Raw genomic sequence first — 899,540 nt, forward strand, 5'->3', positions numbered from 1 at the left:
ATGTCGCGCCGCCGCAGGACGGTGCTGAGCGTCTGCTCGATATATTCGGGCTGACCCTCCTCCACCATGATGACGGCCGTCTTGCCGATGCAGAACTCGGCGATCTCGTCGTCGATGAGCGGATACGTGACGTTGAGCACGTAGAGCGGGATGGCGGATTCGCCGTAGACATCCGCGAGGCCAAGGAACTGAAGCGCCCGCATGACGCTGTTGTACATGCCGCCCTGCAGGATGATGCCGACATCGCCCTCGGCCGGCCCGAAATGCTCGTTCAGCTTGCGCGACTTGATGAATTCGACCGCCGCCGGCCAGCGCTTCTCGAGCTTTTCCTTCTCGTGCATGTAGGCTGCCGGCGGCAACACGATGCGGCTGAGATCGCGGCGCGGATTCTCGAGCGCCTGGCGCAGGGTATAGGGCGGCTTCTTGTTGTCCTTGGCGACGAACTGCCCGTGGACGTGACAAGTGCGGATGCGGACCTCGAGCATGACGGGGGTGTTCGAGGCTTCCGACAGCTCGAAACCATTCTCCACGGCCTGGACGATCGAGGGCAGATGCGGGCGCGGATCGAGCAGCCACATCTGCGATTTCATGGCGAAGGCGTGGCTGCGCTCCTGCATGATCGACGAGCCCTCGCCGTAATCCTCGCCGATGATGATGAGCGCCCCGCCCGTCACGCCGCCGGAGGCGAGGTTGGAGAGCGCGTCACTTGCCACATTGGTGCCGGCGGTCGATTTCCAGGTGACGGCGCCGCGCACCGGATAGAGCACGGAGGCCGACAGCATGGCGGCCGCCGCCGCTTCCGATGCGGAGGATTCGAAATGGACGCCGAGTTCGTTGAGCACGTCCTTGGAATCGGCCAGCACATCCATCAGATGCGAGATGGGCGAACCCTGATAGCCGCCCACATAGGAGACGCCGGATTGCAGGAGGGCCTTGGTGATGGCGAGGATACCCTCGCCCCGGAAGATCTCGCCGTCGCCGAGCTTCAGGTCTTCCACTTCCCGTGCGAATGAACGTTCAGCCATCGTGAGATCTCCTGCGGGGTCGTCGGTCGTCAGAGGGCGCGATAATTGTATGCATTTGCATATATATACTTGCGCGAATGTCTCGACCGAGTGCGATCTTCCCTGAAGTTACGCGCGATCCGAAAGTGCATCAAGTAGAGAGATTCTAATCGGGGCCGTAATAATATGCATTTGCATTGTTTTCGGTGCCGCTTTTCGCGCCGGAGCGGGCAGCCAGTTCGGCCATTTGGGGGCGGCGCGCTCGCGCGGCAATTCGGCCGTTGCGAACAAAACGGGAAACATGGCTTGATGGCGACAGCCAGGACAATGATTCGACCGTGACCGCCGCCCTCGCCTATCTCGACACCCTCAATCCGGAGCAGCGCCGCGCCGTCGAGCACGGCGTGGGTGATGCGCGCGGCGGGCCGCTCCTCGTCATCGCCGGCGCGGGGTCGGGCAAGACCAACACGCTCGCCCACCGGGTCGCGCATCTGATCCTGCACGGAGCCGATCCTCGCCGCATCCTGCTGCTGACATTCTCGCGACGGGCTGCCGGAGAGATGATGCGCCGGGTCGAGAAGATTTCCGGCCGCATCATGGGGCGTGAGAGCAGCGCGCTTTCCGGCGCGCTGACCTGGGCCGGCACGTTTCACGGCATTGGGGCGCGGCTGCTGCGCGACCACGCCATCGAAATCGGCCTCGATCCCGCCTTTTCCATCCACGACCGCGAGGATTCCGCCGACCTGATGAATCTCTGCCGGCACGAGCTCGGCTATTCGAAGACCGAGAGCCGGTTTCCCGCCAAGGGAACGTGCCTGTCGATCTACTCGCGCTGCGTGAATGCCGAGATGGCCCTGGAGGACGTCCTGCGCGTCGCCTTCCCGTGGTGTGCCGGCTGGGCCGCGGAACTGCGTACTCTCTTTGCGGCCTATGTGGAGGCCAAGCAGCGCCAGAACGTTCTCGATTACGACGACCTGCTGCTCTATTGGGCGCAGACCGTCAGCGAGCCTGCTTTCGCAGAGGAGATGGGCGGGCGGTTCGACCATGTGCTGGTGGACGAGTATCAGGATACCAACCGGCTGCAATCCTCGATCCTGCTGGCGCTCAAGCCGAACGGCGCCGGCGTGACGGTGGTGGGCGACGATGCCCAGTCGATCTATGCGTTTCGGGCCGCGACCGTGCGCAACATCCTGGATTTCCCGAAGCACTTTTCGCCGGCCGCCGACATCATCACGCTCGAGCGCAATTACCGCTCGAGCCAGCCGATCCTCGCCGCCGCCAACGCCGTGATCGATCTGGCCTCGGAGCGCTTCACCAAAAACCTCTGGACCGACCGCGAGTCGCATGACCGGCCGCAGGTCGTGGCCGTGCGGGACGAGACCGATCAGGCGCGCTACGTGGTCGAGCGGGTGCTGGAGAACCGCGAGGTCGGCATCGCGCTGAAGCAGCAGGCGGTGCTGTTCCGAACCTCCCATCACAGCGGCCCGCTCGAGGTCGAGCTCACACGCCGGAACATTCCCTTCGTGAAATTCGGCGGCCTGAAATTTCTCGATGCGGCGCACATCAAGGACGTTCTGGCCCTGTTGCGGTTCGTGCAGAACCCGCGCGACCGGGTTGCGGGCTTCCGGCTCATGCAACTGATGCCGGGGGTGGGCCCCGCCTCGGCCCAGCGGATTCTCGACCACATGGCAGGCTCGGTCGATCCCTTCACGGCGCTGGCGGAAGCGGCAGCCCCACCACGCGCAGGCGATGACTGGCACCTTTTCGTCGACACCCTCGCGGCGCTTCGCACGCAGGCTGCGGGGTGGCCGTCGGAACTCGAACAGGCGCGCGCGTGGTACGAGCCCCATCTTCAGCGCATCCACGAGGATTCCGCGCCGCGGCTCGCCGATCTCGTCCAGCTCGAGCAGATCGCCGCCGGCTACCCGTCGCGCGAGCGCTTCCTCACCGAACTCACCCTCGACCCGCCCGATGCGACGAGCGACCAGGCGGGTGTACCGCTGCTCGACGAGGATTATCTGATCCTCTCCACCGTCCATTCCGCCAAGGGGCAGGAATGGAAATCGGTGTTCGTCCTGAACGTGGTGGATGGCTGCATCCCGTCCGATCTGGGCACCGGCACCACGGCAGAGATCGAGGAGGAGCGTCGTCTTCTCTATGTGGCCATGACGCGGGCGAAGGATCACCTCCACCTCGTCGTGCCGCAGCGTTTCTACACCCACCAGCAATCCGCAACCGGCGACCGGCATATCTATGCAGCGCGCACCCGCTTCATTCCCAGCGAATTGCTGAAGCATTTCGAGCGCATGCCCTGGCCGGCCCCCGTGCCCGGCGAGGCAGCGCGGTCCTCAGCATCGCCCGTTCTGCGGGTGGATATCGGCGCCCGCATGCGCGGCATGTGGCGCTAGGCGCGCTCGCTGGCTTACTGGTCGCAGATCTTCGGCGGGCCGTCGTCGCCCTGCCAATCGACGAGGCGGGTCGCTTTCGGCGGGATCGTGATCGCTTTGCCGTTGCGCTTCCCCTGACCGGTCAGGAGGTTCAGGTCGCAGGTGCCGCCGGCGTTCGGATCGAGCGTGTCGCGGCTGGTGAAGGTCAGGCCGGCGACGATGAATTCGCTGTTGCGATAGACGACCGTGGCAACCTGGCTCCAGCGCGACCGGCCGACAGAGTCGTTGCCGGATTTCAAAAGCAGCGCGCCCTTGTCCGTGACCGCAAGGCTCGGCTGCGTGCCCCACAGAATGCCTCGCCAGAGGGCGTCCGGTTTCTGGACCACGAGATCGCGACGCCGCGTGCCATCCGCATTCATGGCCGAGAGATAGATGTAGAGATTGGCCTCCGCGTCCTCGCCCTCGACGAGAACTGCGCGGTCGAACCAGCCATCGTTGTTCCAGTCCGCCGTCACGACACTCAGCACGGCGGCCGGCGAGACGGTGGCCGGAAGCGGGTCTGGCTTCGTCCCCGTCTGGGCCTGCGCGCTCATTGCCAGCGTCAGCCCGATCAGCACGCTTAAGGCTCTCATTGGGTCAGATCCCCTGTTGGCTTTCCGAACCGGACAGCGCGTCCAGATCCTGCCGCAACTGCTCCGGCGCGATCCGGATCTTCATGACGGTGCCGCCGAAATCCAGCAGCAGCAGCGGGACGCCGTCCTGGCGTTCGACGCGCGTCGCGATCGGGTCCAACGGGACGCTCTTGGGATGGTTCGCGCCTGACCCCGGGCCGAAGCTTCGGGGCGGCAGGGCGCGGTGCACCCGCGCCACCTCGGACAGCAGGTCGGCCAGGATCGCCGATCAATCGACCGTTCCGAGCAGGACCTCATATTCAAGCCCGGCCTCGCTGCGGACTCCGAGCGCGAAGACGTTCCCGTCCTCGGCGACTTCGACCCGCCACCCTGTTGATCCAATCCGCTTGACCACTGCCGATGCTCCCGTTCGATCCCTCCCTTAGCATCACGTCCGAAGGCCGCGAGCAAGAGAATGGCGACGACGGCCTGCGAACTGTGGCAAGAAGAATCGCCTGATTCGCCGCATTGAGCAGAATCGACCCTCATCCCTGTGCAGGCCGTCCTACACGCCTCGCGCAATCTCGTTTCAGAGGCCCGTCAGCGATGCGGGGCCGCCCCAGATGGAGACTTGCCCATGCGCCGTGCCGTTCTGTTCGGAGTGCTCACCCTCACCCTCGCCGCCCCGGCCCTCGCGCAGACGAGCCCGGCGCCGGCCGTGTCCATGTCCAGCACCGAAATTCGCGAACTGCTCGACGCCGCGAAAGCAACCGCGAAGGCAACGCGCGAGAACGTCGATTACAACCGGGTCGTGCCGGATGTGCTGTTTCAGATTCTGGCCAAGCTCGACAAGGTGGAAGACAAACTCGACAAGATCGAGAACGAGCTGAAATCCGCCAAGGCGACGCTCACGAAGAAGCGCTAGCGGGTCCCTCACCAGACTCATTGGGAGGTGCGTGAAAGCGCCTCACTAATTCTTAACGTGTTTCTCGCACTCTGGGCCCATCGCAACGTCAGTTTTCGAGGGTCCCGATGTCTCAGGAGCGCAACGTTCAGCAGGCTGGAATCATCACCGAAGAGCGGCTCGAGAGAGCCCTCGAGGTCCTGTCGGCACTGGTGTCCGAACACGGCGAGAAGCACGTTCCCCTTCGCGCCATGATCGAAGGGCAGCTCTCCGACATGCGTGCGCGCATGACATTGCGCGACACGATGCCCGCCTACGCGGAAGCCGGGTAAATGCAGTGAAACTGGCAGAAACCATGATGTCGCATTTCCGGTCGCTCGGCGGCGCGGTCCCACGGGCCGCATCTCCGGCCGACCGCGATCTTGTCGAGCGGATCGACGCCGCGCGTGAGGCCCAGATGCCGCCCGTCATGCAGCATGCCATCCAGCCCGGTGCAGGAATGCCGAATGCGTCGGCGCACCGGCCTGTGTCGCAGGCGAGGCCAGTGATGATGCCATCCACGGTTCAGGAGACCCCGAGCCCCGCGGGCGCCATGGCGACCGAGCACCTCGCTCAGCAGATGATCACCCTGGTGGAGATCGCCGCGACCCAGGATCGCCAGTTGCAGGCCCTCAAGGCGCGCTGCGAACGGCTGGAGCGGCGCGAGCAAGCCGGCATGGTGGCCTTCACGGCCTTCTTCCACATTCTCAACGCCAACAACGTCTCGGGCCTCGACGCGATGGCGGGCGTCTTCGGCAGCCTGATCGAGCAGGCCCGCCACCTGGAACTCCCCGACGATTCGATTGCCTATCTCAGGCAGATCGAGACGATGCTGCGGGACCAGCATTCGGACGACAAGGATCACACCCGGTCGGGGTCCTCCGAAAGAACATTCGACGCGACTTGAAAATCTGACCAGCCGCGCACACATTTGATGACAGGCGCCAGTTAGCGCTTGAGACGAGCGACGGTCAGGCGCGGATGTACCGCCTTTCCGTCACGCTCGTCTTTCGTTTCTCGGGCCCGCGCAGGCTGCCCGCTACCGCTCAGCGGTTTTTCATATCAGCCGGAAGATGGAACGTGTAGTTCCGCTCGCGCTCGTCGCGGGCTTTGGCGAGCTCCTCGTAGGCCTTGCGATCCTCGGCGGAGAGAATGACCCGCTTTGCCGGTGCGGTTCGCTGACGGGGCTTTGCCCGTTTGAAGGTATCGGTCGGTTGGCTCATGGCGCATATCCTTGTGATCTGGCGCCACTATAGAAGGTAAACACCGGGGCGCGACAGGGGTGAGGCGACCTGCGACAAATCTTTCGCCGCAAACCGAACCGATTCCTTTGGAGGGGTGTTGCCCCTTTTGAGCCTGACGCCCGCATGACAGGCTTCACATATGCAGCGGGGTGGCGTCCATGCCTGACCGTATTCCCCATTTGTTCGACCCCGAACACCGCGAGGCCGTCCGGCTTTCCTGGAAGAGCCGCCATATCCCCTGGGGGACGATCCTTCTTGGCTCGTTGATTGTTTCCGGGGTGCTCTCGGCCATTCTCACTGTCGTGGCGGAAGGACCCGCCAATCCGCAGCCTTAGGGTGGCGAATGGCGCAGCCTACTTCGCTCGGCGCCGGATTCAGGCCTATGGTGACATGCAGTGACGGAGGATCGCCATGGATGATGCAGGCAGGCATATCGTGTGTCCCCATTGCGATGCGGTAAACCGCATTCCGCCCGAGCGGGAGGCCGGAAAAGCAAAGTGCGGGCGTTGCCACAAGCGTTTGTTCGAAGGTCGCGCATTACCCGTCGATACCCCGCGCTTCGACACGCATATCTCCCGTAACGATATCCCCGTCGTGGTGGATTTCTGGGCCGCGTGGTGCGGACCCTGCAAGGCCATGGCGCCAGTCTACGAGCGGGTTGCCTCCGAGCTCGAGCCGAACCTGCGCTTCCTGAAGGTCGACAGCGATGCCGAGCAGGCGCTCGCGGCGCGCTACAACATCCGCAGCATCCCGACCCTGATGCTCTTTCGGCAGGGGCGGATGGTGGCGCAGAGGGCCGGCGCCAGCGATGCTGCGAGCCTGCGCGCGTGGCTGCAGCAGCACAGGAACTGATTCCTGCCTTCCATCACGACTTTGCGATTTGTCAATCTTGCCGTAAGTCTTGGGCCACGATCCCGGCGTTCCGCTCCCCGATTTTCCGTGAGCCCGCACCATGAATCGACGCAAGTCAGATCTTTCGATCGTCGCTAACGGTTGGTTAAAAGGCCGCGTGCACACTCTCCCGCATGACCGGCACGCTCCTCATGACATCCGCTAATCGGCCGCGCGCCGCGTTGCCGCTCGGATTGCGGCTGTCGCTTGCGGCACTGGCACTCGTCACCGCCAGCACCGGCACGCAGGACGCGACCGCCAATGGCGATACGCGGAGCCTGACGATCCTTCACACCCACACCCGCGAGAGCCTCACGGTGACGTACCGTCGGGATGGACGCTATGACGAGCAGGCCCTGACCCAGCTCAACTGGCTTCTGCGCGACTGGCGCACGGACGAACCGGTGAAGATGGACCCGCGGCTGTTCGACGTGGTGTGGGAGGTCTACAGGGACGTCGGCTCCAGCGAGCCGGTCAACATCGTCTCGGCCTATCGTTCACCCGCCACCAACGGCATGCTGCGGCGGCGGTCGAGCGGCGTGTCCGAGCACAGCCAGCATATGCTCGGCAAGGCCATGGACATCCGGCTGACGGATGTGGATACCGGCCGTCTGAGGGCCGCGGCCATGCGCCTGCAATATGGCGGGGTCGGCTATTACGGCTCAAGCGCCTTTGTCCATCTCGATACCGGCTCTGTCCGGGCCTGGCCGCGCATGTCGCAGGACCAGCTCGCGCGCCTGTTCCCGGACGGCAAGACGGTCCACCTCCCCGCCAACGGCAAACCGCTTTCCGGCTATGAGCTGGCGAAGGCCGAGATCGTGCCCCGCAACGCGGCCCTGGCCCAGCAGGCGTCCGCTGGCGGCGGATCCCTCGGAGGCCTGTTTGCCGGTCTCTTCGGAAAATCAAAACCCGCGCCCGCTCCGGTCGAGCCCGCCCCTGTGCAGGTGGCCAGTGCGACGCCTGAGCCGGTGGCCATCGCGGTCGCCTCGACCCCATTGCCGCCGTTGCCGCCGCGCCGCCCGGCCTCGCAGCCGATCGTCATGGCGAGCGCAGACGGGACGATGCTGCCCATTTCGGCTGCACAGCCCTCCGTTCAGCCTTCGGGGCCGCCCCGGCCCACCACAAACTGGTCGGAGCCCAAGACCGCCGTCCAGGCCCTGTTCGATTCGCGCACCGCATCCCTCAACCTGACGTTCTCGGCAGAATCGCATAGCGATCTGACGATCACCCGGTTCAGCGGCCCGGCCGTCAAGCCGCTGCCGGTTCTGCGCCAGGCGAGCCTGTAAGGGCGACCGAGACCGGCACGACCCTCACTCAGCGTCGCGCCTGAGCAGATAGGTATCCATGATCCAGCCCTTCCGGCGTCGCAGGTCTTCGCGAAGGCGCAGGATCTCGTCCGCCACATCCTTGAGCCTTCCATGGATGAGCACCTCGTCCGGTGTGCCGAGATAGGCGCCCCAGAAGATGTGGCCTTCCTCCTGGCGCAACGCGCGAAGGCCCGCGCCCGAATCCAGCAGCACGACGCTGTCCTCCTCGAACCCGGACGCCACCCGCCGGCCCGTCGTCACCATGACCGGTTCCCCGATCCGGTTGAGGGGAATCCGGTGGCCGGCCGCCAGAGCCTGCATCGCGCTGATGCCGGGAATGACCTGATAGGCAAAGGCGGGTACGCCCCGGGCCAGGATCTGCTGCAGGATGCGGATGGTGCTGTCGTAAAAGGCAGGGTCGCCCCAGACCAGAAACGCGCCGCACTGACCATCGGCCAGTTCGTCCCGGATCAACGTTTCGAAGACCTGCGCCTTGTCGGCGTGCCAGGCGTCGACGCCGGCCTTGTAGTCGCTGCTGGCGCGGTCGCGCTCCGGTTGGGGCACCCTCACCGTGCGGTAATTTTCATGGGTGATGAACCGACGGCAGATCTCATCGCGCAGGTCGACCAGCTCCCCCGCCGCCTCGCCCTTGTCGAGGACGAAGAAGACGTCAACGGTATTGAGGGCGTTGATGGCCTGAACCGTCATGTAATCGGGATTGCCGGCCCCGATTCCGATCACCAGAATCTGTTTCATGAGAAGCTAGAACTCGATTCCCTGCTGGGATTTCACGCCGGCGGCGAAATGGTGCTTGATCAGGGTCATCTCGGTCACGAGATCGGCGGCCGCGATCAGCTCGGGTTTCGCGTTGCGGCCGGTGATGACCACATGGAGGTCGGACCGGCGCGCCTGCAAGGCTGCGACGACCGATTCGAGATCAAGGTAATCGTAGCGCAGGGCGATGTTGAGCTCGTCCAGGACGATGAGCCGGATGTCGTCGCGGGCCATCAGGTCCCTGGCCTTGTCCCAGGCGCGGGTCGCTGCGGCGATATCCCGTTCGCGATCCTGGGTTTCCCAGGTGAAACCCTCGCCCATCGTGTGCCACTCCACAAGGTCGCTGAACCGGTCGAGCGCGGCTTTCTCGCCGGTGCTCCAGGCCCCCTTGATGAACTGCACCACGCCGACCTTCCAGCCATGACCGAGCGCGCGCAGCATGAGCCCGAAGGCTGCGGTGGATTTTCCCTTGCCGGAGCCCGTATGGACGACGAGCAGACCCTTCTCGATGGTTTTCGAGGCCACCTCGCGATCCTGAACGTCCTTGCGCTTGGCCATCTTCGCCTTGTGGCGCGCCGCCATCTCGTCGTCCGAAGGCATCATCGGTTGGTCTCCTGCAAGGCCGCCGTTGGAACCCGGCCGCGCCCGCCAGTCAAGCCGCAGGGCGTGGTTCGGCGTTGCCCGCAAGAGCCGGACAGGATATGCATCGAAGCGACGGTGCCTCGCTCGCGAGGTGAAAAGGGAACGCGGTTCAAGCCGCGGCTGCCCCCGCAACTGTAAGCAGCGATGCCTGCTCCAAGAGCCACTGAACACCTGTTCGGGAAGGCGGAGCCGGTGCTGCGAGCCAGGAGACCTGCCGTCGCATCGCTTCCTTCGGGCCAATCGGGCGGGGTGTCCTGTTGGCTGTATCGGGCCGTTTTACGGCCCGACCTCGTCCGTGGAAGCTCAGGGTTCTCGCGTCGGCCGTTTTCGAACGGCGGTTCGAGGGCCGACCGGAGCGGTCGCGCATGATGGACGATGGACGAACAAAACTCGACGACACGGTGATGCTTTACGTATGCGTCACCTGCCGCAAGGCGGGCGAGCCAGAGACGGAAACGCGCCCGGGGGCGCGCCTGCACGCTGCCCTCGCCGATGCCCTCAATTCCCCCTCGCCGATCCGCATCGAGCCGGTGGAGTGCCTCAGCGGCTGCAAGCGCGGCTGCACCATCGCCGTCGCCGGCCCGGGCCGCTGGACCTATGTCTACGGCGATCTCGATCCCGAAACCTCGGTCGCGGCGATCCTCGAGGGCGTTCGGCTCTATGGCGAGACCACCGACGGTCTCGTGCCCTGGCGCAGCCGGCCCGACATCTTCCGCAAGGGCGTCCTCGCCCGCATTCCTTCTGCCCCGCTTTCCCCCAAGAACCCGCTCCCGGACAGGACCTCATGACCGACCTCACCAAGATCCCCTGCACCATCGTGACCGGCTTCCTCGGCGCCGGCAAAACCACCCTGGTGCGCAATCTCCTGCAGAATGCCGGCGGACGCCGCCTTGCGGTGCTGGTCAACGAATTCGGCGATATCGGTTTTGACGGCTCCTTCATCGAAGGCTGCGGCATCGAGGGCTGCAGCGAGGATGACATCGTCGAACTCGCCAATGGCTGCATCTGCTGCACGGTCGCTGACGATTTCGTCCCCGCACTGAACAAGCTGCTCGACCGGCCGAACCCGCCGGAACACATCATCATCGAAACGTCCGGGCTCGCGCTGCCGAAACCGCTGGTGACGGCCTTCAACTGGCCGTCGATCCGCTCACGCGTGACGGTGGACGGGGTGATCGCGGTGGTGGACGGCCCGGCGGTCGCCGCAGGCTTCTTCGCCGACGATCCGGAGGCGCTCGCAGCCCAGCGCGCGGCCGATTCCTCGGTTGAACACGACAATCCGCTCGAGGAGGTCTTCGAGGACCAGATCCTCTGCGCGGATCTGATCCTGCTCAACAAGGCGGATCTCATGAGCGCCGACGACAAGGCGCGGGTGAGGCAGGACATCGCGGCCCACCTTCCGCGCTCAGTCAAGATCGTCGAGACCGATCACAGCGGCGTCGAGCCGGCCCTGATCCTCGGCCTGAAGGCTGCCGTCGAGGGGGACCTGTCCGCCCGTCCCTCGCATCACGACGGCGAGGAGGGGCACGATCACGACGATTTCGACAGCATCGCCATCCCGGTCGGCACCGTGGCATCGGCCGAGGCGCTGGCCCTGCGGGTCGGCAAGGCCGCCGAGGCGGATGGCGTCTTGCGGATCAAGGGATTCGTGCCGGTCGAAGGCCGGCCCATGCGCTTGGTCGTCCAGGGCGTCGGCCGCCGCATCGCGCATCATTACGACCGCCCCTGGACACCAGGCGAGGACCGGCAGGGACGTCTGGTGGTGATCGGCCTCAAGGGCTTCGACAGGGCTTCCGTCGAGCAGGCGCTCGCAGGCTAGGATGCACCTTCTCCCGGTCACATCCGTCTCGCTCGATGAGAGCGACAGGGCCATCGACCTGGATCAGGCGCCGGGCGACGTTCTCGCCTTGTCGTTCACCGACAGCGATCTCAGCGCGCTGGCGGCAGCCCATACGGCCGGTGGGGCGGACCTCCCTTCCCTCCGGCTTGCCAGCCTGCGGCAGCTGAAACATCCGCTCTCGGTGGATCTCTACGCCGACAAAACCGCGATCCATGCCCGGTTCATTCTGGTGCGCTGCCTCGGCGGCCTCGATTACTGGCGCTATGGGCTGGAGCGCCTCCGCGATCTGTGTCGCGAAGGCGGAATTCCCCTTGCCATCCTGCCCGGCGACGACCGGCCGGATGAGCGCCTGTCGGCCTTCTCCACCGTGGCGCCCGATCTGGTGGATGACCTCGACTCCTATTTTCGCGCCGGCGGTGTCGAGAACATGCAGGCCCTGCTGCGTCGGATCGGGCAGGTGATCGGCTCGCCCGGGCCCGCCGAGGTGCCCCGAACGATCCCGAGAGCCTTCGCGTGGTCGGCGGAGGACGGGGTTCATGACGTGGGCAGCGCCTGCCGGGCGCTTCCCGCCAATCGACCGGTGGCCTATCTCATCGTCTACCGATCCGCGATCCTGTCCGCCGACACTCTGGCGATCGCTGCCCTCAGCGAGGCGCTTGCGGCACGGGGGCTTGCCCCTCTGGTTCTCGCGGTTGCCAGCCTGAAGGACGACGACGCGGTCGACCTCCTGCGATCCGCCTTGGCGTTGCGCGCGCCCGACATCATCCTCACCGGCACGGTCTTCTCGGCCCGCGAGGGCGAAACCTTCGTGCTCGACGCCGCCGATTGTCCGATCCTGCAGGTGCTGTCGGCCAGTTCCACCCGGGCCGCATGGCTGGCCTCGGAACGGGGCCTGTCGGGCTCCGACATGACGATGCAGGTCGTGCTGCCGGAGTTCGACGGGCGGATCGCCATCGGGCCCATCGCCTTCAAGGAAGAGACCCCGCCCCATCCGCAACTCGGCTTCACGGGCAAGCGCCAGGTGCCGGACCCGGACGGCATCGCGCTGGCGGCCGATCAGGTCCTCGGCTGGGTCCGGCTCCGGCGCACGCGTCCCGCTGACCGGCATCTTGCCCTCATCCTGTCCGATTACCCGGCGCGCGGCGGACGGGCAGGCTTTGCGGTGGGCCTCGACACGCCCGCGAGCGTCTGCCGGATCTTCGATTGCCTCGCGCAGGAGGGCTACGCCGTCGCCCGCGATTTCGACGGCGAAGGCCTGATGCATGCGCTCACGCAAGGCCCGCCGTCCTTCGCCGTGTATCTGGAAGACTACCAGGTCTGGCTGGCGGCTCTGCCGGGTTCCGAGCGCGAGGCGATCGACGCCGCCTGGGGTGCGGCGGAGTCCGATCCGAGCGTCGTCGACCGCGCATTCCGGTTCCGCGCCCATCGCGCCGGGAATTGTCTCGTCGCGCTGCAACCCGACCGTGGACGGGGTGCGGACCGGAAGGCCGTTTATCACGACCCCGGTTCGCCCCCTTCCCACGCCTATCTGGCGTTCTATCTCGGCTTGCGGCAGGACGAGCGGATCGACGCCCTCATTCATCTGGGCACCCACGGCACCACCGAGTGGCTGCCCGGGAAGGCCGTGGCCCTGTCGGGCGCCTGCGCGCCACGGCTCGCGATCGGCTCCTTGCCGGTCATCTACCCGTTCATCGTCGACGATCCAGGCGAGGCGGCGCCTGCCAAAAGGCGGCTTGCCGGAATCACCGTCGGACACATGACGCCTGCCGTTGCAGGAGCCGACCTCTCGGACGACATGGCCGTGATCCGCGAGCTGGTGGAGGAATATGCCTCTGCGCAGAGCCTCGATCCGCGCCGGGCGTCCCTGATTTCCCGCGAGATCATGGAACGGGCCGAGAGCGCGGGATTGTTCGCGAATTGTGCGGTGGAAGCCGACACGCCGCTTGACGAGGCGCTGACGGCGCTCGACGCGCATCTGTGCGATTTAGCCGAAGTGGTGAGCCGCGACGGACTGCATATCTTCGGCGAGGGCGCTGGCGAGTGGGCCGCCTGTGGGCATGGCGAGCGCGACGGCCTCCTGCGGGCGCTTGACGGCCGCTTCGTGATTCCCGGCCCCGCCGGCTCGCCCTCTCGGGGGCGGCGGGATGTGATGCCGACCGGGCGCAATCTCGCAACCCTCGATCCGCGCGCCATCCCGACCCGCTCCGCTGCGGCCCTCGGCGCACGCGCCGCCGCTGAGATCATCCGACGTCACCTTCAGGACGAAGGCGACTATCCCCGCCGGGTCGTCATGGACCTGTGGGCCTCCCCGACCCTGCGCTCTGGCGGCGAGGACATGGCCCACGCCATGGCACTGATGGGCGTCCGCCCGCGCTGGGACACCGCTTCCACCCGCGTGACCGGCTTCGAGATCGTGCCCGCCCCCCTGCTCGATCACCCGCGCATCGACGTGACGCTGCGAATTTCCGGCGTCTTTCGCGACACCTTCCCCGACCAGATCGTGCTGCTCGATCGCGCCGCCCGCGCGGTGGCGGCCCTCGAGGAGGAGGATGAGTGGAATGCGCTCGCCGCCGCCCGCCGCCGGGGCGAACCCCTGAGCCGGATCTTCGGCGCGGCGCCCGGCCGCTTCGGAGCCGGTGTTGCCGGCACGGCTTTGGACGAGGATTGGCAGACGAGAGACGATCTCGGGCGCGCCTATCTGGCCCAGACCTCGCATGCCTTCGGACAGACCGACGACGGACAGGCGGACCCGTCCTTTGCCGAGCGGGTCGCGGCGGCCGAGGCCTTTGTCCATGTCACCGACGTTGCCGAGCGCGATCTTCTCGATGGCGATTCGACCGGCGATGCGGTGGGCGGGTTTGCGGCGGCGTCCCGGTTGCTGGGCGCCAACCCGCAGCTCTACAGCCTCGACACCAGCCGCACGGAAACGCCGAAGGCCCGCACCCTGCGCGAGGACATCGCCCGTCTCGTCCATGGCCGCCTCGTCAATCCACGCTGGATCGAAGCCAACATGCGCCATGGCTGGCGCGGAGCCGCCGAACTCGCCCAAGGGGTGGATGCCCTCTATGTTTTTGCTGCCACCACGGACGCGGTCACGAACGCCGCCCTCGATGCGGTCTACAACGCCTATGTGGGGGACGAAGCCCTCAATGGCCGCATCCAGGCGGCGAATCCCGCCGCCGCCGACGCCATCGTGGCCAGGCTCGCCGATGCGCGGCAGCGCGGATTATGGGTGAGCCGGCGCAATTCGGTCGATGCGCGGCTCGACGCCCTGCTGGGCGCAACGCCATGACGAAAGCCGCAACGCTTCGACGGGGCTGGTGCCCTGACATGCTGCGACCGATGGCGACCGGCGACGGGCTGCTGGTGAGGGTGCACCCGCAAGTCGCCCGCCTGACCGCTCGTCAGGCCGACGCAATCGCCGACGCAGCCGCCCGCTGGGGCAACGGGCTTCTTGACCTCTCCTCGCGGGGCAATATCCAGATTCGCGGCGTGAGCGAGGCCACGCATCGCCCCCTGGTCGAGCACCTGATCGGCGTCGGGTTGATGGATGGCGTTCGCGGGGAAAGTCCGTATCGGCTCACCACGCTGTCCCCGCTGGCGGGATGCGATCCGACCGACCGCGTCGATGCCCTTGCTCTGGCGCAGTCTCTCGAGACCCTGGGTCAGGCCCTCACCGGGCTGCACCCGAAATTCTCCATCGTCGTGGATGGCGGCGGCGCGGTCAGCCTCGCTGACCGGGAGGCTGATCTCAGATTTGTCGGGCTGACGGAAACCCTCCTTTGCGTCGGTGTCGATCATGGACATGACGTGCGATGGATCGGAACATTGGCTGCGCAATCCGTCGCGCCCACGGCGGGAAAAATCCTCGCGGCTTTCTCGGATGGCGGGCCCTGGGCCGGTCTTCGCCTGCGCGACCTCACCGCGCAGGATGTGGACGGTCTCATCGCCGCCCTGCCGCGTCAAACCATCGCCCGCCCCCCCGCGCGCGCGCCCTGTCGCCGTGCCGGCCGGATCGCACTGGGGGCACTGTCGGCGTTTTTCCTCGCGCCTCCTTATGGCCGCTGCAATGCTAGCATGCTTGTCGCAGCAGCAGAGTGGAGTCGTGTTTTCGGACACGGCGACATCCGCCTCTCTCCCTTCAAGGGATTGGTCATTCGCCTTGCCTCTGGACATTCAGCCGACACGCTCGCAGCGCTCGCCCGCGAGGCGGGATTCATCGCGGACCCGGACGATTCTCGCCTTCGCATCGAGACCTGCCCGGGCATCAAAGGCTGCACTCGCGGCACGACGCCGACACACGAGGATGCAGACCTTCTCGCGGCCGCTCTCCCGAAAGACCTGTCGCTTCACGTCTCGGGCTGCCTCAAGGGCTGCGCCCGTCCGGCCCCGGCCGACGTGACGCTGGTGGGGTCCGAGGGCGTTTACGCGGTTGTGCTTGGCGGGACCGCACGCGATAAGCCCATCATCCGCGCCGGCCTGCCGAGCATCGCGCGACGGCTCGCCGCCACGGCGGACGGGACCCCCATCCTGCGCGCTTTCGAAGAGACGTCATCATGACCGCGACATTCGCCTATATCCGCGACGGCGCCGAGATTTATCGGCAGTCCTTCGCCACGATCCGTGCCGAGGCCGATCTCAGCGGCTTCAGCGGGGCGAACGAGCGCGTGGTCGTGCGCATGATCCATGCCTGCGGCATGACGGATCTTCCGCGGGATGTCGCGATCTCGCCGGGCTTCGCTGACGCTGCCATCGCGGCGCTTCGCGACGGCGCGCCCATTCTGTGCGATTCCAAGATGGTGGCAAACGGCATCACCCGCGCACGCCTTCCCGCCCGCAACGCGGTGATCTGCACCCTCGACGATCCGCGCGTCGCCGGTCTCGCGGCGGAGATGGGCACAACCCGCAGCGCTGCGGCGCTCGAACTGTGGCGCGAGCATCTGTCCGGCTCGATCGCCGTCTTCGGAAACGCCCCCACAGCCTTGTTCCGATTGCTGGAAATGATCGCGGGCGGAGCAGCAAAACCCGCTGCCGTCATCGGCATCCCGGTCGGCTTCATTGGCGCCGCCGAGTCGAAGGACGCGCTGGCGGCGCAGGCGCAGATCCCCTTCGTCGTCGTCCGTGGCAGGCGTGGCGGTTCGGCCATGGCGGCTGCCGCCGTCAACGCGCTGGCAAGCGAGCAGGAATGACCATGACGTCTCTGTCCAGCGGGCATCTCTACGGCGTCGGCCTCGGTCCCGGCAATCCGGATTACATGACGGTCCGCGCCCTCAAGATCCTGCAGAGCGCCGACCGGCTCGTCCATTTCTGCAAGGCCGGCAGACGCGGAAACGGCCGCACCATCGCGGATGCCGTGGTGCCAGCCGATCCCGCCCGCGAAATCGCGCTGGTCTATCCCGTGACCACCGAAATCGACGCCCGCGATCCGGCCTATGGATCGGCCATCACGCCGTTCTACGAGGAAGCGGCCGAACGCCTCGCCGTGGAACTCGCGGCGGGACACTCGCTTGCGGTCCTGTGCGAAGGCGACCCATTCTTCTACGGCTCGTTCATGCATCTCTGGCGACGTCTGGCGCCGCGCTTCCCGACCGAAGTCGTGCCCGGCGTGACCGGCATGTCCGGCAGCTGGACCCGCGCCGGCGTTCCCATCACCTGGGGCGACGACGTGCTGACGGTGTGCCCCGGGACGCTCGATCACGACACGCTCGTCGCGCGCTTCCGGACAACCGACGCCGCCGTCATCATGAAGCTCGGGCGTCACCTGCCGAAAGTGCGTAATGCCCTGCGCGAGGCGGGGCTCCACGACCGCGCGGTCTATGTGGAGCGGGGCACCATGGCGGACGAAGTCATCTGCCCGCTCTCCGAGAAGACCGACGATGCCGCGCCGTATTTCGCGCTGATCCTCGTCCCCGGTCAGGGACGCCGGCTGTGAGCGCAGGATCGCTCGTCGTCGTGGGCCTCGGGCCCGGACAGGCCGGATGGCTGACGCCTGCGGCCTCAGACGCGCTGTCCCGCGCGACGGATCTCGTCGGCTACGGTCCCTATCTCGACCGCGCACCGGATCAGCCCGGCCAGCGCCGCCACCCGTCCGACAATCGCGTCGAGGTCGAACGCGCCGCGATGGCGCTCGATCTGGCAGCGAAAGGCCGGCAGGTCGCCGTGGTCTCGGGGGGCGATCCGGGGGTCTTCGCCATGGCGGCGGCGATCTTCGAGGCGCTGGACGAGGGTGACCCGGCGTGGCGCGCCATCCCGATCATTGTGGAGCCCGGCATCACCGCGATGCTGGCTGCCGCCGCGCGGCTCGGCGCGCCGCTCGGGGGCGACTTCTGTGCGCTATCCCTGTCGGACAACCTCAAACCCTGGGACGTCATCGTGGCGCGCCTGACGGCCGTCCTCATGGCGGATTTCGTCATCTCGCTCTACAACCCGATCTCGAAGGCGCGGCCCTGGCAGCTGCGTGAGGCGCTGCTGCTGGCGGCCACCATCCGCGCGCCGGAAACTCCCATCATCTTCGCGCGCAATGTCGGGCGGCCCTCGGAAGACATCACCGTGGTGCCCCTTGCGGCCGCGCCCGACGCGCCCGCCGACATGTCGACCCTCGTGATGATCGGCGCCAGCACGACAAGGCTAATCCCCCGGGAGACCGGGCGGCCCTACGTCTACACCCCCCGGTTCTATGGAGCCGGCCGATGAGCCTCGACCCAGGCCAGCGCGTCGTCCAGACTTTCGGTGAAGGGGCCATCAGGCTTGTCCGGACGCGATACCATGACGACGGGCAGAGACAGCGCGCGCGCCGCCGCGATCTTGCCATAGGTGGCGATGCCGCCGGAATTCTTGCTGACCAGCATGTCGATCCCGTGATCGCGCAGCAGCGCGGAATCGGCCGCCTCGTCGAAGGGCCCCCTCGCCTGCAATGCGGTCACTTGAGGGACCGGGAGCGCATCGCCGATGGGCTCGATTGTTCGCACCAGATAGACATGCTGCGGAGCTGTGGCGAAGGCCGCAAGCTCCTGTCGTCCGATGGTGAGAAACACCCGGCGCGGCTGGGATCCGAGAGCAGCGGCCGCCTCCACCATGCTGGCGACGTCGATCCAGCGATCGCCCGCAACGCGTGTCCACGGGGCACGGCGAAAGGCCAGCAACGGAAGGTCACAAGCTGCGCAAGCCATCGCCGCATTCTGCGAGATCATGGCCGCGAACGGATGCGTGGCGTCGATCACCGCGTCGATCCGGGTGTGCAGCAGCCAGTCCCGCAACCCCTCGGCCCCGCCAAATCCGCCGCTGCGGGTGGGAACCGGGACAGGGGACGGTGCACGCGTCCGACCGGCGAGCGACAGGATCACGCCGGTCGCAGGTCGTTCGGCCAGGGATTGCGACAGGCTGGCGGCATCCGCCGTCCCGCCCAGAATGAGAATGCGCATGTGTGCCTTGTCGACGAATAGCGCGCCGCTGTCGAGAAGCGGCACTCCACCCTGGCTGTGGATCGTCGGCATCGGCGAGGACGGCCGCGCCGGCCTGTCGGCGGACGCCCTGGCGGCCATCGCAGGCGCGAGCCTCATCGTCGGCGGCGAACGCCACCTGTCGCTGGCAGCGCCCCTGTCGGTCGAGACCATGACGTGGTCCAACCCGATTTCGGACACCTATGCGCAAATTCTCGCCCGGCGGGGCGATCGGGTCTGCGTACTGGCGACCGGCGACCCGTTCCATTTCGGCGTCGGCGCGGAACTGGCAAAACTCATCCCCGCGAACGAACTCATTTGCTTTCCGCAACCCTCGGCCTTCAGCCTCGCGGCCGCGCGGCTCGGGTGGTCCCTGCCCGATTGCGCCTGCATCAGCCTGCATGGACGGGCGCTCGAGCGCCTGATCCCGGTGCTGCAGCCGGGCGTGCGGGTGCTTGCCCTGTCCTGGGACGGCACGACGCCCGAACAGGCGGCGGCCCTCTTGTGCGCTCGCGGCTTTGGCTCCTCCCGCCTCACCGTCCTGGAGGCTATGGGCGGGCCCCGCGAGCGCCGACTCGAGATGCTGGCGAACAGGATCGTCCCGGGACCGATCGACCCGCTCAATGTCCTGGCCATCGAGGTGGTGGCCGACCCCGGGGCGCGGATCGTGACGCTTTCTCCCGGCCTGCGCGATGACTGGTTCGAGAATGACGGTCAATTGACCAAGGCCGACATGCGGGCGATCACGCTCGCGGCCCTTGCCCCGCAGGCAGGCTCGCTGCTCTGGGATGTGGGCGCGGGCGCAGGCTCGGTCGCCATCGAATGGATGCTGCTTCATCCGCAGAACCGCGCCATCGCCGTCGAGTCCCGTGCGGACCGGGTGGAGCGGATCGGACGCAATGCCCGCCATCTCGGGGTCCCCGATCTGACCATCGTCACAGGCAAGGCCCCGCTGGCTTTGTCCGGCCTGCCCCAGCCGGACGCGATTTTCATTGGCGGCGGCGCGTCGGGCGACGGCGTTCTCGACGCGTGCTGGTCCGCGCTGAAAAGCGGCGGCACGCTTGTCGTCAATGCGGTGACGTTCGATACCGAGCGGATGATTCTCGATCGCTACCAGCGGGACGGCGGCACCCTCAAGCGCATTGCGCTCTCGCGCCTCGAACCGGTGGGTTCCGTTCAGGGCTGGCGTCCGGCGATGCCGGTCACCCAATGGGTGGTGGTCAAGCCATGATCGTCGCCGGGTTAGGGTGTCGCAGCCTTGTGTCGCCGCAGGAGGTCATGGACCTTGTGGCGGCAGCAGCCCATGCGGCATGCGTGGAGCTTTCCGAGATCGCGTCGCTCGCTACCATAGACACCCGCAGCCGGGAGCCCGGACTCGTCGACGCGGCGACCCGTCTCGGCCTCCCGATCCTGGCCGTTTCGGGTGACGCCATGCGCAGCTCTGCGTCTCGGGTGGCCACCCATTCCCCGCGCGCGATAGCCCTGTTCGGGGTCGGCTCGGTGGCCGAAGCGGCCGCGCTCGCCGCCATCGGCCCTGCCGCAACATTGCTGCTGCCGCGCATCGCATCCGACCGCGTGACCTGCGCGCTGGCCATGGAGACGCCCTCATGACAATCCATTTCATCGGTGCCGGCCCCGGCGCGGCGGATCTCGTCACCGTGCGCGGGCAGCGTCTCATCGCCCAATGCCCGGTCTGCCTCTATGCGGGGTCCATCATCCCGCCCGAGATGCTGTCCTGGTGTCCGCCCGACGCGCGGCTCGTCGACACCGCCCCCCTCGACCTCGACGGCATCATGGCCGAGATCGTTGCAGCCCATCAGGCGGGACGTGACGTGGCCCGCCTCCAATCCGGCGACCTCTCGATCTGGAGCGCGGTGGGCGAGCAATTGCGGCGGCTCGAGGCGCTGAGCATCCCCTACACGCTCACCCCGGGCGTACCCGCCTTCGCGGCCGCCGCCGCAGCTTTGGGCCGGGAACTCACGCTCCCCGAAGTGGCGCAATCCGTCGTCCTCACCCGGACGTCCGGTCGAGCCTCCGCCATGCCGGCGAGCGAGAACCTCGCGGCGTTCGCGGCCACCCGGGCGACACTGGCGATCCATCTCTCGATCCATGTCATCGATCAGGTGGTCTCGGATCTCGTGCCCGCCTACGGGGCGGATTGCCCGGCAGCCGTGGTGTGGCGGGCCTCCTGGCCGGACGAGAAGATCATCCGCGCACCGCTGGGCGCGATTGCTGCACGGGTGAAGGAAGCGGGCCTCGAGCGCACCGCGCTCATTCTTGTGGGCGCTGCCCTCGGGTCCGATTCTTTCACGGATAGCGCTCTCTATTCAAAAGGTTACGACCGGCGCTTCCGATCGCGCGCGAACCTCACAGCCAGCACGGGCACCAAGCGATGAGCGCGCCGTTCGACGGCACCACCCCGTGCGAAAGGTTTGCACCTGACACCGATTCGTCCATACCGTTTCAGACCATCCGCATTGCCGCCGCCCTTGCCGAGGACCTGTTCACGTGACCCTGACGCATCTCTCGCCCCCGTTCGATCCGGGCACCGTCTGGCTTGTGGGTGCCGGGCCCGGCGATCCGGGGCTGTTGACCCTGCATGCGTTGAACGCACTCGCCATGGCGGACGTGGTGGTGCACGACGCGCTGGTCGACCCGCGCATTCTCGCGATGGTGCGGCCTGGCGCGATTGTCGAACATGCCGGCAAGCGCGGCGGGAGGGCGTCCGTTGCCCAGACGACCATCACGGATCGGCTGATTGTCCTGGCCCAGGCGGGCCAGCGGGTCCTGCGGCTCAAGGGCGGCGACCCCTTCATCTTCGGACGCGGCGGTGAGGAAGCTCTTGGCCTTGCGCAGGCCGGCGTGTTCTTCCGCATCGTCCCCGGCGTCTCGAGCGGGCTCGCATCGCTTGCCATGCACGGCATTCCGGCAACGACCCGCGACACGAACCATGCGGTCATCCTCGCGACCGGCCATTGTGCCGAGGGCCACGAGACCGATTGGGCAGCCCTGGCGCGGGCCGGCATTCCGATCGTGCTCTACATGGCGGTGACCCACGTCGCGTCGATCGTATCATCGCTCACCGAGGGCGGACTGGACGCCGGCACGCCGGTGCTCGTGGTCTGTTCGGCCACGACGGCGGACGAGACCGTGGTGGAGGCGCGTCTTGACGAGCTGCCCCGGCTGGCCGCCGAAGGCATCGTCCATTCGCCGGCGATCCTGGTCATCGGCGCCATCGCGGGCTTCCGCGCGGAGATCCTCAGCCACCTTCTCGCGCTGCGCTCGGACGCCGCATGAGCGGGCTCTACGCTCCCGGCCTGCTCGTCGCCGCGCCGCGATCCGGCTCAGGCAAGACCACCATCACGCTCGGGCTCCAGCGCGCCCTGCGCCGACGGGGCCTGCGCGTGCGCGGGGCGAAAAGCGGGCCGGATTATATCGACCCGGCTTTCCACGCGGCGGCGACCGGCGAGGCCAGTCTCAATCTCGACAGCTTCGCCATGGATGACGCTCTCCTCGACGGCCTTGCCGCGCGATCTGCGGCCGACGTGGATCTGATCCTCGCAGAAGGATCGATGGGCCTGTTCGACGGCATCGCCGGCGCGACAGGAAGGACGGGTGCCAGCGCGGATCTCGCGGCGCGGTTCGGCTGGCCGGTGCTGCTCGTCCTCGACGTCTCCGGACAAGCCCAATCGGCCGCCGCTATTGCGCTCGGCTGCATGTCCTTCGATCCCCGAATTACCATCGCGGGGGTCGTCCTCAATCAGGTCGCAAGCGACCGCCATCGCCGCCTCGTCGCCGACGGCATGGAGCGGATCGGCCTCGAGGTCCTCGGGGCCTTGCCGCGGGATCCCTCGCTCGCCTTGCCCGAGCGCCATCTCGGTCTGGTGCAAGCGGGCGAGACACACGACCTCGAGGCACGGCTGAACGATCTGGCGGACAGGATCGAGAAGGCCGTCGACCTCGATCGGGTATTGGCGCTCGCCGCCACAACCATGACGGCACCGAGCTCCCCCTGCCCGACCCTGCCGCCGCCCGGCCAGCGCATCGCGCTTGCCCAGGACGCCGCGTTCTCGTTCGTTTACCCCCACATCCTGCAGGGGTGGCGCGCCGCAGGTGCCGAGATCATGACCTTCTCGCCACTGGCAGACGAGCCTCCGCCGGCGGATTGCGATGCGTGCTGGCTGCCGGGCGGATATCCGGAACTTCATGCGGGGCGGATCGCCTCAGCCCACCGTTTCCTGGGCGGCCTTCAGGCCTTCGCCCAGAGCCGTCCGGTGCATGGGGAATGCGGCGGCTACATGGTGCTGGGCCGCAGCATCGAGGACGCCGCGGGCCAGACCCACCCCATGGCGGGGCTGCTTCCCGTCGCGACGAGTTTCGCGCGGCGCAAGCTTCATCTCGGCTATCGGATCGCGACACCGATGGAGACCGGGCCCTTCGGAAAGCGCGCCGGACCCATGGTCGGGCATGAATTCCACTACGCGTCCATCGTTGATCAGGGACCGGCGAACTTCGCTGAGGTGAGTGACGCCAACGGCGTATCGCTGGGAGCAGCCGGACACCGCCACGGTCACGTCACCGGGACGTTCTTCCACGTCCTTGCCGGGTAGAAAGACCAGGCAAAAAAATGGCCGGAGCCCGCGGGAGGCTCCGGCCTTGATCACGCAGAGGGAATCGTCAGGCGGCCCGCATGAACCGCGACCGGGCGTAGCCGGCCAGGCCCCCGAGCAGGACCCAGAACACCAGGCTGACGATCGACACCATGACCACGAAGTCATGGGCCAGGGTTTCGGGAACCGCCGTCTCGAAACTCGGCGGCTTGGGCGCGCCGACAAGGTGCGGCACAACCATGATCCCGACAGCCAGCACCGCCAAGGGAAGCGCCCGCTTGAAGGTCAGCAGCGCGAGGCCCGCGGCGGTCGCGACGGCGGTTGCCACCCACCAGACCTGTCGATGATCGAGATCGGCGACAGGCATGCCGGGCAGCTCAGGCGGCAGGCCGAGGCCGGGCGCCAGGGTGAAGACGGCAAAGCCGGCCAGACCCCAGAAGATGCCCTGCCGCCAGCCGGACAATCCGCCCGCCAGTTCCGACGCGGTCACGAGCAGGATCGCAAAACCGATCGCCGTGGCAATGTTGGCAAGCGCCGTGAAGGCGGAGCGCTGGAAGCCGTCCGCCGGCGTCCAGGCTTGCGCATCATGCTCATGGGCGGAGGCGACAACCCCTTCCCCGTGATGGCCCGCATCGACAGTCGCCCCATGATCGTGGGCGACCGGCTGGGCGGTCTCATAGGTCTCGGCCTGCAGGATCAGCGGGACCGTGCCGGCATATTGCATCAGGGTCATGGCAAAGCCCGCCACGAGACCGGCGAGCGCCGACACGAAGACGATATTCCGAAAAAGTGTCATGGGTGCCGCCTCAATGGCACGGGAAGGCGAGCGAATGCCGCACGTCATGTGCCGCATTGTGGACGGCGCTGATATGCGAGAATCCCGCAAAGCCCACGACGAAGAGGCCGAGGAATGCGGCAAGGCCGAGTTGCAGGATGCGTGAGGCGGGTGTTGCCGCTGCTGCGAGCGGCAGTGACGTCTGGTTGGTCGACATGATGATCCTTTCACCCTCCACCCGAGGGCTCATGATGGTTGCGCGATGTCGGCAGGTTTCCTGGCTCACGGATCAACGCGTCTCCTCTGCCTTCCCAGGACGAATCCCAGTGGCAGTCACGAGGAGCGCTCTCCGCCTACAGTTGCGGGGGCAGCCATGGCTTTGGGCACGAGGCCCGTACCGTGTTCCCTTTTCATCCTTGTGGGATCCGACGTCACAGGTATAGAGGGCCCCCGTCGGGCCGCCAACCGAAAGATTACCCGAGCCACCCACCTTTGCCCTCAGGCCAGGATCATTCCGGCCCGGCGGATATCCCGGCTGGTGAGATGGAAGTTTGCGCCGGGCGCAAGGATTTTTCGCTCGGCCTTGAGAGACGCAGCCCGTTCGAAGGCGTCGCGATGGAGCACGAAATAGCCGAGACAGGCGGAGGGATCTGCGTCTCCGGCAAGGAGGGCGCGGAAGGCCAGCCGGTGGATCACGCAGAGGCCCAGATGGCCACGCGGCCGAAAGGCGAGCGAATCGATATCCGCCCGCCAGGCCGCATCATCTGCCAGCACAATCGCCCTCGCCATGGATCCGACTCTTGACTCTCCTTGGCAAGCTACCCCTGATCGATAAAAATCCCGAGGCCCGATGGGCCACGTCCCGCTTTAACGACGACCTGCCAGCGATCTCACGGAAAGGAAATCCTGTGTTCACTCTCACCATCAGCGACAAGGCTGTGGCCGTCACCAACGCCGCCGAGGATGAAGCCCGTGAGCTTTTCATGAGCGAGGACTTCAAGGAAGACCTCAAGACCCTCGAAACGGACGGCGCCCCGCTCTGGGACGGCTTCGCCACGCTCGGATTGCGCCCGGCAACGGACCTTGAGGTCACGGAGTTCGAGGAGGCGGACGTCGACGAGGAGGGTGAAGAGGAGGCCGAGGACGATGACGGCCCCCTGATCATGTTTCTTGTGGACGTGACCGACCCGGACGATTTCAACGACGATTGATCGAGGCGCTCGCGGGGCCCGGACACCCGGGCCCCCTGCACGGCAGCAGCGCGGAGGCTGATTTCCGTCGGTCAGATCACGCGGATCGCGTCCCGAATTCCAGCGCGAGCAGCTCGTAGGAGCGGATCTTCGCGTCTGCATCGAAGATCGCCGCCGTGACCATCAGTTCATCGGGTTGGGTTGCGGCGATCAAGGGCTGGAGCGCGGCCCGCAGCGTCTGCGGCGAGCCGACGAACAGCCGCTGACGGTTGCGGCGGATCGCGTCACGCTCGGCGGTCGAATAGTCGTAAGCCAGCGCCTCTTCGGGAGTGGGCAAGGGACCGTATTCGCCCCGTGCGCGGCGCAGCACGTTGAGATCCGCGCTTGACGCCAGCCGTTCGGCCGCCTCGTCCGTCTCGGCGCAGATGATGGCGACCGTGAGGATCGCGTGGGGAGTCTGACGCCACTGCGACGGCGTGAATTCGCGCCGATAGCTGAGCATGGCATCGACCGGATCGTAGCTTGCGAAATGGTGAGCAAAGCCAAAGCCGAGACCCAGCTGCGCCGACAGATGGGCGCTGTAATCGCTTGAGCCGAGAAGCCAGATCGGCGGAAGCGGGACGCCCGAGGGCATGATATCGATCTTGCGAAACGGGTGGCCATCCGGGAAGCGACCGGTTTCCAGCAGCAGCAGTTCCTGCAGCCGCTCGAAAAAATCATCTCCACCCCGCTCCTGCTGGTGACGGCGCAGGGCATAGGACGTGACCGGATCGGTTCCGGGCGCGCGCCCGAGACCGAGGTCGATGCGACCGGGGAACAAGGCCGCAAGCAGCTTGAACCGCTCGGCCACCATCAGAGGCGCGTGGTTCGGCAGCATCACGCCGCCGGACCCCACATGAATCCGTTCGGTGACGGCAGCGATCTGCCCGATCATGATTTCCGGCGCGCCGCTCGCCACCGATGGCAGATTGTGGTGTTCGGCGACCCAGAAGCGCGTGAATCCGAGTCGATCCGCGTGGCGGGCGAGATCGATCGTGCGGCGCAGCGCGTCCGCAGGTGTTGCACCCGCGGTGACGAAGGAAAGGTCGAGAACGGAAAGCGGCAGCATGAGGTTTCCAGCGGTTGGTCGTTTCGTCTATGAACACGTTGACCGCATATAGGTTTGCGGCACGACAAAACACATGCCCTGCCGGGCATAAACCCGTGACGGCCGATTGCGGGCCGGGCACGGTTCGACCCAGATCAGCGGTTCACAAGGAATGCCAGCATGAACAAACGACGGCTCGGACAATCGGACTTGATGGTGTCGCCCCTGTGCCTGGGCGGGAACGTGTTCGGATGGACCGCAGACGAGGCGACCTCGTTTAGCATCCTCGACGCCTTCGTCGAAGGCGGGCTGGACTTCATCGATACCGCCGACGCCTATTCGAGCTGGGCCCCCGGGAACACGGGCGGCGAATCCGAGACCATTATCGGCAAGTGGATGAAAGCGCGGGGCAACCGCAGCAAGCTCATCATCGCCACCAAGGTTGGCTCGGAGATGGGCCCGGGCAAGAAGGGCCTGTCGAAAGCCTACATCCATGAGGCCGTGGATGCGTCCCTGTTGCGCCTGCAAACCGATTACATCGATCTCTACCAGTCCCACTGGGACGACGAAGACACGCCACAGGCCGAGACCCTGGGGGCCTATCAGGAGCTCATCCGCGCGGGCAAGATCCGGGCCATCGGCGCTTCCAACCTCAAGCCCGAGCGCCTGCTCTCCGCCCTCGATGTGAGCGCCAAGCATGGGCTGCCGCGTTATGAGAGCCTGCAGCCGAAATACAATCTCTACGACCGCGAGGAATTCGAGGGCGGGCTCGAAGCTGTCTGCGTGGAGAACGGCCTTGGCGTCATCTCCTATCACAGCCTCGGAAGCGGCTTTCTGACGGGCAAGTATCGGGCAGAGAGCGATTTCGGCAAAAGCGTGCGCGGCACCCGGATGGTCAATTATCTCAATGAACGCGGCCGGCGGATCCTCGCGGCGCTTGACGAGGTCGCGGCGGCCAAGAGCGCAACCCCGACCCAGATCGCGCTGGCCTGGCTGATGGCGCGCAAGAGCGTCACCGCGCCGATCGCCAGCGCGACGAACGTGGAACAGCTTGGAGATCTCGTCGCTGCAACGAGGCTTTCGCTTGCGAAGGAGAGCATCGAGACCCTCGACCACGCGGCCGCCTACTAGGCGAGCGCGTCATGCGTGCCCGGCATCGCCATAGGCGAAATCCGCGGCACGCATGGCAGACATGCCATTGCGTCGGCCGCGGCGCCGCTTATCTCCGGGTGCGGATGTTCAATTCCAGTTTCCACAAACGAGATCGGTCAATTTCATGAGCGCTGAGGACAATCCTCTCTTTCAACCCTTCCAGCTTGGCGATCTCTCGCTTCCCAACCGCATCGTGATGGCGCCGCTCACGCGCAACCGCGCGACCGCGACCGGCGATGTCCCGGGCGACCTCGCTGCCACCTACTATGCGCAGCGGGCGAGCGCCGGATTCATCATTTCCGAGGCGTCTCAGATTTCGCAGCAGGGCCAGGGCTATCTGCGCACGCCGGGCATCTACACGGCCGATCAGGTTGCCGGCTGGCGGCGCGTCACCGACGCGGTGCACAAGGCAGGCGGCCGTATCTTCATCCAGCTCTGGCACGTGGGCCGCGTCTCCCACGTCTCGCTCCAGAAGGACGGCGGAAAGCCCGTGGCGCCCTCTGCAATCCGCGCCGTGACCAAGACTTTCATCGAATCGGGATTTGCCGATACCTCCGAGCCGCGCGCCCTCGAACTGTCGGAGATCGCCCAGGTGGTGGCGGATTACGAGCTGGCCGGGAGAAACGCCAAGGCAGCAGGGTTCGACGGCGTCGAAACCACGCGGCCAACGGCTATCTCATCGACCAGTTCATGAAGGATGGCTCCAACAAGCGCACGGACGCCTATGGCGGCTCCATCGAGAACCGGACCCGCCTTGCTCTCGAGGCCACGCGCGCGGTGCTGAAATCCTGGGACAAGAGCCGCGTCGGCATCCGCCTGTCGCCTGCCAAGGTCAACGATGCAGGCGATTCCGATCCGGGTGCGGTCTTCTCCTATGTGGTCGACAAACTCAACGACCTGGGGTTGGCCTATCTCCACATGATCGAGGGCGCAACCGGCGGCGATCGCGGCGCGGTGGACATCGATTACCTGGCTTTGCGGAAAGCCTTCAAGGGCGCCTATATCGCCAATAACGGCTACGACGCCGCCATGGCGCGCGAGGCGATCGAGAGCGGTCGCGCCGATCTGGTCGCCTTTGGCCGGTTGTACATCTCCAATCCCGACCTCGTGGAGCGCCTGCGCCAGGGTGCGCCCCTTGCGCAGCCGGTCCGCGAAACACTCTACGGCGGCGGGGCCGAAGGCTATACGGACTATCCGAGCCTGTCCGCCGCCTGATCGCGAGCCTGAAGAGCCCGGCTCGCGCCGGGCTCTAGCAGCCGACGCAGATGCCGCGGCGCACCTTCTTGTCGATGACGTCGCTCTTCCGGCGCAGTTCGAGCTCGCGGGCAGTGGGCCGGATGCCCGAGACGTCGCCCGGCCGGCCCATCGTTGCGGGCGAGCGCGATCCGGAACTTCCCTCGGTGCCGGGCGCAGCGCGCGGAGCCGTGACCGTGCTGGGCGGGGAGCCTGGCGAAGGTGTGGCGCTGCCCGGGCTCATGGTTGAGGTCTGGGCCATGGACTGGGAGGCGAGCGGGCCTCCGGCGACTAAGCTGGCGATCATGAAGGCTCGCGCCAAATTCAGGGTTCGCAATGACTCCTCCTTAAGCTTGCCGTGAGGCAACGTGGAAGTCGGACAGCGGTTTCCCTCACCGCCGCCACAGGGTGAGGCTGACAGGGCCATCCGGATCGAGCATCCTCCGCGGGCCGGCCTCAAGGCCTCGCTCGTACAAGGCGGCGCCGGCGCCTGTGCGATGATCGCAACACGAGAACACGCTCGTGCCATTGCCCAGTGTAACGGCTTCCGCTCGGGTCAGGTGGAAGGTGTCGTAGCCGATGCCAAGAAACAGGTCGAAGACACGTCGGCCACCGGGGACTGCCACCCTGCCGCCGTTCGGCAGCAAGGTCGCGGCCACCACCTCCCACGCGCAACGATCGGGATTCCACCACCAGCCGTCGGGTCTCTCGTCAAGGCCCGACGACGACGACGACACGATCAGGCGCGAGCGCCCCTTGCTGTTGGGGTTGGCCTCGTGCCCCAGACGGCCCAGAACCACGAGGTCGGCCTTGTCGAGCTCGTCCTGGAAATACGCCCAGTCGGCATCGTTGCGCAGGAGAGCGGGCGTGGCGCCGGTTTCATCGGCGATACGGTCATCGGCAGACACGATCGCATAGCCATGAATGTGGACACCCGCCACGACAGCACTCACCCGGTCAGGCCCGGTCGGCAGCGCGATTGACGAGTCCAGCCAGGACGCCGCCGATCGCAGGCGCGAGGATGAACAGCCACATCTGCCCCAGCGCCTTGCCGCCAACGACCAGCGCCGGCCCGAGCGACCGCGCGGGATTTACCGAGACGCCGGTCACATTGATGAAGACGATGTGGATAAGAACGAGGGTCAAGCCCACCACAAGCCCCGCGATGGCGCCGAAATGGTCCCCGCTCGTCACCCGGAGAATGGCAAAGACAAAAATGAAGGTCGCGATGACCTCGACGAGGAAGGCCGCCGCGGTGCCGTATCCGCCGAGATAGTCAGCGCCCCAGCCATTCTGGCCCAGGCCGCTGGTCGCAAGGTCGTAGCCCGCAAGCTTGCCCGACACGATGGCGTAGAGGATGAAGGCGCCGATCGCGCCGCCGATGAACTGGGCGACGATGTAGCCGATGGCCTGACTCACGGGGAGCCGACCGGCCGCAAGCAGGCCAAGGGTAACCGCCGGATTGATGTGACAGCCCGAGATCGGGCCGATGGTATAGATCATGGCCATGACGGACAGGCCGAACGCCAACGCGACCGGCAGCATGCCGATTGGAAAACCGGCGCCATAGCCGGCAATGGCGACCGAGCCGCAACCCAGCAGCACCAACATCGCCGTTCCAAAGGCCTCTGCAAACAACTTGGACATGACCGTCTCCCCCCATTCCCTAAAGGGAGATTAACACGAAGCTTAGCCTTGGACCACAGGTTGCAACGCCTTTGCTTGTGAGGGACCCCCGGATCATATCCCTTGCCAGCCCCCGGCGAAAATCCGATGAAACCTTCTGGACCATCGACGAAAGAGCGAGTTGAGCGGATGCGGATTGCCACCTGGAACGTCAACTCGATCAAGCAGCGGCTGGAGCACCTCGGCGAGTTTCTCAAGACGAGCGAACCGGATGTGGTCTGCCTGCAGGAGCTGAAATGCACGGACGACACGTTTCCGCGCAGCGAGGTCGAGGGATTCGGCTACCACGTGGAGACCCACGGGCAGAAGGCATATAATGGCGTGGCGATCCTCTCGAAGCGCAAGCTCGAGGATGTGCGTGTGGGACTTCCGGGCGACGACGGCGACGACCACGCACGCTATATCGAGGGCGTGATCGCCACCGAGAAGACCGCCTTGCGCGTCGCGTCAATTTACCTGCCGAACGGCAACCCGATCACCACCCCGAAATTCGCCTACAAGCTGGCTTGGATGGAGCGGCTGTCCGCGCATGCGCGGGCGCTTCTCAAGCACGAGGAAAATCTCGTCCTGTGTGGGGATTTCAACGTCATCCCCGATCCGAAGGACGCGGCCGACCCCGCTTTGTGGGTCAATGACGCGCTGTTCCAGCCGGAAACCCGCGCGAGCTTTCGGGCCCTCCTCGATCTCGGCTTTGCCGACGCTCTGCGCGCCTGCAGCGACGAGGGTGGCCTCTACACATTCTGGGATTATCAGGCGGGTGCGTACCAGCGGAACAACGGCATCCGGATCGACCATTTCCTGCTCTCGCCCCAGGCCCAGGACAAACTGCGCTCGGTCGCCATCCGCAAGGATGTGCGCGGCTGGGAGAAGCCGTCGGACCACGTCCCCGTCATGATCGATCTCGATATCGAGCCATGACGACAGCGGGGGCGGCCGACGTCTAGCGCCGGGCCTGGATATACTGCTCCAGAAGGTCGAGGGCGAGCTTGCGGTCGCTTTCGCCGGAGGCCGCGAAGGCCTCGTCGTAGAGATTGATGATCCACTGATCCTTGCCGGGCTCGATCGATTCCCGCGCCAGCGTCAGCCACATGAGACCCCGCGCCCGCTGACGGGGAACGCCCTTGCCGTTGATCAGCAGATGGCCGAGCACGGCCTGGGACGAGTGATGGCCCTTCTCGGCCGCGAGGTTCAGCCAGCGCGCGGCAAGGCGCAGATCCTTGTCGACGCCGGTGCCCTCGATATAGAGCCGCGCGAGATTGTACTGCGCGTTGGAATCACTGAAATAGCTCGCCGCATAGTTGAACATCTCCACCGCGCGAACCGGGTTGGCCGCAACGTAGGTGCCCTTGATGCCATCGAGGAAATAGGTGCCCAAGGCCACGAAGGCGCTCGACACCACCGGCGCATTGGGCGAGTCCGGGCTCTCGTCGGCATTCTGGTCGGCCAGTTTCGAGAAATACTCGAAGGCTTTCAGGTCGTCGTGCTGAACGCCGTCGCCGTCGGCATACATGCGCCCGAGTTTCCACAGGGCGAGCGTGTGCCCCTGCCCTGCCGCATATTCGAGCGCCAGCGCGGCGCCGCGCTTGTCGCCGGCATTGTAGTCCCGCATCCCGTTGCGCAAAGCCTCCTTCACCGACCCGTACTTGATGGTCGGCGTGAGGGGCTGCGGGCGCGGAGCGGCATCGAGCGCGTAGGCCGCATGCGACCCCATCAGCACCACGCCGCAAACGGCAAAAAGACTAGACGTCCGCATAGCATTCCGTCTCGGCTGATCCGCCCGGATGAGTCACCGCACCGTCCCGGGCCGGACCGACGGTCTGGATGTATTTCCACAGATAGCCCGACGTGGCCGCCGTCCCACGGGGTTTCCACTCCGTATGGCGGCGGGCCAGTTCCTCGTCCGACAGCTCGACGTCGATGGTGCCCTTGATGGCGTCGAGCGCGATGATATCGCCGTCGCGCACGAGCGCGATGGGGCCCCCGACCGCTGCCTCCGGCCCCGCATGGCCGATGCAGAAGCCGCGCGTCGCACCGGAAAACCGGCCATCGGTGATCAGCGCGACCTTGTCGCCCATGCCCTGGCCATAGAGGGCAGCCGTCGTCGACAGCATCTCGCGCATGCCGGGTCCACCGCGCGGCCCCTCGTAGCGGATGACGAGAACCTCGCCCTCCTTGTACTGCTTCTTGCTGACGGCCTCGAAACAAGCCTCCTCGCCATCGAAGCAGCGTGCGGGCCCGCGAAAGACCTGCTTGTCGATGGGCATCCCCGCGACCTTCACGATCGCGCCTTCGGGCGCAAGATTGCCCCGCAGGCCGACGACGCCGCCGGTCTTGGTGATCGGCCGGTTGGCCGGACGCACCACGTCCTGATCGTCGTTCCAGCGGACATTGGCGAGGTTCTCGGCCATGGTCCTTCCGGTCACCGTCATGACATCGCCATGCATGAAGCCATGGTCGAGCAGCGTCTTCATGAGCAGCGGAATGCCCCCGACCTCGAACATGTCCTTGGCCACGTAGCGGCCGCCGGGCTTGAGGTCGGCGATATAGGGCGTGCGCTTGAAGATCTCGGCCACGTCGAAGAGATCGAACTTGATGCCGATCTCATGGGCGATCGCCGGTAGGTGGAGCGCGGCGTTGGTGGAGCCGCCGGAGGCCGCGACCACGGTCGCGGCATTTTCCAGCGCCTTGAGGGTCACGATATCGCGCGGGCGGATATTCTGCGCCAGGAGTTCCATGACCATCTCGCCGGCCGTGAAACAGAACCGGTCGCGGATCTCGTAGGGCGCCGGCGCACCAGCCGAATAAGGCAGTGCGAGGCCGATGGCCTCGGACACTGTCGCCATCGTGTTGGCGGTGAACTGGGCGCCGCAGGCGCCGGCCGACGGACACGCGACCTGCTCGAGTTCGGTCAGGTCCGCGTCGGACATCTCGCCGACCGAATGCTTGCCGACCGCCTCGAAAAGATCCTGGACGGTGACCGGCTTGCCGCGGAACGATCCGGGCAGGATCGAGCCGCCATAGATGAAGATGGACGGCACGTTGAGGCGAACCATCGCCATCATCATGCCGGGCAACGACTTGTCGCAACCGGCCATGCCGACAAGCGCGTCATAGGAATGGCCGCGCATGGTCAGCTCGACCGAATCGGCAATCACTTCCCGGGACGGCAACGACGATTTCATGCCCTGGTGACCCATGGCGATGCCGTCCGTCACGGTGATGGTGCAGAATTCGCGGGGCGTGCCACGGGCGGCCGAGACACCCTTCTTGACGGCCTGGGCCTGGCGCATCAGCGAGATGTTGCAGGGCGCCGCCTCGTTCCAGCAGGTCGCGACGCCGACGAATGGCTGATGGATCTGCTCTTCGGTCAGACCCATCGCATAGAGATACGACCGATGCGGCGCACGGGTTGGCCCTTCCGTAACGTGACGGGAAGGAAGCTTTGATTTGTCAAAGCGGCGCGCATCCATGAACTTCACTCTTCCCCGTTTGGCGTCTCACATGTGGATCCGAAAGGTTACGGAACCGTCGTGATTTGCCACGTGCCGCGCCGGTGACGCAACGCTCCTTAAGAGCAGGACAAATGCTGTTCCCGCCCCTTCGTTTCTTGGACTGCCTTGCTTCAAAGCGTTGCTGTGAAAGCCGTTTAGCCGAGCCTCTGAGTTGAACGCCGTTTATGGCGGGATCGCGGCGGAGCGCGGGCCAAGCGCGGCGGGATCAGGAAGGTTTCAGGGTGTTGCGTGGCGGCAACGCTCAGAACACGGATCCTGACCTCGCGCCGTTCTGATGGCGCGGGAGAATGTCCGCGCGCCGTGGAGGTCGAGAATCGCCCCGAGGCCACCCCGCCCAAGCGTAGCCTTTAGAATAGATGGCGCTCTTTGAAGAATAAGACTGCAAACCAAAGCGCTTCGAAGACATTCTGTCGCACGATATAGCATTGTGGAACCAGCTGCCAAACAGTACGTTGTTACGTTGCCTCTGACTATGAGAGGCTCCCGTATTTTTCTGGAGATGATCATGAAGTCCGCAGCTTCCATTATGGCAAATTCTAGTGCCGACGAACAAACCGGCATTCGCGTGAAAGCCCTTGCTAACGGCGATTTTGTCGCTGTCTGGCAGTCGCTCACCGATATCGGGATCCATGCCCAGATCTTTGACGCCGACGGCGCCAAGAAGGGCTCAGAGGTCAAGATCGGCGATACCGATCACGGCTTCGGCGTGACGCCTGTCGTTGCGGTGCTTGACGACGGCAAAATCGCCGTCGCGTGGACGACTCGCCTGAAAGGCGACAACGTCTCCAGCGACGTGAAGGCCCAGATTTTCGACACCGATTTTCATCCCGATGGCCCGGAAATCACTGTGCTGTCGAACAAGGAATTGAATACCGAGCCGTCCATCGCCGCAGCGCGCGGCGGCGGCTTTGCCGTCTCGTTCACGTCGTTCAAGAACAACGATGCCAGCGTCAAAGCCGCGACCTACGATTCCGAGGGCCATCGCGTCGGCGACGTGACGTCCGTGTCCACCGAGCGTGATGGCTGGCAGTCGCATTCGCAGATCGTCTCGGTCGACGATGGCTTTGCCGTGACCTTTACGAGCGGAAGCCCGGGCAACATCGACGGGTCCAACTTGAGCAGAGCCCTGACCCATGAGGGCAAGGCTGCATCGGATGAGGTCCTGCTTCCGGATGCGCTGGCGTCGAACGATGCCGCGAGCGCCCCCCTTTCGGGTGGGCGATACGTGGTCGTGTGGCAGAGCCTCGACCCTTCGCCAACGATCAAAGCCCAGATCTTCAACAAGGATGGAACCGCCAACGCGGCTGCGGTGACGGTCGCGAAACTGGATGTGGGGCTGGCGCATGCGGAGCCAACCGTCGTCGCGCGACCGGATGGCGGCTTTGCCATTGCCTATGTGGAGCGTCTCAACTCCGGCTCGGCCAATCTTCATCTCGCGACGGCGAGCAGCGACGGCACCATTCTCAAGGACGCCGTGGTGGATTCGGGCCTGTCGAGCGCGGTGACATCCCCTGACCTGTCGCTGCTGGCGAACGGAAAGATCGTGATGTCGTGGACGGACAGTGCAGCGACGCCGGGCGGTCCACAGTTCACCTCTTCCGGCGTCTTCGTGAAGGTCGTCGACCCCGACACGGCCGGCGAAACGGTCGACTTGCGCGGCGCAACGGCAGCAACGAGCGACAGCTTTGACAACACGTTGCATGGCAATGCCGCCAGCAACACCCTGCATGGCATGAACGGCAACGACGTCCTCTTCGGGGGCGCTGGAAGCGACAAGCTCTATGGCGGCGCCGGCAAGGATGCGTTCGTGTTCGACACCGCGCCGGTCAAGGGCTCGGCCGACAAGATCTATGACTTCAACTGGCGTGCGGACAAGATCGAGCTCGACAACGCGGTGTTTACGGCCCTCGGCAAGGGAACCGGCCACTTGAACAAGGATGCGTTCTTCGCAGGCACAAAGGCGCATGATGCGAATGATCGCATCATCTACGACAAGACCAAGGGCGACGTCTGGTATGACGCAGACGGGTCTGGCGACGGGGCGGCCGTAAAGATCGCCACCCTGGCGAAGTTCTCCCACCTGGAAAAATCGTTCTTCGTAATCTGATGCGCGGATAGGCTGAGCCATGGGCGGGCCCTCAATCGACGGGCCCGCTCACTCTACATTCGGAACACGCCGAAACGCGTCTCCGGCACCGGGGCGTTGAGGGTTGCCGCGAAGGCGAGCGCGAGGACGCGGCGGGTTTCCGATGGCAGGATGATGCCGTCGTCCCACAGGCGGGCGGTCGCGTAATAGGGGCTGCCCTCGGCCTCGTAATTGTCGCGGATGGGGGCCTTGAAGGCTTCCTCGTCGTCCGCGCTCCAGGTCTTTCCATCGACCTCGAGATTGTCCCGTCGCACGGTTGCCAGCACGCTTGCGGCCTGCTCGCCACCCATCACCGAGATGCGCGAATTCGGCCAGCTGAACAGGAAGCGCGGCGAATAGGCCCGCCCGCACATGCCGTAATTGCCGGCCCCGAAGGAACCGCCGAGCAGGAGTGTGATCTTGGGCACCTGCGCACAGGCCACCGCCGTCACCAGCTTCGCGCCGTCCTTGGCGATCCCGCCGGCCTCGTACTGGCGGCCGACCATGAAACCGGAGATGTTCTGCAGGAACAGTAGCGGAATGCGGCGCTGGCAGCACAACTCGATGAAATGCGCGCCTTTCAGTGCGCTCTCGGAAAACAGGATGCCGTTATTGCCGATGATCCCGACGGGCATCCCGTGAATGCGCGCGAAGCCCGTCACCAGGGTCGTCCCGTAGAGCCGCTTGAACTCGTCGAACTCCGAGCCATCAACGAGGCGAGCGATCACCTCGCGGACGTCATATTGCTTTCTCAGGTCCGTCGGCACGATCGCCTCGAGATCGTCCGGCGCATATCGGGGCGCGACAGGCTCCGCGAGGGCAAGATCGACGACTTTGCGGGTGTTCAGCGTGCCGACGATGCGGCGTACGATGGCAAGCGCATGCCCGTCGTCGGTCGCATAATGATCGGCGACGCCGGATTGGCGCGCATGGACCTCGGCCCCGCCGAGATCTTCCGCCGACACCACCTCGCCGGTGGCGGCCTTCACCAGCGGCGGCCCGCCGAGAAAGATCGTGCCCTGGTGGCGCACGATCACGGTCTCGTCCGACATCGCCGGCACATAGGCCCCGCCCGCGGTGCACGAGCCCATGACGCAGGCGATCTGCGGAATGCCCAGGGATGACAGGGTCGCCTGGTTGTAGAAGATGCGGCCGAAATGCTCCCGGTCCGGGAAAACCTCCGTCTGGTGCGGCAGGTTCGCGCCGCCCGAATCGACCAGGTAGATGCAGGGCAGCCGGTTCTCGCGGGCAATCTCCTGGGCGCGGAGATGCTTCTTCACGGTCATCGGATAATAGGTGCCGCCCTTGATGGTGGAATCGTTGCACACGATCATCACTTCGCGCCCCGCGACGCGACCGATGCCGGTGATGATGCCGGCGCCGTGGATCGCCCCATCGTACATCTCGTGGGCCGCAAGGGCGCCGAGCTCGAGAAAAGGCGAGCCGAGATCGAGCAGGCGGGTGACGCGATCGCGCGGCAGCAGCTTGCCGCGCGCCAGATGACGCTCGCGCGCCTTGTCGGACCCGCCTTCTGCCGCGACAGCCCGCTTGGCCCGCAAAACCTGCGCGAGGCTGGACCAGGCCGCGCGGTTCTCCTGCGCAGCGTCGGAGGCGAGATCCACGGAGGTGGCGATGACAGGCACGCGTCGGCTCCTCAACGGCTGTCCGGCGGCGATCAGCCCTTGGCGCGGATGACGACCTGCTCCGGCGCGGCGCCCGGGCCGCAGCGATAGGCGATGCCGCGCACGACCAGCCAGTCAGGCGACATCTTCTGCAGGTAGAGATGGGTGCCGCCAAGCGCCACGGTGGTCTCCAGCATGGTCTGGGTGGCAGGCCCGAAGCCCGGCGTGGTGGTGATGGGGGGGCTCACCTCGGCAAGGCGGGTGCAGACCCGGATATCGGCCGGCGAATCGACGATCTGCACGAGATCGGTCGGTTTGGGCGTGTAGGCACAGGCCGAGACGCCCAAGGCGATGAGAGAGGCGATGAGAACGCGAGTCATGTCGATATCCGCCGATCAGCTAATCCTGCCTCAAGCTTAGAGCATGAAGCGCCCCTTGGGAGAAGCCAAGAGGCGCCATCGGCCGAAACAGCGGTGAAAATCCCACGCTTGTGACTTCTCGGTGACGCGCGAACCCGAACCTGCCCGTCACGGTCGAAGGGTGGGGCCGAAAATCGTCTCGAAGCGTTCCCGCAGCACGCGATCGACCTCCCCCATCGTCACCTGCTTTCCGAGATCGGCAAGGCTCGTGACCCCATGCAGGCGCACGCCGCAGGGAACGATGCCGGTGAAATGGGACAGGTCGGGATTCACGTTGAGGCTGATGCCGTGAAAGCTGACCCAACGGCGCACGCGAATGCCGAGCGCCGCGATCTTGTCCTCGACCCCCTCACCCCTGTCGGGTCGCCTGACCCAGACGCCGACGCGGTCGTCGCGTCGTTCGCCGCTGATTCCGAACGCGTCCAGCGCGCCGATCAGCCATGATTCCAGGGCCGCCACATAGCGCCGCAAGTCCTGCTGGCGACGGCTGAGATCGAGCATCACATAGGCCACCCGCTGGCCGGGGCCGTGATAGGTGTATTGGCCCCCTCGCCCGCTTTTGAACACGGGAAAGCGGTCGGGCTCCACGAGGTCGGCGTCGTTGGCGGAGGTGCCGGCGGTGTAGAGCGGGGGATGCTCGACGAGCCAGACCAGCTCGGGCGCCCTGCCCTGTGCAATCGCTTCGGCCCGCGCCTCCATGAAGGCGACAGCCTCCTCGTAGCCGGTGAGCCCATCCGCCACGATCCATTCGACCGGCGCGGAGCCGGCCGCGGCGGGGAAACGATCGGCGAGGTGATCGCGAAGGCTTGTCACAACAATCCATCCGGACGCGCTGAGGGCGGGAACGCGGATTGATCCCGGATTTTCAGTCACGTCAACTGGGCCTGACATATGGGAGCGCGACGTCAAAACAAGCCGCCGCGGAAGGCAGCGGAGCGATTGGATTTCATCCGGGCCGCAACGCTGCGGAAAGTCTTCGATCCGTGGGCTTGCGGTCCTGCAATCCATCTTGTATAGCCACCGCCTCGCCAGGGATCACGGTCCCCGGTTCAAGTTCTGCGGCCATGGCGGAATTGGTAGACGCACTACCTTGAGGTGGTAGCGGGGAGACCCGTGGAGGTTCGAGTCCTCTTGGCCGCACCAAACTTGACGAACGCCTCCGGGTGTTCACAAAAAGGTCCCTCGCAGGGGCCTTTTTTGTTGCCTGCGCGGCCTTGTCATCTTGGCACGGCTCCGCTTCGCCATCACACCCGTGGTGCTCGCCCTTCCCGATGATTGGCCGCCGCCGCTGGCCGTCTGGAATCTGAAGGCATCCGCCCCCACCCCGTCCTGCGTCAAAGCCTGTGCGATGCATTGTGCTGGACGCGCCGCCCGCCTAAAAGGCCGTCGGATTTGCCGTCGAGGAGCAGCCCATGCAGGACGTCGACCACCTGACGCCGCCGCGCTCGTCCGATGGCGAGATGGCTCCGATGACCTTCCGCGACGACGAAGGCGAGCTGAATTCTCAATTCCTTCAGGCCGTCGGGGCCGCCATCGATGCATCCGACACCGACCGGCTTCATCATCTTGTGGAGGATTTCCACGAATCGGAAATGGGCGACCTGCTGGAAGCCCTCGACACCGACCACCGGCCGCGCCTGATCGAGTTGCTGGGCTCGGATTTCGACTTCACCGCGCTGACCGAGGTGGACGATTCGGTCCGTGAGGAGATCCTCGAGGAGCTCGAGACCTCCACGGTCGCCGAGGGCGTACGCGACCTCGAAGCGGACGACGCCGTCACCATCCTCGAGAGCCTCGACGACGAGGACAAGGCGGACGTTCTCGACCGCCTGCCGGCCATCGAGCGGGTCGCCCTGCAGCGGTCGCTGGATTATCCGGAAGACAGCGCCGGACGGCGCATGCAGACGGAGTTCATCGCCGTGCCGCCGTTTTGGACGACGGGGCAGACGATCGACTTCATGCGCGAGACCCCCGATCTGCCGGAGACCTTCTACGAGATCTTCGTCATCGATCCGGCCGGGGATCTTCTGGGCGCCGTTGCCCTTGACCGCCTTCTGCGGTCGAAGCGCCCCGTCTCGATCGGGGAGATCATGGACGACCAGCCCGACCGGGTGAAGGCGACCGACGAGCAGGAGGAGGTCGCGCGCATGTTCGAGCGCTACAACCTCGTCTCCGCGGCTGTCGTCGACGACGCCAACCGGCTCGTCGGCGTGATGATGGTCGACGACATCGTCGACGTGCTCGAGGAGGAAGCGGATGCCGACATCAAGCAGCTCGGCGGCGTGCATTCCGACGAAGAGCTGTCAGACACGGTCATGACCACCCAGCGGAGCCGCTTCCCGTGGCTCTTCGCCAACATGTGCACGGCGATTGTGGCCGCCAATGTCATCGACGTGTTCGCCGCCTCCCTCCAGCATATGGTGGCGCTCGCCGTCCTGATGCCCATCGTCGCCTCGATGGGCGGCAATGCGGGCACGCAGACCATGACGGTCGCGGTCCGGGCACTGGCCACCCGCGAACTCGGCCGCTCGAACGCCTGGCGCATCATCCGCCGCGAGGCGCTGGTGGGCCTTCTCAACGGCGTCGTCTTCGCCGTCATCATGGGGTCCATCGCCGGTCTGTGGTTCCGGGATTTCGATCTCGGCGTGGTCATGGGCCTCGCCCTGATGACGGTGCTGCTGTTTGCGGCATTGGGCGGAATCTTCGTTCCGCTCACCCTCAACCGGTTTAACGTCGACCCAGCCGTCTCCTCCGGACCGTTCGTGACAAGCATCACGGACATCGTCGGATTCTTCGCTTTTCTGGGGATCGCGACCGCGTGGTTCGGGCTCTGAGCCCCCGTTAACGGTGTTTCGTAAGCCGCTGTTAACGCGCCTGCGGCATGGCTGGTCAGATTATTTCAGCCTGAATATAGTGGGTCCGATGAAGCCTCGACGTCCCTCCCGCCGGTCGAAAGCCCCGACGCTGCTGCGCAAGCTCCTTGTCGCCGCCCGCTTCGGTGCGGTCGCGGCGCTTGCCGTTGGCCTCGCCTCCTGCGCCATCGCGCCGTCGAGCCGCTACCCGGCCAAGGGCGATGTGCGACCCCATGCGGGCGTTGCCTCCGCGCATGTCCTCCCGATCCACGGGGTCGACATCTCCAAATGGCAGGGCAAGGTCGACTGGGCGGCGCTCCAGCAGGCCGGAACCAAATTCGCCTTCATCAAGGCGACCGAAGGCGGCGACCACGTGGACAACCGGTTCATGGAGAACTGGTACGGGGCCAAGCGCGCCGGCGTGCCCCGCGGCGCGTACCATTTCGTCTATTGGTGCCGCCCGGCCCATGAACAGGCCATGTGGTTCAAGAAGAACGTGCCCCAGGACCCCGAGGCCCTTCCCCCCGTCCTCGACGTGGAATGGAACGGCGAATCGGTGAACTGCCCCCGCAAGGTTCCCAGGGCCCAGGCGCTCGCCATGATCGACCTGATGCTGAAGGAAATGGAAGCCCATACGGGCAAGCGGCCGATCATCTACACCGACATCACCTTCCACCAGGAAATCCTCGAGGGCGAGTTCAACGACTATCCGTACTGGATCCGCAGCACCGCCGCGGAACCGCAGCACCGCTACAACGAGCGCCGCTGGACCTTCTGGCAGTTCACCACCACCGGCCGCGTCCCCGGCGTCTCGGGCGATATCGACCGCAACACCTTCTACGGCACCGACAACCAGTGGCGGATGTTCCTCGCCAGCAACTGCGACCCGCGTGATCACGCCCGCCTGAGGAATGCGGGTGTGTGCAACCTGGGCGGCAACGAGGCTTACGCCAGCGCTGAGGAATAGGCCGCAGGCCCGGGCATTCTGGGCCGCACTCGCTCCAGCTTGTCTCTTCGTCAGCCTTGCCAAATCCGGGCGCGTGCCCGAACCTCCCGCGAAAGCCGAGTTCATCTCGCGACGCTGGAGGACATGCCATGATCCCGAACACCCGCGCGTTCAATTTCGATCTCGGCGAGACCGCCGACGCCATCCGCGAGACCGTACGGGGCTTCGCGCAGGACAAGATCGCGCCGCGCGCCGAGGAGATTGACCGGACGAACGCGTTCCCGCGCGATCTCTGGCCGCAGATGGGAGCGCTGGGCCTCCACGGCATCACGGTCGCGGATGAATATGGGGGCGCGGGGCTCGGCTATCTCGAGCACGTGGTCGCCATGGAGGAAATCTCCCGCGCCTCGGCCTCGGTCGGGTTGTCCTACGGGGCGCATTCCAATCTCTGCATCAACCAGATCAGCCGCAACGGCAGCGACGAGCAGAAACGGCGCTACCTGCCGGGGCTGATCAGCGGCGAGCACCTGGGAGCGCTCGCCATGTCCGAGCCGGGCGCTGGCTCCGACGTGGTGTCCATGCGCACCCGCGCCGAGAAGCGCGGGGACCGCTACGTGATCAACGGCAACAAGATGTGGATCACCAACGGCCCGACCGCCAACACCCTCGTGGTCTATGCCAAGACCGACCCGGAGGCAGGCTCCCGCGGCATCACGGCGTTCCTGATCGAGAAGGGTTTCAAGGGTTTCTCGACCCACCAGAAGCTCGACAAGCTCGGCATGCGCGGCTCGGATACCTGCGAATTGCTGTTCGAGGATTGCGAGGTGCCCGAGGAGAACGTCCTCGGGCGGGTCGGTAAGGGCGTCAACGTGCTGATGTCCGGCCTCGATTACGAGCGCGCCGTGCTGGCGGCCGGTCCGCTGGGCCTCATGCAGGCCTGCATGGATGTGGTCATGCCCTATCTCCACGAGCGCAAGCAGTTCGGCCAGCCCATCGGCGAGTTCCAGCTCGTGCAGGGCAAGGTTGCGGACATGTACGTCACCATGAACGCCGCCAAGGCCTATGTGTACGCCGTGGCGAAAGCCTGCGACCGCAACGAGACCACCCGCGAGGATGCGGCAGGCGCGATCCTCTACGCGGCCGAGAAGGCGACCCAATGCGCGCTCGACGCAATCCAGTTGCTGGGCGGCAACGGCTACATCAACGACTATCCCACCGGCCGCCTGCTGCGCGACGCCAAGCTCTACGAGATCGGCGCGGGCACCAGCGAGATCCGACGCATGCTGATCGGCCGGGAGTTGTTCCAGAAGACGGCCTGATCGAACATCTCCCATCATCGGCGATCCTCCTGACCATGGCGCCTGTGGGTGCGGCGGGCTTTCAGGTGACAGGCGCCGGAAGCGGCGCTAAGCACGGCGGACCTTTTGGAAAGCAAGCGCCATGACCCAGAGCCCCGCCACGCCGAGCCCCGCCCATCTGGACAAGGCCATCGCCGACGCTCTGCGGGCCACGTCCACCGCCACGATCACCACCGTGCTGCTCAAGATGGGCATCCGTCGGTGCTGGATGCGCGGCCCGGTGCCGATGTTCAATGCCTCTGACCGGCTCGTGGGACGGGCTTTCACCATGCGGTTCGTGCCGGCGCGCGAGGATCTCGCGACGCCCGAATCATGGTCCTCGCCCCGCTCGACCCGTGCCGCCATCGAGGCGATGCCGGAGGATTGCATCGTCGTCGTCGACGCCATGGGCATCACCGATGCGGGCATCTTCGGCGATATCCTGACCGCCCGGATGAAGAAGCGCGGGGTCACGGCGCTGGTCACCGATGGTGCCGTGCGAGACGCGCTGGGTGTCGAGGGAACCGACCTCCCGGTCTGGTGTGCCGGTGCGGCAGCGCCCCCCTCGGTGGCGGGCCTGACCTTCGTCGGCTGGCAGGAGCCCGTCGGCTGCGGCGGCGTTGCGGTCTATCCGGACGACGTGATCGTGGCCGATGGGGACGGCGCAGTCGTCATCCCGGCAGCCCTCGTCGAGGCCGTCGCCAACGAGGCGGTGGCGCAGGAGAGCCTGGAGCTCTGGATCATGCGCGAGATCGAGAAGGGCGTGCCCCTCCCCGGCCTTTATCCGCCCAACGCCGAGACGAAGGCGCGCTACGAGGCTGAAACCACGCGGTCGTAAGCCTGCCGGCTTCAGGTCAGGCGCGGAGAGCCCATGTTCTATTACGCCTCGAAGGTCCTCTGGTTCTTCGCCACCCCATCCAACCTGCTCGTCATGCTGATCCTGCTCGGGGTCCTGCTCGCCTCGACCCGGCGGTTCCGTCGCGTCGGCATCGCCTGCGCACTCGTCTTCACGCTCGCCACCCTGGCGCTCGGGCTGCTGCCGATGTCGAGCTATCTGCTGCTGCCGCTCGAGAACCGGTTCCCGGCCTTTCAGGATGACGGTCGGCCTGTGGACGGCATCGTTCTGCTCGGCGGATCGGTGGAGGCGATGGAATCCGCCTCACGGGGGACCCTGGTGTCCAATGACTCGGCCGAGCGGCTGTTCGACACCATCCTGCTCGCCCATCGCTATCCGAAAGCCCGCATCCTGATCTCGGGCGGCGGCGGCACCGTGTTTGGCGACGGAACCGCCGAAGCGCCGATCATCGCAGGCTATTTCAAGGCGATCGGCATCGACCCGGCGCGCATCACAATCGAGGATCGATCGCGCACGACCTACGAGAATGCTGTGGAGTCACGAAAGCTCGTCGCGCCAGCCCCCGGCGAGCGCTGGCTGCTCGTCACCTCCGCCTGGCACATGCCGCGCGCCGTCGGCGTCTTCCGCAAGGCGGGCTTTCCGGTGACGGCAAACCCGGTCGATTTTCGCACCAGCGGGACTTTTGGCGAACAGCACATCTTTGCCTTCGTCTCGGACGGCCTGCGACGGCTCGACGTCGCCAGCAAGGAATGGGCCGGCTTGGTGGCCTACCGGCTTGCCGGACACACCGACGCGCTCCTGCCGGGACCTCAGGACCCTCCGTCCATGGGCACCGTCAGCCGATAGACGCCCTTGAAATCGTCCGGATCGACCGGACGGCCTTTGCGCAGGATGGTGAGGCGGCCCTCCTTCATCAGTCGCACCGCAACGGCCCGGACCGGCTGCATCAGCGGACCCCACCCGTCCGGCTTGTCGCCCCCGATGGCGCGCGCGACGTCGGTCGGGCCGACCGTCCTGCCCGGGCCTTTGGCAGCCACCATAGCCAGCATCGCGGTCTCGATCGGATCAGTCTCTGGATGGTCTGTCATCATTCCTCATCACGGCCGCCCGCGCCCCTGAGACGAACTGGCGACGCCACATCACATACAACACGCCCGCCGTCGAAAGAATGAACAGATACGGGCTCAGGAACCATCCGAGATAGGCGAGCGAGAAGAAGAAGGCGCGCTGGCCGCGATTGAAATGCTTGCCGGCCACCACGTTCATCTCGGCCGCCTGACGGGCGATCCGCAACGCTTCCTCCCGGTTGTCGTGGCGCAGAACCGGAACCGCTCCCACGACAATCGCCATGTAGTTGAACAGCCGGTAGGACCAGGCGAACTTGAAGAAGGCGTAGACGAAGATCACCGCCAGCCCGATCACCTTGATCTCCCACATGAGCGCGGTGGTCTCGCGACCGAACGGAAAGTCGGCGAAGACCGGCAACAGCGCATCCGAGGATCGCAGCAGCGCGAGCACGCCGCCGATGGCGATGAGCGAGGTCGAGGCGAAGAAAGCGGTCCCGTTCATGAGGGCAGACATGATCGTGGTGTCGACAATCCGGTTTTCCCGGTCGACCAGCTGCTCCATCCACCGGAAGCGATAGTCGTTCATCAGCGTGTTGAGGCTGGTCTCGCCCGCATGCGTCAGCTCGACGGCAGCATAATAACCGAGCCAGGCGACGAGGAAGAAGAGGACGGCCGCCAGATCGACGTAGTTGAAGCCGAGCATTCCAGCCTCCGGTTGACTTGGCGGCCATCATGACCAGTTTTGAGGGGGCCTCAAAGCGGAGAACACCGGATGCCACAGACGATCACCCGCGGCTACAAGGCGATGCTCGACGAGGCCCTGGCAAAGGTCGAGTCGCTGCCGGCCTCCGCCGCCATCACCATGCTGGAACGGGACGACGTGCAACTCGTCGACCTGCGCGATCCGCGGGAACTCGAGCGAGAGGGACGCGTGCCCGGAGCCTTTCATTGCCCCAGGGGGATGCTGGAATTCTGGATCGATCCGGACAGCCCCTACCACAAGCAGGCTTTCGCGGCCGACAAGACCTTCGTGTTCTTCTGCGCGGCGGGCTGGCGCTCGGCGCTCTCGGCCGCGACCGCACAGGAGATGGGCCTTCGCCCCGTGGCCCATATCGACGGCGGCTTTGCGGCCTGGAAGGCCGCAGGCGGGGCGATCGAGGGCAGCGGAACCTAGATCGTCGGCAGCACCTCGAACCGGTCGGAGACCATCACCCGGCCCTCATCCGCCAGATGCTCGATATGCGCGACACTAGCCCCGCGCGGCCCCGATTCGCAGGCCTTCAGCATGGCCGCGACCTGTTCGACCGGGCCGGAGAGAACCGTCTCGACCGTGCCGTCCCGGCGGTTGCGCACCCATCCCGAAAGGCCGTGCAACTCGGCCTGATGATGGGTCCATGCGCGGAACCCGACGCCCTGGACGCGGCCGTGGACGATGACGTGGGCGGTCCGGTTCATCGGCCGGCCAGGCGTCTTGCAATCAGCGATCGCGTCATTCTCGTCCTTTCCCGATGCGTGGGTTCAACGTGTGCCACCCGCGAAGGTTCGCCGGCGGAACCGGTTACGACCGCCGAAGCGTGCTCGTTGGCGCGCCAAAGAGCGGCCGGACAGCAGGCCGCGGCAGGGCGCGCGCAGCCGCGTCGGCGCTCGGATTCCAGGAATTGAGCTCGGCCATGTAGAGCGCGGGGAAGTCGAGCCCGGCAGCAGCCGCGACGATCGCCTCCATATAGCCCGGCCTCGGGGTGCCTGGCCTGGCGTCGCGGCCGATATACACCAGGGCGCGGCGGGGTCCCCGGTCGGTTACGATCGGCTGCACCACCTTGGTGTAGAGACCGGTCGACAGGCTTTCATAGCGGTCAAGGGCGGGCAGGTCGGAAAAGGCCAGATCCCAGACCAGGCCCCAGGTGGTGCTGCTGGGCTCGCGCATGACGGACGCATAGCCTTCGGAGAAGATCAGGAAGCGGTGGCGCATCAGCCGTGCCGGTCCCACCACTTTGGAGCGCGGACAGCGGACCGCCATGGCCGCCTCATCCATGTTCGACCCATAGGCGAAGTACAGCGGCATGCTCAGGAAAATTCCATGATCACCGCGTCGACCGCGAGGCTGTCGCCCTCCTTGGCGTTGATCTTGGCGATGGTGCCGTCGCGTTCGGCGCGCAGCACGTTTTCCATCTTCATGGCCTCGACCATGCAAAGCGGCTCGCCGACTTTGACCTCCTGCCCGACCTTCACGAGAATGGCCTTCACGAGCCCCGGCATCGGACAGAGCAGGACCTTGCCGGTATCGGCCACCTGCTTTTCGGGCATCAGGCTCGCCAGTTCGGCCTCGCGACGGGTATAGACCCGCGCCTCGCTGACGGCGCCCGCATGGGAGAGCAGGAAGCCGTTCGGCAATGGACGCACCTGGACGGCGATGGAGTGGTCTCCGACGCGGCCGGTCCAGACCGGTTGTCCGGGGACCCAGCGGGAGACGACCGGCAAAATGGTGTCGTCGATCACCACGGCGATGCCCTCGTCGGCGTCATCGACGCGAACCGGGTGCGGCTCGCGCGCCAGCATGACGACCCGGTCGCGCTCGAAGGCGAGAGCGGCGGGCGTGCGCATCTGGCCCGAAATCGCGCGCTTGCGTTCGTTCTGCAGGTGATCGATGGCGGCCGCGACCGCGATCATCCGGATTGCCACGTCGCCCTCGGGCTGGATGGTCTTGAAACCGTCGGCAAATTCCTCGGCGATGAAGCCGGTCGACAAGGCGCCTTCCCGCCAACGGGAATTCTGCATGATCGCCGACAGGAAGGGGATGTTGTGGCGAATGCCCTCGATGGCGAAGGCGTCGAGCGCCTCGGCCTGCGCGGCGATGGCCTCAGACCGGGTCGGCGCGTGGGTCACGAGCTTGGCGATCATCGGATCGTAATAGATCGAGATTTCGCCGCCCTCGAACACGCCGGTATCGTTGCGCACGCTCACACCGCCCGTCTCGCCTTCCTGGGGCGGCCGGTAGGTCACGAGCCTTCCGGTCGACGGCAGGAACCCGCGCACCGGGTCTTCGGCATAGATGCGGCTCTCCACCGCCCAGCCATTCAGTTTGACATCGGCCTGGGTCAGCCGCAGCTTTTCGCCGGCAGCGACCCGGATCATCTCTTCCACGAGGTCGATGCCGGTGATCATCTCCGTCACCGGGTGCTCGACCTGCAGACGGGTGTTCATTTCGAGAAAGAAGAACGAACGGTCCTGCCCTGCCACGAACTCCACCGTGCCGGCGGAATCGTAGCCGACGGCCTTGGCCAGCGCCACGGCCTGCTCGCCCATGATCCGGCGGGTGGCCTCATCGAGAAGCGGGCTCGGGGCCTCCTCGATGACCTTCTGGTTCCGGCGCTGGATCGAGCATTCACGCTCGCCCAGATAAATGACGTTGCCGTGCTTGTCGCCCAGCACCTGAATTTCGATGTGACGCGGATCGGTGATGAACTTTTCAACGAAGACCCGGTCGTCGCCGAACGAATTGGCAGCCTCCGAGGTGGCGCGGGCAAAGCCCTCCGCAACCTCATCGGACGAATAGGCGATCCGCATGCCCTTGCCGCCGCCGCCGGCCGAGGCCTTGATCATCACCGGGTAGCCGATGTCGTCCGCGATCTTGACCGCGTGGGCGGGCGTCTCGATCACGCCGAGATAGCCCGGCACTGTGGAGACGCCGGCAGCAGACGCCGCCTTCTTGGATTCGATCTTGTCGCCCATGGCGGCGATCGCATGCGGATTGGGACCGATGAAGACGATTCCGGCCGCGGCCAGAGCCTTGGCGAAGGCCTCGCGCTCGGACAGGAAGCCGTAGCCGGGATGGACCGCCTGGGCGCCGGTCTTCAGGCAGGCGTCGATGATCTTATCGATGACGAGGTAGGATTCGGCTGCGGGCGCCGGACCGATCGGGACGGCCTCATCGGCCATCTCCACATGAAGCGCGTCCCGGTCAGCCTCGGAATAAACCGCGACCGTCTTGATCCCCATGCGGCGCGCCGTCTTGATGATCCGGCACGCGATCTCGCCACGGTTGGCAATCAGAATCTTGTCGAACATAGGCCCTCGGACGCGACTAGCCGGACAATGAATGTCCCCTCCGTTACTAGAGATCCGCGCATTCGCAAAGGGGAACCGGGGAGCGTGACCTCAGGCGGCGAGTTTTTGGCGGGCATGGCGCCGCGCCCGCATGATGAAATCGAGAATCGCGATATCCACCTGCTCGGCCTTGTCGAGAATGGCGTAGGCAATGGCGGAGGCTGTTTCCGTGGGGCCGCCGAGATCGAGCGCCGATGTGAGCCAGAGGGCATCGTCGGCGGTGACGATGCCGGAGGGCTGGGCCCGTCGCAGGACGAATCCGACGATCAGGTTGGTGTAGAGCCGCGCCCATCCCTCATCGGCGGTCGCCGCGCGGTCCATGGCCATCAGGGCTTCGGCTTCGTGACGGTTGAGCAGCCCGCCCTCGAGCACATGGCACTCCAGGAGTCTGACATCCGCGGCGGAGATCACCTTCCGCTCGGTGATGCGTCCCACGAAGTACTGAAGTTTCTGCCGTACCATCTCTCGTCGCCCTCGATCTCGGGTTCAGGTCATCGCCTGCTTGATGAGACTGTCGCACGGCCGGGCGCGGAACCGGTTAACGCCGGATCCTGAATCGTCGTTGAGGTTAAGCGAACCTGAGTCTCTTTGGTTTCGGCTTCCTTTCCGTTTCGGAAAGCGTCGTGGAGTTGCTTGCATTTCTGCCAGCAAGGCCTTGCCGGTCTTACTGTTTCGCCGGGCGGGGCCATCTGCCAAGAACGAGCTCGACAGACCTGCTCCGGTCCTTCGGCGCCTCCAATGGCCGGACCGAAGAACGACCACCGCACCATTTTGAAGGGTTGACCCGCCATGACGTCCCTGTCCTTCACCCACCGCTACGAGGCCGCGTTAACCGAAGGCCTTCCGCCGCTTCTGCTGCTCCACGGGACGGGCGGCAACGAGGACGACCTGTTGCCGCTCGGCCGCGCCATCTCGCCCGGTTCGGCGCTGCTGTCGCCGCGCGGAAAGGTGCTCGAGAACGGCATGCCGCGCTTCTTCCGCCGTCTGGCCGAAGGCGTCTTCGACGAAGACGAGGTGAGGATGCGGGCGCTGGAGCTCGCCGATTTCGTCGTCGAGGCACGTGAGGCTTATGGCTTGGGCGAACTCACCGCTGTGGGATTTTCGAACGGGGCGAATATCGCCGCCGCGATGCTGCTGCTGCGCCCGGAATCCCTCGCCGGCGGCGCCCTGCTGCGGGCGATGGTGACGCTGAAGAACGCGCCGATTCCGGACCTCACCGGCAAGCGCATCCTTCTCCTGTCAGGGGCATCGGATCCCATCATCACGCCGGACAACGCGGCTCAATTGGCCGCCTCCTTGCGCGACGCGAAGGCCGATGTGGTGGCCCATACCCTGCCCACGGGACACGGGCTGACACAGCAGGACGTCACGCTCACCCATCAGTGGATGTTGAACAAGCGGACGTAACCGATGCTCCCTAAAGGGGAATGTTGTCGTGCTTCTTCCACGGCCGCTCGACCTCCTTGGTCCGCAGCATGGCGAGCGCCCGGGCGATCCGGCGGCGGGTAGAATGGGGCATGATCACCTCGTCGATGTAGCCCCGCTCGGCCGCCACGAACGGGGACATGAAACGGTCCTCGTATTCCTTGGTGCGGGCCGCGATCTTGTCCGCATCGCCGATATCGGCGCGGAAGATGATCTCGACCGCGCCCTTTGCGCCCATCACGGCGATCTGGGCCGTGGGCCAGGCGTAATTGACGTCACCGCCCACATGCTTGGACGCCATCACGTCATAGGCGCCGCCGAAGGCCTTGCGGGTGATGATCGTCACGAGCGGAACGGTGGCCTCCGCATAGGCGAAGAGCAGCTTGGCCCCGTGCTTGATCAGGCCACCGTATTCCTGCGCTGTTCCGGGCAGAAAGCCCGGCACGTCCTCGAAGGTGACAATCGGGATGTTGAAGGCGTCGCAGAAGCGGATGAAGCGCGCGGCCTTGCGGGAGGCATCGGAGTCGAGCACACCCGCCAGCACCATGGGCTGGTTGGCGACGATGCCGACCGTGCGCCCTTCGACCCGGCAAAAACCGGTGATGATGTTGCGGGCAAAAGCTTCCTGGATCTCGAAGAAGTCGCCCTCGTCGACGATCTTGAGGATGAGCTCCTTCATGTCGTAGGGCTTGTTGGGATTGTCAGGCACGAGCGTATCGAGGCTCGCGTCGACGCGGCCGGGATCGTCGAAGCTCGGGAGCTCCGGCACGCCCTCGAGGTTGTTCGCCGGCAGGAAATCGATCAGCCGCCGGACCTGGAGCAGCGCCTCCACGTCATTGTCAAAGGCGCCGTCGGCGACCGATGATTTCGTGGTATGCACCCGCGCGCCGCCAAGTTCCTCCGACGTCACCGTCTCGTTGGTGACGGTGCGCACGACCTCCGGACCGGTCACGAACATGTAGGACCGGTCACGCACCATGAAGATGAAATCGGTCATGGCGGGCGAGTACACGTCGCCGCCGGCGCAGGGTCCCATGATCACCGAAATCTGCGGAATGACGCCTGAGGCGATCACGTTGCGCTTGAACACTTCGCCGTAACCGCCGAGCGCCGCAACACCTTCCTGGATCCGCGCTCCGCCGGCATCGAACAGGCCGACGATCGGCGCACGCATCCGCAGGGCCATGTCCTGGATCTTCATGATCTTGTTGGCATGGGCTTCGGAGAGCGAGCCGCCGAACACGGTGAAGTCCTTGGCGAAAACGAAGACCGTGCGGCCGTTGACCGTGCCCCAGCCGGTGACCACGCCGTCGCCGGGGATCTTCGACTTCTCCATGCCGAAATCGGTCGAGCGGTGCTCGACGAACATGTCGAACTCCTCGAACGACCCATGGTCGAGCAGCAATTCGATGCGTTCGCGGGCCGTCAGCTTCCCACGCCCGTGCTGGGCCGCGATGCGCGCCTCACCGCCGCCGAGGCGTGCCTCTGCGCGCCTGTCTTCGAGCCGTTCGAGCATGTCTTTCATGGGATGAACTCTTGAACACCGGATAAGCCTCGCTCCGCCTTACCACAGCCCTGCTCATTCAAACATCCCGGCGTGATGTGTCGCATCGCACTTCCCACACCGAGCGACTCCCGATAAGAAAGCTTCGCTATAACACTTCACAAGAGACAAACATGCAATTTTATCAGGGGGCGGCACTGGCTGCCGCAATGTTCTCGCTTGCTCTCGCAAGCTGCGCCAGCCGCTCGGACGAGGTCGCGGCCACCTACGTGCCATCGGGCGCCTATCAGGGCTATAGTTGCCGCGAACTCGGCCAGGAGGCTGAGCGCGTCAGTTCGGCCGCGGCCGCGGCTTCCGGTGCGCAGGATTCGCAGCGGACCAAGGACACCGTCGCCACCACGGCGGCCGTCGTCATCTTCTGGCCGGCGGCCTTTTTCGTCGGCGGCAACAACGCCCAGACGGCCGAACTCGCCCGGCTGAAGGGCACCATGCAGGCCATCGAGGAAGCCTCGGTGCGCAAGAAATGCGGCATCAGCTTCCGGCACGCCTGAGCCGGGAGCGCAGCTTAGCGCGAGGCGAGCCGGAAGACTTCTGACGCCGCCTCAAAATCGGCCTTGCGACGGCGACGACGCTCCAGCGCGTCTTCGTCTTCGCCCCAGAGCGCTTCCTGGAAGAGCTCGTCCACATGGGCGGCATTCCACGCCTCATCGACGTCCAATCGCCCTGCCGCATGCGCCAGGGCGATGAGAACCGATCCGGACAGGGTCGTCATCACGTGGAGCGCGGCGAGCGCATAGGGCGATCCGATCTCCTCGACGGCCCGTCGGATCGCTTCGCTCGTCTCGGCCGGCTGCGCCACATGGATAACGCCCTCGGGGAGGTTGAAGCGCGCCCCGTGGCTTTCTCTCGCCCAATCGAGCACCGGCCGCCACGCGGCCTCCTGGGCTTCCGCCAGACGCTGGGGATCACCCGCGCGATAGCAGACGAGATCAGATCCCGCATACCGCACGAGGTCGTCGATGACCTCTCCCTGACGATGCGCGACGCCATCGATGGTGGAGTTGACGATCCGGGTGATCGGCATGGTGGACGGATCGATGTGGTCGCCCTGGGCGGCCCACTCGCCGGCAACGGCCTCGGCCAACGGGCGTGACGGCACCGCGAGAGGTTTTTTCGTGGGCGTGCGCGCCTGCCGTCCGTCGAGGGTCAGGGCATAAAGCGCGTCCTGCGCCGCGACGCCGGCCTCCTTGTAGAACCGCTTCGGCAAAGTCGGCTTCATTCCGGTCTGCGCGGAGCGCATCGGCGTGGGCTCATCGGGCGGCGGGAACCAGTCTGTCGTGTCCTTCATGGGCACACAGATAGGCGATTGGGGCGCAAAGGCGAGATCGATTTTTCGGTCATTGCGCTGCCTGCCTGTCACCGGCCAGAAACGCGTCGAGGACCGGCGCGAGCCCGTCATAGCTGTGCACGATGTGATGGGCTCCCGCCTCGGTCAGGGCGGTCACCGGCTGGAAGCCCCAGGAGACCCCGATGGGCAGCACCCCCGCCGCCCGCGCCATGGCCATGTCGTAGCTCGAATCCCCGATCATGACGGTCTGGTGAGGCGCCGCGCCGACGTCTTCCATCGCCTGGAGGATCATGGCCGGATGCGGTTTTGACGGCGCGCCGTCGGCGGTCTGGATCGTGGCGAACTTGTCATGCCAGCCGTGGCGGTCGAGCAGATGAGCGACACCGCGCATGGTCTTGCCGGTTGCGATGCCGAGAATGACGCCCGGCCGTTCGCCCAGCCCGTCGAGACATTCCTCTGCTCCCGGAAACAGCGGCTCGGCAAGCGCGGGATCCATCCGCAGGACACCGAAGGCCTCCTTGTAGGCGCTGACGAGGCCCTCGATGGGGGCGTGGGGGCCGGCCAGAATGATGAAGGCCTCAGCCAGCGACAATCCGACGATCGACAGGGACGCCTCACGGGTCGGGGGCTCCAGATCAAAGGCCGCAAAGGCCGCCTGTTGCGAGGCGACGATGATGTTCTGGCTATCGACCAGCGTGCCGTCGACGTCAAAAATCACGAGTTTCACGAGCGCGTCTCCGGGGTTGCAAGGCGGGTTTCCAGGCGCTCACGGATGGCCGGCCATTCCTCGCGCAGGATGCTGTAGACGGCCGTGTCGCGCACATGGCCGTCCGGCATGATCATATGCCGGCGCAGGACACCGTCGAGGCTCGCGCCGAGGCGTTCGATGGCGGCACGCGACTGGTCGTTCAGGCGGTGGGTGCGCAATTCGACGGCATTGCATTCCAATGTCTCGAAGGCGTGCCGAAGCATCAGGAATTTCGCGTGGCTGTTCACGAAGGAACGCTGCCACGAGCGGGCGATCCAGGTCGTGCCGATCTCGACCCGGTGGTTGAGCGCATCGATGTTCATGTAGCGCGTGCAGCCCACCACCTGGTCCCCGTCGCGCACCACCGTCGTGAAAGGCAGAGCTAGGCCCTGATCCTGGAGGGACAGGGCGGTCTCCACATAGGCCGCGAAGCCCTCCGGTCGGGGAATGGTCGTCGTGGGTTTCTCCCAGAGTGCGCCGTCGCTGGCAGCGGCGGCAAGGGCCGGGATATCCTCCCGTGCGAGCGGGCGCAGCAAAAGCCTGTCGGTCGACAATGTGACCGGTTTGATTGTCAGCATCGAGAGCCCTTCCGGTTGGAACGCTCTCCTCTAGCGAAAGTGCGGCACGACTTCAAACGGCGCCGGCGCGGAACAGCATGAGGCCTCCGCGAGAGATCGTGCCGCCGGGTTCCTAGCCGAGCAGGTAGAGGATGGCCGGGACGGCCAGAGCCGCCGCCGCCAGCGCCCACATCCCGACGGCCGCATGCACATCGCTGTTCGACACGGCGTTGCGAAGACGCTGGGCAAAGGCGCTCGCATCCATGGAACGCCCGCTCATGCAGGAACAGAATGCGTAATGGACCTGCCCTTCAGTCAGGCCGAAGAACGACATGGCATCACCCACTCGGTCGCTCGCCAGGCCGTCGGCCCGCAGGATCGGATCGTCGAAGGCGACCGACAGAGGCGAATTGTCCTCGCGCACCCGTGCGCGCTCCGCGGGCGGCCTGTATTCGATTTCCTCAAGGGAAGTGAGTCGCCTTGTCGGATCTTGCTCCAGGAGCGTGATCCAGCGATCAAGACGCTCCTGTCGGGTCATCACCTGCGGCGGCTGCACATCGGCTACGCTACGGAGTTGATCGAGAAGCTTGTGTTCCATAGACCTCTCCTTGCCATCGCCCGGCCCGGGACGGCCGGGATGCGAAATTCTCCCGCCTTTGCGGGGCGAAAGTGCGACGGAGCAAGAGGGGGCCTTGAGGCCGGGATCAGTCCTCCGGAGCCTCCACGATCGGGTCGTACCGGCTGGTGTCGAAGCCCAACAGATTGAAGGTCTGCTGCATGTGCGGCGGCAGCGGAGCGGTGATGTCGAGGGGCTTGCCAGTGCGCGGATGCGCGATGACGATCCGGCGGGCGAGCAGGTGCAGCTTGTTCTGGATGCCGCCCGGCAATTCCCAGTTCTCGATGTCGAAATATTTCGGATCGCCGACGATCGGGTGGCCGATATGGGCCGCATGGGCGCGCAGCTGGTGGGTGCGGCCCGTCACCGGTTTCAAGGACACCCAGGCGAGCTTGGTCGCCGCGGTCTCGACGGTGGCGTAATAGGTCAGGGCGTGGCTCGCGCCCTCGTCCCCGTGCTTGGCGACCTTCATGCGCGACTCGCCCTCATCGCCTTCCTTGGCGAGGTAGGTCGAGATCCGGCCCTGCCGGACCCGCGGAACGCCGGCGACCAGCGCCCAGTAGATCTTGCGGGTCGAGCGGGAGCGGAACGACTTGGCCATGGTGGAGGCGGCAAAGCGAGTCTTGGCGATGACGAGGCACCCGGCCGTGTCCTTGTCGAGCCGGTGCACGAGGCGGGGCTTCTGCCCTTCCGCGTCGCGCATGGACTCGAGGATGCCGTCCACGTGGCGCGTGGTGCCGGAACCGCCCTGCACCGCAAGCCCCATGGGCTTGTTGATGACGAGCACGTCCTTGTCCTCGTAGAGGGTGATGGACTTCAGGAAGTCGCGCTCGTCCTGATCCTTGCCCGGCAGCTTGGAGAGCGGGCGCGGCTGGTCGAGCTTGAGCGGCGGAATGCGGATCTTCTGGCCCGGCACGAGCCGCTCGTTGGGCTTGGCGCGGCGGCTGTCGATGCGCAGCTCGCCCTTACGGACGATGCGCTGGATATGCGTGAAGGCGAGTTGCGGAAACCGCGCCACCAGGAAGCGGTCGACGCGCATATCGGCCTCGTCATCCGTGACCTGCAGGGTCTGGACGCCGGTGGCCAGCGTCTCGGTCGCGGCGGCTCTCGCCTCGGCCCGGGTCGGGCGCGGCGCCGCATCCGCCGGCAGGGGCTTCACCGCAGGTTTTACGATCGCGGTGGCGGCCCGCTCCGGTCGCGGCTTGCGCGCGGGCTTGGCTGCCACCTTCGGGGTGCGTTTTTGCGGATTGGTGGGACGGGTCGGCTTCTCGTCGCGGGAGCGAAAGCCCTGCCGCGAGCCCGACCGTCCCCCGCCTTTTCCTGAACTCTGTGTCATGGGACAGTCGGTAACAGAGCGCCGCGCGGGCGGCAATCAAGCTTGCATGTCCGATGGCGTCAAACCGCCGGCATCTGAGGCCTGTCTATCCGCCGATCCAGCGCATGGCCGCCAGACCGGCAATGACGGCACCGATCGACACAAGGACCGACAGCGCCACATAGGCGAGCGCGAGACCGGCATCGCCGCGCTCCCAAAGAGCCACCGCGTCAAGCGAGAAGGCCGAGAAGGTCGTGAAGCCGCCCAGAATGCCGGTCGCCAGAAACAGGCGGGCATGCTCGCTCAGCGCGTGGCCGTCGCGATAGGCGAGCCAGGCGGTGAGCGCGCCCATCAAAAAGGAGCCAACGACGTTGACCGTGACAGTCCCCCACGGAAACGACAGGCCCCAGAGGCGCGCCGTCCCGATATTGACGGCATAGCGCAGACAGCCGCCGAGGCCCGCCCCGACGAAGACCAGAGCAAGCTTCAACATCGGCTCAACATTGCGCCCGGGCTTTCAGGGTTTTCATGTCCTGCACCATCAGTTCAATCTCGTGCCCATGGACTTCCTCGGCAAGGCGGCAGGCTTCCTTCGCGTCTCCGGATAGATAAACGGCCGTGGCCAGATTTGCACGCGGAACGGCCCATTCGGGAGCGTCCCTCACGGCCTTTTCGAGATACGGCCGCGCATCCTTGGGACGACCGGCGAGGATCAGGATCCGACCGTGATCCGCATTGAGCGTCGGCTCAGGACGTTTCAGGCCGGCAGCCAGGGTCATCAATTCGTCCGCATATCGGAAATCCTGGAAGCGGAACGTCACCAGAATGGCATAGCCTTGATAGACCGCGCTGAGACTTGGGTCGATGAGGAACGCCTGGTTGAGCCGCCGGCCGGCCGCCGCGAGCTGCACGCCATTCCGCAGGGTCACATTCAGGCCCTTGATGACGATCGCGGCCGCTTCCGCCCGGTCCGGCACCTGCTGCAGCACGGTGGTGACGAAATCCTCATCCTCTGCCGGCAGGCGGCGGTTCTTGGTGAAGTTGAAGAACGGCGCCTCATTGTCGGCGACCGAATAGGTTCGCTTCGTGACCGACACCCCTTTGGTGACCTCGGCTTTGGGCGGGGTGACATATTCGGGCGCAATGATGGGTTTCGGACCATGCGGCACTTGCGCATGAACCGGCTGGCCAAGCAGCATGGCGGCAACAACCGCCGCTGTGGTGGACGTGGCAACGCGCATGATCGATCTTCCTGTTCACCCGACATGCGTCGGCGAAGATCAATACATTATAACGTTATTTGTTCCGATCGCCACGCAGCTTCTGCCACCAATCCAGCCGCTTGCGGATGTCCCGCTCGAAGCCGCGATCAACGGGCTGGTAGAAGGTCTGTGCGGGCAGCTTGTCCGGCCAGTAATCCTGCCCCGAAAAGGCGTCCGGCTCGTCGTGATCGTAGCGGTAGCTGTCGCCATAGCCGATCTGCTTCATCAGCTTGGTGGGCGCGTTCAGGATCGTCTTGGGCGGCATCAGCGAGCCATGCTCCTTGGCCACCCGGGTCGCTGCCTTGTAGGCATTGTAGACCGCGTTCGACTTGGGCGCGGTCGCCAGATAGACCGCCGCCTGCGCGAGCGCCAGTTCGCCCTCGGGCGACCCGAGGAAATCGAACGCGTCCTTGGCCGCATTGGCGACGACCAGCGCCTGCGGGTCGGCCAATCCGATATCCTCGATGGCGGCTCGCACCAGGCGGCGGGCGATGAACAACCGGTCCTCGCCGGCATCGAGCATGCGCGCGAGATAATAGAGCGCCGCGTTGGGGTCCGACCCGCGGATCGTCTTATGGAGCGCCGAGATGAGGTTGTAGTGCCCCTCCTGGCCCTTGTCGTAGATCGGCGCGCGGCGCTGGATGATCTCCTGCAGCTGCTCGGCATCGAAGATCTCGCCGGGCTTGGCGGACCGCCAGACCTCTTCGGCCAGCGTCAGTACGGCACGCCCGTCGCCATCCGCCATGCGCACGAGCGAGGCCCGGGCCGTCTCGTCGAGGGGGAGAGCCCGGCCGGTAACCGCCTCGGCCCGCAGCAGGATGTCGAGGATCGCGGCCTCGTCGAGGGAGCGGAAGACCAGCACCCGCGCCCGCGACAGCAACGCCGCGTTCAACTCGAATGAGGGGTTCTCGGTCGTCGCCCCCACCAGCGTGATCGTGCCGTCTTCCATCACCGGCAGGAAGGCGTCGAGCTGGGCCCGGTTAAAGCGATGGATCTCGTCGACGAAGAGCAGCGTGCCCTGCCCGGTCGAGCGCAATCCGCGCGCGGCCTCGAACACCTTCTTGAGATCGGCCACACCGGAGAAAATGGCCGAGATCTGGACGAAATGCAGGTCCGTCTCATTCGCCATGAGCCGGGCGACCGTGGTCTTGCCGGTGCCGGGAGGCCCCCAGAAAATCAGCGAGCCGAGGGATTTCGAGCCGATTAAACGGGTCAGGATGCCGTCGGGGCCGACGAGATGCTCCTGGCCCACCACCTCCGGCAGGGTGGTCGGACGCAGGCGGTCGGCCAGCGGCCGCGGCGCGCTCTGGTCCATCCCGGCCGAGGCGAACAGGTCACTCACGGGCGGCCGGGCGGCTGTAGATATCGGGATCGTCGCGCGTCATGAAGCGCTCGGGAAATGGCAGCGGCGTGAAGCCATATTGCGCATAGAGCGAATGGGCGTCGCGGGTCGCCAGCATCCAACGGCGCAGGCCCTGCACGTCCGGATGGGCCATCACGAACGCAATCAGGTGCTTGCCCGCCCCCCTGCCCCGCACCGAGGGGCTCACGAAGACATCGGCCAGATAGGCAAAGGTCGCCCGGTCGGTGACGACCCGGGCGAAGCCTGCCATGACACCCTCCCCGTCCCGGAGGGCGAAGCACAGGGAATGGGCGAGCGAGCGATCGAACGTCGCCCGCGGAATGCCCTTGGCCCAGTAACTGTCCTGCGCGATCCAACCGTAGACCATGTCGATCTCGGCAGGATCGAGCGTTGTGGAAACGCTCCATTCGGTCATCGGCCGAGCACGGTCGAAAACACGCGACCGCCCCTGTTGATGGTCATTTCCCAATAGGTGCCTCCCCGCGCCACGAGCCGTTCGGCGTCCTTCGTGGAGGTGAGCCGGTCGCCGTTGATGGCCACGATCTGATCGCCCTTCTGGAAGCCGACGCTGGCCGCAACGCCGCGCTCGTCCACATCCGACACGATCACGCCATCCTCCGCAACATCGACCTGGAACTCTTCCGCCACTGCCGGCGACAGGTTGACGAGGGTCGCGCCGGCAAGCGGCGAGCGGGCGCGGATGACGACCGGATCGCGTGCCGGCCGCTCCGGCGGCGGCAACAGGCTCACGCGCAATTCCAGCCGCTTGCCGTCCCGCAGCAGGGTGAGCGGGGTCTGCCCCTGGGTGCCCTTGAGGGTGAAGCGATAGCCGAACGCATCCGGATTATCGACCGCCTGCCCGTCCACGGCGAGAATCGCGTCACCGCGTTTAAGTCCCGCCTCGGCCGCCGGCCCCTTGTCGTAGACCGACGTCACCATGACGCCTGTCGGACGTGACAGGCCGAGGCTCGTGGCGATCTCGCCGTCGACCGATTGCAGGCGCGCCCCGAGCCATGGCCGCACGACCTTGGGCGAGCCGCCCTTGGCCGAATTCAGCACCACGCGGGCCATGCTGGACGGGATGGCGAAGCCCAGCCCCACATTGCCGCCCGACTTCGAAAAGATCGCCGTGTTGATGCCGACAAGCCTGCCATTCATGTCGATGAGGCCGCCGCCGGAATTGCCCGGATTGATCGCCGCATCGGTCTGGATGAAAAACTGGTAATCCGACACGCCGACCTGCGTGCGCGCCAGCGCGGACACGATCCCCTGCGTCACCGTCTGACCCACCCCGAATGGGTTGCCGACCGCCAGCACCAGATCGCCCACCTGCAGGGCCTCGGAATCGCCGAGCTGCAGCACCTGGAGGTCGCTCGCATTCTTCATCCGCAGCACGGCGAGATCGGTGCGCGGATCGCGCAGGACGATCTCGGCCTCGAATTCCCGGCGATCCGCCAGCGCCACCTTCACCTCGGTCATGTTCTCGATGACGTGGTTGTTGGTGATGACGAGACCGGACGCATCGACGATGACGCCCGACCCCAGCGAACTCTGCGAGCGCCCGGGCGGGACGCTTGGCCCACCCTCCCCGAAGAACCGCCTGAAGAAATCTTCCATGCCGGCATTCTGCCGCCGCTCCGAGCGGGTCGCATACACGTTCACAACCGCGCCCGCCGTCTCGCGGACGATCGGCGCGAAGGATAATTGCACCTGCGCCTTGCTCTCCGGCACCGCACGGCTCTGATCCTGCGCGTGGGACGCCAGCGGACCGAACCCGACGAGACATGCGCCCACGAGGGCGAAGCGGCGAAAAGCGTTGCGCATGAGATGCGAATCCAATCGGAAGGTCATGAGAATGGCATAAGAGGTGGGGGGGCAAACGGCAAATTCCAGCCCGGTGGCGAGGGGTGAGGCAAAGATGCCTTATACCTTCAGGAGTTCTTGTTATGTTCCGGAAGCATGACCTTTTGTGGGACCAGGGATCGGTCTGTGGTCACACATGCCGTCCCCACTCGGCACGGATGAACGGCACCCGCTGCGACATCAGACCGGCGATGGAAGCCACGTCATTGGACACGATCGCGCTTCGCAACCAGGCTTCCGCCCTCCGGGCCTACCCTTGGATATTCTCAGATGCAACGCGCTTCCTCGCCTGACAGATACGAGCCACGATGTCCGCACGGTCGCAGCGAGCCACAGGCGCTCTCTCTGCAGTTTCAGCGAGCTTGTCGAGTTGGACCACAACAGCGTGCTGCGCGGCTTCTGTTCGGAGGATAGGAGAGAGATCGCCCAAGACGTCGGCTATCCGGATCAGCACAGCTGGGGTGGAGCTCCCCGCTTGCCGGATGGCGTCGAAGGCGGCATCGACCAGTCCAGCAAAGTCAGAGAGCTTTGCGATCACACGAACCTCGCCCGCCGCGTCTCGGAGGCGGGTGCGCGGCAGCGGACGTCCGAGAATATCCTCGAGCGCGGCTCCGAGCTGGTTGACGACGGCGATCGCGGTGTAGGGGTCATTGATCCCTGGGGACAAGGCACGCAGGGCGATCTCGACAAGTTGTCGCAATCCATATTCCAGGTCCTGGGCGGGACTACGCTCAGGACCGATGACAAAAGCCCGACGGACTTCGTCGATTTCATCATCGTTTAGTGTGTTGTTTCCAAAGACGAGAACATGCTCGCCATTGTGCAAAAGGAAATGTCCCGCTCTGACGTTCACTTGCAGGGCCGTTTTTGCTGTTTTTGCCACGGCGACAAGCCGATCATAGTCGACCACCTGTATGTAGCCGACATGATTCAGCGCTATGGTCGCGACGCAGGCGCCCTCTGGCCCGCCTTCTGAAGCGTCGCCATCATTCTCCTCCAAGTCGCCATCGCTCTCCTTCAACATGCTGCCCAAGTTGCGCCGCAGATCGCCAGCGATCCGTTCGACGACGTTGTCGGCGATGATTGAACGGGCAATCTTGTGGACGTAGAACAGCAGCGCAAAGAGACAAACGATCGTGAGTGCACTGCCAATTGTCACTGCGATGTGCGGGACACCCTCCGCCCCGAGGGTCTCGTCCAGACTGCGCAAGATGACGAGGACATAAAGGATGGTCCCGAGGAACAAACCCAGGACCGTCTGAATCTGCCGGTCGGCCATGAACGTCGTGATGAGGCGCGGCCCGAGCTGATTTGCCGATAGGGTGAGGATGACGAACGTCATCGAGACGATGAGCGATGTCATCGTCATCAAGCCGGATAGCAGGCTGGAGAGCAACCCACGAGCGGACTGGGCATCGCCACCGTAGAGCCACCACAGGCCACTGCCCGTTGTCCCTCTTTCAAAGAGAAACGCACCCGAGGTAAGGATCCAATAGGCGAGGACGAGGGAGAAGCCGCTGATGGCCAGTGGAATGATCCAAAGCTGTCCACGAAGGCGGGCAAGGATATTGCGAAATCGGCCCATTAATGATCGACCCGATGGAGACTTGGAAGAACCCCGGCCACCCTCTCCATCATGCCGGCAGACCCGTGCGTGGTGCCTTTTGCGGTGCCTGAGTACGGATCAATCCAGAATTCTCTTCTCTTGCAAGGCTGACCACAGACTGCGCGGCGGCGTCGACACGCCCTGGACATAAGATCTGCTGCGATCGTGCGAGGAGTTGAGGCCGCCGTCGTTTGGATGTCAACTCGCCCCCCTCTACATGACGTTCGACTTGATCGAAAGCGATCACCCCGACATCCCCAATGGATTTAAGCTTCATCGGCAATGACCAGCGAGCCCAGACACAAGAGACAAGGCACCTCTATCCGTGGATCGATGTCCAACCCGCCTTTGAGGAGAGAGCAGCCGCGATGACACAGGTGAACCGACCCTCCTGTATTGCCCACTGGTCCGCCATCGAGCGCCCGGACGACGCGCGCTATGAGGGGGACGACGAATTGCTGAGTATTCGCGCGCCGTTTGCGCGGCATTTCGGCCTGACGGCGCTGGGGATCAACCACGAACGGCTGCCTCCCGGCCGGCGCACCTCCTTTCCGCACGCGGAGAGCGCCGAGGAAGAGTTCGTCTACGTGATCGCGGGCACCCCGGACGTCTGGCTCGACGGCGAATTGCATCGCCTTCAACCCGGAGACGGGATCGGCTTTCCGGCCGGGACCGGTCTCTCGCACAGCTTTCTCAACAACACCGAGACGGAGGTGCAGTTGCTTGTGGTGGGCGAGCCCGCCAAACCCGAGAACCGGGTGGTCTATCCGCGCAATCCCGATCGACAGGCGCTGCGCACGGACTGGTGGGACGATGCCCCTGTCCGGCGATTGGGCGACCACGATGGTCTGACCGATCAGGTCCGCGCCAGGAAGGCGACAAAGGGCAAACCTTGAGCGCATGGCGACCAAGAAAGGCCGCCGCCCGTTCGCTCCACCCCGTCGAGCGGCACATCGTTCGCCTGTTCCGTAGCGAGACTGGATCGAAACGCCGACGGCCATCGGGGAAGCGTGACCGTCGCGCCTGATCGCCGTCCCGATGCGGTTCGAGCAAGACGGTTGTCGGGTTCTCGGCAGGCGCCGCCCTTGACCTGCACCAACGGTGCGGGGCCGGCGATCTGACGCCAATCAAACGTCCGCTCCCGAAACGTCAGCGGATTGCGAAGCCTGCACAAGGCGGATGTTTCGTTCCCCAGAGGAAACGCCGTCGAACAGCAACACCGGACGGATCCGTCGCTTGACGGCTATCAGACGCCTACTCTTGACCTGTCGGCGGTTCCCGAAGACTGCGAGACCATCCTGCTCTCATCTCTGGGGACGCCGTCGGGCCAGGCCAATAAAAAGGGCGACCCGAAGGCCGCCCTTGAAATCACGCGATTGCGAAGGATTACTCCGCAGCGTCAGCAACCTCGTCGCGCTGGCTCGGGCCGGAATCGAGGCCGCGGGCATTGACGTCCCGGTCGACGAATTCGATGACGGCCATCGGCGCGTTGTCGCCGTAGCGGAAGCCTGCCTTCAGAACGCGGCAATAGCCGCCCTGGCGCGACTGGTAGCGGGGGCCGATGACGGCGAACAGCTTGCGGACCATGTCCTCGTCACGCAGCTGCGCCATCGCCTGGCGGCGGGCATGCAGGTCGCCGCGCTTGCCGAGGGTGATGAGCTTCTCCACGACCGGACGCAGGTCCTTGGCCTTGGGCAGGGTGGTGATGATCTGCTCGTGCTTGATCAAAGCTGCCGCCATGTTGGCGAACATTGCAAGACGGTGTTCGGACGTGCGGTTGAACCGACGACCACGAAATCCATGACGCATGGCTATCTCCTGATTTTACGGTCGCCGGGCCAAGGTACGACCGTTCGTTTCCTGATGGATAAAGTCCGTGCCGAAAGGCGGCGGAGGGCTTGGAACCCTTCGCCGCCACGCGGCCTAGTAGTGTTCTTCGAAGCGCTTGGCGAGATCTTCGATGTTCTCGGGCGGCCAGCCCGGCACATCCATGCCGAGGTGGAGACCCATGGAGGCGAGAACTTCCTTGATCTCGTTGAGCGACTTGCGGCCGAAATTCGGAGTCCGCAGCATCTCGGCTTCCGACTTCTGGATGAGGTCGCCGATATAGACGATGTTGTCGTTCTTCAGGCAGTTTGCCGAACGGACCGACAGCTCGAGCTCGTCGACCTTCTTGAGAAGCGCAGGGTTGAACGGCAGCTGCGGCGCAGCGGTCGCGGTCTCTTCCTTGCGGGGCTCTTCGAAGTTGACGAAAACCTGGAGCTGATCCTGGAGGATACGGGCCGCATAGGCGACCGCGTCTTCCGGGGTGATCGAGCCGTTGGTCTCGACCGTCATGATGAGCTTGTCGTAATCGAGAATCTGGCCCTCGCGGGTGTTCTCGATCCGGTACGAGACCTTCTTGACGGGGCTGTAGAGCGAATCGACCGGGATGAGGCCGATCGGCGCGTCTTCCGAGCGGTTGCGCTCGGCCGGCACGTAGCCCTTGCCCATGTCGACAGTGAATTCCATGCGGATTTCAGCGCCCTCGTCCAGCGTGCAGAGCACGAGTTCGGGGTTCAGGATCTGCACGTCGCCGACGGTGTTGATGTCGCCCGCCGTGACGAGGCCGGGGCCCGTCTTGCGAAGGGTCATGCGCTTGGCGCCCTCGCCCTGCATGCGGATCGCAACCGTCTTTACGTTGAGCACGATGTCCGTCACGTCCTCGCGGACGCCCGGGATCGACGAGAACTCATGCAGCACGCCGTCGATGTGGATCGACGTAACCGCCGCGCCCTGGAGGGACGACAGCAGCACGCGGCGCAGGGAGTTACCGAGCGTCGTGCCGAAACCACGCTCGAGGGGCTCGGCCACGACCGTCGCAACGCGCTTCGGATCGTCGCCAGGCGCGACCTCAAGTTTGTTCGGCTTAATCAGTTCTTGCCAGTTCTTCTGGATCACAACCACACCTCTTCAAGGTACGGCTTGCGGGGCGACCCGGGGGCCGCCCGTTAAACCGGAAAGCGCGCGGGCAATCCCACGCGCCGGATGATCTTAGACGCGGCGACGCTTGCGCGGGCGGCAGCCATTATGCGGGATCGGCGTCACGTCACGGATCGACGTGACGGTGAAGCCCGCCGACTGAAGCGCGCGCAAAGCGGATTCACGACCCGAACCGGGGCCAGAGACCTCGACTTCCAGGGTGCGCATGCCATGCTCGGATGCCTTACGGGCAGCGTCTTCGGCGGCAACCTGTGCGGCATAAGGGGTCGACTTGCGCGAACCCTTGAAGCCCATGGCGCCGGCGGACGACCACGAGATCGTGTTGCCCTGCGCGTCCGTGATGGTGATCATCGTATTGTTGAACGAGGCGTTCACGTGAGCGACGCCCGACACGATGTTCTTGCGTTCGCGGCGGCGAACGCGGGTAGCTTCTTTGGCCATTCTTCCTGTCCTTCAAACGCGCCCGTCATGCCAGGCGCTCGGGATTGATGTTTCGTCAGGCACGGCCGGCGGAGGCTCATGGCCCCTGCCGGGCAATTCGGAAATCGGCGGCGCAAATGCGACCGCCCGGGATCGCCGGCAAGAACCGGCGACGCCCGTGCAAGCGGGAAAACCCGCCCGGTCTTACTTCTTCTTGCCGGCGATCGGCTTGGACTTGCCCTTGCGGGTGCGCGCATTGGTGTGCGTGCGCTGTCCGCGAACCGGCAGGCTGCGCCGATGGCGCAGGCCACGATAGGCACCCAGATCCATCAGACGCTTGATGTTCATGGAGACGTCGCGACGCAGGTCGCCTTCCACCATGTAATCGCGGTCGATGGTCTCGCGGATCGCCAGGATCTCGGCGTCGGTCAGCTGGTTCACGCGACGCTCGGCCGGAATGTTGACCTTCGTCACGATCTCCTGCGCCTTCTTCGCGCCGATGCCGTGAATGTACTGGAGCGCGATGACAACGCGCTTGTTGGTCGGAATGTTGACGCCTGCAATACGGGCCATCGTGATCTCCATGTGGTCGGGGCAAAAGCCCCGGAGGAAGTGAAATCGCGCGTCCGGTGGAGGCCGGCCCCTGCGCGGGCTTTACGAACACAACAATCCGGAGCGGCCCCTCACGAGGCACTCCGGTTCGCGTCTTTCGATACGAGAACGGGTTCCATAGTGCAGCAAAGGCGGCGCGTCAAGGGATTTTGGACGTCCACGGCCGGAGGGTAGAAGGGGCCGAACCGCTGAGGCGCCGTCCATCGTCGGAGGGAAGCATAGGGGCTGAAAAGGTCGGCTTCAACAGCGCGGCCTTTCCGCGTGATCCGATCGTAACTCTCACACCCTCGAAACGCACGTTCCGTTTTCGTTCTTGACAATATGCCTATTGTGGATGATGTTGCATTTCTTGGTTCGAGAGGAGCTTGGCATGCCTAATGTTCAAATCGCCACCACCAGACGCTTGCCCTTCCAGGACCTTCCCGTCCTCCGTCATAGGCCCTCCCGTCCTCTATCAAACACCTTCCCGTGCTCAGTCAAACGTCTGTGGGCAGGCCATCGGTCACGGAACCTCAGGTCCTCCACGCACGCCGATGAGCCCAAGCTCACCTTCGCCTCACCGCAAAGCGTCGGGCGTATTGATGCGGGTCCACTTTGGCGCGCCACGGAGGCTGATGGTGGTGGCCGCGAGCCAAAAGGGCCTGACATCACCAAGCTCAGTGACGCGCGTAAGAGACGGGCAATGCACCTTCAATGAGACTTTGAGGGGGCCCGTACTGTCATCCAGGGGTGGTTTCACGCGTGACGGCGAAGCGGCCCGATGCGGTCAGCGAAGGGCAACCGAAGTGACCGTCGACCACCCCCCGGCACCGAACGATTGAGCGTCAGAATGCTGATCGCCACAAGGGAGCTCGAATTCGTCACGGACACGGGAGCCGTCGTCGCCGTCCCTGTGTGTGTCTTCGCCCCGGTGAAGACGGATCAGGACTGGGGCTGCCGTTACACGATCGGTTGGCCCAACGGCATCGACGCGCGAACCATCTACGGCATTGATTCCGCTCAGGCCCTTGTGCTCGCGACCCAGGGCATCGGCAGCAGCCTGTACGCCAGCGACTACCATAAGACCGGGAGGCTCAGATGGGTCGACCCCCATCAGGGATACGGCTTTCCGGTGACCAAAATCATTCGCGACATGCTCATCGGGTATGACAAGGAATCTGACGGATAGCTGAGTTTGTCGATACCGGACCGGGAGAAGGCGCGGCTGCTTTTCCAGTGAGAGGTGAGCGCGCTTTTAATGGCTCGCCTGCCTTCTGCAGCTTTGCCTGCCCTCTCGTCTTAGAATGTCCCGGACGGCCGCCGTCCTGGTCAATCGGCGACAAGCTGTCGGCGGCCTGCAACGAACCCTGCCGCCGAAGGGGGAATGCGACGGAGAGGTCGTTCTGCTGACAGAGATCAACACGGCCTGCACCCGCGCGAGGAAGCGCCTGCGTTGCACACCTCCCCCGCGGAAAAGCCCCTGCCCTAGCGTCCCAGGATGTCCTTGATGGCCGCCGTCACCTCATCGATCGGGCGCATGCCGTCGACAGTCTTGAGCGAGCCCTTGCTGGCGTAATAGGCCGAGAGCGGCGCGGTCTGCGTGCGGAAGGCCTCGAGGCGGGCCTTGAAGACGTCCGGGTTATCGTCCTTGCGGACGGGCTCGCCCCGGGCCTCGGTCGGCGACAATCCGTCGGCGGCCTGCAACGAACGCCTGCCGCCGAATAAGGAATGCGACGGAGAGGTCGTTCTGCTGACAGAGATCAACACACCTTGCGTCCGCGCGAGGAAGCACGCCTGCGTTGCGCACCTCCCCCGCGGAAAAGACCCTGCCCTATCGCCCCAGAATATCCTTGATGGCTGCCGTCACCTCGTCGATCGGGCGCATGCCGTCGACGGTCTTGAGTGAGCCCTTGCTGGCGTAATAGGCCGAGAGCGGCGCGGTCTGCGTGCGGAAGGCCTCGAGGCGGGTCTTGAAGACGTCCGGGTTATCGTCCTTGCGGACGGGCTCGCCCCGGGCCTCGGTCTCGGCGGCGCGCCGGACGATGCGGTCGACCAGTTCCTGCTCGTTCACCTTGAATTCGATGACCGCATCGAGCTTCAGGCCCTTGGACGCCAGCGTCTTGTCGAAGGCGTCGGCTTGGGCAACCGTGCGGGGAAAGCCGTCGAGGATGAATCCGTTGCGGGCATCCGGCTCGCCAATCCGCTCCGCGATGATGCCGATGACCACGTCGTCGGAGACGAGATCGCCCCGATCCATGATCTCCTTCGCCTTGACGCCGACCGGCGTCCCGGCTGCAACCGCTGCGCGGAGCATATCGCCGGTCGAGAGCTGGGGGATCCCCAGTCGCTCGACAAGGCGTACAGCCTGGGTGCCTTTACCGGCCCCCGGCGGCCCGAGCAGAATCATTCTCATCGACGTCCCCCTGACTTCGTCGAGCCTGCGGCCCAGCGGCCGCAGGTCGTCTCGTGGAGCCCGGGCTCAGCGCTCAATCAGCTGCCCCCGGCCCCAAATTGTTGTGCCGCCCGTCATGGCGCAGACCGGATCCCGGACCTGCCGCCTCATGGTCAGCGGCGCCGCGCGCCCTTGAGCTTGGCCTTCTTGACGAGGCCCTCGTACTGATGCGCCATGAGATGCCCGTGCACCTGGGCCACCGTGTCCATGGTCACGGACACGACGATCAGGAGCGACGTGCCGCCGAAGTAGAAGGGCAGCGCCGCGTAGGACACCAGGATCTCTGGAATCAGACAGATGATCACCAAGTATGCTGCACCGATCACGGTAATGCGAGTCAACACCTGATCGATATAGTCCGCCGTCCGCTCACCGGGCCGAATGCCCGGGATGAAGCCGCCCTGCTTCTTGAGGTTATCGGCGGTCTCGGTCGGGTTGAACACGATGGCCGTGTAGAAGAACGCAAAAAACACGATCAGCGCTGCGTAAAGCAGCATGTAGAGCGGCCGCCCGTGACCCAGATAGGTCGTCATCATGGCAATCCAGCCCGTCCCGTCGGACGAGGCCTGGAAGCTGGCGATGGTGGCCGGCAGCAACAGGAGCGAGGACGCGAAGATCGGCGGGATGACGCCTGCGGTGTTCAGCTTGAGCGGCAGGAACGAGGTCTGCCCCTCATAGAGCTTGTTGCCGACCTGGCGCTTCGGATAATTGATCAGCAGCCGGCGCTGGGCCCGCTCCATGAACACCACGAAGTAGATGATCGCCGCGATCATCACGATCACGCCGATGATCAGACCGGTCGAGATCGCGCCCTGGCGGCCGAGTTCGAGCGTGCCGGCGATGGCGGTCGGCAGGTTCGCCACGATGCCCGCGAAGATGATGAGCGAGGTGCCGTTGCCGATGCCCCGCGACGTGATCTGCTCGCCCAGCCACATCAGGAACAGGGTGCCGCCGGTCAGCGTGATCACCGAGGAAATCAGGAAGAAAGGCCCGGGCGACAGGACGATGGTGCCCGAACTCTGGAGGCCGACCGCAATGCCCCAGGACTGGAAGACGGCCAGCACAACGGTAAGGTAGCGGGTGTATTGGTTGAGGATCTTGCGGCCGGATTCACCCTCCTTCTTGAGGGCCTCCAGCGACGGCAGGACGGAGGTCAGCAGCTGGACGATGATCGAGGCCGAGATATACGGCATGATGTTGAGGGCGAAAATCGCCATGCGCTCGACCGCGCCGCCGGAAAACATGTTGAAGAGGCCGAGCACGCCGCCGCTTGCGCCCTGAAAGCTCTGGCGAAGGGCCTCGGGATCGATGCCGGGAAGCGGGATATAAGTGCCGAGACGGTAGACGATGAGCGCACCGAGGGTGAACCAGATCCGCTTCTTCAGCTCCTCCGCTTTGGCGATCGAACCGAAGTTGATGTTGGCGGCAAGTTGTTCGGCTGCTGAAGCCATGGTGTCGTCCCCGAAGTTCTGGATACGTGATGACCATCACGAAAACGGCGGCCGCGCAATCAGACGCGGGCCGCCGCTTGGATCTTGATCAATGTGGGAGCAGGCTCACGCCTCTGCAACGGTGCCCAAAAGGGAAACCGAGCCACCCGCCTTCTCGATCGCTTCGACGGCCGATTTGGACGCTCCGAAGACCTCGAACGCGAGCTTGGTCGTCAAAGCACCGACACCGAGGATCTTCACGCCGTCGCGCGGCTTGGACACCACGCCGGCCGCCACCAGGGTCTCGACGGTGACGGTTGCGCCCTTGTCGAGCTTACCGGCTTCGATCGCCTGCTGGATGCGCCCGACATTGACCTCGTTGAGATCACGGGTGTTGATGTTGTTGAAGCCGCGCTTGGGCAGGCGACGATGCAACGGCATCTGGCCGCCCTCGAAGCCCTTGATGGCGACGCCGGAGCGCGAGGTCTGACCCTTGACGCCGCGGCCGCCGGTCTTGCCCTTGCCCGAACCGATGCCACGTCCGACCCGCATGCGGTTCTTGGTGGCGCCTTCGTTGTCACGAATTTCATTGAGTTTCATGACAATCTCCTCACTGCGCCGCGTTCTTGTCGTCGGAGACGACACGAACGAGATGCTTGACCTTGGCGATCATGCCACGCACCGAAGGGGTGTCGGCAAGCGTCGAGGTCCGGTGGAGCTTGTTGAGCTTGAGGCCGACCAGCGTCTCGCGCTGGGAACCCTCGCGGCGGATCGGAGACCCGATCTGCTCAACGGTGAGTGTGGTTGCTGCTGCTGTGGCAGGCTTCTTCGCCATGATGAGCCTCCCTTACGCTTCTGAGCCGACGACGTCGGAATCGGATGCATCGCGGCGGCGACCCTGGAGCGTCGAGACCTTGAGGCCACGGCGCGCCGCGACCGAACGCGGGCTGTCCTCGTTCTTGAGCGCGTCGAAGGTGGCGCGAACCAGGTTGTAGGGGTTCGACGAGCCGAGCGACTTGGCGACGACGTCCTGCATGCCGAGCGTCTCGAAGACGGCGCGCATCGGGCCGCCGGCGATGATGCCGGTACCCTGAGGAGCCGACCGCAGGATGACCTTGCCGGCGCCGTGGCGGCCTTGCACGTCATGATGCAGGGTGCGGCCCTCACGGAGCGCAACGCGGATCAGGCCGCGCTTTGCGGCTTCCGTTGCCTTGCGGATCGCTTCAGGCACTTCGCGGGCCTTGCCGTGGCCGAAGCCGACGCGGCCCTTCTGGTCGCCGACGACGACCAATGCGGCGAAGCCGAAGCGGCGTCCGCCCTTCACGACCTTCGCCACGCGGTTGATGTGCACCAACCGGTCGACGAATTCGCTGTCGCGATCGTCGCGATCGCGTTCTCTTGGTTCTCTAGCCATAAGACCTCTCACTTGCGCAGGCGGCGGGCCTGCTCGCTAAGGGTGATTGTAAAAATCGATCCGCCGTGTCGTGCGCGTCCGGATTGCTCACAACCCGTCCAATGCAAACGCCTCAACCCCGATGCAACGCCCCACGAATGGAACGCCGCGCCCGGGATCGAACGCTTTAGAAATCCAGACCGCCTTCGCGGGCTGCGTCGGCCAGCGCCTTGACGCGACCGTGGAAGAGGTAGCCCGACCGGTCGAAGATGACCTTGGTCACGCCAGCCTTCGTCGCGCGCTCGGCCACCAGCTTGCCGATTTCCTTGGCCGCCTCGACGGTGGCGCCGGTCTTCAGCGAGCTGCGCAAGTCCTTCTCGACGCTCGAAGCGGACGCCAGGGTCACGCCGCGAACGTCGTCAATGATCTGCGCATAGATCTGCTTGGAAGAACGGAAGACCGACAGGCGCGGGCGACCGTTAGCAGCTTTCTTGATCGCCCGGCGCACACGAGCCTTGCGGCGATCTTCAGCGCCTTGTTTCTCAGCCATGATGCGTCGTCCTTACTTCTTCTTGCCTTCCTTGCGGAAGATGAATTCGCCAGCATACTTGACGCCCTTGCCCTTATAGGGTTCGGGGCCGCGATAATCGCGGATCTCAGCAGCTGCCTGACCCACTTTCTGCTTGTCGGTGCCCGTCACGATCACTTCGGTTGGCTTGGGCGTGACGATAGTCACACCAGCCGGGATCTCGTAATCGATATCGTGGCTGTAGCCGAGCGACAGCTTGAGAATCTTGCCGGCAACGGCGGCCTTGTAGCCGACGCCGTTGATCTCCAGGCGCTTCTCGAAGCCCTTGGAGACGCCTTCCGCAAGGTTGGCAAGCTGCGCGCGGGACATGCCCCACTTGGCGCGCGCGGTCTTGGAATCGTCGCGCGGGTTGACCGCGACGGCGCCATTCTCAAGCGCGACCGTAACTTCATCCGGCACCAGGAACGACAGCTCGCCCTTTGTGCCCTTCATCTTGACGTTCTGACCCTCGACGGTCGCCGTCACACCTGACGGAACCGGGACGGGCTTTTTGCCTACTCGAGACATTTTCGAATCTCCGTGGTTCTGTGCCGATGCTTCAATCGTCCAAAAACGTGCCTGCTGGAAAACCAGACGGGCGTCTTAGAAGACCTGGCAGAGCACTTCGCCGCCCACGTTCTTCTCGCGAGCCTCATGATCGGCCATGACACCCTGCGGCGTCGACAGGATGGTAATGCCCAGACCGTCAGCCACGCGGGGCATGGCGTCGACGGAGGCGTAAACACGCCGGCCGGGCTTGGACACGCGCTGGATCGAACGGATCACAGGCTGGCCGTCGTAGTACTTCAGCTCGATCGAAAACTCGGTGCGGCCATTGCCGAACTCGGTCTGCGAGTAATCGCGGATATATCCCTCGGTCTTGAGAACCTCGAGGACACGGGCGCGAAGCTTCGAGCCGGGGGTGGAAACAGTCCCGCGACGACGCATCTGCGCGTTACGGATACGGGTGAGCATATCGCCCAACGGATCGTTGATCATTGGTGCTCTCCCTTACCAGCTTGACTTCACAAGACCTGGAATCAGGCCCTTGGAACCGAGCTCGCGAAGAGCGATGCGGGACATGCCGAGCTTGCGGTAGAACGCGCGCGGCCGGCCGGTCACTTCGCAACGGTTGCGAATGCGGCTCGGGCTGGAATTGCGCGGCAATTCCGCTAGCTTGAGGCGCGCGTCGAAGCGCTCCTCCATGGAGCTCGCCTCGTCGTTCGCGATCGCCAGAAGGCGCTCGCGGCGACCTGCGAATTTCTTCACGAGCACGCGACGGTGCTTGTTCTTCTCGATAGCGCTTTTTTTAGCCATTTGTATTTCTCCAGTGTCCGCGTCTGAGAACGGATGTTCTCACTGCCGGAACGGGAAGTTGAAGTGGCGCAGGAGTGCGCGGGCCTCGTCGTCGGTCTTGGCCGAGGTCGCGATGACCACGTCCATACCCCAGACTTGCTCAGCCTTGTCGTAATTGATCTCAGGGAACACCAGGTGCTCCTTGATGCCGAGCGCGTAGTTGCCGCGGCCGTCGAACGACTTCGGGTTCAGGCCCCTGAAATCGCGGACGCGGGGAAGCGCGATCGTCACGAGACGATCCATGAACTCGAACATGCGAGTCTTGCGGAGCGTCACCTTGGCGCCGATCGGCATGTTCTCGCGGACCTTGAACTGCGAGATCGCCTTACGGGCCTTAGTGATCACCGGCTTCTGGCCGGCGATCAGCGCGAGATCCGCAGCGGCCACGGTGGCCTTCTTCGAATCCGCGGTCGACTCGCCCACGCCCATGTTGAGAACGATCTTGGTGATCGTCGGCACTTCCATGGGGTTCTTGTAGCCGAATTCTTCGATCAGCGCCGGGCGCACTACATCTTCGTAGTGCTGCTTCATGCGCGGTGTGTAACCGTCCACCTGGGCCTTAGCCATCGATCAGGTCTCCCGAACGCTTGGCGAAACGAACCTTGCGGCCGTCCTCCAGAACTTTGAAACCAACCCGGGTCGGCTTGCCGTCCTTCGGGTCCGCACATGCCAGGTTCGACAGGTGCAGGGGCGCCTCTTTCGAGATGATGCCGCTCTCCTGCGCGCCCGTCTGGCGCTGGTGGCGCTTGACGAGGTTGATGCCGCGGACGAGCGCACGCTCTTCCTTGGGCATCACCTGGACGACTTCACCGGTCTTACCCTTGTCGCGACCAGCGAGAATGACGACCTTATCGCCCTTCTTGATCTTCGCGGCCATTAGAGCACCTCCGGCGCAAGCGAGATGATTTTCATGTGGTTCTTGGCGCGCAGTTCACGGGGAACGGGGCCGAAGATACGCGTGCCGACCGGCTCCTTCTGATTGTTGATCAGAACGGCGGCGTTCCGGTCGAACCGAATCACCGAACCGTCGGCGCGACGGATATCCTTGGCGGTGCGAACGACGACCGCCTTCATGACGTCGCCCTTCTTCACGCGACCGCGCGGGATGGCTTCTTTAACGGAGACGACGATAATATCGCCGACAGAAGCGTATTTACGCTTCGAACCGCCGAGAACCTTGATGCACATCACGCGACGCGCGCCGGAATTGTCGGCGACGTCCAGATTCGTCTGCATCTGGATCATGGCTTTGATCCTTTCCTTTGTTTCAGACAGGTTTCCGGGCCAAGGCACGATTGCCTTCCCGGACTACGCCTGATGGGGATCTGCAGTCCCCTGCCCTTCTTGTCGAGAAAGGCGGCCGTATACACGAGCCGCCCCCGTTAGACAAGTCCCAGCCCAAAAGCCTTACGCTTTGGCCTGTTCCAAGAGCACCCAGGTCTTGAGCTTGGAGAGCGGCTTCGATTCCTCGATGGAAACCTGGTCGCCCACCTTCGCAACGTTATTCTCATCGTGAGCGTGGTAGTTCTTCGTCCGACGCACGGTCTTCTTCATGACCGGATGCGTGAAACGACGTTCCACCTTCACGACGACCGTCTTGTCCTGCTTGTCGCTGACAACGACGCCCTGCAAAACGCGCTTTGGCATCTTGTTCCCCTTTAAGCCTTCGCCGCAGCGGTTTTTTGGCGCTGCTGCGTCTTGACGCGTGCGATGTCCCTGCGGACTTCGGTGACTCGCCCGGTGTTTTCGAGCTGGCCGGTCGCGCGCTGGAAGCGGAGGTTGAACTGCTCCTTCTTCAGGTTCAGCAGCTCGTCACTCAGCTGGTCCGTCGACATCGCCTTGATGTCGGAGGTTCTCTGTTTTGTCTTCATGATTCCCTCCTCACTCTGCAATGCGTTGGATGAAGCGCACCTTGATCGGGAGCTTGGCCGCACCCAGACGCAGCGCCTCACGGGCAACGTCCTCAGGCACGCCGTCGATCTCGAACATGATACGGCCGGGCTTGACGCGAGCGGCCCAGAATTCGGGAGCGCCCTTGCCTTTACCCATTCGGACTTCAGTCGGCTTCGACGAAACCGGCACGTCCGGGAAGATGCGGATCCACACGCGGCCCGCGCGCTTCATGGCGCGGGTGATCGCGCGGCGAGCCGCTTCGATCTGACGAGCGTTGACACGCTCGGGTTCCATCGCTTTCAGCCCGAACTGGCCAAAATTGAGGTCCGTCCCACCTTTCGCGGTACCGGAAATCCGGCCCTTGAACTGCTTACGGAACTTGGTTTTCTTCGGTTGCAGCATGGCAAACCTCTCCTGACCCCTCTAGGGCTTACGCCGCCTGCTCGCGGCGACCACCCGAGCGGCCTCCCTCTTCATTCATGCGCCTGTCCTGCGCCATCGGGTCGTGCTCAAGGATTTCGCCCTTGAAGATCCAAACCTTGATGCCGCAGGTGCCATAGGTCGTGAAAGCCGTCGCCGTGCCGTAATCGACATCCGCCCGCAGGGTATGCAGCGGAACGCGACCTTCGCGATACCATTCCTGACGGGCGATTTCGGCACCGCCGAGACGACCCGCGCAATTGATCCGGATGCCCTCTGCTCCAAGACGCATCGCCGACTGAACGGCGCGCTTCATGGCGCGGCGGAACGCAACGCGGCGCTCGAGCTGCTGGGCAATCGAATCGGCCACCAGGGTTGCATCGACTTCCGGCTTGCGGACTTCGACGATGTTGATGGCCACATCGGCATTCGTCATTTTGTTGACGAGCTTGCGCAGCTTCTCGATGTCGGCGCCCTTCTTGCCGATCACCACGCCCGGACGACCCGAGTGAATGGTGACGCGGCACTTCCGGTGCGGACGCTCGATGACAATCTTCGAAACGGCGGCCTGCTTCAGCTGCTTCATCAGCGCTTCGCGGATCGCCATGTCCTCATGCAGCAACTTGGCATATTCGCCCTTGCCGGCGAACCAGCGCGAGTCCCAGGTCCGGTTGATGCCGAGCCGAAGACCGATCGGGTTAACTTTCTGACCCATCTGGTTCTCCTTTACGCCTGCTGTTGCGCGGCGACTTCACGAACCACGATCGTCAGGTTCGCGAATGGCTTCAAGATACGGGCGCCCCGGCCGCGGGCCCGAGCATGAAAGCGCTTCATGACGAGCGCCTTGCCGACGAAAGCCTGGCTGACGACGAGATCGTCCACATCGAGGTTGTGGTTGTTCTCGGCATTGGCGATGGCGCTCTCGAGGCACTTCTTGACTTCACGCGCGATACGCTTGCGCGAAAACTCGAGATCGGCCAGCGCCGTGCCAACCTTCTTGCCGCGGATGAGCTGGGCAACGAGGTTGAGCTTCTGCGGGCTGACACGCAGCATGCGAGCGACGGCTTTCGCCTCCGAGTCGCTGAGCGCGCGGGGAGTAGAGGTCTTACCCATTACTTCCTCCTCGCCTTCTTGTCCGCGGCATGGCCATGGAAGGTCCGGGTCGGCGAGAATTCGCCGAACTTGTGACCGACCATTTCCTCGCTCACGTAAACGGGAATGTGCTTCTGACCGTTGTAGACCCCAAAGGTGAGGCCCACAAACTGCGGAAGGATCGTGGAGCGACGGCTCCAGATCTTGATGACCTCGCTGCGGCCCGCACCACGGGCAGCCTCGGCCTTCTTGAGGAGGTAGCCGTCAACAAACGGGCCCTTCCAAAGCGAACGTGCCATGACGTGCCTCTGTCCTTATTTCTTCCGCGCGTGGCGGCTCGACACGATGAAACGGTCGGTCCGCTTGTTCGAACGGGTTTTCTTGCCCTTGGTCGGAATGCCCCACGGCGTCACCGGATGGCGACCGCCCGAAGTGCGACCCTCACCACCACCGTGCGGGTGATCGATCGGGTTCATGGTCACGCCGCGGTTATGCGGACGCCTGCCGAGCCAACGATTGCGGCCGGCCTTGCCCAACGACGTATTCATGTGGTCGGGGTTGGACACTGCGCCGACGGTGGCGAAGCAGTTTCCGTGCACAAGACGCTGCTCGCCGGAATTCAGGCGAACCGTGACATAGCCCTGGTCGCGACCGACGATCTGAGCGTAGGTGCCGGCCGAACGGGCAATGGCGCCGCCGCGGCCGATCTTCAGCTCGACGTTGTGGATGATCGTGCCCACCGGCATGTTGCCGATCGGCATCGCGTTGCCCGGCTTGATGTCGACCTGCTCGCCTGCCGACACCTGATCGCCGACAGCAAGACGCTGCGGGGCCAGGATGTAGGCGAGCTCGCCATCGGCGTAGCGGATCAGCGCGATGAACGCGGTGCGGTTGGGATCGTACTCGATCCGGTCCACGACCGCCGCATCGCCCATGCGTCCGCGACGCTTGAAGTCGACATTGCGCAGGGTCCGCTTGTGACCGCCGCCGCGAAAGCGGACGGTGACACGACCCAGATTGTTACGGCCGCCGGAGGAGCTCTTGCCCTCCGTCAGCGATTTGACCGGCTTGCCCTTGTAGAGCTCGCTGCGATCGACAATCACCAGCTGGCGCAGGCCGGGGGTGATTGGTTTGAAAGTCTTCAAAGCCATGGGATCACTCTCTCAACCGCTCAGAGGCCCGTCGTGACGTCGATGGTTTGGCCCTCTTCGAGGGTCACAACCGCCTTCTTCACATCCGACCGCCGACCGCGCATCCCGCGGAACATCTTCACTTTGCCCTTGGTGACGAGCGTATTGACGCTCTTCACCTTGACGTCGAACAATTTCTCGACCGCTTCTTTAATCTGCGGCTTCGTGGCCGTCGGGCTCACCTTGAACACAACCTTGTTCTGATCGGACAAGGTCGTGGCCTTCTCGGTGATGACCGGGCTCACGATCACATCGTAGTGGCGCGGGTCCAGGCTCATTTGAAGCGCGCCTCCAGCGCATCGACAGCCGCCTTCGTGAGAACGAGTTTCTCGCGGCGGAGGATGTCATAGACGTTGATGCCCTGCACCGGCAGGACGTCGATGTTCGGGATGTTGCGAGCAGCCCGCTGGAAGTTCGCCTCGATCTCGACACCGCCGATGATCAATGCACTTCCCAATCCCATCTTGCCGAAGCGCTCGATGAGCCCCTTGGTCTTCGGGTCCTTCAGCTGCACATCATCGACGATGATGAGCGACGCATCCTTGACCTTGGACGATAGCGCATGGCGCAACGCCAGAGCGCGGACCTTCTTGGGCAGATCATGCGCATGGGAGCGAACGACCGGACCGAAGGCGCGACCGCCACCCCGGAACTGGGGAGCGCTTGCGGCGCCGTGGCGGGCGTTGCCGGTGCCCTTCTGCTTGTAGAGCTTCTTGGTCGTGCGGTTGATGTCCGAACGGCCCTTGGTGGCATGCGTGCCGGCCTGGCGCTTGGCGAGCTGCCAGCGAACGCAGCGGGCCAGCAGGTCCGAGCGCGGATCGAGACCGAAAATGGCCTCGTTCAGGTCAACCGAACCGGCGCTGCCGCCTTCGAGCGTGGTGATATCAAGCTTCATCACGCGTTCTCCTCTTGAGCCTGCGGGGCCGTCTCGGCCGGCGCAGCGCCGTTCGCACCCGTCCGGAACGAACCGGGCATCGGCACGTCGGTCGGAAGCTTCCGCTTCACCGCGTCACGGATGTAGATCCATCCGCCGGCGACGCCGGGAACGGCGCCCTCGACCAGGATCAGACCGCGCTCGACGTCGGTCGACACCACGCGCAGGTTCTGCGTCGTGACGCGCTCGGCACCGAGGTGACCAGGCATCTTCTTGTTCTTGAAGGTCTTGCCGGGATCCTGACGACCACCGGTCGAACCGATCGAACGGTGCGACACGGACACGCCGTGGGTAGCCCGAAGACCGCCGAAGTTCCAGCGCTTCATACCGCCGGCGAAGCCCTTACCCGTCGTGGTGCCCGTGACGTCCACGAACTGCCCGGCGACGAAGTGATCGGCGGTGATTTCGGCGCCCACCGGGATGACTGCATCCTCGGAGACGCGGAATTCCGCGATCTTGCGCTTCGGCTCGACGTTGGCGACGGCGAACCGTCCACGCTCTGCCTTCGAAACGTTCTTGACCTTGGCCTTGCCGACGCCGACCTGCAGCGCCGTGTAGCCATTCTTGTCCATCGTCCGATGGGCAACCACCTGACAGTGATCGACCTTCAGAACCGTAACCGGGACGTGCTCACCCGCATCCGTAAAGATACGAGTCATCCCCAACTTCTGTGCAATGACGCCTGAGCGCATGTGCGTATCCTCTCGGCGTGTCCTACCGAAAGCTCCAAGCCAAAGGCTTAGAGCTTGATCTCCACGTCCACGCCCGCGGCGAGGTCGAGCTTCATCAGCGCGTCCACCGTCTGGGGTGTGGGGTCCACGATATCGAGAACACGCTTGTGAGTGCGCATCTCGAACTGCTCACGCGACTTCTTGTCGATGTGCGGCGAGCGAAGAACCGTAAAGCGTTCGATACGCGTCGGCAGCGGAATAGGCCCGCGCACCTGAGCGCCGGTCCGCTTGGCAGTCGACACGATTTCGCGTGTCGATGCGTCGAGGATCCGGTGGTCGAACGCCTTAAGGCGAATGCGAATATTCTGGTTCATGGCTTGACCTATTCAAAAAGGAGTCGACCGACCGAAACCGGCCGACTTCTTCGATCCACTAACTTAATCCATGACCTGCGCGACGACGCCTGCACCGACGGTGCGGCCGCCTTCGCGGATGGCGAAGCGCAGCTTCTCTTCCATCGCGATCGGAACGATCAGCTGAACGTCCATCGAGATGTTGTCGCCCGGCATCACCATCTCGGTGCCTTCAGGCAACGTCACCACGCCCGTCACGTCCGTCGTGCGGAAGTAGAACTGAGGACGGTAGTTCGTGAAGAACGGCGTATGACGGCCGCCTTCTTCCTTCGTCAGGATGTAGGCCTCGGCCTTGAACTTCGTGTGCGGCTTGATCGAACCCGGCTTGCACAGGACCTGACCGCGCTCCACGTCCTCGCGCTTCGTGCCGCGCAGAAGAACGCCCACGTTGTCGCCGGCCTGCCCCTGGTCCAGAAGCTTGCGGAACATCTCGACGCCGGTCACCGTCGTCTTGACCGTGTCCTTCAGGCCAACGATCTCGACTTCCTCGCCGACCTTCACGATGCCGCGCTCCACGCGACCCGTCACCACCGTGCCGCGACCCGAAATCGAGAACACGTCCTCGATCGGCATCAGGAACGGAAGGTCGATCGGACGCTCCGGCTGCGGGATATACGCATCCACCTCAGCCATCAGCTTCAGGATCGCTTCGCGGCCCAGCTCCGGCGAACGGTCTTCCAGCGCGCAAAGAGCAGAGCCCTTCACGATCGGGATGTCGTCCCCGGGGAAATCGTACTTCGACAGAAGCTCGCGAACCTCAAGCTCCACAAGCTCGAGAAGCTCGGCGTCGTCGACCATGTCGACCTTGTTCATGAACACCACAAGCGCCGGAACGCCGACCTGGCGCGCCAGAAGGATGTGCTCGCGCGTCTGCGGCATCGGGCCGTCAGCCGACGACACCACCAGAATCGCGCCGTCCATCTGCGCCGCACCCGTGATCATGTTCTTCACGTAGTCCGCGTGACCGGGGCAATCCACGTGCGCGTAGTGACGGTTGGCCGTCTCATACTCGACGTGAGCCGTCGAGATCGTGATCCCGCGTGCCTTCTCTTCCGGTGCCTTGTCGATCTGGTCGTACGCCGTAAACGTCGCCCCGCCCGACTCCGCCAGAATCTTCGTGATCGCTGCCGTCAAAGACGTCTTGCCATGGTCAACGTGGCCAATCGTCCCGATATTGCAGTGCGGCTTGTTCCGCTGAAACTTTTCCTTGCCCATCGTGGCACCCGTTCCTTATTCCAAAAATATTAGCTTGAGTGGGCTCAGGCGTATTTCGCCTGAACCTCGGCAGCCACGTTCGACGGCACCTGTTCGTAGTGGTCGAACTGCATCGTGTAGTTTGCCCGGCCCTGGCTCATGCCACGCAGGGTGTTCACGTAACCGAACATGTTGGCCAGCGGCACCATCGCGTTGATGACGACCGCGTTGCCGCGCATGTCCTGGCCCTGAATCTGGCCACGCCGTGAATTCAAGTCACCGATCACAGAGCCGGTGTAATCTTCCGGCGTCACGACCTCGACCTTCATGATCGGCTCGAGTAGGACGGAACCGCCCTTCTGCAGACCTTCACGAAGCGCCGCACGGGACGCGATTTCGAACGCGAGCGCCGACGAGTCGACCTCGTGGAACGCGCCGTCGATCAGCTCAACCTTCACGTCGACCACCGGGAAGCCGGCGATCACGCCGGAACCGATGACCGAGTTGAGACCCTTTTCGACGCCGGGGATGTATTCCCGCGGGACCGAACCACCGACGACCTTCGAGTCGAAGGCAAAGCCCGCACCCTGCTCGTTCGGCTGGATGACCAGCTTGACGCGAGCGAACTGACCGGTACCGCCGGTCTGCTTCTTGTGGGTGTAGTCGATCTCGACTTTCTTCGTGATCGTCTCGCGATAGGCAACCTGCGGCGCGCCGATATTCGCGTCGACCTTGTAGGTGCGGCGCAGAATGTCGACCTTGATGTCGAGGTGGAGTTCGCCCATGCCCTTGAGAATGGTCTGGCCGGATTCCTGGTCGGTCGACACGCGGAAGGACGGATCCTCCGCCGCGAGCTTGGCGAGAGCCAGACCCAGCTTTTCCTGGTCGGCCTTCGACTTCGGCTCGATCGCGATCTCGATGACGGGTTCAGGGAACTCCATCTTCTCGAGGATCACGGCCTTCAGCGGATCGCACAGCGTGTCGCCGGTGCGGACTTCCTTGAGGCCTGCGAGGGCGACGATGTCGCCGGCGAAAGCCTCCTTGATGTCCTCACGGTTGTTCGCATGCATGAGCAGCATGCGGCCGACGCGCTCTTTCTTGTCCCGGGTGGAGTTGAGGAGCGAAGCGCCCGTCTCGACCTTGCCCGAATAAACGCGGCAGAACGTGATCGTGCCGACGAAGGGATCGTCCATGATCTTGAAGGCGAGCATGGAGAAGGGGTCCTCGTCGGTCGGACGACGCAGGATCGGCTCTTCGGTCTTGAAGTCGAGACCTTCAATGCCTTCGCGGTCTGCCGGGGACGGCAGGAAATCCACGACTGCGTCGAGCAGGGGCTGGACGCCCTTGTTCTTGAAGGCCGAACCACACAGCACAGGATGGAAAGCGCGGCGCTGCACGGCGGTGCGGACGAGGCGACGCAGGGTCACATCGTCAGGCTCCTGGCCGTCCAGATAAGCCACCATCGCCTCGTCGTCCATTTCGACGGCGGCTTCGATGAGCTTGCTGCGGTATTCCAGCGCCTGCTCTTTCAACTCGGCGGGAACCTCGATTTCTTCGTAGTTCGCGCCCAGCGACTCGCCGTTCCAGACGATCCCCTTCATCTTGATGAGGTCGATGACGCCGCGGAAATCGCTCTCCGAGCCGATCGGCAGCTGCAGGCAGACGGGCTTGCCGGCAACGCGGTCGATGATGTCGGCAACGCACTTGAAGAAGTCTGCGCCGGTCTTGTCCATCTTGTTGACGAACACGATGCGCGGAACATCGTACTTGTCGGCCTGGCGCCAGACGGTCTCGGTCTGCGGCTCGACGCCCTGGTTGCCATCGAGAACGCACACTGCGCCGTCGAGGACGCGCAGCGAACGCTCGACTTCAATCGTGAAGTCCACGTGGCCGGGGGTGTCAATGATGTTCAGACGATGATCGCGCCAGATGCAGGTGGTGGCAGCGGACGTGATCGTGATCCCACGCTCCTGCTCCTGCTCCATCCAGTCCATGGTGGCAGCGCCTTCATGGACTTCGCCGATCTTGTGCGACTTGCCGGTGTAATAAAGAATACGCTCGGTCGTCGTCGTCTTGCCAGCATCAATGTGGGCCATGATGCCGAAGTTACGGTAGTCCTGAATCGCATGCGTGCGGGGCATCGCTTAGTTCCTCAAGGTCCAGCCGTTACCAGCGATAATGCGAGAACGCGCGGTTGGCTTCCGCCATCCGGTGAGTGTCTTCGCGCTTCTTGACCGCGTTGCCGCGGTTGTTGGATGCATCGAGCAGTTCGGCCGACAGACGATCGACCATCGTCTTGTCATTACGGCCGCGGGCTGCCTGGATGATCCAGCGAATGGCAAGCGCCTGGCGGCGCTCCATGCGAACTTCGACCGGGACCTGATAGGTCGCGCCGCCGACACGGCGGGAGCGAACCTCGATCGCCGGAGCGACGTTGTCGAGCGCCTGCTTGAACACTTCGAGCGGGTTGGCCTTGGCGCGCCCCTCGATAATGTCGAACGCACCGTAAACGATGCCTTCCGCAGCAGACTTCTTGCCGTCGTACATGATCGAATTCATGAACTTGGTGACGACGATATCGCCGAACTTTGCGTCCGGAATAATCTCGCGCTTTTCAGCGCTATGGCGGCGGGACATGAGCTGGCTCCGACCTCAATAATAAGTTTTGCGGCTTACTTCGGCCGCTTCGCGCCGTACTTCGAACGACGCTGCTTACGGTTTTTCACACCCTGCGTGTCGAGGACGCCGCGAATGATGTGATAACGGACACCCGGAAGGTCCTTCACGCGGCCGCCGCGGATCATCACCACGGAGTGCTCTTGAAGGTTGTGGCCCTCGCCCGGGATATAACCGATGACTTCGAAGCCATTGGTCAAACGAACCTTGGCGACCTTACGAAGCGCCGAGTTCGGCTTCTTCGGGGTCGTGGTGTAAACGCGCGTGCACACGCCCCGCTTCTGCGGGCAGGCCTCAAGCGCGGGAACCTTATTCCGGCTCTTTTGCGCCGTCCGCGGCTTGCGGATCAGCTGACTGATCGTTGGCATCCTCTGCCCTCTTTCACCGGCCACCCCATGGTGGCTTTGCGTGTCTTCAACGTGGAACGCCGCAAGGGCGTCCCGGCAAGCGGAAACGCTTGCACAAAACGAAGCCGCGCCATTGGCGAGAATGCCCTTAGCGCGGTGCCTGCAGAGGATTACGGCGAACCGCAATCGTGCCCTATATCTGACGTCTGTCAGTCAAGGTTTGAGTTCGACAGCGTTTAGGTCGCCTCCGTCGAAACTAGTCGTTTCGACTCGCTTGATACCTACGGCCCGTCGGAAAGTCTGGTTTCTCTAGCCCCCGAGTCGGTAAAAGTCAACTCGATTCCGCCAAGAAGCGCGGCTCGCCGCTGTTCCTGCGCCCTGGCAGAGGCGACGGGTGGTTTCGGAGCGCTCTCGCGGTCCATTCCCGACGTTCTAAGGGCCTCTTGAGGCCGATTTCACCGGCCTTGCTCCGGCTTTGCCGCCGTGCACTTGCCGATGCGGCAGGAGCATATGCCAGAGGAGACGACGGCGCATCGTGCCGTCCCGTTCATGGAAAAGGCCGCCCTGAGGCGGCCCTTTCGGTGTTGATGCGGCTGAAGCTTATTCGGCTGCCGGGGGCAGCTCGCTCAGCTGGACCTTCGATTCGGCGCGCTTCTGCTGCAGGATCAGCTTGTCGCGGTGTGCCGCCACAGCCTTGATCTGAGCATTCATGGCGCCGGTGCCGGCCGGGATGAGGCTGCCGACGATCACGTTCTCCTTGAGCCCCTCCAGCGTATCGACCTTGCCGTTGACTGCCGCCTCGGTGAGGACGCGGGTGGTCTCCTGGAAGGACGCCGCCGAGATGAAGGAGCGGGTCTGGAGAGACGCCTTGGTGATGCCCAGAAGAACCGGCGCGCCGACGGCGGGCTTCTTCTTCTCGGCGACCATGCGCTCGTTGATCTCTTCCATTTCGAGCCGGTCGACCTGCTCGCCGGTCATCAGCTCGGTGTCGCCGCCATCGGTGATTTCCACCTTCTGGAGCATCTGCCGAACGATGACTTCGATGTGCTTGTCGTTGATCAGCACGCCCTGGAGTCGATAGACCTCCTGGATCTCATTCACGAGGTAGGCAGCCAATTCCTCGACGCCCTTGATGGCAAGGATGTCGTGCGGGGCCGGGTTGCCGTCCACGATGAAGTCGCCCAGTTCCACCACGTCGCCGTCCTGCAAGTGGATGTGCTTGCCCTTCGGGATCAGGTACTCGACAGGCTCCGAACCATCGTGCGGGGTCAGCGTCAGGCGACGCTTGTTCTTGTAGTCACGGCCGAACAGGATCGTGCCGGACTTCTCCGCAATGATGGCCGCATCCTTCGGACGCCGCGCCTCGAACAGCTCAGCCACGCGCGGCAGGCCGCCCGTGATGTCGCGGGTCTTGGCGCTCTCGGTCGAGACACGGGCGATCACGTCGCCGGCCTTGACCTTGGAGCCAGGATCGGCCGCCAGAATGGCATCCACCGCCAGCAGGTAGCGGGCATCGCTGCCGCGCGGAAGCTTGGCGATCTTGCCACCCTTGCCTTCGATGGTCACCGCGGGACGAAGGTCCGCCGTACGGGCGGAGCTGCGCCAATCGATGACCACGCGCTTGGCGATGCCGGTCGATTCGTCTGTCGTCTCGATCATCGACGCGCCGTCGTTGAGATCCTCGTAGCCCACCACACCGTCGATTTCGGTGAGGATCGGGCGGGTATAGGGGTCCCATTCGGCGATGCGCTGGCCGCGCTTGATGGTGTCGCCCTCGTCGACCTTCAGGCGCGAGCCGTATTGCAGACGGTGGACGGAGCGCTCGGCGCCGTCCGGACCGGTGATGACGACCGCGACGTTGCGGCCCATCACGATCAGGTCGCCATCCGAGTTGCGGGCGATGTTCTTGTTGCGGAAGCTGATCGTACCTTCGAAGTTCGACTCGAAGAACGACGAATCCGCGATCTGCGCCGCACCACCGATGTGGAAGGTGCGCATCGTGAGCTGGGTGCCCGGCTCGCCGATGGACTGAGCGGCGATGACGCCGACAGCCTCGCCGTGGTTGACCGGCGTGCCGCGGGCCAGATCGCGACCGTAGCAGGTGGCGCAGACGCCGTTCTTGGACTCGCAGACGAGAACCGAACGGATCTTCACTTCCTGGATACCGGCAGCAGTAATCGCCTCGAGGTCTTTCTCCTCGATCATCGTGCCCTTCGCGACGATGACCTCACCGTCGATATTGACGAGGTCTTCGGCCGTGGAACGACCAAGGATGCGCGAGCCGAGCGATGCGACCACCTGGCCGGCATCGACGATGGCGCGCATGCGGATGCCGCGCTCAGTACCGCAATCGTCCTCACGGATGACCGCATCCTGCGCAACGTCCACGAGACGACGGGTGAGATAACCCGAGTTCGCGGTCTTGAGCGCAGTATCGGCCAGACCCTTGCGGGCGCCGTGGGTCGAGTTGAAGTACTCGAGCACGTCGAGGCCTTCCTTGAAGTTCGAGATGATCGGCGTCTCGATGATCTCGCCCGACGGCTTGGCCATCAGGCCACGCATGGCTGCGAGCTGCTTCATCTGGGCCGGCGAACCACGCGCCCCGGAATGGGACATCATGTAGATCGAGTTGACCGGCTTATCGCGGCCGTTCTCGTCCTTATGGACCGCGGAGATGCGGTTCATCATTTCGCCCGCCAGACGGTCCGAGCACTTGGCCCAGGCGTCCACGACCTTGTTGTACTTTTCGCCCTGCGTGATCAGGCCGTCCTGGTACTGCTGCTCGTAATCCTTGGCGAGCGCGCGCGTCTCGTCGACGATCTCCCACTTGTTCTCGGGGATCACCATGTCGTCCTTGCCGAACGAAATGCCGGCCTTGAACGCGTTGTAGAACCCGAGCTTCATGATGCGATCGCAGAAGATGACCGACTCCTTCTGACCGCAATGCCGATAGACGGCATCGATCATGTTGGAGATCTCCTTCTTGGTCATGAGCTTGTTCACGACGTCGAAGGGCAGCGCCGGATGCGACGGCACGAGCTTCGAGAGCATCACGCGACCGGCGGTCGTCTCGATGATCTTCGAGACGTGCTGTCCATCCTCGCCAAGACCTTCCCAGCGATAGCGGATCTTGGTGTGGAGCGTGATGACCTTCTCGTGCAGCGCGTGTTCGATTTCGCCCATATCGGCGAACGCCTTGCCCTGGCCAGGCTCCCCATCGGACACGATGGAGAGATAGTACAGGCCGAGGACGATGTCCTGCGACGGAACGATGATCGGCTGGCCGTTCGCCGGGTGCAGGATGTTGTTGGTCGACATCATCAGCACGCGGGCTTCGAGCTGCGCCTCAAGGGAGAGCGGCACGTGGACGGCCATCTGATCGCCGTCGAAATCCGCATTGAAGGCGGCGCAGACGAGCGGATGCAGCTGGATCGCCTTGCCCTCGATGAGGGTGGGCTCGAACGCCTGGATGCCCAGACGGTGAAGCGTCGGCGCGCGGTTGAGCAAAACCGGATGCTCGCGGATGACCTCGTCGAGGATATCCCAGACTTCCGGCTTCTCCTTCTCGACGAGCTTCTTGGCCTGCTTGACGGTGGCCGACAGGCCGCGTGCGTCGAGCTTGGCATAGATGAACGGCTTGAAGAGCTCGAGCGCCATCTTCTTGGGCAGACCGCACTGGTGCAGCTTCAGCTCAGGACCGACGACGATGACCGAGCGGCCGGAATAGTCGACGCGCTTGCCGAGCAGGTTCTGGCGGAACCGGCCCTGCTTGCCCTTGAGCATATCGGCGAGCGACTTCAGCGGACGCTTGTTGGCGCCGGTGATGACGCGGCCGCGGCGGCCGTTGTCGAACAGGGCGTCGACCGCTTCCTGCAGCATCCGCTTCTCGTTGCGGATGATGATGTCGGGCGCGCGCAATTCGATCAGCCGCTTGAGGCGGTTGTTGCGGTTGATGACGCGACGGTAGAGATCGTTCAGGTCGGACGTGGCGAAGCGGCCGCCATCCAGGGGAACGAGCGGGCGCAGATCCGGCGGGATCACCGGAACGACCGTCAGGATCATCCATTCCGGCTTGTTGCCGGACATCAGGAAGGCCTCGATGATCTTGAGACGCTTGAGCAGCTTCTTGGGCTTCAGCTCGGAGGTCGTGGTGGCGATCTCTTCGCGCGTGTCGGCCGCGACCTTCTCGAGGTCGAGCTCCTGCAGGATGCGACGGATCGCTTCCGCGCCGATCATGGCCGTGAAGGAATCCTCACCGAACTCGTCCTGAGCGCGGATATATTCCTCTTCGGACAGCAGCTGACGGTCCTTGAGCGGAGACAGGCCGGCATCCACGACGATGTAGGATTCGAAATAGAGAATGCGCTCGAGATCCTTGAGCGTCATGTCGAGCAGAAGGCCGATGCGGCTCGGCAGGGACTTGAGGAACCAGATATGCGCGACGGGCGCGGCCAGTTCGATATGGCCCATGCGGTCGCGACGAACGCGCGCAAGGGTCACTTCGACGCCGCACTTCTCGCAGATCACGCCCTTGTATTTCATCCGCTTGTACTTGCCGCACAAGCATTCGTAGTCCTTGATGGGTCCAAAAATACGCGCACAGAACAAGCCGTCGCGCTCGGGCTTGAAAGTACGGTAGTTGATGGTCTCCGGCTTTTTGATTTCGCCGTAAGACCAGGACAGAATCTTCTCAGGGCTCGCGATCGAGATTTTGATCTGATCGAAGCTCTGCGGCTGCGCCGTTTGGTTGAAAAGATTCATGACCTCTTGATTCATCGCCAGCTCCTAAAACCTCGAAGGTGTCATGGCCGGACGACAGTCCGACCATCTCTTGGTCTGAGAGGGTGCTCCCCTCCCGGGTCGAGATCCCCAGGCCAGGCCTGGGGATGACGATGTTAAATCACTCGGCCGCTTCGGACGGGGGCAGTTGCTCCGTCTCGTTGGCGGCTTTCTTGGAATTGGTCAGCTCGACATTGAGGCCGAGCGAACGCATTTCCTTCACGAGAACGTTGAAGCTCTCCGGAATGCCCGATTCGAACGTGTCGTCGCCACGAACGATGGCCTCGTAGACCTTCGTGCGGCCGGCAACGTCGTCCGACTTGACCGTGAGCATTTCCTGCAGGGTGTAGGCCGCGCCGTAGGCTTCGAGCGCCCACACTTCCATTTCGCCGAAACGCTGTCCGCCGAACTGGGCCTTTCCGCCCAGCGGCTGCTGGGTGACGAGGCTGTAGGGCCCGATGGAACGCGCGTGGATCTTGTCGTCCACCAAGTGGTGGAGCTTCAGCATGTAGATGTAGCCGACAGTCACCTTGCGGTCGAAAGGCTCACCGGTGCGTCCGTCATAGAGCGTGACCTGACCCGACGGGTCGAGCCCAGCCTTCTGCAACATGAACTCGATGTCCGATTCCTTCGCGCCGTCGAAGACGGGTGTTGCGAAGGGAACGCCGCGGCGCAGGTTATGTCCCAGTTCCGCGAGTTCGTTGTCAGACGCCTGATCGATTTCCGGCATGTTGCCGTAGATCGACACGAGCTGATCGCGAAGGCCCTGCGACTGACCGGTCTTGAGGTAGGCATCGACCGCAATCGACACCTGCTTGCCGAGGCCGGCGGCAGCCCAACCCAGATGGGTCTCCAGAATCTGACCGACGTTCATGCGGCTCGGCACGCCGAGCGGGTTGAGAACGATGTCCGCATGCGTCCCGTCGTCGAGGAACGGCATGTCTTCAATCGCCACGATCCGCGACACCACACCCTTGTTGCCGTGACGGCCGGCCATCTTGTCGCCCGGCTGGATCTTGCGCTTCACCGCGACGAAGACCTTGACCATCTTCATCACGCCGGGCGGAAGTTCGTCGCCGCGCTGCAGCTTCTCGACCTTGTCGAGGAACCGCTGCTCGAGACGCTTCTTCGACTCGTCGTAATGCTTCTGGATGGCCTCGATCTCGGTCATCATCGCGTCGTTGTCGACGGCGAACTGCCACCATTGCGAACGCGGGTACTCTGCCAGCAACTCGCGGGAGACCTGGCTGTCCTTCTTGAAGCCCTTGGGGCCGGCAACCGCCACCTGGCCGTTCAGGATCTCGGCCAGACGCGCATAAGTGTTGCGATCGAGGATCGCCTGCTCGTCGTCGCGGTCCTTGGCCAGACGCTCGATCTCTTCACGCTCGATCGCCTGAGCGCGCTCGTCCTTGTCGACGCCGTGACGGTTGAACACGCGCACTTCCACGATCGTCCCGGTAACGCCCGGGGGAACGCGCAAGCTGGTGTCGCGAACGTCGGAGGCCTTCTCGCCGAAGATGGCGCGCAGAAGCTTCTCTTCCGGCGTCATCGGGCTTTCACCCTTCGGGGTGATCTTGCCGACGAGAATGTCGCCCGCATGGACCTCGGCGCCGATATAGACGATGCCCGCTTCGTCGAGGTTCTTCAGCGCTTCTTCCGAAACGTTCGGAATGTCGCGGGTGATTTCCTCAGGACCGAGCTTCGTGTCGCGCGCCATCACCTCGAACTCTTCGATATGGATCGATGTGAAGACGTCGTCCTTCACGATCCGCTCGGAGAGCAGGATGGAATCCTCGAAGTTGTAGCCGTTCCACGGCATGAACGCGACGAGCACGTTGCGGCCAAGCGCCAGCTCTCCCAGCTCCGTCGACGGGCCGTCCGCGATGATGTCGCCCTTGCGGACCACATCGCCGGCGCGGATCAGCGGCTTCTGCGTGATGCAGGTCGACTGGTTGGAACGCTGGAACTTCTGCAGGCGATAGATATCGACACCGGCCCTCGTCGGGTCGGTTTCCTCGGTGGCGCGGATGACGATACGGGTCGCATCGACCTGGTCGACGACGCCGGCCCGGCGGGCCGCAATCGCGGCGCCGGAATCACGCGCGACGACGGCTTCCATGCCGGTTCCCACGAACGGGGCATCGGCCTGTACCAGCGGCACAGCCTGGCGCTGCATGTTGGAGCCCATCAGCGCGCGGTTCGCATCGTCGTTCTCGAGGAACGGGATGAGGGCCGCGGCCACGGAGACCAGCTGCTTGGGCGAGACGTCCATGAGGTCGACGCGGTCCGGCGGCACCACGATGTTGTCGCCGGCGCGGCGGCAGACCACGAGGTCGTCGGTCAGGATGCTGTTCTCGTCCATGACGGAGTTGGCCTGGGCGACGTTGTACTTCGCCTCTTCCATCGCCGACAGGTAGATGACATCCCGCGTGACCATCGAGTCCTTCACGCGACGGAACGGCGTCTCGATGAAGCCGTACTTGTTCACGCGCGCGAAGGTCGCCAGCGAGTTGATCAGTCCGATATTCGGGCCTTCAGGCGTCTCAATCGGGCAGATGCGGCCGTAATGGGTCGGATGCACGTCGCGCACTTCGAAGCCGGCGCGTTCGCGGGTCAGACCACCGGGTCCAAGCGCAGAGAGGCGACGCTTGTGGGTGACTTCCGACAGCGGATTGGTCTGGTCCATGAACTGCGACAGCTGCGAGGAGCCGAAGAACTCGCGCACGGCTGCGGCAGCAGGCTTTGCGTTGATCAGGTCCTGCGGCATCACCGTGTCGATATCGACCGAGGACATCCGCTCCTTGATGGCGCGTTCCATCCGCAGCAGGCCGAGGCGATACTGATTTTCCATCAATTCGCCGACGGACCGCACGCGGCGGTTGCCGAGATGGTCGATGTCGTCGATTTCACCCTTGCCGTCGCGCAGATCGACAAGCGCCTTCGCCACCGCGAGGATGTCCTCGCGACGAAGCGTGCGCACGGTGTCTTCCGCATCGAGATCGAGGCGCATGTTCATCTTCACGCGGCCGACGGCCGAGAGATCGTAGCGCTCGGAATCGAAGAACAGCGAGTTGAACATGTTCTCGGCGGTTTCGAGAATCGGCGGCTCGCCCGGGCGCATGACGCGATAGATGTCGAACAAGGCGGCCTCGCGGCCGGTTGCCTTGTCGATCGCCAGCGTGTTGCGAATGTAGGGGCCGATCGTGACGTGGTCGATGTCGAGAACCGGGATCTCGCTCAGCCCTGCCTCTTCGAGGCCAGCCAGCAGCTTCTCGTTAATCTCTTCGCCGGCTTCAGCGTAGATCTCGCCCGTATTCGCGTTGACGAGGTCCTCGCCGATATACTGGCCGTAGAGATCCTCGTCCGTTGCGCGCAGGTCCGTCAGGCCCTTCTCGGCAAGCTGACGCGACGTGCGCACGGTGAGCTTCTTGCCCGCCTCGAGCACGACTTCGCCGGTCTTGGCGTCGATCAGGTCGACAGTCGCCTTGAAGCCCTTCATGCGCTCGGCATCGAACGGGACCGTCCAGCCGGTCTTGACGCGCTTGTAGATCACCTTGTCGTAGAAGGTGTTGAGGATTTCCTCGCCATCGAGGCCGAGCGCGTAAAGCAGCGTTGTCACCGGAAGCTTCCGCTTACGGTCGATACGCGCGTACACGATGTCCTTGGCGTCGAATTCGATGTCGAGCCATGAGCCACGATACGGAATGATGCGCGCGGCAAACAGCAGCTTGCCCGACGAATGGGTCTTGCCCTTGTCGTGATCGAAGAACACGCCCGGCGACCGGTGCATCTGGGAGACGATGACGCGTTCGGTGCCGTTGACGATGAAGGTGCCGTTATCCGTCATGAGCGGCATGTCGCCCATGTAGACGTCCTGCTCCTTGATGTCCTTCACGGAGCGCGCGCCGGTATCCGGATCGACATCGAACACGATCAGGCGCAGCGTCACCTTGAGGGGCGCGGAGAACGTCATGCCGCGCTGGCGGCACTCGTCGACGTCGTATTTCGGCGGCTCGAACGTGTATTTCACGAACTCGAGCAGGGCGGTGTTGGAAAAGTCCGAGATCGGAAACACCGACTTGAAGACAGCTTGCAATCCCTCTTCCGGCCGGCCACCCTTTGCCTCTTCGACCATCAGGAACTGGTCGTAGGATGCCTTCTGAACCTCAATGAGGTTCGGCATCTCGGCCACTTCCTTGATTTTTCCGAAGAACTTCCGAATGCGCTTCCGGCCGATCAGTGTGTTGGCCATCTGGACCTCGTTCCTCATCTACGGCTGATCGCGCAGCCCCTAGATAAGGATGCTCGATCAGCCGCCCAGCGACCTGCGGCCGCCAGCTACCAAAAAACCTCTGGACCTTTGCGGCCCGGAGAGACTTCGCGTCGTCACAAGGGGCCCTGCCCTCATCGACGACACAACGGCCCCAGGCAAAACTGCCTGGGACCGTGTGCTGTTAGAGCCCCCGCCTGCGCAGGGGTGACATCGCGGCCGAAGCCGCGAAAATCACTTAAGCTCGACCTTGGCGCCGACCTTCTCGAGGGTCGCCTTGATCTTCTCGGCTTCGTCCTTGGTGACGCCTTCCTTGACGGCCTTGGGCGCACCTTCGACGAGGTCCTTAGCTTCCTTGAGGCCGAGGCCCGTGATCGCACGGACTTCCTTGATGACCTCAATTTTCTTGTCGCCAGTGGCAGCCAGCATGACCGTGAACTCGGTCTGCTCTTCAACAGCTGCAGCAGCAGCGCCGGGAGCCGCAGCAACGGCCACAGCGGCCGCAGCAGAAACGCCCCACTTCTCTTCGAGGAGCTTCGACAGCTCGGCAGCCTCGAGAACGGTCAGCGACGACAGATCGTCAACAAGCTTGGCAAGATCAGCCATAGTTTTCAGTCCTTAAGTTCGGTTCGAACGGTTGATGATTGAGGTTACGGCCTCACGCCGCTTCGCCTGTCTTGGCATAGGCCCCGAACACCCGGGCGAGCTTCGCCGCCGGTGCATTGACGACCGTTGCGATCTTGGTGGCGGGAGCCTGGATCAGGCCCACCAGCTTGGCGCGCAGTTCGTCAAGGGACGGAAGAACGGCAAGCGCCTTCACTCCGTCCACGTTCAGGGAAGTCGCACCCATTGCTCCGCCGAGGATCACGAGCTTGTCGTTGGCCTTGGCGAAATTGACGGCGACTTTGGGCGCCGCGACCGGATCGCTTGAATAAGCGAGCAGGGTCGGACCTTTGAGAAGGTCCGCGATGGACGCGACGTCCGTGCCTTCGAGAGCGATTCTGGCGAGGCGGTTCTTCGCGACCTTAACGGTGGCGCCAGCCTGCTTCATCTGCGCGCGCAGCTTCTGCATGTCGGCGACCGTCAGGCCAGCATAGTGGGCAACGACGACCACGTTCGTGTTCACAAACACGTCGTTGAGCGTCGAGACGAGCTCGCTTTTTGCTGCTCTTTCCACTGGGCTCTCTCCGGTTGGCGGATAAATCCGCCGGTTGCACCTGTCGCCTGAAGCGCCCCGAACCTGCGTCCGAAGCGTCTACAGACGACGCTCTCGCAAGCCCTGTCCCCCAGTGCGCATCTTTTCAGACACAATAGGGATGAGATGGTTCGAACCGATCTTCTGTGCCCGCGTTAAGCAGGCGGAATAGCGGCTTCCCCGTCTATGCTGGCCCTCTCGGATTAAGCCGGTCTCCCGGCACCTGCAGTCTCGGACAGGACATAGCCGGAACATGCCAAAGGTTTCCCTTTAGCCTTTCCGGCTTGTCACCGCTCCGTCTCCGGAGCGGATTGGCAGCCCGAAGCGCGTCGATGACGCATTCCGAGCCTATGTTGGAATCTCAACGCGAGTTATTAAGCCCTTACGTCCGAAAAGCCAAGGGGCAATTCCGCGGCATTTTTGAGGCATCTCGCATGGGAATGGTGGCGAGGACCTGAAGTGGGAACGCTCCCGACGGGTTTCAAGATGCCGGTCTGGCGGTCCGGGAGTAGCAGACCTCCGGCCCATCCAACCCGGCCGGCCCGACCGCCACCCGCCGTATCGCTCTGCCAAAAAAGAAGGCCCGGCGCGTTGGCGCCGGACCCCCTTCGATCGTTACATTCAGGCTCAGCTGGCCAAAACGCTCGACGGCTCGACCTTCACGCCCGGGCCCATGGTGGAGGAAACCGCCACGCGCTGGATGTAGGTGCCCTTGGCGCCCGCAGGCTTGGCCTTCGAGACAGCGTCGGCAAACGCCTTGATGTTCTCGACCAGCTTGGTGTCGTCGAAGGACGCCTTGCCGATGCCCGCATGCACGATGCCGGCCTTCTCGACGCGGAACTCCACGGCGCCGCCCTTGGCAGCCTCGACGGCTCCCTTGACGTCCATGGTCACCGTGCCGACCTTCGGGTTGGGCATCATGCCGCGCGGGCCGAGCACCTTACCGAGGCGACCGACCAGAGGCATCATGTCCGGGGTGGCGATGCAGCGATCGAAATCGATCTTGCCGCCGTTCACCGCCTCGAACAGGTCCTCGGCGCCGACCACGTCGGCACCGGCGGCCTTGGCCTCGTCGGCCTTCGCGCCACGAGCAAAGACTGCAACCCGAACCGTCCGGCCGGAGCCGTTGGGAAGGTTGCAGACGCCGCGGACCATCTGGTCGGCGTGGCGGGGATCGACGCCAAGATTCATCGAGACTTCAATGGTCTCGTCGAACTTCGACTTGGCGCGTTCCTTGATCATCTTCACCGCATCTTCGATGCCGTAAAGCTTGGTGGGCTCGATGCCCTCGCGGGCTGCGCGGATGCGCTTGCCTTCGTTGGATGCCATCATGCCCTCCTTATGCTGCCACTTCCAGGCCCATGGACCGGGCGGAACCCTCGATCATGGACATGGCGGATTCGACGCTGTCGCAGTTGAGATCGGCCATCTTCTTCTCGGCGATCTCGCGGATCTGGTCGCGGGTCACGCTGCCAGCCTTGTTGCCCTTGCCGGGGGTCTGAGAACCCTTGTCCAGCTTGGCTGCCTTCTTGAGGAAGAACGACACCGGGGGCTGCTTCAGCTCGAAGGTGAAGGAGCGATCCTGATACGCGGTGATGATCACCGGGATCGGGGTTCCCTTTTCGATCTGTGCGGTCTTCGCGTTGAAGGCCTTGCAGAATTCCATGATGTTCAGGCCGCGCTGACCGAGCGCGGGACCGATCGGCGGGGACGGATTGGCCGCGCCAGCCGGGACTTGGAGCTTTACGTAGCCCGAGATTTTCTTTGCCATGGGAGTCTCTCCAATGGACCAGCCGCCCGGCGCCAACCGGTCGACATGGTGATTGCAGGTCGCGGTACAGCCTGGTTCCCCCGGATGGCGTCCGGGCAGGCCTCCCGCGGATGAAGGCCCCCGTCAGGGAGCCTGTCCTGGCCGAACGCGGGTTCGGTCGGGATGGATACCCGTCCGTCCGGCCCTGAGAAGGACCCGGACCCCGCGGCCGTCAGAGCGGCCAGCAGGTCGGAAGGGGCTGATGCAGCTCTCGCCGCATCGGGAAAAAGCAACCGGGTGGCCCGCGGGCAATCCGGAAACAGAAATGTCAGAGCTTCTCGACCTGACTGTATTCGAGCTCGACCGGTGTGGCGCGACCGAAGATGGACACCGCCACCTTGAGGCGGGCGCGACCCTCGTCGACTTCCTCGACGACACCGTTGAACGAAGCGAACGGCCCGTCGGAGACGCGAACCTGCTCGCCGATCTCGAAGCTGACCGACGGCTTGGGATGATCGACACCCTCGGCCACCTGCCCCTTGATCCGCTCGGCCTCGCGGTCCGGAATCGGAACCGGCTTGGCCTTGTCGGCGCCCAGGAAGCCCGTGACCTTCGGGGTATTCTTGATGAGGTGGTAGACCTCGTCGGTGAGGTCGCATTTCACCAGCACGTAGCCGGGGAAGAACTTGCGCTCGGCATCGACCTTGCGGCCGCGGCGGACCTCGACGACCTTCTCGGTCGGAACCAGAACCTCTTCGAACATCTCCTCGAGACCGCGCTGGGCGGCCTGATCGCGAATCGACTGGGCGACCTTGTTCTCGAAGTTCGAATAGGCGTGGACGATGTACCAGCGCTTCGTCATCACATCCACCTCTTAACCGCGAAAACCGAGGAGGATCGAACGGACCCCCCAGCCGACCGCCTGGTCGACCACGAGGAAGAAGATGCTCGCAAGCACGACCATCACGAACACCATGGCGGTCGTGATCATCGTTTCCTTGCGGGTCGGCCATGTGACCTTCGCCGCTTCGGAGCGCACCTGCGTCAAGAAATCGAACGGATTCGTCTTCGCCATCGCACTGCGTTCACATCGCCACGGAGCGGCTGCAAACGTCCTCTCATGGGACCATTCGGCCCAAATTGAAGGGGCGCGAAGCCGTGTTACGAGCCTCGCGCCGCCTGGAAACCATTCTTCGGGGCGCTCTACTAACGCAAAACGCCCGCTTTGTCGATCCGCTGGCAGGAGTGGAGGGACTCGAACCCGCAACCCCCGGTTTTGGAGACCGGTGCTCTAGCCAGTTGAGCTACACTCCTCCGGCGGATCACAGGTGACGTAAGGCCATCACCTGCAACTGTAAAGGCCTGAATGCCTAACTTAATCCATGACCTGCGCGACGACGCCTGCACCGACGGTGCGGCCGCCTTCGCGGATGGCGAAGCGCAGCTTCTCTTCCATCGCGATCGGAACGATCAGCTGAACGTCCATCGAGATGTTGTCGCCCGGCATCACCATCTCGGTGCCTTCAGGCAACGTCACCACGCCCGTCACGTCCGTCGTGCGGAAGTAGAACTGAGGACGGTAGTTCGTGAAGAACGGCGTATGACGGCCGCCTTCTTCCTTCGTCAGGATGTAGGCCTCGGCCTTGAACTTCGTGTGCGGCTTGATCGAACCCGGCTTGCACAGGACCTGACCGCGCTCCACGTCCTCGCGCTTCGTGCCGCGCAGAAGAACGCCCACGTTGTCGCCGGCCTGCCCCTGGTCCAGAAGCTTGCGGAACATCTCGACGCCGGTCACCGTCGTCTTGACCGTGTCCTTCAGGCCAACGATCTCGACTTCCTCGCCGACCTTCACGATGCCGCGCTCCACGCGACCCGTCACCACCGTGCCGCGACCCGAAATCGAGAACACGTCCTCGATCGGCATCAGGAACGGAAGGTCGATCGGACGCTCCGGCTGCGGGATATACGCATCCACCTCAGCCATCAGCTTCAGGATCGCTTCGCGGCCCAGCTCCGGCGAACGGTCTTCCAGCGCGCAAAGAGCAGAGCCCTTCACGATCGGGATGTCGTCCCCGGGGAAATCGTACTTCGACAGAAGCTCGCGAACCTCAAGCTCCACAAGCTCGAGAAGCTCGGCGTCGTCGACCATGTCGACCTTGTTCATGAACACCACAAGCGCCGGAACGCCGACCTGGCGCGCCAGAAGGATGTGCTCGCGCGTCTGCGGCATCGGGCCGTCAGCCGACGACACCACCAGAATCGCGCCGTCCATCTGCGCCGCACCCGTGATCATGTTCTTCACGTAGTCCGCGTGACCGGGGCAATCCACGTGCGCGTAGTGACGGTTGGCCGTCTCATACTCGACGTGAGCCGTCGAGATCGTGATCCCGCGTGCCTTCTCTTCCGGTGCCTTGTCGATCTGGTCGTACGCCGTAAACGTCGCCCCGCCCGACTCCGCCAGAATCTTCGTGATCGCTGCCGTCAAAGACGTCTTGCCATGGTCAACGTGGCCAATCGTCCCGATATTGCAGTGCGGCTTGTTCCGCTGAAACTTTTCCTTGCCCATCAATCTCTACCTTATCGAGTGGGATTTCATCAAAGCTGGTGCGTCCGATATTGCGGTTGCGCTCATTCCGCAAGAGCCAATTTCGATATTGAGGAACGTATCCGCGCGCAACCGAGCGACGGGAGCGATTTTTAGTCGAGGGGCCGTGCGTGGGTGCCGTTTGGGTATGGCGAGTCGTTAGCTGGAGAACTTTGACCTAGCCCCCCCCTTAAGGGCCGTAGCCCATTGTAGAATTTTCGAAAGCGATTTCCTGGCCGTAAGTCCGGACTTGTCGGGTGTTTCCGTTGTCTCCTGCCGGTCAATCCCTTGTTTCTTCCTCTCGATAGCCCGTCCCGCCGGGGAGCCAGGGCAGGTCGAAATCGCCGAAGCGCCGGCCTTTAGCGTGCCTTCCGATCTCGTAGTGAACAGCGAACTTGAACAGCCAATACAGGCCGACTGTGATCAGGAGCCACGCGGCCAAGAACGCGGCTCCCACCACCCATCCTCCGCTGCCCGATAGCCAGGCGAGGTAAGAGATCGGGGCAAGGATCACCAAGGCGGCTAGGTTGCCGGTGACGATCATCGCTCCCCGGATCGCCTCCCAAAGGGTGAACTCAAGACTGACAAGCTGGCCGAGGGCGTCGTCTCGATCGAGCAACCTGCCGGTCAGATCGGTGAGCGCGTCCTCGAAGGACTGCTGATAGTCACGTCCGTCGACCATTATTTCCCGCTCCCATCTCCGACGCGAGGATGTCGCATATGAAAACCGGGGACACCAGGCGGATGGGAGCAACGTCCGAGCGAAGAATCCGATGCCAGCCTAGGATAGCGGCTCCGCAACACAGGAGGCGCGAGTGACGGAGTCAGATACTCCAACGATCATTGTTGAAGCGATTCCGAGTGTCCAAGGTGAGGTTTCGGCGGTCGCAAGCGCGACTGCTCCATTCATCTACTTCGACAATGCCTCCACGTTTGGCATCAACGAGGGCGTGGCAAACATCACGCTGGAAGCAAACAGAGTGATGGTGGTCGGCGGGGAGGTTAGGGGCGACCGTGTGATTGTCGCGCACGTCCGCATGAGTGTTGGGGCAATCGCTAGATTAAAGTCCGCTATCGAGGGCATCGACTTGCAGGAGCAGAAAGGCGAGAGCGGCGAACGCACAGTAAACTAAGCCGTCGCTGGGCCGGCTACTCGAATAGGTTAGCTTTGATGACATGAGGCCCGGCACGCTTCTTCAGTCCAGCAGTGAGCCCGCAAAACTGCCGGGTATGTATGCACTATAAATGACTTAAAAAGTGGGCCTTAACCCATAGCCGACAAAATATGTAATCTGTGCAAATCTCATTACGGCTACGTGATGATCTGATTTGTTGATTTTATCAATGAAAATGGAGCGGGTGAAGGGAATCGAACCCTCGTATTCAGCTTGGAAGGCTGCTGCTCTACCATTGAGCTACACCCGCGTCACTGGAGGTGAGGTGGTGGGGGAAGTAGGACTCGAACCTACGAAGGCGTAGCCAGCGGATTTACAGTCCGCCCCCTTTGCCGCTCGGGACATTCCCCCATGAACCCAACCGCAACGCAACGCGCTTCAGGCCGTTTCAGTGGGCGTTCTTATCGTTGGCGGGATTGCCGGTGTCAACACCAAACCGTGACGAAAAGACAGCCGGTCGTGAACGCGCAAGAGCTGTGCTATGGCGTCCCCACAGCCACACGAGAACAAGCATCATGAGCGACCGTCCCTTCTCTCCGCGCAAGCCGAAATTCCAGCGTTCCTCGGGACGGCCCGGTCGCCGCGAGGGGCAGCCGCGGCGGGTGTTCGGCGATCCGGATGTCATCGTGCTCTACGGCTGGCATCCGGTGGTCGAGGCGCTGCGGAACGGCAAGCGCGCCTTTCGCCGCCTGCTGGCGACCGAGAATTCGGCCCGCCGGCTCGAAGAGGAGCTGGGAAGCCCCCTGCCGCTCGAGCCGGAAATCGTAAGGCCGGACGAGATCAACCGGCTGGTCGAGCCCGACGCCGTCCATCAGGGGCTCTATCTGGAAGCCGACCCCCTGCCCTCGCCCACGCCGGCGACGCTGAGCGGCGAGCGCGTGGTGCTGGCGCTCGACCAGATCACCGACCCGCACAATGTGGGGGCCATCGTGCGGACGGCGGCGGCCTTCGGCGTGGAGGCCATCATCACCACGGCCCGCCATTCGCCTGCAGCCACCGGCGTTCTGGCGAAATCCGCCTCCGGCGGGCTCGAACACGTGCCGTTCATGATCGTCGGCAACCTCGCCGACACCCTCATCGCCCTCGGCAAGGAGGGGTTTCAGCGAATCGGCCTCGATTCGTCGGGAGACGTCGCGCTCGACGAAATCCCCCTCCAGCAGCCCGTCGTGCTGGTACTGGGCTCGGAAGGAAAGGGACTGCGCCAGCGGACACGCGATTGCTGCGACGCGATCGGCCGCCTCGATATGCCCGGTGCCATCAAGAGCCTGAACGTCTCGAATGCGGCAGCGATTTCGCTGTTTGCTGTGACCAAGGCTCTGGCGGCCAAGTAGCCGGCGCGGAGCAATATGCCACAACTCATTGAATTGACTGTGTAATATCGACTTTTCGAGCGCGTGTTAGACGGAAGTCGAAACTACCAATTGAGAATTGAAGAAAGGCCAGTCCTCGATAGCGTTTCCAACAAGGGATTCCCGTCTGTCCGGCGACAGCGGGGAGACTTCGGCCAAGGCGATCAAAGCGCCTGACGCAAGAACCCGACACACGGGCATCACCGAATTCTTGGAAGGAAACGCAATGGCAACAGCTACCGCCTCACGCCGGCCGGACGAAAAGGCCCGTCCGATGACGAAGGAAGAGAGGAAGGTGATTATCGCCTCCTCGGCCGGTACCGTCTTCGAATGGTACGATTTCTATCTGGCCGGCTCGCTGGCCGTGAACATCAGCCAGAACTTCGTCCCTGGCACGAACGACACGGCGAAATTTATCTTCGTGCTGTTCGGCTTCGCGGCGGGCTTCGCGGTCCGGCCCTTCGGCGCCTTGTTCTTCGGGCGTCTGGGCGACCTGATCGGCCGCAAATACACCTTCCTTGTCACCATGACGCTCATGGGCCTTGCGACCTTCGTGGTTGGCCTCCTGCCCGGCTACCAGACGATCGGGTACGCGGCGCCGACCATCTTCATCATCTGTCGATTGCTGCAAGGCCTGGCCCTCGGCGGCGAATATGGCGGGGCTGCCACCTATGTGGCCGAGCATTCGCCACAGGGCCGGCGCGGGTTTTACACCTCGTGGATCCAGACCACGGCAACCGTGGGCCTGTTCCTCTCGCTGATCGTCATTCTCGGTCTGCGTCTGAGCATGTCGGCTGAGGATTTCGCCGCCTGGGGCTGGCGCGTTCCGTTCCTGCTCTCGATCATTCTCCTCGGCTTCTCCATCTGGATCCGCCTACAGCTCAGCGAGTCGCCGGCCTTCGTGAAGATGAAGGAAGAGGGAACCCGCTCGAAGGCGCCGCTCACCGAGGCTTTCGGCCGCTGGGACAACGCCAAGATCGCCCTAATCGCCCTGTTCGGCGGCACCGCCGGCCAAGCCGTGGTCTGGTATACGGGGCAATTCTACGCCCTGTTCTTCCTGACCCAAACCCTGAAAGTGGACGGGACGACCGCCAACCTGCTGATCGCCTTCGGGCTTCTGCTCGGGACACCGTTCTTCATCCTCTTCGGCTGGATGTCGGACAAGATCGGCCGCAAGAAGATCCTTCTCGCCGGCTGCCTGATCGCCGCCGTCACCTACTTCCCGCTGTTCAAGATGATCGCCCAGGAGGCTAATCCGAAGCTCATCGCGGCAACCGAGCAGGTGAAGGTCGACCTCATCGCCGACCCTGCCACCTGTGGGGCCCTGTTCGACCCCGTCGGCGTGCGCACCTTCACGCGGCCCTGCGACGTGGCGCGCCGCAGCCTCGCCAACAGCTCGATCCACTACAACCTGACGTCAGGACCGGTGGGCTCGCCGCTGGTGGCCAAGGTCAACGGCACGGATGTGTCCACGACCGACGGCACCGGCGCTGCCATCGTGGCGGCGGCACAAGCGGCCGGCTACCCGAAGGCGGGCGATCCGACGATCGTCAACAAGCCCTCGGTCGGCGGTGTCCTGACGGACGGACGCTCGCTGAAACTGATCGGCCTCCTCTTCGTCCTCGTTCTCTTCGTGACGATGGTGTACGGGCCGATCGCGGCACTGCTGGTGGAGATGTTCCCGACCCGCATCCGCTACACGGGCATGTCGCTGCCCTACCACATCGGCAACGGCTGGTTCGGCGGCTTCCTGCCCCCGACGGCCTTCGCCATCGTGGCCGCGAGCGGCAACATCTTCGCCGGACTCTGGTACCCGATCATCGTCGCGCTGATGACCTTCGTGATCGGCCTCCTGTTCCTGCCGGAGACCAAGGATCGGGATATCTTCACCTACAAGGAGTAGCCTTATCGGCACCTCCAAGGGCAGAACCGATAGCCCTCACACTGAAAAGCCCCGCTTCGGCGGGGCTTTTTTTCGTATGGCGCGCCTGACCCGGCGGCCAAGTCGCGGGAGGCAGCCTCATCCTAGTAGCAGGTGGTGACCCGTCGAACGATCCAGCCCTCGCCCTCGACGAACAGGCGCTTGCGGGATTGGCCGCAACTCTTCCCGTCATCGACCGCTGCGGGAACGGACGCAGGGGTCTCCTGCACGGCCATCTGAGTCGACGGAACGGGCCGGCCGGGCTCGGCACGGCCACTTCCCCCATGAGCTGCCTGTGCGGCGACCGACCCAAGGATCAGGACGGCGGTCGCGGCAAGGGTCGAGGACAGCGCCCAGAGGTGCAATCGGGCACGGACGGCTCGTGGCGGGAAGGCAAGGCGCGGCATGGGGATCAGGCTCCGGGAATTCGGTCCCGGGACAATGTCATTGCGGCGGGATGGTTGCAGTGCCTCACCGCACATTTCCCCTCGGCTCCGACCTTGCATCGCTCACCGCCCGCTGCTACCTCAGCAGCCGATGGCGAGATGCCGGTTTAGCTCAGTTGGTAGAGCAACCGCCTTGTAAGCGGTAGGTCGCGAGTTCGAGTCCCGCAACCGGCACCATCCTGTTCACCCTTCGATGCGGCCCCTGCGCGTGCATGGAGACCCGGGCCGCATGGGCATCGGGCTCGCCGCACTTCGTGGGCCGCTCATCCTCTTTCTCCCAGTTTGGCCAGTGCCGTCCTGCTCCTTTCTCGGCGCTTCCCCAGGCAGTCGACGCTCGACCCGCTCTTGCGACCCGGTGAGACAGCTCCCGAAGGGGAATAGCGCGGGAGGCCGAGGACAGCATAGGATGCGGCGGGGCGCCGTGCCTGGTCGCAATGCGGAAGAGCGGAACGGCGAGCCTGCTGGCCGGACTCAGGGGCATGTGCGATGGAAGGCCGGCATCTGCCAACTCACAGCCTCTTCCAGAAGTATTTCCTGGTGCTGTTCCTGGCCGTGGTCGTGCCTCTGGCGGTCAACGGCGTCAGCGAAGCGTGGCTCGGTTATCGCGACCAGCGAGCAAGGCTTGGCGAGTTGCTGGGCGTCGAGGCGGAATCGGCGGCCGGACGGATTGAGAGCTTCACCGCGGAGATCGCCAACCAGCTCGGCTGGTTGGCGCAACTCCCATGGACAGAGGAACCCGATGAGCGGCGACGGGTCGATGCGCTGCGCCTCTTGCGGCAATCCCCGGCGATCGTCAGCCTGACCCTGGTGGATGGATCCGGGAGAGAGCGCATTTACGTCTCGCGAATCGGGCTCAACCGCACCGAGAGCGGCATCGACCGCTCTGCCGATCCCGCGGTGGCCGGGGCGCGCTCTGCCCGGATCTGGTACGGCGAGGTCAGCTATTTTCGCGGCTCGGAGCCTTATGTCACCGTGGCCATCTCGGGAAATCGCCCGTCCATCGGTGTGATGGTGGCCGAGGTCAACCTCAAGCTGATCTGGGACGTGATCTCCGCCATCAAGGTCGGGGAGACAGGCCACGCCTTTGTGGTCGACGACGCGGACCGGCTTGTCGCCCATCCCGACATCAGCCTCGTCCTGCGCGGCGCCGATGAGACCACGCTTGCGCCCTTTCGGGCGATCCGGGACGATGTTCGCCGGGCAGGAAAGGGGCTCGCCACGACGCATGACGCAAAGGGCACTGCGATCGCCGCCGCCGCCGCCGCGGTCGCCAGTCCGGAATGGACGGTCATCGTCACGCAGCCGCTCTCGGAAGCTTTCGCACCGATCTATCAGGCCCTTTGGCGGACGGGCGCGCTGCTTCTCGCCAGCGGCGCCTTTGCAGGGGTGCTGGCCTATGCGCTCGCGCGCCGCATGACCGAACCGATCCGCCGCCTTGAGGAAGGGACCGAGCGCATCGGCGCCGGCCAGTTCGATTACCGCATCGATATCAAGACGGGCGACGAGCTCCAGCGTCTGGCGGACAGTTTCAACGCGATGGCTGCCGAACTGGCGGTGTCGCAGGAACGGCAGGAACGTATCGCCAAACTCAAGAGGTTCCTCGCTCCGCAGGTGGCCGAACTCGTGGACCGCAAGGGCGATGACGGGGTGCTCGAAGGCCGGCGCAGCGAGGTCGTGGCCGTATTCTCCGACCTGCGCGGCTTTACGGCGTTCTCGGTCCGAGCGACGCCCGAGGAAGTGATGAACGTTCTCTCGGCGTATTACGAAGCCCTCGGTCAGATCATCACCGCCTATGCGGCGACCCTCACGAGCTTCTCCGGCGACGGTCTGATGGTTCTCGTCAATGCTCCTGTTCCCGTCGAGGACCCTGCTCGGGTGGCGGTGGATATGGCGGTGGAGATGCAGCAGAGCGTCCAGTCTCTGATCCTCGGCTGGAGAGACCAAGGGCACCGCATCGGATTCGGGGTCGGGCTCGCCCTTGGACCCGCCACCGTCGGGCGCATCGGATACGAGGATCGGTTCGACTATACGGCCATCGGCAGCGTGGTGAACCTCGCGGCCCGGCTGTGCGCCTCGGCGGCGGACCGGGAGATCCTGATGGATGCAGAAGTCGCCAAGGCGGTCGGCGAGACGCGCGCCATCACGCCTCTCGGGTCACTCGCCATCAAGGGCTACGACGAGGAATTGCCGGTGTTCGGCATTCGGGTCGACGCTCAAAGCGGCTCTGCTGGATGGCCCGAGCAACCTGGCTGAGAGAGCATGCCGCGGCTCGCGCCTGTGTGCTCCGAATGTGTGTGACAATGCCGTGTGAAACAACTCCGGCCCATCGATCTCGCAAGCGCGCAGCGGCAAACCGGTTTCGCGCTGCGACCGTTCCGGTTATGATGCGACCACATCGTCGGTAGAGCACAAGAATGCCCAGGTGACGCAGCGATGGCAGCCGACCCGAGCCCATCTCGCGATACCACGCCTCTCGCCTCAAACCTGCGGCGACGGGAGGTCTTGGCGCTGGTCGGATATGCTCTGGCCGCGCCGCAGGCATCCCTGGCCCAGACGCGAGCGAGACCGGTCATCGGCTATCTCGGACCGGAGTCGCCGCTGCCCTTTGCGAGCCGGCTGAAGGCCTTTCGCGAAGGGCTTGCCGAGAGCGGTTACGTTGAGGGTCGCAACGTCGAGATCGCGTATCGCTGGGCGGAGGGACGGTACAATCGGCTCCCCACCCTTGCGGCCGAGCTGGCCAGCCAGAATGTCGACGTCATCGCGGCTCCTGGCGGCGCCCCCGTCGCGCTGGCCGCAAAGTCAGCCACCGTGACAATCCCGATCGTGTTCGAGATGGGAGGAGATCCAGTCGCCCTTGGAGTCGTCGACAGCCTCTCGCACTCGCGAAGCAATCTGACAGGGATATCGAGTCTGAGCGTCGAGGTTTCGGGCAAGAGACTGGAGTTCGTGCACGAATTGCTGCCGAACGCCGCTGCTTTCGCGGTGATCGTCAATCCCACCAGCCCTACGGTGTCATCGCAGTTGCGGGACCTCAGCACCGCCGCGAACGCCCTCGGAGTCCGGCTGCACGTCTTGAACGCCAGCACGGAGGCTGACTTCGACACTGCGTTCGCAGCGCTGCCGCATTTGGAGGCAGGAGGCATCGTGTTCACCTCGGATCCCTACTTCGCCAATCGGAGTCAGCAGTTGGCCGCACTGACAGAGCGCCACTCCGTCCCGGCGATCACACAATCGCGCGATTTTCCCATGGCCGGCGGATTGATGAGCTACGGAGGCGATTTTACGCAATCGCACCGCCGCGCGGGCCTTTATGTCGGCCGTATCCTCAACGGCGAGAAGGCATCCGATCTGCCGGTCCAGCTTGTGACGAAAGTGGAACTGTTCATCAACCTGAAAACGGCCGGATCGCTTGGCGTCACCGTCCCGCCCGCACTGATGAGCAGTGCCGACATGGTGATTGAGTAGCCTTCTCCCACGCTCTTGCCGATGCGGTTAGGCGACCGACGCAGACGCAGGCGACGGACCTGCACGGACAAGACCCTGGCGACACTCAGCGCTGTGCCCCGGACGGCTTCAGACCGAGTTCGGCAAGAACGCCGTCCGTCGACTCCACCCGACCGAAGAGACGCGCGAAGTTCCTCATGGCAAAGCTATGGAGGTCCGCATGGGTGCTCCCGCACGCATCTTCGACCAGCGTTACGGCATATCCCCGGTCTGCTGCTTCGCGCCCGGTCGTGTCGACACACATGTTGCTCGAAACGCCTGTCAGATACAGTTGATCCGCGCCAATCGCCCGCAGGACGCTGTCGATGCTGCTCGATGCGAAGGCGCCGTTTGACGTCTTCGTGACAATGCTTTCGCCAGGCAGAGGCTGCACGGCGGGCAGGATCTCATGTTCAGGGCTGCCCCAGAAATTCTCCATCTCACGGAACAGACCCCGCATGTGGGGTGGTGCGTCCGAGGCATCACGGTGCTGCGCGCCGATCTTCACGAAAACAATGCGACCCTGGGCCGCGCGAAATGCCTGAAGCAGACGCTGCGTATTCGGCACGACCGACGTCTCGATCCGCTCAAATCGATAGCTATAGGCCTCAGCGCCCTGGGCCGTGCCCAAGACGCGACGACCAAGCGCACCGGTTCGCGACGCGCTTGCGCTTTGAAGATCGATAATCACAAGCGCAGCGCGTTCGAAGACCGGCGTCGGCGTATTCATGAATGCCCGAATATAATCGGCGGGTTCTGCTGTCATGGCGCGTTCCTTGATGAGATTGTTTCGACTGTGACCGGGACGCCCCGTTAGGAAGGATTCCCGGTCTTGACGCGTGAAGGCTTGCACGAGCGGCTCACAGCTCGACGCCCAGAAGAGGCCGGTGCTGCTGGGCGCCATAAACGTCCGAGTCACCGGGAGAGCCCGCAACGAGTGGTCTATCGATCACCACCTTGACGGCGAAGGCTGCAGGGAACGGGATGATTGTCACGGCCGCCGAAGACACACGGTAAAGGGCCGCCACCGACTCGACGGTCAGTGCTGACGAACGGCTTGCCATCACAAACGAGTCCTCATCAGCGAACATGATGTCAATTGTCACGCAGAGGGGGCCTGCATTCTTGCTGCGCACGACTTTTGCAAGGTCGATGAGCTTCATTGGATTCCCGCAGAGCGATCTAACTTCAGGCGTTCTTCCCGGTCGATACGCGCCCGCGATGGCCGGCGAATCCGACCAGCCTTACCCATGACAGGAACTACGGACATTGGTGTTCATAGTGGCTCACCAGGTCGCCCGCTGTCATCACGCAGACCGATTGGCGATTCGTCAGATCTTCGAGAATGTTCCGCAGATAGCGGCTTCGATGCGGTGCTCCGAACATCCACGGATGCACACCGATGGCCATCGCGCGCATCGTTGACTCCGCGGACCTTTCAAGTTCGTCGAGCGCGTCCGAGACCATTTGCGGGAAGCGGTCGACCGGAACTTTCCGGTGCGCCAGAACTTCGACGTCATCCCACTCGCTGGGCCCGGGCAAGCTGATGAGCCCGGACGCGCCGTCCTGACGGTAGGGCTGTTCGTCGTTCGCCCAGTCGAGCGTGTAACGGAACCCGGCATCGTTCAGCAGGCGTGAGGTGAGCGGCGTCGTTCCGAAATCCTGCCCGAGCCATCCCCGCGGCGTCTTCCCAAACGCTGCCGCGACAGCGTCCCTCGAGGCCTCGATGTGCAGCCTCTCATCGCTTTCGCTCATCCGGCTGGTGATCATCCGATTTGCCGTCAGGCCATGAGCGATGATTTCAAACGGGCGTCGGGACAGTTCCTCGACGACGTCCGGACATTCCGCGATCACCCCTGCACCAACCGCCGCTGTCACCGGGATGGCAAAGCGGTCGAGGATGTCGAGGATGCGATAGAGCCCGACACGATTGCCGTAGGCGCGATAGGACCACATGCGGTAATCGGGATCGAAGGAGCCGAAATTCCCCTTGTGACGGGGATCCCGATATTGGTCGGACGGTTGCTGCAATTCCCAGTGATCAAGCTGCAGCACCACATAAACCGCGACTTTTCGGCCGGCCGGAAGCTCAAAGGAAGCACGGTCGGGAAGGGCCGAGAATGGGAACAGCCCGTGATCGCCATAGTGTCGTGGCAAATCGGACATCACGTTCCCCGTTCTGCGACGGCTTCATCGTGCGCATTCGCCAGATACCAATCCGCAATTTCCTCACCGGTCGCCATCCAGACGCCGGCATGGGAACAGATGTAAGTGAGCGCGCGCTCGAGATATTTGTGCCGGTGTGGCCGCCCGATGATGAAGGGATGAAGAGCGACGTTCATGACCCGGGGAATCTCGGCACTCTCTTCATAGAGCGTATCGAACATATCGCGCGCCAGACGCTCGAACTCGGGTCCCTCCCCTGCTCCAGTGAACAGCACGGAATCGTTGAGATCCATCTGGTAGGGAACCGAGAGAAGTTGTCCCGACCGTACGGCGATGGGTTGCGGTTGATCGTCATGGTAGAAGTCGCAGGTGTACTTGATGCCTGCCTCGGCGACGAGATCCGGCGTGTTCAACGTGTAGGACGCCGCAGGCGCGAACCAGCCAGCGAGCTGTCGGCCGGTGAGTCTGCGATAGGTCTCGACGCAATCCGCGATCATCGCGCGTTCTTCGTCCTCGCCGTAGCCCCATAGATAATGCGTGTTGTGAAGACCGTGGCACATGTAGTCCCAGCCGCGACGCTCACAGGCCTCCAAAATACTCGGATAGAGCTCGAAACTGGCAAGGTTCGCCGAGACGGTGCAGCGTATGGCGAGAGCGTCCATGATCTCGAACATGCGCCACAGGCCGACGCGATTGCCGTAATCGCGCGTCGCATAGCCGAGGACGTCGGGATGGGGCATGCGCGGCCAGGGATCCCGGACCCTGACAGCTCCTGGCAGGTACTGATAATGCTCGATGTTCGGGCAAACCCACACCGCGAGTCGCGCTCCATTCGGCCAGCGGAATAGCGGCCGCTTGGTGATCGGCAGACCCAACAGGCGGCGCGGATCAGTGATGATCGACATGGCGCTGCGACTTTTGACAATGGGCGCGTGAGACATCGTGCGTGTTCATTTGATCACCCTGAACCCTCATCATCCAGAAAGCCCCCTGCCCGCCAGCCCCGCCGGCGGCGAGATAGGAGCGGCGCCGCGCGCCAGAATCTTTCCGGCGCGCTCATCCCCGATCCATCAGGCGAGCGCCGCAGCACTTACGGGCCGCTTCAGGTTCAGCGTGCTCTTGTCGAGCGTGGCCACGATATCGCCGTTCTGGTTCTTGATGGAGTCGCGGCGCGTGACCACGCCGCCCTTCTCGCCCTTGTCGAGAAGGACGATGATTTCGCCTTCTACATGCAACGTGTCGCCGATCCGGACAGGCTTGAGAAATCGGACCTTGTCCATGCCGTAGAATGCCACGACCTTGTCCATCGTCTGCCCCATGGAGGAAATCAGACCGGTGGAGATCGACAGCGTCAAGCACCCGTGCGCGATCCTTCCGCCGAAGCCGCGTGCAATGGCGAATGGCTCATTGGTGTGGTGGAGTGAGTAATCGCCGGACAGGCCCGAAAAATTCACGATGTCCGTCTCCGTGACGGTCCGCCCCGCGGTTTCGAAGCGATCACCAATCTCCAGATCGTCGAAATAATTATTGAGCGTTACGAGCACTCTAGCCATCTTTGCCTCCGACTTTCACTGTCACGTTCTGAAATTGTAGATTTTTGTACCGTCTTCGCGTTCTTCGAAAACGACATGAAGCTCCTGCCCGTCGACGAGGGTCTCGCCATCCCAGTTGACGAGGTTGCCGAGAATTCTGACCTTGTCGTCGAATTCCACCAAGACGACCACGTAGGGGACTTGAGAGGTCAGGGCCGGATGAGTCGCGTGCGTGGTGACCACCCAGCTATACAATCGGCCGGGGCCGACGGTATTTTTCCACTCCGTCTCCGTTGACCAGCACTTGTCGCAGACAGGCCCCGGCGGCCACCGCCCGGTGCCGCACGCCTTGCAATGGGGAACAAGCAGTTTTTCACTGGCGACTCCATCCCAGAAGGGTTGGGTATCGAAGTCGACGACGGGAGCAGGCATTCCGCGAAGCATCGTTTGAGTCCTTTCGCCTCGAGGGCGTTTTCGGTTCAGCCCTTTGTCAGAAGGACAGCCGCCGAGAGCTGGGCAACAGAACTGCAAGACAGCACAACTTCAGCGTTGTTAACCTGCGATGTGGATGTGCCTCGCAACTGTCGGGTGGCCTCGACCACATGCGGAAGGCCGTGGATGTAGGCCTCGGAGTGATTGCCCCCATGGGTATTGACCGGCAACTCTCCATCGAAATGGATGCGACCACCTTCGACGAACCGACCGCCCTCCCCGACGGGGCAGAACCCATAGGCCTCCAGGGACATGATGACGAAGGGCGTGAAATGGTCGTAAATCATGACCGCGTCGACGTCCTGCGGACCGAGACCAGCCATGCGGTACACGTCCGCCGCGGTGTGTGTGGATTCGGGCCGTGCAAGATCGTCGCGAAAGACGATCCCCTGTGCGCGGCTGCCGCTTCCCTGGGCCGCTCCGGCAATCAGCACGCGCGGCTGTTTGAGATCCTTGGCGTGCTCCGCACTGGTGACGACAATGGCGCAGGCGCCATCGGATTCGATGCAGCAATCGAAGAGACGCAAGGGGTCCGCGATCATGCGGGAGGCCTGGTGGTCTTCGAGCGAAATCGGCTTCTGCATCATCGCCAGCGGATTGCGCGATGCATGACGGCGCAGCGCCACCGCGACCTCGCCGAACTGGCGGCTCGTCGTTCCAAATTCGACCATGTGACGGCGCGCAAAATGGGCAAATTTGTGCGCCGGCGTGAGCATGCCCCAGGGATTCTGAAAGGCGAGAACACCGCCGGCGGATGTTGCCTGCTTGGCTTGCCCGTAGCGAACGCCCGACCGCTCGTTGAGGGCGCGGAAGCAGACCACGACCTTGGCAAGCCCGCCTGCGATAGCAGCCGCCGCATGGGCGATGACCGCGTTACCACCGGTCCCACCATATCCCGTCTGGCTCATCCAACCCAGGTTGCGAAAACCCAGATGGGAGGTGAGCGCCGTGTCGTCGATATTGTCCATATCGAAGCGGACGAGGCCATCGACATCGTCCGGCGTCAGGCCTGCGTCAGACAGCGCTGCCAGGATGGCTTCGCACGCGAGCCGCAGCTCGGTCTTGCCCGAGTTCTTCGAATAGAGTGTCTGGCCAACGCCAGCAATGGCAGCCCTGTTCCTCAAAGTCATACGCGCTGCTTTCCTGTCTTGGAATGACTGTCGAGAAGCCCGCGAAGCTGCCCGATATGCGATTGAAACTCGCTGCTTCGTTCCGTTTCCGGTGTCCGCGGCCGCGGGAAATGAATGTCTTTGATATCGACGATGCGGCCGGGCCGAGGGGCCAGCGAGATGACCCGATCAGCGAGGAACACGCTTTCCGGGATCGAATGCGTGACAAGCACGATCGTCGGCCGCAGATCGAGCCAGATCTGCTGGAGCTCCTGGTTCATCGCATCGCGCGTCATTACATCCAAGGCGCCGAAAGGCTCGTCCATCAGCAGGATACTCGGTTGATTGGACAGGGCGCGCGCGATGGCGGCGCGCTGGGCCATGCCGCCGGACAGCTCGTGAGGAGAGGCGTTCTCAAAGCCTTTCAGGCCGACCAGTTCCGCAAGCTCCTCGGCGCGCTTTCCGCGCTCGCGACGGCCGACGCCTCTCAGCTCAAGCGGCAGGGCGATATTGCCCGCCACACTGCGCCACGGCAGCAGATTTGCCTGCTGGAAGACGAAGCCGAGCTCGCCGACAGCCTCGGTGCTCTTTGCGTTCTTCACCCATAGCGGCTTGTTTCTGATTTTGATCTCGCCGCTCGTCGGTTTGATGAGTCCGGCGATCATGCGCAGCAATGTCGTTTTTCCACAGCCGGAAGGGCCCACGATCACGACGAACTCGCCCTTTGCGATCGACAGCGACGTCTCCGTCAGGGCAGTGACGGACGTTGCCCCACCGGAATAGGTCTTGGTGACGTTCTCGAGCTGAATTTCGATATCTGTCATGGGAAGAACGACTTCCTTTCGGCGAGTTGTGCAGAGAGTGTCCGCCGGTCGATTTTCCCTGCCGCGGTCAGCGGGAAACGCGTCATGAAACAGTAGCGTTTCGGCCGGGAGAACCGCGACAATTCGCGCGCCGCAAAGGCGCGCAGGTCACCCTCCCCGGGAAATTGTTCACTCGGTCCTTCAATCGCGAGGACGAGCTCTTCGCCCCATTGCGCGCTTGGCACTCCGAGGGCCACGACCCGCGGAAGACCGTCCATGCGCTGGAATGCTTCTTCGACAAGGGATGGATAGATATTGACGCCGCCGGAGATCACCACGTCATCGGCGCGCCCGCCAAAACGCAGTTCCTCTTCGGACGAAAGACTGAGCAGATCGCCAGGGTTGATCGAGCTCAGTTCCTCGAATCCCGACAGCTCTGTCTCGAGCCCCAAGGCCACGGCCGGGCCGCGTATCGCCCCTTCCGACCAGGTCGTTCCATCTGGCAAAAGCCTGGCGGAATGCAGCTCGAGCTGCACGCCGAAGGCTGGCATGCCGAGGCTGTTTTTCACCCCGGACTCGACCATGTCTGAAAGACGCGACACAGCAATCGCGCCGGCTTCCACCGACCCGTAATAGTTGTAGGCCATTCCGCCCACTGTCGCTTGCCAGCGCGCGGCGACATCCACGTCCAGTCGTGCGCCACTGATGATCACGCGGATATCGCTCGCAATCGGCTGCTTCGCGATCTCGACGATCCGGAGGGCCATGGTCGGGACAAGGAAGGCGGCGGAGCAGCCATTCACATCCGTCAACCATTGGTGGCTATCAAAGTGCTGCCGAAGAAGGACGCTGCCGCCGAGATAAAGGTGGCAGAGCGAGAACGACCTGCCGCCGCCGTGAAAGAGCGGAGTGGCGCAAAGAAAGCGGCCGCGGCGGACGAGGTTGAACTCGATGATCTGGGTGACGAAGCGCGCCACCGTGTTGGCATGGGACAGGTAGGCGAATTTGAGCCGGCCGCTGGTGCCACCCGTCGGTGCGATCAGGTGGATGTCGTCGAAACTGCCACCGGGCAGAAGCTTGAGACCCTGCGGATCGCCTGCTGCGAGCGCCGTCTCGCGGGCCGAGGGCAGGAGCGCAACCGTCAGGTTCTGCTCAAGCCTCGCCATGTCTTCGGCCGAGCAAACCGCGAGATCGACCTCTGCAAGCGCGAACCGTTTTGCGATCTCGTCAACGGTCCAATCGATTGCCACGGGGACCGCCGGAATGCGGGCCGCCGCGGCGGCGATCACGGCAACGAGATGGCCGATCTCATTCCCGGTGGCGATTCCAAGACGCTTGATGCTGCGCTTCTGCAGAAGCGCCACCATGTCGCAGCATTCTTGCAGGAGTTCCGCCCATGTGACGGATCTGAAATCGTCGACCAGGGCAATCCGGTTCGGATGTGCACACGCCGCGTTGTTGATCGCCTGTGGCAGCGTTGGAACCGGAAGCCCGGCACTCGAAGCGTGAGGGTCGCTTATCATATCAGCCACCCGTCCGCCGCGAGCAAACCGATTCATGCCACGGGATCGCGAACGTTTTGGCGAGCACGACCACCGAGTAGAGGACAAATCCCAGCATCGTGAGAATGATGATCGAGGAGAACAGACCTTCGATCTGGAACGAGTTGAGCCGGGAGATCGTCAAATAGCCGAGCCCGCGATTGCCGCCGAGAAATTCACCCACCACGGCGCCGATTGTGGCGAACACAATCCCCATCTCCATGCCCGCGAGCGTGTACGGCAAGGCGCTGGGCATTTCGAGCTTGAGGAATGTCTGGAGGCGCGACGCGTTGTTGGTCTCCATGACCTCCCGGTGCCCGAAGTGAATCGATTTCAGTCCCAATAGCGTGTTCATGAAGATGGGAAAGAAGGCGAGCACGGCGGCAACGATGACCTTCGACGTCATGCCAAACCCGAACCAGACGACGAAGAGCGGAATCAGGGCGACTTTCGGAACAACCTGCATCGCGACGATGAACGGGTTGAGCACGCGCTCCATCACCGCGACCTTGTAGAGCAACAGCGCGAGGAGAATCCCCGTGACGATGGCGAGGGCGAAGCCTTGGAAAATTTCCAGCAGCGTCGTCAACAAGTGATCATAGGTGACGGGATCTGTCAGATCGGCCACGATTGCGAGGAGCACTTTTTCGGGAGCAGGCAAGACAAAGGCCGAGACCCCCGAGATGGTCACATACGCCTTCCAGACGAGCAGAAACAGGATGATGATCAGCGGCGTCGTAAACCACGTGAGGTAGGCATTGAAGATCTGTGCTGCCGTGAGCGGTGACCGCGCCACGTGACGGCTCGCGGCGTCCGGGCTGTCCTGAGCCGACGGTTGCTGTCTCATGTCCATATCGAAAATCGAGCCTCGGTTGTCGCAACAAAATGCGGGTCAGGTTGCCGTCAGGCGGACATGAGCGCCGGATCGATGGAGCCTGCGAGGGATTGCCCAATATCGGCGACAGTGGTGAGATGAGCAAAGCCGAACCGGATGGCATTGAGCGACGCATCGTGCCGGTCGGCTGCCCAATCGGCGCAGGCATCTGTGACGAGGAACGTGCGGTAATCCCGTTGCGAGGCGTCCCGGACGGTGCTTTCGACGCACATGGACGTGGTGACCCCGCCCACGAACACGGTATCGATGCCTTCCCCCCGCAGGATCGCCTCCAACGAAGTCGCGTAGAAGCTGGACATGCGCGGCTTGTCGACAATGAAGTCGTCCGGCAGCACGTCGGCCTGATCCCACAGAGCGCTGTCGGTTTTGTCGGATCGCAGCGATTCCGCCACCCGAATGTTCGGGCGGAGCTCGCGCGTGTACCAGCCTCCGTCGCGATAATCAGGGCGGAGGGAGTAGCGTGTCCAGATGACGGGCAGCCCGGCACCGCGCGCCACAGCCGCCAGCCGGTTACATTGATGCGCCGCGGCCACGCAGGTGCCGATGTCCCGCCCCTGGCGGGCCATGCTCCCGCTTGGCGAGCAGAAGGCCTGCTGGATATCGACGAGAATGACCGCGGCGTTGCCCAAGACAATGCTCACTTCACGAATGCCTTGTTCCAGATTTCATTCGTATAGAACTTCGTCGCGTCCGTCGGCTTGAGCATCTTTGCCTCGACCGCTGCAGCGGTCGCGCTCTGCCAGGCCTCAGGGTTATTCTGAAGCAGTTTGTCGCGTCCGTTCGCCATCCATGACGCACTCTCGATGCGGATGCCTTGCAAGGCCGAGCTTGGATTGGACGCCTCCGGAACACTGTATTTCTTGACCGCCGCGAGCAGCTTCGTGATGTCCCCGCTCGCGATCTGGCGCTCGGCGTCCTCGAAGGCGGCGCGGGCACCGATCAGGAACCGCTTCAGCTCTTCGCTCTTCTTGGACACGTTCTCGACCGTCGTGATGTAGACCTGGCCGGGAACGGGGACGACATCGTTGGTCGCGAAATGCACGAACGGCACGTTGCGCGCGGTAAGTTCCGCGACGGCCGCGTTGGTTCCGACGAAGGCGTCGATCTTCTTCTCCTGGACAAGTCCGAACGACCCGGCCGAGGGGCCCACGACCTGGCGCTTCACCGATTTGGCATCGATGTTGTCATGGGCGAGGATGAGTTGCAGGGTCTGGTCGCTCGCCCCGCCGAAGGAGGCAACCCCAATGGTCTTGCCAACCATGTCCTTGGGGCCTCGAATGGGATTGTCAGCTGCGCTGATGATCTGCAGGGGAGCGATATGGGCCACCGTCGCAATGGCCACGACCGGCACGTTGCTGTTTGCCACCGCGTTCATCACGTCGATACCGGCGCCACGGGCCACCAGCGCCTGTCCGCTGAGAAGAAGCTGGATGGCTTGGGACGAACCTTGCGCGGCCTCCACTTTCAGATCGAGCCCAGCGTCTTTCATGAACCCGCCGCCTTCGCCATAGACCATGCCCGTGTAGGCGAGCAGATAGCCCAGAGGCGTGAGAGCGGTGGCCTGAAGGGGCGTGTCGGCGGGCGCCTGAGCGAGGCTGGGCCCGGCCATCGACCCAGTCAAAACGGCGAGAGATAGACTCGTGGTCAGTACGAACTTTACAAAGGAGTGCTTCATCATCGTTCCTCTCTCGCCAGCACCTTGGTTCAGGCACCGGATTTCTCTGATTTTTCAGGTATAGGACGCTGGCTTTACGCTGTTTCTTCGATGCGATGCTCCGAGATCGATTTACACGCCGCGGCGGATCGTTTCTCTAAACGGAAATATTGGCTGACGTTACGAAGGTAAGTCGGACACAGATTGCGATCCATTAGAAAGCCGGTATACACGTTATGCCGGTTCGGCATTGGATGGAGCGTATCGAGCATGGATCTGCGCGAGCTGCAGTACTTCTGTGCCGTCGTGGAGCTCCAGAGCTTCTCCAAGGCGAGCCAGTCATTGCGCATTGCACAATCCGCGATCAGCCGGCAGGTGCAGAAGCTGGAGGCGCGGCTCGGCGTGGAGCTTCTGGTGAGATCCGCTTCCGGCATCGAAATGACAGATGCGGGCCGCTTGCTGTTCGAACGCGCAACCACGATCCTCAGACAGGTCGAAGAGACGCGAAACGATATTCTGGCGCGTTCGCTCAGTCCGGTCGGTGAATTGTCGATTGGCGTGCCTCCGGGCGCCGGCGCGCTCATCGTGCCGCCGCTGCTGCGGCAGTCGAAACACATGTTTCCCAATGTCCGTCTGAAAATCATCGAGGGGATGGGCGAGGCGCTCACCGACAGGCTGAAGCAGAGCTCGGTCTCCATCGGTCTTATCTACGATCCGAAACCCAGTCGCGAGCTTCTCGCCGAGCCTCTGCTCGTGGAGAGGGTTCACGTCTTCGGCCTGCCGGGATCGCGATGCTCGCAGCCCGGGCCCATGGGGATCGAGGACGTGGTGGAGCTGCCGCTGATCATCCATTCCCGGCCACATTACATCAGGACTCTTCTCGACGACGCAACCGCAGAAGCCGGCCTTCGCCTGTCGGTTGCCTACGAGGTGGACAGCCTTTCGGTCATCCGCTCGCTCGTGCAGCAGAAGGAAGGTTACGGCGTGTTGACGCCGGCCGCTGCGCAAGGGCTCCCCGGCGATACAAAGTTTGTCAGCAAGCGCATCATGACATCTGGCATGTCGCTTACGCTCTGCGTCGTTCGGCGCGTCGAGCAGAAGCGCTCATTGATCTCGCAGGAAATCACAAAGTTGATCAAGGACGAGACAAGACGGTTGATCGAGACGGAAGTCTGGCCGGCATCACCGGCCTATGTCGGGGGATAGAACCCGCTGACATTGGCCGTGGCGGGGAACGCCCGCTCGCCCCTCACGAGCCCGAAATCACTTACCTGCGGGGTGCGCGCCCGATTTCCTGCCGGTTTCGTCGCCGTCATATCGGATGACGCTGATCTGGCCGTCGCCTTCGATGAAGGCCTTCTTCACCTGTCCGACATCGTCGATGCCCTGTTGCCTCAGCTGGCTCAGGAGCTCTTCCTTGGTGATCATTTCCTCCCGCATGTTCCGCGCAAGAAGCCGTCCCTCCTTGATCAGCTGCAAAGGAGCCGGACGGGTGAACCTCGCGAATGCCGGAAAGGTGTAGCCGAGCCAGTCGATGGCGTAGTTCCAGAAGACGATCGTCAGGACCAGAAGCGTCCCCTCGGTCACCGACTTGTACTCGGCCGCGATGGCGTTCTGCGCCGCATCGGCGATCAGGACGATCACGAGAAGATCCGCGATCCCGATAACGCCGGATTGCCGCTTCATGAAGAAGCGCAGGATCAGAAACAGCACGATGTACATGATCGTTCCGCGGAGAAAAATCTCCACCAGGGACAGCTCCGGAACAAACACCGATTGCCAGTCGATCATCGCGGACTTCTCCCTTAACCGCCCATCACGGTTCCGCACTCTTCCGAGTTCGGCGGCTGAAGACAAGCCGATCATGGCAGACGGATGGGGGTAACAAACGGTTCGACAGGCTCCACGAGCCATTGAGACCCGCTTCCCGGTGCCGTGACTGCGCGCAGGGGCGCAGCGCGCCTCCATCCGCCAGCATCTCACCCACCGTCATATCCCTGCAATCAAACCGACCTAACAGCAGACCGAAAGGCGCTGTCGCAAGGATGGAACTTTGACTGAGATCGCAATCGACTCCCTCTGCAAGTCCTACGGCAAGACGCCTGCGGTGTGCGGGATCGACCTGGTCATCCCGTCCGGTGAGTTCGTCGTCATTCTCGGACCGTCGGGATGTGGAAAATCGACGCTGCTGCGGATGATCGCCGGTCTCGAGGACATCACCTCCGGATCCGTGGCCATCGGCGGAACAGTCGTCAACGATGTCGAGCCTGGCGCGCGGGGATGCGCGATGGTCTTTCAGAACTATGCGCTCTATCCCCACATGAGCGTCGCCCAAAACATCGGATACGCGCAGAAGATCGCGGGCGTGGGAAAGCGTGAGCGCGAAGCCGCCGTTCTGAGGGTCGCCACCGTCCTCGGGCTGGAAACCCTGCTCGATCGCAAGCCCGGCCAGTTGTCAGGGGGACAGCGCCAGCGCGTCGCCATGGGCCGCGCCATGATCCGCTCGCCGAAAATCTTTCTGTTCGACGAGCCATTGTCCAACCTCGACGCCAAACTGCGGTTGCAGATGCGCCTGGAGATCAAACGGCTGCATCGGGAATTGCGCACCACCAGCGTCTTCGTCACCCACGATCAGATCGAAGCGATGACGTTGGCCGACCGGCTGGTGATCATGAACAAGGGCGTGATCGAACAGGTCGGAACGCCGGATGAGATCTTTCGCCGGCCGGCAAGCCTGTTCGTCGCCGACTTCCTCGGTACGCCGCCGATGAACTTCCTGCCGGCAACCATCGACACCGCGGGAAGGCCGGTTGTGTCAACGAACACGGTCCTGGGCGCCGCGCGCCGCTGGAACCTGCCTGCCGGGACCGACGTCAGGGTCGGCGTCCGCCCCGGTGACATCGGTCTCGCCGAGCTGCCGTCGGCCCACGCCCTGCCGTTCGAGCTGGACATGATCGACGACCTCGGAACGGAGACTCACTGGCACGGCCACGCCGCAGGCTCGCGCCTGTCGATCACTGTGACGCCGGGCGCGCGGCCAGCCCGATCGCCGCTGGCGGTCAGTATCCCCGAGGGGGCGATCCACCTCTTTCGAAACACAGACGGGCGCAGGGTCGACCCCATCAAGTCCACCGAATTTCTACAAGCCACAGGATAGAACACACATGGCCAACGACATCACCTTCGTGCACCTGACAGACCTGCATGTGGGAACGCCGGGCGTCGACGATCCGCACCTTTTCAGCGACACGGGCGCAACGTTGTCGACAATCCTCGACCTCGTTGAATCGGTGACGCCCCGGCCCCGTTTCCTGGTCGCGAGCGGCGATCTCACCAACAGGGGCGACGCTGAGAGTTTTCGCGAATTGAAGCGGATCATGGCGCGGATCGATATTCCGGTGATTTATGCCCTCGGCAATCATGATACCCGGTCGGGCTTTTATGACGGGATGGCCGAGCAACCACATCTGCTCGAGACCCCGTATTTCCACGACCGCGTGATCGACGGCATTCACATCGTCACCCTCGATTCAAGCACCCCCGGCCAGATCGGCGGAACGATCGAGCCGGAGCAATTCATGTGGCTTGAATCCGTTCTCGACACCCATCCTGATCTGCCGAAACTCATCGTGTCCCATCACCCGCCCGCCCTTGGGGATGAGCCCGATCTGGCCCATTGGCGCACCCTGGAATTCGCGGATTCGAAACGCCTCGCGGGCCTGCTCACTGGAAAGCGCGTGATCGGAATCCTGAGCGGGCACATTCACCATGATCGCGTCTCCGTGTGGCATGGCATCCCAGTCGTCGTCGGCATGGGCCAGCACGCCGCGACCGATATCCTGCACACGGAGGTGCTGCGGATGGTCAGCGGCTCGTCGTTCGCCATCGGCACCATTCGCAGCTCCGGCCTGACGGTGGCGTTCGTCCCGCTTCCGTCCGATCGCGCCGAACTCAATCGCTATCCGCTCGACCTTCTCCGCCAGCGAAATGCGATTGCGTCCCTCCCAGCGGCTCATTGACGTGCTTGCGACCACAACTGGAACGAGAATGACCATGCTCAAGAATTTTGCCGGATCGATCGCGCTGGCAGGCGCCATCGCGACACTGTCGGCCACCGCGCTCCACGCGCAGATGGCCGCCAAGGTCGACAAGCCCGTCACCATCACCTTCTACAATTACAATCTCGCCTCGGCGAGCGCGGGCGCCGATGCGACCCGCGATCTCATCCGCGAATTCATGGCCCTCAACCCCAACATCACGGTCAAGGGCGTACCGGTTCCGTCGAACGAGATCCTCAGCCGCGTCCAGGCCGACATGGCCGCCGGACAGCAGCCGGACGTGGCCCAGCTGGTGTTTCGCGACCTGATCTACATTGCCAATGATCTGGGAGCGAATGCGCTCGAGGACATGGTGCCGAAGCAGGAGCTGGCAGCTCACTTCACCGGCATGATCCCGCAGGGCCTCGAACTCGGCAAGGTCGATGGCAAGACCTACGGACTCGCCTATACGTTCTCGACGCCCATCCTCTATTACAACGCCGATCTCTTCCGGCAGGCGGGGCTCGATCCCGACAAGCCGCCGCGGACTTGGGCCGAGGTCAAATCCGCCGGCGAAGCGATCCGCCAGAAGACCGGCAAGCACGGCTTCTTTCCGGGCGCATACGGTCCGGTCGACGGGACGTTCGTCTATCAGGCGATCGCCATGTCGAATGGCGGCCAGGTGCGAAACGGCAACAAGCTCACATTCGCCGATGGCGAGGGCATGGAAGCCGTCAGCATGCTGCGCGAGATGGTCGATAGCGGCGCCCATGCGCGCATCGACGTGGCAAGCCCCGGCGACACGATGGCGAGCGGCAACCTCGGCATGTTCCTCTACACGAGCGCGCTGCAATCCTCGCTGCTGAAATCCGCCGAGGGGAAGTTCGAGCTTCGGGTCGCGGCCATGCCGGCTTTCGGCGAGAAGGCCACGCGTCCCACCAATTCCGGCAGCGCGCTCTTCGTTCTCAGCCAGGATCCGCAGAAGCAGCGGGCATCTTACGAACTGCTGAAGTTTCTCACCGACCGACATGCCTACACGATCATCACCACGAAGATCGGCTACCTGCCGCTTCGGCTCGATATCGTGGACGACCCGAACTATCTCGCCGGCTGGGTCGCCGAGCACCCCATGATCCGGCCCAATCTCGAACAGCTCAATCGCCTGACAGCCAACGTGGCGTTTCCCGGTCCCAATTACCGGCAGGTCGAAAAGATGATGATGGACGGTGTTCGCGAGGCCATTTTCGGCAAGGGCGATGCTGTCAAGACGTTGCAGACCGCGCAGACCGACGCCCAACGCCTCATGCCGCGCTGACGGCGACGCGGGGAGCGGGTGCCCATCCTGCTCCCCACTTTGACAAGGCAACCTCATGACCGATACGACAGCTGGGACGCTCGCCTTTCCGCGTGACAGGGCCCGCCCCCGCTCCACCTCGGGCCGCTGGCACAAACTCAGCACACCGTGGATCTACCTCGCGCCTGCGCTGCTCACGCTCATCGTCTGGGTCTATGCGCCGCTTCTCGAGGCGTTCCAGCTGTCGTTCTACCGCTGGAACATGCTGCCTTCCTCGCCGAAGCGCTTCGTAGGGCTCGACAACTACATCGACCTTTTGACATTGCCCGAGATGCACATCGCCCTCGGCAACACCGCCATCTACATCCTCGGCCTCTTTCCGATGTCCGTGCTCCTGCCGCTGGCAATCGCGATTTTCACGCAGAATCTCGCGGGCCGGGCGCGGACCGTGTATCGCACGCTGATCTTCGTGCCCATGATCATCGCTCCGGTTGTCGCCGCGATCATCTGGCGCTGGGTGCTCAACGAGGATCACGGGCTTCTCAATGAGGCCCTGTCGGGCCTGGGTTTGACCCGGATCGGCTTCCTGATCGACCCGGACTACGCTCTCGGCACCTTGATCTGGATCACCGGCTGGAAGCTCATCGGGTTTTCGACGCTGCTCTTCTCAGCTGCCAATGGCAGCATCAATCCGAGCTATGTCGAGGCCGCGCGCATGGATGGGGCCACCCCGTGGCAGATCACCCGCGATATTCGCATTCCCCTGCTATCCCCGACGATTCTCCTCCTGAGCATGATGACGATCCTGTTCGGCGCCCAATGGAGCTTCACGTACATCAATGTGCTGACCGGCGGCGGGCCGCTGAAGTCGACGACGAATATCTTCTACCTGTTGTGGGATTACGGCTTCGGCAGCCACTCGGTCGGCTGGAGCTCGGCTGCGGGCATGATCGCCTTTGCGGGCTTCACCATCATCGCGCTGGCGTGTCTCCGGCTGATGAAAAGGCACACCGTCTATGACAACTAGTCTCGAGATGACGCTGGCGGCGCCAGCCTCTTCGACCCGCCACGCCAATCCAGCTTCCGTGAAGTGGGGCCGCCTTCTTGTCCACGCGACAATGGTGCTGCTCTGCGTCATTGCGGTGTTTCCGATTTACTGGATGGTCGCATCCTCGTTCAAGGCCGAGAACGAGATCTTCTCGCTCGACCTGTGGCCGCAATCGCCGTCCCTCGACAATTATCGCTTCGTGCTGAACCAGATCCCGATGCTGCGCATGCTCGCAAATACGACCATCGTCGCCGGTGTGACCGCAGCTCTCCACGTGGTCACCGGGCTTTTCGCGGCCTACGCGCTCGTGCGCTGGCGCTTTCCCTTCGCCCGTGTCGTGTACGGTCTGATCGCCCTGTCGTGGCTGGTGCCGTTTCAGGTGACGATGATCCCGAACTACGTGCTCGCATCGAAACTCGGATTGCTCGACACCCTCGCGGGCCTCATCATCCCGCATGCGGCCGCTGCCTTTGCCGTGTTGATGCTCTTCCAGGCGATGAAATCCTTTCCCACCGAGATCATCGAAGCGGCCCGCATGGACGGTGCGGGCCATTGGCGGATCCTGTGGGATATCATCACGCCCAATCTGCGCGCCTCGCTGGCTTCGCTCGCGATCCTGGCGTTCATCTCGGCCTGGAACGAATACTTCTGGCCGCTGCTGCTGTCGCGCAGCATCGAGAACTCGGTCGTTCAGATTGGCCTGCAAATGTTCATGACGCAGGAGGGCAATCTCTGGGGTCCGCTGATGGCCGCCTCGACATTGGCTAGCCTTCCCATTCTCCTCGTCTATGGTGTCCTGCAGCGGCAGGTCATTGAATCGTTCATGAAATCCGGATTGAGATAATGGTCGACGAACAGCCTTCGCGGGTTCTCGCACTTGATGGGACACACAACGTCCGGGACATCGGCGGCTATCCCATCCAAGGCGGCGGCCAGACGCAGTGGCGGAAAATTCTGCGGGGTGATGGCCTGCACCTGATGAGCGGGCCGGCCCAGGATGACCTGCTGGCCATGGGCGTTCGCACGATCGTCGATCTTCGTAACGCCGCTGAGCTCGAGGCCGAGCCGAACCCCTTCGCGACGCGGCAGGATGTAACCTATCACAATATCCCGCTGTTCAGCGCGCTCGCGCCGATCCACCTTGCACAGGAGGCAGCAAGCGGCCCGGCCTTCAGCATGGGCGTGCGCTACCGCCAGGCGCTCGACCAGTGCCAGGAGCGCATCCTTCTCGTCATGCAGGCAATCGCCAGAAGCCGCGATGGCGCGGTCCTGTTCCATTGCAGCGCAGGGAAGGATCGCACGGGCGTGATCGCCGGACTTCTCCTGTCAGCGGCCGGCGTCGACGATGAGATGATCGTCAGCGACTACGCGCTCACGCAGGAGGTTGCGGGCACGCTTCTTTTGCGGTTGCGGAGCAACGCGGTCGCGCGCGGCATCGCGGAGGCTCATGCCGATCGGTTCCTCGCCTGCGATCCATCGTTCATGAGAACGACGATCTCCCATCTCACGCAGACCTATGGCGGAAGTCGGCCCTACCTGACAACCATCGGATTGAGTAACAGCGACCTCGGCGCAGTGGTCCAGAAACTCACGCACGCCTGAGGCCCAGATTCCCGCCGACAAGCGGGAGGGTTGCCGACGGCCGGCACTACGCCAAGCAATCGCATGACGCAGGAAGCCGTCTGCAGAATTGCCAAGCATGATCCGGCGACTTACAGTCGCAGGGCCAAGCTTCCGATTTCGGCGCGTGCTGTTATCCCATGACAAGCTGTCGCGTTCGGTTGTCCTTCTCGCACCATCCATCAGCGCCCCCAATCTCACGGAGATCCACGTGTTCAAGAAACTGACGACGACGCGGCTTTACGGACTCTCCGTGACGGCGGCGCGAGCGCCCGCTTTGGCTGCGGCCGTGGCACTGTCCGTCGCTGGCTGCGCATCTTTCGCCGAGAAGAGTCCTGTTCCGATCGTGGCGCCGACGCAGCTGGATATCGCGAACCTCAAGCCGTCGGGCAAAGTTTCTCTCACCGAGGTGTTTATCGGCGGCGCAGGCGTTGGCCGCGGTGTCCTCACGTTTGGTGGAAAGCCATATCCCTTCCGATTGGTCGGCACCGTCATCGGTCCTGGCAGCGTCTCGAAGCGACAGGTCACAGGCGAGGTCTACAAGCTGAACGCCCTTTCGGATTTCTCCGGCATCTGGGTCGAGGGCACGGGACCGATCGGCCTCGAGACTGCTGGGCGGAGCGAGCTCTGGCTTGAGAACAAGGCAGGCGTGATCATGCATCTGGTTGGCCAGAGCGAAGGCATGACCCTGAGCCTCGGCAAGGACGAGGTCCTGATCGAACTCAACAAATAGGCGCGGCGCCAGACACCCTGACTGCCGGCTGATGCGCCGGCAGTTTGTCGACGGTCGGTCCTATGCCAGATAGTCGTGCATCACCCGGCCGTAGGGGAGCGTGAAATCCACCACCTGATGCCGCCCGCCGACGATGCGGCGGACCGGCAGGTCGGCGACCCGGCAATTGACGTGGGGGATGAGATGCAGGCGCGCCGCGCCGTCCCAGGCCCCGCGCACATGGATGTCCTCCAGCCTGTAGCCGACCAGCTGGGCGATCTTCGGCGTGCCGTCCACATCCGGGATGAGTTTCAGATTCACGTTGAGCTTGCCCAGACCCTTGGCAACCTCGTCCGGGTTCAGGGTGATGTGCTTGTAGGCCATGGTCCCCATGGCGACGCGTTCGTCGTCATAGTGAAGTGTGCCCGTGAGGGTATCCTTGATGACCTTCAGGCGGGGGACGCCGTATTTCTTCGGGAAACCCCAGATCTCGCGACCGGCGGTGATGGGCGGTTCATCGTCGAGATACATCTGCACCGAGAAATTGCACGGCTCGCCGTTATAAGTCGCGAGGATGCCGCTTCCACTTTCCTCGTAATCGCCGAAGCCGGTGCTGTCCGGCATCTTCATCCATTCGTAGAAGGCGAGATTGCCCGGTGCGGGCTCCAACGGCTCCGGCAAGGCGGCGCGGAGGGCCTCGGGATCGGTCTCATAGGTGACGATGAGATATTCCCGCTGGGCGAAACGATAAGGTCCGCGCGGATAGCTGGGGCTGAAGACCGGCATCGACGTCGCATTGAGAATTTCGTCGCGGTTCACACTCGTACTCCCCAGGGACCGACTCCGCGTCGATCTAGGCAGTGACGTTGAGGCAAGTCAAATCCTGAGCGCGATTGCACTGTCCTGCGCGAACGGTCGCATCCGTGCACAATCCGTGTCTCTCGTCCCTGCGGCTGCGCAGAGTTGGAGGCGCGACAGTCCCGGCTACTTCATCTTCACCGCGATGATCTCCACGGGTGCGATCAGCCCGCGCTGGAGGGCATCCATGACGTTGGCGAGCCGCTCCTTGGTAGCCGGACCCATGAGGGTGTGAAGACCGAGCGGCGGAACACCGTTGCGCTCCGCGTTCTCCCGCATCTCGCGCCCGAGCTGAAGCGCGAAGGCACTGCGGTCGCGCTCCTTGGCGATCTCGAATCCTGCTGCGGTCAGAAGCTGCCTGTAGGTCTCGGGCGTCTCGACAAAGCTTGTCTCGGCCGTGTGGGCCCAGGGCATCGGATAAGGCAGCGGGTCGGGACTTGCGCGCATGATGTCGTAGACACCGAACCGCCCACCCCATTTGAGCACTCGTCGCGCTTCGCCAAAGAGCGTCGCCTTGTCGGCAATGTTCATGCCCACATGAATCAGCGTTGCCACATCGAAGGTCTCGCTGTCGTAAGGCAGCGCCAACCCGCTGCCGGTCTGGAAGTTGACCTGATCGGCCAGGCCGCAGCGCCGTGTCAGGCTCTCGGCGACCTGGACGAACTCGTCCGTGAGGTCGATGCCGGTCACGCGGCAACCATGTGCCTTCGCGAAATAGCGCGCCGGCCCGCCGATCCCGGCGCCGATGTCGAGAACCGTCATGCCTGGCGACAGGTCGAGTTGCTTTGCCAACTCCACCGTCTGCGCGAGCCAGCCGAGGTGGAATTCGTCTGCTGCCGACAAATCGGCGGTGTCGAGGTGGTCGACATCCTTGCCGGTGGACGCCAGCGCGCCGAGAATGGCGCCCTCGAGCGACCCATGGGTGTAGTGTCGTGCCACGTCCCGTTCGATATCCATGACGCGTCCCTCGGTGCATCGGGGCGCGATGAGCACGCCTCGGCCGGCTGCCATGATCAGGCGAGCGGGATGATACGCCATCTGACCGGTCCGCGCGGCTGCAATTGCGGCTTAGCGGCGATGCCCAACGCGTGGATCGCACCTTACCGTAAAGTCACCACACTCGGTGGATAGCCCATTGCCGTACAGGAGATGTCCATGACGGAACTGATGTCCGATCTTGCCCCGGTGGCCGCGATGATGTTCGTGGCGGCCTGCGTGCTGTGGCTGGCCTGGCGCGCGATCCGGGGGCTCTTCCGCTCGGGGGATGGGCCATCGCACCAGCGGGCGGACCCGGACTTGTCCCGGCAGGAACCCGTCCTCGGAGCAGCTTCCTCGGTCACGACGACCACGTCCACGATTCCGGACGCTGCCGATGTCCTCGCACTGAAAGCCAGCATCGACGCCCTGACCCGCCAGATCGGTGCCCTCGAGAAGCGGTTGTCGCCTGCCAACACCAACGTGCCAACCACCCTCTCCCCGCCTTCATCGCCCGACGCCGGGACCAGTCCGGTGCGCGCCGACGCGCCAAAACCGGCCATTCCTCTCGTGGTGGCGGACCGCCGGATCTAGGAATGTCAGTCAGTCGTCGATGGAGATGGAAAAAAGCTCATAGCCGGCGCCGTTGCTCACCCGCACCATGGCGACGGTCGGACCTGCCGCATGGGGCCTGCGCGCGAGCGTGAAGATGCGCTGCGCAACCGCCTTGGCCGCGTCAAAGGACTCGGCTCGCACCATCCTGCGCCGGATGATGCCGCCCCCGTCGGCCTCGGGCGCAACTGTTTCAATTCGGTAGATTTCCTGCGACACGCGATTTGCTCCGGGGAGCCGGTTCTAGGCGATCAAACCCTGAACGCCAACCAGGTTTCGCGAGCCGATGTCGTGGCTGAACACGAAAACGCCGCGCTCTGGCGAAGAGCGCGGCGTCGGATCAGAGGCGTTTAGCGATAATAGACGCGGCGGGGATAGACTGGCCGGGCGTAGGCAGGACGGCCCGGATAGTACCGGCGCGGTGCAGCATAGCGGCCGCGATAATGGCCCCGGCCGTAATAGCGCTGCGGCCCATAATGGCGAGGCGCTGCGTAGCGGCGGCGCGGGCCATGATAATATTGCGCGTATTGGACGGACGATTTGACCCCTTCGGCGAGCTCGACCGCTGAACGAGCAGGTGCCGCTGACGCCGCAGAGGCCTGAAGACCAAGGCCGCCCACAACAAGTGCTGCAGCCAATATCAAACGTTTAAACATGTTAACTCCTCTAGGTCGGCTTCGATACTGCCTTCCACGGAGTGAACCAAGCCTGAATACTGCGCTTGGTTCCAATTTTCCTTTCTAATTATTTTTGATGACCGGTTACGCCTGATGTCATGCCCACGGACGTCCCCGGGGATTCTGCCACCCCTGCCAGCAGAATCATCGCCATTCACCTCGTTTGAAGGGCAAACTTGACCTTGAGGAAACAGCGCGCGAATGTCCCTCAAGATCCATGGGAGGGCTATGAATATGACGAAATTCCTGTCGACCGCCGTCGTCGTGACGGTGGCGTTGCTGGCTTCGGCCTGCGTGAGCACGGTCGAGCAAAAAGAGAACATGCTGATTGCCGCAGGCTTTCAGGTGAAGGTCGCCGACACGCCGGACAAGATCGCAGCCTTGACGGCCTTGCCGCCGCACAAGTTCCAGATGAAGAACCAGGGTGGACAGGTCGTCTATCTGTATGCGGACCCGACCATCTGCAAATGCCTCTATTTCGGCACCGCCTCGGCCTTCCAGGCCTATCAGCAGATGGCCTTCGACCAGCGCCTCGCCGACCAGAAGCTGATGACAGCCACGATGATGCAGGATACCCAATGGAACTATTGGGGCGCCTGGGGTCCCTGGTACTAGGATCACGGGTCACCCGATAACCAACCTCCCCCGCCGTGGTCAGCCCGGCGGGTTTTTTTTGACCGCGACCCGGCCTATTGTGCGCGCGCTTCCCCGTCGTCATAGGTTTCGCATCCCGACCGGGCGGAGCGATCCATGTCCTTCCTCATTACCGATCCCGACGATCCGCGGATCGAAGCCTACCGGGCGATCCGCGAGAGAGACCTCGTGGGACGCCATCAGCGCTTCGTCATCGAGGGCGAGGTGGTGCTGCGCGTGGCGGCACGCCAACCTACCCTTTCGATCGAATCCGTTCTCCTCTCGGAAAACCGCATCGACGCGCTCCGCGATGTCGTCGACACGCTGCCGGTCGAGTGCGCCGTCTATATCGCGGGCCGCGCCGTCATGGACGCCATCGTGGGATTCCCGATGCATCGGGGAATCCTGGCGGTCGCTGCGCGCCCTGTCCTGCCCTCGCCAGCCGCCCTTCTCGCGACACTTCCGGCGCAGGCGCTGGTCGTCGGCCTGATCGGCATCGCCAACCATGACAATGTGGGCGGCATCTTCCGCAATGCTGCGGCCTTCGGCGCGGACGCGGTGCTGCTCGACCCGACCTCCTGCGACCCGCTCTATCGCAAGGCGATCCGGGTATCGGTGGGCGGCGTGCTCGTCGTGCCCTTCGCGCGCAGCCCTTCGGCAACGCAGATGGCGGACCATTTGACGTCCGCAGGCTTCGAGATCCTGTCCTTGTCGCCTTCAGGCCGGGAGCCGTTATCGTCCCTGCGTCGGGGCGAAAAAACGGCCCTTCTGCTGGGAGCCGAGGGGCCGGGATTGCCGGACGCGATCCTGTCCCGCAGCCGCACGATTTCCATCCCCATGCGCGGCGGATTCGACTCCCTCAACGTGGCGACGACGAGCGGCATCGCGCTCCATCACCTGGCCGGCGCGGCCGGCAACGGGGATCCGCTCGCCGTTTCGTGAAAGGCCACGCTCTTGTTTCAAGCGCATCCCCCACTAGCGTTCACTCCGTCATTGACGGGAGATAACCATATGACCTTGACCCGCCGCGCCATCATGGCCAGCTCTGCGCTGGCAGCGACCCATTTTGCCAGCGCCGCGCACGCGCAAACTCCGGCAGCTCCTGCTGCATCCGCCGGAAATCCGTCGGTTGCGCAGGCTCCGGGCTTCTACCGCTACAAGGTCGGCGACATCGAGGTCACGGCGATCAATGACGGGTTCGCCAAGCGGCCCCTCGAGGGATTCATCAAGAACGCGGAACTGCCGCAGGTTCAGCAGGCGATGAAAGAGGCGTTCCTGCCTGCGGATGCGCTGTCGATCACCTTTACGACCCTGGTGCTGCGCCAGAACGGCCGCGTGACCGTGATCGATACGGGGAACGGTGATTCAGGCGCGCCTACCTCCGGCACCTGGATGGCGAATTTCAAGGCCGCCGGGTTCGATCCGGCCCAGGTCGACACCGTGGTCTTCAGCCATTTTCACGGCGACCACATCAACGGCTTTCGGCTGAAAGACGGAACGGCCGTGTTCCCCAAGGCGGAAGTGATGGTGCCGGCGACCGAATGGGATTTCTGGATGGACGACGCCAAGATGGCGCAGGCACCGGACGGCATGAAAGGCGCCTTCCAGGGCGTGCGCCGGGTTTTCGCGCCCATCGCCAAGGACGTGAAGCGCTATGAGGCCGGCAAGGAGATCGTGCCCGGACTGACGACCGTGGCGGCCCCGGGACACACGCCCGGACACACCGCTTTCGTCCTGGCGTCCGGCAACGGCAAGCTGATGGTCATGTCCGACCTCACCAACCATCCGGCCCTGTTCGTGCGCAACCCGGATTGGTCCGCCATCTTCGACATGGATGCCGACCAGGCCCGCGCGACGCGTCGCCGGATGCTGGACATGGCGGCCACCGAGCGGGCCCAGGTGGCCTTCTACCATGCGCCCTTCCCCGCGACTGGCTTCATCGCCAAGGATGGCAACGGGTATGCGTTCGTGCCGGTGCAGTGGAGCTCTGCCCTCTAAGGACAGCCCCAAGACGGGCGAACCGCACGGTTCGCCCGCAACGGCCGTATAGACGCACCCGGTCCACTTCATGCTATGCCACTTGGACATCGTGCCGGTTCGCACGATCCGCGAGTGAGGAATTCTCGGCATGGCGCGTCGATTCAAACACGTAGCGTTCGTGGCCAGCCCTGCGCAGGAAGCGCAGGCGGCCCTGCGAAGCCTGGAAGCGCTCTACCCCAACGTTCCGCCCGATGATGCCGACGTGGTGGTGGCGCTCGGCGGCGACGGATTGATGCTGCGCACGTTGCATCGGTTCATGGGCAGCGGCACACCGATCTACGGCATGAACAAGGGCACGGTCGGCTTCCTCATGAACGAGTTTCGCGAGGATGCCCTGTTCGAACGGCTCGAGGCCTCGCTGCGCAGCATTGTCCATCCACTGTTGATGGTCGCCCAGGACGTTGCAGGGCAATCCCACACCGCCCGGGCCATCAACGAAGTGTCGATGCTGCGCCAGACCTATCAGGCCGCCAAGCTGCGCATCAGCGTCGATTCCCAGGTCCGCCTGACAGAGCTCAGCGCCGACGGGATTCTCGTGGCGACGCCCGCCGGCTCGACCGCCTACAATCTCTCCGTCAACGGCCCGATCCTTCCCCTGAACGCGCCGCTTCTGGCGCTGACGCCAATCTCGGCGTTCCGCCCGCGGCACTGGCGCGGCGCATTGCTGCCCGATTACGCCCGCATCCAGATCGACGTGCTTGAGCCCGAGGAGCGGCCGGTCAGCGCGGTGGCGGATCACACGGAATTTCGCGACGTGGCCAGCGTCCATGTCTCCATGGACCGCAGCATCGATCTGGTACTGCTGCACGACCCTGGGCACGGGCTGGACGAACGCATCCTGCGCGAACAGTTCGGACACTGAGACGGCAAGGAAACGACAATGGACGATGCGCAACGCCACCCCCGCGGGGGCTTGTATTTCGAGGATTTCGTGATCGGCTCGACCATCTCGCACCGGCTGACGCGCACGGTGACGCAGATGGACAACATGCTGTTCTCCAACATGACGCTGAACCCGCAACCGCTCCACATTGACGCGCATTTCTGCGCCACGGAGACGGAGTGGGGACGGCCGCTGATGAACTCGCTCTTCACCCTCGGGTTGATGATCGGAATCTCCGTCAACGACACGACGGTGGGAACGACCATCGCCAATCTCGGCATGACCGACGTGACGTTCCCCAATCCCTTGTTTGAAGGCGACACGATCAACGCCACGACGGACGTCGCGGCCAAGCGCGAGTCGAAATCGCGGCCGGATGCCGGGATCGTCGATTTCATCCATCGCGCCTACAAGCAGGACGGAACATTGGTCGCCCAGTGCCGCCGGCAGGCTTTCATGCGCAAGCGGCCAGCGCCTGATGCGGGGAGAGCCTGATGCGCTCTCTTCTGTTCGTCCCGGGCGACAGCCGGACAAAACTCGACAAGGCCCTGAACGCGGGCGCTGATGCGCTGATCATCGACCTTGAGGATTCCGTCGCGCTCGACTCCAAGGAGACAGCCCGCGACGTCGCCGCGTCCTTCCTCGACGAAATGGCGGGCGTTGCCGACCGGCCGCGCCTCTATGTCCGCGTGAACGGTCTCACCACGGGATTGATCGAGGCAGACCTCGATGCGGTGATGAAAGCCGGTCCCGACGGCATTGTGCTGCCCAAAGCGGTGGGCGGGGCCGATGCCGCGCATCTGGGGGCAAAGCTCGCCGTGCGCGAGGCGGAGTTCGGCCTGCCCGATGGCGCCACGCGGATCCTTGCCATCGCGACCGAGAACGCGGCCGGTGTCTTCGCGCTCGGCACCTTTGCGGGTGCCAGCCATCGCCTGGCGGGTCTGACATGGGGCGGGGAGGATCTGTCCGCCGATCTCGGCGCGGAAACGAACCGACATGCGGACGGGTCCTACACGGATCCCTATCGCCTCGCGCGCGCATTCGCGCTGATGGGGGCGGCTGCGGCGGCGGTCGATGCGATCGATGCGGTCTATACGCGCTTTCGCGACCTCGAGGGCCTCAGCGCCGAATGCCGCGATGCCCGCCGCGATGGGTTCGTGGCGAAGATGGCCATCCATCCGGCGCAGATTCCGATCATCAACGAGGCGTTCGCCCCGACCGAGGAAGCGCTGGCCCATGCCCAATCCGTCATCGACGCGTTCAACGCGCAGCCTGGCGCGGGCGTCGTCGGCGTCGGAGGCGAGATGCTCGACAGGCCGCACCTGCTGCGGGCCGAGCGGCTGCTGCGGCGGGTGGCGCGATAAGCGCGCCTCCTGCCCTCACCCTCCCGGCCGGGTGATCGAAAACTTGGTCGCTTCCGTCGCGACGAAGTAATCCCGGTAGCCCGACCGGGCGATCGGCTGCATGGCCGCAGTGTCCACGAGACCATCGACGATGAAGCGATCATCGATGAAGATGCCCACCACCTGGCCGATCACCAGATAATTGCTCGGTTCACCCCCATCGAGGGGAACCAGCGGGATCGTCCGGAGCCATTTGCATTCGAGCGCCGCCAGCGCATCGGCCACACGCGGAGGTTTGACCATGCGCGAGGGCGTGGATGCCAGACCGGCGTGGATCATCTCGCTCTCACCACGCGGCAGGGTGGCGGAGGTGAGGTTCATGGCGTCGCGCAGATCGTAGGTGGCAAGATTGCAGACGAATTCGCCCGTTTCCTCGATGAACGTCACCGCATCCTTGCGACCGTTGGACGAGAACGCCACCATCGGGGGCCTTTCCGATACGGCATTGAAGAACGAATAGGGCGAGAGATTGATCGCGCCCTCGGCGCTCATGGCCGTGATCCAGCCGATCGGTCGCGGCGTCACGATGGCCTTGAAGGGATCGTGCGGCAGGCCGTGGGCATTGGTGGCGGTCTCGTAGAACATGGGCGCGCCTAGAGGTAAGTGACGATTTCGGCGAGATCCGGCCGGGGACGGTCCGTCGGCGTCTCGAGCGGGGTGCCGATATGGATGTAGCCAGCGATGCGTTCCTGCGGCTGAAGGCCGAGGCCGTCGAGGACGCGCCGGTCGAAGGCTGCCCATCCGCTGAGCCAGATCGCGCCAAAACCCATGGCGGTGGCGGCGTTGAGCAGGTTCATGCAGACCGCGCCCGCCGACAGGATCTGCTCCCATTCGGGTATCTTGGGGCTGTTCTTGGGGCTCGATACCACCGCGATCACCAGCGGAGCCTGCGCGAACCGCTTCCGCTCGGTTTCCACCTTGTCGGGCTCGGCCTGCGGGTTGTCGGCCAGGAAGGCTGCGGCGAGTTGATCGCCGACCCGATGGCGCGCCTCGCCGGCGATCACGATGAACCGCCAGGGCACCAGACGACCGTGGTCCGGAACGCGTGCGGCCACCGTCAGCAGCGATTCGACGGCGTCCTTGTCAGGACCCGGCTCGCCGAGCCAGCGGGCCGCCACCGAACGGCGCTTCCGAAGGGTTGCCATACTATCATTCATGGTAGCTTCATCCGTCGGCGATAATGTGAAACAATGATCTCGGGTACCCAAAAACGCCAAGAGATCAGGGCAGTGCCAGCCTGCCTTTGTCTCGCCGTTAATCCGGTTCAGGAGCGTTGGGATCCCGTTGGGGGAGCCGTTGCCGCGTCTCGACGGCAAGGGATGTATAGGGGGAGTGTAGCAACACGCCAAGCAGGTTTCGGCCTGGGCAAGCAGCACCTGCCACGACGGCAGCGCCGCGCGGCCCGGGAACTTTCTCGCCTGCTCCGATGACAATTTTTGGCGACATGCTGCTTCTGGACAGTCAATGCGTATGGTTTCACAGGCATCCGACGGGATTTCGCAATCCCGCATCTGGTCGACACGTCACACCCTGATCGCGCTTTCGGCCATTCTCGCCGTCTGGGCCGTCGCAGCCCTGGTCTGGCCGCTCACCGGCACCGTCGTCCCGTGGGATTCCAAGAACCAGTTCTATCCGACCCTGCGTTATCTCGGCGCCGCGTTGGCCCATGGCGAACTTCCCCTCTGGAATCCCTACCATTTCGGCGGCCACCCCTCGGCGGCCGATCCGCAATCGCTGCTCTTCACCCCCACCATGCTGTTGTTCGGCTGGCTCATCCCTGAGCCCTCGATGCAATTGTTCGATGCGGTGGTGTTCGCCCATTTCCTGCCCGGCGCCCTGGCCTTCGTGCCATTGTTCAAGCGGCGCGGCTGGCATCCGGCCGGAGCCGTGTTGGCGGCGATCGTCTTCATCCTCGGCGGCTCGGCCACGGCGCGCCTGCAGCATACGGGCATCATCCTCAGCTACGGCTATTTTCCCCTCGCGCTGCTGCTGCTCGAGGAGGCGCTCGACCGCCGCTCGTTCCGCATCGGCGCTCTGTTTGCGCTCATCGCGGCCGTGATGGTGATCGGGCGGGATCAGGTGGCATTCCTGTGCGCCTTGACCCTGATCGCGGTGGCCGGCCACCGCATCTGGACCGCCCCCAGGCCGCTCGCCTACCTGCGCTCCCGCGGTCCGCTTCTGGTCATGATGGCCTTCATCGGCGGCGCACTGCTGGCGGTGCCCGTGGTCCTCACCATGCAGTTCCTCGCCACCTCGACCCGTCCGTCCTTCGGCTACGGCGTCGCCGCGATGGGGTCCCTGCCGCCGGAGAGCCTTGCCACCATCCTGTTCGGCAATGTGTTCGGCTCCCTGCGCTGGACCTATGATTACTGGGGACCGGACTGGCATTCCCTGGCCGAGGGGACCTGGACCGACCGCGCCACCAACTATCTCTTCATCGGGACGATCCCGGCCCTGCTGCTGCTCTGGCACGGGGTGGCCGGCGGACGCCTCTTCGCGCGGGAGTTCCGGTTCTTCCTGGTGGTCGGGATCATCGCCATTCTCTACGCGCTGGGCCGCTACACGCCCGGATTCGAACTGGTGTTCGATCACCTCCCAGGCGTCGATCTCTATCGCCGTCCGGCCGACGCGACCTTCCTCATCAACATCATTCTGGCCTTCGCGGTCGGCTATCTGGTGCACCGCTACGTCACCGACGGCCTGCCACGCTGGAATGCGGCCGCTCTCGGCAAATTCCGGGTCGCCCTACCCATGCTCTCCATCGGGCTTGTGATCGCGGCCATTGCCAGCGCCATGGTCTTTGCCCTGAGAGCCGGCCAAGGCGCCGCATCGATGCGCGAAATCGGCTTCGGCCTGCTGGCCGCAACTTTCGCGATGCTGGCGCTCAGCCGGTTCAGCAACACCCCGCGCCTGCGCCTGGCCGCTGCCGCGATGGTGATTGCCCTGACCGGCGGCGAGCTGATCGGACGGCACGCGGCCTCCGCCCTCAATGCGGAACCGGCCGAGCGCTATGCGGTGTTCCAACAGCTCCCACCCGAACAATTGCAGGGCCTGCAGATCCTCAAACGGGAACTCGCGGAGCGGAACGCGGAAGGCGACCATCCGCGGGTCGAGATCCTCGGCCTCGGCGGCCCCTGGCAGAACGCCTCGATGGTGCTGCAGCTGGAGGACATCATCGGCTACAACCCTTTGCGGCTGGCGGATTACGAGCGCGCGATCGGCCCAGGCGAGAATGCCGAGGATCCTAACCTGCGCACCTTCCCGGCGACCTTTCGCGGCTACAAATGCCGGCTGGCGGGGCTTCTCGGCCTCGAATACCTCGTTCTGGACCGCCCCATCGAGCGGATGCCCCGTCACTTTCCCCGGCTGACGGGGGCCGAGGTCGTCTATGGCACCGGCAAGATGTGGGTCTATCGCCTCAACACCTCGAGCCCGCGCACCTATCTCGCCCACCATGTGACGCCGGTGGATTCCGAAGCCGTGCTCGATCAGGAGGAGTTGCCCGAATTCAATCGGGAAACCGAGGCGCTGATCGACGATCGCAGCGTCAAGCTCCTCAAGGCGCAATATTCCGCCGCTCCCACAACGCCATCAGCGGTGCCCTCGGGTCTTGCCGGTGAAGCGCGCATCACCAGCTATCAACGCAACGCCGTCGCGATCGAGGTGAACAGCGAGACGGCCGGCGTTCTGGTCCTGCACGACATCTATTATCCAGGCTGGGAAGTGACCGTGGACGGAGTGCGTCAGCCGCTGCTGAAGGCCAACCTGCTGTTCCGGGGCGTCGAAGTGCCCGCCGGCAAACATCGGGTCGCATTCGAATTCCGCCCCATTTCTTTTGATAATCTGATGGCTGCGGCCTCCGAACTGGTGGCCAGCGAGCTCCCGCCCATCAAGACCGCCGAAATCCCGCGGGTCCGTTGACGGCCCCAAACCTGAAGTCCGATTTGTGAAAACCCGCTCTGCCGCCCTGATTGTCGCCTGCCTGCTCGGATCCGGAAGCGCCTTTGCCCAACAGGCGCCCGCTGTGCCGTCGCTGATGCAGAACTCGCCGCCCATTCCGGTCGGTCAGGTGCAGGTCAACGCCAATGCGGCTTTCGCCGAAAGCGGACAGCCGATCAAGTCGGGCCTCGTCTGGCGGGTCTATGAGGATCGCGGGGACACGATCCAGCCGACCATCGTCACGCGCTCGTCCAGCCCAACGCCCAGCTTCACCCTCGCACCCGGCAATTACATCATCCACGTCGGCTACGGCTTTGCGGGGGCGTCGAAACGGATCAGCGTCCAATCCGGCAGCCTGTCCGAGCGCCTGACCATCAGCGCCGGGGCCCTCCGGCTGAAAGGGGCGGTCGGCGACACCCCGATCCCGGGACAGCGCCTGTCCTTCTCGGTCTATGTGCCGCTCGCCCAGAATTCAGAAGGCAGGCTCGTGCTTGCCAACGGCAAGGCCAACGATCTCATCCGCCTGCCCGAGGGCACCTACCACGTGGTGTCGACCTATGGAGATGCCAACGCCATCATGCGCTCCGACCTCAAGGTCGAGTCCGGCAAGGTGACCGAGGCGACCCTCAACCATCGGGCCGCGACCGTGACGCTGAAGCTCGTGGGTGCTGCGGGCGGCGAGGCCTTCGCGGGCACCGCCTTCAGTGTGCTGACCCCCGGCGGCGACGTGATCCGCGAGGCGATTGGCGCCTTCCCTTCGGTCACATTGGCCGAAGGCGACTACGTGCTGATTGCCCGGCACGAGGGCAAGGTCCGCACCCGCGAATTCAAGGTCGAGAGCGGGCTGGACCGCGACATCGAGATCATCGCGACGCCTTGAAGACTGACTGGCAGTCCCGACGACGCGGGGCGTCCCCACCGGTGAAGCCACCGGCAGGGATTTGGTGTGGCCTCAGACGAGCGTTCCGGCCACCACGTGGTGGCCGTCGAGGGTGAGATCCTGCTCGGGCTCGGCGACCTCCGCGGCCATCCGTTTGAGATCCGGCGTCACCGCCTCGTCGACCAGCGTCCTGATGGCCTCGTCGAGGGTCATCGTGGTCTGGTTCGGGCTGCCGAGGCGGCGGATCGAGACGGTCCTCTCGGCCGCTTCCTTCTTGCCCACCACGAGAAGCACCGGCACCTTGGCGAGCGAATGTTCGCGCACCTTGTAGGTGATCTTCTCGTTGCGCAGATCCGCGTTGACCCGCAGGCCGGCCTTGTCGAGGGCCTTCACGACCTCGTTCGCATAAGAATCGCCTTCCGCCGTGATCGTGGCCACCACCGCCTGGACGGGCGCCAGCCAGAGCGGGAAATGCCCGGCGAAATGCTCGATCAGGATGCCGGCGAAGCGCTCCATCGAGCCACAGATCGCCCGGTGGACCATGACGGGGGTTTTCTTCTGGCCGTCATTGTCGACGAAGAACGCGCCAAAGCGCTCCGGCAGGTTGAAATCGACCTGGGTCGTTCCGCATTGCCAGTCGCGCCCGATGGCGTCGCGCAGGACGTATTCGAATTTCGGGCCGTAGAAGGCGCCCTCGCCGGGATTGATCGCCGTCTTGATCCGTCCGCCGGACTGATCCTCGATCTGCTGCAACACACGGGTCATCACCGCCTCGGCGTGATCCCACAGATCGTCGCTGCCGACGCGCTTGTCGGGGCGTGTGGAGAGTTTCACCACGATATTGTCGAAGCCGAAATCCGCATAGGTCGACAGGATCAGATCGTTGATCTTGAGGCATTCCTCGGCCAGTTGATCCTCGGTGCAGAACACATGCGCATCGTCCTGCGTAAAGGCGCGCACGCGCATCAGGCCGTGCAGCGCGCCTGAGGGCTCGTAGCGGGAGACGGCGCCGAATTCGGCCATGCGCAGCGGCAAATCGCGGTAGGATTTCAGCCCGTGCTTGAAGATCTGCACGTGCCCCGGGCAGTTCATTGGCTTGATGGCGAAGACGCGGTCATCCTCCGTCTTCGTGACGAACATGTTCTCCCGGTACCAGCCCCAATGGCCCGAGGTCTCCCACAGGGCCTTGTCGAGGATCTGGGGAGCGTTGACCTCCTGGTAATCGCCCTTGAGACGGCGGCGCATGTAGGAGATCAGCGCCTGGAACAGGGTCCAGCCCTTGGGGTGCCAGAACACGACGCCCGGCCCTTCCTCCTGGAAATGGAACAGGTCCATCTCACGGCCGAGGCGACGATGGTCGCGCTTTTCGGCTTCCTCCAGCTGCAGCAGATAGGCGTCGAGATCCTCCTGCGAGGCGAAGGCCGTGCCGTAGATGCGGGTCAGCATCGGGTTGTTGGAATCCCCGCGCCAATAGGCGCCGGCGACCTTCAACAGCTTGAAGGCGCTGCCGATCTTGCCGGTCGAGGTCATGTGGGGGCCGCGACAGAGATCGAACCACTCGCCCTGCGCGTAGATGTTGAGGTTCTGGCCCTCGGGGATCGCGTCGATCAGTTCCAGCTTGTAGGCCTCGCCCTTGTCGGCAAACACCTGCTTGGCCTTCTCGCGGGTCCACACGTCCTTGGTGAAGGGGCGATCCTTGGCGATGACCTCGCGCATCTTGGCTTCGATGGCGACGAAATCCTCGGGACTGAACGGCTCGGGCCGGGCGAAATCGTAGTAGAACCCGTTCTCGATCACGGGGCCGATAGTGACCTGCGTTCCCGGGAACAGCGCCTGGACCGCCTCGGCCAGCACGTGAGCGGCGTCGTGGCGGATGAGTTCGAGCGCGCGCGGATCGTCCCGGGTCAGGAACTCGATTTTCGCGTCCCGATGGATCGGATCGGCGAGGTCGACGACGGTGCCGTCGAGCGCCATCGCCACCGTGCGCTTGGCCAGCGACTTGGCGATGCCTTCGGCGATGGCGCGGCCGGTAATGCCGGGAGCAAATTCGCGGGCGGCGCCGTCGGGGAATGTGAGGGTAATCATGGCAACGGGTCTCCTTGCTCACTCCTGCCAACAAAGCAGGTAAGCGGGCCGACGGATCGATGATGAGAAAGCGAAATCAGCCGCCGTCAGGTTCGACTGCTTCGCAGATGATCGCGGGGGCATTGACGCCACGCCAGCGACCATAGGCCCACGGCTTATACCAGGCTGCCGTTTCGGGCAATGTTTCACTCACCAGATCGAGGCCTGACGTCCCGAACGGCCCGCACCGGCAGATCCGGGCCGCCCCCATCCAGCCGCCGGCCCAGAAGCCGTGCCGCTGGATCGCTTCGTCCGTGTAGTCCGAGCAGGTCGGAAGGTGCCGGCACTGGCGGCCGATGAGCCCCGACAAGGTCAGCTGGTAGCCGCGGATGGCGAGGTGCGCGATGCTCTGGCCAGGATGTGGCATCAGTTGCCCGCGCGATCCCGCCGGGCGATCTGATCGAGGCAATCGACCACCGCGTCGAAGGTGAGGAGAATGGAGGCATGGCGGGCCTTGTAGTCCCGCAGGGGCTCCAGCGCCGCGAGATCGGCCCACCTCCCCTCCGGCGCCTGTCCGTCCTCCTTGAGGATCCGCCGAGCCGTTTCCCGAATGGCGCGCAACTCGTCGGCGGTCGAGTCGAGGACGTGCCGCCCCATAATGGCCGACGAGGCCTGGCCGAGGGCGCAGGCCTTCACCTCATGGGCAAAGCCGGTCACCCGGTCTCCCTCGAGGCGCAGATCCACCGTCACCACCGAGCCGCAGAGGCGGGAGCGTGCGGTGGCGCTGGCATCGGCATCCGGGAGCCGGCCGATATGCGGGATGGCGGCGGCAAGTTCCAGAATTCGGCGGTTATAGATGTCGTTCAGCATGACAGACTCTGGCAGGCATGCGCCTGGGGATCGATCCGCCCCATATAAGCATGAGGGGCGGCCGACGCGAGCCGCCTTGACGCCATGGTCGGGGCGGGTGTTCAAGATCCCGTCGCCGCGCCCGGCGTCATCCAAGAGGTGCCCCATGCCTGAGTCCCGGCTTTTCCCGAATCCTGGCAGCAAGACGGATCTGGAAGAAGGCGAGGCGCTGACGCCCCGCTTCGGCGCCGATGGATTGGTGACCTGCGTCACCACCGATGCCGAGACCGGCGACGTGCTGATGGTCGCCCACATGAACGCCGAGGCCCTGGGCCGGACCATCGCAACCGGCGAGGGCTGGTATTGGTCCCGCTCGCGGGCGGAGCTCTGGCACAAGGGCGCGACGAGCGGGCAGATCCAGACGGTGGTCGAGATGCGTGTCGATTGCGATCAGGACGCGGTCTGGCTCAAGGTCCGGGTCGCAGGCGACGGCGGCTGCTGCCATACCGGCCGGCACTCCTGTTTTTATCGCCGGATCGAAACGATTGGCGGCGAGCCCCGTCTGTCTCACCGGTAGAAACAAAGTTGCGTTACCCCGTGTTTTCCCGCACCCCTATTCATGCGATTTTCATCGATCTTTGCGATGCTGGTCGCAGTGATGGAGGCCGGTCATGTTCTGGGACGGCGTCGCCCGGCGAAATGCCGGGTCCGGAGAGGGCGGAGAGCCGATGATCGTGAATGCAGTCCCTGAACGTGAGCAGCGCTCCAGGCTCAAGATTGGCCTTGCCCTCGGCGGCGGTGCAGCCCGCGGCTGGTCGCATATCGGCGTCATCCGGGCGCTTCATGAGGCGGGAATCGTCCCCGACGTGATCGCCGGCTGCTCCATCGGGGCCGTTGTGGGCGGCTGCTATGCTGCCGGAAAGCTCGACGAACTCGAAACCTTCGCCCGCTCGCTCACCAAGCGCCGGGTCATGGGTCTGCTCGATTTTCACATCGGCGCTGGCCTGATCTCCGGCGGGCGTCTGCAACGCCTTCTCGAACACGATCTCGAGGATCGGATGATCGAGTCGCTGCCAATGAAATTCTGCACGATCTCGACGGAGCTGATGTCCGGCCACGAAATCTGGCTGACCCGGGGACCGCTTGTTCGGGCAATCCGGGCCTCCTACGCCCTCCCCGGCGTGTTCGATCCGGTGATGGTCGACGGGCGGTGGCTGATGGACGGAGCGCTCGTCAACCCGATTCCCATCACGGCAGCCCGGGCGCTCGAGGCCGACCTCGTGATCTGCGTCAATCTCAACGGGGAAATCCGCATCCGCGGCACCGTCATCCAGAATTTCGAGGCGAAGGCGACCGACGAAATCGACATCGAGGACGCCCTGTCCGAGCCGCGCCGCTGGGGGATCTTCTCGCCCGGCCGCCCGGCACGGCGCCCGCAGGCGGATGCACCCGGTCTCGCCACGGTGATGGTCGATGCCTTCAACATCATGCAGGACCGGATTGCCCGCTCACGGCTGGCCGGCGACCCGCCGGACATCATGATCTCGCCCAAGCTCGCCAAGATGGGATTGTTCGAGTTCCACCGCGCCGAGGAATCGATCGCGCTCGGTCGCTTCGCCGCAGAACGCGCGGTCCCGGAAATCCTCGACCTGATCCGCGACTCGCAACTGGTCTGATCAGGCCGTGGCGATGTAGTCGCGGATAGACTGCGCCTCCGCTTCGATCTCGGCGAGGCGGTGTTTGACCACGTCGCCAATCGAGATGATGCCGATCAGCCTGCCCTCTTCCACCACCGGGACGTGACGGAAGCGGCCGTTCGTCATGGCTTCCATGACGTCATTGACGGAGCTTGCGCTGGTGCAGGTGACGACCTTGGCGGTCATGAAGCTCGACAGCGGCATATGGAGCGCGTCGGCTCCGTGGGTGGAGACGGCCCGGACGATATCGCGCTCGGAAATGATTCCGGAGACAGGGTGTTCCCCGTCGCGGACGAGCACGGCGCCGATCCGGCGCTCGGCGAGCATCCTGACCGCCTCGTCCAGCAACCGATCCGGAGCGATGGTCACGACCTCATGGCCCTTCGATGACAGAATGCGATTGACGGACATGCGCGCCTCCCTGTTGGCCGACGCCGTCACCAGCGCGGAAAACGCTTGTGGCGTCGGCTCGGGATGATCGAGCCAATTGGCCGCATTTTCAAGCCGACATGCGATCCCGGCGGGTGGGAAGAGGATCCAGGATGGGAAAAAGCACCAATCCGACCAGAAACCCGCCGATATGGGCTTCCCATGCGATGCTGGCATCGGTCGCCCCGAAGGGCTGGACAAAGGCGAACACCGCATTGGCCGCAAACCACACGCCGAGGAACATGAGGACCTGGCGGTTGCGGACGATGCCCGCAAGGCTTTCCCGGTGGCGCTCATGGACCTCGCTGACGCGGCCTTCCGGCAGCCAGTGCCGCGGCGCGAACATGAACCAGGACGCCGCCGCCATCATGCCCGACACCGCCGCCGACGCCCCGATCATCGGCAGCACCTGCAGGGAATTCACGGACGCGTAGAGCAACGCGCCCCCGATCGCCGACGCTCCGGCAAGGACCAGGAGGCGGGCACCGCCGCAGCGGCGAGCAATCGGCGTGCCGAAGGCTGCCAGCCACACCGAGTTGATGAGGACGTGGGCCCACGAGCCATGCAGCAGCGCATAGGTCAGCGCCGTCCACGGTCGGCCCTCCCCGTCCGCGAGAACATACTGGGCCAGCACCGCGAGCGATTCGAACGATTGGGCTGGCGCCACCTCTTTCAGGGCGGCTAGAACCTCGTCCAGCGACCCTCCGCCGTAGGTGACGGTCCAGCGGGCGGGGATGACCGCCCAGTCGATGATGAGCTTGAAATCGGTCTCATCGGACAGCAGCATCCGGACCGCATGAATGCCCACCAGCACCGCCACGGAGAGCGCGATGACGGTCGGCAGGTTGAAGATCGGTTCGGGACGGCGAGGAGAATCAGGGGGCATGGTACTGCTTCTTGAGACAATGCCCGCGGCGTCGCAAGACCGGAGACACGGGTGGCGAAAAGAGATCCGCGCGATGACCCAGCGTCCCGCCATCGCCGCGCGAATCGAACGGAGTGATTGTCATGCTTGCCCCCGCATGTCAGGCTCGCATGGTTCGCCGGCAAAGCCGAGTGGCCCGCGGGAAAGCTGGAAATATTTCGTTAACCTTAATGGAACCGTTCCCGGCCGCGACGCGTTAACCCACCCTTTACTTTCTCCTTGAGCCGTTAAAACAGCCGTGTCAGTTTGGTTAAAAGAAGATTAACCAGACGGTGGGGCATGCGGCAGCAAAATCTCAGAAGCGTCACAACCCGGGGCGAACGCGCCAGGATCGGCCTGAAGGCCGCCTTCCTTGCCGTTTCCCTGTTTGGCCTTGGTCTTGCCGCCCAATCGCAGAGCGCCTCGGCCCAGGTGGTTGCTTCCCTGCCGTCTGCGACGCAGCCCATCGGCGATATCGGCGCCGCCAAGCCGATTCAGGGCTGGGTCAAGTTCTGCGAAACCTTCCCGGGCGAATGTGCGGTCAATCTGGCCGAACCCACGGTCATCGAGCTCACCCCTGCGGTCTGGAAGACGCTGACCACCGTCAACATGCGCGTGAACACCAACATCAAGCCGGTGACCGATCTCGAGCATTGGGGCGTCGTCGACCATTGGGGCTTCCCCAATGACGGCGAGGGCGATTGCGAGGATTACCAGTTGCTGAAGCGCCGCATGCTCGCCGATGCGGGATTGCCCCGCCGGGCGATGCGGATGACCGTCGTCATCGACGAATTGGGCGAGGGTCACGCGGTGCTGATGATCCGCACCAGTCAGGGCGACTACGTCCTCGACAACAAGACCTCGTCGATCCTGCCGTGGGAGAAGACCGGCTACGTCTTCGTCAAGCGCGAGAGCCAGATGGCCGAAGCCTGGGTGTCGCTCGGAGGCATCACCTCGCCCACAATCAGCACACCGACCACGACGGCCAATCGCTAAGCGGCGGGGATCACCCCGCAGCCGGACGTCTTTCCCGGGCTCAGTCGATGCGTTTCATGCCTTGGGCGAAGCGCTTCCAGTTGGCGACATAGCGCCGCGCGGAGGTCCGCAATCCCTCGATCGCGTCCGCGTCGAGAACCCGGATCGCCTTGGCCGGCACGCCGACGATCAGCGAATTGTCGGGAAATTCCTTCCCGTCCGTCACCAGCGCGCCCGCCCCGACAAGGCAGTTCGCGCCGATTCTCGCCCGGTTGAGGATGGTCGCGCCCATGCCCACCAGGGAATTGTCGCCGATCGTGCAGCCGTGCAAAATGGCGCTGTGGCCGATTGTGCAGCCCTCGCCGACGGTGAGCGGCGCGCCGGGATCGGTGTGGAGGACGCAGCCCTCCTGGATGTTGGAGCCGGCCCCGATGGCGATCAACTCATTGTCGCCCCGCAAAGCCGCGCCGAACCAGATTCCCACATCCTCGCCGAGCCGGATCTTGCCCACCACATGCGCGTCCGGCGCAATCCAGAAACGGCCCTCGGGCGGGAGCTCAGGAATGCTGTCGTCGAGCGAATAGACCGGCATCTGGACCTCTCAGCTGGCACGCAAAGGACGCACGATCAGGCATCGTCCTCGAGGTCGGTGTCGAGAATGGCCATCGTGAAGTTGAACGAGCGATCACCGTCCTCGTCATCGACGAACAGGACGCCCAGAAATTCCTCGCCCACATAGACCTCGGCCGAGTCGGTTTTCTTCGGACGGCCGACAACGCGGATCGAGCCGTTTGCGAAAGTCTGGCGCAGGTAGCGCTCAACCTTGGCCATCTCCGTTTTTTCCACGATGAATCCTTTCAGTGAATGTCTGGAGGGCTGCACTTGCCACGCCGTGCCCGAGCGGGCAACCCGCCAGCAAACCTTTCGACGCGCTGCCGGGTCAGATCCCTTCCATCAGGAAGTGGTTCATCGACCGCGCAGGTTCGGGACAGCCCGCGCTGCCGATCACCTTGGCGGGAACGCCCGCGACCGTCGCGTTGGCCGGGACCGGATGCAGCACGACCGATCCGGCGGCAACCCGCGCGCAATGGCCGACCTCGATATTGCCGAGAATCTTCGCCCCCGCGCCGATCAGCACGCCGTGGCGGATTTTCGGGTGCCTGTCGCCACGTTCCTTGCCGGTGCCGCCGAGCGTCACGTTCTGCAGCATCGACACGTTGTCCTCGACCACGGCGGTGGAGCCCACAACCAGGCCGGTGGCGTGATCGAGGAAAATGCCGCGGCCGACGCGGGCCGCCGGATGAATGTCGGTCTGGAAAACTTCCGACGAGCGGCTCTGCAGATAAAGCGCAAAATCCTGCCGCTTTCGGTTCCACAGCCAATGCGCGAGGCGGTGGGTCTGGATCGCGTGGAAGCCCTTGAAGTAGAGAAGCGGCTCGAGAAGCCGCGTGGTGGCTGGATCGCGATCGATCACCGCCCCGATATCGGCGCGAAACGATTCGCCGATGCTCGCATCGTCCGCGAACGCCTCATGAAAGGTCTGTTCGATGATGTCGGCGCCGAGTGCCGGGTGCGCCAGGCGCGAGGCCACCCGATGGGCGACAGCATTCTCCAGGCTCGTCTGGTGGAGGATGGCGCCAAGCACCAAGGGGGCCAGGGCGGGCTCCTGCACGACCACGATCTCGGCTTCCTGGCGCAAGCGATTCCAGACCGGATCGAGGCTGTGAACGGTGGGGTCCGGGGTGACCGGCTTGAGGCGCGTCTGCGTCATGGATCAGATCTCCCTGTCACGCCAGGAACGGACGAATGAGGATAGATAGGGTCTGATGAGCCTCTACCCTAGATCAGATTTCTTCACGAGCCCGGTTTTTTCGCAACGTCATCCTGACGGAGTGACGTGAACTTCGGCGAGGCGAGCGGCGGAGCCGCTGGTGATGTCATCATTGCGCCGGTAGACGAAATACCGCCCCTTGGCCACGCCGGTCTGAGCCCCGATATCGGTTGACCCGTTCATGGCGAAGGCGCGATCGCCCAGCAGCAGCCCGCCGGGCTGCAGAAGCGCTTCCAGCAACGGCGAGAGTTCGAGGGCCAGAGCGCGGTTGCGATCCTCGTCGCCGGTGCCGATATCCACGTGAATCAGGGCGGCGGACCCGCGCCCGAATCGCTCGGTAAAGCGCGGCACGGTATCGAACACATCGCCGACCAGAAGAAAATCGTCCGGCGGCGTACTCGCCGGATGGGCCGCAGGGGAGCGCTCGAAGACGTAGATCTCGCGACCGGGAAGACGGTCGCGGAGATGGTCATAGGTTCGGCCGTTGCCGAGCCCGACTTCGAGCACCAGACCCTCCGGCGCGAGCTGAGCTGTCGCCCAGTCCAGCAAGTCCCGCTGGGCGGTGAGACGGCGGATAACACTGTCGAGACGCGTCATGCGATTCTCCTGCCGATACGTAAATGGCAGGTTTCCGCGTCAGATCAACAGGCTAGACGACGACTCCAACACATCCCCGGCTGGCCTTCATCCTGATTCTCAACATGAACGCGCCGGCGTAGAGGCCGGAAAACGATGACGATCGCGTGATCCCGCTTCGTTACCGCGAGGCTTCCTCAGGGACGCGCGGCGAGAAAGGCCAGCACGCCCTGCTTGTGAACCCGATCGCCCACGGCGAGATTATGATCCCGCCCCGGGATGTCGAGCGCCTGCGCGTTCGGCATCAAGCGAGCGAGATCGTGGGCGGAGCCTGCAATGGCATCTGTCGTGCCCACGGAAACCAGGGTGGGCAGCTTGATGGATGCCACATCCTCGCGGGTCAGGGTCTGCCGCGTGCCGCGGATGCAGGCCGCCAGGGCCTTGAGATCACTCCTGGTCTGTTCGGCGAAAGCCCGGAACATGCGCTGCATCGGGTCAGTGAGATCGTCGAGGGAGCGCGCCTCCATGGCGTCCGCGATTCCTGGTGGCAGGCCGACGCCTTCGACCAGGTGCACGCCAAGGCCGCCGAGCAGCAGGGAGCGCATCCGCTCCGGCGCGGCCAATGCCATGTGGGCGCTGATCCGTGCGCCCATGGAATACCCCATGACGTCGGCGCGGGGGATGTCGAGATGGTCGAGCAGGCGCTGCGCGTCACCGGCCATGAGGAACGAGTCGTAATCCTCTGGCCGATAAAGCTTTTCGCTCTGCCCGTGGCCGCGGTTGTCGAGTGCGATGACCCGATACCCGGCCTTGGTGAGGGTCTTCACCCATTGCGTGTTGACCCAGTTGACCGCGTGATTGGAGGCAAACCCGTGAATGAGAAGGATGGGGTCGGCATGACCCTCGTCGGGCATGACGTCGATGAAGGCGATGTTGACGCCGGCAGAATTGAAGAACCGCATGGAGGACCGATCGATCGGGAAGGAGGCGTAAGGCCAGAAAGGCTGGCATGGGGTAGCGACGATGCGGCATCCGGCGGAGGCTCGCAATCCCCGCGGTGCCGGTTTGCGCAACGGGCTCTCATCCTGTCTGCTTTGCCCCCTGTGCAATCCCTCCAACGGCCAGTATGGTGCGGCCAAATTCCGTGACCACGCGAGCAGAATCCATGGCTGACAAAGGCACTCCGTATTTCCACAACGAGCCCGGCGTGACGACCATCCACGTCGGCTCGAAGGAATTCATGTGCATCGGCGCGAAGCCGCCCTTCGATCATCCGCATATCTTCATCGATATGGGCGCGGCCGACGAGGTCATCTGTCCCTATTGCTCGACGCTGTACGCCTTTGACCCGGCGCTGAAATCGGGCCACGCCCGGCCGGAAGAATGCGTCTGGGACGTCGTGCCAGACGCGGAACCTGTTCCCTGACGTGAGCACCCTTTCGGTCGCCGTCGTCGGGGCCGGAATCGGCGGCCTGACCGCGGCTCTTGCCCTCGCGCGCCGGGGCCTGTCGGTGACCTTGATCGAGCGGCGCACCGGCTTTGCCGAAGTGGGGGCGGGCCTTCAGCTGTCCCCCAATGCCAGCCGCATCCTGATCGATCTCGGCCTCGGCAACGCCCTTCGGCGCGTGGTGAGCGCGCCCGACGGCGTAACCATAAGGGCCCTCGCCTCTGGCCGCACCATCGGCGCGGTCGCGCTCGGCGCCCATATGCGGCAGCGCTACGAGGCCCCCTATTGGGTCGTCCACCGGGCTGATCTCCAGCGTGTCCTGCTCGATGCCGTCCGCTCCCAACCGAGCGTCAGACTGGTCATGGGGCGCAGCGTCGAGGATGTGACGGACGGAGCCGACGGGGTGTTGCTGACGATGGTCACCGAAGGCGGCGCCCGCGAAACCCTGTCCGCCGACATGCTCATCGGCGCCGATGGGGTGTGGTCGAAGCTGCGCGCCCATTTGGGCGATTCCGCGCCGCCGACCTATCGGGGGGTGATCGCCTGGCGGGCAACCCTGCCGCGCAGCAGCGCGCCTGCTGAACTCGCCGGCAATCGCACGGGCCTCTGGCTGGGCGCGGGCGGGCATGTGGTGCATTACCCGATTGCCGGCGGGACCCTGGTCAATGTGGTGGCCATCGAAGCCAATCCCACCCCGGTGGAGGGCTGGGCCGCGCCCGGCGATCCAGCAGCATTGCTCCATCACTACCGGACTGGCGCCCCGCTCCTGCGCGCCCTGCTCCGACAGCCGTCCGAATGGCTCCGATGGTCGCTCTTCGACAAGCCGGTGGGCCGCATGGCGAGCGGGCGCGTGGCGCTCCTGGGCGACGCCGCCCATCCGGTGCTGCCCTTTCTCGCACAAGGGGCAGCGCTAGCAATCGAGGACGCGGATGCCCTTGCGCGCCTTCTGCCCACCGAAAGCAAAGCCGTCGGCGGAGCGCTACAGGCCTATGAGAGCACCCGGACAGGCCGGGTCCGCCGCGTCCAGGACGAGGCCCGGCGCAACGGCAAGATCTACCACGCCTCCACCCTCGTGGCCTTCGCCCGCAACCAGGTCATGCGCAGCCTCGGTCCCGAGCGCATGACGAACCGGTACGATTGGCTTTACGGGTTCAAGGGCGACGGGTCGGCCTGAGGAGGCCACGCCCGCACCGTTGTCGGGCGCAGGCTGCTCTAGAAAGGTCGAGCTCTGGTGCCTCCGTCCAGCCTCCGCGCCATTGGACGGTCAGGAGCGCCCATTCCCCGGGGCGGCAATCCGCACCCGCACCGGGTCTGACACGGTCCAGCCAAGATCCCCCCTGCCCTCCATGGGACCGAGGGTGGTCTAAGTGGGTCCGAGGGGTGGTCTAGAAATCCAGGGGTGCCTTCCGTGCGGTGCCCCGACGCGTCTATGCCAGGCGGGCCAACTCCCCACCACGGCAGACGGCCTTCACCACAGCCATGCCAATCCCGACAAGCAGGTTTTCGCCGCCCTCGCCCGCCCCCGACTTGCGCTCCACCCGCGCGACCGATAACCGTCATGCAGCGCTCGCGGACGTGGCGAAACTGGTAGACGCAAGGGACTTAAAATCCCTCGGGCATGCCCGTGCGGGTTCGACCCCCGCCGTCCGCACCACTGGCCCGGCTCTGATCGTGCCTGGCGCAAGGCCGTCCATCGTCGCAGACGCTGCACGGAAAGCTCACGTAACTCCCCTTCGCAAAACAAAAAAAGCCCCGGTGTTTCCACCGGGGCCGTTGTCGGGGCGAAGCTCTGATTTAGAAGTCGCGCTGCAGGCGCAGGCGGCCTTCCCAGGAATTGTCGGAGCCGAGCGACTGGCCGGTCGGGACGGTGACGCGGCCTTTCGGGTCGAGGCGGGCGTAGATGACTTCCGCGCCGATATCGAGGCCGGTGACCGGCGTCCAGATCAGGTTGGTGCCGACCCGCAGCTCGTTGAAGTCGAGAACGCCGAACTGCGAGGCGTTGGCCGCGTAGTCGAAGCGCGCATAGGAGCCGAACACCGACTGGCGAACGGTGGGCATCCAGTAGTGGCGAAGACCGCCGGCCACCGACCAGCCCTTGCCGGTCGAGATATTGCCGGTCGTCGGGTTGATGTAGCCGTCGACCAGGAGGCCTGCCAGCACGCCCGCGCTGAGCGAGTCGGTGGAGCCGCCGGTGATGTAGCTGAGCGCGCCGTCCGCATAGGCGACGTTGATCCAGGCGGCATCGCCCTCACCCAGCATGGGCAGGTTCACGCCGACGTTGCCCTGGATCGCAAAGCCGTAATCCGTATCCGGGATGTTGGCGAAGCCGAGGCCGTTGACGAACACATTGGCGGCGCGGACCTGATGCAGAGCGCCCGAAAGCTGCGCCGTGCCCCAGGTGCCGGTGTATTTCAGCGCGCCGACGACGTCGGGCATGCGCTGGCCGGCATAGACGAGGGTCTGCGGACCGGGAGTGTCGAGGAAGCCGTTCGAGCGACGCTCAAGGCCGTCTTCGATCGACACGGTGGCCTGGAAGCCATTCCCGAACGTGAAGGTGTAGGCCAGCACGTCCACGTCAGGCGCATCGGAGAAGCGCAGGGTGCCGAAATGCTCGGTGGGCAGATCGCCGTTGTCGAAGAACGTCGTCACGCGACCGGCGGTGAGGCCGCCGAACTGGATGAACGCCTGAGCGATATCCGGGCTCGTGCCCACGGTTCCGTTCGAACCGTTGAACGGGGTGCCCGAGCTGCGGGTGATCTCCATGCGGACCACGGCACGCAGGAGGCCGTAGGCGGTCGCAGTGCGGGCATCGAGCTGGATGCGGCCGCGGGCGCGGAAGCCGATGGAGTCGTTGGCGCGGTCGAGCGGCTCGCCATACAGGTAGTCGGCGCGGACGCGACCGCCGATTTTCAGGCAGGTCTCGGTGCCCGGGAGGTAGAAGAAGCCCTCGCCATAGGTCGAGCAGACGCGAACGTATTCGACGGCAGCGGCCTTCTTCGAGGGAAGGTCTGCGGCCTGGGCACCAGCTGCGGCCACGAGGCCTGCGGCGGTTCCAAGAAGGAGGCTCTTGACGAGCTTCATGTGGTCTCTCCGAATTCTCAGGAGCTAATGTCCCAATGTGCGATTGTTACATTATGGATATGGAGAGACGGAGCAATCCGCCCGGCCCGTGAATTTTGGGCAGAGGGCGCCGAATGTGCCTAGAAACCGGGCACGCAATCGCACTGCACGAGGTTTCTCGTCCAGTGTGTCAAATTTTCAACAGCAACTGCCGCTGCGGCATGTGGAGCCGGGGCGCGGTGCACACGCCGAACCGATTCGATCGGGGAGGATCAGTCGCCGAAGAAGTCCAGTTGTCCGCTGCGACAGCGATAGCCGACCGGGCATTGGGGCGTATCGCGGGTAGGCACCCAGACGGGCTCGAGGCTTTCGTCGCGCTGGCAGAAACTCTGGTCGCGCACATAGCGATCGTAGGTATAGGTCCCCGTCCCCAGGACGATGGCGCCGTTGCGGGCGACCAGTTGCTGGGCCTGGGCACAGGGCATGCCGGGCGTCATCGGCCGCTGCTGGGCCAGCACCGGCGTGGCGCAGGCGGCAAGCGTGAGGGCGAAGACGATGATTTTCATGATCCGTTTTCCCAAGTGGGCTCTCACACCGAGCCGCTCCCTGCCACATGAGGCAAAGGGCTGATCCGACAAGGTCCCACACGCGGTTTTGACCGGCTACGGGGCTGTGCGGTCTCAGAGCATGGTCTGCAACCGGCGCGCCATCTCGACTGCGGCGGCGTAATCGGTCTTGCCCGACCCGAGGACGGGAATGCTGGAAATGAGGATCGCCCGCGGCACCCACAGCTCCGGAAAGCCCTGCTCGCGCGCATGGGCCATGAGGCTGTCGCGGTCGGCATGGGGCATGTCGGTGATCAGCACCACCTGCTCCCCTTTGCGGGGATCCGGCAGGGCCACCACCACGTGGTTGAATTCCGGCCACAGGCTCTGGGCCACCGTCTCGATGGCGGCCAGCGAGATCATCTCGCCGCCGACTTTCGCGAACCGCTTGGCGCGCCCGAGGATTCGCACCATGCCGTCCTCGACGGACACGATGTCGCCCATGTCGTGCCAGCCCTCCTCGGGCGGCGCGATGCCACCGGGCGCCTCCGGGTCGAGATAGCCCTGCATCACATTCGGGCCGCGCACGCTCAGCCGTCCGCCCTCGTTCAGGCCCTCGACCGGCGACAGCCGCCATTCGATGCCGGGCAGGAACGGGCCGACCGAGCCCGGCTGATTGCGTTCCGGGAGGCTGCAGGCCACCACGGGAGCGCATTCGGTCGCGCCGTAGCCTTCGAGAATGATGGTGCCGTGCCGCAGCCAGAGCTTTCGCGTATCCTCCTTGACCCGCTCGGCGCCGGCAATCACGAAGCGGACCGTGGCGAGATCCTCGGCGTCGGCCGCCCGGGCATAGCCCTGGAGAAAAGTGTCGGTGGCAAGCAGCACGGTGGATTTGGTGCCGGCGATGAGTTTCGGAATCTGCCGGTAATGGAGCGGGCTGGGGTAGAGCACGACCTTGATGCCGTTCAGCATCGAGGTCAGCAGGCCGGCCGTCAGGCCGAAGGAATGGAAGATCGGCAGGGGATTGAAGAAGACGTCGCCGGGGCTCAGGACGTCCCCCGCATGGGCTTTGACCTGATAGGCATTGGCCACGAGATTCGCGTTGGAAAGCACCACGCCCTTGGGCTTGCCCTCCGAGCCGGAGGTGAAGAGCACGACGGCGGGATCATCGGGCTCGGTCCGGGCGCGCTTGTGGACCGCGCGAGCCATCCAGCTTTCGACCAGCCCGCGGACCTTGTCGAGGCTCGTGATCTCCTTGCGGATATCTTCGAGCCAGACGACACGGCGCCCGTCGGCGATGGCGGCCAGCACGTCATCGAGCTTGCCCTGTTCGACGAATCGCCGCGAGGTCACGATGGTCTCGATGCGGGCGACCTCGCAGGCGGCTTTCAGGTTGCGTGTTCCGGCCGTGAAGTTCAGGAGCGCCGGCACGCGACCGAAGGCATTGAGGCCAAACAGGACGATGGGCAGCGTCTGCACATTGGGAAGCAGCACGCCGACATTCTCGCGGGGTTTGGTCACGCCGGCGAGTTTCCGGCCCAGCACCAGCGCGCCCAGGATCAGGCGGCCATAGGTGATCGGCTGACGTTCGGGGTCCTCGAGCGCCTCCTTGTTGCGGCCGAAGGTGTCGCGGGCGTCGATCAGCGCGCCAAACAGGCTCTTGCGCGTTCGCGCCAGGTCGAATTCGGCCAAGGCTCTCTCCCCCGATGATGAGCGCCGGCTTTTTGCCCGACAGGAGTGTCGGGTCGCCGGTCGTCTCGTGTCAGCCTGCCGAGTTCTCGTTGATCGGGGCCTGATAGGCGAGGCCCATATCCCACGGGAAATAGATCCAGGTGTCCTGACTGACCTCGGTGACGAATGTGTCGATCACGGGGCGGCCGGCCGGTTTGGCGTAGACGGTGGCGAAATGCGCGTTGGGCAGCATGTCGCGCACCATCCGGGCCGTCTTGCCGGTATCGGTGAGGTCGTCGACGACCAGCACACCCTTGCCCGTGCCGTCGCCCAGCGCCTTGATGGAGGGCGCGATGTCCTTGAGCACGCGCAGCTCCCCCTGGCTCTTGTAGTCGTGATAGCTGGCGATGCAGACGCTCTCGATCAGACGGATGTCGAGCTCCCGGGACACAATGGCGGCGGGCACGAGGCCGCCCCGGGTGATGCAGACGATCGCCTCGAAGGGACCGGCGGCAGCCAGCCGCCAGGCAAGTGCGCGGGCGTCCCGGTGAAACTGGTCCCAGGAAACGGGGAAGGCTTTGGGTGAGGAAGGCGACATCAGCGGACTCATTGGCGTGGTGCGATGAAGGAAACAGTCTAGAGAGGCGCTCCATCGCTCTTCAAGCGACGGAGAAGATCGTGGACGGCCGCGACCGCGTCGGCAACAGCGCCCGGATCCTTGCCGCGCACGACGATCTGGTTGCGGAAGCCGGTCGCCGAAAAGGACGGGTAGGAGCCGATCGAGACGGTCGGGCGGGCCGCGGCGATCTCGCCGAGCCCTTGGGCATAGATCCCCTCGGGAATGCCCTCGGCCTCGATCGCCTCGGCGATCACCGGCGTGCCGGTGGATAGGCTCGGCGCGATGCTGTCGAGCATGGATTGCATGATGGCTGGCACGCCCGCCATCACAAACACATTGCCGATCCGGAAGCCGGGCGCCTTCGAGATGATGTTCTCGATCAGGTCGGCACCGGCCGGAATGCGGGCCATCCGAAGCCGCGCCTCGTTCAGGTCTTCCGGCTGATAGCGTTGCCGCATCATGGCGACCGCGCGCGGATCGACATCGATGGAGACGCCAAACGCTTTGGCGACGCAATCGGCCGTGATGTCGTCGTGGGTGGGCCCGATGCCGCCGGTCGTGAACAGGTAGGTGTAGCGTGCCCGAAGGGCATTGAGGGCCGCGACGATCTCGGCCTCGTCATCCGGAACGACCCGCACCTCGCGCAGCTCCACCCCCATGCCGGTCAGATACTCGGCGATGTAGCCGATATTCTTGTCCTTCGTCCGGCCCGAGAGAATCTCGTCGCCGATGATCAAGAGCGCAGCAGTTACGGAGGCGGCCATGCAAAGAGGCTCCTTTTGAGGGCGTTTAGCCTCATTATGGCGTCAATGCCAGCCTCATCGACAGGAAACGGAGGTCCGCGCCGTTCAGGGAGGGTAGCGTGGCTGACCGCTTGAAGGCCCTGCGCCCGGGCTGATACGAGACAGGCCGTGAGCGAAAGTCCCCGATGCGGTTTCCCCATCCTCTGATCGAAGGCCGGCTGATCCTGCGCTACAAGCGCTTCCTGGCCGACATCCTGCTGCCGGACGGATCGGTGGTGACGGCCCATTGTGCCAATCCCGGCGCGATGCTCGGGCTGAAGGAGCCGGGAAGCCGGGTTCTCCTGTCGCGCGCCGACAATCCCAAGCGCAAGCTCGCGTATAACTGGGAATTGGTGGAGGTCGCGGCCGGCGGTGGCTCGCTGCAATGGGTGGGCATCAACACCTCGAGCCCCAATCGCCTGGTGGCCGAAGCCCTGCGGGATGGCAAACTCGCGCCTTTCGTCGGCTACGACCGCATCCGGCCGGAGGTGAAATACGGCCGCAACAGCCGCATCGATTTCCTGCTGGAAAGAGACGGCGCCGCGCCTTGTTATCTCGAGGTCAAGAACTGCCACCTGATGCGCGAGCCGGGCTTCGCGGAATTTCCAGACTGCATCGCCGCGCGCAGCGCCAAGCATCTCTACGAACTGGTCGACATGGTCGAATCCGGCGCCCGAGCGGCGCTGGTTTATGTGATCCAGATGGAGGCCGATCGCTTCGACGTCGCCCGGGACATCGACCCCGCCTACGATCGAGCCTTTCGCCACGCGCTGGCAAAGGGCGTGGAATCCTACGCGTATGTGTGCCGGATGAGCCCGGAGGGGGTCGTGATCGAGCGCCCGGTGGAGATCCTCACGCCGCCTTCGTGCCATGCAGCCGAGGCATGAGACGGCGGGATCTTGCGTTACGGCTGGTCCTCAGGTTATGGAACTGTCACTCGACTGGACCCGGTGAAAATCCGGGTGGCTCTTCCGGCCGCCAATCCGCCGGACCACGCACACTGACTCGATGAAGCGTCCCCGCCACGGCCGAGGGCGCGCGTCTGTTGCGGAAATTTTCACTCATGAACCACCACTCCAAAGCTTATCGCGAATGGTTTTCGAACATTCGCGGCGATCTCCTGTCCGGCATCGTTGTCGCCCTGGCCCTGATCCCGGAAGCCATCGGGTTCTCGGTCATTGCCGGGGTCGACCCGAAAGTCGGCCTCTTTGCCTCCTTCGCCATCGCCTGCGTGTCCGCTTTCGCGGGCGGCCGGCCCGGCATGATCTCGGCCGCCACGGCAGCGACCGCGATCCTCATGGTCAGCCTCGTGCGCGATCACGGCCTGCCCTACCTGTTCGCCGCGACCATCCTCATGGGCATCCTTCAGATCGGGGCGGGCTTCCTCAGGCTCGGCCGGCTGATGCGGTTCGTCTCCCGTTCGGTCATCACCGGCTTCGTCAACGCGCTCGCCGTCCTGATCTTCATGGCGCAATTGCCCGAGTTGATCGGGGTTCCGATGGCGACCTATGCCATGATCGCGGGCGGGCTTGCCATCATCTACCTGTTTCCACTGGTGACGAAGGCAATCCCCTCGCCGCTCGTCGCCATCGCGGCTCTAACCGCCCTTGCGTGGTGGACGGGGATGGACCTGCGAACGGTCGGCGACCTCGGCGAGTTGCCGTCCAGCCTGCCCATGGTCGCCCTGCCGCAGGTGCCGTTCACCCTCGAGACGCTGCGGATCATCTTTCCCTATGCGGTCACGCTCGCGGCGGTCGGCCTGCTGGAATCGCTCCTGACGGCACAGATCGTCGACGATATGACGGACACCCCGAGCAACAAGAGCCGGGAATGCGTGGGACAGGGCGCCTCCAACATCGCCTCGGCCTTGATCGGCGGCATGGGCGGATGCGCCATGATCGGCCAGTCCGTCATCAACGTGACGTCGGGTGGACGCGGCCGCCTGTCCACCTTCGTGGCGGGGGCCTTCCTGCTGTTCCTGATCCTCGTCCTCGATGATCTCGTGCGGATCATCCCGATGGCGGCGCTTGTGGCCGTGATGATCATGGTGTCGATCGGGACGTTTTCCTGGCGGTCCGTTCTCGACCTGCGGCGCAATCCCGCAAGCTCGTCGGTCGTCATGCTGGCAACCGTGGTGACGGTCGTGGCGACCCACGATCTCGCCAAAGGCGTCCTTGTCGGGGTGTTGCTGTCCGGGGTGTTCTTCGCCGGCAAGGTTGCCCGCCTCGTCTCGGTCGGGAAGCGGCTTTCACCGGACGGGCGGGAACTGGTCTGCGAGGTTCGCGGCCAGATCTTCTTCGCCTCCGCCGAGGCCTTTCTCGCCGGGTTCGATTTCGAGATCCGGCCCGACCGGGTGGTCATCGATCTCACCCACGCGCATTTCTGGGATATTTCGGCGGTGGGCGCGCTCGACAAGGCTGTGTTGAAGTTCCGCCGCAACGGAGCCGTCGTTACCGTCATCGGGCTGAACGACGCCACCGCCACGATCATCGACCGGTTCGGCCGTCACGATAAGCCGGGCGCCGATGCATCCGCGCCCCTCCACTAAAGGCGGGGGTGTTCAGCCTCGTTCGTAGACGATGTTGAGCCGGGTGTGCAGGATCAGCCGGTAGCTCTTGCTTTCCAGAAGCTTGGGCAGGTCGATCTGCCACTGGTCGCGGCCGTTCTCGATGAAGAACAGCCGTGGATAGAGCGATTCCGGAGCATCGCGAAAAAACGGGTCGAGGATGAGGTCTTCGGCGCCCTCCACGTCGAGCTTGATGGCATCGACGCGGCTGAAATGCTCGCCGGTCAGCAGATCGAGCAGGGTGACGGCGGGGACGCGGATCGCGTCCGCCTCGCTCGGCCCCACGATCTTCACGCTCGACTCGCCCTTGTTGCGCGGGTCGAGAAACAGGGTGAGGTCGCCGGTCTTGTCAGCGACCGCGCAGGCGATGGCCTTGATGGTCCCGAACGGGTTCTGGCGGATGTTGTAGGTCAGGCGGTCGAAAATCTCGGGCTGCGGCTCCAGCGCCAGAATGCGCGCCGAAGGTCCGGCCTTGCCGGCGACGAAGAGGGCGTAACCGCCCACATTCGCGCCCACATCCACGAAGGTGAAATTCGGCGTGATCCGCGATTCGAGGAGGGCCAGTTCCTGCGGATCGAAGAATTGCGGCGTGAAGAGAATCCGCTTTTCACAGACATTGTTATAGGGATAAAGCCGCATTCGCGCGCCCAGGCTCTCGACATCGAGGGGCTTTCCCCGGAGAGACCACACGGCCAGTCGCCGCAGCATGAAGGCGATCCGGCGGGCGAACCAGCGATGTGAGAACCCCCGGGTGCGCTCAAGGGACCACTTGGCAAAGCCGGACGGCGTATAGGCCCCAAAGGGGCGTGGATCGTTCATGTTAGTAACCTGGAGCCGTTGAGGCTTGAAATGTGGGACGGTCATGACACTCCAGGGTCCCATTCGCAAGGTCGCGCGGCGGGGGGGTAACGGTGGGGCGGGCTGTCTCGCCGCTTGCGCGGCGCGCGCCAATCCCTACATTCGGGCATGACTTCAAGGGCTTCCGATGACTGAAACCGACACCGTGGGGCGCAAGCGCAGCTCCCAGATCCCCCTGCACGGACCCGAGGCCTTTGCGGCGATGCGGCGCGCCGGCCAGCTGACGGCCGAAGCCCTCGACATGCTCGTCGGCGAGGTCGCGCCCGGCGTCACCACGGACCATCTCGACAAGCTCGTCTTCGATTTCGCGCGCGATCACGGCGCCTACCCGGCGACGCTCCATTATCGCGGCTACACCAAATCCACCTGCACCTCGATCAACCACGTGGTCTGCCACGGCATCCCCAACGACAAGCCGCTGCGCGACGGCGACATCATGAATATCGACGTCACCCTGATCCTCGACGGGTGGTACGGGGATTCGAGCCGCATGTATTATGTGGGCGAGGTGCCCCGGCGCGCCCAGCGCCTGTGCGAGATCACGTACGAGTGCCTCATGCGCGGGATCGCGGCGATCAAGCCCGGCGCCTGGACGAACGATATCGGAGCCGCCATCCAGACCTTCGCGGAGGCGGAGCGGTGCTCGGTGGTGCGCGATTTCTGCGGCCACGGTCTCGGCCGCGTGTTCCACGATTCGCCGACGATCCTCCATTACGTCGAGCCGTCCTATAATATCGAGCTGAAGGCCGGCATGCTGTTTACTGTCGAGCCGATGATCAATCTCGGCCGGCCGCAGGTGAAGGTGCTGTCCGACGGGTGGACCGCCGTCACCCGGGACCGGTCCCTGTCGGCCCAGTTCGAACACACGGTCGGCGTCACCGAAACCGGCGTCGAGATTTTCACCCTGTCGCCGAAGGGGCTCGATCAGCCGCCTTATTCCGCCCCATGAGCGCGTCGGACGACACGCCGCATTACCACGGCCATCGCGACCGCCTGCGCGCGCGGTTCACCGAGGTCGGGGGCGATGGCCTGCCCGATTACGAGCTGCTCGAGCTGGTCCTGTTCCGGTCGATCCCGCGCCGGGACGTCAAGCCTTTGGCCAAGGAGCTGTTGAAGCGCTTCGGGACCTTCGCGGAGGTTCTGGCCGCACCGCCCAACCGGCTGGCCGAGATCGACGGACTCGGCGACAGCGCGATCGTCGACCTCAAGATCGTCGAGGCCTCGGCCCGCAGGCTCGCCAAGGGCGCGGTGGCCAAACGCACCGTCCTGTCATCCTGGGCCTCGGTCATCGATTACTGTCGCACCGCCATGGCGTTCATGGACAAGGAGCAGTTTCGCCTGCTCTTCCTCGACAAGCGCAATGCGCTCATCGCCGACGAGGTGCAGCAATCGGGCACGGTCGATCACACGCCGGTCTATCCGCGGGAAGTGGTCAAGCGGGCGCTCGAGCTTTCGGCCACGGCGTTGATTCTCGTCCATAACCATCCGAGCGGGGACCCGACCCCCTCGTCGGCGGATGTGAAGATGACCCGCGACATCATCGAGATCGCGGGTCCATTGGGCATTGCGGTTCACGACCACATCATCGTCGGCCGGGACGGCCATGCGAGCCTCAAAGGGCTGAAGCTCATTTGACGCCGGCGGCGCTGCCGGCCGTCAGCTCGCTTTCGCGACGGCCTCGGCGAGACGGCGCTGGAGGCCAGCCGCCACATCCGGGTCGTTGTTGAAATCCATCACCTCCTGGGTCGGCCCGCCCCGGTTGGTCACCAGCGAGGCATTGGCCGTCACCACGGTGCGGCCGTCCTTCTGGCTGAACAGATAGGTGACCCGGGCCCGTGCTGCCGGGTCCCAGCTCTTTCGCGTCATGATGTAGAGAAAATCGTTCGGCCGAGCATCGATCACCAGCATGGTGGGGGTCTGCGACAGAACCTGACCGCGATTGTTGATGGCCTGATAGACCAGGACTTCCTGGATGGTCGACACGGGGGCCGCCGTCACGACCGTCGCCTGATGGCCGGTCGTATCCACGGGCCCGACATCGGCCGTCTGGCAGCCTGCCAGCATGGCCACGACGGCGAGCGCAGCGCCGATCTTGACGGGGGAGCGTCGCAAACCGACGCGAGACAGGATCCTGGCAACCGGGTTCATAAAGTCCACGTCCTTCTGATGCTTCCGCTTCGTTAGGACTAGTCAGAGCCGGTCGGGTGCGTCAATGGCGAAGCTGTGGCTTTCGTGAGCGATTGACGGCGATGCAAGGCTCGTCGACCGGCTGTTGCGCCGGCGGGCGGACCAGCGGCGAAGTCCTGGCCCTGCGCATTTTGCTCACACCACGCGAAAATCGGACGCGGCCAGCTTCAGGTTCTTGGACAGGTTCGCCACTGCCACTTCAGCGTGTTTGCCCGTGCCGTCGTCGTCATAATACAGCACGCCATGAAATTTGTCGTAGATGATGTGGTCGTCCTTGTCCTTGGCTTTCAGCCCGACACAGAACATCTTCGGATTGACCTTGGCGGGGACATCGACCGAGCCCTTCCGGCCCAGTGTCTTGAACGCGATGTTGTCGAGCCAGATCACGTCGGCCTTGGGCTTCATATCGGTGATGCGGTCCGTGCCCGCCTTCGTGGCGCGAAGATTGAAGATGAAGGTGTCGTTGCCGGCGCCGCCTGTCAGGGTATCCCTGCCGTCTCCGGCGACCATCATATCGGCGCCACCGCCGCCACTGAGGTTGTTCGATGCCAGATTTCCGCCGAGTACATCGTTGCCCGCGCCCCCGATGGCGTTCTCGATCACGGCCCCGTTCGCAATCGTAAAGCCACCCGCGACACCGAACGGAGCCGACACGAAGCCGGCCGCATTAGGATCGGCGGGATCAAGGGTTGCCTCTCTGAGGTCGATGACGACCGCGCCCGTCTCGCCAGCGCCGTTGATCGTGTCGATCCCGCCCGCATCCCAGATGCAGGACCATCCAGTCCCCGCCGCATTCGTGGTCGGCAGGGTGTAGACGTCGTCGCCCAGCGCGTTGCCATAATTGGCCCCATAGAGAACCTGCAACGCCTTGATATCCAGCGCGCCGAGGGCACTCTGGGCTCCAAATTCCTTATCGTGGGGCGCGGAGTCTAAACCGGCATTGTAGGACATGACGGTCCAGATTCCCTGGTTCAGCCCCAGAATACCCCGGTCGTCCGATTGAGCCACACCCGGGAACGTCGTCGCGTCGGCCTGGCTGCCGCCGTCATGCGGATGCGCCAGGCCGAGGGAATGACCGATCTCGTGCACCACGGTGTTGCGGCCATCGCCGCCAGGCGAAAGCGACTGCCAGCCATCGGCCGCACCATTGAAATAGCCCCAGAGCTGATTTGGCAGCACGGACTTTCCGTCCGAACCGACGATCATGGCGCCGACCGGTTCGTGGACGCCGAGGACGACGGAATCCTCGCTGCCGAGAAAACCAAGATCGGCCTTCCACAAGGCAATGTCCGCGTGGGCCAGGTCACTGAAGTCGAACTTCAGACCGCAGACCGACGCATACTTGCTGTAGGTATCGACGAAGGCCCCGACTTCCCTGGCGTTCCAGGACATGAGCTGATCCCCGGACTGATCCTCGAGCCGTCCGTGCGTGCCATTGTGGAAGTCGCTGGCGTTGATGGCCTCATCGGAGAGGTCGCCGTTCTTGTCGAAAGGAGCGACGAAATGGACCTTGATGGGCCCGGCCGTCTCGTCCCAGACGCGACCGCCCCAGATCAGGGAATCGATATACGGGTTGCCGTAGCCGGAGCCCGCAACCGTCTTGAACCGCGCCATTGTTGCCCCCGGAAGTTGTCGATTGCCTGGACCGTAGGGGACTGACGAACAGCAAGGAGGTGTGATAGCGCACACGGTATCGCAATGTTATCCTAAAACGATCAATCCGCTCTCGGGGGCCGTGAAATGCGTGAATTGGGCGGGATCGCGCTAGAACAGCGTCTCGAGGCCCGAAAAGACCGCGTAGACGAACCCTAAGCTAAGCGTCAGCCCGACGGAGCCGACGATCAATCCCCCGGCCACCACCAGCCCGTCGCGCTCCACCAGCCCCAGGCCGACGAGACAAACCGCGATGCCGAGCGGGATCTGGCCGACGAAGGGCGGCGCGAAGAGCAGCCCGAGGGCCAGGATGAGGATGACGACTCCCATCAGGCGCGAGGCGATGGGATTGTCGAGGAAGGTCATGCGCGGCCGGGAAAACCGCTCCAGGCGGCGGAAGGCCGGCATCGCGCGGGCGACGGCGCGTTCCACGTCGACACTGGCAATCGACCGACGCAGCAGCACGTCCGGCAGCCACGGGGTCGCGCGCCCGACGATGATCTGCACGGCGACGAGCGCCAGGAGCAACCCGCAGATCAGCGGGATCGGCGGGGGCATCGGCAGGCAATTGGGCAGGCCCAGCAGAACGATGAGAACCGCAAAGGCACGGTCCTGCAGAACGGCCATGATGTCACGGACGGTCAGGCGCTCGCCCGGCTGCGATGCGAGAGCAGTCAGGATTTGAGAAGTGCGTGCTGCAGATAACAAGGAGGCCCGGCAAGTTCGAGGACGCTCAACGAGACGGTTCTCTACCCGAGTTGAGGCGGCGGGCCAAGTGCGCGTTTCCGGCCGGAGCGCGATCGTCGATCGACGTCCGAGGCGATCGGCGATCGCGCTCCCGCCGATCAGTGCAAGGTGATCTCGCCGTTGACCGTGCGGATCTCCGCCGGCCGGATCAGATGCCCGTGGCAGACCTGAACGGAATGGAGCGGGCCAGCCAGTTCCCGCTGCCAGAAATCCAGGAAGTCTCGCAAGACCGGGAAGCGCGGCGCAACGTCGTAGTCCTGCCAGATATAGGTCTGCAGGATCGCCTGATGGTCGGGCAGGCGATAAAGAATGTTCGCCGTCGTCAGGCCATAGCCCTCAAGCTGGCGGATGAAGTCACGGGATACCATGGGGACCTCCTTCACGCGGCGATGGAGCCCATCGCCAGGACACCGCATCGACAAAAAGAGCGTCTTCACCACGTTCAACGCTTTCGCTGTCGGAACGGAACTTCGTGGTCCAGTGTCGCCCCGCTGCACTTGAGACTTCGTAAACGTCAGCGTATTCCACTACGGCAACGGCGGACGGGGTGGCAGAATGGGCGTTTTTCGACAGCGGTCGATCCTGCGGTTCTTGGCCGCCGCGGCTGCCCTTGCTGTGTCCGCTTGCGGCAGCTCCGTCCTCAATGGACCGATCAACGAACCCATCCTCAGTGTCGCAGACCAGGGTGGCTGGCCGTTGGGACCCGACCAGTTCGGATCGACGGTGATCGGCGTCTCCCTGTCGGGCGGAGGCATGCGCGCCTCGGCGTTCTCCTACGGGGTGCTGGCCGAGCTCGACCGCTACGAACTCCAGACCGACAAAGGCCCACGACGGCTGACCGAGATGGTCGACCTGATCTCGGGCGTCTCCGGCGGCTCGGTCACGGCCGCCTATTTCGGCCTGAAGGGCCGCGAGGGCCTGCCGGAGTTCCGATCCCGCTTCCTCGATCGTGACGCCGAGCAAGGGTTCGACACCAATATCGGCATTGCCAGCATGGTGCGCATCCTCAAGGACGGCGGCGCCAACGACCGCTCGAAATTCCCGCGCTGGCTCGACGAGAATGTGTTCGACGGCGCCACCTACGCCAACCTGTTCGCGCGCAAGCGGCCGCTGGTCTGGATTTCGGCATCGGACATCTATTCCCGCGTGCCCTTCGTCTTCGAGCCGATCACCTTCAATATCCTGTGCAGCGACCTCAGCAAGGTGAGGCTGTCCGAGGCGGTCGCGGCCTCCGCTGCTGTCCCGGGGGTCTTCATCCCGATGAACGTCGAGAATTTCGGTGCCACCTGCGGCGGCCATGTCCCGCAATTCATGCAGCGCGGCGCGGTCTCGGAGACTGCCCCCGCAACCCTGCAGGCCAGCGGCGCTGCCATGATGCGCTACCGGGCCAACCCCGCCCAGTACCGGTACGTGAAGCTCCTCGATGGCGGCCTGACCGACAATTTCGGCGTCACCTCGCTGGCGCTCCAGCGCGGCAGCCGCGATCGGCCCTACATGCCGATGACCGCCGAACAGGCGGTGCGGGTCACCCGGTTCCTCTACATGGTGGTGGACGCCGGCCGCGGCCCTGCCGGCGATTGGCAGCGCAGCCTCGAGTCGCCCGGCGGAATCGACATCGCCAGCATCGTCACCGACGTCGCCATCGATTCCGGCGTCTACCGCGGCTACGACTACTTCTCGGCCATCATGAAGGAATGGCAGGCCGACATGCGGCGCTGGCGCTGCTCGCTCTCCAGCGACGAAGTGCTGAAGCTGCGCGGCACGTTGAGCGGCTGGCGGTGCGCCGACGTGACATTCACGGTCGGACGGGTGACCTTCGCGGATGCCGGGCCGGAATGGAAGGCCCGGCTCGATGCGGTCCCGACCCGCTTCACCCTCGATCCTGCGACCATCGACCTTCTCGTGGCCGGCGGCGGGGAAGCGTTGCGCAACAACACCGTGTTCCGCAGCTTCATGGGGCGCACGCCCCGAAAGAACCTCACCGCGTCGATCGAGACCGCGCCCGTCTCGCGACAGTGACGGGGCGGACCGGATGCGGTTTGCCTTCGCGGGGATCGACTTTCTCGGAGACGTCTTCGAGACGTTGATCGAGTCCGGCTGGACGCCCGTGAAGCTTTTCAGCCGGCCCTGCGATCGCGTCTACGATTTCAACGACACCACCGTGGCCCGCGCCCGGGCCCTGAGAATTCCGGTTCAGACCGTGCGCATCCAGCCGGCTGATCTGGCCGGACTGAGCGCGTTGCGGTGCGAGGCCCTGATCGTCGCCGGCTATCCCTGGCTGATCAAGGGGTGGGAGACGCACCTCCCCTACGCGGTGAATTTCCACCCCTCTCCCTTGCCTGAAGCCCGGGGGCCGTATCCGCTGTTCCAGGCGGTTCTCGATCAGGTGCCCGAATGGGGCATGACGGCCCATGTCATGGAGCCCGCCTTCGACACCGGCGCGATCATCGCCCAGCGCCTGTTTCCAACCGGGTCAGACGAAACCCACGATCAGCTACTCGCCAAATGCCAGCTCGCCGCAAAGGACATCGCACGCGCGCTGGCAACCGACCTGCCCGCCCTTTGGAAGGCGGCGTCTCCGCAAGGAGCGGGAAGCTACTGGCCCCGGATGAGCGCCGCCCAGCGCACCATCGACTGGACCGGCAGCGTCGACGAGATCCTGCGCACGGTACGCGCCTTCGGCACCATCGAGAGTTTCGCCACCGTCAATTCCCGGCTCCTGCATGTCTGGGCCGCCTCCGGCTGGACCCAGCCTCATAGCGAGAAGCCCGGCCAACTCGTGCACCGGCACCGTCGCCATCTGGTGGTCGCGGCTCGGGACGGGTTCGTCCAGCTGACCGGCTGGAGCCCCTATCCGCCGGGCGCGGGACGCGAGGCCGCCCGATAGGCGGCCTCCGGCCAGGATCGCTGGATCGCTGTCCACAGCAACTGTGCTACATCCGAAATCTGCGCGATCAACCCGAAGAGCGACGCCAAAGGAAGGCGAGGACACGGGATGGCGCATCCGCGTGCGGTTTGGCGCGCCGGCGGCTTCCATAACGTCAATGAATAGGCTTCCTAACAGAATGTTGTAGAATGAAATTCGGTTTGATACAGACCCCCCGCCTTAGGTCCGGCTTGGCCTTCCCGAGGCGTCGTGCTTTGCTGTGACGTTCCCAACAACGACCCCATCCAGAGGGGCAAGGGCAGGATATGGAAATTTTCGTCCAGCAGCTCATCAATGGGCTGACCCTGGGGTCGATCTACGGCCTCATCGCAATCGGTTACACGATGGTGTTCGGGATCATCGGCATGGTCAACTTCGCCCATGGCGACGTGTTCATGCTCTCGGCCTTCATCGCGCTGATCTTCTTCCTCATTCTCACCACCTGGCTCGGCATGTCGTCGATCGTGCTGGCCCTGGTCATCGTGATGGTCATCGCCATGGTGCTGACCTCGCTTTGGGGCTGGGCGATCGAGCGGGTCGCCTACCGCCCCTTGCGCGGATCGTTCCGCCTCGCGCCTTTGATCTCGGCGATCGGCGTGTCGATCTTCCTGTCGAACTTCGTGCAGGTCGCGCAGGGCGCCCGTAACAAGCCCACCCCCCCGATGATGCGGGATGTGATCGTGCTGTTCCAGGGCGAGAGCGGCTACAACGTCGTGCTCTCCTACAAGCAGATCGTCATCATGGCGACGACCGCGGTGCTGCTCGCGATCTTCTGGTACCTCGTCCAGAAGACCTCGCTGGGACGCGCACAGCGCGCCTGCGAGCAGGATCGCAAGATGGCGGCCCTCCTGGGCATCGACGTCGACCGCACCATCTCGCTGACCTTCGTCATCGGCGCGGCCTTGGCCGCCGTCGCCGGCACCATGTACCTGCTCTATTACGGCGTCGTGAGCTTCAATGACGGCTTCGTTCCGGGCGTGAAGGCCTTCACGGCCGCGGTCCTCGGCGGGATCGGCTCGCTGCCCGGCGCCGTGTTGGGCGGGCTGATCATCGGCCTGATCGAGACCTTCTGGTCGGCCTATTTCTCCATCGAGTACAAGGACGTGGCCGCGTTCTCGATCCTTGCCATCGTGCTGATCTTCATGCCGTCGGGAATTCTCGGCCGGCCCGAAGTCGAAAAAGTTTAGGGGCCGCGCCATGACAGCTCCCTCCACGATTGCGGCGGACGATGGGTCGGCCCCCGTCCGTTTCGACCTCGTCGCCGCCCTCAAGGATTCCCTGAAGGCCGGTGCCATCGCGTTCGGGCTCTCCATCCCGATCCTCGCCTTCAAGACCGAGCAGAGCGGCGGCGACATTTTCCTGCGCCCGCGCTGGGGCCTGGTGGCGGTGTTTGTCGCCATCATCTTCGGCGTCCGCCTGCTGCAGCACGCCTTCCACGCCACGAAGGCCTACCGGCTGGCAACGCCGGATGCGCATCAGGCGACCGAGTTCGTGCACGCCGAACCGAGCGCCTTCCAGAAGGTGTCCCGCTTCGGCATCCCGTTCTTCCTGGGCATCGCCATCAGCTTTCCGTTCCTGATCTATCTGATCCAGGGTGGCCTCGACCAATCGCGCTACTGGGTCGATCTCGGCATCCTGATCCTGACCTATGTCATGCTCGGCTGGGGGCTGAACATCGTGGTCGGCCTCGCGGGCCTGCTCGATCTCGGTTACGTCGCGTTCTACGCGGTGGGCGCCTATTCGTACGCGCTGCTGTCGACGACCTTCGGCCTGTCCTTCTGGGTCTGCCTGCCGCTCGCCGGCATTCTCGCGGCGTTCTGGGGCATCATCCTCGGCTTCCCGGTGCTGCGCCTGCGCGGCGATTATCTCGCCATCGTGACGCTGGCCTTCGGTGAGATCGTCCGCCTCGTGCTGATCAACTGGACCGACCTGACCAATGGCGGCGCGGGCATCTCGTCGATCCCGCGCGCGACCTTCTTCGGCCTGCCCTTTTCGTCCGGCGAAGACGGCTTCGCGGCGTTCTTCGGCATCGAGTATCACGGCATGCAGAGGATGATCTTCCTCTACTATCTCATCCTCGCCCTCGCTCTGCTCACCAACTTCGTCACCATGCGCCTGCGCAAGCTGCCGGTCGGGCGAGCCTGGGAGGCCTTGCGGGAGGACGAGATCGCCTGCCGGTCGCTGGGCATCAACACCACCAACACCAAGCTGACGGCCTTTGCCATCGGGGCAATGTTCGGCGGCTTTGCCGGCTCGTTCTTCGCGGTGCGGCAGGGTTTCGTATCGCCGGAAAGCTTCAACTTCCTCGAATCCGCGATCATCCTCGCCATCGTCGTGCTCGGCGGCATGGGCTCGCAGATCGGTGTCGCCATCGGTGCCGTGGTGCTGGTGGGCGGCCCTGAAATCCTGCGCAATCTCGGCTTCCTGTCGGCGGTGTTCGGCGAGAGCTTCGATCCCAACGAATATCGCCTGCTGCTCTTCGGCATGGGCATGGTGGCCATGATGGTGTGGCGTCCGCGCGGGCTGATCTCGGAGCGGCAGCCCTCGGTCTTTCTCAAGGAGAGCAAGGCGATTTCCAGCTCCCACGTCAAAGAAGGTCACGGCTGATGCGCTGGCTCAAGGATCCCATTCTCGACGTGCAGCACCTGACCATGCGCTTCGGCGGTCTGGTGGCCATCAACGACCTCAGCTTCATGGCGGGGCGCGGCGACATCACCGCCCTCATCGGCCCCAACGGGGCCGGCAAGACGACGGTGTTCAACTGCATCACCGGTTTCTACAAGCCGACCGAAGGCATGATCGCCCTGCGCAAGCCGGACGGCTCCCACATGCTGCTCGAACGCCTGCCCGGCTTCAGCATCAACTGGAAGGCAAAGGTCGCGCGGACCTTCCAGAATATCCGCCTGTTTTCGGGCATGACGGTTCTCGAAAACCTGCTGGTGGCGCAGCACAATTCGCTGATGATCGCCTCAGGTTTCACGTTCCTCGGCGTGCTCGGCATCGGCGGCTATCGCAAGGCCGAGAGGGAGGCGATCGAGCGGGCCACCTACTGGCTCGAGAAGATCGACCTGATCGACCGCGCCGACGACCCGGCGGGCGACCTGCCCTATGGGGCGCAGCGGCGGCTCGAGATCGCCCGCGCCATGTGCACCGACCCGCTGCTGCTGTGTCTCGACGAGCCGGCGGCCGGCCTCAACCCACGTGAATCGCTGCTGCTGAACGAGTTGCTTCTGTCGATCCGCAAGGACCACGGCACATCGATCCTGCTCATCGAGCACGACATGTCCGTGGTGATGGAAATCTCGGACCACGTGGTGGTGCTGGATTACGGCACCAAGATTTCGGACGGCACCCCGTCCGAAATCAGAAACGATCCCCGCGTCATCGCCGCCTATCTGGGCGTGGCCGACGAAGAGATCGAACAGGTCGAAGCGGAGATCGGCGCATGAGCATGGCTGGACCAACACCCGCCGGGACGACACTGTCGGATCCGGCCCGCAAGCCGCTTCTCAGCGTGCGCGGGGTCAAGACCTATTACGGCAACATCATCGCGCTGAAGGGCGTGGACATGGATGTCCACGAGGGCGAGATCGTCACTCTCATCGGCGCCAACGGGGCGGGGAAATCCACCCTGATGATGACCATCTTCGGCAACCCGCGGGCGCGCGAGGGCACGATCACCTATGCGGGCCGGGACATCACCCAGCTGCCGACCCACCAGATCGCCCAGCTCTCCATCGCGCAATCGCCGGAGGGGCGGCGCATCTTCGGCCGCATGTCGGTGTTCGAGAACCTGCAGATGGGCGCCTCCATCAACAAGATGGCGCATTTCGACCAGGACCTCGAACGGGTCTGCACCCTGTTCCCGCGCCTGAAGGAGCGGCTGCAGCAGCGCGGCGGCACCCTGTCGGGCGGCGAGCAGCAGATGCTCGCCATCGCCCGCGCCCTCATGAGCCGGCCGAAATTGCTGCTGCTCGATGAGCCATCGCTCGGCCTCGCGCCGCTGATCGTCAAGCAGATCTTCGCGATCATCAAGGAGCTCAACGAGCAGGACGGCATGACCATCTTCCTCGTCGAGCAGAACGCCTATCACGCCCTGCGTCTGGCCCATCGCGGCTACGTCATGGTGACCGGCAACATCACCATGAGCGGCACCGGCCGGGAATTGCTGGAGAACCCGCAGGTCCGCGCCGCCTATCTCGAAGGAGGGCATCACTGATGCAAGGGATCCTTTATGAGGAGCCGTCGATCTGGCTCTTCCTGCTCGTGACCGTCATCATGGGCGGGTGGGCTGCCTGGATGACGGGCCGCGCGATCGCCATCACCTGGCGACCGTTCTGGAACCTGCTGTTGTACCTGCTGATCCTCGCGGCCTTCGTGCGGTTCATCCATTTCGCGCTGTTCCGCGGAACGCTGATCTCGGTGCATTTCTACGCCATCGACGCCATCGTGCTGCTGATCATCGGAAGCCTCGGCTACCAGTATTACCGCGCCCGGCTGATGACGTCGCAATATCGCTGGCTGTACGAGCGCACGGGTCCGTTCAGCTGGCGCGAGAGGACGCCTCATCCAAACGGCTAAGGTGCCCAAACGGCAGCGTTCGGCACCGCATTGGCCCTTGGAATTTTAAATATCCTTTTCAATGACTTGAAGGGCTTTCGACACCCTTGGAAATGGCCCCGACAGGACCCCGAGACACCCTAAATTCCGGCGTGACTTCCGCTCAAAAAGAGTCATGATGTCACCCGGACGGCAGGCCCTGCGGCCTGCCGCACCTTTCCCCCTGGAGGGGGCTTACAAGAACACCCAGAGGAGTACCTCATGAAAAAAATGCTGTTGACCGGCGTTGCGCTCGGTCTTGGTCTCGCCTTTTCGGGCGCGGCCAACGCGCAGATCAAGATCGGCGTCGCCGGCCCCATCACGGGCCCCAACGCCGCGTTCGGCGCGCAGCTGAAGAACGGCGTGGAACAGGCTGTCGAGGACATCAATGCCGCAGGCGGCGTCAATGGCCAGAAGCTTGTGGTGGTCGTCGGCGACGACGTGTCCGATCCCAAGCAGGGTGTGTCGGTGGCCAACAAGTTTGCGGCCGAAGGCGTGAAGATGGTCGTTGGCCACTTCAACTCCGGCGTCTCGATCCCGGCCTCGCAGGTCTACGAAGAGGCCGGCATCGTTCAGGTGACGCCCGCATCGACAAACCCGCAATTCACCGAGCGCAAGATGTGGAACACCTTCCGCACCTGCGGCCGCGACGATCAGCAGGGCCTCGTGGCCGGCAGCTACCTCGCCGACAAGTTCAAGGGCAAGAAGGTCGCGGTCGTTCACGACAAGACCCCCTACGGCAAGGGCCTCGCCGACGAGACCATGAAGGCCATGACGGCCAAGGGCCTCAAGGAAGTCGTCTACGAGGGTGTGAACCCGGGCGAGAAGGATTATTCGGCGCTCGTGTCCAAGCTGAAGCAGGCTGGCGTCGACGTCGTCTATTTCGGCGGCCTTCACACGGAAGCCGGCCTCATCATCCGCCAGATGCGCGATCAGGGCCTCAATGCCCCGCTCATGTCGGGTGACGGCATCGTGTCGGCCGAGTTCGTCTCGATTGCCGGCCCCGGCGCCGATGGCACCCTGATGACCTTCGCGCCCGATCCGCGCAAGAACCCGAACGCCAAGGACGCGGTCGCCAAGTTCAAGGCCAAGAACTACGATCCCGAGGCCTACACCCTCTACAGCTATGCGGCGACGCAGATCCTGGCCGAAGCCGCCAAGCAGGCAGGCGGTCCGGACGGCAAGAAGATGGCGGCGATCATGAGCGCCGGCAAGCCGTTCAAGACCGTCATCGGCGACATCTCCTACGACAAGAAGGGCGATATCACCCGTCCGGACTACATCATGTATGTCTGGAAGAAGGGCGCCGACGGCAAGATCGATTACTCGGGCAACGAAATCGGCATGTAATCGCCGACATTCTGAGCTTCTCTCGATCGAAGGCCCGTCCTGGAAACAGGGCGGGCCTTTTTTCGTGTCGGCGACAGTCGGCGTGAAGGCCCGAACTCGGCTGGAACAGAGCGCAGCCTGCAGCATTGAGCACTCGGCCAGACTGTCTGGTTTTCGACATCGTCAGTTCACGGTCGGTCTTCCAGCTTATAATCCTAGAATTGCCACTTTTGTCCGCTTATCGCGGGCGTGCGGTCTTCCTTGCAAATGGTTCCCACGATGAATGGTCAGTCGACCCAGAGCGAGCAGCCTCACATGGGCATCTACAGCGCCCTGAACCGGCTGCCCTGGCCGCGAAGCTATATCGGCCGCATCCTTCTCGTCTGTTTCGTCGGAACGCACATTCCCCTTCTGGCCCTCAGCGTTTTCATGATTGCGCGGAGCGCCGCAACCGGTGCGGTGTTCTGGGGGGAGTTTGTCGTCCTGCTCGCCGCGACTTTCGTTGCGGCAGGCGCCACGCTCGTGACCGTTTGGGGCATGATGGCGCCGATCCTGGCTGCCTCGCGTGCACTTGAAGCCTACCGTGACAACCGCACCCTGCCGTCTCTTCCGCGCCATTACACCGACGAGGCGGGAAAGATGCTGATCGAGGTTCAGGAGACCTTGGAGGAGCTCAATACGGCCATCCACAATCTCGCGCGGGCAGCCGACACCGATGCGCTGACATCGATCGGCAATCGCCGCTGGCTCGTCACCCGCGCGGCCGAGCAGGTGGCGCGATCGCGCAAGGGCAAAGCGCCGTTCTCCCTGATCCTCTTCGACCTCGATCGTTTCAAGGCGATCAACGATCGCCATGGGCATGCGACCGGCGATTCGGTGCTGATCGGCGTATCCCGATACATCAAGGCGAGCATCGCCCCGACAGCGCTTTTTGCGCGGACCGGCGGCGAGGAATTCTGCATCATCCTGCCGGCCACGTCTCTCGCACACGCCACACAGGTCGCGCAGGAGCTGCAGGCCGGCGTCGAGGCCAAGGCTTTCGCATCGCTTCCCGTCGGTCGCGTGACGGCGAGCTTCGGCGTTGCATCGCACGAACCGGTGGATACGGATTTTGCCGCCACCATGGCGCGCGCCGACGAGATGCTCTATCGCGCCAAGGGCGCTGGCCGAAACCGGGTCGTCTCCACGGAAGAAGCGGAAATCGCGTAAGACCGCTAACCCAGGCGACCGAGCACCGGAAAGGTCTCGAGGAGCCAGAACGACGCCGTGGTGATCCACCCGGTGAGGAACGCGATGCCGGTGAGAATGAGCAGCACGCCCATGACCTTCTCGACCGCGTCAAACCGCGACCGCATCCGCTTCAGCAGAGCCAGCACCGGCTTCATGGTGAATGCGGCCAGCAGGAACGGGATGCCCAGGCCAACGGAATAGGCAGCCAAAAGCAGCGCGCCTCGCGCGACGCTCGTTTCTGAACCCGCAACGGCAAGAATGGCGGCGAGAACCGGTCCGATGCACGGGGTCCAGCCGAACGCGAAGGCCAGCCCCATCACGTAGGCGCCCCAGATCCCGACCGGACGGTCGACCTGAAGGCGCGCCTCCCGATAGAGAAAGCCGATCCGGAACACGCCCAGAAAGTGCAGGCCCATAACGATGATGGCAAGCCCCGCGAGGGTGCTCAGCACGTCCAGATACTGCCGCACCACCTGCCCCAGCGCCGACGCGGTGGCGCCGAGCAGGATGAAGACGGTCGAGAACCCCGCCACGAACAGCAGGGCTGCCATCACAGCACGGCGGCGCACCTGCGCCTCGCCCGCATGAAGCTGGTCGAAGGTTGTGCCGGCGAGAAACGACAGATAGGGCGGCACCAGCGGCAGCACGCAGGGGCTGAGGAAACTGATCAATCCGCCCAGAAGGGCTGCCGGGAGCGATACACTGAGCATGGGGCCTTCTATCTGGATACCCCCCGACAAGAAAGGTGCAGTTCGCGCCGTCGCCAGCTTGTGAACGACAGCGTTTTCGGCATGCTTGGCCGATGAACACCATGCGCAATCTCATCACCGACGTTCCTGGCCTGCGGATCGGCAACGCTCAGGATGAGGCCCTCGGCTCCGGCGTAACGGTGGCCGTATTCGACAAGGCTGCCGTGGCCTCGTGCGCGGTCATGGGCGGAGCGCCGGGCACCCGGGAGACCGACCTGCTCGAACCCGACAAGGTCGCGCCCGGCATTCATGCCATCGTGCTGTCCGGCGGCTCCGCCTACGGGTTGGATGCCGCAGGCGGGGTGCAGGCTTATCTGCGCGAGAAGGGAGTAGGCTTTCCGGTCGGCCCGGCCCTCGTGCCGCTGGTGCCCCAGGCCGTCGTGTTCGACCTGCTCAATGGCGGAGACAAGGATTGGGGGCGCTATTCGCCCTATCGCGAACTGGGTTATGCCGCCGCCGCAGATGCCGGGGAAACCTTTGCGCTCGGCACGGCCGGCGGGGGATTTGGGGCTACCACGGTCAACCTCAAGGGCGGGCTTGGCTCCGCCAGCGTCAGAACCTCAGCGGGCCATACCGTCGGGGCGGTTGCCGTGGTCAACAGCATTTCGTCCGCCGTGATCGGGGACGGGCCGCATTTCTGGGCGGCCGATTTCGAGGAGAGTGCCGAGTTCGGCGGCCTCGGCCATCCCGCAAACCTCACTCCTGAGATGCGCGAGTTGTTCTGGAAAGGCGGCCGTCAGCCCTCCACCACCATTGCGTTGGTGGCCACCGACGCGATCCTCACCAAGGCCCAGGCCAAGCGCCTGGCGATTGCGTCCCATGCGGGATTTTCCCACGCGCTGCGCTTTGCCCACGCGCTGTATGACGGCGACACGATCTTTGCGGCCTCGACCGGCCGCCGGCCTTTCGGCGACGAAGCGATGGAGTTCACGGAACTCACGGCGCTCGCGGCCGATTGCGTGGCGCGAGCCATCGCCCGCGGCGTCTACGAGGCGACGGCCCTGCCCTATGCGGGGGCGCAGGCCGCATGGCGCGACCGGTTCGGGCCGTCGGCGCGTTAAAACCGATCCGGACGGTACGGGGTCGGATCGATGACCGGCTTCTCGCCGGTGATCATCTCGGCCACCAGACGACCGGTGATCGGACCGAGCGTCATCCCGTGATGGGCATGGCCGAAGCTGAACCAGAGGTTCTTGTGGCGGTGGGCCTTGCCGATGATCGGCATCATGTCGGGCGTGCAGGGCCGCATGCCCATCCAGGGCTCCGCATCGACCCGCTCGCCCAGCGGAAAGAACGCTTTGGCAATCGGCTCGGCGCGCTGGAGCTGCACGGGCGTCTTGGGCGCATCGCGATCGGCGAATTCGGCCCCTGTCGTGAGACGCACGCCCTTGGACATGGGCGCCAGGAAATAGCCGCGCTCGAAATCCAGCGTCGGCCGGTTCAGGACCGCATTGCCGAGCGGCTTGTAGTGCATGTGGTAGCCGCGCTTGACCGCGAGCGGCAAACGGTAGCCGAGCCCCTTGGTGACGAGGTCTGCCCAAGGCCCCAGCGCGACGACGACCTCGCGCGCCTCGACCGGGCCGCTCTTGGTGGTGACGCGCCAGCCGTCCGATGTTTCCGCAAGGCTGCGCGCATCGCCTTCCGCAACCGTGCCGCCAAGACTTTCGAACAGGCGCAGATACGCCATGGTGAGCTGATACGGATCATAGATCGCGCCCGGATCGGTCCAGTGAATGCCGCCCTTGAGATCGCCGCTGAGGTGCGGCTCCTTCTCGCTGACGCCGCGGCTGCTCAGGGCGTCGAAATTGACGCCGAAATCGCGCTTCGTGCTCTCCGCGTCCCGCAATTGCGAGTCCAGCGCTTTCTGGCTGCGGAAAACCTTCATCCAGCCGGTCGGACGGATCAACTGGGTCGCGCCGGCGGCCTCCGCCAGCGCTGCATGCTCGACCACGCTGTGCTCGATCAGCGGCGCGTAGAGGCGCGCAATGGCGCGGTGTTCTTCCGGGCGCGAATGCATCCAGTAGCGGAAGAGAAACGGCGCGAGCTTCGGCAGCGCGCTCATGTGATAATGCGCGTCGATGGTGCTGTTGGTGGCGTAGCGCAGCAACGCGCCGAAATCGTGCGGGAACCCGTAAGGATAGACGCCCTCGCGCTGGATCAGGCCGGCATTGCCGAACGACGTTTCCTCGCCGGGTCCGCGACGGTCCACCAGCAGCACCGACCGTCCGCGCTGCTGCAAATGCACGGCAACCGAGACGCCGACGATCCCGGCGCCCAACACGACCACATCTTTACGCATGAATTCTGCCCCGATTAGCTTCGTCTCTCATACGAGAGCCGGGAGAGGATCGAGCCGCTCCCGCGCGGTTTGTTTAGCCCTGATCCGGCGACGGCGTCCACGCCTTTCCTGTGACATAAGGCCCTGCCGGATTGGCATCGGCGCGCAGCGCATACCAGAGGACATTGCAGCTTTCCGGCCTCCGTGCTACCGGCCCGCCATGACCCGTCCCCTGTTGATCGCCCCCTCCATCCTGTCCGCCGATTTCGCCCGCCTGGGCGAAGAGGTTCGCGCCATCGACGCTGCCGGCGGCGACTGGATCCATATCGACGTCATGGACGGGCATTTCGTGCCCAACATCACCATGGGACCCGACATCGTGAAGGCGATCCGGCCGCATTCGGCCAAACCCTTCGACGTCCATCTCATGATTGCGCCGGTGGACCCCTATCTCGAAGCCTTCGCGAAGGCGGGCGCCGACATCATCAGCATTCATGCGGAGGCAGGTCCCCACCTCCACCGGTCGCTGCAGACCATCCGCAAACTGGGCAAGAAGGCCGGCATCGTGCTCAATCCCGGCACCCACGAGGCCCATATCGAGCCGGTCCTCGACGACGTCGACCTGATCCTGCTGATGACGGTCAATCCCGGCTTCGGCGGCCAGGCCTTCATCCCCTCCGTCTGCGAGAAGTTGCGGCGCATCAAGGCGATGGTGGGCGACCGGGACATCGACATCGAGATCGACGGCGGGGTCACCCCCGAGACGGCCCCTCTGGTGGCAGCGGCTGGCGCCAATGTGCTGGTGGCAGGCTCGGCGGTGTTCAAGAACGGCCCCGCCGCTTATGCGGCCTCGATCGCGGCGATCCGCGAGGCCACCGCCCGCGCCCGCTAAGGGGTGCCGCTGAGGCCCGAGGCCAGCAGCCGGCTGAGACGGTCGATCAGGCGTTCGACGAACGCCTCGTCGAGAGCGATGTTGTGGGGCGGCAGGGTCAGGTAGGCTGAGTCGCGCACGAAGATCAGGCCCTGATGCAGGAGCCAAAGCGTCGTGACGGCGATGTCCTCGGCCGTGGCATCCGCCGGCAGGAACTTGCGCACCAACCGCTCGACGACCGTCACCAGCGACATGTTCTCGCTCATCGCAAGCTCCTGAAACACGTCGGTGCGTTGCAGGATTTCCCAGTTGAGAATGCGGATGTAGCGCGCGAGTTGATTGCGCTTGAGCAACGGCAGGAGCTGCTGTTTCACGAAGAGCCTGAGCGCCGCGTCCCGATCCAGACTGTCGAGCAGGTCCTCGTCGAGGAGCGCTGCCTTCTTGAACGCCACGAAGGTGGCTTTCAGAACCTCGCGATAAAGGCCTTCCTTGCCGCCGAAATGATAGGTGATGGCGCCCTGATTGGCGTGGGCCTTCACGGTGATGTCGCGCACGGAACCGGCGCCGTAGCCCTTGTCGGCGAAAACCACCAGGGCCGCATCGATAAGGCTCTGGCGGGTCCGGTCGGCAGCCCGCGTCATCGCAGGACGAGATCCGTCAGGGACGCACCCAATGCTGTGACGGAAGAGACGATCTTTTCACCGGTGGGCACAAATCTCGGCATGGCAATTCCCAGAATAGCCAGACGCCGCTCGGGTTCGGCCTCCGGCGCGAAGACGGTCGCCTGCGCCGTCATCGGGTCCGGACGCTCAAACGCCGGGCGCGCCGGCGGCAATACGGTGGCGGCAATCGTCGTCCGGGCCTTCTGGAGGGCCGGCCGTTCGGCGGCCTGCTCCGGCGGGTGGGACGCTACCGACCACGGCTCGCCCACGATCGGCAGGGCGGCGCGCTCGATCGAGGGACCGAAGAGAGCGCCGAACTCGATGGGGCTCGCCACCGGAACCCGGAAGGTGTCGGACTGGAAATGCGCATCGAACAGGCCTGCGGCCGATCGCGCATCGAGCGCAAAGGCCGCGGTCTCCGAAACCTGCACAGGCGGCGCATCGCTTTTGAGATAGGCGTTGCTGATCATCGCGACGCACACCGTGGCGGCAACCGAAACGACGATCTGCAAGAGGATCTTCTCGCTGATTTCGGCGACCTTGCGGGTAACCCGGACCGTGACGACGCGCATGGCGTTCTCCCAAAGGAAATTCAAACTGACGTATGAATTTCAAACGCCTGTTTGAGGCGGAACTGAGGCGTCGTCAAGGCCCGCGCCCACGATTTGCACCGTCGAGACACCGCCCTTCCCGGGCGTCCGACTGAGTCGCGGCTTGCGCAGGGCGCTTGTCATCCGGCGCGCCATCCAATAGCCATCTGCGATCATCTGCGGGACCTTATCATCGGTCCCTTCCCGCGCGTGGCGACCCGCCTGACAAGCTCTCTTGCAGGTTACACGCCGCGCCCCGCTGCCAGGAGACGTGACGTGATCCCCCGCTACAGCCGCCCCGAAATGGTCGCCATCTGGTCGCCCGAGACCAAGTTTCGCATCTGGTTCGAGATCGAGGCGCATGCCACGACGGCGCTGGCGGATCTCGGCGTCGTGCCGAAGGAGGCAGCCGAACTCGTCTGGGAGAAAGGCAGCAAAGCGACCTTTGACGTCGAGCGCATTGACGATATCGAGCGCGAGGTGAAACACGACGTCATCGCGTTCCTGACCCATCTGTCCGAGATCGTCGGCCCCGAGGCCCGCTTCGTCCACCAGGGCATGACCTCGTCCGACGTGCTCGACACCTGCTTCAACGTCCAGCTCAAGCGCGCCACCGACCTGCTCTTGGATGATGTCGACAAGTTGCTGGCGGCCCTGAAGCGTCGCGCCTTCGAGCACAAGATGACGCCGACCATCGGCCGCTCGCACGGCATCCACGCGGAGCCCACCACCTTCGGCATCAAGCTGGCGCTGGCCTATGCGGAGTTCGAGCGCTGCAAGATCCGCCTGATCGAGGCGCAGCGCGAGATCGCCACCTGCGCGATCTCCGGTGCGGTCGGCACCTTCGCCAACATCGATCCGCGCGTCGAGGAATATGTGGCCGAGAAGATGGGCCTGTCCGTGGAGCCGGTCTCGACGCAGGTCATCCCGCGCGACCGGCATGCCATGTATTTTGCCACGCTCGGGGTTGTGGCCTCCTCCATCGAGCGTCTGGCGACGGAGATTCGCCACCTCCAGCGGAGCGAGGTTCTGGAAGCCGAGGAGTTCTTCTCGGCTGGTCAGAAGGGCTCCTCGGCCATGCCCCACAAGAGAAACCCTGTCCTCACGGAAAACCTGACCGGACTTGCGCGCATGGTTCGGGCCTACGCCATGCCCGCCATGGAAAACGTGGCCCTGTGGCACGAGCGGGATATTTCCCACTCCTCTGTCGAGCGCATGATCGGCCCCGACGCCACCGTGACGCTCGATTTCGCGTTGGCGCGCCTCACGGGCGTGATCGACAAACTGCTGGTCTATCCGGAGAACATGCAGAAAAATCTCGATCGGCTGGGCGGCTTGGTCCATTCCCAGCGGGTTCTGCTGGCCCTGACCCAGAAGGGCGCCTCACGCGAGGACGCCTATCGCCTCGTGCAGCGCAATGCCATGCCGGTCTGGCGCGGCGAGGGCGACTTCCTCACGTTGCTCAAGGCGGATGCGGACGTGACCGCCTACCTGCCCCCGGCCGAGATCGAGGATTGTTTCGACCTCGGCTACCATTTCAAGCATGTGGACACGATTTTCCGCCGCGTCTTCGGCGCAAGCTGAGCCGTAAGGGGGTAGCAATGTTCGCCAAATGGGTGACAATCATCTGAGCGGGATGTCAGCGGGTCAGGAATTGTCATGCTGTCCGAGAAATTGCTCACAACGGCCTTTACCCGGGCGGTTCGCAAAGGAACGCTCATAATGACAACCGCCGGAGGTGAGACATTCACCTTCGGCGACGGCGGAGAGCCTCGGGTCTCCTTCCGATTTACCGATGCGGCGGCCCAGCTCGCCCTCTGTCTCCACCCGGAACTGAAACTCGGCGAATTGTTCGTCGACGGGCGTCTGGTGATCGATGAAGGCTCCATCTTCGAACTTCTGGAGCTGGTCCTCCAGAAGACGCACGGGGATCTGGGCGAACTCCCGCTCCGGCGGCTGCGCAAGATGCGCACCATGCTCCAGCGCCGCAGCGCCAACGACGCCGCCAAGGCCAAGCGCAATGTCGCCCACCACTACGATCTCGACGGCAGGCTCTACGCCCTGTTTCTCGACAGCGACCGGCAATATTCCTGCGCCTATTTCGACCACCCCGACGCGACGCTCGAAGACGCGCAGCTTGCCAAGAAACGGCACATCGCCGCCAAGCTCATGGTCGATCCCGGCCAGAGGGTGCTGGATATCGGATCCGGCTGGGGAGGCCTTGGGCTCTATCTCGGCGAGGTCGCACAGGCGGGCTATGTGCGGGGTGTGACCCTGTCGGAAGAACAGCTCGACGTGTCGCGCAAGCGCGCCGCGACCTCCGGCATGCCCGAACGGGTGCGGTTCGAGCTGGAGGACTATCGCGCGACCACCGGCACGTTCGACCGGATCGTGTCGGTGGGCATGTTCGAGCATGTGGGCCCGTCGTCTTACGACACCTATTTCTCGGCCTGCCACAAGCTGCTGGAGGATGACGGCGTGATGCTTCTGCACACCATCGGCCGCAGCGGCACGCCCTATCCCACCAATGCGTGGATCGAAAAATACATCTTCCCCGGCGGCCACCTGCCGATCCTGTCCGAGATGATGCCGGCCATCGAGCGGTCGGGCCTCGTCGTGACGGACATCGAGATCCTGCGGCTGCATTACGCCATCACCCTCGAGAAATGGCGCGAGCGCTTCATGGAGCATCGCGACGAGATCCGCCGCCTCTACGACGAGCGCTTCTGTCGGCTGTGGGAATGCTACCTCGCCATGTCGGAATCAGCCTTCCGCTTTCAGGACGCGGTGGTGTTCCAGGTGCAACTGGCCAAGCGCAACGACACGGTGCCGCTGACCCGCGATTACATCGCCGAGCGCGAGGCGGTGCTGCGATCTGCCGAAATCGCGGGCGTGAGGCGCAGCGCGTGAGAGTTGCGCGTTGGTGCGCCGCTGAGGCCTTGAAGAGCGGCCCCGCGACGGTTACCTCCGCGTCATGAAAACTTCCGATTGCGACATCCTCATCGTTCCCGGCCACCTCAATGCGAGCGACGATCACTGGCAGAGCCGGTGGGAGCGCCAGCTCTCGACCGCGCGCCGCATCGAGCAGGAAGACTGGGAATCCCCGCGGAAGGACGATTGGGTCGCGCGCATTGTCGAGGAGGTCGCGCGGGCCGAGAAGCCAGTCGTTCTGGTCGGCCATAGCCTCGGCGTGATCGCCATCGCGTTCGCCGCGCCCCTGCTGCCGAAGGACAAGGTCAAGGGCGCGTTCCTGGTTGGAATGCCCGATGTGGATCGGCCCGATTTCGAGCCGGTGGTCGATCGCGCCTTTGCGCCGATCCCGCAGGATCCGCTGCCCTTCCCGTCCGTCCTCGTGGCCAGCCGCACGGACCCCCATTGCGAGTTCGACAAGGCCGAGGACGTCTCCTACGCCTGGGGCTCGGCCCTCGTGGATGCGGGCGATGCCGGCCACCTGAACACCGATAGCGGCCACGGCCCCTGGCCGGAGGGTCTCATGCGGTTTGCGGGTTTCCTGAAACAGCTCACCTGAATGCCAACATGACGAAAAGTTCATGCTGCGGTCACCCGCGAGAGAGCAGGCTGGCCTCACCCTGACGCTGACATCGCCACTGTTCTGGTGATCTTCAGGAGGAGTATCGCATGAAAACCTTTTCGCTCATCTCGGCCGCCTCGGCTCTCGTCGTTGCCGGGACCGCAGCCATTGCGCAGCCCGCTCCTCCCCCACCCGGCGGTCCTGGGGGACCTGCCCCGCGCCCGCCCATGACTCGGGCTGATTTCGATTCGCTGACGGACGCACGCGTCGCGGCCATCCAGGCCGGCCTCAAGCTCACGCCGGACCAGCAGAAGCTGTGGAGCCCGGTCGAGCAGGCGCTCCGCGCCAACGCCGGCGATCGCGCCCAGCGCATGGAGCAGCGCCGCGAGCGCGGCGCGCCTCCCGCCCCGCGTCCCGATTTCATGCAGCAGATCGAGCAGCGCGCCGACTGGACCACGAAGGCGGCAGCCAGCGCCACGGCCCTGTCGACGGCGATGAAGCCCTTCTGGGCCTCCCTCGATGACCGTCAGAAGCGTCTGCTGCCGATTCTCATGCGTCCGGAAGCGGCCATGCGCGGCCGCGGCGGCCATCGCGGGCACGGTCCCGAGCATGGCGGCCCGCGTGGACACGGCATGCAGCGGTAGTCACGCCCCAGACGGACAGACAAGGCCGCCCCTCCGGGCGGCCTTTTTTCATGAGCCAAGCGCATCCGAGAGCGACGGCGAAACGAAAAAGGCCGCCCGAAGGCGGCCTGGATCGACAATCGATGGTCGTCGCTGATTAGCGCGAATAGAACTCGATCACGAGGTTCGGTTCCATCTGGACCGGGTAAGGCACTTCCGACAGGGTCGGGATGCGCGTCACGCGGGCCGTCATCTTGGAATGATCGACCTCGATGTAATCGGGGATGTCGCGCTCGGCGAGCTGGCTCGCCACAATGACGACCTCCAGCTGCTTCGACTTGTCCTTGACCTCGATCACGTCGCCGGGCTTCACGAGGTAGCTCGGGATGTTGACCCGGCGCCCGTTGACCTTGATGTGGCCGTGGTTGACGAACTGGCGCGCCGCAAACGGGGTTGCCACGAACTTCGACCGGTAGACCACCGCGTCGAGACGACGCTCCAGGAGACCGACGAGGTTCTCGCTCGAGTCGCCCTTGAGACGGATCGCTTCCGCGTAGTAGCGGCGGAACTGCTTCTCGGTGATGTTGGCGTAGTAGCCCTTGAGCTTCTGCTTGGCGCGCAGCTGCGTGCCGAAGTCGGACATCTTGCCTTTGCGGCGCTGGCCATGCTGGCCGGGACCGTATTCACGACGATTCACGGGGCTCTTCGGGCGACCCCAGATATTTTGACCCATGCGGCGGTCAAGCTTATGCTTGGCCTGAATGCGCTTCGACATCGCTGTTCCTCTTTGTTGTCGAACGGTTTTTGAGGAACGCGCCCTCCTCTTCCCTTTTCAGGGACGACAGGCCGGAATGAACCGAAACCACGGGTGCGTAAAACACTCACGCGGCCCGAGATGGACCGCGCGAACCGGCTGGCTCTAGGCGAAAGCCGGCCCTGAGTCAAGAATGCCGGCAGGTCCGCGGCGCATTCCGGTCCCGATGGGTGGCCATCCGTCCCCCGCCGGGAGATGCCCTCCCGCCGGTCGAACTGCGCGTCGACGAGGACGAGGCTGACGGTAGCGGCAGCCGGACCCTGCGGGTTCGGACGGTGCCTCGGGAGACGGACCTTCTCCCGCTGTCCGTGCCACCGCCATGGACCCCCGCCCCGGGGCGGGGGCCGGTCCCGGAGCGGCCCATCCCGAAGCTGTCGCCGCTCGAACGCGTTTCGACCGTGATGAGGCAGGGGCTACGGGAAGCCGCCCGGGCTCGTGCCCGCCGGCGATCATCAGGCGCCCCACCTCCGCGGGCCGACCGCCCACGGGGTTTGCGGCTTGAACGCCCCTCAGATCACCAGGAAATCGCCTGCGGCCATCTTCAGGCCCTTCGACAGGGTGGCGATCTGCACCGCCGCGTCGTGGCCCTTGCCGTCATGGTCGTAGAACAGGGCGCCGGTCTTCTTGTTGTAGATGATGCGGTCGCTGTCGTCATGCGCCGCAGGCCCCGACCAGAACGCCGCCTTCGACAGCCCGCCTTTCTTGGCGAGACCCTTGAAGACCGATTTCGCCAGCGCGATGGTGTCGTCCGGCACGGAGAAATCGACGACGCGGTCGAGGTTGGTCCTGGCGTTCGGCTTGGTGTCGAACACGAACATATCCCGCCCCGCGCCACCCGACAGCACATCCCGGCCGAGCCCGCCCGACAGTTTGTCGTTGCCGGCAAGCCCCGACAGCACGTCGTTGCCCGCAAGCCCCGTGAGGCTGTCGTCCAGGCTATCGCCGGTCAGGCGGTCCACGGCCGATGTGCCCACCAGCACCAAAGCTCTCGGGGTCGGGGTCGTGCCAGTCCCGCCTGTCCCCTCGGCCACATCCGTCACCGCAACCGTGAACGTGCGTTCGATGCTGTGGCCGGCGCTGTCGGTCACCCGCACCTTGACGTCGTGCGCGCGCGCCGTCTCGTAATCGAGCTTCGTGCCATCGGCCACAACGAGCTTCGTGCCGGAGGAATCGCTCGCCAGGGCGAACCGTCCGCCGGCATCATCGAGAAGCGCGTAGGTGAAGGTCTCGTTGACATCCACATCCTGCGTCGACAACCGGCCAATGAGGCTGTCCTTGACGGCGTTCTCGGCAGTGGTTTCGGCGCTGAGGGTGATGGCGGTCGGCGCATGGTTGGTTTCTGCGACGTCCGACACCGCGATGGTCAGAACCTGATCGAGAGAGAGGCCGCCGCCGTCGGTGACCCGCACGGTAACGTGGTGGGATGTTGCCTGCTCATAGTCGATCTTCGTTCCGTCAGCGACGACCAGTTGCGTTCCCTTCAACATGAACCGGCCGCCGGCATCGTCCACAAGCGTGTAGGTAAAGGTGTCGTTGGCATCCACATCCTGGGCCAGCAACGTCCCGACCGGCGTCTCGGACGCTGCGCCTTCCGCAACGATCGCGGCCGTCAGCCCGACAGCCACAGGCTTATGGTTGTTGTCGGCAAGATCCGTCACCGCGATGGTGAAGGTCTGATCGAAGGTGTGGCCACCCTTGTCCGTGACCCGCACCTTGATCTGGTGCGACGCGGCCGTCTCGTAATCGAGCTTCGTGCCATCGGCCACGACGAGCTTCGTGCCGGTGGCATCGCTCGACAGGGCAAAGCGCCCGCCCGCATTGTCCAACAGCGTGTAGGTGAACGTCTCGCCCGCATCCGCATCCTGCGCCGACAGCAGGCCGATGGGCGTGTTGATCGCCGCCGACTCGGCGACGACCGCGCCGCTGAGGCCGATGGCATTCGGCGCGACACCCCCCTCAGCCACATCCGTCACCGCGATGGTCAACGTCTGTTGGAAGGACGCACCAGCATGGTCGGTGACCTGCACCTTGATCTGGTGCGCGGTTGCTGTCTCGTAATCAAGCTTCGTGCCATCCGCCACGACCAGTTGCGCGCCGTTCAGCGCGAACCGCCCTCCTGCGCTGTCGACCAGCGCATAGGTGAAGGTCTCGCCCTGATCGACATCAAGCGCGAGCAATTGCCCCACCGGCACCGCATTCGCCGACCCCTCGGCGATGCTGGCTGCCGTCAACCCGATGGCCACCGGCGCATGATTGTTGTCGGCAAGATCCGTCACCGCGATGGTGAAGGTTTGATCGAAGGTGTTGCCGCCGCTGTCCGTGACCCGCACCTTGACCTGGTGCGACGCGGCCGTCTCGTAATCGAGCTTCGTGCCGTCCGCCACGACGAGCTTCGTGCCGGAGGCAGTCGTCAGAAGTGAAAAGCGCCCGCCCGCATTGTCCAGGAGCGCGTAGGTAAAGGTCTCGTCGGCATCGGCATCCTGCGCCGACAGCAGACCGATAGGCGTGTTGATCCCGGCATTCTCCGCGACGATCGCGCCGCTGAGACCGATGGCACTCGGCGCGTGGCCGGTCGCAGCACCGGACGTGACATCGATGGTGAAGCTCTTCAGGGTCTCGCCGCCATAAGCGTCCTTGGCCTTGACGGTGATCGTGTATTGCGGCGTCGTGGCGGCGTTCAACGCCTTGGCGAGGCGGATCGCGCCATCGAAGATATCGAATGTCCCGTTGCCGTTGTCCGACAGCGTGTAGGTGACGGCGTCGCCATCGGCGTCGTGGCTCGAGAGCAGCGCCACGCTCTGGCCGACCTGCTTGCTCTCCGACACGCTGGTCGTCGACAGCGCAACGCTGTCGGGGGCGGCGTTGTAGAGCGTCACGGTCTTGTCGGTAAATTGCGCGAAGCGGATATCTGTCAGGTCGTCGGCGCCAACTTCAGCGCTCTCTGGGGCACTATAGGTGACGGTGAAATGATGATCGGCAAGCTTTTGGATGGTGTAAGCTGCGCTGTTGGACGTGTAGGCTGCGGTATCGTTGCCACCGCCGCCGATGAGCACATCGGAGCCGTCTTTTCCCGTCAGAAGATCGTCGCCGCCGCCGCCGTCCAGCGTGTCATTCTCGCTGTCACCGGTGAGGATGTTGCGGAGATCGTTGCCGTGTAACGCCGCCCTCGCGTGGCCGGTCACCGTGAGATTTTCGATGTTCAGGAGTGTCTTCGTACCCCAGCTGGCGAAATTCTGGGCAGCATTCGACGCGAGGTCGATCGCAATGGATGGGCTCCCCGACGACACAAGCAGCGTGTCGCTCCCGTCGCCCCCATCGATGAGGTCATTGCCAGCGCCGGGATCAATCGTTTCGGATCCCGCGCCCCCGACAAACGTGTCAGCGAAATCCGACAACGTCGCCTTCCCGGTGAGAATCCCGTGCTCGCCATTGTAGACGACGGCAGAGTCAATGCTAGAAAGCATCCCATCGATTGTCCCGAAATTCGAAATGACGGAACGCCCTTGGAGGACCACATTTCCCGTCATCGTACCCTGATTGATCAGCGACAAAGACTGCGTTGCCTCGTCGGTGCGATAGGCAAGTGCGGTCAATCCAGAAATATGACCTGAATTGTAAACAGTCGCAGAGCCATAAATTTCCAGGCCACCTCGCTCGCCGGACACACTGCCGGTCTCGCCGATGGAAACCATCATTGACCCATTGAGCGCCAGAGCCCGTCCAAAAGCCGGCGCACTGATAATGCCGTCGATGGAGACGATGTGCCTGCCGGTGGAACTGTCCACGCCAAACCCCAAGGTCCCGCTGGACGTTATACTGCCGCCCTGTTGTACGGTGAGGCTATCGCCCGCCGCCAAGTTCAGCCCCACCGCGTTGTTCGCGGTGACGACAATCGAATTCGTGCTGCCGATCACATAATCGGTGGTCATGACGGTGTTCCAGAGATTCATACACAATAACGTTGCAATAACGATATCCTCTACTGAATGTTCCCTGGACGGACAATCCCTTTTGGCGCAGCGCTTTCGGCGCATCTTGTCACAAGGCAGACCATTGCCTGTCTGGTCGGCGCGCTTGAGACAAGCAGAGGTTCGCGGCCCTAACCCACCACCAACGGCATTGCCTCGACGGTCACGGCCGAAAGCCCCCGCGCGTCCAGCGCCGCGCGTAACGGAGCGCCAATCGCCGCCCCGCTCGTGAAGACCGCCAGCGTCTCATCCTCGTCGGCCTCGTGGCCTGAAAGCGGCGGACCGATGAGCTGGACGACCCGCCGTGCGATGGCCGGGGCGGGGTCGATCCAGGTGACGGGCCAGGGGGCCAAAGCCGTCAGGCGGGGCAGCAGCAGGGGGTAATGGGTGCAGGCGAGCGCCACCACGTCCGTGCGGCAGCCCTCCGCATCGACGAAACACGGGGCGAGTTCGGCCAACAGCGCCGCGTCGGGAACCGGGTGGCCGGCGAGTTGCGCCTCGGCATATTCGGCAAGACGCTGCGAGCCGACGAGGTCGACCCGGCAGGCCCCCGCATAGGTGCCGATGAGATCGCGCGTGTAGTCCCGGCGCACCGTGCCCGGGGTCGCCAGAACCGTGATGCGCCCCGTGCGGCTGGCAAGAGCCGCCGGCTTGATGGCCGGCACCGTGCCGACGAACGGGATGGCAAAGCGTTCCCGCAGCCGCGGCAGCACCAGGGTCGAGGCGGTGTTGCAGGCGATCACCACGAGATCGGGGGTGTGGAGGGCGATGAGCCGGTCCATGACGGCGATCACCCGGGCCACCAGCCCGTCCTCGGTCAGGCGACCATAAGGAAAGCCGGCATCGTCCGCCGCATAGATGAACCGCGCGTCGGGGCGGGCCTTCAGCACTTCGGCGAACACCGTCAGGCCGCCGAGGCCTGAATCGAACACGAGGATGGTGGGAACAGCGGACGGCATGATGGCAGGCTTATAGATCGTTCCAGCCAGAAGATCGACGAGCATCCGGTTCCCCCACCCTCAGGCGCGCTCTCACGAGCGCGGCGTCACGTTCTGCGAGAACGTCTCTTTCGTATCCGTCGGTGCGATGTTGAGCCGGCGGCGCGGACCGCGCTCCGGCTTGTCGTCCTCGCCCTGCGGCGCCTGGGCCGTGAGGCGACGCACCGGCCAGCCGTCGCTCCATGAGCCCATGTCGATGAATTTCGGGTCGCGGCGCAAAAACGCCCCGTCCTTGCCGGAGAAAGCGGCGTCGGCCGCCATGTCGAAGGTCTTCCAGAAGGCGAGGAAATCGAGTGTGTCGATGCCGTTGGTGCCGAGCTGCTGGGTGAGAACCGTCTGCTGGCCCGACAGCGCCATGTCGGCGCTCCACCGCCAGGTGTTGCGCTGCTTGGGATCGCGCGGCGGATCGGGCGGCATCTTGATGGCGAGCGCGTCGAAATCGGGCTTGGGCGACCCGGGCGCCGTCAGGGTCGCGGTGAGCGCCGGATAGCCGTGATCGTCCGAGCCCGCCCGCATGAAGATCTTGCGGCTCGCCGGAACGGCGCTCGCCTCTTTCATGATCATCCGCGCCGCCTTGTCGCCGGGCAGATGATCGCGGTCGCCGCTCATGGTGATGAGCAGGGTGTCGGGCGCGATGGTGGCGAGATCCTGCAGCAGGATGCCGCGTTCCTTCTCGCTGGTGGTGATGCCGCCTGGCATCAGGCCGAAGATCAGCTTCGGCGCGGGGATCTCATAGGTCGCAGCCCCGGCCGCGAGGTTGAGGGCGATCGGCACCCCGGCGAGATGGCCGATATAGGCCACGCGGGTGAGGTCCGGCTTCGCATTGGGATCGTTCGCCAGCGCGGCGAGCGTTGCCTTGATGAGGGCTGCTGCCTGTGCCGAGGCATCGGCCGGCCGCGAGCGGTTGACGTCCTGAAAACGCGGGTAGAGGACGAGGTTGCCCTTGCGCGCCAGGTGCTCGATCCAGCCGCCGTACAGCGCCGGGTTCACGGCGCCCCAGGAATGCAGGAACACCACCACCGGACGGGGCGCATCGGCCACGGCCGCCTGATGGAACACGAAGGTGCCGGCACTCGCTGTTCCGATTCCGCGCTTGGTGAGATCGGAAACCTTGTAGTCGGACCCGCCTGGGCCGCTCTCCGGCTGCTTCGGAGGCGAGGCCGCCTGCGCCAGGGGAGCCGCAAGGCAGGAGCCGAGACAGAGAGCGAAAAGCGGGCCGCGCATGGGTGATCTCAAGTCGAATGCAGAGAGCGCAGGGGCGCGCTCTTTTCTATAAGCTGTATTTCTTTAAGGCTTTCTCAATCGGCGGCCCTCCGCAAGAGCACGAATCGCCCCACGCAGGGTGCGCACATCCTGCTCGGTCATTTCCAGCCGGTGGAAAACGTCGCGCATGTTGCGCGCCATGATGGGCTGCTTGTCGGGCGGATAGAAGTTGACCGCCTCCAGTTCGCTCTCGAGATAGTCGAAAAACGACGTCACCATGTGGCGCGGCGCGGGCTGCGAGCGCATCTCGCCCGCGAATGGCAGCGCGCCGCCGGCCTGTTTCTGCCATTCATAGGACACGAGGAGCACCGCCTGGGCGAGGTTGACGGACGAGAAGCGCCCGTCGACCGGGAAGGTCACGATGGCGTCGGCGAGCGAAATCTCGTCGTTCTCGAGGCCCGTCCGTTCGCGGCCGAACAGGATGCCGACGCCCTGCCCTTCGCCGAGCCGGACGCGGGCTTCCGCCATCGCCACATCAGGACCGACGACGCGCTTCATCTGGCCCCGCTCCCGCGCGGTGGTGGCGAACACGTAGTTGAGATCGGCGATGGCTTCGGCCGCGCTGTCGAACAGGACCGCCTGCTCCAGCACATGGGTCGCTCCCGAAGCGGCCGATTGGGCGCCCTTCTTGGGCCAGCCATTGCGCGGTGAGACGAGGCGCAGGGTGTCGAGCCCGAAATTGGCCATGGCGCGTGCGACCATCCCGATGTTTTCGGCCAGTTGCGGTTCGACGAGAATGATGACGGGTTTCATCGCCGGCATCCGGCGGGTTCTGCGGTGAGCATCGTACTTGATGATCCGTTGAGCTTATCCAGCTTGCTCCTATCGGTCTTTTTTGTTCGGGAGTCTCCTGTGTCCTGGTTGCGCATCTGTGCGGCGATCCTCTGCGATGGCGTCGTGCCCGCCGCGATGGCGTCCCCGCAGCCGGTCCAGGCGCCGCAATCGCCGCCCCTTTTTTATGCCATTGGTGCGGCACTGGGGATTTTCACCGGGCCGGGGCCGTCGACGCCTTCGACGAGGCCTGCCACCTCTGCGACGAGAAATCCGGGCGGGGAGCCTGCGCCTGTGACAGGGCTTTCCTCAGGACCACGGCGCGTCTGATCGCAGACCCGCGCACGGACGAGCACCTGCGCGCGATGGTCGCTACGACCCTGTTCAGCGCAGTCCCCTGCATCGAGAAAACGGCTTCGCATCGGCAAAAGAAGGACCGTTGATCGCCTGATGCCGGGACAGTCGGCAGCCGGAAAACTTCGTCACCCCCCATTGTTTTGTTATGAAATTACGATAGACATCGCGGCGATTCTGGAATCGGATGTGATGTCGTATCGCTGGCGGGAGCGCATATTGCCGAGCCGGTCCCACGGGGACCGGCTTCCCTGGCTGCTGTGCGCGCTGCTCCTCGTCCTCCTCGTGGCCATGATCGTGTGGCTTGCGGCCGACGAGCATTGGCAGTTGAGCGGACGGGTCTCCTCGCCCTGGGGCGCGATCCTGCCCAACCCGGCCTGGTCCACCACCTCGGCCGAATAGGCCTCCGAACGGCTCATAATCCAGTCGCCGTCGGATGGAACGGGCGGCACTTCTTCGCGTCACGGCGCTTCCCCCCGGCCCTGAGCCGCGCTATAGCCCGCCTCACGCAGCCCGCCGTCCGGCGGGTTCCATCCGTTCAAACGCAAGGTGAGATCATGGCGAAGATCAAGGTTGCCAATCCGGTCGTCGAACTCGACGGCGACGAGATGACCCGTATCATTTGGCACTTCATCAAGGACAAGTTGATCCACCCCTACCTCGACATCGATCTGAAGTACTACGATCTCAGCGTCGAAAACCGCGATGCGACGGCCGATCAGGTGACCGTCGATGCCGCCGAGGCGATCAAGAAATACGGCGTCGGCGTCAAATGCGCCACGATCACCCCGGACGAAGACCGGGTGAAGGAATTCAACCTCAAGCAGATGTGGAAGTCTCCCAACGGGACGATCCGCAACATCCTCGGCGGCGTGATCTTCCGCGAGCCGATCATCTGCAAGAACGTGCCCCGGCTCGTGCCCGGCTGGACGCAGCCCATCATCGTCGGCCGCCATGCCTTCGGCGACCAGTACAAGGCAACCGACTTCAAGGTCCCCGGCAAGGGCCGCCTGACCATGACCTTCACGGGCGATGACGGCACCGTCATCGAGAAGGAAGTGTTCCAGTTCCCCGAGGCCGGCGTGGCGATGGGCATGTACAACCTCGATGAGTCGATCCGCGACTTCGCCCGGGCGTCCCTGAACTACGGCCTGAACCGCAAGTATCCGGTGTACCTGTCGACCAAGAACACCATCCTCAAGGTCTATGACGGACGGTTCAAGGACATCTTCCAGGAGATCTACGACGCCGAGTTCAAGGACAAGTTCAAGGCCGCCGGAATCACCTACGAGCACCGTCTCATCGACGACATGGTGGCGTCCGCGCTGAAATGGTCCGGCGGCTATGTCTGGGCCTGCAAGAACTACGATGGCGACGTGCAATCCGACACCGTCGCCCAGGGCTTCGGCTCGCTTGGCCTGATGACATCGGTTCTGATGACGCCGGATGGCAAGACGGTGGAAGCGGAAGCAGCCCACGGCACCGTCACCCGTCACTATCGGGAGCACCAGAAGGGCAAGGAAACCTCCACCAACTCCATCGCGTCGATCTACGCGTGGACCCGTGGCCTCGCCCATCGCGCCAAGCTCGACAACAACCCGGATCTCGCCCGGTTCGCCACGACCCTGGAAAAGGTCTGCGTCGACACGGTCGAGGCCGGCTACATGACCAAGGACCTCGCCCTTCTCGTCGGCGCCGAGCAGAAGTGGCTCTCCACCACCGGCTTCCTCGACAAGATCGACGAAAACCTCAAGAAGGCGATGGCGGCCTGACGAGCGTCACGCCAGTCGGCCTCCGCATGCTGACTTGCCAATTGAAAGCATGCGATGATGATAAACACCCCGGCCCTCGTGCCGGGGTTATTTATGGCATCGCCGACGTGTCGCTCATTCCGCGACGGCTCGGGGCATGGAGCTGTCGCAATGGAGCCGATCCTGATCGAAACCGATTCCCCACCTGCGGGGGCGTATCAGGCGCTTCTTTCTGCCTTGAGAAGCTATACGGCTGGTCGGGTTGGGCCACCCGACAACCATGACTTCGCGATTCTGATCGGAGACCCGGATTGCGGCGACCCCGTTGGCGGATTATGGGCACAGTCCCGGTGGGGCGGCTTTCACATCGACATGCTTGTGGTGCCGGAGTCCATGCGCCGCCAGGGCATAGGATCGGGTCTGCTGCAGCGCGCCGAAGCGGAAGCGAGGCGGCGTTCATGCCTCCACCTCTGGCTGGAGACCTATGCCTTTCAGGCGCGTCCATTCTATGAGCGGCACGGCTTTTCGGTCTTCGGGCAGATCGACGGTCCCGCGCCAATCTATCCGAGATACTTCATGACCAAGCCGTTGGACTGACGCTACCAGCAAATGCGCTGCCGATAGGGGCCACGCGGTCCTGTGCGCCAGCGGTAATCGCAATGCTGCCAGTTGCGCGGCCCGTAATAGAGCGAGCGGCGGGAGGGGCCGGTCCAGTGGCAGTTCTGGCGCCGGTCGCAAACCCAGCGGGTCGGCTGGACCAGACCCTGATCGATGAGCCCGGCGACGGGCCCAATGGGCAGCGCAGCAGTGGGTGTCGCACCTGCGCCCGCAAGCACCAGAGTCCCGGCGAATGCAGCAAAGGCGAGCAAGGGTTTCATGGCGCGTCTCCTGTCCGCAGCAAATCGCCCCCGCTGTCACAAGGCGCATTTGGCCATGCCGGTTCCGCAGCGGCAGGTGGCGATTCGGAGCAATCGCGCTGTGGAGCGCGCTCCAGATCGGGGGTTCCCCGCCCGGGCGATTGTCTTATGCTCGCACCGCGCGGCCGCCTCCCCTGCCCACGGGCACGAGGGCACGGCCGACACGACCGCGGGAGACGAGCATGGCAGACCGGAGCGTCGAGGAAACGATCAAGGGCGGCTGCCAGTGCGGCGCCGTTCGCTACGCGTTGATATCCGAGCCGACGGATGCCAGCATCTGCCATTGCCGCATGTGCCAGAAGGCGTTCGGCAATTACTTCGCGCCGCTGACGGGCGTGCCCAGGGCGGACCTGGTCTGGACGCGCGGCACGCCGGGGACATTCCGAAGTTCCGAGGCGGTCGAACGCGGGTTCTGCAAGGATTGCGGGACGCCGCTGACCTTTCGGTACGTCTCGCGGGACCGCATCTGCGTGTCCATCGGAAGCCCCGACGAGCCTGCGCGGGTGACGCCCGAAATTCGCTGGGGCGTGGAGGGCGAATTGCCGGCCTTTGCCATTCTCCACACCCTGCCGGGCGTCCGAACCGAGGACGATGCAACGCCGGAACAGCTTGTCACGATGGCGTCCCGCCAGCATCCGGATCACGACTGATCGAGCGGGTTATCGTCCGGTCAGACAGCGCGCTCCTCGCCCCGTTTGCGCATGACATCGTGGATGTGGGCGGACATGGCCGGGTTCGCCTCCATCAACTGGTGGAGGTCATCCGCATCGAGGACCAGCAGCCGGCAGGCGGTGGCGGCCTTGACCGTGACGCTTCGCCGGCGGCGATGCAGAATCGACGCTTCGCCGAAAAAGTCGCCGGTTCCCAGTCGCAGCGGTTCGTGGGGAAGCATGACGTCCACGTCGCCCGACGCAATCAGGTACATGGAGTGAGCCTCGTCACCCTTGCGGACGATAAGTTCGCCCGGTGAGCAGCTTTGCGATCGCAGGCGCTGCATGACCGAGGCGACCTCCGTCGCGTCGAGATCGGAAAACAGCGGCACGCGGGCCACCATGCTCCAGGTGACGACGAAATCGCGGCGGTGAATCTCGCGCGCGAAGGCGCTGGCGATGATGCCGACCGGCAGGGCGAGCATCACGAGACCCATGACGGCGGTAATGCCCGCGATCGCACGGCCCAGCCCGGTGATCGGCACGACGTCGCCGTATCCCACCGTCGTCAGCGTGACGATGGCCCAGTACATCGCTTCGGGAATCGTGCCGAACTTGTCCGGCTGCGCGTCGCGCTCCACGAGATTCATGGCCGAGGCGGCAATGAGAACGGCGCCGAGCAGGATGACCCCGCAGGCAATCAGCGCCCGCCGTTCTGCGTGGATGGCGTCCATCAGGCTCGTGAGGCCCGGCGAATAGCGGGCGAGCTTGAAGAACCGGAACAGGCGCAGCAGCAGAAAAGCCCGCAGGCCGCCGGCGTCCCAATAGGCCGCATAGAACGGCACGATGGCGAGAAAATCGATCAGCGATTGCGGGCTGATAAGCCACCGCAGACGCGCCCTCAACGGCGACATCGCATGCCAGGGCGGGTATTCGGGCGCACACCAGAGCCGCAGCGCGTATTCAACGGTGAAGACGACGCCGCTGACGGTCTCAATCGCGATGAAAAGGGTTCGATAATCGTGACGGATCGCCGGCACGCTTTCGAGGACGACCGCCGTCACATTGATGACGATGAGCAGGATCAGCCCGATATGCACCGCGTGGACGAGCGGCTCGTCCACGGCGCTGCGCTCGAGAATGCCATAGAGCCGACGTCGCACCAGGCTCGGTTTGGCCCGGTGCAAAACCGCCGGTCCTAGAGAGCTGCCAGGGCGGCTTCGACGGCGTCAAGGGCTGCCTCTGCGGCAGCTCCGTCGGGCCCGCCGGCCTGCGCCATGTCGCGCCGTCCGCCGCCGCCCTTGCCGCCCATGACGGCCGAACCGGCCCGCACGAGGGCCACAGCGTCGACCTTGTCGGTGAGATCGTCGGTGACGCCGACGACGATGCCGGCCTTGCCATCCTCCGCCACGCCGATGATGGCGACGACCCCGGAGCCGAGGCGCTTCTTGCCCTCGTCCGCCAACGCCTTGAGATCCTTCATCTCGACGCCGGTGACGGCGCGCGCCATCAGCTTGATGCCGCCGACCTCCCGCACCGGATCGCTCTCGCTCGAGCCGCCGCCCATGGCGAGCTTGCGGCGCGCCTCCTGGAGGTCCCGTTCAAGCTTGCGGCGATCTTCGAGCAGGCTCGCGAGACGCTCGGTCGCCTCGTCGGCGGGGATCTTCAACAACCCGGCAATCTCGCGCAGCTTGCGGCTTTCCGCCTGCAGGTGACGCCGCGCTCCGTCACCGGTCATCGCCTCGAGACGGCGAACGCCCGCCGCCACCGCGGCCTCGCCGACAATCGTCACGACGCCGATATCGCCGGTGCGGCTCACATGTGTACCGCCGCAGAGCTCGATGGAGAACGGCGTGTTGCGGCCCTCCACGGTTCCCATGGAAACGACGCGAACTTCCTCGCCGTATTTCTCGCCGAACAGGGCGCGCGCACCGGATTCGATGGCCTCGTCGACACCCATGAGCTTGGTCACCACGGGCTCGTTGCGCAACGCCACACGGTTGGCGATGTCCTCGACGCGGGCCAGCTCCTCGTCCGAAATCGGCTTGGGATGGCTGAAATCGAACCGCAGACGGTCGGCCGACACCAGCGAGCCCTTCTGGGCCACATGATCGCCCAGGACCTGCCGCAGCGCCTCATGGAGGAGATGGGTTGCCGAATGGTTGGCGCGCACTGCGGAGCGCCGGCCGTGATCGACGAGCAATTCGAGGGTCTGGCCTGCCTTGAGCGTACCCTCTTCCACCCTCACGTGGTGGACGAACAGATCGCCCAGCTTCTTCTCGGTGGCGGTGACGCGCACGCGCAGATCGTCGAACTGCATGACGCCCGAATCACCCACCTGCCCGCCCGATTCCGCGTAGAACGGCGTCTGGTTCAAGACGACGAGACCCGTCTCGCCGGCCTTCAGCTCGGCGACCTCCTGGCCGTCCCTGAGCAAAGCCGTGACAAAGCCCTCCGCCGCCTCGGTGTCGTAGCCCAGGAACTCGGTCGCGCCGACGCGGTCCTTGATGCCGAACCACACGGTCTCGGTGGCGGCCTCGCCCGATCCCGACCAGGCGGCGCGGGCCTTCTCGCGCTGGCGCTCCATGGCGGCCTTGAAGGTGTCCGTATCGACCCCGATGCCGCGCGCCTTCAAGGCGTCCTGCGTCAGGTCGAGGGGGAATCCGAACGTGTCGTAAAGGGTGAAGGCCGTGTCGCCCGACAGGTTCTGCCCTTGGGTGAGATGGCGGGTTTCCTCGTCGAGGATCAGCAGCCCGCGCTCCAGCGTCTTGCGGAAGCGGGTTTCCTCGAGCTTCAGGGTCTCGGTGATCAGCGGTTCGGCCCGCACGAGTTCGGGATAGGCCTGACCCATCTCGCGCACCAGCGCCGGCACGAGGCGGTACATCAGCGGGTCTTTGGCCCCCAGAAGCTGCGCATGGCGCATGGCCCGGCGCATGATGCGCCGAAGCACGTAGCCGCGCCCCTCGTTCGACGGCAGCACGCCATCGGCGACGAGGAACGAGGAGGCCCGCAGATGGTCGGCGATCACCCGGTGCGAGGCCTTGTGCGCACCCTCCGGCGCAACGCCGGTCGCATGCGCCACCGCTTCGATCAGCGTGCGGAACAGATCGGTGTCGTAATTGGAATGGACCCCCTGCAGGATCGCGGCCATGCGCTCGAGGCCCATGCCGGTATCGATCGACGGCCGGGGCAGATTGACCCGGTTGCCGGGCTCGATCTGCTCGTATTGCATGAACACGAGGTTCCAGAATTCCAGGAACCGGTCGCCATCCTCATCGGGACTCCCGGGAGGCCCGCCCTGGAGCGCATCGCCCTGATCGATGAAGATTTCCGAACAGGGACCGCAGGGGCCGGTATCGCCCATCTGCCAGAAATTGTCGGAGGTCGGGATGCGGATGATCTTGGAATCAGAGAAGCCGGCGATCCGCTTCCAGAGGGACACAGCCTCTTCGTCGTCGTGGTAGACCGTGACGAGGAGGCGGTCCTTCGTGACGCCGAACTCCTTGGTGATCAGCGTCCAGGCAAGCTCGATCGCCCGTTCCTTGAAGTAATCGCCGAACGAGAAATTCCCCATCATCTCGAAGAAGGTGTGATGCCGCGCCGTGTAGCCGACATTGTCGAGATCGTTGTGCTTGCCGCCGGCGCGCACGCATTTCTGCGCCGTCGTGGCCTTGTCGTAGGGGCGCTTCTCGGCGCCGGTGAACACGTTCTTGAACTGCACCATGCCCGCATTGGTGAACATCAGCGTCGGGTCATTGCGCGGCACAAGGGGGCTCGACGGCACCATTTCGTGGCCGTTCTTGGCAAAGTAATCGAGGAAGGCCGACCGGATTTCGTTGACGCCGCTCATGACAGTAAACTCGAGACTGGGACCCGAAGCGCGAGTCCGTTCACGCAGATTGCAGGATGGTGCAGGAGGGCCGGTTTTAGACGGCGGCGCAAGCCGTGTCGAGGCGGCCTGTCAGGCTTTCGTGCGCGCCTCGCGGACGCGCGCTCTGTCCTCAGGGACGTGCGAACCGGCTTTCCGGTTCAGGTCCGGCCGGGAACGGTGTAAAGCGAGCTTTGATCAGGATCGGACCGGGAGCCGCACCATGAGAGCCGTCGTCTTCGAGCATTTCCAGCAGCCCCCTGCTGTCCGGATCGTGCCCGATCCCGCCCCCGCCCCGGACGGGGTGGTGATCAAGGTCGAGGCGACCGGCCTGTGCCGCAGCGACTGGCATGGCTGGATGGGCCATGACGCCGACATCGTGCTGCCGCACGTGCCCGGTCACGAACTGGCCGGCACCGTTGCGGCCCTGGGGTCGCGGGTCTCGCGCTGGCGCCTCGGCGACCGGGTGACGGTGCCCTTCGTCGGCGGCTGCGGCCATTGCGGCGAGTGCCATTCGGGCAACCATCAGGTCTGCGAAAACCAGTTTCAGCCGGGCTTCACCGCCTGGGGCTCATTTGCCGACTATGTGGCGGTCGACTTTGCCGACACCAATCTCGTGGCCCTGCCAGAGGACCTGGATTTCGCCACCGCGGCGAGCCTCGGCTGCCGCTTCGTCACGTCGTTTCGCGCCGTGGTCGATCAGGGCCGGGTGACGCCGGGCGAATGGGTGGCGGTCCACGGCTGCGGCGGCGTCGGCCTCTCGGCCGTGATGATCGCCAGCGCCATGGGCGCCAACGTGATCGCCATCGACCTCACCGAAGAAAAACTCGCCTTCGCGCGCGATCTCGGCGCGGTGGCGACCGTCAACGCGTCCGCGGCGGCCGATGTGGTGGGCGCCGTGCGGGAGATCACCAAAGGCGGCGCGCATATGTCGATGGACGCTCTCGGACACCCGACCACCTGCTTCAATTCGATCGCCAATCTGCGCCGCCGGGGGCGGCATGTGCAGGTCGGCCTGATGGTGGGCGGCCACAACCGCCCGCAGGTCCCCATGGACCAGATCATCGCCCACGAGCTCGAGATCCGCGGCAGCCACGGCATGCAGGCTTTCCGCTACAGCGCCATGATGGACATGATCGAGACCGGAAAATTGAAGCCACAGCGCCTGGTGGGAAGCCGCCTCACCCTCGACGAGGCCCCGGCCGCGCTGATGGCCATGGATACCTTCGACAAGCATGGGATCAGCGTCATCACGCAATTCTAAGGGCGCGACGAGGGGAGCGGTGCGGAAGCCGTTCGCGAGTCGGCTGGTTCGGGGGCCGGATTGCCCCCGCTTTTACGCGCGACAGCGGCCAAACGCATGCTCTGGCTGTCGCCGCCCTGCCCTGCTGCTGCGGCAGCGGCGCGATGGGGAGACCGGCCCGGCTATTCCCCCGCAAAGGCACGCTACGTCATTCAGACCTCGCCCACCTCCAACAGACCTCGCCCACCTCCAACCTCGGATGCGGACAACTGGGCTTCGTCGCGTGGGCTAGCGCGAAGAGTCCCGCCCTTGCCCGCTCGTTCAAACCGCCGCCGTGTTTGTCGTTGCCGAAGAAGCCGTGCGGCGGGTCATCTGCATTTTACTGGAGCCGCATCCCCGGCGCTTTCCCCGGACCGGAGGACCCATGCAGCCCGTGCGCCAAACTGCAAAAAAGCCGCCGCGATTGCTCGCGACGGCCTCTGGTTTGCCCTTGAAGGAGAGCAAAATTCTTATGCGGCGCCCTCGTCGAGATCCTCCTCGGTGGGGGTGGCCTGATCAAGGATGCGGTCGGCGAGCAGCCCGGCATTCTGCCGGATGAGGCCCTCGATCTTGTCGGCGACCTCCGGGTTGTCGCGCAGGAACTGCTTAGAGTTCTCGCGGCCCTGGCCGAGACGCTGGCTGTCATACGAGAACCAGGCGCCGGATTTCTCGACGATGCCGGCCTTGACGCCAAGATCGATCAGCTCGCCCACCTTGGACACGCCCTCGCCGAACATGATGTCGAACTCGACCTGCTTGAAGGGCGGCGCCACCTTGTTCTTGACCACCTTCACGCGCACCGAGTTGCCGATCGGATCGTCGCGATCCTTCAGGGTCGAGACGCGCCGGATGTCGAGACGCACGGAGGCATAGAATTTCAGCGCATTGCCGCCGGTCGTCGTCTCGGGCGAGCCGTACATCACGCCGATCTTCATGCGGATCTGGTTGATGAAGATCACCATGGTGTTCGACCGCGAGATCGAGCCGGTGAGCTTGCGCAGGGCCTGGCTCATGAGGCGGGCCTGAAGGCCGGGCTGGACATCGCCCATCTCGCCGTCGAGTTCCGCCTTCGGGGTCAGGGCCGCCACCGAATCGATCACCAGCACGTCGATGGCGCCGGAGCGCACCAGCGTGTCGCAGATCTCAAGTGCCTGCTCGCCGGTATCGGGCTGCGAGATCAGGAGATCGTCGAGCGCGACGCCGAGCTTGCGGGCATAAGCGGTGTCGAGCGCATGTTCCGCATCGACGAAGGCGCAGACGCCGCCCTTCTTCTGCGCTTCGGCCACCGTGTGCAGGGCCAGCGTCGTCTTGCCAGAGGATTCCGGACCGTAAATCTCGATCACCCGGCCACGGGGCAGCCCGCCGACGCCCAGCGCGATGTCGAGACCGAGCGACCCGGTGGAGACGACCTCGATGTCGTCGATCTTCTGATTCTTGCCCAACCGCATGATCGAGCCCTTGCCGAAGGACCGCTCGATCTGAGAAAGCGCCGCATCCAGAGCTTTCGACTTGTCTTTATCCATTGATGAGTTTTCCACCAGTCTCAGAGATGACTGCGACATGACCTGAGCATCCTTATGGCACGGAGGGCTGTTGAGTCTCAACGCGGGTTTGTGAGATAAATGTACCTGCTTTGTTCTCAAGAGCAAGTTCTTTTTTTGTTCTCGTTGGGATATAGCGATCGTTCGGCTGAGCCGCATTTTAGGCACCAGCTGAGCCGGAACTATCCTCCGCGCCAAGGTCTCGACTGCGGACCTGACCTTTTTCGGCGAGTGCCGTCGTCATCGGCTTCTCTCCGCGGAGAACCCTCCCAAGGGAGGGACTCGGAGCTGCTTCGCCAAGGGCGTTCCGGCTAACGAAGAGTGTGCGGAGCTGCGTGACCGCCAGCGCTTTAGTATGAACGTCGGTCGTCAGACGCCGATCGTCGCCTACGACCGCGCATTCCAGGTGCGACTCGCCGACACAATCCAGCGCCTGCGCCTGGAGCGGCACTGGAACGGGCGATGCTGCATTGCGCCCGCCTACGCGATTAGGCTGGGGGGGGCATGCGGCAACCGTCTAAAACCGTCTTGAGAAACGGGCCAAAATGGCCATAAGTAGGCTTTGATTTGAACGGGGGCCAAGCCATGCAAAGCATGTCGGCGAAGGAGGCCAAGTACGGCTTCGGACGTTTGATCGACCTGGCTCGCGTCGAACCGGTGTTGGTCGCGAAGCATGGTCGTCCAGTCGTCGTGGTGATGTCAGTTGAGGAATACGAGAGATTGAAAACAGCGAAGTTGGCGGCGAAGCCAGGAAATTGATGAAGAGCAAGACGACCCAGCCCGCTGGCGATAAAGAAAACTGAGCTGCATAAATGGCAATGATCACACCCGAACGCGATCTTGAGGAGGCCTTGGTCTCAAAGCTGAAGGACCTCAAGTACGAATACCGCCCCGATATCCGAGATCGCGCCACACTGGAGCGAAACTTCCGTGAGAAGTTTGAAAGCCTGAATCGGGTTACTCTCACCGAAGGCGAATTTCAGAGGCTACTCGACGAGATCGTCACTCCAGACGTTTTCACTGCTGCCCGAACACTTCGCGAGCGCAATAGCTTCACCCGTGATGACGGCACGCCGCTCAACTACACACTCGTCAACATCAAGGACTGGTGCAAGAATTCCTTCGAGGTGGTCAACCAGCTTCGTATCAACACGGACAACAGCCATCATCGGTACGATGTCATTCTGCTGATCAACGGCGTACCGGTCGTTCAGATCGAACTAAAAACCCTCGGCATCAGCCCGCGTCGTGCCATGGAGCAGATCGTCGAATACAAAAACGACCTTGGAAACGGCTACACAAAGACGATCTTGTGCTTTCTGCAGCTCTTTATCGTCAGCAACCGCGATCGAACATTCTATTTCGCGAACAACAATGCACGCCAATTCACCTTCAATGCCGAAGAGCGCTTTTTGCCGGTCTACGAGTTTGCCGATGTAGACAACAAGAAGATCGTCCACCTCGATAGCTTTGCCGAGACTTTCCTCGTCAAGTGCACTCTCGGCCAGACGATCAGCCGTTATATGGTTCTGGTCGCAAGCGAGCAGAAGCTCCTGATGATGCGGCCGTATCAGATCTACGCGGTGAAGGCGATTGTCGACTCCATCGCGCAAGACTGCGGCAATGGCTACATCTGGCACACCACCGGCAGCGGCAAGACGCTGACTTCCTTCAAGGCGTCAACGCTGCTGAAGGACAATCCGGACATCGAGAAGTGCCTCTTCGTCGTGGACCGAAAGGACCTCGATCGGCAGACGCGCGAGGAGTTCAACAAGTTCCAGGAAGGTTGCGTTGAGGAAAACACCAACACCGCATCCCTCGTGCGCCGTCTTGTTTCAGATGACTACGCCGACAAGGTCATCGTCTGCACGATTCAGAAGCTCGGCCTCGCGCTTGACGAGAACAGCAAGCGCAACAAGCAGCAGAAGAAGGACGGCAAGAAGTCATTCAAGGAACAGCTTGAGCCCCTTCGCGACAAACGAATCGCTTTGATCTTCGACGAATGCCATCGGTCACAGTTCGGCGAAAACCATAAGGCCATCAAGGAGTTCTTCCCGCGGGCGCAGCTCTTCGGCTTCACCGGAACGCCCATCTTCGATCAGAACGCCGCGCAGCAGAAAATCGAGGACACCCAGGCCAGTATGAAGACGACGGAAGACCTCTTCCAGAAGCGGCTTCATACCTACACGATCACGCATGCCATCGAGGACGGAAACGTCCTTCGGTTCCATGTCGACTACTTCAAGCCGCAGGGCAAGACCCTGCCCAAGCCGGGCGAACCGCTGGCCAAGCGGGCGGTCATCGAGGCGATCCTATCCAAGCACGATGCGGCCACCGGTCAGCGCCGGTTCAACGCTTTGCTCGCCACATCGTCGATCAATGACGCCATCGAATACCACCGCCTGTTCGCCGAGATGCATGCGGAGAAGCAAGTCGCTGACCCGGATTTCAAGCCTCTGAACATCGCCTGCGTCTTCTCGCCGCCCGCCGAGGGCGATCCTGATGTGAGGCAGATCCAGGAAGACCTGCCGCAGGAGAAGGAGGACAACGCTGTCGAGCCGGAGAAGAAGAAGGAGGCCCTAAAGGCCATCCTCGCCGACTACAACGCCCACTACGGCACCAACCACAAGATCGGAGAGTTCGACCTGTATTATCAGGACGTGCAGAAGCGCATCAAAGACCAGCAATGGCCGGATGCCGACTTGCGCAAGGCTTACCCCAACCAGCCAAACCACAAGATCGACATCACGATCGTGGTGGACATGCTGCTCACCGGCTTTGACTCGAAGTTCCTGAACACCCTCTACGTCGACAAGAACCTGAAGCATCACGGCCTGATCCAGGCCTTCTCGCGCACGAACCGGGTGCTGAACGCCACCAAGCCCTATGGCAATATCCTCGACTTTCGCCAACAGCAGGCGGCCGTCGATACCGCCATCGCCCTATTCTCGGGCGAGGCTGCTGCCGAAAAGGCCCGCGAAATCTGGCTGGTGGATAAGGCCCCTGTGGTCATCCAGAAACTGGAAACTGCGGTGCAGAAGCTAGACGCTTTCATGAAGTCGCAAGGCCTCGATTGCGCCCCGGAAGGGGTGCCCAACCTCAAGGGCGACGCGGCGCGCGCGGCCTTCATCGAGCACTTCAAGGAGGTCCAACGCCTCAAGACCCAGCTTGACCAGTACACAGATTTGACCCCGGAAAACGCCGCAGTGATCGAACGGGTTCTGCCGCGCGACAATCTGCTTGGGTTCCGCGGTGCCTATCTGGAAACGGCCCAGCGCCTTCGTGCCCAGCAGAGCAAGGGCCAGGATCAGGGCGACGGAAAGCCCAGCCAGGATGCCGACCAGCTTGATTTCGAGTTCGTCCTCTTCGCCTCGGCCGTCATTGACTATGACTACATCATGGGCCTGATCGCCCGCTTTTCCGAGGCGACGCCCGGCAAACAGAAGATGAGCCGCGAGGAGCTAATCGGCCTGATCCAGTCCGACGCCAAGTTCATGGACGAGCGTGAGGACATCGCCGCCTACATCGCCACGCTGAAGGCGGGCGAGGGTCTGAGCGAGAAGGCCATCCGCGAGGGCTATAGCCGCTTCAAGGCCGAGAAGAACGCGGCTGAGCTGGCGGGCATTGCGGGCAAGCACGGCCTTGCCGCCGAGACGCTTCATGGGTTCGTCGATGGCATCCTGCAACGGATGATCTTTGATGGCGAGGCGCTGACCGATCTGATGGAGCCCCTCGGCCTGAATTGGAAGGCGCGCCGGGTGAAGGAATTGGACCTGATGGCCGACCTAATGCCGCTTCTGTTGAAGCGCGCCGGTGGCCGCGAGATTTCGGGGCTCAGCGCTTATGAACAGTAAGACGACGTCCACTGCCACCAAGCTTGGCGGAAGCTCCACATTCACGCCCAAGAGGCGCTTCCCGGAGTTTCAACACGCGCCGGCATGGGAGCCAGTGAGCCTTCGAAAGGCGTCTGTTCCGGTTGACCAGCGCGTGGGCGAGCGGAAGTTGACCCCAGTCAGCATTTCCGCAGGAATAGGATTCGTCCCACAAGCCGAGAAGTTCGGCAGGGATATCTCGGGAAACCAGTATCAGCTTTACACGCTGGTTCGGGATGGCGACTTTGTTTTCAACAAGGGGAACTCGCTCAAATTCCCTCAGGGCTGCATATACCTGCTAGAGGGATGGGGGCGGGTCGCTGCCCCAAATGTCTTCATCGCCTTCCGCCTGAAGGAAGGCTATTCGAACGGGTTCTTTCAGAACTGCTTTGAACAGAATCAGCACGGAAAGCAACTCAAGAGGCATATCACCAGCGGCGCACGTAGCAACGGTTTGCTGAACATCAGCAAAGACACGTTCTTTGGCGTCGAAATTCCCACGCCAAGCCTGTTCGAGCAGGAAAAAATCGCCGACTGCCTGGCCTCTGCGGACGCGCTGATTGAGGCGCAGGCGCGGAAGGTGGAGGCGCTGAGGGCCCACAAGAGGGGCCTGATGCAGCAGCTATTCCCCCAGGAAGGCGAAACCCAACCCCGCCTCCGCTTCCCGCAGTTCGAGACTGCGGGGGATTGGGAGGAGATCCCGCTTTCTGCACTGGTGAGCGCGCTGAATGCTGGTGTAAGCGTCGATTCGGGTGACCGACCCGCGATGAGTCATGAAATTGGTGTGTTAAAGACGAGTGCCGTTAAGAATGGAATTTTCAAACCGCTTGAGAACAAGGTTGTATTTGATGATGAAGAAGTCAACCGCGTAAGAGAGCCAGTGCGCGCAGATACAATCATCATTAGTCGCATGAATACACCTGCTCTCGTTGGGGCTAACGCATACGTAAAGGACGACTGTCCGAATATCTTTCTTCCTGATCGCCTCTGGGCTGCTAAGCCAAGATCCGGGACGTATATGCGGTTTGTTGCGCTAATGCTGGGCTCAGATATGGGACGAGCATCCCTATCGAATCTGGCAGGAGGTAGTTCTGGCTCCATGAAGAACATCTCCAAACCAAGGGTCCTCGAACTCTTGGTCATGGCTCCTTCACTTCCCGAACAGCAACGCATTGCCGACTGCCTCACCTCCCTCGACGACCTCATCGCCGCCGAGACCCAAAAGCTCAACACACTGCGAACCCATAAGAAGGGGCTGATGCAGCAGCTTTTCCCAACGGTGGAGGGGGATGACGTATGAGCGCCATCCGTACCTATCAGAGCTTGGGCAAGCTTGTGACACGGCTACGGGACGATCTGAACGACGCTGATCTCGTGCTGCTTTACGCCTACAACCGCACCGGCAAGACGCGTCTGTCGATGGAGTTCAAAGACGCAGGCAAGCGCAAGACGAGGAAGAACCCGACCGGGACGCCTGACACCCTTTATTTCAACGCCTTCACAGAAGATCTTTTTGTCTGGGAAAACGACCTTGAAGGTGACAGCGTCCGCCGTCTACAGCTGAACGAGAAGTCCTCCTTCTTCAACGCTATGACCGAACTCGCGTTGGACGAAACGATTGCCCAATATCTTTCCAGATACGCCGATTTCGATTTCGACTTCACCTACAAAGAGGTTCCGCAGGGCAAAGAGACCGTCTCCAAACCAGATTTCGTGAGCTTCGAAAAAGACGGTGTGCCCAACATCAAGGTGTCGCGCGGCGAGCAGAACATATTTATCTGGTGCGTGTTCATGGCGATCTGCGAGCGGATGCTCGATGGTCATGACTCTTATCAGGGAAAGAAGTACCTCTACATCGACGACCCCATCTCATCGCTGGATGACAACAACGCGATCTCCGTCGCCTGCGATTTGGTCAAGCTCCTCCGTCGGGCGGCCACGCGGAATGACGGGACCGGAGCGCCCGCCCCGATCAAGGTGATCTTCTCTTCCCATCACGCTTTGTTCTTCAACGTGATGTGCAACGAAGTCGGCAGGCGGATCGAGGGCGAGGGGAAAGTCACCCACAAGCGCTATTTCCTGCACCGCCCCAATGGAGAGGGTGCCTACACGCTACAGGCGACCGAGGATACGCCGTTCTTTCACCACGTCGCCACCTTAGCCGAATTGCAGCGTGCCGCCGATCCCATCAAGGGAAAGCTCTACACATTCCACTTCAATGCCCTGCGCAGCGTCATGGAGAAGACGGCCTCTTTCTTCGGGCATCCAAGCATGGCCTTCTGCCTCAAGGCGCTCGACAACGAGGAAGACCGGGCGCTGTTCAACCGTGCCCTGAACCTGCTGAGCCACGGTGCCTATGCCATCAATGAACCCACTGAAATGGGCGAGGACAACAAGGCACTTTTCCGCCGCATCCTGAGCGAGTTCATCAAACGGTTTGAGTTTGCCCTACCGGGAATTATTCCTGCCCACGCCAAAGCCCTGGCGCCTGCGCCCGCCCCTTAGGAAGCACCTGCACAATGAACGACCAAAACAAAAAGCAACTGGGCAAAACGCTCTGGAACATCGCCGATACACTTCGCGGCGCCATGAACGCGGACGATTTCCGCGACTACATGCTGTCTTTCCTGTTCCTGCGCTACCTCTCCGACAATTATGAGATGGCCGCGAAGAAGGAGCTCGGGCGCGACTACCCAGATCCCAACGCAATCGGCAACGGTGGGCGCTCGCCCCTCTCTGTTTGGTACGCGCAGAACCCCGATGACGTGGTGGCTTTTGAAAAGCAGATGCGCCTCAAGGCGCACTACGTCATCAAGCCGGAACACCTGTGGACCAGTATCGCCCATATGGCGCGCACCCAGAACGACGAACTATTGAACACCCTGCAGGCGGGCTTCAAATACATCGAGAACGAGTCGTTCCAGAGCACGTTCGGTGGCCTGTTCTCGGAAATCAATCTCGGCTCTGAAAAGCTCGGCCGGACATACGCTGATCGCAACGCCAAACTCTGCGCCATCATCACCGAGATTGCCAAAGGGCTCGCCGACTTCTCCGCGGATGTGGATGCGCTTGGCGACGCCTACGAATATCTGATCGGCCAATTCGCCGCCGGTTCGGGCAAGAAGGCGGGCGAGTTCTATACCCCGCAGCAGGTGTCAGACATCCTTTCCGCTATCGTGACGCTCGACAGCCAGGAGCCCGCAACCGGTAAGAAAGAACGGCTCGCCAGCGTGCTCGATTTCGCGTGCGGCTCTGGCTCGCTACTGCTGAATGTGCGCAAGCGTATGGGGCCGCACGGCATCGGCAGAATCTACGGGCAAGAAAAGAACATTACCACCTACAACCTCGCGCGCATGAACATGCTGCTGCACGGCGTAAAAGACACGGAGTTCGAAATCTACCACGGCGACACGCTGACCAACGACTGGGACATCCTGCGCGAGTTGAATCCCGCCAAGAAGCCCTCCTTCGATGCCGTCGTGGCCAACCCGCCCTTCAGCTTGCGCTGGGAACCGACTGAGGCGATGGGCGATGATGTTCGGTTCAAGAACTATGGCCTGGCACCCAAGTCGGCTGCGGACTTTGCCTTCCTGCTGCACGGTTTGCACTATCTAAAGGATGAGGGCGTGATGGCCATCATCCTCCCCCACGGGGTGCTGTTCAGAGGCGGGGCGGAAGAGCGCATCCGCACTAAGCTGCTGAAGGATGGCCACATCGACACGGTCATCGGCCTGCCTGCGAACCTCTTCTATTCGACGGGCATCCCGGTCTGCATCCTTGTTCTGAAGAAGTGCAAGAAGCCCGACGATGTGCTCTTCATCAACGCGGCGGAGCACTTTGCGAAGGGCAAGCGCCAGAACCAGCTGACCGATGATCACATCGCCAAAATCATCGAAACCTACCAATTCCGAAAGGAAGAGGAGCGCTACTCCAAGCGCGTGAGCATGGAGCGAATTGCTGAGGAGGGCTTCAACCTCAACATCTCTCGATACATCAGCACCGCCGTCGGCGAGGAAGAGATTGATCTGTCGGCCACCCAGGGCGAACTGGTTGAGCTTCAAAAGCAGATCCAGGAGGCAACTTCGAAGCACAACGCCTTCTTGGAGGAACTCGGGCTTTCTCTGTTGCCGGGGGCCGAATGAGCTCCGCCATACCCACGATTGTGCCACCCCGAGAGCTAGGGAAGCCAGAATGTTGCGCTTTGCTGACAATGCCGCCTGCGGTTCGCGTGCATTACTTCGCCTGATTTGAACCATCGTGGTTATGATCGGCCTGAAAAACGGACACGGCGGACACAAGCAAAAGCCTCGCTGGCGAGAGCCAAGCGGGGCTCTACACAAACTCTCGAATTAGCTTGTGCATTTTGGTTGCTGGAACAGGATTTGAACCTGCGGCCTTCAGGTTATGAGCCTGGGTTGCGGAGCGACGCGAAGTATGAATGTTCAACGCTGGCTGACGACCGTGCTGACAAGTGCTCTGGCCAGTTGCGGCGTAAGCCGCACTACGCCGTCCGCGCGGAGCACAAAATCAGCCGGGCTAAAAACATGCGATTTCACGAAATCAAGCACCTTCCGATCAACCTTCGGCCGCTCCGGCTCCATCAGATCGAAAATGAATTTCGACGAGCCATCGGTGCCTTCATGCATAATTCCGATCGTCGGATCATAGCCCTCAGTAATTGCCTTGAGCCGCACCTCTGTTTCGAGAACCGAATAGGCGTAATTCAACATCGCGTTGACGGGGTGGCCCGCATTTCGATTTCCAGCGAGGTGATAGGGCGATGAACGTTGGCCCAAGACGGCCCAATTGTCGGGAATTGGCCTGCGACTAGTGCCACGCCATTTTATTGGAATTCCTTGCCAGCTCCGGAAATAGGATGCGGCGCAGTTTGCCTCCAGCACACGCAAGTCAGTGATTGATTGCGGTGGATTTTCCTCCAGCCGCGTCAGGGCTGCATAGGCGGATTTCATTGCAAGTTCCCATTTATCCGATTTTCGCACCACCTTTTCGAGGGTGATGATGCTCGCCTCGATTTTCCCGGTAATGATCCCACACGAAAACTGCATCCGGCGTTCGAAAATTTCACGGGTTTCGAGTTGCCAGCGAACACGGTGCGAATTGGCGGAATAACCGGATGCTCCGGAAATGCAGACGACCTCGCCCTTCCAATTAATTTGAGCGAATGCGACTTTTTGTTCGGACAGCCAAGCCAGAACATCAAAAGAAATGCTTCCGTTCCCGTCCAATACGATAATTTGCTCCGGGAGCGATAAATCGCCCTTAAAATAGCGATACGTCTGGCGGGTCTGGGGATAATGCGTAAAACCATTTCGGATTGTCAGGGCTCCACCTTCAATCCGGAGCGAGATACCATGTCCGGCGAGTGTGAGCGCCCGGGGCGCTTTTGCCCGCTTCGTTCGTCGTAAGGACGTTTTTTCCAACCGGTCTTGCCACATGCCCGAGCGAAGCGCCCAAACCTCGTCGTCCGGTTCGATTTCTTCGATGCTTGAATTCGCTATTTCCGCAAACCGTAGATAGGTGGATTTGGCAGGAGCATCTTGCCGAGACCGAGCCGTCATATTCAGCCCTTTGCAGTGAATTTTCTAAAGTCCATTTCTAGCTTTTTCTACGGCTGATATCCATCGTTTCACGCTGATGGGGTCGCGCAATGCCGCGCGAATTTCCTTTTTGCTGAATACAATTTTGAAGCGGTGGTCATCCCGTCCCAGCCGTTGAATTTCGCGAACATCGCAAAGCATTTTGCGACTTTCCATCGCCATTGCCGCAATTTCTTCTGATGACAATATTGCGCCGGGGACGATGCGAAGACGGAGCATGACAAGTACGATCCCATCACCAAACCCATCTGGGGCCTTTCTCGCGATCCATGCGGACAATCGGATCCCACCAGCTTTATCCCCAAATACCCATTGAAACACCTCAAAGAGTGCCAAGACGAGCTCGAGTACATTTGCCGCGTCACTGCGGGCTTGAGCTATTTCTGTGGCCGGGGCGTCCGCGGCCGAGGCCAATGTCCCCAATGCAAGCGCACTTGATAAATTTTGTAGAACGGACGGGAGCTCCTCAAGCCATTGGGGGCTATTCCCCATGATATTCAGTCGTTCAGACTCTCCAAGGTCGAATGCCTTGATTATAGCTGTTTCGTCACCCGACCGCGTATCGCCTGTAACTGGAGTTTCAAAGCTTTCGAACGTTCTAGTTGCCGTTTCGATTAGAACACGGAAAAGCATCGGCAATTCGGAGCTGTCCAGTCGCCGCACAATTCGTGAAAATACAAAGTTGTCTAATGGAAAATGCGCGGCCTTGTCTGCCAGGGTTTCCGCGTCCTCATCGCGGTCCGACCTCGCGACCATCCATGGTAAAATTTTGAGGGTACGGTCCGCCCATTCCCCAAGTCGCTTGAGCCGGGGACGCCAATGCCGCTCCGCGACCGCAAATCCCTGTCGCCATAAATGTAATCCGACATAGTCGACCCGGTTCTTTCTGAGGAACAGGGACTGCGCCGCCTTAATCTGCGCGCAAGTGCCAGATGGGTAAAGGACCACGCTTCCCCGGTAGGCTTCTGCCACCTGCTTGACGGGTGGCAGCAATCCCTCTCTTCGCCATCGATTAACCTGATCTGGGGTGACACCCGTCTCTTGGAGACAGGCGTCAACCTGATCCTGCGTCTCCCATTGCCTGCTCTCCGCCTCCAAGTCCGCCATCAAGAGCCCTACGCCAAACGCCGATTTCCAGGATTCGCGCGCCCGATTGTCCAGCTCCTTCGAATCGGGAGCCGGACAATGGCAAGCAAGAGAATACGCGACTTCAAGAAAGAGTATCAGGCCCGCATCGCCCGTGGCCTGGCAAAAGGGAAAAGTCGGGCGCAGTCCCGCGGACACGCTAGGGCGAATGATCTGCCTTCAGGTACGGCCGGGACGATCGACGCCGAGAGCCCGCTGGAAAAGGCCCTAAAACTGATGAAGCAGGGCATGTCGCAAAAGCAAGCGGCGAAGGCTGTAGGCGTTTCGGCTGAAAAGCTCCGAAGGTATCAAAAGCAGAATACGACCTCCGTTCGCCAGGGACGGCGATGGGTGATCTCCGATAGCCGTCCGGTCTCCATGGTCATGGCGACGCGCGGGAAACTGAAAACAGTCACTCTTCCCCGTGACGCTGGCGGCGACATCGGTCGGCACTGGGTGGCCATTAACAAGTTCTTGGAAACTAATGATCCGTCCCACCTCAAGCCTTTCGTTGGCCGAGGCCTGCGCGATAATCAGAGTCTGCTCCATCCATTCGAGACCCGCCCAAACATCTTGCGGAAGCTCGATAGTGTGGGTGAGCTTTCGTTTGTCGATATCTACCGCCAGACGGTGCAGTGAGAGCACCGTCATGGATAAGTTTGAACGATACATGAGCCGTGCGAGAGCATGCCGCCGGGCCGGAAGGGCTCAGCCCAGCGCGCTTTGGGGGTTCGAGAGTTGGGCAAGTGACCGGCGAGAATCCCATCACGTTGCCCGAAAGAAATATGGCGACGCCACGTTGGACATCCCAGTCAGCATGCACCGCGAGTTGACGCGCCGCCAAATGGAAGAACATCCTGAAGAGGGGCCTGATTCTTCAAATCCAACGGAAAGACTGGGCCGTCACCTTCTGGGCTTGTCGGATATTTTCGAGTGTTTTGCTGACTTCTTTCGCTATCTCGGCGAAACGCTAATCACCGCTGCCAAAAATGGGGCGGCATCAAGTGGGAGATAAAATATGTCAAGCGATCGTGTCTTTGCAAATGACATGGTCGAGCCGATCGATCGACAAATCATTTCCCTCCGGGCCTACGTGACGCGGCCTCCGAAAGAGGCCAAGCGGAGCCGCCAAAGTACCGATCGGCTCCCCCGGACCCCAGCGAGCGAATGGGTCCTCGTCTTCGACTGCGAAACCCGGACCACGCCCGATCAGCGATTGCGATTCGGTGCGTACCAGCTTCGATATCGAGGCCAGATCTGGGAACGAGGGGTGTTTTACGAACCAGCCGTGCTCTCCCTGGATGAAGAAACCCTGCTTCGGAACTTTATTGGAAACGACCCACCGGGTCCTGACGGCGAACGCGTCTGCTTCAGAACGCGGTCTGAATTTGTCGAGGAAGTATTTTATCAGTCCGCCTTCGACGTCGGCGCGCAGATTGTCGGATTCAATTTGCCCTTTGATCTCTCACGCCTAGCCATTCGCCATAGCAGCGCACGCGGGTCGATGCGCGGCGGCTTCAGCCTCGAATTGGCCGGATCGCGCGAGCACATCGTCGTCAAACACCTTTCACAACGGGCTGCGTTGATCAGGTTCGCTGGCAAACGCCTTACAAGGGGCGGGAAAGGGGACTTCAACCCGGACGAAAACCATGAGGTCGATAGAGAGGCGGGGCCGGATCGCGGCTATTTCGTCGACGTAAAGACCCTGGCAGCAGCATTAACAAGCGGGTCGCATTCGCTGGACTCGCTTTGCAGACTTCTTGAAGTACCAACCGCAAAGGAGGCGTCAGACGACCACGGTGGGCCATTGACGGACGAATATGTACGCTATGCGTTGCGCGACGTGCAAACGACCTGGGAGTGCTTTGCCAAACTGGCCAAACGGTTTTCGACCTTCGGTCTGGTTGGGACCGGTCTCTACGACCTCTACAGCGAGGCCAGTCTCGGCAAGGCCTATCTCAAAACAATGGGCATCAAGCCGTGGCGGGACGTTCAGCCCGACTTTCCACCGCATCTCATCGGCCATATTCTGAGCGCCTATTACGGCGGCCGATCAGAGGTCCACATTCGCCGGGAAATTGTACCGGTGATCCACTGCGACTTCCTGTCGATGTATCCCACTGTCTGCACTCTCATGTCTTTATGGACATTCGTCAGGGCGGATGGGATCAAATCCGCGGACAGGACCAAGGAAATCCGGCAATTGGTGGCTACGCCACGCGCTCAGTTAGTCGAACGACTTCGCCACAAGGAGGGATGGCAGGGGCTCACGGCGCTCGTCCAGGTTCGACCCAAGCGAAATCTGTCCCCCGTCCGGGCTGAATATGCGGACGCCGAGACCGCAACCATCGGATTGAATTTCCTCACATCGGACGAACCAATGTGGTTCACCCTCGCCGATGTCTTGGCCTCACGGATTCTGACCGGCGAAACACCGGAAATCGTTTCGGCGATTCAGTTTGAGCCCTCTCAACAGCAAACTGATCTCATGACGATCAAGGTTGCGGGGCGGGAAATTGACCCCGCATCCGATGATTTTTACCAGCGCCTCATCATCCACCGGAATGCGCTGAAGGCGCAATTGAAATCGGCCTCGGACACCGAAAGGCCTGCGCTCAAAGCTGATGAACAGGCGATCAAGGTTCTCGCCAATGCGACGAGTTACGGCATATTCGTTGAGCTGAACGGGGAGGAATATAACGCGGCGAAGCCCATGTTGGCTTATGGCGCTGGCCCAAAACCGCTGAAATTCAGTTCAAAGAAGTTTGAAAAGCCCGGTCGATATTTTCATCCCTTGCTCGGCACGCTGATTACAGGCGCGGCGCGTTTGATGCTCGCGCTGGCCGAACATCAGGTCGCCGAACAGAAGCTCGATTGGGCCTTTTGCGATACCGACAGTATCGCCATCGCCAATCGATGTGGATTGCCGCCAGACGAGTTTAAATCAAGAGCGCTCCTGGTTCGCGATTGGTTCAAGGATCTCAATCCCTACGATGAAGACCGCTCCATTCTGCAACTGGAAGATGTGAACTTCCCGGTTGGAAAAGCCGGGGATTTGGCATCCCTTGAACCGCCGCTTTGTCTCGCTGTCTCTGCAAAGCGCTACGTTCTTTTCAACCGGAACGGAACCGCCAACATCATTCGCAAGGCGTCCGGCCACGGCCTCGGCCATTTGTTGGCCCCATACGACGAGCTCGCAGTCCAGCGCCGGGCTCGCATCGAGCGGATTGGTGTTCCCCTTTGGCAAGAGGACCTTTGGCAGGAGATCATCCGCGCAGCGCAGTCGGATACACCCGATCAGACCCGATTCATGGAAATGACCGGGTTCGATGCCCCTGCTGGCAGCCAGTACGCAGCGACTACGCCGGAACTGCTGTCTTGGTTTAAGGGATACAATGAGCGCCAGCCCGAGGGGCATCGCGTCTTTCCATTCGGCTTTCTGCTTTCCCTGCAAGCGAAGTCCCGGCTTGAAATGGCCAAGGACCAACCCGAAGGTTTATCCGATCAACTTTGGCGCATGCGCGAGCCACGTCCTGCCGCACCATTTTTCAAACGGTCAACTGATGCGAAGGACCACGCCTTTGATCGTGATCTGGATATCCCCATTCCCGCGTCCTGGCTCAAATCCCACGGGCGCAGCCTGATCCGATATCATATGCATCCTGAGACGAAATTCCGGGGTGGTGAAGCTGATCAGCGGGGACCGCTCACCCGCCGTCATGTGTTCGCTCTGAGCCATCGATCGATTGGCAAAGAAAGCGATAGCATCGAAGAGAATGAGTTTATCGGAGAAGATCTAGCCCAGCTCAAGCAGCCCCTGCTTTCAACAGATCGCCAAAAGCTGTTGGAATTCATTTCCAGCACGCAGGAAAAGCGCCGGATCAGCGATCGTGCTTTGATCGATAAAGCTAACGTTTCTCATCACACGTTGCGAAAGCTCCGCCAAGGGGAGAGCATTGATAATCGGTCGCTGGAGGGTCTGATTCGGGCTGCAAATTATTTCGCGAGCGAGGCCGATTTCAGCAAGGCGGCCAACGAGATAGCCCTCGAAGGCCTCAGGCGCCTCCACACCCGCTTTGGCGGTCGGAACGCCTTGGCGAAGCATCTCCGCGTTTCAGGTCCCTACCTTGGGCGGGTTCTCAGCGGAGAAAAGCCGATGACCAAGGCACTAGCCGAAAAGGTCAAATCCGCAGTTCGGGACATTTGAGCAGAGGTTTTTCCGGCTCAGGTGGTGCCCAGACCGCGGCTCACGCGAACTATCGCTATATCCCTTTTTGTTCTCGTTAAAACACGTGGAGACGGCGCCTGTTCGAGCCACTCTCGATCAATCCCGAGCCCAAGCTCGACTCCGTCCCGTCCAGGTGCTCCAATGCTTTCGATAGCGTGGAACCATAGATGAACATTCAAACCGCTGTAGACGCGATCAACTCGAAGCGGTGTCTAGAAGTCCAATATGACGGCTATCGTCGCATCGTCGAAGTCCACCAATGCGGATACACAGCCGACGAGCACGCCATCATGCTGGTTTGGCAAGTGAGCGGCGGAAGCAAGAGCGGAGAACCTGCCGGCTGGAAGCTCTTACGCCTTGATGAGACGCGAAGTCTTCACATGACTGAGGAAGCGTTGAGAGGGCCACGAGAAGGCTATCAGAGAAGCAATAAGGCCATATTTCGGATTGTTGCCAGGCTATGAATAAATATTCGGCTGGCTCTTACATATCAGAGTCTGGTCTGATTTCTGGTCTAGACGTGGTTGTCTTCCTCTATAATGCGTACGACCCCCTTGTCGACCTGGGTTCAACGGGTTCTCAATTGCCCTGACGGACATCCCCACATCACGTCCCCCCAATCACCTGCTTCACCGTTTCCACCAGTTGCCGCAAACTGAAGGGCTTGGGCAGGAAGTTGAATTCCTCGCCTTCGGGCAGGTTGCGGCGGAAGGCGTCTTCGGCGTAGCCGGAGACGAAGATGACCTTGAGGTCGGGATAGAGCTTGCGCAGCTCGCCCAGCAGCGTCGGGCCGTCCATTTCGGGCATGACCACGTCCGACACCACGAGGTCGACCGGGGCGCCGCGGTCCAGGATGATCTGCATCGCCTCGACGCCCGAGGCTGCCTCCAGCACCGTGTAGCCGCGCGCCGACAGGGCGCGGGAATTGACGGCGCGCACGGGGTCCTCGTCCTCGACGAGCAGGATCGTGCCCTGCCCGGTCATGTCGGCTGCCGGACGCTTGACCGTCTCGGGCTTGATATCCTCGGGGAGTTCGTGCGCCTCGGGGATGTGGCGTGGCATGTAGATGCGGAAGACCGTGCCCTGGCCGAGTGTCGAATCGACGTCGATGAAGCCGCCCGATTGCTTGACGATGCCGAACACCGTCGACAGGCCGAGGCCGGTGCCCTTGCCCATTTCTTTGGTGGTGAAGAACGGCTCGAAGATCTTCTCGATCACGTCGGGCGTCATGCCGGTGCCGCTGTCTGAGACCTCGACCACCACGTAATCGGCCGGCGGCATGCCGCTCACATGGAGGCGCGCGGCCTCGCTTGCCGACACGTTGGTGGTGCGGATCACGAGCTTGCCGCCATCCGGCATCGCATCGCGGGCATTGACCGCGAGATTGACCACCACCTGTTCGAACTGGTTGACGTCGGCCTTCACGAACCACAGGTCGCGGCCGTGGCTGAGATCGAGTTCGACGCGCTCGCCGAGCAGGCGCTTCAGCAGCATCGACAGCTCATAGAGCCGGTCGTTGAGATTGAGCACTTCGGGACGCAGGGTCTGGCGGCGCGAGAAGGCCAGCAATTGCCGCACGAGGCTAGCGGCCCGGTTGGCGTTCTGCTTGATTTGCATAATGTCCTGGAAGGACGGATCTGTCGGCCGGTGGTTGGCGAGCAGCAGGTCGCTGTAGCCGATGATGGCCTGCAGCACGTTGTTGAAATCGTGCGCCACGCCGCCGGCCAGCTGGCCGACCGCGTTCATCTTCTGCGATTGCGCGAGCTGCTCCTCGACCTTGCGGAAATCCGTGGTGTCGAAGGCGTAGAGGATCGCGGCCTCGCCATCGGCCGCATTGTCGCTCACCGGCGTCACCCAGACGCGCACGGACCCGCCCTTTTCGCCGGCGGTGTGCAGCTCCAGCGGCGGCACCTCGCTGCGGCTGTCGCCGGCAGCCTTGAGGGCTGCTGCCACCTGCGCGCCCTCGCCATCCCGGAAGGCATGCGCGATGAGCGGCCCCTCGCCGCCCTCACCCGTGCGCGGCAGGGTGCCGAAAAGGCGCGTGAACGGCGCATTGGCCTGCAGGATCCGGCCATGCCGGTTGACCGTCGCGATAGCGATCGGGGTGTTGTTGAAGAACCGGGCGAAGCGCACCTCGGCGGCGCGCTGGCCTTCGTCCACATCGAGACCGGGCGAGCGGTTGAGAACCAGCGTGCGCGACGCGCCCATGGCGCCGTCCTGCCCGAAGGCGATGCGGTGATACAGCCGGACCGGCAGGAACTGGCCGTTGCGACGGCGCAGGTCGAGATCGAAGGTTTCCGTGCGCACGCTGCCGGGCTCGCCCGAAAACGACGTCATCATCGCCACCACGTTGCGGGGCACGATGTCAGCGAGCCCAAGACCGCCGGATCCGACCTGCGCCAGATCGTAATCGAGCCAGGAGGCCAGCGTCGCGTTGAGATAGACGATGTTGCCGACCGGATCGATCGATAGGAAGCCTGCCGGCGCATGATCGAGATAGTCGATGGCGTGCTGCAGTTCCTGGAAGACGTTCTCCTGCCGCTCGCGCTCGTGGGTGACGTCGGAAATGATCCAGAGAGCCGCCTGGGTGCCGTTTCGCGGCAGGGCGCGGACGCGGACGCGATACCAGCCGAATTCCTGTGTCCCGCCGAGGGAGGGAGAGAGTCGGATTTCTTCCGAGCCAGTGCGGTGCTCCCGGGCCGCCTGCGCCAGGCGATAGATCGCCTCCGAGACCTCCGGCGCCCCCGTGAACAGATGCTCGACGGCCCGTACGTCGCCGCCCGCGGCTCCCGCGAGGTCGAGATAAGCCTTGTTGGCATAGACGACCCGTCCGTCATCCTCGACGATGACGAGCCCATCGCCGGAGGTGTCGGCCATCACCTTCGTGATATCGTTGCGCGCTGATTTGCTGCCGAACTGCATCACACCGATGGCAATGGCGAACAGGAAGAACACGCCTGCCATGGCGAAGAACGCCAACAAGGCGAGGATCAGCGGTTGGGCCTGATCGCTGCCGAGATAACGCAGGCTGAGGATCGCCCCGACGAGGATCGTCGCCAGCAGAAGTACGAGCCCGATATGGCCCGGGCGGTCGGAGCGATCGATTGGTTCGCCCTGTGGCGGTTCGCCCTCATGAGCCATGGAGTGTCGATATCCCTAAGGAATGGAGGCGCGGTTCAAACGCGCCGAGATCTGCACGATCGGACGAAGACTCATAGTACACAGATTTATTGCTCGACCGCTAAGCCTGCCGCAAGAGGGCGCGTTGCGCCGCAAATGCCTGTGCGTGACGCTCCGGCGGAGGGTAAGCGGCAGATTTCCCTACCGAAATGCAGGCGGATGGTGCCTGCGTGTGCCGAGCGACGAACCGAAGTTGGAAACGCGCGTTAGCATTCCTCGCGGATTGCATCGTTAACCATCCATTAACCTTGCGGCTCCCTTTGCCGATCGATGTGTTACAACGCCATTCAGGAAAGTGGCCTCTAATGGCCCATACAACGCTTGAGAGTTCATCGTGCTGTCTCAATTTGGTATCGAAGCGTCACGGGCGGCCCAATATGCCATCGCTTTCGCGATCATTCTCGTTCTGGTCGCCTTGTTCGGTCTCGTTCTCCGAAAGTTGACCGGCGGGCGCCTGATGATGAGCGGGCAGGATCGCTCGCGGGCCCGTCAACCGCGCCTGGGCGTGGTCGATATCTACGACCTCGACCGGCAGCGCCAGCTCGTGCTGCTGCGCCGCGACAATGTCGAACATCTCCTGCTGGTCGGTGGCCTCAACGACGTGGTCATCGAGACGAATATCGTGCGTGTCGCGGGCGCGCGGGTCCCGGCCGCCGCCGCCGAGCAGGGTCCAGAGCGCTTCGAGCCTGCTTTCGAGCAGCCGCGGCCCCAGGTCGAGACACCGGGTCGCCCCTCCATCGAGACGCAACTCGCGGCACAATTGGGCTCCTTCATGAAGCGGCCGCAGGATGAGCCCGAGGACGCGGCCGAACCGCCGGCCCCGGCGAGCGCCTATCCCGCACCCAAGCCCGCGCCCGCGCCCGCGTTCAAGGCTGAGGAACCGGTGCAGCCGGCGCCAAGCGAAACGCGCCGTCCGGATTCCGCTTTTGCGGATCTCTCGGCAGTGCCGCGCACCATGCCCGAGCCGCCCGCCATCCGGGTCGAACCGCGCTACACCCCACCCCTGTTCCAGTCGCGCCCGACGCCGCAGCCTCCGGCTCCTCCGCTCCCCCCTTCGCCCCCGCCAGCCGCGATCTTCACGCCGGAGCCTTTCCATGCGCCTGAGCCGCCGGTCGTCGAGCGTGCCGGGCCGGATGCGGCCGTCCTCTCCGACATGGCAAAGCAGCTCGAGGAAGCGCTGAAGCGACCGGCTGCAGCGCCCGAGCAGGACGAGCGCGTACCGCCGGCGATCGAAGATAACCCTGCTTTTGAAGACGAGTTGCTGGAGCCTGTGGCGCCCCCGGCCTTCGGACCAGGCTCTTCCGCGACTTTTCGCGAGGTCGACGTGACCAGCGAGGATATCGTGATCGAGAGCGAGATCGTGGAGGTGTCGCATCGCGACGCCATCCCCAGCGAGCCTGACGCGACGGAGCCCGTCATCACGCCAGCGCCTCCTCCGCCTGCTCCGGCTGCGAGCGCGCCTCCGAAGGCCGAGGCCGACAAGGTGGCCGACCCCTTCTCGGTCGAGGAGATCGAGGCGGAATTCGCCCGCCTGCTCGGCCGTCCGCTCGATCCGGGGAAGAAGGGCTGACGCTGTTACCGGAATGGAAAAAGGGCTCCGCTTGCGGGGCCCTTTTTTTGTCTGGCGCGATCCGGTTCAGGCAGGCCCGAGGCGCGTCAGGCCGCGATGTCTAGCGGACAGAAGCGCACCCACCCGGCAGTGTCAGCAGGGACATGCTTGACCTTGCGGGAGGAGCACAAGCCCGGAGGGTCGCGTTCTTCAGACACCGATTCCTCATCGGGACAGGGAGAAGCACCCTCCCCGCTCAGCGTTGTGCAGTTCCGCCTGTTCAGAAGTTCCAGGTGAGCCCGCCCTTGACGGCGTTCTGCTGGGCGCCGTCCGCAAGCTGTCCGATATAGGACAGGTTCAGCTTCACCGCGTCGGTGACCTGCAGCGTCGCCCCCACATCGAGAAGGGCCGAATTGGTGGCGAGCGGAACGCCCGTGACGGAGAGGGGTGATCCGGCAATGCCGGCAAAGCCCATCCGTGCTGCCGGGGTGACGTCCCCGAACGCGTGCTGCCAGCCGATCGAGGCATGCGGCACGAGCACCATGCCGTTGCCCAGCACCATTTCAGTCGCAAGCCGCAGGCCGAGGGTGGTGTAGCCCACATCGGGGGACGCACCGCCGCCGGTGAGGCCGATCGAGGCGGCGCTCTCGGTAAAGCTGCGGCTGTCGAGATGCGCCCAGGCAAGTCCCGCGAACGGCTCGAGGGCGACCTTGCCGAGGGCGATCCCGTAGCCCACTTCGCCGAACATCTGGAACAGGCCGGCATTGTACTGCGCGTGCGCGCTGTCGCTCACGCCGGGGAACACCACGACGCGCGAGGTATCCACCTGCGAGAGGGTGTAGCTCATGCCGCCGCGCACCTTGAAGGCGCCGAAGCTGCTGCCCGCATAGGCGGCCACGAGGCCGCTATCGGCCTGTGCCGAACTGGCGAGGGCGCCGATGGACGTGGTCGACTGGGAGTAGCCCAGCGCTCCACCCAGATAGGTGTCGGCACCAATGCGCTTGTCGAAACCGCCCACGACGCCGCCAAGTGTCGTCGAGACGCTGGACGCGTTGCCGTTGCGATCGAGATTGCCCCAACTGCCATAGCCCTGGGCCCAGACGGCCAGACCTGCCGTTCGGTCATAGGCCAGGGGTGCCTTTGAGGCACTGGCGAAGGTGCCGCCGGCGCTCTTCGGCGCAGCCCTCGGATCAGCACGGTAGGACAGCATGTCGCCGCTGTAGCCCAAAGCCGATTCGGCCCCTTGCGTGCCGTCATAGGAGAGCTGGCGCAGGCGGCTGAGCAGGAGCTCCCGGGTGAACACGCCGTCATTGACCAGCACGGATTGTTCGCTGGCATGGATCTCGCCGGAAAGAGAGCCCAGCGCAGCCGGGAGTTGCGACGCGCTCAGGCCATAGAGGCGGCCCAGCGCCGAGGCGGTGGCATTGCCGGTATCCGCGAGGGTGCCGGCGTTGAAGGCGCGGTCGACCGCGCCGCCCGTCGACGCCTGGTTGAAGGTCAGGCCGCTTTGCTGGGCCATCTGCGAGGTCAGGTTCAGCGCCACGCGGGTGTCCGAATAGGCCAACGACGCGCTGACGAAGCTGGGCAGGCCTGACGTGATGAGCGTGGTGAAGGTGCCGGTCATCCCGCCGGTGGCGAGCAGCAACGGATAGGTGTTCGACAGGGTCGAGGTCTGGAACGGAACGGAGAGCGTGCCGGCAAGCCGCGCAATACCCGTCACGCCGAGCGCATCGTTGCCGTCATCGCCTACCCTCAGGGAGAGCGTGCCGGCCGAGGTCTGGGCGTAGATGCCGCTGAGGAGATGCGTGATGGGGATGCCGGTGCCGGTGACCCCGATCCAACCGCTGTTCTCGAACCGCTTCTCAGGGCCGGCGGTCGCGGCGATCCGGCCGTCGATGATGCCGGTATTGACGATCACGCTGCCGAAGCTGTCCGGCCCGGTGCGCAACGCATCGGCGACGGCGGGAGCCTGCAGGGTGCCGGAGTTCAGCAAGGTGCCATAGAGGCCGTGCATCTCGACCGCGGCGCCGACGCCGCCCGTGGCGACGACCGTGCCGGAATTGGTCAAGACCCCATAGGTTTCGCCCCGAATGCCGATGCCGCCCCTGCCGCTGACCCGGACAGTGCCGCTATTGACGATGTCGTCGCCCTTGCGGCCGGAGAGAGCGGCCGCATTGGAGGCCGATGACGTCAGGGCGCCAGTGTTGCTGATCGGGTTGTAGATGCCCGGGATGGTCGCGACGTAGCCGTTGGGCGTCGTGGAGCCGGGCAGCAGATAGATGCCCACCACCTTGTCGCCATAGGCGGAGTTGGACGATACCAGCGTGGCGCCGGGAATGTTGATTTCGTACCAGGTCGGGATGCCCAGCGCATTCACGTGCAGGACGCCCGCATGCACCACGCCGTCGGCCGTCACCCAATCGGCCACCATGTTGTATTCGCCGGAACGGCCGGCCCCGGTGATGCCTTCCAGATGGGTGATGATCGCGGCGGGATGGTCGTAGGTGGACCATTGCTTGGTAATCTTGTTGTAGAGGTAACCATGCTCGAAGCCGATGCCGCCACCGGGCCCCACATTGGCATAACCGCCCGCGATCATGTCGCCATACACGCCATAAGCCGTCGTGCTGACGGCGCCGGGCTTGTTGTTGGTCACATAGGTGCCGGTGGAGATGGTGTAGATCGCCGCATTGCCGGTCGCGAGACGGGTATCGTAATTGCCCACCACCGTATCGCCGAACGTGCTGTGGGCGATGGTGAAAAGGGTCGGGTTGCCGGGCGCGCTCGGATAGGCCAGCGGAGTGATCTGCCGGCCAGGCGCCGCGGCCCCGTCATAGAGATAGCTGAGATCGTAGGGTGACGACGCCGTGGTCAGGTAACTGCCCACAGTCCGCAGGACGCCATTCGGGTTGCCGAAGCTCGGTCCGTAGGGCGATGAACCGATCGCGTCGGGGAAGTTCACCCCGTTGGCCGTGGCAACCGGCATGGCCGACCACTGGCCGGAAGTCATGTTGTAGAGCAGCCCGCCCGTCGCCGTGGTCCCCGGCACCACATAATTGCCGACGATGTTAGTGCCGCGGATGCCGGTCAGGAATGTCCCGGTCGTGCCGAAGTTCAGCGTTGTATAGGGCGTTGGGGCCTGCGCCTGCGCGGCGGAGCCGAGGGCGCAGAATGCAGAGCCGACGATGGCAAAACGGGCACAAGACGACAGCAGGCGTCTACGAATTATAGCGTTGTTCTTCAACAGACCAGCCCCACCCTGAAATGCAATGCCGAAATGACTAGCAGAGCCAGAGTTGGAAGCTAGTCGGATCGCGACAATTTGCGCCAGGTGACGCTGAGGAACCAAAAACGAATGGCCGCGTGATCTTTTGAACACAGTGGCACCGTCGCACAGCGCCGGCCGTCCGTTACGTCATTTACGCCGAGGTCTTCCGGCCGCCGTGCAGTCATCATCGGCAACCGTCTTGCGCAGCAACACTTTCCACATGGTCAGCCGCGTGAACCCACCCGTGAGCGAGTCACTTCCGTCTTTCGAGACGGTTGCTCACAGCCGGTGAGGCCTGGGCCGGAGCCATTCCCGCTCCCGCCGTCTCACTGCCGTTGCGAGGCGCTAATCGTCCCGGTGGACTCGCTCGTTGCGCTCGTGCCGTTCCTGGGCTTCCAGCGACAGGGTGGCGATCGGGCGGGCTTCGAGGCGCTTGAGGGAGATCGGCTCGCCGGTCTCCTCACAATAACCGTAGCTGCCGTCGTTGATCCGGGAGATGGCCGAATCGATCTTGGAGATCAGTTTGCGCTGGCGATCCCGGGCGCGTAATTCGATGGCGCGGTCGGTTTCGGAGGAGGCGCGGTCGGCGATATCGGGGTGATTCTCATTCTCGCTCTGGAGGGTCGCCAGGGTATCCTGCGCCTCCTTCAGGATGTCGCTCTTCCATCGGAGGAGCTTGCGCCTGAAATATTCTCGCTGCCGCTCGTTCATGAACGGCTCGTCTTCGGTCGGTCGATAACCCTCGGCGATTACAATATTGGTCATGTGTGGCCGCTGAATCCCGATGAACTGTGGGGCCCCTATATACATTCGCAGGTTCCCCTACAACGGACTTGAACGTCACCGATTTGTCTAATGGCGGACGCTTGTTCCCTTGAGGGGGCCGCCGAAATCCCGCAATTCCTGACGGCAGAACTATTTGACGCACCCGCAGGTGGCTCACGGCAGCGACTTGAGGGCCCGCGCGACGTCATCCTCGATCGCCCTGGCGATGGGCTGGCGATAATGGCTCATGTCGAAAAACAGGCTGGCGTCGCGATTCTCGGGACGATCGACCCGCCAATCCACGATGGCGGACCGCCCATGACGTTGCGCCGCAGCGGTGATCGCCGCCTTGCAGGCCTTTTCACGGAAGAAGGGCTCGGTCCCTTCAGGCGGCTGCAGATTGGTGTAGGCGGCCGGGAACACGATTACGAGAGCAAGCTCCGCAGGAAGCGTCTCGGCGAGCTGCCGCAGCCGGTCGGCGGCGGGAAAAGACCGCTGCCCTGCCCTTGGGTCGGTCGCAAAGCGCTTCTCGCCGGCATGGGGCATCTGCGTGAGGCGCTGGCGCAGGACGGGGTCACGGTCGTAGCCAAGGCCGATATAGTTCGGCTCGTAATCCCAGTAGCCGTCCGGGCGGGCGCGCTCGGGATCGCGGCCGGCCACGTAGGCCAAACGGCGCGGGGCCTCCTCCAGGATGTCGTAGCGCAGGAGTCCACGGGCATAGGTGAGCGGGTTCTGGGCGAACAGCCAGAACGGGAACGGCTTTTCATTGGTGAGCGCTGAATCCGCATTGCACCAGGTGTCGTCGACGCTGATCACCAGGGCTTTTGCCGGACGCTCCCGGTGGCGCAAGAACCAGTCGATCAGGGTCAGGTGCTCCTTCGGTCCGGAAGCCGGCACCGCAAGCTGCACGAAATCGAGGCCGGTCGTCGCCTTCAGCCGGTCCGGGGACAACAGCTGGATATGGGAGTTTCCGACAATCGCCGCGTCGAAGGCCTGGTCCCTGCCCCGGCTCGCCGCGGCCGTGCGCGGCCCCTGCGGGCGCACGCCGGCCTTCTGCAGCAAGACCGATCGGCCCGTGTCGTAGGGGTCGATCATGTAAGCGGCTGACACGATGAGGCCCAGAACCATCGCGGCCACGATCAGCAGCGTGCCGGTGAAGGCCCGCCAGGATCTCGCCTCAGAACTGGAAATAGATGAATTCATAGTTCGCATCATCGCCGATTTTAAACAGCACGATCACGAAGAGCACCGCGAAGGCGATCGCGATCCAGCGCCGTGGCGGGAGCTTGTGCACGAAGGTCCAGGCGGTCGGCCCGATGACCGCAATCGCCATGGCGAGCGCGATCGCCCGCCACTTGAAGGCGACGCCCTGGGGGCCGAGACCCACAAGGCCTTCATAGACGCGCAGGGCCGCCTCGAAGCTCGTCGCCCGGAACAGCACCCAGGTCAGCATCACGAAGATGAAAGTCAGTGCCCAGCCGAGCGCGTTTGGCATCGTTCGGCCGGATTTGCGCCAGAGCAGGCCCGCTCCCAGGGCAGCCCCATGGGCCGCACCCCACGCCACGAATGTCAGGCCCGCCCCGTGCCACAATCCGCCCAAAGTCATGGTGGCGAACAGGGCGCCGATCTGGAGAGCCAGCCCTTTCCGGTTTCCGCCCATGGCGATGTAGAGATAATCCCGCAGGAACCGCGACAGGGTCATGTGCCAGCGCCGCCAGAAATCCTGCAGGGAGACGGAGCGGTACGGCGTGTCGAAATTCTGCGGCAGCACGATGCCGAACAGCAGGGCAAGGCCCAGCGCCATGTCGGTATAGCCGGAGAAGTCGAAATACATCTGAAATGTGAAGCCCAGCGTCGCTTGCCAGGCCTCGCCCATGGCAATGGCCTTGCCGGCCTCGGCCGCCTGGAAGACCGGATTGACGTATTCCGCGAGTTGGTCGCCCAGGAACACCTTCTTGGCGAGGCCGCAGACCAGAAGCATGATCCCGCGGGCGACGCGCTCGGCCGCGTCCGGACGCAGGTAGGGCCGCTCCTCGAACTGGTGCATGATCTCGCTCCAGCGCACCAAGGGGCCGGCGAGAACCTGCGGAAAGAACGCGATGTAGAGCGAGTAGCGCACGAGGTCGTAGCGCGGCGCCTTCCCGGCCTTCAGGTCGGTCAGGTACATGATGTGGTGAAACGTGAAGAACGAGATCCCCAGCGGCAGCGCGATATCCAGGTGGGGGGCATGGAGGCCGGGAACGAGGCTCGCCAGATCGGCGAAGAAGTTGAAATACTTGAAGACCGCAAGAACCAGAAGGTTGGCGGCGATCGCCAGCGGGATGAGCATCCTGCGGCCGGAGCGTATGAAGCTCTGGGCGACGATCCAGTTGACCAGGATGGACAGGGCCAACAGCGGAATGAACCGCCAATCCCAATAACCGTAGAACGCGAATGACAGCACCACCAGCAGGGGCAGCCGCCAGGACGGCCGGAACCGCTCGACCAGCCAATGAGCGATCAGGGCGATCGGCAGAAATCCGAAGAGGAAAATGAACGAGTTGAAGAGCATTGCCGCGCGGACTTGGTCAGACGGCGCGCGAGGATTCCTTCCGCGCCAGAAGGCGCGTTCTTGTGCGGGAATGCGCCGCTGGCGTCAACTTTCGCCAAGGTCAGCCCTGCCCTCTCAGAAAAAAGCGCCCCCGTCGCCGGGGACGCTCATGATGCTGCAAGAACGCCTCAGTTGCCGGCGCGAGACTGAATCGCCTTTTCGATCTGTTGCTTGACGGCCTCGAGGTTGAAGCTCGCGCCGCGCTGCATCGGCGGGAACTCGATCACGCTCTGGGCTGCCTTCGCCACCTCCTGCTGGACGAAGACGAAGCGCCAGAACTCGTAGACGAACCAGTTATAGTAGTTGAGCGATCCGGACTTGCCGTCCGAGATCCCGGTCCGCTCAAAGGGGTCGAGGCGCAGGTTGACCAGGATCGGCCAATCCACCTTCTCGGTTGCGCCGAGCCAGCCGTTCGGCTGGTCGGTGAAGCGGTACTTGTAGTCGTTGATCCGCATGGCGCTGAGCGTCGACTCGGTGAAGTAGAAAATCTCGCTGCGCTTGGACGGTCCCTTGCCGGTGATCAGGTTGGTTTGGTCGTAGCCGTCGAGATAGACCTTGAAGGTCTGATCGCCGAGCTGCTTTCCGGCCTTGAGTTCACTGGCGATGGAAGGATTGCCTGCCGCCGCGACGAAGGTGGGAAACCAGTCGAGTCCGGAGAAGATGGAATTCTCCACCTTTCCGGCCGGCACCTTGCCGGGCCAGCGCAGGATCGCCGGAACCCGGAAACCGCCCTCGAGCGCCGTGCCCTTGGCGCCTGCAAACGGCGTCTGGCCGCCATCCGGCCAGGTGAAATTCTCGGCGCCATTATCGGTGGTGAACACGACGATGGTGTTCTCCTCGAGGCCATTGTCCTTGAGGTACTTCATCACCGACCCGACGATGTCGTCGAGCTGCGCCATGCCGGCTTCCTGGACACTCCAGCCGTTCTCGGAATTCCGCATGCTGTCGTACTTCTCCGACAGGTGGGTGACGATGTGCATGCGGGTCGGGTTGAGCCAGACGAAGAACGGCTTGTTGTCGGCGCGCGACTTGTCCATGAACTTGACGGTATTGCCCAGGATCTCGTCGTCGACGGTTTCCATGCGCTTCGGGTCGAGCGCACCCGCATCTTCGATCCGCTGCTTGCCGACCTTGCCCCAGCGCGGCTGCTCGGTGGCGTCATCGGTCGTCGTCGCGAAACTGTGGACCATATTGCGCGGCCCGACGACGTCCTTCAATGCCTGCGGATAGTTGCGGTGGAAAGGGTCTTCCATGGCGTCGAGATGGTAGAGATAACCGAAGAACTCATCGAAGCCGTGGACGGTGGGCAGGAAGCGGTTGAGGTCGCCCAGATGGTTCTTGCCGAACTGACCCGTCGCGTAGCCCATCGATTTCAGGGCCGTCGCGATGGTCGGCGCCTCGGCCGGGATGCCGATCGGGGAACCCGCCTGCCCCACGGTCGTGAGGCCGGTGCGGATGGGCAATTCGCCGGTGATGAAGTTGGCGCGGCCAGCGGTGCAACTCGCCTCCGCGTAGTAATCGGTGAAGCGCATGCCTTCGGCGGCGAGCCGGTCGAGGTTGGGAGTCCGCCCGGCCATGATGCCCTGGTTGTAGACCCCGATATTGCTCCACCCGATGTCGTCGCCCATGATGACGAGAATGTTCGGTTTCGTCGGGGCCGGCGTTTGGGCCATGGCGGGCGCCGCGAAGGCGCCGCATAGCATCACCGCTCCATAGAGCAGCTTGTCCCAGCATGATCGTTTCATATTCGACTCCCTTGACGCCGCTTTCTTTTCGCAACGGCGCCCAGCCATTGATCACAAGGCGTTCGGTCTTTCCGTAGAGATACGCACGGCGACTAAGGACAGCGCTCCTCCCGGTGCGGTGACACAGGACGACGCCTCCCGGAAAAAGGGCGGCGCGAGGCGGCTCCGGAGCCTATCATCATGCGCCAGCTTATGGCCAAGCTAAAACGAGTTACTTTACGGAAATCTTGGAGATCTTCGCGCGATGACGCTGATGTCTGATCTGTTCAGCAAGGCGCAAGTCAACCACGCGCGTTCAGTCGGCGGCAGCCTCTGCGCGGCTGAGAAGCTCGCCCGCCACGTCGCCGATCTTGGGAGTCTCCTCGCGGATGAAGGGCAGCGGCCGGCAGACGGCCAGCGCCGCAAGGCCGAAGCGGGCAGTCATCAGGCCGTTCAGCACCCCCTCGCCCAGTTTGGCGGAAATCCGGGCCGCAAGACCCAGCCCCAGGACCTGCTGCATCAGGCTGTCGCCGACGGCGACCCCGCCCGTGACGGCGAGATGATTGAAGGCGGCTTTCGCCAGCCTGAGGAAGCCGAACAGGCCGGGCCGGCCGCCGTAGATGCGCGCCAGGGTCCGCAGCAGGCGAACGGCTGCGAAGACCACGAAGGCCACGTCGACGATGGCCCGGGGGCTAACGGCGGTGACGAGGGAGACCTGCTTGGCTGCGGCCGCGATGGCGCGCTTGGCCTGCGCATCGAGGGGTGCCAGCAACTCCCGCTCAGCAATCGCGAGACGATCGTCAGCGTCGATAATCTCGTCCATCAGGCCCATCAGGCGGGCGCTGCCGGGCACGGCGCTGGCGCGGGAGCCGTAGAGGCTCAGAAGATCGGACACGATCCCCTTGGCGCCCTTGTGGTCCTTGACGGCCAGGACATCGATGGCCGCATCACGCAGTTTCTCGATTTTCTGTTCCCGCCAGATTCCAGCGAATTCCCGGCCGACGACCGCGACGAATGCCAGGGCGGCAACGACCGCCAGCACGAGCGCCACCCAGCCCAACCAGGGCGCGACGGCATACAGGTCCACGACGAGGGACTGGATCCCCAGCCCCATGGCGAGCACGAGAAGGCCCGAGAGCGCCGAGAGAAAAATGCTCACGAGGGGCGCGCGGCGTTTGCGCCCCATGGGCACGACCACGCCGTCGGCGGCCTCGATGGCCTCGAGCGGTTCGTCGGTCATAACGATGGCGCCGCTCTCCACTTCCGGAGCGTCGAGACGAAAGGCGCGTGGCTGGCGTGTCATGTGAAGCGGTCCCCGAGCAGGAATTCAAGCGCGCGGTCGAGGCGGATATGGGGCATCCTGGCCATGCGCCCGGCGGCATCGACCGGGAGCCGCGGCGGCCTGAAACGCGGGAAGCGAAGCGAACCGGGCGGCACGGCGCCCTCGAACACCGCTGCCGCGGCCTCGGGCAGTTCGCCGGGGAAGATCGCGGCCTCGGTTTCGCCATCGAAGCGTTCGCCACCGATCCGCTCGCCGGCCTCGGGGATTCCGGCCACTGCCCGCAGGGTCTCGCGTCCTTCCCGGATCGTCGTCTCGCGGGTCGCCCGCACGGAGGCAAGCGCAACCGTGCCGACCCGGGCGCCCGCGGCCTCCGTCCGCCGTGCGGCCCGGTTCACGAGGAGGCGCAGGATCGCGTCGAGCCTGTCGTGATCGGTGTGATGGATATGGTCGGCCTTGGTGGCGGCGAACAGCACCTTGTCGGCGCGGGGGGAGAACAGGCGCGACAGGAGGGTGTTTCGGCCGGTCCGGAACGCCATCAGCACCTGATCGAGCGCCTCCTCCAGTTCGGCCAAAGCCGCCGGCCCCGCATCGATGGCCGCCAGCACGTCGACCAGCACGATCTGCCGGTCGATGCGCTGGAAATGATCGCGGAAGAACGGCCGCACCACGTGGGTCTTGTAGGCCTCGAACCGGCGCTGCATGAGGGCCGCGAAGCTCCCCGCCGCAATCGGTGCGTCAAGGGGCAGATCGAGGGGCGCGAAGGTCAAGGCCGGGGATCCGGCGAGATCGCCCGGCATCAGGAAGCGTCCTGGTGGCGTGGTGGCCACAGCCTCCGCGTCGGCACGCAGGGCCACGAGATAGCTTTTGAAGGCCTCGCTCGCCTTGCTGGCCAGAACCTCGTCGGCGGGGCCCGCCGGATCGAACCCGGCGAGCGCCGCATGCCATTCCCGAGCGGCATCAAGGCGGTCGGGACGGCGGCTCTGGAGCACGGTCTGACGGGACCACTCAGCGTAACCGACTTCGAGAAGAGCGAGATCGAGAAGCCATTCACCCGGATAATCGACGATATCGAGGGCCAGCGACCCGGGACCGGTCCGCCAACCGCCCTTGCGCTCATACGCGATATCGACCCGCAACTCGCTGATGCGGTTGGTGGATTGCGGCCAGCGCCGGTCCGCTGTCAGCGTCTCCATATGCTCCTCATAGGGGAAGCGCGGGATCGCGTCGTCGGGCTGCGGCACGAGATAGGCCCGCCGGATACGACCCTCGGCGGAGGCCCGGAAGGCCGGCAGATTGGTTCCGCGCGTCAGATGGTGGACGAGTGCCGTGGTGAACACGGTCTTGCCGGAGCGGGCAAGGCCCGTAACCCCAAGCCGGAGGGAGGGCTGAACCAGCTGGCCCGAAGCCTCCCAGAGCGAATGCGCAGCCGATCCGGCGCGGGAGGCGAAATTGGTAAGCACTGACACGCGGGCCCCGACCTTTGCTGTAACGCCTATGGAGATGGGCGCTCGGTCGCCATTTGCAAAGCGCCCGGACGTTTTTTGGCCCGTCCGGAAGACGGACCCTCGATCCGACAGACCCTAAGGCGAAGCCTGCGTCCCCGTGGCCTGGGCCAGTTTTTCAGACATGCGCCTGATCGCCGAATCCACGAGTTCGGGGCTGGCGCGCAGGATGCCCAGCTCGACGCTCGACATGGCGCGCATCACCGCCGCGAGATTGGCCTGCGGGCTGCCGTCGGGTGAGAAGAGCTTCAGGTCGTCTGTTGGTCCGAGCCCGAGTTCCTCCACCATGCGAGCCGCATAATTGCGCAGGCGCTGTTCATCGGGGGCGCAGGCGGTCGACGCACTCACCGCGGCGGGAACCGCTGCCTTTTTGGTGGGGGCGGACGAAGGTTTGCCGGGTGCGGAGGCGGATGTCGCGGTCCTGGCGGCTGTGCGAGGCGGGCGGACGGGTTTCGGCTTCTCGCCCATCCCTTCGGCAATGTCCGGCACCCGGTATTGCGGTGTCTTCACGTCGATCACCATCGACACCCGTCCGGCCTTGCCGCCCCGGGCCGTCGCGGTGAAGCGGGTCACGCCCTTGCCTTTGCGGGATGCGAGGTAGCGCGCCCGCACGGTCCCGCCGATGCCTTTGACCGCTAAGACCGCGAGGCCGCCGATCCCGGTTGCCAGATTGCACTCGGCCGGCGCCCAGCGCCGCACGATGTCGAGGGCCGACTTGCGGCCGAATTCCAGATAGTAGCGCCGCAAGAGCGTGGCGGCGGCATCTGCTCCACGCTCGGCACTGGCAAAGGCGGTGTGGCCCTCTCCGTCCTTGCCGATCTCTCCATCCCAGCGTGCGCTCTTGATACACCAGTAATTGTTGAGTTTGACGCAGCGGGTGATGACCGGCCGGTCGGCGCCCAGCAGCGCTGCCGCCACCGCCACAGGGCGGGGCTCCAGAGTCGCGGCGGACTGAGAGCGCCAGTTGGAGATCTGCCGCGCGTCCGCGTCAAAACGAGCGGCTGCGACTGAGGGTGCGTCGGGGGAAGGCCCACCGCCCAAGCCCCAATGGTCCGTCGACAGGGCGCTGCCGGCAAGAAGGAAAGCCACCAGAAGGGATGACAGCATCGGACGCGACAGGCCTCTCACAAAGCAGGGATCGTGGAACCCCTTTCAGGCACAACGATGGTCAGACGGCCCGGTTCAGTCGTCCTCGCCCGCTCCCAGCGTCTTCGGGGTAACAAACCGGTCGAGCTTGCCGCCGCGCGCCTTTACATCCGCCCAGCTCTCGCAATCGCAATCGATTACCGCCAAGCCTGCGGTTGGATATTTCTGCCGCATTCGCGACATCGCTTCCCCGCTGCCGTGACTGGCCAGCAAACGGGCCAGATCCTCGAAGCCGGGATTGTGGCCGATCACCAGAACGGTCTGGCTCAGGGGTTCGATCTCCTGGAGCATCGACAGCAATCGTGACGCCGGGGCGTCATAGATCCGCGGCTCGGTCCGGACCGCCACAGGACCCAGGGCGGGTTGTACGAGAGACCACGTCTCCTGCGTCCGCCGCGCCGGCGAGACGAGAACGAGATCGGGGCTCAGTTCCTCGTCGTCGAGATAATCGCCCATGAGGACCGCTGCCTTCCGGCCGCGCGCGGAAAGCGGCCGGTCGACATCCGGAATGCCCGACGGCCAGGAGGACTTTGCGTGGCGCATGAGCAGCAGTCGGACCATTCACTTACCGCCCTTCGCGCCGCGACAGGAAAGCAAGTTTTTCAAACAAAGCGACATCCTGCTCGTTCTTCAGCAACGCCCCGTGAAGCGGCGGAATGAGTTTGCGCGGATCGCGCTCGCGCAGCTGATCGGCGCCAATATCCTCGGCCAGCAACAGCTTGAGCCAATCGAGCAGCTCGGAGGTCGACGGCTTCTTCTTCAGCCCGGGCGCCTCGCGGATCGCGAAAAAAATCTTGAGTGCTTCCTCGACCAGCCGCTTCTTGATGTCCGGATAATGGACATCGACGATGCGCCCCATCGTCTCCTCGTCGGGAAACTTGATGTAGTGGAAGAAGCATCGCCGCAGAAAGGCGTCCGGCAATTCCTTCTCGTTATTCGACGTGATGATGACGATCGGACGCTTTTCGGCGCGCACGGTCTCGCCGGTCTCGTAAACATGGAATTCCATACGGTCGAGCTCGAGCAGCAGGTCGTTTGGAAACTCGATGTCGGCTTTGTCGATCTCGTCGATCAGCAGCACCGGCCGCGCATCGGCCGCAAAGGCCTCCCACAGCTTGCCCCGGCGGATGTAATGGCGGATGTCGGAAACGCGCGGATCGCCGAGCTGGCTGTCGCGCAGACGTGACACCGCATCGTATTCGTAGAGGCCCTGCTGCGCCTTGGTGGTGGACTTGATGTGCCAGGTCAGGAGCGGCGCTCCGACCGCCCGGGCGATTTCCTCGGCCAGAACCGATTTGCCGGTCCCGGGTTCGCCCTTCACCAGAAGCGGGCGCTCCAGAACGATTGCGGCATTGACGGCGACCGTGAGGTCCTCAGTCGCCACATACGATTGCGTGCCTTCGAAACGCACCATTCTACCTTCCTTTGCTATCATGCCCGACCCTATGCCGTCAGGTCATCTTCCGGCAACAGGCCTGTTAGGGTAAGGCTGACGAAAGGGAGAACGATATCATGGCCTATAATCGCTATCACAAGGACAGGATCGGCAATCACAAGCTGAAACCCGAAACCCTGATGCTCGGCTACGGCTATGATCCGACCCTCTCGGAAGGGGCCGTCAAGCCCCCGGTCTTTCTCACCTCCACCTTTGTGTTCAACAGCGCGGAGCACGGCAAGGAATTCTTCGATTACGTCGCCGGACGCCGGGAGCCGCCGCAAGGGGAGACGGCAGGTCTCGTCTATTCCCGCTTCAATCATCCGAATGCCGAGATCGTTGAGGATCGCTTGGCGATCTTCGAGGAAACCGAAGCGGGGCTGTTGTTCTCGTCGGGCATGTCGGCCATCGCGACATCGATTCTCGCCTATGCCAAGCCCGGCGACGTGATTCTCCACTCGCAACCGCTCTATGGCGGCACCGAGACCTTGATCTCCAAGACTCTCGCCAACCTGAACATCCATTCGGCGGGCTTTGGCGACGGTGTCGACGAGACGAGCGTGCGTGCCGCGGCGACCGAGGCGCAGGGTAAAGGGCGGGTGTCGGTGATTCTCATCGAATCCCCTTCCAATCCGGTCAACACCATCGTTGATTTCGCACTCATCCGCCGCGTCGCTGACGAGATCCAAGCCGCGCAGGGGCACCAGCCGATCATCATGTGCGACAATACCCTCCTGGGCCCGGTGTTTCAGAAGCCGATCCAGCATGGGGTCGACATCTCGCTCTATTCGCTGACGAAATATGTGGGCGGCCATTCGGACCTGATTGCCGGTGCGGCGCTCGGATCGAAAGAGTTGCTGAAACCCATCCGGCTGCTGCGCTCGGCGATCGGGACGCAACTCGACCCGCATTCCTGCTGGATGCTCGGCCGCTCGCTCGAGACTCTGTCGCTCCGCATGAACGCTTCCAACCGCAATGGCGAGATCGTGGCGAAGTTCCTCAGCGATCACCCCATGGTGACCAAGCTTCACCATCTCGATTATCTGCCTGAGGGCTCGCCCGCCAAGCGCGTCTACGCGCTCCAGAGCACCGCGCCCGGCTCGACCTTCTCGTTCGACGTGAAGGGCGGCGAGCCCGAAGCCTTTCGCGTGCTGAACGCCTTGCAGGTCTTCAAGCTTGCGGTCAGTCTCGGCGGCACCGAATCGCTGATTTCGCATCCGGCCTCGACCACCCATTCGGGCGTGCCGAAGGCCACTCGGGACCGGCTTGGGGTCAGCGACGCCACGATTCGCGTGTCGATCGGCATCGAGCATCCGGACGATCTGGTGGCCGATCTGGCCCAGGCCCTCGCAACGCTCGCGTGACGTCGAAGCAACTTCGCCGCGTTCGGGCCCCATCCCGGCCTCGGCGAAGTTGACGCTTGCGCTCGGCGAGCGCTTAAAACCATGATGGACGGAACCGGACGGAGCATATGGCAGCGGCGATCGACCTGTACGCCTATCAGGAACCCATTTTGTTCCTCGCGACGGCAGGCATCGTCGTTCCACTCTTCCACCGCCTGAAGATCAGTCCGGTTCTCGGCTTCCTTGGCGCCGGCGCATTGCTCGGACCCTATGGACTTGGGCGGCTCACCGCCGAGCATCCGTGGATCAACTGGCTCACGCTGACCAATCAGGAAGAAACCTCGCATCTGGCCGAGTTCGGCGTGGTGTTCCTGCTCTTTACCATCGGCATCGAATTGTCGTGGCAGCGGCTTCGCACGCTGCGCCGGCTCGTTTTCGGCTTCGGGTCGCTGCAGGTGCTGGTCTGCAGCCTGGCGCTGGGCGCCCTCGCCTTCCCGCTTGTCGGCACCATCACGGGGTCGGCCATTGTCGGCCTTGCTTTCGCATTGTCCTCGACGGCCATCGTGATTCCGGTGATGGCCGAACAGAAACGGCTCAACACGCCGGCGGGCCGGGCGACGTTCTCGGCGCTGATTTTCCAGGACCTCGCCGTCGCGCCCATCCTCTTCACCCTCGCGGTGCTGGATACGGGCCAGCCAGAGGTGACGACCGCGTCATTCCTCTGGGCGCTCTCGCAAGCCGCCGTGGCGCTGGCCGTTCTCGTCGGCCTCGGGCGCATCATCCTGCGTCCATTCTTTCAGCTGGCATCCGCGGCCAAGAGCCCGGAGGTCTTCATGGCCGCCTGCCTGCTGGTGGTCATCGTCACCAGCCTGATCGCGGCCGTGAGCGGCCTCTCCATGGCGCTGGGCGCGTTCATCGCCGGCATTCTGCTGTCGGAAACCGAGTATCGCCGCGCCGTTGACGTGACCATCCAGCCGTTCAAAGGGCTGCTGCTGGGCGTGTTCTTCGCGTCGGTCGGCATGAAGCTCGACCTGTTTCACCTGTTCGACGCGCCCCTGCTGGTCCTGTCGGCCGCAACCGCCGTGATCGCCGTCAAGGCCGTCATCGTCGTTGGGCTCGGACGCCCGTTCGGCCTGACGCTTGCGGAATCGGCGGAGAGTGGGCTGCTGCTCGGGCCCGCGGGGGAATTTGCGCTCGTCATCCTGGGTGGGGCGATTGCCGGTGGCCTGGTCCCGTCCGGGATCGGCCAGAACTTACTCATTGTCACCACGCTCACCATGATCACGATCCCGCTGCTCGCGCGCCTTGCCCGCAAGCTCAGCCGGCGGCTCGCCAAACGCCAGGTCCCCGACCCGCTTCTCGCGATCGCGCCCCCGCCGGACGAGGCGGGCCGTGTCGTCATCGCAGGTTACGGGCGTGTCGGGCGGCTGGTCGCTGAAATGCTCGCCCGTCACAAGGTGCCGTATCTCGCCGTCGACATGAATCCCGCTGTGGTTGCCAATCAGCGCCGCGCCGGCGACCCGGTCTATTTCGGCAATGCTGCGCATCCCGAATTCCTGCGCGCCTGCGGCATCGACCGGGCGCTGGCCCTCGTCGTCACCCTCGACACGCGCGGTTCCATCGAGGCGGTGGTGACGGCCGCCCGGCAGGAGCGCGCCGACATTACCATCGTGGCAAGAGCGCGCGACGCCAAGCACGCGGGTGAGCTCTACAAGCTCGGCGTCGACGATGCCGTGCCGGAGACCATCGAAGCCTCGCTCCAGCTGAGCGAAGCGGTGCTGGCCGATATCGGCATCCCGATGGGTCTGGTGATTGCCTCGATCCACGAGCGGCGCGATGAATTCAGGGCGATCCTCAAGAGCAGCAACACAAAACGCGACCCGGCCCGCACGGAGTTTCGCGCGCGCCGAACGGTGGGGAAAAATGCGCTCGGCAAAAGTGCTGAGCCCTCCGCGCCGTCGAACGATCTGTCGACCGGCGAAACGAAGTCACAGGTCGATTCCTAAAGCGCGCAAGACGCGTCCCGAGACACTGGACCCGGCTACAGCAAGCACGACCTTGACGCGGCACCGCAACCGGGGACACTGATCGGCATGTTTCTCACCTTTTTCACCTCGCTTCGCGCCGCCAAGGTTCCCGTGTCCCTGCGCGAGTACCTGATGCTTATGGAGGCGCTCGATCGCGACCTCGCCGACAAGAAGGTCGAGGATTTCTACTACCTCGCCCGCGCCTGCCTGGTGAAGGACGAGCGGCATTTCGACCGGTTCGACCAGGTTTTCGGCAAGACCTTTCAGGGGATCGAAAGCCTCGGGCAAGGTCTCTCCGAGGCCGAGATCCCCGAGGAATGGTTGAGAAGCATGGCAGAGCGCTACCTGTCGGAGGAGGAAAAGCGCGAGATCGAAGCGCTGGGGTGGGACAAGCTGCTCGAGACGCTCAAGCAGCGGTTGGCGGAGCAGAAGGAACGGCATCAAGGCGGCAACAAGTGGATCGGCACCGGCGGCACGTCGCCGTTCGGGGCGGACGGCTATCATCCGGAAGGCCTCCGGATCGGCCAGGAGAAAAACCGCAACTTCCGAGCGGTGAAGGTATGGGACAAGCGCGAGTTCCGGGACTACGACGACACCGTCGAGCTGGGCGTGCGCAACATGCGCGTCGCATTGCGGCGCCTTCGCAAGTTTGCCCGCTCCGGGGCGGTCGAGGAACTTGACCTGGAGGGCACCATTCACGAGACCGCCCAGAAGGGTTATCTCGACGTGAAACTTCGCCCCGAACGCCGAAACGCCGTGAAGGTGCTGCTGTTTCTCGACGTAGGCGGGTCGATGGACTGGCACATTCAGGTCGCCGAGGAGCTGTTCTCCGCTGCCCGCCTGGAGTTCAAGCATTTCGAGCACTTCTACTTCCACAACTGCATCTATGAGGGCGTGTGGAAGGAGAACCGCCGCCGCTTTGACCAGATATTTCCGACCGTCGATCTGATCAGAACCTACCCGGCCGATTACCGCGTCGTGATCGTCAGTGACGCATCGATGAGCCCGTATGAAATCACCATGCCGGGGGGATCCGTGGAGCATTGGAACGAGGAGCCCGGCCAGGTCTGGATCGAGCGGGTGCTGGGGCATTTCCAGAAGGTGGTCATGCTCAACCCGGTGCCCAGAACGCAGTGGGGCCACACGCAATCGATCGCGCTCCTGCGTCAGCTCCTGTCGGACCGGATGTATCCGCTCACCCTCGAGGGGATCGATCAGGCGATGCGCGAACTCGTCCGGTAGGCAATCGTCCAACCCGGGTTATCCGCACACGAAACGATGTTATGGGAGGGCTCGCGACGCCCGCACCCCACCGCCGGATCGAAACGCCCATGAGCAACACGTACGAACACAGCCCGCGACCGGTCGGCGGCCCGATTGCCTTCGTGATCGACGGCGACAAACTGATCGTGGATTCGGGCCGCAAGGTCAGCGAGGTCCGTCTCGGTGCGGTCGACCAGGTGCGCATCACCTTCGATCCCGGGCGCTTTGCCCAGAAGGCCTTCCGCACGAAGGTCCTGATGAAGGACGGCAAGACCTTCACCCTGTCGTCGCTGAACTGGCGCGGCCTTGTGGAGGCGCGGGAGCAGGGTCCGGAATATCGCGCCTTCACCCGCACGCTGTTCGCGGCCGTGGCGCGCGCAAATCCCGATGCACGCTTCCTCGCCGGAAAGCCCTGGCCTGTGTGGCTGATGACGTCGGCGCTCGGGATTGCGTCGCTTCTCGCGATGGCGATCCTGATCTGGCGCGCGTTTCAGACCGGCGCCACCAACATTGCGCTGGTTGGCGCATTGTTCGCCGTCGTGGGAATCTGGCAGATCGAGCCTATGGTGCGCCTCAACAAGCCGCGGACCTTCGATCCCGCAGATCCGCCGAAGGAATTGATGCCGCGTGCAAACTGATCAAATGCGGACGACGAGGACCGAGCACTTCGCGTGACGCACGATGGTCGAGGCATTCGAACCCAGCAGAAAGGTCGCCATGCTGGGCCGGTGGGAGCCGATGACCACAAGGTCGGCGCCGGTCTTTTCGGCCTCGTCAAGAACCTCGTTATAGATCGACCCGAAGCGGACGACGGCTGACACGCGTTCCGGAGGAAGCTTCACGGTGGCGGCAATGTCAGCGAGCTTCTTCTCCGCATCGGCGTTCTGCTCTTCGTCGAAAGCCGGCGGCATGAATTCCATGTAGGTCACGGGCACGATGAAACGGACATACACCAGCCGCAGAGTTCCCTCGGACGCGACAGCAAGCTCTGCAGCTTTCTCGAGGGCGGGCCGAGCGGCCTCCAGTTCGCTGAGGTCGACGGGGACCAGGATCGTCTTGAACATCGTGATTGTCTCCGAATAGCGCCGGCTTTCGGCACGGCGCGTGGGTTCAACCTTGCCGCGACGGCGTCTGAACCACAAGCCCGTCAAGCTCGGGGCGGATGCGGATCTGGCAGGAGAGGCGCGAATTGGGCCTGACGTCGTAGGCAAAATCGAGCATGTCTTCTTCCATCGCCTGGGGCTGGCCGACGATCTCGCACCATTGCTCGTCCACATAGACGTGACAGGTTGCGCAGGAGCAGGCACCCCCGCATTCCGCATCAATGCCCGGAACGCCGTTGCGAATGGCCGCTTCCATGACGGTCGAGCCCTCTTCGGCCTCGACGTCACGGGAGGTGCCGGACGAATCGATATAGGTAATCTTGATCATCGCCTGCCTCGTGGTGTCGCCTCGTATTTAAGCGATCCCTGGACGGAAGACGATAGAGCGCGGCCCTCCGGCGCCAAGTTTGCAGCGCTTTTCCATGACCGAGGCAGACGCGCCCGTAACAGGCGTCACCGATGGGCAGCAAGACGCTCCGCCACGGACACTGCAGCGCGTTCACCATCGAGGGTTGCCCCGCCCACGGTCATGGCACCCCCGCCTGCACTCGCCTCGCCGGCAAACCAAATCAGGTCGCCCACCGACGCCCGCAGGGCTTGCCGAGCCGAAGCGTGGCCTGGCCTGGCCACCGAATAAGACCCTTGCGCGTGGGGATCGGTGACCCAGTCGGCGAGACGTCCCGCCAGCACACCCTTGCGAATGGTTTCGCCCAGCATGCGCGCCAGGGTGTCAGTGGCATAGGCGATGGCTTCCCGCTCTCCCGACCTGCAAAGCGCCCGCGCCTGGTCGCCCCCCAGCATGGCCAGCACCAGATCCTGGCCATTGGGCAGCAATTCGAAACTCATGGCCGCCCCGCCGGCCTCCGCGTCAAACAGATCGGTGGCGTTGACGGTCTGAAACCGGACCGGATCGACCCGCAACGCCACTTTGGTCAGCGCTCCCATGCCGAGGCCATCGAGGGCTTGTAAAATCTCATCAGGCAAGCCCGGCGTGAAGGCGAGCGAGCCGGATTTCAGCACGCCGACCGGAACTGTCACGATGGCGGCCTTTGCCCGCAACGTTCCTCGACCGGTCTCGGCCGCCACGACCCCATCGCGCCAGGTCAGCCGCGTGACGGGGGTGTTCAGGCTCACGGGGACATCAGCTCCGTAACGGGCGACGAGCGCGCCGTAGCCTCCCGCCGGGATATCGTCGTCGCCGCTCCAGAGCTGACGGTAATCCTCCAGCGACACCCGCTGGGGGTCTTCGCCAAGCGAAAACAACGTGATTCCGCTGGCAGCGTCCGCCCATTCGAGTGGCTTGCCGTTCACCGCCTCCGCGAAGGAGCGATCCTCGCCGCCCAATTCGACCAGCCGCTCGATATCCCGGCTTGCGTCGCGGCGGCGACGGCGCTCCGCGTCCGAGAGTTGGACGGCGCCCCGATAGATGCGGAATCCACCGCCGAACTGTTCCTGCTCGAGGGGGACCCGAAGGCTGGTGGCGATGCCCCGCCAGGGATTCCGCTCCGCCCAGTGAACATAATGGGCCCCGGCGTCGAAAGGCGTCCCGAGCGATGTATCCGTGTGGGCACGTCCCCCCACACGATCGCGGGACTCGATGACCATGAACGAGAAACCGCTGGCGCGAAGGCGTTTGGCAGCCGCAAGACCAGCGGCACCGGCGCCGACGATGAGGACATCGACATCACTGGCGCGCGACGGCCTGATCGTCGCCAGCGAGGCCATGGCAGCCAATGCCGTGCGGCGCGTCATCGGCATTATCTCAGTCTCCCGAAATCAGTTGGCGCACATATCTCGCCGCCCAGGCCCCCCGGCAAGGGAGGAAGCACGTCACAAGGGCAAATTGAAGGCCTGCCTGCCGAGCCTCCTGGTCACGAAGCCTTGCTCACACCGACCGTGTCGGCCATCTGGGCGCCGCGCGACCCCATCGGCATCGTGGGACCGCGCGTGGTGTCCTCAAGAGTCTGATGTTCGGTTTCGGCATTGATCTCGGCACCCAGCAGAATGACGATGGCCGAGGCCCAGATCCAGGTCATGAAGCCGATGACCGCACCCAGCGAGCCGTAGGTTTCGTTATAACTGCCGAAACTCGCGACATACCAGGAGAACAGCACGGAAACCAGAAGCCACAGGAACGCCGCTCCGAGGCCGCCCGGAGTCACCCATCGCCACTTTGCAGAATCCCGGCTCGGACCGTATCGGTAGAGCACGGCAAGCCCGATCACCACACAGATCAGCAGGATCGGCCAGCGCGCGAGGGACAAGAGCCATTCGAGACCGCTGCCGAGACCGATATAGCCGAGGATGATCGGCAGCACGACGATTGCGCCGACTGCCACTGCGAGAAAGGCGATCGCGCCGGCGGTGAAACTCAACGACAGTGCGTTGAGCTTGATGAAACTTCGCTTCTCCTCTTCGTCATAGACGATGTTGAGGGCATCGAAAATGGCCTTCATTCCGGCATTGGCGCTCCACAGGGCGATCGCGAGGCTGATCACGAAGCTCACGCCGAGCGTTCCGCTGCCCTTGGATGAAATGCGCTTGACCTGTTCGCCGATGATCTCGAGAGCGCCGCCTGGCAGAACGCCCGCCAGAACGTTGAGATGTTCGTGGATTGTCGTGGTGTCGGCGAACAAGCCGTAAAGCGACACAAAGGCCGCCACTGCGGGAAAGATGGCGAGAAGCGCGTAGTAAGTCACGCCTGCCGCGACGGACATTACCCGGTCCTGCCCGAACTCCTCATAGGTCCGCAGAAGAATGTCCTTCCAACCCTTGAGGGGAATGTGCTGCGGACTGCGTGCACGCCGCCCCCGGCCATGCTCTTTCTCGGCGACATCAACGGGTGCGTGCTCCTTTTCGGAGAAGCCGCGATCGACCGGGTCATTCCCCGGATGCTCATCCCCGTGAGGGGGCATGCGGGGAACTGCCGCCGGGCTTGCTCTGCCCACCAGTTTGAGGATGGCAAGTCCCACGAGGGCGGACCCGACGGTTCCAATCAACGAGCGGGATCCGGGATCGCCCTCTCCCCGCTCAGTGGCGTCTATGGTCATCGCATTCCCCCATCGGCACTCACCAACCGTCCAGAAGGGTCCAGGTTCCGACGCGGGCGCCCCTGCGATGTCCCAGAGATAGACCACCGTCGACCGTCCCGGTCGGTCGGCTACGGCGAGGCAGATAGCTGAATCGCCTGCGACGTCCGCCTGCAGATCACGATGGGCCATTCCCTTGGGGAACCATCGACGTCAGCTTCAGTTGAACAGCGACACCTGAAAACTGATATCCGGAGGACGCGGCCTTGCCGACAGTCATTGCCATTGAATCGAAACCCGTCGTGCTGTTCGGAGTGACCACTCCGTTCGACCACCTCTACCTCGTCAAGACGACCACAGACGCATCCGGCGACGTGATCGAGGAGAAGCTGATCCGGGGTGGACTAGGGTCCAGCGATAGGCTCGTCACGCTCGCGGACGTCGATCTTGAGGGTTCACCGGACGATCGCGGATCGGCGACGCCGGCACAACGGCATCGGACCGTCCTCGACCTTGATGGACGCGACGCCGATCAGGTCTGGGACGTCATGGTCCAGCACACCCTGAACATCGGAAGTGCGCGGTTGCTCTACGGAGTGGAGGCGCTCGATGTGGATGCGGGTGGCGATGTGAACAGCAACACCACGGTGGCGTCCGCGCTTCACACGGTGGGTATTGATCTTGCGTCCCACCTTCCCAGGGGCGTGGGTCCCGAGGATGTCCCGCTCTATAATCGTGTCGATGCGGTCTTCGTCAACGATCGGTTGGTGGGCGGGGCTTTCGACGACGTTATCTATGGCGGCGTCGGCAATGATCGTCTCGACGGCAACGCCGGCAACGACAAGCTGTTTGGCGAATGGGGCAACGACAAGCTGATCGGCGGAGCAGGCAACGACCTTCTCGATGGCGGCATTGGCGCCGACTTGATGCATGGCGGCCTGGGCGACGACACCTATCGGGTCGACAATGCGGGCGACCGCGTGTTCGAGGAGAGCACCAACGTTTCCGGCGGGATCGACATGATCCAGAGCACCATCAGCTTCAACCTCGCCGGTCGCGCTGAGCTGGCCGGGGTCGAGAGGCTTCTCCTCAAAGGCGACCTCGATCTGACAGGCAGAGGAAATGGACTGGCAAACCAGCTCTATGGCAATGCGGGCGACAACGTCCTCACGAGTGCCGCTGGAGACGACGCTATCCGTGGCGGCGCAGGAGATGACAACCTCGTCGGCGCCGGCGGGAACGACACCCTGCGAGGCGATGCGGGGAACGATATCCTGCGAGGCAGCACCGGGTCCGATGTGCTTCTCGGTGGGGCCGGGAGCGACGTTTTCGAATTCCGCAAAACATACGAGAGCGGACCAACCGCCCCCGATCGAATCCTCGATTTCGACACACGCGATGTGATCGATCTCGCCGCAATCGACGCCAATACCGGTCGCGCGGGCAACCAGCATTTCACGTTCATCGGGACGGCTGATTTCACGGGTGCAGGCCAGGTCCGGTTCGAACTCGACGGCCATGGCAACACGATCGTGGAGGCCAACGCGAATTCGGATCTGTCAGCAGATTTCACGCTCGTGCTCTCCGGCTATGTGAGAGCCATGACGGCTGGCGACTTCGTCCTTTAATTCTGGTCCTCCCGCGTGCGCAGCACGCGCGCACGCGGGATGCTTCTCTAGAACGACGCGATCTGGCGCGCGAGCGCCGGATCGCGCTTGCGTTCAGACAGATCGTCACTCTCTCGCGAGAGTTTGTTAGACCAGAAGTTCCGTTCGGAGAATCCCGGCGTCCAGAGCCGCTGCGAGAAAAGCGATCCGTGCCACGTCGGAAGAAATCTCCCCCGTCGAAGGATCCCTGCACGCGCGTACGGCGAACTGATAGACGGCGGTGTGTTTATGGGCCTGAGGCCATTCACGGAGCAGGATATCGGCGGCACATGCGATGCACCGCACTTCTCTCGCCACACCGCGGCTTGTAACAAGCGTGATGGCATTCTCGAACGTCAAACGACTGTCAGGCAAAGGATGGCACAACCAATCTTGCGAGCAGGAAAAAGTGCAATGGAGAGGGGGGCCACATGACCTGTCAACGACGAGAGAGGACGACCGTTCCCGTTTGCGCGACAAATCTCACAGCTCCGAACCAAAGCATTCGGCATTATACGCTATATTATAATGTGCAAGACACCTAATTGCCGCTTCGAGCATGCGCGGAGGCATGCGGCGTCGCCTCGAAGCCGCCTTGATTTCTTCGTTCTCGGCACATAGCTAAAAGGCCGCAAGCCGCGTTGTGCGCTGTATCAATGTTGGTCGATTTTTTAGTCTTGGAGACCCAATGGTCGATATCCTTGGCGCTGCAGCGGCAGACGGGATGAATACAGAACTGTCGTCGGCAGACCCGAATTTGGTCAACAACAGCGCCCTGCTCGCCACCATCCTTTCGGCAAGCAACGACTGCATCAAAATTCTCGATCTGGACGGAAACCTCCTCTTCATGAGCGAGGGCGGCAAACGTGTGATGGAAGTCGACGATTTTGATCGTCTCAAGAACTGTCCCTGGCCGGACTTCTGGCAAGACGAGGGGCACGCGGTGGCCAAGGACGCCGTTCTGAAGGCCAGAGATGGGCAGCGAGCGCGATTTCTCGGCAAAGCGGCAACCGCGAGGGGAGACCAGAAATTCTGGGACGTTCAGGTCCTTCCGATCATGGGCGAGGACGGACGTCCGGGACACCTGCTGTCGATCTCGCGCGATATTTCTGACGTCAAGCTTGCTGATGCGACAGTCGAGCGACTGGTTCGCGAAGCGCAGACAGCGTCTGCTGTGGAAGTCGAGAATCTGCGGCAGCTGTTCAAGAACGCTCCGAGCTTCATGTGTGTGTTGCGCGGCCCTGACCATACATTCGAGATGACGAATGAGGCGTATCTGGAAGTCGTCGGCCGACGTGACATTATCGGCAAAAGCGCCCGCAGCGCGTTCCCCGAATGGAGTCACCAGGGCTTCCATGACCTGCTCGACGACGTCTTTGCGTCGGGCCGCCCTTACACTGGACGCAATGTGCCGTTCCTGTTCCAGCCGGAGGACGGTGGCGATCCACAGACGTCCTATCTCAATTTTGTCTATCAGCCAATCTTGGGAGCCAGCGGCGAGGTCAGCGGGATCTTCATCGAGGGCAGCGACGTCACGGAGCAAATCAGAGCGGAGACTGCGCGCGTCGAGCGCGAGTTGGAACTGCGGGAAAGCGAAGCCAAATTCCGGGCAATCGCCGACACCATGCCGCAGATGGTGTGGTCAACGCGCCCTGACGGCCACCATGATTACTACAACGCACGCTGGTACGCGTTCACGGGCGTCCCGGCGGGGACCACAGACGGGGAAGGCTGGAACGGGCTCTTTCATCCTGACGATCAGGAGGCGGCCTGGGAACGCTGGCGGCACTCACTTGCAACCGGCGACACTTACGAAATCGAATACCGTCTCCGTCATCATACCGGCCTCTATCGCTGGACGCTCGGTCGCGCCCTTCCCATCAGGGACGACGCCGGACAGATTACCCGCTGGTTCGGCACCTGCACGGATATCCACGATTCGAAAGAACAGGCCGAATACACCACTCTGCTGAGCCACGAACTCAGTCACCGGATCAAGAATATCTTCGCGATCATCCATAGCCTGATCGGATTGTCGGCACGACGCGCGCCTGAGTCGAAGAAATTCGCAATGGATCTGCAGGAGCGGCTATCCGCGTTGGGGCGTGCCCACGATTTCGCTCGTCCGCACAGCGAAATTTCTATGCCGGTGGCAGGCGAAACAACGCTGCATGCGATCCTGCGCGAGATCCTGAGGCCCTATCCGGCGATGGACGAGGGGCGTCTTGTTGTGACCGGTGACGACATCGCGATCGATGACCGATCGGCCACGCCATTGGCCCTGATCTTCCATGAACTCGCTACCAATGCTTCAAAATACGGCGCGCTGTCGTCAGCGGACGGTCTGGTGACAATTTCGAGTCAGAGCGACGCTGGGCGTCTGAGCATCACATGGGTGGAAACGGGTGGCCCCCCTGTGGAGGGAATACCGGAGAGAACCGGTTTCGGAACGCGTCTCTCGGGTGTCAGTGTCGAAAATCATCTGGCGGGCAAGATCACGCGCCATTGGCTTGCGACCGGGCTGGTGGTGGAGATGACCTGTCCGGAGACAAGCCTGCGCCGCGCTTGACTAACCGAACCGTCGATCGTTGCGGAACACCCGAAGACATGAGGGCGGCGACGGCGTACGTCTGAGGGCGTAGTTTACCGCGGCTTCGACGGCTTTTGGGTCACAAGGCTTGGTGAGAACGCCCACTGTTCCAGCGATGCCGTCTCCCAGCATGCGCGGATTGGCCGTCATGAACAGCACCGTCATCCCATAGTCGCGCGCCAGTCGCTCCCCCACTTCAGGCCCAGTCGGCCCATCCCGCAGATTGAGGTCCACCAGAGCGATATCAGGACGGTTTTCGAGAAGGGCGAATGCGCCGGCAGAATCAGCGGCGATACCCACAGGGCTGTGGCCCAGATCTTCGAGCAATGCCTCAAGCTCGAGCGCGACCAGCATCTCGTCTTCGACAATCATAATCCGTGCTGACACTGACCTCACCTGGCAGATTGGGGTTCGGGCTAGGGCCGTTCAACGGACAACCGTCCGATCGGTTCCCACCCCAATCCTTTCACAACAGGTGCCTTGTGTCCCGCATCAAGCGCACGCTTCTCGGTTTTTCCAACGCAAACAGGTCGCGGATCTCGGCGGCAGGTGGTGCGCAGGAGAGCGGCGCCGGTTGATTATCCCAAATTTAACCAAGCCAGCGCTACATGGAGCCGAGTGCATGTGTTTTGTTTGTGCGGCGGCCTCGATCACTCCGGGGCTTGCATCCGACGCCGATGGGTCGGGTCGCGCCGTACGCGGTTGATGTTGCGTAGAGTTCACCGTGGTGCAGTATCGCTTTCCGTTAGGCCGCCGCGCAAAGCGCACACAGCGGCGCAGACTTTGTCTCACCGCCACGCTTGTGGCGTTGTCGCTGAGCCCTGCCGTCTTCTTTGTCGAGCTTGCAGGTCGAGGCGAGGCGCCGCACACCGTCTTGCGGCACACGTCCGTCCCAGCGGCGAGAGAGCCTGTCAAGGTCGCGTCTCAGAAGACGTACGACTGGACGCTCGTCGATCCCAGGCCGACACTGGGACCCGACGCGAACCGCTTCGCGCAGAATGCGCCGCTCGACGCGATTTTCAGGCCTCTATCGCTCCCGCAGGAAGCGCATGTCGAGCAGCCTGTGGCGCCAGAGCAGCTGGCTGTTGCAGAGCCCATGCCGATCAACACGGCTGAGGTTGCGCCCGTTATGCCGGTGGTTCGAGGTGTCCCTCTGCCTGTTCCGCGCCCGGCCGAGTTCCGCTCCACGAAACCTGCAGAGCCATCGCAGATGGTTAGCGCGCCCGTCGTCCGGCCCATCAAAAGCGCTGCGATCGCCAGTGCGCCTGTCGACAACCGGACCTTCATCGAGAAGCTGTTCCGCCTTAATCCGGCCTCCCCACCGCCGTCTGCGCTGGGCTACGCGGCGCTGGAAACGCCTGCCGGGTCATCGCCCACCTCACGTCTGGTCCCTGGACCGAGTCCGTCGGTGGGGGTCGCGACGGCCGTCTACGACATCAGCGCGCAGGTGGTGCATATGCCGAATGGCGAGAAGCTGGAGGCCCATTCCGGCCTTGGCGACAAGCTTGACGATCCACGCTTCGTGCATGTGCGCATGCGAGGGGCGACGCCGCCGGGCACCTACAACATCACCGAGCGCGAACAGCTTTTTCATGGGGTGCGGGCCCTTCGGTTGAACCCGGTAGGCGGCAGCGGTGCCATCTATGGCCGCGATGGCCTGTTGGCGCATACCTATATGCTCGGCCCGAACGGGGACTCGAACGGCTGCGTGTCGTTCAAGAGCTACGACCGATTCCTGCAGGCCTATTTGCGCGGCGAGGTGAAGCGTCTGGTGGTCGTAACCGGCCGCGGGCAGGACGTTCTCCCACGCATCGTCAACAGCGGCTCTGGCCGCAACATCTGATCCCGGCGATCGGGGCAACCTTGGCCCGTCAGCGCGTCGCCTGAAGCAAGGCGCCATCGGGAAAGCAGGTTTCATCGCGGCCGCCTTTGGCCTGCCACTGCCCGATCGCGGTGCGGGTGGCAAAGCCAATGAGCCCATCGACCTTTCCGACGTCGTAACCTTGCGCCCGCAGGCGCTCCTGCATCGTCTGGATCGCGCCGCGCCGCATGGCATCCACGGCCTTCCAGCCTCCCGCGAAGGAGCTGCCGCCGCGCATGCGATCGGCGAGATGGCCGATGAAGAGCGCATAGAGGTCGGATTCGTTGTAGCGTTTGAGAACGTAGAAGTTCTCCGAGACAAGGAAGGCCGGCCCAAGGCGGCCTGCGGGCATGAGCAGGAAGACGGTGGCATTCGCAGTCTCATCAGGCAGCGCGCGGCCGCTGACCGGCGAGACGCCAAGGCGCGCCCATTCCCGTCCCGCCCTGCCCTGCTGCGGCCCTTCGAGCGCGCACGAGACAGTCGCGGGCACGCGCACCTCGACGCCCCAACGCTCGTCCGGATCCCAGCCGTGTTCGCGCAGATAGTTCGCAATGGACGCAAGGCTGTCAGGAGCGGAGCGCCAGATATCACGGCGCCCGTCGCCATCCCCATCGACCGCATAACGCAGGAATTTCGAGGGAAGCATCTGCGGCTGCCCCATGGCACCCGCCCACGAGGACAGCAAGGTTTCGCCAGGCAGATGATCCTGCTCAAGGATCACGAGAGCGGCCAGAAATTCCGGATAGTAGAGGGTGCGCCGGCGTCCCAGATAGGCCTGCGTGGCGAGGACCCGCAGCGCCGGTCGGCCGGGCGCCACACGACCGAAATGCGATTCCCGTCCCCAGATGGCCACGACGATCTCGCGCGGCACGCCGTAGCGTCGCTCGATTCCGTCGAGGCTTGCCGCCCATTGCGTCAGGAGGCCCCTGCCCTGCGTGGCGAGTGAGGCGACCTGGCCCTCCGGAAAATAGCGCCCCGGGCTTTGAAATTCTGCCTGGTGCTGATTGGCTGGCGGAGCAGATCCGGACGGCTGCAGCTCCGGCAGGGTCCAATCGAGTGTGACCGCAGCGAGACTGCGATCGAACGTGTCGCGGGTCACGCCCTGCTTCTGCGCATCCGGCCATGCCGTCTGGGTCAGCCAGACCCGGAACTGCGCCTCGATGGCCTGCCTCTTGTCCGGGCTCTGCGCTTGTACGGAGGATGGCCCGCCCGCGAGAGTGACGCAGGCGATGAGGGCTGTGAGCGCCACGGCGACAGAGCGGGAAAAACGGGTGAGGATCAACATGCTCCGGAGATTAGTTGAGGATCGCTCGCGATGAAACGGGTGCTGTCGTCATGGTGTTGCAATCGGGGCCAGCATATGGCGAATGCGGTTGATGTCACCGGACGGTTGTCGGATCCTGTCAGAGCTGATCGGTCTCGATCATGCTTCATCGGATGGAGCATTGGCGGCGGCCGCAGTCCGAAATATCATCGACCCTGCGAATTCTGCACCAGCTTGAGGAGCGCGCGAAATGCCAATGGTCACCACCAAGGACGGCGTCGAGATTTTCTGCAAGGATTGGGGCTCGGGACAGCCCATCGTCTTCAGCCACGGCTGGCCCCTGTCGGCGGATGACTGGGACGCCCAGATGCTGTTCTTCCTCGGCCAGGGTTTCCGGGTCATCGCGCATGACCGGCGCGGCCACGGGCGGTCCAGCCAGGTCAGCGATGGCCACGACATGGATCATTATGCGGATGACCTCGCGGCGGTCACCGCAGCGCTTGATCTGAAGAATGCCGTGCATGTGGGCCATTCGACGGGCGGCGGAGAGGTCATCCGCTATATTGCCCGCCATGGCGACGAACGCGTTTCAAAGGCTGCCATCATCAGCGCTGTTCCGCCACTGATGCTGAAGACCGAGTCCAACCCCGGCGGCCTGCCGAAGGAGGTCTTCGACGGCCTGCGCAAACAGCTCGCAGCCAGCCGAAGCCAGTTCTACCACGATCTCCCTGCTGGGCCGTTCTACGGTTTCAATCGCGCTGCCGCCAAGCCATCAGAGGCGGTGATCTTGAACTGGTGGCGGCAGGGCATGATGGGAGGCGCGAAGGCTCACTATGACGGGATCACCGCCTTTTCCGAGACAGACTTCACGGAGGACCTGAAGACGATCAACGTGCCGGTACTCGTGATGCACGGCGACGACGACCAGATCGTGCCTTACGCCGATTCCGGCCCTCTCTCCGCGAAGCTGCTCAAGAACGGAACGCTCAAAACTTACAAGGGTTTTCCGCACGGCATGCCCACGACAGAGGCCGACACGATCAATGCGGACCTGCTTTCATTCATCAGGTCCTAGTTCAACGCATGCGGGGTGGTCCAGCCTCGCCCCGCATGCGCCTGCTCATTCTGGCGGGGCGACTTCAGCCGCCCCTCAATAGGTTGCTCGCCCCCCTGAGACGTCGAAGACCGCGCCGGTCGAGAACGAACATTCCTCGCTGGCGAGCCAAGTGATCAGCGCCACGATTTCCTCGATCGCGCCGAAACGACCCATCGGGATCTTGGACAGCATGAAATCGATATGGCTCTGGCTCATCTGGTCGAAGATTGCTGTCTTGACGGCTGCCGGCGTCACGCAGTTGACCGTGATGTTGCTCGTCGCAAGTTCCTTCCCGAGAGATTTCGTCAGGCCGATGACGCCGGCCTTCGAGGCGCTGTAGGCCGACGCGTTGGGGTTTCCCTCCTTGCCGGCGATGGACGCCACATTCACGATCCGCCCATATCCGCCATCGCGCATGACCGGAACAATCTCGCGGTTGCAGTAGAAGAGGCCATTGAGATTGATATCGATGACCTGCCGCCATGCATCCACTGGATACTCCCACACCTTGGTGTTCGGGCCGGTGATTCCGGCGCTCGCAACCAGGATATCGATGCCGCCATGGCGCGCGACCGTTTCCGCACGCGCAGCCGCGACAACCGCCGGATCGGTGATATCGACCTGGATGCCCGTGACATCGGAACCCATCCCCTCGCAGGCTGCGTCAATGGCAGTCTGGTTCACATCCCAGATGACGACCTGCGCCCCCTCCTGGGCGAGCCGCATCGCAACGCCCCTGCCGATTCCTGAAGCGCCGCCAGTCACGACGGCGCGTTTTCCGTCAAAGCGTTTGCTGAACATCACTGAATTCTTTCGATACGATTATTGAACGGGCGGCGTCGCGTAGAGCACACGACCGGAAACCTTGATCTCCACATCGACGAGGTAGGTTTGCAGCGCCTTCATGTCGATGGTGATGCCGAGCCCCGGCGCATCGGGGGCCGCGATCTCGCCGTTCTCGTCTCGCATGAGGCGGTTGGCCGTGATGTCCCGCGCGAGCGCCTTCGGCGCAAACGGGAATTCGCAGATCGTGTGATCGGCCAGGCCCGCGAATGGCTGCAGCGACGCACTGAGGGCAAGGTGCGACGTGAAAGTGTGATTGACATAAGTCACGCCGCGCTCGACGGCATAATCGGCGACTTCTTTGGCGGGCCCGATTCCGCCGATGCGACCGCAATCGATCTGCACGAATCCAATGCCCCCGTAATTGATGAGATGACGCGCCATGGAGACGTTATGAGCGCCCTCGCCACCGGCGATCCTCACCTTCGGGCTCAGCTTGGCCAATCGTCCGTAGGCGTCGAGAGCACTTGCATGGAAGGGTTCCTCGAGCCAGACCGCGCCTGCGGCCTCAAGGGCGGGAAGGCGCGCCTCGGCAGCCGACACGTCCTCGCCCCAGATCTGACCCACATCGACGAGCAGGATGCCGTCGGGTCCAAGTCCCTCGCGCGCAGCTTGGAAGTGATCACGATCGGCCTCGACGCTCCCGCGTCCGATCGGTCCCCAGCCGAACTTCACCGCCTTGAAGTTATCGCTACGGGCCTTTTGCGCGCCCCTCAGGGTCTCATCCGGCGAGTCGCCAAAGAGTTGGGACGCATACGGCGTCTTTTTGTAGGATGCGCGGTAACCCAGGAGCGTCCAGACAGGCGCATCCATTGCTTTTCCCAGGACATCCCACAAGGCCATCTCGACACCCGAGAAGGTGTGAGCCGCCTGCAGGAGATCCATGCTGTTATAGGCAACCTCGGCGGCGATCCGCGCGATATCGGCCGGGCTGTCCAGCGTCTGCCCCAACACCGAGTCGGCAACGGGGCGGCACACGCCATGCGACATCGGGCAGTAGAAACCCGCAATGGACGTGAGGGGCGACGCTTCGCACTCGCCCCAGCCCACGAATCCGCCGGCCGACACTCGCACCAGCAGGGCATCCTGGCTGCCGTCAGCCTCTGTGGTGACTTCCGGCATGGACAGATAAAAAAAGTCGACGGACTCGATCTTCATAGCGGTCACCGTGCAGCGTGATGGGTTGGAGAGCGGTGGTAGATGACCGGCTGTGGCGCGAACATTACGTCGTCGTCGAGGGGATAGATCGGCCGTGCGCAGATGGTATGTCCCAGGCTTTTGAGATTGGCAGAGGTCGCGCCGGGCGCGTCCACGTTGAAGTTCTTGGCCACCCAGCCATCGTACATGTGATGTTCCGTGTGCGGGGACTTGACCACGATGACATCGAAATCCACCGGGTCGAGGCCGTTTGCATAATACATCGCGCGGTCGAACAGGCTGATCGACCGGCTGAACACGACAACCGTGAATGTGCCGAATGTCAGCACGGCCGTGGGCCCCGCATGGAGCGGGGTCTGCATCGTCTCCAACCGTGATGTTCCGTCCGACAGAAGGCGCACGGTCGCTTTCACGCGCAGAGGCCTGAAGCGATGCTTGTCGAAATGTCCGCCAAGATCGACGTCAATGGTCGCCCCAACGCCGGCTTCATGAGCCGCCGCTGCGGCCGGCGGATCGACGATCTGCGCCAGGACGCGCTTGTCAGAAGCTGCTTCCTGCAAGGCCCGCAGAATGACGTTTGAATCGCCGGTCGCACCGGACGAGGTCGCGTCCGCGGCGTCCGTAAAGACGACGGGTCCGGCGATGCTGCTCGCCTGCGCAATCGCACGGTCCAGACTCATGAGTTTTCCCTGCATCCTGAAGCGCTGCGGCCAGAACTCCTCCGCAAGCCGCATCGCCTCGCGGCTGGCGGTTGCCTCGTCGCCATCGGTCATGACCAGCACCTGCGAGCAAAGTTCCGGCACATCGGTGAAGGGGTTGCCGATCATGATACCGGCCGCCAGCGCAGTGCCGTCCCTCTCGATGCGACGGCACTCGCCAATCAGGTCGCCGTAACAACCGGTCTGCGTGATCAGCTCATCGCCGCGGACAAGCGCCGGGATGACGACGCGGGCGATGACCGGCTTCAGACCGCCGCGCAGCAGACGAAGGAGGAGATGCGCTGCGCGTTCGCCGGTGTCCGCAAAGTCTACATGCGGGTAGGTATGATAGATCGCGAGCCCGTCGATCTGCCGGAGCATCCGGTCGGTGAGGATGCCGTGCAGGTCGAGCGTGATGACAATGGGAACCGCGTCTCCGGCCATGCGGCGGAGCTCTGTCAGGAGATGCCCCTCGGGATCGAGTTCACCCTCCGCACCCATGGCGCCGTGAAGTGACAGATAAATGCCGTCAACGCCATCGAGGTTGGCGCGGCAGGCCTCCAGGATCTCGTGCGAAAGCCTTTGCCAGCCATCCGCCGCAAGAAGACCTCCGCTCCCCGCATGCGCGCTGATGACGGGAACGATCGTGACATCGGGTTGCGCCTCGAAGACGCCAAGCGCGCCGCCGATCGACGTGTTCAGACCGCGTTTCGCATAGAGCTCCTCTCCCCGCTCGATGTGAAAATTCTCGAACCGGGACGGCAGGGGGTTGAAGGATGAAATCTCCTGCATGCACTCGGCGATCAAGATCTTTGGCATGGCGTTCTCTTGTCCTCACGCGCTCAAACGATAGGTCGGAAGTGAACCGTCCTCGACACGGTGGCAGGCCACACGCCGTCCATCGGGGAGCGGGCTCAAGGCTGGGTCGATGGAGCGGCAACGGTCCTGCACAAACGGACAACGGGCCGCAAAGCGGCAACCCAGCGGAATGTCGTGCGCACTGGGCAGATCGCCGGTCAGCGCGTGGCGGTGACGGGGTTCATCGGGATGCGACGGCGGGATCGCCGACAGCAGCGCCTGCGTGTAGGGGTGAGCCGGCGTTGCGAACAGGCTGTCGGCATCCGCGATCTCAACGATGCGACCGAGATACATGACAGCGACCCTGTCCGAGATATGGCGGACCACTGACAGGTTATGCGAGATGAACAGATAGGTGAGCTGCAGCTCACGCTGCAGGTCCTGCAGCAGGTTGATGATCTGCGCCTGCACCGACACGTCGAGCGCCGACACGGCTTCATCGCAGACGATGAAACTGGGCCGCAAGGCGAGCGCCCGCGCAATGCCCACACGCTGCCGCTGCCCTCCGGAGAATTCGTGCGGATAGCGTTCTGCGGCCGAGCGCGGAAGGCCAACGAGGTCCAGCATCTCCAGCACCGATTGTGCGCGCGACGCGCGATTGCCGATGGCGTGGATCACGTAGGCCTCGGAGATCGCCTCGCCGACCGTCATGCGCGGGTTGAGCGAGCCGTAAGGATCCTGGAAGATGATCTGCATCTCCTTGCGGCTGCGCTGCAATTCGCCCTTGGACAGTTCCGTCAGGTCGCGGCCGTTGAACGCCACGGATCCGGCGGTTGGCTCGATCAGGCGGAGCAAGAGCCGACCCGTGGTCGACTTGCCACAGCCGGACTCGCCCACGAGACCAAGCGTCTCTCCCGACCGAACCGTCAGATCAACGCCGTCAACGGCCCGTGCACCGCCGGTTTTGCGGCCGAAGAAGCTGCTGCCACCAAAGACCTTCGTCAGCCCCCGCGCTTCGATGACGATGTCACTGCTCATGAGACAGCCTCGATCGGTCGTTCATAGCCAAAGGGACGGAAACATGCTGCCGCCTGATCGCCCGAGACCAGACCCAAGGGCGGTCTCTCGCGCTCGCAGATCTCGTGCCGATACGGGCACCGCGGCGAGAACCGGCAGGCCTCCAGCATGCTGCCGATGGCCGGCACCGCGCCGTCGATCGTCACCAGCCGCCCGCGTGGCCCCTTCATGTCGGGGATCGATGCGAGGAGCGCCTGGGTATAAGGATGCTGGGGCGTGTCGAAGATCCGGCGAACTGGCGCGATTTCGGCCATGCGTCCGGCGTAGAGAACCATCACGCGGTCGGCAATTTCCGCGATAACGCCGAGATCGTGGGTAATGAAGAGAAGCGAAAGGCCTCTCTCGCGACGCAGCTTGCGCAAAAGATCGAGGATCTGGGCCTGCACCGTGACATCAAGCGCAGTTGTTGGCTCGTCGGCGATCAGAACCTTTGGGTCTGCCGCAAGCGCGATCGCGATCATGACCCGTTGGCGCATGCCGCCCGAAAGCTCGTAGGGATAGGCGGAAATGCGCTTCTCGGGCGACGGGATCTCGACGAGGCGCAGCAGATTGAGCGCCTCCTTGCGAGCCTCATAGCCCGAGAAGCCCCGGCGGCGACGCAAAACTTCCACCACCTGATGGCCGACACGCATGACCGGATTGAGCGCGGTCATGGGCTCCTGAAAGATCATGGCAAGGTCACGCCCGCGCGTCTCGCGCCAATGGTCGGCCGAGCCGCTCGTCAACTCATCCCCGTCCAGCACGATCCGCCCGGCGGTCCGTCGAACGGCGCTCGGCAGAAGACCCATGAGCGACAAGGCCAGCATGCTCTTGCCGCTCCCCGATTCACCGACAACGCCGACGACTTCGCCCGGCGCGATGGTGAACGAGATATCCTCCAGAACGGTCGCGTGCGAGCGCGCAAGCGCCGTCGTCAGTCCCTGCACCGACAGGATCGGCTGGTCCAACCTTGCGCTCATCATGTCCTCATCCGCGGATCGAGGACGTCGCGCAGGCCATCGCCCAGCAGGTTGAGGCCAAGCACGGACACGATGATGGCAAGACCCGGGAAAATCGTGATCCACGGAGCCTCGGTGATAAAGTCGCGCCCCTGGGCGATAATGCTGCCGAAGGACGGCGCGGGCGGAGGTGGACCGACACCGATGAACGACAACGCGGCCTCGGCGAGAATGGCTGTTGCGAACACGTAGGTCAGACGAACGATCAATGGCCCAAAGGCATTGGGCAGCACATGGCGGCACAACACTCTCAATTCGGAGGCGCCGAGCGCGCGGGCAGCCTCGATGAATTCCCGTTCGCGGACAACGAGCACGGAGGCGCGCACGATCCGCGCCGTGTGGGGCATCGTGGCGATGGAAAGGGCGATGATGACGTTGACCACCGAGGCTCCGAGAACCGAGGCAACCGCGATGGCAAGAACGATCGCCGGGAAAGCCATCAGGGCATCCATGAGCCGCATGATCGGATTGTCGAAGACGGGAAAGAACCCCGCCGTCGCGCCGATGATCGTCCCAGCGATGCCGGTCAGGAGCGCCGTCATGAGGCCGATGATGAGCGAGATCCGCGCGCCATGGATCACCCGTGACAGGATATCGCGACCGAAGTGATCGGTGCCGAACCAGAACATTGCATCCGGCGGTCTGAGACGGGTGCGAAAGCTGTTGCGAAGCGGATCATAGGGGGAGATGACATCCGCGAGCAAAGCCACCAACGCAATCGCCAGAACAAGCGCTGCGCCGATCAGGAAGGAGCGGCTTTGCAGCAGTCGCGTCAGTGCGATGATCGTCGGGCTGCGCGTCGCCTGCTCGGTTTTCAGGACCGCGACACTCATTCGAGGCGGACCCGTGGGTCTGCGACCGCGTAGAGAATGTCAACCACGAGATTGACGGAGAGATAGATGACGGCCAAGAACAGCAAACCTCCCTGGATGACTGGATAATCCCGCGACAGGATCCCGCCGATGATCAGGCGTCCGACACCGGGAATGGAAAAGACCTGTTCGATGATGACGGCGCCGCCGAGCAATGCGCCGGCCACGATCCCGCCCACCGTCAGGATGGGAATGAGAGCGTTGGGCAATCCGTGACGCAGCATGATCTCAGCGCGCTTCAAGCCCTTGGCGTCGGCCGTCCGGATAAAGTCCTGATTGAGGATCTCAAGCATCGACGCGCGTGTCATGCGCGCGACGAAGCCGACCTGGATCACCGCAAGGGTCATGGCTGGCATGATGATGGCACGGGCCCAACCGACGATGTCTTCGCTGAACGGGACGTAACCACCCGTGGGGAAAAATCCGAGTTTCACGGCAAACAGCAGGATCAGCATGATGCCGAGCCAGAAGTCGGGAACCGACAAGCCGAATAGCGCCAAGGTCATCACCACCTGGTCGGGCCATTTGTTGTGATGAACGGCAGCCACGATGCCCGCAAGGACGCCGAGAACGACCGCGAACACCAGTGCAAGTCCAGCGAGCGAGAGAGTGACCGGAAGGCGCTCGATGATCGCTGCGGTCACGCTGCGGTTCAACAGGATGGAATGACCGAGATCGCCTTGCACGATGCGTCCGTACCATTCGAGCATCTGGACCGCCATCGGCCGGTCGAGCCCGAGTTGCTGACGCAGGCTCGCGATCTGATCGGGGGTCGCACCCGTATCGAGGAACGCGGAAGTCGGATCCCCCGGCACCAGCCAGATGATGGCAAAGGCCATGAGGGACACCAGGACAAGGACGACGAACGAGCCGACAAGCCGTTTTACGAGGAATTGCGCCATGAGGGCTCCGTTGATTCAAGACCGGCGGGAGGATATCCCGCCGGCCGTGCGGCCTTACGGCTCGAGCCAGACGCCCCACATGCGCGGAATGCGATAGGGCTTGAAGTTCTTCAGTTTGGCCGACCCAACCTGGAACAGCCCATAATTCCCCGCCTTCATGGCGACGGCGTTGTCGTACATGTGCTTCTGGAATTCGACGAAGATCTCCTTGCGCTTGCCTTCATCCATGGTGGTGTTCAGCGTCGCATAGAGATTGTCGATCGTATCGTCCTTCTTGAGCTGCGACATGCCGTTGACCCAGGGCGCCATCACGGATGCCGGACCCTCATAGGGCTCGATGCCGTAGCCATGGGCCCAGAACTGCCAGCCGTTCGGCGTGAAGCCGATCTTCGACACGGTCGGCCAATCGGCAACCGACAGTTCGACATTGATGCCGATCTCCTTGAGGCGCTGCTGAAGCACAGTCGCCGTGTCGGTGTTGGCGCGCAGATTGTCGACGATGAAGGTGAGCTTTTCACCCTTGTAGCCGGACTTTGCCAGAAGCGCCTTGGCGGCATTGAGATCGGCCTGGTTGTATTTTTCCGTGCCGGTCTTGGTATAGAACGGCGCGCCGGGATAGAGCCAGGCTCCGTCCATCTGGTTGATGTCCGGATACGAGATCTCCATGATCTCTTCCATGTCGAGGGCAGCCTGCACGGCCAGCCGGAAGTTCACGTCGTTGGTCGGCGGCTGGGCGTGGTTGAACTTGATCACCTGGAAGGCGAACGGCAGAACCTTGTAAACCTCATAGCGCTTGTCGGCGCCGAGCCTCTTTGCCGTGGCACCTTCAACGGTTTCAAGCAGCTGCACCTCGCCCGCTTCGAGGGCGGCGTTGCGGGCGCCGGCCTCCGGCATGAAACGGAAGGTGACGGTATCGAGGAAGACCTCCTTCTTGCCGGCCAGACCATCGCGGCCTGTCGCCTTGGGATTGGGCGAGTAGCCGTCATAGCGGGCGATCTTGACGTGGCTGTCGGGCTTGTACTCCACGAACCGGAAAGGCCCCGTGCCGATGATGTTGATCTGGTTGGCGGGCTTTGCCGCCTCTTCGGCCGGATAGATCGCAATCGGCGCACGCGGCGACGACAGATTGTCGAGAAACGTCGATTGAACCGTCTTGAGCGTGACGGTCACTTCGTGCGGACCCGTCTCGGTCACCGTGTCGACGGCGCTGAGCAGCGGAGCGGATGCGCCCAGCTTCCGGTAGCGCTCCAGGGATGCGACAACGTCCTTCGCATCGAGCTCCTTGCCATTGTGGAACTTGACCCCCTTGCGGATGGGGAACACGTAAGTCTTTCCGTCCGCTGAAATCTTCACGTCCTCGGACAGCTCGGGGACCGGCTTGGCATTTTCGTCGCGTGCGTAGAGCGTCTCGAAAATCTGCAGGGTGATGTTGCGTGCTGCCTGCGCCGAGGTCACCTGCGCATCGAGCGAGGGTGGCGCCTGCGTGATGGCGACAACCACGTCGCCCCCCTTCTTCTGCGCGATTGCAGCGCTCGAGGCAGTGAGCAGGACAGCTGCACCCAGGGCAACGGTTCTGAAGTCAAACCATCGTGTCATATGATCCTCCATCCTAATGGCACAAGGCCGGGTTCTCTCTGAAGTGAAGGCCTACACCTTGTCGTGATCGGCGTGCCGATCTTCGATGCTTGACCTGGTCGCGCGTGTGCCCGTTCCCTATTCGGGGACGGACGCTTCATCGTAATCGTTCATGACAACCGCAACGACATCGCCGCGCTGAACGCGCCCGGGTCCCGATGCCATCCACAGCACGCCTGCCCGCCGATAGCGCATCTCGATGGGATCGCGATCGACATCTTCGACGAAATGCAGGTAGCCCGCCACCTCGCCCTCCTCCACCGCGTCCCCGGCGAGATGACGTGGCTCGAACACGCCGACCGCCGGTGCAAACAGGTAGCAGGCGGGATCGCGCACCATCATGTGTCGGGTCACAGGCGAGCCATCGCGCTGTGCCGTATCCGGCTGCCCGTTGAGCACGCCGAGATGCTTGAGCACATTGTTGAGCCCACGCTTGCCGATGCGGACGCCTTCCACATGGACGCGGCCCCATCCGCCGAGTTCGGTTCCGACCGACAGAATTCCTCGGCGCTCGACTGACGAGGTCAGCGTGGCGCCTTCATCCACGCCCCAGAACACCACGTTGTAGGGCGCGCCGAAGGCGGATGCCGCCTTCATTGCGCGCGCGCGCAGGTCGGAATCCGCCACGTAATGCATGTTGGTGGACAGCGCCGATTCCATCGAGTGGCCGGCCGTGTGAAGATCGACCGACACATCGACGAGCGGCAGCAGAACCGTATCGATGAAATGTGCGAGCATCTCCGTGAAGGTTCCGCGCGGGTTGCCCGGAAAGCACCGGTTCATGTCGCGATGATCGATTGGCGACAGACGCGTATCGTTCAACACCGCCGGAACGTTGACGGCGGGCAACATGATGACGCGGCCCTGGATGTCCGAGGCCCGCAGGGTTTGTGCCAGACGCGAGACAGCGATCTGGCCCTCATACTCGTCGCCATGCACCCCGCCGGTGAACAGCACGGTCGGCCCAGAGCCGTTCTTCACGCACACGATGGGGATTTCGATTGTGCCCCACCCGGAGGTGTTGCGCGACAGGGGCGCCCGCAGGTAGCCGGCCTGCCGGCCTTCTCTGTCGAAATCGATTTCACACCGAATCCGGCTCTTCATCTCACTGCCAGCCATCAGACCCCGCCCGAAGAAATCTTGTCTTGATGGTCGTATGATGGTATACGATCTTACGATAAGTCAATGGCTGTTGTGTCGGCACGCTCTCTCGGGCAAATCGGTGACAAGGGCTCGTTGCGCCGAGACGGTGTCGATCTGCTCGGTCAAACCGGACACTATTGAGCGGCTGATGAGCGTCACCAAATCGCGACTGATGAAAGCACCGGCTGCGTCGGCCACGGAATCGCCCGGCGACAACGGCTGGCAACCGCTGCGTCCGCGCACACTCGTCGATGCCGTCATCGACGAGGTTGTGGCCGCAGCAGCCTCAAGCCGCATCCTCCCCGGCGACCGGATCGTGGAATCAGACCTCGCACTGGGTCTCGGCATCAGCCGCGTGCCGGTGCGCGAGGCGCTTCGCATTCTCGAAAGCCAGGGACTGGTCGTCAACGAGCCCTACAAGGGCATCCGCCTTCGGACGGTGACGCAGGAACGGATCGATCATCTCATCGAGGCGCGCGTCGCCCTCGAAACCTCCGCGGCCGTTCGCGCCATCGTTGCCGGTCACAATGACAGCAGGGCGGTCCAGATCCTTGACCGGCATGTGGACGAGCTCGAGCTGATGGGCACGCGCCAGGATGCCTACGGTTTCGCCAGCGCCGACACGGCATTTCACCGCGCCCTGTGTCAATTCAGCGGCAACGAGGTCGTCTGCGATCTGTGGGAAATGCTGTCGCGGCAACTCACCATCATCGTCGGCCTGTCCACGCTCGGAAAAGCGATGGCCGATATCGTGGATGAGCACCGCAAGCTGGTGAGCGTCTTCGCCTCCGGCGACGTCGAGGGCATGACGACGGCGCTCGACGATCACATCAACGTCCAGACGCACGCGCTCGACTTCCTCGCCATCATCGAGCGGCGCAGGGCCGAGCGGGATTCGGCAGACAAGGCCTGACGGCCATCTCAACACCTCTGAAGCGAACCAGACAGGGACCAATATGCCGGCTGTTCAACTTCCCCAGGCTGCTCTTCCGCCGATCCGGATCCGGTCGATCGAGGCAGCGCCTCTTCTTGGCGAGAGCCCAAAGGGAGGATGGTCGCACGAAATTCGACCGGACGATTCCATCCACGCGATCATCGCCGTCCACACGGATGCGGGCATCACGGGTTACGGAAGCTCCTTCACAGACGGCCGCCTGGTGCAGGCAGGCCTGAAGGTTCTCGAGCCTCTCTATGCGGGCGAGAATGCCCTCGAGCCCGAACGGCTGACCGAAAAGCTCCATCAGAACACCTTCTGGATGGGCCGCGGCGGCACGCTCACGCACACCATCAGCGGGATCGATATCGCCCTGTGGGACATTCTCGGCAAGGCCACCGGCATGCCGGTCGGCCGCCTGCTCGGCGGCAGCTATCGCAGCCGCGTGCAGCCCTATTGCTCGCTTCTCATGGAAGAGCCGGGCCTGATGCACCGGGTGGTCGAGGAGTACCGGGAGAAGGGATTCCGCGCCTTCAAGATTGGCTGGGGACCTTTTGGGCGTGCGCTTGATACCAAGCTCGATGAGGCGATCGTCCGGGCGGCGCGCGAAGCCGCGGGCCCGGACAATAAGCTCTTCGTCGATGCGGGGGCCAGCGACGCCAACTGGCCGCACGGGTTGAAATGGGCCATGCGGACAGCCGAAATGCTCAATGACTACGATGTCGGGTGGTTTGAAGAGGCGGTCAAACCGGACGCCATCAATGATTTCTGCCACTTGAGACGGGTCAGCCCCGTGCCGATCGCCGGCGGCGAGGTGTTGACCCGCCGCCAGTCATTCCTTCCCTGGCTGAGCCGCGGCGCTTTTGACATCGTGCAGCCGGATGTCACGAAGGTCGGCGGTATCAGCGAACAGCGCCGCATTGCCTGGATGGCGGCCGATTTTGGCGTCAAGTACATTGGCCACGGCTGGAACACAGCGCTCGGGCTGGCGGCCGATCTCCAGATGGCCGCAGCGTTCGCGGATGCGGATCTCGTCGAATATATCGGGGGAAGTCCATATGTGGACGGCATCCTGGCCGAGCCGTTTGCGCTGGATTCTGAAGGCTATCTCGCGATTCCGGACAAGCCCGGCCTCGGTGTAGCGATCGACCGCGAGAAGCTGGCCCGGTTCGTTGCCAATCCTGACGCGATGTTTGCCTGAGCTTCCGATCAATTGCCAAAAGCCGTGGGAGAACGCCATGTCGAGCCGCCTCAAGGGAAAAATCTGCGTTGTGACGGCCGCAGGCCAGGGGATCGGCCGCGCCATCGCCGAAGCCTTCGTGGCAGAGGGCGGCACAGTCTGGGCAAGCGACCTTGCGCTGGACAAGCTTGCCGGATTGGATAACGCAACGATCCGCGCCCTCGACGTGCGGTCCACCCAAGCGGTCAATGCCCTGGCTGAGGAGATCGGCGGCATCGACGTGCTGGTCAATGCGGCAGGCTATGTCCACCACGGCTCCGTTCTCGATTGCACGGAAGAGGATTGGGATTTCACGTTCGATCTGAACGTGAAATCGATGCACCGCATGGTGCGCGCCTTTCTGCCCGCGATGCTGGCCCGAGGCGGCGGATCGATCGTCAACATCTCGTCGGGTGCGTCGTCCGTGCGGGGGGTTCCCAACCGCTACGCCTATGGAGCGAGCAAGGCCGCGGTGATCGGCCTGACGAAGGCCGTTGCGGCTGACTTCATCCGGCAGGGGATTCGCGCCAACGCCGTCTGTCCCGGCACGATCGAGTCGCCCTCGCTCGAGGCACGGATCGAGGCCCAAGCCACGGCCCTCGGAAAATCGGCGACCGAGATCCGCCAGGGTTTCATCGACCGCCAACCGATCGGTCGCCTGGGGACGGCGCACGAAATCGCCCAGTTGGCCGTCTACCTCGCATCCGATGAGTCATCCTATACGACAGGGGCGGTCCACATGATCGACGGCGGCTTCTCTCTCTGAATGTCGGCGACTGTCGACGTCGAGGAAGCGTGAGCCGTCCCCCCGGTGGCGCCCTCCCGTCCGTGTGTCGGCGCGGGCTCCCTGCAGACCCGTTGTGTCGAATCCGACGCCCCATCCTCAGATTGACGATTCCTGAAGGAACCCGGGGCTCTGACCTAACGAAACCAAGCTTAAGGATGTTTACCGTTTGTTATTGAGAAGCCGGGGCCGGCAAACTAGACAGTAGAATGTGACTTTTCCGGAGAAGAGGAAGCCCCATGATCCGCTCTGTCCTTGCCGTCATTTCCGTCATCGCGACCATCAATGCGGGCTTTGCCTGTACGGCCGTCGACATCGTGGCTACCGACAAGTCGGTGGTTGCCGGGAGGACGATGGAATGGGCCTTCGACATGAAGTGGACCCTGGTCAGCCAACCCAAGGGGAGCCAAGTTACCCTTTCTGCGCCTCCCGATCTCAACCTGCCCGCCGTCACCACTGCGACGAAATACGCGGTGGTTGGGGTGAGCCCAGGCATTCTTCCCGGCTTGGCGCTTCTCGAGGGGCAGAATTCCGCAGGTCTCGGCATGAGCGGAAACTTCCTGCCGGGGTTCACCGAATACCAGACAGTCACCAAGGACGATAAGTCCTATGCGTCCATCTTGTCTCTCGGTTCGTGGGCTCTGGGAAATCATGCAACCGTCGCCGAGGTGCGAAAAGCTCTTCCGTCGATCAAGGTCTGGTCGGATTCCTCTCTCCCGAGCGGTCCCACGCCCGCCACCCTCCACTTTGTCTTCACGGATCGGAGCGGTGACGGCATGATCGTCGAATATGTGGGCGGCCAGTTGCAGATCCATGACAACGTCGCGCATGTGCTTACGAACGCGCCGACCTACGACTGGCACCTGCTGAATGCCCGCAACTTCCTGAACCTTTCCACCGTCGGAGTGGCGAGCCGCACCATCGGATCCGTGAATGTGACCGCCCTGGGACAGGGAGGCGGCATGATGGGTCTGCCGGGCGACTTCACGCCGCCCGCGCGCTTTATCCGCGCCGCGTTCATGCGGTTTAATATCACGCAGCCCGCCAATGCGAGCGAAGCCATTCAGTCGATCGGCCATATCCTGAACACGGTCGACATCCCGCTCGGCATCGCGCAGAGCAAGGAAGGCAACGAGATCGTCTCCGACTATACCCAGTTCGTGTCGATCAAGGACCTGACCAACAACCGGCTGCTGATCACCGATTACGCGCACCGCACCACCTTTCTGACCATCGACCTGAACACGATCTTCGCTCAGGACAAGCCGAGCTCCGTCGTGATCTCGGACCTTCCCTACCCGAACGCCATCGATGGCACGGCTGCCCTGAAGAACTGAATGCGACGGTCCAGGTCCGCCGTGTTCGTGCCCTGCGGCCTGCGAAACCGACAGCGCGGCCACTCTCGGGGAAGCGCGCCGAGGCACGTCGGCGTGGGCAGACTCGCATCCAAAACCATGAAATAGGCCCGGAAAGAGTAGCTTTGTAACGCTCGACATGCTTAACGTTTGTCCATTCACGCAGTTACCAAGCCGTTAACGACGTTCTGAAGTGACAGGCGCCGTCGGGTTCCCATCGCGGGTCGCGGCCGTTAGACTTTGCTTGGTAAATGGTAGGTTTCCGACCGCTTCGCCGCCTTGCGCGACGGACCGGGGAAGCAGGCGGTCGATGGCGCAAGCCAGAGCGCCCCGGCTTCGACCACCATTCAGTTGCGTCACGAGGGCTGATCATGGCGACCGAGAACAAAAAGATGAAAGACCCGGCCGAGGCGGCATTGACCGCTGTCGAGCAGGCGCTGAACCTTGATGAGGTTCTCAACCTGCAGCCGAGTGACCGCCCGGAGACCGGCCCGATCGTTGATCCCAAACTGCCCGATATCGACGATCACGACTTCACCAAAGGGGCCTTCGTCGAGGTCGACGCCAAGGCCCCGCGAGACCGTTTCGCCACACGCGAAACCGACGCATCCCAGCGCTCGGGTTTCATTGCACCCGATCGGGATGCGGTGGCCAATGACGACCGGCAGAATGTCGGCACGATGCTGCAGGCTCTCCAGGTCCGCCCCTCGGGCCGCGCCTATAACGTGGCGACGTTCCTCTCCCTGTTGTGGATCGCTGGCGGAGCTTTCTCCCTCTATTCACAGGGGATCACCACCCCTGAGCAGCTTTTGTCGGCCTACACGCCGGCTCAGCTTTCCGTTGCGGCCCTCGTGCTGGTCGCACCGCTGATCCTGTTCTTTATCGCCGCCATGCTCACGGTTCGCTCGCAGGAGATGAAGCAGGTTGCGCGCGCTGTCGGCGAAGTCGCCGTCCGGCTGGCCCAGCCGGAGAATTTTTCCACCGACGCAGTCCTGTCGGTCTCCCAGGCGGTCCGCCGGGAAATCGCCGCCGTCGGTGACGGCGTCGAGCGGGCGCTTGCCCGTGCCGGCGAGCTCGAAACACTGGTTCGAAGCGAAATCTCGACCCTCGAGCGTGCCTATTCGGACAACGAAATTCGCATTCGGTCCCTCATCGACGAATTGATCACCCAGCGCGAATCCATCGTCAGCAACGCCGAGCGGGTCCGCACGGCGATCACCGGTTCTCACCAGCACCTGACGCAGGATCTCGACGAGGCGGCCGAGCGCGTCGTCAGCGCCATCAGCGGCGCGGGCGAGCGGGTGACCGGCTCCTTCGAGCAGCGCGGCGAGCAGATCACCCAGGCTCTCGGCCGGGCCGGCGAGCGTGTCGTCGAGGAAATGGCAAGCCGTGGCGTCGAACTCGTCGACCGGCTCTCGGGCGCGAGCGACGAGATCAAGGTTGGCATCTCCGACGTCGGCACCACCATCACGGCCGCCCTCGAGAACAAGGCGCAGGACATCACCGGCGCGTTCGAGCGGACCGGCGACCTGTTGACGCGCCATCTGCAGGATGGGGCCGGACAGGTCACCCGCACGCTTGCCGAAACCGGCCGGGGCGTCATCGACGCCCTCGCCCAGCAGGGCACCGATGTGCGCGAAGCCTTCGAGCAGACCGCCAAGACCCTGGAAGACAGCTTCGCAGCGCGCGGGACTGAGATCACCGAGAAACTCTCTGCCACGAGCCACCTCATCACCGACGACATCGCCGCCCGTGCCACCGAGATGCGCGAGCAGATCGTCACGGCCGGCGCAGGCGTGGCAAGCGAGATGACCACGAGCGGCGACGCCCTGCGTGAGCAGCTTGCCGCTACCGGCACGGCCATTGTTCAGGACATCTCCTCCAACGGCACCCACTTGCGCGAGGCCTTTGCCACCACCGCGACCTCGCTCATCGAAGAGCTGGCAAACCGTGGCGGCGCGCTGCGCGACCAGCTGGCAACGACCGGCGTGGAAGTGGTCGACGAGATCGTCGTGCGCTCCGGTGAATTCCGCGAGAAGCTCGCTACCACCGCAGGCGAGGTCACCCGCGAGATCGTGGCGCGTGGCTCCGAGGTGCGCGAGCATCTCGAAGGGGCTGTCCGGATGGCCGACGAGGCGATCGGCACGCGGGTCGAGGACCTTGCGGTGCGGCTGGAATCGGCGAGCCTGCGGGTCAGCGAAACCGTCGGCGTGCAGGGCCAGGCGCTCGAGGGCAGCCTCACAGCCATGGGCGAGCGCATCGCTTCCCTCATGGGCGAGAAGGTCGATAGCTTCCAGACCGCCTATGAAACCCGCGGTCAGCAATTCTCGGACGCCCTGTCCCGCCAGGCCGACGACGCGCAGACGCGTCTTGCCGGCACCGGCAAGGATATCGTGATGGCCATTGCCAGCCAGAGCGCCCGCGTCAACGAGGCGCTGAACCGAACCGCCGAGACCTTGTCCTCGACGGTGGATACCCGCACCCGCGAAATGGAAGAGACCCTCGGGTCCCGCCTTGCAGCCTTCGAGGACGTGATGGGTCGCGGCGGCGACGTTGCCGAGCGGATTTCCCGCGATGTGGGCAGCCTGACCGACACCATCAGCGGACGCTTCGAGGAAATGGATCGTCTCATCACCGTTCAGGGCAAGACCGTGGCGGATTCCTTCACCGAGCGCGCCCGTGAGGCCACCGGCGCCATCGAGGCGCAGCTCTCCGCCCTGGAAGAGCTCGCCACCCGTCGCACCTCGGAAATCAGCGGCAATTTCGATACGATCGTCGGCCGCGTCGACCAGGCGCTGACCACCCGTGCGACCGCTCTCAACGAGGCCCTTGTCGTACGGACAGGCGAATTGGCCCGTGTGATGGCCGAAGGCGGGCGCGACATGGCGAGCGCCCTGTCGAGCCGCGTCGACGAAATCGGCGAGACGATGACCGCCAAGAGCACGGCAATCGCCGACACTCTGGCGTCCCGCGCCGACCAGATCAGCGCGACGCTGGGGTCAAGGGCATCGGAGATCAACCAGACGCTCGGAGCCCGGGCGGAGGAAATCGCCAACACTCTGGACACCCGCGTCGGCCTCTTCGAGGACCGCGTGGTCAACCGGCTCGATGGGGTTGTCGAGGCCATCGACGAGAAGGGCCAGGCCGTTCTGGTGTCGCTGGGCGGCCGCATCGGCGAGATCCGCAGCATTTTCGACACGCAGGGCCTGTCCCTGGTATCGAGCCTCGGCGAGCGGAGCGAAGCGCTCGGCCGGGACGTGGCCGCGATCACGGACGTTACGCTCAAAACACTGGAAGAGCGCAGCGGCGCGATCGGCCGGGACGTGGCGACCATCACGGATGAGACGCTCCGGACGCTCGAGGAGCGCAGTGCTGCGGTCATCGCCGGCCTTCAGGCGCGCAGCGATGCGCTGCTTTCCGCCCTGCAGAACCGGACGTCGGAGCTCACGTCGTCCTACACCCATTCGGCCGAAGCCTTGCGGACATCGATCGACGAAGGTTCGGCGCGGGCTGTCGAAAGCCTTATCGGCACCAACGCCCAGCTCCGCAACGAGCTGTCCGAGGTCCTTGGGCGGCTCGACCAGGCCAACAGCCTGCTGCAGCAGGTTTCGGCCAGCGCCAGCGGTAATCTCGGTGCCATCGAGGACGGGCTCGCAAGCCGCGTCCACCAGATCGAGGGGCTGCTGTCCGATGTGGCAAGCCAGACCGGCCGGGCGTCCGATCAGGTCGCCGAGCAGGTCGAAGCCCTGCGCTCCGTCTCCACCGGCGCCATACAGCAGGCCACCGATCTCGCACGGGCTCTGGAAGAGCGCGGGCGCTCGCTGACCGAAGGCGTGGGCACGCAGCTCCAGACCCTGACCACGGCCGCGACCTCGCTCGAAGAGGCCGAGGCGCGCATGAGCGCGGCGCTGGCCGGTCGCGAGCAATCCCTGAACGAGCTTCTCGGCCGCATCAGCAGTCGGTCGGACAATCTGGCGGCTGTCACCCAATCCTTCACCACCCTGGTGGAGGGATCCCTGCAGGCAGCCGAGACAAAAGCCCGTCAGATCGGCACGGTGCTGGCGGATTCCGCCGAGGCAACCAGCAGTGCGATCGGCGAGCAGTTCGAGCGAATCCGCACATCGACCGGCGCCGAGGGCGAGCGCACCGCGGCTTCGCTCCGCAGCGCCTACGAGCAGGCCGCAGCCGAAATGGCCGAAGCGCTCAACGGCGCGACCGCGAAATTCCGCGAGACCATGAACGAGATGCGCGGCATGACCGGGCAGATCCAGCGGGAACTCGAAAGCACCCGGGCGGAATTGCGCCGCGGGGTTGTCGACCTGCCGCAGGAAACCCAGGAGACCACGGCCAATATGCGCCGGGTCGTCGCAGACCAGATCAAGGCCCTGAACGAATTGTCGGCTCTCGTGTCCCGGTCAAACCGGGTGGTCGACGCCGCGCCGGCCGTGCAGCCGCGCCGGGTCAACGAGGCCTCCATCGCGGCCGTCGCGGCCGTGGTCGATCCACGTCCAGCCCAATCCCTGGCGCCATCGTCGGTGCCTGCCCCCGCCCCCGCCACGGCTTTCGCACGGCCGATGGAGCAGCGCCCCGCGGCGCCTCCCGCGTCCGCTCCCGCCATGGCGCCCGCCACGCCTGTTCGCCAGCCGGCTCCGGCAGCTGAACGTCCTGCCCCGCGTCGGGAAGAACCAGCGCCGCGCAGTGGATGGCTGTCCGGGCTCCTCGACCGCGCCTCCCGCGACGACGAGGGAGAACAGGCCCGCGGCGCGGGACGGCCTGACCGCTCCCGGGTCAACAGCCTCGAATCCCTGGATTCGATTTCGGTCGACATCGCCCGCATGATCGATCACGACGCCGCGGTGGAGTTGTGGGACCGCTACAAGCGCGGTGAAAGCAAGGTCTTCACCCGCCGGCTTTACACCCTGCAGGGCCAGCAGACCTTTGACGAGATCCGTCGCAAATACGCAGGCGATGCGGAATTCAAGCAGACCATCGACCGGTATGTGGAGGAGTTCGAGCGGCTTCTGGCCGAGGTCTCACGGGACGACCGGGACTCGATGCTCACCAAGACCTACCTGACGTCCGAAACCGGCAAGGTCTACACGATGCTCGCCCATGCCAGCGGCCGTCTCGACTGAAGCCTGAGCAAAGTCACAATCTGAAAAGCGCGGCTCAGGTCGCGTTTTTTTATGCGCCGGTGCCTGATCGAAGGAAGGTTTGTACCGGGCCTGTAGGATGTGCCGACCGCGCATGCCGTGGTCGGGGCGCACGCCCCTTGAGCTTTGTCTTCGCGGGCCAGCCCCGCCTGACTTGGGAGCGCGGTCGACCAGGCGGCCCTTGCAGGCGGGAAATCAGCCCGACGGCTCAGCTCGGCGTCGGAACCGGCCTGTCGCTGACGATCTCGCGGCGCGGGAGACGGTTTCCGCTCACCCAGCGAACGATATCGAGCATCACGGTGGACAGGGCCTGGTCGAGAGCGCGGGCCGCATTCGGCGCATCGACGGAGCCAGCCGGCACGCGGGCGCGGAAGATCCGCGCGTTGACGATGCGTCCCGATGAATCGTTGATGATCTTGACGGCGATTTCCACGAAGGCCTCGTTGCCCGGGGTCGAAATCTCGAAATTGCGCAACTCGGAAATCAGCTGCACGTCGGCAACCGCGCCGCTGCTCGGGCGCGACACGGCCCGCAGCTGCGAGGCGTTTTCGAAGGTGTTGATAAGGCGCGTCTGGATCAGCCGCGGGAGGTTGTCCGACCATTGGCCACCGCCCAGGAAGGTGATGGCGCCGCTCTGGTCCTTGACGATGATCTGCTGACCCGACAGCGATTGGAGCGCTGCCGGCTCGTTGACTGAAATCTGAAGCCCCGACGCGCCGCCGATCCGCGAACTGGGCGCCGACAGGTCAAACGTGGTGGGGACCGATCCCGACGAGCATGCGGCCGAAAGACCTGCCACGGCCAGAACGCAGCCCGCGCGCCCGAGCAAGACCAATCTGTCGAATGTTGAGGAAAGCACTGAGGACCTACACACTGTTCGAGGTGTCGAGCGCTCCCATCGTCGGATCGAAACCCGGCCGCCAAGAATCCACTCCCACGCATTAACTTGAGCATACCCCGGAAAGTTCAGTCAACATCCGGGACGGCTTGCTTAAACTGTGATCTTCGCTTCGCCCAGCGATACCCGCTGCCCTAGCGTCGTCCATTGTATTCGGGAATGCCCGGCTTCCCGCCAAAAATAAACTGCTGTGGATTGCGCTCGATGCTGCGGACCGCACGGCTGATGTCGTTCAGCGTCCGCCGCCCTTCGACCGCCAGCGCTTCGTATTCGCGCAGCCCCGAATCCGTGAACTTGCCCACGCCCGAGAGGATGCCCTGGGTCCGCTGGTTCAGGTTGTCGGCCAGAACACGCACGGATTCCGCCGCCGCCTTGATCTGCTCGAAAGCGCCCTGCCCTTCCTCACCGGAGGCCGAGCCGAGGAATTTCTCGGCGCCGGCGAGCACGGAATCGATCTTGTCGGCTGACTTGTTAAGTTTCTCGGTGATCGAGCGCGCCTCACTGATCGCCTTGTCCACGTCAGGACTGCGCTCCCGCAGCGTCTGGCTGAACACATCGACGTTGTCGACGGTGCGCCCGACCTTGGCCGGATCGATCGCTTTGGTGAGGGAATTCAGATCGGTCAGCGCAGTATCGAGCTTCGGCGCGGAATCGTTGAGACGGCCGATCAGAGTGGCGGCGTCGGCCAGCGCACGACTGATGTCCTGACGGCTGTCGCTCAGGCTGGTGGTGAAATTGTCCACATTCTGGACGATGCGGGCGACGCGCTCGCGATCGACCGAGCGGACCACTTCATCCACATTCGTCGCCAGAGTTTCCAGCTTTTCGGCCAAGGGGCCGACTTTCTCGGCAGCCTGCCCGATCTGGGCCAGGAAGCGGTCGATGCCATCGGCATTCTCACCGAGCGCCTGCGAGAATTTCTCAATGTTCTGAACGGTGCGGTTGATCGATGTTTCGTTATCCGAAATCACCCGGCTGACGCGCTCCATCACATCGTCGGCGCGCCGGGCGATATTGCGTGCGGACTCGATCAGATCCTGGAAATCGGAGCGGTCGGCGAAGATGGTCGGAAGCGGTTGACCAGGACCCGCCACCAGCGGCGGCGCATTGGGTTCACCGCCCGTGAGTGCAATTGCCGCAACGCCCGTCAGGCCCTGATACTCGAGCCTCGCGCGGGTATCCGAGCGGATCGGGGTCGTGCCTTCGACCTGGATGATTGCGACGACCCGTCGCGGGTCATCCGGGAAGAGGCTGATCTCGGTGACCTCGCCCACGCGCAGGCCGTTGAAGGATGCAATCGACCCCTTCGAGAGACCGGAGACCGAGCCGGAGAAGACCACGCGGATGGATTGCCGGGTCTGCCCTCTGTCGCCGCCGGAAAACCAGTAGACGAACCCGAACGCCGCGGCGATCACCGCGAGGGTGAACAGACCGATCAGGGCGTAATTCGCACGCGTTTCCATCGTTGACCCTAAGCCCCGGGTGCCATGACGGCGCGGGCTCTTTTTCCATGAAAATAAGCACGAAGCCACGGATGATCCGATGCGAGCATCGTTTCGATCGTGCCTTCGGCGAGAATTTTGCCGTCACCCAGGGCCGCGATCCTGTCGCAGACCGTGTGGAGACTGTCGAGGTCATGCGTTACCATGAATACCGTCAGGCCTAAAGTCCGCTGTAGCGTCGCAATCAGCTCGTCGAACTCGCCCGCACCGATGGGATCGAGCCCGGATGTCGGCTCGTCGAGAAACAGAATATCGGGGTCGAGAGACAGCGCCCGGGCGAGCGCGGCACGCTTGATCATGCCGCCCGACAGCTCGGAGGGAAGCTTGTCCGCTGCGTCCGGGGCGAGACCCACCATCTCGATCTTGAGCATCGCGAGTTCGTCCAGCAGACGTTCCGAGAGATCGAGGAACTCCCGCATGGGCACCTGCACGTTCTGCTTGACGGTCAGCGCCGAGAACAGGGCGCCCTGCTGGAACAGCACGCCCCAGCGGCGCTCGAGAAGGCGGCGCTCCGACGGCGAGAGTTCATCCAGGTTCTGGCCCAGCACTTCGATGGTGCCGGCCCGCTTGGGCACGAGACCGAGAATCGCCCGTGTGAGGACCGACTTGCCTTGTCCTGACGCGCCCACGAAACCGAGGATCTCGCCGCGATACACATCCAGGTCGAGACCCTTGAGGATCGTCTTTTCGCCGAACCCGACCTCGATGTCGCGGACACGGATGACGACCTCGCGATCGTGCTCGTCGTCTTTGGCCGCCGCGTGCGTTTCGGGCATGGATCAGAACCTGATGGCTGCGAAGAACATGGCAAAGAGGCCATCGAGGACGATCACCATGAAGATGGCTTTCACCACGGACGAGGTGACATGCCGGCCAAGCGACTCGGCTGAACCTTCCACCGCGATCCCCTCCAGGGTTGCAATGATGCCGATGACCAGCGCCATGAACGGCGCCTTGATGAGCCCGACGAGGAAGGTGTTGACGTCGACAGCCGCCTTCAGGCGGGAGAGGAAGACGTCCGGGCTCACATCGCCGTAGAACCAGGCGGTCAGCCCGCCCCCCAGAAGGGCCGCGATGGAGGAGATGAAGGTCAGGAGCGGCAGGCCGATCAGCAGGGCCAGGATCCGCGGGACGATCAGGACCTCGATCGGGTCGAGGCCCATGACCCTGAGCGCATCGATCTCCTCGCGCATCTTCATGGAGCCGATCTCGGCCGTGAAGGCGGAGCCGGACCGGCCCGCCACCATGATCGAGGTGAGGAGAACGGCCAGTTCGCGCAGCACCAGAATGCCGATGAGGTCGACCACGAAGGGCGTCGCGCCGAACCGGATGAGCTGGAAGATGCCTTGCTGGGCGATGATGCAGCCCACCAGGAAGGAGATCAGGACGATGATGGGAACGCCCCGATAGGCGATCTGCTCGAGTTGGTTGACCACCGCAGTGCCCCGGAACCGCCTGGGGTTCAAGGCGATTCGAATCAGCCCCGAAATCAGCTCGCCGAGAAACGCGACGCCACCCACGAAATCCTTGCCGGCCCCGTGAACGCTGCGGCCCATATCGACGAGGAAATCGACAAACCCGGAATGCTTGACCTTCTTGGTTTCCTGGAAGCCCCGGTAGGCAACCTCGTCGAGAAGAATCTGCTGGTCGGGCCCGGCATTGGCGAAATCCGCCGACATGTCCTTCTGGCCCAGCTCGTGACGCGTGCGATCGAGAACCCACGCGCCAAGCGTGTCCAGGCGCTGGACGCCGGAGAGGTCGAGCAGCACATGGTGCATGTCGGTTTCGGCGGCGAGTTCATCCGCAAGCTTTTCGATGATCGCGGCATATTCGGATGTCCAATGCCCGGCGAGCTTGGCCGTGACCTTGTCGCCTGCGCGTTCGATCTCCACTTGCGGCTCTTGAGCCACGGTGCTCTGCGCCACGGTCGTCCTTCCGCGATTGATTCCGCTTGGTGATAGCGTGTTGCTACGCCACAAGTCGAGCCGAAGTTCAGCAACAGGGACGAGAGAATGCGTCAACTGATCGTCAGCATCGAGCGGTTTCCCATCGCCGGGACCTTTACCATCGCGCGCGGATCGCGCACCGAGGCCGTCGTTGTAACGGCGACTGTCACGGACGGGGATACGCTTGGCCGGGGCGAATGCGTGCCCTACGCGCGCTATGGCGAGACGGTCGAGGGCGTGGCGGCTGCCATCGAGGCGCTTGCTCCGAGGATCGCGGCCGGGCTGACCCGCGAAGGCCTGCAGACCGCCATGCCGGCCGGCGCCGCCCGCAACGCCCTCGATTGCGCCCTGTGGGATCTCGACGCCAAGCGATCGGGCATCCGGGCTCACGTAACGGCCGGGATCGACCGCTGGCCGCCTGCCACCACCGCCTACACCATCAGCCTTGCGGCACCCGACATCATGGCGGACGCAGCCGCCATGGCGGCGGACCGGCCGATCCTGAAGGTGAAGTTCGGCGGCGAGGGCGGCGATCTCGAACGGATCGCCGCGGTCAGGCGGGCAGCGCCCGAGGCGACCCTTATCGCCGACGCCAATGAAGGCTGGACGGCCGACAACCTGGCGGCCCATTTTGCCGCCTGTGCGCAGGCAGGCTACGCCCTCGTCGAGCAGCCGCTTCCGGCCAAGGAAGACGGACTTCTGGCGACGGTTCCGCGACAGGTCTCGATCTGCGCCGACGAGAGCGTCCATGATCGGGCGTCCCTCAAGCGACTGGTGGGATTGTACGACGCCGTCAACATCAAGCTCGACAAGACCGGCGGGCTGACCGAAGCGCTCGAACTTGCGGATTCGGCGCAGGAGCTGGGCTTTTCGATCATGGTCGGGTGCATGGTGGGCACCTCGCTCGCGATGGCGCCTGCGATGGTGCTGGCCCCGCGTGCGCGGTTCGTGGATCTCGACGGCCCTCTGCTGCTGGCGAAGGACCGGGACCCGGCCCTCACCTATGACGGCAGCATCGTCTACCCGCCTCAGCCGGCGCTCTGGGGCTGACCTTTGCGCAGGCGGGCGGCCACCAGGGTCAGAGCAAAACCTGCAAGCCCCAGCGGCGCCATGGCGGCAAAAACCGCGGGTCCCGATTCCCGATAGATCACGCCGCTGGCGATGGTCGCGCCGGCGGTCACGAAGGCCGCCGCCGACGCATAGATCCCCTGCGCCCGGCCGCGCGCGCGCAACGGGGCCAGCGCCGTCAGCGCCGCCATGGCGCCCAGATGCGACGCGCCGAAAGACAGGCTGTGCATGGCCTGGAGGACGAAGGTGGTCGCCATGTCGGGCTGAAACGCCATAATGGTGAACCGGATTGCCGAGGCCGACGATCCCATCAGCAGGAGGCCGATCCCAGCACCCCGGCCGACCGCATTGCCGAGACACAGGAACACCAGAAACTCGGCCATGACGCCCCCCGCCCAGAAATAGCCGATGGTGGAATCGGCAAAACCGAGGGACTGCCAGTAGATCGTCCCGAAGGCGTTGAGCGCGCCATGGCTCCCTTGCGTGAGCGCCGCCCCGGCGATCAGCACCCACAGGACTGCCGGCAGGGCCTTTGGGAGCGGAAGCTCGCTTGCCGCCACGGCGGGGATGTCGGTCAGGGAGGGCGGGATTGCCGTTAGGGTCGCGGTGATACCGAGGATCGGAATGAGGGTGAGCGCGATCGGCACAACCCCCGCCCCGAAGGCTACGACGAGATAACCGCCCGCGATGTTGGCGAGGAAGAACGAGATCGACCCGGCACTGCGAAGGCGCCCGTAATTGAGCCCCGGATAGCGCTGGACGGCGACCGTGGTCACGAGATCGTTGGTCGGAATCACCGCGGCCTGGGCAAAGGACACCAAGGCGACGAGCACGATAATCACGACCGTGTCCTGAGCGAGCAGAAGCAGAGGGAACATCACCACCTGGCCCAGATGACTGACCAGAAGCAGCCGCCGCGCCCCGAACGACCGGTCAGCCAGGCTCAAGAGCGGCGCAGTCGCGAGAATGCGCACGATGATGGGAATGGCCACGACGATGCCGATGATGGCCGGGTTGAGCCCCTTGCTCAGCAGCCAGAGGGGAAAGAACGGGAGATAAATGCCGTGGCTGAAGAAACTCGCCGCGTGAAGGGCGGACAAGCGGGCTGCGAGGGCTTTGGGAGGCGACATCGGCAAAAAGGGCCTGCTGGAGACAGTCTGGCGGCCGAAATCGCGGCCAAGTCCGCGAAAGGGCGTTGATAACGCAACGGAAGGTGTTGAGCTGTTGCGGGCTTTCGACACACTGGCAGCCGAGTGCCGGGACGCGTCCCGGCTGAAACCAGTCGACGTCTCGGACCATGCTCCGGGAATCGGGAGCCCGCGTAGCGATGACGCCTACCATGACCGAAGAGGCGATGTTCGTCACCGCAGAGGATGGTGATTTCCCCGACAGTGATTTCGGCGCCATCGAGGCGGCCGTGATGGAGACCGCACGGGGCCGCTGGTTCCTGCGGGAATATGCGCGCCGCAACCGCAATGCCGATACCGACACCGTTCTCGACGCCGTCAATCGTCTCCAGATCGATACCCTGCCCGGCCGCGCCGTCATGGTGATGGACCACCTCCACGGTGCTCTCACGGCCGTGGCTTCCACTTTCGAGGAGACCCGTCGCGAGGTCGCCCTGCTTCCACCCGCCGATCGGGTCGGGCTGCAGCCCATGCATCCAGATCTGCCGTTGAACGCTGCCGATGCCGAAGGGGTGGCGCGGATCGCCAGCATCCTCAAGCGCCTGCGCTATCTGGAGGCACGCCTCCACGCCATGATCGCGATCTGCGATCCGGACGCGGTCGCCGCAGACACGGCTCCCCTGCCGGAGAGGACTGCCCCTCGGGAAGGGGCTGCGGTCCATCCAACCTTCCTCATGTAGGCACGACACCCGCGGCAGCCGCGATATTGTCGAAGAACTGCCGCGCGCTCTCTTCCCAGGTGAAGGTTTCGCCATAAGCCCGGCAACGCGCCCTTGGGATCGCGAGGGCGCCGAGGGCTGCGGCGCGAAGGTCCGTGTCCAGCACGCCGCATCCGGACGCGCCCACCACGTCGGCCGGACCGGTGACGGGAAACGCCGCGATCGGCAATCCTGACGCGAGTGCTTCCAGCAGGACGATTCCAAACGTGTCGGTCAGGCTGGGGAAGACGAAGACGTCGGCGCTCGCATAGACCCGGGCGAGCGCCTCGCCCGACTGGACACCGAGGAAGCGGACCTGCGGATAGGCCCGGGCGAGGTCCTGGCGGGACGGCCCGTCCCCCACCACGATCTTGGTCCCCGGCAGGTCGAGTCGCAGGAACGCCTCGATGTTCTTTTCCACCGCGACCCGACCGACGAACAGGAAGAGCGGTCCCGGGGCATCGATGATCCGCTCCGACCGGGGACGGAAGAGCGTTGTATCGACGCCCCGCGTCCACCGCACGATGTTGCGAAAGCCTCTGGTTGCCAGCTCGGCTTCCAGGGAGGCCGTGCTGACCATGACCGCCCGGCCGGCACCGTGAAACCGCCGCAGGCACCCATAGGTGAGATGTTCGGGGATCGGGACACGAGCAGACAGGTATTCCGGAAACCGCGTGTGATAACTGGTGGTGAAAGGCCGCTGCTGCCGACCACAGACATGCCGGGTCGCCAATCCGATCGGCCCTTCTGTGGCGATATGGACGTGTGTCGGCGCGGCGGCTTCGATGAAGCGGCGAACCTGGCCCGGCAGGGTCAGCGACAGGCGGATCTCGGGATAGGTCGGCATGGGAAACGAGCGGAACCGTTCAGGGGTCAGGAAGGTGATCTGCGCTCCGAAACGGGGGGCCATCTCCGCCATGTATTCAAGCGATCGGACGACCCCGTTGACCTGAGGTCGCCACGCGTCGGTCGCGACCAGAAGGCGCATCACGCGGCCTTCTGGGCGAGCAGATCACCGTCGCGCACGGGTCCGACAGCAACCTGGCGGGGCGCTGTCATTTCGGTCCATCGGATCAGTTCGAACGCCCCATCGTAATGCTCGACGATGGCGGTGCAGGATTCGACCCAGTCGCCGGTGTTTACGTAGCGGATGCCGTCGAGGTCGCGCATCACCGCGTGATGGATATGGCCGCATATGACGCCGTCGGCCTGGTGGCGGCGGGCCTCGGCGGCGAGCAGTTCCTCGAACCGGCCGATATAATTGACGGCGTTTTTGACCTTGAGCTTGGCCCAGGACGACAGCGACCAATAGGTGAGCCCGAGCTTGCGACGGGCCATGTTGAGATAGGTGTTGACGAACAACGCGGCCGTGTAGGCGCCGTCGCCCAGCAGGGCCAGCCAGCGTGCGTGTCGCACGACGAGATCGAATTGATCGCCGTGGATGACCAGATAGCGCTTGCCGTCGGCCGCCTCGTGGATGGCGTGATCCGCAAGCTCCACGCCACCGAGATTGACCCCGAGATAGTCGCGCAGGAATTCGTCGTGGTTGCCGGGAATGTAGACGAGTCGCGTGCCCTTGCGGACCTTGCGCAGCAGCTTCTGCACCACATCATTGTGCGCCTGCGGCCAGTACCACCCCGATTTCAGACGCCACCCGTCGACGATATCGCCCACCAGATAAAGCGTGTCGGCGTCGTATCGTTTGAGGAACTCCAGAACCTGTTCGGCCTGACAGCCCTTGGTCCCGAGGTGAAGGTCGGACAGAAAAAGCGTGCGGACGCGGATGGCGTCGTCCTCCTGGCCCATGAGATATCCTCCCGCTGGAACAGGATGACAAAAGCGCGATTCGCGTCTCAGGCGCATGACGGGTTTTTTGCAGTTCCGTGACATACCAGCCCGCATAGACCGCCAAAACCGCACGATTCTGCCGAAACAGGCTTCACGCGGCAGCTAGGCTGTGTTTGTTTGCGGCTCCATCTCCTCCCTGCGACTCAGAGTCCGTTGAACCCTCTTCTCGGGATTTCCCTCAAGCTTGTGTCCGCTCTCGTCTTCACGGGCATGTCGGCGATCCTGAAGACATTGACCGCGCGCTACCCTGTCGGTGAGGTCGTGTTTTTCCGGTCGACCTTCGCGCTCATTCCGCTCTTGATCTGGTTGGCCTGGCAGCGGGATCTGATCAACTCGGTGCGGACCAACAATGTCCGTGGCCATTTCAAGCGCGGCCTCATCGGCACCATGGGGATGTATCTCTCCTTCGCGGCCCTCAGCTTCCTGCCGCTCCCGGATTCCATCGCCATCGGCTACGCGTCGCCACTGATCGTGGTGGTGCTGGCAGCTCTCGTGCTGAAGGAAAAAGTCAGAATCTACCGCTGGACGGCGGTCGCGATCGGGTTCGTCGGGGTGCTGATCATGCTGTCGCCTTACCTGTCGCCGGCCATGTTCGTGGGGGGCCTGACATCCGGGCCGACCATCGGGGCAGCGGCCGCCCTCGCGGGAGCCTTTTGCTCCGCCGGCGCGATGATACAGGTGCGGCGGCTGACGGCGACCGAGCGGACGGGCGCGATCGTCTTCTATTTCTTCATCCTCGCCTCGTTCCTCTCGCTTCTCACCCTGCCGTTCGGTTGGCAAATGCCCGACAGAACCGATCTCCTCCTGTTCGTCGTCGGCGGGACCCTTGGGGGGATCGGCCAGATCCTTGTGACCGAAAGCTACCGGCACGCCGACACGTCGATCATCGCGCCGTTCGAATACACCAGCATGATCTGGGCGCTCCTGATCGGTTGGATCGCCTTCGGCGACCTTCCAGCCCTGACCGTCATCGTCGGCGGCTTGATCGTGGCCGCGACAGGCCTGTTCATCATCTGGCGGGAACACCGTCTCGGCCTGCAGCGCGCCAAGGAACTCGCGACCACCTCTCACCGGCCGGGAAGCTGACGGCCAGCGCTTGACCCTTGGGCTTCCATCCCGCAAAACCTTTTTGTGGAACGATCGTTCGTTCTTTCAGGACAGAAGGCGGGATCGAGATGGGCGTTGAGGGCAAAGAGCGGCACCGGGAACTGGATGCCGGAGCGCAGGTCCTGTCGGGCCATATGGGCAAGACGATCCAACGGCTCCGCAAGGCCTACAATCTCTCGCTTTCCGAACTCGCCGAGCAGTCAGGCGTGGCAAAATCCATCATCAGCCAGATCGAACGCAACGAGACCAACCCGACGCTGGCGACCATCTGGCGCCTGAGCCAAGCCTTGGATGTCTCGATCGAGCGGGTCCTCGCGTCCAGCGACGAGGAGCCGTTTATCGAGAAGTCGTCCCGGGCCGATACGCCCAACCTCCTGTCCGAGGATGGCAAGGTTCGCCTGGCAATCGTCGGCTGGATCAAGACCATCGAGTGGCTGCAATGGTACGACGTGCAGGCCGAGCCCGGCGGCGTCCTCGATTCCGATCCCCATCAGCGCGGGTCGGTGGAATGTCTGTCGGTCCTGGACGGCGAATTCGAGGTCGAGGTTGGTGAAGTCGTGCAGCGGGCGAAGGCCGGTGAAACGCTGCGCTATCGCTGCGACCGCCGCCACACGGTGCGATGCGTCAGCAAGGCGCCAGGCCGGGCCACCATGGTGTGCATCCTCAAAGCGGCCGTGATGGACTGACTGGGCGCCGTCCTGCGCCTTGGTGAAGGTGGATTTCTGTCACCGCAAGCGGAAAGCCGCCGCGTTCGAAAACCCTCTAACCAGCGTTCGATTCACTCTGTGACGGGACGTCGGATTGTCGTGACAGCATTTTCCTGCGGCCCTGGATGAGCAGGAAGTCTGCCTCGTTCGACTCGATCACATCGAGCATGCGCTCCGGGTCGTCGAGAGGGAGATCGGGCCGCTTGATCATGGCCTGGGGCAGATCGAACCGCCACCATTGCACCCGCAGGAGGCGCTCGATCAGCGCCTCGCCAAAGCGATATTTGGCGACCCGGCCGGGATTGCCCACAAGGACCGCGTAGTCCGGCACATCCCGCACCACCACGCATCCCGCCCCGATGACAGCCCCGTTCCCGATCCGCACCCCCGGCAGGATCGTCACCCGCGAACCGATCCACACGTCGTTGCCGATGGTCGATTGCTTAGGTTCGTCGTCGAACGTTAAGCGCGGCGCATAGTCCATCTGCTCGGTAAAGATGTTGCGATGGGCAAAAGGATGCGACGACAGCCAAGTGCGAGGATGATCGCTGCCGAACAGTTGAAGGCCGTTGCCGAGCGAACAGTAGCGACCGATCGTGGTGCGGCAAATTTCGGATTCTGGGCCCACATACGAATAGGCGCCGATCTCCACATCCGTCACATAAACGGCATGGAAGATCCTGACCGGGCTTTCCCAGATCAGCCGGCCGCTCGATTGCCCGGCGAGATAAAGGCCATGGGCCGCAAGGTTTTCTCGCATCGAAGGTCGGGTGTCGTTCATCGTCTTGATATGACATATCGTAACGATAACGCAAGCGTCTGAGGAACGACAGCCCTCGGCGCGAAGGCTGCTACTTGGATGCCTTGTAGGCGGGCAGCGGTGCCAGCGAGAGGATGTACTCGGCCATGGCCGCGCGGTCGGCATCGGGCAGTTGCGACGTGTTGTGAATTACGGCCGCCATCGAACCGCCGACGGTATCGAAATTGGGAGTTTCGCCGGTCTTCAGCAGCGTGAGGAGTTCTGCCTGTGTCCACCCGCCGATCCCGGTCGGATCGGGCGTGATGTTGGGAACCGTCCCCTTGCCTTCAGGATCGGGGCCGCCGGCGAAACGGCGGGACCCGATCACCGCACCAGCAAGATTCCGCTCGCTGTGGCACTCTGCGCAATGACCGGGGCCGTTTACCAGATAGGCGCCGCGGTTCCATGTCGCCGACTTCGATGGATCGGGTGAAAACACGCGCCCGTCGAGAAATGCGAGATCCCACAGCCCCATGCCTCGCCGAATGTTGAAGGGGAAGCGCAGGTCATGATCCGGGACCTGCCCGGCCACGGGCGGCAAGGTCAGGATGAACGCGAACATGTCGGCGAGGTCTCCGGGCGACATGCGTTGGTAGGACGGATACGGAAAAGCCGGGTAAAGGTGCGTCTCGCCCGGCGCAATGCCCTCGCGCATGGCGCGCACGAAGTCGAGCCTGCGCCACGCGCCGATGCCATCCTGCTTATGAGGAGAGATATTGGGCACGCGGAAGGTGCCAAACGGCGTCTCCAGCGCAAGGCCTCCGCCGAGTTTCAGCTTGTCGTCCTGGTTGGGCACCGCGTGGCAGGAGGTGCACCCGCCCGCATAAAAGAGTGTCCGGCCATTCTCGAGGTTGGGCGCGCCCGCGTCGACCGGGGTCGCGGAGGCTGCGGCCAATGGCTGACCCCGCACCAGCCGGTACGTCGTGGGCGATGTCAGCACGTAGAAACCCACAATGCCGAGCAGAAGCACTCCCAGCAGGCCGAGCCACGTCTTGCGCATACAACACCTCGAGAAACCGGGCGGCAGGTCGCCGCCCGCTCATGGACGGAAAGCCCGTCAGCCCTTCCGGAAGGCGGTATGGCAGGTTCCGCAATTCTGCAGCACCTTCGGAACGTCTGCCTTGAAAGAGGCCTCGTCGGTGATTTTTGCGGCGGCGGTGGAAGCTGCCGTATCGAGATTGACAAAGATCTGCTCGAACTCAGCCTTCTTTTCCCAAATGCTCGGAAGAGCATCGGATTTCGGTACACCCTTCGTGCTGTCCGGGAACATGGCCGGCAACTTCTTGGCATCCGCCGAGATCGTCTTCAGGGCAGCCTGGGCTTCGGCAAGGTTGAACGGGGTCTGGCCGCGCAGCATTCCCGACAGGGTTTTTGTCTGGGCTCCGAACTCCTTCATCAGGCTCTGCCGCTCCGCCACGATGTTACTCTGGGCCAAAGCTGCCGTCAGGCCGAGCGTCAGGATTCCGGCCACGATCAACGCACGTTTCATTCAATGTCCCTCTTGTGTCCTGCGACGATGGCTGATTCTGCCTTGCAGACGGGTAACTTAGCCACAAACCGCGACAGTTTCGCAGCGTTGGTCAGAACAATTCTCCGTGAAGTCAGGCGACCGGTTCGCCCGCCTCGGACCAATCCTTGAAACCGCCCTTGTAATGCTCGCGGAAATCAATGCCGGCAGCCTGCGCGATTTCTGCCGCGCGCGCCGAGCGGACGCCCGACCGACACGACAGGATGACCCTCTTGGTCGTGGGGATCGCAGTCGGATCAAAGGTCGAGAGCGGGTGAGAGACCGATCCCGGAATATGGCCCTCAGTGAATTCATGCGGCTCGCGAACATCGACGAGCAGGATGGAGCCGTCGGCCAAACCAGACTTGATGGCGGCGCGGTCCAGATCAACAATATTGGGCATGCTGGCGGTCATGATGGTTCCTCCGTGCGGGTGCCCGATGTAGGCCGCCGCACGGAAGAGGGCAATGGAGCGGCAATCACGCCAGTGGAGGAATGCGCAGAACCCAGCCCGGCTGGATCATGTCGGGGTTTTTCACCGGGGGCGAATTGGCCTTGACGATCTGCGTGTGCTTGGCGCCATTGCCCTTGCCATAATGCTTCTCGGCGATCGCCCAAAGCGTGTCGCCCTTGACCACGGTGTACATGACGGACTCGGCAGCCGGCTTCTCGATCTTCAGGCCGCTGGTATCGACCTCTGCGACTCCGTAGGTATTGCCTAGCGCCAGAATGATCTTCTCGGCCTCTTCCTGGCTGACAGCGTCACCCGAGAGCTTGACCTTCCCGTCTGTCACTTCGATGCCGAGCTTGTCGGAGTTGAAGCCGTGGCCCTTGACCTCTTCCTTGAGCTTATCTGACGTTGCGGCCTCGGCGCTTCCACCGAAAATCTTGGCGCCCGCCTCTTTGATGAACTTGAATAGTCCCATCGCGATTCTCCCCTGTCGCCGGCCGATGCGGCCAAGCTGTGGACAAGACGCCTAGAGGCCGCGTCCGGTTCCGCTCACGCACGTGAAGAGAAGGGGTCCGCCTGCGATGGCAGCCGATCTTTCAGGCGCAGGAGGGCGATACGGCTGATTTCGGCCAGCGCCGTGTCGAACTCCCGGTCCGGATCATGGGCAAGCCTGTCATTGAACGCCGCAAGAATATCCGCTGGGGATCGTCCTTTCACGGCCATGATGAACGGGAACCCAAACCGCTCGCGGTAAGACCGATTGCGCGCGAGGAACGTCTCCCGCTCATCCTCGGTCAGCCTGTCGAGCCCGGCGGACGATTGCTCGGACCGGGAATCCTGCGTGAGGTCTGTCAGCTTGAGGCGACCGGCCAGATCTGGATGGGCATCGATCAAGGCCAGTTTCTGTTCGCGGCTGGCATCTGACAGAACTGCCATCATGGCCGCATGCAGCCCCTCGGCTGTGTCCTCCGCCGGCGTGAGGCCGGCCGCATGGGCCTGCCCGGCGATCCATGACGAATGCTCAAAAACGTCGCCGTACACAGCCGTGAAAACAGCGGCCGTCATGTGGCTCGGAAGGAGGGAGGCAGGACGATGATGGGCGAGCCAGTGCCGGGCGACATCGATCCTGCGGGCGACCCAGACGTTGTCATGAGCCGCCACATAATCGAGAAATCGCGCCAACGCCGCGGCGCGCCCCGGCCGTCCGACGAGCCGGCAATGGAGGCCGACGGACATCATCCTGGGCGACGTGTCCCCCTCGGCATAGAGCGTATCGAACGTGTCCTTGAGATACGCGTAGAACTGGTCGCCGGAATTGAACCCCTGCGGCGTGGCAAACCGCATGTCGTTGGCATCGAGTGTATAGGGCACCACGATCTGGGTGCCGTTCTCCCAATAGGGCAAATCGTCGGCATAGGAATCGGCCGTGTAGAGGAAGCCGCCCTCTTCGGACACGAGGGCGTTGGTGTGGGCTGATGTTCGGCCGGTGTACCAGCCCTCCGGACGCTTTCCCGTCACCTCCGTATGGATGCGGATCGCCTGCTGCAGATGCGCCCTCTCCTCCTCCCGGGAGAAATCCTTGTAGTCGATCCATTTCAGCCCGTGGCTGGCGATTTCCCAACCGGCCTCCTGCATGGCCGCGACCGCCTCCGGATTGCGCTGGAGCGCGGTGGCGACGCCAAAGACCGTCACGGGGATCGCCCGCGACGTGAACAGACGCCACAGGCGCCAGAACCCGGCCCGCGAGCCGTATTCGTAGATCGATTCCATGCTCATGTGGCGCTGACCGGGCCAGGGCGCGGCGCCGATCAATTCGGACAGGAAAGCCTCCGAGGCGCGGTCCCCGTGCAGGATGTTGTTCTCACCCCCCTCTTCGTAATTCACCACGAACTGCACGCAGATGCGGGCCTCGTTCGGCCAACGCGGATGGGGCGGCGTGCGGCCGTAACCGACGAGGTCCCGGGGATAGGCGGTGTCACTCATGGTCAACTGCCCCGATAGGTCGAATAGCTCCAGGGGGAGACCAGCAGCGGCACATGGTAATGCCCGTTTGGCTCGGCAATCGCGAACCGGACCGGGACGGCGTCGAGAAACGGCGGTTCACCGGCCGATTCCGTGCTTTTGAAATAAGCGCCGACATGGAACACGATCTCGTAGGTTCCGGTGTGGAAGTCGTCGCCGGCCAGAAGCGGCTGATCGGTTCGACCGTCGGTATTGGTCACCGTGCTGGACACCAGACGCCGCTGCCCCCCATCGATGGCGAACAGATCGATGGCAACCCCCGCGGCCGGGCGCCCATGGGTGGTGTCGAGGACGTGGGTGGATAATCGGCCCATGGAAGCTCCTGGCGGGGCCCGAAGAAAGACCGCTCGCACCCCACCATAGTGCAACGCGACGCCGTTGAAAAAGCCCGACCCTCCACCTATCGCAAAGCTGAAGGCCACTCTAGGCTGACGTCTCCCGAGATTGTTGCGTGATGGCATGATCGACCCACAAATTTCCGAATGGATCGGCCAGCTTCTGCGCTGGGTGCATGTGATTACCGCCATCGCGTGGATCGGCTCGTCTTTCTACTTCATTCATTTGGATCTGAGCCTGCGCAAGCGCGACGGCCTGCCCCCAGGGGTGAGCGGCGAAGCCTGGCAGGTGCATGGCGGCGGCTTCTACAACATGCGCCAGTTTTTTATCGCGCCAGCCGAGATGCCCGCCGATCTCACCTGGTTCAAGTGGGAGAGCTACGCCACCTGGATCACCGGCTTCTTTCTTCTGGTCTGGGTCTATTATCTCCACGCCGATCTTTATGCGATCGACCCGGCAGTGCGTGAGCTCGCGCCCTGGCAGGCGGGCGCAATCGGCGTCTCTGCGCTTGCCGCCAGCTGGCTTGCCTATGAAGGATTGTGCCGGTCTCCCATCGGCCGCAGCACCGCATGGCTCGGGGCTGCTCTGTTCGTCTACATCTTGGCCGCCGCGACAATCTTCACGCATCTCTTCAACGGTCGCGCGGCCTTTTTGCACACGGGCGCAATGATCGCCACGTGGATGTCGGCAAGCGTGTTCTTCGTCATCATCCCCAACCAGAAGAAGGTCGTGGCGGACCTGCTGGCCGGACGCGTGCCTGATCCTGCTTTGGGGCTGCAGGCCAAGCAGCGCTCGACGCACAACAATTACCTGACCCTGCCGGTCATCTTCCTGATGCTCTCGAACCATTACCCGCTGGCATGGTCGTCGCGCTTTTCGGTCGGCATCATTGCGATGATCCTGATTGCAGGCGCGCTCATCCGTCATTTCTTCAACGCCCGCCATGCCGGCCGCAAGCCGCCCTATTGGACATGGCTGGTGGCGGGCTATTGCATCGCGGTCGCCATTTGGCTGTCGATCATCGGCAAGCCCGGTTACGTCAACCAGGCTGAGATCCCTGCCGTTGTCACGACCGCCACGGTGGCGGCCTCATTCAATGCGGCCACATCGGCCATCCAGACCCGCTGCGCCATGTGCCATGCGGGTGATCCCTCCTGGGAGGGGATCGCCATCGCGCCGAAGGGCATCGTGCTTGATACGCCGGAGGCGATCAGGCGGCATGCCGATATCATTCGCGTGCAAAGCGTGCTCACTCATGCGATGCCACCCAACAACATCACCGGTATGACGTTGGAGGAGCGCAAGTCCGTGGCCAGCTGGCTTGCTCAAAACGACGCGCTTCTGCGCTAGACTGCTCAACGTCGAAACGCCAATTCTGTAACACCAACCATATAAGGGGACGGGAGTGTCTGAACTCACCTTGGAAACCGCCCAGATCATCGCCAACGCCACGCTGAAGACAGCCCGTGAGAAGGGCTTCAAACCGCTCTCCGTGGTGGTCTACGACCAGCGCGGCGCCATCAAGGCAATCCTGTCGGAGGACGGCACGAGCCTGAAGCGCGCCGAGATCGCCATGGGCAAGGCCTATGGGGCGCTCGCCATGGGCGTCGGCTCCCGGGCGCTGCACAAGATGGCGACCGATCGGCCGTATTTCGTCGCCGCGGCCGCCCATGCGGTCGGTGGTCAGCTAATCCCGGTTCCGGGCGGCGTCCTCATCAAGGATGGCCAGGGCCGTATCCTTGGGGCAGTTGGCGTTTCTGGCGACACCTCGGACAACGATGAGATCGCCGCAGCCGGCGGAATTGGGACAGCAGGGCTGACCTTTGACAGCGGCGCGTAACGCTGCTATCGCGTTCAAACCCTTGCGCAACAAGGGTTTTTAATCCCCACTGGACAGACCTCCTCGTTTGCTCAACAAATGAGACAAGGTCACTCCCGTGGGGTTCGATCGACATATCGAGAACGCCAATAAGACTGAAAGAAAAGGGAACGCGTCACATGTCATGGCTTAAACGCATGGCTTTCGCGACCGTCGCCACCGCCGCCCTCATGGGCTCGGCATCGGCCGACGTCGTTTACAACCGGGCCAATTCCGGCGAACCGGAGACCCTCGACACACACAAGACCTCGACCGTGCAGGAAGCGCACATCCTGCGCGACCTCCTTGAGGGCCTCGTCACCTATAATGCCAAAGGCGAAGCGGTGCCGGGCCAGGCCGAGAAGTGGGAAATCAGCGACGACGGCAAGACCTACCGCTTCACCCTGCGCGACGGCATCAAGTGGTCGAACGGCGACCCGGTGAAGGCCTCCGACTTCGTCTATTCCTATCGCCGCATCATGAACCCGGAAACGGGGGCGAAATACGCCAACATCCTGTATCCGATCCTGGGATCGGAAAAAGCCAACAAGGGCCAGGGCAAAGTCGAGGATATCGGCGTCAAGGCGATCGACGACAAGACCCTCGAGATCCGCCTCGAGCAGGCCACCCCCTACTTCCTCGAGTTGCTGACCCACCAGACGAGCCTGCCGGTACATCAGGCTTCGGTCGAGAAGTTCGGCAAGGATTTCGTCAAGCCGGGCAACCTGGTGTCGAACGGCGCCTACAAGCTTGCCGAGTTCGTGCCGAACTCGCACATCAAGCTCGTCAAGAACGACACTTATTACGGTGCGAAGGACGTCAAGATCGACACCGTCAACTACTATCCGACGTCGGATTTCGCCGCGATGGTGCGGCGCTACGAGGCCGGTGAACTCGACACCACGGACGATCTGCCGGCCGATCAGATGAAGTCGCTCAAGCAGCGCTTCGGAAACCAGGTCAAGCTCGGCCCGTGGCTCGGCACCTGGTTCCTGGTGGTGAACTCGTCCAAGCCTCCGTTCAACGACGTGCGCGTGCGACAGGCCCTTGCAACCGGCCTCGACCGCGAGTTCATCGCCGAGCAGATCTGGGGCCAGACCATGCAGCCCGGTTACTCGTTCATGCCGCCCGGTGTCGGCAATGCCGGCGCGCCAGCCTATATGGACAGCAAGGACGCCTCGCCGATCGATCGCGAGGACAAGGCCAAGGCGATGCTCAAAGAGGCTGGCTTCGGCCCCGGCAAGCCGCTGAAGGTCGAGATCCGCTACAACACCACCGACAACAACCGCAACACGGTGATCGCGGTGGCGGAACAGTGGAAGCAGCTCGGCGTGGAGACGTCGTTCGTCAACACCGACGGCAAGACCCACTTCGCGCATCTGCGTGACGGCGGCGATTTCGACGTCGCCCGCTACGGCTGGATCGCCGATTATTCCGATCCGGAGGACTTCCTGTTCCTCCTCAAGAGCGACAACAAGGGCTTCAACTACGGCAAGTACAACAACCCTGAATTCGACGGGTTGCTGAAGCAGGCCTCGACGGAGTTGGACCTCAAGAAGCGCGCGGACATCATGCACAAGGCCGAGGCAATCCTGATGAAGGACATGCCGTGGATCCCGGTGATGTATTACGGCAAGAGCCAGCTGATCTCGCCGAAGATCCAGGGCTTTTCCCAGAACACCCGCGGCGTTTACCCGACGCGGTTCCTGTCGAAGACCCAGTAACGGCCGGCATCCCGAGGGGCGGCCGGCCTGTCCGCGCCGCCCCTTATTTTATTTTTTCTTGATTGTCGCATTTCAGGAGGAGCCGCGTGCTTTCCTTCATCCTCCGGCGGTTCATGTCGGCGATCCCGACATTGCTGGTCATCGTCACGATCTCGTTCTTCCTGATCCGGCTCGCGCCCGGCGGACCGTTCGATCTCGAGCGGCCCCTCGAGGCCAAGGTGATGGAGAACCTCAATCGAATCTATCAGCTCGATAAACCGCTCATCCAGCAATACTGGCTCTATCTGACGGCGGTCGCCCGCGGCGATTTCGGCCCGTCATTCTTCCTGCGCGACTTCACGGTGGCCGAGTTGTTCGCCCGCGGCCTGCCGGTTTCCATGACGTTGGGCGGTCTGGCGATGATCTTCGCCATCCTGATCGGCGGTACGCTGGGCTCGATTGCCGCGCTCCGGCAGAACAGCGGCGTCGACTATCTTGTCACCGGTCTTGGCGCGCTCGGTCTCACCATCCCGAATTTCGTCGTGGCGCCGATCTTCCAGATCGTCTTCGGCCTGACGCTCGCCTGGCTGCCGGTGGCCGGCTGGGGCGCCGGCACATGGCGCGGGCTTGTCATGCCGGTCACCGTTCTGGCTCTGCCCCAGATCGCCGTGATTTCGCGCATGACGCGGGCTGCGATGATCGAGAACCTGCGCTCCAACCATATCCGTACCCTGCGGTCCCTCGGCTTGCCGCTGCGCGTCATCGTCAGTCACGCGCTGCGGGGAGCAGCGTTGCCAGTGGTGTCGTATCTCGGCCCTGCGGCAGCGGCCCTTCTCACCGGATCCGTCGTGGTCGAGACGATCTTCGGCCTTCCCGGCATCGGCCGCTATTTCGTCGAGGGCGCGCTCAACCGCGACTACACGCTCGTCATGGGCACGGTCGTGGTCATCGCCGTCTTCGTCCTCCTGTTCAACCTCGTGGTCGATATCCTCTACGCGATCATCGATCCGCGCATTCGCTACGATTGAGATCGGCCATGGCTGAAGGCGCTGTCGTTCCCACAGAATTCACGACCGGTCCCATCGTCGGGCGCTCCCTCTGGGGCGAGGCGCGCGTGCGGCTGGTCCGCAACAAGGCAGCCCTCACCAGCATCATCGTGCTGGGACTGGTGGCGATTGTCTGCATCATCGGGCCGTTCTTCACGGGCCATCCGTTCGACCGCGTCTATCCGGATTATGTGCGCGCGCCTGCGAGCCTTGCGGCCTATCCGACGCCGGATCAGGTCGCGCCGGCGATCGAGCGGATCGGCGCGCGTATCAGAGCCACGCCCGAGGACGTGACGATCGGCTACGACAGCATCCGGCTCAACCTCGTCAGCCCACGCCCGATCGACGAGCGGCTTCTCGCCTATTTCGAACGCTCCGACCTGTTCGGTCCGGCCAAGGTGGTGGAAAAGCTCGACGACGGCAAAAAGCTCGCCGTGGAGGTGCCGGTCAAACGCATCCGGTTCCTGTTCGGCACCGACGCCAACGGGCGCGACCTGCTGACGCGCACCATGAAAGCCGGCCAGATCTCGCTGGCGATCGGGCTTCTGGCGACCTTCGTGTCGATCGTCATCGGCGTGATCTACGGCGCCACGTCCGGCTATCTCGGAGGGCGCGTCGATCTCGTGATGATGCGCATCGTCGACGTGCTCTACTCGCTGCCGTTCATCTTCTTCGTCATCATGCTGGTGGTGTTCTTCGGCCGCAACTTCATCCTGATGTTCATCGCGGTGGGCGCGGTGGAATGGCTCGACATGGCGCGCATCGTGCGCGGCCAGACTTTGTCGATCAAGCGGCAGGAATACGTGCAGGCGGCCGAAGCGCTCGGCGTTGAGACGCGCGGGATCATCCGCCGTCATGTCATCCCCAACACGCTGGGTCCGGTGGTCGTCTACATGACCCTGCTGGTCCCCAAGGTGATCCTTTTGGAGAGCTTCCTGTCGTTCCTCGGCCTTGGCGTGCAGGAACCGGCCACAAGTCTCGGCGTGCTGATTTCGGAGGGCGCCAAGAACATCCAGGGGGCAACCTGGATGCTGCTCTATCCATCGCTGACCCTCGTGACGATCCTGTTCTGCCTCAACTTCATCGGCGACGGCTTGCGCGACGCCCTCGACCCGAAGGACCGCTGACATGGCCGAACCCGTCCTCACGGTCCGCAACCTGAATGTCCGCTTCCGCACGGGCGACGGAATCCTTCATGCGGTGAAGGGCATCGATCTCGACGTCGAGGCGGGCGAAACCGTCGCCATCGTTGGCGAATCCGGCTCCGGCAAGAGCCAGACCATGATGTCGGTGATGGGCCTGCTCGCCTCCAATGGCTGGGCCGAAGGCTCGGTGAAGTATCGCGGCGAGGAGCTCGTCGGCCTTTCTCCCGACAAGCTCAACCGCTATCGCGGCTCGAAGCTGACGATGATTTTCCAGGAGCCGATGACCTCGCTCGATCCGCTCTACCGGATCGGCGACCAGATCGCCCTGCCGCTCACCACCCATGGCCGCATGAGCAAGGCCAAGGCGCGCGAACGCGCCATCGAACTGCTTGAGCTGGTGCGCATTCCGGAGCCGGCGCGGCGGATCGATTCCTACCCGCATGAAATGTCGGGCGGCCAGCGCCAGCGCGTGATGATCGCCATGGCGCTTGCCAACAATCCCGATGTGCTGATCGCGGACGAACCGACAACCGCGCTCGACGTGACTGTCCAGGCGCAGATTCTGGAATTGCTGGCTGACCTGCAGAAGCGTCTCGGCATGTCGATCGTGTTCATCACCCACGATCTCGGCATCGTCCGCCGCTTCGCCGACCGCACCTATGTGATGAAGCGCGGCGAGGTCGTGGAAAGCGGCCAGACGGCGGATATCTTTGCCGAACCCAAGCACGCCTATACGCGCATGCTCATCGATGCCGAACCCACCGGCCGCAAGGATCCCGTCTCGCAAGGCGCACCGATGGTGATCGAGGCCAAGGACATGACAGTCACGTTCGGCCTGAAGAAAACGCTGTTCAGCAAGGCGGGCCACATGGTGCGCGCGGTCGATGGGGTGAGCCTGTCGGTGCGCGCCGGCGAGACCGTCGGCGTCGTGGGCGAATCCGGCTCTGGCAAATCCACTCTGGGCCGGGCGATCCTGCGCCTGCTGCCGGCCGGCGGCATCGTGCGTTTCGAGGACCGGGACCTGATGCCGCTTGATCGCGCCGGCATGCGCCCGCTGCGGCGGCATCTGCAACTGGTGTTCCAGGATCCCTTCGGTTCGCTCTCGCCGCGCATGACGGCGGGCGAGATCGTCACGGAGGGTCTTCTCGTCCACGAGCCGCGCATCACCCGCAAGGAGCGTGACCGTCGCGCCGCGCAAGCCTTCGACGAGGTGAGGCTCGACCCCGCCTGGCGCAACCGTTTTCCGCACGAATTCTCGGGTGGCCAGCGCCAGCGGATCGCCATCGCGCGGGCGATGATCCTGCATCCCAAGCTCGTGGTGCTGGATGAGCCTACATCGGCCCTCGACCGGTCGGTGCAGAAGGAAATCGTCGATCTGCTGCGCGATCTACAGACCGCCCACGGCCTCGCCTACGTGTTCATCAGCCACGACCTCGCGGTCGTCCGCGCGCTCTCGGACGAGATCATGGTGATGAAGAATGGCAAGGTGGTCGAGCGCGGCAACGCGGAGGCGATCTTCGAAAAGCCCAAGCAGACCTACACACAGGACCTGATCGCCGCCGCTTTCCTGCGCGGGCTGGAAGAAACCAAGCCCGGCGCGATGGGGACCCCACTTTCGAACTGACCGGACCGCCGGCGTTTCAGACGAACGGCGCTTCGATCCCCTCGACGCGCAGGGTCTCCTGAACGGCGGGTCGCGCGGCAACGCGTGCGGCCAGGGCTGCCAGATTGGGGAGCGTGCGCGGCGGCCGTGGCATCCCCCGTCCCCAGCGCATCAGCGTGAAGAGCAGCAGATCGGCAGCCGAGAACCGCTCGCCCAGCAACCACGGCTTGTCACCCAGTTCGCGGGAGATCACGTCGAACATGCGATTGAGCCGTTGGCCGGCTGCCGTCTTCACGCTCTCTGTGGCGGCCTCGTCGGCCACATGCTGATGGGGATAGAACCAGGCCCTGAACTCCGCCTGCGGCGTGTTGCTGAGATGGATCATCCACTTGTAGAATTCGCTGCGCTCCGGCGTGCCGATGGCCGGTGCCAGTTCGGCTTGCGGAAAGCGGTCGGCGAGATGCATGGCGATGGCCGCTGTCTCATACAGCACCTGACCGTCATCGACCAGGACAGGAATGCGGCCGCTGGGATTGAGCTTGAGATAGTCCGGGCTACTCTGAGCATTCTGCGCCCGGTCCACGAGGCGCAACTCGAAGGGCGTGCCGATCTCGCGCAACATCATGTGCGGCACGAGGCTGGCATTGCCGGGATAGTAGTAGAGCGCGATCATCGGAGTGCCTTTTCACGACGTGATTGACACGTCTTGCTAGGATGACCCGAGAGAACCGTAAAGCTGCAATTTCGGAGGGGTCTTCCTTTTGACGCGGCAGGCCCTATCGTCCTGTCGATCATCCAGGCCGCAGCGCACCTGCAATTGCGACGGCCTTCAAGCGAAAAGAAAGGGCCGCTATGGCCAATCAGGTTCGGGAACTCATCGAGAAGCTTCGCGTCAAGCCAGGCGACAAGGTCAAGCTGAAGGCCAGCGACGCCGATGGCGATGGATTGTTCAAGGATGAGGCCGACACCAAGGCCGAAACCTTGAAGATCGCCGCTCAGGTGAACGAGTTGCAGGATCGTCTCTATGCGGAGCGTCAGCGGTCGCTGCTGGTGGTTTTGCAGGGAATGGACACGTCCGGCAAGGACGGGACCATCCGCAGCGTTTTCAACACCACAGGGCCGATCGGAATTGCAGTCACGGCCTTCGGCCGCCCATCCGAGCGGGAACTGGCGCACGACTATCTCTGGCGCGTTCATGCGGCCTGCCCGCGACGCGGCACGATCGGCATCTTCAACAGGTCGCATTACGAGGACGTGCTGGTTCCGCGCGCCCACAAGCTGTTGCCGAAGTCGACGATCGACGAGCGCTACGGACAGATCAACGCCTTCGAGAAGATGCTGACGGAGAACGGCACGGTCGTGCTGAAATTCATGCTGCACATCTCCGCCGACAAGCAGGCCGAACGGCTCCAGGAACGCCTCGACGAACGCGAGAAGAACTGGAAGTTCAACCCGGCCGATCTGGAGGACCGCGCCCTGTGGGAGGATTTCGAGGAGGCGTACGAGACGCTTCTTGAGAAGTGCTCGACAGAGGAAGCCCCATGGTACGTTATCCCGGCGGATCACAAATGGGTGCGCAACGCCGCCGTCGGGCACATCGTCAAGGCGACCCTCGAGGACATGGATCCGAAGTATCCCAAGCCTGACTGGAAACCCTCCGACTTCAAGGTCGTTTGACGCATCAACCCTATTGCAGTGCAACAGAACCGGGGCTGGGGACTTGCGAACGCTCCTCATGAGCGCGACAATACGGCTATGAAAAGCATCCTCGTCCCGATTGAAGATCACGGCGTCATCGAGTCCGTCCTCGACACCGCCCTCCTCCTTGGCCAGACCTTCGATAGCTACATCGAAGGGCTTGCCATCACGCCCGATTACCCGGTCGTTCTGCCGGTTGACATCGCCATCGGCGTCCCCTCGCCGATCACCCCCGAGAACCGCCAGGAAATGGCCACTGCCTGCCGGGAGCGCTTCGAAGGCTTCATGCTGAAGAACAGCGTCCCTCGCTCGACCGCCGGCGTGCCCGGCCTGAGTTTCGGCTGGCGGCAGGACGGCCTCAACGAGGACGCTTTCATGGGCGCCTACGGCCGCGTTTTTGACGTTACGGTCCTGGGGCGTCCCGATGGAACCAACGGCCACACCCGGCTGTCGACGGTCGAATCCGCGCTCTTCGAGACCGGCCGGCCCGTCATGATCGCGCCTCCGATCGCCCCCAAGACCATCGGCCGGACCATCGTCATCGCCTGGAACCGCAGCACGGAGACGGCGCGTGCCGTGCTCGGATCGCTGCCCTTCCTCGTCAACGCCGGGCGCGTCGTCGTCCTTGAACTCGATGGCTGGGGCGTGCCAGGCCCATCGGCGTCCGAGCTGGTTCGCTCGCTCTCCATGCACGGCGTGCGCGCCGAGGCCATCACCGGCGCCGATCCCTCCAACAAGGCAGGAGATGCGATCCTCAAGGAGAGCGCGGCGCTTGGCTGCGATCTGCTGGTCAAGGGCGCCTATACCCAGAGCCGGTTGCGCCAGATGTTCTTTGGAGGAGCGACCAGCCACATCCTTGGCAACACCACGATTCCCGTACTGATGGCCCACTGATCCATTCTTGCGGCTTGGCGGTCTCGGGGGACAACCTGCGGCCGGCCATGGACCTTTTCCCGAGGGGGCGATAGGCGCAGGGCACCCGTTGGCCTAAGAGTCCTGTCCATGTCGTCTGCCGCGCGCGCCACCGTTCGTCGCCCCAGCCGCGCCGCCCTTGCGCCGCGCCGGCAGGGCCGCGCGCGATGAATCGCCCGCGGATCGTCCGGTCCGGCGCGATGTTCGGCATCGGGCTGATGCTGCTTGGCATCTTCCTGTTTGCCGTCAACGACGTGATGGGAAAGTGGCTCGTCGCCACCTATTCGGTCGGTCAGGTCCTGCTCCTGCGCAGCGCGGCGGCCCTCGTCGTTCTGCTGCCCATCATCAGACGCCAGAACGTGCCTCTGGCCGTACCGCCGAGGCCGGGTCTGCACTGTGTGCGCATCTGCCTGTCCACGCTGGAGGTCGCCTCGTTCTATGCGGCCGTGACCTACCTGCCGCTTGCGGACGTGATGACCTATTATCTTGCTGGCCCGATCTATGTGGCGGCCTTCGCGTATGTCCTGCTGGGCGAGAAACTCGATGCACCGCGGATCGTCGCCATCGCCGTCGGATTTGTCGGAGTGGTGGTGGCACTTCGTCCGTCGGTCGCCACCATCACTTTGCCGGCGCTCATCGCGCTGGGCGGCAGCGTGTTCTACGCGTTGCTGATGATCACCACGCGCCAGTTGCGCGACACGCCCGATGCGACGCTCGTGCTGGGACAGATCATCGGCGCATTGCTGTTCGGTGCGGTTGCGGCGCCATTTGCCTGGGTGTGGCCGTCCGCGCTCGATCTGTCCGCGCTGTTCCTGTTGGGGGTCGTGTCGATGGCAGGCCACATGTGCGTCAACCGATCGCTTAAACTCGCTCCGGCATCGGTGGTCGCGCCCTATCAATACACGCTGATCGTCTGGGCCATCGTGCTGGGGTATCTGGCATTCGGCGATATCGTCGAGATGGGGACCCTTGTGGGCGCGGGGATCATCTGCGGCGCCGGTCTCGTTCTGCTGGTGCTGGAACGCAGCGCCGCCAATCGCGGCCGGGTCCGACGGGATATCGAGCCCCCCATCCTGCCCGAACTGTAGGTCCCCTTTGGTCATCGCCCGGGCCGCCGCATCATCACAGAGTCGTGCTTGACAGCGGCCGGACCGGTGGCCCCAATAACGTCACAAAAACGCGAGGAAACCCATGCGCCGCATTCTTACAGCAGCCGCCGCAACGGCAGGCATTCTTCTGGCATCGGGGGCCGTGGCCCAGGACATCAAGATCGCGTTGATCGCCGGCAAGACCGGCGCACTCGAGGCCTATGCCAAGCAGACCGAAGCGGGCTTCATGATGGGGCTCGAATACCTCACCAAAGGCACCATGAGCTGGAAGGGCCGCAAGATCAGCGTGATCGTGAAGGACGATCAGCTCAAGGCCGATCTGGCCAAGACCCTGCTGGAGCAAGCTTATAACGACGACAAGGTCGATCTCGCTATCGGCACGACCTCGTCGGCCGCAGCCCTCGCGATGCTGCCGGTCGCGGAAGAGAACGGCAAGGTGCTGATCGTGGAACCGGCGGTGGCCGACGCCATCACGGGCGAGAAGTGGAATCGCTTCATTTTCCGCACCGCCCGCAACTCGACGCAGGACGCCTACGGCGCCGCCGCCGCGATCCCGTCGAGCGGCGAGGTCAGCGTCGCGACGCTTGCGCAGGATTACGCCTTCGGCCGCGATGGTGTTGCGGCGGTCAAGAACGCCCTGAAGGAGATTCGCCCCAACGCGAAGGTGGTCTTCGAGGAGTACACCCCGCAGAACGCCACCGATTTCACCGCGTCCGCACAACGTCTCTTCGATGCCCTGAAAGACAAGCCCGGCAAAAAAATCATCACCATCATCTGGGCGGGGCAGCACCCGCTGCCGAAGATCGCCGACCTCAAGCCCGAGCGCTACGGCATCGAGATCGCCCCCGGCGGCAACATTCTGCCGGCGATGCAGATCTACAAGAACTATCCCGGCATGGAAGGCGCGATTTACTATTACCATGCCTTCCCCAAGAACCCGATGAACGATTGGCTTGTGAGCGAGCATCAGAAGCGCTTCAACACGCCGCCGGATTTCTTCACTGCGGGTGGTTTTGCGGCAGCCTCCGCAGCGCTGACCGCCATCGACAAGGCAGGCGGCACGGACACCGAGAAACTCATCGCCGCCATGGAAGGCATGAGCTTCGACACGCCCAAGGGGCCAATGACCTTCCGCAAGGAAGACCATCAGGCGCTGCAGGTCATGTACCATTTCAAGGTCAAGGCCGACGGCAAGGATTCCAACGACCTGCTGGATCTCGTGGACATTATCCCGGCCGACAAGTTGCCGATTCCGGTGCGCAACAAGCGCTGACCGGAACGTGGCCGATCCGATCATCGTGAAGCCCGCGCTGGAGACGCGCGGGCTGACCATCCGCTTCGGCGGCCACGTCGCCGTCAACGACGTGTCGTGCGGATTCGCGCCCGGAACCCTCACGGCGATTGTCGGGCCCAACGGCGCGGGAAAGACCACCTACTTCAACCTGATTTCGGGACAATTGCGCGCGAGCGCCGGGCAGGTGCTGGTCGATGGGCAGGACGTAACGAACCTGCCGGCCTCCGCGCGCACCCGCCGCGGTCTCGGCCGTGCGTTTCAGTTGACCAATCTCTTCCCGCAACTGTCAGCGCTTGAGAATGTCCGTCTGGCCGTGCAGAGCAGCGCCGCTGCGGGCTGGTCGATGCTGACGGTGTGGAACAGCCGTCGCGATCTCATTGAGAAGGCGGAGGCCGTGCTCGAACGCGTAAGGCTTTCCGATAAGCGCCACGTGACGCCGGCGGCGCTGTCCCACGGGGACCAGCGCAAGCTTGAAGTGGCGCTTCTGATCGCGATGGAACCGACAGTCTTCATGTTCGACGAGCCGACTGCCGGCATGAGCGTCGACGAGGTGCCGACGATCCTCGATCTCATCCAGGATATCAAACGGCAGGGCCATGCCACGGTGCTGCTGGTCGAGCACAAGATGGACGTCGTGCGCTCGCTCGCCGACCGCATCGTCGTGCTGCACAATGGCGCGCTGGTGGCGGATGGCGAGCCCGCCAGCGTGATCGCCTCACCGATTGTGCAGGAGGCCTATCTCGGCGTGGAGGTCTCCCATGCCTGAGCCGCTGCTGCAGCTGGAAGGCGTCCACACCCATATCGGTCCCTATCACATACTCCACGGGGTCGATTGCGCCGTGCCGCAGGGCGGTTTGACGGTTCTGCTCGGCCGCAATGGCGCGGGCAAGACCACGACGCTTCGCACGATCATGGGCCTGTGGCAGGCCTCGTCCGGCCGCATCCGCTTCGGCGGCGCCGATATCGCCCGCATGGCGACACCCGACATTGCCCGCACGGGCATCGCCTATGTGCCGGAATCCATGGCCATCTTCACCGATCTCACCGTGCGCGAGAACATCGTGCTGGCGGCCCGCAGCGGTCCGGTGGATTCAGCGCGCCTCGACTGGATGCTCGGCCTGTTTCCGGCGCTGAAGAAATTCTGGAACCTGCCGGCCGGCTATCTGTCCGGTGGACAGAAGCAGATGCTGGCGATCACCCGCGCCATCGCCGAGCCGCGCCGTCTCCTGCTCGTCGACGAACCGACCAAGGGTCTTGCGCCGGTGATGATCCGCAGCATGATCGAGGCTTTCCGGGCGTTGAAGCAGTCCGGCGAGACGATCCTGCTGGTCGAGCAGAATTTTCACGCGGCGTCAGCCTTGGGCGACCACGTGCTTGTCATGGATGACGGGAAGATCGTCCATGCGGGCGCCATGGGCGCGCTCGTCGCTGATCGCTCGCTGCAACAGCGCCTGCTCGGACTCAGCCTGGACGCCCATCAATGAGCGAATTCCCCTCGATCACGACCGAACAGGCACAGACGCCCTTGCCCCGCAGCAAGACTGACTGGCTGCCGCTCCTGCTCGTCCCGGCCCTCGCGCTCCTCGCCCTGCCCTTCGTCGGCAATCCCTCGTCATGGGTGACGTTGACCGTGGCGGGGCTCGCGATGGGCATGATGATTTTTCTCATGGCGTCCGGCCTCACGCTGGTGTTCGGCCTGATGGACATCATCAATTTCGGTCACGGCGTCTTTATTTCACTCGGCGCCTACGCCACGCTGATCGTGCTCGGTCCGCTCGCCGCATGGGGAAAGGCGGATTCGCTCGCCCTCAATCTCGGATTGATGGGTCTGTGCATTCTCGTCGCCATGGCGCTCACGGCCATCGTCGGAGCGCTGTTCGAGCGCATCATCGTGCGCCCGGTCTACGGCAACCACTTGAAGCAGATCCTCGTCACCATGGGCGGCCTTATCGTTACCGAGCAACTGATCCACGCGATCTGGGGCGCGTCGCCGATCCCCATCGCATTGCCCGAAACCCTGCGCGGAGCCTATGTGGTCGGCGATATCGTCATGGAGCGCTACCGGGTCTTCGCGGTCGTCATCGGGCTTGCGGTCTTCGGCGGCATGCAGCTCCTCCTCAACCGGACGCGGATCGGCCTGCTGATCAGGGCCGGAGTCGAGAACCCCGAGATGGTCGAAGCGCTCGGCTACCGAATTCGTCGTCTGTTCGTCAGCGTCTTCGTCGCCGGCTCGGCGCTTGCCGGACTGGGCGGGGTGATGTGGGCCTTCTACCGGCAGACTCTCACGGCCGGCATGGGCATGGAGGTGATGGTGCTGGTCTTCATCGTCATCATCATCGGCGGACTCGGCTCGGTCGGTGGGTGCTTCGTCGGCTCGGTGCTTGTGGCGCTCGTGGCCAATTACGTCGGCTTCCTCGCGCCCAAACTGGCGCTCGTGTCCAACATCCTCGTGATGGCCCTGGTGCTGGTCTGGCGCCCCGAGGGCCTGTTTCCCGTGGCGCGCCGATGAAACCCGCTTTCCTTGCGTCCGCGCAGCCAGAGGACACTGGTCCGTCGAACGGCCTTCTGCTGCGCCTGCTGTCGTCCGATGGTCCCCGCTCGCGGGCGCTCGCGGCCCTGTTGGTGGTGATCGTCCTTGGCCTTGCAGCAACGCCATTCCTGTTTGGCGGCAGCCAGCCGCTCGGGACCGCCGCCAAGATCTGCGTGTTTATCGCGCTCGCCGCCAGCTACGACGTTCTCCTCGGCTATACGGGGATCGTCTCCTTCGCCCACACGATGTTCTTTGGCATCGGGGGCTATGGGGTGGCCATCGCACTCGACCGCCTCGGTCCCACCTGGACCTCGGTGGGCTTAGGTCTGTTGGGAGCGCTCGCCCTCTCGGCAGCGCTCGCCGCAGCCATCGGACTGCTCTCGTTGCGGGTGCGGGCGATCTTCTTTTCCATGATCACGCTGGCAGTGGCATCGGCGGCCGCCGTGCTGGCCTCGCAGATGTCGACGATCACCGGCGGCGAGGACGGCCTGTCGTTTCAATTGCCGCACCAGCTCCGTCCGGCCTTCCGGCTTTTCGCCGAGCCCGTGCTGGGCCTGTCGATCAACGGCCGCGTGCTTGCCTATTTTCTCGTCTTCTTCGCGGCACTTGCGGTCTTTCTTGTCCTGCTGCGCATCGTGAATTCGCCGTTTGGACGGGTTCTTCAGGCGATCCGGGAAAACGAATTCCGGGCGGAGGCTCTGGGTTATCGGGTGGTCGCCTACAGGACTGCCGCGTCGGTCATAGCGGCGCTGGCAGCCACCATCGCCGGCGGCCTCCTTGCCCTGTGGCTGCGCTATAACGGCCCCGACACCACTCTGTCCTTCTCAATCATGATCGACATTCTGCTGATGGTGGTCATCGGCGGCATGGGAACGCTCTATGGCGCCGTCATCGGCGCGACCCTGTTCGTGCTTGCGCAGAGCTACCTGCAGGTGCTCATGGGTTGGGCCAACACCGCGCTGACCGGCGTTCCGGTCCTGCCCGATCTGGTTCACCCTGATCGCTGGCTGCTGTGGCTCGGCGCCCTTTTCATCATCAGCGTTTACGCGTTTCCGGGCGGCATTGTCGGACATCTGCGTCGGCGCCACTGAGCCAACCGGCCGCGAACAAACTGCGACCTCATTCGTTCTTGTGTCACAGCAACGAGGGAATGCACGCCATGAGCAGGGCTTTCGTGCGTGAGGTTGAGGGTGGCGAGGCCTTCGAAGAGCTTCCAGACCGCCCCATCAGCGCCCATTCGAACCTCGTGACGCAGGCGGGTCTCACGCGCATCGATGCTGAGATTGTTGCCATCGCGGCCCGCCTCTCGCAGGCTCAGGCGCAGCAGGACCGGGCCGAGATCGCCAGATCCTCGCGCGACCTTCGTTACTGGTCGCATCGCCGCGCGACCGCAGAGGTCGTCCCCGACCCCCTCGATCACACCCAGGTGCGCTTCGGAGCAACTGTCTCGTTCGTGCGAGAGGATGGCCGACGCCAGACCTATCGGATCGTGGGCGAGGATGAGGCCGATCCCGCTGCCGGGACGATTTCGTATGTGTCGCCGCTGGCTCAGGCATTGATGGGGAAAGGCGTCGACGATACGGCGATGCTGGGCCACGGGGAAGCTGTGATCACCGCGATCCAATGACAGCCGCGCTGGGGCGCTCTCAGGCGCTCGCCTTCTGGCCGGCCTCGTCGTCCTTGAGCGGAAAGACCCTGGTCCGGCTCTCGTCCGGTGGTGAGGATGTGTCCGGCACGAACAGTGCATCGCGCAGCATCAGGTCGATGTCCTTCTGCACTTGCAGGAAGATCTCCCAGCTCGAGGTTGCGATCAGCGCGCGGATTTCGGCCTTCGGTTTCTCTTCCTGGCCCTCGCGCAGGCGCACTTCCAGCGTGCCGGGCAGGATCATCGTATGCGGGCCGACGAGCGCCTCGAGCCCCTCCACTTCGCGGCGGATGCTGAGGCTGTCCGTCGACCGCAGGGCGACGGTGCGGTTGTAGGGCATGCTGTCGCGGTTCGTCAGGTTGATGATGTTCAGATTGACGAAGGTGGCATTGGGAATGGTGATCAGCGAACGGTCGAGGCCCCGGATGCGGGTCGACCGGATTCCGATCTCCTGCACGCGACCCTCTAGATTTCCAACGCGGCACAGGTCCCCGACACGGACGGGTCTGTCAGCATAGAGAATCAGGCCACCGATGAAATTCTCAAGCGTCGGCTTGGCTGCGAGCGCCACCGCCAGGCCGCCGACACCGAGACCGGCCAATAGGCCTGCCAGCGGAAGACCAAGATAGGATGCGCCGTAGATCAGCAGGGCGATCGCGCAGCCGATGCCGCCGATGCGGACAGCGGCACGCGCCAGATGTGCATCGATGCTCTCGGACTTGCGAAACGTCAGTTTGTTGGCCAGCGCTCCCGAGAATTTCAGGATGCCCCATACCGCCGCCAGATAGGCGATCGCCTCGGCAATGGCTTCGACCACGTCGTTGACCATTCCCGTCAGATTGATCTGAAAGTCGGTGACGTAGGTGATCATCATGGCCGCCACCATGACGGAACCGGGAACGAGGATGCTCGCTGTCAGCGAGGACGGCCAATCAGGGGAGAGCGACCGCGCGCGCGACAGACGCCACACGCCGGTGACGAGCCCGACGGCGATCGCGATCGTCAGGAAAAGGCCAATCCACTGCCAGACCGCCTGGCCCTGCACTTCGCTGCGAAAGGGGGCGGGAAGCATCTCGATCAGGGCGAACCATTTCGGCGGCAACAGATAGCCGGGCGACTGGCTGAAGAAGCCATAGAAATCCCCCGTCGAGCCGTCCGTGTTCGGCTCATCGCGGATCAACTGATAGTACTGGGGAAGCTGGGCGACGGTATGGCTCGAGAACAGGTACTCGCCCGCCCTTGGGCCGTCGAGGATCCGCGCGATGCGGATTTCGGTTCCGGGCACTGTCCAGCTCGGCAGGGCGTGTCCATCCCCGTCGAGGGCAGGAATGGAATCCGGTGCCGGGAGCGGCAAGCGATCGAGAATTTCCTTCAGCAGCAACGTTGCCTCAAGCCGGCGATGCTCGAGCTCGACCGGCGGAACGTTGCTCAGATCGAGCGTGCGCGCGGCGCGCGCCAACAGGGTCTCGGCTTCCTTGACCTTGTCCTTCACCTCCTTGCTCCACGTCAGGCCCGGCTCCGATGTGTTTTGTCGATAGGCCTCCATCAGCAAAGCGGCCGCCTGGGCCGTATGGGCGCGGAAGCCCTCGATCGTCGCCCGGGGCGTGGAGGTCTCGGCCGGTGCGAGATACCGGAGGTTTCCGAGTGCCGGGGGCGTGGCAAGGAATTGCAGGGCGACGAACAGCCCCATGAGGACCACGCAGATAATCGGCATGCCTGCGTCCATGATCAGCTTGCGGCGGGACAATCTCATAGGGGCTTCCTCAGACGCGGAGGCGATGGTGAACGCCGCGTGCACGAGCACAGACCCTGTCCATGGCGCAAAGACATGGCGCGGCCTGCCGTACCGGCGATCAGAAGGACCAAAGACTTACAAGACCGCACAGACTGTGTCACCGCCTCTCTCATAGGAAAAGGTTCTGATGCCTAAAAAGAAGGACTATTTGACCCCGATCACATTTTGTTTCCCGGACCTTAAACATCTGTTCAGGCTCGCCGCGGCGCAGTATTTTGAAAAGCTGTTGCTGTTTTCAGTCAGCTTCAGACCGCCCGCCTCGCGCCGTTCTTCCCTGTGGATTTTTCAGGAGTGATCCATGACTGAAAAGGAAGTCGATGTCGTTGCGGAAGAATTGGCGCGCCTTGGGGGCATCTCCTGGTATCCCGGCGCCAACACAGACCCGGTTCTGCGTGTCGTCACCGAGCGATACCGGGATCGCGCACGGGCGGCGATCATGGCGCTGGATCGGTATCGTGCCGCCTCGCAGGGCGAGGCCGTCAGTCCTGCCGGCTCGACACCGCAAGCTGCGGGAACGGCCGAGAGGCTGCGGCTCGGCGCCACCGTCATTTACCGCCCCTATGGCGATCGGCGGGCCTATGCGTGCATTGTCGATCAGGTCAGCGACGGGCAGATCCATCTTGTGCCGCAACTCCCCGGCGAAGACGGGTGGGTGCGCTTGCCCGATATGATGACAGACGCAGTTTGCCGTGATCTGCAGGAGCAACGCTTGACCGGCTGTGCGGCTCTTGGGTTCTTTTCTGCCACGTCCGAGACCCAGCACCAGGACGGAACGCCGCGCTGACCGTTTGCGCACCGCATGATCGACGGAACGATCCTGGCTAAATCATGAGGTGCGACCCGCGCTCTTCACACTATGCCGACGCGGAGAGCCGGAGGTTCCCATGATCTGGACTATCGACCCCCTGATCGCCCTCGGCGTCGTAGCAGCCACAGCGGCGACAGATGCCGCCTATGTGTTCTTCAACGCAGCGGTCGTGTCGCGGCAGCGCTGGCGCGCCGCCAACTGGAGTTCGATCTGGTACCTGCTGTCGGCTTTCGCGGTCATCAGCTACACGGAGCACGCCATCTACGTGCTGTTCGCAGCCCTGGGATCTTGGCTCGGAGCGTTCGCGTCAGTAACCTGGCTGATCCGGCCCGTTCGTCCTGGCGGCGTCACGTAAACCGTCTAGACCTTCTTCAGGAAACAGGTCTTGAGCACCAGGTTTTTCACCTTCTCGACGCGGCCTTCGATCTCCTCGGGGTTGGACGTCAGGTGGATGTTCTTGACGAGCGTTCCGCGCTTGAGCGTCACAGACGTTCCCTTGACCTTCAGATCCTTGATGATCTGGACGGAATCACCATCCAGCAGGATCGCCCCGTTGCTGTCCTTGACGTCCATGTGGTCCCCCCCTGATATACGGTGTCATCGCATGCGCGATATTCCCCGCGGTGGCAAGCATGGCGCCCTCGTCTCAGCGGGCGTTTGCCGCAGTGAAAAGCAGGAACCACGGGCCTAGACTGGCGTTCTCGTCCGCACGTTGCCCTTGGGTAATGACGCGACTGTCTTTTTAGTCTGTGCTGGCCTGGCGGCGATGAGCGCCGGGTCGTCTCACTGTCCTGTCATTGACGTATCGCACGGCTCCTGCCGCTGGCGCACCCGAGGAGCCGATGCCGCGAGCCCCCCTTCCAGTCCACAGCCGCTACCGGGATTTCGATGCCGCGGAGCTTCGCATGGATGCCATCGTCCATGTGGCAGGCGTCGGCTTTGCCGTGGCGGGCGCCGTGACCCTTCTCGTATCCGCCCTGCACCTTTCCTGGGGAGAATATGCTGCGACCTGGATCTACGCCACGGGTCTGGTTGCCGTGCTGGCGGTCTCTGCGACCTACAACATGTGGCCGGTCTCACGGGTCAAATGGATTTTGCGACGGTTCGACCACTCGGCGATCTACCTTCTCATCGCTGGAACCTACACGCCGTTCCTGATGAGGATAAATGGCGGGGTCGTATCGCCAGGGCTGCTGGCTGGCATCTGGACGACCGCGGCCATCGGCATTGCCCTCAAACTGGCGTTGCCGGGGCGCTTCGACCGTCTGGCCATTCTTCTGTATCTCGCTCTCGGCTGGAGCGGCGTGATGTTTTACGATGTCGTCTTTGCTATTCTTCCCGCCTCGACCATGTGGTGGTTGGCGGCTGGCGGGCTTCTCTACACGGTGGGTGTGATCTTCCACGTCTGGGAACGCCTGCGCTTCCAGAACGCGATCTGGCATGCTTTCGTTCTCACGGCGGCGGCCTGCCACTACGGCGCCGTCATGGACTACATGGTCCTGGCGCGCGCATGAGCACGGAATGCTGAAAAGCCTGCCTTGAACGAGGCCAAGCTTCCTATATAGGATGCGATGCAAACCGTGTTTTTCTAGGGTTTCGAGCACTCTCCGCGGATGCTTGCGGCGATTGCGAGCGGATTTCGGCCCAGCAGCTAGGTAGCCGTGCAAGTGTTGCAGTTCCTCGCTACACGTCAGATCTTTGCCCTCATTGGGCCGGCGGTGCTGCTTGTCTTTGCCGTCACGCTGCTCCTGACGTGGAACGTTGACCGGACCAGACGTCACATCCTGTATTTCTCATCGGCGTTTTTTGCTTACTGCCTTGCCGCAACTGTTCAGATCATCTTCGTGCCCCAGGACGTTGGGCTGAACACGCTTCTATCGGCGCTCCTGTATCTGGCGAGCGCTCTTCTGCTGATCGAGGGACTGGCAATTCGGGCCGGAAGCCGAATTCAACGCGCCTGTTACATCGCGGTTGTGCTGATCGTCATGTCGGCGATCTATTATTACTATTATCTGGACAACGATCTCGTCGCTCGGATTTATGTGATGAACGTCGGTGCAGGGATCATTTTCCTTGCGGCCCTCGCCTGGCTGGACGGACTACGCAAGGGCGCCTTGGCCGATCAGGTCCTCTATTGGGTTTTCGTGCTCTTTGCGCTGCACTTCTTTCCCCGCACGCTGCTCACGATCAACTCGATTACGCCATCACTCGATAATTTTGCGAGATCCTCTTTCTGGCTCGCCCTGCAGATCGTCATGTCCATGTTCGGGGTCATCTTCGGCATCACCCTCCTGGCGACGAGCGCTGCGGACACCATTGCGGACCTTCGCCATGAGAAGGACACCGACTCGCTGACGAGCCTCTTCAACCGGCGCGGCTTCGAGGAACGGGCTAGCCGCCTGATCGCTGAAGGCGAAGGGCAGCGGACATTCATCAGTCTCATCGCCTGCGACATCGATAATTTCAAATCAATCAACGACGGCTACGGGCACCAGGGCGGCGACATGGTGCTGCGATCCTTCGCGCGGATCCTGCGCGAGACCGTGCGCGATTCGGATCTGGTAGCCCGGATCGGCGGGGAGGAATTCGTCGTCATGCTCCCGGAGACCGATGTCGCGGGCGCGCGCGAATGCGCAGAACGCCTGCGCATGAACCTGGAGAAGGCGCGCTTCTCCGCTCTGCCGGCGGCCCGCCTTGTCACTGCGAGCTTCGGGATTGCGGAACAGCATGAAGGCGAGACCATCTGGGAGCTGGTCGCTCGGGCCGACCGGGCGCTTTACGCGGCCAAACGCGGCGGTCGGAACCGGTGTGTCGTCGATGAGGCCCCGGAGACAGATCAGTTTCCCGGCACCTCCTCGTCAGGCCCGCGTACTCTGAGGCTCTAGTCAGCCGACGCTCTCACCAGAAATAGGTAACGCTGTAGGCAAGGATGGCGATCACGACCACGACGGCGACCGTACGTCCGTGCTTTTCGAAATGTTCGTGCAGCGTCATGGCAATCGACTTTCTTGCGGCGGCAGGAGGTTCACGTCTCAGGCTGTCAGCCGTCGTTTTCGGAATTCAGTTGGTCGGGGCGCAAACCCTCGTCAACGTGCATGGTCTGAGTGCGAACACCGGGACCGCCGCCATCGCTGGGCTCGTTTTCGGACAGGAAGACGATCCCGGCATGTTCGAATGCGGCCTGGATTTTGTCAGCTGTCCCGCTGCGCCCCCCAAGGATCCCCTCGGCCGCCTCGATTCGCTTGATGGTCGGTTCCGAAATACCGGAGGCCTCGGCAAGATCGGCCTGGGACCAGCCGAGCAAGGCACGGGCCGCTTTCACCTGTCTGACAGAAACGCTCTTCGTCGGCACGCCGCATCCTTCGCTTGAGACTTTTGGTATCAAGAAAAACAACAGCTGCCAACGGCGCGCCGCCGTGAACTTGACATCCTCGCCTCAGCGGATCGGCGGCGCATACTGGATGCCGCCCATATGCCAGAGCTGGTTCACGCCGCGCGGAATGTCGAGCGCGGATGTGGCGCCGATATTGCGGTCATAGACCTCGCCGTAATTCCCGACACCCCGGATGATCCGCGTCGCCCAGTCAGCCGTCAACCCGAGCTTCGGACCGAAATCACCGTCGCGACCGACGAGGCGTTTCACATCGGGTTTGTCGGATTTGAGCGCCTCGTCGAGGGTCTTCGCGCTCACGCCCAGTTCCTCGGCGTTCAACATGGCGAAATTGACCCATTTGACGAGACCGAACCACTGCATGTCGTCCTGGCGGACGGCCGGGCCGAGGGGTTCCTTGGAGATGATGTCTGGAAGGACCAGGCTGTCGCCAGGCTTGGCAAGCTTGCGACGTTCCGCGTGAAGTTGCGAGGCGTCGCTCGAAATCGCAGTGCAGCGTCCATCCTGATAGGCGGCCGCCGCCTCGGCCGGCGACGACACGACGATGGTCTCGAGCTTCATGCCATTGGCGCTGAAGAAATCTGCGACATTCGCCTGGCTCGTCGTGCCAGCCTGAACACAAACCTTTGCTCCGTCGAGTTCCACCGCAGACGAGATGCCGGCCGATTTCGGGACCAGAAAACCTTGGCCGTCGTAATAAGTGACGCCCGTGAAGACGATACCGAATTCCAGCTCGCGGCCCATGGTCCAGGTCGAGTTGCGCGCCAGGATGTCGATCTTGCCTGATGCGAGGGCCGGAAACCGATCCGCCGCCGACAATTCGACAAACTGCACCTTGGTGGGGTCGTTGAAGATCGCGGCCGCGATAGCCCGGCAAAAATCGACGTCGAAGCCGGTCCATGCTCCCTTGGGATCGGCCACCGAAAATCCGCCAAGGCCCTGGCTGACGCCGCAGATCAAGCTGCCACGATCCTTCACAGCCTTAAGGGTTTGCGCCTCCGCCGCGCTGGCGGAAGCGGCCCATACGGCAAACACGCCGAACAGCGTGCTGCACAGGCTCAGGACGGGTCTGGCTCGAACGGACATGGCTTCCTCGGCAATGGAGATCAGGGGATTTCAGAGTTTGGCGGTGTGTTTAACGATCACTTTGGTACCGACCGGCACGCGCTCGTAGAGATCGGCCACATCGTCGTTGACGAGCCGGAAGCAGCCGGACGAGATCGCATAACCGATGGTCTGGGGCTGATTCGTGCCGTGGATCCGGTAGACCGTCTCGCCGAGGTAAAGCGCCCGCGCGCCCATGGGATTGCCCGGTCCGCCGGCCATGAAGCGGGGAAGATAGGGTTGGCGCTTGATCATCTCCGGCGGCGGGCGCCAATCCGGCCACTCCTGCTTGCGGGTGACCTTCACCAGTCCCGACCACTGAAAACCGTCACGCCCGACCCCGATGCCGTAGCGAAGCGCGCGGTTGTTTCCCTGCACCAGATAAAGGAAGCGCTCTCCCGTATGAACGATGATGGAGCCCGGCGGCTCGGTCGTGCGGAAATAGACGTATTGCCGCTCGAACCCGTCCGGCAACTGCTCGGCCTCCGTCGACGGGACGAAGCCGGGTTGCTCGTCGATATCCAATTCCGGTGCCGACGGCTGAAACGGCCGCGGTGCTTGAGCCTGGACCGGCAAGGCCCAGACAGCCAGCCCCGCCATAATCGCGACAGAGCCAAGAACTTTGCTGATGCGACTAAAGCTGATCATGTCATCCTCGCTGCCATCGTGGTTCGCGCCCGCAGGAAGCCGGGTCGTCAGGTTGCTGGGCGTTGTTTGGGTTTTGCAGGCGCGGCCTTGCCGGCGGCGGCATCGCACCGAACATAAACCATCGTTCCGTAGCGGGCGGTGACATCCGGATCGAGATACTCGATTGTCAGAACCGTCCCGTCGAACGAAGCGACCTCCATGTCCGAGATCTCGCCGGCCACGCCCGGCCGACCGATGAACGTGCGGCCATCGGCGCTCACCTTGACCTGGACTTCGGTGGGCTCGGTCTCATCCGCCATCGTCATGATGACGCCGCCCTGAGACCCTTCCTTGATCACGTAGGCATTGCTGCACTGCGCGCGCGCTTCCTTCAATGTCCGTTCGCGGTCGGTGTCGCGATGATAGGAGGCAAGGCCCCATCGTCCGACCAGCGCCTCGGCCCTGACTTTGGGGGCTGCGCTCGGGGCGGCACCTAACGGCATCAAGGTCTCGGTCGTCGAGCACGCGCTGAGGAGTGCCAGGGACAAGATGATTGTCGCCCCAACCCACCGGCCTGGGCCTTGCTTTGCAACGAAATCTACGCCGTCAGAATGGAGCGCCATGCATCTCTGCTTTCCCTAACGGAAGACAGAATGACCGAAAAGCTTGGCCGAAAGCAATTGATTTGATTTCGGCTCGCACGCCCTGGCGACCTCTGGCACGGACTCGCAGCGTCACTTCCGGCATGGCCTGCAAACCCGATCCTCTTGGCCGAGACGCTGCCGCTGCCCTCACACTGGTGGGATTGGATTATTGCGGATTGAGTCCTGAGCCGATCCGCAGGCAGACGAGGACTTCAACGTAGCTGGGACTTCCGCCGACTTGCGTCTCTGCCGCGCAGCGCGCCCGCAGCGGCGCCGCGAAGCTGCTCCACTGCGCCTCGACCTTCGCGCGGGCATCGTCTTCATCCGCAAGGCATTGCTTCACAGTCTGCTGGGCAACGCCATCCTGAGCCGTCGCATCGGCTTTACAGGTCAACCGGGGGTTGAAGTTGGGCATACCGTCCGCGACCGGCGCGATCAGCGAAGCTGCCAGCGCAAGCGTCGATACCATGGCGAACATTGTATGCTCCTTCAGAAGACGTAGCGTCCGACAAATCAGAATCGCGATCTGCGCAGAATAAAAGCTTGGCTGCTCGGTCGCAATCTTTTCATTCCCTCATCGCTCGGACGCAAGTGGTGACACTGGGATCTAAACGACGCCCGGCACGCTCGCTGATCCCAACACCTTTCGTTTGATAAACGCGGAAAGCCCACGCCTCGGCCGTCGAGGCCCTCAAGGCCGTGCGGTCCCGCGACACGCGGCCCACGAGCATTCTCTCCGGTTGTGAGCCGCCCCTTTTTGCAGATCGGCTCTGCCGCCGAGAACCCTTGACGACAAATGGGCGCCCCTTGCACGTTTATTCAGGACACTGACAGCTGACGGGCTATATCCAACTGTGCTCATGGTGCTCCCCGCAGGCGGGCGCGACCCTCTGTCGGAGACCCGCAGATGACCCTTCGGACGCGATTGTCGTCCCTGCCGCGCCTGCGCAAGCCCACCGGGTCCTTCCGCCTGGTCGGCCTATCCATCGTCGTTGGTGTGGCCACGGGTGTCATGGTGGCCGCGGTCCAGCAGTTCGTCGTCTTCGCGCAGCGGGCTACCCTCGGGTTCGCCGCGGAACGGCGGATCGCCCTGCCGGATCACGCCTCCTTCGTCAGGATCGCGTTAGCGCTTGCTTGCGGCGCGCTGCTGGTCACCGTCGTCTCGCGCTTGCTCTCACGCTGGAAAACGAAGGACCCCATCGACGCGGTCGAAGCCAATGCCCTGAGCGGGGGCAGCATGAGCTGGTACGACGCAACGGGCGTCGTCATTCCCATCCTGGCATCCGTGAGCTTTGGCGCCTCCGTCGGGATCGAGGCCGCGGTGACCCAGCTTGGCGCTGTCCTTGCAAGTCTTCTAGGGCGCCGGTTGAAAAAGCCGCGTTCGGACCTGCGTCTGCTCGTGGGCGTCGGCGCGGCGGCTGCCATCTCGGCTGCCTACCGGGCGCCGATCGCCGGCATGCTCTATGCATACGAAGTGGTGCTCGGGAGCTATTCCAAACGCACACTGGCACCGGTGGGCGTCGGTGCGATCGCGGCTGTTCTGACCGTCTGGCTCCTGCTCGGACAGGACAAGCCCTTCAGCCTGGACACCGGAACCCGCACGCTCTGGTCGGACTACCCGCTCGCCGTGGCGGTGGGCGTCGTCTCGGCTTTCGTGGGCATCCTCGTCATGCTGCTCGTTTCGGGGACGGAACGGCTGATGAAGCATTTCGTACGCGACGAGACCCTGCGCCGGCTTCTGGCTGCGGGCCTGCTCACCGTCCTGTCGATGCGTTTTCCGGCCGTTCTCGGGAGTGGCCACGCGGCGATCGAACACGCCGTGAACGGCGACATTGCGGGGCGGCACGCGCTCGGCCTTCTCGGCGCCAAGGGTCTGGCATCGGCAGCGAGCCTTGGGGCCGGATTCCGAGGCGGACTCTTTGGTGCCTCGTTGATGATTGGTGCATTGCTCGGACAGGTCATCGCGTGGGTGAGCGCGTTCATCCCAGGCGCGCCGGTCTGGAGTCCTGCCCTCTGTGCCGTCATCGGCATGGCGTCGGTCGGCGCAAGCATCATCGGCAGCCCGCTGGCGATGATCTTTCTCGTTCTTGAAACGACCGGCGATTTCGACGCCACCATCGTCGTGGCCATCGGGGCCGTCACCGCGTCGTTCCTCACGGACCGGCTGTTCGGCTATTCGTTCGCCACCTGGCGCTTCCAGCAGCGCGGGCTTGCCATTGAGGGCGGGCACGACGTGACCCGCCTGGAGGCCGCCGGCATCGGCGAGATCGTGCGCCCGCCCAAGCGAACCGTCGCGGCCAATGCGAGCCTGGAAGACGTGCGGCGCGCCGTCTCGACGGCCGGCGCTCGAGGGACGGCGGTCTACGGGCTCGATGGATTGTTCGTCGGACTCATCGACCCACGCCTGGTGGAGGCGGTTGAAGAGGAATTCGACGGCCTGCCAATTGTCGCGGCCGAACTCGTCTATGAATCGACCCCAATCGTTACGACCCGCACCACGCTGGCTGAAGTGGTCGATGTGTTTCGGCTGGATGACCGGGCGACGCTTGCGGTCGTCAGTCCGGACGACCGCAACAGCCTCGCAGGCTGCGTGCGTGCGCGGGACGCCTTCGCGCTTGCCTCCTCGCTCCTCGACGCGCAGCGGCGGGACGATCTGGGCGTCGGTGGATTGCGGTGATCGCAGGGATCGCGAGGCCGCTCAAAACCTGTGCAGATAACCCATGATGCTTTCGCGCACATTGTCGATATGACGGCGCATGGCTGCCTCGGCGGCGGGAGCGTCGGCGGCCAGAACCGCGTCGATGATGGCGATATGCTCCTGGCATCCCGGAACGAATCGCCCGGGAAGCCGCCCCTTGTCGAACACCTTCGTGCGCAGCCGAAGATCCTGCACAAACTGAGTGAGCAACTTAGATCCTGACAGCTCGGCGATGGTGGTATGGAGGCGGTCGTCAATGGCGATGTGATCTTCAGTGGTCGGCTGTTCACCGGCAAGAAACGACACCAGCCGCTCCCTGATCGCCCGCAGATCGCCGGACTGCCCGGAGCCGGCGGCGCGGCCGGCTGCCTCAACCTCGAGAAGCCGTCGCAGATGAAGAATCTCGACGAAATCCTCGACCGAGAGCCGCCGCACGACGGGCGTTAACCCTGAGACGCGCGAGACCAGCCCCTCGCTGATGAGTTGCGCCAGCGCCTCGCGGATCGGCGTCCGCGAAACCCCGATCCTGGCCGCCAGCATGGTTTCCTGCAACGGCGTCCCGGCTGGGAAACTGCCATCGAGGATCAACTCGCGCAGACGCTGGTAGGCCACCTGCCCCCGTGTCGACGTGACCGCATGCGCGTCCATAGCTGTCTCCATTCGAATCCTTCTATCCCATGCATGGCATTGATGGGAAACCGCACAGGATTGCATACGAAGTGCGGCTTGCGCGGCCATATACTATCTGTATACAGTGGCCAATGCATCATCATTCTTATAGGCGTGGAGATCGTCGATGAGTGTATACGATCTCGTCGTTCGGGGCGGCTCTGTCGCGTCTACCGAGGGGGTTTTCCCCATGGATGTCGCTATCCGGGGCGAACACATCGTCGCCCTCGGACAGGACCTGCCGCAGGGAACTCGGGAAATCGACGCTAAAGGCCGCCTGGTGATGCCGGGCGGCGTCGACGCCCATTGCCATATTGAGCAACTGTCGGGCGGCGGCATCATGAATGCCGATACGTTCGAGAGCGCTACGCGCGCTGCTGCTTTCGGCGGCACGACGACGACGATCTCATTTGCCGCCCAGCATCGCGGCGACCGACTGCGCCGTGTCGTAGAGCGCTACACGGCTCTGGCCGAGCGCGGTGCGTTGACGGATTTCGCCTTTCACCTCTGGATCTCCGATCCGACCCCAGAAACGCTGGTCGAAGACCTACCGGCACTGATCGACGCCGGACACCGCTCCATCAAGATCTTCATGACCTACGAAAACGTCCGTCTGCTCGACGAGCAGGTGCTGGACGTCATGGCGGTTGCACGCCAGCACGGCGCCCTGGTCTGCGCCCATGCCGAGAACCACGGAATGATCAAGTGGATGGCCGACCGGCTGGTGTCTCGCGGCTATGTTGCGCCGAAGTTTCATCCCGTCAGCCATCCGCGCGGGAGCGAGGCGGAAGCCTTCGAGCGGCTGATCCGCTTCTCGGAACTGCTCGACCAGCCCATCGTGCTGTTTCATGTCTCGACGGCCGAGGGCGCGGCTATCGTTCGCCGCGCGCGCGGCGAAGGCATCAAGGTGTTCGCCGAGACATGTCCGCAATATCTCTTCATGACGGCCGATGACACCGACCGCCCCGGCCTCGAGGGCGCCAAGTGGATGTGCAGCCCGCCTCCGCGCACGGTGCGCGACCAGAACGCGCTTTGGCGGGCGCTCGACTTGGGCGACCTGCAAATCCTCTCGTCGGATCATGCGCCCTATCGCTACGACGAGACCGGAAAGCTCTCGGCCGGGCCGGGTTCCACCTTCAAGCAGATTGCCAACGGCCTGCCGGGCCTCGAGACCCGCCTTCCGCTGATGTTCGACGCGATGGTGAGCCGGGGAATGTCGACCATCGAGAAATTCGTCGAGATCACCGCGACTGCGCCCGCGAAGATCTACGGGCTGCATCCGCGCAAGGGGGCCATCGTCGTCGGGGGCGATGCGGACATCGCCATCTGGGATCCGAACCGGGAGGTGACGCTGACCGACGAGGCGATGCACGACAATTCCGGTTATACGCCTTTTGCCGGGCGCACGATCCGCGGCTGGCCTGAAATCGTACTGCGCCGTGGCAGCGTCATCGTGTCGGATGGCGCAATTCATGCGAAGCCGGGTTCGGGAAAGATTCAGCTGCGCGACTGCGCGGACTCGATGAAACCATCCGGGACGCCAAGCCCGGAATTCGACCCGCAGACCAATTTCGGCGCGCACCTCGCTTGAGGGCTGCGCTCAACACAGATCGCTCACAAGAAGCGATAAGTCAGGAGGACCACCCATGAAGCGCACCACCATGAAAGTGCTATTGGCAGGCATCGCCGCTGCCTGTCTCACGACGTTCTCGGCACCGGCATCGGCCCAGGCGACGCTGGATGCCGTGAAGAAGCGCGGCAAGCTGATCTGCGGCGTGTCGCAGGTCTCCGCAGGCTTCGCGTTCCCGGATTCGAAAGGGGTGATGCAGGGCTTCGACGTCGATATCTGCCGCGCGATGGCAGCCGCGATTTTTGGCAGCGGCGACAAGGTCGAATTCCTCGCCACCAATATCAATACCCGCTTCCAGGTGCTGCAGTCGGGCGAGATCGACGTGCTGTCGCGCCAGACCACGCAGACCTTCTCCCGCGACAACTCCCTTGGCCTCGATTTCGGCCCCACCGTGTTCTACGACGGCCAGGGCATGATGGTGCCCAAGAAGCTGAACATCGCAAGCGCCAAGGATCTCGACGGCGCGGCCATCTGCGTGCTTCCCGGCACCACGACGTTGCAAAATCTCTCGGACTTTTTCCGCACCAACAACAAGAAGTTCGAATCCGTCGTGTTCGAGAACACCGACGAGAACCGCAACGCCTTCTTCACCGGCCGCTGCGATGCGACGAGTACCGACCGGTCCGATCTCGCGTCGATCCGCGCGGTCGCCAACAACCCGGCCGATTACGTTGTTCTGCCGGAGACGATCTCGAAAGAGCCGCTCGCTCCCGTGGTCCGCCAAGGTGATTCCAACTGGCGCGATATCCTGAACTGGACCGTCTACACGCTCATCGCGGCGGAAGAAAAAGGGATCACCAAGGAGAATGTCGACCAGCAGCTGAAGAGCGAGGACCCCGAGGTGCAGCGCATGCTCGGCGTCAGCGGCGACTTCGGCAAGATGATCGGGCTCGACAACAAGTGGAGCTATAACATCATCAAGAGCGTGGGCAACTACAGCGAGGTGTTCGAGCGCAGCCTGGGCGAGAAGACCCCGCTCGGCCTGACGCGCGGCCCCAACCAGCTCTGGACCAAGGGCGGCCTGCTCTACTCGCCCCCGTTCCGGTAATCTGACCCTCTCAGGCGGCGCGCCCGACGCGCGCCGTCTCTGACGTCCGACGATGTCCTGACCCTGGGGAGCAACGATGCAAGCCGCCTCGGATAGCCCGTGGCGTATCGTCTACGATGTGCGCGCGCGTGCGATTTTCTACCAAGTCGCCTGCGGCCTCGCCGTCGTGACGATCGCCGTCTTTCTGTTCCACAACGCGTCGGAGAACCTGGCCCGGCAGAACATCGCGACTGGCTTCTCCTACCTGTGGCGCGAGGCCGGCTTCGTCATCAGCCAATCCCCCATCGCCTACCAGCCGGCCGACACCTATGCGCGCGCCTTGCTGGTCGGCATCCTCAACACCATCCGGGTCTCGGCCCTTGCCGTGGTACTCGCCACTGTGATCGGGACGCTCGTCGCCATCGGACGGCTGTCGTCCAACCCGCTGCTCTCGCGGATCATGATGATCTATGTGGAGATCCTGCGGAACGTCCCGCTGCTGCTGCTGCTGTTCCTGTGCTACGCGGTGATCGTCACGTCGCTGCCGCCGGTGCGCGACGCCCTGCGCATTCTCCCGTCTGTCTATCTGAGCAATGGCGGCCTCGTGGTGCCATCGGTGCGATGGTCCGATGAGCTGAGCTGGATCGCCCTTGCGCTAGTCGTCGGAATTGCCGCATCGGTGGTCGTCTCGCGTGCGCTGCGCCTACGCCGCGTCGCAACGGGCATGGAACGCCGCACGTGGCCGTTGATCGCCGGCGCGCTGTTGCTGCCGCCCATCCTCGCCATTCTCATCCTGCGGCCGTCCCTCGCGGTCGATTTTCCCGAACTCGGACGGTTCCGCCTCAGCGGCGGCGCGCAGTTGATGCCGGAATTCGTGGCGCTGCTCGTGGGCCTGACGCTTGGCGCGTCGGCCAATGTCGCCGAGATCGTGCGCAGCGGCATCACCGCCATCAAGAAGGGCCAGTGGGAGGCCGCATCCTCGCTCGGGCTACGTCGCTCCATGTCGCTGCGGCTGGTGATCCTGCCGCAATCCCTGCGGGTCATCATTCCGCCCATGACCAGCACCTATCTCAACGTGTTCAAGAACAGTTCGCTCGCCATCGCCATCGGCTACCCCGATCTCGTGATGGTCTCCAACACCACCATGAACCAGACCGGACAGGCGATCGAGCCGATCGCATTGTTCATGATGGTGTATCTGTCGCTCTCGCTTTCCATCTCGGCTTTCATGAACTGGTATAATGCCCGCGTGGCCCTGCGAGGATGACGAACATGCAGCTCGTCAAAGCCGAACTGGCACCCCGCATGGAACGGCCGCGCGAAAATCTCGGCCCGCGCGCGGCGCTGGCCCCGTATTTCGGCACGATACCGAACGCCATCGTCACCATCGCGTGCGTAGCCCTGATCGCCCTGCTGGTTCATCGCTCGATCCAGTGGCTGTTTGTCGACGCGGTATTTTCCGGCGGGCCTGCCGCGTGCAAGACAGGGCGCGGCGCGTGCTGGCCGTTCTTTTCCGACAAGCTGCGCTTCATGGTGTTCGGCTTTTACCCTTACGACGAGCAATGGCGGCCGATCACGGCCTTGATGTTGTTCTTCGGAGCCTGCGGCATTTCCATGAGCCCGGCCCTGTGGGGCCGGCGGCTCCTCGCCGGCTGGGGCGTGATGCTGGTAGCGGCCTTCGTGCTGATGCGCGGTGGCGTGTTCGGGCTGGTCTCGGTACCCACCTCCCAATGGGGCGGTCTGCCGCTCTCGTTCATGCTGTCCTTCATCGGCCTTGCCGGTGCATTTCCCCTCGGGATCATGCTGGCGCTCGCACGTGCCTCGAAGCTGCCGGTGATCCGGGTCATCGCCATTGCGTTCATCGAACTCGTGCGCGGCGTCCCGCTGATCAGCATCCTGTTCATGGCATCGGTCATGCTGCCTCTGTTCATGCCGAGCGGCGTCACCATCGACAAATTGCTGCGCGCGCAGATCGCCATCATCCTGTTTGCCGCAGCCTATGTGGCCGAGATCGTGCGCGGCGGCCTTCAGGCGATCCCCAAAGGCCAATACGAGGCCTCGGCCGCAATGGGCCTGCACTATTGGCAGATGATGCGTCTCATCGTGCTGCCGCAGGCGATCAAGATCATGATCCCGCCGCTTGTGACGCTCTTCATCGGGTTCTTCCAGGACACCACGCTGGTCGTGATTGTCGGCCTTCTCGATTTCCTCGATACGGTGAGAAGCTCCATGCGCGATCCGCAATGGCAGGGCATCGTGGTTCTCGAAGGCTACGTGTTCGCCGCCTCCGTGTATCTCTTCTTCAGCACCATCATGGGTGCCTATAGCCGATTTCTCGAACGTCATTTTCGGATGGGTCATGACTGAGCAGACAACTGTTATCCGCAACGCCGCCTGGGCCGTGACATGGGACGAAACCGCGGGCCGGCACGCCTACGCGCAGGATGTGGACATCGCCTTCTCGAAAGCCGGGATCCTGCATGTAGGCGCGTCCTATGCGGGCCATGCGGACGTGGAGATCGCAGGCCAGGCGTTGATGGTCATGCCGGGCCTCGTCGACGTCCACTGCCATTCCGGCGACGAGCCGATCGCCAAGGGCCTGTTCGAGGATGCCGGCACGGCCGCGTTGTGGGGCAACGCTCTCTACGAATATTCGGCGCTGGTCGATTCAGATTCGGACGCGAAGGCCGCCTGCCAAACCGTGATGTTGGGCGATCTCATGCGCAGCGGCGTCACCACCTTGCTGGACATCGCCTCGCCGCATCCGAGATGGCTGTCTCTGGCAGCCGAAAGCGGCGTGCGCGCCTATCTGGCGCCGGGATTCCGGGAGGCCGCGTGGCGTGTGGTCGACAGCCATCGCCTCGATTTCGACTGGAACGAGGCGAGCGGACGCGAGCGCTATGCGCAGGCGCTGGCATTTGTCGACGAAGCCCGCGCTCATCCGTCGGGCAGGATCGACGGCATCATCGCTCCCTCGCAGATCGAGACCTGCAGCGAAAGCCTTCTGCAGGAGGCCGCCGCCGAAGCCCGTCGGCGCGGCATGCGCATGACCATTCACGCGGCTCAGACCATGGCCGAACATGAGGAGTTGCTGCGCCGCACCGGCGAGACGGCGCCCGCGTTCCTCGAGCGCCTCGGCGTGCTCGGGCCCGATCTCATTCTCGGCCATTGCATCTTCCTCGATCATCATACCTGGACCCGACAGCGCACGCGCGACGATCTCGAGCGTCTCGCGGCAAGCGGCACCTCCGTCGCCCATTGCCCGGTCACGTTCGCCCGCTCGGGCATGACGCTCGAAAGCCTCGGCGGCTACCGTCGCGCCGGCGTCAATGTCGGTATTGGGACCGATAGCTACCCGTTCAACATGCTGGAGGAGATGCGCGAGGCGATGATCTGCTCGCGGGTGTCCGGCAAGAGCGTGTTCGATATCGACACGGCGGGCATCTTCGAGGCCGCAACGACCGGCGGCGCGAAGGCGCTTGGTCGCGATGACATCGGCGCCGTGAAGCCCGGCGCAAAGGCCGATCTTGTGCTGGTCGACCTCTCCCAGTCCGGCATGCAACCCGTCTACGATCCTCTGCGCAACCTGCTGCATTGTGCCGCCGAACGCGCCGTTTGCGATGTCTTCGTCGACGGGCGCGCGGTGGTGCGAGACCGGCGCGTCGTCAATCTCGACTACGACGGAGCCGTTCTAGAGCTTCAGGACGCGCAGAAGAGAGCCTGTCGCGCGGCCGAGAAAGCCGATCCGCGTGGACGCACCATCTCGACCCTTGCTCGCCTCTCGCTCCCACTCGCCAACCGTCTTTGAGGCTCCGCATGTCCGGCACCGTCTACGTCATCAACCCCAATTCGTCCGCTGCGGTCACAGAAGGTATCGACACGGCCGTGGCTCCGCTGCGCAGCGCGGACGGTCCGGCCATCACCTGCCTGTCGCTGGCAGAAGGTCCTCCGGGGATCCAGACCCAGCGCCATGTGGACGGGGTCATCCAGCCGCTCTTGAGGACATGCGAAGACCTCGAGGCGACAGCCGGCGCCTTCGTCATCGCGTGTTTTTCCGACCCGGGGCTCTTTGCCTTGCGCGAGCAGAGCGCGCGGCCGGTCCTCGGCATCGCCGAATGCGGGGTGTTGACGGCTCTCACGCTCGGGCAGCGTTTCGGCGTCATCGCAATCCTGCCCACTTCGATCCCGCGCCATCTGCGTTATTTCGGCGCGATGGGCGTGACGGAACGTCTGGCAGGCGATCTCTCGATCGGCCTTGGCGTCGCCGAGCTTGCGGACGAGACCCGCACATTGAGCCGCATGATCGAGGTCGGCCGCAACCTCAAGGACCAGCACGGGGCCGACGTGCTGGTGATGGGCTGCGCCGGCATGGCGCGCTTTCGCCGTCCGCTGGAAGAGGCCGTCGGCGTCCCCGTCGTCGAGCCGACGCAGGCCGCGGTCGTGATGGCCGTGGGGCGCGTGCGCCTCGCCGATCACTAACATCATTTCCAGCCACGCCGGTGTCACGATGATCGATCACAACAGCAAGACAACCCTCTTTCGCAATTGCGACTGGCTTGTCGCCTGGGACGAGAACGCAGCCTCGCACGTCTATCTCCGCGGCGCTGACCTCGCGATCCGCGGCGACACCATCGTGCATGTGGGGCCGGATTTCCCGGGCGTCGCCGATGAGGAAATCGACGCCTCGCGCATGATGTTGATGCCAGGCTTCGTCGACGTGCACAGCCACCCGGGACACGAGCCCGGTTGGAAGGGCATGCTCGAGGAACTGGGGAGCCCCCGACTCGGACAGAGCTCGCTCTACGAGTTCATGCCGGTCTTCAACATCGGTCCGCAATACAGCCGTCCGTCGCTTCGCGTCGCCGTCTCCGAACTGCTCAAGAGCGGCGTGACGACCATCTGCGATCTCGGCACGCCGCGCGAATCGTGGGCGGGCGACTACGCCGAGACCGGCATCCGCGCGGTGCTCTGGGGCATGTTCCGCTCCGGTCCGTGGAAGACCACCGACGGACACTCGGTCCAGTACGATCTCGACGAAGCGCGCGGCGACCGCCTCTTGCGGGAAGCCATCACCATCGCCGATGCTGCATCGAAGCACCCGAGCGGACGCATCACGGGATATTTCGGACCGTCCCAGATCGACACCTGCACGGAAGGCCAGATCCGCGATGCGCTCGATGCCGCCCGCGAGCGCAACCAGCCGATCCAGATCCACGCCGCCCAGAGCATCGTGGAGTTTCAGGAAATCATCCGCCGCACGGGTTGCACGCCGATCGAATGGCTCGAGAAAATCGGCGCTCTGGGGCCCGACACGATCATCGGACATTGCATCTTTCTCAACGACCATCCGTGGATCCACCTGCCGCAGGCCAGCGACTTCGAGCGCCTGCGCGACAGCGGAGCCATGGTGGCCCATTGTCCGGTCGTGTTTGCCCGAAGGGGGATCGCGCTCAACACCCTGAGCCGCTACATGAAGGCTGGCATCCGCTGCGGCATCGGTACGGATTCGTTTCCGCACAATATGCTCGATGAGTTGCGCATGGCCTGTTATGCGGGCCGGATCGTTGCCGGCAGCTTCACGGCATCGTCCACCACAGACGCCTTCATGGCCGCGACCGCGATCGGCGCCGACATGATCCGTCGTCCCGATCTCGGACGGCTGGCGCCCGGCTGCCAGGCCGATTTCTCGGTCGTCGACATGACCAACCCCTACATGCAGCCGGATTACGAACCGATCCGCAGCCTTGTCTATTCGGCCAACGACCGCGCCATCAAGGATGTCTACGTGGCAGGCCAGCAGGTCGTGCGTGACGGGGTGGTAACCACCTTCGAGATCGGCGAGGATATCGAGATGCTCCGGAAGGGCCAGGCCGAGGCGATCGCGGCCGCGCCGGAGCGTGACTGGGCCGGCCGCCGGCTCGACCAACTGAGCCCACGCGTTTTCCCCATGCGTGAACGGTGAGTGCGACGCGTAGGGCAGGCGCAGGGCGTCGCGGCGGCGGAAAAATCCTACCAGCGCCGATGCACTTCCTCTGCCCAGCCAAACAAGCGCTCGACGACGAGGCGGCGACCCGCCTCGTCGATGACATGGCCATTGAAGTACCCGAAGCATTGATGCTCCTTGCTGATGACGACGAGCCTGTCGAATGACGATTGTCGGTCGTAGACCGGCGTAAAAACCAGGTCGATCCGCTCGCCCCGGATGGTCCATGGGCGCAGCCAATCGGTCCTGTCATAAGTCCATTTGAGCTCCTGGCTGATCTTCTCGATGCGCCCGTCAATCCTGAGCGCGTTCTCCGTCGAGGGAGTGCCGTCTGTCCACTTGGCCCCCAATTGCAGGCCGATCTCGTGTCCATGACTGCGACCGCTCGCCGATCCCCAGTTCCAGACGATTGAATAAGGCCAGCGGCCTCGGCCGTGATCGAGTGTCGCGTAGGAGACCGCTTCGTCCACGATGTGGTCGACACCGTCGGCGGTCACCGTGCCACGGACGGGCAGGCAATTGTCCTTGCAGGTATATTGAAACCGGGTGGTGTCCCACGGGACCACGACACTCATGGATTCATGCTGCGCACCGCGGATGACGTCGAGATCGACATGCAGCCTGCTGGTGCGCGCCACAAGCCGCACGCCGCTTTTCGTGGGCAGCATCTCGATTGCCATCCGGTTTCCGCGACCGATGACAGGACCGCCGCCTGATCGGTCAGGCATCTTGTCGACCTTGCTGCGCGGCAGCCAATGAATCTCGGCCTCAGAGAAGGCCTCGAGTGTTCTCAGGTCGAGAAAGAACGTCGCCAAAGTGACGCGATAATCCGAATGCGAGACGTTCACCGCCACAACCAGATCGGGAGTCGCGATGCACCAATATTCGAAGCGCTTGTTGCGCCCCCAACCGCGCAGATTGGCCCGGTGCAGGGGAGACCGCGTCCAGCCGACCGCCTCTGGATTGAGCGTGCCATCCGGCAGACACAGATCGACCTGTGAGGTCAGTTCGCGCTCGACCTTGATGACGCCGCCTACCATTTCCGCCGAACCTCTTCCGCGAGTCCGAGGACCCGGGCCACATGAAAGGGCTGCCCATCGTCCGCAACGATGGTGCCGTCGAAATGTCCAAAGCACTGATCCAGCCGCGCACTGATGACGACACGATCAAACAAGTGGTGGTGGTGAATGACCGGCGTGAACGTCAGATCGACCCGATCACCCTTGATCGTCCAGGGCTTCATCCAGTCGGCGGTATCGTAGGTCCAGTCGAGCTCGTCGCTGATCTTGTGCAGGCGACCATCGATGCGCAGGACATTCTCGGTGGAGGGCGTGCCCGCCGTCCATTTTGCACCAAACTGCAACCCGATCTGGTGACCATCCGTGTCGCCGCTCGCGGCAGCCCAGTTCCAGAGGGTGTCATAGGGCCAGCGTCCGCGCCCATGATCGTGAATCGCGTACGCGTCTCCACGCGTAATCGCGCGTTCAATCCCATCGACGACCACGCGGCCCTCGACCAGAAGACAGTTATTCTTTCGTGTGTACTGAAACAGCCTGTCGCTCCACGGGACCAGCACGCCCATGGACTCCCGTCCCGGTTCTTCGAACACCTGCGCCTCAAGCAGAACCCGTGCGCTCTTTGCATAAAGCGCCGTCCCCATCGCATTGGGTGTCATCCGCACCTCGATGGTTCGCCCTGCCGCAGAGAGCGGCGCGGTTCCGTCCATATGCGAGAGCCCGCCCACTGGCGGCAGCCAGCGATTCTCGCGCGCGCCGCAGGTCTGCCTGGTCTTCAGGTCCACAAAGGTTGACGCGATATTGGCGCGGTAATCATGATGAGAAATATTGGCCGTCACCACGAAATCCTCGGTCATGATTCCCCACCATTCAAACCGCTTGTTGCGGCCCCAGCCTTTCAAGTTGGCACGGTGAAGGGGGGTTCTGCTCCAGCCCACTGCATCGGGATTGAGCCTTCCGTTCGCAAGGCACATATCGACGGGCCGGTCGATCTCGCGCTCGGTGCGGGTGCCGACCGAGAACGCTCCTGGGATACGATCGGGCATGGCGACGCGGCGGGTCACGCGGATTTTTTCATCGTCAGTTCGGCCACAAGAGCGGACCCGGCAGTGCGCTCGTGCTCCACGATAATGGCCGCGGCCCGATCGAAGTCGCCTTCGCCGAGGGCTTTTCGGATAGCGTGATGCTCGTCGAGAGATCCACGCAGGCGATCGGGAACCGCATTGAAGCCACGATGGAACGCTGACGTCTGCGCCGTGAGGTTACTCAAGAGTTTCAGGATCCACTGCGTGTACGGCGTGTCGGTCAGGAACGTATGAAATGCGCGATTGAGTCTGGCGTAGGCAGAAAAATCCAAGGCGCTGACAGCTTCCTCCGAGTCGGCGAGATTGCGATCGATCTCAGCCAGACGTTGCTCTGTGAAGCTGAGGCCGCCGAGTCTGACGGCCAAGGCGCCCAGCGCCCCTCGTATGGCATAGACCTCCTCCACCTGCTCGCTCTTGATCGACGCGACGACGACCCCAAGATGCGCGTGCGAGTCAAGCCAGCCCTCTGCCGAGAGGCTCCGCATGGCCTCGCGGATGGGTGTCTCGCTGATCCCGATTTCCTCAGAGACCTGCCGGGTCGTGATCCGATCTCCGGCACGGACGGCGCCCGATATGACCATCTCCTGGATATGCTGTCGCGCGAGATCGGACTTCGTCAGGAAGACGGGCGCGGGGGGCATCGATCCTGCGCCGCGATACGATGGTTTCTTCATGCGGTCATCCCTTCGTGGCGCCGTCGGCGAGGCCTTTGATCAGCCACTTCTGTACAAGCAGCGCAAACACCACCACTGGCAGTACGGTGAGCGTTCCGACTGCCGTCAGAGCGCCCCAATTCGCACCGTTGACCGAGTCGCCCGCGATCCCTGCGATGGCAACCGGAATGGTGCTGGCATAGCGGTTCGTGAGAACCAGCGCGAAGAGCAGTTCTTCCCAGGCGAGAATCACGCTGAAGATCAGCGTCGACAGCAGCCCCGGCAGGGAGATCGGAACGATAATTCTGAAGAAGGCACCGAACCGCGAGCACCCGTCGAGCATCGCCGATTCCTCGAGCTCTTCGGGAAGCGCCTTGAAGAAACCGCGCATCAGCCACATCACGTAAGGAATGAGGAACGTGCAATAGGCCAGGATCAGTGTGATGTGCTTGTCAGTGAGTCCGAGATTGCGTGCGACCAGGAACATCGGCACGGCGAGGGCGATCGGCGGAACACCGCGCGACAGCAGGATCAATGCTCCCATCGTTGCCAGCCCCTTCACCTTGATCCGCGCGAGGGCGTAGCCCGCCATCGATCCCGCGGCAATCGAGATCAGCCCAGCACCACATGCAACGATAACCGTATTGAGCATGCGGTTGGGGATGTCGGCATGCTGCAGGTAGCTGGTGTAGGTCTCGATCGTCGGAGTGAAGAAGAAGGTCGGAGGCGTCGTAAAGATGTCCCGCGGCATCTTGAAGGATGTCAGCACCATCCAGAAAATGGGGAATAGGAACATGATGCAAGCGGTGATGCCGCCGGCGATGCGCACATAGCGCCCGATCGGACGTTTGCGCCGTCTGCCAGCAAGGGTGAGGGTCGCGCTCAATACATGCCCTCCAGCTTCCGGGTGCCGCGGAGAAACACCGCGGTCAACACCATCGTGATGACCAGAACAATCACCGCCATGGCGGCTGATTCCGCGAATTTCAGCGAGCGGAAGGCCTCCTCGTAGATGAACAGATTGATCACACTCGTGGCTCTACCGGGTCCTCCATTCGTCGCCGCCAGAGCGATATCGAACATCTTGACGGCGCCCAGCCACCGCACGACGAAAGTCGCGGCAATGATCGGCACTAGGAGCGGGAGAGTGATCGACCAGAACGTGGTCCACCAATTGGCGCCGTCGATTTCTGCTGCCTCAAACACATCACGCGGAAGCGATAACAGGGCGGCGGTTGCAATCAGCGTGACGAACGGCGTCCAGCGCCACGTATCGATAATGACGATGGTGATCATCGCGAGCTTCGGATCGCCCAGCCAGTCGAAGGGGCCGAGACCGACGAGCCCCATCCAGTAATTGACGAGCCCCCAGAGCGGGTCGAGCATCATGCGCCAGACGCCGCCGGCGACAACGGGTGCCACCACCATGGGAATGATGAAGAGCGCACGGATAAGCCCGCGACCTTTCCATTCCGCATTGATCAGGAACGCGATGCCGAAGCCCAGTACCATCTGCAACGGCAGCGCCAGGACAAGATAGATGCCCGTCACCTCGAGCGAATTCCAGAATCGCTCATCCTCGATCACGGTCAGGTAATTGTCCCACCCAACCCACTCGGTAGCGGTGAATGTCCCCAGGTCGAGTTCGGCGAAGCTGATCTGAATCGTGTAGAAGATTGGATAGGCGAGAACAGCCAGTAGCAGGAGGGCTGCGGGCGCCATAAAGGCCCAGCGGCTGACGACGTCGGCCGCTCTCCCCCTGCCCCGGATGCGCCTGGCACCCGGAGCCATCTGGTCAACAACGGTCATGGTCACTTCAGAAGTCGCTCGATCTTCTTCGCGGCGCTTTTGAGCGCATCGTCAGCACTGATCTGCCCGGCCACGGCACGACTGGTCTCATCGGCCAGAATCTGCTGGACTGCATCGGACTTCGCCAGACGCGGCCGCCACATCTGACCGGACGCTGAGGTATCGTAGGCCTGCTGCAATGCGGCATAGACGGGGACGAGCCATGCCTGCTCGGGTGCCGTGGCGAGGGTCGATTTGCGCGCCGGGAAGACGCCCAGTGCGTTGGCGTGCCAGACCTCTCCTTCCTTGGAACTCAGCCACTGAAGGAGGGCCCAGGCGGCCTGCGGGTGCTCGCTCTTGTTGGTGATCGCACCACTCCAGATACCCCTATGGGCGCCGGGTCCACGGCTTCCCGCCGGCATGACCTGGATGCCCACCTGATCAGGCGTCAGGGTAGTGGTCGCCGGATCAACCGCCGTGCCCTTGAAGACGCTGCCCCACATGAACAGGGTCGCGACCTGGCCCTGGCGGAAGGCCTGCAGGGATTCATTGAAGCCGTGGCTCGAGGCACCGGGAGGTGCGAACTTGAGCAGATCGATATGAGCCTGGAGAGCCTTGACGCCCTCCGCGTTGTCGAAGGCCGGCTTGTTATCCTTGTCGAGAAGCGCGCCGCCGTTCGAATTCAGGATCGTCTGCCAGATTGTGGGCGTGAGCGAGTCGCGTGTGAAATAGGTATCGACGGCCCATGAATCGATCTTGCCGTCGCCGTTGGTATCCTGCACGAGCTTTGGCGCCTGTGCGACATACTCAGCCCATGTCAGGCTCGGCGTCGGCGCGGGCAGACCGGCTTTCGCGTAGAGTGCCTTGTTGACGAACATGAGGAGCATGTTGGAGCGCAGCGGCACGCCATATTGCACACCCTCCCACTCGCCTGCCGCCAGTGGCGATGCGTTGAAGTCAGCCCAATCGTAGTCCGGCTTCGTCCACTGCCCCGCACCCTTCTTCAGATCGAGCAGCGCGCCGGTCCTGGCCAGTTGTGGAATCCAGGGGTCGTCCGCAATGATGATATCGTAGGTGGGCTTTGCGCCCGTGACGTCGAGCAGGCTCTTGGCGAGAAGCTCGGCGTAGGGCACGCCGTCGATTTTCACCCTGATGTTCGGATAGACCTTGTTGAACTCCGGCACCATGCTGGTCTGCCACTGTTTGGCAAACGCCTCGTTGGCGATCATCCGGATTTCCACAGGCGCCTCCGGCGTTCCCAAGCCGCCACCATCCTTCGCGGCCGTCTGCGCGAAACCGTGCGATGTGAGCGCCAGCGTGGCGATGGCGGACAACCCCGCCGTCAAAGCCCGGCGCGAGAGGCACCCGGTGCGCTTCTGTTCCTGTCCCATGTGAACCCCCCTATATGCGCCGCTGCGAAGGCGGCTTGAGCGGATGCGCAACGGAGCGCTGCGCATCGAATGGACGTGTCCCGTTTGGCGTGACGCGGGATGTAGGCGAGTGCCGATCAGCGGCGGTCGATTCGAAGTCCTGTCTGCGTGTCGAAGACGTGAATGTTGTCCGGTTCGGCCGTAATGTGAATGGTCTCACCCGGCTCCACCGCCGTCCGCCCGCGGATCAGAACGCGAAGCGTGCGACCCGCCAACCGCGTGCTGATCTGGGTTTCTGAACCGGTTGGCTCGATGACCGACACCGCAACGGGCCAACCGGCCGACGCGATGGTGAAATGTTCGGGACGAATGCCGATGGTGACGGGCGTTCCAGCGGATGCATAAACGCCGCCCGGAACAGCCAGCACGAGGCCGTCCGGAAGCGTCAGGCCGCTGCGATCTTCCGTGACGGCTCCTTGCAGGAAGTTCATCGGCGGCGATCCGATGAAGGCCGCGACGAAGAGGTTGTCTGGCCGATCGTAGAGCTCCAGCGGAGCACCCACCTGCTCGACGCGGCCTGCATTCATCACGACGACACGGTTGGCAAGCGTCATGGCCTCGATCTGATCGTGCGTGACGTAGACCGTCGTCGTGCCCAGGCGCTGATGGAGTTCCTTAAGCTCGGAACGCATCTGAACGCGCAGTTTGGCGTCAAGGTTGGACAGCGGCTCGTCAAAGAGGAAGACCTGCGGGTCGCGCACGATGGCGCGTCCCATTGCGACCCGCTGGCGCTGACCGCCTGACAGGGCCCGCGGCTTGCGATCGAGAAGTGGCTCAAGGCTCAGAATCTCCGCAACCGATCGAACGCGCTTCTCGATCTCGGCAGGGGGAAGGCGCCGCAGCTTGAGCGCGAACGCCATGTTCTTTCGCACGCTCATATGCGGGTAGAGCGCGTAGTTTTGAAACACCATGGCAATGTCACGGTCTTTCGGGGCGACGTCGTTGATGACCCGATCACCGATCAGGATGTCGCCTTCGGTGATCTCCTCCAGCCCCGCGATCATCCGCAGGAGCGTGGACTTGCCGCATCCCGAAGGGCCAACAAGCGCGACGAACTCCCCATCGGGAATCGCGATCGACACCCCGTGCATGACCTTGTGGTCGCCGTACGATTTGCGCACGCCTCGAATGTCGACAGCACCCACTTGGCCTCCCGTTTGACCTGCGCCAAATCTCAGTTTCTATATTCAATATTCTATAGAATGTCGGCAAAGGGCCGTCAATCCGCGAGTTGGGACTGCAATTCTGCCGCACCCCCCTGGCGGGGCCTTCGCATCCGCAGCATGACCACACGGCTATCATAGCGGCGCGATTACGCTTTCGGGGAACACCGGTTCGGGCAAGCCCGCTTGGATTGGTCCCGCCGCGGGCGGCCTCTTTTTGCGCTCGGTGTCCGGTCAGGACAGCTGGTCTCGGGGACGTCGGAGGCTCGCCCTGGGCCCTCGCCCGACCGCAGGGCGGCGGATACCCGCCATGAACCGTCCACGAACGAATACCTACTTGCGACAGGCAAAGGGCGGAAACGTGCTCGCTGTGCCTGCATTCATGGCGAGGATCACCATCACGTTCGCCATCTCGAGCTCTTCGGATGATCGCGGGCACACATCTGCTCGTGACGTGCAACCCGATGCGAGAAAGGCTTCATGGCGATCCAGGAAATCCTGCCCCAGCCCTCGCGACCCTCGTCTGGTGATGGCCTCCGCCCACGCCTGTTTGTAGCGGGCGCACTTCACCTCTGGCCAGGTCGGCGACCGCGCATCTTGCGCCACAACGCCGGACGCAGTGCCGATAGCGAGGCACGTCAGCAGTACGGCGGATAATGTCGTCGGACGGGTCACGTCGACCTCGCATGAGGGAGTTGGGCAGGTCAGCCCGCCCGACGGTTAGCCGATTCCGGCAGAATTTTGAAGCGCGCTCGTCTTCGGCCTCCAATCAAGCGAGGAAGATTGTTTCACCGGTGCGCGTGTGCTTGCGCACCGACTCTTGAAAGGAAACTGCGCATAAGTGCGGTGCTGCAAGCGCGGGATCGTCAAGCACATGAGTGAACGACGACATATCCCTGGTCAACTCTCTGATGTCGGCCCACCGGAGGACGTGCCTCCGCCGTGCGAACACGATCTCAGGATTAAAGCCCATGTCCGAGCGATGATCGCTCGCATTCCACTGCGCCCCCAGGCGGCCGATGTGAAGGACTGCGCGGCCGGGCCCTCCGGTTAGGTCTCTGTTCTGGCCGCGTTCGTGCGAACAGAGGAACGTCTCCCGAGTCTTCGCGTTGCCGTGCGACAGAGGAGACTTCGATGCAGAAACCGATTGAGACCCCAAACTCCCATGCCGGCCCTCACTCGAAAGCGGAACACGAGTCGGCCGCGCACCACGATCTCGACGCACGGCTCGACCATGGGATCAAGGAGTCATTTCCAGGAAGTGACCCGGTTTCTGTCAAGGTGAGCAAGTATGCTCCCGGTGATCCTCGCGGCGTCGATGAAACGTCCCACGGTGACGACGACCGGGTTTCCGGAGCTCTTCGGAGTGCCCGGCATGCAGCCGAGGCAACCGCCGAGAGGATTGCGGACTCGGTGGACTACCTGAGCGCACGCGGGCGGAAGGTTGCTCCGCGCGCCCAGAGAGCGGTCGCAGACGCGGTGACCGAGCATCCCGTAGCAGCCATGTTCCTGGCAGGTCTGGTGGGCTGCGGCGTGGCACTCCTCGCCTACGAGGTTGCAACAGCACCCCGTGCCCCCCGCAAGACGAGACGCCGCGCTTATGGGGCTGACGAAATTTCATAGCTGGATCTGTCCTTCGGCCGCCGGGGTGGCTTGGCGGCCGATGGGGTGGACGCGGCAGACGTCACTGTCGACGCTCTCGCTGCCGGGGATCGAGCGTATCGCGAAGCCAGTCGCCCAGGAGGTTGACGCTGAGCACCACGAGCATGATGGCCAATCCCGGGAAGGTGGCGAGCCACCAGGCCGACGAAATGTATGATCGACCTTCGGCGAGCATTCGACCCCAGCTCGGATACGGCGGTTGGACTCCGATACCGAGGAAGCTCAACGACGATTCCAGAACGATCACGCGCGCGAGTTCGAGAGTTGCCACGACGATCACCGGCATCAGTACGTTGGGCAGGATGTGCTGGAACGCGATGCGCCACGGATTGGCACCGATGGTGTGCGCCGAGAGGATGAATTCACGATGCTTGAGAGCGAGGACTTCTCCCCGGACGATGCGGGCGTATCGCGTCCAGCTGGTGAGCGCCAGCACCGCGATAAGGTTGCCGATACTCGGGCCCACCGCCGCGACGACGACAAGCGCAAGAAGCATCAGTGGGAACGCGAGCTGGACATCCACCACCCGCATGATGATCTGGTCCGGCAACCCTCCTCGGTATCCCGAGTAGAGACCAACCCCGACACCGACGATCCCACCGACAACGACAGACGCTAACGCGACCGCAAGCGTGATGCGGCTGCCGTAGAGGATTCGGCTGAAGACGTCGCGCCCGAGCTGGTCGCGCCCCAGCGGTGCCTTCCCGATTTCCGTCAGAGACAGGCTCGGGGGCGAAAGCCGTCCGCGCAAGTCGGTCTGGGTGGGAGCCATGGGGGCGACGACCGGGGCCAGAACCGCACCTGCTACAAAGACCGACAGAATGAATGCGCCAAGAACGGCGTTGCGCGAGCGAAGGAGAGCTGAGAAAAATTTCATCGATGAGGTCCTATGCCCTCAACCGTGGATCAAGCGTGACATAGAGGAGATCGACGATGAGGTTGACCGCGATGAAGATCGCGGCAAGCACGACAGCGCCGGCCTGAACCACGGAGAAATCCTTGGTCTCGATGGCCTGCACGATGACGCGCCCGACACCGGGCCATGAGAAGATCGTTTCGGTGATCACCGCGCCTCCAAGAAGTTCGCCTGCGAGTATGCCCACCATTGTCAGCACTGGCATAGCAGCGTTGGGTGTGGCGTGCTTGAGGAACAGCCGTAGAGTCGATACGCCTTTGGCGCGGGCGGTTCGGATATAATCCTGGCTCAACACTTCGATCAGGCTGGAGCGGAAAAGCCGCGCGACGCTTGCGGAGGTGAAGGTCGCCAAAGTCAGAGCCGGCAGGATGATATGCTCCACCCCCCCGGTTCCACCAGTCGGCAACCAGCGCAGCTGGACGGCGAAGATCAGAATGAAGACGAGACCTAACCAAAAGACAGGGGTCGCCTGACCGATCAGAGCGACCAGCATGGTTACGAACTCGATCAGCGTGCCGCGAAACCGCGCGGCGAGGAACCCGCCCACGAGCCCGAAGGCAACGGCAAGAACCAGCGCGACCATCGCCAGCATCATCGTGTCGGGCAAACGCTCGAGCACGACCGTCATCGCGGGTCGTTGAAACTGGAACGAGGTCCCGAAATCGCCCACGGCCACACGTCTGAGGAAGTCGACGTATTGCGCCCCGAGCGATTGATCCAACCCAAGAGACGCGCGCAGCGTCGCCACGTCCGCATCGCTCGCCCCGATGGGGAGCATCAACAGCACGGGATCCCCCAACAGGCGTGCCGCGACGAAGACAATCGTCACGACACCCCATATGGCAAGGACTGCATTGAGGAGACGGGTGAGGATCACACGAGCCATGAGCGGATCTTACCGGGCACTATTTGGCCAGCTGGACATCCACCGCCCTGAACCAGTCGTCGGACCGGACGGTCCATTTGACACGGTCTGCAAACGCATAGGTGGTTGGTTGATTGAACAGAACGATGTGAGCCGGATCGGCGCAGAAGCTCTCCGTCGCCTTCTTGTAGATTTCAACACGCTTCTTCTCGTCGGTGGTCGAGCGAGCCTCTCGGATCAGTCGCGTGAAATCCGCGTTCTCGTAATACGAGTAGCGGTTGCCCGTTTCAAACAGCGACAACATGCCATCCGCATTCAAGGTCGGCCACGACTGACCGAGATAGGACAGCGAGCCGACATTTCCGGCATTCTGGAACTTGTCGATCCAGCGGCCGTATTCCATCTCGACGAGGTTGGTCTTCACGCCGACTTCCTCGAGCTGCGCTGCAATTGCCTGGGAGACCTCCGCGCCCAGTAGATAGCGCCCGAGCGGCACTTCGAACTCGATCGTAAGGCCATTCGGATATCCTGCCTTTGCGAGCAGCTCCTTGGCCTTGGCCGGATCATAGGGAAACGGTTTGAGATCCGGATTGAAACCGAAATACGACTCGTTCAGCGGCTGACACGCATTCAGTGAGCCGTATCCTTCGAAGAGGGTGTCAAGGATTGCCTGTTTGTCGACCGCATAGTTGAGCGCAAGCCGCAAGGCCGGATTGTCCTTGAACGGCGCCTTGAGATTGTTGAACTTGACGAATTGCATGCGCGTGCTGGGGACCGCGCCGACAACGAATTTTCCCGAATTCTTGATGCGCGCAAGCTCGGACGGGGCAACACCTGAAATCAGGTCCACTTCGCCCACGAGAAGAGCCGAGATCCGCGAAGCGTCCTCGGGGATGACACGAAATACCACATCGTCGAAGGCTGGCTTCGGCCCGGCTGTGTAATTGGGCTTGGCTTTCAGGACGACGCGGTCCCCTGGCTTGAATTCGACAAGGTCGTAAGGGCCAGACCCCAGGGCCTCGATCGCCGGATTATGCGACTTCGACCAGACTGGCGGAAGGAAGAAGATCATCGACATCTGATCGGGAAGCGACGGGTAAGGCGAGCTCGTGACAAGATCGACTGTCGTCGGATCGACAACGCGAACGTCCTTGATGGCCGACAACCACGCCCGCACCGGCGCTTTCTGATTGGGATCGAGGATCCGGTCGATGTTCCACTTCACTGCCGCCGCATCCAGGGGCTCGCCATTGGCGAATTTGACATCCGGTCGGAGCTTGAACCGCCACGTGTTATCGTCGACCGCTTCCCATGAGGATGCAAGCGCGGGCTGCAGCTTCAGGTCAGGACCCCGGATGACCAGCGGTGTGTAAAGGTGGCTGATCACCGACAGATCGGTTCCGACGGTCGTGGTCATGGCCGGATCGAGAAGCGTGACATTGGCAGAAAGAGCAACCGTCAGGCGCTCCGCAAGGCTCGGCGTGGCCAGGCAGGCAAGGGCTGCTGTTGCAACAGCGCCGTTGAAGAAGGATCGTAAACGCATTCGTCTAATCTCCGGTGGCATTTTGAGAACAGAGGCTTTGTTCGACATCGATCCAAGAGGAACCGACGCCGCATTGGTTAGGACTAGGCAGCGGATGCGGTGAGGAGCGCTGGTTTGACGACGCGCGCCTCGAGCAACGCCAGTTCTCGCTCGACCGCGACCCTGGCATGCGCCAACGCGTCCGGCGCGAATGGTACGTTGCGTTCGATGACCGCGAGCAGAGCGGCCCAGAGAACACGGCGCGCAACGGTGCGGGCGCCGAGCGGCAAGGTCAGCAGGGCAGCCGAGATGCGCGACAGCAGTGTGTCGTCGAACACCGCGTCCCACACATCGCGTTCGCGCCCAAATGCAAAGAACGGACGCTCAGGATCTCTCGCGCGCGCCGCGACCATCTCAGAACGTCGCAACGTCGTTGCGGATTTGTCGACGCGGTCATCGGCAATATGAACGCCGTAGTCCCGCAACGCTGATTCCGCGCTCACGAACCCGCCACGAACGTCCTTCAGCACCCGCTGGGGATCGCGTTTCAGCGGATCGCCGTAACCGCCACCGCCCGGGGTCAGGATGGTAATCGTATCGCCGGCCTGGAGCTCGACCATGTCGAGTTTTCCGACCTCGTGCTCGTCCGGTCGGCCTCGGTTGACGATCGTGCGCGCCGCCAGACCGGGCAGACCGCCGGCAAGACCCCAAGGAACGAAGCGGAAGCGGTCCATTCCACGACCAAGCACCTGAGAGCCGCTCTGGTGAGGCGAGAACGTCAACTCCGCGCCGGACCCGCCGCGCCATTCACCAGCACCCCCGGAATCGATCCGCATGGCATAGGACAGGATGGTCACGTCAGCGTTCGCTTCTGTCGTCTCCAGCGGGTTGTTGCCGATATTCACAGGCCCGCTATGGCGGCCATCCGCACCATCTCCGCCATTGTGAGCGCCGCCTCCACCGACCATCGGCTGAACCACGGATACATTGCGACGGCCGTTCGAATCTTCCGGCTCGGCCAGCACCACAGGAATGATAATTCCGGCGCAGCCAGCAGGCATGAAGTCGGGAAGTGCCTGTGCAAGCGCGCCGTTCGTCGCATCCATCACGCGATGCACAATCGCATGACGCACCCCGACCGCTGCGGGGAATTCCGGGTTGAGGAGTGAGCCGCGCTCCGTGTAGATCGTGACCGGCTCCAGCATGCCGGAATTCAGCGGAAGGGTCGGATCGCGCGTGAGCGCGTAGCTGGTGAGCCACGCGGTCATCTGAGAATGCCGCTTTCCGGCAGTGGGCAGGTTGTAGGCGGCCTGAACCTGCGGATCCGACCCGGTGAAGTCGAGATGAAGCAGGCCGTCATCGATCGTCAGCTTCAATCGAATCCGAAGCGGGAGCGCCGACACCAGGTCATCGTCAATATAGTCCCAGAACTCGAAGGTCCCATCCGGAATGCTGCGGAATGCCTCGCGGGCCTTGACGGCGGTGTAGGAGAGAACGCCAGGAATCGCGGCCTCGAATGTGTCGATCCCATGCTGGGCAATGATCCGCGCGACGCGGCGCTCGCCGAGGTGGAGAGCGGCCAGCATGGCGCGGATGTCGCCCATATTGGCATCCGGAGTCCGGCAATTGGCGCGCAGGAATCCTTCCGCATCCTTATTCATCTCGCCGCGTTTGACGAGCTTCATGGGAGGGATCAGCATCCCTTCCTGAAACAGCTCGAAATTGCTCGGAGATATGCTTGAGGGAACGCGCCCACCGACATCGGCCGAGTGGACGAACGACCATCCATATGAAACGATCCGGCCGTCATGAAAGTACGGCTGCACGAGATTGAAATCGGGCAAGTGCGTTGCAAGGCCCGACGACATGTAGGGGTGATTGGTGATGATCACATCGCCCGGCTCAAGATGCCCGACGGCAGCGATAGTCGGGCCGCAATCGAGATCGAAAAAGCCTGAGACACCGATATTGCGGGGGTAGGCGTAGAATTTCCCCCGCGTATCAACCAACGCGGTGGAGAAATCGGCCGCTTCCTTCACGTATTGGGAGCGACCTGTGCGCTTGAGAAAATAGGACATCTCCTCCGCGGCCGCGGCAAATTTCGTGGCCAGGATTTCCAGGGTGACCGGGTCAAGCTTCATCGGCATTGCTCCTGCTGGCAATCAGCGCGCCGTTTCTGTGAACTTTGAGCGTCCAGGGCGAGGGAAGCCACGTTGTCGTATCCGGCTGAACGATGACCGCAGGACCGGCAACGACGTCGTCCGCCAGCAGGTCCGAGCGGTGAAAGACCTGTGCGTCGACCCACCTGTCGCGCTGGAAGACCGCCCTCGTGCCTTTCGGCACGGGAGCCGCCTGCGACACGGCGAGATCCGGCAGCGTGATCGCCGGAACGCGACCCGTGATGCTGAGGCGGACGGACACCACCTCGACCGCGTCGTCGGTTTCGCGAAAGCCGTACAACGCTTCATGCGCAGCGTGCAGCGCTTCGGCAACGCCTTGCAGATCGTGCGCTTGGCGGATCGGCTCGGCCACCGTGACAAGCATGTTATGGGATTGCCCGGCGTAACGCATGTCGAGCGAATATTCCATGGAGACATCGAGAACCGGCACATTCTCAACGCGAAGCCAGTTCTGCGCCTCCGCTTCCAATTCGCTCCAGACGGGCCACAGGCGTCGGTCGAGCGTCTCGAACCGCGCCTCGCCGATGCTGCGCAGCAGATCGCGCCTCACATCCGCAAGCGCAGCGCCCAACGCGCAGAACGTCGCCGCCGCCGGAGGCACCACGATCCCCGCAAGGCCGGCCTCTTCCGCCAACATGATGGCGTGGGTGGGCCCTGCACCGCCGAAGGGAATCAACATCTGCTTCGACGGATCATGACCCCCGAGGGCCAATAGCTTGAAGAGCTCGGTGGCCATCCTGGTCGTGGCGATGTCGAGAGCTGCCTGCCCCGCCTCAGCGGCGTCGGTGCGACCAATCTTGCCGGCAACGACAGCCAGCGCCGCTTCGGCCGCCGCGCGATCGATCTTCAGGCGTCCTCCAAGGAAGTCAGCAGGGTCGATGATCCCCAGAGCGATATAGCAATCAGTGAGCGTCGGCTTGTTGCCGCCCCGGCCGTAGGCCACCGGGCCCGGATCGGAGCCAGCACTTTCGGGACCGACCTTGAGGGCGCCGGCGGAATCGACTGTCAGAATGGAGCCGCCACCGGCACCGATGCTTGACACGCCGACGACCGGCATGATCAGCGGCAACCCGCCGATATGCGAGTTCGTGGTAAATTCGAACCGTCCGTCCGACAGAATGGCGATGTCGGCACTTGTGCCACCCATGTCGAAGGTGATGGCCTCGCTCACGCCGACCTCCGCCGCCAGCCTTGCGGCCGCGATCGTCCCCGATGCAGGGCCCGACAGCATCGTCTCGACGGGCCGCTCGCGGGCGGATTCCAGGCTCAGCATGCCGCCGGCCGATGTCGTGAGCTGAAGTGCTACAGGCCTGCCGGTTGATGCAACGCGCGTCGACAGGGTGTTCAGATAGTCATTCAGAAGCGGATGAATTCCCGCATTGAGGCATGCGACAACCGAACGTTCGTACTCGCGAATTTCCGGCCATACACGTGAGGATTCCGTCACCAGAATGTTCGGGAAACGCTTTCTGATCGCAGCACCGATCTCTTCCTCCAGAAAAGAATTGCGGTAGGAGTTGATCAGCGAAACCGCGACGGCATCCGGATCGATACGCGCGATCGAATCGCAGAGCTCGTCCATCTCCTCGCGAGAGGGTGACCGCACAGTCTCTCCCTGCGCGTCAAGTCGCGCATCGATTTCGATGACGCGCTCGCGAGGCACCAGCGGTTCGGGCTTCCGGGCCAGGAGATTCAGGTAGTCCGGCAATCGCCCGCGCTCGAATTCGAGAATGTCGCGCGTCCCGCGCGAAACGACGACAGCAACCTTTGCGCCCTTGCGCTGCAAGACGGCGTTGAGGCCGATTGTCGTCCCGTGAACGATCAGAACCGGGTGATCTGGAGAGAGCTCAGCCTGATCAAGCAGAAGCCGGATTCCCCGGTCAACGGGTTCAGACGGATCGATCGAGCTGCTCGGCTCCTTATGGTAGAGTACACGGCCGTCAGGAAACGCCGCAACGAAGTCCGTGAACGTGCCACCGGCATCGATCCCAATTCGAACGGCCTGAGAGGAACCCTCGCCCGCATCGTTCATGAAACACTACTCCACTCAAATCAAGACGATCCGCCACTCACTAGACCGTGAGTTCTGACGGAAGACGGAGCCTCAAGAACTTTCCCTACACTGGCGCGCTTGACGCTGTCGTCAGCGCATTTCTTAAGCGTTGCTGGAGCGCCCTTCGGCATCACTGTCACCTGTCTCGGTGAGACTTCGGCAACAGCGTCTCCAACACTTCATTTCTTCTAATCTAACCAATATTCGAAACAATGTCTTTCCAAGTTTCGCTACGAGAGGAGATGATTGCACTATGAAATGGCTCTCTTGGAGATAATTGTTCTTCACATGGAATCTTGGCGGCCAGTGGATGCGCCTTCGAAACGCCGCATCAGGGCTGAGAGGATGTTTCATCGCTGTTGACGAGCGCTAGCCGGGCTACGTTTGCGGGAACTTGTGATGAAATCCGCTCGCCGTTGTCGAGGATGGATAGCGTGCAATGTGCAGAGAGAGAGGCGCGCTGGAAATGGGACCGCGTCACGATCACTGCCGCCAATGAATCTCATGCTGCTCGCGGGGACGCGAGGCACAATGCGCAGCCCTGATGTGATCGGGCGATGCGCGCGCCGTGATGGACGCCAACACCTTGGATCGCCACGCCTGGTGTCCGAGCGCTGCCGGATGACCAGGTGCTAGTAGTGGCGGCCACTCGGCACCTGCCACAAATAGTGCCGAAGATGCAATTCACACTGGGGAAATCACCATGATTCTCTCGGCTGTCGAGAAAATTTGGTGGGCGCACAAGGGCTCGAACCTTGGACCCGCTGATTAAGAGTCAGCTGCTCTACCAACTGAGCTATGCGCCCTCGCCGAAGCGAAGTTCAGACGGGCAGGACCCGCTGAAGAGGCCGATCGAGTAACAAACCGGACCGGCCCTGTCTACCCCATTTCATAAGGTATTGTGATTTTCACCGGCCGCTCGACTGCCGCGTCGCACGGACGCGGCAGCTTCTCCCTCCGGGTGGGCGCTGACGCCGCCAGGCTATTCGGCCGCATGCTGGGCGTGCAGGCGCGCGCCACGGCTCATCAGCTTGTTGAGGGCGCCAAGATAGGCCTGCGCCGAGGCAACTAGCGTGTCCGGATCGGCGGCGCGGGAGGTCACACTGTGATCATTGGCCGACAGGCGGACCGAGACCTCCGCCTGGGCGTCCGTGCCGGTGGTGACCGCATGCACCTGATAGAGCTCCAACACGGCCTCATGGGGCACCAGCGCCTTGATGGCGTTGAAGGTGGCGTCGACCGGCCCGTTGCCCTCCTGCTCCTCGGTGACCACAGTGCCGTCGATCTGGAGCTTCATCGTGGCCCGCTGGGGACCGCGCGTGCCGGCGACGATCGAGAGAGACACCAGCTTGATGCGATCATGCGCCATGGCGATGTTCTGATCGACCAGGGCCTCGATATCCTCGTCATAGACGTGCTTCTTGCGGTCGGCCAGCTCCTTGAAGCGCACGAACGCGTCTTCGAGCTGGTTGTCGGACAGGCTGTAGCCCATCTCGGTCAACCGGGTCCGGAAGGCGTTGCGTCCGGAATGCTTGCCCATCACCAGCGAGGTCTTGGACACGCCGACGCTCTCGGGAGTCATGATCTCGTAGGTTTCGGCATTCTTGATCATCCCGTCCTGGTGAATGCCGCTCTCGTGCGCGAAGGCGTTCCGGCCGACGATGGCCTTGTTGTACTGCACGGGAAATGAGGTCGCGGCAGCCGCCAGCTTCGAGGCGCGGGTCAACATCGAGGCGTCGATGCCCGTCTCGTAGGGCAGAACGTCGCCGCGGGTGCGGATCGCCATGACGATCTCCTCGAGCGCGGCATTGCCGGCCCGCTCGCCGATGCCGTTGATCGTGCACTCCACCTGCCGGGCGCCGCCGTCGAGGGCCGCCAGCGAATTGGCAACGGCAAGGCCGAGATCGTTATGGGTGTGGGCGGAAAAGATTGCCTTGTCGGCGCTTGGCACCCGTTCGCGGATGGTGCGGAACATGTGGCGATACTCGTCGGGCGTCGCGTAGCCAACCGTATCGGGCAGGTTGATGGTGGTGGCGCCGCTGCGGATGGCCGCCTCGACGCACCGGCAGAGGAACTCGATGGATGTACGGGTGGCGTCCATGGCCGACCACTCCACGTCCTCGACGAGGTTGCGCGCCTGGCCGACCGTGGCGATGATGATTTCCACCACCTCGTCCTGCGTCTTGCGCATCTGGTGGGCGAGATGGATCGGCGACGTCGACACGAAGGTGTGGATGCGCGGCCGCACGGCGTGGCGAACCGCCTCGCCGGCGCGGGCGATGTCGATGGACACTGCGCGAGCGAGCCCGGCGACGGTCGCGTTCTTGACCTTGCTCGCGATGAGGCTCACCGCCTCGAAATCGCCATTCGACGCAATGGGGAAGCCGGCCTCGATGATGTCGACGCCCATGGTGTCGAGCAGATTGGCGATTTCGAGCTTTTCTTCCAGCGTCATGGTCGCGCCGGGGCATTGCTCGCCGTCGCGCAAGGTGGTGTCGAAGATCAGAACGCGGTCACGAGGGGTGCCGGCGGCGGAGGAAACGGTCATCAATCTGGTCCTTCTGGGGCGAGCGATCAAAAGCGCTCAGGGTTGGTTCCTTCTTTCGAACCCCTGAGTGCCCAGGCGCCAGCGCCCAGTCGACCCTCAGGGGCGACTAAGGAGAAGGAGGCCGAGGAGGCGTGCATCGGCTGCCGCGGAAGCGGGGCAGGTCCTCAATGCGCTGTGGGAGACGATGAACATCGTGACCCAATCCTCCAAAAAATCGCGGGACCACCGCGACCGATGTGAGGGTTCTAACCACGGTTCGGCGCGAAGGCAAGCGCAACAGGGAACAATCTTGCGCAATGACGCGCTTGCCCGCAACAAGCATGGCCTTTATCGCAGAGGCAGCGCACCAAAACGCATGGAGGCTTCTCATGAGGCTCGTGGTTCAGACCGTCATCGCCGCAGCCCTCGCCCTCTCGGCTGCCGCTTGCACCCAGACGGGTGGCTCCCCTGCCCCGGGAACCCCAGTCGGGACCGGGGCGGCGTTTCGCATGCCGGAGGGTCCAGGCTGCCAGGGCGAGGTCGCCCGCTACCGCGCCATCATGGCGAACGATCTGGCGATGGGACATGTCAACCAGTCTGTCTACAGCCGGGTCGACAAGGAAATCGACCGGGCGGATGCCGCCTGTTCAGCCGGCCGGGACGCCGAGGCAATCCGCATGATCGAGGCCACGAAAGGCCGCTACGGCTACCGCTGAGCAAACGACCAGCGGAAGAAGGATTGCAGGTAAAGCGGCATCGTGCCGGGGTTGATGTCGTCTGGACCGCGCACCACGACGACATCCGACAGTTCCTGATCGTCCTGCTGCTTGATCAGGCCGCGGATGCGTTCGGCGCCCACCTCTGCCGTAACGGCAAGAGTCACGTGGCGCATCAGGGCCACGGTCGGCCAGTGCTGCACCACGATCCAGTCATCCGCCACCTCGAAATCCGCCGCGACAAGACCGGTCTCCTCGGTCAGTTCCCGGGTCAGGCTGGTGGCCAGATCGACCCGTCCGCCTTGCCGGATATCGGATTGGTCGGGCGTGCCGGCGGCAAAGTAGACCCGGCCGGCATTGACCGTGTGGTCGCCCATCACGCCGCAGATATAGGCCCCGTCGGAGCCCCGAAGCGCGCCCATGGCAAAGCCGTTGGCAACGCCAGGGTCCGGATATCCGGCATCGATCCAGCCGATGAAATCGGCGTAGTCAGTCTCGAAATACCGGGAGCGACACACGTCTTCATCCACTGACAAGTCGCAGAGCAGGAGCACACGCCCGTTGAACATCCGGGGCTTGTCGGCGATCCGGCGCTGCCAGTTCGTCGCGATGGCGGCCCGGTTCGCCTCGGCCCATGGCCAGACGCGGCTGTCATGATGCGCCTCCACAGCCGCCACGCGCGTGATGCTGACGGCGCGATCGATCACAACAGCTCTCCCCGGCTCATCAGCACCGCGTCGCCTGCAATCTCCGCCGAGGCCAAGGCCCCGTCCTTGATCACCATCTGCAGCCTGATCACGCTGGGCCGCCCCATCTCGACGCCCTGCTCGATGACGATGTCATGCTCGCCGTCGCCGAGCGGCTCGCATTGCATCAAGGCGCCTGCAAAGGCCGCGGCCGCGGACCCCGTGGCGGGATCTTCGGCCACCCCCATGCCCAGCCCGAACATGCGCGCGCGGAACCGCACGCCGTCGCCCTCGGGGAGCCGTGTATAGACGTAGGCCGCGGGATGATCGCTGTCGCCAAAAGCCTGCAGGAACGCATCGGTCTTGGGCGTGGCGCGGGCAAGGGCATCCAGCGAGGCGACCGGCACGAGGTCAAAGGCGACGCCAGCGGAATGGCGGCTCGGCACATGGCGATCGAACCCGATCTCGGTGGGGTCGAGACCGAGCGCCCAGGCGCATTCCGTGCTCTCCTTGCCGGGTCCGCCGGCGACGGGAAGCTTCGGCAAGCGAAACCGCGCGCGGCCGCCGCGGTTGGTCGTGATCTCGACCGCACAGGACACAATGCCGACCTTCTCCTTAAGCCCGAACGCCGCAGCGCCCGGCGCATAATCGGTGTCGAGCAGGGCCAGCAGAACTGCGGTCCCGACAGTCGGATGGCCCGCGAACGGCAGCTCGGTTGTGCGGGTGAAAATGCGGATATCGGCGCGCTGGCGGGGATCCTCTGGGGGAAGGACGAACACAGTCTCGGACAGGTTGAACTCGGCTGCGATCGCCTGCATGGCCGCGCTATCGAGTCCTTCGGAATCCAGGACGACAGCAAGCGGATTGCCGCTCAGGGGATCGGCGGTAAAGACATCGAGCGTCACGAAGCGGCGGGACATGGGATCAGATCTCCTCGGCGGGAAAGCGGCGGGTCGGCGACACGAACTCGTCCTGCGCCGCAACTGTCAGAATTTCGCGTGACCCAGCCTCCTCGGTCCGCTGCAACAAGCCGTAAACGGAGGCGGCCGCCTCGATCAGGGCGATCTCGGCAGAACGAGAGCGCGCAAAATGGACAAAGAAGAGCGCCGCGATGGCATCGCCTGCCCCGTTGACGTTGAGGGAGAGCTTGGGGGTGCGCACGCGCCAGAAACGACCCCCCTCGCCCGCAATCAGATCGACCGCGTCGGACGGGGTCTCGGCGGATTCAATGGACGTGACGAGCACGACTTTCGGGCCAAGGCGGTGGGCCGTTGCGATGGCTTCCTTGACGCCCGCCAGAGTTTGCGTTGCGATCCCGGACAGATATTCGAGTTCGAACTGGTTCGGCGTGATGATATCGGCTGCCGGCACCGCGTAATCGCGCATGAATTCAGGCACCCCGGGGCGCACGAAGACGCCGCGCCCGACATCGCCGATCACCGGGTCGCAGCCGTACAGCATCGCCGGGTTGAGAGCCCGGACCCGCGCCACCGTGGACAGGATGGCGTTGCCGATATCGGCCGACCCCATATAGCCCGACAGCACGCCATCGCAGGAATCAAGGACGCCACGCTCGGCAATGCCGTCGACCAGCTCCTCGATGGCCGGCCCGTCAACGACGCGGCCTGTCCAGGACCCGTATCCGGTATGATTCGAAAACTGAACCGTGTGAATGGGCCAGACCTCGACGCCCAGCCGCTGCATGGGAAAAACGGCGGACGAGTTTCCCACATGTCCGTAGGCCACATGGGATTGGATCGAGAGGACGTTCATCGCGTTGTGCCCCAGCATTTTCTCTCGGTTAGCGCATCGGCGGCTCCGCATCAAATTGCGCCCTTGGACCGAGCGGGCCTGACGGGCATAAGAGCCAGGATCTACCCCGTTTCAAAGCCGTTTCACGCGCCCCTTCCGCGCCCCGGAGTTCCCGCCATGACTCTTGCAGACGTCACCGACTCCGTCGTTGGATTCGTGCGGGCCAACCACGAGTTTGCACCTCTGATCCTGGCCCTTTTGACCTTCGGCGAGTCGTTGGCATTCGTGTCTCTCATCATTCCCGCGGCCACGATCCTGGTCGGCGTCGGGTTTGTCGTGGCCGCCGCCGATATCCCTTTCTGGCAGTGCTGGCTCGGGGCGATGCTGGGCGGGGTGGTCGGGGGCTGGATCTCATTCGCCATCGGGCGACGCTACAAGACTGCCGCTTACCGAGTCTGGCCGCTGTCGCGCCACGAGCGCCTGATTGAGCGAGGGGAACGGTTTTTTCAACGATACGGACCCTGGGCCGTCTTCTTCGGGCGCTTCTTCGGCCCGACCCGCGCTGTTCTGCCGCTGATCGCCGGCATTTTCCTCATGCCGGGGTTTCTGTTTCAATCGGCCAACATGGCGTCTGCGTTTGTCTGGGCTTTTATCGTGCTAGCGCCCGGCGCCGGCCTCGCCCGTTATATTTTCTAGACAGCGTTAAGGCCACGCTTCAGCTGATTTACCTCTCCGTCCCCCTTCGTTCCGAGAGCTATCGAAGGGGCATTGCGGTGGTAGCGTCCTCGATCCGGAATCGGGAGACCGCGCCATGACTCACCACCGTCGGGAATCCTATGATTGGTACGACGACGCCGAAACTCTCGAAGGCGCCCTCGCGCCTTCTGCGGCGTATCCTGGCTTGCCGCCAGCCTGGCAGTTCTTCGGATGGTGGGTGGCCGGAGTAGCGTTCTCGCTGGTGTGGCTGCTGGAAAGCTGGACCGTTTCGTCGCCGGGCAGGAATGCCGTGGGCGAGCTTGCGGAAGGCGTGTGGACGCTCCTTCTCTCGCTCGCCATTTGCTACGGCACCTACAGGTTCGCCACCGCGCAGTCGCGCAATCTTGCCCGGGTCCTCTGCATCAGCAGCGCGGTCGTGCTGCTGCTTCACCACGGCAGCGCGACACTCCGTTGAACGGCCATATCCCGCCGTCTCAAGCTTCCGCGGCAAGGATCTCGCGGATACGGGTGGCCAGCGCGTCCACCGCGAACGGCTTGGTGATCATCGCCATTCCCGGATCCAGAAAGCCGCTGGCAGTTGCGGCGTTCTCGGCGTAGCCGGTCATGAACAGGACTTTCAGATCGGGCCGATGGGTCCGGGCCGCATCCGCCAGCTGACGCCCGTTGAGGCCGGGGAGACCCACATCCGTGACCAGAAGATCGATCTCGACGCTCGACTCGAACAGACGGAGTCCGGACGGCCCATCATTGGCCTGCAGCACCAGATAGCCCAGATCCCGCAGGATCTCGCAGACGAGTTCCCGCACGGTGGGTTCGTCCTCGACCACGAGGACGGTTTCGCCGGCGCCCCGCTGGACATCGTCGGCGCTGAGGCCGACTGGCTCCGTGACAGCCTCGCCAAGATGACGAGGCAGAAACAGCTTAACCGTCGTGCCGTGGCCGACCTGACTGTAGATGCGGACAAATCCTTCCGACTGCCGGGCAAACCCGTACACCATCGACAGCCCGAGCCCGGTGCCCTCCCCAAGCGGTTTCGTCGTAAAGAACGGGTCGAAGGCCTTCGCGATGACCTCCTTTGCCATGCCCGTTCCGGAATCCGAGATACTGACGCAGACATAGGCCCCCGGCTCGGCTTCGGTGATGCGGGCTGCATGAGCAGACCTGATGTCCACGTTGGCGGTCTCGAGCGTGAGGACGCCGCCGTCGGGCATGGCGTCGCGCGCATTGATGGCCAGGTTCAGAATCGCATTCTCGAGCTGGTGCGGATCGCACAGGGTGGGCCAGAGGTTGGGGGCTGGCACGACTCTGATATCGATGGCCTCACCGGACGTTCGGCGCAGGAGGTCCTCCATGGAATCGATCAGCGCGTTGGCGTCGACGGCCTTCGGATCCAGGGGCTGGCGTCGCGAGAAAGCTAGGAGCCGGTGGGTCAGTGCGGCCGCCCGGTTGGCAGCCCCCGAGGCTGCTGTCGCGTAGCGTTCCAGTTCGCCCGTACGACCCTGGCGGATCCGGTTCTGCATCATCTCGATGGAGCCCAGGATCCCGGTCAGCAGGTTGTTGAAGTCGTGGGCAATTCCGCCTGTGAGTTGACCCACGGCTTCCATCTTCTGGGATTGCCGCAGGGCCTCCTCGGTCTCGGAGAGAATTCTGGCCTGCTCTTTCTCCGCCGTCACATCGCGGCCAACCGCATAGATCAGTTGCTCGTCCGGCACGGCCGTCCATTGCAGCCACCGGTAGCTCCCGTCGCGATGTCTGAACCGGCATTCGAAATGGCTGGTTTCGCGGCCTTGGTTCAGCCGTTCAAATTCCGCGAGCGTGGCGGCGACATCGTCGTCGTGGACAAGACTGATAAACGGGCGTGACGTCGCCTCTTCAGAGGTCCAACCTAACGTCCGTTCGAAAGCCGGGTTGACGCTCTGATAGACCCCCTCTCGATTACTGACGACGATCACCTCGCGGCTCACGCGCCAGACCCGGTCGCGCTCCTGCGTCCGCTGCGCGATCTGCTCCTCCAGCGTGGCGTTGAGCCTCGCCAGGTCCTCGACGGCCGCCTTCTGAACCTCGATGTCGGTATTCGTCCCGATCCAGCGCAGAGCATTTCCGGCCGTGTCCATGATCGGAAGCGCGCGAGAGAGGTGCCAACGATAGGTCCCGTCGGCCCCACGGATGCGGAATTCTGTCTGATAGAAACGTCCCGTCGCCACCGAGACCTGCCAAAGGGCTGCGGCGGCCGCCACATCGGCCGGATGAAGGAGCGCTGCCCATTTGTCGCCATCGAGTTCACCCGGAGCCCGACCCGAATAGGCGTAGACCTGCTCGTTGAACCAGTCGAGGCTGCCGTCGCTGTCGGCGGCCCAGACATGGTTCGGCATCACCTGGGAAAAGGTTCTGAACTTGGCCTCGCTCTCGCGCAGCGCATCTTCGATGAGCTTTCGCTGGGTGATGTCGTAGACGACCCCGAAGCCCCTCGTCAGATTGCCGTCGGCGTCCCGCATCACCTCGCCCCGACGGGCGATCCAACGGATCTCGCCGTTATCCGGCCGCGTAATGCGATATTCCGTGTAGGCAAGTGAGTCGGCGTTCACGGCTCCGCGCAGCGAACCCACATTGTCGCGATCCGCCGCATCCACCATCTGGCCCAGCACCTCGAGGGGAATGACGTCGGCAGTCAGTCCCCAAAGACGACGGAACTCCTCCGACATGGTCACCAGTCCCGTGGCCGGGTCCCATTCGAAAGTGCCGACCCCGCCCGCCTGTTGGGCGATCCGCAAGCGTTCCTCGCTCGCGGCAAGCGCCGCCTCGCTCAAGCGCTGAGCCGTGCGGTCCCGCAGCACCTTCACGTAGCCCATGAGGGCTCCGCTGGCACTGCGCAGGGGCGTCATTTGCCCGCTGGCCCAAAACCGGCTGCCATCCTTGCGAACCCGCCAGCCCTCGTCGCCGTCGCTTCCCTCTTCGCTGGCGCGCTTCATCTCGGTTTCGACGCGCCCGGCCGCCACATCGTCCGGCGTGAAGCATCGGTGGATCGTCTGTCCGAGCATCTCTTCCTCGGACCAGCCAAGGACCCGTTGCGCGCCAGCGTTCCAGTGGCTCACCCGACCGTCTCGATCCAGCGCGATGATCGCGTATTCGGTCGCGCTGTCGAGGATCTGCCGGTACTCGGTTTCCTTATCGCGAATGAGCTTTTCCGCCAGAAACTTTTCGGTGGTCTCCGTGCAGGCGCAGAACATGCCCAGAATGGTACCGTCATCGTCCCGCACCGGCGTGTACGAAAACGCAAAATGCGCCTCTTCCGCATAGCCATTGCGATGCGTCATGAGCATCAGGTCGTCCATATGGGTGCTGATGCCCGCATAGGCCCGATCCATGATCGGCTCGACATCGGTCAGAATATCAAACCAGACATCGGCAAACCGGCGTCCCAGCGCAGAGGGGTGACGCTGGCCCAGCATCGGCGCATAGCCGTCATTGTAGATCATGACCCGCTCCGGTCCCCAGGCCAGGAACATTGGCTGTCGCGAGCCGAGCATCACGCCGACGAGGGTGCGCAGGGATTGGGGCCATCGGGAGCGCGGGCCTAAGGGGGTCGATTCCCAGTCATGGGCCTCCACGCGCGCACGCATGTCAGACGTCACGGGCAGGCTTTCGCTCAAATCCGCCATAAGGCCCTGCTTTGTGAGCACGATCATCGGATACCTGCAAGCCCACCTGAAAATCTATAGTTCACCGGCAATCCCTGACAATGCTCGCCGAACCTTACGGAAGCGGCCAGAACGGCTCTGTGTCGCAAAAGCAACGCTTCGCCTTCGCACCAACGCCCAAACAGCGAAAAAGGGCAGCTCTCGCCGCCCTTTTCTTTCATCGTCGTAAGGACCCGTGGTCGATGGGTGGAAACCTAGTTCCGGCTCTTGTCGACCAGCGCCTTTTCCTTGATCCAGGGCATCATCTCGCGCAGACGGCCGCCGACCTCTTCGATCGGGTGAGCGGCGTTGCGGGCGCGAGTGGCCTTGAAGGAAGTCTGCCGGACCTTGTTTTCCAGCATCCAGTCGCGGGTGAACTTGCCCGACTGGATGTCGGTCAGCACCCGCTTCATCTCGGCCTTGGTGTCCGAGGTGATGATCCGGGGCCCGGTCACGTACTCGCCATACTCGGCGGTGTTGGAAATCGAGTAGTTCATGTTGGCGATGCCGCCCTCATAGATCAGGTCGACGATCAGCTTTACTTCGTGCAGGCACTCGAAATAGGCCATTTCGGGCGCGTAGCCGGCTTCCACGAGGGTTTCGAACCCGGCGCGGATGAGCTCGACGAGGCCGCCGCAGAGCACCACCTGCTCGCCGAAGAGGTCGGTTTCGCATTCTTCCTTGAAGGTCGTCTCGATGATGCCGGCCCGGCCGCCGCCATTGGCGGACGCATAGGAGAGGCCGAGATCATGGGCATTGCCGGTCGCATCCTGGTGGATCGCGATGAGGGTCGGCACGCCGCCGCCCCGCTGGTATTCCGACCGCACGGTATGGCCGGGGCCCTTCGGCGCGACCATCAGCACGTCGAGATCCTTGCGGGGATCGATGAGGTTGAAATGCACGTTGAGGCCGTGCGCGAACAGGAGGGCCGCGCCCTGCTTCATGTTCGGGGCGAGGTCGGCCTCGTAGATGTCGGCCTGCAGCTCGTCGGGAGTCAGCATCATGACGACATCGGCCCATTTGGCGGCTTCCGCCACTTCCAAGACCTTGATGCCGGCCGACTCTGCTTTGGCGGCGGAAGGTGACCCCTTGCGAAGGGCGACGACGATGTCCTTGACGCCGGAATCGCGCAGGTTCAGCGCATGAGCGTGGCCCTGGCTGCCGTAGCCGACGATAGCGACCTTCTTGCCCTTGATCAGATTGATGTCGGCATCCCGATCGTAATAGACGCGCATTTCGTAAGTCCTCTCCCGGGGATCCGCCCCATATGATATCCGTCCCGTTCTCGTTGGCCGAGATCCGCAACATTCGAGTTTTCCAGCGCCGTTTTAGCGAACAAAGCTGCGCTGGCAAGCCTTCCCTTGTTCGAATATGGCCGATGTCCCGCCTTGTGCCGGAGCATCGTCGCACCCGTTGTCAGGCGGGTGTTGGAATTTCTTGGGCCCCGCGCCACATGACCTGAAACTGTTCCCATCTCGCCGATAAGGACCTGAAATGCAGCATCTCGCGACTGTCGAAGACATCCTCGCATTCTGGCGAGAGGCCGGACCGTCCCGCTGGTTTTCCAAGGACGACGCCTTCGACCAGCTGTGCCGCGACCGCTTCCTTGCCACCTATGAGGCGGCCGCCAGAGGCGATCTCAACGAGTGGGAACTGTCGCCGTCCGGTGCGCTCGCCGTCATCCTGCTTCTGGACCAGTTCCCCCGCAACATGTTCAGGGGCAGCCGCGCCGTCTACAAGACCGATCCGGTGGCGCTTCTCACCGCCGACCGCGCCATCGAACGCGGGTTCGACAAGTCGTTCGACGACCAGTTTCGGGCCTTCTTCTACCTTCCCTTCATGCATTCCGAGGATGTCCGGGATCAGGAGCGCTCGGTGACCCTCAACGAGACGCTCGACAATCCCGATTCCGTCAAATTCGCCCACCATCACCACGATATCGTCGCCCGCTTCGGACGCTTCCCCCATCGCAACGCCCTTCTTGGCCGGGATTCGACGCCCGAGGAGATCGTCTTCCTAGCGGAAACCGACTTCCACGGCTGATGTCACATGCCCTCGGGACCTCGCGCCATGGCGGCAACGCCGGTGCGCGAGACCTCTGCCAGACCGACGACGGTCATGAGTTTGATGAAGCGCTCGATCTCCTCCGTCGTGCCGGTGAGTTCGTAGACGAAGGACGTCAGCGACGCATCCATGGTGCGCGCGCCGAAAGCCGCCGCCAGCCGCATCGCTTCCACGCGCTGCTCGCCCTTGCCCACCACCTTGACGAGGCACAGTTCGCGCTCGACCGCATCGCCCGTGAGCGTGAGATCCACCACCCGGTGGACCGGCACCAGCTTTTCCAGATGCGCCTTGATCTGCTCGATGATGCTGTCGGTGCCAGTGGTCACGATGGTGACCCGGGAGATGTGGGATTCATGCTCCGTTTCCGTGACCGTCAGGCTCTCGATATTGTAGCCACGGCCCGAGAACAGGCCCGCGATCCTGGCAAGCACACCGGGCTCGTTGTCGACGACGACCGCCAGGGTGTGGCGGGAGATCGGTTCGACCCGCGTGGCGGGCGGATAAATGGTGCTCATCTGCGTCATGACTCTGCTGTTCCTGAAGCCTGTTGTCAGGCGACGTGTCGAAAGTTGGTGGTCGCGTCCTCGTCCACCTCGTCGTGGGCGACGATCCAGGTCTCGCGCAAGGCGGCCTTGCGCCATTCGCGGAAGGAAGGCAGCGCAAGGATCGCATCGACGTAGGCCCGGATATCGGCATCGAGGGGAATCGCGTAGGTGTCGAGACGGGTGACAAGTGGTGCAAACATCGCATCGGCCGCCGAAAAGCCGCCGAACAGAAACGCGCCGCCTGCCCCGAAACGCTCACGCGCCTGACGGACGATCTGGGTGAAGCGCGCGACGTCGGCGACGACTCCGGCGCCGCGATCGCGCGGGCCATAGGCCTTGCCGAGATTCATCGGGCAGGCCGAGCGCAGATGCTGGAAGCCCGCATGCATTTCGGCCGCCACGGAGCGCGCCATGGCGCGGGCCTTGCGATCCTCGGGCCAGACTGTCACGCCAAAGGTCTCGCCGACATAGTCCATGATCGCCAGCGTTTCCCAGATGGTGACGTCGCCATCGATCAGCACCGGCACCTTGCCGGCAGGCGAGTAGGCCAGCACCTGCTTTTTCGTCTCGGGCAGATCCAGTGGAATCAGCACCTCGTCGAAGGCCACTCCCAGATGCCGCATCAGCAGCCACGGCCGCAGAGACCAGGACGAATAGATCTTGTTGGCAATGACCAATGTCGGCATGTGCGTGTCCCCATTCCCAGCCGCTTTCGCGGGCACTTTGACGCCGGCGTTTGCTACACCAGCATCTTGCCCTTCTCGTCGATCACCGAACCGAGATCGACGGGGCCTGTCTCGTTCAGGTAATCGTTGAGCAGCATCTCGTTATGCCCCTTGCCGGAGGGGATCATCGGGAAGCAGTTCTCCGTCTTGTCGACCACGCAGTCGAAGATGACCGGACGGTCGACATTGATCATTTCGAGAATGGCCGCATCGAGGTCACCGGGCTTGTCGCAGCGAATGCCCACGCCCCCATAGGCCTCGGCCAGCTTGACGAAATCAGGCAACGACTGCGAGTAGCTCTCGGAATAGCGGCCGCCATGCAGCAATTCCTGCCACTGGCGCACCATGCCCATATACTCGTTGTTCAGGATGAAGATTTTCACCGGCAACCGGTACTGAACCGCGGTCGACATCTCCTGCATGTTCATCAGGATCGACGCTTCGCCGGCGATGTCGACGACGAGCGCCTTGGGGTGGGCGAGCTGCGTGCCGATAGCCGCCGGCAGGCCGTAGCCCATCGTGCCGAGACCGCCCGATGTCATCCAGTGGTTGGGCTCTTCGAACTTGAAGTATTGCGCCGCCCACATCTGGTGCTGTCCGACCTCCGTGGTGATGAAGGTCTCGCGGTCCTTGGTCAGTTCATACAGGCGCTGAACCGCATATTGCGGCTTGATGATCTCGTCGGACGGACGATAGGCGAGGCAATCGCGCCCACGCCATCCGTCGATCTTGGTCCACCACTCTTTCAGCGCCACCTTGTCGACCTGCGGTGCCGTCTGTCGCCACAGGCGGACCATGTCTTCCAGCACGTGCGCGCAGTCGCCGATGATCGGGATCTCGACCTTGACGTTCTTGTTGATCGAGGACGGATCGATGTCCACGTGGATGCGCTTGGAGTAAGGCGAGAACGCATCGAGCCTGCCCGTGATGCGGTCATCGAACCGCGCCCCGATATTGATCATCACGTCGCATTCGTGCATCGCGAGATTCGACTCGTAGGTGCCGTGCATGCCGAGCATGCCGAGGAACTGACGGTCGGCGGCCGGATACGCTCCGAGGCCCATCAGGGTCGAGGTCACCGGGAAACCCGTCAGCCGCGCGAGTTCGCGCAGCAAGGCCGAGGCATGCGGGCCGGAATTGATGACGCCGCCGCCCGTGTAGAAGACCGGGCGCTTGGCGCTCGCCATCAGTTCGATGGCGGCGCGGATCTTGTCGATGTCGCCCTTGACTGTCGGCCGGTAGGTCTTGTGCTGGTTGCTCGTGGGCCGCGTATAGGAGCCCATCTTGAACTGGATGTCCTTCGGCAGATCGACGACGACCGGTCCGGGCCGGCCTGTGGACGCCACGTAGAAGGCCTCATGCAGGATGCGCGGCAGATCCTCGATCGATTGGACGAGGTAATTGTGCTTGGTGCAGTGGCGGGTGATGCCCACCGTGTCGCATTCCTGGAAGGCGTCCGAGCCGATGAGGTGGGTGGCGACCTGCCCGGTGATGCAGACGATCGGGATCGAATCCATCATCGCGTCAGTCAGGCCGGTCACCGCGTTGGTGGCGCCCGGTCCCGATGTGACCAGGACAACCCCGACCTTGCCCGAAGACCGGGCATAGCCCTCGGCCGCGTGGACTGCGCCCTGCTCGTGCCGGACAAGGATGTGCTTGACCTGGTCCTGGTGGAAAATGGCGTCATAGATCGGCAGCACCGCGCCGCCCGGATATCCGAAGATGTGCTCCACACCCTGATCCTGCAGGGTGCGGATCACCATTTCGGCTCCCGTCATCATCTCGCTCATGTCACTGGCTCCCGTCGGTCTTCGCTTTGTCGTGGTTTTTCAGGACTTTAGGCAATAAAAAAGGCCCCACTTGGGGGGCCTGTACGCCATCGCCGGAACTGCAGGATCAATCCTGCTCCGTCGATGGCGTTCGTACTACGAGAATAAGCTTGCGCACGTGGGCTGCTCTCTGTTCAAAAGTTGCGCAGACGCTAGCCGAAGCTTTTCTTCCGGTCAAGCGGTCTTGATGTTGGCGACGAATCGCTGCGCTTCTATGGTGCGGCCAGCAGTCGCGGAAAGTAAACGATGCCTGAGACGAGTTCAGCCAACGGGGCTTCGGCCCGAGGCCCACGGGTGACCGCGCGGGCCCTGCTTCTGGGCGACCGGCTCGACCTGTCGGGGCTCGAGCGCAGCGATCTGCTGTCGACAATCCCCCTTGCGTTCAAGGCCGGGCAGGACGGCTTTGTGGCCCTGTTCCGCTTCGGTGTCGCGGTTCTGGTCGGGCTGACGCCTCTGGAGGAAGACGAGGTCATCCGCGGCCTGCGACAGCGGGTGACGGGGGAATTCGCCCGCCACGAGGAAGAGACCGCCATCATCGAGATCGTGCCGGAAAAGGACGACCAGATTCCGCCCGGCGGCCCGATTTTCGTCAAGGACCTGGCCCCTGCCAGGCTGGTGGTCATCGCCGATGCCCTGTCGAAAAGCGTCGTGCTGGCGCAGGACGAAAAGGCCGCGGCCGCGGTGTTCGACGTGGTCGAGCCGTTCGCCCGCTACCTCGCCGAAAAGGGCCGCAGGCCGGCCGGACGCCGCGAAATCCTGAAGCATATCGGCACGGCCCTTCTGGTCCGCCAGCGGGTGTCAGGCCGCGTCGCAGTCGAAGAGAAGCCCGACGTCCTTTGGGATCGTCCCGACCTTGAGCGGCTTTATGCCCGCCTGGAGGACGAATACGAGTTGCGCGAGCGCGCCACCTCGCTGCACCGCAAGCTCGACGTGATCGGCGACACCGCCCAGGCCTTGACCGATCTTATCGACACGGAGCGGTCGCTGCGGCTCGAGCTGATCATCGTGCTGCTCATCGTGTTCGAGATCTTCATCACGTTTTATCAAATGTGGTCGGGATCGGGCGGCCACTGACGGCCGCCATCGCAACGTCGAAAGCATCCTCGGGCGCCTCCCACGTCCAATCCGCCAGTTGATGCCGGAACCAGGTGAACTGCCGCTTGGAATAGCGGCGCGTGTCGCCCTGCCCGCGAACGATCGCCTCCGGGAGGCCGATCTCGCCGTTGAGATAAGCGAGCAATCCCGGCACCCCATGGGCCCGCATGGCCGGCAGCATGGGGTCGAGGTGGCGCGCCGCGAGCGCCCGCACCTCGTCGAGCGCGCCCGTCTCCACCATCGTCACGAACCGGGATTCGATGCGCTGCCGCAGGGTGTCCCGGTCGGGGGCGAGAAACAGCTTGAGCAACGGCTTTCCGGCGAGCGGGCCGGGCTGGCGCGCACCGTGAAACGAGGCCAGCGACCGGCCGGTGGCGGCATGGATCTCAAGCGCGCGCTGGATCCGCAGCCGGTCCGACGGCCGCAATCGTTCGGCCATGGCGGGATCCCGATCCGCGAGAACCCGATGGAGGTCGGCCGTCTCGCGACCGAGGCTCTCCTGACGGACCTGCTCGCGCACAGCCTCGGGCACCTCCGGCATGTCGGACAGCCCTTCCGTCAGCGCCTTGAAATAGAGACCGGTGCCGCCCACGAAAATCGGCACCTTCCCGGGGCCGATCGACGCCAGCACCGCAACGGCATCCGCCACATAGCGTCCAACAGAGAAGTTGATGCCCGCGTCCACATGTCCGAACAGAAGATGGGGGGCGGACGCCTCCTCGGTGGGATCCGGACGGGCCGTGAGGATGCGCAGATCCCCGTAGACCTGCATGGAATCGGCGTTGATCACCACCCCGTCAAGGGCGTTCGCAAGCCGGATGGCCAATGCGGACTTGCCTGAAGCGGTCGGCCCTGCAATGAGAATCGCACCGATCCGAACGTCACTCACAGATGGTCTCCCTGATGGCATCTCCGCAGCCCGCGCTGGTCGCGACGCTTGTCGCCAACCCGGCCCACCCCGCCGTCACGGACGCCCTGGTGGCCCGGGCCGCAAAGGCGCTCGGACAGGACACGCAACACGCGATCCTGGCAAGAGGCATCGCGGCCGACCTGTTCGCCCCCGTTGGGCTCACCGCTGCCGCCATCGAGGCGCGCCTGCGCCGTGAGATCGGCGACGAGCCGGTCGATGTGGTGGTGCAGCCCGTGGCTCACCGGCTGAAGCGGCTGTTTCTCGCCGACATGGATTCCACCATGATCGGGCAGGAATGCATCGACGAACTGGCCGATTTCGTCGGCCTCAAGGCCGAGGTCTCGGCCATCACCGAGCGGGCGATGAACGGCGAGATCGCCTTCGAGCCGGCGCTCCGCGAACGGGTGGCCCTCCTGAAGGACCTGCCCGTCGGCGTCGTCGACGAGATCATGGAGAGCCGGATCACCCTGACGCCCGGCGGCCGGGCGCTCGTGCGCACCATGCGGGCCAGGGGTTTTTATACCTGCCTCGTGTCCGGCGGCTTCACGCTCTTCACAGGCTCGGTCGCGGCCCTGATCGGCTTTCACGAACACCGCTCGAATCGCCTCCTCGTCAGCGCCGACAAACTTGTCGGACTGGTGGAGGAGCCCATTCTCGGACGCGAGGCCAAACTCGCCACCCTCGTGGAATTGCGCCAGCATCTCCGGCTCGCCCCCGAGGACACCCTCGCGGTGGGGGACGGCGCCAACGATCTGGCGATGCTGGGCGAAGCCGGCCTCGGTGTCGCCTTTCGGGCCAAGCCGGCAGTGGCTGCCGCGGCCGACGCCCGCATCGATCATGCGGATTTGACGGCTTTGCTGTACGCGCAGGGCTATCGGGAAGACGATATTCTCACCAACTAGGCAGCGAGATAGCCACGCCAGCTTGACTAGATGTTATTATATTCTATCATCGGAAACCTTCTTTCCCATCCTAGGGGTTTTCCGATGGCGTCGTTCCTATCCGCCCCTAAAGCCGTGCACGAGGCGCCCTGGATCGAACTCTTCGGCACGCAGGTGCTCGAAGACGCGGCCGTCGGCACGGTCGTCGGCGACCTCTTCGCCCGCTCCGACGACGGCTCGCCGGCCAAATTCCAGCTGCTGGACGATGCGGACGGCCGGTTTCGCCTCGAGGGCACCAAGCTCGTTGTCGCCGAGTCCGGCCGGATCGACTACGAGACCCTGCCCTGGCTGCCGGTCACCATCCGCTGCACTGACGCGTTCGGGGCTTTCCGGGACAGGACGTTCAACCTGCAAGTCAGGGATGTGTGGGAGCAGGGCCAGCCGGATTCGACGACCCCGCCCCCGCCGGAGCCCGTTCCACCCCAGGAGCACCGCGCGCCCGACCTCGTCCGGCTGACCGGCGACTGGGTCGGCGAGATCACCAATACGGGCTTTATCGTCGGCACCATCAAAGCCTATGACGCCGATGGGGACGCTCTCACCTACACACTGGCCGACGATGCTGACGGACGCTTTACGATCATCAACAATGCGCTCGTCGTTGCGGACGGAAGCCGGTTTGATTTCGAGACGGCACCGACGGTCGATGTCCGGGTTCGCGTGACCGACGCCACTGGTCTTTCGGCGGAAAAGACCTTCACCATCCAGGTCATGGACCGGGACGAACCGACGCCTCCTCCGCCGGTCAATCACGCCCCGCAGGACGTGGAGCTGACAGGCCGGGCGGTGATCGAAAACGCCAGCACCGGCACGATGGTCGGGGCTCTCTAGGCACTCGATGCCGATGGGGATGTTCTCACCTACAGCCTCGTCGACAATGCCGCCGATCGGTTCGCCATCAAGGGCGACAAGCTCGTGGTTCTCGACGGCGCAAAAATCGATTTCGAGACCCAGTCGAGCCATACCGTCGCCGTTCGGGCAACCGATTCGCATGGCGCCTCCGTCATCAAGACGTTTGAGATCGCCGTCCTCGACGCACCGGAGAGCGGCAGCCCGCCGCCCACCGATCCGCCGGAGAATTCAGCTCCCGACAAGCTGATGCTCGACGGGGTGGCGGTTGTCGAGAACGCCGCAACAGGCGACAAGGTCGGGCGCTTGATCGGGCATGATCCGAACGGCGACGAGCTGACCTTCACACTGACGGACAATGCAGGCGGGCGCTTCGCGATCGTCAACGGTTTCGTCGTCGTCGCGGATGGCACGAAGCTGGATTACGAGACGGCCACCACGCACCAGATCACCGTTCGGGTCGCCGATCCGTTTGGCGCATCTCGCACCGCGACATTCACCATTCACGTCCAGGACGTGCTCGACGAGACGCCTCAGCCGCCTCCTGTGAATCGCGCGCCGAGCGACATTGTGCTGCACATTCAGCAGCCGGTGCCGGAGAACGCTCCGAATGGCCTGGAAGTGGGACTCCTGACCGCGATCGATCCGGACGGCGACGCGGTGACATTCACCCTCAAGGACAATGCCGACGGCCGCTTCGCGCTGGTCGGCAACCGAATCGTGGTGGCGGACGGCAGCAAGCTCGACTACGAGACCGCGACCTCCCACGCGATCATCGTGATTGCGACGGATGCGCACGGCTTGTCCGTCGCGAGGACCTTCGACATCAAGCTCCTCGATCTCGACGAGAGCGGTCACCCACCAACCGACCCGCGCGCGCCGAGCGACATTCTCTTCATTGGAAGCCACTCTCTCCCGGAAAACGCACCCAATGGCGCGCCGGTTGCGATACTCAAGGCCGTCGATCCGGACGGCGACGCCGTGACGTTGACGCTGGTCGACGATGCGGGCGGCCGCTTTGCGCTCGTGGGCGAAAAGATCGTGGTGGCGGATGGCAGCAAGCTCGACTACGAGACCGCCAGCACGCACACGATCGCCGTCGAAGCGACCGATTCCAGCGGCCTGTCCTTCGTCAAGACATTCACCATCGATCTGCAGGACATGCCCGAAACGGGCGATCCTGTGCCTCAGAACCACGCACCGTCGAACATTCTGCTGTCGGATGACGGTGTGCTCGAGAACAGCGCGAACGGGACCGTGGTCAGCCTCATCCTCGGCAAGGATGAGGATGCGGGGGATGCGCTGACCTTCACGCTTCTCGACGATGCGGGCGGACGGTTTGCCATCATGGGCGACGAGTTGCAGGTCGCCAATGGCGCTCTTCTCGACCATGAGGGCGCGGCCTCCCACGCCATCCGGATTCGGGTCACCGACTCGCACGGAGCAAGCCTGGACAAGGCTTTTGTCGTCCAGGTCGACGACGACGATCAGGAAACCGTCCCGGGCAGCGACGCCAACGACACCATCATCGGCGGTGGCGGCAACGACGCTCTGTCAGGCCATAACGGCAACGACGTGATCACCGGCGGCTCGGGGAACGACTCGCTTGCCGGCGGCGCGGGCAACGACAGGCTTTTCGGCGGACGCGGCAACGATACGCTGGAAGGCGGCACCGGGAAGGATGTGCTGACCGGCGGCGCCGGAAAGGACACGTTCGTCTTCGCGTCCAGGCTTATAAAAGCCAACGTCGACCGCATTACGGACTTCTCGGCGAAGGACGACACCATCCAACTGGCGAAGTCCTTCTTTGGTGCGATCAGCAAGGGTACCTTGGCGGAGAAGGCCTTCGTTGTCGGCACGAAGGCTGAGGATGCCGACGACCGCGTTATTTACAGCGCAAAATCCGGGGCTCTGCTTTACGATGCGGATGGGAGCGGCACCGCATACAAGCCCGTACTGGTCGCGGCGATCGGAAGCGGACTGAAGCTGCTGTCCCACACCGATTTCTTCGTGATCTGACAGGACATAAGCGTCGCCCGCGAAGCGCGGGGTGGGCGGCTGCCTTCTCCGCGCTCGCAATCTTACTATGCGTCACTATGTCGCAATCGTCTCGCTGCCGTTGCGGACCTTGGGAGTCCCGCAACCGGTCGGCGGGCTTGGATTTCACGTCCGCCTGAGTTCAACGGCTGACATACGCTCGAAATCAGCATTGCCTCCTGTCTCAAACTCGCACAACAGCCGACGTCGCCGGGCCTTCAATGGTCAAGCTTGCGCGACCAATGGCGCATCTGACAGCTCCCATAATTGTTATAAAGTAACGTATAGGCAATTACGCCTATAGGGAGGCTCTTATGACGAAGAACAACCATCCGTTCTCGCTGACGCCCCAGATCGTTTCAAACACGCCCTCTGATGCCGTCGGCCGGGTGATCCTCGGCGACGACAGCGACAACTTTCTGCTCGGAGGAGACGGCGACGATACGCTTGACGGCGGCATCGGACCCGATGTTCTCGCGGGTGGACGGGGCAACGACACCTACCTCTGGCGGCCTTCAAGCTTCTACCAGTACGTCTCCGACGAGGGCGGCGATAACGACACTGTGCGGATTGACGCGCTTGTGTCCGACATGAGCTTTCTCAGAGGCGGGGACGGCTCGAATTTGCACATCTACTATCACGGTGGCCCGGGCATCGACATCTGCAACTACTTCAGCGTCTCACCGACCGGTGGCCACATTGAGAACCTGGTTTTCGCGGATGGCACGGTCTGGCATCGGGCGGACGTGCTGGCGGCCCTTGGGGAAAACGGCGACCCGACTCCTCCACCAACGCCGACACCGCCGCCGACCGAGAACCACGCTCCAACCGGACTCTGGCTGGACATGTTCGGTGCGCCGCTGCTGATCAACCCGCACGACGACAGCCCGGTCGGTATGCTGCGTGCGACCGATCCTGACGGCGATGCGCTCACCTACGCGCTGCTGCCCGACTCCGATAACCGGTTCGTCATGGAGGACGGCAAGGTTCGCGTGGCGCACGGAGCCGTGTTCGAAGAAGGCGAGTCGGTCGTCCTGCTTCACGCCAGAGTCAGCGACGGCCATGGCGGCAGCGAGGAGAAAACGTTCCACATCACGGTTCACAACGACCTGCCTGATCCGATCCCTCAGCCCCCGCCGCACCCCGAAAACCATGCACCGACGGATCTCGTCCTGAAGGATCTGGGTCAGCCGGTGCTGCAAAATCCACATGACGGCAGCCTCGTCGGATTTCTCACTGCGTATGATCCGGACGGCGATGCACTCACCTACGCGCTTCTGGACGATGCGCAGGGCCGCTTCGTCGTCAGGGGAAATCAGGTGGTCGTCGCAGACGGCGCCACCTTCGCGCAGGGCGAGTCCTCCTACGCGATCAAGGCGACCGTCAGCGACGGCCATGGCGGACATGAGGACAAGACGTTCGACATCGTCGTTCACAACGACCTCCCGTCGCCGATCCCGCCGACGCCGGTCCCGCCAACCGGAAACCACGCCCCGATCGATCTCATGCTGGACATGCTCGGCGCCCCGCAGGTGATCAACCCGCATGACGGCAGCCTCGTCGGTTTGCTTCATGCTGCCGATCAGGACGGCGATGCGCTCGCCTACGCGCTTCTGCCCGACTCGGACAACCGGTTCGTCATCGAGAATGGTGAGGTGCGGGTCGCCCAGGGGGCAGTGTTCGCGGCCGGACAATCGGTCATCACCCTCCATGCCGGCGTCAGTGACGGTCATGGCGGCAGCCAGGAGAACACGTTCCACATCGTCGTTCGCAACGACCAGCCTGACCCGATCCCGCAGCCGCCGCCGGTCCCGCCGACCGGAAACCACGCGCCCACGGACCTGATCCTCGACACCCTCGGCATGCCCGTGGTCGATCATCCGCACGAGGGAAGCGTCGTCGGCGTGCTTCGCGCGAGCGATCCCGACGGCGATGCTCTCACCTACGAACTCCTGGACAATGCGGATGGTCACTTCGTCCTCGAGGGGAATGAGGTGCGGGCAACAGGAATGGCCTTCTCGCCTGGCGTGAACTCCTTCTCGATCAAAGCCGCTGTCAGAGATGTGCATGACGGGCATGTCGAAAAGGATTTCACGGTCGTCGTGAACGGCGGTGACGCGCCTCCGCCCAATCTCCCCCCGACGGAGATCGTGCTTCACGGAAACGAGGTGACGGAGAACGCCAGTGACGAAAGCGTTGTGGGCTTCTTCACCGGTACTGACCCCGACGACAGCCTGGTGGCCTACAACCTCATCGACGATGCGGGCGGGCGATTTCGCATGCATAACAACGAGCTGATCGTCAACGACGGCGCGCTGCTCGACTATGAGAAGGCGACATCCCACACCATCACGGTGCGCATGAATGACATGCGTGGCGGGCACCTCGACAAGTCCTTCCTCATCTCGGTGAAGGACATACCAAATGACGAGTCGGCGCCACAACCGGGCGGCAACCACGTGCCGTATCATCTCAGGTTCGACGGTCAGCCGATGATCGTCGGGGCCAAGACCGGCATGGTGCTGGGCACCTTGCAGGCCATGGACGAGGACAATGACGCTCTGACCTACACCCTCGTCGACGACTCGGACGGCCGGTTTGAAATCAAGGGCGACAAGCTGATCGTCGCCAATGGTGATGCCTTCGGAGGCAACGTGCCGCCCGACGTGCATGTCAAAGTGAACGTTTCGGACGGGCACGGTGGGCACTTCCAGCAGGTGCTCTACTTCATGGTCGTGCCAAACGGGCCGGACGATTCGTCGTCTGTTGCGGCGACTTCCGCCACCGACCACACGCAGGTCGGTGGCGCCACCAACGACAGGCTTCTCGGCAGCGCCGGCAACGACCGGCTGGCGGGGGGATTGGGACGCGACGTGCTGACCGGGAGTTCCGGACAGGACACCTTCGTGTTCGACACCAAGCTCGGCAAAGACAATGTCGATGTCATCACCGACTTTGTCGTTTCCGACGACACGATTGGTCTGTCGAAGTCGATCTTTTCGACACTGAAGCTGGGAGTGCTCGGCAAGGATGCGTTCCATATCGGGGCAAAGGCGCATGATGCCTCCGATCGGGTCATCTACAACGAGAAGAACGGCAAGCTTCTCTTTGACATCGACGGAACCGGCGGGAAGGCCGCGGTGCAGATCGCGCAACTGAGCAAAGGTCTCGACAAGCTCAGCTATCACGACTTCCTGATCTTCTGATCGGGGCTGGCCACGGCCCGACACCTGAGAGCCTTCGGGCTCTCTTTTTTTAGGCGGAGCCGCGGCCGACCCGCGGTTCCGAGGTGGCGACAGCCCAATCAGCGCAGCAAAAAGGCGGCCCCGGGGCCGCCTTTTTCGTGGTGGCGTGAACCGTCGGGCTACTCGATGGGCAAAGCCACGAAGCGCACCTCGCCCTGGGGATTGGCCACCAGCAGCAAGGCTGACTTGCGGCCCTGGCTCTTCAGACTGTCAAGGCGCTTGGTCACGTCGGCCGGGGATGTCACCGCCTCCTGGCTGATTTCGACAATGACTTCGCCGGCCTGTATCCGTTTGTCGGCAGCCGGTGAATTGGGATCAACGCGGGTCACAACTACGCCCTTGAGGTCGTCCTTGAGGCTGAAACGACGGCGAAGCTCCTCATTGATCCCGGAGAGGTTGAGGCCCAGGGCCTGCTTCGTCACGCTGGGCGGCTCGGTGGCAGGCGGCGTCAGGGATGCCTGCTTCTCGCCGTCCTCCAGCCGTCCGAGCGTGACCTGCTTGGTCGATTCCTGGCCCTTGCGCACGATGCGCACATCGACCGCCTTGCCGACCGGGCTCGATGCGACGATGCGCGGAAGATCGCGCGATTCCTTGACCGCCTTACCGTCGAAGCTGACGATGACGTCACCGACCTCAAGGCCTGCGGGCTTTGCCGGGCCCTTGTCGTCAATGCCGGCGATCAGCGCGCCGCGGGCCGAACCCAGCGCCAGCGCCTCGGCCGTTGCGTCATCTACGTTCTGGATGCGCACGCCGAGCCAACCCCGGCGGGTTTCACCGAATTCGCGCAGCTGGTCGATGATCGGCAACGCAGTCGAGGCCGGAACCGCAAAACCGATGCCGACGGAGCCGCCGGTGGGCGACAGGATGGCGGTGTTGATGCCGATGACTTCGCCATTCATGTTGAACAGCGGACCGCCGGAATTGCCCTTGTTGATGGCAGCGTCCGTCTGGATGTAGTTGTCGTAAGGGCCGGATTCGATGTTGCGGCCGCGGGCCGACACGATGCCGGCCGTGACAGAGCCGCCGAGCCCGAACGGGTTGCCGATGGCCATCACCCAATCGCCCGGCCGCATCACGTCGGAATTGCCGAACTTGACGGCCTTGAGCGGCTTGTCGCTCTTCACCTTCAGGACCGCGAGGTCGACCTTGGAATCCTTGCCGATGATCTCGGCCTTCAGGCGTGTGCCATCGGGGAAAATAACGCTGATGTCGTTGGCGTCGCCAATCACGTGATTGTTGGTGACGACAATGCCGGAGGCGTCGATGACGAAACCGGAACCGAGGGAATTCGACCGGCGCTGGCGCTGTGGTGCCGTCTCACCGCTCCCGCCGCCATTGCCGTTGCCTTGGCCGCGACGGTTGAAGAATTCCTCGAACAGATCCTCGAAGGGCGTGCCGGGGGGCAGCTGGGGCAGCGTGCGCCCTCGCGCCTCAACGGTGGTCGATGCCGAAATATTGACCACGGCGCCGGTCACCTCGTCGGCGAGATCGGCGAAGGATTCCGGCGCCGAGCGGGCCTGCGCCGCCATCGGCACAGAGGTGGAAAGGAGAGTCACGACCGCCAGGCAGGAGGCGGCCAGCCGCAGGGGCGAGCGGCGCGATGCCGATCGGGAGAGCCTTGGCGCAGTCACGGTGTGGTTCATCGACGATCCTCTCTTGGGAGAACGGTTCTTGGGAGAACGGTAAAACGCGGTTGCTCGATCTGTCTCGTCATTCAAGCGCCGATTGCGGCGGAAGCGGGGCTAAACCCTAGCCGAAGTGTCGGATCGCCCACACGATTGCGACACCCACCAGGGCCGAGACGATTCCCACGATCCGCATGCGATCGCTCGGGCTGTGCGCAGCCTCATACATCGCGCGCCGCATTCCGTCCGGAAACGCGGCAAACAAGATGCCCTCGACCGCGAGAGCGAGGCCGAGGGCTGAGATCAGGTCCAGCATGGACGCTTATTGAGCCGGCGCAGACTGAGCCGGAGGCGTCGGAGTGGACGCTCCGTTCCTGCCGCCCAAGGGATCATTGAAGTACCGGAAGAACTCCGAATTCGGGCTCATCACCAACCGCGTATCCCCGGATTTCAGGCCGGTCTCGTAGGCCTGCATGGATCGGAAGAAGGAGAAGAAGTCCGGATCCGCCCCGAACGCCTCGGCCAGAATGCGGTTCTTGTCCGCATCGCCCTGGCCGCGAAGTTCTTCGGCCTGCCGGTTGGCTTCAGCACGGATGACAACCGACTCGCGCTCGGCGCGAGCGCGGATCGTCTGCGCACGTTGAGAACCGTTCGCCCGCAGATCCGCGGCCTCCCGCTCACGCTCGGTGCGCATGCGCTGATACACGGCCTGGCTGTTGGCGGCCGGGAGATCGACGCGGGTGAGCCTCACATCGACCATCTCGATGCCCAGGCTTGCCGCCTGCGTGTTCACGTCCCACTGGATCCTGTTCATCAGGGCAGCGCGATCGGTGCGCACGATGGCGTCGCGCGAGGCGCTCGCGAGCACGTTACGCATGGCGGAGTTCGTGAAGCTCGTCAGACGCTGGTTGGCCAGCGCGATGCTGCCGACAGCCTGGTAGAACCGCAGCGGATCGACGATCCGATAGCGGGTGAACGCATCGACTTCCAGGTTCTGCCGGTCGGCGGAAAGGAGAGTCTGAACGGGCAGATCCAAGTCGAGAACGCGCCTGTCGAAATACGTCACGTTGTCGATCAGGGGCAGCTTGAAATGCAGCCCCGGATCGCGGATTTCGGCCTGGACGGCGCCAAAGCGCAGCACAAGCGCGTATTGCGTCTGCTGCACGAAGAAGATCGCGCTGTAGAGCACGATGACGGCGACCCCGAGGAAGACGAGGAGGCCAGTGCGGAGAGCGGAGTTGTTCATCGCGCGGCTCCCGGCTGCGTTGCCGTCGTCCCGATCTGCGGACGGCGCGGCATCTCATTCAAGGGAAGATACGGGACCACATTCTGTGTGTTCTGGTCGATGATGATCTTGTCCACCCCGCCATAGACCCGCTCCATCGTCTCAAGGAACATCCGCTCGCGGCTGATTGCCGGAGCCTTGCGATATTCCTCGTAGACCGTGCGGAAACGGCCAGCTTGACCGGAGGCATCGGCGACCGACTGCTCGCGATAGCCTTCAGCCTGCTGCACAGTCCGCGCAGCCTCGCCCCGGGCTTCCGGGACGATGCGGCTGGCGAAGGTTTCAGCCTCGTTCTGCACGCGCACCGCATCCTGCTGCGCCGCATTGACGTCGAAGAACGCCTGGCGAACATCAGCCGGCGGCGCAACCGCCTGCAACTGCACGACGTTGATCAGCACGCCCGCACCGTAAGTATCGAGCGTCTCCTGCATGATCTGGCGGACTTCCTGCGCGACGCTTGCCTGCTCGGTCGTCAGCACCGCCTGAATGTTGCGTCGTCCAATCACTTCACGCATGGCGCTTTCAGCCACCGCCTTGATGGTGCCCTCGGGGTTCTGCAGGTTGAAGACGAAATCCTGGGCGCGGGCGGCGTTGACCTGCCAGACCGCATCAAAATCGATGTCGACGATATTCTCGTCGGCCGTGAGCATGAGGCTCTCTTCGATGACGTCGCGGGACCGCTGCTGGGCATTGGCCGACGAACGGTAGCCAACCTCGATGCGCTGCTGCTCGGTGACGTTCGGCTTGATCACGCGGCCGATCGGGTAAGGCAGGTTGTAGCGCAGGCCCTCCCCGGTCGTGCCCGTGTATTTGCCGAAGATCATGTTGATGCCGACCTCGTTCGGACGGACGGTATAGAACCCGGTCAGAAGCCAGATGACGATGGCGCCGAGGAAGAGCGCGATCAGACCCTTGCCGCCCATGGAGCCGCCCGGAATGATATTTTTCAGACGGTCCTGGCTGCGGCGCAGGATATCTTCGAGATCCGGGGGGGCTCCGTTGCCCGGGTTGCCGCCAGAACCCCAAGGGCTCTTGCCGCCTCCGCCTGATCCGCCGCGTTGCCCCCACGGGCCGCCGCCGCCGCTTTGGTTACTCCAAGGCATAGGTCGCTTTTCCTCACTCTGAAAAGACCGGCCATCGTCAAGCCGATAGGATAGAGGCGGTTGTCGGGGTTCTTTCTCCCGCCTGTCAAGGCTGCGAGTTGGGGATTGCGGCGGCTTTCGTCAACCGTGGCCGGGGTCAGGACCGTCTTTCGAGGTCAATAAAGCTGAACGAATGTTCGTCATCGGGCCCTTTCGGGTGATCCTTTCGCGCAACTTCCCGGAAAACGGAGCGATCGAAAGCGGGAAAAACCGCATCGCCTTCCGGCTCCGCATCGACCCGTGTGAGGAATATTTTCTGGGACTGATCAAGCGCCAGCGCGTAAATCTCAGCGCCGCCGACAACTGCAATGTCGGTAGCGGCCATTGATTCGGCCAGCGCCCCTGCTTTTTCCACCGCCTGCTCCCAGCTATGGGCCACATGAATGCCCGGCGCCGAAAACCCCGGATCGCGGGTGAGCACCACCGTCTCGCGACCCGGGAGCGGCTTGCCGATTGACTGAAAAGTCTTGCGCCCCATGATCATCGGCTTGCCCCAGGTGAGGTCGCGAAACCGCCGCAGATCGGTCTTGAGCCGCCACAGCAGGCGGTTGTCGTCACCGATGACAGCGTTCTGGGCGGCCGCGACGACAATGATGAGAGGATGGGTCATGAAAGTGGACGGGCCTTTTCGAACAGGCGGGGACGAGGTTTGGGTCGCGCGCGATCACTCGGCCGCCAGCCGCGCGAGTGCGTCCCCCGTTACCCGCTGAACCGTCCATTCGTCCATCGGCAAAGCGCCGATCGACCGATAGAACCGCAAGGCTGGCTCATTCCAGTCGAGCACCCACCATTCGAGCCGCGCGAGCCCTTCGGCGACGCAGCGCCGGGCGAGATGCTGCAACAGGGACTTGCCGATCCCCTTGGAGCGAAATTCCGGCCGCACGAACAGGTCCTCGAGATAAAGCCCATGGCGACCGCGAAACGTCGAGAAATTGTAGAACCAGAGGGCAAATCCGGCCGGTTCGCCGTCCCATTCGGCCATATCGGCAAAGACGCGGGGATGCGGGCCAAACAAAGCAGCCGCCAAATCCTCTTCGGTCGCACGCACCTCGTGGGCAAGCTTCTCATAGGCCGCCAGCGCCTGGATAAACGCCAGGATGGTCGGCGCATCGGAGAGTTGGGCTGGACGCAGAATCAGGCTCATCGGCGGGCGCCGCAGCCATGGTGACGGACAATCAGCATCAGGGCTCGTTTTCCTCGTTGTCGACGCGCCGTCTGCAGCCCCAGGCAGCCAAAACGGCATTGAGGTCATCGAGCACGAAAAATCTCGCGCTGTCGACGTCATAGCCTTCGTCCAGAAGGCTCTCGTAGTCGGTCAGCCGATGGCGGATGAACGCCACCAGCGACAACCAAGCCGCTGCCTCGACAGATGCTGTCCGAAGACCCCGGCTCAGAAGCGCGTGGTCGGTCACTGCTTCGAATTCGTGACGGGTAATCCGGGGTGCGAGAATGCGCACCGCGCTCTCGACGGCTTCCCGTCGATTCATGGTTCGCGCCTTCAACCCGAGACTGGCCATGCCCCACCCGCGATGCCTGACCGCAGCAGGGTGGAACAATCCAGACCCGGTGCCAAGGCTTGCTCGAAACCGTCCACCCCAATTTACCAATGAGCGCCGCGCTGCTCGTCAACGCAACGATATCCTGATGCGTTCGATCGCGCTATGGTCTTTTGAAACGCTATTTCAGGACCGCCGATGTCTCTCACCCGCCGCCGCGTTCTCACGTCCCTTGCCACCTCCGCTTGTGCGGCGGCGTGCCTCAGCGGCTGGCGAAAAGCCAGCCTCAGAATGGGCGATCTCGACGAAACGCGCTCAGCCTATCGACGCTATGTGAGCGCGTGGGGGCGCATGAGCATAGGGGAATCCGTCGATCACCGCGAGGTCCGCGCGCTTCTCGAGCATCCCTCCACCTTTGACGAACGGCTCGCCCGCTTCCCGGAAAGCCCGTTCGGGGTCTTCACCAGTTGCACGCCGCATCGCGATGTCTTTCACGATTTCCTCGATTGGGGTTTGCGGTGGCTCACCGCCCCTGACAGCGCAGACCCGGCCCTCCCGCCGATGGCGCAGCGGGGACAGGCCTTCGCGTGGCAATGGTCCTTCTGGGGACGAGCCGCGATCGAGCTCTATGAGGGCACTCAGGACCGACGCTTTCTCGATCTTCTGGTAGGAGCGGCGCAAAACGTCATGGATGCGCGCGCCGACCGCCACGGCATCGTGGATGGAAACCAAAAGCGGATCGTCAAATCCTGGGATTCCGTCATCACGTTCGGCGGCCCCTCCATGAGCGGCTCGGACATCACCGTGACCGGGCTGATCGCCCTGCCGATTCTCTGTCTGGCGAACCGGCTCGCGGCCGAGGGAGAGGAGCACGACGACATCATCCGCATGGCACAGGATCTCGCGCCGTCATTCGACGAATTCGAGGGTTATTATGTCGACCTCCCCGAGCACGATGCCGGCTATTACCGCTACGCTTTCCTCCCGCAGATCGTCGAGCCGATCAATCACATGACCGCGTTCGCGGCAGGTCTCGTGGAATTGTACCAGTTTGGCGGCGATTCCCGGCATCTTGAGCGCGCCCGCAAGCTGCTCAACTTCTACCGGAAAGCGACGGTGGTTGATCGCAACGGAGCGATCTCATCCCCCTATGAGCAGGATCCGGCCTTCCGGAAGACGCCGAAATCCGAGTATTTCTGGAAGATGACGGTGACGGCGGAACTGCCGCTGGCGCTCGCCCGGTACGGCCTTCTGATCACCGAGGCCGAAATGATCGGGATCGCCCGGACCTATGCGGACGTGGTGATGAACGATCCCGCGGGTCTCAACGCCCTGACGCGAAGCACCGAGACGCCGCGCCTCATCGATTTCCGCGCGCCGCTTTCGCAGGAGAGCCCGGAATGGAAAAGCTACGTGCCCATGGTCGCGGCCGGCCTGTTCTTCGTGGACCGGGACCGCCGCATCGGCGACAAGCTGCTGGCCGCGATGGTGCATTTTCCGCACTGGTTTCCCAATGGGTTCTTCAGCGGCGGCGGCGTGGGGTTGCTGGCCCGCGCAGTCTCCTTGCGCCGGGGCATGCACCTTTGACGATGCAGCAGAAGGCTCAATCCGCGTAGCGGATCGTCACGCAATCGGCCGCGCGGCGCGCGGTGTCGCGGGCCGCATCCGTGTTCTGGGACAGGGCGAGCGCAACGCCCATCCGGCGGTAGGGACGCGTCGTCGGCTTTCCGAAGATGCGCAGGTCCACCTCTTCGTCGCCGTTCCCCTGATTCAACGCCTCGCCGAGACCCGCAAAGGTGAACGCACGCGAGTCGCGGTCGGCCAGGATGACGGCAGACGCCGACGGCCCATGCAGGCGAATGGCGGGGATCGGCAGGCCCAGAATGGCCCGCGCGTGAAGGTCGAACTCGGACAGGTTCTGCGAGATCAGGGTGACCATTCCGGTATCGTGGGGACGGGGCGAGAGTTCGGAGAAGATCACCGCGTCGTTTGCAACGAAAAACTCCACACCGAACAGGCCGAAGCCACCGAGGTTATCGACGACTTTTTCGGCCATGCGCTGGGCTTCGGCCAGGGCTGCGGCCGACATGGCGACGGGCTGCCACGATTCCTGATAATCGCCCCGATCCTGGCGGTGACCGATCGGTTCGCAGAATTTCACCCCCTCGCGTGTGCGAACGGTCAGCAGCGTGATCTCGTAATCGAAGGGGATGAACTCCTCGACGATCACCTTGCGACGGTCGCCGCGCATATTGGCCACCGCGTAATTCCACGCCTCCTCGAGATCGCTCTCCACGCGCACCGTGCTCTGGCCCTTGCCCGAGGACGACATCACTGGCTTGATTACACAAGGGAGGCCCGTGTGACGCGCGGCTGCGGCGACCTCTGCGAAGCTTTCGGCATAGCGGTATTTCGACGTGCGCAGGCCCAGATCGCTCGCCGCCACCTCGCGGATGCGATCACGGTTCATGGTCATGAAGGTTGCGCGCGCCGACGGCACGACGGCAAACCCGCGCTCCTCGCATTCCTGCAGCACCTCCGTGCGGATCGCCTCGACCTCCGGGACGATGTAATCCGGCCGATGCTTCTCGACGACGGCGCGCATCGCATCGGGATCGAGCATGGAAAACACTTCCGCTTCGTCTGAGACCTGCATCGCCGGCGCTCCGGCATAGCTGTCGCAGGCGACCACATAGCAGCCATAGCGCTTGGCCGAAATGGCCAATTCCTTGCCAAGTTCGCCTGATCCGAGAAGGAGAATTTTCGCGGTGAAGACCATGGTATTGCCTCTCGGGGTGCCGATGGAACGCGCGTTCGCAGACGCAACCGCCAGCATGCGCCCCGCCTGCTGTCGCGTCAGCCCCGATCAGACGGCGACCTTGCCTTTGATGAACTGGTGAGACTGATAGTTCTGAATCTCGAAATCCTCAAACCGGTAGTCGTCGATCGACGGCGGCCGGCGATTGAGATGCAGGCGCGGGAGGGGAAACGGCTCGCGCGTCAACTGGAGCTGCACCTGCTCGAGATGATTGGCGTAGATGTGCGTGTCTCCGCCCGTCCAGATGAAATCCCCCACCTCCAGCCCGCATTGATCCGCTACCATGTGCACGAGAAGGGCATAGCTTGCGATGTTGAACGGGACGCCGAGAAACACATCGGCGGAACGCTGATAGAGCTGGCAGGAGAGCTTGCCATCGGCAACGTAGAACTGGAACAGGCAGTGACAGGGCGCGAGCGCCATCGTGTCCATCTCACCGGGGTTCCAGGCCGAGACAACCAGCCGGCGCGAATCGGGATTGCGTTTGATCTCTTCGATCACCCACCGGATCTGGTCGACCGTTCCACCATCGGCCTTCGGCCACGAGCGCCATTGCCGCCCGTAGATGGGGCCGAGATCGCCGTTCGCATCCGCCCATTCGTCCCAGATCGTCACGCCGTGATCCTGCAGGTAACGGACGTTGGTGTCCCCTTTCAGAAACCACAGCAGTTCGTAGATGATGGAGCGCAGGTGCAGCTTCTTGGTGGTGACGAGCGGAAAGCCGCGACCCAGGTCGAACCGCATCTGATGGCCGAAAATGGACAGGGTGCCGGTCCCGGTTCGGTCGTCCTTGTGGACGCCCTGATCGAGAATACGGCGCAACAGATCGTGATAGGCTTTCATGAACGGCTCCTCGGCGGATTATAGGCCGGGTTCCGGGGCGGTTCCGAGGCATCAATTGGCTCGCCGGCGCTTTTTCCCCCGCTCTTTCAAAGTGGCGCGTCGGTTCCTATAATGATACTTCCGAACGTGATCCCTGTCAGACCGGCATGCGGTCGGACACTTCCATCGGAACCGGGGGAACCTGGAACTGTTTTGTCAATCTTTGCCAAGGGCTGCTGCATGGCCAATAAAGACCTCATCCGGTACGATCTCCTGGTGCAGGACGCCCTTCGGGGGGTGGTGCGCCGCGTGCTGATCGATGCCGGCAAGGATGGCCTTCCCGGCGAGCACCATTTCTACATTTCCTTCAAGACAGATTTCCCAGGCGTCCGGATCTCGAACCGACTGCGCGAGAAATATCCTCAGGAAATGACGATCGTGATGCAGCACCAGTTCTGGGACCTGATCATCACCGACCATACCTTCGAAGTGGGCTTGTCGTTCTCGGGCGTTCCCGAGCGACTTCTCATCCCCTTCGAGGCCCTCACTGGATTTTTCGATCCCTCCGTTCAATTCGGACTGAAATTCGATTCGCAGGAAGGCGACGAGGATGCCGAGACGGCGCCTGTCGCGCCCGTCTCAGGTTCGGACCCCGTCGCCCTCAAGCCTGCGGCGAAATCGTCCCCCGAAGACAAACCTGTTTCTCACCAAAAGCCGGCAAAGGACGACGCCGAGCCCGCTGCCGCCGCGACCACAGGCGACGAGCCCGATGGCACGCCAGGAGCGCAGGTCGTCAGCCTCGACGCATTCCGCAAAAAGAACTGAGGCGAGTCCGACCACGATGCGCCTTCCTCCGACCCTGGTTCGTCAGTGCCGGCCGCTCTCCTTGGCTGCGGCTGGGAGATCCGGCGACCGGAGGCACCATTGACGCGTTTGCGCCCAGACGTTGTCGTGGATTTCGGCACGCTCTTCGATGTGAGCCCGAACCCCTACATCCTGCTGTCGCCCGAGATGGCGATTCTCGGGATGAACGCCGCCTATCTTCAGGTCACGATGCGTCTGCGCGAGGAGATCCTCGGCCGCAATATCTTCGAGGCGTTTCCCGGCACCCCGGACGAGCTTGGCCGCGCGAACGTGGCGCAGTTGCGGGACTCGCTGCAGCGCGTTGTCCGGGAGCGGACGACGGATCATATCCCCCTCATCCACTACGATATCCCGCGTCCGGACGGCACATTCGATGAGCGGTATTGGAGCGCCACCCACACCCCCATCTTGGCTGGGGACGGATCTGTCGCCTACATTCTCCAGCACACGGTGGACGTCACCGAACTGCACCACCTCCGTCAGGCATCGCGGCTCTCCGAGGGCGCGACCGGCCCGTCGGCTGTCATCGAGGGCGGGATCCTCAATCGGGCGCGCGCGGTTCAGCAACAGAACGAGGTTCTCAACGAAGAGCGGCAGCACTTGCGCCGGCTCTTCGAGCAGGCCCCCGGCTTCACCGCCGTGCTGCGCGGTCCGAGCCACATCTTCGAAATGGCGAACGCTGCTTATATCCAGGTGATCGGGCAGCGCGACATCATCGGCAAGACGGTGGCGGAGGCGCTCCCGGAGGTCTCGTCGCAGGGGTTCATCGAACTGCTCGATCAGGTTTATGCGAGCGGGCAGCCGTTCGTGGGCCGCGGCCTCAGCATCCGGTTACGGCAAAATCCCTCCGAGGCGCCCTCTGAGCGCTTTCTCGATTTCGTCTATCAGCCGATCCATGACGCTGCGGGAAAGACGGTCGGCATCTTCGTTCTCGGCAACGACATCACCGAACAGAAACGCGCCGAAGACGAGTTGCGGGATTATCGCGAACACCTGGAAAGGCTGGTTCATGAGCGGACGCAGGCCCTGGAGGAGAGCGAAACCCATCGGCGACAGGCGCAGAAGATGGAGGCGATCGGGCAGTTGACCGGAGGCGTTGCGCACGATTTCAACAACCTCCTGGCGATCGTCATCGGCAATGTGGAACTCGCCAAGAAGCGGGTTGTGGATCCGCGTGTCGACCGCCTCCTCGAGAATGCCATGCTGGCCGGTGAGCGCGGCGCGAAGCTGACCCGACAGCTCCTGGCTTTTGCGCGGCAGCAGGCGCTGTCGCTCGAGCCGACCGACATCGTCCAGTCGGTTCACGGCATGCAGGACCTGCTGCTGCGGACCATCGGACCAAGCATTGAGATTTCCACCGAGCTGGCGCCTGATCTCTGGCCGGTGATCACCGACCGCAATCAGCTCGAGGTTGCCCTCCTCAACCTTGCGATCAACGCGCGGGACGCCATGCCGTCCGGCGGCAAGCTGGTGATCGCTGCCGAGAACGCGCAACCGGCCGATCTGCCGGGCGATCTTGCGGCGGGCGACTACGTCCGAATTTCGGTGCGCGACGACGGAACGGGCATCCCTGAAGAGCTCCGCACGAAAGTCTTCGAGCCGTTCTTCACCACGAAAGATCTCGGCAAGGGAACGGGCCTCGGCCTCAGCCAGATCTACGGCTTCGTCAAACAGCAGGGCGGCTCGCTTCGGCTGAAAAGCGCCATGGGCCTGGGAACCGAAGTCGCGCTGTATCTCCCGCGCACGGGTCTTGAGCCGCTCAGCGAGTCCGCAAAGCTTTCCGTCGAACGCGTCGATGGACAGGGCGCGCATGTGCTGGTCATCGACGACGATACCGGCGTGCGCAGCTTTATCACCGAAAGCCTACGCGAATGCGGTTACCAGGTGAGCGAGGCAAAGCACGGTGTCGATGGACTGAATATGCTGGCGCAAGACCCGGATATCGAGCTTGTTGTGGTGGATTTCGCCATGCCGTCCCTCGACGGTCTCGGTTTCATCGACGCCGCACGGGAGGCCTATCCCGACCTCCCCATCGTCCTGATGACCGGCTATGCGGAAGCGGAGCGCCTGAACGAGACCCGGCTGAAGGTCGTTCCCACGATCCTCAAGCCGTTCAGCATTGACACGCTTCTGACCGCCATGTCGAACGCGGTCGCGGCTCAGGAAAGCTGACGCGCAGCTGCGCACGATCCCTCTGTCACACGCCTTTTCCTCTCGCCTTCAGCATCATCGGCATGCCATGGCGGGGCCGGAGTGTGATCCGGTGCAAAGGATCGACGTCATGGCCGGGGGCGAGGTCCAGCCGCACGGAGCGAACAATGCTGGCAAGCACGATGATCGCCTCCTGCAACGCAAAGGTCGCGCCGATACAAACGCGCGGGCCGGCTCCAAACGGCAGATAGGCGAACCGGTCGATCTCCTCGCGTTGAGGGGACAGAAAACGCTCCGGACGAAACGCGGACGGATCGCGCCACAGGGTTTCGTGGCGATGCAACACATAAGGGGCGATAGTCACCACCGTTCCGGCCGGAATGGCAAAGCCGCCAGCGTCGTCATCGGCGATCGCGGCGCGGCTCAGAAACGGCGCGGGCGGATAGAGCCGCATGGCCTCCTCGATGACCGCGCGGGTATAAACCAGGCGTTCGATCTGGTCGGCCACGATCGGCCCCGGGGACAGAACGCGGTCGATCTCAGCCTCGATGAGAGTGCGGACGCGCTCATCCTGTGAAATCAAGTAGAGCGACCATGACAGCGCGTTGGCGGTGGTTTCGTGCCCTGCACCGATGAAGGTGACGATATTGGCGTTCACGTCGAGGTCGCTCAGCCCCTTGCCGGTCTCGGGATCGGCCGCTTCCAGCAGAAGCGTGAGAAGATCGCGGGGGGCGGGCTGTCCCTGTGCCAGCAGCGTCTTTCGGGCGGCAATGAGATCCCGCACCATCTCCTCGAAAAACCGGATGGCCGGACGCGCGCGAAGCCGTCCGATCCGGGGGATCCACGCGGGCAGGCCGAAGATGTCGACAGGGTCGATGCGCCCGAGACCTTCGAAATAGCGGGTGATCGCGCGACCGAGCGCATCCGGATTGCGCGAAATTCCACTCGTGAAAATCGTCCGTTCGAGAACATCCAGCGTGACCCTCGTCATGTCCAGGGAGACATCGACGATCCGGCCGTCCGGGCGGCGGCGCCAGCGTCTGACGAGACGATCGGCGGCCTCGTTCATGGCGGGGTGGAACCCGGCCACGTTGCGCGGGGTGAAAAGCGGCGCCATGGTCCTGCGCTGGAGCCGCCATTCCTCGCCGTCGGCTGTCAGCAGCCCGCGCCCCAAACCGGGAGCGAGCACCCGCATCTGGAGGTCGTCCTTCCGATAGTTGCCCGCATTGTCGACCAAAACATGGCGGATGATCGCGGGATCGTTGGCCACCATGATGCGGCCCAGCACCCCGTCGCCTACGATGACCTTCTCGCGAAAATGGCGCTCGGTCCAGGTGGTGAGCGGATTGCGCCGAAGCGCCAGCAGGAGGCCGATGAGGCCGGGAGAGTCCTGGCGCGGCGTCGGCACAGGCGGGTGGAAGGCCGGCAGATCCGTTAAGGTGTCCATCAGATTTTGCGGGCCCCGTCTGTGTGTTCAGCCTTGCGAGCGGTCAAACTTGAGATAAGAACACCCAACGTTATCGAAAGAGGTCACGATGTCGCCGTCCACCCGCACTGAAACCGATACCTTTGGCCCGATCGAAGTCCCCGCCGATCGGCTCTGGGGCGCGCAGACGCAGCGCTCCATTCAGAATTTCCGCATCGGCGGCGATCGGATGCCGACGGCCTTGGTCCATGCCCTGGCCATCGTCAAACAGGCGGCGGCCCTCGTGAACAAGGATCTGGGCAAGCTCGAGCCCCGGCTGGCCGACGCGATCGTTACCGCCGCAGCAGATGTGGTGCAGGGCAAGTTCGACGATGAATTCCCTCTCGTCGTCTGGCAGACCGGTTCCGGCACACAGTCGAACATGAACATGAACGAGGTCCTGTCCAATCTCGCCAATGAACGCCTTGGCGACAAGCGCGGCAGCAAGAAGCCCGTCCATCCCAACGACCACGTTAATCAGGGCCAGTCCTCGAACGACGTGTTCCCCTCGGCGATGCATATCGCGGCTGCCCGGGAGATCGAGAACCGTCTGCTGCCGGCGCTCCGGCATCTCCACCGGGCGCTCGACGAGAAGGCCAGGGCCTTCAAGGACGTGGTCAAGATCGGCCGCACCCATCTGCAGGACGCCACCCCGGTGACCCTGGGTCAGGAATTTTCCGGTTACGCGATGCAGATCGAACTGGCGATCGGCCGCCTTCAGCTGACCCTGCCTGGGCTTTATGCCTTGGCCCAAGGCGGGACGGCCGTCGGCACGGGTCTGAACGCGCATCCGGAATTCGCCGCACGTTTCGCCCAGAAGGTCACCGAGCTGACCGGGCTTCCCTTCACGTCCGCCCCGAACAAGTTCGAAGCGCTGGCGTCCAACGACGCGCTCGTGTTCACCCATGGGGCGCTGTCGAGCCTCGCCACAGGCATGTTCAAGATTGCCAACGATATCCGCCTCATGGGCTCCGGCCCGCGCTCCGGCATCGGCGAAATCTCCCTGCCGGAGAACGAGCCCGGCTCGTCGATCATGCCCGGCAAGGTCAACCCGACGCAGGCGGAGGCCATCACCATGCTGTGCGCCCAGGTGGCGGGCAACCAGACGACCGTGACCTTCGCGGGCAGTCAGGGGCATTTTGAATTGAACGTGTTCAAGCCGGTGATTATCACGGCCGCGCTGCAATCCATCCGCCTGCTGGCCGATGGCGCGGTGAGCTTCACCGATCATTGCGTGGTCGGCATCAAGCCCAATCTTGATCGGATCGCCGACCTCATGCAGCGCTCGCTGATGCTGGTCACCGCGCTTGCCCCGAAGATCGGCTACGACCAGGCGGCCGCCATCGCCAAATCGGCCCACAAGAACGGCACGACCCTGAAGGAAGAGGCGCTGAAATCCGGCAGCGTGACGGCGGAGGAGTTCGACGCCATCGTTCGGCCGGAAGATATGCTGGCACCGCAATGAAGGCCCATGGCTGACATCGTCAACCTGCGCACGGTGCGCAAACGGAAGGCGCGGGCCGAGAAAGAGGACCGCGCCGCCCAAAACCGCGTGGCCTTCGGTTTGTCGAAAGCCGAACGCGCCCTCGCCAGCACCGAGCGGTCCCTCGCCGAAAGGCGCCTCGACACCCACAAGCGTGACGGCGACAGCGATTGAGATGGCGGGCGGCATCATCAAGCGGTCCGTCGCCATCGCCGGCCATCGCACCAGCATCACCCTGGAAGAACCGTTCTGGGACGTCCTGCGCAGCCTCGCCACGCGCGACGGCGTCTCCGTTCAGAGCCTGATCGGACGGATCGACGCCGAGCGCGGTGACCAGAACCTGTCTTCGGCTATCCGCGTCTTCGTCCTGAACAGCCTCCGGTCGGATCTCAACCGCCTGGACGCACCTGGATTGCCGGCGGAGGAGTGAGTTCGATCGGCGGCGTCATGGGCGGCATCACGAAGGGGCTGATCGCCTGCGGCTCGGCCGTGAGTGGAGGCGATGAGACCGGCGGAGCGTTCTTCTGCTCGGCCTGGATCCGCTCCGCCTCCCGGCGCGCCTGCTCGGCCTCTTCCCTGATCCGCGCCTGGCGGGCGAGTTCGTCGGCTGCGGCCTTTGCCTTCTGCCGCTCGGCCTCCTGCCGCGCCTCCATCTGACGCTGACGCTCCGCGGCCTGCCGCTCGAAGGCTTCGATCTTTTCCAGCTCGCGTTTCAGAACGATGGCCGCAAGCCCATTGCGAAACGGACCCACGTCGATATCCCTGAATGGAATGCCGTCCACGCTCCGCCAGCCAAGCCCGATGGATGGCGCAGCGCCGGTCCATTCCGGCGGCGAGGTCACGGCCGTCAAAGCGCCTCTTGCGTCCAGCATCAGGGATCGCAGGTCGAAGGTCACCGTGCCGCGCCAGGTGGCAGGCCCGCCTTCGACCACAAAGGGCGACAACCTGATGCCGCCGCCGATCAGGGCCGCCGACGTCGTGACCGCGGAGGCCGCAAGCGGCGCGCGGTTCAACTCGGCCCCGATGACCGCCTCGGCGCGCCCCGCAACCAGAGGCTCAGCCTCAGAGAGCAGAAGCTTGGCCGCCCTGTCGAGAGCGGCCGGATCCGTCTGCGGCACGCGAAGGCCCGCAACGGTCCAGTCGCCCGAACCGCCCAGGTTGGACACGAGGCCCGACAGGGTCTCACCGGAACTGCCGAATTTCAGCCCGCCGGAAAGCCGCGCCTCGAACGGCGCCGATGTCAGGGCCGAGAGGGGTACATCGCGCAGGGCGCCCTCGCCCACGATCGAGGCGAGCGACCCTTGCCGGGTGATGGAGGCGGAGCCGGTCAGCTTGCCGGTTCCGAGAACCGTATCGAGTTCGCGAATGCCGATCCCGTCAGGCGTCGCCTCAAGGATGAAGCTGGCGCGGGTCCCGCGCAGATTCCGACCGAGATCGAGAGCGGCCGTTCGGATGGTGACCCGCCCGCCGCGAAGAAGAAGTGGATTCTGGCCGAACCGGGCGCTCGACCACACCGCCGTCGCATCGGGGACGCCCGGGGCATTCAGCGCCAGCGCCGTCACGAGCCATGGCAGGGACAGCCGGTCGAGGGAGATCTCGCCGCCGATTTCCGACCGCGAGCGGACCGCCAGCCTTGCCTGAACCTTGCTGTCTGCCACCTGTCCGCGGATTTCCAGGAGGCTCGCATCCCGTTCGCGACCCAGGCTGACCTGCGCATTGACGGGCACCGGCGGCGTCACCCCGGCCGCTCCGTCGCCCAGCAGAAGCAGGAACGGCGTGATGTCGGGGGTCGCGATCTCGGCGGCCCCGCTATCGACCACGTCATCATCGGCACTCAGGGTGAAGGGTCGCCCTGTCGTGACCTTGACCCCTCCCACATCGCCCGCAACCGTCACGTTGAACTGGCCCGATCCGACGCGGATGCCGCGCAGGTTGATCTTTGACGGGCGCTTGAGAGAGGGCACGTCGGAGCGTTGAACCCAGCGCCCGGTATTGTCCGTCGCGAGCGTGACATCGAGGTTCTCGGTGCGCCCATCGAGGGAGTCAACCTGGCCCTCGAAAGCGCCGCCTGCCGCAGTGCCCCGTGCTGTCGTGCGCAACCGCATCTCGGCGGAGCCAGCCGGCCGCGCGACGCGCTCGGTCACCACATCGAGACTGAGACCTCCTTCGCGCAGAAACGGCGGCACGAGTTTCGACAACCCGCCGATCCAGACGCTGCCCATGAGGTCGACGAGGGGGGCTGCGCGCTCCGCCGTCACGGTCCCGGCGATGCGGCCCGACCCGTCCGGCGCGATCCTTCCGCTGACCTTGGCATTGGCGCCCGCCAGATTGACGATGTCGAGGGATTCCACGAGCAGGGCGGGCCCATCCGACAGGATCCGTGCGCCGATCCGGCCATTGCCCGGACGATTGCCGGCCGTGACGCCGCGCGCGTCGAGAATGAACCCGACATCCATATTCTGGGTCGCCTCGAACACGCTCGACACCCGCGGGAGCTGATCCAGATTGAGATTCTGAATGGCCACCTGGGCCTCAAGTTTGGCGCGCTCGTTGGCCTCGGCGGCGGTATAGCGGACATTGCCGGTCAGCACCGCATCGCCCGTTTTCACGCGGAGCCGGTTGAAGGAGACGACCGGACTGATATAGGCCAGATCCGAGGACGCCTCGAAGGGCCTGCCATCAAGCACCCGCAAGAAGGGCGAGCGCAGGTTCAGCCGCTCGAGATAGCGCGCAAACCGGTCGGATGACTTCGATTGCAGGGCGATCTTGCCTTCGGTCCCGCCGCGTGATCCGAGGCCGGCCTTGCCCTCCATCGCCACCCGGGTCTCGCCCGGGGCCGTGAATTCGAAAAGATTGATGCGGGCCTGGCCGCGGTCGAGCGACAGGCGGGCGATTGCGTTGGACAGGTCGTCCTGGCCGAGCCCGATGCTGTCGATCTTGAGGTCGAGATCGACCGGCACCACGAATTTCGGCACCGACCATTCCTTGAACCGGCTCTTGAAGTCCTGCCCGTTGCCCGAGAGGATAAAGCTATCGGCATCAAGACGGCGACCTTCGAGCTTCAGGGCAATGCGGGGCTCGGCGATCTGAACACTGCCCTGCCCCTGCATGCGCAGGCTTGCTCCGCCCTCCCCGGCTTCGAGGGAGACCGGATCGAGCACGATGGCGCCGTTGCTGGCCTTGAATTCCGCATCGAGCGTGATCGGAATGGGGATGCCGGCCGCAGCCACCTGCGCCGGTGGCCCGAACAGAAACTTCGCCTTGCCGGCGATATTCAGGGCACCGTCATCGCCCCCTGTGAGCGAGACGCGCGCATCGATATCGAAGCGCGGATGACTGTCGCCGCCGCCGGCGAGTTTTACCTGGATACTCTTGTCGGGCGCGAGTTCGCCGGTCAGCAGTCGGAACGGCACGCTGCCCGTGCTGCCCTCGACGCGCCATGGCCCGATGAGCTTCTGGCCCTCGATGAAGACGTTCTCTGCATAAATCTGATCGGTCCGGCCGGTGCTCGGCATCTGCGTTGTGACCAGAAGCTGGGCGACCTTCAGGCTCTCGATCGCCCATTCCCGGCCCCGCGCATTGCCCGTCAACAGCTCCGGGGGCAGACGCCACCCGCCATCGGGCGAGACCGACACGTTGATATCCGCGCGCCCGACGCGGGTTTCGAGGAATCTGACCTCACCGCGCAGCAGCGGCGTCAGCGCCAACTCGGCCCAGACGAGATCGGCCGCGAGCGTGGGGGATTCAGGGGTTTTTCCTCCCAATCGCAGACGATCGAGCCGAATGCGCGGGGTCGGCAGAAGCCTGATGCCGATATGACCTTCGGTCCGCGCCTCCGTGCCCGACGCGCGCGAAATCAACCGATCGACGGAGTCGCGGTGATCCTGCCAGTCGATCAGCGGCGGCGCAGCCACCGCGATCGCCAGGATCACGATCACCACAGAGGCGATAATTGTCAGGATGTCGCGCAAGAGGCGGCCTTTTCTCCGTTGCGGTGCGGATTCTCTAGCCGATGCCCCGGCAAAACGGGAGCATCGAAACCGGACGGTCCACCATCAAAGCGCAACGATCTTGCCCGGGTTCATGATGTTGTGCGGATCAATGGACCGTTTCAAGGCGCGCATGAGGTCGAGGGCAGCGGGTCCGTGCTCGATTTCGAGGTATTTCATCTTTTTCTGGCCGACCCCGTGCTCCCCGGTGCACGTCCCTTCCATGGCAAGCGCCCTGCGAACGAGCCGGTCGACGAACGCCTCGCAGGCCGCCACCTCGGCGGGATCGTCGATACTGACCAGGGGTTGGACATGAAAATTGCCGTCCCCCACATGGCCGACGATGGGAGCGATGAGGCCGGACGCCACGATGTCGCGCTTGGTCTCGTCAACGCATTCGGCCAGCCGCGAGATCGGCACGCAGACGTCGGTGGCGACCGATTCCGCCCCCGGACGCAAGCCTCGCGCGGCCCAATAGGAATCGTGCCGGGCCTGCCACAGCCGCGACCGGTCCTCGGCCTTGGTAGCCCAATCGAACGGCCCGCCTTCGAACTCGGCCGCAATGTCGGCGAAACGCTCGGCCTGCTCCTGAACCCCTGCCACCGTGCCGTGGAATTCGAGCAGCAGGAGCGGCTTTTCCGGCAGGGTCAGGTTGGAATGGAGATTGACAGCCCGGACCTGGACCTCGTCGAGCAGCTCGATGCGGGCGACGGGAATGCCGGTCTGGATGGTCACGATGACCGCGTCGCAGGCCGCCTTCACGCTCGGGAAAGGGCAGATCCCCGCGGAGATCGCCTCCGGAATGCCCTGCAGGCGAAGAGTAATCTCGGTCACGATCCCGAGAGTCCCTTCCGAGCCGATCATCAGGCGCGTGAGATCGTAGCCGGCCGAGCTTTTGCGCGCCCGGCTCGCGGTCTTGACGATGGCGCCGTCCGGCATGACGACGGTCAGCGAGAGCACCACATCCTTCATGGTCCCGTAGCGGACCGCATTGGTGCCGGATGCCCGTGTTGCCACCATGCCGCCGATGGAGGCGTCGGCACCGGGATCGATCGGGAAGAACAGGCCTTTGTCGCGCAGATGCTCGTTCAATTCCTTGCGCGTGACGCCGGGCTCGACGACGCAATCGAGATCCTCCTCGTGAACGGCGATGATCGCCTTCATCAGGCTGAGATCGACGGAGACCCCGCCGAACGGGGCATTCACATGGCCTTCGAGGGAGGTACCGGTTCCAAATGGCACGACCGGAACGTCGCGGGCGGCGCAGAGCCTGACGATCTCGGAAACCTCCGCGGTGGTCTGCGGGAAAACCACGAGGTCGGGTGGCTGGTTCTTGACCCAGGTCAGCGTATGGCCGTGCTGCTCACGGACCGCCTGCGCGGCCATGAGGCGCTGGCCGAAAAGGGCCGCGAGGTCATCCGAGAGAGCCGCCAGAGTGGCTGCGGAGGGCCGCAGACGGGGTTTGGAGAGGGAAACGTTCATTTATGCTTCAGGTCTGAGTGCGATGTTCATTACCCATACCTACCAAAACGGCCGCGAAGGCAACACTCTGCGCAAAAATGACGCGATGGCACGATGCAATGCCTAAAAGAACGTGTTATCGTTTCAAATACACCCTTGACGGAGGGGATCTCGTGATCGGATTGGGAAGAGAGCAGAGGTTATGAAGGAGCGGGCTCCGGTCTTCTTTTTCGCGCCGTTCGTGTCGTCCACGATGGAGGTCTCTCCCGCTTGGATCGACTATAACGGCCACCTCAACATGGCCTATTACCATGTGTTCTTCGACCGCGCGATCGAGGAGGCCTTCGGCCTTCTGGGACTTGGGCAAGGCTACATGGAGGAGCGACAGGGCTCCTTCTTCGTGGCCGAGACCCACACCGTTTACAAACGGGAACTGCGCACCCACGACCCCGTCCGGGTGACGCTTCAGCTGGTCGCCGTCGATGAGAAAAGACTGCATTTCTACATGGAGTTAAGGCATGCCCGCGAGGGCTGGATCTCGGCCACGACCGAGAGCCTGGGACTGCACATGGATATGGTGAGCCGCAAGGTCGCGCCCTTCCCGGCCGACATTCAGGCGAATATCGCCGTGATGAAGGCCTCCCACGCCCGTCTGGCGAAACCGCCGACCCTTGGAAAGATCATGGGAATCCCGTCCCCGGGCGCCGAGGACCGGACCCTGCGCGACCCGCTGGCGGCCGTCGGGACCCGCCATTAGGCTCAATCGAACACCTGTTTGATTTCTCGGCCGATCGGTCGGTTTTTGAGCCCAATCGGTCACCGACGCGTCAAACACGCGTCATGCGGGGTCAGACAGGCGTCAACCGCCATCCCCATCGTCCACCCTCGTGCGTCCACCCTCGTGCGTCCACCATCATGCCGTTGCGTCGTGGGGCGGTGTCGTAACGACACGGATATTGCCGGACACGTCCGCAACCACCCAGTTGACACCGACGGATCAGCAGCCGATCGATCCCACCGGGCAGTTCCGCAGGCGGGCCGGCGGTGACGGGTTGGACAGGTTCTGCTGCCGGTCGATGCGCTGGCGCATCTGATTGTTGTCGATCTGATATTGCTGATCGCGCTGCAGGCTGCGCTGCTCCCGCGTGATCGACCGGTTGATCTCGTCGACCTGCCGCTCGGCGGGACTCGTGCGGGGCAGACGGGTCTGCGCGACGACGGGCAATGTCAGTGCGCACAGAATGGCTGTCGCGACCGTTAACACACGCATGGCTTATCCTTTTCCGGTCAATCATCCCCATATGGGAAAGCAAGGACGTTCTGTCCAACCCCTTCGCTGTCTCTGCCCCAACCGCTGACGAGCCGGGCTCTCTTCGTGTCCCGGACGATGCTGGAAGGCTCGACGCCGTTCGCGTTTTGATCCATGGTCCCGCCAAATGAATCAGCCTGATCCAAGACCCGATCCGTCCGAGGACCTCACCCACCGGCCGGGCTCGCAATCGCTCAGCGCCCGCGCACGCGCCACGGTCGCACCGCAGACGCCGTATCTTGGCGGTCTCAATCCGGAGCAGACGGCGGCGGTGGAATCCACCGAGGGGCCGGTGCTGGTGCTCGCCGGCGCCGGAACGGGCAAGACCCGGGTGCTCACGACCCGCATTGCCCACCTGATCGCAACCGGCAAGGCCCGCCCCTTTGATATCCTGTCCGTGACCTTCACCAACAAGGCCGCGCGCGAAATGCGCGAGCGCGTCTCCACGCTCATCGGCCCGGTGGCGGAGGGCATGCAATGGCTCGGCACGTTCCACTCCATCGGCACGAAGATCCTGCGTCGACACGCCGAGCTGGTCGATCTCAAGTCCGATTTCACCATCCTCGGCACGGATGACCAGATCCGGCTGATGAAGCAGGTGATCGCGGCCGAAAATCTCGACGAGAAGCGCTGGCCCGCCCGCCAGATGGCCGGCATGATCGATGGCTGGAAAAACCGCGGCCTCGGGCCGGCCCAGGTGCCGCCCGGCGAGGCCGGTGCTTTCGGCAACGGCAAGGGCGGCAAGCTTTATGCGGCCTACCAGGAACGCCTGAAGACCCTTAACGCCGCCGATTTTGGCGACCTGCTGCTCGAATGCCTGCGCCTGTGGCGTGAGCATCCCGATGTGCTGGTGCAATACCAGAACCGGTTTCGCTACATTCTGGTCGACGAGTATCAGGACACCAACGTCGCGCAGTATCTCTGGCTGCGCCTGCTGGCGCAGACCCGCAAGAACCTCTGTTGCGTCGGCGATGACGACCAGTCGATCTATGGCTGGCGCGGCGCCGAGGTCGACAACATCCTGCGCTTCGAGCACGACTTTCCGGGCGCGACGGTCATCCGCCTCGAGCGCAACTATCGCTCGACCGCGCATATCCTGTCGGCCGCCTCCGGCCTGATCGCCAAGAACCAGAGCCGCCTCGGCAAGACCCTGCGCACGGAGGACGTGCCGGGCGAAAAGGTCTCGATCACTGGCGCGTGGGATTCCGAGGAAGAGGCGCGCCTCATCGGCGAGGAGATCGAAGCGCTCCACAGCAAGCAGCATTCACTGGCCGAGATGGCCGTGCTGGTGCGGATTTCCGCCCAGATGCGCGAGATCGAGGACCGGCTGGTGACGCTTGGCGTGCCCTATCGGGTCATCGGCGGGCCACGCTTCTATGAGCGCGCCGAGATCCGCGATGCGCTGGCCTACCTGCGCTGCGTCAATCAACCGGCCGACGATCTCGCGTTCGAGCGCATCATCAACACGCCCAAGCGCGGCCTGGGCGATGCCACCATCCAGGTGCTGCACAACCATGCGCGCTCGGCCCGGGTGCCGATGATGGAGGCGGCGCGCTTTCTCGTCGAAACCGACGAGCTGAAACCCAAGCCGCGGGCGACTTTGCGCGATCTTCTGATCTCGTTCGGCCGCTGGTCGAAACTGTCCCAGACGATGACCCAGTCCGACGTCGCCCAGACGGTGCTGGAGGAATCCGGCTACACGGATATGTGGCAGAAGGACAAATCGGCGGATGCGGCCGGCCGCCTGGAGAACCTGAAGGAACTCGTCCGGTCGATGGAAGAGTTCCCCGATCTCCAGAGCTTTCTCGAACACGTCTCGCTCGTGATGGAGGCGAATGATTCCGACACCACCGAGCGGGTCAGCCTGATGACCATGCACGCGGCCAAGGGGCTGGAATTCGACACGGTGTTCCTGCCCGGCTGGGAGGAAGGCCTGCTGCCGAACCAGCGCGCGCTCGATGAGAGCGGCCGTGCCGGCCTCGAGGAGGAGCGTCGCCTCGCCCATGTGGGGCTCACCCGGGCCAAACGCCGGGCAAAGATCTATTTCGCGTCCAACCGGCGCATCCACGGCCTGTGGAATTCCACCGTTCCCAGCCGGTTCGTGGACGATCTGCCCGAAGACAACGTGGAAATCGTCGAGGCGCCGGCCAACTTCTCGCACGGGGGCGCCTATGGGGGCGGCTCGCGCTTCGATCGCATGGAGCCGTTCAGCGCCTCATCCTACCAGACCCCTGGCTGGCAGCGCGCCCAGGCCCACCGGGCCAGCAGCGAGGACCGGGGCGGCGCGGGACGGCGGTCGTCGGACCGGCGCGGCCCGATGGTGATCGACGGCGAACTGGTGGCCAAGTCCGGCGGCCCCTCCTCCGCCTTCAGCAAGGGCGGGAGGGTTCTCCACAATAAATTCGGCCCCGGTACCATCGAGGGTGTGGAGGGCAACAAACTGACCGTCGAGTTCGACAAGGCCGGCCGCAAGATGGTGCTCGACAGCTTCGTGGAAGCTCTCGGGTAGCCCCAGCCCCCTAGCCACGCCACGGGGAGTGTGGAACGATCCGGCGCAGCGTATGCGTCGCTGAGGGGCCGTCATGTTTCCGCTCTCCCACATGCTGAAATCCTTCGTGCGCACAGGCACGTTGCGGGTCATCGATGCCGATGGCGGCGTTCATGTCTTCTCCGGCGCACCCGGTCCCAAAGTCACCATGCGGCTCACCGACCGCTCGCTCTATCACAAGCTCTTCCTCAATCCGGAGCTTCACGCGGGCGAGGCCTATATGGACGAGCGCCTGCGCTTCGAGGACGGATCGACGTTGCGGGATTTCCTGACGCTGTTCTCCATGAACCGCATCGCGCTCGGCACCTATCCGCTCCAGAAAATGCTGCGCGGCCTGTCGCGCGGGGTGAAGCGCTTTCAGCAGGCCAACCCCGTCGGCAAGGCGCAGCAGAACGTCGCGCATCACTACGATCTCGGCAACGACTTCTACAAACTTTTCCTCGATGAGGGCATGCAGTATTCCTGCGCGTATTTCGTCAACGACGACGACACGCTGGAACAGGCGCAGCGCAACAAGCTGCGTCTGGTCGCCTCCAAACTGCAGCTCAAGCCCGGGCTGAAAGTACTCGATATCGGCAGCGGTTGGGGCGATCTCGCGCTGTATCTGGCCACCATGGAAGATGTCGACGTGACCGGAGTCACGCTCTCGAGGGAACAGCATGCCTTGTCCAATGAGAAGGCACGGCAGGCGGGCCTTTCCGATCGCGTGCGGTTCGAGCTGCTGGATTACCGCAAGCTCGACACACGCTTCGACCGCATCGTGTCCGTCGGCATGTTCGAGCATGTGGGCGTGCATCACTACGGCGAGTTCTTCGCCAAGATCAACGCGCTGATGGCGGATGACGGATTGATGGTGCTGCATTCCATCGGTCATATGAGCCCGCCCGGTACGGCAAGCCCGTGGCTACGGAAATACATCTTCCCCGGAGCCTACTCGCCCGCCCTCTCCGAAGTCTTCCCGGTCGTCGAGAATGCCAGCCTGTGGGTGACAGATCTCGAGATCCTGCGTGTGCATTACGCCAAGACGCTGGCCCATTGGCACCAGCGCTTCGAGGAAAACCGGGCAGCCATTGCGGCGCTCTACGACGAGCGGTTCTGCCGGATGTGGGAGTTCTACCTGGTCAGCGCCGAGATGATGTTCAGGACCGGCAGCCAGCTCGTCTTCCACATGCAACTGGCGCGCCGTCGGGACGCGGCACCCATCGTGCGCGACTACGTCACCGACCTGCAGCGGCATTATCGCTCCCTCGAGGGTGAGCGCCTGGGATCGGTTCCGACCCGCGCGACGCAATCCACGGGTCGCCCACGCGCGACCGGGTGACGATGCCGCCTGCCTGTACGGCAGCGCGAACCCTGCTATAACCGTCGCACGGGCGCGGAGGTGAAGATCATGAAGAGACGTCTTTCCCTGCGCCAGCAGATCTCGCTTCTTGTCGGGCTGCTCTGCCTTGGAATCGTGACCGTGGCGGCGACCGGGGCGGCCTTCATCGCGCATCGGCAGACCAAGCAGAACGTGATGACGGGCGCGGCCGAAGCCGCAGGCACCCTGGCGGCAGTTCTCGACCGCGGGATGGCCGAACGGTTCCGCGAGATCCGCAACCTCGCCAATATGCAGCCGCTCGAAGGCATGTGGAGCGGGGATCGCGCGAGCGTGCGGCTGGTCCTCGATCAGTTGCAATCGACCTTTCCGGACTACAGCTGGATCGGTTTTGCCACCAAGGACGGCATTGTCCAGGCCTCCACCGGGCGTTTGCTCGAGGGCGAGTCGGTGGCGGCACGCCCATGGTTTCAGGACGGATTGAAAGGCCCGACGGTCGGAGACGTCCACGAGGCCAAGCTGCTCGAAAGACTGCTCAAGCCTGGCAACAGTGGCGAGCCGTTGCGCTTTGTCGATGTCGCCGCCCCGGTCAAGAATTCCGCCGGCGACATTATCGGCGTGGTCGGCGCCCATCTGAACTGGGCCTGGGCCCGCGAGCGGCTCCAGATCCTGATTTCCGACGAGAGCAACCAGTGGTCCGGGGCGATTTCGATCCTCGCCCAGGACGGCACCGTCCTGCTCGGGCCCGGGATGAACACGAAGCCATTCTCCGACAATCGCCTCGCGGCGATGATCAAGGAGGGCCGTGGATCGTTCGAGGACGAGTCCAACGTCGAGAATTACCTCACGGGCTTTGCGGTCACCCGGGGCTATCGGGATTATCCCGGTCTGCGCTGGATCGTCGTGTCCCGTCAGCCGGAGACAGTCGCGTTCGCGGCCGCTCGCAGCATGGTCTGGACCATTGCGGGCATCGGGTTGGCGGCGGCCCTTGCGGGAATTCTCTTCGCCATGTTCATCGCTCAGAGCGTGTCACGGCCGATCGGCCTGATCATCGAGGCGGCAGACCGGATCGGCCGCGACCCCACCATCTCGTTGCCGCCGCATGCCACCGGCTCGCGCGAAATCGTGCGATTGTCGGCGGCCTTGCGCTCCCTGGTGCGCCGGGCGGGTGCGGCGGAGCAACGGGCCCTCGACAATGCCACGAAGCATGAGGAGGACGTCTCCAAACTGACCCAGCTCGCCGAAACCGACGCGTTGTCGGGCCTGCTGAACCGCCGCGGATTCAACCTTCTCGCCGAGGATGCCTTCGAGCAGTTCCGGCGGTCGGGACGAACGTTCGCGGTGCTCATTCTCGACATCGATTTCTTCAAGCGCGTCAACGACACCTACGGCCATCCGACCGGAGACGACGTGATCCGTGGCGTCGGCGAAACCCTGAGCCGGACCCTGCGTCCCGTCGACAAGGTGTGCCGGTTCGGCGGCGAGGAATTCGTGGTGCTGGTTCGTGAGGCCGGCCGGGAGGGCATCATGACCGTGGCGCAAAATCTCCGCCGGGCTGTCGAGAGCCAGACGATGGAATCCCGTGGAATGACGCTGTCCGTCACCGTGAGCGTCGGCGGCGCCATCGTCGCCGATACGGATCGCGATATCCAGGACGTGATCGAGCGGGCCGATTCCGCTCTTTATGAGGCCAAGGCCAGCGGTCGCAACCGGGCGGTCATCGCGGGCCTCCAACCACAACTGGCGACCGCCGTCGCCTGACATGCGCGTCAGGGGTGACCGGATGGGGGTTTCGATGCTAAGCGAAACACATGCTCGAAGGTTTGCACCCCAACCGCCCCACCCATGTTTTCCGGCTCACCACCGACGAGCGGTCCGCGCGCGTCATGACCGAGCTGATCGGGGAGATTTTCGATCCTGCCGAGACGGCCGTCGCGTCCTTCGAGACTGAGGATGGCGGCCCATGGCTGCTGGAGGCCTACTTTGCCCGGGAGCCGGATGAGGCAGCGATCCGCGATCTGGTGCGGCCACTCGTGGGAGCCGAGGCCGACAAGGGCGTTTTCCTGCCCCTGACCCAGCAGGACTGGATCAAGTCGTCGCTGGAGGGCCTGACACCGGTCCGCGCCGGCCGGGTGCTCGTTCACGGCTCGCACGACCGGGAGCAACGCCGGCCCAATGATCTGGCCATCGAAATCGAGGCGGCACTGGCCTTCGGCACCGGCCATCACGGCACCACCAAGGGATGCCTGCAGGCCTTCGTCGATGAGCTGAAACTGCGACGTCCCCGCCATGTTCTCGATGTGGGCACCGGTACGGGGATTCTGGCTTTTGCCGCCGCCAAGACCCTGAAGCAGACCATCGTTGCGGGCGACATCGATCCGGAGGCAGTGCGGGTCGCGCGGGGCAATGCGCGGCTGAATGGCATCGACCAATGGCTGAGCCTCTATGTCGGTCCCGGCGTGCGTAACGCCAAAGCCGACCGGCCGGGCCATTTCGATCTCGTCTTCGCCAATATCCTGGCCAAACCCTTGCGCATTCTCGCGCCGTCACTTGCCCGGGTGACGGCTCCGGACGGCACGCTGATCCTGTCCGGATTGTTGCTGCGGGACGTGCCCGGAATCCTCTCGGCCTACGCGCCGCAGGGCTTCTCTCTCCAGCGCCGCTACGAGCTGGAAGGCTGGGCGGCGCTCGTTCTCAAGCGCGGCGGCACGCATCCACGGCGCCGCCGGGGGTAACGCGAGAGGCCGCTTACTCCATCCGCAGATGAGGATAGCGCTGCAGCATCTCGCGCCGCATCTCCATGGCTTCACGGATGGTGGCCGGGATCAGGCGCAGGAAATTAATGATAAACATGGGAAAACTCCTCGGTTAAAGCTTGAAGGGAACGAAGTCGGCGGCGTCGAGAGTGAGGGAGTCCTGCCCGAGACGGCGCAGTTCGCGTTCCACCGTGGCCACGCGGATGGTCACGAGATGATTGACGAAGCGCTTCGCCAGGATCAGCGGTGCGAAGGCGGAACTCCTGCCGGGAGCGGCAGGCAGGACGGTGGCGGTGGCCATGGGTTCATCTCCAATGCTGGGGTGATGACCCTTCGACGTTCCTCGGTCTTGTTATGGCATAAAGGTAAGCCGTCCTGTCCCTTTTGAGCAGGGGTCCCGGCGGCATGGTTGCCATGCTCATGCTGCAACGCACAATCCGATCTGCCGCCGGAACAGGCATTGGGCGCATAGCGGGCGGGCATTCAGCATGGGTTTAGGGCCAAACCGCCTCACAACAGGTGTTGCAGGCGCATCCCCTGCAGCCTAGCGTGGCGCCCATCCTTTTTCCGCTCACGGTTTTCACGCTCATGTCCCTCTTCCAGACCTTTGCCGATTCCACCTCGCCCGCGCAGGGCCCCGACCGAATCGGGAAGTTGCGGGCCGAGCTGGGGCGACGGGGCTTTGACGGGTTCATCGTGCCGCGTGCCGACGAGCATCAGGGCGAATATGTGCCCCCGAGCGCGGAACGGCTTGCCTGGCTCACCGGCTTCACGGGCTCTGCCGGAACCGCCGTCATCCTCGCCGACAAGGCCGCGCTCATCGTCGATGGGCGCTACACCGTGCAGGCGGCCGAACAGGTCGATGCCGAGGTGATCACGCCGGTCCAGATGGCGCTGACGACGGCGGAGGACTGGATCGCCGATAACCTGCGGCCCGGTGCCGTTCTGGCCTACGACCCATGGCTCCACACGACGGAGGCGGTGAAAAAGCTGGAGAAGGCCGTCGCCCGCGCGGGTGGCACACTCGTTCCCAGCGATATGAATCTGGTCGACGTGATCTGGATCGATCGGCCCGCTTCCCCGCAGGCCCCTGTCCGGCCCCATCCCATCGCCTTCGCGGGCGAGACGGCAGCCGACAAGCTCGCGCGCCTCCGGGACAAGATGGCGACCGACAAGGTCGCGGCGCTGGTCGTGTCCGATCCCCATAACCTCGCCTGGACGTTCAACCTGCGGGGCGGCGACGTGGACTGCACCCCGCTGCCGCTGGGCTACGCGATCATCCCGCAGGAGGGCCGCGCACAGCTGTTCTTCGATCCGGCGAAGATCACCAATGAGGCCGGCGACGCCGTCGGCGATCTCGCGGAATTCGTGCCCATCAGTGGCTTCCAGACCGCCCTCGACGAAATCGGGCAATCGGGCGAGACCGTGCGCGTGGATGCGGCCACCGGGGCGATTGCGATTGCCCGGCGGATCGAGGCGGCAGGCGGCGTGGTGGATGGGGGCGCGGATCCCATCGCACTCATGAAGGCGGTGAAGAACGAGGCGGAGATTTCAGGCTCCCGTGCCGCCCACCTGCGCGACGGCGCCGCCGTGGCGCGATTCCTCGCCTGGCTCGACCGGGAAGCACCAAGCGGCCGCATTTCGGAAATCGACGCAGTCGAAGCGCTCGAAGGGTTCCGCATCGAGACCGGGGCGATGAAGAACCTGTCCTTTCCGACGATCTCCGGAGCGGGCCCGAATGCGGCCCTGCCCCATTACCGCGTCACCAATTCGAGCAACCGCCTGCTGGCGCGCGACCAGATCTTCCTCGTCGATTCCGGCGCACAATACGAGGACGGCACCACCGACATCACCCGCACCATCATCGTGGGCGAGCCGACAGCCGAGATGAAGGATCGCTTCACCCGGGTCCTGCAGGGCCACATCGCCATCGCCACCATCATGTTTCCGAAGGGGACGAACGGCGCGCAGATCGATTCCTTCGCCCGCAAGCCCCTGTGGGAGGCCGGTCTCGATTTCGACCACGGCACCGGACACGGCATCGGCAGCTACCTGTCGGTCCATGAGGGGCCGCAGAGGATCGCCAAGACCGGCACGACGGCACTCGTCGCCGGCATGATGCTGTCCAACGAACCCGGCTTCTACAAGCAGGGCGATTTCGGCATCCGCATCGAGAACCTCATTCTGGTCGAGCCGCGCACGATTGCCGGCGGCGACCGTGACATGCTGGGTTTCGAGACCCTGACCTTCGCGCCCATCGATCTGCGCCTCGTGGAGCCCGCTCTGATGACGAAGGAGGAGATCGCCTGGCTCGATGCCTACCACGCGGCCGTGTGGGAGAAGCTCGAGACACTGGTCGACGCGCAAACCCGCGCGTGGCTGGAAGCCGCGACGCAGCCGCTGGCATCGGCTGCCCGTTAAAGGACAGCCCGCAGCAGCACGACCGACACGACGCCGACAACGACGGTTCCCAGCAGCGGCAGCCGGAGCGCCGCGAAGGCGGTGATGGCGGTGGCCATCGCCTCCGCCCACCCGGTCGTCAGCGCCGTCGGTGCGACCACTGCCACGAGCACGGCCGGCGGGATCGCGTCGAACGCAGCTTTTGCGCGATCCGAGAGCACGAGCCGGTCGGCCACGAACAACCCGGCGATGCGGGTCCCATAGGTGACGACTGCCATGGCGAAGATCGCCAGCAGAGTGGTGGGGTCGACATTCATTCGCGGGTCTTCCAGCCAGCCGCCCAATAGGCCGCAGCGATGCCCGCAAGAGCCCCGGAAGCCACATGCCACGGCGCGCCGACGGTGACATGCACCAGAGCCGCCACGATGGCGCTGATGGCGACAGTGACGAGGGTGACGCGGCTTCGGCCGAAGCCTGCCACGAGCCCGATGAACAGCGCCGTGAACGCGAAATCTGCGCCGAGCCGAGCCGGATCGCCGAGAAACGATCCCAGCACAGCCCCCAGGGTGGTCATGAGCACCCAATTGGCGAAAAGGACCACGCCCATGGCGAGCCAATAGGCCCCGGTTACCGGCCGTTCGCGCGCACGGCGCTCCGACAGCGCCCAGGTCTCGTCCGTCATGAAGAACATGGCCGCAAGCTTCTGCGGCCGCGACAACGTCATCTTCGACGAAAGGGAAGCGCCCATGAGGATATGGCGGGCATTGATCAGGAAGGTGGCGAAGGCGAGCGTCAGGATGGGGGCAGGCTGAATCCAGCTTTCAATGGCGGCGAATTGCGCCCCACCGGCAAAAACGAGCACGGACATGAGGCCCACTTCCAGGGCCGACATGCCCTTGCTGACAGCCACCGCGCCAAACAGCAAGCCGATGGGAATCGCCGCGATGGCCGCAGGCGCAATGTCGCGCAGGCCCGCACGCGCGTCCCGCCATGACGGCGACTGCGTCGCGTGCGCGCCCGCCAACTCACGTCCTCCCGACGAGCGCGAACCAGCCGTCCTCGTCCATCACCTGGACGTCGAATTCCTTGGCCTTGTTGAGCTTCGATCCTGCGCCGGGCCCCGCCACCACGATGTCGGTCTTCTTCGACACCGATCCGGCGACTTTGGCGCCGAGCCGTTCGGCCATGGCCTTGGCCTCCTCGCGGGTCATCTGTTCGAGGGCCCCGGTGAACACGACGGTCTTGCCGGCGACCGGCGAGTCGGACGTGACCGCCTCCGCCGGCTCAACCGTTACCTCTGCCAGCAGCGCATCAAGCAGTTCCTCGTTATGCGCCTCGCGAAAAAACTCCACGATGGCGTCCGCCACCACAGCGCCGATGCCCCCGATGGAGGTCAGCTCCGCGTAGGCGTCCGACGCGGGATCGGCAGCGGCGCGCGCTGCTGCGCGAAAGGCCTCGAAGGTGGAAAAATGCCGTCCCAGAAGTTTCGCCGACGTGTCGCCCACATGGGGAATGCCGAGGGCGAAGATGAACCGGTTGATGGCGATCGTGCGCCGCGCCGCGATGGCCGCGAACAGGTTCTTGACGCTCGTCGCGCCCCAGCGATCCCGGTTTTCCAGACGCTGGAGCTTTCCGGCGTTGCGCGCCTCAAGCGTGAAGATGTCCTGCGGCGCGCGCACCAGATCATCGGCGAACAATTCATCGATGCGCTGCTCGCCCAACCCTTCGATGTCAAACGCATTGCGCGACACGAAATGCTTGAGCCGTTCGCGCGACTGCGCCGGACAGATCAGGCCGCCGGTACAGCGCCGCACGGAATCCTCCTTGCCGGTCCGCGGATTGACCTCGCGCACCGCGTGGCTGCCGCAGGCCGGACAATGGGTCGGAAACACATAAGGCATGGAATCGGGGGGGCGCTTGTCGAGCACCACGTCGAGCACTTTCGGGATCACGTCGCCCGCGCGCTGGACGATGACCGTGTCGCCGATGCGGATATCCACGCCGTCGCGGATCATCTCCCCATTGCCGCCGATGCCGCGAATGTAGTCTTCGTTGTGCAGCGTCGCATTCGACACGACGACACCGCCGACCGTCACGGGCCGCAGGCGCGCCAGCGGATTGAGCGAGCCGGTGCGGCCCACATTGATGTCGATGGCATCGAGGATCGTGGTGGCCTGCTGAGCCGGAAATTTGTGCGCCAGCGCCCAGCGCGGCGAACGCGACACGAAGCCGAGACGTGCTTGCAGCGCCAGCGCGTTGACCTTGTAGACGACCCCGTCGATGTCGTAACCGAGCGTGGCCCGCTCCGCCTCGATGGCGCGATATTGGGCGAGCAATTCCTCGACCGTCGTGCAGAGACGCGTCCACGGATTGGTGTTGAATCCAAACCGCCCGAACGCCTCGATCATCCCAAACTGGGTGTCGGCCGGCATGGTGCTGATTTCGCCCCAGCCATAGGCGAAGAAATGCAACGGGCGCGATGCGGTGATGGATGGATCGAGCTGCCGGAGACTACCGGCTGCGGCATTGCGCGGGTTGGCGAAAGGCTGTTTCCCGGCTGCCGCCTGACGCTCGTTGATCGCCGCGAAATCCACGTGCGAGAGATAGACTTCGCCGCGCACTTCAACGATCTCGGGAACGTCGCGACCCTTCAGGACCTGCGGAATGTCGTCGACGGTGCGGGCGTTGGCGGTGACGTCCTCCCCGACCGCCCCGTCGCCCCGGGTGGCGGCGCTCACCAGACGGCCGGCCTCGTAGCGCAGGCTCAGGGACAATCCGTCGATCTTGGGCTCGGCCGTAAACAGCAACTCCGCGTCCGGCTTGATCTGCAGGAAACGGCGGACGCGCTCGACGAAGTCGACGACCTCCTCATCGGCAAACGCATTGGCGAGCGAAAGCATCGCCACCCGATGGCGGATCTTGCTGAATTTCTCCGATGGCTTGGCGCCCACCGTCCGGGTGAGACTGTCGGCTGCTGCAAGCTCCGGATACTGCGCTTCGAGCGCCTCATAGCGCCGCCGCAACGCATCGTATTCGGCGTCGGCGACAGTCGGCGCGTCCTCCTCGTAGTAGCGCTTGTCGTGCTCCGCGATCTCCCGGGCGAGAGTCGCGTGCTCGTCCCTTGCCTGTTCGAGGCTTGGTCGTTCAACGGGATCAGACGGAGGCGATTTCTGCTGGGACATGTTCGAATCGGAGGTTAAGAGCCGACAGAACCATAGCGACTCGCGCAGACGCGGTCAGCGTCGAAGGTCAGGATGTGACGGCGTCGAGCAGGCGGGAGGCGGCGGCGCGCGCCTCGTCGGTGATGGTGGCGCCCGCGAGCATCCGGGCGATCTCTTCCCGCCGGGGCGAGGCCTCGAGGGGCACGACGCGGGTTGCAACACGGTCGGAACCGCGCACCCCTTCCTTCAGGATGAGAAAATGGCTCAGCGCCCGGGCAGCAACCTGAGGCGCGTGGGTCACGGCCATCACCTGCACGCGGCCCGCAAGCCGCGCCAGCCGCTGGCCGATCGCATCCGCCACCGCGCCGCCGACGCCCGTGTCGATTTCGTCGAAGACCAGGGTCGGCGCCGATCCCTTGTCGGCGAGCACCACTTTCAGGGCCAGCATGAAGCGGGACAGCTCGCCGCCGGACGCGACCTTCATCAGCGGCCCGGCCTTGGTGCCGGGATTGGTCTGCGCCCAGAACTCGACCCGGTCGAACCCGCCGCCGTCGCGGCTGGCCTCGTCCGTCTGGATCTCGGTGATGAAGCGGGCCCGCTCCAGCTTGAGAGGCGGCAGCTCGGCCTGGACGGCGGCATCGAGGGCCTGAGCGGCCTTGCGACGTCCCGCCGACAGCTTTTTTGCTGCCGTCACATAGGCCGTATCGGCGGCAGCGGCGGCCTGTTCAAGCGCACCCAGCTTCTCTTCGCCTGCGTCGATCGACGCGAGGTCGTCGACGAAGCGCTGCCGCAAGCTGGCGAGATCGTCGGCGGCCACGTCATATTTGCGCGCAGCGGCGCGCAGCGCGAACAAGCGTTCCTCGGTCTGCTCGAGTTCGCGCGGGTCGAATTCAGCGGCCCGGAGCGCATCCTGCAAGGCGGTGCGCGATTCATCGATGGCCAGCAGCGCCGCGTCGAGCGCCTTCACGCTGGGATCGACCAGAGCCGGCGCCTGCGCGCTGCGCCGTTCGAGCTTGCGCACGGCAGCGGATAGCACGGCGACCGGCGAGGCGGAGCCTGCCACCGCCTCGAAGGCATCGGTGAGATCCTGCGCGACTTTTTCCGCCTGCATCATGGTGACGCGACGCCCGGCGAGCGCATCCTCCTCGCCCTGCCTGGGCGCGAGCTTGCTCAGCTCTTCGACCGCATGACGCAGAAAGTCGGTTTCCTTGCGGGCTTTCTCGATGCGCCCGCGATGATCCTGAAGGGCTTGCCTTGCCTCCCGCACACGACGGGCGCTGTCGTGGACCGCCTGGACGGGGGCGCCAAGGCCGCCGAACGCGTCGAGGATCGCCCGATGGGTGACGGGATCGACCAGGGCGCGGTCGTCATGCTGCCCGTGGATTTCGACAAGCGTCGCACCGATGGCCTTCAGCACCTGCACGCTGACCGGCTGGTCGTTGACGAAGGCCCGCGTGCGGCCGTCAGCCACCTGAACCCGGCGGAGAATGAGATCGCCGTCGATGTCGATATCGGCCTCAGCGGCGATCAGGCGAGCCGGATGCCCGGTCGGACAATCGAACACGGCCGTGATCTGGCCCTGCGGCTCCCCGTGGCGCACAAGGCTGCCGTCGCCCCGGCCGCCGAGGGCCAGAGCAAACGCATCGAGCAGGATCGACTTGCCGGCCCCGGTCTCGCCCGTGAGGACTGAGAGGCCCTCATGGAAATGCAGCTCGAGCTTGTCGATGAGGACGATGTCGCGAATCGCAAGCTGGATCAACATGGAGGTGGAGGACTACCCCGTCTTCTGACCGACCTGGGGCACGCCGCGGAACGCCTTGCTGATCCAGGACCCTGAATCCTCACGAGGCTCGACGCCGCCCTTGGTCAGCAGCGCATGCGCATCCTTGTACCAGGGGCTGTCCGGGAAATTGTGTCCCAGAACGGCCGCGGCGGTCTGCGCTTCGCTGACCACGCCCATGGCCATGTAGGCCTCGGTGAGGCGCTCGAGCGCCTCCTCGACGTGGCGCGTGGTCTGGTAGCGCGCGACCACGGTGCGGAAGCGGTTGATGGCACCCGAATAGTTGCGCTTCTGAAGGTAGAAGCGGCCCACCTCGAGCTCCTTGCCGGCGAGCTGGTCGCTCGCGACCTGGATCTTCTTCTTGGCGTCGGCGACATATTCGGAGTTCGGATACCGCTGCACCAGCTCCTGCAAGGCGAGGATGGCGCGCTCCGACTTTTCCTGGTCGCGGGTGATGTCGGGAATCTGGTCGTAATACGACGACGCCATCAGATACTGCGCGTAGGCCGCATCAGGGGTCGTGGGGTGCTGCTGGAGATAGCGCTTCGCCGCCGTGATAGATTCCTCGTAGAGCCCACCTTCGTAATTGGCGTAGGCTTCCATGATCAGCGCCTTGCGCGACCATTCGGAATACGGGTTCTGCTTCTCGAGCAGGCTGAATTTCTTGGCGGCGCCCTCGTAATCCTTTTTCTGGATCCGGGCCAGGCCGTCATTGTAGAGCGTCTCGCCGGGGACCTCGGCGATGATTTCCGGCTTGTAGGTCTCGCTCTTGTCAAACGGATTGAGCGACGAGAGGGTATCGCACCCGGCCAGGGTTACCCCGCAGGTCGCGATCAGGAGCGCGCGGACCCCTGCGCTTCTCAAGCCCAAATAAGCTTTCGCCAACGACATGCCTCGCGGCCCTCCGAAAATCGTGCACGATTGTCACGCTACTCTGATGGCTCTTTACCCTATGCGCGGGCAAAGAGCCAACCCCTCGCGCTGCCTTTACCCATGGCTGTGGCCGCAATAGGGCAAAAGTCCGTGCGGCCAAAGGGCGCTTGGGAAACTGGGCGGTCGGGAACGGTGGAGGCTCAGAGCACTTCCGGTGCGTAAGCGGGAACGGCGATGTTGTTGCCGATCTCCGCATAACTGGGCTCGCGACGCACGCCGGAATCGACAATGGCGTAATTGGCGCGGTTGGAGAACAGCGCTTCGAGAACCGCGAAGTTCATCCGGTGACCGCCGCAGAAGGAGCGGTAGGTGCCGAGCAGCGGCATGCCGGCCAGCGACAGGTCGCCCACCGCATCGAGGATCTTGTGACGGACGAACTCATCCGCATAGCGCAGGCCTTCCGGGTTCATCACCCCGTCCTCGCCGATCGCCACGGTATTGTCGAGGGAGGCGCCGAGCGCGAAACCGGCGCTCCAGAGTTTCTCCACATCGCGCATGAAACCAAACGTGCGGGCGCGGGAGATGTCACGGCGGAAAACCGACGGCGAGAGGTCGATCGACTTGCTCTGGCGGCCGATAACCGGGGTCGGAAAGTCGATTTCGACCTCGAGACGGAACGCCCGGTCGTTGGGGTTCAGTTCGACGAAAGCCTTGCCGTGGGTCACGCGGACGGGCTTGAGAACCTTGAGATAGCGACGCGAGGAACCCTGCAAGGCAAGGCCGACCTCGTCGATGGCGGCGATAAAGGGTGCCGCGCTGCCGTCGAGGATCGGCACTTCCGCGCCGTCGATCTCGACCAGCACGTTGTCGACACCGAGGCCGGCAAGGGCAGCCATCAGGTGCTCGATGGTGGCCACCGCGCCCGTGTCGCGGTCGCCGATGACGGTGCACAACTCGGTGGCGGTCACGGTCAGATGGCGGGCATTGATGAGCCGGTCACGGCCCCCGGGCAGACCGGTGCGCAGAAAGACAATCCCGTGATTCGCTTCAGCAGGGTGAAGAGAGATCTTCACCTCGTCTCCTGAATGGACCCCGACACCGGTGAGGGTGACGGAGGCGCGGAGGGTTGTCTGCTGGCTTTGCTTCATCATGTGGGACCTCGAACACATCGACCGGATCAGGCTTCGTGCGTCCGCTGTTTCTCTTATCTGCGGCGGGTTCCGGGTGAATCCGCCCTCTTCAACTGGAGGGCAACATAGGGCCGGCGCACATCAAGGCCAAATCACGGTTGGTTACGTTCTGTAACAAACTGAACACTTCGTAAATATTTGAAATTGCAGCACTTTACGAAGAAGCCCCCAGCCGGGTCGCGACTGGGGGCTCAATGTGTCGTTACGGCACTTGAGACTCAGTTCGCCTGGCGGCGAAGGAAGGCCGGAATCTCCAGTTGATCGTCTTCCATGCTGCGCGGCGCAGGCGCCATCCGACCCTGCGGATCGAGGTGTCCCTGCGCGGGGCGCTGGCCCTGCGGATGCGCCGGACGCTTGGCGTATTCCGCGTGAACCGGCGACATCTGCTGGCGGGGTGCCTCGGGCGCCTGGCGCTGCTGGGGAGCGGGCTCGGGATGAGGCTCGTCCTTGCGACCAAACCCGACCGTCGCGAGCCGCTGGAGGAGCGACATACGCTTGGGATCGTGCCCATGCTCCATTTCACCGCGGCTGGCGCGGATCTGGTTCTGGGCCGGGATCGGCAACTCGTCGATTCGCGGCATGCGCGCCGGGCGCATCGCGCGCTCGGCCTGGGGCGGGATGAACGCGCCCTGGGCGATCGGCTCCTCGTGGTAGCGGGGCTCCGGCATCGGAGGCGCCTCGTAGACCATCGCCTGCTTGGGCTGGGCGGGGGTCAGCACCACGTCGTCGCGCATGACCGGCTGGGGCGCCATGTCCATCGCGCTCGGCATCGGGGCGTAGACGGGAGCGGGCATCGGGGCGGGCGCGGCCTCGACGGCCTTCACCGGTTCGACTTGGGCGGTGGTGGGACGAAAGGTCGGGACGGGCTGCGTCGTCTGCGAGACCCGGGCCCGGGCTTCCGCCCGCAGGCGCTCGGCCACTTCCGAAATCCGCTGCTCGGTGGAGGACAGGTCAACGCCCTCGGCGATCAGCGCCTGGTCGATGCCGGTGGCGACGACCGACACGCGGATGATGCCCTCAAGGCTTTCGTCGAACGTCGCGCCAAGGATGATGTTGGCGTCCTGATCGACTTCCTCGCGGATGCGGGTGGCGGCCTCATCGAGTTCGTAGAGGGTGAGGTCGTTGCCGCCGGTGATCGAGATCAGGAGGCCGCGCGCGCCCTTCATCGACACGTCGTCGAGGAGCGGGTTGGCGATGGCAGCCTCGGCTGCGCGGATCGCGCGGTTCTCGCCGGACGCCTCGCCTGTTCCCATCATCGCCTTGCCCATGCCGCGCATGACCGAGCGCACGTCGGCGAAGTCGAGGTTGATGAGGCCTTCCTTCACCATGAGGTCGGTGATGCAGGCAACGCCCGAATAGAGCACCTGGTCGGCCATGGCGAAGGCATCGGCGAAGGTGGTCTTCTCGGTGGCGACCCGGAAGAGGTTCTGGTTCGGGATGACGATCAGCGTATCGACCGATTGCTGCAGCTCGTTGATGCCCGATTCGGCAAGCCGCATGCGACGCACGCCTTCGAACTGGAACGGCTTCGTCACGACGCCGACGGTGAGGATGCCGAGCTCGCGGGCCGCCCGGGCGATGACCGGAGCAGCACCTGTGCCGGTGCCGCCGCCCATGCCGGCGGTGATGAACACCATGTGCGAGCCCGAGAGCTGATCACGGATCTCGTCCATGACCTCCTCGGCGGCCGCGCGTCCGACCTCCGGCTGGGAACCGGCGCCGAGACCTTCGGTCACCTGCAGTCCCATCTGGATGACCCGCTCGGACTTCGACGATGTCAAAGCCTGCGCGTCGGTGTTCGCGACCACGAACTCCACGCCCATGAGACCGGATTCGATCATGTTGTTGACGGCGTTACCGCCGGCGCCACCGACGCCGAAGACCGTGATGTGGGGCTTGAGTTCCCGGATGTCCGGAGCTTGCAGATTGATTGCCATGACCTGTTGCCTCTTTTGGCCTTGTAACATTCGCGTTTGGCCGACGCTGACCCTTGGTGACTTGAACTCAGGACGGTGGCCGCCGCGCCACCGCCATACTCTCTAAAACTCTAAAAACTCTCGCGAATCCAACGGCCCACCCGAGAGATGTAGCCGTCGGTTCCGGTACCCTGAAACAAGCCGCTCGAACGCGGCTCGAAATACTCGATATGCGCCACCTGCGGATAGACGAGGAGGCCGACCACCGCCGAGAAGGCGGGGCCCTTTGCGGCTTCGGGCAGGCCCTTGATGCCGAGCGGACGCCCGACACGAACCTGTCCTTGCAAAATGCGTCGTGCGGTCTCGGGCAATCCGACGAGCTGGCTTGCGCCGCCCGTGAGAACGACCCGCCGTCCGGCCTGCGCCGCGAAACCTGCGTTCCGAAGGCGATCGCGAACGAGTTCGAGCACTTCCTCGACCCGCGGCCTGATGATGCGCACCAGATGCGATTTCGGCAGATGATTGGGCACGTCGCGCTCGTCCTCGTCGACCTGCGGCACAGCGATCATGTCGCGATCGTCGGCGCTCGACGTGATGGCCGATCCGTAGAGGGTCTTGAGGCGCTCGGCAGCGGAAACCCGTGTCGTGAGACCGCGTGCGATATCCATCGTGACGTGGTGCCCGCCCACCGCGATCGCATCGGTATGGACCAGATGCCCATTGGCGAAGATGCCCACACTGGTGGTGCCGCCGCCCATGTCGACGACCGCGCAACCCATATCCGCCTCATCGTCGACGAGGACCGAAAGGCCCGCAGCGTACGGCGTCGCGATGACCGCCTCGATGCCGAGATGGCATCGCTCGACGGCGAGCATGAGGTTGCGGGCCGCTGCTGCTTCCGATGAGACCACGTGCAGATCGACGCCGAGGCGTTCCCCGATCATGCCGGCCGGATCCACGATATGATTCTGTGCGTCGAGCGAGAAGCCGGTCGGCAGCGCATGAAGAACCGCCCTGCCCTGGCGCAGGTCCTGGCTGCTGGCGGTATCGAGCACGCGATGGACATCGCTCGATCCCACCGCGCCGCGAACGTTCACATGCGCGTCGAAATGCTCCGAGCTGAGGCGGCCGCCGGTGAGATTGACGATGACCGACTGGATCTCGACCTTCGCCATCCGTTCGGCCGCATGCACGGCCTGCCGGATCGCGCCCTCGGCCGCTTCCAGATCGACGATGACGCCGCCCTTGAGGCCGACCGAGCGCTGGTGCCCGATGCCGAGGATGCGCGCCACATGGGTGCGGCCCCGCAGGGATTCGATCTCGTCGACGGGCTTCAATTCCGCCACCACGCAGACCACCTTGCTGGTCCCGATATCGAGGACCGACAGGATGGCGCTCTTGCGCGCGGAAAGCGGCTTCAGGCGCGGTGTCAGGCCCTGACCTGAGAGACTCATGTGTCGACCCCCTTGCCGCGCATTTTCTTCTGCTTCATGGCCTCGGCTCGCGCCGCAGCCGCTTCTTCCGTGAGACGGACGACGACCCGGTCCGCAATGCGCAGATCGATGGCCAGCACGTCCTTTTCCAGGATCTTCTGCTCGCGCTCGAGTTTGGCGAGACGCGTCAAGGCATCCGCGGCGCCGCGCTCGGGCAGCAGCACGTCCATGCCGTTTTCCATCTTCAGGTTCCAGCGCCGACCGGACACGAGCGTGCCAGCCCGGATACGGCTCTTGAGGGCGCCGGCGGATTCGAGAAGGCCGAGATAATCGTTGTTGCGCAGGTTGGCGCGGTCGCCGACCACGAGGGGAAGGCCGATGAAGCGCTCGTCCTGCATGAGGTCGATGACGGTGCCGTCAGACGCGATGATGAAGAGCTCGCCGTTGAGCTGCCACAGGGCATGCGGCTCCCGCTCGGTGAGGCCGATCACCAGCTCGTTCGGATAGAGCTTGCGCACTGAAGCGCTGCTGATCAGGGGCACCCGCTCGAGCCGCTCGCGCACCGCATTCACGTCGAGGAAGGGCAGCGACACGCGCCAGTCGAGGCCGGCAGCGGCCAGGACTTCGTTCTCGCGCATCTGCGACAGACCCGAGATCGTGACCTGCTCCAGCCCGAGGCCGACGAGGCGCGCTACCGCGTGGTGGGGCTCCCCGTGGGTGCGGATGAACTCGTTGAGATGGCCACCCTGAAAGAGGCCGATGGTCGTCACGACGGCAAAAAAACCCAGGGTCAGGCCGGTGCCGAGATGGCGCGGGATGCGTCGCGCCAGCGGAATGCCGGAGGAGCGCCGCCGAACGCTGCGGGATGAGCCGAAGAGCTTGCCGAAGGGCAGCTTGGAGGCCAGACGCTGCCGATTGTCGAAGGAATGAACGCGCGCACCTGCGGCGGCGGCCGAATAGGCCGTCATCGGTTGCAGGTAGCGTCCTCCACCATCCATCGAACAAGCTCACCAAATGTATAGCCCGCATGGGCTGCCAATTCTGGCACCAAGCTGGTCTCGGTCATGCCGGGTTGCGTGTTGACCTCGAGGACCACGAGCTCCCCGGTTCCCCCCGGGGTGTCGTCGTATCTCAAATCAGCGCGACTGATTCCGCGGCAGCCGAGCGCTTGGTGCGCCGTTAACGCTAACTCTTGGACCTTTTGGTAAATATTCGGTTTAATTTCTGCCGGGAGGACGTGAATGGAGCCGCCCTTCGCATACTTTGCGTCATAATCGTAAAACACGCCCGTCGAGGGCCTGATATCGATGACCCCGAGCGCCCGATCGCCCATCACCGCGCAGGTCAGCTCGCGACCCGCAACGTATGATTCGACAAGGACTTTTTCGCCGAACGCCCAGTCTTCCCGGAGCAGTTCCTGGGGCGGATGGGAGCGGTCTTCGCGCACGATGATGACCCCCACCGAGGACCCCTCATCGACCGGTTTGATCACATAGGGGGCCGGCAGAACGTGGCTTTTGGCCGCCTCGAAACGGTTAACGACCATCCCCTGCGGCACAGGGACGCCGGCAGCCGCCATAATAATTTTGGCCTTGTCCTTTTGCATGGCGAGCGCGGAGGCCAGAACACCCGAGTGGGTGTAGGGGATTCGCAGCAGTTCCAGGAGGCCCTGCATGGTGCCGTCCTCGCCGATTCGCCCATGCAGGGCGTTGAACACCACCTGCGGGGCCACCGCCTGCACGACGGTCGCCACATCCGGCTGCACGTCGATGGGGGTGACCCGGTACCCCTGCTCCTCGAGGGCCTTGCAGCAGGCCCGCCCCGTCGCGAGGCTGACTTCGCGCTCCGCCGACCAACCGCCCAGAAGAACGGCGACGTGCTTGCTCATGATAAGTTCCCCGTGTTCCGGCCCGCGCCTGACGCCGACCGTTTGATGTTGATTCGAGTCAGGCGAGGCCGACCCGTTTGATTTCCCACTCGAGGACGACTCCCGAATGCTCCCGCACGCGACGGCGAACCTCGTCACCCAGGCTCTCGATGTCGACGGCCCGGGCGGTGCCATGATTGATCAGAAAGTTGCAATGAAGCTCGGACACCTGGGCGTCGCCGACGCGCAGCCCCCGGCATCCTGCCGCATCGATGAGTTGCCAGGCCTTGTGGCCCGGAGGATTCTTGAAGGTCGACCCGCCGGTGCGGGTATTGACGGGCTGGGTCGAGGCCCGCGCATCCGTGATGGCGTTCATCTCGGCCAGAATGGCCTGCGGATCGCCCGCGGAGCCCTGGAACACCGCCTCGGTGAAAATTACATCGTCGGGCACCGCCGCATGGCGGTAGGTGAAGCCCATGGCGGCGTTGTCGAAGCTCACGCGCGTCCCGCTGCGATCGACCCCGATGGCCGAGATCAGCACGTCCTTCGTCTCGCCCCCATAGGCCCCGCCATTCATTCGCAATGCGCCGCCGATGGCGCCGGGAATGCCGCGCAGGAACGACAGACCCGCAATGCCGGCCTCGGCGGCGACGCGCGCCACCTTCACGTCCGGCGCTCCCGCCCCTGCCCGAATGCGATGATCGGGCAACACGGCGATATCCGAGAACCCCTTGCCCAGCCGAATGACGACACCGGGAAAGCCGCCGTCGCGAATCAACAGATTGGAGCCGAGGCCGACGGGCAGGACCGGGAGGTCTGGACTCAGGCGCGCGAGGAACACCGCAAGGTCGTCCGCGTCCGCCGGCGAAAACAGGACCTGGGCGGGCCCGCCGGCGCGAAACCAGGAGAGCGGCGCTGTCGGCGCATTGGCCTCCAGCTTGCCGCGCAGGTCCGGCATCGCGTCGCGCAGGGCCGCTGTCAGGTCGGCGAACATCAAGCCGGCGTCCCGGACAAAGCCTCGAGTTCGCCCGGCAGTGCATAGGCCCACTGCGTAATGTTGCCGGCGCCGAGGCAGAGGACGTAATCGCCCGGCCGCGCGATGCCCTTGACGAGACCGGCCAGATCCTCCGGTTTGTCGAGCGCCATCGCGTTGCGGTGACCGCGGGCCTTCAGGCCCGCCACCAGGTCATCACGCTCCGCGCCAGGAATGGGCTGCTCGCCCGCCGCGTAAACGGGAGCCACGATGACCGCATCGGCATCGTTAAAGCAGGTGCAGAACTGCTCGAAGAGCGACGACAGGCGCGTGTAGCGGTGCGGCTGCACCACCGCGATCACCTGACCGCTGGTGGAGGCCCGCGCGGCCTTGAGGGTTGCGCTGATCTCGATCGGGTGGTGACCGTAATCGTCAAAAATCGCCACGCCGTTCCAGGTGCCGGTGCGGGTGAACCGGCGCTTCACGCCGCCGAAATTGCCAAGCGCCTTGCGGATCGCATCCGTCGAGACGCCGAGTTCGTGCGCCACCGCAATGGCGGCCGTGGCGTTGAGGGCATTGTGGGCGCCGGGCATCGGCAGCACGAGATCTTCGAGCTCGATACGAAAGCCGGGCCGGCGATCCCGGATCATGACGCGGAACCGGCTTTGCCCGTCGCGGGTGTCGATATCCATCAACCGGACATCCGCCTGTGGGTTCTCGCCATAGGTGATGATCCGGCGATCCTCGATATGGCCGACGAGATCCTGAACGGTCGGGTGATCGATGCACATCACAGCAAAGCCATAGAACGGAATCGAATCGATGAACCGGCGGAACGCCTCCTTAATGGCGTCGAAGGTGCCGAAATGATCGAGATGCTCGGCATCGATATTGGTCACGACAGCGACGTCGGCCGGCAGCTTCAGGAACGTGCCGTCGGATTCATCGGCCTCGACGACCATCCACTGGCCCTCGCCCATGCGGGCATTGGTGCCGTAGGCATTGATAATGCCGCCGTTGATGACGGTGGGATCGAGCCCGCCCGCATCGAGAAGCGTCGCGACAAGCGACGTGGTGGTCGTCTTGCCGTGCGTGCCGGCGATCGCCACGCAGGATTTGAAGCGCATGAGTTCGGCGAGCATCTCCGCGCGCCGCACGACGGGCAGGCGCTTCTCTCGCGCCATCGCCAGTTCCGGATTGTCGCGCTTGATCGCCGTGGAGACGACGACGATCTCGGCCGCATCCACGTTCTCGGCCTTGTGGCCGATGAAGGTCTTGATGCCTTTGTCGGCGAGGCGCTTGACGTTGTAGTTGTCGGAGGCGTCCGAGCCCTGCACCGTATAGCCAAGGTTGTGCATGACCTCCGCGATGCCCGACATGCCGATGCCGCCGATACCGATGAAGTGAATGGGTCCAAGCTTCGGCGGCAGTTTCATGAGGGTGTTCCGTTTGCGTGAGAGGAGACCAGGGCGAGTACGGCCTGAGCGAGGCGCTCGGCCGCATCCGTGATAGCGGCGCTATGCGCCGCCCGGGCCGCGACGGTCAAGTTTTGTGGCGATGCCAGCGCCTTGCGCAGTTCATCGGCGAGGCGTTCGGGCGTAAACGCGACTTGTGGAAGAACGATGGCAGCGCCCAGATCGCCCAGTACCTTGGCGTTGGCCGCCTGATCCTGGTCGATGGCGCCGGGAAGCGGCACGAGGATCGACGGCCTGCCGATGACAGCCAGTTCGGCCACGGTCGAGGCGCCCGACCGCGCGATGACCAGATGGGCCTCTGCAATCCGGTGCGGCAGGTCCTTGAAGAACGGCTCGGCCTCGAACGTCACGCCAAGCTGGCTGTAACGGTCGCGAACGCGCGCCAGATCTTCGCCGCGGGCCTGCTGCACGATCATGAGCCGCGACAGTTCTGCGGGTGACAGCAGGGCTATGGCCGCCGGAACCACGTCGCTCATGACCCGCGCGCCCTGACTGCCGCCGGTGACGAGCAGGTTGAATCGCTCCTCGGGACAGGGGGCTTGGAACGGGATCTTTGCCGCAGCCGTCACCGCCGGGCGGATCGGGTTTCCGGTCTGGACGACGCGCCCGCGAAGCCGGGCCGGAAGTCCCTTGATGTCCGCAAAGCCGGTGGCGACCAGGGCGGCCCGGGTCGCGAGAAGCCGGTTGGCCCGTCCCATCACGCCATTGGCCTCATGGATGGCTGTCGGAATGCCCAGGAGCGCAGCGGCGACCAGCGGCGGCACGGTCGGATAACCGCCAAATCCGACGACGACAGCGGGCTTGAGCCGGCGCAGCGCCGGGATGGCCACCAACGTGCCGCGACCCAGGCGAAAAGCCGCCCCGATCATCTGCGGGATCGAGCGACCTGAGGGCGTAGCAGATGGAATCTCGACGATCTCGTCGGCCGGAAAAGCGCCCGCAAAGGCGTTGGCGCGCTTGTCCGTGGCGAGCGCCACCCGGGCGCCTGCCTGTCTCAGGGAATTCGCAAGCGCCTCCGCGGGGAAAAGATGCCCGCCCGTTCCTCCCGCGGTGAGAAGGATGAGGGGCGCCGTCATCGGCGCGACCAATCCTGATTGAAATTGTCCATCATCTCCGCGCGCGGGCGGCGACGGGTGAGCGCAATCAGGAATCCCATGGCGAGCGCGAGAGAAAGCAGCGACGAGCCGCCATACGACACGAACGGCAGAGTCATGCCCTTGGCGGGCATGAGATGCACGTTCACCATCATGTTGATGCAGGCCTGCAGCCCGAACATGAAGACGATGCCGGTGGCGGCAAGGCGGCAGAACGTGTCCTCGTTTCGGCGAGCCAGCGACAGCCCGCGCAGCACGATGAACGCGAACAGGACCAGCACGATCATGCAGACCACGATGCCGAACTCTTCCGCCGTGACCGCAAAGATGAAATCGGTATGGGCGTCCGGCAGGATCCGCTTGACAGTCCCCTCACCCGGACCACGGCCAAGCCAGCCGCCGCGGGAGAACGATTCCATCGCCGTGTCGACCTGGAAGGTATCGCCCGACGTCTTGTCCATGAAGCGCTCGAACCGCGCGCGCACGTGCGGCAGGAATTCATAGGCGGCTCCGATGCCGACCAAGCCGGCGCCGCCCAGGCCCATCACCCAGAACCAGTGCAGGCCGGCGATGAAGAAGAGGCCGCACCACACCACGGTGATGAGCATGGTCTGCCCGAAATCCGGCTGGAGGATCAGCGGAATGATGGTTGCGGGCAGGATGAGGAACCCCAGAAGCGCGCCCGGCATGTCCTTGCGCCGACCACCTTCGGAGAAGGCCCAGGCGGCGAGAACCACGAAAGCCGGCTTGACGAATTCGGACGGCTGGATGCCCAGCGGCCCGATCACGATCCACCGGTGCGCGCCCTTGATCTCCGGCCCGTATTGGAAGGCGAGCAGCACCAGGATCATTCCGACGAAATAGACCGCCAGCGCCAGCCGCCGCAGATGGCGCAGAGACAGGAACGACACCGAGAGCAGGATCGCCAGCGCCGGCATGAGGAACATGACCTGACGATTGACAAAGTGGAAGGTCGACAGACCGAGGCGCTCGGCCACCGGAGGCCCGCCGGCCATGAGGAAAACCAGCCCCGACAAAGCCAGGACGGCAAGCGCCGCCAGGAGGGACCGGTCAACCGTCCACCACCAGTCGCTGAAGGCCGAGCGTTCCGCGCGTGACACCATGGCTCTAGGCTCCCATCGCCGGTTCGAGGCCGGGCAAGGCTTTGACAAGTTCCCGGAAATGGTTTCCGCGAACTTCGAAATTTGGATACTGGTCGTAGGATGCGCTGGCGGGCGACAGCAGGACCACCGCATGCGTCGACCCGGCGGCATCCTGGGCTGCTTGCTGCACCGCGCGATCAAGCGTGCTGCAATGCTGATGCAGAACGCTGTCGCCCAGCGTCGCTGCATATTCATCCGACGCGGCACCGATCAGATACGCCTTGCGGACCTTGCCGAAATGCGGACGCAGCGGCGCAATGCCGCCCTCCTTCGATTTCCCGCCAAGAATCCAGAAGATGTCGTCGAACGATTTCAGAGCCTTCTCGGTGGAGTCGGCGTTGGTGGCTTTCGAATCGTTGATAAAGAGAACGTCGCCGCGGCGGCCGATCTCTTCCATCCGATGCGGCAGACCGGGGAACGTGTGGAGCGCTCGATCGATGGTGGCCGTGTCGACCTGGCAAAACAGCGCGATCGCGACGGCGGCGGCGGCATTCTGTGCGTTGTGGTCACCGCGCAGGGACGAGATGCCCGCGAGGTCGGCGATCGCGACAGCGTCACCATCGGTGTTGGCGATGATCTGATGCGACTGGCCAAAGACGCTGCCCGGGTTCTTGTCGGTCAGCCCAACCCGCAGCGTCGGAACGCGCACATGGGCCGCCATTGCACGAGAGATTGCATCGTCAACGCCGATGACGACCTTGTCGGCGTGGCGGATCAATCTTTCCTTGATGGCCGCGTAGGCGTCGAGCGTACCATGCCGGTCGAGGTGATCGGCCGACACATTGAGCATCACGCCGATGCTGGGCGCAAGAGACGGCGCGAGATCGATCTGGAAGGACGAGCATTCGATGACGTGCACGCGGTCGTCGGATGGCGGCAGCAGCGACAGGATCGCGGTGCCGATATTTCCGCCCATCTGAACGTCCCGCCCCGCCTCGCGCAGGATATGCGAGACGAGCGCCGTGGTGGTGGATTTGCCGTTGGTCCCCGTGATGGCGATGAACGGAGCGTTCGGGGCGATGCTCGCGCGCTCCCGACAGAAAAGTTCGATATCGCCGATGATCTCGACGCCCGCCGCCTGCGCAAGATCGACAGACCAATGAGGTGTCGGATGCGTCAGCGGCACGCCCGGGGACAGGATGAAACTGGAAAAGCGCGACCAGTCGCTCTTGCGCAGATCCTCGACCGCGATTCCATCGGCCTCGGCCTGCGCGGTCCGGGCGGGATTGTCGTCCCAAGCGACGACATGCGCGCCCCCGGCCTTGAGGGCAAGCGCCGTCACCAGGCCGGAGCCCCCGAGACCGAAGAGCGCGACCGTCCGGCCGGAAAGGGTGGTGATCGGGGTCATGCGCTCACCGCAGCTTCAGCGTTGCGAGGCCGACGAGCGCCAGCACCACGGAGACAATCCAGAAGCGGATCACGACCTGCGGCTCCGTCCAGCCGAGCTGCTCGAAATGGTGGTGGATCGGCGCCATGCGGAAGACCCGCTTGCCGGTGAGCTTGAACGACGTCACCTGGATGATGACCGAGAAGATCTCGAGCACGAACAAGCCGCCCACGATGGCAAGCACGATCTCGTGCTTGGCCGCAACCGCGATGGTGCCGAGCAATCCGCCAAGCGCCAGGGAGCCGGTATCGCCCATGAAAATCTGCGCGGGCGGCGCGTTGAACCAGAGGAAACCCAGTCCCGCCCCCATCAATGCCCCGCAGATGACGGCGAGCTCGCCGGTTCCCGGCACGAAATGAATCTGGAGATAATTCGCGAACACCGCGTTGCCGGCCAGATACGCGATGAAGCCGAAAGTCCCGGCAGCGATCATCACCGGAACGATGGCCAGTCCATCGAGCCCGTCGGTGATGTTGACCGCATTGCCGGCGCCGACGATGACGAACCCGCCGAAGACGATATAGAACCAGCCGAGATTGAAGATCAGATCCTTAGAGAACGGCAAGGCGAGTTTATTGGCAAGCCCCGGGGTCCCCATGTAGGAAATCGCGATGCAGGCCATCGCTGCGATCAGGGCCTCGAGCGCGAGACGCGAGCGGCCCGAGAAACCTTTGTGCGACTGCTTCGTCACTTTGAGGTAATCGTCGTAGAATCCGATGGCGCCAAAACCCACCGTGACGAACAGAACCGTCCACACATAGTGGTTTGCAAGATTGGCCCAGAGCAGCGTCGAGACGAGAACTCCCGCGAGGATCATTAGGCCGCCCATGGTGGGCGTGCCGCGCTTGGTCAAGAGGTGCGAGGCCGGACCGTCCTCGCGGATGGGCTGACCCTTCCCCTGCTTGAGACGCAGCAGAGAGATCATCGAGGGTCCGAAGAGAAACACGAACAGCAGGCCCGTGGCCGTCGCGCCGCCGGTGCGAAACGTGATGTAGCGGAATATATTGAGGGGACTGAAATAGGGGCTGAGCTCGGCCAACCAGGTCAACATGGTCTATCCTTTCAGCGCAGTTGCCGAGGGGCCCGCGCCGTACTTGTCTTTGAGAGCCTTCACGACGAGCGCCATCTGCATGCTGAGCGAACCCTTCACCATCACGGCATCGCCCGCTTGAAGCATCGCGGTGACAGGCTCCACCAACGCGGCTGAAGAGCCGGCATGATGAGCCACAGTCGACCGGGGCAGCGAGCCCACGAGGTTCTCCATGAGAGCTCCCGCAGCGAAGACAAGGTCAATGTGGTTCTCGGCGATTGCGCTCGCGAGCGCCCGATGCAGCGCAGGTCCGTCCGGCCCGAGTTCGCGCATGTCGCCCAAGACGGCAATGCGACGTCCGCCTGGCACAACGTCCACGGCGCCAAGATTGGACAACGCCGCGGTCATGGAAGCCGGATTGGCGTTGTAGCTCTCGTCGATCAACAGCGCATCGCCGCTTGCGGTCGACAGAATGGTGCGCTCCCCCCGCCCGACCGGTGGTTTGAGATCGGCAAAACTCTCGGCCGCGCGATCCACATCGGCGCCCAGAGCATGGATGGCAGCCAGCACGCTCAACGAATTGAGCGCGATATGACGGCCCGCAGTCCCAATGCGGTAGACAAGCGGCCGCCCGAAGATCCGGGCCTCGACCAGGGAGTCGTCGGGCCTGACAAGGACACGCTCGGCGCGGATGTCCGCCCGCTCATGCTCGCCAAATGTGATGACGCGGCCCGCAGCCGATGCAAAGGCGTGCGCGCACAGGCGCTCGAAAGAGGGCAGATCACGGTTGATGACCGCCGTCCCGCCCGGCTCGATCCCCGCGAAGATCTCGCCTTTCGCGTCGGCAATGCCCCACAGCGACGGGAAGAATTCGAGATGCACGGGAGCCACGGTGGTGATGACGGCCACATGCGGACGCACCATCGCGGTCAGAGGCAGGATTTCGTGGGCGTGATTCATGCCGATTTCGAAAATTCCGAAGACGGCTTCCTGCGGCATGCGCGACAACGTCAGCGGCACGCCCCAGTGATTGTTGTAGGACGCGACCGATGCGTGCGTCTTGCCCTGCCGCGACAATGCCAGGCGCATGGCTTCCTTGGTCCCCGTCTTGCCGACGGACCCCGTGATGGCCACAATCCTTGCGGCGCTGCGTGCGCGGGCCGCGATTCCCAAGCCGCGCATCGCCTCGAGAACATCCGGGACGACGACAAGCCGATCTGAATCCGCAAAGGCGGCGGCTTGATCATCCGCGATGACACAGGCAGCGGCACCCTTTTCCAGGGCCGCCGATACAAACGCGTGCCCATCATGCACATCGCCCTTGATGGCAAAGTAGAGATCGCCCGACGCGAGCGTGCGCGTGTCGATGGAGGCGCCGGAGGCCTGCGTGACGCCGCGGCCAACTTGACCGCCCGTCGCAGTCTCGATCTCGGTGCGCGTCCAGAGCGGGGCGTTCATGGCGTCACCTGTGCAATCGCGGCCAGAACCTCGTCATGATCGGAGAATGGCAATGTCCGGTCGCCGACGATCTGTCCCGTCTCGTGCCCCTTGCCGGCGACCACGAGGATATCGCCCGGCCCAAGATCGCGCACAGCAGCACGGATGGCCTGCGCGCGATCGGCAATCTCGATCGCGCCGGGGGCAGCCGAAAGAATTTCGGCCCGGATCGCAGCCGGGTTTTCAGAGCGCGGGTTGTCGTCCGTCACGATGACGACATCGGCCCCGGCAACAGCAATCCCCCCCATCAGAGGACGTTTTCCCCTGTCGCGATCCCCGCCGCAGCCGAACACGCACACGAGCTTGCCGGTCGTGAACGGCCGCAAGGCATCGAGCACATGGGCCAGCGCATCGGGCTTGTGCGCATAGTCGACGATGCACATGGCGCCATTGACCTCGCCCACCTTCTCGAGACGCCCCGCCACGCCCTGCAGCCGCGACAGCCCGTCAAGCACGGCCTCGGCCTTCTCCGGGCCCTCGACAGCAAGCACCAATCCCGCCGCCAGCAATGCATTCTCGACCTGAAACGCGCCGAGCAGCGGCAGTCTGGTGTGATAGGTCCGGCCATATGCCGTTATGGACAGGACCTGACCGAAGCCGTCGGCGCTCGCTTCCACCAAGTGTAGCATGTCGCCGGCGCGGCCGGTTGTGAGCAATGTCAATCCACGCCGCCGAATGCCCTCGCGAAACACATCCGCATAGGGTCCGTCCGCATTGACGACCGCGGGTGCATTGTGCGGCAGCAACGTGTCGAAGAGGCGCAACTTGGCGGCCGCATAGGCTTCCGTCGTGCCGTGATAATCGAGATGGTCGCGGCCGAGATTGGTAAACCCGGCTGCCTTCAGGCGCACCCCGTCGAGCCGGCGCTGATCGATGCCGTGCGAGGAGGCTTCCATCGCCAGATGGGTCACGCCCTCCCCTGCGAGACGGTCGAGCGTCTCATGAAGGGAAACCGGGTCCGGCGTCGTAAGTGATCCGTATGCCGCGCCATCGGAGGTGATGACGCCCAGGGTGCCGAGGCTTGCGGATTTATGGCCGAGACCAGCAAACAATTGGCGCACGAAATCGGCGACCGAACTTTTCCCGCTCGTGCCCGTGATCGCCAGGATGGTGTCGGGTTGCTTCGGATAAAACCGCGATGCCGCCGTCGCCAGCGCGAGACGCACGTCGGCCACGCGCAGATAGGCAATTCCGGGCGGCGTTTCGGCCTCGCCGACGATCGCCACCGCGCCGGCTTCTGCGGCGGCGGCCGCGAATGCCATGCCGTCTGCCTTGGTTCCGGGCACCGCGAAGAAGACAAAGCCGGGCGCGACCTTGCGGCTGTCCGACGTCAGGCCCGCGACCGGCGCGTTCGCCAGAGGCGATCCGCGCGCCTCATCCAGCAGGCCAGCGAGCGTGAGCACGGACGCGCCCATCAGCGCGTGCCCCATGCGCCGAGGCGGGTCATTAGCGGGAAAGGCTGCGACGGCGGATCGAAGCGGGGCGGCACCCCCAGGAGCGGAGCCACGCGCTCGATCACGTCGCCGGTTACCGGACCGGCATTCCAGCCTGCTGTCGAGAATCCATAGGTGCCGGGAATGGCCTGCGGTTCATCCATGATCGTGAGGAACACGTAGCGCGGCTTGTCGGCCGGCAGCACGGCCGTGAAGGTCGTGAGGTTCTTGTTCTTGGAATAGCGCCCGTGAATGACTTTCTCGGCGGTGCCCGTTTTTCCGCCCACGAAGAATCCGGCCACTGCTACCGCAGACGCTGAGCCCGCGGGATTGGACGCATTGAGACGCAGCACATAGCGCATCGCCTCGCTGGTCTCCGGCTTGATGACCTGGGTCGCGGTCTTCATGGCCGTTGGCGCATCGCGCTTGAGAAAAGTGGGCTTGATCATATAGCCGCCATTGGTCAATGCGCCGACGGCCATCAGGGCCTGCAAGGGAGCTACCGCGAGGCCGTGTCCGAAGGCGATCGTGACCGTGTTGAGTTCGCCCCATCGGCCCGGAACGATCGGCTCGGCGTTCTCCGGCAGTTCCGTCGTCAGGCGGGTGAGTTGGCCCATCTTGCGCAGGAACGCCTTGTGGCCTTCCACGCCGATCCCGAGCGCCATCCGGGCGGTGCCGATATTGGACGAGTGGATGAAAACCTCAGGCACGGTGAGCACACGATGGGTCGCGTGGTAATCGCCGATGGTGAACTTGCCGTAGCGCAGCCCGGAGCGCGCATCGAGCGACGAGTTGATGGTGAACTTGCCGGAATCGAGCGCCATGGCGGTCGTGAGCGCCTTGAAGGTCGAGCCCATCTCGAAGACGCCCACATTGATTCGGTTGATGCGATCGTTCTCCAGTGCATCGACAGGATTGTTGGGATCGTAATCCGGCAGGGACACGAGTGCGATCATCTCGCCGGTATTGACGTCCATGATGGCGCCGGCCGCGGCCTTCGCCTTGAACTTTGTCATGCCCTTCTGGAGCTCGTCGCGCAATGCATGCTGCACGCGCAGGTCGATGGACAGCTCCACCGGCTTCAGATCGGCCGACGTGATGTTGAACCCGGCTCCGTTGAGATCCTGGAGGCCCTGGCTGTCGATGTATTTCTCCATGCCGGCGATGCCGACATTGTCCACATTGGCAAAGCCGAGAACGTGGGCCGCCGCTTCGGCGTTCGGATAGATGCGCTTGTTCTCGGGCAGGAAGCCGATGCCGGGAATGCCGAGCCGGTGAACCTCAGCCTGCTGGCGCGGCGTGATCTCGCGCTTGACCCAGACAAAGCCTTTCTTGGTGCCGAGCTTGTTGCGCAGATCGGTCGCGTCGATATCGGGCAGGACGGCCGTCAGCAATTCGACCGCCTCATCCTTGTCGATGATGTTGCGCGGTTCGGCGAAGACCGACACCATCTTGACGTCGGTTGCAAGAATCTCGCCATTGCGGTCGACGATGTCGGGCCGGGCCGCCGAGATCTCGGACGACGTTACCCGGCGCATCTCGCTTGATGCATCGCTCGTGACCGCAAGGTAGATGAGACGTCCGCCGATAACGCCGAACAGACCGGTAAAGCAAATCGCAGCGAGGCCGACCCGCGCCGTGCTCTTGTCGACGCGCATGCGAAACAGCTCGCGCACATGGCGGAGAAGGCCGCTGCGCGGCTTTGTCTCGGTCGACGGCAGTTCAGTGTCGGGCTGAGGGGTCAAGGACATTACCGTTTCGGAGTTTGGGTCGTCGGGGTGCGGGCGTCGCTGGTCTTGTCTTTGGGTGTGGCTGTGGGCTCGAGAAGCCCGAGGGCCTCGAGCTTGCGGCCGATGCCGTCCTCACGGCTCGGGCGGTTGGGCAGATCCGACAACCGGGCGAGCTGCTGTATTTTCATGGGCTGGAGATCGAGATGCTGCTCGGCCGCGGCCTGCAACCGGTCCGGCCGGTCGAGAAACTGCCATTCGGCCTGCAGCACCGCGATCGCGTCGCGCTCGCGCTGAACCTTTGATTTCAGCTTCGCCACCTGCTCGACGTAGAACAGGGTCTCGTACTTGATCGAGTAGGCGTAGCCTGCGGAAGCGATCAGGGCGCTCAGCGCGATGATGTGAAGCAATCGGTTCACCGGCGCCCTCCCCGTTTTTCAGTGGTCTGCGGAAGCTCCGCCAGCATGGTGATGGCGTCGAGCGCTTCCTGCGCGGCAGCCGTCGTTCGCGCCCCGGCGCGCAGCTTGGCCGAGCGGGCGCGCGGGTTGCGCGAAAGCTCGACGGGCCCGGGGGCGATCGGTCCGCGGGTGATGGCGTCGAACGTCGCCTCCGGCACATAGGTCGTCGGCATGTGGCGCGATCCGCCTGCAGCCCGTCCCGTGCGGGCGGCGAAGAACTGCTTGACGATCCGGTCCTCGAGGGAATGGAACGTCACGACGACGAGGCGTCCGCCAGGCATGAGGATCCGCTCGGCCGCGTGGAGGGCGCGCACCAGTTCGCCGAGCTCGTCGTTCACGGCGATCCGCAATCCCTGGAACACCCGTGTGGCCGGGTGAATGCCGCCGGGCTCCTGCCAGATCAGCGACGAGACGAGATCGGCGAGCTGCTTCGTCGTCTCAAATTTCTGGCGACGGCGCGCCTCGATGATTGCCCGCGCAACGGCACGGGCGCGGCGCTCCTCGCCGTAATGGTAGAAGATGTCGGCAAGCTCAGCCTCGGAGGATTCGTTGATCAGGTCCGCAGCGCTCGGGCCGTCGCGCTCCATGCGCATGTCGAGGGGGCCGTCGTTGCGGAAGGAAAATCCCCTGTCGGCTTCGTCGAGCTGCATCGACGACACGCCGATATCGAGCACGACGCCATCAACCTCATTGCACCCTTGGGCCTGCGCCAGGATGTCGAGATCACCGAAGCGGCCCGCGATCAGGGAGAGACGGCGCTTGGATTTTGCCGCAAGCGTGGCGCCGCCGGCAATCGCATCGGGATCGCGATCGATGGCGATCACCGTATTGCGCAGATTGGCGTCGAGAATGGCGCGCGTGTAACCGCCGGCGCCGAAGGTGCCATCGATGAACACGCCGCCGCGCTTCACATCGAGCGCATCGCAAACCTCTTCCAGGAGGACGGGAACATGACGGTTCGGTCCGCCAGCGGCTCCGGCTCCTGGGCCGTCGCCGCGTCCCATCATCGCTCCCGACCTCCTGGTGAGATTTCCTGCATTGTTCGTGGCTCCAACATCCGGGCTCCCAAGACCTTCTTCAGATCTCGAACCTTCGTGCGCGCCTCCTCCAAGTGCGCACGGAAGCGCGAGGGCTCCCAGATTTGAAACTTGTGACCGAGCCCGACGAACGTCACGGCATCGTCGATCGCGGCGTGAACTTTTACTGACTCTGTCAGGATGACACGCCCCTCCGGATCGACCTTCAGGATCTCGCTCGTGCCAAACAAGGCGGTCGAGAGTTGATCCCTTTCGTCCGAATAGGGTGGGAGCGTCGACAAGAACGCGTCGATCTCGTTCAGGAGGACATTGCCGCCAGCGTCCAGAGCCGACGAATCGAGCGCCGGATGAACGTAGAGACCCTCGAAGCCATCCCGCGCCAGAACGGAGCGGAACGACGCCGGAATCGAGACCCGCCCCTTCGAATCCAACTTGTTGGTGAAATTGGACACGAAGCGATTCATGGGCCGCGGCTCGCGCACTCCTGATTGTCAGCCCCACGACGAAAGCCACAGGCCCGCCGTGCCCCGCGATTGGTGGGGACGCCTCTTCTTGAAGGAAACGAACGGCGACGCGTGAGCGGCTGCCGCACCCTTCAGAGAACACCGTCCGCAGGATGATTTGGGATAACATGGGATATTATGGGCGTCAACGGAGCTGGGCGGTTCGGGATGCTTCTCGACAAGCAACCGCCATCAGAGTCCTTTAGGGTTAATGAACCGTAAGCGGAGCAACAGTTTGGCGTGCTTTTCGGACGAAAGTGCGCCTGTGGACAAGATTTGGGATGAGGTGTCAGCCGGCCTGTAAGCCGGGTTTTGTAGGGCCCAGGGCTGTTGAGGCCCCGGACGTGGCGACCATTCCTCTGGGACGGCCATTGCTGGCCGCCTCGAGCAACCAACCCGGACGACGGGCCTGGAAGCAGGGCCTGGCGCGAACGCCTGTCGTCCCTATTCGGTCTTGCTCCCGGTGGGGTTTACCTTGCCGTGCGCATTGCTGCGTCCGCGGTGCGCTCTTACCGCACCCTTTCACCCTTACCCCAAGGCCCAAAGGCCTGTGCGGGGCGGTTTGCTTTCTGTGGCACTTTCCCTGAGGTTTCCCTCGCCGGACGTTATCCGGCACCGCGCTTCCATGGAGCCCGGACTTTCCTCCCCGGGCAGAACCCGGAGCGGCCGCCCAGCCGGCTGACGGGTGGGATGTGCTGCCAAAGCCCCAACCGCGTCAACCCACTTACTGAGACGTCACCATAATCGTCTTCACCTTTGCGCAGTACACCCGCGAGGCGTTTGTCATGGTCTGGGTGCGGTGCCCGAACTGGTAGCGAAGAATGGTGCCGCACATGTCACCGCCGGCCAGTTTGTAGGCCTGGGCGAGATATTTCAGTCCGTATCGCAGATTCGTCTCCGCATCGAAGAGCCCGCGGGCGTCGCCCGTATAGCCGAGGGACTGGGCTGTGCGCAGATTGACCTGGGTAAGACCGAGATTGGGACCGTTGCGCGCGGCCGCGTTGTAGCGGCTCTCCAGGCGGACAACCGCATCGGCAAGGCCGTAGGGCAGATTGTGCTGCAGCGCATAGCGGGCGATGAGCGGCTTGAGAGCCGTCGCCTTTAATGTGTCGGCCACACGTGATTTCGATTTTCCGGCCTTCGGATCCAGGGCCACAACGTCCTCCTCGTCGACCTCGGTCGGCGCTGCCGCCACCGTGTCGGCCTTGGGCGCGGGCAATCCGCTCTTGGCGAGATCCTTTTCTTTCTTGACGGAATCCTTCTTGGCGGTCGCCTTGATGGCCTTCGACACCGCCGCCACATCGGCGGCGTCAGGCGCGGCGGTCCCGGACTTGTCATCCGCTCCGGCAGCGGCCTGGGGCTCCTCGGCCGCGAAGGCATCCGGCGAGAGCACGCTGGCGCCCTCTCCGCCTTCGGCGCGCGCCTGAAAAGTCATCGCAAGTCCACCAATTCCAATACCAGCAACGATCAGGGTTCTCAGAAAATGTTGCAAAGTCATATTCCCCACCGCGAACTGCATTCGGCGCACAAGATGGTCGGTGGTGTCGAAATCAGGCAAAGATGTGGCGGCTATGTAGATTGCGATACTTAATACTATATCGAAATTTGCCTTGATTCGCCTCAGAATCGCCACGGGCTAACGATTCTAGCGTGGCTATAGCCTGTCCAAATTAATTCGGTGGGCGATTGAGAAGACGGAACCGTTTTGTCGCACAAGAGTTGGCGTCAGCGTAAGGTCAAGCTAAGTAGGTTTGGGCGTCTTCAGCCCTCTCAAAGATACAGGGAAGCTTCCATGAAAAAGATCATCATAGCGATTGCCGCTGGCGCGCTGACTCTCTCGATGGCAGCCTGCAATACGCCGACAGATCGCGCCGTCGGCGGCGCCGCGATTGGCGGTCTTGCGGGTGCTGCTATCGGTGGCGCAGCGACAGGGCGCGCTGGCGGCGCTCTGGCCGGCGCGGCAATCGGGGCTGCCGGCGGCGCCATGGTGGGTGCTGCAACGACGCCGTCGCGTCCTGCTTGCCCCTATGGCACCTATCAGGATGTCTACGGCAACATCTACTGCCGCTAAATCCAGCAAAAGCTCGGTTTTTTGGGTCGGGAGCAATCCCGGCCCTTTTCTTTTGTCCGGCCTCTGGCTTACCAGTGAATCACCATGATTCAGTCGATTTGGGGTAAGTTGGGCGGGGCCGGCATCGGCCTTGCTCTTGGGGGGCCGATCGGTGCGCTGCTGGGCGGCGTGGCCGGCCATATGCTCGTCGACCGCGAGGGCGCGCTGTTCGGCCGGGCAACCCGCGAGGTCATCTTCACCATGGGTCTTGTTGCCCTGGCGGCCAAGATGGCAAAGGCCGACGGGGTCGTTGTCGATATCGAGGTCGCGGCCTTCCAGCAGATCGTCGAGGTGCCGGAGGACGAGAAGGAGCGGGTTCGACGCCTGTTCGACCTCGCCATGCAGACCTCGGATGGCTTCGAGGCCTATGCCAGACAGATCGGCGAGGCCTTCAGCGAGGAGCCGGCGCTGCTTGAGGACGTCATGGACGGTCTGTTCCACATCGCCAAGGCGGACCGCGCCATTCACGAGGCGGAGTGGCTGTATCTTCGCGACGTGGCGACCATCTTCGGCTTCGATGACGACCATTTCCAGCGCATCGCCGCCCGTCACGTCCTCCAGCCCGACGACCCCTATCTTATTCTCAAGGCCGACCGGGGCATGACCAACGACGCGTTGAAGCAGCATTACCGGCGCATGGCGGCCGACAATCACCCTGATCGGGAGCTCGCCAGGGGACTGCCGCCGGAGGCGATCAAGATCGCAACGGAGCGCCTGGCCGCCATCAACGCCGCCTGGGACCGGATCGCCGCCGAGCGCGGGATCCGCTGAGCCCATGAGCGCTGCCCTGTCGCCCGAAAGCCCGATCGCCACGAAGGTCTTTCCTTCGCCCAATCATGGCGAACGCAAGAATGGCCGCCCGCCCAGCATGATCCTGCTCCATTACACGGGGATGCCGGATGCGGGCGAAGCCCTGCAATGGCTGGCCAATCCGATCTCGCAGGTCTCGGCGCATTACTTCGTGTTCGAAGACGGACGCGTGCTGCAGATGGTGCCCGAAGCGCGCCGGGCCTGGCATGCGGGCGTATCCTCCTGGGATGGCGATACGGATATCAATTCGTCGTCCATCGGCATCGAGATCGCCAATGCCGGCCATCCGGGCGCCCTGCCCCCCTTCCCCGACGCGCAGATCGACAGCGTGGCGGCCCTGGCCAAGGACATCGCCACGCGCTGGCAGATACCGCCGCAGCGCGTGCTCGGCCATTCCGATGTCGCGCCCGGGCGCAAGGTCGATCCCGGCGAGGCGTTTCCGTGGAGGCGCTTGTTCGATGCAGGCGTGGGGCACTGGGTTGAACCCGCTCCCATCCGCGACGGACGCTTCTTCGCCCGCGGCGACCGGGGCATGCCCGTGGAGGCGCTGCAGGCCATGCTCGCCATGTACGGCTACGGCGCCCGGATTACAGGATATTTCGACGACGAGACGGAGTCCATCGTCAGCGCGTTCCAGCGTCATTTCCGGCCCGCTCGCGTTGACGGCGTTGCCGATGCGTCAGCCATCGTCACGCTCCGCGACCTGATCGCCCGGCGGCCACAAAGCGCCGCATGACAAAGAGTTAACTCGAAACGCACGGCGTTTTCAGCCACAATCTCGGCGCATGGTCATCATGCGCTAAGGAAACCATTGCGTGCGAAGGACGTGGCTTTGGCTGATCGGGATCGTCGCGCTATGCGGGGCCGCAGCATTCTTCTTGTGGAACCCTTCCGGTGGCCGGGCATCCGATGCCGGCTACCGTCTTGCTGCCGTCGACCGGGGGGATCTGACGGCGAGCGTCCGCGCGACCGGAACGCTCAATCCACTCACGACTGTGCTAGTCGGCTCGCAACTCTCCGGACAGGTGGTGGAAGTTCTGGCGGATTACAACACGCCGGTGAAACAGGGCCAGGTCGTCGCACGGTTATTTTCCGAACAGATCAAATCCCGGCGTGACGCGGCTTTGGCCGATCTCACCCAGGCGCAGGCCGAACGGGACACGAAACGCGCGCAGATCGACAAGGCACGCTCGCTGCTCCAGCGCTCGGAGGCGATTGCCGACGACATTGCGGCGCAACGGGACCGCGCCCAGGCGCAGCTCTCCGAAGCACAGCGAAATTTCGATCGTCAAACCGAGCTCGTGGCACGCGCCGTCGGGGCTCAGAACAATCTCGACCAGACCCGAACGCAGCTTGAGATCCAGAAAGCCGCTTTGGTGTCGGCAACTGCGCAGATCGCGTCCAATCGCGCCGAGGCGATCGGCCTTAAAGCCGACATTGCTCTGGCTGAAGCAGGCCTCAAGTCGGCAGAGGCCGCGATCATGCAGCGCGAGGCGAAATTGCGCGACATCGAGATCGATCTGTCCCGCACGGACATCCGCTCGCCGGTCGATGGCGTCGTGGTGAAGCGCGATATCGATCTCGGCCAGACGGTCGCGGCGTCGCTGTCGGCGCCCACGCTTTTCACCATCGCGCAAGATCTGCGCGAGATCGACATCTACGCGAATGTGGACGAGGCGGATGTGGGCCGCCTCAAGCCCGACCAGGCGGTGAGCTTCACCGTGAACGCCTACCCGAACCGCAATTTTACCGGACGCGTGCGGCTGGTGCGCCTGGGCGCGCAGACGGTCCAGAATGTCGTCACCTACACGGCGGTGATCGGCGTGAAGAACAGCGACCTCGCGCTTCTGCCCGGCATGACCGCCAACCTCCAGATCGTCACCGACGAACGCCGCAATGCTCTGCGTATTCCCAATGCCGCCTTGCGCTTTCGCCCGACCGGTGCGGCTGCTCGTCCTGCGTCCCGAGCCCCCGACGAGGGAGCCCGTGCCGGCGCCTCCAACCGGCGCGCTGCCAATCCCGGAGACAGTGCCATGGATGGCCAGGTGTTTCGCCTCGGCCCTGACGGCGAACCACAGAGCCTGCGTGTTCGGCTCGGCATCACGGACGGCAGTTTCACCGAGGTGCTCGACGACAAGCTGGCCGAGGGCGCGCCCGTGATCATCGGCAGCGGGCCGCGCAACGGCGGCGCTGATTCCGAGCGTGCAGGCACCCGTCCTCGCGCGCCGCGTCTGTTCTGAGGCCGATGCGATGGCTCTGATCGAGACGCAGGGTCTGAGGCGGGTATACGATCTCGACGCCGGCAAAGTCGTTGCCCTCGACCATGTGGACCTGGCCATCGACAAGGGCGATTTCGTCGCCGTGATGGGCCCGTCGGGCTCCGGCAAATCCACCTTCATGAACCTCATCGGGTGTCTGGACCGCCCGAGTGGCGGCCATTACAGCCTCGGCGGCACGTCGGTCGAGACGCTCGACGCCAATGGCCTTGCACACCTGCGCAATCGCGAGATCGGATTTGTCTTCCAGCAGTTCAACCTGCTGCCTCGGCTGGATGCGCTGGGCAATGTCGAGCTTCCGATGATCTATGCGGGCATGGACCGCAAGCACCGCCGCGATCGTGCGCTCCAGGCACTCGCACGGGTCGGTCTCGCCGAGCGCGCCCATCACCGGCCGATGCAGTTGTCAGGCGGCCAGCAGCAGCGGGTCGCCATCGCCAGGGCGCTTGTCAACAATCCCAGCCTGCTGCTCGCGGATGAGCCCACCGGCGCGCTCGACAGCCGGACCGCCACCGAAATTCTCGGGTTGTTTCAGGAGCTCAACCGCGAAGGCGCCACCATCGTCCTCGTCACCCACGATGCCGATGTGGGCCGCCACGCGCGCCGTCTCGTGCGTTTCAGGGATGGACGGGTGATCGAGGATGTGAGGCAGGAGCCGCTTCAGGCGCGCATGGCGGAGGCTGCCGAATGAGGTTCATGGAGGCGATCCGCTCGGCGCTCGCGGCCATCCTCACCAACACCCTGCGCAGCCTGCTGACCATGCTGGGGATCGTCATCGGCGTTGCGGCCGTCATCGCCATGGTGGCGATCGGCGCCGGCGCGCGCAATCTGGTCGACCGGCAGATCCGATCGCTCGGCGCCAATCTGGCGATCGTCACGCCCGGCAACGTCACGCAGGGCGGTGCGCGGCTCGGCGCGGGGGCGGCCTCCTCGCTCACCGACGAAGACGCGACGGCCATCCGCCGCGAGGTCGACGGCGTTGTGGCGGCGGCACCTTTCGTGCAGGGGCAGACGCAGGTCGTCGCCGGCGGCAGCAACTGGGCGACGCGTATCTATGGCATCGATCTCGACTGGTTCGACGCCCGCGAATGGGACGTTGCTCGAGGCCGCGGATTTGATCCGGAAGAAGTCCGGCGTGGCGATATCGTGGTCATTCTCGGCGAGACAGTGGCGCGCAATCTCTTCGGCGAGGAAGATCCCATCGATCAGACGGTGCGCGTGCGCAATGTGCCGTTTCGCGTGATTGGCATCATGGCGTCCAAGGGACAATCCGCATTCGGCCAGGACCAGGACGACGTGATCTTTGTGCCGCTGGACGCGGGGCGGCGTCGCGTCATCGGCCGCAACTACGCTCGCGATGCCTCGGTCGGGTCGATCTTCGTCAAATTCGACCGCGAGGAGGATATCGACCCCGGCATCGTGCAGATGACCGACCTGCTGCGTCAGCGCCACCGCATTGTCGGTGACCAGGAGGAGGACTTCGCCATCCGCAACCTGACCGAGATCGCCAACACGGCGACAGCCTCGGCCAACACGCTATCGCTTCTGCTGGCTGCGGTCGCGGCCGTGTCGCTGCTGGTGGGTGGCATCGGGATCATGAACATCATGCTGGTCTCGGTCACGGAGCGTACCCGCGAGATCGGCCTGCGCCTCGCGGTGGGGGCACGACCTCGGGACATCCTGAGTCAGTTTCTCATCGAGGCCACGACTCTGTCGACTATCGGCGGCCTGATCGGCGTCGGACTGGGCGTCTCCATCGCCTATTTCGTCGCGCAGCTGGCAGGTTGGCCGTCCCTTGTCTCGACCAATGCCGTGCTCGTCGCCGTCGGATTCTCCGCCATGGTCGGGATCTTTTTCGGATTCTACCCCGCGCAAAGAGCCTCCCGCCTCGATCCCATCGAGGCGCTGCGCCGCGACTGAACCGGGCCGGCGCCCTATTCGGCCGCGATGATGTTGTAGGAGGCCGGATCGTAGTTGAGAATGGGCGACAGCCAGCGCTCGGCCTCGGCGATGCTCATGCCTTTGCGCTTCGCATAATCCTCCGCTTGGTCGCGCTCCACCTTCGCGACACCGAAATAGTATGATTCCGGGTGCGCAATATAAAGACCTGACACCGAGGAGCCGGGCCACATGGCAAACGATTCCGTCAGCGTCACGCCAATGGCGTTCTGCGCATCGAGCAGCCGGAAAAGCGTCTCTTTCTCCGTGTGGTCGGGTTGGGCCGGATAACCGGGTGCCGGGCGAATACCGTCATATTCCTCCCGGATCAGATCCTCGTTGCGAAGCGTCTCGTTGGGCGCATAGGCCCAGAACTCCTTGCGCACCCGCTGATGCATGCGTTCGGCGAAGGCCTCGGCAATCCGATCGGCCAGAGCCTTGACGAGAATCGAGCGATAATCGTCATTGGCACGCTCGAACCGATCCGCGATCCGAACCTCCTCCAGACCTGAGGTCACGACGAACGCACCCACATAGTCGGCCTTGCCGCTCTCACGGGGCGCGACGAAATCGGAGAGGCACATATTGGGCTTGCCGTCACGCTTCAGCAGTTGCTGGCGCAGGCCGTGAAGGACGGCAAGCTCCTGCGCACGGCTCTCGCCGGTATACAGATGAATGTCGTCGCCGACAGTGTTGGCCGGCCAGAAGCCGATGACGGCCTTGGGGTTGAACCAGCGTTCGTCGACAAGCTGCTTCAGCATGGCCTGCGCGTCATCGAAAAGCTGCCGCGCTGCTGCGCCCTGATGAGGATCATCGAGGATCGCCGGATAGCGGCCTTTCATCTCCCATGTCTGGAAGAATGGTGTCCAGTCGATGTAGGGAACAAGCTCGCCGACGTCATAGCTGCGAAACACGCGCGCGCCGGTGAAGGTGGGCTTCGGCGGCTCATAGGACGTCCAATCGATCTTCGGCTTGTTGGCACGCGCCTTGTGAAGCGGCATCCGCTGCTTGTCGATTTCCGACCGCGCATGAGCGTCTGCGACCTTGCGATACTCGGCCTGAATGGTGCTGACATATTCGCCTCGAAGTTCATCCGACATCAGCGACGAGACGACACCGACCGCGCGGCTTGCGTCGGTGACGTAGACGGCCTGACCCTTGTTGTAGTTGGGATGAATCTTCACCGCCGTATGCACGCGGCTCGTGGTGGCTCCGCCGATAAGCAGAGGGATACTGAAACCCTCGCGCTCCATCTCGCTTGCCACATTGGCCATTTCGTCCAGCGAGGGTGTAATGAGGCCCGACAGGCCGATGATGTCCACGTTCTCGCTGCGCGCCGTGTCGAGAATTTTCTTCGCCGACACCATGACGCCGAGATCGATGACCTCATAGTTGTTGCAGGCGAGAACGACTCCGACGATGTTTTTGCCGATATCGTGCACGTCTCCCTTGACGGTCGCCATCAGGATCTTGCCGGCGGTCGAGCGGCTGGTATCGCCGAGACGCGCCTTCTCCTCCTCCATGTAAGGCATGAGATAAGCCACGGCCTGCTTCATTACACGGGCGGATTTCACGACCTGCGGCAGGAACATCTTGCCGGCGCCGAACAGATCGCCGACCACATTCATGCCGGCCATCAGCGGCCCCTCGATCACGTGCAGCGGCCGCTCGACCGATTGGCGGGCCTCCTCGGTGTCCTTCTCGATATATTCGGTAATGCCGTTGACGAGGGCATGCTCGAGGCGCTTGGCGACGGGCCAGCCGCGCCACTCGAGATCGGCCATGCGCACGGGACCGCTGCCATCCCCCTTGAAGCGTGCCGCCGCCTCCAAGAGACGCTCAGTCGCGTCGTCACGACGGTTGAGAACGACGTCCTCGCACAATTCGCGCAGTTCAGGGTCGATCTGTTCGTAGACCGCCAGCTGGCCCGCATTCACAATGCCCATATCCATGCCGACCTTGATGGCATGGTAGAGAAACACGGAGTGCATCGCCTCACGAACCGGCTCGTTTCCGCGGAACGAGAACGAGAGGTTGGACACGCCGCCGGAGACGTGAACATGCGGCAGCGTTTCGCAGATGATACGCGTGCCCTCGATGAACGCGACGCCGTAGCCGTTATGCTCCTCGATGCCGGTCGCGACCGCAAAGACGTTGGGATCGAAGATGATGTCCTCGGGCGGGAAACCCACCTCCTCGGTCAAAATCTTGTACGCGCGGGTGCAGATCTCCACCTTGCGCTCCAGCGTGTCGGCCTGTCCCAATTCATCGAAGGCCATCACGACGACGGCTGCCCCGTAGGACCGGCAGACCCGCGCCTGAGCGAGGAAAGCAGCTTCCCCTTCCTTCATCGAAATCGAATTGACGATGGGCTTTCCCTGAATGCATTTCAGGCCCTCCTCGATGATGTGAAACTTCGACGAGTCCACCATGATCGGGACGCGCGCGATATCCGGCTCGGTCGCCACGAGGTTCAGGAACTCGACCATCGCCTTTTGGGAATCGAGAAGACCTTCGTCCATGTTGATGTCGATGATCTGCGCGCCGTTCGCCACCTGGTCGCGCGCCACATCGAGTGCTGCCTGAAAGTCGCCGCTGGTGATCAGCTTGCGAAACTTCGCCGACCCGGTGACGTTCGTGCGCTCGCCCACATTGACGAAGGTGATCTCCGGCGTGAGCGTGAAAGGCTCAAGCCCGGACAGGCGCATCAGCGGCTTGATCACCGGAACGCGCCGCGGCGCCTTTCCGGCCACCGCTTCGGCAATCGCCCGGATGTGGTCGGGCGTTGTTCCGCAACACCCGCCGACGACATTCACAAGACCCGCATCGGCAAACTCCGCCAGCATGGTCGCGGTGGCCTCCGGGCTTTCGTCGTAAAGACCGAATTCGTTGGGCAGTCCCGCATTCGGGTAGGCACAGACGAGCGTATCGGCCGCCTTCGCGATCTCCTGGACATGCGCGCGCATCTCCCGCGCGCCAAGCGCGCAATTGAGCCCGACGGAGAACGGATTTGAATGGCGGATGGAATGCCAGAACGCCGTCGGCGTCTGCCCCGACAGGGTGCGCCCGGACAAATCCGTGATCGTGCCTGAGATCATGATGGGCAGCGTCACACCGCGTTCGGCAAAGACCTGCTGAATCGCCACGATGGCGGCTTTCGCATTCAGGGTGTCGAAGATCGTCTCCACGAGGATGATTTCCGAGCCGCCATCCACGAGTCCGCGAACCTGCTCCGCGTAGGAATCGCGGACCTCGTCGAATGTAACCGCGCGAAAGCCCGGGTTGTTCACGTCGGGCGAGATTGACAATGTGCGGTTGGTTGGCCCGATGGCGCCGGCAACGAACCGGCGTCGACCGTCCTGCTGCTGCGTCATGAATCCGGCCTCCCGGGCCAGACGCGCACCTTCGCGGTTCAACTCATAGACGATCTCCTCCATGCCGTAATCGGCCTGGGCGATCGACGTACCCGAAAAGGTGTTCGTTTCCACGATGTCGGAGCCGGCGAGGAAGTAGCTGAGATGCACGTCGCGCACCGCATCCGGCTGCGTGAGGATCAGCAGATCGTTGTTGCCGCGGACGTCCTGGCCCCAATCCTTGAACCGCTCACCCCGGAAATCAGCTTCCGAGAAACGCGAGCGCTGCAGTTCGGTCCCCATCGCACCGTCGAGCACGAGAATGCGCTTGGCGGCAATCTCGCGCAGGGCTCGCGCAACCTCGGCGCCATCGACCGGAGAAAGAGTGAATGTCGTCATGTGGTGTCTTTCGTCACGATCAGAATCGATGTCACCCATCCGTCGATGTCAGGCGTGCGGACGGCGCGCCTCGTCAGGCCGCCGCCTTGACGGCAGGTTCGCGCAGGCCCAACAGACGGCAGACGGCATAGACCAGATCGGCTCGGTTCATGGTGTAGAAGTGGAATTCGCTGACGCCGCGATCGACCAGATCGATGACCTGCTCGGCCGCGACCGCGGCTGCGATGAGCTTGCGGGTTTCCACGTCGCCGTCGAGTCCTTCGAACCGCGCGGCCAGCCAGTCAGGGATGCTGGCCCCTGTCTTCGCGGCAAAGTTCGCTGTCTGCTTGAAGTTCTGGACCGGCACGATTCCGGGCACGATCGGAATGGTGATGCCCCGCGCCCGGACACGGTCGAGGAAGCGGAAATAGTGGTCGTTGTCGAAGAAGAACTGGGTGATAGCCCGGTCGGCGCCGCAATCGACCTTCGCCTGCAACTCGTCGATATCCGCCTCGATGGAGGAAGCCTCGGGATGTTTCTCGGGATAGGCCGAAACCGACACCTCGAAATCCCCCACCGCCTTGATGCCCGCGACGAGATCGCAGGTGCGGCGGTAGCCTTCCGGATGCGGCGCATAGGCGGTTCCGAGCCCGCCGACAGGATCGCCGCGCAATGCCACGATGTGGCGCACGCCGGCATCCCAATAGTCGCGGATCACGCCGTCGACCTCGACCTTCGTGGCGGCCACGCAAGTGAGGTGCGCGGCCGGGCTGACGTTCGTCTCGCGCACCAGACGAGACACGGTGGCGTGCGTTCCCGCGTCGAACCGCCGGCGCCGTAAGTGACAGAGACGAATTGCGGCTGCAGCGGCGCAAGGCGTTCGATCGACGACCAGAGAGTCGCCTCCATCTCGGGCGTCTTCGGCGGGAAGAACTCGAACGACACTTTGATCGGGTGAGCCGCGCGGCGGCTTGGACGAAGGGACAGCGGTGACATCAGGCGACCTCTCTGTCGGCTTCGATCGCGGGCCAATCCGTGACCACACGGCGGTCCTGGCCAAGCCAGAGTGAAACAATCAATTGGCCCTCGCCCTGTTCGGGCGGGGCGATCTGACGATTGACGGTGCAATCGAGACCCGCATCCCCGAGCCATCCTGCGACCTGTTCGGAGGCAAAACCGAGGCGCCGGTGAGCCTGCGCCTCGCGCAGAAACTCGAGGCTGTGCGGCGCGAAATCGACAACGAGGATACGCCCTCCCGGCGCCACCAGACGGGCCGCCTCGCGGATCGCCCGCGCCGGATCGTCGAGATAGTGCAGCACCTGGTGGATGATCACCAGATCGAAGGTGTTGCGCGGAAACGGCGGCGCGTAGATATCGCCTTGGCGCAATTCGAGCCGCGAAAGTCCAGCGTTCTCCAGATTGGCGCGCGCGACCGACAGCATGGCGTGGCTGGCATCCAGACCAACCGTGCGGGACGCGCGCGGGGCCAAAAGTTGCAGCATCCGGCCGGTGCCGGTGCCGAGGTCGAGCAGGTTCGCTATGGGTTTGTCGCCCAGAGCCTCCAGCACTGCGGATTCCACGACCGGCTCGGGCGCATGCAGGGAGCGCAGCCGGTCCCATTCCGGCGCCAGCCGCGAAAAGAACGCCTGGGCCGCATGAGAGCGCTGCGCGCGGACGGCCTCCAGCCGGGACCGATCCTCCAGCAGGAGCGGGTCGGCGCGGTTCAATCCGTCGAGCATGGGCCGCAGCGTCCGGGCCGCCTCGCCGCGATCGATCAGGCGAAAAAACGCCCACGCGCCTTCGCGATGCCGCTCCACAAGACCTGCTTCGGCCAGCAGCTTGAGATGACGCGAGATGCGCGGCTGGGACTGGCCCAGAATGTCCGTGAGGTCGGAAACAGACAACTCGCCGTCGGTCAACAACGCAAGGATTCGCAGCCGCGTCTCTTCGGCAGCTGCCCGAAGGATGGCAAGCGTCAGCTCGAGTGACGGGGCGGCGGTGTTGGACACGAAAACGCTCTCTCACATATAAAGATATATTTATATCTATTTTGGAGCATTTCGCAAGCTCTTCGCACACCCGGGGGTCAATTTGTCGACGGGGTCTGCGCGTCAGGGGCTCGCGACCCGAACCGGTCTAGGATCGCAGGCGCCTGACGGTCGCGTGGCGCGCCAGCAGCACGAGCCCGAGCACAGCAGCCGCCACCAGCCATGCTGCAAGGCCAATGCTCTCGCCATTGAGGAGCGAGGCGAGGAGGAGAGTGAGGAAGGTCTGGAGCAGTTGGACCTGGCTCACATGGGCGATTCCCCCGATGGCAAGACCGGCATTCCAGGCGAAGAACCCGAGATACTGGCTGATCACCGACACATAAGCGAACCCGATCCAGCTCCACAGCGGAACCGAGGCAGGTGCCACCGGGAGGAGCCAGAGAGCGACGGGCAGGCTCAGCGGCAGCGCCACAACGAGCACCCACGAAATGACCTCCCAGCCGGCGAACCCCGAGCGAACCAGTTTTGTGGACAGGACATAGCCCAAAGCCGTCACGAATACGGCGGCCAGAAGATAGAGATCTCCCCGTCCGAGTGCGCCCCCGCCCTCCACAAGCGTGAAGATGACCACGAGCGCAGCACCGGCGACGGCCGCCAGCCAGAAGGCAGGGCTCGGGCGTTCGCCGGCGAGCAAGGCGCTTGCGATGGAGGTCGTCAGCGGAAGAATGCCCAGCACGACGCCGCCATGGGAGGCCGGCACGGTCTGCATGGCCAGCGACGTGAGGCCCGGAAACCCAATCACCAGGCACGCGGCCGTCAGGACGAGCATTCCCATCTGGTGGCGCTTCGGCCTTTTCCGCCGCAGGAACAGCAACGTCGCGGCGGCCAGCAGACCCGCCACAGCCGCCCGTCCCGCGGTGACGAAGATCGGGCTCAACCCGTCGACCGCGAGATGGGTGAAGGGCAATGTCCCGGCGAACATGCATACGCCGAGGAAGCCGAGGAGAAGGCCGACCGTTTCGCGGGACATGGCTTCTCGGTCTAGCGGAAAGGTGGCTCGTCGAAGCTCCGGAGCTTGCGAGAATGAAGCGAGGAGCGCTGTCCTCGAAGGATATCGACGGCGGCCAGCCCGATCATGAGATGTTCGCTGACCGCACGCTCATAGAACGCATTCGCGGCGCCCGGAAGCTTGATCTCCCCGTGCAGAGGCTTGTCGGACACGCAGAGCAGCGTGCCATAGGGCACGCGCAGGCGGTAGCCCTGGGCCGCGATGGTGCCGCTTTCCATGTCGACCGCAATGGCGCGGGAGAGGTTGATCTGCCGGCGCTCCTGCGTCCAGCGCAGTTCCCAGTTCCGGTCGTCGTAGGTCACCACCGTTCCGGTGCGAAGCCGGCGCTTGAGGTCATCGCCCCTTTGGCCCGTGACCTGTGCGGCGGCCTCCTGGAGCGCCACCTGAACTTCCGCCAGAGCGGGGATCGGGATTTCGGGCGGAACGGCGTCGTCCAGGATGTGGTCCCGACGAAGATAGCCGTGCGCCAAAACGTAGTCGCCGATGGTCTGCGACTGCCGCAGGCCGCCACAATGGCCGACCATCAGCCAGCAATGGGGCCGGATTACCGCCAGATGATCGGTGATGTTCTTCGCGTTCGACGGCCCGACGCCGATATTGACGAGCGTCACCCCGTGACCGTCCTTGCCGACGAGATGATAGGCGGGCATCTGGAAGCGATGCCACGGCGAAGAACCGATCAGCTCGGCCACCACATCCTCGCCCAGCCCGCCCTCGATCACCACGCCGCTGGGAAGCACCAGTTTCGTGAAGGGCGAGTTTTCGTTGCCGAGTTCCGACACCGCCCAGCGGACGAACTGATCCACATAGCGGTGATAGTTGGTCAGCAAAATCCACGGCTGGACAAGGCGCCAGTCGGAGCCTGTATAGTGGACGAGGCGGCGCAGGGAATAATCCGTGCGGGCCGCATCGAACAGCGAGAGCGGCCGCGGCTCGTCCGCGCGAAACTCCCAGGTGCCGTCGGCAATCTCGTCGCCGACCTTGGCCAAAAGCGGCGTGGGAAAAAACTGCGCAAGCTCAGCCGCCGAATAGGCTCCGCGACCCAACTCGTCGCCGCGCTCGAAGACGTAGGGATAGGGAATCTCCTGATCGCTGAGACCCACTTCGATGGTGGCCCCGTAATCGCCCACGAGGTAGCGAAGCTGTTCGATGAGGTAGGGTTTGAAGAACGCAGGCTGGGTGACGGTTGTGGCGTAGGTGCCCGGCCCCTGGAACTTGGCGTAGGCGCGCTGCTGAATTGGCGGGATCGTCGTCGCGCGATAAATGACCCGCAACTCGGGATAGCGAAACTTGGCGCGCTCGGTGGGGCTGGGGGCCGTTCGGTTCGAAAAGAAGCTTTCGAGCGCCTGGCGCTGGGCATCGATGGCCCCGTCATAGAGCTGAATCAGCAGCTGAACGGCTTCCTCCGGAGAGGATGCGAGCTGGAATGCGGAGAATTGCTCGGGTGGCACGTGGACAACTTTCTCAAGGTCTGGTGCCTCAAGGGTCATACACTGTTTCACGTCGCAACCCAACACCCATTCACGCCGCGAGACGAGCGGTCGACGCGACCGCCCTGCCCGCGACGGGAATTCGCCCGTTCCTAGCGCATGAATTTCTTGTACTTGATCCGGTGGGGCGTGGTGGAATCCACCCCGAGGCGACGCTTCTTGTCTTCCTCGTAATCGGCGAAGTTGCCCTCGAACCATTCCACGTGGCTGTCACCTTCGAAGGCCAGGATATGCGTGGCGATGCGGTCGAGGAACCAGCGATCGTGGCTGATGATGACCGCGCAGCCGGCGTAATCTTCCAGCGCCTCTTCCAGCGCCCGGAGGGTGTCCACATCGAGATCGTTGGTGGGCTCGTCGAGGAGGAGGACATTCGCGCCTGATTTCAGGATCTTGGCCAAATGAACCCGGTTGCGCTCGCCGCCGGAGAGCATTCCGACCTTTTTCTGCTGGTCGGAACCCTTGAAGTTGAACGCGCCGCAATAGGCCCGCGCGTTGATCTCCCGCTTGCCCAGATAGATGATCTCGTTCCCGCCGGAGATTTCCTCATAGAGGGTCTTGCTGGCATCGAGGGAGTCGCGGCTCTGGTCGACGTAGCCCAGCTTGACGCTGTCACCGATCGAAATGGTGCCCTCGTCAGGCTCGTCCTGACCGGCGATCATGCGGAACAGGGTCGTCTTACCGGCGCCGTTCGGCCCGATGACGCCCACGATGCCGCCCGGCGGAAGCTTGAAGGACAGCCCGTCGACCAGCAACTTGTCGGCGAAGGCCTTCTTGATATTGTCGAACTCGATGACGTTGTTGCCCAGCCGCTCGGCGATCGGGATGATGATCTGCGCGGTCGTCGGACCCTTTTCGTCAGCCTTGGCGACGAGGTCCTCATAGCGCGAAATGCGGGCTTTCGACTTTGCCTGCCGGGCCTTGGGAGAGGCCGAGACCCATTCGCGCTCGCGCTCGATGGTGCGCCGGTGGGCTTCGTCTTCGCGACCTTCCTGCTCCAGCCGCTTCTGCTTCTGGGTGAGCCAGGAGGAATAGTTGCCCTGGTAGGGAATGCCCCGGCCCCGGTCGAGTTCGAGGATCCAGCCGGTGACGTTGTCGAGGAAGTAGCGATCGTGGGTGACGATCAGGATCGCGCCCGGATAGGAACGCAGATGCCCTTCGAGCCAGGCCGTTGTCTCGGCATCGAGATGGTTGGTCGGCTCGTCGAGAAGCAGCAGTTCGGGCTGCTCAAGCAGGAGCTTGCACAACGCGACGCGACGACGCTCGCCGCCGGACAGCTTGTCGACCGCCCAGTCGTCGGGCGGGCAGCCAAGGGCATCCATTGCCTGCTCGACCTTGGAATCGAGGTTCCACAAGTCCTGCGCCTCGATCTCGTCCTGCAGCCGGGTCATCTCGTCGGCGGTTTCGTCCGAGTAGTTCATGGCGAGTTCGTTGTAGCGCTCGAGCAGCGCGCGCTGCTTGGCCACCCCGTCCATCACGTTCTCGCGGACGGTCTTCGTCTCGTCGAGCTTGGGCTCCTGCGGCAGGTAGCCGACCCGGGCGCCCTCTGCGACCCAACCCTCGCCATTCCAGTCGGTGTCAGTACCCGCCATGATGCGCAGGAGGGTCGACTTACCGGCGCCGTTGACGCCGAGAACACCGATCTTGGCATCGGGGTAGAAAGAGAGATGGACATCGTCCAAAATCTTCTTGCCGCCCGGATAGGCCTTGGTGAGGCCACGCATATGGTAGATGAACTGACGGGACACGGAAAAACCCTGCTGAAAGCTGGTCGCGGTGAATGGAATTCCGTGTCAGTTAGCAGGGGGGAACGGCGGGAGCAAGGCGAACCCGCCTTTCGGACGCCAAGCCGCAGCAGGGCGAGGACGCATTCTTCCGAAGGCCTGCCCTACAATCCCCGCACCAACCCGCCATCCACGAGAAGATTCTGTCCCGTCACGTAGCCAGCATCGTCCGAGAGAAGGAACGCCACCGTCTTGGCGATTTCGACGACCGTGCCGTACCTCCCCATGGGGATCCGCGCCTTGCGATCGGCCTTCTCGGGCAGGCTGTCGATAAAGCCCGGCAGAACATTGTTCATGCGAATGCCGGCTTTCGCGTAACGGTCGGCGTAGAGCTTCGTGAAGGCCGCCAGCGCCGTCCGCAGGCTGGCCGAGACCGGGAAATCAGGATCGGGCTCAAAGGCTGCAAAGGTCGAGATATTGACGATGGCGCCCTTGCCGGCCTTCTCCATGATGGGCGTGACCAGGCGCGCCATACGCACGACATTCAGCAGCACGACATCGAGACCCAGATGCCAGTCGGAATCGGGGATCGCCAGCAACTCGCCCTTCGGCGGATGACCTGTATGGTTCACGACCGCGTCGATCCGCCCATACCGATCGACCGCCTGACCGACGAAAGCCTCGAGGTCGGCGGGCGCTGTCACCGATCCCTGAACGCCGAGGCCGCCCAGTTCGCGCGCAAGATCGAGAACGCGCTCGGAGCGCGCCAGAAGGGCAATGTCGTAGCCGCGGGCGTGCAGTTCCCGGGCAATGGATTCGCCCATTCCCTGGCTCGAGGCCGTCACGAGAGCAACAGGTTTCATGAGGTTTGCTCCGACATCATGGCTGCGAAAGCGGCCTCGGCCGCAAGGACGGTGGTCATCTGCACCGTATGGGCAAACCGGAATGGCTCGCCATAGATGGTCTCATCGGGAAACTCGGTAATCAGTGTCAGGGGCGACGGATGCCGCTCCTCGGCAGTGATCAGACAGGGGATATGGTTGATGACCTCATAGGGCGCGCCGCCGGAATGGATGGCGCAGACCTCGATCTGGCGCCTGTTGAACGCCGCCAGGCCCGGCACGGCGGTCAGGCCCGTCGTCACGGCCTCGATGAGGATGCGCGCCCTCTCGGTCCAGGCGGGATGGTGGCGCAGGATCAGAAAAAATCCCTTCGGGATCGTCCACAATTCAAAGCCGCGCGGCAGATAGCCCGTGAAGGGGCGCGTCCATTCATGGGCCGGATAGCCGTGCAGGTGCACGTGCAGTTGCGCGCCCGAAAGCGCCAGGGCCTGCATGCGCGCCGCTTTCTCGTAGAGCGGATTGCCCTTGTCGTACTCCACGTCGCTCCCGAGGGACGTGTAGCGTGCCGCGTGATGCATATGGCGCGGATTGTGCTCGCAGAGGCGACCGTGAAGCGCGTAGCCGTCGGGGTTCTCCACTGGAATGAAAGCAACGTTCGCTTCCGGATTCGAGAGCAGCCGGCGCACCGCGCGCAACGCGCCGACGGGCGCCGACGTCTCGTTGGCATGCTGGCCGGCGCTGACGAGGATGGCCGGTCGTGCGCCTGCCCGGTAGAGTCCGCGCACTGGCCGCCCCTCGCGGGAGATGGCCTGGAACGTGTTGCCCGGCAAAGCCGCGAGCTCGCGTTGGATCTGCGCCAGATCCGGGGCTGCCTGCGCCCGATCGAGATCCTGAACGGTGCGGATCGGGTCGATTGGTTTCCCGAACGGGCTCAGCGACACCCGGACGGTCGCGTCACCCGCACTCGCGCGAATATCCGGGACGATCTGCCCCGGCTGGAGGCTGCGATCATCCGCAGGCTTGCCCGACCTGTGCTTGAAGAACTCCAGCAGGGAAAAGTAGAGGTCCTCGTGCAACCCCTCGCGGGTGCTCAGAACCTCGTCTCCATATGGCAGCTCGCGCTCGATGCCGGGGATCGTCACATCGATGGCGATGCGCTCGGCGAATGGCTCGGTGTCCGGCCAGGCATGCGCAGCAATCGCGTCCATCACCTTGCCGAACACAATCTCGCAATCCGTCTCGATCGCCTCGTCCAAATCAAACAGATCATTGTCCTGTCGGGACACGCGGATCCATCCCGTTGGCGTCAGGTCGATCTCATCGAGATGGTTCGTCCGCAGGCGATTGGGGGCAAAGATCTCGAGTTCGTGCGAGTGGCCGTCGCGATACTCCGCTGTCAACCGGTAGGTCAGATCTGCGTCACCAGGTTCGAAATGGGTCTCCACGAGATCGAGCAGGCCGGCGAGTGGATACGCCTCCGACAAAAACCGAAGCGGCAACGCTTGAGGATGAACCGGAAACCGCACTGTCACGCGGATAAGCTCCGCCATTTCGACATCGTCGAGAAACGCGTGAACCAGAGGCTTGTAGGCGGAGCGGATGCGCGCATGGACGCCCGCCTGCGCGAGACGGGCCTCTGCATCCTTGCGGGCGGCCAGGTCCTCGAAGACCCATGCCTCCAGTCGCGCGCCGCGATGGGCAGGCAACGACCACTCCCGGACGATGGTATCGAGCGTGCGGGACACGCGCTCATCGAGCAGAACGGTCATTGTCCTGTCTGTCCTGTCGGGTCGAGGGAGTCGCGCAGCCAATCGCCGAGCAGATTGAGACCCAGAACGGTGAACATGATGGCAAGACCGGGAAATACACTGACCCACCAGGCGGATTGCAGATAGGTGCGCCCATCCGCCAGCATGCCGCCCCAACTCGGGATAAGCGGATCGACGCCGAGGCCGAAGAACGTGAGGCTGCTTTCGAGCAGAATGTTGTTGGCGACGTTCAGCGTCATCAGAATGACGATCGGCCCGAGAACGTTGGGCAGGATATGCTGCGCAATGATCCGCACATTGCCGACGCCGATCGCGCGGGCCGAGAGAATGAACTCGCGATCCCGCAAGGCCAGGACCGAACCGCGGACGAGGCGCGCATATTGCACCCATTGGGCGACGATCATGAAGAAGATCACCTTGTCGATCCCCGTCCCCAGGATCGCCAGGAACATGATGGCGATGAGAATGAACGGCAGCGCGAGCTGAATATCCGCAAACCGCATCAGCAGGATTTCGGCGATGCCGCGATAATACCCCGCTATCAACCCGACGAGCGTCCCGAGGATGACGGCGCCGATGACGGATAGGACGCCGACCATCAGTGAGATCTTGCCGCCGACGACGACCCGGGCGAGCACGTCGCGTCCAAGAGGATCGGTCCCGAGGAGGTGAGCGGAACTCTGGAATGGCGGGATCAGCCGCGCGGTCAGATCCATGCTCTCGCCGCCATCGGGGAACAGGATCGGGGAGAACAGCACGGCCAGCGTCATGGTGCCGGTCAGGACAAGACCGGCGACCAACTCCATCGATGTGAACTGCCACCGCGTTCCGCGTGCGCCCTCTGCCGCAGCCATCGCGTCACTCCGTCCGGATGCGCGGATCGATCAGCCCGTAGGCGATATCGACCAGGAGATTGATGAGGACGATGAACAGCGCCAGCACCGTGATGGTACCTTGCAGCACCGGATAGTCGCGCCCGGAAATGGCATCGAAGGCAAGCGTTCCCATGCCGGGCCAGTTGAAGACCCGCTCGACGATCACGATGCTGCCAATGAGACCGCCGAACTGGAGACCGATATAGGTGACAAGCGGAATCGCCGAATTGCGCAGCGCGTGCTTGTAGAGCACCACCCAATCCTTCAGCCCTTTCGAGCGCGCGACCATGATGTATTGCTGCGACAGGGTCTCGAGCATCGCCGTCCGCACCAGCCTGACATTCGTGGCCGTCAGAATGATCGCCATCGTCAGCGCCGGCATGACGAAGCTCGCGGGTCCCTCCATACCGCTCGGCGGGAGAACGCCGAGCTGGATGGAAAAGAACAGCACCAGCATGATGGCCAGCCAGAAATTAGGGAAGGACAGTCCGACGAGCGACAGGATGCGCACAAGCTGGTCGGGCCAGCGTCCGCGGTTGACGGCAGCAAGGATGCCGAGCGGCACCGACAAAAGGATGGACGCGATAAGCGACGTGAAAGCCAATAGCAGGGTCGCCGGCAAGGCTTTGGCGATCAGCGCGGAGACAGGCGTGCCGCCCATGAAGCTGCGGCCGAAATCCCCCACGACGATGCCATGGAGAAAGCCCAGATACTGAACCAGGAAGGGCCGATTGAGACCAAGCGCGTTGCGGATATTCTGCAGGTCCTGCTCGGTGATGCTGCCGGCCCCCGTCAGCATGATGGCGGGGTCGCCGGAGAGCCGGATGGCGAAGGCCACGATCAACGTGACGACGAGGACCACGAAGATGGCTTGCAGCAACCGCTTGAGGATGAAGCCTGCCATCCCGTGATCCTTGATAATCGCTCAGGCCAGGAACGTCTTAGTTCACAGTCACGTCGGTCAACCGGAAGCGTCGGTCGGCCGGGGGAACGAAGTTCTGCAGGCGCTTGTTCACGCCGTAGATCGTGTTCTGATTGTAGAGCGGGATCTCGAGGGCCTGATCGGCGACATACCGGCCGATCTCTTGCAGGATGCCCTCGCGCTCCTTGACGTCATAGATGCTGCGCTGCTTCTCCAGCAACGCGTTGAGTTTCGGGTCGTTGTCGTACGGGTTCCACTTTTCGCCCGAGTGGTACATCAGGTAGGCGGTGTTGTCGTAATCGAACGTCCAGCCGCCCCAGGCGTTGTGCCACGCCTCGCCGGTCTTGCCGCCGGGAATGATGTCGTTGAGGAGGACGGGCGTCTCGTAGGGCTGCAGCGATGGCTTCAGGCCGAGCGCCTGGAGGTAGCCCGCTGCCGCTTGCGCGACCTCGCGAAACGTCGCGTCGTTGCCGCGAAAGTCGATTTTCACCGGAGACCCTGCGGGGACACCGGCCTGCTGCAGCATCTGCTTGGCCTTCGCGAGATCGAACGGAAGCGGTTTGAGGTTCGGATCGTAGCCGAAGGAAAGGTCTGCCTGGAAGCTGGCGATGGGCTTGGCATGCCCCAGCAACACCGCCTTGATGATGGCATCGCGGTCGATACCCATGATCATCGCCTTTCGGACGTTCACGTCCTTGGTGATGCCGGTCTTCGTGTTGAGACGCAGCGCCACGACAGTCGGCCCGGTGATGCTGACCAGCTTGAGATCGGCGCTCTTCTCCACCGTCGGCGCAAGCCCAAACGGAATGAGGGTAGCGATATCGATGCGGCCCGCCTGCAATTCGGCGATCTGCGTGTTCGCCTCCGCGATCATGCGGAAGACGAGCTTGTCGATCTTCGGGGCGCCGCCCCAATGTCCAGGGAAGGCCTCCAGCGACAGGCTGACTTTCGGATCGTACGCGACGAACTTGAAGGGCCCGGTACCGACCGGATGAGTGTTGAAATACTCGTCGCCCTTTTCCTGAATGTATTTGGGCGGGACAATCATGCCGCCGTAGCCCGCAAGCTTGGTCAGCAGCACGGGATCAGGCTGTTTCATGATGAAATCGACGGTGTTGTCGTCCACCACATCGACGCGCTCGATCGCATTGTAGTTGGATTGCTGCGGTCCCTTGCGACCCTCGTCGCCGAGCAGGCGATCAAAGGTGAACTTGACGGCAGCGGCGTTAAACGGCTCGCCGTTGTGGAACGTGACGTTTTCGCGCAGCTTGAAGCGGATGCGATTGTTGTTGTCGAGAAACTCCCAGCTTGTGGCAAGCGCCGGCTTCACCTTCATATCCGGTCCGCGCGAGGTCAGGCCGTCGTAGATGTTGGTGGCGGCAGATGCCCAGTCGACGATGAACGTGTCGATCGGATCCCAGCTGCCGGGATCGAGCGCCACAGCGACCGTCACGGTGCCGGCAGCCTGCGCGCCCGGAGCCGCCAACGGCGCGAGGGCTGCCACGGCTGCGATGCCGAGTGCCCTCAGATGTGTTGAAAGTGTCATCAATGTCTCCGTTTGTCGGTTAGGCCGCCCCGCGAAGCGCTTCGGCTTCGATGGCGACCCAGTGGCCCGGCTCGACTTCGCGAATGCGATGGACCAGAGGCTCCTGTCCGACCGCGCGAACCGCGCTCGGGATCTCACCCTCGATCAGGCGTTTGGCGCGCTCGCGCGCCGGGTCTGCGATGGGCACCGCCGCCAGCAGCTTGCGGGTATAGGAATGCTGCGGGTTCTCGAACACCGCCTGGCGGGTTCCGATCTCGACGATCTGCCCCAGATACATGACCGCGACGCGGTGGCTGATCTTTTCGACCACCGCCATGTCATGGGTGATGAACAGGTAGGACAGCTGCTTCTGCTGCTGCAGTTCCATCAGCAGATTGACGATCTGGGCCTGGATCGACACGTCCAGCGCCGACACCGATTCATCCGCGATGATCAGCTTGGGATTGCTCGCGAGTGCGCGGGCGATGCACACCCGTTGCCGCTGTCCGCCTGAGAATTCGTGCGGATAGCGCTTGGCGTGCTGCGGCAGCAGGCCGACCTGCTCGAGCAGTTCCTGAACGCGCCGGTCGATTGCCTTGCGATCGTCCAGCAGGCTGTGGACCACAATCGGCTCGGCAATGCTGAAGCCGATGGTGTGCCGCGGATCGAGGGATGCGAACGGATCCTGGAAGATATACTGGATTTCCTGCTTGAGCTTGCGCCGGTCGGCAGGGTTCATCGAGCCCATGTCGCGACCGTTGAACCGCACCGTTCCGCTGGTCGGCTCGATCAATTGCTGCAGGGTGCGGCCGATAGTCGATTTGCCACTCCCGGACTCGCCCACCAGCGCCAAGGTCTCGCCGGGAAAGATCTCGAAGCTCACCTCTTCGACCGCATGAACCTTGTGGGTCACCCGCCCGAAGAAGGTCTTGCCGACATCGAACCGTGTGGTCAGCTTCTCGACCTCGAGGATGGGCGGCCTCGTGTAGTCCGCCGTGTCCTGGATATGCGTGTCGCCGATCTGCTTGGGCGCACCGTCCTCGATCACCATCACCGGCGTCCGCTTGGGCAGCGGCTGCCCGGTCATGCTGCCGAGGCGCGGGACGGCGGACAGGAGTGCGCGCGTATAGGGGTGCTCGGGCGCTGCGAAGATCTGGCGAACCGGCGCCTCCTCAACCTTTTCGCCTTTCCACATCACCACCACGTCGTCCGCCATTTCGGCGACCACGCCCATATCGTGCGTGATGAAGATGACGGCGGTCCCCATTTCCTGCTGAAGGTCGCGGATGATGTTGAGGATCTGCGCCTGAATTGTCACGTCGAGCGCCGTCGTCGGCTCGTCGGCGATCAGGAGTTTTGGATTGCAGGCAAGCGCCATGGCGATCATGACCCGCTGGCGCATCCCGCCCGAAAGCTGGTGCGGATACCGGTCGAGGAGGGTCGCCGCATCCGGCAGCCGGACCTTCTGCAGCAGGGCCTTTGCCCGCGACAGCGCATCCCGGGCATTGAGCCCTTCATGGAGGGTAAGCGTTTCGGCGATCTGATTGCCGATGGTAAAGACCGGATTGAGCGACGTCATCGGCTCCTGGAAGATCATCGCGATGTCGTTGCCGCGGATCGCCCTCAGCCGGTTGTCGGGGGCGGTGACGAGGTCCAGGGTTTCACCCTTGGACGGCCGAAAAATGACCTCTCCGGTGGTGATCCGGCCGCCGGTATAGTCCGTCAGGCGCATGATCGCGAGCGAGGTCACCGATTTGCCCGAGCCCGATTCGCCCACCACTGCCAGGGTCTTGCCCGGCTGAACGTCGAAACTGATGTTCTTGACGGCGCGAAAAGCGCCCTCGCCCCGGCCGAACTCGACCGACAGGGATCGAACCGACAAGAGGGGTTCGCCAACCGGTGCAAGCTTCGCGATATGATCCGACATCCGTCACCACTCAAAAAAGAGGTCCGTCCGGACGCCAATCCTGACAGTACCTGTTTGATACCTCTGCTCGAGGGCCGTGACAATCCGTGCCGTCACGTTCCACAAGCCTCATTCACCAGCCGCCGACCGATACGCGACCGGACGCTACACCCACTCGCCGCCCCGCATGAGCGGTTCGGCGGCGCCGCTGCTTGTGATTCCGTCCACATCCACCTGGCCCGAGCCGATCATCCAGTCGATATGGATCAGACTGGTATTGGCGCCTTTGGCGGCGAGTCCAGAGTCGCTGAGGGTCCCACCGTCCTTGATGCACTTGCTGTAGGCCTGCCCGAGGGCGATGTGGCTGGACGCATTCTCGTCGAATAAGGTGTTGAGGAACAGAAGGCCGCTTCGCGAAATTGGCGAAGAGTTAGGCACGAGTGCCACTTCGCCGAGCCGCCGGGACCCCTCGTCGGTTTCCAGAACCTTGCTGAGGACAGCCTCGCCCGTGCGGGCGGTGCTCTTCACAATCCTGCCCGCCTCGAAGGTCACCTGAATATCCTGGATGAGGGTCCCCTGGTAGGACAGCGGCTTGGTGCTGCTCACGTATCCATCGACCCGGTCCTTGTGAGGAGTGGTAAAAACCTCCTCGGTCGGGATATTGGCGTTGCAGATGACGCCGTTCTTGGCCTTGCTGGCCCCGCCATTCCACTCATGATCATCCGCAAGGCCAACCCGCAGATCGGTGCCGGGGCCACGAAAATGAAGCGCCGCATAGCTTTTGGCGTTCAGCAGTTGTGTCCGCTGGCGCAGGTTGGCGTTGTGCGCGTCCCAGGCGGCGATGGGGTCGTCGAGGTCGGCACGGGAGGCGGCGAAGATCGCGTCCCACAATTTTCCGACGGCCACATCCTCCGGAACGTCAGGGAACACCGCTTTGGCCCATGCGGGCGACGCGGAGGACACGATGGTCCAGTTGATGTCGAACCCGACGATCAGGTCGAGAGCGGGCCGGTAGGCCTTGGAGCGGGCCCGATTGGCGCGCGACACCTTGTCGGTGTCCTGATGAGCAAGAAGCGACGGGTCGTCGCCTAAAATGGCGAGGCGCGCGGCGCCGCTTTTATAGGCGGCGGCCATGCCGTCATACAGCCAGCCGGTCGCTTCATCGAAGGTGTCGTCCCGGGCATGCTGGAACCGCAGCAGGGTCGATTCCTCATCGGAGAACAGGGTTGTCACCAGCGACGACCCGGCTTTGTACGCATGCTCGGTGATGCGACGGACCAGCGGCAGCGCGTCGATGGGCGCCGTGATCACCACCTCCTGGCCTGGCTTGAGGCCGAGGCCCACCCGGACGGCGATTTCCGCCAGGCGGTCGAGGCGGATCGCATGGCTGGATGGGGTCGCCGGATTGCGAAACTGGTCGTTCATGGTGGATCTCTCTTGGACAAAACGATGCTGACCGAAGGCTACACGCCCGGCCCTCTTGCGCAACCCTTATCCGGTGAAAGCCGCGCTCAGGCCGGCGGCGCGCCTGCTGCATCGCCCTCGAAGGCAATCCCCTTGATGATGGCATGAACGGCGAGGCCGGGCCTGAGAGCCATTTCATGGACTGACTTGCGGGTCAGACGGGCGACAATCCGGTCTCCAGCGCAATCGACGGTCACATCGGCACTGGGCCCGGTTCCGGTGTCCACTGCAATGATCCGGCCAGGAAGGACATTTAGCGCGCTGAGGCCCGTCGGCGGCCTAATCGACAGGATCACGTCCCGCGCGCGGACGCGAATCCGCAAGGCGGCGCCGATGACACGGGCGAGGCGCGGTACCGTCAGGGTTCCGGCCCTCACCTCAAGAAGCGTCAGGTCGTAGCGATCGTCCTGGGACGCGACCCGCGCATCGACGACAGCGCCCGCCTCGGCCGCGCCGAATTGCGGAAAGAGCTTCGCATCCCGGAGCAATTCCGCGCTCGGCCCTGCTGCCGTAACGCGACCTTCCGACAGGAGAACGATCGAGGTGGACAGTCGCGCGATTTCAGCGACCGAATGCGTCACATAGACGATCGGGACGCGACCCGCGTCCCGCAGGCGTTCGATGTAGGGGTAGATCTCTGCCTTGCGCTCATCGTCGAGGGAGGCGAGCGGCTCGTCCATCAGGAGCAATTGGGGATCGGCCAGAAGCGCGCGTCCGATGGCCACCCGCTGTTTCTCGCCGCCCGAAAGTGTTGCAGGTCGGCGCTCCGTGAGATGATCGATGCCCAGCATGGCAACGACGTCGTCGAACGATGCGGCGCGCCGCTCCCGTGGCGTGAACCATCGGCCGAACAGCAGGTTCTGGCGGACGCTCAGGTGCGGAAAGAGGCGTCCCTCCTGAAACACATAGCCGATGCGTCGGCGATGGGGTGGTACCGCGATCCCTTCGTCCGCATCGAAGAGCACCTGGCCATCCACCACGATGCGGCCCTCCCGTGGCGCGAGAAGTCCACTGATCGCGTTGACCAGCGTGGTCTTGCCCGCGCCCGAACGCCCGAACAAAGCCGTCAGGTGGCCGTGCGACTCGAAGCGCGCCTGAAGCGTGAAAGCGCCCTGCTGGTGACGAATATCGACCACAAGGCTCATCTCGCGGACAGCCTCTGGCGCACCCGGCGCGCCATCCATTCGGACACGGCGAGCGCGCTTACGGAGATCAGAAGCGAGATCAATGTCAGGCGCAGGGCGCCGCTCTCCCCACCGGGGATCTGCGTGAAAGTGTAGATCGCCGAAGGGAGTGTCTGGGTTTCACCCGGAATGTTGGACACAAAGGTGATCGTGGCGCCGAATTCGCCCATGGCCTTGGCGAAGGACAGCACCATTCCGGCGAAGATACCCGGCAGGATCAGCGGCAGGGTCACGCAGACGAAGACCCAAGCCGGATTGGCTCCGAGCGTCCCCGCCGCATCCTCGAGCTTCCGGTCAACCGAATCGAGCGACAGCCTGATGGCACGCACGAGCAGAGGGAAGCCCATGATGGCGCAGGCCAAGGCCGCGCCCGTCCAGCGGAACGACAGCACAATCCCCAGATGGTCGGCCAGGAAGGCCCCAATGGGTCCTTTTCGGCCGAAACCGAGCAGCAGCAGGTAGCCGACGACGACCGGCGGAAGCACCAGCGGGAGATGCACCAGAATATCGAGCGCCTGCCGTCCCCAAAACCGCCCCCGCTCCAACGCGACCGCGATCACCAACCCGGGTAGAAGACTAACGAGCATGGCCGTGACGGCCACTTTCAGGCTGATACCAACGGCCGCCCATTCCTCGGCCGAAAGTCCTTGGATCACGAACGCGGAACCGGTTGGTTCAGCACAACGAAACCCTGCCCTTCAAAGAGTTTGCGTGCCGTGTCGGAGCGCATGAAAGCCAGAAACGCCGCGGCATCGGGATGTTTCGAGTCGGCAGTCAGGGCGGCCGGATAGATGATAGGCGGATAGGTGTTCGCCGGGAAGACCGACACAATCTTCACGTTGGGATCGGAAGCGGCATCGGTCCCGTAGACGATGCCGAAGGCAGCCTCCCCGCGCGATACGAGCAGAAGGGCGGCGCTGACGCTTTCGGCCTGCGCGACCTTGTCCTTCACCCCGTTCCACTCTCCCAGATGCTCAAGCGCCGCCTTGCCGTATTTCCCCGCCGGGACCGCATCGACATTTCCCATGGCGAGACGCCCGGACCCCAGACGCGTGGCGAGGTCCAGATTTGCCCCACCCATCGTCTCGACCGGTGAATCCTTGGGGGCGATGAGCACCAGAGTATTCCCGAGAAGATTGATGCGCTCCTGCGGCCGGATCAGGTTCCGGGACGCCGAATAATCCATCCAGTCCAGATCGGCGGAGACGAAAAGGTCGGCAGGCGCGCCTGCCTCGATCTGTTTGGCCAGAAGGTTGCTCGCCGCATAGACAAGAGTCGCGGTCTTGCCGGTCTCGCGCTCCCACGCCCGATTGACGTCGTCGAGAGCGTTCTTGAGGCTCGCCGCCGCAAAAACAACCACGCCCTTCGATTGGGCGAAGGCGGCTGTCGGGAGAACCGACAGGCACAGGAGCCCGAAGAAAGCCATGCAGACTGCCGCGCGCGTCAAATTTTTCATTCGAGGTCCAAAGCTGCCGTCGGGGCGACATCGTAGCCGATCCCCCAGTCTCATCAAGCCGCGCGGCGGCGTGGCTCGTTGTTCTTGATGAGGGCCCGGCCAAGCCGATAGGCCAAGAGGACCAAAACAATCGCCGTATAGACAAGCGGCTCGGGCGGCCAGGACTTGACCACCAGCAGGAAATGCAGCGCTGCGCCGATGGCGGCGACATAGACCAGCTTGTGCAGCCGCGCCCAGGCTTTCCCGCCCAGCCGCCGGATCGAGGCGTTGTTGGACGTCATCGCAAGGGGAACCAGGATGACGAAGGTCGCCATGCCGATCGTGATGTAGGGGCGCTTGAGGATATCGGCCAGGATCGCCTCGAAATCGAGACCCTGATCAAGGACGACGTAGGTCAGAAGATGCAGGGCCGCATAATAGAAGGAGAGAAGGCCGATGGCCCGGCGGTAGCGCAGCAGGTTGACGTTGAGCAATTGCCGCACTGGCGAAACGGCAAGGGCGGCGATCAGGAACCGCAAGGCCCACAAGCCGAGCGACTGCTCCAGATACTTCATCGGATCGGCGCCGAGGCGGTCGTTCAGGCCTTCGTAGAAAAGCCACACGGCCGGGATGAATCCGACAATGTAGACCGCGATCTTCGGGATCTGCGGAAGCTTGAACGTGGAGGCGGGTTGCGAGGCTTGCGGCCGCATCAGTAGAACTTCTTCAGGTCCATGCCGGCATAGAGCTGTGCCACCTGGTCCCCATACCCGTTGAACATCAGGGTGGGGCGGCGTTTGACGAACAGGCCGCCCTCTCCGATGCGGCGCTCAGTCGCCTGCGTCCAGCGCGGATGGTCGACCTGCGGATTGACGTTCGCGTAGAAGCCGTACTCGTCAGCCGCCTGCCGGTTCCAGGAGGTTGGGGGCTCCTTTTCCACGAAGCTGATTCGGCTGATCGACTTGATCCCCTTGAAGCCGTATTTCCACGGCACGACGAGCCGGATTGGAGCGCCATTCTGATTGGGAAGGGTCTCGCCATAGAGTCCGACTGCCAGGATCGCCAGGGGGTTCATGGCCTCGTCGAGCCGAAGGCCCTCCACATAGGGCCAGTCGAGCACCGGGAAAGCCGATTGCAGGCCGGGCATCTCCTTCGGCCGATAGGCGGTCTCGAAAGCCACGTATTTGGCGCTGCCCTGCGGCTCGACCTTCTTGATCAGATCCGCCAGGGGAAAACCCACCCACGGAATGACCATGGACCAGCCTTCCACGCACCGCATGCGATAGATGCGCTCTTCGAGCGCCGACCCCTTGATGAGGTCGTCCAGCGCGTACTCGGCCGGTTTTCCGACCAATCCATCGACCTTGACGGTCCACGGCACGGTCTTCAGCGTGTGAGCCGTCTTGGCGGGTGACGACTTGTCGACGCCATACTCGTAATAATTGTTGTAGGTGGTCACGTCCTCGCGGCTCGTCACCTTTTCGTCCGTCGAAAAGGCGCTTTTGGCCGCCTGCAGCGGCGCCGCGCTCGCGGCGCCGGGCAATCCTGCACCGAGCGCAAGGCCCGCCGCGCCTGCCATGATCTCGCGGCGGTTGAGATACACGGCGCGCGGCGTGATCTCGGACGGAAGGATGTCGGAGGGGGAGCGGATCAGCACGGCGGAACCTCGCGAATGAGAATACTCAATGGGGTACACCCGACGGCGCACCCCGGGACTTCACGTTTCCGTTAGAAACCGTCCGTGCGGATCACAGCGATGCGATGCGCAGCCCAGCGGCATCGAACAGATGCGACTGGTTGGCGACCGGCCTGAGAGCGATGGCGTCGCCCGGACGCAGGCTGACCCGTTCCCGCAGGACAACCGTCATCGGCCCTCCTTCCGCCTTGACGATCAACGTGGTGTCGAGACCGGAGGGCTCGACAACGGTGACGACAGCCGGAATGGCACCCGGGGTTCCCACCGGGGCCAGTTGCAGATGCTCCGGCCTGATCCCATAGGTGAGAGCGCTTCCCACCGCAGCAGGCGGGCGCTGGTGCAGCGGCAGGATTGTCCCACTGGGCAACGACAACCCTTCCTCCGTCATGGTTCCTTCGACGAAATTCATCGCCGGGGAGCCGATGAAACCGGCAACAAATCGGTTCGCGGGTGAATCGTAGAGGTCGAGGGGAGCGCCGATCTGCTCGACGATGCCGTCATGCATGACAACGATCTTGTCGGCCATCGTCATGGCTTCGATCTGGTCGTGCGTGACATAGACCGTGGTGGTCTTGAGGCGATGATGAAGTTCCTTGATCTCCGCCCGCATGGCTACGCGCAGCTTCGCGTCGAGGTTCGAGAGCGGTTCGTCGAACAGGAAGACCTGTGGGTCGCGGACAATGGCCCGCCCCATGGCCACCCGTTGACGCTGCCCACCCGAAAGTTGCCGAGGGTAGCGGTCGAGGAGCGGCGTCAAGCCGAGGGAAGCCGCGGCCGCCCCCACGCGCGTCGCCTGCTCGGCCTTTGAGGTTCCCTTGAGCCTGAGCGAGAAGCCCATATTCTCGGCCACCGTCATGTGCGGATAAAGGGCGTAGCTCTGAAACACCATCGCGATGTCGCGGTCCTTGGGCGGGACGTCGTTGATCAGGCGATCACCGATCCGGATTTCCCCCGACGTGACATCTTCCAGCCCTGCAATCATCCGCAGCAGCGTGGATTTTCCGCAACCCGATGGCCCGACCAGAATGACGAACTCGCCATCGGCAATATCGACATCGACGCCTTTGATAATCGACACCGGTCCGAAGGATTTCCGGATGTCGCGGATCGAGACAGTGGCCATTTCGTTCTCCGTCCCCCGGCAAGCGGGTGCGTGTATCAGGAAGCGTCTGGGCGCGGGTCTTCTGCCCAAGGCGCTGCCGCGAGGGCGAACTTTCGGGTGATCTCAAGCGGATTGGTGATGGCGGTCCCCACCACGACCGCATGGGCGCCGCGCCGAAAGGCCTCCGCCACGAGGTCAGGCGTGTCGAAGCGACCCTCCGCAACGACCGGCCCGTCGATGGCGGCAACCAGCGCCGACAAGAGGTCCAAATCGGGACCGCTTGACATCTGCGCGGCCGTCTCGGCGGTGTAGCCCGCGAGCGTCGTTGCCACGTAGGTCGCACCGGCCGCATGGGCGAAAAGCCCCTCCGCCACGCTCGATACATCGGCGAAGACCTCGCGATGAAGCTCGTGACGGATTCGGCCGATCAAGCGGTCCACATCATCGCCGTCGCGCGGGCGGCGGGTAGCGTCAACGCCGACAATATCGGCGCCGGCCTGCGCAATGCGGGCGGCAGATGCGAAGTGAGGCGTGATATAAACGGGAAAGCGGTCGTCCCAGATCTTGTCGATGCCGATGATGGGGTGCGTGCTGATGGCGCGGATGGCGGCGACATCCTCGGCGCCATTGGCCCGGAAGCCCGCCGCTCCTCCGGCATTGACGGCGCGCGCCATCGCCGACATGAAAATCGGGCCGTGGAGGGGATTGTCGGCTCTCGCCTGACAGGAGACGATCAGAGCCCCCTTGTGGATCAGCATGCCACGTCTCCTACTTGACGGCGCCCGCCGTCATGCCCTGAATGAACTGGCGCGACAACGCGATATAGAGAAGCGTGATCGGCGCCGCCGCAATCGTGAGACCGGCGAACAACATGCCCCAATCGGTCGTGTACTCGCCCATGAAGGTCGTCAGTCCCTGCGGCAGCGTCTTGTAAGAATCAGTCTGGATAAAGACGAGCGGGAAAAAGAAATCGTTCCAGATCGGCACCGCGTTCTGGATGGCGGCGATCGCCATCGGCGGAAGCGCGAGCGGAAGCATGACCGACCACATGATCCGCGGCTCGGATGCGCCATCCATGCGGGCTGCATCCTCCAGTTCGGTCGGCAGCGAGCGCAGGAACCCCGCCATGATGAAGACCGCCGATGGCAGGCCGATGGCCGTGTAGGTGACGATCAGGCTCCAGCGGCTGTCGAGAAGGTGGAGATCACGCAGCAGGATGAAGAGCGGAATGACCGCAAGCTTCAGGGGCAGCATCAGGCCCGCGAGGAAGAACAGCAGGATGAAGGTGTTTGTGCGCGACTCGTAGCGCGCGATGGCATAGCCCGCCATCGTGCCAAGCACCAGAATGAGAACGATCGACGTGCCGGTGACGAGGATCGAATTCATGAAATACGTGGGCATGGATGTCTCGCCGAGAACCCGCGAGAAGTTCTGCACCTGCGTGAAATCCGGAACGGCGAACGGATGATCGAAGATCTGCGCGGTCGTCTTGAAGGCCGAGAAGACCATCACGACGACCGGATAGAGCATGATGAACGAGTTCATGATCAGGATGATCTGAACAAGAAATCCGAACGAGATGGCACGGGACATGGTCGTTTCGCGCGAGAGTGTCAAAACTGGATCTCCCGTCGACGCAGCCAAAGCGTGAGCATCGAGGCGAACACCACGATGAACAGGAAGATCAAGGTGGCCAGCGCCGAACCTTGGCCGAAATTCTGGATGCTGGCGCTCTGGTTGCCGAACGCCGTGCGATAGAAGACCAGGCCCAGCACATCGGTGTTCCCGTAGGGCGATCCGTCGAGGCCCGCCATCACATAGGGAATCTCGAACCAGTTAAACGCGCCGATGAACAGCAGCGTGAAGAGAATGGTGGTGCTGGGGGCGACCAGAGGCCAGATGATGGTCTTGAGAAGCTGCCACTCGCTTGTGCCGTCGAGACGCGCGGCCTCGATGATATCGGAGGGGATCCGCTGCATCCCCGCGAGGTAGACGAGGGTGGGAAAGCCGATGAAGTGCCAGGCATTGGCGAGGATCAGCGCGCCCAAAGCCGTGGCCGAGTCGCCGAGCCAGGGTCTGGCAAGGAAGTCGAGGCCGACCGCCAGAAGCGCCTGGTTCACGAGGCCGAAATTCGGGTTGAGGAACAGCTTCCAGAGAAAGCCCACGATGATCGTGGACAGGACGACCGGCACGAAAACCGCGACCCGGTGAAAGCGAAAGCCGAAGGGCTCCTTGTAGAGCAGCCAGGCAAGGAGGAAGCCGCCGCCGTTCTGGATGATCATCAGGGCGATGAGGGTCTGGACGTTGTGCGAGAACGCGTTCCACACCACCGGCGCCATGGTGGCGCCGAAGAGTACCTCACGGAAATTCGCCAGGCCCACGAACTCGCCGCGCGCGAGACCGCGCCACTCGTAGAACGCATAGGCGAACGCCGAGAGGATCGGGTAGACCACGAACAGCGACATGAAGACGATCGGCGGGAGGACAAGAAAGGCCACCCAGCTGCGGTGCTTCAGCGTGCGTGCCTGCTTCGGTGAGACGGGCATGGCCGGACCTTGAAAGAGAGAGCGGCGGGCCCGGGGCCCGCCGCCGTGATCGACAACTTACTTCTGGAACGGCTTGTAGTAGGTGGCGATACCCTTGTTGATCTCTGCCGCCGCCTGTTCGGGCGTCTGCTGCCCGGCGAGCAGCTTCTGCACGTTGGACTGCAGCAGCACCGAACCGCTCGGCTCCTGATAGCGGAAGCGTACGAGCATGAGATACGACATGGAATTGTCGGCGAGCTTGGCCACGTCCTGGGTCAGGGGATCTTCGATCTTGATGCCCTTGATGGGAGACAGGTTCTTCAACGCGTTGGTGAACGTCGTCCCGTATTCCGGCGTGGCCAGGAAGCGGACGAATTTCAGCGCCGCATCCTTCTTTTCCGACTTGGCGTTCACCGCATAGCCACCATCGTAGTAGCGAGCGATCAGGCGCTCGTCGCCAGCTTTTCCGACGGGCGATGCGAAGACGCCGAGGTCGAGACCCGGGTTCTGCGCCTTGAAGTTGGCGACCTCGAACGATCCGCCCGCGAACATCGCCGCGCGTCCTGCTGCGAAGAGTTGCTGCGAGGATGCATAATCCACGCCGATGAAGTTGGGCGAGAAATACTGGCTGATGTCTTTCAGCTTGGACAACGCGTTGACATAGCGCGGATCGGTGAAGTTCGCCTTGCCGGACGCGATATCCTCCTCGAATTGCTTGCCGAGCATCGAAGACAAAAGGGCCGCAACGATCGTCTCGTTCTGCCATGCGGTCGCGGTACCGTTGGCGAAGGGCGTGATGTTTTTCGCCTTCAGGGCCTGGCTCGCCGCGATCAACTCATCCCAGGTCTCCGGCGGCTTCAGCCCGGCATCGGCGAAGATCTTCTTGTTGTAAATCACAAGCATGGTCTGGGTCGCGAAGGGGACCGCATAGACCTTGCCATCAGAACGCAGGGTTTCGGCCGCCAGCGCGGCCTCGGGGAAGTTCGCCAGCTCGGGCACGTTCTGCTTGTCGAGGGCCAGCAGGTATCCGGGCGTCGCGATGGTCTCGAGATTGCCGTAGGCGCGCACCTGGATCACGTCCGGCCCCCGGCCCGCAGCCAGCGCCGTCGACAGGATCGTCTGGTAGTTCTCGGGCGCATAGGTCTCGAACTTGACCGAGATCTCAGGCTCCTTCTCCTGAAACTTCTTGATCATGTCGGTGTAGAAGGCACGGTCTTCCTGCCGCCAGCTCCAGAATGTGAGGTCGGTCTTGGCCATCGCGGCACCGGCCGAGAGAAGATAGCCGCCCATGGCAGCGCCCATCATCATCCGTCGCGTCAGTTTCATTGTCAGCTCCCTCATTGTTGTAATCTCCTCCTCCGCACCGGACAGAAAGGCTCTGGCCTTGCCAACCGGAATCTCAAGCTTCTTCCACCGCCAGTACAAGAACAGTGGCATCGTCGTGGGTTTTAACACGCGGATAGGCGCCCGCCACGGGGTCGCGGCGCTCGAGGGCGCGCAACCGCTCCATCAGCTCAGACGCGTGACCAGCGGCCAGTGCCTCATGCAGTTCGGCATCCGTATAGGCCCCAAAAACATCCACGAGCCGCATGAACCCGTCGGTGGCAAGAACCACCGCCTGACCCGGCTCGATTTCGGTTTCGAACACCAGTTCGTTTCCGGCCCAAGGGCGTTCCGGCTGCACGACCCAATATCCATTCGGGCGGTTAAGCTGTTGCCTGTTTTCACGAATCTGACGCCTGACCACGTCCGAGGCCTCGCCGGATTCTAACCGTCGTTCAGACGCGAGGGCCGCCAGGGTGCGCCTCTCGAATGGCTTGGCGCGCTCGTCCGTCCAGCGAACGACGCCCTCTTCGCTTGGCACGAGACCCACCACATCGCCCAGAAAGGCGCCGGATAGGCGAAGGCCGGCGGGTCCGCTGTGGACTCTCACGAGCCCGAGGCAGGCAGCCGGACCGAGATCCCCAGAGGGGACCGGAGGCTTGAAGGGCAGGAAGGCGTCCGCAACGGCACTCTCGAGCGCGGGCATCAGCGCCTCCGCTGAGCAGAAATGCGGCGCGAGATTATGAAGAGTCTGGTCGATCTGTGCAGCAAGCCATGCGGCGTCACTCGCGCCCGGGGTCAACCGCCCGCTGGACACGCCCGTGGCACCGTCGATGATCCAGCCCCACCCGACACGGGATCCCGCGCCGTCCTCGTTGACGAGGATTCCCGGGCCCGATCGCCGGTCGATAAGCCGGAAACGTTGAAGAGAACCAGTTTCGCTCACGCTTCACTGGTCTCATATTGGTCGCACTCTGTCCATAGTGGTCTTACGCGCTGTCCAACACGTTTTGCGCGACCGGTAGCGCGGTCAGGGGCAAATGCTGGTCAATGCTGGGTGTCGACGGTGCTCGACATCTTGTCCACATAGGCGATCCCGATGGCGGACAGGATGAACACGGTATGGATGACCGTCTGCAGGATGATTCCGGTCTCAGTATAGTTTGTCTTGTCGGCGATCCCGATGTTGCCAGCCTCGATGAAAGTCCGCAGGAGGTGAATCGACGAGATGCCGATAATCGCCATGGCGAGTTTGATCTTCAGCACGCTGGCGTTCACGTGGCCGAGCCATTCGGGCTGGTCGGGATGCCCATTCAACTGGAGACGGGACACGAACGTCTCGTAACCGCCGATGATCACCATCATGAGCAGGTTCGAGATCATCACGACGTCGATCAGGCCGAGAACGAGCAGCATGATCTGCTGCTCCGAGAAATTCACCGCATGGGTTACCAGATGCCACAGTTCCTTGAGGAACAGGAACACGTACACGCCCTGCGCCACGATGAGACCAAGGTAGAGAGGCAGTTGCAGCCAGCGCGAGCTGAAGATGAGGGCGGGGAGAGGCCTCAGTGGAAATGGCGGCGAGACGGTGGTCGATTTCTGAGGCTGTGACATGCGGAGGTCGGTTTCCAATCCATCGGGCGACGATGCTGGGTCATCGCACACCCGGCACGCCGCTTGTCAGATGGGAGAGGACCCGTCTGGTCACAAGGTTCGATACGCAGCAAAGTGCGACAAGATTTGCGAAATATGTTATGGTATTACTAAGCCGAATGCGCAGCCGTCGAGAGACAAATCTGCCATCCGTTTGATTGCTGTTCAGGTCGCCAGCGCTATCTTGGCTGTGCAACTCAGTTTGCACGGAGCACAGCGATGAAAATTCTCGGCGTGGCATTGATGATGAGCCTCATAGCGGGTTCCGCGTTTGCAGCGGATTCATGCAAATCACTGGCGACCGAAAAGAAGCTCGCGGGCGCTGCCCTCAACAGTTTCATGACGAAGTGCGAGCGCGACATGAAAGCGTCCTGTGACATGCAGGCCGGCGAACGCAAGATCTTCGGTGCGGCCAAGACAAGCTTCACCACGAAATGCGTCAAGGATTCGATCGGGATGTAGTCCCACGACGCGTTCTGTCAGGTCACCCGGCGGTTCAACGCCCGGCCGCTTCGTTGAGTGCACTGGATAAGGCCTCTACAAGGCGGTCGTGCGGACTTCCCAGGCGACGCAGCAGACCGACCTCGCGGCTGTATCGGGCATCCGCGATCGGCAGCTTGCGAATGCCGTCCGCTTCGTGAATTCCCCAATCGGGCAGCAGGGCGACGCCGAGGCCGCTCTCGACGAGCATGACGATGGCCTCCAAGGCATCCAGTTCGACGAGGTCGGGAATCTCGATCCGCCGATCCCGCAGGTAGCTGGAAACGAATCGTCCGGTCCATGCCTTCCGGTCGACGCGGATGAACGGGTCGGAGCGCAGGATCGTGTCGACACTCGTGCGCGCGTCGCCGGCTCGCGAGACGAGCACCAGAGGCTCCCGTCGCAGCTTTTGCCAGACAAGACTTTTCGGCATCGCGTAGGGCGGACGAACGATCAGGGCACAGTCAAGCTCCCGACGTTCGACCAGGTCATACAGATGGGCGGACGTGCCCGGGACCGCTTTGAGCTCGACGCTGTCGAAATGCTGCGACATCCGTCCGAACGCCACCGGGAAGAGGCTGATCATGGCCGTTGAAATCGCCCCGACCTTCAACACGCCCTGCAGACGGTCCAACTGAGCGACCTGGCGCAGATCGTCGATCCGCACGAGAATATCGCGCGCGGGTCCGACGAGGGCGAGGGCCTCGGGGGTAAGGCTCACGCTTCGGCCCGCCCGGACGATGAGGCGCGCGCCGAGGTCCTCCTCCAGGACTTTGACCTGGTCGCGGACGGCGGACGCGGTCAACCCGAGATGGCGCGCGGCCGCCGCAAACGAGCCGGTTTCGGCAAGGACGCAGAACGTCCGCAGGAAGCGGGAATTCATGTCGGGTTTTTCCGTCGTTAGAAGGGGACAAAAGCAGCCTTTTTCTTTCGATGCAAACCTGTCATGAGCACTACTGGTGACAACGATGAGAGAACGAATGCCGCTCAGCCATGCCTCTGATGGTGTTTACGCCATCGCTCCGACCCCTTTTCACGACGATGGCCGCATCGACGAGGTCTCCCTCGATCGCATGACGGACTTTTATGTCGATGCCGGCTGCACCGGTATCACGGTGCTGGGCATCATGGGCGAGGCGCCCAAGCTGGACGCGCAGGAAGCGCTGAGCATCGCCACACGCATGATCAAGCGGGCGACCTCGATACCGATCGTGGTGGGCGTATCCTCCCCCGGCTTCGCGGCCATGCGCGCGCTCACCCATCATGTGATGGATCAGGGCGCTGCCGGGGTGATGATCGCGCCGCCACCGACCCTGCGGACTGACGATCAGATCATCGGCTACTTCCGCCAGGCCGTGGCGGCGATCGGGACCGACGTCCCTTGGGTCCTCCAGGATTATCCGCTAACCCTGAGCGTCGTGATGACCCCCAACGTGATCCGGCGGATCATCGAGGAGAACCCGTCCTGCGTGATGCTGAAGCACGAGGATTGGCCGGGCCTGGAGAAAATCACCACCCTCCGCAAGTTCCAGAGCGAAGGGCAGATGCGTCCGATTTCGATCCTGACCGGAAACGGCGCCTTGTTCCTCGATTTCGAGATGGAGCGCGGGGCCGACGGCGCCATGACGGGCTACGCCTTCCCGGACATGCTGGTCGACGTGGTCAAGCTGTCCAAGGACGGTGAGCGCGACGCCGCGCACGATCTCTATGATGCCCACCTGCCGCTGATCCGCTACGAGCAGCAGCAGGGCGTGGGCCTGGCTGTGCGCAAATACGTCATGAAGCGCCGTGGAATCTTGGCCAGCGACGCCCAGCGGGCCCCGAGCCTTGGTATCACCCCACAGGCCATCCAAGAGGTAGAATACCTTCTGTCGCGGGTTGGCCGGACCGACAAGCGGGCCCTTATCGGCCGCTGAGCCTGTTTTCGCCATCGGCCGGCAGTTTGCTGGCCGATGGCCCGACACTTCGTCGCACTCCCCTGCCCTGGCCAACCCCTTGCCGCGACGGCGTAGCACCTCTATATCGCCCTTATCATTAGGGTGCTATCTATATGACCACTACACGTATCGCCTCGTCGGCGGATGCGAGGGCGCTGTTTATTGACGAGCTCACCAAGGTCAGCCGGAAATTGCGGACCCTGTTCGACGCCCGCGTGCGGCGCATCGGCCTGACCCTGTCACGCGCCCGCTGCCTGCGACACCTCATGCAGGCTGATCGCATGACACAGACCGAGCTGGCGGATGCTCTCGAAATCGAAAATCCCACGCTCGTGCGCCTGCTCGACGGCCTGGAGAAACAGAACCTGATCGAGCGCTGCCCGGTCGACGGGGACAGGCGGGCGAAACACATCGCGCTCACCGCTTTCGGCCGCGCCCAGGCTGAAGAGATCACCCGGATTGCGGGCGAAGTCCGCGTCGAAATCTTGCGTGACCTTTCCGAAGCAGACCTGCTCGCAAGCATCGAGGTGTTCCGCCATATCGGCGAGACTATCGAAGCCTGCCGCGCGGACATCCCCTCGTGAGCGCCTCCGCCCAACCGGCTCCTGCGCAGGCTGCGGTCGCACCGGTCCCGATGTCGCCGCTCCGGGCGGGCTGCTACATGCTCGCTGCTGTCCTGCTGGCCCTGACCCAGGGACTTGGCATGAACTTGATCTCGGCGAACCTGCCGCAGATCCAGGGAAGCCTCGGCGCCACCACCACCGAAGCGACATGGCTCGTGGCCGTCTACATGGCTCCGAACGTGAGCCTGTCGCTGATGCTGATCAAGATCAGAACGCAGTTCGGCCTGCGTAACTTCGCCGAGATCGGCATCCTGGCCTTCGTCATGGTCGCGTTCATGCATCTCTTCGTGAACGATCTGCAATCGGCTCTCATCGTCCGCTTTTTTAGCGGCATTGCGGCGGCGCCGTTGTCGAGCCTTGGCTTTCTCTACATGCTGGAGCCGTTCCCCCCGGCGAAGAAGATGAATGTCGGCCTTTGCCTTGCCCTGACGAACATCTCGCTCGGCGCGCCGATCGCCCGCCTGATCTCCCCGGCCCTCCTCGACATTGCCCAGTGGCATGGCCTTTATCTGATGGAGATCGCAATCGCCCTGATGGCTTTTGGCGCCGTCTATCTGCTGCCGCTGTCGCCCCAGCCGCGCGCGAAAGTGATTCACTGGCTCGACATCGTCAGTTATCTCTTCATCGCAGTAGGCTTTGGCCTCGTCGCAGCGACGCTTGTGCTGGGTCGTCTGTATTGGTGGACGGAGGCACCGTGGCTTGGCGAGATGCTGGCCGTCGCCGTCGTGTCGCTGACATGCGCGGCGGTCATCGAACTCAACCGCAAAAGCCCGCTTCTCGATATTCGTTGGCTCGCCAGCCGCGAGGTGCTGCATTTCACCGCCGCCCTTCTCATCTTTCGCATCGTGCTGTCCGAGCAGACGAGCGGAGCCTATGGGTTCTTTCAGATTCTCGGATTGCAGAACGAGCAGTTATCCGTCCTCACCTGGGTGATCCTCGCCGCGACGATTGTGGGCGGTATCGCCTGTGCGGCCATTATCAAGCCGGGACGAGAGCCTGCCATTCATATGGTGGCCCTGTCGATGCTGATCGTCGGCGCTCTTCTCGACAGCCGCGCCACGAACCTCACCCGACCCGCACAGATGTATGTGAGCCAGGGAATGATTGCCTTCGCCGGAGCGCTGTTCCTGCCTCCCGCCATGGCCTCAGGCCTCACCTCGGCCCTGAAAAAGGGTCCGCAATACATCTTGAGTTTTATCATCGTGTTTCTGACGACGCAGAGCATCGGCGGCGTCTTCGGCTCGGCCATCGTCGGGACTTTCGTCACGTGGCGCGAGAAAATCCACTCGCATGCGCTTGTCGAGCATATCGCGCTGACCGATCCCGTCGTGGCGCGACAGGTCAGCCAACTGGCGGGCGCCTATGGCCGCATCATCACGGACAAGACTGTGCTCGATGCCGAGGGCCTTGCGCTTCTCGCCCAGCAGGCGACCCGCGAAGCCAACGTCCTTGCCTACAATGACGCCTTCACGCTGATCGCCGTGATCGGCGCGATCGCCCTCGCTGCCCTGATTGCCCACGTGACATTCGGCGCTTTCGCCAAGCGCATGTCGTCTTCACCCCACCCTGCTGTTTCATAAGTCCAGCTGACCATCATGCCCAAATTCTTCAGATCGACCGCCACCCTCATCGCCTGCCTGTTTGGTCTGGGCGGCCTCACGCTCGTTCTTTACGCGTGGCGATTGCCGCCTTTCACCAGTGCGGTTGAAACGACGGAGAATGCCTATGTGCGCGGGCAAGTCGTCGTGATCAGCCCCCAGCTTGCGGGCTATGTGGTGTCTGTTCCGGTGCAGGATTACCAGGCAGTGAAAGCGGGCCAGTTGTTGGTGCAGATTGACGACCGGATCTTCGAGCAGAAACTGCAGCAGGCGAAGGCAACGCTGGCGGGCCAGAGGGCGGCACTCGCCAATTCCGAGCAGAAGCGCCGGTCCGATGAGGCGCGCATCGCATCAAGCCAGGCGCAGGTCGACAGTGCGCATGCGGCACTCACGGCTGCGCAGGCCAACTGGAGTCGGATCGAACCTCTCCTTGAGCGCGGTGTCTCGCTCAGAGCCAGGCCGATGTAAGCCGGTCGGCGCGCGATCAGGCGACCGCGGCGGTCAGTCAGGCGGAAGCCGCGCTGGAGGTTTCGCGCCAGGATCTTGCGGCGACGATCGTCAGCCGCCAGTCGCTGGAGGCAGCCGTGGCAGGCGCCGAAGCCGCGGTTCATCTGGCCGAAATCGATCTCCAGAACACGCGGATTGTCGCGCCGGAGGACGGCCGGCTCGGCGAAGTCGGCGCGCGTCTCGGTCAATATGTGTCGGCCGGCACGCAGTTGCTCGCGCTCGTACCCAAGCGGTTCTGGGTCGTGGCGAACTTCAAGGAGACACAGCTCTCCGGGATGAAAGTCGGTCAGCCAGCGACCTTCGTCGTCGACGCCCTCCCCGACGAAAAGCTCCATGGCCGCGTCGAGCGCTTCTCCCCCGCGACCGGATCGGAGTTCAGCGTGCTGAAGGCGGACAACGCCACCGGCAATTTCACGAAAGTCGCTCAGCGGCTGCCGGTACGTATCGCCATCGATGACGGGCAGGATCTCGCAAACCGCCTTGCCCCGGGCATGTCCGTTGTGGTGAGCATCGACACGCGGGCCAAGCCGGGCCAGCGCACGGCGGCCCAGTGAAGGGGCCTAACGCCGGAACCTTTGGAAGATGTAGTAGCCTTGGGCGCGGATCGCCTCGGCAACCGCTACGTCGCCGAACCCGCCCTCGGCCAGTCGTTTCCCGTCAATCCTGCCGGTGAACTCCCAGACGGGCGCCTCGAGAAAGACCGGCACTGGCCGCTCTTCCGGGACAGCGCAGCGGATATCCGGCGCGTCGCGGCGGCAGAAGACATTGAAGGCGTGAGGGGTGTTGTCGATCATGGGCCAGAACTCCAGGCGACTGGGACCGCCCGGGCAGACCGTCCCGCGACAGCCCGATAGCTCTCAGAATCCCTCCGCCGCATAGGGCGGACGGGGGATCGCCTGATGGGCGGCCCGGAGAGCGGAAGACCAGCGGTCGCGGAGATCACGGAAATAGGGCTCGTCCTCTTCAATACGATATCGGATGTCCGCCCTAAGCGTGTCGCGCTTGGCGACCACGATGTCGATCGGCAATCCGACTCCAAGATTGGACTTCAACGTGGAGTCCATGGAGATGAGCCCGAGTTTTAGCGCCTCGACCAGCGCAGTGTCGTGCGAAATGGCACGATCGAGGATCGGCTTGCCATATTTAGGCTCCCCGATCTGCAGAAACGGCGTGTCCTCGGTCGCCTCGATGGCATTCCCGGCCGAATAAATCTGAAAAAGGCGCATCTCGCCCTCTGCAATCTGGCCGCCAAGCAGGATCGTCACGTCGAACGACATGTGGCGGAGTTCCATGTCGGCCCCGTCCGTCCCATAGACTTGGCGGATCGCCCGCCCGACGAGCCTGGCTGCCCTCACCATGGTGGGCACGGTCAGAAGTGTCTCGATCTCCTGCGTCTGCGGATCCTCAATTCCCTCGGACAGAACAGACAGCACAGATTGGCTGATCGACAAATTGCCCGCCGTCGACAGCGTAATGACCCGCTCGCCCGGAACCTCGAAGATGTGAAGCTTGCGGAAAATCGCGATGTTGTCGACGCCCGCATTGGTGCGGGTGTCGGCGATCATGACGAGCCCTTCCCGGACGAGAATTCCGACGCAATAGGTCATGGGAGTCGCTCCAGACGATCGTTGAACGCGTTGCCGTTGGGGCATGTCTATGCCTGAGATTGCTGGCCTGCGCTTTCAATCCTCAGGGAGACATCGAGCGCTTCACGAGAGATCCCGTAATAGCTGCCTCTGACGGGAGCCGCATCAAGATAATCGAGCCCGGTGGCGAGACGGACATAGTGCTGGGTCGCGCAGACGCCGTTGGTGGGATCGAAGCTGACCCAACCGAGATCCTCGATATAGGCCTCGGCCCAAGCGTGACCGGCATCCTGCTGTTCCTGGTCAGCCTTGTGCAGGTATCCCGACACGTACCGGGCCGGCATGCCCGCGTGCCGAGCGGCCGCGAGAAAAATGTGGGTGAAGTCCTGGCAAACCCCGTGCCCGGCAGCAAAGGCCTCGCCGGCGGATGTGGTGGCGGTGGTGGCGCCGGTGTCAAACGTCAGCCGGTCGAGGAGCGCACCCATCAGCACGTGCCCCTTTTCGAGGGGAGAGGCGAGATGCCCGATCGCCGAGTCGGCAAAATCCCGCATGGCAGAGTCGATTTCGGTCAGGGCCGTGCCGCGCAGGTAGAACTTCTCGGGAAAACGCTCGGGCGCACCTCGGACGATGCCATCGAGCTCGGTCGTCACGACTTCGCCCACGACTTTCAGTCCGATGTGATCGATTGGCCCCGACGCGTAGAGGCTGTGCATGACGTTGCCATACCAATCCTCGCGCCTGATCAGCCGTCCGCCGCAATCGGTCTCGATGGACCAGGAGATGACCCGCTGCCCGTCATGCCCCCGCGGAGTGAGCCGGAGCAGCTGCATCGCCGCGTTGACGGGCTCGCTGTAGGTGTAAGTCGTGTCGTGAGAGATCCGGATACGCATGGATCAACAGAGATACTGGCTGGTGATCGAATGACCCAGCCGGTTGTTCTCATCAATGAAGTCCTGCAGGAATTCGTGCAGGCCGTCCTGGAAGATATCGTCGATCGTCCGGTTCGTCAGGCGCGCGTGGGCGGAGCGCGCGAGCTTCTGAGACGGCCCCGTTGTCCCGTAGCGATGCGCGATGTCGTCGAGATGGCTGGACAGGGCCGCATAGCAGGCTGCAAGCGAGCGAGGCATTTCCTGCCTGAGAATGAGAAGATCCGCCACCAACCAGGGCCTCAGGTTCTGGTGATAGACCCACTGATAGCTCACCAGCGCCGAGACCGACCGGAGAATGGCCGCCCACTGATAATAGTCGATCCCGCCGCCGACTTCGGCGTCTTTCGGAAGCAGCACATGATACTTCACGTCGAGCACGCGCGCCGTGTTGTCCGCACGCTCCACATAGACTCCAAGACGCGAGAACCAATACGCATCGTTGCGCAGCATGGTGCGCATGGCAGAGCCGTCGTAACGCAGTGAGGTTTCCTTCACGAGATTGAGAAACCGGGGGAGATCCTGCACGCGGATCTTCTGGACGTTCAGCCGCCGCAAATCCAGCCAGGCGGAGTTGATGGCTTCCCACATTTCCGACGTCAGGGCGCCGCGCACCGAGCGCGCATTCTGACGCGCCGTGTCGAAGCAGCATTGGATACTCGACGGATTGGCTTCCGAGAATGCCAGGAACTCGATGACCCGTTCAGGCGTCACCTCGTCGTAGACTTCCTTGAATTCCTCCATGGCGCCCGCTGTGATCAGGGCGGATTCCCATTCGTTGCTGTCAACGCCGTTGTAGGACAGCGGCATCGACGCCATGCGATAGGCAACGTCGAGCACGCGCGCGAGATTCTCCGCGCGCTCCACGTAGCGCGAAAGCCAGTAGAGACTGTCTGCATCACGGCTCAGCACGCATCTGCTCCCGATTGGTCGCCGTTCATTCGCTCAAGACCCACGTATCTTTCGTGCCCCCACCCTGACTGGAGTTCACGACGAGAGAACCTTCCTTCAGCGCCACACGGGTCAAGCCCCCCGGCACCATCCTCACGCCATCGCGGCCGGTCAGGACGAACGGCCGCAGATCCACGTGGCGGGGTGCGAGGCCGCTTTGGGTGAAGACGGGACTCGTCGACAGAGCCAGTGTGGGCTGCGCGACGTAATTGTCCGGATTGGCGCGGATCAGGCCGCGGAAATGCTCGCACATCTCTGTTGTGGAATGAGGACCCACCAGCATGCCGTATCCACCCGACCCGTTGACCTGCTTGACCACCAGCTCGTGCAGGTTGTCCAAAACGTAGGACATCGACTCGCGCTCGCGGCAGCGCCATGTGGGCACGTTTTTCAGGATCGGTTCTTCGCCCATGTAGAAGCGTACGATGTCCGGCACATAGCTATAGATGGCCTTGTCGTCGGCGACGCCCGTGCCGGGAGCGTTTGCAATCGTCACATTGCCCGCGCGGTAGGCCGCAATGAGGCCAGGAACGCCGAGCGCCGAATCCGGCCTGAACACCAGCGGATCGAGGAAGTCGTCGTCGAGCCGGCTGTAAATCACGTCGACGCGCTTGGGCCCTTCGGTGGTGCGCATATAGACCACCTCGTCGCGCACGACGAGGTCGCGCCCCTCGACCAGTTCCACACCCATCCGGTCCGCCAGAAAGCTGTGCTCGTAATACGCGCTGTTGTAGGAACCGGGGGTCAGGAGCACCACCACGGGATCGGATGCGCTGCGCTCCGGCGCCACCGATTTCAGTGTCGCGAACAACTCGTCGACGTAGTTCTCGATCGGGCGAATGCGCTGCATCGCCATGAGGTCGGGAAACAGACGCAGCATCACCTCCCGGTTCTCCAGCATGTAGGAGACACCAGACGGGGTACGGAGGTTATCTTCGAGAACGTAAAAGTCCTGGTCGTCGACGCGCACCACGTCGATCCCCGCGACCTGAACGTAAATGCCGCCGCTGACCGCAAGGCCGTTCATCTGGGGCCGGTAATGGGGGTTCTGGAAGATGAGGTCCGGCGGCACGATGCCCGCGCGCAGGATCTCACGGGCGCCATAGATGTCCTTCAGGAACAGGTTGAGCGCCCTTGCCCGCTGCTCCAGCCCCCGTGACAGGTGCGCCCATTCGGGGCCGGACATGATGCGGGGGATGATGTCAAAGGGGATCAGCCGCTCCTCGGCCTCGGCATTGCCATAGACCGCGAACGTGATTCCAACCTTGCGGAACAGAAGCTCGGCCTCATCGCGCCGATGCTCGAGCAACTGTGGCGGGGCGGAACGCAACCAGCCTTCAAGCACGCGGTAGGCTTCCCGGGTCATCCCGTCGCTGCCGCTCATCTCATCGAATATGGATCTCGACGTCACCGTGTGGCCGTTCGCCTCCCGCGCTCTGTGAAATGAGCGTCTGACGACTAGGGTAGAGGGACAGATCGGGTCAGCACAAGCGAAATCCCGTCTGCCTCAGAGGCAGGCGATGATCACAAAAGAGTCATGTGATGATGAAACGGGCGACCTCCGGTCCTTCGGTCGCCGGGTGCAGGCCACTTTGAGCCCGAGGGCCTATTTCCAGAGGCCGAACTCTTCCCACTGTTCTTCAGGGATCTCGTTGCCGACGGTGTACGTCACCGAGACGGCGCTCCTGTCATCCTCGGTGAGCGTGCATGCAAACTGAAGCTGATACCACCGGCCCTTGTCGCGAACGGCCCCGCCGCTTCCGGTCACCACATGGTTCTCGATCTCGGGCATATCCATGGCGTCGACCACCACCCGGTTGACCGTCTTGTAGGCGGGCTCTCGCCGCAAAGCTTCGCCTGCCTTGATTCCGCAAACCTCCATCATGCGTGTCATCGGCTCAAGGCGATCGAGGGCCTTGTCGGATCGATGACTGGCAGCTTGGGCGGGGACAAGGGAAAGGACGAGGAAGGCCGGGATGGTCAAGGACCGAAAGGCGATCGGCAAGCGAAGACTCCGTGGTCGGATGGCGAGCGTGCTGGGATCATCCCCAACCGTGGCTACATCAAGGCCATCAGGGCCAAGGCGACGCGGTTGCAAGCTTGACCATTTCGAGCAGCCTTTTTCCCAGCGGCCCGGGCGGCTGGTCGATGTGCCACATGGCTCCGAACGTCCAGCGGGCATCGATCCGCAGGTCGCTGCAATCCAGCCGGACAACCCGGCCGCATGCGAGGTCTTCGGCGAAGAACGCCTCCGTTCCAAAACTCCACCCGACTCCTGACAGGATCAGGTGCCGCAGGATCAGCAGGTCGCTGACGGTCCAGACATCGGTACCGAAGACGCGGCTCATGCGCTCCGTGTCGACGTTGGGAGAGCCCACGTAATAGAGCTGTCTGTGGCGGGATAACTCGGTCAGCGAAAACGGCTCGTTCAGTTGTGCGAGGGGATGGTCTGGAACCGCCACGAGGATGAGTTCGATGGCAGCCAGCGCCTGCCTTTCAACATCGGGCGGCACGTCGCGCAGCGGCGCCAGGCACAGGTCGAGCGTGCCGGATTTCAGGTCGTCCCAGAGGCGGTTCAGCGAACTGGCGAAAATCTGCACCTGCACATGTGGATGGGCGGCGCCAAACGCATTGAGTGCGGTGATCAGGGGCGCAAAGGGGAACAGGACATCCATCGCAAGGCGGATACGGTTTTCCTCTCCACGCTCAAGGGCCTTCGAATGGGCGGCAAACCGCCGTGCCCCCTCGACCGCTGCCTGAGCCTCGCGGAACAGGGCCCGGCCGTTGGGCGTCAGGCTCGGGCGGGCGACCCCGCGGGCGAGCAATTGCAACCCGCACGATTCTTCGAGACGGGTGACGGAATAGCTGACCGTCGAGACCGCCCGCCCAAGCCGACGGGCTGCTTCCGAGAAGCTCGATGTCTCCGCGACGGCAATAAAAGCCGTCAGATGATCAATCAAATTGGGATGCATTCGAATATCTCGAACGAAATCTTCGATCTTTTCGCACTTTACTGAAAGAAACGGAGGCTGTTAAGTTTTTCTCGCAAGAGCCCAAAGGGCCATCGCTCCCCGACCCTATGGCGGCGAGAGCGTGCACGGAGGAAGGCCTGATGGCGGTCACCGCCCGCGAAGACACTTTCCCCAAGCTCATTGCGCTGAACGCGCAGGTTCGTCCCGCGCGCACGGCCTTTCGCCACAAGGATTTCGGGATCTGGCAGAGTTGGACCTGGCGGGACGTCCACGAGAATGTCCGCGCCTACGCGGCGGGGCTTCAGACCCTCGGCCTGGCGCGCGGCGACAAGCTTGCTATTCTCGGCGCGAACCGTCCGCGGCTCTATTGGTCGATGGCGGCAGCCCAATGGCTGGGCGCCATCCCGATCCCAGTCTACGCGGATTCGGTGGCAGACGAGATCGCCTATGTGCTTGCCCATGCGGAGGTGACCCACGCGGTGGTGCAGGACCAGGAGCAGGTCGACAAGCTGTTGTCGGTCATCGACCAGGTGCCGACGCTCGTCCACATTCTCTACGACAAGGACCGGGGCCTGCGGGACTACGACCACACGCGGCTCCACGCGCTCGACACCGTGATCGAAGCCGGGCGCGAGCGATGTCGTCAGACCGACATCCTGTCTTCCGTCGAGGCGGAGTGCCGCAAGGGGAGCGGCTCGGACCTTGCCATCATTCTTTATACGTCGGGTACCACCGGGCGCCCCAAGGGCGTCATGCTCACCCATGACAACGTCATCAAAGCCGCCGAGATTGGCTGCAGCTTCGACAACCTCACAGACACCGATGAAATCCTCGCCTATCTCCCGATCGCCTGGGTGGGCGACCATATTTTCTCCTACGCCCAGGGCATCCTTGCCGGCTTCTGCGTCAACTGCCCCGAGAGCCCAGAGACCGTCGCGGAAGACCGGCGTGAGATCGGCAGCACCTATGTGTTTGCCCCTCCGCGGGTGTTCGAAAATCTGCTGACCTTGACCATGGTCCGCATGGAGGACGCGAGTGCACTGAAACGACAGATGTTCGCGTACTTTCTCGCCCTTGCGAACCGCGTTGGCGAGCGGATTCTCAATGGCGACAAGGAGGTTTCCGCATGGGATCGAGGGCTCTACGGCATCGGCAACGCCCTTGTCTACGGCCCACTGCGCAACCGTTTCGGATTTACCAGGATCAAGGTCGGCTACACCGCCGGCGAAGCGATCGGGCCTGAGTTGTTCCGGTTCTATCGCTCGATCGGTGTCAATCTCAAGCAGCTCTATGGACAGACCGAGGCGGCGATTTACGTCACGATGCATCCGGACGGAGAAATCCGTGCCGACACGGTCGGCAGGCCGGCGCCGCAGGTCGAAATCCGTATCGACGAGAACGGCGAGGTTCTCTATCGATCGCCCGGCGTCTTTGTGGGTTACTACAAGGATCCGCAGAAAACCGCGGAGACGAAGACCAGCGACGGGTTTGTCCGCTCAGGGGATGCGGGCTTCTTCGATCCCGACGGCCATCTCAAGATCATCGACAGGGCGAAGGATGTGGGGCGCCTTGGCGACGGCTCCCTGTTCCCGCCGAAATATATCGAGAACAAGCTGAAGTTCTACGCCAACATCAAGGAGGCAGTGGCATTTGGCGACAAGCGCGATGCGGTGGCGTGCTTCATCAACATCGATTTGGTTGCCGTCGGCAATTGGGCGGAGCGCAACGACGTCACCTACGCCTCCTATCAGGAGCTTGCGGGCCATCCGCTCGTCTACGACCTTATTGCGCGGCATGTGGACGAGGTGAACCGGTCGCTTGCCGACGAGCCCGGAATGGGCGGCGCCCAAATTCACCGCTTCCTCATTCTGCACAAGGAGCTTGATGCTGATGACGGTGAGTTGACACGCACACAGAAGGTCAGGCGCGGCTTCATCGCCGAGCGTTATGCGACACTGATTGCGGCGCTCTACGACGGCACGCAGGACGCGGACGTCGCGACGGAAGTCACATTCGAGGACGGGCGCAAGGGCACCATTTCTGCGCGGGTCCATATCCGCGACATGACGCTCTATCCCGTGACCGCGACCAGACTGGAGAGCGCGGCATGAACGGGCGCGAAATGCCGGTCACAGTGGATGTGGCGAGCTTGCTTGCGGTCGAGAACGTGTCGCTCTCGTTCGGCGGCGTGAAGGCGCTGTCGGATGTCTCCTTCGATATTCGCAGAGGGGAGATCCGCGCGATCATCGGCCCCAATGGCGCGGGAAAAACATCGATGCTGAATTGCATCAATGGGTTTTATCACCCGACGCAGGGCAGCATCACGTTCAACGGTGAGCGTCGGCGGCGGATGCGCCCGTCCGCCGCCGCTGCGGGCGGTATCGCGCGCACGTTTCAGAACGTCGCTCTGTTCAAAGGCATGTCCACGCTGGACAACATCATGACCGGGCGGAGCCTGAAGATGCATTCGGGATTCTTCTGGCAGCTGCTTCGGCACGGCCCGGCGCTCAAGGAGGAGACGGCGCATCGGCGCGTCGTCGAGGACATCATCGACTTCCTGGAGATCCAGCACATCCGTCGCATTCCAGTGGGCAAGCTGCCTTATGGGTTGCAGAAGCGGGTCGAACTGGGGCGCGCGCTGGCCATGGAGCCACAACTTCTGCTGCTCGATGAGCCGATGGCTGGGATGAATCTCGAGGAAAAGGAGGACATGAGCCGCTTCATTCTCGATGTGAACCAGCATTTCGGCACCACCATCGCGCTGATCGAGCACGATATGGGCGTCGTCATGGACCTGTCCGATCGGGTCGTGGTCCTCGAATACGGTCGCAAGATCGCCGACGGAACGCCGCAGGAGGTCAAGCGCGACGAGCGGGTCGTCGCCGCCTATCTGGGCCTGGCGCATGAGGGGGATCAGGCATGAACATGCTCTACAGCATTTTCGTCGAACCCTTCGTGCTCATGGGCTCGGCGCCCGATCTTCTGATCCAGACTTTGTGGGAGGGACTTGTCGCGGGCGTTCTCTACGCCCTGATCGCGCTCGGCTTCGTGCTGATCTTCAAGGCATCGGGCGTCTTCAATTTCGCGCAGGGCATCATGGTGGTGTTTGCAGCCTTGACCCTCGTCGGGTTTCACGAGATGGGCGTTCCGGCCCTTCTCGCCCTCATACTGACCATCGGCGTCATGTTCGTTCTCGCCGTGGCGGTCGAGCGCGTGGTGCTCCGACCGCTCGTCAATCAGCCGGACGCCATCCTCCTGATGGCGACGTTCGGGCTGACCTACTTCCTCATCGGCTTCGGCGAGCTTATTTTTGGCGGAAGTCCGAAGCAGATGATCACGCGAGAGCTTTACCTGCCCCAAGGCTCCACCGATCTCGATCTCCTGGGCGGGCTGGTCCGTTTCCAGCACATCGACATCGCGGCGGCGGTCATTGCGTCACTGATCATCGCAATCCTTGCCGTGTTCTTCTCGAAGACCCGCATCGGCCGGGCTCTCCGGGCGGTGGCAGACAGCCACAAGGCCGCCCTGTCCGTCGGCATATCCCTCGGACAGATCTGGGTGATCGTGTGGTTTGCGGCCGGCATCGTGGCGCTTGTCGCGGGCATTATGTGGGGCGCGCGCTCCGATGTCTCCTTCGCCTTGCAGATCGTCGCCCTGAAGGCGCTGCCCGTGCTGATCCTCGGCGGCCTCACCTCCATTCCAGGTGCTATCGTGGGCGGCCTCATCATCGGCGTGAGCGAGAAGCTCGGCGAATTCTACTGGGGCTCCCTCGTCGGCGGCGGCATCGAAACGTGGCTTGCCTACATCATCGCCCTGCTTTTCCTGCTGTATCGGCCGCAGGGCCTGTTCGGCGACAAGATCATCGAGCGGATTTGAGGAGGCTGAATGTTCTATCGCGAGGCCGGCCAATTCAAGACCAGCTATACCGCCGACATGGCGATCTTCCCGCTGCGGGAGGACCGGATCGGGCTGGCGGTCATCATCGTATGTGCCTACGCGCTCGCGCTCACCGGCAACAGCTTTCTGCTCCAGGCCGTCATGATTCCGTTCCTGATCTTCTCGCTTGCAGCAATCGGCCTCAACTTGCTGACGGGCTATACCGGCCTGCTGTCTCTTGGAACCGGTGCCTTCATGGGAGTCGGGGCCTATGCGTGCTACAAGCTCACGACGCTCTTTCCCGGCCTCAACATCGTCCTGTGCATTCTCGCATCCGGCTTTTTCGCGGCGGCGATCGGCGTGGTGTTCGGCCTGCCATCATTGCGCATCAAGGGCTTCTATCTGGCCGTCGCGACGCTGGCGGCGCAATTCTTCCTGCAATGGTGCTTCATCCGCGTTCCGTGGCTGGTCAACTACAATGTCTCCGGTGCAATCGAGGCACCCTTGCGCACCCTGTTCGGCATCCCGATCGTCGGCGCGACGGCGACGCCTGAGACCCGCTATCTCGTGGTCCTGACGATGGTGATCGGCCTCACCTGGGTGGCGTCGAACCTCGTTCATGGCCGCGTCGGGCGCGCCTGGATGGCAGTGCGGGACATGGACATCGCGGCCGAGCTGATCGGCATCCGGCTCCTGCGGACGAAGCTCCTGGCCTTTGCCGTTTCATCCTATTTCTGCGGCGTCGCGGGCGCGCTTCTGGTCTTTCTCTGGTACGGCGGCGCCGAGTATGACGTCTTCAACATCAACCAGTCGTTCTTCATTCTGTTTATGGTGATCATCGGCGGACTTGGCAGTCTCATTGGCTCCTTCATGGGGGCCGCCCTCATCTTCATCATGCCGATCGTTCTGGGGATGGTCGTGCCCGCGGTCCTGAATCCTTTCGGGCTGGGCGTCAGTGCTGCCACCATCGAGCACCTGCGCTTCATGATTGTCGGCGCGCTCATCATTTTCTTTCTGATCGTCGAACCGCACGGCCTCGCACGGCTCTGGCAGATCGGGAAACAGAAGCTTCGTGTCTGGCCGTTCCCCTATTGAGCACCAGTCCATGAAGAACCAAACCGGCGCCACAGAAGCCGGAACCATCACGGAGGAGAAGGCCATGTCGACATTGAAATCGCTTGCCCTGGCAGCTGTTGTCTGCGCGCCGTTGCTACCGGCGACCGCGACCGCTCAGGATTCAATCTACGTTCCGCTGCTCACCTATCGCACAGGCGCCTTCGCCGGCTCCGGCATACCGATTGCCGATGGCATGCGCGATTACCTGACCATGCTGAACGAACGCGACGGAGGAATTGGCGGCGTGAAGCTGATCCTCGAGGAATGCGAGACCGGCTACGACACCAAGAAGGGAATCGAGTGCTACGAGGCCATCAAGTCCAAGAATCCCGTTATCGTCAATCCATGGTCGACGGGCATAACGCTGCCGCTCATTCCGCGCGCAGCCGTGGACAAGGTGCCGATCCTCTCCATGGCCTACGGCCTGTCGGCATCGGCGGACGGGACCACGTTTCCGTGGGTGTTCAACCCGCCCGCCACCTACTGGGACGGCCTGTCGCAAGTGATCAGTTATATCGGCGCCCAGGAGGGTGGGCTCGACAAGCTGAAGGGAAAGAAGCTCGGCTACATCTTTCTCGATGCGGGCTTTGGGCGCGAACCCATCCCGCTGCTCGAGCAACTGGCCAAGGATTATGGCTTCGAAGTGAAGTTCTACCCCATTGCTGCGCAGGACATGCAGAACCAGTCCTCGCAATGGCTGAACGTGCGCCGTGACAAACCGGACTTCATGGTTCTGTGGGGTTGGGGCGCGATGAATGGGGCGGCCGTCAAGGAAGCAGCACGCACCGGCTATCCGATGAACAAGTTCTTCTCAGTCTGGTGGCCGGGCGATGACGACCTGCGCGCGACGGGCGAGCCGGCGAAGGGCTTCCGCACCCTGAACTGGCATTCAGCGGACGGAAACTACAAGGCTCTGTCCGAAATCAAGAAGCACGTGGTCGACAAGAAGCTGAGCCAGGCAAACCCGGACAAGGTCGGCGAGCTTCTCTACAATCGCGGCGTCTACAATTCCATGCTGATTGCGGAAGGCATCCGCAATGCGCAGATGCTGTCGGGCAAGAAGGTCGTGACCGGTGAAGATGTGCGTCGTGGTCTTGAGACCATGAATGTGGACGCCGAGAGGCTGAAGGCCATGGGGATGGAGGGGTTCGCCCAGCCGATCAAGCTTACCTGTGCCGACCATAACGGCCACCTCGCAACCTTCATGCAGGAATGGGACGGCAAGGCGTTCGTCAAGGTATCGGATGCCATTCCGCCCATGGTCGACAAGGTGAAGCCACTCCTCGACAGCGCTGCCAAGGATTACGCGGAGAAAAACGCGGGATGGCCGAAGCGCAGCGAGGCCTGCGACAAGGCCTCGTAAAGCGCCACGCGCGCGGCAGACCAGTCTGCCGCGCGCAATACCCATTTCATAGGGACGAGTCAGAAGAGCTGAGTCCAGTCATGCCACATGAAGCCCCGACGATCTCCGCCGAAGCACCTCCGGATGCCATCCTCATCGTCAACAATATCGAGGTGATCTACGATCACGTCATCCTTGTGTTGAAAGGCGTGTCGCTGAGTGTTCCGCAGGGGGGAATCGTGGCGTTGCTCGGGGCGAATGGCGCGGGAAAGACCACGACGCTCAAGGCAATTTCGAATCTGCTCCATGCAGAACGGGGAGAGGTCACCAAGGGCTCTATCGTGTTTGCGGGGGAGCGCGTCGACAAGCTGTCGCCGCATCATCTGGTCAAACGGGGCTGCATCCAGGTTCTCGAGGGCCGCCATTGCTTCGGGCATCTGAGCATTGAGGAGAATCTCCTGACCGGAGCATTCACCCGACGCGATGGCAACGCGGCCATCAAGACGGACCTTGAGGGCATTTATGATTACTTCCCGCGCCTGAAGCAGCGGCGGCATTCCATGGCAGGCTACACATCGGGCGGCGAGCAGCAGATGTGCGCGATCGGCCGGGCGATGATGAGCCGGCCAAAGATGATCTTGCTCGACGAGCCCTCCATGGGCCTCGCCCCTCAGGTGGTCGAAGAGATTTTCGAGATCGTCCAGAAGCTCAATGCCACGCAGGGGGTCAGCTTCCTGCTCGCCGAGCAGAACACCAACATGGCGCTGAAATACGCGACGTACGGCTATATTCTCGAAACCGGGCGGGTGGTCATGGACGGTCCCGCCGCAGACCTGCGCCAGAACGAGGACGTGAAGGAATTCTACCTCGGTGTGGCGGACGGATCGCAGAAGAGCTTCCGGAATGTCAAAAGCTACAAGCGCCGCAAGCGCTGGCTGGCCTGACGGAATCAGTGCCGGAGAGGTGAGCCATGACCCAATACTTCGACACGTTGGATACGCGCGCGCCCGCGCAGCGGGAACGCGATTTGTTCGAGCGCCTTCCAGCCGTTCTCGCCGGTGCGATGACATCCGAGACATACAGAGAGCACCTTGCCGGTGTTGAGCCCTCCGCCGTCACGGGACGCGACGCGCTGAGCCGCTTGCCCGTTCTGCGCAAGTCCGACCTTCCTGAGCTCCAGCGCAGGCGACCGCCCTTTGGAGGATTGGCCACCCATAACCCGGGCGCTTTCGCCCGGCTGTTTCAGTCGCCTGGACCCATTTTCGAAGCCGAGAGCCTTGAGAGCGATGTGTGGGGCGCAGCCCGAGCGATGCACGCCATGGGCTTTCGGCCGGGCGACATCGTTCTCAACACCTTCAGCTATCACCTTGTGCCGGCGGGCTTCATGATGGATTCCGGGGCCCGGGAACTGGGCTGCGCCGTCATTCCGGCGGGACCCGGCAACACCGAGCAGCAGCTCGCTGCCATTGAGGCATTCCGTCCAGGCATTTATTGCGGAACGCCGGATTTTCTCAAGATCATCCTTACCGCGGCCGAGACGGGCCGCCAGGACGTCTCGTCGATCACGCGCGCCCTCGTCTCCGGCGCAGCCTTCCCCAAGAGCCTCGAGGAGGAGTTCACGCGGCGCGGGATCGACGCCTTCCAGGCCTATGCCACAGCCGATATCGGCGTCATCGCGTACGAGACGCCCGCGCGCGATGGCTTGGTGATCAACGAGAACCTCATTGTCGAGATTGTTCGCCCTGGCACCGGAGAGCCCGTTTCGGAAGGTGAGATCGGGGAGATTGTGGTCACGACCCTCGATCCCCACTATCCGCTCATCCGCTTCGCTTTGGGCGATCTGACGCGGTTGCTCCCGGGCGCCAGTCTGTCCGGGCGAACGAATGGACGCCTCGCTGGATGGCTCGGTCGGGCCGACCAGACGACCAAGGTCAAAGGGATGTTCGTCCGGCCTGAGCAGATCGCCGCCGTGGGAAAGCGCCATCCTGAAGTCGGTAAATTGCGGCTGACCGTCACCCGAAACGGAGCCAGCGATGCAATGACGTTGCGATGCGAAGCGCCTCAACCTGGAAATGAGTTAGTTTCTAAAATCTCCCACACGTTGCAATCTGTCACCAAGTTACGGGGTCGTGTCGAAATTGTCGCACCCGGAACTCTTCCCGATGATGGGAAAGTTATCTCCGACGAGCGTCCTATTGAATGAGTGCGTCCTCTCGGGTCATATTTCGCGTCCTTGCGAAATAGCCGAGCTTATTGCGCGTTCCCGTTGAAAACCGGACTTCATATTGCGCAAACAGCAATAAACAGAACTTAAAGTTACAACCGTCCCTACGTACCGCAACGTTATATCAATAATTATACGCTACACGCTAGGGTTTATGCTGCTGAGATCCAGGCAAGGTATTTTAACCATGCTTGGTGCATTGAGCATATTCTGAATGGAAATAAAACCGAACTGAATTAACCTTTTATTAACCTCGCCGTTAAAACCGCGGGGGCAACTTTCAGCTTTCAACATCGGAGAGAATACATGACCGTCACCATGCGTTGGGATGCACAGCAGATCCATAACTATTCCGCTCTCAAGGTCGGCCCGGTGGTCGAGGGGCTCCAGTACCCGAGCGCGTCGGACGCGCCAGCACAGATGGCCCCGCAGGCTCGCCGTGAGACAGAGCGTCAGCCGGTCCTCCCGAGCGAACTCCGTTTTCTTGCGCCGAACTACAATGAACTCGACGTCGTGCTGAGCCCGAGCGATCGGTCCCTGTGGTGCTACATGAACCCCAAGGGCCCTCCGAGCTTCACCAAGGGCATGCTCAGTGACCTGATTGCCTTGCGCAAATCCGTCCAGGATTTTCACGCGAGCGACCGCGCCAACAACGAGGCGATCCAGTACTTTGTCGGAGCCTCGCGCATCCCGGGCATCTACAATCTCGGCGGCGACCTGTCGTTCTTCCTGGACTGCATTCGCAATGGCAACCGCGAGGGCCTGCGCCGCTACGCCCATGATTGTGTCAATGTTGCCTATCACATGTGGACCGGCTTCGACCTGCCGATCCAGACGATCGCGCTGGTCCAGGGCGACGCGCTCGGCGGCGGCTTCGAAGGCGCGCTTTCATTCAACGTCATCATCGCGGAGCGCAGCGCCAAATTCGGACTGCCGGAAATTCTCTTCAACCTCTTCCCGGGCATGGGCGCGTCGAGCTTCCTGTCGCGCAAGCTCAGCCCGGTCCAGGCCGAGAAAATGATCCTGAGCGGGGAGATCTACAGCGCCGAGAAGTTGTTCGACATGGGCCTTATCGATGTCCTCTGTGAGGACGGCGAAGGAGAAGCAGCGGTTCGCAAGTACATCGCCGAGAACGCCCGTCGCCACGCCGTTCATCACGCGCTGAGCCGCATCCGTCGTCGTGTCATGCCCCTCACCCTCGAGGAGCTCAAGGACGTCACGGACATCTGGGTCGAGACCGCCATGCAGTTGACCCCGATGGAGCAGCGCCGCATGCAGCGCCTTACGATTGCCCAGCATCGCCGCATCGGCGAGCCCGCAATGGCAGACGCGACCTGAGCCGGTGGCGTCTCAAAGGACGGTTACTGACGGCGTGTGTGGTGCCACTCGGCAGACTTCCCAAACGGCGAAGGGGGAGTCGCCGGGGCGACGCCAAGGCTATCGCACACGCGGTCATACTCGCTCCTGAGAAGAAACAGATATTCCTCGCCGTTGACGGCGAGGTCGCGGGGGGAGGCCTCCCGCCAGGCGAGACACATCTTGAAGATCTCCTGAGCGCCGATATTGGCGGCGCTGCTGCGGAGCGCATGGACCGAATCCTGGAACGCAATGGCGTTGCCGTCAGCAACCGCAGCCGCGATATCATCAATGGTCTTGATGGCATCGTCAGCAAAGAGCTGGGCCATTTCCTGGACGAACTCCTTGTCCCCGAGTTGCTCAAGCCGATCAAGCGTCCGTTGATCAACAGCAGATGACCGGCCGTTGGCATCAGGCATGGTGAGGAGCGCCTCCGATCGGACAGGCGGAGCACGGCGCACCACCGGCACAGGATTGTCGGCCTCATGAGCCGACACGATGGCCGAAATCGTCGACAACAGTTCTTCCGCCTCCACGGGCTTGGCAATGCAGGCCACCATCCCGGCCTCCTCGCAGCGCCGTCGCGTATCCGGCGAGGCATCCGCCGTCAGCGCCACGATCGGCACTGACCGCTGGCCGAGCGTCGAGAAGCGGTAGAGCTTCGTCGCGTCGATGCCATTCAGGACCGGCATGTTGACGTCCATCAGCACGATATCGAACGCATGCTCCTCGAGGGCGTCCAGTGCGGCCTCGCCGTCATCGACCAGGACAACCTCGTGATCGGCCAGACTCAAGATCTTGCTCAGCACCATCTGGTTGGTGCGGTTGTCATCCGCCACCAGGATAGAGAGCGGTTTTCCGCGGTCCGGAACGTGATCGTACGCCAGGGGGTCGGATGCATGGAAGCGGCTTTCGGCAATCAGCAGAGCACGGCTGAGGGCGAACCGGTCAAGCGGGCGACTAAGCCGCGTCACACACAGGCTTCTCATGCGGGAGGACGGCAGCCCGTCATCGTCAGTCGTCCCGATCAGCACAACGGCGAATTTGTCCGAATCCCTGCCGGGGAATGCGGCGGCCAGCGCCTCCACCCTGTCTCCTGAAAGGACGCCGGCATCCAGCAGGAAAACGACCGGGTTCGACGCCGCGGAGGCGGCCAGAGCGTCGAGCAGATTGATGGCCTCCGACATCGTCTCCGCTGCGGAGACCTTGCGGCCCAGTGCAGACAATTGCGTCGTCACGCTGGAATCGCGGGAGAGCAGCACATAAGACGGAGTGACGGTACGCGCGGGAACGACGTCGGTATCAGAGAGTGCAAAGTCGATCTCGAACCAGAACGTGCTCCCCGCGCCGGGCTTGCTCTCAACACCGATGGTGCCGCCCGCACGCTCGACCAGTTGCTTTGAGGTGGCGAGGCCCAGCCCGGTACCGCCAAAACGGTCGACAATGGTCTCGTCAGCCTGCGTGAAGCTCTCGAAAATCCGCCCCTGAGCCTCCGGCGTAATGCCAATGCCGGTGTCCGACACTTCGATCCGCAGCGTGTAGGTGCCGTTGGGCCTCTCGATCGCGTCCGCCGCGATAGTGACGAAACCTTGGCTGGTAAACTTGAGGGCGTTACCGACGAGGTTGATCAGCGGGCCCTCTAGCGCATGAAGATCGCCCTTGAGATAGCGCGGCGTGCGGGGTGTGATGTGCAGGTTGAGACGCACGTCCTTGTCACCGACTTGCACGGCCAACATCCGGCGGACGTTATCGAGAGAGGCGTAAGTGTCGAATTCACTGACAAGAACGCGCCCAAGACCGGATTCGACCCGTGAAAAGTCGAGAATGGAGTTGATCAGTCCAAGGAGCGACTGGCCGGCCGTTGTAATGGTGCGGGCCATGTTGCCCTGATCGGCGTCGAGCTTCGTCTTTCCGAGCAGGGTGCCGAGGCCGATAATGGCATTCAGCGGTGTGCGTAATTCGTGGCTGACGCTCGCGATGAAGAGGCTTTTGGCCCGGCTGGCTGCCTCCGCCTGGCGCTGGGTTTCAGACAGTTTCGCGATGAGGCGTGACACGTAGAGCGGAAGAGCCACGAGGCCGACCAGAAGGCCTGTACTCAGTGCCAGGTGCTGGTGCCAGAAATCGCTCACGGCGATCACATAGGTGAAGCCGACGACCGCAACGAAACAGGCGGCGAACAGGTATTTGACGCCGAACCGGAAGCCGTTTCCCAGGATCACCCAGAGATAGATGGGATACAGGGCGGCTGTCGATTCTCCGCCTACCGCAACGCCATAGGAGAACAGGCCAAGATCGAGAACGATGGCCAGAAGCCGCCTCGTCACCGAGACGCCCGGCCGATAGAGGATGTGCAGGAAGAGGGCGAGCGACAGAAGATCGTAGGCCGCGAAGTAGATGGCGGTCTCGCCCAGCATGGCTGCCGCGTCGGCGCTGCCGAGCACGCTTGCGACGCTGAGATAGGTCAGCACGATGCCGCTCAACACGAAGCGGTTGATCGTCATCTCGTGTTCGGTGTCTGGCCGCCTCTTCAGTTCTGTGCGGACACGCTTGAGCGCGCGGGTGGCGCGCCCCCACGTGGCCGACAAGACTGACGATTTGACCACCATGACGGGCCTCCGTCACCCGGACCTAAGCAAGGTGAACGTGCTTGCTGTCGGCCTTGACGAACGCAATGAACTCTTCAAACGGCATAGGCTTTCCCAGATAATAGCCTTGGCCCTCGTCGCAACCCTCGATCCGAAGATGCGCCAGTTGCTCGGCTGTCTCGACGCCTTCGCCGACGATGGCAAGGTCCAGACTGTGGCCCAAGCTGACGATGGCGCGCAAAATGGCAGCGTCGTTGGGATCCGTTGTAATATTGCGAATAAAGCATCGATCGACCTTGATGCGATCCACCGGCAGGTTCTTGACGTATTGCAGCGACGAATAGCCGACGCCGAAATCGTCGATCGAAATGCTCACTCCCAACTCCCGAAGGCCGTGCAGATCCCGCACGACTGCCTCGGTATCCTCCAGCATGATGCTTTCAGTGATCTCCAGTTCCAGCAAATCGGGCGCCAGGCCCGTTGTGGCAAGGGTTTTGGCGACCAGCGCTGGAACATCCTGCTTGCGGAACTGAAGAGCCGACAGGTTGACGCTAACCCGTATGGTCGGCAGTCCCGCACCCTGCCATTGCTTGGCCCGCTGGCAGGCCTCCTTGAGGACCCATTCGCCAAGCGGCAAAATGAGACCGCTCTCTTCGACCCGGGGCAGAAAAACGCCCGGTGCAACAATTCCGATCCCGGGCCGATGCCAGCGCAGAAGCGCCTCCGCGCCGACGATCATCCCTGTCGAAAGATCCATCCGCGGTTGGTAGTAAAGCGTGAATTGCTCGTCGGCGATCGCCTGTTTGAGCTCGGCATCAAGCGCTGCCGCCTCTCGGGCGCGCATGGTCATGTCTTCGACGTAGAACCGATGGAGATTGCCGCCATCGGACTTGGCCTGATACATGGCAAGATCGGCACTGCGCAGGAGATCTTCAACATTGGCCGCGTTGTGCGGGTGGAGCGCGATGCCAATGCTTGCGGTCGTGGCAATCGGCGTCCCGAAGATTTCATAGGGCTCGGAGACGGTCTGGCCGATCCGGGCCGCCAGTTCCGAGGCTTCTTCGGCACCACCCGTTCCGGTCTGCATGACCGCGAATTCATCGCCCCCAAGTCGGGCGACGGTGCCGTTCTTCCCGACGAGTTGCGTGAGCCGCTTGGCGGTTTCGATCAGGAACCGGTCGCCGGCCGTGTGCCCGAGCACGTCGTTGATTGGCTTGAAACTGTCGAGATCGATGAGATGAAGTGTCACCGTCCGATTGCCACGGCGGGAGCGGACGATCTCGGCATTGAGCCGCTCCTGCAGAAGCACGCGGTTCGGCAGTCCCGTCAGTGTGTCGTGATGGGTGATGTGATGGAGATGGGCTTCGGCCTGCTTGCGCTCGCTGATATCCATCGATGTGGTCAGGACCGCCGTAATGGCGTCGGTCGACGTCCGCAAAGGTGACTTCGTCGTTAGAACCGTGCGCGTTTCGCCGGCGCGATCCGAAAACTCCTCCTCGAAGGCCGAGATCGGACGTCCCGTATCCCAAACGACCCGATCCAGCGATTTGCTCCGGGCGCCCTGCTCGTCGCCGAACAATGCTGTGGCGTCCTGGCCGACGACCTTGGCGGGGTCCAAGCCCAGAAGGCGGGTCTGGTACTCGTTGGTGAAGAGTATCTTGCCGTCGCGGTCGGCAGCGGAAATCATGGCCGGAACGGTATCGATAACCTGCGCGAGGCGCTCGCTGGAATCGCGCAGGGCCTGAACGCGGGAGCGTTCGCTGTGCTCGAGCTCGCGCTCGAGGCCGTCCGCGCGGCTCGCAAGAAGCAGTTGCTGGTGCCTCATCTTGAGAAGATTGCGAGCTCGGGTCGCGAATTCATGGTGGTCGACCGGGCTTTGCAGGAAATCCGTCGCGCCCGCTTCGAGCGCCTGAAGTCGAAACTCACGGTCCTCGTAGACCGTCACCACCACCACCGGCAGGTCGATGAGGGATGGAATCTGGCGGATGCGGCGGATAAATTCCGCGCCGTCCATCTGCGGCATCTTGTAATCGCTGATGATCAGGTCAGGCGTGTTCTCGGACAGCCACGAGAGAGCGGATAGCGGGTCGGCGAAAGCATTCACCGAAATATCGCTTGAGATTGACTTCGCCAATCGGGCAAACAGGTTCCTGTTCGTCGCTTGGTCGTCTACGATAATGATGCTCGACATCAAGCAGCGCCCATCATCTTGTTTGGCCATCTGTCACTGCTATTCGCCCTGGCCATACCGTCTGTCATCGAATCTGTCTTTGCAAATTTTCGCGTGGTTCGGAGTCCGACACCTCAACTATCGCATGTCCATCCTAGCGAAGTTCTTAATTTTAATGGACTCTTACATGAAGGCTAAGGTTGTCGCTAACCTTCTAACCTCAGTGAGAGTGATATAAAATCACACTAATTGTCCATTGTGGCACGAGATCGCGTTTGCATCACGCACTTCACGGCGCAACACTGTTCTACCGCACAACTTACACTCGGGAATACAGATCATCGAGTCGCACGATGTCATCCTCTCCGAGATAAGCCCCCGATTGGACCTCGATGAGATTGAGTACAACGCGCCCTGGATTGGCCAGCCGATGGACACAGCCGAGGGGCAGATAAACGGACTCGTTCTCCTGAACCAGAATCTCCTCTCCATCGCGAGTGACGAGGGCCGTGCCGTTGACGACCACCCAGTGCTCGGCTCGGTGAAAATGCTTCTGGAGGGACAGTTTCGCGCCAGGCAGGACGGTGATGCGCTTCACTTGGAAACGCTCCCCGATATGGAGAGACTGGAAAAAACCCCATGGCCGATGCACACGCTGCGTCTGGGTCGCGGTCGGATGATCCTTCGCCCGAAGCTGCTCGACGAGGGTCTTGACGTCCTGATCTCGGTCCTTGCGCGTCACCAGCACGGCGTCGGCGGTGGCCACGACGATGAGATCCTCGACACCAATCGCGGCAACCAGGGGACCGTCGCTGCGCAGATATGACCCGGTGCTGTCGATCGACATCACGTCGCCGATTTCAACCATACCGCTCGCGTCCCTGTGGGCCGCATCCCACAAGGCTGACCATGTGCCGATGTCGGACCAGCCGCAATCCGCATCCACGACGACAGCGTTTGCGGTCTTCTCCATGACCGCATAATCGATCGAAATATTCGGCGCGCTTGCGAAGGATTCGGCGTCAAGCCGCAGGAAATCCAGATCGACCTGCGCCGTCTCGACCGAGCGCTGGCAAGCGGACAGCATGGCCGGATCGAGGCGTTCGACCTCCGCCAGAAAGGCCCGGGCGGGAAGCAGAAAGATGCCGCTGTTCCAGCTGTAGCCGCCGGCCGCCAGATAGGCTTCGGCGGTCTTTCGGTCGGGCTTCTCGGTAAATCCCATGACAGGCCGCACCGCCTCACCGGTCTTGGCTGACCTGATGTAACCATAGCCGGTTGCAGGCCCGAGGGGCGGAATGCCGAAGAGAACGAAATGGCCGGCCTGAGCCGCCGGGACGCCCGTCTCGACCGCCTTGAGGAAGGCCCCGGAATCGGCCACCTGGTGATCCGCTGGCATGAGCAGGACGAGGCTGTCGGGCCGATGGCGCATGGCAAGTATGGCGGCGACGACGGCGGCCGGGCAGGTATTGCGCCCGACAGGCTCCAGCACGATCTGAACATCGGCGCGGTCGATCGCGCGAAGCTGCTCGGCGATGACGAACCGGTGCTCGCTGTTGGCAATCACAAAAGCCGGGCCGAAGGCGGTTGACGGGGAGACGCGCCGCATCGTCTCCTGAAGAAGCGTCTCCGGGCCGAGCAAGGGCAGCAATTGCTTCGGGTAGGTCTCGCGCGACAGGGGCCAAAGGCGGCTGCCGGTCCCGCCCGACAGCAGGACGGGGATGATTTCGTTCATGACCTGACGATCCTGCTAACCCGAACTTTCACGCGCCGAGTATTGACCTCAATGCTGCGCGCACTGCAAGCTTGACCCGTCCGAGGCCACCGCCGGACAGGTGAGCCATGCGTGGACGGGGCCTCGCGATTCGTTCCTGACCGTGTTAGGGAGCCCGCGCCCCTCGGGCCTTCCCTCCCCTTCACCGTTCGGCCAACCCCCATGCTCCAGATCGAGAACCTCATCTTCAACGGATGGGGCCGCCGCTTTTTTGACAAGGCCACGGTCACCCTGCCCACGGGCGCGAAAGTCGGGCTGGTGGGTCGCAATGGTGTGGGAAAGTCCACGCTATTCAAGCTGATCCTCGGGGAATTGCAGCCTGACGGGGGCGAGATCGTTCTGCCGAAGACAGCCAGGATTGCGTCAGTCGACCAGGAGCACCCAGCGACGTCCGTCTCTCTCATCGACACGATTCTGGCAGCCGACGTCGAACGGGAAGCCCTGAACCTCGAGCTCGAAACTGCCGAGCCCGAGCGCATGGGTGAAATCTACGGGCGGCTGATCGAGATCGATGCCGACCGCGCGCCGGCGCGGGCCGGCGAGATCCTGAGCGGGCTTGGCTTTTCCGTCGCCGACCTGACCCGCGCCATGTCGGAATTCTCGGGGGGCTGGCGGATGCGCGTCGCCCTTGCGGCAGCCCTTTTCGCGCAGCCCGATCTTCTTTTGCTCGACGAGCCGACGAACTATCTGGATCTCGAAGGGGCCCTGTGGCTCGAGGCCCGGCTGAAGAAATATCCGCATACCGCCCTTATCATCAGCCATGACCGTGAATTGCTGAACAATTCGGTCGATGCCATTCTGCACGTGAACGAGGGAAAGCTCGACCTCTATACGGGCGGATATGATGATTTCGAGCGGCGTCGGGGTGAAAAGCTGCGCCTGCAGACGGCCTCGCGCAATAAGCAGGAAGCCGAGCGTGCGCACCTGCAGAGCTTCGTTGACCGCTTCCGCGCCAAAGCCAGCAAGGCCGCACAAGCGCAATCGCGCATGAAGCGGCTGGCCAAGCTCGAGCCGATCGCCGCCGTCATCGAGGAGCGGGTTGCGCCTTTCACCCTGCCCTCGCCGGAGCGTCCGCTCGCACCGCCCCTGATGCAGTTGGAAGACGCCGCCGTCGGCTATGGCGGTGAGCCGGTGCTACGGAACCTCAATCTCCGCCTCGACATCGACGACCGCATCGGCCTGCTGGGCGTCAACGGAGCCGGGAAATCGACCTTCGCCAAGATGGCCGCGGGAGCAATCGCGATTCAGTCGGGGCTCATGCGGCGGGAAGGCCGGGTGAAAGTGGGGTGGTTTCATCAGCACCAGATCGAAGCCCTTGATCCGAACGACACGCCCCTTGAGATCATCCGGCGCGCCACGCCGAACGACAGCGAATCGTCCCGGCGTTCGCGCCTCGCACAATTTGGCCTGGGTTTCGACAAGCAGCAGACCACGGTCGCCAATCTGTCAGGCGGCGAGCGAGCCCGGTTGCTTCTGAACCTCGTCGCCATGGATGCGCCCCATCTGCTGATCCTCGACGAGCCGACGAACCACCTCGACATTGACAGCCGACGGGCCCTTCTCGACGCGCTGAACGATTATGCAGGTGCCGTCATCCTCATTACACACGATCGCTCGCTGATGGAGCTGGTGGCTGACCGCCTGTGGCTCGCGGCAGACGGACACGTGACGCCATTCGACGGCGACATGGAGGATTACGCCCGCTTTGTGCTGGAGCGCGCCAAGGCCGGCTCCCGGCCGTCACAGAACCGAGAAGGGTCGTCGAAACGGCGCAAAAAGATGATCGTCGAGGCGGCCTGACAAAAATCATCGGCTGGCGCCCAGAGCGTTGCCCGCCTGTGGTTTGGAAAGTCAAAGCCGGTTCATCGTCACATAACTCGGCTACGGCTGAACGGTTTGGCCGGGCCAAAGAAAGCACTCAACTCGAAATTCGCTTGTAATTTTTCGTAGATGCGACTATATCAGCATATCGAATTTGGCCTGACGACTGCTCTGTTTCGCCTTGCACTGCTTGCCGCGCGCTCCGAACAATCTCTCCAAAACTCGAAAAATTGTGCTTGTTCACAGTGATGGGAACAAGCGCGGACGCACTTCAAGTCAGTGAAAGGACTTTCAAATGGTTACCGGCACCGTAAAATTCTACAACGATCAAAAGGGCTTCGGCTTCATCCAGCCTGACAACGGCGACAAGGATGTGTTCGTGCATGCGACCGCTCTCGAGCGCGCTGGCATTCGTGGCCTCGTTGAAGGCCAGAAGGTCTCCTTCGACACCGAAGAAGATCGCCGCAGCGGCAAGATTGCAGTCAGCACCATTCAGACTGCATAAGTCTGACGGCTCTGGTGTGATCTGAATTCACGCCGAACATTCCAGGCCGCACTTCACAAAGGTGCGGCCTTTTCTGTTTGTCGCAAGCTCTGCGACGACCGCGAAAAGACTTTGGTTTTCGCCATTGAGGGTCTGATGTTTAAATTCAAGAGAACGATCCATCCGAAATCCGTGATGTTTGCTGTCGAGTACGAAGACGGCCGCACGGGATATCTCGTCGTGGAAGGACATGGCGGTCCAGGCGAGGATTATCTCGCCCTGTCGATCGCCCGCGAGCAGCAGGCAGCGGGCACTTTGCCCGAAGGGAACATCACGCGCATCAAGCGGGTGAGATAAGGAACCGGGTTTTCATGGCTAAAGGTCAGCAGCGCGGCAACCGCGAGACGAAAAAGCCAAAGCAAGACAAGCCGAAGACGAAAGAAACGCCCTCGCCTTTCGCGGTGACGCCGTCCAAGACGGTCGCTTCCGTGAAGCCCAATACTGGCAAGAGGTGATGGCCTACCCGGCGCAGATGGCGCTCCTTGCCGTTCTGGCGCTCGGCGGGACTGCGCTCGCACAGACGCCGACCGCACCGCCGGTCGAAACGAAAACCGCCGAGCCACCCAACCGATCCCCAGCGACGGAGGCCGAGCTTTCGCGCCAGCGCACGCAGAACCAGGAACGGGAGTGGGATCGCAAGATGCGGGCCTCGACCAAGAGCATTTGCAAGGGCTGCTAACGATCTCAGCAAGCGCGGCCGACGGCGGCGCAGCGAAAGGGAAGACGACCGATGAAACCGAAGTTCAAGGTGGGCCAGACCGTTCAACTATCCACCAACGGCCTTGGGCGTGCTGTTCGCGGCACCACCTATGAGATCATCAGCATCCGTCCCGCCAATGACGACGAATTCCAGTATGTGATCAAGAGCCCGACAGAGGCCTATCAGCGGTGCGTCCGCGAGGGTCTGCTCGCCGTTTGAGGGCGCCTCGCGCTGCTGACGAACGCCACGCGTCGATTTTGATTTGCGGCCCTCCGGCCTGGTGGATCTACCGTCCGACATCGTTGACGTAGGATCAACTTCCTTTACGTTAGGACCATGACGTGGCTGCACGTCGTGACCAACGAGGAATGCCCGATGAGATCGCTATTTGCTGCCGCAGCGTTTGCAGTCGCGGGACTGTGCGCCGGTAGCTTTGCTCTTGCGCAAACACCACCCACAGCCGCCGACACTATGGCCCCGATGCCTCCCGCGAATTGGCTGTTCGTCCAGACTGCGGACTCGGTGACATTCGAGGGGACCACACTGACCTTGAAGGGCGTTGCTCCTCAGACCCTCATGTTTACCGACCGTCCGGAGAGGATGACGGGCGATGCGCCGACGGCGAAGTTCGTCGAGTATTGGACATCGGGCAAAAGCGACTTTGAGAAGGATCCTCCAAACGCCACCCTGTCAGTGGATGTGGGCGGAAAGGCTTACCTGTCAGTGATCGAACTGACCAATCCGCAGCTCAGTGGTGACACCCTGACCTATACGGTCAAGGTCCTTGGCGACGCTCCGCCCGCCTCTGGCAAATTGGCCAGCCTGTTCATCGATTGGTGGTACGGGCCTGGCTGGGGTCCGCGTCGCTACTGGGGTCCAGGCCCATGGGGACCCGGTCCCGGCGGCGCCTGCTGGCGCGGTCCATATGGCGGCCTCCATTGCCGCCCAGCCTGGGCCTGGTAGACGGCTCGTTTCATTCTGCACGACCTGTTCAGCCCGGCAGCCCGTCATGGCTCGCCGGGCTGAATCGTGAACGTGCCCGCCCCGCCAGCCCTACCCGACAAACTCATCGACCTCATGGAACCGGGCAAGGGGCCCCGACGTCTCTGATCCGAGGAAGAGACAGCGATCGATCGGCACCTTTTCCAACACAGGAACGGATCGGTGGGAGAGGCGAAATGGGCACCCTGACATTGCCTGAGATTGCGAAGAAAATGCGTGACATCGATTTTGCCATGCTCCTCACGCATACGGAGAACGGCCAGATTGCCGGTCGTCCCATGAGCAACAACCGGGACGTGGAATACGATGGTGATTCCTTCTATTTCACGTGGGACAAATCTCGCGTCGTGAATGACATCGAGCGTGACTCGCAGGTGGCCCTGTCGTTTCAGGCCAATACCAGCCTGTTGGGGAAACCGGGCCTGATGGTCGCGGTTGAAGGAACTGCAGAGCTGATCCGCGACCAATTCGCATTTGAAGACCACTGGAATTCCGATCTCGATGCTGGTTCGAGGAAGGCGTGAAGACGCCGGGCGTGGTCATGATCAAGATCAAAGCCACCAGGATTCATTATTGGGCGGGCGAGGACGACGGAGAGATCGTTCTCTCAGCTTAGTCAGATCTCATGCGTCGCACGGCAGCACTCTCCTCGGCGTTCGCCGGCGAGAGGGAGAGGATGCCAGAGCACGGAGTCTGAATCTTTCATCACCTTGCGGCCAGTGAGACGGATCAAAGCTTCGAAATCGCTGTCTGACTCAGTGTGAGATATCGTCGGGTCTCTCTGCCCACTGAGGTGTAGCGGACCTCGACTGCGGCGGTCCGAGAGTTGAGGTGGGCGAAGGGTCGACTTCCATCATGGTGACGTATCATGTCGGCGTGATCTCGTTGGCTCGCCGTCCCGACGCAATCAGCGCTTCACTTCTCAGTGTCTCGACGAAATGCGCATCGACGACGAACGATATGCTTGCCCGCGAGTTAGGGTTAGCGAACGGGAGAAAAACACGCTTATGTTGATCAAACCTCTGATGCTCGGCGCCCTTCTTTCGGTCACCACCTTGGGCAGTGCGATGGCGCTTCCCGCTAGTTACGGGATCGGGTCCGGACCTCGTTCGGACCTTGTGACCACCGTGCAGTTCGTTTGCAACACGGCGCGTTGCATCGATCCGCGCACCGGCGCCTATACGAAATCACGTTGCGACCCTCGTGGGTGTCGGCAGCTTGGCGGCGTGGTCGGCTATGAGGGCCAACCCCAACCGCGACGTCCTGGCTATGGCTACAATCGGCCGGGTTATCAACCAGGCTATGACGAACGCCGGAACTCTCAACGTGGGTATGGCGATCGCGGCTATCGCAACGACAACCGCTATTGATGCGGTTACGTCTCAGCCCAGTGTGGCCAATGGTGAAGCTTGTCTCCGGTCAATCGAGCCAGACGTCACGCGGAAGAATGCGCCGCGACGTTTCTCGCTCTGCTAACATGGTTACGTCGTATGTTGCCGCGCCCAGCATCGGCGTCACTCCGGCTGACGCCTGCAAAACCTCTTAAAGATCGCCCGAGTGACGGTTCCCATTGCGGATAACGGGTGTCCGGCGGTCGACCGGGCGATTGCTATCGCAACACAGTGGGCAGCGGACAACTCGCTCCCCGACTCAGCTGGGGCCGAGCCAGGCGTGCTTCCGGTACACGACAGATCCGCCAAGGCAGCTTTGCCCGCCGAGGTGCGCATTATGCCAATCGACGACGACGGGCTTCTGTCCTGTCAGCGCCCCTCCCGCAGAAACCTCACCACGGCCGCGATGGTCGCTGCCGGTTGCTCCTCCATCAGCCAGTGGCCGGAATTGGGAATCACCACTTCGGACACATTGCCGGCCGCCGCGCGCATGACCACGGCCATTGTAGGCCCGAAGGACTTGTCGCCGCCGACCGCGAGCACCGGCATGCGCAACGGGCCCTGAGCCACAAAAACCTTGTTGTCGCGCGCGTCCTGCTCGAAAGCCGCGAACTGGTTGAACCCCGCATGCATGGCGCCCGGTTGGGCGTACAGCTTGGCGTAGTGCTCGCGGGAGGCCTCGCTGAAGGTCTTGGGATCCGCGGAGAATTCGTTCCAGAACCGGTCGAGATAGATCCGCTCCCGGCCGGCGACCAAGCGCTCTGCATCCGGGCCTTGGAACGAGAAGTGCCACAACGCGCGGCTGCGCACGATCTCGTCCCAGGGGCCGATGCCGGGAAGCGGCGCGTCCATGATGGCAAAGCGCGTGACGCGCTGCGCATACTGCGCCGCAAAGGCGTAACCGACCATGTTGCCGATGTCGTGCGTGACCAGATCGGTGGTGTCGATCTTCAGCGCGTCGAGCAGGCCGGCAACGTCCTGGCCCTGGGTCTTCTTGTCATAACCGGACTCGGGGCGCGCCGAGAGACCCATGCCGCGAAGGTCAGGAACGATGACCGTATGATCGCCGGCAAGCGCGGCCGCGAGGGGTGCCCACATGTCGCCGGTCTCGCCGTAACCATGGAGCAGGACGACCGCCGGCCCCTGTCCGCCGATCCGCACATGGAGCGTCGTTCCGTTGGTGCCGACCGCCTGTTCGCGAAAGCCTGTCGGGAATGGATGCGTTTGCGCGAGGGCGGGCAGTGCGAGAGCGAGGCCAGCGAGCGCGGCGAGCATGAAGCGAACCATTGATTGTCTCCACAACGAGGATCGCGGCAGCCGGTTCGCCGCCGTCCGGATCACACTATGGCGGATGGCAACAGGTCGAATTAGACTACAACTGGCGGAACCGCTTTTCGGAATCTCCGGACAATGAAGCTCGACGCACTAAAGGCCTTCGTGGCGATCACGGAAACCGGCTCCATCAGCGAAGCGGCGCGCCGGCTGCGCCTGTCGAAATCCGTCGTCAGCGAGCGCCTCGCAGAACTCGAGCGCAGCTTGGGGACGAAGCTTGTCCATCGCACGACGCGCAAATTGTCCCTTACCGAGGATGGCGCCGCGTTCCGCGCGCGCGCCTCCCGCATCGTCCAAGATGTCGAAGATGCAGTCGCCGATCTCGAGGAAAGGCGCGGCACGTTGGCCGGCCCCCTGCGTCTGGCTGCGCCCGTCACCTTCGGGCGTCTGCATCTGGGGCCTGCCCTCTACCCGTTCCTGCGGCAGAATCCCCGGATCGAACTCACCCTCGATCTCGACGACCGCCGGGTTGACGTCGCAGCCAGCGGTTATGACGCCGTCGTGCGGCACGGTCCCATCGTGGATTCCCGCCTCATGGCATGGACTCTTGCGCCGAGCCGTCGCGTGCTCGTTGCCTCGCCGGACTATCTTGCCCGCCACGGCACACCGCGGTCTACAGGAGAACTGGCGGGTCATCTGGGCATTTTCTACACCAATCGCGGAACGGCGGACTGGCGGCTGTCCGGCCTGGATGGCGTCGTCAATCTCAGCGCCCGGGTGAGCCTTCGGGTGAACAACGGCGACATGATGCGGGACGCTGCCGCAGCGGGCCTCGGCATCGCGCTCCTGCCGCTGTTCATCGCCGGCGCGGCCCTCCGGGAGAGCGTCCTGCAGATCGTCGACGTGGGCGCAACGGCCGAGGACGAATTCATTTTCATCGCCCATCCCGACGGACGTCGGCCTTCAGCCAAACTCAGGGCCTTGGCCGATTGCCTGCGGCAGGCGTTCGGCGACCCACCCTATTGGGAGACGACCGCAGACGTGTAAAGGCGGGTCCAATCCGCGTTTGGCGACCACACGTTCGTCGCCGGCTCCAACACCGTGGTCGGAGCGGGTGCTCTTCAATGTGTCGCATCAAGTTGACGGTGGTGATCGCTGCGGCAGCGATCGTGCTGAGCGGACCTGCGACCGCTCAAAACGACATGCCTGCCTCGAATGCCAAGATCAAATCCGCCTGCAAGCAGGAGGTGGAGGCTGCCAATCCCAGCGGCACCCTGTCGAACAAGTGCCAACCCAGTAACACTCTCACTAAGGACTGTATCGTCAGGGCCAAGGGGCGAGCAGCTTAGCGCCGCAGAGGTTCGACATCAGTTACCCGGCCGTCGCATCGGGTCGGCCTGCGAACGCTGTCGGTGTCATGGCGGTCACCTGCCGAAATGCGCTCGAGAACGCAGCCGCACTTGCGAAACCCAAGGCTGCGGACACGTGGGCGATCGGCACCCCCCTCCCGAGCTGATCCATTGCCTGCACGACCCTCGTTCGCTGCCGCCAAGCCTTAAAAGTCATTCCGGTCTCGGCGGGAAACAGGCGGCTGAGGGTGCGAACGGACGTCGCGGCGCGTGACGCGATCGCGCCGACGCTCAGTTTGTTCTGGCGATCCTGCAAGGCAATGTCGGCGACGCGTCGGCCGATGGGGCTCGTCGGAAAGGGAATGAATGTGGGGGCGTCCGGTGCCTCCGTGAGTTCGTGAAGCATGAGCCTGACCACGAGCTTGGCCTTCTCAGGTTGAATGTCGGCGGCAAAGGCCGCCGCGAGCAAGGAACGCTGGAGCGGCGTCACGCGTAAGGCAAATGCGCGGTCGGGCAAGGTCGGCGGCGCCCAATCCCGTGCCGCCTGCGCCTGCCAGTGGATCAACCACAGTTCGGCGTCGGTCAAAACGTCGACCTGGTGGAGAACATTCTCCGGAACCCAGACGGCAAGTTGCGGCGGGACGAGCCATCGCCCTTCGCGCGTGTGAACCTGCACCAGCCCCGACACGACGAAGGTCAGCTGTGCTTCCGCGTGCGCATGCATGGGCAGCCCGAGGCCTCGGGACTTCGTGCCTCGGGACAGGACGAAAGGACGGTCCATCGGATTGGCCTCTTCGCGATCATCATTGGCGTCACATCGCTGAAAGGACCCGCTATCACCCTGTCCGTCAAGGATCGAGGAGTCACCGACCATGAGCGCGACGATGAAGGCCGTTATCATCGACAATTACGGCGGCAACGACGTCTTGCAGTTTGCGGACGTGAAGCGCCCGGCAGCCCAGGCTGGTGACGTTCTGGTAAAGGTCCATGCGGCAGGCGTGAACCCAATCGATTGGAAAATCCGAAACGGCGCCGGGCTGCGAATGGGGATGAGCCTGCCCATCCGCCTGGGCGGAGAAATCGCCGGTGTGGTCGACGAAGTCGGCGAGGGCGTCACGGATTTTCGAAAGGGCGACGGGGTCTACGGCATCATCGCGTCCGGGGGCTTCGCCGAATACGCTGTCTTCAAAGCAGGCGACCTCGCCCGCAAGCCCGCCACCATCGACTTCATCGAAGCCGCCTCGATCCCGCTTGGAGGACTGACGGCCTGGCAGGCGATGTTCGACCTCGCCAAGCTCGCCAGCGGTCAACACCTTCTCGTCACGAGCAGCTCCGGCGGTGTGGGGTCCCTGGCCGTGCAACTCGCCAAGGCGGAAGGCGCCCACGTCACAGCCATGGCTTCCGGGCGCAACGAGGACTACGTCCGCAGCCTCGGGGCCGACGTGTTCATCGACTATACCGCCCAGCCGTTCGAGCAGGTGGTCAAAGACATGGATGTCGTATTCGACACCGTTGGTGGCGAGACGTTCAAGCGCGCCTTTCCAACCCTGAAGGCGGGAGGGTTCCTCGTGACCTCCGTCGCCTTTCCCGATGATGGCGATCGGCAGCGCGGAGTGGGTGTCGGACGCGTCCAGTGTCAACCGAACGCGATGCAACTCGCGCTCCTCCGTGAGTATGTCGAGGCCGGGACGATCAAAGCGCATGTCACCACGGTGCTGCCGTTCATGGAGCTCGCCAAAGCCCTCGAGCTGTCCGAGAGCGGCCGCACGCGGGGCAAGATCGTTCTCCAGATCGGCTGCTAGGCTAACGAGGGACGGGAAGCCTCGGTGGTCGCGTCACGGTTCAGCAAGGCGGCGATCGAATCGCGCGTAGCGTCCGCTGTCGGTCACGTATCGCCTGGAATGGCGCAACGTGGGACTGCCCGAGAAGGGGCGGCTCGCGCCAACTGGCTGAGGCGGGACGACCCAGTCCGACGGATGATTTCCACTCACAGGCCGGCAATGATTGCAGTCACCCTGACCGATCGCTGCCTTGGACGCTGAAACCCTCGCGTGAAGTGGTGGGCCCGCCCGGACTCGAACCGGGAACCAGACCGTTATGAGCGGCCGGCTCTAACCATTGAGCTACAGGCCCTTGTTGTCGAAGGGTGCTGGCTTGTAGCGGTAAAAGGGGGAGGCCCGCAACGGCAAGGCGGGGGCAGCCGGTCGAATCTGGCCGTCAGGGACGGAAGACCTCGATTTTCTCTTCGAATCCGTCGATCGCATGGAAACCCAGCGGCACGGGGTTTCCCCAGAGATGTTCGACAAAGGCCTTGGACATCAGCAAGGGCTCGCCCAGCGTCTTGTTCAGCTCGGCGATGCGGCTTGCAAGGTTCACGTCCCGTCCGATGACGGTGAAATCCAGCCGCCGCCCGGAGCCCACATTGCCGTAGGCGGCGTCCCCATGGTGCAGGGCGATGCCGATATTGATGGGCACCGGAAACCGACCCTCGTTGTTGGCGGCCTGGACGCGGCGGATCGCCTTGGTGGCGGCCGACAGGGCCGCCTGCGGCGCTCCGCCGGTGTCATCGCCACGGTCGCGCACGATCGCCAGCAGGCCGTCGCCGAGATATTTCAAAACCTCGCCGCCTTCGTCCTCGATGGGCGGCACGAGACAATCGAAATAGTTGTTCAACAGCTCGACCGCGCTTTCGGGGCTGAGGGTCGAGGAAATGCGGGTGTAGTCGCGCATATCGGCGAACAGGATGGCCGAACGGATCCGCGTGACCTGGCCACGCTGGATAGCGCCGGAAAGAATCGCCTTGTGGGGCTCGTCGCCGACGTAAATCCGCAGGACGTCGTCCAGCCGGTTGTTCGTCGCCCGCAATTCGATCACCAGGGTGAACGACGGAATGACGAGCCGCAGCACCAGCAGGGCCCGATCGTCGAAACCCTCTGGGTCGCGGGTGGCGAACGAGATGGCGTTCTTGGCCCCTTTGCTGAAGGGCATGGGGATCGTCAGATAATGACGATAGCCGGCATCCTTCAGCTCGCGCAGGACGGGGAACATGTCGTCGGGGGTCGTCGCCAGTTCGAGCGCCAGCCACTCGCCCGTGCGGTTGACGTGAGCAAACGGGCTCGACTCGTAATCCTCCTCGCGCCGGGTGCCATGCGGGAGGTAGCGCACCACGGTATCGGCATCGGGCGTCCAGAACCGACCGATTCCCGCGTATTCCGAATGAAGGGCCTCGATCGCCAATGCCGCCCTGTCGATCGGGATACCCATGGCCCGCAGGCGCTCGGCCGTGCCGCTGAGCACGCCATTGGGATCCTCGAGCCGGGCGGCCGCCGTCACCAGCCAATCCCGCAGCGCGATGGTCTGCGAGAGCGTTTCGGGATCGAGGCTCCGCGCAATCGCCAAGGGGTCGTCGTGCGAGCTGGGAAGAGGCAGGGATGACGTCATGCCGCCAAGGTGGGTTTTGCAACGCCATTGCGCAAGCGTTTAAGTACGCCGCAGGGCGCATTCAGACGGCGCGCGGGATGGCCTTTCGTTTTGACACCGCCGGGAGGTGGGTCTAGAGCCCAGCTGACCCGCCGGCAGACATCAGGATAACCCATGGCCACCATCGACTCGCTCTTTGTCACAAAGATCTACCGGGCCGAGATCGAGGATGCAAAATTCGCCCATCTGACGACCGAGTTGGAAGCCGCAAGCCTCTCCATCGCCGAGGATGACGAGGCGGGCCAGGCCTGGTGCGAGAAGAACGGCTATCCGGGCTACACCTCCTACGCCTCCCTCAACGACCTGCCTTGGCGTGTCCCGGTGTTCGGCGAGTTGGTCAAGGCCCTCAACAGCCATGTGAGCGCGTTCGCCAAAGAGGTGGAGTACGACCTGAAAGGACGCAAACTTGTCCTCGACAGCCTGTGGATCAACATCCTGCCGCCGGGTGGCGTTCACACGTCCCATATCCATCCGCATTCGGTGGTCAGCGGAACCTATTATGTGACGGTCCCTGAGGGGGCGGGCGCCTTGAAATTCGAGGATCCGCGGCTGGGATTCATGATGGCCTCGCCTCCGCGCAAGGCCAAGGCCCGGCCGGAGAATCGGCAGTTTGCCTATATGAAGCCGAAACCCGGGACAGTCCTTTTGTGGGAGAGCTGGCTGCGCCATGAAGTGCCGGTGAATGAGGCTGAGAGCGAGCGCATCAGCATCAGCTTCAACTACGCCTGGCGTTAGGCCTTCCGTCGGCTCAGGAGGACCGCGCTTTCGGCCTCTCGTGCGGCAGGAAGAAGGTCAGCAAGCCGATGGCCGGCAGGAACGAGCAGATCTTGTACACGTAGGCGATGCTCGTCACGTCGGCGAGTTGGCCCAGGATCGCCGCCCCCAGGCCGCCCATGCCGAATGACAGGCCGAAGAACAGCCCTGCGATGACGCCGACCCGGCCCGGCACAAGCTCCGTCGCATAGACGAGGATGGCCGGGAATGCCGAGGCCAGGATCATGCCGATGATAACACTGAGGACGCCCGTCCAGAACAGGTTGGCATAAGGCAGGAGGAGCGTGAACGGCAGGACCCCGAGGATCGAGAACCAGATCACGTATTTGCGGCCGAACCGATCGCCCGCCGGACCCCCGAGCAGCGTGCCGGCCGCCACCGCGAACAGGAAGATGAACAGGTGGAGCTGGGCGTCCTGCACGGTGAGTTGAAACCGGTCGATGAGATAGAACGTGAAGTAGCTTGTGAAGCTCGCCGTATAGAAGTTCTTGGAGAAGACCAGCAGCATCAGGATGGTGATGGACATCGTGATCTTGCGGCGCGAATGCAGCGCCTTTGCCTCCGGCGGGCGGGGACGGGACCGCAGCAGCTCAAGGCGCGCCTGGTACCACCGTCCGACCCGGTACAGAACCACCATGGCGAGCAGCGCCACGCCTGAAAACCATGCAATGCTCGGCTGTCCGAACGGCACGACGATGAAGGCCGCCAGCAACGGGCCGATTGCCGTGCCGGCATTGCCGCCGACCTGGAAGAACGACTGGGCGAAACCGAGACGGCCGCCGGAGGCCATGCGCGCGACGCGCGACGATTCCGGATGGAACACCGAGGAGCCCATGCCCACGAGCGCCGCAGCAAACAATAGCAGCCAGTAGGACGAGGCCTGCGACAGGGTCAGCAGGCCCACCAGGGTGAAGCCCATCCCGACCACCAGCGAGAAGGGCCGCGGGCGCTTGTCCGTGTAGTAGCCGACCAGGGGCTGCAGCAGGGACGCGGTGCATTGGAAGGTCAGCGTGATGATGCCGATCTGCCCGAAATCCAGGTTATAGGCGGCCTTGAGCAGCGGATAGATGGCCGGCAGCAGGGACTGGATGAGATCGTTGAGGAGATGCGAGAAACTGATCGCCGCCAGGATCGGCAGGGCCGCCTTCTCGACAATCGGTTGGACCGGCGCGGCGCTTGTCAGGGGCGACTTCGTATCCATCGGCGTACACATCAGGGGATTTGCGGCATCCCCTGCCTCGTTGCGGCGTTTCCTTGTCTGGCTATAGACCAGATCGGACGTGCCGCATCCATCGGATTTCGCAAGGCTGGGTTGCCGCAATCGTATCCTGACGGTGTGCCTCCCGTGGAACCGGGAGGCACACCGGGGTCGGTTCCGCGTCCTATTCCGCAGCGTCAGCCAGCAGATCGGCGGGCGACAGGCCGAGCGCCTGCGCGACGCCGAGGCCATAGGCTTTGTCCGCCCGGTAGAAATGCGTGATCTGCCGCTTGACGATCTCAAGCGGGACGCCCTGCATCGCCTCGGCGATATTGGCGAAAAGCTGCCGCTGCTGATCGGCGCTCATCAGGCGGAAGAGCGCGCCAGGCTGGCCGTAATCATCGTTTCCGACGCGGTGATCATAGCGGTCCGCATCCCCGGAGATCGCGAGTGGCGGCTCGGCGAAACGGTCCTCCTCGACCGGGCCGTTGAAGGAATTCGGTTCGTAATAAGCATTTCCTCGCTGGGGAATCTCGGCGAGCATCGCGCCATCCGCGTGGTAATGGGCGACGGGGCTGCGCGGACGATTGACCGGCAGGGACTCGTAGTGGGTGCCGACCCGATAGCGATGCGCATCAGCATAAGCAAAGATCCGGCCCTGGAGCATCTTGTCCGGCGAGAACCCGATTCCCGGCACGATGTTGGACGGCGAGAACGAGGCCTGCTCGACCTCCGCAAAATAGTGCACGGCATTGCGGTTGAGCTCGAGAATGCCGACCTCGTGCAGCGGAAATTCCGCGTGCGGCCAGACCTTCGTGATATCGAACGGGTTGTAGCTGGTCTTCTCGGCAGCCACCTCGGGCATGATCTGGACGCAGACGCGCCAGCGCGGGAAATCCCCGCCTTCGATCGCCTCGTAGAGGTCGCGCTGCGCACTCTCGCGATCGGTGGCGATGATCGCTTCGGCCTCGCGGTTGGACCAGGTCTTGATGCCCTGCAGCGACTTGAAGTGGAACTTGACCCAGTGCCGCTCGCCTTCCGCATTGATGAACGAATAGGTGTGCGAACCGAAGCCATGCATGGAGCGGTAGCCCTGCGGCAGGCCGCGATCCGAGAACAGGATCGTCACCTGATGCAGGCTCTCCGGCGACAGGCTCCAGAAGTCCCACATGGCGGTGGTGCTGCGCATGTTGGTGGAGGGGTGGCGCTTCTGGGTGCGAATGAAATCGGGGAATTTCACCGGGTCACGGACGAAGAAGACCGGAGTGTTGTTGCCGACCACGTCCCAGTTGCCATCCTCGGTGTAGAATTTCACCGAAAACCCGCGCACATCGCGCTCGGCGTCAGCCGCCCCGCGCTCACCGGCCACCGTCGAGAACCGCATGAAAACCTCGGTCGCCTTGCCGACGGCGGAGAACAGACGGGCCTTCGAGAACGCCGAAATGTCCTGGGTCACCGTGAAGGTTCCGTAGGCGCCCGAGCCCTTGGCATGCACGACGCGCTCGGGAATGCGCTCCCGGTTCTGGTGCGCCAGCTTTTCGATGAGCTGATAATCCTGCAGCAGCAGAGGTCCGCGCGAGCCGGCCGACAGCGAGTTCTGATTGTCGGGGATCGGCGCGCCCGCTGTCGTGGTCATGGTTTTCTTGGTCATGGGACATCTCCTTGGTCGTCCGGCCTAGCTTGGCCGCACCTTGGTCGTTCGATGGCGATGAGTCCAATTCGATTGTCTGACGGGCACGATCAGATTACCTTATCGACATGATCACCCTGCGCCAGCTTCGCTATCTGACGGCGATCGCGGAAACCCGGCATTTCGGCAAAGCGGCAAAGCTGTGCCATGTGACCCAGCCGGCCCTCTCCATGCAGATTCAGGACCTGGAGACGAGCCTCGGCACGCAGCTCGTGGAGCGGCGGCGCGGACAGGTGGCACTGACGCAATCCGGCACCGACATCGCCGAAAAGGCCTTCGCGATCCTGGCGGCCGTGGCCGACCTGGAGAGCCATGGACGTGCCGGACGGGCAGCCCTTGCGGGTCCGCTGCGGCTCGGCATCATCCCGTCCATTGCGCCCTACCTCCTGCCCCGGGCCCTGCCCGCGCTGCACCGACGCTACCCCGCCCTCACCTTAAGAATTCGGGAGACCCAGACCAAGGCGCTGGTGGATGAACTGGCGCACGGCGATCTCGACCTCATCGTGGCAGCCCTTCCCCTCGACCGGCCCGATTTCGAGACGCTCGCGGCCTTCGAGGATCGCTTTCTCGTCGCCCGCAAACCCCGGGGACCCGACGCAGCAAAGCGCATCGATCCCGCAGCCCTTGAGAGCGAACATCTGCTGTTGCTTGAAGAAGGTCACTGCCTGCGGGATCAGGCGCTCAGCGTTTGCGGGACCTTGTCGCCCAACCTGTCGAAGGCCTTCGGCGCTTCGTCTCTCTCCACCGTGATGCACCTCGTGGCGAACGGTTACGGCATCACCCTGCTGCCGGAGATGGCCGCCGAGACGGAGGGGTCGGACAAGGTCGAGCTGGTGCGCTTTTCCGAGCCCGAGCCGGTGCGCACCATCGGCCTCGCCTGGCGGCGATCCTCGGCCCGGGGCGCCGATGCCCGTGCACTTGTGGATGTCCTCCAGGAGGCGCGCGGATGAACGATCTCGATCTCCTTCGCCGGCTGGCGGTTGCGCTGGCGATCGGCCTCCTGATCGGGCTGGAACGCGGCTGGCGTCAGCGTGAGGAGGCGGAGGGCGAGCGGACCGCTGGGCTTCGCACCTATACCCTGACGGCGCTGCTGGGAGGCGTCTCGGCGGCTTTGTCGAACGGCACGAGCGGGGTCTTTCTCGGGTTTGCGTTCATGGCCTTCGCCTTCGGGTTCACCGCCTTCGCCTGGCTGGAAGCGCGGGCCGAACGCAATTTCAGCGTTACCGGGGTCGTTGCAGGCATGCTGGCCTTTGCGCTCGGGGCCTATGCGGTCCTCGGCCACCTGCAGATCGCGATCGCCGGGGGCGTGATCGTGACCGTGATCCTGGCGTTGAAGCGGCCCCTGCACAGCTGGCTGCGCACATTGACCTGGGTCGAAATTCGCGCCGCCCTGATCCTGCTGACGATGACGTTCCTGGCGCTCCCGCTTTTGCCGGACCGTCCAGTCGACCCGTGGGGAGCGATCAATCCGGCCGAGATCTGGCTGCTGGCGATCATCATCGCGGGGATTTCGTTCATCGGCTACATTGCCCTGCGGGTGGCCGGCACGCGGGCCGGCATTGCAGTTCTGGCGCTGGCTGGAGGTCTGGCCTCCTCCACGGCCACGACCCTCACCCTCGCCCGCCTCGCGCGGGACCAGCCAAAAGCGAGTCCTGTCCTGGCGGCCGGCATCCTGCTCTCCGGTTCGGTGATGGTGGCACGCGTCCTCATCGTCGCGAGCGCGCTCAACGTCGCCCTTCTCGCCCCGCTTCTGGCCCCCCTCGGCAGCGGCCTGCTGGTGTTGCTTGTAAGCGCAGGCCTCATTTTTGTCCGGTATCGGGGGGGCGATGCCGCAAGCGCCACCCTGACCCTGACAACCCCGTTCGACCTGGGAACGGCCCTGAAACTCGCGAGCCTGATTGCCGTCATCAGCCTCCTGGCCAAATGGGTGGTGGCCAATGTGGGAGAGACGGCGCTGACAGTGCTGGCGGCGCTTTCCGGTATCGCGGATGTGGATGCCATCACCTTGTCGATGGCCCGGCTCTCACGCGACGGCATCACGGTGACGACGGCCGTGGAAGGCATCGCCGTGGCGGTAGCAGTCAACACCCTCGTCAAGGCCGGCATGACATTTGGTCTGGGAACCCGGCAGACGGGGCTCCTCGTCGGCATCGCGAGCGCGCTCGCCATCGGCGCAGGGACAGCTGCCTTTTTGCTCGGACTTTGAACGAAACCTGGAACAGCAGGAGCCTGGAACGGCAGGAACCTGGCAGCCATGAAAAAGGCGGACCGAAATCCGCCTTTTGACCGTCTCGCCTAGTTGTCCAGGAAGCTCCGCAGCTTCCGGCTCCGGGACGGATGCTTGAGCTTGCGCAAGGCCTTCGCCTCGATCTGCCGGATGCGTTCGCGGGTGACCGAGAATTGCTGCCCGACCTCCTCCAGCGTGTGATCGGTGTTCATGCCGATGCCGAAGCGCATGCGAAGCACACGCTCCTCACGCGGCGTGAGCGAGGCGAGAACGCGGGTCGTCGTCTCGCGCAGGTTCGACTGGATCGCGGCATCGATGGGCAGGATGGCCATTTTGTCCTCGATGAAGTCGCCCAGATGCGAATCCTCCTCGTCGCCGATCGGCGTTTCGAGCGAGATCGGCTCCTTGGCGATCTTGAGAACCTTGCGGACCTTCTCCAGCGGCATCGCGAGCTTTTCGGAGAGTTCCTCCGGCGTGGGCTCCCGACCGATCTCGTGCAGCATCTGGCGCGAGGTACGCACGATCTTGTTGATCGTCTCGATCATGTGCACCGGGATGCGGATGGTGCGGGCCTGATCGGCGATCGAGCGGGTGATCGCCTGCCTGATCCACCAGGTGGCATAGGTCGAGAACTTGTAGCCGCGGCGATACTCGAACTTATCGACCGCCTTCATCAGGCCGATATTGCCCTCCTGGATCAGATCCAGGAACTGCAGGCCGCGGTTGGTGTACTTCTTGGCGATGGAGATCACGAGGCGCAGATTGGCCTCGATCATTTCCTTCTTGGCCTGGCGGGCCTCGCGCTCGCCCTTCTGCACCATCAGGACGATGCGGCGGAATTCCTGGATCTCGAGGCCGGTCTCCGAGGCGAGATTATGGATCTGCTCCCGCAGGTCGTGGATCTGGTCCTTGCCCTTGGCGACGAAATCCTTCCAGCCGCGACCGCCGAGCTTGGAGACCCGCAGGACCCATTTGGGATCGAGTTCCCAGCCCTGCCAGTGCTTCAGGAACTCGTCGCGGGCGACGCCGTGGCTTTCGGCGAAGCGCATCAGGCGCCCCTCATGCGAGATGAGGCGCTTGTTGATGTCGTAGAGCTGCTCGACGAGCGCCTCGATGCGGTTGTTGTTGAGCGACAGCGACTTCACGCTGGTGACGATGTCGCTCTTCAGCGTCTTGTACTTGCGCTCCTGAGCCGGCGTCAGCTGCTTGTTCTGCATGCGCTGTTCCACATGCTCGACCTGCAGGCGGCGCAGCTTCTTGTAGTTGTCGGCGATCGAATCGAAGGTTTCGAGAACCCGCGGCTTCAGCTCGCCTTCCATTGCGGATAGCGAGACGTTGTTTTCGAGATCGTCGTCATCGAGGTCGCCGTCGGGCGGTGTCTCGCCTTCGGCCGTCTCTCCGGGAACGGCCGGCTCGGCCTCGGCCTCGCCATCGATCCGCGGCGCGCCCTTGCCCTCGGGGCCCGCATAGGTTGCCTCAAGATCAATGATGTCGCGCAGGAGGACACGGCCTTCGACCAGTTCGTCGCGCCAGATGATGATGGCCTGGAAGGTCAGCGGGCTTTCGCACAGCCCGGCGATCATCGCCTCGCGGCCGGCCTCGATCCGCTTGGCGATGGCGATCTCGCCCTCACGTGACAGAAGCTCAACCGAGCCCATCTCGCGCAGATACATGCGCACCGGATCGTCGGTGCGGTCGGTGGGCTCCTTGGCGGTGGTCTCGCGCACGACGACGGCGCGGGCCTGCGAGGTCTCGACGAGGTCGCCGCCTTCGGCTTCCTCTTCCTCGGCCTCGGGCTTCTCACCCTCTTCGGCTTCCTCGGACTCGACCACGTTGATGCCCATTTCGGACAACTGGCCGAGCACGTCCTCGATCTGCTCCGAGGAGAATTCCTCGGACGGCAAAACATCGTTCAGCTCGTCATAGGTCACATACCCGCGTTTTTTCGCGAGTTTGATCATCCGTTTAACGGCGGCATCGCTCAGGTCGAGAAGTGGCCCGTCGCTTTGCGGCTCCGGTGCTGCTGTCTCGCCTTCGTCCCGTTCGGTTGCCTTCGTCGCCATGCTTTGCTCAACTCCGGCGCGCCACCGGCTCCCCAATCGAAACCGTGATGCGCGAATGGGCGGCGAAGCGCGAGGCCTCACCACCCGAACATCATTTCAAACCTAAACAGTGAGTCGCTTGACTAACCGTTAAACACCCCGCCAGCCTGCAACGCACCGACCTGCCGTCTCACCGACCCCGGGCCGTCAGTGATCGCGGTGGACAACGCCATTGTCCGAATCGGCCTCGGCACCCTCGACGGAGGACAGTTGGTTTTGGACCTCTCGCAGCCAGGCGAGATTGGCCTCATTGTCCTCTTCGGCAAGCGCGCGTTCAGCAGCCCGAAGTTCGCTATGTAACGTGCGTGCGCGGCGATGCAAGGTGATGGCTTGCCTCAATGCGTCTTCAAGCCGCACAGAATCCGCGTGAATGTCCAGCATCCAGCGGTCTCCGGGCCGCACCTGGGCGGTCAGTTTCTCGGCCGCCTGGGTCAATCCCGCCCGCGCAAGACGCGCCTGCATGACGCTGGTATCGACCGGCTCGCCGCTGGCTGCGCCGTCGAGCAGAAACCGCCTGAAGGCCTGCGCGGCTTTGCCCTCAAGTTCAATCTCCGCAAGGATTTCAGCATTGTTCTGCAACAATTCCGGGTGGGCCAGAAAAACGCACAGGATGACGGCCTCCCGGGGACTTTCCACGATCCCGCCCAGGAAAAGGGCGCTCTGGGCGAGCAGCGGGCTGACGCTGAGACGGGCATTCGGGGTGGTGGGTGCAGGCCCCCATCGGTCACGCCGCTGACCCTGGGGCTGGCGCTGAAAACGATTGGCGCGCGAATCCGGATTCAACGCCGAAATGCGGCTTTCGATGTCCTCGCGATAGTACCGTTTGAGAGTCTCGTCCCGAATCAGTGCAAGTGATTCGCGAAGCCGTCGCTCGAGGCCCGCCCGCCGCTCCGGCGTGTCCAGTGGTGAGACCTCGATTTCGCGCGCCCATAGGATGTCGACAAGGGGCCGGGCTCCCGCCAGAACCCGCTCGACCGCCTGGGCGCCGCCTTCCCGGGCCAGATCGTCGGGGTCCTGCCCTTCCGGCAGGAGCGCGAACCGAAGGGATTTGCCCGGCGCGAGATGAGGCAGCGCGGTGTCGACAGCCCGGAAGGCCGCCCGCCGTCCCGCCTTGTCGCCATCAAAACACAGGATCGGATCCTCGCTCAATCGCCAGAGCAGGCCCAGTTGGTCGTCTGTGAGCGCGGTGCCCAGCGGCGCCACCGCGTTGGCGATGCCGACCGCGTTCAGCGAAATCACATCCACATAGCCTTCGACCGCGATGACCGTGCCCCGATCATGAGCGGGCTTGCGGGCGAGATGATAGTTGTAAAGCAGCCGCCCCTTGGCGAAGAGCGGGGTGTCGGGGGAATTGAGATATTTGGCCGGCGCATCGGCGCTCATGGCCCGGCCGCCGAAGGCCACGATGCGCCCGCGGACATCCGCGATGGGAAACATGACCCGGTCGCGAAAGCGGTCATAGGGGACCTTGAGGTCCTCGGCGGTCACCAGAAGGCCTGCCTCCTCCATCATGGCGAGCGGCACACCCTTGCCGGCGAGGTGATCGCGCAGGGCATAGCGGTCCGGCGGTGCGTAGCCGATCCGGAAGCGCGCCTGGGTCTCGTGGCTCAGGGAGCGGCTCGCCAGATAGTCACGGGCCTTGAGGCCGAACCGGCCCTTCAGCGACGCCTCGAAGAATTCGGTCGCCAGATCCATGACGTCGTAGAGGCTGTTGCGCTTGACCTCCTGCTCCTGGTCCTCGCGCGTCATCTTCGGCAGGCTGACGCCCGCTTCAGCGGCCAGCCGTTCCACCGCCTCCGGAAACGAAAGCCCTTCCGTCTCCATCACGAACGAGAAGATGTCCCCGTGCTTGCCCGACGAAAAGCAGTGATAGAACTGCTTCTGGTCGTTCACATAGAAGGAGGGGGTTTTTTCCGCGTTGAACGGCGACAGCCCCCGCCATTCCCGCCCAGCCTTCTTCAGCCGCACGCGCTTGCCCACCACGGCCGAGGCCGGCAGGCGGGCGCGTATCTCCTCGAGGATCTGGGGCGGGTAGCGCACGAAAGCGGATGCTCCTGATGGCGAATTGTAGCGCGAAGGCAAGGCAACCGAAACGCCAGCACCCGAACCCGGGGTTACCCCTTCGGCAGCATATCCTTGACGAGCGCGCTGGCCTTGCCGAAATCCATCTGGCCGGCGAATTTCGCCCGCAGGATGCCCACGACCTTGCCCATATCCTTCATGGAGGTCGCGCCGGCCTCGGCGATGGCAGCATCGATGGCGGCCCGCGTGTCGGCATCGTTCATCTGCTGGGGCAGGAAGGCCGCGATGATCTCGGCCTCTTCCTTTTCCTGCTGGGCCAGCTCGGGGCGACCGCCCTGCTCGTACATGGCCATGGATTCCTGGCGCTGCTTGATCATTTTCTGCAGCAGGGCAAGGATCTCGGCCTCGGTCGAGGGGCCACGGCCGGCGCCGCGCGCCTCGATATCCTTGTCCTTCAACGCCGCCTGGATCAGCCGGACGGTGCCGAGCTTGCGCTTGTCGCCGGCTTTCATGGCCGCCTTCATTTCCGTCGTGAACCGTTCGCGCATGGCGCTACTCCTTGTAAAATCGTTTTGCCGCCCAAGCGTTGACGTGGCGCGAGCGGCACCTTAAGTCACTGCAATAGTTCAAAGGCGGCCCAGATTGGCCAGCTCTCGCGCGGCCCGTTGGCCTGGGACTTAAAGAGATCATGACGATGCTGCAAGACAAACACGCCGCCGGGACACCTGCGGAGGGCTGGACGGAGCCGCGCGCGACCGCCCTGCTCGTGCTTCAGGACGGAACCGTTCTGGAGGGTTTCGGCATCGGCGCCGTGGGCGAAGCCATCGGCGAGGTGTGCTTCAACACCGCCATGACGGGTTATCAGGAAATTCTCACCGATCCGTCCTATGCGGGCCAGATCATCACCTTTACGTTTCCCCATATCGGCAATGTCGGCACCAACGACGAGGATACGGAAAGCGTCAACGCGGCCGCCTCCTCGGGCATCCGTGGCGTCATCATCGGCGCTGCTATTACCGAGCCGTCCAACTGGCGCGCCTCCCGGCATCTCGACGCCTGGCTGAAGGCGCGCGGAATCGTAGGTCTCTCCGGGGTCGATACCCGCGCGCTGACGGCATTGATTCGCGACCACGGGATGCCGAACGCGGTGATCGCCCACGACCCGGGCGGCAACTTCGATATCGAGGGCCTCAAGGCGCGGGCCGCGGCCGCCATCTCCATGGACGGCCTCGACCTCGTGCCGCTGGTCACCAGCAGCCAGCGCTTCGACTGGCAGGAGAGCACCTGGGAACTGGGCGAAGGCTACGGGGCTGCTGGCAGCCCGACCCACCATGTGGTGGCGATCGATTACGGCGTGAAGCGCAATATCCTGCGGCTTTTGACCCATGCCGGCTGCAAGGTGACGGTGGTGCCGGCCACGGCCTCTGCGGACGAGATCCTCGCGTTGAAGCCGGATGGTGTGTTTCTGTCCAACGGACCCGGCGATCCGTCGGCGACCGGGGAATACGCCGTCCCGGTCATCCGCCGGCTGCTCGACGAGAAGGTCCCGACCTTCGGCATCTGCCTCGGCCATCAGCTCCTCGGCCTCGCGGTCGGCGCCCGCACGACCAAGATGCACCAGGGGCATCACGGGGCCAATCACCCGGTCAAGGACAAGACGACCGGCAAGGTCGAGATCACCTCGATGAATCACGGCTTTGCGGTCGATCCGACCTCCCTGCCGGTCAACGCGGTCGAAACCCACGTGTCGCTCTTCGATGGATCCAATTGCGGGATCGCGCTGACCGACCGGCCGGCTTTCTCCGTGCAGTACCACCCGGAAGCCTCGCCGGGACCGCAGGACAGCCATTACCTGTTCGACCGGTTCGTGAAACTCATGGACGCCGAGCCTGCCTCCAAAGCGTGAGCCATCACGCACGATCTGACAGCCGCCGCGACATCGCGGCGATTGCGCTCTCGTCCCAAATCACGGTAACCCCTCGTTAACCATAAACGTCGACGATGCGGACCTACCTTGGGGCTTGTCCATGACCATCAACGATGACGCCGGCCGATTCAGCCGTTTTCACGGCCTTTTCACCTTCCATCTCGGAATTGCCGTCGCGCTCGCCTGGGTAAGCGCGCTTTCTGCCTCGCTGTATGCTCCCTGGGTGAGAAATATTCGCCCACTTCTTGACCCCGGCTACTCCGGCAAGGTCGAGAGCACCGGGTCGTTTCTCTTCATCTTCCCGACTGTCATGGCCGCCGCCTGGCTGCTGAGCGTGTTCGGACGGGATGCCCTTCGGCAGGTTCAGATCCTGAAGAGCGAGGCCATCGAGTTTGGCGTGGCGGGTCTGGTATCGTTCGTTCTGTTTTACGTGTCCGTCGATCGGGCAGTGGCCGCTTTCGTCCTGGCGCTCTGAGAATCCGGCCCAACTCTCGGCATCTGCCGCCGCTCTTGAAACTTTTCCCAGATTGTTCCGTTGGTGGTCCTCCGGCTGCCGCAATCTGCGTTTCCAGTGCGCGATGCCGCGTCTCCACCGTCGGGAGAAAACCGCTTCCACGCGGCTTCGCTCTGCGGCAGGGTGGAGACGCCTCTCTTCTTAAGACGGTCCACTGCATGAATTGGCGCGACTACTGGAATCAGGACACCCCGATTTATTCGGGCGAGCGGCATAAGCTTCTCCACTATCGCGGCGTTGCCAACGACATCATCGACCTGATTCCCTTCTCGGAGGCCGCCATCCTCGATTATGGATGCGGCGAAGCCCTGTTTGCCGACCGGGTTGCCGCCCGTTGTGGCCATCTCTACCTGTCCGACGCGGCGCCTCTGGTGCGCGGCCGGCTCGAAGAGCGGCTCGGGAGCAATGCCAAGGTGTCCATTCTGGCCCCCGAGGAGGTCTCGGCATTGCCCGACGGGGCTCTCGACGTAATCATCGTTAATTCGCTGCTGCAATACCTCTCGCTGGAGGAATTGCGGACCCTGCTGGGCCTGTGGCGGGACAAGCTTTCCGCCCAAGGGCGTCTCGTGATTGCCGATGTGGTGCCGCCCCATCTCAGCCCGGTGACGGACGCCAGGGCGCTGCTGTCCTTTGCGTGGACCGGCGGCTTCCTGAAATCCGCCGTCGTCGGCCTGGGGCGAACGGCGTTCTCGGATTACCGGCGGCTTCGGGGAGCCATCGGTCTCTCCCAGTATGACGAAGCGGAGATGCTCGACATTCTTCGCGCAGCCGGATTCCATGCTGAGCGCGCGCCGGTCAATCTTGGACACAATCAGGCGAGAATGACGTTTTTCGCCTCACCCGGCCCTCTGGTGGCTCTCACGCAAACGTCCAGACCTTGTGGGCCAGAAAGCTCCACAGCATGACGATGCCCGTCGTGACGAGCTGGGCCGGCAGGTAGGGCGCGCCAAGCCATTGCGTGAAGACGGACATGAACAGCCAGGTCAGCAGGAATCCCACGAGCGCCACCAGAGCAAAACGCCAGCCCGCCTCCCGGTGCGGCCGCGTGCTGTCATAGGTGTGCGTCCGGTTCAGCTGATAGGAGACCAGCCCGCCAGCCACATAGCCGACGAGCGTCGCCGCCACCGGTTCGGCCGCCAGACCCTCCACCAGCCCGATAAGAAGGCCATAATGGACCACTGCCGCCGCAAGCCCTACGCCGAAGAAGGCGGCGAACTGGCGGGCAACATGGCGCAGGGATGACATCTCGATCACGCCTCTCGCATATCCTCTCGGCGGCGCCCGGTCACCTGCCTTCCCCCAAGGTCTTCCCGAAGGACCCGCCACCGTCTTGCACGAGAAGCTGCGCGTTGGCCCTTCCTTTGGGCGGGAACCACGTGTAAGAGCCTCACTCAACCTTTAATCTGACAACATCCCGGCTGCGCGTTAGAGCGCCGCATCATGCGGTCGCGCGGCTGGATACGGGTGGCCAATGCCGAAACGGACCGACATCTCTTCCATTCTCATCATCGGCGCAGGCCCGATCATCATCGGGCAGGCATGCGAGTTCGATTATTCGGGCACGCAGGCCGTCAAGGCTCTGAAGGAAGAGGGTTACCGAATCGTCCTGGTCAATTCCAATCCGGCCACGATCATGACCGATCCGGATCTGGCAGACGCCACCTACGTGGAGCCGATCACCCCCGAGATCGTCGCCAAGATCATCGAGAAGGAGCGGCCAGACGCGCTGCTGCCGACCATGGGCGGCCAGACGGCGCTGAACTGCGCCCTCTCGCTGAAGAAGATGGGCATTCTCGACAAGTACAACGTCGAAATGATCGGCGCGACCGCCGAGGCGATCGACAAGGCCGAGGACCGGCAGCTCTTCCGCGAGGCCATGACCAAGATCGGCCTCGACACGCCAAAGTCCCGCCTGGCCAACGCCTCGGCGTTGAAGAGGGCGGACCGGGACGGGTATCTGGCGGAACTGGCGCGGCTCGAAGCCCTCGACATGCATCCGGGCGACAAGAAGCGGATCGTGGCGAGCTACGAGCTGAAATGGAATGCCGGCGAGAAGGACCGCCGCAAGCGCTACCAGGAGCACGCCATGGGCGAGGCTCTGCTCGCCCTCTCAGAAGTGGGCCTTCCGGCGATCCTGCGGCCGTCCTTCACGATGGGCGGAACGGGCGGCGGCATCGCCTATAACCGCGAGGAGTTCCTCGACATCGTCGAGCGCGGCCTCGATGCCTCGCCCACCAACGAGGTGCTGATCGAGGAAAGCGTTCTCGGCTGGAAGGAGTACGAGATGGAAGTCGTCCGCGACAAGGCGGATAACTGCATCATCGTCTGCTCCATCGAAAACATCGACCCGATGGGTGTCCACACCGGCGATTCGATCACGGTCGCGCCGGCGCTTACCCTGACGGACAAGGAATACCAGATCATGCGCGACGCCTCGCTGGCGGTTCTGCGCGAGATCGGTGTCGAGACCGGCGGCTCCAACGTCCAGTTCGCGGTCAATCCCGAAAACGGGCGCATGATCGTCATCGAGATGAACCCCCGGGTGTCGCGCTCTTCGGCGCTTGCCTCCAAGGCCACCGGGTTCCCCATCGCCAAGGTCGCGGCCAAGCTGGCGGTCGGCTACACGATGGACGAGATCGCCAACGACATCACCGGCGGCGCGACGCCCGCCTCCTTCGAGCCCACCATCGACTACGTGGTGACGAAGATCCCGCGCTTCGCGTTCGAAAAATTCCCCGGCGCGGAGCCCACGCTGACCACAGCCATGAAGTCGGTCGGCGAGGCGATGGCCATCGGCCGGACCTTCCCGGAATCCCTCCAGAAGGCGCTCCGTTCGCTGGAAACCGGGCTGACCGGCCTCGACGAAATCGAGATCGAGGGCCTCGGCAAGGGCGACGACCGCAACGCCATCAAGGCGGCGCTCGGCACCCCGACGCCGGACCGGTTGCTCAAGGTCGCCCAGGCGCTCAGGCTCGGCGTCAGCCAGGACGAGGTCTACGAGTGCTGCAAGATCGACCGCTGGTTCCTGGAGCAGCTTCAGGGCATCATCGACCTTGAGGACAAGGTGAAGGCCTTCGGCCTGCCGCAGACGCCGGGCGCTTTCCGTCACCTGAAGGCGATGGGCTTCTCAGACGCGCGACTGGCCGTGCTGACGGACCGGACCGAAGCCGACGTGCGCGCGCTGCGGCGCTCGCTTTCCGTCCGCCCGGTCTACAAGCGGATCGACACCTGCGCGGCCGAGTTCGCCTCGCCGACCGCCTACATGTATTCCACCTACACCGCCCCGTTCGCCGGCAAGCCGGCGGATGAATCCGCGCCGAGCGACGCCAAGAAGGTGATCATCCTCGGCGGCGGACCGAACCGGATCGGCCAGGGCATCGAGTTCGATTATTGCTGCTGCCATGCCTGTTTCGCCCTCAAGGATGCGGGCTATGAGACCATCATGGTCAATTGCAACCCGGAGACCGTCTCGACCGATTACGATACGTCAGATCGCCTGTATTTCGAGCCGCTGACCGAGGAGGACGTCCTCGAGATCATCGAGACCGAACGCTCCAACGGCACCCTGCATGGGGTGATCGTCCAGTTCGGCGGCCAGACGCCGCTCAAGCTCGCCCGGGCGCTGGAGGAGGCGGACGTGCCCATCCTCGGCACCTCGCCCGACGCCATCGACCTTGCGGAGGACCGGGACCGGTTCAAGCGCCTGCTCGACAAGCTGCACCTGAAGCAGCCCAAGAACGGCATCGCGTATTCGGTCGAGCAGAGCCGCCTGATCGCCACCGATCTCGGCCTGCCCTTCGTGGTGCGCCCCTCCTATGTGCTGGGCGGCCGCGCCATGGCGATCATTCGCGACGAGGTGCAGTTCGAGGATTACCTGCTGGGCACCCTGCCCAGCCTGATCCCGTCCGACGTGAAGGCCCGCTACCCCAACGACAAGACGGGCCAGATCAACACCGTTCTGGGCAAGAACCCCCTGCTCTTCGACCGCTATCTCTCCGACGCCATCGAGGTGGACGTGGATTGTCTGTCGGACGGCAAGGACGTGTTCGTGGCCGGTATCATGGAGCATATCGAGGAAGCAGGCATCCATTCGGGCGACTCCGCCTGCTCGTTGCCGCCCCGCTCCCTGTCGCCCGAAATCCTGGCTCTGCTCGAAAAGCAGACCAAGGCTTTGGCGCTGGCATTGAACGTCGGCGGCCTGATGAACGTGCAATACGCCATCAAGGACGGCGACATCTACGTGCTGGAAGTCAACCCGCGCGCGTCCCGCACCATTCCGTTCGTCGCCAAGGTAATCGGCGAGCCGATCGCCAAGATCGCGGCCCGCATCATGGCGGGCGAGCCTCTGGCCCATTTCGCCCTGGTGGCGAAGGAGCTGGACCATATCGGCGTCAAGGAAGCGGTGTTCCCCTTCGCGCGCTTCCCCGGCGTCGACGTGCTGTTGGGTCCCGAGATGCGCTCGACCGGCGAGGTCATCGGCCTCGACCGCAGCTTCGGTGTGGCCTTCGCCAAGAGCCAGCTTGGCTCGGGCACGCAGGTGCCCAAGACCGGGACCCTCTTCGTATCGGTGCGCGACAGCGATAAAGCGCGGATCCTGCCGACCATCCAGATGCTGGAGGAAGCGGGCTTCCTCGTGGTGGCGACCAGCGGCACCCAGAAATTCCTGGTGGAGAACGGCGTCAAGGCCAAGCGGATCAACAAGGTCCTGGAGGGGCGCCCGCACGTGGTGGACGCCATCAAGAACGGGGATATCCAGCTCGTGTTCAACACCACCGAGGGCGCGGGGGCGCTATCGGATTCCCGTTCGCTTCGCCAGGCGGCCCTCTTGCATAAGGTGCCCTACTATACCACTCTTGCAGGTGCGATCGCGGCGGCCGAGGGCATAAAAGCCTATTTGGGCGGCGATCTCGAGGTTCGTCCGCTGCAGGACTATTTCGCCTGAGGCGCGAGCCTCAATAAAGGAACTGCGAAGCTTCACAGAAGTTTTCGTTGATCAGCGAGGGCGTCGGAAACGGCGGCCTCGTACCTCTTTTTGAACGAGACGAACGATGGAAAAGGTCCCTCTGACGATCAAGGGTCATGCTGCTCTCGAGGAAGAACTCAAGCAGCGGCAGCAGGTCGACCGCCCCCGGATCATCCAGGCGATCTCGGAAGCCCGGGCGCTGGGCGATCTGTCCGAGAACGCCGAGTATCACGCCGCCAAGGAGGCGCAGTCTCTGAATGAGGGGCGCGTGCTCGAGCTGGAAAGCCTGATCTCCCGCGCCGAGGTGATCGACGTCACCAAGCTGTCCGGCGACCGGATCAAGTTCGGAGCCGTGGTCCGGCTTGTGGACGAGGACACCGAGGAAGAGAAAACCTACCAGATCGTCGGCGATCCGGAGGCGGATGTGCGCTCCGGCCGCGTCTCGATCTCTTCGCCGATTGCCCGGGCGCTGATGGGCAAGACGGTGGGCGACACCGTCGAGGTCACCACCCCCGGCGGCGGAAAATCATACGAGGTGGTTGGCGTCACCTTCGGCTGACCCGATATGGAAGTCGGGGGTGAAACGAGGAAACCGATCATGACCCGACTCTCACGCCGCCAGATGATCACCGGGCTTGCGGGCGTCGCGTTTTGCGCGCCCCCGCTCGCGGCCCTGGCTCAGACGCAGGCGTTTCCCCAGTTCTTTTCGTCCCTCTCGGTGGATGTCAGCGTTCTCAAGGCCAAGGGGCTTGGGGGGTTCGCAGATCTCGTGGGAGCAGCAACCCTCGACGAATTGCGCCGCTCCTTCGCCGACAGGATCGATCGTCGCGGTCCGCGCCTTGTGGTCCGGCTCACCGGCATCGACCTGACGGCCTTCCCGGATGGCGGCGGCGAGCGCTGGTGGGGGCGTGGCTCCGGCGGCGGCACGGATTCGATCAACGGCGAGGCCCTGGCGATCGGCCCCCGCGGCGAGGTCATCGCCCGGCATCCGCAACTGGCGGTTCTGGATGTGCGCACCAGCATCCTGACGCCCAATGAGCATGGCCGCGCCGTTGCCGTCGCCCAGCACTACGTGCGCTGGCTGCGCCGCGAACTGATCAGCTAGGCGTTTTGTCGCTTAAGCGCGGACGTCAGGCGCGTCCTCGATGGGAATCAAGGGCTCGTCCTTGACGAGATCGAGTGCGAGCGAGGTGCGCACATTGCGCACATTCGGGAGGGACGTCAGGTCTGAAACAAACCCCTGAAACGCCTGCAGATTGGGCGCGACACATTTCAGGATGAAGTCGATATCGCCCGAGAGCTTCCAGCACTCCCGCACCATCGTCCAGGCTGTGATGCGATCCTCGAACGCCTTGAGGTCGGCCTGCCCCTGCACGGCGAGTTGCACCATGGCGAAGCAGACCATCTCGAACCCGAGCGCCTTGGGATCGAGCATCGCCCGGTAGGCCTTGATGATTCCCTCACCCTCAAGGGCGCGCACCCGGCGCAGGCAGGGCGGCGCCGACAGACCCACGCGACGCGCCAACTCCACATTCGTGATGCTGCCGTCGGCCTGAAGTTCCTTCAGGATGGCCCAGTCGATGGAATCGAGGCGTCCGCGCACGTGATCTCCGGGAAAAGCTCGTCTGCGCTGACTAGACGGTGTAGAGGCGTGACACAAGAAGCTGTCGTGAAGAAGTCGCAACGAACACCATGAACTCCACAGGCCCTTTGATCGATTCTTGCGCCGTTGTCGCGCCGTGACGGAGGTCCCGGCCCTCACAGCCTGGGTGCTCACGGACGGCAAGGCCGGTGACGAACTGCAGGCGCTGAGCATCGCGGAGGCCCTGGGGCTCGAGGCGGAAATCCGCCGCGTCAAGCCGCGCCCGCCGTTCAGCTGGTTCATGCCATTCGGCCCCATCGACCCGCGCGAACGGCCCGGCGCGGGCCAGTCGCCGCTGGCGCCGCCCTTTCCCGACATCGCCATCGCGTCGGGTCGCCGGGCGGTTCCCTATCTGCGTCTCGTCAAGCATGCCTCAGGCGGGCGCACCTATACGGTGTTCCTGAAGGATCCGCGCACCGGCCCCGGCATCGCCGATTTTATCTGGGCGCCGAGCTACGACCGGATCACGGGCCCGAATGTGCTGAAGACATTGACGTCGCCCCATCGCATCACCCCGGACCGTCTTGCGCGGGCGCGACACAGACCCGATCCCCGCCTGGCTGCCCTCCCCGAGCCCCGGGTTGCCGTGCTGGTGGGCGGCGACAGCCGGCACCATCTTTTCACCGAAGATGACATCGCGCGGTTCGGCGACAGGCTGTCGGCGCTGGCGGCAGGCGGTGCAACCCTGATGATGACGGCCTCGCGCCGCACACCCGCGGCTCTGCGCAGGAGGCTCGCGAATCTCGCGCAGGCCGAGGGCGGCTTCCTGTGGGACGGCGCGGGCGACAACCCCTATCTGGACATTCTCGCGCTGGCCGACGGCGTGGTCGTCACCGCCGATTCGTTCAACATGGTGGGCGAGGCGGCGGCGACCGGCGTGCCGGTCCTGATCTACGAACCATCAGGCGGCCACCCCAAGCTCGCCGTGTTCCTCGACGCCCTGAAAGCCAAGGGAATTGTGCATCCCTTCGAGGGGCGGCTTGAAGGCACCCCCTACAAACCCCTAAATTCAACCTTTGACATTGCCACCGCCATCGCTCAGGGCGTGGCCTCCCATCGGCGCGCGCTTGGCCTCGACCGCACGCCCAGGGGACCGGAGAGACATTGATGGCCCAGACTCACGCCAAGCTTATCATCATCGGCGCCGGCCCGGCCGGCTACACGGCTGCCATCTATGCCGCCCGCGCGATGCTGGAACCGTTGCTGATTTCCGGCTTCCAGCCCGGCGGCCAGTTGATGATCACGACCGATGTGGAGAATTATCCCGGCTTCGCGGACGTCATCCAGGGTCCCTGGCTGATGGAGCAGATGCGCATGCAGGCCGAGCATGTGGGCACGCGGATCGTGTCTGACCACATCGTGAAGGCCGAACTGGGCCAGCACCCGATCCGACTCGAGGCCGATTCCGGCGCCGTCTTCACCTGCGATTCGCTGATCATCGCCACGGGCGCGCAGGCGAAATGGCTCGGCCTCCCCGCCGAGGCGAAGTTCCAGGGTTTTGGTGTGTCCGCCTGCGCCACCTGCGACGGTTTCTTTTTCCGGGGCAAGGAGGTGGTCGTGGTCGGTGGCGGCAACACCGCCGTCGAGGAGGCGCTCTATCTCGCCAATCTCGCCTCCAAGGTCATCGTCGTCCATCGGCGCGACAGTTTCCGGGCCGAACGGATCCTCCAGGAACGGCTGTTCAAGCACCCCAATATCGAGGTCATCTGGAATGCGGCTGTCGAGGATATCGTGGGCGGCGACAAACCGCTCTCGGTCACCCACGCGGTCCTGAAGAATGTGCAGACCGGAGAGGTTAAGCACCTGCGCACGGACGGCATCTTCATCGCCATCGGCCACCGGCCGTCCACGGAGCTCTTCGTCGGGCAGCTCGACATGAAGCAGGGCGGCTATCTGCAAACCAAGCCTGGATCCACCGCCACCAATGTCCCGGGTGTCTTCGCGGCAGGCGACGTGGCCGACGACGTGTTCCGGCAGGCGGTCACGGCCGCGGGTCTTGGCTGCATGGCGGCGCTGGAATCCGAGCGCTACCTGCAGGCGGTCGAACTCTCCCGAGAGGCCGCCGAGTAAGGCGGTTTCGCACGGGCGAAAGAATTGTTAGCCATTTGGGCAGAATTCCTATTGTGTCCAACTGATACTCGCAGGACATAGGGCCGAGCCGGCCGCGCATGCGCTGGACACAAGGAACACCTCGTGGATTGGGACAAGATCCGGATTTTCTATACCGTAGCGGAAGCTGGCAGCTTCACGCGGGCCGGAGAAGATCTCGGATTGAGCCAATCCGCCGTGAGCCGCCAGATCAGCGCCCTCGAGCGCGAGCTGCGGGCTCCCCTGTTCCACCGCCATGCCCGCGGGCTGATCCTCACCGAGCAGGGCGACCTCCTGTTTCGGGCCGCCCGCGACATGCGCATGCGTCTGGAAACCACGAAGGCCCGCCTCGTCGACACCAGCGAGCGGCCCTCGGGCGTCCTCAAGGTCACCACGACGGTGGGACTGGGCTCGATCTGGCTCGCGCAGCGGGTCGGGGAATTCCTCGATCTCTATCCGGATGTGCGGGTCGAGCTGATCCTGAATAACGAGGAACTCGATCTTGCCATGCGCGAGGCGGATGTCGCGATCCGCCTGCGTCGACCGGCTCAGCCGGATCTGATCCAGCGGCGGCTGTTCACCATCCACTTCCACGTCTACGCCTCGAACGACTATCTCAAGCGCTTCGGCGAGCCCACGACCCTCCAGGATCTGGACAAGCACCGCATCGTCTCGTTCGGCGGACAGGAGCCGTCCTACCTGCTGGCGGTCCACTGGCTGTCGACCGCCGGACGGGAAGGCCAGGAGCCGCGGCAGTATCATTACATGGTCAACAACATCACCGCCTTGAAGCTGGCGGTGGAAACCGGTGCCGGCATCGCCGTGCTTCCGGATTATGCGGTGGTGGGAAATCCGAACCTGACGCAGGTCCTGCGCGACGTCGAAATGCCCTCTCTCGACAGCTATCTCGTCTATGCGGAGGAGATGCGCTCCGTTGCACGGGTGCAAGCGTTTCGCGATTTCCTCATTACAAAGGCGCAGCGCTGGACGTTCTGATCCCGGCTGCCGACCTGCTTTGACCGTTTTGTGACCTCTCGAACGGTAAGCTATGCGTTTAACGCAGCCCTTTTATGATGCATGTTGCATTGCAAAATGGCACGATGCGGCCGATATCAGCATTGGTCGAATTCACACGGCATCACTTTCTTCCTCCCGGTGATCCCGTGTCGGCCGTTCCCTCTGGAAGGTTTTGACGTCTTTTGTCGGACCTCTACTTTGCCGGGCCCTCGGGTCCGGCCTTTTTTTTGCCTGTGCTCAGGCCCGGTCCGCCATGTCCTGCTTGAGCACGCGACGCAGCACCTTGCCGACATTCGACTTGGGCAGCGACTCCCGGAATTCGATCCGGCGCGGAACCTTGTAGCCGGTCAGATTACTCCGGCAAAACTGCCGCAGGTCTTCTGCGGTGAGGTTGGGATCCTTGCGCACGACGTAGGCGACCACCACCTCGCCGGCCTCGTCATCGGGCGCGCCGACCACCGCTGCCTCCAGCACGCCGGGATGGAGCGCGAGCACGTCCTCGACCTCATTGGGATAGACGTTGAACCCCGAGATCAGGATCATGTCCTTGATCCGGTCGACGATCTTCACCTGCCCGTCAGGCAGCATGACAGCGACGTCCCCTGTCCGGAAATAGCCGTCCGGTGTGGTGACCTTTGCGGTTTCGTCCGGCTTCTCCCAGTAGCCCGCCATGACCTGCGGACCCTTCACGCAAAGCTCGCCCCGCTCCCCGGTCGGAACGTCAAGATTGTCCAGTGACCGGATCACAACGTCGGTGGACGGCACCGGGTAGCCGATGGTGCCGGAGAATTCCTTGATGTCGAGCCGGTTCACGCACACGACCGGAGAGGTCTCCGACAGGCCGTATCCCTCGATGATGGGCGTGCCGGACACCCTCTGCCAGGTCTTGGCGACCGCGGCCTGCGTGGCCATGCCACCGGAAATCGCAAAAACGAGATTGCTGAAATCCACCTTCTCGATCCCGGGCGCATGGGCGAGGGCGTTGTAGAGCGTGTTGACGCCCGACATCAGCGTGAAGGGGCGCTTCTTCAAAGTCTTCACGAAACCCGCAATGTCGCGCGGGTTGGTGATGAGCAACTGGCAGCCCCCGATCTTCAGCATCAGCAGCGCGCAGGCGGTGAGGCCGAAGACGTGATAAAGCGGCAGGGCCGTCACCATCACGTGGTCGGGCCGCTTGCCGAAATACGGGACCATCCAGGCCGCGCATTGCATGACGTTCGCGGCGAGGTTTCGGTGGAGAAGGGTTGCACCCTTGGCAACGCCAGTCGTCCCGCCGGTATATTGCAGAAACGCGACATCGTCGGGTCGGACCTCCACATGCCGTGGCGCCTCCCGCGCACCTTCCGACAGCACCTGAGAGAAGGGCAGCGCCCCCGGAATCCTGAACGGCTTTACGGCCTTCTTGATGTGCCGCGACACAAGGTTGATGACAGTGCCCTTCAAGCCAAGCAGATCGCCGGGGGTCACCAGCACGACCTGATCGAGAGCGAGATCCCCCGAGGCCGCATCCACCGTTGCGGCAAAATTCTCGAGGACGAAGAGGAAACGCGCACCGGAATCGTGGATCTGTTGAATCAGTTCTCGCGGTGTGTAGAGCGGATTGACGTTGACCACCGTGGCGCCCGCATTGAGCACCCCGTAGAGGATCGCCGGGTAGGCCATCACGTTGGGCAGCATGATGGCGACCCGGTGGCCCTTCCCGATGCCGCGGCCTTGCAACCAGGAGGTCACGCGGGACGCGGCCTGTTCCAGTTCGCGATAGGTCATGCGCGTGCCGAAACTCTCGACAGCCGGCCTGTCCGCATAGGCCGCGACCCCATCGCGGAACAGGTCGACGAGCGTCCCGATATGGGCCTCGTCGATCGTCGGGGGCACTGTTGGCGGATAGGCGGCAAACCAGGGTCGGGGCGCGGACGCGGGCTGGATGGCCTGGGATGTCGATGTGGCAATCGAGCCGGTGGCGTCCATGGTGTCTCCTCCGCGGTGACGCGATGATCTGCGGGAGTTGGGGTCTCCTCTGCCCTCAAGGTGATGCGCCCCAGCCGGTTTGTCGATGGCACCCTTCGTCTTAATGCGCCTTGTGGGTCACCGCCTCGGCCGGCTTTCCGCTGAGTTCGGCCATGTGATCGAACCGCGTGGAAAACGTGCCGACCCCCGCCGTCGCCGAGCGCAATTCGACGATCAGGTCGTCGATCTCCGCTTCGGGAATGGTGGCGCTGAGCACATCCCAGCCCGACCATCCGGGCCGGGAATCGTAGCCCAGGATCTGGCCGCGCCGCGAGGTCACGAGACCTGTGGCCTTCGAGAGGGCCTCTGTCGGCAGCGTGATCTCGACCGCCATCACCGGCTCGAGGAGAACGGGCTTTGCTTTCGGCAGGGCTTCGGACAAGGCCAGCCGCGCTGCCGCCTGGAACGCCGCATCGGAGGAATCCACCGTGTGATAGGACCCGTCCGTCAACGTCACCGCGACATCGACCACCGGAAAGCCCAACGGACCGCATTTCACCGCGTCGCGCGCTCCGGTCTCGACGGAGGGTATGTACTGGCGCGGCACGACGCCTCCCGTGATGCGATCCTCGAACGCGAAGCCTTCCCCACGGGCAAGCGGCCGGACGGCGATGGCCACGTCGCCGAACTGACCATGCCCGCCCGTCTGCTTGCGATGCCGTCCCCGCGCCGAGGCCGTCGCGCGGATCGTCTCGCAATAGCCGATCCGGGGCTTGGCCATTTCGACCCCGACCTGGAACCGGGATTGCAGGCGCTCCACCGCCACCCGGAGGTGCATCTCGCCCTGCCCGAGGAGGCGGATTTCACCAAGTTCGGGTGCGGTGTCGACAACGAGCGAGGGATCCTCCTCGCTGATCTTCGTCAGGGCCCCGGACAGCCTCACATCGTCCTTGCGGTCCTTCACCCGCAGGGAGAGCGTGTAGACCGGCTCCGGAGGTGCAACCGACAGGATCGCCTCGGGACGCGTCCGCCCGGACGCAAAGCAATCGCCGGTGGCAAGACCCTCCAGCCTGCCGAACCCGACGGTTTCGCCGGCCTCGGCATCCGCAATCCGGCTCGTGCTTCCCCCCGTCACCTGCAGGAGGGAGCCGATCCGTGCTTCGCCGCCGCGGGAGCCCACGACCGTCTCGCCCTCGTGAAATGCGCCCCGCAGGATGCGCCCGATCGAGAGCTTGCCGCCCTGCCCCATATGCAGGGTCTTGAGGATCTGCGCGAGTGGCGGCCCGTCCTCCGAGACGCCCAGCCGGCTGCGGGTTGCGGCAAGGCCCGGCGCCTCATGCCGGAGAGCCTTCAGCAGGCGCGTCACGCCATTGCCCCGCTCCGCCGCACCGATGAAGACCGGCACCACATGCTGCTCCTGCAATTCCCGCGCGAGGTCATCGAAGATGAGATCCCGGGGCGGGTCGATTTCCGAGATCAGGTCCTCCATCAGCGCATCGTCGTAATCGGCCAGTCGCTCAAGCATGGCGAACCGGGCCTCCCGCTCGCGCAGGCTCTCGCCTTCCGGGATGTCGACGATCTCACTCGGCGCATGCTCGCGATAAATGAAGGCGCGCTCCAGGGCGAGGTCGATAAATCCCACGGCGATGCCGTCTTTCCAGATCGGAATTTGCCGCAGCAGCAGGGGCGTGCGCGACGCCTGCTGCAACAGCGCCAGGGTCTCGCGAACCCGCCGCACCGCCGTGTCGATCTTGTTGATGAACAGGAAGCGCGGAATGGCCGCCTCCTCAAGGTCGCGCAGGATCACCTCAAGGGCGGGAATCTTGCGCTCGTCCGCTTCGCAGACCACGATGGCGGCATCGCAGACCGGCGCGATACTGCGCATTTCGTGCATGAATTCCATGGAGCCGGGGCAATCGACGAACGTCATCGTCTCGCCCAGAAACGACACGGTGGCGAGGTTGGGCTCGATGCTCATGTGGTGCGCGCGCGCTTCGGCGCTCGGATCCCCGACGCTGTCGCCTTCGGCCACATGCCCGGATCGGCCAATCGCGCCCGTTCGCTCGAGGATGGCTTCCAGGAGGGTGGTCTTGCCGCTTTGAAACGGGCCGACGACGGCTATGCATCGCGGGCCCCCGGCTGGTCTGCCGTGAGTGGCCATGAGGATCTCCTCTTCGCCCCCGCAGATGCGCTCTTGCCCGCGCTGTTCAGGCGATGGTCTGCCTCTCGCGACCGCTTGGCAAGCGCTGTCCGCCGCAACGAAAAACGGCCGGGCAAAGGCCCGGCCGTTCAGGATGGAAGAGGTCGGCGTTCAGCGACCGGGGCGCAGTTCCAGATCGCCGATGCCAAGGGCGAAGTTCAGGCCCGTCTGGCCGCTGACCGAGAGGGGCTGCAGAGCCACCGTGCGATTGTTGCCGCCGATCAGGACGTTAGCCCCGAGGCCCGCACCGACGGTCGCCTCGGCACTCACGCCCGCGTAGGTGCCGGCAAGGGACCCGGGGGCAAGGCTGCCCTCTGAGTACACCGCCCATTTGATCACCCCGCGCTGGGTGGCGCCGATATCGAGGCCGAATTTGCGGATGACGCCCGTGTAGCGCTCGTTGCGGCCGCGACGGGGCGCGAAGACGCAGGAGGTGGCCTTCTGCGACCCGAGGATCAGCCCGACACCGCCAGCAACGTTGCAGGTCAGCACGCCGGAGCGGGTGCGGCTTTGAGCGCTTGCTTCCGACGCGCCCAGGAAGGCGACGGCGGACAGAACGGCGATGGAGGCGACGGCGCGAAACATGAGGATCTCCCGAACTGTGATAGCTTGGCCATTAACGGTCCAAGGGGTGACGATGTTCCGCTCGCGCAAATGTGAATTTGCGGACGGGTGCGCAATCTCACCGGCGAACCGTGCGCCGCCGGTGAATTCACGCGTGACCTAACGCAGGCTGGCGCAGAAGCGCTGGATGCGGTGACACGCATCCTCGAGCACCGCGGTCGAGGTCGCATAGGAGATGCGCAGGTTCGGGCCCAATCCGAAGGCTGACCCATGGACGGCCGCTACACCCTCGGCCTGCAGAAGCTCGGACACGAAATCCTCGTCCGTCTCCAGCACCTTGCCCGACGGAGCCGTCTTGCCCATGGCCTCGGCGCAGGAAGGATAGACGTAGAAGGCGCCCTCCGGGGTCGGGCATTTCAGGTACTTGGCCTGGTTGAGCATCGACACGACGAGGTCGCGCCGTTCCTCGAAGGCCTTGCGGAACACCTTGAGGTGGTCCTGCGGCCCGTTCAGCGCCTCGACGGCCGCCCATTGGGCGATGGAGCAGGCGCCTGACGTCTGCTGGCCCTGGACGAAATCCATGGCCTTGATCAGTTCCTCGGGTCCTGCCGCGTAGCCGATGCGCCAACCGGTCATGGCGTAGGATTTGGATACGCCGTTCATGGTCAGGGTGCGGTCGTACAGACGGGGCTCGACCTGGGCCGGCGTGACGAACTCGAAATCGCCGTAGGTCAGGTGCTCGTACATATCGTCGGTCAGCACCCACACATGCGGATGGCGCATCAGCACATCGGTGATCGCCTTCATCTCGTCGCGGGTATAGGCCGCGCCGGAGGGGTTCGACGGCGAGTTCAGGATGATCCACTTGGTCTTGGGCGTAATGGCCTTCTCCAGCGGCTCGGGCTGGAGCTTGAAATTGTGCGCCATGGTCGTATCGACGATGACCGCCGTGCCGCCGCAAAGGCCGACCATCTCCGGATAGGATACCCAGTAGGGGGCCGGGATGATAACCTCATCGCCCGGATTCAGGGTCGCCAGAAGCGCGTTGTAGATCACCTGCTTGCCGCCGGTGCCGACGATGACCTGCGAGGGCTTGTAGTCGAGGCCGTTCTCGCGCTTGAACTTGGCGGCGATCGCCTCACGCAGGGGCACGATGCCCGCCACGGGCGTGTATTTGGTTTCGCCGCGCCGGATCGCGGCCATGGCCGCTTCCTTGATATTGTCCGGGGTGTCGAAATCCGGCTCGCCCACTGACAGGCTGATGATATCCCGGCCCTGGGCTTTGAGGTCCCGCGCGTTCTGCGTGATGACGATCGTCGCAGACGGCTTGATGCGGGAAAGGGCGTCAGACAAAAAGCCCATGGGAATCCTCCGAGCGGGGCGTTAGAAACGAGGGTGGAGACGACGCGGACCCAAGAGCGCCTCGCGACCGCAAAATCGCTCTCGGGGATCAACGAGCCGAACCATGTTCGGGCCGGGAAAAGCCGTTTGACTTTTCCGGGACATGCTCTAGTCCGCCCTCGCCGCCCAAGCAAGCGAAACAGCCCGTCGAAGACGGGTTTTTGAGGAAACGATACACGCCATGACGCCATCCTTGACCCGCCGCCTCGCCCTCGGCCTTTTTGCCGGCTCAGCCCTCCTGGCAACGGCAGCCGCCGGACAGACATTCCCGCAGCGGGTCATCAAGCTTGTCGTGCCGTACCCGGCCGGCGGACCCACCGATGTGATCGCGCGCATCGTCGGCGAGGAGATGGGCCGTTCCCTTGGCCAGAACGTCATCGTCGAGAATCTCGCGGGCGCGTCGGGCGCCGTCGGAACCAGAGCGGTGGCGCGGGCCGAGCCGGACGGATACACGATCGTGTTCGGCAACAACCAGACGCATGGCAACAACATGTTCCTGCTCAAGGAGCCAGGCTACGACGCGATCAAGGATTTCGCGCCGCTGGCCGGCGCCGGAGCTTTTGAACACGTGTTCGTGGTCAGCAACGCCCTGCCGGCCAAATCCATCCAGGAGCTGGTGGCGCTTGCGAAGGCCGAGCCCGGCAAGCTCAATTACGGGTCGACCGGCGTCGGGTCGGGCTCTCATCTGGCCACGGAATTGTTCATGACGCGCACGGGCACCAAGATGACCCATGTGCCGTTTCGGGGGGCGGCGCCGCTCGTCACCGAGCTGATGGCCGGCCGGATCGACGTGTCGAACTCGACGCTTCCAAGCGTTCTGGCGCAGTTCCAGGCCGGTGAAATGCGCGCCATCGGCATTGCCAGTCCGCAACGCAACGCGCAGGCACCGGATGTTCCGACCTTGAGGGAGCAGGGTATTACTGATGCGGATGCCGAATCCTGGGCGGCCTTCTTCGCCCCGGTCAACACGCCAAAGCCCATCCTCGACACCCTGTCGACGACCATCATCGCCGCTCTCAACAAGCCGGAGGTGCGCGATCGCATCACGAAGCTCGGCTTCACCCTGAACGTGCGCGACCCCGAGGCCTTCAAGCCTTATCTGGCAAAGGAAATCCAGACCTGGGCGGACGTGATCAAGGCGGCCAACATCAAGCCGGACGCCACCTAGGCGGCCACTGCGAGGGCGCACACGCGCGCCCTCGCTGTCCCGGCCAAGCTGCCCGCCCCCCGCAACTGCATGTGGCGTTTCGAGATTCCCTCGGAACCTTCTCGACTCGCACGTGTTTTTGCTGACGAACGATGTCACGACAGTGGCGTTACGGGGAAAGATCCGATGTCATCATCGCTTAATCGTACCGGGTATCACATGGCCTCTCGCGTCCAGCGGCTCGACCGTCGCCGGGAATGCCGATTCATGCTTGCGCTGGTCATGCTGATGGGCGTCGCAACGGCATCTGTGCTCGCCACGACACGCGAGGCGTTGTCCGACCCGTCGGCAATCGTGACCGTGATGTTGCCGACCCGGTAACACGGGCGTGATTCCTGTCGAGGTTGACGCCACGCTGTCAGCCGGTACCTCTCTGGCGCACCCCTTCGCTGGAGAGACTTGATGATGACATCCATCCGCCTCGCACTCATCGGTACACTTGCATGTACTGCCCTCTCGCCGCTTGCGGCGCAGGACAGCCAGCGTGTGCGCACCGACAAGGTCGAGGTGGTGGTCGAGACCGTCGCCCGCGATCTGCAGAACCCCTGGGGACTGGCTTTCCTGCCGGACGGGCGGATGCTCGTGACGGAAAAAGCTGGCCGCCTGCGTCTTGTGGCGGCCGACGGAAAACTCTCCGAGCCTCTCACTGGCCTGCCAAAAGTGGCTGCCCGCGGCCAGGGTGGCCTTCTCGACATCGCAGTCTCGCCCACCTTCGCCCGTGACCGGCGCCTGTTTGTCAGCTTCGCAGAGGATCGCGGCGAAGGACGCTCCGGCACGAGTGTCGCGCGCATGCGTCTGAACGAAGCCGGGACAGGAGTCACTGACACGGCGGTGATCTTCCGACAGGAGCCGCCTCATACGGGTGGCAACCATTGGGGCTCGCGTCTTGTCTTCGATCGGGACGGCAACCTTTTCGTGACTCTGGGCGACCGTTTCGACCTGCGGGACCAAGCCCAGAATCCCGCCAATCTCCTGGGCAAAGTGGCCCACATCACTCCTGACGGAAAGCCTGCTCCCAACAATCCGTATCTCAACCGCCAAGGCACCCGACCGGAGATCTGGTCGATGGGACACCGCAACGTGCAGGGGGCGGCACTCCATCCGACGACCGGACAATTGTGGACTGCGGAACATGGGGCCCGGGGCGGCGACGAAATCAACATTCCGCAGAAGGGCAAGAATTACGGCTGGCCGGTCATCAGCTACGGGGTCGATTATTCAGGGGCCAAGATCGGGGAAGGCACCGCGAAGGCGGGCCTCGAGCAACCCGTCTATTATTGGGACCCCTCGATCGCGCCTTCCGGCCTGGCATTCTACACGGGCGACAAGTTTCCCGCGTGGAAGGGCAGCATCCTCGTGGGTGCGCTTGCCGGAAAGCTCGTCTCGCGACTCGAGACCAGCGGCGACAAGATCACCGGGGAGGAGCGCATGCTGCAGACGATCGGGGAGCGTTTTCGAGACGTCCGCCAGGGGCCCGACGGCTACGTCTATCTCCTCACCGATTCCGCGCAGGGTCGCATCCTGAGGATGCGGCCGGCCGATTGAGCTATTTGGTCTGGAAGATGAAGGTCGCACCGGCGGCGATGAGCGCAAATCCGATCAGATGGTTCCAGCCCAGCGGCTCGTCCAGATACAGGACGGAGAAGACGGCGAAGACCGCCAGCGTGATCACCTCCTGCATGGTCTTGAGCTGGGCCGCCGAATACACGCCGGAGCCGATGCGGTTGGCCGGGACTGCGAGCCAGTACTCGAAAAAGGCGATTCCCCAGCTCGCCATCACGGCAATCCAGAGCGGCGAGGTCTTGAACTTCAGGTGGCCGTACCAGGCGAAGGTCATGAAGACGTTCGAGGCAATCAACATGACGACGGGAGCAACGTAGGCGTTCATTGGGAAACCGGGACAGGGCTGCGGGAGCGCTCTGCCGTATTCCTCCCACCTCGCCTGTCAAGATGGCAAAGGCGGCCGTTCAGCGGTTGGCCAGAACCTCCAGAACGCGCGCGCCGCCTGCGATCTGTGGGTTGGAGGGTTCGAAACCCTCGCGTATCTCACGCTGCGTCACCAGACCACGGGCCTTCTCGAATGCCGCATCGAGGGTGGTGGCGGTTCGCAGGGACTTGTTGAAGAACGCGTCGCCAAAATAGGTCCACGCAGCGCCGTCACGGCAACCGAAAGACGAACGGTCGGCGGATGCCGCGGTAATCACCAGCGTGTTCGGGTCCGCGAGTTTGTCGGCGAAGATCCCGGAATAGCAGGCCGATACGATGAGCACCCGATACTTGGCGCCGGTGGCGTCGAGCAATCGGCCCACATCGCGCGGCGTGACGACCCGTTCGTCGCGCGGGGTGACAAGGCCTACTCCAGCAGGCCCCCCATGTGAGGTGAGAACGAGAAGGGCGACGTCCTTGTCAGGATCCAGCACCCGCCCGACAGCCTGCGAGGCTGCCATCAGCGTCGCCGGAGTCGCACTCCCGCGACGCTTGGTGTTGGACCGTACGATCGATCGGCCCTTGGACCCGAACTTGGATTCGAGAATGCTCGCAGCACCGCGCGCCTCGCTCTCGAAGACGCTCTGCGGTCCCCATAAGCCGAACGACAGAATGTAGACATCGGCCTTCGGCGAGCGGGGCGCGAGGCCGAAATTCTCTGCTGAGGCGGTTTGCGACGACCGGGCAGGCGCGCCGATTTTCTCGGCTCTCGCGGCCCCTGCGACGCCAAGCGGGAGAGTGAGAGCCAACAGGCACAGCGCAATCAAGCGACGCATCGAGAACCCCATCTCCAGCCCGACCGCGACGCGGCCGGCACGCCTACCCATAGCGCAATTTCATTGCCACGATGAGGGCAACGAGCACGAATGTCACGCTGTTGGCGAGGATGATCGGGGCATTGCCCACCAGGATGCCGTAGATCAGCCAAAGGGCGACCCCGAGCGCGAAAACGCATTGGGTGACCAGGGATAGAGACTTGGTGTCCTTTGTCCGCAAGGTTTTGAGCGCCTGCGGCAGCCAGCAGACGGTCGTCAGGATGGCGGCCACAAAGCCGATGATTTGAACGCCGAGCATGATCGAATCGTGAGACCCTTGGGACCCGTGGATCTTTATCACGCTATGCCGCAACCGCATGACAATTCCACCGGGCCGATACCGGGCATTGGTGGTTCAGACCACGAGATTCTTCATTGGCGTGACGCCCGCGCTGTCGGGAAAGATCGTCTCGGCGAGGGATTGGGCCGACACCCCGAACAGATCCGTCAGGACCCCCTTGGTGACGGATCGCAGATCCGTCGTCGGGCGCAAATCCCGCCCGTCGAGCAGGTGGGCCGCCTTGAGGCCGGGCCAATCGGCGATCACCCGCCCGCCCCTGACCCCGCCGCCCACCAGAAACGCGACGGTCCCCGTGCCATGGTCGGTACCGATGGTTCCGTTCACCCTCGCGGTCCGGCCGAACTCGGTCACCACCATAATGACAGTATCCTTCCACCGCTCCTTCATGCCGGTCTCGAAGGCCAGCAGGGATTCGTCGAGACCGCCGAGGAGCTGGGCCAGACGGCCCGTGGCACCGCCCTCGTTGGCGTGGGTGTCCCAGCCGTCGAAGGCGAGGGCTGCAATGCGGGGGCCGTCATCCGCGCCCACGAGCCGCGCGGCGCCCTCGGCGATACGGCGCATCCCGTTGATGCCCCCCGGTTTCTGCTGGCCGTTCATGGCCACGGCGTTCGCCATCCTCTCGGTGGCAAGGCCTCGCGAGAGATTGTCGGCCAGCGACGGATCGCGGGCGGCGTAGAGATCCATCACCCGCTGCGCCAGGTCTTCCTTGGCCCGGGGCAGGATTGCGGGCGCCCAGCCGGTCACGGGCGCTCCGCCCCTGACGATCAAGGGCGGAACGGGGCCAACGCCGAGCGCCCCGTTGCGGGCGATCGCTTCGCCCTGCGGCAGCGTCAGCAGCAACCGGTTCATCCATCCGGATTCGACCCGCCCGGGACCCGGTTGTCCGCTCTCGAGGACATCCTGCCCGTCGAAATGCGATCGCTCGCGATAGCCGGTGGCCGTGGCATGGATCACCGTCGCCTGATTGGCTTTGTACAGGCGGGCGAGATTGGGCATGGCGGGATGCAGGGCGAAAAATCCGTCCAGCGGCAGCGCCGCCCCTTCGCCGCTCTTGGATAGGGCGATGCCTTCGCGCAGGGCGGCGTAGTCTGGATCGCCGACCGGCGCCACCGCCGAGAGGCCGTCGAGCGCGCCACGCAGGACGATGCAGACGAAGCGCGAGTCGCGGCCCCCCGCCGCATAGGCGAATTTCGGCATGAAGGTCCAGGCGAACAGGGCGCCGGCCGCCCCCAGCAACGCGCGTCGGCTGACATCGGATTCGCAGAGATCGGACATGGGGTCTCTCCTGGCGGCCTTGGCTAGCGGCGTTGAAATTCGGGCGACATCAACAGCAGCGCGACGCCTTGCTGCCGACTCTCGGCGCGGGCGACGGCCTGTCGGGTCTCCCGCGACGCGTAATCTCCCAGCCCGCCGTCGAGAAGCGCCATGGGATCGCGATCGCTGGCTCGCTGGGACAAGCGGACAGCGACATCGAGGCGTGTCTTGAGACCCTCGGGCGATTCCCAGTGGTCGCGACTGTCCGGGTAGCCGTTGGGACCCGGCGGATCCCACATTTTTTGCCCGAGCGCGTTAAGGAGATTGTTGACGACGCCGCCATTCTCGGGGACCGATCCGAGGAGGCGCAGCGACCCCATGACGAATTCCTGCGGCGAGCGGATCTTGCTCGCTTCCGGCGCCCACGATTCGTCAGCCTGCAGCAGGGCTGCCGCCACCGCCGCCAGATCACCACCGGTGTCGCGAAAGGTGCTCTCCAGCCGGCGCACCAGCGCGTCCGGCGGGTGGTCGGCCACGAAATGCCGGGCGAGCTTGGTGGCGAGGTGCCGGGCGGTGGCGGGCTCGCTGGCGAGCGCCACAAAGACGTCGCGCGCCTGGTCGGGACCGAAATCCGGGTAGTAGCGGCCGAGAACCTGTTGTTCTCCCGGCTCATGCAGCCCGACATTGAACACTGTCGAACCTGGCCGCCCGAGGCGGCCCTCAGGCCCCGCCACCGTCCAGCCGGTAATCACGCGGGCGAGGCTGGTGACATCGGACTGGGTATAGCCGCCGGAGACCCCAAGCGTGTGAAGCTCCAGAATTTCACGGGCCAGATTCTCGTTCAGCCCCTTCTTCTGTCGCCGGGCGGTTTCCGTGCTCGGTCCGATGGATTGGTTGTTGTCCAGATAATAGATCATGGTCGGGTGGGTCTCGACCGCATGAAGCATGTCGCTGAACCGGCCGAGCACGAAAGGCCGGATCGCTTCGCGCTCGAACGCCCCGGCTGTCGATTGAACCTGGTTGCCCTTGGAGACCCCGACCGCAAAATGGTTGCTCCAGAACCAGACCAGCCGCTCCACGAAGCCACCATCCGTCGTCAGCGCTGCATTGACCCGCGCCATGATGTCGGCCTGATACATCGCCTGGGGGATATCGTTGCGGGGCTGCGCAGGCGCCGGCATTGGCTTGCCCGATGCTTCCGCCTTGTCGATCAGGCGCGAAAGCACAATTCCCTCGGGTCGCGGCTCGTCACCGGTGGCTGCATTTCTCGCGCGGGCAAGATCGACGCGCCGGCTCTCCTCACGCAGATCCGCCAATATGGTAGGCGTCTCCGGCAGGATCTGGTTGGTTTGGGGCTGCTCCGACCGGATCTCGGTGAGGAAGAAGCCTTGCGGATCGCGTCCAACCCGGGCCAGGTCGCCGGGGCGGGCGCCCACCCCAAACCGGTTCAACGCTAAAGCCGATGGAATAAAGTCCGATCGCATTGCCGGGCAACCTCGCATCTGTCGCTTGTCGAGGATTCTATTCTGGCGGCGCAATCAGACCGCTTTACGGCAATGTGAAGGCGGGCTGCCTTGTCGATGAACCGCAGATGAAGGCGAACTGAAACGCCGCAGCGGGGTTCTTCCCTCATGACACAGACAAGAGACTTTTCCGACAAAGCGGCCATGACGATCGCCACCGATACGGTTTGCGAACTCATCCTGCGCGCACGTGCGATCGACGTGAAAGAAGAGCTGACCGATCCGGATTCCGGGTCGAACCCCATCGACGACGGTGGGGTGGACGCGCTCATGGACGGCGGCGACGACGCGACCGAGGAAGAGTTGCGGGAGGTTATTTCCGGCCTCAACGACGACGAGCGCGCGGAGCTGATCGCACTGGTCTATGTGGGCCGGGGCGACATGGATGCCGCCGAATGGCCCGACGCCGTGCGGCTCGCACGGGAAAGGGAGGCGGCCAACGTGCTGCCGACAGTCGACTGGTTGCTGGGCATTCCCAACCTCGGCGATCTCTGGGACGAGGGCCTCGCCGCTATGGGCCGTTCCTGCGCGTGAGCGCCAACGACGCGCCGGCAGGTCTACCCGCCGGCGCGTCAGGTTTTTGCTTTACTTCATCATCGCAGGAAGAGCCGCGATATCGCGGACGGGGGCTGACGCCCCGGCGATCTTGGTGACCATGGTGCCTTTGCCGGTCGCAAGATCGACCTTGTAGAGGGTGTCGCCGGCCATCAGCCAGCCCTCGTTCGCCCCATCGGTCGACACGATATCGAAGGCGATGACATCACCCTTCGCGCCATGCATGCCAACCGAGTTGAGAATGCCGTCGTTGGGCGGGGCCTGCTTGACGACTGCGCCGCTGGCGTCGATGTCGTAGAGCACCGTCTCCTTGGCGCCCTTGACCGAGTTGGTGTACGCGCCGGCAATGATCTTGGGTGCCTTGCCCGCATGCATGTCGCCGTCGACGAACTTCAGTTGGCCATCCTTGGTCACCTTGCCGTCATCGACATTGGCGCGAAGATTGGTGCCGTCGGAGCCGATCACCCGCAGACGGTCCGCCACCGGATTGAAGTCGACCGTTACCATGCCGCCCGTCGCCACCATCGTGTCGAGCTTCGATTTCATCATGGCTTTTCCGCTCGCCGTATCGATGGTGAAGACAGTGCCGTCAGAGGCAAGCGCATAAAGCATCCCGTCGGCGGGGCGAACGTCGATCCCGACCAGCTTCCCGCCGGACAGGCCGGACACGGTCATGGATTTGGCGACTTTCTTGCCCGCCACATCGACGATCGCGATCGTGTCGTCACCGATGAGAGCCGCGACGCTTTGTGCGTGGGCCGCCCCTGCGAGCATGGTGGTTCCGACGAGGACTGCTGCGAAAGTGCTGATTTTCATGGCGTTTCTCTCTGAATTTTGCCCGGCTCCACGTGACCGGATATTGCGCATACCCGCCACAATCCCCTATGGATGCAGGGGGCTCACTTTTTTTATGCGCCTGCGTCCACCGGGCGCTCTGGGGTGTACGCACTGAGCAAGCTGACAGGGAGATGACGCGTGGAGGCTACGGTTGGGGCGATTGCCCCCGAGCGCCGTGACTTGACGGACGCCTTGCGCCGTTGCGCCAGAGGCGATCGTTCGGCATTGCGGAGCATTTACGATCTCGAGGCTCCCCGGATGCTGGGCGTGGCTATGCGCATCCTGCGGCGGCGGGCGCTGGCCGAGGAGGCCGTACACGACACCTTCATGCAGGTCTGGCAGCGTGCCGGCAGCTTCGACCCGCAGCGCGGCAATGCGCGCACCTGGCTCTATGCGGTTCTGCGCAACCGTTCCCTCAACATCCTGCGCGGAGAATCCCGCACCGATCTCGTCGAGGATTTCGAGCCCATGGGCCTGGTCAGCGACGAGGAAGGACCGGAGGCCGTGCTCCTTCGCCTGTCCGATTCCGGACGTCTGAAAAGCTGCCTTGAGCGTCTGGAGCCGGCCCGACGCCAGGCCATTACGCTGGCCTATATCCATGGGCTGACCCATGGCGAGCTGGCAGGCCGCCTTGGCATTCCGCTCGGCACCGTCAAATCGTGGATCCGCCGCTCGCTCACCTCCCTGCGGGAGTGCCTGGCATGATCAGCGAACAGAACGATCGGCTCGCCGCCGAGCATGTGATGGGCCTCCTCGACGGCGAGGAGCGCCATCGCGCCGACTTGCTGCTGGCCTCGGATCCGTCCTTCCGGGCTGCGGTGGATCTCTGGCGCGTGCACTTCGCCGAGTTCGATGAGACGGCGCCCGCACTCCCCGCGACGGAAAGCCTGTGGCAGCGCATCGAAACCGGCGTTGCGGCCGACGCACCTGTCTCCGTCAGGCCCGCCCCTGCGCGGGTGGCGACCGAGAGCCGGTTCCGGGCCCTGTGGGACAGTCTCGTCTTCTGGCGCTTTGCCGGAATGACAGCCGCCTGCGCCGCCCTGCTGCTTGCCATCGCTACCGCGTTCTTCGCCGACAGGGCGGCACGCCAGCCGGTGATGGTTGCCGTTCTGGTCAACGATTCCAATCAGCCGGGCGCTGTGCTCAGCACCTTCTCGGATGGCCGCGCCGAATTCGTGCCGCTCGGCGGCACGAGTATTCCGCGGGATCACTCGATGCAGGTCTGGACGTTCCCCGATCCGAAAGGCGCCCCCGTCTCGGTCGGCGTGATCAACGCGGCCAGGACAGTCCAGCTCAACCTCGCGAAGCTCCCGCATCTGCAATCGGATCAGGTGTTCGCGATTTCCATGGAACCGCTGCACGGCTCGCCAACCGGACTGCCGACCGGCCCGGTGGTGTTGAAAGGCACGGCATCGACCGCACTCTGACGGGCTGCCGCAATTGCGACACCGACCCCACCCAGAGTTTGCGTCAACAAATGGAGTTCGGCTCATGATTCCCGGCGATCCCAAGATGCCCCCTGCGGCGACGGCTGCTGACGAGACCGTCGCGCAGACCGAGGATGCCCTTGACGAAGCGCTGGAGGAGACCTTTCCCGCCAGCGACGCCATCAACTTGCGCCAATGGAGCGAGATGGAAGCCTCGGAGCGTGCGCGCGCCGAGCGCGAGGAGCGCTTGAAGGCGCAATCCCATGTTGATCGCTTGGCGCTCTATGCCCGCGGTCCGACCGCGTTTTCCGCGTGAGAAAGACATTCACAAAAATGTGAGAGGCCTGCTGCATCCGCCGGCGTTGCCGGTGGGTATCCACCCTGAAGGACAGCCTTCGATCGCACGATTGAAACCCGGCGCGATCCCATTCACCCCCTTCAGGGACAGATCCGATGACAATTCGTCTTGCAACCTTTGCCGCAGCGCTGGCGCTCGGCACCGCGACGCTCGTCTCCACGATGCCTTCGGTCGCTCAGGAAATGACCAAGATGGTCGGCGGCGCGGCGATGTACCCGTCGAAGAACATCATCGAGAACGCCGTCAATTCCAAGGACCACACCACACTCGTGGCAGCCGTGAAGGCCGCGGGTCTCGTCGAAACGCTGCAGGGCGCGGGCCCCTTTACGGTTTTTGCACCGCGTAATGCCGCATTCGCAAAACTTCCCAAGGGCACCGTCGAGACGCTGCTCATGCCGGCCAACAAGGCCGCGCTGACGGGCGTTCTCACCTATCACGTCGTGTCCGGCCGCGTGACCGCCCAGCAGCTGATGGCGCAGGTCAAGCAGGGCGGCGGCAAGGCCATGCTCAAGACCGTCCAGGGCGAAACCCTCACGGTCATGCAGAAGGGCAACAAGCTCATCCTCGAGGATCAGAAAGGCCGCAAGTCGACGGTGACCATTGCGGACGTCATGCAGTCGAACGGCGTGATCCACGTGGTCGACACCGTCCTCCTGCCGGGCTGAGACATCCGGCGGACATCACGCCCGCCGCGATCGGAGTAATGCGTAGGCGGCCCTTCGATGATCGAGGGGCCGTCATTTTCTTGTCCCTGCGGCCTGCTGCCGCGTCTGCCGAAAGAGCAGCAAAGACGCGGCCTTTTCAAGAATCGCCGGTTAGAGTTTGCCGAGCTTCAGGAACTGCGTCTCCCCGGAGGAATCGTCAACGCCGTCATTGTCCGTCACGATGAAGGCGTTGCCGGCGGCGTCGATGGCGAAGCCCTCGACCTTGTCGAGCACATAGCCCTGCGGCTTCTTGAGGTCGGGCAGCAAGTCGCGCAGCAGCGTCTTTTTCACCACCGGCAGAGGTTGTCCCAAAGCCACCGGCTTCATATCGGCCGCCGATACGGCATAGAGCCTCTTGACCACGGCCTTGTCGGCGATCTGGTTGTCGCGCTCGATGATGATAACGCGATCACCAGCCGCCGTGATTTCGGACAGGCCGATCCAGCCGGTCTCGGTCTTGTCGAGCGGATAATGCACCGCGCCCCAGCTCTTGTCGGCAGGCTTGTAGGCGAGGAGCTTGACGTGGTTTTTTGCATCGTCCGCCCATTCGCGCTGGACGGCGAGCCACACGGTCTGAGCATCGCCCGTTCCGGTGACCGTCACGCCCTCGAAGCCGTAGTTCTTGGCACCCTCTTCGAGGGATGACGGCACGGTGATCTCCTCGATGATCGCACCCTTGGCATCAACCTTGATGAGCCGGTTCTTGAGCCCCTTCTCGGGATTGCCTTCGGAGGCGAGCCAGAACGCCCCATCGGCCGCCATCGCGATGCCTTCGAGATCGAGCTTGTCGGCGGCAGCCCCCGCCCGCGTCACCAGCGTCTCGGCGGTGATGATCGCCGGATGCTGGCTGGCGTCGATGGTGAGGATTCGCGGCGCGGCGCTGTAGACGCTGTCGGTGACGGCATAGAGCCTCCCCGCCTGCGTCGGATCGGCCGCGAGACCCGAGAGTGCGCCCCAGGCAATCGGCAATCCGTCGGCCTTGCGGGCGGAGCGGAGCGTCGGATAGGCCGGAGCCGCGCGCTCGGCACGCTGATAGATCATCACGTGCGGCCCAACGCCGCCACCTTTTCGCAGATCGGTCTCGCTGGTGGCAACGAACAGATTGCGCGAGGGAATCGCCATGAAGCCCTCCGGGCCGATGCCGGTCGGCAGCATCTGGATGAGTTCCGGCGCAGCGCCGGTGTCGCGATACACGCCGACGACGGAGCCACGCTCGGAACCGACGAAGATCAGGTTGTCGGCGCCGAACCGTGCAACGTCGAGGCCTTCGACCTCGACGCCCTTCTTGTTGCGCTTGTCCGGGTAATGGCCGAGTGCCACCACCTCGTGCTCGAAGCTTTCGGCGGATTCGAACGCGACCGAACCGTCCTTGTTGAAGATCGTGAAGCCGCGCGAGCCGCCCTTCCAATCCCCTTCATTGGCCGTGACGAAACGATTGTTGTCGATCCAGTGAACGGCGTCGGGCTCGCGCGGAACGGCCTTCAGCTCATCTGTCAGCGCAATCTTGCCGTCCTTCTTGGTGTCGACGTTCTTGAGATCGACGGTGCCGGCGGAGAAATGCCGCTCGATGGCGCCCGTGCGGCCGTCGATCATCACCAGATGGTTGTTTTCCTGCATCGACAGGACGATCTTGCCGTCCGCCGAAATGTCCACGAATTCCGGCTCGGGATCCTCGCCAGCGACCGCAGCCAGACCCGTCACGTCCACCGTCTTTAACGACGCGCAGGTGAAGCGCTCACCGTCCAGCGCACCGACCACGAGGGCTCCGGCCGGCATCTGCGGCAACGCGCCGTCGTTCACGCTCTCGTCGCGCTCGTTCTCGATGGCGATCGCCATGATGCCGCTGCCGATGGCGATCGAATCCGGCTGGCCGGGAAGCGGGCATTCGCTCGCGACCGTCTTTGACGCCAGATCGACGACGACGAGTTTTCCACTGGGCTTCAGAAAGCTCTCGGAGGTGTTGACCGCCACATAGGCGCGGTTGCCGGACACCTTCACGGAGGTCGGTTCGCCGCCTACCGCCACCTTGCCGCCGGCCTTTGGCTGGGCCGCATCGGCGATGTCGATGAAGCGGATCGCCTTGCGGGGGCCGTCCGTATAGACGAGCAGCTTGCCATCTTCGCTGGCGGAGATGATCTCGGCCACAGTCTCGCCCTTCTGGTCCTCATCGGGAGCCAGATTGGCCGTGATGGGAAAGCTGGCGATCCGGTCGAAATACTCGGCCGCAGAGGCTTCGAGCGCCGTGCCTGACAACAGGAGGGCGGCGAGCGAGCCGATGGCGAAACGTTGGGGCATGGGACCTCGCAGGGGACAATCGGGTGAGGCTCGAGCTTCTGCGTGAAGCCTGTGACGGGCGCATGACACCTGTGTCCGAAAGCCCCGATCCTCTTCCCAATCCGACCCGTCTGTACCATATTCGTTCTATGGCCAAAGCACCCAAGAAGCCCAAGCTTTCCACCGGGAAGGCGAACAAACCCGACCTGAAGCCCCTGGACACCTACCTGTCCGATCTGCTGAGCCCAGCAGTGAACCGGGAGCGCAAGGCCGCGGAAGGCTTTGCGGAGCGCGCCCAGGAAACCTTCATCACCGGAGACGCGGCCGATGTCGATCCGGCGCTGGCCCGCAAGCTCGGATTGCGCGCGCCCGACAGCGGCCCGGATGGGGTCGAGGAGCTGGGGGAACCGCCGGTCGACGTCAACGGCGTCTCGGCGACGGTCGATGCGCTGACGAAACTGCTGACGGAAGGCGACCCGCGATTCAAGAACGGCAAGCTCTGGACGCCTCACCGCCCGGCCCGCCCGGACAAATCCGAGGGCGGCATTCCCTTCAAGCTGGTGTCGGAATTCGAACCCGCCGGCGACCAGCCGGTGGCCATCGCCGAGTTGGTGGACGGCGTGCGCCGGCAGGAACGCGATCAGGTGCTGCTGGGCGTCACCGGGTCCGGCAAGACCTTCACCATGGCCAAGGTGATCGAGGAGACGCAGCGCCCTGCCCTGATCCTGGCCCCCAACAAGACGCTGGCCGCGCAGCTCTATGGGGAGTTCAAGTCGTTCTTTCCCGAGAACGCCGTGGAGTACTTCGTCTCCTACTACGATTACTATCAGCCCGAGGCCTATGTGGCCCGGTCCGATACCTTCATCGAGAAGGAAAGCTCGATCAACGAGCAGATCGACCGCATGCGCCACTCGGCGACCCGCGCGCTCATCGAGCGCGACGACGTCATCATCGTGGCGTCGGTGTCGTGCATCTACGGTATCGGCTCGGTCGAGACCTATACGGCCATGACCTTTTCGGTGAAGGTGGGCGAGCGCATCGAGCAGCGCCAGCTCATCGCCGACCTCGTGGCCCTGCAATACAAGCGCATCCAGAACGATTTTGCCCGCGGCACCTTTCGCGTCCGTGGCGATTCCATCGAACTCTTTCCGGCCCACCTGGAAGACCGCGCCTGGCGCATCGGGCTGTTCGGCGACGAGATCGAGAACATCGTCGAGTTCGACCCGCTGACCGGCCGCAAGACCAATGATCTCGCCTTCGTGAAGGTCTATGCGAATTCGCACTACGTGACCCCGCGTCCGACGCTCCAGCAGGCCGTCAAGGGCATCGAATCCGAGCTGCAGAACCGCCTGCAGGAACTCTCCCGCATGGGACGCCTGCTCGAGGCGCAACGGCTGGAGCAGCGCACGCAGTTCGACCTTGAAATGATCGAGGCCACGGGCGTCTGCAACGGCATCGAGAACTATTCGCGCTACCTCACCGGCCGCAAGCCGGGCGAGCCGCCGCCGACCCTGTTCGAGTATTTGCCCGACAATGCGCTGGTCTTCACAGACGAGAGTCATGTGACCGTGCCGCAGATCGGCGGGATGTATCGCGGCGACTTCAGGCGCAAGGCGACGCTGGCCGAATACGGCTTCCGCCTGCCGTCCTGCCTCGACAACCGTCCATTGCGGTTCGAGGAATGGGACGCCATGCGGCCCCAATCGGTCCACGTGTCGGCGACACCGTCGAAATGGGAGATGGAGCAGACCGGCGGCATCTTCGTCGAGCAGGTGATCCGGCCCACCGGCCTCATCGACCCGCCGGTGGAAATCCGCCCGGCGCGCAACCAGGTCGACGATCTGCTGGGCGAGATCAGGGAGGTGTCGGCGGCAGGCTATCGCACGCTCGTCACGACGCTCACCAAGCGCATGGCCGAGGACCTGACCGAATACCTGCACGAGAACGGCATCCGCGTGCGCTACATGCACTCCGACATCGACACGCTGGAGCGCATCGAGATCATCCGCGACCTGCGTCTTGGGGCCTTCGACGTGCTCATCGGCATCAACCTGCTGCGCGAGGGCCTCGACATTCCCGAATGTGCGCTGGTGGGCATTCTCGATGCCGACAAGGAGGGCTTCCTGCGATCGGAGACCTCGCTGGTGCAGACCATCGGCCGCGCCGCGCGAAACGTCGACGGCCGGGTGATCCTGTATGCGGATCACATGACCGGCTCAATGGAGCGCGCCATTGCCGAGACCGACCGGCGGCGCGCCAAGCAGGTCGCCTACAACGAAGAGCACGGCATCACGCCGCAGAGCATCAAGAAGAACATCGGCGACATTCTCGAGAGCGTTTACGAGCGCGATCACGTCTCGGTGGATGCGGGCCTGACGAAGGGCGGGGTGACCGTCGGCCACAATCTCAAGACTGTCATTGCCGACATGGAAAAGCGCATGCGGGAGGCAGCCGCCAATCTCGACTTCGAGGAAGCGGCCCGCCTGCGCGACGAGCTCAAGCGCCTGCAGGCGACGCAGCTTGCCATCAGCGACGATCCGCTTGCGCGCCAGACCGACGTGGAGCGCGAGGCGGGCAAGTATGGGGGCTCGCGCAAATACGGCCGCAACGCCGATCTCCCGCCGCGTGGCCTGCCCGCCTCCCCGGAGGGCGCAAGCCCCGGCATCGAGGATGCCAGTTCCTACGGCCCGGGCGGTAGGGGCCGGTCGGATGAGGGGACCCGTATTCGCAAACCCTCGCTAGATGAGATGGGCCCCGGCACGGACCGGGAGGTGCCGTTGAACTTCAAGGAGCGGCCGAAGGCCCGCAGCACCCAGGGCCTGGCAGGGCAGAAGCCGAAGTATAAGGGCGGGCGCGGCAAGTAAGATGAGCCCGATCCGCAAAAATTCGCTGGACAGGAATTCTATACTACTCCATCTTATAGCCTAGCTTACGTTAGGAGCGGTCCATGTGCGTCCAGTGCCAAGCCTCTTCGCGCTTTTCCCGTCGCCGCTTCATCGCCCTCGGAGCATCGGCCATCGCCGCGTGCCAGGTTGCGGCGCCGGCGTTTGCTCAAGCACCAGCGGCCCCTCCCCCCAACGCCATCCCGCCGGAGGAAGCTCTCAAACGTATCATGGACGGCAACGGGCGCTACGTCGCGAACACGACCATGATCAAGGACTTTTCCGTCGGGCGCACGGCTCGTGCGGCCGCCCAATATCCGATCGCCGCCATCCTCAGTTGCGCGGATTCGCGGCTGGCCCCTGAACTGACCTTCGACCAAGGGCCCGGCGAGCTTTTCGTCGTTCGTCTTGCCGGGAACTTCGTCAATGACGACGGGCTTGCGAGCCTCGAATACGGCGTGAAGTTTCTCGGGGTTCCGCTGGTGATGGTGCTCGGCCATTCCGGGTGCGGCGCAGTGGCCGCCACCATCAAAGTCGTCGAGGAGAATGTGACGCTCCCCGGGAGCCTTCCGGATCTGGTCAATTCCATCAAGCCGGCAATCCTGGCCGCACAGGCAAAGAAGCCCGCAAACCTTCTCGCCGAAGCAACGGCCGAGAACGTGCGCTACAACGTCAACAAGCTGACGTCCTCCAACGCGATCCTCGGGCCTTTGGTAAAAGAAGGCCGGGTGAAGGTTGTGGGTGGCATCTACGATATCGCGACCGGCTCCGTCTCGCTGCTGTGAGCGATCGAGGGCATTCCTTATAAGGCCATCGGCAATCCGTGACGTCCCAGGCGCGGCGATCGCTTTCTCGTGCACAGAACGCCAAGGGATCGCCCGATGAGCGCGGATCGCCACATGGTCCCCGGCCCCGCCGGGAAGGCCCGTTTTCTAAAGAGGCGACGCGGACAGGTTTTGCCCGGACTCGGTCCCTCGCCTTCGCTTTGGGATTGCGCATTCCGTTGCGTTATGCATTGTCAGATGCTGTAGTAGTGAGTATCGCTCAAGTAGAATAGCCGGGGAAATACGCTCATGCCGATGTTGGTCGCTGAAACCAAGACGCTCTTCTCGGATAATTTCTCGGCAAACGGAAAAATCGACTCCAGCAAATGGAGCTTCAACGAGTACGCCAAAGGCGGCTCCTTCTACGGCAATACCCAGCAGCGACAGGAACTTCCCTCGGCGTCGGACGGCGTCATGCACCTGCGGCTCGACACCTACAATCCGTCCGATCCGAAAGGGAAAACCTTCTTCGGCTCGGAAGCGATCACCAAGCAGTTGTTCAGCACAGGCGGCGCCGGCATCGCGTTCGAGGCCAAGGCGCGGTTCGTTGACGACCAGCGTGGCATCATCGGTGGCTTCTTCACCTTCGCGGGTCCGCCGGACACCCACGACGAGATCGATTTCGAGGCCCTGTCCAACAGCAACACGAAGATCCAGACCAACATCTATCATCGCGAACCCCTGGGCGAGGGCCACCCGGAATCCTTCCCCCTCTCGGATAGCTTGACGTCGTTCCATACCTACCGGATCGAATGGCTGCCGAACGCCGTTCGATGGCTGGTCGACGGCACGGTGGTGCGAACGGAAACCGGGCGCGTTCCCGACAAGGCGATGGCGCTTCACTTCAACATCTGGGGGCCACCCGCGTCCTGGCTGACTGGTGACGCGAGCCTGGTTCCCGTCGGCAACAAAGCCCAGAACAAGAGCTTTCTGTTCGATGTGACGTCCGTGAAAGTGGAGCAGCTCTCGAGCGCCATCGGCGGCGACGCGGCCGAGACGCTGCGGGGGACCGGCAACAATGACTGGCTGGACGGCGGCGGCGGGCACGACCGGCTTTTTGGCGGCAACGGCAATGACACATTGTCAGGCGGCAGCGACGTCGACACGCTGGGCGCTGGCAGCAGTGATGCGTCCTTCGCACGGGCAGCGTCCCCGTCCGGCGCTGCCGGCAATGACAGGCTCATCGGTGGCAACGGGGCCGACAAACTGATCGGCGGGCGCGGTGCCGATAGTTTCGTCTACACGTCGCTGAAGGACAGCACCGTCGCCAAGACCGGTCGCGACAGCATCTGGGATTTTTCAGCAAAGCAAGGCGACAAGGTCGACCTGTCGGCGCTCGATGCCAATACGGGCCGCGACGGGAACCAGGCGTTCTCCTTCATCGGAAAATCCGCGTTCCATCAGAAAGCCGGCGAGTTGCGCTACGACAAAATCTCGGCGCAGAATTCTATCGTCTACGGCGATGTGAACGGGGACGGCGTTGCCGATTTCGCCATCCATGTGAAGGGCTCGCTCGCCATCGCCAAAGGCTACTTCATTCTCTAGGAAATCTCGCGCCTGTGCCGGGAGAGGGGCCGCCGCCGTCCGTGGGGCGCGTCCTGCTTAGAGCGGGACCGAGAACGAGCAGCGCAGCCCGCCCGGGTCGAAGCGCATCGTCAGCGCACCGTCGAGTTCGGCGCAGATGCTGCGCTCGATGAGCCGTGAACCGAAACCCTTGCGTTCGGGCTCCTGCACGACGGGTCCGTCGCGCTCGGTCCAGTCCACGACCACGTGCGGGCATCCATCCTCGTTTGTCACCTGCCAGTCGATGGCGACACTGCCGATTTGGCTGGAGAGCGCACCGTATTTGGCCGCGTTGGTGGCCAGCTCATGGAAAGCCATGCCGAAGCCCAGCGCCTGGCGCGGCGTGAGCCGCACCGGTTCCCCGGTGAGACTGACCCGCTGCCCGTCGACGCCGCCGAACGGGTTGAGCTCCGCGCAGAGGATTTCACGCATCGAGGCGCTCTCCCACAATTCCTGGGTCAGGATATTGTGGGTGGCCGACAGGGCCAGAAGGCGGGCCTGAAACGCTTCGCGAAAGGCTGCGAGGGTCGGGCTGTTGCGCAGGGTCTGGAGCGCCAGCGACTGCACCACGGCCAACGTGTTCTTGACCCGGTGATTGAGCTCGTGGATCAGGAGAGCCTGTCGCTCCTGGGCAAGCTTGCGTTCGGTCACATCGAGACACGCGCCGATCATCAGCGGCGTGGAGGCGCCCTTTCCGTCGCGGATCATCCGGCTGCGCGCATCCATCCAGCGGATCGTCCCGTCCGGGCGGATGGCCCGGAATTCGTATTCGGCCACACCCTTGGCGAAGGCCTCATCGACCACCCGCCGCACATGCGCGCGATCGTCAGGATGGATCATGCGCATGAAATCGGCCTCCGAACGCGGCGCCGCATCGGGTTCCAAGCCGAACAGATGGACCAGGGCCGGGTCCCAGGCTACCTGCTTGGTGCGCAGGTCCCAGCGCCAGGTTCCGGTACCGGAGGCCTCAAGCGCCGCCACAAGTCTCTCCTGGGCAACCTCGAGTCGCTCGACGGTCGCCCTCAGGGAAGCGGCGACCGCCACCGACAGGCCGGCGCTGCCCAGATAAAGAGAGAGATCGACCAGGCTGCGCATCGAGAGCACAGGCTGGCCTTCCGGTGGCATCACGATGATGGCGGCAGCGCCAAGGAGCAGGGCAAAGAGCCCGACGCGGCTGCCCCCTAGGACCGCGGCCGCCAGGACCACCGGATAAAGGGTGATATCGCAAAGCGTGTCGCCCAAGAGCGGATGAAGCGCGAGACGCAGCCCAACCGCCAGCGCCACCATGGCGGCGGCGGTCCAGTACGGGAGCCCGAAAGCAGATGGCAGAAGTGTCGTATAGCGGATGAGCACGCGGGCATGTCCCTACGAAAGTTATGACATAACATTCGTAGGGACTTCTCGCTAGCCGTCCGTGCAGAAATCCAGATGGGGCCTACAAAAATGCCCGGCACAAGGCCGGGCATCGAGGCAATCTGCGCAGGCGGATGGCTAGATTCGGCCGAGCAGGAGAAGGATCAGCAGGATGACCAGGATGACACCGAGCACGCCGCTCGGGCCGTAACCCCAGCCACGGCTGTGCGGCCAGGCCGGCACGGCGCCCAGCAGAAGGAGAATGACGAGGATAAGCAGAATGGTGCTAATTGCCATGATTGAAGCGTCCTTGACCTTGTTAATTCCGCCGAAACGACGTCCGCGGTGCCTGTTGTCCGGATCCAGCCCCACGCCCGACCCGTTAGTGAGCTGCCCAAAGCGGGCCAGCGCTGTGCAGGAAAACTTAGCCGTGGCGAAAGGGTTCCATTTTGTCGCAGCGCGACTTCATCGAACAACTGGCGGACGGCCGAACCGGGAACGAGATCCTGCCTTCGCTCGTTGAAGGAGCGCACGCCGCGTGCAGCGCCGGCCAAGGCCGGTTTCCAGGAGGGGTATGGTGCGTATGGCTACGGACGACGGCTCAGATCCGAGAAAGATGCCTGGCGTCTTCCCGCCCGACCCTGTCCCCGGAACGGCGAATGCGCCGTCCCTCTCGCGTACGGTCCAGGCCCAACTCGGCCAACGCCTTCGCCATTTCTACGAATCCCTGGCGCTCGGCGAAACGCCGGTGCCCGATCGCTTCATCGAAATCCTGAACCGGCTGGACAATGTCGAGCCGGGAGGAAAGACCTCGTAGCGACCGGCCGCAGGCCGGGTTCGGGTCTAAAGACACCCTCAGGCATCTGCAATGACCCGCGAGAAACCGTAGCCTAAGGGCGCCGGCTCGCCAGCTCGGCGGCACGCCCCACAACTTTCGGCCTCGATTGAAGCGGCTGAGCGCAGGTCGGGAGCTTGGGATGCGCGGAAGACGCATCGGGATGGCTACAGATCACCCCAAGCATACAATGGACCGGCAGCTTACCGACGACGGAACTGCGGATTGCCACGCTGCGGCGGCCGAGGGCCGGACGAGCCGGAATCCTTGTGGCGGAAGATCAGTCGGCCCTTTTCGAGATCGTAAGGAGACATTTCGACCGTGACCCGGTCGCCCGCCAGGGTCTTGATGCGGTTCTTCTTCATCTTTCCGGCCGTATAGGCGATGACCTCGTGCCCGTTATCCAACTGCACGCGATAGCGCGCATCGGGCAGAATTTCGGTCACCAGACCTTCAAACGTGATCAGTTCTTCCTTTGCCATGCAAAGCCTTCCGTCTCAAAAAACAAAAAAGCCGCTCCTCAGCGGAACGGCTGATATGCAAGAGAGCGTGATCAGTCACGCCCTCCAGCACGAAAAAAGCCTTACGCGTTCTGCAAGTTGACTGCAGAGGCGCGGCCGGTGCGCTGGTCGGTCTGAAGCTCGTAAGAGATCTTCTGACCCTCGCGGAGGCCCCGCATCCCAGCGCGTTCGAGCGCTGTCGCGTGGACGAAGATGTCCTTGCCGCCGTTATCGGGCTGGATGAAACCGTAGCCCTTGGTTTCGTTGTACCACTTCACGGTTCCCGTTTCCATGGGAAATCCTTTCACTGTCGTCTGCACGTAGGTGGAAGCCTATACCGAACCACCCATTCGTCGATATTGGTAGAGAGAAGGAACGTGCGCCCGGCAGTGCCAAAGCGAAGTAGCCCAGTCGTCCGGCCAAATGTCGATTGCTTCTCGATAGAGTATAGTCCCCAAAAAAGCAAGGCGGAGAGGCCTCCTAGCCTATGGCGGGCGTGACGAAACCTGCCGAGCATCGCCTAACCTTCCGCCGATGCCAGCAACCTGCTTCGATACGGCGTTTCGCACAGCTGTTCTTCTGACTAGATTTTCGCCAATGCCGCAACGGAAGTAGCGGCGTTTTTTCATGCGTCCCTCTTGCCTTTCCAACGCGGTCCTGCAACCCCATATCCGGCCCGCACAGCATGGAACGTATAATGGCAGGTATTTCCGTCACGCTCGACGGCGACAACATCCAGCTCTCTTTCGAGAAGGCCGGGCAATCAACGGCCGTGGTGATGGATCCCCACGCCGCCCGCTCTCTCGTGAAGGCGCTCGGGCAATTGCTTGTCGCCATCGGTGAAAGCACCGACGACAGCGATGACGGCTACGAGGAGATGCTCGACGTCACCTCGGCCACCATCGACGTGGGAACGGACGAGACGGGCCAGTCCGTGATCGCCCTCCAGGCGGGCCACCTGTCGCCGTTCATGCTCAGGCTCCGGGACGATGAGGCACGCCACATCGCCAACAGCCTGCTCGAGATCCTCAACAGCCCGCCGGACGCCCGCATATCCCTCGGCGGCCACTGACACCATCCGCTCGACACGCTCCTGAGCGAGCAGCCTCCCGCAGCCGAAGCAGGCGCTCGGAGATTGGCCAGAGGCGAGGGTGGATCTGCGCGAACTCAACCAGCTCGGATTGCCGGTTCTTCTTGCCGGAACCGACGCGCTCTCGGCCTATACGGCATCACACGCCCGACCAAGGCGCATGCGTCACGTCAAGGCCGACCGCCCCCTCGTCATTCTTCACGACGCGCCCATCGTCGAGACCATCGAAACCGAGCCTTTGGAAATCTATCCGTTTCTCGGTTGTTCGCGACCGGCCGAGACGATTGAGCCGTTCACGGTGTCGGCGGTGGTGCACGGCCATGCGCATCACGGGACGTATGAGGGCCGCACGCCCGGCGGGCAGCGGGTCTACAACGTCGCCCGCCAGCTCGACAAGCCGAGCGAGCGCCCCTACGCCCTGCTCGACATCCAGGGCCGCCCGTCAGAGACGAATGCCCGGATGGGTGGGCTGGCCCGGAAGATAGTCGGGCTCGGAGCCGGGACCTGTCGGATCAGTGATGCCGGGATCATTCACCGGATAGGGCGTGCGCGGTCCGGTTGGCCCGGTATCGGGAAGCTCATCGGGCTCGGGAGCCGGCGGCACTTCGGTGGGAATATTGCCGCCGGGGATCGGGTCGTTCGTCGAGGTTGCACGATAGACCATTGGTCTTCCTTCGCATGGTGGGGACTGTCTTCCCATCAACCGGAGAACTGCCGGACCGTTCCACGAAAACGCCTTATTGACAGGCGGAACCGCCCCGTGGCCGGGCCGTTTCTCGGGCATACACGCCAACCTGGAGACGTCTCGTGACAGACATCAAACAAGCCCGCATTCTCATCATGTCGACCGATGGATTCGAGCAATCCGAACTCATGGTGCCGCAGGAAAAGCTCACCGCAGCCGGAGCCACCGTTGAGGTCGCCGCCCCGAAATCACGGATGAAATCCGGCAAGATCTATGGCTGGGACAAGGACGACTGGGGCAAGACCGTGTCGGTCGACAAGGATCTCGAGGATGTCGATCCAGCCGAATACGACGCCCTCATATTGCCGGGCGGTCAGATGAATCCCGACAAGCTGCGTCTCGAACCCAAAGCCATCGAGATCGTGAAAGCGTTCTACGCTGCAGGCAAGACGGTCGCCGCCATCTGCCACGCGCCATGGCTCCTCATCGAGGCAGGCGTCATCAAGGGACGCCAGTGCACGTCCTATGCGTCGATCAAAACCGACATGATCAACGCCGGCGGCGAGTGGCGCGATGAGGCAGTCGTCACCGACAAGGGCCTCATCACCAGCCGCAACCCGGGAGACCTCGATGCGTTTTCGGCCAAGATCATCGAGGAGATCGAGGAAGGCGTTCACGCCGGTCGCCGTCAGGCAGCCTGATCGGCGCTAAACGCAGGGCCCTCACAAAAAAACGGCCGGTTCACACCGGCCGTTTTCACATTCATGGAGACGTCGCGGATCAGTTGACCTGCTGGATTGCAGAGAGAACCCAGTTCCCTCCCCGCGCGCGGCGGAACGTCCAGATCTCGTTGGCCTCCGTCAGCTGCGTGGGGTCACCCTCGACGATCCGGCCGGTGGCCTTGTCGGTGGTGACGTCCTTCAGCGCGTAGCGCATCGCGACGGTGGCGAATTCCGCCTCCCCTTCGCGCCAAGCTTCGGCGAGGTCGCCCTGCAGGAGCTTGACGTCCGAGACCCGATTGACCTCACCGCGCGACGCGAAGTCGTTCAACTCTTCCTGGATGTAGCCCGCCATTTCGGGGGTCGCGAGCTGCCAGATCCGGGCGACGTCGCCACGGGAATAGGCAGCCTGCACGTCGACCAGGGATTTCTCGAACGCCGCGAAATCACCCTCGCCGATGCCGATCTCATCGCGCACTCCCGGCCGGGCTGTGGCTGCGGGCTTCAGCCCGCCCAGAGCGCCCCCGAGCATTCCACCAAGGCCGCCGCCCGCGACATTCCCGCCCAGGCCCGCACCCGACGGACCTGTGGGAGGCACGGAGCCGCCCGTCATGGACCGGGCATGCGCAGGCCCGGCAAAGGCCGGCTCCTGGCGCCGACGGAACCACTTCATGGCGAACGAGACGAGGAGGACAACAAGCCCGATCTGAAGCAGCAGGCCGAAGATTGACGCCAGACCGCCGAGGCCCCCGAGAAAGCCGTTGCCCATGAGCATGCCGAGCAATCCGGCGCCGAACAGGCCGGCCATCAGGCCGGTGCCGAACCCGAAGCGGCGCGGGGCAGCCGCCGTAGCGGCAGCACCGGCGCCCGGAGCGTTCATGGCCGGACCCTGGTTGGGAACCTGCGAGCGCTGGATCGGGGCTGCTGCGCCGGGCGCCGTGTTGGTGCTCGGAGGCGCGCTCCATGTCCGCGACCCGCGCGAACCCATGCTCGATCGGCCGCCGACGCGCGCCTCGGCCGCACTGCCTGCGAAAATCAGCGCAGCCGCCATGGCAATCATCACACGGCTGCGGCGAGAGGCAATCGTCATCATGGTGGTCATGTTTCCCTATGGTCAAACAGTCTTGAGAACCATGTGGGGATGAGATGGCCACCTGAAAAGATGCTGCGCCTCAACTCTTCGCGGGAGCAGCCCCATCACGACCGGTCTCTGCCCGCAACTGGTCGATGCGTTTGGACGCCTCCGCCTTGTCGAGCTCGGGATCATAAAGCTCAGGCTCGTGGGCTTCCTCAGTCAGCGTTTTCAGGTAGGACGCCTGCGCCCCGGTCATGGGTTCGTGTCCCGTGACCCATTCTTCCGGGTCCTTGATCTGGTTCGATACCGCAGGACCAAGCTTCGGATTGGTGACCTCCGGCGGGTCCTCGTGGCGACCGCTTGCCTCATCGGCGCGGGCAGTGGGAGACTTGGGGCGGGACATTGTCATGGCGACCTCTCGTGTTCCTAATATGTTCCCCCTCTTAACGGATAGGAAGGTCTCGTTGTTCCACATCGGGTTGAACGACCCGACCGAGGAGAAATCCCCAGAGTTCACAGGTTTTGCAAAACAGGGCCACCGAATCGCGTGTTTCTGTTCCGTTCTGGGGCCCACGACGCCCGGGGTGGAGATGATCCGTCCCCAACGTTGTGGCTGACTGTTCCGTTGCGTGCAGAAAACAAGAGAGGCGCCCCTTTCTGAGCGCCTCCGCTTGATTGATGGTGTCCCGACGCGCTGGAGGTCAGGCCGCCTTGGCCTTGGGCAGGACCTCGGCCTCGTAATCGTCCATGAGGGTCTTGGTCATCGCGCCCGGCACATAGCGGTGGGTGGCGATCTCGGAAACCGGCGTGACTTCGGCGGCGGTGCCGGTGATGAAGCATTCCTCGAAGCTGCCCAGCTCGTCCGGCATGATCCGCCGTTCGATCACCTCGAACCCGCGGCGCTTGGCAAGGTCGATGACCGTCTGGCGGGTGATGCCATCGAGGAAGCAATCGGCAACCGGGGTGTGGAGAACCCCCTTCCTGATGAAGAACACGTTCGCCCCGGTGCATTCAGCCACCCGGCCCTGCCAGTCGAGCATGAGGGCGTCGGCATAACCCTTGCGCTCGGCCCGGTGCTTCGAGATCGTGCAGATCATGTAAAGGCCGGCGGCCTTGGCGGTCGATGGCGCGGTCTGCGGATCGGGACGTCGGTAATCGGCAAGGTCGAGGCGGATCCCCTTCATCTTCTCGGCCGGGTCGAAATAGCTCGGCCATTCCCAGGCGGCGATCGCCAGATGGATCTTGTTGTGCTGGGCGGAGACGCCCATCATCTCGGACCCGCGCCACGCCACCGGACGCAGATAGGCGTTGGTGTGGTTGTTCTTCTGGAGCACCGCCAGCTTGGCGGCATCGATCTCCGCCACCGAATAGGGAATCTCGAAATCGAGGATTTCGCCCGATTTCTTGAGCCGCCTGGAGTGCTCGGTGGATTTGAAGATCGCGCCCCCATAGGCACGCTCGCCCTCGAAAACGCTCGAGGCGTAGTGGAGCCCGTGGGACAGCACGTGGATCTTGGCGTCCTTCCAGGCTACGAACTGCCCGTCGTACCAAATCCAACCATCGCGTTGATCGAAAGGGGTCGCGGACATCGTCAGTCTCCATGGTGATGCGGCGTGTTGGCGTCAGGGGGCCGCGCAATTTCCGAAGCGTTGCCGTGCTCTTTGAATGTCATTCATTTCACGGAACTGCCTTGACGAGTAACAATCGTCCTGAGATATGTCAATAAGGCTGACTTAAAAGCGACACTGCCGATCCGGCATCACCGACTGGAAATGGACGCCACTTTGCCCGACGCAATGCCCGTTCCCCATCCGCGCCGCGACAGTGCAGACGCGCACGCCGACGCTCCGGCTTACGATCTCATCGAGCTCTTTTTCTTTGCCTACCGGGATTTCGTGAGCGACCCGGATCGCATCCTTTCCGAATACAATTTCGGCCGGGCGCACCATCGGGTGCTGCATTTCGTGTCGCGCCAGCCCGGCCTGACCATCGCGGAGTTGCTGGATATCCTGCGCATCACCAAGCAGAGCCTCAACCGTGTCCTCAAGGAGCTCATCGAGACCGGGTTCATCGAAAGCCGCACCGGGACCGCCGACCGGCGCCAGCGCCACCTTCACGCAACGACGCAGGGGCACCACCTCGCTCGCAAGCTTGCGGACCTCCAGACGGGGCGCATCACGCAATCCCTCGCCAGCATCGACCCGAAAGCCAAGGAGGCGATCAGCGCCTATCTGCTCGGGCTGATCGACCCCGACGATCGCGCCCATGTGCAGCGGCTCGTATTCGGCCGGCGGGAAACCTGATAAGCGTCGGAACGATGGAACCCGCTCGCATCGACATTCCGGACCACGCGCCGCACGTCCTCGTCGTGGACGACGACCGGCGGCTTCGTGACCTGCTGGCGCGGTTTCTTACGGAAAACGGCTACCGGGTGACCACGGCCGCCAGCGCCGCCGAGGCGCGTGCGAAAACCGAAAGCGTCCTGTTCGACGCCCTCGTCCTCGACGTGATGATGCCGGGCGAGACCGGGTTCGATTATGCGCGCAGCATCCGGCTGTCGTCCCAGATCCCCATCCTGATGCTGACCGCCCGGGCCGAGACCGCCGACCGGGTGACCGGTCTCGAGATCGGCGCGGATGATTATCTGCCCAAACCCTTCGAGCCGCGCGAATTGCTGTTGCGCCTGGGTAATATCCTCAAGCGCACGCAGCCCGTCCTCGGCGCGCCCAGCGGCGAGGTTCCGGAGATCGTCCATTTCGGGCCGTTTTCCTTCCGCTTCGACCGGGGCGAGTTGCGCCGCGCCGACGAGGTCGTGCGCATCACCGAGCGCGAGCGAGAGATCCTCACCATCCTGGGGATGCGCACGGGCGACAATGTCCCGCGCGAGGAACTGGCCGGCAGCGGCCCGGCGGCCAATGAGCGGACGGTGGACGTGCAGATCAACCGGCTGCGCCGCAAGATCGAGATCGACCCGGCCAATCCCCTGCTGTTGCAGACGGTGCGCGGCATCGGATATCGGCTCGTTATCGACCGATGAAAGTCGGTTCCGCGTTCGGCTATTCTCCCTTCGACAGGGCCCTGCGGTGGATCGGCCGCTTCCTGCCGAAAGGCCTTTACGCGCGCTCGCTCATCATCATCATCGCGCCGGTGGTGCTCCTGCAATCGGTGGTCGCCTATGTGTTCATGGAGCGCCATTACCAGCTCGTGACGCGGCGCCTGTCATCGGCGGTCACGTCCGACATCGCCGCGCTCATCGACATCTACGAGAGTTTTCCGCAGGACAAGAACGCCACCGTCCTGACACGGATTGCCTCGGAGCGCCTGCAGTTGGACGTGGATATCCTCCACGACACCGACCTGCCACCGCCTGCTCCGAAACCATTCTTTTCCATCCTCGACGAGACTCTTTCGGAAGAGCTGCGGCGGCAGGTCGATCGGCCCTACTGGATGGACACGATCGGCCGATCGAGTTTCATCGAAATCCGCGTGAAGCTGAACGCCAACACGGTGATGCGGGTGGTGACCCGCAGCTCTCAGGCCTATGCGTCGAACTCGCATATCTTCCTCGTGTGGATGGCCGGCTCCTCGCTGATCCTTCTCGGCATCGCGATCCTGTTTCTGCGCAACCAGATCCGGCCAATCCTGCGCCTGTCGGAGGCCGCCGAAGCGCTGGGAAAAGGCCGGGAAATCGAGTTCCGACCCCGCGGCGCGCGGGAAGTGCGGCAGGCCGGACACGCCTTCCTCGAGATGAAGCGGCGCATCGAGCGCAACCTCGAACAGCGCACCACCATGCTCAACGGCGTCAGCCACGACCTGCGCACCATCCTGACCCGCTTCAAGCTGTCCCTCGCGCTGATCGCCCAGACTCCCGAGGTGGAGGATCTCAAGCGCGATGTGGATGAGATGACCCGCATGCTCGAGGGCTATCTCGCCTTTGCGCGCGGGGATCTCGGCGAACAGGCCGTCGTCACGGATCTGCGGCCCCTGCTCGAAGAACTGCAATCCGACGCGGAGCGGCAGGGTCACGCGACCTCCCTCGACATCGTCGGCGACCCGATGATCACCGTCAGGCCCGACGCGTTCCGGCGCTTGTTGTTCAACCTCCTGGCCAATGCCGCGCGGCACGGAGAACGCATCGCGATCCTGGCCAACCACGAGACCCGCTGGCTTGTGCTGCACGTGGACGACGATGGTCAGGGCATTCCCCCGGAGATGCGCGAGGAGGTCTTCAAACCGTTCGTGCGCCTCGACGAGGCGCGCAATCAGGACGAAGGCGGATCGGGCCTCGGACTTGCCATTGCGCGCGATATCGCCCGCGCCCATGGGGGCGATATCTCCCTCGGCGAGAGCCCCTCCGGCGGCCTGCGGGCCACCGTTCGCCTGCCTGCCTGACGCCCTCGGATCAGTACAGCCGCCCGCCGATCGGGACATCCCGGTCGGGTCGGATGAGCATGACTTCCCCATCAGCATCGGGCACGCCGAGAGTCAAAACCTCCGACATGAAGGGTCCGATCTGTCGCGGCGGGAAATTGACCACGGCCAGGACCTGGGACCCGATCAGGTCCTGAAGCGTGTGGTTGGTCGTGATCTGGGCGGAGGACCGCTTCAGGCCGATTTCGGGCCCGAAATCGATGGTGAGCTTGAAGGCGGGTTTCCTCGCCTGCGGAAAGGCCTCGGCCGTGACGATCCGGCCCACGCGGATATCGACCTTCATGAAATCCGCAAAGCTGATGGCTGCGGTCTGGCTTTCGTCCGTCTTCATGATGCCCCCTTGAACCTTCGGACTCAGATAGCGGCCGCCGGGTCGTTGGTCTCGCCTTCCGTCCGGCGCTTGGTGTATCCCGAGGACGCGCGACGCTCCATCAACGCACGGCCAAAGGCGCGGAACGGTGCGGTCAGACGGCGAAGATCCTCGGCTTGCTCAAGGATGCCCTCCCCTCGCCGAAGCTCGCGATCGAGCCGGGCCATGGTCCTGGCGAGCGCGGGATCATCGTCGTGAAGCCAGGTTTGCAAGGTGCGGGCGAAAACCAGTACGGCGCCCTGCACCTTCAGCCCGCCCAAATGGCCTTCCGTGGGGATGCCGGCGGAAGCGAGCATGAACCGCTGGGAATTCACCGCCACCTTGTTCAAAGCCGCAAGCGACAGGGCATCGCATTGCAGCCCGCGCGTGATGCGCAGCAACGCCGCCTTGTGCGGGGTGAGCGCATCGATCCGGCGCATCATGACGTCGAAGACCCGTTCGCGCGCCGGCTCGCCTGCGAGGTCATCGCTGGTTCCGGCCAGCACGGCCCGATCGATGGTGCGTGAAAACGCGCCGAGGATTGCGCCCTTGGAGGGAAAGAGATCGCGAAACTCCGACAGCGTCACATCGGCCCGCTCGGCAATGTCGGTGATCTCGATCGCGTGCCAGTCGCGCTCGGCTGCCAGCGCCAAGAGGGCCGACACGATCGCGTCGCGTTTCGATGGGGTCTCGACCGTCATGCCCGTCTCCTTCGTGTTCCGGCGCGCGGAATGGCGCCCGCCGCTTTCAATTCTCAGGGTCATATGGCGTTGCGATCCAAGGTCGGGAACGCCCGTCAGCCGGAGAGTTCGCCCGCACGTCGCTTTGCCGCAGCCACAGCCTCTCCCATCAGCGCCCTGAGGCTGCCGGGATCTGCCGTCAACACCGCCAGCGCGGCCGCCGTGGTGCCCCCCGGGGAGGTGACGTTCTGGCGGAGGACCGCCGGGTCGAGGTCGCTCTGGAACAGCAATTCGCCCGCTCCCGTCACCGTGGCGCGCGCGAGGCGGGCGGCAAGGTCAGCCGGAAGGCCTGCTGCAACCCCGGCTTCCGCCAGGCATTCAACGAGGTGAAACACGTAAGCCGGACCGGAACCGGACACGGCCGTGACCGCATCGATGAGAGTTTCGTCCGCCACCCATTCCACCACGCCGACGCAACGCAACAGCGCGTCCGCGGACAGGCGCTGCGCCTCCGTCACCTGCGGGCTCGCAGCAGCCCCGGTGGCGCCCCGCCCGATGCTCGCCGGCAGATTGGGCATGGCGCGGATGATGGCAGTCGCCGCCGGCAGTCGGGCGCGCAGATCCCCGATGGTCTTGCCCGCGAGAATGGAGATCAGCATCGAGCCCGGCCCGAGGAGGCCGTTCACCTGAGGGGCGGCGGCGTCGAGATATTGCGGCTTCGTCGCCAGCACGACCACGTCGGCCGTACCGGGCGCTGCCGGATTGATCGGGATGCCGTGCTCCGAACAGAGGCGGCGCATGTCGTCGGAGGGATGAGGGTCGAAGATGGAGACGCCAGAGGCCTTCATGCCGCTGGCGAGCCAGCCAGAGAGCATCGCGCCCCCCATCTTGCCTGCGCCGACGAGGATGAGAGAGGAGGGAAGGTCCTGGGATGGGAGCGACATGACAACCTGGCAAGAGAAAACTGGCAACAGAAAACGACTGGCCGCAATCTAGTGCAGATCGTGGGCGGGTGGATACCCTCCCGTTACGTCCCCTCGGCGATCAGGCCTCGCCTTCTGTTTCGAACAGGGAGAAGTCGAGCGCCTGCTGCGGGCTTCTGCCAGCCCAGAGGAGGAACTGGAACGCCTGGAAGTGTCGTTCGCAGGCCTCGACCGAGACGCGCAGCATCGTCTCGCATTGTCCGGCCGTCGGGTCCGCGCCGCCTGGAAGCAGGAGAGCGTGACGGAACATAACCGCGTTCTCGGTGGTCCAGAGATCGAAATGGCCGACCCACAATTGCTCATTGATGAGCGAGATGAGTTGCAGCACCTCAGGCCGCCGCCGATCGGGCACGCGCAGGTCGAACGCGCAGGCCACGTGCAGGGCCTCCACATCCTCGATCCAGGTGAACGCCACATGGTATTCGGCCCAGCGGCCGCTCACCGACACCGACATTTCATCGGTCGCCGTCCGGTCGAAAATCCAGTCGCGGATCGCCGCCAACCTCTCCATGACATCGAGAGGGTGTTCGACGCGATCTATCTCAACTTGCAACTGACGCATATCAATCCATGAGGCTCGGTTTCCCAAAACCACGAAGGTTTTTGGGAAACGTCATTACGTTAGATTGAAACCTGCTCCGTATTCCCGACCACGAATACCTGAGTATGGCGGCAGCGAACCACGCTTCACAGCGAATCAACTCACGGATCGACAGTCATGGATTTCGCAGGGCGTCACAATGCGCTGGCAGGACCTGTCCACAACAGGTCGGGTGCCGCTGCCGCATGGGCGCTCTTCTCAGGGCGCAGCGCTTGACTCACCGGCAGGCTGACCGAGACGCTCTTCGAGCTTGACGATACGGGCCGTCAGCGTCTCGTTTTCCTCGCGCGCCGCAATCACCATGTCGCGCAGAACCGCCACCTCTTCGCGGGTGGCCACGTCCATGTCCTTGATGAGCCGCTCGATCTGGCTGCGCACGGCGGTCTCGACTTCGCGTCGAACCCCTTGGGCAGCTCCGGCCGCATCGGTGGCCAGGCGGGAAATCTCGTCGAAAATGCGGTTGGAAGACTGGGTCATGGCGATGTCCGCGCTCGGCTGGGATGGGAAGGGTTCGTCACGTCTTTGAGAACGATGTGGCCCTGTTCCGGCCAAACCGCAACAGCGGCGTGACGCGACAGGGTTGACGGCCTCACCGGCTGCGGTCCAATGGCAGGGTTCATCAAGGCCGCTCAATGCCCTCGCTCACCTTTCCGATTATCGATCCCATCGCCTTTTCCATCGGTCCGTTGGCGATCCGGTGGTATGCGCTGGCCTATGTCACAGGGCTTCTCGGCGGATGGTACTATGCCAAGCGCCTCGCTGCGCGGACAGCGTTGTGGCGCCCGCAGCCGCAACCCAAGCCCTTGGATATCGACGATCTGATCGTCTGGGTGGCCCTGGGCGTCGTGCTGGGCGGACGGATCGGCTACGTGCTGTTCTACAATCTCGGCACCTATCTCGCCCAGCCACTCGAGATTCTCGCCGTCTGGCGCGGCGGGATGTCGTTCCACGGCGGGCTCATCGGGGCGGCGCTCGCCATCGTGCTGTTTTCCCGCCGCCGGGGCCTCAATGCGCTGACGATGCTCGACCTTGCCTCCACGGTCGCGCCCATCGGCCTGTTCTTCGGGCGGATCGCGAATTTCATCAACGGCGAACTCTGGGGCCGCGTGGCGATCGATTTCCCGTTCGGGGTCGTGTTCCCGCATGCGGGCCCCCTGCCCCGCCATCCGAGCCAGCTCTACGAGGCTGTCGGCGAAGGCCTGGTGCTCTTTGTCGTGATGGCCGTCGCGGTCCGCCTGTTTGGGTTCCGCCGTCCAGGCCTTCTCGGCGGCATCTTCATCCTCGGCTATGCCATCGCTCGGATCGTCTGCGAATTCTTCCGCGAGCCGGACGAGCAGCTGGGCTTTCTCTTCGGCGGGTCGGTGCAGGCGCTGAGCGGCGGCATCACCATGGGCATGCTGCTGTCCGTCCCGATGGCGCTTTTGGGCATGGTCGTGATCGGCGCTGCCCTGCGCGGCGCGACGCGCTCGGGCGCCAGAGCCGCGTGACGCGCCTCGGCTATAGCCTGCGCGAGGCCATCGCCCTCGAGGGACCGATGACGGTCGAGCGCTATATGGCCCTCTGCCTCGCTCACTATTACGCTACCCGCGATCCCCTCGGCGTGGCGGGCGATTTTACGACCGCACCGGAGATCAGCCAGATCTTCGGGGAACTCGTCGGCCTCTGGGCCATGGAGGTGTGGAACGCCATGGGGCGTCCGGCCCGCCTGCATCTCGTCGAGCTCGGACCCGGACGCGGCACCCTGATGGCCGACATGCTGCGCACGGCCCGCATCCTGCCCGATTTTCTCGCTGCCCTCCGCGTCCATCTCGTCGAGACCAGCCCGACCCTGCGCGCCAGACAGCAGGGGATGCTTGCGCAGTCCGGGCCGGAGATCGCCTGGCATGGCGACATGGCGGAGCTGCCTGCGGGTCCGATGATCCTCGTGGCCAACGAATTTTTCGATGCGCTCCCGGTGCGCCAGTTCGTGGCCACGGAAAGGGGATGGTGCGAACGCCTCGTGGGTCTCGCGGGCGACCGTCTTGTCTTCGGCCTGGCATCTGCCCCCGAGCACCAGCAACGTGCAGCCCGCCCAGCGGGGGCGTTTCTCGAGCGTCAAGACGCATCCATCTGCCTCACCGCCACGATCGCCGGCCGCCTCGCGCGCGAAGGCGGCGCGGCCCTGATCATCGATTACGGCTATTGGGGTCCCGCCACTGCCGATACCCTGCAGGCCCTTCGGCACCACCAGCCCGTCGATCCTCTCTCCGATCCCGGCGAGGCAGACCTGACGACCCATGTGGATTTCGCGCAGATTGCTGCTGCGGGCCTTGCTGCCGGGGCCCGCCTGCACGGCCTCGATACCCAGGCGAATTTTCTCCACGCCCTCGGCATCGCGACCCGTGCCGCCCGGCTCAAAGCGGCCGCAAGCAGCGAGCAGGCCAAGGCAATCGAGGAGGCTGTCGCACGGTTGACAGATACAGGGGAGCGCGGCATGGGCGCCCTGTTCAAAGTGCTGGCCCTCACCCATCCTGGCCTTGACGCTGTTCCCGGCCTTCACGCCCGCCCGCACCCGCCTCAGAGGTAAGACCCGATGTTCATCGAAGCGCCAGAACTCGCCTCCTACCCGGATCTCAAACATGGATTTTTCACCCGCATCGGCGGCGTTTCAGAGGGCATCTATGCGTCTCTCAACGGGGGTCTGGGTTCATCCGACGACCCCGCGCATGTGCGCGAGAACCGACGCCGCATGGCTGCCGATCTCGACATCGAGCCGGGAGCCTTGCTGAGCGTGCATCAGGTTCACTCGGCCGACGCGGTCATCGTGTCGGGGCCGTGGGAGGGGGAGCGGCCGAAGGCGGACGGAATGGCGACATCCGCGACCGGCGTCGCCCTCGCCATCACCACCGCCGATTGCGGCCCGGTCCTGTTCGCCGATCCCCACGTCAACGTGATCGGTGCCGCCCATGCGGGCTGGCGGGGTGCGCTGACCGGCGTGCTGGAGGCCACCATCGTGGCCATGGAGAGCCTGGGGGCGAGACGCGACAAGATCGTGGCCGTGCTGGGCCCGACGATCAGCCAGGCGGCCTACGAGGTCGGGCCGGATTTTGTGAGCCGCTTTCTCGACGTGGACGAGGCCCACGCGGCATACTTCATCGCGTCCGAGCGCAAGGACCACGCGATGTTCGACCTGCCCGGCTTCATCGGGATGCGACTGGCGACCGCCGGCATTGGGGAATTCGCCAATCTCGGGCTTTGCACCTACGCGGACGAAGAGCAGTTCTTCAGCTATCGGCGCACGACCCACCGGGGCGAGCCCGACTATGGACGCCTGATCTCCGCCATCACCCTCATCCCCCAGGTGCTCTAGCACACGGAAGATGCAAGGGCCGCAAAATACAAGTTATCATGTTGCATCAAATCGCGCTGCCTAGAAAAGAACACTTTTCTTGGCTTGCTGGTGAACCAACCTGAGCCGTACGCGTTGAGTTGCGTGGCGGTGCCATAAGGGAAGCGGAAGTCTCGTTACCACAATTTCGCCACAGAACGTTCGCTGGCTGTTGTGGAGATGTCACAGACGTGGAGACCCTATCCGTTTATATAGGACCAGTGTGAGCCAGGCAGTGGGAGTTCCCAGGCCCGGATGATGGAATAGGAATAGAATTATGAAGAAACTTCTTCTCGCCAGTGTCGCGATCTTTGGCTTTGCCGGTGCTGCCGCTGCAGCGGACCTGCCCTCGCGTTATGCTCCTCCTCCGATGGTCGCCGCAATCCCGGTGTTCACCTGGACGGGCTTCTACGTCGGTGTGAACGCTGGTTACGGCTGGAACACGAGCAACAATAACAACGCTTTCTACAATGGCGTTGGCTATTATGGCAGCAACAGCAACGACGGCGGCTTCGTCGGCGGCGGTCAGGTCGGCTACAACTACCAGATGGGTCAGTTCGTCCTCGGTCTCGAGACGGACATCCAGTACGCTGACATCGGCGGCGGCAACAACAACTACGCCTTCAACGGCATCTACGGCGGCAACGGCGGCAGCGATGGCTACTTCGGCACCGTGCGCGCACGCGCTGGTTTTGCCATTGACCGCGCTCTCATCTACGTGACCGGCGGTTTCGCTTACGGCGACGTTGGCACCACCGCTTCGAACTTCGGCTACTCGAGCAACAGCAGCACGAACACCGGCTGGGTTCTCGGCGGCGGCGTGGAATACGCCTTCACCAACAACCTGACCGCCAAGATCGAAGGTCTGTACGTCAACCTCGGCAGCAAGAACGATTACGGCTACGCCGGTGTCGCTCCGATCGCCGTCTACGACTACAGCAAGAAGGACAACGAGTTCGGCGTCATCCGCGCCGGCCTGAACTACAAGTTCAGCTCGTACTAAGATCTCGCGATCAACGAAAAGGCCCGGTGGAAACACCGGGCCTTTTTTTGTTGTCGCCTGAAGTCAGATGTCAGGATTTAAAGATCGTCTTGCCGAATTCGGGCACCCGTGCTTCGAAATCCGAGAGCCAGGCCACTAGGCGGGGATGGTCCTGACGCCAGTTGCCACCCATGCGCAGGTCGAGATAGCCCAGCGCGCAGGCCTGAGCGATATGCCCCACATGGATGGTGGCGGTCGGCGTCGACAGGTTGGCCTCCACGTAGGCGAGACCGCGCTGGACCTTGCCCGCATGATGCTCCAGCCATTTCGGGTCGCGCCGGTCTTCGGCGCGCCAGCGCGCCTCGTAGACCTGGATCAGTGTGGCGTCCATGATGCCGTCGGCGAGCGCCTGCTGGCGCAGGGCCGCAAAACGGTCCCATCCCGACGGGAAGATATGGCCCCCGCCCGCGAGATGATCGAGATATTCCACGATCACGCGGGAATCGTAGAGTGTCTCGCCGTTTTCCAGGATCAGCGTCGGGATTTTGCCGAGCGGATTCTGCTGGCGGAGGCTGTCGGCGGGATTGCCGGTATCGGCCTCCACCATCTCGATGCGGTCGAGAAGGTCGAGAAGCGAGGCCGCGATCTTGATTTTGCGGCCGAACGGCGAGGCAGCGGAGGAGCGGAGCGTCAGCATGCGAAACGATGTCCTGCAAAAGCGGAAGAGTGCCGTCTTTCATGCAGGCGGGAGCGCGATGCCGCAACCGAATTCAGGCGGGCGGCCCGAAGGGTTCACAGCGATAGCCCGCATATAGGCCGTGCGCGAGCCTTGCCGCGAGCGCGGGCAGCAGGATCTCGGCTTCAGCCTGCAACCCGAAGGGCGGGTTGAGGACGACGAGGCCGCAACCGTTGAGCCGGGTCTTGTCGCGGGGATCGTCGATCAGCATCTCGAGCCGGAGTCCCGGGCGTGGGCTATCACGGTGAAGGCGGGCGTAAAGGTCATCGACCGGATCGCTGGATTTGATCGGATACCAGGCCGCATAGACCCCGGTCGGCCATTTCTCGAGAGCATCGAGAAGCTGGGTTCCGACTCGCTCCAGTTCGTCCAGTTCCTCGTAAGGCGGATCGATCAGCACGAGCCCCCGCTTCTCACGCGGCGGGATGAGCGACCGCAGCGCCGTCCAGCCATCGAGATGGAGCACCTTGAGGTTGGTCGCCTGGTTGAAGGCGAGACTTAGCGCCTTGTGATCGGTGGGGTGGAGTTCCACGACGACGCCGCGATCCTGACGGCGCAGCATTTCGCGCAGAATGGCCGGCGAACCCGGATAGATGGTCTGGCCGTAGCGGGTCCGGACATCGCCGACGACCGTGCGGTAGGGCGCCAGCAATTCCTCGACCTCGGGCGAAAAGGCCTCGTCGAGTCGGCCGATCCCGGCCTTCCACTCGCCGGTCCGGCCGGGCGCGTCGCCCGACAGGTCGTAGAGGCCGAGACCCGCATGGGTATCGATCACCCGAATCGGCGTGTCCTTGCGCTGAAGGTATAGGATGATCCGGGTCAGCAGCGCGTGCTTCATCACGTCGGCAAAATTGCCCGCGTGGTAGGCGTGGCGATAATTCATCGGGAGACCGGAATCGAGATTTCATTGGCACGACAGGTGTCGCGGTCGACCTCCGGGCATTGCCGGAAATTGCGCAGGTCGCGATCGAGGCAGATCCGGATTTCCTGAAACACGCGGCGGCCGCAAGAAACAGACATCATGTCGGGCCGCAGCCCCGGATTGGCTTCCGCAAAGGCCCGTTCGATCTCCATCGGCATGACGCGCGAGCCGGTGGCGAGCTTGGTCAGGCGATCGGGAATGGTCACCCGTTCGCGGGCGGCTTTGACGGCCGCAAAATAGCCGCTGGGCGACTCGCCCGTGCAGGAGCCATGCTTGCGCCACTCGTACCGGGCGAGATTCTCGTCAGGGAACAGGCCGCTGAACTGCTCGATCACCGCGCGTGGGACGAATCGGCCGGAGGGCTCGCAGAAACTGGGATAACCGGCTTCCGATTGGGGCCACAACCCGTGGGTGACGAAGCCCAGCCCATTGCCGGGGGCGCATTGCGGGTTTTCCTTGGCCGTGCTGCTGGTCTCACAGAAACCGGGCGACCACGACAGGGCGAGCACGTAAAAATCGAAATTCCCAGCCGCTGCGCCCCGGGTCTCCCGCATCGCCTGGCCGAAGGCCGGAACGAGAGCTGAAAGCAGAAGGCCCGCCGCGACGACGAGCCTCGACAGCCTCAAGGGGTCGCCTGCTTGCATTGCGGGGCGTAGGCGTAGTTCCGGTCAAGGCCGGTGACGCACCATTCGGTGCCCCACCCGGTGCCGAGGAAGCCCAGTCCGTCACGGACCGAGAACTCGACCTTGCGCTTGTAGCCGTCGGACACGAGGGCGATGCCGGTGCAGAAGCGGCGCGGCAACTGCTCGAGGCCCCAGGGGCGCCAGGCCGTCTCGCGAATGTTTTCGTACCCGAGAATCGCCAGGGACGAGCCCCAGAACTGGCTTTCCCGACTCTGGAAACGGCTGCTGATATCGCCGAGGACAGAGGGATCGTTGCAAGCCGGAATGGCGGCGTTGAAGGGATGATCCCGCCGTTCCGCAGGCGTGATCTCGCTCGCCAGTACAGGCGCGCCCAGCAACGTGCAGGAGACCAAGGCGGCCAGCCACTTCATTGTCATGCTCCAACGATCGACATCTTCGATTGCGGAACCATGTGGGCGTCGTGCGTGAAGGTCAAGGGTCCAGCACAGCCCTCCCGGGATTAGTAGATGGTCTGATTGCTCAAAGCCAAGGGCTCGTTGCCGGAACGCCTCACCTGTGGCGCTGGCGCATAGGTCTGGGCAGGAAGCGGAGGTGGCGACCGGGCGTCCGGCAGGCGGGCGGGTGGTGCGGGCAGCGGGTTGAGATCGGCCGAGAAGGAAGGCTGCTGGCCGCCGCCCGTCATGCCCCGGCCCGTCGGGATCGCCGTCTGCAACGGCGCTTCGCCAGCCCCCTCCTCGTCGACGTCGATTGGCGCGAGATCCGCCGTCGGGGCGAGCGGTGCCGCAAGGCGGCTCTGCGTGGGATCGATTCGCGGCTCGAATTTCAGCACGGGCCGGCACACCCGCCGGTCGCCGCGCGGGTTGTGGCGGGCGAGATCGAGGTGGAGATGATCGTAGTGAAACTGATCGGAACCCGGGCCGAGAACCGTGGTGAAATACCGGCAAGCGCCGACAAAGGTCTCGCGCAGGAATTCCTGCTCGGCCGGCTCCCCCTTCCAGCCCCTGACCACCGAGACCTCGCGGCCATCGGCAAGCACGAACGCCATGATGTCGATGGCGTTGCCGAACGCATGCTCGGAGACCTTGGCGCCCCGCTGGTTGTTGCGCGGCCGGCACGAATAGGAGCCGGCCTTCACGTCCACGACGGTCACGCCGAAATACAGCATCGCGGCGGGTTTCACGATCTCGTCGAGGAAGGTGTCGATGCGGGGAATGATCGGACAGGCCAAAGTCACCTTCGACTTCAACCCGACCGCCCCATTGTTGAAGGCCGCAACCTTGAAGGGATGATCCATGCCGCAGACGCCGGGGCCGTCGATTTTTGACGACAGGGCCATGTAGGCCGAGGGCTGGACGAGCCGCTGGGCGAGACAGGCTTCCTCGGCCTGGGCGCGCCAAGGCTCGCGCTGTTCGAACCGGAACAACCCGCAGCCTGTAAGCCCAACTCCGACGAGCGATAGGGCAAAAAACGCAACAAACCCACGACGCATCCCGAGACACTAGGCGGCCGGCGGTAAACATCCGGTCAACGAAACAGCCAAAATTGGAGGGGTCCCGAGGCTTGTGGACGAATCTGAATCTATGGACCAACTTGGAAAAAACGCGCTCTCTTCTTTCTCTCGGCCCCAATTGACCGGCCAATCCATGAATACACTTGGCCCGCCCATGTCTTAACTATGTTTTCGCTTAAGACCTCGCCGGCCGAAAACTTTTTTCATGCAAGAACACTGGATATATTTCCTCGTCAAAACAACGAATTAACCCCTTGGAAACCAAACTATCCCCTGCGCGTTGACCGGTTGACTACGACAGAGGGGCTTTGCAGGCGAACGGAGGTTTGCTAGCGTGCCTCTCCATTCAGACAGGGGTGCCCCATGAACGTTGCCTCTCATTTGGACCGAACGTCGAAGCTGAATATCGCAGCCGTCTGCGTGTCGCTGGCTTTTATCTGCGCCATTGTCATCGGAATATTCTGACCGTCCGGCCGCCTTGCACGGCGGCCGCCAGACGCTTTTCAATCACGACACCAGCGCTGCCGGACCCTCCGGCAGCGTTTTTTCATGAATCCGGGCAGGGCTCGGCCGTCAGCGCCCAATTCGTGACGTTGGTGGACATGGCGCATTGGGCCATGCGGGGGCCGTCAGGAGTGCGCAGGCAGACCCGCTCTCCATAGGCGAACATTCGCCCTTGCGCGCGGCAAGAGCAATCGGCGTGCGGCGATCGGGCAGCCTGGACCTTCTGGACAGGCAGCAGATCCGGGCCGGCGAGGACGCCAGCGGGCGCCGAGACACACAGGACGAGACCAACAACGACGCTGCGCATGACGCATCTCCGTCGGCTGTTCAGGGCCCGATGGTCCGCCTCTTGCGGGAGGCAGTCAAGGGCCAATCGGCCAGCGCCCTGCCGCGTCCTCGTCCTTTGCGGCGGCCTCGACCCAGGGACCCAGCGTGCCGTCGACGAGATGCTCGCGCTTCCAGAACGGCGCCCGGGTCTTGAGGTAGTCCATGAGAAAATCAGCCGCCTCGAAGGCCTCCCGGCGATGGCACGAGGCGGTCAGGACCAGCACGATGGGCTCGCCCGGGCGGATCAGGCCGAACCGGTGGATGATTGTCGCGCCCGAAAGGGGCCAGCGGGCAGCCGCTGTTTCCACGATCCGGGCCAGTTCCGCCTCGGCCATGCCGGAGTAATGTTCAAGCTCAAGGGCCGAAAGGCGCCCGCCCTCGTCCCGGCAGAAGCCCGTGAAGGCGACCACAGCCCCGATATCGGGCCTGCCGGCAACCAGCGCGTCTGTTTCACGCGCGCTGTCGAACGGCTCGGCCTGAATGCGAATGGTCGGCCGCATGGGGACTAGCCCCCGGTCATGGGCGGGAAAAAGGCGATCTCCCGGGCGTTCCCCACCGGGGTGTCGGGGCCGACGTGAACATGGTCCATGGCCGCCCGGACAATCCCGTCGTTTTCGAACGCGTAGGCGTATTCCTCGCCCCGTTCCCGCAGCCAGCTCACGAGATCTGCGATGGTGACAACAGCGGCAGGCAGGTCGACCTCTTCGTCCGTCCTGCCGATCCGCTCACGCACCCACGCGAAATAGACGAGGCGCATGAGGACTCACCCTTCATCCATCATGTGCTGGATGCCGGTCTTGAGGTAATCCCAACCGGTATAGATCGTCAGAACGGCCGAGACCCAGAGCAGCACGAGGCCGATCATGATGGTGCCCGGCAGGACGGTCTCGCCGGCAGGACCCGCGATGAGAAAACCCACCGCCACGATCTGGGCCGTGGTCTTCCACTTGGCGACCCGGCTCACCGGAACGCCCACTTTCAGCTCGGCGAGAAATTCGCGCAGGCCCGATACGAGGATTTCACGGCACAGGATGACGATCGCGGCCCACAGCGCCCAGCCATGGATGGTCTTGTCGGCGACGAGCATCAGCAGGCAGGCGGCCACGAGGAGCTTGTCGGCAATGGGATCGAGCATGCGGCCGAGCGCGGATTGCTGCGCGTAGACCCGGGCGAAATACCCGTCGAGATAATCCGTCACGCCGGCGACCGCGAAAACCCCGAGCGCCATCCAGCGCGACCAGTGGTCCTCCGGCCAGAACAGGAGGCCCACGACGGCGGGCACGGCTGCCAGCCTGAAATAGGTCAGGAGGTTGGGAAGGTTGAAGGCCTTCGACCGGCGCATGGGGGATGCGGTTTTCATTGATGGGCAGGAAGCATGCCGAGGGTTGATCCGTCAACCGCGCGCGGCGCTGCCGGATGCAATTGTCGACCCGCCCCGCCGCAACACCGGCCTTCTCACGCCGTCGTGATGGGTGGGCGGCGCCGTCAACTTCGCTCGTTGAAGAAATCGTAGACTGCTCGCGCCGTCGCGGCGTTCACGCCCGGCGCTTTCACGAGATCCTCGAGGCCTGCCCGCTGGATCGCCTTGACCGTGCCGAAATGGTGCAGGAGCGCGCGTTTGCGCGTCGGCCCGATTCCGGCGATCTCGTCCAGCGGATTTTTCACCAGTTCCCGTTTGCGCTTGGCCCGATGGGCTCCGATGGCGAAACGATGCGCCTCGTCGCGCAGGCGCTGGACGAAATAGAGCGCCGGATCGCGGGGCGGCAGCTTGAAGGCCGGTTGCCCGGGCTTGAAGAAGGTTTCCCGACCGGCGTCCCGATCCCGGCCCTTGGCGATGCCGATGAGCGATACATCGTCTTCCGTCACGCCGATTTCCGCGAGCGCCTGACGGGCCGCCTGCAACTGGCCCAATCCGCCATCGATCAGCACGAGATCGGGCCAGGCCGGAAAGCTGTCATCCGCGCCTGCGTCGCGCTCGATCGCCGGCAACTGAGCGTCCCCCTCCCCCGCGGCAGCGACGGCCCGCGGCTCCTCCTTGACCAGCCGGGCAAACCGGCGATGCAGCATTTCGCGCATCATGCCGTAATCGTCGCCGGGCTTGAGGTCCTCGGACTTCATGTTGAAGGTGCGGTAATGCTGCTTCATGAAGCCGTTGGCCCCGGCCACGATCATGGCGCCGACCGCGTTCGTCCCCATGATGTGGGAGTTGTCGTAGACCTCGACCCGTTTCGGTGCCGCCTTCAGAGCGAAGGCCTGGCCCAGTGACACCAGCAGCTTCTGCTGCGAGGCCGTGTCGGCGAGCCTGCGGCCGAGCGCCTCCCGGGCATTGCGCAGCACGTATTCGATGAGCTGACGGCGCTCCCCGCGCTGGGGCGTGTGAATTTCCACGCGAGCGGCCGCCCGGGTCGACAGGGCAGCGCCCATCAATTCCGCATCTTCGATCTCGTGCGACAGCAGCACCACCCGGGGCGCCGGCTTGTCGTCGTAGAACTGCGCCAGGAACGAGGTCAGCACCTCCTCACGGCTGATGGACTTGTCGGCCTTGGGGAAATAGGCGCGGTTGCCCCAGTTCTGCCAGTTGCGGAAGAAGAACACCTCGACGCAGAACTGTCCGGCCTGCTCGTCGATGGCGAACACATCCGCCTCTTCCACCGATTGCGTGTTGACCCCCTGCACGCCCTGAATCGCCGACAGGGCGGCCAGACGGTCGCGGCAGCGGGCCGCGCGTTCGAATTCGAGCGCCTCCGAGGCCTCCTGCATCTCCTCGGTAATGCGGGCCTTTACGGCGTTGGACTTGCCGCTGAGAAATCCCCGCGCCTGCTCGGCGAGCTGGGCGTAGTCCTCAAGCGGAATTTCCTGCGTGCACGGGCCGGAACACCGCTTGATCTGGAAAAGCAGGCACGGCCGGGTGCGGTTGTCATAATAACTGTCGTTGCAGGAGCGCAGCAGGAAGGCGCGCTGCAAGGCGTTGATGGTGCGGTTGACCGCCCAGACGCTGGCGAAGGGGCCATAGTAATCGCCCTTGCGCTTGCGCGCGCCGCGATGCTTGACGAGCTGGGGCGCCTCGTGATCGCCGGTGAGCAGGATATAGGGTAGGGACTTGTCGTCCCGCAGCAGCACATTGTAGCGCGGCCGCAGCTGCTTGATCAGGTTGGCCTCGAGCAGCAGCGCCTCGGTTTCGGTCGCCGTGGTGACGAACTCCATGGCGGAGGTCTCGGCGATCATCCGGGCGATACGGTTGGAATGGCCCTGCCCCCGGGTATAGGAGCCGACCCGCGCCTTCAGGTTGCGGGCCTTGCCCACATAGAGCACGTCGCCCTTGCCATCGAACATGCGATAGACGCCGGGCGCGTTCGGCAGCGTTTTCCAGAAATGCTGGATGATTTCGGTGCCGCGTTTCACCGAGCCAGGATGGGCCGCCAGATCGAACTCGACGTCCGAGCTGCTCTCGAGGGAGACGACCTCCTCGTCATCGTCCTGGTTCAAGATCTCGGGCGGAACATCGTTGGTGGGCTTGCGACTCATGGGGGAGATTTAAGCGTTCGGGAATCCCTGGGGAAGACCCCCGCGCCAACTAGCGGCTCCGCGCCCTTCGGTCTAAGCCGAAGCTTGACCCCGGCTGAGGGATATCCGGCATGCGCCTCTCGATCGTCTCTTCCGCGGTGGTCGCTGCCCTCGTCGGGTTCGGCAGCACCATCGCGATCATCATCGCGGCCGCCCACGCGGTTGGCGCGAGCCCCGACCAGACCACCTCCTGGGTCGCGGCCCTCTGCCTGAGCACGGCGGCCATTAGCCTCATTCTCAGCGTGCGCTACCGCATGCCGATCGTGGCCGCCTGGTCGACGCCCGGCGCCGCCCTGATTGCCGCATCGAGCGGCGTCTCCATGGGGGCGGCGGTGGGGGCCTTCCTGCTGGCAGGCGCGCTCATCGTCATGGCAGCCGCGGTGAAACCCTTCGGGCGGCTCATCGAAGGCATTCCGACAGCGATCGCCGCCGCCATGCTGGCGGGCGTGCTGATCCGCTTCGTCATGGCGGTGTTCGAGAGTGCGCAAGGAGCGCCTTCCCTCGTTCTGCCGCTCGTCGCGGTGTTTCTGGTGGTGCGGCTGTTCAATCCGGCGCTCGCCGTGCTGGCGGTGCTCATCGTCGGACTGGCCATGGCGTTCGGTCAGGGACTGACGCAACCCCTCGGCCAGGAGTTGGCCCTGTCGCGCCTGACCTTCATTCCCCCGGTCTTTGAGCCCGTGGTGCTCCTTGGCCTCGGGTTGCCGCTCTTTCTCGTGACCATGGCGTCCCAGAACCTTCCGGGCTTCGCGGTCCTGCGGGCCTCCGGCTACACCCCGCCGTCGCGGCCCATTCTGGCGGTGACGGGGGCGGCTTCGGTGATCTCGGCCCTGTTCGGTGCCCATACGACCAATCTGGCGGCGATCTCGGCCGCGATCTGCACCGGCCCCGACACCCATCCGGATCCGGCCAAGCGCTGGCCGGTCGGAATCGCCTACGCGGTCTGCTACCTGCTGATCGCCGCGTTCAGCGCCCATCTCATCGCGCTGATTGCAGCACTTCCGGCCGATCTCATCCGCACGGTGGCGGGGCTTGCCCTCATCGGCGCGTTCACCGGGGCGCTGACATCGGCTTTGTCCGACGAGCCCAAGCGGTTTGCCGCCGTGCTGACCCTGGCCGTGACCGCCTCGGGGCTCTCGCTCTTCGGAATCGGCTCGGCCTTCTGGGGATTGGCCACCGGCCTGCTGGTCATGGCCCTCGACGCCGCCGCCCTCGCCTGGCGTTCGCGGGGGTGAACTGGACGCGGCGGCCCCTTAAGCTTAAGACTTCGTTACCAAGATAAAGAAACAACGAGGTCGTGATGGTCGAAACCAAGCTTTTCGGACGTCTCGTCGCCCTGGGGATGATCGCCGGACTGGGAGCCTGCCAGGGAGCCGGAGGCTCGTTCAGCGGATCGCCCGAGGGCATCCCCATTGCGCTTGAGAGCATTGACGGCCCATCGAGCAAGGTGCGCACGGCCCTGATCGGAGAGCTCAACACCGCCGCCACCGACCGCAAGGTGGAACTGGTCGGAGCCACCGCCCAGGCCCGCTACCGCGTCCGCGGCTATCTCTCGGCCGAAAAGGCCGAGGGCGGCACGAAGGTCGCCTATGTGTGGGACGTGTTCGATTCCGAAAACAAGCGGGCCAAGCGCCTCACCGGCACGAGCCCTATTCTGGTGAGCTACACCTCGCTCGCCGCGCTCGACAAGGAGACGCTGGCGCGGCTTGCCAATTCGAGCATGGACGAGATCGCCGAATTCCTGAGCGCCTCGAAGGCGGAAGCGCCGGTTCGCACCGCCACCGTCGCACTCGATGAAGAGCCTGTGGCGGCGGAGTGACGTCGCCGCAACATCACGAGAAAGCTGCCTCACTAAGGGCGCCCGCGTATTGTGACGGTTTCCTATCGCTGCTAAGACCCCTGCGCCTTCCGGCACCAGGGCGACGACGAATCTCGCGCGGTGGGCGCCACATGTCATTTTAGAACCAAAGATGGTTTCATGAAGCTCGTTGCGGGAAATTCGAACCGTCCTCTGGCGGAGGCCATCTCCGCCTATCTCAATATCCCGCTGGCCAAGTGTCAGGTGAAGCGCTTCGCCGACATGGAAGTGTTCGTCGAGATCCAGGAAAATGTCCGCGGCGAGGATGTCTTCATCATCCAGTCGACGTCCTATCCGGCCAACGATCACCTGATGGAGCTTTTGATCATCAGCGATGCGCTGCGCCGCTCCTCGGCCAAGCGCATCACGGCGGTGATTCCCTATTTCGGCTATGCGCGGCAGGATCGGAAGCCGGCCGCCCGCACCCCGATCTCGGCCAAGCTGGTCGCCAACCTCATCACCAATGCGGGCGCCGACCGCGTTCTCACCCTCGATCTCCATGCTGGCCAGATCCAGGGCTTCTTCGACATTCCGACCGACAACCTGTTCAGCGCGCCCGTCATGGTGCGCGACATCAAGGAGCGGCTCGCCGACGGCAACCAGATGGTGGTCTCGCCCGATGTCGGCGGCGTGGTGCGCGCCAGAGCGCTGGCCAAGCGCATCGATGCGCCGCTTGCCATCGTCGACAAGCGCCGCGAGCGGCCGGGCGAATCCGAGGTCATGAACATCATCGGCGACGTCTCCGGCCGATCCTGCATCCTGCTCGATGACATCGTCGATTCGGGCGGAACGCTGGTAAACGCGGCGGAAGCGCTTCTCGCCAACGGCGCGAAGGAAGTCTACGCCTATATCACCCACGGGGTTCTGTCGGGCGGTGCCGTCTCGCGCATCGCCAATTCGCGCCTCAAGGAGCTCGTCATCACCGACTCGATCCTGCCCACCGAGGCCGTTCGGGTGGCGCACAACATCCGCGTGCTGCCGATCGCCCACCTGATGGGCGAAGCCATCGGCCGCACCGCGACGGAAAGCTCGGTCTCGAGCCTGTTCGACTAGGAGGGGCGTCCGGCCCCGGAATGACGACAAAGGCCCGGCCCGACAACTCCGTTCATCCCGGCCACGCGGTTCCGTTCAGGCGACCAATATCAGGCGGCCAAGACCAGGAGGGCGGTGGCGAAGATCGTGCAGCCCATCACCACATTCAGGATCCGCTCGTTTCTCGGCGAGAGCGGCGCCCGGTTGAGCGCCACCCCGACACCGAGCCAGATCAGATCCACCACGATCATCACGACGACGCAGATCGCCCATTTGGCGATGGCGTCGAACTGCGGTGCGGCATGCAGGATGGTGTACGAGCCCATCAGCGACGCGAACGAGAGGTAGCCCTTGGGATTTCCGAGGCCAAGCAACAGGCCGCCCAGGGGCGAAAAGCCGTCATCGCGCGGTTGATCGGCCGGGGCGAACCCGACGGGTGGAGCGCTCGCGACCTTGTAGGCGAGATAGATCAAATAGATCACCGCCAGGACCGTCATCGCCTTCGCCACCAGCGGGGCCGCCAGGATGATGGACACGAGGCCTGCAGCACTCAGCCCGGCCGCAACCGCAAGCCCGACCTGAATCCCCGCGAAGTAGCGCAGGCTGGCGGCAAAGCCGGATTTTCGACCGGTGGCCACCAGGGACACGATGACAGGGCCGGGTGACCCCAGAAGCGCGACGGCCGCGAGAAGGAACAGCGCGAGAGCAGTATAATCCAACGACATGAGAGGGGCCCGCCACAAGAAACACTATTACGAAACCTATAGGCGAAAGCGGGGCCGTGCGGAAGACCCGTGCTCTAGTTTCCTTGCAATCCCGAGCGGCGTTCTCTATAAGCCGCCTCGCGCCCGCTCGACACCCTTGGAGGCACGGGCGCATGACCTGACGGCCGCCGATTGTTCGCAAGGACTCTGGCGGCCTTCGGTTTTTACAACACATTCTCTGAAGGACCACAGCCATGAGCGATATCAAGCAAATCACGGCCGTGGCGCGCGACCGGAGCGGCAAGGGGGCCGCCCGGGCCGTTCGACGCCAAGGCAAAGTACCAGCAGTGATCTACGGGGCCGGCCAGCCGGCAACGGGCATTGCCCTCGATTTCAATGAGACCAAGCGGTTGATCTTCGCCGGTCACTTCCTGACGACGGTCTTCGAGATCGACGTCGACGGAAAGAAGACCCGGGCGATCCCGCGCGATTACCAGCTCGACCCGGTCCGGGATTTCCCCGTTCACGTGGACTTCCTGCGCCTCTCCAAGGGCCAGGCGATCAAGGTCGTCGTTCCGGTCCACGTTGTGGGCCAGGAGAAGAGCCCGGGCGTGAAGCGCGGCGGCACGGTCAATATCGTGGAACACACGATCGAATTGCTGGTGCCGTCCGATTCCATTCCGGATTCCATCGAAGCCTCGGTGGCCGAACTCGATATCGGCTCGTCGATCCATATCGAAGACATCAAGCTGCCGAACGGCGCCAAGGCGACCGCCACGGAAAACCTGACCCTCGTCACCATCGTGGCCCCGTCGGCCATGGAGGAAGAAGAGGCGGCTCCGGCTGAGGCCGCGGCTGCTGCTCCGGCGGCGAAGGCCTGATCGGTTCATCTCAAGGGGCGCACAGCGCCCCCCGAATGGCTTCGACGCTCCGACCGCAAGGCCGGGGCGTTTCTTATGAGTGTGCCCCGCGATGCGCCTTTTCGTCGGCCTCGGCAATCCCGGCCCCCGCTACGCCAAGAACCGGCACAATATCGGTTTCATGGCAGTGGACGCGATCGCGCGCGCGCACCGCGCTTCGCCGTGGCGGCGGCGCTTTCAGGCCGAGACCGCGGACGCGACCATCGCCGGCGAGAAGGTCATCATCCTGCGGCCGCAGACCTTCATGAACGAGTCCGGTAGGGCCGTCGCCGACGCCATGCGCTTTTTCAAGATCCCGCTTGGCGACGTCAGCGTGTTCTATGACGAGCTCGACCTGCCGCCCGCCAAGGTCCGGGTGAAGGTCGGCGGCGGCAATGCGGGCCATAACGGCCTGCGCTCGATTACCGCCCATTGCGGCAACGATTACCGCCGCGTCCGGCTCGGCATCGGCCATCCCGGCCACAAGCCGCTCGTCCAGAATTACGTGCTGGGCGATTTCGGCAAGGCCGAGGAGAAGTGGGTGGAGGATCTCTGCCGCACGCTCGCAAGCCATGCCGACCTCCTCGCCCGCGGCGAGGATTCAAGCTTCCAGAACAAGGTCCACCTCGCCATGGAGGCGAGCGGCTGGACGGATGTCAAACGGCCTGGCGAAAAGGCCGACAGCAACAAGGAGTGAGGCCATGGGCTTCAAGATGGGCATCGTCGGTCTGCCGAATGTCGGCAAATCCACCCTTTTCAACGCACTGACGCAGACAGCGGCGGCGCAGGCGGCCAATTATCCCTTCTGCACGATCGAGCCCAATGTGGGCGACGTGGCCGTGCCGGACGAACGCCTTGAAAAGCTCGCTGTCATCGCAGGCTCAGGCCAGATCATCCCCACCCGCCTCACCTTCGTGGATATCGCCGGCCTCGTGCGCGGCGCGTCCAAGGGCGAAGGGCTCGGCAACCAGTTCCTGGCCAATATCCGCGAAGTGGATGCGGTCGCCCACGTGGTGCGGTGTTTTGAGGACACCGACATTACCCACGTGGAAGGCAAGATCGACCCGCTGGCCGATATCGAGATCATCGAGACCGAGTTGATGCTGGCCGACCTCGACAGCCTCGAGAAGCGCGTGCAGGCGCTGGAAAAGAAGGCCAAGGGCAACGACAAGGAAGCCAAGGAGGCGCTCGACCTGGTCAACCGCTCCCTGACGCTGCTCCGAGAGGGCGTTCCGGCGCGCGCGGTGGAGCGCAAGCCCGAGGAAGAGCGCGTCTTCCAGATGCTCGGCCTGTTGACGTCCAAGCCGGTTCTCTACGTCTGCAACGTGGAAGAGGCCTCGGCCGATCACGGCAATGCCTTCTCCGAGAAGGTGATGGAGCGCGCCAGACAGGAAGGCGCCAAGGCCGTGGTGGTGTCGGCCAAGATCGAAAGCGAGATCGCCGTTCTGGCGGCCGACGAGCAGAAAGACTACCTCGACGCTATCGGCCTGGCGGAACCCGGGCTCAACCGGGTCATCCGGGCGGGCTACGAGTTGCTGGGCCTGATCACCTACTTCACCGTCGGCCCCAAGGAGGCCCGCGCCTGGACGATCACCCGGGGCACCAAGGCGCCGGCGGCCGCTGGCGTGATCCACACGGATTTCGAAAAAGGCTTCATCCGCGCCGAGACCATCGCGTATCCGGACTACATCGCGCTCAAGGGCGAGACCGGTGCCCGAGATGCCGGCAAGTTCAGGCTGGAGGGCAAGGAATATCCCGTCAATGACGGTGACGTGCTGCATTTCCGGTTCGCCAACTAACGGTTTCGTGAACGACGACACCGACCCTTCCCCTCCCCGGCGCGTTGAACCGCCGGGAGGGTTTGCGTCATGCAGAATTCATTGGAAAACATCGTCTATTCCGTCGGCGAGGGGCTCGTGTCGCCCGGAATCGGGAGCGCCGAGCTGGCCGTCGGCCTCATCGTCGGTCTTGGCTTCGCCTTCACGGTCCTCCGCTCCGCTGTCCTGGGAAGCCAGCAATTGCTGTCGCACCACCATCACGCCGACCACCGCCTGCCGGAGCGGCGCGCCTGAGCCATTGTCGCTTTCGGTCATGTGTTCGAAACGCGTCTATGGAGCCTGACGGCCGTTCGATTTTGCCAGAACCGGGCCAAATCGGCCCATAGGGCGGTGTCATCGGCAACCAGTCGTCGTGTTCCAGAGCTCGCTGACGGCAAATCCTGCAAAAAAGATGTTGCGGCAAGCGTAAGCCTTGGCGCACAAGGCGAGGCGTCATTTCCGCTTTCGCGAGCGGCAACCCATCCCGCCTGCTGGATACATCGATGACCCGCTACGCCTTCGAAGACTTTACGCCGGGCCTCACCCTGACCATGGGGCCCGTTTCGGTCTCCAAGGACGAGATCATCGCTTTCGCGACGGAATTCGATCCCCAACCTTTCCACATCGACGAGATTGCCGCCAAGGACACCTTCGTCGGCACGCTCATCGCATCTGGATGGCATACCTGCGCGTTGAACATGCGGCTGTTCGCCGACAACGTACTTCTGGATTCTACCGGCATGGGCGCGCCAGGGATCGAGGGCCTGCAATGGCTCCGCCCGGTCAAGCCGGGCGACACCTTGCGGTCCCGCATGCGGGTGACCGACCAGCGCCCGTCCAAGAGCCGCCCGACCATCGGCCTCGTCCAGTTCCACTTCGAGATGGTCAACCAGCGCGACGAACCGGTGCTGACGCAAAGCAACTGGGTGATGTTCGCTCGCCGGGATGCGCCAGCGGTCGAAGGCGCGCCGGCGAAAGACCGGATCGCCAACACCGAGCCCCCGATCCCGGAGATCAAGGCGTCCCTGTCGACCAATCCTTATCTCGACGATCTCGTGGTCGGCGAGACGATGGAACTGGGGTCCTTCACCTTTTCGCCCGACGACATCATCCGGTTCGCCCGCCAGTTCGATCCGCAGCTGTTTCATCTCGATGCGGAGGCTGCGCGGCACAGTCTCTTCGGCGGGCTCTGCGCCTCCGGCTGGCACACGGCAGGCGTGTGGATGAAGTTGATGGCGGCCCATCGCGACCGCGTCCGAAAGGATGCGATCGCCCGCGGTTTGCGAATTGCCCGTCTCGGGCCGTCACCGGGCTTCACCAACCTGAAATGGCACAAGCCCGTTTATGCAGGCGACACGATCAGCTACCGGACGACCCTGACCGGCAAGCGGAACTCCGCGTCGCGGCCGGGTTGGGGCATTGCCTCGCACCACAATGAGGGCACCAACCAGTACGGCGAGCCGGTGCTGGCCTTCGACGGGGCTGTCTTCTGGGAGCGTCGCCCGACCGATTAATGGCCCTCGAAGCTCACCAGGCTTCGGACCTCGACCCCAAGCTCCCGAAGCTTCGCCGCTCCGCCAAGATCCGGCAGGTCGACGATGAAGCACGCGGCGACGATTTCAGCCCCCATCTGTCGCAGGAGCTGGGTGGCCGCGATGGCGGTGCCTCCGGTGGCGATCAGGTCGTCAACCAGAATGATCCGCTCATCCTGGCCGAAGGCGTCGGAATGGATTTCCATCTCGTCGACGCCGTACTCCAGCGAATAGGCGATCCGCACGGTCTCGTGCGGTAGCTTGCCCTTCTTGCGGATGGGCACGAACCCCGCCGAGAGCTGATGGGCGATCGCTCCGCCGATGATGAAGCCGCGCGCCTCGATCCCCGCCACCTTGTCGATCCGCCCACCCGCATAGGGCTGGACGAGCTCGTCGACCGAGCGGCGAAAGGCGCGGGCGTCACCCAGAAGCGTGGTGATATCGCGGAAGACAATCCCGGGCTTGGGATAATCCGGGATGGAACGGATCGCGGCTTTGAGATCGGTGAGAAGGCGCTTGTCCATGGTCGACCCTGGGATTTGAAACGGGAGAGCAATTGTCGGCGGCAAGCGGTGTTTAGACTGCCAGCACGCGCCCGGCTACGGCGTCGAGCTTTTGCAGGAGCGCCGGATCACGCGCCGAGACCGCCGTCATGATGGCGCCGTCGAGCGCGCGGTCGGAGCCGGCCGGGCATGGCTCGTGATCGGCCGGGAAGTCGCGCGCGATGCGGGCGATCAGCCTTGCGACCGTTGCCGCGTTCTGCCGTGCCATCTGGACCACAGCCGACACATCCACGTCGTCATGCTCGGGATGCCAGCAATCGAAATCCGTCACCATGGCGATGGTCGCATAGGTGATCTCGGCTTCCCGCGCGAGCTTGGCCTCCGGCATCGCCGTCATGCCGACCACGTCGTAGCCCAGCCCCTTGTAGGTGAGCGATTCCGCATAGGTGGAGAATTGCGGGCCCTCGATGCACACATAGGTGCCGCCGAGGGCGACCGGGACCCCCTCTTCCTTGGCAGCGGCCGCGATCCGGCGCTGGAGCAGCGGACCGACCGGGTGGGCCATCGGCACATGGGCGACACAGCCCCTGCCGAAGAAGGACGACTCACGGCGATGGGTGCGGTCGACGAACTGGTCGACCAGGACGAAAGAGCCGGGATAATGCTCCGACTTGAATGAGCCGCAGGCCGAGACCGAGATCAGGTCGGTCACGCCCGCCCGCTTCATCGCGTCGATATTGGCCCGGTAATTGATGTCCGAGGGAGACAGGGCATGGCCCCGTCCGTGCCGGGGGAGAAACACCACCGGGAGGTTGCCGATGCGGCCGCTCCGGAGCACGTCGGACGGCGTGCCCCACGGCGTGCCCCACGGCGAGACAATGGCCTCCTCGCGCAGGTCGTCGAGCCCGGGCAGATCGTAGACGCCCGATCCGCCGATGATTCCGAGTACCGCCTTGGTCATCCGTCCGCTCCCGATCTGTCTCGCAAGCTTGCGCACCGCAGGCCGTGCGGGCGATCAGCCGCCATCATAAGCCTGCCTGCTGCCACTAGGCCACGCGCCGCCAACGGAAAAGGCCCCGAAACCGGGGCCCTTTCGTCACTCTGATAGTCTGAAGGCTCAGCTCTGCGAGGCCACGTCGCTGTGGCCGACCCGTGCCCAGATCTTCTTCTTGGTGAAGTAGAGCAGGCCGGAGAGCAGGATGAGGAAGAGGATGACCTGCAGGCCGAGGCGCTTGCGCGCTTCCAGATGCGGCTCCGCGGTCCACATCAGGAACGCCGTCACGTCGCGGGCATACTGATCGACCGTCTCCGGAACCTGGGGCTTGCCGTCCTCAAGCTTCGGGTATTCGACCTGACCGTCGCTCAAGGGCTTCGGCATTGCGATGATGTGGCCCGGGAAATACTCGTTGTAATGGCCGCCCGGCGGGACGGTGAAACCGGCCGGCGGGTCCTTGTAGCCATGAAGAATCGCCGACACGTAATCCGGCCCGGTTTCGGCGAATTGCGTGAACATGTCGATCACGAACCACGGGAAGCCGCGCTCGTAGGTGCGGGCCTTGGCCATCAGCGAGAGATCCGGCGGGGCCTTTCCGCCATTGGCAGCCGCTGCCGCATTCTCGTTGGCGAACGGGCTCGGGAAACGGTCGGCGGCGCGGCCCGGGCGATCGAACATGTCGCCGGCGTCGTTGGGGCCGTCCCTGACCGTATATTCCGCCGCCAATGCGCGGACCTGGGCTGCCGAGAATTCAGGGCCGCCCGGCTCCTCGAGGTTGCGGAACGCGATGTAGCTCAGGCCGTGGCAGGACGCGCAGACCTCGCGATAGACCTTGAAGCCGCGCTGCAGCTGCGCCCGGTCGAAGGTGCCGAAGGGTCCGTGGAAGCTCCACTTGAGCTGCGGCGGAATCGGTGCCTCGGCGGCCGAAGCGGCGGAGGCCGACAGGCCGAGAACGGCCGCGGCGATGAGAAGAGTACGCTTCATCATGATAGTATTCCCCGGCGCTCTCATCAGCCTTTGATCTGCGGCTCGGCATTGGCGCCGGCTGGCATTCCCGACCCACCCTTCTTAGCCCCCAGAACCGATTCGAGAATCGAATTCGGAAGCGGCAGCGGCCGTTCGATAAAGCCGAGCAGAGGCAGAATGACCAGGAAGTGGATGAAGTAGTAGGCCGTGGCGATCTGCGACACGATCACGTACCAGCCCTCGGGCGGTTTGGCGCCGAGCCAGCCCAACAGGATCGCATCGGCGACGAGGATCCAGAAGAACTGCTTGTAGAGAGGCCGGTAGGCTGTCGAGCGGACCCGCGAGGTGTCGAGCCACGGCACGAAGGCCAGCACCGCGATCGACGCGAACATCGCGATGACGCCGCCGAGCTTGTCCGGGATCGCCCGCAGGATCGCGTAGAATGGCAGGAAGTACCATTCCGGCACGATATGCGACGGGGTGACCGAGGGATTGGCCGGCACGTAATTGTCCGCATGGCCCATGAAGTTGGGGATGTAGAACACGAAATACGCGAAGAAGATCAGGAACACGACGGTGGCGAAGATGTCCTTGATGGTGGCGTAAGGCGTGAACGGGATCGCGTCCTTGCCGGACTTGATCGGCACGCCGGTCGGGTTGTTCTGGCCGGGAACGTGCAGCGCCCAGACGTGCAGGATGACCACGCCGAAGATCATGAACGGCAGCAGGTAGTGGATCGAGAAGAAGCGGTTCAGCGTCGGGTTGCCGACCGAATAGCCGCCCCAAAGCAGGCTCTGGATGGTGTCGCCGATGACCGGGATCGCCGCCAGGATATTGGTGATGACGGTGGCGCCCCAATAGCTCATCTGCCCCCAGGGAAGCACATAGCCCATGAAGGCGGTGGCCATCATCAGGCCGTAGATCACCACGCCGAGGATCCACAACACCTCGCGGGGCGCCTTGTAGGAGCCGTAATAGAGACCGCGGAAGATGTGGATGTAGACGGCCACGAAGAACATCGAGGCGCCGTTGGCATGCAGGTAGCGCAGAAGCCACCCGTAATGCACGTCACGCATGATGTGTTCAACCGACTGGAACGCCAGCGCGGCGTTGGGCGCATAGAACATCGCCAGGAACACGCCGGTCACGATCTGCGAGATCAGCATGAAGACGAGGATCGCCCCGAAGGTCCAGAAGTAGTTCAGATTCCGCGGGACCGGGAAGGCGATGAACGACGAATGGACGAGGCCTGCGATGGGCAGACGGCTTTCAAACCATTTGCCGAGGGCGCTCTTGGGAATGTAGGTGCTGGGATGCTGGCTCATGAATTTCGCCTGATCGAATGGACCGTCGCGGAAAGTTACGCCGTGACCTCTTGGCCGATGACGATCTTCGTATCGGTGGTGAAAGCGTAGGGCGGAACGGGCAGGTTGGTCGGAGCCGGACCGCCGCGCACGCGCCCCGACGTATCGAAGATCGAGCCGTGGCACGGGCAGAACCAGCCTTCGTACTCGCCCTGGTGACCCAGCGGCACGCACCCGAGATGGGTGCAGTTGCCGTAGACGATGAGCCACTTGGCGTGGCCGGGCTTTACGCGGGCCGAGTCAGCCTGCGGGTCGCGCAGCGTGGCGATGTTCACGTCCTCGGCAGCCTTGATTTCGGCCGGCGTGCGGTTGCGGATGAAGATCAGCTTGCCGCGCCAGAAGACCTTGACGATCTGCCCGTCGGCGATCGGCGTCAGGTCGACTTCGACCGGCGCACCGGCCGCGACCGTTGCGGCATCGGGAGTGAGGGACTGAACGAAAGGCCAGACGAGGGTCGCCGCGCCGACGGCAGCGACAGCGCCCGTGGCGATGTAGAGGAAATCGCGCCGGGTCGGCTCAACGAGGGTAGTGGTGGTGTCGGCCACTTGGCTCTCCAGCATAACGTCAACAAACGAGAACCGCGCGTTCGGTGATGTCTTGCAAGTCAAAACACCCGGCACTCTGCTTCGTTTGCAACAAGCATACGCGCCAACGCGCGCGCAATGCGACTGGGCGTCGCCACGCGCAGGCTCTTTGACATGGCGAAGCTCGCCTGTCCATAGGTGGATTGGACTTGTTCCAGATCACTTTCGCTACCCGGTGGCGTCCGCGTCGGCCCCGAGAAAGCCCCCCGATTGGCGCCGCCAGAATCGGGCGTAGAGGCCCCCGCGACGCAGAAGTTCCGCATGGGTCCCCTCCTCCACAATCCGTCCCCGATCGATGACGATCAGCCGGTCAAGGGCCGCGATGGTGGAGAGGCGATGGGCGATGGCCAGCACGGTCTTGCCTTCCATCAAGGTGGACAACGCCTCCTGAATGGCGGCCTCAACCTCCGAATCGAGGGCCGAAGTCGCCTCGTCCAGCACCAGGATCGGGGCATCCTTCAGGATCACGCGGGCAATGGCGATGCGCTGGCGCTGGCCGCCCGAGAGCTTCACCCCGCGCTCGCCCACATGGGCGTCGTAACCGCGCCGCCCGCGATTGTCCTCGAGCTCGAGAATGAACTCGTGCGCATGGGCCATTTTGGCCGCCTGGATGATCTCGCTGTCTCTCGCCTGGGGACGCCCATAGGCGATATTGTCGCGGATGGACCGGTGCAGAAGCGAGGTGTCCTGCGTCACCATGGCAATGGCAGAACGCAGGCTATCCTGGCTGACCCCGGCAATATCCTGCCCGTCGATGAGGATCCGGCCGCGCTCGACCTCGTGCAGGCGCAGCAGGAGCGACGTGATGGTCGTCTTGCCGGCGCCGCTGGTGCCCACGAGGCCAACCTTTTCGCCGGCCCGGATGGTGAGATCGAGATCCTCGATGATTCCCTCGTCGCGACCGTAGTGGAACGACACCTTGTCGAATCGGACCTCTCCGTGCGGCACCAATAACTCGGCGGCCGCCGGGGCGTCGACGATGCCGTGCGGCCGGGCGATGGTCTGCATGCTCTCCTGCACCACGCCCACATTCTCGAACAGGCCGCGGACCGACTGCATGACCCAGCCGGACATGGCGAGGATCCGCATGACCAGCGAGAGGCCGGTCGCGGCCTCCCCGCTCGTCATCAGGCCACGCATCCACAGCATGATCGCAAGACCCCCGGTCGCCACGAGGAGCAGGCTGTTCATCACCGTCAGCACCACGCCGACGCCGGTGATCAGCCGGAACGAGTTGAGGAAGGCCTGGGTATGGGCCGCGATGGCGTTGCGCACCGCCGACCGCTCCTCGGCACCCCGGGCAAAGAGCTTCACGGTCAGGATATTGGTGTAGCTGTCCACCACCCGGCCGACGAGGGCCGAGCGGGTATCGGCGACGCGCAGGGAGCGCACCTGTGCCCGCGGCACGAAATAGCGCAGCAGCGCGATATAGGCGACGATCCACAGGCCCATCGGCAGGGCAAGCCACGGGCTCACGCTGGAGAACAGGCCGAGGGCCGTGAACGCGAAGATCGCCACGTAAAGCAGCGTGTCGAGCAGGGTCACGGCGATTTCGCGGATCGCGGGCCCGCCCTGGGTGATGCGGTTCGCGAGCCTTCCGGCGAAATCCGCCTGGAAGTACCCCAGCGCGTGACCCAGCGTATAAAGGTGCGTGCGCCAGCGAATCATGTTGGTGGTCTGCGGCACCAGGATCTGGTTGGTGATCACCTCGTGGCAGAAATGCAGGACCGGCCGGACGAACAGGATCGCGCTTCCGATCACGAGAAGCGCCGTGCCGTGATCGGCCCACAGGGTCGCGGGCGTCGATGTCGCCAGGATATCGACTACCCAGCCCAGAATGACATAGAGCGACGCCTCGAACAGTCCGACGATCAGCGAGGCGACGAACAGCACCACGAGCCAGCCACGGACAGGCTTGAGATAGTGCCACGCAAAGGCGCTGACGCGCGACGGAGGCGTCTCCTCCTCGTTGAACGGCGCGAAGGGATCGATCTGTTTTTCAAGCCACTCAAACATTCCCGCCCCGATCGCCCGCAGCCGCGCCGGCCTCTGTAACATCTCCGCCGTTCAACCGTTCACTTGACGGAAGGGTCCGGAAGCGTCGATGACCCGTCCTATGCCTCGTCTTGCCATCTATCAACCCGACATTCCGCAGAATACCGGCACCATGCTGCGCCTGGCAGCATGCCTTGCCGCACCCGTCCACATCATCGAGCCTGCCGGCTTCGACGTGTCGGACCGCAACCTGCGCCGCTCCGGCATGGATTATCTCGACCGGGTCGACCTCACGCGCCATATCTCCTGGCGGGCCTTCGCGGAATGGCGGCAGGAGGATGGCGGGCGACTTCTGTTGGCGACGACCCGTGGCGCCATTGCCTACACGGCTTACGCTTTCCAGCCGGATGACATCATCCTCGTCGGCCGTGAATCGGCCGGCGTTCCCGAAGACGTTCATGCGGCAGCCGCTGCGCGCCTTCTCGTGCCGATGGTCGAGGGCCTGCGCTCGCTCAATGTCGCGGTGACAGCCGCCATGATGCTGGGCGAAGCCTTCCGCCAGACCGGCACCTTTCCGCCTTCCCCTCCGGAGACCTGACCCGATGACCGACCTTGCCGCCGCCGAACGCCTGCAGACAGAGGCGCCGCTCTGGTTCTCGACGCTGCGCGACCGCATCTGCGCGGCGTTCGAGGCGATCGAGGATGAGGTGGAAGGGCCGCTTCCCGCGGAGGCGAGCGCCGCCGGCCGCTTCGTGCGCCGGCCCTGGGAGCGCAAGGACCACAACGGAAACCCGGGCGGCGGCGGCGTCATGGCGATGATGCGCGGGCGCGTCTTCGAGAAGGTGGGCGTGCACGTCTCGACCGTCCACGGGGAATTCGCGCCCGAATTTCGCGGCCAGATCCCCGGTTCGGACGTCGATCCCCGTTTCTGGGCTGCGGGCATTTCGTTGATCGCCCACCCCTGGAACCCTCATGTGCCGACGGTGCACATGAACACGCGGTTCGTGGTGACGTCGAAGCCCTGGTTCGGCGGGGGCGCCGATCTCACGCCCGTGCTGGACCGTCGGAGATTCCAGGAGGACCCGGACACGCAGGCGTTTCACGCCGCCCTGCGGGAAGCCTGCGAGCGACATGCGCCCGCGGTCTCCTACGATAAGTACAAGCAGTGGTGCGACGAGTATTTCTACTTGAAGCACCGCCATGAATCGCGCGGTGTCGGCGGCATCTTCTACGATTACCACTGGACGGGCGATCCCGATGACGATTTCGCCTTCACCCGGGACGTGGGCGAGGCGTTCCTGTCCAGTTATCCTGCCATCGTCCGGCGGAATGTCGCAACGCCCTGGTCCGAGGAGGAAAGGGTCGAACAACAGGTCCGGCGCGGTCGCTATGTGGAGTTCAACCTGCTCTACGACCGGGGTACGATCTTCGGGCTGAAGACCGGCGGAAACATCGACTCGATCCTGTCCTCGATGCCGCCGACGGTGCGCTGGCCCTAGGGCTACATCCCGGCGCGCGCCGTCTCCATCAGGCGGGCCGCAGCCCCCTCATCGGTGGGGCATCCGGCCAGCAACCAGGCCTCACGGGCGCGGACCAGCAGGTGGCCGAGTTCCGGGCCGGGCGCGATCCCGGCCTTGAGGAAATCCGCCCCGCGAAGCGGAAAGGCCGGCACTGTTTCGCTGCCGTCGTGAAATGCCGCAAGCGTTGCAAGCGCCTCCGCGTCTGCCAGAGGCCGCGGCTCTCCGGCGAGCACGCCCATTGCGAACGCCAGCCACTCCGGGCCGTGATCGGCGACGAGGCGGCGCATGTCGATGGCGGTCAGGGTGCGCTCGTCGCTTTTGAGCCCACACACCAGATCGCCGAAAACGCCAAGCCGGCGATGCTCGTCGTTCGACAACCGCAGCCGTTCGCGCAGGCGGTCGGAATCCTCCCTGACCATGACGGCAAGAGCCGCCAGGCGGGCGATGGGATCGGGCATGGCGGAGTCGAGAGCGCAGGCCCGGTTGTAGCGCCCCATCTCGGCCGCGCCATCGATGAGCCAGGTGAGAAAGCCGTGCTCGCTCAGGATCGCCAGGGTGTCCCCGCTGCGCCGGGCGACGAGGATCTTCAGCCATTCGTGGCGGACGCGCTCGCGCGAGAGGATGGCGAGCCCGGCGCGCTCGAGGCCAGCCGCCGCAAGCCCTTCGGCATCGGGTTCGGCCTCGCCGTATTCCGCGTAGAACCGGAAAAATCGGAGGATGCGGAGATAGTCCTCGCGGATGCGCGTGCGGGCATCGCCGATGAAGCGCACCCGCCGGGCCGCGAGATCGTCCACCCCGCCCGTATAGTCGTGGATTTTTCCCGCCACATCGAGCGAGAGCGCATTGATGGTGAAGTCGCGGCGATGGGCGTCCGCCGCGAAATCGCGGCCGAAATGGACCACCGCCCTGCGACCGTCCGTTTCCACATCCTCCCGCAGGGTCGTCACCTCGAAGGGCTCGCCCTCGACGAGGACCGTGATGGTGCCGTGCTCGATTCCGGTCGGCACAGTCTTCAATCCGGCCCCGCGAGCCTTGCGGTCCGTCACGAGCGGGCTTGCGGTGGTGGCGAGATCGACCTCGGAAACGGGACGCCCAAGCAGGGCGTTGCGGATCGCGCCGCCGACGATGCGCGTCTCCTCGCCGCCGCCGTTGAGGACGGCGAGCAGACGTCGCAGTTTCGGCCGTCCCAGAAGCGCCAGCGGCGCCTGATGATCGACCGGGTGGATCATTTGAAGTGGCCCGGGACGAGCACGCCGTTCTCCATGTGGGACGGGACGTAGACCCCTGTCTGCCGGTCGGCGAGAAACCCGCCGGCAAGCAGGGAGACGATGATGAGGCCGAGGCCCGCCAGCACGAGCCAGGAGGTGTGCCGGCTCCACGACGACCAGGCCAGCGGATTGCGGCGCACGATCACGAGAAAGATGGCATAGGCGGCGAAAGGCAGGAGAAAAAGCAACAATTCCTGGATGATCGCCCGTGTCATGATGTGTAGAGCCTCTCGTAGAGATTGCGGACGATGCCCGCCGTGACACCCCAGATGTAGTGTTCCCCATACGAAATTGCATAAAAGCGACGCACCCAGCCTTTCCATTCCCGTGCATGAAGCTCGTGGTGAGACGGGTCCATGACAAAATCGAGCGGCACCTCGAAGGCGCGCTCCACCTCCGCCGGGTTGAGGTGGACGGTATAGTCCGGGGCGATTTCCGCCACCACGGGCATCACCAGGTAGTTGGTCGTCGAGAGATAGGGGTCGAGATAGCCGAGCACCCCGATGTGGCGGGCTGCGAGTCCGATCTCCTCCTCGGCTTCGCGAAACGCCGCGTCGGCGATGGAGGCGTCGGTGGGGTCGACCCGCCCGCCGGGAAAGGCGATCTGGCCTGAATGCTGGCGCAGCTGCGCGGAGCGTTCGGTCAGCAGCAGCGTGGGGTTTTCCCGCATCACGACCGGCACCAGGACTGCTGCCGATTTCGGGCGAAGCGGCAGGGCCAGCGGCACGTCGTCCAAGGTGTGGTCGCCACGCGGATTTGCCAGGGCGTCAGTCATGTCGGGCGGCTCGCGCCGGAGCCGGCGTGACGTGAGATCGAGAAAATCCGCCACGAGGGACGAAGCCTGCGTCATCAATCGGCGTCCGCACCGGAAGCGGTCCCGACGGGGTAGAAGAGCCCGCCGACAGCGATGCCGTAGCGCTCGGTCTGTCCCTCCAGGCGCTGCTCGCCCAACGCGATCAGATCGAAGGCGACGGCGCGGGTGACGAGCGCCCAAAGGTCGCCCCTGACCCTGACGGAGGGCTTCACGCCGCCCCCGTCCTCCTCGTCGAAACGCAGGGGATGGTCGGGGCCGACCTGAACCACGTCGTCGACATTGGTGCGAAACGCGATCTGGCGTGCATCCCCCTCTCCGACGACTGCCATCTCGACGGCCAGGAACGGCGCATCCTCGACCGTGATGCCGACCCGCTCGACGGGTGTCACAAGCACGTAGCGGTCGGGGTCCTTGCGCAGCACACTGGCGAAAAGCTTGACGAGGGCGGGCCGCTCAATCGGCGTTCCCATGTAGAACCAGGTCCCGTCGCGGGCGATCCGCATGTCGATCTCGCCGCAATAATCGGGATTCCAGCGCTCGACCGGCGGCGGGCCCTTGCGCTTGGCATCGGGTCCGAGCGCGGAGACGAGGCGGGAGAGCGCACTATCGGCGGGGGATGAGATTTCGGTCGTCATGACGGAAGAGTGAACAAGAAGATGCACCTTTAGGATCGACGGATGGCGATGAATCGCTACTTCCTTAAACCATAGTCACATCGGATGGTGCGTCCAGTTCACAGGCCATGCTGCGGCGCAACGATCCCTTGCATAACGATGGCAACCGACGGCACACTGCCGGTGGGGGCTCATGAGTGGAAGGACACCACATGACGGCTGGCATTGCTCAAGCGCCCACTGCCCTCGATGACGCCATTGTTCGCAGCGCCGAGGCGACGCTTGAGACGGTCGGACGGGCCAGAGAGGCAATCCACGCCGTCATCTTCGGCCAGGAGAAGGTCGTCGACCTGACGCTCATCACTCTGCTGGCGGGTGGCCACGGATTGCTGGTCGGCGTGCCGGGACTGGCCAAGACCAAGCTCGTCGAGACGCTGGGCACCGTGCTCGGCCTCGATGCCCGCCGCGTCCAGTTCACGCCCGACCTCATGCCGTCCGATATCCTCGGCTCGGAAATTCTCGACGAGGCTCCTGACCGGCGGCGCTCCTTCCGCTTCGTCAAAGGCCCGATTTTCACCCAGTTGCTGATGGCCGACGAAATCAACCGGGCCAGTCCGCGCACCCAATCCGCGCTCCTTCAGGCGATGCAGGAGCATCATGTCTCTGTCGCCGGCGAGCGGCACGACCTGCCCGAGCCATTCCATGTGCTAGCGACGCAGAACCCGATCGAGCAGGAGGGCACCTATCCCCTGCCCGAGGCTCAGCTCGACCGCTTTCTGCTCGAAATCGACGTGGATTATCCCGACCGGACGGCCGAGCGCCGGATCCTGATCGAGACCACCGGGGTCGACTCGCACGATGCTGTCGCGGTGATGAGCGCCGACGCCCTGCGCAACGCCCAGCGTCTGGTGCGGCGCCTGCCGGTGGGGGACAGCGTGATCGAGGCCATTCTCGATCTCGTGCGGTCGGCCCGTCCCGGCGACGACGGCGTTGCGGGGGTGACCGACAAGCTGCTGTGGGGTCCGGGGCCTCGCGCCAGCCAGGCCCTGATGCTGGCCGTGCGCGCCCGCGCGCTGATCGAGGGGCGCATTGCACCCTCCATCGACGACGTGATCGCGCTCGCCGAGCCTGTGCTGAAGCACCGCATGGCCCTGTCCTTCTCGGCGCGGGCCGACGGCGAAACGATTCCGAGCCTGATCGGCCGCCTGACCGCGCGGCTGGCGCGGTAGGACCGGCATCATGCCCCGCGTGAGGGTGCTCGAACAGAAAGCCCGTTCGCCCGGACGGGTCGAGACGGAAACAGCGCTCACCCTGGCCCAGCGCATGCCACGGCTGATCCTGGAATCACGTCGCGTTGCGGCAAGCCTGTCGCACGGCATCCACGGCCGGCGTCGCGCCGGCGTGGGCGAGACCTTCTGGCAGTTCCGGCCCTTCGTCACCGGTGAGGCCGCTCACCGGATCGATTGGCGGCGCTCGGGCCGTGACGATCGCCTCTATGTGCGCGAGCGGGAATGGGAGACGGCCCAGAGCATCTGGATCTGGATCGACCGCTCGGCCTCGATGGGATTTGCGTCCGATCTGGCGCAGGCCCCGAAGATCGAGCGCGCGCTCGTCCTCGGCCTTGCGCTGGGCGACACCTTCGTGGAAGCAGGCGAGCGCGTCGGGCTTCTCGGCCTCATGCCGCCCCGCGCGGCGACGCGGATCACCGAGATCATGGCGCAGGCCCTGGTGGCCGACAGCCGCGCCCTCGACACCGACCTGCCACCGCAGACCGCCATCGTCACCCTCGACGAGGCGATCCTGATCGGGGACTTCCTGTCGCCCCCGAAAGACATTGCAGGGGCGGTCCACAGCATTTCGAGCCGGGGCGCCAGGGGCCATCTGGTGATGATCGTCGACCCGGTGGAGGAAACCTTTCCGTTCCAGGGACAGGCGGTCCTGCATGACCTCGAGGACGGCCTCTCCCTGCGAGTCGGGGATGCGGGCGCCTGGGGAAAGGCCTACCGGGAACGCATCGCCCAGCACCGGGCCGAAATCGAGGAGTTGGTTCGCAGCCGCGGCTGGACGCTCACCATTCACCGCACCGATCGCCCCGCCAGCGAGGCGGCGCTGCGGGTGCTGACTCTGGTGGCCACCTCGCGCGGCGTCGCGACGGGAGGTCAGTGACATGCTCGGGCTCCCGCTGACCTTCACGGTGCCGCTGGTCCTGACGGCGCTGGCAGCCCTGCCGGCGATCTGGCTCCTGCTGCGCATCACGCCACCCCAGCCGATGCGGGTCGATTTCCCGCCATTGAAGATCATGGCCGACATGCGGCCGGAGCGCGAAACGCCGTCGCGCACGCCCTGGTGGCTGCTTCTCCTGCGGCTGCTGCTGGCCGCCTTTCTCATTCTCGCGGCGTCCGGGCCGATCTGGAATCCCCTCGCGCAGAGCACCAGCCGCGCGCCGCTTTTGCTGATCGTCGATAACGGCTTTGCGGCGGCCCGGGACTGGCGGGACCGACTTGCCCTTGCGTCAGCGCGCCTCGAGGCCGCCGAGCGGGACGGCCGGATCGTGGCGGTGCTTGCAACCGCGGGCGAGCCCTCGGCGATTGCGCCGTCGAGCCCCGGCGCCGCGCTGGAGCGGCTGCGTTCCTTCGCGCCGCAACCGATCCTTGCCGACCGGCAGGCTCATCTCGACTCCATCGGGCGATTTCTGCAAGCCACCCCTGACGCCGAGATCGTCTGGATCAGCGACGGTGTGGCGGGAACCGATGGTCAGGCCTTTGTGCAATCCCTGGCCGGCCTGCTCCCCGGCGACCGCGTCAGCATCCTGAAATCGGAGCGCGCTGGCGCGCTGGCACTCGCCGGGGCCGAAAATGCTGGTGGGCAGTTGACGACACACGTCGTGCGCGCCGAGCCCAACGGGCGCGATACCGGCACGCTGCGGGCGCTCGATCACAAGAATCTCCCGCTCGCCGACGCCCGCTACACCTTCACGCCCTCGGCCCTCGAGGCGGTTGCGGCTTTTGATGCCCCGACCGAGATCCGCAACGCGATCGCCCGGATCGAGATCCTCGGGGAAAGCTCCGCCGGCGCGGTGCATCTCCTCGACGAACGAGGCAAGCGCCGACGGGTGGGGCTCGTGTTCGGCGGAACATCGGATCAGGCCCAGCCGCTGCTGTCGCCCACCTTCTATATCGAGCGCGCGCTCGCGCCCTACGCGGAGATCCGCACGGGCCGCGGGGGCGTGACCGACGCGGTCAATCAGCTGCTCGACGAACAGGTGTCGATCCTGGTTCTGGCCGATGTGGGCGGCCTCGACCGCGAGACGCTCGCCAAAGTCACCGGTTTCGTCGAGCGGGGCGGGATGCTCCTGCGGTTTGCCGGTTCGCGCCTCGCGGCCGGAAACGACACCCTGGTTCCCGTCCACCTGCGCCGGGGCGGACGCAATCTCGGCGGGACATTGTCCTGGGACACCCCCAAGACCTTTGCGCCCTTCACCCGGGAAAGTCCTTTTTTCGGCTTGGCTGTCCCGGAGGAAATCGGCATCCGCCGGCAGATTCTCGCCGAGCCTGACGGCGATCTCCAGGCCAGGACCTGGGCGTCCCTGGTGGATGGGACGCCGATCGTGACGGCCGACAAGCGGGGCAACGGATTGATCGTTCTGTTTCATGTGACGGCGGACACCACCTGGTCGAACCTGCCACTGTCAGGCCTGTTCGTCGACATGCTGCGGCGCATCACGGCTCTGGCCGGCACGCCGCTCGATGTGGGAGCGCAATCGCGCAACGCCGAGAACCAGACGGTGGCCCCCCGCCTCACCCTCGACGGCTTCGGCGTGATGACCTCCCCGCCGGCAACCGCCCGGCCGGTCGCGCGCGATTTTGCCGCCCGCGCCAATGCGGATCATCCCCCCGGATTCTACGGCCCGGTCGATTCCAGCCTCGCGGTCAATGCCCTGGTGATCGGGGATCGCCTGGCGCCCCTCGATTTCGCGCCCCTGAAAGCCACCATTGCGCCGCTGGCCGGCGCGCAGACGATCGACCTGCGGGCCTCCCTGTTGACCGTGGCCATCATCCTTCTCTTGATCGACACGCTCGCCTCGCTCTGGCTGGGCGGCGACCTGTCGCGGGGATTGCGCCGAACCAGACGAGCGGGAGCCGCGGCAGCGCTGGGGACCATTGTGGTTCTGGCGATGAGCAGCGGTTCGCCCGTGGATGCCCAGGAGAGGCGGCCGCCTGTCACCCGGGATGCGCTGCAATCCGCCCTCGTGACGCGACTGGCCTACGTCATCACCGGCGACGCGCAGATCGACGAGACGAGCAAGGCGGGCCTTGCCGGGCTGACGCAGGTCCTCGGCCAGCGCACCGCCCTCCAGCCGGGAGAGCCCATCGGGGTCGATCCCGCCCGCGACGAGATGGCGTTCTATCCGCTGCTTTACTGGCCGATAGCCCCGGGCCGGCCGGCGCCCAGCGATGCCGCGATCCGTCGCCTCGACGCCTACATGAAAAGCGGCGGCACGGTGATCTTCGATACCCGCGACGCTTTCAATGCGCGGCCGGACGGCTCCGTCAGCGCGGAGGGGCGATACCTGCGCAACATGCTGTCGTCCCTCGACATCCCCGAGCTGGAGCAGGTGCCGCTCGACCACGTCCTGACCAAGACCTTCTACCTGCTGGACGATTTTCCCGGCCGCTACGCGACGGGCCAGACCTGGGTCGAGGCGCTGCCGCCGACCGAAGACGATGCCGGCCGCCCGGCCCGGTCGGGCGACGGCGTGTCGCCGATCATCATCACGTCGAACGATCTCGCCGGCGCCTGGGCAGTCGGGGCCCGTGGCGAAGCCCTCAACCCCATGGTGGGCGGCGACCCGCGCCAGCGCGAGATGGCCTATCGGAGCGGCATCAACCTCGTCATGTACGCCCTGACCGGGAACTACAAGGCCGACCAGGTTCACGTGCCGGCGCTGCTCGAACGGCTCGGGCAATAGGGTGAGGACACAGCGTTGCTATCGGTGAGTTTCTCCCCCCTGCTTCCAGCCGTGGCCCTGTGGGCCGTAGGCGCCGTTGCGGCGCTGCTGGCCCTCCTCGCCGTGGTGTCGCGGGGGCCGGTGGCGCTGCTGCGCGCCCTTGCCCTCGGCCTCGTGGTTCTGGCGCTGGCCAACCCATCGCTGGTCCAGGAGGAACGGGAGAAGGTCAAGGATATCGTCGCGGTCGTCATCGATCGTTCAACCTCGCAGACACTGGGCGACCGGCCGGCGATGACCGAGCAGGTCCGGGCGGAGCTGCAGCGGCGCTTCGGAAGTCTCGCCGACGTGGAGCCGCGCTATATCCAGGCGGACGACAGCGCCGGCGACGATGGCACGCGCCTCTTTGCGGCCCTGTCGAACGGACTGGCCGATGTGCCGCCCGATCGTCTCGCCGGCGTGATCTTCGTCACCGATGGCGTCGTGCACGATATTCCGCCCTCCATCGAGAGCCTCGGCTTCCGCGCCCCCCTCCATGCGCTGATCACCGGCCGGCCGGATGAGCGCGACCGGCAGATCAAGCTGATCGAGGCTCCGCGCTTCGGCATCGTCGGCCGCGACCAGACCATCCGCGCGGTGGTGATGGAGCGCGGCGGAACAGGCTCGGCCTTTGTCACCGTCCGGCGGGACGGCCAGGAATTCGCCCGCCAGCAGGTGCGCGCCGACACGCCCTTCTCGGTGGATGTGCGGGTCGAGCATGGCGGCGCGAATGTGATCGAACTGGAGGTCGAGGGGCTGCCCGACGAGCTGACGCTGGCCAACAATCGCGCCGTCGTGCCGATCGAGGGCATCCGCGAGAAGCTGCGGGTTCTGCTCGTATCGGGCGAGCCCAATCCCGGCGAGCGGACCTGGCGCAACCTCCTGAAGTCAGACGCCAACGTGGATCTCGTCCACTTCACCATCCTGCGGCCGCCCGAGAAGCAGGACGGCACGCCCATCAACGAATTGTCGCTGATCGCCTTTCCGACCCGCGAGCTGTTCCAGCAGAAGATCAAGGAATTTGACCTGATCATCTTCGACCGCTACGCGAACCAAAGCGTGCTGCCGCCGAGCTATTTCGACAACATCGTCCGCTACGTGCGCGATGGAGGCGCGGTTCTCGTCGCCGCCGGTCCGGAATTCGCGGGCTATGGCAGCCTCGCGCAGACCAGGCTCGCTCCCATCATTCCCGGCACGCCCAATGGCCGGGTCATCGAGGAGCCCTACAAGGCGCGGATCACCGACACCGGCAACCGCCACCCGGTCACCCGCGACCTGCCAGGGTCCGAGAGCCAGCCGCCGGCCTGGGGCGAATGGCTGCGCATCATCGGATCGCAAGTGCCCTCCGGCGCGACCTTGATGTCGGGGGCGAACGACCTGCCGCTGCTGGTGCTGCGGCGCGAAGAGAAGGGGCGCGTCGCCCTGCTTCTGTCCGACCATGCCTGGCTTTGGGCCCGGGGATACAACGAGGGCGGCCCCCATCTCGATCTCCTGAGGCGCCTCGCCCACTGGCTCATGAAAGAGCCGGCGCTCGAGGAAGAGGCCCTGCGCGCCAGCGCCGCTGGACGCACGATCCGTGTCGAACGCCAGACGATGAAAGAGACGGTCGACCCCGTCATCCTGTCGGCGCCGAGCGGCGCACAGCGAGATCTAACGCTCGCCGAATCCCGCCCCGGCCTGTTCACGTCGCAGGTGGAAACCCCGGAGCTCGGTCTGCATACCCTGCGTTCCGGCGATCTCATTGCGTTCGTCAGCATCGGCCCGGCCAATCCGCGTGAGTTGACCGATGTGTTCAGCAACACGGACGCCCTGCGCCCCATCGCCGAGGCGACCGGCGGGTCGGTGCGTCGGGTCGCCATGGAGGGGGATCGGGGCATCACCGTGCCCCGGATCCTCGCCGTCCGCTCCGGCGCGCGGATGTCAGGCGGGGACTGGATCGGAATTCGCCCGAGTGAGAGCGCGGTGGTGCGCGGCGTCTCGGTTCTGCCGCTGGCGCTTGGCTTCCTCGGACTGATCCTGCTCGTGGGTGCAACGCTGATCGCCTGGATCGCGGAGGGCCGCAGGCGCGCCTGACGGAACGGTCCTGTTCAGCGCGGTCGCGCGGCGACCTGCCCCTTCGCGCCGGCAAGCGCGCCGTCCACGAGTTCCAGCGCGAGAAACCGAGCTGGATTGACCGGGCCGGGCAGGACGAGATGTCCGGGCGGAATCGGCTTGAAGCCGAAGCGGCTGTAATAGGGCGCATCTCCCACCAGCAGGACGAGCGAGTGACCGGCGTGCCGGGCGGCATCGAGAGAGCGCCGCATCAGCGCGCCGCCGATGCCACGGGCCTCGAAGGCCGGCTCCACCGTCAGCGGACCCAGCATCAGGGCCGGAGCGTCGCCGGCCTGGACGGCGGTCACGCGGACGGAACCCACGAGAAGCGTGCCAACCAGAGCCGTAAAGGACAATTCGGCAAGATGGGGCGCGCCCTCCCGAAGGCGGGAGGCCGTGCGGGCAAAGCGCCCCGGGCCGAAGGCGCGCTCGTGCAGGCGCTCGATGGAATCGGAATCGCTCGGCTGTTCGGAACGGATGGAAAGAGAGAGCTCGGTCATGGACGGACTCGCGGTGACGGCGGGAAAATGGGCGTGACGGGAATCAGCCGTGTCGTCGTCGCAGGATCCGTGCAGCGGTCATGAATTGAGGTGCTTCCTTAACGGCTTTCGCCATAGCAGCGTCCCGGCCCGTCTGCAAACGCTTCCGCTACCAGGTCTGCGCCGGGCGAAGGCCATCCCGGATCTCAGCCAGCCGCCGCCGGGTTGCGGCGGTGGTTGCCTCCGGGAGCGCGTCCAGGGGAAAGAAGCCAGCCTCGGCGATTTCGCGGTCGGGAGCCTTGATGCCCGCCACGGTGAAGGCGCGCACCACGTACACGACCACATGATCGCGGCGCGACGCGCCCGGATTATGGAAGACGCCGTGAGTGACAGGCTCGCCGTCCACGCGAATGCAGGCTTCCTCGTGCAATTCCCGCCGCAACGCGTCCTCGGCGGTCTCCCCCGTCTCGACGCCGCCGCCGGGAAGGTGCCAGCCTGACACATAGGTGTGCCGGATGAGAAAAACCCGGTCCTCGTCGTCGAGGACGACGCCGCGAACCCCCATCGTGAGGCCGCGCGAAAACCGCCAGAAGGTATGGAGCGCCCAGCGCATGGAGCGGCCGGCGAGGGTCTGCCGGGTGACGTCGGGGAATCTGATGATCACAGCACATCCATGATGACGAAAGCGTGAATCACTTCATTCATAAAACGCATGGCTGATCCATTGTTTCAGCGCGTGACCCGCGTGGGGCGCAGATGTATGTATTCGCCATCGCAAAGGTGTCCCCATGTTTCTCTCGCTCATCCTCTCGCTCATTGCCCGTTCGGACCGTTTCAACTGGTCGCCCTCCCTCGACCTGCGGGACCATGCCATCCGCTCGACGCTGATGGCCGGCGCTCAGTACTGAGCCGATTTCCGGTCTCGGCCAAGCTCCCATTTTGGGATCGCACGCTTTCCTGGTGAATGAATCTGCCCGGTCCCGCGCCACAACGCGGGACGCGGGTTTTTGTCGTGAGTCAGCGCCTGCCGCGTCGTGAGAGCGCGATTGAGTGGCAGCCTCAGCGCCGCGCGCGGATGACCACGACGATCGCCGCTTGACCCAGCGGCGCGCTTCGGCGAACTCTCCCTGTCATCCGTGATCAGGTTCTCATGTTTCGCCTCGCTCATCTGACCGACCCGCATCTGGGTCCCCTGCCGCGTCCGCAATTGCGGCAATTGCTCAGCAAGCGCCTGACAGGGTGGTACAACTGGCATCGCGGCCGGCGTGGCATGCATGACATGGAACTGCTCGCGCAGCTGGTCCTCGACATCCGCTCGGAAAATCCCGATCACATCGCCTGCACGGGCGATACCTGCAATATCGGCCTGCCCAGCGAATGGGCCGTGTCCCGCCTGTTCCTCGAAGAGCTGGGGCCGCCTGAGCATGTGAGCTTCGTGCCCGGCAATCACGACGCCTATGTGCCAGGTGCGCTCGAGGGATTGCTGCGGGAAATCGGCCCATGGACCCGGGGAGACGACGGATCCGAGGGCGTTTTTCCCTATCTGCGCCGGTTCGGCGACATTGCGGTGATCGGGCTGTCGTCGGCAATTCCGACCCTCCCCTTCGTGGCGAGCGGCCGTGTCGGCGGGGTTCAGATGCGGGCGACGGAGAATCTCCTCGGCGCCCTCGGGCAGGATCGGTCCTGCTTCCGCATCGTCCTCATTCATCATCCGCCCCATGTGGGAGGCGCGCAGCCCGGCCGGGATCTGACCGATTCCAAGGCTTTCGAGGCGATGCTCCGGCGGGTCGGGGCGGAACTGATCCTGCATGGGCACAATCATGTGGGGTCCATCGCCCACCTGCCCGGCCCTCACGGACCAGTCCCGATCATCGGCGCACCGTCAGCCTCGGCGCGCGGCGGAACGCTGACCCACAAGGCCGGCTACCTGCTCTTCACCATCGACCACGACAAGACCGGCTTCTTCCTCACGGCCGAGCGGCGCGGGTTGCTGCCGGAGGGCGGCATCGGCTCGTTGGGGATGCTATCCTTGGGAGAGATCCGGCGGCCGACCGGGTGAGGAGACAGGGCCGGCGGAACGCGTCCGCGTCAGACGCCGCCGTACCCAGGCTGTCACAGGGCGCTCGAGAAAGAAATGCACGACGCTGGCTGCCACCAGCGTCCCGGCAAGCGCCGCGACGACGAATCCCCACGGGCCGATCAAACCTGCAATCCCTGTTCGGACGGCCATTTCTGCGATGCCGCGAATGACGAAGGGGTGGATCAGGTAGATCGCATAGGACATGTCCCCGAGCGCGGCGCAAAGCCGTGTCAGAAGGCCGGAATTCGCCGCGCGGTCTCCCGTCAGTGCGGCGGCAGCAACGAGCGCGGCCGCCGGCAGGCCCCATTGCAGCGGGCGGGCGAGCGTGAGTTCTCCCCCTGACCCGAGCGGCCCGAGAGCCAGCATCGCGAGCGCTGCCGCGACGAGGGCCAGTCTGATCGGACGCGTGAGGATAGCCCCGCGGTGGTGGAGGAAGCCCAGCCCAACCCCGAACGCGAATTCGAGAATGATCGGATCGGTCCAGAACCCGAGCGGTTGCGGCAGGGGGGCGATGGAGCCCGCCACCACCAGGCCAAGGAGCATGGCGAGCAGGCACAGGAGTGCGGCCCGGAACCGCAGGCCCAGGACGCCCGCGAACAGAACGTAGAAGAACATCTCGTAATTGAGAGTCCAGCCGAGCGAATAGAGCGGCTGCACGAGCCCGTCGGGCCGGGTGGCCGGAATGAACAGGTAGGAGGCCGCCACCTTCCATGCCGATGGTACTGGCTGGTTCAGCACGGACGGCAGCACCCAGGCGATCAGCAGGTAGATCGTCGTGACCGCCCAATAAAGCGGGGCAATGCGCGCAAACCGCCTGGCGAGAAACACCGACCGGGCTCCGGGCTGCGCGAAGAGCGGCCGCGACGCATAGACCATGATGAAGCCGGAAATGACGAAGAAGACATCGACACCGGCCATGAACGGAAACCGGGTCCAGGATTCGAACGCCTGTCTGGTTCTGCCCGCCAAGGCGCCAGCGTCATGTTGCGCATGGAGCAACGCCACCGAGAGGGCCGCAAGACCCCGCAGAAGCTGAATGTGGACAAGTTTTGCCAAGGGCGTCTCGATGAGCTTTCCCGCTCATAGACCATCGGCGCGCAAAGATCATCCGGCACGCAGCCGCCGAGTGGCCCGTCTCAGCCGCGGGCCATGAAAGCCTCGGTCGCCTCCCTGGTCGGCATCGGCGCGACCGCGCCCTTGCCCAGCGTCGAGAGGGCCGCCGCCGCATTGGCAAAGGCAGCGGCGCGAAACGGGTCGCGATCGCGGAGCCATTCGGCCAGGAACGCGCCGTCGAACGTGTCGCCGGCCCCGGTGGCGTCGATCGCCTCTACCTTCCGGGCCGGGATGACCTCGACGCGCCCGGGCGTGGCCACCATCGTGCCCGCCTTGCCCATGGTCAGCGCCACGACCTCAGGGCCAAACGCGAGATAGTGTTTGCAGATCTGCTCGGGCGTTTCGAGGCCTGTCAGCTGCTGGGCGTCGTCCAGACCCGGCAAGACCACGTCCGACATCGCAACGGCCGCATGAATGACCGCGCGGGCGCGATCGAGCGGCCACAGGCGAAGACGCAGGTTGGTATCGTAGCTGATTGTCGTGCCGTTGGCGCGGGCGTGGCGGATGGCGGCAAAGACCGCATCGGCGCAATGCTCCGAAATCGCCTGGCTGATCCCCGAGGCGTGCAGAACCCGCGCGTCGGCGATCTGCCCCAGAGGCAATTCCTTGACGGTCACAAGGCTCGCAGCCGACCCGACGCGGGCATAGGAGAACACATGGCCCTCCTCGCCGTAGCTGATGAAATAGGCCCCGGTCCGGCCCTCGGGTCGCACGATCACCGAGGACCGATCGATGCCCTCCTTGTCCCAGAGCCTGAGAAAATCCGCCCCGAAACCGTCGCTTCCCAGCGCGGTGAAGATAGCCGTCTTTGCGCCCTGCCGCGCCGCTGCCACCGCGGTGTTGGACACATCGCCCCCATGGCCCGGCAGATAGAGGCGTTCGCCGTCGCGGGTGACTTCGGCGAATTCCATCAGCGGCTCGCCGATGGTGAGGATGTCGATGGTTTTCATGCGAGGACCGCCTGCGATGAGCCGGGAAGGGTCGCCGGGTCGTCCCTGCCGACCGACAGGACCTTGCCGGGATTGAGAAGATTCGACGGGTCGAGCGTGCGCTTGATGGCCCGCATCAGGTCGAGCGCCACCGGATCCTTGTAGTGCGAGAGTTCGTCGCGCTTGATCAGTCCGATGCCGTGCTCGGCCGCGATCGAGCCATTCATGCCGGTGACGATATCGTGGACGATGCGGTTGAAGCGCTCCCACTCGGCCAGATAGGCAGCTTTGTCCATGCCCACAGGTTGCGACAGGTTGAAGTGGATGTTGCCGTCCCCGAAATGGCCGAAGGCGCAGACGCGCAAACCCGGCATGACGGCCTCGCATGCGGCCGTCGCCACGTCGATGAACTCGGCCACCCGGGAAACCGGGACCGCGACGTCATGCTTGATCGAACCGCCTTCCAGGCTCTGAACCTCCGACAGGTTCTCGCGCATTCCCCACAGCGCGATGCTCTGGGCCTCGCTCTCGCCCAGAACCGCATCGGCGATGGTGCCATCCTCGAGCGCCTCGGACAGGACCTCCTCGAGACTGCCGCGCAGGTCGGCATTCGCCTGCGGCGAGGTGAGCTCGATCAGCGCATAGGACGGATGCGATTCGGCCAGGGGCCGCCTGTAGGCCGGGCGGTGCTTCAGCACGATGTCGAGTCCGAAAGCCGGGATATACTCGAACGCCGTCAGGTGATCGGCGGAAGCGGTCCGAAGCCGGTTGAACAGGGTGAGGGCGTTGTCCGGCGAGTCACATCCGACGAAGGCCGTCACGCGGGTCCGCGGCGCCGGCACGAGTTTGAGAACCGCGGCCGTGATGATGCCCAGCGTCCCCTCGGACCCGATGAAGAGGTCGCGCAGGTCGTAGCCGGTATTGTCCTTGCGCAGACCCTTGAGGCCGTCCCAGATCCGGCCATCCGCCAGCACGACCTCCACACCGAGGGTGAGTTCGCGGGTGTTGCCGTAACGCAGGACGGCCGTTCCGCCCGCATTGGTGGCGAGGTTTCCCCCGATGGTGCACGAGCCTTCCGACGCCAGCGAGAGCGGGAAGAGATAGCCAGCCTCCGCAGCGGTAGACTGGACCCGTTGCAGGATGCAGCCCGCCTCGACCGTGATCGTGCCATTGACCGGATCCAGCGCACGAACGCGATCGAGCCGGGACAGCGAGAGCACGATGCCTCCATAGGGAACGCCCCCGCCCACCAGCCCCGTATTGCCACCTTGCGGAACCACGGGAATTCCGGCCCGGGCGCATTGCGCCACCACGAAGGCAACCTCCTGCGTATCGCCCGGCCGGACGACGGCAATCGCGTTGCCGCGATAAAGGCCGCGCAACTCGACCAGCGCACCGGCCATGTCGCTCTCGGCTGTCGCCACATGGTTTGGCCCCAGGCGTTCCCGAAGGGTGTCGATCAGTGCGGCTGCCAGGCTCGAGACGGTCATTCGCTCTCCTTTCGGTAGGGCTTACTCATCGCGTCTTGCGCGACAGATCGCAAGATGGCCCGGCCTCTCCGTGCACTCCTGAACGTGCAGATTCCATCGCTTGAGGGCGCCCTCGCCGGGGCCCTTGCCGGTCACTTGCCTTTTCAAAGACTTTGGCCGTTACTGAGTATCGGCGCGATCGGGTCGATCGCGGGACCATAAGCCCCACCTGAGGCGGGGCGATCAAAAAGGGAACTCCGATGAATCTCTTCAAGGCACTTACCCTCGCCCTGCTGGGCTCGACGCTCGCCATCGGCGGCGCTTCGGCCCAGGGCAAGACAGTGAAGATCGCAACCGAAGGCGCCTATGCGCCCTGGAACTTCACCGGCGCAGGCGGCAAGCTCGAAGGCTTCGAAATCGATCTCGCCAACGATCTCTGCGGGCGCATGAAGGTCCAGTGCGAGATCGTGGCACAAGACTGGGATGGGATCATCCCGGCCCTCAACGCCAAGAAGTACGATGCGATCATGGCCGGCATGAGCATCACTGACGACCGCAAGAAGGTCATCGACTTCGCCGGTCCCTACGCCAATTCGCCCAACGGTTTCCTGGTGGCCAAGAACTCGCCGCTCGCCAAGATGCCGGGCACGGGTGAAGCCTTCAATCTGGGCACCCAGACCGCAGCGGCCGAGAAGGCCATCGACGCCGTCAAGCCACTGCTCAAGGGCAAGACGATCGGGGTCCAGGGATCGACGATCCACTCCAATTTCGCCGACAAATACCTGAAGGGAACGGCCGAGGTTCGCGAGTACAAGTCGACGGAGGCGCACGATCTCGATCTGTCGGCGGGCCGCATCGATGCGGTGCTGGCAGACGCCACCGCTATCATCGGAACGCTCGAGAAGCCGGAATTCAAGGACTATGTACTGGTCGGGCCTTCGATCGTCGGCGGACTGCTCGGCTCCGGCGTCGGTGTCGGCATGCGCAAGGAAGACCAGGAGCTGAAAAAGTCGTTTGATACCGCGATTCAGGCGGCGATCAAGGACGGCACCGTCAAGAAGCTCTCGCTGAAATGGTTCCAGATCGACACCACGCCGCTGAGCTGAGACCCGGCGCATACGACGAAAGAAGGGCGTGGTGCAGACCGCGCCCTTTTTCATCAGTCTCGCCGCGTCCTGCGACCGAAATCATCAGGCCGCGGCTCTGATTCGGCCGGAAGGGGGCTTGCTTCGCTTCGGCATTTGCCTGTTAGCTTTGAGCCACCGGGAGACCGCCAAAGGCCCGGGGAGAGAGCCTCGCGCGATAAATGGTTCGGGAAAACTGACCACAGGGAACGACGATGAAATTCTTCACAGCACTCAGTGTCGGCCTTCTGGCCTCCGCCCTTGCCACAGGCGGCGCGGCAGCCCAGGAGAAGACGATCACGATCGCCACGGAGGGCGCCTACGCCCCGTGGAACTTCACCGGAGCCGGCGGCAAGCTGGAAGGCTTCGAGATCGACCTCGCGGCCGATCTGTGCGCGCGAATCAAGGTGAAATGCGAAGTGGTGGCGCAGGATTGGGACGGCATCATTCCGGCCCTCAACGCCAAGAAATACGATGCCATCATGGCGGGCATGAACATCACCGACAAACGGTTGGAGGTGGTCGCTTTCACCCGGCCCTACGCCTCCGGCATGCACGGGTTCGCCACCACCAAGGATTCGCCCCTGGCCAAGCTCGCGGGCCTCGGTGAGCGCGCCAATCTCGACAAGGACCCGGCCGCCGCCCAAAAGATCATCGAGGAATGGAAGCCACTTTTGAAGGGCAAGACCATCGGCACGCAGGGCTCGACCGTCAATTCGCAGTTCCTCGAGAAATACCTCAAGGACACGGTCACGATCCGCGAATACAAGACCACCGAGCAGCATGACCTCGACCTCGCAGCCGGTCGGGTCGACGCCATCTATGCGGCGCATTCCTCGCTCAAGGCCACCCTCGACCAGCCCGAGTTCAAGAACATGACGATCGCCGGCGCGGGCGTGTCCGGGGGCGTTCTGGGGCGTGGCGTCGCGGTGGCCGTCCGCAAGGACGACGCGGATCTCAAGGGCAAGTTCGACGGCGCGATCCAGGCTGCGATCGCCGACGGCACCATCGCCAAATTGACCCAGAAATGGTTCAAGGTCGACATGACCCCGCAGGGCTGACCGTTTGACAATCTCGAGCGCGGACCGCGCCATCCCTCCGGGGATGGCGCGCAGCAAGGTGTGCGGAACGTGCAGCAACTGAGTTATTTCGAGCTCATCGGCTTCGGGCCGAAGGGCTGGGGCCTCGCCCTTCTCACAGCCACCGGCATGACGCTTGCTGTCGCGCTGTGTGGCTTCCTCGCCGGCTCCATCGTCGGCACCTTCGTGGCCTGGGCGAAGCTGTCCCGGAACCTCGCCGCGCGCACGCTCGCGGACGGCTACACGACGGTGCTCCGCGGCATCCCCGACCTCCTCGTGATCTACCTGTTCTACTTCGGCGGCAGCGCGGCTTTGGGCGCCATCGGCGGCCTGTTCGGCGCACAGGGGTTCATCGGCGTGCCGGCCTTCGTCACCGGAGCGCTCGCCATCGGCATCGTGTCGGGAGCCTATCAGGCCGAGGTGTTTCGCGGCGCCTACCAGATTCTCAACCGGGGTGAATTGGAAGCCGCGCGCTCCGTCGGCATGCATCGCTGGCTGATGTTCCGCCGCATCATCGCCCCGCAGGTGCTGCGCTACGCAATTCCGGGTCTCGGCAACACCTGGCAGCTCGTGTTGAAGGAATCGGCGCTGATCTCGGTTACCGGCCTCGTGGAACTGCTGCGCCAATCGCATATCGCCGCCGGATCGACGAGACGCCCCTTCGATTTCTACATCACGGCGGCGATCCTCTATCTCGTGATCACGTGGGTTTCGACCTACCTCTTCCAGCGGGCGGAAACCCATTCTCTGCGCGGTCTCCGGAGGACGTCCTGATGGATTTCACCTTCATGTGGGAGACCTTCCGGCAGCTTCTCACCGGTGTCCCCCTCACCCTCAACCTTGCCTTCACGTCGGTCGCGTTCGGTGCCGTGCTGGCGATGATGCTGGCGTTGATGCGGATGTCGGGGATTGCCGTCATCGAGATGATCGCCAAGGCGTATGTGTTCGTCTTTCGCGGCACGCCGCTGCTGGTGCAGATCTTCCTCATCTATTACGGCCTCGGACAATTCCGTCCCACGCTCCAGGAACTGGGCCTGTGGACGTTCTTCCGGGAACCCTATTGGTGCGCGATCCTGGCGCTGACACTCAACACCGGCGCCTATGCCAGCGAGATCATTCGCGGCGGCCTGCAATCGGTTCCCTACCCGCAGGTCGAGGCCGCGAAAGCCGCCGGCATGTCCGGTTTCCTGCTCTTTCGCCGGATCGTGTTTCCGATCGCGGTTCGACAGGCGCTGCCGGCCTATGGCAGCGAGATCATCCTGATGGTCAAGGCGACGTCACTCGCCTCGATCATCACCATGATGGAAGTCACCGGTCTTGCGGCCAAGATGATTTCGCAGACATTCCGCGCCGTGGAGATCTTTGTCGTGGCAGGGGTGATCTACCTCATTCTGAATTTTGCCATCACGCGCCTCATCATGGCGCTCGAGTGGTGGCTGTCCCCGCATCTGCGTCGCCCGCCTTCCATCGAACCACGGATCGAGGCAGCGCATGTCTGATGGAGCACCGATTTTGACGACATCCCATCCCCCCGCGGTCGAAGTCGAGAACCTGCGCAAAAGCTTTGGCTCCCTCGAGGTTCTCAAAGGTGTCTCGCTCACCGCGAAGGACGGCGACGTCATATCGATCCTGGGCGCCTCCGGATCGGGCAAATCGACGATGCTCCGCTGCATCAACATGCTCGAGGTGCCTGATTCCGGCCAGATCAGCATCGGCGGCGAGGCGATCAAGCTCAAGCGCACGCGCCATGGGATGGAGCCTGCGGATCAGAAGCAGGTCGACCGCATCCGCTCCCGGGTCGCCATGGTGTTCCAGAGCTTCAACCTCTGGTCACACATGACCGTTCTCGAGAACGTCATCGAGGCGCCCATCCACGTGCAGAAACGACCGCGCGCGGAATGCATCGCCGAGGCCGAAGCCATGCTTCAGAAAGTGGGCATCGTCGACAAGCGGAATCAGTACCCGTCGCACCTGTCAGGCGGCCAGCAGCAGCGCGCCGCCATTGCCCGCGCGCTCGCCATGCGTCCGCAGGTCATGCTCTTCGACGAGCCGACTTCAGCGCTCGATCCGGAACTGGTGGGCGAGGTCCTGCGCGTCATGCGGGCCCTTGCCGAGGAGGGCCGGACCATGCTCGTCGTGACGCACGAGATGGGTTTTGCCAGGGATGTGTCGAACCGGGTGATGTTCCTGCATCAGGGCATGGTGGAGGAGGAAGGCCCACCGGCCGACGTCTTCGGCGCGCCGAAATCGGAGCGCTTCAAGCAGTTCATTTCCAGCGACCGCTAACGATCACCGGCGCTCGATACGCTGGATCTCGTCGCCCATCGACTCGGGCTTGGCGGGCGTCACATCGCGATAACCCGGGCGCGGCTCCCCCGAGGGCCAGCCTTGCTGGGGTGGCCATCTCATCGGCCCCTGCGCGAGAGGACCACCACGGCGACCGAGCGTTCCCGCTGCCACGCTGAGAAGCGTCGGAACGGCCAGGATCAGCAGCGAGACAAGCCCCCAGACGAACACGACCGCCGCGAGCCCGACATTGCGGATGGCCGAGAGACCCCAGGACAGCCATTCGACGGTCCCGGGATGGGATGTGACCACGTCGGCATTGCGCGCCAGAAGGTCGCCAAAGAGGCCGATGAGGCCATAGACACCCCACGCCACAAGCGTCCATATGGCGACGCCCAGTGAGGCGAAGATCCAAATCAGTCGTGTCATTGTTATCGTCCGTCGACCCTGACGGCTGTGCCGTCGATCTGGCTCGGGCCCCGCCGCGATATGCCCAGATGCTCGTGAATGATGCGCAGGTTGCGCTGGTTGGACTTGTAGAACACGTCGAACACGTCTCCAGCAAACGGAATGGCCCCGATGGCCGTATCGACGCACACATTGCCCACCATCCGGGCGATCTTCCAACGCGGCAATCCGAGCCGACGGGCCTCCCAGATGATATAGCTCGCCAGCACAGCCGTCACGGCGTCGCCGATGCCCGGCACCAGTCCGATGACCGCGTCCAGCCCAACCCGGCGGTTCAGGCCCGGGATGAGGAAGGCATTGTCGAGGAGCTTTGCCACCAGCGCCACCCGTGCAAGCGAATCGGCGTGAGATCGGCTGTGACCGGTCATCGTGTCGAATGTTGCGCTGTGCGCGGCGTTCATGGCTCGTCTCCCGCTGCCGAAATGGCAGCCGCAGACGTGATGTGTGCATGATGAGCCGGCGTCGCAAGATTGCGAGGCATCAAGACCTCCCTGCCCCCCTACCTCCAAAGATCACGCCGACCTCCATCTTGCCGATTGCAGGACCGACTTACTATTTTAAATTGCATTTATCTCTTCGATTCACCTCTTGGTTTTATCATTCCGGTTGGAGGCCCCGCTGCGCATTCGCGGAGAGCCTTTTTTCTCGAGGGCGCGAGAAAAGACATGCGCGACGACGATTGTGCTCCGAAGACGCATTGGATCCTCGTATCGACCCTTACGGCCGCGCTGGGCAGCTTCGGGAGCCCGGCACTGGCCGAGAGCAGCGAGCATCCGCCGGCCTCGTATGTGAGCCTGCCTGAGCCCGGGAGCCCGCAGGAATTGCGCGAGGGCGACGTCCTCCAAGGTGAAGCGACCTCCCCGCGATCGGATGCCGGCGTGATCGCGGTGCGGCCGCCGGTTGGGCTTCACTGCCTGCCGCCTGATCTGCGCAGCGTCCTCCACGCGGTAGCGGCTCGGTTTGGCCCGATCAGCATCGAATCGACCCATCGCAGTCCGGGGCGCAATCGCCAGGCCGGCGGCGCGCCGCACTCCCTTCACCTCGCCTGCCGGGCGGTCGACCTGCGGGTGCGCGCCAGGCCACGGGGCGCGATGGCGTATTTGCGCTCGCGCCGCGAAGTCGGCGGCCTTAAGATCTATCGCACCGGTATCATCCACATCGACAACGGAGCGCGCCGGCACTGGTGAGGCAGGAACGGATGACGCAGACGGACGAACGCTTGCTGGCGACGCGTATCGCGCAAGGCAAAGGGGCGGAGCCCGCCGATACGGTCATTGCGGATGTGCGCCTCTTCGACCTCCTCACCGGAGCGCTGACGCAAACCGACATCGCCATCTGCGGCGACACGATTGTCGGCACCTATGGCCATTATCGCGGCGTGCGGACGATCGACGGGCGTGGTCGCATTGCCGTTCCGGGCTTCATCGACACCCATCTGCACGTGGAATCATCGCTCGTCACGCCGCACGAATTCGATCGCTGCGTTCTGCCGCATGGGGTGACGACCGCCATCTGCGATCCGCACGAGATGGCCAATGTGCTCGGCACTGCGGCGTTCGACTATTTTCTTGCCGCGTCGGAATGCACGATCATGGATCTGCGCGTCCAGCTTTCGAGCTGCGTGCCCGCCACCCATCTCGAAACCTCGGGCGCGCGCATCGGCGCCGAGGATCTCGTGCGCTACCGCGACCATCGCAAAGTCATTGGCCTCGCCGAGTTCATGAATTTTCCGGGTGTTCTTGCCGGCGACGCCGACTGCCTTTCCAAGATCGACGCCTTCGCGCATCGCCACATCGACGGTCATGCCCCACTTGTCCGCGGCCTCGACCTCAACGGTTATCTTGCAGCCGGCATCAGAACCGATCATGAGGCGACCACCGCCGAGGAAGCGTTGGAGAAAGTCCGCAAGGGCATGACGGTTCTCATCCGCGAGGGCTCCGTTTCAAAGGACCTGCACGCGCTCGCGCCCCTGCTGTCGGTGCGCACATCTTCGTTCTTTGCGCTCTGCACGGACGACCGCAATCCCCTGGATATCGCCGAAGAGGGCCATCTCGACTACATGATCCGAACCCTGATCGCACGCGGGTGCGAGCCACTCGCCGCCTATCGCGCGGCCTCTCTGACAGCAGCGCAGGCCTTCGGACTGACGGACCGCGGCATGATCGGGCCCGGCAAGCGCGCCGATATCGTCTTGCTCGACGACCTTGAGATCTGTGCCGTGTCTGATGTGGTCAGCGCCGGCCGCCTGGTCACGCCCGCCCTGTTTGCGACGCGCCGAATGGTGGACCCGATCGGCCGCAACAGCGTGAAGCTGGCGCGTGTCGGGCCAGAGGATTTCAGCGTCGCGGCGTCCACACAGCCTGTTCCGGTGATTGGCGTCATTCCGGGAAAGATCATCACGGCCGCTTTGAGCGCAACCCTCCCGTCCAATGGCACTTTCGCCGGCTGCGACCTTGATGAGGACATCGTCAAGGTCGCGGTTGTGGCGCGCCATGGCTTAAACGGAAATATCGGGCGCTCTTTCGTGAAGGGCTTCGGCATGAAGCGCGGCGCCATCGCGTCGTCCGTCGGCCATGACAGCCACAACATCTGCGTGGTGGGCGCCAACGACAGCGACATGGCGGTCGCGGTCAATCGCCTGCGCGACATCGAAGGCGGGTTCGTGGTTGTCGACGAAGGGGTTGTTCTGTCCGAACTCGCACTGCCGATTGCGGGGCTTATGAGCGACAGATCCTACGAAGAGGTCCGCGAGGCACTTCTCCCGCTTCGCGCGGCCGCGCGATCGCTGGGTGTGATCCTCACAGAGCCTTTCTTGCAGGTAGCGTTCCTGCCGCTTCCGGTCATCCCGCACCTGAAGATCACGGATCTCGGCCTGGTGGATGTCGACCGTATGCAACTCGTGTCTTAGGGAGCCTTACACGCGACCGACACGGAAAGAGAGCGGGAAACGAATCAATCGCCTGTGATCCACATCACCCCATGCGGCCGACAAATCCCGCGAGAATGCCTCGACTGGCCCATGGCCGACGGCCTTTTCGAGCGCGCGCGTGGCCGACCAGGTTTGCACATAACCCAGCAGATCCGCGACATGCCAATGCACGTCGATTGCCAGGTGCGGCATGGCAATCTCCTCGAACGGGAACGGAATCTCGCGGTATCCGGATTCCACGTGGCTGCGTTCAGGCGGCCAGAAAGGGCCCACGACCTCTCGGTAGAAATGGCGCACAACGTCTTTGAGGGCGTCGTCCGTATGAAGCACCCCATAACTGATGAGAGCGAGCAGGCTACCGGGTTTTCCGATGCGCCGAACTTCTGTGTAGAAGGCGGGCAGATCAAACCAGTGAGCGGCTTGTGCGGCGGTCACCAGATCGACCGATCGATCGGCCAGTCCACTGCGCTCGGCGGGGGCGACCTGATAGGCAACGCCCGCATGCGGTGTAGCCGTCGCAACCTGCTGCTGGCTCGCATCGGTGGCGATGACCTGTCGAAAACGCCGCGCAAGAAGAACGGACAATTGCCCCGACCCGCAACCGACATCCAACGCTACGTCGGTCCCCGCGCATCGATCCGCGAGAGCATCGACAAGCGCCGACGGATATGTCGGACGATAGGCCGCGTACGCGTCGGACCGCGTCGAGAAATGATCCTTGAACGTCATGCTTTCCTCAGACGAGAACCGGCTGCGCCTTTTGCCGTCCCACATGGAAAACCCGCTTGTAGCGCTCGATTTCCGCTGCCGGCCCCATCGCCTTGGTGGGATTGTCGGAGAGCTTCACAGTGGGGTGGCCGTTAGCCGAAATGACTTTGCAGACGATGGAGATGGGATCGAGTCCACCATCCGCCGCAAGACCCCGAAAATCGTTTGTGAGCAGCGTGCCCCACCCGTAGCCGATCCGCATCCGGCCATTGAAATGGCGATGGATCCGCTCGATCACGTCCACATCGAGCCCGTCAGAAAAAATCGCCAGCTTGTCCTTGGGGTTTTCCCCGCGCGCGCGCCACCAGGCAATGGCTTCCTCGCCGCCCTCTATCGGGTCCTTCGAGTCGATGCGGATACCGGTCCAGGTGGGAACCCAATCCGGCGCATTCGCGAGAAAATTGCTTGTCCCGTAGGTGTCTGGCAGCAGCACGAGGAGGTTTCCCTCGTAATCTTCCTGCCAATCCTGAAGCACGCTGTAGGGCGCGGTTGCCATCTCGGCGTCGGTCTGTGCCAGGGCCGCGTAGACCATGGGCAGCTCATGCGCATTGGTGCCGACCGCCTCGACCTCGCGCCTGAGCGCGATGAGGCAGTTGGATGTTCCAAGGAACGACGACCCGAGGCCTTCGAGCATGGCCTGCACACACCAGTCCTGCCATAGAAAACCATGCCGCCGCCGGGTGCCGAAATCGGCGATGGAGAGATCCGGAAGTTTCTTCAGATGATCGATTTTTTCCCACACACGGGTCATGGCTCGGGCGTATAGAACCTGAAGTTCGAACTTTCCCATATCCTTGAGGACGCCGCGCGAACGCAACTCGTTGAGGATCGCCAAGGCCGGGATTTCCCACATGGTCGTCTCGATCCACGGACCGTGGAAGGTCAGCACATATTGGCCGTCTTCCTTCTCGAGCAGGTATTCGGGGAAGCGGAAGGTCTCCAGCCAATCCATGAATTCCGGCGAGAACATCTGGCGTTTGCCGTAGAACGTATTGCCCCTGAGCCACGTGGATTCACCACGGGTCAATGAAAGCGAGCGGACATGGTCGAGCTGTTCCCGCAGCTCCCCCGGGTCGATCAGGTCGGCAAGACGCACACGCGTGGTGCGGTTATGAATGCCGAACGTTACCTGCACGTCCCGGTGCCGACGAAAGATCGTTTGCGCCATCAGGAGCTTATAGAAATCCGTATCGAGCACCGAGCGCACGATCGGATCGATTTTCCAGGTGTGATTGTAAACCCTGGTCGCGATGTCGGCCATCGCCTGCTCCTTGACTGCGACAGAAGGAAGGACAATAGCGAACCGCACGCTCCAGCGAAAGGCATGGCTGCCCCCCGTCGCCTGATTGTGCCACGGGGGGAAATCGTCCGTTATTATCCGTGCAGGTTAACCTTGGCGTGATCGCCAGGATTGGCGCGTTCACCCGTCAAGGCCGCTTTCACATACCCAACCAGATGAACCACGGTCGATGAGGGGCTGTCCCAATACTCACCCGTTTCAGGATGCACGCGGATCAAACCCACCTGCGGATCCTCTTTGCCCTTGGGGAACCACGCTTTGAGGCCTTCGGACCATTTTTCATCGATCTTGGCCTGATCGCGCACGATCTCAGCCTTGCCGTTGACGGCCACATAGGTCTGGCTTGACGGGTCCGAATAGCCGAGGCTGACCTGATTCTCGTGGGAGACGTCCTGTGTCTTGGGCGACGGCAGTTGGGTGAAGAACCACAGATCGCCATGCTCGTCCGCATCCTGGCTGTACATCGGCCGCGTCTGCATCTTCCCCGCGGCGTCAACCGTCGTCATCATCGCGATTCTGACGTCCTTGATGAGTTCGTAGAGCTTCTTGGCGTTGGGATCGTCATGGCCGTGCTGGTGCATCGTCAACTCCTGATGGTGCGGGGAATGCACGGAAGCCCTCGACGGGATTCACCCATGATCATTCCCGCCGTTGTGTACGGGACAGTCCGTCAGCGTGACGGCCGCCCTGGAATGTGGGAACAACACCGCCGAGGCACTTTGGTTCGGGTAAGACCTACCCGGCCTTCCGCGCTTAACGTGGGACGCGTGGCCTTGTAGAGACATACGGACGCGATCGCGCAGGAGACGCCAACGTGAGCAAGTTACGCGAACGGGTCATGCAGGCCCTCGGGGCAATTTCCGTCGACGCTGCAGGCGTCAAACTGACCGATTCGGGGCGCCTCTCGGAGGTGCTTGTGGATGACAATGGACGCGTCATGTTCTCCATTTTCATCGATCCGCCCGAGGCTCCCACCATGGAGAATATTCGGCTTGCAGCCGAGAAGGCGGTCAGGGCGCTGCCCGGCGTTTCCGGTGTCTTCATTACCCTGACGGCTGAGCGCGACGGCGCGAGCGCCCCTGCCGCTGCCCCTGCCCAGACCCCCCGCCCGCAAGCAGCGAGACAGCCAAAGAACCAGCGTATCCCGGGGGTCTCGCACGTCGTAGCGGTCGCATCGGGCAAAGGCGGCGTGGGCAAATCAACGACAGCCGTCAACCTTGCCCTCGGATTACACGCGCGCGGCCTGCGCGTCGGCCTTCTGGACGCCGACATCTACGGACCCTCGGTGCCGAAGCTGCTCGGCATTCAGGGAAAGCCGAAGCTGTTGGAGGGCCGCATTCTCGAGCCGATGGAGGCGTATGGGCTGAAGGTGATGTCGATCGGATTCCTGGTCGAGGAAGAAGCCCCGATGATCTGGCGTGGCCCCATGGTGATGTCCGCCATCACGCAGATGCTGCGAGAGGTGGCCTGGGGTGATCTCGACGTGCTCGTGGTGGACATGCCCCCCGGGACCGGCGACGCGCAATTGACGATGGCACAGGCGACCCCGCTCGCCGGCGCAGTGATCGTGTCGACCCCTCAGGACCTCGCACTCATCGACGCACGACGTGGCGTCTCCATGTTCAAGCGCGTGGAAATTCCGATCCTGGGGATTGTCGAGAACATGGCGACTTTCGTCTGCCCCCATTGCGGAACAGCGTCCGATATTTTCGGCCACGGGGGTGCGCGCCATGAAGCGGAACGGCTCGGCGTCCCGTTTCTGGGTGAGGTCCCGTTGACCCTCTCGATCCGCGAATCCTCTGATGCAGGCCGACCAGTGGTGGCGATAGACCCCACCGGGCCACACGCGGCAATCTACAAAGGGATGGCCGATCAGGTGTGGAGCCAGCTGTCCGAGGCTGGCGCGCGCGCGGCACCGAAGATCGTGATCGAATAGGCCATGGGGCAAAAGAATGAAGCACCGGGAATGCGGGAACTCGATCTGTCGGGCCTCAAATGCCCCATGCCCGCCCTGCGCACGCGCAAAGCCCTCAAGTCTATCCCCCCAGGCGGGCGGATCCGCGTGATCTGTACGGATCCTTTGGCCGGAATCGATATTCCGCACGCCGTGCGCGACACGGGTGGCGTGATCGAGACTCAGCTTGTCGAGGGCGAGACGCTCACCTTTGTTATCCGGCGTGTCATCACTTCATGAAAAAGGCCCGGATAACCGGGCCTTTTTGCCGTGTTGGAAGATCTTGATCAGTCGCGACCGCGGATGCTGTCCTTGATGCCGCCGACGGTGTTCTGCACCTTGCCTTCGGCCTTATCCATCTTGCCTTCCGCTTCAAGCTTGGTGTCGCCGATGACTTTGCCGACACCTTCCTTGATGGTGCCCTTGATGTTCTTCAGGCTGCCTTCAACGCGATCTTTGTCCATCTGATATCTCCTGCCGTGTGAAACTCTACGGGCTGGCAACGCCACAACTGTGAAAGGGTTTCCGAAAATTCGTCAGGACGGACTGTCGCATGCTGGTGCGAAGACGCACCCGGCGGAACTTGATCCCTGCAACAAACCCCAATGTCATACGTTATATCGTAATTTAGCGAGTATAACGTTGCCAGAACCCCGCCTGCCTCACAAAAAGAGCGCTCGGAAAACAGCCGAGCCGGCTGCCACGCGACCAGGAAAGCCTAGCGGTCGCCTCGACCGCCTGACGCTTCTTGCCCATCAGTTGCGCGCGCCTCTCTCTCTGATCGCCGCATTGGCCCAAGGGATAGAGCGACGGGGACAGCACCTGTCTCCGGAGGAAATCCGCGAGCGCGCGAGAAAGATCCACCATGCCAGTCGTCGGCTCGATGACCTCATCGGCACGATTATGAATTTCAGTCGCGCGAATGCAGGCCACATCGTCATCGCGCCGACATCCCTCGATATCAAGTCGCTCATTTATCGCATGTGCAAAGAGCAGGACAAACTGGCCGGCCGCCCCCGATGTCTGATGGATATCGAAAGGCTGCCCGACAGAATCAGCGGCGATGCCGTCCTCCTTGAGCAGACCATCGGGATCGTGCTGGCGAACGCGCTTCGCTATTCACCGGAAGAGAGCCGGGTCATTGTCAGCGCGACACGAACCGAGAAGGACGTCACGATCAGCATCGAGGATCGCGGGATCGGAATCATGGCAAAAGATCTTCCCTTTATCACGCAGCCCTTCTTCCGGGGCGCCAATGCGAAACATCTCGCCGGCACCGGCATTGGGCTCAGCCTCGCCTCTCATATCGCGGTGCTGCATTCCGGCCATCTGCTGATTGAAAGCCGCGAGGGCGCGGGAACGACCGTGCGGATCAAGCTTCCGCGCTAACGAAATTCACGATCGGATGAGGATGCAGCGGAAATCATTGACGTTGGTCAGTGTGGGCCCTGTGACAACGAGGCGGTTCAGCGCATCGAACGCCGAATAGGCGTCGTTGTTCTCAAGATGCGCCGCAAGATCGATGCGGTGTCGAACTGCGTCGTCGAAGAGCGCAGCGTCGAACCAGGCTCCCGCATTGGTCTCGGACCCGTCGATGCCGTCCGTGTCGCAGGCAAGCGCGGAAATCCGGTTGTCTCGACCGATGGCTAGCGCCAGTGCAAGTAGAAGCTCCGCATTGCGACCGCCGCGTCCGGTCCCCCGCACGGTAACGGTCGTCTCTCCCCCCGACAGCAGAACGCACGGAGGAGCCAGCGGCGCGCCGTGGGCTGCAACCGATCGCGCGATTCCGGCGAGCACGCGCGCCACCTCCCGCGCCTCGCCTTCGATCGCATCGCCGAGAATCATGGGCGCAATTCCCCATTCCCGAGCTCGCGCCGCTGCCGCGTCGAGCGACATTTTTGGAGTGGCGATCATATGGACCACGCCACCGCCTCCCACTGCCGAATGGGTGTTTGCCCGGATGGAAGCGGCCACATGATCTGGAACGGGAATGTCGTATCGGCGCAGAATGGCCAGCGCAGCGTCGGGGTCGGACGGGTCGGGGATCGTGGGCCCGGAACCGATGCTCGCCGGATCGTCGCCCGGCACGTCGGAAATCAGATACGTCACCAGTTTCGCGGGAAAGGCCGCTGCCGCCAGTCGTCCTCCCTTGATGGCGGAGAGCGACTTCCGTACGGCGTTCATCTCTCCGATGGGAGCTCCCGAGCGCAACAGCGCGCGGTTGATGGCCCGCTTGTCCTCGAGCGTGATCCCGTCGGCCGGAAGAGCCAGCAGGGCCGACGCGCCACCGGAGATCAGGCAAATAACGAGATCGTCCGCCGTCGCCGATTGCGCCAGCGTCAGAATACGTCGCGCCGCGTCGACACCTGCCTGGTCCGGCACAGGATGCGCGGCCTCGATAACCGCGACGAACCGCGTTGGCGCGCCGTGACCATAACGCGTCACGACCAGCCCCTCGCACGATCCGCCGTCACGACACCAGGCCTCCTCGAACGCAGCCGCCATGCGGGCTGACGCTTTGCCGGCCCCCAGAACGATCGTGCGACCCTTGGGGCGCGACGGCAGCCGGCCTTCAAACTTTCCATCCGGAAGCGCCGCCTTCAACGCGGCCTCGAACAATCCAAGCAGGATTGCGGAATCGGCCGGGGGCGCACTCACGGCGCCACGATGGGTATGAGCATGACGTGCCGATACGTTTCGCCCGGCCGCAGAACTGCGGATGGAAAATGCGGCGTGTTGGGTGCGTTGGGATAAACCTGTGTTTCCAAGGCGAAGCCACAATGCTTGCCATAAATCGCGCCGCCCTTGCCGATGGCCGGCGAGGCTGCAAAATGATCACCCGTGTAGAACTGAACGCCCGGCTGATCGGTCAAGATCGCGAGTGAGCGCCCCGAAAGCGGATCGTGGACGTGAACTGCGCGGCGCAGGGTCCCGGCGCTGCCGTTCAGACAAAAATTGTGGTCGTAACCGGCCTCGGGCAGCTGCGCCGTATCGAAGATATCCGCGCCAATGCGTTTACCCGTCCTGAAGTCGAAGGCGGTATCCGCAACCGCTGTGATGTCGCCGGTAGGGATCTTGCCAGGACCAACCGGCGTATAGTGGTCCGCCGCGAGGGTCAGCACATGATCTTTGATGTGGCCATGGGCGTGGCCGGCGAGATTCCAGTAGCCGTGATAGACCATGTTGACGACCGTCGGACGGTCGCACGTCGCCTCCATCACGATCTCCAATGCTGCATCGGCGGTGAGCCGGTAAGTGACAGCGGCATTCATAGTCCCCGGATAGCCTTCGTCGCCGTCCGGACGCCGCAGGGTGAGCCGCACAGCGTCGTTGGCGGCGTCCGGCTTGGCTTGCCAGACGCGCTTGTTGAATCCCTTGAATCCGCCGTGGATGTGATTGGGCGGCTCATTCACGGACAGATCGTGGATGGCGCCGTCCAGCTCAAAACGCGCGTTGGCGATCCGATTTGCGTAGCGTCCGCAGATCGCACCTGTCGAACCGCGGTAGCGGCGGTATGAGTCAAGATCGTCGTAACCCAGAACGATGTCGGCCATTCCCCCAGCCCCATCCGGCACATGGAACTCGCTGAGGATCGCCCCATAGGTGATAATCTTTGCGCGACAGCCACCCCGCTCGATCTCGAACGCCTCGACGGCCTCGCCTTCGACCGATCCAAACGGCGATTTCCTGATAGACATCAATGACATCCTCTCGGACTGCGCGACCGGTAAGACGGCGCGCAGCGGATTTCCAGACCCGCCTTATACCCGTTGCCAGGGTGATGAAACAGCTGCGGAGAAGGGCGTCCCGCCGATTGAAATCACCAGCCGCGACTTTTACCGTCCGCGATGGCGTCTTGCCGATGCGCCCAAGGGCCGGTCATGGCATCGTCCTTCGCGCACAGGCGCCTGCCAATGCGACAACCATGCGGGATAATCCGCACGGCGCGCCCAGGTGAAGGTCGGATGACGATGAAAGTGGTGACCTGGAACATTCAATGGGGTCTTGGCTGCGACGGGCGTGTCGATCTCGCCCGCATCGTGTCGGACGCCAGGGCTCTGTGCGACGCCGACGTCTTCTGCTTCCAAGAGATTTCGCATGGCTTCACACCCTACGACAATGACCAGAACCAACCGCAGCGTCTCGCCGATCTCCTCCCGGATCACAGGCCGGTGTTTCGCCCGGCAGTCGACATCACGGCACGCGATGGCAAGCGGCAGGTGTTCGGCAACATGATTCTGTCGCGGCTCCCGGTTCTGCAGGTGACGAGCCACATGCTGCCCTGGCCGGCGACCGAGGCCAAGACCATGCAACGGCAGGGGCTCGAGACGATCGTACTGTCCGCGTTCGGGCCCATCAGCATCACCACATGCCATCTTGAATTTCATGCGGCAGAGCACCGCAAAGCGCAGGTCGACGCGCTGCTTCAGGTGCATGCTGAGAGGACAAGGCGCGGCCGGCTTTCCTTTTGTGAGAGCGCTGACAGCCCGTATCGGACGATCGCGCCGGCGGTGGCGGCACTCATCTGCGGCGATTTCAATTTCGAACCGGACGACGTTCTTCACGCGGCCATGCAGCAGCAGGTCGCCGAGGACATCCCGGCCTTCGTCGACGTGTGGGCTGCGGCCAATCCCGGCATGCCGCACCCGCCGACAGCAGGAGTCGCCGATGCCGCGCAATGGCCCGGCGGACCCCATTGCCGCGACTTCATCTTCGTGACCGAGAACCTCGGACAAAGCATCGTCGATGTGCGGGTGGACACCGCGACGACGGCGTCGGACCACCAGCCCGTCGCCGTCACCTTCAACGCTAGGACAAGGGGCGACTAGATTCCGCTGAGGCAGACGTACTTGATTTCGAGGAAGCCCTCGATTCCGTATTTGGAGCCTTCGCGACCCAATCCGGACTGCTTGACGCCGCCAAAGGGCGCGGCCTCGTTGGCGATGAGCCCGGTGTTCACGCCGACCATGCCGCTTTCCAGAGCCTCGGCGACGCGCCAGACACGCGCCATGTCGCGCGCATAGAAATAAGAGGCCAGTCCGAATTCGGTGTCGTTGGCCATCGCAATCACATCGTCCTCAGTCTTGAAACGAATGATCGGCGCCAGCGGTGCGAAAGTCTCTTCCTTGGCGAGTTTCATGTCCTGGGTAATTCCCGTCATGACGGTCGGCTCGAAAAAGGTCCCGCCCAGACTCGAGCGTTTTCCGCCCGCGACGATGGTGCCGCCCTTGGCAAGCGCATCCGCCACATGTTCTTCCATCTTGATCACGGCGCGATCGTCGATCAACGGACCCTGTGTCACCCCGCTTTCCGTGCCCCGCCCGAGCTTGAGGCCCTGGACCTTGGCGGTCAGCTTCTCGGCGAACGAATCGGCGATGGAATCCTGGACGTAGATGCGGTTTGCGCACACACAGGTCTGGCCCGCATTGCGAAACTTCGAGATCATCGCGCCCTCGACCGCTGCATCGAGATCCGCATCGTCGAAAACGATGAAAGGCGCATTTCCGCCAAGCTCAAGCGACAGGCGCTTGATGCTGTCTGCGGCTTCCTTCATCAGCCATCGTCCGACGCCGGTGGAGCCCGTAAACGTGATCTTGGCAACCTTCGGATTGTGGCAGAACTCCAGTCCGATCGGCTTTGCCTCACCCGTGATGACCGAGAACGCGCCCTTGGGGACGCCTGCGCGCTCCGCCAGCACCGCCAGCGCAAAAGCGGAAAGCGGCGTCTGTGCCGCTGGCTTGAGAACAATCGTGCAACCGGCAGCAAGGGCCGGTCCGACTTTGCGGGTGATCATGCCATTGGGAAAATTCCACGGCGTGATGGCAGCGCAGACCCCGACCGGCTGTTTCAGCACCATGATGCGCTGATCGCCGCGCGCCTGGGGAATGATATCGCCGTCGATCCGCTTGGCTTCCTCGGCGAACCATTCGATATAGGCCGCGTTCGACACGACCTCGCCTTTGGCCTCCGCAAGCGGCTTGCCCTGCTCCGTCGTCAGGATGAGGGCGAGATCGTCCGCATTGGCCATAATCAGTTCGTACCAGCGCTTCAGGATCTGGCTGCGTTCCTTGGCGGTCTGCTTGGCCCAGTCCTTCTGGACTTCAAACGCCTTGTCGATGGCCCGGCGCGCCACGTCAGGGCCCATATCCGGCACCTCCATGATCACCGCTCCGTCAAAAGGATCGGTCACGGGAATCGTCTTCCCGTCGGGAGCGCTGATCCATTCCCCGGCTACGTAAGCCTGGCCGACGAGCAGGGACGGGTCCTTCAGGTCCAGGACACGGCGGGCGACAGGCTTCTGGTGTGCGGTCATGGCAGGTCTCCAAGCAGGGCGAGTGGCATCCGTTGACGCCATATAGTCGCTCTGGTCGCCTCTGGAAACACCGGCGCGCGTGCTGGGCCATAAAGGACTACTTCGCGAGAGGGCGCCCTCCGGACTGTGCAAAGCAGCCTCCGTCCCGTAGTTTCAGGCCGCTGACACAGGGTCGGCCGGATGTTTCAGCCCGGCCGGACACGAGGCGCCGGCGGTGTTCACGCGGGAAGGGACTATCAGACGATGTCGAAGCGCTATCTCGTCACCGGAGGCTGCGGCTTCATCGGTTCTCACCTGGCCGAAGCGTTGGTGCGGGATGGGTCCCAGGTCACCGTTCTGGACAATCTCTCGAGCGGTCGGACGGAAAACCTGCCAGAGGGCGCTAAGCTGATCGTCGGTGACATCCGAAACCGGTCGGACGTGATGGAGGCGGCGCGGGACTGTGACGGCATCTTCCATCTCGCGGCCATCGCATCGGTGCCGAAATGCACCCAGGAATGGCACGCCTCGCATGAGGTCAATCTGTCAGCCTCGGTGGGGCTTTTCGAGCTCGCCACCGAGCGCGACATCCCTGTCGTCTATGCTTCGTCGTCAGCGATCTATGGCGATGTCGACACCACACCGATCGGCGAGGATACTCCCAAGCAGCCGATCTCGGCCTACGGCGTCGATAAATACGGCATGGAGCTGCATGCTTTCGCAGGAGCACGGACTCGCGGCCTGCGCTCGTTCGGCCTGCGATTCTTCAATATCTACGGTCCCCGTCAGGATCCCACGTCCCCCTATTCCGGCGTGATCGCGGTCTTCATGCGCAATGCGCAGGAGAGCCGTCCGATCGTAGTTCATGGGGATGGTGGCCAGATCCGGGATTTCGTTTATGTCACCGACGCCGTGAAGGCCGTGCGTTTGGCAATGGCCGAACTTGAAGTCGATTCCGAGCCGACCGCTCAGGTGAGCAACGTCTGCACCGGGCGGCCGACCTCGATCCGTCAACTCGCCGATACGGTGACAAATCTGATCCGGCCTGGCCTCGAGATTACGACGAGCGCCGCGCGCGCGGGCGACATCCTCAAATCGATCGGCAATCCGTCGCGCCTTCAAAGCCTCCTCGGCTTTACGCCATCGACCTTGCTGGCTGACGGTTTGGGTCGAATGATCGCCCCTGCGCCCGCAGGATCAGGCTTGGATGCCACCAGGCAGATCAGCACCGCTGAGCCCGCCAGCGCGCTCTAAGACGCGGCCCGGTTCACTCGGCCTGCGTCGGACCCGTCGAACGCAGGTTGTTGGCAGCCCAGATGGCAGCCTGCGTTCGGTTCTTGGCGTGGATCTTCCGCAGGATGGCCTTCACATGGACCTTCACGGTCGCCTCGGTGATATCGAACTTCCGCGCGATCAGCTTGTTTGAATCACCGTGCATCAGGCAACGCAGGATGACCGTTTCGCGCACCGAGAGCCCGCGCGGCGAAACCTCGTTCACGTCATGATCGACTGCCGCCACCGGCGTCACATCGCCCTGGCCCACGAGCTCAATGGCAGCTGAGGGGAACACCGTCTCGCCGAGCATCACCAGATCGAGCGACTTGAGGAGAACCTCGACTGAGATTGTCTTGATGAGGTAAGCGTCGGCCCCAGCCTGAAACGCCGCCAGCAATTGTTTCAGATCGTATCTGTCCACGAGCACCACAGCTCTCGCCGCGGGGTGATCCAGCTTGAGCTGTTCGACCTGCCGCAAGACAGCCTCGTGATCTGTCACAGCATCGACGATGGCGAGAAAAGGCCGCTCGTCGGTGACAGCAAGCTGCGAAACCTCGCTGAGGTTCGAACCCGTGGCGACGAGCCGGTACGCCGTCTCAGCGAGCATCCGCCTCAGCCCTTCACGCAAGAGCGTATTGGGCTCGAAAAGCAGCGTCGGGACATCAGGCGCCGCGGACGCTCCCGGTGCGGTGGGGCGAACAGGGGAATTCCGAGCATACATGTCGATTGCCAATGAGCCGCCAAGGTCGGGAAGGGCTTCAGAATCATAGTTCTTACGCATCACCTAGAACCCCTTGCGGAAAACTGCTGTTTCACAGCCGAGAAAGCGCGTGCGAAAGTACCGCAAAGCGCGCTGGGCGACAATTCTTCTTAACCCTTAAGTAAGCAAAAAACCTGAAGTGTAACCCAACGGACGCGAAATTGCCTCATTCAGACCGTATGGTTGCACTATTATTGCACTTACGGCTGAATATAGTACCCTGCCGCCTTAATCGCTGACTGGCAGAATTTACCTATTTCACGAGCTCCTCAACGGAAGAGGTTGCCAAAGGCTGAGGTGTCCAACAAGGTAATGACAGAAACTAGGACAGCCCAGGAACCTCGCGATACCGCCCGTGATTCATCACTCGCTCCCTTTGCACGCGATTTCAAATCAACTGCTCAACCGAGGCCTCCGCTCGCTCCTATGAGATTCTTCTTCAACCTCGTAAACGGCAGCGAGGAGATCACCGATTATGATGGCATCGAGGTGAAGGGGATCGAGCAGGCTCGCGCCCAAGCCTTGAAGGCGGTTGCAGAACTGCGTCGCGAAGACAACGACGTCGCGAGCGAGTGGAAGAACTGGCGTCTGGAAGTAGCCGATTCCGACGGCGAAGTGCTGTTCGCCATCAGCCTCGCGACAGATCTTCATTAGTCGATGTCAGCAGGACGCCACCGCGCAGCAACGCGCGGCAGCGTGATGTCCGATCCGCATTGTCGTCGTTGTTGATAAAGAGTGCGTGAGCCTCGGCTAAGCGAGGCCGCAGACCGCTAATGAAGTGCGATTCCCGCCTCTTCAGCACCCGTCGGCGCGAGATGCTCGACTGCCCACATGGCGGCCTGAGTCCGATTGGCGACCTGGATCTTGCGCAAAATCGCCTTGACGTGAACCTTGACCGTGGCTTCTGCCACATCAAGTTGTCTGGCGATGATCTTGTTGGGAGCGCCCTGCATCAGGCACTGCAAGATCTCAGCTTCGCGGTTTGAGAGCATCCGCGTATCGGACGCCTGGGCCAGCGATCGGCGGGCAGCCGAATCGGAAGACTTTGCCAGTTCGCCAGGACCGCGCGCCTGCGTCTCAAGAATGGCCGCAAGGAAATGCGAGGATGGGAAGGCGGTCTCTCCGAGCATCACCAGATCGAGGTACTTAATCAGCGCCTCGACAGTGGGAAGGCAATAACCGTCTGCGCCCGCGCTCAACGCGGCCATCATCCTATCGAGGCTGAATGTGTCCGCCAGAACCACCACACGAGAACCCGGATAGTCCTGCTTGACCGCCGCGATCGCCGTGGGATGGATTTCATCCGAAAGATTGCCGTCGACGATGAACATCACCGCCGAACTGCCCCCGCGCGACAAGTTGCCGGAGCCATCCTGTTCCCGCACTTCGTAACGCGTATTGGCGAGAATGTGCCCCAATCCAGCCTTAAGCATCGGATTGGCACAAACAAGATACGTTGTAACCTTCAACTCACCCGTGGACATATGCAACTTTCCTTTTGGGCACTTAGGCGGAGTATACAAATTAACCCGTCGTTAACCACCCTCGCAAAAGGAGTAGAAGGTACCGCTTACGTGGTAGCGGCCCCGCGTCGAGTGGAAAATAATCCACCCCTCGCCCGAGAGGGAGAGGGGATAACATCCTAGGAGCGCTCGACGCCCGGCGGCCAACTCAAGGACATTACTCCTTTGTCGGCTTCAAGGGCGCTTAAGTGCGACTGGAGATATGGTGGTGAACTCCGCCAAATGCTCATCACATCAGCGTTACTCAAAGGAGTCGGCGGGCTAACTCGTGCGCCGGCGACGGGTTCCTTACCATAGAAAACAAACTTTGTAGGAATTTCTTAACCCTTAAACGTCATCCACAACGTTCTTAATTGTGCGAGTTATAACGTAACTACTATGGAATGAGTATATTTTACTACCTTTGCCCGTTTGCCCAACTCAAGCTGGCGGACAATAGTCAGCGCCAAGAAATCGGCGCGTGACAGTATAAAAAACGTATTAATAACGCGTTAGACGACCTTCAACGCCGTTTCCCAACATTGCAGTCATCGACAAACCTGCTCCTCCTTTACAGCAAGGCTAGGAGGAGCCTCGGGTGCGCCGTTGTTTCGGAGCGTTGCGTTATGAGTAAGCCGTTATTGTCGGATCCTTCGCTGTCTGCACTTGCGCAGGATTTCAATCGCAGCCCAGTTGCCGATTCTCCCGTCGCTCCAGCCTCCTCCACTCTTCTTCGCGTTGTGGCCAGGATGGGCAAGCGGGGGTTCGACATGGTCGCGGCATTCGTTCTGCTTCTCATGAGCGTTCCGCTCTTTCTGGCCGTGGCGGCCCTGGTGGCGATCGATGGGGGACCGGTCTTTTACCTCCACAAGCGAATCGGCAGAAACGGCGTCACGTTCGGATGCCTGAAATTTCGCACGATGATTCTCGGCGCGGAGGATTGCCTCGACGAGTACCTGTTTCACCACCCAGCGGCCCAGATGGAATGGGCAAAGGAGCAGAAACTCGCCTTCGATCCGCGTGTCACGGCAATTGGCCGGTTCCTGCGGCTCTCCAGCATCGACGAGTTGCCGCAGCTCCTCAACGTTCTGAAAGGCGATATGAGCCTTGTCGGTCCCCGCCCCGTCACCCAGGGCGAGCTCGTGCATTACGGTCTGGCCACACCTCTTTATAAGAGCGTTCGGCCCGGCATCACCGGTCTGTGGCAAGTTAGCGGCCGCAATGACCTCGAATACAACAAGCGGGTTCGGCTCGATGAAACGTATGTTCGGAACTGGAGCCTCATGGCGGATTTCTCAATCCTCCTCCGCACGCCTGCCGTGGTGATTTCGCGGAAGGGTGCGCGATGACCACCCTCTCGCCCCCAGTCCTTTCGCCCGCACGCCGTGACGACAGCCGAATTTTCACGGTCAGCGTGTTGATGTCGACCTACGCGGCAGAAAGCGCTTCGAACCTGGAGGCGGCGCTCGACAGCATCGAGCGGCAATCCGTCCGCCCCAACCAACTTGTTCTTGTCATCGACGGACCGATCTGCGGCGAGCAGGAAGCTGTCATTGCGCGGCATTGTGAAGAGAGCGGGATCGCGACGATCCTCGTGCGGCTTCCGCACAATCGCGGCCTGGCCGAGGCCATGAACGCGGGCCTGAAGCGCTGCACGGGTGAGTTCGTCATGCGGATGGACAGCGACGACATCAGTGAGCCCGATCGCGTCGAACGACAGTTGATTTACGCCCAAGCCCATCGGGACATCGATGTCATCTCGTCCTGGAGCGAGGAGTTCTTCGAGGACGGCGCGCCGTCGCAACTCAAGGTGTCCCCTACGAGTCATGACGCGATCATCCGTGCGCTCCATTGGCGAAACATCCTCGTTCACCCCACCGTTCTGATCAAGAAGACGGCCCTGGTTGCGGTCGACGGCTACCGGGCGACCTACGGACGTCTCGAGGATTACGATCTTTTCGTCCGGTTGGCGCTCGCCGGGGCGAAATTTCACGTGATTCCCAAGGCGCTTGTTAAAGTGCGCTCCAGCACGGCCCAACGGGGACGCCGCGGCGGCTTGAATTATGTCCTCAACGAGATGCGTTTTCGTTTCGAGTGCTTGCGGACCGGCTTTCTGACGAAGAGTCAGTTCGTGGCCATCACCCTGATGTACTCTGTTTTTCGTCTCGTCTCGGGGCCTGTCAGGCGCAGGCTCTATGCCTTGGCCCGAACCTAGTCCCCGAAGGATCCCGCGAACAGGCGCATCAGAAAGATTCGAGGTTGCCATGAACGCCCAGCACCGAATGCCTTTCGCCCGGATCGATCTTCCGGCTGACGAGGCACCGCGATCCGCCGCAAGACGCGTGCCTGTCTCACGGCTGCTGCTGAGATTTCTCGGCGGGTTTCTGGTCGTTCTCATCTGCGCCGCCGTCGCCTGGCCGCTTCTTCCCAGGCGCTTTGAGTCGACAGCATCGGTGATCCTGCGACCAACCGACGATCAGGGTCGGCTCGACAGTCTTCAGTCCTTGCGCCAACCGCTCGACGATAATGCCATCCAGTCGGAGATGGACATCATCGGCTCTCCCGTCATCGCGTCCGCCGTCATCGCCCATCATCATCTCGAAAATGACCCTGAATTTGCAGGCGACCCCGATCGGCTGAGCGCGCGCGCGCTGTCCGCCCTCTATCGCTTCTTGCCCTCTGCGTCTGCATGGTTGGGTGACATTCAACCGGTCTCCGAAGTCGCCTTGCGCGACCGCCTGCAGAAGCATCTCATCGTCTCGCGGGACCGTCGTTCCTACACGGTGAAGATGGGCTACTGGTCGTCCGATCCGGCAAAAGCGGCCGCTCTCACCAACACGCTGTTGAACGCTTACCTGGAAGACCAGCTCGCGCGCAAACGGGGTAGCGCAGAGCAGCAATCCGCATTGCTTCTCGAACGCGTTGAGGGATTGCGCGGGCGCTATGACAACTCGGAGCGCACGGTGCGCGAATATGCTCTCCAATCCGATCTTGACGACAGCGCGATGCTGACCTCGCTGGAAGCGCAGCGGTCAGCCCTTACGGCGGAGGCAGCAGATCTGCGCGCCCGCATCGCGCTCCGCGCTGCGGCTGGCGATGTCCCTGGCCCATCGGGAGCCCGCCCCGCCATGCCGCCCTCGCAAACCGTCCCCGCGACGATCCAGCCCTCATTGTCGGCGGGATCGGACACGCGCAGCCTCGAAGCCCGTGAAGCCGTCGTGCAGAAGGCGTTGCGGACTGTGCGCGAGGCGATTGCCGATCGTCGGCTAGCGGCCCTCAAACTGGAAGCCCTGCGCCGAGAAGCCGCCATTGATAAGGAGTTGCTCGACGGCGCCATGGTGCGATTGAAGGAACAGGCTCCCCGCCTTTCAACGGTTGGACCCGGCGTTGAAATTCTCGCCCGTCCGGATCCGGCCCTGCGTCCCACGTTTCCGAACGCGTTCCTGTTCGTCGTCGGAACGCTGGTTGCTGCGCTCGCCGCCGGCGTCGCCATGGCATGGAACCCCCGTGCGGCTGATCTTCGCCGTGCGTTGTCGGGCCGCTAGTGATGGACGCGGCCAGCACGATGCGCCTTGACAAGGAAAATGCTGCACTCCTGTGCACGCTTCCCGTCGTCATTGCGATCGGATGGCTTTGTGCCGTTGTGGCCGCAGCCGACATGGGGCCCGCCATGTATGCTGCCCCGGCTGTCGGCAGTCTCACCGCAATCGCGCTCTTCATTCTGCTGCGATCGTCAGTACGCGGGCGGCTGACCACACAGGTGCTTCTTGTCACGGCGGTCTTCGTGCTGAGTCTCAACTTTCGCCAACGAGAGTTGGGTGAAACCGGGCTTGACTGGCAGAACGGAATGAAATTCGCCGTATGGCTGGCGATTCTGGCTCTCGGAGCCCTTCGCTGGCGTGAGCTTGCCGGGCTGGTTGGCAGGCCTCTCATCGGACTTTCCGTGGCGGGCGCAGCCGTTGCGCTGGCATCTGCAGCGTGGTCCGACGTGCCAACCTATACGGCCGCCAGCGCCGTGGGGCTTTTCGCTTATCTGGTGCTCGCCTGCCTCGTCGTCCGCGACTTGGACGAGGCCAGTATCCTGCGAACCCTGGTGTTCGGTCTCGCGGCTTTTCTTGCTCTTGGGCTGCTCGCCGGTGCGCTGCAATTCGAGGTCGCCTGGCTCGAACCGTCAGCAGAAGAAACTGTCAGACGTTTGCAGGGATTCTCCGGCCATCCGAACACCTTCGGTCAGCAGGCCGCTATCTTCATCACCCTGACGGCCATCGCCTATCGCTCGCGGATCCTGCGCCCACGAATCGTCGCGCTCCTGCTCGCGTTGGGTCTGGCCGCGATTCTATCGAGCGGCAGCCGCACCAACCTTGCCGCCGCAGCCGTCGCCTGGCTGGTCATTGCTGTTCGCGCTCATCGCTGGCGGCGCGCAATCGTGCTCACCGGACTCATCGGGCTCTCGACGATCCTGTTCCTTGCGGCATCGGATGGCCTGGTGGAAATGGACGGTCTCCTTCGCGGCCTGAGCCGCACAGGTTCCGAGGGCGAGATCTTCACGCTCACGGGCCGGACGGAACTGTGGAGCACGGCGTGGTCCCTGATCACTGAGCGGCCCCTGTTCGGCTGGGGTTACAACGGCGTCGAGGAGAGGCTTGCGGAAAGCGTCAGCTCATCTTTCGAGGGGACGGCCGTCAATGTGCATAACATGCTGCTGCAGAGCATCCTGTCGCTGGGCTTCCTCGGGTCTCTTCCGGCCATCGCGGCAATCGGTATTCTCTGCACGCGCTTTTTCACCCGGCCTGATCCCGTCCGTGACCAGATTGCCTTGCTGTTGCTGATCATCGGCCTTGGCGAAGTGGGGATGGCGGCAACGCCGATCCTGCTGACGGTCGTCGTCTTCTATGTTTTCGTGCGCGACGAGGTATCGTGTGGCCAGTCCTGCGCCTGGGGCCCGGGAGGCATCGCATGAAAGACGATCTTCTCCGGCTCGACACGCGTGCGATCAGTGCTGCCGCCGGAAGCCATTCAGCCTTCATGGTTGTCCGAAACGAGGCGCGACGGCTGCCCTATTGCCTCGACTATCACCGGGCCTTGGGAATCGAGCGCTTTTTCATCGTCGACAATGGATCGGACGACGACACTGAGGCGCTTCTGCTGTCTCAACCGGATTGCCATGTCTTCCGCGCCACCGGCTCTTTCGCAGCGGCAAATTACGGCATGTCCTGGATCAACGCGCTGGTCGCCGCTCATGGGGTCGGCGGATGGTGCCTTTTCATTGATGCCGACGAACTGTTCACCTACCCGCATTGCGAGAAAGTCACGCTGCAGGCCTTCTGCCGCTTTCTCGACAGGCGGGAGAGCGAGGGCGTTTTCGCGCTTCTGCTCGACATGTACAGCGAAGGTGCAATCGCAGATGCGGTCTACGAGTCGGGCAAGCCTTTTCTCTCGGCCTCCCCGTACTTCGACCGCCACTACACATTTCGGAAGAAATTCCGATTGAGACAGAGCGACGAACCGCTGATGGATACCGAAGCGGTCGGCGGCCCGCGGTTGCGGGCGTTCTATCCGGAGCTTGGCGACACGTCGGCCGTGCAGCAGACTTTGCGCCGTGTCGTTCGCCGCTTGCGTCGTCATCCACTGGGTGCTGCTTTCGGATTGGAGCGCCTGCGCTGGGGTGCGGGCATTGCCCCCGATCTCACGAAGATTCCGCTGATCAAGGCGCGACAAGGCCTGTCGTGGACGTCCAATCATCGCTGCACGCCCTTGAGATTATCGCCGATGACAGGCGCCCTTCTGCATTTCAAGTTCTTTGCCGACTTTCATCATCGCGCCCGAACCGAGGCCGCCCGCGCACAGCATTGGGATGGCGGCGCTGAATATGCGCGCTACGCGGCGCTGCTTGAGGCCGAGCCACGCGTCAGCCTGTTCTATGACGGCAGCGAGGCCTACCGCTCGACGCGGCAATTGATCGATCTCGGCCTGATGCGGACCAGCCCGGACCTTGATGCCCTTGCCGAGTGCCGCGTCAACCGGCGCCGGGAGCGACGCTTGCGGGATCAGACCACCGAAATGGCCCCCCGCCGCACGGACGATGCGTCGGGACGCATCGCCGTTCGCGACACCGTGGCTTTCAAACGCAGGGGTCCCGCATGACCTCCGCTGCCACCGCGGCGCTGGCAAGCCAGGGCAGCGTTGCCCTGCCGCACCGCATGAGAATGCTGCGTGATTCTCACCGCGTGCGTTGGCTTGGTCATCCTGTCAGCTATACCATTGGGACCACGATCGCGAGCCTTCTGAGCATCGGGACATCGCTTCTCGCACCGTCGCTGCTGGGGCCCGCGGCCTTCGGAACGTTTGCTCTTCTCACCAGCCTCTTTCAATACGCAAGCCGGTTCGACATGGGCCTGTCGCAACTGGCAGACCGGGATCTGGCGGCTGGCGCAACCCCGGCGCCGGGACGCGACGGCGAAATTCTCTACGCCAACTGGCTTGCCGGACTTCTCATCCTGGTGGTGATCACGCCGCTTGCGGCCATCGCGGCTTCCTGGACCACCACGATGACCCCGCTGGATACCGCGCTTGCTGTGGGCGGCGGGGCGCTTGCCATGGTGGCCAACGCGCCCGTCACGATCTTCAGGGCGAGCGCCCGGGTGTGGGAATTCACGACCGTGGCGCTCACCCTGCAGGCCGGCATGACATTGCCGCGCCTGTTCGGCCTCATGGTCGCGGGAATCACAGGGTGCTTCGTCGCCCTTGTCGCCTGGTACGCGGTTCTCGCACTGATCTTTGCGCGGCCGGCGGCGTTGGCCTTTCCGCCGCCAAAGCGCCTGTTCGGCCTGTGGCGGGCAGCGTTCCCGCTCTTTCTCTTTAATGCCCTGTGGCTGGTGTATCTCACAGCCAATCGCTGGATCGCGGCTTTTCTGACAACACCCGAGGAGCTCGGTCTCTTCGCGTTTGGCGCGAACCTCGCCTTTGTCGGGCTGGGAATGATCTCGACCATCGCCCAGGTCTATTACCCCAAGCTCCTCGCGCGCATCGTGCGGTCGCCGGCCGGAGCGTGCTCGCGGGCGATCGAGGGGCAGTCCCTTGCGCTCGGCGGCTTGCTCACAGGCGTGTCGGTCCTGGCGATCGTCGCTGCACCCGGTCTCATCCCGTGGCTATTCCCCCAGTATGGGTCTGCGACCGCATCGACCGTAATCCTGTCGATCTCCTGTCTGCCGATGGGACTGGTGGCATGGCTGGTTCCCCTCTCCATTGCCTTGTCAAAGACGCCGAAGAGAGACGCTGTCCGCATCTTCGTGCCGGCTGTGCTTGTGCTGGTCGTCGCCATGGCGGCGGGCCAGTCCATTCTGGAAACAGAAGGATTGGCATGGGGATGCGTGATTGGCGGATTTGCATTGCTGATCGCAGCAGCTGCGCATCTCCGCGGCATCGCAGTGCTGAGCCGCCAATCGGCGCTGCGGATGATTGGTCTGCAAGGCGTGCTGATAGGCGCCCTCTCAGCGCTGGCGATTGCGGCTTTCCCGCAGGCGGGCAGGAGCGCAACACTGAACGCCGGGGGCCCACCGGCGGGCTGGCGACTGGCCTTCGACGAAACCTTCGACACCCTGAAACTATGGGATCCCGCTCGCAGAAGCGGCGTGTGGGAGCCCCATTATCCTTGGGGCGCGCGGACCAATGCATCAAACGGCGAGTTACAATATTATGTTGATCCGAGGGCGGGCAATGAGTCTCCTGCGCTTGTGCGTTTCAACCCGTTTTTCATCGACAAGAATGGGCTCGTGATCCGCGCGCGACCCTTGCCGGCGGATCTCGCGACCCAAACGGGTCACGCATTTGCGTCCGGATTGCTGACCACCGCGCAGAGTTTCTCATTCACCTACGGTTACGTGGAAATGCGTGCCCGTGTTCCCCGTGGCCGGGGCCTGTGGAGCGCATTCTGGCTCGCGCCGGTCGACCAATCATGGCCGCCTGAAATCGATATTCTCGAATCGCTGGGCGACGATACCCGCAACTATGTGATGACGGCGCATTCGAGCTTCCTCGGGTTTCACGGGCAGTCGCAGTTTCGCGTCACGACGCCTGATCTTGCCGACGCGTTCCACACCTACGCGGTGAAATGGACCGCGGACGAGATCGTCTGGTATTTTGACGGCCGGAAGGTTGCCACCACGGCGACACCCGGAGGCACGCACAAGCCCATGTACCTGATCGTCAATCTCGCCGTCGGCGGAAACTGGCCGGGCGCGCCCGACGTTTCGACACCTTTTCCTGCCGATTTTCAGATCGACTCCATCCGCGCCTATCTGCCACCGGAGGCGCAATTGCGCTGAGCACAAGACATGAAACGTTCGACGCGTCATCGGTTGTTCGGAGGGGGATTTGCGGCGATCAACGCAATCGGCGCTGATCGCTGGCTGCGTCCGTTCACGTTGGGGTCGGGGATGATCCTGATGTTTCATCACGTAAGGCCGTGGCAGCGCAACGCCTTTTCCCCCAACGCTTCGCTGGAGATCACGCCGGAATTCCTCGCTCTCACCGTTGAGGTTCTCCGGCGCGAAGGGATCGACATCATCCCTCTCGACGATCTCCCGTCTCGCCTCAATCCCGGCGAATCCCAACGTCCCTTCGCGGTTCTGACATTCGACGACGGCTATCGGGACAACCTCACATACGCGGCGCCCGTGCTGCGGGCGCTGAACGCACCCTGGACGCTCTACGTGGTCGATGACTTCGCGCGCGGGCACGGAAGTTTGTGGTGGCTCGACCTCGAGAGAGCGATCGCGGCCGGCAAGGACATCTCGGTGCTGCTCAACGACCGCACGTTCCGGTTTCAGACAGGCTCTCTGAAACAGAAATACGCGGCATTCAACACCCTCCAGCGCATGCTCAAAGCTGGGCCGGAAACACAGCTTCATCGGGTCATGAGCGAGCTGCGACAGCGCTTCACCCTCGACCCGGATGCTCTCGTGCGCGACTTGTGCGCCGACTGGGATGAGTTGCGCTCTCTCGCTCAGGATCCCCATGTCACGATCGGGTCCCACACGCTCACGCACCCGATTCTCAGCCGCTGCGGAGCGCGGAAATCCGAGGCAGAAATCTTCGACAGCAAGGATCGCATCGAGGCGAGCCTCGGGCGACCAGTCCGTCACCTGGCGTTTCCTCACGGGGATGCCGGCTCGGCCGGATTGCGCGAGTTTCGCCTGAGCCGCGAGAGCGGGTACGACACAGCGGTGACGACACGCGCAGGCCATATCTTTGCTGGCTCGCAGGCTGATTTCTGGGCGTTGCCGCGGGTGTCGATCAACGGGCTCCATCAGAGCGAGCAGGCCCTGCGCGCGCTTCTATCCGGTGCTGCCTTCCTGCCTCAGGTGATCTTGCGCAAGAAGCCAACCCTGCGCTGATCGAAGGTTGGACGATCGTCAGATATAGAAATAGTCCACTTTCGGATGGAATGTCGCGGCCGATACGTTGTCGAGCGTGGTGATTTTCACGATGGAGCCCGCGAGCGTCTTGTAACTCACGACCGTGTCGCCGGAGCCGTTATCATCGAAGAACAAGCGCCCGGTTGAGGCTGGGTCCGCACTGCCGGATCCCTTGAAAAGACCCCGCAAGTCGAGCGTGTCGATGCCGGGCTGGAAATCCTTGATATGACCGGCGCGTTTCGGGGCGCTTGCGAAGATGAACTGGTCGCTGCCCTTGCCGCCGATCAGGGTATCGGCATATCGGCCGGCATAGAGCTGATCGTTTCCCGAGCCCCCCGACAAGATGTTGTCACCCACGCCGTTCGACACGATTTTGTTGTTGGCACTATTGCCGTAGCCCCGCTGGTCGCCTTTGCCGGTGAGGCTCAGATTCTCGAGATTTGCCGCCAGTGTATATTTTGCAAGATCGGTGCGGACCGTATCGATCCCCATTTTGGCTTTCTCGATGGTCCGGTCACTGCGGTGATCGACATAGTAGGTGTCGTCGCCGCGCCCTCCGATCATCGTGTCGCCGCCCTGCTTGCCAACAATCTTGTCGTTCGCACTCGTGCCGGAAAGCCTGTCCCAGTCGTAGGTGCCGATGATGCTCTTTTTGGTCTTGCCACTCGACGGCAGCGTGAACAATGTTCGGGCTTCAACATGATCTGCAGCGGCAGACGGCGAGGTGTCGCCGGCGTTCGCATAGGCCCGGATGTAATCAATCTGGAGCGTGGCGGGAAACGGCGTCGTGCCGTCCGGACTTCCCGGCCATTCTCCCCCGACCGCGAGATTGGCCAGCATGTACATCGGCTTGTCCATGCCGGCGGGCGTCGCCGTCTGGTAGATCTTCGTCCCGTCCACATACCAGGAGATCGTGTCCTTCTGCCAATCGACGCCGTATGTGTGGAACCCCGTCGTCATGCCCTGAACGATCGTCGACTTGTTGGTCATCTGGGCGCCGTTGGACTCGAAGTGAACCGAGGTCTCCAACCGGTCGGGCGCGCTCCCGATCATTTCCATGATGTCGATTTCAGGCGGCCATGACAGGTCCGTGGGAAGCAGCCAAAAGGCGGGCCACAGCCCCTGCCCCGCTGGCAGCTTGGCGCTCATTTCAAAATAGCCATAGGTCTGGCTGAAGGAGTGAAAACTCGTGATCATGCCCGACGTGTAGGCGTAGCCTTCGACCTGCGATCGAAGCGGCAAGGGCGTCGGCGCCGCGTTGATGTTCATGATCCCGCCTTGAGCGGTGTAGGTGCCGAGCGACGACGTCGCCGCGAAATTAGCGTTGACGTACCATTGTTGCTCGCCATTCGCGGTATTTGTGCCGCCGTTGGAAGCCGTCCACGGATAGCCGGTACCCCAGGTCCCGGACGAGCCGTTCCAGTAATCAAACGAATTGAAGTCATCCGAAAACGTCAAAACTGCCGTAGATGAAAGCTTATTCGGATCAATCGCCAAATTATAGACTCCCCACGACAAGCATCAGCGGCCGATAGTGACTGGCGATGCTGTGAAGAGATGTTAAATATGAATATTTTCTCTATCAATTAAGCTCGCGCTTCTGTCATGATACGCGAGGCGCAAGACGTGCGGCAGCCAGAATCTGACTTAAGGTAAATTTCCCACCCCGCGCACGGGCTGGATCCGAGGCCGCGGCGAGTCACCGTTACGATTCAAGTGGTTAGGATTGAACAGGGACTACCCCTTTCGGGGTACCATGAGGTGCGCGCACCCGCGAAACGCGCCAGGCGCGGCTTGAAACAAGCCTCAGAACCGAAGATGACCACCCTGAAAGAAGAGACAGTTGTCCTGATACGGATCGAAAATCTGAGCAGAATGTCGTCTAGGCGCAGGAAAAATAGGAATAAAATTAAAATTCGGCACGGCTGCCAGATTGCCCCGCCCTGCAGGGCAAGACATTTTTACTGTTTGTTAAGCCTCGGTTACGAAATCACTCATCCGGAAGATCATTGGCGTGGCTCCGGAAAGACTTGACCGGCACCACCCAGGTCGCCGCGAATCGGTAGGCCTTCTGCCTCATCGGCACGCCGCGTGAGGCTGCCGCCGCGCGGCTCATGGATGCCCGTCTTGCAGCAAGCGCGCGTCGGAGTCGTCGTCGGGCGGGCGCTGAGAAATGGTTGTTCTCTCTGCGCCCGCCCGGATGCGGCGTCGATCGTTACTTCGCGTTCCGGCGTCGCGAGAGCATGTTCAGCCCTTCGATCAATCCGGAGAAGGCCATAGCGGCGTAGATGTAGCCCTTGGGGACGTGAGCACCGAAGCCTTCGGCAATCAGGGTCATGCCGATCATCAGCAGGAAGCCCAGTGCCAGCATGACCACGGTCGGATTGGCCTCAATGAATTTCGCCAGGGGTTCGGCCGCCAGCAGCATGACAGTCACGGCAACGATCACGGCGATGACCATGATGGGCACGTGATCGGTCATGCCGACGGCGGTGATGATGCTGTCGATGGAGAAGACAAGATCGAGCACAAGGATCTGGCCGATCGCGGCGCCGAAACCCAGTTGCACCCGGCTGCTGCCCTCGAACATGTCGGGGCCGGGATTTTTGTCGACGGTGTGGTGAATCTCTTTGGTGGCCTTCCAGACGAGAAACAACCCGCCGGCGATGAGGATGAGATCGCGCCACGAAAAGCCGTGGCCGAAGGCGGTAAAGAGCGGCTCCGTCAATTGCACGATGAAGGCGATCGTCCCGAGCAGGCCCAGCCGCATGATCAACGCAAGGCCAATGCCGATGCGGCGGGCCTTGGTCTGTTGGTGGGCCGGAAGTTTGTTGGTCAGGATTGAGATGAAGACGAGATTGTCGATGCCGAGCACAACCTCCATCACGATGAGGGTCGCGAGCGCGACCCAGGCGGTGGGGTCGACGGCTAAGGCAATAAGCGGGTCCATGATCCTATCCATATGAGTTGCCACGCTTATGTCGTCGGTCAAAGCTGAGGAACAAGAGGGCGGCGGCGCTGGATTGGATCAAAAGCGCGTTCGGGTGCGCGATTGCGCGCCCAACGCACGCGTCAGACGAAGGTCGCAGGCCATTGCGGACACGAACCAATTGCAAACTGGTTCAGGATTGCGATACGCTTACTCAACGGAATTTGATCGGATGCGGATAATTTCGAAGGCTTGACGATACCAATTCACGAATTGGTTCTGGCGAGGGCGTCATGACGGGCGGAGAGACATTTGCCGACAGCTCGGATTTTGCGCTCCGGCAGATGCGTGTCCTGCTCGACCAGCGTTCGGGCAGTGAGAGCAGCCGTCAGCTCCCTCCTGAGCGAACCCTCGCGGCCCAACTGGGCGTCGGCCGACGGACCTTGAGACGGGCGCTGGAAGTGCTCGAAGCGGAGGGCCACATCTGGCGTCACCAGGGCAAGGGAACCTTTCTGGGACCGCGGCCGCTTCGGGAAGAGGTGAACCTCGCCGAGCTGGCGCGACGCACCCATCCTCTCGAAGTCATGGAGGCCCGGCTCGAGATCGAGCCAGCGCTCGCGCGGCTGGCCGCGTTGCGGGCATCGAACGGCGATATCGAGCGCTTGAGGCATCTTGCACAGAAGACGGAGTCGATCGCGGACGGCGATTCCGACAGCCGCGAGTTGTGGGACGGCGCATTTCACCGCGCCATCGCCGAGGTGGCAGGAAACTCGCTGCTGTTTGCTTTCGTCGACGTTGTCGATCGCATCAGGCAAGACCCGACGTGGCGGCGGCTTCGCGAACGAGCGCGGACGCCGGGCAGCCAGCACGGCTTCGTTCACCAACACCATCAGGTCGTAGCAGCCATCGCGGCACGCGATGCGGCGGCCGCAGAGCAGGCCATGCGCCACCATCTGGAGGCGGTGCGCACGAGCGTCTTGCGGATCATGACGCAGTCATCGCCGCTCCCCACCACGGCGCAAGCCGAACCGGCCGAGCGCCTCATCTCCGAGAGAAGTCCCGTCGCATGACCCGCACGCAAGCGCTCCGCTCCTCCGAGGACCGCCTCCACCAGGCGCAAGGCGCCCCCTCCCTCCTGCGCGTCGAGAACCTGTCGGTGCGATTCGACGGATCGCCGGACGACGTCAACGTGGTGGATCATGTCTCCTTCTCCGTGGAGAAGGGAAAGACGCTCTGCATCGTCGGTGAATCTGGATGCGGCAAGAGCGTGACGGCCCTGGCCCTGATGGGGCTGCTACCGACGCCGCCGGCGCGGATCGTTGCGGGCCGGGCGCTGTTTGCCGGGCAGGATCTGCTCGCTTTGCCGGAGCGGCAGCGGGCGGACATGCGCGGCAACCAGACCGCCATGATCTTCCAGGAGCCCATGACATCGCTAAACCCGGTCTTCACCGTTGGCGACCAGATCACGGAAGGCATTCTGCGGCATCGCGCGATTTCGAAAGCAGCAGCAACGGAGCGCGCCCTGGAAATGCTTCGCCGCGTGCGCATTCCCGCGCCGGAAAAGCGCATGCGCGCCTATCCGCATGAGCTGTCGGGGGGCATGCGACAGCGGGTGATGATCGCCATGGCGCTCGCCAACGAGCCGCAACTGCTGATCGCCGATGAGCCGACCACCGCGCTGGATGTGACCATTCAGGCTCAGATCATCGCGCTGATCCGGCAGTTGCAGGCGGAAAGCGGCATGGCGATGATCCTGATCACGCACGATCTCGGCGTCGTTGCCGAAGTGGCCGACGAGGTCGTGGTGATGTATGCCGGCCGCGTTGTAGAGCGCGGCGCGGTCGACGATATTTTCGCCGATCCGCAACACCCCTACACGATCGGCTTGATGGGATCGGTGCCGTCGCTCGGCAGACGTCAGGGCGCCCTGACGACGATTCCCGGAACGGTGCCGCCGGCTGAACTCATGCCGCGCGGATGCCGGTTCTCCCCGCGCTGTCCCTTCGCCGACCAGCGGTGCGTCAGCGATCCGCCGCCGCTTGTCGAGATCGCACCCGCACATGATGCCCGCTGCTGGTACGCTCCCCTTGAACTCCACCGCGAAGTCCTCCGATGACAACACCCGCGCGCGACATCATCCTTGAGAGCACCGGCCTGGTGAAGCATTTCGGTGGCCGCGGGCTCCTGTCATCGCCCACGGTCGTGCGTGCCGTTGACGGTGTGTCGCTGGCCGTCGAGCGCGGCGAGACCTTCGCCATCGTGGGCGAATCCGGCTGCGGAAAATCGACCCTCGGACGGCTCCTTCTTCGGCTCATCGAGCCGACCGCAGGCGACGTGCGCTATGAGGGACGCTCGATCATCGGGCTCGCGCCGGACGAGATGCGCAAACTGCGTCGCGAGATGCAGATCATCTTCCAGGACCCCTACGCCTCGCTCAATCCGCGCATGAACGTGCGCGACATTGTGGGCGAACCGATCTGGCTGCACGGCCTCGCGCGCGGACGCGACAAGCAGGAACGTGTGGCGGACCTCCTGCGCACGGTCGGCCTGATTCCTTCCCACGGGGACCGCTATCCGCACGAATTCTCCGGCGGCCAGCGTCAACGGATCGGAATCGCACGCGCGCTGGCCGGCGAGCCGAAACTGATCATCGGCGACGAGCCGGTCTCGGCGCTCGATGTCTCCATTCAGGCGCAGATCATCAATCTGCTGGAGGATCTGAAGGATCGATTCGGGCTGACCCTCGTCATCATCGCGCATGACCTCGCTGTCATCCGCCACATGAGCGACCGCGTCGCCGTGATGTATCTGGGCGAGATCGTCGAACTCAGTGATACGAACGCGCTCTTCGATGATCCCCTGCACCCCTATACCCGCGCGCTCCTGACGGCCATTCCGGTGCCCAATCCCACCGACCGACAGCCAAAGCCGCTTTTGCAGGGCGATGTGCCGAGCCCGGCAGCACCGCCGAGTGGTTGCCGATTTCATACCCGTTGTCCGCACGCCCAGGCGCTTTGTCGAGAAGCCCACCCGGAGCTTGAAGTCGCCTCAGAGGGGCGGCAGGTCGCTTGCCACTTCTGGCGCGAGATTCGCAATGCGGGCGCAGGTGCTTTGACGGCACCCGTGCCAAGCCCGGCGCTGACCCAGCGCCTGGCGCTCTACAGGACATGGCGGGAGCGGCAGGACAGTACGGGCACGCCAACCGCATGACACACAAAACCAAGAGGAGAACGAGGCGATGAGACCCATTTTCATGGCGGCAGCGGCCGCAGGCCTGCTGATCGGGACAGCAGCTTCCGCACAGACGCTGCGGATCGGTCTGCAGGAAGACCCGGACGTGCTGGATCCCCATCGCGCCCGCACGTTCGTCGGGCGCATCGTGTTCACGTCCCTGTGCGACAAGCTGGTGGAGATCACGCCAGAGTTGAAATTCGTGCCCCAACTTGCCACGGAATGGCAGTGGAGCGGCGACAACAAGACCCTGACGATGAAGCTGCGGCCCGGCGTCAAATTCCACGACGGCGAAACGATGAACGCCGCCGCCGTGAAGGTGAATCTCGACCGCGCCCGCACCCTCCCCGACAGCCTTCGCAAAAGCGAACTGGGCTCTGTCGAGAGCGTCGATGTGGTCGACGACAACACGATCGCCATCAAGGTCTCGCGCCCCGACGCCACGCTTGTGTCGCAGCTCTCCGACCGCGCCGGCATGATCATGTCGCCGAAAGCGCTGGCGGCGCCCGATTTCGCGCAGAAGCCCGTCTGCTCCGGCCCGTATCAGTTCGTCGAGCGGGTGCAGAACGACCGCATCATCCTCGATCGCTTCAAGGATTACTGGGACGCCAAGAACTACAACTTCGACCGCCTCGTCTTCACGCCCATTCCCGATACCACGGTCCGGCTTGCAAACCTCAAGGCCGGCAATCTCGACATCCTGGAAAGGCTCGCCCCCAGCGACGTCGCGGACGTGAAGGCCGATCCCAAACTCGTCTTCGCACCGGTGAGCGGCATCGGCTATCAGGGCCTGACGATCAACACCAGCAATGGCGAGCGCGCCAAAGGCCCGCTCGGACGGGACAAGCGCGTCCGCCAGGCGCTCCAACTCGCCATCGACCGCGACGTGATCAACGAGGTCGTCGGTCAGGGCATCTTCCCTCCCGCGACCCAACCTTTTCCCCTGGCGAGCGCTTTCAACGACAAGAAGTTCGCAGAAAGCAAGCGTGATGTGGCAAAGGCCAAGGCTCTGCTGAAGGAAGCAGGCGTCGACCGGGTCAAGTTCGAGCTGTCGTTCGGCAACAGCACCACGACGCAGCAGATTGCCGAAATCATGCAGGCGATGGCTGCCGAAGCCGGATTCGACATCTCGCTGCGACCGACCGAATTTGCGGCCCTTCAGAAGGAAGCCCAGGCCGGCAACTTCGACGTCAACGCGATCGGCTGGTCGGGTCGTGTGGACCCCGATGGCAACATCCACCAGTTCGTCACCTGCAAGGGTGGCCTGAACGATGGCCGCTACTGCAACGCCGAAGTGGATCGCCTGCTCAATGAAGCGCGCAGCATCAACGACGACGAGAAACGCAAGGCTCTCTACGATTCAGCCCAGGCGATCCTTCAGGACGAGTTGCCGATTATCTACTCGTACTATCAGCCGTGGCCCTTCGTGGTGGCCAAGAAGGTCGAGGGCTTCAAGGCGTATCCCGACGGCATGATCCGCCTCAAAGGCGTGAAGTTCGCCTCCTGACGACCGACCCAAGACGCGTCCGCAGCTTTTTGCGGACGCGTCCAATCCCTCGAAAAGCAGATCGCACCCGCTCATGCTCCGCTTCATCGCCAGACGCATCCTGATCGCCATCCCGACGATCATCATCGTATCGGTGCTGGTCTTCACCCTGCAGCAACTCCTGCCGGGCGACCCGGTCCTGACCATGGCAGGCGAAGAACGCGATCCGCAGGTCCTCGCATTTCTGCGTGAGAAATATCGTCTCGACGATCCCATCCCGCTGCAGTATTTCGCGTGGATCGGCCAGGTCCTGCAGGGCAATCTCGGCATCTCGCTCCGCACCGACATCCCCGTTCTCACCCTGATTCTGGGCAAGTTGCCGGTGACGCTCGAGCTTGCCATCTTCGCCATGATCATCGCACTCGCGATCGGAATCCCGGCAGGGGTCATCTCCGCCGTCAGGAAGGGCACCGCGGTCGATTACGCGGCCAACGTGGTGGCGCTCTCCGGGCTCTCGATCCCGAATTTCTGGCTCGGTATTCTTCTTATCATGCTGGTGTCAGTGCGCTGGCAGCTGCTCCCTGCCTCGGGCTTCGTCCCGCCCAGCGAAGACCTGTGGCTCAACATCAAGACGATGATCATGCCGGCCTTCGTGCTTGGCACCGGTCTTGCCGCAAGCCTCATGCGCCACACCCGTAGCGCCATGCTGGGGGTGCTGCGGTCGGATTACATCCGCACAGCCCGCGCGAAGGGCCTGTTGTCCCGCGTGATCATCTTGAAACACGCTCTGCGCAATGCGCTCATTCCCATCATCACCCTGTCGACGCTCCTGTTTGGCGAATTGCTGGCCGGCGCCGTGCTCACCGAGCAGATCTTCACGATACCAGGCTTTGGAAAACTCGTGGTCGATGCCGTCTTCAATCGGGATTACGCCGTCGTCCAGGGGGTCGTGCTCTGCACCGCCGTGGGCTTCATCGTCATGAACCTGCTGGCGGATGTTCTCTATGTTCTCGTCAACCCACGCCTGAGGCATGCACAATGACGCTCGCCATCGCGGAAGACGTTGCCCTGCCGAAGAAGCGAGGGCGCATTCTCTCCAAGTTTCTGCGCAACCGCGGGGCGATTTTTGGCGCAGCCCTGGTGCTTTTCTTCGTTCTCGTGGCCATCGCGGCGCCGCTGCTTGCCACGCATGACCCGATCAAGCCGAGCTTTGCGGCGATCCGCAAGGCACCCTCGGCGCTCTACTGGTTCGGCACGGACGAATTGGGGCGGGATGTGTTTTCCCGCATGGTCATCGGCGCGCGGGCGTCGTTGCTGGCGGGCGTCGTGTCGGTGGCGATCGCAGTTCTGCTGGGCGTCCCCTTCGGCTTGATCTCCGGCTATTTCGGCGGCTGGACAGACGCCGTGATCTCCCGGTCGACAGAGGCCATGCTGGCCATCCCGTTCCTGATCTTCGCCATCGCGCTTGCGGCCTTCCTGGGCCCCAGTCTCACCAATGCGATGATCGCCATCGGTCTCTCTGCGATGCCCATCTTCGTGCGCCTGACGCGCGGACAGGTTCTGACCATCAAGGCCGAGGATTACGTGGAGGGCGCGCGCGCCATCGGTCTCCCAAATTTCTGGATCATCCTGCGCTACATCCTGCCAAACGTCCTGCCGCCGATCCTCGTTCAGGCAACGCTCACGGTCGCGACCGCGATCATCGCTGAAGCAAGCCTGTCGTTCCTCGGTCTCGGCCAGCAGCCGCCGAACCCGTCATGGGGATCGATGCTCAACACAGCCAAGAACTTCATGACCCAGGCCCCTTGGATGTCGATCTTTCCCGGCTCCGCGATCTTCCTCATTGTCCTGGGCTTCAACCTGTTTGGCGATGGGCTGCGCGATGCGCTCGACCCACGCGAAAACTGACCTCAATTCCGGATAGCGTTCATGTTCACCACACGGCCTGAAATTCTCGGAACATTCGGCGTCGTCACCTCGACGCACTGGCTCGGCTCTGCCGCCGGCATGGCGATGCTCGAGCGTGGCGGCAATGCTTTCGACGCCTGCGTCGCGACCGGGTTCGTTCTGCAGGTTGTCGAGCCCCATCTCGTCGGCCCCGCGGGTGAAGTGCCGGCCGTCTTCTACTCCGCCAAGACCCGAAAGGTCGAAGTCCTGTGCGGACAGGGCACAGCGCCCGCTGGCGCAACGATCGCGCATTACCGCGGCGAGGGCCTCACGCTCATTCCGGGTAATGGCCTGCTGTCCACGGTCATTCCTGGCGCGTTCGACGCTTGGATGCTGTTGTTGCGCGACCACGGCAGCATGCGCCTGCGTGACATTCTCGAACCTGCCATCCACTACGCCGAGAACGGCCACCCTCTATTACCCCGCGTCTCGGATTCGATCAGGGACCTGAAACTCTTCTTCGAGACAGAGTGGCCGAGTTCGGCCGCCATCTATCTGCCCGGCGGAGAGGTTCCCAAACCCCGCAAGCTCTTTCGCAACGAGGCGTTGGCGGCGACGTGGAAGCGTATCCTGCGAGAAGCCGAAGCACCGGGACGCAACCGCGAGGCCGAGATCGAAGCCGCGCGGGCCGCCTTCTATAAGGGATTTGTGGCTGAGGCGATCGACCGGTTTTCGCGCAATCAAGCCGTGATGGACCAAAGCGGAGAGCGCCATCGCGGCGTGATCACCGGCGACGATATGGCCTCCTGGCAAGCCAGCTATGAGGCGCCACAGACCTATGACTACCATAATTACCGCGTGAACAAGACCCGGGCCTGGGGACAGGGACCGGTCTTCCTGCAGACCCTCGCCCTCCTGAAGGGCTTCGATATTGCCGCGATGGGGCCAACAAGCGCGCCCTTCGTCCACACCGTGATCGAGGCTCTCAAACTCGCCTTCGCTGATCGCGAGGCCTATTACGGCGACCCTGATTTCGTCGACGTGCCCATCGACACCTTGTTGTCGGAAGCGTATGCGGTCGAGCGCCGCAAACTCATCGGCGAGAAGGCCTCGCTCGCGATGCGTCCCGGCCGTGTCGCCGGCTTCGAGGACCAGGTCGACCGCGCGCTTTCTGCTTTGCGCGCGTTGTCGACGACAGACCGCACGGTCACCGGCAGCGAGCCGACAATGGCCTCGATGCGATCGGCCCGCAGGGGCGACACCGTTCACGTGGATGTCGTGGACCGGCACGGCAACATGATTGCCGCCATGCCGTCCGGCGGGTGGCTGCAATCGTCGCCGGTCATTCCGGAGCTCGGCTTCATGCTGAATTCCCGCGCGCAGATGTTCTGGCTCGAGGAAGGACTGCCTGCGTCACTGGAACCGGGCAAACGCCCGCGGACGACGCTCACCCCATCGCTCGCGGAGAAGGACGGCGAGCCCTACATGGTGTTTGGCACACCGGGCGGCGACCAGCAGGAACAGTGGCAGCTCTTCCTCTTTCTCCGCCACGTGCATCACGGACTCAATCTGCAGGAGGCCATCGATCTTCCCATGGCCCACACGGCGCATTTCCCCTCATCGTTCCATCCACGCGAGCAGAAGCCCGGGCATCTGGGAGCGGAGGCGAATTTCGGCCCTGACGTTCTCGACGACCTTCGCGCACGGGGCCACGACGTGGATGTTTTGCCGGAATGGACCGTCGGCCGACTCGTTGCAGCCAGTCGCGATCCGGACGGCGTGCTGCACGGCGCGGCAACCCCACGCCTCATGCAGGCCTACGCCATCGGGCGCTGAACTGCGACCGACAAACTATTTCGGGAACAGGAAGGTGATGCCGGCCCGCAAGCCAAGACCCTTCGGTCCGGATTCCGGCGACAGCGCATAATAGCGCGCACCTGCAAAAAGACTGATCGGCTGATCGCCGACCTTGATGAGCTTTGCCACCATGGCATTGATGGGAACGGTCAGCTTGTCGTTCGCCCAATCATAGGTCGACTCGGTGTTGAGCGTGAAAGTCCAGGCATCGGCCGTCGTGTAGGAGATGAACGGCTGCAGGAATGTCGCGTTGACGGGGCCGGCCCCGCTGCGTGTCGCACCGCCGACGGACCAGATGTGGTTGGCAAGGGCGCCGATTGTCCATCCGCCGCTCTGTTTGAGGACGACTGCTGTCGGGCCCAAACCCCACCGGTTGCCGCCAAGAAGATTCTCGGTTGCGGTCGGAAGACGCCCGACCGGTCCGACGCCCCAGATAATTCCGCTCTCGCCGGGCGCGGCCGGCGAGACGAACAGGCTCTGAGTCGTATCGCCCAAACCGAATTGTCGGCCGGACCGGGGGGCAATATCCCACTGCGATATCACGGGAAGAATCGTTCGTGAGATGATGTTCCACTCGGTGGTGATCGAAAACGGGATGACGGGTTGGATGTTGAGCGTGGTGCGGCCACCGTCGCTTCCCGGACCGATCCTGCCATCATAGTTGAACTGGAATGGCACCGAGACCAGACTGGCCACCGGGTTGGTCAGTTTCTTCGCGAGATCCGCGTCCTGCGCGCACGCGTCGGTCGCGAAAAGGACAGCAAGGGCGAATGCTGTTACTTGGCTCGTGGCGATCTTTCTCACGTTGTATGTCTCCCCCCGCGCGCAGAGAAAAGCACACCCGACGGCCGCTGACTACGGCGTCCGGCCCGCACTCATTTGAAACCCATTGCCACCAGCATTGCTGCGCGATCGCCCCTGATACACTTCTTTGCCGACGCGCGGCTCCTTTCGCTTCCATCTGCGTTGACGTTTCATGAGACGAAGCACGAAGCAGAACTCGGCGCAGCAGGAAGCGTCCGCCAGATGGCACGGCGGGACGATGTCGGCCATCATCATTGCTGCGGGCCTCATGGGTTTCGCGGGCATGTCCTTCGCAGAACCTTATCCTCCACTGCCCCCCGCTCGGCCTGTTGAGGTGCCGCCTGCTCCAGCCGTTGCACCCAGTCCCGCCCCGCCGGCGAAAGCGCCGGAGGTTGCAGAGCCGCAAAAGCCTGTCGCGACGAATGAGTGTCTGTTGCGTTTGAAGGCTGCTGGGTTCGATGTCGAGACGGCCGAAACGCCCGCCTCCAAGAATGACAATTGCCGGATCGATCAACCGATCCGTATCCGGGCGATCCCCGTGCCGGGCCGCGGCGAGAAGGCGCTTCGTCTTCCGGCGGAACCCATCTTGTCGTGCCCGTTCGGCGAGACGTTTGGAAACTGGCTGGGGACTCTGGTTGCTCCGACCGTGCTCGGCTCGCTCAAGAGCGACCTCGTTGCCGTTCAGACCGGACCGGGATTTGAGTGTCGGAACCGCAACCGTCTCCCATCGGGAAAGCTGTCAGCGCACGCTGAAGGTCTGGCCATTGATATCGCGAGCCTCGAACTCGCAGACGGCAGCAAGATGCCGGTCAAGCCAAACGGGCATGGGCAGCAGCAGGCAGCCCTCGATGCGGTGCGGCGGGCAGCCTGCGGGTGGTTCACGACGGTGCTTGGTCCGGGATCTGACGCGTCACATGCGGACCATCTTCACGTCGATACGATGATGCACGGATCGAGCGACCGCTATCGGATCTGTCAGTAAGTCTCTATCCTCGGGCTCACGTCGCGGATCGGGTCAGTCGGCTATTTGCCCGCTGCCTTCTTGAGCGCGTCGTTGATCCTGTCCTGCCAGCCCGGGCCACCCTCCTGGAAGAAGTCGAGCACTTCACGGTCGATCCGGAGCGAGACCATCTCGCGGGTGCCAGGAATAACGGCAGCTTTCGGCGGCAACTCCACCGGCTTGGTCGTTGCTTTCTTGAAGGCTGCTTCCGCTGCCTGACGCGGGTCGGTGGACCGGCGCGTGCCAATCGGCGGTTTGGACATCCAATGTCTCCCGAGAGAAGCGTTTCTGACGTCGCCTGCCGTCTCTCGGTCGTCCCTGCGCGCGAAAGATGCGGGCTGGCAACGAGAGCAGGACGACTGGACGGGTGCACGGGGGTATCAGCGGTGGCGAGACAACCATGCACCGCGACGATACCAACTCATGCAGCGCTCACAAGCGGCAAGCGCATGAATCATCACGTTTAGCTGTGTGTGCTCGGTGGATTGGAGGCAAAACGGCCCGCTATCGGGCTCACTTGTGATCGTGGCAGACTGTCTCACTGTCCGTGAGCTGTCGCGGAGAGGTCTTACGGGCCGCCACGGCCCACGCGATCCGGTCCCCAAAAGAACGTTCGCACGTCCCTTAGACGGTGGCCGCGGCAAGCGCCCAGGCAAAGATGCCGATTCCTGCCACTAGCCCGACCCAACGCATCACATGCGCAAGAGCATCCGTAGCGGGATCAAATTCGGAAACTGTCAGGCTTTGATCGAATTCGTTCATAACGAAAGACCTATAGTTGTTTCGATTATATGACATCAACCTTTATTCGTTATTTTAGTTCCCTCTCTCATCAGGAAAGCCTGGGTCGAAGGCGCCCTGAAAGCACAGCTTGCGGGAGCCCCCCTATTGCAGCTCCACGAACCGGCCGATTGCCCCTTTGCGCAGGGCCGATACCACGTTGTTTCGCCCGCGTTGCTTGGCCTTGTACAACGCCTCATCGGCCATCGCAGTCAGCTCCTCCGTGGTTGATGATGTCTCGGGGATCGAAGCCACGCCGAGTGACGCACTCACGGCCACACCCTCGCTCGGGGACAGTTCAGCAATCCGGATCCGAACCGTTTCCGCCTTGGCCAATGCAGTCTCAAGGTCGCTGTCCGGGAGGAGGATGATCAATTCCTCTCCTCCGTAGCGACACGCAATGTCGCTCTTGCGGAGCGAGGCCATGATCACCCCCGCCACGTCGCGCAGCACAGTGTCGCCGGCCGCGTGACCGTGGGTGTCGTTGAGCTTCTTGAAATGGTCGAGGTCGATCATGATGGCCGAGAGGGGCGACTGACGCCGCTCGGCCTGCACGGCAAAGCTTTCCAGCACCTCCTCCATGAAACGCCGATTGTAGAGCCCGGTCAGCGGATCGCGCAGGGCCTGGTTGCGCAGTCTTTCACGCAGCGCAATGCTCGACAGGGCAAGGGACATGCTGTCCGCAATGGCAATGGCGAGGGGGCGGATCGCGTCGAGGTCGGTGCCGGTCAGGTTGGGACTGAAGATCTGGAGCAGGCCATAAACCTCGCCGCGAGCCAGCATCGGAATCTCGAGCGCGCTCTGGTCACCCAGTGCATGGCCGCACCGTAATGCGCCTTCGTGGCCAAGATTGAGGTGTGGCTTGCCGCGTTTCAACGCCCAGCATTGGGACGGCGTGATCACCTTCGGGGCCGCAGGATCGGCCTCGCCGGGGCCCCATGCGGTTGAAAGATCGAGGCGGTCGCCGGAATTGTTGAAGATGTAGAGCGCTCCGCCAAAGTTGGGAAGAAGCCGCCGCACGGTCGCCCGAAGGACCGCATTGGCATCGTCGTAGCCGGTGGCACTCTGGAGCATATCGGTCATGGCGAACAGATGCTCGACCTGTTCTCGGCTGCCGACAGCCTGGGTAACCGCTACCGCGCGCGCGCGGGATTCACGGGCTGTGCCGCGAAATGCAAAGACCAAGGCCGCCAGAATGGTCCCGCCGCTCACGATCTGGAGAAGGAGCAGCAGTTTCTGCATCCCCGCCAGGTCCTCCTCGGCAGCGTTGGCGCTGTCGGTGCCAATCGTGAGGAAATCGACGATGTATTCGCGCAGCACATCCATCGTCACCTTGGTGCTGTCGAGACCGACACGCGGCCCTGTCACCTCGGCGCCACCCCTTTGCGCGCCGGCGACCATCGTGGCGATCTCGGCTCTCAGGTGCGCCACCAGGGCGGAGAAGGTGCGGGTGCCGGGAACAGCGCCGGGGGAACTCGCCACAAAACGATCAAGCGTCGCCAACGTCGCCTTCGCGCCGTCCAGTGTTTTCAGGCCATCGTTGTAGGGCTGGAGATAGTCCATGCGCGACGACAGCACAAAACCGCGCGCGCCCGTTTCGAGGTCCAGCAGGGCCAGCTGGAGGACGCGCACATCGCGGTTCTGAGCCCGAATGGCCGACAGGGCGCGCTGCGTCTCCGTGCTGAAGGTAAAGCCCACGATGGTTGCCCCGAGGGTCACCAGGATGATGCCCAGGACAATGGCCGGCAGCCTGGCCGACCGCGGCAGAATCCGACGGCGCAGAGAGCCCATCGCCTCACGACCAGTCCAGCCAGCTTTTCTCACATGGACATGCAAAGAGCGATCCTGACGCAATACTGGAGGAAATCAGTCCTTCTCCCGCCGGGTTTGCGACTGCCTTGAAGAGAGATAAATTTCTTATCGCGATTGGCGGACGAGGGACAGGAGAATGTGATTGTGCGTGTCCGCAGATCCATGACGGCCGTTGCGGAAAGCCGAGGCCCGAGGACAGGCGGCGAGACTCTGGCGGAAGGTTGCCGAACACAATGAAATGGTATTCTGTTATCATCGCGGTTAACCGATGAGGATTTCTGAGTATGGTCACGGTACTTGTCGTTGGTTTCGTGACAGCGCTCACTGCAGCGGCCGCCATCATGGCTGTGTCGCGGCGGAGTGAATCCGCGGCCGAAGCAGACGGCGTCGAGAGCGGCCTCTTCGCGGGAAAGATCCCCTACATCAGAAGCGGTTCCGGGCCCCGGCACGCGGTGATTCTCCTCGGCGGAACCGCCCTCATCAGGCGCATCGGTCAATCGCCAGACCGGGAGCGCTACGTCCGGCAGATCCGCCGCCTTCTGCCTCCGGATTTCCGCATGACGCTGGTCGGCTATGAGGACGTTCCACCGACCGCCTACACCCTCGATACGATCGCGCAGGATGCAGCGGCACTGATCGGTTCTGAAATCGGACGCGCGGACGTCGTGATGGGACTCTCATTCGGGGGGTTTGTTGCCCAACACCTTGCCGCCAACCACCCCGAGAGGCTTGATCGCCTCGTCCTTCTGGTCAGCGGCCACCGTTTCTCGTGGCACGGCTGGGAGGCCATGCAGCGGCAGTTCGCGGCGCTTGATCGGGGAGATCTTCGTTCGCTGATGGCAGGCAATGTTCTGCTGTTCCGGCGACCGTGGTTCGATTGGCTGGCGCGGGCCCGGCTCTGGACGGAGGGTGCGCGGCTATCAGCGCAGTGCAAAGATCCGACCATCATCCGGCAGGCTTACGGCAGCCTCTTCTCAGAGGATTTTCTGCGTCACCCGGAGATTGCCAGGCACATTCTTGCGCCGACACTCGTCATCGGCGGCACCGCCGACCAGTTCTTCGGCGCACATGTGTTCGAAGAAACCGCGAAGTTGATTCCGGGTGCGCGGCTCGCGCTCTTCGAGGGCGAGACTCACATGCTGCCGATCGAACGGAGCGCAGATGTCGCCAAGGCAATCGAAGATTTCCTGTCACCACAGGAAGGAAAGGCACATGTCCCACTCGAAGCTTGCTGATCGACCGAGCAGAGCGCGAAAGATGGCAGCATCGAGAAGGCGTCCCGGCAGCAACCTGGAGTTCCGCGTCAGGCCCAAAGCCTGTACGGCCGGCATCAGGGGAATCGCAACGGGCGGATTGTTGGTAGCGGAGGAGGGATTTGAACCCCCGACACAAGGATTATGATTCCTCTGCTCTGACCAGCTGAGCTACTCCGCCCCAGGAACGGGTCACCCCGCGTCAGAGGCGCGATATAGGGAAAGTTCTGCATCCCTGTCAAGAATGCGCCGACAGGTTTTCTGCCCTGAGGCGTGGGTGAAACCGTCAGCGGTTGGCGGTGCCGTGTCCAGCCCGCCAGACGCCGTGCGGGCGCGAGGCCCGGGCGGCGTACCGGAGCGCTGCGTCAGCCCTTGGTTTTGGTGCGCCAGAGCTGAAATCCCTCGGTGGCGATGGCTTCTTCGATCGCCCGCCGGGGAAAGCGATGGGGTGGGGCTGCGCGGGCATGCAGGCTGCCCGTCAGCCCCCAGGGACCGAACTTCGCCGGCAGGCGACTTCCTGTCTCATCGCCGGCGAAGGCATGGAGATCGTCCTTCGACTGAGAGATGAACATGAAGATCTGCATGGGATGTCCCTTCCTGATGGATCGCGGCCGCCGGAGTCCGGTTTGGGCTCAACAGACGGGGGTCAGTTCCACGGTATCCGCCTGCAGACCAAACCGATCTGCCAGATGCCACTGAAGCTCCCGGGCAGAATGATAGAGGTAGGTGCAGTCGAGAAGATGGCTGATATCCCGCTTGGGGCCGAAATCCTGAGTCCAGATGCCGGCCAGCGTAAATCCAGTCGCCCAGGAGTTGCTCCCGGCGCGCGGTGTGAAATGAAATTGCATCGTCATAGGCTTTTCTAAAGGGGCGCTGCCGCGGAGGGCGCTGCGCCGAATGATTGAAAACTGAAAGCCGGATCGGCGGGTCGCCGACTCGCGCGGTTTTCAGGAAAGACATGGGTGCGTCAGTCGCTTCGGGTTGTCACATCGGTCGACGTCAATCCGATGACATCGTGGCCGTCCAGAAGCGCTTGATGAAAAATCGACCGGGTCGCACAATTCTTTATTCTTGATTGAATATCGAACCAACGGGCGATTATCGAAAAGACCTTGGTTTGAGAACCCGGTCGTATTTGATGAATGTCATATACACTGGCCCGCGGAGATTTTCAAGGTCCGTGAATGGGGCCGCGTCAAAGGTCGTTCGGCGCCGCTCCAGGTCTTGCGAGGTCAGTTTGTCTTGCGAAGTCTCATGAGCTTGAAGAAACCGGCCGGGAACAACGATTGCAGGGCGACGACTTCCATGATTCCGGTGCTGCGCGCCCAGGCTTCGACCCGTGAGGCTTTGAAGGCGGAGCTCCAGCCGATGGCCTTTACCAGCGGCGCCGCCAGCTCTTCGAGCGCCGCGACCGGGCCTGCCGGCTGCCCGAAATGGTTCGCCAGAACGATCTCTCCGCCCGGCTTCAGAACGCGGGCAAATTCCGACAACGCCGTTTCCGGCTCCGGAACCAGCGTGATGATGAACTGCGCTGTGACTGCATCGAAGGACTCGTCGGGAAAACTCAGCCGCGTGACATCCATGACCTGGAGGGACTTCACGTGAGAAAGGCCCCGGGAATCGACCTTGGCCTGGGCGCGGCGGAGCATGTCCTCAGACAGGTCGACACCGAAAACCTCGGCGTGGCTCGGATAATAGCCCAGCGACAGGCCCGTGCCCACACCGGCCTCGAGCACCCGAGGGCCGCAGGCGACGGCGGCGTCGACGGCCGCACGCGCCGCCGGCTCGGTCAGCTTGTCGTAGACGACATCATAAATTGGAGCCCATCGCGCGTAGGCTTTGCGCATGAGGGCTGTGGTCTGTCCATCCGTCATGGAGCGTTCCTAGGCATGATCCGGCCTCGCAATACCGGTTGGCCGGCCCGCGCGCCAAAACAAATCGCGCGATTTGGATAACATTCGAACAACAAAGTCTGGAAACCGTCAAAAAAGGTCAGGCTGCGGCCGGTGCGGCCTCGGCCATCGCGCGGGCGATCGTCCCCCCCCCGAGAACCCGTGCCCGCGGATCATCGCTCTCATAGATGACACAGGCTTGACCGGGCGAGACGCCGTCCTCGGACAAGGCCAGTTCGACCAAGAGGCCGGTCGCATCCTGCCGCAACGTCGCCGGACGCGGCTCGCGGGTGGAGCGAACACGCACCGCTACCTCCATTCCCGTCTCGGACACGGCCTCAAGCGGAATGTCGCCGAGCCAGTTCACATCCGTCATTCTGATCAGCCGGGTCGCCAGCGCCTCGCGGGGGCCAACCACCACCCGCGCAGCCTTGGCATCGAGCCTGATCACGTAGAGCGGTTCGCCGGCCGAAACGCCGAGGCCTTTGCGCTGGCCGATCGTGTAGTGGATAATTCCCGTATGACGGCCCAGCACGCGGCCGTCGAGATGAACGATCTCGCCCCCGTGCACGGCACCGGGCTTCAACCGCTCGATGACATCGCTGTAGCGACCCTGGGTGACAAAGCAGATGTCCTGGCTGTCGGCCTTCTCGGCCACGGTCAGGCCGAACTCACGGGCGAGCGCCCGCGTGTCGTCCTTGGGCAATTCGCCCAACGGGAATCGCAGAAGATTCAGCTGCTCCGGGGTCGTGGCATATAGAAAATAGCTCTGGTCGCGATCAGGATCGGCCGCCCGATGCAAGGCGCGGCGCCCGTCGGGCAACCCTCGGCTCGCCACATAATGGCCCGTGGCCAGGATATCGGCGCCCAGATCGCGTGCGGTATCGAGAAGATCCCGGAACTTGATCGAGCGATTGCACTCCACGCACGGAATCGGTGTCTCGCCATCGAGATAGCTCTGGGTGAAACGATCGATGACTTCCGCGCGGAATCGCGCCTCATAGTCGAGGACATAATGGGGAATGCCGATGGCCTCCGCCACCCGCCTCGCATCGTGGATATCCTGCCCGGCGCAGCAGGCGCCTTTGCGATGCACGGCAGCACCATGGTCGTAGAGCTGCAGGGTAATGCCCAGCACGTCATAGCCCTCCCGCTTGAGGAGAGCGGCGACGACGGAGGAATCGACGCCACCGGACATGGCGACGACCACCCGTGTGTCCGCGGGCGCGCGAGGAAGACCAAGAGAATTGAGCATCACACCATCCAGAGGCGCCGTTCAAGGCGGCGCACGGGAAGCAGCAAAGAGCCGTCTATACCCTTTGACGCGGGAAAATTCCAGAGCCTGAAACAACGCAAAGCAACACCGCCTTAACCAATATGGCGAAATCGGGGCGGGCTGGTAATTTCAGCTTTGCGCTTAGGAAAACATTAAGCCGGGCCATGTAATTTGAGGTTCTACGAGGTCGTTGAATTTTTGTGTGAGCGTATCATGACCGAACCCCACCGCCCGAGGGTCAAGTATGTCATTGGGCCCGACGGCAGTCCCTTAACGATTGCTGACCTACCGCCTTCCAGTACTCGCCGCTGGGTCATCCGTCGCAAGGCCGAAGTGGTCGCCGCTGTCCGCGGCGGGCTCCTTAGCCTGGAGGAGGCCTGTCATCGCTACACGTTGACGACAGAGGAATTCTTGAGCTGGCAGCTCTCCATAGACCAGCACGGTCTTGCAGGTCTGCGCACCACGCGGATCCAACAATACCGCCAGTAACCGGCGTTCTCAAACGTCTCGGCGCAAAAGCATCGCTCGCATCGAGCGGTGCTTTTCTGCTTTTAAAAGCTCACGTCTTACGCGCGGGTTCCTGCCGTTAAGCTATTCCTAACTATGTCCAGGCCTAATCGTGACATCGCCGCCTTTCATGTAGGGTCGTCCATTGTCTCACGTCATCGATACAGCGTCTCAGACTTCGCTCTCCGACCGCACGACGAGCGGCAGAGGCATCCGGCTCGTCGGGCAGACCGTGGCCGATGTGGAGCGACACCTGATCCTCGACACGCTCGATTTCTTCAAGGGCAACAGGACACATGCGGCCAGGATCCTCGGAATTTCCATCCGCACCCTTCGCAACAAGCTGAACGAATACGACGAGGACGGTTTCCAAGTGCCCGGACCCGGTCAAAGCCGCGATCTGTCGATGGCCTAGAGCTTGCGGAGCCAGAGGCTCGTCTCGAGGGCGCCTGCCTTCAGCGCAATCTCCGCCAGCACCGCGGGTGCGCCGACGCCCAGCATGTGGCGGGCGACAAAATAGCTCGCGAAGACTAGCTCGTACGCTCCGCCCTGAAGCAAAGCGCCGACCATCATCTGCTCATTGTAGGCGCGCCAGGTCCACGCCTCGGGATAGGCGAACGGCAAGGTGATGTCGTGGACATGGACGAGAGCACCGGAGGGCAGGCGCGGAAGCACGTCGAGGAAAAGCCGGTCCACATCGGTGCCAGGCATGGCGATATGGCTCGAATCGATAAACAGGACGTCGCCGCCTTCCATCGACTCAACGATGGCCGGGTCCGCATCCTGCAGCAACACCGGCACGTGGCGTACCGCCAACCGGGCGAGTGCCGCCCGTGGGGCGGGATCGATGCAGGTGATGGTCGTCGGCAGCCCCCCGTCGGCCACCGCCTGAGCGAGAAACCGCGTCGAATGCCCCGACCCGATCTCCACGATCCGGCGAGGCTTGTGGGTCCTCACCATTGCGTAGGCGGCCGCCGCATCGAGGCGTGGAAACCAGTCCTGGTCAAAGCGCGCCGGCCCGCCGCCGGCGGCAATCGCCCTCAGGTCATCCGATAGGGTGGCGATATGGGACAAGGTCGCGGCAAAGCGAGGGCGTGCGGACTCGAAGAGAGGCGCCAGGCCCGGGTAATCAAGAGGCGTGACGCTCGCTGCGTAGCGATACGGAATGAAAAAGCCGCGCGAACGTCCCCCGGCAATCGTTGATAGTCCGAACCCCAGACGGCGCCAGAAAGCGGTCACGACGACGGTCAGACGCGCGGTGACGGCGGCAGCGGGCCGTCGCCGGGCGAGACCCGACCCCGCCAGGCCTGAGCCAGGCGCGCGCGTTCGAACAGTACGACAACAATCAGCGACAGCGCGAAGGGGATCAGCAGATAGAACAGCCGGAAGACGATCAAAGCTGCGAGGACGTCGGCCTTCGGAATGTCAGGCATGGCGGTGAGGAAGACGAGCTCGAACACCCCGAGCCCGCCGGGCGCGTGGCTGACGAGCGCTGCCGAGAAGGACGCCAGGAAGACCGCCAGCACCACCACGAAGCTGGGCTCCAGATGGGCGGGAAGGACGAAGTAGATGATCCCGGCCGCCCCGAGCAATTCCAGGGGCGCGGCCAGAAGCTGGCGGATCATGATGGCGGGACGCGGGTATTGGAGCTTTGCCTTGCGGATCGTCATCGGCGGAAGGTGAAGGATGGAGCCGATCACGTAGAGCGCAACGAATCCCAGCAGGAGAATCCCCACCACCCGCGCGGTGCCCGGATTGGTCAGGGCGACAGGGAGAAGGTCCTCAAGCCGGTGCAGCAGGCTCGGATCGACCGTGAGGACGATGCCACCAAGCAGGATCGTGCCAAGACCGAAGGTGAATGAGCACAAAGCCACCAGCACGGCGATCTGCGGCGCGCTCAAGCCCTTGGAAGTATAGGCCCTGTAGCGCACGACGGCGCCCGAGAAAACGGAGGCGCCGATATTATGCGAAAGCGCATAGGTCGTGAACGACGTGACGGAGACGAACAGCCAGGAAATGTGGCGGACGCCGAGATGAAGCAAGGCGATCCGGTCGTACCAGGCGAGCGCCAGGTAGGCCACGAGCGTGGAGAGACCGGCCAGAGCATAACGCCGACCGGGAACAGCCGTGAGGCTCTCCCATACGTCATCCAGTGAAAGGCCACGAAGTTCGCGATACAGAAGCCAACAGGAGACGACGACAGCGACAAGCCCGATCAGGGGCCAGATAAACTCACGCACATTTTTCATCGACGCCGTCGGTCTCCCTTGCGGTCGCTCTTGTGTGCCTAGAATTCACCTGCTCTGCAAGGGGCAACCACCGGCCCGGGCGGGGTAGCCCTCGCCCGCCCGTGCTCACAGCCGCGCCCTTCGCGCGAAGCGCAACCGGAACCGGGCGGGGCCACCAGAAAAGCGCGCAGCCGCGCTACAGGCCCTTCGCTTTCAGCCAATTCCGGAGGAAGGAAATTTCCTTCTCCTGCGCAGCGACAATTTCACGGGCCAGCTTCTTCAGCGCTGGATCCTTACCGTGCTCCAGTTCGATCCTGGCCATGTCGACGGCGCCCTGGTGGTGAGGGATCATGCCGCGGGCGAAGTCCACATCCGCATCGCCGCTAAACGGAATCGCCATCCCGGCATGCATGCGTGCATTGGCCGCCTGAAAGGCGGTGGTCGAGGGGCTATCGGCAGCCGCAGGGGCGGCCCCATGGCCCGCATGCGGGTTGGGCTGCTGGGCCAGCGCCGGGGCCGGGGCCGACAGGCACAGAAAGCCCAATCCGCAGATAAGTGTCAGACGGTTCATTCGTTGTCTCCTTTTCGCCTGGGCGGGCACCGGGTGGAGCCTCACGATCCCTGTGGCCGATTGCACTTCCGTTTTCGCCATGAGACATCCTTGTGTCACGTTCGCAACGTCCCGGAGAACCACCTATGACGTCGCCGGCACCGATCACGCTGAACCTCGACGGCTATACGGATATTCCGGCCGGCAAGGTGGCGTCCATCGTCACTTATCTGGAAATGCATGAACCGCCGGCAACGCCCGCAGGGTCAGATCTGCGCGGCTACGCGCTTGATCGCCTGACGACCGATCTTGCCCGCTATCGCGCGCTGTTTTCGCAGATTGGCGATCCCTGGCTCTGGTTCGGTCATGCGGTGCTGGACGATTCCGAGATCGCTGGCCTGCTGCTTCACCCGGACGTGGAGGCCTCAGTCCTCGCACAGGACGGGCTCGATCTCGGACTGCTCGTGCTCGATTTTCGCGCCGGCGAGGACGCGGAGCTGATGTATTTCGGGCTGGTGCCGGGGATGACCGGCAGGGGCGTCGGGCGCTTCCTGATGGATGAGGCGATCCGCCGGGCCTTTTCGCGCCCGGTGACGCGATTCTTTGTCCATACCTGCTCGCTCGACCACCCGGACGCCGTGAGCTTCTACGTGCGGTCCGGATTCACGCCCTACAAGCGGGCGGTCGAAGTCGCGGACGATCCGCGATTGCGGGGATTTCTGCCGCTCACCTGCGCGCCGCAGGTGCCGATCATCCACCCGGAAACTGACAGCCGGTGACGCACGGACGCGCCCGTCTTGGCGCATCCGTGACCGATGGGTGACCGAGAAAATCGAACGAGCGTTAGGCTGACGCCCGCATGGCGCGTCGTTGCGCATACTGGCTGACGACCGCCTGCTCTCTGACGGCATCGAGACCACGTTCGCGGTCGTCGAGGCTCTCGGCCTTCTTCAACTCCTCGAAGGCCTCGCCAAGTTCGGCCTTGGCGTCGTCGAGCTGGGCATGAAGATTGGCGCCGGATTGACGGAGATTGTCCCGGCGCTGGGCGGCGGCGCGGGCATAGGTGGGGTATGCGAAGTGGTTCGGGTCGGAGATCCCCGTCTTCTGTTCCTCCACGGCGATTTCCCGATCGAGGTCAGCCGCCATGCGGTCGAACTCGGCGATCATCATGTCGATCTGGGCGACCCGCCGACGTTTCTCGTCGACCTGAAAGCGCTTGAGGCGGATGAGCGTGTCCCGCGACTTCATCTTGATTGAACTCCACACGTCGCTGTTTCATGTGCCCGGCTGATCGCTCAGTTATCCGCCGGCCATGCCCTACCATCCGGCATGGAGGTTGACCGTTCCTTACCGAAGCGGAGGAAAGCGACGGCCCCTGCCCGCAGCGCCGCAGGAAGGCCCCGATCAGCCCGCAGATCGTCGCCCACCATCAACCTTTCATTTACCCATTTCGTTAAGAGTGGATCGCGAACAGGACGCGCCCTCGGGACCGCGCCCTGGGCGGGGCTTCATGGCTGCGCCAATCGGGTTTTCGGAAGGTGCGACAGGCTGAACGATGGCAAAGTTCCAACCCCGTGACGGACAGGGCGACAGACGGATCGGCACGGCCGGGTCGTTAATCGCTTGCATGTGCGAATCAGGGTTTGTTAACCATTCCGTATTAGCGTTGCGAATCAGTTCAAAGGGCATTTGCGACACGCCCTGTCGCGAATGGGCAGCATTCAGCTGTTCGGTAGCCCAAGGGCAAGGGCTGGGGATTTAACATGCGCGTACTTCTGATCGAAGACGACAGCGCAACTGCGCAAAGCATCGAGCTGATGCTCAAATCCGAGAATTTCAACGTCTATGCGACGGATCTCGGAGAAGAGGGCATCGACCTCGGCAAGCTCTACGATTACGACATCATCCTTCTCGACCTGAATCTTCCCGACATGTCGGGATATGAGGTTCTGCGCACGCTGCGGGTCGCGAAGGTCAAGACGCCGATCCTGATCCTCTCCGGCATGGCGGGCATCGAGGACAAGGTGAAGGGACTGGGCTTCGGGGCCGATGACTACCTCACCAAGCCCTTCCACAAGGACGAGCTCGTCGCCCGCATCCACGCCATCGTCCGGCGCTCGAAGGGCCACGCGCAGTCGGTCATCACCACCGCCGATCTGGTGGTCAACCTCGACACCAAGACAGTCGAGGTCGGAGCCGCCCGGGTCCACCTGACCGGCAAGGAATACCAGATGCTGGAGCTGCTCTCGCTCCGCAAGGGCACGACCCTGACGAAGGAGATGTTCCTCAACCATCTCTATGGCGGCATGGACGAACCCGAGTTGAAGATCATTGACGTCTTCATCTGCAAGCTGCGCAAGAAGCTCGCCAATGCCTCCCAGGGCAAGAACTACATCGAGACGGTCTGGGGGCGCGGTTACGTCCTGCGCGAGCCGACCGAGGCCGAACAGCGCATGGCGGTCTAGGCCCCTTGCAAACCGCCTGTGAAAATGCCCGGCTCGATGCCGGGCTTTTTATTGGGTGGAAGCGGAGATCCCGATGCGATCGATCCTGGATTCCTGGCAGTTCTGGGCCCTCCTGTCGGCGGGCTTCGCTGCCCTTACGGCAATTTTCGCCAAAGTCGGCGTGGAGGCTATCGGCTCCGATTTCGCCACCCTGATCCGTACCCTGGTCATTCTGGTCGTGGTGGCGGCCCTTCTCGTCGCCACGGGACAATGGCAGCGCCTGGATTCCGTATCCGGCCGGACCTACGGTTTCCTGATCCTGTCGGGCATGGCCACCGGCGCGTCATGGCTCTGCTATTTCCGCGCCCTCAAGATCGGAGACGCGGCGCGGGTCGCCCCTCTCGACAAGCTCAGCGTCGTCCTGGTCGCGGTGTTCGGCGTGCTGTTTCTCGGCGAGCGCCTGTCTGGCCTCAACTGGGCCGGCGTCGCCCTGCTGGCGGCCGGCGCCGTCCTCGTGGCCGTGCGGAACTGACCGGCGTCAGGTGGAGGCCCGGATCGTCACCTCGTCACCGTCGATGCTGAAGGCGATCGTCATGCCGGCAGCACGGGCCACTTCGCCCGCGTAATAGACCTGGATGCCGTGGGCATCGACCGTGCCGCTCTCGGAATGTCCGGCCAGCAGCTCTTCCGCATGCGCCGGGATGCGCGCATTGAGGCCCTTGGACCGGATCACGAATTCGCATTTCTCCGCATCGCCCGACACGTTGGCCGAGATCGAGCCGCCCCGCGGGATGGCCGTGATGGCGATCATGATGAGGTTGAGCAGGAGCTTGACCCGGTTTTTCGGGAACAGCAGGCGCGGCGCCGACCACGCAAACGAGACCTTGTCGTCCTGGAACATGCCACGCGCGACTTGTTCGGCGTCACCAAGGTCGATCGAGGCGCCGGCCGAGCCGGCAGCGCCGAAGGCAAGTCTGGCAAATTGCAGACGGGCGGACGCCTGGCGGGCGCTCTTGCCGATCAGCTCGAGGGCAAATTCCCGCATCGACAGGTCGGTGTCGTCTTCGAGAACCTCCAGCCCGTTCACGATGGCGCCGACGGGCGAGATCACATCGTGGCAGACCCGTGAGCACAAGAGAGCAGCGAGATCGAGCGATTCAAGCGAAATGGTTGCCATAGGGGCTCCAGAAAGACCGTGATTCGCCTGAAACGCCACCGATCGAAAGCTCGAACAGCCGCAATCCAGCCGACAGAAAAAGAGGACGCGAACCCGGATACCCGCCCAAGGGTTTTTTGAAAAGCGGGTAAAAGGATCGACAGGTGGTCCGCGAACGGGCACAAAGTCATCATGCGACTTGACGACCGAGATGCCAATTCCATCGCCCTGACGCTGGCGGAGATCGCCATCGCGGCCGGTCGCGTCCTGCGCCGGATGGAATGCGCATTTATCGAAAAGCGTGTCAAGGAAGACGGCTCGCCTACCACCCTGGCGGATCTTGCGGCCGAGGAATTGATCATCCGCCGGCTGAATGAGGTCTGGCCAGGCGTTCCGGTCGTCGCCGAGGAGACGGCAAGCGACGCATTGCCCGGAACTTACTTCTTCCTCGTCGATCCCCTCGACGGAACCGGGGACTTTATCTACGGAACGGGCGAGTACAGCGTGAATATCGCGCTGGTTCACGGGTCGCGACCGGTGGCCGCCGTCGTGTCTGCCCCCGCCATGGGACGGATCTGGATTGCCGGCGATGCGGCGCAGACCGCCATCATCCCGCCCGAGGATGAGCCGGCTGAGCTTCTCTGGGAGGCCGTGCGCGCCAGACCGGCGCCGAAGGACGATCTGATCGCTCTGGTCAGCCGCCGCCACGGCGACCACGCCACCGAATCCTGCCTCTCTACCCTGTCGATCGGCACGAGGCGGATGACCTCTTCGGCCCTGAAATTCTGCCTCATCGCCTCCGGCGAGGCCGACGTCTATGTCCGCTGCGGCCCGACCATGGAATGGGACACCGCGGCTGGCGACCATCTGCTCAAGAAGGCTGGCGGGCTCGTTATCGGCCCCGGCGGACATCCCCTCACCTACGGTCACGCGGATCGCCGTTATCTCAACGGGCCTTTTGCGGCCCTGGGCGATGCCGCGCTCGCCCCACGCCTGTCACTGCCCGTCGCCTGCCCATCGCAGAGCGTGCCCTAGAGGCAGGCCTTCGTTCGCGTAGACGAAATGTTAGGGTTGATGACCTTAAATCAGTCACACCAGCCCAGTCTTGCTGGGATTCCTCGGACGGATCTCGATCCCTATTGCCCGCATCCGTCCCGATTTCATGCGGAGCCGCCGAGACGGCGTCTTTCGCGGGGAGATTGCCTATGCGTTCGCGATCCAAGCTTCTTCTTGCGGCGACCGCTGCCATTCTGCTGGGAGCCCTTCCGTCCGGCGTGTCCGCCCAGTCGGCCCGGCCCGCCAAGGCCGCCTATGCCAGCCCCGGCGACCCGAATTCCTACCGCTCAGAAGATCTCGTTCAGTCCGGTCACCAATTTTTTGGTTCCGCCTCCCGCGGCCTCGCCCTGACTGTGCAGGAAGCGGTCCGGCGCTGGGGCGAACCCAACGGCTATATCCTCGGCCAGGAAGCCGCAGGCGCCTTCTTCGGCGGCCTTCGCTATGGCGAGGGAAAGCTCTTCACCCGCAACGCCGGCGAGCGCCCGATCTTCTGGCAGGGGCCATCGCTGGGCTTCGATGTGGGGGGCGAGGGCTCGCGGACGATGATGCTGGTCTACAATCTTCCCAGCACCAATGCGCTCTACAAGCGGTTTGTCGGGATCGATGGCTCGGCCTACCTGATCGGCGGCTTCGGGATGACGGCGGCCGCGGCGGACGAAATGGTCGTCGTGCCGATCAGGACCGGCGTGGGGGCGCGTCTTGGCGTCAATCTGGGATATCTCAAGTTCACGCCCGAACCGACCTGGAACCCCTTCTAGACCAAGCTGGAAAACGCGTCAGGATGCGCTAGAAAGAGCGTTCTCGCGCCCTGGTCGGCGAGCCATCCGGGTCTGCGACAGGGTCGCGTGAGTTGCTTTGTCCAGGCAAAACCTCGGAGTGTGCGTCCGCGTGGTCGAAATCGTCATGATGTTCGCGTCAGGGTTCCTTGCGGCAACCCTGATCGCCTTACTCATTATCCCGGCCATCAACCAGCGCGCTGAACGTCTGGCGCGGCGCCGGGCCGAAGCCCTCTTTCCCATGTCGATCGCCGAATTGACCGCGGAGAAAGACCACCTGCGCGCCGAATTCGCGGTGCGCCAGCGTCGGATCGAGCAGAAAGCCGAGGCCGCGGAGGCGGTCAAGTTCAACAGCATGGAAGAATTGGGCCGCCGAGCCATGGCGATCGAGAGCCTGGATTCTGCTCTGGCTGAGCGCAACGCGACGCTCCTGCGGACCGAGGCCGAGCTGGCAGACACCCGTACGGCCCTCTCGGCCTGTGAAGGATCCCTTTCGGAAACAAAAGCCGCGCTTGCGGATCGCCAGGACACGCTGTCGGCGTTGGAATCCACTCATTCGGGTGTGGTGGAGGAACTCGCCACCATGCGGCGCGACCGCGACCAGCTTCAGGCCTCGCTGGCGGTGACGGCCTCGGAGCTGACACGGACGTCGCATTCCCTGGCAGAGCGCGAAGAAGCCTACGCCCAGATCGACGCCGCTCTGACGGCGGCGCTGAGCGAGATCGATTCCCGCCGGATTGCGATCTCCGATCTCGAGACGCGCCTGATGACACAGAAAGCCCGCGGAGACGATTTCGAGCGGGCGCTCGGGGATCGACACAGCGAACTCTCCGACGAGCGCAAGCGTCTTGCCGGCCTGGCCAAGAACCTTACGGCCGAGCAGGAACGCGGCCTCATTCTCGAGCAGCATATCCGTGAACTGGAGGCGGATCGCGACGCCAAAGCCCTGGAGACGTCGGGACTGCTTGCCTCGATTGAAGCAAATGAGGCCCGCTTGTCCGAGCACGTGTCTGGATCCGTTGCAGTCGCCCCCGCCGAAAATGAGGAACTCCGGCTGCGTATCAAGGATCTGGCCAACAAGATCATGTCGACTGCGAAGGCCGAACCGGCAGGCGCGGTGGCTCCGCCTCCCGAGACGCCGCAGAAATCAAGCCGCAAGAACACCGGCAAAAGGCGCCGCTAGGACTGCCCTTTCGGCCCTTGGATCTATTTGGGATCAAGCGCTGGATTCGGCGGAATCACAGGCGTCGTCCCGGGATTGGGGACGGGTGCCGGGACCGACATCTCGGGCGTGGCATCGCCGGGCGGCTTGATGACCCCATCGCTCTTGCGAAGCTTGTCGCTCAATGTGGAACCCGTGTCGCTCGGCTCGACCTTCTCGGCTGGCACGTCCTTCGGGGCTGGCATATTGGGCGCCTGCTGCGGGAGCGTCGGGACCTGGGCAAATCCGGCGGTCGTCGACACGGCAAGCAGAGTGAACGCGAAGACCAGACGTTTCATGGGTCAGCTCCTTTGAAGGGCAACGGATCCCATACCGGACGGTTCCGGGTTTGCGCCCGGCCTCAGGCGCGAGCCATTTCCAGATAAAGCGCCTGAAGCTGCCGCGTCACCGGTCCCGGCGTGCCGTCGCCCACAGGCCTTCCATCGATCGAGACGACAGGCAGGACGAAATTCGAGGCGCTCGTTAGGAAGGCCTCTGCCGCCTCATAGGCCTCCGCGACGGTGAAGCGCCGCTCTTCAAGAGGGATTCCCGCCTCCTCAGACAGACGCAAAAGCGCCTTACGGGTGATGCCGGGCAGGATGGCATTCGACAGCGGACGAACCACGATGTTGCCTGACGGCGTGACGATGAAGGCGCTCGAAGACCCTCCCTCGGTCACATGGCCGTCCTCGACCATCCAGGCCTCCTGGGCGCCCGCTTCCTTTGCGGCCTGCTTGGCGAGCACCTGGGCCAGGAGCGACACCGACTTGATGTCGCGCCGCTTCCAGCGCTGGTCCGGCACGGTGACGACCGCGATTCCGCTCTCTGCCGCCGGAGATTTCACGATGGCCTTGACCTGGGTGAACATCAACACGGTGGGCGTGGCCTGCCCTGGGAAGACGAAATCCCGCTCGGCAACGCCACGGGTCACCTGAAGATAAAGAAAGCCCTCATCGACGCTGTTCCGGCGGACGAGTTCGGTCTCGAGCGCGGTCCACTGGTCGCGGCTATAGGGATTGGGGATCCGGATCTCTCCCATGGAGCGCTCGAACCGTTCCAGGTGGGCGTCGTTATCCACAACGCGTCCATCCAGGATTCCAACGCCCTCGTAGACGCCGTCCGAAAACAGGAAGCCGCGGTCCATCACGGAAACCTTGGCGTCGGCCTCCGGAAGGAACGCGCCATTCAAGAAAATCATGCGGGCCATGGACACCTCGGGCCTTGGGGGTTCGTTCACGTCTAGGGCGCACACTCTTGCGTGTAAATCGTCACGGGTGGACTCTGGACGCCCCAAGCAGGATAGGTCCTGAATGATGAAACGACCCTTACTCGGGATTGCGCTCCTCGCGCTCGCCGCTGTCCTGCGTCCCATCCCGGGCCACTCTGCGCCATTGCCGAACGCAGCCCGCAGCTGGTTTCTCGAGCAGGGATACGTGCCGCCCGATGGGGGCCTGATCATCGCCTGCCACGGCTATGGCTGTTCCCGTCGTCTGGCGGTGAGCCTCGACGGCAACGTGATGCCCCGGGCGGCAGCCTTGCTTAAATCCGGACGGGCGTCGCCAGAGGCCGAACGGCGGGCGCTCTCGGAGATCGTCAAGGTTTATACGGGACAACTCGCCCACGACCTTGGCGGAGAACCTGACACGCCGGGCTCGCCGCCACAGATGTCCGGTCATTACGGTCAAATGGACTGTATCGACGAAACGGCCAATACCACCAGCTTGCTGGTCGAGCTCGATTCACGGGGGCTTCTGGCCTACCACCATGTGGAGCGGCCGCAATCTCGGGGATTGTTTATCGACGGGCGCTACCCGCACGTCACGGCCGTTATCACGGAGAACCGGGACGGCACCGAATGGGCGGTCGATCCGTGGCGACACGCCCCCGGCGAGAAGCCGGACATCCTGCCGCTGTCACAGTGGCGGCAGGATTCCTGAGGACGTCTTACTTCTTGAGGTGCTGGGCGAGGTGCTTGTTCATTTCGAACATCGTGACCTTGTCCTTGCCGAAAATCGGCTTCAGTTTGTCGTCGGCGATGATCTCGCGCTTGTTGGCCGGGTTCTGCAGATCATGCTTCTTGATGTATTCCCACATCTTGCTCACCACCTCGCCACGCGAGAGGGCGGCTGAACCAACCACCGCGGCCAGTTCCTTGGACGGCTGAAGGGGTTGCTGAAGGGCGTTGGGCTTCGCGCCAGCCGCCTTGGCCACCGGTGCCTTCTTCGCAGCTACTTTTCCGTCTGTGGTCTTGGTCGCCATGGAGTCCTCCGAAAGTGATGGGATGACAGTTCAACGCCGATGAGGCTCTGAACCGTAAGATGGTCTGCCCTATGGCCGACGGAGCGGGTCACGTAAAGGGCCCGTCCGGCCCGGGGGTCGATACCGTTCGAGCTTATGGTTGCTCTCGGGCAGCAGCAAGATCGATTTGGCCCGATCAGGCTGTTTTGGGGAAGGGAAGAATCTCTGCAGAGCCTGCTTCGTTCGGCGCGGCATCGGGTTGCGAGAGCCGTCTGGTGCGCAGGACTGCCGATTCGACGTGCGCGACGATTGTCTCGTTGGGACAGGGTTTGGCCAGGAACGCCGCCCCCGCCGGAAGATCCCCGCGCGCTGGCCATTGACGACCGGACATAATGAGAATCTCGATATGGGGCCAACACTTGGAGACTGTTCGGGCCAGTTCAAAACCGCTCCGTCCGGCCGGCATATCCACATCCGTCAGCATCACGGTGACCTCGCGCCCCGCCTCGAGGATCGTGAGCGCCTCGACCGCATTGGCGGCCTCGATGACCTTGAAGCCTGACTCCTCGAGAAGTTCTGACAGGAACAGCCGGATCAGGGGCTCATCTTCAACCAAAAGAACTGTGGACTGGTCTTCATGCATAAAATTCGACACCGGCTGGCAGCGTTTTTCGAACGCCGGCCTGACCACATCGTTCCCTCGAGAGGGAAAATAGCTGTGGGCGCCCCGATTCGCAGCGCGGACATCAGCCGATAGCCCGGCACGGGCCTTCTTGCGACGGAGGAGGAGGCGAGCCCCCTCCTCCTCCGTAAGGGGCGTTGTCAGCGCTTGTTCGGGGACGAGCGTTCCGTCTTGAACTCACTGGCGTGCTTGCTGAAGCGCGGATCGTCGCCCTCGAAGGTCTCTTCGACGAACTCGCGGCCTTTCTGGGTGGCCTCGCGGGCATAGCGCACGCCCTGGTGTCGCAGTTCGTCCGCCCATTCGCCAAACGCCTCGTTTTCCCGTCGCGTCCTGGGCAGAAGAGCGCCAATCAGAAGGCCCGCGGCCAAGCCCACCAGGCCCACGACCATGGGATTCTCGGAGACGTACTCCTGAACGCCGCCCTTGGCGCGCCGGATGGACCGGGCCGAGCGCTCGCGGACGTCGTGAAGCCGCTCGTTCTGGTTCTCGTAGGTGTCGGACGCCCAATGAGAGACCCGCCCATAGGTGTCCTCAGCCCACTCGGACGCCTCGTCGATCGCCTCGCCGGCCCGCTCCTTGACGGTTCCCACCGTGTCGCGAACACCGTCTACGGCCGCGGACGCGAGATGCTTGGCAGAGTCGAGACCGCGCAGATGAGCCCGTTCGCCCTCATCCGACGCCGAGCGATTCCTGTCCGTCACCTGTCCCCCAAGGGGCTTCGAGGTGTGCGAAGCAAGAGTCGCGCTCTGGCCCGATTTCGAATGCCCCTCGCCTTGGGGCTGCTTGGATGATGACGGGGACTTGCCGGGATCGTTCTTGTGGTCGGACATCAGGTGCTCCTGTGTGATGATCAAAGTCTGGCAGTAATGATGCGGCGGTGACCCTCAAGGTCTTCGCGCGACTGCAAGGTTGTTGCGCCCGCCCGATACAGGCGCGGCTCGGGAGGGACTATGGGAAGGTCAGCGTCCATCATGCCCTGCGAGCGGGTCTGAGATCGACGCGACCCAGGAGTCAGCCGATGGAGCAGCAGGCCCAATCCCGCAGCCACGAGAAGGACAGGGACCGGATTGTGTCGAAGCGTTTCGGTCACGTGATCGAAAAGCGGCGCGAATTTGCTCCGCCGGGCGGTACCCAGCAGATCGTCAACGACGCCTGAGACGGTAAGTTTTTCTTCGAGCCGGTCGAGGGTCAGATCGAGCCGCGCACGACTGACCTCGACCTCATGCTGGAGATCTTCAAGGCTGTCTGTCATCCAACGACCCTTTCGGAGAGAATTTCCGCGTCGCGCTTGACCGAACGGACGGTGCGTGTCGGAACGAGAGAAGCTGCGGCCATCGCCCGACGCCCGTAGAGAATGAGGCCCGCTGCAATCAGCGCCATCGCGCCCCCGACGATGAGGGCCGCCAAGGCTCGCGAGTCGAGAATCCCGGCAAGCCAGTCCACGAGGGCCTCGGTGAAGAGCATGAGGGCCGCGACGGAGAAAACGGCCGCCACGACCATCATGCCGACACCCACGAACATCATGCGGACATTCTGGGTCATCTCTGTGCGAAAGAGCGTGAACTCCTTCTGGGCGAGATCACCGCTTTCGCGCAGAACGTCCCCCAGAAGCGCTTTGATCGTCTGGTTGGTTTGACCGGACATGATCGCCTCCTTTACGCTCGGGGACGGGCTGGAACCGTACGGCGTGGCCTCAAGGCCTCAAGGTCGTCCTGCTCGTCGCGCAGGTCCTCTGACGTGCTCTTGATGAAGCGCGCGGCGACAAAACCCACTGCCAGCGAGGCAATGCCGAACGCCATGGGACGACGCCTTACAACCGCTTCAACATCACTGAAAATCTCCGAAAAGGTCCGCTCGCGAATTGAATCGGCGAGCTGCTCCAGGCCTTCGGCTGCGCTGTCGACGACAGCCTGAATATTGGGGCGCTCGTCAAAAGAGCTCGTCGACGACCGCAGCGAGGTTGCAAGATCGGCGACGGACTGAGCAACGTCAGCTTTGCGCTTACCAGCGTAATCGGTCGCCTGCTCCTTGGCCGCATCAATGAAATGGCGCCCCTGCGACACCGCTGCGTCAGCAATGCCCCCGACATCGGTTCGCAAGGCGTCCCAATCATCCGCGCTCATTCCGGATGGCTTTGCCTGATCCTTGTTCTGTTGACCCACGCTCATTTTTCACCCCTCGCAATCGCCAGACAGTAACCACGCCGCACTCGGCTGGTTCCCAGACGCACCGGCAGCGTCCGCCGGAAAACGACGACTGTCGTGCACGGTCCGTTCGAAAGCCAGCGGCGTTCGCAGGGCTCCCTTCGAAAAGGTGTCGCGAGAAGGTCTCGCACGCGGCACCCCGCGGTTGCGATCCTGGATCGGGCGGGGACGACGGGGGCGTAGCGCAGGGGCGTGGCGGCACAGCCCGACCCGCTGGGAGGCGGGACCGCCACGCGTCAAACCGTCAAGACGGAGTCACAGTCGACGGAGTGACGCCTTGCTCGGCAGCATCGGAGTGGGTCCGGTTGCCAGCATATCCACCAGATCAGCCACCGTTCGGCGGGTGCGATCATCCTTGAGGCGAATGAAGCTCTCGACCAGCCGGTCGCTGTCGGGACAGGCGAGAAATTCAGTCATGCCGCGCCTCTCGGAGGGGACGCTGACACCCAGGAAGGCAACTCCCTCGAAGAAGAACTCGATGCCGACATCGAGGATGCTGGCGATGTGAAGAAGCCGCCCGGCGCCAATGCGATTGGTCCCCTTCTCATATTTCTGGATCTGCTGAAACGTCAGGCCAAGCGCCTCGCCGAGGGCCTCCTGACTCATGCCCAGCGCCATGCGGCGGCGGCGCACCTGAGTTCCGATATGGCGGTCGACCGCAGTCGGCGACTTCTTCTCCACAGATAACCCCTGTGCACATTGTGGACGATAGCTCCTAATCGCCCATTTCAAAAACTAAAAGTAGATTTATTCTATAATTCACTTTTAAATTGTAATCGTGCGGGAGGACACATTGGGGGGAGAGAGCTTCAGCTATGCCAACGAGGCGTTCGCGTTCGTGGAGCGACTTGATCACCTGACGAGCCCGTCCGCGATCCTGGACGCCATGGAAGTCTCGTTGTCCCGCTTCGGTTTCCAGAATTTCATCGTCGCAGGCCTTCCCGGCCCCCGGGAGCGGGTGGACCAAGTCGTGTTGCTCAAGAAATGGCCGCCCGGCTGGTTTGATCTTTACATCAGCGAGGATTTCGTCCGCGACGACCCGATCATCCGCCGCTGCCGGAACTCTGTTCAGCCTTTCGCCTGGATCGAGGCACCCTTCGACCGCGAGAAAGAGCCCCGCTGCCTCGAGGTGATGAACCGGGCAAGCGATTTCGGCATGACCCACGGGTTCTGCCTGCCGATCCATGGCATCAACGGCTACGAAGCCTGTATCTCCATGAGCGGCACCGATCTCGACCTCACCGCCAAGACGAAGCCAGCGCTCCATTTGATGAGCGTTTATGCGTTTGAGCGGATCCGCGCGCAGATGTCTCCGGAGCGGCAATCGGCCGGTAAGCCCCTTACCGCGCGGGAGCGGGAGATGCTGGCCTGGGCGGCGGCGGGAAAATCGGCCGCCGATACCGGCGACATCCTCGGGATCACAGAGCGCACCGTGACGGCGCATATCGTCAGCGCCTGCCACAAACTTGAGGCCACCAACAAGACACAGGCTGTCGCGCGGGCGCTCCAGTACAGGCTGCTCAACATCTGACCCTGTAGGTTCTTACAATATCTTTCTGCCAAGCTGCACGTAAATATCCCGCCTCCAAAAAGACCGAGGGGGAGATTTTCATGACACTTGTCCACGTGGTGACATCCAGAAACCGGACGCAATACAAAGAACAGATGTCGCAATATTTTCGTATCCGACACGAAATCTTCGTCGAGGAGCGCGGCTGGGAGCAGCTGCGGCGCGCTGACGGCGTGGAGCGTGATCAATACGACAACGCGCAGGCCATCTATCTTCTGGCCCTGGATAACGGCCGGGTCGTTGGCGGCCAACGCCTTTATCCGACGCTCCTGCCCCATATGATGAGCGACGTCTTCGCGAACCTTGCAACGCGCGGCGTGCCGCGCTCGGAGAGCATTTTCGAATGCACGCGCTACTTTGTCGTCAAGGAGCGGCGAACAGGCCGGACCGATTGCCGCCTGCTTGCCGCCATGCAGGAATACTGCCTGTCGGCGGGCATTACAGACATTACCGCGGTCGTGGAGATGTGGTGGATGCCACGGTGGCATCAGATCGGCTTCAAGGTCCGACCTCTGGGTCTCCCGGCCGTCATCGAGAACGAGCCCTGCATGGCAGCGCAGATTGCCATCTCGCGGGAAAGTCTCGAGCAGGTTCGGCGCGTGGGCGGCTTGCGGGGCCCTAGCCTGCTCCAGGAGAAAAGGCATCCGGCGAACGAGAGGATGCCCCATGTCGCGGCATAACAAGCGAAATCCGCTCAAGAGCTTCCTCCAGGAAGAAATGGCGTTGAGCATCACCGATACCATGATGGACTCGCTGGCGCGGCTGCCGTCAGTCACCCGCCTCCGCCTGCTGGCCTTTCTCCATTTCGTGGAGGAGCCCACACGCTTATCGGCCGAACTCGACTTTGCTGATTCGGGCGATCTCCGCCTGACCCTGGTGGCGCGGCAGTCGGGCCAAGCCGGGAACTGCCATTGAGAGGCGTTGGAACCACGCCTCGCCTGCTCGCGTTCGCCACGGGCACAAGCTAAGGAGAACTGATGTGGCGAACGGGACGATGGACCATGACGAGGGCGCGGAACTGACCACGGCAGAGCGCGCCGCCTATATTATTGCTGGTCTCGGCCTCGCTGCCGCTGGGGCCAAACCCCGGCCGAACCCGCTCTTGAATGTTCTCGCGCTGGCTGGTGGATCCTATCTCGCCTGGCGCGGCTATGTGGGAACCTGCCCGGTGAAGGCAGCCCTTTACGGCGTAGGCGACCGGGTGGCCGAACTGTCGGACCGGTCCTGACAGCAAAAAGGCCGCATCGCCCGATGCGGCCTCCTCTTCTGGTTCGGCGCGCTCAGTAAGTCGACGACGACCGGCGGCCGGCGATGACGCCCCAGATGAAGAGCACGACGATCGCGCCCACGATGGCGCCAATGAAGCCTGCCCCTTCATCGGCCCTGTACCAGCCGATAGCCTGCCCGAGATAGGTGGCCACGAATGCGCCGATGATCCCAAGGATCGTGGTCAGGATAAAGCCGGAAGGTTCATTTGAACCGGGCATGATGAGTTTCGCGATGACGCCCGCGACGAAGCCGATAATGATCGTCCAGATAATGCTCATGAATGGGTTCCCCTCTTTGACTGGCCCCTCTTGCAACGCGGAAGTGCGGCTAAGGTTGCGGACCTGACACTGACAGTCTGATATTTCTCTCAGCGACACGCCAGTCTCTTGAGCCGCTCAGTATTCCCATTCGGCACCGACCCCCAGCGAGGTGTTGCCGTCTGCGCCGACCTCGCCCTGGATTCGCACCCGTCGCGTGACATCGATATCGACCGATACACCGGTCTCCGATGTCGAGGCGCCGGCCTTCACGCCCACGCTGACCCGGTCGCTGATCGCACGCGAGATCCCGATGGCAGGCCCGCCCTCGGCACCGAGCGAGATATCAAGCCCTTGCACGCCGAGGGATTTCCGCAGGCTTTCGAAAACATCGTCGCCGCCGCCCCCGGAGAATTGGGCCGCCGCTTGCGCGAGGGTGAGCGCCTGCGTCACCGACAAGCCACCTGACGCCTTCGAGAAGAGGATCCGCGACAGAACCTCGTCCTGCGGCAGATCCGGATCCGACGAGAAAGCGAATTGCGGCTCTCGCGCGGTGCCCGAGACAGAGACCCGGGCGGTGACCTCGCCGGCGTTGGTTTCTGCCACGAAATCCAGTTCCGGCGTCAGGTCGCCGGTGAAGGTGAGGAGGCCGCGGGTGAAGTCGAGGCGCGTGCCGACGACTGTCAGGCGTCCCCGTCGCAGCTCGAAGGCACCGATGGCGATCGGATCCTGCAGGGTGCCGGAGAGCCGAAGATCACCCCCGAGCTCCGCATCGATCCCGCGCCCACGCACGTAGATTCGGTTGGGAGCGCTGAGGGTGAGGTCGAGGACGGCGTTGAACGGCGAGGCGCGGCGGGACGTCGCCCGCGCCTGCGCCTCCATGGCCAGGCGTTTCGCAACGATCGGCGGCGGCTTGATATGCTTCGTGCCCGGGATCGGGCGCACCGTCGTCGGCAGCCGCTCGGGTACCGTGACGTCAAGGGAGACAATCCGGACCTGGCCTGCAACACGAGGGTTCTGCGACAGCGGTCCCGACAGGGCAAGCGACAGATCGGCCACCGCCTGGACCAGATCGTTGGACACAAGTTCCGCCTTCTGGCCTGTGATCCGGATATCCCCCGGGAAGCCCGCGGCGGGATCAAGCCGCACGCGGCCACTGGCCGACAGCGTACCGCTGTTGCGGGTCGATGCCGAGAACGACTCGATGACGAGATCCGTGCCGCGCGCGCTCAGGCGACCCTGGATATTGTCGAGCCGGATGCCCTGCAGCGCATCACGAAAGCTTCCACCGCTGATCACCACCGAGCCGTTGACCGCAGGTTGGGTCAGCGCACCGGTGGCCCGGACGTCGATGGTCGCTGCGCCGCTCACCTGACGACCGGATACGGACAGGAATCCGTTCGCGACCGACAGGTCGAGGCGACCCTTCGCCGACACGTCGAGATTTCCCTGTGGGCTGAGCGGAACGCTGCCATTGAGGCGGAATGTGCCGGCCTTTCCGGCCGTGATGGTGCCGTCGACAGTCGTCGCTCCGCCGGACAGACGCCCCTGCGCTGCGATCTCGATCGGAGGCGCACCGAGACCGCGGGCTTGCGCGGCCACGAGACGAGACACGCGTACGCGCCAATCACCTGTCGGCGCGGCACCGGTGCCGCCAATCTGCGCCGTCCCCTCGAGCGTTCCCGAAAGACCCGTGCCGGGCATGAGGATATCGGCGGCCGAGAGCGGCACCGCCTTTGCGGCCAGGCGAAGATCGAGCGTCGCGCCGGCGCGCCCGTCGACGCTGACCGTTCCGCCATCAACCGCGATGTCGAGATTGTCGATGATCACAGCGCCGTTGCCGAAGCTGATCGTTGCGGGGTTCGCGAGAGCGATCTGCCGACGATCACGCCGGGCCGTGAAGGCTGCAAGCTCGAAACGCACCGGGCTGTCGGGAACGAGCCGTCCGCGGGCATCAATATCGAACCCGCGGGCGCGAGCGGCCAGAACCACATCGCTTGCGGACGCGCTGCCCTTCGCGTCCAGGCGGATCTGCGAAAAGGTTTCGCCGCCGACAACGGCCTGGTTTGCGCTGATGGCAGCATCGATGATCGGCTTTGCATAGATATCGGCAAGTGTGGCTTTGGCCGACAGTCGATCGACTGTCGCGTCGCCGATGCGCAGACGCTGACCACTCGCGTCGAGCTGCATGTTCTGTTTGCCTTCGGGCGCATCGAAGCCCATCTCCGCCCGTATGTCGCCACCCAGACGGGTGAGCACGAGGGGTGACAGATCGTCGAGATTGCGCGCGTCGATGCTGAGGCGGCCCACCGCGAGCTGCGCAGCGTCGAGAGTGAATTGACCGGCGACCTGAGCCGATCCCACTTTCAGGGCGAGGCCGTCCAGATGCCATCCGCCTTCTGCGCGTTTGGCAAGGCGCAAGGTGCCATTGGCCGGTTTCCCATCCACCGTGCCCGCTAGCGTCGTGCGCAGATCGATGAGGCCCAGGAGGTCTGTCCCGCTGGCGTCGATGGCGAGTTGCGGGATCGGACGGCCAAGCGCCGTCCCATTGCGCATCTCCGCATGGAGTGTCGCATCGGGACGCTCCAGACGTCCCGTGACCTTCGCGGTGATCGACCCCTGCCCCGACAGTCGCCGGTCAGCGAGGCGCAGATCGGGCAGGTCGACGGCCGCGTCGACGGCGACGTTCTCGGCCGTGGCCGCACCGTCGAGACGGGCCGAGGCGTGCGCGCCTGACAGGCGCAGATCGCTGAATCCGAAGCCACCCTTCGGCAACATGCGAACACCGCCCTTCAGAGAGACGACACCACCTGACAACCCATCGACAGCGGCAAGGCCTGTCGAAAACGTGGTGACCTTCGCATCGATGGTGGCATTCACCGGCGCCTTCGAGAGCAGACCCTGGACCTGCGCATCGAGAGCAAGGGCACCGCGCAGCCTCAAGGATGCCAGGTCGCCGAACCGCGCGAGGTCGGGCGCATTCACCACGAGCGCGCCGAGCGCATCCTCGGAGCCGAGCTTTCCTGAATAGCGCGCATTCACCGATGGGCTCGTGAGCTGCGCCGTCTCCACATCGGCGGTGCCGTCGGGAGACGCTGTCGCGCGGATGACCAAGCTGATTTGATCGCCAACGGCACGCGCCAGAGCGGGATCCGACAGCGCGACGCCGCTCGCCTTCGCGTCGGCCGCGATGGCGATGCGCGTGGCGGGCTCAGAGAGCGGGCCGTTGGGCAGGACCGAGAAGGTCGCGTCGAGCTTCCCAAGCCGGCCAGACGGCAGGCTTACCTGCTCCGCTTCGAGATCGCCCCTGATCTGTGGCGACGACAACTGGCCGGCGACAGATCCGTTAAACACCAGGGTCTTGATCTCCGCCAAGCCCGCAACGGTCTTGTCCTGTCCGGTGGGAACCGCACGGGCCGAGAGCCTGAGATCGACACTGCGATCCGCCGCCATGGTGCCGGTCGCGTCGAGCCGCGCCGTGCGCGACACGATCGAGAATTGCGGAATGGTGATCTTTCCGTCATCGGCAAAGATCGTCACGCTGTCGAGTTCCGTCGTACCCGCAAAGACCGGCGCGACCGGGGCCGGCAACAGGCCCTCGATCTGCGCATTCAGATCGAGTACCAAGTGCCGGAACGCACCCTGCCGCTTGAGGTTGGCCTCTCCTGTTGCACCAATCGTGTTGCCCGCATTGAAGTTGAGCGTGGCGCCGAACGCATCCAGCGTGCCGGTTCCCGCGAGATCAAGCTTGACGGGCGGCAGACCTGGGATGTTCGCCGCGCGCGACAGAATTCCCCCCGCAGGCTCATCGAGTGCCAACGTCAGATCGAGCTTTTCAGCCGCGTAGTTGAGGCGGGCCGCAAGCGTTCCCGGCGCATCGAGACGCCGTCCGTCAAAACGCAACGTCAAACCTTCCTTCGGGTCGCCCAGCGAGGCAGCGCCAGACGCTGTGAGCTGCGCAGCGGTGCCAATGACGGGCTCGCCGAGCACCAACTCCCGCAGAAGAAAATCGGCAATCTGAACTTTGACGGGTAGTTCGGGCAGGAGAGGCTGGTCAGCGCCTGGAACTGTCTCATCGGACGCAATGGGGCGGCGCAGGATCTCGAGCTTTCCGATCTCCAGCTTGTCCACCTCGAGGCGTCGCGAGAGGAGTGCGAGACGTCGCCAGACGAAGCGCACGCGATCCAGCCGGAACCAGACCCCATCCTTATCGGAGATGGTGATGTTGCGAATGGTGGCGTCTGACGAGAGCGCGCCTTCGACGTCGCCGATCGACACCTGGGTGGAGGGCGTCGACAAGGCGCGCGAGATCAAGCCGGAGAGAAATCCCTTGTCGGCTTCGTCGCTCTTCGTACCAAGAGTGAGCGCGAGAAAGATCGCAAACGCGGCCACGAGGACGGAGGGAATGAAAAAACGACGCATCATCAAAAGGCCTGACCGATGCTGACATAAATGGAGACTGGCTTATCGCCGGGTCGGCGATCGAGCGGCGCTGCCACATCGAGCCGAATGGGTCCAATGGCCGTATAATAGCGCAGTCCGAGTCCGGCCGAGAACCGCATCTTGTCTTCGAAATCCGGAAAGCCGGAATCGAACGCCCCGCCCGCATCCACGAACGGCACGATTCCGATCGTATCGGTGACCTTGATGCGTGCCTCGAGAGAACCCTCGAGCAGGCTGCGGCCGCCCACAACAAAGCCGAACGGTCCCTGCGGGCCGATGCTCTGATAGCGGAAGCCACGCACCGAACCGCCGCCGCCGGCGAAGAACCGGAAATTCGCCGGGATATCCTCAAGCGACGCGCCAACGATCGATCCAAATCCGATGCGGCCGGCGAGAATGTAGCGAGAATCCTCGTCAAGGGAATAATACGCCGAGGCCGAGGCCTTGCTCACCGTCATGCCCACCGTGGAGCCGAAAAATGTCGGGTAGGGAACAACCGACGCAGTCAGGCGCATGCCGCGCGAGGGGTCGAGCGGCTTGTCGGTGGAATCGTAGGTAACCGATACCGGCGTGCCGACGACGAGGTAATCGACCTGCCCAAGCACGTCGCTCGTCTGGCCCTTCTGCACCTGCAGGCCGCCCTGAACCGAGAAGGTATCGCTGAATCGGTGTCGGATGAAACCGGTCAGATCCGCGAAACGGCTGGTGTAGCCGCCGAAGCGGTCGCCACCGGTGCGATCGCGCTCAAGCGTTCCATCGATCAGCAGGTCGTTGCGCGTTCCGTAAAGCGCCGGCTTGAGGAAGCTCGCCTTGAACCGACCGCCGATGTCGGATGGCTCAATGTCGTCGAACCGTTTGATCCGTGTCCCGTCATTGCGGGGCGCGAGAAAGATATCGGATTCCAACCGCAGGCGCTCCGCACCGCCGAACAGGTTGCGATGTTCCCAATATCCATGCAGAGCCGGCCCGTCGATGGTGGAGTAGCGCGCCGAAAAGCCCACCACACGCGGCTTTCTCTCTGTCACTTCAACGAAGACAGGCAATTGGCCATTGGCGTCGAGGGTCTCAGCTTCTCGAATGCGGACCGACCCGAGCGCCTGAATCCGCCCGACGGATTTGCGCATATCGGCGATGGCCTTCGGCGAATACGGATCGCCTTGTTCGGCATAGACGAAGGACCGGATCACCGCCGGGTCGACAGTCTCCGCGCCGGTGACCGTGATCGGCCCGATGGGAGCCACTGGCCCCGGTGCGATCGCGAATGCGACATCCATGATCCGCTGGGGGTGAAAGACGATCGGATCGATCGAGACGGCTTTGGCCAGCGGACGTGACTGCGCCCGAAAATGATCCACCATGCGCGCCTGTGCAGCCCTGAGATCCGCCGAACGGGCCGGATCGCCGGCCGACAAGCCCACAACCTTCGGAGGCAATTCCTGCGCTGTAAAGGGAAGCCGCGTCTGCGCATCGTTTGTCGCAATGGCGCGCAACGCGAAGAGCGGTCCGGTCTGCACACGCACGGCGATGGGCACCACGTCCCGCGCACGGTAGGCATTGGCAGCCCGAGCAGCACGGCCGGGATCCTCGCCGAGGGTCAAGGCCGTTCCGGCGACGTCGAAGGACAGTGTCGCGTTGTAATATCCCAGTCCCCAAAGGGCATCGAGAAGCGGGCCGAAATCCGCCTGGGCGCGCCGCGCAAGGGAATCGCCTTCGGCCGGCGGCTCGTTGCGCAGGCGATACAGCCCGGATGTATCCTTCAATGTCTGCTCGACAGCCTTGGCATCGCCTTCAACCGCGAACGTCACAACGTACGGAAGGGATTGCGCCGATGGCGTCGGTGGCGTTTCCTTGGAACCGAACCATCCAAAAAGGTCGAGGGCCTGCGCTTCGCTTCTCTCAAAAACGGCAATGTACGCCACAAGACATGCTGACAATGAGAGCGCTTGGCGCCACGGCGATCGATGCATCCAGTTCTCCAACGGCCGCAGACAGCGGCATCATTGCGGAATTTTTGTGATTGTGGCGAAATCTAATGGCCGATTGGTGATCAAACCGCCAGTCTTCCGATCGGTTCAGGTGCGACATCGCTTTAGCCTTAACAGGACGTTTCGACCTGTCGGCAAACGCCGCAAAACGCGCGCCGTCGTTCCGTTTTCGCCAAACCCGATGTAACGCTGTTATGCGGTCTGATCGAGTTCTGTTAGCATTAACGGCGCCTTAAACGGAGGTCGTTAGCGTGTGGCTTTGCGATCATCCGTGAGCCCTTCGATGAGTGTCAGACTCAAGACCGTCCTGTTCATTACCGCGGCGTATTTCCTCTCAGGTCCCGCACACGCGCAGCCGGAGATGCGCTTGCTGGAGCCGAACCCGGTGGTGCAGATAGCGCCGTTGCAAGCGCCACTGCTGACGACGCAGCCCGAGCCACGGCAGGATCCCATCGGCGCGCTGATCGAACAACAGAAGGCTCCGCCAAAACCCAGGCTCACCGCCACCGAATTGATCGCCGGTTCCGAAGTCCAGGCACTGGCGACCGCGCCTCTCGGGATCGGCGAACAGAGTGCGATGATCCTGCGATTGCAGGTCATGCTTGATCGCGCACATGCCTCACCGGGTGTGATCGATGGCTATAACGGCGACAATGTTGCAAAAGCCGTTGCGGCCGTCGAGGCGATGCTGGGTCTGCTAGCCGACGGAGTGCTCGACCAACAGGTGTGGAGCACGCTCACGCTGACCCACCCTGCACCCCCACTCACGACCTACACGATCAAACCCGAGGATGTCGCAGGTCCGTTCGTGCCTGACATGCCGAAGGATTATGCCGAGATGGCAAAGCTGGAGCGCCTTGCCTATCGCGATCCGCTCGAACTGCTCGCCGAGAAATTTCACATGAGCGAGGACTTGCTCCGGCAACTGAATCCGAGTGCCAATCTGTCCGAAGCCGGAACGGCGATCATTGTGGCCAATGTTGCAGGGCCTGCCTCGGCAAAGGTCGTGCGGCTCATTGCCGACAAGGGCAAGCGACGTCTTCTCGGCTTCGATGCGAGTGGGACGCTGGTGGTGTCCTATCCGGCGACCATCGGCAGCAGCGATCTGCCGTCTCCCGTGGGCACGCATCTGGTCAGGACCATCGCGACCGACCCGGAATATTGGTACAGGCCGAAGGTGAATTTTCAGCAGGGCAACAACACCCAGGCGCTGCGCCTTGCGCCCGGTCCCAACAACCCTGTGGGGAGCGCATGGATCGGGCTCGACAAGCCGACCTACGGCATCCACGGGACGCCATCGCCCAACAAGATCGACAAGACCAACAGCCATGGCTGCGTTCGTCTGACCAATTGGGATGTGCGTGAACTGGCAAAGCTGGTGCAGCCAGGCGTGGTTGTCACGTTTCTGGAGCCGGACGCCGGCCTGCCGGAGCCCGAGGTCGTTGGCAGCATCGCGAAGCGATGAGGGACGAGAAAGTCCCCTTTCTCACAGCGCGCGCGCCATGCGCCTGCCGGACGCATCGAAATCATGCTCATTGCGTCCCTGACGGGCGCAAAAGTGGTTGCTATCCGCCAAGCTCTCACCATTTCTAGAGGATGACTCGCAAGAACGACAATGGGGATATCCAAGCTGTGGCCGCAAACCTGAACCCCGAGATCCAGGCTCACCTCGGCGAGCAGTTGCGCGCGCTCTATGGGGATCCGACCGCCCAGAAAATTCCGCGCGACCTGACTCAGTTGCTGGCGCGTGTCTCGCAAGTGATCCGCGCCCATCAGGAGCCTGTCGACCAAGCCTTTATCGACGGCATCATGAGCAGCATCCCGAACCTGCGAGGGTTCGCGATTTCGCTCACGAAGAATATCGACCGCGCCGAAGACCTTGTGCAGGACACGGTCCTGAAGGCCTTGAGCAAGCGAGAGAGTTTCCAGGAGGGCACGAACCTCCGGGCATGGCTGTTCACCATCCTGCGGAACAACTTCTTCTCGACCCATCGCAAGAAGGGGCGCGAGGTCGAAGACGCGGACGGCGCTCACGCGGCCACTCTCGTGACGATTCCGGACCAGCATGACAAACTGGTTCACCAGGATCTGCAGGCCGCCCTCGCCCGTCTCTCGCCCGACCAGCGGGACGTGATCATTCTCGTTGGGGCGGAGGGGATGTCATACGATGAAGCGGCGGCTGCTCTTGGCTGCGCGGTCGGCACGGTCAAAAGCCGGGTGAACCGTGCCAGAAATCGTCTGGCCGAGCTGATGGGTCTCGCAGGTGAAGACGGAATCGGCGGCTCTCGTTCGACCAGCACCTGAGACATAGTGTCCAGTCCGCCTCTTACGCCACAAAAAATTGTGCAGTGCAGCAACTGATCCGGTCGCCTAGTGTTGTCACCCGATTGAGGATGAGCATAATGGCCGGACTTGGTAATACAGTTGCAGATCTTTTGAGGCAGCAGGCGTCGTGGCGTTCCAATCTTTCTGATGGGATGGAGCCCACCACTGTGCCCGAAGTCAGGGGCGCGGGCATTTTGGACGAGATCGACGAGACCGGCCCAAATCCCGGAAACCTGCGAATGTTTCGCTATTCGCCACCCGACATGCGGGCGAACGCCGCTCTCGTCGTTGTTCTGCATGGCTGCACGCAACGGGCAGCGGCCTATGCGGATGGTGCCGGCTGGGTGGAACTCGCGGACCGCTTCGGCTTCTGTCTTCTCATGCCGGAACAGCGCCGCACCAACAATCCCAATCTCTGCTTCAACTGGTTCTTGCCCGGCGACACCACGCGCGGTGCCGGCGAAGTCACGTCCATCCGCGAAATGATTTCGCGGACCGTCGCGGATTGCCGGATCGACCCCTCGCGCGTCTTCATCACCGGCCTGTCGGCCGGCGGCGCCATGACGTCCGCCATGCTGGCGACCTATCCCGAGGTTTTTGCGGGGGGCGCCGTCATTGCAGGACTGCCTTATCAGAGCGCTACCGACATTCCGGGCGCGTTCAAAGTGATGTCCGAAGCCCGGACCTTGCCGTCCCGGGACTGGGCCGCCCTTGTCCGCCAAGCCTCCCAGCACAAAGGGCCATGGCCGAAGGTGTCCATCTGGCACGGCGCGGACGACCGGACGGTCGATCCGATCAACGCCGCGGAAATCGCCAAGCAATGGACCGAGCTCCACGGAACTGGCCAGAAACCGGATCTCGTCGAGCCTCATGACCTCTACACAAGACGAGCGTGGTCCGCTGCCGATGGGAAACCGGTCGTCGAAGAGTATATCGTCCCGGGCCTTGGCCATGGCACGCCCCTCGACACCGGCAGTGGGGACGACCAGTTCGGCGCGGCAGCGCCTTTTCTCCTCGAGGCCGGCTTGTCGTCGAGCCTGCGCATTGCCCAGTTCTGGGGGATCGCGACAGTTCCGGAACAAACTTCCGCGCCGGCGCCAGCCCCGTCGAGGGTTCAATCGACCGGCGTCTCAACCGACGTGGCGACGCTTGCCCGGCCGACGACAGCGACCCGGGAACGTGTCGAACGCAAAGTCGAGACACCGGAGCGGTTCGATGTCGGGGCCATCATCAATCGCGCCCTGCGCAACGCCGGTCTTTTAAAATAGTGTGGGCGAACGTTCGGTTTCGACGCGGAACCGGCTTGGTCGCGGGAAGTTGATGAGGCGATCGACACCCGCGACAGGAGCCCAGAATGGCAAAGACTGAAAAAACGCTCGACGACCTTTTCCTTCACACGCTCAAGGACATCTACTACGCCGAGAAGCAGATCCTGAAGGCGCTTCCCAAAATGGCCAAGAATGCCGAATCGGAGGAACTCAAGGCAGCGTTCGAAACCCATCGCGAGCAAACCCAAGGGCAGATCGAGCGACTCGAAGAGGTGTTCAAGATGCTGGGCAAGCCAGCGCGCGGCGTTGCCTGCGAGGCGATCAACGGCATCATCGAGGAAGGCAAAGAACTCATGGAGGACTTTGCCGACAGCCCTGCTCTCGATGCGGGCATTCTGGCCGCCGCTCAGGCCGTCGAGCATTATGAAATCACGCGGTACGGGTCGCTCAGGACATGGGCGAACGAGCTGGGCATGAAAGATGCCGCCAAACTTTTCGACGCGACCCTCAAGGAGGAAAAGGACACCGACCTTCTCTTGAGCCGCATGGCTGAGAGCCGCGTCAACGTCAAAGCTGCCTGACGCGCAGAAGTCGCTATATAAAAAAGCCCCCGCCATCGGCGGGGGCTTTCACATGGACAGCGTCGCGGATCAACGCTTACTTCGTGTCTCTTACGCTAGTCGTCGGGCGATCACTGCCGCTAGCCGTTTCCTCGTGCCACTCGCCCTTGGAATCCTCGTATTCGATCGGACCCGTTTCGCCGGGAGCCTGCTGCTCGCTGGCAGCGCGCTCTGCTGCCTTCAAGGCTTCCGCATGAGTCGCAAACGGCTCTGAGAACACACCCTGCGCCTTGTAGGCCCAGCCTCCGTCGTGTTCTACAATCTCGTACAAAACCTTCGTCACGACTGTTCTCCTTGTTGCATCAGGCGAATGAGTGAGAGGTCGAAGTGGTTCCGGCTTTTAACCGACAGCGCGGGTCGATAGAAGCGCCACGACGCGAACGGTCTTTCTCCGAGCAACACGCAAGACAGACTTCGGGACGTATCCAACGCAGACGGTGGCGTGAAGCTCTGGAGCGTGCGCGGGTCTTGGGAAGCGTGGGTCTTGAGAAGCGCCGGTGAAAGGTGGATCGCGTCCATCGGTACACGATACCATGGCGCCGCACGAAGCGGCACCAGATTGCTTTCTATTTGCGCGCCTTGCGGGCGGCATAGCGAGCGTCCCGGGCCACTTTTCGCTCGATTTCGAGAGCTGCTTCGCGGGCTTCGCGCTCGGCGGCTTCCGTTTCGGCGGCCACATGGGCTTCCTGACGGGCCTTTTCTTCGGCTGCCAGCCGGGCTTTTTCCTCGGCCGCGCGCGTAATTCCACGCTCGGCGAGGCGCTGGTCACGAGCCTTGGCCACGGCTTCGCGCTCGGCGCGGCGCTCGGCAACCGCAGGATCGTCCACACTCGGGCGTGCCTTGAATTTCTCCAGCAATGCCTTCTTGGCGTCCGCAGCAGTGGTCAGTCTCTCGTTGAAATCCTTCTTGAGGCTCTTCACGTCAGTCCTTTGTTCAGTACGATCACGATCCGGAATATTGCCGATAGCCCTACGACGTTGGCTTATCGTCATCAATCGTAAAATGCCCGTGAGGCGATTCTTCGGCAAAGACCGTCTTGACTCGGCCTGATCCGTCGCGCGGAGGCCCCTGTTGCAAAGCGTGGCAGTGGCCGATCGGCGCAATTGGGCTATCATCGGCAACCCCTGAGTTGGCGCCGACAGCAAAAAGGACAATCGATGCATACCCAACCCATGGTAGAGCTCAGCGACGGCCGGTCGATTCCCCAATTGGGCTTCGGAGTCTGGAGAATCCCCGAAGACGAGACCTCCTCAGTCGTTCAGCAGGCGATTGCTGCCGGATACCGCTCCATCGACACGGCCGCGATCTACCAGAATGAGCGTGGCGTCGGCCTTGCCATCCAAGAATCCCCGGTGGACCGCTCGGAGCTTTTTATCACCACCAAGCTCTGGAACGAGGAGCAAGGCTTCGACACCACCATGCGGGCCTGCACTGAAAGTCTCAGGAAGCTGCAGCTGGATTCAGTCGATCTTTACCTGATTCACTGGCCCCTGCCGAAGCGCGACAGATATCTGGACACATGGCGGGCCTTCATCAGGCTGCGGGAGGAAGGCAAGGCGAAATCGATCGGGGTGTCGAATTTCACGGTCGCCACGCTGCAGCGTCTGATGGACGACACAGGAGTCGCTCCAGTCCTCAACCAGATCGAATTGCACCCCCGGTTTCAGCAGCGCGAACTGCGCGAATTCCACGCCAAACACGGGATTGCAACAGAATCCTGGTCACCCCTTGGGCGCGGCGCGTTCCACGATCCGGCCATTGCGGCGATCGCGGAAAAGCACGGCAAAAGCCCGGCGCAGATCGTGCTGCGCTGGCATCTTGACAGCGGGTTGATCGTGATTCCCAAATCGACGACTCCCGCACGGATCCGCGAGAACTTCGACCTGTTCGGCTTCACACTGGATTCCGACGACATGGCGGCCATCGCAAAGCTGGATGACCCGGCCGGGCGCGTCGGCTCGCATCCGGACACGATGGAATAGCGGGGAAGTGGCTGACGCCGAAGACATGCACATCAAGTGCGTGAGGTGACAACAGACGGCCGTCAGGGATTCCCTCCCAGACGGCGCGTGTTCGGCATCCACCACCCTACAGTCGAGACCCGAATGGCCCAGAACCTTCGATTTCCTGATAGGAATCGAATTCGACGACGGTTCCGATGGTGGGGAAAATGCACGGCTCCCACATGGTATCAGGGGCTCGCTGTCGGTCCCCATCGCCATCTCAGGCATATTCGGGACGCTGCGGCGTAAACACATCCAGGTTGATCACCGGCTCGTCACCCACGACCTCGCCCCAATGCACGACGTTGGGTGGAATGACGATCAGCCCGCCGCCGGTGATCAGATGCACCTCTTCGCCCACATGAAAGCGGATCGTGCCGCTGATGATATAAGCGATCTGCTCGTGAATGTGGCTATGAGGCTTGGGTTCATGACCCGGCATCAAGCGATGGAGGGCGACGGTTGCGCCCTCGCCCGTAAAGCCCTTGCGCTCGACACCCTCACGAACCGGCGTCCAGGGAATCTCGTTCCAATTGATTGTTGCAACGGGCATCACGTGTCTCCACTTCTCACAAGGTTATTTTGATGTTCCGAGCAGTCCGGAGGGCCTGAAGAACAGGAACACGAGCAGGACCGACAGAGCGGCCACGTTCTTGAGACCGGCGCCCAGCGAAACGACCGCAATGGCCTGCACGAGCCCGAGCATCAGACCGCCGAGGAACGCCCCGAAGGGTCGCCCGAATCCGCCGACGATCGCCGCGATGAAGCCGCTGATGGCAAACGGAACACCCACATTGAAGGCGGTGTACTGAGTCGGCGTGATGAGGATTCCGGCGATTGCACCGAGAGCGGCGCTGAGTGCGAACGAAAGCGCCAGCATGCGGGACACGGGGATGCCGAGAAGTGAGGCCGCCTCACGATTGATCGCACAGGCGCGCATGGCCTTGCCCGTATTCGTCATGCGGAAAAACAGCGCCAGCAAGGTGACGATGGTGAGCGAGCCGCCGACGATCCACAGAAACTGATAGCCGATTGCGATCGTGCCGATCCTGATCGGCGGCAAATCCGTGAACACCGGCAGTGTCCGCGGCTGGTCGCCGGCAACGATCAGGGTCAACCGCTCGATGACGATCTGCGCCGCCAGCGTCGCGAGGATCATCACGAACATGGTTGCCTGGCGGTTCCAGAGCGGACGTACGACGACGCGTTCCACCACGACACCGAGTGCGGCAACGAGCACGATGGAAATGGCTGCTGCGAGGGGAAGCGGCAGGCCTGCCCGCTGCAGGAGTGCGTGGGTGATCATGCCACCCAGCATGACGAAGGCGCCCTGGGCAAAATTGACGATGCCGCTGGCGTTGTAGATCACGCAGAAGCCGATGCCGATCAGGCCATACACGCAACCGACCCCGAGGCCGCTCACGAGGATTTGGAGAACAAACGACAGATCACCCATGGCCGATCTCCACGCCGCCCAGATATGCCGCGAGGACGTCAGGATTCTTCTGCACCTCCTCGGGAAGGCCCTGGGCGATCTTTTTGCCGAAATCCAGAACGACGACTTCATCGGCGGTGTTCATGACAAGCGTCATGTCGTGCTCGATCAACAGGACCGCGGTGCCGGTCTCCGCAATGCGCCGGATGATGCCTGACAACCGTTTGGTTTCGTCAGCATTCAGGCCCGCCGCCGGCTCATCGAGCAGAAGCAGCTTCGGTTTGGCGGCGAGCGCGCGGGCGACTTCGAGCAATCGCTGCTGGCCATAGGGCAACGCCGTGGCGAAGGCATGCGCGTGATCCGAAAGACCCACGAATTCGAGCAGTTCCCAGGCGCGGGCCTCGATCTGGGTCTCTTCGCGCCGCGCCCAGCCTGGTCGCGCGAGCGCCGCGAAGATACCGCCACGCGTATGAAGATGCTGACCGGCCTTGACGTTGTCGAGGACGCTCATGTTCTGAAACAGCTGCACGAGCTGAAAGGTGCGGATCAACCCACGCGCGGCCACATCTTCGGGTCGGATGCCGGTGATGTCGCGGCCGTCGAGGAAAATCTGTCCGTCGCTGGGCGCGAGCGCGCCGGAGATGAGGCTGAACAGGGTCGTCTTGCCGGCACCGTTGGGACCGATGACCGCCGTGACGCCGGTGCTGCCGATATCGAAGCTCACCGAGTCGACTGCCACGAGGCCGCCGAACCGGCGCGTGACGTTCTTGAGACTGAGCGTCGTCACGGCGCTCCCCCCACCTTCTTCGCGGGCACGTAGCGGTCGAACAGGGCCGCCAGCCCACGAGGCGCATAGATCAGCAAAAGGATGAGCACCGCCCCATAGGCCAGGTCCTGATAGTCCTTGAAGGCTCGGAACGTATCCGGCAGCAGGCTGACGATCAGCGCGCCGAGAAGCGGGCCTGCGACAGTACCGATCCCACCCACATAGAGCATGGTGAACGACAGAATGACCATGTGGAGACCGAAGACCTCGGGACTGACGAAGCCCACCACATGGACGAAGAGCGAACCCGCAAGGGCAGCGCAGGCGGCCGACAGGATGAACGACGCCAGCTTGTAGCGCGCGACGTCAACGCCGAGCGCGCGCGCCGCATCCTCGCTGCCGGCAACCGCAAAGAACGCACGGCCCAGACGCGAGGTGCGGATTCGCGCCGACATGAAGGTGAGAATAAGGACGATGACAACGAGCAGCGCCAACTGGCCGCGGTCGGACGTGACCTCATAGGCGCCGATGCCGAGGGGCGGAATACCGGAAATGCCCATATAGCCCTGTGTCACCGACGACCATTCGACGCTGATCTCGTAAGTGATCAGGCCGATGGCGAGCGTGCCCATCGCAAGGTAGTGGCCCTTCAGGCGCAGGGTCGGATAGCCGATGAGAAAGGCGCACAGGACCGCCAGCGCAACGCCCACGGCGATCGCCGGAAGGGTCGTCCATTCATAGGCCGTCGTCAGCACCGCCGAGGTGTAACCGCTGATCGCCGCGAACGCGTTCTGGCCGAACGAGACCTGGTTGGTAAAACCCATGAAGATGTTCAGGCCGATCACGAACACGGCGTAGATCAGGGCGAACACCACCAGCGTGACGACATAGCCGCCCGACAGGAATGCATAGCCGACGATCCCCGCCGAGATGATCCACGGCAGCCACGCGAGCGTGTCGGTCCATCGGAACCGGCTAGGCAAAGTAGTAGCGAGCAAGCTCGTCATGAGATTGCACCTCGCGAGGATCGATGGCTGCAACGATGCGCCCCAGTGACAGGAGGTAGGCGCGGCGGGCGAGTTTGAGTGCCAGTGGCGCTTTCTGCTCCACAAGCACGATGGGAAGACCCTGCTCGTTCAGGACGCGCAATTTCTCGAGAATCTCCGTCATCACCCGCGGGGCGAGGCCGAGAGACGGCTCGTCCAGCAGCAGAATCTTGGGGTCAGCCATGAGCGCCCGTCCGATGGCAAGCATCTGCTGCTCGCCGCCAGACATGGAGCCTGCCACCTGCGACAGGCGTTCCTTGAGACGCGGGAAAAGTTCGAACACCCGCGCCTGACGGCGTTCGTACTCGCCCTTGCCGCCCTGAAGCCGGTAGGCGCCAAGTTGCAGGTTCTCGGCCACCGACATGGGCCCGAAGATGCCACGCCCTTCCGGAACGAGGATGATCCCCTGGGAGGCTACCGCGACCGTGTCGTGCCGCGGCAGCGCCTTTCCGCGAAAGTGAACCGTTCCGCCCGTTTCGACCAGACCCATGATCGCCCGCAGGAGCGTGGACTTGCCCGCGCCGTTCGGGCCGAGAACCGCCACGAGTTCGGCCTCCTCCACGTGCATGTCCACGCTCTTGAGCGCCTCGACATGCCCGTAGCGCGCCGAGAGGCCCGTGGCTTTCAGGATGGGCTCCGGGTTCGCCATGGCTATTGGACGACCTTCACCTTGCCGTCCACGATGGTGCCGAGAACGAACGGGTTGATCGTCAGGCCCTGGTGCACCTCGGGCGAGAAGTCATAGACGCCTGTCGTGCCCTGATAGCCGCTGAGGCCCTCGATGGCGTCGCGCACCTTGGGACCCTCGAACGACCCGCCTTTCTCGATAGCCGCAGCCGTCAGCATCAGGCCGTCCCATCCGCGCGAGGCCCAGTTCGGATCGCGGTCGCCGTATTTCTCACGCCAAGGCGCCAGGAAACGATCGATCTCGGTCGCGAGCGGACCGGCAGGAAGCGCGTCACGTACCTGCGAGGGCGACGCCACGAAGAAGAACTTGTCGCCCAACACCTCGGCCACTGGGCGGAACACGGCGAGATCCTCGAGGCTGGTGAGGAGCAGCATGTTGAGGCCGAGCTGCTTGATGTTCTTTGCGGCCGTCAGCGTGGTGCCACCAAGGCCGATCTTCAGAATCGCGCCGGCGCCCGCCGAGTTCATCTTGCTGATCTGGACACTGAGATCCGCATCGTCCTGCTTGTATTGCTCGATACCGACGATCTCGATCCCGTATTTGGCGGCTTCCTTCTCGGCGACCGTCTTCTGCAGATTCGCGTAGGGCGTGGGGTCATGCAGCACGCCGATCTTGCGGACCTGGGTCTTGTCTTTCAGGTAGGCAAGGCGGGTCTCGACCTCGAAGCCGGCAGGCGGCAGGGTGGTGTAGGCCCATTTCACCTGCGCGGGCTGCTGAGGCAGGATCGAGCACAGGACCATCGGCACTTCGGCCCGCACGAGAATGGGCGCCGCTGCAAAATTGCCGGCCGAGACGCAGCCGCTGATGAACATGCCGACCCCATCGGAGCTCAGCATCTTGCGGTAGACCGTCACGGCTTCCTGCGGCTCGGAGCGGTTGTCCTCGACGATGATCTGGACCTTTCGGCCCTTGATTCCGCCCTTGGCATTGATGGTGGCGGCCGCCAGTTCGACGCCGTCGCGCCACGCGCGATCGACGGTTGCCGCATAGCCAGTCAAGCCGGCCGAGATGCCGATCTTGAAGGGCTCCTGGGCGATTGCCGGACCGGCGAGGCTGGCAAGGCCGCCGACGGTCAAGGCGCTCAAGATCAAATGATACTTCATGCGATGTCCTCCCTCTTTTTTGTTAGGTTCCCGATGCGCGGCCGAAGCCGCCACCGCCTGGCGTTTCCAGGAGAACGACGTCTCCCGGCTTCATCGTCAGCTTTCGCGCCTCGCTCACGGACGAGCCGTTGACGAGGAAACGTCCATGTTGGCCCGGCTCACCGCCAGCGATGCCCTCCGGGCCCATTTCGAGCCGGCTTGGCACCGCATTCAGCAGCCAGGGCGTTTCTGTTCGCATGTGAAAGGCGATGCTCTGGCCATCGCCCCCCCGCATGCGCCCTGCCCCGCCGGAGCCGGCACGCAGCTCCTTGCGGTCGAAAACGATCGGCATCGCGGCTTCGAGAATTTCAATCGGAACCGCCGCAACGCCGGTAGGATAACACGTGGCGCTCAGGCCCGGCTTGTTGGCGCGCGCGCCCATGCCGCCCGAGTAGTTGAACATCGACGACGTGAACGACTCACCCGATTCACGCTTGCCCTGGATCTGAATGGTCCAGACCGCGCCCGAACCTTCGGCCAGAACACGATCTGGAATGACCTGGTGAAGCGCCTTGAGGATCGGCATCGGCACATACATGCCCACCACATGGCGTGCATTGACCGGCGCCGGATATTCGCAATTCACGATGGATCCCAGCGGTGCTTCCACGAGAATGGGCGCAAGGCTGCCGGTGTTGTTCGGCAGGTCGGGATTGAGACAGCTGCGGATCGCAAAGGTCGTGTAGGCATGGGTGTAGTTCAACACCACGTTGATGCCGGTCGATGTCTGCGGCGAGCTGCCGGCGAAATCCACCGTAATGGTGCCTTCCACCGCGTCCACCGTCACGGCGGTTTTCAGCGTGATGATCTCGCCGCCGGGAACGTCGAACTGGCTCTCGCCATGATAAGTGCCGGGCTTGAGCTTGCGGATGGCATCGCGGGTGGCCTGCTCGGAGCGGTCGATGATCTCATCGGACAACGTCTCGAGATCGGGCAATCCATAGCGGCGGCACATGGCGATGAGGTGATCGGCCGCCGCCTGCCCGCTCGAGACCTGCGCGGCGAGGTCGCCGAACACCGCATCGGGCGTGCGCACATTGGTTCGGATGATGGCGTGCAGATCCTCGTTGGGAACGCCCTTCTTATAGAGTTTCAGCGGCGGAATCCACAAACCCTCCTCATGGACGTCGCGGGCGCCTGCGCCGATGCCGTAGCCGCCGATATCGGTGTGGTGAATGGTCGAGCCGATATAGGCGATGATCCGGTCGCCGTCGAAGATCGGCGTCATCACGGTGATATCGAAGAAGTGTCCGGCCGACAGCCAGGGATCGTTCGTGACGAGAACGTCGCCGGGTTCGCAACGCCCGTCGAAGATGCGCACGAGATGGGCGCCGGCAAACGCCAGCGAATTGATATGACCGGGCGTGCCGGTATTGGCCTGGACGACCATGCGCCCGCGCCGGTCGAACATGGCGCAGGCGAGATCGCCTGCCTCGCGCACGATCGGGCTGAAGGCGATGCGCTGGAGCGCCTTGGCGCGCTCCGACACGATGCCGATGAGATTGGACCAGAGAATTTCGAGTTCGACGCCATCCATGGCACTAACCTTTCGTCGCGATGATGCAGCCGAACTGATCGATGGTTCCGGACCAGTCAGGGGGCAGCGCCGTCGTCGTTTCACGTTCTTCGATGATCGCCGGGCCACGAATGGTCTGGCCGACCGCAAGCGACGACCGATCATAGACCGGGACATCCTGGTCGTCGCTCCACGCGTGCACCTTGCGATGGTTCTTGGGCTTGCCCTCGATGCTCGCCGGTTGGCCGGCAACGTGGAAGGGGATGAGCGGACCGCGCGCGGTGACGCGCCAGCTCACGAGCTCGATGGGCACATGCGACGGATTGACCCCGTAGAGCTTGCGGTAGAGATCCTCGAACAGCGTCGCGATCGAGGCCTGGTTCTCGGTCTCGCGCGGGTCGCCATTGAACGTGACGCTGACCTCGTGCTGCTGGCCGAAATAGCGCATCTCCGCGCCAAAGATCAGCGTGACGTCGGACGGCGCACAACCCGCCTCGCGCAGCGCCGTCGACGCCTCGCCTGTGAGGTCGTCGAGAATGCGGCCGACCCGGGTCATGTCGAGCGCGTCGATCCGCGTCAGGTCGGAGCGGACCAGGTCCAGGCGCACCGGCGTCACAAGTGTTCCGAACGATGACAGCACGCTCGAGCGCGGCGGCACGATCACGCTGGAGCTTTGCAACAGGGAGGCAACCTCGCAGGCGTGCAGCGGGCCGGCGCCGCCGAAGGCGAAGAGCGGCAGGCCGCGATAATCGAGGCCGCGGTCGGTCGCATGGGTCCGCGCAGCCGACGCCATCGCTTCGGTAACGACACGGAAAATCCCGCGCGCCACCTGAACCGGCGAGATGGAAAGATCGTCCGATAGCCGCTGGATGGCCGCGGTTGTCGCCGCGCGGTCGAGCGGCATGTCGCCGCCCAGGAAGTTCTCCGCATCGATAAGGCCGAGCGCGAGATCCGCATCGGTCACCGTCGCCTTCGTGCCGCCCCGCCCATAGCAGGCCGGGCCGGGATTGGAGCCCGCACTCTCTGGACCCACCTTCAGCAACCCCAGCGCGTCCACATGGGCGATACTGCCGCCGCCCGCACCGATCTCGATCATGTCGATGGACGGCACCGTTACGGGGAGGCCACTGCCTTCCTTGAACCGATAGCGCCGGTCGACCTCGAACAGGCCGGTCACCAGCGGCTCACGGTTTTCGATGAGACAGGCTTTGGCGGTCGTGCCGCCCATATCGAACGACATCAGGCGGTCGATGCCGAGAATCTCCGCGTAGTGACACGCCGCAAGAGCGCCAGCCGCCGGGCCGCTCTCAATCATGCGAACCGGATTGCGGCCGGCCGTCTCGGCCGCCACGACGCCACCGGAGCTGAGCATGATGAGCGGCGTATTGCTGAAGCCTTCAGAAGCCAGACGCTCGGTGAGTCGACGCAGATAGGGCTGTGAGATCGGCATCGTGTAGGCGTTGACGGTGGTGGTCGATGCGCGCGGATATTCACGGATCTGCGGCGCCACCTCGGCGGAGGTGCAGATGAACACGCCCGGCAGCAGGTCGGCCAACCCCTTGGCAACCGCACGCTCGTTCGCCGGATTGGTAAAGCTGTTGAGGAAACAGATCGCTACGGCGTGAGCCCCGCTGGCCTTCAAATCGGCGGCAATCGCCGTGATGTCCTTCGGGTCGGGTGTGAGAACGATGGTTCCATCCGCCAACGTGCGCTCGGCGATCCCGAATGTCAGGTCGCGGGAGACCAGGGGCTCGGGAAACTCGATCTGCGGGTCGTACATCTCATAGCGATGCTCGTTGCGGATGACGAGCACGTCGCGAAATCCCTCGGTGACGACGAGCGCCGTGGGCTTGCCCTTGCGCTCGATGAGCGCGTTGGTGACGACCGTGGTTGCGTGAACCACAACGCCGTCGATATCGTCCGGCGAAACCCCGGCCTTTTTCATCACGGCTGCCACACCGCCGAAAAACCCCTCGAGCAGATCGTCATGCGTCGTCAGGGTCTTGTCGACGGTGAGACTGCCATCCGAATTGCGCAGGACGATGTCGGTGAAGGTTCCGCCGATATCGACGGCAAGCGAGTAGGTCATGGTGTCATTGCCTCCAGCCGAGAGATTGCGAGATCCGTTTGGCTGTTTCGACCACGTCATGGACCTGATCGGGTTTCGGATGCGCTGGGATGAATTGCGTCGGTCCCACTATGGCGATGGTGCCGACGAGTGCGTTGGCGTGATCGAAAACGGGGGCGGCGAGCGTGTTGACGCCGGTGATCACCTCGTCCGGCGCGGTCGACCAGCCACGCCCTCGAATGGCCTCGATCTCCCGCATGAGAGCATCCACGTCGGTGTGGGTTTCGGGCGTCCACGGCTTCAGCGGCTGCTTGCGAAGCTCGTCGCCGAGGTTGGCCGGACCGAAGGCGAGCCACGTTTTGCCGTGAGCGCTGGCGTGCAGATCCAGCCGCGTGCCGGGACGCGTGCCGAATTCGATGACACTCAAGCCCTGGATCAGTTCAAGGACGACGACCTCGCGGTCGAGAAGGGCGCAGATCGTGACTGCCTGCCCGGTTTTGTCGCGAAGGATCATCAATTCGTGATGGGCTGCCCGGACCACGTCGAACCGACGCCGGCACGCCTCGCCGAGCACGAGCAGCTTGACTCCGATATCGTAGTGGCCGGTTGCAGGATCCTGTCGCACGAAGCCGTGCTGGGTGAGCGTGTGGAGGTGGCGGTAGACCGTTGCCTTGGAGGCCGAAAAGGCTTTGGCGATGGCGCCGAGCGATGTGGCCTGCGTCTGATAGGACAAGTGTTCGACGAGCCGAAGCGCGAGGTCCAGTGTCGACGTTCCTTGTCGAGGTTTGAGCCCCTTAGCGTCATCCATCTCGATCGTTCCGGCCCTGGTTGTTTCAAATAATGAAACGTCTTTTTATTATTAGAAACGCAATGTTCCCTGACGCCGTTCTGTTGTCAATCCCCCATCGGAAGCATCCTCTGCACCCTCGACCGTTTCGCGGCTGCGGCATTTGTCCGGGCGACACAGCCTGCAGAGCAGGAGACGATGCGCCCTATCTGTCGCGAGGATATGAGCCCTAGCCTCGCGAAAATCGCGGAACCGGATGAACCTGCCAGCCCGTCGCACGTTCTCACCAGGCTCCCCGTATTGCCGAACCCCCGCCGTCAGCGTGACGGCTGGTCACGACCTTCGGCCCCGCTTCGGCGAGGCTTTGGTCACGTCATGAGAGTTTTCGATGAAGCTGTTTGAGTGCCAGAATTGCGGCCAGTTGCTCTATTTCGAGAACCGCAAATGCGAACGCTGCGGCCATCGCCTCGGCTACATACCCGAGCAGAATCTGTTGTCGGCGCTTGAGCCCCGCAGCGAAACCTGGGTGGCCAAGGCTGATCCCGATCGCCACTTTATCTTCTGCGCCAATGCGGATGATGATGTGTGCAACTGGCTTGTCCCGGCCGACAGTTCCGAGATCTTCTGCATGGCCTGCCGGCATAACGGCATCATCCCCAATCTGTCGACGCCGGCCAATCTGCTGGCGTGGCGCAAGATCGAAGCCGCCAAGCATCGGTTGATCTATACGCTTTTACGACTGGACTTGCCGCTTTCCACGCGCGGCCAGGATCGCGAGCACGGATTGATCTTCGACTTTCTCGCGGATGATGGACCGGCCGCGATGACCGGCCACGACAACGGCGTCATCACCATCGCGCTCAAGGAGGCTGACGACGCCGAACGCGAGCGTCGCCGCACCGAAATGGGCGAACCCTACCGCACCCTGCTTGGACATTTCCGCCATGAGGTGGGTCATCACTACTGGGACCTTCTCGTACGGGATTCGGACCACCTGCAGAGCTTTCGCGCCCTCTTCGGCGACGAGCGGGACGATTACGGCGCCGCGCTGCTGCGGCACTACGAGGAAGGTCCTCAGCCCAATTGGCAGCAGAGCTTCGTCAGTGCCTACGCGACCTCGCACCCTTGGGAGGATTTCGCCGAAACCTGGGCGCACTATCTCCACATTGTCGACACGCTCGAAATGGCAGCCTCGTTCGGATTAAGCGTCAGGCCGCGCATCGCGGGCGCGCGAAATCTCGAAGCGGTGTTCGAAGCCGATCCTTACGGGCCCGGCGATATTCGGGCGTTGATCGACACATGGCTTCCGCTGACCTTCGCGCTCAACAGTCTCAATCAGACCATGGGACAGCCGGACGTCTATCCGTTTATCCTTTCGCCTGAGGTGATCGACAAGTTAGAGTTCATCCACGCGCTTGTGCGCAACGATGCAAGGCCTCAATCCCAGAGGGTAGACCAGGATGTCGGCGCCAATCTCCCAATCTGAAGCAAACAACAAGCCCCTGATGGTCGACCTCGCCCTTCAGGGCGGCGGTGCCCATGGCGCTTTTACCTGGGGTGTGCTCGACCGGTTGCTCGAGGAGCCGATGATCGAGATCGAGGGGATTTCCGGCACCTCCGCCGGCGCGATGAACGCGGCTGTCCTCATCGACGGCTATGCGGCCGGGGGGCGCGAGGGCGCCAGATCAGCACTCGAGGCGTTCTGGACCCGCGTGTCGGATGCTGCCCGCTTCAGCCCCTTCCGACGCGGACCGATCGACATCCTGATGGGGCGCTGGACGCTCGATGCGTCGCCGGCTTTCGTAGCGCTCGATATCGCCGGCCGCCTGATCTCGCCCTACGACCTCAATCCGCTGGGATCGAACCCGCTCACTGAAATCCTGTCGGATTGCGTGGACTTCGATCGACTCGCCAAGGCTCCGATCCGGTTGTTCGTCACCGCGACGAATGTGCGCACCGGGCAGGGACGAATCTTCGAGAATCACGAGGTCACGCCCGACGTGCTGCTGGCATCCGCTTGCCTGCCGTTCATGTTCCAGGCCGTCGAAATCGACGGCGAACCCTATTGGGATGGGGGTTATGCGGGCAATCCGACCATCACGCCCCTCGTCCGCGACTGCGCGGCCGACGACACGATCCTGGTCCAGATCAACCCCGTGGAGCGGACCGGCACACCACGGACCGCACGGGAGATCGTCAACCGGGTCAACGAGGTGTCGTTCAACGCGACGCTTCTGAAGGAGCTGCGGATGATCGCCGTCCTGCGCGAGGTCGCCAATCCCGGGGTCTGCGAAGGCGCTCTCTGGGGGCGGATGCGCGTCCATCGCATTGCCAACGCGGCCATGAACGATCTTGGCTACTCGTCGAAGATGAATGCCGAGTGGGACTTTCTCGCGTACCTTCGCGACGAGGGACGAAAGTCAGCGGACGCTTTTATGCGTGCGCACCGCAGCGATATCGGGGTGAGATCGACACTCGACCTCGAGACCCTGCTCGACATCTGATCGGATCGCGACCGGGTCCCTGATCAGCCCTTGGGCAGCGCGCCGCGCACCGCCTCGGGCGTGATGGGAATGTGGCGCAACCGTGCCCCGACGGCCGCGAAGATGGCGTTGGCGATGGCCGGAGCCACAACCGTTGTCGCCGGCTCGCCGAGGCCGACAGGATCCTCGGTGCTGTCCACGAACTGGATATCCAACTCTGGCACGTCGCTGATGCGCAACGGCGTGTAAGTGTCGAGGTTGGTATCCTTCACAAGACCCTTTTCAAAGGCCGTGCCCTCGTGCAGCGCCATGCTCAGGCCCCAGAGGGCCGCGCCCTCTGTCTGGGCGCGCGCGCCGTCGGGATCCACGACCGTGCCCGCATCGGTCACAAGCGTCAGCTTTTCGACGCGCACGACGCCCGTCTTTCGATCCACGTGGACGCGAGCCGCGCAGGCGACCCAGGTCGGCATGTCGCGTTCCTGCCCGAAGCTCGTGGCAAGACCCAATCCCGTGTCGGGCGGGAGCGCGCTTCCCCACCCCGCGGCCGCTGCGGCCCGTCGTACGACCTCCGCCTGTCGGCGGGCTCCGCCGACAGCACTGGGCGCTGATCCTGCATTGCGTCCCGCGCCCGTCAGCAGCTTGAGGCGAAAGGCGACAGGATCCGCCTTGATGTGATGGGCGGCCTCATCGATGAAGCTTTCCAGCGCCCAATTGGTCCAACCGGGCCCGACGGAGCGCAGCCATCCTGGACGGAACGTGGCATTGGCCAGATCATTGGAAATCGCCCTCACCTTTTGGGCTCCCACCGCGTACCAGTGATCGGCGCCCGCGATGGCGAACGGATCATAGGGCGCGCCGCCTAGTCCCTTCGGCATGAAGAACGGCGCCATGACCTGCGTCGGCCAGCCTGCGGCTGCGTGATGCTCCATGGCCGTCACTTCGCCGGTCTTGTCGAAGCACATGCGCAGAGTTTGGACGGACGGCGAGCGGACAGAATCGAATTGCGCATCGTCGGCCCGGGTGAGAACCATCTTGACCGGGCGACCCAGCGCTTTGGCGGTCAGCGCTGCCGGGACGGCGTAATCGCCGTTCAGGCGGCGCCCGAAACCGCCGCCGATGAGATAGGTGCGCATGACAATGCTCGTCTCGGGCCGGCCGAGCGCCTTGGCGAGGGTCGGCATGATCAGGCTTTGCCATTGATTGCCGGTGTGGATCTCGAACAGGCCATCTTTCTCGAAGGCGAGCGCGTTCACGGGTTCAAGCTGAAAGTGGAGAACGGTAGCGGTGGTGTATGTCTGCTCGAGACTGGATTGCGCGGCGCGAAACGCAGCCTGCGTATCACCCCCACCGGTATCGAGCACCGCGCCCGCATCCGGTTGCGCAATCAGCTTCGTCCCGTGATCCTGAAGGTCCTTCTCCGATACGGCGGCACCGGGGCCCGCGACCCATGTGACCTTGACGAGGTCGGCCGCGCGGATGGCTGCCGGGTAGGTTTCGGCGACGACCATCACCCAGCCGGGCACTGTGTCGGACGGATCCTCGAGCGGAATGCTGCGCAGGTAACCCTTCACGTTCCGCGCGGCCGAGTCGTCGATTGCACTGACCTTCGACCCGTTGCGCGTGGGCGGCAGTTTGGGACGGCCATAGACCATGCCGTCGACCTTCGCATCGATCCCGTAGCGCGCAGTGCCGTTGATCTTCGTCGGGATGTCGAGAGCCGCGACCGGACGGCCGACAAGGCGCCGCTCGGACGCCGGCTTGATCGGCAGCTTGGCGATCTCCTCGGGAGAATAGCGGCGTGTCAGCGTGCCGCGCCGGACGATTTCGCCGTACGCGATCGACTGGTCTCCGGCGACGACAGCGCCGCCCTCGGCGCGGCATCCCTCGGGTGAGACCGCCATCAGCCGGGCGCCTTCCTCGATCAACGCCAATCGGCCTGCCGCCCCGGCTCGGCTGAAGAGTGGCCATGTCTGCCACACGGACCAGCTGCCGCCGGTGACCATCAGGCCCCATTTTGGGTCGGTATCCACATGGGTGATACGGACCTTGTCCCACGGGACTTCCAGTTCGTCGGCCAGAATGCGGGCGAGCGCGGTGCCGACATGCTGGCCCATCTCGGCGCGGATTATGTTGACCGTGACCATCCCGTCGCCGTCCATCGCAAACCAGAGCGTCGGTTCGAAGGCCGGGCCGGCAGGCGCCGGGGGAATCCCGTCGGGCGTGGCCGGGTCCATCGCGGCCTCCGCCGCGCTGGGGAAGCCGAAGGCGAGGCTCGCCCCGACACTTGTAACGAGAAAGCCCCGGCGCGTCAGCGCCTGTGACAGGGCGTCGGAATTGTGAAACCTAGCCATGTGTCGCATCGCTTCCCAACACGGACGCTGCCTGCTTGATGGCCGCACGAATGCGCACATAGGTCATGCAACGGCACAGATTGCCCGACATCACCGCGTCGATGTCCTGATCGGTTGGCTTGGGAAAATCCTTGAGCAACGCCGCCGCCTGCATGATCTGCCCGGACTGGCAATACCCGCATTGGGGCACCTGCAGGGCGAGCCATGCCTGTTGGACGGGGTGCGCGCCGGCAGGATCAAGTCCCTCGATGGTGGTGACGGCAGCGCCCGCGACCGCAGCGACCGACGTGATGCAGGACCGTGTCGCCCGGCCCCCCACATGCACGGTGCACACGCCGCACATGCCGATGCCGCATCCGAACTTTGTCCCGGTCAGGCCAATCTCGTCGCGGATCACCCAGAGGAGGGGCGTATCGTCCTCAACATCGACCGTCACGGCGCGGCCGTTGATCGTGAAGCTGGTCATGGCTGCGTTGCTCCTGACATGGTGCCGGCCCTACTCGTGGTTGCCCTGCGCGCGGATCGTCGCCACGGCTTTATCGAGATCGGGCCACGCGGGGCCGCTCGTCCGCGTTGAGCGCAGATAGCCGGCGATCCGTGCGATATCCGCATCGCTGAACCCCGCGGCAAATCCAGGCATCACGACGCCGGGCGCACCCTCGGGCGCGGTGACGCCATAGAGGATGACCCGGATGAGGTTGGTGGGATCAGACAAAGTCACGGCGCTGTTGAGCGCAAGTTCGGGGCGGAGCGCATTTACCGCATCGCCTCCGTTGTAATGGCAGGACGCGCAGGCCGCATTGTAGAGCCGGGCTGCCGGGTCCGTCTGGGCTCCGGCACCGGCGCGATCCGCCGCAAGAGCGCGCTCGATCGCGGGTTTGATCTCGGCGAGGCGCGCATCGGAGCCTGCGACATCCGCCAGATAGATGGCCAGCGCGCGAATGTCCTCGTCAGGCAACTTTCGGAGTCCATCGTGAACGACCGGGGACATCGGTCCTACGGCTGTTCCGTGGTGCTGCGACACGCCGCTGCGCAGATAGGCATACAACTCGTCCCGGCTCCAGGGCACCGGCGACGGATTGGCTTTGGTCAGAGGCGGCGCAATCCAGTTATCGATGGCCGCACCCGCATAGGGCTTCCCACGTTCCTCGGCACCGAGCGAATTGCGCGGCGTATGGCACGCGCCGCAATGGCTGATGCCTTCCGCAAGATAGGCCCCACGATTCCACTCGGCGCCTTTGATTGGATCGGGCGTCAAGGGTCCGTCGCGGAAGAACAGCAACTTCCATCCGGCCTGCAGGGCCCGAATGTTCAGCGGGAACGGAAGCGTGTTGGCGGGGGGCGTCGCCCGCACGGCTGGACGGGTGATGAAATACGCGTAGAGCGCCGCGACATCAGCGTCAGTCAACTTTGTGAAATGGTCGTAGGGAAAGGCCGGGAAGAGGTGCGAGCCATCCCGCGCCACGCCCTGCTGCATCGCGCGCTGGAAGGCCGCCTCAGACCAGGAGCCAATCCCGGTTTCGGGATCAGGCGTGATGTTGGTTGAATAGATGGTGCCGAACGCCGTGCGCATCGGATAGCCGCCGGCATACGGTTTTCCACCCTGTGCTGTATGGCAGGTGGCGCAATAGCCGGCCCCGGCAAGCACTTCGCCGCGCGCGACGAGATCCGGCGCAAATCCGGCGGGGGATGGCCTCGCAACCGGCGCAATGGCCGAGCGCCATGACAACATCGCAAAGGCTCCGACCCCAACGATCAGGACGCCGACCAGTCCGATGAGGATGCGTCTGAACACAAGCCATTCCTCGCAATGTCCGCATTCCACCCCTTGCGGGGTATCGTCTCGCCCCCTGCCCCATGAAGCGGGAGCATTCGGAAGCGCTCCTTATGGTCTACCCTATCACGCGAGCCGTCCAGTCAATTGGTGTCAGATCAATTGTCAGCGCGACCGTGACTGTCCGTTCAAATGATCGGCCGGAGAGCGATGTCGCGCCCGACGTGGAACGCACCTTGCTTCCGGGCGTCATTCCCCGAGAGGTGCGAAGCGTCACACGACCGCGGTTGGCACTCTTTTCGGAACGCGCCCGATCAGATAATTGGGACGCATCCATCCGCGCCCAACGAGGAGCATAGAGACCCTGTGAAAGACGATACGCGTGAGAACCCCTTCCGAGTGAGAAGGTCACAGACGGGCCTCGGGCTGTTCGCCACGGCAGTCATCGAGAAAGGTGCGTTCATTGTCGAGTACACCGGCAATCGCGTTCCGAACAAGGATGTCCATCTGTTTCGCAACACACGCTATCTTTTCGAGCTGAACAGTCGCTGGACCATTGACGGGTCTCCGCGCTGGAACACGGCGCGCTACATCAACCATTCGTGTCGTCCAAACGCCGAGCCCGTGATATCGCGCGGCCGCATTCTCATACGCTCGAAGAAGCGCATCCGGCCAGAGGATGAGATCACCTTCAATTACGGCAAGAGCTACTTCGAGGAATTCATCAAGCCGGTCGGGTGCAAGTGCCGGGCCTGCAATCCTCCATCGGCAGTCAAAGCCGGCGCATAAGTGGCACCCATGTCAGGATCTGCCTTGGCCCTTGGGTGCGGATCCTTATGAGATTCTTATATCGCCGCGCCGGCCGCCCCATCGATTTCTTACGCGCAAGGCTTCAGATCTGACTTCGAGAATACGGTGCCCCGCCTAGGGCGGCGTTCGGATGACACAGGATCTTGCGGCGGCTCAGATGCGACGATCGGCGATCGCGGAAAAACTCGACACTTTGCTTGCCCGCCTCATCGCGGCCCCGGCTGCGAACGCGGATCTGGTAGGGGCGGTGATGGAGGGGGCGTGTCCGCGCCTCTTCGCCTCACCGGCAGCACGAGAGACCATCCAGCAGTTTGTCGATGCTCAGGCATGGATCGACCTCGGATTCTGGCTCATCGCCTGGGAGTTGCCGGACTGGGCCGTCCATCGGCTTTCACGCGACGATGCGCTATGGTGCTGCTCGATCAATGTGGAAAGCGTGGCCATCAACTGGTTCGACGCCGTGGCGGAGTATCAGCATGCGGACCTGGCGCTTGCTCTCCTCGGAGGTCTTGTCCAAGCGCAACTGAACAAGGCTGAGGGGATCGCCTCCAGCAACGTCATCGCCTTTACCCGCCTCGATCGGCAAAAAGCAGCCGGCAGGGCAAACTCGTGATATCCGACCGGACCTTTCAACAGGGCGAAGCAGGCGGCGGATGGGATTTACGCACATGACCGCGATCGCCCATGAACGGGCTGAAACCACGACCCCGGCCCAACCGGTCCCGGCGCCGGACCGATCACGGTTCTGGACGCTGACGCTCGGCTCCCTTGGGGTGGTCTACGGCGACATCGGCACAAGCCCGCTTTACGCGCTCAAGGAATCCCTGGCGGCCGCCGCTGGCGGCGGTGAGCCGACTGTCGAGATGGTCTTCGGGATTGTCTCGCTGATCCTCTGGGCTCTCATCGTCATCGTCACAGTGAAGTATGTTCTGTTCATCCTTCGTGCGGACAACAACGGCGAAGGCGGAACCTTGACCCTCATGGCCTTGGCCCAGAAGGCCATGGGCCACAATGTGGCCGTGATCACGCTCCTCGGCGCCGCGGGTGCCGCCCTCTTCTATGGCGACGCCATCATTACGCCGGCTATCTCGGTTCTCTCGGCCGTGGAAGGCCTCAAACTCGTCACCCCATCGCTCGATCCCTACATCCTTCCCATCAGCATCGTGATCCTGGTCGGCCTCTTCATGGTTCAAAGCCACGGCACGGCACGCGTGGCCATGTGGTTCGGTCCGATCATGGCGGTGTGGTTCGTGGTGATGGCCGTGGGCGGTCTGCATCACATCGCCGATGCGCCCGGGATCCTGGCGGCCTTCAGTCCCACCTACGGCATCTCGTTCCTCACCCATCACGGCACCGCGGGCTTGATCGCCCTGGGGGCGGTGTTCCTGTCTGTCACCGGCGCGGAAGCGCTCTACGCCGATATGGGCCATTTCGGACGCCGGCCGATCCAGATCGCATGGCTTGTGCTCGTGCTGCCGTGCCTGGCCCTGAACTATCTCGGCCAGGGTGCGCTGATCCTGGCCGATCCCGGCAAGATCGAGAATCCGTTCTTCCTGCTCTATCCCGAATGGGCCCTTCTGCCGATGGTCTGCATGGCTGCCATCGCCACGGTGATCGCCAGCCAGGCCGTCATCACCGGGGCGTTTTCGCTCACCCAGCAGGCCATTCAGCTCGGCCTGCTGCCGCGCATGGAGATTCGCTGGACCTCGGACAAGGAGAAGGGGCAGATCTATGTCCCACGGGTGAATGCCCTTCTTCTCGTTGCGGTCCTGTTTCTTGTCGTCACGTTCAAAAGTTCAAGCGCGCTGGCGCACGCCTACGGCATCGCCGTTACCGGCACGATGGTCGTCACCGCCATCATGGCGTTCTTTGTCGCATGGAAGTTCTGGAAGTGGCGGTTCTGGACGGCGGCGGTCGTGGTCCTGCCATTTCTTCTCCTTGACCTGATCTTCCTGGGCGCGAACGCGCTGAAGATTCCCCAGGGAGGCTGGATGCCGCTCCTGGTCGGGACCGCGCTCGTCATCGTCATGATGACATGGCGGCGCGGAACACGGATTCTCATGGAGAAGAGCAGCAAGATCGACGTCGGCCTGAGCGACCTCATCGCCATGCTGGAGAAAAGTCCGCCCCATCATGTGAAGGGCACAGCGATCTTCCTCACCGCCGACCCCGATCACGCGCCCTCGGCCCTCATGCACAACCTGAAGCACAACAAGATCCTGCACGAGAAGAACGTGATCCTGACCGTCAGGACGGAGGATGCGCCCCGCGTCGGCGACGAGGCGCGGCTGCGGATCGAAAAGATCGGCGAAGCCTTCTGGCGGGTCGAGATGGTCTACGGCTACATGGAGACGCCCAACCTGCCGCGGGGCCTTGCCGTCTTGCGCAAGCAGGGCTTCAAGTTCGACATCATGTCGACGTCGTTCTTCGTCTCGCGCCGGTCGATCCGTCCCTCACCGCATTCGGGCATGCCGCTCTGGCAGGACCGGATCTTCATCAGCCTGGCGAAATCCGCCAATGACGCCACGGATTTCTTCCAGATTCCGACCGGGCGCGTGGTCGAGATGGGAACGCAGGTCACTGTCTGAGCCCGGCGTCGCGCGCTTCATGCCGAAGCTCAGTCGGGAGCCTGAAGCCGATATCCGACTCCTGTTTCGGTGAGCACAAAGGCTGGCCGCTCGGGGTCGTCCTCGATCTTCTGGCGGAGCTGCCGCACGTGGACGCGCAGGTTCTGAATATCGGCAATGCCGCCCCAGACTTCCCGGATGATCAACCGATGCGTGAGCACTTTGCCAGCGTGCTGCACGAGAACCCGCAGGATGTCGTATTCCCGCGGGGACAGCTTGGCGTCGCGGCCGTGGACCGTCACGATCCGCCGAACCAGGTCGACGGACAGGCCGCCAAGCCGGAAGATCGGTCGCTCGCCCTGCTGCTGAAGGCGATGCTTGAGCGCGACGCGCAGGCGCGCCAGCAGCTCCTGCATGCCGAACGGCTTGCTGACATAATCGTCGGCCCCGAGTTCAAGCGCCTGGACGATGCCCTTCTCGTCCGTTCGGCTCGACAGCACAACAATAGGGAAATCCGCGTCCGTCGCGCGCAACTGGGCCAGCAAGTCCATGCCGTTTCGATCCGGGAGGCCGAGGTCGAGCAGCATCACGTCAGGCGGTTGCGCCGCAATGGCGAGCAGGGCATCGGCCACGTTGCCAGCCTCCACCACCTCGTAGCCCTGCGTGCCGAGACCGGCCCGCAGCAGACGGCGGATCGGCGGTTCGTCGTCAACGACGAGAATCCTGATCGGAGCAGCACTCATGCAGCCTCATCCACGGGTCGTTTCTGATCCGGCACCGGTAGCCGGATGGTAAAGATCGCGCCGGAGCGATCCGTTCGATTGGCGGCGGTTATCGTGCCGCTCATGGCTTCGACAAACCCGCGGCAGATGGGCAGACCCAAGCCCGTGCCGGCGCGGACCTGGTCACCCTTCTGTGCACGATAGAACTTGTCGAAGATCCGTTCGAGATCCGCCTCAGGGATCCCCTCCCCTTCATCGAGCACCTGAACGATCACTGCGTCGTCATCCTGCCAGCTCTGGACGCGGATCGCACTGCCGGACGGGGCGTATTTGGCTGCGTTGTCGAGCAAATTAAACAGAATCTGCTCGAACAGGACCGCGTCTACCCGCACCATTGGCAGGTCGGGAGCGATCTGCAAGTCAACGCGATGCGACGACAGGACAGCAGCCGCACGATGAAGCGCCGCGCCCAGCACGTCGCTGACGTCATTTAGCGCCGCATTCGGCGCGATCGCCCCCGATTCAAGCCGCGTCATGTCGAGGAGATTGGCGATGAAGCGGTTGAGTCGTTCCGCCTCGTCCTGCACGGTTCCGATCAGGTCCGCCTTGGCCTCCTCGTCAAGGGCGGCGGAATAGCTCTTGAGCATTCCGGCCGCGCCAATGATCGCCGCAAGCGGCGTTTTGAGATCATGTGAGATCGATGTCAGCAATGCCGATCGCAACCGATCCGACTCGGCCGACAAGCGGGCGCGGTCGACATCGGCCACAAGTTGAATGCGCTCGGCGGCGAGTGCTGCCTGGTCGGCGAGCGAATGAATGAGCCGCCGCTGTTCGGGCGTCAGGAGGAGACCGGGCTTGTCGCTGTCGATGCCGACGACACCCACGGGCCCGCTACTGGTGCGCATGGGGAGAAACAGCCGCTTGGCGCCCGGTAGCGTGTCGGCGCCGCGCCCCGCCTCGCGGTCGCGCTCGAATGCCCACCGGGCGGCAGCCAGATCCGCATCGTCCAGCTGGTCCTCCGGTGGGTACCCGGCTTTCAGTTCCAGTTTGTCGAACTCCGGCATGAGGATGACGACCCTGACCTTGAGCATTGCGGCAATCTGATAGGCCGTCGCCCAGAGCAGGTCGTCAATCGTTCCCACGCTCGTGAGCTTGCGACTGAAGAGATACAGGTCCTCAGTGGTCTTGGCCCGTTGGCTCGCGACGATCGCCTGGCTCCGCACACGGGCCGTCAGATTGCTGGCGATCACCGCCACGAGGAGAAAGAAAAAGAGCGCGACCACATTTTCGGGGTCCGCGATGGTGAAGGTCTCGATCGGCGGCAGGAAGAAGAAGTTGAAGGCCAGCATGCTGAGAAGACTGGCAAAGAGGGCCGGCCAAAGTCCGAAGGAGACGGCAGCGCCCAAAACGCTCGTCAGAAACACGAGAGCGATATTCCTCACGTCCAGGAACTCGTCGAGCACGAAGCCAAGGCCGAGGGCTGCGACAACAAAAAGCGTGCTGAAGAGATAGGGTGCCGCTTCGAGCCTGCCCTTCGGCGCGACCGGGCGATGTCGATCCGTTTCGGCCGCGCTCTCGTTGAGCGCGATGACATGAACGCTGATGTCACCCGCCGATCGGATGACGTCATGGGCGACCGAACCTTGGACCGCTTCGCGAAGTCTCGATTTGTCAGGCTTTCCGACAATGATGTGCGTGGCGTTGTGCGTCTCCGCATAGCGCACCATCTCGGCCGCCACGTCGCGACCGGGGATCGTCACCGCCTCGCCGCCAAGGCGCTCGGCCAATCGCAGACTTGCGGCGATGCGATCCTGCGCAGCAACTGACCGCCGCAGGGCGCTTGCGGTTTCCACATGCAGCGCCGTCCAGGGCGCCTGCAGCCGCTCCGTCATGCGGCGGGCATATCGGATGAGCGCCTCGCTCCCGGGCGAATCGTCGATGCAGACCAGGACCCGATCCCCTGCAGCCCAGGGGCCAGGGATCGCATGGGCCTGCATGTGATTGAGAAGCTGCGCATCGACGCGCTGGGCGGTCCGCCGCAACGCGAGTTCCCGCAAGGCTGTGAGGTTTCCGGGCGAAAAGTAATGGGCAACCGCCCGCTCTGCCGTCCGGGAGACGTAGACTTTGCCTTCATGCAGCCGCTGAATGAGGTCTCGCGGCGTGATGTCGATGATCTCGATGTCGTCGGCGCGGTCGACAATGGCGTCCGGCACCGTCTCGCGCACGCGGATGCGGGTGATCTGCGCCACCACATCGTTGAGGCTCTCCACATGCTGAACGTTGAGGGTCGTGTAGACGTCGATCCCGACCGAGAGCAGCTCTTCCACGTCGAGATAGCGCTTTGGATGCCGGCTGCCCGGCGCGTTCGTATGCGCGAGTTCGTCGACCAGCACGAGTTGCGGACGCCGCTGCAGGATCGCGTCGAGATCCATTTCGTCGAGGCGGTGGCCCTTGTAGTCGACTAAGCGCCGCGGGATGATTTCGAGCCCGGACAGAAGCTGTTCGGTTTCCTTGCGGCCATGCGTCTCGACGACGCCAACGACCACGTCGACACCCTCATCCCGCCGCGAGGCCGCCTGCTGCAGCATCTCGAATGTCTTGCCGACACCAGGCGCCGCCCCAAGGAAAATCTTCAGTCGCCCCCGGCTCTCCCGCTTCGCCGCCTGGAGAAGGGCATCGGGCAAAGGTCGCAGGTGCTGGTCGCGGCGGTCTTCAGCCATGGTCGGTCTCGCACGCAGAACACGCTCTCCCCCTGGACCCGGGCAACAGGCGACTACCGAGCGTCCCGGTCCAGAACGAGGTTCAGCTTGAGCACATTCACGCGCGGTTCGCCAATAAATCCGAGGATGCGCCCCTCCGTGTTCTGGGTAACCAGCTGATGAACGCGCTCGACCGGCAGGTTGCGGGCCATGGCCACTCTCGGAACCTGAAACTGGGCGGCTTCCGGCGACAGGTGTGGATCGAGGCCGCTTCCCGATGTGGTCACGAGGTCAATCGGGAGGCTGACACCAGGATTCTGCGCCTTCAGCTCCGCGCTGTCGGTTTTGATCCGGTCGATCAGGGCCTGATTGCTGGGCCCGAGATTCGAGCCACCGGAATTGGACGCATTGTAGGGCAACGCAGTCGTCTTTGACGGGTCGGAGGGGTCTGGCCCGAGGGTTGCTGATGGCCGCCCGTGGAAGTAGCGGTCGCCCGCGAAGGCCTGCCCGATCAGCGCCGAGCCTTTCGCCTCGCCGTTGACGGCAAGGAGGCTCCCGTTTGCTTCCTCCGGGAAAAAGGTCTGGGCGACCCCCGTCATGGCGAGGGGATAAAGAAGGCCGGTGATGGCCGTGAACGCCGCAATCATGACGAGAGCGGGACGAAGATGACGCAACATGGTGGATCTCCTTATGCGAGGCCGATGGTGGTGATCAGAAGGTCGATCGCCTTGATGCCGATGAACGGCACGATGATTCCGCCAAGGCCGTAGACCAGAAGGTTGCGACGCAGCAGCGGTGCTGCCCCGATCGCGCGGTATTTCACGCCCCTGAGTGCCAAGGGAATCAGCGCGACGATAATCAGCGCGTTGAAGATGATGGCTGAGAGGATCGCGCTCTCGGGGGTGGCGAGATGCATGATGTTGAGCGCGCCAAGCTGCGGGTAGATGGCCGCAAAGATCGCCGGGATGATCGCAAAGTACTTGGCAACGTCGTTGGAGATGGAGAACGTGGTGAGCGATCCCCGGGTCATCAGCAACTGCTTGCCGATCTCCACGATCTCGATGAGCTTGGTCGGATCACTGTCGAGATCCACCATGTTTCCGGCCTCCCGCGCGGCAACTGTGCCCGTATTCATCGCAACGCCCACATCGGCCTGGGCAAGCGCCGGCGCATCATTGGTGCCATCTCCGCACATGGCGACGAGCTTGCCCTGCGCCTGCTCGGAGCGGATCAACGCGAGCTTGTCCTCGGGCGTGGCCTGGGCAAGAAAGTCATCGACTCCCGCTTCCGCCGCGATGGCTGCCGCCGTCATGGGGTTGTCGCCCGTGATCATGACCGTGCGGATGCCCATCTGCCGCAATTCGGCAAAGCGCTCCTTGATGCCGCCTTTGACGATATCCTTCAATTGCACCACGCCGAGCAGCCGACCATCTTTCGCAACCGCCAGCGGTGTTCCACCGGCCTTGGCGATGTCGTCGGCAATCGCCTGAACCTCGCGGACCTGATCGGCGCCGACCAGCGACTTGACGGTCGGTGCGGCACCCGCGCTCAGAACCGGTATCTTGGGCGACAGATAGGCGAGGATCGAATCGACTGCGCCCTTGCGGATGATGCTTTCCCCAATATCGACGCCACTCATCCGCGTCTGGGCGGTGAACGGCACGAAGGTCGCGTGCAGTTCACCCATCTGGCGGGCCCTTATGCCATATCGCTCCTTGGCGAGGACGACGATCGAGCGGCCTTCCGGTGTCTCGTCCGCGAGCGAGGCAAGCTGTGCTGCATCCGCGAGGTCCTCTTCGCTCACCCCGCGCATGGGGCGGAAACTGGTCGCCTGTCGATTGCCGAGCGTGATCGTCCCGGTCTTGTCGAGCAGGAGCGTATCCACATCGCCTGCCGCCTCCACGGCTCGCCCGGACATCGCCAGCACATTGAACCGGACAAGCCGGTCCATTCCGGCAATGCCGATGGCTGACAGCAGCGCGCCGATGGTCGTCGGGATGAGCGTGACGAACAGGGCGACGAGCGAAATGATCGGGATGGTGCCGCCCGCATAGGCGGTGAAGCTGGGGATGGTCGCGACGGCGACCACGAAGATGATGGTGAGACCGGCCAGCAGGATGTTGAGCGCGATCTCATTGGGAGTCTTTTGACGTGAGGCCCCCTCCACGAGCGCAATCATGCGGTCGATGAAAGTGGAGCCCGGCGCCGCGGTGATGCGCACGCGGATCCAGTCCGACAGAACCTGCGTACCGCCGGTGACGGCCGATCGATCGCCTCCCGATTCCCGAATGACCGGGGCGGATTCGCCGGTGATCGCGGCCTCGTTGACGGAGGCCACCCCCTCCACCACTTCGCCGTCGCTTGGAATGATGTCCCCGGCCTCCACGAGCACAACGTCGCCCACTTTCAGCTGACCGCCGGGCACCAACGTGAAGTCGCGCGCGCGCTCGGAATCGAGAAGCTTCGCCTGCGTCTCCGTGCGGGTCTTGCGCAGGGACGCGGCCTGGGCCTTGCCGCGTCCTTCGGCGACCGCCTCGGCGAAGTTGGCAAACAGAAGGGTGAACCAGAGCCAGAGGATGATCTGGAAGGAGAACGCAAGACTGGTGCCGCCGACAAGCACATCTTTCACAAATAGGATTGTTGTAAGCGCGGCGACGACCTCCACCACGAACATGACCGGATTCTTGATCATGAGGCGCGGGTCGAGCTTGGTGACGGACGCGGTCAGCGCCGGCACGATGATGGATGGATCGACAAGAGAGGGGAGACTGGCCCGGTCACGGGCATGGGCGGTATTCATAACTGGACTTCCATGAAAATGGTTCTGGAAAGCGCCGTGTCTAGGGCTGCAACAGGCGTGCGATGAGGTGGACGACGCCCGCGAGCCCGATCGAGCCTGCGGTCAGCGCCACGACGACGGAAATCGGGCTCCACGCTCTCGCGCGCGATGATCGGGATCGCGGCATTCTACCCTCCTGCCGCGAAAGACTGGCCGGCGATCACCGACAGGTGCTCGACGATCGGTCCCAGTGCCAGCGCGGGGAAGAAGGTCAGGCCTCCGACGATGAGAATGACGCCGACGAGAAGGCCGATGAACAATCCGCCATGGGTCGGGAAGGTGCCGGCCGAGACGGGAAGTCGCTTCTTGGCCGCCATGGATCCCGCGATGGCCATGGCGGGGATGATCACAAAGAAGCGTCCGATCAGCATCGCGGCGCCGAGGGTGAGATTGTACCAGGGCGTATTGCCCGACAGGCTGCCGAAGGCAGAGCCATTATTGGCGGCGCCCGACACATAGGCGTAGAGCACCTCCGCAAATCCATGCGGCCCGGGATTGCCGATGGATGAGAGCGCTGTCGGCGTGACGACCGCAATCGCCGTGAAACCGAGCATGACAACGGGCAGGCTCAGGATCGCCAGGATCGCCATCTTGACTTCCTTGGCTTCGATCTTCTTCCCGAGATATTCGGGCGTGCGACCGACCATGAGGCCGGCGACAAACATCGTCACGATGACGAACAGCAGCATGCCGTAGAGACCGGCGCCGACGCCGCCGATGACGATTTCGCCAAGCTCCATGTTGATCAGCGGGATCATGCCGCCCAAGGGCATGAAGCTCGAGAGCATGGCATTGACGGCGCCGCAACTTGCAGCCGTCGTCACGACGGCGAACAGAGCCGACATGGCGGTGCCGAAGCGCACCTCCTTGCCCTCCATGTTGCCGCCCTCAACGCCCAGCGCATGGACGAGCGGATTGCCGCCGGCCTCGGCCCAATAGGCCACGCTGACGCCTGCGAGGAACAGGAAAGCCATCGCGCCGAGGATGGCCCAGCCCTGCCGCTGGTCGCCGACCATCCGTCCGAAGACGTTGGTCAATCCCGCGCCGATGGCAAAGATCGAGATCATCTGAATGAGATTGACGAGGGCGTCCGGGTTCTCGAACGGGTGGGCGGAATTGGCATTGAAGAAGCCGCCGCCGTTCGTTCCGAGCATCTTGATGGCAAGCTGGGACGCAACGGGTCCAACGGCAATTGTCTGCTTTCCGCCTTCAAGTGTCGTGACATCGACGGAGGCGCCGAGAGTCTGCGGGACGCCCCTGGCGACGTAGACCACCGCCAGCACGATGCAGAGGGGAAGCAGCACGTAGAGAACCGCCCGTGTCATGTCCGCCCAGAAATTTCCAATCCCCTTTGCGGACGCGCGTGAGAAGCCCCGCACGAGAGCGATGGCGAGCGCGATACCGGTGGCGGCCGACAGGAAGTTCTGAACCGTCAGACCGACCATCTGGACAAGATACGACATCGTGCTTTCGCCGCCGTAATTCTGCCAGTTGGTGTTTGTGACGAAGCTTACGGCCGTATTGAAGGACAGGTCGGGCGCAACGTTGGCCATCTCCATCGGGTTGTACGGCAGCGCTGCCTGAAACCGCTGCAATCCGTAGAGGACCAGAAAGCCCGTGAGATTGAACGCCAACATCGCGAGCGCATAGGTGAGCCAGTGCTGCTCCTCTCGCTCGTCGATTCCGGCGAGCTTGTAGAGGCCGCTCTCGACAGGGCGCAGGAGCGGCGACAGGAACGTCTTTTCGCCCGCGAAGACGCGCGTCATATACCACCCGAGGGGGGACACGATCGCCGCGACGAGGGCGCAAAAGACCAGAATTTGAACCCAGCCATTGATGGTCATAGCAGGTGCCTTTGTCAGAAGCGCTCGGGCCGGAGGAGCGCGTAGGTGAGGTAGATGAGGAGGCCAACCGTCACGACGGCGGCGAGGGTGTAATCGACAATCATCGGGGGCCTCTCAAAGCTGGTCGCAGGCGGCGGCGTAGGCGAAGGCAAGGCCGAAGAAGCCGAGCCCCAGGGCAAGCATGATGATGTCCATCTGAAACAATCCCGCGGATGCGAGCGGCCAAAGCGGGCCTCTCATGCGGCCTGAGATGCAGCAATCCGCATGAGGATTCGAGAGGGCCGGAACGGCCCGCGCATAAGTTTCTCATAAGGACGGGCGTGCGGCTGCCTCCCCCGACAAACGAAAACGGCCCGTCCCTCGATGGAGGAACGGGCCGTGTCTGGTGGCGTGAGCCGAAAGCGAGAGGCTAGAGCGCCAGACCCTCGAGCTGGGAGACGGCGGTCATGACGCCGCGAATTTCGGCAAGCCCGCGGAGGCGACCGATGGCCGGATAACCAGGATGGGTGGGCTTGCCCACATCGTCCAGCAACTCGCGGCCATGGTCGGGGCGGAACGGAATGCGCCAGTCGGCAGCGCCCGCCTGGCGACGCCGGTTCTGCTCCTGGAGAAGGACGCGCACGACAGCCACCATATCCACATCCCCGCCGAGGTGGTCAGCCTCCTCGAACGATCCGTCGGGATCCTTCGTGACGTTGCGCAGATGCGCAAAGCAGATGTGCTCGGCAAAGCGCTTTGCAATCGCCGGAAGGTCGTTGCCCGGCCGGGCACCGAGGGACCCGGTGCACAGCGTCAGGCCGTTGGACGGCGAGCGATGGAGATCGAGCACCGCCGCAATATGCTCCTCCGAGCTGACGATGCGCGGGAGGCCGAGAAGAGGACGCGGCGGGTCATCGGGATGGATGCCCATGCGAATGCCGAGCTCTTCGGCTGTCGGGACAACAGCCTTGAGAAAACGGCCGAGATTCTCGCGCAGGCGCTCGGCCGAAACGTCCTTGAAGCGCGCGAGCATCGTGCGCAGACCGGGCAGATCGTAGCGATCGAACGCGCCGGGAAGCCCTGCCATGATATTGGCCAGCAGCTTGTCCCGATCGCTCGGCGTCGAGGCGTCGAACCAGGCCCGAGCCCGGGCGAGAACCTCCGGCGCATGATCCGCTTCGGCGCCTTTGCGCTCCAGCATGAAGCAGTCGAAGGCAGCATATTCATGGGCGTTGAACCGCAGCGCGCGCCCTCCTCCGACGACCGGCGCGCGCAGATCCGTGCGCGTCCAGTCCAGCACCGGCATGAAATTGTAGCAGACCGTCTTGATGCCGCAGGCCGCGAGATTGCGCAGGGACGTGCGGTAATCCTCGAACAGCGGCTCGAGATTGCCTTCGCCGATCTTGATGGCCTCGAGAATCGGCAGGCTCTCGACCACGCTCCAGCGCAAGCCGAGCTGACGGTCGCGCTCGATGAAGCGGATCCGCTCCTCGATGGCATCCTTCGTCCAGACGACGCCTGCCGGAATGTCGTGCAAGGCGGTCACGATGCCCGTGGCACCGGTCTGCCGCACATGCTCCAGGGTGATGATATCTGCGGGTCCCCACCAACGCCATGTCTGTTCCATGAGCGATGCTCCTTGATGTGTTCAGGTTCTTCGACCGTCGATCGGACCGACGTTCGCGCGCCGCAACCGATCGATTCTCGTCCTTGTGTCTTTCGGCCCTAGGTGTCGTCGACGATCAACTCCGGGTGGGTCGCCGCCAGCGTATCAGAGACCTTGAGAACCTCCGAGAGGTGCTCGCGGGCCGCGTGTTCTGCTGCCGTAACGTCGCCTCGGCGTACCGCGTCCAGCATCGCCCTGTGCTGACCGATGAGGGTCTCCACGGGAGTCACGTTGGGAAGGCTGAGAAACCGCAAGCGGTCGAACTGCGCCTTCTCCCGTTCGAGAACCGCCCAGATGTTGCCCACGTCAATCCCGTCGGCGAACGCGCGATGAAAGGCGTCGTCGGCGCGCGTGAACCATTCCGGCTGGTCGCGCGCTGCTTCCTGGTCTTCGATCGCCCGTTCGGCCATGGTCTGGTTTGCCGCCGACAGGCCTTGCTCGGCGGCCCGGCGCAGGATTGCCACCTCCATCGCCTCGCGCACGAAGCGCGCGCGGCGCACCGCCCGCAGGGAAATATGGGTGATGAACGTGCCGCGTTGAGGCCAGACGGCCACGAGGCCCTCATCCACAAGCCGAAAGAGCGCTTCGCGCACGGGCGTCCGACTCGTACCGAAACGGCGCGCCAGCTCGTTTTCCGAGACCCGCGTACCGGGCCGAAGGCGCAGGACGATGATGTCCTGCCGGATCGTTGCATGAATGGCCGCAACGCTCAACGGAGCCGATATCGCTCGCACGGTCTCGGCTCCGGACGAGGCCGGGCCTCCGGCGGATGGCCTGATCGGTGCTGACACGGTCCGGAAATCCCCTCTTATGCATCCCAGCCGAGATGGCCGAGAAAGTCACGGGTCCGCGCCTGGTGGGGCGCGTCGAAGATCTGCCCGGGCGGGCCCTGCTCGATGATCTGGCCGCTGTCGAACACGACCACATGGTCGGCCACACGGCGGGCGAAGGTCATCTCGTGTGTGACGACGACCATTGTCATGCCGTCATCGGCCAGTGTCTTCATGACGTTCAGAACCTCGCCGATGGTCTCCGGGTCCAGCGCCGATGTGGGCTCGTCGAACAGCATGACCTCGGGCTCCATGGCGAGCGCGCGGGCGATGGCGACCCGCTGCTGCTGCCCCCCGGACAGATTGGCCGGGTAATTGCCCGCCTTCTCGACCAGTCCGACCTTTGCCAGCAATGCTTCGGCCCGGTCGCGCGACTGGGCGTCCGACAATCCGAGAACCGTGGATGGCCCCATCATGACATTCTGGATCGCGGTCTTGTGCGGAAACAACTCGAAATTCTGGAACACCATTCCCATGCGCTGGCGCACCTTCCGGATGGCGGCGGGTTCCTTCGGCAGCGGAACACCATCAAAAAGCAATTCGCCGCCATCGAGAGTTTCAAGCGCGTTGGTGCAGCGAAGGAGGGTGGACTTGCCCGAGCCGGAGGGTCCGATCAGGCAGACCACCTGGCCCCGGCGGACCTCCATGGAGACGCCCGAGAGGGCGACGAAATCGCCGTAGAGTTTGCGGACATTCCGATATTGCAGGACGACGCTGGCGGCTGTCATTCCGTGACCCCGAATTTCTTGTGAATCCAATCCGCGATCTTGGCCTGGGGATAGCCCAGCAACCAGTAGATCGCGGCCATAGCCGTCAGCATCTCGATGACGCGAAACGATTGCGACCGAATCTGCATCGCCGTGTGAGCGAGGTCGCCCACGGCAATCACCGAGACGAGCGACGTGTCCTTGAAGAGCGTCACCCAGGTGGTCGCCAGAACCGGCAAGACCCGGCGCCAGGCTTGCGGCAGCACGATCTTGCGAAACGCCTGCGCCTCGCTCATTCCGAGGGCGAGTGCCGCCTCCGTCTGTCCGCGACGGATGGACTTGATGCCGGACCGGAACGTCTCGGAATTATAGGCGGTGTTGTTGAGCGACAGCGCCACAAGTCCTGTCAGGAAGGGCGAAAACGCGATGCCGAACACAACCGGCATGACGTAGAATGCCCAATAGACCACGAGAATGATCGGCAGGTTGCGGAACAGTTCGACGAAACAGGTGGCAAGAAACGCCACCGGTCGCAGGCGCGACTCGCGCAGCATCGCCACGCCGATCCCGCACGGCACCGCGATCATCATCGTCAGAACCGTAAGCGCAATCGTGATGAGCGCCCCACGGGCGAGCGCGCCGGCGCTGGCGGGGACGATGGACCAATCGAGATTCATGACCGTCCCAGGAAAGAGATGCGCTTGTAGACGATGTCGACGGCGCGTGTGACAGGAAAGATGACCAGGAAGTAGATGATCATGACAGTCGAAAAGACCTCGACCGGTGCGTAGGATTGGCCTGCCACCGCATCGGCCCGCCGCATCAGTTCCGGCACTGCGATGACCGCCGCGATCGCCGTGTCCTTGATGGCAAGCGACAACAGGGATCCGAAGGACGGCATCATGCGAATGATGGCCTGGGGCAGCACGATCTTGCGCACGATCTGAGGCCCCGACATCCCAAGCGCCAGGCCCGCACGCACCTGCCCGGGACGGACCGATTCAATGCCGGCGCGCACGACTTCCGCCACATAGGCGGCCAGATGGAACGACAACGCGAACATCGCCGACCAGAACGGCGGCAGGTTCACGCCGGTCAGGGCCGGAAGCGCGAAGTAGATCCAGACCAGCACGACGAGGACCGGGATCGCGCGCATCGAGTCGATGTAAAACACAAGAACGACGCGGAGCCATTTCGGCCCGTAGCGGCGCGCCAGCCCCACGATTGTCCCAAGCACGAAGCTGCAAACGGCGACGCCCAACGCGAGAAGCAGCGTGACGCGCAAGCCATCGAGCAGAAATCGCCAGCTTTGAAGGATGGGATCGAAATTGAAATCCATGAGCAGAACCGATTCAGATGCTGGTACGGGACCGGCAGGATCAGACGGAGGCCGGGCGCGTCGGGCGCGGCCTCCGTCGAGGGCGGATTACATCGTCTCGACGATCCGCTCTTCTTCCTTCTGGAGCGCCGGCAGCATGGGCTCTGACACCGACTTCAGCCACTTCAGAAACTCGGGCTGGTTCTTGTCGACGGCCAGGCCGATTTCATTGGCGGCCTCCGTGCTGTCCTGGCAATTGTTGCCTTGCGGAAGCGCTACCAGACCCTTGACCTTCTTGTTCAACGCGATCCAGGGGATGCGATTGATCGGGGTGACGTCCGAGCGGCGCGCCATGATCTCCTCGACGGGCGCTGCCGTGCCGGCGCTGGAGACGCCCCGCAATGTCGCCTTCGGGAAACGCTGCTTCACCCAGTTCTCTTCACCGCCACCGGTGAAATAGGCAATCGTCACGTCAGGCGAATTGAAATCATCGACCGATTTCGCATTGGCCACTTTCGGATTGTCGGCCCGGCCGAAGACGCAGAGGCTCGTCTTTGAATAGGTGACGAAGTCCACGACGTTCTGGCGCTCCTTCGTGACCGAGAGCGGCGAAATCGTCAGATCGACCTGGTTCGAGGCCAGCACGGGCACTTTGGTTTCGTGCGAGACCGGAACGGCCACGAGCTTGACGCCGAGGCGCTTCGCGTATTCCTTGGAGAGCGTCCAGGCCGGACCTGCCCAGGCCTCGCCGGAGCCGGTCGTGTCCTCGATCAGCCAAGGCGGGTTGGACAAGACCCCAACGCGCAACTGGCCGGCCTTCTTGATGGCATCGATGCGGGCGCTGGTGCCCGGAGCCGGGACATCCTGAGCATGGGCAACACCCACGGCCAATCCGAGACCGATCACAACAGACGCGGCAAAGCGCGCGGTTCGTAGCAGCAGCATGAGCGTAACTCCCTGGTATCCCTGAAGCGGCCCGCCGAATGGCGACGCGGCCCGCATGGTGGCGCGTTCGGAAACGCATTGGTTTCCGCGCTCTGCACTCTAGTATACAAGCGTAGATCGAAATCAACCCGCGTTCGATCGCAGCGCGAGGGCCGTCAGGGCAAAAGGGGCTTTGCCGCCGGTCACACACTATTTCGTTTCATCGCCGCTCGATTGGGCCTCGCGCGGTGGGTCAGGCGTGATAGCAGATGGCAGGCCGACGTGTGACATGCGGCGGACCTTCGTCGCATCAAATCGGTTACTTAAAAACTTCCCGCCACCGTGTCAGTCCAGACAATGAGTTCAGATGAGCCATCTTTCCTGCAAGGCCTGCCGGGGCGCCACGCCCCTGCCCTTCGCTTTCACAATGGCGTTTCACCCCATCGTCGACGTGCACGCGCGCTCGATCTGGGGATACGAGGCGCTTGTGCGCGGGGAGGAAGGTCAGTCGGCGTTTGCGATCCTCAACCAGGTGACGGAGGATAACCGCTACAAATTCGACCAAGCCTGCCGCGTGAAGGCGATCGAGCTTGCCGGCCGCCTGTTTCCTGCAGGCGGCGATGCGCGTCTTTCCATCAACTTCATGCCGAACGCCGTCTATGAGCCCACCGCCTGCATTCGGGCCACACTGGAGGCTGCAAGGCGCGTGCAGTTCGATCCCAAACGGATCATGTTCGAATTTACCGAGGACGAGCGGATGGTGGACAAGAGCCATGTCCAGCGAATCATCGCGGAATACCGGCGTCTGGGCTTCGTGACCGCCATCGACGATTTCGGCGCAGGGCACGCTGGCCTGACGCTGTTGGCAGACTTCCAGCCCGACCTGATCAAGATCGACATGCAGATCATCCGGAATGTGGACCAGTCGTCCTCTCGGCAGGGTATCATCCGGGGAATTATGACGATGGCGGATGCACTGGGCCTGACGGTCATCGCCGAAGGCGTCGAAACCGAACAGGAACTCATGCAGTTGCGCGCGTTCGGTATCAAACTGTTCCAGGGATACCTGTTCGCAAAACCAGAGATCGAAATGCTGCCATCAGTCGATCTGGGCGGATGGTGAGGGGAACGTCCCCCTGTCGACAAATCATCGTCAAAGGATTGAGCGCGCGGGGCCCAATGGCCCCGCGCGATGGGTTGCGACAAGCGCTTAGCGGCGGCCGACGCGGTTGACCGGACCGCCACGGTTCATCGGCGTGCCGGGCCGCACACCGACGCCACGAGCGCCGACACCGGGCGCCATGACGGCACGGCCGACCGGGGCGACGGGGCGCGCGATGCAGCCACGCGGGATGCCGACGGCGCGGCAATAGACGGCGGCCTCAGACGGCGTCGGTGCGACGGAAAAGACGCTCAGTGACATCAGCGCGGCAAATGACAAACCCAGTGTACGAACCATAGCACGTCTCCGATTGAGCGCCTGTTGAGGCGCGGGGGTAGTGCCACCGACCCGCGGCCTTGAACGGTCGCGAAGCCGACAGCGTTGAACGATCTAACGCCCTGCCGCTTTCGATTCTGACAAAGTCAGAGACGGCAGATGCGGCAATCATGAAAGGCTTTTGGGAAAGTGGACGGCGCGTGAGGCTGTGATGTGTGGCGTCAAAGTCAGGGCAGACCGAACGTCCCTGCCGTCTCCTCAATCGATCGTTTATGTGCCCATTCGAAGGAGTTCGCTCCGCTGCCGGCCAGTTTTCGCCCGGCAAAAACTGGCTTTGGCAGGCAGGCGGCCTCGAAGGGCGTCGACAAAATCGGCTTACCTCTGAAGCGCCCTTGCGTCAAGCTCAGGCCTATTCCGCAAACTCAAGGGAAATCCGTTCTGGTTGCTGGGCCTTCGCTGGGGTGCAGCAACCAACGGCGTAGAGTTGTGATTTCGTGAGCCTGAGGCGGCGGATCGTGCTAGGTGGAGAGGGTCTACGAAGGATTGCCGATGCTCAGGTTTGTCATGGTCGCTGTGGGAACGTTGTCGGCGATCGTTGGCTCACCGTCCGATCTGCTGGCGCGCGAACTGGTTCCGTTCAATACCAATCTTTCGGCCGGCACCATCCTGGTGCGAACCAGCGAGCGTCAGCTGTATCTCGTCCAGGGCGACGGAACGGCCGTCCGTTATCGGGTGGCCGTCGGACGCCCGAACAAGCAGTGGGTCGGCAAGGCTGAAATCACGGGGAAGTACGTGCGGCCGGCCTGGGGCCCTCCGGCCGAGATCAAGCGTGACAAGCCTTCCCTGCCCGACGTGATTCCGGGCGGCTCCCTCAACAACCCGCTCGGCGAACGCGCCATGACCCTGAGTGGTGGGGAATACGCCATTCACGGCACCAATCGCCCCAGCTCCATTGGGACCTTCGCGTCTTACGGATGCATCCGCATGCTCAACGCGGACATTGCAGATCTCTTCGATCGTGTGGCGGTCGGTAGCACAGTCGTGGTGGCTGACTAGCAACCTTCAGTCACCCGCCACGACCCTGCGCTACCATGTGTAGCGCAGGACGCCGGTTGCCGCGTAAGTCTGTGCCCGCGAGGCGAACTCGCCGTCGAACTTCACCCCGAGCGACAATCCGTTTTCGTACTGAAGCCATGCGCCGGCCGAGAGCAGCGCCGAATTCTTGGTCGGCAAGGCGCCGCTCAATGTGAAATTCGAACCTGGCAGCGCCTGGAAAGCAGCATTGACGGTCGTCGGGTCGGTGAAATAATCGTGCGCCCAGGCGGCCCTTGCCCGCAGCACGAGGGTGGATGTCTCGAGCGGAACCGTGTGGTCAAGCCACGCACCGAGTTCGGTCCGCGCCGTGCGTGTGGTGCGCTCCTGATAGAAGAGCGCGAACGGCGAGGCGCCGCGCTCGCCCTGCTCGAGATAGGACGGCATCGAGAACACCTGGCCCTGCACCGCCGCATAGGGTGTCAATCCGATCAGCCCTGGCAGATCGAAGCGGTATCCGGTCTCAAGTCGCGCGCCGATGTTGCTGGCGTAGTAGTCGGCGGTGAGCCGATCGCCGGTCCCGAAGGTGAGCTGCCGCTCGGTCGAGCCCCAGTGGCCCGCATAGGCCAGGGCCGCCGACACATAGGCTTGATCGATCCGCGTGAACGTGTAGGCGGCCGCCTGGAACATTTCGCTATTTCCGCCGCCAAGGCCGCCGGAGAGATCGTAGTTTGTCCCGCCGCCCGCCAACGCAAAGCCGATCACCGTATCCGGCGTGACCCGATAGTCGAGACCGGTGGCGATGCTGGCGCTTCCGATGGTGCGATCCTGACCGCCGAAGCCGCCCTGTGTCCTGCTCTGGTCGCCATACACCGCACCCCAGACACTCCACCGGCGCGGGTCCGGCACGGCCGTCCGCGCGAGCACGCGGGAGTCGAAGAAGGATCCGGTGGGCGAGTTCGCATTGAAGGGGGCATAGCCCAGAGCCCTGATCACAGGCTCCGATTGACCCCGCTGCTCCTGCTCCGGACGGGCACGGCCCGGCGCGGCGTCGGGAAACCGGCTGCCGCCGAAGGGTCCGCCCGCGAACGGGTTCAGAACCAGCCGCAGGAACGAGTTCATGGCCTGCGCGCCCGCAGGCTGGACTCCGGTGGCCGCCTCGCCGGCGAGCTGCGTCAGCGCATAGGCCTGCGCCGTGGGCGAGAGAGCCGCAAGGGCAAGGATTTCGGGCGGGATCGTCTGATTGTTGAGAAACGCCGTGTAGAAGCCATTGTTGATCGCCGTCGTTACCGCCGAGACCCTCGCGAAGTTGACGCCGAGCGGAAGCGCCACCGCCACAGGCGGAACGACGGTGCCTGGCGGAACGACCGTGCCAGGGGGAACGACAGTCCCGGGCGGCACGACGGTGCCAGGGGGCACGACAACGGGAAGCAGCGGGGCCAGGCACTGGCTGAGCGTTGCAATCAGAATCCGGTTGTTGTCGAGGGTCACCGCGCCGTTGCGCGCCATGGCGGCGCCGCAGGTGATCTTGGCGCCGGTGTTGAGCGTGATGCTGGTCAGCGCCAGGATGTCGCCCACGAAGGAGCTTCCGGCACCCAGCGTCGCCGAACTGCCGACCCGGAAAAAAACGTTCTGGCCTTGTGCGCCGCCGATCAGCGAAACGGTGGAGGCGGCGGCCGTCGTCAAAGTGCTGCCGATGTTGAAAATGAACACGGCGTTGGGATTGCCGCCGGCGTTGAGGACGAGCGGCCCGGTGAGCTGCGCCGATGAATTGAAGTTGTAGACCCCGGGCGACAAGGTGCGACCGCCCAGGTCCTGCCCGGTCAGATCCACCGTCCGGGACCGGCTCGCCAACAGAAGATAAGCGGTGGTCAGATCGGTCTGCGCCTGCCCCGCAACCGCATTGCCCGCGTGGATCGTGTAGGGCGCCTCCACAAGGCCGGGGGGAAAGCCGACGACGGCGGCGCCCGGAAACACGCCGAGATTCCCGGTCAGCACGCTGGGGCCCGTATTGGTCACGGTCGAGCCAGCCAGCACGGCAAAACTGGCGGCGGTTCCCATGTTGATGGACTGAGCCGCACTGTCAGAATTATCTGACATCAGAAGCCCAAGCGCGACGAGTGGTACTGTAAAAAATTGGCTGCCCGGAAATTTAACTTCAGTAAAATGGTATAATGTACTGATCTTACGCACGGGCATTAACGCTCTCCAACGCTCCGAAGTCGATTTACGCTAGCGCATAACTCTTCGGAAGTATGATGCATATTTGATACAGAAACATTGATTCGATTTGGCCGAAATTGCCCTTGAGGAGCGACGGTCGCGGCTTGCGGGCGGCGTGTGGAGAGAGATGGAGAACGGCCGGTCCGGGGAGGCGGGCGGGTCTACGATCGAAAGCGGAAAGACTGCGCCAATCGACCGCTGGGGTTTGTCTGCCAGACGGGCGTCCGTAGCATGGTGCCGGCTCTGCGAGGGCACTTACCCGGCACGAGTCGCGCGCATCAGCCTCAACCGTTCAGCGGACCGGTTTGTAAAAATGTAAAACGTGTAAAATGAGAACTGGAAAACCAGTTAAGTGATGGCGCGCCCGAAAGGATTCGAACCTCTGACCCCCAGATTCGTAGTCTGGTGCTCTATCCAGCTGAGCTACGGGCGCCCGGGGCCGTTACGTTTTTGAGGAAACATATCGGCCGGAGGCGGCTGATTAGATCGTTCTCAGGCGGTTGGCAAGCCTGTTTCTGGAAAGATCGACGGGGGCTTGTCTATTCGTTGGCGGCCTCTCCTTGCCGGTCGGGAATGTCGATCCGGAAGCAGGTCCCCGATTCCCGTTGCTCGAGGGCGATTGCGCCGCCGTGCAGGCGCACGATCTCGGCCACGATGGTGAGGCCAAGCCCCGTTCCCCCCTTGCGGTTCGACACCTGGAAGGGGGTGAACAAATCCGCCCGCAGGCGCTCGGGAATGCCCGGTCCGTTATCCCCGACCCGGATGATCACCGTCCGACCCTGCCGCTCTGCCCGCACGGTGATGCGCGGGACCGCGTCGCTGGCACCAGCCTGGCTCAGAGCCTGGACGGCATTCCGGACCAGATTGACGAGGACGCGCGAGAGCTGGTCCTCATCCGCATCGATGAGGAGACCCTCCGGCACGTTGAGCACGAATTCGATGCCGCGTTCGGGAGCAAGGTCTGTCAGGTTTGCGAGATCAGCGACAATCGGCTCCAGCGCAATCATCTGGCGGTGGGGCAGCCGCTCAGAGGCGCGACCATAGGCCAGGGTCGCCTCGCAGAACGCGATCGCCCGGTCGAGGGTGGCAACCAGGCGGGGCGCGACCCGTTGAACGGCCTCGTCATCGACCCGGTCGAGCCGGTCCGTCAGCAGATGCGCTGTCGTGAGCATGTTGCGGAGCTCGTGGTTGATCTTGCTCACCGCCAGTCCGAGTTCGGCCAGACGGCGTTTTTGGCGAAGCTCATCGGCCAGGGTCGTTTCCATCTGGGCGAGGGCCTGTTCCGCAAGGCCGATCTCATCCGCCCGCGCGCTCGGCCTGATGACCCGGGAGGCATCCTCCGGATTGCTGGAAAACTGCGCAATGTTGCCGGTCAGGCGGCGGACCGGGCGCACGATCACCCATTGCAGAACGACGTACAGAAGACTGGCCGTGATCGCCGAGATGAGGAGCGAGACAAGAAGGATGTTGCGCGAGAAGTCGAGCATCGCCAGCCGAAGGGGCCGGGGGTCCAGGATCATCTCCACAAAATCGACGCCCATGCCGGCGCCGATGACACGAATCGGCTCGCTGCGGGTGTCGAAAAGGGCCTCGAACGTATCGGACGCCAGTGTTCCCCAGGAGGTATCGCGCAGATCTACCGTCTTGCTCACGGTCGCGGGCATGTCGCCCGCGGCCAGCAGCGACCGCTTGCCGCCACCCCGAATAGCGATCGCCTTCGCGCCGACGCCCGAAAGCAGGCGCATTTCCAGCTCCTCGGGAAGGCTCTCTTCGGCTGCGGCATCGAGCACCATGGCGGCGATCTGGGCGGCGGCGAGGCGGTCGCTCAGCCAGGTGCTGCGAAAATTCACGACCGATGGCACATAGATGAGGATCTCGGCCACCATCACGAACAGGATCGTCAGCAGCAGCAGCCGTGCCGATAGGCCGAAATGCCTGAACAGGCTCGCCGAGGGAACGGGGCGCTGGCCGGCTCTCATTCCTGGCTAGCTCCAGCGCCGCAGGACGCCGATGACCCGGCGCATCCACGGATCCTGAGCCGACATCTTCAGGAATTCGACCGCGGCCCGTTTCGTCGTCTCGCCATAGCTGGCATCCGAAAAAGCAAGGTCGGCGAGATCCGAGACACCAAGCCCCTTCGCCATGGCCAGCGCCCACGGCATGATCAGGTCCGGGGCCTCCGGTCCCACCATCGTGCAGCCCAGAATGCGGCCGGACGGGGTGACGACAGCTTTGACATGCCCCTGTCCCCTCCCCCGGGCTCGCGCGCGGGCGTTGTCGGCAAAGGCCGCCCGCAGGATGCGAATGGCATGGCCCTCCGCCTTGGCCTGCTCTTCGGTGAGGCCAATGGCGGCAAAGGCCGGATCGAAAGCGCCAATCCGGGGCACGAGTAGCGGATCGAAGGGTTTGGCGTGCCTGAAGATCGCATGCCGAAAAGCGGTTCCCGCCTGCTCGGCAGTTGCTTGAATGGCAGTGTCGCCCACGGACGCGACAGGGCCAGCCGCGTAGATCCGTGCATTGCTGGTGCGCATGCGCGAATCGACCGCGATGGTCCCGGCCTTGGTTCTCACCTTGGCGACATCAAGCCCGAGATCGGCCAGCGCGGCCGTTTGCCGGTTGGCCACCAGGAGATGCGACGCCGTCAATGCGCCCGGCCCCACACCCGCTTGGACATCGCCGTCTGGGCGTGCCGTCAGCGTCGGTATGGCGTGAGAGAAGCGGATGTCGATCGCCTCCGCCCGCAGCCCGCGCGCGACGATGGCGGTCATTTCCGGATCCTCCGAGTGGAGGAGCCGGGGCCCCTCGACGAACATCGTCACGGCGGAGCCGAAGCGGCGATAGGCCTGAGCCAGGGCAATGGCCGTTGCGCCGCCGCCCAGCACAAGGAGATGGCGCGGGACGTCTGTCAGGTTCGGGATCGTGTCCGCATGGATGATCCGCGCGGGCTCGAGCCCGGTCACCGGCGGCTCCTCACGTAGCGGTTCCGGTAGGAGGATGTATCGGCGCGCCTTGATGGTCTCCGCACCCGCCATTAGGGTCTCCGGGTTGCTGAACCGGGCGCCGGACTCGATGACCCGGACCCCCATCGCCTCGTAGCGCTCTGGCGCCGTCATCGGGGATCGGGCGGCCAGAATGTCTCTGGCGTGCGACAGGACCGCCGCGAGATCGACGGCCGGCGTTTCAGCATCAGGCCCGCCGCCGAATCGAACGCCAGTTCGAATGTCGTGAACCCGCTGCGCCACAGCGCTCAGAGCATCGACCGCGGCCGGGCCGTCAAGCGACCCAAAGCGACCTGGAGCAACCACCACCACGGACAATCCCAGGAGCGCTCCGGTTGCGGCGACCGTGAGCGCCGCAGAGCCGCTGCCGACGATGCAGAGATCGGGCGTGAGAGCGACCTGCTTTGCCTTGAGTGCCATGGGCTTGTTCACCCGTCCGTCTCCCTGCGCCGCGCCTGCCATCGTTTCGCCAGGATCGGACCAAGGGCCAGGATGCCAAGCACCGCCAGAGCTAGCACGAGTTGCCAACTGAGCAAGCTTTCCGGATGAAAATCCAGGACGCAAGGGCTGCGGCCGGCCAGCCTGCACGCCGCCAGCATCCGCTCCTGTGCGGCAATCACCGTATCGAGCCCGGAGCCTGCAACCGCAAAGGCGTAGCAGATCGGGATGACACCCAGCTGCGTTCCGATCAGGAACGTCCGCAGGCGCATGCCGAACAGGGCAGCTGCCAGGTTGGTCACCCAGAACGGCATCACAGGCAGCAGGCGCAGGAACAGCAGGTAGGAAAACGCGTCGGCGCGAAAGCCCGCTGCCAGTCTCTGGATTCGGGAGCCCGCCCTGCGAAGCAGCGGCTCCGCGATCGACGTGCGGGCGATGAGGAAGATACTGCCCGCCCCCAGTGTGGCCGAAACCGCCGCCAGAGCTCCGCCGATCGCCCAGCCGAACAGATAGCCGCCCGTCATCGACAGGAAGATCGAAGCGGGGATCGAAAGCGTGACGATGGACGCATAGACAAGCACATAGAGGCATGCGGCCCATACCGGGTGAGCCGCGACCACCGCCCGGATGGCGTTCTGATGGGCCACGAGCGTCTCGAAACTCAGGGCATGGTGGAGCCCGCTCGAGAAAGCGACGCCCACGGCGAGGACCACGAGAAGCGGCGGCAGATAGCGAAGCAGCCGGGCTCGCCGGAGACCCTGGTCGGCTTCTTTGACTTTTTCGCCCACCATTTCCCCTTCGCGCGCTTTTGCCTTATGTGGCGTTTCCCGGGCCGTTGCCCAGATCACCATCGGGGTCCAAGGCTTGTTTTCGCGCCGCGTGAAAGCCGAGACGAGCGTTGACTTTGAGGCCTTGTTCCGCCATAAGCCCGCATCTGACAGCGCTCATTTGGGCGCTGATCGTATTTTCGAAACAGTTTCGGGGCGAAAGCCCTCTAATTCAGACGGGCGCGAGCCAGTGAGCACCGCTGCCCCTCATTCGACCGGAGAAGTGCCGTGAAGAGGACTTATCAACCGAGCAAGCTCGTTCGCAAGCGCCGCCATGGCTTTCGCGCGCGCATGGCAACCAAGGGCGGCCGCAAGGTGATCGCTGCTCGCCGCGCTCACGGCCGCAAGCGCCTGTCGGCTTAAAGCGTCTTGGACGGCCCGGTGCGCGAGCCTCGCGCAGGTTTGATCGGGCGCCTGACGAAACGACCAGACTTCGTCGCGGCGGCCTCGGGCCGCCGCTTTCATACCGATCGAATGACGGTGCAGGGTCGCCTGCGAGAGGCGGCTTTCGGAATTCGGTTCGGATTGACCGTCACCAAGCGCGTCGGCCACGCAACGGAGCGAAATCGCATCAAGAGACGGCTTCGGACGGTCTGCCAGAAGGCTGGCCTCGACTACCGCCACATCGATGCGGATATCGTGATCATCGGTCGGCGCGACATCCTGACCGCTGACTATGACGTGCTGATCGACGATCTTCGGCGGGCGCTGCGGGTCGTCACGAAGCCCAAGAGCACACGGTCGGAGGACCGTCCCCCCTCCTCCTCACCTCCCATCAACGGCGAGCGGCGCGGACAGACCCATGCGTAACGAAAACAAGAACCTCATCGTGGCTATCGCGCTGTCGATGGCGATTCTGATCGGCTGGCAATATTTCTTCGCGGCACCGGAGGCCGAAAGGCACCGCGTCGCGACACAGCAGCAGGCAGCACAGGTCAACCCCAACGCGCCCAACGCCCCCGCCACGCCAAGCCAGGCCGGCGGACCGTCCGCGTCCGTGCCCGGCACCGTCCCGAACGCCCCGGCAGCCTCTGCCATCGAGGCCCGAGACGTCGCCCTCGCCCGCTCGCCGCGGGTCGCCATCGACACACCCTCGGTCCTCGGGTCGATCAATCTGCGCGGCGGCCGTATCGACGACGTGGCGTTGAGAACTTACCACGAGACCGTCGACCCGAAGAGCGCGAACATCATCCTGTTCTCGCCTACCGGCACGCAGAACCCCTATTATGCCGAGTTCGGCTGGGTCGGTGCGCAGCCCGACGCGCTGCCAGGCCCGAACACGATCTGGACCGCCGACAAGCCGTCGCTCACGCAAAACAGCCCCGTGACCCTCTCTTACGACAACAACCAGGGCCTGATTTTCCGCAGGGTGATTTCCCTCGACGACAAGTTCATGTTCACGGTCAAGGACTCGGTCCAGAACCGTGGCGGCGCCCCTGTCACGCTGCATCCCTATGGCCTCGTTTCGCGGCACGGGACGCCCACGACCCTGGGCTACTACGTTCTCCATGAAGGCATGATCGGTGTCCTCGGCGAACAAGGCCTTCAGGAATTCACCTATTCCAAGCTCGACAAGGAAGGCGCGCTCTCGGCGCCGAACACCGTCGGGCGGGTATGGGACAACGCCGTCGGCGGGTTCCTCGGCATTACCGACAAATACTGGGCAGCGGCCGTCGTTCCGGACCAGGGCCAGCCCTACCAGGGCTCGTTCACCGCGCGCCAGGACCCGACCGGCAAGGTCTATCAGGCCAACGTGCTGGGCGCCCAGCAGGTGCTCCAGCCCGGTGCGACCACCGAGATGACCCAGCGGCTGTTTGCAGGCGCCAAGGAAGTCGCGACCGTCGACCAGTATGCCGACACGTACAAGATCAAGAATTTCGACCTGCTGATCGATTGGGGCTGGTTTTATTTTATCACCAAGCCGCTCTTCAAGGTGCTGGACTTCTTCTACCGCCTCGTCGGCAACTTCGGCGTGGCTATCCTGATCGTGACCGTCATCCTGAAGATCTTCTTCTTTCCGCTGGCCAGCAAATCCTATGCGTCGATGGCCAAGATGAAAGCGGTCCAGCCCGAAATGGCTTCGATCCGCGAGCGCTTCAAGGACGACAAGGTCAAGCAGCAACAGGCGCTGATGGAGCTGTACAAGAAGGAGAAGATCAACCCGGTGGCCGGCTGCTGGCCGGTGGTGATCCAGATCCCGGTCTTCTTCGCCCTGTATAAAGTGCTGTTCGTCACCATCGAGATGCGCCACGCGCCGTTCTTCGGCTGGATCAAGGATCTGGCGGCGCCCGATCCCACCTCGATCTTCAATCTCTTCGGATTGCTGCCCTACAATCCGGGCTCCGTTCCGGTCATCGGTCATTTCCTCATGCTGGGCGCGTGGCCCATCATGATGGGCATCACCATGTGGCTGCAGATGAAGATGAATCCGGAACCGCCGGACCCGGTTCAGAAGCAGGTCTTCGCGTGGATGCCGGTGATCTTCACCTTCATGCTCGGATCCTTCCCCGCGGGTCTCGTCATCTACTGGGCCTGGAACAACCTTCTGTCGGTGACCCAGCAGGGCTTCATCATGCGCCGCAACGGCGTGAAGATCGAACTCTGGGACAACGTGCGCGGCATGTTCGGCAAAAAGAGCCCTGCCAAGGGCTGAAGAGACCGAATGAGAGATCAGAAATCCCCGGTTCCGCCGGGGATTTTTTTTGCCCTGCCGCCATCTGTCAAAACCCCTCGACAGGCGGAACGTCGCAGCGCCTATATGAGAGATCGTCTCGTAGGACCTGGGCCATGGCTGCATGAATATTTCGCCAAAGCGCGACAGCGCAAAGCCCGGACGCGGCGCGTTCCGGGAGCGCGAGTTGAAGCTCGCCTGCGAGCCTGTCGCCTTCGCGCATCTGATGGCCCATCCGCTGATTGCCGCAGCAAAGCCCCTGCGTGACAAAAGCGGGCTGCTCCTGGCCACTTATTTCGACACCCCCGAAGAGGACCTGCGCCGCGCCGGTATCGCGCTCCGCCTGCGCAGGCGCCGCGGCCGCACCGTGCAGACGATCAAGGCAACCCGCGCCCGCGGCCTTGCCTTCGACCGCGGAGAGTGGGAATCCGAGGTGGAGGGCGGCCTCGATTTCGCGGCGGCGCGCGGAACACCCCTTCGCCGCATTCTCAAGAGTGAAATGATCCGGGACCGGATCCAGAAGCGATTTGCTGTCGAAACCCGCCGTCAGGCCTTCCTGATCGAAACAGACGGCTTTGCGGTGGAATGCGCGCTCGACCACGCTGTGGTCAAGGCCGGTCGACGCTCCCAACCGACGACGGAAATCGAGCTTGAATTGCTGCGCGGCGAACCGGAGGACCTGTTCCGACTGGCGCGCAAACTCTCGAAGGCGGGTCCGCTTCGCCTCAGTCTGGTGGCCAAATCGGAGCGCGGTTACCGCCTCCTGTCGGCGGCCGGCGGCCATCCGGTCAAAGCCGCCTGCCCGTCCGTCACCAAGGGGACGCCGAGCGCTCCCGCTTTTCAGGCCATGGCCCGGGAGGCCCTGGCGCAGATCATTCACAATGAAGAACTGGTGCGATCCTTCGGCGATCCCGAAGCGCTCCACCAGATGCGCGTGGGCTTTCGCCGCCTGAAGACCCTGGTCGGGCTGTTCAGGCCGATGCTCGCCGGCAAACAATCCAAGCGGATCAGGAAGGGCCTGCAATGGGCGGCGCGGCTCTCGGGGCCGGCGCGCGACATCGACGTTCTGCAGCAGCGGGCTGCATCTGGCGGGTTGGTCTCCGAGCACGTCGCCATCGCGGATCGCCGTCGCGCGATTTATGCCGACCTGTTGTGGGACCTCGGAAGGCCCCGCTTTGGCCGGGTGCTGCTGAATACGGCCGTCTGGATCGAATCGGGACGATGGCTGTCGCACGCCGGCAACAAGACCGCAGCGGCGCGCGCGCAGCCGGTGGAGGAATTGACCGCCAAGGCGCTGTCACGACGCTGGAAACAGATCCGCCGCACGCTCAAGCATCTGGATTCCCTGACGCCAGAGGCGCGTCACAAACTGCGCCTGCGCATCAAGGCCCTGCGCTATGGCTCGGAATTTGTCGCCGGGGCTTTCAAAGGCCGGCAGGCGACGCGGCGCCGGGCAGCCTTGGCAATCGTCCTTGAGGGGCTGCAGGACAGTCTGGGCCAGTTGAACGACATCGTGGCCGGGGATCGCGTCCTCGGCCGATCGGCCGACGACGACGGGAACGAGACCGCCAGTCTCAGGCTTGGCCTGATGGCCGATTCGCAGCGACTGGCCTTCCGCCTGCGCGCCATGCCACCGTTCTGGCGCTGACGATCAGGCGCGCCACCCGCCATGCGCCTTGAAGAACGGCGCAGGAGCGTCGATAAGGGGCGATGACCGACATCGAACCTGACACCGATCCCTTTATCGAATCCGGCCGGAAGCTTTTTGCGGGCGAAGCGGATTTCATCTGGGCCGCCAATTCCCTGTCCAACCTCCCGCCCATGTCGAAGGTGGAGATCGCGTTTGCGGGCCGCTCGAATGTCGGCAAGTCCAGCCTTGTCAATGCCTTGACCGGCCGCAACACGCTGGCCCGGACATCGCACACGCCTGGCCGGACCCAGCAACTCAATTTCTTCGACATCGGCGGGCGGTTCCATCTCGTCGACATGCCCGGCTACGGTTATGCCGCCGTCGAAAAGGCGAAGGTCGCGGCCTGGACCAAGCTGATCCACGACTACCTGCGCGGCCGCTCGACCCTCGGCCGGGTGTACCTGCTCATCGATGCCCGACACGGCATCAAGGCGGTCGACGAGGTCCTGCTCGAAACCCTCGACAAGGCCGCGGTCTCCTACCAGATCATCCTGACCAAGGCCGACGAGCTGAAACCCGGCGGGATCGAGGAACGGCTTGCCGAAACGGCCGCCAATATCGCCAAGCGCGCCGCGGCGTTCCCCGAGATCATCCCCACCTCGAGCAGGCTCGGGACCGGCATCGCGGACCTGCGCACCTCCGTTGCGCGCCTTCTCAGCGAACGGGGCGCCGGATGAGCCTGCCGGAACGGATGCTCCTCGCGCTTGGCGCATTGTCCGGCCTGCTCGGCGTCGCCCTCTCGGCGGCAGCCGCCCATGTCACGGGCAGCGGATCTCTCCAGATCGCCGCGCAGTTCCTGCTCTTTCATGCGCCTGTCCTTCTCGCCATGGCGGCCCTTGTGGCCGGCGGCTTCGTCCATCCGAAGATCGGTCGGCTGGCGGGCTATGTGCTTGTCGTCGGCCTCATCCTGTTCTGCGGTGACCTCTCGCGCCGCGCGCTCTCCGGCGAGGCGCTGGCGCCCATGGCCGCGCCGACCGGCGGCGTTCTGCTCATGCTGGGCTGGATCCTGATCGCTGCCGCAGGTTTTGTTCGCCCCCGTGCCTGAAGCGCCTGTTTCCAGACGGGCGGCGCTGGGCTAGAAGGCAACCCGTTTCGTTCACCGCCCATGCCGGAGCCGTCCATGTCCGAATCGCCGTCCCCGATCGATCAGCTGCCGGACGTGCACGTCCAGGCGGAAGTGCTCGTGCAGGCCCTGCCCCACATGCAGCGTTATGACCAGCAGGTCGTCGTGATCAAATATGGCGGCCACGCCATGGGCGATCGGGCTGCAGCCGAAGATTTTGCCGAGGACGTGGTTCTTCTCGAGCAGTCCGGCATCAAGCCGATCGTCGTCCACGGGGGCGGCCCACAGATCGGCAAGATGCTGGAAAAACTCGGCATCAAATCCGAGTTCAAGGCGGGCCTGCGGGTGACCGATCAGGCCACCGTCGAGGTCGTCGAAATGGTCTTGGCTGGGTCGATCAACAAGCAGATCGTCGGCTGGATCGGCGCCGAAGGCGGCAAGGCCGTTGGCCTGTGCGGCAAGGACGGCAACATGGTCACGGCCCGCAAGGTTACCCGGACCGTGGTCGATCCTGACTCGAATATCGAGAAGGTGCTCGATCTCGGCTTCGTCGGAGAGCCCGAGAAGGTCAACCGCGCGGTGCTGGACCAGGTGCTGAGCGCGGAGCTGATTCCCGTGCTGGCGCCCGTTGCGGTAGGCCAGGATGGCCAGACCTATAACGTCAACGCCGATACCTTCGCGGGAGCGATTGCGGGCGCCATGATGGCCAAGCGCCTGCTGCTCCTGACCGACGTTCCAGGCGTTCTCGACAAGAACAAGAACCTCATTCCGGAAATGACGATCGAGGATTGCCGCCGGCTGATCGCGGACGGCACCATCACCGACGGCATGATCCCCAAGATCGAGACCTGCATTTACGCCCTCGAGCGGGGCGTCGAGGCGGTCGTCATTCTGGACGGCAAGGTGCCCCATTCGGTGCTGCTCGAACTCTTCACCGATCACGGCGCCGGCACCCTGATCCGCCGGACCTGAGGCCTTTAAATCGCCCCGGGGCGGACGTATATTGGAGCAATGGGGCCGCGATGGCCCCATTGTCATCTTTGGATTCCATGAAAGCCCTTCCCGTCTCCGGCGAGATTCTCCCGATCCCTGATCCTCGCGTTTTCGCGCATGTGGACACCTGGATCTTCGATCTCGACAACACGCTCTATCCGCACACATCGCGCATCTGGCCGCAGGTGGACGAGCGGATCACCCTCTACATCGCGAACATGTTCGGACTCGACGGCCTGTCGGCCCGCGCGCTGCAGAAGTACTTTTATCACAAGCACGGCACGACGCTGCGGGCGCTGATCGACGAGTACGATATCGATCCCTATGATTTCCTCGATTTTGCCCATGATATCGACCATGCCGGCATCGAGCTGAATGAGCACCTGGGCGAGGCCATCGAAAAGCTCCCGGGTCGCAAGCTGATCCTTACCAACGGATCCCGCAAACATGCCGAGAATGTGGCTCGCAAGCTGGGCATTCTCGACCGCTTCGAGGATATTTTCGACATCGCGGCTGCCAATTTCGTGCCCAAACCCGACCGGCGCGCCTACGAGACATTCCTCGAGAAGCACGTGGTCGAACCGGCACGGGCGGCGATGTTCGAGGACATCGCCAAGAACCTCACGGTGCCGCACGAGATGGGCATGACCACCGTCCTGATCGTGCCGCAGACCGCCGACCCGTTCCGGGAGGCCTTCGAGCAGGAAGCCGTCCGCACGCCGCATATCGACTACGTCACCGACGATCTGGCGCGCTTTCTGAAAGACGGCCTGTCGCTTTAGGGAGGTGACGGGCCGTCGCCCGAAAGGCGCGACCATTGCGAAATTCCTCTACCTTGTTTAGAAACGTTGCAACGTTCTTTATCCGAGGAGAATTCGCGTGGCTGTCTACGATCCAGTGAAAAACACCTATGAGCTCGACGCCACCGAAACAACTTTCGTCATGCCGGCGACACCGGCGGGCGGCACTAACGCCAGCGCTGACGGCAATAACCTCGACAACACAATGACGGGAACGACGGCGCCAATGCGCTGAGCGGCGGGGGCGGTCTCGACACACTGATCGGCGGCAAGGGTGACGATCTTCTGCAGGGCAATGACGGGGCCGACAGTCTTGTCGGCGGTGACGGCGATGACGTCCTGGTCGGCGGTGCCGGCGACGACACGCTCGTCGGCGGCCTCGACAACGACGTTTACGTCATTGACGATGTGGGCGATGTGGTGGTCGAGGTCGCAGGCCAGGGCATCGACACGGTGCGGTCACGCATCAGCTATTCGCTGGTCAACAGCGAGGTCGAGAACATATCGCTGGTGGGAACAGCCGAGATCGACGCCACCGGAAACAACGTCGCCAACAGCCTCCAGGGAAACGCTGCCAAGAACCACCTTGTGGGCGGCGGCGGCAACGACACCCTCGACGGCGGCGGCGGGGCCGATACGCTGGTCGGCGGGACCGGCGACGACACCTACATCGTGTCGACGACCGACACGGTCATCACCGAAGCCACCGGCGAGGGACTTGACCGCGTCGTCACAAGCGTCAGCTACACGCTTTCGACGAATGTCGAGGAGCTGACCCTCAGCGCTGCCGCCGGCAACATCGACGGAACCGGCAACGACACGGCCAACACCCTGACCGGTAACGATGGCGCTAACCGGCTCGACGGCAAGGGCGGCGCCGACACGCTGATCGGCGGCAAGGGCAACGACACTTATGTCATCGATGGCGCGGATACGATCACCGAGGCGGCCGGTGGCGGCACCGACACGGTGGAAATCACGGATGCTTTTGTCGCCGCGACCTATACGCTTGGATCTGAGCTCGAAAACATCACAATCAAGGGCACCCGGAGTTTCGACGCGACCGGCAGCGACGGTGCCAACCTTATCACCGGCAATAGCGGCCACAACGTGCTGACTGGCCTTGCCGGAGACGACACGATTGTGGGCGGCGGTGGCGACGACCTGATGGTCGGCGGGACCGGCAACGACCTCTACTTCGTCGATTCAGCGGGCGACGTGGTGAAGGAGGAGGCAAACGGCGGAACCTTCGACCGGGTGATCAGCAAGATCAGCTACACGCTCGGAGACAACGTCGAATACCTCGCCATGGAGAACGGAGCCGGAGACGTCAGCGCCACAGGCAATGCACTCGACAACACCATCTTCGGCAACGACGGCAATAACGTGGTCAATGGCGGTGCCGGCAGTGACCAGCTGTTCGGCGCGACCGGAAACGATACGGTGTATGGTGGCGACGGCAACGACACCATCGACGAATCCGGCGACGGCAATGACGTTCTCTCGGGCGATGGCGGCGACGACGATCTTCGTGGTCAAGGCGGCAACGACGTGCTCGATGGGGGCACAGGCGCGGACACTCTGTGGGGCGGCACGGGGAACGACACTTACGTTGTGGACAATCCCCTCGACGTCGTTAGGGAAACAGCGGGACAGGGCACCGATACGATCCTGACAAGCGTCAGTTATGCGCTCGCTGCCGACGTGTCAGTTGAATCACTGACCGCGACGGGCAGCGCCTCTGTCGCCGTCACGGGCAGCGCCGCAGGCGACGTGATCACCGGGAATGACAGCGCGAACCTCATCGTCGGGGCCGGCGGCAACGATAAGACAACCGGAGGCGGTGGAGACGACACGCTCTGGGGCCAGGATGGCAACGATACGCTGGAGGGTGGCGCTGGAAACGACAGGTTGTGGGGCGGCATGGGTAAAGACGTCCTGACTGGCGGGGCCGGTAAGGACGTCTTCGTGTTCGATACGAAACCGAGCAAGGCCTCTAACCTCGACACCATTATCGATTTCGATGTCGCCAACGATAAAATCTATCTCGACAACGCCATCTTCCGGAAGCTCGGCAAGGGCAGCGAGAACGCGCCCGGCAAGCTCAACGCAAAGTTCTTCAAGATCGGGTCAAAGGCGGCCGACAAGGACGATTATGTCGTCTACGACAAGAAGAAGGGCATCGTCTTCCTCGATGTCGACGGCTCCGGAAAAGCCAAGGCTGTGGAAGTGGCAGTGATCAAAAAGAACCTGAAAATGGTCGCGGCCGATTTCTGGATTATCTGATCGGGTCGCGCGGTCCGGCCATTGCCAGTTTGGCTTGGCCGGACGCCACGAAAAATGCCGCCCTCCCTACGGAGAGCGGCAGTCGTTGACCGAGAGGACGGGTTCAGGCCGCCTTGGCGTTCACCTTGCTGTCGGCGATTCGCGACAGCTTCTGATCGGTCGATTTTTCCTGCTCCAGCACCTGATGCAGAACGCCGGCGCAATCCTCACGCCCGAGTTGCTTCGCCCAGGCGGTCAGCGTGCCGTAGCGGGTGATCTCGTAGTGCTCGACGGCCTGTGCGGCAGCCAGAAGCGCAGCATCGAGGACCTCCGGATCCGCCACCTCGCCGGCGAGATCCTGCGCTTCCTCGATGATGCCGTCGATGGCCGGGCACGTGACGCCCTTGGGATCATGACCGTGCATGCGGAAGACCTGCTCGACCATCTTCACATGTTCCTCGGTCTCGCCGAGATGGGTCTGGAACGCCTGCTTCAACTGCGGATCGCTCGCCTTCGCGATCATCTTCGGCAACGCCTTGGTGATCTGTTGTTCGGCGTAATAGATATCCTGCAGCATGTGGATGAACAGGTCGTCCAACGTTTTGATATCTTTTGAAAAAAGGCCCATGGCGCAAATCCTCTCGTGACGGGACGGGGCCAGCGCGGAACGCTGGCAGGCTCGGTTTGGCTGAACCCTAGGAACGCCGCCCCGTCGCAGGCGGTTCCACCAACGCGCGCCCGCAGGCGTGTCGCAGGGAGCTAGTCGACCGCGCGCAAATTCCGACCCTGCATGCGAAGCAATTCGGCCTGCGCCGCCGAATCGCCGTCGTCGAATTCCAGCGTTTCAATCGACCGGCCACGCCTGACGATCTTGTCGGTCGAGGTGCGGACCTGCACGATATCGTCCTGGGCCTGGCGGAAATGCGTGTCGAGCTTGGCGACCCGCGCGTCGAGACGCTCCACATCCTCAAGCAGTTTCTGCACCTCGACCTGAATCACCCGCCCCTCTTCGCGAATGCGCGCGTCGCGCACGAGGGCCTGCATCACCTGGATGGCGAGCCCCAGCAGCGACGGCGACACGATGACGATGCGGGCGCGATGGGCCTTCTGGATCACATCGTCGAAATACTCGGCGAGATCCGCATAGACCGATTCCGCCGGCACGAACATCATCGCCATGTCCTGCGTTTCGCCAGGAATGAAGTACTTTTCCGCGATGTCCTTGATATGCACGAGCATGTCGCTGCGCACCCGCGCCGACGCCCGCTGGCGCGCCTCGTCCCCCTTCGCATCGCGATAGAGCGTGAAGCCCTCAAGCGGAAATTTGGCGTCGATGACAAGGCCGCGTTCGTCGCCCGGCAGGCGCACGAGACAATCGGGCCGCGTCCGGTTCGAGAGCGTCGGCTGGAACGCATAGGCGCCGTTCGGCAGGCCGTCGCGAATGATCGCTTCCATCCGCCCCTGGCCATAGGCGCCCCGGCTCTGCTTGTTGGACAGAACGTCCTTCAGGCCGACGATCTCGCCGGTGAGATCCTTCAGGTTCTGCTGCGCCGCGTCGATCACCGCCAGACGCTCGTGCAGCTTCGACAGGTTTTCGTTCTGGTGACGGCTGGTGGTCTCGAGCCCCTGCCCCATCCGGTGCTGCAGCCCATCGATCCGTTCCGAGATCATCCGCACGAAATCACCCTGCCTCGTGCCGAAGATTTCCGCCACGGTCTGCATCCGCCCGGTCATTTCCGATTGCAGCCGCGTCATCTCGGCGACCTTGTCGTCCATCTCCCGCGCCCGCTCGTCCGAAATCGCCGCATCCAGTTCGCGGGCGCGGTGCGCGCGCAGGAGCAGGAGCAGGAGCGTCAGGGTCAGCAGCAGGCCGATGGTCATCACGCCTGCGCCCAGCACGCAATCGCGCCAGGTGAGAGCAAGTGATCCGAGCGTGAGGGCGACGTCGTTCATGAATCGGCGCATTCCGGTTGACGGCGCATCAGAACATAAGATGAACGATTTGACCATCCCGGGCCAAGCCATTATGTCCGGCAACCATGACCATAAGACCGCTCATCATTCTTCCCGATCCCAAGCTCCGCCTTGTCTCCAAGGCGGTCGAGACCGTGACCGACGAGGTCAGGCGGCTGGCGGACGACATGCTCGAAACCATGTATGATGCACCGGGCGTGGGGCTTGCGGCCATCCAGGTCGGGGTTCCCTTGCGGATGGTCACCATGGACGTGTCGAAATCCGAAACCGAACGCCAGCCGATGGTGCTGCTCAACCCGGAGATCCTGTCCGGCTCCGAGGAACTGAGCACCTACGAGGAAGGCTGCCTTTCGATCCCCGAATATTACGAAGAGGTCGAGCGACCGGCGAAAGTCCGGTTCCGCTACATGACCCTCGCCGGCGAGACGATCGAGCAGGAGGCCGAAGGCCTGCTGGCCACCTGCGTGCAGCATGAGATCGACCACCTCAACGGTGTGCTGTTCATTGATTATCTGTCCAAACTCAAGCGCGACCGTGTGCTGACCAAGTTCAAGAAGGCCGCCAGACGCGAGGCGGGCGGGTCATGAGCCTGCGCGTCGTCTTCATGGGGACGCCGGATTTCGCCGTTCCGACGCTGTCCGAGATCGTCGGGCAGGGCCACGAGGTGGTGGCGGTCTATACCAGGCCACCCGCTCCCGGCGGGCGCGGCCTGGCGTTGCGACCCTCGCCCGTCCACACCATGGCGGACCAGTTCGGCCTGACGGTCTTCACCCCCTCCACTTTGCGCACGGAGGAGGCGAACGAGACGTTTCAGGACCACGAGGCGGATGTGGCCGTCGTCGTCGCCTACGGGATGCTGCTGCCGCGCACGATCCTGGATATTCCGCGCCTCGGCTGCCTCAACCTGCACGCGTCCCTCCTGCCGCGCTGGCGAGGGGCTGCTCCCATCCAGCGCGCCATCATGGCGGGCGATGAGGAGACCGGCATCGCCGTGATGAAGATGGAAGAGGGCTTGGATACGGGCCCGGTCGGAATGGCCGAGCGTGTCGCGATTACGCCTGACATGACGGCCGGCGAACTCCATGACCGGCTGATGGGCCTCGGTGCCGACCTGATGGTGCGGGCTTTGGCGGCGCTGTCGCGGGATGGTCTGCGCTTCACGCCGCAACCGGAGAATGGGGTCACCTACGCTCACAAACTTCGCAACGACGATTCGCTCCTTGTCTGGTCGCAGGACGCCACGGTCCTTCACGATCAGGTCCGAGGGCTGTCGCCCTTCCCGACCGCCTATTTCCTGGCCGATTTCGGCAAGGGGACAGAACGCGTGAAGGTGTTGCGCACACGGGTGGAGGCGGGTTTGGGCGAGCCCGGCGCGGTCCTCGATACGGACGGTCTGGTGGCCTGCGGAACGGGCGCCTTGCGCCTCCTGCAGGTTCAGCGGGCGGGCAAAAGCCCCATCACCGGCGCGGAGTTTCTCCGGGGCATCCGGCTTGCGCCCGGAGCAGGCCTCACATGACGGCCGCTCCGCAGCGCCAGACGGCCTCGGGCGGCGGCCTTACCCGGTCGCTCTGACATGCCGCGCTACAAGATGGTCGTCGAATATGACGGCACGCCCTTCACCGGGTGGCAGCACCAAAAGAATGGCCTTTCCGTCCAGCAGGCAGTGGAGGATGCGATCGCGCGGTTCGCGGGCGAGCAGGTGCGCATCCATTGCGCTGGCCGGACGGATTCGGGCGTCCATGCCACCCATCAGGTCGTGCACGTGGATCTCGAGAAAGCGTGGCGCGCGGACACGGTGCGGGACGCGACAAACGCCTATCTGAAAGCCGTTCCGGTGGCGATCCTGTCGGCCGAGATGGTGGCGGGCGGCTTCAACGCGCGTCTCTCCGCCATCAAGCGCCACTACGTCTATCGGATTCTCAACCGGCGGGCGCCACCGGCCATCGAGCGCAGTCGGGTCTGGCATCGGGCCTGGCCGCTGGATTCCGCCATCATGCACGAGGCGGCTCAGACCCTGCTCGGCCAGCACGATTTCACGACCTTCCGGGCGTCCGAATGCCAGGCGAACAGCCCCATCCGCACCCTTGACCGGCTCGAGGTTGAGCGCGACGGCGACGAAATCCGCGTCCACGCCTCGGCCCGCTCGTTCCTGCATCACCAGGTGCGGTCGATCGTCGGCACTCTCGAACGCGCCGGCGCCGGCCGGTGGTCGGTGGCGGATGTCCGGGCAGCGCTGGACGCGCGGGACCGCAAGCGATGCGGCCCGATGGCGCCGTCGACCGGCCTCTACCTGACGGGAGTCGATTATCGTCCCTACCCGATCCTAGACCAGAACGTCGTGGACAGCGGAGTCGATCAGCAGGTTGAACACGAGACCGAGGCTCACGATCGCGAGTGACAGCAATCCTGGCACGCCCAGCGTCAACTTTGTGGCGAACCACTGCACCCGCAGCACGAGCAGGCAGAACGCAAAGGTGAACAGCCCGGCCAGCGCCGGCGTCGCCCAGCCGATCAGCAGCAGCAGGGACGGAAACGACAACACCATGATGGAGGCGACCGCGATCCAGTTCGTCACGACGACGAACGGCACATAGCGGGAGGTCAGGCCCAGCGCCCGCGACAGAAAGATCATCGCCATCGGCAGCGCAAGAAAGCCCGCGACATGGCCGAGGCCGACCACAAGGTCGATCCAGAGACCGTCGAACACGTTGCCGCTCGCCAACCGGTAGCCGAGGCGAATGCGCTCCAGCGCAAGCGTGATCACGTAGGCGGGGAGCGTCAGCAGGATGGCCGCGAAGGAATGCCAGAACCCGCGCTCGGACATGTCGAAAGCCTGCAGGCCCTCGACCTTGCTGTGCAGAAGATCCACCGTTCCCCGCAGCGAGCGGTGAACCTCGTCGGCCGTGAGAAACATCCTGCGCTCCCGTGGTGCGTTTCACCGCAAACCGGGGAGCCGGCGCTTTCGTTCCGCATGGGTATGCGACTTTCCCCGCCCCTGTCGTCGCGCCGCTAGAGGATTGAATCTGACGCTTGTTTGGCCGCCGGAGGGCACCACGCGGCTCGGGTAAGAGCGGCGGGTCCTGCCCGTTTGCAGACGTTCGGATGGGCGCAGTAAAGTGGGATGCTGAAGTGTGACGACGCCTGCCGAACAATCCGCGTCCGTCATTCCCGGCAGGGTCTTGGCCCGCGATTGTCAGGAATGCTTCGGTCAGGACCGAAGCATTTTTCACTCCGATGCTGCCATAAGCGCCTGACCCGCATCAGGAGCTCATAGTGTGTCGTCTCTTTCAGTGAAGCTGCCGTTCTTCGGCTGGCATACGGTCGCAGCGACCTTTGTCCTTGCTGTATTTGGGTGGGGTGTCGGCTTCTACGGGCCGCCTATATACCTGCAAGTTGTCGTCGAGCGGACCGGCTGGTCGGTGGCATTGGTCTCTGCGGCAGTCACCGTGCATTTTTTGATTGGCGCGGTGGTGATCGCCAATCTGCCGCGCCTTTATCGAAGGCTGGGTGTTCCCGTGGTGACAAGTCTTGGGGCAGCCTTGCTTGCGGCCGGGGTCGTCGGCTGGGCGATTGCCGGCGAGCCGTGGCAACTGTTCTCTGCTGCCCTGTTGAGTGGCGTGGGGTGGGTCGCGATGGGCGCCGCGGCCGTCAATGCGATCATCTCTCCCTGGTTCGTGAGTTCTCGTCCTGCGGCTCTGTCGATGGCCTATAATGGAGCCAGTATCGGCGGTGTAATTTTCTCCCCATTATGGGTTGCCCTGATCCTTGCCATCGGTTTTCTCAAGGCGGCGATCGTGGTTGGCATTGTCATGGCCGCCGTGATTTTTACACTCTCGATCTTTGTATTTTCGAAATCCCCCGCGCAATTGAACCAGCTCCCCGATGGCATTCCGCCGAGCCCAGTTCCGGCTGCGGTCATCCCTTCGGCTGCGGCGGCTTTGCCGAAAGGATCGCTTTGGCGGGACCGCCGTTTCCTGACGCTAGCCGCAGGGATGGCGCTGGGCCTGTTCGCCCAAATTGGCCTTCTTGCACATCTGTTTTCCTTGCTCGTCCCGGCAATTGGGCCTCAAAATGCCGGGCTTGCCATGGGGGGCGCAACAGTCGCGGCGATCGTAGGCAGGACTATGGTCGGGCTTGTCATGCCTGCCTCAGCGGACCGTCGTCTCGTTGCCTGCGCGAGCTATGCGGTGCAGATCGTCGGATCATTGACCTTTTTGATTGCGGGCGATGCCAACGTGCCCCTCATGATCATTGGTGTCATTCTGTTTGGTGCAGGTATTGGCAATGCCACATCCCTGCCGCCGCTCATCGCACAGGTCGAGTTCGCAAAGGCCGACGTTGCCCGGGTCGTCCCGCTGATCGTTGCGATCGGACAAGCGAGCTACTCTTTTGCGCCGGCAGCTTTTGGCGCGCTGCGAACGATGTCGCCATCTGGAACTTCGGGATTCGATGGGACAATGCTGTTTGCGGTGGCCTCGATGATGCAAGGAGCAGCCATGGCGTGTTTCTTACTCGGGCGGCAAACGCGCTAGTGGATTCTATCCAACGCCTGGTGCGCTCTGGCTGCGGCGGCGATGATTGCGTAGGGGTCGGCTTTCCAGGGGAATGGCCTCGGCTCGAGGTTATGCTCGGCGAGATCTCGGTTGATGGCGGCCTGAACGTCGCCGAAGCCCAGGAAGGCGCCGCGCCTGAGTCTGCGCTTGGTCCGGGGCGGCTGAAGAACCATTCGACCGCGCGGTCCGCGACAACGGCTTCAAGCAGGCGCGATCCGCGGCGGTCACGTTGATAACAATCCCTGGCGGTCTCGCCCAGACTCGCACACGACCAACCAAAGCAGAATCCCGATCGGGACTCTTCCGTTGCCATCACTGCACTAGGATGCGGCAGCCCCGAAATAGCTGTCGAGAACCCGCCGGTAGATAGCCGTCAGCCGGTCGAGATCGGTTACTTTCACGCGCTCGTCGACCTGGTGCATGGTCTGCCCCACCAGGCCGAATTCGACGACCGGACAATCCTTGACGATGAAGCGGGCATCCGACGTGCCGCCGGTTGTCGAAAGCCGGGGCTTGCGGCCCGTCTCGGCCTCGATGGCGTCCGCCATGAAGGCCACGAAATCGTTGGGCGGCGTCAGGAACGCCAGCGCATTGGTCGGCTCCACAACCAACGCGTAATCGATCGCGTTGCCGGCGGCCTCCCGCAGGCGACGCTCGATTTCCGCCGTCAGGCTTTCGGGCGTCCAGAGATCATTGAAGCGGATGTTGAACGTCGCGCGCGCTTCAGCCGCGATGACATTCGGGGCAGGGTTGCCGACGTCGACGGTCGTCACCTCGCAATTCGTGGCGTCGAAATGCGCCGTGCCCTGATCAAGCGGCTCGGCCAGCAGACCCTCGAGCAGCCGCATCATTCCGGGAATCGGATTTTTCGCCAGATGCGGATAGGCCACATGGCCCTGTTTGCCCGACACGACGATCCGGCCCGTCAGCGAGCCACGTCGCCCGATCTTGACCATGTCGCCCAGCGCCTCCGGGTTCGTGGGCTCGCCGAGGATGCAATGGCTGAAGCGCTCCCCGCGAGCCCTCGCCCAGTCGAGAAGCTTGACGCTGCCATTGATCGCAGGACCCTCCTCGTCGCCGGTGATCAGAAACCCGACAGAGCCCTGGAAATCAGGTCGCTCGCCGACGAATTGCAGGGCGGCGGCCATCATGCAGGCCACCCCGCCCTTCATGTCGACGGCGCCCCGCCCGAACAGCTCATCGCCCTCGATCACCGCGCCGAACGGATCGTGACGCCAGCGCGCGAGATCGCCCGGTGGAACCACGTCCGTGTGCCCGGCAAAGAGCAGATAGGGCGCGCCTGTGCCGTAGCGCGCGTAGAGGTTCTCGATGTCCGGCGTGCCGGGCTCGGAGAAAACAGGCCGGTGAACCTCGAAACCCGCTTGCGTCAGCACCGATTCGATGAAGGCCAGCGCGCCGCCATCCTCGGGCGTCACCGATGCGCAGCGGATGAGGGATTGCGTGAGGCTGAGGGGTGAATGGTCCATGGGTCAGTCGCGCAACAGCTCGTTGATGGCTGTCTTGGCCCGCGTCTGCGCATCGACCCGCTTCACGATGACGGCGCAATACAGCGACGGACCCGGGCTGCCATCCGGCAGGGCCTTGCCCGGCAGCGAGCCCGGGACGACGACGGAATAGGGCGGCACCCGCCCGACGAAGATCTCGCCGGTGCTGCGATCGATGATTTTCGTCGAGGCGCTGAGGAACACGCCCATGGAGAGCACCGAGCCCTCGCCCACGACGACGCCCTCGACCACTTCGGATCTGGCGCCGATGAAACAATTGTCCTCGATGATGGTCGGATTGGCCTGCAGCGGCTCCAGCACGCCGCCGATGCCGACGCCGCCGGAGAGGTGCACATGCTTGCCGATCTGGGCGCAGGATCCGACCGTCGCCCAGGTGTCGACCATCGTGCCCTCGTCCACATAGGCGCCGAGATTGACGAAGGACGGCATCAGCACCACGCCGGGCGCCACATAGGCGCCGCGCCGCACCGTGCAGTTGGGCACAGCCCGGAAGCCGGCCGCCGTGAAGTCCGACGCTGACCAGCCGTCGAACTTCGACGGCACCTTGTCCCACCACACCGAGTCGCCCGGCCCGCCCTTGATCACCGCCATGTCGTTGAGGCGGAACGAGAGCAGCACCGCCTTCTTGAGCCATTGGTGAACCTGCCAGCCCTCAGTGGTTTTCTCCGCCACGCGCGCCTTGCCGGAATCGAGAAGCGCCATCACTTCGCCGACCGCCTCGCGGACCGCGCCCCTGGTGGCAGGGGTCACATCGGCACGGACTTCGAAAGCGGCGTCGATCGTTGCGGCAAGATCATGATGGGTCATGCAAAAACTCGGGGCGGCGGTTGCGGGGACGATGGAAGCCTTGCTTAGCAACAGCCCCCTTCCCTGTCACCCCGATCGGTGATGCCGCGCTCAGAAGCTGGTGCGCTGCCGGATCGCCGCCGAGAGGGTGCCGTCGTCGAGATAATCGAGTTCGCCACCGACCGGAACCCCGTGGGCAAGCCGCGTGACCTTGACCGGCAGATGGCCCAGCAGGTCGGTGATGTAATGCGCGGTCGTCTGCCCATCGACGGTGGCGTTGAGCGCCAGAATCACCTCGGCGACCCCGGGCTCGGACGCGCGGGCGACCAGTCCCTCGAAATTGAGATGCTCGGGCCGGATTCCGTCAAGCGGCGACAGAACCCCGCCGAGCACGAGATAGCGCGCCGTGACCGCCCCCGATCGCTCGAGCGCCCAGAGATCCGACACATCCTCCACCACCACCAGAATGGCGGGGTCGCGACGCGGGTCCCGGCAGATGATGCAGGGATCGGACGTATCCACATTGCCGCAGGACGTGCACACCACGATCCGTTCGCTGGCGACCCGCATGGCATCGCTAAGCGGGCCCAGCAGGGTTTCGCGCTTCTTGATGAGATGGAGGGCGGCGCGGCGTGCGGAACGCGGGCCCAGCCCCGGCAGACGGGCCAGGAGTTGGATCAGACGCTCGATCTCCGGGCCGGCGACGGATTGCGCCATCGGGCCCTCAGAACATCTTCAGGCCGGGCGGGATCGGCATGCCCTTGGTGAGATCGGCCATGCGGTCCTGGGCGGCGCGGTCGGCCTTGCCCCGGGCATCGTTCATGGCAGCCACAATCAGGTCCTCGAGGATTTCCTTCTCGTCGACGTTCAGAAGCGACGGATCGATGCTGATCGCCTTCAGCGCGCCCTTGCCCGAAACGCGCACGAGAACGACGCCGCCGCCGGACGTTCCCTCGACCTCGAGGGTCTCGAGTTCCTCTTGGGCATCCTGCAGCTTCTGCTGCATGGCCTGGGCCTGCTTCATCAATCCCATCATGTCGCGCATGGTCGTGTCTCCTTTCGGCCTAAACGTCGTCGTCGCCGTCGAGGTCCGGCCCGTCAAGCCCTTCAGGCTCCGGCGGAGGGATCATCTCGTCGGCCGTCTTCTCGGAGCGGTCGACCACGTTGACGATCTGGGCTCCGGGGAATTTTGCCAGCACTGCCTGAACCAGTGGATGGTTGGCAGCGCCCGCCTTGCGTTCCTGCTCGGCCGTCTCCGCCTGATGATGCAGGGTCGCGGACCCTGCCTCCGAGGACAAAGCCACCATCCAGCGTTGGCCGGTCCAGCTCTGAAGAACACGGGACAGGTCGTTGGGAACGGTGCGGCTTGCGCCGTCGATCAGGCGGAACTCGATGCGCCCTTCCTCGAAATGAACGAGATGGACGTCGCGCTCCAGCGCCCGCTTCAGCACGACCTCACGCTGCTCGCCGGCCATCGCCACCACATCCTCGAAACGGCGCAGGCGCAGGGCAGGCGCAGCCGAAGGCGCAGGGTCAGGTCGCGGTTCCGGACGGGGCTGAGAGGCAGCCAGCGCCATCGTGCCCGAAATTGACGGTCCAGACGGGGCCGGCGGACGGCTGAGTGGCGCAGCGCCCGGTTCCAGGGTGCGGCCCTCTTTCAGAGCGCGCAAGGCCTCGTCAGGGGTCGGCAGGTCGGACGCATAGGCGAGGCGAACCAGAACCATCTCGGCGGCCGCCACGGGCCGGTTCGACGCCTGCACCTCGGGTATGCCCTTGAGCAGAATCTGCCAGGCGCGCGACAGGGAGCGGACCGACAGGGTCTTGGCGAATTCCAGACCGCGCGTCCGCTCGGCCTCGGACAGGACAGGGTCCTTGGCGGCGTCCGGGATGAGTTTCAGCCGGGTCACCACATGGGAGAACGTGGCAAGATCCGACAGGATCACGGTCGGGTCAGCGCCGGCATCATATTGCGCGCGCAGGGCCGCGAAGGCCGTCGGCACGTCGCCCCGCATGGCAGCCTCGAAAAGGTCGATGACCTGGCTCCGGTCGGCAAGCCCCAGCATCTCGCGAACGGTATCGCCGGTCACGATTCCTGCCCCGTGGGCGATCGCCTGGTCCATGAGCGAGAGCGAATCGCGCGCAGAACCCTCGGCCGCCCGGGCGATGGAGGCCAGCGCCTCCCCGTCCGCCTGCACCTCCTCGGCGGCGCAGATGCGGGCCAGATGTCTTACGAGCTTGTCGGCGTCGATGCGGCGCAGATCGAAGCGCTGGCAGCGCGACAGGATCGTCACCGGGACTTTACGGATTTCGGTGGTGGCGAAAATGAACTTCGCGTGCGGCGGCGGTTCCTCCAGCGTCTTCAGGAAGGCGTTGAACGCCTTCTCCGAGAGCATGTGGACCTCGTCGATGATGTAGACCTTGTAGCGCGCGCTGGCCGGCGAATAGCGGATGCCGTCGATGATCTGGCGAACGTCGTCGATGCCCGTATGCGAGGCCGCGTCCATCTCCAGCACGTCCACGTGCCGGGATTCCATGATGGCTTCGCAATGGAGCCCGAGATCGGGCATGTGGATCGTCGGCGCGCCGGACCCGTCGGCCTTCTGGTAATTGAGCGCGCGGGCCAGAATGCGCGCGGTGGTGGTCTTGCCCACGCCGCGCACGCCGGTCAGCATCCAGGCCTGCGGGATGCGGCCGGTGTCAAAAGCGTTCGACAGGGTCCTGACCATGGCCTCCTGGCCGATCAGATCGTCGAAGGTGCGGGGCCGGTATTTGCGGGCAAGAACCCGATAGGGAGACGTTGCGGGCGGCTTCGGCTCAAGCGGGAAACCCGGCAGGGCCGGCTCGTCGTCAAAGGGCGTGCCGGCTGTGGTTTCGTCCATCGGCTCGAGGGCTTTGGGGTCAAAGGGGACGCCCGAAAAAGCGCCGGGGTGGGAGGCTGGACGAAGACCCGTTCGGTCTCGTTAGGGCTGCTTCCTTCCGGACCTGACCCAGTTGGCGAGTGAGACGTCCCTCGCCAACCTCCCGCCGCCTATATGGCGTTTTCGAGGGGAGAACGCAAGCTGGAGCGGCAGCCCGGGAGACCGCTGCGACAAGTTCTGGTAGGCACCGGCCGGGACACTCCGCTAACGTGCGTTAATGACCTCCGACTTCACCCTTGATTCCCGGCTTTCGGCCGACACGATTCCCATTGGCGACCTCTCGCTCTCATCGGTTCTCCTGCTCAACGACGCGCGGTTTCCGTGGTTCGTTCTCGTCCCGCGCCTTCCGGGCCTGACCGAGATCACCGACCTGTCCGATGCGCAGGCCATCACGCTGATGGAGGAGATTCGCGTGGCGAGCGCCGTCATGACGACCCTGTCCAAACCGGACAAGGTCAATATCGGCGCGCTGGGCAACATCGTGCCCCAGCTCCACGTCCATGTGATCGGCCGCTTTCTCTCCGACCCCGCCTGGCCCGGCCCGGTCTGGGGCCATGGAACCAAGACACCCTATCCCCACCATGCTGCAACCGCCCTCATCGAGCGGGCTGCAAGCCTTTTCGCGGCGGCCTGACCGACATGAACACCCCTCTCGGCTTCGTCAAAAATTCCCTCGCCCGCCACAGCGCCGAGCGCGATTCGGATGCGCTCGATCGCTACCGCGACAATCCGCGCTCCGCCGTCGTGCTGATAGCTGGCGGCCTGCCCATCCTGATCGCCGGTCGGCCGGGGACCTGCCTGCTGGCGCCCTCGGTCGTCGAGCAACTGCAATCCCACGACGAGCAGGTCTATCTCGGGACCCTCGACGGGCAGCCCGTGGTCGCCACCGGGGCGCCCGCGCAGGCCGCCGATCTGTTTCGCAACGATCCGGCCTACACGGTCACCGACCTGCGCTCGATCGCGTCCACGGGGCTGGTTCCCGAAGGGGAAGTGGGCCTGCTCGCGATGGCGAAGTCGATGCTCGACTGGCACGCCCGCCACCGCTTCTGCGCCAATTGCGGGTCGCGCACGATGGTCGAGCATGCGGGCTTTCGCCGCGACTGCCCGCAATGCGAGGCGCAGCATTTTCCGCGCACCGATCCGGTCGTGATCATGCTGATCACCCGCGGCGACACCTGCCTGCTGGGGCGCTCGGCGCGGTTCCAGTCACGGACCTATTCCTGCCTCGCAGGCTTCCTTGAGCCCGGCGAGACCATCGAGGATGCGGTGCGGCGGGAAACCTTCGAGGAGGCCGGCATTCGGGTGGGGGCGGTGAGTTATCTCGCCTCCCAGCCCTGGCCGTTCCCGTCATCCCTGATGATCGGCTGCGTGGGCGAGGCCGAAGACGACGAGATCGTCATCGACACGACCGAGCTGGAAGACGTGCGCTGGTTCACCAGGGACGATGTGCGCCGGATGCTCGACGGCACGCATCCCGAATACGCCGCCCCCGCCCCCGTGGCGATCGCCCATCACCTGCTGCTCGCGTGGATGCGGACCTGAGGCCTACTCGGCCGCTTCCTTCACCTTCTCGCGGAAGGGATCGGCCGGGTAGACGCCGAGCACCCGCAGCTCGCGGGAGAAGAATTCCAGTTCCTCGAGAGCACGCTTGAGGTCCACATCGTCGGGGTGGCCATCCACCTCGGCATAGAACTGGGTCGCGAGGAACTCGCCCTCCAGCATGTAGCTTTCGAGTTTGGTCATGTTGATGCCGTTGGTGGCAAACCCGCCCAGCGCCTTATAGAGCGCGGCCGGCAGGTTGCGGACCCGGAACACGAAACTGGTGACGGTGGGCCCCTGCCCGGCCTTCGCCCATCGGGGGGTCTTCGACAGAATCACGAACCGCGTCGTGTTGTGGGTCTCGTCCTCGACGTTCTCGGCCATGATCTCGAGACCGTAGATATCGGCTGCCATGCGCGGCGCCAGGGAGGCCTTGGTGGGGTCCCGCCATTCGGCGACCTCGCGGGCGGAGCCCGCCGTATCGCCCGCCACGACCGCCTTCAGCCCGAGCCGCCGGATGATCTTGCGGCACTGTCCCAGTGCGTGAACGTGGCTGTGGACGCTCTTGATGCCCTCGAGGGTCGCCCCTGGCAGGCCCATGAGCTGGAAATGGATCGGCAGGAAATGCTCGCCGACGATATGCAGGCCGGAGGTGGGAAGCAGGTGGTGGATATCCGCCACCCGGCCCGCGATGGAATTCTCGATCGGGATCATCGCGAGGCCCGCCTGCCCCTCCGTCACCGCCGCAAACGCATCCTCGAAGGTCGGCGATGGCAACACCTGCCAGTCGGGATGGACCTCCGCGCAGGCGATATGCGAGTTGGCGCCCGGCTCGCCCTGGAATGAAATGACGGTCTTCATGGTGTTCTCCGGCCGGCGATGATCGCGCGCGCCCTTTCGAGATCGTGAGGGGTATCGACGCCCAGCGGAACGTCGTCGACGAGCACTGCGTCAATCCGCATCCCCGCCTCGAGGGCACGGAGCTGCTCCAGCTTCTCGCGCACCTCCAACGGGGAGGCGGGCAGACCGACGAAGCGCTGCAGGGCTTGGCGGCGATAGGCGTAAAGCCCGATATGATGATAGAGCGCGCCCTCGCCGTAGGGGGCCGTGGCGCGGGTGAAATACAGGGCGCGGAACCGCCCCTCGCCGACCGGGGTCCCCACCATCTTGACGACGTTGGGATCGGCGCGCTCCTCGTCCCGGCTGATGAGGGCGACGAGCGTTGCAAGATCGACCGCGGCGTCTTCGAGCGGCGTCACGGCCCGGGCGATGGCCGCGGGATCGATCGTCGGCAGGTCGCCCTGGACATTCACCACCAGGTCGTAGCGGTGCTGCGGATCGAGCTTTTCCACAGCTTCGAAAATCCGGTCGGACCCGGAGGCGTGATCGGCACGGGTCATCACCGCCTGCCCGCCCGCCTGCCGGACCGAATCCGCGATCTCCTCGGAATCGGTCGCCACCGCGACCGGGCCGATGCCCGATTCCATGGCCCGACGCCAGACATGCACGATCATCGGCTCCCCGCCGATATCGGCCAGGGGCTTGTTCGGCAGGCGCGTCGCGGACAGACGGGCCGGGATCAGGATGAGGGCGTTGGACATGGCGCCTGCTTGCGATGGGACTGCGCGTCCTTAGCAAGGCGGCTTTCGTTTGTCATGGGCGCGGGAGCGGCGAAAGCGCCCGCACACGGATCCGGCAGCCCCCCGCCGCGTTCCAAACCTGAAACTGCGACCACGCGACCAACCGAAACCCCATTGTCAAACCCCCGTCGTTACGGCTAAGCAACGCCTCGGTTGCGGGCCCCGGTCCGCGCCAGACCCATCCGTCGCGCTGGATCGCCGTTTTCCTGAGGCGAGGAGAGCTAAGTTCATGAATATCGAGACCAACAAGATCGCGGGCGCAGTCTTCGGCTCGCTTCTTTTCGTGGTCGGCGTCAACGTCATCGCCGGGGGCCTGTTCTCGCCGCACAAGCCGGCGGTTCCGGGATACGATCTCCCGGCTCCCGAACCGACAGCCGGCGGTCCTGCCGCTGCGGCCGTTCCGGACGAGCCGCTCCCGGTCCTCCTCGCCAAGGCCGATCCGGCCAAGGGCGCTTCGGCCGCCAAGAAATGCCAGGCCTGCCACAGCTTCGAGAAGGGCGGTCCCAACAAGGTCGGACCGGATCTCTACGGCGTGATCGGTCGCCCGGTCGCCTCGCATGCGGGCTTCAATTACTCGGCGGCCCTGAAGGGCAAGGGCGGCGATTGGTCGTTCGAGGCCATCAACGATTTCATTCACGCGCCCAAGAAGGCCGTTCCCGGCACCATCATGGCGTTTGCGGGCGTCGCCCAGGCGCAGGAGCGGGCCGACATCCTGGCCTATCTGCGGACCTTGTCGGAAACCCCGGCGCCGCTGCCGGCCGCCCCGTAACCCCCGACACTCTCGCCGTTTCTTGAACAGCCGGGCCTTGCGTCCGGCTTTTCTTTTGTGCGCTATCCTTGCGTTCACGCCCGTGGGCGCAAAAATGTATGCGACCCGCGGCGCCGCCCGCGCGCAGGAGACGCCTTTTGATCCGCACCGTTCTGCAGAGCCTTTTCGTCGTCTGTCTCGCTGCCTCGCCGGTGGCGGCCCAGACCCCCGCTCCGCAATGGCGTCACGGCTCCGCCCTCCTCGACACGCCGAAATATCCGCCGGGTTTCAAGCACTTTGACTATGTGAACCCGGATGCGCCCAAGGGCGGCCTCGTGCGGCTGGGTGCCCAGGGCGCCTTCGACAGCTTCAACCTGGTGGTTGCCGGGGTGAAGGGCTCGCCCGAGCAGGGGCTCGGACTGATCTACGAGACGCTGACCACCGCCTCGCTGGACGAGCCGAGCGCCTCCTACGGGCTGCTGGCGGTAGCCTTCGCGTTTCCCGATGACTATTCGTCCGTGACCTTCCGGATGCGGCCCGACGCCCGCTGGCATGACGGCAGGCCGGTCACCGCCGAAGACGTGATTTTCTCGTTCGAGGTCCTGAAGGCCAACAGCCCGACCTACGCGTTCTATTACGGCAATGTGGTGAAGGCCGAGAAGATCGGCGAGCGCGACGTCAAGTTCACCTTCGACGAGAAAGGCAACCGCGAGCTTCCCCAGATCATGGGCCAGCTCCTGGTGCTGCCCAAGCACTGGTGGGAGGGCACCGCGCCCGACGGACGCAAGCGCGACGTCACCCAGACGACCCTGGAGCCGCCCCTGGGCTCCGGCCAGTATCGCCTCAAAAGCTTCGTTGCGGGGCGCAGCGCCGTCTATGAACGGGTAAAGGATTATTGGGGGGCTGCCCTCAACGTGAATGTCGGCAAGTGGAATTTCGACGAGATCCGTTACGAATATTATCGGGACGCGACGGTGCTGCTCGAAGCCTTCAAAGGCGACCAGATCGATTTTCGGGTCGAGAACAGCGCGCGCAACTGGGCCACCGGCTATAACTTTCCGGCCCGCGAGCAGGGCCGCGTGATCCTCGAGGAATTCCCGTCCCGCGCCTCCGGCGTGATGCAGGCCTTCGTGCTCAACCTGCGCCGCGAGAAATTCAGCGATGCGCGGGTCCGCCGGGCGCTCAACCTCGCCTTCCCGTTCGAGGATATCCGCAAGACCATCTTCTCCGGCCAGTACGAGCGCGTCTCCAGCTATTTCAACGGTCTCGAGCTTGCCTCATCGGGCCTGCCTGAGGGACCGGAACTTGCGATCCTCGAATCGCTGCGCGACAAGATCCCCGCCAAGGTCTTCACCGAGCCTTACGCCAATCCGGTCGCCGAGACGGCCGAGGCCGTGCGCAACAACCTGCGCGAGGCCGACCGCCTGCTGCGCGAGGCGGGCTGGGAGCTGAAGGATCGCAAGCGCGTCAACGCCAAAGGCGAGACGCTCACCATCGAATTGCTGGGCGACAGCCCCAATGACGAGCGGGTCTACCTGCCGTACAAATCCGCGCTCGACCGACTCGGCATCGTCACCTCCGTGAGGATCGTCGACGGCGTTCAACACGTCAACCGGACGCGTTCCTTCGACTTCGACATCGTGTCCGGCCTCTGGGGTCAATCCCTGTCGCCCGGCAACGAGCAGCGCGAATTCTGGGGATCGCAGGCGGCCCGGCGCGAAGGCTCGCGCAATCTTGCGGGCATCGCCGATCCCGGGGTCGACGCGCTGATCGACCGGGTGATCTTCGCCCGCGACCGCGCTGAACTCGTGGCCGCGACGAAAGCCCTCGACCGGGTGCTGCTCGCGCACGATTACATGGTCCCGCAATGGACCTACGGCCTGCAGCGCACCGCCCGGTGGAACCGCTACAGCCATCCCGAGACGCTTCCCCGCTACGGCGCGTCGGGCTTCCCGACCGTCTGGTGGTTCGACACGGCGAAAGCCCAAGCCACGGGGGCGATCAGATGACCGAATTGTCCCGCCGGACTCTCCTGCTCGGCAGCGCGATGGCGGGGCTCGCCGTCTCGCGGACGGGCCGCGCGTTCGCACAAGACGCTGGCGCGGAGCTTCACGGCCTGTCGAGTTTCGGCGATTTGAAATACGGGCCCGATTTCAAGCACTTCGACTACGTCAATCCATCGGCGCCCAAAGGCGGCATGCTCGCGATCCAGATCAAGCAGTCGACCGGCAACCAGAATTTCAACACCTTCAACACGCTCAACGTCTTCGTGCTTCGGGGCGACGGCGCGGCCGGAATTCCGGACACGTTCGATACGCTGATGGTGGGCTCGGGCGACGAGCCGGACGCGGTCTACGGCCTCGTGGCCAGAAGCGCGCAGGCCTCCGACGACCGATTGACCTATCGCTTCCGCCTGCGGCCGGAGGCGCGCTTTCACGACGGCTCCCGCCTCACCGCCGCTGACGTCGCTTTCTCTCTCGATGTGCTGAAGCAGAAGGGCCATCCGGTCTTCCGCTCGATTCTCACCCAGATGACAGCGGCCGAGGCCGAGGCCGACGATCTTCTGGTGGTGCGATTTTCGCCGGAGCGCAGCCGCGACCTGCATCTTGCGGTCGCCGGCATGCCGATCTTTTCCGCCGCCTTCTGGAAGGGCCGGGATTTCGAGGCGGCGACGCTCGAGGCGCCGCTTGGCTCCGGACCGTACAAGGTCGGCCGTTTCGAGACCGGCCGATTCATCGAGCTCGATCGGGTGGCCGATTACTGGGCGAAGGATCTGCCGGTCAATGTGGGCCAGAACAATTTCGACCGGGTTCGCTACGATTATTTCCGCGACCGGACGGTGGCCTTCGAGGCGTTCAAGAACGGCACGCTGAATTTCCAGGAAGAATACACCTCGCGGACCTGGGCGACCGGCTACGATTTTCCGGCTCTGCGCGAGGGCCGCGTCAAGAAGGAGACGCTGCCCAACGACGCCCCGGCGCCGATTCAAGGGTGGCATTTCAACACCCGCCGAGATGTCTTCAAGGATCCCCGGATCCGCGAGGCGATCGGCCTGGCGTTCGATTTCGAATGGACCAACGCGAACATCATGTTCGGCGCCTACAAGCGGCTCACATCCTATTTCGAAAATACCGACATGAAGGCGGAAGGCGCGCCCTCGCCCGAGGAAGTGGTCCTGCTGGAACCATTTCGCGCGTCGCTGCCGGCTTCCGTCTTCACCGAGCCCCTTATCCCGCCCGTCTCCGACGGGTCCGGCCAGGATCGTCGCCTGCTCCGGCGCGCCGACGAGCTTCTGCGCGCGGCGGGGTGCCGACGCGAAGGCAGCGTGCTCAAGTTGCCGAACGGGCAGCCCTTCGTCATCGAGTTCCTCGACTTCCAGGCCTCGCTCCAACCTCATACACAGCCGTTCCAGGCCAACCTGAAACGGCTCGGCATCGATGCGCGGTCGCGGATCGTGGACGCGGCCCAGTACCAGCGCCGGATGGACGAATACGACTTCGACATCGCCAGCCGGGCCTTGTCAGGCGCGGGGACGCCCGGCGACAGCCTGCGCGTCGTCTATGGGTCGAGCGCCGCCAAGTCGCCGGGCAGCCGCAACATCGCAGGCATCGCCGACCCGGCCGTCGACGCCCTCATCGAGCGCATCGCACAGGCCAAGACCCGCCAGGAACTGGTGGTCGCCTGCCGGGCGCTCGACCGGGTGCTGCGGGCCGGCCTCTACTGGGTGCCCATGTGGTTCAAGGCCAACACATGGCTGTCCTATTGGGACGAGTTCTCGCGGCCGGACACCAAGCCGGAGCTGAATTCCGGTGCGCCCGGCACCTGGTGGCACGACGCCGACAAGGCCCGGAAGTCGCGGCGGACCAACGCTTGAATTTGCTTTCGGGACGGTGGACGGGTTACGCCTTGCAGGACCGAAATCGGTTCCGCGCTCCTGATCCCGGCCCCTTCGGCCAAACCATCGAAAGAGCCTGATGCTCGCTTATATCGCGCGCCGCATCCTCCTGATGATCCCGACTCTGTTCGGCATCATGCTGATCTCGTTCGCCATCGTGCAATTCGCCCCCGGCGGTCCGGTCGAGCGGATCATCGCCCAGCTCCAGGGGCAGGATTCGAGCGCCACCTCGCGGATCTCGGGCGGCGGCGGCGATTTCTCCGGCGGCCAGAACGCCGCCGAGAGCGGGGCCGGTGACCAGTCCTCATCCCGCTATCGCGGTGCGCAGGGGCTCGATCCGCAATTCATCAAGCAGCTCGAAACCCAGTTCGGTTTTGACAAGCCGGCGCCTGAACGCTTCGCGAAGATGCTGTGGGATTATGCGCGGTTCGATTTTGGCAAGAGCTATTTCCGCGACATCTCGGTGCTGCAACTGATCGGCGAGAAGCTGCCGGTTTCGGTGTCGCTGGGCTTGTGGATGACGCTGCTGTCCTACGCCATCTCGATTCCACTCGGCATCCGCAAGGCCGTGAAGGACGGCTCGTCCTTCGACGTCTGGACCTCCGGCATCGTCATTATCGGCTATGCCATTCCGGGCTTTCTCTTCGCCATTCTGCTGATCGTGCTGTTTGCCGGCGGATCGTTCTGGCAGCTCTTTCCCTTGCGCGGACTGACGTCGGAGAACTGGGACCAGCTCTCGCTTGCGGGCAAGGCGGTGGATTACCTCTGGCACATCACGCTGCCCATCACCGCCATGGCGCTGGGGGCCTTTGCGACCTCGACGCTGCTGACCAAGAACTCGTTCCTCGACGAGATCCGCAAGCAATACGTCATCACCGCGCGCATGAAGGGATTGTCGGAGCGACAGGTGCTCTACGGGCACGTGTTCCGGAACGCGATGCTCATCGTCATCGCGGGGTTTCCCGGCGCGTTCATCGGGGCGTTCTTCGCCGGCGCGCTGCTGATCGAGACGATCTTCTCGCTCGACGGGCTCGGGCTTCTGTCCTTCGAGTCGATCGTCAACCGGGACTATCCGGTGGTGTTCGCCAACCTCTACATCTTCTCGCTCGTCGGCCTTGCGGTCAATCTGTTGTCGGACCTCACCTATACGTGGATCGATCCGCGCATCGATTTCGAAACGCGGGAGGTGTGACATGAACGAGACCATGGCGCTCCCCGCCTCGCTGCCTGCACCTGTCGCCCCGCCTCTGCCCAAGCAGGGCCTCATCAAGCTGTCGCCGCTGAACCGCCGCCGCTTGCAGAACTTCAAGGCCAACCGCCGCGGCTACTGGTCGTTCTGGATCTTCATGGTGCTGTTCGTGCTCAGCCTGTTCGCCGAGTTCATCGCCAACGACAAGCCCATCCTCGTCTCCTACAAGGGCGAGTGGCTCTCGCCCGCCATGGTCGATTACCCGGAGGAGAAATTCGGCGGGTTTCTCGCCCAGACCGATTACCGCGACCCCGTCATTGCCGACGAGATCGAGAAGAATGGCTGGATCCTGTGGGCGCCGGTGCGGTTCTCGTACAATACGCATAATCTCGACCTGCCGGTGCCAGCGCCCGCGCCCCCGACATGGATGCTGTCCGACGCCCAGTGCCAGACCATCGCGGCACGAAAAGGCGGCACCGGGTGTCGCGACATTGAATGGAACTGGCTCGGCACCGACGACCAGGGCCGCGACGTTGTGGCCCGCCTGATCTACGGCTTTCGCATCTCGGTTCTGTTCGGGCTTATTCTGGCCAGCATCTCGTCGGTCGTGGGCGTGCTCGCCGGTGCCGTACAGGGCTATTTCGGCGGCTGGGTCGATCTGATCTTCCAGCGCTTCATCGAGGTGTGGACGGCGATTCCGGCGCTTTACCTTCTCATCATCATCTCGGCCATCATCACGCCGAGCTTCTTCGTGCTGCTGGGAATCCTGCTGCTGTTCTCATGGGTGTCGCTCGTGGGCGTGGTGCGGGCCGAATTCCTTCGCGCCCGTAATCTCGAATACGTGCGCGCCGCGCGGGCTCTGGGTCTCTCGAACGTGGCGATCATGTTCCGGCACCTGTTGCCCAACGCCATGGTGGCGACGCTCACCTTCCTGCCCTTCATTCTCAACGGCTCGATCGCCACGCTCACGTCGCTGGATTTCCTCGGCTTCGGATTGCCGCCGGGCTCGCCCTCCCTCGGCGAGATGCTGGCGCAGGGCAAGGCCAACCTTCAGGCCCCCTGGCTCGGCCTCACCGGCTTCTTCGTCATTGCCCTGATGCTCAGCCTGTTGATCTTCATCGGCGAGGCGGTGCGTGACGCCTTCGATCCGCGCAAGGCTTTCCAATGACCGAACCGCTGCTTTCCGTTCAGGATCTGTCGGTCGCCTTTCGCCAGAGCGGCACCGACACGCTCGCTGTCGATCGGATCTCGTTCGACATTCAGCCCGGCGAGACGCTGGCGCTGGTGGGCGAATCCGGCTCGGGCAAATCCGTCTCGGCGCTGTCGATCCTGAAGCTCCTTCCGTACCCGTCCGCCCATCACCCATCCGGTCGCATCCTCTTCAAGGGAAGGGATCTGATCGCTTCCGACGAGGATGCGATGCGGCGCGTGCGCGGCTCGGACATCACCATGGTGTTCCAGGAGCCGATGACCTCGCTCAACCCGCTCCACACCATCGAGCGGCAGGTGGGCGAGATCCTGAAGGTCCACAAGGGGCTGTCCGAGCGGCAGGCGCGCGAGCGCACGCTGGAACTGCTGGCGCTCGTCGGAATCCGCGATGCGGAAAGCCGGCTCGACGCCTATCCGCACCAGCTGTCGGGCGGGCAAAGGCAGCGCGTGATGATCGCCATGTGCCTTGCCAACGAGCCCGACCTGCTGATCGCCGACGAACCCACGACGGCCCTCGACGTGACCGTGCAGGCGCAGATCCTGAAACTGCTGGCGGAGCTGAAAAGCCGCCTGAATATGTCGATGCTTTTCATCACCCATGACTTGGGAATTGTCCGCAAGGTGGCGGACCGGGTCTGCGTGATGCTGAAAGGCCAGATCGTCGAGCAGGGCCGCGTCGAGGACGTCTTCCGCGATCCCCAGCATGCCTACACGCAAAAGCTGCTCGCCGCCGAACCCAAGGGCCGCGCCAATCCCGTGGCCGAAGGCGCGCCGACGGTGGTGGAAGCCGGTCCCATCAAGGTGTGGTTTCCGATCAAGCGCGGCTTCTTCCGCAAGACCGTCGGCTATGTGAAGGCGGTCGACGGCGTGTCGGTCCGCATCCGCAAGGGCGAGACGGTCGGCATCGTGGGCGAATCCGGTTCGGGCAAGACCACGCTGGGCCTTGCGATCATTCGTCTCGTGTCGTCCGACGGTCCCATCGTGTTCCTCGGGAACCGCATCGACCACCTGCGCGCCAACGAGATCCGGCCGATGCGCAAGGATCTCCAGGTCGTGTTCCAGGACCCCTACGGATCGCTCTCGCCGCGCATGTCGATCGCCGAGATCGTCGCCGAAGGCCTGAAGGTCCAGAACAAGGGGCTTGACTACCTGGAGCAGCGGGAGATCGTGGCGCGCGCCCTCTTCGATGTGGGCCTCGATCCAGCCGCGATGGATCGCTATCCGCACGAGTTTTCGGGTGGGCAGCGCCAGCGCATCGCGATCGCCCGCGCGATGGCGCTGGAGCCGCAATTCATCATGCTCGACGAGCCCACCTCCGCCCTCGACATGTCGGTGCAGGTGCAGATCGTGGAATTGCTCCGCGACCTCCAGAAGCGACGCAACCTCGCCTACATGTTCATCAGTCATGACCTCAGGGTCGTGCGCGCCCTCGCCAACCATGTCATCGTCATGCAGGACGGCAAGGTGGTCGAGGAAGGCTCCGCGCAGAGCATCTTCGATTCACCGCAGACGGCCTATACGCGGGCTCTCTTCGCAGCCGCCTTCAATCTGGAAGCCGACGTCGTCGACGCCGTCCGGCAGTAACCCCGGTCAGTCCCATGAGCGCTCATCATCATTCGGGACATTCCCCTCACGGACATGCTCACGCGCCTCCGGCGGGACACGGTCGCGCCTTCATCATCGGCATTGTGCTCAACCTGGCCTTCGTGGGCATCGAGGCGACCTACGGGTTCCTCGCCGATTCCATGGCGCTGCTCTCCGATGCCGGCCACAATCTCAGCGACGTCCTCGGTCTGGCAATCGCCGGCGGCGCGGCGGTGCTGGCCCGGCGCGGACCCTCGGAACGGTTCACCTACGGGCTGAGATCGGGCACGATCCTGGCGGCCCTCTTCAACGCCCTGCTGCTGTTGGTGGCGGTAGGCGGCATCGTCTGGGAATCCATCGACCGGCTGCTCAATCCGGCGCCGGTTGCCGCCGTCACCGTGATGATCGTGGCGGGCGTCGGAATCCTGATCAACGGGTTCACCGCCTGGCTCTTCGTTCGCGGCCGCAAGGACGACATCAACATCCAGGGCGCGTTTCTCCACATGGCGGCAGATGCCGTGGTGTCGCTCGGCGTCGTGCTCGCGGGCGGGGTCATCCTGCTGACGGGCCTGACGATCATCGACCCGCTGATCAGTCTCGTAATCGCCGGCGTCATCGTGTGGACGACCTGGGACCTGCTGCGTCAGTCGCTCACCCTGTCGCTGCAGGGCGTGCCAGCGACCGTCTCGGTGCCGGCCGTCAGGCAGGCCCTCGAGACTTTGCCGGGCGTCGCCCGCGTCCATCACCTCCATGTCTGGGCGGTGAGCACCACCGAGACCGCCCTCACCTGCCACCTCGTCATGCCCGACGGACATCCGGGCAACGGATTTCTGGCCCGGACCCAGGCCGACCTCAAGAAGCAGTTCGGCATCGGCCACGCCACGCTGCAGATCGAGATCGGCAGCGAGCCTTCGCCGCGCCCGCCTGAGGCCTGCCCGCTCGAGGCCAGCGCTGCCGTGTCCCATGATCATGATCGCGGGACGCCGCACAAGCATTAGCGTTTTCGGGCCGGCCGCTGTAATGCCGTATCGGTGACAGAACTGGCAGCCCGAAGGACCTCATCATGCCCCGTGCTCTCATCATCGTGCTGGATTCCGTCGGGATCGGCGGCGCCGAGGACGCGTCCGATTATGGCGATGCCGGCGCCGACACCGTCGGCCATATCGCCGAGGCCTGCCGGGATGGTCGGGGAGATCGGGACGGGTTGCGCCAGGGTCCCTTGCATCTGCCACACCTCGTTTCGCTCGGCCTCGGCCTTGCCTGTCAGGCGTCCACGGGCCGGATTCCGCCGGGCCTTGAGCTTGAGGGTGCCCTTAAGGGAGCGTGGGGTTACGGGGTCGAGACCTCCCGCGGCAAGGATACGCCGTCCGGCCATTGGGAGATTGCCGGCGTGCCGGTCGATTTCGACTGGGGCTACTTTCCCAACACCGTCCCGTCCTTCCCGACAGCCCTCACGGACGCGCTGGTCGCCCGGGGACAGCTTCCGGGCATCCTGGGCAACAAGCATGCGTCCGGCACCGACATCATCGACGAATGCGGCGCGGAGCATGTGCGCAGCGGCAAGCCCATCTGCTACACGTCCGTCGACAGCGTTCTGCAGATCGCAGCCCACGAGGAGACCTTCGGCCTTCAACGGCTCTACGCGCTCTGCGCCATCGCTCGCGACCTCTGCGATCCCCTGAATATCGGTCGGGTCATTGCCAGACCCTTCATCGGCACCGCCGAGGGCGGGTTTCGCCGCACCGGCAACCGCAAGGATTTTGCCACCCAGCCCCCTGCCGACACATTTCTCGATCGGCTCGCCACCGAAGGGCGCGCAATCGTCACCGTGGGCAAGATCGGCGACATCTTCGCCCATCGCAGCACGGGCCGGGAAATCAAGCCGAACGGCAACGAGGCCTGCCTGACCGCGGCCATCGACGCCATGGGGACCCTTGCCGATGGCGGCCTCGTCTTTGCCAACCTCGTCGACTTCGACAGCGAGTTCGGTCATCGGCGCGACATTCCGGGATACGCCGCAGCGCTGGAAGCGTTCGACCGGCGGGTGCCTGAAATCGCGGCGGCCTTGCGGGCGGGCGATCTCGCGATCATCACCGCCGATCACGGCAACGACCCGACCTGGCACGGGACGGACCACACAAGGGAGCACACGCCCATCCTCTGCTTCGGCCCCGGCATCGCCCCCGGTCCCATCGGCCGGAGGGAGAGTTTTGCCGATATCGGCGCGAAGACGCTGGCCCATCTGGGGCTGCGTCAATCCGCCAAGGCCGCGCTTTGGCCATGAATCGACCCTCGACGGACGGGAGACATTGACGCGCGCGTTACTTTGGATCAGATTCTAACGGATCGTCAGGAGGCCCTCCGCGCGATCGCCTGGAGAGTTCTCCCGCTCTTTTCCGTGGAAGAACCAACCGTCAATGACCTCGCCCAACCGCTCGACGCATATTCGGCTGACGACCCATCCCGAACCCAACACCGCAACGGCACGCCGCCCCGTCGCCTGGGGGGTGGGCGATCCGAAAACGCGCGCGCCTATCGTGGGATCGGTGACCAATCCGGCCGATCGCAACGTGATTGGCGCGCATGGCGGCTCCTACGCGCTCTACCGGGCCCTGGCGATTTCCGCGCGCGCCCTCAATCCCCTGGCACGGCCGGATCTCCACAACACGCACCCGACCGCCATCATCGGCCCGCATCCGCAATGGTCCGAGCCCGGCAAGATCGTGTCGCTTGATCCCTGGGGCCACATGGTCGGCGAAATCTATGCCGAGGAGATCGCCAGCGGCATCGACATCCGGCCCACCATCGCCATCACCAAGGCGCGCCTGAACATGCCGGAGATTCTCGGCGCGATGGCCGCCAAGCGCCTGAAGGCGGACGGCACGGTCCTGCACGAATCCGGCGATATCTCGGTCACCAAGGTGGCGGTCGACCCGGTCTGGTACCTGCCCGGCGTCGCGGCCCGGTTCGGGACATCGGAGGGCGAGCTGCGCCGGACCCTGTTCGAACAGACCGGCGGCATGTTCCCCGAGCTCGTCACCCGTCCGGACATGAACGTCTTCCTGCCACCGATCGGCAACATCACGGTCTACATCATGGGCGAGGTCGAGGGATTGGGCGATCCCAAGCGCCGGATCGCCTGCCGGGTCCATGACGAGTGCAATGGATCGGATGTGTTCGGCTCCGACATCTGCACCTGCAGGCCTTATCTGGTTCATGGCATCGAGGAATCGGTCCGGGAGGCGCAGAACGGCGGCGTCGGCGTCATCGCCTATAACCGCAAAGAAGGCCGGGCGCTTGGCGAAGTCACCAAGTTTCTCGTCTACAACGCCCGCAAGCGCCAGGAGGGCGGGGATTCGGCCGCCACCTATTTCGAGCGGACGGAGTGCGTCGCCGGGGTCCAGGATGCGCGCTTCCAGCAACTCATGCCGGACGTGCTGCATTGGCTCGGCATCCGCCGCATCGACCGGCTGATGTCCATGTCGAACATGAAATACGACGCCATCGTCGGTTCCGGCATCGAGGTGGTCGAGCGCGTGCCCATCCCGCCGGGGCTGGTGCCGCCCGACGCCCAGGTGGAGATCGAGGCGAAGAAAGCAGCCGGCTATTATTCGCCCGAGGGACCGGCGGATTCGGCCGGTCTCGATCAGGTCAAGGGCCGCGATCTCGAGCGGTTCTAGGGCCGTCCGCTTGACAGGGACCGGACAGGCGGGACACACCCGTGAACCATTGGCAGGCGCGCGCACGCGGCCCATCATTTTCACCGGAGCGTCCCGTGACGGATCAGCCGACGTTGTCTCCTGAAACACTGGCCGCCAAAAGTCTCCTCACCGCTGCTTCCGTTCGTGAGCGCGCCCACCGCATGCTGGCTCTGGGGATCGAGGGCAAGCTCGCGCATTTCAGCGTGCATCTGAACCGCCTCGACGCCTGCGCGGACGAGGTCGTCACGACGATCCGCGACGCCTATCCGTCCCTCGACATCCCGTTCCATGCCCGGTGGCGGCACTTTTCGGCTGGCGGACACGAGCGCTGGGGTGCCGTGATGCAGAGCGCGCCATGGGCGGAGGTCGGGCAGATGGCCCGCGCCGCCTTCGATCTCGCCATCGTGTCGGTGCTTCTGGATGCCGGCGCCGGACCTGCCTGGCGCTATGTGGAAGGGCGGACGGGGGAAACCTACAGCCGCTCCGAGGGTCTTGCGGTTGCGAGCTTCGAGATGTTCGTGGCCGGTGCCTTTTCCAGCAATCCGGACGATCCGTTCCGGGTCGACGCGGATGTGCTGCTGACGCTCACGGCCGAGGATCTTGCCGAAGGCTTTCAGGTGACAGCCGACAATCCTCTCGTGGGTCTCGAGGGAAGGGCGGCGCTCCTCAACCGGCTCGGACGCACCATCGTCATCAACCCCGATATCTTCGCGCAGCATGACGATCCGCGCCCCGGCGGCCTGTTCGACGTGATCGCGGCCACCGCCGACGAAGACCGCATTCGCGCCACCGCCATCCTCGACGCGCTGCTCACCTATCTGGGCCCGATCTGGCCCGGGCGGATTGCGCTTGGCGGGATCGACCTCGGCGATACCTGGCGTTATCCAGGCCTTCAGGTCCCCGATGCCACCGATGGGCTGGTGCCGTTCCACAAGCTGTCGCAATGGCTGTCCTATTCGCTGATCGAGCCGCTGGAATGGGCGGGCTACACGGTCGTGGACCTCGACGGCCTGACGGGCCTGCCCGAATATCGCAATGGCGGGCTCTTTCTCGATACCGGCGTGATCGCCCTGAAGGACCCGTCGGAGGCCGCTGTTGCGCAGCAGGTCGATTCGGCCCTCGTGGTCGAGTGGCGCGCCCTGACAGTGGCGCTTCTCGATCTGGTGGCCGAGCCCGTCCGCAAGGTGCTCGGCCTGAATGCCGGCGACTTCCCGCTGGCCAAGGTGCTCGAAGGCGGGACCTGGGCGACCGGGCGTCGCCTTGCCCGGGAGAAGCGCCCCGATGGCTCGCCGCCCCTCTCCGTGATCAGCGACGGAACCGTGTTTTAATGAACAGCCACCACCAACAACAGAGGGTCTCGGCATGATGCAGGGTGTTACCGTCGTCGATCATCCGCTCGTCCAGCACAAGCTCACGCTCATGCGCGAGAAGGAGCGCTCGACGAAGGGATTCCGGCAGTTGCTGAATGAGATCGGCATGCTGCTGTGTTACGAGGTCACCCGCGACCTGCCGATCGAGCGGATCACCATCGAGACCCCCCTCACCACCATTGAGGGCGCGCAGATCGCCGGCAAGAAGCTCGTCCTTGCGCCGATCCTGCGCGCAGGTGTGGGTTTTCTCGACGGCATGCTCACTCTCGTTCCGGCGGCCCGCGTGGCGCATATCGGGCTCTATCGGGACCCGGAATCGCTGCAGGCGGTGGAATACTACTTCAAGGCCCCGTCCGATCTCGCCGACCGCATGGTGCTGGTGCTGGACCCGATGCTCGCGACCGCCAACTCGGCCGTCGCCGCCATCGATCGCTTAAAAGAACGTGGCGCCAAGGATCTCCGTTTCGTCTGCCTGCTCGCCGCCCCGGAGGGAATTGAGAAACTTCGCGGCGCGCATCCTGAAGTGCCGATCTGGACGGCCGCCATCGATGAGCGCCTCAACGATCACGGCTATATCCTGCCGGGCCTCGGGGACGCCGGCGACCGCATGTACGGCACCCGCTGAGCCAGGTCCCACCGTCGCCTGACATCGCGCCCGCGAGGACATTCGCCATGCGTTTCATCGTCGCCGATTGGGGCACCAGCCGATTTCGCGCCTATCGCGTGGAGGGCGAGACGATCCTCGACGAGATCAGTTCGGACGAAGGCGTCTCAGCCCTTCAGACGGGCCAGCACAGGGATGTGTTCTTGCGCCATTGCGGCGAATGGCTGGCGGCTGAGCCGAGACTGCCGGTGCTGCTGGTGGGTATGGTGGGGAGCCGCGAGGGCTGGGCGATGACGCCCTATGTACCCTGCCCGGCCGGCCCCGCCGAGATCGCCCGCGGATTGGTGTCTGTCGACCTGGGGCAAGGCCGGACCGGCTGGATCGTCCCCGGACTCGTGGATGAGCCCAACGGAATCGACGTGGACGTGATGCGCGGCGAGGAGACGCTGGCCCTCGGCTCCGGCATCCGCGACGGGCTCGTCTGTTCGCCCGGTACTCACCCGAAATGGATCGCCATGCGCGATGGGCGGGTCGCGCATTTTTGCACCTATATGACCGGCGAGATGTACGCCCTGCTCTGCGACCATTCGATGATCGGGCGGCCGGCCGCCGACCCGGAGGATCAGACCGGCTTTGACCTTGGGCTCGACGCGTCCGAGCGCAATCGCGGCCCATCGGACGACAAACGCGTGGGGCTCCTGCACCTGCTTTTCGCGGCCCGCGCGGCGGTCGTTGCGGGGCGCATGAGTCCGAACCTCCTGCGCCCCTACCTGTCGGGGCTGCTGACCGGAGACGAGCTGAATGGCGCCCTGTCGCAATTCGGCCACCCCACCAGCGTGACGATCCTGGCCGACCCACCCCGGGCCGCCCTCTACGAACGCGCCCTGGCCCGACGCGGCGTCGAGACCCTCACCCGATCGCCGCGCGAGGCACTCCTTGCCGGACTGGCGCGGCTCCTTCGCGAAGGGTCCATCCCGCCAGCCTGACACCACAAGCGTTCATTCCGATGCGGCAAGCGGGTGGTCAGCAGCCATTCATCGCGATAGCGTAAACGTCACACCCTTCTGCCCACCTCCAGTTTCGGATGGATCATGTTTCCCAAGCCCCAGACTGCCCTCTCGCCCAACACTTTCGAGTACGAATCCTTCCCCCTCGTGAAGCCGACCGGATTTCGGGAATACGATGCCCGCTGGCTGTTCGAGAAAGAGATCAATCTCATGGGCGTCCAGGCGCTCGGCATGGGGCTGGGCACTCTGATCCACGAAATGGGCGTGCGCCCCGACATCGTCACCGGCCACGACTTTCGCGGCTATTCGTCGGCGATCAAATACGCGCTCGTCTCGGGCATGATGGCGGCCGGGCTGCGGGTCAAGGATGTGGGGCTGGCGCTCTCGCCGATGGCCTATTTCGGCCAGTTCGACCTCGATTGCCCGGCGGTGGCCATGGTCACCGCCTCGCATAACGACAATGGCTGGACCGGCGTGAAGATGGGCGCCAACCGTCCCATGACCTTTGGCCCCGAGGAAATGGGCCGGCTGAAGGATATCGTGATGAACGCTGCCTTCACCCTCAAGGAGGGCGGCAGCTACACCTTCGTCGAGGGCTTCCGCGACCGCTATATCGCCGACCTGACGAACCGCCCCAAGCTCAAGCGCAAGCTGCGCGTCGTGGCGGCCTGCGGTAACGGCACGGCGGGCGCTTTCGCTCCGCAGGTGCTGGAAATGATCGGCTGCGAGGTCATCCCGCTCGATACCAATCTCGACCACACCTTCCCGCGCTACAATCCCAATCCTGAAGACATGAAGATGCTTCACGCGATCGCCGACAAGGTGCGCGAGTCGGGCGCGGATGTGGGTCTGGGCTTCGACGGCGACGGCGACCGCTGCGGCGTGGTCGACAATAACGGCGACGAGATCTTCGCCGACAAGATTGGCGTCATGCTGGCGCGGGACCTCTCCAAGCTGCACCCCAACGCGCAGTTCGTCGTCGACGTGAAATCAACCGGATTGTTTGCCACCGATCCGGTGCTTTTGGCGCAAGGCGCGAAGACCGATTACTGGAAGACAGGCCATTCCTACATCAAGCGCCGGGTCAACGAGTTGTCGGCTCTGGCGGGCTTCGAGAAATCGGGCCACTTCTTCTTCAACACGCCGGTCGGACGGGGCTATGACGACGGCATCCTGACGGCCATTGCGGTCTGCGAAATGCTCGACCGCAATCCCGGCAAGTCGATGGCCGACCTCTACAACGCCGTGCCGAAAACCTGGGGCTCGCCCACGATGGCGGCCAAATGCGCCGACGAGGTGAAATATCAGGTCGTCGACCGGGTCGTGGAGCGGTTCAAGGCGATCAACGCCAAGAAGGAGAAGGTCGGCGGTCACGCGATCGTGGATCTCATCACGGTCAACGGCGTGCGCGTCGTGACCGATGACGGCACCTGGGGCCTCGTGCGCGCCTCGTCCAACAAGCCCGAACTGGTGGTCGTCGTGGAAAGCCCGGTTTCCGAGGCCCGCACGCGGGCGATGTTCAAGGTGGTGGACGACGTGCTGCGGGAAAACGCGGAAGTCGGCGCCTATAACCAGACCCTCTGATCCATGCTCCGGGCCGGCCAAACCGGCCCGGATGCGTTGCGCCTGCTATCCTTCGTCAACGATGATGGCAGCGCAACGTTTGCACCTGCGGTCCCGGATGCCATAATACGGGACCGAAACGAATGGTGCGGCGATGCCTGTTGATATTCGATCCTCGCAGAGCCTGCGCCTCTGGCACGATGTCCATCTCGACCTCGTTCACCAGGGCGACGATCTCTCGTCGCGGCAGATCGCGATCCTGCTCACGATCTACCTCGAGACCCCGCCCCATACGGTGCGGGGCCTCGCCCGCAAGCTCGGGGTCACGAAACCAGTCGTGACCCGGGCGCTCGATACCATGGGCAAGCTCGATCTTGTGTCGCGCCGCCGCGACGAGGTCGACCGCCGCAACGTCATTATTCAACGCACCGTCGTGGGCGCCCTGGCGGTCGAACGCCTGGGCGACACCATCTCGGCGCGGGCCAAGGAACTGCCGCGATGACCTTCGACCGCCGGACCACCGCCCATCGTCCCGATCTCGCCTGCGAATCCCTGCGCGGTCAGGTCTCCGCGGAGCGCTTCACGCGCGGACAACCGCGCCAGATCGCGGTCGCCTACGAGTCGCTGCACCGCCATCCCTCCCCGGATGCCCCGGTCGACACGCAGGCGCTCTTTGGCGAAAGGGTCGACGTCTTCGACGAGCGCGACGGGTGGGCCTGGGTCCAATTGCGGGCCGACCGCTATGTCGGGTATGTGCCGGCCCGGTCGCTCATGGCGGTCGGTGTCGAAGCCACCCACACAGTCGCGACCTTGCGCACGTTCGTTTATCCTGACGCCAATCTGAAGCTTCCCAACCTCGGCCTGCTGTCTCTTCACAGCCGCGTCAGCGTCGTCGGCACCGAAGGTGATTTTGCTCAGCTCGCAACCGGCGGATGGGTGATCGCCGCGCATCTGTCGCCTGCCGGCTCAGCCGTTGCGGACTTCGTGGCGGTGGCCGAGCGGTTCCTCCACACCCCTTACCTCTGGGGCGGCAAAACGAGTATCGGCATCGACTGCTCGGGTCTCGCCCAGACGGCACTTGCGGCCGCAGGCATTGCCGCCCCTCGCGACTCCGACATGCAGGAACGCGAAGTCGGAAGCCCTGTCGAGATCCGGTCCGATCTTTCCGGCCTCCAGCGCGGCGACCTGATTTTCTGGAAGGGGCATGTGGCGTTGATGCAGGACGCCACCCGGATGATCCACGCGACCGGCCATACCATGACGGTCATCACCGAGCCGCTTGCTGTGGCGGAAGAGCGGATCAGGACCGGCGGCTACGGCCCCATCACGTCCATCAGGCGGCCTGCGGCTTCCCGCTGAAACGCGTCAGGCTGACGGCGCGATCCGCTCCAGCACGATATCGTCCCGGCTCGCCGGCCCCTCGCCGATGGTGTAGGCGGCCAGAAGCGCCCTTGCGGCCGCATCCGCGTCGTCTTCGGTTTGCGCATGCACGAAACCCAGCGGCCGTTCCCCATCGACCTGCTCGCCGATCCCGGCCAGATCCGTCAGGCCGACCGCATGATCGATTGCATCCTCCGGGCGGGTCCGACCGCCGCCAAGGGCGATGACGGCCACGCCCGCATCCCGCGTGCCGATGGCCTGGACGGTCCCGGCGCGCTCCGGATGAACGGCCCGCACGATCGGTGCGCGCGACAGGTAGTGATGCGGCCGATCGAGAAGATCGTGCGGTCCCCCGAGAGCCGCGACCATACGTTGGAAGATATCGGCCGCCCGTCCGGATTCAATCGCCGTCTCGACGCTGGTCCGCGCTTCATCGCGGGTGGCGGCAAGCTTGCCCAGCACCAGCATTTCGGCGCCGAGTTCGACGGTCAGGCGATGGAAACGCTCATCGCGATGGCGGCCCGAGAGATAGTCGGCCGCATAGGCGACCTCGACGGCATTGCCGGCGTGCGAGGCGAGCGGCTCATCCATGTTGGTCAACAGCGCGCTCGTGGGAAGCCCCGCCGCGTTGGCCACCAGCACGAGGCTTTCGGCGAGCTTTCGCGCCTCCCCGGCGCTGCTCATGAACGCGCCAGAGCCGAATTTCACGTCCATCACCAGCCCGTCGAGGCCGGCCGCCAGCTTCTTCGACAGGATCGAGGCGGTGATGAGATCGATGGATTCCACCGTCCCGGTGACATCGCGAATGGCATAGAGGCGCTTGTCGGCGGGCGCGAGATCGGCGGTCTGGCCGATAATGGCGCAGCCGACTTCGCGCGTGACCCGGCGAAAGGTGTCGATATCCGGCTGCGAGATGTAGCCCGGAATGGCGTCGAGCTTGTCGAGGGTGCCGCCCGTATGACCAAGCCCGCGGCCTGAAATCATCGGCACGAAGCCGCCGCAGGCGGCGACCGCGGGCGCCAGCGCGAGGCTGACGGTGTCGCCGACGCCGCCGGTCGAGTGCTTGTCGAGGACTGGTCCCGGCAGGTCCCAGGTGAGAACGTCGCCCGAATGGACCATGGCGCGCGTCAGCGCGACGCGCTCGGGAACGCTCATATGGCGAAAGAAGATCGCCATGGCGAAGGCTGCCGCCTGCCCTTCCGACACGCGGCCTGTCGTGAGCCCTTCGATGAAGCTTTCGATCTGCTCGGCGCTCAATTCGCCGCCGTCGCGCTTCCAGCGAATGATCTCCTGCGGGAGCTGGGTCATGTCAGTAGGCTCCCGTCGCTGCCGTGCTGGCCTTGCCGTCGAGGATCGCCGTCAATGTGTCGTAGAGACCGCTCGCGCCGATGCGGAAGGTCTGGGGCGTGGCCCAGTTCGGGCCCATGATCCGGCCGGCCAGGTCCAGATAGATCTTTGCATCGTCAAGAGTCCGGATCCCGCCCGACGGCTTCAGTCCGACGGAACGGCCGGAGTCCCGGATCGCCCGCAACATGATCTCGGCGGCCTCGGGCGTGGCAGAGACAGCTGTCTTGCCGGTCGAGGTCTTGATGAAATCCGCTCCGGCGGCAATCGCCAGACGGCTCGCGGCCTCGATGAGCTTGGGATCGGCCAGCATGCCGGTCTCGAGAATGACCTTCAGCACCCTTTTCCGATCGACCTTTTCGCGCACCGCCTCCACCATCTCGCGCGCCGTCGACGCATTGCCGCGCTGGAGCGCCTTGTACGGCAGCACGAGGTCGATCTCGTCCGCGCCGTCGGCCAGCGCCTCGCCGACATCGTCGGACACGCGCGCGACGTCCTCACCGCCATCGGGGAAATTGACCACCGTGGCGATTCGCACCGGCGAGCCCATGAGCGCCGCCTTGGCCTGCCGGACGAATTGCGGCCACACGCAGACGGCCGCCACGGGACCGTGCGGGTCGCTTGCCTTCGCGCACAGGGCATCGATGGCGCTTGGCGTGCAGGTATCGGTGAGGTCGGTGAGATCGAGACTGCGCAGGGCGCGCTGGGCCAGGGCTGCGTCGGACATCAGGTAAGCTCCTCCACGAACGAATGGATCAGCCGCTTGAAGGTTTCCGACGCCATCGCGGCCGTATCCTTAGTTTCCTGGTGGGAGGGCGAGGCTCCCTCGATTCCAGCCGCGAGGTTGGTCACCAGTGAAACCGCCGCGATCCTGAGCCCGTAATAGCGCCCCAGGATCACTTCGGGAACCGTCGACATGCCGACGAGATCACCGCCCAGAATCCGAATCATCCGGATTTCCGCCGGTGTCTCGAAACTGGGGCCCGAGAGCCAGGCGTACACGCCTTCGGTGAGCCTGATATCGCATCGCTCGGCGGCAGACTGAAGGGCGGCGCGAAGAGCGACATCATAGGCGTCGGTCATCGGCACGAACCGCCCCTCCGTCTCGTCGCGGATCAGCGGATGGGCGCCGGACAGGTTGAGGTGGTCGCTGATCGAAACGAGACTTCCGGGTCGGATCTCCGGCCGGACCGAACCGGCGGCGTTGCTGAGGATCAGCACCGGGATTCCCAGGGCCTTTACCACGCCGACCGGCACGCGCATCGCGCCCGCGTCCCCGGTTTCGTAATAATGGGCGCGTCCCTGAAACAGCAGGACCCGCTTGCCCGCCAGCGTCCCGGCCACGAGACGTCCGGCATGGCCGGAGACACCGCCGCGCGGGAAATGCGGGATCTCCGCATAAGGGAGGCTGACCGCCTCGGTGAGATCGTCCACCAGCGGACCGAGCCCCGTGCCCAGCACGATGGCCGCGTCGAACGGGCCGGCAAGGCCGCGCCCGCGAATGAAGGCCGCGGCTTCCGCAATAGTCTCGTCGCTTGTCATCGTGTCGTGTCCGCCAGATTGTCGGGTCCGAAGGAATGGGGCAGCAATTCGTCGAGCGTGAAACTCCGCCTGATTCCCTCGGGTCCCGCAACGTGAATGGGGGTGCCGGCTGTGGCGAATTCGCGGATGCGCTGGCGGCACGCGCCGCATGGCGTCACCAGCGCCTCGCCGTCACCGATAACGACGATGGACGCGATGGGCCCGGCGCCGGCGGCGATCATAGCCGCGATCGCCCCAGCTTCCGCACAGGTGCCGACGGGATAGGCTGCATTCTCCACATTGCAGCCGATGAACACATCCCCGTCCGCCGTCGCCAGCGCAGCCCCGACCTTGAAGCGCGAATACGGCGCGTAGGCCTTGGCCTGAACGCGTCGCGCGGCATCGAACAGCACATCGAGGTCCGCCATGTCAGCGCTCCTTCACGTAAGGAATGCCCGCAGCCCGGGGCGGCGTCGCGCGCCCGATCACGCCGGCGAGCAGGATCACGGTCATCAGATAGGGCAGCGCCTGGATCGCCTGCACCGGAACCTCGCCGATCACCGGGAGCACGATGCCCTGGAGACGGATGGAGATGGCGTCGAGCAACCCGAACAGAAAGCACGCGCCGAGCGCCGGCCAGGCCCGCCATTTGGCGAAGATCAGGGCTGCCAGCGCGATGAAGCCCTTGCCGGCCGTCATGTTGGGCAGGAAGCCGGCTGATTGCGCAACGGCCAGATAGGTGCCGGCGAGTCCGCACAGGACGCCGCCGATGATCACCGCCGCATAGCGAAGACCCGACACCGAGATGCCGGCCGTGTCGACCGCCGCAGGGTTCTCGCCCACCGCCCGCAGCCGCAGGCCGAAGCGGGTTCGCGCGAGCACGAACCAAGTCACCGGCACCGCCAGCAGGGCGAGATAGACCAGCGCCGAGTGACCGAGAAAGACCTCGCCAAAGCGCTGCGGCCCTTCGAGCGGCGGGGTTCTCCCGCCCTGCCCGTACCAGGCATTGCCCACGATGGCCGTGAGGCCGGCCGCCAGCATGTTGATGGCGACGCCCGACACGATCTGGTTGCCGCGCTGGCTGATCGACGCAAATCCGTGCACGAGCGCGAAAGCGATCGCGGCGCCGATCCCGCCCAGCAGCCCGATCCAGGCGGAGTTGGACGCGTGCGCGGCGGCGGCGGCCGCAAACGCTGCGACCAGCATCTTTCCCTCGAGACCGATATCCACCACACCGGCGCGCTCTGACCAGAGGCCCGCAAGGCAGGCGGCGAGAAGCGGGATCGACAGGCGAAGGGCCGAATCGAGAATGGTCACCAGAGATGCCGGATCCATGCTCATGCCCTCGCGAGCGCGGGACGCGCCAGCACGCGCGCGACAAGACGCCGGAACAGCCCGTCGAGCGCACCTGCAAACAGGATGATGATGCCGCCGATCACGATCACCATGTCGCGGGTGATCGCCGGTTGCTCGAAGGCGAGCTCCGCCCCGCCCTGATAGAGAATGCCGAACAGGAGCGATGCGAGAACGATTCCGGCCGGATGCGCCCGGCCCATGAGCGCCACCGCAATGCCGACAAAGCCATAGCCGGCAGTGAATTCGAGCAGCAGGCGATGCTGGTAGCCCATCAGTTCGTTGACCGCCAGACCGCCGGCGAGCGCGCCGGAAATTACCATCGCGATGACGATGACGCGGGCTGGCGAGATGCCCGCATAGATGGCGGCCGTCGGGTTGGAGCCGACCACCCGGATCGCGTAGCCGAGCCGCGAGCGATAGATCAGAAGCCACACGGCAAAGCAGGCCGCAAAGGCCAGCACGATCGACAGGTTGAGCTGGGAGGGGGGGATCTGGATGCCCACGAGCGCCAGCACATCATGCATGAACGGGATATGCGATTGCGCCGGGAATTCGGGCGTCTCGGGGTTCATGGATTGGGGCTGCCGCAGGACATTCACCAGCAGATAAACGATCAGGACGCTGGCCAGCCAGTTGAACATGATCGTGGTGATGACGATGTGGCTGCCGCGCTTGGCCTGAAGGTAGCCCGGAACCGCCGCCCAGGCGGCCCCGAAGGCGGCTGCTCCCAGGATGCCCAGAGGCGCCAGCAGAAATCCCGGCAGGAATGTCAGGTTGTTGACCGTCAGCGCAATTCCCAGGCCTGCCAGCGTCGCCTGGCCCTCCCCGCCGATATTGAACAGGCCGGCATGATAGGCGACCGCAACGGCGAGGCCGACGAACATGAAATCGGTCATGTAGAACAGGGTGAATCCCAGGCCCTCGCCCGTTCCGAGACTGCCCTGCAGAAGCAGCCGCGTTGCCGTGAGCGGGTTCTCGCCGATCCCGAGCACCACGAGCCCGGCGACGAGAAAGGCCGCCACGACGGAGACGGCCGGAACGAGCACCGTGTCGGCCCAGCGCGGCAGGTCGATCGGGGCGCTCACCGCTCGTCGTCCGGGTGGTCTGCCTCTGTCCGGTGGGTGTCCGGCAGGAACAAGTGGCCGTCCGCGTCGAGCGGAAAGAACGGATTCCAGGCCACCTCCCAAAGGTGACCGTCCGGATCGGCGAAATAACCCGAATAGCCACCCCAGAACACGTCCTGCATGGCTTTGACCGGGTGGGCACCGGACGCGATGGCGCGATCGTAGACCGCATCCGCCTCAGCCTTCGAGCGCGCGTTATAGGCAATCGAGATCGCGGCAAAACCGGTCGGCCGGTCGTCCACATGCGCGTCCTTGGCAAGATCCGCCCGGCCGAACAGAGCCAGGGCCAGGCCGTTTGCCTGAAAGAAAACGACGCCCGGCTGGCTGGCCGAGGAGGCGGTCCAGCCCCAGGCCTCGTAGAAGGCGCGCGCCCGCTTGAGGTCTGTCACACCAAGGGTCAGGAGGGTTATGCGCGGTTGCATCAGGCAGCCTCCTCGTTGACGCCCGCCATGAGCAGGCCGAGATCCTGTTCGGTGGCGTCGGACGCGTTGCGCTCGCCGGTGATCCGGCCGCCGCACATGGTGAGAATGCGGTCGGACAAGTTCATGATTTCGTCCAGCTCGACCGACACGAGCAGGATGCCGACGCCCGAATCCCGCAAGGCAATGAGCCGGCGGTGGATGAACTCGATGGCGCCGATATCCACCCCGCGGGTCGGCTGACCGACGAGCAGTACCCGCGGGTTGCGCTCGATCTCGCGCGCCAGAACCATCTTCTGCTGATTGCCGCCGGAAAACTTGGAGGTCCGCAGCCGGGGCGCCTGCGGGCGGACGTCGTAATGCTCCATCTTGGCCGCGAGATCCTTGACCATCAGGCCGTGATCGAGAAGCGGGCCGCGACCCAGGCGCGGATCGTCGGTGAAGCCCAGAACAGCGCTCTCAAACGCCTCGAAGGATGGCACCAGGCCCATGCGCAGTCGGTCTTCCGGAACGTGAAGGAGGCCAAGCTGGCGCAGTCGGTGCGGGTTGTGCTCGGAAAAGCCGATCTCACGACCTTCCAGGCGGATCGATCCGAGCACCGGTTGACGCATGCCGGCGATGGCCTCGAGCAATTCGCTCTGTCCGTTGCCCGATACGCCCGCGATGCCGACGATCTCGCCGGCATGGACCTTCAGCGACACATTGGCGACCGCCAGCACCCCGCGGGAATCGACCACCGACAAACCGTCGATTTCGAGCAAAGCCGCGCCCGGCGGGCGGTCGGCCTTCTCGACCCGCAGCAGCACGCGCCGGCCGACCATGAGTTCGGCCAGTTCCGGCGGCGATGTCGCGGCAGTGTCGAGGCTCGCCACCATCTCGCCCCGGCGCATCACCGAGACGCGGTCGGTGACGGCCATGATTTCGCGCAGCTTGTGGGTGATGAGAATGACCGTCTTGCCCTGATGCTTCAGCGCGGTGAGCAGGCCGAACAGCGCGTCCGCTTCAGGCGGCGTGAGCACGGCCGTGGGCTCATCGAGAATGAGGATATCGGCGCCCCGATAAAGGGCTTTCAGAATCTCGACGCGCTGCTGCAGGCCGACCGAGAGGTCGCCCACGATCGCGTCCATGTCGATCTCGAGCCCGTAATCGGCCGACAGGCGGGCAAGCTCGGCACGGACCTTGGCTTCCCCCCGCCGGAGCAGAACGCCGCCTTCGGCCCCCAACATCACGTTCTCGACGACGGTAAGCGTCTCGACCAGCATGAAATGCTGATGGACCATGCCGATTCCGGCCTCGATGGCGTGAGCGGGCGAGCGGATGAGCGTCGGGCGTCCAGCCACCAGGATCTCGCCGGAATCGGCCTGGTAGAAACCATACAGAATCGACATCAGGGTCGATTTGCCGGCGCCGTTTTCGCCCACGATCCCGTGGATGCTGGCGCGGTCGACCGACAGGTTCACGTCGCGATTGGCGTGAACAGCGCCGAAGCGCTTGTTGATGGCGGTGAGTTGAATGGCGGGAGACATCAAGCCTCGAATGTTCTCCGGACAATGCGGTGCGCCACCCTTGCGGACAGCGCGGTCGTAACCCGTCGGAGAGACGCCGCCGCGAGAAAGCGGCGTCTCGCCAGAAGGGTGTTTACATCGGGCACTTCGAATCGGCCATGTAATCATGGACCGTGATGGCGCCGGACTTGATGCCGTCCGAGGCCTTGTCGACGGATGCCTTCATGTCGGGCGTGATCAGCGCCTTGTTGTTGTCGTCGAGCGCCCAGTCGACGCCGCCTTCCTTGAGGCCGAGCACCGATACGCCGGGCTTGAAGGTGTTCTTCTTGGCCTGGTCGAAGACGTTGTAGGTGGCGATGTCGACGCGCTTGACCATGGAGGTCAGCATCTTGCCGGGATGAAGGGCATTCTGGTTGGAATCGACACCGATGCCGAGCTTGCCGGCGTCAGCCGTCGCCCGCAGCACCCCGATCCCGGTTCCGCCCGCCGCGTGATAGATCACGTCGGCGCCGCGATCGATCTGGCTTTTCGCCAGTTCGCCGCCCTTGACCGGATCGGCCCAGGCCGCGCCCGTGGTGCCGGTCATGTTCTGAAACACCTCCGCGTCCTTCTTGGCGTATTTGACGCCCTGGACGTAGCCGCAGGCGAATTTGCGGATCAGCGGAATATCCATGCCGCCGACGAAGCCGACCTTGCCGCTCTTGGACGCCTGCGCGGCCAATAGGCCGACCAGGAAGGAGCCTTCATGCTCCTTGAACACGGTGGATTGCACGTTGGGCTTTTCGACCACGGCATCGATGATGGCGAATTTGGTCTTGGGGAACTCGTCCGCGACCTTCTTCAGCGCGGTTTCCTGGCTGAAGCCGACCGCCACGATGGGGCTGAAGCCGTCGCGGGCGAAGCGGCGAAGGGCCTGCTCCCGCTGCGCGTCGTTCTGCGGCTCGAAATCGCGGTAATCCGTGCCGGTTTCCTTCTTGTACTTCTCGGCGCCCATATGGACGCCTTCGTTGAAGGATTTGTCGAATTTGCCGCCTAGGTCATAGACGACCGCCGGCTTGAAGGCGTCCTGAGCAAAAGCTGCACCGGCGGAGAAGGCGAGGCCCGCGAGAGCGAGGCCGAAAGTGGTCACTTTCATCGGCAATGTTCCCTGTCTGAATCCGGGCTGTAACCCGGTTGCCTCCAGACGATGGCATGGGAAGGCCCACTGCGCCAAGCTCCCCGGCTCGTCCGCCCACGTTAATTCGCGGCCGTCCCGGTTGATACCCCGTCCGATGCGGATAAAGTCCCGGCATGTCCCTGACCCATGACGAGATCGACCGCTATTCCCGCCATATCGTCCTCAGCGATGTGGGAGGCCCGGGTCAGTTGAAGCTCAAGGCAGCGCGGGTTCTCGTGGTGGGCGCGGGCGGGCTGGGCGCGCCGGCGATCCAGTATCTGGCGGCCGCGGGCATCGGCACCCTCGGCATCGTCGACGACGATGTCGTGTCGCTGTCGAACCTGCAGCGGCAGGTCATCCACGGCACCCCGGATATCGGCCGCCGCAAAGTCGACAGCGCCGCCGACGCCGTCAGCCGGCTGAATCCCGGCGTTTCGGTCCTGCGCCATCCGGAGCGGCTGGGTGCCGCCAATGCCCGGCAGGTGGTGGGGGATTACGACGTGGTCGTCGACGGGTCGGACAACTTCGCCACCCGGTACCTCACCTCCGATGCCTGCTTTCACGCGGGAAAGCCGCTCGTCACGGGAGCGCTTGGGCAGTTCGACGGAACGCTGACGACGATCCGGGCGCATGAGCGCGCCGCGGACGGCAGCCCCAATCCCACCTATCGCTGTCTGTTTCCCGCACCGCCGCCGGAGGGCGCCGTCCCATCCTGTGCGGAAGCCGGAATCCTTGGGGCGCTGGCGGGTGTTCTGGGAAGCCTGATGGCCATGGAGGTCATGCGGGAGATCGTCGGCTTCGGCGATGGCCTCGTCGGCCGCCTTCTGATGATCGACGCCCGATCCATGCGGTTCGACACGATCCGCTACCGTTGGGACCCGGCCAACCCGCTGAATGGGACGCCTCATTCCAGCGCCGGATAAACCCGCGCCGGAATGAGGGTGTCCGTCAGGCCCGGAGCGTCGCGCCGGTCTTCTTGGCGACCTCGGCCACGATCTTGGACGAAATGGCCTCGATCTCGCCATCGGTCAACGTCTTCTCGACCGGCTGGATGGTGACCGCGACGGCCACGGATTTGTGGTCGGGCGCGATGCCGGTGCCCTCGTAGACGTCGAACACCTCGACGCCGACGATGAGTTGACGCTCCGCATTCTGCGCGGCCTTGAGGATGTCGCCGGCAGCGACCTCGCGAGCCACCACGAAGGCGAAATCGCGGGTGACAGGCTGGAAGTCCGAAAGGACCAGCTTCGGCTTCATCTTCGTCGGCTTGGCCTTTGGCGGCGGCAGGCTGTCGAGGGTCAGCTCGAACGCGACCAGCGGGCCTTTGAGATCCAGCGCCTTCAAAACGGCCGGGTGAACCTCACCGAACGCACCCACGATCATCTTGGGGCCGAATTGCAGCGTTCCGGAGCGTCCCGGATGGAACCAGGACGGTCCGCCCGCGACCACCTGAAGGCCGCCGGCGGGAATGCCAAGGGCTGTCAGGAGAGCCATCGCGTCAGCTTTCGCGTCGAAGACGTCAACAGCCACCGCCCCGCCATCCCAGTGGCGGCCGACGCCCTCGACCCGGGCGGTTCCGCGACGGAGGGACGCCGCCCTGATGGTTTGACCCTCGGGCTCGTCGGACGCGAAGCATTGGCCGACCTCGAACAGGGCCACGTCTCCGAAGCCGCGATCGGCATTGCGCTGCGCCGCCTTGAGAAGGCCCGGCAACAGGCTCGGCCGCATGTCCGACAGATCGGACGCGATCGGGTTGGCCAAAGCCAGGCGCGGATCTCCGCCGCCAAAGAGTTCAGCCTCCGCCTTGCCGATGAACGACCACGTCACCGCCTCCACCAGACCGCGCAGGGCGAGAGCCCGTTTGGCCAGGCGGGTGCGCTTTTGAATGAGCGTTAGAATGGGCTTGGCCACTGCCGCCTCGAGCCGCGGCAGCGGCATGGGGGCGATGCGGTCGAGACCGACAATGCGGATGACCTCCTCGACGAGATCCGCCTTGCCCTCGATATCGGGACGCCAGGACGGAGGCGTGACCGACACCGTGTCGCCGCCGCCCTCGACCGCAAAGCCGAGTTTCTGGAGGATGGCCTTCGACTCGGCGGGCTGGACCGGCAGACCCGACAGGCGGGGAACCTCCGACCACGGGAAGGCGATGACGCGCTCGGTTATCGGCGCGTGGCCCGTCACCACCGCCTGCATCGGCGTTCCGCCGCAGATCGCAATCGTCATCTGGGTGGCAAGGTCGAGTCCCGGCAGCGTATAGGCCGGGTCGACGCCGCGCTCGAAGCGGTAGCGCGCATCGGTGATGATGCCGAGCTTGCGGCCGGATTGCGCGATGTTCAGCGGATCCCACAGGGCAGATTCGATGAGCACGTCCGTCGTGGTCGCATCCACGCCCGAATGCTCGCCGCCCATGATGCCGGCGATCGATTCCACGCCGCGTTCATCGGCGATGACCACCGTTCCGGCGTCGAGCGTGTAGGTCCGTCCGTCGAGGGCCAGCACCTCTTCGCCGTCTTGGGCCTGCCGGATCGTCAGGCCGCCCGAAACCTTGGCGGCGTCGAAGACGTGGAGCGGGCGGCCGCGATCGAACGTCATGTAGTTGGTGATGTCGACGAGCGCGTTGATGGGGCGAAGCCCGATGGCCAGAAGCCGCCGCTGCATCCAATCGGGCGAAGACCCGTTGGTGACGCCGCGCACGAGGCGCAGGGCGAAGAGCGGGCAGAGTTTCTCGTCGCCGGGCGGCAGGTCGATCCGCACGGAGACGGGAGTCTCGCCTGTGGCCGCAAGGGCGGGCCGATCCTCAGTTTTGAGAGTTCCGAGGCCTGCCGCCGCCAGATCCCGCGCGATGCCATAGACCGAGGTGCAATCGGGACGGTTGGGCGTCAGGTTGATCTCGATGACCGGATCGTCGAGCCCCGCATAGGCCGCATAGGGCTTGCCCACCGGCGCATCGGCCGGCAGGTCGATGATGCCGTCGTGATCGTCCGAAATCTCGAGTTCGGCCGCCGAGCACAGCATGCCGCGGCTTTCGACGCCGCGGATGTTGCCGATTCCCAGCGTGATGTTCTTGCCCGGCATGTAGGTTCCCGGAGGCGCGAAGACGCTCTTCATGCCGGCCCGCGCATTCGGCGCACCACAGACCACCTGGATGGGCGCGCCCTCGCCCGTATCGACGACGCAGACGCGCAGGCGATCGGCATTGGGATGCTGCTCGGCCGAGACCACGAACGCGATGGTGTAGGGCGCAAACGCCTTGGCCTTGTCGGCGACGGATTCAACCTCGAGACCGATGCGCGTCAGGGTCTCGACGATCGTGTCGAGGGGCGCGTCGGTGTCGAGATGCTCCTTGAGCCAGGAGAGGGTGAATTTCATCGGATCTCTCCTGTCAGGACGTGAGGCCGCTCACGAGCGCCGGAATGTCGAGCGGCCGGAAGCCGTAATGGGTAAGCCAGCGGACATCGGCCTCGAAGAACGGGCGCAGGTCCGGCATGCCGTATTTGAGCATGGCGATGCGGTCGATACCCATGCCCCAGGCAAAGCCCTGGACCTTGTCCGGGTCGAGACCGCAATTGCGCAGCACGTTCGGGTGCACCATGCCGCAGCCGAGAATCTCGAGCCAATCCTCGCCCTCGCCAAAGCGGATCTCGCCGCCCTTGCGCGAGCACTGGATATCGACCTCGGCCGATGGCTCGGTGAACGGGAAGAACGACGGGCGAAAGCGCATCTTGACCTGATCGACCTCGAAGAACGCCTTGCAGAACTCCTCCAGCACCCACTTCATGTGGGCGATGTTGGCATGGCTGTCGATGACGAGGCCTTCGACCTGATGGAACATCGGCGTGTGCGTCTGGTCGGAATCGTGACGGTAGGTGCGGCCTGGAATGACGATCCGGATCGGCGGCGCCTTCGTGGTCATCGTGCGGATCTGGACCGGTGACGTATGGGTGCGCAGAACCTTGCGCTCGCCGTTGGCGTCGGGGGCCAGGAAGAACGTGTCGTGCATCTCGCGGGCGGGATGTCCCTCGGGGAAGTTCAGGGCCGTGAAGTTGAGGTAATCGGTCTCGATATCCGGCCCCTCGGCGACCGAGAAACCCATATCGGCGAAGATGGCCGTGATCTCCTCGATGACCTGGCTGATCGGGTGAATGCGGCCGCGGGTCTCGGGCGCCTCCCGGACCGGCAGACTGACATCGACCCGTTCGGCCTGAAGGCGCGCGTCGAGGGCGGCCGAGGCCAGCACATCCCGTCTGCCCGCAATCGCCGCCTGGACCGCATCGCGCAACCCATTGATGAGGGGGCCCCGCTCACGACGCTCGTCCGGTGTCATCGACCCCAGGGTCTTGAGCAGGTCGGAAACCGACCCCTTCTTGCCGAGCGCGGCGACGCGGACGGCCTCCAGGGCCGCCTCGTCGGAGGCCGCTTCGACCTGCGCGAGCAGATCACGTTCGAGGGAATGGAGATCGGTCATCGGTCCCTGCCAGAATTCAAGCGCTTGAGTGGTGCGCGGCGCGGGGACCGTCAAGCCTCCCGACCCGCAAAAGGGCATTCGACAGCGCGAATTGCGCAGTCGGTGCGGGTGGTCTCGGAGGCGAAAGGGAGAAAGGACGGCGCGACCGGGAAAACCGGTCGCGCCCGTGCCAGGTTGTCTTACGCGGCTTCCTGCTGCGGCAGGGCGGCCTTGGCGCGCTCCACATAGGCAGCGAAGGCTGCCGGCTCGTGGATGGCCATTTCGGACAGAACCTTGCGATCGACCTCGACCCCGGCCTTGCCGAGACCATCGATAAATCGCGAATAGGTCAGGCCCTGCTCACGGACCGCTGCGTTGAGACGCTGGATCCAGAGAGCGCGGAACGTGCGCTTCTTGTTCTTACGGTCGCGGTAAGCATATTGCATGCTCTTCTCGACCGCCTGCTTGGCGATGCGGATGGTATTCTTGCGGCGTCCGTAAAAGCCTTTGGCGGCCTTCAGAACTTTTTTATGCTTGGCGTGGCTGGTCACGCCCCGTTTGACACGGGCCATAGGGTAACTCCTTCAAAATCTGGGATGCGCAGACAGCTTCAGCCGTTCGGCAGGAAGTACTTCTTCACGTTGTAACCGTCGGTCTTGAACAGGACGTTGGTCCCGCGCAGATTACGGATCTGCTTGTTCGTCCGCTTGATCATCCCGTGCTGCTTGCCGGCCTGGCTGTAGACGACCTTGCCGGTGCCCGTGATCTTGAAGCGCTTTTTAGCGCCCGATTTGGTCTTCAGCTTGGGCATTTTGCTCTCCTTTGGACAAGGCCAGGAGGCGGAAGACCGCCCGATGACCTCTTGATGCTGCTATGAGCACAACAAACCGCCACGGCAGCCCTGATGAGCCGGGCGGTTCGATGAAGCGCGGCTTATGGCAGACGAGCCCGCCAAAAGCAATGGCCGCCGGTTTCCCGACGGCCAAGAATTCTCGTCTCGAAGAGTCTGTTGCCTGACGCCTCAGCGCGGCGCCATCACCATGACGACCTGACGGCCCTCGAAGTTCGGCTCCATCTCGACCTTGGCGATCTCGCTGACGTCGGATTTCACCCGATCCAGGACCTTGAGGCCGAGATCCTGGTGGGCCATCTCGCGGCCGCGGAAGCGCAGGGTCACCTTGACCTTGTTGCCCTCCTCGAAGAAGCCGCGCATGGCCTTCATCTTCACGTCGTAATCGTGATCGTCGATGCCGGGGCGGAGTTTCACTTCCTTGACCTCGACGGTCTTCTGCTTCTTGCGCGCTTCCGAGGCTTTTTTCTGCTCGAGGAAGCGGTACTTGCCGTAATCAAGGATCTTGCAAACGGGCGGGGTCGCGTTCGGCGAGATCTCCACAAGGTCCAGTCCGGCGTCCTCAGCAATGCGCATCGCATCGAAAAAGGGCATCACGCCACGATTCTGACCCGTATCATCGATCAACTGCACGTCGCGGACACCGCGAATATCTCTGTTAGCGCGCGGTCCGTCCTTCTGCGGCACCGGCATGGCTCTCATTGGTCTGCGAATGGCTCGTATCTCCTGTTGAGCGGCAGGCCGGAGATCGGGAAGCACAAAGGCTCCCGCCGAGTCTCGACCGGTTCCGCGAATGATCTGACATTTCGCTCAAATGCGGGCGAAGTCAACTCGTTCTGCGTGGGAAAGACCCATCCAGCAGCGCCGAATACACCTCCAAAGTGCTCGAAACCATCCGTTCGAGCGAGAAATGCTGTTCGACGTGCCGTCTCGCCCGCATGCCCAGCGCGTTGCGGGCACTCGCCCCCAGCGCCAGCGCGCCTCCGACTGCTTCCGCTAAGGCATCCGCGTCGCCAGCGGGAATGCGCCATCCGGTCCGCTCTTGGGGCGGCACCGCGGGCGGAGCCAGCACCGTCTCCGGCACGGCGCCGAGATCGGACACCACCACCGGCGTGCCCATGGCCTGCGCTTCCACGGCCGATCGCCCGAAGGCCTCCGGTTCAGTCGACGGGACCGTCACCACGGAGGCGGTGAGGAAGGCCGCCGGCATGTCGGTGCAATGGCCGACGCGACGAACGACGCCGTTGAGTTTACGCGCATCGATGAGTTGATCGAGTTCCTTGACGTAGGAATCCCGCCCCTGCGGATCGCCTGCCAGAATATAGGCCACATCCCTGACGCCCGCATCGCGCAGCTTGGCCGCGGCCTCCACGAGCACTTTCTGGCCTTTCCAGCCAGTCAGGCGCGCGGCCAGCAGCACAACCCGCTCGTGGGGCGCGACTTTCCAGGATCGGCGCAGATTTTCCACCCGCTCGGGGCTGACGGCGCCGGGCGTGAAGACGGAAAAATCGGTTCCCCGATGGATCACGCGGACGCGATCCGTCGCCTGTGGATAGAGAGAGCGGATCAACTCGGCCGTGTAATGGGAATTGGCGATGACAAGATCGCCTCGGGACATGACCGAGTTGTAGAGGACCTTGACCGAAGAGCGCCCGGCATAGCTGCCGTGATAGGTCGTCACGAACGGAAGGTTGAGCGAACGGGCAGCCCCGAGGGCGACCCAGGCCGGCGCCCGCGAGCGCGCATGGATCAGCGCCACGCGCTCCCGATAACAGATTTTCGCCAGACGCCGGACATTCACCAGCATGGAGAACGGGTTCTTGGTGGCAGCCGGGAACGGAACCCAGACCCCGCCTTTGGCCTGCAATTCGCCGACCAGCCGTCCGCCTTCGGTGGCCACCAGCGCCCGTGCGCCCGCATGGGCCAGGCCTTCGGCCACATCGACCGCCGTGCGCTCGGCGCCGCCGGCCTCGAGCTCGGGAATGATCTGAAGAATCGTCCTGCCGGCCAGCGGGTGAACGCTGGACGATGGAAACGAGGGCCCTCCTCCGGGTCGCGCTGGGAAACTCACCGATGTAAGAGCCTTGTTGAGACAGGTTGCTGGACGTTGCGGCAAAGCAGTTGAGGATGAGTTAACCATGCGGCAGAATTTGACGATCGGCCACGGCGCCGAAGCGCGCGTGATTGCTGCACTGGCGCGCGAGGGAAACGGGCCACCGGTCGTCTGGCTCGGCGGTTATAAGTCGGACATGCGGTCGACGAAAGCGGAAACCCTCGACGCCTGGGCCGCCCGGTCCGGTCGGGCTTTCATCCGCTTCGACTATTCGGGCCACGGCGAATCGGAAGGCGCGTTCGAGGACGGCACCATCTCGCGCTGGCTTGAGGAAGCTCTTGCGGTCATCAACGGCCTTGTCTCAGGCGCGCCCATCATTGTGGGCTCGTCGCTCGGCGGTTGGATCGCGCTGTTGGTCGCCCGGCGGCTTGCTGCAACCGGCGCCCGGCCGCCGGCCGGACTTGTGCTCATCGCACCCGCGGTCGATTTCACCCAACGCCTCGTGTGGGACCGCTTCACGGACGACATGAAGCGCCAGCTCAATGAAACGGGCTTCTACCTGCGCCATTCTGCCTATTCGGAAGCGCCCTACCCGATCACCAGGCGCCTTATCGAGGATGGGCGGACACACCTTCTGCTCGGCGGGCCAGTGCTGACGGGCTGTCCGATTCACATTCTGCAGGGAATGCAGGACCCGGACGTACCCTGGAGTCATGCGATGGAGCTCGTCGAGCACCTGCCCGGCGACAACGTCTCGCTCACACTCGTGAAGGATGGCGACCACCGCCTGTCGCGTCAGGAAGACCTCGACCGTATGATCCGGGCCGTCGAGGCGATTGCATGAGGGGTGAGGGGTGAGCCCCTAGTGGAGGCTCACCGTCTCGAGATCATGCGCCCAGGCGTTGGCGACCGCCGCATCACGGCTGTCGGTCAACAGGATGGGCTCGCCGCTGGCGGACAGCAGGGCGAAGAGATGCAGGCCGGGCTCGATCTTCGGAGCCTGGGGGAAGATCCGGGCAATGTCGTCCGACAGCATCGGACGGACATAGGCCATGGTCCCCTCGCCCAACGCTGCCAGCTCGGCGACATTGAACGGCGTTTCCGCATAGGTTTTCAAGGATATGTTCATCGACGTCTCCTTCGCGGCGTTCCTACGTCTGATCCGGCGAGGCGATGACGATCTTGCGGACGATCCGATCCGGCTCAGGCCGGACGAGATCGATCGACAGGAGGCCATTCGCCAGGTCCGCGCCCAGGACCTCCATGCCTTCGGCAAGGAGAAAGGCGCGCTGGAACTGACGGGCGGCAATGCCGCGATGCAGGAAGTGCCTCGTCTTGTCGTCGATCTGACGACCCCTGACCACGAGCTGGCTCTCTTCGAGAGTCACGTCAAGCTGTTCCCGGGTGAAACCGGCAACCGCAAGGGTGATCCTGAGACGCTCGGGATCGTTGGGCGTGCGCGCCACGCGCTCGATGTTGTAGGGGGGATACCCGTCTCCACCGGCTTTGGCGACACGGTCGAGCGCCTGCTCGATCTCGTCGAAACCCAGAAGAAATGGATGCCCGAAAGGCGAATGACGCGACATATTTCGAAGCCCAAGGTTAGAGGCACTTCGTTCGGTTTGAGCCCGCTTATGCGGCACTCAGGCGACCCTTTCGGGCGTTGATATCCATATGGCGGTCACATCGTAACCGTTCAAGGGCTGCCAGACACCCGCTCATACACGCCCGCGCCACCATGCGATCTGCTCGACCACATTGGCAGGCGAGGTCCCGCCGAAGCTCGTCCGGGAGCGGACCGAGTTCTCGACGCCGAGCACCTGATAGAGACTGTCGTCGATGCGCGCCTCGACCGCCTGCATGACCGCCAGCGGCAGGTCCTCGAGACTGCAGCCGCGCGATTCCGCCTCCGAGACGATCCGGCCGGTAATGTGATGGGCATCCCGGAACGGGATATCGAGACTGCGGACCAGCCAGTCGGCAAGGTCGGTGGCCGTCGAGAACCCGGCGCCGGCGACCGCTGCCATCCGCTCGGGGACGGGCTCCAGGTCCTGGATCATCCCGGTCATGGCCGCGAGCACGATCTCGATGGTGTCGGCCGCATCGAAGACCTGTTCCTTGTCCTCCTGCATGTCCTTGGAATAGGTCAGCGGGAGGCCCTTCATGACCGTCAGCAACGCCATCAGCGCCCCGATGACCCGGCCGGTCTTGCCGCGCACCAGCTCGGCCGCATCGGGGTTGCGCTTCTGCGGCATCATGCTCGACCCGGTGGTCCAACGATCCGGCAGGCGCACGAACCCGAACGGGGCCGACATCCAGATGATGATTTCCTCGGCCAGCCGCGACAGGTGCATGGCCGAAATCGCCGCCGCCGAAAGGAATTCCAGCAGGCTGTCGCGGTCCGACACCGAATCGAGCGAGTTGCGGGTCGGGCCGTCGAAACCCAGGGCCTTGGCGGTCTGGTGGCGATCGATGGGGAAGGATGTGCCGGCCAGCGCGCCTGCGCCCAGCGGGCACTCGTTGAGGCGCTTGCGGGAATCGCGGATGCGTCCCCGGTCGCGGGCGAACATTTCCACGTAGGCGAGGAGATGGTGCCCGAAGGTGACGGGCTGCGCGCTCTGCAGGTGGGTAAAGCCCGGCATGACGGTGGCCGCATGCGGCTCGGCCTTGGCCAGCAACGCCTTCATCAGCGCAGTGAGCTGCTCGTCGGTCCGGTCATGGGCGTCACGCACCCAGAGGCGGATGTCGACCGCCACCTGGTCGTTGCGGCTGCGCGCCGTGTGGAGGCGCGCCGCCGGGTCGCCCACCACCTCGCGGAGCCGGCTTTCGATGTTCATATGAATGTCTTCAAGGGCGGTCGAGAAGACGAAATCCCCGGATTCGATCTCGCCCAGGATCCGCTGCAGCCCGCCGTGGATGGCAGCCCGGTCGTCGTCGCTGATGATGCCCTGACGGGCCAGCATCGCGCTATGGGCGAGCGATCCCTGGATATCCTGCGCGGCGAGGCGCTTGTCGAAGCCGATCGAGGCGTTGATCGCCTCCATCAGCGCGCTGGGGGTCGACGAGAATCGACCGCCCCACATGGCGTTGGACGAGGGTTTGGGGGTTTGGTCTGACACTGCACTTCACCTGCTGACCGCGATACCACTGCCTTTGCCACACTTGAGCTGTCCTGGCCAAGCCAGCCAAGGCGAATGGCCAAGCCTTAGACTTTCGGATAATGTAGCACGGGCGCGCGCCACGGACCGGCGAGGTTTACCACTTCAAAACCAGTTCGGAGACTCGACAGACCGAGTCCGATTTGCATTCATACGCCCGCAAAACAGGCGCTCGGAGCGCCGTGAGGGAAACCCGTCAATGAGACACATGTCCAAACTTCTGATGTCGGCGGCCGTCGTAGGCCTGATGGCGACATCGTTCTCTGCCGTCCGCGCCGCGACCCCGCCGGACACCCTCGTCGAAGCGTGGCAGATCGACGACGTCATCTCGCTCGATCCGGCGGAGATCTTCGAATTCAGCTCGTCGGAGATCGCCGGCAACACCTATGAGCGGCTGATCAATTATGATCCCAAGGATGTGTCGAAGATCTTTGGCGAGGTGGCCGAATCCTGGACGGTTTCGCCCGACGGCAAGACCTTCACGTTCAAGATCCGCCCCGGCAAGAAATTCAATTCCGGCAATCCCCTGACCGCCGAGGACGTCGTATTCTCGCTGCAGCGCGCGGTCATCCTCGACAAGTCGCCCGCCTTCATCATCGGCCAGTTCGGCCTGACGAAGGACAACGCCAAGGACAAGATCAAGCTCGCCGGTCCCATGGAGGTGAGCGTCGAACTCGACAAGGCCTACGCCCCGACCTTCGTTCTCTACTGCATGACCTCGACCGTTGCCTCGGTGGTCGACAAGAAGCTCCTGCTCCAGAACGAGAAGGATGGAGACATGGGCTATGCCTGGCTCAAGACCCACTACGCAGGCTCGGGCCCCTACGCCATCCGCGACTGGAAGGCCAACGAGGTGATCGTCCTCGAGCGCAATCCGAACTACGAGAAGAAGACCCCTCTTGCCCGGGTCATCATTCGTCACATCAAGGAAACCGCCACCCAGCGCCTGTTGCTTGAAAAGGGCGACGTGGACATTGCCCGCAACCTGAACCCGGAGGAGCTCGCGGCCGTTGCCAAGAACCCGGATATCAAGGTCGAGAACGGCCCCAAGGGAACGATCTACTATCTGGGCCTGAACCAGAAGAACCCGAACCTCGCCAAGCCAGAGGTGCGAGAGGCGATGAAATGGCTGGTGGATTACGCGGCCATCACCGACACCATCATGAAGAACAAGGGCGAAGTTCACCAAAGCTTCCTGCCGAAGGGCTTCCTCGGCGAGTTGAATGAGAACCCTTATAAGCTCGACGTGGCCAAGGCGAAGGAACTGCTTGCCAAGGCGGGCCTGAAAGACGGCTTCACCGTCACCATGGACACCCGTTCGACCCCGGAGATAACCGGCATTGCACAGGCGATCCAGCAGACGATGGCGCAGGCCGGGATCAAGATCGAGATCATCCCGGGGGACAGCAAGCAGACCCTGACCAAGTATCGCGCCCGCCAGCACGATATCTATATCGGCAACTGGGGTGCGGATTATCAGGACCCCAACACCAACGCCGACACCTTCGCGGCCAACGACGACAATTCGGACACGGCGAAGGCCAAGCCGCTCGCCTGGCGCAACGCGTGGGATCCGGGTCCGCTCACGGCCAAGACCCGTGCGGCCGTCCTGGAGCCCGACGCCGCCAAGCGCGCCGCCATGTACAAGGAACTTCAGAAGGCCGTTCTGGCCGACGGACCCTTCGTGACATTCCTTCAGCAGATCGAGGTCATTGCCCTTCGGAAGAATGTGGATGGCGTCATCATCGGTCCGTCCTTCGACATGAACAGCGTCGCTCAAGCCACGAAGAAATAACCACCCGATGGCTTCGGCAACCCTGAATCAGGGCGGAGGGCACGTCGGTGCTCTCCGCCTCTTTCTCACGCGAGCGATCAAGTTCGGGCTCGTCCTCGCGACGACGCTTCTCGGGCTGGTTGCCGTCACCTTCTTCATCGGTCGGATCGTTCCCATCGACCCCGTCCTGGCAGTCGTCGGCGACCGCGCGCCGCCAGCTGTCTATGACCGGGCCCGCAAGGAACTCGGCCTCGACAGGCCGCTCATCGAGCAGTTCGTCATCTATGTGAAAAAGGCCGCCACCGGCGATTTCGGCAATTCCGTGCTCACGACCAACCCGGTCATGAGCGATATCCTGACGACCTTTCCGGCCACGCTCGAACTCGCCACGCTGGGCACGCTGATCGGCACGCTCATCGGCATTCCGCTCGGCGTGCTGGCGGCCGTCAAGCGCGGGAGCTGGATCGATCAGCTCGTGCGCCTCCTCGGGCTTGTCGGCTATTCCGTGCCGATCTTCTGGCTTGGCCTGATGGGGTTGCTGCTGTTCTACGCGAAGCTCGGCTGGGTCGAGGGACCGGGCCGGCTCGACGTCACCTATTCCTACATGTACACGCCGGTCACCAACATTGTCCTTCTCGACACCCTGATGCAGGGACAGATGGACGCCTTCTGGAATGCGCTGTCGCATATTGCACTGCCGGCCTGCCTTTTGGGCTATTTCTCGCTTGCCTATATCAGCCGCATGACGCGCTCGTTCATGCTCAACGAACTGGCGCAGGAATACGTCATTGCCGCACGCGTGAAGGGCCTGTCGGAGATGCGCGTGATCTGGCGGCACGCCCTGCGCAACGCCGCGGTCCCGTTGGTCACCGTGATCGCCCTGTCCTACGCCAACCTGCTCGAAGGGTCTGTCCTCACCGAGACGGTTTTCGCGTGGCCGGGCCTCGGCCAGTACATCACGAACTCGCTGCAGAATGCCGACATGAACGCGGTGCTCGGCGGAACGCTCGTGATCGGCGCGGTGTTCGTGTTGCTCAACCTCGTGTCCGATATTCTCTACCACCTGCTTGATCCGAGGACCCGCTGATGGCCGGCGCGCCTCCCCTCTCCCCTCCCGCCGGCACTCGCGCCTGGCTGCTGTCGCCGGAACCGGCGTCCCGCTGGCAGGCGCGCCTCGGGCGCTTCTATCTCGGCTGGCGGGCGTTCTCCAAGAATCCGCTGGCGGTGCTGGGCCTCGGCATCGTGCTGCTGCTGGTGCTGGTGGCGATCTTCGCCAATCTCATCGCTCCCTATTCGCCCATCGTGGGCGGGGATCTTCGCACCGAGCGGCTGCTGCCGCCGAGCGCCGCCCACCTGTTCGGCACGGACGATCTGGCCCGCGATATCTTCTCGCGCGTCGTCTACGGTTCGCGCACCACGCTGTGGGTCGTGATGCTGGTCGCCATCATCGCCACGCCCATCGGCCTGCTCATGGGAACGGTAGCGGGTTATCTCGGCGGGTGGGTCGACACGGTGCTGATGCGCATCACCGATATCTTCCTCGCCTTCCCGCGTCTGATCCTGGCTCTCGCTTTCGTCGCGGCCCTCGGACCTGGCATCGACAACGCCATCATCGCCATCGCCATCACGTCGTGGCCGCCTTATGCGCGCATCGCGCGCGCCGAGACGTTGATGATCCGCAACAGCGATTTCATCGCAGCCGTGAAGCTGCAGGGGGCATCCACGCCGCGCATCATCCTGGGCCACGTGGTGCCCCTGTGCCTGTCGTCCCTCATCGTCCGCGTGACGCTCGACATGGCGGGCATCATCCTGACGGCCGCAGGACTGGGGTTTCTCGGGCTTGGTGCGCAACCGCCAATGCCGGAATGGGGCGCCATGGTGGCAACGGGCCGCAATTATCTCATCGATCAATGGTGGGTCGCCGCCATGCCGGGGGCCGCGATCTTCGTGGTCAGCCTCGGCTTCAACCTGCTCGGCGATGGCCTGCGCGACGTGCTCGATCCGAAGGCCGCCAGATGACCGCAAACCTGCTCGAAGTCGAGGATCTGCGCGTCCGCTTCCACCTGCGCACGGGCATTGTCGAAGCGGTGCGCGGCGTGTCCTTCCAGCTCGGCCGCGAACGGCTCGGCATCGTGGGCGAATCCGGATCGGGGAAATCCCAGACCGGCCGGGCGATTCTCGGCCTGACGCCGCCCCCCGGCGAGGTCTCGGCCAAACGCCTGACCTTTGACGGAATCGATCTGCTGAAAGCCTCGCGGCGGACTCTACGCACCCTGCGCGGGGGCCGTATCTCCATGGTGATGCAGGACCCGAAATATTCCCTCAACCCGGTCATGACCATCGGCGAGCAGATCATCGAGGCCTACCAGGCCCATCGCAAAGCCTCCCGGGCCGAGGCGCGCGACAAGACGCTGGCCATGCTGGAGGCGGTGAAGATGCGCGATCCTGTGCGCGTCTTCAGCCTCTACCCGCACGAGGTCTCGGGCGGCATGGGCCAGCGCGCGATGATCGCCATGATGCTTGTCACAGACCCCGACATGCTGATCGCCGACGAGCCCACCTCCGCCCTCGACGTCACGGTGCAGATCGAGGTGCTGCGCATCCTCGACGAGTTGGTCACCACCCGCGGCATGGGGCTGATCTTCATCTCGCACGATCTCAAGCTCGTCTCGTCCTTCTGCGACCGCGTTCTCGTAATGTATGCAGGTCACGTGGTGGAGGAAATCGCCGCCAGCAACCTCCGGGATGCACAGCATCCCTATACCCGCGGGCTGCTGAACTGCCTTCCCAAGCTGCAGGATGACGTGCGGCCGTTGCCGACGCTCACCCGCGACCCCGCGTGGGCGCTGTGACAAACGCGATGCTCGATATTCAGAATCTCTCCGTGGTCTTCGGCGCCGGCCGCCTGCGCGTGGACGCCGTCAAGGGCGTCAGCTTTCAGGTCGAGCCGGGGGCCTCCTTCGGGCTCGTGGGCGAATCGGGCTCCGGCAAGTCGACGGTTTTGCGCGCCATCTGCGGGCTCGCGCCGATTTCAGCCGGGCGCGTGCTGGTCGGCGGCGAGGAGGTTCGATCCCCGCGCGACAAGGCGTTCTACCGCACCGTCCAGATGGTCTTTCAGGACCCCTACGCGTCCCTGCATCCCCGCCACACGGTGGACCGCACCCTGTCCGAACCGCTGGCGATCCACGGAGAAAAGAACGCCGAGGCGCGGATTCTCGAGGCCCTGCGCGAGGTTGGCCTCGGCCCATCGTTCCGCTTCCGCTACCCGCATCAGCTCTCCGGCGGCCAGCGCCAGCGCATCGCTATTGCGCGCGCGCTGATCCTGCGGCCCAAGGTCCTGCTGCTGGACGAACCCACATCGGCGCTCGACGCTTCGGTCCAGGCCGAGGTGCTCAATCTGCTCGACGACCTGAGGGTGCGTCTGGGCCTGACCTACGTGCTGGTCAGCCATGATCTGGCGGTTGTGGCCCATCTGTGCGAGCGTCTGCTCGTCATGCGTCAAGGCGAGGCGGTCGAAGAGACGACGGCCGTGGCCTTGCGCTCCGGCGCGGCGGCAGACGCATATACTCGCGCCTTGATTCAAGCGAGTCAGGGCTTTACCCGCGGGGCCGTCGCACCGGCTTAGATCTGCAACCGGGCGGTTCCGCTCCTTCGTTAGTCTTGGTGCCCTTCATGTCACGCTCGCCCCTGATGCCGGTCTTCGACGGCCATAACGACGTTCTGCTGCGGCTGATGCGAGGAAAAACGCATCCGGAACGAGATTTCCTCGAGGGGGACAATCTCGGACACCTCGATCTGCCCCGCATGAAGCAGGGCGGATTCGTGGGCGGCTTTTTCGCCGTCTACGTGCCATCCGAGGGCATGAGCCTCGACATCGACGACCTGATGACCAAGTCGCAATACGACATTCCGCTGCCGCCGGAGCTGGAGCTGTGCCGCAGCCAGCAGGTCACCGTGCACATGTCGGCGCTCCTGCTGCGCATCGAGCGGGCGTCAAAGGGTGCCGTAAAGGTGTGCCGGACGGCCGCCGACATTCGCGCCTGCCTCGCGAACGGCACCCTCGCCACCATCCTGCACATCGAGGGCGCCGAGGGCATCGACCCGGATTTCTACATGCTCGACCTGCTGCATGAGAGCGGGCTGCGCTCCATCGGCCCGGTCTGGAGCCGCTCGAACATCTTTGGCCACGGGGTGCCGTTCCGCTACCCGTCGGGCCCCGATACGGGACCGGGTCTCACCGACCTCGGCCGGGATCTCGTGCGCGCCTGCAACGCGCGCAAGATCATGATCGACCTCTCGCATCTCAACGAAAAGGGGTTTTGGGACGTCGCGAAAATCTCCGACGCACCGCTCGTTGCGACCCATTCGAATGCCCATGCGGTGAGCCCCCACTCGCGCAACCTGCTCGACACGCAGCTTGCCGCCATCCGGGAGAGCAACGGCATGGTCGGCGTCAATTTCGCCACCTCGTTCATCCGGCCGGACGGACAGCGCAATGACAACACGCCACTGGAAGAGATGGTCCGCCACATGGATCATCTGATTGACCATGTGGGCGTCGACGGTGTCGGCCTCGGCTCCGATTTCGATGGCGCGACCATCCCCAATGCCATCGGCGACGTGACGGGCCTGCCGCGCCTCGTGGACGCCATGCGCCGCCATGGCTACGACGACGCAACTTTGCGCAAGCTCTGTTACGAGAACTGGGTCAATGTGCTGGAGCGGACCTGGGGCGAGTAGCGCCAGCTCTTCGCAAGCGTTCTTTTGCGGCCGTTGAGCCTCCTGACGACGGCAGCAAACGCGCGTTCGGCGACATCACAGCCCGGCGGGCCTCAGGCCTGCGACTTCGATGTGAGCGCGAACAGGCTGGCGATGGCGCCCACGGCCAGCATCACCAAAAGGCTGACGGCATTGATGGCCGGCGTCGCGCCTTCGCGCATCTGGCCATACATGGTGATGGGCAGGGGCGCATCCGATCCGACGAGCATCAGCGTCGTGTTGAAGTTCTCGAACGACATCAGCAGCGCCACCAGACCCGCCCCCACGAGAGCCGGACGCAGGAACGGCAACGTGATGGTCCGCAGCACGCGGCCGCGGCTCGCCCCGAGGTCGAAGGCCGCTTCCTCGAGCGAGCGGTCGAACTTGCGCAGCCGTGCGGCGATGATGAGCGTCGAGATGGTGAGGATGAAAGAGAGCTGGCCCAACACCACGAGACCGAGCCCGGGGCGCATCAGGTCGAGATCCATCTGAAGCCAGTCCTCGAGGCCGTTCGCCAGGCGGGAGAAAAACGCCAGTATTGAAATGCCCAGCACCACGCCGGGAATGACGAGCGGCCACAGCATCATCATGGCCAAAAGGGTCTTGCCGGGAAACTGCGCGCGCTCGAGCACCCATGCATTGATGGTGCCGATGATCACCGCCAGCAGCGCGACCGGAACGGCAACCTTCAGGCTATTGCCGATGCTGGTGAGCCAGATCGGATCGCGCAGCACGCCGGGCTTGGGAAAGACCGCGCCGGTGCCGGTGAACCATTCGAGCGTGAAGCCACGCCAGGGCGGCGAGGGAAACGGGCTCGCGTTGAACGCGAACACCGCCACCACCACGAGGGGCGCGAACAGGAAGATGTAGAAGGCCGCGATGTAGGCTTTCCAGAGGAGCGAAGGACGGTTCATGGGTTCAAGCCTGCCGCAAGGTGGTGCCGAGCCCCTGCCCTGTCAGGCGCAGGCCGGCCCACACGATGGCCGATGACAGCAGCAGCAACAGCATGCCGAAGGCCGCCCCCTGGGGCCAGTTGAAGCGCGTGATGAACTGGGCGTAGATCTGCTCGGTGAACCACAGGCCGTTCTTGCCGCCGAGCAGAACCGGCGTCGCGAAATTCCCCACGGTCAGCATGAAAACGATGATCGAGCCCGCGACGATGCCGGGCATGGCGTGCGGGATGACGATGCGGCGCAGAACCGTGGCGCGCGAGCCGCCGAGATCGTAGCCCGCCTCTACCACCGACGGATCAAGGCTTTCCAGCGCATTCGCCAACGGCACGATCATGAAGAGAAGCCCGCCATAGACGAGGCCCAGGATCACCGCGCCGTCGTTGTAGAGAAGCTCCACCGGCTGGGTGGCAAGGCCCGTGGCGCGCAAAAGGTAGGAAATCAACCCGGTCTCGCGCAGCAGCATCATCCAGCCCAGCGTGCGCACCAACTCGGACACCCAGAACGGCAGCAGGCAAAGCAGCAGCAGCATCGCCTTCACGCGGCCCCGCGCCACCCGGGCGATGTAGAGCGCGATCGGAAAGGCGAGCAGCAAGGTGATGGCCGTCACCAGGATCGACATGATCGCCGTGCGGGCGAAGGTGCGCCAGTAAAGCGGCTCGGTGAAGAACTCGAGATAGTTGCCGAAGCCGAACTGATAGACCCGCGGCGCCACCCGTTCGCTGAACGACAGGATGAGGATTTCCACATGCGGCAGCACGATGAGAAGCCCAAGCCACAGGATGGCCGGAGCCATCATGAGGAACAGGGTGAGGCGGCGGGCCGATGTCATGCGGCAAAGACCTTCATGGCGTCCGCGGTCCAGCCCACATGGATGGGCGCCCCGACGGTGATGCCCGCCAGCGGGCCCGCCTGAGGCAGCACCGCGCGGATCGGCTCGTCGAAACCCGCAGCATTGATGAGCAGGCTGGAATTCGCGCCGTCGAACAACACCGCGGACACGCGCCCCTCGAAGCGGTTGGGAAGGATCTGCAGCGCGCCGGCCTCGGCCGCAAGCGCGATGGCCTCGGGACGCACGAAGCACAGGGCGTCGCCGGTTTTTGCATCGCCACGGCCTTGCGCCAGCACGCCCGACGAGAGACGTACCGACAGGCCACGATCGGCCGCCCCCGAGACCGCGCCGCGCCAGCGATTTGTCTCGCCGACGAAACTCGCGACGAACGGCGTGCCAGGATTGTGGTAGAGATCGCGCGGGCTGCCGATTTGTTCAAATCGGCCGCCATTCATGACGGCAATCCGGTCCGACATGACCAGCGCCTCGGATTGGTCATGGGTGATATAGGCGAAGGTGGTGTTGAAGGTGCCCTGCAGCTGCTTCAGCTCGATCTTCATGTGCTCGCGCAGCTTGAGATCCAGCGCACCGAGCGGCTCGTCCAGCAGCACGAGAGTCGGCTCGAGCACGAGGCACCGCGCGATCGCCACGCGCTGACGCTGGCCGCCGGACAGGGCGGTCACCTGCCGGTGCCCGAAGCCATTGAGGCCAACCCGCTCCAGCATTCGCGCCGCCCGTTCGTCGGCCTCAGCGCGCCCCACCCCGCGGCAGGTCATGCCGTAGGCGACGTTTTCGCCCACGCTCATCATCGGAAACAGCGCAAGACTTTGAAACACCATGTTGACCGGCCGGCGATTGGCCGGAACCCCGATCATGGAGCGGTCTCGGATGCGGATATCGCCGGAGGTCGGATGCTCGAAGCCGGCGATCATGCGCATCAACGTGGTCTTGCCGCAGCCGGACGGACCGAGAATCGAGAAGAACTCGCCCGGCGCGACGCTGAACGACACATCCTCCACGGCCGCATGCGAGCCAAAGCGCTTGGTGACGTTGACGATGTCGAGATCGTTGGAAGAAGCCATGGAATGCGCACACACAAAAAGTCATCCCCCGGTCGAGCCGGGGGATGATGATCAATCGGTTGGCGCGTTACGAGCCGGCTTTCAGACGGTCGAGGACCTTGCCCTCGATCTCCTCGATGCCGGCAGGGACGGCCGGATACCACTTGATGTTGTCGATGGCGGCCTTGGGGAAGCTCTCGGCGAACTGATCTTTCAGCTTGCCCTGCATGAGCTTGTCGGCCCCGTTCGAAGCCGTGAAGTTGCCCGCAGCGGCTGCCACCTTGGCGGCGATCTCAGGCCGCATGTTGAAGTTGATCCACTTGTAGGCAGCATCGTCGTTGCGGCCCTTGGCGGGGATCGCGAAGGTGTCGATCCAGCCCAGTGCGCCCGATTTCGGAGCGACGAACTTGATCTCCGGGTTCTCGGCGTTCAGCTTCCAGCCGCCCGTATCCCACGCCATGGCTGCCACCACTTCACCCGTGCGAAGGGCGTTGAGCAGCTGGTCCTTGCCGTCCCAGAAGAACTTCACGTTCTTCTTGCACTCCGCCAGCTTGGCGCCGACCTTGTCCATCAGGGCCGAATAGGCCTTGGCGTCGCCGTAGGCGGCGAAGGGGTCCATGCCGTTGGCGAACGCGAAGGCGATCAGCGTCGGACGCTTGGCCCGGAAGCTGGCCTTGCCGGCGACAGCAGCACCACACAGATCGTTGTAATCGGCAACCGCAGGCGCAGCCTTCGTGTTCACCACGAGGCCGTCGGTGCCCCAGATATGCGGCACGCCATAGACCTTGCCGCCGATGGTGGTGTTCTTTTTGGTCGCCGCCAGCATGGAAGCGATGAACAGGTCCGATTTCAGCTTGGTGAGATCGAGCGGCTTGTAGATGCCGAACTCAGCCTGCGGGCCGGCGATACGGTCCTGGCTCGGCTGGACCAGATCAAAGCCGGCGCCCTGGGTGGCGCGGAGCTTCGAAATCATCTCCTCGTTGTTGGAAAGGGTGATCTCGACGTCGATGCCGGTCTCTTTCGTGAACTGCTGAACGATATCGGCCGGAGCGTAATCCGCCCAGGTCAGGAGCCGCAGCTTCTCGGCGGCCTGCGCCGAGCCTGCAACCATGAGGGCGGCGAACGCCGTTGCCAGTTTAAAACCGGCGCGCTTGGTCAACATCTGAAATCCTCCAATGTGGTCCGGGTTCGACCCGTGTTCCCCAGTTGCAAAATTACATGACAGGTCGACGACACGCCATCGTTTTTCGGTGCGCCCAGCGAGATTCTTGAGCCGGCTCATGGTTGCCTAGCGTCACGCACGAGCCTGTCGCTACGGCACTTCGCGGGACAACCGCCTTCGCCTCTCGCGCACAAGGTCCTATTCGGCCGTCCAGCCGCCATCCATCGACAGATTGGCGCCGGTCATCTGGCTGGCCGCGTCCGAGCACAGGAAGACGGCGAGTGCTGCGACCTGATCGACGGTGACGAATTGCTTGGTCGGCTGGGCCTCGAGCAGCACGTCGTTGATGACCTGTTCCTTCGTCAACCCGCGCGCCTTCATCGTGTCGGGGATCTGTTTCTCGACCAGCGGCGTCCACACGTAGCCCGGGCTGATGCAGTTGACCGTGATGCCTTTGGTGGCCACTTCGAGGGCGACCGTCTTGGTGAGGCCCGCTATGCCGTGCTTGGCCGCCACATAGGCGGATTTGAACGGCGAGGCGACCAGGGAATGCGCCGAGGCGGTGTTGATGATCCGCCCCCAGCCGCGCGTCTTCATGCCCGGCACTGCGGCGCGGATCGCATGGAAAGCCGACGACAGATTGATGGCGATGATCTGGTCCCATTTCTCGACCGGAAAGTCCTCTACCGGCGCCACGAACTGGATTCCCGCATTGTTGACGAGGACATCGACCGACCCGAACGTCGTCTCGGCAAGCTTGATCATCGCGGCGATCTCGTCCGGCTTGCTCATGTCGGCCGCCGAGTGGATCGCCTTGACGCCAAACTCCCGCTCGATCGCCGCCCGCTCCTTCTCGATGGCGTCAGCGGACCCGAATCCGTTGAGGACGACGTTGGCGCCCTCCTTGGCGAGGGCGCGCGCAATGGCAAGGCCGATGCCGCTGGTGGAGCCGGTGACGACGGCAGTCTTTGAAGAAAGGCTCATGGAATTCTCCCGGAGGGTCAAAAGAGACGAGCGCGTGTTCGACGGTTAGGCGGATTGCGCCGCCTTGGCTTCCCGGCGCCGCGCATGCAGCACCCACTCGGTGTAACCGTTGGGCTGGGCGCGGCCCTTGAAGATGAGGTCGGCCGCCGCAGCAAATGCCGGACCGTCGAAAGCCGGCGCCATCGGCCGATACAGCGGGTCGCCGGCATTCTGGCGGTCGACCACCTCCGCCATCCGCCGCAGGGTTTTCGTCACCTGATCGTGCGAGACGATGCCATGGTGGAGCCAGTTGGCGATATGCTGGCTCGAGATGCGCAGGGTCGCGCGGTCTTCCATCAGCCCGACATCGTGGATATCGGGGACCTTGGAGCAGCCGACGCCCTGGTCGATCCAGCGCACCACATAGCCGAGAATGCCCTGGCAGTTGTTGTCGAGTTCCTGCTGCACCGCCTCCGGCGCCCAGTTCGATTGCGAGACCGGGATGGTGAGAATATCCGCGAGCTTTGCGGGTGCGCGCTTGCGCAGCGTCTGCTGCTGCGCCTGCACGTCGACCTCATGATAATGCAAGGCATGCAGCGTCGCGGCAGTCGGAGACGGAACCCAGGCGGTGTTGGCCCCCGCCATCGGATGGCCGATTTTCTGCGCCATCATGTCGGCCATCCTGTCGGGGGCCGCCCACATGCCCTTGCCGATCTGCGCCCGTCCGGGAAGCCCGCATGCAAGCCCGGCATCGACGTTGGATTCCTCGTAGGCCTTGATCCACGGGGTCCCCTTCATGTCGTTCTTGCGCACCATGGGACCGGCTTCCATCGAGGTGTGGATCTCATCGCCCGTGCGATCAAGAAAGCCCGTATTGATGAAGAAGATCCGTTCGCTCGCCGCGCGAATGCAGGCCTTCAGGTTGACGGTGGTGCGCCGCTCCTCGTCCATGATGCCCATCTTGATCGTGTTGCGAGCCAGCGACAGCATGTCCTCGACTTCGGCGAACAGATCGTTGGCAAACGCCACTTCCTGCGGCCCGTGCATCTTGGGCTTGACGATATAGATCGAACCCGTGCGGCTGTTGCGAAGCTCTCCCTTGGCCCGAAGATCATGCAGGGCGATGACCGACGTCACCGCCGCGTCGAGGATGGTCTCCGGGATGGCAGCGCCGGTCTCGTCCAGCACCGCATCGGTGTCCATGTGATGGCCAACGTTGCGGACGAGCATGAGGCTACGGCCGTGGAGCCGGAGGGCGCCGCCGTCGGGGGCTGTGTAAGTGCGGTCGGGGTTGAGCTTTCGCTCGATCATGCGACCGCTTTTCTCGAACCGCTCCGACAGGTCGCCCTTCATCAGACCAAGCCAGGTCCGATAAACGACCACCTTATCGGCCGCGTCCACGGCGGCCACGCTGTCCTCAAGATCCATGATGGTGGAGAGGGCGGATTCGATCACCAGATCCGACACGCCCGCCGCATCATCCGCGCCGATCGGGCTGCTCCGATCGATGGTAATCTCGACGTGCAGGTTGTTGTGCCGCAGAAGCAAAGCGGACGGATGGGCGACGTCGCCCGCATACCCCACGAACCGGGCCGGATCGGCAAGACCCGAACGGGTGCCATCGGCGAGCGTCGCCATCAACTGGCCGCCTTCAATCCCGTACGCCACCACGTCGGCATGGCGTCCGCCGGAAAGGGGGGCCGCCTGGTCAAGAAATGCGCGGGCCCGCGCCACCACCGTCTGGCCGCGAAGCTTGTTGTAGCCCGCGGCTCTCGTGGAGCCTGCCTCCTCCGGGATCGCATCTGTGCCGTAGAGCGCATCGTACAGGCTGCCCCAGCGGGCATTGGCGGCGTTGAGCGCGTAACGGGCATTCGAGGTCGGCACCACAAGCTGCGGCCCGGCGAGGCTGGCGATCTCCTCATCGACGCCCGTAGTCGCGACGGTAAAAGGGTCCGGTTCAGGCAGGATGTAGCCGATGTCCCGCAGGAACGCCTCGTAAGGCGCGGCATCGATCGGCTGCCCCGCACGATCCCGGTGATAGGTGTCGATCTTGCCCTGGAGGGCGTCGCGGGCCGCGAGCAGATCGCGATTGCGCGGCGAAAACTCGCCCACGAGCTTGGCCAATCCAGCCCAGAACACGTCGGAGGACACGCCCGTTCCCGGCAGCGCTTCGCGCTCGATGAAGTCGAAAAGGCTGGAATCGACCTGGAGGCCGTGCGTGGGAGTGCGGGTCATCTTATCTCTTTCGTGCGAGTCGCCGGGACCATAGCGCAGGGCCGGGCGGAGAGAAAAGGACCCTCGAGGGGATTCGTTCAGCCGCGGGCGGGGCGCGAACCCGGCTCGTCTGGAGCAAGTGGCGCGCTATCGCGACCGGCGCCGGGCCCTTTGCCCCGGGTTACCAGGATTCGTTCATCAGACGCTGCCCGAGCTGCATATGCTGGGCAAGGAGACGCGAGCCGTCGTTCGAGAGGTGGGCATCGTCCAGATAGATGAACGTGTCGTCGAACGCGGTCCGGCAGGATTGCGCCGAACACAGGACGTCGTCGAACCCGATCACGTCGACGTCGACCTCCTTGGCAAGGCGACGGATGAAGGCAATCACTTCGGCCCGGAACTCGTGGTAATCCTTCAGGCCGATATCACAGCTCTGGTAGGGTCCGAGCGTCATCTTGCCGGTGTGCTGCCGCTCGAGGCAAAGGCCGATATCGAACTTGCCCTTGGGCGGCGGCGCGATGACCGCGACACGCTTGCCCATGCCGCGGATCTTGTCGACCGTCTCGCGCATGGCGCCGATGGCCGCATCCAACCCCGCATCCACTTCCACCAGCTTGCCGTCCACTTCACGCAGCAACCGGTTGGGCGGGGTCAGGAACTGGCCGAACGCGCTCGACAGGACCACCACCTCGATGGAGGGAGTGTCGGCGAGAAATGTCAGAACCGACTGGTTGAATTTCAGGCATTCTTCCGCCCAGGGCCTCTGGTGACGGTCATCGAGAGGGGCGAGGTTGAGGAACGGGCCGCAGACGCTCCTTGTCGCCTGTACCACGCCCGCATCCGTCGTCGCCGCGATGCCCGGGACAAGATGCATGGCGTTGGAATCCCCCCAGACGAGCATCTTGGGGGCGGCCGCGTTGCGGCATTCAGGCTTGGGGGTGAAATCCCCGTTGAATTCGCATTGCGCCCCGAAACCCATGTTGCCCCGGCGCATGGCGACGTAGTCCACGTCGGACGAGGGGATGGATACCAAGGCAAACGGCGTGGCGACGAGGATGACAGAGGCCGCAACGGCCCCCGCGATGACCTGGCGCGTCGGGAGGATTTTCGCCCGGCGGATGGGGGATTCGACGAATCGGTAAAGCGCGTAGCCCAGGACGAACGAGAGCGCCAGAAGACCCGCGCGAACCGGCAGCGGTACTTCCGTCGAGAGATAGACGTTATGGGCGTAGGCAAATAGCGGCCAGTGAACCAGGTAGAGCGAATAGGAGAAGTCGCCGATCTTGGCCAGGCCGCGCACCGCGATGTTCGCGTTGAGTGCCTCGGAACGGCACAGGATCACCACCAGCGTGGCCACGCACACCAGAATGGCGCTGCCCCCCGGATGGCCGTCGATCAGGGGCAGAGCCGGGACGACGAGCAGGAGCATCAGCGCCGGCCCGAGGAGCCAGGTGAAGGGCCGCGCGGGCTTCATGTGGGCGAGCGCGAGCGCGCCCACCGACCCGATCGCCAATTCCCAGGCCCGGGTCGGCAGGAGGTAGAAGGCAAGGCTCGGTTTCCAGGGCACCATCACCAGGCAGAGGGCGAGACTGACGAAGAGAACCAGCCACGCGCCCCAGGACCACAGACGCCGCGGCACGAACACGAGCGCCGCCGGGAGCAGGAGGTAATACTGCTCCTCGATCGACAACGACCACATATGCAGCAACGGTTTGAAGATCGCGCCTGTGCCGAAATAGTCGGTCTGCCGCCAGAGCACCACGTTGGCCACATAGGCCACCGAGCCGAACACCTGAAGGACGAATTGCTGATACTCGGTCTTGGTGAGGAAGTACTGGGAGGCCAGCACCGTGACGAAAATGGTGAGATAGGCCGATGGCAGGATGCGCTTGGCGCGTCGGAAATAGAAGTTTCCGAAGGTGAATTTGCCGTTCTGAATGTCGTCCCGGACAATCCTGGTGATCAGATAGCCCGAGATGACGAAGAACACATCGACGCCGAGGAATCCGGACTCGAGGCCACCGATCTGCGCATGGTACAGAACGACCAGCACAACGGCTAAGCCGCGCAGTGCCTGAATGTCGTTTCGAAAAGTCGTCATCGTTCCCCAGCTCACCCGGTGCGCCACAATCGACCGTTCGAGCAGATCGTCGGCGATGCCGCGAGATGTTCGAGAACCGGAGGTCGGGGGAGACTCTGGAGCAAATTCGGTCACCCTGCCATTACTCCCTTGAGGTAGGAGGGAAGCATTGCGGATAGAGGTGAAAGGCCGAAGCGGGCAGTGTAAGCTCTGGTTGGTCGCACCCTGTACCGCCCGATGACGCAACCAGGATCAGGCCAAATGTTGCCACGGCGGGATTGACGTGGTTCGATGGAAATATCGCCGAATTTGCGGTGGTTGGACGGCAAGCGGCGTCGCTGGCTGCTGACCTGCTTCGGCAATCCGGAGGTCCCGAAAGGCGGCGTCGGGGTGCCAAAAGCAGACAGAACGGCGATTTTGATCGTCCAGACGGTGGCTATTTGACGATTTAGCGGGCACTGGAGAGTGGGGTCCGACGCGCGCGTGCGCCCCACATAATAGTGTTTCATGAAAGCGAGACTAAATTCATATGTCCGAGATTCAAGCGAGCGGCTATATTCGCGTTCCCAAGGGCACGACCGTCTATCCGACCGGCGATGGCGTGCCTGCTCCCTCGAGCCGCGACCAGGTTGTGAAGGTCAAGCGGATCTTCGATGTGGATGTGAAGAGCGAGTCGTTCTACCTGCTTCTTCCGGACGACATGCGCCTGCGCCATTTTGAGGCGAAGGAAACCAGCCGGTCCAACGCTCCGGACATTTTCGACTACACGGACGAGTTGACCAAGGGCGATTACCGCGCTGTCGAATGGTCGACGAAATGGGCCCTGATCGCGGATGTGCTCCCGGCCGAAGCCCCTGCGAGCGCCAAGCGGGGCAAGAAGGTCGATGACACGCCCCTGACCAAGCTTCAGCAGATGGTGCGCGGCTCCGTCTGGCGTTTCACGCAGGACGCGGACCTTCGCTACAAGGTGGGAAACCCCGCCTACGCATCCCTTCGCGACGATATCCAGAACAGCCTGCGTCAATTGCCGTCGCATGCCCGCACGCTGGCCGTCGAGGAAAAGCTCGCTGAACTGGGGGTCGTTGACTATATCGACGAGCCTTGGGGCCCCGTGAAGGAAGGCGAGACCTTCACGGTCATTGGCAAGCTGACATCAGGCTACGCCGGCGGACAGGACGTTCCCACCATGTTCCGCGGCGAGCGCTTCACCCTGCCCTATTCGAGCCTCGAAGATGTGGTCGAGCTGGTGAAAGCCCCGTAGAGACCCGCCGAATGCGCCGCTCCTGCGGGAGCGCGCAACAGGCGACTCTCCACCTGGCGCCCCGAAGCGGCGTCTCGCGGATCTCGAGGCTGACACGCTCTTGAGATCCCGTTTGCCCCAAGCAAGCCGCAGAGCCTCTCAGATCAACTGGTCCTGTGGCACCTCAAGCGCGGCGGACAGGCTCTCGAGCATGGCTTCCTCGATATCCTTGTGGCCATCCTCGATCGCCTCGATATCGTCCTTTGAAATGCCGCTCTTGGCCGCGAGGTCGTCGCGCGAGATGTTGCGCCATCGGCGATACGCCATCAGAGCAGGCTCACCTCCCTCGATGGCATACTTGATATCGATCGGCACTCGGAACGCGTCCGTCATTGGCGTATCCTCTCGCGACGGAGTCTAGCACACAACTTCCGGCCTTGGGGTTCTTGCCTGCCGACTCTTAGGGATGCTCCACGTCGCCGGTGAACAGATAGCCGACGCCCCGCACGGATTTGATTAATGTCGGCCTCTTGGGTTGAGTCTCAATCTTGCGGCGAAGCCGCGCCACTTGCGCGTCGATGGCCCGGTCGAATGCCTCCCAGCGCCGTCCGCGGGTGAGATCCATCAACGTATCCCGATCGAGGACGCGGCCGGGATGGGCCGCGAAGGTGGCCAGAAGATCGAACTCGCCACTTGTCAGCGGCACCAGTTGGCCGCCGGGGGTCGTCAATTCCCGCCGTCCGAGATCAAGCGCCCAGCCGTCAAAGCGGATTCTGGCACTGGAACTTGCGGGCCCCGCAACGGCACTGTTGTTCGGCGCTGGCGGCCGCAACCGGCGAAGCACGCTTTTGATCCGGGCCAGAACCTCGCGCAGGTGAAACGGCTTGGCCATGTAATCGTCCGCCCCCACCTCCAGGCCGACAACCGTGTCCAGCATGTCCGTTCGCCCGGTGAGCATGATGATGCCGATGGCTGCGGTGCTGCGGATCTCGCGCGCCAGCTGGAGGCCGTCCTCGCCGGGAAGCATCAGGTCGAGCAGGATGAGGTCGATGGGGTGACGCTGGAGGCAAGTGCGCATGGCTGCGCCGTTTTCCGCCGTGGACACGGCGAACCCCTCGCCCATGAGATAGGTGGACAGCATGCGCACAATGCGGGGGTCATCGTCGACGATCAGGATATGAGGCTGCTCAGGCATGGAACGTCCTCGTGGTCGTCATCTGAGGGTGAGCCCCTCGGCCTGTCACAGAATGTTACAGAACGCGTACATATCCGTACATGGGCATGATACGTCTGTGACAATCTGCTGGTCTACTCGGCATCGGGTCATGATCCCATGCGGAGCAAGCCATGTATTCCTCACTCGCCGCCCCGAACCGCACCGACCCGGGCCCCGCCTTCAGCCTTGTACGCGAGGGCGAGACCCTGGAAAGCCTCTTCGCGGCACAACCCAGCGAGACCTTCGCGTCGGGCCAGGCCGTATTCTGGGAAGGGGACGCATCCAGCCACTTGTTTCAGCTGACGGAGGGCTGTCTGCGGCTCTATCGCATTCTTTCTGACGGTCGTCGCGCGGTCACGGGCTTTGTCTTTCCGGGCGAGAGCCTCGGCGTCTCGTTCCAGGGCCCCCATCTCTACACCGCTGAGGCGGTCACGCCGGTTCGGCTGAACCGTCTCAGTCTCAGCAGGCTTTACGCCGCAGTGGACGCTTCGGTGCATCTTCGTCAGCAATTGCTCGCCCGGATGTATCGGGACATGAGCGCGGCCCAGCATCTTATTATCCTGCTGGGCCAACTAAGCGCCGAAGAGCGGGTCGCGAGTTTTCTGCTTTCCGCAGGGCGCCGGTCGGGGGCCGATCGCAGCAGGCCGCTCACCATCGACCTGCCGATGAGCCGCCTCGATATTGCGGATTACCTGGGCCTGACCATCGAAACCGTGTGCCGCGTCTTCTCGAAATTCAAGCGCGACGGCCTGATTGCCCTGGAAGGCCGGCAACGCATCGTTCTCAGGCATCCGGCCGCATTGCAGGCCTTGGCAGGCGGAGGCGGCGAGGATTCCGGCGAAGCAAAATCCGTACGGCTCACCGCACGAGCGCATTGAAACCTCGTCCAACCCGCGTCGCGTCGCCTTTGCGGGCGGCGTACGAAGGCCTAGAGTTGGCATTGCCGCAACCGGCGCCAGGGATCTGCATCAATGGAGCGCCCGAACGATAAGGAGAAGGCGCGAGAGGCCGCATTCGAGCCGGAGCGTTTTCAGGTCGCATTCGACCAGGCTGCGGTGGGAATCTGGCTTGTGGATCTGGCCGGCCTCGTGATTGACGTGAATGAGGCCGCCTCCGGAATCCTGGGCTACCGACACGATGAAATCATCGGACGGAACTTCGCCGATTTCGTCCATCCGGACGATCTGCCTCAGGCTCAGGCGGTCGCGTCTCGACTGCTTGACGGTACGATCCCGAGCTACCGCATCGAAAAGCGCCATCTGCGCAAGGATGGCTCGACCGTGTGGGTGCGGATGACGTCGTCACTTGCCGGAACCGGCATGTCACGCCGCTACCGCATCTCGATAATCGAGGATATCAGCGAGCGCAAACAGGCCGAGGAGGCGCAACGGGCGAGCGAGGCGCGCCTTCGCACCGTGCTCGAGGCCATCCCGATCGGCGCCGTGCTGACCGACGCTGGCGGCCGGATCGTCGAAGTCAACCGGGCCTATCTTGACCTGATCGGCCGCACCAAGGCCGAGGTCTTGTCGGGTCAGGTGGGATTGGACGAGGTGACCGCACCGGAATCGATCGCGTCCGACCAGCGCGCCGTCGCCGAGGCCCGTGCATCGGGTGTCTCCGCCCTGTACGAAAAGGATTTTCTGCGCAACGGCCAGCGCGTGCCCGCCCTGGCGGCCTGCGCCACCCATGATGGCATCAGCTTTGCGGCTTTCGCTCTGGATCTGACTGAACGGAAGGCAGCCGAGGCCGCTCTGCAGGAGCGCGAGGCGCGGCTGCGCTCCATCGTCGACACGGCCCCCGAGGCGCTCATCACAATCGGCGAGCGCGGCGTGATTGAATCGTTCAGCCGATCCGCCGAGATCCTGTTCGGCTACGCAGCCGAGGAGGTGGTGGGGCAGAATGTCAGCATGCTGATGCCAGCGCCCTACCGGCAGGAGCATGACGGCTATCTGGAGCATTATCGGCGGACCGGCGAGCGCCGTATTATCGGAATCGGCCGCGTCGTCAGCGCCCAGCGCAAGGATGGCAGCGTCTTTCCGATGGAGCTCGCGGTCGGCGAAGTCCAGACGGGCGGCAGGCGCCTGTTCACGGGCTTCATTCGCGATCTGACGGCGACGCGCAAGATCGAGCAGGAATTGCGACAGGCCCAGAAAATGGAAGCGATCGGCCAACTCACAGGAGGGGTGGCCCACGATTTCAACAATCTCCTGACGGTGATTCTCGGAAATCTCGAGATGCTCGAGGCGGGACTGACAGACGAGCGCCAGATGGCCCTGGTGCGGGAGGCGCGGGAGACCGCAGAGAATGGCGCTCAGCTCACCGAGCGCCTGCTTGCGTTCGGGCGTCGGCAACCGCTGCAACCGAGACCCACCAATATCGGGCAATTGCTGGGTGAGATGACTCCGCTCCTGCGCCGCACCCTCGGCGAAGCGATCGCCGTCAGGGGCAAGTCGGACAATGACCTCTGGACCGTGCTTGTCGACCCGAGTCAATTGCAGAACGCCCTCCTGAACCTCGCCATCAACGCCCGCGACGCCATGCCGGATGGCGGCCGGCTGATCCTCACCGCGGAGAATACCGAGCTCGAGGCTGATTACGTCCGCTTCTATCCGGAAGTGAGAGCCGGCCGCTACGTGATGGTCGCGGTCACAGACACGGGAAGCGGCATGTCCCGGGATGTGCAGGAGCGGGCCTTCGAGCCGTTTTTTACCACCAAGGATGTCGGAGCCGGCAGCGGACTCGGCCTTGCCATGGTGTATGGCTTTGCCAAGCAATCGAACGGGCATGTGGCTCTCTACAGCGAACCCGATCGCGGCACGACAATCCGGATCTATCTGCCGCGCTTTGCGCCTGTCGGCGAGGCCGCGATCGAGCAGCCGATCGACAGTCCCATCGGTGATTTTCGCGGCCGCGGCGAGCTGATTCTCGTCGTGGAGGACGATGCGCGGGTGAGACGCATGACAATGGCGCGCCTGCGCGAACTCGGCTACCGCGTTCTCGATGCCCCCGATGGCCCGTCGGCGCTGGCGATTCTGCAAGGGCACCGCAATGTGCAGCTGCTGTTCACCGACATGATCATGCCCGGCGGCATGACCGGTGCCGATCTGGCGGCAGTGGCGCGGGAATCCTGGCCGTCGATCAAGGTGCTGCTGACATCCGGCTATGCGGAGCCTGATGTGGTGCAACGCGGCCACGCCACGGAAGCGCGGTGGCTCAAGAAGCCCTATGCAAAGGCGGAGCTTGCGCGAACGCTTCGGCTCATTCTCGACGAGCCAGGACCGGCCTGACGAAATAGCTACACGAGCCGCTCGGGCCACCGTGCGCGCGTCGGCTCACGTGTGACGAATTGCTTCAGGGCTGCGCCCACGAGAAGGGCGGCGGGGTACAGAATCTCGGCCTCGCACAAGATGTGCCGCTGCAGCCTTTCAGCAAGTGCTCCCGCCGACGCATCGCCAACCTCGGCAGCGGCTGCCGCGAGATCGTCAAGGGCGCGCCCAATTGCTTTCTGATCCGCCTCGATCAGCGGGCCTTGCTTCTTGAGCTGTTCGGTCAGCGCAATGACGCCCGGTGCGTCGGGAACTGACCGTCCGGCAGCAATGTCAGCGAGGATGCCTAGCGGACGAAGTCCATCTTCCTCCCGGGCGAAATGGGGGTGGATCAACTCGTCCACGCATCGCGCCGCCGCACCGAGTCGACCGCCTCCGTTGACCACGCAGGACAGTGCGCGTTCAAGGGCGTCGAGCTCCGCTTTGAGGGGCGCGGGAATTGACAGCATGTTGTCTTCTCACACCAGAAACGCCGCTGCGAGCCGGATGCCCGCATGTCCGAGAAAAATGCTACGGCGGGACGCCATTGGTCCGCATTGCTCAATATCAATATGGAAACGGGCTGGCGGCGATCGCGTGCCGGCGGCCGGCTTGCCTCCCCTGTGAATTGCGATGCGGATCTTGTGGTTCCGGTCGCATACGGTCATGCCCGGGACCATTCAGCTGCTCACGGCTCATTGAAACCAAAGAAGCCTCACGAATGTCTCGACCCAGAGTTCGAGGCAGAGGCTTTCGGAAAAGTCCCTTTGGAACATGGCCGATTGACGAGGATCAATGCCAAGCTGGCCCGGCAGCCCTTTGCTGAGCTCTCCAGAGCGGAGGGAGATTTTCATGTATCGCAACATTCTCGTTGCCACTGACGGGTCGTCACTATCCGGCCGCGCCGTGGAACATGGAGCCGGTCTCGCCGAAGAGCTCGGCGCAAAGCTGTTCGTGCTGACGGTCACCGAGCGTTTTCATGTCTTTGCCGTGGAGGCGGATCAACTAGAGGAGACGCCGACATCGTTCAAGCGACAGATGAAGATGGCTGCCGACCGCGCCCTGTCGGAAGCTACCGCCATTGCATCACGCGTCGGCATGGACCCGACCCCGATCCACGTCGAGGACGATGCCCCCTATGCGGCGATCATCCGCACAGCGGAGGAACGCCGGTGCGATGTCATCGTCATGGCGTCGCATGGGCGCGGGGGTCTGTCGGCCTTCCTGTTGGGCAGCGAGACCATGAAGGTGCTGGCCCATTCGAAAATCCCTGTCCTGGTCGTCAGGTGAGGCCGCAGATCATTTCTGGATCGATTGCAGATACGCGATCAGATCGTTGATCTCGGCCGCATCGAGCTGGAATTCCGGCATGGTCGGATGCCCGGTGGTGATGCCCTCGGCGAAGGATTCCGCCAGGTTCTCGATGGGGTAGCGCGTGTGCAATATCCGGAACGGCGGCGCCTCCGACAGCGGGCTGTCGCCGATCCGCCCGATCGCATGGCACTGCGCACAGTGAACCTGTGCGAAATGCGCGCCTCGCTGAATACGCCCCTCCTGGGCAGTCGCCGCATGCGGCGCCGCCACGGCCAGCGTCAGTGCCATCGCCGCAAGGCCCCGGGGCATCATCGGGCGACCGCCGCGCTCTGCCGGCCGATCGGTTCCACCGCAACCACCTGAAAGGTGTGTGGTGCGTCGTCCTCATTCTTGATGGTGACGTATTCGCCGCTCGCGAACCGATGCTGACTGAGGCGATAGCCCGGCTCCTCGTCGCCCGTCCGATCCTGGTCGTAGTCGATCATCCAGGTCGCACCACCCGCGCCGCCAGCGCGGTGGACCAGAACACCCTGGCGGGGGGCCTCGTCGTCCCAGAACCGCCGGACGCGGCATTGGCTGCGTTGCGTTGCCCAGCTCTCCTGATCGAGCAGCCCGGCCCCGTCGAGGGGCGCGGTGATCTCGTAGCCGCGATGCGCGCTCCCCTCAGGGAAATCCTTGCTGCGGGCCAGGTGGAGCGTGATGTGATAGAGCACGGTATTCTCCCGAATTCAGCCGATCATGGGCTCTCAGGACACCATCCTGGCCCATTGCGCGGCTCGTCGCCTTGATCGCGATCAATCCCGCTGGGCTTGCGGCGGCATCCGCGCGCAGTATCAGGACAGGACAAAAAATCCGAGGGTCACGATGGCCATGACGCAGGTGGCAAGCCAGCCGCCCACGAGAGCCGGACGCGACAGGGTGAGACGCCCCATGATGCGGGGGTTCATGCCGATCACCATCATGACCGCCATAAGCGGCGCGGCCAGAACGCCGTTGACCACCGCGCTCCAGTACAGGGCCTTGATCGGGTCGAATCCCAAGAGGTTGAGGGCGACGCCCCCGAGGGTGGCGACCGCAATGGTCGCATAGAACGCCTTCGCCTCTCGCGGGCGACGGTTGAGACCCTCTGTCCAGCGAAAGGTCTCGCTCACCGCGTAGGCGGCCGATCCGGCAAGAACAGGGACCGCCAGCATGCCGGTGCCGATGATCCCGGCCGAGAAGAGGGCGAAGCTGAACTCGCCGGCGACCGGTCGCAGGGCTTCTGCCGCCTGTGCGGAGGTCTGGATATCCGTGACGCCATTGGCGTTCAGCGTGGCGGCCGTGGCGAGGATGATGGACAGGGCGATGAGATTGGAAAAACCCATGCCGGTGATCGTGTCGAGGCGGATCCGGGACAGTTCCGGCCCGGCATCCCGCGGGGTGATGCAGAGCGGCTTCACGTGCCGCCTGTGCTGCTCCTCGACCTCTTGCCCGGCCTGCCAGAAAAACAGATACGGGCTGATCGTCGTGCCGAGAACGGCGACCATCGCCATCGCATGCGGTCCATCCAGAACGAACTGCGGCACCAGCGTGCTGAACAGCGCCTCGCCCCAGGGCACGTGGACAGAGAAGACCACCGCCACATAGGCAAACAACGACAGGGTCGTCCATTTCAGCACCGCGGCGTAGCGATCGTAGCTCATGAAGGTTTCGAGCAGGATGCACACGATCCCGAACAGCACCGTGTAGACAAGCGGCGGCCCGCCGATCAGCAAGCCCAGCGCCGCGCCCATGGCGCCCAGATCTGCGCCGAGATTGATGACATTGGCGACAAGAAGCAGCAGCACGACCGAGCGCAGCAGCCACGGATTGTAGTGCCGACGGAGGTTCTGCGCGATGCCGTAGCCGGTAACGCGGCCAATGCGCGCGCTCACCGCCTGGATCACCGTCATCAGGGGAAAGCTGAACAGCATCGTCCAGGCGAGACCATAGCCGAATTGCGCGCCGACCTGACTGTAGGTCGCAATCCCGCTGGGGTCGTCGTCGGCGGCCCCCGTCACCAAGCCGGGGCCAAGCGTTCTCAGAAAGCCGAGCGCCCCCCATTTGCGTCGGGGCCGCTCGGTTGGTGGCGTCCCGGCTTCAGACGGCTCGACCATGATACTCTCGTTCGCAGCGGTGGCCGATGATGCGGCACCTTGCGCCCATCTCATGTCAAGGCCTCTGCCGGCGTCCCCAGCGCCCGAAGGGCATTGAGGATCACCGCGACGTCGATCACCTCCTGGATCAACGCTCCCTGAACGGGCGTCAGATAGCCAAGCGCGGCCACGATCATACCGATGACCGACAGGCCGATTCCCGCATAGACGCTCTGCAGCGCAATCCGCTTCGACCACCGCGCGGCCTCGATCGCCGGGACGATTTTTCCCAATTGATCGACCAGCAGGACCACGTCTGCAGCCTCCGCGGAGGCAGCGGCTCCCTTGGCGCCCATGGCGACGCCCAGATCGGCAGCAGCGAGCGCGGGAGCATCGTTGACGCCGTCGCCGATCATCATCACAGGCCCGAAGCGGCGCTCCTGCGCGACAATCTCTGTCTTCTGCCCGGGACTGAGATCGGCACAGACGGCGTCGAGATGAAGATCGGCCGTCACCGCCTCGGCGACGTCCCTGCGGTCACCCGTCGCCAGAGCGATCCGGGCGATCCCCAATGCGCGGAGCTTGCCGATGACCTGTGCGGCATCGGTCCGCAGACTGTCGGCCAGGATCAGAAACCCCGCGAAGACGCCATCCACCGCCACCGAGACCACCACTGAGCCAGCTGGAAAATCGCCCCTCGCCAGGACGGCGTCGCCATCCGAGATCATTTTGTCGACATAGCGGATGCCGCCCACAACAACCTTTTGGCCGTCGACGATGCCGGACACGCCTTCGCCAGGCTCCTCCGCCAGAGAGGTGGGAAGCTGAAGTGGCAGGCGCCGCTCCTTCGCATCGGCCACAAGCGCCTGCGCGATGACGTGTTTGGACGCCTGATCGAGAGAGGCCGCAAGTTGCAGCAAGCGGTCGGGCGATGTTCCGGCAGTCGGACGAATGTCGACCACCCGCGCCTGTCCGTTCGTCAGCGTGCCCGTCTTGTCGAGGACGAGCACCCGGACCCTGGCGAGCGTCTCGAGGGCCTTGCCACCCTTGACCAGAACACCAACCTTCGCGGCCCGCGACACGCCTGACACGATGGCAACCGGAACCGCCAGGATCAGCGGACAGGGGGTCGCGATCACGAGCACCGCCAGCGCGCGGATCGGATCGCCCGTCCACAGCCACGCGCCGCCCGCCAGCAGGATGGTCCATGCCAGGAACACCATGCCGAACCGGTCGGCAAGGCGGGCCATGGGTGCCTTGGATCGTTGCGCCGCTTCGATGAGGCGGACGATGCCCGCATAGGTGCTTTCAGCGGCTCTGTGTGTCGCCACGAGATCAAAGGCATCGCCCACATTGGTCACGCCGCTCATGACCGGTTCGCCCACATTCTTCTGCACCGGCAGTGATTCCCCGGTGAGGGCCGATTGATCGAGCACCGCAAGCGCGGTCCCCACAGTGCCGTCTACCGGCACCACGTCACCCTGTCGCACCAGCAGGCGATCCTGCGGTCTGACCAAATCGAGCGCGATCTCGTCAAGCTGACCGTCCCGATAACGCAGTGTCGTGCGCGGCAGGCGGGACAGGAGCGCCGTCATTGCCCGATTGGCGCGACGCTCAGCGAAATTCTCGAGGTTCTGCCCACCGGCATACATGAGAGCCACGACCACGGCAGCGAGATTCTCGCCGAAAACCAGCGCGGCGGTCATGGACAGGGCGGCGACGATATCGAGCCCGACTTCGCCCCGCCGGAGACTCGCGACGATGTCCACCAAAAGAGCAAGAAGCACGGGGATACAGGCCGCACCCCAAAAGGTCGCGGCCCAGGGCGTGTATCCGGAAAGACGAGCCGCAAACCCAAGCGCCAAGCCGACAGCCGGCAGAATCACCAGCACCGGTCGGATGATCCGCTGAAGGTCGCCGAAAGAACGACCGCTCGCGGGAGCTGGCGGCTGTTGTGGCGCAAGGCTCACGACGGCCGATTTCTCAAGCGCTGGCATGGCGGCTCGATCGAGGCCCGCAGGAGGCGCGAAGGTGGTCCGCCGAGAGCCGTTGCGGAAGAGGGCGTGTGTCGTGTGACGTCATGGGGTGATGGCCACCTTCAGGACGCCGTCGCGTTGGTGGGCGAACAGATCGTAGGCCTCCTCGATCTGATCGAGCTTGAACCGGTGCGTCACGAGCGGCCGCGTATCCACCCGGCCGGACGCGATCACGCCCATCAGCCGGCGCATCCGCTCTTTTCCACCCGGACATAGCGTGGTGCGGATGGTGTGATCGCCCAGTCCAGCCAGAAATCCGCTCACTGGAATCGTGAGATCCGCCGAGTAGACGCCGAGCGACGAGAGGGTTCCGCCGGGACGCAGCACACGCAGGGCAGCCTCAAACGTTCGCTGCTGCCCCAGCGCCTCGACGGCGACGTCCACCCCGCGCCCGTCCGTCAGCCGCATGATCTCCTCGACCGGATCGACCTTCGTGAAGTCGACAACCTCATCGGCCCCCATCCGCCGTGAGATTTCCATCCGGGCCGGAACGCTCTCGACTGCAATGATCCTTGTTGCCCCCATCAACCGCGCACCCGCAGTGGCGCAAAGGCCGATGGGACCCTGGGCGAAGACCGCAACCGTATCGCCGATCCGGACGCGTCCGCTCTCGGGGCCGGAAAACCCCGTCGACAAGATGTCGGGACACATGAGCACCTGCTCGTCGGACAGCCCCTCCGGCACGGCACAGAGATTGGTCATCGCGTCCGGGACGACGAGATATTCCGCCTGCGCGCCGTCGATGGTGTTGCCGAAGCGCCAGCCGCCCAGAGGTTTCCAGCCATGCTTCGTGCCAGCGCCATCCTGCGAATGACAGCCGCAGAGGCAGGCCTCGCTGTAGCCGCTGGGCGTGATCGCGCCTGCAATGACCCTCTGCCCCTCCCGGTAACCCTGCACCGCCGATCCAAGCTTCTCGATGATTCCAACCGGTTCGTGGCCGATGGTGAGGCCGCGCGCGACCGGATACTCGCCCTTGAGGATATGAACGTCGGTGCCGCAGATGGTCGTGGTTGTGATGCGGATGAGCGCGTCCAGCGGACCCACATCCGGAATGGGCTTTTCATCAAGGACGATCCGGCCCGGCTCGACGAAAATCGCCACTTTCATTTTGGGCATGGTTGTCTCCAGAAGTCATGTGCCGTTGCGGTGCGATCCCGCGCTGGCGTTGATTCCCACCGCACCCCAACGGCGCCGGCAGCAGTATAATCACGGGCGTGAGCCTACACGGCGCGGCTGAAACCCGCGGTTCCATCCGGCCGGTAGCCATCGAAGACCGATGCGGCGACGCGTACGACGGGCCTGCCAGACGCGGTCATCCGCACCACGTTGTGGTCGATCGTCAGAAGACCGTCGGCTGCAAGCGGCCGCAGCAGGGCAAGCTCGTCGGCGAAATCGTCGTCCGCACCCATCTCGTTGAGGTCCACGGCGAAATTGCACATGAGGGCTTCGATGATCCGTGCCCGCGCCCGGTCGACGTCCGACAGCCGGCAGCCGCGCGCGGAGCCAAGCCGTCCTTCCTCGATGCGCCGACGATAGGCTCCCACATCCGCAAGGTTTTGCACGTAGCCGTCGGGAAAGCGGGAGATCGACGACGCGCCGAAACCCAGCAGGATCGTGCTGTCGTCATCGGTGTAGCCCTGAAAGTTGCGGTGCAGCCTGCCGTGCGAGGCCGCCAGGGCGAGCGGATCGTCAGGCTTTGCAAAATGATCGATGCCGATGGGCACGTAGCCCTGGGCCGCAAAGGCGCGCGCCACCGTCTCGGCCTGCTCAAACCGCTCTGCTGCTCCCGGCAACGTGGCGTCGTCGATGAGGCGTTGATTGGCCTTGCGCTGTGGCAGATGGGCATAGCCGTAACAGGCGATCCGATCGGGCGCGAGCGCACCGACGACGGCGCATGTCTCCCGCAGGGTTGCACTGGTCTGATGGGGAAGACCGAAGATCAGATCCACATTGAGTTTCTCGATGCCGGCCTTGCGCAGATGAGAGATGGCGGCCTCAACCACGCCGACGGGCTGAATTCGTCCGATGGCTTCCTGCACCCGTGGATCGAGATCCTGCACACCGAGACTGACCCGGTTGACTCCCATCGCGACAAGCCGCGCCGCAAGGGCCGCGTCCACCTGCCGGGGATCAAGCTCGATCGCGTGCTCGAACCCATCCTCGAACAGAAAGCCGCGCGAGAGTGCGGCAAGGACCGACGCCAGCCCGTCGGCGCCCAGAATGCTGGGCGTGCCGCCGCCCCAATGAAGGTGGGCAATACGGAGCGGAGAGGTCACTTGCGCTGCGACAAGGGCGATCTCGGCCTCAAGCGTCTCGCGGTAGGCCGCGATGACGTCTGCCCTGCGGGCGACCTTGGCATGACAGCCGCAATAAAAGCAGAGGTCGCGGCAATACGGGACGTGGAGGTAGACGGAGACGCTCTCGTCTCCGTCGAGATGACGCAGCCAGCGCGCGTGATCGACCGTTGTGACCGCATCGGTGAATTCCGCCGCCGTCGGATAGGACGTGTAGCGCGGAACCTGCACGGATGCATAACGCAGGGCTACCTCATCGCCCATGGCCACGGGCCCCAGGCCCGTCCGTGCTGACGAGGGCCAGACGACGGTCCTCGCGCATCTCGAACCACATGGCGTTGAGAATGGCGAAGGTGCAGGCCAGGCCGAGGCCGAGGATCCAGGAGAAATACCACATGGCGTTCAGTTCCTCTCAATAGGCGTTGGGGTTGCGGCCGATTGACGTGGCCGTCACGGTGCCGCGCATGACGCGAAACACCCATGCGGTGTAGATCAGCACCAGAGGCAGGAAGATCACGGTCGCAAGGAGCATGACGAACAGGGTCAGGTGGCTCGACGAGGCGTCCCACACGGTCAGGCTGACAGCCGGATTGAGGGAGCTCGGCAGCAGGAACGGGAAGATCGCAAGGCCGACGGTGGAAATGATGCCGACGATCGTCAGCGTGGTGCCGAGAAGCGTCCGCTTCCACGCACGTGCGCCGAACCCGACATAAGCCAGCAGAGTACCGGCCACTCCCAGCGCGGGCGCGATCATCGTCCACGGATGGAGGCCGTAATTGGCAAGCCAGCCACCGGCCTGAAGTGCCACGGTCTTGCCCAGCGGGTTGGACGGGCCGGCCATGTTCTGCACGCTCGTCACCACATAGCCATCGAGGCCGACGGCAACCCAGAGTCCTGCGAGGAGAAAAAGGACGAGGGTCGCGAGCGCCGCCTGGCGTCCGTAGCGCCACGCCCGTTCTGCAACGTCGCCTTCCGTGCGCGCTGCGATGACGGCAGCGCCGTGCGAGACCAGCATCGCGACGCTCAGCAAGCCCGACAGAAGGGCAAACGGACGCAGCAGACCGAAGAAGTTGCCCGCATAGGATATCCGCATGGTGGCATCGAGGCCGAACGGCACACCCAGCAGGACGTTGCCGACCGCCACGCCGAAGATCAGCGCGGGGACGAAACCGCCGACGAAGAGCGCCCAGTCCCAGGTGGCGCGCCAGCGCGCATCCTTGATCTTGCCGCGAAACTTGAAGCCGACGGGCCGCAGGATCAGGGCCAGCAGGATCGTGATCATGGCGAGGTAAAAGCCCGAGAACGACACCGCATAGAGCGCCGGCCAGGCGGCAAAGATCGCGCCGCCGCCGAGGATCAGCCAGACCTGGTTGCCCTCCCAGGTCGGGCCGATGAGGTTGATGAGAATCCGGCGCTCCGGGTCGGTCCGGGCGACGAACGGCAACAACGTGCCGACGCCGAGATCGTAGCCGTCCATGATCGCGAAGCCGATCAGGAGAACGCCCAGGAGAAGCCACCAGATGAGGCGGAGGATCTCGTAGTCGAGAGGGATCGTGTTCATGATGTCGTGTTTCCGGGCTCAGCGTTCGGGATGGGCGGCGGCAAGTTCGGGCAGATGGCGCGCGCCAGCCGCGCCTTCGATGAGCGTGTCCGCCATGTCGGGACCGGTCTTGATGGTCTTGACCATCAAGATCACCATCACGACCAGGAGACTGGTGTAGAGCGTGAGGAAGAATCCAAGGCTGATGGAGAGATCCGTGAGCGTCAGGCCGGAGGCCGCGTAGAAGGTTGGCAGCACCCCTTCGATGGCCCAGGGCTGGCGCCCATATTCGGCAACAAGCCAGCCGGCCTCGATGGCGATCCACGGCACCGGAAGGCTCCAGAACGCGATTTTCAGAAGAGTCCTGTTGTCGCCGAGCCTGTGACGCGTGCTGAGATAGAACGCCGTTGCGAAGAAGACGATCATGTAAAGGCCGAGGCCGACCATGATGCGGAAGCTCCAGAAGAGCGACGCCACATCCGGGATCGTGTCGAGCGCCGCCTTGCGCACATCCTCGGGCGTTGCCGCCTGGACGTCATCACGATAGCGCTTGAGCAGCAGCGCATATCCGAGATCGGGCCACGACTTCGCAAAGGCCGCGCGCGCCACCTCATCCTTGGGATCCTTGCGGATCGCGTCGAGTTGGCCGGAGGCCACAACGCCATTGCGGATGCGGGTTTCCGCATGTTCGACGAGAGGCCAGATGCCCGGAACCTCGGTGTTCAGGCTGCGGGTCGTCACAAGGCCGAGCACCCAGGGAATCTTGACCTCGAACCGGTTGCCATCGCGTCCGGGCAGCGCAAACAGCGTCAGGCCGGCGGGCGCAGGTTCCGTCTCCCACATGGCCTCGATGGCGGCGATCTTCATCTTCTGATGTTCCGTCGCCACATAGCCGCTCTCGTCGCCCAGCACGACCACCGACAGGGCAGCGGCCAATCCGAAGCTGGCTGCCACCGCCATCGACCGTTTCGCCAGCGCCACATGGCGTCCCCGCAACAGGTAGAAGGCGCTGATCGCCATGACAAACATGGCGCCCGTGGTGTAGCCGGCGCTGACGGTATGGACGAATTTCGCCTGTGCGACCGGGTTGAAGAGCACCGCCATGAAGTCGGTAACCTCCATCCGCATCGTGTCCGGGTTGAAGGTCGACCCGACGGGGTTTTGCATCCAGCCGTTGGCGATCAGGATCCACAGGGCCGAGAAGTTCGCGCCGAGCGCAACGAGCCAGGTGACGGCGAGGTGGGAGACCTTCGACAACCGGTCCCAGCCGAAGAAGAACAGGCCGATGAAGGTCGCCTCGAGGAAGAACGCCATGAGGCCTTCAATGGCCAGAGGCGCGCCAAAGACATCGCCCACATAATGGCTGTAATAGCTCCAGTTCATGCCGAACTGGAATTCCATCACGATGCCGGTGGCCACGCCCATCGCGAAGTTGATGCCGAACAACGTGCCCCAGAACAAAGTCATCCGCCGCCAGATCTCGCGACCGGTCATGACGTAGACGCTTTCCATGATCGCCATGAGCAGGGACAGACCGAGCGTCAGCGGCACGAAGAGGAAATGGTACATCGCTGTCGCGGCGAATTGCAGCCGCGACAAGTCGACAACGGTATAATCGATCATGCCTGTCTAACCTGCTCTGACACCGGCCAACCGCCGGACCCGTTGACGGTTACGCTGCAGCCCGAGAGGCGGCATTGATTACGATCAATGCCCGTCAGGACAGGTGGGATAGGGATGTGGGACAAGGCTGATATGAGATCGACGGCGCGCTTCGGCGACGCCGTGCAACCAGGACGGACATGCTGATCCAGCGGACGGAGCCGGCGGAGGGCGAGACTCCCCCTAACGAGGGACGCTGGCTGATGGCGCAGCGGCGGCGTGGCGGCAGCGCCCTCATGGTCGCAATCGCCCTGCCCCTCCTCTCCGGCGTGCTGCTGGTCGGCCAGGCTTTCTGCCTCGCGTCGCTTCTCCACAGGGTCGTCGTCGAAGGGGCCGATCTTCCCGCGGTCACCACCATGCTGCTGACGATTGCGGTTCTCATGATCACGCGGATCGGGCTGGGGATCGCTGCCGAGCGTGCCGGCATCGGAGCTGCGGAACGAATCAAGCGCAGCTTGCGCGGGATGCTCTATGGCGCCCTGCTGGATCATCGACCGGATTGGACTTCTGCGCGATCGTCCGGCGCGCTGTCCGCCGTGATCGTCGATCAGACCGAGGCGCTCGACGGTTTCTTCGCGCGCTACCTGCCCGCGATGGTGCAGGCCACCATTCTGCCGCTCGCCTTTGCGGCAGCCATCCTGCCGGTCGATGTGGTGGTGGGCCTTCTATTCCTCGTCACAGCGCCGCTCATCCCGCTTTTCATGGCGCTTGTCGGCTGGGGGGCGGAGGCTGCGACACGGGCGCAGGCGGACGCGTTCACGCGATTGTCGGGGCTCTTCGCCGACCGTCTGCGCGGGATTGTCACGCTCAAACTGTTCGACCGTGCCGACAGCGAAACCCAGACCGTGGTGCTGGCCAGCGAGTCCTTGCGCAAGCGCACCCTGGGCGTGCTGAAGATCGCGTTCCTGTCCTCGGCGGTCCTCGAATTCTTCGCGGCGCTGGGCGTGGCGGGCGTGGCGCTCTATGTCGGCCTGACCTATCTCGGCTTCGTGGATCTGCGCGGCTCTCCCCTCACGCTGCAGGCGGGGCTGTTCTGCCTGCTCATGGCTCCGGAGGTCTATCAACCGCTCCGTCAGCTCGCAGCCCATTATCATGACCGCGCCGCAGCGAAGGCTGCTGTTGCGGAGATGGCGCAGCAATTTGGCGCGTTGCCGGATCTCGCCGAGAGCACAATCGAGGGGGCACTGCCCGAGCCTGCCCCAGCCTCATCCGCGCTTGCAGTCAGTGTCGCCCTTGAAGGGCTTACGGTGTACACGCCGGACCGAAAGCACCTCGTCCTGGACGACGTCACTCTGGCGATCCAGCCGGGCACGCATATCGCGCTTCTCGGACAGAGCGGCATTGGAAAGTCGACTCTGCTTGAGGCGATGGCGCGGTTGCGGGCGTTCGATGGAAAGATCCTGATCGGCGGGGAATTGCTCGAGGATCTGGCGGAGGCGGACCTGCGGTCCCGCGTCGCCTTTCTTGGCCAGCGCCCGCGCCTGTTCCACGGCACCATCGCTGACAATATCCGGCTCGGGCGGTCAGGGGCGAGCGATCCGGATATCCGCATCGCCGCCGAGCGCGCCACCGTGATGGAATTTGCCTGTACCCTGCCGGAAGGGCTCGATACGCCCATCGGCGAAGGCGGGGTCGGCCTCTCGGGCGGAGAAGCGCATCGCGTTGCGCTCGCGCGGATCTTTCTGCGGGACCCGGGGCTGATTCTGCTCGACGAACCCACCGCCCATCTGGATACCGCAACGGAAGAGCGGGTGATCGACGCGCTGCTGGCCTTCGCGGTCGGCCGGACGCTGGTGGTGGCCACGCATTCTGCTGCCATCGCCGCACGGCTCGACCGGACCTACCGGATCGCCGGCGGCCGCGTCCTGCCGGCCGCGCATCCACGATGGGCCGGCCCGCAACGGAACCGGGAGGGCGTGGCATGACGGCCCTCTGGTATTTCCGCCCGCTGTTTCGCCGGCATGCGGGCCGCATGGCCTGGACGCTGCTGCTGACGATGCTGACGCTCGCTGCCGGCATCGCCCTCCTCGGCGTCTCCGGCTGGTTCCTCACCGCTGCCGCGCTCAGCACGGCGGCGGTGAGCTTCAACCTGTTCGGACCCTCCTCGCTCATCCGCGGTCTGTCGTTGGTCCGGATCCTGTCCCGCTACGGCGAAAAGCTCGTCGGCCACGACACCACATTGCGGCTTCTCGCCGATCTCCGGGGGTGGCTCTTCGCATCCCTGTTCCCCCGCGTGCCCTACGCTGCACGGGACTTGCGCCACGGGGATCTGGTCAGCCGCCTGACGGCCGACGTCGACAGTCTCGACACTGTTTTCCTGGTGGCCATCGGTCCTGTCGTCACCGCCCTGGCCCTCGGATCCGCCATGGCGGTCCTCCTGTTCAGCCTGATCCCCGGCGCGGGCCTGATTTACGGGCTGGCCCTGCTGGCCGCGATCCTGATTGTCCCGACTGTGCTCGTGGGCGTCACCCGGCAACGGGGCCGCGAGGCGGTGTCCGCCTCAGCCGAGACGCGGATGGCTGTGATCGACGGCATCGACGGCCACAGCGATCTCATCGCCTTCGGGCAAACAGCAGCCGCCAGGGCGGCCTTCGCATCGGCGACCGACCGACTGGCGCTGGCCCGGCGCCAGGTGGGTTCGGCCGGCGCATGGGCCGCGGGTGCGGTCCAGGGGCTTGCCGGGGTTTCCCTGCTGGGCGTGACCGCGTTCGGCATCGGCGCGCTGCGCGATGGAGTCCTCAGCGGCCCGGTTCTCGTGGGCCTGCTCCTCGGCGTCATCGCGAGCTTCGAGGCGACGGCGGCCATCGTCCGCAGCATCGCCAAACTTGGAGCGTCCATGGCGGCAGCCGAGCGCCTCAAGGCCATTGCCATCGGCCGCCCGCCTATCGCTGATCCGGTCCGGCCTGTCCCGTTGCCGGACGGCAGCACCGTGACGTTTTCGAACGTCACCTTCGGACACGACTCAGCCCGGCCCGTCCTGCGGGGTCTCGATCTCACGGTGCCGGCGGGCGGACGCGTCGCGATCCTGGGTCCGAGCGGCAGCGGCAAATCAACCCTGCTGGCGCTGCTGCTGCGGCTTCAGGATCCCCAAGGCGGCAGTGTTTCGGTGGCGCACACGGATATTCGCGCCGTCGCGCAGCGCGATCTCCACCGGCGCGTGGCGCTTCTCAGTCAGGACACGCCTGTCTTTTTGGGCACCATCCGCGAAAACCTCCTGATCGGTCGCGCCGAGGCGACAGACGCCGACCTCTGGCATGCCCTCGATGCCGCCAGGCTCGCGGATTTCGTTCGCGGCACTGCAGAAGGCCTCGATGCGTTGGTGGGTGAAACCGGCCGGACGTTGTCAGCTGGCCAGGCCCGCAGGCTCTGCCTCGCCCGTACCCTCCTGTCGGAAGCCCCGGTTCTCGCGTTTGACGAACCGACGGCCGGCCTCGACCGGGAGACCGAAGCTGAATTCCTCAGCGACCTTGCAAGGGCGACACGCGGCAGGACGATTCTTCTCTCCACCCATGCGGGCCTTCCGGAAGGGGCCGTGGATCGTGCCTATCGCCTGCGTGACGGGAAACTGGAGCCGGCCGACGGTTTCGGCCCTCTGCTCAGGCCGGAAGATCGAGCCCCGCAACAGCGATCAGCGCCCGCCGATTGACGATTTCCACCAGATGGGAATCGGGAAGCCGGATCAGGCCCTGCATCCTCAGCTTCGTGAACGACCGGCTCACCGTCTCGATGGTCAGGCCGAGATAGTCGGCGATGTCCGTGCGGGTCATGACCAGCGGGAGGGGATCGGTTGACTGGCCATGTTCTTCAAGGCGCGCCGACAGCATGAGAAGAAAGCTCGCCACCTTCTCGACAGGAGCCAATCGGCCCAGAACCATCTGGCTGTTGCGGGCCTGTTTCAGGGCGGTGCGGGTCATGACGTGAAGGCGATCCTTCAGCCGCGGAAACTCTTCCATCAGAGCGTCCATGTCGCGGATGGGGAACGCACAGAGGGTCGAGGGGATGACCGCCTCGGCCGTCTGGGAATAGGTGTCGTCATCGGCAAGTCCCAGATAGTCGCCGGGGAGCAGAAAGCCCGCGATCTGGCGTCTTCCGTCCGGGAGGTCGCTGTAGAGCCGCAGCATGCCGGAGGCCAGACTGAACACCTTCTGGCGCGGATCGCCCTCCTCCACCAGGATCTCGTTGGCCTGCAGGCTGCGGGCGGTCATGATTCGCTCGAGGCGGTCAACATTCTGGTCTTCGAGCGCATCGCAGATCGCCATGTGACGGACATTGCAATCGGCACAGATCCCGCAGGATTTTCGGTAGGTCGCCCTGTGATCGCGTGGGAGGGGGAGCGGAGCGCTCATCGTGTTCAGTCACTCGCCTCGGCCGGGATCGGCCATGCTTGCCGGGTCGGGGAGCCCGTCGCCCGACCGCCTGCCCGAGACAAGGATTCCTGTCTCGTGCGACGACCTTAGCCCTTGGCGTTGAGCAAAGCAAAACAGCCGCCTGTTTGCCGGAAGGACAGGCTATTCCTCGTGGGCTCACTAGCGATCATGTGACAGGACCTAGGCCTGTCCGGGGCTATGATGGGCCCGATCTTGATGTGTGCGACCTGACAGGTCGCCAATGCAGGGCAAAGGGCAAGTCCATGTTTCGCACCCACCACATTCTCAAACTCGTTGGCATCCTGCGGGCCGCCGCACCCGGGTTACTGGCCGTCACGGTCCTGGCTCCGGCTCTTGTCAGCGCCCCGTCGTCGCCCGCTTTCGCCGTCGAGAGCGCATTCGTCATCCCGGCACCCGCCATCGACCAGCCGCCGCAGGGCAAGACCGAGACGGCCATTCTCGCCGGTGGGTGCTTCTGGGGGGTGCAGGGCGTGTTCCAGCACGTCAAAGGGGTTACCAGTGCCGTCTCGGGTTATTCGGGCGGTTCGGCGGAGACGGCCAAGTACGAAACCATTGGATCGGGGCGCACCGGGCACGCGGAAGCGGTCAAGATCACCTTCGATCCGCAGCAGATCACCTATGGGCGGATCCTTCAGATCTATTTCTCGGTCGCGCACGATCCGACGGAGCTCAATCGGCAAGGCCCAGACACCGGCACGCAGTACCGGTCGGCGGTCTTCCCGACCGACGCTGACCAGGCCCGGGTGGCAGGCGCCTATATCGACCAGCTCAACAAGGCCAAGGTCTACCCCAAGACCATCGCCACCAAGATCGAACCCCTGAAGGCGTTCTACCCCGCCGAGGATTACCACCAGGACTTTCTGACCCGGAATCCCAGCTACCCCTACATCGTGATCAACGACCTGCCGAAGATCGACAATCTCAAAATGATGTTCAAGGACGCCTATCGTCAGGCGCCGGTTCTGGTGGCTGGCTCGAAGAGCTGACCCGCAACCGGGCGGTCACGCAAAGCCGAGGCGCCGCCGAATGTCAGCGGCCGTCACGCCTTGCTGCCGCAGGGCCATCAGGGTCTCCGACATCCGGCTCTTGGCGAGTTTCTCGCCGCCGCCGTCACGGATGAGTGCGTGGTGGTGATAACATGGCGTGGGCAGGCCAAGGACCGTCTGCAGCACCACGTGAAGATCGGTCGCGGCCTCCAGATCCTGTCCCCGGACCACATGGGTGATGCCCTGGAGGGCGTCATCGACCACGACGGACAGATGGTAGCTCGTCGGAATATCGCGACGCACCACGATCGCATCGCCCCACGCCTGCGGGTCGACGCCATGCGCGGTTGTTGCCCCGTCGCAATCGAACGCATGGAATTCCAGGCCAATCGGCACCCGTGCCAAGGCGGCCTTCATGCGGAGCCTCCAGGCATGGGGTTCTCCGCTTGCCAATCGCGCTGACACCTCGGTGGCCGAAAGGCGGCTGCAGGTGCCTGGATAGCGCGCAGCCCCGTCAGGATCCCGTGGCGGCCGGCAGCCGGTCGCCGCCGCCCCCCGCGCGACGTCTGCGGCCAAGGCCTTCCGGGAGCAAAAGCACGGATAAAGCAGGTCTTGCGACCGCAGCACCGAGAACGCGGCCTGATAGTCGTCTCCATGGTGCGATTGGCGTCTGACAGGCTGCTCCCATCGCAGCCCGAGCCAGGACAGATCGTCCGTGATCGCAGCGACAAATTCCGGCCGGCACCGGGCAAGATCGATATCCTCGATCCGCAACAGCAGCCGCCCATCCCATCGCATGGCGAAGTCGGCGTTGAGGAGCGCCGAATAGGCATGCCCAACGTGGAGGCGCCCGTTCGGGCTGGGAGCAAAACGGAAGACGGGGATCGTCACGGTGGCCTTGCGATGAGAGAAACGGAACGCACGCGACCGCCACCCTCGGTGAAACCGCGCCGCTTCTCAAGAGCTTGCCAGCGGACGACTTGACGCCCGGGTGCCCTTCGCGCGAGGTGGACGACAACCCTTCAGGATCGCACCATGCCCCGCATTGACGGCCCTCGCCTCGCGCCGAAATCCGGCCGCACAAAACAATTGGTGGTGTTTCTCCACGGTCTCGGCGCCGATGGCGACGACCTGATCGCGCTGGGGCAGGAATGGCGAGACTGGCTCCCCGATGCGGCTTTCGTCGCGCCCCATGCGCCAGACCCCTGCGAGGGGGCGCCGATGGGGCGGCAATGGTTTCCCCTGACGCTCCGCGATCCGGCGGAATTCTGGCGCGGGGTCACCTATGCGGCGCCGGCCCTCGATTCCTTCTTGGACGCCGAACTGCTGCGACACGGCCTCGATGCGAGCCATCTGGCGCTGGTGGGATTCAGCCAGGGCGCCATGATGGCGCTGCATGTGGGCCTGCGTCGCCGGTCTCAGGTGGCGGCGATCGTCGGATTTTCGGGATTGCTGGTGATGGAGCACGGCAAGGGCCCCGAAAGCCTGACCACCGGGACGGCTACACGGCCGCCGATTTTTCTCACCCATGGCGACAGCGACGAAGTCTTGCCGGTCGAGATGTTCTTCTATTCCAAGGAGGCTCTGGCCTCCGCCGAGATCGCCTGCCAGTGGCATCTCTCGGCCGGAATGGGCCATGGGATCGACGGCGAGGCGCTGCGTCAGGCGGGCCTGTTCCTCACGCAGTCGTTCGGCTTGCCCTATCCGGCCTAGACGCGAGACCGCGCGCTCTGGAGGGCTGCCTGCGCGCCGGCTTTCAGCAGAATGGCGTCGCTGCCGACAGAAATCAGATGGAAGCCTCGCCCGTGGAGTTGCGCGGCGCGGGCGCCGGAGGCCGCAAAGATCCCCGCCACCTTCCCGGCGGCCTTGGCGCGCGCGGCGGCATGATCGAGGGCGCTTTCGACGGCGGCGCTCGTGGGGTCCATCGAAAGGCCGCCCGAGAGGCCGATCGACAGGTCTGTCGGTCCGATGAAGACCCCGTCGATCCCCGGCACCGCCAGAATGTCGTCAATGACCGCAAGCGCCTCGCGGGTCTCGATCATCGCGAGCGCGACCGTGATGTCATTTGCGCTGCGGAAGTAGGCGTCGGCTGCGAGTCCCATGGCGGCCAGAGCCCCATGCGGTCCCCAACTCCGCTCGCCGAGAGGCGGGTATTTGGTGAACTGCGCAAACGCGATAGCATCCGCAACGCTGTTTACCATCGGGGCGATGATGCCGCTGGCGCCCGCATCGAGAAGGCGGGAGGCGGTGGCGAAGTCCCCCACCGGGATCCGCACCATGGCAGGCTTGCCTGCGGCCGCGATCAGCGGGATCGCGCGCGCGGCAGCCGCGAAATCGACAGCGCTGTGCTGCATGTCGAGGACGACGGCGTCGAAATCCTCGCGGGCGAGCAGCGCCGAGACGCTCGGATCGGGCAGTCCGCACCAAGCCGCCAAAGCAGGCTGGCCGGCATTGCGGGAAATTACCATCGGCAGGGACGTGGCCATCGGGAGCTTTCTGATGAAGGCGAGGGGCCCGGCCGATCACAGACGGCCGGGCGGAAGGCTCAGCGACCGGCCTGGATCTCGTCGACCGCCTGCTGCAGGCGCGCATTGAGAGCTGCCGCCAGTTCAGTGGGATCGACCGGCTTGCCGGCCGCTGTCAGGTCGGCCTGGACCTTGCGCAGGACATCGGCGTCGCCGGCTTCCTCGAAATCGGCCAGCACGACGCTCTTGGCGTAGGCATCAGCCTCGGCGCCGGTCTTGCCCAGTTGCTCCGCGACCCACAGGCCGAACAGCTTGTTCCGGCGAGCCGTGGCCTTGAACCGAAGTTCCTCATCGTGGGCGAACTTGTTCTCGAAGGCATTCTTCCGCTCGTCGAAACCGGCCATCAGCATTTCCTTTCAGAGTTTCAATACCGCGATATAAAGGCGCAACCGGGCAACCACCAGAGGCAGAGGCGCCGGAAAATGGCCCTCTGCGGCCGGATCGGGCCGATCCGAGGGGCGTATCGGCGTTGCCGCGTTGTGCTCGAGGGTGGGATCGGATAGGTTGCGCGCGAGCCGGGGCGATCCTCATCGACCCCGCGCCAGCTGCGGATCCCCTTACCTCCAGGAGCCACGGCAATGGATTTCCTCAAACCACGGTATACGCCTATGAATCGTCGCCGCCGCATTTATGAGGGCAAGGCGAAGGTCCTCTATGAAGGTCCCGAGCCCGGAACGCTCATCCAGCATTTCAAGGATGACGCGACCGCCTTCAATGCCAAGAAGCATGAGATCATCGACGGCAAGGGCGTGCTCAACAATCGGATTTCTGAGTATATTTTCCAGAATCTGAACGATATCGGCGTCCCGACCCACTTCATCCGCCGCCTCAACATGCGCGAGCAGTTGATTCGCGAAGTCGAGATCATTCCGCTCGAAGTGGTGGTGCGCAACGTGGCGGCCGGCTCCCTTTCGACCCGTCTCGGGATCGACGAAGGCACGCAGCTTCCCCGCTCGATCATCGAATTCTATTACAAGAACGACGCGCTCAACGACCCCATGGTGTCGGAAGAGCACATCACCGCCTTCGGCTGGGCAACGCCGCAGGAGATCGACGACATCATGGCGCTGGCGATCCGCGTCAACGACTTCCTGTCGGGCATCTTCCTCGGCGTCGGCATCCGTCTCGTCGACTTCAAGATGGAGACCGGCCGTCTCTATGAGGGCGACATGATGCGCATCGTCGTGGCCGACGAAATCTCTCCGGATTCGTGCCGTCTGTGGGACATCAAGTCCAAGGACAAGCTCGACAAGGACCGGTTCCGCCGCGACATGGGTGGCCTCGTCGAGGCCTATACCGAAGTGGCTCGCCGCCTCGGGATCATGTCCGAAAACGAGAAGCCCGCGATGGGCGGCCCACGCCTCGTGCAGTGAGCGCTCCGCGTCCCCGCTTTGCGATCCAATGCCCGGCTTTTCGCCGGGCATTGTCGTTTGGTCTGGTGCTCCTCGCCCTCGCGGCATGCGGCTACATTCCCCGCGCGGTCGAGGGCGTACCGCCCGGCGCGCCCTGGGAGGCCCTGCCCCTGCGCAAATGGCTGGCGGAGGGCCGCGCCGAGCCGCAGGCGCTGGCCTTCTGCGCGCCGCCGGAATGCCGCCCGGGTCTTGTGGTCAGCGTGATCGACCTCAGCGACAAGGACGCCGATATCTCGGAAGCGATTCTCCGCGATCCGGCACGTCTCGCCCGCGCTCTCACGTCGGGCACCCCGCGAGACCGCAAGATCCGCACACTCGTCTCCTCGTCCCCGATCACCGCAAGCGAGGCAAAAGGCTTCGCCATCAGCCTCTCCCGCTCCGACGGCACGCGCCCGGCCTTCGGCGCGGCTCTGGGCCGCCGGTCGGGTGCGTCTCTGCGGGTGGTCCTGGTGATTGGCGATGACGAGGCCGCCGTGCTGTCGACCGTGAGGCAGGTGGCCGTGCGCGAATTGGGTGCATGACACGTTGTGTCTTGGAACCAATCCCGTTAAGGCGTTGGCGAACATTCCAGAGCCCGAGGACCCCATGAAAGCCCGTGTCACCGTGACCCTCAAGAACGGCGTTCTCGACCCCCAGGGCAAGGCCATCGAGGGGGCGTTGAAATCGCTCGGCGTCGCGGGGATCGCAGGCGTCCGGCAGGGCAAGGTCTTCGACATCGAACTCGGGACCACTGACAAGGCCGAGGCCGAGCTGGCGCTGAAGGCGGCCTGCGAGAAGCTCTTGGCCAACACGGTGATCGAGAATTTCCACGTCGAGATCGCGTGAGGTCGCCATGAAATCCGCCGTCATCGTCTTTCCTGGCTCCAATCGCGAAGGGGACGTCCTGCGCGCCCTGTCTCAGGCGGGCTCACAGGTCGAAAAGGTCTGGCATGCGGAGACCGCGTTGCCGTCCGGCACCGATCTCGTGGTGCTGCCGGGCGGTTTCTCCTATGGGGATTACCTGCGCTGCGGCGCGATCGCCGGACGGGCGAGCGTCATGGATGCGGTCCGGGAGCATGCGGCCCGCGGCGGCCTGGTGCTGGGGATCTGCAACGGCTTTCAGATCCTGTGCGAATCCGGCCTGCTGCCGGGCATTCTCATGCGCAACGCCAACCTGAAGTTCATCTGCCATCGGCAGTTCCTGCGCGTCGAGCGCAACGACACGGCCTTCACCAAGCGCTACGCGCAGGGTCAGGCGATCGATGTGTGCTTGGCCCATGGGGAAGGCAATTACACCGCCGATGCGGAGACGCTGCGCCGCCTCGAAGGGGACGGTCGCGTCGCCTTCCGCTACTGCGACGCCACCGGCGCAGTGACGGCGGACGCCAACCGCAACGGCTCGATGAATGCGATTGCCGGGATCTATTCCGAGAAGCTGAATGTGCTCGGCATGATGCCCCATCCGGAAAACCTCATCGAAACGCTGGTCGGCGGCACCGATGGACGCGGCCTGTTCGAAAGCCTCGTCTCGAGCGTCGCCCGCGCCGCCTGACCGATCCGCATGATTGTCCCGGGAACGGCCTGGCCGCCCCCGGACCCCAAACGTAAACCGCGAGAGCCCGATGATCCGCAACGACGTCGCCATCACCCCGCAGCTGGTCAAGGAGCACGGGCTGACGCCTGACGAGTACAAGCGTTTCGTCGATCTCATCGGCCGCACGCCGACGATCACCGAACTCGGCATCGTGTCGGCCATGTGGAACGAGCATTGCTCGTACAAGTCCTCGCGCCTGCACCTGCGCGGCCTGCCCACGAGCGCCCCTTGGGTGATCCAGGGGCCGGGCGAGAATGCGGGCGTCATCGACATCGGCGACGGGCTTGCGTGCATCTTCAAGATGGAGAGCCACAACCACCCCTCCTTCATCGAACCGTATCAGGGTGCGACGACCGGCGTCGGCGGCATTCTGCGGGACGTGTTCACCATGGGCGCGCGGCCCATCGCAGCGCTCAACTTCCTGCGCTTCGGCGAGCCGGATCATCCCAAGACCGGCCATCTGGTGTCGGGGGTAGTGGCGGGAATCGGCGGCTACGGCAATTCGTTCGGCGTGCCCACGGTGGGCGGCAGCGTCGGCTTTCATCCCCGCTATAACGGCAACATCCTCGTCAACGCCATGGCGGTGGGCCTCGCCCGGACGGACGAGATCTTCTATGCGGCAGCGACAGGCATCGGCAATCCGATCGTCTATCTGGGCTCGAAGACGGGACGCGACGGCATTCACGGCGCCACCATGGCGTCTGCGGAATTCGATGACGCCTCCGATGAGAAGCGCCCGACGGTGCAGGTCGGCGATCCCTTCGCCGAAAAGCTGCTGCTGGAGGCCTGCCTCGAACTCATGAAATCCGGCGCGGTGATCGCCATCCAGGACATGGGCGCCGCCGGTCTGACGAGTTCGGCGGTCGAAATGGGCGCGAAGGGCAATCTCGGCATCGAGCTCGACCTCGACAAGGTCCCGTGCCGCGAAGAGGGCATGACCGCCTACGAGATGATGCTGTCGGAAAGCCAGGAGCGCATGCTCATGGTGCTCAAGCCCGGGATGGAAGCCGAGGCCGAGGCGATCTTCGTCAAATGGGGTCTCGACTTCGCGGTGATCGGGCGCACCACCGACACCCTGCGTTTCGTGGTCAAGCACCAGGGCGCGCTGATGGCGGATCTGCCGATCAAGGAACTGGGCGACCAGGCTCCGCTCTACGACCGGCCGCATGTGCCGACGCCTCCCCGGCCGGTCATCGCGCCGGACAGCGTCGTGGCGCCGATTTCCGATGCGGAGGCGTTGATCCGGCTTGTGGGATCACCCGACCAGTGTTCCAAGCGCTGGGTGTGGGAGCAATACGATCACCTGATCCTCGGCAACACGGTCCAGATGCCGGGCGGTGACGCCGCCGTCGTGCGGGTCGAGAACGGCCCCAAGGGCCTCGCGCTCACCACCGACGTCACGCCCCGCTATTGCGAGGCCGACCCGGTTGCGGGTGGCAAGCAGGCCGTGGCCGAAGCGTGGCGCAACATCACGGCGGTGGGCGGAACACCTTTGGCCATCACCGACAACCTGAATTTCGGAAGCCCCGAGCGGCCCGAGGTGATGGGACAGTTCGTCGGCTGCCTGAAGGGCATCGCCGAGGCGTGCCGGGCGCTGGATTTCCCGGTCGTGTCCGGCAATGTGTCGCTCTATAATGAAACCAATGGTCAGGGCATTCTCCCGACGCCGGCCATCGGCGGGGTTGGCCTGCTCGACGACGTCACCGTCCACGCCTCGATCGCCTTCAAGCGCGAGGGCGACGCGGTCATCCTCATCGGGAACACCGAAGGCTGGCTCGGGCAATCGATCTACCTCGCCGAGATCTGCGGCCGCGAAGAGGGCGCACCTCCGCCGGTCGATCTCGCAGCCGAGCGCCGCAACGGGGATTTCGTGCGACAGCTGATCCGCTCCGGCCAGGTCGACACGGTCCATGACTGCGCCGACGGCGGCCTGGCGCTGACGCTCGCCGAAATGGCCATGGCGGGCGGCATCGGGGCGTCGATCACCGGCGAAATCGACGGGCTGGCGTCCCACGCCTTTCTGTTCGGCGAGGATCAGGCGCGCTATGTGCTGGCCGTCAGCCAGGAGGCCGCGACCGACCTTCTCTACGAGGCCGCCGCCATCGGCGTACCGGCAGCGCTTCTCGGCGTGACCGGCGGCGCATCGTTGATTCTGCCGGGCGAACAGACCATATCGGTTTCGGCGCTGAAGACCGCGCACGAATCCTGGTTGCCCGATTACATGGCCGGCAAGGCCTGAGGACTCCCATTCCATGCCCATGGATGCACGCGAAATCGAAACGATGATCAAGGCGGCCCTTCCGGACGCAGTCGTCGAGATCAAGGATCTGGCCGGCGACGGGGATCACTACGCCGCGACCGTCACGTCAGGCGCGTTCAAAGGGAAATCCCGGGTGCAGCAGCACCAGATGGTCTACGCGGCGCTACAAGGCCGCATGGGCGGCGTCCTGCATGCCCTTGCGCTCACGACGCTCGCATCCGAAACTTGAGAAGAAACCCGGCGCCTTGAACGCCGAGGAACAGGAGAGACCCGATGACCGATGCCCGTCAGGCGATCGAGAGCGAAATCAAGTCCAACGACGTCGTGCTGTTCATGAAGGGCACGCCCCAGTTTCCCATGTGCGGTTTTTCGGGCCAGGTGGTCCAGATTCTCGGCTATCTCGGCGTCCCCTACAAGGGCGTCAACGTCCTCGATGACGAGAGCATCCGGCAGGGAATCAAGGAATATTCCAGCTGGCCGACCATCCCGCAGCTCTACGTCAAGGGCGAGTTCGTGGGCGGGTGCGACATCACGCGGGAAATGTTCCAGGCCGGTGAATTGCAGCAACTCTTCGTCGATAACGGCATCGCCGTGAAGCAGACCGCCTGAAAAGGCGGCCTTTCCGGGCGGATAACCTCGAAGGGCGGAGCCGTGCTCCGTCCTTTTTTCGTGGCCGCCCCGCTGCCCGTTGGCCGCGACGTTCCTGGCCCTTCGCAAATCCCTGCTGAGCCGGCACACTGCCATGATCCGGCGTTCAAAGAACCGCACGAGACCAGGAGGCGGAGCCGGGACGGGGGTTTTGCATGACCGACCAGGCAACGAACGTCATCGCGATGAAGGCCCGCGCGGCTCCGGGAAATTCGCCGCCGCCAAAGACGATCCTCGAGCGGGTCTACGCAGCGGGGTCGCTTCCCATCCCGGCCGGCGATCTGGCCACCAAGACCGCAGCCGTGATGCTTCAGGCGCTCGGGCTCTTGGTGATTTTCGAAATTCTGGCCGATGGCACGCCCCGACGGATCGACAAGGGCCAGGCGCGCGGCGCGATGGATCGCCCCTGGCGTCTGGCAAAGCCCGCCTTCTCGGGTGAGATCGGCATCCCGGACGGGACGCGCTAGGGCTTGGCGAGCGCCGCCCGCATGAATGCGAATGCGTCCGGCGAACTCCACTCGGCGGGGCCCTTCAGGAGAGCAATCTCGCAGCCGGCGGAATCCACCAGAAGGCTTGTGGGCAGGCCGACGGCGTGGCCGGATTTCTGCAGAACCTGCAGGAGTTTGCCTGTCGGGTCGGCATAATAGGCGAGATTATGGATGCCGTTCTGCGCCAGCCACGCCTTGGGCTTGTCGGCATTGCGCGTGTCGACATTGATGGCCACGACCTCGAAATTCGGGCCGCCGAACTCGGCCTGAAGCTTGTCGAGAGCGGGCATTTCCTCGCGGCACGGCACACACCAGGTCGCCCAGAGATTCACGAGAATGGTCTTCCCCTTGAAATCCGAGAGGGTCTTCGGCTCTCCGTCGCGCGCCGTGAACTGCACGACCGGGGGCGGCTTGGGCGCGTTGCCCACCGCAAGCGCCGCAAGTTGCCCCGTGGCCAGCGGCTTCAGGGCAGCGCTCGCAGCAAAAGCGGCACTGCATTCAGCTGAGGCGACAGTCGCGCTGTCCTTTCGGAAAACGAAAAAGCCGCCGGCAGCCGCAAGGCCGAGAGCCAGGATCGCAATCGCGATCGCGCGGGAGGTGACAGGTTTGCGCATCGGCGCGGTGTGCCCCGTTTCGCGCCGCATCTCAAGGGTCGAAAAGACGCGGTGCTGCGATTGCCGGTCACGATCCGGTGCAATCGGACGCACAGTGCCGGCAACGAGCCGAATGGGGTTCGATCCTTGCCTCTCGCCTCCGGCCCGGCTTGTGGTTATGGTGCGGCCACGTTTCGGAGCATCGAATGTCGACCAGTCTCGCCTTATCCCGCGCCGTCCTGGTGGCGGGTCTTCTCATCCTCGGCCTGTCGGCCTGCGGCCGCCGCGGTGCGTTGGAGCCGCCACCGGACCCAAATGCCGTCACGGCCAAAGAGGGCACCGACGGCACGAGCGCCTCGCAGGGCGCCCTGCCGTCTCCGGTCGGGACGCCCAAGAAGACCGTGCGCAAGGATTACGTCCGGCCCAAGACCCCGTTCATCCTCGATCCGTTGCTCTAGGCCGGCCCCATGCATCACTTCGCCTATCGCACCGGCGTCCTCCACGCGGAGGAGGTCGATCTCCGGCAGATCGCGGCCGAGATCGGCACCCCGTTCTATTGCTACGCGTCCGCCACGCTGGAGCGCCATTACCGGGTTCTGGCCGAGGCGTTCTCGGATCGCGATGCGCTGGTGTGCTATGCCATGAAGGCCAACTCCAATCTGGCGGTGCTCCGCACGCTGGCCGATCTCGGCGCGGGCATGGACATTGTCTCGGAGGGTGAACTCAGGCGGGCGCTGGCGGCCGGCGTGCCAGGCCATCGGATCGTCTTCTCGGGCGTCGGTAAGACCCGGCAGGAGATGGCGTTCGCGCTCGACAACGACATCCTGTGCTTCAACGTGGAATCGGAGCCGGAGCTGGAAGCGCTCTCAGACGTTGCCGCCGCGAAGGGCAAGCGGGCGCCGGTTTCAATCCGGATCAATCCCGATGTGGATGCCAGGACCCACAAGAAAATCTCGACGGGAAAGTCTGAGAACAAGTTCGGCATTCCCATCGCGCGGGCGCGTGATGTCTATGCGCGGGCCGGCCAACTCCCGGGGATCGCGGTCACCGGGGTCGACATGCATATCGGCAGCCAGATCACCGATCTGGAGCCGTTCGATAATGCGGCGGCGCTTCTGTCCGAACTCGCGCGTGATCTCATCGCCGACGGTCATACCCTGCGCCATATCGACCTCGGCGGCGGATTGGGCGTCCCCTACCGGGACGACAACGAGCCGCCCCCGGACCCGCTGGCCTACGCGGCCATCATCAAGCGTCACACGGGGGATCTCGGGCTCAAGCTGGTCTTCGAGATGGGTCGCCTGATCGCCGGGAATGCCGGCATCCTCGTGACCGAGGTTCTCTATGTGAAAGAGGGGGCGGGGAAAACCTTCGTGATCGTCGATGCGGCCATGAACGACCTGATCCGCCCGACCCTTTACGACGCCTATCACGACATCAAGCCGGTGGTGGAACCGGGTCCGGACGCGCTCCGGATCGTCGCCGACGTAGTCGGCCCGGTCTGCGAGACCGGCGACTACCTCGCCCTCTCGCGCGACATGCCGGCTGTCAAGGCGGGCGACCTGCTGGCAGTGATGACCACCGGTGCCTATGGGGCGGTCCAGGCCAACACCTATAACAGTCGCCTGCTGGTGCCCGAAGTGATGGTCAAAGGGCCCGACCATGCGGTGATCCGGCCCCGCCAGACCTACGAGGAACTGCTCGGGCTCGACCGCATGCCAGCCTGGATGTCCTAGGGGGTGGCCTGCCGCAGGTCGTCGGATCGCAGGAATCCGCTCTTGATCTTGTGATCGCCTCCCGCGTCACTGCAGCCGCCTGTGCCCAATTGACCGGTGTTCAACCGAAATTGCCGTGCTAGCTTCCCGTGGGGGCAAGCGCGCCGTTGCGGCGCGAAGGAGACGAACGGCATGAGCGCAGGCCCGGACTCCACGTCCGCTCCGAGCCAGACATTATCCCGCTTCCGCCGGCTGGCTGTGCGGGCCCGGACCGTGCTCGTCTGGGAGAGGGTGTGGCCGCTCCTCTGGCTGCCCGTCGGCGTGGTGCTCGTATTCCTGACCGTTTCATGGCTGGGTCTCTGGTTGGACCTCCCGCCTCCTGCGCGCATGATCGGCCTGGCTGTCTTTGCCCTGGCCTTGCTCGCGTCCCTGTGGCCCCTCTTCCGCCTCGTCCCCCCGACGCGCTCGGACGTGCTCGATCGGATCGATCGCGACACCGGCCTCGGCCATTCACCCGCTCACGCCCTCGTCGACACCCTGACGATCGGCGCCAGCGACCCGGGGACCCGCGCCCTGTGGGCGCTGCACCGTCGCCGCGCCGAAGAGGCGATCGGCACCATGCGGGTGGCCCCGCCCCGGCCCGACATGCCGAGGCGCGATCGCTACGCCCTGCGCTCCGCGGCCGTGCTGGCCCTCGTGGCAAGCGCCTTCGTGGCCGGCCCGGAGGTCGGCAGCCGCCTCACCGCTGCCTTCGATTGGCGCCAGCCGGGAGCCGCCGCGCCGGCCTTTCGCATCGACGGATGGGTCGACCCGCCCCTGTACACCCGCGCTCCGCCGGTGATGATCGATCTGGCAAAGGGACAGGCCTTGCGAGCCCCGATCGGATCGACGGTCGTCATCCGCATTGCCGGAGAGGGCAAGGCAGAGATCACCCCGGGCGCCGGCCTCACGCCGCTCCCGCCGAAGGACAACCAGCGCGCGGACCTGCGCGAGGAGCGCTTCACCCTTCAGGCGAATGCCGATCTCACTGTCAAGACAGGGTTCGCGTCGAGCGTGACGCTGAGCATGGAGGCGATCCCCGACCGTCCCCCGGAAATTGCCTTTACGGGACCGCCAGAGGTGAACCCCAAAGGCGCTTTCACGCTGCTCTATAAGGGCAAGGACGATTACGGCATCGCGTCCGCCGAGGGCTTCGTGGAGCGGGCTGGCGATCTCACGGGCCGCAGCCTCGTGCCGGCGCCTTCTATTCCGCTCGCGACCCCCAGTCATGAGGAGAACGCGCCCGAGACGAAGGCTCTGGTCGATCTCTCGACCCATCCCTGGGCTGGCGCGAAGGTGAAGCTGCAGGTCCGCGTGAAGGATGAAGCAGGCCAGGAGGGGATGACGGAGGTTGTCGATTTCACCTTGCCGCAACGGCCCTTCTCGAATCCGCTCGCCAAGGCCCTGGTCGAGCAACGGCGCAACCTGGTGCTGGCGCCTGACGAGCGCAAGCGGGTGCAGACGGCCCTCGACGCGCTTCTCATCGATCCGGACAGCTTTACGCCCCAATGGGGAATCTTCATCGGCCTGCGCACCGCCGCCGAGCGGCTGCGAAAGGCGCGCAGCGACGAGGCGCTGCTCGACGTGGCGGATTGGCTTTGGGCGATGGCCTTGCAGATCGAAGACGGCAACCTGTCGGACAGCGAACAGCAGCTGCGGGCAGCCCAGGAACGGCTGAAGGAGGCCATGGACCGCGGCGCGCCGGATGAAGAAATCAAACGGCTGACCGATGAGTTGCGCCAGGCCATGGACAAATTCCTGCGGGAATTCGCCCAGCGCATGCAGGACAATCCGCGCTCGCAGGATCAGAACCAGCGGCAGGCCGACCGGGTCATCTCGCAGAACGACCTGAACAAGATGCTCGAGAAGATGGAAGACGCCATGCGTCGCGGCGATGTGGCCGAAGCCCAGCGCCTCCTCGAGCAATTGCGCGACATTCTGAACAATCTGCAGACTGCCCAGCCCAACAGCCGCACGACGGACCCCCTCGGGCGCGAGATGAACCAGTCCATGCGGGACCTCGAGGACATGGCGCGCGAGCAGCAGAACCTGCGGGACGAGACCTTCAGGGAGGGCCAGAACAAGCGCATGCATCAGGGTGACAGGAACCGTCAGCCCGGCCAGCGGCAGGGTCAGCGGCAGCGGGGCCAGCAGGGCCAGCGCGGCGAGCAGGGCGAGGATCAGGAGCAGGCCGAAAACGGACAGGACGGTGAATCCCAGCAGGGTCAGCAGGGCAAGGGCATGAGCCAGCGGCAACAGGCTCTGCGGGAGCGTCTCCGGGAACTGCAGCGACGGATGCAGGGCCAGGGCATGCAGAATGAGCAGGGCCTCGGCGACGCCGAGGAGGCGATGCGGGAGGCTGAGGGAGCGCTCGGCCAGGGGGAAGACGGCGAAGCCGTGGACGCCCAGGGCCGCGCCCTCGAGGGTCTACGCCGCGGCATGCAGGGCATGGCCCAGCAGATGCAACAGATGCAGGAAGGCCAGCAGGGCAACGAACAGGCGGGCGACCAGCCCGGAAACCAAGGCGACCCCCAGGGGCGCGGCCAGACGTCCCAGCGGGACAACGACCCCCTGGGCCGTCCGACGCGCACCCGCGAGCCATGGGAAGGCGGCCGCCCAATCCCGGGCGTCAACGAGTCACCCGCGCAGAGGGCTGGCCGTATTCTCGAGGAATTGCGCCGCAAGCTCTCCGACCCCGCCCGGCCCCGGGACGAACTCGACTATTTCGACCGGCTGCTGCGGCCGAACTGACGCGCGCTATCGCGCACTTGCGCCGCGGCGGCATTCGCGCCACCGTCCGCGCCGCATATCTCTCACGGATTTTCCATGAACAGCTTCGTCGACCTCCTCGTCCCGATCGCCGTCCTGGCCGTCGTGGTCGTTCTGATCCTGGGACTTGTCAACATGCTGCGCGGCGGCAGCGCCAATACCTCGCAAAGGCTGATGCGGCTTCGGGTTCTGCTGCAATTCCTGGCGATCGTCGTCATCATGGGCGTCCTCTGGTGGCGAGCCCTTTAGAGCCACCATATTGACAGGCCGCGGGGACAGTCCTCTATAAGACCGCATTAGCCGCGGTCCGACATGGTCCGTGGCCCCATTTTTCTTGAGTATTGGAACGTCCCCCGTATGCGAGTGGGCACAGTGACAGGTCTGGGCCTTCTATTGGCCGTGATGGGCGCAGCCTGCGCGCATGCCGCGGACTGGAAAAAAGCCGAGACCGGAACCCAGCCAAGTCTTCTGTCGGAATTCCGCTTCGGATTTTCGTCGCAGGCCCCCTGGGGAAGCCAGTATCGCGATGGGTCGGCGAACCTGACGGGCGAGATCCTGTTCGCCAAGCCGTTTACGGCGTCGGATCTTTTCACCAGCTATTTCATTCCCCGTCCCCATGTGGGTGGCAGCCTCAATTTCGATGGTGAGACGAGCTTTGCCTATGCGGGCCTGTCCTGGACCGTCGACATCACGCCCAGCCTCTTCGTGGAGGGAAGCCTCGGCGGCGCGTTCCACGACAACAACAAGCGGCCGTTTGCGTCCCGCACCGAGCAAGCACTGGGCTGCTCGCCGCTGTTTCGCGAAGCAGGCTCGGTGGGTGTGCGGTTGTCGGCCAATTGGAGCGTGATGGCGACGGTCGAGAGATTGTCCGCCTCGAGTTCCTGCTCGGACAGCCGCGGCCTGACCAATGTCGGCGCCCGGGTCGGCTATTCCTTCTGAGGCCGACGTCCTGAGGGCCGAGCGCCCGTAGCTTCGTTCTGGAGTACCACGATGGTTGTTCTCAACAGGATCTACACGCGTACCGGAGATACAGGCAGCACGGCGCTGGCAGCGGGCGGCCGACGGCCCAAATATGATCTGCGCATCGAAGCCTACGGCACCGTCGACGAGACCAACGCCTGCCTCGGCGTCGTCCGCCTCCACACGGCAGGCCAGCCTCTCGATCCCATCCTCAGTCGCATCCAGAACGACCTCTTCGACCTCGGATCGGACCTTGCAACGGTCGAGACCGGCAAGCCCCTTCCCTACGCCGCTCTGCGCATCACCCAGAGCCAGGTCGACCGTCTCGAAGCCGAGATCGACCTGATGAACGCCGAGCTCTCGACTCTGCGCTCGTTCGTCCTGCCGGGCGGCACACCGGCGGCCGCGACGTTGCATGTGGCGCGCACCGTCTGCCGAAGGGCGGAGCGCCTGGTCGTGGCACTGGCCGAAAAAACCGACGAGATCGTGTCAGGCGAGGCCGTGCGCTATCTCAACCGCCTGTCCGATCTCCTGTTCGTCGCCTCACGCTTCGTCAATGACAAAGGCGCCCTCGACGTCCTCTGGGTCCCCGGCCAGAACCGCTAGGCAACGGGATGTTCCTGCCGCTTCATGACGGCGTTCCCCTGAAGAACATCCGGACTCCCTTCGCGACCCGCGCGATCGTTGGTGTCTGCATCGTGCTGTACGGCCTGACCTTCTATGGGCCGCTCGGCCCTGACGCGATGGTGGCGGGGCTTGGTCTCATCCCGGCCGTCCTGCTGGGAACAGAAGTGCTTCCGCAAGGCTACCCGTTTGTCCCGGTCGAGCTCACCCTCGCCACGAATATCTTTCTGCACGGGACCCTGTTTCATCTTGTGGGCAACCTGCTGTTCCTGTGGGTCTTCGGTGACAACGTGGAGGATGCCATGGGGCATCTTCGCTTTGTGATCTTCTTCGTTCTCTGCGGGACCCTCGCAAGCCTGGCGCATGTGCTGGTCGACCCGCATTCGCACCGGCCCCTGATCGGAGCCTCGGGTGGCATCTCCGGTGTTGTTGCGGCCTACCTCATCCTCTACCCGCGGGTGCGGATCTGGGGTCTGTTTCTCAAAGGCGGCATCCCGCTCAGGCTCCCAGCCTTCTGGGCCATCGGATTCTGGTTCGTTCTGCAATTCATCTCCGCCTTCTTCAGCGCCGATGACGGAATCGGATGGTTCGCCCATCTTGGCGGCTTCGCGGCCGGCGCCATCTTGGTTCTGCGGATGAGGCGGCGCGACGACCCGCTTCTTGCGCGCATCGAAGCCCGGGAAGCGCACGCGCCGCGTTGACAATCACCGTCCGAGAGATAGGGTCCCGCCAACCATTTCCTGCCTGTCCGGAGGGGCGGAACGCCGCTTGTCCCGGACCCGACCGTGCAATGAGGACAGCCTTATGAAGCTTCTGGTGTGTGTGAAGCGCGTTGTGGATTACAACGTGAAAATCCGAGTGAAAGCCGACGGGTCCGGCGTCGAATTGGCGAACGTGAAGATGTCGATGAATCCTTTCGACGAAATTGCTGTCGAAGAGGCGATCCGCCTGAAGGAGCAGGGCAAGGCGACAGAGATCGTGGCCGTATCGATCGGCCCGCAACAGGCCGGTGAGACCATCCGGACGGCGCTGGCCATGGGAGCCGATCGCGGCATCCTCGTGAAGACCGACGCGACGGTTGAGCCGCTGGCCGTCGCCAAGCTACTGCAAAAAGTGATCGAGCAGGAAAAGCCCGACCTCGTCATTCTCGGCAAGCAGGCCATCGACGACGACGCCAATCAGACCGGTCAGATGCTGGCGGCCCTGCTCGGCTGGCCCCAGGGCACCTTCGCGTTCAAACTGACGCCGGGCGACGGTACGATTGACGTCACCCGCGAGGTGGACGGCGGATTGCAGACCGTGGGACTCAAGCTGCCGGCGATCATCACCACCGACCTGCGCCTGAACGAGCCGCGTTACGCCAGCCTGCCGAACATCATGAAGGCCAAGAAGAAGCCGCTCGATGAGACCTCGCCCGAGACCCTCGGTGTCGATATTACGCCCCGCCTCAAGGTGCTGAAGACAACCGAACCCGGCGGGCGCAAGGCCGGCGTCAAACTCGGCTCGGTGGCCGAACTGGTGTCGAAGCTGAAGACCGAAGCCGGCGTGCTCTGAGAAGGATCGAACGACCATGACCACATTGCTGATCGCCGAGCACGACAATGCTCATCTGAAGGACGCCACCCACAAGGCGCTGTCTGCCGCAGCCGCGCTGGGCGGCCCTGTCCACGTGCTGGTGGCCGGCGCCAACGCGCAGGCCGCAGCCGATGCGGCCTCCAAGCTCGCGGGGGTCGAGAAGGTGCTCCTGGCCGATGGGCCATCCTATGAGCATCAACTGGCCGAGCCGCTCGCGGCCCTGATCGTGTCGCTTGCCGGCCCCTACGACGCGATCGTGGCTGCTGCCACCACAACGGGCAAGAACGTCCTGCCGCGCGTCGCAGCCCTGCTCGACGTGATGCAGATCTCGGACGTCACCAAGGTCGTGTCGCCCGACACCTTCGAGCGCCCGATCTATGCCGGCAACGCGATCCAGACCGTTCAGGCGAGTGATGCCAAGAAGGTGATCACGGTGCGGATCTCGGCCTTCCCGGCAGCCGCCGAGGGCAGATCTGCACCCATCGAGACGGTGGCCAGCGCCGCCGATCCGCAGATTTCCACCTTCAAAGGCGAAGAGATCGCCCAGAACGACCGCCCTGAACTGACCTCGGCCCGGATCATCATCTCGGGCGGCCGGTCGCTGGGCTCGGCCGAGAACTTCGCCAAGTATATCGAGCCGATTGCCGACAAGCTCGGGGCCGCCATGGGCGCGAGCCGCGCGGCGGTCGATGCCGGCTATGCGCCGAACGATTGGCAGGTCGGCCAGACCGGCAAGGTCGTGGCGCCGCAGCTTTATATCGCGGTGGGCATTTCCGGCGCCATCCAGCATCTCGCCGGCATGAAGGATTCCAAGGTGATCGTGGCAATCAACAAGGATGAGGAAGCGCCAATCTTCCAGGTGGCCGATTACGGGCTGGTGGGCGACCTCTTCAAGATCCTGCCGGAACTGCAAGAAGAGTTGACCAAAGCAGGGTAATGGCGTCAGGAATGTGTCTTGCCCGGGCGGCGGTCCCGCCCGGGTTGTTTTCATGACCAGAACGTCCAGGACGACAGGCAAGATGAGTATCGAGATCAAAACAGTCGGTGTGATCGGCGCTGGCCAGATGGGCAGCGGCATTGCCCATGTCTGTTCCCTTGCGGGGTTCGATGTTCGTCTGCACGACCTGTCCGAGGACCGCATCCATACCGGCCTTGCCACCATCAACGGCAACATGGCCCGCCAGGTGTCCAAGGAGGCGATCACCGACGCGGAGCGTCAGGCGGCGCTCTCGCGGATTCAACCCGCGCCCACCTATGACGATCTGGCGGCCTGCGACATCGTCATCGAGGCGGCGACCGAGAACGAGGAGGTGAAGCGCAAGATCTTCACCGCGCTCTGCCCGTCGCTGCGGCCCGAGACGATGATCGCCACCAACACCTCGTCGATTTCGATCACGCGGCTGGCTGCATCGACGGATCGGCCCGAGCGGTTCATCGGCATTCATTTCATGAACCCGGTCCCGGTCATGCAGCTCGTGGAGCTGATCCGGGGCATCGCGACCGAAGACCCGACCTATGAATCCGCCAAGGAGTTCATCGGCAAGCTCGGCAAGACCACCACCGTCTCCGAGGATTTCCCGGCCTTCATCGTCAACCGCATCCTTCTGCCGATGATCAACGAAGCGATCTACACGCTCTACGAGGGTGTTGGATCGGTCGAGGCCATCGACACCGCCATGCGGCTCGGGGCCAACCATCCCATGGGGCCGCTGCAGCTTGCGGACTTCATCGGGCTGGATACCTGCCTGTCGGTCATGCAGGTGCTGCACGAGGGCCTGGCCGATTCCAAATATCGGCCCTGCCCGCTCCTGGTGAAATACGTGGAAGCCGGCTGGCTCGGCCGGAAGGCCAAACGCGGCTTCTACGATTATCGCGGCGAAAAGCCCGTCCCCACCCGCTAGCATCGCGCCTCACCTCTGGCACCCGCGCTTCCGCAATGGCATGATGAGCCATGGGGTGATGGGGGCGCGCATGGGAACGATCAGCCTCAGGTGTTCAGCAGCGCTGCTGCTGGCCTTTTTCGTGGTTGTCCATACGCCCGCTTCCGCCCAGACGCCTCCGGTCGCGCCCGATCCGTTCTGGAACGTCCCGGATCTGGGATCCTTGCCGGACGACCCGCAAAGCCAATTGATCCGGCGCGGCCGGGATCTGGTAACGGCCACCTACGCCCATATCGGCCCGCAGGTGCCGGATCCGGCCAAGCGCTACGCCGGCAACAACCTCGCTTGCACCAATTGCCATCTCAATGCCGGCATGAAGCGGTTCGGCAATCCGCTCTGGGGCCTTCTGGACGCCTTTCCGCAATACAATGCGGAGACGGGCAAACCCATCAGCCTGGAGCAGCGGGTCAATGCCTGCATGACCCGCAGCATGAACGGCAAGCCCTTGCCTGAAGCTGCGCCCGAAATGCAGGCGCTTGTGGCCTATATCGGGTTCCTGTCCCTGGGCGTGAAACCGGGGGAGGTTCTGACCGGTGGCGGTTCCGGCCGGATTGCCGAGCTCGACCGCCCGGCCGATCCCGTGCGGGGCGCGGCGGTCTTTGGCACAACCTGCGCGGTCTGCCATCAGACGGATGGGTCGGGACTGCGCCGGTCGGTCGCCGGCACCGATCTCGGCTACATTGGTGCCACCGCTCTGGGGACAGGACAGTTTCAACACCGGCGCCGGCATGAACCGCTTGGGGACGCTGGCCAATTTCGTCCATGACAACATGCCGAACGGCACCAGTTACATGATGCCGATGGTGGCGCCGGCCGATGCCTGGGATGTGGCTGCCTTCGTGGTGTCGCAACCTCGCCCGCTAAAGCCCGACCTGGAGAAGGATTATCCCGACCGCCTGCAAAAGCCCGCAGACACCCCCTATGGGCCCTACGCGGATGGTTTTTCCCGCGACCAGCACGTCTACGGTCCATTTGGGCCCATCCGCGACGCCCTTGCGCGGCTCAAGGCGGCCGCGAAGCCGGCGCCCTAAAGAAAGCGCCGGAAGAGGTCGGCGAAGTAGTATGGCCCGAGCGTCCAGAGCCCCGCCCAAAGGGCCGCACCGATCGCATTGGCGGCGAGGAAATGATGCCACGGCATGCCCACCGAGCCGGCGACGAGCCCGTTCAATTGCCGCAGGACAACCACGAACCGCGCTGTCAGCACCATCACGAAGCCCCGATGCTGGGCGAGCTTCTCGACCCTGGCAAGCCGCTCCGGCGTCAGTTTGATCAGAGGACCGAAACGCTCAAGAAGCCGCCGCCCCCCGAAATGCCCGATCAGGAACCCGGTGCTGTCGCCCAGGACCGCCCCCAGAAAAGCCGCCAGGAACACGTGCTCGAGACTGAGATCGCCGCGCGTGGCGAGCAACGAGGCGGCAATGAGGGCGCTCTCACCGGGCAGCGGCACGCCGAAGGATTCGAAATAGATCACCACGAACAACGCGGCAGCCCCGTAGAGCAGGATGAAGTGCTCGATATTGGTGGCAGCGTGCTGGAAGAAGCTGATCATGGAAGATCCGTCGGGGGGGATATACCCCCGCCATCCCATGCCGCAGGCGTGTTGGCGAGTGTTTTCTGAAGGAAATGGCCGTTCAGACGCTTTCCTGTGGGGTGCGTCACAGAGTTGCCGCAGGCCTGCTTCACAACGGTGTCACAAGTCCTGTAGTCTAAGCGAGAAATAGGACAACGCCTTTCCTGATCGAGGAGGTGAAGTGACGATACACGTCCAGCCTGTCGTACGGCCGGAGGCCTGCCCGGCCCTCGTTCTCAACGCCGATTACCGGCCCTTGAGCTACTATCCCTTGTCGATCTGGTGTTGGCAGGACGCGATCAAGGCAGTGTTTCTCGACCGGGTGAACATCGTCTCCGAATACGACAAGACGGTGCGAAGTCCGTCCTTTGAAATCCGCCTGCCTTCGGTGATCTCTCTCAAGACCTACGTCAAACCGTCGCGTCATCCGGCCTTTACCCGCTTCAACGTCTTTCTGCGCGATCGCTTCACCTGCCAATATTGCGGCACCCGGGAGGACCTGACGTTCGATCACGTCATTCCGCGCTCCAAGGGCGGCCAGACCACCTGGGAAAACGTGGTGGCGGCATGCGCACCCTGCAACTTGCGCAAGGGCGACCGGCTCCCTGCCCATGTGGAGATGTGGCCGCGCCAGAGCCCCTTCGCACCGACCCTGCAGGATCTGCATTCCAACGGCCGCCTGTTCCCGCCGAATTACCTGCATGACAGCTGGCTCGACTATCTCTACTGGGACAGCGAACTGGAACCGTAGATCAGCCCCGCCGCGCCGCTACGCCGGAAAGGGCTGCAAGCGCCAGGGAAATCAGCACGTTCCAGCCGGCGAGCGACAGCCCGAGGAACCGCCAGGCGGCCTCCGTGCAGCTCACGACGCGGATCTTGTTCAACTGGTTCAGAAGATCCCCGACCGACCCTCCCGCAGCGCCCCCGCCGCCGCCGCAATCGCTGGGGCCGAGCCACCATCCCCATTCGACGCCCGCGTGATAGGTGCCCAAGGCGGCGCTTGCGAGAAACAGCAGTGCCAGCAGCCACAGGATGGCCCGTCCCCCGTGTTGGGGAAGGACGACTCCCAGCAGCGCCAGGGGAATGCCGAAATAATAGGGATAGCGCTGCTCCAGGCAGAGCTTGCACGGCTGATAGCCATAGCCGTACTGAAACACGAGCGCTCCGCCGATCGTGGCCGCTGCAGCGAGCGCAACGACAAGGCAGGCTTGCCGGATAGTCAAACGCACAGGCATCGCTGCCATCCTCAGAACAGATAACGGAAGGCTATGAAACCGCCCACCACGGCCGCGATGGACACCGCTGCCACGATGTTGAAGTGGCGATCGATGATCCCCTTGATGGAGCCTCCGTAGCGGCTCATCAACAATGCCACGATGAAGAAGCGCGCACCGCGCGTGATGATCGACAACAGGATGAACCAGCCCAGGTGATAGCCCGCAAAGCCGGACGTGATCGTGACGAGCTTGTAGGGAATCGGTGTCAGGCCCTTCAGCAGGATGATCCAGTGGCCGTATTCCGCGTAGGAATGCCGGAACGCCTCGGCCCCGTCCGCAAGACCGTAGAACTTGAACACCCACACGCCGATCGAATCGTAGAGCAGGTAGCCGATGGCGTAGCCCAGCAACCCGCCCACCACCGATGCGATGGTGCAGATCAGCGCATAGGACCAGGCCCGATCCGGCCGCGCCAGCATCATGGGAACCAGCATCACATCGGGCGGGACGGGGAAGAACGAGCTCTCGGCAAACGACACCGCCGCCAGCGCGTAGGGCGCCGAGGGGCGCGCGGCAAGCGACAGGGTCCAGTCGTAAAGGCGTCGCAGCATGAAAGCCTCAGGGCCAAAGGGGCGTGGATGTGAAGCGTCGGATAGCCTCCGTCATGATCCCGTTCGCAGCCCGACGCCGAGGAAAGGCCCGCCGCCCGACAGCACAAAAGGGTTCCAAACCGAAAGCCGGGCCTTCCGGCCCCGCCCCTTTGAGCACAAGCCGCCCGCCGTGGCGAGAGGCCTGCGCGCCGCGTCCCATCAAGTCTCATTGACCGGCCCGCGGGAGGCATGTTACTCGGCACTCGCGTTGCCCCTGTGGCGGAATTGGTAGACGCGCTCGACTCAAAATCGAGTTCCGCAAGGAGTGCTGGTTCGATTCCGGCCAGGGGCACCATTAGGCCTAATCTTCATTGATTTTACTCGCTTTTCTTGCCTTGTTTGTCCCACTTTTGTTTTTTGGGGTCGAAAGTGGGACAGTTTCGTTCGCGGTTTGGCTCGACACCACCAACTTCATCGCATCATTGGCGAGCTTCTTTCGGTTCGCGCTGCGGGTGTAGAGAGCGGCCATCTTGGGGTCGCTCCACCCGTAGATGGCCATGAGCTGACTCTCAGTTGCTCCATTCCCAGCGGCGACCGACGCGCCAGCCTTGCGCAAGCCGTGAGGTGAACAGTGGGGCAAGCCTGCCTCCGTGCACCAGTCGCGGAATCGGTTTCCAAAGCTGTCTCCGTTTGCCCAGGGACGGCCGTGGTCGGAGATGAGAAAGGCCAGATCACCTTTGTCGCTCGTGGAGTCGATGACCGCCCGCAACTCCGGCAGGACCGGTATCTCTATCTCGACGTGTTTGCGGAGCCGGTTTTTGTAAACCCGGAACTTCATTGTGCCGTCCCGAACGTGCTGCCGGCCAAGCAAAACAACATCCGATCGACGTGCTCCCGTATAGAGCAGTAGAGCGAGGGCCAATCGGGCCTTCGTGCCGATCGGGTGGCGGCACTCGTACTGCTGAACCTCGTCTACCGTCCAGGCGTGCCAGCCCTCGGGATTTCGCGACCGGAGCTTCTTCACCCCGATTGTGGGGTTAAGCCGTGCGTGCTCGTATTCGACAGCGAACTCAAACAGTCCGCGCATAGCCTTCAGGAAGCTGTTGGCCGCCTCTGGCGTATCCGCCCGCCTATCCATGCCCTTTCGGATCACCTTGGGCGTGATGTGGCCAAGCAACTCATCCCCGGCCGTCTCGCATGCCTTCTCGAGGATTTTCCGACGCACATGCCGTGACCTGGGAGAGCGAAGTTTATCCTTGAACGATGCCGATCCGAAGTATTCGACACACAACCAACGCAGCGTCCCATTGGAGGGCTTCGCCAGGCGGGGAGCTTGGGCAACTGGGGCCTCGCCGGCGAGAGCGGCCTTGTAGACGGCCATGAACTCCTCGGATCCCGGCAAACCCGGCAGTCGGATTTTCCTCTTGCCCGGTCGGCGGAAATACCAGCGCGAATTGCCGTGGCGATCCACATCACCGGTTACGTACTTGAGGTTGATCTTCGCCATGGTCAGAGCACTATTTCACGGTCCGCCTGCATTGGCTGGTCGTCAGGCAAGGCATCGACGGCCGCATTCAGAGACCGGACGCACCAGATCTTCCGGCCATCGATCCGCTTGGGTCGCGGCATGCGCCCGTCATTCACCATCTCGTCGAACTTGGTCACTCCGATGCCAACAAAGGCAGCAGCCGCGTCGCGATTGACGAGGCGCGGTGCAAGGGTGTCCGGAAGTGCGGTGCGACGCGCCATGGTTTTCGCCCATATGAAAATTGAAGTGCGGCCTTGCCCTCCTTGTCCCGTGGTAAAAAACGCGGGGCCGGGAGAAGAGCTTTCCGTTATCGGCTCGGCCGCGAAGCCCTCAAAGGAGTCCCCGCGTGAAGGGTTAAGCGCCGGCGTTGCGATATGCACCGCGAAAGTCGATTGCACCGCATCCGAAGTCATGCTCGAGAGAAACACCAAGGCCCTGTCGGCCGAAGGGTTGATCGAGCCGGACTCGAGGCGCCTCATAACCGTCGAGCAATCCCCATTGGAAAACGGGAGCAGATTGAGGGTTCGCGAAGATGAACCAGGCGTTCCCCGGAATGTGTGCGGCCACAACCGGCTCCAGCTTCCCAGAGAACGGATTCACATCGACCTGTGCGCGCGGCGTAATCGATGCCACAAGCGCGTCGGCCTCAGTCTCCTTTTTCGGCCCGACAAGAATGATCGCAGGCGCGATGTTGGGCAGCTGTCCGTCAAGCGTTCGCTGATTACGCATCGCCTCCCGCGCCGAGCCAACGGCCGCGACAGTGATGGCGGTGCCCGATCCCGCCAGGTTGCCATGCGTGGCATGAAACACCGCCAAACCGTCGGAGACGAGTGTTGGCCCTGCCCCCGCATTGGAGAGCATCATCGCGTAGAACGATGCTTCCTCGAAATTCGCGACAGTCTGCCCTGCCGAGCCTAACAGATCGTCAAGTGCCCCCATGTCGTCATTGACGAGCATTGTTCGAGAGAGAGCAAACTGCACTGCGTACGGGAAGACGGAGACAACTTCTTTGGATTCCGAAAAGGTGCCGAACTTGATTTCGCCTGCCTCATTGATCGGCTGCAAGGTCGGAAAATCTCCAACACGAACGGTGCGATGCGGCCTGAAATCTTTGAAGTGCCGTTGAGCGGCAATTTTGCGATATGTCGGCGGAGACGCCTGGTAGCGCCGTGCGAGCGTTCCATTCATCGCGTTCTCGAAGATCGCCGGAAAGTCCGAGGTCGTATGAAACGCGCGGCGAATGAGTTCTTCGCGGTGGGCATCTGAAGTGATACGCCCCCGGTGCCCGAGTGACTGAGCTGCAATGTCGGCGATGGTCAAACCATCGTAACCGCGAGCCGCCCCCGTCAGCGCGATCGGAGCTCCCCTCGCACTCAGCATCCGAGAACCGAGATAGGAACTCGCGGCGACAACACGCGTCTCCGTCTCGTCTTGACCGACCGTGATGGGCGAGCTGCGGAAACGCTCAGCCCGAGATGCCATCTCCTCGAAGCAGCGAACACGGAAAGCTTCCAGCGGCGTACCGTCGTCGACCGCCTCTTCGATCTGCGCTGCTTCAACTCCCGCCTTTGCACCAAGGCTCCTGATTTCGGTAATCCGAGTGCGCTCGGCGCGCGCAATAAGGTCCGCGTCGCGCGAATTGGTAGGCGTAGGCTGAAGGACGATATTTTCAGGTGCCGGTTCCATTGATAAATCTCCTGGGTGAGAGCGGATGTGTGCGTTTTGATCGGCAGGAACTGCGACGAGGCTAACCTCGTAGGGTTCCCAATCTACGTGAGTGATGGTGCGAGTACCGTCGACCGACGTGCGTTCCTCACTGGCGTGGACGCGGTAACCGATACTGACGCTGCCAATAATGCCTGCCGCGATGTCGGTGGCGATAAGCTGAACATCGGGGCGGTTGGAAAGTTGGATGTCGGCGACAAGATTGCCGCCCTCAATTCGGACAGCGGTAATCACGCCGATCTGATCCGTCATTGTCCCGTGACGGTGCGAATTAAGTAGGGGCGCCCTCGTTGAGCTAAGCCGCTCTAGGCGCATTGCCTTCGGAGAGATAAGCAGAACCTCTTGGAAGGGTTTATTTTCGAAATAGTCGACACGCTTGACCGGTGTCGCTGTTGCGATGACGGCGGTGAAGGTCCGCGTCTCGGCATTGTACGAGTTGCGAGAGATTGTGGCGCGCCGCGTCGTCAACTCTGCCATGAGAGCTACGCCTCTCGTGTCCAAAGAGTGTCGAGATCGACATCAAGGCCATTATTCAGTGCGCGGTTTTTCACGTCGCGAAGGGCGCGGGATATATTCGTAAGCACAACCGATGTTGCCGCTCGCTCGAGCTCGGCAATTGAGGATCCGACCTCTGTCTTGGTTGTATGAATGTGAGAGAGAGGCGCAACGGCTACCGCGTCTCGCGTGATCAAGCGATCTCCGCCGTCGTAAGTGAACCTGACAACGGCGAGCCAAATATCCGGGCCGTTTCCATCGGCCATGGTCGCGACAGGGATCCAACGCATTATTTCGCTATCCGCTCGGACGACAGTCGCGGAGGCAGTCTGTTGATCGACCCCCGCCTTCGAAAGGTCGAGAGCAATCACCGTGGCAACTGCCTGCATTAGTGAATAGTCCGCCCACCCAGACCGCTCATCTTCCGCATACGGGAGGCTGCCGCGGCGGACCATCGCCGTGTGGTTTTCAACGCTCAAACCAGTGAGACTCAGGAAAGCGGTGCGGCGCATTGGATAACCTCAAAAAGCAGAACTGATGTCATCTTTTGCGCCTTTAACAGAAAGTTGACAAGATGTCTCCTTTCTGGCGGCTGTGGATAACTCTGAAAGCGGGCCGTCCAAATCAGCAAGGCCCCGCCTCGCCGGGCTAAGCAAAGGCGTGTAGGCCACGGCTATTTGAATGACCTTCGCGGCCAGGACAGGATCCGCTCTCATTTCCTTGTCGAGCTTGGCCTCAACCTCGCTCTCGCCTTCGGTTAGGCCACCGTCGACATAGAAGTACTTGCCGACGAGCCGGCCGTCGCGACAGACCAGAACGATCCCATGGGACAGATATTTCCCAATGACGCGTTCGGCACGCATGTGCAGGATCTCGGCGGCAGTGAAGCTGGGAGCCAGGGCGACCGTAGGAACGGCCACAAGAGTGGCAGCTGCGAGCGTTGCACCACCTTTGAGAATCGACCGCCGCGTGAACTGTGCTGACTTTTTCATAGGACGGCTCCACCCCATGAAAAATTGCCAACTTGCTCAGCCAGGCCGCCCGCGTCAGCAATGCCGTTATCGTCCGCGTTCTCGAAGTCGTCGTCCGGCTCAATGCCGTCGTGCTCGTCTTCAAGGTCTACCGTAGAGGGATGATTATCGTTTTCGCTCGTCGCGCCAGTGACACTCCAGCCTAAGCTGGGCTCGAAGTCGCTGTCGTCCTCGAGGTCTAGCGAAGAGGCCCGATGATCTCTGTCCCCAGCGCCCGATATGCTCCACCCAAGACTTGGCTCTGAATCGCTGTCGTCTTCGAGTTCTGAACTGTCCCCGTCGAGCTGATCGAGAAGGCCGATAAGACCGTCGATCGCGGTTTCTATCCGCGCTCGCATGTGCGGACCGATCTCGATAAAGGTCGGCACCTGGGCGGTCTGGAAGCGGACAAAGCTCCCCCGCTCGCTGTCCACTGGCATGGCGCGTTGCTCCTTTGGAAGGTCTATGTTATCAGTACGATGTGCTTATTTAGGCACGAGAAAATGATACGTCAAGCCGAAATGATTACAGTGTGCGCATGAATTCAGCCCAGTCTAGAATGGCGAGAGCCGCCCTCCAGATGGGAGTGCGGGAGCTAGCTGACGCTGCAAAGGTCGCTCCGAGCACCATCACAAGGCTGGAGGCCGGCGAGGATCTGAAGCCCCGCACAGTCGAGGCGATCAAGGCCGTTTTCGAGTCGGCAGGCGTTGAGTTCACAAATGGCGACGCCCCAGGCGTGCGGCTGCGTAAAATCACATGAGCAAGCAGCTTGAGATTATCAGACTATGCGATGAAGTGATTGGAGGATTCGATCTACATTCTCTCGAATCTATCATCAATAAGTCTCACCATATAGCTGAACTTACAGGTAACTCGGCAGCGTGCGAGTTCCTGTATTGTGAAAGTGCGGGTTATTATCAGCACGGACATGGCCGGCAGGACGAATTCCTTAACAAGACCCACCGCCACCATGTGGAGACGAACACTTGGATTCTCGCCCCTGCAGCACTTCTCGAACGCGACTCGAACGGGGCCAAGGAAGCTGTTTCAAAACTAGAGCTTAAATCGATCACCTCCCCACTTAGTTTTCAAAGTGCAATCGCTGATGAAATAATAAAATTGTCGAAAATAGTGATGCATAATAATACAATTATACATCACGTTAGGCGATTAACTTATCAAATTATTTCAAACACGAGAGCCAATATTATTTTTTCAAAAGAGAGCGCCGATATATTTGCGCATTACCAAGGTCTTGTAGATGCAAAAATTTCTAGTACCGCAAATGAAGCATTCTCTAAACTTCCGTCTGTGTTTGAACGATTAAGCGCCGGGGACGGCGAAGCCATCAGTCACGCGCTTACTAGCTGCCGCCGAATCATAGATGCTTTTGCGGTGGCAATATTTCCGCCTCAAGGTGATCCGGTCGACATGGGAGATCACACTATCCAATGTGGTCCTGGCAAGTCTATGAATCAAATTCAAGCTTATATATGGAAAAAGACCTTTTCAAAGAGTAGACGCGACCGGCTAAATAAGAACATGCGGTCTCTTTACGATCGAACGTCGGCTGGCGTACACGCCGAAGTGTCGCCAACAGAGGCGCAAGCACTCGTCCTTAATACCTATCTTTTGCTCGGCGAGATCGTCGATCTTCGATAGCGCATTATGGCGGTTTTCCGCCAAGAGTTCAGCCACCACTTCGGCCGTCCTTCATCCTAACATGATGCCCGTGCGGTTCGCGTTAGCCCTGTTAGGCAACCCGTTAGCTTCGTTAGTCCTGATTTTCGAGGTGGCTTACTGTCAGAATCCCGGGCCCACTAATGGCCGCAAAGGGTGGCGGCCGGGGAAGGACCCGCGCGAGCTACCTCGGCCCAGCCTTGATGTGCGGCATTGACGTCCCGACGTTCGATCGGATCGGGCCCGTCGATGACGCGGACATGCTCGTCACCCGCGCCAGCAAGTCTGCGGAAGCCTCCACTCTCACCACATGAGTGGTTGAAATCGTGCCCGTCACATCCGCCTCGACCTTTCCAGACACGTCGAGCGGCTTCGCCAACACATCCTCGAGTCGCTGCAGCATCGGCGTGATGTTGTCCGCCCGGCTGGGCGGGATCGGAGCCGAATCGGGTAGCTGCTGGCCGTTGAGGGCGGGAAGGCCGCTTGGATTGGTGCTGCCCCATGGCCGACCGAATGTACCACCGTGGAACGATCCTTGAACGATCCCGGAGGTCGCGGGGGCCTTTCCTCCGAACTGGTCGATCAGCTGCCCAACACGGGTTCCGGATGCGATCTTGGCCTCAAGGTCTTTGACCTGGGTATTCAATGCCTCGAAGGTTGAGAGATTGTTTGCCGCGCCACTGCCAAGCCCTGCCCTCCGATTCTTGAGATCGGCGTGTTTGCCCGGACGATTGCCGAGAGCAAAGTCGAGCATGTCCGGCAGCTTGTTCTTCCCCTTGATCTGGGCGATTTCGGTCTCAAGCGCCGCGATGTCGACGTCGAGGGCCTTCGCTTCCTCACTGCCAGAAGCCTCGAGCGAGGCGCGTGTATTGCCGACGGTTGTGGCGTTGATCGGCGTCTGGGGTGCGCCGTCGATCAGTTGCTGAAGCTGCTCCATATTCGAGTTGAGCCAGTCCAGCGCGGGGTTCGCCGGAATGGCGACCAGCTTTCCCGTGTTTGTCCAGAATCGATCCCACGACTGACCGAGGCGCGTGAGGCGCGCCTGGCTGTCCTTCAGCACGGTGTTCAAATCCGCGACAACCGACCCAGGCGCATTCCGGCGCATATCCGACGAGAGCTTCTGCCACTCTCCCCGGTAGCTCATAAGGGCCAGGATACCGCGCTTGAACTCCTGATCGTCGGCGATAAGGCCGATCTTGCTGCGATCACCCTTCAAAGCTGTGTTGACCAGGTCCTCGAAGACTTCGACGAGATTGCGCCCCTCTTTCCGGGCCTTGGCGAAAGCCGATTCGGCCTTTCCATCTCCGCCGAGCAAAGTGTTCAAGCCCTTCAGGGTTTTGCCGGACTCCATCTTGTTCAGGACGTTGTTCATGGAGGAGACGGCTTCCTCAGCGGTGCCGGAGCCCTTCCTCATGATCTGCAGCATGGCCACGAGGTCCGACAAACCCTTCTGGCTTTCAAAGCCAACAGCCGCCGCGGCAGGCCCCAGCGAGGGCAGGTAACGGGCCATGCTCTTTAGCTCGAATTGTCCCGCCTTGCCGCCCGCAACCATGATGTCGAAGGCCGCCTGCATTTCGGAGCCCGCTATCTTGAACTGCGAACCGACCGTCTCCGCCGTCAGCGCGATGTCATTCACCTCAGCGCCGGCCGCCTGGGCCGTTCGAGCGATGGCAGGCATCATCTCTTTCATCTCGGACAGACTGCGCCCCTGGGCGGCCAGCGTATCGAATCCATCGGCCACCTGATCAAAGGGCAAAGCCAGGCCGACGGCCATCCGCTGCGCCTCCGCAGTGAGCTGGGTCATCTCTTCCCGGCTTGCCCCGGCCGTCACACCGATCCGCGTCATGCGCCGCTCAACAGCGGCGAAGTCGGCATAGGCCTTTCCGGCGGCCGCCGCGATCGCCACAGGGGCCAGGTAGGGCGCCACGCGGCCCGCGATGCCCAGAGCACCGGCAGCCAGCGCGGACCCCGTGCCCCCGCGTGCTCCTGCCGCCATGACCGCACTCGATTTGTTGAACTGCTTGGCGTTGGAGTTCAGGCGATCCATCTTCCGGGCGATGGATGAGAAGACGTTTCCCGTGGCATCCTTCGCGGTGATGCGCGCCTCGGCTGTCATGGTCTTGGTGGCCATTACGATTTCCTCTTTTTCATCCGCTGCGCTGCCCGTTCGAGCCAGTAGGTCATCTCAACAGCGCTCATCTCGAGCGCCTCGGCCGGGCTTACGAGCTTGAGTTCGATGACGAGGAGGTCTGCGAGGCTGGCGAGAGGTTCGCCTGCCTCGCCTGAGCGAAAAAACCGAGGATGACTTCCTTGATTTTCATGGCGTCCTGCAAGCCGACCAGCCGGAGCAGAAGCGGATCCTTGTAGGTGCAGCACCGCTCGACGTAGGCGCTGAAGGCGGAATCGTTCTCGATCGGCAAGACTGCGCCGTCGGCCGAGCGACCAAGCGTGATCGGTTCGCCAATTTCAAAATACTCGATCAGGTTCGGCGGGCGAAACGCGAGCTCGCCCACGACGCCTCCGTGATCTGTGAAGGGCTCGGACAGGGGGACGGTGACGGTTTTGTTCATGGGATTGCCTTTCGCGGCGAGGGGATGATTTTGACGGTGACGGTGAGACTGACGGAACGAGGGCGGGGCCGGATAGGCCGCAGCAGGTGGTCCGGAACGGTCCGAGCGGACATTCGCGTCAGGCGGGCGTCGGCCTCGGCGAACATGCGATCGACCCTGGCGCGCTCGAATTTCAAGAACGCCAAGTGCTCTTCGGTTTGCTTGGTCATCGATCGCCCCCTCTCTTGAGAGGCCCAACTTCGGAATCCGAGGGCGGAGGGGTGATGCCGGCAGAGGCGTCAACCGCCGTTGTCGGTGTCGTCAACCTCGTCAACCCTAATTTTGGACCCGACAAACTGGCGATATCCCGGGCCCTTTTAAGGCCGTAAGGGGCGGCGGCCCGGGAAGGACCCGCCGTTATTCTCATGCCGACTCGGGCTGCCAGTCCGATGAGGTCGTCAAACGCCGCCTCAACCAGCTCCTGAGCCTCCGGCAGATCTAGCCAGCTTAATTCCTCGACCAGATCCCCCATCAGCCCAATGATGGCCGACGATGCCGATCGGTCAGCCTCCAGGGTTGCCCGCAGGCCGGCCACCTCCCGCTTCAGCGCAACCAAGCGCCGCGCTGCCAGCTGTCGGCGGTTGCCCCTCTCGCGGGCCTTCACCATCAGGTCGGGGGCGGCGGCAGCGGTAGCCGCCCCTATATCTTTAGATATAGGGACACACTCACCACATGAAGACCCTTTATTTGTCAACGACTTACAGGAGACCTCCGCGACTTCCGCGCACATACTCACCCTCAATGATTTCAAAGACTTACAAGTGACCTCCGCGACCCCCGCGCTCATGGTTTGGGCTCCTTTTTGGTGCCGGTCATAGGATCAGTTTCTCCTGGAAGAGGCGAGTGATCGGACGGTACTATCACCCGTCGACGGTTGTTCGACGGACCGATATGCGCCTCGCGAAGCTCGCCCCTGCCTGTCATCACGCCGATTGCTCGTTCAACAGCGAGGCGCGACATCCCTCTCACCTCTGCAAAAGGCATCAGAACTTTCGGGGCATAATCGCTGGAGTTTCTGGCCGGGCTTAGGAGCTTGCCGCGCTTGATCGCCTCTCGGATGGCGCGCATCACCTTCACCTCGTTGGTGATAGGATCCCATCCTGGGCCGCCTCCCGGATCCGGCTGATCGACAAGAAAATGGCCCTCAAAATAGCGCAGCGTCAGAAGGCTGTTAGAAGGCGCAAAGTTGCCTTTGAGGCGCTCGAGGATTCTCATGTCGCGGGCGTCAGGGCCGCTCGCCTCTTCCTCCGTTGGGCGCCGCATATAGATCACGCTGCGGACGGAATTTCGCCAAGCGGTGTTGCCGGAGATGCCCGTGCCCTCCTTCATGCCCGAAACGCTCGGATGGGCGAGTAGGACGGCAGCCCCGCCGGTCGTCCGCGCACACGCTTCGATGAGGCGGACGTAGCGGGTAACCTGCTGGCGATCGATTTCGAGGCCGCCGAAGGTGTCAGCGACCGTGTCGATGATGACGAGCTGGATGCCGTTCTCTCGGCAGTAGTCGGAGAGATTGGAATAAGTTGGAGTCGCAACCAGGCGCTTGCTGCGCTCATCGGGTACGGCGAGAAGCGCGTCGTCGCCATTGAGGACACGCCAGACGAGGCGGTCCTCAAGATCGCCCATATCTATCCCCAAGCCCCTATTAATGTCGGCCTGGCGGCGGTGCAGTTCGTCCCCGTCATCTTCGGCCGAAAAATACAGGACCTTCCTTTGGGCCAGCTCCATCCCGAGAAAAGGAATCCCCATCGCCGCGCACGTCGCCAGCTGCATTCCGAGGAGACTTTTTCCCGTGCCGCCGTCCCCGCTAAGGAGGGTCACAACCTTGTCCGGTATCCAATCCGGGACGCACCAAAGCCGCGGGGGTATAGGAACGTCCTGAAGCGATGACGGAAAGATTACCGGCCACCCCGGACGAGGCCGTCCCGACCCGAGATCGATCGGCCTTGCCTGCGCGACGGCATCCGCGATCATCCGCATTACGTGGTCAACGGGAGGTTTTTCGTCGGACATCACGCGGCCTCCGTGATGAGCCGATAAACCGGGTCAGCCGCCCCCTGGGTGCTCGTTTCCCACCCACAGAAATGACCGTCATCGTTGAAGATTCCGACGAGGTTGAGGCTTGTGCGCAGCGCGGGTTTCAGGCAAGATTCGCGTTGAGGCCCTACAAATGCTTCTCCAAAGATCCAGCCGCCGTTCCGGGTACCAGCCGGTCCGGCGGTTTCTTTTTGTGGGTCATTCGGCGCTGCTGCCGGTGGGACATTACTGTCAAAAACCCGTGGAAGATGGAGGGCATACCCGCCTGTCCCACCTTCCATAACCCTTTGATCGTTATCGACACTTTTCGCCCGGCCAGGGGCACCACATTGATGTCATTCATTTTCTTCCGATTGGTCAATTGACCGAATGGGCCGAGACCGGCCCGGCGCGCAGCGCTCACACGCCGCCGAGAGCGTCGTCATTTTCCGCGGTCGGCCGAAGAATGAGCGCAGATGACGGGGTGGCGCGCCAGCCTCGCGGACCGGCTTGCTGCCATTCCCTCCGCTGTCTCATCCGGCGCGCGTGCGCTGCAGCATTGCCGCCATGGCACGCCCTGTCAGATCTGGAACGTACGGCACAGCCGGCCCAATTTTTGGGATTCTGAGCTAACGCGCTCTGCGCGGCCGGAGAACTAAGGTGCGCGTATCACTGCGCCCGGCGGGCGCCATTCTTTGGCTTGAGGATCGCACGACATGTCCAGCACCACCGCCGCGTCGAAGACGACGATGCAGAAGATCCTTGATGGTGTCGAGAAGGTCGGGAACATGGTTCCCCACCCGGTGATCATCTTCCTCATTCTGATCGGGATCGTCATCGTCCTGTCTGCGGTGCTCAGCCTCTTCGGCGCCGCGGTCTCCTTCGAGCGGATCAATGCGGACACCCATCAGGTCGAGATGGCCACGACCGAGATTCGCAGCCTCCTCAACAAGGACGGCATCCGGTTCCTGTATTCCTCGCTCATTCCGAACTTCATGAGCTTCACCGCCGTGGGCCTGATGATCGCCGCCATGATCGGCGCCGGCGTCGCCGAGGAATCGGGACTGGTGACCGCACTGATCCGGAAGCTGGTGATCGTCTCGCCCCGCTGGGCGCTGACCTATATTCTGTCGTTTGTCGGCATCATCGCCAGCATCGCGGCGGATGCGGGCTATCTGGTTCTCATCCCGCTGGCGGGCGTCGCCTACATGGCGGTCGGACGTCACCCTCTGGCCGGTCTCGCGCTGGGATTTGCTGCTGTCGCGGGCGCCTTTACGGTCAACATGCTGATCAAGCCGTTGGACGCGGTGCTGGTCGAATTCACCAATGACGCAGCCCACCTCGTCGATCCGAACCGGTCGATCGGGCTGGCCTCGAACGTCTGGTTCTCGATCGCCTCGGTGATTTTCCTCACCTTCGTCATCGCGTTCATCACCGATCGCCTGATTGAACCCCGCCTCGGTCCCTACAACCCGGATGAAGCCACCGCCGGCGCCTTGCCCAAGCAGGGCGCGGTCCTGTCGGACCAGGAATCACGGGGGCTGCGGTTTGCCCTCTTCGGCCTGCTGGGCCTTGCGGCGGTCTTCCTGTTGCTGACCGTGCCGTCGGGCGCTCCCTTGCGAAACCCCACAACCGGGGAGTTGATCGGCAACTCGCCGTTCATGAACGGTCTCATCGCGCTGATCATGCTGATGTTCCTGGTCACAGGCTGGGCCTACGGCATCGGCGCCGGCACCTTGCGGACCGTCACGGAGGTGATCACGGCGATCGAGAAATCGATCAAGAACCTGGGCGGAACGATCTTCCTGTTCTTCGTCCTCAGCCAGTTCGTGGCCTATTTCACGTACACGAACATCGGCACCGTGATGGCGCTCAGCCTGTCGGGCATCCTGCAATCCGCCAATATCGGTTCGCTGCCGCTGCTGATCGGCTTCATCGTGGTTGTCGCCATCATCGACCTGTTGCTGACCGGTGCGATCGCCAAATGGGCGATTTTCGCGCCCGTGTTCGTCCCGCTGCTGATGAAGCTCGGCGTCGAGCCCGAGGCCGTGCTTGCAGCCTACCGCGTCGGCGATTCCCCGATGAATGCAATCACGCCGCTGAACGCCTATTTCGCCCTCGTCGTCGGCTTCGCGCAAAAATACGACCGTTCCGCCGGCGTCGGCACGATCGTGTCCCTCATGCTGCCCTACGTGATGTGGATGTTTGTACTTTGGACGGCCCTGTTCGCCGTCTGGAAGATGCTCGGCCTCCCGTGGGGACTTTGAGATCAACAGCGACACCTCACTGTAGCCATTTTCTCAGAACGGAACGAAGATCATGAGCAGCCCCTCGATCCCCTTGGACGTCGCCGCAGCAGAAGCCCATCTGATGAACTTCCTGTCGGTCGAAGGCGTCACCGGCCAGGAGGCCAACATTGCAGCGGCTGTCAGCGACGCGTTGAAAGCCATCGGCGTTCCCGCTTCGGCCATCACGTTCGACGACGCCAATAAGCGGATTCCCCTGCCCACGCAGACGGGCAATCTGATCGTCGATCTGCCAGGCACGCGCCCGGGGCCGCGCCTTCTGTTCTCCACGCACCTCGACACGGTTCCACTTTGCGCCGGCGCCAAGCCGCGTCGCGAGGGGGATCGCATCGTCTCCGACGGCACCACGGCGCTCGGCGGGGATGCGCGGACCGGCGTTGCACTCCTGGTGACGGTTGCCGAGACGCTGATCAAGAACAAGCTCTCCCACCCGCCGATCACGCTGCTGTTCACGGTGCGCGAGGAAAGCGGTCTGCATGGCGCACGGGAGTTGAAGCCTGCCGTCCTCAACGGACCCGCCATGTGCATCAATGTCGACGGCCAACTCGCCTCCGAGTTGATCGTCGGAGCCGTCGGGCAGGAGAACTGGGAAGTCGAGATCATCGGCCGCGCCTCTCATGCGGGCGTCGCGCCCGACAAGGGCATTTCGGCGACCCTGGTGGGCGCGATGGGTTTGACTGAGGCGCATCGGGCCGGCTGGTTTGGCAAAGTGGTCAAGCCTGACGGCCGCGGCACGAGCAATGTCGGCATCTTCGGTGGAAAAGACGGCAAGCCGGCCGGCGACGCGACCAACGTCGTCACCGATTATGCCTTCATCAAGGGCGAGGCCCGCAGCCCCGAGGCCGCCTTCGCAACCGAGATTGCCAACGGCTACAAGGAAGCGTTCGCAAAGGCCCAAGCCGCGGTGACAGACCACGAAGGCGATGTGGCGGAGGTGAAATTCAGCCACGTCACGTCGTATCCGCCGTTCAAGCTTGACGAGGATACGCCCGTCGTGAAGCGCGCGACGAAGGCCCTGACCATCCTGGGCATTGAGCCGACCTATCTGTTCTCGAACGGCGGGCTGGATGCGAACTGGCTCGACAAGCACGGCATCCCGACGATCACGATCGGTGCCGGCCAGGCTGAGATTCATACCCTCAAGGAATATGTGAACCTCTCCGAATACGAGAAGGGCTGTCGCCTTGGCGTGCTGATGGCGATCCTCGAGGACTAGGATCGAGGAGCGCCGGGAAAGGGCTGTTGTCTCGTGTCAAGCCAACTGACATCGCGACGGACTCCGAAGGATCCCTTCTTCGGAGTCCACGTGCGTTTGACCGGATGTCCCCATCGGGCGCGCAACACCTGAACGCCAGCCGGGCCCGCGCCCGGCGCCAACGTGGATCGTCGACGGCTTGAAATATCGATGGTCTGAGCAGGCCGAATGAGGAGTTGAGCATTGAGCCCCATAGCTTACACAGCCGCCATCATCGCCGTCGCCGTCGTCCTGTTCGTCTGGAACAAGATTCCGGTCGTTCTCGTGGCCATGCTCACCGCGCTGTCGCTCTGGGCGACTGGCGTGCTGACGCTGCCGCAGGCTCTCGGTGGCCTCGGCGATCCGGCGGTGATCTTCATCGCCTCGCTGTTCATCGTCAGCTCAGGCCTTGAGGTCACCGGCGTCACCGCCTGGGCCGGCCAACTTCTCATTCGCGGCGCCGGCGAGGAAAGCCGCACGCGGCTGCTGCTGCTCACGATGAGCCTGGTGGCGCTGCTCACCGCGCTGATCAGCGTCAACGGCGCTGTCGCAGCGCTCCTGCCGGTCGTGGTCGTGATCGCGGTTCGCCTGAAACGGAACTCATCGCAGCTGCTGATGCCGCTCGTCTTCGCGGCGCATGCCGGCTCGATGCTCGCGCTTACCGGTACGCCGGTGAACGTGCTCGTATCGGAGGCGAGCAGCGATGCCGGCGTAGGCGGCTTCGGATTCTTCGAATTCGCCCTCGTGGGCGTGCCCCTGCTGGCAGGCAGCATGGCGATCATCGTCCTGTTCGGACAACGCCTCCTGCCTCAGCGCAACGGCGAGACGATGCCGGCAGATTTCAGCCGTCACGCAAAGACCCTCGTAGAGCAATACGGCCTTGCGGCAGGTCTCTACCAGATGCGTGTTCGAGAGACCTCGCCCTATGTCGGCGCGGCTGCGGCCGCCGTCGACCTCTCGGCCTATCGTGGCCTGCAACTCGTGGCCCTGCAGGAGGGTGAATCCGCGAGTCCCTTGCGCCGCGCTTTGATTGCAGAGGGCGACCACCTGTTGGTGCGCGGCGATCCCGAAGCTGCAGCCGCATTCGGCGCCGACAAGCATCTGGCCTTCCAGGATGAAACGGCGTCGGGCGAAGAGACCCTGTTCAATCGCCGCTCCGGCCTTGCCGAAGTCGTCATTCCGCCGCGCTCAGGTCTGATCGGCCACAGCGTCTTTCCCGGAATGGTCACCGACAGCGGTAATCTGATCATCCTGGCCGTGCAGCGCGCCGGCGTCGAAGTCTCCGCGACCGCTGCGGGAGCCGGAGGAGGTGTCGTCCTGCAACCCGGCGACACCATGCTGCTCCAAGGGACCTGGAAGGCCCTCGACGTTCAGCTGAGCGACCCGGACGTGCTGGTCGTCAGCTCGCCCGAACTCGTGCGCCGCCAGGCTGTTCCGATGGGGCCGGGCGCCCGCCAGGCGATTGCCATCCTGGCCGGCATGGTCCTGCTGCTCGCGACCGGCATCGTGCCTCCCGCGGTGGCAGGTCTGCTGGCCGCTGGCGCCATCATCCTGTCGGGGATCATGACCGTCGAGCAATCCTACCGCGCCATCAGCTGGACGACGGTCATCCTTGTCGGTGCGATGATGCCCCTCTCCACGGCGATGGTGGAAACAGGCGCCGCGCAGATGCTGGCCAATCGTCTCGTCTACATGGTCGGCGATGCGGGACCGCTTGCCCTGCTGGCCGGTCTGTTCATTCTGACTGCCGTCATGGGGCAACTGATCAGCAACACGGCAACCGCCCTGATCGTGATCCCCATCGGTGTGGCGGCCGCGGCCAGCATGGGCATCTCTCCCCGTCCGGTCCTCATGAGCACGGCAGTCGCGGCAGCAGGCGCATTCCTGACCCCGATCGCGACCCCGACGAACCTCATGGTGATGGGCCCTGGCGGCTACGCGTTCGGCGATTACTGGAAACTGGGCTTGCCGTTGCTGATCTGGTTCTTCGTCGTCGCCGTGTTCATCGTGCCGCTGATCTGGCGCTTCTGAAACCGGTCCGGCCATCAGTTCGTCGCCGACAGCACAGCGGCGACGACACGGCGTGATGACACACAGGTTTTTGCGCGCACCCGGTCTGTTTCTGCAGCAATGTTGAAGGCCGGAGCGCGGCGCCGCGGAACTGTCCGCCAACCCCGGAATCCCGTCCGAATTTAGATGGGATTCAACACCCGCCTGTGTATTGTGACCCTCTCTTTCCGCCCGCACCCACCAGGATATACGTCGATGTCTTATCGCCTGCTTCCGTTGACACTCGTTTCCATTCTGGGCGTCGTCGCCCTCACGTCTGGATCGGCTCTTGCCGACAAGGCGGGCGCCGCCGCCTGCGCGGCCAAGCTGCCGAAGGATGCCCGCGCGATCTACGACGCGTCGGCACCGGGCGCCGCGTCGGCGAGCGATCTGAAGCAACTTCTGACCCAGCAGACCCGGTCACTCGCCATGGCTGGAACAATCAGTCGGGGAAGTGCCCGGGCGTCTGCAGAGGCCGCCGGCCCCTGCGTTGCCATGCTGAAATCATAAGCCGCACGCCCATTCGCACGACGACTTGACTGACGATTGTACAAAGGCCCCGCTCGGAGCATCCGACCGGGGCCGAATTCTTTTGAAGCGTGCCACGAGCGCCCTAGATCTGAACTGTTCGGACGCTCGTGGCATGTGGCTTCCTCTCACATCCACAGGTCCCGCCCCGCCAAGGGCCGTCAATGACACCTGAGAGCAACCGGTCGATGGCCGGTTGCGGATTGCATTGAAGGACCGCCTCATGACCCCCCTGCCCGACCCTATCCGTCCTGGTCAGGAAAGCGTGTGGGATTATCCGCGGCCGGCGGTGGCGGAAGATTGCGATCGCCACATCACCATCATCCATCGGGGCGTCGCCCTGGTCGACACGCGGCGCAGCATCAGGACGCTCGAGACCAGCCATCCACCGAGCTATTACTGCCCGCCCGGCGACATCTTGCTCTCCGCGCTCCAGCCTTCTGCGCGCCGCTCATTCTGCGAGTGGAAGGGTGAGGCCGTGTATTTCGATGTGGTGATCGCCGGCGAGCGGATGCAGGATGTGGCATGGAGCTATCCCGATCCCAGCAGGGACTTCGCGCGTCTGCGCGATCACATCGCCTTCTACGCATGGCCGTTCGAAGGCTGTTTCGTCGACGGTGAGCGTGTCTCGCCGCAGGAGGGCGGCTTCTACGGCGGCTGGATCACGTCCCAGGTGGCAGGGCCCTTCAAAGGCGGCCCCGGGAGCCGGTTCTGGTAGGCCCCACACGCCATAGGCAGGCGGCGCGACAACCCGTCAGACGGCGCATCTAACGACAGTTCGAAACCTGTGACGGACATGCGCCACAAAGCCCGCCCGATCAGTCTTCGACCGGGACGCCGGCGAGGTCGCTGAAGGCCGCCACGACGTTTTCATAGACGGGACGCTTGAAGGGGATGATCAATTCCGGAAGCTTCTCCATGGACTCCCAGCGCCATTCGTCGAATTCCGGCTTGTGCCGTCCCCCGCCAGGCTGCTGCACGTTGATCTCGGCTTCACTGCCTTCGAACCGGAACGCGAACCAGCGCTGGGTCTGCCCGCGATAGCGCCCCCGCCAGGCGCGGCCTGAAACAACCGACGGGAGATCGTAGGAGTACCATTCGGGAGCCTCCATAAGGGGGGTCACCGAGCGAACGCTGGTTTCCTCGTACAGCTCCCGCAGGGCAGCCTGATAGGGCGCCTCTCCCGGATCGATCCCGCCTTGTGGCATCTGCCAGGCGTAGCTGCCCGTCGTGTCGTGAATATTCGGTTCGGAGCGACGACGGCCGATGAAGACCCTTCCGGCCTTGTTGAGAAGCATGACCCCGACACAGGACCGATATGGAAGATCAGTCCTGAGCTGTGATCCCTTGGCGCCTCTCATACGACCACGTCCTCCCTGTCGGCGGCGGCAGAAAGGCTATCGACCCGGGCTGGATCAGCGCACTCATACCGGCGTTCGAGACACGCAGAGTGACGCCTCGCGGCCGGTTTCACAAGCCTTTCCGTTACGTGCGGTGGCGTCACGAAACAAAAAGGCCCGGCGGTCGAAGGACCGCCAGGCCATGTTTGTACCCGTCCTCCGAAGAGGCCCAGTGACGACGCCTCAGTTCGGGGTCGTCGTTGTGTTGGTGGCACCCTTGCGAACGCCGTGGAGGAAGTCGTACGCGGCCAGAAGCTGCTTGTCCTTGCTCGCATCCGGCGGGACGTAAGCCGACGAACCGCCGCGCTCTTCCTTCTCGCCGCCATTCTGCAGGTGGCCCCGCAGACCGGCTTCGCCCTTGGTCTCGTCCTTGCCCTTCAACTCGTCCGGAACGTCCTGAACGACCTCGGTATCGGGATCGATTCCCTTGGCCTGGATCGAGCGTCCTGACGGGGTGTAGTAGCGCGCCGTCGTCAGACGAACCGCTCCGTTGCCGCCAAGCGGGATAATGGTCTGCACGGAGCCCTTGCCGAACGAACGCGTCCCGAGAACGGTCGCGCGCTTGTGATCCTGCAAGGCGCCAGCCACGATCTCGGAGGCCGAGGCCGAGCCGCCATTGACCAGAACAACGAGCGGCTTGCCCTTGGTCAGATCGCCGGCCTTCGCGTTAAAGCGCTGGGTATCCTCGGCGTTCCGGCTCCGGGTCGAGACGATCTCGCCGCGGTCAAGGAAGGCGTCCGACACCATGATGGCCTGATCGAGCAAGCCACCCGGATTGTTGCGCAGGTCGATGACGAAGCCCGACAGCTTGTCCGGACCGATCTCCGCCGTCACCTTTTCGATGCCGCTGCGAAGGCCCTCGTAGGTCTGCTCGTTGAACTGAGTGATTCGCAGCACGCCGATATCGCCTTCAGCGCGGGCGCGGACCGGCCGCACCTTGATCATCTCGCGGGTGAGCTTGAGCTCCAGCGGATCCTTGGATTCTTTGCGCTGGATCTTGAGGATCACCGACGAATTGATCGGACCGCGCATCTTGTCGACGGCTTGGTTCAGGTTGAGCCCCTGAACCGCCTCGCCGTTGATCTGCGTGATGACATCGTTGGCAAGCACACCGGCCCGCGAGGCGGGGGTGTCGTCGATGGGGGTGACAACCTTCACGAGGCCGTCTTCCATCGTCACCTCGATCCCGAGACCGCCGAATTCACCGCGCGTCTGGACCTGCATGTCACGGAAGCTCTTGGCGTCCATGTAGCTCGAATGCGGGTCGAGCGAGGTCAGCATGCCGTTGATGGCCGATTCGACCAGTTTCGACTCCTCGGGCTTCTCCACGTAGTCAGTGCGGATCTTCTCGAACACGTCGCCAAACAGGCTGAGCTGTCGATACGTGTCCGCCGAGGCCGCAACGGCGCTCGTCGAGGACAACAATGTGGTCTGCGACACCATCGTCGCACCACCGGCTCCCACAAGGGCGCCGAGAACTAAAAGGGACAGTTTGCGCATTACCCGCGAACCTTTTCGCTTTGCGATTTCGCCCACCATGGACCCGGATCGATCGAACCGCCGTCTTTCCTGAACTCTACATAGAGAACCGGGGCGTTTTTTTCTATGGCACTCCCCGCAAGCGCAACGAGAGATGTGTCTCCCATTGTGGCCACGGGCTCTCCGGCGAGCACGAACTGCCCGACGTCAACATTGATTTGGTCCATACCTGCTAACAAAAGATAGTAGCCCCCGCCTGCATTGATGATCAAGAGTCGTCCATAGGACCGGAACGGCCCTGCAAACGCGACCCAGCCATCTGCCGGGGAGACAATGGCGGCTTTGGGGCGGGTATTGATCGAAATGCCGCGCGTCGTTCCGCCGTAGCCGTCCGATGCCCCAAAGTCACGCACCGTGTCGCCGCTGACAGGCCTCGGAAGGAGGCCGCGTGCCTCTGGAAATGGCACTTTCGGCGCCAAACGGGCCGGATCGCGGAAGGCCGCCTGCGCAAACTGCTCCCGTGCTTGCTTTTCCTGCGTTTCGGCAGCCTTTCGCGCCTCCTCGGCAGCGCGCTGCGCGCCAGCCGTTTCCTTTTCCATCCGATCGATCAACTCTTTGAGAGTTCCCGTCTGACGAGCGAGTTCAGCAGTCTTTTCCCGCTCCGAACCGAGATTTCTCTCCACTTCGGCGATTCGGCCCTGGCGCGCCTCGATCAGGGCGGCGAGCCGATCCTGCTCGGAGGTGAGAGCAGACAACTCGCTGCCGAGCGACACGCGATCGGCAGCGATGGCGTTTTTCAGGCGAACCAGTTCTGCGAGATCGGACGCAAGGACCTCGGCCTCCAGCCGCAATTCCGGCAGCACCGCGCCCAGCAGAATCGAGGCCCTGACGGCCTCGAGCATATCCTCGGGCCGCACCAGGACTGCCGGCGGCGGACGGCGTCCCATGCGCTGGAGCGCCGCGAAGACCTCGACGATCACGCCCCTGCGGCTGTCGAGCGACCGGCGAATGGCGGATTCGCTCGCCACGAGCGTCTGCAGGCGCTGCTCCAACGCCCGGGTTCGATCCTCGGTGTCCCGCAGGCGCGTCGCGGTTTCGATCAGCGCCGCGTTGAGCTTGGCGCGATCCGTGCGGATGTCGGCAATTTCAGCCTCGAGTTGCTTGTTGGCCTTGGCGCTGGCCGCCATGGCCTCTTCCAGCGCCCGCAGGTCCTTTTCGCGCTGCGCTTTTTGCTCCGCCGTCTCAGTGGCGACGGGAGGCGTACCTTTTGGCGCGGCGGACGGGGCGGCTTGCGCGGGTGGCGGCTTTGGCTGGGCCCAAGCAGAACCAACCCCGGCCAGGACAACCGCCGCGGCAAGCCAGATGGTCCTCTGCGAAGGAAGGCGCCGGGTCCGTTTCATGCGTCAGGAATCATCATGTCCGGCGCGATGATAAGGGTGCCCGGCGATGATTGTCAGTGCCCGATAGACCTGTTCGACCACGAGCGCCCTGACAATCTGGTGCGGCATGGTGAGGGAGCCGAACGACACGACAAGCTTCGCCCTCCCAAGGACCTCCGGATCGAGGCCGTCGGGCCCTCCGATGACGAAGGCGAGGCCGTGCACGCCCTCGTCGCGCCACTGCCTGATTCGCCCTGCAAAGACGTCACTCGAGGGGCTTTTGCCGCGTTCGTCAAAGACGACAAGCCCTGCGCTCCCGGCGCGTTCGAGGATGGCGGCCGCTTCCTCGCTCCGCCGGTCGTCGTCCCGGCGCGCGCGGCTCTCCGCAAGCTCGAGGAGATCGATCCCGGCCATGCCCAGGCCGCGGCCGAGATTTTCGATTCGCTGCCGATACCGTTCAACGAGTTCCCGTTCGGGGCCACTCTTCAGGCGGCCCACGGCCAGCAAGCTCAGCCGCAATCCCGTCAGCCTTCGTTAGCTGGCAGTATCATGCGGGCGGTCGGCGCCCCACATTTTCTCGAGGTTGTAAAACCCACGAACCTCGGGACGGAAGATGTGAACGAGCACGTCGCCGGCATCGATCAGGACCCAGTCGCAGGCAGGCATGCCTTCGACGCGCGCATTCCCGAAGCCCCTGTCCTTGAGCTCCTTGATCACACGGTCGGCGATCGCGCCCACGTGACGGTGGGAACGGCCTGAGGTCACGAACATGGTGTCGGCGATCGAGGTTTTGCCCGCAAGGTCAATCTCGACCGTGTCCTCGGCCTTCATGTCCTCGAGGCAAGCCTGGGCCACTGCCCGGATATCCTCTTCAGGCGGAGCATCCGCTCCGGAGAGAGGGGGAGGCGAATTCAGATTCGCCTCAAGCGGAGAAAGACGGTTCAGGTTCAGACCCTTTCAACCAGCGCGCGAGTCGCGCTATAGCTACAACATAATGCCAAATGGCACGATTTTTCAACGGTCGGCATGCGGCGAAGTTCGTCGCAGGCGCCGTAAGGCGGTCGACGATGCGGTCGAGCGCGGACCATGGAGGAAGGTCCAAGCCGGCGGCCGCAGCATCGGGAGCGCGGCGGCTTCGCTTTCCTCGATCCTTGCCCCGGTCAGGGCGGCGGCGGCCCGCGAATGGGTCGCCTTGAGTGTCCAGCCGGGCCGGTCGATCACCGCGATCGGCATCATGGCGGCAATCTCCCGCCAGCCCCGCCACCGATGGAAGCTTGCCAGGTTGTCGGCGCCCATGATCCAGACGAAATCGACGCCCGGACAGCGGCGCTTCAGAAAGGCCAGCGTATCGACCGTATAGCGCGCGCCAATATCGGCCTCGAACGCCGTCACATCGATCCGAGGGTGTATGCTCCTCGTCCGCGCTTCGGCGACCCTTTCCTCGAGAGATGCAAGCTCGCCGGTCTCCTTCAGGGGATTCCCCGGGGTGACGATCCACCAGATGCGATCCAGATCGAGGCGCTTCAACGCCAGCAGGCTCACGAGCCGATGGCCGTCATGCGCCGGATTGAAGGATCCCCCATAGAGGCCAATTCGCATGCCGCGCGCAGCGCGGGGCAACCGTGCAAGGCCGGACGGCTGGATTCGGAAGCGGCTTGATGGTGGGTTCACGGGCGCGTCTGACCCGAGCCATGAATGCGGTATTTGAACGAGGTCAATTGCTCGACACCGACCGGCCCCCGGGCATGCATGCGGCCGGTCGCGATGCCGATCTCGGCCCCGAACCCGAATTCCCCCCCGTCGGCGAATTGGGTCGAGGCATTGTGGAGGACGATCGCCGAATCCACCTCGGCGAGAAAGCGCTCTGCCGCCGCCTCATCGGTCGCGACGATGCAATCGGTGTGGTGCGACCCATAGGTCTCGATATGCGCGATGGCCTCATCCAGACCGTCCACCACCCGCACGGCAATGATGGCGTCAAGATACTCGGTTCGCCAATCCTCGTCGCTCGCGGGCGTGACGCGCGAATCCACCGCCTGGACCATGTTGTCGCCGCGCACGGCGCAACCTGCCGCGAGCAAAGACTCCACAAGCGGAACGAGATGGGTGTGCGCAACGGCGCGGTCGATGAGCAGCGTTTCGGCGGAGCCGCACACGCCTGTGCGCCTCATCTTGGCATTGAGCACGATGTTGCGGGCCATGGCGAGATCAGCGCTCCCATGCACGAAGACGTGGCACAGACCCTCAAGATGGGCAAAGACTGGAACGCGCGCCTCGCTCTGGACCCGGGCGACCAAGCTCTTGCCGCCGCGCGGCACGATCACGTCGATGGCGTTGTCCAGACCGGACAGCATCGCGCCAACCGCAGCACGGTCCCGGGTCGGCACAAGGCAAATGGCGTCTTGCGGAAGTCCTGCCCACCCCAGACCCTCGCGCATTGCGTCGGCGATGACGCTGGACGTTCGGAAACTGTCCGAGCCAGCCCGCAGAATGGCGGCATTCCCGGCCTTCACGCACAGCGCACCCGCATCCGCCGTCACATTGGGCCTGCTCTCGAAGATGACGCCGATCACACCGAGGGGCGTCGCGACCCGCTCGATCAGAAGTCCGTTCGGGCGCTCGAAGCGCGCCAGGAGCCGGCCAACGGGATCCGGCAGTTCGGCAATCGCCTCGACGGCCGCGGCGATCGATTCCACGCGCTCGGGCGTCAGCGTGAGGCGGTCGATGAACGACTCGATCTGCTGGCGGCCGCGTGCCTCCGCTACATCGTCGCTGTTGGCCGACAGGATATCCGCGGCATGTGCGCGAATGGACTGCGCCATCGCATGAAGCGCGGCGTTCTTGACGGCCGGATCGGCGAGAGCGATCTGGCGGGCGGCAGCGCGCGCATTCGCGCCGATGCGCCGCATGAGGGTCGCAACATCGTCGGCCTCGATGCGAGCGGCAGCGTTCATCATGAGGCGTCCTTCAATTCCACAGGCCCGGTATCGGCGCTCAGCGCGAGGTCGTCCCGATGCACCATCTCGGCACGCCCCGGATAGCCGAGGATTGCCTCGATCTCGCGGCTCGGCCGGCCGATGATGCGGGCTGCGTCGTCAATGTCGTACGCAACCAGTCCCCGCCCCAGAATGCGGCGCTCGTCACGGATCGTCACGGCGTCGCCCCGCGCGAAGGCTCCCTCGATCCGCCTCACGCCGACCGGTAGCAGGCTTGCGCCGCTCTGCAGCGCGCGTGCAGCACCATCATCCACAAAGAGCGTTCCACGGGGTTCGAGGGCCCCGGCGATCCAGGTCTTCCTGGCAGTGGCCGGGTTCGAGGGGGTGAGGAACCACGTGCAGAAGCCGCCATCGGCGATCCGGCGCAGGGGGTTTTTCACCCGCCCATCCGCAATCACCATATGGGTGCCGCCAGCCGTCGCGATCTTGGCGGCTTCGACCTTGGTGCGCATGCCGCCGCGCGACAGTTCGGACGCCGGGCCGCCGGCCATCGCCTCGATCGCCGGTGTGATGCGCTCGACCACGGGAATGTGCCGCGCGCTCGGGTCCGTGGCCGGGGGCGCCGAGTAGAGTCCGTCGATATCAGAAAACAGAACCAGCAAATCAGCGCCGATCATCGTCGCGACGCGGGCCGCCAGCCGGTCGTTGTCGCCATAGCGGATCTCGCTCGTGGCGACTGTGTCGTTCTCGTTGATGACCGGCACCGCCCGCATCTCGAGCAGCTTCAGGGTCGTGGCCCGCGCATTGAGATAGCGACGTCGCTCCTCGGTATCGGCCAGCGTGACGAGAATCTGACCAGCGGTGATGCTGTGATGGGCGAGCACTTCGGACCAGATCCGCGCCAGGGCGATCTGCCCCACCGCCGCCGCAGCCTGGCTTTCCTCCAGCTTCAGCGCACCGGATGGCAGCCCGAGGACCGATCGACCCAGTGCGATGGCCCCCGACGAGACCACAAGCACGTCGGCACCGCGCGCGTGGAGGTCGGCGACATCTTCCGCCAGCGCCGCAAGCCAGGCGTGGTTCAGGCGCCCGCGCGCCCGGTCCACGAGCAGTGCCGATCCCACTTTCAGCACGACGCGTTTGAAAGTGTTCAAGCGAGGGGTCGTCACGGCTGTCACGGATGCCATTCCTCGTGGGCGGAGACCTGCTTTTCCTCCGCCTTGGCGGAGTCGATGACGGTGAGCAGCGCCTGCAATACCTCCTGCACGCCCTGACCGGACGCCGCGGAGATGACCGCGGGCGTCTTCTTCGACGCCCGCTTGAGGCGGGCGATCTGGTCCTTGAGGGTCTGTTCGTCGAGCGCGTCCGCCTTTGAGAGCGCGACGATCTCGGGCTTGTCCGACAGGCCGTGGCCATAGGCCTCGATCTCATGACGCACCGTCTTGTAGGCCTTGCCCGCATGCTCGCTCGTGCCGTCGACCAGATGCAGGAGCACGCGGCAGCGTTCCACGTGGCTGAGGAAGCGGTCGCCCAGGCCGATGCCCTCCGACGCTCCCTCGATGAGCCCGGGAATATCCGCCAGCACGAATTCGCGTGAATAGGCCCGCACCACGCCGAGCCCCGGATAGAGCGTCGTGAAGGGATAATCCGCGATCTTGGGCTTGGCGGAGGTCACGGTCGCCAGGAATGTCGACTTGCCGGCATTTGGCAGGCCCACCAACCCCGCATCGGCGATCAGCTTCAGGCGCAGGATCAACCATCGCTCCTGACCTTCGAGACCCGGATTTGCGCGGCGGGGCGCACGGTTTGTCGAGGTCGTGAAATAAGTGTTGCCGAAGCCCCCATTGCCGCCCTTGGCGAGCAGCAGGCGCTGGCCGACCGTGGTCATGTCGGCGATGACGGCCTCGCCGTCCTCGTCGAGAATCTCCGTGCCGGCCGGGACTTTGAGAACCACGTCGGTGCCCTTGGCGCCATGGCGGTTCTTGCCCATGCCATGCTCGCCCTTCTTGGCCTTGAAGTGCTGCTGGTAGCGATAGTCGATGAGGGTGTTCAGGCCGTCGACACATTCCGCCCAGACATCGCCGCCGCGACCGCCGTCGCCGCCATCCGGCCCGCCGAACTCGATGAACTTTTCGCGGCGGAACGAGATGCAGCCGGCGCCGCCGTCACCTGACCGAATGTAGATCTTGGCTTGATCGAGAAATTTCATAATCCGCAACCTTTACGGGACAAGGCCAGCGGGGGCAACGCGGGCGACGCGAAAGCGCCCCCGCCGAAGCGGGAGCGCGAAAAGAGACGTTAGGGCCAGCCTGCGTCAGCAGGCGAGCGGCAGCACCGGGTCGACCTCGACCGGATCGGGCACGAGGCCGCAATGGCCCCAGGTCTTGAGGCTTTCCCAAGCCCGCCGGTCGAGCCGGAAATGCTCAGCCGGATAAAGACCGCCCCGCGCCGGCAATTCCACCAGCCCGGAGCCCTGATAGGCAAAGCCGCACTTTTCCAGCACCCGCCGCGAGGCCGGGTTGATCACCCGCACCGAAGCGGTGAGCTCGCTCCCGTCGCCATAGGCGAAGAATGCGTCGATGAGCGCCCGGGCGGCTTCCGTTGCGTAGCCATGACCCCAGGACGGCGTTCCGAGCCAGAATCCCAGCTGGGGAGTGCCGCTCTCCCCACCGCCACTGATGCCAACGGCCCCGATCACGGTGTTCGGCCGCCCTTTGGGCGTGATGGCGAGTTGCAGCCCGCGACCGTCCGCGTTGGATTTGCGGGACTGGAACACGAAACGCTCGCCATCCTCGGGACCATAGGGATGCGGAATATGGGCCGTCATGTCCGCGACCGCTTTCTCACCGGCAAGCCGGACGATGGCCTGTACGTCCGCCAGTCGGGCCCAGCGCAGCCAAAGCCGGCGGGTTTCCAAACGGAACACGTCGTCACGGGTGAGGTCGGGAAACATGGTCTTGCTCCGATCCGAAGGGCTTTTCTCGAAGCCCGGAAATGACGAAGGGAGGTGGACATCCCACCTCCCCTGTCGAACTCGGATCTGAAGCGTGGCCTTATGGGGCCGTGAAGAAGCTTGATCCGCCGGGTCGGTGTGATGCCGGCGGGAGCTCCTTCGTTTTGCTCTCGCCGTCTATTCTGCTGCCTCTTGGGCTGGTACGACCGATACGAAGGCTCGGCCTTGACGCGTCAGGAATCGGACTCGGCCTTCGGCCGTGGCAAAGAGCGTATGATCTTTGCCCATGCCGACATTCGCGCCCGCGTGCCATTTGGTGCCGCGCTGACGAATGATAATGTTGCCCGACACGACCGCTTGATCGCCGAACTTCTTGACGCCCAGACGACGGCCAGCGGAGTCGCGGCCGTTGCGGGACGAGCCGCCTGCTTTTTTGTGTGCCATGGGTCTACTCCCGTGTTGCTTTCAGGTGCCGTCGCTTATTCGGCGGTGGCCGGCGCGGCGTCGTCAGCCGCAGCCTGGGTGGTCTTCTTCTTGGCCGCAGCCTTCTTGGGCTTCTCGCCGAGACCGAGGATATCGGTGATCCGAACCACGGTGTAATCCTGGCGATGCCCGCGCTTGCGGCGCGAATTCTGACGGCGACGCTTCTTGAAGGCAATGACCTTCGCGCCGCGGGTGTGTTCCACCACTTCGCCCGTCACGGTCGCACCCTCGACGAGGGGCAGGCCGACCTGGGTGCCGCTGTCATTCGTGACCATCAGAACCTGGTCGAACGTGACGGCGGTGCCCGGCTCGCCTTCGAGCGTGGCGATGGTGATGACGTCGTTGGCGGCAACGCGATACTGCTTGCCGCCGGTCTTGATCACTGCGAACATCTGATCCTCGTGTTCTACCGGCTCTCCGCGGCACGCCGCAGGGCCAGCTTTTTGGCAGTTTCCGGCTTCGGGACGCGACACCCCGGAGGATGGCGCACGAAAAACGCGCAGGCAACACGGCCCGCGCGGTCAGTGACGTCTCTCTAGGAGACCGGGCCCGCTGATGTCAATAAAAAACACGCCCGTGGGCGCTTGAAGACCGCCAAGGCCCATGATATCCACGCCGCCTCAACCCGCCAACCTTGGGCGTCTACGGAGAGGTGGCAGAGTGGTTGAATGCACCGCACTCGAAATGCGGCATACGGGCAACCGTATCGGGAGTTCGAATCTCCCCCTCTCCGCCACTCTTCTTCGTTAAGCCCATCAAATACAACAATATTTCCGTGGCTATGGATGTCCGCCCCCTAATTTGCCCCACATTTCGTAAGGGAGTGTGTTCGCCGTCCTTAGATGTCTATGGACGAATGAACCAACGCGGCGAAGGCTGAGCCTCGCCCTTGAGCACTTCCCGAGTGGCAATCAAGATCCAAGGCAGCAGCAGGGCGCAGGCGTAATTTCGAGGAATCTAAAACTCGTCATCCTGAATCCCCAAACATAGTGTTCTCCACATTTTTAAACCGTGACGAGGTTCGAGGGCGAAGACTTCGCAACCGGTAACGTGTCAATATAAGAGTGCGCGAACCAAGGAGCGTGCTACTATTTTCCACGAGCAGATAATTTCCCCGCCTATCGTTAAGGTTGTAGACCTGTTTTGTGGCGCCGGCGGTCTCGCCTTCGGACTTAAAAGCGCAGGCTTTGAGATCGCGGCTGGCGTCGATCTTGACCCAGCCTGCCGCTACCCCTTCGAGACAAACTGTGGTGGCAAGTTTGTTGAGAAGAGCGTCGCCGATATTACTATTTCAGAACTCAACGAGTGGTTCGAGGGTGCTGACGTCCGTGTTCTGGCCGGCTGCGCGCCCTGTCAGCCATTTTCGACTTACGCCCAAAGTCGCAAAACTCCTGATGCCCGGTGGGAGCTTCTTCGCGCATTTCTAAGACTGGCAGTCGATCTTCGACCAGAAATTGTCACCATGGAGAATGTGCGCGGGCTCGCCGCGAAGCCAATTTGGCAGGAATTCGTTAAGGGGTTGGAGAAAGCCGGCTATCACATCGCGTGGGACGAGGTTTTATGCAGCGATTTTGGCGTTCCGCAAACTCGCAAGCGACTAGTTTTGCTGGCCTCACGCCTTGGCCCTATAGCCACTCCGGCCCCTAGAGCTGGTATGATTCCGCGAACGGTCAGGGAAGCCATCGCAGACTTACCCCCCTTGAAAGCAGGTGAAGCTCATTCGAGGGATCCTCTTCACATCGCCTGCCGTCTCAGCTCAGTGAACCTAGAGCGTATAAAAGCCTCCAAGCCGGGAGGCACTTGGCGCGACTGGCCACTGAGGCTTCGATCCGCCTGCCACACCAAAGCGTCAGGCGAAACTTATCCCTCGGTCTACGGACGCATGGCATGGGACGAACCTGCACCGACGATAACTACACAATGCTTCGGCTACGGGAATGGCCGTTTTGGTCACCCTGAACAGAACCGGGCAATCACGTTGCGCGAGGCGGCCATGATTCAGTCTTTCCCCGAGTCTTATTCGTTCATTCCAGACAAGACTCAAGTCACGTTTTCAAAGATCGGCACACTTATCGGAAACGCTGTTCCCCCGAAGCTTGGTGAGGCGATTGGGCACTGCGTTTTGAGGCATCTCAACACAGCCGCTAGTGTTTCCAGAACTTAGCAAAAAACCTAAGGTCACCCTTGGAGTAAATGCGTGGCAAAAATTATAAACTTTAAAGGTTTTGATACTTTAGAAAAGGAAGCCGGAGAGCAAGAAATACTTGACAGGTCGAAACGAATAGATTCTTACCTGAGCGAGTACACAATTGAGTACTTAGCCGACAAGATGAAGGACGAGCACTTTGTCGTTCCTAACTATCAAAGGGAGTTCACTTGGGAGCCGCATCGCAAGTCGCGGTTCATTGAATCTCTCTTAATGGGTCTCCCTATTCCTTACCTGTTTTTTTGGGAAATGCCTGATGGCAAGTTGGAAGTGGTCGATGGTTCTCAGCGCCTGCGAACGATCCATGAGTGGATCCACGGCGGCCTTCAACTAGACGAGCTAGAGGAACTACCGGCTTTATCAAACTCGAGGTTTTCTGACCTGCTTGAATCGCGGCAGCGGAAGGTAAAAAATCGCTCGATACGTGGAATTGTGTTGAATGAGAATGCTGACGACCAAGCCCGGTTCGATATGTTCGAGCGCATTAATACAGGTAGCAAAGCCGCAAATAAGGCGGAAGTCCGGCGTGGGGCACTCGGAGGGCCGTTCATAAATCTTGTGATTGAGCTATCGAAGAACGCCCGGTTTGCGAAACTAGCGCCTGTTCCTAAAAAGGCGCTCGATGAACGGGTGCGAGAGGAACTTGTTACACGCTTCTTTGCTTATGGCGATGGTCTTGCGGGCTACAAAGACAAGCCGGCAGTCTTCCTGTTTGCCTACACTCGTGAAGCCAACGAACGATTTGAGAAAGATCCGAATCTTATCCAAGAATACCGGAAAAGATTCGATGATATGGTGAACTTCGTTGACAAGAATAGCCCTAACGGATTTCGCAAATCTAAGACCAGTAACACTACGCCTAGAGTTCGCTTTGAAGCGTTAGCAATCGGGTCATATCTCGCTTTCAAAGAAAATCCGGCGCTTTTGGTGCGTGGCCCAGCCATCCCTATGAGTGAATGGTTGGACTCGGACGAATTTTCAAACGTCACGACATCCGATGGAGCAAACGTCGTCTCTAAACTGCGCGGACGCATCAACTTTGTGCGTGAAAGGCTCGTTGCGTGATGCCGGGACCGCTAGAGACCGCCTTCGACGAACGATTGGCTGAAGTAGAAGCCTACCTTAGCTTTTTGGACGAGTTAGAGCTTGCTGCACAGACAGGAGCACCAAAGTTCCGAGACGGGAACAATCCATTATCACCTCAGCAAACTCAAATTCTGAGAGCGGGGATTTTTATTCAACTATATAACCTTGTTGAAGCGACGATGACACGATGTCTGGATGCTCTCGCGTCTGCATCGTCGAGCGGAGCTTGGAAAGCTGCCGACCTCAATCCCCACTTCCGTAGAGAGTGGATCAAAGTCGTTGCCGCCGTGAACAAAGAAATGAATGCCGACAATCGCTTAAAGTATGCTGTCGTTCTTTCAGAGCTACTGGTTCAAGCAAAGCCCCTTGAGGATTTCAAGTTAGACAAAGGCGGTGGCGGCAACTGGAACGATACCAACATCGAGAATATGCTGGAACGGGTGGGCCTTAGGCTGCGATTGACTCCTACTGTGAGGGCTGCAGCAAAGCGTAAGTTCCGGGATGACCTCGGACCACTCGCACTTGTTGTAAAGCTGCGAAATGATCTTGCTCACGGCAACATCTCATTCGCCGAGTGTGGCGAGAACGAAACCGTAGTTGGCCTGCGCGAAATCAGTGCCAATACGGCGATGTATCTGAGGAGCGTCGTTAGAGCTGTCGAGCGGTTTATTGACCGGCATGAGTTCCTCGAAGCGACGAACCGACCTGCTTAATCATGAGTAGCGTAGATCCGAAACGCTCTTCAATAATGGCGAGTGTAAAGGGAAAAAATACCAAACCTGAAATAATCGTGCGTCAAACGGCTCACGCTATGGGTTACCGCTATCGGCTTCACCGGCGTGATCTGCCCGGCACTCCCGATTTGGTATTTGTTCGTCTGAAGAAAGTTATCTTTGTTCATGGGTGCTTCTGGCATCGCCACGAAAATTGCCGAAAAGCCACAACCCCACTAACCCGCGCTGATTTCTGGCAAGACAAGTTCAACGCCAACGTGAAACGCGACCTGCGGAATATCACTCTGTTGCAGGGGCAAGGTTGGTCAGTGCTCATCGTATGGGAATGCGAAACGAGGGATATAACTGTGCTCCGAGAGAAACTGCGTTCTTTCTTGAAAGCTGTGCCTCGGTCCGACTTACAGTACGTGACATCAGGGTATACCCCGTGGTGACGTAACAAGGCAGGCTAGATATCATGTAACATCTGGGTTGACACAGCCTATTTGTGACAGTGTACGGTCAAGCGTAAACCCTGAAGTGACACCATGGCCCGCATCGGTTACGCCCGCGTGAGTACAATTGACCAAGATCTCGACACCCAGCTTGCAAAGCTCAAAGCCGAGGGATGTGAGGTGATACGGTCCGAGAAAGTTTCAGGGGCGAGCCGCGCGGGCCGTAACGAACTGGCAACGATCATCGACTTTCTGCGACCCGGCGATGAGTTGATGGTCACGCGGCTTGACCGCCTCGGTAGAGACACCCGCGATGTCCTCAACCTAATTCACGAATGCGAGCAAAAAGGCGCAACGGTCACCGTGCTCGACCCGCACATTTCCACCCGAGGGGAGATGGGACACATCGTATTGACCGTACTCGGCATGGTTGCCGAGCTCGAAAGACGCTTCATAAAAGAGCGCCAAAGAGATGGTATTGAACAGGCCAAGAGCGCAGGCGCTTATCGCGGCGGCAAGCGCCGCCTCGATCGTGAACGCATACTTGAAATGGGGGGCACAGGTCAGCGGCCTGCCGCTATCGCCCGGGCACTTGGATGCTCACGAATGCAAATCTACCGGATACTGAGAGAAGAAAGTCACCCCCGCGGCAGCCCTCCTGTCAAAACTGGTACTTTTCCCCTATGAAGCAGGCCGGGAGTGTTCTCGAAAGCCGTAACTAGCGGTGTTGGCTTCTTCGGGCCGTCGCTATGGGGCACGTTAGGAAAAAAGGACACAGATGAGCGTGTGTACATTCTGGCCATGCGACGGGCTTGCATCCGACAATCTCTCCAAGCTCGGTTCGCTCGGCGATTATTTCGGAGGCTTGTGGGGGACGCTAATTTCCGTTCTAGCCCTTGTTGTCGTGTTCTTTACATGGCGGCTAACGCGACAAGCAAACAATAGAAATGCTTTGATTTCCATACTTACTGAAATGCTTAAGACACATGATAGTATTTCTTCTATTGAAAAAGGAATTTCCTCGCGATTTCTGAGAGAATTTTCAGCGGTCTATAAATTATCACGAAGAATTGTCCCAGACGATCAATTCTGGTCCGTTGAGGATAGAGTTGACATCGCATATACGTTTGTATTTTACGGCTTGAGTACCCATGTACGCCATTCTCTGTCGAGACACGGGGACGAGCGCCTGAAGCTACTGCAGGACGCTACAGCACAGTTGAGACATCGAGCGGGGAGTAAGTACAAAAACTACTTTTCAGGATACCAAGAACATCTATCGCATTATTTGCGCAATCTTTTTGGTATGTACGTTTTGATCAATGAATCGAATTTGAAATTGAAGGAAAAATTGAACCTCAGCAAGGTGGTGAGAACCAAGCTATCAAATTATGATCAAGCTGTCCTTGCGTTGAATGTGATGTCCCATCTGGGCCGCGAATGGGACAGGCAAGGCTTGATTATCAATTATAAACCTATTGCTAATGTACCAGAGAGATTTTTTGGCTATGATAACGCGCTTTCTCTAAAGAAGTACTTCCCATATGTAGAATTTGAATGGGAACGCTCGCGTGGAAACCGACCATACTATTATACGATCTCCGTTATGAAGTTCTCACTTACTATTTGCAAACGTTGAAAGCGTAGCTGCAACAGAGTCAGGTAGCGGCCACGAAGCATAGCTATCTCAACGCGCCGGGCGAATTACTGTTGGCTTGTCAAAGCGCGCCCGAAATTCCTCGATCGCCTCCTCAAAGCGATCGAATCCTTCATCCCGCATTCGAGCTGCGAAGCTAGTGCTACGTTCCGTGCCGACCACTGCGGACCAGAAGTAGTGGATCATTCCGGCCGCGTCGCGCCGACCCATCCGCGTGATTGTCAGTCGAATTCCCCGTTTGAGCGACTCCGATGCATTGGTCGAGGACAACACAGGGTCAAAAACACGTTCGTGTAGGAAACCCATAATCTCAGCTTCTCTTACGCGCGTCTGCATTTGAACACAGCCATGTTAGAATCCTACAAGGCTAACGCTCTAGCTCAACGTCAGCCTTAATGATGAAGCATACAGAGGTCGTCGTCAGGCGTGAAGTCATCAATGGTCCTCACCGCCCGCGATTCGCACGATCATAGTGTCGCTTAGGCGGCAAAGCGTCGGGTCATCACTATTCGCCAATGCGGTGCAGAATCGCGCGGTGCTTGAGTTTCGAGGGGCGATTCGGGCGCTGGTCGGCTTTGCGCTGGTTGACCCGGGCGGCCCGAAAGCCGCCCGGGGGCCTTATTTCGCCGCTTTAGCGGCCTCGGTAGGGGGCAGTAGGGCTAAGTGCTCGCGCTTACGCACAAAAGGTTGGTCGTCGGGCCACTCGCGCCACTTGACCAAGAACAGGTCGTTCGGCTTGGCGGCGGTCACCACGGCCTCGAACCAGCCTTCCATCTGGCGGCCCTCGGTTGCAAGAACCACGCTGCCGACCCTAATGTCAGACCATGACGAAGGGAATGGCGCTGGCTGCTTCGCGTGGTCGGGTGCCGTGGTAACTGAAGCCTCATTTCCGGCCTTGTCATCGGTTGCCGCCACGATGTTGGCAGGGTTCGGTGGAGGCATGTCGCCCTCCATTGCCTCAATCTGGCCGTAGATCGTCCTATTGACGAAGGGAACGAACGCCTTGCCACTTGCGAATACGGCCCTGAGGCAGCTTACGTGCGAGCGACTGCTGCTCGTCCGTGCTCAGGCGCAGGACTTTCATGCCCATCAGCCTCGCCGCCTTTTCTGCCAAGGAGGCGTCCGAAGCGTTGAAGGAAGAAGCGTGCGGCTTACCCGCATCGTCGAGGCCGAACAAGATCAGGGCTGTGTTGGTCTTCCCCTCCTGATCGACGTGCTTCGCAACATCGCCATTGAAATGGCCTCTGTCAGTTGCCATCGCGCCCTCCCAAAATGACGAAGGGGGCCAGAGGCCCCTTTTTCGTCAGTTCAGATGTATCAAGCCGCAAATATGCCGACTCGAAACTTCGTTGAAGTCCCCGGTCCCGGGGCAACGAATGCACTGTCATGATCGACCTCATTGGGTTTCATCAATGCAGGGCGCAATCGCCCTGTCGGCCCGAGTATATAGGATTAAAAGCCGATTGTAAATATGTATCTTTTTAAACTAGGCCACAGGGTGAAAGGCTTTTCCCGAACGCGACAAAATTCCCCTTGCCGTAACGCCGCATCACTAGAAACGGGAGATTGGGCAGGTTAAAGGTGCTGCAAAGCTCTAACACGGTTGAACTCATGAAACCCGACAAGCTTACGATTCACGATCTCTTCCAAAAAGAGCGTCGCTACGTCGTACCGCTCTATCAACGAGCGTACGTTTGGAATGAGCACGATCAGTGGGAGCCGCTTTGGGATGATATCGAACGGCAAGCCGAGGGGTGTCTAAACCCCGACGGGGTCACGCCCAAACAATCTCACTTTCTTGGCGCAATTGTTTTGAATGTATCGCGAATCGTTGGCGCTGGGGTCGCAAGGTCAGAGGTAATTGACGGCCAACAGCGGTTAACGACACTACAGATCATCATTGCGACCATTCGCGACTTCGCTATCCAAGCGAACTCCGCACATGCGGCGCGACTGCGGCGTCTTACGACGAACGAGGATGAAAAGCCCGGGTCAGACGGTTCTTTCAAGGTGTGGCCGACAAACGCCGACCGCGAGATATTCCGTCTTGTGCTTTCAGCCGGCTCCCCTGCCGAACTGGCGAAACTACTCGCTAAGGACGAGGCGGACGCACCCCGTATGGCAGCGGCATATAACTACTTCTACAAATGCGTTGCGAGGTTCGTTGGTTCTAACGACGAAGATTCAGAGTTACGAGAACGCCGCATTTTCGCATTGTTTCAAGCCTTGCGAACTGCACTTCAGCTTGTGGTGATCGAGCTTGAAGATGGCGACGATCCGCAGGTTATCTTTGAAACTCTGAATGCACGGGGGCAGCCTTTGCTACCCTCCGACTTGATACGCAACTATGTGTTCATGAGAGCCGCGACTGACGTCACTTGCGACGCGGATGATCTTTACAACCGCTTCTGGCGGCCATTCGACGACGATCGAGTTGAGACCTCGGTCAACGGAGAAGACCGCTTTTGGCATATTGAGGAACGCCAAGGACGCCTCACGAGGCCGCGCATCGACCTCTTCCTTTTCCATTATCTCGTCATACAAACTGAGCGGGATCTAAACATCGGTCAGTTGTTCCGGGAGTTCAGGGACTGGCGCGACGTGAATCCCGGCAGCGTCGAAGCTCTCTTGGACGACCTAAAAAGGTACAGCTCTCTTTTCGCAAAACTGATTCAACCCCTCGGAACTGACCGCGTCAGTGTTTTAGCCCGGCGGCTCAGGTCGCTCGACACCAGCACAGTATATCCTGTACTCCTCTATGTCGTGTCCCTACCCGAAGAACGGCTCTCAACCTCATCGAAGGTTCAGATTCTCGAAGATATCGAGTCTTGGCTAGTACGGCGGTTCATATGCCAATTGACGAACAAGAACTACAATCGGTTCTTTGTTGCTCTCCTTGCCAAGGTCAAGCGGGCAGCGGTGAGTGAGGATCTCGCTGATGTGGTCCGAGCGGAGCTCAGCAGATCTTCGGATGTCACCACAATTTGGCCGCCCGATGACGAGTTCCTAACCGGCTGGCTCACGAGGCCTATGTACGCAAAGACACGGCCTGACCGTAGTGCAATGGTTCTCCGAGCGGTCGAGGCCCACATACGAACGCGCCGGAATGAGGCTATAACTCTTCCACCCCATCTCACGGTCGAACACCTTCTACCTCAGAACGGCAGTGTCACAGATTACCCCATAGACGAACCGATGCCTCTGTTGGCTGGCGAAACTCATGATCGGTGCCGAGAGCGGGTCATACATACCGTGGGCAATCTCACACTACTCACGAATGAGCTAAACTCATCGGTGAGCAATGGTCCCTTTCCAAGCAAGGTGGCGAAGATCGTAGCTGACAGCGATCTTCGATTGAATGCATGGTTGCGCTCAGACGCTCCGGCTAGCTGGTCGGAAAGGTCGATTATGGAGCGGGGCCAGTTGCTGTTCGACACGGCGGTTGAAATCTGGCCGCGGCCTGCACTTGAGCCGGAGAACATAAACGACGATGAGTCTGGCGCGACCGAGAAAGGCGTATGGCAGTTTTCAGACCCGGGACTGCTTAAGGCGAAGCGAGCAGGCATTGTGTCAGCCCTTATCCTTCGTGAAGGCGTGACTGTTCAGGCTCGGAATCTCGCGAAGTACGCGAGCAGCAATGGCACTCTCCGCGCAATCGTCGCCATCTCTAAGCGATATATGGATCGCGCTGCGTTCCCATACTGGTATGCCTACCACCCGGAATCCGACGAATTTCTCGCCGGTGGCGAGAAGGGTTATCTGCTTCTTGGTTGTATGGATCGTGACTACGCATTTGCCATACCCCGCTCAATTCTAGCACTGCACTTGGCATCGCTGAACACGACAACTAGAAAGACGACTAAGAAACTACACTATCATATTCATCTCGTTGACAGATTCGGTAAGCTCATGTTGGCGCTGCCTAAACAAGACGATGTTTTGGATATCGATCCCTATAGGATGGGACTGACGAAAGACGCCTCTCTGTAGCTACATCGAGCGTTTTGCCTCCGATGCAGTCCCGAAAGTGAACTTACCGTGCCACATTCCTGATCGGTATCCGATCGCAATTGTCGAATGCCGGGCAGTAGCGACTTCGACAGCTAACAGAGTCATTGATCCGGTTTCCATTGCATATATCGAATCCGTCGATTGCACAGAACGCCCAGATCGAATGCTGGACCCAGCGGGCAAATATCGGTGGGTACTCTGGGTGGTAGTCGCGGGCGTCGATCCGCTGAGCCAAGCCCTCGATCAATCTGGCGCACCCCTGTGGCGAGTAGCAGGAAGGCCCGATCGCATGGACGGCGTTGAAACGGTGCAGAATGCCGGTGCGATGGAGGAAGCCGTGCACGAGACTATCCACGGCGACCTGTGCAGATCCGGTCAAAACCCATCGCTCGCGATTGCGATCTCCGCACAAGAGAAGGTCAGCTAGGACCATCGACCACAACTTGCTCCCGACCCCGTAGATGTTGGTAAGCGGCATGAGCAGCGAGTACCGCATGACCGCTAGACGATCTGGTCTTCCCGCTCCGGGATCGGCCTCATCTAGTCTGCGATCTAACCAGCGAACCACGTCGCCCTCGCAAACGTCGCGGATAAACAGGAAGAGGCTGTACGCGGCCTGATTGAGACGCCCATTCCGAAGCGAGTGTCGAGGTAGTGGACATTCAGGAAGAAGGTGCTGCTCAGCGCAGCATCCAGCCGCCTTCTGATATTTGCAGTCCGAGAAGTTCCAGTAGCTTGTGAGTCGATGACAGTCGGGCTTATCAGCAAGTGCAGCCTCGATCTCAACCCACTTCGCGGTGCCGTGTTTTGCACTGTATCCGAATGCCACGGCATCGCTAACTCCTTGCAAGGCGAAGAGGCCCACAAGCCAATCGAAGATCGGTCCCGAGTCGTGATGGGCGACCGCGTCTTGGATACCCTCTCGTTCGAGGCTGCTGGCGATGTCGGCGAGAAAGGTTGGTGGAGCGAGGTCAAGGGCGGGTTGAACAACCCGCTGAAAATAGTTCCAGTTCTCCGCGTCATTCACATGCACCGCACATTCCAACGTTCATGAACGTGCCGCGGCATAGCCTACCGTGAATAGCAGTTGTCAAGCAGAGTTCAAATACGGACCTCAATGTGAGTGTGTGAAGCGCAACACCCGGAGTGTCTATTCCGCGCTCAAGATCCGCCAATTCGCTCGCGTAAATACCAATTGTAACCGCAGCAAGCCGGTCGCATCGGATGCGCCAATGAAGCCGGCCCTGCCTAATCCCTATCAGATGCGGATGCCGGAAACGGGGTCAGTATATGGACTTGCTGTACCCAAATACACCAACGAACACATAGCCCCACACCCCAACCGACATACACGCCATCATACAAATAAGGTATGCCAATATGACCAACACCAACATGCTCATCAACGGCTTTGGAAAAATGATAACCGAACGTCTGAACGATGGTTGGGATGGACACCTGTTGACCTTCATGTTCAAGCCGATTGGAGGATCTTATCGCAGTATAAATCGGCGGATGGAATGGGAGCTCGAGCGGGTATACGCAAAATCTCTCACTCGAATTATAAAGGACTCTCGACTTTACAGCCAGATCGACAAGCTTCCGCTTTGGATCGCCTGCCCGGATTACCCCGTCCCCAAGGGCGAAGCCGACAGGCAGGCGTTGCGCGATGTGACTATCAACGACGGACGGCATATGCACTGTGTGGCGGCAATCCCCCCTTGCTCTCGGCTGAAAGAGGATCTCGCTACACATTTGGATCACAATCAAAGCCACTATGTGACGTCTGATTGTTCACTCTGGCGAATACACGCAGTGCAGATCACCCATGATGCCGACTATGTGAACGGCTACGTGTTCAAGGCCCTAAAGCGCGGAAGAATTGTGGGAGAAGATATCCTTATCCTGCCCCGCTCAAAATCGGAGATGTGACGCGACATAAGTCAACGCTGCAACTAAGCGAGAGTGCGCAATACCACACGCTAACCGACAAGCTGCGAACCCCGCCTGCCGATTAGCGCGTGAAGCATAGAGTAAAAAATGGCTTTCAGATCAAATGCTCGCCACCCGATCTCGGAGGTAAGAGACCAGAGCCCGTTTTAACGTCTCTAATTGAGCCAGAACGGCACGCTCCTTTGGCCGAAAGCGAGGGGGTGAATGGCCTTCATTTGAGTGGTCCTCTTGCTCGGGATCATCCGCGAGGTCGGCGTAGAATGTGGTGTCTGAGGCCATCGAATCCCGTTGCTTTCTGCCTCGCTTTGGGGCCTCGCGCGATAGGGCCTCTATGCCCCCGTGCTTTTTGATAAGGTCAGGGATTTCGTCAGGCTTGACCCCCCTGTTAAAGAACTGCTGCAGACCCCGGGCATAGGTATAAGCGCGGTGGTATTGATCATCCGCCTGCCCGTTAGACAGCAAAAACCGCATCGTCCAGATCAGTGCGTCTTCGACACTCTTCTGGCTGCCCCGTGGGCGCTTGCGGCGTCCCTTCCAAAGGTCTTCCTTTGTGAACTTGCGCCATGCCGCTCCGTTGCGATATAGCTCGAACGCGATGCCATAGGCGCTTCCCAACCATTGGCGTAGCTTGCTCTGAAATCGCGAATCGATGTTTAGAAACTCCTGCTTGCATGTGAGGGCAGCCGCGATCAACTCGTTCGCCGCTTGTCGCTCACTCTGTTTATTGGAAGCTCGGAATGAACGGACGCGCGTTTTAGTTCGTTTGTTCGCCATGATGTGTTTTCCCGTTAGGCGAGCGCCGTCGGCGAATCCTTATGAAACCAAAGAATTCGCGACGCGGGCTCGTTGCTGATGGATCTGTCGCTATAAATTCAGCGATGCGGTTTGGAGGTTAGCAGCGGGCGCTGAGCATCTGTTCGCAGAGCGCCCGCTGTCTTTGATTAGGAGGCCTTGCGACAATAACCGTTGGGATCGAGGCTTTGGAGAAGCCTCCGAATATCGGACTTGCGCCACCCCGCAATGCGCGGGCCAAGCGCCACCGGCGGCGGGGCTCTTCCTTGCTCGATCCAGTTGTACCAAGTAGACCTCGATATTGGCAGGATGCCAGTCGGCCCGATTATCGCCTTAAGGCGCCAGTAGCCATCATCTGCTAGATCGGAAGCCGGCGGCGATGTTGCGTCCCATAAGGTTCGCGGCGGTTTGTGCGGCATGTTGTTGTTGTCTCTCTGTGTCCGTTATTGGACGACATGAGACGTACCGGGCCTGCTTGACGGTCGATATCGTGCAAACCGCAAATGCATAGTGCATTTCGCTTTTGCATTTCAGGATGGCAAGAATTTATCGTTTTCGGTTCGATCCGATTGCCAGTTGCATCTGCTCTTGAATGACCGGCGGTTGGATAGGACTTGCACCTAGATCAGCGAGGAGCTTCTGCACGAGATCCGCGTCTGCCTTTGATAATTCTCGATCTCCAAGGGCAGAAAGAATGACGTCATAGCCAAAGTTAGATCGGGCAATCCATTCGGGGAGTAGATGACCTTCATTTTCCCAATTCGCATCACCCGCGAGGATCTGGTCCAATAGCGATCGGTTAGGCTTCACCTGTATTGACGACGCAGCATACAGAAGGCACATCTGGCCCTCATAGAAGTTACGATAGATTTTCAAACTCCTCGATCGGAGATACTGTTCGGATTTCGGCTTCCGCACTATGTCTTTCTGTGCAACGGCTTCTGCCTTCGAGAGAACATCAATGATCGTGAAAGCGGCATTGTAGCTTGGCTCGCGATAAACGTCGCCGTTGGTAAGTTCTACAATGCAGTAATGTGTAATCTCCATCATCGTCACGACGGATCGGACGCCGCTCCGACGCTTCTTTAGGGACCGTTTCATCGAACTGCGCGATGGTGAAGTAATGAGCCTGCCGATACCGCCAATCGGGTAGTAGATATCTTGAAAGAAGTCTGAACCGATACGGATCAATCGAACATAAATATCAACGAGAACTGGATAGGCGAGTAGCCTCTCGGGCACGTTAGATTCCTCCGTCCTGATAATCTCAAGAGTTCGCAGTGCCATTGTGCTCTTCACGATGTCTTGCCGCTCAGAAGTTGCCACAACCCACGCGCAAAATCCGGCGAAAAGTACGTCTTTATGGCCATGATAGGACGGTTCTTTCGACATGAGGATGTCTACCACATGCCGTGCATCGAATTTGTTCCACGCATACTCGACAAAACCTTTAGCTGCCGGGTCTAGCTTGGTCGGGTTTTGCTCGTTGAGTACCCGGACAACCTTCTCCCAACTTGAAGTGATGTCGAATTTCGGAGTCTTATCTGTCTGACGCATACTGGTGTCCGTGATGGGAGTAGTTTACTGCTCATTTTGGGATGTTTGAGCCTGTTGTTCCATAGCTTTTGTGCAGAACAATGCCCAAGCCTCCATCATCTCCCGACGCTTTTCCATCAGGTCACCTCGGCGGTAGGCGGCCTCAACTTTGTTCTCAATGGTGTGCGCGAGTGCCATTTCTGCCACCTCCCGTGGGAAGCTGGTAGCCTCCGACGCCCAATCTCTGAAGGATGATCGAAAGCCATGGGCTGTTACATTAAGCTTCATGCGCCGCAGCATCATAAGGAAGACCATGTTTGACAGCGGCCTTTCCACAGTTCTTCCGGGAAAGATATAATCGGCGCCCGACCCCAGAAGCCTTGCTTGTCTCAAGATCTCTAGGCAGCGTGCGCTCAACGGAACGCGGTGAATGCGTCCCGCCTTCATCCGCTCAGCAGGCACCGTCCACAATGCGTGATCAAGGTCTAGCTCAACCCACCGAGCAAGTAGGACCTCGCTTGTGCGCGATGCGGTCAGGATCAGGAACTCTAGTGCCAGCCGCGTAATCTCACCGGCATCAGAGGAACGTAGGGTTTGAACGAAGGCCGCGACCTCGCCGAAGGCCATCGCGTCATGATGGCTACCGCGACCGTTCTGCCTCGGCAGACCCTTTTGGACACCTTCTACAGGGTTGTCTCCGTCGCGAAAGCCCGAAGCCTTCGCCCAGTCCATCACAGCGCGGATCCGTTGGCGCACCCGTCGAGCGGTCTCAGGCTTCGTCATCCAGATCGGGGCTAGAACCCTCAGGACGTCGGGTGTCTGAACCTGATCAACTCGAGTCTCGCCAAAATGGGGAATCACATAATCATTGAGCGTGTTGATCCACTGATCGCCATGTTTCTTATTCTTCCAGCTTGACCTGTGGTTGGAATGGACCTGCTCGGCAGCCTTTCTAAACGTTGGGATCTCGCGTCGTTCTTTACGCCTCACGGCCAATGGGTCGCCCCCGTCACGGGCAACCTTGCGATAGCTCAGAGCCTTCTCACGGGCCTCGCTAAGAGAGACGAGGGACGCCCCACCTAATCCAATGTCACGCCGCTTGCCGTGGACAACAACCCGCAGTAGCCACCGCTTTGCTCCGGAGGGATCGACAACAAGGTATAGGCCGTTGCCGTCGGTATACCGCCCCGGCTCATGCAGAGCACGCACTCTTATAGCCGTAAGCGCCTTGTCAGGATGTTTCCCTCGGCCCTTCATTTCGCCGTCCGTATAATGAATACCCCACATTCCAACCCACATCGTAAACTGGATGTAGCTGTATCGCAACGGGCAGGTGCGGACATCAAGGCGGGCTAACCGTCTATAAATAATGCCCTTCTTGGACGGTTTCGGATCTCCTTGGATCCTCTCGAGGCGGACCCCCTCTCCGCCAAAGTCTCAATGACATCAGCATTTTTAAGAGTGCGGCAGACCGGTCATGAGGGAGCGCTGGCTCACGCGTCACCCTGATCGCCATGAGAGCGGCGAGCGACGCCGTTCGAGTCGGCGGCTCACGATCGCACCCCTATTCACGACACGCCGATGTGGCAGTGGATTGGCAACGGACGCGTCCGCCCGGATCCCTCAGCGCCCTAGGTCGATGGCTTCGAGGGTCACACGTTCCCGGAGGATCCCGGGGCCGGAATCTTCTCCCGCGCCGAACAGGTAGCTGCCTCCCGCGACGCGGAACCCACCTCGCTCCGTGTCGTAGCGGGCGAGAAGTCGTCGATCGATCCGCATCGAGACGCGGCGGCTCTCGCCGGGCTCGAGGGCGACGCGGCTGAAGGCTGCAAGGCGTGGGGCGAAACCCTCCGGCCCGGGCAAGGACACATAAACCTGAGGGGTGTCGATTCCGGGCCGACTTCCCTCGTTCGTCACCGTCAGGGACGCCAGAAGGTCCATTGCCTGTCGCTCAATCGCCAGCTCGGACAGGGCGAACCGTGTATAGGACAGTCCGTGTCCGAAGCGGAACAGAGGCATTTTGCCCTCTCGGGAAGCCCAGCGGTAGCCGACATCCGAACCCTCGATATCATACGGGATGTTGACGATTCCGCCTTTGATCTCCAGGCCGGGGCTGGCAGCCAGCATCGTCGGGTCGCTCTGGATCGGGCGCGGCAAATCTCCCTCGTCGGACGGGAAGGTGATCGGCAGGCGGCCAGACGGATTCACACGACCGAACAGCACCCCGGCAATCGCCTCACCGCCGGCAATCCCCGGGTACCAGGCTGCGAGGACGGCCGGGACCCTGGCGAGCCAAGGCATCGTGACGGGCCCGCCGGTCTCCAGCACCACGATTGTCCTGGGATTGGCGGCGGCGACGGCCTCGATGAGCGCATCCTGGTGATCGGGCAGCGCAAGGCCGGTGGCGTCGAGCACCTCCGTTCGCCATTCCTCGGCAAACACGATGACCGCCTCGGCATCCCGCGCGCCAGCGGCGGCGGCAGCCAGGTCAGTGCCGTCCAGATACGTCACGATGCCGGCGGATTCAGACTGAATCGCGGCCAGTGGCGATGACGGATGATAGGCTTTCTCAATATCGAAGCCCACACGGCTCGTGCCTGTCATCTTGAGACTTCCGGGGGGCGTCACCGACGAAGAACCGCCGCCGGAGAGAACGCCGATATCCGCATGGGCACCGATGATGAGAATGCGGCCCGCGCCGGGTTTCAAAGGGAGCATGTCGTCCGAATTCTTGAGGAGAACGATGCCATTTTCAGCAACCTTGCGCGCGACGAGCCGGTGGGCCTCAGCATCGACCTCCGCTTTTTGCGGGGCCTCCCCGGCATCGATTGCCCCGACGGCGAACATGCTGCGCAGGATCCGCCGCACCATGTCGTCGATGCGCGCTTGCGGCACACGGTCCGCGGCCACGGCCTCCTGCAGGGGGCGCCCAAAGAAGGGGGCGGCGTCGAGCATCCCGCCGGACTGAACATCGAGCCCTGCCAAAGCTGCCCTCTCGGTGGAATGGGTGCCGCCCCAATCGGACATGACCCAGCCGGCATATCCCCAATCCCGCTTGAGGACGCGATCGATAAGGAAGTCACTCTCGGAGGTGTAAACTCCATTGAGAAGGTTGTAGCCGGTCATGACGGAGCCGGGCTGGCCGGTTTCGATTGCAATCTGGAACGCGAGCAGGTCCGATTCCCGTAAGGCAGCTTCACTCATGTCGGAGCTTGCCATGACGCGCCCATTCTCCTGGGCGTTGACCGCGAAGTGCTTGACGGTGGAGACGACCCCCTCAGACTGGATGCCCGCCACCATCTGGCCCGCGATGAGACCGGTGACCAACGGGTCCTCGGACACGTATTCGAAGCTTCTTCCCCCGCGGGGCTCCCTGATGAGATTTGCGCCGCCTGCCAGCTGCACATTGAAACCGCGCGCCCGTGCCTCGCGGCCGATCACCGCGCCGGCCTGGTGGGCGAGGGTCGGATCGAAGGTTGCGCCCAGCAGGAGCGTGGACGGGAGCGCCGTCGTCCGATCGCCCGGACGGACATCGCCGCGATTGGTGACGCCGAGACCGGCGTCAGTTTCAGTCCGCGCGGGAATGCCGAGGCGCGGAATCGCCTGGTAATGGGCCGCAGCACCGGGGACCGAGATCGCCTGCGGCGCACCGGGGACCGGCAGAAGTTGCGAAATCCACGCGAACTTCTCATCGGCTGTCATCTGCCGCACGACCATCTCAGCACGAACATCCGGTGAGAGGTCGCGGTTCTGCCAAGCGTGATCGGGGCGACCTGGTTCAGCCACGAGGGGCTGGGCGAGAAGAAGGCAGATGCCCACCCCCCCAAGGACAGCTTCAGTTGTGGTCCGCCCCATGAGGTGCCTCCTCGCGTGTCCAGACAAGCACGCTTTACCCGAGCGCTCCAAGAGAAGTTCTCGCAGGGCAAATCATGGTGCGTATTGAAACCGAGAGCGCTGTTTCAGGGCTTCTTGTGAATAGAGTCGACCCAGTAGACCTCTTCCGGCTGCTCCACAGGTTCGACATCCGTGATGTTCACGACGACGGCCTCGTTGTCGGAACGCACCAGAACGCATTCCAGCGGCTCGTCGGGGCTCGCATTGATCTCCTGATGCGGCACGAAGGGAGGGACATAGATGAAGTCGCCTGGCCCAGCCTCGGCGACATATTCGAGGTGATCGCCCCAGCGCATCCGTGCCTTGCCCCGCACCACATAGATGACGCTCTCAAGCTCACCATGGTGATGGACCCCTGTTTTGGCATTGGCCTCGATGGACACCGTCCCTGCCCAGATCTTCTGAGCGCCCACGCGCGCATGATTGATGGCTGCCTGGCGGAACATTCCCGGCGTCTGGGGGGTATTGGAGTCCAGCCGATCTCCCTTGACGACCCGCACACCGTCGTTCTTCCAGCGTTCCTCGGCGGGGTCGTGGCTGTGATCATGGTCGTTTTGGCTCATGGGGCTCTCAATCCGGATGGTTCTGAGCGAAAGATGCCATCAGCGTGCCGATTGGTACATCCTTGATTAGGCTGCTCGGGGAGCCATGATAACGCCTTGATGCACCAGACCCCGCCTCAGACTTGTTGAGGCGAGTTGACGAATGTTATCAAAGAACGCCCCACCCGGTCGAAGAATGGCCGGGGGCTTAACATTTCGAACATGGGGCTCGAACCATTTCGAGCCCGGCGCTTTGTGGGAGAGGCGGACAAGATCCGATCGCTGCGTCAGCGCGGTCCGGACCAGTCGGCAGTTGATGGGTGACCAGAATGGGACAGAGACGATGCAACGGGGAACGGAGATCGCGCTATCCCGACGTGTTCTTTTGGTGGGAACGGGTGCGTCCATGGCCGTAACAGCAGCCCCGCCGGCGCGCGCACAGGCTTCTGCTCCGGTCGAGCCCGCCCGAAGCAACGTCGCCATCACAGTGAACGGCAATCGGCACGACCTCGAGCTCGATACGCGAACGACCCTGCTCGACGCGTTGCGCGAGCACCTGCATCTGACCGGCACCAAGAAAGGGTGCGACCACGGCCAGTGTGGTGCCTGCACGGTGATTGTGGAGGGTCGACGCATTAACTCGTGCCTGACACTCGCGGTCATGCATCAGGGCGATTCGGTCCTGACCATTGAGGGTCTCGGGACGCCCGGCAACCTTCACCCGTTGCAGGCCGCCTTTATCGAGCATGATGGCTATCAGTGCGGCTATTGCACCCCAGGACAGATCTGTTCGGCGGTGGCGGTGCTGGACGAGATCAAGGCGGGCATTCCCAGCCATGTGAGCACTGAGTTGACGGCTCAGCCGGAAGCCACGCCTGCTGAAATCCGCGAACGCATGAGCGGCAATATCTGCCGCTGCGGCGCTTATGCCAATATCGTCGAGGCGATCACCGAAATCGGCGGGAGCAAAGCATGAAGGCGTTTACCTACGAGCGCGCCGTCTCTCCAGCAGCCGCAGCACAAGCGGCAGCCCATCTGCCCGGCTCAAAGTTCATCGCTGGCGGCACCAATCTGCTCGATCTGATGAAGCTGCAGATCGAGACGCCCACGCATCTCATCGACGTGAACGGGTTGGCGCTCGATCGCATCGAGGCCACACCGGAGGGCGGATTGCGCATCGGCGCGCTGGTGCGCAACACGGATCTAGCGGCTGATGCGCGGGTGCGCCGCGATTACGGACTGCTGTCGCGGGCGCTCCTGTCCGGCGCCTCGGGCCAGCTTCGAAACAAGGCCACCACAGCAGGCAATCTTCTCCAGCGCGCGCGCTGCCCCTATTTCTACGACACGGACCAGCTCTGCAACAAGCGGCATCCCGGCAGCGGCTGCGCGGCCCTCGGTGGGTTCAGTCGACAGCATGCGGTGGTGGGCGTCAGCGATTCCTGCATCGCAAGCCACCCTAGCGATATGGCTGTGGCGATGCGCGCCCTCGACGCAATCGTCGAGACCGTCCTGCCAGATGGCTCGACGCGAAGCATTCCAATCGCAGAGCTTCACCGCCTGCCCGGCGACACGCCGCATATCGAAACGACACTCGGAGCGGGTGAACTGATCGTTGCGGTCACGCTTCCCAAGCCCATAGGCGGCAAGCACATTTATCGCAAGGTTCGCGACCGGGCGTCGTATGCCTTTGCGCTCGTCTCGGTCGCCGTGATCGTACAAGCTGACGGCTCAGGCCGCGTTGCCGTGGGCGGCGTGGCGCCGAAGCCATGGCGGGTGGAAGCTGCGGAAGCCAGGCTGCCCGAAGGCGCCAAGGCTGTAACCGATGAGTTGCTCGCCGGCGCAGCGCCGACGCGCGAAAATGCATACAAGCTCACGCTGGTCGAGAGAACACTCCGAGCGGTGCTGGCTGAGGCAGGGAGCCAGCCATGAAGTTTGATTCACCC

The 899,540-nt window shown here is 63.6% G+C and carries 867 protein-coding genes, 12 tRNA genes, 2 other RNA genes, 9 pseudogenes, 2 riboswitches and 1 other annotated feature (2 of these 893 cut by a window edge); of the genes and pseudogenes, 386 read left to right on the forward strand and 504 right to left on the reverse strand.

Annotated features, from left to right (window positions below; genetic code table 11):
- A protein-coding gene (locus tag J4G32_RS02735) for a ferredoxin family protein (protein WP_210484147.1) crosses the window boundary here: on the reverse strand, nt 1-1,025 show its start. 1,129 nt of this gene lie to the left of the window's left edge; only the first 1,025 of its 2,154 coding nucleotides appear in the window; its start codon is at nt 1,023-1,025; its stop codon lies off the left edge, out of view.
- Nucleotides 1,026-1,342: 317 nt separating this feature from the next.
- Here J4G32_RS02735 and J4G32_RS02740 point away from each other — a divergent pair, with 317 nt between their 5' ends.
- Nucleotides 1,343-3,412, forward strand: a complete 2,070-nt coding sequence (locus J4G32_RS02740) for an ATP-dependent helicase (protein ID WP_210484163.1) — start codon at nt 1,343-1,345, stop codon at nt 3,410-3,412.
- 14 nt (nt 3,413-3,426) lie between these two features.
- Here the strand turns inward: J4G32_RS02740 and J4G32_RS02745 are convergent, their stop codons facing one another.
- The 3 genes from J4G32_RS02745 to J4G32_RS21920 all read right to left on the reverse strand — a co-directional run bounded on the left by J4G32_RS02745 (nt 3,427) and on the right by J4G32_RS21920 (nt 4,417).
- The gene (locus J4G32_RS02745; protein WP_210484166.1) at nt 3,427-4,023 is read right to left on the reverse strand and encodes a hypothetical protein; all 597 of its coding nucleotides are present in this window, start codon (nt 4,021-4,023) and stop codon (nt 3,427-3,429) included.
- A gap of 4 nt (nt 4,024-4,027) precedes the next feature.
- Nucleotides 4,028-4,183, reverse strand: a complete 156-nt coding sequence (locus J4G32_RS02750) for a hypothetical protein (protein WP_210484169.1) — start codon at nt 4,181-4,183, stop codon at nt 4,028-4,030.
- Between the two features lie 108 nt (nt 4,184-4,291).
- Nucleotides 4,292-4,417: a hypothetical protein gene (locus J4G32_RS21920; RefSeq protein ID WP_281413501.1), complete on the reverse strand. Its 126-nt coding sequence runs from the start codon at nt 4,415-4,417 to the stop codon at nt 4,292-4,294.
- 222 nt (nt 4,418-4,639) lie between these two features.
- On the opposite strand from J4G32_RS21920, the gene J4G32_RS02755 reads away from it, so the two are divergent.
- The 3 genes from J4G32_RS02755 to J4G32_RS02765 all read left to right on the forward strand — a co-directional run bounded on the left by J4G32_RS02755 (nt 4,640) and on the right by J4G32_RS02765 (nt 5,852).
- A complete protein-coding gene (locus J4G32_RS02755) occupies nt 4,640-4,927 on the forward strand; it encodes a hypothetical protein (protein WP_210484171.1) in 288 nt (95 codons plus the stop codon).
- Nucleotides 4,928-5,034: 107 nt separating this feature from the next.
- Nucleotides 5,035-5,238, forward strand: coding sequence for a hypothetical protein (locus tag J4G32_RS02760; RefSeq protein WP_210484174.1), 204 nt, complete (start codon nt 5,035-5,037; stop codon nt 5,236-5,238).
- Nucleotides 5,239-5,243: 5 nt separating this feature from the next.
- Nucleotides 5,244-5,852 (forward strand): hypothetical protein, encoded by a 609-nt coding sequence (locus J4G32_RS02765; protein ID WP_210484189.1) that lies wholly within the window; start codon nt 5,244-5,246, stop codon nt 5,850-5,852.
- Between the two features lie 139 nt (nt 5,853-5,991).
- Here J4G32_RS02765 and J4G32_RS02770 read toward each other — a convergent pair whose 3' ends face one another.
- Nucleotides 5,992-6,168, reverse strand: a complete 177-nt coding sequence (locus J4G32_RS02770) for a hypothetical protein (RefSeq protein ID WP_210484192.1) — start codon at nt 6,166-6,168, stop codon at nt 5,992-5,994.
- A gap of 179 nt (nt 6,169-6,347) precedes the next feature.
- Here J4G32_RS02770 and J4G32_RS02775 point away from each other — a divergent pair, with 179 nt between their 5' ends.
- From J4G32_RS02775 to J4G32_RS22160, 3 genes are all read left to right on the forward strand, one after another.
- On the forward strand, nt 6,348-6,524 hold the full coding sequence (locus tag J4G32_RS02775) for a hypothetical protein (RefSeq protein ID WP_210484210.1): 177 nt from the start codon (nt 6,348-6,350) through the stop codon (nt 6,522-6,524).
- Nucleotides 6,525-6,600: 76 nt separating this feature from the next.
- Nucleotides 6,601-7,041: a thioredoxin TrxC gene (gene trxC / locus J4G32_RS02780; RefSeq protein WP_210484212.1), complete on the forward strand. Its 441-nt coding sequence runs from the start codon at nt 6,601-6,603 to the stop codon at nt 7,039-7,041.
- Nucleotides 7,042-7,232: 191 nt separating this feature from the next.
- A complete protein-coding gene (locus tag J4G32_RS22160; RefSeq protein ID WP_425515489.1) occupies nt 7,233-8,366 on the forward strand; it encodes a peptidoglycan L,D-endopeptidase MepK in 1,134 nt (377 codons plus the stop codon).
- Nucleotides 8,367-8,390: 24 nt separating this feature from the next.
- On the opposite strand, the gene cobF is transcribed toward J4G32_RS22160, so the two are convergent.
- Both cobF and cobO read right to left on the reverse strand, forming a co-directional pair.
- Entirely contained in the window at nt 8,391-9,143 is a 753-nt protein-coding gene (gene cobF / locus J4G32_RS02790; protein WP_210484216.1) for a precorrin-6A synthase (deacetylating), read from the reverse strand.
- A 6-nt stretch (nt 9,144-9,149) separates the two neighbouring features.
- Nucleotides 9,150-9,761 carry a cob(I)yrinic acid a,c-diamide adenosyltransferase gene (gene cobO / locus J4G32_RS02795; RefSeq protein WP_210485481.1) on the reverse strand — a complete coding sequence of 204 codons (612 nt, stop codon included), beginning with the start codon at nt 9,759-9,761 and terminating at the stop codon, nt 9,150-9,152.
- Between the two features lie 98 nt (nt 9,762-9,859).
- Nucleotides 9,860-10,036, forward strand: a riboswitch (cobalamin riboswitch).
- A 132-nt stretch (nt 10,037-10,168) separates the two neighbouring features.
- On the opposite strand from cobO, the gene J4G32_RS02800 reads away from it, so the two are divergent.
- From J4G32_RS02800 to cobJ, 7 genes are read left to right on the forward strand one after another with little or no spacing between them, the layout of a single operon-like run.
- Complete coding sequence (locus J4G32_RS02800; protein ID WP_246504744.1) at nt 10,169-10,591, forward strand: DUF1636 family protein; 423 nt, start codon at nt 10,169-10,171, stop codon at nt 10,589-10,591.
- On the forward strand, nt 10,588-11,622 hold the full coding sequence (gene cobW / locus J4G32_RS02805) for a cobalamin biosynthesis protein CobW (RefSeq protein WP_210484218.1): 1,035 nt from the start codon (nt 10,588-10,590) through the stop codon (nt 11,620-11,622). The genes J4G32_RS02800 and cobW overlap by 4 nt, the downstream gene beginning before the upstream one ends.
- Nucleotide 11,623: 1 nt before the next feature.
- On the forward strand, nt 11,624-14,935 hold the full coding sequence (gene cobN, locus J4G32_RS02810; RefSeq protein WP_210484220.1) for a cobaltochelatase subunit CobN: 3,312 nt from the start codon (nt 11,624-11,626) through the stop codon (nt 14,933-14,935).
- Nucleotides 14,932-16,203: a precorrin-3B synthase gene (cobG, locus tag J4G32_RS02815; protein ID WP_210484221.1), complete on the forward strand. Its 1,272-nt coding sequence runs from the start codon at nt 14,932-14,934 to the stop codon at nt 16,201-16,203. Before cobN ends, cobG begins: the two co-directional genes overlap by 4 nt.
- Entirely contained in the window at nt 16,200-16,832 is a 633-nt protein-coding gene (locus J4G32_RS02820; protein ID WP_210484223.1) for a precorrin-8X methylmutase, read from the forward strand. The genes cobG and J4G32_RS02820 overlap by 4 nt, the downstream gene beginning before the upstream one ends.
- Before the next feature lie 2 nt (nt 16,833-16,834).
- Nucleotides 16,835-17,575, forward strand: a complete 741-nt coding sequence (locus J4G32_RS02825) for a precorrin-2 C(20)-methyltransferase (protein ID WP_425515490.1) — start codon at nt 16,835-16,837, stop codon at nt 17,573-17,575.
- On the forward strand, nt 17,572-18,336 hold the full coding sequence (gene cobJ / locus J4G32_RS02830; RefSeq protein ID WP_210484227.1) for a precorrin-3B C(17)-methyltransferase: 765 nt from the start codon (nt 17,572-17,574) through the stop codon (nt 18,334-18,336). The genes J4G32_RS02825 and cobJ overlap by 4 nt, the downstream gene beginning before the upstream one ends.
- Here cobJ and J4G32_RS02835 read toward each other — a convergent pair.
- The gene (locus J4G32_RS02835) at nt 18,318-19,064 is read right to left on the reverse strand and encodes a cobalt-precorrin-6A reductase (protein ID WP_210484229.1); all 747 of its coding nucleotides are present in this window, start codon (nt 19,062-19,064) and stop codon (nt 18,318-18,320) included. The two genes, cobJ and J4G32_RS02835, sit on opposite strands and share 19 nt — an antisense overlap.
- Between J4G32_RS02835 and cbiE the strand changes: the two genes are divergently transcribed.
- The 5 genes from cbiE (at nt 19,063) to J4G32_RS02860 (ending at nt 23,692) form a co-directional block, all read left to right on the forward strand.
- Complete coding sequence (gene cbiE, locus J4G32_RS02840; RefSeq protein WP_210484231.1) at nt 19,063-20,313, forward strand: precorrin-6y C5,15-methyltransferase (decarboxylating) subunit CbiE; 1,251 nt, start codon at nt 19,063-19,065, stop codon at nt 20,311-20,313. The genes J4G32_RS02835 and cbiE overlap by 2 nt on opposite strands.
- Complete coding sequence (locus tag J4G32_RS02845; RefSeq protein ID WP_210484233.1) at nt 20,310-20,693, forward strand: cobalamin biosynthesis protein; 384 nt, start codon at nt 20,310-20,312, stop codon at nt 20,691-20,693. Before cbiE ends, J4G32_RS02845 begins: the two co-directional genes overlap by 4 nt.
- The gene (gene cobM, locus J4G32_RS02850; RefSeq protein WP_210484236.1) at nt 20,690-21,478 is read left to right on the forward strand and encodes a precorrin-4 C(11)-methyltransferase; all 789 of its coding nucleotides are present in this window, start codon (nt 20,690-20,692) and stop codon (nt 21,476-21,478) included. Before J4G32_RS02845 ends, cobM begins: the two co-directional genes overlap by 4 nt.
- 112 nt (nt 21,479-21,590) lie before the next feature.
- Nucleotides 21,591-22,379, forward strand: a complete 789-nt coding sequence (cobA, locus tag J4G32_RS02855) for a uroporphyrinogen-III C-methyltransferase (RefSeq protein ID WP_210484238.1) — start codon at nt 21,591-21,593, stop codon at nt 22,377-22,379.
- Nucleotides 22,376-23,692, forward strand: a complete 1,317-nt coding sequence (locus tag J4G32_RS02860) for a cobyrinic acid a,c-diamide synthase CobB (RefSeq protein WP_210484240.1) — start codon at nt 22,376-22,378, stop codon at nt 23,690-23,692. The genes cobA and J4G32_RS02860 overlap by 4 nt, the downstream gene beginning before the upstream one ends.
- Before the next feature lie 67 nt (nt 23,693-23,759).
- Here J4G32_RS02860 and J4G32_RS02865 read toward each other — a convergent pair whose 3' ends face one another.
- From J4G32_RS02865 to J4G32_RS02875, 3 genes are all read right to left on the reverse strand, one after another.
- Nucleotides 23,760-24,488, reverse strand: a complete 729-nt coding sequence (locus tag J4G32_RS02865; protein ID WP_210484242.1) for a CbtA family protein — start codon at nt 24,486-24,488, stop codon at nt 23,760-23,762.
- Between the two features lie 10 nt (nt 24,489-24,498).
- Entirely contained in the window at nt 24,499-24,684 is a 186-nt protein-coding gene (locus J4G32_RS02870; protein WP_210484244.1) for a CbtB domain-containing protein, read from the reverse strand.
- 33 nt (nt 24,685-24,717) lie between these two features.
- A riboswitch (cobalamin riboswitch) is annotated at nt 24,718-24,912 on the reverse strand.
- A gap of 53 nt (nt 24,913-24,965) precedes the next feature.
- On the reverse strand, nt 24,966-25,256 hold the full coding sequence (locus tag J4G32_RS02875; RefSeq protein ID WP_210484246.1) for a hypothetical protein: 291 nt from the start codon (nt 25,254-25,256) through the stop codon (nt 24,966-24,968).
- Between the two features lie 119 nt (nt 25,257-25,375).
- Between J4G32_RS02875 and J4G32_RS02880 the strand changes: the two genes are divergently transcribed.
- Nucleotides 25,376-25,678 carry a hypothetical protein gene (locus J4G32_RS02880; RefSeq protein ID WP_210484248.1) on the forward strand — a complete coding sequence of 101 codons (303 nt, stop codon included), beginning with the start codon at nt 25,376-25,378 and terminating at the stop codon, nt 25,676-25,678.
- 76 nt (nt 25,679-25,754) lie between these two features.
- On the opposite strand, the gene J4G32_RS02885 is transcribed toward J4G32_RS02880, so the two are convergent.
- Complete coding sequence (locus J4G32_RS02885) at nt 25,755-26,765, reverse strand: LLM class flavin-dependent oxidoreductase (RefSeq protein WP_210484249.1); 1,011 nt, start codon at nt 26,763-26,765, stop codon at nt 25,755-25,757.
- Nucleotides 26,766-26,924: 159 nt separating this feature from the next.
- Between J4G32_RS02885 and J4G32_RS02890 the strand changes: the two genes are divergently transcribed.
- On the forward strand, nt 26,925-27,875 hold the full coding sequence (locus J4G32_RS02890; RefSeq protein WP_210484257.1) for an aldo/keto reductase: 951 nt from the start codon (nt 26,925-26,927) through the stop codon (nt 27,873-27,875).
- Between the two features lie 145 nt (nt 27,876-28,020).
- Nucleotides 28,021-29,111, forward strand: a pseudogene (locus J4G32_RS02895) (alkene reductase).
- A gap of 34 nt (nt 29,112-29,145) precedes the next feature.
- Here the strand turns inward: J4G32_RS02895 and J4G32_RS02900 are convergent.
- From J4G32_RS02900 to J4G32_RS02910, 3 genes are all read right to left on the reverse strand, one after another.
- Nucleotides 29,146-29,436, reverse strand: coding sequence for a hypothetical protein (locus J4G32_RS02900; RefSeq protein WP_210484259.1), 291 nt, complete (start codon nt 29,434-29,436; stop codon nt 29,146-29,148).
- A gap of 85 nt (nt 29,437-29,521) precedes the next feature.
- Nucleotides 29,522-30,070, reverse strand: a complete 549-nt coding sequence (locus J4G32_RS02905; RefSeq protein ID WP_210484261.1) for a dihydrofolate reductase family protein — start codon at nt 30,068-30,070, stop codon at nt 29,522-29,524.
- Nucleotides 30,071-30,086: 16 nt separating this feature from the next.
- Entirely contained in the window at nt 30,087-30,776 is a 690-nt protein-coding gene (locus tag J4G32_RS02910; RefSeq protein WP_210484263.1) for an MIP family channel protein, read from the reverse strand.
- 168 nt (nt 30,777-30,944) lie between these two features.
- Here J4G32_RS02910 and xth point away from each other — a divergent pair, with 168 nt between their 5' ends.
- Nucleotides 30,945-31,733 (forward strand): exodeoxyribonuclease III, encoded by a 789-nt coding sequence (gene xth, locus J4G32_RS02915; RefSeq protein ID WP_210484264.1) that lies wholly within the window; start codon nt 30,945-30,947, stop codon nt 31,731-31,733.
- Nucleotides 31,734-31,755: 22 nt separating this feature from the next.
- Here the strand turns inward: xth and J4G32_RS02920 are convergent, their stop codons facing one another.
- Nucleotides 31,756-32,568 carry a tetratricopeptide repeat protein gene (locus J4G32_RS02920; protein ID WP_210484266.1) on the reverse strand — a complete coding sequence of 271 codons (813 nt, stop codon included), beginning with the start codon at nt 32,566-32,568 and terminating at the stop codon, nt 31,756-31,758.
- On the reverse strand, nt 32,555-34,285 hold the full coding sequence (gene ilvD / locus J4G32_RS02925; protein WP_210484268.1) for a dihydroxy-acid dehydratase: 1,731 nt from the start codon (nt 34,283-34,285) through the stop codon (nt 32,555-32,557). The genes J4G32_RS02920 and ilvD overlap by 14 nt, the downstream gene beginning before the upstream one ends.
- Nucleotides 34,286-34,832: 547 nt before the next feature.
- Between ilvD and J4G32_RS02930 the strand changes: the two genes are divergently transcribed.
- Nucleotides 34,833-36,434 carry a calcium-binding protein gene (locus J4G32_RS02930; protein WP_210484275.1) on the forward strand — a complete coding sequence of 534 codons (1,602 nt, stop codon included), beginning with the start codon at nt 34,833-34,835 and terminating at the stop codon, nt 36,432-36,434.
- 53 nt (nt 36,435-36,487) lie between these two features.
- Here the strand turns inward: J4G32_RS02930 and J4G32_RS02935 are convergent, their stop codons facing one another.
- The 3 genes from J4G32_RS02935 to lipB all read right to left on the reverse strand — a co-directional run bounded on the left by J4G32_RS02935 (nt 36,488) and on the right by lipB (nt 39,306).
- Entirely contained in the window at nt 36,488-38,095 is a 1,608-nt protein-coding gene (locus tag J4G32_RS02935; RefSeq protein WP_210484281.1) for a carboxyl transferase domain-containing protein, read from the reverse strand.
- 32 nt (nt 38,096-38,127) lie between these two features.
- A complete protein-coding gene (locus J4G32_RS02940; protein ID WP_210484283.1) occupies nt 38,128-38,454 on the reverse strand; it encodes a hypothetical protein in 327 nt (108 codons plus the stop codon).
- 147 nt (nt 38,455-38,601) lie between these two features.
- A complete protein-coding gene (gene lipB / locus J4G32_RS02945; protein WP_343232579.1) occupies nt 38,602-39,306 on the reverse strand; it encodes a lipoyl(octanoyl) transferase LipB in 705 nt (234 codons plus the stop codon).
- A gap of 245 nt (nt 39,307-39,551) precedes the next feature.
- On the opposite strand from lipB, the gene J4G32_RS02950 reads away from it, so the two are divergent.
- From J4G32_RS02950 to J4G32_RS02975, 6 genes are all read left to right on the forward strand, one after another.
- Nucleotides 39,552-39,636: transfer RNA gene (locus J4G32_RS02950), tRNA-Leu, on the forward strand.
- Between the two features lie 269 nt (nt 39,637-39,905).
- Nucleotides 39,906-41,327, forward strand: coding sequence for a magnesium transporter (mgtE, locus tag J4G32_RS02955; protein WP_210484297.1), 1,422 nt, complete (start codon nt 39,906-39,908; stop codon nt 41,325-41,327).
- A gap of 88 nt (nt 41,328-41,415) precedes the next feature.
- Nucleotides 41,416-42,312, forward strand: coding sequence for a glycoside hydrolase family 25 protein (locus J4G32_RS02960; protein WP_210484299.1), 897 nt, complete (start codon nt 41,416-41,418; stop codon nt 42,310-42,312).
- Nucleotides 42,313-42,440: 128 nt separating this feature from the next.
- Nucleotides 42,441-43,610, forward strand: coding sequence for an isovaleryl-CoA dehydrogenase (locus tag J4G32_RS02965; protein ID WP_210484300.1), 1,170 nt, complete (start codon nt 42,441-42,443; stop codon nt 43,608-43,610).
- Nucleotides 43,611-43,731: 121 nt separating this feature from the next.
- Nucleotides 43,732-44,466 carry a ribonuclease activity regulator RraA gene (locus tag J4G32_RS02970; protein ID WP_210484302.1) on the forward strand — a complete coding sequence of 245 codons (735 nt, stop codon included), beginning with the start codon at nt 43,732-43,734 and terminating at the stop codon, nt 44,464-44,466.
- A gap of 33 nt (nt 44,467-44,499) precedes the next feature.
- Entirely contained in the window at nt 44,500-45,330 is an 831-nt protein-coding gene (locus tag J4G32_RS02975) for a YdcF family protein (protein ID WP_210484305.1), read from the forward strand.
- Here the strand turns inward: J4G32_RS02975 and J4G32_RS02980 are convergent.
- Both J4G32_RS02980 and J4G32_RS02985 read right to left on the reverse strand, forming a co-directional pair.
- A complete protein-coding gene (locus tag J4G32_RS02980; protein WP_210484307.1) occupies nt 45,294-45,572 on the reverse strand; it encodes a DUF3253 domain-containing protein in 279 nt (92 codons plus the stop codon). The genes J4G32_RS02975 and J4G32_RS02980 overlap by 37 nt on opposite strands.
- The gene (locus J4G32_RS02985) at nt 45,550-46,254 is read right to left on the reverse strand and encodes a DUF599 domain-containing protein (protein ID WP_210484309.1); all 705 of its coding nucleotides are present in this window, start codon (nt 46,252-46,254) and stop codon (nt 45,550-45,552) included. Before J4G32_RS02985 ends, J4G32_RS02980 begins: the two co-directional genes overlap by 23 nt.
- Nucleotides 46,255-46,323: 69 nt before the next feature.
- Here J4G32_RS02985 and J4G32_RS02990 point away from each other — a divergent pair, with 69 nt between their 5' ends.
- The gene (locus J4G32_RS02990) at nt 46,324-46,725 is read left to right on the forward strand and encodes a rhodanese-like domain-containing protein (protein WP_210484311.1); all 402 of its coding nucleotides are present in this window, start codon (nt 46,324-46,326) and stop codon (nt 46,723-46,725) included.
- On the opposite strand, the gene J4G32_RS02995 is transcribed toward J4G32_RS02990, so the two are convergent.
- The 4 genes from J4G32_RS02995 to J4G32_RS03010 form a co-directional block, all read right to left on the reverse strand.
- Nucleotides 46,722-47,006, reverse strand: a complete 285-nt coding sequence (locus J4G32_RS02995) for an acylphosphatase (protein WP_210484313.1) — start codon at nt 47,004-47,006, stop codon at nt 46,722-46,724. The genes J4G32_RS02990 and J4G32_RS02995 overlap by 4 nt on opposite strands.
- Nucleotides 47,007-47,109: 103 nt before the next feature.
- The gene (locus J4G32_RS03000; RefSeq protein ID WP_210484315.1) at nt 47,110-47,613 is read right to left on the reverse strand and encodes a gamma-glutamylcyclotransferase family protein; all 504 of its coding nucleotides are present in this window, start codon (nt 47,611-47,613) and stop codon (nt 47,110-47,112) included.
- Nucleotides 47,614-47,615: 2 nt separating this feature from the next.
- A complete protein-coding gene (locus J4G32_RS03005) occupies nt 47,616-49,616 on the reverse strand; it encodes an acetyl-CoA carboxylase biotin carboxylase subunit (RefSeq protein ID WP_210484317.1) in 2,001 nt (666 codons plus the stop codon).
- Between the two features lie 90 nt (nt 49,617-49,706).
- Nucleotides 49,707-50,117 (reverse strand): hypothetical protein, encoded by a 411-nt coding sequence (locus J4G32_RS03010; RefSeq protein WP_210484319.1) that lies wholly within the window; start codon nt 50,115-50,117, stop codon nt 49,707-49,709.
- A gap of 327 nt (nt 50,118-50,444) precedes the next feature.
- On the opposite strand from J4G32_RS03010, the gene J4G32_RS03015 reads away from it, so the two are divergent.
- Entirely contained in the window at nt 50,445-51,062 is a 618-nt protein-coding gene (locus J4G32_RS03015) for an alpha/beta hydrolase (RefSeq protein WP_210484321.1), read from the forward strand.
- A 10-nt stretch (nt 51,063-51,072) separates the two neighbouring features.
- Here the strand turns inward: J4G32_RS03015 and J4G32_RS03020 are convergent, their stop codons facing one another.
- Nucleotides 51,073-52,605, reverse strand: a complete 1,533-nt coding sequence (locus J4G32_RS03020) for an acyl-CoA carboxylase subunit beta (RefSeq protein ID WP_210484323.1) — start codon at nt 52,603-52,605, stop codon at nt 51,073-51,075.
- Between the two features lie 152 nt (nt 52,606-52,757).
- Here J4G32_RS03020 and J4G32_RS03025 point away from each other — a divergent pair, with 152 nt between their 5' ends.
- Nucleotides 52,758-53,135: a hypothetical protein gene (locus J4G32_RS03025; protein ID WP_210484331.1), complete on the forward strand. Its 378-nt coding sequence runs from the start codon at nt 52,758-52,760 to the stop codon at nt 53,133-53,135.
- A gap of 14 nt (nt 53,136-53,149) precedes the next feature.
- Here the strand turns inward: J4G32_RS03025 and J4G32_RS03030 are convergent, their stop codons facing one another.
- From J4G32_RS03030 to J4G32_RS03080, 11 genes are all read right to left on the reverse strand, one after another.
- Nucleotides 53,150-53,932, reverse strand: a complete 783-nt coding sequence (locus tag J4G32_RS03030) for an ATP12 family chaperone protein (protein WP_210484333.1) — start codon at nt 53,930-53,932, stop codon at nt 53,150-53,152.
- Between the two features lie 49 nt (nt 53,933-53,981).
- Complete coding sequence (locus J4G32_RS03035) at nt 53,982-54,659, reverse strand: HAD-IA family hydrolase (protein ID WP_210484335.1); 678 nt, start codon at nt 54,657-54,659, stop codon at nt 53,982-53,984.
- Entirely contained in the window at nt 54,656-55,258 is a 603-nt protein-coding gene (locus J4G32_RS03040; RefSeq protein ID WP_210484337.1) for a GNAT family N-acetyltransferase, read from the reverse strand. The genes J4G32_RS03035 and J4G32_RS03040 overlap by 4 nt, the downstream gene beginning before the upstream one ends.
- A 112-nt stretch (nt 55,259-55,370) precedes the next feature.
- Nucleotides 55,371-55,835, reverse strand: a complete 465-nt coding sequence (locus tag J4G32_RS03045) for a hypothetical protein (protein WP_210484339.1) — start codon at nt 55,833-55,835, stop codon at nt 55,371-55,373.
- Between the two features lie 106 nt (nt 55,836-55,941).
- On the reverse strand, nt 55,942-57,189 hold the full coding sequence (locus J4G32_RS03050; RefSeq protein ID WP_210484341.1) for an RluA family pseudouridine synthase: 1,248 nt from the start codon (nt 57,187-57,189) through the stop codon (nt 55,942-55,944).
- 85 nt (nt 57,190-57,274) lie between these two features.
- The gene (crcB, locus tag J4G32_RS03055) at nt 57,275-57,661 is read right to left on the reverse strand and encodes a fluoride efflux transporter CrcB (protein WP_425515491.1); all 387 of its coding nucleotides are present in this window, start codon (nt 57,659-57,661) and stop codon (nt 57,275-57,277) included.
- A gap of 4 nt (nt 57,662-57,665) precedes the next feature.
- Complete coding sequence (locus tag J4G32_RS03060) at nt 57,666-58,409, reverse strand: tetratricopeptide repeat protein (protein WP_210484342.1); 744 nt, start codon at nt 58,407-58,409, stop codon at nt 57,666-57,668.
- 55 nt (nt 58,410-58,464) lie between these two features.
- Nucleotides 58,465-59,772 (reverse strand): replication-associated recombination protein A, encoded by a 1,308-nt coding sequence (locus tag J4G32_RS03065; RefSeq protein ID WP_210484344.1) that lies wholly within the window; start codon nt 59,770-59,772, stop codon nt 58,465-58,467.
- Nucleotides 59,765-60,208, reverse strand: coding sequence for a GNAT family N-acetyltransferase (locus tag J4G32_RS03070; protein ID WP_210484346.1), 444 nt, complete (start codon nt 60,206-60,208; stop codon nt 59,765-59,767). Before J4G32_RS03070 ends, J4G32_RS03065 begins: the two co-directional genes overlap by 8 nt.
- On the reverse strand, nt 60,205-61,617 hold the full coding sequence (locus J4G32_RS03075) for a Do family serine endopeptidase (RefSeq protein WP_210484355.1): 1,413 nt from the start codon (nt 61,615-61,617) through the stop codon (nt 60,205-60,207). The genes J4G32_RS03070 and J4G32_RS03075 overlap by 4 nt, the downstream gene beginning before the upstream one ends.
- 289 nt (nt 61,618-61,906) lie before the next feature.
- Complete coding sequence (locus J4G32_RS03080) at nt 61,907-63,241, reverse strand: DUF2254 domain-containing protein (RefSeq protein WP_210484357.1); 1,335 nt, start codon at nt 63,239-63,241, stop codon at nt 61,907-61,909.
- 389 nt (nt 63,242-63,630) lie between these two features.
- Between J4G32_RS03080 and J4G32_RS03085 the strand changes: the two genes are divergently transcribed.
- Nucleotides 63,631-64,158 carry a cupin domain-containing protein gene (locus J4G32_RS03085; protein ID WP_210484359.1) on the forward strand — a complete coding sequence of 176 codons (528 nt, stop codon included), beginning with the start codon at nt 63,631-63,633 and terminating at the stop codon, nt 64,156-64,158.
- 490 nt (nt 64,159-64,648) lie between these two features.
- Here the strand turns inward: J4G32_RS03085 and rplQ are convergent, their stop codons facing one another.
- The 4 genes from rplQ to rpsM all read right to left on the reverse strand — a co-directional run bounded on the left by rplQ (nt 64,649) and on the right by rpsM (nt 67,237).
- A complete protein-coding gene (gene rplQ, locus J4G32_RS03090) occupies nt 64,649-65,071 on the reverse strand; it encodes a 50S ribosomal protein L17 (RefSeq protein WP_210484361.1) in 423 nt (140 codons plus the stop codon).
- Nucleotides 65,072-65,185: 114 nt separating this feature from the next.
- Nucleotides 65,186-66,208, reverse strand: a complete 1,023-nt coding sequence (locus J4G32_RS03095; protein WP_210484363.1) for a DNA-directed RNA polymerase subunit alpha — start codon at nt 66,206-66,208, stop codon at nt 65,186-65,188.
- Between the two features lie 87 nt (nt 66,209-66,295).
- The gene (rpsK, locus tag J4G32_RS03100; protein WP_047186967.1) at nt 66,296-66,685 is read right to left on the reverse strand and encodes a 30S ribosomal protein S11; all 390 of its coding nucleotides are present in this window, start codon (nt 66,683-66,685) and stop codon (nt 66,296-66,298) included.
- A 183-nt stretch (nt 66,686-66,868) separates the two neighbouring features.
- On the reverse strand, nt 66,869-67,237 hold the full coding sequence (gene rpsM / locus J4G32_RS03105) for a 30S ribosomal protein S13 (protein WP_210484372.1): 369 nt from the start codon (nt 67,235-67,237) through the stop codon (nt 66,869-66,871).
- Nucleotides 67,238-68,105: 868 nt separating this feature from the next.
- Between rpsM and J4G32_RS03110 the strand changes: the two genes are divergently transcribed.
- The gene (locus tag J4G32_RS03110; RefSeq protein WP_210484374.1) at nt 68,106-68,444 is read left to right on the forward strand and encodes a DUF6968 family protein; all 339 of its coding nucleotides are present in this window, start codon (nt 68,106-68,108) and stop codon (nt 68,442-68,444) included.
- A 296-nt stretch (nt 68,445-68,740) separates the two neighbouring features.
- Here J4G32_RS03110 and J4G32_RS03115 read toward each other — a convergent pair.
- From J4G32_RS03115 to J4G32_RS03305, 39 genes and pseudogenes are all read right to left on the reverse strand, one after another.
- A pseudogene (locus J4G32_RS03115) lies at nt 68,741-68,932 on the reverse strand (adenylate kinase); the annotation flags it as partial.
- Between the two features lie 154 nt (nt 68,933-69,086).
- Complete coding sequence (locus J4G32_RS03120) at nt 69,087-69,668, reverse strand: adenylate kinase (RefSeq protein WP_210484376.1); 582 nt, start codon at nt 69,666-69,668, stop codon at nt 69,087-69,089.
- A 152-nt stretch (nt 69,669-69,820) separates the two neighbouring features.
- Nucleotides 69,821-71,158, reverse strand: a complete 1,338-nt coding sequence (secY, locus tag J4G32_RS03125; protein ID WP_210484378.1) for a preprotein translocase subunit SecY — start codon at nt 71,156-71,158, stop codon at nt 69,821-69,823.
- 105 nt (nt 71,159-71,263) lie between these two features.
- Nucleotides 71,264-71,737: a 50S ribosomal protein L15 gene (gene rplO, locus J4G32_RS03130; RefSeq protein ID WP_210484380.1), complete on the reverse strand. Its 474-nt coding sequence runs from the start codon at nt 71,735-71,737 to the stop codon at nt 71,264-71,266.
- A gap of 10 nt (nt 71,738-71,747) precedes the next feature.
- Complete coding sequence (gene rpmD, locus J4G32_RS03135; protein WP_210484382.1) at nt 71,748-71,972, reverse strand: 50S ribosomal protein L30; 225 nt, start codon at nt 71,970-71,972, stop codon at nt 71,748-71,750.
- Nucleotides 71,973-71,984: 12 nt separating this feature from the next.
- Complete coding sequence (gene rpsE / locus J4G32_RS03140; RefSeq protein ID WP_210484384.1) at nt 71,985-72,551, reverse strand: 30S ribosomal protein S5; 567 nt, start codon at nt 72,549-72,551, stop codon at nt 71,985-71,987.
- A 166-nt stretch (nt 72,552-72,717) separates the two neighbouring features.
- On the reverse strand, nt 72,718-73,080 hold the full coding sequence (gene rplR, locus J4G32_RS03145) for a 50S ribosomal protein L18 (RefSeq protein ID WP_210484386.1): 363 nt from the start codon (nt 73,078-73,080) through the stop codon (nt 72,718-72,720).
- A 12-nt stretch (nt 73,081-73,092) separates the two neighbouring features.
- A complete protein-coding gene (gene rplF, locus J4G32_RS03150) occupies nt 73,093-73,626 on the reverse strand; it encodes a 50S ribosomal protein L6 (RefSeq protein ID WP_210484388.1) in 534 nt (177 codons plus the stop codon).
- 75 nt (nt 73,627-73,701) lie between these two features.
- The gene (gene rpsH / locus J4G32_RS03155) at nt 73,702-74,097 is read right to left on the reverse strand and encodes a 30S ribosomal protein S8 (protein ID WP_150948344.1); all 396 of its coding nucleotides are present in this window, start codon (nt 74,095-74,097) and stop codon (nt 73,702-73,704) included.
- A 12-nt stretch (nt 74,098-74,109) separates the two neighbouring features.
- Entirely contained in the window at nt 74,110-74,415 is a 306-nt protein-coding gene (rpsN, locus tag J4G32_RS03160; protein WP_210484389.1) for a 30S ribosomal protein S14, read from the reverse strand.
- A 39-nt stretch (nt 74,416-74,454) separates the two neighbouring features.
- Complete coding sequence (gene rplE / locus J4G32_RS03165; protein WP_210484397.1) at nt 74,455-75,021, reverse strand: 50S ribosomal protein L5; 567 nt, start codon at nt 75,019-75,021, stop codon at nt 74,455-74,457.
- The gene (gene rplX / locus J4G32_RS03170) at nt 75,014-75,331 is read right to left on the reverse strand and encodes a 50S ribosomal protein L24 (RefSeq protein ID WP_210484406.1); all 318 of its coding nucleotides are present in this window, start codon (nt 75,329-75,331) and stop codon (nt 75,014-75,016) included. The genes rplE and rplX overlap by 8 nt, the downstream gene beginning before the upstream one ends.
- Nucleotides 75,331-75,699: a 50S ribosomal protein L14 gene (gene rplN, locus J4G32_RS03175; protein WP_009764309.1), complete on the reverse strand. Its 369-nt coding sequence runs from the start codon at nt 75,697-75,699 to the stop codon at nt 75,331-75,333. The genes rplX and rplN overlap by 1 nt, the downstream gene beginning before the upstream one ends.
- Nucleotides 75,700-75,861: 162 nt before the next feature.
- Nucleotides 75,862-76,101 (reverse strand): 30S ribosomal protein S17, encoded by a 240-nt coding sequence (gene rpsQ / locus J4G32_RS03180; RefSeq protein WP_210484408.1) that lies wholly within the window; start codon nt 76,099-76,101, stop codon nt 75,862-75,864.
- 11 nt (nt 76,102-76,112) lie between these two features.
- The gene (gene rpmC / locus J4G32_RS03185) at nt 76,113-76,325 is read right to left on the reverse strand and encodes a 50S ribosomal protein L29 (RefSeq protein WP_210484410.1); all 213 of its coding nucleotides are present in this window, start codon (nt 76,323-76,325) and stop codon (nt 76,113-76,115) included.
- Nucleotides 76,326-76,335: 10 nt separating this feature from the next.
- On the reverse strand, nt 76,336-76,749 hold the full coding sequence (rplP, locus tag J4G32_RS03190) for a 50S ribosomal protein L16 (RefSeq protein WP_210484412.1): 414 nt from the start codon (nt 76,747-76,749) through the stop codon (nt 76,336-76,338).
- Between the two features lie 28 nt (nt 76,750-76,777).
- Nucleotides 76,778-77,482 carry a 30S ribosomal protein S3 gene (rpsC, locus tag J4G32_RS03195; RefSeq protein ID WP_210484420.1) on the reverse strand — a complete coding sequence of 235 codons (705 nt, stop codon included), beginning with the start codon at nt 77,480-77,482 and terminating at the stop codon, nt 76,778-76,780.
- 11 nt (nt 77,483-77,493) lie between these two features.
- Nucleotides 77,494-77,880 (reverse strand): 50S ribosomal protein L22, encoded by a 387-nt coding sequence (rplV, locus tag J4G32_RS03200; RefSeq protein ID WP_210484421.1) that lies wholly within the window; start codon nt 77,878-77,880, stop codon nt 77,494-77,496.
- Complete coding sequence (rpsS, locus tag J4G32_RS03205; protein ID WP_150948377.1) at nt 77,880-78,158, reverse strand: 30S ribosomal protein S19; 279 nt, start codon at nt 78,156-78,158, stop codon at nt 77,880-77,882. Before rpsS ends, rplV begins: the two co-directional genes overlap by 1 nt.
- A gap of 15 nt (nt 78,159-78,173) precedes the next feature.
- The gene (gene rplB, locus J4G32_RS03210; RefSeq protein ID WP_210484422.1) at nt 78,174-79,010 is read right to left on the reverse strand and encodes a 50S ribosomal protein L2; all 837 of its coding nucleotides are present in this window, start codon (nt 79,008-79,010) and stop codon (nt 78,174-78,176) included.
- A 20-nt stretch (nt 79,011-79,030) separates the two neighbouring features.
- Nucleotides 79,031-79,327: a 50S ribosomal protein L23 gene (locus tag J4G32_RS03215; protein ID WP_210484423.1), complete on the reverse strand. Its 297-nt coding sequence runs from the start codon at nt 79,325-79,327 to the stop codon at nt 79,031-79,033.
- Nucleotides 79,324-79,944, reverse strand: a complete 621-nt coding sequence (gene rplD, locus J4G32_RS03220) for a 50S ribosomal protein L4 (RefSeq protein ID WP_210484424.1) — start codon at nt 79,942-79,944, stop codon at nt 79,324-79,326. The genes J4G32_RS03215 and rplD overlap by 4 nt, the downstream gene beginning before the upstream one ends.
- Nucleotides 79,944-80,675 (reverse strand): 50S ribosomal protein L3, encoded by a 732-nt coding sequence (gene rplC / locus J4G32_RS03225; RefSeq protein WP_210484425.1) that lies wholly within the window; start codon nt 80,673-80,675, stop codon nt 79,944-79,946. Before rplC ends, rplD begins: the two co-directional genes overlap by 1 nt.
- 47 nt (nt 80,676-80,722) lie before the next feature.
- Complete coding sequence (rpsJ, locus tag J4G32_RS03230) at nt 80,723-81,028, reverse strand: 30S ribosomal protein S10 (RefSeq protein WP_150948393.1); 306 nt, start codon at nt 81,026-81,028, stop codon at nt 80,723-80,725.
- Between the two features lie 63 nt (nt 81,029-81,091).
- Entirely contained in the window at nt 81,092-82,282 is a 1,191-nt protein-coding gene (gene tuf, locus J4G32_RS03235) for an elongation factor Tu (protein ID WP_210484426.1), read from the reverse strand.
- 44 nt (nt 82,283-82,326) lie between these two features.
- The gene (gene fusA / locus J4G32_RS03240) at nt 82,327-84,402 is read right to left on the reverse strand and encodes an elongation factor G (protein ID WP_210484427.1); all 2,076 of its coding nucleotides are present in this window, start codon (nt 84,400-84,402) and stop codon (nt 82,327-82,329) included.
- A 25-nt stretch (nt 84,403-84,427) separates the two neighbouring features.
- Entirely contained in the window at nt 84,428-84,898 is a 471-nt protein-coding gene (gene rpsG, locus J4G32_RS03245) for a 30S ribosomal protein S7 (protein WP_150948206.1), read from the reverse strand.
- 35 nt (nt 84,899-84,933) lie between these two features.
- Nucleotides 84,934-85,305: a 30S ribosomal protein S12 gene (gene rpsL / locus J4G32_RS03250; protein ID WP_114189441.1), complete on the reverse strand. Its 372-nt coding sequence runs from the start codon at nt 85,303-85,305 to the stop codon at nt 84,934-84,936.
- 579 nt (nt 85,306-85,884) lie between these two features.
- Nucleotides 85,885-90,060, reverse strand: coding sequence for a DNA-directed RNA polymerase subunit beta' (rpoC, locus tag J4G32_RS03255; RefSeq protein WP_210484428.1), 4,176 nt, complete (start codon nt 90,058-90,060; stop codon nt 85,885-85,887).
- 124 nt (nt 90,061-90,184) lie between these two features.
- Nucleotides 90,185-94,315, reverse strand: coding sequence for a DNA-directed RNA polymerase subunit beta (rpoB, locus tag J4G32_RS03260; RefSeq protein WP_210484429.1), 4,131 nt, complete (start codon nt 94,313-94,315; stop codon nt 90,185-90,187).
- Between the two features lie 252 nt (nt 94,316-94,567).
- A complete protein-coding gene (rplL, locus tag J4G32_RS03265; protein ID WP_210484430.1) occupies nt 94,568-94,939 on the reverse strand; it encodes a 50S ribosomal protein L7/L12 in 372 nt (123 codons plus the stop codon).
- A gap of 52 nt (nt 94,940-94,991) precedes the next feature.
- The gene (rplJ, locus tag J4G32_RS03270; RefSeq protein WP_210484431.1) at nt 94,992-95,510 is read right to left on the reverse strand and encodes a 50S ribosomal protein L10; all 519 of its coding nucleotides are present in this window, start codon (nt 95,508-95,510) and stop codon (nt 94,992-94,994) included.
- A 645-nt stretch (nt 95,511-96,155) separates the two neighbouring features.
- The gene (rplA, locus tag J4G32_RS03275) at nt 96,156-96,857 is read right to left on the reverse strand and encodes a 50S ribosomal protein L1 (protein ID WP_210484432.1); all 702 of its coding nucleotides are present in this window, start codon (nt 96,855-96,857) and stop codon (nt 96,156-96,158) included.
- Nucleotides 96,858-96,867: 10 nt separating this feature from the next.
- Entirely contained in the window at nt 96,868-97,299 is a 432-nt protein-coding gene (gene rplK / locus J4G32_RS03280; RefSeq protein ID WP_210484434.1) for a 50S ribosomal protein L11, read from the reverse strand.
- Nucleotides 97,300-97,606: 307 nt separating this feature from the next.
- Nucleotides 97,607-98,140 carry a transcription termination/antitermination protein NusG gene (gene nusG, locus J4G32_RS03285; RefSeq protein WP_210484436.1) on the reverse strand — a complete coding sequence of 178 codons (534 nt, stop codon included), beginning with the start codon at nt 98,138-98,140 and terminating at the stop codon, nt 97,607-97,609.
- A 12-nt stretch (nt 98,141-98,152) separates the two neighbouring features.
- Nucleotides 98,153-98,353, reverse strand: coding sequence for a preprotein translocase subunit SecE (gene secE / locus J4G32_RS03290; RefSeq protein WP_150948227.1), 201 nt, complete (start codon nt 98,351-98,353; stop codon nt 98,153-98,155).
- Between the two features lie 162 nt (nt 98,354-98,515).
- A tRNA-Trp gene (locus tag J4G32_RS03295) sits at nt 98,516-98,592 on the reverse strand.
- Between the two features lie 61 nt (nt 98,593-98,653).
- The gene (tuf, locus tag J4G32_RS03300; protein WP_210484426.1) at nt 98,654-99,844 is read right to left on the reverse strand and encodes an elongation factor Tu; all 1,191 of its coding nucleotides are present in this window, start codon (nt 99,842-99,844) and stop codon (nt 98,654-98,656) included.
- Between the two features lie 298 nt (nt 99,845-100,142).
- Nucleotides 100,143-100,544, reverse strand: coding sequence for a hypothetical protein (locus J4G32_RS03305; RefSeq protein ID WP_210484438.1), 402 nt, complete (start codon nt 100,542-100,544; stop codon nt 100,143-100,145).
- Between the two features lie 133 nt (nt 100,545-100,677).
- Here J4G32_RS03305 and J4G32_RS03310 point away from each other — a divergent pair, with 133 nt between their 5' ends.
- On the forward strand, nt 100,678-100,995 hold the full coding sequence (locus J4G32_RS03310; protein ID WP_210484439.1) for a hypothetical protein: 318 nt from the start codon (nt 100,678-100,680) through the stop codon (nt 100,993-100,995).
- Between the two features lie 218 nt (nt 100,996-101,213).
- Here J4G32_RS03310 and J4G32_RS03315 read toward each other — a convergent pair.
- Both J4G32_RS03315 and J4G32_RS03320 read right to left on the reverse strand, forming a co-directional pair.
- A tRNA-Gly gene (locus J4G32_RS03315) sits at nt 101,214-101,287 on the reverse strand.
- Between the two features lie 16 nt (nt 101,288-101,303).
- Nucleotides 101,304-101,388, reverse strand: a tRNA-Tyr gene (locus tag J4G32_RS03320).
- Between the two features lie 164 nt (nt 101,389-101,552).
- Here J4G32_RS03320 and J4G32_RS03325 point away from each other — a divergent pair.
- Nucleotides 101,553-102,368 (forward strand): TrmH family RNA methyltransferase, encoded by an 816-nt coding sequence (locus tag J4G32_RS03325; protein ID WP_210484441.1) that lies wholly within the window; start codon nt 101,553-101,555, stop codon nt 102,366-102,368.
- 244 nt (nt 102,369-102,612) lie between these two features.
- The gene (locus J4G32_RS03330; protein ID WP_210484443.1) at nt 102,613-104,289 is read left to right on the forward strand and encodes an MFS transporter; all 1,677 of its coding nucleotides are present in this window, start codon (nt 102,613-102,615) and stop codon (nt 104,287-104,289) included.
- 122 nt (nt 104,290-104,411) lie between these two features.
- Here J4G32_RS03330 and J4G32_RS03335 read toward each other — a convergent pair whose 3' ends face one another.
- Nucleotides 104,412-104,714, reverse strand: a complete 303-nt coding sequence (locus tag J4G32_RS03335) for a hypothetical protein (RefSeq protein ID WP_210485552.1) — start codon at nt 104,712-104,714, stop codon at nt 104,412-104,414.
- A 140-nt stretch (nt 104,715-104,854) separates the two neighbouring features.
- Between J4G32_RS03335 and J4G32_RS03340 the strand changes: the two genes are divergently transcribed.
- From J4G32_RS03340 to J4G32_RS03350, 3 genes are all read left to right on the forward strand, one after another.
- Nucleotides 104,855-104,930, forward strand: a tRNA-Thr gene (locus J4G32_RS03340).
- A gap of 309 nt (nt 104,931-105,239) precedes the next feature.
- Nucleotides 105,240-107,006 (forward strand): adenylate/guanylate cyclase domain-containing protein, encoded by a 1,767-nt coding sequence (locus tag J4G32_RS03345; RefSeq protein WP_210484450.1) that lies wholly within the window; start codon nt 105,240-105,242, stop codon nt 107,004-107,006.
- 231 nt (nt 107,007-107,237) lie between these two features.
- Nucleotides 107,238-108,218 carry an ABC transporter substrate-binding protein gene (locus tag J4G32_RS03350; RefSeq protein ID WP_246504844.1) on the forward strand — a complete coding sequence of 327 codons (981 nt, stop codon included), beginning with the start codon at nt 107,238-107,240 and terminating at the stop codon, nt 108,216-108,218.
- 85 nt (nt 108,219-108,303) lie between these two features.
- On the opposite strand, the gene J4G32_RS03355 is transcribed toward J4G32_RS03350, so the two are convergent.
- The 12 genes from J4G32_RS03355 to J4G32_RS03410 form a co-directional block, all read right to left on the reverse strand.
- Entirely contained in the window at nt 108,304-109,002 is a 699-nt protein-coding gene (locus tag J4G32_RS03355) for a cysteine hydrolase family protein (protein WP_210484454.1), read from the reverse strand.
- 94 nt (nt 109,003-109,096) lie between these two features.
- Nucleotides 109,097-109,399 carry a DUF4387 domain-containing protein gene (locus J4G32_RS03360; protein WP_210484456.1) on the reverse strand — a complete coding sequence of 101 codons (303 nt, stop codon included), beginning with the start codon at nt 109,397-109,399 and terminating at the stop codon, nt 109,097-109,099.
- A gap of 97 nt (nt 109,400-109,496) precedes the next feature.
- Nucleotides 109,497-110,402 (reverse strand): polysaccharide deacetylase family protein, encoded by a 906-nt coding sequence (locus tag J4G32_RS03365; RefSeq protein WP_210484458.1) that lies wholly within the window; start codon nt 110,400-110,402, stop codon nt 109,497-109,499.
- Nucleotides 110,402-111,307 carry a polysaccharide deacetylase family protein gene (locus tag J4G32_RS03370; protein WP_210484460.1) on the reverse strand — a complete coding sequence of 302 codons (906 nt, stop codon included), beginning with the start codon at nt 111,305-111,307 and terminating at the stop codon, nt 110,402-110,404. The genes J4G32_RS03365 and J4G32_RS03370 overlap by 1 nt, the downstream gene beginning before the upstream one ends.
- A gap of 165 nt (nt 111,308-111,472) precedes the next feature.
- On the reverse strand, nt 111,473-111,955 hold the full coding sequence (locus tag J4G32_RS03375) for a MaoC/PaaZ C-terminal domain-containing protein (RefSeq protein ID WP_210484461.1): 483 nt from the start codon (nt 111,953-111,955) through the stop codon (nt 111,473-111,475).
- A 21-nt stretch (nt 111,956-111,976) separates the two neighbouring features.
- A complete protein-coding gene (locus J4G32_RS03380; RefSeq protein WP_210484463.1) occupies nt 111,977-112,378 on the reverse strand; it encodes a Zn-ribbon domain-containing OB-fold protein in 402 nt (133 codons plus the stop codon).
- A 35-nt stretch (nt 112,379-112,413) separates the two neighbouring features.
- On the reverse strand, nt 112,414-113,556 hold the full coding sequence (locus J4G32_RS03385; RefSeq protein ID WP_210484465.1) for a thiolase C-terminal domain-containing protein: 1,143 nt from the start codon (nt 113,554-113,556) through the stop codon (nt 112,414-112,416).
- Complete coding sequence (locus J4G32_RS03390; RefSeq protein ID WP_210484467.1) at nt 113,553-114,359, reverse strand: ABC transporter ATP-binding protein; 807 nt, start codon at nt 114,357-114,359, stop codon at nt 113,553-113,555. The genes J4G32_RS03385 and J4G32_RS03390 overlap by 4 nt, the downstream gene beginning before the upstream one ends.
- Nucleotides 114,356-115,861, reverse strand: coding sequence for a class I adenylate-forming enzyme family protein (locus tag J4G32_RS03395; RefSeq protein WP_210484469.1), 1,506 nt, complete (start codon nt 115,859-115,861; stop codon nt 114,356-114,358). The genes J4G32_RS03390 and J4G32_RS03395 overlap by 4 nt, the downstream gene beginning before the upstream one ends.
- Nucleotide 115,862: 1 nt before the next feature.
- The gene (locus J4G32_RS03400) at nt 115,863-116,726 is read right to left on the reverse strand and encodes an ABC transporter permease (RefSeq protein WP_210484471.1); all 864 of its coding nucleotides are present in this window, start codon (nt 116,724-116,726) and stop codon (nt 115,863-115,865) included.
- Nucleotides 116,727-116,782: 56 nt separating this feature from the next.
- On the reverse strand, nt 116,783-117,415 hold the full coding sequence (locus tag J4G32_RS03405; RefSeq protein WP_210484473.1) for a cysteine hydrolase family protein: 633 nt from the start codon (nt 117,413-117,415) through the stop codon (nt 116,783-116,785).
- Nucleotides 117,412-118,452: an ABC transporter substrate-binding protein gene (locus J4G32_RS03410; protein ID WP_210484474.1), complete on the reverse strand. Its 1,041-nt coding sequence runs from the start codon at nt 118,450-118,452 to the stop codon at nt 117,412-117,414. Before J4G32_RS03410 ends, J4G32_RS03405 begins: the two co-directional genes overlap by 4 nt.
- A 246-nt stretch (nt 118,453-118,698) precedes the next feature.
- Between J4G32_RS03410 and J4G32_RS03415 the strand changes: the two genes are divergently transcribed.
- Nucleotides 118,699-119,634 (forward strand): LysR family transcriptional regulator, encoded by a 936-nt coding sequence (locus J4G32_RS03415; protein WP_210484476.1) that lies wholly within the window; start codon nt 118,699-118,701, stop codon nt 119,632-119,634.
- A 57-nt stretch (nt 119,635-119,691) separates the two neighbouring features.
- Here the strand turns inward: J4G32_RS03415 and J4G32_RS03420 are convergent, their stop codons facing one another.
- Complete coding sequence (locus tag J4G32_RS03420) at nt 119,692-120,219, reverse strand: DUF421 domain-containing protein (protein WP_210484478.1); 528 nt, start codon at nt 120,217-120,219, stop codon at nt 119,692-119,694.
- Nucleotides 120,220-120,481: 262 nt separating this feature from the next.
- Between J4G32_RS03420 and J4G32_RS03425 the strand changes: the two genes are divergently transcribed.
- From J4G32_RS03425 to J4G32_RS03455, 7 genes are all read left to right on the forward strand, one after another.
- Nucleotides 120,482-121,585 (forward strand): ABC transporter ATP-binding protein, encoded by a 1,104-nt coding sequence (locus J4G32_RS03425; RefSeq protein ID WP_210484480.1) that lies wholly within the window; start codon nt 120,482-120,484, stop codon nt 121,583-121,585.
- A gap of 7 nt (nt 121,586-121,592) precedes the next feature.
- Nucleotides 121,593-122,447, forward strand: a complete 855-nt coding sequence (locus tag J4G32_RS03430) for a metallophosphoesterase (RefSeq protein WP_210484482.1) — start codon at nt 121,593-121,595, stop codon at nt 122,445-122,447.
- Between the two features lie 28 nt (nt 122,448-122,475).
- Nucleotides 122,476-123,780, forward strand: a complete 1,305-nt coding sequence (locus tag J4G32_RS03435; RefSeq protein ID WP_246504745.1) for an ABC transporter substrate-binding protein — start codon at nt 122,476-122,478, stop codon at nt 123,778-123,780.
- 55 nt (nt 123,781-123,835) lie between these two features.
- Nucleotides 123,836-124,786, forward strand: a complete 951-nt coding sequence (locus tag J4G32_RS03440; RefSeq protein ID WP_210484490.1) for a carbohydrate ABC transporter permease — start codon at nt 123,836-123,838, stop codon at nt 124,784-124,786.
- Entirely contained in the window at nt 124,776-125,651 is an 876-nt protein-coding gene (locus tag J4G32_RS03445) for a carbohydrate ABC transporter permease (protein ID WP_210484492.1), read from the forward strand. The genes J4G32_RS03440 and J4G32_RS03445 overlap by 11 nt, the downstream gene beginning before the upstream one ends.
- A complete protein-coding gene (locus J4G32_RS03450; protein ID WP_210484494.1) occupies nt 125,651-126,409 on the forward strand; it encodes a tyrosine-protein phosphatase in 759 nt (252 codons plus the stop codon). Before J4G32_RS03445 ends, J4G32_RS03450 begins: the two co-directional genes overlap by 1 nt.
- A gap of 145 nt (nt 126,410-126,554) precedes the next feature.
- On the forward strand, nt 126,555-127,160 hold the full coding sequence (locus J4G32_RS03455; protein WP_210484495.1) for a hypothetical protein: 606 nt from the start codon (nt 126,555-126,557) through the stop codon (nt 127,158-127,160).
- Nucleotides 127,161-127,220: 60 nt separating this feature from the next.
- On the opposite strand, the gene J4G32_RS03460 is transcribed toward J4G32_RS03455, so the two are convergent.
- Entirely contained in the window at nt 127,221-127,958 is a 738-nt protein-coding gene (locus tag J4G32_RS03460) for an acetoacetate decarboxylase (RefSeq protein WP_210484497.1), read from the reverse strand.
- Between the two features lie 165 nt (nt 127,959-128,123).
- A complete protein-coding gene (locus J4G32_RS03465; protein WP_246504746.1) occupies nt 128,124-129,035 on the reverse strand; it encodes a class I SAM-dependent methyltransferase in 912 nt (303 codons plus the stop codon).
- A gap of 117 nt (nt 129,036-129,152) precedes the next feature.
- On the opposite strand from J4G32_RS03465, the gene J4G32_RS03470 reads away from it, so the two are divergent.
- On the forward strand, nt 129,153-129,566 hold the full coding sequence (locus tag J4G32_RS03470) for a hypothetical protein (RefSeq protein ID WP_210484499.1): 414 nt from the start codon (nt 129,153-129,155) through the stop codon (nt 129,564-129,566).
- 9 nt (nt 129,567-129,575) lie between these two features.
- On the opposite strand, the gene J4G32_RS03475 is transcribed toward J4G32_RS03470, so the two are convergent.
- Both J4G32_RS03475 and J4G32_RS03480 read right to left on the reverse strand, forming a co-directional pair.
- The gene (locus J4G32_RS03475; RefSeq protein WP_210484501.1) at nt 129,576-129,803 is read right to left on the reverse strand and encodes a hypothetical protein; all 228 of its coding nucleotides are present in this window, start codon (nt 129,801-129,803) and stop codon (nt 129,576-129,578) included.
- A gap of 131 nt (nt 129,804-129,934) precedes the next feature.
- Nucleotides 129,935-130,240, reverse strand: a complete 306-nt coding sequence (locus tag J4G32_RS03480) for a hypothetical protein (protein WP_210484503.1) — start codon at nt 130,238-130,240, stop codon at nt 129,935-129,937.
- Nucleotides 130,241-130,495: 255 nt separating this feature from the next.
- Here J4G32_RS03480 and J4G32_RS03485 point away from each other — a divergent pair, with 255 nt between their 5' ends.
- The 6 genes from J4G32_RS03485 to J4G32_RS03510 all read left to right on the forward strand — a co-directional run bounded on the left by J4G32_RS03485 (nt 130,496) and on the right by J4G32_RS03510 (nt 135,181).
- Entirely contained in the window at nt 130,496-130,876 is a 381-nt protein-coding gene (locus tag J4G32_RS03485; protein ID WP_246504747.1) for a hypothetical protein, read from the forward strand.
- 135 nt (nt 130,877-131,011) lie between these two features.
- Complete coding sequence (locus J4G32_RS03490; protein WP_210484505.1) at nt 131,012-131,836, forward strand: TrmH family RNA methyltransferase; 825 nt, start codon at nt 131,012-131,014, stop codon at nt 131,834-131,836.
- 69 nt (nt 131,837-131,905) lie between these two features.
- Nucleotides 131,906-132,892: an MBL fold metallo-hydrolase gene (locus J4G32_RS03495; protein WP_210484507.1), complete on the forward strand. Its 987-nt coding sequence runs from the start codon at nt 131,906-131,908 to the stop codon at nt 132,890-132,892.
- Nucleotides 132,893-133,022: 130 nt separating this feature from the next.
- On the forward strand, nt 133,023-133,796 hold the full coding sequence (locus J4G32_RS03500) for an NAD kinase (protein WP_210484509.1): 774 nt from the start codon (nt 133,023-133,025) through the stop codon (nt 133,794-133,796).
- Nucleotides 133,797-133,814: 18 nt separating this feature from the next.
- Nucleotides 133,815-134,312 (forward strand): MaoC family dehydratase, encoded by a 498-nt coding sequence (locus J4G32_RS03505; RefSeq protein ID WP_210484511.1) that lies wholly within the window; start codon nt 133,815-133,817, stop codon nt 134,310-134,312.
- The gene (locus tag J4G32_RS03510; RefSeq protein ID WP_210484513.1) at nt 134,312-135,181 is read left to right on the forward strand and encodes an HpcH/HpaI aldolase/citrate lyase family protein; all 870 of its coding nucleotides are present in this window, start codon (nt 134,312-134,314) and stop codon (nt 135,179-135,181) included. The genes J4G32_RS03505 and J4G32_RS03510 overlap by 1 nt, the downstream gene beginning before the upstream one ends.
- Before the next feature lie 15 nt (nt 135,182-135,196).
- Here J4G32_RS03510 and J4G32_RS03515 read toward each other — a convergent pair whose 3' ends face one another.
- Nucleotides 135,197-135,805 (reverse strand): flavin reductase family protein, encoded by a 609-nt coding sequence (locus J4G32_RS03515; RefSeq protein ID WP_210484515.1) that lies wholly within the window; start codon nt 135,803-135,805, stop codon nt 135,197-135,199.
- 8 nt (nt 135,806-135,813) lie between these two features.
- A complete protein-coding gene (locus tag J4G32_RS03520; protein ID WP_210484517.1) occupies nt 135,814-136,377 on the reverse strand; it encodes a nitroreductase family protein in 564 nt (187 codons plus the stop codon).
- 307 nt (nt 136,378-136,684) lie between these two features.
- On the opposite strand from J4G32_RS03520, the gene J4G32_RS03525 reads away from it, so the two are divergent.
- Together J4G32_RS03525 and J4G32_RS03530 are read left to right on the forward strand one after the other, a co-directional pair.
- Complete coding sequence (locus J4G32_RS03525; protein ID WP_246504748.1) at nt 136,685-139,141, forward strand: YfhO family protein; 2,457 nt, start codon at nt 136,685-136,687, stop codon at nt 139,139-139,141.
- Nucleotides 139,142-139,256: 115 nt separating this feature from the next.
- On the forward strand, nt 139,257-140,039 hold the full coding sequence (locus J4G32_RS03530) for a hypothetical protein (RefSeq protein WP_246504847.1): 783 nt from the start codon (nt 139,257-139,259) through the stop codon (nt 140,037-140,039).
- Between the two features lie 72 nt (nt 140,040-140,111).
- On the opposite strand, the gene thrS is transcribed toward J4G32_RS03530, so the two are convergent.
- The 3 genes from thrS to J4G32_RS03545 all read right to left on the reverse strand — a co-directional run bounded on the left by thrS (nt 140,112) and on the right by J4G32_RS03545 (nt 142,973).
- Nucleotides 140,112-142,124: a threonine--tRNA ligase gene (gene thrS, locus J4G32_RS03535; protein WP_210484521.1), complete on the reverse strand. Its 2,013-nt coding sequence runs from the start codon at nt 142,122-142,124 to the stop codon at nt 140,112-140,114.
- Between the two features lie 76 nt (nt 142,125-142,200).
- On the reverse strand, nt 142,201-142,530 hold the full coding sequence (gene yidD / locus J4G32_RS03540; protein ID WP_210484523.1) for a membrane protein insertion efficiency factor YidD: 330 nt from the start codon (nt 142,528-142,530) through the stop codon (nt 142,201-142,203).
- Nucleotides 142,530-142,973, reverse strand: coding sequence for an iron-sulfur cluster assembly scaffold protein (locus J4G32_RS03545; RefSeq protein WP_210484525.1), 444 nt, complete (start codon nt 142,971-142,973; stop codon nt 142,530-142,532). Before J4G32_RS03545 ends, yidD begins: the two co-directional genes overlap by 1 nt.
- 145 nt (nt 142,974-143,118) lie before the next feature.
- Between J4G32_RS03545 and hisI the strand changes: the two genes are divergently transcribed.
- Together hisI and J4G32_RS03555 are read left to right on the forward strand one after the other, a co-directional pair.
- A complete protein-coding gene (hisI, locus tag J4G32_RS03550) occupies nt 143,119-143,529 on the forward strand; it encodes a phosphoribosyl-AMP cyclohydrolase (protein ID WP_210484527.1) in 411 nt (136 codons plus the stop codon).
- A gap of 94 nt (nt 143,530-143,623) precedes the next feature.
- On the forward strand, nt 143,624-144,628 hold the full coding sequence (locus tag J4G32_RS03555) for a patatin-like phospholipase family protein (protein WP_210484529.1): 1,005 nt from the start codon (nt 143,624-143,626) through the stop codon (nt 144,626-144,628).
- On the opposite strand, the gene J4G32_RS03560 is transcribed toward J4G32_RS03555, so the two are convergent.
- Together J4G32_RS03560 and J4G32_RS03565 are read right to left on the reverse strand one after the other, a co-directional pair.
- Nucleotides 144,629-145,060, reverse strand: coding sequence for a CBS domain-containing protein (locus tag J4G32_RS03560; protein ID WP_210484531.1), 432 nt, complete (start codon nt 145,058-145,060; stop codon nt 144,629-144,631).
- A gap of 88 nt (nt 145,061-145,148) precedes the next feature.
- The gene (locus J4G32_RS03565; RefSeq protein WP_210484533.1) at nt 145,149-145,964 is read right to left on the reverse strand and encodes a rhomboid family intramembrane serine protease; all 816 of its coding nucleotides are present in this window, start codon (nt 145,962-145,964) and stop codon (nt 145,149-145,151) included.
- 318 nt (nt 145,965-146,282) lie between these two features.
- Here J4G32_RS03565 and J4G32_RS03570 point away from each other — a divergent pair, with 318 nt between their 5' ends.
- Entirely contained in the window at nt 146,283-146,978 is a 696-nt protein-coding gene (locus J4G32_RS03570; protein WP_210484534.1) for a transglutaminase-like cysteine peptidase, read from the forward strand.
- 40 nt (nt 146,979-147,018) lie between these two features.
- On the opposite strand, the gene J4G32_RS03575 is transcribed toward J4G32_RS03570, so the two are convergent.
- From J4G32_RS03575 to J4G32_RS03595, 5 genes are all read right to left on the reverse strand, one after another.
- Nucleotides 147,019-147,549, reverse strand: coding sequence for a gamma carbonic anhydrase family protein (locus J4G32_RS03575; protein WP_210484536.1), 531 nt, complete (start codon nt 147,547-147,549; stop codon nt 147,019-147,021).
- Nucleotides 147,550-147,584: 35 nt separating this feature from the next.
- A complete protein-coding gene (locus tag J4G32_RS03580) occupies nt 147,585-147,788 on the reverse strand; it encodes a DUF3126 family protein (RefSeq protein ID WP_246504849.1) in 204 nt (67 codons plus the stop codon).
- A gap of 109 nt (nt 147,789-147,897) precedes the next feature.
- Entirely contained in the window at nt 147,898-148,728 is an 831-nt protein-coding gene (gene cysE, locus J4G32_RS03585; protein ID WP_210484540.1) for a serine O-acetyltransferase, read from the reverse strand.
- A gap of 108 nt (nt 148,729-148,836) precedes the next feature.
- On the reverse strand, nt 148,837-149,385 hold the full coding sequence (locus J4G32_RS03590) for a class I SAM-dependent methyltransferase (protein ID WP_210484542.1): 549 nt from the start codon (nt 149,383-149,385) through the stop codon (nt 148,837-148,839).
- Between the two features lie 176 nt (nt 149,386-149,561).
- Nucleotides 149,562-150,326, reverse strand: a complete 765-nt coding sequence (locus J4G32_RS03595) for an alpha/beta fold hydrolase (RefSeq protein ID WP_210484544.1) — start codon at nt 150,324-150,326, stop codon at nt 149,562-149,564.
- Between the two features lie 203 nt (nt 150,327-150,529).
- Between J4G32_RS03595 and J4G32_RS03600 the strand changes: the two genes are divergently transcribed.
- The 3 genes from J4G32_RS03600 (at nt 150,530) to J4G32_RS03610 (ending at nt 152,465) form a co-directional block, all read left to right on the forward strand.
- Nucleotides 150,530-150,790 carry a zinc-finger domain-containing protein gene (locus J4G32_RS03600; protein ID WP_210484546.1) on the forward strand — a complete coding sequence of 87 codons (261 nt, stop codon included), beginning with the start codon at nt 150,530-150,532 and terminating at the stop codon, nt 150,788-150,790.
- A 1-nt stretch (nt 150,791) separates the two neighbouring features.
- Nucleotides 150,792-151,985, forward strand: coding sequence for an FAD-dependent oxidoreductase (locus J4G32_RS03605; protein WP_210484548.1), 1,194 nt, complete (start codon nt 150,792-150,794; stop codon nt 151,983-151,985).
- Nucleotides 151,986-152,380: 395 nt separating this feature from the next.
- Nucleotides 152,381-152,465: transfer RNA gene (locus J4G32_RS03610), tRNA-Leu, on the forward strand.
- Nucleotides 152,466-152,605: 140 nt separating this feature from the next.
- Here the strand turns inward: J4G32_RS03610 and J4G32_RS03615 are convergent.
- The 5 genes from J4G32_RS03615 to J4G32_RS03635 all read right to left on the reverse strand — a co-directional run bounded on the left by J4G32_RS03615 (nt 152,606) and on the right by J4G32_RS03635 (nt 157,470).
- Nucleotides 152,606-153,892 (reverse strand): porin, encoded by a 1,287-nt coding sequence (locus J4G32_RS03615; protein ID WP_210484550.1) that lies wholly within the window; start codon nt 153,890-153,892, stop codon nt 152,606-152,608.
- Nucleotides 153,893-154,143: 251 nt separating this feature from the next.
- Complete coding sequence (locus J4G32_RS03620) at nt 154,144-154,437, reverse strand: hypothetical protein (RefSeq protein ID WP_210484551.1); 294 nt, start codon at nt 154,435-154,437, stop codon at nt 154,144-154,146.
- A 114-nt stretch (nt 154,438-154,551) separates the two neighbouring features.
- Nucleotides 154,552-156,108 (reverse strand): AMP-binding protein, encoded by a 1,557-nt coding sequence (locus J4G32_RS03625; protein ID WP_210484553.1) that lies wholly within the window; start codon nt 156,106-156,108, stop codon nt 154,552-154,554.
- Between the two features lie 70 nt (nt 156,109-156,178).
- The gene (gene gpt, locus J4G32_RS03630; RefSeq protein WP_210484554.1) at nt 156,179-156,685 is read right to left on the reverse strand and encodes a xanthine phosphoribosyltransferase; all 507 of its coding nucleotides are present in this window, start codon (nt 156,683-156,685) and stop codon (nt 156,179-156,181) included.
- A 38-nt stretch (nt 156,686-156,723) separates the two neighbouring features.
- Entirely contained in the window at nt 156,724-157,470 is a 747-nt protein-coding gene (locus tag J4G32_RS03635; protein ID WP_210484556.1) for a competence/damage-inducible protein A, read from the reverse strand.
- Nucleotides 157,471-157,634: 164 nt separating this feature from the next.
- Between J4G32_RS03635 and sfsA the strand changes: the two genes are divergently transcribed.
- Nucleotides 157,635-158,375: a DNA/RNA nuclease SfsA gene (gene sfsA, locus J4G32_RS03640; RefSeq protein WP_210484558.1), complete on the forward strand. Its 741-nt coding sequence runs from the start codon at nt 157,635-157,637 to the stop codon at nt 158,373-158,375.
- 53 nt (nt 158,376-158,428) lie between these two features.
- Nucleotides 158,429-158,484 (forward strand) — a sequence feature (sul1 is cis-regulatory element that is thought to sense ions involved in sulfur or methionine metabolism; They are found in Alphaproteobacteria).
- A gap of 67 nt (nt 158,485-158,551) precedes the next feature.
- Nucleotides 158,552-160,036 (forward strand): SulP family inorganic anion transporter, encoded by a 1,485-nt coding sequence (locus J4G32_RS03645; protein ID WP_210484559.1) that lies wholly within the window; start codon nt 158,552-158,554, stop codon nt 160,034-160,036.
- 12 nt (nt 160,037-160,048) lie between these two features.
- Here J4G32_RS03645 and J4G32_RS03650 read toward each other — a convergent pair whose 3' ends face one another.
- Nucleotides 160,049-160,873, reverse strand: a complete 825-nt coding sequence (locus J4G32_RS03650; protein ID WP_210484560.1) for an FkbM family methyltransferase — start codon at nt 160,871-160,873, stop codon at nt 160,049-160,051.
- A gap of 166 nt (nt 160,874-161,039) precedes the next feature.
- Between J4G32_RS03650 and map the strand changes: the two genes are divergently transcribed.
- Nucleotides 161,040-161,861, forward strand: coding sequence for a type I methionyl aminopeptidase (map, locus tag J4G32_RS03655; protein WP_210484561.1), 822 nt, complete (start codon nt 161,040-161,042; stop codon nt 161,859-161,861).
- Nucleotides 161,858-162,547, forward strand: a complete 690-nt coding sequence (gene radC / locus J4G32_RS03660; RefSeq protein WP_210484563.1) for a RadC family protein — start codon at nt 161,858-161,860, stop codon at nt 162,545-162,547. The genes map and radC overlap by 4 nt, the downstream gene beginning before the upstream one ends.
- A gap of 21 nt (nt 162,548-162,568) precedes the next feature.
- On the opposite strand, the gene J4G32_RS03665 is transcribed toward radC, so the two are convergent.
- The 4 genes from J4G32_RS03665 to J4G32_RS03680 form a co-directional block, all read right to left on the reverse strand.
- A complete protein-coding gene (locus tag J4G32_RS03665) occupies nt 162,569-163,060 on the reverse strand; it encodes a hypothetical protein (RefSeq protein WP_210484565.1) in 492 nt (163 codons plus the stop codon).
- Nucleotides 163,061-163,234: 174 nt separating this feature from the next.
- Nucleotides 163,235-164,713, reverse strand: coding sequence for a M10 family metallopeptidase C-terminal domain-containing protein (locus J4G32_RS03670; protein WP_210484567.1), 1,479 nt, complete (start codon nt 164,711-164,713; stop codon nt 163,235-163,237).
- Nucleotides 164,714-164,863: 150 nt separating this feature from the next.
- Nucleotides 164,864-165,379 carry an exopolysaccharide biosynthesis protein gene (locus J4G32_RS03675; protein ID WP_246504749.1) on the reverse strand — a complete coding sequence of 172 codons (516 nt, stop codon included), beginning with the start codon at nt 165,377-165,379 and terminating at the stop codon, nt 164,864-164,866.
- Between the two features lie 218 nt (nt 165,380-165,597).
- Complete coding sequence (locus J4G32_RS03680; protein WP_210484570.1) at nt 165,598-165,867, reverse strand: usg protein; 270 nt, start codon at nt 165,865-165,867, stop codon at nt 165,598-165,600.
- A 187-nt stretch (nt 165,868-166,054) separates the two neighbouring features.
- Between J4G32_RS03680 and J4G32_RS03685 the strand changes: the two genes are divergently transcribed.
- The 9 genes from J4G32_RS03685 (at nt 166,055) to J4G32_RS03725 (ending at nt 175,562) form a co-directional block, all read left to right on the forward strand.
- Nucleotides 166,055-167,518 carry a patatin-like phospholipase family protein gene (locus tag J4G32_RS03685; protein WP_210484572.1) on the forward strand — a complete coding sequence of 488 codons (1,464 nt, stop codon included), beginning with the start codon at nt 166,055-166,057 and terminating at the stop codon, nt 167,516-167,518.
- Nucleotides 167,519-167,531: 13 nt separating this feature from the next.
- On the forward strand, nt 167,532-168,386 hold the full coding sequence (locus J4G32_RS03690) for a methionyl-tRNA formyltransferase (protein WP_210484574.1): 855 nt from the start codon (nt 167,532-167,534) through the stop codon (nt 168,384-168,386).
- Nucleotides 168,387-168,691: 305 nt separating this feature from the next.
- Nucleotides 168,692-169,612: a branched-chain amino acid ABC transporter permease gene (locus J4G32_RS03695; protein ID WP_210484576.1), complete on the forward strand. Its 921-nt coding sequence runs from the start codon at nt 168,692-168,694 to the stop codon at nt 169,610-169,612.
- 10 nt (nt 169,613-169,622) lie between these two features.
- Nucleotides 169,623-171,032: a high-affinity branched-chain amino acid ABC transporter permease LivM gene (gene livM, locus J4G32_RS03700; protein WP_210484577.1), complete on the forward strand. Its 1,410-nt coding sequence runs from the start codon at nt 169,623-169,625 to the stop codon at nt 171,030-171,032.
- Nucleotides 171,032-171,874 (forward strand): ABC transporter ATP-binding protein, encoded by an 843-nt coding sequence (locus J4G32_RS03705; protein WP_210484579.1) that lies wholly within the window; start codon nt 171,032-171,034, stop codon nt 171,872-171,874. Before livM ends, J4G32_RS03705 begins: the two co-directional genes overlap by 1 nt.
- Nucleotides 171,871-172,644: an ABC transporter ATP-binding protein gene (locus J4G32_RS03710; RefSeq protein WP_246504750.1), complete on the forward strand. Its 774-nt coding sequence runs from the start codon at nt 171,871-171,873 to the stop codon at nt 172,642-172,644. Before J4G32_RS03705 ends, J4G32_RS03710 begins: the two co-directional genes overlap by 4 nt.
- Nucleotides 172,644-173,006 carry a DUF6867 family protein gene (locus J4G32_RS03715; protein ID WP_210484580.1) on the forward strand — a complete coding sequence of 121 codons (363 nt, stop codon included), beginning with the start codon at nt 172,644-172,646 and terminating at the stop codon, nt 173,004-173,006. Before J4G32_RS03710 ends, J4G32_RS03715 begins: the two co-directional genes overlap by 1 nt.
- A 240-nt stretch (nt 173,007-173,246) precedes the next feature.
- Nucleotides 173,247-174,374, forward strand: coding sequence for a branched-chain amino acid ABC transporter substrate-binding protein (locus tag J4G32_RS03720; protein ID WP_210484582.1), 1,128 nt, complete (start codon nt 173,247-173,249; stop codon nt 174,372-174,374).
- 258 nt (nt 174,375-174,632) lie between these two features.
- The gene (locus tag J4G32_RS03725) at nt 174,633-175,562 is read left to right on the forward strand and encodes a sensor domain-containing diguanylate cyclase (protein ID WP_210484584.1); all 930 of its coding nucleotides are present in this window, start codon (nt 174,633-174,635) and stop codon (nt 175,560-175,562) included.
- Nucleotides 175,563-175,567: 5 nt separating this feature from the next.
- On the opposite strand, the gene J4G32_RS03730 is transcribed toward J4G32_RS03725, so the two are convergent.
- Nucleotides 175,568-176,293: a cytochrome c biogenesis CcdA family protein gene (locus J4G32_RS03730; RefSeq protein ID WP_210484586.1), complete on the reverse strand. Its 726-nt coding sequence runs from the start codon at nt 176,291-176,293 to the stop codon at nt 175,568-175,570.
- A gap of 92 nt (nt 176,294-176,385) precedes the next feature.
- Between J4G32_RS03730 and J4G32_RS03735 the strand changes: the two genes are divergently transcribed.
- On the forward strand, nt 176,386-177,393 hold the full coding sequence (locus tag J4G32_RS03735; protein WP_210484587.1) for a P1 family peptidase: 1,008 nt from the start codon (nt 176,386-176,388) through the stop codon (nt 177,391-177,393).
- Here J4G32_RS03735 and J4G32_RS03740 read toward each other — a convergent pair.
- Nucleotides 177,390-178,631, reverse strand: coding sequence for an NAD(P)/FAD-dependent oxidoreductase (locus J4G32_RS03740; protein ID WP_210484589.1), 1,242 nt, complete (start codon nt 178,629-178,631; stop codon nt 177,390-177,392). The two genes, J4G32_RS03735 and J4G32_RS03740, sit on opposite strands and share 4 nt — an antisense overlap.
- A gap of 199 nt (nt 178,632-178,830) precedes the next feature.
- On the opposite strand from J4G32_RS03740, the gene rpe reads away from it, so the two are divergent.
- A complete protein-coding gene (gene rpe, locus J4G32_RS03745; RefSeq protein WP_210484591.1) occupies nt 178,831-179,502 on the forward strand; it encodes a ribulose-phosphate 3-epimerase in 672 nt (223 codons plus the stop codon).
- Here rpe and J4G32_RS03750 read toward each other — a convergent pair.
- Both J4G32_RS03750 and J4G32_RS03755 read right to left on the reverse strand, forming a co-directional pair.
- Nucleotides 179,499-180,122, reverse strand: coding sequence for a TetR/AcrR family transcriptional regulator (locus tag J4G32_RS03750; protein ID WP_210484593.1), 624 nt, complete (start codon nt 180,120-180,122; stop codon nt 179,499-179,501). The genes rpe and J4G32_RS03750 overlap by 4 nt on opposite strands.
- Nucleotides 180,119-180,715 carry a hypothetical protein gene (locus tag J4G32_RS03755; RefSeq protein WP_210484600.1) on the reverse strand — a complete coding sequence of 199 codons (597 nt, stop codon included), beginning with the start codon at nt 180,713-180,715 and terminating at the stop codon, nt 180,119-180,121. Before J4G32_RS03755 ends, J4G32_RS03750 begins: the two co-directional genes overlap by 4 nt.
- 294 nt (nt 180,716-181,009) lie before the next feature.
- On the opposite strand from J4G32_RS03755, the gene purB reads away from it, so the two are divergent.
- From purB to J4G32_RS03775, 4 genes are all read left to right on the forward strand, one after another.
- Nucleotides 181,010-182,317 (forward strand): adenylosuccinate lyase, encoded by a 1,308-nt coding sequence (purB, locus tag J4G32_RS03760; protein ID WP_210484602.1) that lies wholly within the window; start codon nt 181,010-181,012, stop codon nt 182,315-182,317.
- 75 nt (nt 182,318-182,392) lie between these two features.
- The gene (locus tag J4G32_RS03765) at nt 182,393-183,643 is read left to right on the forward strand and encodes a cyclopropane fatty acid synthase (RefSeq protein WP_210484604.1); all 1,251 of its coding nucleotides are present in this window, start codon (nt 182,393-182,395) and stop codon (nt 183,641-183,643) included.
- Nucleotides 183,644-183,707: 64 nt separating this feature from the next.
- Nucleotides 183,708-184,262, forward strand: coding sequence for an RBBP9/YdeN family alpha/beta hydrolase (locus J4G32_RS03770; RefSeq protein WP_210484606.1), 555 nt, complete (start codon nt 183,708-183,710; stop codon nt 184,260-184,262).
- A gap of 110 nt (nt 184,263-184,372) precedes the next feature.
- A complete protein-coding gene (locus J4G32_RS03775) occupies nt 184,373-184,909 on the forward strand; it encodes a Spy/CpxP family protein refolding chaperone (RefSeq protein ID WP_210484607.1) in 537 nt (178 codons plus the stop codon).
- A 136-nt stretch (nt 184,910-185,045) separates the two neighbouring features.
- Here the strand turns inward: J4G32_RS03775 and rpsD are convergent, their stop codons facing one another.
- The 5 genes from rpsD to J4G32_RS03800 all read right to left on the reverse strand — a co-directional run bounded on the left by rpsD (nt 185,046) and on the right by J4G32_RS03800 (nt 192,684).
- The gene (gene rpsD, locus J4G32_RS03780) at nt 185,046-185,663 is read right to left on the reverse strand and encodes a 30S ribosomal protein S4 (protein WP_210484609.1); all 618 of its coding nucleotides are present in this window, start codon (nt 185,661-185,663) and stop codon (nt 185,046-185,048) included.
- Nucleotides 185,664-186,211: 548 nt separating this feature from the next.
- On the reverse strand, nt 186,212-189,631 hold the full coding sequence (locus tag J4G32_RS03785) for a cadherin domain-containing protein (RefSeq protein WP_210484611.1): 3,420 nt from the start codon (nt 189,629-189,631) through the stop codon (nt 186,212-186,214).
- A 170-nt stretch (nt 189,632-189,801) separates the two neighbouring features.
- Entirely contained in the window at nt 189,802-190,674 is an 873-nt protein-coding gene (murI, locus tag J4G32_RS03790) for a glutamate racemase (RefSeq protein ID WP_210484613.1), read from the reverse strand.
- Between the two features lie 27 nt (nt 190,675-190,701).
- Nucleotides 190,702-191,892, reverse strand: coding sequence for a dienelactone hydrolase family protein (locus tag J4G32_RS03795; protein WP_210484615.1), 1,191 nt, complete (start codon nt 191,890-191,892; stop codon nt 190,702-190,704).
- Between the two features lie 63 nt (nt 191,893-191,955).
- Nucleotides 191,956-192,684, reverse strand: coding sequence for an RNA methyltransferase (locus tag J4G32_RS03800; protein ID WP_210484617.1), 729 nt, complete (start codon nt 192,682-192,684; stop codon nt 191,956-191,958).
- Between the two features lie 564 nt (nt 192,685-193,248).
- Here J4G32_RS03800 and J4G32_RS03805 point away from each other — a divergent pair.
- The 3 genes from J4G32_RS03805 (at nt 193,249) to J4G32_RS03815 (ending at nt 195,404) form a co-directional block, all read left to right on the forward strand.
- The gene (locus J4G32_RS03805) at nt 193,249-193,458 is read left to right on the forward strand and encodes a hypothetical protein (RefSeq protein ID WP_210484618.1); all 210 of its coding nucleotides are present in this window, start codon (nt 193,249-193,251) and stop codon (nt 193,456-193,458) included.
- 155 nt (nt 193,459-193,613) lie between these two features.
- Nucleotides 193,614-194,828, forward strand: coding sequence for an NADP-dependent isocitrate dehydrogenase (locus J4G32_RS03810; protein WP_210484619.1), 1,215 nt, complete (start codon nt 193,614-193,616; stop codon nt 194,826-194,828).
- A 150-nt stretch (nt 194,829-194,978) separates the two neighbouring features.
- Nucleotides 194,979-195,404, forward strand: coding sequence for a GNAT family N-acetyltransferase (locus J4G32_RS03815; RefSeq protein WP_210484621.1), 426 nt, complete (start codon nt 194,979-194,981; stop codon nt 195,402-195,404).
- 2 nt (nt 195,405-195,406) lie between these two features.
- On the opposite strand, the gene J4G32_RS03820 is transcribed toward J4G32_RS03815, so the two are convergent.
- Entirely contained in the window at nt 195,407-195,685 is a 279-nt protein-coding gene (locus J4G32_RS03820) for a hypothetical protein (RefSeq protein ID WP_210484623.1), read from the reverse strand.
- Nucleotides 195,686-195,906: 221 nt separating this feature from the next.
- On the opposite strand from J4G32_RS03820, the gene J4G32_RS03825 reads away from it, so the two are divergent.
- Nucleotides 195,907-196,374, forward strand: a complete 468-nt coding sequence (locus tag J4G32_RS03825) for a GFA family protein (RefSeq protein ID WP_210484625.1) — start codon at nt 195,907-195,909, stop codon at nt 196,372-196,374.
- Nucleotides 196,375-196,394: 20 nt separating this feature from the next.
- Here J4G32_RS03825 and J4G32_RS03830 read toward each other — a convergent pair whose 3' ends face one another.
- Both J4G32_RS03830 and alaS read right to left on the reverse strand, forming a co-directional pair.
- A complete protein-coding gene (locus J4G32_RS03830; RefSeq protein ID WP_343232582.1) occupies nt 196,395-197,537 on the reverse strand; it encodes a cyclic nucleotide-gated ion channel in 1,143 nt (380 codons plus the stop codon).
- Between the two features lie 35 nt (nt 197,538-197,572).
- Complete coding sequence (gene alaS, locus J4G32_RS03835) at nt 197,573-200,224, reverse strand: alanine--tRNA ligase (RefSeq protein ID WP_210484629.1); 2,652 nt, start codon at nt 200,222-200,224, stop codon at nt 197,573-197,575.
- A 241-nt stretch (nt 200,225-200,465) separates the two neighbouring features.
- Between alaS and J4G32_RS03840 the strand changes: the two genes are divergently transcribed.
- Entirely contained in the window at nt 200,466-201,506 is a 1,041-nt protein-coding gene (locus J4G32_RS03840; RefSeq protein WP_210484630.1) for a zinc-dependent alcohol dehydrogenase family protein, read from the forward strand.
- Between the two features lie 488 nt (nt 201,507-201,994).
- Here J4G32_RS03840 and recA read toward each other — a convergent pair whose 3' ends face one another.
- On the reverse strand, nt 201,995-203,086 hold the full coding sequence (gene recA / locus J4G32_RS03845) for a recombinase RecA (RefSeq protein WP_210484632.1): 1,092 nt from the start codon (nt 203,084-203,086) through the stop codon (nt 201,995-201,997).
- A 564-nt stretch (nt 203,087-203,650) separates the two neighbouring features.
- Here recA and J4G32_RS03850 point away from each other — a divergent pair.
- Genes J4G32_RS03850 through J4G32_RS03870 form a run of 5 tightly spaced genes read left to right on the forward strand, consistent with a single transcriptional unit; the run spans nt 203,651 to nt 211,079 of the window.
- Entirely contained in the window at nt 203,651-203,824 is a 174-nt protein-coding gene (locus tag J4G32_RS03850) for a type II toxin-antitoxin system Phd/YefM family antitoxin (protein WP_210484633.1), read from the forward strand.
- Nucleotides 203,825-203,877: 53 nt separating this feature from the next.
- Entirely contained in the window at nt 203,878-206,919 is a 3,042-nt protein-coding gene (locus J4G32_RS03855) for a type I restriction endonuclease subunit R (protein ID WP_246504752.1), read from the forward strand.
- Nucleotides 206,909-208,237: a restriction endonuclease subunit S gene (locus tag J4G32_RS03860; protein ID WP_210484634.1), complete on the forward strand. Its 1,329-nt coding sequence runs from the start codon at nt 206,909-206,911 to the stop codon at nt 208,235-208,237. The genes J4G32_RS03855 and J4G32_RS03860 overlap by 11 nt, the downstream gene beginning before the upstream one ends.
- Nucleotides 208,234-209,442: an ATP-binding protein gene (locus J4G32_RS03865; protein ID WP_210484636.1), complete on the forward strand. Its 1,209-nt coding sequence runs from the start codon at nt 208,234-208,236 to the stop codon at nt 209,440-209,442. Before J4G32_RS03860 ends, J4G32_RS03865 begins: the two co-directional genes overlap by 4 nt.
- A 14-nt stretch (nt 209,443-209,456) precedes the next feature.
- The gene (locus J4G32_RS03870; protein WP_210484638.1) at nt 209,457-211,079 is read left to right on the forward strand and encodes a type I restriction-modification system subunit M; all 1,623 of its coding nucleotides are present in this window, start codon (nt 209,457-209,459) and stop codon (nt 211,077-211,079) included.
- A gap of 300 nt (nt 211,080-211,379) precedes the next feature.
- On the opposite strand, the gene cas1 is transcribed toward J4G32_RS03870, so the two are convergent.
- Together cas1 and J4G32_RS03880 are read right to left on the reverse strand one after the other, a co-directional pair.
- Nucleotides 211,380-212,516, reverse strand: a complete 1,137-nt coding sequence (cas1, locus tag J4G32_RS03875) for a CRISPR-associated endonuclease Cas1 (protein ID WP_210484640.1) — start codon at nt 212,514-212,516, stop codon at nt 211,380-211,382.
- 24 nt (nt 212,517-212,540) lie between these two features.
- Nucleotides 212,541-213,548 carry a hypothetical protein gene (locus J4G32_RS03880; protein WP_210484642.1) on the reverse strand — a complete coding sequence of 336 codons (1,008 nt, stop codon included), beginning with the start codon at nt 213,546-213,548 and terminating at the stop codon, nt 212,541-212,543.
- Between the two features lie 192 nt (nt 213,549-213,740).
- On the opposite strand from J4G32_RS03880, the gene J4G32_RS03885 reads away from it, so the two are divergent.
- The 3 genes from J4G32_RS03885 to J4G32_RS03895 are packed head-to-tail and all read left to right on the forward strand — an operon-like array spanning nt 213,741 to nt 217,887.
- Nucleotides 213,741-214,319 carry a hypothetical protein gene (locus tag J4G32_RS03885; protein WP_210484644.1) on the forward strand — a complete coding sequence of 193 codons (579 nt, stop codon included), beginning with the start codon at nt 213,741-213,743 and terminating at the stop codon, nt 214,317-214,319.
- 10 nt (nt 214,320-214,329) lie between these two features.
- On the forward strand, nt 214,330-214,695 hold the full coding sequence (locus tag J4G32_RS03890; RefSeq protein ID WP_210484647.1) for a hypothetical protein: 366 nt from the start codon (nt 214,330-214,332) through the stop codon (nt 214,693-214,695).
- Between the two features lie 3 nt (nt 214,696-214,698).
- Entirely contained in the window at nt 214,699-217,887 is a 3,189-nt protein-coding gene (locus J4G32_RS03895; protein ID WP_210484649.1) for a hypothetical protein, read from the forward strand.
- A gap of 627 nt (nt 217,888-218,514) precedes the next feature.
- On the opposite strand, the gene cckA is transcribed toward J4G32_RS03895, so the two are convergent.
- Nucleotides 218,515-221,049, reverse strand: a complete 2,535-nt coding sequence (gene cckA, locus J4G32_RS03900; protein WP_210484651.1) for a cell cycle histidine kinase CckA — start codon at nt 221,047-221,049, stop codon at nt 218,515-218,517.
- A 373-nt stretch (nt 221,050-221,422) separates the two neighbouring features.
- Here cckA and J4G32_RS03905 point away from each other — a divergent pair, with 373 nt between their 5' ends.
- Nucleotides 221,423-222,658, forward strand: coding sequence for a flagellar biosynthetic protein FliO (locus tag J4G32_RS03905; RefSeq protein ID WP_210484659.1), 1,236 nt, complete (start codon nt 221,423-221,425; stop codon nt 222,656-222,658).
- Nucleotides 222,659-222,917: 259 nt separating this feature from the next.
- On the opposite strand, the gene J4G32_RS03910 is transcribed toward J4G32_RS03905, so the two are convergent.
- The 10 genes from J4G32_RS03910 to J4G32_RS03955 form a co-directional block, all read right to left on the reverse strand.
- Nucleotides 222,918-225,881 carry an autotransporter outer membrane beta-barrel domain-containing protein gene (locus tag J4G32_RS03910; protein ID WP_246504753.1) on the reverse strand — a complete coding sequence of 988 codons (2,964 nt, stop codon included), beginning with the start codon at nt 225,879-225,881 and terminating at the stop codon, nt 222,918-222,920.
- 369 nt (nt 225,882-226,250) lie between these two features.
- A complete protein-coding gene (gene dksA / locus J4G32_RS03915) occupies nt 226,251-226,670 on the reverse strand; it encodes an RNA polymerase-binding protein DksA (RefSeq protein WP_210484661.1) in 420 nt (139 codons plus the stop codon).
- A gap of 174 nt (nt 226,671-226,844) precedes the next feature.
- Entirely contained in the window at nt 226,845-227,873 is a 1,029-nt protein-coding gene (locus tag J4G32_RS03920; RefSeq protein ID WP_246504754.1) for a hypothetical protein, read from the reverse strand.
- On the reverse strand, nt 227,848-229,221 hold the full coding sequence (locus J4G32_RS03925; RefSeq protein WP_210484663.1) for an MBOAT family O-acyltransferase: 1,374 nt from the start codon (nt 229,219-229,221) through the stop codon (nt 227,848-227,850). The genes J4G32_RS03920 and J4G32_RS03925 overlap by 26 nt, the downstream gene beginning before the upstream one ends.
- Before the next feature lie 167 nt (nt 229,222-229,388).
- Nucleotides 229,389-231,005 carry an arylsulfatase gene (locus J4G32_RS03930; protein ID WP_210484664.1) on the reverse strand — a complete coding sequence of 539 codons (1,617 nt, stop codon included), beginning with the start codon at nt 231,003-231,005 and terminating at the stop codon, nt 229,389-229,391.
- A gap of 295 nt (nt 231,006-231,300) precedes the next feature.
- The gene (locus J4G32_RS03935; RefSeq protein ID WP_210484666.1) at nt 231,301-232,287 is read right to left on the reverse strand and encodes a YcjF family protein; all 987 of its coding nucleotides are present in this window, start codon (nt 232,285-232,287) and stop codon (nt 231,301-231,303) included.
- Nucleotides 232,284-233,732 carry a YcjX family GTP-binding protein gene (locus tag J4G32_RS03940; protein WP_210484668.1) on the reverse strand — a complete coding sequence of 483 codons (1,449 nt, stop codon included), beginning with the start codon at nt 233,730-233,732 and terminating at the stop codon, nt 232,284-232,286. The genes J4G32_RS03935 and J4G32_RS03940 overlap by 4 nt, the downstream gene beginning before the upstream one ends.
- A gap of 114 nt (nt 233,733-233,846) precedes the next feature.
- The gene (locus J4G32_RS03945; protein ID WP_210484670.1) at nt 233,847-234,875 is read right to left on the reverse strand and encodes a hypothetical protein; all 1,029 of its coding nucleotides are present in this window, start codon (nt 234,873-234,875) and stop codon (nt 233,847-233,849) included.
- Between the two features lie 75 nt (nt 234,876-234,950).
- Nucleotides 234,951-235,475: a SixA phosphatase family protein gene (locus J4G32_RS03950; protein WP_210484672.1), complete on the reverse strand. Its 525-nt coding sequence runs from the start codon at nt 235,473-235,475 to the stop codon at nt 234,951-234,953.
- Between the two features lie 4 nt (nt 235,476-235,479).
- Nucleotides 235,480-236,325: an AAA family ATPase gene (locus J4G32_RS03955; protein WP_210485492.1), complete on the reverse strand. Its 846-nt coding sequence runs from the start codon at nt 236,323-236,325 to the stop codon at nt 235,480-235,482.
- Nucleotides 236,326-236,426: 101 nt separating this feature from the next.
- Between J4G32_RS03955 and J4G32_RS03960 the strand changes: the two genes are divergently transcribed.
- From J4G32_RS03960 to J4G32_RS03975, 4 genes are all read left to right on the forward strand, one after another.
- Entirely contained in the window at nt 236,427-237,713 is a 1,287-nt protein-coding gene (locus J4G32_RS03960) for a cystathionine gamma-synthase family protein (protein ID WP_210484674.1), read from the forward strand.
- A 107-nt stretch (nt 237,714-237,820) separates the two neighbouring features.
- Complete coding sequence (locus tag J4G32_RS03965; protein WP_210484676.1) at nt 237,821-239,698, forward strand: cation:proton antiporter domain-containing protein; 1,878 nt, start codon at nt 237,821-237,823, stop codon at nt 239,696-239,698.
- Between the two features lie 87 nt (nt 239,699-239,785).
- On the forward strand, nt 239,786-240,961 hold the full coding sequence (locus J4G32_RS03970) for a vWA domain-containing protein (protein ID WP_210484678.1): 1,176 nt from the start codon (nt 239,786-239,788) through the stop codon (nt 240,959-240,961).
- An 89-nt stretch (nt 240,962-241,050) separates the two neighbouring features.
- On the forward strand, nt 241,051-241,620 hold the full coding sequence (locus J4G32_RS03975) for a hypothetical protein (RefSeq protein WP_210484680.1): 570 nt from the start codon (nt 241,051-241,053) through the stop codon (nt 241,618-241,620).
- On the opposite strand, the gene J4G32_RS03980 is transcribed toward J4G32_RS03975, so the two are convergent.
- The 4 genes from J4G32_RS03980 to J4G32_RS03995 all read right to left on the reverse strand — a co-directional run bounded on the left by J4G32_RS03980 (nt 241,621) and on the right by J4G32_RS03995 (nt 245,135).
- Nucleotides 241,621-242,046: a universal stress protein gene (locus tag J4G32_RS03980; protein ID WP_210484682.1), complete on the reverse strand. Its 426-nt coding sequence runs from the start codon at nt 242,044-242,046 to the stop codon at nt 241,621-241,623. It lies immediately after the preceding gene.
- A 46-nt stretch (nt 242,047-242,092) separates the two neighbouring features.
- Nucleotides 242,093-242,413 (reverse strand): 2Fe-2S iron-sulfur cluster-binding protein, encoded by a 321-nt coding sequence (locus tag J4G32_RS03985; protein ID WP_210484684.1) that lies wholly within the window; start codon nt 242,411-242,413, stop codon nt 242,093-242,095.
- 125 nt (nt 242,414-242,538) lie between these two features.
- The gene (locus J4G32_RS03990) at nt 242,539-243,843 is read right to left on the reverse strand and encodes a flavin monoamine oxidase family protein (RefSeq protein ID WP_210484686.1); all 1,305 of its coding nucleotides are present in this window, start codon (nt 243,841-243,843) and stop codon (nt 242,539-242,541) included.
- 113 nt (nt 243,844-243,956) lie between these two features.
- The gene (locus tag J4G32_RS03995; protein WP_210484688.1) at nt 243,957-245,135 is read right to left on the reverse strand and encodes a YihY/virulence factor BrkB family protein; all 1,179 of its coding nucleotides are present in this window, start codon (nt 245,133-245,135) and stop codon (nt 243,957-243,959) included.
- A 245-nt stretch (nt 245,136-245,380) separates the two neighbouring features.
- Between J4G32_RS03995 and J4G32_RS04000 the strand changes: the two genes are divergently transcribed.
- Nucleotides 245,381-246,742: a calcium-binding protein gene (locus J4G32_RS04000; RefSeq protein WP_210484690.1), complete on the forward strand. Its 1,362-nt coding sequence runs from the start codon at nt 245,381-245,383 to the stop codon at nt 246,740-246,742.
- A 126-nt stretch (nt 246,743-246,868) separates the two neighbouring features.
- Here J4G32_RS04000 and J4G32_RS22165 read toward each other — a convergent pair whose 3' ends face one another.
- Nucleotides 246,869-247,240 (reverse strand): DUF982 domain-containing protein, encoded by a 372-nt coding sequence (locus J4G32_RS22165; protein ID WP_425515492.1) that lies wholly within the window; start codon nt 247,238-247,240, stop codon nt 246,869-246,871.
- Between the two features lie 208 nt (nt 247,241-247,448).
- On the opposite strand from J4G32_RS22165, the gene J4G32_RS22065 reads away from it, so the two are divergent.
- Nucleotides 247,449-249,329 carry a PAS domain-containing protein gene (locus J4G32_RS22065; protein ID WP_210484694.1) on the forward strand — a complete coding sequence of 627 codons (1,881 nt, stop codon included), beginning with the start codon at nt 247,449-247,451 and terminating at the stop codon, nt 249,327-249,329.
- On the opposite strand, the gene J4G32_RS04015 is transcribed toward J4G32_RS22065, so the two are convergent.
- Entirely contained in the window at nt 249,330-249,737 is a 408-nt protein-coding gene (locus J4G32_RS04015) for a response regulator (RefSeq protein ID WP_343232583.1), read from the reverse strand. It abuts the gene before it with no gap.
- An 823-nt stretch (nt 249,738-250,560) separates the two neighbouring features.
- On the opposite strand from J4G32_RS04015, the gene J4G32_RS04020 reads away from it, so the two are divergent.
- On the forward strand, nt 250,561-251,193 hold the full coding sequence (locus tag J4G32_RS04020; protein ID WP_343232584.1) for a DUF2778 domain-containing protein: 633 nt from the start codon (nt 250,561-250,563) through the stop codon (nt 251,191-251,193).
- A 28-nt stretch (nt 251,194-251,221) separates the two neighbouring features.
- Here the strand turns inward: J4G32_RS04020 and J4G32_RS04025 are convergent, their stop codons facing one another.
- A complete protein-coding gene (locus J4G32_RS04025) occupies nt 251,222-252,496 on the reverse strand; it encodes a lytic murein transglycosylase (protein WP_210484696.1) in 1,275 nt (424 codons plus the stop codon).
- A 229-nt stretch (nt 252,497-252,725) separates the two neighbouring features.
- Between J4G32_RS04025 and J4G32_RS04030 the strand changes: the two genes are divergently transcribed.
- Nucleotides 252,726-253,550: an alpha/beta fold hydrolase gene (locus J4G32_RS04030; protein WP_210484698.1), complete on the forward strand. Its 825-nt coding sequence runs from the start codon at nt 252,726-252,728 to the stop codon at nt 253,548-253,550.
- 75 nt (nt 253,551-253,625) lie between these two features.
- On the opposite strand, the gene J4G32_RS04035 is transcribed toward J4G32_RS04030, so the two are convergent.
- From J4G32_RS04035 to J4G32_RS04075, 9 genes are all read right to left on the reverse strand, one after another.
- Nucleotides 253,626-254,372, reverse strand: coding sequence for an SDR family NAD(P)-dependent oxidoreductase (locus tag J4G32_RS04035; RefSeq protein WP_210484699.1), 747 nt, complete (start codon nt 254,370-254,372; stop codon nt 253,626-253,628).
- Nucleotides 254,373-254,393: 21 nt separating this feature from the next.
- On the reverse strand, nt 254,394-255,572 hold the full coding sequence (locus J4G32_RS04040) for a mandelate racemase/muconate lactonizing enzyme family protein (RefSeq protein WP_210484701.1): 1,179 nt from the start codon (nt 255,570-255,572) through the stop codon (nt 254,394-254,396).
- Nucleotides 255,573-255,577: 5 nt separating this feature from the next.
- Entirely contained in the window at nt 255,578-257,089 is a 1,512-nt protein-coding gene (locus tag J4G32_RS04045) for a M81 family metallopeptidase (protein WP_210484703.1), read from the reverse strand.
- A 15-nt stretch (nt 257,090-257,104) separates the two neighbouring features.
- Nucleotides 257,105-258,106 carry an ABC transporter ATP-binding protein gene (locus J4G32_RS04050; RefSeq protein ID WP_210484705.1) on the reverse strand — a complete coding sequence of 334 codons (1,002 nt, stop codon included), beginning with the start codon at nt 258,104-258,106 and terminating at the stop codon, nt 257,105-257,107.
- A complete protein-coding gene (locus tag J4G32_RS04055) occupies nt 258,103-259,104 on the reverse strand; it encodes an ABC transporter ATP-binding protein (protein WP_210484707.1) in 1,002 nt (333 codons plus the stop codon). The genes J4G32_RS04050 and J4G32_RS04055 overlap by 4 nt, the downstream gene beginning before the upstream one ends.
- Nucleotides 259,104-259,976, reverse strand: coding sequence for an ABC transporter permease (locus J4G32_RS04060; protein WP_210484709.1), 873 nt, complete (start codon nt 259,974-259,976; stop codon nt 259,104-259,106). The genes J4G32_RS04055 and J4G32_RS04060 overlap by 1 nt, the downstream gene beginning before the upstream one ends.
- The gene (locus J4G32_RS04065) at nt 259,973-260,917 is read right to left on the reverse strand and encodes an ABC transporter permease (protein WP_210484711.1); all 945 of its coding nucleotides are present in this window, start codon (nt 260,915-260,917) and stop codon (nt 259,973-259,975) included. Before J4G32_RS04065 ends, J4G32_RS04060 begins: the two co-directional genes overlap by 4 nt.
- 54 nt (nt 260,918-260,971) lie before the next feature.
- The gene (locus tag J4G32_RS04070) at nt 260,972-262,513 is read right to left on the reverse strand and encodes an ABC transporter substrate-binding protein (RefSeq protein WP_210484712.1); all 1,542 of its coding nucleotides are present in this window, start codon (nt 262,511-262,513) and stop codon (nt 260,972-260,974) included.
- Between the two features lie 117 nt (nt 262,514-262,630).
- Complete coding sequence (locus J4G32_RS04075) at nt 262,631-263,671, reverse strand: succinylglutamate desuccinylase/aspartoacylase family protein (protein ID WP_210484714.1); 1,041 nt, start codon at nt 263,669-263,671, stop codon at nt 262,631-262,633.
- A 172-nt stretch (nt 263,672-263,843) separates the two neighbouring features.
- Between J4G32_RS04075 and J4G32_RS04080 the strand changes: the two genes are divergently transcribed.
- The 5 genes from J4G32_RS04080 to J4G32_RS04100 all read left to right on the forward strand — a co-directional run bounded on the left by J4G32_RS04080 (nt 263,844) and on the right by J4G32_RS04100 (nt 273,122).
- Nucleotides 263,844-264,608 carry a GntR family transcriptional regulator gene (locus J4G32_RS04080; RefSeq protein WP_246504756.1) on the forward strand — a complete coding sequence of 255 codons (765 nt, stop codon included), beginning with the start codon at nt 263,844-263,846 and terminating at the stop codon, nt 264,606-264,608.
- A gap of 43 nt (nt 264,609-264,651) precedes the next feature.
- Nucleotides 264,652-265,830: a mandelate racemase/muconate lactonizing enzyme family protein gene (locus J4G32_RS04085; RefSeq protein WP_210484716.1), complete on the forward strand. Its 1,179-nt coding sequence runs from the start codon at nt 264,652-264,654 to the stop codon at nt 265,828-265,830.
- A 37-nt stretch (nt 265,831-265,867) separates the two neighbouring features.
- Entirely contained in the window at nt 265,868-266,614 is a 747-nt protein-coding gene (locus J4G32_RS04090) for an SDR family oxidoreductase (RefSeq protein ID WP_210484718.1), read from the forward strand.
- 257 nt (nt 266,615-266,871) lie between these two features.
- The gene (locus tag J4G32_RS04095; RefSeq protein ID WP_210484719.1) at nt 266,872-267,969 is read left to right on the forward strand and encodes a choloylglycine hydrolase family protein; all 1,098 of its coding nucleotides are present in this window, start codon (nt 266,872-266,874) and stop codon (nt 267,967-267,969) included.
- A 389-nt stretch (nt 267,970-268,358) separates the two neighbouring features.
- Nucleotides 268,359-273,122 (forward strand): apolipoprotein A-IV repeat region-like domain-containing protein, encoded by a 4,764-nt coding sequence (locus tag J4G32_RS04100; protein ID WP_210484721.1) that lies wholly within the window; start codon nt 268,359-268,361, stop codon nt 273,120-273,122.
- Between the two features lie 226 nt (nt 273,123-273,348).
- Here the strand turns inward: J4G32_RS04100 and J4G32_RS04105 are convergent, their stop codons facing one another.
- The 4 genes from J4G32_RS04105 to J4G32_RS04120 form a co-directional block, all read right to left on the reverse strand.
- A complete protein-coding gene (locus J4G32_RS04105; protein ID WP_246504757.1) occupies nt 273,349-273,969 on the reverse strand; it encodes an ABC-type transport auxiliary lipoprotein family protein in 621 nt (206 codons plus the stop codon).
- A 203-nt stretch (nt 273,970-274,172) separates the two neighbouring features.
- On the reverse strand, nt 274,173-275,501 hold the full coding sequence (locus J4G32_RS04110; protein WP_210484724.1) for an MlaD family protein: 1,329 nt from the start codon (nt 275,499-275,501) through the stop codon (nt 274,173-274,175).
- A gap of 8 nt (nt 275,502-275,509) precedes the next feature.
- Complete coding sequence (locus tag J4G32_RS04115; RefSeq protein ID WP_210484726.1) at nt 275,510-276,316, reverse strand: ABC transporter ATP-binding protein; 807 nt, start codon at nt 276,314-276,316, stop codon at nt 275,510-275,512.
- Between the two features lie 3 nt (nt 276,317-276,319).
- Nucleotides 276,320-277,465, reverse strand: a complete 1,146-nt coding sequence (locus J4G32_RS04120; RefSeq protein ID WP_210484728.1) for an MlaE family lipid ABC transporter permease subunit — start codon at nt 277,463-277,465, stop codon at nt 276,320-276,322.
- An 87-nt stretch (nt 277,466-277,552) separates the two neighbouring features.
- Between J4G32_RS04120 and dgcA the strand changes: the two genes are divergently transcribed.
- Nucleotides 277,553-278,536 carry an N-acetyl-D-Glu racemase DgcA gene (gene dgcA, locus J4G32_RS04125; RefSeq protein WP_210484729.1) on the forward strand — a complete coding sequence of 328 codons (984 nt, stop codon included), beginning with the start codon at nt 277,553-277,555 and terminating at the stop codon, nt 278,534-278,536.
- On the opposite strand, the gene J4G32_RS04130 is transcribed toward dgcA, so the two are convergent.
- Nucleotides 278,515-279,684 carry an MFS transporter gene (locus tag J4G32_RS04130; RefSeq protein WP_210484731.1) on the reverse strand — a complete coding sequence of 390 codons (1,170 nt, stop codon included), beginning with the start codon at nt 279,682-279,684 and terminating at the stop codon, nt 278,515-278,517. The two genes, dgcA and J4G32_RS04130, sit on opposite strands and share 22 nt — an antisense overlap.
- 197 nt (nt 279,685-279,881) lie before the next feature.
- Here J4G32_RS04130 and J4G32_RS04135 point away from each other — a divergent pair, with 197 nt between their 5' ends.
- A complete protein-coding gene (locus J4G32_RS04135) occupies nt 279,882-280,421 on the forward strand; it encodes a hypothetical protein (RefSeq protein ID WP_210484733.1) in 540 nt (179 codons plus the stop codon).
- Here the strand turns inward: J4G32_RS04135 and J4G32_RS04140 are convergent.
- Both J4G32_RS04140 and J4G32_RS04145 read right to left on the reverse strand, forming a co-directional pair.
- Nucleotides 280,414-281,427, reverse strand: coding sequence for a glycosyltransferase family 4 protein (locus J4G32_RS04140; protein WP_210484735.1), 1,014 nt, complete (start codon nt 281,425-281,427; stop codon nt 280,414-280,416). The two genes, J4G32_RS04135 and J4G32_RS04140, sit on opposite strands and share 8 nt — an antisense overlap.
- The gene (locus J4G32_RS04145; protein WP_210484737.1) at nt 281,427-282,245 is read right to left on the reverse strand and encodes a UDP-2,3-diacylglucosamine diphosphatase; all 819 of its coding nucleotides are present in this window, start codon (nt 282,243-282,245) and stop codon (nt 281,427-281,429) included. The genes J4G32_RS04140 and J4G32_RS04145 overlap by 1 nt, the downstream gene beginning before the upstream one ends.
- Nucleotides 282,246-282,440: 195 nt before the next feature.
- On the opposite strand from J4G32_RS04145, the gene J4G32_RS04150 reads away from it, so the two are divergent.
- Together J4G32_RS04150 and J4G32_RS04155 are read left to right on the forward strand one after the other, a co-directional pair.
- The gene (locus J4G32_RS04150) at nt 282,441-283,373 is read left to right on the forward strand and encodes a DMT family transporter (protein ID WP_210484739.1); all 933 of its coding nucleotides are present in this window, start codon (nt 282,441-282,443) and stop codon (nt 283,371-283,373) included.
- 89 nt (nt 283,374-283,462) lie between these two features.
- Entirely contained in the window at nt 283,463-284,080 is a 618-nt protein-coding gene (locus J4G32_RS04155) for a helix-turn-helix domain-containing protein (protein WP_210484741.1), read from the forward strand.
- 76 nt (nt 284,081-284,156) lie between these two features.
- Here J4G32_RS04155 and J4G32_RS04160 read toward each other — a convergent pair whose 3' ends face one another.
- From J4G32_RS04160 to uraH, 7 genes are all read right to left on the reverse strand, one after another.
- Nucleotides 284,157-284,861, reverse strand: coding sequence for a CatB-related O-acetyltransferase (locus J4G32_RS04160; protein WP_210484743.1), 705 nt, complete (start codon nt 284,859-284,861; stop codon nt 284,157-284,159).
- A 91-nt stretch (nt 284,862-284,952) separates the two neighbouring features.
- Nucleotides 284,953-285,900: a c-type cytochrome gene (locus J4G32_RS04165; RefSeq protein WP_210484745.1), complete on the reverse strand. Its 948-nt coding sequence runs from the start codon at nt 285,898-285,900 to the stop codon at nt 284,953-284,955.
- Between the two features lie 57 nt (nt 285,901-285,957).
- Nucleotides 285,958-286,389: a c-type cytochrome gene (locus tag J4G32_RS04170; RefSeq protein WP_210484747.1), complete on the reverse strand. Its 432-nt coding sequence runs from the start codon at nt 286,387-286,389 to the stop codon at nt 285,958-285,960.
- 112 nt (nt 286,390-286,501) lie between these two features.
- The gene (locus J4G32_RS04175) at nt 286,502-286,822 is read right to left on the reverse strand and encodes a rhodanese-like domain-containing protein (protein ID WP_210484749.1); all 321 of its coding nucleotides are present in this window, start codon (nt 286,820-286,822) and stop codon (nt 286,502-286,504) included.
- A 64-nt stretch (nt 286,823-286,886) separates the two neighbouring features.
- Nucleotides 286,887-287,333 (reverse strand): peptidoglycan-binding protein LysM, encoded by a 447-nt coding sequence (lysM, locus tag J4G32_RS04180; RefSeq protein WP_210484752.1) that lies wholly within the window; start codon nt 287,331-287,333, stop codon nt 286,887-286,889.
- A gap of 74 nt (nt 287,334-287,407) precedes the next feature.
- The gene (gene puuE, locus J4G32_RS04185; RefSeq protein ID WP_210484754.1) at nt 287,408-288,841 is read right to left on the reverse strand and encodes an allantoinase PuuE; all 1,434 of its coding nucleotides are present in this window, start codon (nt 288,839-288,841) and stop codon (nt 287,408-287,410) included.
- Nucleotides 288,842-288,843: 2 nt separating this feature from the next.
- Nucleotides 288,844-289,194: a hydroxyisourate hydrolase gene (gene uraH / locus J4G32_RS04190; RefSeq protein WP_210484756.1), complete on the reverse strand. Its 351-nt coding sequence runs from the start codon at nt 289,192-289,194 to the stop codon at nt 288,844-288,846.
- A gap of 145 nt (nt 289,195-289,339) precedes the next feature.
- Here uraH and J4G32_RS04195 point away from each other — a divergent pair, with 145 nt between their 5' ends.
- From J4G32_RS04195 to J4G32_RS04220, 6 genes are all read left to right on the forward strand, one after another.
- Nucleotides 289,340-290,566, forward strand: a complete 1,227-nt coding sequence (locus J4G32_RS04195; RefSeq protein WP_210484757.1) for a urate hydroxylase PuuD — start codon at nt 289,340-289,342, stop codon at nt 290,564-290,566.
- Nucleotides 290,567-290,621: 55 nt separating this feature from the next.
- Nucleotides 290,622-291,056: a GlcG/HbpS family heme-binding protein gene (locus J4G32_RS04200; RefSeq protein WP_210484759.1), complete on the forward strand. Its 435-nt coding sequence runs from the start codon at nt 290,622-290,624 to the stop codon at nt 291,054-291,056.
- A 158-nt stretch (nt 291,057-291,214) separates the two neighbouring features.
- A complete protein-coding gene (locus tag J4G32_RS04205) occupies nt 291,215-292,798 on the forward strand; it encodes a peptide ABC transporter substrate-binding protein (protein ID WP_210484761.1) in 1,584 nt (527 codons plus the stop codon).
- A gap of 86 nt (nt 292,799-292,884) precedes the next feature.
- Complete coding sequence (locus J4G32_RS04210) at nt 292,885-293,805, forward strand: ABC transporter permease subunit (RefSeq protein WP_210484763.1); 921 nt, start codon at nt 292,885-292,887, stop codon at nt 293,803-293,805.
- An 8-nt stretch (nt 293,806-293,813) separates the two neighbouring features.
- Nucleotides 293,814-294,950 carry an ABC transporter permease subunit gene (locus J4G32_RS04215; protein ID WP_210484765.1) on the forward strand — a complete coding sequence of 379 codons (1,137 nt, stop codon included), beginning with the start codon at nt 293,814-293,816 and terminating at the stop codon, nt 294,948-294,950.
- A 1-nt stretch (nt 294,951) separates the two neighbouring features.
- Nucleotides 294,952-296,592: an ABC transporter ATP-binding protein gene (locus tag J4G32_RS04220; RefSeq protein WP_210484767.1), complete on the forward strand. Its 1,641-nt coding sequence runs from the start codon at nt 294,952-294,954 to the stop codon at nt 296,590-296,592.
- Between the two features lie 16 nt (nt 296,593-296,608).
- Here J4G32_RS04220 and J4G32_RS04225 read toward each other — a convergent pair whose 3' ends face one another.
- Nucleotides 296,609-297,244 (reverse strand): glutathione S-transferase family protein, encoded by a 636-nt coding sequence (locus J4G32_RS04225; protein WP_210484769.1) that lies wholly within the window; start codon nt 297,242-297,244, stop codon nt 296,609-296,611.
- 179 nt (nt 297,245-297,423) lie between these two features.
- Here J4G32_RS04225 and J4G32_RS04230 point away from each other — a divergent pair, with 179 nt between their 5' ends.
- From J4G32_RS04230 to greA (J4G32_RS04270), 9 genes are all read left to right on the forward strand, one after another.
- Complete coding sequence (locus tag J4G32_RS04230; RefSeq protein ID WP_210484771.1) at nt 297,424-298,248, forward strand: polyphosphate kinase 2 family protein; 825 nt, start codon at nt 297,424-297,426, stop codon at nt 298,246-298,248.
- Nucleotides 298,249-298,326: 78 nt separating this feature from the next.
- Nucleotides 298,327-299,163 (forward strand): universal stress protein, encoded by an 837-nt coding sequence (locus tag J4G32_RS04235; RefSeq protein ID WP_210484773.1) that lies wholly within the window; start codon nt 298,327-298,329, stop codon nt 299,161-299,163.
- Between the two features lie 185 nt (nt 299,164-299,348).
- Nucleotides 299,349-300,269, forward strand: coding sequence for a DMT family transporter (locus J4G32_RS04240; protein WP_210484775.1), 921 nt, complete (start codon nt 299,349-299,351; stop codon nt 300,267-300,269).
- A gap of 103 nt (nt 300,270-300,372) precedes the next feature.
- Nucleotides 300,373-301,563, forward strand: a complete 1,191-nt coding sequence (locus J4G32_RS04245) for a substrate-binding domain-containing protein (protein WP_210484777.1) — start codon at nt 300,373-300,375, stop codon at nt 301,561-301,563.
- Between the two features lie 25 nt (nt 301,564-301,588).
- The gene (locus J4G32_RS04250; protein ID WP_210485496.1) at nt 301,589-302,350 is read left to right on the forward strand and encodes an ABC transporter ATP-binding protein; all 762 of its coding nucleotides are present in this window, start codon (nt 301,589-301,591) and stop codon (nt 302,348-302,350) included.
- A complete protein-coding gene (locus tag J4G32_RS04255) occupies nt 302,343-303,068 on the forward strand; it encodes an ABC transporter ATP-binding protein (RefSeq protein WP_210484779.1) in 726 nt (241 codons plus the stop codon). Before J4G32_RS04250 ends, J4G32_RS04255 begins: the two co-directional genes overlap by 8 nt.
- Nucleotides 303,065-304,093: a branched-chain amino acid ABC transporter permease gene (locus J4G32_RS04260; protein WP_210484781.1), complete on the forward strand. Its 1,029-nt coding sequence runs from the start codon at nt 303,065-303,067 to the stop codon at nt 304,091-304,093. The genes J4G32_RS04255 and J4G32_RS04260 overlap by 4 nt, the downstream gene beginning before the upstream one ends.
- 59 nt (nt 304,094-304,152) lie before the next feature.
- Entirely contained in the window at nt 304,153-305,205 is a 1,053-nt protein-coding gene (locus tag J4G32_RS04265) for a branched-chain amino acid ABC transporter permease (RefSeq protein ID WP_210485497.1), read from the forward strand.
- A gap of 68 nt (nt 305,206-305,273) precedes the next feature.
- Complete coding sequence (gene greA, locus J4G32_RS04270; RefSeq protein WP_210484783.1) at nt 305,274-305,741, forward strand: transcription elongation factor GreA; 468 nt, start codon at nt 305,274-305,276, stop codon at nt 305,739-305,741.
- Between the two features lie 19 nt (nt 305,742-305,760).
- On the opposite strand, the gene J4G32_RS04275 is transcribed toward greA (J4G32_RS04270), so the two are convergent.
- Nucleotides 305,761-307,512 (reverse strand): mechanosensitive ion channel domain-containing protein, encoded by a 1,752-nt coding sequence (locus tag J4G32_RS04275; protein ID WP_210484785.1) that lies wholly within the window; start codon nt 307,510-307,512, stop codon nt 305,761-305,763.
- Nucleotides 307,513-307,681: 169 nt separating this feature from the next.
- Here J4G32_RS04275 and J4G32_RS04280 point away from each other — a divergent pair, with 169 nt between their 5' ends.
- From J4G32_RS04280 to J4G32_RS04290, 3 genes are all read left to right on the forward strand, one after another.
- Nucleotides 307,682-307,849, forward strand: a complete 168-nt coding sequence (locus tag J4G32_RS04280; protein ID WP_210484793.1) for a hypothetical protein — start codon at nt 307,682-307,684, stop codon at nt 307,847-307,849.
- A gap of 3 nt (nt 307,850-307,852) precedes the next feature.
- A complete protein-coding gene (locus J4G32_RS04285; RefSeq protein ID WP_210484795.1) occupies nt 307,853-308,338 on the forward strand; it encodes a hypothetical protein in 486 nt (161 codons plus the stop codon).
- A 100-nt stretch (nt 308,339-308,438) separates the two neighbouring features.
- A complete protein-coding gene (locus tag J4G32_RS04290; RefSeq protein ID WP_210484797.1) occupies nt 308,439-308,717 on the forward strand; it encodes a hypothetical protein in 279 nt (92 codons plus the stop codon).
- 5 nt (nt 308,718-308,722) lie between these two features.
- Here J4G32_RS04290 and J4G32_RS04295 read toward each other — a convergent pair whose 3' ends face one another.
- The gene (locus J4G32_RS04295; RefSeq protein ID WP_210484799.1) at nt 308,723-308,935 is read right to left on the reverse strand and encodes an alkylphosphonate utilization protein; all 213 of its coding nucleotides are present in this window, start codon (nt 308,933-308,935) and stop codon (nt 308,723-308,725) included.
- Between the two features lie 269 nt (nt 308,936-309,204).
- Here J4G32_RS04295 and trhA point away from each other — a divergent pair, with 269 nt between their 5' ends.
- Nucleotides 309,205-309,876 (forward strand): PAQR family membrane homeostasis protein TrhA, encoded by a 672-nt coding sequence (gene trhA / locus J4G32_RS04300; RefSeq protein ID WP_210484801.1) that lies wholly within the window; start codon nt 309,205-309,207, stop codon nt 309,874-309,876.
- 153 nt (nt 309,877-310,029) lie between these two features.
- Entirely contained in the window at nt 310,030-311,247 is a 1,218-nt protein-coding gene (locus J4G32_RS04305) for a GGDEF domain-containing protein (protein ID WP_210484803.1), read from the forward strand.
- A 155-nt stretch (nt 311,248-311,402) separates the two neighbouring features.
- On the opposite strand, the gene J4G32_RS04310 is transcribed toward J4G32_RS04305, so the two are convergent.
- The 5 genes from J4G32_RS04310 to J4G32_RS04330 form a co-directional block, all read right to left on the reverse strand.
- Nucleotides 311,403-311,714, reverse strand: a complete 312-nt coding sequence (locus J4G32_RS04310) for a helix-turn-helix transcriptional regulator (RefSeq protein ID WP_210484805.1) — start codon at nt 311,712-311,714, stop codon at nt 311,403-311,405.
- Nucleotides 311,715-311,798: 84 nt separating this feature from the next.
- Nucleotides 311,799-312,839, reverse strand: coding sequence for an amino acid ABC transporter substrate-binding protein (locus tag J4G32_RS04315; RefSeq protein WP_210484807.1), 1,041 nt, complete (start codon nt 312,837-312,839; stop codon nt 311,799-311,801).
- A gap of 30 nt (nt 312,840-312,869) precedes the next feature.
- Nucleotides 312,870-313,505 (reverse strand): L,D-transpeptidase, encoded by a 636-nt coding sequence (locus J4G32_RS04320; RefSeq protein WP_210484809.1) that lies wholly within the window; start codon nt 313,503-313,505, stop codon nt 312,870-312,872.
- 47 nt (nt 313,506-313,552) lie between these two features.
- Nucleotides 313,553-313,987, reverse strand: coding sequence for a hypothetical protein (locus J4G32_RS04325; protein WP_210484811.1), 435 nt, complete (start codon nt 313,985-313,987; stop codon nt 313,553-313,555).
- 307 nt (nt 313,988-314,294) lie between these two features.
- Nucleotides 314,295-314,606 (reverse strand): hypothetical protein, encoded by a 312-nt coding sequence (locus J4G32_RS04330; RefSeq protein WP_246504759.1) that lies wholly within the window; start codon nt 314,604-314,606, stop codon nt 314,295-314,297.
- A 429-nt stretch (nt 314,607-315,035) separates the two neighbouring features.
- On the opposite strand from J4G32_RS04330, the gene J4G32_RS04335 reads away from it, so the two are divergent.
- Nucleotides 315,036-316,805, forward strand: a complete 1,770-nt coding sequence (locus tag J4G32_RS04335) for a chloride channel protein (protein ID WP_210484813.1) — start codon at nt 315,036-315,038, stop codon at nt 316,803-316,805.
- Between the two features lie 21 nt (nt 316,806-316,826).
- Here J4G32_RS04335 and J4G32_RS04340 read toward each other — a convergent pair whose 3' ends face one another.
- Nucleotides 316,827-317,486, reverse strand: coding sequence for a GntR family transcriptional regulator (locus tag J4G32_RS04340; protein ID WP_210484815.1), 660 nt, complete (start codon nt 317,484-317,486; stop codon nt 316,827-316,829).
- 136 nt (nt 317,487-317,622) lie between these two features.
- Between J4G32_RS04340 and hydA the strand changes: the two genes are divergently transcribed.
- From hydA to J4G32_RS04375, 7 genes are all read left to right on the forward strand, one after another.
- Nucleotides 317,623-319,086: a dihydropyrimidinase gene (gene hydA / locus J4G32_RS04345; RefSeq protein ID WP_210484816.1), complete on the forward strand. Its 1,464-nt coding sequence runs from the start codon at nt 317,623-317,625 to the stop codon at nt 319,084-319,086.
- A 55-nt stretch (nt 319,087-319,141) separates the two neighbouring features.
- The gene (locus J4G32_RS04350; RefSeq protein WP_210484818.1) at nt 319,142-320,173 is read left to right on the forward strand and encodes an amino acid ABC transporter substrate-binding protein; all 1,032 of its coding nucleotides are present in this window, start codon (nt 319,142-319,144) and stop codon (nt 320,171-320,173) included.
- Nucleotides 320,174-320,249: 76 nt separating this feature from the next.
- Nucleotides 320,250-321,419, forward strand: a complete 1,170-nt coding sequence (locus tag J4G32_RS04355) for an amino acid ABC transporter permease (RefSeq protein ID WP_210484820.1) — start codon at nt 320,250-320,252, stop codon at nt 321,417-321,419.
- A 5-nt stretch (nt 321,420-321,424) separates the two neighbouring features.
- Nucleotides 321,425-322,519 carry an amino acid ABC transporter permease gene (locus tag J4G32_RS04360; protein ID WP_246504760.1) on the forward strand — a complete coding sequence of 365 codons (1,095 nt, stop codon included), beginning with the start codon at nt 321,425-321,427 and terminating at the stop codon, nt 322,517-322,519.
- Nucleotides 322,512-323,960 (forward strand): amidohydrolase family protein, encoded by a 1,449-nt coding sequence (locus J4G32_RS04365; protein WP_210484822.1) that lies wholly within the window; start codon nt 322,512-322,514, stop codon nt 323,958-323,960. The genes J4G32_RS04360 and J4G32_RS04365 overlap by 8 nt, the downstream gene beginning before the upstream one ends.
- Nucleotides 323,961-323,968: 8 nt before the next feature.
- A complete protein-coding gene (locus tag J4G32_RS04370) occupies nt 323,969-324,631 on the forward strand; it encodes an aspartate/glutamate racemase family protein (protein ID WP_210484824.1) in 663 nt (220 codons plus the stop codon).
- Nucleotides 324,632-324,659: 28 nt separating this feature from the next.
- The gene (locus J4G32_RS04375) at nt 324,660-326,114 is read left to right on the forward strand and encodes an amidohydrolase family protein (protein ID WP_210484826.1); all 1,455 of its coding nucleotides are present in this window, start codon (nt 324,660-324,662) and stop codon (nt 326,112-326,114) included.
- A 47-nt stretch (nt 326,115-326,161) separates the two neighbouring features.
- On the opposite strand, the gene J4G32_RS04380 is transcribed toward J4G32_RS04375, so the two are convergent.
- From J4G32_RS04380 to J4G32_RS04410, 7 genes are all read right to left on the reverse strand, one after another.
- A complete protein-coding gene (locus tag J4G32_RS04380; protein WP_210484828.1) occupies nt 326,162-327,175 on the reverse strand; it encodes a DUF2804 domain-containing protein in 1,014 nt (337 codons plus the stop codon).
- The gene (locus J4G32_RS04385; RefSeq protein WP_210484830.1) at nt 327,169-328,215 is read right to left on the reverse strand and encodes a DUF2804 domain-containing protein; all 1,047 of its coding nucleotides are present in this window, start codon (nt 328,213-328,215) and stop codon (nt 327,169-327,171) included. The genes J4G32_RS04380 and J4G32_RS04385 overlap by 7 nt, the downstream gene beginning before the upstream one ends.
- Complete coding sequence (locus J4G32_RS04390) at nt 328,212-328,910, reverse strand: GntR family transcriptional regulator (protein ID WP_210484832.1); 699 nt, start codon at nt 328,908-328,910, stop codon at nt 328,212-328,214. The genes J4G32_RS04385 and J4G32_RS04390 overlap by 4 nt, the downstream gene beginning before the upstream one ends.
- A 4-nt stretch (nt 328,911-328,914) precedes the next feature.
- Nucleotides 328,915-329,775, reverse strand: coding sequence for a carbohydrate ABC transporter permease (locus J4G32_RS04395; RefSeq protein ID WP_246504761.1), 861 nt, complete (start codon nt 329,773-329,775; stop codon nt 328,915-328,917).
- Nucleotides 329,772-330,698, reverse strand: coding sequence for a carbohydrate ABC transporter permease (locus J4G32_RS04400; RefSeq protein ID WP_246504762.1), 927 nt, complete (start codon nt 330,696-330,698; stop codon nt 329,772-329,774). Before J4G32_RS04400 ends, J4G32_RS04395 begins: the two co-directional genes overlap by 4 nt.
- A gap of 2 nt (nt 330,699-330,700) precedes the next feature.
- Complete coding sequence (locus J4G32_RS04405) at nt 330,701-332,068, reverse strand: ABC transporter substrate-binding protein (RefSeq protein ID WP_210484834.1); 1,368 nt, start codon at nt 332,066-332,068, stop codon at nt 330,701-330,703.
- A 116-nt stretch (nt 332,069-332,184) separates the two neighbouring features.
- Complete coding sequence (locus J4G32_RS04410) at nt 332,185-333,252, reverse strand: ABC transporter ATP-binding protein (RefSeq protein WP_210484836.1); 1,068 nt, start codon at nt 333,250-333,252, stop codon at nt 332,185-332,187.
- Between the two features lie 1,152 nt (nt 333,253-334,404).
- Between J4G32_RS04410 and J4G32_RS04415 the strand changes: the two genes are divergently transcribed.
- Nucleotides 334,405-334,893, forward strand: coding sequence for a hypothetical protein (locus J4G32_RS04415; RefSeq protein WP_210484838.1), 489 nt, complete (start codon nt 334,405-334,407; stop codon nt 334,891-334,893).
- Nucleotides 334,894-334,954: 61 nt separating this feature from the next.
- On the opposite strand, the gene J4G32_RS04420 is transcribed toward J4G32_RS04415, so the two are convergent.
- The 7 genes from J4G32_RS04420 to J4G32_RS04450 all read right to left on the reverse strand — a co-directional run bounded on the left by J4G32_RS04420 (nt 334,955) and on the right by J4G32_RS04450 (nt 345,016).
- Nucleotides 334,955-335,809 (reverse strand): ABC transporter permease, encoded by an 855-nt coding sequence (locus J4G32_RS04420; protein ID WP_210484840.1) that lies wholly within the window; start codon nt 335,807-335,809, stop codon nt 334,955-334,957.
- 10 nt (nt 335,810-335,819) lie between these two features.
- Nucleotides 335,820-336,734 (reverse strand): ABC transporter permease, encoded by a 915-nt coding sequence (locus J4G32_RS04425; protein WP_210484847.1) that lies wholly within the window; start codon nt 336,732-336,734, stop codon nt 335,820-335,822.
- Between the two features lie 19 nt (nt 336,735-336,753).
- A complete protein-coding gene (locus J4G32_RS04430) occupies nt 336,754-338,256 on the reverse strand; it encodes an ABC transporter substrate-binding protein (protein ID WP_210484849.1) in 1,503 nt (500 codons plus the stop codon).
- Nucleotides 338,257-338,339: 83 nt separating this feature from the next.
- A complete protein-coding gene (locus tag J4G32_RS04435) occupies nt 338,340-340,376 on the reverse strand; it encodes a hydantoinase B/oxoprolinase family protein (protein ID WP_210484851.1) in 2,037 nt (678 codons plus the stop codon).
- Entirely contained in the window at nt 340,366-342,447 is a 2,082-nt protein-coding gene (locus J4G32_RS04440) for a hydantoinase/oxoprolinase family protein (protein ID WP_210484853.1), read from the reverse strand. The genes J4G32_RS04435 and J4G32_RS04440 overlap by 11 nt, the downstream gene beginning before the upstream one ends.
- A gap of 751 nt (nt 342,448-343,198) precedes the next feature.
- Nucleotides 343,199-343,274, reverse strand: a tRNA-Lys gene (locus tag J4G32_RS04445).
- 176 nt (nt 343,275-343,450) lie between these two features.
- Nucleotides 343,451-345,016, reverse strand: a complete 1,566-nt coding sequence (locus J4G32_RS04450; RefSeq protein WP_210484855.1) for a 2-isopropylmalate synthase — start codon at nt 345,014-345,016, stop codon at nt 343,451-343,453.
- Nucleotides 345,017-345,384: 368 nt separating this feature from the next.
- On the opposite strand from J4G32_RS04450, the gene J4G32_RS04455 reads away from it, so the two are divergent.
- Nucleotides 345,385-345,711: a hypothetical protein gene (locus tag J4G32_RS04455; protein ID WP_210484857.1), complete on the forward strand. Its 327-nt coding sequence runs from the start codon at nt 345,385-345,387 to the stop codon at nt 345,709-345,711.
- On the opposite strand, the gene J4G32_RS04460 is transcribed toward J4G32_RS04455, so the two are convergent.
- Genes J4G32_RS04460 through pdxY form a run of 3 tightly spaced genes read right to left on the reverse strand, consistent with a single transcriptional unit; the run spans nt 345,702 to nt 348,170 of the window.
- Entirely contained in the window at nt 345,702-346,418 is a 717-nt protein-coding gene (locus J4G32_RS04460) for an NUDIX hydrolase (RefSeq protein ID WP_210484859.1), read from the reverse strand. The two genes, J4G32_RS04455 and J4G32_RS04460, sit on opposite strands and share 10 nt — an antisense overlap.
- Nucleotides 346,415-347,317, reverse strand: coding sequence for a PhzF family phenazine biosynthesis protein (locus tag J4G32_RS04465; RefSeq protein ID WP_210484861.1), 903 nt, complete (start codon nt 347,315-347,317; stop codon nt 346,415-346,417). Before J4G32_RS04465 ends, J4G32_RS04460 begins: the two co-directional genes overlap by 4 nt.
- A gap of 4 nt (nt 347,318-347,321) precedes the next feature.
- Nucleotides 347,322-348,170 carry a pyridoxal kinase PdxY gene (pdxY, locus tag J4G32_RS04470; protein ID WP_210485502.1) on the reverse strand — a complete coding sequence of 283 codons (849 nt, stop codon included), beginning with the start codon at nt 348,168-348,170 and terminating at the stop codon, nt 347,322-347,324.
- A gap of 156 nt (nt 348,171-348,326) precedes the next feature.
- Between pdxY and J4G32_RS04475 the strand changes: the two genes are divergently transcribed.
- On the forward strand, nt 348,327-348,845 hold the full coding sequence (locus J4G32_RS04475; protein WP_210484863.1) for a DedA family protein: 519 nt from the start codon (nt 348,327-348,329) through the stop codon (nt 348,843-348,845).
- A gap of 115 nt (nt 348,846-348,960) precedes the next feature.
- Entirely contained in the window at nt 348,961-349,320 is a 360-nt protein-coding gene (locus J4G32_RS04480; RefSeq protein ID WP_210484865.1) for a hypothetical protein, read from the forward strand.
- Between the two features lie 19 nt (nt 349,321-349,339).
- Here J4G32_RS04480 and J4G32_RS04485 read toward each other — a convergent pair whose 3' ends face one another.
- Both J4G32_RS04485 and ilvC read right to left on the reverse strand, forming a co-directional pair.
- A complete protein-coding gene (locus J4G32_RS04485) occupies nt 349,340-352,525 on the reverse strand; it encodes a PAS domain S-box protein (protein WP_210484867.1) in 3,186 nt (1,061 codons plus the stop codon).
- 233 nt (nt 352,526-352,758) lie between these two features.
- Nucleotides 352,759-353,778 carry a ketol-acid reductoisomerase gene (ilvC, locus tag J4G32_RS04490; protein WP_210484868.1) on the reverse strand — a complete coding sequence of 340 codons (1,020 nt, stop codon included), beginning with the start codon at nt 353,776-353,778 and terminating at the stop codon, nt 352,759-352,761.
- Nucleotides 353,779-354,037: 259 nt separating this feature from the next.
- Between ilvC and J4G32_RS04495 the strand changes: the two genes are divergently transcribed.
- A complete protein-coding gene (locus J4G32_RS04495) occupies nt 354,038-354,586 on the forward strand; it encodes a DUF924 family protein (RefSeq protein WP_210484874.1) in 549 nt (182 codons plus the stop codon).
- A gap of 2 nt (nt 354,587-354,588) precedes the next feature.
- Here the strand turns inward: J4G32_RS04495 and ilvN are convergent, their stop codons facing one another.
- The 3 genes from ilvN to J4G32_RS04510 are packed head-to-tail and all read right to left on the reverse strand — an operon-like array spanning nt 354,589 to nt 357,667.
- A complete protein-coding gene (gene ilvN / locus J4G32_RS04500; protein WP_210484881.1) occupies nt 354,589-355,131 on the reverse strand; it encodes an acetolactate synthase small subunit in 543 nt (180 codons plus the stop codon).
- Between the two features lie 26 nt (nt 355,132-355,157).
- The gene (locus J4G32_RS04505) at nt 355,158-355,838 is read right to left on the reverse strand and encodes a glutathione S-transferase family protein (RefSeq protein WP_210484883.1); all 681 of its coding nucleotides are present in this window, start codon (nt 355,836-355,838) and stop codon (nt 355,158-355,160) included.
- A gap of 53 nt (nt 355,839-355,891) precedes the next feature.
- Nucleotides 355,892-357,667 carry an acetolactate synthase 3 large subunit gene (locus J4G32_RS04510; protein ID WP_210484885.1) on the reverse strand — a complete coding sequence of 592 codons (1,776 nt, stop codon included), beginning with the start codon at nt 357,665-357,667 and terminating at the stop codon, nt 355,892-355,894.
- Nucleotides 357,668-357,952: 285 nt separating this feature from the next.
- Between J4G32_RS04510 and J4G32_RS04515 the strand changes: the two genes are divergently transcribed.
- Nucleotides 357,953-358,780, forward strand: a complete 828-nt coding sequence (locus tag J4G32_RS04515) for an RMD1 family protein (RefSeq protein ID WP_210484892.1) — start codon at nt 357,953-357,955, stop codon at nt 358,778-358,780.
- On the opposite strand, the gene miaA is transcribed toward J4G32_RS04515, so the two are convergent.
- Nucleotides 358,740-359,690, reverse strand: coding sequence for a tRNA (adenosine(37)-N6)-dimethylallyltransferase MiaA (gene miaA / locus J4G32_RS04520; RefSeq protein WP_343232585.1), 951 nt, complete (start codon nt 359,688-359,690; stop codon nt 358,740-358,742). The two genes, J4G32_RS04515 and miaA, sit on opposite strands and share 41 nt — an antisense overlap.
- A 14-nt stretch (nt 359,691-359,704) precedes the next feature.
- Between miaA and serB the strand changes: the two genes are divergently transcribed.
- From serB to J4G32_RS04540, 4 genes are all read left to right on the forward strand, one after another.
- The gene (gene serB / locus J4G32_RS04525; RefSeq protein ID WP_210484896.1) at nt 359,705-360,613 is read left to right on the forward strand and encodes a phosphoserine phosphatase SerB; all 909 of its coding nucleotides are present in this window, start codon (nt 359,705-359,707) and stop codon (nt 360,611-360,613) included.
- A gap of 84 nt (nt 360,614-360,697) precedes the next feature.
- On the forward strand, nt 360,698-361,483 hold the full coding sequence (locus J4G32_RS04530; RefSeq protein WP_210484898.1) for a cadherin repeat domain-containing protein: 786 nt from the start codon (nt 360,698-360,700) through the stop codon (nt 361,481-361,483).
- Between the two features lie 84 nt (nt 361,484-361,567).
- Complete coding sequence (locus tag J4G32_RS22070) at nt 361,568-363,520, forward strand: hypothetical protein (RefSeq protein ID WP_343232586.1); 1,953 nt, start codon at nt 361,568-361,570, stop codon at nt 363,518-363,520.
- 332 nt (nt 363,521-363,852) lie between these two features.
- Complete coding sequence (locus J4G32_RS04540) at nt 363,853-366,744, forward strand: calcium-binding protein (protein ID WP_210484900.1); 2,892 nt, start codon at nt 363,853-363,855, stop codon at nt 366,742-366,744.
- 158 nt (nt 366,745-366,902) lie between these two features.
- On the opposite strand, the gene J4G32_RS04545 is transcribed toward J4G32_RS04540, so the two are convergent.
- The 7 genes from J4G32_RS04545 to J4G32_RS04575 form a co-directional block, all read right to left on the reverse strand.
- The gene (locus tag J4G32_RS04545; protein ID WP_210484902.1) at nt 366,903-368,426 is read right to left on the reverse strand and encodes a DegQ family serine endoprotease; all 1,524 of its coding nucleotides are present in this window, start codon (nt 368,424-368,426) and stop codon (nt 366,903-366,905) included.
- A 106-nt stretch (nt 368,427-368,532) separates the two neighbouring features.
- Nucleotides 368,533-368,724, reverse strand: coding sequence for a DUF2065 domain-containing protein (locus tag J4G32_RS04550; RefSeq protein WP_210484904.1), 192 nt, complete (start codon nt 368,722-368,724; stop codon nt 368,533-368,535).
- Nucleotides 368,725-368,730: 6 nt separating this feature from the next.
- Complete coding sequence (hflC, locus tag J4G32_RS04555) at nt 368,731-369,654, reverse strand: protease modulator HflC (protein ID WP_210484905.1); 924 nt, start codon at nt 369,652-369,654, stop codon at nt 368,731-368,733.
- Nucleotides 369,651-370,796 carry an FtsH protease activity modulator HflK gene (gene hflK, locus J4G32_RS04560; protein ID WP_210484907.1) on the reverse strand — a complete coding sequence of 382 codons (1,146 nt, stop codon included), beginning with the start codon at nt 370,794-370,796 and terminating at the stop codon, nt 369,651-369,653. Before hflK ends, hflC begins: the two co-directional genes overlap by 4 nt.
- Nucleotides 370,797-370,932: 136 nt before the next feature.
- Nucleotides 370,933-371,445, reverse strand: coding sequence for a dihydrofolate reductase (locus tag J4G32_RS04565; RefSeq protein ID WP_210484909.1), 513 nt, complete (start codon nt 371,443-371,445; stop codon nt 370,933-370,935).
- Between the two features lie 54 nt (nt 371,446-371,499).
- On the reverse strand, nt 371,500-371,979 hold the full coding sequence (locus J4G32_RS04570) for a GNAT family N-acetyltransferase (protein WP_210484911.1): 480 nt from the start codon (nt 371,977-371,979) through the stop codon (nt 371,500-371,502).
- A gap of 37 nt (nt 371,980-372,016) precedes the next feature.
- Nucleotides 372,017-372,322, reverse strand: a complete 306-nt coding sequence (locus J4G32_RS04575; protein ID WP_210484913.1) for a DUF2293 domain-containing protein — start codon at nt 372,320-372,322, stop codon at nt 372,017-372,019.
- A 207-nt stretch (nt 372,323-372,529) separates the two neighbouring features.
- On the opposite strand from J4G32_RS04575, the gene J4G32_RS04580 reads away from it, so the two are divergent.
- On the forward strand, nt 372,530-373,918 hold the full coding sequence (locus J4G32_RS04580; protein ID WP_210484915.1) for a hypothetical protein: 1,389 nt from the start codon (nt 372,530-372,532) through the stop codon (nt 373,916-373,918).
- A gap of 16 nt (nt 373,919-373,934) precedes the next feature.
- Here the strand turns inward: J4G32_RS04580 and purT are convergent, their stop codons facing one another.
- Nucleotides 373,935-375,110: a formate-dependent phosphoribosylglycinamide formyltransferase gene (purT, locus tag J4G32_RS04585; protein ID WP_210484917.1), complete on the reverse strand. Its 1,176-nt coding sequence runs from the start codon at nt 375,108-375,110 to the stop codon at nt 373,935-373,937.
- Nucleotides 375,111-375,197: 87 nt separating this feature from the next.
- Complete coding sequence (locus tag J4G32_RS04590; RefSeq protein ID WP_210484919.1) at nt 375,198-375,992, reverse strand: thymidylate synthase; 795 nt, start codon at nt 375,990-375,992, stop codon at nt 375,198-375,200.
- A 219-nt stretch (nt 375,993-376,211) separates the two neighbouring features.
- On the opposite strand from J4G32_RS04590, the gene J4G32_RS04595 reads away from it, so the two are divergent.
- Together J4G32_RS04595 and J4G32_RS04600 are read left to right on the forward strand one after the other, a co-directional pair.
- Entirely contained in the window at nt 376,212-376,796 is a 585-nt protein-coding gene (locus J4G32_RS04595) for an SspB family protein (RefSeq protein ID WP_210484921.1), read from the forward strand.
- A 99-nt stretch (nt 376,797-376,895) separates the two neighbouring features.
- A complete protein-coding gene (locus J4G32_RS04600; protein ID WP_210484923.1) occupies nt 376,896-379,007 on the forward strand; it encodes a hybrid sensor histidine kinase/response regulator in 2,112 nt (703 codons plus the stop codon).
- A gap of 25 nt (nt 379,008-379,032) precedes the next feature.
- On the opposite strand, the gene J4G32_RS04605 is transcribed toward J4G32_RS04600, so the two are convergent.
- A complete protein-coding gene (locus tag J4G32_RS04605) occupies nt 379,033-380,433 on the reverse strand; it encodes a cytochrome P450 (RefSeq protein ID WP_210484925.1) in 1,401 nt (466 codons plus the stop codon).
- 88 nt (nt 380,434-380,521) lie between these two features.
- Here J4G32_RS04605 and fumC point away from each other — a divergent pair, with 88 nt between their 5' ends.
- From fumC to J4G32_RS04620, 3 genes are read left to right on the forward strand one after another with little or no spacing between them, the layout of a single operon-like run.
- A complete protein-coding gene (fumC, locus tag J4G32_RS04610) occupies nt 380,522-381,916 on the forward strand; it encodes a class II fumarate hydratase (protein ID WP_210484926.1) in 1,395 nt (464 codons plus the stop codon).
- A 6-nt stretch (nt 381,917-381,922) separates the two neighbouring features.
- The gene (locus J4G32_RS04615; protein WP_210484928.1) at nt 381,923-382,108 is read left to right on the forward strand and encodes a DUF4169 family protein; all 186 of its coding nucleotides are present in this window, start codon (nt 381,923-381,925) and stop codon (nt 382,106-382,108) included.
- A 1-nt stretch (nt 382,109) separates the two neighbouring features.
- Nucleotides 382,110-382,364 (forward strand): ribbon-helix-helix domain-containing protein, encoded by a 255-nt coding sequence (locus tag J4G32_RS04620; protein WP_210485504.1) that lies wholly within the window; start codon nt 382,110-382,112, stop codon nt 382,362-382,364.
- On the opposite strand, the gene J4G32_RS04625 is transcribed toward J4G32_RS04620, so the two are convergent.
- Both J4G32_RS04625 and J4G32_RS04630 read right to left on the reverse strand, forming a co-directional pair.
- Nucleotides 382,324-385,905, reverse strand: coding sequence for an AsmA family protein (locus J4G32_RS04625; protein ID WP_210484930.1), 3,582 nt, complete (start codon nt 385,903-385,905; stop codon nt 382,324-382,326). The genes J4G32_RS04620 and J4G32_RS04625 overlap by 41 nt on opposite strands.
- 84 nt (nt 385,906-385,989) lie before the next feature.
- Nucleotides 385,990-387,405: an FAD-linked oxidase C-terminal domain-containing protein gene (locus J4G32_RS04630; RefSeq protein ID WP_210484932.1), complete on the reverse strand. Its 1,416-nt coding sequence runs from the start codon at nt 387,403-387,405 to the stop codon at nt 385,990-385,992.
- A 181-nt stretch (nt 387,406-387,586) separates the two neighbouring features.
- Between J4G32_RS04630 and J4G32_RS04635 the strand changes: the two genes are divergently transcribed.
- Entirely contained in the window at nt 387,587-388,141 is a 555-nt protein-coding gene (locus tag J4G32_RS04635) for a thioesterase family protein (protein ID WP_210484934.1), read from the forward strand.
- Nucleotides 388,142-388,381: 240 nt separating this feature from the next.
- Here the strand turns inward: J4G32_RS04635 and J4G32_RS04640 are convergent, their stop codons facing one another.
- Nucleotides 388,382-388,654, reverse strand: a complete 273-nt coding sequence (locus tag J4G32_RS04640; RefSeq protein ID WP_210484936.1) for a hypothetical protein — start codon at nt 388,652-388,654, stop codon at nt 388,382-388,384.
- Between the two features lie 166 nt (nt 388,655-388,820).
- Between J4G32_RS04640 and J4G32_RS04645 the strand changes: the two genes are divergently transcribed.
- The 4 genes from J4G32_RS04645 (at nt 388,821) to J4G32_RS04660 (ending at nt 395,294) form a co-directional block, all read left to right on the forward strand.
- Nucleotides 388,821-391,202, forward strand: coding sequence for an ATP-dependent helicase (locus tag J4G32_RS04645; RefSeq protein ID WP_210484937.1), 2,382 nt, complete (start codon nt 388,821-388,823; stop codon nt 391,200-391,202).
- Nucleotides 391,203-391,275: 73 nt separating this feature from the next.
- Nucleotides 391,276-392,562 (forward strand): SAM-dependent methyltransferase, encoded by a 1,287-nt coding sequence (locus J4G32_RS04650; protein ID WP_210484939.1) that lies wholly within the window; start codon nt 391,276-391,278, stop codon nt 392,560-392,562.
- 69 nt (nt 392,563-392,631) lie between these two features.
- Complete coding sequence (locus J4G32_RS04655) at nt 392,632-394,320, forward strand: sensor domain-containing diguanylate cyclase (RefSeq protein ID WP_210484941.1); 1,689 nt, start codon at nt 392,632-392,634, stop codon at nt 394,318-394,320.
- Between the two features lie 50 nt (nt 394,321-394,370).
- Complete coding sequence (locus J4G32_RS04660; RefSeq protein ID WP_210484943.1) at nt 394,371-395,294, forward strand: 50S ribosomal protein L11 methyltransferase; 924 nt, start codon at nt 394,371-394,373, stop codon at nt 395,292-395,294.
- Between the two features lie 133 nt (nt 395,295-395,427).
- Here J4G32_RS04660 and J4G32_RS04665 read toward each other — a convergent pair whose 3' ends face one another.
- Nucleotides 395,428-395,616 carry a hypothetical protein gene (locus J4G32_RS04665; protein WP_210484945.1) on the reverse strand — a complete coding sequence of 63 codons (189 nt, stop codon included), beginning with the start codon at nt 395,614-395,616 and terminating at the stop codon, nt 395,428-395,430.
- A 287-nt stretch (nt 395,617-395,903) separates the two neighbouring features.
- Here J4G32_RS04665 and J4G32_RS04670 point away from each other — a divergent pair, with 287 nt between their 5' ends.
- Nucleotides 395,904-397,736 carry an aminopeptidase P family protein gene (locus J4G32_RS04670; protein WP_210485505.1) on the forward strand — a complete coding sequence of 611 codons (1,833 nt, stop codon included), beginning with the start codon at nt 395,904-395,906 and terminating at the stop codon, nt 397,734-397,736.
- On the opposite strand, the gene J4G32_RS04675 is transcribed toward J4G32_RS04670, so the two are convergent.
- The 24 genes from J4G32_RS04675 to J4G32_RS04790 all read right to left on the reverse strand — a co-directional run bounded on the left by J4G32_RS04675 (nt 397,733) and on the right by J4G32_RS04790 (nt 425,210).
- Complete coding sequence (locus J4G32_RS04675; protein WP_210484947.1) at nt 397,733-398,032, reverse strand: AzlD family protein; 300 nt, start codon at nt 398,030-398,032, stop codon at nt 397,733-397,735. The genes J4G32_RS04670 and J4G32_RS04675 overlap by 4 nt on opposite strands.
- On the reverse strand, nt 398,029-398,739 hold the full coding sequence (locus tag J4G32_RS04680) for an AzlC family ABC transporter permease (protein ID WP_246504763.1): 711 nt from the start codon (nt 398,737-398,739) through the stop codon (nt 398,029-398,031). The genes J4G32_RS04675 and J4G32_RS04680 overlap by 4 nt, the downstream gene beginning before the upstream one ends.
- A 1-nt stretch (nt 398,740) precedes the next feature.
- On the reverse strand, nt 398,741-400,897 hold the full coding sequence (gene ligA, locus J4G32_RS04685; protein WP_210484949.1) for an NAD-dependent DNA ligase LigA: 2,157 nt from the start codon (nt 400,895-400,897) through the stop codon (nt 398,741-398,743).
- A gap of 67 nt (nt 400,898-400,964) precedes the next feature.
- Nucleotides 400,965-402,638 carry a DNA repair protein RecN gene (gene recN / locus J4G32_RS04690; RefSeq protein ID WP_210484951.1) on the reverse strand — a complete coding sequence of 558 codons (1,674 nt, stop codon included), beginning with the start codon at nt 402,636-402,638 and terminating at the stop codon, nt 400,965-400,967.
- 12 nt (nt 402,639-402,650) lie between these two features.
- The gene (locus J4G32_RS04695; RefSeq protein ID WP_210484953.1) at nt 402,651-403,547 is read right to left on the reverse strand and encodes an outer membrane protein assembly factor BamD; all 897 of its coding nucleotides are present in this window, start codon (nt 403,545-403,547) and stop codon (nt 402,651-402,653) included.
- Nucleotides 403,548-403,729: 182 nt separating this feature from the next.
- Nucleotides 403,730-404,677 carry a UDP-3-O-acyl-N-acetylglucosamine deacetylase gene (gene lpxC, locus J4G32_RS04700; RefSeq protein ID WP_210485507.1) on the reverse strand — a complete coding sequence of 316 codons (948 nt, stop codon included), beginning with the start codon at nt 404,675-404,677 and terminating at the stop codon, nt 403,730-403,732.
- 260 nt (nt 404,678-404,937) lie between these two features.
- Nucleotides 404,938-406,656, reverse strand: coding sequence for a cell division protein FtsZ (gene ftsZ, locus J4G32_RS04705; protein WP_210484955.1), 1,719 nt, complete (start codon nt 406,654-406,656; stop codon nt 404,938-404,940).
- Nucleotides 406,657-406,766: 110 nt separating this feature from the next.
- Complete coding sequence (gene ftsA, locus J4G32_RS04710) at nt 406,767-408,089, reverse strand: cell division protein FtsA (protein WP_210484957.1); 1,323 nt, start codon at nt 408,087-408,089, stop codon at nt 406,767-406,769.
- A complete protein-coding gene (locus J4G32_RS04715; protein ID WP_210484959.1) occupies nt 408,086-409,066 on the reverse strand; it encodes a cell division protein FtsQ/DivIB in 981 nt (326 codons plus the stop codon). The genes ftsA and J4G32_RS04715 overlap by 4 nt, the downstream gene beginning before the upstream one ends.
- Nucleotides 409,033-409,956 carry a D-alanine--D-alanine ligase gene (locus tag J4G32_RS04720; protein WP_210484961.1) on the reverse strand — a complete coding sequence of 308 codons (924 nt, stop codon included), beginning with the start codon at nt 409,954-409,956 and terminating at the stop codon, nt 409,033-409,035. The genes J4G32_RS04715 and J4G32_RS04720 overlap by 34 nt, the downstream gene beginning before the upstream one ends.
- Nucleotides 409,957-410,014: 58 nt before the next feature.
- Nucleotides 410,015-410,929: a UDP-N-acetylmuramate dehydrogenase gene (murB, locus tag J4G32_RS04725; RefSeq protein ID WP_210484963.1), complete on the reverse strand. Its 915-nt coding sequence runs from the start codon at nt 410,927-410,929 to the stop codon at nt 410,015-410,017.
- A complete protein-coding gene (gene murC / locus J4G32_RS04730) occupies nt 410,929-412,344 on the reverse strand; it encodes a UDP-N-acetylmuramate--L-alanine ligase (RefSeq protein ID WP_210484965.1) in 1,416 nt (471 codons plus the stop codon). Before murC ends, murB begins: the two co-directional genes overlap by 1 nt.
- On the reverse strand, nt 412,341-413,459 hold the full coding sequence (gene murG / locus J4G32_RS04735; protein WP_210484967.1) for an undecaprenyldiphospho-muramoylpentapeptide beta-N-acetylglucosaminyltransferase: 1,119 nt from the start codon (nt 413,457-413,459) through the stop codon (nt 412,341-412,343). Before murG ends, murC begins: the two co-directional genes overlap by 4 nt.
- Complete coding sequence (locus J4G32_RS04740) at nt 413,456-414,601, reverse strand: FtsW/RodA/SpoVE family cell cycle protein (protein ID WP_210484970.1); 1,146 nt, start codon at nt 414,599-414,601, stop codon at nt 413,456-413,458. Before J4G32_RS04740 ends, murG begins: the two co-directional genes overlap by 4 nt.
- Before the next feature lie 4 nt (nt 414,602-414,605).
- The gene (murD, locus tag J4G32_RS04745) at nt 414,606-415,988 is read right to left on the reverse strand and encodes a UDP-N-acetylmuramoyl-L-alanine--D-glutamate ligase (protein ID WP_210484971.1); all 1,383 of its coding nucleotides are present in this window, start codon (nt 415,986-415,988) and stop codon (nt 414,606-414,608) included.
- Nucleotides 415,989-415,992: 4 nt separating this feature from the next.
- Entirely contained in the window at nt 415,993-417,078 is a 1,086-nt protein-coding gene (gene mraY, locus J4G32_RS04750) for a phospho-N-acetylmuramoyl-pentapeptide-transferase (protein ID WP_210484972.1), read from the reverse strand.
- A gap of 3 nt (nt 417,079-417,081) precedes the next feature.
- On the reverse strand, nt 417,082-418,515 hold the full coding sequence (locus J4G32_RS04755; protein WP_210484973.1) for a UDP-N-acetylmuramoylalanyl-D-glutamyl-2,6-diaminopimelate--D-alanyl-D-alanine ligase: 1,434 nt from the start codon (nt 418,513-418,515) through the stop codon (nt 417,082-417,084).
- Nucleotides 418,512-419,984 (reverse strand): UDP-N-acetylmuramoyl-L-alanyl-D-glutamate--2,6-diaminopimelate ligase, encoded by a 1,473-nt coding sequence (locus tag J4G32_RS04760; protein ID WP_425515493.1) that lies wholly within the window; start codon nt 419,982-419,984, stop codon nt 418,512-418,514. Before J4G32_RS04760 ends, J4G32_RS04755 begins: the two co-directional genes overlap by 4 nt.
- Entirely contained in the window at nt 419,969-421,738 is a 1,770-nt protein-coding gene (locus J4G32_RS04765; RefSeq protein WP_210484974.1) for a peptidoglycan D,D-transpeptidase FtsI family protein, read from the reverse strand. The genes J4G32_RS04760 and J4G32_RS04765 overlap by 16 nt, the downstream gene beginning before the upstream one ends.
- Nucleotides 421,738-422,133, reverse strand: a complete 396-nt coding sequence (gene ftsL, locus J4G32_RS04770; RefSeq protein ID WP_210484975.1) for a cell division protein FtsL — start codon at nt 422,131-422,133, stop codon at nt 421,738-421,740. The genes J4G32_RS04765 and ftsL overlap by 1 nt, the downstream gene beginning before the upstream one ends.
- The gene (gene rsmH, locus J4G32_RS04775) at nt 422,130-423,179 is read right to left on the reverse strand and encodes a 16S rRNA (cytosine(1402)-N(4))-methyltransferase RsmH (protein ID WP_210484976.1); all 1,050 of its coding nucleotides are present in this window, start codon (nt 423,177-423,179) and stop codon (nt 422,130-422,132) included. Before rsmH ends, ftsL begins: the two co-directional genes overlap by 4 nt.
- The gene (locus J4G32_RS04780; protein WP_210484977.1) at nt 423,176-423,673 is read right to left on the reverse strand and encodes a division/cell wall cluster transcriptional repressor MraZ; all 498 of its coding nucleotides are present in this window, start codon (nt 423,671-423,673) and stop codon (nt 423,176-423,178) included. Before J4G32_RS04780 ends, rsmH begins: the two co-directional genes overlap by 4 nt.
- A 324-nt stretch (nt 423,674-423,997) precedes the next feature.
- An RNA gene (gene rnpB / locus J4G32_RS04785) (RNase P RNA component class A) lies at nt 423,998-424,394 on the reverse strand.
- Nucleotides 424,395-424,436: 42 nt separating this feature from the next.
- The gene (locus tag J4G32_RS04790; RefSeq protein WP_210484978.1) at nt 424,437-425,210 is read right to left on the reverse strand and encodes a lytic transglycosylase domain-containing protein; all 774 of its coding nucleotides are present in this window, start codon (nt 425,208-425,210) and stop codon (nt 424,437-424,439) included.
- A 294-nt stretch (nt 425,211-425,504) separates the two neighbouring features.
- On the opposite strand from J4G32_RS04790, the gene J4G32_RS04795 reads away from it, so the two are divergent.
- The 6 genes from J4G32_RS04795 (at nt 425,505) to J4G32_RS04820 (ending at nt 430,828) form a co-directional block, all read left to right on the forward strand.
- Complete coding sequence (locus J4G32_RS04795; RefSeq protein ID WP_210484979.1) at nt 425,505-425,783, forward strand: glycine zipper domain-containing protein; 279 nt, start codon at nt 425,505-425,507, stop codon at nt 425,781-425,783.
- An 84-nt stretch (nt 425,784-425,867) separates the two neighbouring features.
- Complete coding sequence (locus J4G32_RS04800; protein ID WP_210484980.1) at nt 425,868-426,593, forward strand: TerB family tellurite resistance protein; 726 nt, start codon at nt 425,868-425,870, stop codon at nt 426,591-426,593.
- Between the two features lie 4 nt (nt 426,594-426,597).
- Nucleotides 426,598-427,368 carry an N-acetylmuramoyl-L-alanine amidase gene (locus tag J4G32_RS04805; protein ID WP_210484981.1) on the forward strand — a complete coding sequence of 257 codons (771 nt, stop codon included), beginning with the start codon at nt 426,598-426,600 and terminating at the stop codon, nt 427,366-427,368.
- Nucleotides 427,369-427,447: 79 nt separating this feature from the next.
- A complete protein-coding gene (locus J4G32_RS22075; RefSeq protein ID WP_210484982.1) occupies nt 427,448-428,872 on the forward strand; it encodes an efflux RND transporter periplasmic adaptor subunit in 1,425 nt (474 codons plus the stop codon).
- A 10-nt stretch (nt 428,873-428,882) separates the two neighbouring features.
- On the forward strand, nt 428,883-429,599 hold the full coding sequence (locus tag J4G32_RS04815; protein ID WP_210484983.1) for an ABC transporter ATP-binding protein: 717 nt from the start codon (nt 428,883-428,885) through the stop codon (nt 429,597-429,599).
- Complete coding sequence (locus tag J4G32_RS04820) at nt 429,596-430,828, forward strand: ABC transporter permease (protein ID WP_210484984.1); 1,233 nt, start codon at nt 429,596-429,598, stop codon at nt 430,826-430,828. Before J4G32_RS04815 ends, J4G32_RS04820 begins: the two co-directional genes overlap by 4 nt.
- A 14-nt stretch (nt 430,829-430,842) precedes the next feature.
- On the opposite strand, the gene metH is transcribed toward J4G32_RS04820, so the two are convergent.
- The 25 genes and pseudogenes from metH to J4G32_RS04945 form a co-directional block, all read right to left on the reverse strand.
- Complete coding sequence (gene metH, locus J4G32_RS04825; protein WP_210484985.1) at nt 430,843-434,598, reverse strand: methionine synthase; 3,756 nt, start codon at nt 434,596-434,598, stop codon at nt 430,843-430,845.
- A gap of 73 nt (nt 434,599-434,671) precedes the next feature.
- Nucleotides 434,672-435,573, reverse strand: a pseudogene (metF, locus tag J4G32_RS04830) (methylenetetrahydrofolate reductase [NAD(P)H]).
- Complete coding sequence (locus J4G32_RS04835) at nt 435,573-436,586, reverse strand: ArsR/SmtB family transcription factor (RefSeq protein WP_210484986.1); 1,014 nt, start codon at nt 436,584-436,586, stop codon at nt 435,573-435,575. Before J4G32_RS04835 ends, metF begins: the two are co-directional and overlap by 1 nt.
- Nucleotides 436,587-436,713: 127 nt before the next feature.
- Nucleotides 436,714-437,595: a DMT family transporter gene (locus tag J4G32_RS04840; protein WP_210484987.1), complete on the reverse strand. Its 882-nt coding sequence runs from the start codon at nt 437,593-437,595 to the stop codon at nt 436,714-436,716.
- An 11-nt stretch (nt 437,596-437,606) separates the two neighbouring features.
- The gene (locus J4G32_RS04845) at nt 437,607-439,124 is read right to left on the reverse strand and encodes an AMP nucleosidase (protein ID WP_210484988.1); all 1,518 of its coding nucleotides are present in this window, start codon (nt 439,122-439,124) and stop codon (nt 437,607-437,609) included.
- Between the two features lie 92 nt (nt 439,125-439,216).
- Complete coding sequence (gene ettA / locus J4G32_RS04850; protein ID WP_210484989.1) at nt 439,217-440,869, reverse strand: energy-dependent translational throttle protein EttA; 1,653 nt, start codon at nt 440,867-440,869, stop codon at nt 439,217-439,219.
- A 140-nt stretch (nt 440,870-441,009) separates the two neighbouring features.
- Nucleotides 441,010-441,708 carry an SDR family oxidoreductase gene (locus J4G32_RS04855; RefSeq protein ID WP_210484990.1) on the reverse strand — a complete coding sequence of 233 codons (699 nt, stop codon included), beginning with the start codon at nt 441,706-441,708 and terminating at the stop codon, nt 441,010-441,012.
- Nucleotides 441,705-443,456 carry a M14 family zinc carboxypeptidase gene (locus J4G32_RS04860; RefSeq protein WP_210484991.1) on the reverse strand — a complete coding sequence of 584 codons (1,752 nt, stop codon included), beginning with the start codon at nt 443,454-443,456 and terminating at the stop codon, nt 441,705-441,707. Before J4G32_RS04860 ends, J4G32_RS04855 begins: the two co-directional genes overlap by 4 nt.
- A complete protein-coding gene (locus J4G32_RS04865; RefSeq protein WP_210484992.1) occupies nt 443,453-444,310 on the reverse strand; it encodes an ABC transporter permease in 858 nt (285 codons plus the stop codon). The genes J4G32_RS04860 and J4G32_RS04865 overlap by 4 nt, the downstream gene beginning before the upstream one ends.
- A gap of 4 nt (nt 444,311-444,314) precedes the next feature.
- Nucleotides 444,315-445,235, reverse strand: coding sequence for an ABC transporter permease (locus J4G32_RS04870; RefSeq protein ID WP_210484993.1), 921 nt, complete (start codon nt 445,233-445,235; stop codon nt 444,315-444,317).
- Between the two features lie 37 nt (nt 445,236-445,272).
- The gene (locus J4G32_RS04875; protein ID WP_210484994.1) at nt 445,273-446,799 is read right to left on the reverse strand and encodes an ABC transporter substrate-binding protein; all 1,527 of its coding nucleotides are present in this window, start codon (nt 446,797-446,799) and stop codon (nt 445,273-445,275) included.
- 19 nt (nt 446,800-446,818) lie between these two features.
- On the reverse strand, nt 446,819-448,705 hold the full coding sequence (locus J4G32_RS04880; RefSeq protein WP_210484995.1) for an ABC transporter ATP-binding protein: 1,887 nt from the start codon (nt 448,703-448,705) through the stop codon (nt 446,819-446,821).
- 144 nt (nt 448,706-448,849) lie between these two features.
- Nucleotides 448,850-450,109: an aminopeptidase gene (locus tag J4G32_RS04885; RefSeq protein ID WP_210484996.1), complete on the reverse strand. Its 1,260-nt coding sequence runs from the start codon at nt 450,107-450,109 to the stop codon at nt 448,850-448,852.
- Nucleotides 450,110-450,195: 86 nt separating this feature from the next.
- The gene (modC, locus tag J4G32_RS04890) at nt 450,196-451,293 is read right to left on the reverse strand and encodes a molybdenum ABC transporter ATP-binding protein (RefSeq protein ID WP_210484997.1); all 1,098 of its coding nucleotides are present in this window, start codon (nt 451,291-451,293) and stop codon (nt 450,196-450,198) included.
- Complete coding sequence (gene modB, locus J4G32_RS04895) at nt 451,290-451,985, reverse strand: molybdate ABC transporter permease subunit (protein ID WP_425515500.1); 696 nt, start codon at nt 451,983-451,985, stop codon at nt 451,290-451,292. The genes modC and modB overlap by 4 nt, the downstream gene beginning before the upstream one ends.
- Nucleotides 451,985-452,788 (reverse strand): molybdate ABC transporter substrate-binding protein, encoded by an 804-nt coding sequence (modA, locus tag J4G32_RS04900; RefSeq protein ID WP_425515494.1) that lies wholly within the window; start codon nt 452,786-452,788, stop codon nt 451,985-451,987. The genes modB and modA overlap by 1 nt, the downstream gene beginning before the upstream one ends.
- A 53-nt stretch (nt 452,789-452,841) precedes the next feature.
- The gene (msrQ, locus tag J4G32_RS04905; RefSeq protein ID WP_210484999.1) at nt 452,842-453,480 is read right to left on the reverse strand and encodes a protein-methionine-sulfoxide reductase heme-binding subunit MsrQ; all 639 of its coding nucleotides are present in this window, start codon (nt 453,478-453,480) and stop codon (nt 452,842-452,844) included.
- Nucleotides 453,480-454,424, reverse strand: coding sequence for a protein-methionine-sulfoxide reductase catalytic subunit MsrP (msrP, locus tag J4G32_RS04910; protein ID WP_210485000.1), 945 nt, complete (start codon nt 454,422-454,424; stop codon nt 453,480-453,482). Before msrP ends, msrQ begins: the two co-directional genes overlap by 1 nt.
- Nucleotides 454,425-454,515: 91 nt before the next feature.
- A complete protein-coding gene (locus J4G32_RS04915; protein ID WP_210485001.1) occupies nt 454,516-455,586 on the reverse strand; it encodes an ABC transporter ATP-binding protein in 1,071 nt (356 codons plus the stop codon).
- 35 nt (nt 455,587-455,621) lie between these two features.
- Complete coding sequence (locus tag J4G32_RS04920; RefSeq protein ID WP_210485002.1) at nt 455,622-456,323, reverse strand: N-acetylmannosamine-6-phosphate 2-epimerase; 702 nt, start codon at nt 456,321-456,323, stop codon at nt 455,622-455,624.
- Between the two features lie 10 nt (nt 456,324-456,333).
- Entirely contained in the window at nt 456,334-457,158 is an 825-nt protein-coding gene (locus tag J4G32_RS04925; protein ID WP_210485003.1) for a carbohydrate ABC transporter permease, read from the reverse strand.
- A 20-nt stretch (nt 457,159-457,178) separates the two neighbouring features.
- The gene (locus tag J4G32_RS04930) at nt 457,179-458,111 is read right to left on the reverse strand and encodes a carbohydrate ABC transporter permease (protein ID WP_210485004.1); all 933 of its coding nucleotides are present in this window, start codon (nt 458,109-458,111) and stop codon (nt 457,179-457,181) included.
- 57 nt (nt 458,112-458,168) lie between these two features.
- Entirely contained in the window at nt 458,169-459,416 is a 1,248-nt protein-coding gene (locus tag J4G32_RS04935; RefSeq protein ID WP_210485005.1) for an extracellular solute-binding protein, read from the reverse strand.
- A 73-nt stretch (nt 459,417-459,489) separates the two neighbouring features.
- Nucleotides 459,490-460,359: a hypothetical protein gene (locus J4G32_RS04940; protein WP_210485006.1), complete on the reverse strand. Its 870-nt coding sequence runs from the start codon at nt 460,357-460,359 to the stop codon at nt 459,490-459,492.
- Nucleotides 460,360-460,460: 101 nt separating this feature from the next.
- A complete protein-coding gene (locus J4G32_RS04945) occupies nt 460,461-461,030 on the reverse strand; it encodes a TIGR00645 family protein (protein ID WP_210485007.1) in 570 nt (189 codons plus the stop codon).
- Between the two features lie 258 nt (nt 461,031-461,288).
- On the opposite strand from J4G32_RS04945, the gene J4G32_RS04950 reads away from it, so the two are divergent.
- Nucleotides 461,289-461,531: a hypothetical protein gene (locus J4G32_RS04950; RefSeq protein ID WP_210485008.1), complete on the forward strand. Its 243-nt coding sequence runs from the start codon at nt 461,289-461,291 to the stop codon at nt 461,529-461,531.
- Between the two features lie 34 nt (nt 461,532-461,565).
- Here the strand turns inward: J4G32_RS04950 and J4G32_RS04955 are convergent, their stop codons facing one another.
- The gene (locus J4G32_RS04955; protein ID WP_210485009.1) at nt 461,566-462,432 is read right to left on the reverse strand and encodes a LysR family transcriptional regulator; all 867 of its coding nucleotides are present in this window, start codon (nt 462,430-462,432) and stop codon (nt 461,566-461,568) included.
- Nucleotides 462,433-462,529: 97 nt separating this feature from the next.
- Between J4G32_RS04955 and J4G32_RS04960 the strand changes: the two genes are divergently transcribed.
- The 4 genes and pseudogenes from J4G32_RS04960 (at nt 462,530) to J4G32_RS04975 (ending at nt 466,768) form a co-directional block, all read left to right on the forward strand.
- Entirely contained in the window at nt 462,530-463,465 is a 936-nt protein-coding gene (locus tag J4G32_RS04960; protein WP_210485010.1) for a dihydrodipicolinate synthase family protein, read from the forward strand.
- A 134-nt stretch (nt 463,466-463,599) separates the two neighbouring features.
- Nucleotides 463,600-464,070: a MarR family winged helix-turn-helix transcriptional regulator gene (locus J4G32_RS04965; RefSeq protein ID WP_210485011.1), complete on the forward strand. Its 471-nt coding sequence runs from the start codon at nt 463,600-463,602 to the stop codon at nt 464,068-464,070.
- Nucleotides 464,071-464,120: 50 nt separating this feature from the next.
- Nucleotides 464,121-465,689: an MFS transporter gene (locus J4G32_RS04970; RefSeq protein ID WP_210485510.1), complete on the forward strand. Its 1,569-nt coding sequence runs from the start codon at nt 464,121-464,123 to the stop codon at nt 465,687-465,689.
- 15 nt (nt 465,690-465,704) lie between these two features.
- Nucleotides 465,705-466,768 (forward strand): annotated as a pseudogene (locus J4G32_RS04975) (HlyD family secretion protein).
- Nucleotides 466,769-466,774: 6 nt separating this feature from the next.
- Here the strand turns inward: J4G32_RS04975 and J4G32_RS04980 are convergent.
- The 7 genes from J4G32_RS04980 to J4G32_RS05010 all read right to left on the reverse strand — a co-directional run bounded on the left by J4G32_RS04980 (nt 466,775) and on the right by J4G32_RS05010 (nt 472,649).
- Nucleotides 466,775-467,008 carry a hypothetical protein gene (locus tag J4G32_RS04980; protein ID WP_210485012.1) on the reverse strand — a complete coding sequence of 78 codons (234 nt, stop codon included), beginning with the start codon at nt 467,006-467,008 and terminating at the stop codon, nt 466,775-466,777.
- Nucleotides 467,009-467,071: 63 nt separating this feature from the next.
- Nucleotides 467,072-467,821, reverse strand: a complete 750-nt coding sequence (locus tag J4G32_RS04985; protein WP_210485013.1) for a proteasome-type protease — start codon at nt 467,819-467,821, stop codon at nt 467,072-467,074.
- Between the two features lie 47 nt (nt 467,822-467,868).
- The gene (locus tag J4G32_RS04990; protein ID WP_210485014.1) at nt 467,869-468,690 is read right to left on the reverse strand and encodes a transglutaminase family protein; all 822 of its coding nucleotides are present in this window, start codon (nt 468,688-468,690) and stop codon (nt 467,869-467,871) included.
- 3 nt (nt 468,691-468,693) lie between these two features.
- The gene (locus J4G32_RS04995; RefSeq protein WP_210485015.1) at nt 468,694-469,638 is read right to left on the reverse strand and encodes an alpha-E domain-containing protein; all 945 of its coding nucleotides are present in this window, start codon (nt 469,636-469,638) and stop codon (nt 468,694-468,696) included.
- 25 nt (nt 469,639-469,663) lie between these two features.
- Entirely contained in the window at nt 469,664-471,061 is a 1,398-nt protein-coding gene (locus J4G32_RS05000; RefSeq protein WP_210485016.1) for a circularly permuted type 2 ATP-grasp protein, read from the reverse strand.
- A gap of 222 nt (nt 471,062-471,283) precedes the next feature.
- Entirely contained in the window at nt 471,284-471,682 is a 399-nt protein-coding gene (locus J4G32_RS05005; protein ID WP_210485017.1) for a DUF930 domain-containing protein, read from the reverse strand.
- Nucleotides 471,683-471,749: 67 nt separating this feature from the next.
- Entirely contained in the window at nt 471,750-472,649 is a 900-nt protein-coding gene (locus J4G32_RS05010) for a LysR family transcriptional regulator (RefSeq protein WP_210485018.1), read from the reverse strand.
- A 140-nt stretch (nt 472,650-472,789) separates the two neighbouring features.
- On the opposite strand from J4G32_RS05010, the gene J4G32_RS05015 reads away from it, so the two are divergent.
- From J4G32_RS05015 to J4G32_RS05050, 8 genes are all read left to right on the forward strand, one after another.
- Nucleotides 472,790-474,760, forward strand: coding sequence for an AMP-binding protein (locus J4G32_RS05015; RefSeq protein WP_210485019.1), 1,971 nt, complete (start codon nt 472,790-472,792; stop codon nt 474,758-474,760).
- On the forward strand, nt 474,757-475,572 hold the full coding sequence (locus tag J4G32_RS05020; RefSeq protein WP_210485020.1) for an ABC transporter ATP-binding protein: 816 nt from the start codon (nt 474,757-474,759) through the stop codon (nt 475,570-475,572). Before J4G32_RS05015 ends, J4G32_RS05020 begins: the two co-directional genes overlap by 4 nt.
- A gap of 2 nt (nt 475,573-475,574) precedes the next feature.
- Nucleotides 475,575-476,525, forward strand: a complete 951-nt coding sequence (locus tag J4G32_RS05025) for a branched-chain amino acid ABC transporter permease (protein WP_425515501.1) — start codon at nt 475,575-475,577, stop codon at nt 476,523-476,525.
- 9 nt (nt 476,526-476,534) lie between these two features.
- The gene (locus J4G32_RS05030; RefSeq protein WP_210485022.1) at nt 476,535-477,620 is read left to right on the forward strand and encodes a branched-chain amino acid ABC transporter permease; all 1,086 of its coding nucleotides are present in this window, start codon (nt 476,535-476,537) and stop codon (nt 477,618-477,620) included.
- A 64-nt stretch (nt 477,621-477,684) separates the two neighbouring features.
- Nucleotides 477,685-479,004: an ABC transporter substrate-binding protein gene (locus J4G32_RS05035; protein ID WP_210485511.1), complete on the forward strand. Its 1,320-nt coding sequence runs from the start codon at nt 477,685-477,687 to the stop codon at nt 479,002-479,004.
- Nucleotides 479,005-479,084: 80 nt separating this feature from the next.
- Nucleotides 479,085-479,927: an ABC transporter ATP-binding protein gene (locus J4G32_RS05040; RefSeq protein ID WP_210485023.1), complete on the forward strand. Its 843-nt coding sequence runs from the start codon at nt 479,085-479,087 to the stop codon at nt 479,925-479,927.
- 26 nt (nt 479,928-479,953) lie between these two features.
- The gene (locus J4G32_RS05045; RefSeq protein ID WP_210485024.1) at nt 479,954-481,186 is read left to right on the forward strand and encodes a phenylacetate--CoA ligase family protein; all 1,233 of its coding nucleotides are present in this window, start codon (nt 479,954-479,956) and stop codon (nt 481,184-481,186) included.
- 327 nt (nt 481,187-481,513) lie between these two features.
- Entirely contained in the window at nt 481,514-482,545 is a 1,032-nt protein-coding gene (locus tag J4G32_RS05050; RefSeq protein ID WP_210485025.1) for a crotonase/enoyl-CoA hydratase family protein, read from the forward strand.
- A gap of 23 nt (nt 482,546-482,568) precedes the next feature.
- Here the strand turns inward: J4G32_RS05050 and J4G32_RS05055 are convergent, their stop codons facing one another.
- The 3 genes from J4G32_RS05055 to J4G32_RS05065 all read right to left on the reverse strand — a co-directional run bounded on the left by J4G32_RS05055 (nt 482,569) and on the right by J4G32_RS05065 (nt 489,050).
- Nucleotides 482,569-485,064: an ATP-binding protein gene (locus J4G32_RS05055; RefSeq protein ID WP_210485026.1), complete on the reverse strand. Its 2,496-nt coding sequence runs from the start codon at nt 485,062-485,064 to the stop codon at nt 482,569-482,571.
- A gap of 127 nt (nt 485,065-485,191) precedes the next feature.
- A complete protein-coding gene (locus tag J4G32_RS05060; protein WP_343232587.1) occupies nt 485,192-487,369 on the reverse strand; it encodes a two-component system response regulator in 2,178 nt (725 codons plus the stop codon).
- Between the two features lie 268 nt (nt 487,370-487,637).
- Nucleotides 487,638-489,050 (reverse strand): mannose-1-phosphate guanylyltransferase/mannose-6-phosphate isomerase, encoded by a 1,413-nt coding sequence (locus J4G32_RS05065; RefSeq protein ID WP_210485028.1) that lies wholly within the window; start codon nt 489,048-489,050, stop codon nt 487,638-487,640.
- A gap of 201 nt (nt 489,051-489,251) precedes the next feature.
- Here J4G32_RS05065 and J4G32_RS05070 point away from each other — a divergent pair, with 201 nt between their 5' ends.
- From J4G32_RS05070 to J4G32_RS05105, 8 genes and pseudogenes are all read left to right on the forward strand, one after another.
- Nucleotides 489,252-490,889 carry an ABC-F family ATP-binding cassette domain-containing protein gene (locus J4G32_RS05070; protein WP_210485029.1) on the forward strand — a complete coding sequence of 546 codons (1,638 nt, stop codon included), beginning with the start codon at nt 489,252-489,254 and terminating at the stop codon, nt 490,887-490,889.
- Nucleotides 490,890-491,205: 316 nt separating this feature from the next.
- A complete protein-coding gene (locus J4G32_RS05075) occupies nt 491,206-491,415 on the forward strand; it encodes a cold-shock protein (protein ID WP_150944542.1) in 210 nt (69 codons plus the stop codon).
- Between the two features lie 135 nt (nt 491,416-491,550).
- Nucleotides 491,551-491,751, forward strand: coding sequence for a hypothetical protein (locus tag J4G32_RS05080; protein WP_210485030.1), 201 nt, complete (start codon nt 491,551-491,553; stop codon nt 491,749-491,751).
- A 157-nt stretch (nt 491,752-491,908) separates the two neighbouring features.
- A complete protein-coding gene (locus J4G32_RS05085) occupies nt 491,909-492,133 on the forward strand; it encodes a hypothetical protein (protein ID WP_210485031.1) in 225 nt (74 codons plus the stop codon).
- A 51-nt stretch (nt 492,134-492,184) separates the two neighbouring features.
- Nucleotides 492,185-492,373 (forward strand): hypothetical protein, encoded by a 189-nt coding sequence (locus tag J4G32_RS05090; RefSeq protein ID WP_210485032.1) that lies wholly within the window; start codon nt 492,185-492,187, stop codon nt 492,371-492,373.
- A gap of 156 nt (nt 492,374-492,529) precedes the next feature.
- Nucleotides 492,530-493,117, forward strand: coding sequence for a hypothetical protein (locus tag J4G32_RS05095; RefSeq protein WP_210485033.1), 588 nt, complete (start codon nt 492,530-492,532; stop codon nt 493,115-493,117).
- Nucleotides 493,118-493,332: 215 nt separating this feature from the next.
- Nucleotides 493,333-493,772 (forward strand): annotated as a pseudogene (locus tag J4G32_RS05100) (pyridoxamine 5'-phosphate oxidase family protein).
- Between the two features lie 391 nt (nt 493,773-494,163).
- Nucleotides 494,164-494,526, forward strand: coding sequence for a hypothetical protein (locus J4G32_RS05105; RefSeq protein ID WP_210485034.1), 363 nt, complete (start codon nt 494,164-494,166; stop codon nt 494,524-494,526).
- Between the two features lie 390 nt (nt 494,527-494,916).
- Here the strand turns inward: J4G32_RS05105 and J4G32_RS05110 are convergent, their stop codons facing one another.
- Nucleotides 494,917-495,834 carry an alpha/beta fold hydrolase gene (locus J4G32_RS05110; protein WP_210485035.1) on the reverse strand — a complete coding sequence of 306 codons (918 nt, stop codon included), beginning with the start codon at nt 495,832-495,834 and terminating at the stop codon, nt 494,917-494,919.
- Between the two features lie 123 nt (nt 495,835-495,957).
- Between J4G32_RS05110 and J4G32_RS05115 the strand changes: the two genes are divergently transcribed.
- Nucleotides 495,958-496,866 (forward strand): LysR family transcriptional regulator, encoded by a 909-nt coding sequence (locus tag J4G32_RS05115; RefSeq protein ID WP_210485036.1) that lies wholly within the window; start codon nt 495,958-495,960, stop codon nt 496,864-496,866.
- Nucleotides 496,867-497,190: 324 nt separating this feature from the next.
- Here the strand turns inward: J4G32_RS05115 and J4G32_RS05120 are convergent, their stop codons facing one another.
- Complete coding sequence (locus tag J4G32_RS05120; protein ID WP_210485037.1) at nt 497,191-497,949, reverse strand: AraC family transcriptional regulator; 759 nt, start codon at nt 497,947-497,949, stop codon at nt 497,191-497,193.
- 91 nt (nt 497,950-498,040) lie between these two features.
- Here J4G32_RS05120 and J4G32_RS05125 point away from each other — a divergent pair, with 91 nt between their 5' ends.
- On the forward strand, nt 498,041-498,970 hold the full coding sequence (locus J4G32_RS05125; protein WP_246504765.1) for an NADP-dependent oxidoreductase: 930 nt from the start codon (nt 498,041-498,043) through the stop codon (nt 498,968-498,970).
- 255 nt (nt 498,971-499,225) lie between these two features.
- Here J4G32_RS05125 and J4G32_RS05130 read toward each other — a convergent pair.
- Both J4G32_RS05130 and J4G32_RS05135 read right to left on the reverse strand, forming a co-directional pair.
- Nucleotides 499,226-499,301 (reverse strand) — tRNA-Ile (locus J4G32_RS05130).
- 84 nt (nt 499,302-499,385) lie between these two features.
- Entirely contained in the window at nt 499,386-500,609 is a 1,224-nt protein-coding gene (locus tag J4G32_RS05135) for an adenylate/guanylate cyclase domain-containing protein (protein WP_210485038.1), read from the reverse strand.
- A 153-nt stretch (nt 500,610-500,762) separates the two neighbouring features.
- On the opposite strand from J4G32_RS05135, the gene J4G32_RS05140 reads away from it, so the two are divergent.
- Nucleotides 500,763-501,383: a TIGR02466 family protein gene (locus J4G32_RS05140; protein WP_210485039.1), complete on the forward strand. Its 621-nt coding sequence runs from the start codon at nt 500,763-500,765 to the stop codon at nt 501,381-501,383.
- A 13-nt stretch (nt 501,384-501,396) separates the two neighbouring features.
- Here J4G32_RS05140 and J4G32_RS05145 read toward each other — a convergent pair whose 3' ends face one another.
- On the reverse strand, nt 501,397-502,635 hold the full coding sequence (locus J4G32_RS05145; RefSeq protein ID WP_485020560.1) for an MFS transporter: 1,239 nt from the start codon (nt 502,633-502,635) through the stop codon (nt 501,397-501,399).
- A 169-nt stretch (nt 502,636-502,804) separates the two neighbouring features.
- Nucleotides 502,805-504,271 carry a catalase gene (locus J4G32_RS05150; RefSeq protein ID WP_210485041.1) on the reverse strand — a complete coding sequence of 489 codons (1,467 nt, stop codon included), beginning with the start codon at nt 504,269-504,271 and terminating at the stop codon, nt 502,805-502,807.
- A gap of 107 nt (nt 504,272-504,378) precedes the next feature.
- Between J4G32_RS05150 and J4G32_RS05155 the strand changes: the two genes are divergently transcribed.
- Nucleotides 504,379-505,260 carry a hydrogen peroxide-inducible genes activator gene (locus J4G32_RS05155; RefSeq protein WP_210485042.1) on the forward strand — a complete coding sequence of 294 codons (882 nt, stop codon included), beginning with the start codon at nt 504,379-504,381 and terminating at the stop codon, nt 505,258-505,260.
- Nucleotides 505,257-506,516, forward strand: coding sequence for an MgtC/SapB family protein (locus tag J4G32_RS05160; RefSeq protein ID WP_210485043.1), 1,260 nt, complete (start codon nt 505,257-505,259; stop codon nt 506,514-506,516). The genes J4G32_RS05155 and J4G32_RS05160 overlap by 4 nt, the downstream gene beginning before the upstream one ends.
- Before the next feature lie 89 nt (nt 506,517-506,605).
- Here the strand turns inward: J4G32_RS05160 and rpoD are convergent, their stop codons facing one another.
- The 3 genes from rpoD to J4G32_RS05175 all read right to left on the reverse strand — a co-directional run bounded on the left by rpoD (nt 506,606) and on the right by J4G32_RS05175 (nt 511,209).
- Entirely contained in the window at nt 506,606-508,600 is a 1,995-nt protein-coding gene (rpoD, locus tag J4G32_RS05165; protein WP_210485044.1) for an RNA polymerase sigma factor RpoD, read from the reverse strand.
- Between the two features lie 186 nt (nt 508,601-508,786).
- Nucleotides 508,787-510,679: a DNA primase gene (gene dnaG / locus J4G32_RS05170; protein WP_210485045.1), complete on the reverse strand. Its 1,893-nt coding sequence runs from the start codon at nt 510,677-510,679 to the stop codon at nt 508,787-508,789.
- A gap of 74 nt (nt 510,680-510,753) precedes the next feature.
- Nucleotides 510,754-511,209 (reverse strand): GatB/YqeY domain-containing protein, encoded by a 456-nt coding sequence (locus J4G32_RS05175; protein WP_210485046.1) that lies wholly within the window; start codon nt 511,207-511,209, stop codon nt 510,754-510,756.
- Nucleotides 511,210-511,355: 146 nt separating this feature from the next.
- Between J4G32_RS05175 and carA the strand changes: the two genes are divergently transcribed.
- The 3 genes from carA (at nt 511,356) to J4G32_RS05190 (ending at nt 514,007) form a co-directional block, all read left to right on the forward strand.
- Nucleotides 511,356-512,567 carry a glutamine-hydrolyzing carbamoyl-phosphate synthase small subunit gene (gene carA / locus J4G32_RS05180; protein ID WP_210485047.1) on the forward strand — a complete coding sequence of 404 codons (1,212 nt, stop codon included), beginning with the start codon at nt 511,356-511,358 and terminating at the stop codon, nt 512,565-512,567.
- A 121-nt stretch (nt 512,568-512,688) separates the two neighbouring features.
- Nucleotides 512,689-513,063: a hypothetical protein gene (locus J4G32_RS05185; RefSeq protein WP_210485048.1), complete on the forward strand. Its 375-nt coding sequence runs from the start codon at nt 512,689-512,691 to the stop codon at nt 513,061-513,063.
- Between the two features lie 197 nt (nt 513,064-513,260).
- Complete coding sequence (locus tag J4G32_RS05190) at nt 513,261-514,007, forward strand: class I SAM-dependent methyltransferase (RefSeq protein WP_210485049.1); 747 nt, start codon at nt 513,261-513,263, stop codon at nt 514,005-514,007.
- Here J4G32_RS05190 and J4G32_RS05195 read toward each other — a convergent pair.
- Nucleotides 513,961-514,347: a GtrA family protein gene (locus J4G32_RS05195; protein ID WP_210485513.1), complete on the reverse strand. Its 387-nt coding sequence runs from the start codon at nt 514,345-514,347 to the stop codon at nt 513,961-513,963. The genes J4G32_RS05190 and J4G32_RS05195 overlap by 47 nt on opposite strands.
- 226 nt (nt 514,348-514,573) lie before the next feature.
- Here J4G32_RS05195 and carB point away from each other — a divergent pair, with 226 nt between their 5' ends.
- From carB to J4G32_RS05210, 3 genes are all read left to right on the forward strand, one after another.
- Nucleotides 514,574-518,044, forward strand: a complete 3,471-nt coding sequence (carB, locus tag J4G32_RS05200) for a carbamoyl-phosphate synthase large subunit (protein ID WP_210485050.1) — start codon at nt 514,574-514,576, stop codon at nt 518,042-518,044.
- Nucleotides 518,045-518,150: 106 nt separating this feature from the next.
- Nucleotides 518,151-518,624: a transcription elongation factor GreA gene (greA, locus tag J4G32_RS05205; RefSeq protein ID WP_210485051.1), complete on the forward strand. Its 474-nt coding sequence runs from the start codon at nt 518,151-518,153 to the stop codon at nt 518,622-518,624.
- Nucleotides 518,625-518,663: 39 nt separating this feature from the next.
- Complete coding sequence (locus J4G32_RS05210; RefSeq protein WP_210485052.1) at nt 518,664-519,170, forward strand: hypothetical protein; 507 nt, start codon at nt 518,664-518,666, stop codon at nt 519,168-519,170.
- 12 nt (nt 519,171-519,182) lie between these two features.
- Here the strand turns inward: J4G32_RS05210 and J4G32_RS05215 are convergent, their stop codons facing one another.
- Nucleotides 519,183-519,668, reverse strand: coding sequence for an Lrp/AsnC family transcriptional regulator (locus J4G32_RS05215; RefSeq protein ID WP_210485053.1), 486 nt, complete (start codon nt 519,666-519,668; stop codon nt 519,183-519,185).
- Nucleotides 519,669-519,786: 118 nt separating this feature from the next.
- Here J4G32_RS05215 and J4G32_RS05220 point away from each other — a divergent pair, with 118 nt between their 5' ends.
- From J4G32_RS05220 to J4G32_RS05230, 3 genes are all read left to right on the forward strand, one after another.
- Nucleotides 519,787-520,815, forward strand: coding sequence for a mitochondrial fission ELM1 family protein (locus J4G32_RS05220; RefSeq protein WP_210485054.1), 1,029 nt, complete (start codon nt 519,787-519,789; stop codon nt 520,813-520,815).
- On the forward strand, nt 520,815-521,777 hold the full coding sequence (gene trxB, locus J4G32_RS05225) for a thioredoxin-disulfide reductase (protein WP_210485055.1): 963 nt from the start codon (nt 520,815-520,817) through the stop codon (nt 521,775-521,777). The genes J4G32_RS05220 and trxB overlap by 1 nt, the downstream gene beginning before the upstream one ends.
- Before the next feature lie 123 nt (nt 521,778-521,900).
- On the forward strand, nt 521,901-522,791 hold the full coding sequence (locus J4G32_RS05230; RefSeq protein WP_210485056.1) for a LysR family transcriptional regulator: 891 nt from the start codon (nt 521,901-521,903) through the stop codon (nt 522,789-522,791).
- A gap of 258 nt (nt 522,792-523,049) precedes the next feature.
- Here J4G32_RS05230 and J4G32_RS05235 read toward each other — a convergent pair whose 3' ends face one another.
- The 4 genes from J4G32_RS05235 to J4G32_RS05250 all read right to left on the reverse strand — a co-directional run bounded on the left by J4G32_RS05235 (nt 523,050) and on the right by J4G32_RS05250 (nt 528,885).
- Nucleotides 523,050-524,780 carry an AMP-binding protein gene (locus tag J4G32_RS05235; RefSeq protein ID WP_210485057.1) on the reverse strand — a complete coding sequence of 577 codons (1,731 nt, stop codon included), beginning with the start codon at nt 524,778-524,780 and terminating at the stop codon, nt 523,050-523,052.
- A gap of 100 nt (nt 524,781-524,880) precedes the next feature.
- Nucleotides 524,881-526,920 carry an elongation factor G gene (locus tag J4G32_RS05240; RefSeq protein ID WP_210485058.1) on the reverse strand — a complete coding sequence of 680 codons (2,040 nt, stop codon included), beginning with the start codon at nt 526,918-526,920 and terminating at the stop codon, nt 524,881-524,883.
- A gap of 150 nt (nt 526,921-527,070) precedes the next feature.
- Nucleotides 527,071-527,544 (reverse strand): DUF992 domain-containing protein, encoded by a 474-nt coding sequence (locus tag J4G32_RS05245; RefSeq protein WP_210485059.1) that lies wholly within the window; start codon nt 527,542-527,544, stop codon nt 527,071-527,073.
- Between the two features lie 138 nt (nt 527,545-527,682).
- Entirely contained in the window at nt 527,683-528,885 is a 1,203-nt protein-coding gene (locus tag J4G32_RS05250; RefSeq protein WP_210485060.1) for a pyridoxal phosphate-dependent aminotransferase, read from the reverse strand.
- 220 nt (nt 528,886-529,105) lie between these two features.
- On the opposite strand from J4G32_RS05250, the gene J4G32_RS05255 reads away from it, so the two are divergent.
- From J4G32_RS05255 to J4G32_RS05265, 3 genes are all read left to right on the forward strand, one after another.
- Nucleotides 529,106-530,092 carry a Bug family tripartite tricarboxylate transporter substrate binding protein gene (locus J4G32_RS05255; protein ID WP_210485061.1) on the forward strand — a complete coding sequence of 329 codons (987 nt, stop codon included), beginning with the start codon at nt 529,106-529,108 and terminating at the stop codon, nt 530,090-530,092.
- Nucleotides 530,093-530,257: 165 nt separating this feature from the next.
- Nucleotides 530,258-530,452, forward strand: coding sequence for a hypothetical protein (locus J4G32_RS05260; protein WP_210485062.1), 195 nt, complete (start codon nt 530,258-530,260; stop codon nt 530,450-530,452).
- An 84-nt stretch (nt 530,453-530,536) separates the two neighbouring features.
- Entirely contained in the window at nt 530,537-531,676 is a 1,140-nt protein-coding gene (locus J4G32_RS05265) for a PQQ-dependent sugar dehydrogenase (protein ID WP_210485514.1), read from the forward strand.
- A 1-nt stretch (nt 531,677) separates the two neighbouring features.
- Here J4G32_RS05265 and J4G32_RS05270 read toward each other — a convergent pair whose 3' ends face one another.
- From J4G32_RS05270 to J4G32_RS05290, 5 genes are all read right to left on the reverse strand, one after another.
- Nucleotides 531,678-532,019, reverse strand: a complete 342-nt coding sequence (locus J4G32_RS05270; protein WP_210485063.1) for a DMT family protein — start codon at nt 532,017-532,019, stop codon at nt 531,678-531,680.
- Between the two features lie 79 nt (nt 532,020-532,098).
- Nucleotides 532,099-532,944, reverse strand: coding sequence for a C13 family peptidase (locus J4G32_RS05275; protein ID WP_246504769.1), 846 nt, complete (start codon nt 532,942-532,944; stop codon nt 532,099-532,101).
- On the reverse strand, nt 532,937-533,191 hold the full coding sequence (locus J4G32_RS05280) for a SemiSWEET transporter (protein ID WP_210485064.1): 255 nt from the start codon (nt 533,189-533,191) through the stop codon (nt 532,937-532,939). The genes J4G32_RS05275 and J4G32_RS05280 overlap by 8 nt, the downstream gene beginning before the upstream one ends.
- Nucleotides 533,192-533,287: 96 nt before the next feature.
- On the reverse strand, nt 533,288-534,508 hold the full coding sequence (locus tag J4G32_RS05285; RefSeq protein ID WP_210485065.1) for a DUF1501 domain-containing protein: 1,221 nt from the start codon (nt 534,506-534,508) through the stop codon (nt 533,288-533,290).
- A 23-nt stretch (nt 534,509-534,531) separates the two neighbouring features.
- On the reverse strand, nt 534,532-535,971 hold the full coding sequence (locus tag J4G32_RS05290; RefSeq protein WP_246504770.1) for a DUF1800 domain-containing protein: 1,440 nt from the start codon (nt 535,969-535,971) through the stop codon (nt 534,532-534,534).
- Between the two features lie 183 nt (nt 535,972-536,154).
- On the opposite strand from J4G32_RS05290, the gene J4G32_RS05295 reads away from it, so the two are divergent.
- On the forward strand, nt 536,155-536,544 hold the full coding sequence (locus tag J4G32_RS05295) for a DUF3775 domain-containing protein (RefSeq protein ID WP_210485517.1): 390 nt from the start codon (nt 536,155-536,157) through the stop codon (nt 536,542-536,544).
- Between the two features lie 51 nt (nt 536,545-536,595).
- On the opposite strand, the gene J4G32_RS05300 is transcribed toward J4G32_RS05295, so the two are convergent.
- Nucleotides 536,596-537,381, reverse strand: a complete 786-nt coding sequence (locus J4G32_RS05300) for a DUF4394 domain-containing protein (RefSeq protein ID WP_210485066.1) — start codon at nt 537,379-537,381, stop codon at nt 536,596-536,598.
- 159 nt (nt 537,382-537,540) lie between these two features.
- On the opposite strand from J4G32_RS05300, the gene J4G32_RS05305 reads away from it, so the two are divergent.
- The 4 genes from J4G32_RS05305 (at nt 537,541) to J4G32_RS05320 (ending at nt 539,852) form a co-directional block, all read left to right on the forward strand.
- The gene (locus tag J4G32_RS05305; RefSeq protein WP_343232588.1) at nt 537,541-538,107 is read left to right on the forward strand and encodes a sigma-70 family RNA polymerase sigma factor; all 567 of its coding nucleotides are present in this window, start codon (nt 537,541-537,543) and stop codon (nt 538,105-538,107) included.
- Nucleotides 538,104-538,829, forward strand: a complete 726-nt coding sequence (locus J4G32_RS05310) for an anti-sigma factor (protein WP_210485067.1) — start codon at nt 538,104-538,106, stop codon at nt 538,827-538,829. Before J4G32_RS05305 ends, J4G32_RS05310 begins: the two co-directional genes overlap by 4 nt.
- A 64-nt stretch (nt 538,830-538,893) precedes the next feature.
- The gene (locus tag J4G32_RS05315; protein WP_210485068.1) at nt 538,894-539,145 is read left to right on the forward strand and encodes a hypothetical protein; all 252 of its coding nucleotides are present in this window, start codon (nt 538,894-538,896) and stop codon (nt 539,143-539,145) included.
- Nucleotides 539,146-539,282: 137 nt separating this feature from the next.
- The gene (locus tag J4G32_RS05320) at nt 539,283-539,852 is read left to right on the forward strand and encodes a fasciclin domain-containing protein (RefSeq protein ID WP_210485069.1); all 570 of its coding nucleotides are present in this window, start codon (nt 539,283-539,285) and stop codon (nt 539,850-539,852) included.
- A 150-nt stretch (nt 539,853-540,002) separates the two neighbouring features.
- Here J4G32_RS05320 and J4G32_RS05325 read toward each other — a convergent pair whose 3' ends face one another.
- Nucleotides 540,003-542,186, reverse strand: a complete 2,184-nt coding sequence (locus J4G32_RS05325; protein ID WP_210485070.1) for an esterase-like activity of phytase family protein — start codon at nt 542,184-542,186, stop codon at nt 540,003-540,005.
- A gap of 128 nt (nt 542,187-542,314) precedes the next feature.
- Here J4G32_RS05325 and uvrB point away from each other — a divergent pair, with 128 nt between their 5' ends.
- From uvrB to J4G32_RS05340, 3 genes are all read left to right on the forward strand, one after another.
- On the forward strand, nt 542,315-545,029 hold the full coding sequence (gene uvrB, locus J4G32_RS05330; protein WP_210485519.1) for an excinuclease ABC subunit UvrB: 2,715 nt from the start codon (nt 542,315-542,317) through the stop codon (nt 545,027-545,029).
- An 83-nt stretch (nt 545,030-545,112) separates the two neighbouring features.
- Nucleotides 545,113-545,832, forward strand: a complete 720-nt coding sequence (locus tag J4G32_RS05335; protein ID WP_210485071.1) for a carbonic anhydrase — start codon at nt 545,113-545,115, stop codon at nt 545,830-545,832.
- A 288-nt stretch (nt 545,833-546,120) separates the two neighbouring features.
- The gene (locus J4G32_RS05340) at nt 546,121-547,416 is read left to right on the forward strand and encodes a family 16 glycosylhydrolase (protein WP_210485072.1); all 1,296 of its coding nucleotides are present in this window, start codon (nt 546,121-546,123) and stop codon (nt 547,414-547,416) included.
- A 57-nt stretch (nt 547,417-547,473) separates the two neighbouring features.
- Here J4G32_RS05340 and J4G32_RS05345 read toward each other — a convergent pair whose 3' ends face one another.
- Both J4G32_RS05345 and J4G32_RS05350 read right to left on the reverse strand, forming a co-directional pair.
- The gene (locus J4G32_RS05345) at nt 547,474-548,787 is read right to left on the reverse strand and encodes a sensor histidine kinase (RefSeq protein WP_210485073.1); all 1,314 of its coding nucleotides are present in this window, start codon (nt 548,785-548,787) and stop codon (nt 547,474-547,476) included.
- A 138-nt stretch (nt 548,788-548,925) separates the two neighbouring features.
- Entirely contained in the window at nt 548,926-549,084 is a 159-nt protein-coding gene (locus J4G32_RS05350; protein WP_210485074.1) for a DUF3309 family protein, read from the reverse strand.
- A gap of 319 nt (nt 549,085-549,403) precedes the next feature.
- Between J4G32_RS05350 and J4G32_RS05355 the strand changes: the two genes are divergently transcribed.
- Nucleotides 549,404-549,604 carry a NepR family anti-sigma factor gene (locus J4G32_RS05355; protein ID WP_210485075.1) on the forward strand — a complete coding sequence of 67 codons (201 nt, stop codon included), beginning with the start codon at nt 549,404-549,406 and terminating at the stop codon, nt 549,602-549,604.
- 221 nt (nt 549,605-549,825) lie between these two features.
- Here the strand turns inward: J4G32_RS05355 and infA are convergent, their stop codons facing one another.
- Both infA and J4G32_RS05365 read right to left on the reverse strand, forming a co-directional pair.
- Nucleotides 549,826-550,104: a translation initiation factor IF-1 gene (gene infA, locus J4G32_RS05360; protein ID WP_210485076.1), complete on the reverse strand. Its 279-nt coding sequence runs from the start codon at nt 550,102-550,104 to the stop codon at nt 549,826-549,828.
- A 101-nt stretch (nt 550,105-550,205) separates the two neighbouring features.
- On the reverse strand, nt 550,206-550,415 hold the full coding sequence (locus J4G32_RS05365; RefSeq protein WP_150945146.1) for a cold-shock protein: 210 nt from the start codon (nt 550,413-550,415) through the stop codon (nt 550,206-550,208).
- Nucleotides 550,416-550,819: 404 nt separating this feature from the next.
- Here J4G32_RS05365 and J4G32_RS05370 point away from each other — a divergent pair, with 404 nt between their 5' ends.
- Both J4G32_RS05370 and J4G32_RS21670 read left to right on the forward strand, forming a co-directional pair.
- Nucleotides 550,820-551,194, forward strand: a complete 375-nt coding sequence (locus tag J4G32_RS05370; protein WP_210485077.1) for a hypothetical protein — start codon at nt 550,820-550,822, stop codon at nt 551,192-551,194.
- Between the two features lie 178 nt (nt 551,195-551,372).
- Nucleotides 551,373-551,642, forward strand: a pseudogene (locus J4G32_RS21670) (metallophosphoesterase family protein); the annotation flags it as partial.
- 12 nt (nt 551,643-551,654) lie between these two features.
- Here the strand turns inward: J4G32_RS21670 and J4G32_RS05375 are convergent.
- Nucleotides 551,655-551,876 (reverse strand): hypothetical protein, encoded by a 222-nt coding sequence (locus J4G32_RS05375; protein ID WP_210485078.1) that lies wholly within the window; start codon nt 551,874-551,876, stop codon nt 551,655-551,657.
- A gap of 143 nt (nt 551,877-552,019) precedes the next feature.
- Between J4G32_RS05375 and J4G32_RS05380 the strand changes: the two genes are divergently transcribed.
- Nucleotides 552,020-552,598: a type 1 glutamine amidotransferase domain-containing protein gene (locus J4G32_RS05380; protein WP_210485079.1), complete on the forward strand. Its 579-nt coding sequence runs from the start codon at nt 552,020-552,022 to the stop codon at nt 552,596-552,598.
- Nucleotides 552,599-552,677: 79 nt separating this feature from the next.
- Here the strand turns inward: J4G32_RS05380 and J4G32_RS05385 are convergent, their stop codons facing one another.
- The 3 genes from J4G32_RS05385 to J4G32_RS05395 all read right to left on the reverse strand — a co-directional run bounded on the left by J4G32_RS05385 (nt 552,678) and on the right by J4G32_RS05395 (nt 555,280).
- Nucleotides 552,678-553,709, reverse strand: a complete 1,032-nt coding sequence (locus tag J4G32_RS05385; protein ID WP_210485080.1) for a Tim44 domain-containing protein — start codon at nt 553,707-553,709, stop codon at nt 552,678-552,680.
- Nucleotides 553,710-553,788: 79 nt separating this feature from the next.
- Nucleotides 553,789-554,094 (reverse strand): DUF3072 domain-containing protein, encoded by a 306-nt coding sequence (locus tag J4G32_RS05390; RefSeq protein ID WP_425515502.1) that lies wholly within the window; start codon nt 554,092-554,094, stop codon nt 553,789-553,791.
- A gap of 298 nt (nt 554,095-554,392) precedes the next feature.
- The gene (locus J4G32_RS05395) at nt 554,393-555,280 is read right to left on the reverse strand and encodes a branched-chain amino acid aminotransferase (RefSeq protein ID WP_210485082.1); all 888 of its coding nucleotides are present in this window, start codon (nt 555,278-555,280) and stop codon (nt 554,393-554,395) included.
- 183 nt (nt 555,281-555,463) lie between these two features.
- Here J4G32_RS05395 and J4G32_RS05400 point away from each other — a divergent pair, with 183 nt between their 5' ends.
- Genes J4G32_RS05400 through J4G32_RS05410 form a run of 3 tightly spaced genes read left to right on the forward strand, consistent with a single transcriptional unit; the run spans nt 555,464 to nt 558,083 of the window.
- Complete coding sequence (locus tag J4G32_RS05400; protein ID WP_425515495.1) at nt 555,464-555,994, forward strand: MarR family winged helix-turn-helix transcriptional regulator; 531 nt, start codon at nt 555,464-555,466, stop codon at nt 555,992-555,994.
- Between the two features lie 14 nt (nt 555,995-556,008).
- Nucleotides 556,009-556,728 carry a response regulator gene (locus tag J4G32_RS05405; RefSeq protein ID WP_210485083.1) on the forward strand — a complete coding sequence of 240 codons (720 nt, stop codon included), beginning with the start codon at nt 556,009-556,011 and terminating at the stop codon, nt 556,726-556,728.
- The gene (locus J4G32_RS05410; protein ID WP_210485084.1) at nt 556,725-558,083 is read left to right on the forward strand and encodes an ATP-binding protein; all 1,359 of its coding nucleotides are present in this window, start codon (nt 556,725-556,727) and stop codon (nt 558,081-558,083) included. Before J4G32_RS05405 ends, J4G32_RS05410 begins: the two co-directional genes overlap by 4 nt.
- A gap of 10 nt (nt 558,084-558,093) precedes the next feature.
- Here the strand turns inward: J4G32_RS05410 and J4G32_RS05415 are convergent, their stop codons facing one another.
- The 5 genes from J4G32_RS05415 to J4G32_RS05435 form a co-directional block, all read right to left on the reverse strand.
- Entirely contained in the window at nt 558,094-558,453 is a 360-nt protein-coding gene (locus J4G32_RS05415; RefSeq protein WP_210485085.1) for a tRNA-binding protein, read from the reverse strand.
- Nucleotides 558,454-558,476: 23 nt separating this feature from the next.
- Nucleotides 558,477-559,172, reverse strand: coding sequence for a TetR/AcrR family transcriptional regulator (locus J4G32_RS05420; protein ID WP_210485086.1), 696 nt, complete (start codon nt 559,170-559,172; stop codon nt 558,477-558,479).
- Between the two features lie 95 nt (nt 559,173-559,267).
- Complete coding sequence (proC, locus tag J4G32_RS05425) at nt 559,268-560,095, reverse strand: pyrroline-5-carboxylate reductase (RefSeq protein WP_210485087.1); 828 nt, start codon at nt 560,093-560,095, stop codon at nt 559,268-559,270.
- A 100-nt stretch (nt 560,096-560,195) separates the two neighbouring features.
- A complete protein-coding gene (locus tag J4G32_RS05430; protein ID WP_210485088.1) occupies nt 560,196-560,696 on the reverse strand; it encodes a type III secretion system chaperone family protein in 501 nt (166 codons plus the stop codon).
- Between the two features lie 237 nt (nt 560,697-560,933).
- The gene (locus tag J4G32_RS05435; RefSeq protein WP_210485089.1) at nt 560,934-561,212 is read right to left on the reverse strand and encodes an accessory factor UbiK family protein; all 279 of its coding nucleotides are present in this window, start codon (nt 561,210-561,212) and stop codon (nt 560,934-560,936) included.
- Nucleotides 561,213-561,367: 155 nt separating this feature from the next.
- On the opposite strand from J4G32_RS05435, the gene lgt reads away from it, so the two are divergent.
- The 4 genes from lgt to J4G32_RS05455 all read left to right on the forward strand — a co-directional run bounded on the left by lgt (nt 561,368) and on the right by J4G32_RS05455 (nt 565,105).
- Nucleotides 561,368-562,222 (forward strand): prolipoprotein diacylglyceryl transferase, encoded by an 855-nt coding sequence (gene lgt, locus J4G32_RS05440; RefSeq protein WP_210485090.1) that lies wholly within the window; start codon nt 561,368-561,370, stop codon nt 562,220-562,222.
- Nucleotides 562,219-563,301, forward strand: a complete 1,083-nt coding sequence (locus J4G32_RS05445; protein WP_343232589.1) for a class I SAM-dependent methyltransferase — start codon at nt 562,219-562,221, stop codon at nt 563,299-563,301. Before lgt ends, J4G32_RS05445 begins: the two co-directional genes overlap by 4 nt.
- A gap of 6 nt (nt 563,302-563,307) precedes the next feature.
- Nucleotides 563,308-564,084 (forward strand): peptidoglycan editing factor PgeF, encoded by a 777-nt coding sequence (pgeF, locus tag J4G32_RS05450; RefSeq protein ID WP_210485091.1) that lies wholly within the window; start codon nt 563,308-563,310, stop codon nt 564,082-564,084.
- A gap of 295 nt (nt 564,085-564,379) precedes the next feature.
- Entirely contained in the window at nt 564,380-565,105 is a 726-nt protein-coding gene (locus J4G32_RS05455) for an outer membrane protein (protein WP_210485092.1), read from the forward strand.
- A gap of 70 nt (nt 565,106-565,175) precedes the next feature.
- On the opposite strand, the gene J4G32_RS05460 is transcribed toward J4G32_RS05455, so the two are convergent.
- The 10 genes from J4G32_RS05460 to uvrC form a co-directional block, all read right to left on the reverse strand.
- Entirely contained in the window at nt 565,176-565,781 is a 606-nt protein-coding gene (locus J4G32_RS05460; protein WP_210485093.1) for a glutathione S-transferase family protein, read from the reverse strand.
- A 73-nt stretch (nt 565,782-565,854) separates the two neighbouring features.
- The gene (locus tag J4G32_RS05465; protein WP_210485094.1) at nt 565,855-566,703 is read right to left on the reverse strand and encodes a 23S rRNA (adenine(2030)-N(6))-methyltransferase RlmJ; all 849 of its coding nucleotides are present in this window, start codon (nt 566,701-566,703) and stop codon (nt 565,855-565,857) included.
- Nucleotides 566,700-567,368 carry a ribonuclease T2 family protein gene (locus tag J4G32_RS05470; RefSeq protein ID WP_246504771.1) on the reverse strand — a complete coding sequence of 223 codons (669 nt, stop codon included), beginning with the start codon at nt 567,366-567,368 and terminating at the stop codon, nt 566,700-566,702. The genes J4G32_RS05465 and J4G32_RS05470 overlap by 4 nt, the downstream gene beginning before the upstream one ends.
- Nucleotides 567,365-567,796, reverse strand: a complete 432-nt coding sequence (locus tag J4G32_RS05475) for a hypothetical protein (protein WP_210485096.1) — start codon at nt 567,794-567,796, stop codon at nt 567,365-567,367. The genes J4G32_RS05470 and J4G32_RS05475 overlap by 4 nt, the downstream gene beginning before the upstream one ends.
- An 89-nt stretch (nt 567,797-567,885) precedes the next feature.
- Entirely contained in the window at nt 567,886-568,875 is a 990-nt protein-coding gene (locus J4G32_RS05480) for an extensin-like domain-containing protein (protein ID WP_210485097.1), read from the reverse strand.
- Between the two features lie 568 nt (nt 568,876-569,443).
- Nucleotides 569,444-569,707, reverse strand: coding sequence for a hypothetical protein (locus J4G32_RS05485; protein WP_210485098.1), 264 nt, complete (start codon nt 569,705-569,707; stop codon nt 569,444-569,446).
- 55 nt (nt 569,708-569,762) lie between these two features.
- On the reverse strand, nt 569,763-570,227 hold the full coding sequence (locus tag J4G32_RS05490) for a molybdenum cofactor biosynthesis protein MoaE (RefSeq protein WP_210485099.1): 465 nt from the start codon (nt 570,225-570,227) through the stop codon (nt 569,763-569,765).
- Between the two features lie 5 nt (nt 570,228-570,232).
- Nucleotides 570,233-570,484: a molybdopterin converting factor subunit 1 gene (gene moaD / locus J4G32_RS05495; RefSeq protein ID WP_210485100.1), complete on the reverse strand. Its 252-nt coding sequence runs from the start codon at nt 570,482-570,484 to the stop codon at nt 570,233-570,235.
- 6 nt (nt 570,485-570,490) lie between these two features.
- Nucleotides 570,491-571,087: a CDP-diacylglycerol--glycerol-3-phosphate 3-phosphatidyltransferase gene (gene pgsA / locus J4G32_RS05500; protein ID WP_210485101.1), complete on the reverse strand. Its 597-nt coding sequence runs from the start codon at nt 571,085-571,087 to the stop codon at nt 570,491-570,493.
- 125 nt (nt 571,088-571,212) lie between these two features.
- Nucleotides 571,213-573,252: an excinuclease ABC subunit UvrC gene (uvrC, locus tag J4G32_RS05505; protein ID WP_210485102.1), complete on the reverse strand. Its 2,040-nt coding sequence runs from the start codon at nt 573,250-573,252 to the stop codon at nt 571,213-571,215.
- Between the two features lie 110 nt (nt 573,253-573,362).
- Here uvrC and J4G32_RS05510 point away from each other — a divergent pair, with 110 nt between their 5' ends.
- The 3 genes from J4G32_RS05510 to J4G32_RS05520 all read left to right on the forward strand — a co-directional run bounded on the left by J4G32_RS05510 (nt 573,363) and on the right by J4G32_RS05520 (nt 576,199).
- A complete protein-coding gene (locus tag J4G32_RS05510; RefSeq protein WP_210485103.1) occupies nt 573,363-574,523 on the forward strand; it encodes a benzoate/H(+) symporter BenE family transporter in 1,161 nt (386 codons plus the stop codon).
- A 65-nt stretch (nt 574,524-574,588) separates the two neighbouring features.
- A complete protein-coding gene (locus J4G32_RS05515) occupies nt 574,589-575,107 on the forward strand; it encodes a hypothetical protein (RefSeq protein ID WP_210485104.1) in 519 nt (172 codons plus the stop codon).
- A 159-nt stretch (nt 575,108-575,266) separates the two neighbouring features.
- Complete coding sequence (locus J4G32_RS05520; protein WP_210485105.1) at nt 575,267-576,199, forward strand: ribose-phosphate pyrophosphokinase; 933 nt, start codon at nt 575,267-575,269, stop codon at nt 576,197-576,199.
- Between the two features lie 89 nt (nt 576,200-576,288).
- On the opposite strand, the gene J4G32_RS05525 is transcribed toward J4G32_RS05520, so the two are convergent.
- Nucleotides 576,289-576,903: a LysE family translocator gene (locus J4G32_RS05525; protein WP_210485106.1), complete on the reverse strand. Its 615-nt coding sequence runs from the start codon at nt 576,901-576,903 to the stop codon at nt 576,289-576,291.
- A 233-nt stretch (nt 576,904-577,136) separates the two neighbouring features.
- Here J4G32_RS05525 and J4G32_RS05530 point away from each other — a divergent pair.
- The 5 genes and pseudogenes from J4G32_RS05530 to J4G32_RS05550 form a co-directional block, all read left to right on the forward strand.
- A pseudogene (locus J4G32_RS05530) lies at nt 577,137-577,831 on the forward strand (50S ribosomal protein L25/general stress protein Ctc); the annotation flags it as partial.
- A 23-nt stretch (nt 577,832-577,854) separates the two neighbouring features.
- On the forward strand, nt 577,855-578,478 hold the full coding sequence (gene pth / locus J4G32_RS05535; RefSeq protein WP_210485108.1) for an aminoacyl-tRNA hydrolase: 624 nt from the start codon (nt 577,855-577,857) through the stop codon (nt 578,476-578,478).
- Nucleotides 578,479-578,482: 4 nt separating this feature from the next.
- Complete coding sequence (gene ychF, locus J4G32_RS05540) at nt 578,483-579,580, forward strand: redox-regulated ATPase YchF (protein ID WP_210485109.1); 1,098 nt, start codon at nt 578,483-578,485, stop codon at nt 579,578-579,580.
- Nucleotides 579,581-579,649: 69 nt separating this feature from the next.
- Entirely contained in the window at nt 579,650-579,853 is a 204-nt protein-coding gene (locus J4G32_RS05545; RefSeq protein WP_210485110.1) for a hypothetical protein, read from the forward strand.
- A gap of 248 nt (nt 579,854-580,101) precedes the next feature.
- Nucleotides 580,102-581,112, forward strand: coding sequence for a MaoC family dehydratase (locus J4G32_RS05550; RefSeq protein WP_210485111.1), 1,011 nt, complete (start codon nt 580,102-580,104; stop codon nt 581,110-581,112).
- On the opposite strand, the gene J4G32_RS05555 is transcribed toward J4G32_RS05550, so the two are convergent.
- The 6 genes from J4G32_RS05555 to J4G32_RS05580 all read right to left on the reverse strand — a co-directional run bounded on the left by J4G32_RS05555 (nt 581,109) and on the right by J4G32_RS05580 (nt 587,557).
- Nucleotides 581,109-581,654 carry an adenine phosphoribosyltransferase gene (locus tag J4G32_RS05555; protein ID WP_210485112.1) on the reverse strand — a complete coding sequence of 182 codons (546 nt, stop codon included), beginning with the start codon at nt 581,652-581,654 and terminating at the stop codon, nt 581,109-581,111. The two genes, J4G32_RS05550 and J4G32_RS05555, sit on opposite strands and share 4 nt — an antisense overlap.
- Nucleotides 581,655-581,706: 52 nt before the next feature.
- Nucleotides 581,707-582,594, reverse strand: a complete 888-nt coding sequence (locus J4G32_RS05560) for an S-methyl-5'-thioadenosine phosphorylase (protein WP_210485113.1) — start codon at nt 582,592-582,594, stop codon at nt 581,707-581,709.
- 156 nt (nt 582,595-582,750) lie between these two features.
- Nucleotides 582,751-583,614 (reverse strand): cytochrome c1, encoded by an 864-nt coding sequence (locus J4G32_RS05565; RefSeq protein ID WP_210485114.1) that lies wholly within the window; start codon nt 583,612-583,614, stop codon nt 582,751-582,753.
- A gap of 23 nt (nt 583,615-583,637) precedes the next feature.
- The gene (locus tag J4G32_RS05570) at nt 583,638-584,918 is read right to left on the reverse strand and encodes a cytochrome b (RefSeq protein ID WP_210485115.1); all 1,281 of its coding nucleotides are present in this window, start codon (nt 584,916-584,918) and stop codon (nt 583,638-583,640) included.
- Nucleotides 584,919-584,953: 35 nt separating this feature from the next.
- Nucleotides 584,954-585,517, reverse strand: coding sequence for a ubiquinol-cytochrome c reductase iron-sulfur subunit (petA, locus tag J4G32_RS05575; protein ID WP_210485116.1), 564 nt, complete (start codon nt 585,515-585,517; stop codon nt 584,954-584,956).
- Between the two features lie 192 nt (nt 585,518-585,709).
- Nucleotides 585,710-587,557, reverse strand: a complete 1,848-nt coding sequence (locus J4G32_RS05580) for an ABC transporter ATP-binding protein (RefSeq protein WP_210485117.1) — start codon at nt 587,555-587,557, stop codon at nt 585,710-585,712.
- 100 nt (nt 587,558-587,657) lie between these two features.
- On the opposite strand from J4G32_RS05580, the gene J4G32_RS05585 reads away from it, so the two are divergent.
- Entirely contained in the window at nt 587,658-588,134 is a 477-nt protein-coding gene (locus J4G32_RS05585) for a tRNA (cytidine(34)-2'-O)-methyltransferase (protein ID WP_210485522.1), read from the forward strand.
- Nucleotides 588,135-588,138: 4 nt separating this feature from the next.
- Nucleotides 588,139-589,035, forward strand: a complete 897-nt coding sequence (gene hemF, locus J4G32_RS05590; protein WP_210485118.1) for an oxygen-dependent coproporphyrinogen oxidase — start codon at nt 588,139-588,141, stop codon at nt 589,033-589,035.
- Between the two features lie 2 nt (nt 589,036-589,037).
- Here hemF and J4G32_RS05595 read toward each other — a convergent pair whose 3' ends face one another.
- The 4 genes from J4G32_RS05595 to J4G32_RS05610 are packed head-to-tail and all read right to left on the reverse strand — an operon-like array spanning nt 589,038 to nt 591,773.
- Nucleotides 589,038-590,285 (reverse strand): CCA tRNA nucleotidyltransferase, encoded by a 1,248-nt coding sequence (locus tag J4G32_RS05595; protein WP_210485119.1) that lies wholly within the window; start codon nt 590,283-590,285, stop codon nt 589,038-589,040.
- Nucleotides 590,282-590,539, reverse strand: coding sequence for a DUF6111 family protein (locus J4G32_RS05600; protein WP_210485120.1), 258 nt, complete (start codon nt 590,537-590,539; stop codon nt 590,282-590,284). The genes J4G32_RS05595 and J4G32_RS05600 overlap by 4 nt, the downstream gene beginning before the upstream one ends.
- Complete coding sequence (locus tag J4G32_RS05605; protein WP_210485121.1) at nt 590,536-591,174, reverse strand: CoA pyrophosphatase; 639 nt, start codon at nt 591,172-591,174, stop codon at nt 590,536-590,538. Before J4G32_RS05605 ends, J4G32_RS05600 begins: the two co-directional genes overlap by 4 nt.
- Nucleotides 591,174-591,773 carry a DUF1285 domain-containing protein gene (locus tag J4G32_RS05610; RefSeq protein WP_210485122.1) on the reverse strand — a complete coding sequence of 200 codons (600 nt, stop codon included), beginning with the start codon at nt 591,771-591,773 and terminating at the stop codon, nt 591,174-591,176. The genes J4G32_RS05605 and J4G32_RS05610 overlap by 1 nt, the downstream gene beginning before the upstream one ends.
- A gap of 191 nt (nt 591,774-591,964) precedes the next feature.
- Here J4G32_RS05610 and J4G32_RS05615 point away from each other — a divergent pair, with 191 nt between their 5' ends.
- The 4 genes from J4G32_RS05615 to J4G32_RS05630 are packed head-to-tail and all read left to right on the forward strand — an operon-like array spanning nt 591,965 to nt 598,809.
- Nucleotides 591,965-592,981 (forward strand): AAA family ATPase, encoded by a 1,017-nt coding sequence (locus J4G32_RS05615; protein ID WP_210485123.1) that lies wholly within the window; start codon nt 591,965-591,967, stop codon nt 592,979-592,981.
- 10 nt (nt 592,982-592,991) lie between these two features.
- Complete coding sequence (locus tag J4G32_RS05620; protein ID WP_210485124.1) at nt 592,992-593,918, forward strand: DUF58 domain-containing protein; 927 nt, start codon at nt 592,992-592,994, stop codon at nt 593,916-593,918.
- Between the two features lies 1 nt (nt 593,919).
- Nucleotides 593,920-596,721: a DUF4159 domain-containing protein gene (locus J4G32_RS05625; RefSeq protein WP_210485125.1), complete on the forward strand. Its 2,802-nt coding sequence runs from the start codon at nt 593,920-593,922 to the stop codon at nt 596,719-596,721.
- Nucleotides 596,722-596,736: 15 nt separating this feature from the next.
- Complete coding sequence (locus tag J4G32_RS05630; RefSeq protein WP_210485126.1) at nt 596,737-598,809, forward strand: hypothetical protein; 2,073 nt, start codon at nt 596,737-596,739, stop codon at nt 598,807-598,809.
- Between the two features lie 14 nt (nt 598,810-598,823).
- Here J4G32_RS05630 and J4G32_RS05635 read toward each other — a convergent pair whose 3' ends face one another.
- Nucleotides 598,824-599,327 (reverse strand): GNAT family N-acetyltransferase, encoded by a 504-nt coding sequence (locus tag J4G32_RS05635; protein WP_210485127.1) that lies wholly within the window; start codon nt 599,325-599,327, stop codon nt 598,824-598,826.
- 148 nt (nt 599,328-599,475) lie between these two features.
- A complete protein-coding gene (locus J4G32_RS05640) occupies nt 599,476-599,919 on the reverse strand; it encodes an NUDIX domain-containing protein (RefSeq protein WP_210485523.1) in 444 nt (147 codons plus the stop codon).
- A 537-nt stretch (nt 599,920-600,456) separates the two neighbouring features.
- On the opposite strand from J4G32_RS05640, the gene J4G32_RS05645 reads away from it, so the two are divergent.
- The gene (locus J4G32_RS05645; protein ID WP_210485128.1) at nt 600,457-601,365 is read left to right on the forward strand and encodes a metallophosphoesterase family protein; all 909 of its coding nucleotides are present in this window, start codon (nt 600,457-600,459) and stop codon (nt 601,363-601,365) included.
- Here J4G32_RS05645 and J4G32_RS05650 read toward each other — a convergent pair.
- From J4G32_RS05650 to J4G32_RS05660, 3 genes are all read right to left on the reverse strand, one after another.
- Nucleotides 601,330-602,442: an acyltransferase family protein gene (locus tag J4G32_RS05650; protein ID WP_246504772.1), complete on the reverse strand. Its 1,113-nt coding sequence runs from the start codon at nt 602,440-602,442 to the stop codon at nt 601,330-601,332. The two genes, J4G32_RS05645 and J4G32_RS05650, sit on opposite strands and share 36 nt — an antisense overlap.
- Before the next feature lie 80 nt (nt 602,443-602,522).
- Nucleotides 602,523-603,449 (reverse strand): sugar kinase, encoded by a 927-nt coding sequence (locus tag J4G32_RS05655; protein ID WP_210485129.1) that lies wholly within the window; start codon nt 603,447-603,449, stop codon nt 602,523-602,525.
- Nucleotides 603,446-604,918, reverse strand: a complete 1,473-nt coding sequence (locus J4G32_RS05660) for an FAD-binding oxidoreductase (protein ID WP_210485130.1) — start codon at nt 604,916-604,918, stop codon at nt 603,446-603,448. The genes J4G32_RS05655 and J4G32_RS05660 overlap by 4 nt, the downstream gene beginning before the upstream one ends.
- A gap of 239 nt (nt 604,919-605,157) precedes the next feature.
- On the opposite strand from J4G32_RS05660, the gene J4G32_RS05665 reads away from it, so the two are divergent.
- The 5 genes from J4G32_RS05665 (at nt 605,158) to J4G32_RS05685 (ending at nt 609,386) form a co-directional block, all read left to right on the forward strand.
- Nucleotides 605,158-606,003, forward strand: a complete 846-nt coding sequence (locus J4G32_RS05665; protein ID WP_210485131.1) for a lysine/arginine/ornithine ABC transporter substrate-binding protein — start codon at nt 605,158-605,160, stop codon at nt 606,001-606,003.
- Nucleotides 606,004-606,236: 233 nt separating this feature from the next.
- Nucleotides 606,237-607,082, forward strand: coding sequence for a lysine/arginine/ornithine ABC transporter substrate-binding protein (locus J4G32_RS05670; RefSeq protein ID WP_210485132.1), 846 nt, complete (start codon nt 606,237-606,239; stop codon nt 607,080-607,082).
- 69 nt (nt 607,083-607,151) lie between these two features.
- Nucleotides 607,152-607,874 carry an ABC transporter permease gene (locus tag J4G32_RS05675; RefSeq protein ID WP_343232590.1) on the forward strand — a complete coding sequence of 241 codons (723 nt, stop codon included), beginning with the start codon at nt 607,152-607,154 and terminating at the stop codon, nt 607,872-607,874.
- Entirely contained in the window at nt 607,874-608,599 is a 726-nt protein-coding gene (locus J4G32_RS05680; protein WP_210485133.1) for an ABC transporter permease, read from the forward strand. Before J4G32_RS05675 ends, J4G32_RS05680 begins: the two co-directional genes overlap by 1 nt.
- On the forward strand, nt 608,592-609,386 hold the full coding sequence (locus J4G32_RS05685) for an ABC transporter ATP-binding protein (RefSeq protein WP_210485134.1): 795 nt from the start codon (nt 608,592-608,594) through the stop codon (nt 609,384-609,386). Before J4G32_RS05680 ends, J4G32_RS05685 begins: the two co-directional genes overlap by 8 nt.
- 3 nt (nt 609,387-609,389) lie before the next feature.
- On the opposite strand, the gene J4G32_RS05690 is transcribed toward J4G32_RS05685, so the two are convergent.
- Together J4G32_RS05690 and J4G32_RS05695 are read right to left on the reverse strand one after the other, a co-directional pair.
- Complete coding sequence (locus J4G32_RS05690; RefSeq protein WP_210485135.1) at nt 609,390-609,815, reverse strand: hypothetical protein; 426 nt, start codon at nt 609,813-609,815, stop codon at nt 609,390-609,392.
- A 2-nt stretch (nt 609,816-609,817) separates the two neighbouring features.
- Complete coding sequence (locus tag J4G32_RS05695; RefSeq protein ID WP_210485136.1) at nt 609,818-610,255, reverse strand: DUF4112 domain-containing protein; 438 nt, start codon at nt 610,253-610,255, stop codon at nt 609,818-609,820.
- 264 nt (nt 610,256-610,519) lie between these two features.
- Between J4G32_RS05695 and J4G32_RS05700 the strand changes: the two genes are divergently transcribed.
- Together J4G32_RS05700 and ade are read left to right on the forward strand one after the other, a co-directional pair.
- A complete protein-coding gene (locus tag J4G32_RS05700; RefSeq protein ID WP_210485137.1) occupies nt 610,520-611,041 on the forward strand; it encodes a YcbK family protein in 522 nt (173 codons plus the stop codon).
- Nucleotides 611,042-611,052: 11 nt separating this feature from the next.
- Nucleotides 611,053-612,762, forward strand: a complete 1,710-nt coding sequence (gene ade / locus J4G32_RS05705) for an adenine deaminase (protein ID WP_210485138.1) — start codon at nt 611,053-611,055, stop codon at nt 612,760-612,762.
- A gap of 6 nt (nt 612,763-612,768) precedes the next feature.
- Here ade and J4G32_RS05710 read toward each other — a convergent pair whose 3' ends face one another.
- The 3 genes from J4G32_RS05710 to J4G32_RS05720 form a co-directional block, all read right to left on the reverse strand.
- On the reverse strand, nt 612,769-613,512 hold the full coding sequence (locus J4G32_RS05710) for a class I SAM-dependent methyltransferase (RefSeq protein WP_210485139.1): 744 nt from the start codon (nt 613,510-613,512) through the stop codon (nt 612,769-612,771).
- 7 nt (nt 613,513-613,519) lie between these two features.
- Nucleotides 613,520-614,812 (reverse strand): nicotinate phosphoribosyltransferase, encoded by a 1,293-nt coding sequence (gene pncB / locus J4G32_RS05715; protein WP_210485140.1) that lies wholly within the window; start codon nt 614,810-614,812, stop codon nt 613,520-613,522.
- A 113-nt stretch (nt 614,813-614,925) separates the two neighbouring features.
- Nucleotides 614,926-615,432: a pyridoxamine 5'-phosphate oxidase family protein gene (locus tag J4G32_RS05720; protein WP_210485141.1), complete on the reverse strand. Its 507-nt coding sequence runs from the start codon at nt 615,430-615,432 to the stop codon at nt 614,926-614,928.
- A gap of 233 nt (nt 615,433-615,665) precedes the next feature.
- Between J4G32_RS05720 and J4G32_RS05725 the strand changes: the two genes are divergently transcribed.
- On the forward strand, nt 615,666-616,787 hold the full coding sequence (locus J4G32_RS05725) for an Mrp/NBP35 family ATP-binding protein (protein ID WP_210485142.1): 1,122 nt from the start codon (nt 615,666-615,668) through the stop codon (nt 616,785-616,787).
- 3 nt (nt 616,788-616,790) lie between these two features.
- Nucleotides 616,791-617,045, forward strand: a complete 255-nt coding sequence (locus tag J4G32_RS05730) for a sulfurtransferase TusA family protein (RefSeq protein ID WP_246504773.1) — start codon at nt 616,791-616,793, stop codon at nt 617,043-617,045.
- Nucleotides 617,046-617,092: 47 nt separating this feature from the next.
- Here the strand turns inward: J4G32_RS05730 and J4G32_RS05735 are convergent, their stop codons facing one another.
- Nucleotides 617,093-617,269 (reverse strand): CsbD family protein, encoded by a 177-nt coding sequence (locus J4G32_RS05735; protein ID WP_210485143.1) that lies wholly within the window; start codon nt 617,267-617,269, stop codon nt 617,093-617,095.
- Between the two features lie 49 nt (nt 617,270-617,318).
- On the opposite strand from J4G32_RS05735, the gene J4G32_RS05740 reads away from it, so the two are divergent.
- On the forward strand, nt 617,319-618,194 hold the full coding sequence (locus J4G32_RS05740) for a sensor histidine kinase (protein ID WP_210485144.1): 876 nt from the start codon (nt 617,319-617,321) through the stop codon (nt 618,192-618,194).
- Between the two features lie 6 nt (nt 618,195-618,200).
- Here J4G32_RS05740 and J4G32_RS05745 read toward each other — a convergent pair whose 3' ends face one another.
- Together J4G32_RS05745 and J4G32_RS05750 are read right to left on the reverse strand one after the other, a co-directional pair.
- Nucleotides 618,201-619,463: a glycerate kinase type-2 family protein gene (locus J4G32_RS05745; RefSeq protein ID WP_210485145.1), complete on the reverse strand. Its 1,263-nt coding sequence runs from the start codon at nt 619,461-619,463 to the stop codon at nt 618,201-618,203.
- A complete protein-coding gene (locus J4G32_RS05750; protein ID WP_246504774.1) occupies nt 619,460-620,512 on the reverse strand; it encodes an aldose epimerase family protein in 1,053 nt (350 codons plus the stop codon). Before J4G32_RS05750 ends, J4G32_RS05745 begins: the two co-directional genes overlap by 4 nt.
- A gap of 258 nt (nt 620,513-620,770) precedes the next feature.
- On the opposite strand from J4G32_RS05750, the gene J4G32_RS05755 reads away from it, so the two are divergent.
- Complete coding sequence (locus J4G32_RS05755; protein ID WP_210485147.1) at nt 620,771-621,634, forward strand: endonuclease/exonuclease/phosphatase family protein; 864 nt, start codon at nt 620,771-620,773, stop codon at nt 621,632-621,634.
- On the opposite strand, the gene J4G32_RS05760 is transcribed toward J4G32_RS05755, so the two are convergent.
- Nucleotides 621,631-623,118: an NAD-dependent succinate-semialdehyde dehydrogenase gene (locus J4G32_RS05760; protein ID WP_246504775.1), complete on the reverse strand. Its 1,488-nt coding sequence runs from the start codon at nt 623,116-623,118 to the stop codon at nt 621,631-621,633. The genes J4G32_RS05755 and J4G32_RS05760 overlap by 4 nt on opposite strands.
- A gap of 243 nt (nt 623,119-623,361) precedes the next feature.
- Here J4G32_RS05760 and J4G32_RS05765 point away from each other — a divergent pair, with 243 nt between their 5' ends.
- A complete protein-coding gene (locus J4G32_RS05765; protein WP_210485149.1) occupies nt 623,362-624,351 on the forward strand; it encodes an NAD-dependent epimerase/dehydratase family protein in 990 nt (329 codons plus the stop codon).
- Nucleotides 624,352-624,364: 13 nt separating this feature from the next.
- Here J4G32_RS05765 and J4G32_RS05770 read toward each other — a convergent pair whose 3' ends face one another.
- Entirely contained in the window at nt 624,365-625,153 is a 789-nt protein-coding gene (locus J4G32_RS05770; RefSeq protein WP_210485150.1) for a LuxR C-terminal-related transcriptional regulator, read from the reverse strand.
- A gap of 405 nt (nt 625,154-625,558) precedes the next feature.
- Between J4G32_RS05770 and J4G32_RS05775 the strand changes: the two genes are divergently transcribed.
- Entirely contained in the window at nt 625,559-625,786 is a 228-nt protein-coding gene (locus J4G32_RS05775; protein ID WP_210485151.1) for a DUF6894 family protein, read from the forward strand.
- A gap of 116 nt (nt 625,787-625,902) precedes the next feature.
- On the opposite strand, the gene J4G32_RS05780 is transcribed toward J4G32_RS05775, so the two are convergent.
- Nucleotides 625,903-626,616 carry a LuxR C-terminal-related transcriptional regulator gene (locus tag J4G32_RS05780; RefSeq protein ID WP_210485152.1) on the reverse strand — a complete coding sequence of 238 codons (714 nt, stop codon included), beginning with the start codon at nt 626,614-626,616 and terminating at the stop codon, nt 625,903-625,905.
- Between the two features lie 644 nt (nt 626,617-627,260).
- On the opposite strand from J4G32_RS05780, the gene J4G32_RS05785 reads away from it, so the two are divergent.
- The 7 genes from J4G32_RS05785 to J4G32_RS05815 are packed head-to-tail and all read left to right on the forward strand — an operon-like array spanning nt 627,261 to nt 636,029.
- Nucleotides 627,261-627,983, forward strand: coding sequence for a sugar transferase (locus J4G32_RS05785; RefSeq protein ID WP_210485153.1), 723 nt, complete (start codon nt 627,261-627,263; stop codon nt 627,981-627,983).
- On the forward strand, nt 627,980-628,849 hold the full coding sequence (locus J4G32_RS05790) for a glycosyltransferase (RefSeq protein WP_246504776.1): 870 nt from the start codon (nt 627,980-627,982) through the stop codon (nt 628,847-628,849). Before J4G32_RS05785 ends, J4G32_RS05790 begins: the two co-directional genes overlap by 4 nt.
- 49 nt (nt 628,850-628,898) lie before the next feature.
- The gene (locus J4G32_RS05795) at nt 628,899-630,179 is read left to right on the forward strand and encodes a GumC domain-containing protein (RefSeq protein WP_210485154.1); all 1,281 of its coding nucleotides are present in this window, start codon (nt 628,899-628,901) and stop codon (nt 630,177-630,179) included.
- 20 nt (nt 630,180-630,199) lie between these two features.
- A complete protein-coding gene (locus J4G32_RS05800) occupies nt 630,200-631,594 on the forward strand; it encodes an O-antigen ligase family protein (protein WP_210485155.1) in 1,395 nt (464 codons plus the stop codon).
- A complete protein-coding gene (locus J4G32_RS05805; protein ID WP_210485156.1) occupies nt 631,591-632,778 on the forward strand; it encodes a glycosyltransferase family 2 protein in 1,188 nt (395 codons plus the stop codon). The genes J4G32_RS05800 and J4G32_RS05805 overlap by 4 nt, the downstream gene beginning before the upstream one ends.
- Nucleotides 632,775-634,958 carry a family 16 glycosylhydrolase gene (locus tag J4G32_RS05810; RefSeq protein WP_210485157.1) on the forward strand — a complete coding sequence of 728 codons (2,184 nt, stop codon included), beginning with the start codon at nt 632,775-632,777 and terminating at the stop codon, nt 634,956-634,958. The genes J4G32_RS05805 and J4G32_RS05810 overlap by 4 nt, the downstream gene beginning before the upstream one ends.
- A 9-nt stretch (nt 634,959-634,967) precedes the next feature.
- On the forward strand, nt 634,968-636,029 hold the full coding sequence (locus J4G32_RS05815; RefSeq protein ID WP_210485158.1) for a polysaccharide deacetylase family protein: 1,062 nt from the start codon (nt 634,968-634,970) through the stop codon (nt 636,027-636,029).
- An 18-nt stretch (nt 636,030-636,047) separates the two neighbouring features.
- Here J4G32_RS05815 and J4G32_RS05820 read toward each other — a convergent pair whose 3' ends face one another.
- Complete coding sequence (locus tag J4G32_RS05820) at nt 636,048-637,547, reverse strand: family 16 glycosylhydrolase (protein ID WP_210485159.1); 1,500 nt, start codon at nt 637,545-637,547, stop codon at nt 636,048-636,050.
- 718 nt (nt 637,548-638,265) lie between these two features.
- Nucleotides 638,266-639,000, reverse strand: coding sequence for a TerC family protein (locus J4G32_RS05825; RefSeq protein ID WP_210485160.1), 735 nt, complete (start codon nt 638,998-639,000; stop codon nt 638,266-638,268).
- A gap of 272 nt (nt 639,001-639,272) precedes the next feature.
- On the opposite strand from J4G32_RS05825, the gene J4G32_RS05830 reads away from it, so the two are divergent.
- The 7 genes from J4G32_RS05830 (at nt 639,273) to J4G32_RS05860 (ending at nt 647,419) form a co-directional block, all read left to right on the forward strand.
- On the forward strand, nt 639,273-640,049 hold the full coding sequence (locus tag J4G32_RS05830) for a FadR/GntR family transcriptional regulator (RefSeq protein ID WP_210485161.1): 777 nt from the start codon (nt 639,273-639,275) through the stop codon (nt 640,047-640,049).
- Nucleotides 640,046-641,095 (forward strand): ABC transporter ATP-binding protein, encoded by a 1,050-nt coding sequence (locus J4G32_RS05835; RefSeq protein WP_210485162.1) that lies wholly within the window; start codon nt 640,046-640,048, stop codon nt 641,093-641,095. The genes J4G32_RS05830 and J4G32_RS05835 overlap by 4 nt, the downstream gene beginning before the upstream one ends.
- Nucleotides 641,092-642,189, forward strand: a complete 1,098-nt coding sequence (locus J4G32_RS05840) for an ABC transporter ATP-binding protein (RefSeq protein ID WP_210485163.1) — start codon at nt 641,092-641,094, stop codon at nt 642,187-642,189. The genes J4G32_RS05835 and J4G32_RS05840 overlap by 4 nt, the downstream gene beginning before the upstream one ends.
- 28 nt (nt 642,190-642,217) lie before the next feature.
- Nucleotides 642,218-643,717 (forward strand): ABC transporter substrate-binding protein, encoded by a 1,500-nt coding sequence (locus J4G32_RS05845; RefSeq protein WP_210485164.1) that lies wholly within the window; start codon nt 642,218-642,220, stop codon nt 643,715-643,717.
- A gap of 73 nt (nt 643,718-643,790) precedes the next feature.
- Nucleotides 643,791-644,738: an ABC transporter permease gene (locus tag J4G32_RS05850; RefSeq protein ID WP_210485165.1), complete on the forward strand. Its 948-nt coding sequence runs from the start codon at nt 643,791-643,793 to the stop codon at nt 644,736-644,738.
- Complete coding sequence (locus J4G32_RS05855; RefSeq protein ID WP_210485166.1) at nt 644,735-645,604, forward strand: ABC transporter permease; 870 nt, start codon at nt 644,735-644,737, stop codon at nt 645,602-645,604. Before J4G32_RS05850 ends, J4G32_RS05855 begins: the two co-directional genes overlap by 4 nt.
- Before the next feature lie 21 nt (nt 645,605-645,625).
- Nucleotides 645,626-647,419: a gamma-glutamyltransferase family protein gene (locus J4G32_RS05860; RefSeq protein WP_210485167.1), complete on the forward strand. Its 1,794-nt coding sequence runs from the start codon at nt 645,626-645,628 to the stop codon at nt 647,417-647,419.
- Between the two features lie 15 nt (nt 647,420-647,434).
- On the opposite strand, the gene J4G32_RS05865 is transcribed toward J4G32_RS05860, so the two are convergent.
- Nucleotides 647,435-648,244, reverse strand: a complete 810-nt coding sequence (locus J4G32_RS05865) for a transporter (protein ID WP_210485168.1) — start codon at nt 648,242-648,244, stop codon at nt 647,435-647,437.
- A gap of 433 nt (nt 648,245-648,677) precedes the next feature.
- Here J4G32_RS05865 and J4G32_RS05870 point away from each other — a divergent pair, with 433 nt between their 5' ends.
- Nucleotides 648,678-649,226 (forward strand): extensin-like domain-containing protein, encoded by a 549-nt coding sequence (locus tag J4G32_RS05870; RefSeq protein ID WP_210485169.1) that lies wholly within the window; start codon nt 648,678-648,680, stop codon nt 649,224-649,226.
- 41 nt (nt 649,227-649,267) lie between these two features.
- Here J4G32_RS05870 and J4G32_RS05875 read toward each other — a convergent pair whose 3' ends face one another.
- The 3 genes from J4G32_RS05875 to J4G32_RS05885 all read right to left on the reverse strand — a co-directional run bounded on the left by J4G32_RS05875 (nt 649,268) and on the right by J4G32_RS05885 (nt 651,815).
- A complete protein-coding gene (locus J4G32_RS05875; protein ID WP_210485170.1) occupies nt 649,268-649,507 on the reverse strand; it encodes a BrnA antitoxin family protein in 240 nt (79 codons plus the stop codon).
- A 361-nt stretch (nt 649,508-649,868) separates the two neighbouring features.
- Nucleotides 649,869-650,006, reverse strand: a complete 138-nt coding sequence (locus J4G32_RS05880; protein WP_210485171.1) for a hypothetical protein — start codon at nt 650,004-650,006, stop codon at nt 649,869-649,871.
- A gap of 123 nt (nt 650,007-650,129) precedes the next feature.
- Nucleotides 650,130-651,815 carry a diguanylate cyclase gene (locus J4G32_RS05885; RefSeq protein ID WP_210485172.1) on the reverse strand — a complete coding sequence of 562 codons (1,686 nt, stop codon included), beginning with the start codon at nt 651,813-651,815 and terminating at the stop codon, nt 650,130-650,132.
- Between the two features lie 305 nt (nt 651,816-652,120).
- Here J4G32_RS05885 and J4G32_RS05890 point away from each other — a divergent pair, with 305 nt between their 5' ends.
- Nucleotides 652,121-653,071 carry an alpha/beta fold hydrolase gene (locus tag J4G32_RS05890; protein ID WP_210485173.1) on the forward strand — a complete coding sequence of 317 codons (951 nt, stop codon included), beginning with the start codon at nt 652,121-652,123 and terminating at the stop codon, nt 653,069-653,071.
- Between the two features lie 122 nt (nt 653,072-653,193).
- On the opposite strand, the gene J4G32_RS05895 is transcribed toward J4G32_RS05890, so the two are convergent.
- From J4G32_RS05895 to mnmA, 5 genes are all read right to left on the reverse strand, one after another.
- A tRNA-Met gene (locus J4G32_RS05895) sits at nt 653,194-653,270 on the reverse strand.
- 184 nt (nt 653,271-653,454) lie between these two features.
- The gene (locus J4G32_RS05900; RefSeq protein WP_210485174.1) at nt 653,455-653,673 is read right to left on the reverse strand and encodes a hypothetical protein; all 219 of its coding nucleotides are present in this window, start codon (nt 653,671-653,673) and stop codon (nt 653,455-653,457) included.
- A 48-nt stretch (nt 653,674-653,721) separates the two neighbouring features.
- Nucleotides 653,722-653,943: a hypothetical protein gene (locus tag J4G32_RS05905; protein WP_210485553.1), complete on the reverse strand. Its 222-nt coding sequence runs from the start codon at nt 653,941-653,943 to the stop codon at nt 653,722-653,724.
- Nucleotides 653,944-654,321: 378 nt separating this feature from the next.
- Nucleotides 654,322-654,963: a class I SAM-dependent methyltransferase gene (locus J4G32_RS05910; protein WP_210485175.1), complete on the reverse strand. Its 642-nt coding sequence runs from the start codon at nt 654,961-654,963 to the stop codon at nt 654,322-654,324.
- A 118-nt stretch (nt 654,964-655,081) separates the two neighbouring features.
- Entirely contained in the window at nt 655,082-656,236 is a 1,155-nt protein-coding gene (gene mnmA, locus J4G32_RS05915; protein ID WP_210485176.1) for a tRNA 2-thiouridine(34) synthase MnmA, read from the reverse strand.
- Nucleotides 656,237-656,470: 234 nt separating this feature from the next.
- Between mnmA and sciP the strand changes: the two genes are divergently transcribed.
- Together sciP and J4G32_RS05925 are read left to right on the forward strand one after the other, a co-directional pair.
- Nucleotides 656,471-656,746, forward strand: coding sequence for a CtrA inhibitor SciP (gene sciP, locus J4G32_RS05920; RefSeq protein WP_210485177.1), 276 nt, complete (start codon nt 656,471-656,473; stop codon nt 656,744-656,746).
- A gap of 235 nt (nt 656,747-656,981) precedes the next feature.
- Nucleotides 656,982-657,179: pseudogene (locus tag J4G32_RS05925) on the forward strand (helix-turn-helix domain-containing protein); the annotation flags it as partial.
- Here the strand turns inward: J4G32_RS05925 and J4G32_RS05930 are convergent.
- The 3 genes from J4G32_RS05930 to copM all read right to left on the reverse strand — a co-directional run bounded on the left by J4G32_RS05930 (nt 657,176) and on the right by copM (nt 659,563).
- Nucleotides 657,176-658,003: a class I SAM-dependent methyltransferase gene (locus J4G32_RS05930; RefSeq protein WP_210485179.1), complete on the reverse strand. Its 828-nt coding sequence runs from the start codon at nt 658,001-658,003 to the stop codon at nt 657,176-657,178. The pseudogene J4G32_RS05925 and the gene J4G32_RS05930 sit on opposite strands and share 4 nt — an antisense overlap.
- Nucleotides 658,004-658,011: 8 nt before the next feature.
- The gene (locus tag J4G32_RS05935; protein ID WP_210485180.1) at nt 658,012-659,013 is read right to left on the reverse strand and encodes a lysylphosphatidylglycerol synthase domain-containing protein; all 1,002 of its coding nucleotides are present in this window, start codon (nt 659,011-659,013) and stop codon (nt 658,012-658,014) included.
- Between the two features lie 175 nt (nt 659,014-659,188).
- Nucleotides 659,189-659,563: a CopM family metallochaperone gene (gene copM / locus J4G32_RS05940; RefSeq protein WP_210485181.1), complete on the reverse strand. Its 375-nt coding sequence runs from the start codon at nt 659,561-659,563 to the stop codon at nt 659,189-659,191.
- Nucleotides 659,564-659,688: 125 nt separating this feature from the next.
- On the opposite strand from copM, the gene J4G32_RS05945 reads away from it, so the two are divergent.
- Nucleotides 659,689-660,321, forward strand: a complete 633-nt coding sequence (locus J4G32_RS05945) for a GNAT family N-acetyltransferase (protein ID WP_210485182.1) — start codon at nt 659,689-659,691, stop codon at nt 660,319-660,321.
- Between the two features lie 64 nt (nt 660,322-660,385).
- Here J4G32_RS05945 and J4G32_RS05950 read toward each other — a convergent pair whose 3' ends face one another.
- On the reverse strand, nt 660,386-660,790 hold the full coding sequence (locus J4G32_RS05950) for a flagellar export protein FliJ (RefSeq protein WP_210485183.1): 405 nt from the start codon (nt 660,788-660,790) through the stop codon (nt 660,386-660,388).
- A 515-nt stretch (nt 660,791-661,305) separates the two neighbouring features.
- Here J4G32_RS05950 and ctrA point away from each other — a divergent pair.
- Nucleotides 661,306-662,007: a response regulator transcription factor CtrA gene (gene ctrA / locus J4G32_RS05955; protein ID WP_210485184.1), complete on the forward strand. Its 702-nt coding sequence runs from the start codon at nt 661,306-661,308 to the stop codon at nt 662,005-662,007.
- Nucleotides 662,008-662,080: 73 nt separating this feature from the next.
- Entirely contained in the window at nt 662,081-662,518 is a 438-nt protein-coding gene (locus J4G32_RS05960; RefSeq protein ID WP_210485185.1) for an EamA family transporter, read from the forward strand.
- 6 nt (nt 662,519-662,524) lie between these two features.
- On the opposite strand, the gene chpT is transcribed toward J4G32_RS05960, so the two are convergent.
- Complete coding sequence (gene chpT / locus J4G32_RS05965; protein ID WP_210485186.1) at nt 662,525-663,163, reverse strand: histidine phosphotransferase ChpT; 639 nt, start codon at nt 663,161-663,163, stop codon at nt 662,525-662,527.
- Between the two features lie 171 nt (nt 663,164-663,334).
- Here chpT and J4G32_RS05970 point away from each other — a divergent pair, with 171 nt between their 5' ends.
- The 3 genes from J4G32_RS05970 (at nt 663,335) to J4G32_RS05980 (ending at nt 666,157) form a co-directional block, all read left to right on the forward strand.
- Complete coding sequence (locus J4G32_RS05970; RefSeq protein WP_210485187.1) at nt 663,335-664,177, forward strand: 3'(2'),5'-bisphosphate nucleotidase CysQ family protein; 843 nt, start codon at nt 663,335-663,337, stop codon at nt 664,175-664,177.
- Between the two features lie 170 nt (nt 664,178-664,347).
- Nucleotides 664,348-664,956, forward strand: coding sequence for a DUF1134 domain-containing protein (locus J4G32_RS05975; RefSeq protein ID WP_210485188.1), 609 nt, complete (start codon nt 664,348-664,350; stop codon nt 664,954-664,956).
- Between the two features lie 130 nt (nt 664,957-665,086).
- Entirely contained in the window at nt 665,087-666,157 is a 1,071-nt protein-coding gene (locus J4G32_RS05980; RefSeq protein ID WP_210485189.1) for a coiled-coil domain-containing protein, read from the forward strand.
- Nucleotides 666,158-666,180: 23 nt separating this feature from the next.
- On the opposite strand, the gene J4G32_RS05985 is transcribed toward J4G32_RS05980, so the two are convergent.
- The gene (locus J4G32_RS05985) at nt 666,181-666,474 is read right to left on the reverse strand and encodes a hypothetical protein (RefSeq protein WP_210485190.1); all 294 of its coding nucleotides are present in this window, start codon (nt 666,472-666,474) and stop codon (nt 666,181-666,183) included.
- 62 nt (nt 666,475-666,536) lie between these two features.
- The gene (locus J4G32_RS05990) at nt 666,537-667,382 is read right to left on the reverse strand and encodes a D-amino-acid transaminase (protein WP_210485191.1); all 846 of its coding nucleotides are present in this window, start codon (nt 667,380-667,382) and stop codon (nt 666,537-666,539) included.
- A gap of 103 nt (nt 667,383-667,485) precedes the next feature.
- Between J4G32_RS05990 and J4G32_RS05995 the strand changes: the two genes are divergently transcribed.
- Nucleotides 667,486-668,112, forward strand: coding sequence for a hypothetical protein (locus tag J4G32_RS05995; protein ID WP_210485192.1), 627 nt, complete (start codon nt 667,486-667,488; stop codon nt 668,110-668,112).
- Nucleotides 668,113-668,119: 7 nt separating this feature from the next.
- On the opposite strand, the gene J4G32_RS06000 is transcribed toward J4G32_RS05995, so the two are convergent.
- From J4G32_RS06000 to J4G32_RS06030, 7 genes are all read right to left on the reverse strand, one after another.
- Complete coding sequence (locus tag J4G32_RS06000) at nt 668,120-668,434, reverse strand: SWIB/MDM2 domain-containing protein (protein WP_210485193.1); 315 nt, start codon at nt 668,432-668,434, stop codon at nt 668,120-668,122.
- A gap of 175 nt (nt 668,435-668,609) precedes the next feature.
- Entirely contained in the window at nt 668,610-669,056 is a 447-nt protein-coding gene (locus J4G32_RS06005) for a response regulator (RefSeq protein ID WP_210485194.1), read from the reverse strand.
- Between the two features lie 179 nt (nt 669,057-669,235).
- Nucleotides 669,236-669,925, reverse strand: coding sequence for an ElaB/YgaM/YqjD family protein (locus J4G32_RS06010; protein ID WP_210485195.1), 690 nt, complete (start codon nt 669,923-669,925; stop codon nt 669,236-669,238).
- A 20-nt stretch (nt 669,926-669,945) separates the two neighbouring features.
- On the reverse strand, nt 669,946-670,347 hold the full coding sequence (locus tag J4G32_RS06015) for a DUF3618 domain-containing protein (protein ID WP_210485196.1): 402 nt from the start codon (nt 670,345-670,347) through the stop codon (nt 669,946-669,948).
- Entirely contained in the window at nt 670,344-670,739 is a 396-nt protein-coding gene (locus tag J4G32_RS06020; protein WP_210485197.1) for a phage holin family protein, read from the reverse strand. The genes J4G32_RS06015 and J4G32_RS06020 overlap by 4 nt, the downstream gene beginning before the upstream one ends.
- Nucleotides 670,740-670,750: 11 nt before the next feature.
- Nucleotides 670,751-671,194, reverse strand: coding sequence for a hypothetical protein (locus J4G32_RS06025; RefSeq protein WP_210485198.1), 444 nt, complete (start codon nt 671,192-671,194; stop codon nt 670,751-670,753).
- A gap of 360 nt (nt 671,195-671,554) precedes the next feature.
- Entirely contained in the window at nt 671,555-671,980 is a 426-nt protein-coding gene (locus J4G32_RS06030; protein ID WP_210485199.1) for a helix-turn-helix domain-containing protein, read from the reverse strand.
- 112 nt (nt 671,981-672,092) lie between these two features.
- Here J4G32_RS06030 and J4G32_RS06035 point away from each other — a divergent pair, with 112 nt between their 5' ends.
- From J4G32_RS06035 to J4G32_RS06050, 4 genes are all read left to right on the forward strand, one after another.
- On the forward strand, nt 672,093-672,830 hold the full coding sequence (locus J4G32_RS06035; protein WP_210485200.1) for a LuxR family transcriptional regulator: 738 nt from the start codon (nt 672,093-672,095) through the stop codon (nt 672,828-672,830).
- An 80-nt stretch (nt 672,831-672,910) separates the two neighbouring features.
- The gene (locus J4G32_RS06040) at nt 672,911-673,549 is read left to right on the forward strand and encodes an acyl-homoserine-lactone synthase (RefSeq protein ID WP_210485201.1); all 639 of its coding nucleotides are present in this window, start codon (nt 672,911-672,913) and stop codon (nt 673,547-673,549) included.
- Nucleotides 673,536-673,784: a hypothetical protein gene (locus J4G32_RS06045; RefSeq protein ID WP_210485202.1), complete on the forward strand. Its 249-nt coding sequence runs from the start codon at nt 673,536-673,538 to the stop codon at nt 673,782-673,784. The genes J4G32_RS06040 and J4G32_RS06045 overlap by 14 nt, the downstream gene beginning before the upstream one ends.
- 64 nt (nt 673,785-673,848) lie before the next feature.
- Nucleotides 673,849-674,097, forward strand: coding sequence for a YgaP-like transmembrane domain (locus tag J4G32_RS06050; RefSeq protein WP_425515496.1), 249 nt, complete (start codon nt 673,849-673,851; stop codon nt 674,095-674,097).
- A 52-nt stretch (nt 674,098-674,149) separates the two neighbouring features.
- Here J4G32_RS06050 and J4G32_RS06055 read toward each other — a convergent pair whose 3' ends face one another.
- The 3 genes from J4G32_RS06055 to J4G32_RS06065 all read right to left on the reverse strand — a co-directional run bounded on the left by J4G32_RS06055 (nt 674,150) and on the right by J4G32_RS06065 (nt 680,757).
- Nucleotides 674,150-674,416 carry a GlsB/YeaQ/YmgE family stress response membrane protein gene (locus J4G32_RS06055; RefSeq protein WP_210485203.1) on the reverse strand — a complete coding sequence of 89 codons (267 nt, stop codon included), beginning with the start codon at nt 674,414-674,416 and terminating at the stop codon, nt 674,150-674,152.
- Nucleotides 674,417-674,533: 117 nt separating this feature from the next.
- Nucleotides 674,534-678,820 (reverse strand): translocation/assembly module TamB domain-containing protein, encoded by a 4,287-nt coding sequence (locus J4G32_RS06060; RefSeq protein ID WP_210485204.1) that lies wholly within the window; start codon nt 678,818-678,820, stop codon nt 674,534-674,536.
- The gene (locus J4G32_RS06065; RefSeq protein ID WP_343232592.1) at nt 678,820-680,757 is read right to left on the reverse strand and encodes an autotransporter assembly complex protein TamA; all 1,938 of its coding nucleotides are present in this window, start codon (nt 680,755-680,757) and stop codon (nt 678,820-678,822) included. The genes J4G32_RS06060 and J4G32_RS06065 overlap by 1 nt, the downstream gene beginning before the upstream one ends.
- Nucleotides 680,758-681,106: 349 nt before the next feature.
- On the opposite strand from J4G32_RS06065, the gene J4G32_RS06070 reads away from it, so the two are divergent.
- The 4 genes from J4G32_RS06070 (at nt 681,107) to J4G32_RS06085 (ending at nt 684,997) form a co-directional block, all read left to right on the forward strand.
- Nucleotides 681,107-682,288 carry a L,D-transpeptidase gene (locus J4G32_RS06070; RefSeq protein ID WP_210485206.1) on the forward strand — a complete coding sequence of 394 codons (1,182 nt, stop codon included), beginning with the start codon at nt 681,107-681,109 and terminating at the stop codon, nt 682,286-682,288.
- Nucleotides 682,289-682,455: 167 nt separating this feature from the next.
- Complete coding sequence (locus tag J4G32_RS06075; RefSeq protein WP_343232593.1) at nt 682,456-683,127, forward strand: sigma-70 family RNA polymerase sigma factor; 672 nt, start codon at nt 682,456-682,458, stop codon at nt 683,125-683,127.
- Nucleotides 683,128-683,315: 188 nt separating this feature from the next.
- Nucleotides 683,316-684,416, forward strand: coding sequence for an extracellular catalytic domain type 1 short-chain-length polyhydroxyalkanoate depolymerase (locus J4G32_RS06080; RefSeq protein ID WP_210485208.1), 1,101 nt, complete (start codon nt 683,316-683,318; stop codon nt 684,414-684,416).
- 86 nt (nt 684,417-684,502) lie between these two features.
- A complete protein-coding gene (locus J4G32_RS06085) occupies nt 684,503-684,997 on the forward strand; it encodes a YciE/YciF ferroxidase family protein (protein ID WP_210485209.1) in 495 nt (164 codons plus the stop codon).
- 76 nt (nt 684,998-685,073) lie between these two features.
- Here the strand turns inward: J4G32_RS06085 and J4G32_RS06090 are convergent, their stop codons facing one another.
- Together J4G32_RS06090 and J4G32_RS06095 are read right to left on the reverse strand one after the other, a co-directional pair.
- The gene (locus tag J4G32_RS06090) at nt 685,074-685,319 is read right to left on the reverse strand and encodes a DUF2188 domain-containing protein (protein WP_210485210.1); all 246 of its coding nucleotides are present in this window, start codon (nt 685,317-685,319) and stop codon (nt 685,074-685,076) included.
- 283 nt (nt 685,320-685,602) lie between these two features.
- The gene (locus tag J4G32_RS06095; RefSeq protein WP_210485529.1) at nt 685,603-685,956 is read right to left on the reverse strand and encodes a DUF6481 family protein; all 354 of its coding nucleotides are present in this window, start codon (nt 685,954-685,956) and stop codon (nt 685,603-685,605) included.
- A gap of 237 nt (nt 685,957-686,193) precedes the next feature.
- Between J4G32_RS06095 and J4G32_RS06100 the strand changes: the two genes are divergently transcribed.
- Nucleotides 686,194-687,018: an aldo/keto reductase gene (locus J4G32_RS06100; protein WP_210485211.1), complete on the forward strand. Its 825-nt coding sequence runs from the start codon at nt 686,194-686,196 to the stop codon at nt 687,016-687,018.
- A 241-nt stretch (nt 687,019-687,259) separates the two neighbouring features.
- Here the strand turns inward: J4G32_RS06100 and J4G32_RS06105 are convergent, their stop codons facing one another.
- From J4G32_RS06105 to J4G32_RS06145, 9 genes are read right to left on the reverse strand one after another with little or no spacing between them, the layout of a single operon-like run.
- Entirely contained in the window at nt 687,260-687,592 is a 333-nt protein-coding gene (locus tag J4G32_RS06105; RefSeq protein WP_246504778.1) for a cupin domain-containing protein, read from the reverse strand.
- Nucleotides 687,593-687,616: 24 nt separating this feature from the next.
- Nucleotides 687,617-688,495 (reverse strand): branched-chain amino acid ABC transporter permease, encoded by an 879-nt coding sequence (locus J4G32_RS06110; protein ID WP_210485213.1) that lies wholly within the window; start codon nt 688,493-688,495, stop codon nt 687,617-687,619.
- The gene (locus J4G32_RS06115; protein ID WP_210485214.1) at nt 688,488-689,261 is read right to left on the reverse strand and encodes an ABC transporter ATP-binding protein; all 774 of its coding nucleotides are present in this window, start codon (nt 689,259-689,261) and stop codon (nt 688,488-688,490) included. The genes J4G32_RS06110 and J4G32_RS06115 overlap by 8 nt, the downstream gene beginning before the upstream one ends.
- Entirely contained in the window at nt 689,258-690,247 is a 990-nt protein-coding gene (locus tag J4G32_RS06120; protein WP_210485215.1) for a branched-chain amino acid ABC transporter permease, read from the reverse strand. Before J4G32_RS06120 ends, J4G32_RS06115 begins: the two co-directional genes overlap by 4 nt.
- Entirely contained in the window at nt 690,216-690,935 is a 720-nt protein-coding gene (locus tag J4G32_RS06125; protein WP_210485216.1) for an ABC transporter ATP-binding protein, read from the reverse strand. The genes J4G32_RS06120 and J4G32_RS06125 overlap by 32 nt, the downstream gene beginning before the upstream one ends.
- Nucleotides 690,936-690,937: 2 nt before the next feature.
- Entirely contained in the window at nt 690,938-692,077 is a 1,140-nt protein-coding gene (locus J4G32_RS06130; RefSeq protein ID WP_210485217.1) for an ABC transporter substrate-binding protein, read from the reverse strand.
- A gap of 22 nt (nt 692,078-692,099) precedes the next feature.
- On the reverse strand, nt 692,100-693,653 hold the full coding sequence (locus J4G32_RS06135) for a hydantoinase B/oxoprolinase family protein (RefSeq protein WP_210485218.1): 1,554 nt from the start codon (nt 693,651-693,653) through the stop codon (nt 692,100-692,102).
- Between the two features lie 4 nt (nt 693,654-693,657).
- Nucleotides 693,658-695,721, reverse strand: coding sequence for a hydantoinase/oxoprolinase family protein (locus tag J4G32_RS06140; protein ID WP_210485219.1), 2,064 nt, complete (start codon nt 695,719-695,721; stop codon nt 693,658-693,660).
- Nucleotides 695,722-695,725: 4 nt separating this feature from the next.
- Entirely contained in the window at nt 695,726-696,508 is a 783-nt protein-coding gene (locus tag J4G32_RS06145; protein WP_210485220.1) for an IclR family transcriptional regulator, read from the reverse strand.
- Between the two features lie 367 nt (nt 696,509-696,875).
- Between J4G32_RS06145 and J4G32_RS06150 the strand changes: the two genes are divergently transcribed.
- Complete coding sequence (locus J4G32_RS06150; RefSeq protein WP_210485221.1) at nt 696,876-697,973, forward strand: zinc-binding metallopeptidase family protein; 1,098 nt, start codon at nt 696,876-696,878, stop codon at nt 697,971-697,973.
- Between the two features lie 19 nt (nt 697,974-697,992).
- Entirely contained in the window at nt 697,993-698,991 is a 999-nt protein-coding gene (locus tag J4G32_RS06155) for a patatin-like phospholipase family protein (protein WP_246504779.1), read from the forward strand.
- A 23-nt stretch (nt 698,992-699,014) separates the two neighbouring features.
- On the opposite strand, the gene J4G32_RS06160 is transcribed toward J4G32_RS06155, so the two are convergent.
- The 3 genes from J4G32_RS06160 to J4G32_RS06170 are packed head-to-tail and all read right to left on the reverse strand — an operon-like array spanning nt 699,015 to nt 703,116.
- Complete coding sequence (locus J4G32_RS06160; RefSeq protein ID WP_246504780.1) at nt 699,015-701,321, reverse strand: xanthine dehydrogenase family protein molybdopterin-binding subunit; 2,307 nt, start codon at nt 701,319-701,321, stop codon at nt 699,015-699,017.
- Entirely contained in the window at nt 701,314-701,787 is a 474-nt protein-coding gene (locus tag J4G32_RS06165; RefSeq protein WP_210485224.1) for a (2Fe-2S)-binding protein, read from the reverse strand. The genes J4G32_RS06160 and J4G32_RS06165 overlap by 8 nt, the downstream gene beginning before the upstream one ends.
- A gap of 30 nt (nt 701,788-701,817) precedes the next feature.
- Nucleotides 701,818-703,116 (reverse strand): cytochrome c, encoded by a 1,299-nt coding sequence (locus J4G32_RS06170; RefSeq protein ID WP_210485225.1) that lies wholly within the window; start codon nt 703,114-703,116, stop codon nt 701,818-701,820.
- Between the two features lie 378 nt (nt 703,117-703,494).
- Between J4G32_RS06170 and J4G32_RS06175 the strand changes: the two genes are divergently transcribed.
- The 3 genes from J4G32_RS06175 (at nt 703,495) to J4G32_RS06185 (ending at nt 706,493) form a co-directional block, all read left to right on the forward strand.
- A complete protein-coding gene (locus J4G32_RS06175) occupies nt 703,495-703,884 on the forward strand; it encodes an SET domain-containing protein (RefSeq protein ID WP_210485226.1) in 390 nt (129 codons plus the stop codon).
- A 151-nt stretch (nt 703,885-704,035) separates the two neighbouring features.
- Nucleotides 704,036-704,518, forward strand: coding sequence for a hypothetical protein (locus J4G32_RS06180; protein WP_210485227.1), 483 nt, complete (start codon nt 704,036-704,038; stop codon nt 704,516-704,518).
- A gap of 55 nt (nt 704,519-704,573) precedes the next feature.
- Nucleotides 704,574-706,493: a potassium transporter Kup gene (locus tag J4G32_RS06185; RefSeq protein ID WP_210485228.1), complete on the forward strand. Its 1,920-nt coding sequence runs from the start codon at nt 704,574-704,576 to the stop codon at nt 706,491-706,493.
- A 29-nt stretch (nt 706,494-706,522) separates the two neighbouring features.
- Here J4G32_RS06185 and J4G32_RS06190 read toward each other — a convergent pair whose 3' ends face one another.
- From J4G32_RS06190 to J4G32_RS06245, 14 genes are all read right to left on the reverse strand, one after another.
- Nucleotides 706,523-707,215, reverse strand: coding sequence for a response regulator transcription factor (locus tag J4G32_RS06190; RefSeq protein ID WP_210485229.1), 693 nt, complete (start codon nt 707,213-707,215; stop codon nt 706,523-706,525).
- The gene (locus tag J4G32_RS06195; RefSeq protein ID WP_210485230.1) at nt 707,212-709,914 is read right to left on the reverse strand and encodes a sensor histidine kinase; all 2,703 of its coding nucleotides are present in this window, start codon (nt 709,912-709,914) and stop codon (nt 707,212-707,214) included. The genes J4G32_RS06190 and J4G32_RS06195 overlap by 4 nt, the downstream gene beginning before the upstream one ends.
- 53 nt (nt 709,915-709,967) lie before the next feature.
- Nucleotides 709,968-710,570, reverse strand: a complete 603-nt coding sequence (gene kdpC / locus J4G32_RS06200; protein ID WP_210485231.1) for a potassium-transporting ATPase subunit KdpC — start codon at nt 710,568-710,570, stop codon at nt 709,968-709,970.
- 11 nt (nt 710,571-710,581) lie between these two features.
- Complete coding sequence (gene kdpB / locus J4G32_RS06205) at nt 710,582-712,693, reverse strand: potassium-transporting ATPase subunit KdpB (protein WP_210485232.1); 2,112 nt, start codon at nt 712,691-712,693, stop codon at nt 710,582-710,584.
- Nucleotides 712,694-712,733: 40 nt separating this feature from the next.
- The gene (locus tag J4G32_RS21925; RefSeq protein WP_281413510.1) at nt 712,734-712,859 is read right to left on the reverse strand and encodes a hypothetical protein; all 126 of its coding nucleotides are present in this window, start codon (nt 712,857-712,859) and stop codon (nt 712,734-712,736) included.
- Between the two features lies 1 nt (nt 712,860).
- Nucleotides 712,861-714,576, reverse strand: coding sequence for a potassium-transporting ATPase subunit KdpA (gene kdpA, locus J4G32_RS06210; protein WP_210485233.1), 1,716 nt, complete (start codon nt 714,574-714,576; stop codon nt 712,861-712,863).
- Between the two features lie 14 nt (nt 714,577-714,590).
- Nucleotides 714,591-714,680, reverse strand: coding sequence for a K(+)-transporting ATPase subunit F (locus J4G32_RS06215; protein ID WP_210485234.1), 90 nt, complete (start codon nt 714,678-714,680; stop codon nt 714,591-714,593).
- Between the two features lie 10 nt (nt 714,681-714,690).
- Nucleotides 714,691-714,816, reverse strand: a complete 126-nt coding sequence (locus tag J4G32_RS21930; RefSeq protein ID WP_281413511.1) for a hypothetical protein — start codon at nt 714,814-714,816, stop codon at nt 714,691-714,693.
- A 169-nt stretch (nt 714,817-714,985) separates the two neighbouring features.
- Nucleotides 714,986-716,182: a mannonate dehydratase gene (gene uxuA, locus J4G32_RS06220; RefSeq protein WP_210485235.1), complete on the reverse strand. Its 1,197-nt coding sequence runs from the start codon at nt 716,180-716,182 to the stop codon at nt 714,986-714,988.
- Between the two features lie 98 nt (nt 716,183-716,280).
- The gene (locus J4G32_RS06225) at nt 716,281-717,012 is read right to left on the reverse strand and encodes a GntR family transcriptional regulator (protein ID WP_210485236.1); all 732 of its coding nucleotides are present in this window, start codon (nt 717,010-717,012) and stop codon (nt 716,281-716,283) included.
- Nucleotides 717,013-717,029: 17 nt separating this feature from the next.
- Nucleotides 717,030-717,779 (reverse strand): amino acid ABC transporter ATP-binding protein, encoded by a 750-nt coding sequence (locus J4G32_RS06230; protein WP_210485237.1) that lies wholly within the window; start codon nt 717,777-717,779, stop codon nt 717,030-717,032.
- Nucleotides 717,776-718,435, reverse strand: a complete 660-nt coding sequence (locus J4G32_RS06235) for an amino acid ABC transporter permease (protein ID WP_210485238.1) — start codon at nt 718,433-718,435, stop codon at nt 717,776-717,778. Before J4G32_RS06235 ends, J4G32_RS06230 begins: the two co-directional genes overlap by 4 nt.
- Nucleotides 718,432-719,097 carry an amino acid ABC transporter permease gene (locus tag J4G32_RS06240; protein ID WP_210485239.1) on the reverse strand — a complete coding sequence of 222 codons (666 nt, stop codon included), beginning with the start codon at nt 719,095-719,097 and terminating at the stop codon, nt 718,432-718,434. Before J4G32_RS06240 ends, J4G32_RS06235 begins: the two co-directional genes overlap by 4 nt.
- An 87-nt stretch (nt 719,098-719,184) precedes the next feature.
- Complete coding sequence (locus J4G32_RS06245; RefSeq protein WP_210485240.1) at nt 719,185-720,021, reverse strand: substrate-binding periplasmic protein; 837 nt, start codon at nt 720,019-720,021, stop codon at nt 719,185-719,187.
- Nucleotides 720,022-720,367: 346 nt separating this feature from the next.
- Here J4G32_RS06245 and J4G32_RS06250 point away from each other — a divergent pair, with 346 nt between their 5' ends.
- Complete coding sequence (locus tag J4G32_RS06250) at nt 720,368-721,123, forward strand: EAL domain-containing protein (protein WP_210485241.1); 756 nt, start codon at nt 720,368-720,370, stop codon at nt 721,121-721,123.
- Nucleotides 721,124-721,210: 87 nt separating this feature from the next.
- On the opposite strand, the gene J4G32_RS06255 is transcribed toward J4G32_RS06250, so the two are convergent.
- The gene (locus J4G32_RS06255) at nt 721,211-721,459 is read right to left on the reverse strand and encodes a hypothetical protein (RefSeq protein WP_210485242.1); all 249 of its coding nucleotides are present in this window, start codon (nt 721,457-721,459) and stop codon (nt 721,211-721,213) included.
- Nucleotides 721,460-722,002: 543 nt separating this feature from the next.
- Between J4G32_RS06255 and J4G32_RS06260 the strand changes: the two genes are divergently transcribed.
- Nucleotides 722,003-722,494 carry a L,D-transpeptidase gene (locus J4G32_RS06260; protein WP_246504888.1) on the forward strand — a complete coding sequence of 164 codons (492 nt, stop codon included), beginning with the start codon at nt 722,003-722,005 and terminating at the stop codon, nt 722,492-722,494.
- Between the two features lie 30 nt (nt 722,495-722,524).
- Here J4G32_RS06260 and J4G32_RS06265 read toward each other — a convergent pair whose 3' ends face one another.
- The 5 genes from J4G32_RS06265 to J4G32_RS06285 all read right to left on the reverse strand — a co-directional run bounded on the left by J4G32_RS06265 (nt 722,525) and on the right by J4G32_RS06285 (nt 728,921).
- Complete coding sequence (locus tag J4G32_RS06265; protein ID WP_210485244.1) at nt 722,525-724,570, reverse strand: ice-binding family protein; 2,046 nt, start codon at nt 724,568-724,570, stop codon at nt 722,525-722,527.
- Between the two features lie 479 nt (nt 724,571-725,049).
- A tRNA-Arg gene (locus tag J4G32_RS06270) sits at nt 725,050-725,126 on the reverse strand.
- Nucleotides 725,127-725,232: 106 nt separating this feature from the next.
- Nucleotides 725,233-726,672 carry a sensor histidine kinase gene (locus J4G32_RS06275; protein ID WP_210485245.1) on the reverse strand — a complete coding sequence of 480 codons (1,440 nt, stop codon included), beginning with the start codon at nt 726,670-726,672 and terminating at the stop codon, nt 725,233-725,235.
- A gap of 6 nt (nt 726,673-726,678) precedes the next feature.
- Nucleotides 726,679-728,112, reverse strand: coding sequence for an FAD-dependent oxidoreductase (locus tag J4G32_RS06280; RefSeq protein ID WP_210485246.1), 1,434 nt, complete (start codon nt 728,110-728,112; stop codon nt 726,679-726,681).
- An 8-nt stretch (nt 728,113-728,120) separates the two neighbouring features.
- On the reverse strand, nt 728,121-728,921 hold the full coding sequence (locus J4G32_RS06285; protein ID WP_210485247.1) for a TVP38/TMEM64 family protein: 801 nt from the start codon (nt 728,919-728,921) through the stop codon (nt 728,121-728,123).
- A 264-nt stretch (nt 728,922-729,185) separates the two neighbouring features.
- Between J4G32_RS06285 and rpmH the strand changes: the two genes are divergently transcribed.
- From rpmH to J4G32_RS06340, 11 genes and pseudogenes are all read left to right on the forward strand, one after another.
- Nucleotides 729,186-729,320 (forward strand): 50S ribosomal protein L34, encoded by a 135-nt coding sequence (rpmH, locus tag J4G32_RS06290; protein WP_027314822.1) that lies wholly within the window; start codon nt 729,186-729,188, stop codon nt 729,318-729,320.
- An 18-nt stretch (nt 729,321-729,338) separates the two neighbouring features.
- Nucleotides 729,339-729,767: a ribonuclease P protein component gene (rnpA, locus tag J4G32_RS06295; RefSeq protein WP_210485248.1), complete on the forward strand. Its 429-nt coding sequence runs from the start codon at nt 729,339-729,341 to the stop codon at nt 729,765-729,767.
- Entirely contained in the window at nt 729,760-731,610 is a 1,851-nt protein-coding gene (gene yidC, locus J4G32_RS06300; RefSeq protein WP_210485249.1) for a membrane protein insertase YidC, read from the forward strand. The genes rnpA and yidC overlap by 8 nt, the downstream gene beginning before the upstream one ends.
- Nucleotides 731,611-731,752: 142 nt before the next feature.
- Entirely contained in the window at nt 731,753-733,276 is a 1,524-nt protein-coding gene (locus tag J4G32_RS06305) for a CYTH and CHAD domain-containing protein (RefSeq protein WP_210485250.1), read from the forward strand.
- A 62-nt stretch (nt 733,277-733,338) separates the two neighbouring features.
- Nucleotides 733,339-733,995 (forward strand): ribosome biogenesis GTP-binding protein YihA/YsxC, encoded by a 657-nt coding sequence (gene yihA, locus J4G32_RS06310; protein ID WP_210485251.1) that lies wholly within the window; start codon nt 733,339-733,341, stop codon nt 733,993-733,995.
- A complete protein-coding gene (locus tag J4G32_RS06315; RefSeq protein ID WP_210485252.1) occupies nt 733,992-734,363 on the forward strand; it encodes a DUF423 domain-containing protein in 372 nt (123 codons plus the stop codon). Before yihA ends, J4G32_RS06315 begins: the two co-directional genes overlap by 4 nt.
- A gap of 75 nt (nt 734,364-734,438) precedes the next feature.
- A complete protein-coding gene (argB, locus tag J4G32_RS06320; protein WP_210485253.1) occupies nt 734,439-735,353 on the forward strand; it encodes an acetylglutamate kinase in 915 nt (304 codons plus the stop codon).
- 77 nt (nt 735,354-735,430) lie between these two features.
- Nucleotides 735,431-736,156: a pyrimidine 5'-nucleotidase gene (locus J4G32_RS06325; RefSeq protein ID WP_210485254.1), complete on the forward strand. Its 726-nt coding sequence runs from the start codon at nt 735,431-735,433 to the stop codon at nt 736,154-736,156.
- A 97-nt stretch (nt 736,157-736,253) separates the two neighbouring features.
- Nucleotides 736,254-736,409 carry a hypothetical protein gene (locus J4G32_RS06330; protein WP_210485255.1) on the forward strand — a complete coding sequence of 52 codons (156 nt, stop codon included), beginning with the start codon at nt 736,254-736,256 and terminating at the stop codon, nt 736,407-736,409.
- A 23-nt stretch (nt 736,410-736,432) separates the two neighbouring features.
- Nucleotides 736,433-736,555, forward strand: a pseudogene (locus J4G32_RS22170) (calcium-binding protein); the annotation flags it as partial.
- A gap of 39 nt (nt 736,556-736,594) precedes the next feature.
- Nucleotides 736,595-738,460: a calcium-binding protein gene (locus J4G32_RS06340; protein ID WP_210485256.1), complete on the forward strand. Its 1,866-nt coding sequence runs from the start codon at nt 736,595-736,597 to the stop codon at nt 738,458-738,460.
- A 103-nt stretch (nt 738,461-738,563) separates the two neighbouring features.
- Here the strand turns inward: J4G32_RS06340 and J4G32_RS06345 are convergent, their stop codons facing one another.
- Together J4G32_RS06345 and J4G32_RS06350 are read right to left on the reverse strand one after the other, a co-directional pair.
- Nucleotides 738,564-739,067 carry a YciE/YciF ferroxidase family protein gene (locus J4G32_RS06345; RefSeq protein ID WP_210485257.1) on the reverse strand — a complete coding sequence of 168 codons (504 nt, stop codon included), beginning with the start codon at nt 739,065-739,067 and terminating at the stop codon, nt 738,564-738,566.
- Nucleotides 739,068-739,198: 131 nt separating this feature from the next.
- A complete protein-coding gene (locus J4G32_RS06350; RefSeq protein WP_210485258.1) occupies nt 739,199-740,392 on the reverse strand; it encodes a DNA recombination protein RmuC in 1,194 nt (397 codons plus the stop codon).
- 86 nt (nt 740,393-740,478) lie between these two features.
- On the opposite strand from J4G32_RS06350, the gene def reads away from it, so the two are divergent.
- From def to truA, 3 genes are read left to right on the forward strand one after another with little or no spacing between them, the layout of a single operon-like run.
- Complete coding sequence (gene def / locus J4G32_RS06355) at nt 740,479-741,000, forward strand: peptide deformylase (protein WP_210485259.1); 522 nt, start codon at nt 740,479-740,481, stop codon at nt 740,998-741,000.
- Nucleotides 740,997-741,929 (forward strand): methionyl-tRNA formyltransferase, encoded by a 933-nt coding sequence (fmt, locus tag J4G32_RS06360; RefSeq protein WP_210485260.1) that lies wholly within the window; start codon nt 740,997-740,999, stop codon nt 741,927-741,929. The genes def and fmt overlap by 4 nt, the downstream gene beginning before the upstream one ends.
- Nucleotides 741,930-741,986: 57 nt before the next feature.
- On the forward strand, nt 741,987-742,811 hold the full coding sequence (gene truA / locus J4G32_RS06365; RefSeq protein WP_210485261.1) for a tRNA pseudouridine(38-40) synthase TruA: 825 nt from the start codon (nt 741,987-741,989) through the stop codon (nt 742,809-742,811).
- Here the strand turns inward: truA and J4G32_RS06370 are convergent.
- Nucleotides 742,737-743,327, reverse strand: a complete 591-nt coding sequence (locus tag J4G32_RS06370) for a hypothetical protein (RefSeq protein WP_210485262.1) — start codon at nt 743,325-743,327, stop codon at nt 742,737-742,739. The genes truA and J4G32_RS06370 overlap by 75 nt on opposite strands.
- Before the next feature lie 361 nt (nt 743,328-743,688).
- On the opposite strand from J4G32_RS06370, the gene J4G32_RS06375 reads away from it, so the two are divergent.
- On the forward strand, nt 743,689-744,945 hold the full coding sequence (locus tag J4G32_RS06375) for an MFS transporter (protein ID WP_343232594.1): 1,257 nt from the start codon (nt 743,689-743,691) through the stop codon (nt 744,943-744,945).
- A gap of 341 nt (nt 744,946-745,286) precedes the next feature.
- Here J4G32_RS06375 and dapE read toward each other — a convergent pair whose 3' ends face one another.
- The 6 genes from dapE to ffs all read right to left on the reverse strand — a co-directional run bounded on the left by dapE (nt 745,287) and on the right by ffs (nt 750,301).
- The gene (dapE, locus tag J4G32_RS06380) at nt 745,287-746,453 is read right to left on the reverse strand and encodes a succinyl-diaminopimelate desuccinylase (protein WP_210485263.1); all 1,167 of its coding nucleotides are present in this window, start codon (nt 746,451-746,453) and stop codon (nt 745,287-745,289) included.
- Between the two features lie 3 nt (nt 746,454-746,456).
- Entirely contained in the window at nt 746,457-747,299 is an 843-nt protein-coding gene (gene dapD / locus J4G32_RS06385) for a 2,3,4,5-tetrahydropyridine-2,6-dicarboxylate N-succinyltransferase (protein WP_210485264.1), read from the reverse strand.
- 90 nt (nt 747,300-747,389) lie between these two features.
- Nucleotides 747,390-747,995 (reverse strand): recombination mediator RecR, encoded by a 606-nt coding sequence (gene recR / locus J4G32_RS06390; RefSeq protein ID WP_210485265.1) that lies wholly within the window; start codon nt 747,993-747,995, stop codon nt 747,390-747,392.
- A gap of 7 nt (nt 747,996-748,002) precedes the next feature.
- A complete protein-coding gene (locus J4G32_RS06395) occupies nt 748,003-748,323 on the reverse strand; it encodes a YbaB/EbfC family nucleoid-associated protein (RefSeq protein ID WP_210485266.1) in 321 nt (106 codons plus the stop codon).
- A 19-nt stretch (nt 748,324-748,342) separates the two neighbouring features.
- Nucleotides 748,343-750,157 carry a DNA polymerase III subunit gamma/tau gene (locus J4G32_RS06400; RefSeq protein ID WP_210485267.1) on the reverse strand — a complete coding sequence of 605 codons (1,815 nt, stop codon included), beginning with the start codon at nt 750,155-750,157 and terminating at the stop codon, nt 748,343-748,345.
- Nucleotides 750,158-750,204: 47 nt separating this feature from the next.
- An RNA gene (gene ffs / locus J4G32_RS06405) (signal recognition particle sRNA small type) lies at nt 750,205-750,301 on the reverse strand.
- 112 nt (nt 750,302-750,413) lie between these two features.
- Between ffs and J4G32_RS06410 the strand changes: the two genes are divergently transcribed.
- Nucleotides 750,414-750,830, forward strand: coding sequence for an HIT domain-containing protein (locus J4G32_RS06410; RefSeq protein ID WP_210485268.1), 417 nt, complete (start codon nt 750,414-750,416; stop codon nt 750,828-750,830).
- Nucleotides 750,831-750,835: 5 nt separating this feature from the next.
- Nucleotides 750,836-751,738: an NAD(+) diphosphatase gene (gene nudC / locus J4G32_RS06415; RefSeq protein WP_210485269.1), complete on the forward strand. Its 903-nt coding sequence runs from the start codon at nt 750,836-750,838 to the stop codon at nt 751,736-751,738.
- Between the two features lie 3 nt (nt 751,739-751,741).
- Here the strand turns inward: nudC and J4G32_RS06420 are convergent, their stop codons facing one another.
- Both J4G32_RS06420 and J4G32_RS06425 read right to left on the reverse strand, forming a co-directional pair.
- Nucleotides 751,742-752,596, reverse strand: a complete 855-nt coding sequence (locus J4G32_RS06420) for a prephenate dehydratase (RefSeq protein ID WP_210485270.1) — start codon at nt 752,594-752,596, stop codon at nt 751,742-751,744.
- Complete coding sequence (locus J4G32_RS06425; protein ID WP_210485271.1) at nt 752,593-753,336, reverse strand: 3-deoxy-manno-octulosonate cytidylyltransferase; 744 nt, start codon at nt 753,334-753,336, stop codon at nt 752,593-752,595. The genes J4G32_RS06420 and J4G32_RS06425 overlap by 4 nt, the downstream gene beginning before the upstream one ends.
- A 268-nt stretch (nt 753,337-753,604) precedes the next feature.
- Here J4G32_RS06425 and J4G32_RS06430 point away from each other — a divergent pair, with 268 nt between their 5' ends.
- From J4G32_RS06430 to J4G32_RS06500, 15 genes are all read left to right on the forward strand, one after another.
- Nucleotides 753,605-754,144: a c-type cytochrome gene (locus J4G32_RS06430; protein ID WP_210485272.1), complete on the forward strand. Its 540-nt coding sequence runs from the start codon at nt 753,605-753,607 to the stop codon at nt 754,142-754,144.
- A gap of 98 nt (nt 754,145-754,242) precedes the next feature.
- Nucleotides 754,243-756,132: an extracellular solute-binding protein gene (locus tag J4G32_RS06435; RefSeq protein ID WP_210485273.1), complete on the forward strand. Its 1,890-nt coding sequence runs from the start codon at nt 754,243-754,245 to the stop codon at nt 756,130-756,132.
- Complete coding sequence (locus J4G32_RS06440; protein WP_210485274.1) at nt 756,129-757,997, forward strand: extracellular solute-binding protein; 1,869 nt, start codon at nt 756,129-756,131, stop codon at nt 757,995-757,997. Before J4G32_RS06435 ends, J4G32_RS06440 begins: the two co-directional genes overlap by 4 nt.
- Nucleotides 757,998-758,097: 100 nt before the next feature.
- Entirely contained in the window at nt 758,098-759,210 is a 1,113-nt protein-coding gene (locus J4G32_RS06445; RefSeq protein ID WP_210485275.1) for a microcin C ABC transporter permease YejB, read from the forward strand.
- Nucleotide 759,211: 1 nt separating this feature from the next.
- On the forward strand, nt 759,212-760,375 hold the full coding sequence (locus J4G32_RS06450) for an ABC transporter permease (RefSeq protein ID WP_210485276.1): 1,164 nt from the start codon (nt 759,212-759,214) through the stop codon (nt 760,373-760,375).
- Entirely contained in the window at nt 760,372-762,000 is a 1,629-nt protein-coding gene (locus J4G32_RS06455) for an ABC transporter ATP-binding protein (protein ID WP_210485277.1), read from the forward strand. The genes J4G32_RS06450 and J4G32_RS06455 overlap by 4 nt, the downstream gene beginning before the upstream one ends.
- A 14-nt stretch (nt 762,001-762,014) precedes the next feature.
- Nucleotides 762,015-762,998 (forward strand): cation diffusion facilitator family transporter, encoded by a 984-nt coding sequence (locus J4G32_RS06460; protein ID WP_210485278.1) that lies wholly within the window; start codon nt 762,015-762,017, stop codon nt 762,996-762,998.
- A gap of 65 nt (nt 762,999-763,063) precedes the next feature.
- Nucleotides 763,064-764,284, forward strand: coding sequence for a phosphopentomutase (locus tag J4G32_RS06465; protein WP_210485279.1), 1,221 nt, complete (start codon nt 763,064-763,066; stop codon nt 764,282-764,284).
- A gap of 133 nt (nt 764,285-764,417) precedes the next feature.
- Nucleotides 764,418-765,680 (forward strand): GTP cyclohydrolase II, encoded by a 1,263-nt coding sequence (locus tag J4G32_RS06470; RefSeq protein WP_210485280.1) that lies wholly within the window; start codon nt 764,418-764,420, stop codon nt 765,678-765,680.
- A 95-nt stretch (nt 765,681-765,775) separates the two neighbouring features.
- Complete coding sequence (locus tag J4G32_RS06475; protein WP_210485281.1) at nt 765,776-767,029, forward strand: URC4/urg3 family protein; 1,254 nt, start codon at nt 765,776-765,778, stop codon at nt 767,027-767,029.
- Between the two features lie 37 nt (nt 767,030-767,066).
- A complete protein-coding gene (gene upp, locus J4G32_RS06480) occupies nt 767,067-767,696 on the forward strand; it encodes a uracil phosphoribosyltransferase (protein ID WP_210485531.1) in 630 nt (209 codons plus the stop codon).
- 47 nt (nt 767,697-767,743) lie between these two features.
- On the forward strand, nt 767,744-768,661 hold the full coding sequence (locus J4G32_RS06485; RefSeq protein ID WP_210485282.1) for a 2-dehydro-3-deoxygalactonokinase: 918 nt from the start codon (nt 767,744-767,746) through the stop codon (nt 768,659-768,661).
- A 105-nt stretch (nt 768,662-768,766) separates the two neighbouring features.
- On the forward strand, nt 768,767-770,266 hold the full coding sequence (locus tag J4G32_RS06490) for a phosphomannomutase/phosphoglucomutase (RefSeq protein WP_210485283.1): 1,500 nt from the start codon (nt 768,767-768,769) through the stop codon (nt 770,264-770,266).
- A 133-nt stretch (nt 770,267-770,399) separates the two neighbouring features.
- Nucleotides 770,400-770,747 carry a MarR family transcriptional regulator gene (locus J4G32_RS06495; RefSeq protein WP_210485284.1) on the forward strand — a complete coding sequence of 116 codons (348 nt, stop codon included), beginning with the start codon at nt 770,400-770,402 and terminating at the stop codon, nt 770,745-770,747.
- The gene (locus J4G32_RS06500; RefSeq protein ID WP_210485285.1) at nt 770,744-771,604 is read left to right on the forward strand and encodes a C40 family peptidase; all 861 of its coding nucleotides are present in this window, start codon (nt 770,744-770,746) and stop codon (nt 771,602-771,604) included. The genes J4G32_RS06495 and J4G32_RS06500 overlap by 4 nt, the downstream gene beginning before the upstream one ends.
- Before the next feature lie 6 nt (nt 771,605-771,610).
- On the opposite strand, the gene deoA is transcribed toward J4G32_RS06500, so the two are convergent.
- From deoA to J4G32_RS06545, 9 genes are all read right to left on the reverse strand, one after another.
- A complete protein-coding gene (deoA, locus tag J4G32_RS06505; protein WP_210485286.1) occupies nt 771,611-772,933 on the reverse strand; it encodes a thymidine phosphorylase in 1,323 nt (440 codons plus the stop codon).
- A 1-nt stretch (nt 772,934) separates the two neighbouring features.
- Nucleotides 772,935-773,696, reverse strand: coding sequence for a deoxyribose-phosphate aldolase (gene deoC, locus J4G32_RS06510; RefSeq protein ID WP_210485287.1), 762 nt, complete (start codon nt 773,694-773,696; stop codon nt 772,935-772,937).
- Nucleotides 773,696-774,511 (reverse strand): purine-nucleoside phosphorylase, encoded by an 816-nt coding sequence (locus tag J4G32_RS06515; protein ID WP_210485288.1) that lies wholly within the window; start codon nt 774,509-774,511, stop codon nt 773,696-773,698. Before J4G32_RS06515 ends, deoC begins: the two co-directional genes overlap by 1 nt.
- Nucleotides 774,508-774,918 (reverse strand): cytidine deaminase, encoded by a 411-nt coding sequence (cdd, locus tag J4G32_RS06520; protein WP_210485289.1) that lies wholly within the window; start codon nt 774,916-774,918, stop codon nt 774,508-774,510. The genes J4G32_RS06515 and cdd overlap by 4 nt, the downstream gene beginning before the upstream one ends.
- A gap of 1 nt (nt 774,919) precedes the next feature.
- Nucleotides 774,920-775,825, reverse strand: a complete 906-nt coding sequence (locus J4G32_RS06525; RefSeq protein ID WP_210485290.1) for an ABC transporter permease — start codon at nt 775,823-775,825, stop codon at nt 774,920-774,922.
- Between the two features lie 2 nt (nt 775,826-775,827).
- Nucleotides 775,828-776,931, reverse strand: a complete 1,104-nt coding sequence (locus J4G32_RS06530; RefSeq protein ID WP_210485291.1) for an ABC transporter permease — start codon at nt 776,929-776,931, stop codon at nt 775,828-775,830.
- The gene (locus J4G32_RS06535) at nt 776,928-777,392 is read right to left on the reverse strand and encodes a VOC family protein (protein WP_210485292.1); all 465 of its coding nucleotides are present in this window, start codon (nt 777,390-777,392) and stop codon (nt 776,928-776,930) included. Before J4G32_RS06535 ends, J4G32_RS06530 begins: the two co-directional genes overlap by 4 nt.
- Complete coding sequence (locus J4G32_RS06540; protein WP_210485293.1) at nt 777,392-778,915, reverse strand: ABC transporter ATP-binding protein; 1,524 nt, start codon at nt 778,913-778,915, stop codon at nt 777,392-777,394. Before J4G32_RS06540 ends, J4G32_RS06535 begins: the two co-directional genes overlap by 1 nt.
- Before the next feature lie 112 nt (nt 778,916-779,027).
- Nucleotides 779,028-780,029: a BMP family lipoprotein gene (locus tag J4G32_RS06545; protein ID WP_210485294.1), complete on the reverse strand. Its 1,002-nt coding sequence runs from the start codon at nt 780,027-780,029 to the stop codon at nt 779,028-779,030.
- Nucleotides 780,030-780,184: 155 nt separating this feature from the next.
- Between J4G32_RS06545 and J4G32_RS06550 the strand changes: the two genes are divergently transcribed.
- Nucleotides 780,185-780,973 (forward strand): HesA/MoeB/ThiF family protein, encoded by a 789-nt coding sequence (locus tag J4G32_RS06550; RefSeq protein WP_210485295.1) that lies wholly within the window; start codon nt 780,185-780,187, stop codon nt 780,971-780,973.
- Nucleotides 780,974-780,998: 25 nt separating this feature from the next.
- Here the strand turns inward: J4G32_RS06550 and pheT are convergent, their stop codons facing one another.
- From pheT to J4G32_RS06580, 6 genes are all read right to left on the reverse strand, one after another.
- Entirely contained in the window at nt 780,999-783,422 is a 2,424-nt protein-coding gene (gene pheT, locus J4G32_RS06555; protein ID WP_210485296.1) for a phenylalanine--tRNA ligase subunit beta, read from the reverse strand.
- A gap of 13 nt (nt 783,423-783,435) precedes the next feature.
- A complete protein-coding gene (gene pheS / locus J4G32_RS06560; RefSeq protein WP_210485297.1) occupies nt 783,436-784,518 on the reverse strand; it encodes a phenylalanine--tRNA ligase subunit alpha in 1,083 nt (360 codons plus the stop codon).
- 179 nt (nt 784,519-784,697) lie between these two features.
- The gene (rplT, locus tag J4G32_RS06565; protein ID WP_210485298.1) at nt 784,698-785,069 is read right to left on the reverse strand and encodes a 50S ribosomal protein L20; all 372 of its coding nucleotides are present in this window, start codon (nt 785,067-785,069) and stop codon (nt 784,698-784,700) included.
- 38 nt (nt 785,070-785,107) lie between these two features.
- Nucleotides 785,108-785,308: a 50S ribosomal protein L35 gene (rpmI, locus tag J4G32_RS06570; RefSeq protein WP_150943755.1), complete on the reverse strand. Its 201-nt coding sequence runs from the start codon at nt 785,306-785,308 to the stop codon at nt 785,108-785,110.
- 210 nt (nt 785,309-785,518) lie between these two features.
- Nucleotides 785,519-786,040, reverse strand: a complete 522-nt coding sequence (gene infC / locus J4G32_RS06575; protein WP_246504783.1) for a translation initiation factor IF-3 — start codon at nt 786,038-786,040, stop codon at nt 785,519-785,521.
- Between the two features lie 133 nt (nt 786,041-786,173).
- Nucleotides 786,174-787,418 (reverse strand): glycosyltransferase family 4 protein, encoded by a 1,245-nt coding sequence (locus J4G32_RS06580; RefSeq protein WP_343232595.1) that lies wholly within the window; start codon nt 787,416-787,418, stop codon nt 786,174-786,176.
- 67 nt (nt 787,419-787,485) lie between these two features.
- Here J4G32_RS06580 and J4G32_RS06585 point away from each other — a divergent pair, with 67 nt between their 5' ends.
- Complete coding sequence (locus J4G32_RS06585; RefSeq protein WP_210485301.1) at nt 787,486-788,244, forward strand: alpha/beta hydrolase; 759 nt, start codon at nt 787,486-787,488, stop codon at nt 788,242-788,244.
- 18 nt (nt 788,245-788,262) lie between these two features.
- On the opposite strand, the gene J4G32_RS06590 is transcribed toward J4G32_RS06585, so the two are convergent.
- From J4G32_RS06590 to argH, 3 genes are all read right to left on the reverse strand, one after another.
- Nucleotides 788,263-788,529, reverse strand: a complete 267-nt coding sequence (locus J4G32_RS06590; RefSeq protein ID WP_210485302.1) for a BQ00720 family protein — start codon at nt 788,527-788,529, stop codon at nt 788,263-788,265.
- A gap of 22 nt (nt 788,530-788,551) precedes the next feature.
- Entirely contained in the window at nt 788,552-788,986 is a 435-nt protein-coding gene (locus J4G32_RS06595; protein ID WP_210485303.1) for an Hsp20 family protein, read from the reverse strand.
- A 132-nt stretch (nt 788,987-789,118) separates the two neighbouring features.
- Nucleotides 789,119-790,483, reverse strand: coding sequence for an argininosuccinate lyase (argH, locus tag J4G32_RS06600; RefSeq protein ID WP_210485532.1), 1,365 nt, complete (start codon nt 790,481-790,483; stop codon nt 789,119-789,121).
- A gap of 283 nt (nt 790,484-790,766) precedes the next feature.
- On the opposite strand from argH, the gene J4G32_RS06605 reads away from it, so the two are divergent.
- From J4G32_RS06605 to J4G32_RS06630, 6 genes are read left to right on the forward strand one after another with little or no spacing between them, the layout of a single operon-like run.
- Entirely contained in the window at nt 790,767-792,353 is a 1,587-nt protein-coding gene (locus J4G32_RS06605; RefSeq protein WP_425515497.1) for an ABC transporter substrate-binding protein, read from the forward strand.
- A gap of 7 nt (nt 792,354-792,360) precedes the next feature.
- On the forward strand, nt 792,361-793,419 hold the full coding sequence (locus J4G32_RS06610) for an ABC transporter permease (protein WP_210485305.1): 1,059 nt from the start codon (nt 792,361-792,363) through the stop codon (nt 793,417-793,419).
- Nucleotides 793,419-794,351, forward strand: a complete 933-nt coding sequence (locus tag J4G32_RS06615) for an ABC transporter permease (RefSeq protein WP_210485306.1) — start codon at nt 793,419-793,421, stop codon at nt 794,349-794,351. Before J4G32_RS06610 ends, J4G32_RS06615 begins: the two co-directional genes overlap by 1 nt.
- On the forward strand, nt 794,348-795,184 hold the full coding sequence (locus tag J4G32_RS06620) for an ABC transporter ATP-binding protein (protein WP_210485307.1): 837 nt from the start codon (nt 794,348-794,350) through the stop codon (nt 795,182-795,184). The genes J4G32_RS06615 and J4G32_RS06620 overlap by 4 nt, the downstream gene beginning before the upstream one ends.
- Nucleotides 795,181-795,957 (forward strand): ABC transporter ATP-binding protein, encoded by a 777-nt coding sequence (locus J4G32_RS06625; RefSeq protein ID WP_210485533.1) that lies wholly within the window; start codon nt 795,181-795,183, stop codon nt 795,955-795,957. The genes J4G32_RS06620 and J4G32_RS06625 overlap by 4 nt, the downstream gene beginning before the upstream one ends.
- Nucleotides 795,958-796,004: 47 nt before the next feature.
- On the forward strand, nt 796,005-797,072 hold the full coding sequence (locus tag J4G32_RS06630; protein WP_210485308.1) for a dipeptidase: 1,068 nt from the start codon (nt 796,005-796,007) through the stop codon (nt 797,070-797,072).
- 92 nt (nt 797,073-797,164) lie between these two features.
- Here J4G32_RS06630 and J4G32_RS06635 read toward each other — a convergent pair whose 3' ends face one another.
- The 7 genes from J4G32_RS06635 to J4G32_RS06665 form a co-directional block, all read right to left on the reverse strand.
- Nucleotides 797,165-798,004 carry an ABC transporter permease gene (locus J4G32_RS06635; protein WP_210485309.1) on the reverse strand — a complete coding sequence of 280 codons (840 nt, stop codon included), beginning with the start codon at nt 798,002-798,004 and terminating at the stop codon, nt 797,165-797,167.
- A 4-nt stretch (nt 798,005-798,008) separates the two neighbouring features.
- Complete coding sequence (locus J4G32_RS06640; RefSeq protein ID WP_210485310.1) at nt 798,009-798,872, reverse strand: ABC transporter permease; 864 nt, start codon at nt 798,870-798,872, stop codon at nt 798,009-798,011.
- Complete coding sequence (locus J4G32_RS06645; protein WP_210485311.1) at nt 798,869-799,954, reverse strand: ABC transporter ATP-binding protein; 1,086 nt, start codon at nt 799,952-799,954, stop codon at nt 798,869-798,871. The genes J4G32_RS06640 and J4G32_RS06645 overlap by 4 nt, the downstream gene beginning before the upstream one ends.
- 67 nt (nt 799,955-800,021) lie before the next feature.
- Complete coding sequence (locus J4G32_RS06650; RefSeq protein WP_210485312.1) at nt 800,022-801,095, reverse strand: extracellular solute-binding protein; 1,074 nt, start codon at nt 801,093-801,095, stop codon at nt 800,022-800,024.
- Nucleotides 801,096-801,293: 198 nt separating this feature from the next.
- Nucleotides 801,294-802,079 (reverse strand): 3-hydroxybutyrate dehydrogenase, encoded by a 786-nt coding sequence (locus J4G32_RS06655; protein WP_210485313.1) that lies wholly within the window; start codon nt 802,077-802,079, stop codon nt 801,294-801,296.
- A gap of 45 nt (nt 802,080-802,124) precedes the next feature.
- A complete protein-coding gene (locus tag J4G32_RS06660; RefSeq protein WP_210485314.1) occupies nt 802,125-804,293 on the reverse strand; it encodes a malate synthase G in 2,169 nt (722 codons plus the stop codon).
- Between the two features lie 160 nt (nt 804,294-804,453).
- Nucleotides 804,454-806,373, reverse strand: a complete 1,920-nt coding sequence (locus J4G32_RS06665) for an acyltransferase family protein (RefSeq protein WP_210485315.1) — start codon at nt 806,371-806,373, stop codon at nt 804,454-804,456.
- A gap of 508 nt (nt 806,374-806,881) precedes the next feature.
- On the opposite strand from J4G32_RS06665, the gene J4G32_RS06670 reads away from it, so the two are divergent.
- Complete coding sequence (locus tag J4G32_RS06670; RefSeq protein ID WP_210485316.1) at nt 806,882-807,613, forward strand: hypothetical protein; 732 nt, start codon at nt 806,882-806,884, stop codon at nt 807,611-807,613.
- A 138-nt stretch (nt 807,614-807,751) separates the two neighbouring features.
- Here the strand turns inward: J4G32_RS06670 and J4G32_RS06675 are convergent, their stop codons facing one another.
- Both J4G32_RS06675 and J4G32_RS06680 read right to left on the reverse strand, forming a co-directional pair.
- Complete coding sequence (locus J4G32_RS06675; protein ID WP_210485317.1) at nt 807,752-807,985, reverse strand: helix-turn-helix domain-containing protein; 234 nt, start codon at nt 807,983-807,985, stop codon at nt 807,752-807,754.
- Between the two features lie 67 nt (nt 807,986-808,052).
- On the reverse strand, nt 808,053-808,787 hold the full coding sequence (locus J4G32_RS06680; RefSeq protein WP_210485318.1) for a response regulator: 735 nt from the start codon (nt 808,785-808,787) through the stop codon (nt 808,053-808,055).
- Between the two features lie 152 nt (nt 808,788-808,939).
- Here J4G32_RS06680 and J4G32_RS06685 point away from each other — a divergent pair, with 152 nt between their 5' ends.
- Together J4G32_RS06685 and J4G32_RS06690 are read left to right on the forward strand one after the other, a co-directional pair.
- Nucleotides 808,940-809,686 carry a Crp/Fnr family transcriptional regulator gene (locus J4G32_RS06685; protein ID WP_210485319.1) on the forward strand — a complete coding sequence of 249 codons (747 nt, stop codon included), beginning with the start codon at nt 808,940-808,942 and terminating at the stop codon, nt 809,684-809,686.
- 93 nt (nt 809,687-809,779) lie between these two features.
- Nucleotides 809,780-812,095: a PAS domain S-box protein gene (locus J4G32_RS06690; RefSeq protein ID WP_210485320.1), complete on the forward strand. Its 2,316-nt coding sequence runs from the start codon at nt 809,780-809,782 to the stop codon at nt 812,093-812,095.
- A gap of 8 nt (nt 812,096-812,103) precedes the next feature.
- Here the strand turns inward: J4G32_RS06690 and J4G32_RS06695 are convergent, their stop codons facing one another.
- Entirely contained in the window at nt 812,104-812,583 is a 480-nt protein-coding gene (locus tag J4G32_RS06695; RefSeq protein ID WP_210485321.1) for a hemerythrin domain-containing protein, read from the reverse strand.
- 45 nt (nt 812,584-812,628) lie between these two features.
- On the opposite strand from J4G32_RS06695, the gene J4G32_RS06700 reads away from it, so the two are divergent.
- Both J4G32_RS06700 and J4G32_RS06705 read left to right on the forward strand, forming a co-directional pair.
- The gene (locus tag J4G32_RS06700; RefSeq protein ID WP_210485322.1) at nt 812,629-812,994 is read left to right on the forward strand and encodes a hypothetical protein; all 366 of its coding nucleotides are present in this window, start codon (nt 812,629-812,631) and stop codon (nt 812,992-812,994) included.
- Nucleotides 812,966-813,403 (forward strand): universal stress protein, encoded by a 438-nt coding sequence (locus tag J4G32_RS06705; protein ID WP_210485323.1) that lies wholly within the window; start codon nt 812,966-812,968, stop codon nt 813,401-813,403. Before J4G32_RS06700 ends, J4G32_RS06705 begins: the two co-directional genes overlap by 29 nt.
- A gap of 9 nt (nt 813,404-813,412) precedes the next feature.
- On the opposite strand, the gene J4G32_RS06710 is transcribed toward J4G32_RS06705, so the two are convergent.
- The 9 genes from J4G32_RS06710 to J4G32_RS06750 form a co-directional block, all read right to left on the reverse strand.
- Nucleotides 813,413-813,715: a c-type cytochrome gene (locus J4G32_RS06710; protein WP_246504785.1), complete on the reverse strand. Its 303-nt coding sequence runs from the start codon at nt 813,713-813,715 to the stop codon at nt 813,413-813,415.
- A gap of 20 nt (nt 813,716-813,735) precedes the next feature.
- Nucleotides 813,736-814,140 carry a hypothetical protein gene (locus J4G32_RS06715; protein ID WP_210485324.1) on the reverse strand — a complete coding sequence of 135 codons (405 nt, stop codon included), beginning with the start codon at nt 814,138-814,140 and terminating at the stop codon, nt 813,736-813,738.
- Between the two features lie 120 nt (nt 814,141-814,260).
- Entirely contained in the window at nt 814,261-815,562 is a 1,302-nt protein-coding gene (locus J4G32_RS06720) for an NRAMP family divalent metal transporter (protein WP_210485325.1), read from the reverse strand.
- A 50-nt stretch (nt 815,563-815,612) separates the two neighbouring features.
- Entirely contained in the window at nt 815,613-817,538 is a 1,926-nt protein-coding gene (locus J4G32_RS06725; RefSeq protein ID WP_210485326.1) for a heavy metal translocating P-type ATPase, read from the reverse strand.
- A gap of 81 nt (nt 817,539-817,619) precedes the next feature.
- On the reverse strand, nt 817,620-818,693 hold the full coding sequence (locus J4G32_RS06730; RefSeq protein WP_210485327.1) for an NAD(P)-dependent alcohol dehydrogenase: 1,074 nt from the start codon (nt 818,691-818,693) through the stop codon (nt 817,620-817,622).
- A gap of 104 nt (nt 818,694-818,797) precedes the next feature.
- On the reverse strand, nt 818,798-820,135 hold the full coding sequence (hemN, locus tag J4G32_RS06735) for an oxygen-independent coproporphyrinogen III oxidase (protein WP_210485328.1): 1,338 nt from the start codon (nt 820,133-820,135) through the stop codon (nt 818,798-818,800).
- Nucleotides 820,125-820,268: a cytochrome bd-I oxidase subunit CydX gene (gene cydX, locus J4G32_RS06740; protein ID WP_210485329.1), complete on the reverse strand. Its 144-nt coding sequence runs from the start codon at nt 820,266-820,268 to the stop codon at nt 820,125-820,127. The genes hemN and cydX overlap by 11 nt, the downstream gene beginning before the upstream one ends.
- Nucleotides 820,269-820,283: 15 nt before the next feature.
- Nucleotides 820,284-821,432 carry a cytochrome d ubiquinol oxidase subunit II gene (gene cydB / locus J4G32_RS06745; RefSeq protein ID WP_210485330.1) on the reverse strand — a complete coding sequence of 383 codons (1,149 nt, stop codon included), beginning with the start codon at nt 821,430-821,432 and terminating at the stop codon, nt 820,284-820,286.
- An 18-nt stretch (nt 821,433-821,450) separates the two neighbouring features.
- Entirely contained in the window at nt 821,451-823,034 is a 1,584-nt protein-coding gene (locus J4G32_RS06750) for a cytochrome ubiquinol oxidase subunit I (protein WP_210485331.1), read from the reverse strand.
- A gap of 179 nt (nt 823,035-823,213) precedes the next feature.
- On the opposite strand from J4G32_RS06750, the gene cydD reads away from it, so the two are divergent.
- Together cydD and cydC are read left to right on the forward strand one after the other, a co-directional pair.
- Nucleotides 823,214-824,998, forward strand: a complete 1,785-nt coding sequence (gene cydD, locus J4G32_RS06755; RefSeq protein ID WP_210485332.1) for a thiol reductant ABC exporter subunit CydD — start codon at nt 823,214-823,216, stop codon at nt 824,996-824,998.
- The gene (gene cydC, locus J4G32_RS06760) at nt 824,995-826,719 is read left to right on the forward strand and encodes a thiol reductant ABC exporter subunit CydC (protein WP_210485333.1); all 1,725 of its coding nucleotides are present in this window, start codon (nt 824,995-824,997) and stop codon (nt 826,717-826,719) included. The genes cydD and cydC overlap by 4 nt, the downstream gene beginning before the upstream one ends.
- Here the strand turns inward: cydC and J4G32_RS06765 are convergent.
- On the reverse strand, nt 826,670-827,419 hold the full coding sequence (locus J4G32_RS06765; RefSeq protein WP_246504786.1) for a helix-turn-helix domain-containing protein: 750 nt from the start codon (nt 827,417-827,419) through the stop codon (nt 826,670-826,672). The two genes, cydC and J4G32_RS06765, sit on opposite strands and share 50 nt — an antisense overlap.
- 284 nt (nt 827,420-827,703) lie before the next feature.
- On the opposite strand from J4G32_RS06765, the gene msrA reads away from it, so the two are divergent.
- Nucleotides 827,704-828,447, forward strand: a complete 744-nt coding sequence (gene msrA / locus J4G32_RS06770) for a peptide-methionine (S)-S-oxide reductase MsrA (RefSeq protein ID WP_210485334.1) — start codon at nt 827,704-827,706, stop codon at nt 828,445-828,447.
- A gap of 15 nt (nt 828,448-828,462) precedes the next feature.
- Here msrA and gluQRS read toward each other — a convergent pair whose 3' ends face one another.
- Nucleotides 828,463-829,338 (reverse strand): tRNA glutamyl-Q(34) synthetase GluQRS, encoded by an 876-nt coding sequence (gluQRS, locus tag J4G32_RS06775; RefSeq protein ID WP_210485335.1) that lies wholly within the window; start codon nt 829,336-829,338, stop codon nt 828,463-828,465.
- 144 nt (nt 829,339-829,482) lie between these two features.
- Here gluQRS and J4G32_RS06780 point away from each other — a divergent pair, with 144 nt between their 5' ends.
- Nucleotides 829,483-830,160, forward strand: a complete 678-nt coding sequence (locus J4G32_RS06780) for an alpha/beta hydrolase (protein ID WP_210485336.1) — start codon at nt 829,483-829,485, stop codon at nt 830,158-830,160.
- Here J4G32_RS06780 and J4G32_RS06785 read toward each other — a convergent pair.
- Together J4G32_RS06785 and J4G32_RS06790 are read right to left on the reverse strand one after the other, a co-directional pair.
- Nucleotides 830,157-830,933: an HpcH/HpaI aldolase family protein gene (locus J4G32_RS06785; RefSeq protein ID WP_210485337.1), complete on the reverse strand. Its 777-nt coding sequence runs from the start codon at nt 830,931-830,933 to the stop codon at nt 830,157-830,159. The two genes, J4G32_RS06780 and J4G32_RS06785, sit on opposite strands and share 4 nt — an antisense overlap.
- A gap of 59 nt (nt 830,934-830,992) precedes the next feature.
- Nucleotides 830,993-831,316 (reverse strand): DUF1476 domain-containing protein, encoded by a 324-nt coding sequence (locus J4G32_RS06790; protein WP_210485338.1) that lies wholly within the window; start codon nt 831,314-831,316, stop codon nt 830,993-830,995.
- Between the two features lie 234 nt (nt 831,317-831,550).
- Between J4G32_RS06790 and purC the strand changes: the two genes are divergently transcribed.
- The 8 genes from purC (at nt 831,551) to J4G32_RS06830 (ending at nt 837,332) form a co-directional block, all read left to right on the forward strand.
- Entirely contained in the window at nt 831,551-832,345 is a 795-nt protein-coding gene (gene purC, locus J4G32_RS06795; RefSeq protein WP_210485339.1) for a phosphoribosylaminoimidazolesuccinocarboxamide synthase, read from the forward strand.
- Nucleotides 832,342-832,905 carry a hypothetical protein gene (locus J4G32_RS06800; protein WP_210485340.1) on the forward strand — a complete coding sequence of 188 codons (564 nt, stop codon included), beginning with the start codon at nt 832,342-832,344 and terminating at the stop codon, nt 832,903-832,905. Before purC ends, J4G32_RS06800 begins: the two co-directional genes overlap by 4 nt.
- A 64-nt stretch (nt 832,906-832,969) precedes the next feature.
- Nucleotides 832,970-833,209, forward strand: coding sequence for a phosphoribosylformylglycinamidine synthase subunit PurS (gene purS, locus J4G32_RS06805; protein WP_210485341.1), 240 nt, complete (start codon nt 832,970-832,972; stop codon nt 833,207-833,209).
- 7 nt (nt 833,210-833,216) lie between these two features.
- Nucleotides 833,217-833,915, forward strand: a complete 699-nt coding sequence (gene purQ / locus J4G32_RS06810; RefSeq protein WP_210485342.1) for a phosphoribosylformylglycinamidine synthase subunit PurQ — start codon at nt 833,217-833,219, stop codon at nt 833,913-833,915.
- Between the two features lie 70 nt (nt 833,916-833,985).
- Entirely contained in the window at nt 833,986-836,196 is a 2,211-nt protein-coding gene (gene purL / locus J4G32_RS06815; protein ID WP_210485343.1) for a phosphoribosylformylglycinamidine synthase subunit PurL, read from the forward strand.
- A gap of 13 nt (nt 836,197-836,209) precedes the next feature.
- Nucleotides 836,210-836,446: a BolA family protein gene (locus J4G32_RS06820; RefSeq protein ID WP_210485344.1), complete on the forward strand. Its 237-nt coding sequence runs from the start codon at nt 836,210-836,212 to the stop codon at nt 836,444-836,446.
- A gap of 44 nt (nt 836,447-836,490) precedes the next feature.
- Complete coding sequence (gene grxD, locus J4G32_RS06825; RefSeq protein WP_210485345.1) at nt 836,491-836,826, forward strand: Grx4 family monothiol glutaredoxin; 336 nt, start codon at nt 836,491-836,493, stop codon at nt 836,824-836,826.
- A 194-nt stretch (nt 836,827-837,020) separates the two neighbouring features.
- Entirely contained in the window at nt 837,021-837,332 is a 312-nt protein-coding gene (locus tag J4G32_RS06830) for a hypothetical protein (RefSeq protein ID WP_210485346.1), read from the forward strand.
- Here J4G32_RS06830 and tlpA read toward each other — a convergent pair.
- Entirely contained in the window at nt 837,329-837,967 is a 639-nt protein-coding gene (tlpA, locus tag J4G32_RS06835; protein ID WP_246504787.1) for a thiol:disulfide interchange protein TlpA, read from the reverse strand. The genes J4G32_RS06830 and tlpA overlap by 4 nt on opposite strands.
- Nucleotides 837,968-838,152: 185 nt before the next feature.
- Between tlpA and lptM the strand changes: the two genes are divergently transcribed.
- The 12 genes from lptM to J4G32_RS21680 all read left to right on the forward strand — a co-directional run bounded on the left by lptM (nt 838,153) and on the right by J4G32_RS21680 (nt 848,599).
- Nucleotides 838,153-838,404 (forward strand): LPS translocon maturation chaperone LptM, encoded by a 252-nt coding sequence (gene lptM, locus J4G32_RS06840; protein WP_210485348.1) that lies wholly within the window; start codon nt 838,153-838,155, stop codon nt 838,402-838,404.
- A 9-nt stretch (nt 838,405-838,413) separates the two neighbouring features.
- On the forward strand, nt 838,414-839,682 hold the full coding sequence (lysA, locus tag J4G32_RS06845) for a diaminopimelate decarboxylase (protein ID WP_210485349.1): 1,269 nt from the start codon (nt 838,414-838,416) through the stop codon (nt 839,680-839,682).
- A 171-nt stretch (nt 839,683-839,853) separates the two neighbouring features.
- A complete protein-coding gene (locus J4G32_RS06850) occupies nt 839,854-842,451 on the forward strand; it encodes a TIGR02302 family protein (protein ID WP_210485350.1) in 2,598 nt (865 codons plus the stop codon).
- Nucleotides 842,452-842,526: 75 nt separating this feature from the next.
- A complete protein-coding gene (locus tag J4G32_RS06855; protein ID WP_210485351.1) occupies nt 842,527-842,718 on the forward strand; it encodes a twin transmembrane helix small protein in 192 nt (63 codons plus the stop codon).
- 108 nt (nt 842,719-842,826) lie between these two features.
- Nucleotides 842,827-843,408: an acyloxyacyl hydrolase gene (locus tag J4G32_RS06860; protein WP_210485352.1), complete on the forward strand. Its 582-nt coding sequence runs from the start codon at nt 842,827-842,829 to the stop codon at nt 843,406-843,408.
- Between the two features lie 51 nt (nt 843,409-843,459).
- A complete protein-coding gene (locus J4G32_RS06865) occupies nt 843,460-844,035 on the forward strand; it encodes a cob(I)yrinic acid a,c-diamide adenosyltransferase (protein WP_210485353.1) in 576 nt (191 codons plus the stop codon).
- Nucleotides 844,036-844,043: 8 nt separating this feature from the next.
- Nucleotides 844,044-844,754, forward strand: coding sequence for a rhomboid family intramembrane serine protease (locus J4G32_RS06870; protein WP_210485354.1), 711 nt, complete (start codon nt 844,044-844,046; stop codon nt 844,752-844,754).
- Nucleotides 844,755-844,857: 103 nt separating this feature from the next.
- Nucleotides 844,858-845,607 (forward strand): electron transfer flavoprotein subunit beta/FixA family protein, encoded by a 750-nt coding sequence (locus J4G32_RS06875; protein WP_210485355.1) that lies wholly within the window; start codon nt 844,858-844,860, stop codon nt 845,605-845,607.
- A 16-nt stretch (nt 845,608-845,623) separates the two neighbouring features.
- On the forward strand, nt 845,624-846,565 hold the full coding sequence (locus J4G32_RS06880) for an electron transfer flavoprotein subunit alpha/FixB family protein (protein WP_210485356.1): 942 nt from the start codon (nt 845,624-845,626) through the stop codon (nt 846,563-846,565).
- Between the two features lie 82 nt (nt 846,566-846,647).
- Nucleotides 846,648-847,529 (forward strand): 3-hydroxybutyryl-CoA dehydrogenase, encoded by an 882-nt coding sequence (locus tag J4G32_RS06885; RefSeq protein ID WP_210485357.1) that lies wholly within the window; start codon nt 846,648-846,650, stop codon nt 847,527-847,529.
- Nucleotides 847,530-847,599: 70 nt separating this feature from the next.
- Nucleotides 847,600-848,334, forward strand: coding sequence for a hypothetical protein (locus tag J4G32_RS06890; protein WP_246504788.1), 735 nt, complete (start codon nt 847,600-847,602; stop codon nt 848,332-848,334).
- Nucleotides 848,297-848,599 (forward strand): hypothetical protein, encoded by a 303-nt coding sequence (locus J4G32_RS21680; protein WP_246504789.1) that lies wholly within the window; start codon nt 848,297-848,299, stop codon nt 848,597-848,599. The genes J4G32_RS06890 and J4G32_RS21680 overlap by 38 nt, the downstream gene beginning before the upstream one ends.
- Here the strand turns inward: J4G32_RS21680 and J4G32_RS06895 are convergent.
- Nucleotides 848,596-849,117 carry a DedA family protein gene (locus J4G32_RS06895; RefSeq protein ID WP_210485358.1) on the reverse strand — a complete coding sequence of 174 codons (522 nt, stop codon included), beginning with the start codon at nt 849,115-849,117 and terminating at the stop codon, nt 848,596-848,598. The two genes, J4G32_RS21680 and J4G32_RS06895, sit on opposite strands and share 4 nt — an antisense overlap.
- Nucleotides 849,118-849,319: 202 nt before the next feature.
- Here J4G32_RS06895 and J4G32_RS06900 point away from each other — a divergent pair, with 202 nt between their 5' ends.
- A complete protein-coding gene (locus J4G32_RS06900) occupies nt 849,320-849,889 on the forward strand; it encodes an HNH endonuclease (RefSeq protein WP_210485359.1) in 570 nt (189 codons plus the stop codon).
- A gap of 1 nt (nt 849,890) precedes the next feature.
- Here J4G32_RS06900 and J4G32_RS06905 read toward each other — a convergent pair whose 3' ends face one another.
- Nucleotides 849,891-850,373 carry a disulfide bond formation protein B gene (locus tag J4G32_RS06905; protein ID WP_425515498.1) on the reverse strand — a complete coding sequence of 161 codons (483 nt, stop codon included), beginning with the start codon at nt 850,371-850,373 and terminating at the stop codon, nt 849,891-849,893.
- A gap of 11 nt (nt 850,374-850,384) precedes the next feature.
- On the reverse strand, nt 850,385-850,966 hold the full coding sequence (locus tag J4G32_RS06910) for a YqaA family protein (RefSeq protein ID WP_210485361.1): 582 nt from the start codon (nt 850,964-850,966) through the stop codon (nt 850,385-850,387).
- Nucleotides 850,967-851,215: 249 nt separating this feature from the next.
- Between J4G32_RS06910 and J4G32_RS06915 the strand changes: the two genes are divergently transcribed.
- Nucleotides 851,216-851,300, forward strand: a tRNA-Leu gene (locus J4G32_RS06915).
- A 6-nt stretch (nt 851,301-851,306) separates the two neighbouring features.
- Here the strand turns inward: J4G32_RS06915 and J4G32_RS06920 are convergent.
- The 5 genes from J4G32_RS06920 to J4G32_RS06940 form a co-directional block, all read right to left on the reverse strand.
- A complete protein-coding gene (locus J4G32_RS06920; RefSeq protein WP_210485362.1) occupies nt 851,307-852,452 on the reverse strand; it encodes a tyrosine-type recombinase/integrase in 1,146 nt (381 codons plus the stop codon).
- Nucleotides 852,453-852,454: 2 nt separating this feature from the next.
- On the reverse strand, nt 852,455-852,694 hold the full coding sequence (locus J4G32_RS06925; protein WP_210485363.1) for a hypothetical protein: 240 nt from the start codon (nt 852,692-852,694) through the stop codon (nt 852,455-852,457).
- A gap of 133 nt (nt 852,695-852,827) precedes the next feature.
- A complete protein-coding gene (locus tag J4G32_RS06930) occupies nt 852,828-854,675 on the reverse strand; it encodes a prohead protease/major capsid protein fusion protein (protein ID WP_210485364.1) in 1,848 nt (615 codons plus the stop codon).
- 539 nt (nt 854,676-855,214) lie between these two features.
- Nucleotides 855,215-855,685: a twin-arginine translocation signal domain-containing protein gene (locus J4G32_RS06935; RefSeq protein WP_210485365.1), complete on the reverse strand. Its 471-nt coding sequence runs from the start codon at nt 855,683-855,685 to the stop codon at nt 855,215-855,217.
- Nucleotides 855,682-856,143 (reverse strand): hypothetical protein, encoded by a 462-nt coding sequence (locus J4G32_RS06940; protein ID WP_246504790.1) that lies wholly within the window; start codon nt 856,141-856,143, stop codon nt 855,682-855,684. Before J4G32_RS06940 ends, J4G32_RS06935 begins: the two co-directional genes overlap by 4 nt.
- Nucleotides 856,144-856,262: 119 nt before the next feature.
- On the opposite strand from J4G32_RS06940, the gene J4G32_RS21685 reads away from it, so the two are divergent.
- On the forward strand, nt 856,263-856,463 hold the full coding sequence (locus J4G32_RS21685) for a helix-turn-helix domain-containing protein (protein WP_246504897.1): 201 nt from the start codon (nt 856,263-856,265) through the stop codon (nt 856,461-856,463).
- Complete coding sequence (locus J4G32_RS06945; RefSeq protein ID WP_210485366.1) at nt 856,460-857,365, forward strand: hypothetical protein; 906 nt, start codon at nt 856,460-856,462, stop codon at nt 857,363-857,365. The genes J4G32_RS21685 and J4G32_RS06945 overlap by 4 nt, the downstream gene beginning before the upstream one ends.
- Nucleotides 857,366-857,567: 202 nt before the next feature.
- On the opposite strand, the gene J4G32_RS06950 is transcribed toward J4G32_RS06945, so the two are convergent.
- From J4G32_RS06950 to J4G32_RS06960, 3 genes are all read right to left on the reverse strand, one after another.
- Nucleotides 857,568-859,514, reverse strand: coding sequence for a phage tail tape measure protein (locus J4G32_RS06950; RefSeq protein ID WP_210485367.1), 1,947 nt, complete (start codon nt 859,512-859,514; stop codon nt 857,568-857,570).
- Nucleotides 859,515-859,602: 88 nt separating this feature from the next.
- Nucleotides 859,603-859,953, reverse strand: a complete 351-nt coding sequence (locus J4G32_RS06955) for a hypothetical protein (RefSeq protein WP_210485368.1) — start codon at nt 859,951-859,953, stop codon at nt 859,603-859,605.
- Nucleotides 859,954-860,775: 822 nt separating this feature from the next.
- Entirely contained in the window at nt 860,776-862,002 is a 1,227-nt protein-coding gene (locus J4G32_RS06960; protein WP_343232596.1) for an AAA family ATPase, read from the reverse strand.
- Nucleotides 862,003-862,721: 719 nt separating this feature from the next.
- Here J4G32_RS06960 and J4G32_RS06965 point away from each other — a divergent pair.
- From J4G32_RS06965 to J4G32_RS06985, 5 genes are all read left to right on the forward strand, one after another.
- Nucleotides 862,722-864,272, forward strand: a complete 1,551-nt coding sequence (locus tag J4G32_RS06965) for an AbgT family transporter (RefSeq protein ID WP_210485370.1) — start codon at nt 862,722-862,724, stop codon at nt 864,270-864,272.
- Between the two features lie 52 nt (nt 864,273-864,324).
- A complete protein-coding gene (locus tag J4G32_RS06970) occupies nt 864,325-865,527 on the forward strand; it encodes a M20/M25/M40 family metallo-hydrolase (protein WP_210485371.1) in 1,203 nt (400 codons plus the stop codon).
- Nucleotides 865,528-865,749: 222 nt separating this feature from the next.
- Nucleotides 865,750-867,576 (forward strand): SLC13 family permease, encoded by a 1,827-nt coding sequence (locus tag J4G32_RS06975; protein ID WP_210485372.1) that lies wholly within the window; start codon nt 865,750-865,752, stop codon nt 867,574-867,576.
- A 234-nt stretch (nt 867,577-867,810) separates the two neighbouring features.
- Nucleotides 867,811-868,104, forward strand: coding sequence for a hypothetical protein (locus J4G32_RS06980; protein ID WP_210485373.1), 294 nt, complete (start codon nt 867,811-867,813; stop codon nt 868,102-868,104).
- A 241-nt stretch (nt 868,105-868,345) separates the two neighbouring features.
- The gene (locus J4G32_RS06985) at nt 868,346-868,840 is read left to right on the forward strand and encodes a DUF427 domain-containing protein (RefSeq protein ID WP_210485374.1); all 495 of its coding nucleotides are present in this window, start codon (nt 868,346-868,348) and stop codon (nt 868,838-868,840) included.
- Nucleotides 868,841-868,940: 100 nt separating this feature from the next.
- Here J4G32_RS06985 and J4G32_RS06990 read toward each other — a convergent pair whose 3' ends face one another.
- The 12 genes from J4G32_RS06990 to rplU all read right to left on the reverse strand — a co-directional run bounded on the left by J4G32_RS06990 (nt 868,941) and on the right by rplU (nt 879,144).
- Entirely contained in the window at nt 868,941-869,483 is a 543-nt protein-coding gene (locus J4G32_RS06990) for an RNA pyrophosphohydrolase (RefSeq protein ID WP_210485375.1), read from the reverse strand.
- Between the two features lie 222 nt (nt 869,484-869,705).
- On the reverse strand, nt 869,706-871,022 hold the full coding sequence (locus J4G32_RS06995) for a S41 family peptidase (RefSeq protein ID WP_210485376.1): 1,317 nt from the start codon (nt 871,020-871,022) through the stop codon (nt 869,706-869,708).
- On the reverse strand, nt 871,022-872,401 hold the full coding sequence (locus J4G32_RS07000; RefSeq protein ID WP_210485377.1) for a murein hydrolase activator EnvC family protein: 1,380 nt from the start codon (nt 872,399-872,401) through the stop codon (nt 871,022-871,024). Before J4G32_RS07000 ends, J4G32_RS06995 begins: the two co-directional genes overlap by 1 nt.
- 3 nt (nt 872,402-872,404) lie before the next feature.
- Nucleotides 872,405-872,899: a 23S rRNA (pseudouridine(1915)-N(3))-methyltransferase RlmH gene (gene rlmH, locus J4G32_RS07005; protein ID WP_210485378.1), complete on the reverse strand. Its 495-nt coding sequence runs from the start codon at nt 872,897-872,899 to the stop codon at nt 872,405-872,407.
- Nucleotides 872,900-872,914: 15 nt separating this feature from the next.
- The gene (gene rsfS, locus J4G32_RS07010; protein ID WP_343232606.1) at nt 872,915-873,244 is read right to left on the reverse strand and encodes a ribosome silencing factor; all 330 of its coding nucleotides are present in this window, start codon (nt 873,242-873,244) and stop codon (nt 872,915-872,917) included.
- 150 nt (nt 873,245-873,394) lie between these two features.
- On the reverse strand, nt 873,395-874,051 hold the full coding sequence (locus J4G32_RS07015; protein ID WP_343232598.1) for a nicotinate-nucleotide adenylyltransferase: 657 nt from the start codon (nt 874,049-874,051) through the stop codon (nt 873,395-873,397).
- On the reverse strand, nt 874,048-875,337 hold the full coding sequence (locus J4G32_RS07020) for a glutamate-5-semialdehyde dehydrogenase (protein WP_246504791.1): 1,290 nt from the start codon (nt 875,335-875,337) through the stop codon (nt 874,048-874,050). The genes J4G32_RS07015 and J4G32_RS07020 overlap by 4 nt, the downstream gene beginning before the upstream one ends.
- Entirely contained in the window at nt 875,334-876,503 is a 1,170-nt protein-coding gene (gene proB / locus J4G32_RS07025) for a glutamate 5-kinase (RefSeq protein ID WP_210485379.1), read from the reverse strand. Before proB ends, J4G32_RS07020 begins: the two co-directional genes overlap by 4 nt.
- On the reverse strand, nt 876,491-877,525 hold the full coding sequence (gene obgE, locus J4G32_RS07030) for a GTPase ObgE (RefSeq protein WP_210485380.1): 1,035 nt from the start codon (nt 877,523-877,525) through the stop codon (nt 876,491-876,493). Before obgE ends, proB begins: the two co-directional genes overlap by 13 nt.
- A 105-nt stretch (nt 877,526-877,630) precedes the next feature.
- Entirely contained in the window at nt 877,631-878,269 is a 639-nt protein-coding gene (locus J4G32_RS07035) for a GNAT family N-acetyltransferase (protein WP_210485381.1), read from the reverse strand.
- A gap of 177 nt (nt 878,270-878,446) precedes the next feature.
- Nucleotides 878,447-878,713 (reverse strand): 50S ribosomal protein L27, encoded by a 267-nt coding sequence (gene rpmA, locus J4G32_RS07040; protein WP_210485382.1) that lies wholly within the window; start codon nt 878,711-878,713, stop codon nt 878,447-878,449.
- Between the two features lie 35 nt (nt 878,714-878,748).
- Complete coding sequence (gene rplU / locus J4G32_RS07045; protein WP_210485383.1) at nt 878,749-879,144, reverse strand: 50S ribosomal protein L21; 396 nt, start codon at nt 879,142-879,144, stop codon at nt 878,749-878,751.
- A 254-nt stretch (nt 879,145-879,398) separates the two neighbouring features.
- Here rplU and J4G32_RS07050 point away from each other — a divergent pair.
- The 7 genes from J4G32_RS07050 (at nt 879,399) to J4G32_RS07080 (ending at nt 884,851) form a co-directional block, all read left to right on the forward strand.
- Nucleotides 879,399-879,488, forward strand: a tRNA-Ser gene (locus J4G32_RS07050).
- A gap of 402 nt (nt 879,489-879,890) precedes the next feature.
- Nucleotides 879,891-880,916: a DNA cytosine methyltransferase gene (locus tag J4G32_RS07055; RefSeq protein WP_246504900.1), complete on the forward strand. Its 1,026-nt coding sequence runs from the start codon at nt 879,891-879,893 to the stop codon at nt 880,914-880,916.
- 33 nt (nt 880,917-880,949) lie between these two features.
- Nucleotides 880,950-882,023, forward strand: coding sequence for a DUF262 domain-containing protein (locus J4G32_RS07060; RefSeq protein ID WP_210485384.1), 1,074 nt, complete (start codon nt 880,950-880,952; stop codon nt 882,021-882,023).
- A complete protein-coding gene (locus J4G32_RS07065; protein ID WP_246504902.1) occupies nt 882,023-882,757 on the forward strand; it encodes an MAE_28990/MAE_18760 family HEPN-like nuclease in 735 nt (244 codons plus the stop codon). The genes J4G32_RS07060 and J4G32_RS07065 overlap by 1 nt, the downstream gene beginning before the upstream one ends.
- A gap of 2 nt (nt 882,758-882,759) precedes the next feature.
- Nucleotides 882,760-883,212, forward strand: a complete 453-nt coding sequence (locus J4G32_RS07070; RefSeq protein WP_210485386.1) for a very short patch repair endonuclease — start codon at nt 882,760-882,762, stop codon at nt 883,210-883,212.
- Nucleotides 883,213-883,305: 93 nt separating this feature from the next.
- On the forward strand, nt 883,306-883,899 hold the full coding sequence (locus J4G32_RS07075; protein WP_210485387.1) for a recombinase family protein: 594 nt from the start codon (nt 883,306-883,308) through the stop codon (nt 883,897-883,899).
- 91 nt (nt 883,900-883,990) lie between these two features.
- The gene (locus tag J4G32_RS07080; RefSeq protein ID WP_210485388.1) at nt 883,991-884,851 is read left to right on the forward strand and encodes a putative phage abortive infection protein; all 861 of its coding nucleotides are present in this window, start codon (nt 883,991-883,993) and stop codon (nt 884,849-884,851) included.
- A 636-nt stretch (nt 884,852-885,487) separates the two neighbouring features.
- Here J4G32_RS07080 and J4G32_RS07085 read toward each other — a convergent pair.
- Both J4G32_RS07085 and J4G32_RS07090 read right to left on the reverse strand, forming a co-directional pair.
- A complete protein-coding gene (locus tag J4G32_RS07085) occupies nt 885,488-885,811 on the reverse strand; it encodes a hypothetical protein (RefSeq protein ID WP_210485389.1) in 324 nt (107 codons plus the stop codon).
- A gap of 37 nt (nt 885,812-885,848) precedes the next feature.
- A complete protein-coding gene (locus tag J4G32_RS07090; RefSeq protein WP_210485390.1) occupies nt 885,849-886,127 on the reverse strand; it encodes a hypothetical protein in 279 nt (92 codons plus the stop codon).
- A 353-nt stretch (nt 886,128-886,480) separates the two neighbouring features.
- Between J4G32_RS07090 and J4G32_RS07095 the strand changes: the two genes are divergently transcribed.
- A complete protein-coding gene (locus J4G32_RS07095; RefSeq protein ID WP_210485391.1) occupies nt 886,481-888,859 on the forward strand; it encodes a DUF262 domain-containing protein in 2,379 nt (792 codons plus the stop codon).
- Nucleotides 888,860-888,902: 43 nt separating this feature from the next.
- On the opposite strand, the gene J4G32_RS07100 is transcribed toward J4G32_RS07095, so the two are convergent.
- The gene (locus J4G32_RS07100; protein ID WP_246504792.1) at nt 888,903-889,913 is read right to left on the reverse strand and encodes a hypothetical protein; all 1,011 of its coding nucleotides are present in this window, start codon (nt 889,911-889,913) and stop codon (nt 888,903-888,905) included.
- Between the two features lie 347 nt (nt 889,914-890,260).
- On the opposite strand from J4G32_RS07100, the gene J4G32_RS07105 reads away from it, so the two are divergent.
- On the forward strand, nt 890,261-890,812 hold the full coding sequence (locus tag J4G32_RS07105; protein WP_210485392.1) for a hypothetical protein: 552 nt from the start codon (nt 890,261-890,263) through the stop codon (nt 890,810-890,812).
- Nucleotides 890,813-890,932: 120 nt separating this feature from the next.
- Here the strand turns inward: J4G32_RS07105 and J4G32_RS07110 are convergent, their stop codons facing one another.
- From J4G32_RS07110 to J4G32_RS07135, 6 genes are all read right to left on the reverse strand, one after another.
- Nucleotides 890,933-891,607, reverse strand: a complete 675-nt coding sequence (locus tag J4G32_RS07110; RefSeq protein WP_210485393.1) for a hypothetical protein — start codon at nt 891,605-891,607, stop codon at nt 890,933-890,935.
- A gap of 167 nt (nt 891,608-891,774) precedes the next feature.
- Nucleotides 891,775-892,044, reverse strand: coding sequence for a helix-turn-helix transcriptional regulator (locus tag J4G32_RS21935; protein ID WP_210485394.1), 270 nt, complete (start codon nt 892,042-892,044; stop codon nt 891,775-891,777).
- Between the two features lie 127 nt (nt 892,045-892,171).
- Nucleotides 892,172-893,182: a hypothetical protein gene (locus J4G32_RS07120; protein ID WP_210485395.1), complete on the reverse strand. Its 1,011-nt coding sequence runs from the start codon at nt 893,180-893,182 to the stop codon at nt 892,172-892,174.
- Nucleotides 893,183-893,206: 24 nt separating this feature from the next.
- A complete protein-coding gene (locus J4G32_RS07125) occupies nt 893,207-894,418 on the reverse strand; it encodes a tyrosine-type recombinase/integrase (protein ID WP_210485542.1) in 1,212 nt (403 codons plus the stop codon).
- Nucleotides 894,419-894,784: 366 nt separating this feature from the next.
- A complete protein-coding gene (locus tag J4G32_RS07130; protein ID WP_210485396.1) occupies nt 894,785-897,016 on the reverse strand; it encodes a beta-glucosidase in 2,232 nt (743 codons plus the stop codon).
- 104 nt (nt 897,017-897,120) lie between these two features.
- A complete protein-coding gene (locus J4G32_RS07135; RefSeq protein WP_210485397.1) occupies nt 897,121-897,618 on the reverse strand; it encodes a cupin domain-containing protein in 498 nt (165 codons plus the stop codon).
- Nucleotides 897,619-897,940: 322 nt separating this feature from the next.
- Between J4G32_RS07135 and paoA the strand changes: the two genes are divergently transcribed.
- The 3 genes in view from paoA to paoC are tightly spaced (each overlapping or abutting the next) and all read left to right on the forward strand, a layout consistent with a single transcriptional unit that may run on beyond the window.
- On the forward strand, nt 897,941-898,573 hold the full coding sequence (gene paoA / locus J4G32_RS07140) for an aldehyde dehydrogenase iron-sulfur subunit PaoA (RefSeq protein WP_210485543.1): 633 nt from the start codon (nt 897,941-897,943) through the stop codon (nt 898,571-898,573).
- A complete protein-coding gene (locus tag J4G32_RS07145; protein ID WP_210485398.1) occupies nt 898,570-899,526 on the forward strand; it encodes an FAD binding domain-containing protein in 957 nt (318 codons plus the stop codon). Before paoA ends, J4G32_RS07145 begins: the two co-directional genes overlap by 4 nt.
- A protein-coding gene (paoC, locus tag J4G32_RS07150; RefSeq protein ID WP_210485399.1) for an aldehyde oxidoreductase molybdenum-binding subunit PaoC crosses the window boundary here: on the forward strand, nt 899,523-899,540 show its start. Its footprint extends 2,163 nt past the window's final position; only the first 18 of its 2,181 coding nucleotides appear in the window; the start codon lies at nt 899,523-899,525; its stop codon lies beyond the right edge, outside the window. Before J4G32_RS07145 ends, paoC begins: the two co-directional genes overlap by 4 nt.

The organism is Microvirga antarctica (assembly GCF_017921815.1).
Taxonomy (GTDB): domain Bacteria; phylum Pseudomonadota; class Alphaproteobacteria; order Rhizobiales; family Beijerinckiaceae; genus Microvirga; species Microvirga antarctica.

Excerpts from the sequence above, each read along its gene's own strand:
- J4G32_RS02745 (WP_210484166.1), bottom strand. The coding sequence starts at position 4,023 with ATGAGAGCCTTAAGCGTGCTGATCGGGCTGACGCTGGCAATGAGCGCG.
- J4G32_RS02755 (WP_210484171.1), top strand. The coding sequence starts at position 4,640 with ATGCGCCGTGCCGTTCTGTTCGGAGTGCTCACCCTCACCCTCGCCGCC.
- J4G32_RS02760 (WP_210484174.1), top strand. The coding sequence starts at position 5,035 with ATGTCTCAGGAGCGCAACGTTCAGCAGGCTGGAATCATCACCGAAGAG.
- J4G32_RS02770 (WP_210484192.1), bottom strand. The coding sequence starts at position 6,168 with ATGAGCCAACCGACCGATACCTTCAAACGGGCAAAGCCCCGTCAGCGA.
- J4G32_RS02775 (WP_210484210.1), top strand. The coding sequence starts at position 6,348 with ATGCCTGACCGTATTCCCCATTTGTTCGACCCCGAACACCGCGAGGCC.
- trxC (WP_210484212.1), top strand. The coding sequence starts at position 6,601 with ATGGATGATGCAGGCAGGCATATCGTGTGTCCCCATTGCGATGCGGTA.
- J4G32_RS22160 (WP_425515489.1), top strand. The coding sequence starts at position 7,233 with ATGACATCCGCTAATCGGCCGCGCGCCGCGTTGCCGCTCGGATTGCGG.
- cobF (WP_210484216.1), bottom strand. The coding sequence starts at position 9,143 with ATGAAACAGATTCTGGTGATCGGAATCGGGGCCGGCAATCCCGATTAC.
- cobO (WP_210485481.1), bottom strand. The coding sequence starts at position 9,761 with ATGCCTTCGGACGACGAGATGGCGGCGCGCCACAAGGCGAAGATGGCC.
- J4G32_RS02800 (WP_246504744.1), top strand. The coding sequence starts at position 10,169 with ATGATGGACGATGGACGAACAAAACTCGACGACACGGTGATGCTTTAC.
- cobW (WP_210484218.1), top strand. The coding sequence starts at position 10,588 with ATGACCGACCTCACCAAGATCCCCTGCACCATCGTGACCGGCTTCCTC.
- cobN (WP_210484220.1), top strand. The coding sequence starts at position 11,624 with ATGCACCTTCTCCCGGTCACATCCGTCTCGCTCGATGAGAGCGACAGG.
- cobG (WP_210484221.1), top strand. The coding sequence starts at position 14,932 with ATGACGAAAGCCGCAACGCTTCGACGGGGCTGGTGCCCTGACATGCTG.
- J4G32_RS02820 (WP_210484223.1), top strand. The coding sequence starts at position 16,200 with ATGACCGCGACATTCGCCTATATCCGCGACGGCGCCGAGATTTATCGG.
- J4G32_RS02825 (WP_425515490.1), top strand. The coding sequence starts at position 16,835 with ATGACGTCTCTGTCCAGCGGGCATCTCTACGGCGTCGGCCTCGGTCCC.
- cbiE (WP_210484231.1), top strand. The coding sequence starts at position 19,063 with ATGTGTGCCTTGTCGACGAATAGCGCGCCGCTGTCGAGAAGCGGCACT.
- J4G32_RS02835 (WP_210484229.1), bottom strand. The coding sequence starts at position 19,064 with ATGCGCATTCTCATTCTGGGCGGGACGGCGGATGCCGCCAGCCTGTCG.
- J4G32_RS02845 (WP_210484233.1), top strand. The coding sequence starts at position 20,310 with ATGATCGTCGCCGGGTTAGGGTGTCGCAGCCTTGTGTCGCCGCAGGAG.
- cobM (WP_210484236.1), top strand. The coding sequence starts at position 20,690 with ATGACAATCCATTTCATCGGTGCCGGCCCCGGCGCGGCGGATCTCGTC.
- J4G32_RS02860 (WP_210484240.1), top strand. The coding sequence starts at position 22,376 with ATGAGCGGGCTCTACGCTCCCGGCCTGCTCGTCGCCGCGCCGCGATCC.
- J4G32_RS02865 (WP_210484242.1), bottom strand. The coding sequence starts at position 24,488 with ATGACACTTTTTCGGAATATCGTCTTCGTGTCGGCGCTCGCCGGTCTC.
- J4G32_RS02870 (WP_210484244.1), bottom strand. The coding sequence starts at position 24,684 with ATGTCGACCAACCAGACGTCACTGCCGCTCGCAGCAGCGGCAACACCC.
- J4G32_RS02875 (WP_210484246.1), bottom strand. The coding sequence starts at position 25,256 with ATGGCGAGGGCGATTGTGCTGGCAGATGATGCGGCCTGGCGGGCGGAT.
- J4G32_RS02885 (WP_210484249.1), bottom strand. The coding sequence starts at position 26,765 with ATGCTGCCGCTTTCCGTTCTCGACCTTTCCTTCGTCACCGCGGGTGCA.
- J4G32_RS02890 (WP_210484257.1), top strand. The coding sequence starts at position 26,925 with ATGAACAAACGACGGCTCGGACAATCGGACTTGATGGTGTCGCCCCTG.
- J4G32_RS02900 (WP_210484259.1), bottom strand. The coding sequence starts at position 29,436 with ATGATCGCCAGCTTAGTCGCCGGAGGCCCGCTCGCCTCCCAGTCCATG.
- J4G32_RS02910 (WP_210484263.1), bottom strand. The coding sequence starts at position 30,776 with ATGTCCAAGTTGTTTGCAGAGGCCTTTGGAACGGCGATGTTGGTGCTG.
- xth (WP_210484264.1), top strand. The coding sequence starts at position 30,945 with ATGCGGATTGCCACCTGGAACGTCAACTCGATCAAGCAGCGGCTGGAG.
- J4G32_RS02920 (WP_210484266.1), bottom strand. The coding sequence starts at position 32,568 with ATGCGGACGTCTAGTCTTTTTGCCGTTTGCGGCGTGGTGCTGATGGGG.
- ilvD (WP_210484268.1), bottom strand. The coding sequence starts at position 34,285 with ATGGATGCGCGCCGCTTTGACAAATCAAAGCTTCCTTCCCGTCACGTT.
- J4G32_RS02930 (WP_210484275.1), top strand. The coding sequence starts at position 34,833 with ATGAAGTCCGCAGCTTCCATTATGGCAAATTCTAGTGCCGACGAACAA.
- J4G32_RS02940 (WP_210484283.1), bottom strand. The coding sequence starts at position 38,454 with ATGACTCGCGTTCTCATCGCCTCTCTCATCGCCTTGGGCGTCTCGGCC.
- mgtE (WP_210484297.1), top strand. The coding sequence starts at position 39,906 with ATGCAGGACGTCGACCACCTGACGCCGCCGCGCTCGTCCGATGGCGAG.
- J4G32_RS02960 (WP_210484299.1), top strand. The coding sequence starts at position 41,416 with ATGAAGCCTCGACGTCCCTCCCGCCGGTCGAAAGCCCCGACGCTGCTG.
- J4G32_RS02965 (WP_210484300.1), top strand. The coding sequence starts at position 42,441 with ATGATCCCGAACACCCGCGCGTTCAATTTCGATCTCGGCGAGACCGCC.
- J4G32_RS02970 (WP_210484302.1), top strand. The coding sequence starts at position 43,732 with ATGACCCAGAGCCCCGCCACGCCGAGCCCCGCCCATCTGGACAAGGCC.
- J4G32_RS02975 (WP_210484305.1), top strand. The coding sequence starts at position 44,500 with ATGTTCTATTACGCCTCGAAGGTCCTCTGGTTCTTCGCCACCCCATCC.
- J4G32_RS02980 (WP_210484307.1), bottom strand. The coding sequence starts at position 45,572 with ATGACAGACCATCCAGAGACTGATCCGATCGAGACCGCGATGCTGGCT.
- J4G32_RS02985 (WP_210484309.1), bottom strand. The coding sequence starts at position 46,254 with ATGCTCGGCTTCAACTACGTCGATCTGGCGGCCGTCCTCTTCTTCCTC.
- J4G32_RS02990 (WP_210484311.1), top strand. The coding sequence starts at position 46,324 with ATGCCACAGACGATCACCCGCGGCTACAAGGCGATGCTCGACGAGGCC.
- J4G32_RS02995 (WP_210484313.1), bottom strand. The coding sequence starts at position 47,006 with ATGAACCGGACCGCCCACGTCATCGTCCACGGCCGCGTCCAGGGCGTC.
- J4G32_RS03000 (WP_210484315.1), bottom strand. The coding sequence starts at position 47,613 with ATGCCGCTGTACTTCGCCTATGGGTCGAACATGGATGAGGCGGCCATG.
- J4G32_RS03005 (WP_210484317.1), bottom strand. The coding sequence starts at position 49,616 with ATGTTCGACAAGATTCTGATTGCCAACCGTGGCGAGATCGCGTGCCGG.
- J4G32_RS03010 (WP_210484319.1), bottom strand. The coding sequence starts at position 50,117 with ATGGTACGGCAGAAACTTCAGTACTTCGTGGGACGCATCACCGAGCGG.
- J4G32_RS03015 (WP_210484321.1), top strand. The coding sequence starts at position 50,445 with ATGACGTCCCTGTCCTTCACCCACCGCTACGAGGCCGCGTTAACCGAA.
- J4G32_RS03020 (WP_210484323.1), bottom strand. The coding sequence starts at position 52,605 with ATGAAAGACATGCTCGAACGGCTCGAAGACAGGCGCGCAGAGGCACGC.
- J4G32_RS03025 (WP_210484331.1), top strand. The coding sequence starts at position 52,758 with ATGCAATTTTATCAGGGGGCGGCACTGGCTGCCGCAATGTTCTCGCTT.
- J4G32_RS03030 (WP_210484333.1), bottom strand. The coding sequence starts at position 53,932 with ATGAAGGACACGACAGACTGGTTCCCGCCGCCCGATGAGCCCACGCCG.
- J4G32_RS03040 (WP_210484337.1), bottom strand. The coding sequence starts at position 55,258 with ATGCTGACAATCAAACCGGTCACATTGTCGACCGACAGGCTTTTGCTG.
- J4G32_RS03045 (WP_210484339.1), bottom strand. The coding sequence starts at position 55,835 with ATGGAACACAAGCTTCTCGATCAACTCCGTAGCGTAGCCGATGTGCAG.
- J4G32_RS03050 (WP_210484341.1), bottom strand. The coding sequence starts at position 57,189 with ATGACACAGAGTTCAGGAAAAGGCGGGGGACGGTCGGGCTCGCGGCAG.
- crcB (WP_425515491.1), bottom strand. The coding sequence starts at position 57,661 with ATGTTGAAGCTTGCTCTGGTCTTCGTCGGGGCGGGCCTCGGCGGCTGT.
- J4G32_RS03060 (WP_210484342.1), bottom strand. The coding sequence starts at position 58,409 with ATGCGCGTTGCCACGTCCACCACAGCGGCGGTTGTTGCCGCCATGCTG.
- J4G32_RS03070 (WP_210484346.1), bottom strand. The coding sequence starts at position 60,208 with ATGACCGAATGGAGCGTTTCCACAACGCTCGATCCTGCCGAGATCGAC.
- J4G32_RS03075 (WP_210484355.1), bottom strand. The coding sequence starts at position 61,617 with ATGCGCAACGCTTTTCGCCGCTTCGCCCTCGTGGGCGCATGTCTCGTC.
- J4G32_RS03080 (WP_210484357.1), bottom strand. The coding sequence starts at position 63,241 with ATGGGCCGATTTCGCAATATCCTTGCCCGCCTTCGTGGACAGCTTTGG.
- J4G32_RS03085 (WP_210484359.1), top strand. The coding sequence starts at position 63,631 with ATGACACAGGTGAACCGACCCTCCTGTATTGCCCACTGGTCCGCCATC.
- rplQ (WP_210484361.1), bottom strand. The coding sequence starts at position 65,071 with ATGCGTCATGGATTTCGTGGTCGTCGGTTCAACCGCACGTCCGAACAC.
- rpsK (WP_047186967.1), bottom strand. The coding sequence starts at position 66,685 with ATGGCCAAAGAAGCTACCCGCGTTCGCCGCCGCGAACGCAAGAACATC.
- rpsM (WP_210484372.1), bottom strand. The coding sequence starts at position 67,237 with ATGGCCCGTATTGCAGGCGTCAACATTCCGACCAACAAGCGCGTTGTC.
- J4G32_RS03110 (WP_210484374.1), top strand. The coding sequence starts at position 68,106 with ATGCTGATCGCCACAAGGGAGCTCGAATTCGTCACGGACACGGGAGCC.
- J4G32_RS03120 (WP_210484376.1), bottom strand. The coding sequence starts at position 69,668 with ATGAGAATGATTCTGCTCGGGCCGCCGGGGGCCGGTAAAGGCACCCAG.
- secY (WP_210484378.1), bottom strand. The coding sequence starts at position 71,158 with ATGGCTTCAGCAGCCGAACAACTTGCCGCCAACATCAACTTCGGTTCG.
- rplO (WP_210484380.1), bottom strand. The coding sequence starts at position 71,737 with ATGAAACTCAATGAAATTCGTGACAACGAAGGCGCCACCAAGAACCGC.
- rpmD (WP_210484382.1), bottom strand. The coding sequence starts at position 71,972 with ATGGCGAAGAAGCCTGCCACAGCAGCAGCAACCACACTCACCGTTGAG.
- rpsE (WP_210484384.1), bottom strand. The coding sequence starts at position 72,551 with ATGGCTAGAGAACCAAGAGAACGCGATCGCGACGATCGCGACAGCGAA.
- rplR (WP_210484386.1), bottom strand. The coding sequence starts at position 73,080 with ATGGCTGAGAAACAAGGCGCTGAAGATCGCCGCAAGGCTCGTGTGCGC.
- rplF (WP_210484388.1), bottom strand. The coding sequence starts at position 73,626 with ATGTCTCGAGTAGGCAAAAAGCCCGTCCCGGTTCCGTCAGGTGTGACG.
- rpsH (WP_150948344.1), bottom strand. The coding sequence starts at position 74,097 with ATGATCAACGATCCGTTGGGCGATATGCTCACCCGTATCCGTAACGCG.
- rpsN (WP_210484389.1), bottom strand. The coding sequence starts at position 74,415 with ATGGCTAAAAAAAGCGCTATCGAGAAGAACAAGCACCGTCGCGTGCTC.
- rplE (WP_210484397.1), bottom strand. The coding sequence starts at position 75,021 with ATGGCTAAGGCCCAGGTGGACGGTTACACACCGCGCATGAAGCAGCAC.
- rplX (WP_210484406.1), bottom strand. The coding sequence starts at position 75,331 with ATGGCCGCGAAGATCAAGAAGGGCGATAAGGTCGTCATTCTCGCTGGT.
- rplN (WP_009764309.1), bottom strand. The coding sequence starts at position 75,699 with ATGATCCAGATGCAGACGAATCTGGACGTCGCCGACAATTCCGGCGCG.
- rpsQ (WP_210484408.1), bottom strand. The coding sequence starts at position 76,101 with ATGCCAAAGCGCGTTTTGCAGGGCGTCGTTGTCAGCGACAAGCAGGAC.
- rpmC (WP_210484410.1), bottom strand. The coding sequence starts at position 76,325 with ATGAAGACAAAACAGAGAACCTCCGACATCAAGGCGATGTCGACGGAC.
- rplP (WP_210484412.1), bottom strand. The coding sequence starts at position 76,749 with ATGCTGCAACCGAAGAAAACCAAGTTCCGTAAGCAGTTCAAGGGCCGG.
- rpsC (WP_210484420.1), bottom strand. The coding sequence starts at position 77,482 with ATGGGTCAGAAAGTTAACCCGATCGGTCTTCGGCTCGGCATCAACCGG.
- rplV (WP_210484421.1), bottom strand. The coding sequence starts at position 77,880 with ATGGGTAAGACCTCTACTCCCCGCGCGCTCAGCGACTCGGAGGCGAAA.
- rpsS (WP_150948377.1), bottom strand. The coding sequence starts at position 78,158 with ATGGCACGTTCGCTTTGGAAGGGCCCGTTTGTTGACGGCTACCTCCTC.
- rplB (WP_210484422.1), bottom strand. The coding sequence starts at position 79,010 with ATGGCTTTGAAGACTTTCAAACCAATCACCCCCGGCCTGCGCCAGCTG.
- J4G32_RS03215 (WP_210484423.1), bottom strand. The coding sequence starts at position 79,327 with ATGAGCCTGGACCCGCGCCACTACGATGTGATCGTGAGCCCGGTCATC.
- rplD (WP_210484424.1), bottom strand. The coding sequence starts at position 79,944 with ATGAAGCTTGATATCACCACGCTCGAAGGCGGCAGCGCCGGTTCGGTT.
- rplC (WP_210484425.1), bottom strand. The coding sequence starts at position 80,675 with ATGCGCTCAGGCGTCATTGCACAGAAGTTGGGGATGACTCGTATCTTT.
- rpsJ (WP_150948393.1), bottom strand. The coding sequence starts at position 81,028 with ATGAACCAGAATATTCGCATTCGCCTTAAGGCGTTCGACCACCGGATC.
- tuf (WP_210484426.1), bottom strand. The coding sequence starts at position 82,282 with ATGGGCAAGGAAAAGTTTCAGCGGAACAAGCCGCACTGCAATATCGGG.
- fusA (WP_210484427.1), bottom strand. The coding sequence starts at position 84,402 with ATGCCCCGCACGCATGCGATTCAGGACTACCGTAACTTCGGCATCATG.
- rpsG (WP_150948206.1), bottom strand. The coding sequence starts at position 84,898 with ATGTCCCGCCGCCATAGCGCTGAAAAGCGCGAGATTATTCCGGACGCA.
- rpsL (WP_114189441.1), bottom strand. The coding sequence starts at position 85,305 with ATGCCAACGATCAGTCAGCTGATCCGCAAGCCGCGGACGGCGCAAAAG.
- rpoC (WP_210484428.1), bottom strand. The coding sequence starts at position 90,060 with ATGAATCAAGAGGTCATGAATCTTTTCAACCAAACGGCGCAGCCGCAG.
- rpoB (WP_210484429.1), bottom strand. The coding sequence starts at position 94,315 with ATGGCCAACACACTGATCGGCCGGAAGCGCATTCGGAAGTTCTTCGGA.
- rplL (WP_210484430.1), bottom strand. The coding sequence starts at position 94,939 with ATGGCTGATCTTGCCAAGCTTGTTGACGATCTGTCGTCGCTGACCGTT.
- rplA (WP_210484432.1), bottom strand. The coding sequence starts at position 96,857 with ATGGCATCCAACGAAGGCAAGCGCATCCGCGCAGCCCGCGAGGGCATC.
- rplK (WP_210484434.1), bottom strand. The coding sequence starts at position 97,299 with ATGGCAAAGAAAATCTCGGGCTACGTAAAGCTCCAAGTCCCGGCTGGC.
- nusG (WP_210484436.1), bottom strand. The coding sequence starts at position 98,140 with ATGACGAAGCGCTGGTACATCGTCCACGCCTATTCGAACTTCGAGAAC.
- secE (WP_150948227.1), bottom strand. The coding sequence starts at position 98,353 with ATGGCGAAGACGAATCCGTTCGATTTCTTGACGCAGGTGCGCTCCGAA.
- tuf (WP_210484426.1), bottom strand. The coding sequence starts at position 99,844 with ATGGGCAAGGAAAAGTTTCAGCGGAACAAGCCGCACTGCAATATCGGG.
- J4G32_RS03305 (WP_210484438.1), bottom strand. The coding sequence starts at position 100,544 with ATGGTCGACGGACGTGACTATCAGCAGTCCTTCGAGGACGCGCTCACC.
- J4G32_RS03325 (WP_210484441.1), top strand. The coding sequence starts at position 101,553 with ATGAGCGACCGTCCCTTCTCTCCGCGCAAGCCGAAATTCCAGCGTTCC.
- J4G32_RS03330 (WP_210484443.1), top strand. The coding sequence starts at position 102,613 with ATGGCAACAGCTACCGCCTCACGCCGGCCGGACGAAAAGGCCCGTCCG.
- J4G32_RS03335 (WP_210485552.1), bottom strand. The coding sequence starts at position 104,714 with ATGCCGCGCCTTGCCTTCCCGCCACGAGCCGTCCGTGCCCGATTGCAC.
- J4G32_RS03345 (WP_210484450.1), top strand. The coding sequence starts at position 105,240 with ATGGAAGGCCGGCATCTGCCAACTCACAGCCTCTTCCAGAAGTATTTC.
- J4G32_RS03355 (WP_210484454.1), bottom strand. The coding sequence starts at position 109,002 with ATGACAGCAGAACCCGCCGATTATATTCGGGCATTCATGAATACGCCG.
- J4G32_RS03360 (WP_210484456.1), bottom strand. The coding sequence starts at position 109,399 with ATGAAGCTCATCGACCTTGCAAAAGTCGTGCGCAGCAAGAATGCAGGC.
- J4G32_RS03365 (WP_210484458.1), bottom strand. The coding sequence starts at position 110,402 with ATGTCCGATTTGCCACGACACTATGGCGATCACGGGCTGTTCCCATTC.
- J4G32_RS03370 (WP_210484460.1), bottom strand. The coding sequence starts at position 111,307 with ATGTCGATCATCACTGATCCGCGCCGCCTGTTGGGTCTGCCGATCACC.
- J4G32_RS03375 (WP_210484461.1), bottom strand. The coding sequence starts at position 111,955 with ATGGCTAGAGTGCTCGTAACGCTCAATAATTATTTCGACGATCTGGAG.
- J4G32_RS03380 (WP_210484463.1), bottom strand. The coding sequence starts at position 112,378 with ATGCTTCGCGGAATGCCTGCTCCCGTCGTCGACTTCGATACCCAACCC.
- J4G32_RS03385 (WP_210484465.1), bottom strand. The coding sequence starts at position 113,556 with ATGACTTTGAGGAACAGGGCTGCCATTGCTGGCGTTGGCCAGACACTC.
- J4G32_RS03390 (WP_210484467.1), bottom strand. The coding sequence starts at position 114,359 with ATGACAGATATCGAAATTCAGCTCGAGAACGTCACCAAGACCTATTCC.
- J4G32_RS03395 (WP_210484469.1), bottom strand. The coding sequence starts at position 115,861 with ATGATAAGCGACCCTCACGCTTCGAGTGCCGGGCTTCCGGTTCCAACG.
- J4G32_RS03400 (WP_210484471.1), bottom strand. The coding sequence starts at position 116,726 with ATGAGACAGCAACCGTCGGCTCAGGACAGCCCGGACGCCGCGAGCCGT.
- J4G32_RS03410 (WP_210484474.1), bottom strand. The coding sequence starts at position 118,452 with ATGATGAAGCACTCCTTTGTAAAGTTCGTACTGACCACGAGTCTATCT.
- J4G32_RS03415 (WP_210484476.1), top strand. The coding sequence starts at position 118,699 with ATGGATCTGCGCGAGCTGCAGTACTTCTGTGCCGTCGTGGAGCTCCAG.
- J4G32_RS03420 (WP_210484478.1), bottom strand. The coding sequence starts at position 120,219 with ATGATCGACTGGCAATCGGTGTTTGTTCCGGAGCTGTCCCTGGTGGAG.
- J4G32_RS03430 (WP_210484482.1), top strand. The coding sequence starts at position 121,593 with ATGGCCAACGACATCACCTTCGTGCACCTGACAGACCTGCATGTGGGA.
- J4G32_RS03435 (WP_246504745.1), top strand. The coding sequence starts at position 122,476 with ATGACCATGCTCAAGAATTTTGCCGGATCGATCGCGCTGGCAGGCGCC.
- J4G32_RS03440 (WP_210484490.1), top strand. The coding sequence starts at position 123,836 with ATGACCGATACGACAGCTGGGACGCTCGCCTTTCCGCGTGACAGGGCC.
- J4G32_RS03445 (WP_210484492.1), top strand. The coding sequence starts at position 124,776 with ATGACAACTAGTCTCGAGATGACGCTGGCGGCGCCAGCCTCTTCGACC.
- J4G32_RS03450 (WP_210484494.1), top strand. The coding sequence starts at position 125,651 with ATGGTCGACGAACAGCCTTCGCGGGTTCTCGCACTTGATGGGACACAC.
- J4G32_RS03465 (WP_246504746.1), bottom strand. The coding sequence starts at position 129,035 with ATGGCGTATCATCCCGCTCGCCTGATCATGGCAGCCGGCCGAGGCGTG.
- J4G32_RS03470 (WP_210484499.1), top strand. The coding sequence starts at position 129,153 with ATGACGGAACTGATGTCCGATCTTGCCCCGGTGGCCGCGATGATGTTC.
- J4G32_RS03480 (WP_210484503.1), bottom strand. The coding sequence starts at position 130,240 with ATGTTTAAACGTTTGATATTGGCTGCAGCACTTGTTGTGGGCGGCCTT.
- J4G32_RS03485 (WP_246504747.1), top strand. The coding sequence starts at position 130,496 with ATGACGAAATTCCTGTCGACCGCCGTCGTCGTGACGGTGGCGTTGCTG.
- J4G32_RS03490 (WP_210484505.1), top strand. The coding sequence starts at position 131,012 with ATGTCCTTCCTCATTACCGATCCCGACGATCCGCGGATCGAAGCCTAC.
- J4G32_RS03495 (WP_210484507.1), top strand. The coding sequence starts at position 131,906 with ATGACCTTGACCCGCCGCGCCATCATGGCCAGCTCTGCGCTGGCAGCG.
- J4G32_RS03500 (WP_210484509.1), top strand. The coding sequence starts at position 133,023 with ATGGCGCGTCGATTCAAACACGTAGCGTTCGTGGCCAGCCCTGCGCAG.
- J4G32_RS03505 (WP_210484511.1), top strand. The coding sequence starts at position 133,815 with ATGGACGATGCGCAACGCCACCCCCGCGGGGGCTTGTATTTCGAGGAT.
- J4G32_RS03510 (WP_210484513.1), top strand. The coding sequence starts at position 134,312 with ATGCGCTCTCTTCTGTTCGTCCCGGGCGACAGCCGGACAAAACTCGAC.
- J4G32_RS03515 (WP_210484515.1), bottom strand. The coding sequence starts at position 135,805 with ATGTTCTACGAGACCGCCACCAATGCCCACGGCCTGCCGCACGATCCC.
- J4G32_RS03520 (WP_210484517.1), bottom strand. The coding sequence starts at position 136,377 with ATGAATGATAGTATGGCAACCCTTCGGAAGCGCCGTTCGGTGGCGGCC.
- J4G32_RS03525 (WP_246504748.1), top strand. The coding sequence starts at position 136,685 with ATGCGTATGGTTTCACAGGCATCCGACGGGATTTCGCAATCCCGCATC.
- J4G32_RS03530 (WP_246504847.1), top strand. The coding sequence starts at position 139,257 with ATGCAGAACTCGCCGCCCATTCCGGTCGGTCAGGTGCAGGTCAACGCC.
- thrS (WP_210484521.1), bottom strand. The coding sequence starts at position 142,124 with ATGATTACCCTCACATTCCCCGACGGCGCCGCCCGCGAATTTGCTCCC.
- yidD (WP_210484523.1), bottom strand. The coding sequence starts at position 142,530 with ATGCCACATCCTGGCCAGAGCATCGCGCACCTCGCCATCCGCGGCTAC.
- J4G32_RS03545 (WP_210484525.1), bottom strand. The coding sequence starts at position 142,973 with ATGCTGAACGACATCTATAACCGCCGAATTCTGGAACTTGCCGCCGCC.
- hisI (WP_210484527.1), top strand. The coding sequence starts at position 143,119 with ATGCCTGAGTCCCGGCTTTTCCCGAATCCTGGCAGCAAGACGGATCTG.
- J4G32_RS03555 (WP_210484529.1), top strand. The coding sequence starts at position 143,624 with ATGTTCTGGGACGGCGTCGCCCGGCGAAATGCCGGGTCCGGAGAGGGC.
- J4G32_RS03560 (WP_210484531.1), bottom strand. The coding sequence starts at position 145,060 with ATGTCCGTCAATCGCATTCTGTCATCGAAGGGCCATGAGGTCGTGACC.
- J4G32_RS03565 (WP_210484533.1), bottom strand. The coding sequence starts at position 145,964 with ATGCCCCCTGATTCTCCTCGCCGTCCCGAACCGATCTTCAACCTGCCG.
- J4G32_RS03570 (WP_210484534.1), top strand. The coding sequence starts at position 146,283 with ATGCGGCAGCAAAATCTCAGAAGCGTCACAACCCGGGGCGAACGCGCC.
- J4G32_RS03575 (WP_210484536.1), bottom strand. The coding sequence starts at position 147,549 with ATGCCGGTCTATTCGCTCGACGACAGCATTCCTGAGCTCCCGCCCGAG.
- J4G32_RS03580 (WP_246504849.1), bottom strand. The coding sequence starts at position 147,788 with ATGGCCAAGGTTGAGCGCTACCTGCGCCAGACTTTCGCAAACGGCTCG.
- cysE (WP_210484540.1), bottom strand. The coding sequence starts at position 148,728 with ATGACGCAGACGCGCCTCAAGCCGGTCACCCCGGACCCCACCGTTCAC.
- J4G32_RS03590 (WP_210484542.1), bottom strand. The coding sequence starts at position 149,385 with ATGACGCGTCTCGACAGTGTTATCCGCCGTCTCACCGCCCAGCGGGAC.
- J4G32_RS03595 (WP_210484544.1), bottom strand. The coding sequence starts at position 150,326 with ATGCGGTTCTTCAATTCTGCCGGCGTCAACATCGCCTTCATCGACGTC.
- J4G32_RS03600 (WP_210484546.1), top strand. The coding sequence starts at position 150,530 with ATGGCTGACAAAGGCACTCCGTATTTCCACAACGAGCCCGGCGTGACG.
- J4G32_RS03615 (WP_210484550.1), bottom strand. The coding sequence starts at position 153,892 with ATGAAGCTCGTCAAGAGCCTCCTTCTTGGAACCGCCGCAGGCCTCGTG.
- J4G32_RS03620 (WP_210484551.1), bottom strand. The coding sequence starts at position 154,437 with ATGAAAATCATCGTCTTCGCCCTCACGCTTGCCGCCTGCGCCACGCCG.
- gpt (WP_210484554.1), bottom strand. The coding sequence starts at position 156,685 with ATGTCGCCTTCCTCACCCAAAGCCTTCCCCGTTTCCTGGGACCAGTTT.
- J4G32_RS03635 (WP_210484556.1), bottom strand. The coding sequence starts at position 157,470 with ATGGCCGCCTCCGTAACTGCTGCGCTCTTGATCATCGGCGACGAGATT.
- sfsA (WP_210484558.1), top strand. The coding sequence starts at position 157,635 with ATGCGGTTTCCCCATCCTCTGATCGAAGGCCGGCTGATCCTGCGCTAC.
- J4G32_RS03645 (WP_210484559.1), top strand. The coding sequence starts at position 158,552 with ATGAACCACCACTCCAAAGCTTATCGCGAATGGTTTTCGAACATTCGC.
- J4G32_RS03650 (WP_210484560.1), bottom strand. The coding sequence starts at position 160,873 with ATGAACGATCCACGCCCCTTTGGGGCCTATACGCCGTCCGGCTTTGCC.
- map (WP_210484561.1), top strand. The coding sequence starts at position 161,040 with ATGACTGAAACCGACACCGTGGGGCGCAAGCGCAGCTCCCAGATCCCC.
- radC (WP_210484563.1), top strand. The coding sequence starts at position 161,858 with ATGAGCGCGTCGGACGACACGCCGCATTACCACGGCCATCGCGACCGC.
- J4G32_RS03665 (WP_210484565.1), bottom strand. The coding sequence starts at position 163,060 with ATGAACCCGGTTGCCAGGATCCTGTCTCGCGTCGGTTTGCGACGCTCC.
- J4G32_RS03670 (WP_210484567.1), bottom strand. The coding sequence starts at position 164,713 with ATGGCGCGGTTCAAGACGGTTGCGGGCTCCGGCTACGGCAACCCGTAT.
- J4G32_RS03675 (WP_246504749.1), bottom strand. The coding sequence starts at position 165,379 with ATGGCCGTTCTGCAGGACCGTGCCTTTGCGGTTCTCATCGTTCTGCTG.
- J4G32_RS03680 (WP_210484570.1), bottom strand. The coding sequence starts at position 165,867 with ATGGTATCCCGTGACTTCATCCGCCAGCTTGAGGGCTATGGCCTGACG.
- J4G32_RS03685 (WP_210484572.1), top strand. The coding sequence starts at position 166,055 with ATGGGCGTTTTTCGACAGCGGTCGATCCTGCGGTTCTTGGCCGCCGCG.
- J4G32_RS03690 (WP_210484574.1), top strand. The coding sequence starts at position 167,532 with ATGCGGTTTGCCTTCGCGGGGATCGACTTTCTCGGAGACGTCTTCGAG.
- J4G32_RS03695 (WP_210484576.1), top strand. The coding sequence starts at position 168,692 with ATGGAAATTTTCGTCCAGCAGCTCATCAATGGGCTGACCCTGGGGTCG.
- livM (WP_210484577.1), top strand. The coding sequence starts at position 169,623 with ATGACAGCTCCCTCCACGATTGCGGCGGACGATGGGTCGGCCCCCGTC.
- J4G32_RS03705 (WP_210484579.1), top strand. The coding sequence starts at position 171,032 with ATGCGCTGGCTCAAGGATCCCATTCTCGACGTGCAGCACCTGACCATG.
- J4G32_RS03710 (WP_246504750.1), top strand. The coding sequence starts at position 171,871 with ATGAGCATGGCTGGACCAACACCCGCCGGGACGACACTGTCGGATCCG.
- J4G32_RS03715 (WP_210484580.1), top strand. The coding sequence starts at position 172,644 with ATGCAAGGGATCCTTTATGAGGAGCCGTCGATCTGGCTCTTCCTGCTC.
- J4G32_RS03720 (WP_210484582.1), top strand. The coding sequence starts at position 173,247 with ATGAAAAAAATGCTGTTGACCGGCGTTGCGCTCGGTCTTGGTCTCGCC.
- J4G32_RS03725 (WP_210484584.1), top strand. The coding sequence starts at position 174,633 with ATGAATGGTCAGTCGACCCAGAGCGAGCAGCCTCACATGGGCATCTAC.
- J4G32_RS03730 (WP_210484586.1), bottom strand. The coding sequence starts at position 176,293 with ATGCTCAGTGTATCGCTCCCGGCAGCCCTTCTGGGCGGATTGATCAGT.
- J4G32_RS03735 (WP_210484587.1), top strand. The coding sequence starts at position 176,386 with ATGAACACCATGCGCAATCTCATCACCGACGTTCCTGGCCTGCGGATC.
- J4G32_RS03740 (WP_210484589.1), bottom strand. The coding sequence starts at position 178,631 with ATGCGTAAAGATGTGGTCGTGTTGGGCGCCGGGATCGTCGGCGTCTCG.
- rpe (WP_210484591.1), top strand. The coding sequence starts at position 178,831 with ATGACCCGTCCCCTGTTGATCGCCCCCTCCATCCTGTCCGCCGATTTC.
- J4G32_RS03750 (WP_210484593.1), bottom strand. The coding sequence starts at position 180,122 with ATGACGCGGGCTGCCGACCGGACCCGCCAGAGCCTTATCGATGCGGCC.
- J4G32_RS03755 (WP_210484600.1), bottom strand. The coding sequence starts at position 180,715 with ATGCGCGTCGTCACGGTCCGGGTTACCCGCAAGGTCGCCGAAATCAGC.
- J4G32_RS03765 (WP_210484604.1), top strand. The coding sequence starts at position 182,393 with ATGCTGTCCGAGAAATTGCTCACAACGGCCTTTACCCGGGCGGTTCGC.
- J4G32_RS03770 (WP_210484606.1), top strand. The coding sequence starts at position 183,708 with ATGAAAACTTCCGATTGCGACATCCTCATCGTTCCCGGCCACCTCAAT.
- J4G32_RS03775 (WP_210484607.1), top strand. The coding sequence starts at position 184,373 with ATGAAAACCTTTTCGCTCATCTCGGCCGCCTCGGCTCTCGTCGTTGCC.
- rpsD (WP_210484609.1), bottom strand. The coding sequence starts at position 185,663 with ATGTCGAAGCGCATTCAGGCCAAGCATAAGCTTGACCGCCGCATGGGT.
- J4G32_RS03785 (WP_210484611.1), bottom strand. The coding sequence starts at position 189,631 with ATGACCACCGATTATGTGATCGGCAGCACGAATTCGATTGTCGTCACC.
- murI (WP_210484613.1), bottom strand. The coding sequence starts at position 190,674 with ATGCTCGTCGATCTTCTGGCTGGAACGATCTATAAGCCTGCCATCATG.
- J4G32_RS03795 (WP_210484615.1), bottom strand. The coding sequence starts at position 191,892 with ATGCGCGGCCCGCTTTTCGCTCTCTGTCTCGGCTCCTGCCTTGCGGCT.
- J4G32_RS03800 (WP_210484617.1), bottom strand. The coding sequence starts at position 192,684 with ATGAAACCCGTCATCATTCTCGTCGAACCGCAACTGGCCGAAAACATC.
- J4G32_RS03805 (WP_210484618.1), top strand. The coding sequence starts at position 193,249 with ATGTCGTATCGCTGGCGGGAGCGCATATTGCCGAGCCGGTCCCACGGG.
- J4G32_RS03810 (WP_210484619.1), top strand. The coding sequence starts at position 193,614 with ATGGCGAAGATCAAGGTTGCCAATCCGGTCGTCGAACTCGACGGCGAC.
- J4G32_RS03815 (WP_210484621.1), top strand. The coding sequence starts at position 194,979 with ATGGAGCCGATCCTGATCGAAACCGATTCCCCACCTGCGGGGGCGTAT.
- J4G32_RS03820 (WP_210484623.1), bottom strand. The coding sequence starts at position 195,685 with ATGAAACCCTTGCTCGCCTTTGCTGCATTCGCCGGGACTCTGGTGCTT.
- J4G32_RS03825 (WP_210484625.1), top strand. The coding sequence starts at position 195,907 with ATGGCAGACCGGAGCGTCGAGGAAACGATCAAGGGCGGCTGCCAGTGC.
- alaS (WP_210484629.1), bottom strand. The coding sequence starts at position 200,224 with ATGAGCGGCGTCAACGAAATCCGGTCGGCCTTCCTCGATTACTTTGCC.
- J4G32_RS03840 (WP_210484630.1), top strand. The coding sequence starts at position 200,466 with ATGAGAGCCGTCGTCTTCGAGCATTTCCAGCAGCCCCCTGCTGTCCGG.
- recA (WP_210484632.1), bottom strand. The coding sequence starts at position 203,086 with ATGTCGCAGTCATCTCTGAGACTGGTGGAAAACTCATCAATGGATAAA.
- J4G32_RS03850 (WP_210484633.1), top strand. The coding sequence starts at position 203,651 with ATGCAAAGCATGTCGGCGAAGGAGGCCAAGTACGGCTTCGGACGTTTG.
- J4G32_RS03855 (WP_246504752.1), top strand. The coding sequence starts at position 203,878 with ATGGCAATGATCACACCCGAACGCGATCTTGAGGAGGCCTTGGTCTCA.
- J4G32_RS03860 (WP_210484634.1), top strand. The coding sequence starts at position 206,909 with ATGAACAGTAAGACGACGTCCACTGCCACCAAGCTTGGCGGAAGCTCC.
- J4G32_RS03865 (WP_210484636.1), top strand. The coding sequence starts at position 208,234 with ATGAGCGCCATCCGTACCTATCAGAGCTTGGGCAAGCTTGTGACACGG.
- J4G32_RS03870 (WP_210484638.1), top strand. The coding sequence starts at position 209,457 with ATGAACGACCAAAACAAAAAGCAACTGGGCAAAACGCTCTGGAACATC.
- cas1 (WP_210484640.1), bottom strand. The coding sequence starts at position 212,516 with ATGACGGCTCGGTCTCGGCAAGATGCTCCTGCCAAATCCACCTATCTA.
- J4G32_RS03885 (WP_210484644.1), top strand. The coding sequence starts at position 213,741 with ATGGCAAGCAAGAGAATACGCGACTTCAAGAAAGAGTATCAGGCCCGC.
- J4G32_RS03890 (WP_210484647.1), top strand. The coding sequence starts at position 214,330 with ATGGATAAGTTTGAACGATACATGAGCCGTGCGAGAGCATGCCGCCGG.
- J4G32_RS03895 (WP_210484649.1), top strand. The coding sequence starts at position 214,699 with ATGTCAAGCGATCGTGTCTTTGCAAATGACATGGTCGAGCCGATCGAT.
- cckA (WP_210484651.1), bottom strand. The coding sequence starts at position 221,049 with ATGGCTCATGAGGGCGAACCGCCACAGGGCGAACCAATCGATCGCTCC.
- dksA (WP_210484661.1), bottom strand. The coding sequence starts at position 226,670 with ATGACCAATATTGTAATCGCCGAGGGTTATCGACCGACCGAAGACGAG.
- J4G32_RS03920 (WP_246504754.1), bottom strand. The coding sequence starts at position 227,873 with ATGAATTCATCTATTTCCAGTTCTGAGGCGAGATCCTGGCGGGCCTTC.
- J4G32_RS03925 (WP_210484663.1), bottom strand. The coding sequence starts at position 229,221 with ATGCTCTTCAACTCGTTCATTTTCCTCTTCGGATTTCTGCCGATCGCC.
- J4G32_RS03930 (WP_210484664.1), bottom strand. The coding sequence starts at position 231,005 with ATGAAACGATCATGCTGGGACAAGCTGCTCTATGGAGCGGTGATGCTA.
- J4G32_RS03935 (WP_210484666.1), bottom strand. The coding sequence starts at position 232,287 with ATGACACGCCAGCCACGCGCCTTTCGTCTCGACGCTCCGGAAGTGGAG.
- J4G32_RS03945 (WP_210484670.1), bottom strand. The coding sequence starts at position 234,875 with ATGCTGTCATCCCTTCTGGTGGCTTTCCTTCTTGCCGGCAGCGCCCTG.
- J4G32_RS03950 (WP_210484672.1), bottom strand. The coding sequence starts at position 235,475 with ATGGTCCGACTGCTGCTCATGCGCCACGCAAAGTCCTCCTGGCCGTCG.
- J4G32_RS03960 (WP_210484674.1), top strand. The coding sequence starts at position 236,427 with ATGGCCTATAATCGCTATCACAAGGACAGGATCGGCAATCACAAGCTG.
- J4G32_RS03965 (WP_210484676.1), top strand. The coding sequence starts at position 237,821 with ATGGCAGCGGCGATCGACCTGTACGCCTATCAGGAACCCATTTTGTTC.
- J4G32_RS03970 (WP_210484678.1), top strand. The coding sequence starts at position 239,786 with ATGTTTCTCACCTTTTTCACCTCGCTTCGCGCCGCCAAGGTTCCCGTG.
- J4G32_RS03975 (WP_210484680.1), top strand. The coding sequence starts at position 241,051 with ATGAGCAACACGTACGAACACAGCCCGCGACCGGTCGGCGGCCCGATT.
- J4G32_RS03980 (WP_210484682.1), bottom strand. The coding sequence starts at position 242,046 with ATGTTCAAGACGATCCTGGTCCCCGTCGACCTCAGCGAACTGGAGGCC.
- J4G32_RS03985 (WP_210484684.1), bottom strand. The coding sequence starts at position 242,413 with ATGATCAAGATTACCTATATCGATTCGTCCGGCACCTCCCGTGACGTC.
- J4G32_RS03990 (WP_210484686.1), bottom strand. The coding sequence starts at position 243,843 with ATGCCGATGACGCGCCGCACGGCATTGGCTGCCATGGCCTCGCTGGCG.
- J4G32_RS03995 (WP_210484688.1), bottom strand. The coding sequence starts at position 245,135 with ATGACCATAGACGCCACTGAGCGGGGAGAGGGCGATCCCGGATCCCGC.
- J4G32_RS22065 (WP_210484694.1), top strand. The coding sequence starts at position 247,449 with ATGGTCGATATCCTTGGCGCTGCAGCGGCAGACGGGATGAATACAGAA.
- J4G32_RS04020 (WP_343232584.1), top strand. The coding sequence starts at position 250,561 with ATGGTTAGCGCGCCCGTCGTCCGGCCCATCAAAAGCGCTGCGATCGCC.
- J4G32_RS04025 (WP_210484696.1), bottom strand. The coding sequence starts at position 252,496 with ATGTTGATCCTCACCCGTTTTTCCCGCTCTGTCGCCGTGGCGCTCACA.
- J4G32_RS04030 (WP_210484698.1), top strand. The coding sequence starts at position 252,726 with ATGCCAATGGTCACCACCAAGGACGGCGTCGAGATTTTCTGCAAGGAT.
- J4G32_RS04035 (WP_210484699.1), bottom strand. The coding sequence starts at position 254,372 with ATGTTCAGCAAACGCTTTGACGGAAAACGCGCCGTCGTGACTGGCGGC.
- J4G32_RS04040 (WP_210484701.1), bottom strand. The coding sequence starts at position 255,572 with ATGAAGATCGAGTCCGTCGACTTTTTTTATCTGTCCATGCCGGAAGTC.
- J4G32_RS04045 (WP_210484703.1), bottom strand. The coding sequence starts at position 257,089 with ATGCCAAAGATCTTGATCGCCGAGTGCATGCAGGAGATTTCATCCTTC.
- J4G32_RS04050 (WP_210484705.1), bottom strand. The coding sequence starts at position 258,106 with ATGAGCAGTGACATCGTCATCGAAGCGCGGGGGCTGACGAAGGTCTTT.
- J4G32_RS04055 (WP_210484707.1), bottom strand. The coding sequence starts at position 259,104 with ATGAGCGCAAGGTTGGACCAGCCGATCCTGTCGGTGCAGGGACTGACG.
- J4G32_RS04060 (WP_210484709.1), bottom strand. The coding sequence starts at position 259,976 with ATGAGTGTCGCGGTCCTGAAAACCGAGCAGGCGACGCGCAGCCCGACG.
- J4G32_RS04065 (WP_210484711.1), bottom strand. The coding sequence starts at position 260,917 with ATGGCGCAATTCCTCGTAAAACGGCTTGTCGGCTCGTTCGTCGTCCTT.
- J4G32_RS04070 (WP_210484712.1), bottom strand. The coding sequence starts at position 262,513 with ATGACACGATGGTTTGACTTCAGAACCGTTGCCCTGGGTGCAGCTGTC.
- J4G32_RS04075 (WP_210484714.1), bottom strand. The coding sequence starts at position 263,671 with ATGGCTGGCAGTGAGATGAAGAGCCGGATTCGGTGTGAAATCGATTTC.
- J4G32_RS04080 (WP_246504756.1), top strand. The coding sequence starts at position 263,844 with ATGAGCGTCACCAAATCGCGACTGATGAAAGCACCGGCTGCGTCGGCC.
- J4G32_RS04085 (WP_210484716.1), top strand. The coding sequence starts at position 264,652 with ATGCCGGCTGTTCAACTTCCCCAGGCTGCTCTTCCGCCGATCCGGATC.
- J4G32_RS04090 (WP_210484718.1), top strand. The coding sequence starts at position 265,868 with ATGTCGAGCCGCCTCAAGGGAAAAATCTGCGTTGTGACGGCCGCAGGC.
- J4G32_RS04095 (WP_210484719.1), top strand. The coding sequence starts at position 266,872 with ATGATCCGCTCTGTCCTTGCCGTCATTTCCGTCATCGCGACCATCAAT.
- J4G32_RS04100 (WP_210484721.1), top strand. The coding sequence starts at position 268,359 with ATGGCGACCGAGAACAAAAAGATGAAAGACCCGGCCGAGGCGGCATTG.
- J4G32_RS04110 (WP_210484724.1), bottom strand. The coding sequence starts at position 275,501 with ATGGAAACGCGTGCGAATTACGCCCTGATCGGTCTGTTCACCCTCGCG.
- J4G32_RS04115 (WP_210484726.1), bottom strand. The coding sequence starts at position 276,316 with ATGCCCGAAACGCACGCGGCGGCCAAAGACGACGAGCACGATCGCGAG.
- dgcA (WP_210484729.1), top strand. The coding sequence starts at position 277,553 with ATGCGTCAACTGATCGTCAGCATCGAGCGGTTTCCCATCGCCGGGACC.
- J4G32_RS04130 (WP_210484731.1), bottom strand. The coding sequence starts at position 279,684 with ATGTCGCCTCCCAAAGCCCTCGCAGCCCGCTTGTCCGCCCTTCACGCG.
- J4G32_RS04135 (WP_210484733.1), top strand. The coding sequence starts at position 279,882 with ATGACGCCTACCATGACCGAAGAGGCGATGTTCGTCACCGCAGAGGAT.
- J4G32_RS04140 (WP_210484735.1), bottom strand. The coding sequence starts at position 281,427 with ATGCGCCTTCTGGTCGCGACCGACGCGTGGCGACCTCAGGTCAACGGG.
- J4G32_RS04145 (WP_210484737.1), bottom strand. The coding sequence starts at position 282,245 with ATGGGCCAGGAGGACGACGCCATCCGCGTCCGCACGCTTTTTCTGTCC.
- J4G32_RS04155 (WP_210484741.1), top strand. The coding sequence starts at position 283,463 with ATGGGCGTTGAGGGCAAAGAGCGGCACCGGGAACTGGATGCCGGAGCG.
- J4G32_RS04160 (WP_210484743.1), bottom strand. The coding sequence starts at position 284,861 with ATGCGAGAAAACCTTGCGGCCCATGGCCTTTATCTCGCCGGGCAATCG.
- J4G32_RS04165 (WP_210484745.1), bottom strand. The coding sequence starts at position 285,900 with ATGCGCAAGACGTGGCTCGGCCTGCTGGGAGTGCTTCTGCTCGGCATT.
- J4G32_RS04170 (WP_210484747.1), bottom strand. The coding sequence starts at position 286,389 with ATGAAACGTGCGTTGATCGTGGCCGGAATCCTGACGCTCGGCCTGACG.
- J4G32_RS04175 (WP_210484749.1), bottom strand. The coding sequence starts at position 286,822 with ATGACCGCCAGCATGCCCAATATTGTTGATCTGGACCGCGCCGCCATC.
- lysM (WP_210484752.1), bottom strand. The coding sequence starts at position 287,333 with ATGGGACTATTCAAGTTCATCAAAGAGGCGGGCGCCAAGATTTTCGGT.
- puuE (WP_210484754.1), bottom strand. The coding sequence starts at position 288,841 with ATGAGTGACACCGCCTATCCCCGGGACCTCGTCGGTTACGGCCGCACG.
- uraH (WP_210484756.1), bottom strand. The coding sequence starts at position 289,194 with ATGGGCCGATTATCCACCCACGTCCTCGACACCACCCATGGGCGCCCG.
- J4G32_RS04195 (WP_210484757.1), top strand. The coding sequence starts at position 289,340 with ATGATCGACCCACAAATTTCCGAATGGATCGGCCAGCTTCTGCGCTGG.
- J4G32_RS04205 (WP_210484761.1), top strand. The coding sequence starts at position 291,215 with ATGTCATGGCTTAAACGCATGGCTTTCGCGACCGTCGCCACCGCCGCC.
- J4G32_RS04215 (WP_210484765.1), top strand. The coding sequence starts at position 293,814 with ATGGCTGAAGGCGCTGTCGTTCCCACAGAATTCACGACCGGTCCCATC.
- J4G32_RS04220 (WP_210484767.1), top strand. The coding sequence starts at position 294,952 with ATGGCCGAACCCGTCCTCACGGTCCGCAACCTGAATGTCCGCTTCCGC.
- J4G32_RS04225 (WP_210484769.1), bottom strand. The coding sequence starts at position 297,244 with ATGATCGCGCTCTACTACTATCCCGGCAATGCCAGCCTCGTGCCGCAC.
- J4G32_RS04230 (WP_210484771.1), top strand. The coding sequence starts at position 297,424 with ATGGCCAATCAGGTTCGGGAACTCATCGAGAAGCTTCGCGTCAAGCCA.
- J4G32_RS04235 (WP_210484773.1), top strand. The coding sequence starts at position 298,327 with ATGAAAAGCATCCTCGTCCCGATTGAAGATCACGGCGTCATCGAGTCC.
- J4G32_RS04240 (WP_210484775.1), top strand. The coding sequence starts at position 299,349 with ATGAATCGCCCGCGGATCGTCCGGTCCGGCGCGATGTTCGGCATCGGG.
- J4G32_RS04245 (WP_210484777.1), top strand. The coding sequence starts at position 300,373 with ATGCGCCGCATTCTTACAGCAGCCGCCGCAACGGCAGGCATTCTTCTG.
- J4G32_RS04255 (WP_210484779.1), top strand. The coding sequence starts at position 302,343 with ATGCCTGAGCCGCTGCTGCAGCTGGAAGGCGTCCACACCCATATCGGT.
- J4G32_RS04260 (WP_210484781.1), top strand. The coding sequence starts at position 303,065 with ATGAGCGAATTCCCCTCGATCACGACCGAACAGGCACAGACGCCCTTG.
- greA (WP_210484783.1), top strand. The coding sequence starts at position 305,274 with ATGAGCAGGGCTTTCGTGCGTGAGGTTGAGGGTGGCGAGGCCTTCGAA.
- J4G32_RS04275 (WP_210484785.1), bottom strand. The coding sequence starts at position 307,512 with ATGAGATTGTCCCGCCGCAAGCTGATCATGGACGCAGGCATGCCGATT.
- J4G32_RS04280 (WP_210484793.1), top strand. The coding sequence starts at position 307,682 with ATGCCTAAAAAGAAGGACTATTTGACCCCGATCACATTTTGTTTCCCG.
- J4G32_RS04285 (WP_210484795.1), top strand. The coding sequence starts at position 307,853 with ATGACTGAAAAGGAAGTCGATGTCGTTGCGGAAGAATTGGCGCGCCTT.
- J4G32_RS04290 (WP_210484797.1), top strand. The coding sequence starts at position 308,439 with ATGATCTGGACTATCGACCCCCTGATCGCCCTCGGCGTCGTAGCAGCC.
- J4G32_RS04295 (WP_210484799.1), bottom strand. The coding sequence starts at position 308,935 with ATGGACGTCAAGGACAGCAACGGGGCGATCCTGCTGGATGGTGATTCC.
- trhA (WP_210484801.1), top strand. The coding sequence starts at position 309,205 with ATGCCGCGAGCCCCCCTTCCAGTCCACAGCCGCTACCGGGATTTCGAT.
- J4G32_RS04315 (WP_210484807.1), bottom strand. The coding sequence starts at position 312,839 with ATGTCCGTTCGAGCCAGACCCGTCCTGAGCCTGTGCAGCACGCTGTTC.
- J4G32_RS04320 (WP_210484809.1), bottom strand. The coding sequence starts at position 313,505 with ATGATCAGCTTTAGTCGCATCAGCAAAGTTCTTGGCTCTGTCGCGATT.
- J4G32_RS04325 (WP_210484811.1), bottom strand. The coding sequence starts at position 313,987 with ATGCCGTTAGGTGCCGCCCCGAGCGCAGCCCCCAAAGTCAGGGCCGAG.
- J4G32_RS04330 (WP_246504759.1), bottom strand. The coding sequence starts at position 314,606 with ATGTTCGCCATGGTATCGACGCTTGCGCTGGCAGCTTCGCTGATCGCG.
- J4G32_RS04335 (WP_210484813.1), top strand. The coding sequence starts at position 315,036 with ATGACCCTTCGGACGCGATTGTCGTCCCTGCCGCGCCTGCGCAAGCCC.
- J4G32_RS04340 (WP_210484815.1), bottom strand. The coding sequence starts at position 317,486 with ATGGAGACAGCTATGGACGCGCATGCGGTCACGTCGACACGGGGGCAG.
- hydA (WP_210484816.1), top strand. The coding sequence starts at position 317,623 with ATGAGTGTATACGATCTCGTCGTTCGGGGCGGCTCTGTCGCGTCTACC.
- J4G32_RS04350 (WP_210484818.1), top strand. The coding sequence starts at position 319,142 with ATGAAGCGCACCACCATGAAAGTGCTATTGGCAGGCATCGCCGCTGCC.
- J4G32_RS04355 (WP_210484820.1), top strand. The coding sequence starts at position 320,250 with ATGCAAGCCGCCTCGGATAGCCCGTGGCGTATCGTCTACGATGTGCGC.
- J4G32_RS04360 (WP_246504760.1), top strand. The coding sequence starts at position 321,425 with ATGCAGCTCGTCAAAGCCGAACTGGCACCCCGCATGGAACGGCCGCGC.
- J4G32_RS04365 (WP_210484822.1), top strand. The coding sequence starts at position 322,512 with ATGACTGAGCAGACAACTGTTATCCGCAACGCCGCCTGGGCCGTGACA.
- J4G32_RS04370 (WP_210484824.1), top strand. The coding sequence starts at position 323,969 with ATGTCCGGCACCGTCTACGTCATCAACCCCAATTCGTCCGCTGCGGTC.
- J4G32_RS04375 (WP_210484826.1), top strand. The coding sequence starts at position 324,660 with ATGATCGATCACAACAGCAAGACAACCCTCTTTCGCAATTGCGACTGG.
- J4G32_RS04380 (WP_210484828.1), bottom strand. The coding sequence starts at position 327,175 with ATGGTAGGCGGCGTCATCAAGGTCGAGCGCGAACTGACCTCACAGGTC.
- J4G32_RS04390 (WP_210484832.1), bottom strand. The coding sequence starts at position 328,910 with ATGAAGAAACCATCGTATCGCGGCGCAGGATCGATGCCCCCCGCGCCC.
- J4G32_RS04400 (WP_246504762.1), bottom strand. The coding sequence starts at position 330,698 with ATGACCGTTGTTGACCAGATGGCTCCGGGTGCCAGGCGCATCCGGGGC.
- J4G32_RS04405 (WP_210484834.1), bottom strand. The coding sequence starts at position 332,068 with ATGGGACAGGAACAGAAGCGCACCGGGTGCCTCTCGCGCCGGGCTTTG.
- J4G32_RS04415 (WP_210484838.1), top strand. The coding sequence starts at position 334,405 with ATGCAGAAACCGATTGAGACCCCAAACTCCCATGCCGGCCCTCACTCG.
- J4G32_RS04420 (WP_210484840.1), bottom strand. The coding sequence starts at position 335,809 with ATGAAATTTTTCTCAGCTCTCCTTCGCTCGCGCAACGCCGTTCTTGGC.
- J4G32_RS04425 (WP_210484847.1), bottom strand. The coding sequence starts at position 336,734 with ATGGCTCGTGTGATCCTCACCCGTCTCCTCAATGCAGTCCTTGCCATA.
- J4G32_RS04430 (WP_210484849.1), bottom strand. The coding sequence starts at position 338,256 with ATGCGTTTACGATCCTTCTTCAACGGCGCTGTTGCAACAGCAGCCCTT.
- J4G32_RS04435 (WP_210484851.1), bottom strand. The coding sequence starts at position 340,376 with ATGAAGCTTGACCCGGTCACCCTGGAAATCCTGGCCACGAAATTTGCC.
- J4G32_RS04440 (WP_210484853.1), bottom strand. The coding sequence starts at position 342,447 with ATGAACGATGCGGGCGAGGGTTCCTCTCAGGCCGTTCGAATTGGGATC.
- J4G32_RS04450 (WP_210484855.1), bottom strand. The coding sequence starts at position 345,016 with ATGACCGTTTCCTCCGCCGCCGGCACCCCTCGTGACCGCGTTCTGATC.
- J4G32_RS04455 (WP_210484857.1), top strand. The coding sequence starts at position 345,385 with ATGAGGCTCGTGGTTCAGACCGTCATCGCCGCAGCCCTCGCCCTCTCG.
- J4G32_RS04465 (WP_210484861.1), bottom strand. The coding sequence starts at position 347,317 with ATGTCCCGCCGCTTCGTGACGCTCGATGTCTTTACCGCCGATCCCCTG.
- pdxY (WP_210485502.1), bottom strand. The coding sequence starts at position 348,170 with ATGAACGTCCTCTCGATCCAATCCCATGTGGCCTACGGACATGTGGGA.
- J4G32_RS04475 (WP_210484863.1), top strand. The coding sequence starts at position 348,327 with ATGACTCTTGCAGACGTCACCGACTCCGTCGTTGGATTCGTGCGGGCC.
- J4G32_RS04480 (WP_210484865.1), top strand. The coding sequence starts at position 348,961 with ATGACTCACCACCGTCGGGAATCCTATGATTGGTACGACGACGCCGAA.
- J4G32_RS04485 (WP_210484867.1), bottom strand. The coding sequence starts at position 352,525 with ATGGCGGATTTGAGCGAAAGCCTGCCCGTGACGTCTGACATGCGTGCG.
- ilvC (WP_210484868.1), bottom strand. The coding sequence starts at position 353,778 with ATGCGCGTCTATTACGATCGGGATGCCGACATCAATCTGATCAAGGGC.
- J4G32_RS04495 (WP_210484874.1), top strand. The coding sequence starts at position 354,038 with ATGCAGCATCTCGCGACTGTCGAAGACATCCTCGCATTCTGGCGAGAG.
- ilvN (WP_210484881.1), bottom strand. The coding sequence starts at position 355,131 with ATGACGCAGATGAGCACCATTTATCCGCCCGCCACGCGGGTCGAACCG.
- J4G32_RS04505 (WP_210484883.1), bottom strand. The coding sequence starts at position 355,838 with ATGCCGACATTGGTCATTGCCAACAAGATCTATTCGTCCTGGTCTCTG.
- J4G32_RS04510 (WP_210484885.1), bottom strand. The coding sequence starts at position 357,667 with ATGAGCGAGATGATGACGGGAGCCGAAATGGTGATCCGCACCCTGCAG.
- J4G32_RS04515 (WP_210484892.1), top strand. The coding sequence starts at position 357,953 with ATGCCTGAGACGAGTTCAGCCAACGGGGCTTCGGCCCGAGGCCCACGG.
- serB (WP_210484896.1), top strand. The coding sequence starts at position 359,705 with ATGGCATCTCCGCAGCCCGCGCTGGTCGCGACGCTTGTCGCCAACCCG.
- J4G32_RS04530 (WP_210484898.1), top strand. The coding sequence starts at position 360,698 with ATGGCGTCGTTCCTATCCGCCCCTAAAGCCGTGCACGAGGCGCCCTGG.
- J4G32_RS04540 (WP_210484900.1), top strand. The coding sequence starts at position 363,853 with ATGACGAAGAACAACCATCCGTTCTCGCTGACGCCCCAGATCGTTTCA.
- J4G32_RS04545 (WP_210484902.1), bottom strand. The coding sequence starts at position 368,426 with ATGAACCACACCGTGACTGCGCCAAGGCTCTCCCGATCGGCATCGCGC.
- J4G32_RS04550 (WP_210484904.1), bottom strand. The coding sequence starts at position 368,724 with ATGCTGGACCTGATCTCAGCCCTCGGCCTCGCTCTCGCGGTCGAGGGC.
- hflC (WP_210484905.1), bottom strand. The coding sequence starts at position 369,654 with ATGAACAACTCCGCTCTCCGCACTGGCCTCCTCGTCTTCCTCGGGGTC.
- hflK (WP_210484907.1), bottom strand. The coding sequence starts at position 370,796 with ATGCCTTGGAGTAACCAAAGCGGCGGCGGCGGCCCGTGGGGGCAACGC.
- J4G32_RS04565 (WP_210484909.1), bottom strand. The coding sequence starts at position 371,445 with ATGACCCATCCTCTCATCATTGTCGTCGCGGCCGCCCAGAACGCTGTC.
- J4G32_RS04570 (WP_210484911.1), bottom strand. The coding sequence starts at position 371,979 with ATGAGCCTGATTCTGCGTCCAGCCCAACTCTCCGATGCGCCGACCATC.
- J4G32_RS04575 (WP_210484913.1), bottom strand. The coding sequence starts at position 372,322 with ATGAATCGACGGGAAGCCGTCGAGAGCGCGGTGCGCATTCTCGCACCC.
- J4G32_RS04580 (WP_210484915.1), top strand. The coding sequence starts at position 372,530 with ATGTCTCTCACCCGCCGCCGCGTTCTCACGTCCCTTGCCACCTCCGCT.
- purT (WP_210484917.1), bottom strand. The coding sequence starts at position 375,110 with ATGGTCTTCACCGCGAAAATTCTCCTTCTCGGATCAGGCGAACTTGGC.
- J4G32_RS04590 (WP_210484919.1), bottom strand. The coding sequence starts at position 375,992 with ATGAAAGCCTATCACGATCTGTTGCGCCGTATTCTCGATCAGGGCGTC.
- J4G32_RS04595 (WP_210484921.1), top strand. The coding sequence starts at position 376,212 with ATGGCCAATAAAGACCTCATCCGGTACGATCTCCTGGTGCAGGACGCC.
- J4G32_RS04605 (WP_210484925.1), bottom strand. The coding sequence starts at position 380,433 with ATGGACACCTTAACGGATCTGCCGGCCTTCCACCCGCCTGTGCCGACG.
- fumC (WP_210484926.1), top strand. The coding sequence starts at position 380,522 with ATGTCGCCGTCCACCCGCACTGAAACCGATACCTTTGGCCCGATCGAA.
- J4G32_RS04615 (WP_210484928.1), top strand. The coding sequence starts at position 381,923 with ATGGCTGACATCGTCAACCTGCGCACGGTGCGCAAACGGAAGGCGCGG.
- J4G32_RS04620 (WP_210485504.1), top strand. The coding sequence starts at position 382,110 with ATGGCGGGCGGCATCATCAAGCGGTCCGTCGCCATCGCCGGCCATCGC.
- J4G32_RS04630 (WP_210484932.1), bottom strand. The coding sequence starts at position 387,405 with ATGAACGTTTCCCTCTCCAAACCCCGTCTGCGGCCCTCCGCAGCCACT.
- J4G32_RS04635 (WP_210484934.1), top strand. The coding sequence starts at position 387,587 with ATGAAGGAGCGGGCTCCGGTCTTCTTTTTCGCGCCGTTCGTGTCGTCC.
- J4G32_RS04640 (WP_210484936.1), bottom strand. The coding sequence starts at position 388,654 with ATGCGTGTGTTAACGGTCGCGACAGCCATTCTGTGCGCACTGACATTG.
- J4G32_RS04645 (WP_210484937.1), top strand. The coding sequence starts at position 388,821 with ATGAATCAGCCTGATCCAAGACCCGATCCGTCCGAGGACCTCACCCAC.
- J4G32_RS04650 (WP_210484939.1), top strand. The coding sequence starts at position 391,276 with ATGTTTCCGCTCTCCCACATGCTGAAATCCTTCGTGCGCACAGGCACG.
- J4G32_RS04655 (WP_210484941.1), top strand. The coding sequence starts at position 392,632 with ATGAAGAGACGTCTTTCCCTGCGCCAGCAGATCTCGCTTCTTGTCGGG.
- J4G32_RS04660 (WP_210484943.1), top strand. The coding sequence starts at position 394,371 with ATGCTCGAAGGTTTGCACCCCAACCGCCCCACCCATGTTTTCCGGCTC.
- J4G32_RS04665 (WP_210484945.1), bottom strand. The coding sequence starts at position 395,616 with ATGGCCACCGCCACCGTCCTGCCTGCCGCTCCCGGCAGGAGTTCCGCC.
- J4G32_RS04670 (WP_210485505.1), top strand. The coding sequence starts at position 395,904 with ATGTCCCTCTTCCAGACCTTTGCCGATTCCACCTCGCCCGCGCAGGGC.
- J4G32_RS04675 (WP_210484947.1), bottom strand. The coding sequence starts at position 398,032 with ATGAATGTCGACCCCACCACTCTGCTGGCGATCTTCGCCATGGCAGTC.
- ligA (WP_210484949.1), bottom strand. The coding sequence starts at position 400,897 with ATGTCCCAGCAGAAATCGCCTCCGTCTGATCCCGTTGAACGACCAAGC.
- recN (WP_210484951.1), bottom strand. The coding sequence starts at position 402,638 with ATGTTGATCCAGCTTGCGATTCGCGACATCGTCCTCATCGACAAGCTC.
- J4G32_RS04695 (WP_210484953.1), bottom strand. The coding sequence starts at position 403,547 with ATGTCGTTGGCGAAAGCTTATTTGGGCTTGAGAAGCGCAGGGGTCCGC.
- lpxC (WP_210485507.1), bottom strand. The coding sequence starts at position 404,677 with ATGAAGCAAAGCCAGCAGACAACCCTCCGCGCCTCCGTCACCCTCACC.
- ftsZ (WP_210484955.1), bottom strand. The coding sequence starts at position 406,656 with ATGGCAATCAATCTGCAAGCTCCGGACATCCGGGAACTCAAGCCCCAC.
- ftsA (WP_210484957.1), bottom strand. The coding sequence starts at position 408,089 with ATGAGTCTCTCAGGTCAGGGCCTGACACCGCGCCTGAAGCCGCTTTCC.
- J4G32_RS04715 (WP_210484959.1), bottom strand. The coding sequence starts at position 409,066 with ATGGATGGTGGAGGACGCTACCTGCAACCGATGACGGCCTATTCGGCC.
- J4G32_RS04720 (WP_210484961.1), bottom strand. The coding sequence starts at position 409,956 with ATGAGCAAGCACGTCGCCGTTCTTCTGGGCGGTTGGTCGGCGGAGCGC.
- murB (WP_210484963.1), bottom strand. The coding sequence starts at position 410,929 with ATGTTCGCCGACCTGACAGCGGCCCTGCGCGACGCGATGCCGGACCTG.
- murC (WP_210484965.1), bottom strand. The coding sequence starts at position 412,344 with ATGAAACTGCCGCCGAAGCTTGGACCCATTCACTTCATCGGTATCGGC.
- murG (WP_210484967.1), bottom strand. The coding sequence starts at position 413,459 with ATGACGGCGCCCCTCATCCTTCTCACCGCGGGAGGAACGGGCGGGCAT.
- J4G32_RS04740 (WP_210484970.1), bottom strand. The coding sequence starts at position 414,601 with ATGGTGTCACGCGCGGAACGCTCGGCCTTCAGCGACTGGTGGTGGACG.
- murD (WP_210484971.1), bottom strand. The coding sequence starts at position 415,988 with ATGACCCCGATCACCACCCTTTCCGGCCGGACGGTCGCGCTCTTCGGT.
- mraY (WP_210484972.1), bottom strand. The coding sequence starts at position 417,078 with ATGTTGACCTGGTTGGCCGAGCTCAGCCCCTATTTCAGTCCCCTCAAT.
- J4G32_RS04755 (WP_210484973.1), bottom strand. The coding sequence starts at position 418,515 with ATGAACGCCCCGCTCTGGACGCGCACCGAGATCGAGACTGCGACGGGC.
- J4G32_RS04760 (WP_425515493.1), bottom strand. The coding sequence starts at position 419,984 with ATGGGGCACGCGCTGATGGGCGCGTCCGTGCTCACGCTCGCTGGCCTG.
- J4G32_RS04765 (WP_210484974.1), bottom strand. The coding sequence starts at position 421,738 with ATGTCCTTGACCCCTCAGCCCGACACTGAACTGCCGTCGACCGAGACA.
- rsmH (WP_210484976.1), bottom strand. The coding sequence starts at position 423,179 with ATGATGGGACGCGGCGACGGCCCAGGAGCCGGAGCCGCTGGCGGACCG.
- J4G32_RS04780 (WP_210484977.1), bottom strand. The coding sequence starts at position 423,673 with ATGAATCGCTTCGTGTCCAATTTCACCAACAAGTTGGATTCGAAGGGG.
- J4G32_RS04790 (WP_210484978.1), bottom strand. The coding sequence starts at position 425,210 with ATGACTTTGCAACATTTTCTGAGAACCCTGATCGTTGCTGGTATTGGA.
- J4G32_RS04795 (WP_210484979.1), top strand. The coding sequence starts at position 425,505 with ATGAAAAAGATCATCATAGCGATTGCCGCTGGCGCGCTGACTCTCTCG.
- J4G32_RS04800 (WP_210484980.1), top strand. The coding sequence starts at position 425,868 with ATGATTCAGTCGATTTGGGGTAAGTTGGGCGGGGCCGGCATCGGCCTT.
- J4G32_RS04805 (WP_210484981.1), top strand. The coding sequence starts at position 426,598 with ATGAGCGCTGCCCTGTCGCCCGAAAGCCCGATCGCCACGAAGGTCTTT.
- J4G32_RS04815 (WP_210484983.1), top strand. The coding sequence starts at position 428,883 with ATGGCTCTGATCGAGACGCAGGGTCTGAGGCGGGTATACGATCTCGAC.
- J4G32_RS04820 (WP_210484984.1), top strand. The coding sequence starts at position 429,596 with ATGAGGTTCATGGAGGCGATCCGCTCGGCGCTCGCGGCCATCCTCACC.
- metH (WP_210484985.1), bottom strand. The coding sequence starts at position 434,598 with ATGACGACATTCACTCTTTCTCCGGTCGATGGCGCCGAGGTTGCGCGA.
- J4G32_RS04840 (WP_210484987.1), bottom strand. The coding sequence starts at position 437,595 with ATGTCCCGCGAAACGGTCGGCCTTCTCCTCGGCTTCCTCGGCGTATGC.
- J4G32_RS04845 (WP_210484988.1), bottom strand. The coding sequence starts at position 439,124 with ATGACCCTTGAGGCACCAGACCTTGAGAAAGTTGTCCACGTGCCACCC.
- J4G32_RS04855 (WP_210484990.1), bottom strand. The coding sequence starts at position 441,708 with ATGAAACCTGTTGCTCTCGTGACGGCCTCGAGCCAGGGAATGGGCGAA.
- J4G32_RS04860 (WP_210484991.1), bottom strand. The coding sequence starts at position 443,456 with ATGACCGTTCTGCTCGATGAGCGCGTGTCCCGCACGCTCGATACCATC.
- J4G32_RS04865 (WP_210484992.1), bottom strand. The coding sequence starts at position 444,310 with ATGGCTGCGGCAGAGGGCGCACGCGGAACGCGGTGGCAGTTCACATCG.
- J4G32_RS04870 (WP_210484993.1), bottom strand. The coding sequence starts at position 445,235 with ATGGCAGGCTTCATCCTCAAGCGGTTGCTGCAAGCCATCTTCGTGGTC.
- J4G32_RS04875 (WP_210484994.1), bottom strand. The coding sequence starts at position 446,799 with ATGACACTTTCAACACATCTGAGGGCACTCGGCATCGCAGCCGTGGCA.
- J4G32_RS04880 (WP_210484995.1), bottom strand. The coding sequence starts at position 448,705 with ATGTCGGATCATATCGCGAAGCTTGCACCGGTTGGCGAACCCCTCTTG.
- J4G32_RS04885 (WP_210484996.1), bottom strand. The coding sequence starts at position 450,109 with ATGAACGACCAGTTTCGCAATCCGGCGACCCCATCCAGCCATGCGATC.
- modC (WP_210484997.1), bottom strand. The coding sequence starts at position 451,293 with ATGAGCCTTGTGGTCGATATTCGTCACCAGCAGGGCGCTTTCACGCTT.
- modA (WP_425515494.1), bottom strand. The coding sequence starts at position 452,788 with ATGAAAAATTTGACGCGCGCGGCAGTCTGCATGGCTTTCTTCGGGCTC.
- msrQ (WP_210484999.1), bottom strand. The coding sequence starts at position 453,480 with ATGCGGCCGCAAGCCTCGCAACCCGCCTCCACGTTCAAGCTTCCGCAG.
- J4G32_RS04915 (WP_210485001.1), bottom strand. The coding sequence starts at position 455,586 with ATGGCCACTGTCTCGATCCGCGACATCCGGAAATCCTTCGGACCGGTG.
- J4G32_RS04920 (WP_210485002.1), bottom strand. The coding sequence starts at position 456,323 with ATGCTGATCCACAAGGGGGCTCTGATCGTCTCCTGTCAGGCGAGAGCC.
- J4G32_RS04925 (WP_210485003.1), bottom strand. The coding sequence starts at position 457,158 with ATGTCCCGTGCCATCTCGTTCGGATTTCTTGTTCAGATCATCCTGATC.
- J4G32_RS04930 (WP_210485004.1), bottom strand. The coding sequence starts at position 458,111 with ATGCCCGTCTCACCGAAGCAGGCACGCACGCTGAAGCACCGCAGCTGG.
- J4G32_RS04935 (WP_210485005.1), bottom strand. The coding sequence starts at position 459,416 with ATGAAACTGACGCGACGGATGATGATGGGCGCTGCCATGGGCGGCTAT.
- J4G32_RS04945 (WP_210485007.1), bottom strand. The coding sequence starts at position 461,030 with ATGTCACAGCCTCAGAAATCGACCACCGTCTCGCCGCCATTTCCACTG.
- J4G32_RS04950 (WP_210485008.1), top strand. The coding sequence starts at position 461,289 with ATGAAAATTCTCGGCGTGGCATTGATGATGAGCCTCATAGCGGGTTCC.
- J4G32_RS04955 (WP_210485009.1), bottom strand. The coding sequence starts at position 462,432 with ATGAATTCCCGCTTCCTGCGGACGTTCTGCGTCCTTGCCGAAACCGGC.
- J4G32_RS04960 (WP_210485010.1), top strand. The coding sequence starts at position 462,530 with ATGCCGCTCAGCCATGCCTCTGATGGTGTTTACGCCATCGCTCCGACC.
- J4G32_RS04965 (WP_210485011.1), top strand. The coding sequence starts at position 463,600 with ATGACCACTACACGTATCGCCTCGTCGGCGGATGCGAGGGCGCTGTTT.
- J4G32_RS04970 (WP_210485510.1), top strand. The coding sequence starts at position 464,121 with ATGTCGCCGCTCCGGGCGGGCTGCTACATGCTCGCTGCTGTCCTGCTG.
- J4G32_RS04980 (WP_210485012.1), bottom strand. The coding sequence starts at position 467,008 with ATGATCGACAACACCCCTCACGCCTTCAATGTCTTCTGCCGCCGCGAC.
- J4G32_RS04985 (WP_210485013.1), bottom strand. The coding sequence starts at position 467,821 with ATGACCTATTGCGTCGGAATTCTCGTCCGGGAAGGGCTCGTCATGATC.
- J4G32_RS04990 (WP_210485014.1), bottom strand. The coding sequence starts at position 468,690 with ATGCGTATCCGGATCTCTCACGACACGACTTACACCTACAGCGAGCCC.
- J4G32_RS05000 (WP_210485016.1), bottom strand. The coding sequence starts at position 471,061 with ATGAGCGGCAGCGACGGGATGACCCGGGAAGCCTACCGCGTGCTTGAA.
- J4G32_RS05010 (WP_210485018.1), bottom strand. The coding sequence starts at position 472,649 with ATGCATCCCAATTTGATTGATCATCTGACGGCTTTTATTGCCGTCGCG.
- J4G32_RS05015 (WP_210485019.1), top strand. The coding sequence starts at position 472,790 with ATGGCGGTCACCGCCCGCGAAGACACTTTCCCCAAGCTCATTGCGCTG.
- J4G32_RS05020 (WP_210485020.1), top strand. The coding sequence starts at position 474,757 with ATGAACGGGCGCGAAATGCCGGTCACAGTGGATGTGGCGAGCTTGCTT.
- J4G32_RS05025 (WP_425515501.1), top strand. The coding sequence starts at position 475,575 with ATGCTCTACAGCATTTTCGTCGAACCCTTCGTGCTCATGGGCTCGGCG.
- J4G32_RS05030 (WP_210485022.1), top strand. The coding sequence starts at position 476,535 with ATGTTCTATCGCGAGGCCGGCCAATTCAAGACCAGCTATACCGCCGAC.
- J4G32_RS05035 (WP_210485511.1), top strand. The coding sequence starts at position 477,685 with ATGTCGACATTGAAATCGCTTGCCCTGGCAGCTGTTGTCTGCGCGCCG.
- J4G32_RS05040 (WP_210485023.1), top strand. The coding sequence starts at position 479,085 with ATGCCACATGAAGCCCCGACGATCTCCGCCGAAGCACCTCCGGATGCC.
- J4G32_RS05045 (WP_210485024.1), top strand. The coding sequence starts at position 479,954 with ATGACCCAATACTTCGACACGTTGGATACGCGCGCGCCCGCGCAGCGG.
- J4G32_RS05050 (WP_210485025.1), top strand. The coding sequence starts at position 481,514 with ATGACCGTCACCATGCGTTGGGATGCACAGCAGATCCATAACTATTCC.
- J4G32_RS05055 (WP_210485026.1), bottom strand. The coding sequence starts at position 485,064 with ATGACGATCAACCGCTTCGTGTTGAGCGGCATCGTGCTGACCTATCTC.
- J4G32_RS05060 (WP_343232587.1), bottom strand. The coding sequence starts at position 487,369 with ATGGCCAAACAAGATGATGGGCGCTGCTTGATGTCGAGCATCATTATC.
- J4G32_RS05065 (WP_210485028.1), bottom strand. The coding sequence starts at position 489,050 with ATGAACGAAATCATCCCCGTCCTGCTGTCGGGCGGGACCGGCAGCCGC.
- J4G32_RS05070 (WP_210485029.1), top strand. The coding sequence starts at position 489,252 with ATGCTCCAGATCGAGAACCTCATCTTCAACGGATGGGGCCGCCGCTTT.
- J4G32_RS05075 (WP_150944542.1), top strand. The coding sequence starts at position 491,206 with ATGGTTACCGGCACCGTAAAATTCTACAACGATCAAAAGGGCTTCGGC.
- J4G32_RS05080 (WP_210485030.1), top strand. The coding sequence starts at position 491,551 with ATGTTTAAATTCAAGAGAACGATCCATCCGAAATCCGTGATGTTTGCT.
- J4G32_RS05085 (WP_210485031.1), top strand. The coding sequence starts at position 491,909 with ATGGCCTACCCGGCGCAGATGGCGCTCCTTGCCGTTCTGGCGCTCGGC.
- J4G32_RS05090 (WP_210485032.1), top strand. The coding sequence starts at position 492,185 with ATGAAACCGAAGTTCAAGGTGGGCCAGACCGTTCAACTATCCACCAAC.
- J4G32_RS05095 (WP_210485033.1), top strand. The coding sequence starts at position 492,530 with ATGAGATCGCTATTTGCTGCCGCAGCGTTTGCAGTCGCGGGACTGTGC.
- J4G32_RS05105 (WP_210485034.1), top strand. The coding sequence starts at position 494,164 with ATGTTGATCAAACCTCTGATGCTCGGCGCCCTTCTTTCGGTCACCACC.
- J4G32_RS05110 (WP_210485035.1), bottom strand. The coding sequence starts at position 495,834 with ATGGTTCGCTTCATGCTCGCCGCGCTCGCTGGCCTCGCTCTCGCACTG.
- J4G32_RS05115 (WP_210485036.1), top strand. The coding sequence starts at position 495,958 with ATGAAGCTCGACGCACTAAAGGCCTTCGTGGCGATCACGGAAACCGGC.
- J4G32_RS05120 (WP_210485037.1), bottom strand. The coding sequence starts at position 497,949 with ATGGACCGTCCTTTCGTCCTGTCCCGAGGCACGAAGTCCCGAGGCCTC.
- J4G32_RS05125 (WP_246504765.1), top strand. The coding sequence starts at position 498,041 with ATGAGCGCGACGATGAAGGCCGTTATCATCGACAATTACGGCGGCAAC.
- J4G32_RS05135 (WP_210485038.1), bottom strand. The coding sequence starts at position 500,609 with ATGACGTCATCCCTGCCTCTTCCCAGCTCGCACGACGACCCCTTGGCG.
- J4G32_RS05140 (WP_210485039.1), top strand. The coding sequence starts at position 500,763 with ATGGCCACCATCGACTCGCTCTTTGTCACAAAGATCTACCGGGCCGAG.
- J4G32_RS05145 (WP_485020560.1), bottom strand. The coding sequence starts at position 502,635 with ATGTGTACGCCGATGGATACGAAGTCGCCCCTGACAAGCGCCGCGCCG.
- J4G32_RS05150 (WP_210485041.1), bottom strand. The coding sequence starts at position 504,271 with ATGACCAAGAAAACCATGACCACGACAGCGGGCGCGCCGATCCCCGAC.
- J4G32_RS05155 (WP_210485042.1), top strand. The coding sequence starts at position 504,379 with ATGATCACCCTGCGCCAGCTTCGCTATCTGACGGCGATCGCGGAAACC.
- J4G32_RS05160 (WP_210485043.1), top strand. The coding sequence starts at position 505,257 with ATGAACGATCTCGATCTCCTTCGCCGGCTGGCGGTTGCGCTGGCGATC.
- rpoD (WP_210485044.1), bottom strand. The coding sequence starts at position 508,600 with ATGGCGACGAAGGCAACCGAACGGGACGAAGGCGAGACAGCAGCACCG.
- J4G32_RS05175 (WP_210485046.1), bottom strand. The coding sequence starts at position 511,209 with ATGCGCGAACGGTTCACGACGGAAATGAAGGCGGCCATGAAAGCCGGC.
- carA (WP_210485047.1), top strand. The coding sequence starts at position 511,356 with ATGCTGCAAGACAAACACGCCGCCGGGACACCTGCGGAGGGCTGGACG.
- J4G32_RS05185 (WP_210485048.1), top strand. The coding sequence starts at position 512,689 with ATGACCATCAACGATGACGCCGGCCGATTCAGCCGTTTTCACGGCCTT.
- J4G32_RS05190 (WP_210485049.1), top strand. The coding sequence starts at position 513,261 with ATGAATTGGCGCGACTACTGGAATCAGGACACCCCGATTTATTCGGGC.
- J4G32_RS05195 (WP_210485513.1), bottom strand. The coding sequence starts at position 514,347 with ATGTCATCCCTGCGCCATGTTGCCCGCCAGTTCGCCGCCTTCTTCGGC.
- carB (WP_210485050.1), top strand. The coding sequence starts at position 514,574 with ATGCCGAAACGGACCGACATCTCTTCCATTCTCATCATCGGCGCAGGC.
- greA (WP_210485051.1), top strand. The coding sequence starts at position 518,151 with ATGGAAAAGGTCCCTCTGACGATCAAGGGTCATGCTGCTCTCGAGGAA.
- J4G32_RS05210 (WP_210485052.1), top strand. The coding sequence starts at position 518,664 with ATGACCCGACTCTCACGCCGCCAGATGATCACCGGGCTTGCGGGCGTC.
- trxB (WP_210485055.1), top strand. The coding sequence starts at position 520,815 with ATGGCCCAGACTCACGCCAAGCTTATCATCATCGGCGCCGGCCCGGCC.
- J4G32_RS05235 (WP_210485057.1), bottom strand. The coding sequence starts at position 524,780 with ATGGACGCCACCGGCTCGATTGCCACATCGACATCCCAGGCCATCCAG.
- J4G32_RS05240 (WP_210485058.1), bottom strand. The coding sequence starts at position 526,920 with ATGGCCACTCACGGCAGACCAGCCGGGGGCCCGCGATGCATAGCCGTC.
- J4G32_RS05245 (WP_210485059.1), bottom strand. The coding sequence starts at position 527,544 with ATGTTTCGCGCCGTCGCCTCCATCGCCGTTCTGTCCGCCGTCGCCTTC.
- J4G32_RS05250 (WP_210485060.1), bottom strand. The coding sequence starts at position 528,885 with ATGGGCTTTTTGTCTGACGCCCTTTCCCGCATCAAGCCGTCTGCGACG.
- J4G32_RS05255 (WP_210485061.1), top strand. The coding sequence starts at position 529,106 with ATGACGCCATCCTTGACCCGCCGCCTCGCCCTCGGCCTTTTTGCCGGC.
- J4G32_RS05260 (WP_210485062.1), top strand. The coding sequence starts at position 530,258 with ATGTCATCATCGCTTAATCGTACCGGGTATCACATGGCCTCTCGCGTC.
- J4G32_RS05265 (WP_210485514.1), top strand. The coding sequence starts at position 530,537 with ATGACATCCATCCGCCTCGCACTCATCGGTACACTTGCATGTACTGCC.
- J4G32_RS05270 (WP_210485063.1), bottom strand. The coding sequence starts at position 532,019 with ATGAACGCCTACGTTGCTCCCGTCGTCATGTTGATTGCCTCGAACGTC.
- J4G32_RS05275 (WP_246504769.1), bottom strand. The coding sequence starts at position 532,944 with ATGGGTAGGCGTGCCGGCCGCGTCGCGGTCGGGCTGGAGATGGGGTTC.
- J4G32_RS05280 (WP_210485064.1), bottom strand. The coding sequence starts at position 533,191 with ATGCTCGGCGTTCAAATCATCGGCTTTGTGGCCGCCATCCTGACGACC.
- J4G32_RS05285 (WP_210485065.1), bottom strand. The coding sequence starts at position 534,508 with ATGTCCGATCTCTGCGAATCCGATGTCAGCCGACGCGCGTTGCTGGGG.
- J4G32_RS05290 (WP_246504770.1), bottom strand. The coding sequence starts at position 535,971 with ATGCGATCGGACTTTATTCCATCGGCTTTAGCGTTGAACCGGTTTGGG.
- J4G32_RS05295 (WP_210485517.1), top strand. The coding sequence starts at position 536,155 with ATGACGATCGCCACCGATACGGTTTGCGAACTCATCCTGCGCGCACGT.
- J4G32_RS05300 (WP_210485066.1), bottom strand. The coding sequence starts at position 537,381 with ATGAAAATCAGCACTTTCGCAGCAGTCCTCGTCGGAACCACCATGCTC.
- J4G32_RS05310 (WP_210485067.1), top strand. The coding sequence starts at position 538,104 with ATGATCAGCGAACAGAACGATCGGCTCGCCGCCGAGCATGTGATGGGC.
- J4G32_RS05315 (WP_210485068.1), top strand. The coding sequence starts at position 538,894 with ATGATTCCCGGCGATCCCAAGATGCCCCCTGCGGCGACGGCTGCTGAC.
- J4G32_RS05320 (WP_210485069.1), top strand. The coding sequence starts at position 539,283 with ATGACAATTCGTCTTGCAACCTTTGCCGCAGCGCTGGCGCTCGGCACC.
- J4G32_RS05325 (WP_210485070.1), bottom strand. The coding sequence starts at position 542,186 with ATGCCCCAACGTTTCGCCATCGGCTCGCTCGCCGCCCTCCTGTTGTCA.
- uvrB (WP_210485519.1), top strand. The coding sequence starts at position 542,315 with ATGGCCAAAGCACCCAAGAAGCCCAAGCTTTCCACCGGGAAGGCGAAC.
- J4G32_RS05335 (WP_210485071.1), top strand. The coding sequence starts at position 545,113 with ATGTGCGTCCAGTGCCAAGCCTCTTCGCGCTTTTCCCGTCGCCGCTTC.
- J4G32_RS05340 (WP_210485072.1), top strand. The coding sequence starts at position 546,121 with ATGCCGATGTTGGTCGCTGAAACCAAGACGCTCTTCTCGGATAATTTC.
- J4G32_RS05350 (WP_210485074.1), bottom strand. The coding sequence starts at position 549,084 with ATGGCAATTAGCACCATTCTGCTTATCCTCGTCATTCTCCTTCTGCTG.
- J4G32_RS05355 (WP_210485075.1), top strand. The coding sequence starts at position 549,404 with ATGCCTGGCGTCTTCCCGCCCGACCCTGTCCCCGGAACGGCGAATGCG.
- infA (WP_210485076.1), bottom strand. The coding sequence starts at position 550,104 with ATGGCAAAGGAAGAACTGATCACGTTTGAAGGTCTGGTGACCGAAATT.
- J4G32_RS05365 (WP_150945146.1), bottom strand. The coding sequence starts at position 550,415 with ATGGAAACGGGAACCGTGAAGTGGTACAACGAAACCAAGGGCTACGGT.
- J4G32_RS05370 (WP_210485077.1), top strand. The coding sequence starts at position 550,820 with ATGGCAGGTATTTCCGTCACGCTCGACGGCGACAACATCCAGCTCTCT.
- J4G32_RS05375 (WP_210485078.1), bottom strand. The coding sequence starts at position 551,876 with ATGGTCTATCGTGCAACCTCGACGAACGACCCGATCCCCGGCGGCAAT.
- J4G32_RS05385 (WP_210485080.1), bottom strand. The coding sequence starts at position 553,709 with ATGATGACGATTGCCTCTCGCCGCAGCCGTGTGATGATTGCCATGGCG.
- J4G32_RS05390 (WP_425515502.1), bottom strand. The coding sequence starts at position 554,094 with ATGTCCCGCCCCAAGTCTCCCACTGCCCGCGCCGATGAGGCAAGCGGT.
- J4G32_RS05395 (WP_210485082.1), bottom strand. The coding sequence starts at position 555,280 with ATGTCCGCGACCCCTTTCGATCAACGCGATGGTTGGATTTGGTACGAC.
- J4G32_RS05400 (WP_425515495.1), top strand. The coding sequence starts at position 555,464 with ATGGACGCCACTTTGCCCGACGCAATGCCCGTTCCCCATCCGCGCCGC.
- J4G32_RS05405 (WP_210485083.1), top strand. The coding sequence starts at position 556,009 with ATGGAACCCGCTCGCATCGACATTCCGGACCACGCGCCGCACGTCCTC.
- J4G32_RS05410 (WP_210485084.1), top strand. The coding sequence starts at position 556,725 with ATGAAAGTCGGTTCCGCGTTCGGCTATTCTCCCTTCGACAGGGCCCTG.
- J4G32_RS05415 (WP_210485085.1), bottom strand. The coding sequence starts at position 558,453 with ATGAAGACGGACGAAAGCCAGACCGCAGCCATCAGCTTTGCGGATTTC.
- J4G32_RS05420 (WP_210485086.1), bottom strand. The coding sequence starts at position 559,172 with ATGACGGTCGAGACCCCATCGAAACGCGACGCGATCGTGTCGGCCCTC.
- proC (WP_210485087.1), bottom strand. The coding sequence starts at position 560,095 with ATGTCGCTCCCATCCCAGGACCTTCCCTCCTCTCTCATCCTCGTCGGC.
- J4G32_RS05430 (WP_210485088.1), bottom strand. The coding sequence starts at position 560,696 with ATGCGTCAGTTGCAAGTTGAGATAGATCGCGTCGAACACCCTCTCGAT.
- J4G32_RS05435 (WP_210485089.1), bottom strand. The coding sequence starts at position 561,212 with ATGACCCAGTCTTCCAACCGCATTTTCGACGAGATTTCCCGCCTGGCC.
- lgt (WP_210485090.1), top strand. The coding sequence starts at position 561,368 with ATGCCCTCGCTCACCTTTCCGATTATCGATCCCATCGCCTTTTCCATC.
- pgeF (WP_210485091.1), top strand. The coding sequence starts at position 563,308 with ATGTTCATCGAAGCGCCAGAACTCGCCTCCTACCCGGATCTCAAACAT.
- J4G32_RS05455 (WP_210485092.1), top strand. The coding sequence starts at position 564,380 with ATGAAGAAACTTCTTCTCGCCAGTGTCGCGATCTTTGGCTTTGCCGGT.
- J4G32_RS05460 (WP_210485093.1), bottom strand. The coding sequence starts at position 565,781 with ATGCTGACGCTCCGCTCCTCCGCTGCCTCGCCGTTCGGCCGCAAAATC.
- J4G32_RS05465 (WP_210485094.1), bottom strand. The coding sequence starts at position 566,703 with ATGAATTATCGCCACGCCTACCACGCGGGCAATTTTGCCGACGTGATG.
- J4G32_RS05475 (WP_210485096.1), bottom strand. The coding sequence starts at position 567,796 with ATGAAGTGGCTGGCCGCCTTGGTCTCCTGCACGTTGCTGGGCGCGCCT.
- J4G32_RS05480 (WP_210485097.1), bottom strand. The coding sequence starts at position 568,875 with ATGCGTCGTGGGTTTGTTGCGTTTTTTGCCCTATCGCTCGTCGGAGTT.
- J4G32_RS05485 (WP_210485098.1), bottom strand. The coding sequence starts at position 569,707 with ATGCGCAGCGTCGTTGTTGGTCTCGTCCTGTGTGTCTCGGCGCCCGCT.
- J4G32_RS05490 (WP_210485099.1), bottom strand. The coding sequence starts at position 570,227 with ATGCGGCCGACCATTCGCATTCAGGCCGAGCCGTTCGACAGCGCGCGT.
- moaD (WP_210485100.1), bottom strand. The coding sequence starts at position 570,484 with ATGCGCCTCGTCTATTTCGCGTGGGTGCGTGAGCGGATCGGCAGGACG.
- pgsA (WP_210485101.1), bottom strand. The coding sequence starts at position 571,087 with ATGAAAACCGCATCCCCCATGCGCCGGTCGAAGGCCTTCAACCTTCCC.
- uvrC (WP_210485102.1), bottom strand. The coding sequence starts at position 573,252 with ATGAGTCGCAAGCCCACCAACGATGTTCCGCCCGAGATCTTGAACCAG.
- J4G32_RS05510 (WP_210485103.1), top strand. The coding sequence starts at position 573,363 with ATGCGCCTCTCGATCGTCTCTTCCGCGGTGGTCGCTGCCCTCGTCGGG.
- J4G32_RS05515 (WP_210485104.1), top strand. The coding sequence starts at position 574,589 with ATGGTCGAAACCAAGCTTTTCGGACGTCTCGTCGCCCTGGGGATGATC.
- J4G32_RS05520 (WP_210485105.1), top strand. The coding sequence starts at position 575,267 with ATGAAGCTCGTTGCGGGAAATTCGAACCGTCCTCTGGCGGAGGCCATC.
- J4G32_RS05525 (WP_210485106.1), bottom strand. The coding sequence starts at position 576,903 with ATGTCGTTGGATTATACTGCTCTCGCGCTGTTCCTTCTCGCGGCCGTC.
- pth (WP_210485108.1), top strand. The coding sequence starts at position 577,855 with ATGCGCCTTTTCGTCGGCCTCGGCAATCCCGGCCCCCGCTACGCCAAG.
- ychF (WP_210485109.1), top strand. The coding sequence starts at position 578,483 with ATGGGCTTCAAGATGGGCATCGTCGGTCTGCCGAATGTCGGCAAATCC.
- J4G32_RS05545 (WP_210485110.1), top strand. The coding sequence starts at position 579,650 with ATGCAGAATTCATTGGAAAACATCGTCTATTCCGTCGGCGAGGGGCTC.
- J4G32_RS05550 (WP_210485111.1), top strand. The coding sequence starts at position 580,102 with ATGACCCGCTACGCCTTCGAAGACTTTACGCCGGGCCTCACCCTGACC.
- J4G32_RS05555 (WP_210485112.1), bottom strand. The coding sequence starts at position 581,654 with ATGGACAAGCGCCTTCTCACCGATCTCAAAGCCGCGATCCGTTCCATC.
- J4G32_RS05560 (WP_210485113.1), bottom strand. The coding sequence starts at position 582,594 with ATGACCAAGGCGGTACTCGGAATCATCGGCGGATCGGGCGTCTACGAT.
- J4G32_RS05565 (WP_210485114.1), bottom strand. The coding sequence starts at position 583,614 with ATGATGAAGCGTACTCTTCTCATCGCCGCGGCCGTTCTCGGCCTGTCG.
- J4G32_RS05570 (WP_210485115.1), bottom strand. The coding sequence starts at position 584,918 with ATGAGCCAGCATCCCAGCACCTACATTCCCAAGAGCGCCCTCGGCAAA.
- petA (WP_210485116.1), bottom strand. The coding sequence starts at position 585,517 with ATGCTGGAGAGCCAAGTGGCCGACACCACCACTACCCTCGTTGAGCCG.
- J4G32_RS05580 (WP_210485117.1), bottom strand. The coding sequence starts at position 587,557 with ATGTTTGAGTGGCTTGAAAAACAGATCGATCCCTTCGCGCCGTTCAAC.
- J4G32_RS05585 (WP_210485522.1), top strand. The coding sequence starts at position 587,658 with ATGCCTCGTCTTGCCATCTATCAACCCGACATTCCGCAGAATACCGGC.
- hemF (WP_210485118.1), top strand. The coding sequence starts at position 588,139 with ATGACCGACCTTGCCGCCGCCGAACGCCTGCAGACAGAGGCGCCGCTC.
- J4G32_RS05595 (WP_210485119.1), bottom strand. The coding sequence starts at position 590,285 with ATGATCCACCCGGTCGATCATCAGGCGCCGCTGGCGCTTCTGGGACGG.
- J4G32_RS05600 (WP_210485120.1), bottom strand. The coding sequence starts at position 590,539 with ATGACACGGGCGATCATCCAGGAATTGTTGCTTTTTCTCCTGCCTTTC.
- J4G32_RS05605 (WP_210485121.1), bottom strand. The coding sequence starts at position 591,174 with ATGACGCAGGCTTCGTCCCTCGTGGCGGATTTTCTCGATCTCACGTCA.
- J4G32_RS05610 (WP_210485122.1), bottom strand. The coding sequence starts at position 591,773 with ATGACGACCGAAATCTCATCCCCCGCCGATAGTGCGCTCTCCCGCCTC.
- J4G32_RS05615 (WP_210485123.1), top strand. The coding sequence starts at position 591,965 with ATGACGGCTGGCATTGCTCAAGCGCCCACTGCCCTCGATGACGCCATT.
- J4G32_RS05620 (WP_210485124.1), top strand. The coding sequence starts at position 592,992 with ATGCCCCGCGTGAGGGTGCTCGAACAGAAAGCCCGTTCGCCCGGACGG.
- J4G32_RS05625 (WP_210485125.1), top strand. The coding sequence starts at position 593,920 with ATGCTCGGGCTCCCGCTGACCTTCACGGTGCCGCTGGTCCTGACGGCG.
- J4G32_RS05635 (WP_210485127.1), bottom strand. The coding sequence starts at position 599,327 with ATGACCGAGCTCTCTCTTTCCATCCGTTCCGAACAGCCGAGCGATTCC.
- J4G32_RS05640 (WP_210485523.1), bottom strand. The coding sequence starts at position 599,919 with ATGCGCTGGGCGCTCCATACCTTCTGGCGGTTTTCGCGCGGCCTCACG.
- J4G32_RS05645 (WP_210485128.1), top strand. The coding sequence starts at position 600,457 with ATGTTTCGCCTCGCTCATCTGACCGACCCGCATCTGGGTCCCCTGCCG.
- J4G32_RS05655 (WP_210485129.1), bottom strand. The coding sequence starts at position 603,449 with ATGAAAACCATCGACATCCTCACCATCGGCGAGCCGCTGATGGAATTC.
- J4G32_RS05660 (WP_210485130.1), bottom strand. The coding sequence starts at position 604,918 with ATGACCGTCTCGAGCCTGGCAGCCGCACTGATCGACACCCTTCGGGAA.
- J4G32_RS05665 (WP_210485131.1), top strand. The coding sequence starts at position 605,158 with ATGAATCTCTTCAAGGCACTTACCCTCGCCCTGCTGGGCTCGACGCTC.
- J4G32_RS05670 (WP_210485132.1), top strand. The coding sequence starts at position 606,237 with ATGAAATTCTTCACAGCACTCAGTGTCGGCCTTCTGGCCTCCGCCCTT.
- J4G32_RS05680 (WP_210485133.1), top strand. The coding sequence starts at position 607,874 with ATGGATTTCACCTTCATGTGGGAGACCTTCCGGCAGCTTCTCACCGGT.
- J4G32_RS05685 (WP_210485134.1), top strand. The coding sequence starts at position 608,592 with ATGTCTGATGGAGCACCGATTTTGACGACATCCCATCCCCCCGCGGTC.
- J4G32_RS05690 (WP_210485135.1), bottom strand. The coding sequence starts at position 609,815 with ATGACACGACTGATTTGGATCTTCGCCTCACTGGGCGTCGCCATATGG.
- J4G32_RS05695 (WP_210485136.1), bottom strand. The coding sequence starts at position 610,255 with ATGAACGCCGCGCACAGCGCAACATTCGACACGATGACCGGTCACAGC.
- J4G32_RS05700 (WP_210485137.1), top strand. The coding sequence starts at position 610,520 with ATGCGCGACGACGATTGTGCTCCGAAGACGCATTGGATCCTCGTATCG.
- ade (WP_210485138.1), top strand. The coding sequence starts at position 611,053 with ATGACGCAGACGGACGAACGCTTGCTGGCGACGCGTATCGCGCAAGGC.
- J4G32_RS05710 (WP_210485139.1), bottom strand. The coding sequence starts at position 613,512 with ATGACGTTCAAGGATCATTTCTCGACGCGGTCCGACGCGTACGCGGCC.
- pncB (WP_210485140.1), bottom strand. The coding sequence starts at position 614,812 with ATGGCCGACATCGCGACCAGGGTTTACAATCACACCTGGAAAATCGAT.
- J4G32_RS05720 (WP_210485141.1), bottom strand. The coding sequence starts at position 615,432 with ATGCACCAGCACGGCCATGACGATCCCAACGCCAAGAAGCTCTACGAA.
- J4G32_RS05730 (WP_246504773.1), top strand. The coding sequence starts at position 616,791 with ATGGGGCAAAAGAATGAAGCACCGGGAATGCGGGAACTCGATCTGTCG.
- J4G32_RS05735 (WP_210485143.1), bottom strand. The coding sequence starts at position 617,269 with ATGGACAAAGATCGCGTTGAAGGCAGCCTGAAGAACATCAAGGGCACC.
- J4G32_RS05750 (WP_246504774.1), bottom strand. The coding sequence starts at position 620,512 with ATGTCATTGATGTCTATCAGGAAATCGCCGTTTGGATCGGTCGAAGGC.
- J4G32_RS05755 (WP_210485147.1), top strand. The coding sequence starts at position 620,771 with ATGACGATGAAAGTGGTGACCTGGAACATTCAATGGGGTCTTGGCTGC.
- J4G32_RS05760 (WP_246504775.1), bottom strand. The coding sequence starts at position 623,118 with ATGACCGCACACCAGAAGCCTGTCGCCCGCCGTGTCCTGGACCTGAAG.
- J4G32_RS05765 (WP_210485149.1), top strand. The coding sequence starts at position 623,362 with ATGTCGAAGCGCTATCTCGTCACCGGAGGCTGCGGCTTCATCGGTTCT.
- J4G32_RS05770 (WP_210485150.1), bottom strand. The coding sequence starts at position 625,153 with ATGCGTAAGAACTATGATTCTGAAGCCCTTCCCGACCTTGGCGGCTCA.
- J4G32_RS05775 (WP_210485151.1), top strand. The coding sequence starts at position 625,559 with ATGAGATTCTTCTTCAACCTCGTAAACGGCAGCGAGGAGATCACCGAT.
- J4G32_RS05780 (WP_210485152.1), bottom strand. The coding sequence starts at position 626,616 with ATGTCCACGGGTGAGTTGAAGGTTACAACGTATCTTGTTTGTGCCAAT.
- J4G32_RS05785 (WP_210485153.1), top strand. The coding sequence starts at position 627,261 with ATGAGTAAGCCGTTATTGTCGGATCCTTCGCTGTCTGCACTTGCGCAG.
- J4G32_RS05790 (WP_246504776.1), top strand. The coding sequence starts at position 627,980 with ATGACCACCCTCTCGCCCCCAGTCCTTTCGCCCGCACGCCGTGACGAC.
- J4G32_RS05795 (WP_210485154.1), top strand. The coding sequence starts at position 628,899 with ATGAACGCCCAGCACCGAATGCCTTTCGCCCGGATCGATCTTCCGGCT.
- J4G32_RS05800 (WP_210485155.1), top strand. The coding sequence starts at position 630,200 with ATGCGCCTTGACAAGGAAAATGCTGCACTCCTGTGCACGCTTCCCGTC.
- J4G32_RS05805 (WP_210485156.1), top strand. The coding sequence starts at position 631,591 with ATGAAAGACGATCTTCTCCGGCTCGACACGCGTGCGATCAGTGCTGCC.
- J4G32_RS05810 (WP_210485157.1), top strand. The coding sequence starts at position 632,775 with ATGACCTCCGCTGCCACCGCGGCGCTGGCAAGCCAGGGCAGCGTTGCC.
- J4G32_RS05815 (WP_210485158.1), top strand. The coding sequence starts at position 634,968 with ATGAAACGTTCGACGCGTCATCGGTTGTTCGGAGGGGGATTTGCGGCG.
- J4G32_RS05825 (WP_210485160.1), bottom strand. The coding sequence starts at position 639,000 with ATGGACCCGCTTATTGCCTTAGCCGTCGACCCCACCGCCTGGGTCGCG.
- J4G32_RS05830 (WP_210485161.1), top strand. The coding sequence starts at position 639,273 with ATGACGGGCGGAGAGACATTTGCCGACAGCTCGGATTTTGCGCTCCGG.
- J4G32_RS05835 (WP_210485162.1), top strand. The coding sequence starts at position 640,046 with ATGACCCGCACGCAAGCGCTCCGCTCCTCCGAGGACCGCCTCCACCAG.
- J4G32_RS05840 (WP_210485163.1), top strand. The coding sequence starts at position 641,092 with ATGACAACACCCGCGCGCGACATCATCCTTGAGAGCACCGGCCTGGTG.
- J4G32_RS05845 (WP_210485164.1), top strand. The coding sequence starts at position 642,218 with ATGAGACCCATTTTCATGGCGGCAGCGGCCGCAGGCCTGCTGATCGGG.
- J4G32_RS05850 (WP_210485165.1), top strand. The coding sequence starts at position 643,791 with ATGCTCCGCTTCATCGCCAGACGCATCCTGATCGCCATCCCGACGATC.
- J4G32_RS05855 (WP_210485166.1), top strand. The coding sequence starts at position 644,735 with ATGACGCTCGCCATCGCGGAAGACGTTGCCCTGCCGAAGAAGCGAGGG.
- J4G32_RS05860 (WP_210485167.1), top strand. The coding sequence starts at position 645,626 with ATGTTCACCACACGGCCTGAAATTCTCGGAACATTCGGCGTCGTCACC.
- J4G32_RS05875 (WP_210485170.1), bottom strand. The coding sequence starts at position 649,507 with ATGTCCAAACCGCCGATTGGCACGCGCCGGTCCACCGACCCGCGTCAG.
- J4G32_RS05880 (WP_210485171.1), bottom strand. The coding sequence starts at position 650,006 with ATGAACGAATTCGATCAAAGCCTGACAGTTTCCGAATTTGATCCCGCT.
- J4G32_RS05885 (WP_210485172.1), bottom strand. The coding sequence starts at position 651,815 with ATGGGCTCTCTGCGCCGTCGGATTCTGCCGCGGTCGGCCAGGCTGCCG.
- J4G32_RS05890 (WP_210485173.1), top strand. The coding sequence starts at position 652,121 with ATGGTCACGGTACTTGTCGTTGGTTTCGTGACAGCGCTCACTGCAGCG.
- J4G32_RS05900 (WP_210485174.1), bottom strand. The coding sequence starts at position 653,673 with ATGCAGATCTTCATGTTCATCTCTCAGTCGAAGGACGATCTCCATGCC.
- J4G32_RS05905 (WP_210485553.1), bottom strand. The coding sequence starts at position 653,943 with ATGACGATGCAATTTCATTTCACACCGCGCGCCGGGAGCAACTCCTGG.
- J4G32_RS05910 (WP_210485175.1), bottom strand. The coding sequence starts at position 654,963 with ATGACGGATGGACAGACCACAGCCCTCATGCGCAAAGCCTACGCGCGA.
- mnmA (WP_210485176.1), bottom strand. The coding sequence starts at position 656,236 with ATGCTCAATTCTCTTGGTCTTCCTCGCGCGCCCGCGGACACACGGGTG.
- sciP (WP_210485177.1), top strand. The coding sequence starts at position 656,471 with ATGACCGAACCCCACCGCCCGAGGGTCAAGTATGTCATTGGGCCCGAC.
- J4G32_RS05935 (WP_210485180.1), bottom strand. The coding sequence starts at position 659,013 with ATGAAAAATGTGCGTGAGTTTATCTGGCCCCTGATCGGGCTTGTCGCT.
- copM (WP_210485181.1), bottom strand. The coding sequence starts at position 659,563 with ATGAACCGTCTGACACTTATCTGCGGATTGGGCTTTCTGTGCCTGTCG.
- J4G32_RS05945 (WP_210485182.1), top strand. The coding sequence starts at position 659,689 with ATGACGTCGCCGGCACCGATCACGCTGAACCTCGACGGCTATACGGAT.
- J4G32_RS05950 (WP_210485183.1), bottom strand. The coding sequence starts at position 660,790 with ATGAAGTCGCGGGACACGCTCATCCGCCTCAAGCGCTTTCAGGTCGAC.
- ctrA (WP_210485184.1), top strand. The coding sequence starts at position 661,306 with ATGCGCGTACTTCTGATCGAAGACGACAGCGCAACTGCGCAAAGCATC.
- J4G32_RS05960 (WP_210485185.1), top strand. The coding sequence starts at position 662,081 with ATGCGATCGATCCTGGATTCCTGGCAGTTCTGGGCCCTCCTGTCGGCG.
- chpT (WP_210485186.1), bottom strand. The coding sequence starts at position 663,163 with ATGGCAACCATTTCGCTTGAATCGCTCGATCTCGCTGCTCTCTTGTGC.
- J4G32_RS05970 (WP_210485187.1), top strand. The coding sequence starts at position 663,335 with ATGCGACTTGACGACCGAGATGCCAATTCCATCGCCCTGACGCTGGCG.
- J4G32_RS05975 (WP_210485188.1), top strand. The coding sequence starts at position 664,348 with ATGCGTTCGCGATCCAAGCTTCTTCTTGCGGCGACCGCTGCCATTCTG.
- J4G32_RS05985 (WP_210485190.1), bottom strand. The coding sequence starts at position 666,474 with ATGAAACGTCTGGTCTTCGCGTTCACTCTGCTTGCCGTGTCGACGACC.
- J4G32_RS05990 (WP_210485191.1), bottom strand. The coding sequence starts at position 667,382 with ATGGCCCGCATGATTTTCTTGAATGGCGCGTTCCTTCCGGAGGCCGAC.
- J4G32_RS05995 (WP_210485192.1), top strand. The coding sequence starts at position 667,486 with ATGATGAAACGACCCTTACTCGGGATTGCGCTCCTCGCGCTCGCCGCT.
- J4G32_RS06000 (WP_210485193.1), bottom strand. The coding sequence starts at position 668,434 with ATGGCGACCAAGACCACAGACGGAAAAGTAGCTGCGAAGAAGGCACCG.
- J4G32_RS06005 (WP_210485194.1), bottom strand. The coding sequence starts at position 669,056 with ATGCATGAAGACCAGTCCACAGTTCTTTTGGTTGAAGATGAGCCCCTG.
- J4G32_RS06010 (WP_210485195.1), bottom strand. The coding sequence starts at position 669,925 with ATGTCCGACCACAAGAACGATCCCGGCAAGTCCCCGTCATCATCCAAG.
- J4G32_RS06015 (WP_210485196.1), bottom strand. The coding sequence starts at position 670,347 with ATGACAGACAGCCTTGAAGATCTCCAGCATGAGGTCGAGGTCAGTCGT.
- J4G32_RS06020 (WP_210485197.1), bottom strand. The coding sequence starts at position 670,739 with ATGTCCGGTCAAACCAACCAGACGATCAAAGCGCTTCTGGGGGACGTT.
- J4G32_RS06040 (WP_210485201.1), top strand. The coding sequence starts at position 672,911 with ATGACACTTGTCCACGTGGTGACATCCAGAAACCGGACGCAATACAAA.
- J4G32_RS06045 (WP_210485202.1), top strand. The coding sequence starts at position 673,536 with ATGTCGCGGCATAACAAGCGAAATCCGCTCAAGAGCTTCCTCCAGGAA.
- J4G32_RS06055 (WP_210485203.1), bottom strand. The coding sequence starts at position 674,416 with ATGAGCATTATCTGGACGATCATTATCGGCTTCGTCGCGGGCGTCATC.
- J4G32_RS06060 (WP_210485204.1), bottom strand. The coding sequence starts at position 678,820 with ATGATGCGTCGTTTTTTCATTCCCTCCGTCCTCGTGGCCGCGTTTGCG.
- J4G32_RS06070 (WP_210485206.1), top strand. The coding sequence starts at position 681,107 with ATGAGTGTCAGACTCAAGACCGTCCTGTTCATTACCGCGGCGTATTTC.
- J4G32_RS06085 (WP_210485209.1), top strand. The coding sequence starts at position 684,503 with ATGGCAAAGACTGAAAAAACGCTCGACGACCTTTTCCTTCACACGCTC.
- J4G32_RS06100 (WP_210485211.1), top strand. The coding sequence starts at position 686,194 with ATGCATACCCAACCCATGGTAGAGCTCAGCGACGGCCGGTCGATTCCC.
- J4G32_RS06105 (WP_246504778.1), bottom strand. The coding sequence starts at position 687,592 with ATGCCCGTTGCAACAATCAATTGGAACGAGATTCCCTGGACGCCGGTT.
- J4G32_RS06110 (WP_210485213.1), bottom strand. The coding sequence starts at position 688,495 with ATGGGTGATCTGTCGTTTGTTCTCCAAATCCTCGTGAGCGGCCTCGGG.
- J4G32_RS06120 (WP_210485215.1), bottom strand. The coding sequence starts at position 690,247 with ATGACGAGCTTGCTCGCTACTACTTTGCCTAGCCGGTTCCGATGGACC.
- J4G32_RS06125 (WP_210485216.1), bottom strand. The coding sequence starts at position 690,935 with ATGGCGAACCCGGAGCCCATCCTGAAAGCCACGGGCCTCTCGGCGCGC.
- J4G32_RS06130 (WP_210485217.1), bottom strand. The coding sequence starts at position 692,077 with ATGAAGTATCATTTGATCTTGAGCGCCTTGACCGTCGGCGGCCTTGCC.
- J4G32_RS06135 (WP_210485218.1), bottom strand. The coding sequence starts at position 693,653 with ATGGATGGCGTCGAACTCGAAATTCTCTGGTCCAATCTCATCGGCATC.
- J4G32_RS06140 (WP_210485219.1), bottom strand. The coding sequence starts at position 695,721 with ATGACCTACTCGCTTGCCGTCGATATCGGCGGAACCTTCACCGACATC.
- J4G32_RS06145 (WP_210485220.1), bottom strand. The coding sequence starts at position 696,508 with ATGGATGACGCTAAGGGGCTCAAACCTCGACAAGGAACGTCGACACTG.
- J4G32_RS06150 (WP_210485221.1), top strand. The coding sequence starts at position 696,876 with ATGAAGCTGTTTGAGTGCCAGAATTGCGGCCAGTTGCTCTATTTCGAG.
- J4G32_RS06155 (WP_246504779.1), top strand. The coding sequence starts at position 697,993 with ATGGTCGACCTCGCCCTTCAGGGCGGCGGTGCCCATGGCGCTTTTACC.
- J4G32_RS06160 (WP_246504780.1), bottom strand. The coding sequence starts at position 701,321 with ATGGCTAGGTTTCACAATTCCGACGCCCTGTCACAGGCGCTGACGCGC.
- J4G32_RS06165 (WP_210485224.1), bottom strand. The coding sequence starts at position 701,787 with ATGACCAGCTTCACGATCAACGGCCGCGCCGTGACGGTCGATGTTGAG.
- J4G32_RS06180 (WP_210485227.1), top strand. The coding sequence starts at position 704,036 with ATGACACAGGATCTTGCGGCGGCTCAGATGCGACGATCGGCGATCGCG.
- J4G32_RS06185 (WP_210485228.1), top strand. The coding sequence starts at position 704,574 with ATGACCGCGATCGCCCATGAACGGGCTGAAACCACGACCCCGGCCCAA.
- J4G32_RS06190 (WP_210485229.1), bottom strand. The coding sequence starts at position 707,215 with ATGAGTGCTGCTCCGATCAGGATTCTCGTCGTTGACGACGAACCGCCG.
- J4G32_RS06195 (WP_210485230.1), bottom strand. The coding sequence starts at position 709,914 with ATGGCTGAAGACCGCCGCGACCAGCACCTGCGACCTTTGCCCGATGCC.
- kdpC (WP_210485231.1), bottom strand. The coding sequence starts at position 710,570 with ATGTTGCGTCATCTTCGTCCCGCTCTCGTCATGATTGCGGCGTTCACG.
- kdpB (WP_210485232.1), bottom strand. The coding sequence starts at position 712,693 with ATGAATACCGCCCATGCCCGTGACCGGGCCAGTCTCCCCTCTCTTGTC.
- J4G32_RS21925 (WP_281413510.1), bottom strand. The coding sequence starts at position 712,859 with ATGCCGCGATCCCGATCATCGCGCGCGAGAGCGTGGAGCCCGATTTCC.
- kdpA (WP_210485233.1), bottom strand. The coding sequence starts at position 714,576 with ATGACCATCAATGGCTGGGTTCAAATTCTGGTCTTTTGCGCCCTCGTC.
- J4G32_RS06215 (WP_210485234.1), bottom strand. The coding sequence starts at position 714,680 with ATGATTGTCGATTACACCCTCGCCGCCGTCGTGACGGTTGGCCTCCTC.
- J4G32_RS21930 (WP_281413511.1), bottom strand. The coding sequence starts at position 714,816 with ATGAGAGGCCCGCTTTGGCCGCTCGCATCCGCGGGATTGTTTCAGATG.
- uxuA (WP_210485235.1), bottom strand. The coding sequence starts at position 716,182 with ATGGAACAGACATGGCGTTGGTGGGGACCCGCAGATATCATCACCCTG.
- J4G32_RS06230 (WP_210485237.1), bottom strand. The coding sequence starts at position 717,779 with ATGACAGCCGCCAGCGTCGTCCTGCAATATCGGAATGTCCGCAAACTC.
- J4G32_RS06235 (WP_210485238.1), bottom strand. The coding sequence starts at position 718,435 with ATGAATCTCGATTGGTCCATCGTCCCCGCCAGCGCCGGCGCGCTCGCC.
- J4G32_RS06240 (WP_210485239.1), bottom strand. The coding sequence starts at position 719,097 with ATGGATTTCAATTTCGATCCCATCCTTCAAAGCTGGCGATTTCTGCTC.
- J4G32_RS06245 (WP_210485240.1), bottom strand. The coding sequence starts at position 720,021 with ATGCTGCTGCTACGAACCGCGCGCTTTGCCGCGTCTGTTGTGATCGGT.
- J4G32_RS06250 (WP_210485241.1), top strand. The coding sequence starts at position 720,368 with ATGAGCCATCTTTCCTGCAAGGCCTGCCGGGGCGCCACGCCCCTGCCC.
- J4G32_RS06255 (WP_210485242.1), bottom strand. The coding sequence starts at position 721,459 with ATGGTTCGTACACTGGGTTTGTCATTTGCCGCGCTGATGTCACTGAGC.
- J4G32_RS06260 (WP_246504888.1), top strand. The coding sequence starts at position 722,003 with ATGGTCGCTGTGGGAACGTTGTCGGCGATCGTTGGCTCACCGTCCGAT.
- J4G32_RS06265 (WP_210485244.1), bottom strand. The coding sequence starts at position 724,570 with ATGTCAGATAATTCTGACAGTGCGGCTCAGTCCATCAACATGGGAACC.
- J4G32_RS06275 (WP_210485245.1), bottom strand. The coding sequence starts at position 726,672 with ATGAGAGCCGGCCAGCGCCCCGTTCCCTCGGCGAGCCTGTTCAGGCAT.
- J4G32_RS06280 (WP_210485246.1), bottom strand. The coding sequence starts at position 728,112 with ATGGCACTCAAGGCAAAGCAGGTCGCTCTCACGCCCGATCTCTGCATC.
- J4G32_RS06285 (WP_210485247.1), bottom strand. The coding sequence starts at position 728,921 with ATGGTGGGCGAAAAAGTCAAAGAAGCCGACCAGGGTCTCCGGCGAGCC.
- yidC (WP_210485249.1), top strand. The coding sequence starts at position 729,760 with ATGCGTAACGAAAACAAGAACCTCATCGTGGCTATCGCGCTGTCGATG.
- J4G32_RS06305 (WP_210485250.1), top strand. The coding sequence starts at position 731,753 with ATGAATATTTCGCCAAAGCGCGACAGCGCAAAGCCCGGACGCGGCGCG.
- yihA (WP_210485251.1), top strand. The coding sequence starts at position 733,339 with ATGACCGACATCGAACCTGACACCGATCCCTTTATCGAATCCGGCCGG.
- J4G32_RS06315 (WP_210485252.1), top strand. The coding sequence starts at position 733,992 with ATGAGCCTGCCGGAACGGATGCTCCTCGCGCTTGGCGCATTGTCCGGC.
- argB (WP_210485253.1), top strand. The coding sequence starts at position 734,439 with ATGTCCGAATCGCCGTCCCCGATCGATCAGCTGCCGGACGTGCACGTC.
- J4G32_RS06325 (WP_210485254.1), top strand. The coding sequence starts at position 735,431 with ATGAAAGCCCTTCCCGTCTCCGGCGAGATTCTCCCGATCCCTGATCCT.
- J4G32_RS06345 (WP_210485257.1), bottom strand. The coding sequence starts at position 739,067 with ATGGGCCTTTTTTCAAAAGATATCAAAACGTTGGACGACCTGTTCATC.
- J4G32_RS06350 (WP_210485258.1), bottom strand. The coding sequence starts at position 740,392 with ATGAACGACGTCGCCCTCACGCTCGGATCACTTGCTCTCACCTGGCGC.
- def (WP_210485259.1), top strand. The coding sequence starts at position 740,479 with ATGACCATAAGACCGCTCATCATTCTTCCCGATCCCAAGCTCCGCCTT.
- fmt (WP_210485260.1), top strand. The coding sequence starts at position 740,997 with ATGAGCCTGCGCGTCGTCTTCATGGGGACGCCGGATTTCGCCGTTCCG.
- truA (WP_210485261.1), top strand. The coding sequence starts at position 741,987 with ATGCCGCGCTACAAGATGGTCGTCGAATATGACGGCACGCCCTTCACC.
- J4G32_RS06370 (WP_210485262.1), bottom strand. The coding sequence starts at position 743,327 with ATGTTTCTCACGGCCGACGAGGTTCACCGCTCGCTGCGGGGAACGGTG.
- dapE (WP_210485263.1), bottom strand. The coding sequence starts at position 746,453 with ATGGACCATTCACCCCTCAGCCTCACGCAATCCCTCATCCGCTGCGCA.
- dapD (WP_210485264.1), bottom strand. The coding sequence starts at position 747,299 with ATGACCCATCATGATCTTGCCGCAACGATCGACGCCGCTTTCGAAGTC.
- recR (WP_210485265.1), bottom strand. The coding sequence starts at position 747,995 with ATGGCGCAATCCGTCGCCGGCCCGGAGATCGAGCGTCTGATCCAACTC.
- J4G32_RS06395 (WP_210485266.1), bottom strand. The coding sequence starts at position 748,323 with ATGCGCGACATGATGGGATTGATGAAGCAGGCCCAGGCCATGCAGCAG.
- J4G32_RS06400 (WP_210485267.1), bottom strand. The coding sequence starts at position 750,157 with ATGGACGAAACCACAGCCGGCACGCCCTTTGACGACGAGCCGGCCCTG.
- J4G32_RS06410 (WP_210485268.1), top strand. The coding sequence starts at position 750,414 with ATGACCTCCGACTTCACCCTTGATTCCCGGCTTTCGGCCGACACGATT.
- nudC (WP_210485269.1), top strand. The coding sequence starts at position 750,836 with ATGAACACCCCTCTCGGCTTCGTCAAAAATTCCCTCGCCCGCCACAGC.
- J4G32_RS06420 (WP_210485270.1), bottom strand. The coding sequence starts at position 752,596 with ATGAAGACCGTCATTTCATTCCAGGGCGAGCCGGGCGCCAACTCGCAT.
- J4G32_RS06425 (WP_210485271.1), bottom strand. The coding sequence starts at position 753,336 with ATGTCCAACGCCCTCATCCTGATCCCGGCCCGTCTGTCCGCGACGCGC.
- J4G32_RS06430 (WP_210485272.1), top strand. The coding sequence starts at position 753,605 with ATGAATATCGAGACCAACAAGATCGCGGGCGCAGTCTTCGGCTCGCTT.
- J4G32_RS06435 (WP_210485273.1), top strand. The coding sequence starts at position 754,243 with ATGCGACCCGCGGCGCCGCCCGCGCGCAGGAGACGCCTTTTGATCCGC.
- J4G32_RS06440 (WP_210485274.1), top strand. The coding sequence starts at position 756,129 with ATGACCGAATTGTCCCGCCGGACTCTCCTGCTCGGCAGCGCGATGGCG.
- J4G32_RS06445 (WP_210485275.1), top strand. The coding sequence starts at position 758,098 with ATGCTCGCTTATATCGCGCGCCGCATCCTCCTGATGATCCCGACTCTG.
- J4G32_RS06450 (WP_210485276.1), top strand. The coding sequence starts at position 759,212 with ATGAACGAGACCATGGCGCTCCCCGCCTCGCTGCCTGCACCTGTCGCC.
- J4G32_RS06455 (WP_210485277.1), top strand. The coding sequence starts at position 760,372 with ATGACCGAACCGCTGCTTTCCGTTCAGGATCTGTCGGTCGCCTTTCGC.
- J4G32_RS06460 (WP_210485278.1), top strand. The coding sequence starts at position 762,015 with ATGAGCGCTCATCATCATTCGGGACATTCCCCTCACGGACATGCTCAC.
- J4G32_RS06465 (WP_210485279.1), top strand. The coding sequence starts at position 763,064 with ATGCCCCGTGCTCTCATCATCGTGCTGGATTCCGTCGGGATCGGCGGC.
- J4G32_RS06470 (WP_210485280.1), top strand. The coding sequence starts at position 764,418 with ATGACCTCGCCCAACCGCTCGACGCATATTCGGCTGACGACCCATCCC.
- upp (WP_210485531.1), top strand. The coding sequence starts at position 767,067 with ATGCAGGGTGTTACCGTCGTCGATCATCCGCTCGTCCAGCACAAGCTC.
- J4G32_RS06485 (WP_210485282.1), top strand. The coding sequence starts at position 767,744 with ATGCGTTTCATCGTCGCCGATTGGGGCACCAGCCGATTTCGCGCCTAT.
- J4G32_RS06490 (WP_210485283.1), top strand. The coding sequence starts at position 768,767 with ATGTTTCCCAAGCCCCAGACTGCCCTCTCGCCCAACACTTTCGAGTAC.
- J4G32_RS06495 (WP_210485284.1), top strand. The coding sequence starts at position 770,400 with ATGCCTGTTGATATTCGATCCTCGCAGAGCCTGCGCCTCTGGCACGAT.
- J4G32_RS06500 (WP_210485285.1), top strand. The coding sequence starts at position 770,744 with ATGACCTTCGACCGCCGGACCACCGCCCATCGTCCCGATCTCGCCTGC.
- deoA (WP_210485286.1), bottom strand. The coding sequence starts at position 772,933 with ATGACCCAGCTCCCGCAGGAGATCATTCGCTGGAAGCGCGACGGCGGC.
- deoC (WP_210485287.1), bottom strand. The coding sequence starts at position 773,696 with ATGTCCGACGCAGCCCTGGCCCAGCGCGCCCTGCGCAGTCTCGATCTC.
- J4G32_RS06515 (WP_210485288.1), bottom strand. The coding sequence starts at position 774,511 with ATGACAAGCGACGAGACTATTGCGGAAGCCGCGGCCTTCATTCGCGGG.
- cdd (WP_210485289.1), bottom strand. The coding sequence starts at position 774,918 with ATGGCGGACCTCGATGTGCTGTTCGATGCCGCGCGACGCGTTCAGGCC.
- J4G32_RS06525 (WP_210485290.1), bottom strand. The coding sequence starts at position 775,825 with ATGGATCCGGCATCTCTGGTGACCATTCTCGATTCGGCCCTTCGCCTG.
- J4G32_RS06535 (WP_210485292.1), bottom strand. The coding sequence starts at position 777,392 with ATGCAACCGCGCATAACCCTCCTGACCCTTGGTGTGACAGACCTCAAG.
- J4G32_RS06540 (WP_210485293.1), bottom strand. The coding sequence starts at position 778,915 with ATGTCTCCCGCCATTCAACTCACCGCCATCAACAAGCGCTTCGGCGCT.
- J4G32_RS06545 (WP_210485294.1), bottom strand. The coding sequence starts at position 780,029 with ATGAAAGTGACCACTTTCGGCCTCGCTCTCGCGGGCCTCGCCTTCTCC.
- J4G32_RS06550 (WP_210485295.1), top strand. The coding sequence starts at position 780,185 with ATGTCCCTGACCCATGACGAGATCGACCGCTATTCCCGCCATATCGTC.
- pheT (WP_210485296.1), bottom strand. The coding sequence starts at position 783,422 with ATGAAATTCACCCTCTCCTGGCTCAAGGAGCATCTCGACACCGACGCG.
- pheS (WP_210485297.1), bottom strand. The coding sequence starts at position 784,518 with ATGACCGATCTCCATTCCCTCGAACGTGATCTGCTCGCGCAGGTCGAA.
- rplT (WP_210485298.1), bottom strand. The coding sequence starts at position 785,069 with ATGGCCCGTGTCAAACGGGGCGTGACCAGCCACGCCAAGCATAAAAAA.
- rpmI (WP_150943755.1), bottom strand. The coding sequence starts at position 785,308 with ATGCCCAAGCTGAAGACCAAATCGGGCGCTAAAAAGCGCTTCAAGATC.
- infC (WP_246504783.1), bottom strand. The coding sequence starts at position 786,040 with ATGCCGGTGCCGCAGAAGGACGGACCGCGCGCTAACAGAGATATTCGC.
- J4G32_RS06585 (WP_210485301.1), top strand. The coding sequence starts at position 787,486 with ATGCGGCAGAATTTGACGATCGGCCACGGCGCCGAAGCGCGCGTGATT.
- J4G32_RS06590 (WP_210485302.1), bottom strand. The coding sequence starts at position 788,529 with ATGAACATATCCTTGAAAACCTATGCGGAAACGCCGTTCAATGTCGCC.
- J4G32_RS06595 (WP_210485303.1), bottom strand. The coding sequence starts at position 788,986 with ATGTCGCGTCATTCGCCTTTCGGGCATCCATTTCTTCTGGGTTTCGAC.
- argH (WP_210485532.1), bottom strand. The coding sequence starts at position 790,483 with ATGTGGGGCGGTCGATTCTCGTCGACCCCCAGCGCGCTGATGGAGGCG.
- J4G32_RS06605 (WP_425515497.1), top strand. The coding sequence starts at position 790,767 with ATGTCCAAACTTCTGATGTCGGCGGCCGTCGTAGGCCTGATGGCGACA.
- J4G32_RS06610 (WP_210485305.1), top strand. The coding sequence starts at position 792,361 with ATGGCTTCGGCAACCCTGAATCAGGGCGGAGGGCACGTCGGTGCTCTC.
- J4G32_RS06615 (WP_210485306.1), top strand. The coding sequence starts at position 793,419 with ATGGCCGGCGCGCCTCCCCTCTCCCCTCCCGCCGGCACTCGCGCCTGG.
- J4G32_RS06620 (WP_210485307.1), top strand. The coding sequence starts at position 794,348 with ATGACCGCAAACCTGCTCGAAGTCGAGGATCTGCGCGTCCGCTTCCAC.
- J4G32_RS06630 (WP_210485308.1), top strand. The coding sequence starts at position 796,005 with ATGTCACGCTCGCCCCTGATGCCGGTCTTCGACGGCCATAACGACGTT.
- J4G32_RS06635 (WP_210485309.1), bottom strand. The coding sequence starts at position 798,004 with ATGAACCGTCCTTCGCTCCTCTGGAAAGCCTACATCGCGGCCTTCTAC.
- J4G32_RS06640 (WP_210485310.1), bottom strand. The coding sequence starts at position 798,872 with ATGACATCGGCCCGCCGCCTCACCCTGTTCCTCATGATGGCTCCGGCC.
- J4G32_RS06645 (WP_210485311.1), bottom strand. The coding sequence starts at position 799,954 with ATGGCTTCTTCCAACGATCTCGACATCGTCAACGTCACCAAGCGCTTT.
- J4G32_RS06650 (WP_210485312.1), bottom strand. The coding sequence starts at position 801,095 with ATGTTGACCAAGCGCGCCGGTTTTAAACTGGCAACGGCGTTCGCCGCC.
- J4G32_RS06655 (WP_210485313.1), bottom strand. The coding sequence starts at position 802,079 with ATGAGCCTTTCTTCAAAGACTGCCGTCGTCACCGGCTCCACCAGCGGC.
- J4G32_RS06660 (WP_210485314.1), bottom strand. The coding sequence starts at position 804,293 with ATGACCCGCACTCCCACGCACGGCCTCCAGGTCGATTCCAGCCTTTTC.
- J4G32_RS06665 (WP_210485315.1), bottom strand. The coding sequence starts at position 806,373 with ATGACGACTTTTCGAAACGACATTCAGGCACTGCGCGGCTTAGCCGTT.
- J4G32_RS06670 (WP_210485316.1), top strand. The coding sequence starts at position 806,882 with ATGTCCGAGATTCAAGCGAGCGGCTATATTCGCGTTCCCAAGGGCACG.
- J4G32_RS06675 (WP_210485317.1), bottom strand. The coding sequence starts at position 807,985 with ATGACGGACGCGTTCCGAGTGCCGATCGATATCAAGTATGCCATCGAG.
- J4G32_RS06680 (WP_210485318.1), bottom strand. The coding sequence starts at position 808,787 with ATGCCTGAGCAGCCTCATATCCTGATCGTCGACGATGACCCCCGCATT.
- J4G32_RS06685 (WP_210485319.1), top strand. The coding sequence starts at position 808,940 with ATGTATTCCTCACTCGCCGCCCCGAACCGCACCGACCCGGGCCCCGCC.
- J4G32_RS06690 (WP_210485320.1), top strand. The coding sequence starts at position 809,780 with ATGGAGCGCCCGAACGATAAGGAGAAGGCGCGAGAGGCCGCATTCGAG.
- J4G32_RS06695 (WP_210485321.1), bottom strand. The coding sequence starts at position 812,583 with ATGCTGTCAATTCCCGCGCCCCTCAAAGCGGAGCTCGACGCCCTTGAA.
- J4G32_RS06700 (WP_210485322.1), top strand. The coding sequence starts at position 812,629 with ATGTCCGAGAAAAATGCTACGGCGGGACGCCATTGGTCCGCATTGCTC.
- J4G32_RS06705 (WP_210485323.1), top strand. The coding sequence starts at position 812,966 with ATGTATCGCAACATTCTCGTTGCCACTGACGGGTCGTCACTATCCGGC.
- J4G32_RS06710 (WP_246504785.1), bottom strand. The coding sequence starts at position 813,715 with ATGGCACTGACGCTGGCCGTGGCGGCGCCGCATGCGGCGACTGCCCAG.
- J4G32_RS06720 (WP_210485325.1), bottom strand. The coding sequence starts at position 815,562 with ATGGTCGAGCCGTCTGAAGCCGGGACGCCACCAACCGAGCGGCCCCGA.
- J4G32_RS06725 (WP_210485326.1), bottom strand. The coding sequence starts at position 817,538 with ATGCCAGCGCTTGAGAAATCGGCCGTCGTGAGCCTTGCGCCACAACAG.
- J4G32_RS06730 (WP_210485327.1), bottom strand. The coding sequence starts at position 818,693 with ATGCCCAAAATGAAAGTGGCGATTTTCGTCGAGCCGGGCCGGATCGTC.
- hemN (WP_210485328.1), bottom strand. The coding sequence starts at position 820,135 with ATGGGCGATGAGGTAGCCCTGCGTTATGCATCCGTGCAGGTTCCGCGC.
- cydX (WP_210485329.1), bottom strand. The coding sequence starts at position 820,268 with ATGTGGTATTTCTCCTGGATCCTCGGCCTCGGCCTGGCCTGCACCTTC.
- cydB (WP_210485330.1), bottom strand. The coding sequence starts at position 821,432 with ATGAACACGATCCCTCTCGACTACGAGATCCTCCGCCTCATCTGGTGG.
- J4G32_RS06750 (WP_210485331.1), bottom strand. The coding sequence starts at position 823,034 with ATGATCGATTATACCGTTGTCGACTTGTCGCGGCTGCAATTCGCCGCG.
- cydD (WP_210485332.1), top strand. The coding sequence starts at position 823,214 with ATGCTGATCCAGCGGACGGAGCCGGCGGAGGGCGAGACTCCCCCTAAC.
- cydC (WP_210485333.1), top strand. The coding sequence starts at position 824,995 with ATGACGGCCCTCTGGTATTTCCGCCCGCTGTTTCGCCGGCATGCGGGC.
- J4G32_RS06765 (WP_246504786.1), bottom strand. The coding sequence starts at position 827,419 with ATGAGCGCTCCGCTCCCCCTCCCACGCGATCACAGGGCGACCTACCGA.
- msrA (WP_210485334.1), top strand. The coding sequence starts at position 827,704 with ATGTTTCGCACCCACCACATTCTCAAACTCGTTGGCATCCTGCGGGCC.
- J4G32_RS06780 (WP_210485336.1), top strand. The coding sequence starts at position 829,483 with ATGCCCCGCATTGACGGCCCTCGCCTCGCGCCGAAATCCGGCCGCACA.
- J4G32_RS06785 (WP_210485337.1), bottom strand. The coding sequence starts at position 830,933 with ATGGCCACGTCCCTGCCGATGGTAATTTCCCGCAATGCCGGCCAGCCT.
- J4G32_RS06790 (WP_210485338.1), bottom strand. The coding sequence starts at position 831,316 with ATGGCCGGTTTCGACGAGCGGAAGAATGCCTTCGAGAACAAGTTCGCC.
- purC (WP_210485339.1), top strand. The coding sequence starts at position 831,551 with ATGGATTTCCTCAAACCACGGTATACGCCTATGAATCGTCGCCGCCGC.
- purS (WP_210485341.1), top strand. The coding sequence starts at position 832,970 with ATGAAAGCCCGTGTCACCGTGACCCTCAAGAACGGCGTTCTCGACCCC.
- purQ (WP_210485342.1), top strand. The coding sequence starts at position 833,217 with ATGAAATCCGCCGTCATCGTCTTTCCTGGCTCCAATCGCGAAGGGGAC.
- purL (WP_210485343.1), top strand. The coding sequence starts at position 833,986 with ATGATCCGCAACGACGTCGCCATCACCCCGCAGCTGGTCAAGGAGCAC.
- J4G32_RS06820 (WP_210485344.1), top strand. The coding sequence starts at position 836,210 with ATGCCCATGGATGCACGCGAAATCGAAACGATGATCAAGGCGGCCCTT.
- grxD (WP_210485345.1), top strand. The coding sequence starts at position 836,491 with ATGACCGATGCCCGTCAGGCGATCGAGAGCGAAATCAAGTCCAACGAC.
- J4G32_RS06830 (WP_210485346.1), top strand. The coding sequence starts at position 837,021 with ATGACCGACCAGGCAACGAACGTCATCGCGATGAAGGCCCGCGCGGCT.
- tlpA (WP_246504787.1), bottom strand. The coding sequence starts at position 837,967 with ATGCGCAAACCTGTCACCTCCCGCGCGATCGCGATTGCGATCCTGGCT.
- lptM (WP_210485348.1), top strand. The coding sequence starts at position 838,153 with ATGTCGACCAGTCTCGCCTTATCCCGCGCCGTCCTGGTGGCGGGTCTT.
- lysA (WP_210485349.1), top strand. The coding sequence starts at position 838,414 with ATGCATCACTTCGCCTATCGCACCGGCGTCCTCCACGCGGAGGAGGTC.
- J4G32_RS06850 (WP_210485350.1), top strand. The coding sequence starts at position 839,854 with ATGAGCGCAGGCCCGGACTCCACGTCCGCTCCGAGCCAGACATTATCC.
- J4G32_RS06855 (WP_210485351.1), top strand. The coding sequence starts at position 842,527 with ATGAACAGCTTCGTCGACCTCCTCGTCCCGATCGCCGTCCTGGCCGTC.
- J4G32_RS06860 (WP_210485352.1), top strand. The coding sequence starts at position 842,827 with ATGCGAGTGGGCACAGTGACAGGTCTGGGCCTTCTATTGGCCGTGATG.
- J4G32_RS06865 (WP_210485353.1), top strand. The coding sequence starts at position 843,460 with ATGGTTGTTCTCAACAGGATCTACACGCGTACCGGAGATACAGGCAGC.
- J4G32_RS06870 (WP_210485354.1), top strand. The coding sequence starts at position 844,044 with ATGTTCCTGCCGCTTCATGACGGCGTTCCCCTGAAGAACATCCGGACT.
- J4G32_RS06875 (WP_210485355.1), top strand. The coding sequence starts at position 844,858 with ATGAAGCTTCTGGTGTGTGTGAAGCGCGTTGTGGATTACAACGTGAAA.
- J4G32_RS06880 (WP_210485356.1), top strand. The coding sequence starts at position 845,624 with ATGACCACATTGCTGATCGCCGAGCACGACAATGCTCATCTGAAGGAC.
- J4G32_RS06885 (WP_210485357.1), top strand. The coding sequence starts at position 846,648 with ATGAGTATCGAGATCAAAACAGTCGGTGTGATCGGCGCTGGCCAGATG.
- J4G32_RS06890 (WP_246504788.1), top strand. The coding sequence starts at position 847,600 with ATGGGAACGATCAGCCTCAGGTGTTCAGCAGCGCTGCTGCTGGCCTTT.
- J4G32_RS21680 (WP_246504789.1), top strand. The coding sequence starts at position 848,297 with ATGAACCGCTTGGGGACGCTGGCCAATTTCGTCCATGACAACATGCCG.
- J4G32_RS06895 (WP_210485358.1), bottom strand. The coding sequence starts at position 849,117 with ATGATCAGCTTCTTCCAGCACGCTGCCACCAATATCGAGCACTTCATC.
- J4G32_RS06905 (WP_425515498.1), bottom strand. The coding sequence starts at position 850,373 with ATGCCTGTGCGTTTGACTATCCGGCAAGCCTGCCTTGTCGTTGCGCTC.
- J4G32_RS06910 (WP_210485361.1), bottom strand. The coding sequence starts at position 850,966 with ATGCTGCGACGCCTTTACGACTGGACCCTGTCGCTTGCCGCGCGCCCC.
- J4G32_RS06920 (WP_210485362.1), bottom strand. The coding sequence starts at position 852,452 with ATGGCGAAGATCAACCTCAAGTACGTAACCGGTGATGTGGATCGCCAC.
- J4G32_RS06925 (WP_210485363.1), bottom strand. The coding sequence starts at position 852,694 with ATGGCGCGTCGCACCGCACTTCCGGACACCCTTGCACCGCGCCTCGTC.
- J4G32_RS06930 (WP_210485364.1), bottom strand. The coding sequence starts at position 854,675 with ATGGCAGAGTTGACGACGCGGCGCGCCACAATCTCTCGCAACTCGTAC.
- J4G32_RS06935 (WP_210485365.1), bottom strand. The coding sequence starts at position 855,685 with ATGAAAAAGTCAGCACAGTTCACGCGGCGGTCGATTCTCAAAGGTGGT.
- J4G32_RS06940 (WP_246504790.1), bottom strand. The coding sequence starts at position 856,143 with ATGCCAGTGGACAGCGAGCGGGGGAGCTTTGTCCGCTTCCAGACCGCC.
- J4G32_RS21685 (WP_246504897.1), top strand. The coding sequence starts at position 856,263 with ATGGCGAGAGCCGCCCTCCAGATGGGAGTGCGGGAGCTAGCTGACGCT.
- J4G32_RS06945 (WP_210485366.1), top strand. The coding sequence starts at position 856,460 with ATGAGCAAGCAGCTTGAGATTATCAGACTATGCGATGAAGTGATTGGA.
- J4G32_RS06950 (WP_210485367.1), bottom strand. The coding sequence starts at position 859,514 with ATGGCCACCAAGACCATGACAGCCGAGGCGCGCATCACCGCGAAGGAT.
- J4G32_RS06955 (WP_210485368.1), bottom strand. The coding sequence starts at position 859,953 with ATGAACAAAACCGTCACCGTCCCCCTGTCCGAGCCCTTCACAGATCAC.
- J4G32_RS06960 (WP_343232596.1), bottom strand. The coding sequence starts at position 862,002 with ATGTCCGACGAAAAACCTCCCGTTGACCACGTAATGCGGATGATCGCG.
- J4G32_RS06965 (WP_210485370.1), top strand. The coding sequence starts at position 862,722 with ATGTCCAGCACCACCGCCGCGTCGAAGACGACGATGCAGAAGATCCTT.
- J4G32_RS06970 (WP_210485371.1), top strand. The coding sequence starts at position 864,325 with ATGAGCAGCCCCTCGATCCCCTTGGACGTCGCCGCAGCAGAAGCCCAT.
- J4G32_RS06980 (WP_210485373.1), top strand. The coding sequence starts at position 867,811 with ATGTCTTATCGCCTGCTTCCGTTGACACTCGTTTCCATTCTGGGCGTC.
- J4G32_RS06985 (WP_210485374.1), top strand. The coding sequence starts at position 868,346 with ATGACCCCCCTGCCCGACCCTATCCGTCCTGGTCAGGAAAGCGTGTGG.
- J4G32_RS06990 (WP_210485375.1), bottom strand. The coding sequence starts at position 869,483 with ATGAGAGGCGCCAAGGGATCACAGCTCAGGACTGATCTTCCATATCGG.
- J4G32_RS06995 (WP_210485376.1), bottom strand. The coding sequence starts at position 871,022 with ATGCGCAAACTGTCCCTTTTAGTTCTCGGCGCCCTTGTGGGAGCCGGT.
- J4G32_RS07000 (WP_210485377.1), bottom strand. The coding sequence starts at position 872,401 with ATGAAACGGACCCGGCGCCTTCCTTCGCAGAGGACCATCTGGCTTGCC.
- J4G32_RS07020 (WP_246504791.1), bottom strand. The coding sequence starts at position 875,337 with ATGATGAACGCTGCCGCTCGCATCGAGGCCGACGATGTTGCGACCCTC.
- proB (WP_210485379.1), bottom strand. The coding sequence starts at position 876,503 with ATGGCATCCGTGACAGCCGTGACGACCCCTCGCTTGAACACTTTCAAA.
- obgE (WP_210485380.1), bottom strand. The coding sequence starts at position 877,525 with ATGAAATTTCTCGATCAAGCCAAGATCTACATTCGGTCAGGTGACGGC.
- J4G32_RS07035 (WP_210485381.1), bottom strand. The coding sequence starts at position 878,269 with ATGTTTCCCGACCTCACCCGTGACGACGTGTTCCGTTTGGAAACCCGC.
- rpmA (WP_210485382.1), bottom strand. The coding sequence starts at position 878,713 with ATGGCACACAAAAAAGCAGGCGGCTCGTCCCGCAACGGCCGCGACTCC.
- rplU (WP_210485383.1), bottom strand. The coding sequence starts at position 879,144 with ATGTTCGCAGTGATCAAGACCGGCGGCAAGCAGTATCGCGTTGCCGCC.
- J4G32_RS07065 (WP_246504902.1), top strand. The coding sequence starts at position 882,023 with ATGCCGGGACCGCTAGAGACCGCCTTCGACGAACGATTGGCTGAAGTA.
- J4G32_RS07070 (WP_210485386.1), top strand. The coding sequence starts at position 882,760 with ATGAGTAGCGTAGATCCGAAACGCTCTTCAATAATGGCGAGTGTAAAG.
- J4G32_RS07075 (WP_210485387.1), top strand. The coding sequence starts at position 883,306 with ATGGCCCGCATCGGTTACGCCCGCGTGAGTACAATTGACCAAGATCTC.
- J4G32_RS07080 (WP_210485388.1), top strand. The coding sequence starts at position 883,991 with ATGAGCGTGTGTACATTCTGGCCATGCGACGGGCTTGCATCCGACAAT.
- J4G32_RS07085 (WP_210485389.1), bottom strand. The coding sequence starts at position 885,811 with ATGCCTCCACCGAACCCTGCCAACATCGTGGCGGCAACCGATGACAAG.
- J4G32_RS07090 (WP_210485390.1), bottom strand. The coding sequence starts at position 886,127 with ATGGCAACTGACAGAGGCCATTTCAATGGCGATGTTGCGAAGCACGTC.
- J4G32_RS07095 (WP_210485391.1), top strand. The coding sequence starts at position 886,481 with ATGAAACCCGACAAGCTTACGATTCACGATCTCTTCCAAAAAGAGCGT.
- J4G32_RS07105 (WP_210485392.1), top strand. The coding sequence starts at position 890,261 with ATGACCAACACCAACATGCTCATCAACGGCTTTGGAAAAATGATAACC.
- J4G32_RS07110 (WP_210485393.1), bottom strand. The coding sequence starts at position 891,607 with ATGGCGAACAAACGAACTAAAACGCGCGTCCGTTCATTCCGAGCTTCC.
- J4G32_RS21935 (WP_210485394.1), bottom strand. The coding sequence starts at position 892,044 with ATGCCGCACAAACCGCCGCGAACCTTATGGGACGCAACATCGCCGCCG.
- J4G32_RS07120 (WP_210485395.1), bottom strand. The coding sequence starts at position 893,182 with ATGCGTCAGACAGATAAGACTCCGAAATTCGACATCACTTCAAGTTGG.
- J4G32_RS07125 (WP_210485542.1), bottom strand. The coding sequence starts at position 894,418 with ATGAAGGGCCGAGGGAAACATCCTGACAAGGCGCTTACGGCTATAAGA.
- J4G32_RS07130 (WP_210485396.1), bottom strand. The coding sequence starts at position 897,016 with ATGGGGCGGACCACAACTGAAGCTGTCCTTGGGGGGGTGGGCATCTGC.
- J4G32_RS07135 (WP_210485397.1), bottom strand. The coding sequence starts at position 897,618 with ATGAGCCAAAACGACCATGATCACAGCCACGACCCCGCCGAGGAACGC.
- paoA (WP_210485543.1), top strand. The coding sequence starts at position 897,941 with ATGCAACGGGGAACGGAGATCGCGCTATCCCGACGTGTTCTTTTGGTG.
- J4G32_RS07145 (WP_210485398.1), top strand. The coding sequence starts at position 898,570 with ATGAAGGCGTTTACCTACGAGCGCGCCGTCTCTCCAGCAGCCGCAGCA.